The organism is Olivibacter sp. SA151 (genome assembly GCF_054130995.1).
In genome coordinates this window covers 4,785,668-5,708,413 of the sequence record NZ_CP096391.1, presented here as the reverse complement: position 1 = coordinate 5,708,413, position 922,746 = coordinate 4,785,668, and the positions used below count along the sequence as shown (strand labels likewise).

The 922,746-nt window shown below is 41.9% G+C and carries 726 protein-coding genes, 3 tRNA genes, 5 pseudogenes and 2 riboswitches (2 of these 736 only partly in view); of the genes and pseudogenes, 472 read left to right on the top strand and 262 right to left on the bottom strand.

All coding sequences use genetic code 11. The annotated features are described in order from the left end of the window. Both nusA and rimP read right to left on the bottom strand, forming a co-directional pair. Positions 1-964: the 5' portion of a transcription termination factor NusA gene (nusA, locus tag M1D52_RS23250; protein WP_013664898.1), read on the bottom strand. 272 nt of this gene lie to the left of the window's left edge; the window shows 964 of its 1,236 coding nt (coding positions 1-964); it begins with the start codon at positions 962-964; the stop codon falls past the left edge of the window. A gap of 1 nt (position 965) precedes the next feature. Then, on the bottom strand, positions 966-1,430 hold the full coding sequence (gene rimP / locus M1D52_RS23245; RefSeq protein ID WP_130854469.1) for a ribosome assembly cofactor RimP: 465 nt from the start codon (positions 1,428-1,430) through the stop codon (positions 966-968). A gap of 191 nt (positions 1,431-1,621) precedes the next feature. On the opposite strand from rimP, the gene M1D52_RS23240 reads away from it, so the two are divergent. Together M1D52_RS23240 and M1D52_RS23235 are read left to right on the top strand one after the other, a co-directional pair. Beyond that, positions 1,622-1,972 (top strand): phage holin family protein, encoded by a 351-nt coding sequence (locus tag M1D52_RS23240; protein WP_013664900.1) that lies wholly within the window; start codon positions 1,622-1,624, stop codon positions 1,970-1,972. A gap of 50 nt (positions 1,973-2,022) precedes the next feature. Then, a complete protein-coding gene (locus M1D52_RS23235; protein WP_013664901.1) occupies positions 2,023-3,153 on the top strand; it encodes a lactonase family protein in 1,131 nt (376 codons plus the stop codon). Positions 3,154-3,206: 53 nt separating this feature from the next. Here M1D52_RS23235 and bshA read toward each other — a convergent pair whose 3' ends face one another. After that, positions 3,207-4,349, bottom strand: a complete 1,143-nt coding sequence (gene bshA, locus M1D52_RS23230) for an N-acetyl-alpha-D-glucosaminyl L-malate synthase BshA (RefSeq protein ID WP_130854468.1) — start codon at positions 4,347-4,349, stop codon at positions 3,207-3,209. A 145-nt stretch (positions 4,350-4,494) separates the two neighbouring features. Further along, a complete protein-coding gene (locus tag M1D52_RS23225; protein WP_437393714.1) occupies positions 4,495-6,309 on the bottom strand; it encodes a serine hydrolase domain-containing protein in 1,815 nt (604 codons plus the stop codon). A 258-nt stretch (positions 6,310-6,567) separates the two neighbouring features. On the opposite strand from M1D52_RS23225, the gene M1D52_RS23220 reads away from it, so the two are divergent. Both M1D52_RS23220 and M1D52_RS23215 read left to right on the top strand, forming a co-directional pair. Continuing rightward, positions 6,568-8,925: an OstA-like protein gene (locus tag M1D52_RS23220; RefSeq protein WP_437393713.1), complete on the top strand. Its 2,358-nt coding sequence runs from the start codon at positions 6,568-6,570 to the stop codon at positions 8,923-8,925. A 123-nt stretch (positions 8,926-9,048) separates the two neighbouring features. After that, positions 9,049-11,199, top strand: coding sequence for a S46 family peptidase (locus tag M1D52_RS23215; protein WP_437393711.1), 2,151 nt, complete (start codon positions 9,049-9,051; stop codon positions 11,197-11,199). Positions 11,200-11,232: 33 nt separating this feature from the next. Here M1D52_RS23215 and miaA read toward each other — a convergent pair whose 3' ends face one another. The 3 genes from miaA to M1D52_RS23200 form a co-directional block, all read right to left on the bottom strand. Then, positions 11,233-12,144: a tRNA (adenosine(37)-N6)-dimethylallyltransferase MiaA gene (gene miaA, locus M1D52_RS23210; protein ID WP_437393710.1), complete on the bottom strand. Its 912-nt coding sequence runs from the start codon at positions 12,142-12,144 to the stop codon at positions 11,233-11,235. Next, positions 12,123-13,280 (bottom strand): Gfo/Idh/MocA family protein, encoded by a 1,158-nt coding sequence (locus M1D52_RS23205; RefSeq protein ID WP_013664907.1) that lies wholly within the window; start codon positions 13,278-13,280, stop codon positions 12,123-12,125. Before M1D52_RS23205 ends, miaA begins: the two co-directional genes overlap by 22 nt. A gap of 182 nt (positions 13,281-13,462) precedes the next feature. Then, positions 13,463-14,251 carry a hypothetical protein gene (locus M1D52_RS23200; RefSeq protein ID WP_013664908.1) on the bottom strand — a complete coding sequence of 263 codons (789 nt, stop codon included), beginning with the start codon at positions 14,249-14,251 and terminating at the stop codon, positions 13,463-13,465. 158 nt (positions 14,252-14,409) lie between these two features. On the opposite strand from M1D52_RS23200, the gene tilS reads away from it, so the two are divergent. From tilS to M1D52_RS23180, 4 genes are all read left to right on the top strand, one after another. Beyond that, positions 14,410-15,741 (top strand): tRNA lysidine(34) synthetase TilS, encoded by a 1,332-nt coding sequence (tilS, locus tag M1D52_RS23195; protein ID WP_437393708.1) that lies wholly within the window; start codon positions 14,410-14,412, stop codon positions 15,739-15,741. A gap of 2 nt (positions 15,742-15,743) precedes the next feature. Further along, entirely contained in the window at positions 15,744-16,229 is a 486-nt protein-coding gene (locus M1D52_RS23190; RefSeq protein WP_242627104.1) for a hypothetical protein, read from the top strand. A 140-nt stretch (positions 16,230-16,369) separates the two neighbouring features. Next, entirely contained in the window at positions 16,370-16,654 is a 285-nt protein-coding gene (locus tag M1D52_RS23185) for a DUF4834 family protein (RefSeq protein ID WP_013664911.1), read from the top strand. A gap of 171 nt (positions 16,655-16,825) precedes the next feature. Beyond that, on the top strand, positions 16,826-19,276 hold the full coding sequence (locus M1D52_RS23180; protein WP_437393706.1) for a YfhO family protein: 2,451 nt from the start codon (positions 16,826-16,828) through the stop codon (positions 19,274-19,276). An 88-nt stretch (positions 19,277-19,364) separates the two neighbouring features. Here the strand turns inward: M1D52_RS23180 and M1D52_RS23175 are convergent, their stop codons facing one another. The 4 genes from M1D52_RS23175 to M1D52_RS23160 are packed head-to-tail and all read right to left on the bottom strand — an operon-like array spanning position 19,365 to position 22,788. After that, positions 19,365-20,138 carry a glycosyltransferase family 2 protein gene (locus M1D52_RS23175; protein WP_041387199.1) on the bottom strand — a complete coding sequence of 258 codons (774 nt, stop codon included), beginning with the start codon at positions 20,136-20,138 and terminating at the stop codon, positions 19,365-19,367. Positions 20,139-20,140: 2 nt separating this feature from the next. Further along, positions 20,141-20,845: a DUF5672 family protein gene (locus M1D52_RS23170; RefSeq protein WP_013664914.1), complete on the bottom strand. Its 705-nt coding sequence runs from the start codon at positions 20,843-20,845 to the stop codon at positions 20,141-20,143. Continuing rightward, a complete protein-coding gene (locus tag M1D52_RS23165; protein WP_437393705.1) occupies positions 20,842-21,771 on the bottom strand; it encodes a glycosyltransferase family protein in 930 nt (309 codons plus the stop codon). Before M1D52_RS23165 ends, M1D52_RS23170 begins: the two co-directional genes overlap by 4 nt. Before the next feature lie 6 nt (positions 21,772-21,777). Then, on the bottom strand, positions 21,778-22,788 hold the full coding sequence (locus M1D52_RS23160) for a glycosyltransferase (RefSeq protein ID WP_437393703.1): 1,011 nt from the start codon (positions 22,786-22,788) through the stop codon (positions 21,778-21,780). A 48-nt stretch (positions 22,789-22,836) separates the two neighbouring features. Here M1D52_RS23160 and M1D52_RS23155 point away from each other — a divergent pair, with 48 nt between their 5' ends. Beyond that, entirely contained in the window at positions 22,837-24,315 is a 1,479-nt protein-coding gene (locus M1D52_RS23155) for a lipopolysaccharide biosynthesis protein (protein WP_377613245.1), read from the top strand. Here the strand turns inward: M1D52_RS23155 and M1D52_RS23150 are convergent. Then, complete coding sequence (locus M1D52_RS23150; RefSeq protein WP_013664918.1) at positions 24,302-25,006, bottom strand: class I SAM-dependent methyltransferase; 705 nt, start codon at positions 25,004-25,006, stop codon at positions 24,302-24,304. The genes M1D52_RS23155 and M1D52_RS23150 overlap by 14 nt on opposite strands. A 109-nt stretch (positions 25,007-25,115) precedes the next feature. Beyond that, positions 25,116-26,921: a translational GTPase TypA gene (typA, locus tag M1D52_RS23145; protein WP_013664919.1), complete on the bottom strand. Its 1,806-nt coding sequence runs from the start codon at positions 26,919-26,921 to the stop codon at positions 25,116-25,118. A gap of 235 nt (positions 26,922-27,156) precedes the next feature. Between typA and M1D52_RS23140 the strand changes: the two genes are divergently transcribed. Further along, positions 27,157-27,318: a FeoB-associated Cys-rich membrane protein gene (locus tag M1D52_RS23140; protein WP_083812281.1), complete on the top strand. Its 162-nt coding sequence runs from the start codon at positions 27,157-27,159 to the stop codon at positions 27,316-27,318. Between the two features lie 24 nt (positions 27,319-27,342). Here the strand turns inward: M1D52_RS23140 and ispF are convergent, their stop codons facing one another. Further along, positions 27,343-27,822, bottom strand: coding sequence for a 2-C-methyl-D-erythritol 2,4-cyclodiphosphate synthase (gene ispF, locus M1D52_RS23135; RefSeq protein WP_013664920.1), 480 nt, complete (start codon positions 27,820-27,822; stop codon positions 27,343-27,345). 291 nt (positions 27,823-28,113) lie between these two features. Between ispF and M1D52_RS23130 the strand changes: the two genes are divergently transcribed. Beyond that, entirely contained in the window at positions 28,114-29,685 is a 1,572-nt protein-coding gene (locus M1D52_RS23130) for an SUMF1/EgtB/PvdO family nonheme iron enzyme (protein ID WP_013664922.1), read from the top strand. 293 nt (positions 29,686-29,978) lie between these two features. On the opposite strand, the gene M1D52_RS23125 is transcribed toward M1D52_RS23130, so the two are convergent. Continuing rightward, positions 29,979-31,517: a DUF4270 family protein gene (locus tag M1D52_RS23125; RefSeq protein WP_437366023.1), complete on the bottom strand. Its 1,539-nt coding sequence runs from the start codon at positions 31,515-31,517 to the stop codon at positions 29,979-29,981. Between the two features lie 112 nt (positions 31,518-31,629). Continuing rightward, positions 31,630-32,454 carry a glycogen/starch synthase gene (locus M1D52_RS23120; RefSeq protein WP_013664924.1) on the bottom strand — a complete coding sequence of 275 codons (825 nt, stop codon included), beginning with the start codon at positions 32,452-32,454 and terminating at the stop codon, positions 31,630-31,632. 241 nt (positions 32,455-32,695) lie between these two features. Here M1D52_RS23120 and panC point away from each other — a divergent pair, with 241 nt between their 5' ends. The 5 genes from panC (at position 32,696) to M1D52_RS23095 (ending at position 38,655) form a co-directional block, all read left to right on the top strand. Beyond that, positions 32,696-33,547, top strand: coding sequence for a pantoate--beta-alanine ligase (gene panC / locus M1D52_RS23115; protein WP_437393702.1), 852 nt, complete (start codon positions 32,696-32,698; stop codon positions 33,545-33,547). A 213-nt stretch (positions 33,548-33,760) separates the two neighbouring features. Continuing rightward, complete coding sequence (gene panD, locus M1D52_RS23110; protein WP_013664926.1) at positions 33,761-34,111, top strand: aspartate 1-decarboxylase; 351 nt, start codon at positions 33,761-33,763, stop codon at positions 34,109-34,111. A 202-nt stretch (positions 34,112-34,313) separates the two neighbouring features. Continuing rightward, on the top strand, positions 34,314-35,000 hold the full coding sequence (locus M1D52_RS23105; protein ID WP_013664927.1) for a response regulator transcription factor: 687 nt from the start codon (positions 34,314-34,316) through the stop codon (positions 34,998-35,000). After that, the gene (locus M1D52_RS23100) at positions 34,997-36,361 is read left to right on the top strand and encodes a HAMP domain-containing sensor histidine kinase (protein WP_437393701.1); all 1,365 of its coding nucleotides are present in this window, start codon (positions 34,997-34,999) and stop codon (positions 36,359-36,361) included. The genes M1D52_RS23105 and M1D52_RS23100 overlap by 4 nt, the downstream gene beginning before the upstream one ends. 53 nt (positions 36,362-36,414) lie before the next feature. Beyond that, complete coding sequence (locus M1D52_RS23095) at positions 36,415-38,655, top strand: helix-turn-helix domain-containing protein (protein WP_437393699.1); 2,241 nt, start codon at positions 36,415-36,417, stop codon at positions 38,653-38,655. A 7-nt stretch (positions 38,656-38,662) separates the two neighbouring features. Here M1D52_RS23095 and M1D52_RS23090 read toward each other — a convergent pair whose 3' ends face one another. The 3 genes from M1D52_RS23090 to M1D52_RS23080 form a co-directional block, all read right to left on the bottom strand. Next, positions 38,663-40,771, bottom strand: coding sequence for a M1 family aminopeptidase (locus M1D52_RS23090; protein ID WP_437393697.1), 2,109 nt, complete (start codon positions 40,769-40,771; stop codon positions 38,663-38,665). An 11-nt stretch (positions 40,772-40,782) separates the two neighbouring features. After that, positions 40,783-42,042 carry a peroxiredoxin family protein gene (locus tag M1D52_RS23085; RefSeq protein ID WP_457941593.1) on the bottom strand — a complete coding sequence of 420 codons (1,260 nt, stop codon included), beginning with the start codon at positions 42,040-42,042 and terminating at the stop codon, positions 40,783-40,785. Positions 42,043-42,106: 64 nt separating this feature from the next. Beyond that, positions 42,107-43,255, bottom strand: a complete 1,149-nt coding sequence (locus M1D52_RS23080; RefSeq protein WP_130854449.1) for an acyl-CoA dehydrogenase — start codon at positions 43,253-43,255, stop codon at positions 42,107-42,109. A 167-nt stretch (positions 43,256-43,422) separates the two neighbouring features. On the opposite strand from M1D52_RS23080, the gene M1D52_RS23075 reads away from it, so the two are divergent. The 6 genes from M1D52_RS23075 (at position 43,423) to M1D52_RS23050 (ending at position 53,441) form a co-directional block, all read left to right on the top strand. Then, positions 43,423-43,923 (top strand): cupin domain-containing protein, encoded by a 501-nt coding sequence (locus M1D52_RS23075; RefSeq protein WP_013664933.1) that lies wholly within the window; start codon positions 43,423-43,425, stop codon positions 43,921-43,923. Positions 43,924-44,041: 118 nt separating this feature from the next. Continuing rightward, entirely contained in the window at positions 44,042-45,922 is a 1,881-nt protein-coding gene (locus M1D52_RS23070) for a DNA topoisomerase IV subunit B (protein WP_013664934.1), read from the top strand. Positions 45,923-45,926: 4 nt separating this feature from the next. Continuing rightward, on the top strand, positions 45,927-46,766 hold the full coding sequence (gene purU / locus M1D52_RS23065; RefSeq protein ID WP_013664935.1) for a formyltetrahydrofolate deformylase: 840 nt from the start codon (positions 45,927-45,929) through the stop codon (positions 46,764-46,766). 344 nt (positions 46,767-47,110) lie between these two features. Continuing rightward, positions 47,111-50,371, top strand: a complete 3,261-nt coding sequence (locus M1D52_RS23060; protein WP_013664936.1) for a SusC/RagA family TonB-linked outer membrane protein — start codon at positions 47,111-47,113, stop codon at positions 50,369-50,371. Positions 50,372-50,382: 11 nt separating this feature from the next. Beyond that, positions 50,383-52,260, top strand: a complete 1,878-nt coding sequence (locus M1D52_RS23055) for a RagB/SusD family nutrient uptake outer membrane protein (protein WP_013664937.1) — start codon at positions 50,383-50,385, stop codon at positions 52,258-52,260. A 191-nt stretch (positions 52,261-52,451) separates the two neighbouring features. Then, the gene (locus M1D52_RS23050; protein ID WP_013664938.1) at positions 52,452-53,441 is read left to right on the top strand and encodes a potassium channel beta subunit family protein; all 990 of its coding nucleotides are present in this window, start codon (positions 52,452-52,454) and stop codon (positions 53,439-53,441) included. Between the two features lie 67 nt (positions 53,442-53,508). Here M1D52_RS23050 and M1D52_RS23045 read toward each other — a convergent pair whose 3' ends face one another. Further along, positions 53,509-55,152, bottom strand: coding sequence for a M28 family metallopeptidase (locus M1D52_RS23045; protein WP_437393694.1), 1,644 nt, complete (start codon positions 55,150-55,152; stop codon positions 53,509-53,511). A 504-nt stretch (positions 55,153-55,656) separates the two neighbouring features. Continuing rightward, complete coding sequence (locus M1D52_RS23040) at positions 55,657-55,872, bottom strand: hypothetical protein (RefSeq protein WP_130854445.1); 216 nt, start codon at positions 55,870-55,872, stop codon at positions 55,657-55,659. 514 nt (positions 55,873-56,386) lie between these two features. On the opposite strand from M1D52_RS23040, the gene M1D52_RS23035 reads away from it, so the two are divergent. Continuing rightward, positions 56,387-59,095 carry a DNA gyrase/topoisomerase IV subunit A gene (locus tag M1D52_RS23035; protein WP_437393693.1) on the top strand — a complete coding sequence of 903 codons (2,709 nt, stop codon included), beginning with the start codon at positions 56,387-56,389 and terminating at the stop codon, positions 59,093-59,095. Positions 59,096-59,311: 216 nt separating this feature from the next. Further along, on the top strand, positions 59,312-59,830 hold the full coding sequence (gene msrA, locus M1D52_RS23030; protein WP_013664942.1) for a peptide-methionine (S)-S-oxide reductase MsrA: 519 nt from the start codon (positions 59,312-59,314) through the stop codon (positions 59,828-59,830). 23 nt (positions 59,831-59,853) lie between these two features. Here msrA and M1D52_RS23025 read toward each other — a convergent pair whose 3' ends face one another. The 14 genes from M1D52_RS23025 to M1D52_RS22960 form a co-directional block, all read right to left on the bottom strand. Continuing rightward, positions 59,854-60,897 (bottom strand): hypothetical protein, encoded by a 1,044-nt coding sequence (locus M1D52_RS23025; protein WP_437393692.1) that lies wholly within the window; start codon positions 60,895-60,897, stop codon positions 59,854-59,856. A gap of 418 nt (positions 60,898-61,315) precedes the next feature. Then, positions 61,316-63,019 carry an FAD-dependent oxidoreductase gene (locus tag M1D52_RS23020; protein WP_437393690.1) on the bottom strand — a complete coding sequence of 568 codons (1,704 nt, stop codon included), beginning with the start codon at positions 63,017-63,019 and terminating at the stop codon, positions 61,316-61,318. Positions 63,020-63,037: 18 nt separating this feature from the next. Then, positions 63,038-64,750, bottom strand: a complete 1,713-nt coding sequence (locus M1D52_RS23015; protein ID WP_437393689.1) for a GMC oxidoreductase — start codon at positions 64,748-64,750, stop codon at positions 63,038-63,040. A gap of 70 nt (positions 64,751-64,820) precedes the next feature. Beyond that, a complete protein-coding gene (locus M1D52_RS23010) occupies positions 64,821-65,171 on the bottom strand; it encodes a sugar phosphate isomerase/epimerase family protein (protein ID WP_437393687.1) in 351 nt (116 codons plus the stop codon). A gap of 15 nt (positions 65,172-65,186) precedes the next feature. Next, positions 65,187-65,690, bottom strand: coding sequence for a sugar phosphate isomerase/epimerase family protein (locus M1D52_RS23005; RefSeq protein WP_437393686.1), 504 nt, complete (start codon positions 65,688-65,690; stop codon positions 65,187-65,189). Positions 65,691-65,771: 81 nt separating this feature from the next. Beyond that, positions 65,772-67,274 (bottom strand): Gfo/Idh/MocA family protein, encoded by a 1,503-nt coding sequence (locus tag M1D52_RS23000; RefSeq protein ID WP_437393684.1) that lies wholly within the window; start codon positions 67,272-67,274, stop codon positions 65,772-65,774. A gap of 1 nt (position 67,275) precedes the next feature. Then, complete coding sequence (locus M1D52_RS22995; protein WP_437393683.1) at positions 67,276-68,940, bottom strand: RagB/SusD family nutrient uptake outer membrane protein; 1,665 nt, start codon at positions 68,938-68,940, stop codon at positions 67,276-67,278. 3 nt (positions 68,941-68,943) lie between these two features. Beyond that, positions 68,944-72,375 carry a TonB-dependent receptor gene (locus tag M1D52_RS22990; RefSeq protein WP_437393681.1) on the bottom strand — a complete coding sequence of 1,144 codons (3,432 nt, stop codon included), beginning with the start codon at positions 72,373-72,375 and terminating at the stop codon, positions 68,944-68,946. A gap of 172 nt (positions 72,376-72,547) precedes the next feature. Beyond that, complete coding sequence (locus M1D52_RS22985) at positions 72,548-73,543, bottom strand: FecR family protein (RefSeq protein ID WP_437393679.1); 996 nt, start codon at positions 73,541-73,543, stop codon at positions 72,548-72,550. 92 nt (positions 73,544-73,635) lie between these two features. Continuing rightward, entirely contained in the window at positions 73,636-74,217 is a 582-nt protein-coding gene (locus M1D52_RS22980; RefSeq protein WP_013664951.1) for an RNA polymerase sigma factor, read from the bottom strand. 324 nt (positions 74,218-74,541) lie between these two features. Further along, positions 74,542-74,802, bottom strand: a complete 261-nt coding sequence (locus tag M1D52_RS22975) for a hypothetical protein (RefSeq protein WP_437393678.1) — start codon at positions 74,800-74,802, stop codon at positions 74,542-74,544. Between the two features lie 277 nt (positions 74,803-75,079). After that, complete coding sequence (locus M1D52_RS22970; RefSeq protein WP_130854432.1) at positions 75,080-75,973, bottom strand: class I SAM-dependent methyltransferase; 894 nt, start codon at positions 75,971-75,973, stop codon at positions 75,080-75,082. Positions 75,974-76,130: 157 nt separating this feature from the next. Next, positions 76,131-76,883, bottom strand: coding sequence for an ABC transporter ATP-binding protein (locus M1D52_RS22965; protein ID WP_013664954.1), 753 nt, complete (start codon positions 76,881-76,883; stop codon positions 76,131-76,133). A gap of 77 nt (positions 76,884-76,960) precedes the next feature. After that, entirely contained in the window at positions 76,961-77,695 is a 735-nt protein-coding gene (locus M1D52_RS22960) for an MlaE family ABC transporter permease (protein ID WP_013664955.1), read from the bottom strand. A 167-nt stretch (positions 77,696-77,862) separates the two neighbouring features. Between M1D52_RS22960 and M1D52_RS22955 the strand changes: the two genes are divergently transcribed. The 10 genes from M1D52_RS22955 to M1D52_RS22910 all read left to right on the top strand — a co-directional run bounded on the left by M1D52_RS22955 (position 77,863) and on the right by M1D52_RS22910 (position 88,149). Beyond that, complete coding sequence (locus M1D52_RS22955; protein WP_130854431.1) at positions 77,863-78,570, top strand: SDR family oxidoreductase; 708 nt, start codon at positions 77,863-77,865, stop codon at positions 78,568-78,570. Between the two features lie 146 nt (positions 78,571-78,716). Further along, a complete protein-coding gene (locus M1D52_RS22950; RefSeq protein WP_437393676.1) occupies positions 78,717-79,265 on the top strand; it encodes a PspC domain-containing protein in 549 nt (182 codons plus the stop codon). 89 nt (positions 79,266-79,354) lie between these two features. Beyond that, positions 79,355-80,305, top strand: a complete 951-nt coding sequence (locus M1D52_RS22945; protein WP_437393675.1) for a LiaF transmembrane domain-containing protein — start codon at positions 79,355-79,357, stop codon at positions 80,303-80,305. A gap of 228 nt (positions 80,306-80,533) precedes the next feature. Further along, on the top strand, positions 80,534-81,139 hold the full coding sequence (locus M1D52_RS22940; protein ID WP_437393673.1) for an RDD family protein: 606 nt from the start codon (positions 80,534-80,536) through the stop codon (positions 81,137-81,139). Between the two features lie 392 nt (positions 81,140-81,531). Further along, positions 81,532-82,173, top strand: coding sequence for a TetR/AcrR family transcriptional regulator (locus M1D52_RS22935; protein ID WP_013664960.1), 642 nt, complete (start codon positions 81,532-81,534; stop codon positions 82,171-82,173). An 8-nt stretch (positions 82,174-82,181) separates the two neighbouring features. After that, positions 82,182-83,531, top strand: a complete 1,350-nt coding sequence (locus tag M1D52_RS22930) for a TolC family protein (RefSeq protein ID WP_130854427.1) — start codon at positions 82,182-82,184, stop codon at positions 83,529-83,531. Positions 83,532-83,566: 35 nt separating this feature from the next. Beyond that, on the top strand, positions 83,567-84,679 hold the full coding sequence (locus M1D52_RS22925; protein ID WP_130854426.1) for an HlyD family secretion protein: 1,113 nt from the start codon (positions 83,567-83,569) through the stop codon (positions 84,677-84,679). Positions 84,680-84,775: 96 nt separating this feature from the next. Continuing rightward, the gene (locus M1D52_RS22920) at positions 84,776-86,347 is read left to right on the top strand and encodes a DHA2 family efflux MFS transporter permease subunit (RefSeq protein WP_149105172.1); all 1,572 of its coding nucleotides are present in this window, start codon (positions 84,776-84,778) and stop codon (positions 86,345-86,347) included. A 245-nt stretch (positions 86,348-86,592) separates the two neighbouring features. Next, positions 86,593-87,156 carry an FKBP-type peptidyl-prolyl cis-trans isomerase gene (locus M1D52_RS22915; RefSeq protein ID WP_013664964.1) on the top strand — a complete coding sequence of 188 codons (564 nt, stop codon included), beginning with the start codon at positions 86,593-86,595 and terminating at the stop codon, positions 87,154-87,156. A gap of 81 nt (positions 87,157-87,237) precedes the next feature. Next, complete coding sequence (locus M1D52_RS22910) at positions 87,238-88,149, top strand: FKBP-type peptidyl-prolyl cis-trans isomerase (RefSeq protein WP_437393671.1); 912 nt, start codon at positions 87,238-87,240, stop codon at positions 88,147-88,149. Here the strand turns inward: M1D52_RS22910 and M1D52_RS22905 are convergent. Genes M1D52_RS22905 through M1D52_RS22895 form a run of 3 tightly spaced genes read right to left on the bottom strand, consistent with a single transcriptional unit; the run spans position 88,146 to position 91,259 of the window. Continuing rightward, positions 88,146-89,459, bottom strand: a complete 1,314-nt coding sequence (locus M1D52_RS22905; RefSeq protein ID WP_437393743.1) for a cryptochrome/photolyase family protein — start codon at positions 89,457-89,459, stop codon at positions 88,146-88,148. The two genes, M1D52_RS22910 and M1D52_RS22905, sit on opposite strands and share 4 nt — an antisense overlap. After that, positions 89,452-90,375, bottom strand: coding sequence for a TIGR01777 family oxidoreductase (locus tag M1D52_RS22900; protein WP_013664967.1), 924 nt, complete (start codon positions 90,373-90,375; stop codon positions 89,452-89,454). Before M1D52_RS22900 ends, M1D52_RS22905 begins: the two co-directional genes overlap by 8 nt. A 17-nt stretch (positions 90,376-90,392) precedes the next feature. Next, positions 90,393-91,259 (bottom strand): Rossmann-fold NAD(P)-binding domain-containing protein, encoded by an 867-nt coding sequence (locus M1D52_RS22895; RefSeq protein ID WP_013664968.1) that lies wholly within the window; start codon positions 91,257-91,259, stop codon positions 90,393-90,395. A gap of 215 nt (positions 91,260-91,474) precedes the next feature. Here M1D52_RS22895 and M1D52_RS22890 point away from each other — a divergent pair, with 215 nt between their 5' ends. The 4 genes from M1D52_RS22890 to M1D52_RS22875 all read left to right on the top strand — a co-directional run bounded on the left by M1D52_RS22890 (position 91,475) and on the right by M1D52_RS22875 (position 98,474). Beyond that, positions 91,475-92,779 (top strand): DASH family cryptochrome, encoded by a 1,305-nt coding sequence (locus M1D52_RS22890; protein ID WP_437393669.1) that lies wholly within the window; start codon positions 91,475-91,477, stop codon positions 92,777-92,779. Positions 92,780-92,932: 153 nt separating this feature from the next. Further along, positions 92,933-95,746, top strand: a complete 2,814-nt coding sequence (locus M1D52_RS22885; RefSeq protein ID WP_013664970.1) for a 2-oxoglutarate dehydrogenase E1 component — start codon at positions 92,933-92,935, stop codon at positions 95,744-95,746. 11 nt (positions 95,747-95,757) lie between these two features. Further along, the gene (gene odhB, locus M1D52_RS22880; protein ID WP_437393667.1) at positions 95,758-97,317 is read left to right on the top strand and encodes a 2-oxoglutarate dehydrogenase complex dihydrolipoyllysine-residue succinyltransferase; all 1,560 of its coding nucleotides are present in this window, start codon (positions 95,758-95,760) and stop codon (positions 97,315-97,317) included. A 161-nt stretch (positions 97,318-97,478) separates the two neighbouring features. Next, positions 97,479-98,474 (top strand): hypothetical protein, encoded by a 996-nt coding sequence (locus M1D52_RS22875; protein WP_437361725.1) that lies wholly within the window; start codon positions 97,479-97,481, stop codon positions 98,472-98,474. 255 nt (positions 98,475-98,729) lie between these two features. On the opposite strand, the gene M1D52_RS22870 is transcribed toward M1D52_RS22875, so the two are convergent. Further along, on the bottom strand, positions 98,730-99,452 hold the full coding sequence (locus tag M1D52_RS22870; RefSeq protein WP_437361727.1) for a head GIN domain-containing protein: 723 nt from the start codon (positions 99,450-99,452) through the stop codon (positions 98,730-98,732). 415 nt (positions 99,453-99,867) lie between these two features. On the opposite strand from M1D52_RS22870, the gene M1D52_RS22865 reads away from it, so the two are divergent. The 5 genes from M1D52_RS22865 (at position 99,868) to M1D52_RS22845 (ending at position 106,175) form a co-directional block, all read left to right on the top strand. Then, positions 99,868-101,037, top strand: a complete 1,170-nt coding sequence (locus tag M1D52_RS22865; protein ID WP_437393666.1) for a hypothetical protein — start codon at positions 99,868-99,870, stop codon at positions 101,035-101,037. Between the two features lie 443 nt (positions 101,038-101,480). Beyond that, positions 101,481-102,026, top strand: coding sequence for a plastocyanin/azurin family copper-binding protein (locus tag M1D52_RS22860; protein ID WP_013664975.1), 546 nt, complete (start codon positions 101,481-101,483; stop codon positions 102,024-102,026). A 367-nt stretch (positions 102,027-102,393) separates the two neighbouring features. Beyond that, the gene (gene lpdA / locus M1D52_RS22855; RefSeq protein ID WP_013664976.1) at positions 102,394-103,797 is read left to right on the top strand and encodes a dihydrolipoyl dehydrogenase; all 1,404 of its coding nucleotides are present in this window, start codon (positions 102,394-102,396) and stop codon (positions 103,795-103,797) included. Between the two features lie 97 nt (positions 103,798-103,894). Further along, positions 103,895-104,284, top strand: a complete 390-nt coding sequence (locus M1D52_RS22850; RefSeq protein ID WP_013664977.1) for an acyl-CoA thioesterase — start codon at positions 103,895-103,897, stop codon at positions 104,282-104,284. 19 nt (positions 104,285-104,303) lie between these two features. After that, positions 104,304-106,175, top strand: a complete 1,872-nt coding sequence (locus tag M1D52_RS22845) for an LTA synthase family protein (RefSeq protein WP_437393665.1) — start codon at positions 104,304-104,306, stop codon at positions 106,173-106,175. Positions 106,176-106,234: 59 nt separating this feature from the next. On the opposite strand, the gene M1D52_RS22840 is transcribed toward M1D52_RS22845, so the two are convergent. The 7 genes from M1D52_RS22840 to M1D52_RS22810 all read right to left on the bottom strand — a co-directional run bounded on the left by M1D52_RS22840 (position 106,235) and on the right by M1D52_RS22810 (position 115,823). Further along, entirely contained in the window at positions 106,235-108,169 is a 1,935-nt protein-coding gene (locus M1D52_RS22840; RefSeq protein WP_437393663.1) for an LTA synthase family protein, read from the bottom strand. Positions 108,170-108,185: 16 nt separating this feature from the next. After that, positions 108,186-108,497 (bottom strand): DUF3817 domain-containing protein, encoded by a 312-nt coding sequence (locus M1D52_RS22835; protein WP_013664980.1) that lies wholly within the window; start codon positions 108,495-108,497, stop codon positions 108,186-108,188. A 167-nt stretch (positions 108,498-108,664) separates the two neighbouring features. Beyond that, positions 108,665-111,835 carry an efflux RND transporter permease subunit gene (locus M1D52_RS22830; protein WP_130854413.1) on the bottom strand — a complete coding sequence of 1,057 codons (3,171 nt, stop codon included), beginning with the start codon at positions 111,833-111,835 and terminating at the stop codon, positions 108,665-108,667. Between the two features lie 43 nt (positions 111,836-111,878). Beyond that, entirely contained in the window at positions 111,879-112,970 is a 1,092-nt protein-coding gene (locus tag M1D52_RS22825) for an efflux RND transporter periplasmic adaptor subunit (protein WP_437393662.1), read from the bottom strand. 121 nt (positions 112,971-113,091) lie between these two features. Continuing rightward, entirely contained in the window at positions 113,092-114,444 is a 1,353-nt protein-coding gene (locus tag M1D52_RS22820; RefSeq protein WP_377613267.1) for a TolC family protein, read from the bottom strand. 21 nt (positions 114,445-114,465) lie between these two features. Continuing rightward, positions 114,466-115,086: a TetR/AcrR family transcriptional regulator gene (locus tag M1D52_RS22815; RefSeq protein ID WP_437393660.1), complete on the bottom strand. Its 621-nt coding sequence runs from the start codon at positions 115,084-115,086 to the stop codon at positions 114,466-114,468. Positions 115,087-115,205: 119 nt separating this feature from the next. Beyond that, complete coding sequence (locus tag M1D52_RS22810; RefSeq protein WP_149105178.1) at positions 115,206-115,823, bottom strand: TetR/AcrR family transcriptional regulator; 618 nt, start codon at positions 115,821-115,823, stop codon at positions 115,206-115,208. A 215-nt stretch (positions 115,824-116,038) separates the two neighbouring features. On the opposite strand from M1D52_RS22810, the gene murB reads away from it, so the two are divergent. The 3 genes from murB (at position 116,039) to M1D52_RS22795 (ending at position 118,862) form a co-directional block, all read left to right on the top strand. Next, positions 116,039-117,058 (top strand): UDP-N-acetylmuramate dehydrogenase, encoded by a 1,020-nt coding sequence (murB, locus tag M1D52_RS22805; protein WP_437393659.1) that lies wholly within the window; start codon positions 116,039-116,041, stop codon positions 117,056-117,058. Between the two features lie 174 nt (positions 117,059-117,232). Further along, positions 117,233-117,775 (top strand): RNA polymerase sigma factor, encoded by a 543-nt coding sequence (locus tag M1D52_RS22800; protein ID WP_335312431.1) that lies wholly within the window; start codon positions 117,233-117,235, stop codon positions 117,773-117,775. Between the two features lie 856 nt (positions 117,776-118,631). Further along, positions 118,632-118,862 (top strand): cytochrome b5 domain-containing protein, encoded by a 231-nt coding sequence (locus tag M1D52_RS22795; RefSeq protein ID WP_437393657.1) that lies wholly within the window; start codon positions 118,632-118,634, stop codon positions 118,860-118,862. A gap of 79 nt (positions 118,863-118,941) precedes the next feature. Here the strand turns inward: M1D52_RS22795 and M1D52_RS22790 are convergent, their stop codons facing one another. Continuing rightward, positions 118,942-119,856 carry a PfkB family carbohydrate kinase gene (locus M1D52_RS22790; RefSeq protein ID WP_437393655.1) on the bottom strand — a complete coding sequence of 305 codons (915 nt, stop codon included), beginning with the start codon at positions 119,854-119,856 and terminating at the stop codon, positions 118,942-118,944. A gap of 54 nt (positions 119,857-119,910) precedes the next feature. Then, a tRNA-Asn gene (locus tag M1D52_RS22785) sits at positions 119,911-119,984 on the bottom strand. Between the two features lie 542 nt (positions 119,985-120,526). Here M1D52_RS22785 and M1D52_RS22780 point away from each other — a divergent pair. Then, entirely contained in the window at positions 120,527-121,822 is a 1,296-nt protein-coding gene (locus tag M1D52_RS22780) for an NAD(P)/FAD-dependent oxidoreductase (protein ID WP_437393653.1), read from the top strand. Between the two features lie 71 nt (positions 121,823-121,893). Here M1D52_RS22780 and M1D52_RS22775 read toward each other — a convergent pair. Continuing rightward, positions 121,894-123,361, bottom strand: a pseudogene (locus M1D52_RS22775) (glycine--tRNA ligase). A 338-nt stretch (positions 123,362-123,699) separates the two neighbouring features. On the opposite strand from M1D52_RS22775, the gene M1D52_RS22770 reads away from it, so the two are divergent. The 4 genes from M1D52_RS22770 to gldG all read left to right on the top strand — a co-directional run bounded on the left by M1D52_RS22770 (position 123,700) and on the right by gldG (position 128,579). Beyond that, the gene (locus tag M1D52_RS22770) at positions 123,700-124,626 is read left to right on the top strand and encodes a glycerophosphodiester phosphodiesterase family protein (protein ID WP_041387212.1); all 927 of its coding nucleotides are present in this window, start codon (positions 123,700-123,702) and stop codon (positions 124,624-124,626) included. Between the two features lie 20 nt (positions 124,627-124,646). After that, positions 124,647-125,354, top strand: a complete 708-nt coding sequence (locus tag M1D52_RS22765) for an ABC transporter ATP-binding protein (protein ID WP_013664993.1) — start codon at positions 124,647-124,649, stop codon at positions 125,352-125,354. A 99-nt stretch (positions 125,355-125,453) separates the two neighbouring features. Beyond that, complete coding sequence (locus M1D52_RS22760) at positions 125,454-126,041, top strand: hypothetical protein (RefSeq protein ID WP_013664994.1); 588 nt, start codon at positions 125,454-125,456, stop codon at positions 126,039-126,041. Positions 126,042-126,173: 132 nt separating this feature from the next. Beyond that, complete coding sequence (gene gldG / locus M1D52_RS22755; RefSeq protein WP_437393651.1) at positions 126,174-128,579, top strand: gliding motility-associated ABC transporter substrate-binding protein GldG; 2,406 nt, start codon at positions 126,174-126,176, stop codon at positions 128,577-128,579. A 69-nt stretch (positions 128,580-128,648) separates the two neighbouring features. On the opposite strand, the gene M1D52_RS22750 is transcribed toward gldG, so the two are convergent. Then, positions 128,649-130,145, bottom strand: coding sequence for a succinate CoA transferase (locus M1D52_RS22750; RefSeq protein WP_289554093.1), 1,497 nt, complete (start codon positions 130,143-130,145; stop codon positions 128,649-128,651). A gap of 169 nt (positions 130,146-130,314) precedes the next feature. Between M1D52_RS22750 and M1D52_RS22745 the strand changes: the two genes are divergently transcribed. From M1D52_RS22745 to M1D52_RS22575, 35 genes are all read left to right on the top strand, one after another. Then, entirely contained in the window at positions 130,315-131,130 is an 816-nt protein-coding gene (locus tag M1D52_RS22745; RefSeq protein ID WP_130854405.1) for a helix-turn-helix domain-containing protein, read from the top strand. Positions 131,131-131,185: 55 nt separating this feature from the next. Next, complete coding sequence (gene dnaN, locus M1D52_RS22740) at positions 131,186-132,310, top strand: DNA polymerase III subunit beta (protein ID WP_437393650.1); 1,125 nt, start codon at positions 131,186-131,188, stop codon at positions 132,308-132,310. 29 nt (positions 132,311-132,339) lie between these two features. Further along, entirely contained in the window at positions 132,340-133,002 is a 663-nt protein-coding gene (locus M1D52_RS22735; protein ID WP_013664999.1) for a DedA family protein, read from the top strand. A 194-nt stretch (positions 133,003-133,196) separates the two neighbouring features. Further along, positions 133,197-133,814, top strand: coding sequence for a 50S ribosomal protein L3 (rplC, locus tag M1D52_RS22730; protein WP_013665000.1), 618 nt, complete (start codon positions 133,197-133,199; stop codon positions 133,812-133,814). A gap of 4 nt (positions 133,815-133,818) precedes the next feature. Next, positions 133,819-134,448 (top strand): 50S ribosomal protein L4, encoded by a 630-nt coding sequence (rplD, locus tag M1D52_RS22725; RefSeq protein ID WP_013665001.1) that lies wholly within the window; start codon positions 133,819-133,821, stop codon positions 134,446-134,448. A 1-nt stretch (position 134,449) separates the two neighbouring features. After that, positions 134,450-134,740: a 50S ribosomal protein L23 gene (gene rplW, locus M1D52_RS22720; protein ID WP_013665002.1), complete on the top strand. Its 291-nt coding sequence runs from the start codon at positions 134,450-134,452 to the stop codon at positions 134,738-134,740. Between the two features lie 6 nt (positions 134,741-134,746). Next, positions 134,747-135,571 carry a 50S ribosomal protein L2 gene (gene rplB / locus M1D52_RS22715; RefSeq protein WP_013665003.1) on the top strand — a complete coding sequence of 275 codons (825 nt, stop codon included), beginning with the start codon at positions 134,747-134,749 and terminating at the stop codon, positions 135,569-135,571. Continuing rightward, a complete protein-coding gene (rpsS, locus tag M1D52_RS22710; RefSeq protein ID WP_013665004.1) occupies positions 135,571-135,837 on the top strand; it encodes a 30S ribosomal protein S19 in 267 nt (88 codons plus the stop codon). Before rplB ends, rpsS begins: the two co-directional genes overlap by 1 nt. Positions 135,838-135,843: 6 nt before the next feature. Continuing rightward, positions 135,844-136,278 (top strand): 50S ribosomal protein L22, encoded by a 435-nt coding sequence (rplV, locus tag M1D52_RS22705; RefSeq protein WP_013665005.1) that lies wholly within the window; start codon positions 135,844-135,846, stop codon positions 136,276-136,278. Positions 136,279-136,287: 9 nt separating this feature from the next. Next, the gene (gene rpsC, locus M1D52_RS22700; RefSeq protein WP_013665006.1) at positions 136,288-137,091 is read left to right on the top strand and encodes a 30S ribosomal protein S3; all 804 of its coding nucleotides are present in this window, start codon (positions 136,288-136,290) and stop codon (positions 137,089-137,091) included. 54 nt (positions 137,092-137,145) lie between these two features. Beyond that, positions 137,146-137,568 carry a 50S ribosomal protein L16 gene (gene rplP, locus M1D52_RS22695; RefSeq protein WP_013665007.1) on the top strand — a complete coding sequence of 141 codons (423 nt, stop codon included), beginning with the start codon at positions 137,146-137,148 and terminating at the stop codon, positions 137,566-137,568. Between the two features lie 163 nt (positions 137,569-137,731). Continuing rightward, positions 137,732-137,962: a 50S ribosomal protein L29 gene (rpmC, locus tag M1D52_RS22690; RefSeq protein WP_013665009.1), complete on the top strand. Its 231-nt coding sequence runs from the start codon at positions 137,732-137,734 to the stop codon at positions 137,960-137,962. Positions 137,963-137,974: 12 nt separating this feature from the next. Continuing rightward, positions 137,975-138,229, top strand: coding sequence for a 30S ribosomal protein S17 (gene rpsQ, locus M1D52_RS22685; protein WP_013665010.1), 255 nt, complete (start codon positions 137,975-137,977; stop codon positions 138,227-138,229). Between the two features lies 1 nt (position 138,230). After that, positions 138,231-138,599 carry a 50S ribosomal protein L14 gene (gene rplN / locus M1D52_RS22680; protein WP_013665011.1) on the top strand — a complete coding sequence of 123 codons (369 nt, stop codon included), beginning with the start codon at positions 138,231-138,233 and terminating at the stop codon, positions 138,597-138,599. Between the two features lies 1 nt (position 138,600). Further along, the gene (gene rplX / locus M1D52_RS22675; RefSeq protein ID WP_013665012.1) at positions 138,601-138,927 is read left to right on the top strand and encodes a 50S ribosomal protein L24; all 327 of its coding nucleotides are present in this window, start codon (positions 138,601-138,603) and stop codon (positions 138,925-138,927) included. Further along, the gene (gene rplE / locus M1D52_RS22670; RefSeq protein WP_013665013.1) at positions 138,927-139,493 is read left to right on the top strand and encodes a 50S ribosomal protein L5; all 567 of its coding nucleotides are present in this window, start codon (positions 138,927-138,929) and stop codon (positions 139,491-139,493) included. Before rplX ends, rplE begins: the two co-directional genes overlap by 1 nt. Then, positions 139,486-139,755 (top strand): 30S ribosomal protein S14, encoded by a 270-nt coding sequence (gene rpsN, locus M1D52_RS22665; protein ID WP_013665014.1) that lies wholly within the window; start codon positions 139,486-139,488, stop codon positions 139,753-139,755. Before rplE ends, rpsN begins: the two co-directional genes overlap by 8 nt. A 142-nt stretch (positions 139,756-139,897) precedes the next feature. Continuing rightward, positions 139,898-140,296: a 30S ribosomal protein S8 gene (gene rpsH / locus M1D52_RS22660; protein WP_013665015.1), complete on the top strand. Its 399-nt coding sequence runs from the start codon at positions 139,898-139,900 to the stop codon at positions 140,294-140,296. A gap of 18 nt (positions 140,297-140,314) precedes the next feature. Continuing rightward, on the top strand, positions 140,315-140,869 hold the full coding sequence (gene rplF / locus M1D52_RS22655; RefSeq protein ID WP_013665016.1) for a 50S ribosomal protein L6: 555 nt from the start codon (positions 140,315-140,317) through the stop codon (positions 140,867-140,869). A gap of 5 nt (positions 140,870-140,874) precedes the next feature. Then, the gene (rplR, locus tag M1D52_RS22650; RefSeq protein WP_437393649.1) at positions 140,875-141,228 is read left to right on the top strand and encodes a 50S ribosomal protein L18; all 354 of its coding nucleotides are present in this window, start codon (positions 140,875-140,877) and stop codon (positions 141,226-141,228) included. A gap of 13 nt (positions 141,229-141,241) precedes the next feature. Next, entirely contained in the window at positions 141,242-141,760 is a 519-nt protein-coding gene (rpsE, locus tag M1D52_RS22645) for a 30S ribosomal protein S5 (RefSeq protein ID WP_013665018.1), read from the top strand. Between the two features lie 4 nt (positions 141,761-141,764). Further along, the gene (gene rpmD / locus M1D52_RS22640) at positions 141,765-141,944 is read left to right on the top strand and encodes a 50S ribosomal protein L30 (protein ID WP_041388049.1); all 180 of its coding nucleotides are present in this window, start codon (positions 141,765-141,767) and stop codon (positions 141,942-141,944) included. A gap of 135 nt (positions 141,945-142,079) precedes the next feature. After that, positions 142,080-142,526, top strand: coding sequence for a 50S ribosomal protein L15 (gene rplO / locus M1D52_RS22635; RefSeq protein ID WP_013665020.1), 447 nt, complete (start codon positions 142,080-142,082; stop codon positions 142,524-142,526). 4 nt (positions 142,527-142,530) lie between these two features. Then, positions 142,531-143,862 (top strand): preprotein translocase subunit SecY, encoded by a 1,332-nt coding sequence (gene secY, locus M1D52_RS22630; RefSeq protein ID WP_437361765.1) that lies wholly within the window; start codon positions 142,531-142,533, stop codon positions 143,860-143,862. An 8-nt stretch (positions 143,863-143,870) separates the two neighbouring features. Beyond that, positions 143,871-144,656, top strand: a complete 786-nt coding sequence (gene map, locus M1D52_RS22625) for a type I methionyl aminopeptidase (RefSeq protein ID WP_437393648.1) — start codon at positions 143,871-143,873, stop codon at positions 144,654-144,656. A gap of 74 nt (positions 144,657-144,730) precedes the next feature. Continuing rightward, positions 144,731-144,949, top strand: coding sequence for a translation initiation factor IF-1 (gene infA / locus M1D52_RS22620; RefSeq protein ID WP_013665023.1), 219 nt, complete (start codon positions 144,731-144,733; stop codon positions 144,947-144,949). A gap of 144 nt (positions 144,950-145,093) precedes the next feature. Then, entirely contained in the window at positions 145,094-145,210 is a 117-nt protein-coding gene (ykgO, locus tag M1D52_RS22615; RefSeq protein WP_013665024.1) for a type B 50S ribosomal protein L36, read from the top strand. Positions 145,211-145,303: 93 nt separating this feature from the next. After that, on the top strand, positions 145,304-145,681 hold the full coding sequence (rpsM, locus tag M1D52_RS22610; protein WP_130854402.1) for a 30S ribosomal protein S13: 378 nt from the start codon (positions 145,304-145,306) through the stop codon (positions 145,679-145,681). A 16-nt stretch (positions 145,682-145,697) separates the two neighbouring features. Next, a complete protein-coding gene (gene rpsK, locus M1D52_RS22605) occupies positions 145,698-146,087 on the top strand; it encodes a 30S ribosomal protein S11 (protein WP_013665026.1) in 390 nt (129 codons plus the stop codon). Positions 146,088-146,153: 66 nt separating this feature from the next. Further along, complete coding sequence (gene rpsD / locus M1D52_RS22600; protein WP_130854401.1) at positions 146,154-146,762, top strand: 30S ribosomal protein S4; 609 nt, start codon at positions 146,154-146,156, stop codon at positions 146,760-146,762. Positions 146,763-146,845: 83 nt separating this feature from the next. Then, a complete protein-coding gene (locus M1D52_RS22595; RefSeq protein ID WP_013665028.1) occupies positions 146,846-147,838 on the top strand; it encodes a DNA-directed RNA polymerase subunit alpha in 993 nt (330 codons plus the stop codon). A gap of 186 nt (positions 147,839-148,024) precedes the next feature. After that, positions 148,025-148,624 carry a 50S ribosomal protein L17 gene (gene rplQ, locus M1D52_RS22590; RefSeq protein WP_013665029.1) on the top strand — a complete coding sequence of 200 codons (600 nt, stop codon included), beginning with the start codon at positions 148,025-148,027 and terminating at the stop codon, positions 148,622-148,624. Positions 148,625-148,725: 101 nt separating this feature from the next. After that, complete coding sequence (locus M1D52_RS22585) at positions 148,726-149,925, top strand: class I SAM-dependent methyltransferase (RefSeq protein WP_437393647.1); 1,200 nt, start codon at positions 148,726-148,728, stop codon at positions 149,923-149,925. A 241-nt stretch (positions 149,926-150,166) separates the two neighbouring features. Further along, on the top strand, positions 150,167-152,083 hold the full coding sequence (dnaK, locus tag M1D52_RS22580; protein WP_013665031.1) for a molecular chaperone DnaK: 1,917 nt from the start codon (positions 150,167-150,169) through the stop codon (positions 152,081-152,083). 169 nt (positions 152,084-152,252) lie between these two features. Beyond that, a complete protein-coding gene (locus tag M1D52_RS22575; protein WP_013665032.1) occupies positions 152,253-152,858 on the top strand; it encodes an HAD family hydrolase in 606 nt (201 codons plus the stop codon). Here the strand turns inward: M1D52_RS22575 and M1D52_RS22570 are convergent, their stop codons facing one another. Beyond that, positions 152,859-153,029 carry a hypothetical protein gene (locus M1D52_RS22570; protein WP_013665033.1) on the bottom strand — a complete coding sequence of 57 codons (171 nt, stop codon included), beginning with the start codon at positions 153,027-153,029 and terminating at the stop codon, positions 152,859-152,861. 69 nt (positions 153,030-153,098) lie between these two features. On the opposite strand from M1D52_RS22570, the gene folB reads away from it, so the two are divergent. The 3 genes from folB to M1D52_RS22555 all read left to right on the top strand — a co-directional run bounded on the left by folB (position 153,099) and on the right by M1D52_RS22555 (position 157,113). Beyond that, a complete protein-coding gene (gene folB / locus M1D52_RS22565) occupies positions 153,099-153,473 on the top strand; it encodes a dihydroneopterin aldolase (protein ID WP_130854398.1) in 375 nt (124 codons plus the stop codon). A gap of 68 nt (positions 153,474-153,541) precedes the next feature. Then, entirely contained in the window at positions 153,542-154,936 is a 1,395-nt protein-coding gene (locus M1D52_RS22560; protein WP_437393646.1) for an FAD-binding oxidoreductase, read from the top strand. 146 nt (positions 154,937-155,082) lie between these two features. Further along, on the top strand, positions 155,083-157,113 hold the full coding sequence (locus M1D52_RS22555; RefSeq protein ID WP_437393645.1) for a S9 family peptidase: 2,031 nt from the start codon (positions 155,083-155,085) through the stop codon (positions 157,111-157,113). An 86-nt stretch (positions 157,114-157,199) separates the two neighbouring features. Here M1D52_RS22555 and M1D52_RS22550 read toward each other — a convergent pair whose 3' ends face one another. From M1D52_RS22550 to M1D52_RS22540, 3 genes are all read right to left on the bottom strand, one after another. Further along, a complete protein-coding gene (locus M1D52_RS22550) occupies positions 157,200-158,108 on the bottom strand; it encodes a nucleotidyltransferase family protein (RefSeq protein WP_013665037.1) in 909 nt (302 codons plus the stop codon). Between the two features lie 42 nt (positions 158,109-158,150). Beyond that, a complete protein-coding gene (locus M1D52_RS22545) occupies positions 158,151-159,692 on the bottom strand; it encodes a helicase HerA-like domain-containing protein (protein ID WP_437361785.1) in 1,542 nt (513 codons plus the stop codon). Positions 159,693-159,767: 75 nt separating this feature from the next. After that, the gene (locus M1D52_RS22540) at positions 159,768-162,194 is read right to left on the bottom strand and encodes an alpha/beta hydrolase family protein (protein WP_437393644.1); all 2,427 of its coding nucleotides are present in this window, start codon (positions 162,192-162,194) and stop codon (positions 159,768-159,770) included. Positions 162,195-162,513: 319 nt separating this feature from the next. Here M1D52_RS22540 and rfbA point away from each other — a divergent pair, with 319 nt between their 5' ends. Continuing rightward, entirely contained in the window at positions 162,514-163,380 is an 867-nt protein-coding gene (gene rfbA, locus M1D52_RS22535) for a glucose-1-phosphate thymidylyltransferase RfbA (RefSeq protein ID WP_149105192.1), read from the top strand. A gap of 215 nt (positions 163,381-163,595) precedes the next feature. After that, positions 163,596-164,732, top strand: a complete 1,137-nt coding sequence (gene gmd, locus M1D52_RS22530; protein ID WP_377613281.1) for a GDP-mannose 4,6-dehydratase — start codon at positions 163,596-163,598, stop codon at positions 164,730-164,732. Positions 164,733-164,810: 78 nt separating this feature from the next. Here the strand turns inward: gmd (M1D52_RS22530) and M1D52_RS22525 are convergent, their stop codons facing one another. After that, positions 164,811-168,032: a glycoside hydrolase family 2 TIM barrel-domain containing protein gene (locus tag M1D52_RS22525; protein ID WP_437393643.1), complete on the bottom strand. Its 3,222-nt coding sequence runs from the start codon at positions 168,030-168,032 to the stop codon at positions 164,811-164,813. A gap of 198 nt (positions 168,033-168,230) precedes the next feature. Then, positions 168,231-169,046 (bottom strand): helix-turn-helix domain-containing protein, encoded by an 816-nt coding sequence (locus M1D52_RS22520; RefSeq protein WP_149105195.1) that lies wholly within the window; start codon positions 169,044-169,046, stop codon positions 168,231-168,233. A gap of 86 nt (positions 169,047-169,132) precedes the next feature. Between M1D52_RS22520 and M1D52_RS22515 the strand changes: the two genes are divergently transcribed. Genes M1D52_RS22515 through M1D52_RS22505 form a run of 3 tightly spaced genes read left to right on the top strand, consistent with a single transcriptional unit; the run spans position 169,133 to position 173,121 of the window. Then, positions 169,133-170,470 (top strand): TolC family protein, encoded by a 1,338-nt coding sequence (locus M1D52_RS22515; protein ID WP_437361793.1) that lies wholly within the window; start codon positions 169,133-169,135, stop codon positions 170,468-170,470. A 4-nt stretch (positions 170,471-170,474) separates the two neighbouring features. Beyond that, positions 170,475-171,527: an HlyD family secretion protein gene (locus M1D52_RS22510; RefSeq protein ID WP_437393642.1), complete on the top strand. Its 1,053-nt coding sequence runs from the start codon at positions 170,475-170,477 to the stop codon at positions 171,525-171,527. 1 nt (position 171,528) lies between these two features. After that, complete coding sequence (locus tag M1D52_RS22505) at positions 171,529-173,121, top strand: MFS transporter (RefSeq protein ID WP_437393641.1); 1,593 nt, start codon at positions 171,529-171,531, stop codon at positions 173,119-173,121. Positions 173,122-173,216: 95 nt separating this feature from the next. On the opposite strand, the gene M1D52_RS22500 is transcribed toward M1D52_RS22505, so the two are convergent. The 7 genes from M1D52_RS22500 to M1D52_RS22470 form a co-directional block, all read right to left on the bottom strand. Continuing rightward, positions 173,217-173,984: a 3-keto-disaccharide hydrolase gene (locus M1D52_RS22500; protein WP_013665047.1), complete on the bottom strand. Its 768-nt coding sequence runs from the start codon at positions 173,982-173,984 to the stop codon at positions 173,217-173,219. A gap of 236 nt (positions 173,985-174,220) precedes the next feature. Beyond that, positions 174,221-175,441, bottom strand: a complete 1,221-nt coding sequence (gene coaBC, locus M1D52_RS22495) for a bifunctional phosphopantothenoylcysteine decarboxylase/phosphopantothenate--cysteine ligase CoaBC (protein ID WP_437361797.1) — start codon at positions 175,439-175,441, stop codon at positions 174,221-174,223. A gap of 24 nt (positions 175,442-175,465) precedes the next feature. Next, a complete protein-coding gene (locus M1D52_RS22490) occupies positions 175,466-175,798 on the bottom strand; it encodes a DNA-directed RNA polymerase subunit omega (RefSeq protein WP_013665049.1) in 333 nt (110 codons plus the stop codon). Positions 175,799-175,804: 6 nt separating this feature from the next. Beyond that, entirely contained in the window at positions 175,805-176,701 is an 897-nt protein-coding gene (locus M1D52_RS22485; RefSeq protein WP_013665050.1) for an outer membrane protein assembly factor BamD, read from the bottom strand. 243 nt (positions 176,702-176,944) lie between these two features. Beyond that, a complete protein-coding gene (locus tag M1D52_RS22480) occupies positions 176,945-177,466 on the bottom strand; it encodes a GNAT family N-acetyltransferase (RefSeq protein ID WP_437393640.1) in 522 nt (173 codons plus the stop codon). A gap of 588 nt (positions 177,467-178,054) precedes the next feature. Next, positions 178,055-178,207 (bottom strand): hypothetical protein, encoded by a 153-nt coding sequence (locus tag M1D52_RS22475; RefSeq protein WP_013665052.1) that lies wholly within the window; start codon positions 178,205-178,207, stop codon positions 178,055-178,057. Positions 178,208-178,622: 415 nt separating this feature from the next. Then, complete coding sequence (locus M1D52_RS22470; RefSeq protein WP_377613287.1) at positions 178,623-179,690, bottom strand: hypothetical protein; 1,068 nt, start codon at positions 179,688-179,690, stop codon at positions 178,623-178,625. 930 nt (positions 179,691-180,620) lie between these two features. Here M1D52_RS22470 and M1D52_RS22465 point away from each other — a divergent pair. Beyond that, positions 180,621-182,006, top strand: a complete 1,386-nt coding sequence (locus tag M1D52_RS22465) for an alpha-L-fucosidase (RefSeq protein ID WP_437393639.1) — start codon at positions 180,621-180,623, stop codon at positions 182,004-182,006. Here the strand turns inward: M1D52_RS22465 and M1D52_RS22460 are convergent. Continuing rightward, positions 181,967-184,504: a phosphocholine-specific phospholipase C gene (locus tag M1D52_RS22460; RefSeq protein ID WP_437393638.1), complete on the bottom strand. Its 2,538-nt coding sequence runs from the start codon at positions 184,502-184,504 to the stop codon at positions 181,967-181,969. The genes M1D52_RS22465 and M1D52_RS22460 overlap by 40 nt on opposite strands. Positions 184,505-184,724: 220 nt before the next feature. On the opposite strand from M1D52_RS22460, the gene M1D52_RS22455 reads away from it, so the two are divergent. The 4 genes from M1D52_RS22455 to M1D52_RS22440 all read left to right on the top strand — a co-directional run bounded on the left by M1D52_RS22455 (position 184,725) and on the right by M1D52_RS22440 (position 190,557). Next, positions 184,725-185,051 (top strand): hypothetical protein, encoded by a 327-nt coding sequence (locus M1D52_RS22455; protein WP_437393637.1) that lies wholly within the window; start codon positions 184,725-184,727, stop codon positions 185,049-185,051. 118 nt (positions 185,052-185,169) lie between these two features. After that, a complete protein-coding gene (locus tag M1D52_RS22450; protein ID WP_013665057.1) occupies positions 185,170-185,445 on the top strand; it encodes a hypothetical protein in 276 nt (91 codons plus the stop codon). Between the two features lie 109 nt (positions 185,446-185,554). Continuing rightward, positions 185,555-185,660, top strand: a riboswitch (SAM riboswitch). 97 nt (positions 185,661-185,757) lie between these two features. Continuing rightward, positions 185,758-188,895, top strand: coding sequence for a SusC/RagA family TonB-linked outer membrane protein (locus tag M1D52_RS22445; RefSeq protein WP_013665058.1), 3,138 nt, complete (start codon positions 185,758-185,760; stop codon positions 188,893-188,895). A 171-nt stretch (positions 188,896-189,066) separates the two neighbouring features. Beyond that, on the top strand, positions 189,067-190,557 hold the full coding sequence (locus M1D52_RS22440; protein ID WP_437393636.1) for a RagB/SusD family nutrient uptake outer membrane protein: 1,491 nt from the start codon (positions 189,067-189,069) through the stop codon (positions 190,555-190,557). A gap of 42 nt (positions 190,558-190,599) precedes the next feature. Here the strand turns inward: M1D52_RS22440 and M1D52_RS22435 are convergent, their stop codons facing one another. After that, positions 190,600-192,039, bottom strand: a complete 1,440-nt coding sequence (locus M1D52_RS22435) for a lipopolysaccharide biosynthesis protein (RefSeq protein ID WP_437393635.1) — start codon at positions 192,037-192,039, stop codon at positions 190,600-190,602. Positions 192,040-192,353: 314 nt separating this feature from the next. Here M1D52_RS22435 and M1D52_RS22430 point away from each other — a divergent pair, with 314 nt between their 5' ends. Beyond that, positions 192,354-192,524, top strand: a complete 171-nt coding sequence (locus tag M1D52_RS22430; protein ID WP_165446889.1) for a hypothetical protein — start codon at positions 192,354-192,356, stop codon at positions 192,522-192,524. 169 nt (positions 192,525-192,693) lie between these two features. Then, positions 192,694-195,219 carry an SLBB domain-containing protein gene (locus M1D52_RS22425; protein ID WP_457941592.1) on the top strand — a complete coding sequence of 842 codons (2,526 nt, stop codon included), beginning with the start codon at positions 192,694-192,696 and terminating at the stop codon, positions 195,217-195,219. Between the two features lie 122 nt (positions 195,220-195,341). Here the strand turns inward: M1D52_RS22425 and M1D52_RS22420 are convergent, their stop codons facing one another. Continuing rightward, positions 195,342-196,619 (bottom strand): glycosyltransferase family 4 protein, encoded by a 1,278-nt coding sequence (locus M1D52_RS22420; protein WP_130854374.1) that lies wholly within the window; start codon positions 196,617-196,619, stop codon positions 195,342-195,344. Between the two features lie 378 nt (positions 196,620-196,997). Next, complete coding sequence (locus M1D52_RS22415) at positions 196,998-198,638, bottom strand: gliding motility protein RemB (RefSeq protein ID WP_437393633.1); 1,641 nt, start codon at positions 198,636-198,638, stop codon at positions 196,998-197,000. A gap of 228 nt (positions 198,639-198,866) precedes the next feature. Between M1D52_RS22415 and M1D52_RS22410 the strand changes: the two genes are divergently transcribed. The 21 genes from M1D52_RS22410 (at position 198,867) to M1D52_RS22310 (ending at position 224,076) form a co-directional block, all read left to right on the top strand. Further along, positions 198,867-200,327, top strand: a complete 1,461-nt coding sequence (locus tag M1D52_RS22410; protein ID WP_437393632.1) for a flippase — start codon at positions 198,867-198,869, stop codon at positions 200,325-200,327. Positions 200,328-200,349: 22 nt separating this feature from the next. Next, positions 200,350-201,552, top strand: coding sequence for a glycosyltransferase (locus tag M1D52_RS22405; protein WP_437393631.1), 1,203 nt, complete (start codon positions 200,350-200,352; stop codon positions 201,550-201,552). Continuing rightward, complete coding sequence (locus M1D52_RS22400) at positions 201,549-202,658, top strand: EpsG family protein (protein WP_437393630.1); 1,110 nt, start codon at positions 201,549-201,551, stop codon at positions 202,656-202,658. Before M1D52_RS22405 ends, M1D52_RS22400 begins: the two co-directional genes overlap by 4 nt. Then, positions 202,651-203,832 carry a glycosyltransferase family protein gene (locus M1D52_RS22395; RefSeq protein WP_437393629.1) on the top strand — a complete coding sequence of 394 codons (1,182 nt, stop codon included), beginning with the start codon at positions 202,651-202,653 and terminating at the stop codon, positions 203,830-203,832. The genes M1D52_RS22400 and M1D52_RS22395 overlap by 8 nt, the downstream gene beginning before the upstream one ends. Continuing rightward, positions 203,826-204,671: a glycosyltransferase family 2 protein gene (locus M1D52_RS22390; RefSeq protein ID WP_437393628.1), complete on the top strand. Its 846-nt coding sequence runs from the start codon at positions 203,826-203,828 to the stop codon at positions 204,669-204,671. Before M1D52_RS22395 ends, M1D52_RS22390 begins: the two co-directional genes overlap by 7 nt. Before the next feature lies 1 nt (position 204,672). Then, on the top strand, positions 204,673-205,263 hold the full coding sequence (locus M1D52_RS22385) for a DapH/DapD/GlmU-related protein (protein ID WP_437393627.1): 591 nt from the start codon (positions 204,673-204,675) through the stop codon (positions 205,261-205,263). A 20-nt stretch (positions 205,264-205,283) separates the two neighbouring features. Beyond that, complete coding sequence (locus M1D52_RS22380) at positions 205,284-206,099, top strand: glycosyltransferase family 2 protein (RefSeq protein ID WP_437393626.1); 816 nt, start codon at positions 205,284-205,286, stop codon at positions 206,097-206,099. Between the two features lie 78 nt (positions 206,100-206,177). Next, positions 206,178-207,245, top strand: coding sequence for a GumC domain-containing protein (locus M1D52_RS22375; protein WP_437393625.1), 1,068 nt, complete (start codon positions 206,178-206,180; stop codon positions 207,243-207,245). 5 nt (positions 207,246-207,250) lie between these two features. Then, complete coding sequence (locus tag M1D52_RS22370) at positions 207,251-208,159, top strand: glycosyltransferase family 2 protein (protein WP_437393624.1); 909 nt, start codon at positions 207,251-207,253, stop codon at positions 208,157-208,159. A gap of 109 nt (positions 208,160-208,268) precedes the next feature. Next, positions 208,269-209,966 carry a capsule assembly Wzi family protein gene (locus M1D52_RS22365; protein WP_437393623.1) on the top strand — a complete coding sequence of 566 codons (1,698 nt, stop codon included), beginning with the start codon at positions 208,269-208,271 and terminating at the stop codon, positions 209,964-209,966. 42 nt (positions 209,967-210,008) lie between these two features. Next, the gene (locus tag M1D52_RS22360; RefSeq protein WP_437393622.1) at positions 210,009-211,688 is read left to right on the top strand and encodes a capsule assembly Wzi family protein; all 1,680 of its coding nucleotides are present in this window, start codon (positions 210,009-210,011) and stop codon (positions 211,686-211,688) included. A 125-nt stretch (positions 211,689-211,813) separates the two neighbouring features. Further along, the gene (locus M1D52_RS22355) at positions 211,814-212,578 is read left to right on the top strand and encodes a polysaccharide biosynthesis/export family protein (protein ID WP_437393621.1); all 765 of its coding nucleotides are present in this window, start codon (positions 211,814-211,816) and stop codon (positions 212,576-212,578) included. 8 nt (positions 212,579-212,586) lie between these two features. Then, positions 212,587-214,962, top strand: a complete 2,376-nt coding sequence (locus M1D52_RS22350) for a GumC family protein (protein ID WP_437393620.1) — start codon at positions 212,587-212,589, stop codon at positions 214,960-214,962. 22 nt (positions 214,963-214,984) lie between these two features. Further along, positions 214,985-216,301, top strand: a complete 1,317-nt coding sequence (locus tag M1D52_RS22345) for a nucleotide sugar dehydrogenase (protein ID WP_437393619.1) — start codon at positions 214,985-214,987, stop codon at positions 216,299-216,301. A gap of 8 nt (positions 216,302-216,309) precedes the next feature. After that, on the top strand, positions 216,310-217,503 hold the full coding sequence (lhgO, locus tag M1D52_RS22340; RefSeq protein ID WP_437393618.1) for an L-2-hydroxyglutarate oxidase: 1,194 nt from the start codon (positions 216,310-216,312) through the stop codon (positions 217,501-217,503). A 12-nt stretch (positions 217,504-217,515) separates the two neighbouring features. Beyond that, the gene (locus M1D52_RS22335; RefSeq protein ID WP_437393617.1) at positions 217,516-218,649 is read left to right on the top strand and encodes a DegT/DnrJ/EryC1/StrS family aminotransferase; all 1,134 of its coding nucleotides are present in this window, start codon (positions 217,516-217,518) and stop codon (positions 218,647-218,649) included. Between the two features lie 2 nt (positions 218,650-218,651). Further along, positions 218,652-219,224, top strand: a complete 573-nt coding sequence (locus tag M1D52_RS22330) for an acyltransferase (RefSeq protein WP_437393616.1) — start codon at positions 218,652-218,654, stop codon at positions 219,222-219,224. After that, a complete protein-coding gene (locus tag M1D52_RS22325) occupies positions 219,224-220,243 on the top strand; it encodes a Gfo/Idh/MocA family protein (protein ID WP_437393615.1) in 1,020 nt (339 codons plus the stop codon). Before M1D52_RS22330 ends, M1D52_RS22325 begins: the two co-directional genes overlap by 1 nt. A 7-nt stretch (positions 220,244-220,250) precedes the next feature. Beyond that, a complete protein-coding gene (locus tag M1D52_RS22320; protein ID WP_437393614.1) occupies positions 220,251-221,528 on the top strand; it encodes a lipopolysaccharide biosynthesis protein in 1,278 nt (425 codons plus the stop codon). Between the two features lie 77 nt (positions 221,529-221,605). Continuing rightward, on the top strand, positions 221,606-222,949 hold the full coding sequence (locus tag M1D52_RS22315) for an oligosaccharide repeat unit polymerase (RefSeq protein ID WP_437393613.1): 1,344 nt from the start codon (positions 221,606-221,608) through the stop codon (positions 222,947-222,949). A gap of 2 nt (positions 222,950-222,951) precedes the next feature. Further along, positions 222,952-224,076 (top strand): glycosyltransferase, encoded by a 1,125-nt coding sequence (locus M1D52_RS22310; protein WP_437393612.1) that lies wholly within the window; start codon positions 222,952-222,954, stop codon positions 224,074-224,076. Between the two features lie 176 nt (positions 224,077-224,252). On the opposite strand, the gene M1D52_RS22305 is transcribed toward M1D52_RS22310, so the two are convergent. Next, positions 224,253-226,082: a right-handed parallel beta-helix repeat-containing protein gene (locus tag M1D52_RS22305; protein WP_437393611.1), complete on the bottom strand. Its 1,830-nt coding sequence runs from the start codon at positions 226,080-226,082 to the stop codon at positions 224,253-224,255. 159 nt (positions 226,083-226,241) lie between these two features. Between M1D52_RS22305 and M1D52_RS22300 the strand changes: the two genes are divergently transcribed. The 8 genes from M1D52_RS22300 to M1D52_RS22265 all read left to right on the top strand — a co-directional run bounded on the left by M1D52_RS22300 (position 226,242) and on the right by M1D52_RS22265 (position 235,555). Next, the gene (locus tag M1D52_RS22300) at positions 226,242-227,348 is read left to right on the top strand and encodes a glycosyltransferase (RefSeq protein WP_437393610.1); all 1,107 of its coding nucleotides are present in this window, start codon (positions 226,242-226,244) and stop codon (positions 227,346-227,348) included. A 12-nt stretch (positions 227,349-227,360) separates the two neighbouring features. Continuing rightward, a complete protein-coding gene (locus M1D52_RS22295; RefSeq protein ID WP_437393609.1) occupies positions 227,361-228,593 on the top strand; it encodes a glycosyltransferase family 4 protein in 1,233 nt (410 codons plus the stop codon). Between the two features lie 51 nt (positions 228,594-228,644). Beyond that, the gene (locus M1D52_RS22290) at positions 228,645-229,253 is read left to right on the top strand and encodes a sugar transferase (RefSeq protein WP_437393608.1); all 609 of its coding nucleotides are present in this window, start codon (positions 228,645-228,647) and stop codon (positions 229,251-229,253) included. A gap of 13 nt (positions 229,254-229,266) precedes the next feature. Then, entirely contained in the window at positions 229,267-229,887 is a 621-nt protein-coding gene (locus tag M1D52_RS22285; RefSeq protein WP_437393607.1) for an acetyltransferase, read from the top strand. Positions 229,888-229,957: 70 nt separating this feature from the next. After that, positions 229,958-231,091: an aminotransferase class I/II-fold pyridoxal phosphate-dependent enzyme gene (locus M1D52_RS22280; protein WP_437393606.1), complete on the top strand. Its 1,134-nt coding sequence runs from the start codon at positions 229,958-229,960 to the stop codon at positions 231,089-231,091. A gap of 433 nt (positions 231,092-231,524) precedes the next feature. After that, positions 231,525-233,435 carry a polysaccharide biosynthesis protein gene (locus M1D52_RS22275; protein WP_437393605.1) on the top strand — a complete coding sequence of 637 codons (1,911 nt, stop codon included), beginning with the start codon at positions 231,525-231,527 and terminating at the stop codon, positions 233,433-233,435. A 261-nt stretch (positions 233,436-233,696) separates the two neighbouring features. Then, entirely contained in the window at positions 233,697-234,449 is a 753-nt protein-coding gene (locus M1D52_RS22270; RefSeq protein ID WP_437393604.1) for a tyrosine-protein phosphatase, read from the top strand. A 218-nt stretch (positions 234,450-234,667) separates the two neighbouring features. After that, positions 234,668-235,555, top strand: coding sequence for a DUF4886 domain-containing protein (locus tag M1D52_RS22265; protein ID WP_437393603.1), 888 nt, complete (start codon positions 234,668-234,670; stop codon positions 235,553-235,555). Positions 235,556-235,619: 64 nt separating this feature from the next. Here M1D52_RS22265 and M1D52_RS22260 read toward each other — a convergent pair whose 3' ends face one another. The 4 genes from M1D52_RS22260 to M1D52_RS22245 form a co-directional block, all read right to left on the bottom strand. Next, positions 235,620-236,387: a LamG-like jellyroll fold domain-containing protein gene (locus M1D52_RS22260; RefSeq protein ID WP_437393602.1), complete on the bottom strand. Its 768-nt coding sequence runs from the start codon at positions 236,385-236,387 to the stop codon at positions 235,620-235,622. Positions 236,388-236,713: 326 nt separating this feature from the next. Further along, a complete protein-coding gene (locus M1D52_RS22255) occupies positions 236,714-237,502 on the bottom strand; it encodes a phytanoyl-CoA dioxygenase family protein (RefSeq protein WP_437393601.1) in 789 nt (262 codons plus the stop codon). Positions 237,503-237,702: 200 nt separating this feature from the next. Then, a complete protein-coding gene (locus M1D52_RS22250) occupies positions 237,703-238,095 on the bottom strand; it encodes a type II toxin-antitoxin system VapC family toxin (protein ID WP_013665126.1) in 393 nt (130 codons plus the stop codon). Next, positions 238,082-238,321 (bottom strand): hypothetical protein, encoded by a 240-nt coding sequence (locus M1D52_RS22245; protein WP_013665127.1) that lies wholly within the window; start codon positions 238,319-238,321, stop codon positions 238,082-238,084. The genes M1D52_RS22250 and M1D52_RS22245 overlap by 14 nt, the downstream gene beginning before the upstream one ends. Positions 238,322-238,575: 254 nt before the next feature. On the opposite strand from M1D52_RS22245, the gene M1D52_RS22240 reads away from it, so the two are divergent. Together M1D52_RS22240 and M1D52_RS22235 are read left to right on the top strand one after the other, a co-directional pair. Further along, complete coding sequence (locus tag M1D52_RS22240) at positions 238,576-239,160, top strand: TetR/AcrR family transcriptional regulator (protein WP_437393600.1); 585 nt, start codon at positions 238,576-238,578, stop codon at positions 239,158-239,160. Positions 239,161-239,239: 79 nt separating this feature from the next. Next, positions 239,240-239,653 carry an OsmC family peroxiredoxin gene (locus tag M1D52_RS22235; RefSeq protein ID WP_130854340.1) on the top strand — a complete coding sequence of 138 codons (414 nt, stop codon included), beginning with the start codon at positions 239,240-239,242 and terminating at the stop codon, positions 239,651-239,653. A gap of 56 nt (positions 239,654-239,709) precedes the next feature. On the opposite strand, the gene M1D52_RS22230 is transcribed toward M1D52_RS22235, so the two are convergent. The 4 genes from M1D52_RS22230 to M1D52_RS22215 all read right to left on the bottom strand — a co-directional run bounded on the left by M1D52_RS22230 (position 239,710) and on the right by M1D52_RS22215 (position 242,357). Continuing rightward, positions 239,710-240,111 (bottom strand): hypothetical protein, encoded by a 402-nt coding sequence (locus M1D52_RS22230; RefSeq protein WP_437393599.1) that lies wholly within the window; start codon positions 240,109-240,111, stop codon positions 239,710-239,712. Between the two features lie 125 nt (positions 240,112-240,236). Then, the gene (locus M1D52_RS22225; protein WP_437393598.1) at positions 240,237-240,713 is read right to left on the bottom strand and encodes a PulJ/GspJ family protein; all 477 of its coding nucleotides are present in this window, start codon (positions 240,711-240,713) and stop codon (positions 240,237-240,239) included. Next, on the bottom strand, positions 240,700-241,083 hold the full coding sequence (locus M1D52_RS22220; protein ID WP_437393597.1) for a hypothetical protein: 384 nt from the start codon (positions 241,081-241,083) through the stop codon (positions 240,700-240,702). Before M1D52_RS22220 ends, M1D52_RS22225 begins: the two co-directional genes overlap by 14 nt. Next, positions 241,071-242,357, bottom strand: coding sequence for a hypothetical protein (locus M1D52_RS22215; protein ID WP_437393596.1), 1,287 nt, complete (start codon positions 242,355-242,357; stop codon positions 241,071-241,073). The genes M1D52_RS22220 and M1D52_RS22215 overlap by 13 nt, the downstream gene beginning before the upstream one ends. Before the next feature lie 430 nt (positions 242,358-242,787). On the opposite strand from M1D52_RS22215, the gene M1D52_RS22210 reads away from it, so the two are divergent. From M1D52_RS22210 to M1D52_RS22165, 10 genes are all read left to right on the top strand, one after another. Next, entirely contained in the window at positions 242,788-244,575 is a 1,788-nt protein-coding gene (locus M1D52_RS22210; protein ID WP_437393595.1) for a hypothetical protein, read from the top strand. Between the two features lie 268 nt (positions 244,576-244,843). Continuing rightward, positions 244,844-245,266, top strand: coding sequence for a type IV pilin protein (locus tag M1D52_RS22205; RefSeq protein WP_130854336.1), 423 nt, complete (start codon positions 244,844-244,846; stop codon positions 245,264-245,266). A 15-nt stretch (positions 245,267-245,281) separates the two neighbouring features. After that, complete coding sequence (locus M1D52_RS22200; protein WP_437393594.1) at positions 245,282-245,815, top strand: hypothetical protein; 534 nt, start codon at positions 245,282-245,284, stop codon at positions 245,813-245,815. Further along, the gene (locus M1D52_RS22195; RefSeq protein WP_437393593.1) at positions 245,793-247,238 is read left to right on the top strand and encodes a GspE/PulE family protein; all 1,446 of its coding nucleotides are present in this window, start codon (positions 245,793-245,795) and stop codon (positions 247,236-247,238) included. Before M1D52_RS22200 ends, M1D52_RS22195 begins: the two co-directional genes overlap by 23 nt. Positions 247,239-247,242: 4 nt before the next feature. Beyond that, the gene (locus M1D52_RS22190) at positions 247,243-249,216 is read left to right on the top strand and encodes a type II secretion system protein GspD (protein ID WP_437393592.1); all 1,974 of its coding nucleotides are present in this window, start codon (positions 247,243-247,245) and stop codon (positions 249,214-249,216) included. Positions 249,217-249,288: 72 nt separating this feature from the next. Continuing rightward, positions 249,289-250,515 (top strand): hypothetical protein, encoded by a 1,227-nt coding sequence (locus M1D52_RS22185; protein WP_437393591.1) that lies wholly within the window; start codon positions 249,289-249,291, stop codon positions 250,513-250,515. Next, positions 250,512-251,048, top strand: coding sequence for a hypothetical protein (locus M1D52_RS22180; RefSeq protein ID WP_437393590.1), 537 nt, complete (start codon positions 250,512-250,514; stop codon positions 251,046-251,048). Before M1D52_RS22185 ends, M1D52_RS22180 begins: the two co-directional genes overlap by 4 nt. A 37-nt stretch (positions 251,049-251,085) precedes the next feature. Then, positions 251,086-252,039, top strand: a complete 954-nt coding sequence (locus M1D52_RS22175) for a fibronectin type III domain-containing protein (RefSeq protein ID WP_437393589.1) — start codon at positions 251,086-251,088, stop codon at positions 252,037-252,039. A gap of 5 nt (positions 252,040-252,044) precedes the next feature. Continuing rightward, positions 252,045-252,530 carry a hypothetical protein gene (locus M1D52_RS22170; protein ID WP_130854330.1) on the top strand — a complete coding sequence of 162 codons (486 nt, stop codon included), beginning with the start codon at positions 252,045-252,047 and terminating at the stop codon, positions 252,528-252,530. Between the two features lie 4 nt (positions 252,531-252,534). Continuing rightward, positions 252,535-253,227: a toxin-antitoxin system YwqK family antitoxin gene (locus M1D52_RS22165; RefSeq protein WP_457941591.1), complete on the top strand. Its 693-nt coding sequence runs from the start codon at positions 252,535-252,537 to the stop codon at positions 253,225-253,227. Between the two features lie 37 nt (positions 253,228-253,264). Here M1D52_RS22165 and M1D52_RS22160 read toward each other — a convergent pair whose 3' ends face one another. Together M1D52_RS22160 and M1D52_RS22155 are read right to left on the bottom strand one after the other, a co-directional pair. Then, positions 253,265-253,987 (bottom strand): hypothetical protein, encoded by a 723-nt coding sequence (locus M1D52_RS22160; protein ID WP_437393587.1) that lies wholly within the window; start codon positions 253,985-253,987, stop codon positions 253,265-253,267. A gap of 206 nt (positions 253,988-254,193) precedes the next feature. Continuing rightward, on the bottom strand, positions 254,194-255,339 hold the full coding sequence (locus tag M1D52_RS22155; RefSeq protein WP_437393586.1) for a type II secretion system F family protein: 1,146 nt from the start codon (positions 255,337-255,339) through the stop codon (positions 254,194-254,196). A gap of 202 nt (positions 255,340-255,541) precedes the next feature. On the opposite strand from M1D52_RS22155, the gene M1D52_RS22150 reads away from it, so the two are divergent. The 5 genes from M1D52_RS22150 to M1D52_RS22130 all read left to right on the top strand — a co-directional run bounded on the left by M1D52_RS22150 (position 255,542) and on the right by M1D52_RS22130 (position 265,338). Next, positions 255,542-256,543, top strand: a complete 1,002-nt coding sequence (locus M1D52_RS22150; RefSeq protein WP_437393585.1) for a hypothetical protein — start codon at positions 255,542-255,544, stop codon at positions 256,541-256,543. Between the two features lie 477 nt (positions 256,544-257,020). Continuing rightward, positions 257,021-257,746: a hypothetical protein gene (locus tag M1D52_RS22145; RefSeq protein WP_437393584.1), complete on the top strand. Its 726-nt coding sequence runs from the start codon at positions 257,021-257,023 to the stop codon at positions 257,744-257,746. Positions 257,747-257,804: 58 nt separating this feature from the next. Continuing rightward, entirely contained in the window at positions 257,805-261,431 is a 3,627-nt protein-coding gene (locus tag M1D52_RS22140) for an RHS repeat domain-containing protein (protein WP_437393583.1), read from the top strand. Then, complete coding sequence (locus M1D52_RS22135; RefSeq protein WP_437393582.1) at positions 261,406-264,948, top strand: DUF6443 domain-containing protein; 3,543 nt, start codon at positions 261,406-261,408, stop codon at positions 264,946-264,948. The genes M1D52_RS22140 and M1D52_RS22135 overlap by 26 nt, the downstream gene beginning before the upstream one ends. A gap of 6 nt (positions 264,949-264,954) precedes the next feature. Next, positions 264,955-265,338 (top strand): hypothetical protein, encoded by a 384-nt coding sequence (locus M1D52_RS22130; protein WP_437393581.1) that lies wholly within the window; start codon positions 264,955-264,957, stop codon positions 265,336-265,338. Between the two features lie 60 nt (positions 265,339-265,398). On the opposite strand, the gene M1D52_RS22125 is transcribed toward M1D52_RS22130, so the two are convergent. Next, a complete protein-coding gene (locus tag M1D52_RS22125; protein ID WP_437393580.1) occupies positions 265,399-265,743 on the bottom strand; it encodes a helix-turn-helix domain-containing protein in 345 nt (114 codons plus the stop codon). Between the two features lie 138 nt (positions 265,744-265,881). Between M1D52_RS22125 and M1D52_RS22120 the strand changes: the two are divergent. After that, a pseudogene (locus M1D52_RS22120) lies at positions 265,882-266,031 on the top strand (RHS repeat domain-containing protein); the annotation flags it as partial. 333 nt (positions 266,032-266,364) lie between these two features. Continuing rightward, the gene (locus M1D52_RS22115) at positions 266,365-266,922 is read left to right on the top strand and encodes a hypothetical protein (protein WP_437393579.1); all 558 of its coding nucleotides are present in this window, start codon (positions 266,365-266,367) and stop codon (positions 266,920-266,922) included. An 889-nt stretch (positions 266,923-267,811) separates the two neighbouring features. On the opposite strand, the gene M1D52_RS22110 is transcribed toward M1D52_RS22115, so the two are convergent. Together M1D52_RS22110 and M1D52_RS22105 are read right to left on the bottom strand one after the other, a co-directional pair. Beyond that, on the bottom strand, positions 267,812-268,219 hold the full coding sequence (locus tag M1D52_RS22110) for a putative toxin-antitoxin system toxin component, PIN family (protein WP_437393578.1): 408 nt from the start codon (positions 268,217-268,219) through the stop codon (positions 267,812-267,814). Beyond that, positions 268,219-268,437 (bottom strand): hypothetical protein, encoded by a 219-nt coding sequence (locus tag M1D52_RS22105; protein WP_437393577.1) that lies wholly within the window; start codon positions 268,435-268,437, stop codon positions 268,219-268,221. Before M1D52_RS22105 ends, M1D52_RS22110 begins: the two co-directional genes overlap by 1 nt. A 263-nt stretch (positions 268,438-268,700) precedes the next feature. On the opposite strand from M1D52_RS22105, the gene M1D52_RS22100 reads away from it, so the two are divergent. Together M1D52_RS22100 and imm9 are read left to right on the top strand one after the other, a co-directional pair. Next, entirely contained in the window at positions 268,701-269,495 is a 795-nt protein-coding gene (locus M1D52_RS22100) for an RHS repeat-associated core domain-containing protein (RefSeq protein ID WP_437393576.1), read from the top strand. A 10-nt stretch (positions 269,496-269,505) separates the two neighbouring features. Beyond that, positions 269,506-269,976: an Imm9 family immunity protein gene (imm9, locus tag M1D52_RS22095; protein WP_437393575.1), complete on the top strand. Its 471-nt coding sequence runs from the start codon at positions 269,506-269,508 to the stop codon at positions 269,974-269,976. Positions 269,977-270,431: 455 nt separating this feature from the next. Here the strand turns inward: imm9 and M1D52_RS22090 are convergent, their stop codons facing one another. Further along, positions 270,432-270,584, bottom strand: coding sequence for a hypothetical protein (locus M1D52_RS22090; protein WP_437393574.1), 153 nt, complete (start codon positions 270,582-270,584; stop codon positions 270,432-270,434). Positions 270,585-271,028: 444 nt separating this feature from the next. Between M1D52_RS22090 and M1D52_RS22085 the strand changes: the two genes are divergently transcribed. The 6 genes and pseudogenes from M1D52_RS22085 to M1D52_RS22060 form a co-directional block, all read left to right on the top strand. Next, entirely contained in the window at positions 271,029-272,048 is a 1,020-nt protein-coding gene (locus M1D52_RS22085; RefSeq protein WP_437393573.1) for a hypothetical protein, read from the top strand. A 28-nt stretch (positions 272,049-272,076) separates the two neighbouring features. Then, a complete protein-coding gene (locus M1D52_RS22080) occupies positions 272,077-272,901 on the top strand; it encodes a hypothetical protein (protein ID WP_437393572.1) in 825 nt (274 codons plus the stop codon). 60 nt (positions 272,902-272,961) lie between these two features. Next, positions 272,962-273,876 carry a hypothetical protein gene (locus M1D52_RS22075; RefSeq protein WP_437393571.1) on the top strand — a complete coding sequence of 305 codons (915 nt, stop codon included), beginning with the start codon at positions 272,962-272,964 and terminating at the stop codon, positions 273,874-273,876. A 1-nt stretch (position 273,877) separates the two neighbouring features. Then, positions 273,878-274,549: a hypothetical protein gene (locus tag M1D52_RS22070; RefSeq protein ID WP_437393570.1), complete on the top strand. Its 672-nt coding sequence runs from the start codon at positions 273,878-273,880 to the stop codon at positions 274,547-274,549. 77 nt (positions 274,550-274,626) lie between these two features. Further along, positions 274,627-277,590: an RHS repeat domain-containing protein gene (locus tag M1D52_RS22065; RefSeq protein ID WP_437393569.1), complete on the top strand. Its 2,964-nt coding sequence runs from the start codon at positions 274,627-274,629 to the stop codon at positions 277,588-277,590. Then, a pseudogene (locus M1D52_RS22060) lies at positions 277,568-278,242 on the top strand (DUF6443 domain-containing protein); the annotation flags it as partial. The gene M1D52_RS22065 and the pseudogene M1D52_RS22060, both read left to right, overlap by 23 nt. On the opposite strand, the gene M1D52_RS22055 reads toward M1D52_RS22060, so the two are convergent. After that, the gene (locus tag M1D52_RS22055) at positions 278,134-278,388 is read right to left on the bottom strand and encodes a hypothetical protein (protein WP_437393744.1); all 255 of its coding nucleotides are present in this window, start codon (positions 278,386-278,388) and stop codon (positions 278,134-278,136) included. The pseudogene M1D52_RS22060 and the gene M1D52_RS22055 sit on opposite strands and share 109 nt — an antisense overlap. Positions 278,389-278,746: 358 nt before the next feature. Here M1D52_RS22055 and M1D52_RS22050 point away from each other — a divergent pair, with 358 nt between their 5' ends. From M1D52_RS22050 to M1D52_RS22030, 5 genes are all read left to right on the top strand, one after another. After that, complete coding sequence (locus M1D52_RS22050; protein ID WP_437393741.1) at positions 278,747-281,266, top strand: RHS repeat-associated core domain-containing protein; 2,520 nt, start codon at positions 278,747-278,749, stop codon at positions 281,264-281,266. Positions 281,267-281,283: 17 nt separating this feature from the next. Continuing rightward, positions 281,284-281,778, top strand: coding sequence for a hypothetical protein (locus tag M1D52_RS22045; RefSeq protein ID WP_437393568.1), 495 nt, complete (start codon positions 281,284-281,286; stop codon positions 281,776-281,778). Between the two features lie 103 nt (positions 281,779-281,881). Further along, entirely contained in the window at positions 281,882-282,025 is a 144-nt protein-coding gene (locus tag M1D52_RS22040) for a hypothetical protein (protein ID WP_437393567.1), read from the top strand. 149 nt (positions 282,026-282,174) lie between these two features. Beyond that, positions 282,175-282,537 carry a hypothetical protein gene (locus M1D52_RS22035; protein ID WP_437393566.1) on the top strand — a complete coding sequence of 121 codons (363 nt, stop codon included), beginning with the start codon at positions 282,175-282,177 and terminating at the stop codon, positions 282,535-282,537. A 264-nt stretch (positions 282,538-282,801) separates the two neighbouring features. Then, the gene (locus tag M1D52_RS22030; RefSeq protein ID WP_437393565.1) at positions 282,802-283,158 is read left to right on the top strand and encodes a hypothetical protein; all 357 of its coding nucleotides are present in this window, start codon (positions 282,802-282,804) and stop codon (positions 283,156-283,158) included. A 404-nt stretch (positions 283,159-283,562) separates the two neighbouring features. Here M1D52_RS22030 and M1D52_RS22025 read toward each other — a convergent pair whose 3' ends face one another. After that, positions 283,563-284,150, bottom strand: coding sequence for a hypothetical protein (locus M1D52_RS22025; protein WP_437393564.1), 588 nt, complete (start codon positions 284,148-284,150; stop codon positions 283,563-283,565). 1,169 nt (positions 284,151-285,319) lie between these two features. Between M1D52_RS22025 and M1D52_RS22020 the strand changes: the two genes are divergently transcribed. Genes M1D52_RS22020 through M1D52_RS22010 form a run of 3 tightly spaced genes read left to right on the top strand, consistent with a single transcriptional unit; the run spans position 285,320 to position 290,970 of the window. Then, positions 285,320-286,417 carry a TlpA family protein disulfide reductase gene (locus M1D52_RS22020; protein WP_457941590.1) on the top strand — a complete coding sequence of 366 codons (1,098 nt, stop codon included), beginning with the start codon at positions 285,320-285,322 and terminating at the stop codon, positions 286,415-286,417. Between the two features lies 1 nt (position 286,418). Beyond that, entirely contained in the window at positions 286,419-289,640 is a 3,222-nt protein-coding gene (locus tag M1D52_RS22015) for a SusC/RagA family TonB-linked outer membrane protein (RefSeq protein WP_437393562.1), read from the top strand. A gap of 4 nt (positions 289,641-289,644) precedes the next feature. After that, entirely contained in the window at positions 289,645-290,970 is a 1,326-nt protein-coding gene (locus tag M1D52_RS22010; protein ID WP_437393561.1) for a RagB/SusD family nutrient uptake outer membrane protein, read from the top strand. Between the two features lie 67 nt (positions 290,971-291,037). On the opposite strand, the gene M1D52_RS22005 is transcribed toward M1D52_RS22010, so the two are convergent. The 3 genes from M1D52_RS22005 to M1D52_RS21995 all read right to left on the bottom strand — a co-directional run bounded on the left by M1D52_RS22005 (position 291,038) and on the right by M1D52_RS21995 (position 293,434). After that, on the bottom strand, positions 291,038-291,370 hold the full coding sequence (locus M1D52_RS22005; protein WP_437393560.1) for a hypothetical protein: 333 nt from the start codon (positions 291,368-291,370) through the stop codon (positions 291,038-291,040). A gap of 308 nt (positions 291,371-291,678) precedes the next feature. Beyond that, complete coding sequence (locus tag M1D52_RS22000; RefSeq protein WP_437393559.1) at positions 291,679-292,674, bottom strand: helix-turn-helix domain-containing protein; 996 nt, start codon at positions 292,672-292,674, stop codon at positions 291,679-291,681. Between the two features lie 529 nt (positions 292,675-293,203). Beyond that, positions 293,204-293,434, bottom strand: coding sequence for a DUF433 domain-containing protein (locus tag M1D52_RS21995; RefSeq protein WP_013665159.1), 231 nt, complete (start codon positions 293,432-293,434; stop codon positions 293,204-293,206). 715 nt (positions 293,435-294,149) lie between these two features. On the opposite strand from M1D52_RS21995, the gene M1D52_RS21990 reads away from it, so the two are divergent. The 17 genes from M1D52_RS21990 to M1D52_RS21910 all read left to right on the top strand — a co-directional run bounded on the left by M1D52_RS21990 (position 294,150) and on the right by M1D52_RS21910 (position 319,771). Further along, on the top strand, positions 294,150-294,281 hold the full coding sequence (locus M1D52_RS21990) for a hypothetical protein (protein ID WP_256377656.1): 132 nt from the start codon (positions 294,150-294,152) through the stop codon (positions 294,279-294,281). A 57-nt stretch (positions 294,282-294,338) separates the two neighbouring features. Next, positions 294,339-295,358: a lysophospholipid acyltransferase family protein gene (locus tag M1D52_RS21985; protein ID WP_437393558.1), complete on the top strand. Its 1,020-nt coding sequence runs from the start codon at positions 294,339-294,341 to the stop codon at positions 295,356-295,358. 68 nt (positions 295,359-295,426) lie between these two features. Beyond that, the gene (locus tag M1D52_RS21980) at positions 295,427-296,488 is read left to right on the top strand and encodes a histidine kinase (RefSeq protein WP_437393557.1); all 1,062 of its coding nucleotides are present in this window, start codon (positions 295,427-295,429) and stop codon (positions 296,486-296,488) included. A gap of 24 nt (positions 296,489-296,512) precedes the next feature. Then, positions 296,513-297,238 (top strand): LytR/AlgR family response regulator transcription factor, encoded by a 726-nt coding sequence (locus M1D52_RS21975; protein WP_130856079.1) that lies wholly within the window; start codon positions 296,513-296,515, stop codon positions 297,236-297,238. A 40-nt stretch (positions 297,239-297,278) separates the two neighbouring features. Then, entirely contained in the window at positions 297,279-297,554 is a 276-nt protein-coding gene (locus tag M1D52_RS21970) for a helix-turn-helix transcriptional regulator (RefSeq protein ID WP_437393556.1), read from the top strand. Positions 297,555-298,007: 453 nt separating this feature from the next. Beyond that, positions 298,008-298,649 (top strand): DUF6266 family protein, encoded by a 642-nt coding sequence (locus M1D52_RS21965; protein WP_437393555.1) that lies wholly within the window; start codon positions 298,008-298,010, stop codon positions 298,647-298,649. A 294-nt stretch (positions 298,650-298,943) separates the two neighbouring features. Beyond that, positions 298,944-299,375: a DUF5675 family protein gene (locus M1D52_RS21960; protein ID WP_437393554.1), complete on the top strand. Its 432-nt coding sequence runs from the start codon at positions 298,944-298,946 to the stop codon at positions 299,373-299,375. Positions 299,376-299,940: 565 nt separating this feature from the next. Further along, a complete protein-coding gene (locus M1D52_RS21955; RefSeq protein ID WP_013665150.1) occupies positions 299,941-300,162 on the top strand; it encodes a hypothetical protein in 222 nt (73 codons plus the stop codon). Positions 300,163-300,364: 202 nt separating this feature from the next. Next, positions 300,365-300,577 (top strand): hypothetical protein, encoded by a 213-nt coding sequence (locus tag M1D52_RS21950; RefSeq protein WP_437393553.1) that lies wholly within the window; start codon positions 300,365-300,367, stop codon positions 300,575-300,577. A gap of 317 nt (positions 300,578-300,894) precedes the next feature. Continuing rightward, on the top strand, positions 300,895-301,479 hold the full coding sequence (locus tag M1D52_RS21945) for an RNA polymerase sigma factor (protein ID WP_437366219.1): 585 nt from the start codon (positions 300,895-300,897) through the stop codon (positions 301,477-301,479). A 772-nt stretch (positions 301,480-302,251) separates the two neighbouring features. After that, a complete protein-coding gene (locus tag M1D52_RS21940) occupies positions 302,252-303,406 on the top strand; it encodes a FecR family protein (RefSeq protein ID WP_437393552.1) in 1,155 nt (384 codons plus the stop codon). A gap of 123 nt (positions 303,407-303,529) precedes the next feature. Further along, positions 303,530-306,796 (top strand): TonB-dependent receptor, encoded by a 3,267-nt coding sequence (locus tag M1D52_RS21935; RefSeq protein ID WP_437393551.1) that lies wholly within the window; start codon positions 303,530-303,532, stop codon positions 306,794-306,796. A gap of 16 nt (positions 306,797-306,812) precedes the next feature. Further along, positions 306,813-308,411, top strand: a complete 1,599-nt coding sequence (locus tag M1D52_RS21930; RefSeq protein ID WP_437393550.1) for a RagB/SusD family nutrient uptake outer membrane protein — start codon at positions 306,813-306,815, stop codon at positions 308,409-308,411. A gap of 356 nt (positions 308,412-308,767) precedes the next feature. After that, entirely contained in the window at positions 308,768-312,823 is a 4,056-nt protein-coding gene (locus M1D52_RS21925) for a hybrid sensor histidine kinase/response regulator transcription factor (protein ID WP_437393549.1), read from the top strand. 582 nt (positions 312,824-313,405) lie between these two features. Next, positions 313,406-316,432 carry a SusC/RagA family TonB-linked outer membrane protein gene (locus tag M1D52_RS21920; protein WP_437393548.1) on the top strand — a complete coding sequence of 1,009 codons (3,027 nt, stop codon included), beginning with the start codon at positions 313,406-313,408 and terminating at the stop codon, positions 316,430-316,432. A gap of 31 nt (positions 316,433-316,463) precedes the next feature. Then, positions 316,464-318,110, top strand: a complete 1,647-nt coding sequence (locus tag M1D52_RS21915) for a RagB/SusD family nutrient uptake outer membrane protein (protein ID WP_437393547.1) — start codon at positions 316,464-316,466, stop codon at positions 318,108-318,110. 89 nt (positions 318,111-318,199) lie between these two features. Further along, a complete protein-coding gene (locus M1D52_RS21910) occupies positions 318,200-319,771 on the top strand; it encodes a DUF4832 domain-containing protein (protein WP_437393546.1) in 1,572 nt (523 codons plus the stop codon). 218 nt (positions 319,772-319,989) lie between these two features. On the opposite strand, the gene M1D52_RS21905 is transcribed toward M1D52_RS21910, so the two are convergent. From M1D52_RS21905 to M1D52_RS21825, 17 genes are all read right to left on the bottom strand, one after another. Then, positions 319,990-320,904 (bottom strand): phosphodiester glycosidase family protein, encoded by a 915-nt coding sequence (locus M1D52_RS21905; RefSeq protein WP_437393545.1) that lies wholly within the window; start codon positions 320,902-320,904, stop codon positions 319,990-319,992. Positions 320,905-320,923: 19 nt separating this feature from the next. Then, positions 320,924-322,222 (bottom strand): RagB/SusD family nutrient uptake outer membrane protein, encoded by a 1,299-nt coding sequence (locus tag M1D52_RS21900; RefSeq protein ID WP_437366194.1) that lies wholly within the window; start codon positions 322,220-322,222, stop codon positions 320,924-320,926. Next, positions 322,222-325,599: a TonB-dependent receptor gene (locus M1D52_RS21895; RefSeq protein ID WP_457941589.1), complete on the bottom strand. Its 3,378-nt coding sequence runs from the start codon at positions 325,597-325,599 to the stop codon at positions 322,222-322,224. The genes M1D52_RS21900 and M1D52_RS21895 overlap by 1 nt, the downstream gene beginning before the upstream one ends. 438 nt (positions 325,600-326,037) lie before the next feature. After that, the gene (locus tag M1D52_RS21890; RefSeq protein WP_437393543.1) at positions 326,038-327,186 is read right to left on the bottom strand and encodes a FecR domain-containing protein; all 1,149 of its coding nucleotides are present in this window, start codon (positions 327,184-327,186) and stop codon (positions 326,038-326,040) included. Positions 327,187-327,255: 69 nt separating this feature from the next. Then, a complete protein-coding gene (locus tag M1D52_RS21885) occupies positions 327,256-328,098 on the bottom strand; it encodes a phosphodiester glycosidase family protein (protein WP_437393542.1) in 843 nt (280 codons plus the stop codon). A 226-nt stretch (positions 328,099-328,324) separates the two neighbouring features. After that, positions 328,325-328,909 (bottom strand): RNA polymerase sigma factor, encoded by a 585-nt coding sequence (locus M1D52_RS21880; protein WP_013665173.1) that lies wholly within the window; start codon positions 328,907-328,909, stop codon positions 328,325-328,327. A 447-nt stretch (positions 328,910-329,356) separates the two neighbouring features. Continuing rightward, a complete protein-coding gene (locus tag M1D52_RS21875; RefSeq protein ID WP_013665175.1) occupies positions 329,357-329,539 on the bottom strand; it encodes a class IIb bacteriocin, lactobin A/cerein 7B family in 183 nt (60 codons plus the stop codon). Between the two features lie 44 nt (positions 329,540-329,583). Then, on the bottom strand, positions 329,584-329,787 hold the full coding sequence (locus M1D52_RS21870; protein ID WP_013665176.1) for a hypothetical protein: 204 nt from the start codon (positions 329,785-329,787) through the stop codon (positions 329,584-329,586). Between the two features lie 84 nt (positions 329,788-329,871). Continuing rightward, complete coding sequence (locus M1D52_RS21865; RefSeq protein ID WP_377613598.1) at positions 329,872-330,243, bottom strand: hypothetical protein; 372 nt, start codon at positions 330,241-330,243, stop codon at positions 329,872-329,874. A gap of 34 nt (positions 330,244-330,277) precedes the next feature. Beyond that, positions 330,278-332,446, bottom strand: coding sequence for a peptidase domain-containing ABC transporter (locus M1D52_RS21860; RefSeq protein ID WP_437393541.1), 2,169 nt, complete (start codon positions 332,444-332,446; stop codon positions 330,278-330,280). A 17-nt stretch (positions 332,447-332,463) separates the two neighbouring features. After that, positions 332,464-333,648 (bottom strand): HlyD family secretion protein, encoded by a 1,185-nt coding sequence (locus M1D52_RS21855; RefSeq protein ID WP_437393540.1) that lies wholly within the window; start codon positions 333,646-333,648, stop codon positions 332,464-332,466. Positions 333,649-333,756: 108 nt separating this feature from the next. Further along, positions 333,757-333,936: a hypothetical protein gene (locus M1D52_RS21850; protein ID WP_457941588.1), complete on the bottom strand. Its 180-nt coding sequence runs from the start codon at positions 333,934-333,936 to the stop codon at positions 333,757-333,759. Positions 333,937-334,282: 346 nt separating this feature from the next. Continuing rightward, positions 334,283-334,516, bottom strand: coding sequence for a hypothetical protein (locus tag M1D52_RS21845; protein ID WP_437393539.1), 234 nt, complete (start codon positions 334,514-334,516; stop codon positions 334,283-334,285). Between the two features lie 309 nt (positions 334,517-334,825). After that, positions 334,826-336,511: a RagB/SusD family nutrient uptake outer membrane protein gene (locus tag M1D52_RS21840; RefSeq protein WP_377613593.1), complete on the bottom strand. Its 1,686-nt coding sequence runs from the start codon at positions 336,509-336,511 to the stop codon at positions 334,826-334,828. Between the two features lie 15 nt (positions 336,512-336,526). Next, positions 336,527-339,529, bottom strand: a complete 3,003-nt coding sequence (locus tag M1D52_RS21835; RefSeq protein ID WP_437393538.1) for a SusC/RagA family TonB-linked outer membrane protein — start codon at positions 339,527-339,529, stop codon at positions 336,527-336,529. Between the two features lie 591 nt (positions 339,530-340,120). After that, the gene (locus tag M1D52_RS21830) at positions 340,121-342,349 is read right to left on the bottom strand and encodes a ligand-binding sensor domain-containing protein (RefSeq protein ID WP_437393537.1); all 2,229 of its coding nucleotides are present in this window, start codon (positions 342,347-342,349) and stop codon (positions 340,121-340,123) included. Beyond that, positions 342,336-343,514: a sialidase family protein gene (locus M1D52_RS21825; protein ID WP_437393536.1), complete on the bottom strand. Its 1,179-nt coding sequence runs from the start codon at positions 343,512-343,514 to the stop codon at positions 342,336-342,338. The genes M1D52_RS21830 and M1D52_RS21825 overlap by 14 nt, the downstream gene beginning before the upstream one ends. 192 nt (positions 343,515-343,706) lie before the next feature. Here M1D52_RS21825 and M1D52_RS21820 point away from each other — a divergent pair, with 192 nt between their 5' ends. The 6 genes from M1D52_RS21820 (at position 343,707) to M1D52_RS21795 (ending at position 356,024) form a co-directional block, all read left to right on the top strand. Next, entirely contained in the window at positions 343,707-344,252 is a 546-nt protein-coding gene (locus tag M1D52_RS21820; RefSeq protein WP_013665186.1) for an RNA polymerase sigma factor, read from the top strand. Positions 344,253-344,416: 164 nt separating this feature from the next. Then, a complete protein-coding gene (locus M1D52_RS21815) occupies positions 344,417-347,857 on the top strand; it encodes a SusC/RagA family TonB-linked outer membrane protein (RefSeq protein ID WP_437393535.1) in 3,441 nt (1,146 codons plus the stop codon). Between the two features lie 31 nt (positions 347,858-347,888). Then, positions 347,889-349,535 carry a SusD/RagB family nutrient-binding outer membrane lipoprotein gene (locus tag M1D52_RS21810; RefSeq protein ID WP_437393534.1) on the top strand — a complete coding sequence of 549 codons (1,647 nt, stop codon included), beginning with the start codon at positions 347,889-347,891 and terminating at the stop codon, positions 349,533-349,535. Positions 349,536-349,548: 13 nt separating this feature from the next. Beyond that, entirely contained in the window at positions 349,549-351,696 is a 2,148-nt protein-coding gene (locus tag M1D52_RS21805; RefSeq protein ID WP_437393533.1) for a PhoPQ-activated protein PqaA family protein, read from the top strand. 12 nt (positions 351,697-351,708) lie between these two features. Beyond that, entirely contained in the window at positions 351,709-353,352 is a 1,644-nt protein-coding gene (gene pafA, locus M1D52_RS21800; protein ID WP_437393532.1) for an alkaline phosphatase PafA, read from the top strand. Then, positions 353,352-356,024 (top strand): glycoside hydrolase family 2 protein, encoded by a 2,673-nt coding sequence (locus M1D52_RS21795; protein ID WP_437393531.1) that lies wholly within the window; start codon positions 353,352-353,354, stop codon positions 356,022-356,024. The genes pafA and M1D52_RS21795 overlap by 1 nt, the downstream gene beginning before the upstream one ends. Before the next feature lies 1 nt (position 356,025). Here M1D52_RS21795 and M1D52_RS21790 read toward each other — a convergent pair whose 3' ends face one another. Together M1D52_RS21790 and M1D52_RS21785 are read right to left on the bottom strand one after the other, a co-directional pair. Beyond that, positions 356,026-357,192, bottom strand: coding sequence for a DNA-binding transcriptional regulator (locus M1D52_RS21790; protein WP_013665192.1), 1,167 nt, complete (start codon positions 357,190-357,192; stop codon positions 356,026-356,028). A 211-nt stretch (positions 357,193-357,403) separates the two neighbouring features. After that, the gene (locus M1D52_RS21785) at positions 357,404-358,267 is read right to left on the bottom strand and encodes an ROK family protein (protein ID WP_013665193.1); all 864 of its coding nucleotides are present in this window, start codon (positions 358,265-358,267) and stop codon (positions 357,404-357,406) included. A 326-nt stretch (positions 358,268-358,593) separates the two neighbouring features. Here M1D52_RS21785 and M1D52_RS21780 point away from each other — a divergent pair, with 326 nt between their 5' ends. The 5 genes from M1D52_RS21780 (at position 358,594) to M1D52_RS21760 (ending at position 365,741) form a co-directional block, all read left to right on the top strand. Beyond that, positions 358,594-360,435 (top strand): carbon starvation CstA family protein, encoded by a 1,842-nt coding sequence (locus tag M1D52_RS21780; protein WP_289553853.1) that lies wholly within the window; start codon positions 358,594-358,596, stop codon positions 360,433-360,435. Between the two features lie 530 nt (positions 360,436-360,965). Then, positions 360,966-361,394 (top strand): lipocalin family protein, encoded by a 429-nt coding sequence (locus M1D52_RS21775; RefSeq protein WP_457941587.1) that lies wholly within the window; start codon positions 360,966-360,968, stop codon positions 361,392-361,394. Positions 361,395-361,830: 436 nt separating this feature from the next. Next, the gene (locus tag M1D52_RS21770; protein WP_041388086.1) at positions 361,831-363,612 is read left to right on the top strand and encodes a cytochrome c oxidase subunit I; all 1,782 of its coding nucleotides are present in this window, start codon (positions 361,831-361,833) and stop codon (positions 363,610-363,612) included. 91 nt (positions 363,613-363,703) lie between these two features. After that, positions 363,704-364,609, top strand: a complete 906-nt coding sequence (locus tag M1D52_RS21765) for a LysR family transcriptional regulator (RefSeq protein WP_437393529.1) — start codon at positions 363,704-363,706, stop codon at positions 364,607-364,609. Continuing rightward, positions 364,596-365,741 (top strand): trans-sulfuration enzyme family protein, encoded by a 1,146-nt coding sequence (locus M1D52_RS21760; protein WP_437393528.1) that lies wholly within the window; start codon positions 364,596-364,598, stop codon positions 365,739-365,741. The genes M1D52_RS21765 and M1D52_RS21760 overlap by 14 nt, the downstream gene beginning before the upstream one ends. Here the strand turns inward: M1D52_RS21760 and M1D52_RS21755 are convergent. Next, on the bottom strand, positions 365,738-367,078 hold the full coding sequence (locus M1D52_RS21755; RefSeq protein WP_437393527.1) for an amidohydrolase family protein: 1,341 nt from the start codon (positions 367,076-367,078) through the stop codon (positions 365,738-365,740). The two genes, M1D52_RS21760 and M1D52_RS21755, sit on opposite strands and share 4 nt — an antisense overlap. Positions 367,079-367,292: 214 nt before the next feature. On the opposite strand from M1D52_RS21755, the gene M1D52_RS21750 reads away from it, so the two are divergent. From M1D52_RS21750 to M1D52_RS21725, 6 genes are all read left to right on the top strand, one after another. Continuing rightward, positions 367,293-367,928 carry an RNA polymerase sigma factor gene (locus tag M1D52_RS21750; RefSeq protein ID WP_289553855.1) on the top strand — a complete coding sequence of 212 codons (636 nt, stop codon included), beginning with the start codon at positions 367,293-367,295 and terminating at the stop codon, positions 367,926-367,928. Positions 367,929-367,990: 62 nt separating this feature from the next. Beyond that, the gene (locus M1D52_RS21745) at positions 367,991-368,992 is read left to right on the top strand and encodes a FecR family protein (RefSeq protein WP_437393526.1); all 1,002 of its coding nucleotides are present in this window, start codon (positions 367,991-367,993) and stop codon (positions 368,990-368,992) included. Between the two features lie 167 nt (positions 368,993-369,159). Continuing rightward, positions 369,160-372,537 carry a SusC/RagA family TonB-linked outer membrane protein gene (locus M1D52_RS21740; protein ID WP_437393525.1) on the top strand — a complete coding sequence of 1,126 codons (3,378 nt, stop codon included), beginning with the start codon at positions 369,160-369,162 and terminating at the stop codon, positions 372,535-372,537. Positions 372,538-372,547: 10 nt separating this feature from the next. After that, positions 372,548-374,308 (top strand): RagB/SusD family nutrient uptake outer membrane protein, encoded by a 1,761-nt coding sequence (locus tag M1D52_RS21735; RefSeq protein WP_437393524.1) that lies wholly within the window; start codon positions 372,548-372,550, stop codon positions 374,306-374,308. Between the two features lie 18 nt (positions 374,309-374,326). Then, positions 374,327-375,532, top strand: coding sequence for a purple acid phosphatase family protein (locus M1D52_RS21730; RefSeq protein WP_437393523.1), 1,206 nt, complete (start codon positions 374,327-374,329; stop codon positions 375,530-375,532). 261 nt (positions 375,533-375,793) lie between these two features. Next, positions 375,794-376,393 (top strand): RNA polymerase sigma factor, encoded by a 600-nt coding sequence (locus M1D52_RS21725; RefSeq protein ID WP_013665206.1) that lies wholly within the window; start codon positions 375,794-375,796, stop codon positions 376,391-376,393. Between the two features lie 26 nt (positions 376,394-376,419). On the opposite strand, the gene M1D52_RS21720 is transcribed toward M1D52_RS21725, so the two are convergent. The 3 genes from M1D52_RS21720 to M1D52_RS21710 all read right to left on the bottom strand — a co-directional run bounded on the left by M1D52_RS21720 (position 376,420) and on the right by M1D52_RS21710 (position 379,460). Further along, positions 376,420-377,088, bottom strand: coding sequence for an ankyrin repeat domain-containing protein (locus M1D52_RS21720; protein WP_041387236.1), 669 nt, complete (start codon positions 377,086-377,088; stop codon positions 376,420-376,422). 64 nt (positions 377,089-377,152) lie between these two features. Next, complete coding sequence (locus M1D52_RS21715; protein ID WP_437393522.1) at positions 377,153-378,496, bottom strand: amidohydrolase; 1,344 nt, start codon at positions 378,494-378,496, stop codon at positions 377,153-377,155. A 91-nt stretch (positions 378,497-378,587) separates the two neighbouring features. Next, positions 378,588-379,460: an AraC family transcriptional regulator gene (locus M1D52_RS21710; RefSeq protein WP_041387238.1), complete on the bottom strand. Its 873-nt coding sequence runs from the start codon at positions 379,458-379,460 to the stop codon at positions 378,588-378,590. Positions 379,461-380,042: 582 nt separating this feature from the next. Between M1D52_RS21710 and M1D52_RS21705 the strand changes: the two genes are divergently transcribed. From M1D52_RS21705 to M1D52_RS21675, 7 genes are all read left to right on the top strand, one after another. Then, positions 380,043-381,113 (top strand): FecR family protein, encoded by a 1,071-nt coding sequence (locus M1D52_RS21705; RefSeq protein ID WP_437393521.1) that lies wholly within the window; start codon positions 380,043-380,045, stop codon positions 381,111-381,113. A 170-nt stretch (positions 381,114-381,283) separates the two neighbouring features. Continuing rightward, complete coding sequence (locus M1D52_RS21700) at positions 381,284-384,676, top strand: SusC/RagA family TonB-linked outer membrane protein (RefSeq protein WP_437393520.1); 3,393 nt, start codon at positions 381,284-381,286, stop codon at positions 384,674-384,676. Positions 384,677-384,686: 10 nt separating this feature from the next. Further along, a complete protein-coding gene (locus M1D52_RS21695) occupies positions 384,687-386,147 on the top strand; it encodes a RagB/SusD family nutrient uptake outer membrane protein (RefSeq protein ID WP_437393519.1) in 1,461 nt (486 codons plus the stop codon). A 115-nt stretch (positions 386,148-386,262) separates the two neighbouring features. Next, a complete protein-coding gene (locus tag M1D52_RS21690) occupies positions 386,263-386,424 on the top strand; it encodes a hypothetical protein (protein WP_157622214.1) in 162 nt (53 codons plus the stop codon). A gap of 210 nt (positions 386,425-386,634) precedes the next feature. Further along, entirely contained in the window at positions 386,635-388,269 is a 1,635-nt protein-coding gene (locus M1D52_RS21685; protein ID WP_013665213.1) for a glycoside hydrolase family protein, read from the top strand. Between the two features lie 357 nt (positions 388,270-388,626). Then, the gene (locus M1D52_RS21680; RefSeq protein ID WP_437393518.1) at positions 388,627-391,860 is read left to right on the top strand and encodes a SusC/RagA family TonB-linked outer membrane protein; all 3,234 of its coding nucleotides are present in this window, start codon (positions 388,627-388,629) and stop codon (positions 391,858-391,860) included. 10 nt (positions 391,861-391,870) lie between these two features. Further along, a complete protein-coding gene (locus M1D52_RS21675) occupies positions 391,871-393,334 on the top strand; it encodes a SusD/RagB family nutrient-binding outer membrane lipoprotein (RefSeq protein ID WP_130856123.1) in 1,464 nt (487 codons plus the stop codon). A gap of 78 nt (positions 393,335-393,412) precedes the next feature. On the opposite strand, the gene M1D52_RS21670 is transcribed toward M1D52_RS21675, so the two are convergent. From M1D52_RS21670 to M1D52_RS21655, 4 genes are all read right to left on the bottom strand, one after another. Next, on the bottom strand, positions 393,413-393,586 hold the full coding sequence (locus M1D52_RS21670) for a hypothetical protein (RefSeq protein WP_013665216.1): 174 nt from the start codon (positions 393,584-393,586) through the stop codon (positions 393,413-393,415). Positions 393,587-393,848: 262 nt separating this feature from the next. Next, the gene (locus M1D52_RS21665; protein ID WP_013665217.1) at positions 393,849-394,526 is read right to left on the bottom strand and encodes a CpsB/CapC family capsule biosynthesis tyrosine phosphatase; all 678 of its coding nucleotides are present in this window, start codon (positions 394,524-394,526) and stop codon (positions 393,849-393,851) included. Positions 394,527-394,675: 149 nt separating this feature from the next. Further along, positions 394,676-395,371 (bottom strand): LytR/AlgR family response regulator transcription factor, encoded by a 696-nt coding sequence (locus tag M1D52_RS21660; protein WP_437366139.1) that lies wholly within the window; start codon positions 395,369-395,371, stop codon positions 394,676-394,678. Then, positions 395,372-396,202: a sensor histidine kinase gene (locus M1D52_RS21655; protein ID WP_041387241.1), complete on the bottom strand. Its 831-nt coding sequence runs from the start codon at positions 396,200-396,202 to the stop codon at positions 395,372-395,374. A gap of 387 nt (positions 396,203-396,589) precedes the next feature. Between M1D52_RS21655 and M1D52_RS21650 the strand changes: the two genes are divergently transcribed. From M1D52_RS21650 to M1D52_RS21600, 11 genes are all read left to right on the top strand, one after another. Beyond that, positions 396,590-398,005: an undecaprenyl-phosphate glucose phosphotransferase gene (locus M1D52_RS21650; RefSeq protein WP_437393517.1), complete on the top strand. Its 1,416-nt coding sequence runs from the start codon at positions 396,590-396,592 to the stop codon at positions 398,003-398,005. 759 nt (positions 398,006-398,764) lie between these two features. Next, the gene (locus tag M1D52_RS21645; protein WP_013665222.1) at positions 398,765-398,956 is read left to right on the top strand and encodes a hypothetical protein; all 192 of its coding nucleotides are present in this window, start codon (positions 398,765-398,767) and stop codon (positions 398,954-398,956) included. A gap of 402 nt (positions 398,957-399,358) precedes the next feature. Beyond that, positions 399,359-399,850, top strand: a complete 492-nt coding sequence (locus M1D52_RS21640; protein WP_013665223.1) for a cupin domain-containing protein — start codon at positions 399,359-399,361, stop codon at positions 399,848-399,850. Positions 399,851-399,887: 37 nt separating this feature from the next. Further along, positions 399,888-400,988 (top strand): GDP-mannose 4,6-dehydratase, encoded by a 1,101-nt coding sequence (gene gmd / locus M1D52_RS21635; protein WP_013665224.1) that lies wholly within the window; start codon positions 399,888-399,890, stop codon positions 400,986-400,988. 38 nt (positions 400,989-401,026) lie between these two features. Next, positions 401,027-402,478, top strand: coding sequence for a lipopolysaccharide biosynthesis protein (locus M1D52_RS21630; protein WP_437366135.1), 1,452 nt, complete (start codon positions 401,027-401,029; stop codon positions 402,476-402,478). Positions 402,479-402,543: 65 nt separating this feature from the next. Continuing rightward, the gene (locus M1D52_RS21625) at positions 402,544-403,518 is read left to right on the top strand and encodes a nitroreductase family protein (RefSeq protein WP_437393516.1); all 975 of its coding nucleotides are present in this window, start codon (positions 402,544-402,546) and stop codon (positions 403,516-403,518) included. Between the two features lie 39 nt (positions 403,519-403,557). Beyond that, a complete protein-coding gene (locus M1D52_RS21620; RefSeq protein ID WP_437393515.1) occupies positions 403,558-404,700 on the top strand; it encodes a polysaccharide pyruvyl transferase family protein in 1,143 nt (380 codons plus the stop codon). A 5-nt stretch (positions 404,701-404,705) separates the two neighbouring features. Beyond that, positions 404,706-405,833: a glycosyltransferase family 4 protein gene (locus tag M1D52_RS21615; protein ID WP_437366129.1), complete on the top strand. Its 1,128-nt coding sequence runs from the start codon at positions 404,706-404,708 to the stop codon at positions 405,831-405,833. Further along, entirely contained in the window at positions 405,830-406,993 is a 1,164-nt protein-coding gene (locus M1D52_RS21610) for a glycosyltransferase (RefSeq protein WP_437393514.1), read from the top strand. Before M1D52_RS21615 ends, M1D52_RS21610 begins: the two co-directional genes overlap by 4 nt. A gap of 47 nt (positions 406,994-407,040) precedes the next feature. Further along, positions 407,041-407,895 (top strand): polysaccharide pyruvyl transferase family protein, encoded by an 855-nt coding sequence (locus M1D52_RS21605; RefSeq protein ID WP_437393513.1) that lies wholly within the window; start codon positions 407,041-407,043, stop codon positions 407,893-407,895. Between the two features lie 18 nt (positions 407,896-407,913). Beyond that, a complete protein-coding gene (locus M1D52_RS21600; RefSeq protein ID WP_437393512.1) occupies positions 407,914-408,903 on the top strand; it encodes a beta-1,6-N-acetylglucosaminyltransferase in 990 nt (329 codons plus the stop codon). A 662-nt stretch (positions 408,904-409,565) separates the two neighbouring features. Here the strand turns inward: M1D52_RS21600 and M1D52_RS21595 are convergent. After that, positions 409,566-410,123, bottom strand: a complete 558-nt coding sequence (locus tag M1D52_RS21595; protein ID WP_437393511.1) for a hypothetical protein — start codon at positions 410,121-410,123, stop codon at positions 409,566-409,568. Positions 410,124-410,303: 180 nt separating this feature from the next. Between M1D52_RS21595 and M1D52_RS21590 the strand changes: the two genes are divergently transcribed. The 11 genes from M1D52_RS21590 (at position 410,304) to M1D52_RS21540 (ending at position 425,019) form a co-directional block, all read left to right on the top strand. Continuing rightward, positions 410,304-411,383: a glycosyltransferase gene (locus M1D52_RS21590; protein WP_437393510.1), complete on the top strand. Its 1,080-nt coding sequence runs from the start codon at positions 410,304-410,306 to the stop codon at positions 411,381-411,383. Further along, positions 411,380-412,540, top strand: a complete 1,161-nt coding sequence (locus M1D52_RS21585) for a glycosyltransferase (RefSeq protein WP_437366117.1) — start codon at positions 411,380-411,382, stop codon at positions 412,538-412,540. The genes M1D52_RS21590 and M1D52_RS21585 overlap by 4 nt, the downstream gene beginning before the upstream one ends. Further along, positions 412,533-413,111, top strand: coding sequence for an LbetaH domain-containing protein (locus tag M1D52_RS21580; protein WP_437393508.1), 579 nt, complete (start codon positions 412,533-412,535; stop codon positions 413,109-413,111). The genes M1D52_RS21585 and M1D52_RS21580 overlap by 8 nt, the downstream gene beginning before the upstream one ends. Positions 413,112-413,393: 282 nt before the next feature. Further along, positions 413,394-414,218 carry a glycosyltransferase family 2 protein gene (locus M1D52_RS21575; RefSeq protein WP_013665238.1) on the top strand — a complete coding sequence of 275 codons (825 nt, stop codon included), beginning with the start codon at positions 413,394-413,396 and terminating at the stop codon, positions 414,216-414,218. Positions 414,219-414,225: 7 nt separating this feature from the next. Continuing rightward, positions 414,226-415,488 carry a WcaI family glycosyltransferase gene (locus M1D52_RS21570; protein WP_437393507.1) on the top strand — a complete coding sequence of 421 codons (1,263 nt, stop codon included), beginning with the start codon at positions 414,226-414,228 and terminating at the stop codon, positions 415,486-415,488. Next, positions 415,473-416,915: a capsule assembly Wzi family protein gene (locus M1D52_RS21565; protein WP_437393506.1), complete on the top strand. Its 1,443-nt coding sequence runs from the start codon at positions 415,473-415,475 to the stop codon at positions 416,913-416,915. The genes M1D52_RS21570 and M1D52_RS21565 overlap by 16 nt, the downstream gene beginning before the upstream one ends. A 47-nt stretch (positions 416,916-416,962) precedes the next feature. Further along, positions 416,963-417,736 carry a polysaccharide biosynthesis/export family protein gene (locus M1D52_RS21560; protein WP_437366109.1) on the top strand — a complete coding sequence of 258 codons (774 nt, stop codon included), beginning with the start codon at positions 416,963-416,965 and terminating at the stop codon, positions 417,734-417,736. 13 nt (positions 417,737-417,749) lie between these two features. Continuing rightward, the gene (locus M1D52_RS21555; RefSeq protein ID WP_437393505.1) at positions 417,750-420,113 is read left to right on the top strand and encodes a GumC family protein; all 2,364 of its coding nucleotides are present in this window, start codon (positions 417,750-417,752) and stop codon (positions 420,111-420,113) included. A gap of 23 nt (positions 420,114-420,136) precedes the next feature. Then, entirely contained in the window at positions 420,137-421,528 is a 1,392-nt protein-coding gene (locus tag M1D52_RS21550) for a nucleotide sugar dehydrogenase (RefSeq protein ID WP_437366105.1), read from the top strand. Positions 421,529-421,570: 42 nt separating this feature from the next. Next, on the top strand, positions 421,571-423,490 hold the full coding sequence (locus M1D52_RS21545; protein ID WP_437366103.1) for an acyltransferase family protein: 1,920 nt from the start codon (positions 421,571-421,573) through the stop codon (positions 423,488-423,490). 770 nt (positions 423,491-424,260) lie between these two features. Further along, positions 424,261-425,019 carry a LamG-like jellyroll fold domain-containing protein gene (locus M1D52_RS21540; protein WP_437393504.1) on the top strand — a complete coding sequence of 253 codons (759 nt, stop codon included), beginning with the start codon at positions 424,261-424,263 and terminating at the stop codon, positions 425,017-425,019. Positions 425,020-425,145: 126 nt separating this feature from the next. Here the strand turns inward: M1D52_RS21540 and M1D52_RS21535 are convergent, their stop codons facing one another. Beyond that, on the bottom strand, positions 425,146-425,505 hold the full coding sequence (locus tag M1D52_RS21535) for a hypothetical protein (RefSeq protein WP_437365321.1): 360 nt from the start codon (positions 425,503-425,505) through the stop codon (positions 425,146-425,148). 204 nt (positions 425,506-425,709) lie between these two features. Between M1D52_RS21535 and M1D52_RS21530 the strand changes: the two genes are divergently transcribed. The 7 genes from M1D52_RS21530 (at position 425,710) to M1D52_RS21500 (ending at position 434,223) form a co-directional block, all read left to right on the top strand. Beyond that, the gene (locus tag M1D52_RS21530) at positions 425,710-426,372 is read left to right on the top strand and encodes an HAD family hydrolase (RefSeq protein ID WP_437393503.1); all 663 of its coding nucleotides are present in this window, start codon (positions 425,710-425,712) and stop codon (positions 426,370-426,372) included. 168 nt (positions 426,373-426,540) lie between these two features. Further along, the gene (locus M1D52_RS21525; RefSeq protein ID WP_437393502.1) at positions 426,541-426,684 is read left to right on the top strand and encodes an RNA polymerase sigma factor; all 144 of its coding nucleotides are present in this window, start codon (positions 426,541-426,543) and stop codon (positions 426,682-426,684) included. Next, entirely contained in the window at positions 426,650-427,012 is a 363-nt protein-coding gene (locus M1D52_RS21520) for a hypothetical protein (RefSeq protein WP_437393501.1), read from the top strand. Before M1D52_RS21525 ends, M1D52_RS21520 begins: the two co-directional genes overlap by 35 nt. Positions 427,013-427,134: 122 nt before the next feature. Then, positions 427,135-428,172, top strand: a complete 1,038-nt coding sequence (locus M1D52_RS21515) for a linear amide C-N hydrolase (protein ID WP_013665253.1) — start codon at positions 427,135-427,137, stop codon at positions 428,170-428,172. A gap of 318 nt (positions 428,173-428,490) precedes the next feature. Further along, on the top strand, positions 428,491-429,138 hold the full coding sequence (locus M1D52_RS21510) for a hypothetical protein (RefSeq protein ID WP_130856155.1): 648 nt from the start codon (positions 428,491-428,493) through the stop codon (positions 429,136-429,138). Between the two features lie 408 nt (positions 429,139-429,546). Further along, positions 429,547-432,645: a SusC/RagA family TonB-linked outer membrane protein gene (locus M1D52_RS21505; protein WP_437393500.1), complete on the top strand. Its 3,099-nt coding sequence runs from the start codon at positions 429,547-429,549 to the stop codon at positions 432,643-432,645. A 12-nt stretch (positions 432,646-432,657) separates the two neighbouring features. Continuing rightward, on the top strand, positions 432,658-434,223 hold the full coding sequence (locus M1D52_RS21500) for a SusD/RagB family nutrient-binding outer membrane lipoprotein (protein ID WP_437393499.1): 1,566 nt from the start codon (positions 432,658-432,660) through the stop codon (positions 434,221-434,223). A 101-nt stretch (positions 434,224-434,324) separates the two neighbouring features. Here M1D52_RS21500 and M1D52_RS21495 read toward each other — a convergent pair whose 3' ends face one another. The 5 genes from M1D52_RS21495 to M1D52_RS21475 all read right to left on the bottom strand — a co-directional run bounded on the left by M1D52_RS21495 (position 434,325) and on the right by M1D52_RS21475 (position 447,115). Then, positions 434,325-434,753: a nuclear transport factor 2 family protein gene (locus M1D52_RS21495; RefSeq protein WP_013665257.1), complete on the bottom strand. Its 429-nt coding sequence runs from the start codon at positions 434,751-434,753 to the stop codon at positions 434,325-434,327. A gap of 661 nt (positions 434,754-435,414) precedes the next feature. Beyond that, entirely contained in the window at positions 435,415-437,808 is a 2,394-nt protein-coding gene (locus M1D52_RS21490; RefSeq protein WP_437393498.1) for a sugar-binding domain-containing protein, read from the bottom strand. Positions 437,809-437,849: 41 nt separating this feature from the next. After that, entirely contained in the window at positions 437,850-439,550 is a 1,701-nt protein-coding gene (locus tag M1D52_RS21485; RefSeq protein ID WP_437393497.1) for a RagB/SusD family nutrient uptake outer membrane protein, read from the bottom strand. A gap of 18 nt (positions 439,551-439,568) precedes the next feature. Next, complete coding sequence (locus M1D52_RS21480) at positions 439,569-442,709, bottom strand: SusC/RagA family TonB-linked outer membrane protein (protein ID WP_437393496.1); 3,141 nt, start codon at positions 442,707-442,709, stop codon at positions 439,569-439,571. A 248-nt stretch (positions 442,710-442,957) separates the two neighbouring features. Further along, on the bottom strand, positions 442,958-447,115 hold the full coding sequence (locus M1D52_RS21475) for a hybrid sensor histidine kinase/response regulator transcription factor (protein WP_013665261.1): 4,158 nt from the start codon (positions 447,113-447,115) through the stop codon (positions 442,958-442,960). Between the two features lie 378 nt (positions 447,116-447,493). On the opposite strand from M1D52_RS21475, the gene M1D52_RS21470 reads away from it, so the two are divergent. Continuing rightward, positions 447,494-447,718, top strand: coding sequence for a hypothetical protein (locus M1D52_RS21470; RefSeq protein ID WP_013665262.1), 225 nt, complete (start codon positions 447,494-447,496; stop codon positions 447,716-447,718). A 208-nt stretch (positions 447,719-447,926) separates the two neighbouring features. On the opposite strand, the gene M1D52_RS21465 is transcribed toward M1D52_RS21470, so the two are convergent. The 3 genes from M1D52_RS21465 to M1D52_RS21455 all read right to left on the bottom strand — a co-directional run bounded on the left by M1D52_RS21465 (position 447,927) and on the right by M1D52_RS21455 (position 451,685). Next, positions 447,927-448,994, bottom strand: a complete 1,068-nt coding sequence (locus M1D52_RS21465) for a glycosyl hydrolase (RefSeq protein ID WP_013665263.1) — start codon at positions 448,992-448,994, stop codon at positions 447,927-447,929. A gap of 321 nt (positions 448,995-449,315) precedes the next feature. Then, a complete protein-coding gene (locus M1D52_RS21460) occupies positions 449,316-450,473 on the bottom strand; it encodes a PepSY-associated TM helix domain-containing protein (RefSeq protein WP_437393495.1) in 1,158 nt (385 codons plus the stop codon). 126 nt (positions 450,474-450,599) lie between these two features. Further along, positions 450,600-451,685, bottom strand: coding sequence for an aldose epimerase family protein (locus tag M1D52_RS21455; protein ID WP_437393494.1), 1,086 nt, complete (start codon positions 451,683-451,685; stop codon positions 450,600-450,602). Between the two features lie 286 nt (positions 451,686-451,971). On the opposite strand from M1D52_RS21455, the gene M1D52_RS21450 reads away from it, so the two are divergent. The 3 genes from M1D52_RS21450 (at position 451,972) to M1D52_RS21440 (ending at position 454,552) form a co-directional block, all read left to right on the top strand. Next, on the top strand, positions 451,972-452,376 hold the full coding sequence (locus M1D52_RS21450) for a hypothetical protein (RefSeq protein ID WP_130856167.1): 405 nt from the start codon (positions 451,972-451,974) through the stop codon (positions 452,374-452,376). A gap of 514 nt (positions 452,377-452,890) precedes the next feature. Next, positions 452,891-453,571, top strand: a complete 681-nt coding sequence (locus M1D52_RS21445; RefSeq protein WP_437393493.1) for a PALP domain-containing protein — start codon at positions 452,891-452,893, stop codon at positions 453,569-453,571. Between the two features lie 171 nt (positions 453,572-453,742). Next, positions 453,743-454,552, top strand: coding sequence for an AraC family transcriptional regulator (locus tag M1D52_RS21440; RefSeq protein ID WP_130856169.1), 810 nt, complete (start codon positions 453,743-453,745; stop codon positions 454,550-454,552). An 11-nt stretch (positions 454,553-454,563) separates the two neighbouring features. Here M1D52_RS21440 and M1D52_RS21435 read toward each other — a convergent pair whose 3' ends face one another. Next, a complete protein-coding gene (locus M1D52_RS21435) occupies positions 454,564-455,253 on the bottom strand; it encodes an RluA family pseudouridine synthase (protein ID WP_437393492.1) in 690 nt (229 codons plus the stop codon). A 150-nt stretch (positions 455,254-455,403) separates the two neighbouring features. Between M1D52_RS21435 and M1D52_RS21430 the strand changes: the two genes are divergently transcribed. Together M1D52_RS21430 and M1D52_RS21425 are read left to right on the top strand one after the other, a co-directional pair. Beyond that, positions 455,404-456,159, top strand: a complete 756-nt coding sequence (locus M1D52_RS21430) for a hypothetical protein (protein ID WP_437393491.1) — start codon at positions 455,404-455,406, stop codon at positions 456,157-456,159. 17 nt (positions 456,160-456,176) lie between these two features. Next, a complete protein-coding gene (locus tag M1D52_RS21425; RefSeq protein ID WP_013665271.1) occupies positions 456,177-457,373 on the top strand; it encodes a DUF5009 domain-containing protein in 1,197 nt (398 codons plus the stop codon). 87 nt (positions 457,374-457,460) lie between these two features. Here M1D52_RS21425 and M1D52_RS21420 read toward each other — a convergent pair whose 3' ends face one another. Next, positions 457,461-457,625: a hypothetical protein gene (locus M1D52_RS21420; protein WP_437365285.1), complete on the bottom strand. Its 165-nt coding sequence runs from the start codon at positions 457,623-457,625 to the stop codon at positions 457,461-457,463. A 142-nt stretch (positions 457,626-457,767) separates the two neighbouring features. Beyond that, a complete protein-coding gene (locus M1D52_RS21415) occupies positions 457,768-458,790 on the bottom strand; it encodes a GntR family transcriptional regulator (protein WP_130856173.1) in 1,023 nt (340 codons plus the stop codon). 224 nt (positions 458,791-459,014) lie between these two features. Between M1D52_RS21415 and M1D52_RS21410 the strand changes: the two genes are divergently transcribed. From M1D52_RS21410 to M1D52_RS21375, 8 genes are all read left to right on the top strand, one after another. After that, positions 459,015-461,999 carry a SusC/RagA family TonB-linked outer membrane protein gene (locus M1D52_RS21410; protein ID WP_437393490.1) on the top strand — a complete coding sequence of 995 codons (2,985 nt, stop codon included), beginning with the start codon at positions 459,015-459,017 and terminating at the stop codon, positions 461,997-461,999. A gap of 223 nt (positions 462,000-462,222) precedes the next feature. Then, on the top strand, positions 462,223-463,722 hold the full coding sequence (locus tag M1D52_RS21405; RefSeq protein WP_041388106.1) for a RagB/SusD family nutrient uptake outer membrane protein: 1,500 nt from the start codon (positions 462,223-462,225) through the stop codon (positions 463,720-463,722). A 30-nt stretch (positions 463,723-463,752) separates the two neighbouring features. Further along, the gene (locus tag M1D52_RS21400) at positions 463,753-466,329 is read left to right on the top strand and encodes a glycerophosphoryl diester phosphodiesterase (protein ID WP_437393489.1); all 2,577 of its coding nucleotides are present in this window, start codon (positions 463,753-463,755) and stop codon (positions 466,327-466,329) included. 90 nt (positions 466,330-466,419) lie between these two features. Beyond that, a complete protein-coding gene (locus M1D52_RS21395; RefSeq protein ID WP_437393488.1) occupies positions 466,420-468,696 on the top strand; it encodes an early set domain-containing protein in 2,277 nt (758 codons plus the stop codon). Positions 468,697-468,702: 6 nt separating this feature from the next. After that, positions 468,703-470,829: a sialate O-acetylesterase gene (locus tag M1D52_RS21390; RefSeq protein WP_437393486.1), complete on the top strand. Its 2,127-nt coding sequence runs from the start codon at positions 468,703-468,705 to the stop codon at positions 470,827-470,829. 56 nt (positions 470,830-470,885) lie between these two features. Then, a complete protein-coding gene (locus M1D52_RS21385) occupies positions 470,886-473,210 on the top strand; it encodes a hypothetical protein (protein WP_437393484.1) in 2,325 nt (774 codons plus the stop codon). Positions 473,211-473,346: 136 nt separating this feature from the next. Then, the gene (locus M1D52_RS21380) at positions 473,347-475,641 is read left to right on the top strand and encodes an FAD-dependent oxidoreductase (protein WP_437393483.1); all 2,295 of its coding nucleotides are present in this window, start codon (positions 473,347-473,349) and stop codon (positions 475,639-475,641) included. A 31-nt stretch (positions 475,642-475,672) separates the two neighbouring features. Further along, positions 475,673-477,316 (top strand): sodium:solute symporter family protein, encoded by a 1,644-nt coding sequence (locus M1D52_RS21375; RefSeq protein WP_437393481.1) that lies wholly within the window; start codon positions 475,673-475,675, stop codon positions 477,314-477,316. A 42-nt stretch (positions 477,317-477,358) separates the two neighbouring features. On the opposite strand, the gene hrpB is transcribed toward M1D52_RS21375, so the two are convergent. Both hrpB and M1D52_RS21365 read right to left on the bottom strand, forming a co-directional pair. Further along, complete coding sequence (gene hrpB / locus M1D52_RS21370) at positions 477,359-479,851, bottom strand: ATP-dependent helicase HrpB (RefSeq protein ID WP_437393480.1); 2,493 nt, start codon at positions 479,849-479,851, stop codon at positions 477,359-477,361. A 44-nt stretch (positions 479,852-479,895) separates the two neighbouring features. Further along, positions 479,896-481,023 carry a DUF418 domain-containing protein gene (locus tag M1D52_RS21365; RefSeq protein WP_130856181.1) on the bottom strand — a complete coding sequence of 376 codons (1,128 nt, stop codon included), beginning with the start codon at positions 481,021-481,023 and terminating at the stop codon, positions 479,896-479,898. Positions 481,024-481,197: 174 nt separating this feature from the next. Between M1D52_RS21365 and M1D52_RS21360 the strand changes: the two genes are divergently transcribed. From M1D52_RS21360 to fcl, 12 genes are all read left to right on the top strand, one after another. Continuing rightward, on the top strand, positions 481,198-481,947 hold the full coding sequence (locus M1D52_RS21360) for a tyrosine-protein phosphatase (protein ID WP_013665283.1): 750 nt from the start codon (positions 481,198-481,200) through the stop codon (positions 481,945-481,947). A gap of 205 nt (positions 481,948-482,152) precedes the next feature. Beyond that, positions 482,153-483,070: a nucleotidyltransferase family protein gene (locus M1D52_RS21355; protein ID WP_437365264.1), complete on the top strand. Its 918-nt coding sequence runs from the start codon at positions 482,153-482,155 to the stop codon at positions 483,068-483,070. 31 nt (positions 483,071-483,101) lie between these two features. Further along, positions 483,102-484,196 carry a mannose-1-phosphate guanylyltransferase gene (locus tag M1D52_RS21350; RefSeq protein WP_437365262.1) on the top strand — a complete coding sequence of 365 codons (1,095 nt, stop codon included), beginning with the start codon at positions 483,102-483,104 and terminating at the stop codon, positions 484,194-484,196. A gap of 53 nt (positions 484,197-484,249) precedes the next feature. Beyond that, positions 484,250-484,636 carry a VanZ family protein gene (locus M1D52_RS21345; RefSeq protein WP_457941740.1) on the top strand — a complete coding sequence of 129 codons (387 nt, stop codon included), beginning with the start codon at positions 484,250-484,252 and terminating at the stop codon, positions 484,634-484,636. 152 nt (positions 484,637-484,788) lie between these two features. Further along, entirely contained in the window at positions 484,789-486,180 is a 1,392-nt protein-coding gene (locus M1D52_RS21340) for a UDP-glucose 6-dehydrogenase (RefSeq protein WP_013665287.1), read from the top strand. Positions 486,181-486,638: 458 nt separating this feature from the next. Next, positions 486,639-487,265, top strand: coding sequence for a response regulator transcription factor (locus M1D52_RS21335; RefSeq protein ID WP_013665289.1), 627 nt, complete (start codon positions 486,639-486,641; stop codon positions 487,263-487,265). A 468-nt stretch (positions 487,266-487,733) separates the two neighbouring features. Beyond that, the gene (gene porK / locus M1D52_RS21330) at positions 487,734-489,062 is read left to right on the top strand and encodes a T9SS ring complex lipoprotein PorK/GldK (protein WP_013665290.1); all 1,329 of its coding nucleotides are present in this window, start codon (positions 487,734-487,736) and stop codon (positions 489,060-489,062) included. Between the two features lie 73 nt (positions 489,063-489,135). Beyond that, positions 489,136-490,170, top strand: a complete 1,035-nt coding sequence (gene porN / locus M1D52_RS21325) for a type IX secretion system ring subunit PorN/GldN (RefSeq protein WP_437393479.1) — start codon at positions 489,136-489,138, stop codon at positions 490,168-490,170. 253 nt (positions 490,171-490,423) lie between these two features. After that, positions 490,424-491,086: a hypothetical protein gene (locus tag M1D52_RS21320; RefSeq protein ID WP_013665292.1), complete on the top strand. Its 663-nt coding sequence runs from the start codon at positions 490,424-490,426 to the stop codon at positions 491,084-491,086. A gap of 7 nt (positions 491,087-491,093) precedes the next feature. Continuing rightward, positions 491,094-491,900: a type IX secretion system motor protein PorL/GldL gene (gene porL, locus M1D52_RS21315; RefSeq protein WP_013665293.1), complete on the top strand. Its 807-nt coding sequence runs from the start codon at positions 491,094-491,096 to the stop codon at positions 491,898-491,900. 41 nt (positions 491,901-491,941) lie between these two features. Then, positions 491,942-493,474 (top strand): type IX secretion system motor protein PorM/GldM, encoded by a 1,533-nt coding sequence (gene porM / locus M1D52_RS21310; RefSeq protein ID WP_437365254.1) that lies wholly within the window; start codon positions 491,942-491,944, stop codon positions 493,472-493,474. A gap of 67 nt (positions 493,475-493,541) precedes the next feature. Then, on the top strand, positions 493,542-494,483 hold the full coding sequence (gene fcl / locus M1D52_RS21305; RefSeq protein ID WP_437365252.1) for a GDP-L-fucose synthase: 942 nt from the start codon (positions 493,542-493,544) through the stop codon (positions 494,481-494,483). Between the two features lie 79 nt (positions 494,484-494,562). Here fcl and M1D52_RS21300 read toward each other — a convergent pair whose 3' ends face one another. Next, a complete protein-coding gene (locus M1D52_RS21300) occupies positions 494,563-495,684 on the bottom strand; it encodes an acyltransferase family protein (RefSeq protein WP_437393477.1) in 1,122 nt (373 codons plus the stop codon). Between the two features lie 581 nt (positions 495,685-496,265). Here M1D52_RS21300 and M1D52_RS21295 point away from each other — a divergent pair. The 4 genes from M1D52_RS21295 (at position 496,266) to M1D52_RS21280 (ending at position 500,932) form a co-directional block, all read left to right on the top strand. Beyond that, entirely contained in the window at positions 496,266-497,711 is a 1,446-nt protein-coding gene (locus M1D52_RS21295; RefSeq protein WP_437393476.1) for a lipopolysaccharide biosynthesis protein, read from the top strand. Between the two features lie 188 nt (positions 497,712-497,899). Continuing rightward, the gene (locus M1D52_RS21290) at positions 497,900-498,862 is read left to right on the top strand and encodes a nitroreductase family protein (protein WP_013665298.1); all 963 of its coding nucleotides are present in this window, start codon (positions 497,900-497,902) and stop codon (positions 498,860-498,862) included. A 21-nt stretch (positions 498,863-498,883) separates the two neighbouring features. Beyond that, entirely contained in the window at positions 498,884-500,038 is a 1,155-nt protein-coding gene (locus tag M1D52_RS21285) for a polysaccharide pyruvyl transferase family protein (protein WP_437365244.1), read from the top strand. A 3-nt stretch (positions 500,039-500,041) separates the two neighbouring features. Beyond that, positions 500,042-500,932 (top strand): glycosyltransferase family 2 protein, encoded by an 891-nt coding sequence (locus M1D52_RS21280; protein WP_437365242.1) that lies wholly within the window; start codon positions 500,042-500,044, stop codon positions 500,930-500,932. A gap of 69 nt (positions 500,933-501,001) precedes the next feature. Here the strand turns inward: M1D52_RS21280 and M1D52_RS21275 are convergent, their stop codons facing one another. From M1D52_RS21275 to M1D52_RS21265, 3 genes are all read right to left on the bottom strand, one after another. Further along, entirely contained in the window at positions 501,002-502,741 is a 1,740-nt protein-coding gene (locus tag M1D52_RS21275; RefSeq protein WP_013665301.1) for a phospho-sugar mutase, read from the bottom strand. A gap of 100 nt (positions 502,742-502,841) precedes the next feature. Continuing rightward, positions 502,842-503,216, bottom strand: a complete 375-nt coding sequence (locus M1D52_RS21270; protein ID WP_013665302.1) for a helix-turn-helix domain-containing protein — start codon at positions 503,214-503,216, stop codon at positions 502,842-502,844. A 79-nt stretch (positions 503,217-503,295) separates the two neighbouring features. Continuing rightward, complete coding sequence (locus tag M1D52_RS21265) at positions 503,296-503,805, bottom strand: UpxY family transcription antiterminator (RefSeq protein WP_013665303.1); 510 nt, start codon at positions 503,803-503,805, stop codon at positions 503,296-503,298. Between the two features lie 377 nt (positions 503,806-504,182). Between M1D52_RS21265 and M1D52_RS21260 the strand changes: the two genes are divergently transcribed. The 11 genes from M1D52_RS21260 (at position 504,183) to M1D52_RS21210 (ending at position 516,952) form a co-directional block, all read left to right on the top strand. Then, positions 504,183-504,938: a GNAT family N-acetyltransferase gene (locus M1D52_RS21260; RefSeq protein WP_013665304.1), complete on the top strand. Its 756-nt coding sequence runs from the start codon at positions 504,183-504,185 to the stop codon at positions 504,936-504,938. 297 nt (positions 504,939-505,235) lie between these two features. Next, positions 505,236-506,129 carry a glycosyltransferase family 2 protein gene (locus tag M1D52_RS21255; RefSeq protein ID WP_013665305.1) on the top strand — a complete coding sequence of 298 codons (894 nt, stop codon included), beginning with the start codon at positions 505,236-505,238 and terminating at the stop codon, positions 506,127-506,129. 46 nt (positions 506,130-506,175) lie between these two features. After that, the gene (locus M1D52_RS21250; RefSeq protein WP_437393475.1) at positions 506,176-507,255 is read left to right on the top strand and encodes a DegT/DnrJ/EryC1/StrS family aminotransferase; all 1,080 of its coding nucleotides are present in this window, start codon (positions 506,176-506,178) and stop codon (positions 507,253-507,255) included. An 80-nt stretch (positions 507,256-507,335) separates the two neighbouring features. Next, the gene (locus M1D52_RS21245) at positions 507,336-508,472 is read left to right on the top strand and encodes a TDP-N-acetylfucosamine:lipid II N-acetylfucosaminyltransferase family protein (RefSeq protein WP_013665307.1); all 1,137 of its coding nucleotides are present in this window, start codon (positions 507,336-507,338) and stop codon (positions 508,470-508,472) included. 30 nt (positions 508,473-508,502) lie between these two features. Then, positions 508,503-509,306 (top strand): polysaccharide biosynthesis/export family protein, encoded by an 804-nt coding sequence (locus M1D52_RS21240; RefSeq protein WP_013665308.1) that lies wholly within the window; start codon positions 508,503-508,505, stop codon positions 509,304-509,306. Positions 509,307-509,352: 46 nt separating this feature from the next. Further along, the gene (locus M1D52_RS21235; protein ID WP_437393474.1) at positions 509,353-511,683 is read left to right on the top strand and encodes a GumC family protein; all 2,331 of its coding nucleotides are present in this window, start codon (positions 509,353-509,355) and stop codon (positions 511,681-511,683) included. 18 nt (positions 511,684-511,701) lie between these two features. Continuing rightward, the gene (locus tag M1D52_RS21230; RefSeq protein ID WP_437365231.1) at positions 511,702-513,015 is read left to right on the top strand and encodes a hypothetical protein; all 1,314 of its coding nucleotides are present in this window, start codon (positions 511,702-511,704) and stop codon (positions 513,013-513,015) included. Continuing rightward, entirely contained in the window at positions 512,972-513,988 is a 1,017-nt protein-coding gene (locus M1D52_RS21225; protein WP_437393473.1) for a glycosyl hydrolase, read from the top strand. The genes M1D52_RS21230 and M1D52_RS21225 overlap by 44 nt, the downstream gene beginning before the upstream one ends. 24 nt (positions 513,989-514,012) lie before the next feature. Then, entirely contained in the window at positions 514,013-515,074 is a 1,062-nt protein-coding gene (locus M1D52_RS21220; RefSeq protein ID WP_013665312.1) for a glycosyltransferase family 4 protein, read from the top strand. After that, positions 515,071-515,622 (top strand): serine O-acetyltransferase, encoded by a 552-nt coding sequence (locus M1D52_RS21215; protein WP_013665313.1) that lies wholly within the window; start codon positions 515,071-515,073, stop codon positions 515,620-515,622. Before M1D52_RS21220 ends, M1D52_RS21215 begins: the two co-directional genes overlap by 4 nt. 10 nt (positions 515,623-515,632) lie before the next feature. Then, positions 515,633-516,952 carry a glycosyltransferase family 4 protein gene (locus M1D52_RS21210; RefSeq protein ID WP_437393472.1) on the top strand — a complete coding sequence of 440 codons (1,320 nt, stop codon included), beginning with the start codon at positions 515,633-515,635 and terminating at the stop codon, positions 516,950-516,952. A 14-nt stretch (positions 516,953-516,966) separates the two neighbouring features. On the opposite strand, the gene M1D52_RS21205 is transcribed toward M1D52_RS21210, so the two are convergent. Further along, a complete protein-coding gene (locus tag M1D52_RS21205; protein WP_437393471.1) occupies positions 516,967-518,007 on the bottom strand; it encodes a glycosyl hydrolase 53 family protein in 1,041 nt (346 codons plus the stop codon). Positions 518,008-518,483: 476 nt separating this feature from the next. Here M1D52_RS21205 and M1D52_RS21200 point away from each other — a divergent pair, with 476 nt between their 5' ends. From M1D52_RS21200 to M1D52_RS21190, 3 genes are all read left to right on the top strand, one after another. After that, positions 518,484-519,629 carry a glycosyltransferase gene (locus M1D52_RS21200; protein ID WP_013665316.1) on the top strand — a complete coding sequence of 382 codons (1,146 nt, stop codon included), beginning with the start codon at positions 518,484-518,486 and terminating at the stop codon, positions 519,627-519,629. Positions 519,630-520,007: 378 nt separating this feature from the next. Further along, positions 520,008-521,084 (top strand): GNAT family N-acetyltransferase, encoded by a 1,077-nt coding sequence (locus tag M1D52_RS21195; RefSeq protein ID WP_437393470.1) that lies wholly within the window; start codon positions 520,008-520,010, stop codon positions 521,082-521,084. 15 nt (positions 521,085-521,099) lie between these two features. Further along, positions 521,100-522,485 carry an undecaprenyl-phosphate glucose phosphotransferase gene (locus M1D52_RS21190; RefSeq protein ID WP_013665318.1) on the top strand — a complete coding sequence of 462 codons (1,386 nt, stop codon included), beginning with the start codon at positions 521,100-521,102 and terminating at the stop codon, positions 522,483-522,485. 375 nt (positions 522,486-522,860) lie between these two features. Here the strand turns inward: M1D52_RS21190 and M1D52_RS21185 are convergent, their stop codons facing one another. After that, positions 522,861-523,385: a hypothetical protein gene (locus M1D52_RS21185; RefSeq protein WP_013665319.1), complete on the bottom strand. Its 525-nt coding sequence runs from the start codon at positions 523,383-523,385 to the stop codon at positions 522,861-522,863. Between the two features lie 377 nt (positions 523,386-523,762). On the opposite strand from M1D52_RS21185, the gene M1D52_RS21180 reads away from it, so the two are divergent. Further along, entirely contained in the window at positions 523,763-524,395 is a 633-nt protein-coding gene (locus tag M1D52_RS21180) for a response regulator transcription factor (RefSeq protein WP_041387262.1), read from the top strand. A 173-nt stretch (positions 524,396-524,568) separates the two neighbouring features. Here the strand turns inward: M1D52_RS21180 and M1D52_RS21175 are convergent, their stop codons facing one another. Next, entirely contained in the window at positions 524,569-524,994 is a 426-nt protein-coding gene (locus M1D52_RS21175) for a hypothetical protein (protein ID WP_437365218.1), read from the bottom strand. A 190-nt stretch (positions 524,995-525,184) separates the two neighbouring features. On the opposite strand from M1D52_RS21175, the gene M1D52_RS21170 reads away from it, so the two are divergent. The 6 genes from M1D52_RS21170 (at position 525,185) to M1D52_RS21145 (ending at position 531,560) form a co-directional block, all read left to right on the top strand. Then, on the top strand, positions 525,185-525,748 hold the full coding sequence (locus M1D52_RS21170; RefSeq protein WP_013665323.1) for a hypothetical protein: 564 nt from the start codon (positions 525,185-525,187) through the stop codon (positions 525,746-525,748). A gap of 124 nt (positions 525,749-525,872) precedes the next feature. Beyond that, entirely contained in the window at positions 525,873-526,961 is a 1,089-nt protein-coding gene (locus M1D52_RS21165) for a hybrid sensor histidine kinase/response regulator (protein WP_013665324.1), read from the top strand. 51 nt (positions 526,962-527,012) lie between these two features. Beyond that, complete coding sequence (locus M1D52_RS21160) at positions 527,013-527,411, top strand: response regulator (protein WP_013665325.1); 399 nt, start codon at positions 527,013-527,015, stop codon at positions 527,409-527,411. A 60-nt stretch (positions 527,412-527,471) separates the two neighbouring features. After that, positions 527,472-528,596 carry a ThiF family adenylyltransferase gene (locus tag M1D52_RS21155; protein ID WP_437393468.1) on the top strand — a complete coding sequence of 375 codons (1,125 nt, stop codon included), beginning with the start codon at positions 527,472-527,474 and terminating at the stop codon, positions 528,594-528,596. 2 nt (positions 528,597-528,598) lie between these two features. Continuing rightward, positions 528,599-529,297 carry a hypothetical protein gene (locus tag M1D52_RS21150; protein WP_013665327.1) on the top strand — a complete coding sequence of 233 codons (699 nt, stop codon included), beginning with the start codon at positions 528,599-528,601 and terminating at the stop codon, positions 529,295-529,297. Between the two features lie 28 nt (positions 529,298-529,325). Further along, positions 529,326-531,560 carry a sensor histidine kinase gene (locus M1D52_RS21145; RefSeq protein ID WP_437365212.1) on the top strand — a complete coding sequence of 745 codons (2,235 nt, stop codon included), beginning with the start codon at positions 529,326-529,328 and terminating at the stop codon, positions 531,558-531,560. On the opposite strand, the gene M1D52_RS21140 is transcribed toward M1D52_RS21145, so the two are convergent. Then, positions 531,534-531,998 (bottom strand): response regulator, encoded by a 465-nt coding sequence (locus M1D52_RS21140; protein WP_013665329.1) that lies wholly within the window; start codon positions 531,996-531,998, stop codon positions 531,534-531,536. The genes M1D52_RS21145 and M1D52_RS21140 overlap by 27 nt on opposite strands. A 235-nt stretch (positions 531,999-532,233) precedes the next feature. Here M1D52_RS21140 and M1D52_RS21135 point away from each other — a divergent pair, with 235 nt between their 5' ends. The 3 genes from M1D52_RS21135 to M1D52_RS21125 all read left to right on the top strand — a co-directional run bounded on the left by M1D52_RS21135 (position 532,234) and on the right by M1D52_RS21125 (position 535,933). Then, the gene (locus M1D52_RS21135) at positions 532,234-533,304 is read left to right on the top strand and encodes a Gfo/Idh/MocA family protein (RefSeq protein ID WP_437365210.1); all 1,071 of its coding nucleotides are present in this window, start codon (positions 532,234-532,236) and stop codon (positions 533,302-533,304) included. A gap of 195 nt (positions 533,305-533,499) precedes the next feature. Next, positions 533,500-534,957, top strand: coding sequence for an MBOAT family O-acyltransferase (locus M1D52_RS21130; protein ID WP_130856219.1), 1,458 nt, complete (start codon positions 533,500-533,502; stop codon positions 534,955-534,957). 1 nt (position 534,958) lies between these two features. Continuing rightward, entirely contained in the window at positions 534,959-535,933 is a 975-nt protein-coding gene (locus M1D52_RS21125; RefSeq protein WP_437365206.1) for a hypothetical protein, read from the top strand. A 312-nt stretch (positions 535,934-536,245) separates the two neighbouring features. Here M1D52_RS21125 and M1D52_RS21120 read toward each other — a convergent pair whose 3' ends face one another. Continuing rightward, a complete protein-coding gene (locus tag M1D52_RS21120; RefSeq protein WP_013665333.1) occupies positions 536,246-536,941 on the bottom strand; it encodes a response regulator transcription factor in 696 nt (231 codons plus the stop codon). After that, a complete protein-coding gene (locus M1D52_RS21115) occupies positions 536,938-538,401 on the bottom strand; it encodes a sensor histidine kinase (RefSeq protein WP_437365204.1) in 1,464 nt (487 codons plus the stop codon). Before M1D52_RS21115 ends, M1D52_RS21120 begins: the two co-directional genes overlap by 4 nt. Positions 538,402-538,778: 377 nt before the next feature. Between M1D52_RS21115 and M1D52_RS21110 the strand changes: the two genes are divergently transcribed. The 6 genes from M1D52_RS21110 to M1D52_RS21085 all read left to right on the top strand — a co-directional run bounded on the left by M1D52_RS21110 (position 538,779) and on the right by M1D52_RS21085 (position 550,502). Beyond that, positions 538,779-541,724, top strand: coding sequence for a SusC/RagA family TonB-linked outer membrane protein (locus M1D52_RS21110; protein ID WP_437365202.1), 2,946 nt, complete (start codon positions 538,779-538,781; stop codon positions 541,722-541,724). Positions 541,725-541,754: 30 nt separating this feature from the next. After that, positions 541,755-543,401: a RagB/SusD family nutrient uptake outer membrane protein gene (locus tag M1D52_RS21105; RefSeq protein WP_437393466.1), complete on the top strand. Its 1,647-nt coding sequence runs from the start codon at positions 541,755-541,757 to the stop codon at positions 543,399-543,401. A gap of 75 nt (positions 543,402-543,476) precedes the next feature. Further along, positions 543,477-544,886 (top strand): alpha-L-fucosidase, encoded by a 1,410-nt coding sequence (locus tag M1D52_RS21100; RefSeq protein ID WP_437393465.1) that lies wholly within the window; start codon positions 543,477-543,479, stop codon positions 544,884-544,886. Between the two features lie 3 nt (positions 544,887-544,889). Further along, positions 544,890-547,202, top strand: coding sequence for a GH92 family glycosyl hydrolase (locus M1D52_RS21095; RefSeq protein WP_437393464.1), 2,313 nt, complete (start codon positions 544,890-544,892; stop codon positions 547,200-547,202). 71 nt (positions 547,203-547,273) lie between these two features. Continuing rightward, positions 547,274-547,999, top strand: a complete 726-nt coding sequence (locus tag M1D52_RS21090) for a basic secretory protein-like protein (RefSeq protein WP_013665339.1) — start codon at positions 547,274-547,276, stop codon at positions 547,997-547,999. Between the two features lie 217 nt (positions 548,000-548,216). Next, positions 548,217-550,502, top strand: coding sequence for a GH92 family glycosyl hydrolase (locus tag M1D52_RS21085; RefSeq protein WP_437393463.1), 2,286 nt, complete (start codon positions 548,217-548,219; stop codon positions 550,500-550,502). Positions 550,503-550,574: 72 nt separating this feature from the next. On the opposite strand, the gene M1D52_RS21080 is transcribed toward M1D52_RS21085, so the two are convergent. Then, positions 550,575-550,829, bottom strand: a complete 255-nt coding sequence (locus M1D52_RS21080; protein WP_130856226.1) for a hypothetical protein — start codon at positions 550,827-550,829, stop codon at positions 550,575-550,577. Positions 550,830-550,988: 159 nt separating this feature from the next. Between M1D52_RS21080 and M1D52_RS21075 the strand changes: the two genes are divergently transcribed. Next, entirely contained in the window at positions 550,989-551,753 is a 765-nt protein-coding gene (locus M1D52_RS21075; RefSeq protein WP_130856227.1) for a sensor histidine kinase, read from the top strand. Positions 551,754-551,760: 7 nt separating this feature from the next. Then, on the top strand, positions 551,761-552,150 hold the full coding sequence (locus tag M1D52_RS21070) for a response regulator (protein WP_289553930.1): 390 nt from the start codon (positions 551,761-551,763) through the stop codon (positions 552,148-552,150). A gap of 245 nt (positions 552,151-552,395) precedes the next feature. Here the strand turns inward: M1D52_RS21070 and glmS are convergent, their stop codons facing one another. The 10 genes from glmS to M1D52_RS21020 form a co-directional block, all read right to left on the bottom strand. Next, positions 552,396-554,231, bottom strand: a complete 1,836-nt coding sequence (gene glmS / locus M1D52_RS21065; protein ID WP_437393462.1) for a glutamine--fructose-6-phosphate transaminase (isomerizing) — start codon at positions 554,229-554,231, stop codon at positions 552,396-552,398. A 174-nt stretch (positions 554,232-554,405) separates the two neighbouring features. Further along, positions 554,406-554,948: a DUF6934 family protein gene (locus M1D52_RS21060; protein WP_437393460.1), complete on the bottom strand. Its 543-nt coding sequence runs from the start codon at positions 554,946-554,948 to the stop codon at positions 554,406-554,408. Positions 554,949-554,998: 50 nt separating this feature from the next. Beyond that, positions 554,999-555,754, bottom strand: a complete 756-nt coding sequence (locus M1D52_RS21055) for a sugar transferase (RefSeq protein ID WP_013665346.1) — start codon at positions 555,752-555,754, stop codon at positions 554,999-555,001. 175 nt (positions 555,755-555,929) lie between these two features. Continuing rightward, entirely contained in the window at positions 555,930-556,841 is a 912-nt protein-coding gene (locus M1D52_RS21050) for a glycosyltransferase family 2 protein (protein WP_130856230.1), read from the bottom strand. 6 nt (positions 556,842-556,847) lie between these two features. Further along, positions 556,848-558,557, bottom strand: a complete 1,710-nt coding sequence (locus M1D52_RS21045; RefSeq protein WP_013665348.1) for a right-handed parallel beta-helix repeat-containing protein — start codon at positions 558,555-558,557, stop codon at positions 556,848-556,850. A 57-nt stretch (positions 558,558-558,614) separates the two neighbouring features. Further along, on the bottom strand, positions 558,615-559,601 hold the full coding sequence (locus M1D52_RS21040) for a glycosyltransferase family 4 protein (RefSeq protein WP_437393459.1): 987 nt from the start codon (positions 559,599-559,601) through the stop codon (positions 558,615-558,617). Continuing rightward, entirely contained in the window at positions 559,602-560,810 is a 1,209-nt protein-coding gene (locus tag M1D52_RS21035) for an O-antigen ligase family protein (protein ID WP_013665350.1), read from the bottom strand. Next, positions 560,782-561,981, bottom strand: a complete 1,200-nt coding sequence (locus tag M1D52_RS21030) for a glycosyltransferase family 4 protein (protein WP_437393458.1) — start codon at positions 561,979-561,981, stop codon at positions 560,782-560,784. The genes M1D52_RS21035 and M1D52_RS21030 overlap by 29 nt, the downstream gene beginning before the upstream one ends. Before the next feature lie 70 nt (positions 561,982-562,051). Next, on the bottom strand, positions 562,052-563,128 hold the full coding sequence (locus tag M1D52_RS21025; RefSeq protein WP_437393457.1) for a glycosyltransferase: 1,077 nt from the start codon (positions 563,126-563,128) through the stop codon (positions 562,052-562,054). Further along, positions 563,128-564,069: a glycosyltransferase family 2 protein gene (locus tag M1D52_RS21020; protein ID WP_130856234.1), complete on the bottom strand. Its 942-nt coding sequence runs from the start codon at positions 564,067-564,069 to the stop codon at positions 563,128-563,130. Before M1D52_RS21020 ends, M1D52_RS21025 begins: the two co-directional genes overlap by 1 nt. Positions 564,070-564,248: 179 nt before the next feature. Between M1D52_RS21020 and M1D52_RS21015 the strand changes: the two genes are divergently transcribed. Both M1D52_RS21015 and M1D52_RS21010 read left to right on the top strand, forming a co-directional pair. Further along, positions 564,249-565,778 (top strand): oligosaccharide flippase family protein, encoded by a 1,530-nt coding sequence (locus M1D52_RS21015; RefSeq protein ID WP_437393455.1) that lies wholly within the window; start codon positions 564,249-564,251, stop codon positions 565,776-565,778. 11 nt (positions 565,779-565,789) lie between these two features. Beyond that, entirely contained in the window at positions 565,790-566,983 is a 1,194-nt protein-coding gene (locus M1D52_RS21010) for a polysaccharide pyruvyl transferase family protein (RefSeq protein ID WP_130856236.1), read from the top strand. Here the strand turns inward: M1D52_RS21010 and M1D52_RS21005 are convergent. Next, positions 566,969-567,172 carry a Sec-independent protein translocase subunit TatA/TatB gene (locus M1D52_RS21005; RefSeq protein ID WP_013665356.1) on the bottom strand — a complete coding sequence of 68 codons (204 nt, stop codon included), beginning with the start codon at positions 567,170-567,172 and terminating at the stop codon, positions 566,969-566,971. The two genes, M1D52_RS21010 and M1D52_RS21005, sit on opposite strands and share 15 nt — an antisense overlap. Before the next feature lie 194 nt (positions 567,173-567,366). Here M1D52_RS21005 and M1D52_RS21000 point away from each other — a divergent pair, with 194 nt between their 5' ends. Together M1D52_RS21000 and M1D52_RS20995 are read left to right on the top strand one after the other, a co-directional pair. Further along, positions 567,367-569,106 carry a sensor histidine kinase gene (locus M1D52_RS21000; protein ID WP_013665357.1) on the top strand — a complete coding sequence of 580 codons (1,740 nt, stop codon included), beginning with the start codon at positions 567,367-567,369 and terminating at the stop codon, positions 569,104-569,106. Between the two features lie 243 nt (positions 569,107-569,349). Then, a complete protein-coding gene (locus M1D52_RS20995) occupies positions 569,350-570,360 on the top strand; it encodes a 3-oxoacyl-ACP synthase III family protein (RefSeq protein WP_437365163.1) in 1,011 nt (336 codons plus the stop codon). On the opposite strand, the gene M1D52_RS20990 is transcribed toward M1D52_RS20995, so the two are convergent. After that, entirely contained in the window at positions 570,361-571,263 is a 903-nt protein-coding gene (locus tag M1D52_RS20990; protein ID WP_013665359.1) for a magnesium transporter CorA family protein, read from the bottom strand. It abuts the gene before it with no gap. Between the two features lie 147 nt (positions 571,264-571,410). Continuing rightward, entirely contained in the window at positions 571,411-572,466 is a 1,056-nt protein-coding gene (locus tag M1D52_RS20985) for an endonuclease/exonuclease/phosphatase family protein (RefSeq protein WP_377613462.1), read from the bottom strand. A gap of 196 nt (positions 572,467-572,662) precedes the next feature. On the opposite strand from M1D52_RS20985, the gene M1D52_RS20980 reads away from it, so the two are divergent. From M1D52_RS20980 to M1D52_RS20965, 4 genes are read left to right on the top strand one after another with little or no spacing between them, the layout of a single operon-like run. Then, positions 572,663-573,610, top strand: a complete 948-nt coding sequence (locus tag M1D52_RS20980; RefSeq protein WP_437393454.1) for a glycoside hydrolase family 43 protein — start codon at positions 572,663-572,665, stop codon at positions 573,608-573,610. 60 nt (positions 573,611-573,670) lie between these two features. Then, positions 573,671-574,534 carry a dTDP-4-dehydrorhamnose reductase gene (gene rfbD / locus M1D52_RS20975; protein WP_437393453.1) on the top strand — a complete coding sequence of 288 codons (864 nt, stop codon included), beginning with the start codon at positions 573,671-573,673 and terminating at the stop codon, positions 574,532-574,534. Between the two features lie 25 nt (positions 574,535-574,559). Then, entirely contained in the window at positions 574,560-575,090 is a 531-nt protein-coding gene (locus M1D52_RS20970; protein WP_013665363.1) for an NUDIX hydrolase, read from the top strand. A gap of 53 nt (positions 575,091-575,143) precedes the next feature. Beyond that, on the top strand, positions 575,144-576,454 hold the full coding sequence (locus M1D52_RS20965) for a hypothetical protein (protein WP_013665364.1): 1,311 nt from the start codon (positions 575,144-575,146) through the stop codon (positions 576,452-576,454). A gap of 67 nt (positions 576,455-576,521) precedes the next feature. On the opposite strand, the gene gcvP is transcribed toward M1D52_RS20965, so the two are convergent. Next, positions 576,522-579,404 carry an aminomethyl-transferring glycine dehydrogenase gene (gene gcvP, locus M1D52_RS20960; RefSeq protein WP_437393452.1) on the bottom strand — a complete coding sequence of 961 codons (2,883 nt, stop codon included), beginning with the start codon at positions 579,402-579,404 and terminating at the stop codon, positions 576,522-576,524. Positions 579,405-579,657: 253 nt separating this feature from the next. Between gcvP and M1D52_RS20955 the strand changes: the two genes are divergently transcribed. Further along, positions 579,658-579,834, top strand: a complete 177-nt coding sequence (locus M1D52_RS20955; protein WP_157622223.1) for a hypothetical protein — start codon at positions 579,658-579,660, stop codon at positions 579,832-579,834. Positions 579,835-579,926: 92 nt separating this feature from the next. Here M1D52_RS20955 and M1D52_RS20950 read toward each other — a convergent pair whose 3' ends face one another. Continuing rightward, positions 579,927-582,644: a hypothetical protein gene (locus tag M1D52_RS20950; RefSeq protein ID WP_013665366.1), complete on the bottom strand. Its 2,718-nt coding sequence runs from the start codon at positions 582,642-582,644 to the stop codon at positions 579,927-579,929. A 458-nt stretch (positions 582,645-583,102) separates the two neighbouring features. Here M1D52_RS20950 and M1D52_RS20945 point away from each other — a divergent pair, with 458 nt between their 5' ends. Beyond that, positions 583,103-585,400, top strand: coding sequence for an NADP-dependent malic enzyme (locus M1D52_RS20945; protein WP_437393450.1), 2,298 nt, complete (start codon positions 583,103-583,105; stop codon positions 585,398-585,400). A gap of 76 nt (positions 585,401-585,476) precedes the next feature. Then, on the top strand, positions 585,477-586,061 hold the full coding sequence (ruvA, locus tag M1D52_RS20940; protein WP_130856243.1) for a Holliday junction branch migration protein RuvA: 585 nt from the start codon (positions 585,477-585,479) through the stop codon (positions 586,059-586,061). Here the strand turns inward: ruvA and M1D52_RS20935 are convergent. Next, a complete protein-coding gene (locus M1D52_RS20935) occupies positions 586,013-588,565 on the bottom strand; it encodes a hypothetical protein (protein ID WP_041387270.1) in 2,553 nt (850 codons plus the stop codon). The genes ruvA and M1D52_RS20935 overlap by 49 nt on opposite strands. 656 nt (positions 588,566-589,221) lie before the next feature. Between M1D52_RS20935 and M1D52_RS20930 the strand changes: the two genes are divergently transcribed. From M1D52_RS20930 to M1D52_RS20875, 12 genes are all read left to right on the top strand, one after another. Beyond that, complete coding sequence (locus M1D52_RS20930; RefSeq protein ID WP_457941586.1) at positions 589,222-603,618, top strand: Ig-like domain-containing protein; 14,397 nt, start codon at positions 589,222-589,224, stop codon at positions 603,616-603,618. A 115-nt stretch (positions 603,619-603,733) separates the two neighbouring features. Then, positions 603,734-604,741, top strand: coding sequence for a PorP/SprF family type IX secretion system membrane protein (locus tag M1D52_RS20925; RefSeq protein WP_013665372.1), 1,008 nt, complete (start codon positions 603,734-603,736; stop codon positions 604,739-604,741). Positions 604,742-604,777: 36 nt separating this feature from the next. Further along, on the top strand, positions 604,778-606,721 hold the full coding sequence (locus tag M1D52_RS20920) for an OmpA family protein (protein WP_437394569.1): 1,944 nt from the start codon (positions 604,778-604,780) through the stop codon (positions 606,719-606,721). A gap of 219 nt (positions 606,722-606,940) precedes the next feature. Further along, positions 606,941-607,579 (top strand): response regulator, encoded by a 639-nt coding sequence (locus M1D52_RS20915; RefSeq protein ID WP_377613390.1) that lies wholly within the window; start codon positions 606,941-606,943, stop codon positions 607,577-607,579. Positions 607,580-608,209: 630 nt separating this feature from the next. Continuing rightward, a complete protein-coding gene (locus M1D52_RS20910) occupies positions 608,210-610,036 on the top strand; it encodes a hypothetical protein (protein ID WP_437394568.1) in 1,827 nt (608 codons plus the stop codon). 452 nt (positions 610,037-610,488) lie between these two features. Beyond that, positions 610,489-611,406, top strand: a complete 918-nt coding sequence (locus tag M1D52_RS20905) for a polyprenyl synthetase family protein (protein WP_437394567.1) — start codon at positions 610,489-610,491, stop codon at positions 611,404-611,406. A gap of 47 nt (positions 611,407-611,453) precedes the next feature. Further along, the gene (dxs, locus tag M1D52_RS20900; protein ID WP_437394566.1) at positions 611,454-613,400 is read left to right on the top strand and encodes a 1-deoxy-D-xylulose-5-phosphate synthase; all 1,947 of its coding nucleotides are present in this window, start codon (positions 611,454-611,456) and stop codon (positions 613,398-613,400) included. Beyond that, entirely contained in the window at positions 613,387-614,619 is a 1,233-nt protein-coding gene (locus M1D52_RS20895; RefSeq protein WP_437394565.1) for a 4-hydroxy-3-methylbut-2-enyl diphosphate reductase, read from the top strand. Before dxs ends, M1D52_RS20895 begins: the two co-directional genes overlap by 14 nt. Positions 614,620-614,675: 56 nt before the next feature. After that, positions 614,676-615,650 (top strand): terpene synthase family protein, encoded by a 975-nt coding sequence (locus tag M1D52_RS20890; RefSeq protein ID WP_437394564.1) that lies wholly within the window; start codon positions 614,676-614,678, stop codon positions 615,648-615,650. Between the two features lie 355 nt (positions 615,651-616,005). Further along, complete coding sequence (locus M1D52_RS20885) at positions 616,006-616,278, top strand: YtxH domain-containing protein (RefSeq protein ID WP_130856251.1); 273 nt, start codon at positions 616,006-616,008, stop codon at positions 616,276-616,278. A gap of 86 nt (positions 616,279-616,364) precedes the next feature. Then, positions 616,365-616,967: a chemotaxis protein CheB gene (locus tag M1D52_RS20880; RefSeq protein WP_437394563.1), complete on the top strand. Its 603-nt coding sequence runs from the start codon at positions 616,365-616,367 to the stop codon at positions 616,965-616,967. 259 nt (positions 616,968-617,226) lie between these two features. Next, positions 617,227-617,490, top strand: a complete 264-nt coding sequence (locus tag M1D52_RS20875) for a LytTR family transcriptional regulator DNA-binding domain-containing protein (RefSeq protein WP_437394562.1) — start codon at positions 617,227-617,229, stop codon at positions 617,488-617,490. Here M1D52_RS20875 and M1D52_RS20870 read toward each other — a convergent pair. Beyond that, positions 617,483-618,001: a lipocalin-like domain-containing protein gene (locus M1D52_RS20870; protein WP_437394561.1), complete on the bottom strand. Its 519-nt coding sequence runs from the start codon at positions 617,999-618,001 to the stop codon at positions 617,483-617,485. The two genes, M1D52_RS20875 and M1D52_RS20870, sit on opposite strands and share 8 nt — an antisense overlap. Positions 618,002-618,289: 288 nt before the next feature. Between M1D52_RS20870 and M1D52_RS20865 the strand changes: the two genes are divergently transcribed. The 3 genes from M1D52_RS20865 to M1D52_RS20855 all read left to right on the top strand — a co-directional run bounded on the left by M1D52_RS20865 (position 618,290) and on the right by M1D52_RS20855 (position 621,425). Next, complete coding sequence (locus M1D52_RS20865) at positions 618,290-620,323, top strand: ATP-binding protein (protein ID WP_437394560.1); 2,034 nt, start codon at positions 618,290-618,292, stop codon at positions 620,321-620,323. A 60-nt stretch (positions 620,324-620,383) separates the two neighbouring features. Beyond that, on the top strand, positions 620,384-620,965 hold the full coding sequence (locus M1D52_RS20860) for a DUF4142 domain-containing protein (protein ID WP_437394559.1): 582 nt from the start codon (positions 620,384-620,386) through the stop codon (positions 620,963-620,965). A gap of 163 nt (positions 620,966-621,128) precedes the next feature. Continuing rightward, positions 621,129-621,425, top strand: coding sequence for a DUF2784 domain-containing protein (locus M1D52_RS20855; protein ID WP_437394558.1), 297 nt, complete (start codon positions 621,129-621,131; stop codon positions 621,423-621,425). Positions 621,426-621,481: 56 nt separating this feature from the next. Here M1D52_RS20855 and M1D52_RS20850 read toward each other — a convergent pair whose 3' ends face one another. After that, the gene (locus M1D52_RS20850) at positions 621,482-623,572 is read right to left on the bottom strand and encodes a CehA/McbA family metallohydrolase domain-containing protein (RefSeq protein WP_437394557.1); all 2,091 of its coding nucleotides are present in this window, start codon (positions 623,570-623,572) and stop codon (positions 621,482-621,484) included. Between the two features lie 256 nt (positions 623,573-623,828). Here M1D52_RS20850 and M1D52_RS20845 point away from each other — a divergent pair, with 256 nt between their 5' ends. The 4 genes from M1D52_RS20845 (at position 623,829) to nudK (ending at position 625,860) form a co-directional block, all read left to right on the top strand. Next, positions 623,829-624,119 carry an HU family DNA-binding protein gene (locus M1D52_RS20845; RefSeq protein ID WP_041387273.1) on the top strand — a complete coding sequence of 97 codons (291 nt, stop codon included), beginning with the start codon at positions 623,829-623,831 and terminating at the stop codon, positions 624,117-624,119. A 168-nt stretch (positions 624,120-624,287) separates the two neighbouring features. After that, positions 624,288-624,878 carry a Crp/Fnr family transcriptional regulator gene (locus M1D52_RS20840; RefSeq protein ID WP_437394556.1) on the top strand — a complete coding sequence of 197 codons (591 nt, stop codon included), beginning with the start codon at positions 624,288-624,290 and terminating at the stop codon, positions 624,876-624,878. 57 nt (positions 624,879-624,935) lie between these two features. Further along, positions 624,936-625,292: a DUF4406 domain-containing protein gene (locus tag M1D52_RS20835; protein ID WP_437394555.1), complete on the top strand. Its 357-nt coding sequence runs from the start codon at positions 624,936-624,938 to the stop codon at positions 625,290-625,292. After that, a complete protein-coding gene (gene nudK, locus M1D52_RS20830; protein ID WP_437394554.1) occupies positions 625,273-625,860 on the top strand; it encodes a GDP-mannose pyrophosphatase NudK in 588 nt (195 codons plus the stop codon). The genes M1D52_RS20835 and nudK overlap by 20 nt, the downstream gene beginning before the upstream one ends. Positions 625,861-625,926: 66 nt before the next feature. On the opposite strand, the gene M1D52_RS20825 is transcribed toward nudK, so the two are convergent. Continuing rightward, positions 625,927-626,289 carry a VOC family protein gene (locus M1D52_RS20825; RefSeq protein WP_437394553.1) on the bottom strand — a complete coding sequence of 121 codons (363 nt, stop codon included), beginning with the start codon at positions 626,287-626,289 and terminating at the stop codon, positions 625,927-625,929. 286 nt (positions 626,290-626,575) lie between these two features. Between M1D52_RS20825 and M1D52_RS20820 the strand changes: the two genes are divergently transcribed. Beyond that, positions 626,576-626,932: a response regulator gene (locus M1D52_RS20820; protein WP_437394552.1), complete on the top strand. Its 357-nt coding sequence runs from the start codon at positions 626,576-626,578 to the stop codon at positions 626,930-626,932. A 93-nt stretch (positions 626,933-627,025) separates the two neighbouring features. Here M1D52_RS20820 and M1D52_RS20815 read toward each other — a convergent pair whose 3' ends face one another. Continuing rightward, positions 627,026-628,000: a YihY/virulence factor BrkB family protein gene (locus M1D52_RS20815; protein ID WP_437394551.1), complete on the bottom strand. Its 975-nt coding sequence runs from the start codon at positions 627,998-628,000 to the stop codon at positions 627,026-627,028. An 880-nt stretch (positions 628,001-628,880) separates the two neighbouring features. Here M1D52_RS20815 and M1D52_RS20810 point away from each other — a divergent pair. From M1D52_RS20810 to M1D52_RS20795, 4 genes are read left to right on the top strand one after another with little or no spacing between them, the layout of a single operon-like run. Continuing rightward, positions 628,881-631,208 carry a TonB-dependent receptor gene (locus tag M1D52_RS20810; protein ID WP_437394550.1) on the top strand — a complete coding sequence of 776 codons (2,328 nt, stop codon included), beginning with the start codon at positions 628,881-628,883 and terminating at the stop codon, positions 631,206-631,208. Between the two features lie 18 nt (positions 631,209-631,226). Then, on the top strand, positions 631,227-631,820 hold the full coding sequence (locus M1D52_RS20805) for a MotA/TolQ/ExbB proton channel family protein (protein WP_437394549.1): 594 nt from the start codon (positions 631,227-631,229) through the stop codon (positions 631,818-631,820). Between the two features lies 1 nt (position 631,821). After that, positions 631,822-632,166 carry a DUF2149 domain-containing protein gene (locus M1D52_RS20800; protein WP_437394548.1) on the top strand — a complete coding sequence of 115 codons (345 nt, stop codon included), beginning with the start codon at positions 631,822-631,824 and terminating at the stop codon, positions 632,164-632,166. After that, positions 632,129-636,169, top strand: a complete 4,041-nt coding sequence (locus M1D52_RS20795) for a cobaltochelatase subunit CobN (RefSeq protein ID WP_437394547.1) — start codon at positions 632,129-632,131, stop codon at positions 636,167-636,169. The genes M1D52_RS20800 and M1D52_RS20795 overlap by 38 nt, the downstream gene beginning before the upstream one ends. Before the next feature lie 22 nt (positions 636,170-636,191). On the opposite strand, the gene M1D52_RS20790 is transcribed toward M1D52_RS20795, so the two are convergent. The 3 genes from M1D52_RS20790 to M1D52_RS20780 all read right to left on the bottom strand — a co-directional run bounded on the left by M1D52_RS20790 (position 636,192) and on the right by M1D52_RS20780 (position 638,755). After that, the gene (locus M1D52_RS20790) at positions 636,192-636,635 is read right to left on the bottom strand and encodes a pyridoxamine 5'-phosphate oxidase family protein (RefSeq protein ID WP_437394546.1); all 444 of its coding nucleotides are present in this window, start codon (positions 636,633-636,635) and stop codon (positions 636,192-636,194) included. Between the two features lie 301 nt (positions 636,636-636,936). Then, positions 636,937-638,256 (bottom strand): DUF389 domain-containing protein, encoded by a 1,320-nt coding sequence (locus M1D52_RS20785; RefSeq protein ID WP_437394545.1) that lies wholly within the window; start codon positions 638,254-638,256, stop codon positions 636,937-636,939. Positions 638,257-638,632: 376 nt separating this feature from the next. Beyond that, on the bottom strand, positions 638,633-638,755 hold the full coding sequence (locus M1D52_RS20780) for a hypothetical protein (protein WP_437394544.1): 123 nt from the start codon (positions 638,753-638,755) through the stop codon (positions 638,633-638,635). A 191-nt stretch (positions 638,756-638,946) separates the two neighbouring features. Between M1D52_RS20780 and M1D52_RS20775 the strand changes: the two are divergent. Then, a pseudogene (locus M1D52_RS20775) lies at positions 638,947-639,017 on the top strand. Positions 639,018-639,209: 192 nt separating this feature from the next. After that, on the top strand, positions 639,210-640,271 hold the full coding sequence (locus tag M1D52_RS20770) for a PAS domain-containing sensor histidine kinase (RefSeq protein WP_437394543.1): 1,062 nt from the start codon (positions 639,210-639,212) through the stop codon (positions 640,269-640,271). 86 nt (positions 640,272-640,357) lie between these two features. Here the strand turns inward: M1D52_RS20770 and M1D52_RS20765 are convergent, their stop codons facing one another. Both M1D52_RS20765 and M1D52_RS20760 read right to left on the bottom strand, forming a co-directional pair. Then, on the bottom strand, positions 640,358-640,633 hold the full coding sequence (locus M1D52_RS20765; protein WP_437394542.1) for a hypothetical protein: 276 nt from the start codon (positions 640,631-640,633) through the stop codon (positions 640,358-640,360). Positions 640,634-640,752: 119 nt separating this feature from the next. Beyond that, positions 640,753-640,941 carry a hypothetical protein gene (locus M1D52_RS20760; RefSeq protein WP_149105288.1) on the bottom strand — a complete coding sequence of 63 codons (189 nt, stop codon included), beginning with the start codon at positions 640,939-640,941 and terminating at the stop codon, positions 640,753-640,755. Positions 640,942-641,382: 441 nt separating this feature from the next. On the opposite strand from M1D52_RS20760, the gene M1D52_RS20755 reads away from it, so the two are divergent. Continuing rightward, positions 641,383-641,856, top strand: coding sequence for a hypothetical protein (locus M1D52_RS20755; RefSeq protein WP_437394541.1), 474 nt, complete (start codon positions 641,383-641,385; stop codon positions 641,854-641,856). 177 nt (positions 641,857-642,033) lie between these two features. Then, complete coding sequence (locus tag M1D52_RS20750) at positions 642,034-642,234, top strand: hypothetical protein (protein WP_437394540.1); 201 nt, start codon at positions 642,034-642,036, stop codon at positions 642,232-642,234. Between the two features lie 66 nt (positions 642,235-642,300). Here M1D52_RS20750 and M1D52_RS20745 read toward each other — a convergent pair whose 3' ends face one another. Beyond that, positions 642,301-642,531: a hypothetical protein gene (locus M1D52_RS20745; RefSeq protein ID WP_149105289.1), complete on the bottom strand. Its 231-nt coding sequence runs from the start codon at positions 642,529-642,531 to the stop codon at positions 642,301-642,303. A gap of 475 nt (positions 642,532-643,006) precedes the next feature. Between M1D52_RS20745 and M1D52_RS20740 the strand changes: the two genes are divergently transcribed. The 9 genes from M1D52_RS20740 to M1D52_RS20700 all read left to right on the top strand — a co-directional run bounded on the left by M1D52_RS20740 (position 643,007) and on the right by M1D52_RS20700 (position 654,776). Further along, on the top strand, positions 643,007-643,261 hold the full coding sequence (locus M1D52_RS20740) for a hypothetical protein (RefSeq protein ID WP_437394539.1): 255 nt from the start codon (positions 643,007-643,009) through the stop codon (positions 643,259-643,261). Positions 643,262-643,440: 179 nt separating this feature from the next. Next, on the top strand, positions 643,441-644,088 hold the full coding sequence (locus tag M1D52_RS20735; protein WP_437394538.1) for a carbonic anhydrase family protein: 648 nt from the start codon (positions 643,441-643,443) through the stop codon (positions 644,086-644,088). Positions 644,089-644,914: 826 nt separating this feature from the next. Next, the gene (locus M1D52_RS20730) at positions 644,915-645,616 is read left to right on the top strand and encodes an ABC transporter ATP-binding protein (protein ID WP_437394537.1); all 702 of its coding nucleotides are present in this window, start codon (positions 644,915-644,917) and stop codon (positions 645,614-645,616) included. Between the two features lie 12 nt (positions 645,617-645,628). Next, positions 645,629-648,121 (top strand): TonB-dependent siderophore receptor, encoded by a 2,493-nt coding sequence (locus tag M1D52_RS20725; protein ID WP_437394536.1) that lies wholly within the window; start codon positions 645,629-645,631, stop codon positions 648,119-648,121. 13 nt (positions 648,122-648,134) lie between these two features. Next, entirely contained in the window at positions 648,135-649,583 is a 1,449-nt protein-coding gene (locus tag M1D52_RS20720; RefSeq protein ID WP_437394535.1) for an ABC transporter permease, read from the top strand. A gap of 2 nt (positions 649,584-649,585) precedes the next feature. Next, a complete protein-coding gene (locus tag M1D52_RS20715) occupies positions 649,586-650,941 on the top strand; it encodes a DUF3526 domain-containing protein (RefSeq protein ID WP_437394534.1) in 1,356 nt (451 codons plus the stop codon). 31 nt (positions 650,942-650,972) lie between these two features. Then, positions 650,973-653,384: an outer membrane beta-barrel protein gene (locus M1D52_RS20710; RefSeq protein ID WP_437394533.1), complete on the top strand. Its 2,412-nt coding sequence runs from the start codon at positions 650,973-650,975 to the stop codon at positions 653,382-653,384. Positions 653,385-653,734: 350 nt separating this feature from the next. Further along, positions 653,735-654,226 carry an RNA polymerase sigma factor gene (locus tag M1D52_RS20705; protein WP_437394532.1) on the top strand — a complete coding sequence of 164 codons (492 nt, stop codon included), beginning with the start codon at positions 653,735-653,737 and terminating at the stop codon, positions 654,224-654,226. Then, entirely contained in the window at positions 654,216-654,776 is a 561-nt protein-coding gene (locus M1D52_RS20700; protein ID WP_437394531.1) for a hypothetical protein, read from the top strand. Before M1D52_RS20705 ends, M1D52_RS20700 begins: the two co-directional genes overlap by 11 nt. A gap of 68 nt (positions 654,777-654,844) precedes the next feature. Here M1D52_RS20700 and M1D52_RS20695 read toward each other — a convergent pair whose 3' ends face one another. Together M1D52_RS20695 and M1D52_RS20690 are read right to left on the bottom strand one after the other, a co-directional pair. After that, on the bottom strand, positions 654,845-655,417 hold the full coding sequence (locus M1D52_RS20695) for a flavin reductase family protein (protein ID WP_437394530.1): 573 nt from the start codon (positions 655,415-655,417) through the stop codon (positions 654,845-654,847). Next, positions 655,417-656,168, bottom strand: a pseudogene (locus tag M1D52_RS20690) (SDR family NAD(P)-dependent oxidoreductase). The gene M1D52_RS20695 and the pseudogene M1D52_RS20690 overlap by 1 nt, the downstream one beginning before the upstream one ends. A gap of 397 nt (positions 656,169-656,565) precedes the next feature. Between M1D52_RS20690 and M1D52_RS20685 the strand changes: the two are divergent. The 5 genes from M1D52_RS20685 (at position 656,566) to M1D52_RS20665 (ending at position 660,691) form a co-directional block, all read left to right on the top strand. Continuing rightward, a complete protein-coding gene (locus M1D52_RS20685; protein ID WP_437394529.1) occupies positions 656,566-657,072 on the top strand; it encodes a hypothetical protein in 507 nt (168 codons plus the stop codon). A 158-nt stretch (positions 657,073-657,230) separates the two neighbouring features. Beyond that, positions 657,231-657,686 (top strand): GNAT family N-acetyltransferase, encoded by a 456-nt coding sequence (locus tag M1D52_RS20680; protein ID WP_437394528.1) that lies wholly within the window; start codon positions 657,231-657,233, stop codon positions 657,684-657,686. A gap of 237 nt (positions 657,687-657,923) precedes the next feature. Beyond that, the gene (locus tag M1D52_RS20675) at positions 657,924-658,076 is read left to right on the top strand and encodes a lmo0937 family membrane protein (RefSeq protein ID WP_437394527.1); all 153 of its coding nucleotides are present in this window, start codon (positions 657,924-657,926) and stop codon (positions 658,074-658,076) included. A gap of 219 nt (positions 658,077-658,295) precedes the next feature. Then, positions 658,296-660,290 carry a PAS domain S-box protein gene (locus M1D52_RS20670; protein WP_437394526.1) on the top strand — a complete coding sequence of 665 codons (1,995 nt, stop codon included), beginning with the start codon at positions 658,296-658,298 and terminating at the stop codon, positions 660,288-660,290. A 47-nt stretch (positions 660,291-660,337) separates the two neighbouring features. Next, on the top strand, positions 660,338-660,691 hold the full coding sequence (locus tag M1D52_RS20665; protein ID WP_437394525.1) for a response regulator transcription factor: 354 nt from the start codon (positions 660,338-660,340) through the stop codon (positions 660,689-660,691). A gap of 207 nt (positions 660,692-660,898) precedes the next feature. Here M1D52_RS20665 and M1D52_RS20660 read toward each other — a convergent pair whose 3' ends face one another. Continuing rightward, positions 660,899-661,081, bottom strand: a complete 183-nt coding sequence (locus M1D52_RS20660; protein ID WP_437394524.1) for a 3-keto-5-aminohexanoate cleavage protein — start codon at positions 661,079-661,081, stop codon at positions 660,899-660,901. Between the two features lie 108 nt (positions 661,082-661,189). Here M1D52_RS20660 and M1D52_RS20655 point away from each other — a divergent pair, with 108 nt between their 5' ends. Together M1D52_RS20655 and M1D52_RS20650 are read left to right on the top strand one after the other, a co-directional pair. After that, positions 661,190-661,708: a GNAT family N-acetyltransferase gene (locus M1D52_RS20655; RefSeq protein WP_437394523.1), complete on the top strand. Its 519-nt coding sequence runs from the start codon at positions 661,190-661,192 to the stop codon at positions 661,706-661,708. Positions 661,709-661,974: 266 nt separating this feature from the next. Further along, positions 661,975-662,259, top strand: coding sequence for a hypothetical protein (locus M1D52_RS20650; protein ID WP_437394522.1), 285 nt, complete (start codon positions 661,975-661,977; stop codon positions 662,257-662,259). A gap of 169 nt (positions 662,260-662,428) precedes the next feature. On the opposite strand, the gene M1D52_RS20645 is transcribed toward M1D52_RS20650, so the two are convergent. The 6 genes from M1D52_RS20645 to M1D52_RS20620 form a co-directional block, all read right to left on the bottom strand. Then, on the bottom strand, positions 662,429-662,941 hold the full coding sequence (locus M1D52_RS20645) for a DoxX family protein (RefSeq protein ID WP_437394521.1): 513 nt from the start codon (positions 662,939-662,941) through the stop codon (positions 662,429-662,431). A 116-nt stretch (positions 662,942-663,057) separates the two neighbouring features. After that, positions 663,058-663,441, bottom strand: coding sequence for a hypothetical protein (locus M1D52_RS20640; protein ID WP_437394520.1), 384 nt, complete (start codon positions 663,439-663,441; stop codon positions 663,058-663,060). Positions 663,442-663,461: 20 nt separating this feature from the next. Next, entirely contained in the window at positions 663,462-663,749 is a 288-nt protein-coding gene (locus M1D52_RS20635; RefSeq protein ID WP_437394519.1) for a hypothetical protein, read from the bottom strand. A gap of 10 nt (positions 663,750-663,759) precedes the next feature. Next, the gene (locus tag M1D52_RS20630) at positions 663,760-664,359 is read right to left on the bottom strand and encodes a sigma-70 family RNA polymerase sigma factor (RefSeq protein ID WP_437394518.1); all 600 of its coding nucleotides are present in this window, start codon (positions 664,357-664,359) and stop codon (positions 663,760-663,762) included. Between the two features lie 266 nt (positions 664,360-664,625). Further along, positions 664,626-665,090 (bottom strand): thioredoxin family protein, encoded by a 465-nt coding sequence (locus M1D52_RS20625; protein WP_437394517.1) that lies wholly within the window; start codon positions 665,088-665,090, stop codon positions 664,626-664,628. Between the two features lie 17 nt (positions 665,091-665,107). Further along, entirely contained in the window at positions 665,108-667,087 is a 1,980-nt protein-coding gene (locus tag M1D52_RS20620; protein WP_437394516.1) for a protein-disulfide reductase DsbD family protein, read from the bottom strand. 747 nt (positions 667,088-667,834) lie between these two features. On the opposite strand from M1D52_RS20620, the gene M1D52_RS20615 reads away from it, so the two are divergent. Beyond that, positions 667,835-668,044, top strand: a complete 210-nt coding sequence (locus M1D52_RS20615; RefSeq protein ID WP_437394512.1) for a hypothetical protein — start codon at positions 667,835-667,837, stop codon at positions 668,042-668,044. 129 nt (positions 668,045-668,173) lie between these two features. On the opposite strand, the gene M1D52_RS20610 is transcribed toward M1D52_RS20615, so the two are convergent. After that, on the bottom strand, positions 668,174-668,533 hold the full coding sequence (locus M1D52_RS20610; protein ID WP_437394510.1) for a nuclear transport factor 2 family protein: 360 nt from the start codon (positions 668,531-668,533) through the stop codon (positions 668,174-668,176). 465 nt (positions 668,534-668,998) lie between these two features. Between M1D52_RS20610 and M1D52_RS20605 the strand changes: the two genes are divergently transcribed. Next, positions 668,999-670,165, top strand: a complete 1,167-nt coding sequence (locus tag M1D52_RS20605) for an AAA family ATPase (protein ID WP_437394508.1) — start codon at positions 668,999-669,001, stop codon at positions 670,163-670,165. Positions 670,166-670,185: 20 nt separating this feature from the next. After that, positions 670,186-671,826, top strand: a complete 1,641-nt coding sequence (locus tag M1D52_RS20600; RefSeq protein ID WP_437394506.1) for a winged-helix domain-containing protein — start codon at positions 670,186-670,188, stop codon at positions 671,824-671,826. Between the two features lie 331 nt (positions 671,827-672,157). On the opposite strand, the gene M1D52_RS20595 is transcribed toward M1D52_RS20600, so the two are convergent. Genes M1D52_RS20595 through M1D52_RS20580 form a run of 4 tightly spaced genes read right to left on the bottom strand, consistent with a single transcriptional unit; the run spans position 672,158 to position 678,248 of the window. After that, the gene (locus M1D52_RS20595) at positions 672,158-672,754 is read right to left on the bottom strand and encodes an alpha-ketoglutarate-dependent dioxygenase AlkB family protein (RefSeq protein WP_437394504.1); all 597 of its coding nucleotides are present in this window, start codon (positions 672,752-672,754) and stop codon (positions 672,158-672,160) included. 17 nt (positions 672,755-672,771) lie between these two features. Beyond that, complete coding sequence (locus M1D52_RS20590; RefSeq protein ID WP_437394502.1) at positions 672,772-676,002, bottom strand: error-prone DNA polymerase; 3,231 nt, start codon at positions 676,000-676,002, stop codon at positions 672,772-672,774. A gap of 6 nt (positions 676,003-676,008) precedes the next feature. Then, positions 676,009-677,508, bottom strand: coding sequence for a Y-family DNA polymerase (locus M1D52_RS20585; RefSeq protein ID WP_437394501.1), 1,500 nt, complete (start codon positions 677,506-677,508; stop codon positions 676,009-676,011). Further along, positions 677,508-678,248: an ImuA family protein gene (locus M1D52_RS20580; protein WP_437394500.1), complete on the bottom strand. Its 741-nt coding sequence runs from the start codon at positions 678,246-678,248 to the stop codon at positions 677,508-677,510. The genes M1D52_RS20585 and M1D52_RS20580 overlap by 1 nt, the downstream gene beginning before the upstream one ends. Before the next feature lie 70 nt (positions 678,249-678,318). Here M1D52_RS20580 and M1D52_RS20575 point away from each other — a divergent pair, with 70 nt between their 5' ends. Both M1D52_RS20575 and M1D52_RS20570 read left to right on the top strand, forming a co-directional pair. Then, on the top strand, positions 678,319-679,116 hold the full coding sequence (locus M1D52_RS20575; protein ID WP_437394499.1) for an XRE family transcriptional regulator: 798 nt from the start codon (positions 678,319-678,321) through the stop codon (positions 679,114-679,116). A gap of 26 nt (positions 679,117-679,142) precedes the next feature. Then, on the top strand, positions 679,143-679,397 hold the full coding sequence (locus M1D52_RS20570) for a hypothetical protein (protein ID WP_437394498.1): 255 nt from the start codon (positions 679,143-679,145) through the stop codon (positions 679,395-679,397). A gap of 39 nt (positions 679,398-679,436) precedes the next feature. On the opposite strand, the gene ligD is transcribed toward M1D52_RS20570, so the two are convergent. Continuing rightward, entirely contained in the window at positions 679,437-681,458 is a 2,022-nt protein-coding gene (ligD, locus tag M1D52_RS20565) for a DNA ligase D (RefSeq protein WP_437394497.1), read from the bottom strand. Positions 681,459-681,555: 97 nt separating this feature from the next. Here ligD and M1D52_RS20560 point away from each other — a divergent pair, with 97 nt between their 5' ends. Together M1D52_RS20560 and xth are read left to right on the top strand one after the other, a co-directional pair. Further along, on the top strand, positions 681,556-681,732 hold the full coding sequence (locus tag M1D52_RS20560; RefSeq protein ID WP_149105777.1) for a DUF3606 domain-containing protein: 177 nt from the start codon (positions 681,556-681,558) through the stop codon (positions 681,730-681,732). A 32-nt stretch (positions 681,733-681,764) separates the two neighbouring features. Further along, on the top strand, positions 681,765-682,541 hold the full coding sequence (gene xth / locus M1D52_RS20555) for an exodeoxyribonuclease III (protein WP_437394496.1): 777 nt from the start codon (positions 681,765-681,767) through the stop codon (positions 682,539-682,541). Positions 682,542-682,845: 304 nt separating this feature from the next. Here the strand turns inward: xth and M1D52_RS20550 are convergent, their stop codons facing one another. From M1D52_RS20550 to M1D52_RS20515, 8 genes are all read right to left on the bottom strand, one after another. Further along, positions 682,846-683,832, bottom strand: coding sequence for a phosphotransferase family protein (locus M1D52_RS20550; protein ID WP_437394495.1), 987 nt, complete (start codon positions 683,830-683,832; stop codon positions 682,846-682,848). 226 nt (positions 683,833-684,058) lie between these two features. Continuing rightward, complete coding sequence (locus M1D52_RS20545; RefSeq protein WP_437394494.1) at positions 684,059-684,403, bottom strand: hypothetical protein; 345 nt, start codon at positions 684,401-684,403, stop codon at positions 684,059-684,061. 199 nt (positions 684,404-684,602) lie between these two features. Continuing rightward, positions 684,603-685,037: a hypothetical protein gene (locus M1D52_RS20540; protein ID WP_437394493.1), complete on the bottom strand. Its 435-nt coding sequence runs from the start codon at positions 685,035-685,037 to the stop codon at positions 684,603-684,605. Between the two features lie 262 nt (positions 685,038-685,299). Then, the gene (locus M1D52_RS20535) at positions 685,300-686,010 is read right to left on the bottom strand and encodes a hypothetical protein (protein ID WP_437394492.1); all 711 of its coding nucleotides are present in this window, start codon (positions 686,008-686,010) and stop codon (positions 685,300-685,302) included. Positions 686,011-686,189: 179 nt separating this feature from the next. Continuing rightward, positions 686,190-687,119, bottom strand: a complete 930-nt coding sequence (locus M1D52_RS20530) for a hypothetical protein (protein ID WP_437394490.1) — start codon at positions 687,117-687,119, stop codon at positions 686,190-686,192. A 106-nt stretch (positions 687,120-687,225) separates the two neighbouring features. After that, positions 687,226-687,624: a hypothetical protein gene (locus tag M1D52_RS20525; RefSeq protein ID WP_437394489.1), complete on the bottom strand. Its 399-nt coding sequence runs from the start codon at positions 687,622-687,624 to the stop codon at positions 687,226-687,228. A gap of 762 nt (positions 687,625-688,386) precedes the next feature. Next, positions 688,387-688,995: a hypothetical protein gene (locus tag M1D52_RS20520; protein WP_437394488.1), complete on the bottom strand. Its 609-nt coding sequence runs from the start codon at positions 688,993-688,995 to the stop codon at positions 688,387-688,389. A gap of 602 nt (positions 688,996-689,597) precedes the next feature. Beyond that, a complete protein-coding gene (locus M1D52_RS20515) occupies positions 689,598-690,110 on the bottom strand; it encodes a hypothetical protein (RefSeq protein WP_457941585.1) in 513 nt (170 codons plus the stop codon). Between the two features lie 935 nt (positions 690,111-691,045). Between M1D52_RS20515 and M1D52_RS20510 the strand changes: the two genes are divergently transcribed. From M1D52_RS20510 to M1D52_RS20500, 3 genes are read left to right on the top strand one after another with little or no spacing between them, the layout of a single operon-like run. Next, on the top strand, positions 691,046-694,270 hold the full coding sequence (locus tag M1D52_RS20510) for a SusC/RagA family TonB-linked outer membrane protein (RefSeq protein ID WP_457941584.1): 3,225 nt from the start codon (positions 691,046-691,048) through the stop codon (positions 694,268-694,270). Between the two features lie 12 nt (positions 694,271-694,282). Then, positions 694,283-695,680: a RagB/SusD family nutrient uptake outer membrane protein gene (locus M1D52_RS20505; protein ID WP_437394484.1), complete on the top strand. Its 1,398-nt coding sequence runs from the start codon at positions 694,283-694,285 to the stop codon at positions 695,678-695,680. Positions 695,681-695,701: 21 nt separating this feature from the next. After that, positions 695,702-696,862, top strand: a complete 1,161-nt coding sequence (locus M1D52_RS20500) for a TlpA family protein disulfide reductase (protein ID WP_437394483.1) — start codon at positions 695,702-695,704, stop codon at positions 696,860-696,862. Between the two features lie 52 nt (positions 696,863-696,914). Here M1D52_RS20500 and M1D52_RS20495 read toward each other — a convergent pair whose 3' ends face one another. The 3 genes from M1D52_RS20495 to M1D52_RS20485 all read right to left on the bottom strand — a co-directional run bounded on the left by M1D52_RS20495 (position 696,915) and on the right by M1D52_RS20485 (position 699,079). Then, the gene (locus tag M1D52_RS20495; RefSeq protein WP_437394481.1) at positions 696,915-697,202 is read right to left on the bottom strand and encodes a hypothetical protein; all 288 of its coding nucleotides are present in this window, start codon (positions 697,200-697,202) and stop codon (positions 696,915-696,917) included. Positions 697,203-697,567: 365 nt separating this feature from the next. Then, positions 697,568-698,584 carry a helix-turn-helix transcriptional regulator gene (locus tag M1D52_RS20490; RefSeq protein ID WP_437394480.1) on the bottom strand — a complete coding sequence of 339 codons (1,017 nt, stop codon included), beginning with the start codon at positions 698,582-698,584 and terminating at the stop codon, positions 697,568-697,570. Between the two features lie 105 nt (positions 698,585-698,689). Continuing rightward, positions 698,690-699,079, bottom strand: coding sequence for a hypothetical protein (locus M1D52_RS20485; RefSeq protein WP_437394479.1), 390 nt, complete (start codon positions 699,077-699,079; stop codon positions 698,690-698,692). Positions 699,080-699,289: 210 nt separating this feature from the next. Between M1D52_RS20485 and M1D52_RS20480 the strand changes: the two genes are divergently transcribed. The 9 genes from M1D52_RS20480 (at position 699,290) to M1D52_RS20440 (ending at position 705,255) form a co-directional block, all read left to right on the top strand. After that, a complete protein-coding gene (locus tag M1D52_RS20480) occupies positions 699,290-700,159 on the top strand; it encodes a LytTR family transcriptional regulator DNA-binding domain-containing protein (RefSeq protein ID WP_437394477.1) in 870 nt (289 codons plus the stop codon). A gap of 178 nt (positions 700,160-700,337) precedes the next feature. Beyond that, a complete protein-coding gene (locus M1D52_RS20475; RefSeq protein ID WP_437394475.1) occupies positions 700,338-700,628 on the top strand; it encodes a hypothetical protein in 291 nt (96 codons plus the stop codon). Positions 700,629-701,011: 383 nt separating this feature from the next. Beyond that, positions 701,012-701,653: a DUF6266 family protein gene (locus tag M1D52_RS20470; protein ID WP_289553724.1), complete on the top strand. Its 642-nt coding sequence runs from the start codon at positions 701,012-701,014 to the stop codon at positions 701,651-701,653. 49 nt (positions 701,654-701,702) lie between these two features. Further along, positions 701,703-702,323, top strand: coding sequence for a DUF6266 family protein (locus M1D52_RS20465; protein ID WP_437366352.1), 621 nt, complete (start codon positions 701,703-701,705; stop codon positions 702,321-702,323). A gap of 407 nt (positions 702,324-702,730) precedes the next feature. Next, entirely contained in the window at positions 702,731-703,186 is a 456-nt protein-coding gene (locus M1D52_RS20460; protein WP_437394473.1) for a DUF5675 family protein, read from the top strand. A 93-nt stretch (positions 703,187-703,279) separates the two neighbouring features. Beyond that, positions 703,280-703,501, top strand: coding sequence for a hypothetical protein (locus M1D52_RS20455; protein WP_437394472.1), 222 nt, complete (start codon positions 703,280-703,282; stop codon positions 703,499-703,501). A 51-nt stretch (positions 703,502-703,552) separates the two neighbouring features. Beyond that, positions 703,553-703,768: a hypothetical protein gene (locus tag M1D52_RS20450; RefSeq protein WP_437394470.1), complete on the top strand. Its 216-nt coding sequence runs from the start codon at positions 703,553-703,555 to the stop codon at positions 703,766-703,768. Positions 703,769-703,927: 159 nt separating this feature from the next. Then, entirely contained in the window at positions 703,928-704,995 is a 1,068-nt protein-coding gene (locus tag M1D52_RS20445) for an AI-2E family transporter (RefSeq protein ID WP_437394469.1), read from the top strand. Between the two features lie 74 nt (positions 704,996-705,069). Continuing rightward, a complete protein-coding gene (locus M1D52_RS20440) occupies positions 705,070-705,255 on the top strand; it encodes a CsbD family protein (protein ID WP_437394468.1) in 186 nt (61 codons plus the stop codon). A 62-nt stretch (positions 705,256-705,317) separates the two neighbouring features. On the opposite strand, the gene M1D52_RS20435 is transcribed toward M1D52_RS20440, so the two are convergent. After that, positions 705,318-705,773 carry a PA2169 family four-helix-bundle protein gene (locus M1D52_RS20435; protein ID WP_437394467.1) on the bottom strand — a complete coding sequence of 152 codons (456 nt, stop codon included), beginning with the start codon at positions 705,771-705,773 and terminating at the stop codon, positions 705,318-705,320. 165 nt (positions 705,774-705,938) lie between these two features. On the opposite strand from M1D52_RS20435, the gene M1D52_RS20430 reads away from it, so the two are divergent. From M1D52_RS20430 to M1D52_RS20400, 7 genes are all read left to right on the top strand, one after another. After that, entirely contained in the window at positions 705,939-706,397 is a 459-nt protein-coding gene (locus M1D52_RS20430; protein WP_437394466.1) for a BLUF domain-containing protein, read from the top strand. 63 nt (positions 706,398-706,460) lie between these two features. Continuing rightward, a complete protein-coding gene (locus M1D52_RS20425; RefSeq protein ID WP_437394465.1) occupies positions 706,461-707,321 on the top strand; it encodes an SDR family oxidoreductase in 861 nt (286 codons plus the stop codon). A gap of 56 nt (positions 707,322-707,377) precedes the next feature. Continuing rightward, positions 707,378-707,968: a hypothetical protein gene (locus M1D52_RS20420; RefSeq protein WP_437394464.1), complete on the top strand. Its 591-nt coding sequence runs from the start codon at positions 707,378-707,380 to the stop codon at positions 707,966-707,968. A gap of 112 nt (positions 707,969-708,080) precedes the next feature. Continuing rightward, positions 708,081-708,314 (top strand): hypothetical protein, encoded by a 234-nt coding sequence (locus M1D52_RS20415; RefSeq protein WP_437394463.1) that lies wholly within the window; start codon positions 708,081-708,083, stop codon positions 708,312-708,314. A 415-nt stretch (positions 708,315-708,729) separates the two neighbouring features. Beyond that, complete coding sequence (locus M1D52_RS20410) at positions 708,730-710,457, top strand: thiamine pyrophosphate-dependent enzyme (protein WP_437394462.1); 1,728 nt, start codon at positions 708,730-708,732, stop codon at positions 710,455-710,457. 4 nt (positions 710,458-710,461) lie between these two features. Beyond that, positions 710,462-710,938, top strand: coding sequence for an MEKHLA domain-containing protein (locus tag M1D52_RS20405; RefSeq protein ID WP_437394461.1), 477 nt, complete (start codon positions 710,462-710,464; stop codon positions 710,936-710,938). A gap of 620 nt (positions 710,939-711,558) precedes the next feature. Continuing rightward, complete coding sequence (locus tag M1D52_RS20400) at positions 711,559-712,188, top strand: response regulator (RefSeq protein ID WP_289553752.1); 630 nt, start codon at positions 711,559-711,561, stop codon at positions 712,186-712,188. Here the strand turns inward: M1D52_RS20400 and M1D52_RS20395 are convergent. Continuing rightward, positions 712,153-715,191 carry an ATP-binding protein gene (locus tag M1D52_RS20395; protein ID WP_437394459.1) on the bottom strand — a complete coding sequence of 1,013 codons (3,039 nt, stop codon included), beginning with the start codon at positions 715,189-715,191 and terminating at the stop codon, positions 712,153-712,155. The two genes, M1D52_RS20400 and M1D52_RS20395, sit on opposite strands and share 36 nt — an antisense overlap. Positions 715,192-715,903: 712 nt before the next feature. On the opposite strand from M1D52_RS20395, the gene M1D52_RS20390 reads away from it, so the two are divergent. From M1D52_RS20390 to M1D52_RS20375, 4 genes are all read left to right on the top strand, one after another. After that, positions 715,904-733,324, top strand: a complete 17,421-nt coding sequence (locus M1D52_RS20390) for a DUF7507 domain-containing protein (RefSeq protein ID WP_457941583.1) — start codon at positions 715,904-715,906, stop codon at positions 733,322-733,324. A 25-nt stretch (positions 733,325-733,349) separates the two neighbouring features. Further along, positions 733,350-734,360, top strand: a complete 1,011-nt coding sequence (locus M1D52_RS20385) for a PorP/SprF family type IX secretion system membrane protein (RefSeq protein WP_437393133.1) — start codon at positions 733,350-733,352, stop codon at positions 734,358-734,360. A 70-nt stretch (positions 734,361-734,430) separates the two neighbouring features. Then, a complete protein-coding gene (locus M1D52_RS20380; RefSeq protein ID WP_437393134.1) occupies positions 734,431-736,383 on the top strand; it encodes an OmpA family protein in 1,953 nt (650 codons plus the stop codon). Positions 736,384-736,591: 208 nt separating this feature from the next. Continuing rightward, a complete protein-coding gene (locus tag M1D52_RS20375; RefSeq protein WP_437393135.1) occupies positions 736,592-737,248 on the top strand; it encodes a response regulator in 657 nt (218 codons plus the stop codon). 91 nt (positions 737,249-737,339) lie between these two features. Here the strand turns inward: M1D52_RS20375 and M1D52_RS20370 are convergent, their stop codons facing one another. From M1D52_RS20370 to M1D52_RS20360, 3 genes are all read right to left on the bottom strand, one after another. Then, the gene (locus M1D52_RS20370) at positions 737,340-738,251 is read right to left on the bottom strand and encodes a molybdate ABC transporter substrate-binding protein (protein WP_437393136.1); all 912 of its coding nucleotides are present in this window, start codon (positions 738,249-738,251) and stop codon (positions 737,340-737,342) included. A 72-nt stretch (positions 738,252-738,323) separates the two neighbouring features. After that, positions 738,324-738,797, bottom strand: coding sequence for a DsrE family protein (locus M1D52_RS20365; protein WP_437393137.1), 474 nt, complete (start codon positions 738,795-738,797; stop codon positions 738,324-738,326). 19 nt (positions 738,798-738,816) lie between these two features. Further along, on the bottom strand, positions 738,817-739,857 hold the full coding sequence (locus M1D52_RS20360) for a c-type cytochrome (RefSeq protein WP_437393138.1): 1,041 nt from the start codon (positions 739,855-739,857) through the stop codon (positions 738,817-738,819). A 382-nt stretch (positions 739,858-740,239) separates the two neighbouring features. On the opposite strand from M1D52_RS20360, the gene pncA reads away from it, so the two are divergent. From pncA to M1D52_RS20345, 3 genes are all read left to right on the top strand, one after another. After that, a complete protein-coding gene (gene pncA / locus M1D52_RS20355) occupies positions 740,240-740,830 on the top strand; it encodes a bifunctional nicotinamidase/pyrazinamidase (protein ID WP_437393139.1) in 591 nt (196 codons plus the stop codon). Positions 740,831-741,023: 193 nt separating this feature from the next. Further along, positions 741,024-741,857 (top strand): MOSC domain-containing protein, encoded by an 834-nt coding sequence (locus tag M1D52_RS20350; protein ID WP_437393140.1) that lies wholly within the window; start codon positions 741,024-741,026, stop codon positions 741,855-741,857. Positions 741,858-742,253: 396 nt separating this feature from the next. Then, positions 742,254-742,348: riboswitch (TPP riboswitch) on the top strand. A 48-nt stretch (positions 742,349-742,396) separates the two neighbouring features. Beyond that, the gene (locus M1D52_RS20345; protein WP_437393141.1) at positions 742,397-742,984 is read left to right on the top strand and encodes a CDP-alcohol phosphatidyltransferase family protein; all 588 of its coding nucleotides are present in this window, start codon (positions 742,397-742,399) and stop codon (positions 742,982-742,984) included. Here the strand turns inward: M1D52_RS20345 and M1D52_RS20340 are convergent. Both M1D52_RS20340 and M1D52_RS20335 read right to left on the bottom strand, forming a co-directional pair. Next, positions 742,981-747,030, bottom strand: coding sequence for a chemotaxis protein CheB (locus M1D52_RS20340; protein ID WP_437393142.1), 4,050 nt, complete (start codon positions 747,028-747,030; stop codon positions 742,981-742,983). The two genes, M1D52_RS20345 and M1D52_RS20340, sit on opposite strands and share 4 nt — an antisense overlap. A 27-nt stretch (positions 747,031-747,057) precedes the next feature. Continuing rightward, the gene (locus M1D52_RS20335) at positions 747,058-748,560 is read right to left on the bottom strand and encodes a GAF domain-containing protein (protein WP_437393143.1); all 1,503 of its coding nucleotides are present in this window, start codon (positions 748,558-748,560) and stop codon (positions 747,058-747,060) included. 283 nt (positions 748,561-748,843) lie between these two features. Between M1D52_RS20335 and M1D52_RS20330 the strand changes: the two genes are divergently transcribed. Next, positions 748,844-749,098, top strand: a complete 255-nt coding sequence (locus M1D52_RS20330) for a hypothetical protein (RefSeq protein ID WP_437364433.1) — start codon at positions 748,844-748,846, stop codon at positions 749,096-749,098. Positions 749,099-749,142: 44 nt separating this feature from the next. Here M1D52_RS20330 and M1D52_RS20325 read toward each other — a convergent pair whose 3' ends face one another. After that, on the bottom strand, positions 749,143-749,358 hold the full coding sequence (locus M1D52_RS20325) for a CsbD family protein (protein ID WP_013665436.1): 216 nt from the start codon (positions 749,356-749,358) through the stop codon (positions 749,143-749,145). Between the two features lie 245 nt (positions 749,359-749,603). On the opposite strand from M1D52_RS20325, the gene M1D52_RS20320 reads away from it, so the two are divergent. The 5 genes from M1D52_RS20320 to M1D52_RS20300 all read left to right on the top strand — a co-directional run bounded on the left by M1D52_RS20320 (position 749,604) and on the right by M1D52_RS20300 (position 752,251). Then, on the top strand, positions 749,604-750,059 hold the full coding sequence (locus M1D52_RS20320; RefSeq protein WP_013665437.1) for a hypothetical protein: 456 nt from the start codon (positions 749,604-749,606) through the stop codon (positions 750,057-750,059). Between the two features lie 206 nt (positions 750,060-750,265). Then, entirely contained in the window at positions 750,266-750,505 is a 240-nt protein-coding gene (locus tag M1D52_RS20315; protein WP_437393144.1) for a hypothetical protein, read from the top strand. A 20-nt stretch (positions 750,506-750,525) separates the two neighbouring features. Next, positions 750,526-750,762: a RuBisCO large subunit C-terminal-like domain-containing protein gene (locus M1D52_RS20310; protein ID WP_437393444.1), complete on the top strand. Its 237-nt coding sequence runs from the start codon at positions 750,526-750,528 to the stop codon at positions 750,760-750,762. A gap of 254 nt (positions 750,763-751,016) precedes the next feature. Then, entirely contained in the window at positions 751,017-751,313 is a 297-nt protein-coding gene (locus tag M1D52_RS20305) for a hypothetical protein (RefSeq protein ID WP_437393145.1), read from the top strand. 50 nt (positions 751,314-751,363) lie between these two features. Then, the gene (locus tag M1D52_RS20300; protein ID WP_437393146.1) at positions 751,364-752,251 is read left to right on the top strand and encodes a glycoside hydrolase family 43 protein; all 888 of its coding nucleotides are present in this window, start codon (positions 751,364-751,366) and stop codon (positions 752,249-752,251) included. 7 nt (positions 752,252-752,258) lie between these two features. Here M1D52_RS20300 and M1D52_RS20295 read toward each other — a convergent pair whose 3' ends face one another. Then, entirely contained in the window at positions 752,259-753,632 is a 1,374-nt protein-coding gene (locus M1D52_RS20295; RefSeq protein WP_437393147.1) for an alpha-L-fucosidase, read from the bottom strand. Positions 753,633-753,898: 266 nt separating this feature from the next. Here M1D52_RS20295 and M1D52_RS20290 point away from each other — a divergent pair, with 266 nt between their 5' ends. Next, positions 753,899-754,255 carry a response regulator gene (locus M1D52_RS20290; protein WP_437393148.1) on the top strand — a complete coding sequence of 119 codons (357 nt, stop codon included), beginning with the start codon at positions 753,899-753,901 and terminating at the stop codon, positions 754,253-754,255. 113 nt (positions 754,256-754,368) lie between these two features. Then, positions 754,369-754,983: a LuxR C-terminal-related transcriptional regulator gene (locus M1D52_RS20285; RefSeq protein WP_437393149.1), complete on the top strand. Its 615-nt coding sequence runs from the start codon at positions 754,369-754,371 to the stop codon at positions 754,981-754,983. Here M1D52_RS20285 and M1D52_RS20280 read toward each other — a convergent pair. Beyond that, a complete protein-coding gene (locus M1D52_RS20280) occupies positions 754,980-755,687 on the bottom strand; it encodes a DUF421 domain-containing protein (RefSeq protein WP_437393150.1) in 708 nt (235 codons plus the stop codon). The genes M1D52_RS20285 and M1D52_RS20280 overlap by 4 nt on opposite strands. Positions 755,688-755,693: 6 nt before the next feature. Beyond that, a complete protein-coding gene (locus M1D52_RS20275; RefSeq protein ID WP_437393151.1) occupies positions 755,694-756,371 on the bottom strand; it encodes a DUF421 domain-containing protein in 678 nt (225 codons plus the stop codon). A 301-nt stretch (positions 756,372-756,672) separates the two neighbouring features. Here M1D52_RS20275 and M1D52_RS20270 point away from each other — a divergent pair, with 301 nt between their 5' ends. After that, the gene (locus M1D52_RS20270) at positions 756,673-757,410 is read left to right on the top strand and encodes a hypothetical protein (RefSeq protein ID WP_437393152.1); all 738 of its coding nucleotides are present in this window, start codon (positions 756,673-756,675) and stop codon (positions 757,408-757,410) included. Positions 757,411-757,434: 24 nt separating this feature from the next. Here the strand turns inward: M1D52_RS20270 and M1D52_RS20265 are convergent, their stop codons facing one another. After that, positions 757,435-759,132, bottom strand: coding sequence for an alpha-amylase family protein (locus M1D52_RS20265; RefSeq protein ID WP_437393153.1), 1,698 nt, complete (start codon positions 759,130-759,132; stop codon positions 757,435-757,437). Between the two features lie 23 nt (positions 759,133-759,155). Continuing rightward, entirely contained in the window at positions 759,156-759,326 is a 171-nt protein-coding gene (locus tag M1D52_RS20260) for a hypothetical protein (RefSeq protein WP_437393154.1), read from the bottom strand. Between the two features lie 281 nt (positions 759,327-759,607). On the opposite strand from M1D52_RS20260, the gene M1D52_RS20255 reads away from it, so the two are divergent. Continuing rightward, positions 759,608-760,108: a hypothetical protein gene (locus tag M1D52_RS20255; RefSeq protein WP_437393155.1), complete on the top strand. Its 501-nt coding sequence runs from the start codon at positions 759,608-759,610 to the stop codon at positions 760,106-760,108. 5 nt (positions 760,109-760,113) lie between these two features. Continuing rightward, positions 760,114-760,566 (top strand): DUF421 domain-containing protein, encoded by a 453-nt coding sequence (locus M1D52_RS20250; protein ID WP_013665450.1) that lies wholly within the window; start codon positions 760,114-760,116, stop codon positions 760,564-760,566. Positions 760,567-760,600: 34 nt separating this feature from the next. On the opposite strand, the gene M1D52_RS20245 is transcribed toward M1D52_RS20250, so the two are convergent. Next, entirely contained in the window at positions 760,601-760,957 is a 357-nt protein-coding gene (locus M1D52_RS20245) for a response regulator transcription factor (protein WP_013665451.1), read from the bottom strand. Between the two features lie 346 nt (positions 760,958-761,303). On the opposite strand from M1D52_RS20245, the gene M1D52_RS20240 reads away from it, so the two are divergent. From M1D52_RS20240 to M1D52_RS20220, 5 genes are all read left to right on the top strand, one after another. Further along, the gene (locus M1D52_RS20240) at positions 761,304-761,537 is read left to right on the top strand and encodes a hypothetical protein (RefSeq protein ID WP_013665452.1); all 234 of its coding nucleotides are present in this window, start codon (positions 761,304-761,306) and stop codon (positions 761,535-761,537) included. A gap of 286 nt (positions 761,538-761,823) precedes the next feature. After that, positions 761,824-761,997: a hypothetical protein gene (locus M1D52_RS20235; RefSeq protein WP_165446985.1), complete on the top strand. Its 174-nt coding sequence runs from the start codon at positions 761,824-761,826 to the stop codon at positions 761,995-761,997. A 12-nt stretch (positions 761,998-762,009) separates the two neighbouring features. Beyond that, positions 762,010-762,810, top strand: a complete 801-nt coding sequence (locus M1D52_RS20230) for an SDR family NAD(P)-dependent oxidoreductase (protein ID WP_437393156.1) — start codon at positions 762,010-762,012, stop codon at positions 762,808-762,810. Positions 762,811-762,980: 170 nt separating this feature from the next. After that, entirely contained in the window at positions 762,981-763,337 is a 357-nt protein-coding gene (locus tag M1D52_RS20225; protein ID WP_437393157.1) for a nitrogen regulation protein NR(II), read from the top strand. A 34-nt stretch (positions 763,338-763,371) separates the two neighbouring features. Continuing rightward, positions 763,372-763,590 carry a hypothetical protein gene (locus M1D52_RS20220; protein WP_437364397.1) on the top strand — a complete coding sequence of 73 codons (219 nt, stop codon included), beginning with the start codon at positions 763,372-763,374 and terminating at the stop codon, positions 763,588-763,590. Between the two features lie 274 nt (positions 763,591-763,864). Here the strand turns inward: M1D52_RS20220 and glgB are convergent, their stop codons facing one another. Genes glgB through M1D52_RS20205 form a run of 3 tightly spaced genes read right to left on the bottom strand, consistent with a single transcriptional unit; the run spans position 763,865 to position 771,075 of the window. Further along, on the bottom strand, positions 763,865-765,790 hold the full coding sequence (glgB, locus tag M1D52_RS20215) for a 1,4-alpha-glucan branching protein GlgB (RefSeq protein ID WP_437393158.1): 1,926 nt from the start codon (positions 765,788-765,790) through the stop codon (positions 763,865-763,867). An 11-nt stretch (positions 765,791-765,801) separates the two neighbouring features. Then, positions 765,802-769,125, bottom strand: a complete 3,324-nt coding sequence (gene treS / locus M1D52_RS20210; RefSeq protein WP_437393159.1) for a maltose alpha-D-glucosyltransferase — start codon at positions 769,123-769,125, stop codon at positions 765,802-765,804. A 6-nt stretch (positions 769,126-769,131) separates the two neighbouring features. Continuing rightward, complete coding sequence (locus tag M1D52_RS20205) at positions 769,132-771,075, bottom strand: alpha-1,4-glucan--maltose-1-phosphate maltosyltransferase (protein ID WP_437393160.1); 1,944 nt, start codon at positions 771,073-771,075, stop codon at positions 769,132-769,134. Positions 771,076-771,405: 330 nt separating this feature from the next. On the opposite strand from M1D52_RS20205, the gene M1D52_RS20200 reads away from it, so the two are divergent. Next, positions 771,406-772,440 (top strand): S66 peptidase family protein, encoded by a 1,035-nt coding sequence (locus tag M1D52_RS20200; RefSeq protein ID WP_437393161.1) that lies wholly within the window; start codon positions 771,406-771,408, stop codon positions 772,438-772,440. A 14-nt stretch (positions 772,441-772,454) separates the two neighbouring features. On the opposite strand, the gene M1D52_RS20195 is transcribed toward M1D52_RS20200, so the two are convergent. Continuing rightward, complete coding sequence (locus M1D52_RS20195) at positions 772,455-773,921, bottom strand: PQQ-dependent sugar dehydrogenase (RefSeq protein WP_437393162.1); 1,467 nt, start codon at positions 773,919-773,921, stop codon at positions 772,455-772,457. Between the two features lie 307 nt (positions 773,922-774,228). Between M1D52_RS20195 and M1D52_RS20190 the strand changes: the two genes are divergently transcribed. Both M1D52_RS20190 and M1D52_RS20185 read left to right on the top strand, forming a co-directional pair. Continuing rightward, positions 774,229-774,759 carry a DUF4142 domain-containing protein gene (locus tag M1D52_RS20190; RefSeq protein ID WP_437393163.1) on the top strand — a complete coding sequence of 177 codons (531 nt, stop codon included), beginning with the start codon at positions 774,229-774,231 and terminating at the stop codon, positions 774,757-774,759. Between the two features lie 75 nt (positions 774,760-774,834). Next, complete coding sequence (locus tag M1D52_RS20185) at positions 774,835-775,668, top strand: MBL fold metallo-hydrolase (protein WP_437393164.1); 834 nt, start codon at positions 774,835-774,837, stop codon at positions 775,666-775,668. A 2-nt stretch (positions 775,669-775,670) separates the two neighbouring features. On the opposite strand, the gene M1D52_RS20180 is transcribed toward M1D52_RS20185, so the two are convergent. The 5 genes from M1D52_RS20180 to M1D52_RS20160 all read right to left on the bottom strand — a co-directional run bounded on the left by M1D52_RS20180 (position 775,671) and on the right by M1D52_RS20160 (position 780,016). Continuing rightward, positions 775,671-776,045, bottom strand: coding sequence for a SpoIIAA family protein (locus M1D52_RS20180; protein ID WP_437393165.1), 375 nt, complete (start codon positions 776,043-776,045; stop codon positions 775,671-775,673). Further along, a complete protein-coding gene (locus M1D52_RS20175) occupies positions 776,026-776,460 on the bottom strand; it encodes an SPW repeat domain-containing protein (RefSeq protein WP_437393166.1) in 435 nt (144 codons plus the stop codon). The genes M1D52_RS20180 and M1D52_RS20175 overlap by 20 nt, the downstream gene beginning before the upstream one ends. A gap of 82 nt (positions 776,461-776,542) precedes the next feature. Next, entirely contained in the window at positions 776,543-776,920 is a 378-nt protein-coding gene (locus tag M1D52_RS20170) for an SPW repeat domain-containing protein (RefSeq protein ID WP_377612684.1), read from the bottom strand. Then, on the bottom strand, positions 776,917-777,762 hold the full coding sequence (locus M1D52_RS20165; protein ID WP_013665466.1) for a manganese catalase family protein: 846 nt from the start codon (positions 777,760-777,762) through the stop codon (positions 776,917-776,919). Before M1D52_RS20165 ends, M1D52_RS20170 begins: the two co-directional genes overlap by 4 nt. A 244-nt stretch (positions 777,763-778,006) precedes the next feature. Further along, positions 778,007-780,016 (bottom strand): PAS domain S-box protein, encoded by a 2,010-nt coding sequence (locus M1D52_RS20160; protein WP_437393167.1) that lies wholly within the window; start codon positions 780,014-780,016, stop codon positions 778,007-778,009. 289 nt (positions 780,017-780,305) lie between these two features. Here M1D52_RS20160 and tkt point away from each other — a divergent pair, with 289 nt between their 5' ends. From tkt to M1D52_RS20145, 3 genes are all read left to right on the top strand, one after another. Then, positions 780,306-782,315 (top strand): transketolase, encoded by a 2,010-nt coding sequence (tkt, locus tag M1D52_RS20155; RefSeq protein WP_437393168.1) that lies wholly within the window; start codon positions 780,306-780,308, stop codon positions 782,313-782,315. A gap of 387 nt (positions 782,316-782,702) precedes the next feature. After that, positions 782,703-783,830, top strand: a complete 1,128-nt coding sequence (gene tal, locus M1D52_RS20150) for a transaldolase (protein ID WP_377612674.1) — start codon at positions 782,703-782,705, stop codon at positions 783,828-783,830. Beyond that, positions 783,830-784,450, top strand: coding sequence for an HAD-IA family hydrolase (locus tag M1D52_RS20145; RefSeq protein ID WP_130856359.1), 621 nt, complete (start codon positions 783,830-783,832; stop codon positions 784,448-784,450). Before tal ends, M1D52_RS20145 begins: the two co-directional genes overlap by 1 nt. A 587-nt stretch (positions 784,451-785,037) precedes the next feature. Here M1D52_RS20145 and M1D52_RS20140 read toward each other — a convergent pair. Further along, the gene (locus M1D52_RS20140; protein WP_130856360.1) at positions 785,038-785,490 is read right to left on the bottom strand and encodes a hypothetical protein; all 453 of its coding nucleotides are present in this window, start codon (positions 785,488-785,490) and stop codon (positions 785,038-785,040) included. A gap of 379 nt (positions 785,491-785,869) precedes the next feature. Here M1D52_RS20140 and M1D52_RS20135 point away from each other — a divergent pair, with 379 nt between their 5' ends. From M1D52_RS20135 to M1D52_RS20105, 7 genes are all read left to right on the top strand, one after another. Then, positions 785,870-786,643, top strand: coding sequence for a hypothetical protein (locus tag M1D52_RS20135; protein WP_013665472.1), 774 nt, complete (start codon positions 785,870-785,872; stop codon positions 786,641-786,643). Positions 786,644-786,916: 273 nt separating this feature from the next. Then, positions 786,917-794,002: a T9SS outer membrane translocon Sov/SprA gene (gene sov / locus M1D52_RS20130; protein ID WP_437393169.1), complete on the top strand. Its 7,086-nt coding sequence runs from the start codon at positions 786,917-786,919 to the stop codon at positions 794,000-794,002. A 740-nt stretch (positions 794,003-794,742) separates the two neighbouring features. Then, entirely contained in the window at positions 794,743-795,123 is a 381-nt protein-coding gene (gene gcvH, locus M1D52_RS20125) for a glycine cleavage system protein GcvH (protein WP_437393170.1), read from the top strand. 170 nt (positions 795,124-795,293) lie between these two features. After that, a complete protein-coding gene (locus M1D52_RS20120; RefSeq protein WP_013665475.1) occupies positions 795,294-795,677 on the top strand; it encodes a VanZ family protein in 384 nt (127 codons plus the stop codon). Positions 795,678-796,136: 459 nt separating this feature from the next. After that, entirely contained in the window at positions 796,137-796,358 is a 222-nt protein-coding gene (locus M1D52_RS20115; protein WP_013665476.1) for a FeoA family protein, read from the top strand. A 27-nt stretch (positions 796,359-796,385) separates the two neighbouring features. Beyond that, on the top strand, positions 796,386-798,488 hold the full coding sequence (gene feoB, locus M1D52_RS20110; protein ID WP_013665477.1) for a ferrous iron transport protein B: 2,103 nt from the start codon (positions 796,386-796,388) through the stop codon (positions 798,486-798,488). A gap of 176 nt (positions 798,489-798,664) precedes the next feature. Beyond that, positions 798,665-799,276: a sprT domain-containing protein gene (locus M1D52_RS20105; protein ID WP_437393171.1), complete on the top strand. Its 612-nt coding sequence runs from the start codon at positions 798,665-798,667 to the stop codon at positions 799,274-799,276. A 505-nt stretch (positions 799,277-799,781) separates the two neighbouring features. Here M1D52_RS20105 and M1D52_RS20100 read toward each other — a convergent pair. Further along, entirely contained in the window at positions 799,782-800,444 is a 663-nt protein-coding gene (locus M1D52_RS20100; RefSeq protein WP_437393172.1) for a YceH family protein, read from the bottom strand. A 47-nt stretch (positions 800,445-800,491) separates the two neighbouring features. Here M1D52_RS20100 and ispG point away from each other — a divergent pair, with 47 nt between their 5' ends. From ispG to M1D52_RS20045, 11 genes are all read left to right on the top strand, one after another. Continuing rightward, complete coding sequence (gene ispG, locus M1D52_RS20095; RefSeq protein ID WP_207303758.1) at positions 800,492-802,504, top strand: (E)-4-hydroxy-3-methylbut-2-enyl-diphosphate synthase; 2,013 nt, start codon at positions 800,492-800,494, stop codon at positions 802,502-802,504. A 100-nt stretch (positions 802,505-802,604) separates the two neighbouring features. Beyond that, positions 802,605-804,341, top strand: coding sequence for a thiamine pyrophosphate-dependent enzyme (locus tag M1D52_RS20090; protein WP_437393173.1), 1,737 nt, complete (start codon positions 802,605-802,607; stop codon positions 804,339-804,341). A gap of 640 nt (positions 804,342-804,981) precedes the next feature. After that, the gene (gene nuoH / locus M1D52_RS20085; protein ID WP_130856369.1) at positions 804,982-806,076 is read left to right on the top strand and encodes an NADH-quinone oxidoreductase subunit NuoH; all 1,095 of its coding nucleotides are present in this window, start codon (positions 804,982-804,984) and stop codon (positions 806,074-806,076) included. 360 nt (positions 806,077-806,436) lie between these two features. After that, positions 806,437-807,000 (top strand): 4Fe-4S binding protein, encoded by a 564-nt coding sequence (locus M1D52_RS20080; RefSeq protein ID WP_013665484.1) that lies wholly within the window; start codon positions 806,437-806,439, stop codon positions 806,998-807,000. Next, a complete protein-coding gene (locus tag M1D52_RS20075; protein WP_013665485.1) occupies positions 806,997-807,548 on the top strand; it encodes an NADH-quinone oxidoreductase subunit J family protein in 552 nt (183 codons plus the stop codon). Before M1D52_RS20080 ends, M1D52_RS20075 begins: the two co-directional genes overlap by 4 nt. Beyond that, positions 807,545-807,850, top strand: a complete 306-nt coding sequence (gene nuoK / locus M1D52_RS20070) for an NADH-quinone oxidoreductase subunit NuoK (protein ID WP_013665486.1) — start codon at positions 807,545-807,547, stop codon at positions 807,848-807,850. The genes M1D52_RS20075 and nuoK overlap by 4 nt, the downstream gene beginning before the upstream one ends. Next, entirely contained in the window at positions 807,850-809,907 is a 2,058-nt protein-coding gene (gene nuoL, locus M1D52_RS20065; RefSeq protein ID WP_437393174.1) for an NADH-quinone oxidoreductase subunit L, read from the top strand. The genes nuoK and nuoL overlap by 1 nt, the downstream gene beginning before the upstream one ends. Before the next feature lie 9 nt (positions 809,908-809,916). Next, positions 809,917-811,521 (top strand): complex I subunit 4 family protein, encoded by a 1,605-nt coding sequence (locus M1D52_RS20060; protein WP_437393175.1) that lies wholly within the window; start codon positions 809,917-809,919, stop codon positions 811,519-811,521. 8 nt (positions 811,522-811,529) lie between these two features. Next, complete coding sequence (locus M1D52_RS20055; RefSeq protein ID WP_437393176.1) at positions 811,530-813,020, top strand: NADH-quinone oxidoreductase subunit N; 1,491 nt, start codon at positions 811,530-811,532, stop codon at positions 813,018-813,020. 325 nt (positions 813,021-813,345) lie between these two features. Then, positions 813,346-814,665 (top strand): ammonium transporter, encoded by a 1,320-nt coding sequence (locus M1D52_RS20050; protein ID WP_013665490.1) that lies wholly within the window; start codon positions 813,346-813,348, stop codon positions 814,663-814,665. A 155-nt stretch (positions 814,666-814,820) separates the two neighbouring features. Next, positions 814,821-816,731 carry an amidophosphoribosyltransferase gene (locus M1D52_RS20045; RefSeq protein ID WP_013665491.1) on the top strand — a complete coding sequence of 637 codons (1,911 nt, stop codon included), beginning with the start codon at positions 814,821-814,823 and terminating at the stop codon, positions 816,729-816,731. Positions 816,732-816,966: 235 nt separating this feature from the next. Here M1D52_RS20045 and M1D52_RS20040 read toward each other — a convergent pair whose 3' ends face one another. Further along, positions 816,967-817,596 (bottom strand): LysE family translocator, encoded by a 630-nt coding sequence (locus M1D52_RS20040; protein WP_013665492.1) that lies wholly within the window; start codon positions 817,594-817,596, stop codon positions 816,967-816,969. A 197-nt stretch (positions 817,597-817,793) separates the two neighbouring features. On the opposite strand from M1D52_RS20040, the gene M1D52_RS20035 reads away from it, so the two are divergent. After that, entirely contained in the window at positions 817,794-818,243 is a 450-nt protein-coding gene (locus tag M1D52_RS20035; RefSeq protein WP_013665493.1) for a deoxycytidylate deaminase, read from the top strand. Here the strand turns inward: M1D52_RS20035 and M1D52_RS20030 are convergent. After that, a complete protein-coding gene (locus tag M1D52_RS20030) occupies positions 818,240-818,914 on the bottom strand; it encodes a class I SAM-dependent methyltransferase (RefSeq protein WP_013665494.1) in 675 nt (224 codons plus the stop codon). The two genes, M1D52_RS20035 and M1D52_RS20030, sit on opposite strands and share 4 nt — an antisense overlap. Positions 818,915-819,221: 307 nt before the next feature. Here M1D52_RS20030 and M1D52_RS20025 point away from each other — a divergent pair, with 307 nt between their 5' ends. The 5 genes from M1D52_RS20025 to M1D52_RS20005 all read left to right on the top strand — a co-directional run bounded on the left by M1D52_RS20025 (position 819,222) and on the right by M1D52_RS20005 (position 827,836). Continuing rightward, positions 819,222-821,060, top strand: a complete 1,839-nt coding sequence (locus tag M1D52_RS20025) for a UbiD family decarboxylase (protein WP_437393177.1) — start codon at positions 819,222-819,224, stop codon at positions 821,058-821,060. A 108-nt stretch (positions 821,061-821,168) separates the two neighbouring features. After that, a complete protein-coding gene (locus M1D52_RS20020; RefSeq protein ID WP_013665496.1) occupies positions 821,169-821,531 on the top strand; it encodes a DUF6686 family protein in 363 nt (120 codons plus the stop codon). A 218-nt stretch (positions 821,532-821,749) separates the two neighbouring features. Then, entirely contained in the window at positions 821,750-822,277 is a 528-nt protein-coding gene (locus M1D52_RS20015; RefSeq protein ID WP_013665497.1) for a ferritin, read from the top strand. A 369-nt stretch (positions 822,278-822,646) separates the two neighbouring features. After that, positions 822,647-825,349 (top strand): TonB-dependent receptor, encoded by a 2,703-nt coding sequence (locus tag M1D52_RS20010; protein WP_437393178.1) that lies wholly within the window; start codon positions 822,647-822,649, stop codon positions 825,347-825,349. Between the two features lie 195 nt (positions 825,350-825,544). After that, the gene (locus M1D52_RS20005; protein ID WP_437393179.1) at positions 825,545-827,836 is read left to right on the top strand and encodes a GH92 family glycosyl hydrolase; all 2,292 of its coding nucleotides are present in this window, start codon (positions 825,545-825,547) and stop codon (positions 827,834-827,836) included. An 84-nt stretch (positions 827,837-827,920) separates the two neighbouring features. Here M1D52_RS20005 and M1D52_RS20000 read toward each other — a convergent pair whose 3' ends face one another. The 9 genes from M1D52_RS20000 to pyrR all read right to left on the bottom strand — a co-directional run bounded on the left by M1D52_RS20000 (position 827,921) and on the right by pyrR (position 839,021). Further along, positions 827,921-829,225, bottom strand: coding sequence for a bifunctional folylpolyglutamate synthase/dihydrofolate synthase (locus tag M1D52_RS20000; protein WP_437393180.1), 1,305 nt, complete (start codon positions 829,223-829,225; stop codon positions 827,921-827,923). 18 nt (positions 829,226-829,243) lie between these two features. After that, positions 829,244-830,062, bottom strand: a complete 819-nt coding sequence (locus M1D52_RS19995) for an energy transducer TonB (protein ID WP_013665501.1) — start codon at positions 830,060-830,062, stop codon at positions 829,244-829,246. A 23-nt stretch (positions 830,063-830,085) separates the two neighbouring features. Continuing rightward, on the bottom strand, positions 830,086-830,496 hold the full coding sequence (locus M1D52_RS19990) for an ExbD/TolR family protein (protein ID WP_013665502.1): 411 nt from the start codon (positions 830,494-830,496) through the stop codon (positions 830,086-830,088). An 87-nt stretch (positions 830,497-830,583) separates the two neighbouring features. Beyond that, on the bottom strand, positions 830,584-831,285 hold the full coding sequence (locus M1D52_RS19985; RefSeq protein ID WP_013665503.1) for a MotA/TolQ/ExbB proton channel family protein: 702 nt from the start codon (positions 831,283-831,285) through the stop codon (positions 830,584-830,586). A gap of 80 nt (positions 831,286-831,365) precedes the next feature. Further along, positions 831,366-832,403, bottom strand: coding sequence for an HU domain-containing protein (locus M1D52_RS19980; protein ID WP_130856380.1), 1,038 nt, complete (start codon positions 832,401-832,403; stop codon positions 831,366-831,368). A gap of 42 nt (positions 832,404-832,445) precedes the next feature. Further along, a complete protein-coding gene (locus tag M1D52_RS19975; RefSeq protein WP_049794982.1) occupies positions 832,446-834,164 on the bottom strand; it encodes a TonB-dependent receptor in 1,719 nt (572 codons plus the stop codon). 54 nt (positions 834,165-834,218) lie between these two features. After that, positions 834,219-837,365, bottom strand: a complete 3,147-nt coding sequence (locus M1D52_RS19970) for a tetratricopeptide repeat protein (RefSeq protein WP_437393181.1) — start codon at positions 837,363-837,365, stop codon at positions 834,219-834,221. Positions 837,366-837,509: 144 nt separating this feature from the next. Then, on the bottom strand, positions 837,510-838,448 hold the full coding sequence (locus M1D52_RS19965) for an aspartate carbamoyltransferase catalytic subunit (RefSeq protein ID WP_013665507.1): 939 nt from the start codon (positions 838,446-838,448) through the stop codon (positions 837,510-837,512). A 21-nt stretch (positions 838,449-838,469) separates the two neighbouring features. Continuing rightward, positions 838,470-839,021 carry a bifunctional pyr operon transcriptional regulator/uracil phosphoribosyltransferase PyrR gene (pyrR, locus tag M1D52_RS19960; protein ID WP_013665508.1) on the bottom strand — a complete coding sequence of 184 codons (552 nt, stop codon included), beginning with the start codon at positions 839,019-839,021 and terminating at the stop codon, positions 838,470-838,472. 287 nt (positions 839,022-839,308) lie between these two features. Between pyrR and M1D52_RS19955 the strand changes: the two genes are divergently transcribed. After that, the gene (locus tag M1D52_RS19955; RefSeq protein WP_130856384.1) at positions 839,309-839,470 is read left to right on the top strand and encodes a lmo0937 family membrane protein; all 162 of its coding nucleotides are present in this window, start codon (positions 839,309-839,311) and stop codon (positions 839,468-839,470) included. A 10-nt stretch (positions 839,471-839,480) separates the two neighbouring features. On the opposite strand, the gene M1D52_RS19950 is transcribed toward M1D52_RS19955, so the two are convergent. The 5 genes from M1D52_RS19950 to M1D52_RS19930 form a co-directional block, all read right to left on the bottom strand. Next, positions 839,481-839,900 carry a DUF983 domain-containing protein gene (locus tag M1D52_RS19950; RefSeq protein ID WP_130856385.1) on the bottom strand — a complete coding sequence of 140 codons (420 nt, stop codon included), beginning with the start codon at positions 839,898-839,900 and terminating at the stop codon, positions 839,481-839,483. Between the two features lie 293 nt (positions 839,901-840,193). Further along, positions 840,194-841,039: a KPN_02809 family neutral zinc metallopeptidase gene (ypfJ, locus tag M1D52_RS19945; RefSeq protein ID WP_437393182.1), complete on the bottom strand. Its 846-nt coding sequence runs from the start codon at positions 841,037-841,039 to the stop codon at positions 840,194-840,196. A gap of 90 nt (positions 841,040-841,129) precedes the next feature. Next, positions 841,130-841,456: a DUF3276 family protein gene (locus M1D52_RS19940; protein ID WP_013665511.1), complete on the bottom strand. Its 327-nt coding sequence runs from the start codon at positions 841,454-841,456 to the stop codon at positions 841,130-841,132. A 211-nt stretch (positions 841,457-841,667) separates the two neighbouring features. Continuing rightward, on the bottom strand, positions 841,668-841,883 hold the full coding sequence (locus tag M1D52_RS19935; protein ID WP_013665512.1) for a hypothetical protein: 216 nt from the start codon (positions 841,881-841,883) through the stop codon (positions 841,668-841,670). Between the two features lie 461 nt (positions 841,884-842,344). Beyond that, positions 842,345-844,618, bottom strand: coding sequence for an aconitate hydratase (locus tag M1D52_RS19930; RefSeq protein WP_013665513.1), 2,274 nt, complete (start codon positions 844,616-844,618; stop codon positions 842,345-842,347). A gap of 634 nt (positions 844,619-845,252) precedes the next feature. On the opposite strand from M1D52_RS19930, the gene M1D52_RS19925 reads away from it, so the two are divergent. From M1D52_RS19925 to M1D52_RS19910, 4 genes are all read left to right on the top strand, one after another. Continuing rightward, complete coding sequence (locus tag M1D52_RS19925; protein ID WP_013665514.1) at positions 845,253-846,206, top strand: acetyl-CoA carboxylase carboxyltransferase subunit alpha; 954 nt, start codon at positions 845,253-845,255, stop codon at positions 846,204-846,206. 521 nt (positions 846,207-846,727) lie between these two features. Further along, the gene (gene guaA, locus M1D52_RS19920; protein WP_013665516.1) at positions 846,728-848,278 is read left to right on the top strand and encodes a glutamine-hydrolyzing GMP synthase; all 1,551 of its coding nucleotides are present in this window, start codon (positions 846,728-846,730) and stop codon (positions 848,276-848,278) included. Further along, a complete protein-coding gene (locus tag M1D52_RS19915) occupies positions 848,235-849,482 on the top strand; it encodes an ABC transporter substrate-binding protein (protein WP_013665517.1) in 1,248 nt (415 codons plus the stop codon). Before guaA ends, M1D52_RS19915 begins: the two co-directional genes overlap by 44 nt. A 9-nt stretch (positions 849,483-849,491) precedes the next feature. Then, positions 849,492-850,664: an RsmB/NOP family class I SAM-dependent RNA methyltransferase gene (locus tag M1D52_RS19910; protein ID WP_437393183.1), complete on the top strand. Its 1,173-nt coding sequence runs from the start codon at positions 849,492-849,494 to the stop codon at positions 850,662-850,664. Positions 850,665-850,668: 4 nt separating this feature from the next. Here the strand turns inward: M1D52_RS19910 and M1D52_RS19905 are convergent, their stop codons facing one another. From M1D52_RS19905 to M1D52_RS19890, 4 genes are all read right to left on the bottom strand, one after another. Continuing rightward, the gene (locus M1D52_RS19905; protein WP_130856388.1) at positions 850,669-851,922 is read right to left on the bottom strand and encodes a cation:proton antiporter; all 1,254 of its coding nucleotides are present in this window, start codon (positions 851,920-851,922) and stop codon (positions 850,669-850,671) included. Between the two features lie 289 nt (positions 851,923-852,211). Next, entirely contained in the window at positions 852,212-852,778 is a 567-nt protein-coding gene (locus tag M1D52_RS19900; RefSeq protein ID WP_013665520.1) for a MarC family protein, read from the bottom strand. A gap of 211 nt (positions 852,779-852,989) precedes the next feature. Next, positions 852,990-854,471 carry an amino acid permease gene (locus tag M1D52_RS19895; RefSeq protein ID WP_013665521.1) on the bottom strand — a complete coding sequence of 494 codons (1,482 nt, stop codon included), beginning with the start codon at positions 854,469-854,471 and terminating at the stop codon, positions 852,990-852,992. A 201-nt stretch (positions 854,472-854,672) separates the two neighbouring features. Continuing rightward, on the bottom strand, positions 854,673-856,889 hold the full coding sequence (locus M1D52_RS19890) for a sodium-translocating pyrophosphatase (protein WP_437393184.1): 2,217 nt from the start codon (positions 856,887-856,889) through the stop codon (positions 854,673-854,675). Positions 856,890-857,267: 378 nt separating this feature from the next. Between M1D52_RS19890 and M1D52_RS19885 the strand changes: the two genes are divergently transcribed. The 3 genes from M1D52_RS19885 to M1D52_RS19875 are packed head-to-tail and all read left to right on the top strand — an operon-like array spanning position 857,268 to position 860,101. Next, the gene (locus M1D52_RS19885; RefSeq protein ID WP_198140335.1) at positions 857,268-858,653 is read left to right on the top strand and encodes an APC family permease; all 1,386 of its coding nucleotides are present in this window, start codon (positions 857,268-857,270) and stop codon (positions 858,651-858,653) included. A 6-nt stretch (positions 858,654-858,659) separates the two neighbouring features. After that, the gene (locus tag M1D52_RS19880) at positions 858,660-859,577 is read left to right on the top strand and encodes a helix-hairpin-helix domain-containing protein (protein ID WP_437393185.1); all 918 of its coding nucleotides are present in this window, start codon (positions 858,660-858,662) and stop codon (positions 859,575-859,577) included. Then, entirely contained in the window at positions 859,574-860,101 is a 528-nt protein-coding gene (locus M1D52_RS19875; protein WP_437393186.1) for an adenine phosphoribosyltransferase, read from the top strand. Before M1D52_RS19880 ends, M1D52_RS19875 begins: the two co-directional genes overlap by 4 nt. 432 nt (positions 860,102-860,533) lie before the next feature. On the opposite strand, the gene M1D52_RS19870 is transcribed toward M1D52_RS19875, so the two are convergent. Then, complete coding sequence (locus M1D52_RS19870) at positions 860,534-861,445, bottom strand: DUF6263 family protein (RefSeq protein WP_437393187.1); 912 nt, start codon at positions 861,443-861,445, stop codon at positions 860,534-860,536. Positions 861,446-861,735: 290 nt separating this feature from the next. Between M1D52_RS19870 and M1D52_RS19865 the strand changes: the two genes are divergently transcribed. From M1D52_RS19865 to M1D52_RS19835, 7 genes are all read left to right on the top strand, one after another. Next, positions 861,736-862,908, top strand: coding sequence for an acyl-CoA dehydrogenase (locus M1D52_RS19865; protein ID WP_437393188.1), 1,173 nt, complete (start codon positions 861,736-861,738; stop codon positions 862,906-862,908). A gap of 162 nt (positions 862,909-863,070) precedes the next feature. Beyond that, positions 863,071-864,585 carry a malate:quinone oxidoreductase gene (locus tag M1D52_RS19860; protein ID WP_149105313.1) on the top strand — a complete coding sequence of 505 codons (1,515 nt, stop codon included), beginning with the start codon at positions 863,071-863,073 and terminating at the stop codon, positions 864,583-864,585. Between the two features lie 348 nt (positions 864,586-864,933). Then, positions 864,934-866,115 (top strand): ROK family protein, encoded by a 1,182-nt coding sequence (locus M1D52_RS19855; protein WP_130856395.1) that lies wholly within the window; start codon positions 864,934-864,936, stop codon positions 866,113-866,115. A gap of 239 nt (positions 866,116-866,354) precedes the next feature. Further along, positions 866,355-866,831 (top strand): hypothetical protein, encoded by a 477-nt coding sequence (locus tag M1D52_RS19850; RefSeq protein WP_377612634.1) that lies wholly within the window; start codon positions 866,355-866,357, stop codon positions 866,829-866,831. A gap of 151 nt (positions 866,832-866,982) precedes the next feature. Beyond that, a tRNA-Ala gene (locus M1D52_RS19845) sits at positions 866,983-867,056 on the top strand. A 376-nt stretch (positions 867,057-867,432) separates the two neighbouring features. Then, the gene (locus M1D52_RS19840; protein WP_437393189.1) at positions 867,433-868,719 is read left to right on the top strand and encodes an amidohydrolase family protein; all 1,287 of its coding nucleotides are present in this window, start codon (positions 867,433-867,435) and stop codon (positions 868,717-868,719) included. An 87-nt stretch (positions 868,720-868,806) separates the two neighbouring features. After that, entirely contained in the window at positions 868,807-869,283 is a 477-nt protein-coding gene (locus tag M1D52_RS19835; protein ID WP_013665532.1) for a hypothetical protein, read from the top strand. On the opposite strand, the gene M1D52_RS19830 is transcribed toward M1D52_RS19835, so the two are convergent. Next, positions 869,284-869,493, bottom strand: coding sequence for a hypothetical protein (locus M1D52_RS19830; protein ID WP_013665533.1), 210 nt, complete (start codon positions 869,491-869,493; stop codon positions 869,284-869,286). 192 nt (positions 869,494-869,685) lie between these two features. On the opposite strand from M1D52_RS19830, the gene M1D52_RS19825 reads away from it, so the two are divergent. Genes M1D52_RS19825 through M1D52_RS19815 form a run of 3 tightly spaced genes read left to right on the top strand, consistent with a single transcriptional unit; the run spans position 869,686 to position 872,475 of the window. After that, positions 869,686-871,059: a sensor histidine kinase gene (locus M1D52_RS19825; RefSeq protein ID WP_437393190.1), complete on the top strand. Its 1,374-nt coding sequence runs from the start codon at positions 869,686-869,688 to the stop codon at positions 871,057-871,059. Beyond that, the gene (locus tag M1D52_RS19820; RefSeq protein WP_377612629.1) at positions 871,056-871,439 is read left to right on the top strand and encodes a response regulator; all 384 of its coding nucleotides are present in this window, start codon (positions 871,056-871,058) and stop codon (positions 871,437-871,439) included. Before M1D52_RS19825 ends, M1D52_RS19820 begins: the two co-directional genes overlap by 4 nt. Then, positions 871,432-872,475 (top strand): adenylate/guanylate cyclase domain-containing protein, encoded by a 1,044-nt coding sequence (locus M1D52_RS19815; protein ID WP_130856398.1) that lies wholly within the window; start codon positions 871,432-871,434, stop codon positions 872,473-872,475. Before M1D52_RS19820 ends, M1D52_RS19815 begins: the two co-directional genes overlap by 8 nt. A gap of 7 nt (positions 872,476-872,482) precedes the next feature. Here M1D52_RS19815 and M1D52_RS19810 read toward each other — a convergent pair whose 3' ends face one another. Beyond that, on the bottom strand, positions 872,483-873,352 hold the full coding sequence (locus M1D52_RS19810; RefSeq protein ID WP_013665537.1) for a YitT family protein: 870 nt from the start codon (positions 873,350-873,352) through the stop codon (positions 872,483-872,485). Between the two features lie 4 nt (positions 873,353-873,356). Beyond that, on the bottom strand, positions 873,357-873,938 hold the full coding sequence (locus M1D52_RS19805) for an HD domain-containing protein (RefSeq protein ID WP_013665538.1): 582 nt from the start codon (positions 873,936-873,938) through the stop codon (positions 873,357-873,359). A 421-nt stretch (positions 873,939-874,359) separates the two neighbouring features. On the opposite strand from M1D52_RS19805, the gene M1D52_RS19800 reads away from it, so the two are divergent. The 11 genes from M1D52_RS19800 (at position 874,360) to M1D52_RS19750 (ending at position 885,399) form a co-directional block, all read left to right on the top strand. Next, positions 874,360-875,067, top strand: a complete 708-nt coding sequence (locus M1D52_RS19800; RefSeq protein WP_437393191.1) for a DUF6266 family protein — start codon at positions 874,360-874,362, stop codon at positions 875,065-875,067. A gap of 33 nt (positions 875,068-875,100) precedes the next feature. Beyond that, positions 875,101-875,712: a DUF6266 family protein gene (locus M1D52_RS19795; protein ID WP_130856400.1), complete on the top strand. Its 612-nt coding sequence runs from the start codon at positions 875,101-875,103 to the stop codon at positions 875,710-875,712. A 74-nt stretch (positions 875,713-875,786) separates the two neighbouring features. Beyond that, the gene (locus M1D52_RS19790) at positions 875,787-876,389 is read left to right on the top strand and encodes an RNA polymerase sigma factor (RefSeq protein WP_130856401.1); all 603 of its coding nucleotides are present in this window, start codon (positions 875,787-875,789) and stop codon (positions 876,387-876,389) included. Positions 876,390-876,545: 156 nt separating this feature from the next. Further along, a complete protein-coding gene (locus tag M1D52_RS19785; protein WP_437393192.1) occupies positions 876,546-877,220 on the top strand; it encodes a FecR domain-containing protein in 675 nt (224 codons plus the stop codon). Positions 877,221-877,288: 68 nt separating this feature from the next. Further along, on the top strand, positions 877,289-877,603 hold the full coding sequence (locus tag M1D52_RS19780; RefSeq protein WP_437393193.1) for a DUF4974 domain-containing protein: 315 nt from the start codon (positions 877,289-877,291) through the stop codon (positions 877,601-877,603). 91 nt (positions 877,604-877,694) lie between these two features. Then, a complete protein-coding gene (locus M1D52_RS19775) occupies positions 877,695-880,829 on the top strand; it encodes a SusC/RagA family TonB-linked outer membrane protein (RefSeq protein ID WP_437393194.1) in 3,135 nt (1,044 codons plus the stop codon). Between the two features lie 12 nt (positions 880,830-880,841). Next, positions 880,842-882,338 carry a RagB/SusD family nutrient uptake outer membrane protein gene (locus tag M1D52_RS19770; RefSeq protein WP_457941582.1) on the top strand — a complete coding sequence of 499 codons (1,497 nt, stop codon included), beginning with the start codon at positions 880,842-880,844 and terminating at the stop codon, positions 882,336-882,338. A 39-nt stretch (positions 882,339-882,377) separates the two neighbouring features. Beyond that, positions 882,378-883,424, top strand: a complete 1,047-nt coding sequence (locus tag M1D52_RS19765) for a DUF6528 family protein (protein ID WP_437393196.1) — start codon at positions 882,378-882,380, stop codon at positions 883,422-883,424. Positions 883,425-883,663: 239 nt separating this feature from the next. Beyond that, positions 883,664-883,897, top strand: coding sequence for a glycoside hydrolase domain-containing protein (locus M1D52_RS19760; RefSeq protein WP_437393197.1), 234 nt, complete (start codon positions 883,664-883,666; stop codon positions 883,895-883,897). A 190-nt stretch (positions 883,898-884,087) separates the two neighbouring features. Next, positions 884,088-884,933, top strand: a complete 846-nt coding sequence (locus M1D52_RS19755; protein WP_437393198.1) for an AraC family transcriptional regulator — start codon at positions 884,088-884,090, stop codon at positions 884,931-884,933. 73 nt (positions 884,934-885,006) lie between these two features. After that, positions 885,007-885,399 (top strand): nuclear transport factor 2 family protein, encoded by a 393-nt coding sequence (locus tag M1D52_RS19750; protein WP_437393199.1) that lies wholly within the window; start codon positions 885,007-885,009, stop codon positions 885,397-885,399. A gap of 255 nt (positions 885,400-885,654) precedes the next feature. Here the strand turns inward: M1D52_RS19750 and M1D52_RS19745 are convergent. Beyond that, positions 885,655-885,728, bottom strand: a tRNA-Ile gene (locus M1D52_RS19745). Between the two features lie 63 nt (positions 885,729-885,791). On the opposite strand from M1D52_RS19745, the gene M1D52_RS19740 reads away from it, so the two are divergent. Then, complete coding sequence (locus tag M1D52_RS19740) at positions 885,792-886,424, top strand: HAD family hydrolase (protein WP_437393200.1); 633 nt, start codon at positions 885,792-885,794, stop codon at positions 886,422-886,424. Between the two features lie 23 nt (positions 886,425-886,447). Here M1D52_RS19740 and M1D52_RS19735 read toward each other — a convergent pair whose 3' ends face one another. Beyond that, positions 886,448-887,653: a proline dehydrogenase family protein gene (locus M1D52_RS19735; RefSeq protein WP_437393201.1), complete on the bottom strand. Its 1,206-nt coding sequence runs from the start codon at positions 887,651-887,653 to the stop codon at positions 886,448-886,450. Positions 887,654-887,744: 91 nt separating this feature from the next. On the opposite strand from M1D52_RS19735, the gene M1D52_RS19730 reads away from it, so the two are divergent. The 3 genes from M1D52_RS19730 to M1D52_RS19720 all read left to right on the top strand — a co-directional run bounded on the left by M1D52_RS19730 (position 887,745) and on the right by M1D52_RS19720 (position 890,000). Further along, a complete protein-coding gene (locus tag M1D52_RS19730; protein ID WP_013665551.1) occupies positions 887,745-887,951 on the top strand; it encodes an RNA-binding S4 domain-containing protein in 207 nt (68 codons plus the stop codon). Positions 887,952-888,016: 65 nt separating this feature from the next. After that, positions 888,017-889,084: a 3-dehydroquinate synthase gene (gene aroB, locus M1D52_RS19725; RefSeq protein WP_437393202.1), complete on the top strand. Its 1,068-nt coding sequence runs from the start codon at positions 888,017-888,019 to the stop codon at positions 889,082-889,084. A 163-nt stretch (positions 889,085-889,247) separates the two neighbouring features. Then, positions 889,248-890,000 (top strand): ThuA domain-containing protein, encoded by a 753-nt coding sequence (locus M1D52_RS19720; protein ID WP_377612502.1) that lies wholly within the window; start codon positions 889,248-889,250, stop codon positions 889,998-890,000. 80 nt (positions 890,001-890,080) lie between these two features. Here M1D52_RS19720 and ilvA read toward each other — a convergent pair whose 3' ends face one another. The 15 genes from ilvA to atpD form a co-directional block, all read right to left on the bottom strand. Further along, positions 890,081-891,319, bottom strand: a complete 1,239-nt coding sequence (gene ilvA / locus M1D52_RS19715) for a threonine ammonia-lyase IlvA (protein WP_013665554.1) — start codon at positions 891,317-891,319, stop codon at positions 890,081-890,083. 75 nt (positions 891,320-891,394) lie between these two features. Next, positions 891,395-892,456: a 3-isopropylmalate dehydrogenase gene (leuB, locus tag M1D52_RS19710; protein WP_013665555.1), complete on the bottom strand. Its 1,062-nt coding sequence runs from the start codon at positions 892,454-892,456 to the stop codon at positions 891,395-891,397. A 205-nt stretch (positions 892,457-892,661) separates the two neighbouring features. Next, positions 892,662-894,176, bottom strand: a complete 1,515-nt coding sequence (locus M1D52_RS19705) for an alpha-isopropylmalate synthase regulatory domain-containing protein (RefSeq protein ID WP_437393203.1) — start codon at positions 894,174-894,176, stop codon at positions 892,662-892,664. 213 nt (positions 894,177-894,389) lie between these two features. Continuing rightward, positions 894,390-894,986, bottom strand: coding sequence for a 3-isopropylmalate dehydratase small subunit (gene leuD, locus M1D52_RS19700; protein ID WP_013665557.1), 597 nt, complete (start codon positions 894,984-894,986; stop codon positions 894,390-894,392). A gap of 5 nt (positions 894,987-894,991) precedes the next feature. Further along, positions 894,992-896,386: a 3-isopropylmalate dehydratase large subunit gene (leuC, locus tag M1D52_RS19695; RefSeq protein ID WP_377612499.1), complete on the bottom strand. Its 1,395-nt coding sequence runs from the start codon at positions 896,384-896,386 to the stop codon at positions 894,992-894,994. A 105-nt stretch (positions 896,387-896,491) separates the two neighbouring features. Continuing rightward, complete coding sequence (locus tag M1D52_RS19690) at positions 896,492-898,003, bottom strand: 2-isopropylmalate synthase (RefSeq protein ID WP_013665559.1); 1,512 nt, start codon at positions 898,001-898,003, stop codon at positions 896,492-896,494. Between the two features lie 75 nt (positions 898,004-898,078). Then, positions 898,079-899,542, bottom strand: a complete 1,464-nt coding sequence (locus tag M1D52_RS19685) for an ATP-binding cassette domain-containing protein (RefSeq protein ID WP_149105320.1) — start codon at positions 899,540-899,542, stop codon at positions 898,079-898,081. A gap of 174 nt (positions 899,543-899,716) precedes the next feature. After that, a complete protein-coding gene (gene ilvC / locus M1D52_RS19680) occupies positions 899,717-901,198 on the bottom strand; it encodes a ketol-acid reductoisomerase (protein WP_013665561.1) in 1,482 nt (493 codons plus the stop codon). 54 nt (positions 901,199-901,252) lie between these two features. Then, on the bottom strand, positions 901,253-901,744 hold the full coding sequence (locus M1D52_RS19675) for a DinB family protein (protein WP_130856414.1): 492 nt from the start codon (positions 901,742-901,744) through the stop codon (positions 901,253-901,255). 2 nt (positions 901,745-901,746) lie between these two features. After that, entirely contained in the window at positions 901,747-902,337 is a 591-nt protein-coding gene (gene ilvN, locus M1D52_RS19670; RefSeq protein WP_013665563.1) for an acetolactate synthase small subunit, read from the bottom strand. 51 nt (positions 902,338-902,388) lie between these two features. Beyond that, positions 902,389-902,784 carry a four helix bundle protein gene (locus tag M1D52_RS19665; RefSeq protein ID WP_083812294.1) on the bottom strand — a complete coding sequence of 132 codons (396 nt, stop codon included), beginning with the start codon at positions 902,782-902,784 and terminating at the stop codon, positions 902,389-902,391. 87 nt (positions 902,785-902,871) lie between these two features. Beyond that, positions 902,872-904,623: a biosynthetic-type acetolactate synthase large subunit gene (gene ilvB / locus M1D52_RS19660; protein WP_437393204.1), complete on the bottom strand. Its 1,752-nt coding sequence runs from the start codon at positions 904,621-904,623 to the stop codon at positions 902,872-902,874. A 96-nt stretch (positions 904,624-904,719) separates the two neighbouring features. Then, positions 904,720-906,414, bottom strand: coding sequence for a dihydroxy-acid dehydratase (gene ilvD / locus M1D52_RS19655; protein ID WP_013665566.1), 1,695 nt, complete (start codon positions 906,412-906,414; stop codon positions 904,720-904,722). Positions 906,415-906,806: 392 nt separating this feature from the next. Next, a complete protein-coding gene (atpC, locus tag M1D52_RS19650; RefSeq protein ID WP_041387300.1) occupies positions 906,807-907,061 on the bottom strand; it encodes an ATP synthase F1 subunit epsilon in 255 nt (84 codons plus the stop codon). Positions 907,062-907,114: 53 nt separating this feature from the next. Continuing rightward, positions 907,115-908,620: a F0F1 ATP synthase subunit beta gene (gene atpD / locus M1D52_RS19645; RefSeq protein WP_013665568.1), complete on the bottom strand. Its 1,506-nt coding sequence runs from the start codon at positions 908,618-908,620 to the stop codon at positions 907,115-907,117. Positions 908,621-909,001: 381 nt separating this feature from the next. On the opposite strand from atpD, the gene M1D52_RS19640 reads away from it, so the two are divergent. The 3 genes from M1D52_RS19640 (at position 909,002) to mtgA (ending at position 911,259) form a co-directional block, all read left to right on the top strand. Continuing rightward, the gene (locus M1D52_RS19640) at positions 909,002-909,922 is read left to right on the top strand and encodes an SDR family oxidoreductase (RefSeq protein ID WP_437393205.1); all 921 of its coding nucleotides are present in this window, start codon (positions 909,002-909,004) and stop codon (positions 909,920-909,922) included. 63 nt (positions 909,923-909,985) lie between these two features. Further along, the gene (locus M1D52_RS19635; RefSeq protein ID WP_457941581.1) at positions 909,986-910,351 is read left to right on the top strand and encodes a hypothetical protein; all 366 of its coding nucleotides are present in this window, start codon (positions 909,986-909,988) and stop codon (positions 910,349-910,351) included. 122 nt (positions 910,352-910,473) lie between these two features. Next, entirely contained in the window at positions 910,474-911,259 is a 786-nt protein-coding gene (gene mtgA, locus M1D52_RS19630; protein ID WP_013665571.1) for a monofunctional biosynthetic peptidoglycan transglycosylase, read from the top strand. Here the strand turns inward: mtgA and M1D52_RS19625 are convergent. From M1D52_RS19625 to M1D52_RS19610, 4 genes are all read right to left on the bottom strand, one after another. Further along, the gene (locus tag M1D52_RS19625; protein ID WP_437393206.1) at positions 911,256-911,711 is read right to left on the bottom strand and encodes an ABC transporter ATPase; all 456 of its coding nucleotides are present in this window, start codon (positions 911,709-911,711) and stop codon (positions 911,256-911,258) included. The genes mtgA and M1D52_RS19625 overlap by 4 nt on opposite strands. A 344-nt stretch (positions 911,712-912,055) precedes the next feature. After that, positions 912,056-912,763, bottom strand: coding sequence for an RluA family pseudouridine synthase (locus M1D52_RS19620; RefSeq protein ID WP_437393207.1), 708 nt, complete (start codon positions 912,761-912,763; stop codon positions 912,056-912,058). Positions 912,764-912,837: 74 nt separating this feature from the next. Then, positions 912,838-913,824, bottom strand: coding sequence for a flotillin-like protein FloA (gene floA, locus M1D52_RS19615; RefSeq protein WP_013665574.1), 987 nt, complete (start codon positions 913,822-913,824; stop codon positions 912,838-912,840). 148 nt (positions 913,825-913,972) lie between these two features. Then, positions 913,973-914,311, bottom strand: coding sequence for a hypothetical protein (locus M1D52_RS19610; protein ID WP_437393208.1), 339 nt, complete (start codon positions 914,309-914,311; stop codon positions 913,973-913,975). Between the two features lie 253 nt (positions 914,312-914,564). Between M1D52_RS19610 and M1D52_RS19605 the strand changes: the two genes are divergently transcribed. The 5 genes from M1D52_RS19605 to M1D52_RS19585 all read left to right on the top strand — a co-directional run. Continuing rightward, positions 914,565-916,133 carry a sodium:solute symporter family protein gene (locus M1D52_RS19605; protein ID WP_246860253.1) on the top strand — a complete coding sequence of 523 codons (1,569 nt, stop codon included), beginning with the start codon at positions 914,565-914,567 and terminating at the stop codon, positions 916,131-916,133. Between the two features lie 388 nt (positions 916,134-916,521). Continuing rightward, positions 916,522-917,463 (top strand): dihydrodipicolinate synthase family protein, encoded by a 942-nt coding sequence (locus tag M1D52_RS19600; RefSeq protein ID WP_013665576.1) that lies wholly within the window; start codon positions 916,522-916,524, stop codon positions 917,461-917,463. Positions 917,464-917,494: 31 nt separating this feature from the next. Next, positions 917,495-919,057, top strand: a complete 1,563-nt coding sequence (locus tag M1D52_RS19595) for an MGH1-like glycoside hydrolase domain-containing protein (RefSeq protein WP_013665577.1) — start codon at positions 917,495-917,497, stop codon at positions 919,055-919,057. 3 nt (positions 919,058-919,060) lie between these two features. Beyond that, positions 919,061-920,614 (top strand): glycoside hydrolase family 28 protein, encoded by a 1,554-nt coding sequence (locus M1D52_RS19590; RefSeq protein ID WP_013665578.1) that lies wholly within the window; start codon positions 919,061-919,063, stop codon positions 920,612-920,614. After that, positions 920,611-922,746, top strand: the 5' portion of a protein-coding gene (locus M1D52_RS19585) for a glycoside hydrolase family 95 protein (RefSeq protein WP_437393209.1). It continues 696 nt past the right edge of the window; 2,136 of the gene's 2,832 nt are visible here — the first part of the coding sequence; its start codon is at positions 920,611-920,613; its stop codon lies beyond the right edge, outside the window. Before M1D52_RS19590 ends, M1D52_RS19585 begins: the two co-directional genes overlap by 4 nt.

Here is a 922,746-nt window from a genome sequence, read left to right as displayed (position 1 = left end):
CAATAGCAAGTGACACTTGATCAGACTGCAAATAAACAGCAGCTCTTTTCTCTTCATCATCTAATTTAATAGAACTGATTCTTGCCGGACTTAACGCACGTTGTATGTACAGGGAAATATTGTTCGTGAAATTGATTACGTCGATATTTTCATTGCGCAATTCACGAACAATTCCATGAATACGAGAACCTTTCATCCCTACACAGGCTCCTACCGGATCGATACGATCATCGTATGATTCAACGGCAACTTTTGCCCGCTCACCCGGTTCGCGAACGATTTTCTTAATGGTGATCAACCCATCGAAGATTTCGGGAACCTCCAGTTCAAATAATCGTTGTAAAAATTCAGGAGCGGTACGTGAAATAATGATTTTAGGAGTCGTATTCATCATGTCTACCTTATAAACTACCGCACGGATCGTATCCCCTTTCTTGAAATAATCGGCCGGAATCTGCTCAGTTTTAGGTAAGATTAATTCGTTCCCCTCGTCGTCCAAAACCAAGGTCTCTTTTTTCCATATTTGGTATACCTCGCCGGTGACGATCTCACCTACACGGTCTTTATACTTCTTAAAGATTTCGTCCTTTTCAAGTTCCAGTACCTTCGAAACCAAGGTTTGTCTTGCCGCAAGAATCGCTCTTCTTCCAAAGCTCTCCAAGGTGATCTCTTCAATGAAATCATCACCGATTTCTAAATCCGGATCTACTTTGCGAGCTTCCGCAAGTTCGATTTCCAAATCGTCGTCTTCGGAAAATTCATCCTCCACAACTGTTCTTGTGCGCCAAATTTCTAAGTCACCATTATCCGGATTAACAATTACATCGCAGTTTTCATCTGTGCCGAAACGCTTACGTATCATGCTTCTGAATACTTCTTCCAGCACACTTATCACCGTCGGGCGGTCAATATTTTTGAAGTCTTTAAACTCCTGAAATGAGTCTATTAAATTTATATTGCTCATTTTATTTAAATGAAATTAAAACCTTTGTTTCTATGATTTGATCCAGTGGAACCACTGTTTCCACTTGTATTGCTTTTTTGCCTTTTTCCTTGATTGTTTCTGCTAACTTCATCTCTTTTTCCGATGCCGCTAGTAGGGTGCCTTCTCGTTTTGAACCATCCGCCATTTTTAGTGTGATGGACCGGCCAATATTTTTTTGATATTGACGGAGTAATTTTAATGGAGTGTCTATGCCCGGTGATGACACTTCAAGATTATACGCATTCTCTATCGCGTTTTCCTCTTCTAAATGATAACCAACGTGTCTACTGATGGCTGCGCAATCCTGAATAGTTATTCCCTGATCTCCATCCATGTGAATAATCAGTTTGCCATTACTGTGCATTTTAACGTCTACCAGAAATAAGTCCGGACGATCCGCAATCTTTTCTTCTACTAATTCTGTTACCCTTTTCTCGATGCCCATAGTGAATTTACAAATTTCTTGTAATAAAAAGAGGGGACCATGCTGTCCCCTCTTTCATCAAGATATGCAAATGTACGACAAATTATTTAATAATTCAAATAGTTGATTTTCTTGATACAACGAAATACAGGATAGATTTTTTAAACATTTTCGGTCTAAACTCGTTTGTGTAATAGCTAAAGAAAAAATGTATGAGATTTATCATTGAATTAATTATTACCGGTTTAGCCGTTATGGGAGCGGCTTACGTTGTTCCCGGAGCGGAAGTTTCCGGTTTTTGGAGTGCCATGCTTGCCGGCATATTGATTGCTTTGGCCAATGCTACGGTAGGTACAATCCTACGCTTTTTTACCTTGCCCTTGAATATCTTAACCTTGGGCTTAATATCTTTTATTATCACTGTTCTGATGGTCATGTTAGTCAGTAGCATCATGAGTGGATTTTCGGTCAGTGGCTTTTTCTCGGCCATGTTCTTCGCTATTTTAACAGCCGTTATTCAAATGATTTTGAGCAGCCTTTTCGGGACGAATCGCGAAAATTAATTGATGGTACTTAATATTTTATGTATACTTGGTTTTATAAAACATCATTTATGAAACCTGTTAATATATGCCGCTTGTTAGGTTGCATGATTTTATTGCCCATGGTATTAAAAGCTCAAACAAAAACGATTAATGTTCTTATTGGAACCTATACCAATACAGGCAAAAGCAAAGGGATTTATGTGTACTCTTTTGATCCAAGTTCCGGGAGCTTAACGTATAAAAATGAGGTTGCGTCGTCTGACCCGTCCTTTTTGGCATTGAGTGCCGACAAGAAATACCTCTATGCCGTGAACGAATTAAATACCGGGGAAGGAGCGGTTAGTGCGTTTAAATATCATCCTACGGATGGTAAACTTGTTTTACTGAATACACAACTAACGCATGGCGACAGTCCCTGTCATGTCATAGTAGATCAAAAAGATAACCATGTGGTGGTATCCAACTATTCCGGCGGAAGCCTTACCGTTTTTGGAGTTCAACCTGATGGCAGTTTGACGGAAAAAGTCCAATTGATAAAGCATGAAGGAAGCGGGCCGAATAAAAGTAGACAAGAAAAGCCTCACGTTCATTCGGCAACTTTGTCGCCCGATGGAAGATTCCTATTGGTACAAGATCTCGGTACTGATCGTATTAATGTATATGGTTATGACGCATTGAATAAAAACGCACCGCTATCAACAGAAGCAAAAGTCGCGAAGGCGTCTCCGGGCAGTGGTCCACGACATATTACGTTCGCTAAGGATGGAAGATATGTTTACCTTGTTCAGGAAATGAAGGCTGCTGTTACGGTTTATGCTTATAGTGATGGGCAATTAACAGCTATACAGGAAATTAGTATGTTGCCGCCTTCTTATAAGGGAGATGTTGGAGCAGCAGATATTCATATATCGCCGGATGGTAAATTCTTATATGCCTCGAATCGGGGCGAAGCCAATGATATGGCGATTTATGCCATTAACAAGGAGGATGGGAAACTATCTTATGTTGGAAATCAGTCGGTAGAAGGTAAGGGGCCGCGAAATTTTGCTATTTCTCCCGACGGAAAGCATCTTTTGGTGGCAAACCAATACACCGATGATGTCATTGTATTCGCACGCGATGAGCAGACAGGTAGATTAAAAAACACAGGAAACCGTATAGAAATAGGGGCGCCGGTTTGTGTGCTGTTTGATGAATAGTGGTTAACTCATAAAACAAGTAAGGAGGTTCCTCGTGGAACCTCCTTACTTGTTTATATAACACTCGCTTTTACTTGATCGATTACTTCCTGGTAATAATTCTCGTAAACCGGTAAAATTAATCCTAAATCAAATTCCTTAGCGCGCGCTAAAGCAGCTGCTTTGAATGTTGCCAGCCGGTCGTTATCTTCAAGTATATAAACCGCGTGGGCTGCCATGCGATCAATATCACCCACGTCATCCAGAAAGCCCGTTACACCATCCACATTCAGTTCCGGTAAACCGCCTGCATTGGACGAAACAACCGGCACACTGCAAGCCATTGCTTCCAAGGCTGCTAAACCAAAACTCTCTGACTCGGACGGCATCATAAAGAGATCCGCAACCGAAAGTATTTCTTCAATGGCGTCCTGCTTCCCTAAAAAGCGCACATCGTTACAAACACCTAAATCTCGGCAGAGCTGTTCCGCATTTACCCGATCGGGCCCGTCACCTACCATTAAAAGCTTACATCGTACCTTTTCCTGGATTTTTTGGAAGACTTTGATCACATCGGATGTCCGCTTTACTCTTCTAAAGTTCGATGTATGGACTAAAATGCGCTCGTCACCGGGGGCGATGGCTTTTTTGAAATGCTCGCGGGGCTTTAAGCTAAACCGCGTCAAATCGATAAAATTAGGGATCACCCGGATATCTTTGGCTACTTCAAAATGTTTGATGGTGTCTTCTTTCAAATTGGTGGATACCGCAGTGACACCGTCCGACTGATTGATCGAAAAGGTGACTACCGGATTATAACTTGGATCTTTTCCCACCAAGGTAATGTCGGTTCCGTGAAGCGTCGTAACTACCGGAATGCGAATCCCATAGGTTTCCAGTATCTGCTTGGCCATGAAAGCCGCAGAAGCGTGCGGTATCGCATAATGTACATGTAATAGATCGAGTTTTTCGAAGCGGACTACATCAACCAGTTTACTGGCTAAAGCCAATTCATACGGCGGGAAATCGAATAGCGGATATTTGGATATACTTACCTCGTGGTAAAATAGATTCGCAGAGAAGAAATCAAGTCGCGCGGGTTGACTGTACGTAATAAAATGTACCTGATGCCCATTAGCGGCCAAGCCCTTGCCCAATTCGGTAGCCACCACACCGCTACCTCCAAATGTTGGGTAACATACAATACCTATCTTCATTTGATAATACAATAAGTTTTATAACAACTGACGATAAACAATGGATGTAACTAAATAATATGCACCCAAATGCATGATTCATCGTTCAATGTGGCTGCAAATTAAACGTTATTTTCTGTAGTAATTGTTAAGTCTATGTCAAGTATTATTCGAGCCCCTTAGCAATCGCTTCGTAAATTACATCCTGAATCCTGGAACGAATATTTAGCTCATACAACTTGTTTGTTACGCTCGGATGAACACGATTTGATAGAAAAATGTAAGTCAATTGATGTTCCGGATCTATCCAAATGCAAGTGCCTGTGTAACCCGTATGGCCGTAGGTCGCAGCTGAAGCCAATGCAGAAGGATAAGCTTTGCTTGTGTCAGGATCTTTCCGATCAAATCCCAGGCCTCTTCTGCTAACGGTTGATTGTTTGCCGGTAAATTCTTCAACAATCCGTGGGGCAAAATAAATCTCGCCTCCATAAGTGCCTTTGTTCAGTAGCATTTGTCCATAAATAGCTAAGTCGTTTGCCGTACTGAATATTCCGGCATGCCCGGCAACCCCATTGGCCATGGCTGCACCTTGGTCATGTACATAGCCTTGTAGAAGTGTGTCCCTAAAATACGTATCCCGTTCGGTCGGTACGATTTCTTCTTTCGCAAAACGTCGTCGCGGATTGTAACCGGTTTTATACATGCCCAAAGGTTGATAGAATTGTTCCTGTACATAGGTTTCAATAGGCTCAGAGGCTTGCTGTTCAACTACCTCCTTCATTACATACATACTAATGTCGCTATAAACATATTTTCCGGGTGTTTCCAACTTCGATTGAAGCATTTCGGGCCACATAACTTTTCGGTAATAATCACTCAATAAATAGCGTCCATCAGCTATTTTTACATTGTGTGTAGCGGAGGAGTCGCTGCTGACATCTCCCGGTTTAAGATTTTTATAAAAGGGTATAAAGGGAACAAAACCTGCTTGATGGAGCATAACATCGCGTAATTTTACATTACTTTTATTGGTCTGTCTTGCCTGAAAAAGATAGTGGCCGATCGTTTGATTAAGGTCGATTTTTTTTTCTTCATATAAGCGCATTACAGCTGGCGTGGTAGCTGTAATTTTGCTGATAGAAGCCATGTCAAAAATATCAGAAGTGAGTGTCGGTCGCTGTTTTTCATAAGTGTGGAAGCCGTAGGCCTCTTCAAAAATAACCGTACCGTTTTTTATGACCATCACAACGGCCCCGGGGGTAGCTTGTTCTGCAATGGCGTCCCTGACAATCTTACCTATTGGATCGGTCAAGTTTACGCTCTTTATTCCAACCGATTCAGGCAAATCGTAACCTAATCGTGTTTTAATGGTGGTAAAGCCGCTGCCTGCCGGGAAGCGGGGCGAAATGTTCGTCGTCAATTTCCCGGTAATGGCAATTCCGCCAAAAATAGCCGAGGCACTGTTTTGCGCGGCAATCACAGTGGTATCGGTCGACCAAATAATCGGAACATCAAGTTCATCGAGCAAAGCCAATTTTTGCGGCGAACCAAAACCGCAGATGATTACCTTCTTGCTCGCTATTTCATTTTTGATGAAGTCGAGTATCGTTTGACTGGCGGCTACATCTTTTGCAAGTTGAATAATAAGCAGGTTATGAAATTTTATCTGCTCACTTAATAGCTGCAAGGATGCCAGATTTGCATCTCCCAGATAAGTGTCAACAGAAGCATAACGAGATAACATAGTATTAAATTGGTTTGACTGTTCAAAACCCAGATCAATACTGGCTATCTTTAAATCTCTTAGTCCCTTAATAGGAACTAAGCCTGTCTGATTATTCAACGCGATCGTTTGGGATAAGCTTTGTTTTTTTTGAGCTAATACCTGCTGGATATCTTCTTGGTGCACGCTTTGCGCACAGGCATTAAGGGCAATTAAAAGAAAAATAAGAAGGAAAGAGAAGTGCTTTGGTATATACATAAGTTTGCTTTTATGATAATGATCGAACTTAGGCAAATTAACGGTTATATGCAATATGTAGAAATACATCGATAAAGTGTGTTCTTAATTATAAACGAGAAATCTTTGCTACGCTCGTATCCACGTGACGATTCGCGATCGAAAGTCTTTGTTAAAATTTCTTAAAACATTCCATCAAGCTATTTATTTAGGTACCTTTGCCAAGTGAAGAAATGTACTATACTGTTAACTTGGTTATGCTGTATACTTCCTTTTTTTGTGCAAGCGCAAAAGGAAGTAAGGTTAATCAGTTCACGGGATTATGAGGCGCGGAAGGAGTGGGGGGTCAATCGATTTTATAAACCTGTTTTTTTACATGAAGGTAGCACGCTATCAGCAGATAGTTCAGACTATAATCCGGAGGAACGCTTTTTTGATGCGTTTGGAAACGTCGTTATTACCCAGCCGAATGGTACGGTGGTATACGCCGATAAGCTTCACTATATAAAAGATGATCGAATTGCCATATTAACAAATAATGTGAGGATGGTAGATACAAAAGGTGCTGTCTTAACAACGAATCACCTTACCTATAACCTCAACTCGAAAATAGGGACCTATACCGGAGGTGGACGCATTGTCAACCAAAAGGATACTCTCAATAGTAAAATCGGTTACTACTTCGAAAACAGCTCGGATGCCTATTTTAGGCATGATGTAGTGGTCCGTACACCCGAGTCCAATATTTTTACCGATACGCTACGCTACAATTCGCTTTCAAAAATGGCCTACTTTTATGGCCCTACCAATATAAAAGGCAAAAACGGTGGTAACCTCTATACAGAAAACGGTGACTACCATACTGAAACCGACCGGGCACGTTTTGGAAAAAATAACCTGTACACCGAAGGAAGTAAATTTTTGCGTGGTGATAGCCTTTATTATGATGGTAAGCAGGGTTATGGACGGGCGATCAAGAATGTTGTATTTATTGATACGGTACAACAAGGAATTTTATATGGCCAGCGAGGTGTTTATCTAAAAAAGGACGAGAGTATTACCATGACGGATAAGGCCTATATGATTATGGTGGTAAATAACGACTCAACGGCCAAGAAGAGCTCGAAGGACAGCCTAGCTACTGATACTTTGGGACAGGATAATCTGCTGTTAGCTTCGCGAGATTCCATACGGAACGACTCCTTAGTTAATTCACCGAAATCCGGTACAGATTCGGTTTATATGGCTGCTGATACGTTGTATTCACGCGTCATTTTTTTGAGGGATTATAAACCTATTGAACTTAATTTGCGGCGGGATGGAGGCGATTTAGATGCGGAGGAAGAAGAGGATTTTACCGAAGCAGCTACCGATAGTTTGGGGAATGCATCCCTAGATTCAACCTCGACCGATTCTACCCAATTAGTTGGCATAGATAGTTTGAACCGAGTAAAAAAATCTGCTCTTTTGAGTGATAGTTTAAACGCTGAATCCGTATTAGACAGTACGATACGAATAAAGAAGCCTGATTTGTCGGCGGACTCTTTGATGAAGCTGGCTTCTGAAGATAGTACCTATAAAAAAGTACATGCAAAAGAGCTTAACGAAGAAGGTATTAAAAAGATGATTGCCAAGAGTACCAAGCTTCGTGATGATTCGATTGCCAAAACACAGCGGGAATTGATCAGCAGTGAGCTGGCGGCTGATAGTTTATTAATCGACTCCATCGGCAGCATTCCGAAGATAGGGCAGGCGGATAGCTCTTTATTATTGGCAAAAGCGTCGGCTTTGGATCGGTCGCCAAGAGATTCGAGTAACCTAGACACCGCTAGAACCCGGATTGTGAAGGCTTACCATCACATGCGTATTTTCAAATCGGATCTACAGGCACGTGCCGATTCGGCTTATTACGGTTATCCCGATTCTGTTATCAGATGTTATGGCAATCCCATGATCTGGGCACAGGGTTCGCAGCTATCCGGTGATACCATTTATATGCAACTGAAAAATCAAAAGCTAGATAATATGCTTTTAAAAAGCAATGCCTTTATCGTTAGTACACAACTCGATTCGGTTAAGTTTAATCAGGTAAAAGGGCGAAAGATTACCGGCTTCTTTACCGATAACAAACTAGCACTGATGTACGTTGACGGAAATGCTGAAAGCATTTACTACACACAGGAAGATAATAAGATAAATGGCATGACCAAAAGTATCGGTGCGCGAATAAAGATCCTATTTAATAACAACGAGGTTTCCGAAATACTCAATATCCGTAAAACCGAGACTAGCTATACGCCGGTTGCTGCATTTGATCCAGATAAAGAGATACTGCCTGGTTTCATTTGGAAACCAAAAGATAGACCAAAAAGCAAAGAAGAGATTATTAACCCCATTTCTATTACCTCCGAACCTGTAGCAGACAGCACGGAAGGTTCGGCAAAGGACAGTTTGCAAGTCGATTCTACGCAATCTAAGAAAATGACAAAACAAATGCCAACCGTAAAGCGAAAAGAAGGAGTTAAAACGCCGGCACCCAATACGCCCAATAAAGAAAAAGATGCTGTGACTGCCCCCGAACAGAAGCAGCAGCCTGATAGCATAAAAAACAAAGAGAAAACCCTTATTAGCCAATAAGTAGGGTATTTGCATAGCAGATAAATAAAATGCATCTTTGTTGCCTTACTTAACACCTTGTCGAGATCCAATTATTTAACCGATTAGTTGTCTCGGCAAAGAATATTACACACATAAAAACATATGAAAACGAAGAAAATTTGGTTCTTATTTTTGCTCTTACTTCCATTCACCGTTGTCAGAGCCGATGAAGGAATGTGGTTTCTCATGCATATTGACCGATTGAACCACCGGGATATGCAAAAGATGGGATTACAGCTGACATCTGAAGAAATCTATAGTATTAACCACTCAAGTTTAAAAGATGCCATTGTTCAATTCGGCGGAGGATGTACGGCTGAAATCGTTTCGAAAGACGGCTTAGTCTTGACTAACCATCACTGCGGATATGGTGCTATTGCTGAACTGTCTACGCCTGAGCACGACTATCTGACGAATGGCTTTTGGGCTCGAAGTAAGCAAGAAGAGTTAAAACCTAAATCGCTTTCCGTCCGCTTCTTTGTGCGGATGGACGACGTGTCAAAGCGTATCCTGAGTAAAGTGAATGACCAGATGAGCGAGTTTGAACGGGAGCAGGTAATTAATCGAGAAATTGCACGTATTGAACAGGAAAATAGTGAAGGAGGAAAATATGTAGTCTCCGTAAAATCGTTTTACAATGGCAACGAATACTACTACTTTGTATACCAAGATTATAATGATGTTAGATTGGTAGGCACACCGCCGAATAGCATAGGAAAGTTTGGAGGTGATACCGATAATTGGGAGTGGCCACGTCACACAGGCGATTTTTCGTTATTTCGCGTATATGCCGATAGAGAGGGTAATCCGGCCGAATACGACGAAAATAATGTTCCGTTAAAACCTAAGTATCACCTACCCGTCAGCTTGAAGGGTTTTCAGGAGAACGACTTTGCGATGATACTGGGTTATCCCGGGCGCACCAATCGGTGGATGCCTGCTGCCGGAATTGACCAAAATGTGAACTTTGCGTATCCGGCTTGGGTTGAAGCATCCAAAGTTGGTATGGATAACATGAAGAAGCATATGGATCAAAATCAGCAGGTAAAGCTTGAATATGCTTCAAAATACGCACAGGTCGCAAATTATTGGAAAAACAGGCAAGGAATGATTGATGCACTTAGCAAGCATCAAACCGCTGCCACCAAGCGAGCGGAAGAATCAAAATTCAACCAATGGGCAAACAAAAAAGACAATAAACCCCGATTTGGGAAGGTAATAGAGACCATCAATCGCTATTATGAATTGACTAACGAAAAAAGTCGTCATGATAATTACATGATGGGTATGTTACGTTCAAGTAACTTTGCCTCGCTGCCTTATGTTTTGGGAAGGGCGCTGTTAATTTATGCCGATGGTACCGATGCCAAAAAGGCGGAACTTAAGTCGAGCCTGAAAACAGAGATCGCAAGTCAATATGAGAAACTGTATCTGCCGTTGGAACAAGATGTATTGGCTGCGGAGTTGAATCTATATGCAAGCAAGGCTAAAGCAGGAGGCCTAGCTCCTCGTGTTGATTCTCTTAGTCGGGCAAACGGCGGCACTTTTAATAATTATATTAAGCAGGCATTTGAATCAAGTATATTTTCTTCAGAAGAGAAGCTGCTTACTTTTTTAACCAATCCGCAAGCGGAGCAGATCGAACAAGACCCACTCTTTCTTCTTTCATCTGATTTAATGACTCGGTATCGCTACACCGATGAAGAGCAAAAGAAAGAAGAGGCTAATTTCCAGCGGGCATTTAGGTTGATGGTGGAAGGAATGCGCAAAGCTAACCCGAAAAAAATATATTACCCCGATGCCAATAGTACTTTGCGCTTAACGTATGGTAAAATAACCGCGCTTCCTGCCGATCCTCGAAATGATGCGAAAGAGAACTTCTACACAACGTTGAAAGGGACGGTTGCAAAATACAAGCCAAAGGATGAAGAATTTGATCTCCCTCAAAGATTGATCGACCTGTATAAGACGAAAGATTTTGGGAGATATGCTGATCGTGCCGGGTATATGCCTGTAAATTTCCTCACCAATAACGATATAACCGGTGGAAACTCGGGGTCCCCGGTCATCAACGGAAAAGGGGAGTTAATCGGTATTGCTTTCGATGGTAATATAGAAGCAATGGCAGGCGATGTGATTTTTGATCAGCAACTCCAACGGACAATTGCCGTTGATATTCGCTACGTTTTGTTTATCATGGATAAGTTTGCAGGAGCGAAACATTTGGTGGATGAGATGACCCTTGCCGAATAATGGCAATTAATATTGTAAATAGGAGGCTGCTTTTTATGGAAGGCAGCCTTTTATTTTTTCTACATTTTCTGCAATTGCATTTCTTCCATCAAGCCAATGAATAGTGATGCCGTCTTTCTCCATCTTTCTGAAATAAGTCATTTGCCGCTTTGCAAAGCGATGGATTTCCGTATTTAACTTGGTAAATAGCTGATTTCTGTCTATTTCTCCTAATAGAAAAGCAGTTACATATTTATATTCCAAGCCATAAAATTTAAGCTTATCAGCCGGAACGCCCGCTTCGATTAGCCCCTGCACCTCTTCGATCAATCCTGCCGCCAGTCGTTGTTCCAACCGCTGTGTTATCTTAGCACGTCGATCATCCAGAGGTAATTGGATTCCAAAAACCCGCGCATCCAAATGCTGATGCCGATTAATTGGCTCATACGGATTGACCTTTAACCAGCTGGCTATTTCAATGGCTCTAATCAGCCGTTTTTTGGTGCTGATATCGGCCTTAAATCCAATAGGCTGTGGCAAAGATAAAAAGAACTTTTCCAGCTCCTCGATATCCTTTTCCAACAGATTCATTCGAAGATTATCATTCCGAGGAATGTAGGTGAATGCATATTGCTGTAACACTGATTGTATATACAAACCCGTTCCTCCGCACAGAATGGGCGTTTTGCCCTGTGCTTGTATATTAAACCAAGCTTCTTGAAAGTCGTCTTGAAAGTGGGCTACGTGATACGAATCGCCGGCATCACGGATATTAATTAAGTAGTAATCGACACCCTTATATTCCACCAAATCTTTGCCGGTTCCAATATCCATGCCCCTGAATACCTGTCTTGAATCCGCGCTGATGATGGCGCCGTTTATTTCTTTAGCAAGGGCAACGGCCAGGGCAGTTTTCCCTGAAGCCGTTGGACCCAAAATACATATTAAACCACGAACTTGGTCCATTTTTCATTGCTGGCATTACTAGCCACCACATTATCGATAAAGGCCATGCCGCGTACGCCATCTTCTACCGTAGGAAAATCTAACATTTCCGGAGTAGGCGTCTCGCCGTTTAACTTAGCAGACACGGTTAATACAAAGTTGCGGTAGATATTTCCAAAGGCTTCCAATAACCCCTCGGGGTGTCCGGAAGGAATCCGTGTATTATGTTTGGCAGCATTGCTTAAGTAAGCATTGCCCGTACGGTAAATCTGCTTCGGTTGATCAAGTAAATTCACATATAAACTATTTGGTTCTTCCTGGATCCATTCTAGCCCGCCCTCTTCACCATAAATTCTTATACGAATGGCGTTCTCCTCGCCCGCAGCAATTTGTGAAGCGATTAGTACGCCATTAGCGCCGTTGTCGAAACGTATAAGCACATTGCCATCATCATCTAATAAACGTCCTTCTACCAACGTGTTCAAGTCTGCACAGATGTCCGTAATTTTTAATCCGGTAATGTACTCAGCTAAGTGAGCGGCATGTGTGCCAATATCACCCATAGCCCCACTTTTGCCTGATCGTTTGGGGTCAGTCCGCCATGCTGCTTGCGCATTTCCTTCCCTTTCGCTCAAACGGCTTAGCCATCCTTGCGGGTATTCCACAATTACTTTTCTGATTTTACCAAGTTTATTTTCTTTCACCATGGCTCTTGCTTGCTTCACCATCGGATAACCACTATAGGTATGGGTAAGTGCCAATGTCAAACCCGTCTTTTCCACGAGGTCTCGTAATTGTTTTGCTTCTTCCAAAGTAAAAGTCATGGGTTTTTCGATAACCACATTAAAACCATTTTCCAGGGCGAGGCGAGCCGGATCGAAATGGACAAAATTGGGCGTAACTATTGTTACAAAATCCATTCGCACGTCTTCAGGTAGCTGACTTTCCTTTTCTATCATCTCTTGGTAAGTGCTGTAGACCCGACTTGGATCAACAAACAAGGCCTCTCCGGACTCTCTTGAGATTTCAGGATGTACACTAAAAGCACCGCAGACTAATTCGACTAAACCGTCCATTCGAGCGGCAATACGGTGTACTGAACCGATAAATGCATCAATACCACCGCCTACCATGCCCATACGAAGTTTTCTTTTCATTGCTATTATTTAATTAAATTGGTGTTGACATTAATACGAACACTTCCAAAAACCTTGTCTAATTGCTCGGCCTTAATGCTAAATTTGAGCCTTCGTCTCGGCCTTGCTCTTATTGTCGGCTTCGTCAAAAAAGGCGTTTTGGAAAATATCCATAAGTATTGGCCTAAAATAAAAAAAAGATCTTATAACACCTGACGCATTTTTATACTGCCCAGATTTTCTACCCAATGGACGGGATTATCCCGATTTATCCCTAAGTCGGCACATCCTTCATAATAACGAATCTTATCCGTGCCTTGAACCATAAAGCGTTGGGGAGGTAATAATCCTTCTGAGTGGAATCCTAGCTTTTCATAAATTTCTCCCGACGACCAATCCCGATCAACATAAGTCATGATGTCGCTGGGATGAAACGCTGTCGCGAAGCCTTTAAGCAGTTTGCTTAGGCCGCCTACAACCAGATGGCCGGACCGATTACAGAATCGCAACAATTCAAATGAACGGTGCTCGGGTGCCATGTCGCGCATTTTACGGCCGCTGCTAAATATCGCTATGGCCATTAACGTATCTCTATATAGAAGGCCATAGCGATATTTACCGGGAAGAGGCACCTGCAAATGATGTTCTTTTTGAAAAACCAAAGCTTCTTCTTTATTTATTCTAACCAAGGTAGTGCTACGCGCATAAACTCTGTTGGCTAAACCCAGCGCGGCCCGGATTCGAGCCATAACCACGTTGTTTCTGCTTAAAAATAAATCTTCGTCTAAATGTATTTGACGAGTAGCGAGAAGAGGTTCCTCTTTGTGTTTCACATCAAAATGGAGACTATTATAAAATTTGATGGACAAAACCCCCGACTCAACGATGACATTGGAAACGGTGGCAGATTGATCGACGATGGAGGCCGAAATACCGAATTCTTCTTTTAGTTGTTTTATTAATACATCGACACTTTTAGGCTCAGCTTCCATGCTGCAAACTTACTAAACTTGTATCTTTTCGTGCTTAATTATTTAAATGAAGGGTGCGGAGTCGGAATCGTCTATGGACTGAACGCTATCGGGCGATATCCTAACGAACGTAATGGCACATTGGTTTATCAATAAACATTTTTGTCTACCTTTGGCTTATGGGGCTTTTAGAACGTTTTCTGAGATTTGGCGAAGAGCATGACTTGATCAGTCGAGAACATCGCACCTTGCTGGCAGTTAGTGGTGGAAGAGATTCGGTTTTAATGGTTCATTTATTTGCTAAAGCTAAGCTGCCCTTTGGTATTGCTCATTGTAATTTTCAATTGCGAGGGCAACATGCTGACGCGGATGAGGAGCTAGTAAGAAATTTAGCAGCAGAAATGGAAGTGCCCTTGTTTGTCAAGCGATTTGATACCATTGCTTATGCGAAGAAACAAGGTATTTCGATCGAAATGGCGGCCCGGGCACTGCGATATGAATGGTTTGAGCAAATAAGGTCAGACCAGCACTATCGGTATATCGCGCTGGCCCATCATCAGAACGACTCCGTCGAAACGGTATTGCTTAATTTGACCCGCGGTACGGGGATTGCAGGTTTGCACGGTATCCTCCCAAAACGAGGGGTACTGATCAGGCCGCTCCTATTTCTAACGCGCGAGGAAGTGACGCAGACGGTTTTAGAAAGAAATCTGGTTTACCGAGAAGATGAGTCTAATTTTTCTACCGATTATTTAAGGAATAAAATCCGACTGGAAGTTGTTCCACGTTTAAAGGAGATTAACCCCTCGCTGGAAAGAACCTTTCAGGAAAATAGTAGACGATTTGAGGAGATGGAAACCTTGTTAAAGAACTACAGCGAACAATTAAGGAAAAAGTTATTTGTTGAAACAACTTCCAACACCTATCAAATAGAGTTAAAAGCGCTGCAAGAGCTTAAGCCTTTACGCACGCTGCTGTATGAGTTATTCAGACCTTATCAATTTCTTCCGGAAGTCCTTGATGACCTTGTTTCGATATGGCAGAATGATAATCGAACCGGAAAGCAGTTCTTTTCCGATAGTTATAAATTGCTCGTCGATCGTGAAAATTTAATACTGCAAAAAAAAGAACCCGTTGATTTACCGCATCAATTTTTACAGCCTAATCAGGCGGTGATATGTCAAGGATTTCACTTAACGGTAAAATTGGTAGAAAAACCCGTGAAGATGAATGAATTTGGAAAAGTGGCTGTTGACGCCGATAAATTGCTTTTTCCGCTTTTGGTACGGTCTTGGCAAGAGGGAGATTGGTTTAAACCTTTAGGAATGAAGGGAAAGAAGAAGTTGAGCGACTTTTTTATATCGTTAAAAATATCGCGTTTCCATAAAAAGGAAATCCCCTTGCTTGTAAATGGCAATGGTGACATCGTTTGGGTGGTGCCCCATCGTATGGATGACCGATATAAAATTACAGACAAAACAAAAAAAGTTGCTATCTTAGAATGCATATAAAAATGGAAGAAGACAAACCTTTATTTGTTGAGAATCAATATCTTGGTCGTGACCGTGGTTGGGTCAGCGTACGATTGGTCATGGCGCTTTTTTGCTTTGCAGCTTATTATGTGAGTACGGAGCGCGAGCGAAGCGAGCAACTATTCCTCTTAGTTGGATGCATTATACTGATTGTATCAATCATTATGATGTATATGTTGCATTATCGCATTACGGTGAAGAATAAGAGCGTCATTCTACAAGGGCTGTGGACGGCCAGACTAGTAAAAATAGACCTCAATAGTATTGTTAAAGTTGAAAATGGACTCTATAGTTCATACCTTATTAATAGTCCCGTCTATAATCTTCATCAAAAAGGTAAGATCCGTTTTTACGCCGGTGGGAAAGCTGCGGTGTGGTTAACAGACAGGGACGGCTTAGTCTACGTTGTAGGAACCCAACATCCTAACGATCTGACCCGGGCTATTTTAAAGGCAAAAGAATCGTAAATTTATTGTCAATAACCAGATTTAAAAACTGATCGATATACTATTTACTTAATATTTGCGTAAGTTTGTTAATAAGGCGTGATGCTTATGTTAAGCACGCTTTATAGACGCTAGACGATTATAATTTAATGTAGATATTAATGGGTTTATTAAAAATATTATTAGTTGCTATTTTAATTTTATGGGTGCTCCGTATGCTGGTAACGGTTCTATTTCCATACCTCATGGCAATGTTCGTTGGTAAAATGCAACAGGAGGCCCAAAAGCAATACGAAAGACAAGCGGGATCTTATAGAAGTGAGAATGTTCCGAATACCGACGGCAAAGTGCGCATTGATTATGTTCCTCCCAGGACAACGAAAAGCAAGCCTTCCACAACTAATGGTAGGGTAGGTGAGTTTGTTGATTTTGAAGAAATCAAATAAAGTATCTATTCGCCCGTTTCGGCTATGTTTCGTGAAACGGAACTTATCTGATTTCTTCAGTACAAAGCCATAGACGACAAATTAAGAAAAAATGATATTTCGGGCCATTAAAAGTTCGAAATATCATTTTTTTGTAATAGGTTTGAACCTTAGCTCAAAGAATACAAAAGAATGAAGAATTGGTTCAACCGAAATGCTACTCATTTTGCCATCATAGGCATCTTTATCGTTATCTGTCTTATTTATTTTGCCCCTGCCTGGCAAGGAAAAGTGCTTCTCCAAAGCGATGTCACGCAAGCACAAGCGATGCAGAAAGAGATTATGGACTTTAGGGAAAAGGATGGTAAGGGCCCACTTTGGACGAATTCAATGTTTGGCGGCATGCCTTCTTACCAGATATGGGTATCTTATCCAAAAAATATTGGAACGCATATCATGGCGGGGCTAAAAGGAGCGCTTCCTTATCCGATGGATGTAGTGCTATTGTATTTACTGGGCGCCTATCTTTTGTTAAATGTGCTCAAGGTCAGACCTTGGCTAGCTGCCGTTGGAGCTATTGCATTTGCTTTTACTTCATACAATTTTATCTATATAGAAGCGGGGCATGCCAATAAAGCCTATGCTATTGCACTATTTGCTCCCGTCGTAGCAGGTATTCTGCTGTGCTTGCGGGGTAAAAATCTTTTGGGTGCCGCTATTTTGGCTTTATCACTTGCCTTGGAGATACGCTTTAACCATATTCAGGTAACCTATTATCTTTTCATCGCTTTGCTGATCTTAGTCGGCATCGAATTGTATCACGCGGTAAAGGAAAAAAAGACTGCAACCTTCCTAAAATCCATCGGTTTTATGGCGGTGGCGAGTTTGTTAGCCTTAGCAATCAATGCCGGCTTGTTGTGGACAACCTACGAATATTCAAAGGAATCGATTCGTGGTAAATCCAATATCACTTCCGAAACAAAAGGCTCGGCACAACAGGGAGTAAGTAAAGAATATGCCTATCAGTGGAGCCAGGGAGTGGGTGAAAGTATTACTTTTTTAATTCCGGGTGCCTATGGAGGAGGCTCTCAAAGTAAATTTGATGAGAATTCTAATACCGTGAAATTGCTAAGCAGCCAAGGTTTTGGCGCTGATCAGACTGCCGGTCTTGTGTATTGGGGAGATAAACCCATGACTTCCGGACCTTGGTACTTTGGTGCTGCGGTTCTATTTTTGTTTGTTTTAGGATTATTTGTGGTGCAAAGCCGGATTAAGTGGTGGATTTTATCGGCTACGCTACTCAGTATTGTGCTTTCATGGGGCCGACATTTTACCCTTGTATCCGATTTATTTTTCGATTACTTCCCTTTGTACAATAAATTTAGAGCGGTTGAATCTACTTTAGTAGTAGCCTCATTCCTCATCCCAATATTAGCAATTATCGCAGTGGACGAGATTATTAAAAATGGGAAAGTGATTGAAAAGCTGGACAAAAAAATAATCTATTCCTTGGCAATTGTGGGCGGAATATCGTTGATCATATGGGTTCTGCCGGATTTATTTTTTAGCTTTCAGGCACCGAATCATCAACAACTTATTCAATCCATTTCGCAGCAAACGCAAAACAATAGTTTCGCCCAATCGCTGGGAAATGCTTTAGTACAGGACCGTGCAGGCTTGGCACGAAGCGATGCCTTCCGATCCCTGTTATTTGTCTTATTGACCGCGGGAGTCGTTTGGTTATTGGCAAAAAATAAGTTGAATGCAAAAGCGGCTACTATTGCTGTAGGCGTTCTTATTTTAGTCGATCTATGGGGTGTGGATAACCGGTATCTCAATAGGGATAGCTTTGTAGAAAAGGAACGTTTAGAGCAATCTTTCTTTAAACCGCGCGAGGTGGATAACTTAATCCTCATGGATAAAGATAAAGAATACCGGGTACTGGATTTAACTGTTGAACCCTTCAACAATGCATCGCCTTCTTATTTTTATAAAAACGTAGGAGGGTACCATGCGGCCAAGCTGATGCGTTATCAGGAGCTATTAGAACGGCAGTTTTCCAAATCCATCAATGAAGATGTGTTGGATATGCTAAACACACGCTATGTTATTACCAATAACCGGGAAGGAACATCTCAAAGTATCCAGCGACGGGATAAGGCCGCAGGCAATGCTTGGTTTGTTGATCGTGTCACTTTCGTTAAAAGCAACGAGGAAGAGATGAACGCCATTGATAGTTTTGATCCTAAGAAAGAAGCCTTTATTCATCAAGAGTTTAAGGGAAAAATTGACGAGAAGCGATTAGGACGTCCTACCAATGCGAGCATTGCGTTGACGGATTATCGTCCGGATCATTTGGTTTACGAATATACCGCTCCGAATGATGTAATGGCTGTATTCTCTGAAATTTGGTACGATAAAGGATGGAAAGCTTTTGTTGATGGACAAGAGATTCCTATCCTGCGGGCAGACTATGTTTTACGTGCAGCTCAACTTCCGGGCGGTAATCATAAAGTCGAATTCAAGTTCGAGCCACAATCCTATTATATGGGAGAGAATATATCGTTGATAGCGTCTATTATCTTAGTGTTGGGACTGGCATTCGCTATCTGGAAAGATAGGAAGCAAGGAGTAGCGAGTTAGTTGTTAGCAGTTTGGTGTTAGTGTCTAATGAGTAAGACCTTTTATTTCATATGCCTAACACCTTAAACCTTACCCCTTTCCATTGCCTCTAGTCATTCGTTTTTCCAAATCGGATATAGTACAGCAATAAGTTCCACGCAATTACCAAATGATGCCATATATTAGGGAATAAGCCATAGTACTTGGTGAAAATCCTGAATCGCTCCATTAAGCTTTGCCGGTGCCGTTTTTTGGAAAGACCGCCAACCAAGTATTTCGCAACATATTGGTGGGTATTGACAATGCTTTTAGCTTTCTTGGCCGCCTTTAAGATCCAATCAATATCGGCACTTAGCTGATACTGCTCATCATATGGCTCTACAATTGATCTTTTCATGTAAATGGCCTGATGACTAATGGACATGCCATACTTAAAACTTTTCCAGGTAAAGTGCTCCGGCACTTTATGCCTTCGTCTACCTAAACTTTTTCCTGCATGATCAATCATTTCCGTTTCACCGTAGTAAATGTCTGCAAAAGCCTTTGAGGAAAAAATATTGCTCACTGTGTTCGGTGCATAGATTTCATCACCTGAATTCATGAATAGGAGGTAGTCGCCTGTAGCTAAGCGAATTCCTTTGTTCATCGCATCATAGATGCCCTTGTCACGCTCGCTAACAATTTTTGCAATGCCAGATTTATATTTTTCAATAACAGCAAGGGTTCCATCTGTTGAGCCACCATCAACTACAATATATTCGATATTTGGATAATCTTGTCCCAATACAGATAGGAGTGTTCTTTCGATATCCTTTACATTATTATACACAACGGTAATTACCGTTAATAGTGGAAAAAACTCTGGTGAATTTGAAAAAGACATTCCTAATATTTTTTGATGAATTGCTGCCAAAAATCCGGTTGATATTTGTTCCAGGCATGGCAGCCAAAGGGTAAATGGTGACCGGTTAGCTCGTACGATTGACGCGGTTTTCTTTCGAAGGCAAAAGAAAGTGCTTCTCGAGCCTTGGGCTTTTTAAAAGGAACAAATAGCGTCCAAATCATGTCCTCATTCTTGGGAAGCAATCTAAACATCCAGGTAGCCCAAAAACTCCATTTAATGTGGCTTTTTATCTTTCGTAGCGAAAGTCCGCCGTTTCCAACCTTGTTAACCAAGCGTTTCGAGAGGTTAATAATCGGTTTTTTTCCGGAAGTAATGGGAGGAGGTTCCAACCAAGGAGCACCGACATAATCGTACCCTTTTTCTGCCCAAGCTGATAATTCGTCACGAAATACCCAGGCATCTAACTGATAAATTAGAATATAGTCATAAGCTTGGAATGCTTCATAAAAATACTTACCCGTGAGTAGCTTACTATAACCGGTAACACTTTTGAAAAAGGAATCATCAAATCGCTGAATAGTCACGGGTTTATCGGCTAAGTTTTCATAATAGGTTGTATTGAGCGAATGAGGGGCCGCTAATATAATCGGATAGGATCCAAGCACTTCCACGCATTGCCAAAAGGCATACTTTTCATCCGGATCGGCCAGCTCTTTATATATGGGAATAACAACCGCAATCTTCATTTAATAAACCTGTTTTTGAGCTTAAACCATTGGTTAGTAACAAACTTTCGACCTCTTTTTATCCAGCTTCCTTTTCTATTCTTATAAAAATGCTTGACCATTGCTAATGCCGTAGGGTCTTCCTGCACCATTGTCGGAAAAGATGAAACAGGCTTTCTGGATGGATGCACCTGATAAGTGTCTTCTATAATAGAATGAACGCCACTGCCATCATGACCGATATTTTCTATCAACGATTTAGCCGGATACAAAACCAATCCATTTTTCAGGAAAACGGATGCGTGCCACCGAATAGCCCAAGAATCGTTTTTCCCTTTTTTAAAGTCCAATAGCTGTTTCCAATAATTTTTCATTGTACCGTCCACTGTGAAACGGTAAATCTTTTCCAAATCAAACTGCGAATATAATTGATCGATATCCGGTTCAAACTGCTCCCAGGCGCGCTTCCAGGTTGCCCAGCCCCAGCTGTTAATAGAACGTAGAAAAAAGGTTTCAGATAAGGCGTCCTTATCGCGTAGAGGAAACATATAGGCAGCAATTTGCATAACCCGGTGTTCTTTCTCATACCGTTGTAGCGCTTCATTGAAATAGCCAAGTGTATGCGGAGAGCTTAACAGGTCGTCTTCAAAGACAATAACTTTACCGTATTCATTTACAAGTTGTGTAACGCCGGCTATAATGGACTTGGCCAGCCCCATATTTTGATGACGTACTATTAATTTGATTGATTTAAAACCGCTGGATTGATTAATCAGCGCGCGAACCTGATTTACCTTTTCCTCATCTTCAATATGCTTCGCGGCATCTGAAAAGACGAATAAACGACTATCTTCTGCCAATAAATTTTCCTGGAGATATTTGAGGGTCCGTCGCGTGTGCTCAGGCCGATTATACACGAATAAAGCAATGGGTGCTGGATTTTGCATGCGATATCAATTGGTAGGTTTTTCCTTTTTTCCGAGTCGCCCGGCTAAACCGTCAGCAACTGCTATTCTGAATTCTTTATAAGCTTTATGTTTCCCGGTGATTATGCTAATCAGATAATGCCCGGTCATATATAGCCACTTGTTAAGGGCGAAGATAAATCTATTTTTTATAGCATGCCGCGAATAAAAATAAAGCCGATTTCGTACCTGGTAAAAGGTACGGAAATTCCAGAGATCGAGTATCGCCGAACGCCAAAAACGGTGTTTATAAGTAATTCCCTGAGAAATGTCTACATCGTTGATCCGACTGTCCGGAATGAGCCAGATCTCTCCACCCATCTCCGTAATCCGATTGGTATATTCGGAATCATCCACATAAACAAATAGCCGTTCGTCGGGATAGCCAATAAACTCCACGAGTCGGCGGTGTAAAAAGAGGCCGCCATATGGAACGTAGGGAAGCTTACTTGGTCGTAGAGGTGATGAATTGTAGCGATTTTGCCCCGCGAGCTTCCGGTATTGATTGCTAAAGATTCGAAAAAAATGAAAACCCATGAAATTATCGGGTACCAGATAATATTGATAAGGATCAGCTCCTTGTGCAATTAAAACGTGATTTTTACGATCGGTGCGCAGGCTGAACAGAGCTTTCCTGTCTTCAGCCAGTCGAATCGATGGCCAGGCGTTTATTAACTTTTCCAAGGCACCCTCTTCCGGTAAATTATCATCATCTAATAGCCAAACAAAGTCGGCATTGGAATGTGAAACAAAATAACCTAAGCCTGCTTTATAGCCGCCCGCAGAGCCGAGATTCTCCGTCTCCTGAAGGAGGGTAATGATAGGGCTGTTTAATTGATCAAGCTCCTTTTTAAGATCGTAGTCTGAACCGTTATCCACCACGATAATATCCACAACATGTTCAAATGACAAGACGCGCTCTAATATTTGTTTTAAAAAAGCCCATCGGTTTCCATAGGTTACGGTTAACACACAAACATTATATGCTATCTTTGTCATCTTATTTTATGCAAGTTTACAATAGATAAACAGAAATCGCAATTCAAAATGGGGATTATTAAACAACAAACCTTGAAGGGCACCTTCTTTTCTTATATAGGTGTTTTTATAGGTTTTGTGACCAATACGTTTATTTTAACGAAAGTACTAGATACGGATCAAGTAGGCTTAATTAATATCCTGACGTCCTTTTCGCTGATATTTGCCCAGTTTGCTATTCTCGGTTTCAATGCCACGGCACGCTATTTTCCCTATTTCCGGAATGAGAAGAACAAGCATAATGGCTATTTGTTTTTAGCCTGTGCCATTTCGTTGATCGGCTTTATTCTATTTGTCATTGGAGCCTATGCTTTTAAGGAAGTCATAATAAGTCAAAAATCCCAAGATAATAACTTGTTTCGCGATTATTATTGGTACCTCCTTCCGCTCACCTTTGCAAACCTATACTTTAACATCTTTGATTTGTACTCAAGGTTGTTATATGACGCCGCAGCGGGGCGCCTCATTCGTGAATTCACCCTAAAGCTGCTCATTTTGGTATGCGTCGTTTTATTAATATTCCGTATCCTCGATTTCCGGTCGTTCATGTGGTTATGGTTATCAGCTAACCTGATGCCCATGTTGTTGATGATGATCCGATTGGTACGAAAGGGTAACTTTTCACTTAAGCCGAATTTCAACTTTTTAAATAAAGATGTTCAGCGAAATCTCTTCAACTTATGCCTATTCGGCATATTAACCGGCGCTTCGCCACTTCTCGTTGATAACATTGATCGGTATATGGTGAATAGTTACTTTGGCTTGGCCGACACGGGTATATACAGCATCGCAGCCTCTTTCGGAATTATTATCGCTTTGCCAACACGAAGTTTGTATAGCATCGCATATACCGTAATAGCCGAGTCCTGGATTAGAAAGGACATGGCCAATATCCATACCGTGTACAGGAAAAGCTGTATCAATCAATCTATTGTGGCGCTATTTCTCTTTATCCTCGTGTGGGCGAATATACATAATGCGCTGAAGGTGCTTCCACCTGATTATGCCGATGGTGTCTACATCGTTTTCTTTATTGGCCTGGCCAATTTATTCGATGCGTTAACAGGAGTCAATGCTGTTATATTAGCTACCTCTCGGTACTATCGATACGACTCCTTTTTTTACCTGGCTTTAGTAGGTGTGACAATTGGCAGTAACTTGTTTTTCATACCTAAGTTTGGGATCACCGGTGCGGCAATGGCTACTGCACTTACGATGTTCATTTTCAATCTTTCGAGATACCTATTTATTTTATTTAAGTTTAAACTCCAGCCGTTTACAGTGCATAATTTGTTAGTGATCGTACTTGGCGTGCTCATTTACTGGCTCAGTACCCTGATTCCTGTTCAGCAGAATCTTTATCTGGATACCTTTATCCGTGGGGGCTTCATCACCCTGTTATATGCCGGGTCGGTCTATTTCCTTCGCTTGTCAAGCGATATTAATGACATGGTTGCTGACCTTCTTGCTAAGCTTAAACGCTCTTAATAAACTCCCGAATAAATTTGGGATGTTTTAAATTTAAAAGCTGCTTCCGGTTTTTTTCAAAAAAGGCATAATCTCCCTGTTTTACCTCATCAATGGTAAAAGGGACGTCCGTGTTTCGGCTTCCTTTTGCCACTACACCAAGCCCATAATCCATGTCTAAGGTAAATACGGTAAGATCCGGACGTGTAACGATCAAATCAGCCACCGTTTTCCAAACATCGCCGTTCCACTGTCCCTGCCAGCCAGGTAAGTCCCAGTTCCGGACTTTTTCCCGGACTTCATTAAAATGATCTTTAATGGTGTAGGCGGCAGCCTCATTTAATGGGTTACAGTCGTGCATAACAATAATCCCACCTTCGTTAAGATAGTTCAAGCAGTTCTCCACGTCGCGTTTTGACTGCTCGTAAGTATGCAGTCCATCTACCAATGCTACGTCAATACCATCCTTTAAAACCTTCTTTGCATGGTGCTCAAAAAAGTAATCACTGGTATATTCGTACGTTTCGAACTTCGTTATACCTACTAAGCGTTTTATCTTGAGCGGAAAGCTGAATAAGAACTCGGGGTCAACACCTATCTTCCGTGGGCATTGTATCTTAGAGATAATGGTACCTGTTTGTACACCAATCTCCAGATAAGTTTTGGCGTTTCTTTGTTTAATAATTAAGTTAAGCACATCGAGCCTATTCATATTCACGTTGTTTAATGCAATAATAATAAAATTTACAAAGCGATACAGGTTATTCCATAAAAAAACAGGGTGGCTCGAAAGTCACCCTGTTTTTTTAAAAGTATAAAGATTACTGGAATTTCTTCGCGTTTATCTTACGCTCGTTCTCAGTCAGATAAATCTTTCTTAGACGAATATTCTGAGGCGTCACTTCAATGTATTCATCTGCTTGGATATATTCCATCGCTTCTTCCAACGAAAATTTGATCGCCGGAGCAATACGGACGTTATCGTCACTGCCCGATGCGCGCATGTTGGTTAACTGTTTCCCCTTTACAATATTGACAACTAGATCATTGTCCCGGCTGTGCTCACCTACAATCTGACCTTCATAAATGTCTACGCCGGGATCCACAAAGAAGTGACCTCTATCCTGTAATTTATCGATCGAGTAAGCAGTTGTTTGTCCTTTTTCCATCGAAACAAGTACGCCTGCCAAACGACCCGGGATCGGGCCTTTCCAAGGTTGGTAGTCTTTTATGCGATGCGCCATAACCGCTTCACCGGCAGTAGCGGTTAATACATTGTTTCTTAAGCCGATAATACCTCTTGAGGGAATTTCAAACTCTAGATGTTGCATATCACCTTTTGTTTCCATCACAAGTAACTCACCTTTACGCTGCGTTACCAATTCGATCACTTTACCTGATACCTCAGCCGGTACATCTACTACTAAGGTCTCAATAGGTTCGCATTTTACACCGTCAATCTCTTTTAAGATAACTTGTGGCTGGCCCACCTGTAATTCGTAGCCCTCGCGGCGCATGGTTTCTATCAAGACAGATAAATGAAGAATACCTCTTCCATAAACTAAGAATGCATCTGCCGAGTCGGTAGGAAGCACCTTTAATGCGAGATTTTTCTCCATTTCTTTTTGTAAGCGGTCATGCAAGTGACGCGATGTTACAAATTTGCCCTCTTTGCCGAAGAACGGTGAGTTGTTAATTGTGAACAACATGTTCATCGTAGGCTCATCGATGTGTATAACCTCCAACTGCTCCGGATTTTCAAAATCGGCAATGGTATCACCAATTTCGAAACCCTCAATTCCTACTACAGCACAAATATCGCCCGAAGGGACTTCCTGTACTTTCACCTTTCCAAGGCCTTCAAAAGTATACAGCTCTTTGACACGGGATTTCATCACTTTGCCATCACGCTTTACCAAAGACACCGGTTGATTTTCTTTTATAGTACCTCTAGCTACACGACCAACAGCAATACGTCCTACAAAGGATGAATAGTCTAATGAGGTGATTTGCATCTGTAAAGTACCTTCGTTGTAGGGGGCAGCAGGTATATGTTCAAGAATTGCATCCAATAGATCCGTGAAATCTTCTGTCGGTTGCTTCCAGTCTTTAGACATCCATCCCATTTTAGAGGATCCGTAAAGTACAGGGAAATCCAATTGTTCTTCTGTGGCATCCAAGTTAAAGAAAAGTTCAAAGACCTGCTCGTACACCTCTTCAGGACGACAGTTTTCTTTGTCTACTTTGTTAACGACAACAATAGGCTTTAGACCTAAGCCAAGGGCTTTTTGCGTTACAAAACGAGTTTGAGGCATCGGCCCTTCAAAGGCGTCTACTAGGAGAATAACCCCGTCAGCCATTTTTAACACACGCTCTACTTCTCCTCCAAAGTCTGCGTGGCCCGGGGTATCAATAATATTTATTTTGACGTCCTTATAACGCACCGAAACGTTTTTGGAAACGATGGTAATACCTCGCTCACGTTCCAGGTCGTTATTGTCCAGAATAAGCTCGCCTGTTTGTTCGTTGTCACGAAACAGTTTAGTGTAATGTAAAATTTTGTCAACCAGAGTCGTTTTTCCATGGTCAACGTGTGCAATAATCGCAATGTTTCTAATTTGTTGCATCCAAGTATGTATATCTCAAATTTGGGGATAAATTGCTTTATGCAATTTATCAATTTCTCATCTGCGCTTTGAGTATCAAAGAACTAAAGGGAAAATTTTGCGCAAAGGTAATTATTCCATTTGAAAAATTAAGCGCTTGGATTGCTTTTATTTTTGACGGTTTTTTCGTCTTTGTCCACTTCGTATAGCAAGCTAGTTGCTTGATTGTGAAAGGTATTTTGGTTATATTTGTATTATGGATATACAGTCGATAGTTGTTTTATTATTGTTTGCCGCGGCCGCTTTTTACCTCGGTCGCATGTTGTATAACAATCTAAAACCAAAAAAGGGAGGCACCTGCGGTTCCAACTGTAAATGCGGTATGGATTTTTCCAACATGCCGGAACAAACAAAATAGTGCCTCTTAAATAGATGTCAGGATTTATAGTTTTTGGATCAAACATACGGCATAGGCCACTACCCCTTCTTTGCGTCCGATAAATCCCATTGTTTCATTGGTTGTGGCCTTGATGGAAATATCCTCTACATCTAAGCCGCTAGCGTTGGATATATGTGCCTTCATAGCCGGGATGTAAGGCTTTATCTTCGGTGCCTCAAGACACAACATGGCATCTATATTACTAAGTTCCCATCCTTTGTTTTTTAATAATTTAATACACTCTTCCAACAGAATTAAACTACTGATGCCCTTCCATTTAGCATCTGTGTTCGGAAAATGATAACCAATATCCTCCAAATTCGCTGCACCCAATATGGCGTCACAAATCGCATGTACCAACACGTCTGCATCCGAATGTCCGAAAGCGCCTGCATGATGATCGATCTTTTCTCCTCCCAGAATAAAGGGATGATTTTCTTTTAATTGATGGACGTCGAAGCCGAAGCCTACTTTTATTTTCATGTTTGTGTTTTTGTTTTATAAGGCAGACTTGTCTGTTCATTTTGTTCATTATTTTGAAAAGAGTTCGCCTTGCCTAACTTATGGCGTGATAGATCTTCTTATAGCATATCAAAAAAAAGCGGTTTAATTTGCTTTATGATACCTTTTTTGCCAAACTTATCAAAAACCGGCTATAAAAAAAATTATTTGATGGAAGAGATGAAAGGCTATATCATGTATTCAGCATTTGTTGGTCGGTTGCCGTTTTGTTTTAATGTGCTAATTTTGAATGGTGGTGTATTCGCATAAACTATGAAGAAAAATTTTACGCTGATTGTGCTTGCGCTTTGTGGTATTGGGCTCATGTATTCGAGCTGTAGCAAAAAGAGCGGAATGGGTGACCGATCATCAAAAACGGGAATGAAATACAACGACCCGCATAATGGTGGTTTTCAGGTCAATCGAAAAGTGAAGCCCGGTCCCGGTCCCGGACTCGTTATTATTGAGGGGGGCACCTTCGTGATGGGCGGAAGCCTAGATCAGGATCTGGGCTATGAGAACGATAATAAGCGTAGAAGAGTAACCGTTGCTTCCTTTTATATGGATGAAACGGAAGTGGCTAATGTCGATTGGCTTGAGTATCTTTATTGGCTAAATCAAAACTTTCCTAACGACCGACAGTTATATTATAACGCGCTGCCTGATACGCTGGTTTGGCGTAATCCTCTATCTTATAACGAACCCTATGTGGATAATTACCTCCGACACCCGGCTTATCAAGACTATCCTGTTGTCGGCGTTACTTGGGAGCAGGCTAACGATTACTGTGTATGGCGGACCGATCGTGTAAACGAAGAAATTCTGCGCTCGAAAGGAATCTTATTGGATTACAAAAGTAAGGCCGAAAGTGCGGGAGAGAGCACGGCGCAGCCTTTTAATACCGACATTTATTTGAATGGACAATACAAAGGTGAAGGTATAGATGGTAAAAACATGCCGAAAGACCTACGCCCGGGCGCAGAAAAAGATGCCCGGAGGCCGGTACGGTTGGAGGATGGTTTTCTTAAACAACCCTATCGATTACCAACCGAGGCAGAATGGGAATATGCTGCCTTGGGGCTGATTGGCAATACCATCTATGGAAATGTAGAAGGTTATCGGATCTACCCTTGGGATGGTTTAGGTGTTCGTTCAGGTAAGAAAAAAACGCAGGGCCTTATAATGGCTAACTTTAAGTTAGGTGCGGGTGACAATATGGGAACGGCCGGATACTTAAACGATGCAGGTGATATTACAAAACCGGTGACAGCTTATCAGCCGAACGATTTCGGTTTATATAATATGGCCGGTAATGTGAATGAATGGGTGGGTGATGTGTATCGTAAGCTGACCTATGAAGATTTCGAAGATTTTAACCCCTTCAGGGGCAATGTCTACGTGGACAAAAAATTAGAAGATCCGGAGAAAGGCATTTATGCAAAGGACAAATATGGCCGACCAATTAAGGAGATGGCCAAGGCACCCAGGAAACAGACATGGGAAGAATTGCAGAATCAAACCGCAGCGCAAGATAGCGGTGTAAGTGCATACAATGCAGACATGAGAGGGTATAACGATGAAGTCAGCGACTCCTTATATGGTAAGACAACCTTGGTGAACAACAAATCGCGTGTTTATAAGGGCGGTTCATGGAATGATCGTGCATATTGGTTAAATCCGGCAACGAGAAGATTTATGCAACAAGATGAGTCCTCTGCAACGGTAGGCTTTCGCTGTGCCATGACGCTTGTCGGTAATCCGGAAATTCATACCAATGGCATGCCTCGTTTCAAATCAGCTAAAGTGAAAAGCGGTTTGCGAAAATCTTCAAAGGCGACGCCATAGGCAAGGGAACTTCACCTTCTAGAAAAGAAAGACATAGCTCTATTGTTTATATTTAAAATGCGGGAACGATCTGTAAAGATGTTCCCGTTTTTTTGGTCTTATGGAGAATTACCACTGTGCGCCATGCCGCACTTATTATCATTACCCCATGTTGCGGTTATGATGTAGGCGGACTAGGTGTATTTTTTGGCGAAGAGCATATTAAAAAACTTAGCTCGCAGCTGATCCTTTTGTTACAAAACGTAAAAAAGCGACTCAAAAGGTCGCTTTTCCTATCATTTTATATGAAATTCTTACTCGAGTTCGGTATAGTAAATATTTAATTTGGTCCGGAGTTCATTTTTAGCTTGTGCATCTTCCGGATTAAAGCCTTTTAGAACAACACTGCTAGGTGCGGTAATGTCTGGCCAAAAAGGAATAGTGTTGGTCATGATCTCCGATACAGGCGCAATATAAACATCCGAATTCTGCACCTTGCCTAATATAACATCTTGTATAAAGGAGGTAAGCGTAAACACGTACCGCTTCCTTTCCTTGTCGTACAATCCTCCGAGTGCGTGAATACCGACAATATTGCCGCTAGCTGTACGGGCACCAAATTGAGAACGCGGATCCGGAGCGTAGCGAGAATCGCCGTCAGGGACAGGCTGATTATTGCCTGAAACGTCTTTTCGGTATAGCGTCAATCGAGGTGCCGGTGTGCTTACGGTATTGCTATTGTCGTCATCCACATAAACGACCAATTCTGCCCGGTTAACGGCAATTTTCTTTCCTTTTAACTGGTCAATGTATGGAAAAGATACTTTTGTCCTCAAGCCACCCATAGCTTGTGCATAAACAGTTGTCTGATTAACAGCGGTATTGGCCAGTTGGCTTTGGATAACCGGAGAGAAGCTCCTGTTTATGCTGGCTGACATATACATAAAAGGAGCGCCGGTGCTGCTGCTGGATGTAGGAACCGGGATTGGAAAGACTTTGGTTAAAGTGTCCGTGTCACCCTCTGCATCCGTAACACGATAGGTGACTTCCATGAAGTTCGGCGAATCTGAACTTTGCGGGTTGGTCGGACTTAAAGTCGCAAGTCCACCTATACCTTGCTGTGCATTCTTGTCAATTGTCAAGTAAAGACCTTTTGCATGATTCAAAAATCCGGTCTCCGAGTTTACAGTGGCTGAATCCAGTGTATGCGATAAAAGGCTGCCGATAAAACTGTTATTTAGCCGTACACGTAGTTCAGGATAGCGTTTTACCGTACTATCTTGGCCGTTACTTCCTCTCACAATTACATTGATACTGTCTTTGAGGTTGAACCGGCGCAGTTGGGTGCTTGCTATATCGTCGCTCTTTACACTCCAATTTTTCGTACTATAATAGACCGTGTTGGGACTATACACCTCATCCAACTGTCTTACTTTAAGCAGGTAGGTGGATGACTGTGAATCACCAACAAAAGAGTTTCCATATCGAACAACCAGCACAGCCGAATCGATCTGTGCGTTTTGGGGGAGGCGTATATCGCCACTTTCAGGTCGTAAAATGGCAAGGGCGATGTTCGCTTGCGTTTCACCGAAAACCGGGTCCTTGTAATACCCAAATGGAAGCTGATTGATATTGATGCTCGGGATATTACTGTTGTTATTGGCAACCCTTATGACTGATCGTGCACTATCGTCACGGAGTGTAACTGTTTTGAGCGTTAATGTGTCATTTAGTGTGCCATAAAAGGAATCTCCCGGATTGTTATCTAACCCGATTCCCGCCGGATTCTTGCAACTACTTAAAATAAAGAGACTTATTAACAGCGTCAATAAGTCTCGAGTATAATACTTCATTATAAAATAATATGTTCTATAAAGCTGTGTAAAACCATTATAACGCTTGCCTGATACAGATAAAGTTACAAGGGCTTATTTCTTCCGCCTTGCTGCAGTTCAGCCTTCCTCGCTAAGCCACAGTTTCCAATTCTTCATTGGAAAATTGCTCGTAAAGGTTGGAATAATTTTCGAATTCTGCATCATTTCTGCAGTCAGTTATCGGAATTTCGCTCTTTTTAACAATATTTAACAGTTTTTCATCGATGTTTTCTTCGGATAAAACAACCGCATCGGTATAGTGAAGTGCGCCATTGTACAAACCATAATAGTCTGATGAATCATAGCTTGATAAATCTTCTGCATGCATGTTTCCCGTAAGTGCTTTATCTGCAAAACGCTCGTGCAAAGCATGCTCAAATTTATCTGCATACAGCGAATAGATGATTTTTGTGTCTTTAAAGGTTGGATCATCTTTGTAGGCCGTTTTCACATAGGCAGGAATCAAAGCCGTCATCCAGCCATGACAATGCACTACATCGGGAGACCATCCCAATTTTTTAACAGTCTCCAATGCCCCTTTACAAAAAAAGATGGCACGCTCATCGTTATCCTTAAAGAACTTACCCTCTTTGTCGGTAAATACATGTTTACGTTGGAAATACTCTTCGTTATCCAAAAAGTAAACCTGCATACGGGCAGCTGGGATGGATGCAACTTTGATAATAAGGGGGTTGTCGTTATTGTCCACTACAATATTCATCCCCGAAAGCCTGATCACTTCATGTAAACGGTTCCTGCGCTCATTGATATTGCCAAAGCGAGGCATTAAAATCCGTATTTCAAACCCTTTTTCCTGCATGGCCTGGGGTAACTCTCTTGTTATCTCAGAAATTTTGCTTAGTTCGAGGAAAGGCGACATCTCGTGGGTAATGTACAATATCTTCGTTTTTGCCATCTCCAATAAATTATATTTTAGAATTTTTGAAATGTGAGACTATCAAACACAATGAATCATACCGGTATGAGCCAGCTAAACCTATTTTTGATAGTTTATTAGTCATTAAAATAATTGCTCTAATGAAAATCGGTCTGCAAATATACGCATTATCTTATGATATATCAACGATTTATAAAAAAACCTTTGTAGTTAGGTTTAAAATGTTCAACTTTACCTCCTTGTTTTAATAACAAAAAAATTGGAAATCTTTACTACAAAAATTGCGCTGAAAGCCCATCTATCAGCGTTCGGTTCAAAGGATAAAACAATAGGTTTCGTGCCTACCATGGGGGCTTTACACGAAGGTCATTTAACTTTGATTGAGCATTCCAAGCGCGCAACCGATATTACCGTTTGTAGTATATTTGTTAATCCAACACAGTTTAATGATCCGGCTGATTTGGAAAAGTATCCGAGACCTATCGAAAAGGATGTGGCACTCCTTCAATCGGTGAACTGTGATGTCCTGTTTTTACCTACTGTGGAAGAGATGTATCCACCGAATGACGAACCTTGGTTCTTCGATCTGGGTCGACTCGACAAAATCTGGGAGGGAGCAAAAAGACCCGGACATTATCAAGGCGTTACACAGGTGGTGTACAAACTCTTTGATATTGTTAAGCCCTCGATCGCCTTTTTTGGACAGAAAGATTTTCAGCAGTGTATGGTGATTCAGTATATGGTGGATAAGCTTCATCTACCGCTGCGCCTGCAAATTGTGGATACCGTAAGGGATGCGGATGGATTGGCGAAAAGCTCCCGCAATGTACGACTCTCATCCAATGGTAGAAAACAAGCACTTTCTTTATCAAAAGCATTGTTCATGATAAAACAAGCGTTTGAAAAGGGCACAGGCCCCTTACAGGCAAAGGAGGAAGCACTGAGTTTCCTGGATAAAGTGGAAGGTGTTGAATTGGAATACTTCGCAATCTGTAATTCGAGTGACTTATCGGAAATTGATAGAGAACAACAGGACCTAAGGCCGCTTGTGGTTATATTGGCCGCTTGGGTGGATGGAGTCCGTTTAATTGATAATATAGTGTTGAAATAAGGCTTTTTAAGGTATAAGGCAAAGGGTATAGGGGATATTGGCCTTACCCCTAACCCAAAGTATAGGGCAAAGGGTGCAGAGGTATGGCCCTACACCTTTTACCTCACACCCTATACCTCACACCCTACACCTCTAATGGTAATCTATAGATCATATTTCCGAATAGCAGTGCATCTGTGATAGATTAAATAACAAAATGCGTATCTTTGTGCCATGATTATCGAGGTGTTGAAATCGAAAATTCATCGCGTAAAGGTTACTCAGGCAGAACTCAACTATGTGGGTAGCATTACGATTGATGAAGATTTAATAGAGGCGGCTAATATTATTCCGAACGAGAAGGTGCAGATCGTAAATAATAACAACGGTGCACGCTTTGAAACCTATGTTATAAAAGGCGAACGTGGTTCCGGTATTGTATGTTTGAATGGAGCTGCCGCGCGCTTAGTTCAAGTAGGCGACATTGTGATTATCATTTCTTATTGCCAACTCCCTATGGAGGAAGCCAAAAAGCACGAACCGATTTTGGTTTTTCCGGACCATAATAATAAACTGGTGAAATAGTTTTCATCTTTGCCAAGGGCTTTAGCGCAAGACAGTAGGCTGCCCCTTATCTCATTTTTCATGACTTCTTAGGGATCCTCTTTTTGCTGCCACTAACTTTTTCGCTGTTCAATGATGCAATCGCTAAACCTTTATTATTAGAATAATCTAATTTGATTTAAGTTCGCAATGTGATTACTTTGCATTATACAAAAGGAAGCATATGGTAAAAATATTGCTGATAGAAGATGACAGGCGCTTGGCTAGTTTTATTCGAAAGGGATTGGAGGAACAGCTTTTCTCCGTATCATGTGTTTCGAGCGGCTACGAAGCCCTGGCAGTGACGCAAGATATTTACTTTGATCTGATTATACTGGATATCATGCTTCCCGACGTATCCGGATTCCAGATATGCACTGCTATTCGCGAACGAAAAATTACAAGTCCTTTAATTATTTTGAGCGCTTTGGATAATCCGGAGGAAAAGGTAAAAGGACTCCAGGCAGGAGCGGATGATTACCTCGGAAAGCCTTTTCATTTCGAAGAGCTACTTGCACGCATTAACGCGCAATTACGACGAAAATCTTTTGAAAAGGGTATTCTGGATGTACAAAAATACGCAGATCTTGAAGTCAATATTGCGGAACAGGGAGCAAAACGTGCCGGGAAGAATATTCTGCTTTCACCTCGTGAATATAAGCTTTTACTATTCCTGCTAAACAATCGAGAACGAGTGGTTTCCCGCACGCAGATTGCAGAAGCGGTATGGGATATCCATTTTAATACGCATACCAATGTGGTAGATGTATATATTAATTATCTGCGAAATAAAATTGATAAGGGCTTTGCCGCGCCCCTCATCCATACTGTGAAGGGGAGGGGGTACATGCTTAAACAAAAAGAAGAATGACGCTGAGGTTAAAACTCGCTTGGAACTCAACGCTTATTGTTACGCTTATTTTAGGAATCACGTTTACGGGGACCTATCTACTATTCAGGCAACATGTTAAGCATTCATTTTTTCAACAATTACAATCGAGGGCCTTCACAGCGGCTTTTTTTCATTTGGAGAAGGATGAACTAAATGCGCAAAAATATGAGCTGATTGAGCAACGATATCGTGAAATTCACCGAGAATCTATTCGATTCTTCGATAAAAGCAACCGCATGGTCTTCGAGTACGATACCCTTCAATATCAACTATCAGATGAAGTACTCGGTCATGTACGACAAAAGAAAGTTTTATATTTCACTGATAATGAACGTCAATTTGCAGGTATCTTTTATCGCGACAATGAGGGGGATTATGTTGTTGTTGCTTCCGACACGGATAAGGAGGGGTTGGCTCAGCTCGATAAATTAAAACGCTATCTCTTGATATCCTTATTGTTGGGCGTTTGCCTAAGCTTCCTGCTTACGCACTTACTGGCGAAGCAAACATTCCGCCCTTTTTCTCAGCTAATTCATGACGTAAATTCCATTACGGCGAAGAATTTACACGCCCGGTTGGCTGTAGGCACAAAAGAGAAAGACGAGCTTACCGCACTAACCGAAGCGTTTAATCGCTTTCTGGAACGATTGGAAAAGGGGGTAGACAGCCAACGCAGCTTTCTAAAACACGCTTCGCATGAATTGAAAACACCTTTGGCAGCGATTATTAGCAACCTGGAGATCACCTTATCGCGTCCCCGGACACCAGACGAGTACCGGACACAGATGGGTTCAATACATGTCGATGCCCTTCATATTAAATCTATTTTGGAAGGTTTACTACTTCTATCGGGCTTGGAAGCTTCTTCCGATGTGCCATTTGCCCCCCTCCGTGTGGATGAATTGTTGTGGGATCTACTGGAAAAAACAAGTATTACCCATCCCGAGGCATTTATACACATCGATTTGGATCAAGTGGAACAAAAGCCCCACCTATTGGAAGTGTCGGGTAATCGCGACTTGCTAATGATCGCAATAGGCAACTTGGTCGACAATGCACTTAAGTTTTCAGACAATCAACCTGTTTTCGTACAATTAAGCGAGCATGAACAGCATCTACAGCTGATAATCAAAGACAGGGGAACAGGAATAGATCCGAGCGAATTAGCGCAGATCTTTAACTTGTTTTATCGCAGTCCGAAGAACCAGGCCATACCGGGACACGGTATCGGACTGCATTTGAGTAAGCAGATATTCGACTTACATCGCATCCAAATTACCGTTCGCTCAGCACTGGGTAGCTATACGGAATTTGCTTTATTATTCCCATCTATTAGGTAAGTTGCTAAAATTTCCTTATTTTAAAAGCCGCATTCATCAACATTTACCCAATCATGTCGAATTTCGATGCCCATAATACCACCTTCGCGCAAGCCGTTTCCTTTATCAACCACACCAATCGTCCGGTGTTTCTAACCGGCAAAGCGGGGACGGGAAAAACCACCTTCCTTCGGTATATAAAAAAACATACGTATAAGAAGCTTGCCGTGGTAGCCCCTACGGGTGTAGCGGCTATTAATGCGGGCGGAACCACACTCCATTCGCTTTTTTTCTTGCCTTTCGGTATGTATTTGGCTGATTATACACTTGATTGGAGCGATCCGAGCGATTTGATCTACAACAAACAACGCCTTTTCGGAAAAGTAAAACTCACTAAACAACGACGAGCCATTTTACAGGAACTCGATCTATTAATCATTGATGAAGTATCTATGTTGCGGGCTGACACACTTGACGCTATTGATACAATCTTGAGATGGGCCAGACGCAATGCAAGTCCTTTCGGTGGCGTTCAAATGTTATTCATTGGTGATCTGTACCAATTGCCTCCTGTGGTTAAGAGTCATGAGCAAAACTTGCTATATCAGCATTACAGAAGTCCTTTCTTTTTTGATGCTCATGTTATGCAGGAAGCTCCACCGGTTTTGTTGGAACTGAATAAGATTTATCGACAAAAAGATGCACGTTTTATTTCTCTGCTCAATAATATTCGAAACAACTGCTGTTCAGGAGAGGAGCTGGATAGGTTGAATGCGCATTATAAGCCTGACTTTAGTCCTTCGCCGAGCGAAACCTTCATTACTTTGAGTTCGCATAACCATATTGCGGAGCAAATCAATCAACGTAAATTAGAGTCCTTACCGGGGCACGCTGTTTGCTTCGAAGCTGCCATCAAAGGTGATTTTTCAGAGAACTCTTTTCCTACCGAGGGTAGATTGTACCTTAAAGAAGGTGCCCAAATTATGTTTATAAAAAATGACAAAGGAGAAGACCGACGTTACTTTAACGGAAAAATTGGCGTAGTCGACAAAATTGATGCGCGACATGGAGAAATAAAAGTTCGTTTTCCCGGAGAGAAGGAACTATTCACGGTCGAACAAGAGGAATGGAAAAACCTTCGTTATAATTACGATAAGCAAAGCGATAAAATCAGCGAAGAAACACTGGGAACCTTCAAGCAATATCCTATTCGTTTAGCTTGGGCCGTCACTATTCATAAAAGTCAGGGCCTAACCTTTGATAAGGCGGTTATTGATGCCGGATCCAGCTTTGCCGCCGGGCAGGTGTACGTTGCGCTAAGTCGGTTAACGGGCTTGGAAGGATTGGTCCTCCGATCAAAGATTTCGCCGGCAAGTATCCATACGGATCCACATGTCGTGGCCTTTTCCAGTCGTGTTTTATCGGAGGATGAGATTGCAGAAGTGCTACTGCAAGAGCAGAAATCCTATCTTTTGAATAATCTTAGCAAAGCTTTTTCCTGGGGTACTTTGGCGCTTGAAACTAATACCTTCAAAAACGATGTACTAACCAAGAACATTCCCGATAAGAGCCTTGCACATAAGAAAATCGACGCTATATGCTATACCTGCAATCAGCAATTTGAAGTTGCAGAGAAGTTTAATGCCTGGTTAAATAAAGAATTCCGGCATTTAGATGATTTAAACATTGAACTCATTCATGAACGTACTCAAAAAGCCGCTGCTTGGTTCCTTAAAAGTTTAGAGGAGGAGCTTATCATCCCCCTTCAACAACATATGGATGCATGGGCTGTTAAAAAGAAGAATAAAAAATATCAGAAAGAGTTGGCAGACTTATTGTTGACCTACCGGCGGAAACAAGAACAAATCAGGCAAAGCACGTTTATTACGCAAGCCATTCGTGAAGGAAGAAATATACAAGATTTGATCTATGAGGTAGCCAAGCACCAACAACAACATCTCCAGGTAAAAAATGAACAACAACCCAAGAAGAACAAGTCGGTCGTTGGTGAAACGAAACAGATTAGTCTCAAACTCTTTAAAAACGGACATACAATTGATGAGGTAGCTACGCTGAGAGGACTTACAACCGGTACCGTTATAGCGCATTTAACAAATTTCATCGGCACCGATTTGCAGGCGAGTGATCTCATGTCTACCCGTAAACTTGAAATTATCATACCCTTGTTGAAGCAATATCCTCAAAAAACAATTACCGAAATTCGCGAGCTGCTTGATCGGCAAGTAGAATTTCATGAAATACGCATTGCACAGGCAGCCTTGCGGCAAGCGACAAAAACAGGCACGCTCGCCTAGCTCTCGATTATTTCATATGAAGTGCTTGCTGTACACTTGGTGCATCATCTTGGGATGCTATCTTAAATATCTCTTTATTATCATAGTTTTGAAAGAGGGTGCGTAACAGCATCACAGCACTGGCTCTAACATAAGAACGTTCGTCGGCTGTTGCCATTTTTTTTACGGTAGGGTAAATCTGCTTTAACTCGTCCTTTGTGAATTTTTCAATCGCGCCAAGCGCCATCAAGCGTATCATCCAGGCACTATCGGTTAAAGCCGCAACAACGATCTCCTTCGCTTTAGCACTATCCAATACATCATTCAGGTTTTCCAATACTTCAAAGCGATCCATAAACAAGGGGGCGTGTTTGTATTGATAAGCCCATTCGTCAAGCGATTTACTTTGCTCTTTCTTCCCAAGGATACACTTTTTGGCATCAAAATTAATTAATTGTGGACTTTTAGTGGCCGGCAAGTGAAAAGTTTGCTCCTGTTTAGTTAGTGTAACCGTTTGACGATCAACATGACCATCTACATAGATGTCAATCGCAATAGGTAGTTTATAGAGCGGCATACTAGCTAAGTCCTGCTTTTGAGCAATTTGTACAATCACCTGTTTTGTGCTGTCTTGATAGTGCGTTTTTATTTCCAAAAGCGGATGACCGGCGGCCAAAAACCACTGATCAAAAAACCAATTAAGATCTTGTCCTGTGACTTGCTCAAAAGCCTGGCGTAAATCATGGACCTCAACAGACTGATAGGCATGTTTTTTTAAATAAAGTTGAAGTGACGCAAAAAAGGCGTCATCGCCAACGGTTTCCCTTAACATATGAAGAATGCGCCCCCCTTTTTGGTAAGACACTTCATCAAACATCTGTTCCCGATTCGCATAGTTAAATCGAATAAGGTCGAGCTCTTTGTTTTTGTCCTTCGCAAAATAAGCTAGCTCGTCATTCAATGCATGCATATCCGCCTCTTCTCTGCCATACTTGTGTTCCAGCCATAAGTATTCGCCATAGGTGGCAAACGACTCGTTGAGTGGTAAATTGGCCCAGGATTCAGCGGTTACTAAATCGCCGAACCAGTGATGGAATAACTCGTGGGCAACAATATCTTCATACGTTTCATCCTTATATTCGGCAGGCGTCATATTCATTCGATCAAAGAATACCGAAGCCGACGTATTCTCCATGGCTCCACTTACAAAGTTCCGCACGACAATCTGAGCATATTTATCCCAGGGATAATCCACGCCCAATTTTTTCGAATAGAATTCGAGCATTTCAGGTGTTTTTCCAAAAATCATGGAGGCATATGGCGCGTATTTCGGTTCCATGTAATAGCTCACCTCCTTTCCGCGCCATTGATCTTTGACAATTTTAAAGTTTCCTGCCGCAATCATTACTAAGTACGGTGCGTGTGGCAGCTCCTGCTTCCAAATATCGGTTCTCGTACCATCGTTATTTCTTTTCGATTGCTTTAATAAGCCATTTGATAGGGTAATCATCGAATCAGGAACCGTTAGCGCAATTTGTTGCGTCATTTTGAGCATGGTGTTGTTAATCGTCGGGAACCAATTAGAATTGCATTCGGTTTCGCCCTGAGACCATAGTTGTCTTGGAATGCCTGCTAGTTCATCGGGCTGGATGAAGTATAACCCTCGATCATCGGGCGAAGCAATATCTTTTCCTACTTCCAACTGATTGGGATTGGCGGTATATTCAATAAATATTTTAAAGAGCTCATCACGGTTATATTTTCTATCCAAGGCAATGGCAAGCTTCTTTCCATCATAGGTGAAAGGTAACTTTTTCCTCGCCGCATCTTGCAGCAGCATGACCGCATTTACTTCGAAGCCGTTGGCATCCAGTATGACCGAATCTTGTGGGTAAAAATAACTTTGTAGCGTAAGTGTTGCCTTTCCGAATACGCGCGCCCGTTCCCAGTCGAAACGAAGGTCTAAGTCGGTATGCTTTATACTTATTTTAAGCGGATAAGAAGCGTGGTAAACATCCGCGTTCGGTGCGTTGGCGTATATATTAACCGGAGGAATATCGACATGTTTCGTTGTTGCGCAAGACCAACAACTCAAGAGCAAACAGGTAATAGAAATGAATAGGGAGTTTCTTGACATTATATACGACTTTATTCAGCTAACAGTTTATTGATTTCTTTTTCGAACTCTTGAGTGAACTCGGTATAGTGTTTTCCTGTTGCTGGCCCGCTGAAGCCGGTGTGGATTTTATCAACCGTGCCGTCCTTCTTGATGATGATGGTGGTAGGAAAGGCAGAAAAATTATCCAATGCCGGTATACTTTCTTCCACTTGTCCTTTATCGTTTGTATAACCGGTTAAGAGGATCGGATAGTTCACTTTGAATCGATTTTTTAAGTTCAAAACAGCTGCTTTGGCCTTGTCCATTTCTTTATAACGTTCATAGGCCAAGCCGATAATCTCCAAACCTTTGTTCTTATATTTTTCATAGAACGGTGCTAGAAAAGCGGTCTCGTCCATACAATTGGGGCACCACGATCCCAAAAACTGAACCACTACCACTTTATCTTTAAAACGATCGTCGCTTAACGAGACTTTATTGCCGTCAAGATCCTGAAAGCTGAACGTTATGCGATCGTTTCCGGGTTTCAGCCCGGCAATCTTGTAAGCATCGGGCAACATCGCATCTTCGTCACGTCTGGCCGACCAATTCATCACGGAGCTCGGTCCGGCATACATCTTGCCTTTAATAATATCACTGCCATCAGTTAGATCTCCCGTGAATAATACAGGGCTAGAGCCGCTGAAAGCGGATACCATAAATGTTTTGTTATCCACTACACCACTTAGAAACCGATAGTCTCCAGTTGTTGTAAGAAACGATCCATTCACTTGATTGCCGGATTGCTCAAATTCGCCTACCGCAAAAGTCGTATCGGTGCCATTATTTTTATAAAATTGAACAGACCATCTGCCCGTCATATTAATGACCCCTGAATTCTCTTCCTTCACAAAGCGAAACGATTGGTTGGATTCAGCCATGAAGGGCATGGAAATCGTTTTGTTTGGTAAATACTTAATCCATTTTCCCTGTAATCCATTCGCCGTTTTTACAGCCCTGATCTCACTTTCATAAAGTGGGGTCTTTATAAAAACGGAATCAGCGGTTTCTTCTATCTCATTGATATTTAAGCGCTCTTTCCCGTTCAAAAAGGCCATTTGTTTAACCCCCAAGGAATCATATATTTCGAAATTGAAGGGGATATCCACCGAATTATCCGTTTGTAAAGCACCTCTCCACACACCGTTGGTAAGCTGGTTTGTTTTGTCTGTGCAACTTGTAAAAGCGAGGGCTGTGAACAAGCTAAGGAAAAGAAAACGCGCAATATTCATCGTATTATTATTAAGCATTCGGATATCGTTCAATATCCATGCCGCTAAAATACTAATCTTTCGCTTATTATTAGAAGTGATACTAAAAGCCCTCTTTTAATATAGACCGAGCAATCACCATACGCTGGATTTCTGAGGTGCCCTCATAAATTTGCGTTATCTTGGCATCGCGCATGAGCCGCTCAACATGATATTCCTTTACAAAACCATAGCCTCCATGAATCTGTACCGCTTCTACGGTTATGCGCATGGCCGTATCAGAGGCAAAAAGTTTAGCCACCGCCGCAGCTTCCGCATAGGGTTGATGCTGATCTTTCAGCCATGCGGCCTTCAGGCACAACAAACGTGCAGCTTCTATTTGCGTATACATGTCTGCCAACTTGAATTGAATGGCTTGATGCTCGGCAATGGGTTTTCCAAAGGTTGTTCTTTCCTTTGCGTATTTGAGCGCTAGCTCGTAAGCACCGGAGGCAATACCTAATGCCTGCGCTGCTATGCCGATTCGGCCTCCTTCTAACGTTTTCATGGCGAATTTAAAGCCAAAACCGTCTGCTCCAATTCTGTTTTCCTTTGGTACTTTGACATCCGAAAATTGTAAGGAATGGGTGTCTGAGCCCCGTATTCCCAGCTTATTTTCCTTGGGCCCAATTGTGAATCCAGGGGAATCTTTTTCTACGATGAAAGCGTTGATCCCTCGATGCCCAAGGTTGGGGTGTGTTTGTGCGATTACGAGATACACAGCAGCGTTGCTCCCATTGGTAATCCAATTTTTAGTTCCGTTAAGTAGGTAGTAGTCTCCCTTATCTTCCGCAATCGTTTTTTGCGAAGTGGCATCCGAGCCGGCTTCGGGCTCGGAGAGACAAAAAGCACCGATCTGTGTTCCCGCAGCCAGTGGCTTTAGGTATTTTTCTTTCTGCTCTTCTGATCCGAATTTCTCTAAGCCGTAACATACCAGGGAATTGTTTACTGATACGACAACGGAAGTCGATGCATCAATTTTAGACAATTCTTCCATAACGAGCACATAAGAGACTGTATCAAGTCCTGCCCCATTATAGGCAGGATCTGTCATCATCCCAAGAAAACCTAATTCGCCAAGTTTTTTGACTTGGTCTGCTGGAAATTGTTGTTTTTCATCACGTTCTATTACACCGGGTTTTAGTTCAGTTTGAGCAAAATCGCGTGCTGCGTCTCTGATAAGCAATTGTTCTTCAGTTAATTCGAAATTCATAATGCTAGGGTTTGTTCCAAATTTACTGATTTTTTATTATGCAAGCATAATATTTTTGAAATACGAATACGAGCAAAACGAATTAAGACGCAAACCTTAACCTGGGGTGTAGGGAAGATAACCTTTGAATTCAAAAAAACTCATTATCTTAGCAAAAAATAAGAACCATGACAGACATAGCTAAACAGGAAATTTTTGCCGAAATAGAAGAAACACTTAAAAAACAGGGTTTTCACATCGATAAACAGGATCAGACACGTCCATGGGGTGGTTTTTTTGTGATCGACGAGAACCAGGCGCAACAGTTTGCAGATACATACTTCAACGGGCTGAATGTGCAAGACTTAAAAATATCAGGAAAATTAAGTCCAAAAATATTAGTTGTAGCACCACAAAAACGTTTGTCATGGCAATACCATCACCGTCGTGCGGAGATATGGCAAGTTGTTAAAGGAGACGTTGGTGTGGTAATAAGTGATACAGACGTAGAGAATGAAGTGAAAACAAAACATCCCGGTGATGTCATCAAGCTTGAAAAAGGAGAGCGCCATCGTTTGGTAGGCTTAGACGGATGGGGTGTGTTGGCAGAAATATGGCAACATACAGATATCGATAATCCTTCGGATGAAGATGATATCGTACGGGTGCAAGATGATTTTGGAAGATAGGTACAATTAGCCAGTGAGCTATGTAATTATTAGCCAATGGTCGATTGATATTTAGTAGTCAATAAAGTAATGAAGTAATACAGCTGATGGCTGATTGCGGATAACTGATAACTAAAATATGACAAATTACAACGAAGACAGTATACGCTCGCTCGATTGGAAAGAACATATCCGGTTGCGGCCAGGTATGTATATCGGTAAGTTGGGCGATGGATCAGCATACGATGATGGAATTTATGTGCTTTTGAAAGAAGTGGTTGATAACTCCATTGATGAATTTGTAATGGGGGCGGGAAAAACAATCGATATAAGTGTCAGCGAGTTAAAAGTCTCCGTACGCGATTACGGTCGTGGTATTCCGATCGGAAGTGTGGTTGATGTTGTCTCCAAGATCAATACAGGTGGAAAATATGATAGCAAAGCTTTTCAAAAATCGGTGGGACTAAACGGAGTCGGTACGAAAGCAGTCAACGCGCTCTCTTCATCCTTTGTCGTACAATCGTATCGAGCGGGTCGTACGCGTATTGCTGAATTCAGCAAAGGAGAACTCTTGAAAGATGAGGAAAAAGAAACCACGCAGCGCAATGGCACCGCGGTCACCTTTGTTCCAGACGATAGCATCTTTAGAAACTATAAATATAGGCCCGAGTTCGTTGAAAATATGATTTGGAATTACGTGTTCCTGAACACGGGATTGACGGTAAATTTCAACGGACAAAAATTTGTTTCGGAAAATGGCTTGCGCGACTTATTAGAGCGTAATATTGATGTGGAAGGTATGCGCTATCCCATTATTCACTTAAAGGGAGAGGATATTGAGATCGCGTTGACACATGGGCAACAATATGGAGAAGAGTATTACTCTTTCGTAAATGGGCAGCATACTACGCAGGGGGGTACGCATCAGGCTGCCTTCAGAGAGGCTGTCGTGAAAACCGTACGTGAGTTCTATAAAAAGGAATTTGATGCATCGGATATCAGGGCTTCCGTAATTGGGGCCATTGCCATCAAAGTGCAGGAACCTGTTTTTGAATCGCAAACGAAAACCAAACTCGGATCGCAAAGTATCGGCCCCGATGGACCAACCGTGCGCACTTTTATTAACGACTTTGTAAAGAAATCGCTGGACGATTACTTGCACAAACATCCCGATACGGCGGACGCTTTATTGAAGCGTATTCTACAATCTGAACGGGAACGTAAGGACATAGCCGGCATCAAGAAATTGGCCAACGAGCGGGCTAAAAAAGCCTCCCTGCATAATAGAAAGTTACGCGACTGTAAGATTCACTATGACGATAAAAACGAGCGTAATCAGGAAACTACCTTATTTATAACCGAAGGTGATTCTGCCAGTGGTTCTATTACCAAATCCAGGGACGTACAAACACAAGCGGTATTTAGTTTGAAGGGTAAGCCCTTGAACGCTTTTGGGCTAACGAAAAAGGTGGTGTATGAGAACGAAGAGTTTAATTTACTCCAACATGCCCTGAATATTGAGGATGGTATAGACGGTCTCCGCTACAATAATATTGTGATTGCAACCGATGCAGATGTTGACGGAATGCACATACGCCTATTGTTAATGACCTTTTTCCTGCAATTTTTTCCTGATTTGGTAAAGGCAGGACATGTTTCTATTTTGCAAACCCCTTTATTCCGGGTGAGAAACAAAAAGGAAACGATCTATTGCTATAGTGATGAAGAGCGTCAACGAGCGATTATAAAATTAGGTGGCAAACCGGAAATTACCCGATTCAAAGGATTGGGAGAGATTTCGCCCGATGAGTTTGGTCTTTTCATTGGTAAAGACATGCGCTTAGATCCTGTGATCTTGTCCAAAGATCAGAAAATTCAGCAATTGCTTGAATACTATATGGGTAAAAATACGCCGGATCGGCAAAAACATATCGTGAACAACCTACGTATCGAGCAGGATGTTTTAGAAGAAGAGGCTGCGGCCGCTAAGCTTGCCGATGAATTGAAGGCAGCGGTTTAACGAAATGGAACAGACCCTGATACTTGTTCACTGTACCGATGCGGTCGGTTTAGTTTCGTCCATCGCACACGTCGTAGCAAAATATGGTTTGAATATAACTACCATGCGTGAGTATGTGGACGAAAGTACCAAACGTTTTTTTTCGCGCATCGTTTGCATGGGAAAGGCCGTTGACCCTGAAAAATTAATGCAGGAGTTATTGGTGATCCTACCTAAAGGTGCTTCTGTAAAGGTGAATCCGCCAAAACAGAAGCGCCTTGCCATACTGGTCACCAAAGAACCGCACTGCTTGGGCGATACACTGGTGCGCTATTTTTTCAATACACTGGGTGCCGATGTCTGTTGCGTTATCGGAAATTACGATCACTTGCGGTCTTTTACCGAGCGTTTTAATGTGCCTTATCACTTTGTAAGCCATGAAGGGAAAACAAAGGATGAATTTGAAAAGGAGCTGCATAAAACAATTTATAGCTACAGCCCGGATTATGTTGTATTAGCCAAGTTCATGCGCATTTTATCACCTGTTTTTATCGCGCATTATCAAGGAAAGATCATCAACATTCATCATTCCTTCTTACCAGCCTTCATTGGAGCGAACCCCTATCAGCAAGCATATACCCGCGGGGTAAAAATTATCGGTGCTACGGCCCATTTTGTAACAGACGATCTGGATGAAGGACCGATTATTGCACAAGACGTAAAACCGGTCAACCATACGTATACAGCTGACGATATGCGCAAAGCAGGAAAAGAAATAGAAAAGGCGGTTTTAAGTAAAGCACTGTCGTTGATTATCGAGGACAGAGTCTTTGTAACCGGTAATAAAACGGTTGTTTTTGAGTAATTAATTGTTAAGGTGCACCTTATGTAAGCCAAAGGCCCTCCTTTCAGAAAAGTGATTCATCCACGAATCGCTTTTTTTTGTAGATATTTTCCAATCCCTCGAACAGGGCCTTTCTCTTTTTTTTATAAGTAAAAATACTTCTTTACTACTTATTGTAACTTATACACAATTTCTAATTTTTTCTTGCATCCTATAGGATCATTGTTTATGTTTACGGCAACCGAATTAGAACTTTATTAGAATTTACAAAAACCAATAAACTAACATATGATTCTACTAGTCGCGCGGAATAATTGTGATTAGTACAATTATAGACTTTTAACATTATAAACAAACCAGCTATTATGAACTTAAATCGAAGTGATTTTAAGCGTGTATTATGCGGGGCTCTTTTGGTGGCGGGATTTCACGCACCTTATGAAGCTTTGGCAAAAACCAATTGGCTAGCGAGGGAAGTTAAGGATAATCTCTCGGCCGTTAAGCAACAATCAACAATCACCGGAAAAGTCAATTCCATGACAGGCAACGAGGGAATACCCGGTGTAAGTGTATTGGTAAAGGGCTCACAAAAAGGAACAACTACCGATGTCGACGGGAAATTCAGCTTAGAGGGGGTACCGGCTAATGCTACCTTGGTTTTTACCATGGTGGGCTATAAAACACTGGAAGAGCCCGTAAATAACCGCAAATCAATAACCGTCACCCTTCAGGACGATATTGCCAATCTCGACGAGGTAGTGGTGGTGGGTTATGGAACACAAAAGAAAGAAACCGTTACCGGTTCGGTCGTATCAGTAAAAAGTGAAGAATTGGTCAAGTCACCTTCGCTCAACGTCTCAAATTCATTGGCAGGTAGAATGCCTGGTGTCATCGCAACTCAAAGCAGCGGCGAGCCGGGAGGTGATGGTTCTAACATTAAGATCCGGGGAACAAATACCTTGGGAAATAGTAGCCCGCTCATTGTTATTGACGGTATACCGGCAAGACAAGGGGGGATTGAACGGTTGAATCCGGCAGATATAGATAACATTTCGGTGTTGAAAGATGCTGCAGCAGCTATTTATGGTGCTCGTGCTGCTAACGGGGTCATACTAGTAACAACCAAAAGAGGTAAGTCCGGCCGACCTCTTCTATCTTATACCTACAATCAAGGCTTTGCGCAACCAACGGTGATCCCCGAATTGGCAGACGCTGCGCAGTATGCCGAAATGCGGAATGAACTGGAGGTTTTTAAACTTCCTGTGAACGAATGGCAGGCAGCAAACAGCGCCTTTAGAGAAACAGGCTCCTACACGCGCTCCAACGGATCGGTTCTTACCGCACCATTTCTTCCGGCAGATTTCGAAAAATTCAAAGATGGGTCCGACCCATGGGGGCATCCCAATACCGATTGGTACGATGCTACGCTGAAAAATTGGTCGCCTCAGGCAAGACATAATGTACAGTTGACCGGTGGTTCTGATAACTTTAAATATTTAACGTCCATCGGTTATCAAAATCAAGATGGTTACTACAAAAATTCAGCTACCGGCTATAAGCAATATGATCTGCGGATCAACCTCGACGCAACAATCAGTAAGTATGTGACAACGAAAATCGGTGTATTGGGACGTCAGGAAAACAGGAATTACCCAACCAAGTCCGCTGGAACTATTTTCAGGATGTTGATGCGTGGTAATCCTACCATGCCTGCCTTTTGGCCAAATGGTTTACCCGGTCCTGATATAGAAAACGGAGAGAATCCCGTGGTGATCACAACCGATCAAACCGGTTACGACAATAATAAGCAGTACTTTTTTCAAACAAATGGCCAGGTCGATATTACCTTCCCTTGGATTGAAGGGTTGAAATTTACAGGTACGGCGGCCATTGATAAATATATCAAGCAATCGAAGAAATGGGAGACTCCCTGGAATCTTTATACTTGGCAAGGAGCATATGAAGACGATGGGGTAACACCGCAACTGGTGCGTGGTAGACGTGGCCCTGCCGATCCTCGCTTGACACAGGCAAACGAAGATCAATTAAACATTCTCCTTGGTGGTGTTTTAAATTACGACCGCTCTTTCGGTGATCACACCTTTAATGTAATGGCTGGGGTGAACCGCGAAACGATCGATAACGAAAACTTCAATGCCTACAGACGTTATTTTATTTCAACCGCTATTGATCAGCTGATCGCAGGTGGAGAGCGCGAAAAGAATAACAACGGCGGAGCCTGGAAACGCGCAAGACTGAATTATTTTGGTAGGGTAGGATATAACTATAAAGAAAAATATATTGCTGAATTTCTATGGCGATACGATGGCTCTTATATGTTCCCCGAAAACAGTCGTTTCGGCTTCTTCCCAGGGGTTCTCGCAGGTTGGCGAATCTCAGAAGAGAATTTCTGGAAAGAGAATATTTCTTTCATCAACTATTTAAAGCTCCGCGGATCATGGGGTCGAATGGGTAATGATAATATATACTTCAAAAATAACTACGCAGAAGGGCAATACTTAGAGGATGACGCTAGATTGCAAGAATACCAGTATTACTCAACCTATGGATACGGCACCTATATCGTTGATGGTTTATTGGTTAAATCATTATATGAATCGCGTGTTCCTAACACAATGGTAACATGGGAAGTTGCTGATAATTATAACTTAGGTTTGGACGGTCAGCTCCTCGATGGTAAGATCAATTTTGAGTTTGATGTATTTATGAATAAACGTTCGAACATTTTATGGCAGCGAAATGCTTCGATACCGCAAAGTACCGGTATGACGCTACCTGCTGAAAATATCGGAAAAGTGGATAACAAAGGATGGGAGTTCAATATTGGTTATAATGGTGCAGCAGGAGATTTTAAGTATAACATTAACGTCAATGGAGGTTATACCAAAAACAAAATCAAGTTTTGGGACGAAGCACCGGGGGCACCTGAATGGCAGCGTACAACGGGAAGGGTAACAGATGCTCAACTATATTACATTTATGACGGCGTGTTCCGCGATGAGGCTGATATTGCGGCTAATACATTGGATTATAGTGCGATTACCAATAACTTACGTCCGGGGGACATGAAGTATCAAGATTTTGACGGAGATGGAAAAATTACACCGGACGACCGTGTTCGGCGTGATAAGAATAGACAGCCTACTTTTCAGGGTGGTTTGAATATTGGTATGCAATATAAAAACTTCGACCTGACTATCTTATTCCAAGGTGCTATGGGTGGTGAACTCCGGGTCGGTTCGGACGAATCGGGGGCCATCGGGAACTACTTATTGGAATTTTACGAAAACAGGTGGACGGTTGACAACCCAAGCAGCGAACATCCACGCATTACAGATCGGAGCGATCAATACTATTCCTATAACAATACCTATTGGTTGCAAAGCACTAACTATATCCGCTTGAAGAATCTGGAATTAGGCTATACCCTGCCAACCACAATCGGCGAAAAAATAGGGATCAGTAACCTGAGGGTATACGTAAGTGGATTCAATTTGCTAACCTTCAGTAAAATGAAGGCTTATGATCCGGAATCAACCAACGTATTGGGACAGTATTATCCGCAATCACGCATTATTAATACAGGATTGGCGGTAACCTTTTAATGAAAGAAATCATGAAGAAGTCATATAGAATATTAGGTGTCATAGCCTTGTTTTTACTGGGAATAGTCTCCTGTAAAACTGATTTTTTGAACACGGAGCCGATGACCGAAGTGCCTCAACAAGTGGTATGGAGTGATGCCGGTCTGGCAGAAGCATTTATCCTTGAAATGTATAATGGAATCGGGCAGGGGGGCTTTGAAGAAGAAATGCAGTCGTCCATGACCGACGAATCGATGTTTACCCATCCCGGAAGAGGAATAAATACCATTACAGAATCTCGTTCAAACCCCGCTGATCAAGGGATGATCAAGAGAACGTATCTATGGGATTCGCTCTACATGCGCATCCGGGCAACCAATATTGCCTTGAAAAATCTAGCGACGCCACAGTTTGAAAATACCAATAACCTGGTAGAGCGTTTAAAGGGAGAAGCACACTTTTTAAGAGCCTATTATTATCAGCAATTGCTTCGTTTTTATGGAGCAGTGCCACTTATTAATCGTCCTTATGAATTAGGGGAAGCAGATTATACCGTTCCTCGTAATACGTATGAGGAATGCGTCAATTTCATCGTTGCGGATTGTGATACGGCGATTAATTTATTGAACGGGCTCACAGCGAGCACGGGTAGGGCAACCAATGTGGCGGCGATGGCATTGAAGGCTCGAGTACTGGTATATGCTGCCAGCGATTTACATGATATACCTACGGCCTCCGCTAAATCCCCAACCATAGCAGGTTATAGTAATAAGGAATACTTGGGCTATGTAAGTGGAAATCGGATGGAGCGCTGGCAAAAAGCGAAAGATGCTGCAAAGGCCGTAGTGGACCAGTCGGCATTTGCCTATAAAATGGACTTAACGGGTCCCGTTAGTCCGGAAGAAGGAACGGAAAACTACATGGTGTTGTCGTTGGGGGGTGGTAGCAGGGCCGTTGCGGGAGATGGTGGACGAGAAATACTATTGGGACGCTTTTTTGTCGACCTGAAAGACGAGGCAGGTAACTGGCTCGGAAGAAATAATGGACCGAATGGTTATCATAACTGGGCAGGAAATACGCCAATACAGAATTTGGTAGACGATTACGAGATGATCGATGGCTCGCGCTTTAGTTGGGATAACCCCGTACATAAAGCCGCCCCTTACCAAAATAGGGATCCCAGAATGTATGCCACCATTTTACACGATGGATCGGATTGGAAACCACGTACGGATGATGTGAAAGGACGCGATCCTAATAATCAGATACAGACAGGGCAGTATCAGGTAACTAATGCTTCCGGACAAGTGGTGACGCAATATGGATTGGATACCAGAAACAGTCCAATTGAAGATTGGAACGGCACGCATACCGGTTATTACTTCCGCAAATTTACCGATCCGGATCCAGCTGTGGTTGACCAAAACACGCGTCAATTTATCCCCTGGCCGGTATTGAAGTACACAGAAGCCGTCTTAAACTACGTAGAAGCCTGTATAGAATTGGGAGAAGATGGAGAGGCGCGTAACTGGTTAAATAAAATTCGTTTCCGTGCAGGCATGCCGGCAGTAACCGAATCCGGTGATGCACTGCGGCAACGTTATAGAAATGAAAGACGGGTAGAGTTGGCCTACGAAGAACATCGCTTCTTTGATGCGAGAAGATGGATGATTGCGCCTACAACTTTAGGAAACAAAATCAGAATCATCCGCATATTTGGAACGCTGAAAGATGGTAAGCAGGTGCGTGTTTATAAGTACGACCCCGAAAATTATAATTACACGTATACGCCCTCGGAGCTCGATCCCGGTATCGAAAACCGCCAATGGTTAGATAAAATGTACTTTATTAGTATCCATCGCGACGAAATGAATCGAAATGCAAAGCTAGTACAGAATCCAGGGTACTAATTTTTAACGAAAAGAGACCTCGGAAAATGGATCACCCAGTCACTATTCGGCTGGGTGATTTTTTTTAAACGCTTAGTTCCCCATTCAACTATTTCGCTACTAACGAATCAGCTTCCTGTCATCATTTCCGTTTTTTTCAAAACTTTTACGGCCATTCATTAGTTTTACAGAAATCAGTTAACAATAACAGTATGGAATATAGAAGAATGGGGCGCACAGGTTTACAGCTCAGTGCATTGTCCTTTGGTTCTTGGGTAACTTTTGCGCGGCAAGTGGATGATACCTTAAGTGACCGTCTAATGGGTATCGCTTATGATGCAGGAATTAATTTTTTTGATAATGCGGAAGTTTACTCACGAGGTGAATCAGAAAGAATGATGGGAAGGGTGTTAAAAGCAAAAAGCTGGGAGCGCTCTTCCTATGTTGTCTCCAGTAAAGTCTTCTTCGGCTGGAAAGGACCCGATAAAAAGCCAAATCAGTATGGATTAAGCCGCAAGCATATCGTGGAAGCTTGTCACGAAGCCTTGCAACGTTTACAGGTTGAGTACCTTGATCTCTATTATTGCCATCGTCCTGATAAAAATACACCGATGGAAGAAGTGGTTCGTACTATGAACACATTAATTCAGCAGGGGAAGGTTCTCTATTGGGGTACCAGTGAATGGAGTGCTGCGGAAATTGTAGAGGCCCATGCCGTTGCTGCCAAATTGAACTTGGAACCGCCGGCCGTTGAACAGCCTGAGTACAACTTATTCCATCGACAAAAAATAGAGGTTGATTATTTGCCTATCTTCCGTAATCTTGGCATGGGAATTACCATCTGGAGCCCCTTGGCTTCGGGGCTATTAACCGGGAAGTACAATGAAGGCATTCCGGAGGGGTCGCGTTTGGCACTGGAAGGCTATGAATGGCTGAAAGATAAGTCCTATACGGATCAAAAGCTCGGAGCTGTGAAGAACCTGAAAAAGGTAGCCGATGAATTAGGGGCCAGTTTGGCAACTCTTTCCATTGCCTGGACGCTTACCAATTCAAATGTGACAACCGCGATTCTTGGTGCAACAAAGGATAGCCAGCTTCAAGAAAATCTAAAGGCCTTGGAAATCCTTCCAAAATTAACACCTGAGTTATTGGCGAAAATTGATGATATTATGGGAACGGCACCGCTATTGCCGGAATATTAAATATAAGTTGCCAGTTACGGGTTACAAGTTTCCGAAAAGCTTTCAACCCATAACTGGCAACACGCAATTAGCGTTTCTCACCGGCCGCTTTGAATTCCGAGCCCTCTTTCCATTTTGGAAAGCTGCTTTCCTGAGTCAGCGTATAGCCCACATCAAAGAATAAGCGTAAATCTTCTACCATACCATCCAACTTCCATGCGTCATCGAATTCGTCAGCAGGTTGATGATAGCGTTTTTCATTATATGCTTCTTTTTGTGCTAAACCAAATTCTTCGCCCTTTCCTAATACATCATCGCCGGTACTTGGATATAATGCGGGTATACCAACCTTTGCAAAATTGAAATGATCTGAACGGAAGAAATGTCCGGCAGATGGATTCGAATCCGGTTTAATTGTTCTTCCCTGTTTTTTTGCTGCAACTGCCGCATAGTCGTCCATTTCCGATTGTCCGAGCCCGGTTACAATGAGATCTTTAGTCCTGCCAATGGGTGCTAAAGCATCCATATTAATGTTGGCTACTGTCTTTGCCAATGGATAAATCGGATGGGTTGCATAAAACTCGGATCCCAATAACCCCTCTTCCTCGCCTGTCAAAGCAATAAAAAGTACCGAACGCTCAGGAGCTGTCTTTGCAGCTTTAAAGGCTTTTGCAATCTCAAATAAACCTGCTACGCCGGTGGCGTTATCAACCGCACCGTTATAAATAGAATCGCCTTCGATGGCCTCTCCGATGCCTAGGTGATCCCAATGTGCCGAGTATATAATGTATTCATCCGGACGTTTACTTCCTTTTAATTTTGCTACTACATTATTGGACATGGACTTTTTCGTTTCTTGCGTAATGGTGGTGCCTGTCGTTAATTTTAAGTCTACCGCCTTGAATCCCGGCTTTTTAGCTTGCTCCAAAACATCCATGGACACGCCGGCAAGTTCAAATAGCCTTTTGGTGGCATCGGCAGTTAACCAACCTTCAAAAGCACATCTCGAAGCGCCATTGTCTTCGGTTTGTAGATTGAGCTGCGGTCCACTCCAGCCGCTTCTTACCACGTTCCACCCGTAACTTGCAGCTTCTGTATTATGAATAATCAACACGCCTGTCGCACCTTGCCGGGCCGCTTCTTCGAATTTATAAGTCCAACGACCGTAATAAGTCATCGTTTCTCCTTTGAATAGGTCCTTGTTGTAAAATCCGGGATCATTTACCATGACCACAACTGTTTTTCCTTTTACATCGAGTCCTGCATAATCATTCCAGTTGAACTCCGGAGCAACGATACCGAATCCGGCGAATACCACATCCGAGCTTTTAACTTCAATAGCAGGCTGAACTCTTCGACTACCTAAAACAACTTCGTCTAGCAATTTAAAATCTACTTTCCCTTTGGATCCCGTAAAGGACAGAATGGCTTTCGGATTTGATTTAATTTCCACCATAGGCACTTCCTGGAAATAACTATCCTTATTCCCCGGTTCGAGGCCTATGTCTTCAAAAGCACGTTTGATATACTGGATGGTCTTTTCTTCTCCCTTGGTAAATGGCTTTCTACCTTCGAGGCTATCGCTCGATAAATCCTTCACATATTGTGCAAGACTTGCTTCATCGATTTGTTTAAAAGCAGCTGAATCGGTTGTACCAGTCCCTTTTTCTCCGCTGTTACAAGCGAATAAAGAGGGAATAATAAGCGCTAATGCGTATACAGTTTTCTTCATGTCGTAAAATAAAATTTAAATTTAACCCATTCGGGCATAGGATACAAATAAAGGAATGTGATTATTGGCTTTTTCACTAAAACAGGCGTTTCGCTTTTAGCATCTACGATGGTGTTTGTATTAAAAACGTTTATTTTAGTCAATTTTATTTTACGTCACACCTGTCCAAAATAAATTTTCTGGACAAAAAAGAGGAGGTTTTCGGCTATAAGAGGCTCTATTTTTATTGGGAAAGCAAAAGTATCCCTGGGTGTTGATATAAATTTAATATGACTATCGGCTTTCTAACCTAAAACAGGGATCAATTTAACACATAGATGAATTGTTTATATTAAAGGAACGATTATTTTAACTTCTTTCTTTCTCCGCGAAATAAAGAAGCAAAGAAAGCTCGCCGCTTCCTGCCTACCGCAGGCAGGTAAAATTTAAAGGAACGGATCGTGCCTCCTCGTGCTATTTGTAAATTTTGGAGGCGGCATTTTTTAGAACGTAGGGCTTTTACTTTTAACCGGACGTATTATTATCTTCAGCCCTAATATAGCCCTGCGCGTGGGTAAAATGGCCTTGGAGGATACCGAAGCAACGAGCAGCAAAGCATTTGCATCGCTGATCATGTTGCACTACCCAAGCGGATTGAGGAAGTGAAACGGCTCCAATACGCGCCATGAATGCTTTGCCATCAGATGCAAGGTAGCCTACACACGCCTTGATTTTGCTCAACTTTTATCAAGAAAAGTTGAATAAAATAATCGTTCTATTTTTTAAGTAAAACCGACCAACGGAGCTCCCATATTTCCTAATTATTATTTAACGTTTTGGACGGATATGATTTTACGTCTGTCTGTAGCAAAGTTCCAAGCGATGAGTTTATACACACATTGCTTATTTTAAAGGTGTTCATGAGCTTCCTACGGTCGGTTTTGGTTACTTTTACGGACCTTGAAAAAGCTTGAGCTCCTTTAAAAAGAATGAATTAGCGAAAAAACCACGAAGTAGCATGAGTGCCTTTTAAAACAAACAATAACGAATAAAAGTAACTAAATAAAAGTTCCTTTTGAAATGCTGAACTTGCTACCCATAATTCCTCTCTTAAATACCAAAATGTTTAGTATTTTTACGGCGCTTAATGATGTCATGAATAGCTTTAAGGAGTTATTACCGTCACAATGACAAAAAATGGCATCGGAAATAGTAAGCAAATTGCTAAAAGCTAATACCTAAAGGCTATAAAAAAATGAGCGAAGAAACAGACAATAACGAACTTTCAGGAAATAACGACGAGGCTCTAAGCCATAACCAAACGATTCCAATATCCGGTTTGTACGAGAATTGGTTTTTGGATTATGCTTCGTATGTCATACTTGATCGGGCGGTGCCGCATATCAACGACGGTTTAAAGCCGGTACAACGTCGTATTCTCCATTCATTAAAAGAAATGGATGACGGCCGCTTTAACAAGGCCGCCAATGTGATCGGTAATACCATGAAATACCATCCACATGGCGATGCCTCAATTGGTGATGCCATGGTTCAGATCGGGCAGAAAAATCTGCTCATCGATTGTCAGGGGAACTGGGGGGATCCTACAACGGGTGATTCTGCAGCAGCGCCTCGTTATATAGAAGGACGTCTGAGTAAATTTGCCAATGACGTTGTTTTCAACCCGGATACCACCGAGTGGCAATTAAGTTATGATGGTCGAAATCGTGAACCGGTTACCTTACCGGTTAAATTCCCCCTATTATTAGCTCAAGGTGCTGAAGGTATTGCGGTTGGTTTGGCTACGAAAATTATGCCTCATAACTTTGTAGAATTGCTTGATGGATCGATTGAAGTTCTTCGTGGCGGACGCCCCAACCTTGTGCCGGATTTTCCGACAGGTGGATTGGCTGACGTCTCCGCCTATAACGAAGGCGTGCGCGGTGGAAAGGTAAAAGTGAGAGCACGCATTGAAGAGCGCGACAAAAAGACCCTAGCTATTACTGAAATCCCTTATGGAACTACAACCGGAGGTTTGATCGATAGCGTAATCGCTGCAAACGATAAAGGTAAAATTAAAATCAAAAAAATAGAAGATAATACAGCCGCAACAGTGGAAATTGTGGTGCATTTAGCTCCGGGGATTTCTCCGGATGTAACAATTGATGCGCTTTATGCCTTTACTGATTGCGAAGTTTCTATATCACCGAATACCTGTGTCATTCGTGATGATAAGCCACATTTTATGAGCGTTAATGATGTGCTTATCGAAAATACAAAACATACAAAAGGTCTACTCAAGCAGGAATTGGAGATTCGCCTAAATGAATTGCTGGAAAAGATTTTCTTCAGCTCCTTACTAAAGATCTTTATTCAGGAAGGGATGTATAAGCATCCTGATTATGAGAACGCGGGTAATTTTGAGATTGTTGTGGACGTCTTAAATCGTTTGTTCACACCCTTCTTTGACCGCTTCTATCGCGAAATACTTCCTGAGGATTATAAAAAACTAATCGATAAACCGATGAGTAGCATCACCCGCTTCGACGTGAAAAAGGCGGATGAGCAGATGAAAGCTTTAGAGGATGAGATAAAGGAAGTCAAATACAACCTTAAGCATCTAACGGATTATGCAATCGCCTGGTTCCAAAAATTGAAGGATAAATATGGTAAAGGTCGTGAGCGGAGAACAGAGATTCGCATATTCGAAAAAGTCGAAGCTTCACAAGTGGCCTTAGCCAATGTTAAGCTATACGTAAATCGAGCAGATGGTTTTGTTGGAACAGGTTTAAAGAAAGATGAATATGTTGGTGATTGTTCGGATATCGATGATATTATCACATTCCTAGAGAACGGTACTTGCCTGGTAACCAAAGTGCAGGATAAAGTGTTTGTTGGGAAGGATATCATTCATGTTGGTGTTTTCAAAAAGGGAGATGAGCGTACCGTCTATAACATGATCTATCGGGACGCAAAAACAGGTATATCCTATGTCAAGCGCTTTTCGATACTAGGTGTTACGAGAGATAAGGAATACGATCTGACCAAAGGAAGTAAAGGATCAAAGGTGCTTTATTTTACTGCAAATCCGAATGGGGAGGCTGAGATAGTAAATGTACAGCTTAAGCCGCATTCCAAACTGAGAAAACTACAGTTTGATCTAGACTTTGCCGAAATTGCGATTAAGGGTAGGGCATCGCAGGGTAACATTGTTAGCAAATATCCCATTAAGAAGATTATCCTGAAATCAAAGGGTGTCTCTACCTTAGCCGGACGAAAAATTTGGTTCGATGAGGTGCTGAATCGGTTGAATGTAGATGGCCGAGGGAAGTATTTAGGCGAATTTGACGGGGATGATCGCATATTGATCGTAATGCCCGATGGCACCTATAGCTTAAGCAGTTTTGAGCTTACGAATCATTTCGATCCGAAAATGCTGCGAATTGAGAAATATAATCCGGAGCAAGTTTTTACTGCAATACATATCGATGGCAAGACCGGAAACTACCTCGTAAAACGATTCGTTTTCGAAAATACACCCATCGGTAAAACAACCTCCATTATCAACGAGGAGGCTGGTTCTAAATTGGTACTTCTTACAAATGGAAAGGATCCAATCATTAAATTGGATGTATTAAAAGGAAAGACGCAAATTCCGGAAACAATCGAACAACATTTGAATGAAATTGTTGATGTGAAAGGAATGAAGGCACAGGGAAATAGGCTTAGTTCACACGATGTCAAAAAAGTTACGTTGTTGTCTGGAGAAGAAGCGTATGTAACCGGACATGATGAAGAGAAAAAGAGGGAAGATGCAATAGCAGACCCGGATGAGGAAAGGGTAGAGGACGAAACGGTAGCTCCTTCGGAGCCATCCGAGAAGCCAAAGCCAAAAATTGACTTGGAAATTACCAATCCGGATGATATCGACTTGGATGATAGTGGACAACAATCATTGTTTTAATGATCTCCTGCAAATTGCCTGTTACTAAGAGCAAAAGTATAAGATCGATGACTAAGCGGTTTAAATGCAAGCCTTAAGTCATATGTTATACCAACTGGCTTAAAGTGTGAAAAATTTTATAAATTGATAACAATAATGAAAGCTGATAGCTGACGGCTGGCAGCTTACGACCGTCCCGGTGGGATGGCATTTACTTTGGATTCTTAATTTAGGTTTATGAAGGCGACATTTGGAGGAGGCTGCTTCTGGTGCACAGAGGTTATTTTTCAGCAGCTTGACGGCGTTAATTCCGTGCTACCCGGCTATATGGGAGGACATAAAGAAAATCCCACTTATAAGGAAGTTTGTACAGGAGAAACCGGGCATGCAGAAGTAGTACAGATTGACTACGATCCGCAAAAGATCTCTTATAAGAAACTATTGGGCATATTTTTTAAAACCCATGACCCCACTACCTTGAACAGACAGGGGAACGATATAGGAACGCAATACCGTTCAGCGGTATTTTATCATAGCCCGGAACAAAAGTTTGAGGCCGAGACCTTAATCAACAAACTGACAGAAGAAAAGATTTTTGACGATCCCATTGTAACCGAGGTGGTAGAGGCTAGAACTTTTTATGAAGCAGAGGACTATCACCACGACTATTTTAATAATAACCCGGATAATCCTTATTGTGCGGCTGTAATACAACCCAAATTGCAAAAATTTCTTAAGAGCTTGGAAAAAGCCTAAGTGATCGATCAATTAGGCACGTATTATTGATATTGTATATAACTTGGTGCTGGCTTCAACTGCAATAATTCAGTTGGAGTCAGCATTCTTTTTGGAGCCTGTTTTAAATCGTTTTTATAAAATAATTTAAAACCGGTAAATTGCACGGGCTCCCGGTAGATAAATTGGCGGTAAGTTGCTTTCTTTAGAGCGGGAGGTCCCCAGCCATCCATCTCGATAACAACCTGCACTTCGGGGCGTAATTTAATGTTCTTATAGTCTCGCACCATACCGGCAGTGAAACGATGTACAACGAGTAATTTTGGAGGTAATTGGCTTCCTTTTACTAAACGAGCTAAAAAATCGGCCGCATAATTGATATCCCTGGCATCGAAGCTGCCGATCCGGGTACCGGGTTTGCTCCCATCCTTCATTGAAAATTCCGGATCGATTCCCAAATGTACCTGAGGCAGTCGCAGGTATTTTTCCAACCTCGGAATCTCTTCCTGCAAAGTACTTAAGGCGACTTGTATATCTAAAAATACAGGCAAGTTACCATGTTGCCGAGCAATATTCAGAACGGAATCTATTTGTTTGTCGGGCATGCGCAGGCGGTGTTTACCATCTCTACCGGCGTCACTTTGGGCGGTTACCGCGATATAATGCAGGGCGGCAATGGCTTTGGTGCTGCTATCGGCATCGTTCCAACGTACAACTTCCTCATTGAGCCGCCTGATCATTTCTTTCGGTGGAAGTTCACCTAGTATTCCCATGCGCTTAGAATATAGGTTTCCATAGTAAGCGATAATCCGATGTTCGGGAAGCAAAGCGCCTTTTAAAGGCAAGGGCTGTGGACTCACCGGCCATCGGTTTGCCGTATCGCCATTGGCAAGTGCTAGTAACTTTTGGTAGTAACTGATACTATCCACTGTCGTATCATCGAAGCTTGCTTGGCTTTGTAAGGTATCTGCGAGCGCCAGCTTGTCGCTTACCGTATTAACCTGAGCGCAGGAATAACCCGCAAGTGCTAGCAAGGCAGGGATGAAAAGCAATAGCCTAAAAGGCGATCGAAAACCTATTTTAATCATAAGAATAGAAACGGTAAGGTAATACAAAAATAAAATAAATTTACCGCATACCTATGTAGTAGAATGAATGATATTGATAATGAAGGGGATATCATGAAAATAACTTTATTATTTGTACTTGTTCTAAATAAACTTTATACTTGCACTATCAATAATCGTTCTAAATAAAAGAAGTTTGTAGGCTTGAGAAATAACATGGTTCATGTTTGGTTTGGTTGGTTAAAGTTTCCGGTTTCATAACACATTGTAGAAGCCGGATTCTTTTATTCCGAGTTAAGGGTATAAACGTCAAGTTTTTTTGTTCATAAAGTATCTATATAGATTGTTTATATAGTTGTTTAGTTTAGTTAGTGTAAAGCGGTTGTCGTGAGATATCCGCTTTATTTTTTGCATTATGGTTACTCCATTGATAACTGCTTTAACCCGGCCAATTGGTCTCTATCCCTTCCCTTCGAATGAAACGCTGAAAATCGTTCAATAGCTGCTGATCGTTTCTAACCTGATGGGGTGTTAATTTCTTTCGAATAACGTAGGCACTTAACAAACCAACGGCTTCTCCGATACTCCATTCTACGGGATGCAAACGATAACAGCCGTTTGTAATATGAGTGGTTCCAATATTTTTATTGGCGGCGAGCAGGTTTTTCATGCGTATGGGAAGGAATGCACCCAAAGGAATTTGAAAGGGGAGCGAACTAAAATCGATATAATTATCGCCACCACTGCTCGGGTGGAGATCGATATGATAGTACCCGATACCCACGCTGTCAAAAAAATCAGCGGCTTTACTAGCTGCGGATTGTCCGGCAACCAAACCTCTGTTTTCCTTTCCCACATGTTCTTCGAGAATGGTAAAGGTTGCTTTTATTCGTCTCGATTCGCGTATATACGGGTACTTAGCTAACCCGTCAGCGGTCCCTAATACATCACCCCGTAAACGAAGGCCAGGCCACCCTTCACCACCATCGGGCCTTGGAGCGGCCGTCTGTAACCAGTAAAATAGGGATAAACTTAACTGCTTTGCTGCTTTCAGGTGCTTTGCATATACGGCGGGCGGTACATCGATCAAGTTACCCAAAAAATAATCGTTCTGTGGCCAATTCATTATACTGAGGTCACCGCCAAAGGTCCCGGGTAAAAAATTGTGTCTGTTGATGATTTTTCGATAGTTCCAAAGGTTTAACGCTTTATTGGTCGCTTCACCTGTTGGATTGAAGCCGAGTGTAGTGGCCTGCAATGTGCGCGGATTGGAATAGGAGAGATCCAACAATTTACCCGACCAGGAGGGGACCATCTTCGGTATGAAATCACGCCAAAAATCATATTGCTCCGGCTTATCAATCACGTGGTTTTCTCCTTGTCGATAGTCCATAGCCAAACACATAGTAAAAGCCTGTTGGTTTTCAGGCTTGCCGACTTCCGGGGCATGCAACTCGTTCGTTTCCTTTTTGGATTCGGTACCTGTAACGTATTCCGTACCGGTTAATGGGAGCAGATCACCGAGCTCGGTAGCATCGATAAAATAATGACCATTTAAAGTAAGTTCATGATCCTCATGCCGATGTTTCACAAGTACTGCGGTGACCTGATCTTGATGAACAGCGGCTTTTATAACTCGATAATCCGTGAGTAAGGTTAATTTACCGGAGCTTAAATAAGGCATTAACATCTCCAATAGGACGGCAACAGCCACTCTAGGCTCATGGCATAGGCGTGAAACGGAACCATCTCCGGGATTTAAATGGGTGCGCTGTTTTGCTTCGGTCGTTAATGGATAATTGCGTTTATAAAACGTACGTATGCGATCACGAAAAGCGCGGTATGAGGCGGGTGCACCATGGGTTTCAATCCATTGGTGCTCGTCGGGAGGTACGCCTTGTTGACTGAGCTGACCTCCCAACCAATCGGTTTCTTCACTCAGTGTAACGCGCAATCCATGGCGCAGCGCGGCTAAAGCTGCCGCGCATCCGCCTAAGCCTCCGCCAACGATGACAATGTCGGACTTAAGCTCTTTCTGTTTGTGCTTTTCATGCGCATGAGCTGATGCATTTGATAGGTAAGGGATATTGCCTAAAAAGGTGCTACCTATAGTGATGCCTGTTATAAAATCTCGTCTTTTCATATTTGGAATTTATGGATGTCAAACGGTTCCATCGTTCTTTTGAAGTGCCGTAGCGGCATAATCTACTGCTCTTGCTGTAAGTGCCATATAGGTCAGGGATGGATTTTGATTACCGGTTGAGGTCATACAGGCACCATCGGTAACAAATACATTTTTACATTGATGAAGTTGATTCCACTTATTCAACAACGATGTTTTGGGGTCCTTTCCCATGCGTACCCCGCCCATTTCATGTATATCCAAGCCCGGTGCATCTTTACGGTCAATCCTTGCTGTGACCTTACAACCGGATTGCTCGAGCATAGCAGAGCCCTGTTCCAGAAAATCGTGCATAAGTTTTAGGTCATTATCCGTATAGTCAACGGATGTAATCAATTGGGGAATGCCCCACGAATCTTTTTCAAGATCACTTAAGCGGACATGATTTTCATATCGAGGGATGGTTTCTCCTTGCATCATCATGAAAACCTGCCACGGACCGGCCTCTGTGAGTTGATCTTTATAATCACTTCCAATTCCTTCCAGCTGTTGGCTCCATCCTGCTCTACTAGCGCTGAAGGCGATCATATAACCTCGTAGAAAGTCGGTCTCCTGCCGGAATACATTGCGAAAGGAAGGCATAAAAATGCTGGTGGGGCGTCGTCCGTAATAATATTGATCGCGAAGCCCATCAAAGCTGGCCAATATATTGCCACGGTAATTATGAAAGGCAATGTAATGGCCAAGTAAGCCGTTGTCATTGCCCAACCCTTGGGGGAAGCGGGCTGACTTCGAATTTAATAGGATAAGATTGGTGTTAAGAGCGGATGCGTTAACAAAAATAACGCGTGCATAAAACTCCTTTACAAGTTTTGTTTTGCTATCCACAGTACGCACACCGATTGCTTTGCCCTTTTGTTCATCGTACAGAATAGATTCCACCACCTGATTGGTCAATAAGGTCAGATTACCTGTAGCATCGGCCCAGGGTAGTGTGGATGAATTACTGCTAAAGTAAGCACCGAATGGGCATCCCCGATGGCAGAGGTGCCGAGCCATACATTGGCCTCTTCCTTGGGCTACATGAATTTTTTGTGGTGCCGTGAGGTGGGCACAACGACCAATGATGACATGGCGATCGGGATAAGAGGCTTTTATTCGTTCTTTAAGGTGCTTCTCTAGAGCATTCATCTCGAAAGCAGGAAGCACTTCGCTATCGGGAAGGTTCGGAATCTGATCTTTGGTTCCGCTGATTCCAACAAACTTTTCTACATAACTGTACCATGGTGCCAGGTCTTTATAGCGAATGGGCCAGTCTACCGCAAAACCGTCTCGTGCCGGGGCTTCAAATTCATAATCACTCCAACGCTGCGTTTGTCGTGCCCAAAGTAGGGACTTGCCACCAACTTGATAGCCCCTTATCCAGTCGAACGGCTTCTCCTGCACATATGGGTGTTCCTGATCTTTTACAAAAAAGTGTTGTGTTGTTTCGTCAAAAGCATAGCAACGGGACACAATGGGATTGTTAGTCGTCACCGCTTCCGGTAGCTCTCCTCGATGTGTGAATTGCCAAGGATCCTGCATCGCCGTAGGATAATCTTCCAGGTGTTTGACCATTCGACCCCGTTCTAATACCAACGTTTTATACCCTTTCTCACAAAATTCTTTGGCCGCCCAACCACCGCTGATGCCCGAACCGATCACAATGACATCATACGTGTGCTGCGCTTTCGCCTTCCCCGATATATTCATGCTCTTTTTGTTTATAATGATACCTGCAGCAATTTAGTTATTTCCTGTTACAGATGCTTAGCTTGTGCCTTTATGGATTAATTTCCTTTAAAGCCTGGGAATAATAAGTTAAATTTTTTTGTATATCAGGTACCGAATTTTCCCAATTGTTTTCATATTCGATGGCCAAGGTACCTTTGAAATTTTGTTGTTTTAGTTCAGCTAACATAGCTTTTACATCGAGTATGCCGGTACCCCAGATTGTATCGGGCATTTCCTCGTGCGCTGAACGCTTACCAGAGGTGATGTCTTTGAAATGGAGTGCATGTATACGCCCCTTTAACTTCCTAAGGCATTCCAGCGGATTCAGCCCTTCTCGTCTCCAATGGCCCACATCTGCGCAAGAGCCGATCCTCGCATCGCGGTGACCGATCGCCTTCAATAAATCGTTAGGACTCTAATACAATGAAGGCTTGGGATGGTTATGGACAGCCAGTTTTATATTATACTTTTTGACAAGCTTTTCAACCAAGTCCCAATCGGCCAAGGCCGGTTCGGCACTAATGTACTCCATATGCATGGCTGCGGCAAAGGAAAAATAAGCTTCCCATTCGGCAGCTTCCGTTACAACCACTCCCATGGCAATGATCCTTATATCTCGTTTTGCAGCCTCTTGATTTAATTTCTCTTGATTTTCTTTTGATAAACTCGGCGAAAAGTTTAATTCGCCAAACCCTGCGCCCAAGGGATGCCCCGGGTAAACTTCAAGGTAGTGCAGTCCCAAAGTTTGTACTTTATCTAAGGTTTCCATCAGTGTAAACTTATGGAAGGTATACGACTGGACGGCAAGTTTCCAATCGGTCTTTACCTCTGGGGATTGTGCTGCTGCGTAATGAAAATTATATAGAATTAAGCAGGCGGTAAAAAATACGGTTATCAGGTTCCTTTCTAATCTTTTCATGATGAATTCTCTTATATTTAAGACCGGTACCGTCGATCGCATAACAGATCAACGACACCGGCGATTACTTATTAAACCATATTAGTCGATCGGCATTTCGGGCAATTGGAATCCGTTATGGTAAGTATGCTTTATCCATTCGTTTGCAATGGATTTAGCTCCGAACTCCGTAAAACGACGATCAAATCGGGGGTCGCCATCAACTACTTTAAACTCGTCCACAGAAACGATGTTGATTTTATCCTGATCTCCAATATTGGTAAAGGTCATATTTTCACCATCCCACAGCAGGTCGCGGTGTAGGCCCTGTAGTCGAACAGCTAATACACCCATCACCACCATCTCATTAAATGGTCCGGAGAATCCAAAATGCGAACTGGCCTCCGTGCGATTTTCCGGAGATTCCTTGGCTGCGCGAATCCATTCCTGCTCGTGGGCATTGGTACTCCAAATATCTCCATTTCCACCTTTAATCCGCGGAATCCAAGGCGTCGGCTGCTCAAAATGTTCCATTTCGCTCACTGGTAAAAGGGTTGGGTTCATGCCATAACATCCGGTCATGATTTTTCCTTTTTTACCAATGAAGAGAATACCACCATTCTCGTCACCTAACATCATGCCGGGACTGAGTTCCATCGGTCTTTCGGGCATCAATCCCCCGTCATACCAATGAACCTTTACTTCCGGCATTTTTACTTTTCTTTTTTTCGGTCGCTCCGGAAAAGTATACTGCACCATTTGTGCATGAGGTGGTGAATACAAATTACTGAGCGTTGAACTGCCATTAACTTTAATGGGGTACTTTAAATCTAAAGCCCAATAAATGGGATCCATAATATGACAGGCCATATCGCCTAATGCGCCGGTACCAAAATCCCACCAACCTCTCCAGTTCCAGGGCGTATAAACGCTGTGGTACGGACGTTTGCTGGCGGGGCCTAAAAAGAGATCCCAGGAAAGCGTTTCGGGTACAGGCATGGCATCGCCGGGTTGCATCAATCCTTGTGGCCAAATCGGGCGATTGGTCCAACAGTGTACTTCTTCCACTTCTCCGATAATATCGGATTGAATCCATTCGGCAACCTGTCGGCACCAGTCAAAAGAGTTTCCCTGATTTCCCATTTGAGTGGCTACTCTATACTTAGAGGCTAGTTTGGTTAAGAGACGCGATTCATATACAGAATGGCTAAGCGGCTTTTGCGTGTAACAGTGTTTTCCCAAAGTAATAGCATGGGCAGTAATGACGGCATGATTGTGGTCGGGAGTTGCTACCATAACGGCATCAATAGAATTTCCCATTTCATCAAATAGTTTCCGCCAATCTTTATATTGTTTTGCCTTCGGGTAATCCTGAAAAGTCTTTTGTGCATATTTCCAGTCTACGTCGCAAAGGGCGACAATACTTTCAGTGTTCATGTTAGCTAAATTGCGACGCCCCATGCCACCAACACCTATGCCGGCTATATTCAGCTTGTCGCTAGGCGCCACGTATCCTAAAGTTTTACCCAAGACATGACTGGAAACAATGGTGAATCCTGCCAAGGCGGTGCTTTCTTTTATAAATTTTCTTCGTGTTAAATCCATGTTAGTAATTGCTGTTTTGTACTAATACTCCATTGGAGCGATCAATTTCAATTTGAGGTATAGGGAAAGGCCAGCTGTTTTCACTGGCATCACGTCCTTTATCGGCAAAGCCGTATTTTTGGTGGAAGGCTTTCATAGTGCTCGCGTATTCACCCCAACGTATTAGATCGTATAGTCGGAATCCCTCGAGGGCTAATTCGAATCGACGCTCCTTCTTTATGGCTTGCAAGATATCATCAGAGGTCTTTATGGCGTAACGGCTTGCAAAAGTAGCCTCATCGATGGCTTTGAGACCGGTTGCAAACAAGCGATAAATAGCGGGTTCATCAACTTTGGAGGTCGTTACGTAGGCACGGTGACGTACTTCGTTCAGGTAGTTCAATGCTTCTGCGTGATTGCCACCTGTTCGTATAATGGCTTCTGCATAGATAAGCAATACCTCGGAATAGCGGATCCAATACGGCTGCCAATTGCTACGTTGCAAGTCGTTTTGTTGCCGATAGGCTTGTGGCACAAAGGCTTTACGACTCTGTTGCAAATTATAGTCGTTAAAATAACCGCGATAGTTGTGTATTTCCTCTCCTCCGCTGGAAGTTTTGAAAATGTCGTTATGACTGATAATGGTAAACATTTTGCGTGGATCAGCCGGATCAAATGCTGCTGCCAGATCGCGCGTTGGGGTATTTCCTCCCCAGCCGCCTACATTATTTCTACCTACATTCATAATGGCAAAGGGGTCGCCCGCTAAGCCAAAAGCTGGATCGAATTTTCGCAGCACACCGAAAATGCATTCCTTTGAGAAGGGACCGACTTGATAATCACCTCTAAATAAGTCCTGAAAATCGGGTAGCAATTGGAGCTGTCCGTTGTTAACGACTTCTCCCGCCATTTCTTTTGCGATGAGATATTCACCTAATGCATCTCCCTCCATTTTGCCCTGTTCCATTAATCCGGCAAAAAAAAGTGCAGCTCGTGCCTTAAGCGTATAAGCTGCATCTTTGGTGGCTCGTCCGGTTTCATTGTCGGGTAATTCGGACGATCGTGGAAAATTGGGCTCGGCAATAGCCTCGTCTAAATCGATGTACAACTGGTTGCGGAGCTCTTCGATGCTGGCCTTCCCCTTTCGTGTAGAAGGGTCTTCAACAGCAACTAAGAGGGGAATTTCCTTGAATACTGTAATTAAATCGAAATAATACCAAGCGCGCAAAAACTTTATTTCGGCAAAATAACGGGCAAGTGCTTCACTTGGAAGGGGTGCTCCGTTTTCTACTAAGTTACTTCCTTCTCGTTTCAGCGCATCAAGGGCGATATTACATTTGCCAATACCACGATATCGATTACTCCACGTTTCAAATAATAGGGGATTGGAAGAAAGAGGTCGACCGCGCCCTACTTCCGTTGTTTGCGGCCGATCGCCGGGATCGGAACCTCCCGCATCGGCATTATCGACACTTTCATCGCCAATAGCTACTTTGTTAACGGTGTAACCCCATCCGTCTTGCATTGGTTGGTAACAGCCCGTCACCAACTTTAAGCCGGCACCGTCGGTCTTAAAATAATCTGTTTCGTCCAGTACGCCGTAAGGGTCTCTTTCCAAAAAGTCACGCTTACAGCTAGCGATAAGGCCGAAAGCCGTTATGACTATATACGTTATCGTTCTTTTCATTGTCTAAAAGTTTGCATTGATACCAAACATAAATGATCTTGCCTGTGGGTAATAACCTTGATCTACTCCCATACTTAAGGGGGAACCGCTGCCAATCTCAGGGTCGAGACCCGAATAGGAAGTGAAGGTGAGGAGGTTGTACGCTCCTGTCCACACGCGAATACGTTGAATTTTGGCCTTTGCTAGCCAAGCATCCGGCAGCGTATACCCTAATTGCACACTCTTTACCCGTAGGTATGACCCATTTTCCACTAACCAATCGGATATTTGCAAATTGTTCTGATTGGAAGCGTTGATGGCGAACTGCGTATGACTTGGATTACTTGGTGACCAAGCCTCGGTTAACAACTCTTTCGGCGCATTGTACCAGCCTACTCCCGACTTCATGTCGATCTTAGCAATGTTCATGATTTTATTGCCTAAGGTACCTTGCATTAACAGCTGAAAGTCGAAGTGCTTATAATCTGCTCCTAAACGGAGTCCGTAGGTCAGATCAGGAAAGGGATCACCCAAATTCGTGCGATCGGCATTGTTGATGGTCCCGTCACCGTTGAAATCTACAAAACGCAAATCCCCTGGACGGGCGCCTTCTTGAATATAATCATCGGCTTCTTGTTGCGATTGGAAAATGCCATTTGTCTTGAAGCCGTAGAAATAACCGATCGGCATGCCTTCTTCGGTCAGGGTAGTTGTGTAGCTGATCCAACCACCACCGGTAATAGGCTCACCTCCACCTAAACTCAAGACCTTGTTTTTAAAGGTTGATGCATTGGCAGCAATGGAATAACCAAAATCTCCGATTTTATTACGGTACGAAAGATCGAATTCCAATCCGCTATTACGGACGCCACCGGCGTTGGACCAGGGACTATTTGGAAAGCCGAGGTAAGCCGGCAAAGGAACATTCAGTAACATCCCATCCGTGGTTTTGCGATAGGCATCTATTGTTAGGTTCAGCTTGTTGTTCAAGAAGGCTAAATCTAAGCCAATATCCAGCTGCTCAGTCTGCTCCCATTTTATCCCCGCATTTCCGATGTAATTACTGCCACCGATTAACTGTGGATTGCGTGGACCGAATAGATAATAACCCATATTGCCCGAAAAAGTGGTTAGATAAGCACCTCGACTGATGTTTTGGTTACCTATCTTTCCCCAACTTACCCGAAGCTTCCCTAAATTGAGCCACGACCATTGCTTAATAAAATCTTCTTCAGCAAAATTCCATCCAGCGGAAAGAGAAGGAAAAGCTCCCCATTTTTTATCCTCGCCAAAGTTGGAGGAACCATCGTAGCGGAAATTTGCCGTAAGCATATAGCGGTCTTTATAAGCGTAGAAAAGCCGACCGAAGTAAGAATTAAGTGCCATCTCCCATTTGGTGCCGGATGCCTGCGGATTAATGGTGCCGGCATCAATGATCCACTGACTGGGATCATTGGATACTAATCCTTGTTTCGAGGCGCTGGAGGATTCGCTTTTCCATTGTTCTGCCGAGGTACCCACCAAGAACGTTACGTGGTGATCGGCGAATTCTTTATCAAATGTGGCTGTGTTCTCCCACACATAGTAATCCGTCTTTGAATTGGATTTACTTACCGTGGCGTCCACATTGAATTGATCGCCATCTAAATAATATTTCGGTGAAAAATAATCCGAGGTCCCTCTGGCTAAATCCACGCCAAAATTACTTCTCAGTTTTAACCAGCTTAAGGGCTGTATGTCAATTGATCCACCTCCCTTAATAGCCGTTCCCTTCCATCGATTGTTTTTGTAGATCTCGGTCTGGGCTACCGGATTCTCCTTATTAGTCATTAAAATGGGACTGTAAAACGACCATGGATTGTTTTGATCAATGCGATCAAGGAACAATCCCGATCGTAAAAAGTCGGGAACGTCTACTAAATTAGTCCGATACACGGGCGAGATCGGATCGGCTACAAAAGCGATAAAAGCGGTATTGAAACCCGGGCTGTTTTCAAGCACATTGCCTCTACCTTCATTGATGAGTCCAATATTCCCCGATAGTTTTAGCCAGCTGCGTAAATTATGGTTGAAATTAGTCCGCCAAGATAATCGATCATAGTCCGATCCATTGATAATCCCTTCTTGATCCATATAACTCAAGCTGGTCCGATAGGCTAAATCTTTAACACCACCGGAAATGGCGATATCATGATTTTGCACTAAGGCATTCTTATTATTGATCGCTTGCCACCAATTGGTACCCTCTTCACTTCCTGTGTTGGCACGCAGAAATTGTAACACCTCTGCCTTGTTTTGTTCCGAAAAATAGGGATCTAAACCTGCATTGATATTTGCCAGATTCTTGTAGTCCATAAACTCCGAAGCGTTCATCATCTCATAAGTTTTTATCGGATTTTGGATGCCGATATAACTATCCAGTGATATTTGGCTGTTTAGCTTGTCACCATCGGCGTTCCCCTTCGCCGTGGTAACCATAACGACCCCATTGGCTGCCCTTGAACCGTATATGGCGGTAGCCGACGCATCTTTTAAGACTTCAATTGACACAATATCATTGGGGTTTAACCAACCGATGTCATTCTGAGGAAGTCCATCTACCACATAGAGCGGATTGTTATCGTTTACTGTACCTATTCCACGAATTCGAACAGCAGGAGGTGTGCCGGGGCTTCCGCCGGTAGAAGTGATTTGTACACCTGCCGTTTGACCCTGTAGGGCCTCTGTCGCATTTCGAATTGGCATATTACGGAGGTCCGTGCCGCTCACTTGACCAACGGCACCGGTTAAATCGCGTTTACGTTGTGTTCCATAACCAACTACCACTACTTCGTCCAAGGCGGCCTCTATTGATTTAAGTACAATCTGTAAGTCTTGCCCATTTCCAACTGCCACTTCTTGGGATTCGTAGCCTAAGTAGCTAATAGACAGAATGGATTGAGGAGTGGCGTTGATCATAAAGTGGCCTTGATCGTCGGTACGACTGGCTACATTGGTGCCTTTTACTTTAATGGATACGCCAATTAAGGGCTGTTTTGCCTCATCAAGCACTTTTCCGCTAACAGGAAAATCCTGCTGATCACTAATGGACTTTGGCAGACCTTCCTTCTTCTCTTTCAGCAGGATATAATCGCCTTGCAATTGATATGATAAAGAGGTGCCTTTTAATAACCTATCCAGAACATTGGCAACTGAACGTTTGGCGGGTGATATCGATATCGTTTGGTAGTTTTTTACCTCTTTGGCTTTATAGGCGAAACGATAGTTGCTGAGCGACTCGATCTTTAAAAGGGCGCTTTCCAGCGAGCCTTGATGAGAAAAGGAAATGTAGTCCTTATAAATGGATTGGCCTTTGGTTTTTTCAGCTAGCAACAGGCCAAAAGAAAAAAGTATCAAAAAGGCTATAAGACTGGCTGTTCTCATAATAAAAATGAGATAGGTTGGTTTAAAATTCATAATTTTGCATAATTAAGCTTATCTCTAGTTAAGATTGGGTTTAATACTGAGGGATTGCCGCAAGAATCCCTTATTTGCATGTGTAGTCACATTGGTTGCCGCCAATGTGACTGCCTTTTTAGGGAGGATATGTTCGTCTGTTCATCATTTTTTTTAGGGTTTAAGCGGAACGCTATTCACAGCCATTACCGTCGAGGTACACGGTGTCATTTTTTATTTCATATTTAAAGTTGTTCAGTGCACTAATGACATTTAACATTTCCCGCAAATTCTCTCCTTCATGGAAGGACACGGTAAAATGACAACCGCGGATGGCGTCATTACGATAAATGAAGGTCTTGTTACTCCATCTTTCCAAGGCCTTTCCTGCATCTGCCATGCTTATGTTATCGAAGCGCAATCGCTGATGAATCCAAGCAATTATAGCGGTGGCATTTACATCATGTACTTGCTTATGATTGGTATGGACATTATAAATCAACTGTTGATTTGCAGTTAACAAGGATACAGTTTCAGCCTCATGCTGAACGGCTATTTTCCCTTGCCGGACTGTTACAGCGATATGCGATGCATCGAAGCTGTTAATGTTGAATGCGGTTCCCAATACTTTAGTGATAAGAGAACCTGTTTCCACAGTGAATGGCTTTTGTTTGTTGGATTGAACATCAAAATAAGCTTCTCCGGCTAAAACCACGCGCCTATCGTTATCGTTATAGTTGCGCGGAATATCTAATCGGCTACCTGCATTTAGCCAAACGGAGGTACCGTCAGGCAATTCAATTTGTCGTTGCTCGCCCAATGGGGCCGTCCAGGTAGTGGTAAATGCATTCCGTAAATGTTCCCGTGGAGAAGACAGCCTTTGATATAAAAGCGCACCGACTAATATCAAGGCCAGTGAAGCCGCAACCCAAGTCAGATAGAGGCGTTTTTGTTTGCGAGCTTGTAAAAATCGCTTATCGGAAATAATCCGCTGATAACTTTTGAGGGATTGTTCTTGGTCATCCAAGTGGGGGACGATCGGTAAGTCCTGAAACCGCCTTAATGCCTGGTCAAGCTCCTCTGTATAGGTGTCGTCCTGAATAGCCTGCATTAACCTATGCAGCTCCTCTGCCGTAATGCGATCACTCGCTAGTTTTTCCAATAATTCGCGTAGGCGTGTTTGATCCATATGTGACCTTTTTGAAGCTTCGTCAAAGCTCTTTATAAGTCAATACACAGGAAAGCTAAAGGATAACTAGGCTACCGGAAAAATTTTTTAAATCAAAAATAGAAAAGGAGAAAAAAATGGATTAAGCCGTATCGTAACAAATGTTTTCGGATTTTTTTCAGGCCTTCTACCAAATGATTGTTAACCGTATGGGGAGAGATTTGTAATCGTTCGGCAATTTGATCATGGCTTAGTCCTTCATACCTACTGAGGCAGAAAATTGTTTTCTGTTGTGGTGAAAGTTGATTCAGCGCTTCTTTAGATTTTTCATCGATTTCTTTTGCAGCCATGATATCCTGCGAAAGATGATCTAGTCTGTCGGATTTTTCCAATAACTCCGCAATAGCCTTCTCCGATTGGGCAATTTTTCGCAATTCATTTAATACAAGTCGACGGGAAATAGTAAATAAAAGTGGCGCTGCGGTAAAGCTATGATCCAATCTATCCCTTGCTTGCCAAAAGCGAATGAAGGTTTCTTGCATGACTTCTTCTGCATCTTCTTCATTTTTTAGAAACCGATAGGCAAAACTGACAATTTTTGTTCGATAGCGATCATAAATTTGGCGAAAGGCAACTTCATTCCCATCCTTGATAAGAAGAATTAGACTTTTTTCCTCTTCGTGTGAATGAATCATGATATGCATTAGGTTTGTTCATAGCAATAGTAAGCATAAAAAACTAAAAATTAAAAAATAGCTGGCTTTACTATTGCTTAAACACCCAGTAGCCCAATATCAGCCATAAAATTCCTTTCAGTAAAAAGAAAAGAAAACCCCAGAAACCAAGCCGTTTAAGCCAGACAATGAATTTATTCTTTTTTGGGATTTCGTTGTGTTCCATGATTATTAAGACGTACAAAGGAGTGTCTTGTTACCGTTTTAGCAACAAAAGAGGACCGTCGTGCCAAATAATGTTATTCGACAGGAAATAAGAACCTGCTTAAAGTAAAGGTAGGAAAACTATTGAATTTCTATAACGCCCGCGTATACGCTATCTGAACTATTGTTGCTACCATCCGTAGCAAAAAATGACAAATAAAGGTGAAGCTTCGTGCCAATTTTAAGTCCTGCAGGTAGTGCGATCTCGTCATGCAGTTCAAACCTACAATTCCCGAATTGTTTTGCTTCTGCGAAAGTTAACCTGTCTTCCGGATATAAGAGCAGCATGGTTCGATTCCGGTTCAGTTTAGAGTCGTTAGCTCCATTAGTTACTCTTCCCATGACGGATTATCATTAAAGGTTCCTAGATACAATATCAACTTTAGAGATGTTGATATACGATTTATACTACTAAACTAGTAACTATTTTATTAAAATTCGGAAAAAATTAGGATTTTATTTGCTTTTATCCGGATAAGCTCCGAACAAGATCCGAATAAAGTCCTACTGATTTCCAAAATAAAAGTAACGACAATAATAAAAGGGATATTATCCGGACTGAAAAAGGGCCGCGACTTAAGTATTAATCGTAAGCAACTTTAGGTGGTGCTATTTCACGTCAGCTTCTGAATTTTCCAAATACGCCTAAAGGTAATTTACTTCCAGCAGTGGCTTGAAGGAATAATTCGCCCGTCTCTAAATTTTTGACCGAAGGGAAAGCGCTTTTGATAAGATTTTCCACGATTACAGAGGAAAAACCTAGGGAATATGTGTTGAGGATTAAAAAATGTTCCTTGGGGTCTAATAACTTAACCACATCCAACATCATTTCGGTAATGTGGTCTTCTAATTTCCATTTCTCCCCTTTGGGGCCGTGGCCGTAAGCTGGCGGATCAAGGATAATACCATTATATTTATTCCCTCTTTTTAGTTCGCGCTTAACAAATTTTAAAGCGTCTTCTACAACCCAGCGTATATCTGCTAAACCCGAGAGTTCCTGGTTTTCATTTGCCCAGGTAACCACTTGTTTAATAGAGTCAACATGAGTCGTATCTGCGCCTGCGGCCCGAGCGATCAACGAAGCTCCGCCGGTGTAAGCAAAGAGGTTTAAAACTTTTGGCTTTGGCGTTTTAAAGGATTTGACAGTCGATGAGATATAGTCCCAATTAACCGCTTGCTCGGGGAATATGCCCACGTGCTTAAAGGAGGTAAGTCCCAGCCGGAACTTAATTTCTACGTCAGGATTTTTATAGGTGATATGCCATCTATCAGCTATTTTAGCATCCTTCTTGAGCCAGTCTCCTGTAGTAGCCGAACGGCCTTTGAAACGGATATGGTGAAGTTTGTTCCATTCTCCTTCATTCAGCGCTTTTGGCCAAACTGCTTGCGGTTCCGGACGAATCAGTACAAGCTGACCGAAGCGTTCCAATTTTTCAAAATTTCCGGAATCAATCAATTCATAGTCTTTCCAATATTGAGGAGTCAAAAGCTGTATGCTGGATGTCTGTGTCAAAGCGTTAATTTTTTGGCAAAGATAATGATTTGTTATTGGTTATAAGAGGCATTAAGCTTTATGCTATAGGCTAGGTGGAAGCGATAAGTTCTAAGCTACAATCAATAAGCCTAGAATCTTACGCTCCTAAGGCCTAATGCATTAGCCTACAGCCTTACTAAAACTTCTCCTTGGCTATTTTCATGAATGGACTGGCGAAAACAAAATCGTTTAGCTCCTCAACGTCGGTATGGGCAATTTCTTTGTTCGATCCTTCCCATTTCTTTTCTCCTTGATATAGAAATAATATATATTGACCGATGCCCATTACCGAGTTCATATCATGTGTAACAACAACGGTTGTTGTGTTGTATTCTTCTGTAATGTCTTGGATTAGTTCGTCAATGACAATGGAAGTACGTGGATCCAGACCGGAATTGGGCTCATCGCAAAAAAGGTATTTGGGTGTCATGGCAATGGCTCGGGCAATCCCAACCCGTTTTTTCATCCCGCCCGAAAGTTCTGCAGGATAAAGTTTATTCCGCCCTTCCAGATTTACACGTTCTAAACAGAAATTAGCGCGTTCAATGCGCTCTTTTTTGCTCATGTCACTGAACATCTGTAAAGGAAAAGTGATATTCTCCTCTACTGTCATCGAATCGAATAGGGCTGAGTTTTGAAAAAGCATGCCAATTTCCTTTCGGATTGGAATACGCTCTTCAAAATTCATCCGGGTAAAGTCCTGGTCCTGATAAAGCACTTTTCCTTTGTTTGGCTCATGCAAACCAACCATGCACTTGAGCAAGGTGCTCTTTCCTGAGCCGGAGCCTCCGATGATTAAACTGATTTTACCGGCTTCAAATTTGGCAGATATGCCTCTAAGCACATCATTGTCACCAAAGGATTTATATATGTCCTGAACGTTAATCATTGTTTTTGGTTTTTAGCCGTTAGCTTTTATATATTAGCTCGTTTAGCTAAGGGCTAATGGTAATAACTAATCGCTTTTTAGAGCATTAACGCTGTAATTACATAATCCGTGGCCAAGATCATAATACAGCTGACGACGACACTTTTTGTACTCGCTTGCCCAACTTCCAAAGCGCCTCCTTTTACATAGAAACCATGATAAGCAGCTACGGATGTAATCACAAAACCGAATACAAATGCCTTTACCAAGGCTACGGCCACGGTATAGCCGTTGAAGTCTCCTGTAATACCCATAATATAATCAGCTGGAGTTACAGCTCCGGAAAGGGCGCCACCGATCAAGCCACCACTCAGTGCCAAAAATATAGATAGGATAACCAGAACCGGTACCATGGTAATGCCCGCTAAGATCTTTGGTAAAATTAAGTAGCCGGGAGCATTAATTCCCATGATTTCCAAGGCATCAATCTGTTCGGTAACACGCATAGAACCGATTTGGGAAGAGATGGACGAACCTACTTTTCCTGCCAAAACGAGCGCAGAGATGGTAGGACTTAATTCCAATATACTCGAGTCGCGGTTGATTTGGCCTATGATGGAGTTTGGAATAAGATCAGACACTAATTGAAAAGCGATCTGCATGGTCATAACCGCACCTATGAACGTAGAAATAATGGCGATCAGACCCAAAGAGCCTACGCCGATACTGTTCATCTCATGCATAATCTCTTTCCAGTAAATACTCGCTTTTTCAGGTTTTTTAAAAACTGATTTTAACAGTAAAAGATATTTGCCGAAGCTCGTAAAAAACATATATGTGTCTCAAGAAAATATATTATCACCAAACTTATATAAAATTGCATTCATATGCAATTTAGCGATTCGGCTGGCTAAACAGAAATACAAACAGCAATTTGATATATTTGTTTGTTGGGCAAAGAGCCTAAAGCGAACAATCAACATTAATAATTTATAACGATATGAAAAAATGTGCGCTCATTACGGGTGCCACCAAAGGAATTGGAAAGAGCATTGCCTGTGCTTTGGCAAAAGAAGGCTTTGATATTTTGCTGTCTGCCAGAACAGAAAATGACTTACTTACCTTACAATCAGCGCTTGAATCCCGGTATCCGAATCAACGTTTTTATTATCAGGTTGCAGATTGTAAGGATCAGCAGCAAGTGAAAGCACTGGCCCTGCAAACCGATGCTTTTTTTTCTCACTTGGATGTCTTAGTGAATAACGTCGGACTTTTTGTGCCGGGGGGCTTTTTGGAGGAATCACCCGAGTCTTTGGCCGATCACTTGGCGGTTAACGTGCTGTGTACGCATTATTTGGCTGTTTATTTTGGTAAGAAAATGTGTCAAAGAAAGAGTGGACACGTTTTCAATGTCGGATCGGTAGCCGGTAAATCTCCTTTTGTAAAAGCTGCTTCATACAGTGTAACAAAGTATGCAGTACATGGTCTAACAGCTATATTGAGGCAAGAGCTTGGAACATATGGGGTTAAGGTTACAGAAATTATTCCGGGCTCTACGTATACTTCTTCTTGGGAGGGTGTGGATATCCCTTCTGAGAAATTTGTAGCAGCGGAGGATATTGCAGATGCCGTAGTGACTTGCTTAAAGATGAGCAAAGGAGCTAATGTGGATGAAATCGTTATCAGGCCGCTCGATTTGGAGATTTAGTTGGGTGTTGGAAGCGGTGATGTGGCGATGAGCCAATGATTAGCCAATGTGATGATGGGCCAGCTTAAAGCTTATCGTCTATGGCTCGAAGCCTAAAGTGAAGCTGATTTCCGATGGCTAAAATTTACAGCATATAGCTTATAACCATGGAAAAGGAACTTAGGAGAAATGAACAGGAAGGCATGCTTGGTGGCGTCTGTGCCGGACTGGGGGAATATCTGGGTATTGATAAGGCCTGGATACGGATGATTTTTGTACTCAGCATATTTTTTAGTGCTGCGGGGATTGGCCTGATAGGTCCGATCGCCTATGTGATTATGTGGATTGTAGTACCTCGTAAACCTTTTGTTTTTCCTGGGTTTCAGGAACCCTATGGCCGACCGCACATGGAGAAGACGTTTACGGTAGGAGGAGAGGATGTATTCCATCACTTGGAACGGCGAAAACAGAAGGAACGAAGGTCGGTAGGCGTCGCGTTGCTTCTTATTGGTACTTTCTTTTTGTTGCTGCAACTAGACTTTATTACCAGGGAAGAGCTTATTAAGTACTGGCCGCTTGTTTTTGTGGTGGGTGGACTGATAAGCATCTTTAGCTCTTTCAAGCTCGGAAAAGGTCAGGCAGCGGAAGAGCCACTGATAGCACAACCTAAGGATAAGGAAAAACCGGAAGAGAGCGAATCGGAACAACCTTCGTAGCTGCGTACATAAAACAAACTGTAACGCTGTGGTATAAAACGGAGCAATAGGTCGTGCTCCTTGGTGTCGACCGTTAAGATATATTGAATATGAATAGAGAAAGATTAAATTGGGGATTGGTGCTGCTTTTTATCGGCGTCATGTGGCTATTAAGTAACACGGGAGTTATCTCTTTTTATTGGTCGAGTTTATGGCGTTTTTGGCCGGTGTTTCTGATCATTCTGGGGGTTAACTTGCTGTTACCTAAGCATGGGGTAGGCAATGCCATCTCAGTGGTTGCAACTATTGCGGTTTTGATTTTTATAGGCTTTCAGGTATCAAAACCGAGTAGAATATGGGGAGGACATATAAGCTATGAAGACGGCGGTGATAATAAAGACCGGGAGGATAACGACATCGCCGGGGAGGTGAAAAATGCGGATTTTTCGAGCCCCTATAGCCCAAGCATTCGAAAAGCCCACCTCGAAATCAAAGGTGGTGCCGTTGAGTACAAGATGGATGGGGAGGCCGCGGAACTGTTTAGCGCGCATTCGCGTGGTGTTTTTTCGGGGCATGTACTTCAAACGACTACCAAAGACTCGGTGGCTGAATTGACCTTTAGAATGAAGGATGTAAAGAAAAGGAACTGGAATATCGATGGTGAGGGGAACAATGAGGTTGAAATGTCTTTGAATACCAACCCGCTTTGGACTATCAGAGTGGATGTCGGAGCCGGAGCCGTCGATTTCGACTTAAGCCGATATAAAATTGAACGCCTTACGCTCAAAGGAGGGGCTGCTTCTTTTGAGACAAAACTGGGTATGCCGATTGGCGAGTCAATCATTGACGCAGAGTCAGGTGTAGCAAGCGTAGAAATAGAAATTCCCAAGGAAGCCGCTGCCCGGATTGATGTGAAGTCCGGATTATCTTCTAAGGAATTTCCCGGATTTATTAAACAGAACGATGGGTCTTATATAACGGAAGGCTTTGAACAGGCAGGAAATAAATATTTAATTGATTTAAAGGGTGGGCTTAGTTCATTTTCGGTAAAAAGATATTAGTGGAGGTGTAGGTTTTAGGGCGTGAGCTTTAGGGCTTAGCGCATGAGGTATTAAGGTATTAGGTTTTAGGCGTTAGCGGTTTAGCGCATAACGTTTTAGATTTTAGGTATGAGCTGTTGGATGAGATTGGTGTAAGTAGGATGTTTTTTATCGTCCCTCCGGGAGACAGGTCATCCCTCCGGGAGACAGGCTTTTTGAATTTTTAATTTTGACTTTTTACTTTTTAATTTGACATCATACTACATAGTAAAAAATGGCAAACCATTTGGACCACTTAGTTTATCGGAACTAAGGACGATGGGATTAGTGGGTACAGACTTTATCAAGGAAGACGGTTGGGATGATTACAAAGAACTGAGGGAAATTCCGGATCTCAGTGCAAAATTGGGCATAGCATACGAACGGGCGCTGCCACAATACTATGCTACCTTAGACGTTAGGCTACTAGCTGCGGCCATCGACTATTTTTTCGCTTTTCTCATTTACTGTTGTTTCGCCCTGGCGATTGTGATCAAAGCCGAGCATAAACAGGAGCAATGGACTTACCTCCTTTTCGGCCTATTGGTAGTTCCTTTATTCAAATTCATTATATGTGTGATCGGTGAGGGCTCCGCTAAAAACGCCTCACCTGGAAAATTGCTGTTGCAAATTAAAGTAACCGACACGAAAGGCAATCCCATCGGCTTTGGAAGAGCGCTTTGGAGAAATATGGCCAAAATTACAGGCTTACTGACTTTAGGCGTGAGTTATTTAATTGGCTTTATGGATCGTAAGCAACAGTGTGTCCACGACAAATTAGCGCGCACTTTAGTGATTAAAGGAAGGCTTATTTAGCAGCGATTGGCAATGGTTTTCTGCTTACATTGGCTAACCGACCCTAGGGGAGCTCATGAACCGAGTGCAATGAGCTCATGAATGCCAATAAAAAAAGTAATCGACTATGAATAATGCCCTTTGAAGTTAACACGAATGAATAATTATCCCATTAGCTAATTATTCACTATCTGTTTATTTTTAAGTGTTCATAAACGCACTTTGTTCGGTTATTCATCATTAATTCCGTCACTCAACAACACGAAATCGTTTTACAAAAAAAAGACAATTCATAAGTTGTTGGTTTTCAATAGATTGTTTCAGATGTGTGTTACGTTAATGTTATCAAATGAGTTAAACGCTTGTTTGAATTAAACGTTTGTTTAACTTTGCGCCCATTAATTCATTAAGTGATGACTGAATACAGTGAGAAGCAGCTTTTGATTATGGACACCGCCCTTCGTTTATTTTCAGAGAAGGGATATGATAAGACCTCCATCCGCGATATTGCACAGGCCGCGGAAGTCAATGTAGCCATGGTGTCCTACTACTTCGGATCGAAAGAAAAATTGCTGGAAGCCCTTTTTAAAAAGCACTTTACGTTTATTACGGGCAAATTAGAGAGTATTCTTTATGAAAAGGACAGTACAGCCTTTGAAAAAGTCGAACAGATAATCGATGTATTTATTGACACGCTCTACAGTAGGCAACGATTTAATCGACTTATGACCCGCGAAGCCAGTATTTTACAGGAAGGACCGCTGTTTGATATGATTTTTGAGATGAAAACCAAAAACCGGAAGCTCATGGAGCGAGCAGTAAAGGCGGGACAGCGGCTTGGTGTTTTTCGTAAGGATGTAAACGTGTTCTTTTTATCCTCCGTATTGATTGGAAGTGTGAATCAGATGCTCGCCAATTGTCGCTACGAAGCACAAAATGCCAAGCTGGAAGGCTCGGAAGCCGAGAATTTTCAACAGGAAAAAATCAAAATACTGCGGAATCATCTCAAGCAAATGTTCATTGCTTACCTGACCCAACCGGAATTAAAAAGATAAGAGCAAAAATGGATAATATAATAAATAAAGTGAATAAACTTTTAGTAGGGTGTTGCTTGCTGGTTATAGCAGGCAATACGGTGTTAGCACAGGAACAAAGAACGCTCACTTTACAACAAGCGATTGATTTAAGCTTGGAAAACAGTAAAGAATTGAAAGTGAGCGATAGTAAGGTTAAACAGGCCTTAGCTTCTTTGCAAGAAGCGAAGGATAACCGCCTGCCCGATATTGATATTTCCGGACAATACATGCGGGTTAATAAACCGAATGTGGATTTTAAGTTACAGGGATCCGGATCGGAAGAATCAGGGGAAGGTTCGGGTAGCGAAATGCCGAATGTTAGCCAAGCTATGTTTGGGATGGCTACCGCTAGCTTGCCGATTTTCGCCGGTGGTAAAATTACTAATGGCATTGCTTCGGCTAAATATTTGGAAAAAGCAGCTGAACTGGATGCCGAACGGAACAAGCAAGAGGTGATACAAAATACCATTGCCGCGTATTATAATTTATATAAAGCACAAGCAGCGGTAAAACTGGTGACAGAAAACCTGAATACTTCAAAGCAGCGTGTAAAAGATTTCGCTAATATGGAGGCGAACGGTCTGGTGGCTAGAAATGACCTCTTAAAAGTTCAACTTCAGGAAAGCAATTTGGAATTGGCGCTGCTGAATGCCGAGAACAATGAGAAGATAACAAATTTTAATTTTGATTTAATGCTGGGGTTAGATGAAAGCACCAGGTTGGTTTTAGACACCACCGGTCTTTCTGTTAAACCTCAAGTCAAGTCGCTGGCCGACTGGGAAAGCCTGGCTTTGGACAATCGCGCCGATTTCAAGGCGCTCTCGAGCCGACAAGATGCTGCACATGCGAATGTGAAAGTAGCAAAAGGATCGTACTACCCGTCTTTTGCGGTTTCGGCGGGATATGTCGGTATCAATGTTCCACACGCACTAACCGTTACCAACGCCCTAAATGCCGGGGTAGGTTTGAGTTATAATTTAGCTTCGCTTTACAAAGCAGGAGCAAAAGTTAAACAGGCTAAAGCGCAGGAGGAACAATTGGCATGGAACCAGGAACAATTGAAAGATGGGATACGGATCGATATACATAAAGCATATCAGGATTATACGCAAAGCCTGAAAAAAATTCAAGTATATGAAAAGGCCGTGGAACAGGCCAATGAGAATTATCGCATTACTAAAAATAAATATGATAACAGCCTAGCCACTACCACCGACTTGTTGGACGCCGATGTGGCTCGTTTACAGGCAGGCATTGATTATGAATATGCAAAGGCCGATGCGGTAGTAGCTTATAATAAATTGTATGAAAGCGCTGGTGTAAGCGTAGGGGAATAAACAAATAAGAGATTTAAAGGTATTAGCAATAAAATATGGAAACCAATAATCAAACTACGGCAAAAGAACCGGAAAAAAAATCCGGAAATAAGGGTTTTGCGATTGTTTTCGTTCTGCTCATCCTAGTGGGAGGAACATATGGTGTAATTAAATATTTACACGCTCAGAAACACGAAGAAACAGATGATGCACAGATCGTGTCGACGATCAGTCCGGTTATTCCACGCGTATCCGGTTATATCAAGGAGGTCCGCGTAAGCGATAACCAAATGGTGCATAAAGGAGATACCTTGGTGATCCTGGATGATCGGGATTATCAGGTAAGTTTAGCTCAGGCTGAGGCTTCATTGGCTAGCGCACGGAGCAATGCCCATGTAGCAGGTGCGGGTATTCAAGTGGCCCAAGCCAATATCAGTACTTCTCAGGTGAATGTGAACACGGTAGAAGCGCAGATTGAATCAGCAAAAGTTAATCTTTGGCGGGCAGAAAATGATTTTAAGCGTTACGAGAATCTGATTAAGGATCATAGCATTACGCAACAACAGTATGAAGAGGCTTTAGCCACCAAACAGTTGGCACAAAGACAGCTCGATGTCTTACAAACACAGAAACAATCGGCCGCAAGACAAGCCGCTGCGGTTGGTACGCAGAAATCCGTTAGTGCCGGGCAGGCATCGGTAGCGGAGGCAACCATTAAGCAACGGGAAGCAGAAGTGGAAGCAGCTAAGTTAAATGTTTCTTATACCGTGATTACGGCTTCTATTGACGGTCAGGTAGGTAAAGTGAATTTGCAACCGGGACAATTTTTAGGAGCCGGGCAATCGCTTTTTAACATTGTTCCAACGACCGAAAAATGGGTAATCGCGAACTTTAAAGAGACACAACTCACTAAAATGAAAACGGGACAAAAAGTGTCTATTAAAGTGGATGCTTATCCTGACTCTACCTTAGAAGGCGTAGTTGCTTCTTTCTCTCCGGCAACCGGTGCCGCTCAATCTTTGTTACCGCCCGACAACGCTTCCGGTAACTTTGTGAAAGTAGTACAGCGCATTCCGGTGAGGATCGATTTTAACGAGGGACAAAGTCCTGAATTGATTCAAAAAATCCGTACAGGAATGAACGTATTGGTGGATGTGCATCTTAATTAGCTATCGGAAATCAGCTTTCAGCTCTCGGATTTATAGATTGGAAGTATTGAATAAAAAGCTGATTGCTGATGGCTGGAAGCTGAAATCTTAAAATATATGGAACAAAATTCTTTAGTTGAATATGGTTGGCGGCGGGCAATTATTACCATAACAGCTATTTTATGTGCGCTCTTGGAGATTGTGGATACCACCATCATCAATGTTGCGCTCAATGAGATGCGCGGTAATATGGGCGCTACGCTGAGCGAGATTGGTTGGGTCATTACGGCTTATGCCATTGGTAACGTCATCGTAGTGCCGCTAACGAGTTTCCTTTCTCAACAATTCGGTCGGCGCAATTATTTCGCCGCCTCGGTTATTCTTTTCACCATATGTTCTTTTCTGTGTGGTAATTCAACCGCCATGTGGGAATTGATTTTATTCCGGTTTCTACAAGGGGTAGGGGGTGGTGCCCTGTTGGTAACCTCTCAAACCATTATCACGGAAGTGTACCCGATTGAAAAGAGAAGCATGGCTCAGGCTTTGTATGGTTTGGGAGTCATCGTCGGACCTACGCTGGGACCTCCGCTCGGTGGGTATATCGTTGAAAATTATAGCTGGCCTTACATCTTTTATATCAATATTCCAATTGGTGTAATTGCAACCATGCTGACACTTAAGTTCGTTAAAAGTCCTAAATACGGCGAGAAGCGGTCGGCACGGGAAATTGACTGGTGGGGGATTGTATTTCTGGCCGGGGCCGTCGGATCGTTGCAGTTTGTATTGGAACGCGGACAAGAAGAAGATTGGTTCAATAACAGTATGATTTTGGCCTTTACCATTCTTTGTGCGGCTTGTGTTTATTTATTTATCTGGCGCGAACTCACGGTCAAAAACCCGATTGTCGAGTTGCGCGTACTGAAAGATGCCAATTTACGGGTGGGCACGATCCTTTCCTTTATTATGGGGTTTGGTTTGTACGGATCAACATTCATTATTCCGCTTTATACACAAAACAACCTCGGTTGGACGGCTTATCAGGCGGGTCTTTTGATGGTGCCGTCTTCATTGGTCACGGCCTTTATGATGCCGATCATCGGACAGGTCCTGCAGCGGGGGGTGAAACAAAAATACCTGGCCGCTATGGGAATGTTTCTCTTCTTTATGTTCTGTTTTTGGGGTTTTCGTATTATAACGCCGGATACAGGGGAGGGCAATTTCTTTTGGATGCTGATGCTGCGCGGTTTAGCCATGAGTATGCTATTCATTCCGGTAAGTACCCTATCACTTTCCACCCTAAAAGGGGCGCAGATCGGTCAGGGAGCAGCCTTCACCGGGATGATGCGGCAGTTAGGTGGTTCCTTCGGTATCGCTTTGATTACTACCTTTATGACCCGGCAAAATGCCCTACATCGTAATAATTTAATTGAGCATATCAACCCGAACAATCCCTTGTTTCAACAGCGATATCAAGGGATGGTAAGTAATTTTATGCAACATGGTATGGCACCCAACCAAGCTAAAGCTGCCGCGCTGAAAGCGATGGATGGGTCGCTTATGAACCAGGCTTCAGTGCTTTCTTACATGGACGTGTTCTTATATATCGGTATCATGTTCTTAATCTGTGTGCCTTTTATCCTTATGTTGAAAAATGCGAAAGCTAAACTGGATATGTCGAATGTGCATTAAAAAGTAAAAAGTAAAAAGTAAAAATTCAAAATTAAAAAGTAAAGATTCAAAAATAAAAAGTAAAAGTTCAAAAAGGCGAGTGTTGAATGACGCTCGCCTATGACTTAAAGCTTATTGCTTGCATCAATGTTAAAAAATGTTAATACATGCATTTAACCAATTAATTCAATAACTTTGCAAATAGCATTGTATTGAATTTTATGGGCAGACTCTACACCCTCATTTTCTTTATTATAATGGGGCTTATGGCAGTTTCATGCGATAAGGAGGAAGTCTATGTCTATGATCAACAGCTGGTGTTGGAGCGAGAAGCGCCTATGATTGCTTCTTATATTACGGCACATGGCTTGTCCGATTCGGCCAAGCTTCATCAGGAGACCGGTATTTGGTATGTCTTGAGCGATTCGGGGACTACGGCTGTCGATTACCTGACGATCGATTCGACAACAAACAAAGAGCAGCTGAAAAATAAACTGATCCGGGTAAAATATACAGCACGTATGTTGGATAGCACGATCTTTGAGGAAAACACAAGCTTGGATTCCATACCTTATAAGCCGCTGCTAACTTCCGAAACCGATACCGGGCGGATTTTGGCTTGGAAAATTGCCTTTTATCCAAAAAGTGTTGGCGGATTATTGGAGGGTGGTTTACGTATCGGTGCTAAAATCAGAATCATCACACCTTCCGTATATGCCTACCAGGACCGTCCCTATGGTATTGTCAAGGAAAATTCGCCACTTGATTATGAACTGGAGGTCTTGGATATCACCGATGCCGACAAACCCAAAACAATGCGTAAGAATTGATTTTCACATTATTTAGAGACAAGAGATAAAGTATAAATGAACCTTTCTATCAAAAGAATATCCTTATTAAGTTTATTGGGCATGAGCCTTTTCGCAGCCTGTAAGAAACAGGAGTACCAAAGCATCGAAGAACTTGATGCGGTCAGTATTGATTCCTATATACGGGCTAACAACTTAACGGTTCAACCGCTTGGCAGTACCGGTATGTATTATCAAATATTGGAAGAGGGAAAGGGGAATGATATCGACTATACCGGTCGGTACGCCTTGGTCTATACCGTGCGCTCATTGGATGGTGTTTATAGCGTAACCGATACCTTTGCTTCCGCCAGTCGTTATTTTGATTATTTGGGCTACTTTTTAGGTGCCGCTCCGCAGGGCTCCATTATTGCAAGTAATCCAAACTACCAAGGGCAGATAGAAAGGGAAGAAGGCTTAAAAATGGCTATCCGAAGCATGTTAAAGAAGACGGATGGTCAAATCCGGGTGCTTATCCCGTCACGCTTATTGCCTTACGGTCGAAATGGAAACACCGATTTGGGGATACCTTCCAATGCTTCCATGGATTATGTGATTCGGGTCATTGATAGTGCGAGTATGCCGGCTTATGAGGACTTGTCCATACGAAAGAGAATGCAGGCTGCAGGACTAGATACTGCCGATTTTACAAAAACCGAGACTGGAATATATTATCAAATTACTGAGCAGGGTGACGGTAATCCAATTACGGTTGATTCGACAATTACTTGCTCATATAAATTGCATTTAATGAACGGTACCGAACTTGAGAGTCAAGATTCCGCAAGGTTTTTGATATCGGGATTAGCTGTTAATGCTTGGAAAGAAATTCTTCCCAAAATAAATCAGGGAGGAACGGTCCGTTTTCTTACACCTTCAACACAAGCGTATGGATATTCCGGATCGTCTTCGACACCGCCCTTTACCGCGTTGGACTTTGAAATTTCTGTGCGGAAGACAGAGAACGATGACTAATCCTTCAAAGCATTTTTATACACTTCCAAAGCCCGCTCGCGGGCTTTTTTATGTTCTATAATGGGGCTCGGATAGCGAAAGGGGTCATCCAATTCGGGAATCCAGCGTTTTGCATAAACGAGCTTGGGGTCAAATTTTTTTAATTGTATCTCCGGATTAAATACCCTAAAATAAGGAGCCGCATCGTTGCCTGATCCGGCAGCCCACTGCCAGTTTCCTACATTACTGCTTTGTTCATAATCTTGTAATTTCCGCGCAAAATAGGCTTCTCCCCATCGCCAGTCGATCAGCAAATGTTTACACAAAAAACTAGCCACCACCATCCGTACTCGATTATGCATAAAGCCCGTCTCATTCAATTGCCGCATACCGGCATCTACCAGCGGATAACCGGTTTTCCCTTGGCACCACGCGTCAAATTCGCTTTCATTATTACGCCAATGAATTCGGTCGTAAGCAGATTTAAAGGCCTTGTTAACTGTTTCAGGAAAGTGCCATAAAATCATCATATAGAACTCGCGCCAGATCAGCTCATTTAGCCATGTTTTTTCGCTCGCTTGTCGTGCATCCTTTATCAGTGAACGAATACTGACCGTCCCAAAACGGAGGTGTACACTCAAATGGCTTGTGCCTTTTTCGTCCGCGGGGATATCGCGTGTCTGGTGATAATCGCCTATAACCGCCTTATAGCTTGTACTCGGAAAAGTTTGTTTGGTAGCAACAAATCCTAACTCTTTTAGTGTGGGAATCGTTTGCCAATGAGATCGGAGTGCCGCTAAATGACGCTCACTTGGATAATTTTTAAGATGGGATTCACCTAATTGAGCGAGCCAACAATTTCTATAAGGGGTAAATACGGTATAAGGTTCGCCATTACTCTTCAGGACTTCTGCCTTTTCAAAAATGACCTGATCTTTAAAGGTATAAACGTCAATATCGTATTGCCTAAGAAAATCACTTATTTCTTTATCTCGCTTTCGCGCATAAGGTTCATAATCATGATTAAAATATACCGCTATGGGGTCGAATTCTTTTACAATTTCTTCCCAAGCTTTATTTGGTTCATCATGGTAAAATGCGATGCCGGAGCTTTGTTGTTCCAGCTGTTTGTTTATGGCTCTCAGCTCACGATGGATAAATGAAACTCGGGCATCATCGCGATCTTCCAACTTCGACAATATCGCAGTGTCAAAAATGAATACGGGTTGGACTTTGTATCCGCTACGCAACGCCTCATACAGCGCATGATTATCCTGTAGTCGTAGATCACGTCTGAACCAGAATATACAGGGGCGCTCTTTCCTACTCATCCCTCTTTTCTCTTTCAAAAATATGTTTTAAAGCAGTTTCTATGGTGGGATAGGTAAACCGAAAGCCGGCGTTAAGTATTTTGTCGGGCGATACTTTTGCACTATCCAATAGTAACTCACTCATTTTACCCATAATGGATTTCAGGACGAAAGCAGGGACAGGCGGCAGCCACAGCGGTTTACCTAAAATCTTTGCAATCTGTTGATTTAATTGTTTATTGGTGACAGGTTCCGGAGCTACCATGTTGTAGACTCCCTGTAATCCCGGGTGCTCCAAAGCGTAGATATACATATTAACGGCATCCTGGATATGGATCCAAGGAATATATTGTTTTCCGCTTCCTAAAGTAGCCCCAAGTCCAAGTTTAATAGGTGCAGCTATTTTGGATAAGGCACCGCCTTCTTTGGCGAACACCACACCACACCGCAAAGAAACCGTACGAAGCCCGAGCGACCGACCTTTTGCTACGGCCATCTCCCAGGCAAAACAAGTCTGACCCAGGAAGTCGTCCGCAGGAACACGGTCTTCACTCAATAATTCGTCCCGTTTATTGCCGTAATAGCCCGTTCCGGAAGCCGATACGACCTGCTTTACCTGGTGATTACCGGTTGATAATAATTTATAAATAAGTCCGATACTATCGGTGCGGCTTTTTAGAATCTTCGTTCGTACATTTTTACTCCACGGTCTTTTTCCAATATTTTCACCGGCGAGATGAACAATCGCATCCACCTCTTCTATACAAGTCTTGTCTATTATACCCTCTTCCACATTCCAGGTAAAGTATTTTACCTGTTCGCTATCCCGTTGTGGCTTGCGTACGAGGGCGTGAACGATGTACCCCTTTTTCGTAAGTGCTGCTGTTAGGTGCTCACCGACCATACCCGAGGCCCCGGTGATTAATATTCTCTTCATGTGTACGGTATTAAACTTTAAGCAAGCGCCGCTTTGAGCGCTTGTTCAAATGTCAGGCATTCATGAGGAAACAAATCACGGATGTGATTGTTTTCGCACAATAAATCTTGCGTAATATTCTCGCCGAAGGCGCGCGCTGTGGATACGCTTACACCTGTCGTGAGACTGATAAAAAAAGCGGACAGACGGTTATTAAAGCTTGGTACTGAAATAATCGGCCTATTGATATGTATCTGCTTCATGTAAGCCTTCAGCATCTCTTTATAACTCAGAACGTCGGGCCCACCAATGTCGAAGCTTTGATTAAAGGCGGCAGGATTAAGCACGATAAAGCTTAGATAAGTTAACAAATCCTGCAGAGCAATCGGCTGGGCACGCATTTTTACCAAACGCTGATTGGCAAAGATAATGAAGCGCGACGACACCTTTTTCATCATTTCCATCAAGATAGACTCTTTTCCGATAATATTGCTGATCCTAACAATGGTATAAGAAATATAACTATCCGTCAAAATCTGTTGCACTTCTTTTATAAAAGGTGTACGCAAACGCGTAATATAAACAAGTTGTTGGCTATTGCTTTTTCTCGCTTGCTTAATAAAGTTGATCAACGAGAGAAGCTCGAGGTTTTTGTATTGCTCGCTCCATTCGGCAGAATCCTGACTGAGGTAAATAGCCACATCTATCTGTTCCGCAATCGTCGGTGTATAACGTTCGCGTACTAAGTCTCCACGTATAACGGATACATTCGGATGCTCTTCCGTCGTTTCCAAGAAATGCTTCTCATTCCGCACCAAGCAAGATGTTTGGTACCCTTCATCGGCAAGATGCCACGCCAATCGCTTCCCCAAATAATTGTTCAGTCCGGTAATTAGTATATTCATTTCGCAAGGCCTATGTCACGTTTATAACTACAATTATATCGTTCTTTCTGTTTAGTTTAAAATGAAATAAGTATTTCATAAGGAAAGCATTAAAAAACACCATGTTTAAACAAGGTTTGTTAACGCGGTGTAAAAGCTTGCGGAGAATCCCGCTATTTTTGTTTTATGAATTTAAAAACCAGTATATTTGAGATTAAAAGTTTCCTATATTAAGAATGAATAAAGATACAATCCTTGTTTGGTTTAGAAATGACTTACGCGTGCGTGATAATGAAATATTATGGCAGGCGCTTGCTAAGGCAGACAGGGTGGTGCCGGTATATGTTTTTGACCCCCGTCAATTTACTCCTTTAAAAAATGGAATGCATAAAACCGGTGTTATTCGTGCAAAATTTATCTTGGAAAGTGTACAGGACCTCCGACTTTCCCTGCGTTCATTGGGTGCCGACTTATTAGTCGTTTCCGGTTATCCTGAGGAAATACTGCCAACCTTGGCAGAGCGATATCAGGTAAAGGAAGTATATCACCATCGCGAGGTTGCCAAGGAAGAAACGCATATCTCGACACTTGTAGAGGAAGCGTTGTGGAAGAAGCGACTTAATCTACGCCATTTTATAGGACACACGTTATATCATAAAGAAGATTTACCCTTTCCAATTAAAGATATTCCCGATGCTTTTGCAACCTTCAGAAAGAAAATAGAACGGGAAACAACTATCCGACCTTCGGTAGAAACGCCGGTGAAAATTGAGGTTCCCGATAATTTGGAAGCGAGCGAGATTCCTTCCTTGGCATCGCTCGGCTTTTCGGCTGATCTAATCGGAATAGCAGATCAATCGCCTTTTAAAGGCGGGGAAACTGAGGGATTGAGGCGTCTGGAGACTTTATTGGCAGGTGCTGATACGGCATCATTGACAGGCTCTTTTGGTTCTGAAGAAGGAACCGTCTTGTCGCCTTGGATAGCAATGGGATGTTTGTCGGTGCATACCGTGTATCATGCGGTGAAAAAATATGAGGATAAAAGCCTGCCGAAAAAACAAGCAGCAGCTATTATTACCGGCTTGTTGTGGCGCGATTACTTTCGCTTCATGTTTAAAAAGCATGGTAACAAGTTCTTTTTACAGCGAGGTTTCTCTAATGAAACACCTGCTTATGAACTGGTGGTGGACGCTTTATTCGACCGGTGGAAGCGAGGAGAGACGGGCGATCCCTTCGTCGATGCCGCCATGCACCAGCTGAATACAATAGGTTTTATATCCCATACTGCCCGGATGCTGGTAGCACATTACCTCGTAAGCAACTTAAATATCAGCCATCTGCTAGGTGCTGCCTATTTTGAAGACAAACTGGTTGATTACAACCCTGCCTCCAATTATGGCAATTGGGCACATATTGCCGGTGTTGGCAGCAGTACCAAGGATAATGGTATTCGCGATATCAAGAAGTTGCAAAATTTACTAGATGCGCAAGGCGAATATGTTAAACGCTGGGGGACCCCCCAATTGTCTTATTCGAGCTAAACATTTCCATACTTAACTTGTTGAGAAAAAATGTGCGTCACCGTGCGGTAACTATCAAGCAAATTTTTGTGCTGACGTTATAATTAAATTTGATTTAATGTGCATTCCGTCAGATATTTTATAACTTTGTCAGCACATCGTATTATAAAGTAAATGGACAGACTTTCATATCTTAGTAACGCAGACTCAAGTTACGTAGAATCGCTCTACAAAGCGTATAAGGAAGACCCCGATTCGGTCGATTTTGGATGGCAGAAATTTTTTGAAGGATTTGAATTCGGAGAGCAGGCGGGAGGCCATGGGCAACCGGTGGAAGGCGGCGACGTTTCTGAGCATTCTCTGAAAGAAATAAGGGTATTAAATATGATTCACGGTTACCGTGACCGTGGACACTTGTTTACAAAAACTAACCCCGTTCGTGAACGGAGACCGTATTATCCGGGAAAGGAGCTGGAAACCTTCGGCTTATCGGAAGCGGATATGGACACCGTTTTTAATGCCGGAGTAGAAGTTGGCTTAGGTCCGGCTAAATTACGCGACATTCGTCAGCTTATCGAAGAAACTTATTGTCAATCGATCGGCGCTGAATTCACCTATATTCGGCATCCTGAAAAAGTGAAGTGGTTGACAGAGTATATGGAAAGTACACGCAACCAGCCAAATTTTCCTATTGAGAAGAAAAAAAGAATTCTTCAGAAACTGAACGAAGCCGTAGTTTTTGAAAACTTTTTAGGCACCAAATTTTTGGGGCAGAAACGGTTTTCGCTGGAAGGAGCTGAAACGGTCATTCCGGCGCTGGATTCTATCATTGAGAAAGGTGCTGATCTTGGTATTCAGGAATTCGTGATTGGTATGGCGCACCGCGGTCGACTCAATGTACTGGCCAATATCATGGGAAAAACCTACAAAGATATTTTCTCTGAGTTTGAAGGAAAAACCTATGCTGCACAGGGTGATGAACCCGATTTCGGAGGAGATGTAAAATATCACCTGGGTTTCTCAACGGATATCAAAACAAATACCGGTAAGGACGTCCATTTAAGTTTATGTCCAAATCCCTCCCATTTGGAAACTGTCAATCCAGTGGTAGAAGGCTTGGTGCGTTCTAAAATCGATATGAAATACGATGGGGATAAATTGAAAATTGCCCCTATTTTAATTCATGGTGATGCTGCAATTGCAGGTCAAGGCATTGTATACGAAGTGGCGCAAATGTCAAAATTAGATGGATACTCTACCGGAGGAACCATTCACCTGGTCATCAATAACCAAATCGGCTTTACCACCAATTTTAAAGATGCACGCTCATCTACTTATTGTACAGATTTAGCAAAGGTGACCCTTTCCCCTGTCTTCCATGTAAACGGTGATGATGTGGAAGCCTTAATATTTGCAATCAATATGGCGGTGGAATATCGCCAGCGTTACCATACGGATGTTTATATCGACGTGTTATGTTACCGCCGTTATGGACATAATGAGGCAGATGAGCCTAAATTTACCCAACCGAAATTATATAAGGCGATTGCTTCACATCCAAATCCCCGCGAAATCTATAATAAAAAGCTAATGGAACAAGGCAGCGTGGATGCTAACTTGGCGAAGGAGATGGAGAAAGATTTCAAAGCCTTATTACAACAACGCTTGGACGAATCGAAAGAGGCAGAAAACCTGAGCGAGTCCAACCCAATGTTTTCCGGCGCTTGGAAAGGATTAAAGCCTGCTAAGTATGAAGATATCTTTAAGCCGGCCAATACAGCGGTTGATAAAAAGAAATTCATTGAAATCGCCAAATTAATTACGCTGCTTCCAAAGGATAAAAAATTCTTCAGCAAAACTGCAAAGTTGTTCGAAGCACGTTATAATATGATTGAAGAAGATTCGTACGACTGGGCGATGGGAGAGCTAATGGCCTATGGAACGTTATTAGCAGAGGGATCTCGAGTTCGTATTTCCGGACAGGATGTTGAACGCGGTACTTTCTCGCACCGTCATGCAGTGATTACGCTGGAAGATTCGGAAGAGGAGTATATTCCTTTAAAAGCGATTAACAAGGGCGATGTTAAGTTCGATATTTATAACTCCTTACTTTCTGAATATGGTGTGCTAGGCTTTGAGTATGGTTATGCTTTGGCAAACCCCCAATGCCTCACTATTTGGGAAGCTCAATTTGGCGACTTTTTCAATGGAGCGCAAATCATCGTTGACCAATACTTAGTAAGTGCTGAAACAAAATGGAAGCGTTCTAACGGATTGGTGATGTTATTGCCTCATGGTTATGAAGGACAAGGCCCTGAACACTCTTCAGGACGTATCGAACGTTTCTTGGAAGCTTGCGCTGAAAATAATATTCAAGTAGCCAATTGCACAACGCCCGCAAACTTTTTCCACTTACTTAGACGTCAATTGCATCGTGATTTCAGAAAACCATTAATCGTATTTACACCAAAGAGTCTGTTGAGACATCCGAAGGTGGTGAGTAAGCTGAAAGATTTTACTGAAGGTCAATTTCAGGAGATTATCGATGATAGTTACGTAAAAACAGCCGATGTAAAACGCGTGCTTTTCTGCACAGGGAAGGTTTATTTCGATTTGCTGCAAAAACAGCAAGATGATAAACGGAAGGATGTTGCTATCATACGAGTGGAGCAGCTTTATCCGACACCTACTGATAAAATACGCGCTATCCGCCAGAAATATAAGAATGCAACCAAGTTCTACTGGGTGCAAGAAGAACCGGAAAACATGGGCGCTTGGCCACACATTTGCCGTAAATATCGCAAAACAAGCGTGGAGCTGGACGTAATCTCGCGTAAAGAGAGCAGCAGTACGGCTACCGGTTATTCGAAACAACACAATGCACAACAACTGTCGTTGATCAGTCGCGCCTTCGCCGACGACAGCGCAGGAACAGAAGCAAAAAAACAAGTAAAAAAGACAACTAAAGAAGCAGCAAAAGTAGACTAACATAAAAGATTATGGCAATAGAAATAAAAGTTCCAGCCGTAGGCGAGTCGATAACGGAAGTTACCTTATCTCAATGGCTGAAAAAAGATGGCGACTATGTAGAAATGGATGAAAATTTGGCTGAATTAGAATCCGATAAAGCCACCTTTGAATTACCGGCTGAAAAGGCTGGGATACTCCGTATTATTGCTAAAGAAGGGGATACCTTGGAGATTGGTGCGGTTGTCTGCACCATTGAAGAGGCAGATGGTAAAGGCACAAGCACAACACAAAATAATACTACGCCAACGGCTACACCGGAGGCAAAACCGGCCACTCAAGATAATGGTTCAACCGGAGCTCCTGTTGAAATTAAAGTGCCGACTGTGGGCGAGTCGATCACCGAAGTGACCTTGTCGCAATGGCTGAAAAAGGACGGTGATTACGTAGAGATGGATGAAGATTTGGCGGAACTGGAATCTGATAAAGCAACTTTCGAACTGCCTGCTGAGGTAGCAGGGACTTTACAGATTGTTGCACAAGAGGGTGATACCCTTGCTATAGGTGCAGTAGTATGTAAGATTATTCCGTCTGGTAAGGGCGCTGTTGCTGCTGCCTCAAGCAGCGCGTCAGCTCCGGCTACAGCAAAAGAAGAGGAAGAAGAAAAGGAACAAAACTATGCTGCCGGAACACCTTCACCCGCTGCTGCTAAGATTTTAAAGGAAAAAGGAATTGACCCAAGTACCATTAAAGGAACCGGGAAGGACGGACGTATTACAAAAGAAGATGCCTTAAAAGCGGAGAAAAAGGCCGTTGAGCCAAAACCGGCAGCGACAGCGTCGGCTCCTAAGGCTGAACCATCGACAACAGCACCTAAAGCTGCTGCCGGTTCGAGAGATGAACGTAGGGAGAAAATGTCTTCACTCCGTAAGACGATAGCCAAGCGTTTAGTTTCTGTTAAAAATGAAACGGCTATGCTGACTACTTTTAACGAAGTGGACATGAAGCCGATCATGGATCTGCGTGCAAAGTATAAGGATAAATTCAAAGATAAATATGGTGTGGGCCTCGGCTTTATGTCATTCTTCACGAAAGCCGTAACAAAGGCCTTGGCGGAGTGGCCTGCAGTAAATGCACGGATCGAGGATAACGAGATTGTATATAGCAATTTCGCGGACATCTCTATCGCGGTTTCTGCACCGAAAGGTTTAGTGGTACCGGTAATCCGTAATGCAGAGTCCATGACCCTAGACGAAATCGAAAAAGCAGTTCGCGATTTGGCCTTGAAAGCGCGGGATAACAAATTGACTATTGATGAAATGACCGGTGGTACCTTTACCATCACCAACGGTGGTGTGTTCGGATCCATGATGTCTACACCGATTATCAATGCCCCTCAATCAGCCATCCTAGGAATGCATAACATCGTGGAACGTCCGGTAGCCATTAATGGTGAGGTCGTGATTCGTCCAATGATGTATGTCGCCCTGTCTTATGACCACCGCATCGTTGACGGACGGGAATCTGTTAGTTTCTTGGTTCGGGTGAAGGAATTGTTGGAAGACCCTGCTCGTTTATTATTGGGCATTTAATAAAAAGCTTATCTTTTAAAAAGCGGTTGGAATTTATTCAACCGCTTTTTTTTGAGAATGTCTACATTAAATGATCATCAAGAACCTTTCGTTGAATTATTGGCGCAGCTTGTTTACTCGAGCAAAACTATAGAAACTTGCCAAGGGTGTCATTATAGAATATGAAAAAATTAGTACTGGTTACTTTATATTGCCTTTCATTTTTTGTTTCGAGAGGACAACAGGAGTTTGAATGGCAGGTGAAGGCTTTCGGCTTTGCAGATAACCGAGAGTATTTAAATGCGAAGCTCCATTCACAGTCGATACTGGGCATGCGTTTTGCTCCCGAAGTGGGGCTTCGGCTTGATAGTACACATCGTATCCGCTTTGGGGTCAACTTTTTACAAGAGTTTGGTGCGGAACCTTTTGGCGAAAAAGTAAATCCAATCCTTTACTATAACTACGAAAACAGGGGCTTGTCCTTTTATATTGGTGCATTTCCGCGCTTCGAACTATTGGGCGACTATCCTCGTGCCGTATTGAACGATACCTTAATGTATTACCGGCCTAATATAGAAGGGCTCTTTTTCCGTTATCGAAAGGGAAGTTTCCATCAGCAGATATGGGTTGATTGGACCAGTAGGCAAACAGCTGAAAAAAGGGAACAGTTTATGGTTGGTTTGTCCGGAAGAGCGCAAACTGGCCTGTTTTTCTTTTCACATTATTTAAGTATGCTGCATACGGCCAATACGTCTAATGGCGAGTTCCCCGTGCGGGATAATATGGTTGCTCTTTTGCAGATCGGGGCCGACTTGAGCGATCAATGGGTGCTGGATTCACTGACGATTGCGGTCGGTGGTTTAGGATCATTGGATCGTATAAGGGGAGAGTATGACACCCGTACGCCAAAAGGATTCATTGCCGACCTGCATGCCGCCTACCGATCCTGGTTTATACATAATACCTTTTATAAAGGGCAGGCACACGATATCCTATTCGGAGACCGGTTTTACACGAAAGATAGCTACGATCGATTGGATCTTGGCTGGCGACCGTTTAGAAAAGGAAATGTGGAAGGTTTCTTTATGTTCAGTTTGCACTTTACACCAGGCGAGATCAGCAACCAACAAATGATCCAGCTTCGGTATAATTTCGGAAAAGCATTGAAGTTTAATTAGTGAAGTAGTTGAGTAGTGAAGTAGTTGAGCGGGGAAATAGTTTAACTAGTTGAGTAGGGAAATGGTTGATCGTAGACGTAAGACAAAGGATCAGCCAATGTGATGATGGTTACGAGTAGCACTGACCCTTACTTAAAACCTATAACGTAGAACTTATAACTAGTCAGGCTTGAGTTGCCAAGTAACTTAATAGAGCAATGAGCAGAGGGGATTTACCTTACCCCCCCATACCTTACCCCTCATCCCTTATACCCTTTATAGCCTTCTAACTTTGCCTGATCCGGAGGTGGAAGCATTCACACTTTTTACATTTCCTGCATAATGGACGGAACCGGAGCCACTGATTTTGGCGTTTAATTCCTGATTGGTAAACACATAGGCATCACCTGATCCACTAATGTTAACATTCGTGCTATTAGCCGTTAATTTTGCCCCGTTAAATTTGCCCGAACCACTAATCCGGATGTCGTTACTTTCAGTAGACCCCTGAATATCAAGTTGTCCCGAACCACTGATAGCAGCAACAAAATTATCTACCTTGGCCGTACAGGATATATTGCCGGATCCACTTACTTTCACGTCAAGTGCCGGGGAAGTAAGTGTACCGGACACTTCGATTTTTCCTGATCCGCTCTGAGATAAGCCGGTTAACCGCTTAGCGGTGATATACACCGATACATGTCCTTTATTGATCGAAAACCAATTCAGGTTCTTTTTCATGCGGATTTTAAGTGCTCCCTGTTCTACCACGGTTTCTACATTTTGTAAGGTTTCCGGATCGCCTTCTAATTTGAGCGATTCGGTATTTCCCATTTTAATGTACACGTGGAAGCTCCCGCTGTTCTGTATGCTGTTAAAACCGCTAACATCCCGGCGCTCTTCATCGAGCTTGTTTAATAAGGTTGCATGTGCTATACCCATGCACATAAAAGGCAGTAATACTGCTAACCATCCGAGTGATCCGAATAACCTTTTCATTTAAATACTGTTTTAAGTGGTCATGAGGTTTACCAACTGCGTCCCGATAAGTGCAAAGCGGTATCCTTCATGTATCTATTGGTTTGTTTTTATCGCTTCTAATGTAGCGTGATTTTTATATAAGACGCATAAAGTCGGAAAACGTTGCATTTTTTTTATCTTTATTCGTTTAAAAACAAATTTCAAATCTTTTTATTTATACAAGATAAAGTGCCTTAACCGCTTATGTTTTAAAACAGACTGGTTTTCGTGAGCTGACTATAAAGTAAGAGTTGCAAGCATGGGCCAAAATTATATATCTTCCATGGTTTTGTAGACGTATAAAAAAGGAATGAAACCTGCATAAATTGTTATAAACAGAAGACAGTGAATAATTTATGCAAGCTTCATTGCCATTAAAAGCAAATTTATTCCAATGAAAATTAAAAAGGTAGATACTCCCGCACTCGCTAAAATTTTTCTAGAAATACCTTTGTCTTTATATGCTTCTGATAAAAACTATATACAACCGCTAAATGAAGATGTAGAAAGTGTGTTTGACCGACAAAAAAATGGCCTCTTTGCCATCGGCGATTGCTGCAGATGGGTCTTGTTTGATTCTCATGGAAAGGCAATCGGACGAATAGCGGCCTTTTTTGATACCATAAGTGCCAAAAGCTATGCGCAACCCACGGGAGGTTGTGGATTTTTTGAATGCATTAATGATCAAGAGGCTGCCTTCGCCTTGTTTGACGTCGCAAAGGAATGGTTGAAACAGCAAGGGATGGAAGCGATGGACGGTCCGATCAATTTTGGGAGTAGGGAGCGTTGGTGGGGACTGCTCGTTGACGGTTTTGTTGAACCCTGCTATTGCAGTAATTATAATCCGCCCTTTTACAGAACACTTTTTGAAGCTTATGGTTTTCAGACCTATTTCAAACAATATACCTATAGACGGTTAACAGACGGTAACATAGATGATCGATACGCGGCCAAGGCTAAACGTGTCCTGGGAATGAAGGGTTACCATTTTGATCATGTAAAGCGACACGAGTTGGATCGTGCAGCGCGACAGTTTCGAATGATTTATAATAAGGCCTGGGTGAACCATGATGGGGTAGGAAAGATGACAGAAGAGCAGGCTAACAAATTAATGAAGAATTTAAAACCGATCGTTGATCCGATCGGACTATGGTTTGCTTATTACGAAGGAGAACCTGTAGGCTTCTTTATTAGCATACCCGATGTAAATCAGCTATTAGTGAAATATGTAAAGGGGAAAATTGGGCTGCGAGGCCTGTTTGTTTTGCTTTGGAATAAATGGTTTAAGCGTTGCAAAACGCTCTTCGGTATAGTTTTCGGTATTGTGCCCGAGCATCAGCGTAAAGGGGTAGAGGTGGGTTTGGTAATGGAGTCGGCCCGTGTATTTATTAACAAAAAAGCGAAAACCGGTTACGAAGAGTTACAAATGAATTGGATAGGCGATTTTAATCCCAAGATGATGAATTTGGCGCAGCAAATAGGCGCCCACATTTATAAGACGCATCACACTTATCGTTATTTATTTGATCGGACGAAGCCCTTTGAGCGACACCCTATTCTTTAATAGTTGAATCGTTAAGTGGTTAAGTAGGAAAATAGTTGGTGACGTGCTCAAACCTTATACCTAGAGCCGATAGCTGACATCCGAAAGCTAATACCTAATTGCTAACACCTAAAAGCTTAATGTGGTACAATTTCAAGAGAAGCAAATAGGCGCCCATATTTATAAGACGCATCACACTTATCGTTATTTATTTGATCGGACGAAGCCCTTTGAGCGACACCCTATTCTTTAATAGTTGAATCGTTAAGTGGTTAAGTAGGAAAATAGTTGGTGACGTGCTCAAACCTTATACCCTAGAGCCGATAGCTGACATCCGAAAGCTAATACCTAATTGCTAACACCTAAAAGCTTAATGTGGTACAATTTCAAGAGAAGCAAAAGGATTTTGATAAATTATTAATAAGTTTGTAATTAGCTAATAAGAAAAACAAAAAAGAAAAGAAATGAAGAAAGTATTTATCGTGCCGGCTTTAGCGGCGGCATTGTTTTTAGCAGCTTGTGGTGGAGGTGAGAATAAAAATGCTACCCACGAACATGAAGAGACGGCTGCTTCAAGTACCCCGGCAGAGACTCCGGCTGCTGCCACTGTTCCCGGTATAGAAAATGTGCAGGTAACAAGCCATATCGAGCTTCAGGCTTCTGATGACATGCGTTTCGATAAGGATTTGTTCAAAGTAAAGGCCGGAGAAAAGGTAAAACTTACGTTGAAGAATGTTGGACAACAACCGATCGAGTCAATGGGACATAACGCCGTTGTCTTAGATCAAGGTACTGACATCGCGGCCTTTGGAGGAGAAGCTTTCAAAGCGAAGGATGATGAATATATCCCTTCTACTTTTGCTTCCTCGATTATTGCCCATACGAAGCTTTTAGGTCCAGGTCAGTCAGATGAAATCGAATTTACCTTACCAAAAGCAGGTGTATACGAATTTATATGTAGTTTCCCCGGACACTGGGGAACGATGCAAGGTAAAATCGTAGCTGAATAGAACTTAATATACAGTTTAAAGGCCCTGTAAGTGTCATACTTACAGGGCTTTTTCTATGAAGCTAAGCTATTCATACAGATAAGAATGGATGATTTAAGACCGGTTTTTTAGCTACCTTGGCCTGCACCAAAGTTACTATGCAAATTATGAGAAAAGGTATATGTTGATTCTAAAAGCGCATGGTCTTGAATGAACAATCCGATAGTCAATAAAAAAGTCAAATTATCCAAGTTTTATCATTCAATTCACGCTTTTATAAGGAATTAGCGGTAAGAATTCATACCTTTGACTGTCAATTTCACTTTGTTTGCTCGTGAACAGAAATTGGCAAAATATCTGTAAATTGATAAGAAAATAAATTATATCCATGCAATACGACGTCGTAGTAATAGGCAGCGGACCCGGAGGCTATGTAGCCGCTATCCGTTGCGGTCAACTAGGGTTAAAAACAGCCATTATTGAGAAATATAGTACTTTGGGAGGTACCTGCTTGAATGTCGGATGTATACCATCCAAAGCCTTGCTCGATTCGAGTGAACACTACCACAACGCGAATAAACATTTTGCAGAACATGGTATCAATCTGAGTAACTTGAAGGTCGACCTAAAGCAAATGATCAAAAGGAAGAACGGTGTAGTGGAGCAAACAACCGGAGGAATCACCTTCCTGATGAAGAAGAATAAAGTGACGACCTATCAAGGAGTTGGTTCTTTTGTTGACAAGAATACCATCAAAATTACGAAGGATGATAAAACAACGGAAGAAATTACCACGAAGAACGTCATTATTGCAACGGGTTCAAAACCGGCATCATTACCCTTTATTACCATTGACAAAAAAAGAATCATTACCTCAACAGAAGCACTTAATCTAACTGAAGTGCCAAAACATTTGGTCTTGATCGGTGGAGGGGTTATTGGCTTGGAACTGGGATCGGTATATGCACGTTTGGGTGCAAAAGTGACGGTGATCGAGTACCTCGATTCCATTATTCCTACAATGGATAAAGGCTTAGGAAAGGAATTGCAGAAATCGCTAAAAAATCTAGGTTTTGAATTCTTGTTAAGTCATAAAGTAACCGGAGCAAGTGTAAAGGGAAAAACAGTCACCGTAACTGCTGAAGATACAAAAGGAAATCCGGTAAAAGTAGAGGGCGATTACTGCTTAGTAGCCGTAGGACGTACAGCCTATACAGAAGGCTTGAATTTGGATGCCGTTGGTATTAAATTGGAAGAACGAGGTAAAAAAGTGCCGGTTAATGAGCACTTGGAAACGCCTGTTGCCGGTATATATGCAATTGGTGATGTGATTCGAGGGGCAATGCTTGCGCATAAAGCGGAGGAGGAAGGTGTTTATGTTGCTGAACTCATTGCCGGGCAAAAGCCACATATCAATTACAATCTTATTCCTGGTGTCGTATATACATGGCCGGAAGTTGCCAGTGTAGGTGCAACCGAAGAACAGTTAAAAAACGACGGTATAAAGTATAAAGCCGGGTCTTTCCCTTTCAAAGCAAGTGGGAGAGCACGCGCAAGCATGGATACCGAAGGTTTCGTTAAAGTGCTAGCCGATGCCGGTACCGATGAAATTTTAGGCGTTCATATGATCGGACCACGTGTGGCCGACATGATTGCAGAAGCAGTTGTTGGTATGGAATATCGTGCGTCAGCGGAAGATATTGCACGTATTTGCCATGCACACCCAACATTTACTGAATCATTTAAAGAAGCAGCTCTAGCAGCGACGGGAAATAGAGCAATTCATATTTAGTAGGGTAAAAGGCGTAGGGTGTAAGGTTTACGGTAAGGCTACCATCGCTTTATACCTTACACCTTATCTCTTACACCTTAACTTACTCCTTTAACACATGAATTTTCATACAAGAAAATGGGTAAAACCCGAAGATTTAAACCCAAACGGCACCCTGTTCGGCGGGACCTTGTTACGCTGGATCGACGAGGAGGCTGTGATTTATGCCATTGTGCAGTTAGGGAACTCCAAAGTTGTAACGAAATTTATTTCGGAGATTAATTTTGTGAGTTCTGCAAAGGCTGGGGATATCATTGAATTGGGTATTCAAGCTACACATTTTGGAACTACTTCAATTACGCTGACCTGTGAAGTACGGAACAAAATTACAAGAAAGAGTATCCTGACTATTGATAAATTGGTGTTTGTAAATCTTGATGATAACGGGAATCCGGTTCCTCACGGAAAGACCGAAATTACTTACGCTTTTGCCGGCGATAGACCTTAAGAAGATTTTTAATATTTTCATGAATAAATTATTCGGCATCCTATGGCGATACTTCGCCTTTTGGATGTTTTTTGCTATCCTTTGTAGAGCCTTTTTTCTGGCTTATTTTCACGAACAACTCCACCTGTTACCTTGGATGGAAGTCCTGAAAATATTTGCATATGGGATGCGTATGGACGCTTCCATGGCTGCTTATATTTGTGCCATCCCCACTTTAGTGCTGATTTTGAGGATCTGGGTTGATCGCTTGCATATCTCTCAACGTCTATCTCGCCTGTATGTATGGAGCGTAGTAATCGCTTGCTCCCTGATCAATATTATTAATTTTAATATTTACCGGGAATGGGATACATTAATATCATACAAGGCGGTCGATTTATTTTTAGATTCACCTCATTTAGCCATTGCTTCCGCCGCCTCGTCTCCTATTTTTTTATCCTCGCTCTTGTTGCTGAGTTTAAGTTGTCTTGGCATTTACCTGGCTAGATGGATGAAGATTTACCAATGCACTTTTGTCGGCATAAACAAATGGTATAAAAAAACTTTCACATCACTGGGGCTTCTATCCGTGGTTTTTCTATTAATACGTGGAGGATGGGGGCTGACACCGCTAAACCCGTCTATGGTCTATTTCGCTACCAATGCCTTCCCCAACCATGCAGCTACCAATGTATCTTGGTATTTTATTAATGATATCTTACATGCCGGCGGATTACATCGTAACCCTTATATCAGCATGAAAAATACGGAGGCCAAGCAAGCGGTCGCTCCGTTGCTTAAAACTACAGCTGGGCACACTACACGAATTCTAATTCGATCAAAACCCAATGTGGTTTTAATTATCCTGGAAAGTTTTACAGCCGATCTGGTGCAATCACTGGGAGGTGAGAGGGGAGTGGCACCGGGTTTGGAAAAGCTCATTGCGGACGGTTTATTGTTTGATCACATATATGCATCAGGAGATCGGACGGATAAGGGAATGATTGCCATCTTGAGTGCTTTTCCGACCCAATCATCCAAAAGTATTATAAAGAATATCCAAAAGCAGGCTGAGCTTCCTTCATTAATGAGCGATTTTAAAGAAAAGGGATACCATACTTCTTTTTATTATGGGGGAGAAAGTGAATTTTATAACTTCAAAGGCTATATGTTAAGTCATGGATGTAGGAAGGTCGTCGACCAGCTCTGTTTTCCACATCGTGAAGCCCGATCGAAATGGGGAGTATTCGACCATGCGACGTTCGGTAAACAGCTGCGCGGCCTCGATAAAGAAAAACAACCTTTTTTCTCTACTTTACTGACGCTGAATAATCATGAACCTTTTGATCTACCGGGTGTGCATCGTTTTGGAACAGATAATCTGCCCAATCTTTTTAGGAGTACGGCTTTTTATACCGACTCGGTTTTATATAGTTATTTAAAACAAGCCAAAACGAAACCTTGGTATAAAAACACGCTCTTTATTATTGTGGCCGATCATGGCCATCGTTTGCCATTGGAACAATGGGAAAGTAATTGCCCCAAGCGTTATCGTATACCTTTGTTATTGTATGGAGATGTGTTGCAACCTGCCTATCGCGGAAAGCGAATCAATAAGATAGGAAGTCAGGTTGATCTAGCGGCAACTTTATTAAATCAATTAGGCTACGACGCTAAACCGTATACATGGAGCAGAGATTTGCTGAATGACAGTACCGTTCCCTTTGCTTTTTTCAGTTGGTCTGACGGCTGGGGAGCGGTGAATGGATATTGCCAGGTGGCTTTTGATAATGTCGGAAAAGTAATGAGTTATCAGAAGAGTTTGGATTCGTGCCAACATAGTAAAGAAGATTTGCTTCATCAAGGAAAAGCGTATATGCAGGAGGTGTATAATCAATACTTAGCTTATTAATTGAGAGGCGCTTTCGGCAATGAGCTTTAAGTGCCGGCAGACTCTAAGTGAGACGCAGTTTACTTGATCGGATGATAGGTTAATTCATCCTGAATCATCCGGTTATTGTATTGTTGAATAAAAGCGTTTAGATAAGTTTCCATTTTTGCCAATACGATCGGTTCGTCCTTAATTAGGTTATGCTTAGTGAGTCGGTCCTCCTTTAGGTTATACAAAGCGGTACTAACCTGTCCATCGTTTAGCAAAAGGTAATCACCATGATAAAGACTAAAGGTGCCGTCATTATTATTTATGACAAAATTGTCTGTTTGCGGTGAAAAAGCATTGAATCCAAACGCAAAATAAGGTTTATCATAGTGTAGATAACTTAATACGCTGGGCATAATGTCAATCTGTTGTACAAGCTTGTCGGCTTTTCCTTTTAGGTTTCCTCCGGGATAATAAAATAGTATCGGAATAGAAAATGCACCGGGGATGGTTTGATACTCGGGGAAGTATGAAACGGTTGCATGATCAGCGCAAAGTACAAAAAGCGTTTGTTTAAACCAAGGCATCCTCGAGGCGGTTTCGAAGAATTTCCTCAATGCCATGTCCGTATAACCCATCGGTTCCTGCACTTCCAACGGGCCTCTCGGAAATTTGCCGGCATACTTGGCCGGTACTTTAAAAGGATGGTGAGAAGACAAGGAAAAAAAAGCCGTAAAAAAGGGTTGATGGAACGTATTGATGGTTTTAGCCATAAATTGCATAAAAGGTTCGTCCCAAATGCCCCAAATGCCATCGAAATCGGTATCGTTGTTATATTCGGTTTTGCCGTAATAGTGCTCGATACCTGCAAGTTTTGTATACGAGGAAAAGCCCATGGAGCCGTTGGGTGCTCCGTGAAAAAAGGCCGTTTCGTAACCTTTATCGGCCAGTAATTTCGCAATGCTCGTTGTCTTGTTACCGGAATAAGTGGAAAGAACAAAGGGTTCCCGGATGGAGGGGATACCGGAAATAATCGATGGCAGTGCATCAATGGACTTTCGCCCATTAGCATATGTATGTGTAAAAGTGTAACTGTTTTCAACCAGCGAATCAATAAAGGGAGTATAACCTTTATAGGTTCCGTTGGCTAAATCTCGATTTAACGCTCCTACATGTTCCTTTCCTAAACTTTCAATAATCAAAAAAACCACATTAAGCGGTTTAAAGGCAGCTGTATCGTGTGGTAGGTGAATCGGATTATATATCCCTTGAAGCGTCGCCTCATCGTAATAATGAACCGGTTTTAAACTGACTGCTTTTAAAGTTCGTATAATTGCGAAGGGTGTATTCAGTACGATGCTCATTTGATTGGGCGACTGGACGAATTCACCGGCATTGCTTAAGGTGATAGGACGTGTGCTGTGGCGCCATCCTCCGCGCATGCCCACAACCGTTAAATAAGCGAAAGCAAAAAACAAAATCGTATGACTGAGATAATACCGAGCATTTCGTTTCATTGGATTCTTCAAACGAATGCAATCGTAAAGGCGAATAAACAAATAAATCAAAAAAATAAATAGAATAAGGAGGTACCAATAGCCGAGTAAAAAATCAACCGTTAACTTCCATTTATTCTGTTCATTGATAAATTGACTGAACACAGTACCGGTAGTACGCTTGAGCGTGAACTTATAATAAGCAATATCGATTAGGTTAGCAGCAATGCCGACGCTGTTCGTAACGATAAACAACCATTTGGCTACCTTTTGATAAGGTACATGATATCGAAATGGAAAAGGTAGAATCTGGAGTAAAATGTAAAGAATATTGATGTAAAGTAAAGCCGATAGGTCGAATTTGATGCCACCCAGAAAAATACTACTGAATTGCGAGGTGCTAATGTTTGGAAATAACGACTGATTGCCTAAATAAAATCCAAGCCTCAGTAAACTGTAAAGCACCAGTAAAAATATAAACCTAGCTATCAATGCTCCGTATATGGGCATTTTAACCGATCCGACCCTCATGTTTATTGGTATAGATTTAGTTAGCTTCGGCCTTTAATCTTTTTTCTACAACAAATGGTGCAAATGGCAAGAGCGAGGCAAAGAAAAATAAAAGGACTCTTCCAAATTTCCAACTATATTCTGTCCAGCATTGAATTAGCGAAAATACATAAGCAATAAAGAGAACACCGTGTGCCCAGCCTACATATTTAACTGCGAGTGGAAAATCTGCCCAGTACTTAAGCGGCATGGCAATAAATACCAACAAGATAAAGGAAATCCCTTCCAGTAAGGCTATTTTTCGAAATCTACGGACTGTACTTTTGTTGGCTGCAGTATTTGCTGACATTATAAATATGTTAATATTTTGTTAAATGCAGCAAAGGTAGGGGATCTATCTATTGATTCTTAATTCTTTAGAAGGTTTGACTTATTTATGACGGCAGCGGTAACTGTGAGTTGGACGAGTCAATTTATTAGTCAATTGGCTGATTAGCCAATTGACTAATAAGCTAATTAGCCGTGGTGGCTTTCATACTCTTTTACTTCTTTATGATCGTATTCCTCAACCATTAACTCTTCGATTGGCCTACCCTTTTTATCCCATCCCAAGCGGTGTAAAATGTTATCTACCACTTGATATACTACAGGCACAATAATCAAAGTTAAGAAAAGCGAGCTGATCAAACCACCTATAATAACCCAAGCAAGGCCATTTTTCCATTCAGAGCCGGCACTTGAAGCCAATGCGATGGGCAGCATCCCTATTACCATTGCAATAGTTGTCATCAAGATGGGACGCAAACGGGCATGGTTTGCATGGATAAGGGCCTGCCGTGTGCTATTCCCTTCCGCTTTCATTTGGTTGGTAAAATCCACCAAAATGATCGCATTTTTTGCAACGAGTCCGATAAGCATGATCAAGCCCAGAATAGTAAAGATATTCAATGAATTATTCGTCAATGCCAGGGCAAGCAATGCACCGATAACGGATAATGGAATGGAGAACATCACCACAAATGGGTACACAAAGCTATCATACAATGCTACCATAATCAAATATACCAAGACGATGGAAACCATCAAGGCAACGCCTAAGGTTCCGAAGCCCTCCGATTGATTTTCCATATCACCACCCCAAACATAGCTGACACCCGTCGGCTTCGGAATTGACCCTAACTTTCCTTCAAATTCCTGAATAACGGTACCCGATGGACGCCCCACGGCTTGCGATTGCACTTTAACCGAAGTACTTTTGTCCCTACGCTCCAGTTGGCTAGGTCCCGAGCCTTCTTTTACTACAGCAAATTGAGAAAGCTTAATGAGCTTACCGTCCTTGTTTGTGAAATAAAGATTCCGTACATCGTCAATATTCTTCCGGTCATAATCTTCAAAGCGAATATTGATATCATACTCATACTCGCCCTGGCGATATTTACCATCCGTATTACCATTAAAAGCGGTTTGCATGGTACCTCCAACAGTTTGCAGCGATAAACCAAGCGCGGTCATTTTATCGCGGTCTACTTCTACCGTGATTTCGGGATTTCCACTTTCCACTGAAAGTTTTGTTTCGGCAGCACCGGGAACTTTCGCTAAAAGCGCTCTTGCCTTTTCGGCATAAGCCAATACGCTATCCAGATCTGAACCGGTAACGACCATTTCAATTGGTGCTTGCTGCGCGGCTCCTAAAATATCAATCGGTACGGTTTTCACCTTGGCTCCTACCAATAACTTTTGAATTTCTCCTTTTAGCTTGGCCGCGTAAATATCAGATGATTCATCCCGTTCTTCTTTGGGAGTGAGTTTTACGGTAATTTCTGCTTTGTACGCAGTCGATTGATCAGCACCAAGGTTGTCGCTCGACTGACCGACGGTCGTGATTAAAGAAACAATTTCTTTCTTCTTGCTTAAGAAGTCCTCCGCCTTTCTAGTAACTTGGTTCGTTAATTCAAGAGAAGCATCTTTTGGCAATTCGATTTGGACCAAAAACTCCCCACGATCACTCTGTGCGAAGAATTCTGCTCCAATAAAACCACCAAAAGTTAATCCGCAGGACGAAACCAGTAAAAGTGAAACCGTAACGAGCGTGATTGCTTTATGATCCAAAGCCCAGTTTAATATACCCGTTACCCAATTGGTGAAACGATGCAACTGCTTTTCAAACCAAAGAATAAACCTTCCGATAAAATTACGGTTTGATATGCGTTCAAGTTTTCCAAATCGAGAGGTGAGTAGTGGTACGATGGAGAAAGAGGCCAATAAACTCAAAAGTGTAGAGATCATCACTACCACACAAAACTCCCGAAGAATATCAGATACTAAACCGGTACTCACTGAAATCGGAAGGAACACGACCACGATAACCATGGTGATAGACACAACGGTAAAACCAATTTCCTTGGTTGCGTCATAAGAAGCCCTCACTTTATTCTTTCCCATCTCCATATGCCGATAGATGTTTTCAATAACAACAATCGCGTCATCTACCAAAATACCTACCACAAGCGATAAACCGAGTAAAGACATGAGGTTTAATGTGAAACCAAAAAGGTAGATTCCAATAAAGGTTGCGACAAGTGAGGCGGGTATAGCCACCATAACGATGACGGCATTTCGTAAACTATGTAAAAAGAATAGCATCACCACCGCAACTAAGATAACGGCGAGGAATAAGTCATGTACCACCGCATCGGCTGATTCAAGCGTATAGTCGGACGTATCATTGGCGATAACAATCTGAAGATTTTCTTTTTGGTAATCAGTGGTCAAACGTTCAACAATTGCCCGTACTCCTTCACTTACTTTTACCGCATTTGCGTCCGAGGTTTTAAGGATCTGTAATATAATGGAGCCACTTCTATTTAGTCGCGCTATTTTTTCAGCATCCTCCTGTGCATCCTGTACGTCAGCAACGTCCATTAGTCGTATTTGTGCACCGTCGTCTGCCGTACTTATGACTAAATTTCGTAATTCATTAACCGATTTGTATTTACCGGCCAAGCGGATTAAGATATCTTGATTCTTGGTTTTTACACTTCCTGTTGGAAAATCCAGGTTCGAGTTGAGAATTACCTGTTGTACGTCCAGTGCAGACAAACCATAGGCTTCCAATTTCGCCGCGTTTAGGTTTACTTGTATCTCACGTTCCTGACCGCCGATTAAATTCACCTGCGCTACACCATTTACACGAGAAACAATGGGCTGAATGCGTTTATCAATTAAATCAAAAAATTGCGCATCATCCATATTGGCTGTAGCAGACAGCGTAATGATGGGGAGATCATCAAGCGAGAACTTGGCCAATGAGGGCGTTTCCGCGTCATCGGGCAGGTCTGACAATACTGCGTTGACTTTACGTTGCGCATCATTGATCGCATAATCGACATCCGCTTCACTGGTAAGCGTAATAGTAATAACAGAAAGCCCTTCAAAAGAAGTCGCTTCCAGTTTTTTAATATTCTCCATGGAAGACACTGCGTCCTCCAACTTCTTAGTAACGGTGTTTTCTACTTCATTCGGTGAGGCGCCCGGATAAATCGTTGAAATCGATACGACTCCCGGATTAAACTTAGGAAGCATCTCATAATTCAATGACAAATAACTAATGATTCCCAGTAAGGTTAAGGCGGTAAAGACCACGATAACAATAGAGGGGCGCTTTATAGATATTTCAGCAATTTTCATTCGAATAATTGTTTATTCATTTAAGTGACAAGGGTTTTATGCCCTATTTAGTCGTGTTATTACGTGCGTTTTCATTTGCCTGTGGTTTCACTTCCGTGCCATCAACAAGATTGATCTGGCCGCTGGTTATTACGGTTTCGCCTTCTTTCAGGCCGTCTATGATCTCTACCTGTTCACCTAAAATGCGTCCTGCAGTTACTTTCCGGAGTCGAGCAGTATTGCCATTTTGCAAAACAAATATTTCATTACTACTTACACTTCCCACAAAAGCACTTCGTGGTATAACAATTGTGGGTTGCTGTTCAGGTAAATCGAACGTAGCCGTTGCATACATACCCGCTTTTAATTGTTGAGTGCTGGAATTTTCCACTTGAATTTCTACCGGATAGTTCAGGGTATTGTCAGCTTTTGCAGCAATAAAGGAAATTTTACCACTGAATTTTTTGTCCGGAAATACGGTAGTTGTGATGCTTACCGGATCGCCAACTTTTAAGTTCACTACCTGTGATTCATTGGCATTAACAAGTAATTTGAGCCTCGAAACATCTACTATATCAAATAACGCTGTGCCGGGCGAAACATACGTGCCTACTTCGATATTCCGCTTGTTAACAATACCCGATATGGGCGCTTTGATATAAGCATCAGCTAATCGGCGTTTAGCTTGTTGTACTTTATTTTCGGCATTGCGTACGTTGAGATTGATTTCGTCAAGTTGCGCCTTGGTAACACCACCGGTTTTAAAGGAGCTTTCGTATCGTTGCTGATCAGTCTTTAATTTACTCAATGCGTCTTCTGCCGCTTCCAGATCTAAATTAAGATATTCATCATCTATTCGCGTTAATAGTTGCCCACGGCTAACACGAGACCCTTCATCTACCAGGATTTGTGTAACTCGTCCGCTATTTTCTGCTAACAGGCTCAAATCTTGCCAAGCAGCGAAGTTGCCATTGGAAGAAAAATCGAGATTGATAGCCGATTTGCTAGCAGTGGTTGTACGCACCACAACAGCACCTGTACCCTTTGCTACGATATCCGTTTTGGCTTGGTTCTCTTTTTTGTTGTTATTCAATACCCACGCGATTATCGCCAGGGCACCGAGGACAATAAGTAGAGTAAAAATGATTCTTTTCATCTGTATATATTTATGTTTTACTTGCCAAATGAAGTGTACCATATCTGTTTAAAACTTGCATGTTAAGGTACGGGTGCTTCATTTGAATCTATCTATGGAATGAGAATGATCGGTTTGTATTTTATTCTGTTAAGAGTGATTTGATATTGCCGTTTGACTTAATCAGTTCGATTTGCGCTACTTTATAATTGAGTAGTGCCTCGTTATAACTGTTCTGCGCCGATACGAGATCCGTTTCTGCCGTTAATAGATCGGTTAAGCTTGCTAAGCCATTGCGATAATTGTTTTGCGTGCTATAGAATACTTCTTCGGCCAGTTTCTTATTTTCTTCTTGTGTTCGGATCGTTGTCAAGCTGTTCTTAAGTTGATTGTTTGCATTTTCATAAGCCATTTTTAAAGAGTTAGAGGTGTTTTTTATGTCTTGATAATTTTTTTGGATCTCAACATCCGCTTGCCTAACTCTGGAACGTCTGGCAAAACCGTCAAATAGCGGCACCTTCAAGGTCAACGTGATGGCAGACATATCAAAATTCAGCGCTTTGGACGAATAGGGATTAAATCTATTACTCTGTGTATTATAAATATAGTTGGCGCCAAGTGATAAGCTAGGGTAATATTCCGCAATTCTCGCTTTTTTTTGGTAACTTAATAAGGACTCTTGGCTTTTTAGTACTTTGTATTGTGCCATTCGATCCAAATTGAAACCATTGCCATCCAAGGCAAAGGCTTCCTGTTTTAAGGTCTGTAATTCACTTTGTGGAATTTGAATGTTTTCGCTAATGGGCATACCCATATAGTATTTAAGCAAGTTATTCTGTTGGGTGATAGCCGTTGACAAATCCTGTTTTTGAGATTCGAGATTGCTTAAGTTCACTTTCACTCGATCCAGATCGATTTTCTTTGCCAGGCCGAGATCATATTGACTGGAGGTCATCGTGAGCAATTTCTGCGTACGATCTATATTGGCGTCAATCACCTTCATCTTTTCTTGATTGATGATTACCTGATAGTAGGCGGAAGCAACTTGTTGTATCACATTCTCTTCACTTACCTCTGCGGCCAATTTGTAATACTCTTCTGAACTTTTAGCCGCTTTTAATCCCGTAAAAACGGATTGGTTGAAGAGTTCCTGGTTCAATTGGACTTGTGTAAGGCCCGTCCAATATTGCCCCCCCGCAATGGCGACGAATTCACCGGGCTGGCCGCCCATGAATTCAGCCGGAACTACAAATTGTGGCAAAATCAAATTTCGTGTAAGGCTACTGGTGAGATCAACTTGCGGAAGCGCGCCGGCCCTTACTTCAGCTACTTTATGCCGACCGTTCAGGATGTCCAATCTGGCTTTTTCAAGGACCTCACTGTTTTTTATAGCATAGTTGAGCGCCTGCCTGAGCGTTAAGGAGTCTTGCGCCTTTAAACCTAAAGAGGAAATCAATATAAATGCGAAAACCAATAAGGGTTTTATAGATTTCATATGAGATGTTGTGTTATAATGTCAATTTGTTATCATTTTATGCCTTAGTCCATTTACAAATATCGCAGAGGCAATTTTCTGTTTTTCAAAGATTTCGCTGAAGATCGAAATTTCGGGAATGTCCTTGTTCGTAACTTTTGCTATGGAAACCATCGAGATACCTTTTAAGACGGTGAAATATATTTGAGACGTTTTTTCAACATCAAATGTTACAAGCTCGCCCGTTCCGATCGCTTTCGTAAATGCCAGACTGATCGCCGTTAATTCTTTGGTTTCAGCATAACGGCCTAATGCGTTTAACTCATCGATATTTAAGTTACTGTCGGCATAGCCCATGGTAACATGGAGTAAGTAATGCTTTTCAAAAAAGTTCTTCTTGATCCTTAAAAAGCCAGTCAAGGTATCCAGGATTTGATTCGACTCTTGAATAATACGGTGGTAGGCTTCCATCCCTTCTTCAATTAGATGTTTAATAACATCTACTACCAATGCGGATTTGTCCGGAAAATAATAATAGAGGTTAGCTTTTGATACGGAGATGTCCTCAGCAATTTCGTTCATGGTGGTTTTGTTAATACCGAAATGAGAAAATCTTCTTAAAGCCGCCTCAATGATGTGTTGCCTTTTTACTTCTATGTCCACGTTGACTTACTTACTTTTTAACTATTTTACTTTTTGACTTTTTATCTGTATTGGTCAAAAATAAAGCGCAAAAAGTTACGCATCAAAAAAAACAGATTAAATAATGCAATATGACTTTTCTATGACGTTTTTTGAAATCGCAAGCCGTTCAGAAAAATAACGGCTAACTTTTTTTGCATTTTTGATATTTCATCAAATTCCTCTTTGGTCGGAATAAACATGACTTTCTTGTCTTTCAGTACACAGAATCGCATGCCGATCATGGCATTCAAAAATATTTCTGCAGTTTGTACCGGATCATCAACACGGATTTCGTCTCGCTGATTGGCTTTTTTAAAAATTTCTGCCAAAATCTTGATCTCTAAATTGCTTACAAGTTGCATAACTCGCGCTAGCTCATCGGGCATTTCCATGAGCGAATTAAGACCCTGGTCAAATAAATTATAATACTTCATGGTGAAGGCCAGCCGCATGTCGATCAGGTGCAATACCGCATCCTCACTTTCATCGATGTCTTTTAAACCCTGTTGGATTTTAGAGAACATTTTTTTTGCAATGTTTTCTAATACAGCGGCATATAAACTTATTTTATCGGGAAAGTAATAGTAGAGGAGCGCTTTGGAGAGGGATAGGTCTTTAGCGATTTCGGTCATGGTGGTTTTGGCAATGCCGAAATGTGCAAAACGTTTGGTAGCTGCTTCTATAATAAGCGTCCGCTTTTTATCGTGGTTATCCATTCGTGTCTTGTGTTCTGGAATACTGATGAATTAATTAGCTTATATTTGAACGATGCAAATAATAGCGCCTACCGGGGGCTAAGCTATTAATTGTATTCAACAAGTATCATATAAATATACGCAAAAATTGAAAAATTGAAAGAAAAAGTCAATAAACTAAAATTCTCCTTTGGTTCTAAAAACAGTTAAGCATCATTTAGTGACAAGATTTAAGAATGAATATAGTAAAACAAGTCTCATTAAAGACGTATAATACCTTCGGTGTGGACGTAAAAGCCGAGCAATTGGTACATATTGAGCACGAAAAGGATCTAACGCAATTGTATGATACAGGCGCGCTGCATCGCGATAAGCTCTTATTCATCGGCGGAGGCAGCAATATGTTGTTCGTCCGGGATTACGATGGATTGATAGTCCATATGGCGATAAAAGGCATTAAGCATCGCGAACGGGCCGGGGCTGTCGAGGTTCAGGCCGCAGGCGGCGAGGTTTGGCATCATTTGGTGCGCTATTGTGTCGACAGAGGTTTTGGAGGAATTGAAAATCTCAGTCTTATTCCGGGAACGGTTGGGGCCGCACCTGTTCAAAATATAGGAGCCTACGGTGTCGAGCTGCAAGATGTGTTTCTAAGTTGTCGTGCTTTTGAATTGGCCACCGGTACTTTTAAAACCTTTTATAAGGAGGATTGCCAATTCGGTTATCGAGAAAGTATATTTAAAGGTGCGTTGAAAGGAAAATATATTATTACAGAAGTAAACCTTTTATTGTCGAAGCAGTCTAAACTCAATACAACATATGGGGCAATTAATGAAGAACTAAATAGACGGGGGATTGCGCAACCGACTATCAAAGAGATTTCGGCGGTAGTATCTTCCATTAGGCAGAGCAAGTTACCGGATCCAAGTACAATCGGAAATGCAGGATCCTTTTTTAAGAATCCTGTTGTATCTGAGGACACTTTTAGGACCTTAGTGTCTGATTTTGTAGACATTGTTTACTATCCTTTTGGATTGAATCAATATAAGCTTGCCGCGGGTTGGCTTATTGAACAATGTGGATGGAAAGGAAAGGTAGTGGGAAATGTTGGTACTTGGAAAAATCAAGCTTTAGTGCTTGTTAACCACGGAAACGCCACAGGTTTAGAGATTTATAAGCTGTCCGAAACCATTATCGAAAGTGTGAAAAAACGTTTCGGTGTTTGCCTAGAGCGAGAAGTAAACGTCATTGGGGTTTAAGTAAAAATTAACTATTCATTAAAAATTATTTTCTTTTGAAACTTTGTCATTGTTTTGGCGAGATAGTTGTATTGATATAGTCGTTAAGGTATTATAAATAATTAAGCTATTTAAAATGCGATTGTATTAAACTCGGTAACAAGGAAAGCCTTGTTTCCACAAACCCTAAACAGTATGACAAAGCTAGAATTTAACACCATGGTAACCCAGCAGTCGGACTCGTTGAAAATGTATGCATTACACTTTACCCATGATGACGAGGACGCAAATGATTTAGTTCAGGATACTGTGCTCAAGGCAATTACTTATTATGAGAAGTTCAAAGAAGGCACTAATTTGAAAGGTTGGCTGTACACTATTATGAAGAATACCTTCATTAATAATTACCGCCGATTTGTAAAAATCAGCACCTTTGTTACGAAGTCTGATGAAATTTCTTCAGCCAATTTAGCCTATAGTGCCACTGGTAATAATGGAGAAAATAAGTTCGTAATGGATGACATCAAACATGCCATGACCAATCTTTCCGATGATTATTATGTCCCCTTTACGATGTATTTTGAAGGGTATAAATATCATGAGATTGCAGACCACCTAGATATACCTATCGGTACGGTGAAAACCCGGATACACGTAGCTCGTAAAACATTGAAAAAGTCGTTAAAGCCTTATCAATCAAGAGATAAGTCGCACGCCTACGCTGCTGCGATTATTTAGAAAAACATTTTTTAGCCACATGCGCAAAGGGGAAGCCGAGTTCTTTTTAATGTGGTTTCCCCTTTGTTTTTGGAAGCGTGTTTCTTTCTAGTTAAAATTTCCCCCTTTATGCTACCGCTTAATTGTTTTAGCTTTTGCGGCGTGGTTGGTTATTAGTTGCCCGTTTAGTTATTGGTTACTCGTTATTTGTTATTGGTTGTGCCTGCTGGTAGGCAGGAGTTGTCCGGTTACCGGATGTGCGTAATGAAATCACACGGGGCTCTAGCGCGCAGGGAACAACGACCTCATGAAACTGAGCGTCAAAAAGATTTAGGATTATTTTTAGCTACTTTGAGACACCAAAGTAGCCAAAGTGCTCGGCTTGTCTATTCCGTTGCAACCCGTTGTCCGATGCCCATCCGTGAATCGGAGCCACCCTTTCGCACAAAGATCCCACCCTTCGTTCGTCGATTCACTTAATCCGATAAGCTTCGCTCGATATCCAGTGAAGGGGCATCCGGAGCTGCCGGTTGCTGCCTTCACAGACTAGGCCACAGACGCACTTCGGAACGGCCGTGCTTACACGGGGCTTTCGAGCGGAGAAACTGTGGCCTCATGAAATTGAGCATCAAAAAGATTTAGGATAGCCGCGGGTAAAAAATCATGTGAAGAAGCGAAGGGTGGCCTAGCGTGCGGGAGCGGCTCCGCAGGATTGAGCTTTGGGCCTAAATCTTTAGCGAAAGTACATGCAGCCTTGACTGTTTGGTTCTTTATGGTCAAGCATAAAGAACATAATCAAGCATAAAGAACATAATAAAATATCACGGGATGATACCAAAGTAATATTATGCGTATTTTTGAATTCGAAAATACCTTTATGCAAACATATAGCAAAGCGCAGCTTGCCAAACGAAATGGACAGGATAGGGATGAAATTTGGATAGCTTTCAAAGGCAAGATTTACGATGTGACAGACAGTCATCTGTGGCGAAACGGAACCCATTATGAACATTGGGCGGGTCAGGATTTGACGGAAGAGTTGACAGCTGCCCCACACACAGCCCTGGTCTTTGAGCGTTTTGAGGTAGTTGGAATGCTCGAGGATTGATAACCGTTGAGAATCCGAAAATTATCGCCTATACTGAAACCTTGAGCTAGCTACTCAGTAGGTAGTTTCTATCCTTATATTAAATAATAAATGACGTAAGGGTGCTGAATGTTTGAACCCGTTCGTGAATCTCCTGTGCACTGAGCGATTCGATCCGTTCGGTTCCGAACTTTTCTACGCAAAAGGAAGCTAATGCAGAACCGTAAATCACGGCAGCTTTCATGCTTTCAAAATTAATAAAACCCTTATTGGCTAAATAACCAATAAATCCACCTGCGAAGGTGTCGCCGGCACCGGTTGGATCAAAAACTTCTGCTAACGGGAGGGCAGGAGCAGCGAATATGCTGTTTTCGCCAAATAAAAGAGCGCCATGTTCACCTTTTTTAATAATCAAATATTTTGGTCCCATATTCAAAATGAGTTCAGCAGCTTTGACTAATGAATATTGACCGGATAGCTGACGGGCCTCTTCGTCGTTTATCGTTAACACATCCACTTGACCAAGTACTTTTTTCAGGTCGTCAAGCGCAATGTTCATCCAGAAGTTCATGGTGTCCATAACCACGAGCTTGGGCCGCCTTGTCAACCGTTCAAGCGCGGTGAGTTGAACCTGTGGACTTAAATTGCCTAATAGGATGTATTCGGCCATTTGGTAACTGCTCGGTATGATGGGGTCAAAGTCGCCTAAAACATTCAGCTCCGTAACAAGGGTATCACGTGTATTCATGTCGTTATGGTACTTTCCCGACCAGAAGAATGACTTTTCTCCCGCTTTGATCTGGATCCCTGAAATATCAATATGTTTATCAGTGAATTTTTCGAGGTTGCCCTGGCCAAAATCTTCACCAACTACACTGATTATCTTAACATCATCGTAAAGATAGGAAGCTGCAAGAGCTGCATAACTGGCAGCACCGCCGACAATTTTATCAGTTTTACCAAAAGGAGTTTCCAGGGCATCGAAAGCCACGGACCCGAGGATGATCAAGCTCATACTATTGTTTGTAACCTATGTAAACAAAAAAACCCCGTAAACTTACGGGGTTTGCTCCTGAAGCTGGGCTCGAACCAGCGACCCTCTGATTAACAGTCAGATGCTCTAACCAGCTGAGCTATTCAGGAGTGCTTTCTGGCTATTACGGTCCACAAATATTGTCCTTTTGTGAACTGCGATGCAAATATAGGGTAATGTTTTAAATTGTCAAACGATTTTTTTGTTTTTTGTGCTTCTCATAGCGAATTGATCAATTAGAAGGCTCATTTTCAGAAGGAAAAAAATAGCACTTTTCCAAATCATTATGTCGAGAAGAGTGCGCTGGATGAAGGGCAGGGGGCCAAGACATCGATATGTGGCCAGTCCGTATCAATCTTTCCATTACACTTCGTTGCGGTCGAGATCACGGACTGCCACGATAGTGGAATATGTGTCACTCGAAACAATACAAAAGGCCAATTGTTAGCTTAAAACAATGGATTTTGTCCATCAAGTATTTGCGCGGAATATCGTTTTATTTTCTTAGTGTTTGTTGTACACTATTGTTGAAATTTAATGCTATATTTGTCCGTGTATTTTTGACGATAAAAAAGGTAGATAATTTTGCGTAGCATCTTAAAAATTGTCACTTTTGCGCATCGTTTAAGAATCGGCATTTAAAATTAATATTATGAATATTGTAATCGTTGGCGGTGGTTTTGCTGGGATGAATTTGGCCAAGCAATTGTCAAAGGACGGCAGCCTGAACATTACATTGATAGATAAAAATAACTATCATTTCTTTCCTCCCCTAATTTATCAGGTAGCGACTGCTTTTATTGAAACATCGATTATTACTTATCCGTTTCGAAAAATGTTCAGTAGTGCGCGCAACTTTCGATTTCATTATGGAGGATTGGAATATATTGATACCCAAAACCAGGTGGTGACCACTACGTCAGGCAAAGTGTCTTATGACTACTTGGTGTTGGCAATGGGAACCGAAACTAACTATTTCGGTATGGCCAACGTAGAGAAGCATGCCGTACCGATGAAAACAATTGACGACGCGATCAATCTTCGTAATCACATTTTGCGCAATGGCGAGCGTGCTGCCCAAGAACATGATGATGAAGAACGTGAGAAGTTTTCAACAATCGTTATTTCAGGAGGCGGTCCAACCGGGGTTGAGTTGGCGGGTATGTTAGCTTATATGAATAAGAAAATTTTGGCGAAAGAGTACCCTGAATTTTCTCCGAATGGCAAAATGCGGATTGTATTAGTTGATATGGCGCCAACGTTATTAGGACCGATGAGTAAGAAGTCACAACAAGAAGCTTTAGATGTGCTGCGCGATATGGGTGTGGAAGTAAAGTTGAACACCGGTGTAAAAGACTACGTAGACGGAAAGGTGTTGTTCGCTGACGGAACAAGTATAGCTACCGATACATTGATCTGGTCATCAGGTGTCATTGCAAAAGAAGCACCTGGTTTACCGAAAGAGGCGATTGGCCGTGGTAGAAGAATTTTGGTGGACGAATATAACCGGGTAAAAGGCTTGGATAACGTGTTCGCTATCGGAGATATCTGTTTGCAAACAACGGATAGTGCGTTCCCTAATGGGCACCCGCAATTGGCACAAGTTGCTATTCAACAGGGAAAACTGCTCGCAGAAAACCTTGTTAATATGGTTGAAAAGCGGCCCTTGAAGGCATTTAAATACAATGATAAAGGCAGCATGGCGATTATCACCAAGAATAAAGCAGTAGTAGATTTGCCTAAATTTACATTCACCGGTTGGTTTGCCTGGTTAACTTGGTTGTTTATTCACATTATACCGATTGCCGGATTCCGCAATAAAATAAAGCTGGTAACCGGCTGGTTCTGGTCGTTCTTAACAAATAATCCAAGTTTACGTCTGATTATTCGGCCTATTGATCAGCACAAAAGCACCGAAGAAACCATGGTAGAAGAAGTTAAAAAATAAATTTTCTTCTTATAAAAAAAGCGTCCGTTTCAGCACTGAAACGGACGCTTTTTTTATGAACGCCTATTATATTATAGCAAACTTTGTAGCAAAGGTTTCCATCCAACAATACCGTCCAATAACTTTTCAAGGTCTTTGATGGCTACACGCTCTTGTTCCATGCTGTCGCGATGCCGAATAGTAACAGTATCATCTTGCAGACTTTGATGATCTACCGTAATACAGATTGGTGTACCAATCGCATCTTGCCGACGATAGCGTTTGCCGATCGCATCTTTCTCCTCGTAAATAATATTATAGTCGATTTTGAGTAAATCCATCACCTCCCTCGCTTTTTCAGGCAAGCCATCTTTTTTTGTCAAAGGAAATACCGCCGCTTTAATAGGGGCAAGCGCGGGATGAAGATGTAATACAGAGCGGGAATCCTGCTTTTCATCTGTGCTCAAATCTTCCTCTTCATAAGCGTTACAAAGGACGGTTAAGAACATACGATCCAAACCAATGGAAGTTTCAATAACATAAGGAACATAATTCTGGTTAATCTCCGGATCAAAATATTGCAGTTTCTTTCCCGAAAAAGTTTGATGTTGACTTAAATCAAAGTCGGTCCGGGAATGAATGCCTTCCACTTCTTTGAAACCGAACGGGAATTCATATTCAATATCAACTGCGGCATTGGCATAATGTGCTAATTTTACATGGTCATGATAACGGTATTTCGAAGGATTCGGCTTTAAAGCTAAATGCCACTTTAAACGTGTTTCCTTCCATTGGTTATACCACTCAAGCTCGGTGCCCGGGCGAACGAAAAATTGCATTTCCATTTGCTCAAATTCACGCATACGCATGATAAACTGGCGAGCAATTACTTCATTTCGGAAGGCTTTTCCGATTTGAGCGATACCAAAAGGAATCTTCATCCTACCGGTTTTCTGTACATTCAGAAAATTGACGAAAATACCTTGCGCGGTTTCCGGGCGAAGATACACCTCCTCCGACCCATCGGCCATAGCACCCATTTGCGTACTGAACATTAAATTAAACTGACGGACCTCGGTCCAGTTTTTCGTTCCCGAAACGGGGCAGGCAATCTCATGTTCTTCAATGATGGATTTTAGTCGACCTAAATCATCGCTGTTTAAGGCAGCATCTAGATCGGCTTGGAGCTTCGCCGCTTTATCGGTTTTACCATCCTTTTCATACCGTGCTATTTTATCTTCAATTAGCTGATCTGCCCGGTAACGTTTTTTTTGAATCTTTGTTATCAATCATCGGATCGTTAAAACCATCAACATGGCCGGAAGCTTTCCATATTTTAGGATGCATAAAAATAGCCGAATCTATCCCTACAATATTCTCATTTAACTGCACCATAGCCTTCCACCAATAGGTTTTAATATTGTTTTTCAACTCAGCCCCTAATTGGCCGTAATCGTACACGGCACTTAAACCATCGTAGATTTCACTGGAAGGGAATACAAAACCATATTCCTTTGCATGTGATATAACATTTTTAAAAAGTTCGTCGTTAGTCTTCATTCTTACCTTTTTATATAAGCGTCGAAACGAGCTGTTAAAGCGACAGCTCTTATTTCTTTTGAAATAAATTTAAACGGATTTTAACAGGTTGAGCTATCGTTCTCTTGTCGTTTTCCATAGCAGAGACAAACCTATACAAAATTCTTTTATTTTTCGCTATAAATTAAATTCCTATCCGGGAAATCGCTTTAATTCCTTTAAGCCCTTCAGATAGGAAACACTTTTTTGTTTTATAAGAATATGGCGTTCATATTATAAGAAAAGAAAGCGAAGTGTTGTTTTACAAGGTGTTTGTCAATAGCTTTGTAGGATCAAATCGAGCAGCATCACAAAATTTCATGAAGCGGTTATATTTAAGTTTATTATGGTTACTGAGCATCGGTATAAGCGCTTGCTCATTAACGGAGGCGACAGGCAACGGTTACAGTGAGGCTTCTAAAATAGCACTTTCTTCAGTTGAGGACTTGTATAGGTTTATGACCTATAGTGATCGACGTGTACCCCTTGTTAGTGCACACCGCGGTGGGCCCGAGCCGGGATATCCTGAAAATGCCATTGAAACATTTCAACATAGTGCTAATAAACAACCGCTAATCATCGAATGTGATATTGCGTTAACGAAAGACTCCGTTTTGGTGATGATGCACGATGATAAACTAGATCGTACAACGACGGGCAAGGGGTTGCTTAGCAATCATACCTTGGCCGAACTTAAGGCACTAAAATTAAAAGACAATGAAGGTAAGGTTACATCCTTTAAAATTCCTACACTGGATGATGTGTTGAAGTGGGGAAAGGGAAAAGTAATCTTTACGTTGGATATAAAAAGAGGCGTGCCGATGGATTTGGTAGTGGACGCTGTCAAGCGTCATCAGGCGGCCTCTTACTCCGTTATCATCACCTACAATGCCACCCAAGCGGCTCAGGTACATCAACTGGCTCCTGATTTGATGATATCGGCCAGTATCCGAAAGATGGATGATTTGTTGCGATTGAACGATTACGGTATTCCCGATAACAGATTGCTCGCCTTTGTAGGCGTCAGTGAGCCCGAGCCATCCTTATATAAGCGATTGCATGAGCACGGGATTATGTGTATATTAGGAACTATGGGCAACTTGGATAAACGGGCGGAAAGTCGGGGTGATGGCCTTTACTATCAACTTATAGAACGAGGTGCCGATATTTTATCCACCGATCGGCATAATGAAGCAGGCGTGCAACTGGCAAAATACCGTAAAGATCATCAGATTCGGGCTTATTGATAACTGAAAATTTAGTTGCTATGTTGCTAGCGGTCAAGAACCTCACCAAAACATTTGGAAATCAAGTAGCCGTCAATGATATCTCCTTCGGTATCGAGGAAGCAAAGGTCGTTGGATTTTTAGGTCCCAATGGGGCCGGGAAATCGACTACAATGAAAATGATTACCGGATTTATCAGGCCTTCTACAGGAAGTGTAAGCATTCACGGGATCGATGTGCAGGAAAAAGAATATGAAGCAAAACGTTTACTAGGCTATCTGCCGGAAAATAACCCTTTATATGGAAGTATGTATGTTCGCGAGAGCTTACAATATACCGGGAAGCTATATCGCTTACCTAACTTATCTAAACGTATAGAAGAAGTTATTGATATGGTAGGTTTAGGAGACGAGCAGCAGAAAAAAATCAAACAGTTGTCGAAGGGATATAAGCAGCGTTTGGGGATTGCGCAAACCTTATTGCATAATCCACCCGTGTTAATTTTGGATGAGCCGACGGCGGGGTTGGATCCAAACCAATTGCATGAAATCAGAAATTTGATCCGTTTATTGGGGCAGGAAAAGGTTGTAGTCTTATCCACACACATAATGCAGGAAGTAGAGGCCATTTGCCAAGAGGTAATTTTTATTAATAAAGGAAAGCTAGTAGGAAACTTTTCAATTGAAAAAAGGCCTGAGATGTTCGAAAACAAGAACTTAGAGCAAGTGTTTTACGATTTGACCAAATAATATTTTTAAAGCGAACGGTTTTCAAAAAAACATTATGGCATGTTTTATGTTAATTACCTAGTAACAATTAACAAATTAGATAATTAACAATTGAAAACTATGAAGCGTGTATTTTTATTCTCTGCATTAGTATTAGGAAGTTTCCTAGGGTTAAAAGCCCAAAACGTGGACGTAAACAAGCCACAGATGTCTGAAAGTGTAGGTATGGTTCCTATACAGAAAGGTAACTGGATGGTTGGCGGAAGCTTAGGATCCATGGGCTATAGTTTTGAAGGCGAATCTTTCAATGTCAATATTAACCCGCGAGCCGGTTATTTTGTTTCTGACGGTATAGCTATTGGTTTATCACTCAATGGTGGATTCCAGTCGGTAAAAGATGCTGATGATATTTGGACTTATGGAGTAGCTCCCTTTGTTCGCTACTTTTTCCCGGAAGGTTCGTCTGCTACCGGACGTTTCTTTGGTCAGGGAGAAGTAGGTATTGCAGGGGCTAATAACGGAAGTGATGTAACCTTTGCTGCCGGCGTTGGTTTAGGTTATGCGCACTTTATTACGAGAAGTGTTGCATTGGAAGCAGTTGTAGGGTATAATTATTCGAAGGCCAACAATGCGAGCGCTCAGGCACAAAATGGTTTAGGGTTTAATTTGGGTTTCCAAATTTATCTTCCCGGACAAGGTAACCGATAAAAAGCACTTAACATGAACAAGAAGAGGAGGCTCCGAACCACGGGCTTCCTCTTTTTTGTTTTTAATTTCGACCACATTCCCGTTTTTAGCGCTTTTTTGTAACTTCGAGACCTACAAATAAATCGTGAATCCGTGTTCAGCATTCTGATAAAAGACGTTTCTACTTTTTTTCATTCACTCGTTGGCTATTTAACCATTGCACTTTTTTTAGTGGTATCAGGTCTCTTTCTTTGGGTCTTTCCCGAAACGAGCGTTCCGGAATATGGATATGCCACCCTAACCGGTTTTTTTTCTATAGCTCCCTATATCTTTATGTTTCTGATCCCCGCCATTACCATGCGGGCTATTGCAGGAGAGCGGGAAGAGGGTACCTACGAATGGTTGATGACAAAGCCCATAAGTTATTGGCAGCTCATCCTCGCTAAATATGCAAGCTGTTTACTTATTGTCACTATGGCCATTTTACCAACCGGTGTATATTATATAAGCATTTATTATTTAGGTGCTCCGGTTGGCAATATCGATACCGGGGCCGTTATTGGTTCCTATATCGGACTCTTCTTGCTGGGAGCTGCATTTTGCGCGATTGGAATCTTGATCTCAGCCGTTTGCACCAACGCGGTAGTCGCCTTTTTGCTAAGCGCCTTTTTGTGTTTCACCCTCTTTATCGGGTTTGATTATTTATCCACTTTGTTTGTCGATAGCGCCCTCTCGGAAGCCTTTACCTATTTAGGCATACTCACTCATTACGATTCGGTTAGTCGTGGGGTACTCGATCTCCGCGATTTTTGCTTTTTTATAAGTTTCAGCGCCCTATTTCTCTTACTGACCTATCTCTTTATCGAAAGAGGCAGAAAAACAGTTTGGGGGCAGCTGAAGGGAATCATTTTACTACTTGTTGCTTTGTTGGGTGTCAATTTTCTTGCCAATTATAATTTTTTCAGGCTAGATTTTACCAGCGAAAAAAGGTATACGCTATCAGAGGTTTCCAAAGATGTGTTGCGGTCATTAACGGACGACCTTCGCGTAGTTGTCTTTTTAGAGGGCGAATTACCTGCCGGATTCCAACGGCTAAAAGGAGCTACTAAAGATATGTTGGCCGATCTAAAAGCCTATGCAGGAGGGCAAATCAAATATACTTTTATCAACCCGTTGAGCGAAAGCGGCGGACAAGAACAATCGTATGTAGAGGCTTTGGCTGCACGTGGTATAGAGCCTACCAATCTCAGTGTCAAAACAAGCGAGGGGTTGTCGCAGAAAACGATTTTCCCCGTAGCGGTATTGATGTATGGTGATGAGGAACTACCGGTGCAGCTTTTGCAGAATAATCGATTTATTAATCCCGAAGATGTATTGAATAATTCTGTTCAGAATCTGGAGTACACGTTCATCAACGGTATTAAGAAAATAACTTCCGGTGGAAAGCCGATAGTCGCTTTCACTGAAGGGCATGGTGAGCTGAACGATCTACAGGTTTATGATGCAATGCATAGTTTGGGAATCACCTATCAGGTGGGCCGGTTAAATTTAGATTCGATTTCTTTCGAAACGTTAAAACAGATCAAGGTGATGGTGGTAGCCAAGCCACAAAAGGCTTTTCCCGAGCTTCATAAATTTAAAATTGACTATTTTGTGCAACATGGTGGCAAGGTCTTGTGGGCCGTTAATCAGACGCAGGTCGAATTGGACAGTATGCGGAACTCAGGCAATCAAGTGGCAGTAGCCCGGTCGCTCAATTTAGATGACATGCTCTTTAAATACGGTGTGCGGTTGAACTATAATTTGATAGCTGATCTCAATTGCGCACAGATTCCGCTTCGGGTCGGTGAAGTAGGAGGGGCCGATCAATTTCAGCTTGTTCCCTGGTTGTTTTATCCTATTTTGGTGCCGAAGGCTACCCATCCAATTATAAAGAATATTGATGGCATACGTAGTGAATTTTCGGGAACGGTTGACACATTGCCGGCCACCAATATCAAGAAAGAGATTATCCTGCGTTCGTCTCCCTTTAGTAAGGCGCTTAATGTACCGACGCTAATTTCGCTCGATATGGTTTCACAAAATCCGAAGCCGGAAGATTTTAGGAGTACCGGCTATCCTGTGGGCGTGGTACTGGAAGGAGCGTTTCCTTCAGTGTTTAAAAACAGACCCGTTCCCGAACCGCTTGTTGATACATTCAGCTATCGGCAGCAAAGCCCGCAATTGTCCGGTAAGATGATTGTGTTGTCGGACGGTAACATACTTAAAAATGAGATCAATCAACAAGAACGTATGCCCTATAGCTTAGGTTGGGACCGCGCTACACAACAGCAGTATGGCAATAAGACCTTACTGCTGAATATGGTTGATTATTTAAATGATGAAAGCGGAATTATTGCCTTACGTGAAAAAGAAGTGAAACTTCGTTTGTTGGATAAGTTGCTCATCAAGAATGATAAACTTTTTTGGCAAATACTCAATGTAGGAGGACCGCTATTGCTGCTATTTCTTTTTGGCCTATTACAGCACTGGATACGGAAGCGGAAATACGCCGATTAAATGGAGCAGTGTTTCCGCTTTCTTGAATCAGAGCTGCTTCTGTGTATCGGGAAGACAGCTCCGCTGTAATTAACGAGCTTTCATGGAGCCGTTTTCCCTGAATCGTTTATGCCATAAGAAAGCTTCATCCAAGAGATGGGGTGTTTGACCACCAATTTCGGCGACGGCGCGATCAAAGTAAGATTGCAACTCTTCTTTATAATCCGGGTGCACGCAGTTTCCAATAATCTTAAGTGCTCGCTCTCGTGGCGCTAGGCCTCGTAGGTCGGCATAACCTATATCGGTTACCACAACATCTACATTATGTTCATTGTGGTCGACATGCGTTACCATCGGCAACACATGGGAGATTTTATTTTCTTTAGAGGCCGCTTGCGTGACAAATATGCTAATATGCGCATTGCGGGCAAAATCGCCCGAACCTCCGATGCCGTTCATCATCTGTGTTCCCGCAATATGCGAAGAATTTACATTGCCATAGATGTCGAATTCAATAGCCGTATTGATGCCGATGATGCCCAAGCGTCGGATAACTTCCGGGGCATTGCTAATGCTCTGTGGGCGCAATACCACCTTGTCTTTGTATTTTTCAAGATTGTCAAAAACCCGTTGGTAGCACGCTGCGGATACGGTAATGGAAGCTGCGGAAGCAAAGGTAAGTTTGCCTGCATCAATTAAATCAAAAGCACTGTCTTGCAATACTTCCGAGAACATGGTGAGCCCTTCAAAGTCGCTTTCCGCGAGTCCTGTAAGCACGGCATTAGCTACCTTACCAATGCCTGCCTGTAAAGGACGCAGCGATTTTGACAAACGACCGTTTTTTACTTCCTCGGTAAAGAAGTCGATTAAATGATGAGCAATAGCAGCAGTTTTATCATCAATTACTGCAATATCGGCAGGGCTATCTTGTTGATGACTCAATACAATGGCTGCAATTTTCTCGGGCTCGACGTTGATAACAGCGGATCCAATGCGATCGTTCGGTCGAAAAATCTCAATGGCTTTACGATTGGGATAGGCCTCAGGAAGGTAAATATCATGTAAGCCATGTACATTTGTTTGTACGGCTGTATTAATCTCAATGATCACCTTTTTTGCTTTATCGGCAAAAATGGGTGAGTTACCAACAGAAGTGGTGGGCACAATTCCGCCTTCAGCGGTAATATAGGCTGCTTCAATAATTGCGATGTCAATCTCCGGGAGATGATGATCTAACAGCATTTCGCTGGTTTCACTCAAGTTTTGATCCACAAATAATACGTCGCCCCGGTTGATGGCTTTCCGTAATACCTTATCTACCTGAAAAGGCATGCGCCGAGCCAAGACACCCGCTTCTGTGAGTTTAGCATCTGTTTCGTGACCCAAAGACGCACCGGTAATCAGTGTGATTTTTATAGGACGTGAGGTGTTGTTCGCTGCCAAAGCGGGAAGAATAACCTTACTGTCGCCTGCTTTGGTGAAGCCGCTGGAGGCTATCACCATCCCATCTTGAAATAAATCCAATACTTCGCTTACCTCTTTTACCCGATCCAACAAAGAGGTGTTTCTTATTCTATCGGTATGCATAGTTATTTGTTTATTTAGGAAATAATAATTTAGCCCCAAGCGTTTAAAATATTACAATTATACCATTTTTACGATCGTCCTGTTTATTTTTGGTAGACATAGATTTATCGAGGGTAGCCAAAAAAGATGTGTTTGTTATATTTGTTCTGTACCTTCGTGATCAATCAGTATGACAGGCGAAAAATATTACATCACAGACGTAGATAAAAAAGAAGACAGTATATATTGTTATCATAACCAGATGGGTGAGAAATTTATACCCAGCCATCATCACAAAAAGGGACAATTTTTGTATACCGAAGGGGGCGTTGTATTTGTGAAAACCCAAGAAAAATCGTATTTCCTTCCTGCCAGACACTATATGTGGATTGCCCCCGGCGTGGAACACAGCATTCATCCGAGCTCGCCTGAAGTGATTATGCGAAATCTCTATTTTCCGATTTACGCCACTGACGATGCTTTCTATTTTAATACCAGTATCCATCCGGTAAACGATTTGCTATTGGAACTTATGCTGTTCACGCATCGATGGACCGGACATATCGACCCACAAGATAGAACAGCCTATACAATTGTGGATGCTTTTAAGGTACTACTGCCACAGATCAGTAACTTTTCGCTGCCCTTATCGTTGCCTTTAGCCAAAAATAAGCGCCTGAAAGAAGTTACGGTGTATTTAGAGGAGAACTTGGGTAAGGATTTTTTATTCAACGATTTGGCCACCGGGTTTGGTTTCAGCCCGCGTTCGCTCTCGCGGCTCTTTCAAAAGGACTTAGGTATGTCCTTTATTCAGTATTTAACCGCTTTACGCATGTTGAAAGCCCTCCAACTCCTGTTGGAGAAGTCATTATCCATTAATGAGGTTGCATCTAAAGTAGGCTATAGTAGCTTACCCACCTTCAGCAATACATTTCAAAAAATAATTGGTGTTCGCCCAAGTGAGTACATCAAGATGAATATGATGAGCGGACGGGACAACTCATAACTTTTTTTAACTTTCTCCATTCTTTTTATTATCATTGCCGTTATATTTGACAGATATGAGATTCATCGTTTCAACTTCAACTTTACTTAAACAATTACAAGCCGTAAATGGTGCATCAAGTAGCAGCACTGTGTTGCCAATATTAGAGAATTTTCTGTTTGAGATAAAAGATAATTCGCTTACAATTTCGGCTACTGACCTGCAAACGAGCATGATAACCTCTTTACAGGTAGAGTCGAAAGAAGAAGGTAAGGTTGCCGTTCCCGCTAAGATCTTAATCGAAACCTTGAAAACACTGCCGGACCAACCGATTGCATTTTCAGTCGATACACAGACTTTTGCGATCGAAATCAGCGCCGGTGATGGAAAGTATAAATTGAGTGGCGAAAATGCCGATGATTTTCCGAAAATCCCCGTTGTCGAAAACCCGTCTACCGTCCGTATTCCGGCGTCTGTTTTATCGGAGGCAATCAGTAAAACGATTTTTGCTGTAAGCAACGATGAGCTACGGCCGGCGATGACCGGTGTGCTTTGCCAGCTAACACCCCAAAATACAACCTTTGTTTCTACTGACGCCCACAAGCTCGTACGTTACCGTCGAGCAGACGTTAAATCAGAGCAGATAACATCCATGATTCTTCCAAAGAAGGCACTGACTTTACTAAAAAGCTCTTTACCTTCAGAAGATGTTGATGTTGCTGTTGAATATAACAATACCAGTGCTTTCTTTAAATTCGGTAATATCCATTTAATTTGTCGCCTGATCGATGAACGTTATCCGGATTACGAAGCAGTCATTCCGCAGGTAAACCCCAATAAATTAACGATTGATCGCTTGTTGTTGCTGAACTCACTTCGACGGGTTGTCATTTTTGCTAATAAAACGACGCATCAGGTACGTTTAAGAATAACCGGTAGCGAGCTCAATATTTCTTCAGAGGACCTGGATTTTGCCAACGAAGCACATGAACGCTTAAGCTGTCAATATGAGGGAGAGGATACGGAGATCGGCTTCAACGCCAAGTTTTTAATCGAAATGCTTAGCAATCTGGAGTGTGAAGAAGTTGTCCTTGAGATGAGTACACCAAACCGTGCCGGTCTGTTATTGCCTGCGGTAGAGGAAGAAAATGAAAACATACTCATGCTGGTGATGCCGGTTATGCTGAACAGTCAAGGATAATTTAGTCATTTCGGAAAAAAGAAGAATACGTGGAAGTAATTAGCTCAATCATTGATTTCATCCTGCATATCGACAAGCACCTCGTAGAGATTGTCAATGAGTACCAGACGTGGACGTACCTAATACTCTTCTTAATTATTTTTGCAGAAACCGGTTTGGTGGTAACACCCTTTCTGCCCGGCGATTCCTTGCTTTTTGCAGCGGGGGCGATTGTTGCTAAACCGGATACGGACTTGAATATTTTCCTGATGTGTGTACTGCTGATCATTGCCGCTGTATTGGGCGACTTGGTTAATTACCATATAGGTAAATATGTAGGTCCGGTTGCCTTTAGTGGAAAGTATAAACTTTTAAAAAAGGAGTATTTGGAGAAAACGCAACGCTTCTATATTAAGCATGGCGGTAAAACCATTATTTATGCTCGTTTTATTCCTATTGTAAGAACCTTTGCACCCTTTGTTGCAGGCATCGGCACGATGAGTTATGGCAAGTTTGCTTCGTACAACGTAGTGGGCGGTTGCCTTTGGGTAGCGTCTTTTCTGTTTTTAGGATACTATTTTGGTGGATTGCCCGTTATAAAGAATAACTTCACCTATGTGATATTTGCGATTATTCTGCTGTCGCTATTGCCGCCTCTCATTGAGATGTTAAGGGGTAAAAGCAAGCAAAAAGAGGCAAGTGAAGGCCTTTGATGGCTAAGATCATTTCAATAAAAAAAATTTCTAGAGCGAATAAGGTGCTCCCCGCATCAAGAAAATTAAAAAAATAATTCGCTAAGTATTTGATAGTTAAAGGAAGTTTTCTATCTTTGCCGTCCCTTTGTGGGATTAGTATGTCTTGAACGAAGCCCTACTGCTTCGATGGACAAAAATAGAAATTAAATAAAATGTCAGGAATCATTGGTAAAAAAGTAGGAATGACCAGCATTTTCGATGCCGAAGGAAAAAATATTCCTTGTACGGTAATCGAAGCTGGCCCGTGCGTGGTAACGCAGATACGCACGGTAGAAAATGACGGTTATACAGCAATCCAGCTGGCTTTCGACGAAAAGAAAGAGAAGAACACGACCGCATCATTGAAAGGGCACTTTGCGAAAGCAAATACAACGCCTAAGCGTAAGTTGGTAGAATTTGAGGTTTTCCCTGAGGAGAAAAATCTTGGAGATGTTGTTACAGTTGATATATTCGCTGAAGGCGATTATATCGATGTAGTAGGTACTTCTAAAGGTAAAGGTTTCCAGGGCGTTGTGAAACGTCACGGCTTCGGTGGTGTAGGTGGCCAAACCCATGGTCAGCACAACCGTATGCGTGCACCGGGTTCATTAGGTGCTTCATCTTGGCCTTCTCGCGTATTCAAGGGTATGCGTATGGCCGGCCGCACAGGTGGCGACCGCGTTAAGGTTCAAAACTTACAAGTGTTGAAAGTGTACCCAGAGAAAAACTTGCTAGTTGTTAGCGGTTCGGTTCCGGGTGCAAAGGGTTCTTACGTAATCGTAGATAAATAAGAAGATGGAAGTACAAGTTTTAAACATTTCAGGTAAAGAAACAGGTGCCAAGGTGCAACTTCCTGAAGCGGTATTCGGTGTAACCCCCAACGATCACGCTATCTATTTAGATGTTAAGCAGTACTTGGCTAACCAACGTCAAGGTACACACAAATCTAAGCAACGTAACGAGATTGCCGGTTCTACCCGCAAATTACACAAACAAAAAGGTACTGGTGGAGCCCGTGCCGGTAGTATTAAGTCACCCTTGTTCAACGGTGGTGGCCGTATCTTTGGTCCTCAACCCCGTGATTACAGCTTCAAATTGAACAAAAAGTTAAAAGCTTTAGCTCGTAAATCTGCTTTAAGTTACAAAGCACAAGAGAACAACATTGTAGTTTTGGATGAAGTGAATTTCGATTCTATCAAAACTAAAAACTATGTGAAGCTTGTGAACGACTTAAACGTAGCGAACGAGAAAACCCTATTGGTTTTACCGGCTTTGAACAAGAATGTTTATTTATCTAGCAGAAACTTGAAAAAAACAAAAGTGATTACTGCAGCTGATATTAATACCTACGACGTATTAAATGCAGGTAAACTTTTGTTGACTACCGAGACTGTTAAAACATTGGAGGAGGCATTTGCCAAGTAACATGGAGATTATTAAGAAACCCGTATTAACAGAAAAAGCGGCACTTTTAACAGAAAAGTTGAATCGCTATACATTTAAGGTGGACCATAGAGCCAATAAGATACAGATCAAAGCTGCAGTTGAACAAATGTTCGGCGTTAATGTGGAGTCTGTAAACACCATGGTTGTTTGCGGAAAGACCAAGAGCCGTTACACAAAAGCAGGGAATATCTCGGGCCGTGCTCCTAAATATAAGAAAGCCATCATTACATTGAAAGATGGTGAAACTATTGACTTTTACAGTACTATATAATTAGAAATGGCAGTTAAAAGATTCAAACCGGTTACTCCAGGTACTCGTTTTCGGGTAGGAGCTGACTATAGCGATGTAACAACTAATGTACCTGAAAAATCATTAGTCGTTAAAATCAAAAAGTCAGGAGGTAGAAATAATACCGGTAAAATGACTATGCGTTATCTCGGTGGGGGACATAAGAAATCATACCGATTGATAGATTTTAAACGCGATAAAAAAGATATCCCCGCAAAAGTAGCCACTATAGAATACGATCCAAACCGTACAGCACGTATTGCTTTGTTGCATTATGTAGATGGCGAAAAACGTTACATTATTGCTCCGGAGGGCTTACAAGTTGGTCAGACAATTGTTGCCGGCGAACAAGTTGCCCCTGAAGTAGGAAATACATTACCATTAAAAAATATTCCGCTAGGTTCGATCATCCACAATATCGAGTTGAATCCGGGACAGGGTGGATCTATTGCGCGCAGTGCCGGAACTTATGCTCAGCTTTCTGCTCGTGATGGTAAATATGCGATCATTAAATTGCCTTCCGGCGAAACCAGGATGATTTTATCAACCTGTGTTGCTACAATCGGGGCGGTTTCGAATGCCGAAAAAGCTAACCAAGTGTTAGGTAAGGCAGGTAGAAAACGCTGGTTGGGCCGCCGTCCGCGTGTTCGTGGTGTAGCTATGAACCCGGTAGATCACCCTATGGGTGGTGGTGAAGGTAGAGCATCCGGAGGTCATCCACGCTCACGTAAGGGCTTGTTAGCAAAAGGCTTCAAGACTCGGTCAAAGAAAAAAACATCGAATCGTTACATCATTGAGAGAAGGAAAAAATAATGGCTCGTTCAATTAAAAAAGGTCCTTATATCGATCATAACTTAGAAAGAAAAGTTCTTTCTATGAATGAAACCAATAAAAAATCAGTTGTTAAAACTTGGTCACGTAGATCTATGATTTCACCTGATTTTGTTGGTCATACCTTCGCAGTTCACAACGGAAATAAATTTATTCCGGTGTATGTAACCGAGAACATGGTTGGCCATAAATTGGGGGAGTTTGCTCCAACTAGAACATTTAGAGGTCACGCTGAAAAGAAAAAATAATAGGCAATGGAAGCAACAAATAACGTAAAGAAGAAAAAATCTGTACTGATAAGAGAAAGAAAAGAGCAGGCACAGAAGGGTGGTGCTTCTACTGCCAAATTATTAAACTGCCCTACGTCTCCACGTAAGATGCGTTTGGTAGTGGATCTTATCAGAGGTGAAAAAGTTGAGAAAGCATTGTATATTCTGAAATATACAAATAAAGAAGCTGCCCTAAGGGTTGAGAAGCTGTTGTTATCAGCGATCAAGAATTGGGAAGCGAACAACGAAGATAAGCGCGTTGAAGATAGTGAACTTTATGTAAAAGAAGTATCTGTTGGAGGCGGCCGTCAATTAAAAAGATTAAGACCTGCACCGCAAGGTCGTGGCTATAGAATCCGCAAGCGTTCTAACCACGTAACCATTGTTGTTGACAGCAAAACTACTGAACCACAAAACTAATTAGGAGAAATGGGACAAAAAGCACATCCAATAGGTAACAGATTAGGAATCATCAAAGGTTGGGATTCTAACTGGTTCGGTGGCAACAACTACTCCGATAAATTAGTTGAAGATGAGAAGATCAGAAAATATCTTTCTGTTCGTATCGCTAAAGGTGGCGTAGCAAAAGTTGTTATCGAGCGTACATTGAAACGTCTTACCGTGACTATCCATACCGCTCGTCCGGGCATCGTTATCGGTAAAGGCGGTCAGGAAGTTGATAAGATAAAAGAAGAGCTTAAGAAGCTTACAAAGAAAGATGTTCAGATCAACATCTTTGAGATTAAACGTCCGGAATTAGATGCTCAATTGGTAGCTGATGGAGTAGCGAAGCAGTTAGAGGCTCGTATCTCTTTCCGTCGCGCCATGAAAACCACAATCGCTTCTACCATGCGTATGGGCGCAGAGGGTATCAAAATCATGTGCTCTGGTCGTTTAGGTGGTGCGGAAATGGCTCGTACCGAGCAATACAAAGAAGGAAGAATTCCTTTGCACACCTTCCGTGCCGACATTGATTATGCATTGGCAGAAGCCCATACTACTTATGGAAAAATAGGTGTTAAAGTATGGATCTGTAAAGGAGAAGTATACGGTAAGCGTGATTTATCTCCGAATGTAGGTCAAGGAAATGTTAAAGGTAGAGGTGAAGGTGCCAGCAACTTTAGCGGTGGAGATCGTAACAGAGGTGGCAACGACCGCAGAAGTGGTGGAAGAAACGATCGCCGTGGCGGACGTGGTGGCAACCGTGGTGGAGCTCCTAAGGGAAAAAACTAATTTAGGTATCATGAATGCTGTCATTAGACAGCTTGTTTAATCATATTAAAGACAATGTTACAGCCAAAAAGAACGAAGTTCAGAAAGATGCAGAAAGGCCGCATGAAGGGTAATGCCGGACGTGGTGCTGAGCTGGCTTTCGGATCTTTCGGTATAAAATCATTAGAACCGGCATGGATTACCAGCCGTCAGATTGAAGCGGCTCGTATTGCGGTAACCCGTTATATGAAACGTGAAGGTCAAGTTTGGATCCGTATCTTCCCCGATAAACCCGTTACAAAGAAGCCTGCTGAGGTTCGTATGGGTAAGGGTAAGGGTGCACCCGAGTATTGGGTAGCAGTTGTTCGCCCGGGCCGCATGTTATTTGAGGCAGAAGGGGTTCCTTTGGAAGTGGCGAAAGAAGCCTTGCGCTTAGCTGCTCAGAAGCTTCCGGTACAAACCAAGTTCGTTATACGTAGAGATTACGTAGAAGCATAAATCGTCTAGCCCGCCGTTTGTTGGCGGGCCTGCCGTTACCAGGCCCGTACTAACTGGCTTGAAAAAGCCATAAACAAATTGGTTAAATAGACACAACAACAAATAAGAAGGTGGATAATTCCTGTTAAAAGGTGGATCCATTACTTTAAAACGAATTATTCAAATGAAAAATTCAGAAATTTTAGAATTGTCAAAAGAGGAACTAGTAGCCCGTATCGCAGAAGAAAAGGCTGCCCTCAATAAGTTGAAATTTGCTCATGCTGTTTCTGCTATAGAGAATCCGCTTCGGATTAAAACAGCTAGAAAGTTAATTGCTCGTTTAAATACAGCACTTTCTGCGATTAAAAATGCAGAAGCTAAACAAGCACAGGAAACAGCCGCTGAAGCGCAATAATTTAAGTCGAAAATGGAAAGAAATTTAAGAAAAACAAGGATCGGCTTGGTAGTAAGCAACAAAATGGATAAATCCATTGTAGTGGCTGTTGAACGTAAAGTAAAACACCCTATCTATGGTAAGTTCGTAAAGAAAACTACCAAATTCAAGGCTCATGACGAACAAAACACCTGCGGTATCGGCGATACGGTGTTGATTATGGAAACTCGTCCGCTGAGTAAAACTAAAAATTGGAGATTAGTTGAAATTTTAGAAAGGGCTAAGTAACATGGTACAACAGGAATCAAGACTAACAGTGGCCGACAACAGCGGAGCTAAAGAAGTTTTAGTGATCCGTGTATTGGGCGGTACCGGTAAGCGTTATGCATCATTAGGCGACAAGATCGTTGTAACCGTTAAAAGTGCTATCCCTTCCGGAAACGTAAAGAAAGGAACAGTCTCTAAAGCAGTGGTTGTTAGAACGAAGAAGGAAGTTCGTCGTAAAGACGGTTCCTACATCCGTTTTGATGACAATGCGGCTGTATTGTTAAATAATCAGGATGAACCACGTGGTACACGTATCTTCGGCCCTGTTGCCAGAGAACTTCGTGAAAAACAGTTCATGAAAATTGTATCATTAGCACCGGAGGTTTTATAAAATGGGAAAGATTAAATTAAAAATCCGTAAAGGCGATTTGGTACAGGTTATTGCCGGTGATTCTAAAGGAACACAGGGTAAGGTTTTGGAAGTAATTATCGATAAGAATCGTGCAGTTGTTGAAGGTGCTAATTTAGTATCTAAACATACAAAACCTAATGCAGCCAACCCTAACGGTGGTATTATTAAAAAGGAAGCACCAATTCACATTTCTAACTTGGCATTGATCGACCCTAAGTCGGGTAAAATTACCCGTGTAGGCCGTCAGAAAAATAGCGAAGGAAAGTTAGTTCGTGTGGCTAAAAAATCAGGGGAGGAGATTAAGTAATGACTTACGTACCAAGATTAAAAGCAAAATATAAAGAAGAGATTCGCAGCGCACTGAAAGAGAAGTTTCAGTATAAAAGCGTTATGCAGGTTCCTAAGTTGGTGAAGATTTCAGTTAACCAAGGAGTAGGTGGCGCTACCACCGACAAGAAGTTAATTGAAACGGCTGTCAACGAAATGACCACCATCACAGGACAACAGGCTGTAGCAGCAAAATCGAAAAAGGATATTTCAAACTTTAAATTGCGTAAGGGTATGCCGGTTGGTGTGCATGTAACTTTACGCGATAGCAAAATGTATGAATTCCTGGATCGTCTAATCGCTGTCGCTTTACCACGTATCCGCGACTTTAAAGGTATTAACGATAAAGGGTTTGACGGCCGTGGTAACTATACCCTGGGTGTAACAGAGCAAATTATCTTCCCTGAAATCAATATTGACAAGATCAATAAAATTATGGGTATGGATATTACTTTTGTAACAACGGCAAACACAGACGTTGAAGCGCTGGAATTACTTAAACAGTTCGGTTTACCATTCAAAAATCAAAATACTACTAATGGCTAAAGAAGGAATTAAAGCACGTGAAGTTAAACGTGCCAGATTGGTTGCCAAATACGCTGAGAAGCGTGCTGCTTTAAAAGCAGAAGGTGATTATGCAGCATTAGATAAATTACCAAAAAATGCTTCTCCTGTCCGCTTGCACAACCGTTGCAAATTAACAGGACGTCCTAAGGGGTATATGCGTCAGTTTGGTATTTCACGGGTTACTTTCCGTGAAATGGCCCTAGCTGGTAAGATCCCGGGAGTGAAAAAAGCTTCTTGGTAGTTTTTTTAAGTTATAAGTTATACGTTAGCAAGGCCTTAAAACTTACTACGTACAACTTATAACTTATTACTTATAATACTATTAACCGATAGCAGGTCTGGGGCCATGGGGGCAATGGAAACCACTATCAAATTTTTAACAAATGAATACAGATTCAATAGCAGATTACCTTACACGAGTAAGGAATGCCATTAAGGCCAACCACAGGGTTGTTGAAATTCCTGCATCAAACCTAAAAAAGGAAATCACTAAAGTTCTTTTTGACAAAGGTTACATCGCGAACTACAAGTTTGAGGAGAAAAACGTTCAAGGGTCGATTAAGATTGCCTTGAAATATCATCCGATAACCAAAGTTCCTGCTATTCGCACTTTGACACGTGTGAGTAAACCAGGTTTAAGAAAGTATGCAGGTGTGGAAACTATGCCACGTGTATTAAATGGATTAGGGATTGCCATCTTATCGACTTCAAAAGGAGTCATGACCGATAAGGAAGCAAAGAACCTAAACATTGGTGGTGAAGTTTTATGTTACGTTTATTAATCAGGAGGAAAACACACGATGTCAAGAATTGGAAAAGCACCTATTGCGATCCCTGCTGGTGTTACCGTTACTGTTTCTGAAAAGAACCTGGTAACTGTCAAAGGGCCAAAAGGTGAATTAACACAGCAAGTTGATTCAGCGATCACTGTATCACAAGAGAACGGTAATATTGTAATCAAACGTCCTACAGATAGCAAAAATCACAAGTCATTGCACGGTTTATACAGAGCCTTGATCAATAACATGGTGATTGGTGTTACCGAAGGATACAAAACCACCCAGGAGCTAGTGGGTGTAGGTTACCGCGCAAGTCATCAAGGAAGTACCTTAGACCTAATTTTAGGTTATTCTCACCATATCGTTATGGTATTACCTAAAGAAGTAAAGGTAACTACTACGGCTGAAAAGGGAAAAAACCCGACAATCACGTTAGAATCTATCGATAAGCAATTGATTGGTCAAGTAGCAGCGAAAATCCGTTCGTTACGTGCACCTGAGCCATACAAAGGTAAGGGTATCAAGTTTGCTGGTGAAGTATTAAGAAGAAAAGCAGGTAAATCAGCTAAAAAATAATCATCATGGCAGGAAGTAAATTATCTCGCAGAGAGCGAATTAAAAAAGGGATCAGAAAACACTTATCCGGTTCTGCAGAGCGTCCTCGTCTTTCTGTATATAGAAGCAATAAAGGAATCTATGCACAGGTTATCGATGATGTTACTGGTAAAACCTTAGTTTCCGCATCCTCTTCATCAAAAGATTTCAGTGCAAGTGGCACGAAATCTGAGCAGTCTAAAGCTGTCGGTAAATTAATTGCCGAGAAAGCTAAAGCAGCAGGAATTAACCAAGTAGTTTTTGACCGTAACGGGTATTTATACCACGGCCGCGTTAAGTCGTTGGCCGAAGGTGCTCGTGAAGGCGGTTTAGACTTTTAATTAAAACAGAGAGATGTCAGTAAATAATATTAAACGAGTAAAATCAAGCGAAATCGAACTAAAAGACCGTTTGGTTAGTATTCAACGTGTTGCTAAAGTGACTAAAGGTGGTCGTACGTTTAGTTTCTCGGCTATTGTGGTAGTAGGGGATGAGAACGGTGTAGTAGGTTATGGTTTAGGTAAAGCGAAAGAGGTTACCGAAGCCATCGCCAAAGGTGTTGATGACGCTAAAAAGAACTTGGTCAAAGTTCCTGTAATCAAAGGAACAGTTCCTCATGCGCAATTGGGTAAATATTCCGGTGGTTCCGTTTTGATTAAGCCAGCGGTTCACGGTACAGGAGTACTAGCAGGCGGTGCGATGCGTGCCGTTTTGGAAAGTGCCGGTATCACCGACGTATTGGCAAAATCAACCGGTTCTTCAAACCCTCATAACGTGGTGAAAGCGACAATCGATGCGTTGACAAAAATGCGTGATGCTTATACAGTAGCTCAAAACCGCGGTGTTGATCTAAATAAAGTATTTAATGGATAAGCAAATGGCGAAGATAAAAATCACACAGATTAAAAGCGTAATCGACAGAAGCGAGCGCCAGAAAAGAACCATGCAGGCTCTTGGTTTAACCAAGATCAATAAGTCTGTAGAGGTTGAGGCTACCCCAGCGATTATTGGGATGGTTAGAAAAGTTAACCATTTAGTTGCCGTTGAGAGTTTATAATTTAAAATTATTTTTATAGATTGTCGTCCTTTTCCCTTTTGGTGGAAAGGATGACAATTTTTAGGTAATTTTATCGTTTTAACCGTTCTCCCTGATTAGTGAAAGCGAAGGGAAACATAGAAGTTTGTATTAATCATGAACTTATCAAATTTAAAACCTGCTGCAGGTTCAGTTAAGAGTAGAAAACGTATTGGTCGTGGTACAGGTTCAGGCCGTGGTGGAACATCAACACGTGGACATAAAGGTGCCGGGTCACGTTCCGGAACCAGTACAAAAATCGGGTTTGAAGGTGGGCAAATGCCGCTTCAACGTAGGCTTCCTAAAGTTGGTTTTAAGAATCCTAACCGTGTAGAATATATAGGTATCAACCTAGATGTATTGCAAGGTTTGGCAGAGAAGTATAATTTAACAAGTATTGATTTTGAGTCGCTGAGAGAACACGGCTTGGTATCGAAAAAAGACCTTGTTAAAATACTCGGCCGCGGGGAACTTAAAGCAAAATTAGAAGTTAAAGCACATGCATTCTCTGCTACTGCGCAAAAGCAAATTGAAGCTGCAGGCGGTTCGATCGTAAAACTTTAATTAAATGAAGAAGCTAATCACAACCTTAACCAATATATGGAAGATCGAAGACTTAAGAACGCGTATTTTAAATACGCTTCTATTTCTTTTGATTTACCGTGTAGGTTCTCATATCGTATTACCCGGTGTTAATCCGCAGTCGCTCCACCAGGAAGCGAAGGATGGTATATTGGGTTTACTTAATATGTTTGCCGGTGGGTCTTTCTCCCGTTCGGCAATATTTGCGTTAGGGGTAATGCCTTACATCTCTGCATCCATCGTGGTGCAGCTCTTAGGTATTGCCGTTCCGTATTTTCAGAAACTACAAAAAGAAGGCGAAAGTGGACGGAAGAAGATGACACAGATAACCCGTTACTTGACCCTTGCTATTACCCTTGTTCAAGCCGTAGCTTATTTAAGGTCGCAGATTAGCCCGGAAGCCAAAACGATGGATGAACCGTTCTTTACGCTTGTTGGTACCTTCATTTTAACCGCAGGAACCATGTTTGTGATGTGGTTAGGGGAGAAGATTACTGATAAAGGTATCGGGAACGGTATTTCTTTGATCATCATGGTGGGTATCATTGCACAATTGCCGAGCGGTATGTTGAGTGAATGGGCTTCACGCATGGATGGTCATGGTGGCTTAATTCCCTTCATTGTTGAGATAGCAGCTTTGTTCTTTGTGGTGGTGTTTACGATCCTTATCGTACAAGGTGTCCGTAAGATCCCGGTACAGTACGCCAAGAAAATTGTTGGTAACAAGCAATACGGGGGGGTACGGCAATACATACCATTAAAAGTGAACTCAGCCGGTGTAATGCCCATCATCTTTGCGCAAGCAATTATGTTTATACCCACTACGTTGGCCCAATTTTTTCCGAATCTTCAATCATCGTTTTTGACTTCATTGAGTAACTTTACTTCCGTAGCGTATAATGTAACGTTTGCGATTTTAATTATTGCCTTTACGTTTTTCTATACAGCTATTATGGTGAACCCTCAGCAGATGTCGGATGACATGAAGAAAAATGGAGGTTTCATTCCAGGGGTAAAACCCGGTTTGGCTACCAGTGGTTATATTGATAGTGTCATATCCAAAATCACATTGCCGGGATCGATTTTCTTAGCAATCATTGCAATATTGCCCGCGATTGCTAGTTTATTAGGCGTTAACAGTCAATTTGCACATTTTTACGGAGGTACCTCTTTACTGATTTTAGTAGGAGTAGTGCTTGATACACTTCAACAGATAGAAAGTCATTTGCTCATGCGCCACTATGACGGTTTGATGAAAACCGGTCGCGTTAAGGGTCGTACTGCTGTAGCAAGTGGTGTAGCAGATCCAACAATATAGAGGCGAGCATGTCGAAATTGATTTATAAGTCAGACGAAGATATCGAACAGATCCGCAAAAGTGCCGATGTACTTTCCAGAACACTGGCGGAAATAGCAAAAGAAATAGAACCGGGAGTAAAAACCATTGACTTGGATAAATTAGCATTTACATTTATTCAGGACCATGGCGGAACTCCCGCTTTTCTCAACTATAACGGATTCCCCTATTCGCTTTGCATTTCAGTAAACGACCAGATTGTTCATGGTTTCCCCGGGAGTTATGAATTGAAAGAGGGAGATATCATCAGTGTCGATGGCGGTGTGGTTTTGAATGGTTACATCAGTGATTCAGCTTATACGTTTTCCGTGGGAGCCGTATCTACAGAGGTAGAGCAACTCTTGCGTGTAACGAAGGAGAGTTTGGATAAAGGCGTAGAACAGGCAGTTGTGGGAAAGCGGGTAGGCGATATTTCCTTTGCTGTACAGGAGCATGTGCGTACTTACGGCTATGGAATCGTAAAGGAGTTGGTTGGCCATGGGGTGGGGATCCACCTTCATGAGAAACCGGAAGTGCCAAATTATGGACAGCGCGGCAAGGGAACGAAGTTGGAGCGGGGAATGGTCATCGCGATCGAGCCTATGATCAATTTAGGGAAAGCCGGCGTTCGTTTTTGGGAGGATGGTTGGACCGTCAGTACAATTGATGAAAAACCATCGGCTCATTTTGAGCATACCGTAGCAGTAAGTAAAGGCAAAGCCGATGTTTTAACCACCTTTTCATACATTGAAGAAGTTTTAAACAAAAAAGGTTGATAATCAGCATTTTTATTTTTAACTTTGCATCCCTGTTTGTGCAGGGTTTATAAATACATAATAATCAATAACATATGGCTAAACAAGCCTCTATTGAACAAGACGGCGTCATTAAAGAAGCATTATCGAATGCTATGTTTCGTGTAGAGTTGGAAAATGGACACGAGATTATCGCACATATATCCGGCAAGATGCGGATGCATTACATTAAGATATTGCCGGGGGATAGGGTAAAGTTAGAGATGTCTCCTTACGATTTAACAAAAGGTAGAATAACATATCGGTATAAATAAGGAGAACAGAACAGGCAATTGATGCGCCCTTTGTTCGCTTGTGATCTGTAGGTTTTAAACGATTGTTCTCGGTGAACATAATAAATACGGCATCGAAAGAAAGATTCCGTCAACAAAACGAATAATAACGAATAATTATAAGAGATGAAAGTTAGAGCATCTATCAAAAAACGTAGCGCTGATTGTAAAATCATCCGCCGTAAAGGAAAAGTATTTGTAATTAACAAAAAGAATCCTAAGTTTAAACAACGTCAGGGATAACATTTAGAGGTAAATAGGTGTGAGGAAAAAGGCAAAAGGTTTTCTTTATTGCTTAGACCTTAAACCTTAAGCCTTTTAACCGTAATAATAAATATGGCAAGGATAGCAGGTATAGATTTACCAAGAAACAAAAGAGGAGTAATCGGACTTACTTATATCTATGGTATCGGTCTTTCAACCGCAAAGAGCATTTTAGCTGAAGCGGGTATTGATGAGGATACAAAGGTACAGGAATGGACTGATGATCAGTTAACAGCAATTCGTACAATCATCAACGATCGTGTAAAAGTAGAAGGTGCTTTGCGTTCGGAGGTACAGCTAAACATTAAGCGTTTAATGGATATCGGCTGTTACCGTGGTTTACGTCATCGTAAGGGTTTACCACTTCGTGGGCAACGTACAAAGAACAACTCACGTACCCGTAAAGGAAAGCGTAAGACTGTTGCTAACAAGAAAAAAGCTACTAAATAATAATTGATACAATACAATGGCTAAAAGTAAAAAAGTAACCAAGAAGCGTATTGTGGTGATTGAACCTGTTGGTCAGGCTCATATCAATGCAACCTTTAACAATATCATTGTAACACTTACCAACAACCAAGGTCAAACAATTTCTTGGTCGTCTGCCGGTAAAATGGGCTTCAAAGGTTCGAAAAAGAACACCCCTTATGCTGCCTCACAGGCTGCTAGCGATTGTGGTAAAGTTGCGCATGATTTAGGCTTGCGTAAAGTTGAAGTTTTTGTAAAAGGACCAGGTGCCGGACGTGAGTCTGCCATTCGTACTTTACAAACTCAGGGTATTGAGGTGACTTCAATAAAAGATATTACCCCACTTCCGCACAATGGTTGTCGTCCACCAAAAAGGAGAAGAGTTTAATTAACGGATTTTTAAAGCTAAGATTCTCTAGCCTTGGGTTAGATGATACTTTAAAAGAGAAAAAAAATGGCAAGATATACCGGACCTAAGTCCAAAATAGCCCGTAAATTCAGAGAACCGATTTTTGGTCCTGATAAAGCATTAGAGCGTAAAAATTACCCTCCGGGTATGCACGGAGTTTCAAAACGCCGTGGTAAACAGTCTGAATACGCTATTCAGCTGCAAGAAAAACAAAAAGCAAAATATACCTATGGTGTATTAGAGCGTCAGTTCGCTAACCTTTTCGATAAAGCTGCTTCAAAAGAAGGCATTACAGGGGAGAACTTGCTCAAATTCTTAGAGGCTCGTTTAGATAATACGGTCTTTCGTTTAGGTATTGCACCTACACGTGCCGGAGCCCGTCAATTAGTAGGACACAAACATATCACCGTAAACGGTCAGGTAGTCAACATTCCTTCATACAGCGTACGCCCCGGCGATGTTATCGCTGTTAGAGAGCGTTCTAAAACGTTGGAAGCTGTTGCGAATTCCGTTGCCGGTAGAAAACAAAATAAATATAGCTGGTTAGAATGGGATGCTAACGGACTTACAGGTAAGTTCTTGAATTATCCTAACCGCGATGAGATTCCTGAAAATATCAAGGAACAGCTAATCGTTGAGTTGTATTCTAAATAGTTTATACAGCAAACCAGTATCCGGTTCATTTCGGGTACTTGTTTGCTTGCAATCATTTCAATCAAACAATTAATTAGAAATAAATGGCAATCTTAGCATTTCAGAAACCGGATAAAGTTATTATGCAAAAATCCACGGATTTTGACGGAACGTTTGAATTTCGACCGTTAGAGCCGGGTTTCGGTGTAACCATAGGTAATGCTCTACGCCGTATTTTGTTATCTTCATTAGAAGGTTATGCAATTACTTCTGTTCGTTTCTCCGGTGTCTCACATGAATTTTCTACCATCACTGGGGTAGTAGAGGATGTGACTGAGATTATCCTGAATCTTAAACAGGTACGTTTTAAGAAAACAGGAGAATCAGGAGATTCAGAAAAGATTTTTGTTGTAATCAACGGTCAAGATCAATTTAAAGCTGGAGATATTACCAGTCATTCTAACAACTTTACTGTACTCAATCCTGACTTGGTTATTTGTAATATGGAGAGCTCTGTAACTTTGGAAGTAGAGTTAACCGTAAACAAAGGCCGTGGTTATGTCAATGCTGAAGAGAATAAAGTTGCCGATGCAGCAGTAGGGGTTATCGCAATTGACTCTATCTATACACCGATCAAGAATGTGAAATATACGATCGAGAACTTCCGTGTAGAGCAGAAAACAGATTACGAGAAGCTTTTATTGGATATTTCTACTGATGGTTCAATCCATCCGGAAGATGCATTGAAAGAAGCTGCTAAAATCTTAATTCATCACTTTATGTTATTCTCGGATGAGAACATTCTATTGGAATCTCAAACGAAGGAGGAGACAAAAGAGGTGGATGAGGAAATCTTGCATATGCGTAAGATCTTGAAAACTGAATTGGTTGACTTAGATCTTTCTGTACGTGCATTAAATTGTTTAAAAGCTGCTGACATCCGTAGCTTAGCCGAGTTGGTTTCTTATGATGTAGCTGATATGCTTAAGTTTAGAAACTTCGGTAAAAAATCTCTTACAGAGATTCAAGAACTTGTAAAATCTAAAGGTTTGTCCTTCGGTATGAATTTGTCGAAATACAAACTGGATGAAGAATAAATAGGAATAATTAAGCGACCTGTTGCATAATTCCTCTTGTGAAGTAAAAAGTAAAAGCTTGCCTCCGGTAGGACGGTAAAAATTAAAAAGGTACGCTTTGTGCCGGATGAAAGATGAGCTGTAATGGTTTTTTAATTTTGGCTTTTGACTTTTGAATTAAGAACGGTATGCACAAAACAAAGAACAATGAGACACGGAAAAAAAATTAATCACTTAGGCCGCACAGCTAGCCATCGTAAGGCCCTATTGTCTAACATGGCCGTATCGCTTATCAAACATAAGCGCATCGTAACTACCTTAGCAAAAGCAAAGGCGCTTCGTACATATGTAGAGCCTTTGATCACTAAATCAAAGAGCGATACTACGCATTCTCGTCGTACTGTATTCAGCTACGTAAAAGACAAAGAAGCAGTAACCATCCTGTTCCGCGAGATTTCCGAGAAAGTGGCTAATCGTCCGGGTGGTTATACACGTATTATCAAGTTGGCAAACCGTCCAGGCGACAATGCAGAAGTAGCATTGATCGAATTGGTCGACTACAACGAAGTATACGCTACCGGTGGTGCGAAGGTTGAGAAGAAATCGACTCGTCGTCGTGGTGCAAAGAAAAAGGCATCGGCAAAGGCTGATGAGCAAGAAGTAGTAGCTACTGCTGAAGAAGCTGCTGCACCTGTTGAGGAAGCTCCTGCCGCAGAGGAAACTGCTGAAGAGGCTCCTAAACAGAAAAAAGCAAAGGCAAAAGCTGAACCGGAAGCTTCCGCTGAAGAAGCAAAGGATGCCGAGTAATTGCTTTATAGCATTGAATCATCGAAAATCCCCTTTTTAGGGGATTTTTTGTTTATCGCATATGCAAAATCAACCGGAAGCTTTTATAAAAAGGCAATTGTATGGAAAATCCCACATCGATCGAAACATTCATTTTTCAGTTGAAGTCGAGCCTACAGCAAGATAACTTTGTTAAATTGTCGCTCGGAAATTACCGGGGAGATGAGCATGAGTTAAAACAAATCCATGTAAGGCTCATCCTGGTGAAACGCGAACCCAAGTTAAACTTTACCCATCGCTTCCGTCGGCGCGACCTGGTTAAAAATTTGGATATTGAAACAGGTGTCGCCCAAGTTGAGGGCTACCTGAAGCATGGATTTTATGCTGCTACCTTATTTACTACAAATAATGACTTTTATTGGACGCGTAACCAAAGTGGGCAGGAGAGACTCCAGGTTAAAACGGCGTCTATTAAACAGCAGCCATCTTTGGCGCACGATAAAGAAAAGCATCGACTGATTAAGCCGGGGGCTAACAAAAGCTACTTGCACGAGCTAAGAATTACGGACGCCACCGGGCAAGTCTATAAAAATGCCCAAGATAAATTTAAACAAATTAATCACTATATAGAGCTATTGCGTCCTTTGATTCAGGATATAGGCAAGGAAAACCTGAAGAAAGTGGTGGATATGGGGTCGGGAAAAGGCTATTTGACCTTTGCACTCTATGACTACCTCCACAACGTGTTGGGATTGAAGGAAGTGGAAGTTACAGGTGTTGAATTTCGTGAAGATTTAGTAAGCCTGTGTAACCGCATTGCACAACAAGCTGCATTTCCTTTGTTAAAGTTTCAGCAAGGTGCCATTGTGGAGTATGATGAGCCAAACATGGATATGTTAGTGGCTTTACATGCCTGCGATACCGCGACGGATGATGCAATCTATCAAGGTATTAAGGCCGGCGCAAAGCTTATAGTCGTAGCGCCTTGCTGTCACAAACAAGTCAGACGGCAAATGGAAAGGGCTGTGATGACTGCCGAAATTCAACCTATTACGCGATTTGGCATCTTTTTAGAACGACAGGCTGAAATGTTGACAGATGCTTTAAGGACGTTATTCCTGGAGTATTACGGCTATAAAACCAAAGTGCTCGAATTTATATCCGATGCACACACACCAAAAAATGTGCTGATCGTGGCCAGTAAAACATCATCCATACCGGCAGAACGCCGAAAGCAGGTTCTATCGCAGATTAACCAAACAAAAGCTTTTTTTGGTTTGGAGAAACACTATTTGGAGTCTTTATTGCAATTGGAGAACTAATTGATACGCATTGTGATGCTGTTTACTAGGTTATCGAAAACTAAGTTGACCCTGCTTGCATCATTCAGTAGCTTTGTTGAAGAATAGCTTCACATAACGCTGCTATACTTTTTCGTATCATAAAAAGGAGCCTTCGCCTGAAAGGCAAGCGGGCTGACATTATGTCGTAAACGTGAACTTGGCACAGGCATTGATAATTTGTATTAGAAAACAGCAAATTGTAAATATAAACAAATAAGATATGTCTAAAATTATTGGAATTGACTTAGGTACTACCAACTCTTGCGTCGCTGTAATGGAAGGTAATGAGCCGGTAGTTATAGCAAACAATGAAGGTAAACGTACCACACCTTCTATCATAGGTTTTGTAGATAATGGTGAACGTAAGGTGGGAGATCCTGCTAAACGTCAGGCCATTACCAATCCTCAAAAGACTGTTTACTCCATTAAGCGTTTTATGGGTAGACGTTTTGATGAAGTGACCGAAGAAGCCGCCCGAGTACCTTATAAAGTAGTAAAAGGCGACAATAATACACCTCGCGTTGAAATTGGTGATCGGAAATACACACCACAAGAGCTTTCTGCCATGATTTTGCAGAAGATGAAAAAGACGGCAGAAGATTTTTTGGGTCAGGAGGTAACAGAAGCCGTTATTACCGTTCCAGCCTACTTTAACGATGCCGAACGCCAGGCTACTAAAGAAGCAGGCGAAATCGCCGGGTTAAATGTTAAACGTATCATTAATGAGCCTACAGCCGCTGCCTTAGCTTATGGTTTGGATAAGGCGCACAAGGACATGAAGATTGTTGTGTTCGACTGTGGTGGTGGTACGCATGACGTTTCCGTTCTTGAGTTAGGTGATGGTGTATTTGAAGTGAAATCTACAGACGGTGATACCCATCTAGGGGGGGACGACTTCGATCAAGTAATTATTGATTGGTTAGTCGAAGAATTTAAGAGCGATAATGGTGGATTGGATTTAAGTAAAGATGCCATGGCTTTGCAACGCTTGAAAGAAGCTGCAGAGAAAGCAAAGATCGAACTTTCCAGCACATCTTCTACCGAAATCAATTTACCATATATCACGGCTGATGCAACCGGGCCAAAGCACTTGGTGCGTAACTTAAGCCGTGCTAAATTCGAGTCTTTGGCTTCAGACTTAATCAAACGTACCATCGATCCTTGTAGATCAGCCTTGAAAAATGCCGGTCTTTCAACCAGTGAAATCGATGAAATTATTCTGGTAGGTGGTTCTACTCGTATTCCGGCTATACAAGAAGCAGTGAAGAGCTTCTTCGGTAAGGAGCCTTCTAAAGGGGTTAACCCGGATGAGGTGGTTGCTTTAGGGGCAGCTATTCAAGGCGGTGTATTAACTGGTGAAGTGAAAGATGTATTGCTATTAGACGTAACGCCTTTGTCATTGGGTATTGAAACCATGGGAGGTGTAATGACTAAGCTGATTGAAGCAAATACAACGATCCCAACTAAAAAATCGGAAGTGTTCTCCACGGCTTCGGATAACCAGCCCTCGGTAGAGATTCATATTTTGCAAGGTGAACGTCCTATGGCGGCACAGAACCGTACGATTGGTCGTTTCCACTTAGATGGAATTCCGGCAGCACCTCGTGGTGTGCCACAAATTGAAGTAACATTCGATATTGATGCAAACGGTATTTTACACGTATCCGCGAAAGATAAAGCAACCGGGAAAGAACAAAAAATCCGTATCGAAGCTTCTTCAGGCTTAAGTGATGAGGAAATCAAGAAAATGAAGGCCGATGCAGAAGCGAATGCTGACGCAGATAGAAAAGCCAAAGAAGAAGTGGATAAGCTAAATGCAGCAGATGCGCTTATTTTCTCCACAGAGAAACAGTTGAAAGAGTATGGCGATAAAATCAGTGCCGACAAGAAAGCACCGATCGAAAGCGGTTTGGCCAAATTAAAAGAGGCTTACGCTGCTAAAGATTTCGCGGCCTTGGAAACTGCGCAAACAGAATTGCAAGCATCTTGGAATGCAGCTTCTGAAGAAATGTACAAAGCTTCTCAGGAAGCCGGTGCTCAGGGTGCCCCTCAGGGAGAAGCACAACAGCCTGGCAATACCGGAGATGAAGTAACTGATGTAGATTTTGAGGAAGTAAAAGATGATGATAAAAAATAAGTTTTTTTTCAATTCTTAATAAAGAAGCCGCAATATTCATTGCGGCTTTTTTTATGTTCGATAATTGTGTTTCGCATGTTTTTATTAGTTCCTTTTTGGGAACAAACAAGTGTAGCGCTTTTTTGCATATTCAGACAAATTAGCTAAGTTTAGCCAATAAACTTTAGCTATGTTCAAGAATATTATCTTCGATTTCGGAGGCGTTTTAGTCGACTGGAACCCCAAGTATCTTTATAAAAAACTTTTTGCTGAGGAGGCAGCGATGGAGGAATTCCTGGGGAATATTTGTACATCCGACTGGAATGAGCAGCAAGATGAAGGCCGAACCCTCAAGGAAGGAACTGAGGCCCTTGTTCAATGTTTTCCGGAAAAAAAGGAGCTAATTGAAGCCTATTATGGCCGTTGGGAAGAGATGTTGGCAGGACCGATAGCAGGAACCGTTGCGATCTTGGAACAGTTGAAAAAATCCGGAAAACACAAATTGTTCGGACTCACGAATTGGTCGGCAGAAACATTCCCCATTGCTCTACGGCGATTTGACTTCTTTAGCCTTTTTGACGGCATCCTAGTTTCAGGTACCGAACGTTTAAGAAAGCCACATCCCGCCTTCTATCAGTTATTGCTGGATCGATATCATTTAATGGCGAATGAATGCCTTTTTATCGATGACAATATAAGAAACACAGATGCGGCCCGTCAATTCGGTATACAAAGTATTACTTTTGAAAACCCCGATCAGTTGAAAGAAGAACTGATTCGTTTACAGGTTTTATAACTAACGCCTTGCTTTACTGATCAGCCATACGATAATGGCAATGACGATGATAACTAAAAAGACGCCAACATACACGCCGCCTTTAAATACTCCGGCAATAAAGTCACAACTGCTAATGCTTGTGAGCAGGATAATTGCTGCCGGCCAAATGATATAATTGCTTCGACTCATAAAATCTTTTTTTATACAACCATCCGACAGGCAAAAAGTTTTGAGTAGGAAAATGCTTAAGTTTGTTGGATGGAGCAATATAAGAGAAAAATAGCACTAACAAATGCTCGTTTTTATGCTTACCATGGCTATTATCACGAAGAGCAGATGCTTGGAAACGAGTTTTTTTTAGATATCATTTGCTTTGTAAGCAACCCTACATTGAATACGGATGATAATTTGGTGAAAACGATCAATTACGAAGAGCTTTATCGCATTGCTAAAGAGGAGATGGCTCAACCGAAAAAACTGTTGGAAACGGTTGTGGATAACATACTCAATAGTATTAAGGTAAATTTCCATGAGGTAAATGAAATAGAGGTATCCCTAAGAAAAAGTAATCCGCCTTTCGGTGGAGATGCTGCAACTGCTGAAGTAAGTTTATACTGGCAATCGGGCACTTAAGGTTATAGCTTCGTAATATAAACCGAAATCGGGCTGACTTTTGACAGCCGAAAGCTGAACGCTAAAACATGTTGAATAAAATTACACCGGATATTCTGCAATTATTCAAGCAGGCGATAAACGAAGATCGTTTAGTGAGCGATCCCGCTGTATTGCAAGACTACGCGCATGACGAGACAGAAGATTTACACTATTCACCAGACCTTATTGCCCTACCGGAAACGGCAGAAGAGGTAGCTGCTCTGCTAAAAATCTGCCATGAGCACAGCATCCCTGTTACACCTCGGGGCGCCGGTACCGGGCTATCGGGCGGCTCCCTGGCTATTTATGGAGGCTTGATGATCGCGATGCAACGTATGAACAAGATTATAGCCATCGATGAAAGAAATTTGCAGGCGACTGTTGAACCCGGCGTTGTTACAGAAGAGTTAATCAATTTAGCTGCTACGAAGGACCTTCTGTACCCCGTTGATCCGGCCAGCAAAGGGTCTTGCTTCATCGGCGGGAACATTTCTCATGGCAGCGGCGGCCCGCGTGTTGTGAAATACGGAACAATCCGCGAATATGTACTCAATTTACAGGTGGCCCTCCCTACGGGAGAACTGATTTGGACAGGTGCAAACACCTTGAAATATGCGTCGGGCTATAACCTTACTCAACTATTTATCGGTTCAGAAGGCACCTTGGGTATTATTTGTAAAGCAGTGCTTAAATTAATTCCGAAACCTAAGCAAGACTTATTACTTTTCGCTTCCTTTGCATCCAATGAGGAAGCCTGCGAAGCAGTTGGTGCCATTTTTAGAAAAGGTATTATTCCATCCGCTGTAGAGTTTATGGAGCGAAGGGGCGTTGAATGGGTCATCTCTTACGATCAGGTTCAATTTAATCTTCTTCCGGAAATGGAAGCTTTCTTATTAATTGAGTTGGATGGAAATAGCCTCGACGAGCTGATGCTGCAATGTGAAGAGGTGAACGAAGTACTGGAAGAAAAAAACTGCTTGGATGTTTTGTTGGCAGACACGGCTAACCAGAAAGAAACCTTGTGGCGCCTACGTCGTACCATGCCTGTATCGGTGAAAGCCAATTCCATTTATAAAGAAGAAGATACGGTAGTTCCACGTGCAACGCTGCCCACCTTGATTAGAGGTATCAAAGCAATCGGCACACGCTATGGCTTTGAATCGATCTGTTACGGTCATGCGGGCGATGGCAATCTGCATGTTAATATCATCAAGGGAGAAATGACTGAGCACGACTGGCACCATAAGCTGAAGGAAGGAATCAAAGAAATATTCGACTTAACCATCGAGCTGGGCGGAACTATTTCCGGCGAACATGGTATCGGTTTGGTTCAAAAAGAATATATGCCCTTAAAGTATTCCGCCCTCCATTTAGACCTCATGCGCGGTATTAAAAAGGTGTTTGACCCGAAAGGCATCCTGAATCCGGGAAAGATATTTTAATGGTGTCCGGCAAGCGGAGCTCGGGCACACCCGTAAAGTACGGTGTTTATAGCTTAGATATAGTGAAAGCCAGCCAATGAGCAGATGCGATCGGTAGCTTTTTTCCTTTTGAATTTTTAATTTTGACTTTTGAACTTTTCGCACACATGAACAAAACCTTAATTTTAGCGACTATTTTGGCAGCAGGATCTGTAAAAGCACAGCAACCGCTCACGCCCGAACTATTATGGAAATTGGGACGGGTTAGCGCAGAGGCGGTAACGCCCGATAAGAAATATGCCATTTATGGCGTTACACACTACAATCTGGCGGAAAATAATAGTGAACGTAATCTTTATAAAATTCCGTTAAATGGTGGCAAGGCCTTGCAACTGACTAAAAGCCAAGGAGGTGAAACACTCGTCCATTTGGAACAAAACGGCAATATACTTTACTTAAGTAAGGGCCAATTGTGGCTTCTGGAATCGGGTAAAGAAGAACCTAAACAGCTGACGAAATTTGATGGGGAATTGAGTAATGTTAAAATTTCACCCAATGGACAGTATATCTTATTCTCTCAGGAAGTAGCCTTGCAAAAAGTGCAAAGCGCCGATAAGTATGAGGATCTTAAGAAATCCGATGCCTACATTTTCAATTCCTTGAATAATCGCCATTGGGACACTTGGTTTAATGGGAAGTTTTCCCACGTTTTTTATGCAAGCTATCAAAACGGCATAATTGGCGAGCCGGTTGACATCATGGCTGATGAGCCTTACTTCACCCCGCAACAACCATTCGGAGGTGCGGAAGATATGGTTTGGAGCCCCGACAGTAAGCAAATCATCTATGTTTGCAAAAAGAAATTCGGAACAGACTATGCACAAAGTACCAATACCGATCTCTATGCTTACGATATCGAGCGCAAACAAACCAAAAATCTAAGCGACGGAATGATGGGTTACGATGTAGCGCCGGCTTTTAGTAAGGATGCTAACTACCTGGCTTGGTTGAGCATGAAAGAAGATGGTTATGAATCGGATAAAAATGATCTAATTGTCCGCGATCTGAATACGTCAACAACCTATAACTTAACCAAGGATTGGGATGAGACGGTAGGTGGTTTCCTTTGGAGTGCAGACGGCTCCAAAATTTGGTTTACAGCGCCCACCGCAGGAACGATTCAACTTTTTGAAATCGCACTTTCAAAAGATTTAAGCAAAGTTGGCGCTAAACAGGTGAAACAATTAACCAAGGGCGATTATGATATCACTTCGGTAAATGGTGAAAGCGGTGACCTATTGCTTGTAAGTCGGACCGATATGAACCATGCAGCCGAACTCTACACATTTAACCGTAAATCTAAAGAACTGAAGCAATTGAGCCATGTAAACGATGAATTGAATGCTTCGATCGCCCAGAGCAGGGTGGCAGGTCGTACCACCAAAGCAACAGACGGAAAAGATCTCTTTTCGTGGGTCATTTACCCACCTGATTTTGACGCCAATAAGAAATATCCGACTTTGTTGTATTGTCAAGGCGGGCCACAGGCAGCTTTATCGCAATTCTACTCTTTCCGATGGAATATGCAGTTAATCGCCGCACAAGGCTATATTGTGGTAGCACCCAACAGGAGAGGAATGCCCGGACACGGTGTGGAATGGAATCGCTCTATTAGCGGCGATTGGGGAGGACAGCCTATTCGCGATTATTTAAGTGCCATTGATGATGTAGCCAAAGAGCCTTATGTCGACAAAAATCGATTGGGTGCAGTAGGTGCAAGCTACGGAGGCTATTCGGTATTTATGCTTGCAGGAGTACACCAAAATAGATTCAAAACCTTTATTGCACATGATGGCCTCTTCGATACACGCAGTTGGTATGGCACTACGGAAGAACTTTTCTTTGCCAACAAGGAACTGGGAGGCAACTATTGGCAGCAACCCATACCGAAAGCTTATACACAATTTAATCCGATAAGCTACGCAGATAAATGGGACACGCCTATATTAATTGTACAGGGCGGGAAGGATTTTCGTGTGGGCATCGAACAAGGTTTAGGAGCTTTCCAGTTGGCGCAGCTTAAAGGAATAAAAAGCAGATTACTTTATTTCCCCGAAGAGAACCATTGGGTATTGCAACCTCAGAATGCCATTGTATGGCAACGTGAATTCTTCACTTGGTTGAAGGAAACGCTTTAAGAGGTTGAAGGAACGAAAGGCCAAAGGTATAGGGTTATAAAGGTATAATTAAGCTTATGCCTTATGCCCTATACCTTACACCTCTACTAAAATAACTTAGCAGGATAAACTCCTTTTTCAACGAGCGTAGAAATACACTTTTGAACAATCGGTTTATCTTCTTTATAAGTAACACCGAACCACTCTTCAGCCGTTGGAATTACTTTAAAAGCCGCTTTGCCGGATTGGATTAGACTATCAGCTACTAAAGGAATAAAAAATTCTGCTTTCGGATTGTGCTGATTGGCTTCTACAAAATCGATAAAAAGCTTTTTCGTTTCTTCAAATACAGCCGGTGTAAAGCCCCAAAAGTTCATAGATACACGTGTATCGTTGGGGATTTCAGTCTCTACACCATTTTCCTCATAAAAAACTTTCTTTTCGCCGTTAACCTCTTTGAAGTACACTTGCGTGCGTTCATTAATGGCCGTCATATTTCCTTGACTGTTCACCGCACATACACCCCGTGAAACAGTACCATGGTCTGATAAGGTTTTATCAACCTGATAGCCCATCAACGAGAATGTTTCGTCCGACACCTCCGTAGTCAAAAATTTCGCCATTTTTTCGAAAGCATCATAACCGTAAAAATCATCCGCATTAATCACACAAAAAGGTTCGTTTATCTGATTGTGGGCCTCTAAAACAGCATGTGCCGTTCCCCAAGGTTTTGCTCTTTCAATATCTTTATCAATGCCATATTTTCGAAGATCCGTGCCTTGATAAACATAGTCAGTTTCTATTTTTCCCTTTAGTTTAGGTTCAAAAATAGCTTTAAATGGTTCGGCAAACTCTTCACGGATAATAAAGCTTACCTTTCCAAATCCCGCCTTGATCGCATCATAAATCGAATAATCAATGATCGTTTCCCCATTGGGACCAAAGGCATCGATTTGTTTCATACTTCCGTAACGGCTAGCCATACCTGCTGCTAAAATCAATAAGGTGGGTTTCATTCTTTTCTTTAATTTATTATTAGTTAACGTTGTTGTTTTTCTTTAGTTTTTTCTTTTTTTTCCGCCAATAAGCGACGCTATAATTGCAGTTCCGAGTTTGGTTAAAAACTTGATGCCCTCACGTCCGAGTGTCCGTGATGCGCTCTTAGCCATGGCCTCCATAGGTGTTTCTCTCGAGCTACTACCTGCCCCTTTTTTTTGTATCGGTTTTTCCTCTTCCGCTACGATTGTTTCCTTTTCATTTTCCTCCAATATATCAGCTGCACTTCGTGTGTTAACAGCCTCCTTGTATTTGCCATAAATGGCCGACTCATTTACCAGAGCATCGTAGCTAGCTTTATCCAAAGGCCCCATGACCGCTCTCGGCGGAATAAGGTGAGTCGCTACCACTTCCGTGGGGATTCCTTTGTCATTTAAGACCGTAATGATGGCCTGTCCGGTACCTAAACCGGTTAGGGTTTTGTCTATTTCGTAAAAGTCGGAATGCGGATAGGTTTTTGCTGTTTTGCGCAATGCTTCCGCATCATTCGGTGTGAACGCTCGTAAGGCATGCTGAACGCGATTTCCCAGTTGGCCCAATACGGTGTCAGGCACATCAGTAGCTGCTTGCGTGCAAAAAAATACACCTATTCCTTTTGATCGTATGAGGCGGATAATTTGCTCTATTTTACCCAAAAACGCTTTCGAAGCTCCATTGAAGAGAAGGTGTGCCTCATCAAAAAAGAAGATAAGCTTAGGTTTATCTAAGTCGCCTACTTCCGGCATCTGTTCAAACAATTGGGATAGTAAGCTTAACAGAAAAGTAGAAAATAAAAGCGGTTGACTTTGAATATCCGAAATATTCAGCAGACTGACGACCCCCTTCCCATCTACGCGTTCAAACAAATCGTTTAGGTCCAATGCAGGCTCTCCAAAAATGTGGCCAAGCCCTTGTTGCTCTATAGCCACGATTTTGCGTAAAATGGTAGTAGAGGTAGCACTGCTGATTTTTCCGTAGCTCTCCTTTATTTCGAGCGCACCATCTTCTGACGTTAAGTAATTTAATAATTTCTTTAGATCTTCCAGATCTATTACAGGGTAGGATTTGTCCGCCGCATACTTAAATAAAACGGAAAGAACGCCTGTCTGTGTATCATTCAACTCGAGAATCCGTCCCAATAAGATCGGTCCAAAATCACTGATCTTGACGCGCATCGGTGCACCAAGATCTCCCGAAAGCGAATAAAGCGCAATAGGAAAACCCGACGGCACAAAAGGCCTCCCGAGCGCTTGTCCCCGCTCTTCCAATGCCGCATTCGTTTTTCCGGGTTCATGTAAACCCGATAAATCGCCTTTTACATCGAGCATAAAAACAGGCACATTGGCATCCGATAATTGCTCAGCAATGAGCTGAAGTGTACGTGTCTTTCCGGTACCGGTCGCGCCCGCAATCAGGCCATGCCGATTCATCATCTTTAAAGCAAGATTTACCTCTGCTTGTGCTACAATGTTTCCATCCAGTATCCCGGCCCCAAGATAGATAAATTCGCCCTTCGGTTGATAGGAAGCGGTTATTTTTGCAATAAACTGGTTGATATCAGCCATATTTAATAATTTAAGCCGATGCAAATTACACAATTTTTATTGCTTACAAAATTGGCAATTTCGCCTTTGCAATTATTATTCCGTTTGTTTATCGGTTACTTTTCTATTCTTGACATATTTTTCAAGCCAACAATCCATTTCCCAGAATGTATGCATAATGGATTCCTTTGCTCGATAACCATGGAACTCCTTCGGGAGCAGTACTAAACGGACCGTTCCTCCATGGCCTTTAATGGCGTTGTAAAGTCTTTCACTTTGTATAGGGAAAGTTCCGGAATTTTCATCATCCAAGCCATGGGTCATCAATAAAGGTGTTTTTATTTTATTTGCATAGCTGAAAGGCGACATTTGGTAATACACCTCGGGAGCCTCCCAATAGGTCCTCGATTCATACTGAAAGCCGAAAGGTGTAAGGGTTCTATTATACGCACCACTTCGAGCTATTCCCGCAGCAAAAAGATTGGTATGGGCTAACAGATTTGCCGTCATAAAAGCTCCATAAGAGTGCCCTCCAACAGCAATTCTGTTTCGATCGGCAATACCCATATCCACAACATAATCAATTACGGCTTGCGCATTATCTTGAATTTGCTGGATAAAGGTATCATTGGGCTCTTCTTTGCCTTCACCCACAATAGGCATGTCGGTTTGATCCAAAATCGCATAGCCACGGGTTACCCAATAGACGGGCGATCGAAAAGCAAGCCGTGTAAAACGGTATGGAGAGCCTTTTACCTGTCCTGCTGCCTTTAAACTTTTAAACTCTTTAGGGTAAGCCCATATCAAAACCGGTAGCGGGCCTTGTTCCTTGGTATAACCCTTGGGTAAATACAAGGTTGCTGTTAGTTTAATGCCATCCTTACGCGGATAAGATAACTGCTGTTTACTAACTCCTTTGAGACTTGGATAAGGATCGGGAAAGGTAGTCAACGACATACCATTGCCATTTTTCAAATCTATCCGGTAAATGTTCGGTGCTTGTTCTACGGACTCGCGGGAAACATATACAACGCCTTTATTATTAAAAAATAAGGGCTCTTCATAATAGGGGGCCTTAGACTTAAAGAGGGTGTCCTTTCGATCGCTTAACAAACCCCACTTCATCAAAAAGGGACGATCGCCCTCCGGAGAAGATCCGACTCCTATACTGAAAGCCATAGGCTCTGCTTCTTTTTCGAATAACAGGACAGGTCTGTCGTAAGGCCCGTCAGCATGTACGAACTGGCCTGGATCGGTATAACTGTCCTCAGACGAGCGGTCGGCAATGACTTTAACGATCTTTCCCGTTTCCGGGTGGATCAGCGTCATCTTTTCTTTTCTATCTTTCCGCCACTCTTCTTTTAAAACAGCATACTGCTTATTGCCCCATTCAATCCCTTGATATCGCAAAGTGGTTGACGTCAATGCAACGGCCTCTCGATTAAAAGGTGCTTTCAAGGTAAAGACTACATCGCGGATGGCTTGTTCTTTGTTTGGGTCACCTCCATCCTGTGCTTCTACCCAGTATAAAGTGGCAGGTGCATCGGTCCGCCATCCAAACTCCCTAGCGCCACTAATGACAGCATCAAAGCCGGTTGGAAGATTTTCAGCTAAAGGAGATGTCGCCAATTTTTTCACTTCCTTTCCCCAAGCGGTATAAATAATATTTTCAAATGGGAAGGAATAAATAGGCACTAAATAAGAATACGGACGTATCACCTTTTGAGCAAGTATATATTTACCGTTGGGAGCATAAGCTAGGTCACGGTAAATTCCTGGAGCTAAGATCTTTTCCACTTCACCGTTTAGACTTACCAAGGCGGGTTGAGAAGTTAAGAAGTAATCCATAAGCGTCTCGTCGTAAGGATTCTTTAGCAGATTCTGATAAGTTCTGGATGGAGCCGTCAAGCCAATGTTCTCCTGAATAATCGGTCCATTGGGGACCAGGCTCTCCCGGGGTTGCGTACCTCTTGCATCTACAAGTAGTTGTACCAATAATTGATTACCCTCAGGAGCCCATTGTAAGGTCCGCCCATAGGCGTCATTTACATATCTTTCGGATATTCTTTTGGCCTGTAACTTTTCGATATCGACGAGCCACAGCTCTACTCCTTCTTTTGTTGCATTTGTGAAAGCAAGATACTGTTCATTCGGACTCCAAGTAATATTGCCAATCTTTGCCGACTTTGGTAAACCTTCCACCAGTTTTTCATTGGTTGAATTTACTTCTTGGATCGCCATCGATGTATAAGTAGTAGATACGGCTGAAGAATTATTCAATGGATTAATACGTAAACCTGCGAGGCCAAGAATGGGCTGGGAAACATCTTCAATGGATGGATAATCAGGCACGCGTAAAAGCAATAACTTGGTACCACTTTTATTAAACCGGACAACCGGTGTATTCGGTGCGTTCAAGAGCTCTTGAATACTGGCGGGTGGGCTTTGATAACCCTTTTGCTCCTGCGCTCGGGTGGATATAGTAGCAGCAAAAATTAAGAGGCTAAGTAGTGTTTTCTTCATGTATATTATTTTAATTAAAATACTGTTAAAATGGTCGATCGTGAGCCAATTATATTAGGTGATTAAAAATAGCTGCAATATGCCAATAATTGCCCGAAATACCTAACATGAGATATAAAAAACTGAGTATTCGCCGTTAAGAACGAAGTGCCATATGTGTAAATACGTTCTTTTAATTGCAAGGACCAATGTAAGTTGAACGGGAAATCCGGGCTTGTTTATCCATCGTTCTTTGATATGGCAAAAAATCAATACTTTTACGATAAAATAATTGGAAAAAAGAATAGAACAATCATCTAAATAAGAAAAAATATAATTCATGAAAGGTATTATTTTAGCAGGAGGATCAGGTACCCGTTTACATCCCTTAACACTGGCGGTAAGCAAGCAACTGATGCCTGTGTATGACAAACCGATGATTTACTACCCCTTATCAACACTGATGCTAGCGGGTATAAATGAGATTTTGATTATATCCACGCCACACGATTTGCCCAACTTTGAAAAATTGTTAGGCGATGGCTCGCAGATTGGTTGCAAGTTTTCTTATGCCGTTCAGGCGGAACCCAATGGCTTAGCGCAAGCCTTTGTTATAGGAGAAGAATTTATCGGTGAGGATAAGGTGGCGCTGATTTTGGGAGATAATATTTTTTATGGTGATGGCTTGTCTAAGTTGTTGCAACAGAGTGTTAATCCGGAAGGCGGCGTCGTTTTCGCTTATCCCGTGTCCGATCCCGAACGTTATGGTGTTGTTGAGTTCGATGAGGACAAGAATGTGCTATCGATCGAAGAAAAGCCAAAAGAACCCAAATCAAATTATGCCGTTCCGGGTATTTATTTCTACGATAACTCGGTCGTATCGATTGCCAAGAATATCGAGCCGTCTGCAAGGGGTGAGTATGAGATCACTGACGTGAATAAAAAATATTTAGAAGCGGGTCGTTTAAAAGTAGGGGTTTTCAGTCGTGGCACGGCCTGGTTGGACACGGGTACCATTCCTTCTTTAATGCAGGCAGGTCAATTCGTGCAAGTTATTGAGGAGCGCCAGGGCTTGAAAATAGGGTGCATCGAAGAAGTAGCCTATCGTATGAAATATATTAACGCCGATCAATTACGGACCATCGCTGAACCTTTGGTAAAGAGTGGTTATGGGGAATACCTATTGCGACTGGTGGGAGGGAAGTAGGTGAATCGATAAATAGCCAATTAGCCAATTTGATGATTAGCTAATGTGATGATTTACGTTAAGAGGTGTTTTACGTTTTCCGGTACGGCTAGCCAGTGAGCGGTTGGATCGCAAATTCAATTATTTCTATCACGTGAAAACAGCTGGAGGGAAGGATTCAAAAGACTAACAAAAAAAGGCTGGCGGTCGATAGCTGACAGCTGATTGCTATAAAAATGAAAACAGCATTAATAACAGGAATTACCGGACAGGACGGTGCATATTTAGCCGAATTTCTGCTAAAAAAGGGTTACCGTGTCCACGGTGTGAAGCGGAGAAGCTCGCTTTTTAACACAGATCGGATCGACCATCTTTATCAGGATCCCCATGAAGCGAATCCGAAATTTACTTTGCACTACGGCGACTTGACCGATTCAACGAATCTGATTCGTTTAGTGCAGGAAACCCAACCGGATGAAATTTACAACCTTGCAGCCCAAAGCCATGTAAAGGTCAGTTTTGATACCCCCGAATATACAGCCAATGCCGATGGTTTAGGTATGCTCCGCTTATTGGAAGCAGTCAGATTGTTAGGAATGACAGCGAAATGCCGTATCTACCAAGCTTCCACTTCTGAACTCTATGGGCTCGTACAAGCGGTACCTCAAAGTGAAACAACTCCGTTCTATCCCCGATCTCCTTACGCGGTAGCAAAATTGTATGCCTATTGGATAACGGTCAATTACCGTGAAGCCTATAAAATGTACGCATGTAATGGTATTCTATTTAATCATGAAAGCCCAATAAGGGGCGAAACTTTTGTGACGAGAAAGATTACCCGCGCTGTATCCAAGATTGCGTTAGGATTGCAAGACCGGTTATATTTAGGGAATCTCTCTGCGCAACGCGATTGGGGGCATGCTAAAGATTATATTGAAGCCATGTGGCTGATTCTCCAGCAGGAGCAGGCGGAGGATTATGTAATTGCGACAGGTGTTACGACTACCGTACGTGATTTTGTGCGAATGAGTTTTGCCCATGTAGGTATCGAAATTGAATTCAGTGGAAAGGATGAGCAGGAGAAGGGTGTTGTTATAGATGCAGATGAGCAAAGATTGACGGCGCTCGGAATAGACCCGGCTAACATCAAATTCGGTCAAACGGTTGTTAAAGTAGACCCTACTTATTTTAGACCAACGGAAGTCGATTTACTTATCGGCGATGCCACAAAAGCGCAGACTAAACTTGGATGGAAACCAAAATACAATCTCGAAAGCTTGGTAGCTGACATGATGGAGTCTGATCTACACCTCATGCGTAAAGAGGAATACCTTAAAAAGGGCGGCTTTAAAACGATGAATTACTTTGAGTAGCAGGGTATTTAAGGTATAAGGTTTAAGGTGTACGACCTGCACAACCTTCTAAACCTTATGCCTTAACCCCCTACGTCTCTAGTTTCTTCTAACATAGTCTGCTGCATCCCCGTCCATCATACTATAAGGGAGCAAGCTAAAGCTGAAGTTGATGGGTTCTTTGGCAATTTGGTATTGCGGCAGCGTAATCGGTCCACAACTACCATTACCTACCCCTCGTTGCGCATAATCAATATGTAATATAACTTCCGGCCTTGCCTTTAACTCATAAGGATGCTTGGCCTTATGCAAATCCCTTTCGGTATAATGAGAAGCACTAAAGCCGAGTTTATTGTCTGCAACAACGATCATTCCCTGGTTATTCGTATTCGTAAGCTTTACCCACTTCGTATCTTCTCGGTTCGCCATACTTTGGGGGCGCATATAATTGCTTCCTAACTGTTCCACGGTACTTTGGTAACGACCAAAAAAGGCAGCCTGCTTACGGTCGATATAATTCTCATGCGGCCCTCGCCCCAGCCATTCAACAGTATTATGTCGCCCATTGACGGTTGCGCTAAAACCAATCCTTGCCAGGGGTAGTCCATCTTTGTTGGGGTTGATAAAGGCCGAGACATGTATAATGCCGTTTCCGTACACGGTGTATACAAGATTGAGCGGAATTTCATACCCGGACTTGGTACTTGCGATTACCGATGCGGTAACCTGAACCGACTTACGGTTGCTTTGATTGATGTTGAAATCATTTACCTTAAACGACAGGGAGTCATATCCCTCCTTTTCCCACGGAATCGCCTGTCCCCAATCTTTATCGCGGTCGTTATCAAGCGTAGCCCGATAGATGTTCAATTTCAAGCCATTTCCGAGACCTTCGATCAGTTGGTTATTTCGATAAGCCAAGGATGAAATCATGCCATTATTGCGATTGAATCCTACATGGAACTCTTTGCCGATTAAGGTAACCTCATCTTCTTTTTGGAGTACAATAATATCAGGCAGTGTGGTCACCGTATCCAAGTAGGCAACTTGTACCGGCGCTCGGTAGGGCATTTCAAACTGTTCCGTTGCTACCACGGTCCCTTTCGGAGCCCATCGCTCATCCTTAGTTGATTTAACAGAAAGTTGCAAATGATAAGATGCCCCCGGAGCTAAGAGCGGTTGCTTGATGGGCACACGTAAGATGCTGCTATCGCCCGGTGCCAGATTCAGCGGCGAGAGTACGCCTTGCTGAACCTCCTTGCCATCCTCTGTTAGTACCCAATCCAATGTAAAATTGTTCAAGTCCAGAAAAGCATATTTATTCTTTACACGGACATTTCCTTCCGCAAGATTTGCTGCCGTGAAGCTTACATATTGATACACTTTTTTCACTTCTTCCAACTTGGCCGTCGGTTTTCTATCCGGTGTCAATATACCATCCATGCAAAAGTTTCCGTCATTCGGCTTATCACCAAAGTCGCCGCCATAAGCAAAAAAGGTTTGCCCCTTCGCGGCCCCCGGTATCTGTTTGCTCAAGCCATGGTCCACCCATTCCCAAATACAGCCACCGATAAGGCGCGGATGACTTTCGATGACATCCCAATATTCTTTCAGATTACCGATGGCATTTCCCATAGCATGGCCATACTCACACATCAAAAAAGGTTTGGTGCTAGCCGTTTGTCCGCTCTTCAATAGACTGGCGACTGAAGGGTACATGGTTGATTCAATGTCAGCCACTTCGTTGTAACTTTCAAAATGAAGCGGTCTGGTCGTATCAATCGCCAGTACCGCTTCACGAGCGGCCTTGAAGTTCTCATGGCCCCAAGACTCATTGCCTAAAGACCAAATAATGATCGAAGGATGGTTTTTATCGCGCTGTACCATCCGCCTGTGCCGATCGATGTAGGCCGGTTTCCAACTGATGCTATTTCCTAAATCTGCCTTCGCTCCATGGGTTTCCAAATCCGCTTCATCAATTACATAGAGGCCATATTCATCGCATAACTTGTACCAACGTGGGTCGTTGGGATAATGAGAAGTACGTACCGTATTGATGTTATTTTGCTTCATCAATTGGATGTCTTCCAACATACTTTCATAAGGTACGGCCTTGCCGAAAACGGGATGTGTTTCATGTCGATTCACGCCCTTTAATAAGATCGGCTTATTGTTTACATACAAGCGGCTATTCTTAATTTCAATTTTTCTAAAACCGAACTTGCTCGATAAAACTTCAGTGACCTGATCCTGTTTGTCTTTCAGGGTAAGGATTACCGTATAAAGGTAAGGCGTTTCTGCCGTCCATAACTTGGGATTTTGGATGGTGCTTTTCAATTGATAGGCAGCATCCTCTTCCTTTTTCCCAAAGAGGCTTCCAAATCCAATCTTTCGATTGATCCGTTCTTCCATTTTGGAAGAGAGTACCGCTTCCTTTCCTTCCGCGTCCAAGATCTTCACGCTTAAGCTTCCGACCGCGTCGCCGCCTTTTCCGGAATTTCTTAACCAAGTGTCGGCTATAAAAGTTGCTGAAGAAAGATCATCCGATAGTATTGATTTCAGAAAAAAATCGCGTATATGTAATTTCGGGGCGGCGCTCAAGTATACATTTCGATGAATCCCGCCCAGTCGGAACATATCTTGATCCTCCAGGTAACTGCCGTCGCTCCATTTATACACTTCAACGGCAATTAAATTGCTCTGACCCGTTTGAACATATTCCGTAATATCAAAAGAAGCGCCTGTCATGCTCCCTTCACTATAGCCAATTTTTTCGCCATTAACCCATACATAGAAGGCGCTTTGCACGCCATCAAAATTCAGGAAGATCTGTTTATCAGCCCAATTAGAAGGGATTTCCACCTTACGTCTGTACGATCCCACGGGGTTAGGTTCCTTGTGTTTAGTCCATGACGTATCAACAGGTTTCATGATTTTGGGCGGTTCCACTTTAAATGGATAAGTGATGTTGGTATAGATAGGTGTGCCATATCCGTTAACCTCCCATGTGGACGGTACCCTAAGCTCCTTCCATTGACGATCATTAAAACCCTTTTTATAGAAATCTTTGGGACGCTCATTCGGGCTTTTTACCCAGTTAAATTTCCACAAGCCGTTTAAACTTTTATAGAGTGAAGAATTGGAATCGATATTGGCGATAGCCTGTTGCTCATTATCAAAGGGAATAGCCGTTGCATGACTGGGTAGTTTATTGGTTTCAAACACCTTTTCATTTTCCCAATCCCGCTGTTGTGCAGCAAGAGGCAAAGCGGTGCTTATAAGAAAGATAAGACTATATAGATAGCGATCTATTGCATTCATGTATGTTTGTTTTAGTAGCCTATTGCCCGCCTAATTGAGGAGCCTGAACCAGCGGAATCCATCAACTAACGAAAGCTAGCGAGCATCGTGATTGGCAAAGATATCATTTTACTCTACTAGAACGTAATAGTTGCCCTGAACGTATGGCTATTGTTACGCATGCGTAATTTTTGTGATCTGCACTTTTTCCGGGCAGATTTAAGTGCCTTCGTCAGCAACGGCGATATTCAGCTGCTGGAAGTCGGTAGGGCGTTGCCCCATGATGCTATAGAACGTATTACTGAAAGCCGAGATGCTATTGTAGCCTACACGATAAGCAATTTCGCTAATCGAGAGATCGTCTTTAATCAGGTGTTCCATCGCCTTAATAATTCGGGTTAATTTGAGATATTGAAAAAAAGGCATATTCAAAATCGTCTTGAATAGTCGTGATAAGGTTCTTTCGCTAAACCCGAATGCCTTTCCTAAAACTTCCAAGGTCAGATCATCCGCGATATGTTGATGGATATAGATCAATACAGGTCGCAAACGGATGTTATCGGTGGTAGGCAATGCAATGGGCAATGGATGCAAACTGATTAACGGCAGGATATTTTTCATTGTATTCAGAAAATCATAGGCTTTGGAACCCGGAAAAATATCACCATGCCATCTTTCAGAAAACAGAAGCATTTCAAGCAGCAGGTTGTTCACAGGATAGATACCCATTTTCTTAAAAAAAGCATCATCGGTTCGCTTAGGGTCAAAGTGGATGGTACGTACTTTAACCGAAGGATATCGATGGTAAAAGCGATGTCGTACTCCTGCCGGAATCCAGGCATAATGTCTTGCCGGTAAAAAATAAGACCGATCTTCCGTATGTAAAAAGATCACACCTCCTTCCACGTAAGTGAGTTGCCCTTTATGATGACTGTGCAATTCCAGCTGATCACCATATTGGCTGTACCACAGATAGGTGCTGTCCGGGTGCTGGTCCAGCGCCGATAAATATTCGCTGATCGTTACTCTTTTCATTTGGCGTGTTTAAGCAAAAGTATGTCATTTTAGAGAAAAATAAGAAAACCAAATATCCCGACCTTTGTGGTGTCATTAAATAAATCATGAACTTTCTAAAGTATAACATACAACTGGGCCTGTGCTTGGTGATAACACTATTGTCTCCCGTATGTGGAAGAACACAGCAAATGAGGGCTGAGCCCTTGAGCCTGGAAAAGGCCTGGCAATTGGCTGACCTTAACAGCAAAAAAATCCAAATAAGTGAAATGGATGTGCAGGTAAGCGCTGCTCGTTTACAGATCGCAAAGGATGGGCGCTTACCCGAAGTGTCAATTCATGGACAATATGCATACGTGTTTAATATGCCGATTTATGAAGATGGTCTTTTCCATACCCCCAAGCAATTTCCGGTCGATCGAAAGTACTATAAGGCGGGTGCTGAAGCCTATCTCAATCTTTACAATGGCGGTAAAACCGGTCGGGAAATTATGTACGCAAAAAAAGAACAGGAGATCGTTGAGGTGGAACATCACCGGACAGCGGCAGATATTCATTTCAGCGTAGCTGTGCATTATTATGATGTTTATAGAAATCAGGCCTATCGAACACTTTTATTACACGACATTAAAGAGCGCGAAAAGCAGTTGGAGGAAATTAAACAGCTTTACGCCAATGGAACAGTCCTTAAAAGCGATGTTTTACGGGCAGAGCTACGTTTGTCCAAACAGCGTATGTTATTGGTAGAAATCAATAACAGTATTAAAATCGCGGGGCAGCGACTTAATGTTTTGATAGGTAAACCTGACGACACGCCGGTGCAACTGGATGTTGACACCGGTGGCCATGCGGCATTTCAATTACAGTCTTTGCAAACGTATTTAGACGAAGCCCATGCACACGCTTTCAACGGATTATTGTCCGGAAAAGCCAAGGAGCTGCGTGCCCTCAACCTGCAACAAGTGAAATCGAATACCTCCCCTAAGGTAGGTTTCTTTGCTGAATATGGTTATGGCTATCCCCAGATACAATTTTATCCTTACAGTTTAGCGCTGTACGGCTCCGGAATGGCCGGCATAAAACTTAGTATTCCCATCTCTGGCTTATACACTAACAAACACAAGGTACAAGAAGCATCTTTGGCGCTTAAACAGCAGGAAATAGCCTATGAAAATGCCCATGACGAAATAAGACAAGCGGTAGAGGAGGCCTACTTACGATGTACGGAGGCTATGAAAAAAATTGAAGTTGCTAAAGAAAATATCAAGCAGGCGGCAGAAAGTTACCGCATTATGCGTAACACCTATTTCAATCAGCTTTCGCTACTAACAGATTTTCTTGATGCAGAAACGCAATTACTGCAATCACGGTTCGAATTATCAACCGCCCACGCAAATGCACAGGTACAATTTTACAAATTACAAAGAACGATTGGCAATTTATAATACAATGACAATACAAAAGCAATCATCATCTGATAAAATAATTACACGGATCACCACGGCAGTCGCCCTGATCCTCGTGATTGCCCTGCTCATTTGGGGTTTTCGTACGCTCGTTTCCTATTATCGTTTTGAGGAAACGAATGACGCACAAGTAGATGAATATATTAATCCCATAACCTCTCGGGTGAATGGTTATATAAAGGAAGTTCGCTTCGAGGAAAATCAAAATGTCCACAAAGGAGATACCCTGGTTATCATCGATAATAGCGAATACGCCGCGCAGCAAGAGGAGGCCGCAGCTTCCTTAATGAACGCCCGGGCACAGGTTGCCGTTTTACAAAGTAACATTCAAACGGCTAATAAAGGCGCCGCCGTAGACGAATCACATATTCGTGCCGCTAAGGCGAGATTGGTAAAACAAGAACAAGAGTATAACCGGTATCAGAAGCTTTACGAGGTCGAATCGGCCACTAAACAGCAGTTAGAAGCTGTGCAAAGCGCTTTGGAGGTTGCAAAGGCCGATTATCTTGCTGCAACCGATGCCTATGCAGCTTCTTTATCAAAAGCGAACGACATCCGGGTACAGGCCGATGTATTGCATGCCGAAATTAAGCGACGGGAAGCCGTGTTGCAACGGAGCGCTTTGAATACGGGCTATACCGTTATTCGTGCCCCTTACGATGGCAAAATGGGAAGACGAAGCATCCAACCCGGACAGCTGGTGCAACCTGGCCAAACCTTAGCTTTCATTATCGATCGAAGCTCAGGCAAATGGGTTGTGGCTAATTTTAAAGAAACGCAAATCCAGCATATGCGAGTAGGCAAAGAAGTGTCTATCTCGGTAGATGCCTATCCCGATAAAATCTTTCATGGGAAAATAGAATCACTTTCCGGAGCCACGGGCTCGCGTTATTCGCTGTTACCACCGGATAACTCGACCGGTAATTTTGTGAAGATTGCACAAAGGATACCAGTCCGTATCCGTCTCGAAGGAAAAGATATTGAGCTTTTGAATGCTGGCATGAACGCCACCGTGCGCGTTGGAAAAGGAGGATGATATGGCCGATAAACAATTATTTAAAGCATGGGTGCCACGTTGGTTAATCTTCCTGACTACACTGCTGCTCTTATTGCCTACTTTATTGCTTTTTGCCATGTCAACCGCTAATGTATCCGCGGCGGTTGGCTACTATGGTATTGAGCCAGCTGACGTTCAATTCTCTTTGTTAGTTTTCTATGCCGCCATTGCGGCTTTCACACCCCTGGAAACCCGTTTCTTCAATCGGATCGCCACGAAAGAGTACTTGTTAATCTGCTTGAGTTTGCAGCTTGTTTTTGCCTATGGCGTATACCATAGTCATCACCTAGGCGTAATCCTACCCATACGGTTCTTACAGGGGATTGTGAATTGCGGTACCACCAGTATCTGCTTAAACTTACTTTTCCGACAACTCAAATCAGACCATGCCCGAGAAATTGGCTACTCCATTTTTTATGGTTTGATCTTATGTGTGGCTCCCTTAACTTCCTTAATGGCCGCTCCGCTCATTGATCAATATGATTATAAAGTGATCTATAAAGCAATTACCTTTTGTATTATACCCGGTGCGATTATGTTATTAAGCATTATGCACAATGTGCGTCTCAGTCGTAAGACACCGCTTTACCAGCTGGACTGGGTCAGCTTTGTATTATACGCAGGAGCCTTAGTACTTCTTGCTTATGTGCTTGTATACGGACAGCAGCTGAACTGGTTTGATGACCCGATGGTTCGATATGGTGCTTTTTTAGTGCCATTGCTGCTATTGATGAATTATTGGCGACAGAAATCACTTAAACGACCCTATGTGTATGTTGAGATATTTCGTTATAAAAATATTTGGATCGGCCTTCTCTTGTTAGTGATTCTCTATCTTGTGCGTGGTAGCTTTAATCTAACTAGCCAATACTTTGCACAGGTTCTGGGCATGGATCCCATTCATACCTATCGCTTTCTATTGTGGAACATGCTGGGAGTTGTCATCGGTTGTACAATATCGACCCGATTGGTTATTTTAAAGAAATCACTTCAGGCACTTTGGTGTACCGGTTTTGCGCTGTTGGCTATTTATCATGCAGTGATGGTTCATTTTTTTTCTACCGAAGCTAATCCAAGCCACTATATCTTATTGCTAATATTGCAGGGAGTTGGTGCGGGTTTATTAATGGGGCCCATTGTGCTATTTATCATTTCCTCGGTCCCAACGGCATTAAGCAAATCGGCCTCTGCGATTGGAGTCTTTGTCCGTTTCAGTACCTTCTCATTGAGTTTGGCTTCGCTCAATTTTTACCAGTTATACTTTGAAAAGATACATAGTAACCAGCTTGCTGAAGGGCTGAACCAAAGCAATTCCTTGCTAGCACAACGACTTTCTTTATATCAGCAGGCACTGTCAGCCAGCGGGATGCCGCATGATCAGGCTGGGCGCGCAGCACATGCTTTATTGGCGAAAAGTATGCACAAGCAAGATTTTCTACGTTTCTGCATGGATTATTATCAGTTGATGGCGATTATATGTGTTATTACCATAGTACTGATACTGCTCATGCCCATTATCAATAAAACGATTATTAATGTTAAGAACAAGCAACCGGCTGCAGCGGGGTTTTAGGTGATTGTTGAGTGGTTGAGTAGGGGAGTAGTTAAGTAGAAAGAGTAAAAATAGCAGGACTTTATGTCTTATGTCCTGCTACTTGTGTCCTTAAACTACAATGGTCTTACCCAGATATTTTTGAAGCTGATCGGTTTACTTGGATCGCCGTGAGCTTGCAACATGATCGGTGCAGGGCCATGTTGCTTGTAACTTGGCCGTCCGATATATTGAGTACCGCCTATGAGCTCTACATTATTTTGTACCAGCACCCCATTAACAAATGCCGTTACTCGAGCAGGCGTTTCCACCGAGCCATCGGATTTAAAGGTAGGCGCTGTCCAAACCACATCGTAGGTTTGCCATTCACCTGGTTTTCTTGCCGGATTTGCTAGGGGAATACGTTGCTTATAAACGGAACCTAACTGTCCGTTTACATATGTTTTGTTGTTATAAGAGTCCAGGATCTGCAACTCGTAGCCTTCATCACCATTTCCTATAGCTGCTAAAAACAAACCACTATTTCCTCTCCCTTGTCCTTCTCCATCAATATCCTGTGGGATATAGTACTCAAGGTGGAGCTGATAACTTCCGAATTTTTGCTTTGTCCAAATATTACCGGCTTTTTTATTAACCGTAAATACACCGCCTGCCACGGGCCAATCGGCCGGTTGACCCGGATTCTTTTGTGATTCCCAGGCACTTAGATCCTTGCCATCAAACAATACAATGGCGTCCGAAGGAGCCTGCCCAACAGGCGTTGCTACAACATGTGGTACGGGTTCCCATACTTCGGTGTCTTCAGGTTTCATTTTTTCTTGAGCTAAGGATGACGCTGCGGTTCCCAATAATAGGGCTGCTATAAGTAATTGATTTTTAAGCATCGCTGTAAATAAGTTGTTAATTTAATTAGCTATATGTACTTAGTGTTTAAAGTACGTTTATCAAAGGTAGTTATTCGGATAGTAAGTAGCAAGGGTTAGAGGAGAATTAGTTGAGTAGCAAATTTGTTAATTAGCCAATTAGCCAATCAGACAATTAGCCAATTAGTAAATTAGCCAATCAAGATAATGTATGATGAAGGGGTTGCGTAATTGAGAAAACATCGACAGTCTATTGCCTAAAGCCTAATGCCTAAAGCCTTAATGATAAAATCACAAATATCAGTGGCTACTTCTTTCTTGGTTTTGAGGGGGAAAGTTACTTGTTGGTGGTTGCGGTCTATAATGGTAATCTTGTTCCGGTCGCCCGCAAAGCCGGCTTCTTTGTCTTGCATGGAATTGAGGACAATAAAATCCAGGTTCTTTTTCTCCAATTTGCCGACGGCGTTAGCGAGCTCATTGTCGGTTTCCAGTGCAAAACCTACTAGGAGCTGATGGGCTTGCTTTCTGGCTCCCAAAGTAGCTAAAATATCAGTTGTCTTTTTTAGGGCGATCGTAAAATGCGTGTCTTTTTTCTTGATTTTCCGATCTGCGACAGTTTCGGGGGTATAGTCTGCTACGGCGGCGCTCATCACGGTAATGTCAGCTTCCGCAAATGCCAATGAACAGGCATCTAGCATATCTTTCGCTGAGACCACATCAATACGTTTGACACCATTCGGAGTAGGAAGGCTGGTAGGGCCGCTTACTAAGGTCACGTCTGCTCCCAATTGATGTAACGCTTCAGCAATGGCATAACCCATTTTACCGCTGCTGTGGTTCCCAATAAAGCGTACGGGATCAATTGCCTCGTGTGTAGGTCCGGCGCTCACTAAGGCCTTTTTCCCATTTAAAGGGCCTTTCCGTTCAGAAGCTGCGTCTGCAAGTGTTTTTTCTAAGAAACGAAGGATCTCTTCAGGCTCGGCTAAACGGCCTTCCCCCACTAATCCGCTGGCAAGCTCGCCCGTTCCGGGAGGTATTAACGTATTCCCGTATTCCTGTAATTTCTTAATATTGCTTTGGGTACTTGGATGGGCCCACATATCCAGGTCCATCGCAGGGGCAAGGTAGACGGGGCATTTTGCAGATAAGTAAACTGCGCAAAGCAAATTGTCACACAAGCCATTGGCCAATTTCGCTAAGGTGTTTGCGCTTGCCGGAGCAATTAACACTAAATCGGCCCATAGGCCCAACTGCACATGGTGATTCCAGGTTCCGGTCTTCTTCTCAAAATAAGCCGTTAACACCGGCTTGTTTGATAAGGTAGAAAGGGTAAGCGGGGTAATAAACTCAACAGCATCAGGTGTCATGACTACTTGTACTTCAGCGCCGGCTTTAACCAGTAGTCTGGTTAAAGCCGCGGCTTTGTAGGCGGCAATGCTTCCACATATGCCCAGTATAATCTTTTTTCCCTTTAGCATGTTAAGCTAAATGATCAGTTGCGCTTACTTTTGTTGCTCTTTAGAAGGATTTCTAAAGTAAACCTTATCGTTTAAAAATTCGTCTACAGCTACTAAAGTAGGTTTAGGAAGACGCTCGTAATGCTTCGAAATTTCGATTTGCTCGCGGTTTTCGAATACCTCTTCCAAATTGTCATTGGATGTGGCAAATTCTGCTAATTTGCTATGAAGCTCTTCCTTCATGTTGGTGGCAATCTGATTGGCACGACGACCCATAATAACGATCGATTCGTAAATATTGCCGGTTTTTTCATCTAACTCCCGTAAATCGCGGGTTACAGTGGTGTTAGGAATGGTATGCTTCTGTATATTACTCATATCTTCTTATTGTAATGTCTGTTGAGGTAACGATCCTCTTGGTTGATTATTCAGTTCTTCTTCCTTCTCTTTTTCTTTTTTCTTTTGGCTCGGTGTTAAAGACGCAATGAGTTTTTTAACCGATTCCATATCGCGCTGCGAATTTTTCTTCAAGCTTTCTGCGTCCTTTTTGTATTTACTCTCAGGATAATTGTCGATGAATCGATTTGAGAATTCAACGGCCTCTTGATAACGTGCTTCCTGACTAGGCAGTTGGCTGTTCTTCGCATAAAGATATTGCGCTTCGATGGCTAGGTACTCCATTTCTTCAGCGTACTTAGTGTCCGGATAATCCCGTAGGGAATTTTGAAACGCAATAACCGCGGCTTTATAATCACCAACATCCAGGTAAAGCTTGGCATTGGCATATGATTTATGCTCTAATTTATCTCGCAGATCCTGAATGAATTTAGCAGCCTCTTCCGCGCGGTCGCTCTTTGGATATAAGTTGATGAATAATTGAAGTGATTCGATCGCCTTCAACGTGTTTTCCTGATCCAACGTATATACCGGCGATTCTAAATAATAGCAGTAAGCCCCCATGAAACGGCATTCTTCCGCTCGTTGGCTCTGAGGGTATTGGTCGGTGAAATTTTTAAAGTGGAATCGAGCCGATGTATAATCTCGTAAACGATAGTTGGTGTAAGCAAAATAATACATCAACTCCTCATTTTCCGGCCTTCCCCGGTATTTATTGGATAAGTCTTCAAATAGAATAAGCGCTTTTGAGTACTTTTTGTTGTTGTACAAATTGATAGCCTCCCGGTACTTCGCTACATTATCATTACCGGTGCGTAGCTTTTCAAACTTGCTCTTACATCCGATCATCCCAATTGAAAAGAGCAGCGCCGAAGCCCAAATCATTAAACGCTTGTTTATAAACATTCTGCAAAGATAAGTTAATTAAAAATATGTAGCAAATGTTTTGCTTGACGCAAAGTAATAGCATCGTAAGGCATTTGCAAAAATTTTAACAAACATTAACCTTTTAGCTGTAAGTCCTAAGCTTTAAGCTATTAAGTTATAAGCTTTACGCTGTAAGGTTTAAGATGTTAGTTTCAAGTTCAACCGTTATCGCGCTAAGCTTTATGCCTTACGCCTTCAACCCTAGACCTTAATCACTTTCCGTCCTAAAATGACGAGACTCCGTTGTATGCCATCCAATACAGCGATGTCCGGAAAATTACCCCATTCCCGGAAATCTTCTTTCTCGAAAAGCCGGATGCTGGGAATATTGTGGGCGAAGATAAAGGCTAAAATGGTACTCACCTGCAAGTCGGGCGCTCGTTTGATAGCCTCCCGAAGGATCATTTTTCCATATCCTTTTTTTCGTTGGCTTTCATCTATATAAATGCTGATTTCGACGGTGCCATCATAAGCCGGGCGGCCATAGAAGGATTGAAAGCTAAGCCAACCAATCGTTTCGCCGCCCGTCGTCTCTACCATCCAAAGCGGGCGCGTGAGCGGATTGTGTTGATTAAACCAAGGTAGTCGGCTCTCTACGGTCACCGCCTCCGTATCCGCCGTGACCATCCTGCTGGCCACCGTACTGTTGTATATAGATACAATGGTTGGAAGATCAACGAGTTGTGCGTCGCGGTAGACTAGTATGTCTTTTTGGATATTCATTGCCTAAAGTGAATTTATGGCAAAAGAAGATAAAATTAGCCAATTTTGGGAGTTTTTAGTTGAATTGTTGGGTAGTAGAGTAGTTGAGTAGGAAAATAGTTAAGTAGTTTAGTTATTGGTTACTAGTTATTTGTTATTGGTTGTGCCTGCTGGTAGGCAAGGGTTGCCGGTTACCGGATGTGCGTGATGAAATCACACGGGACTCTAGCGCGCAGGGAACAACGGCCTCATGAAATTGAGCGTCAAAAAGATTTAGGATAGCTCTGGGTAAAAATCATGTGAAGAAGCGAAGGGTGGCCTAGCGTGCGGGAGCGGCTCCGCAGGATTGAGCTTTGGGCCTAAATCTTTAGCGAAAGTACATGCAGCCTTGACTGTTTGGTTCTTTATGGTCAAGCATAAAGAACATGAAATATGGCTTAGCGCCTATAGCTTACGGCCTTATTAGTAGCAGTACGCTCGCTTAAGCCTTATACCCTAAAGCTTATTGCTTATTACCTAAAGCCCTAAATAAAAATCCCCGAGGTAATCGCCCTCGGGGAAGTTTTTACATAGGTAGATGAATGTATTTGTGATAGGTAGATGGTTTTTTTATGCTATTCTTACATTTGCTGAACCTGAACCGCTATTACTGCGGAAATTTTCCAATTCTTTCACCAATAAATCCATTAATTGTCTGTCAATTTTCTTTGCTAAATCAGATAACTTTTGAACTTTAGCCGTACTTTTCATCGATGTTTTCATAGTATATGTGACTTATCAGTTAAACATTAAAAATTGTGAACATCCTAGATCGAATATCGTGCCAAATTTTACTTTTCTTTTGCCGCAAAAGAAAAGTAACAAAAGAAAGCTCTCGGCTGAAAAACTTCTTTGAGTGGTTCAAGTATTACTTAGCCTTTTCTACCGAAGTTTTTGAGGCCGAAATGAGCGTATGATTGGTCCTTCCTCAGATTTTAATCTGTCGTCTTGTATGAGGCTGATTTTAGCATATTTAGGGTTGTTCCCTTCGGATTTTTTTAACGGGAATGGTTTTTTGAGGGGAAAAGAGTGTAATGATAGATCCCTTCTCTGAGCTAATCATCTATGACCTTACTGCGGCTGGTTTTTAACCGATGTGATTTACTTCCTTTGAAGAAACGGCTGAAGAAACGGCGTGCTACAATTTCACCTGTCGAATCACATTCTTGATATTCAGCTCAATAATGTCAGTCATACTTTTACATAAGTGGTAATCCTGATTTTTGTAATGGGCTGCCAGTTGATTTTTCAGCATGGCGATATTTTCGGGCGGAGAGAGCTGTTCGTTTTGTGATACATCTCGAAGTGCCGCCAAACGATGGCGCTCAATGCGTACCCGATGTACAATGGAAGAGCGTTCTTCCTGTTGGTATTGCAACACTGTTTTTTCGGTGAGGTGTTCCATGGATAGTTTTACATAAGGTAAATTCTCTTTGAAGAACTGGGGCATATATACTTTCATATTCCCCTCGTAAAACTCCTGGTCGAAATCAATTGCACGGATCCTAAACTGAAAATCGTCAAAGTCGGGCGTAATCTGCATCACATAATTATAGGAGCGCATATCACCTAACAACATAATAAGGCAACGCTCGTTGAACTTCACGAACTCTTTTGCAATCCGAATGGGATTATAATCCGGATTCTCCATCAAACGCTTCGCGAAGACATCTCCGGGTAAACCTACAATATGTTCTTCCACCAGCGTGTCACCGTCAACCGTAAAGTTTACGCGATTAGGCGACATGATCTCTTCCAGTTCTAGTCCATAAATGCGGGACGCGTCTGCTTGTTTAATATAAAAATAATCATATACATCATTTAAACGATTCACAATACGGATACGAAACGGATGTGTATTGCCGAATGTACAGTAATCTATACGATCAATAAATTTATGCTCCACTATGCGATTATTTCCGGAAGCTTTTAGAAGGGCATAAATCTGCTTCAGCCCTTCGTGGATATGCGCTACCTCGTGGGGCGGATAGAGCGGTGTTTCCCAAAGGGTGTCCTTTCCTTCTTTATCGTAAACGGGTACACTATCTGTAAAATTACGTAATTCGCTGTAGCTAAGCGGTAGTTTTGACTCTCGTTGATATTCTCTTAGATATTTACGTAAGGCAGGTTTCACTGGAAAAATAGGTTTTTTCCGTGATATTTTAACATCTCCTGTAGGGACCGGTCCTTCTACTTTTAAACTCATCTTCCTAGCAATTTATCTACAAAGCCCTTAGGCCGTCAGGCTTCTCAAAGATAGCTTTTATTCGTTAAATATTGGCTATAGGCGATAAGCTATAAGCGATAGGCTTTAGGGTATAAGGTGTAAGGTATAATAAGGCCATAAGCTATGGGCGCTAAGCCATATTTCATGTTCTTTATGCTTGACCATAAAGAACCAAACAGTCAAGGCTGCATGTACTTTCGCTAAAGATTTAGGCCCGAAGCTCAATCCTGCGGAGCCGCTCCCGCACGCTAGGCCACCCTTCGCTTCTTCACATGATTTTTTACCCAGAGCTATCCTAAATCTTTTTGACGCTCAATTTCATGAGGCCGTTGTTCCCTGCACGCTAGAGCCACGTGTGATTTCATCACGCACATCCAGTAACCCTTGCCTATCAGCAGGCCCAACCAATAACAAATAACTAGTAACCAATAACTAAACTACTTAACTATTTTCCTACTCTACTACTCAACTAATCCTAATTTCAGCTCAATTTACCTTGAAACAAATATTTCGTTCTTTATGCTTGACCATAAAGAACCAAACAGTCAAGGTGCATGTACTTTCGCTAAAGATTTAGGCCCGAAGCTCAATCCTGCGGAGCCGCTCCCGCACGCTAGGCCACCCTTCGCTTCTTCACATGATTTTTACCCAGAGCTATTCTAAATCTTTTTGACGCTCAATTTCATGAGGCCGTTGTTCCCTGCGCGCTAGAGCCACGTGTGATTTCATCACGCACATCCAGTAACCCTTGCCTATCAGCAGGCCCAACCAATAACAAATAACTAGTAACCAATAACTAAACTACTTAACTATTTTCCTACTCAACTATTTAACTACTTAACAAATAGACAAAGAACGCCCAAAATTTGTAATTTAGTTGAATAAGTATAAAAACCAATAAGCTAATCCATGAAAAAAATCGTTAAATACCTGCTTTTATGTATGTTTCTGTTCAGTCAATCCCTACGAGCCCAAAACTATCAAGCCAATTGGCAATCCATTGATCAACGGGAAATTCCACAGTGGTGGCAAGATGCCAAATTTGGGATTTTCATTCATTGGGGTCCTTATTCCGTTCCTGCTTATGCGCCTATAAAAGAAGTGGAAGGGGTGTATGAAAAATATGCCGAACATTATGAAAATCGATTGAAAACTAAGAACAAACTGTTTCTCGATTTCCATAACAAGACGTATGGACCCAATTTTACCTATCAGGATTTTGCGCCGTTATTCAAAGCAGAACATTTTAAACCCGAACAATGGGCTGAACTGTTTAAAAAAGCAGGAGCCAAATATGTCGTATTGACATCGAAACACCACGATGGTTTTTGCTTATGGCCCAGTAAGTATAGTCCCAATTGGAATAGCGTCGATATCGGTGCCCATCGCGACTTGGCCGGTGATTTAACGAAGGCTGTAAGGACCTCCGGTTTACGGATGGGCTTTTACTATTCGCTGCTCGAGTGGAGCCATCCACTTTATAAAAAGGAAAGTATCGAACAATGGGTGGATCGTCACATGATCCCCCAAATGCAAGAACTCGTGAATGCTTACCAACCCGAAGTGATTTTTGCTGATGGTGAGTGGGACTACCCGAGTGAAACACTTAAGAGCACGACTTTTTTATCCTGGCTTTATAATGAGTCGCCCGTCAGGCAACAGGTGGTAGTAAACGACCGATGGGGCAAAGAAACACGGAGCAAGCACGGTGGTTATTACACGACAGAGTATGATTTGGTACACGATCAAAAAGGTATAGGTGATCAGGCCTCCCATCCCTGGGAGGAGAGCCGCGGTATCGGTACTTCCTATGGTTACAATCGATTTGAAACAACCGAAGACTACTTTACGTCAAAGCAGCTTATTGATCTCTTGATTGATAAGGTGAGCAACGGCGGAAATTTATTGCTCAACGTCGGCCCAACGGCCGATGGTAGGATCCCGGTTATCATGCAAGAACGTTTGTTGGACATGGGCAAATGGTTAGCGGTTAATGGTGAAGCAATTTACGGCACTCGGGCTTGGGCGTCAAGACCGAATAATAGCAAGGATACACACCGCTATTTTACCGCCAAAGGGAAAGATCTTTACCTCATCTGTACCGAATGGCAAAATGGGACCTTTCATATTCCTTTGCCACGGAAGCCGGTACGAGTCAGTTTATTAGGACATTCAGGTGCGATATCATCCGATTTTCAAAAGCAGCGGCTCACCATCGAAGCACCTCCCTTTAATCCCAATACAGCGCCCTGTAATTATGCATGGGTATACAAATTAGAAGGCGTATTGGAATAAAGCGTTTTTTCGACCTGCGGATTCCCTATTTGGGGATCCGTATAACCCGCTTTGCCTGTTTCAACTTTACCGGCGTAAGCCCAGCGAAAACCCGGATAGCCCTCAATGGAAATCTCCATATCGTACCATTGATGGCTGTCGCTTAAGTTGATGAGTTGCGACAGCTGCTGATTGGCCCTTACCTCCAGGTGAACGGGGGTCGTTCCATAAGCCATATCCCGGATCGCTACGCGCAACGACCGGTTTCCCTTGTTTTCGAATAAGAGAATTGCATTGCCGGTAAATCCTTCGCCGACCTGCTCGTTCGTTAATCTGATGGTACAGGCAGGCATTTTTCCTTGATTTTTGAAACCTCTATAAAACCCATTCGGTCCGTGTACCTGTAAGTCAAAAGCTTCTTCCTCCATTTCAAAGCGATCGCTAAGCTGATCACCGGCTTTCACCGCATAAGAGCGAATGGCATGAGGAGTGTAGACGGTAAACGGTGCACCTGCACTTTTTTTTCCGAAAATCTCATCACCAACTCTTAAATTCAATTGAAAAGAATCCTGAACCCTTTCACCTTCGGCATAAAGCTCATAAGGCAGCGCACACGCTGCCTTGATACCAGGCTCTTGGCGTGGCATTCGGACCAGTTGATGCGGTTTATCCATCCCTTTTTGCAGTTCATCCGGTTTCAGGGCCTCAAAACCTGACGGAATTTCTTTATACTGCGCTTGATGAATCCCTTCAACATACGGATTATGCTGGATAAAGGGAAGCTTGTCATTCGCGGGCATCGCTTTTGCTACAGTAAATACTGACGTCAAATCACCACATATGGTTCGCCGCCAACTACTGATATTTTCTTCGCGCAATTCTTTCTTGAACTTATGATAAACCCATTTTTCCAGAAATTGCAGGGTAGACGTATGATCAAACACTTGCGAGCAAACCTTACCGCCTCGCGTCCAGGGCGATGCCACAATTAGAGGCACCCGAAAGCCAAGGCCGATAGCCGCTCCGCGTGCTTCCTTTGTGGATTTACCATCTGCCAGCTCTTCCTCCAGGGTAATGTATTCTATTTTTGTGTCAATGCCCTCCGAGCATTTGCCACTGTTACTCTTATAAGGGTTCGGCGGCACAAAGGGAGGGATGTGATCAAAATAACCGTCATTTTCGTCATAGGTAAGGATAAGGATCGTTTTTTGCCATACCTCCGGGTTTTTGGTGAGAATATCCATAATTTCCGATACATACCAAGAGCCGTACCAAGGCGAGGTCGGATGATCAGAATATTTTTCAGCCGGTATCATCCAGGAAACTGCGGGCAGCTGACCACTTTCTACATCCCTTCTGAATTGATAAAGCACATCACCTTTAGGTACCGATAATTCACGTTCAACACCTTGGTTATCCCGATAAGACAAGCGCTCAAGATCATGGTAATGAGGATCTGCTGCATTGGTGGTAAAAGCCTTCTTGAATAGATTTTTCTCTCGAGATGACAATTGTTCAAAATGCCGTTGGCTCCACCGCTCTATTGCCTGTTTGGCCTCTTGCCATACTGCTTCCTTTTTTTTCAGCGCTTCCTTTGTTTTTTGATAAGTTTTATCATCCGGTTTTAATGAGCGTAGCTTTTCCCCTAGGGCCTGTATCTCCTTAGGCAGTTCTTCGACTTGTTTTTTTAAACTCTTTGTATAGCGCGACGCGAAGTGAATATGATACTGCTCAAAAAACTCCAGGGGATTACAGGAAAAACTACTCAGCCACGAGCGTTCCTCCCCTTCAAACCCACCGCCAAAGCTCACGTCGTTCTGATAGGCGCGCCAAGATACCCCGGCTTCTTCCAGTCGTTCCGGAAAAGTTTTCCACTTCGCTTCACCGCGTTGCAGTTCATTCCTTATCCAAGCTTTACTTTTCGGATCGGCCGATTCACGAATGGTCCCGGTCCAGAAAAATAAACGATTGGGCCAAGTGCTGGTCATGCCCGAACAGAAATTTTGATCACATACCGTAAAGGCATCTGCGAGTGCATAATTGAATGGAAGGTCGAGGCGGTTATAGTATCCCATTGTTAAAGGGATGTGTTCATAGGGTTTCTTTTTCTTCGCCTCAATCCATTGGTCGTGCCGCCCCTCATGGTAAGCGTCTACCTGCGATTGGCGTGAATGCGGTACAGCTCCCATCCAGGTGGCCTTGCTACCCAGAAGATCAAAATGAAACGGCGCATAGGTATTGCCCTTAGCGTCCGACTGGAACCAGATGGGACAATGGTTGGCTTGGCGGATAAAACGTGGGTCATTAAAACCACGTACCCCCGCAAGCGTACCTAAAGCATGATCAAAAGAACGGTTTTCTTGCATTAATATCACCACATGCTCCGCATCCATAAAGGTCGTTCCCGGTGCCGGAGCAATTGCTAAAGCCCGTTGAATTGAAGGAGGGATCGTACTTGCCAAACCGGTGCTTCCCGCATATAATAGCAGTTTTTTTAGAAAATCCCGACGGTTATCCATTTTGTATGATTTATAATCGTATCTACAGGCTTAAAGTACAATAAATACTATTCATTACATTATTATCTCATTTTTTTTACAACAAAGCGTGATGAATACCCATGTTTTTGCTACGCCTTTCGTGCATGCACACTGTGCAGATTCCTCTTAAGTTTGTCTAGCAATTCAAAAGAGATTGCTAGATATACTAAACTTATTTTTTTATACTTAAATCGAGCTTATGAAGTTTAAATTTCTACTTGCTTTAGTAGCTGTTGTTTGCTTTAGTTGTACCAAAGAATCTGCTCCTTTGGTGCCCGTCGAGATTACCATCGTTAGTAAAAGTGGTATATTGGAGATCCATTATACACCCGATAGAATTGATACACTGACCAAAAAACAAGGTTCAATGACCCTGCAAATGCTAGATGGCGACTTAATTACAATTAAACGAATTTGTCCGGAAGCCGGCGCTTTGGAATATAACATCAAGACCCCATCCTCCAGTTATCTATCCATACTGATGAAAAATGGGGATGAAAATCGACATCTTATTCCAAAGTACTAAAACGATTGATACTAAAGGCGCGATTGCTATTTCAAAAAAATAATGCGTTCTTTCTTTTAAATGACTGATAATTTGTAACTTAGCAATAAGTCGTTGTTTAACTCGAAATACCTGCATTATGATGAAAGCTTTACGTTTTAAACTGATACCCACTGCCCGTAATCATTTGGCCGATTCCATTACCATCGCCTGGGGCTTACTTTTTATGTTCGGTCTCTATAGTATCGTCCGTAGAGGGCTCTCTTTTCCCATGATCGCGCTAATGAGCGGAGCCCTTTTGAATATCCTCTTTCAGTTCCGTAGCCGACGCGGCCGCTATGGTTTCCAAAACCCCTATAGAAATGCGGAAGGCAAATATGTGCCGCCACCCGCAAAAGAAGGCTGGGAAGACTAAAACAGCAATTTTTATCTGAACGGTCTTCTTTTTGTAATAAAAATCTAGTAACTCTATATACTTTAAGTAATATCTGATATATTTGCCGCATCAAAACGCTAACGATGCATACTTATCCAGAAAGACGGAGGGAAAGGCCCGAAGAAGTCTTAGCAACCTGTAAACTCTGTTACAAGGTGCTCATTCCTTTCTGCTATATGCAGAGCTGATAAGTCGAACAATCATATCCATTCCGGAACGATATGGTTCATTCGCACCACCGCCTGAAAAGGCATAGGTAGGTATTGCGATGCGTAGAACAAAACGTTACATATGAACGAAAAAAAACTACTAAACAATTGTTATGCACCACTTAGTTTCTTGTTTATGCTGCTGTTTTTTGCAGGCAGTGTTTGGGGGCAAGAAACAACCACCGTACAAGGTACCGTGACTGATGCATTTAATCAAGAACCCCTACCGGGCGTGAATATCAGCGTGGTAGGAGGAACCCAATCAACCCATACTGATGCCAACGGAGCTTACCGCCTGCAAGTACAGGCAGGGAAAACAACCTTGCGCTTTAGCTATGTGGGCTATGAACCACAGGATTTACCGGTGAGCGGCAATCAACTTTCTGTAGCCCTCAAGCCGGCCAGTAATGATTTAAACGAAGTAGTAGTGGTAGCCTATGGTACCGCCAAGCGATCCAGTTTCACCGGTTCAGTAGCGGCTATTTCGCAGGATAAAATCGCCAATCGTCAGGTTTCGAGCGTCAGCAAAGCCCTGCAGGGACAGGTTCCCGGTTTACAATCAGTATCTTCTTCCGGACAACCAGGTACCGATGCCGAAATACGCATTCGCGGTATCGGATCGATCAACGCGTCAAGTGCACCGCTCTACGTAGTAGATGGAAACCCCTACAGTGGAGATATTAACGCTATTAATCCCAATGACATAAAATCCGTTAGTGTCCTCAAAGATGCGGCGGCCAGCGCGCTTTATGGGTCACGCGGTGCAAATGGTGTGATCATCATTACGACGAAGGAAGGCTTAAAGGACGGAAAAACCACGATTAATTTCAATTTTACCCAAGGAATATCCGACAGGGCAGTAAAGGATTATGAGCAAGTTTCCACCAACCAGTATTTCGAGTTATATTGGGAAGCCCTGCGTAATAAGAACTTATCCAACGGACTTGCTGCTGAACAAGCAGCACAGAATGCCAGCAATCAGCTCTTAACCGACCTCAATATTAACCCTTATGGGAGCAATTATCCGCAGCCCGTGGGTTTAGATGGTAAAATCGTTCCAGGCGCTACACCGCTATGGAATGACAATTGGGCAGATGTACTGCAGCGTACCGGCCGTCGCACACAGGCCGATTTAAGCTTTAGCGGCGGTAACGAAAAATCGAGCTACTACTTCTCCGGTGGCTACCTCAATGATCAAGGTATAGCCATTGAATCAGGCTTTAAACGCTATAATGCTCGCATCAACGTCAACACACAGGCCAAGAAATGGCTCAATGCCGGTTTAAACGTAGCTGTTAGCAGTAGCTTACAAAAGTACCCGCAATCAGAAGATAGCAATACCGCCAACATCATTAATTTTACCCGCTTAGTACCTTCGTTCTACCCATATTACGAACGCAATGCAGACGGTTCCTATCGTTTGGACGAAAATGGCAACAAGATCTATGACTTCGGCGAATACCGTCCAAGCGCAGCTATTCCGCGTAATAACCTCGCAGCTTCTCTCCCTTTGGATAAAAATGAAATCCGCAGCGAAAATCTGTCCGGTAGAGCATTCCTCGAAGCGGTTATCACGCCTGAATTGAAATTCCGCACGACTTACAGTATTGATTATATAAATCGTAATACGCACGATTATGTGAACCCCGTACTTGGCGACGGCGCGGAATACCAAGGATCCGTGGCTAAATCCAATCGCCGGAGAACTTCTTATACCTGGAATAATATCGTAACCTACGAAAAAACCTTTAACGAGCATCATCTGAATGTATTGGCCGGACAGGAATTCTATAAGTTTCAAAATACCGATATGGATGGCAGTCGGGAGCGCTTTGTATTGCCCGGTTTCTATGAGCCCGATGCGGCGTCTCAGCTCAATTCCTTCAATGGTTTTTCGGTAGATTACAGCATGTTGAGCTTTTTAGGTAGGGTAGAGTATGATTACAAAAACCGCTACTTCCTTTCGGGGTCCTTGCGTACCGATGGATCTTCCCGTTTCTCACCGGATAACCGTTGGGGAACCTTCTGGTCGGTAGGCGCTTCCTGGAAAATTGCCGAAGAAGAGTTCCTGCGCAATAACAGCTTAATTAATCAGTTAACAGTTCGTGCAAGTTACGGAGCTCAGGGAAATGATAATTTATTATCGAACGGCAATCCCATCTATTATGCTTACCAAGGATTATATAGCATTTCCAATAACCTTGGCCAAGGCGGAACGGTTACGCAGCGTCTGCCCACGCCAACTTTGAAATGGGAAAGCAACCTGAACTTCAATGCAGGCCTCGATATCGCCATCTTAGATCAACGTGTAGCCGCCAGTTTCGAGTATTTTAACCGTAAAAGTAAAGATTTGCTGTATACCATGCCAAAGGCACCTTCTACCGGTTTTCCGGGTTATGATGCCAACATCGGTGCACTTCAAAATACCGGATTCGAACTTACCCTGCAAACCGTACCGGTTCGGAACGATAATTTTCGGTGGAATCTGGATCTTAATTTGGGACACTACAAAAACAAGATTACCGAATTGCCCAATGGCGGCAAACCTATCCCTAATGGTAACAAGCTCTTAGCGGTGGGAGGTTCTATCTACGACTTTTATCTGCCAACCTGGGCCGGTGTAGACCCGGCTACCGGCAGCCCGCTATGGTACAAAGCCGATGCAAATGGCAACCAAACAGCTGAAACGACTTCCGAGTATGGCCAGGCTGGACTGTTTGTTCAAGACAATTCCCTTCCTGATCTAGTAGGCGGATTCTCGAACACTGTTAGCTATAAGAACTTTGATTTATCCGCGCTGCTTAGTTTTAGCTTAGGGGGTAAAATATTGGATAACGACTATATTCAGCTCATGCACAATGGTAGTAGCCCGGGACGCGCTTGGAGTACCGAAATCCTGAACCGCTGGACGCCCGAAAACACACAAACCGATGTCCCCCGCTTAACAACGGATAATTTAACTTGGACATCTGCATCAACACGCTTTCTTTATTCCGCTACTTATGCGCGCTTAAAGAATGTAAGCTTAGGGTATAACTTTTCCAAACACTTAATCGAACGGTTGGGTATTGCCAACTTACGTGTGTTTTTACAAGGGGAGAACTTATTGACCTTCTATGGCCATAAAGGGATGGATCCGGAACAAACCGTTAACGGAGCAACTTATTTCAGATACCCGGCAATGCGTACCGTATCCGCTGGATTACAGCTTACTTTGTAGTTGTGGGGGTTAGGTGCTCGTTGTTAGTTATTGGTTGTTAGTTATTGGTTGTTAGTTATTGGTTACCGGTTATTAGTTACCGGTTATTAGTTATTGGTTACTTGTTGTTAGTTTTTGGTTTTGTGTTGATTCAGTACCAAAACTAATAGCTTAAAATCATAAGAAAAAAATATGATACGAAAAACAATATATATCCTTAGCGTGCTCAGCTTACTACTGGCCGCCTGCAGCAAGGATTTGGAAACGGCACCTACCGATGCGGTTGCCGATTCGGAGATTTATAAAAATGTCGATAATATCGAAACCGTTATCAACGGCACCTGGAGTTATTTAAATGATACCTATTTTACCTATGCCAATCCAGGTTACACCGCTTTTATGCGTACCGGTGATGCGATGGGAAGTGATGTGGCTGTCACCACCAAATACGGTTATCGAGATGCTTACGCCTTTACCGAACTGTATAATGCCACTACGAATCGAGTTAAATCGTTCTGGACCCTGCTTTATAAAGTGATTGACAATTGCAATAACGTCATCGCTAAAGTAGATGCGGCAGCGGGGGACGAAGTGAAAAAGGCGCAATTAAAAGGGCAAGCCAAGGCCTTGAGGGCTTTCTGTTACCTCAATTTGGCTACCTACTACCAGTTTTCTTATCTCAAAGATCAAACCGCATTGACGGTGCCTATTTATACCGAGCCAACAACTGTCGAAACCGAAGGGAAACCAAAGGCTACGTTGGAGGAAATCTACACCCTTATCAAAGGTGATTTACAGGACGCACTGAGCTTATTAGCCGAATATACAAGACCAAGCACAGAAAAATATCGCATTGATCGTGCCGTTGTCAATGGCTTGTTGGCGCGAACTTATTTAAACACAGGCGACTGGCTACAGGCGGCGCAGGCCGCAGCAGCAGCACGTGCAGATTACAGTTTGATGCCGGCAGCAAATTATAGCGATGGGTTTAATGATATGCAGAACGTTGAGTGGATATGGGGACACGGGCAAACCAATGAGCAGAATACGGCTAGTTACACATTCCATTTTCTGGATGTATCCTCATCCGGTTCGTATTACTACAGCTTTATGGCTGATCCATACTTCAAGAACTTTTTTGACGAACAAGATATCCGTAACGGCTTGTTTGAATGGGATGGTTTACCCGGTAGAGAAGGCTTTCTCCGTTATAAGAAATTCAAATTCAAATCGAATCTGATTGGCGACATCGTGTATATGCGTGCAGCGGAAATGTACTTGATTGAAGCCGAAGGTTATGCAAGAGCCGGTCAAACAGAACAAGCGATTACCGCCCTGAACACCTTACGAGCAGCCAGGCAAGCCGTTTTATTCACGGGCGGTTCGGCTGACGACTTGCTTCAAGCCATTCTAATTGAACGTCGAAAAGAGCTGTGGGGAGAAGGCTTCTCGTTGTCCGATATCTTACGTACACAAGGTAAAGTAGAGCGAAAAGCCTATGTTGATGCGCAAGGGAATCCCATTAAAGTTAATGTAACGACCCCCGATGGAACTAGTAAGACCGTCAATGCCCAAGGGCATCGTATTTTACGTTTTCCCGATGGCAGTGATTTCGTTGCCAATAGTAGGTACTATCTCTTTGCCATACCATTGGAAGAGACCCAGCAGAATCCGAATTTATAAGTGTTCTTGGAAAAGCGCCGGAAACTTCCGGCGCCTTCTTCCTTATTTAGACCTTCTCAATTTCGCGAAAACGTATTTCAGTTCTTCCATCTCTTTTATTTTAAGGAGATAGGCCATTCCGAAGAAACTGATGATCGCAGTCAGTACCCCTAGAATCAACTGCATAAAGGGGCGGTCCACCAACAGCATGCTTCCGTAGCTGCAGCATGCCATGCCTATTGTCGCAATAATAACCTTATAGCAGTCCTTCAACTGTTTCAAAGGGCCATAACCGAACAAAATGCCGGAAGGATAGGCATTGATAAAATAGCTAAGGGTATTTACTATAAAACTTCCAATCACCACAGCTTTTGTACCGAGCGGTAAGGTGATGAACATGGCAGCGATGATAATCGGTAGTTTAGATAAATCCGTCTTTAAAAAAAGATCCGAACGTCCCACGGCATTCAGAAGATTCAAATTCAAGGAACTAATAGGGGTAAACATGCGCGCCAGACATAACCACTGCAATAAAGGCGCTGCAGGTAACCATCTTTCTGTCAGGAAAAGCAAAATAAAAGGCTTCGATATCACGGCGAAGAGTGTCATGCTCGGAAAAATAATAAAAGCCGTCATGGCTACCGTTCTGCTATAGATGCTAATAAGCTTCTCCCGATCTTGCTGAATAGCAGAAAAAAGAGGAAAAGTAACATTCGTGATAATGAGGTTGATTGTTCCCGAAGAAAGCTCGGCCAATGAGTTGGCCCGTGCATAAAAACCTAAGGCCTTGGAGTGATACCATTTACCGATCACGATGGTGTATACGTTCGTCAAAACCGTAGAATACAGGCCCGCAGCGAGAATTTTGGAACCATAACCGAACATTTCGCGAAAAGCTTGCCATGAGAAAGCCCAACTTGGCCGCCACTTGGCTTGCAACCACATGAGCATAGAGGTGGCTAAGGTGAGCGATAGGTTTTGTCCTACCAGCGCCCAAACACCGAAATCATCATATGCCATATATAAACCCACCGCGCCGCTTATAATGACGGCCATCACGTTGATTTTTGCCTGTGTTTTAAAATCGATATCAATAAGCAGCTTGGCGCGCTGTACTACAATAAAAGACGCAATAATGAATTGCAAGCCCATAACTCTTGTTAAGGCTATCAGCACCGGCTGATGGTAAAACCGGGCAATAAAAGGTGCGGAGAAATAAAGAATAACATAGATCAGCAGACTAATCACGATGTTAAAATAAAAAACCGTGCTAAAATCCAGCTGTGAACAATCCTTTCGTTGTACAAGGGCTTTGCTAAAACCACCTTCTATAAAAAGCGTTGATAAGGCTAAAAATATGCTTAGCATACCTACCAGACCGTAAGCTTCCGGACTGACCACCCGCGCGATCAGTATGCTGATGATAAAGCTTACTCCCCTTACCAGCATATTTTCCAAAGAATTCCAGGCGAAACCTTTAAATGCTTTTGTTTTAAGCGACATGTGTGATGGATAACAGCCAAAGCTCCCTCAAAAGATTCGTTATTGCAAGAGGTGGTTTGTTATTGTGTATTTTTGTATACATTTCAGGACATTAAATAATGTTTAAAAAAAAATGAACTTACTGTTGCAAATATCGAAGCAAACAATTAGGTTTGTTTATACCTAACAAGATGTGATATAAACCATTAGAGGGGCTAGCAAGCACAAATCGTTTTTTACGTGTTGTGAGGAACTGGATGCACGGGTTGTGTTCCAGGTGTTTATGGAGTAGCTAACAGATTATTAAACTTTTTTCAAATCAACAAACCAAACACATGATGTCTTTTATTGTTTTTACGGTAGTCCTTTTTATAGCGCTTTGGGGTTGGATCGCTTATGAATACCAACATGCAGCGACTATTTCGTTGGAGGAAGAAATAGAATTGGATGAACAATTGCGAAGATCGTCTTACACGGAAGTGTATGATACGGAATCGAAAGTATGAGTGTGCTTAAAAATAAAACACGCCAAAACTCCTGCCGAATACGACAGGAGTTTTTTATTTATTCGTATTGGTGGTTTAAAATTATGACATATATAAATAAAACTGTTTATTTGCATAGGTTTTATTGAACGATTTTTTCTGTAGGCGTTCATTGAAGAGTACTACCTTTATGTATAAACGAATAATCTTATATTGCTTCCTTTCTTTTTGCTTTTTTTTGTTGATTCCTAGTTATGGTTATGCGCAAAACTTGAGCGCTACTGACCTAAGCATGATCAAGGTGGATGACCTTACTGATGATCAGCTTCGCGCGTATTTGCAGCAAGCCAATGCTTCTGGTATGACACAGGAGGAATTGATGCAAATGGCTGTTTCTTCTGGGATGCCAAGCGAGGAAATTGAGAAATTAACACAACGCTTACAGACAATCCAAGAACAGGATCAAGCACTACAGGCCCCTGCCACAATTCCTTCTACTGGCGATAAGCGTAAAGTAGGAAGGCAGGTACAAGGAGCGACTAACGAAGCTGATACCCTATTGAAGCTTCATCAAGATAATCTAAAATCACCAAGAGAAGAACTGAGAATTTTCGGAGCAGACATTTTTCAGGGATCGAATACCAAATTCGAACCGAATTTACGGATGGCGACACCTAAAAATTATGTAATCGGGGCAGATGATGAATTGTTGTTGGAGCTATATGGCAATTCGGAGGCAAGTTATTCATTAACAGTTAGCCCTGAAGGAGCTATCAACATTCCTTATGTGGGAGTAGTGCCTATTGCTGGAATAACTATTGAACAGGCTATTATTCGCATTAAGGACAAAATGGGAGCAATTTATAGTGGGTTACGAAATGGCAGCACTCGATTAAACGTGAGTGTAGGTAATATTCGCAGTATTCGTGTTATTGTAACTGGAGAAGTTGTAAAACCAGGAACCTATACTTTACCTTCTGTAGCCACAGCCTTTAACGCACTGTATGCGGCAGGCGGCCCCAATGATAAGGGTACCATGCGACAAATTAAAATCATTCGCAACGACAGAGAAGAATCAATAATTGATGTTTATGACTTTTTGCTAAATGGAAGTCTTCGCAATAATATTGTCCTACAAGATCAGGATATTATCCAGGTTGCGCCTTATTTTAGTCGCGTCGAAATAAGAGGGCGGGTGAAACGACCCGCTATTTTCGAATTAAAGGAAGGCGAAACATTTGATCAGTTACTGACGTATGCCGGAGGTTTTGATGAAGAAGCTTATAGGACGCGTATTACTGTCTTTAAAAATACCGCAACTGAACGTAGGGTAGAGGATGTTCTGGCATCTCAGTTCGGGGTCTATTTGCCTCAGAGTGGTGATAAATATCGTGTAGGCAAGATATTGGATCGGTATACGAACAGAGTGCGTATATCAGGTGCCGTCTTTCGTCCTGGCGTTTACGAATTGAGTCAGGGCTTAACCTTAAGTATGCTTATTAAGAAAGCTGATGGAGTAAAAGAAGATGCGTTTATGAATCGCGGTTACATAACGCGGCTCAAAGAAAATCTTGAAAAAGAGCAAGTGGCGTTCTCTGTTGCTGACATTTTAGCGGGGACCCAAAACGATATACCTTTAAAACGAGAGGACGAGGTGGTAATATCATCCATTTTTGATCTAAAAACTGCCTATAAGATTCAAATCGATGGTGAAGTACGCAATGCCGGAACTTACGACTTTGCTGAAGGGATGACTTTAAAAGAGCTCATTGTCCAGGCAGGAGGATTTACGGAAGCCGCCTCGGCCAAGCGAATCGAAATTGCCAGACGCATTAAAGAAAGCAATGTAATGTCACAATCGGCTCATACCTCCGAAATTTATCATGTTAATATTGAACGAGATCTCTCAGGAGCAGAAGATTTTGTATTACAGCCATTCGACGTTATCAATGTTCGACTAGCTAAAGGATATCAAAGACAACGGTCCGTGCGTATTGAGGGCGAAGTACTTTATCCCGGTCAATATATACTTACCCGTAAAGACGAGCGTGTATCTGATTTGATTAAGAGAGCGGGAGGATTTACGGCTTATGCTTACACTGATGGAGCTTCTCTAAAACGCAAAAGTATCTTGGAAGACGAGCTGGATTCAACGGGAAATCAGTTTGAACGTAAATCAAAATTGGAGCAGGAACGTTTTCAAGAACGAGTTGAGCGTTTAAATGCATTGCAAAAGAGCACAATTAATCCGAACGAATTGGGAGCCGTACAACGGTCTGCGGTCAATAACAGCTATGTTGGCATCAATATGGATGAGATTCTTCGGCATCCCGAAGGAAGTAATGATCTAATTCTTGAAGAAGGTGACGTTTTGCATATTCCTAAACAATTGCAAACCGTTAGAGTAAGCGGTGAGGTGCTTTCACCCGTAACAGTGATATATTCATCAAATAAAGGGTTTAAGGAATATATCTCACAGGCAGGGGGATTTTCGGAGCGTGCATTAAAGAAGAGGGCATACGTTGTTTATGCTAATGGTTCAGCCCGCAGTACGTCTAAGTTTCTTTTTTTTAATAATTATCCAAAGATTAAGCCAGGAGCAGAAATTTTTGTTCCTCAGCGAGAAGCAAGGGGTCGAATAAGTGCCGCTCAATGGATAGGCCTTGGGGGTAGTCTAGCTACTACGGTTGGCGTTATTGTTGCGCTATTCCGTTAAAATAAAGAAGCAGGAGGCGCAATACTTTGACGTAAAAATCAATCACATCATCCTAGTGAATATATAGTCGCAAAATTTTGAGAAGTTTATTCGGATACGAGATATAATGGCGCTTTGAAGAGCTAATTTTTACTTCTTTCCAGATTATCCAACACTTCCTGAGTAAAACGTTTTGCGGCTTCCGATTCACGGTGGCCATTTAAGTATTCCTTTGCTGCAAGCATGCGTACTTCCGCTAAACTTGAATCTATAGCCGTATTGTTTACCTTTTCTAAGTTAGATGCCAAATTTTTATTTGCTTTAGACGCAATGGATCGTGCTCTTTGAATAACATGGATTCTGTTTACGTTTCTCACCTCGTAAATCCATAGCATCATGTTGAAAAATATGGTGGCCAATACGATTAACATCATTAATTCAGCAGTTTGCATTTGATTTTGAATAGAGAGTGCTAAAGAAACAATGAGTACATTCGTGGTCACAATAATGCCGGAAGCCTGTAAATGTGTTAAACCCAAATCTAATAATCGATGATGTAAATGGTTCCGATCGGCCATAAAAGGAGATTTTCCTCGTAATATCCGAAGGGTAAAGACACGAAAGGTATCAAAAATAGGCATAATCAATAAAGCTATGGCCACCGCAGGGGCGGCGTGCACCCAGGGATAAGGATTTGTTATAGCATCAAATTTATAGATTTCTACAAACCGAATGCTTAAGATCGCTATAATGAAGCCAATGGAATAAGCTCCGGCATCGCCCATAAATATTTGGGCACGTTTTCTCATATTGTATTTTAAGAAACCCAAAACCGCACCTGCCATACTAAAGCTAAGAATACTTAAACCCTTTTCGTCTACAAAATAGAACAGTGCTCCATAAACTAAACTGACAAAAACAGAGATCGATCCCAACAAGCCGTTGATTCCATCAATCAAGTTGAAGGCGTTAATAATAAATACCACAACGAAACTTGTAAAGGTATAACTCAAAATAGGACCAATCTCATGAATCCCCATTACGCCATAGAAATTAGTAAAACGGATATCGGCAAAATAAACTACGATAAAGGCGGTAATAAACTGGGCAATAAATTTTTTATAGGGATCCAATGCAATTAGATCGTCCTTAAGGCCAATGGTAAAGATGATGATGCCTGAGGCAAAAATGAAGTTCGCTTTTGGCAACATGTTGTCATTAATAAAAAGACAACTAACCAAAGCAAAAGCACTAAATACCGCTACACCACCCAAATTAGGTACTGAATGTTTATGTATCTTCCTAGACTCAAGCGAGGGGTCATCCACCAGCCTTTTCGAATAAGCGATCTTAATAATTGCAGGAATCGCAACTAAGGCAGTTAGGAATGCAAGTATAAAAGGAAGTAATGATGTTAGCATACGAATCGTTTTAGTTAAACATTCAATACCAAAGGTAAGTGAATTTATATATTTCACCAAAGACGGTGATCAATCAATGGATTTTTTTGTTAAATAAATTACTTAATATGCAATATGCTTTTGCGAACGGTCAACCCGCTAGGCAAAGCTATCCCAACTCACAACCTATCTACGTCGATTCTCTTACTTGCACTATACACAAATTCGCCTTGGTATTAAAATCATCTGTCAAAAATATTTGTAAATAAAAGGTTTTCTAATAACGGCCTTTTAGGATATTTTGCTACAACAATGCTGCCAAATTAAACTGATTAATTTATTTTTCCTGCAATTTCAACAAAAAAAAGATCATTCGGTTTGGCCAATTAGCAGATCGCGCTAAAAATCCTGATACCAGTTCCTAAATGAAGCTCTTAAGCCAATATTCAAAACAGCCGTTTTGTTCGTCCAGCTGTCATTTTTTTCCTGTCTAAAGACGCCACCAACTTCGAAGCGTAAATTATATTTAGGATTAATTAAATAGGCTGCCCGAAGATCTAAATAAGTAAGATCTGTTGTCAGCCCTTGGCCGATGTGGTTACCATACAACTGAACGTAATTTTCATATGATTTAAAAATATTTCCCCCGTAGTTTATACTATTACTCGGATCCAAACCATATCTGGCAAAATTTCCATGAAAAGAAAAATCAAATTTCTGAAAGGAGTAATGAAGGCGTCCCACAAACTCCCTGAAATTAGCGCCTAATATATGGGCTAATGGCTGGTTGTAATTCGTATAAGCTGTTATCGGCGTAAAGTGCTGATAGGTGTAAGGTCTTGCACTATTGTACTCGCCCAAAAAGTTCAAGTTCTTAATGCCAAATGCGTCAAAGCCTCGGAAGCCCAATTGGAGAGCATTTTTGTTATTGATGTAACCGCTGCCACTGAATAGCTCTTTGGTATAGAGCTCACCCAGCAATAGTTGCCCGTAAACCGACATATTGTCTAGCACTTTATATTTCGCGGTAGCGCCGATATGTACTTTATCCGGCGAATTGGTATTTGCCGTTTCTATAGGGCGCAAGAAGATGATCGGATTCAGGTAGTTGACATCGAAACCACGCCTGCCTCCGGCATTCTTTGGTGCCCATAAAATGGATTGAAATAAGCCAATCGAAAGTCGGTTATTTACATTCCAGATTAGGTATTGGAAAGCACCCCATTTCCCGAGGTCACCCATATTCTCTCGGTTGTAGATATCAGTCACCGTACTGCTATCTCTTGAGGCAAAGGGGTCAAGCATATAAGTCCACATACTCATATACTTAACATTTCCTAACGTGCCGGTTAATTTCAAAAACGTATACGGAGAGGAAACGTCTGACAGTAGCATGGAGCGATAGCCATCCCCAATAAAATTTTTATCATACCCTAAGGTAATATTTAAATACTTGATCGGTGTATAAGATACGTTGGCTGTTACATAGGCCCAATCTTGGCTACGGCCGGTTCTTTGGTCATAAAGCTTGCCAAACTGCCCGGGAATCACTTTATTTCTTTCTATATAATCGGTTACATAATCAGGAAACAAAGCCTGATTCTCATAAAAACTAGTATAGAATGAAAAATTATTACCGATGGTGACACCTGCTTGAAATCCACGTGTGTTAGTCCATGGATTTCGTTTTTCATTAAATGACCGCGCAATCTGAAAATCTGGAAGAAAGTCGGCATAAAAGGTATAATCCGCTTTTTTTATATCAATCAAGTGCTCATTAAACAGCTTCCGTCCAAGCCAGGTATGTCGATCGCGAACGCCTAAAGCCATGATCGAGTCATAGGCTGGCTGTAAGACTGAATCCAGCACAAGTGGCCTGATACTCGTATGCAACCGGGTATCTTTACTATAAAGTGTCCGATCAAGTTTTTGATAGAGTTGATGAGAAAACGGTATGTATTGAGCCTGCGCATGTACATAAGACGAAAAGATGTGCAGGGAAATGAAGGCGATTAAAAAAACAAATACGTATTTTCTCATATTAGAATAATAAGTGCTCCCAGCAAGATGCATGCCGAGATGGCAAAGGTAGTTTTTTTAAGACATTTATCTTAAGCCCTTTTGTCAAAGCTTATTCAACAAAAGGCTATATTTCCATTTATTTACTTTACCCCTTTCCCTTCATACGTTATATAGTTGCCTGCTGTCTAGCAATTGCTAAACTATTTTGTTGTATATAAAAGCAATTTATCTAAGTTTGTCCTTACCATGGGCACCATTAAAAAGAATGCATTTTATAATATTCTTTTATCTATCAGTCAGATTTTATTTCCCCTGATCACTTTTCCCTATATTTCGAGGGTCTTAGGGCCTGTCGGTATTGGAAACGTAAGTTTTGTAGACAGTGTTACACAATATTTTATTTTAGCAGCAGCTTTAGGCATTCCCATATACGGTGTAAGAGAAATTGCTAAAAGTAAAGGCAACCCGGAAAAGCGATCACAAGTCTTTAGCGAACTACTGATTATCCATCTATCAACCACCGCACTTGCTGTTTCGCTGTATGTGGGCATCTTTTTCACCTCGTCGCATTTTGAAGTGTATCGCCCCTTATTTTACCTCGGCGCAGGTGCATTGTTTTTTCAGAGCTTGGCGATTGAGTGGCTATTTCAAGGCTTGGAGGAGTTTCCTTATATTACGAAAAGAACCTTGGTGGTACGTGCCTTCTCCATATTGGCTATCTTTTTATTGGTAAATAAACCGGGTGATGAAGTATGGTACTATGGGATATCCTGTATATCTGTATTGATTAATGTGCTTTTTAATATTACTTATGCAAAACGCTTTGTTCACCTTCGTCGAAGTCGAAATATCTTTAAAAAGCACGGAAAGGCTTTGTTATATATTTTTTCACTAGGTTTGGTGACCAGTGTTTATACCGTGTTGGATACCGCTTTGCTGGGTTTTTTGTCAACACCTGCGCAGGTCGGTTATTATGCAACCTCTGCTCGTCTTATTAAATTGGTCGTTATGATTTTCGTTGCATTTTCCACCGTCTTGATTCCCCCGCTTTCCAAGGCATTCCACGAAGCAAATGAACAAAGCGCGAACTTATTACTGGAAAAATCATTTGGATACACCATATTGTTGAGTGTACCGGCCAGCATCGGTTTATACATAGTGGCTCCTATGGTCATCGAGTTGTATGCTGGTTCGCAATTCACAGAAGCGGTTAGGTCGCTGCAAATCTTGGCCCCTTCTATCCTGTTTATCAGCTTAAGTAACGTCTTCGGCATGCAGATCCTAAATCCAACTAATAATGAACGGCTGTTTTTCAAAGCCGCTATCATAGGAATGCTTATCAGTTTGCTCATCAACTTTAGCCTCATTCCTTTTTTAGGCCAGGTAGGTGCAGCCCTTTCGTCTGTCATTACCGAGTTTTCCGTTTTAGCCTTACTGATTTTTTATGCCTTGAGGAAAGTAAATTTTCGGCCCGCATGGAAATTGCTCTGGCAAGCATTATTAGCATCGCTACCTGTTGTTGTAGTTTGTCGGTTAATTGTGGTTAATATCTCCTCAGTCCCGTTGCAATTGGTCCTAATTATATCTGCCACCATATTGATTTATGCAGGTATTCAACGCTTTGCCTTTCATAATCCTCACTTATCAGCACTCGTGGAAATGCTTCAGGCAAAACTAGGTAAAGCAAAGAATTCATTAAAACGTTAATAATTGTATTTTTGGGCACGCAATGGCAGCAAAACTATTATATATAGCTCTACGTATCGATATTACGGTCGATGGTGCATCTATGTATGCGATGAACAATGTATTAGCTTTTGCTTCGCAAGTACCCACGGATGTCCTTACTCTTCAGGGGCCGCGCACCGCTTACGGCCAAGAGTTGCTTAGTAAGCTGCCGTGCAGTATCGAGGAGGTGCAGGTAGAGCCTATTCATCCTACTCGCGAACGGATTAGACTCTTACAACGAGGGCACAATATTTTTCGTGAATCTCCGGCATTGCGTCGCGCTGTTATTAAAAAATTGCAGCAAAATGATTATGCGATCGTTATATTAGAACTTTACTCGGCTTATCTTCTTCCGGCTATCCGCCGGCTCCGTCCAGCAACTAACATTGTGCTCAATCAACATAATTATGAATATGAGAATCATCTCGAGTATATACAATTCCGTATCGCCCATCCGCTCAAAAGAAAGCTATATCGTTTGGCCAATTTCCGCTATCGGGCAGTAGAGCACCGTGTAGTACGGGAAGCCGATGGGCTTATTGCAATTTCCGAACATGATCAGCAATTATTTAATAAGATTCGAAATAATGATCAGCAGAGTTATCTATTATCCCCCGCGCTACCGTTGAAGCCTGTAAAAGATCACTATAAACAACAGTGTCGCCATCTCCTTTTTATCGGTATGATGGATTGGTACCCCAATATCCAAGGTGTTTTGCACTTTGTAAAAGATGTATTCCATCCATTAATCGAGCAAGACCCAAGCTATCATTTTTATATCGTCGGGAAAAATCCCGTAATAGAGATCCAACAGCTGCAATCGGCCAATATTCATATAACGGGAGCTGTTGAAGATATAGACGTTTATATTAAACAATGCGATCTGATGGTAGTACCGGTTTCATTAGGAGGTGGCGTTAAGATTAAAGTGATGGAGGCCATTCAAAAGGGCATACCTCTGCTTGTACATCAATCAAGTGCACAGGGGTATAAGGGTGTGGCCGACTATTTTGTTGTAAACGATATGGCCGAATTTAAACGAAGAATCATTGCCTATCCACAGGAAATCGCGAACCATATAAGTGCACTTGCGGCGGCACGGAGCGCACTTAACGATCAAATGAGAAACAATAAGGTGACAGCTGCTCGTGTTTTAGCGGATTTTGTTCCTGTTAAACAAACCATCAACACCACCAGGCTTTGATTTACATTATCCTATATATGGTTCTCGGTACCTTTGCACTTTTAGATCTTATTAAAAATGCAGAGAAAATCAAGCATATCCTGTTCTGGTTTTTCGTGTTGGTTCTTATTTTTATCAGTTCGATACGTTGGAATGTCGGTACCGACTGGTATTCATATACCGATTATTTCAGTAAAGTAGAAAGCTATGTTGAAAAGCCTGAAACCAATATGATGGAGAGAGGCTTTACCTATTTAAACTATATAGTAAAGGTATTTACGGATAATTACTCCATACTGCTAACACTCATTGCAATCTTAACGATTGGTTTAAAGGCGCGATTCATTTATAAGCATGAAAACATCATGCTGCTGAGTCTTTTTTTGTATTTCTGTTATTATATGGCCGATATCTTCGCTGTAAGGCAATATCTAGCCATTTCCATTACGCTTTGGTCTATTCCTTCCATTATCAAGCGGCGTGTCATCCCGTTTATCTTCATCATTACCATCGCTTCCCTCATACATGTCACCGCGGTATTTTTTATCTTTGCCTATTGGATTTATCCAATGCGTTTTTCGCCAAAATTGATTTATATTTCGTTATTAGTATCGCTTATTTTAGGTTTTGTGGATATTGGCGGGCTATTGGCGCGTTTAGCCATGCACTTAGCCGGGGTCGATTCCCGAGTAGGTGAGAAATTATTGTTTTACAACGAAGAGACACTTGATATGTCTGGCAATCTCTATGTAGCCTTTGCCATTGGTGTCGCCAAACGGGCCATTTTTTTACCCCTATTTATCGCTTTTCAACCGCATGTTGCGCAAATAGATCGGGCAAAATACACCGGATATCTTAACCTGCTTGTATTTGGTAATATAATTTACTTTCTGTTTATGGTAAGCTTACCCGTTATGGCACGCTTATCGACCGGCTTTTTATTATTCGAAATTTTTGTATTAGCCTATTTGGTCTTTTATTTAAAAGATAAAGGTTTACGTTTGGTTGCATTTTTAGTGTTATTGTTGTTTGGAGCTTTCCGACTCTATAACTTGATTTCTGTGTACTATGATTTGTACGTACCTTTTGAAACGATTTTTGCACCAACAGATATTATTCGTGAGTAAGCAATTATTCTATATCGAGCCTTTTATGCGGGGTAATCAACATGCGCCTTTCAATGCGGCCATGCTTCAGGTGCTTCAATGCGTCTATCCAGAGGCTGCTGTTACACTATGGTGCTCTCCGGATCATTTGCTAGCGTTAAAAGAACAGAGCCCATTGAGTGCTCAAGTTACCCATAAACCCTTAAACGTGCCGGCCCTATCGGCAGCTAATAAAATTCGATGGTTTTACAAGCATGCGGCAGAGTGTTGGATTTTAACAAAACTTTTAATACAGGCGCACAGAGATGCTGTAGATTTGGTTTATTTTGCTTTTTTATCGCCACCAGCTCAGTGGTTACTGAGTTGCTACCGTGTCTTTTTCTTTAAAAAATGCAATATTATTGTACAACTACATGGATTGGAATTGCTAAAAAGTTCAGCGCAAAATAAAGCCGTTGACCGTTTATACGCATGGCTGCTTCGAAATGCTTTTCGCAGGAAGCGGAGCGGTTTATATTATATCGTATTGGAGAGGCGGGCACAAAGCTATCTTCAAGAAAAGCGGTTGATACCTCCTGCACATTTACTTTATATACCGCATCCTTATCTTTTTCCACCGCCGTTAGCTAGGCAAAAATCAGCAAATGTAGTCACCTTTGTTCACTTGGGTGTCGCGCGTTTATCCAAAGGGTCTCAACACTTTTTTGAGCTGGCTAAGCAGTTTAAAGAAGAAATAAAGCAGCGTAAGCTCATTTTTCAAGTAGTCGGGCACCTTTTGCCCGAAATGGCACCCTATGTTAATTCTTACGTTGTTTATCCCAAGAAAGGCGCAATGTTGCCACTTGCCGAATACCAAGAGGCGTTAGCTTCTGCTGATTATGCCCTGTTTTGTTATGGGACGGATAGTTACGAATTAACCGGCAGCGGTGCACTTATGGACGCCATTGCCGCTCGTAAACCCATTTTAGGATTACGCAATCCATCCTTTTCCGAAATCTTTGCCATTGTTGCGCAACCTCCCGGAGTGTTATTTGATACCTTAGAAGAGATGGAACAATACATTCGCTCCATTATACATTTAAAGACACCATCCCAAACAGACAGGGAAGTAGCATTTAAAATGCTACAGGAACATTTCGGCGTGGCAAATGTGGCAGAAGAGCTAAGAATACAACTAAAACGAGTTCTATGTTAACAAATCAGGGAGAAACGCATCTAAATGCGACAGTAACAATGCCATTGGTTAGCGTGGTTATTCCGATGTATCAGGCAGAGCAGAGTATTCAAAAAACGCTAACGTCCGTTGTCAATCAGCAGTACCGACCGCTGGAGGTAATCATCGTGAACGATGGAAGCCGTGACCGATCAGTAGATGAAGTTCAGCGTTTTATCGCAGCACAAAATACAGATCATATTACCTTTAAGTTGATTAATCAACCGAACCGTGGTGTTTCTTGTGCACGAAACGTAGGTATGCGTCAAGCAAAGGGCCTCTTCATCGCGTTATTAGATGCCGATGATGAATGGTTGCCGACTAAATTAGAAAGACAAATAGGTATTCTACGTGCCAACCCGGCGATCGACTTTTTAGGTACCAATCGGAATGGCGAGTATTGGAAAAGATGGTTGTTTAAAAAGTTTCAACATCTGACACCTATTTCAGCACATTTATTATTATACAAAACCTTTTTCGTTACCCCTACCGTGATTTTTAAGCGTGAGGTACTGGACAAAACCGGTTACTTTGACGAACAACAGCGCTATGCAGAAGAAGGGAATTTTTGGATTCGTGTATGTAACGAGCATCATTGTGTTTTATTAAACGAAAGTTTAGTGATTACCGGAGATGGAAAACCCAATTTTGGTTTTTCCGGTTTATCCTCCAATTTAAAGGAAATGGAAAAGGGCGAGCTTAAGAACATGCGATTAGGTTATCAGCTCGGTGTTGTCGGCTTTTTAGAATATGTATTTTTGGTATTTTATTCCTTAATCAAGTATATTCGTCGATTGGCCATTGTCAAGTTAAGAAGATAATATGCTGAAAAAATATGGTTTTGGAGGCAGCATCAAGCTGCTAATACACTTGATTCGTACAAAGCTATTTTATCCGAAAGCTCGTATCATACGGTTTCCGTTTGAGATTCGTAACGCTCGTCACATCCGTCTAGGTGAAGGTCTTACCACAGGCGTTGGGTGCAGGTTAGAGGCTTTACCTATTCAAAAAATAGATACCTGTATTCAGTTTGGTAAGCGGGTTCAATTAAATGATTATGTTCATATTGGTGCCGTGGAGCAGGTTTCAATTGGTGACGAGGTACTCATTGCCAGTAAAGTATTTATTACTGATCATAATCACGGCTCGTTCGATAATCAATGCGATAGCCACGAAATGATGGCTGCGCCGATCGACCGGCCCTTACGGTCCAGACCTGTGCATATAGGTAATCGTTGTTGGCTAGGCGAAAATGTGGTTATTTTGCCGGGGGTAACTTTAGGCGAGGGTTGCGTTGTTGGGGCAGGCTCGGTGGTCACAAAATCCTTTCCTTCCTATTCGCTGCTGATGGGCAACCCGGCTCGATTATATAAAAAATTCAATTTAGAATCCGGTCGGTGGGAGCTGGCCTAAAGTGCATCTGATAATACAACATGACAATTACGGCATCCATCGTTCTCTATCATAATGATCCTTTAGAGGTTCAAGAAGCTGTGCGGAGCTGCCTTTCCTCCCCCTCGATCAATAAGGTATATCTAGTGGATAATTCAACGGAAGATAATTTTCGAAGCTTAGCTAATAACGAACGGATCGAGTATATCTCCAACGCCGAAAACATCGGTTTCGGCGCCGCACATAATTTGGCCATACAACGTTGTGTGGCGTCGGACTATCATATAATTGTAAATCCGGATATCGCTTTTCATGAAAGTGTGATAGAACACTTGACGGCATTTATGGATCAACATCCGGATATAGGCCTCGTGATGCCAAAAGTTCTATACAAGAATGGACAATTGCAGCGACTGTGTAAGTTATTGCCTACACCCTTTAACTTATTTGGTCGTCGTTTCGCACCAAACCGACGCTGGGCAAGGGAGTTGAACGAACAATACGAATTATCATTTTTTCAGTACGATCAAATCGCCGATATACCATGTCTATCCGGCTGCTTTATGTTTGTTCGTAATAACGTGTTGCAAACCTTAGGCGGTTTTGATACTCGTTTCTTTCTCTACCTGGAAGATGTAGATCTGGTACGGCGTATTGGGCATATTGCTCGTACCGTCTTTTATCCCCATGTATCCATCAGCCATGGCTATCAAAAAGAATCGTATCATAATAGCAAGGTTCTTCGCATGCATATGAAGTCGGCTATTCAATATTTCAACAAATGGGGTTGGCTATTTGATCGAGAACGGAAGCAGATCAATCAAGAGACCTTGAAGAAATTAACAGGAAAAAAGTAAAAAGCGTTATCTTCGCAGGGAATAATTGACTAGTCGATGATTACTAATAGTATAATATATCATCATAGAAAATAGCGAATGAACCAAACAAACCAAGATAATCAGCTAACCTTGCATGAGCTGGTACATAAAGGTAAAGAGGTAGCTGCCTATGTAAAGAATAAATGGCTTCTATTAGTTGGTGCTTTAATAATCGGAAGCGTCATCGGCATTTGCTATGCTCTTTTTAAAAAAAACCAATATAAAGCATCCCTCAGTTTCGTCCTGGCCGAGCAAGGAGGAGGAGGCGGCCTCAGCGCTTACGCTGGCATCGCATCACAATTTGGGATTGATTTAGGAGGTGTTGGGGAAAGTAGCAGTCTATTTCAAGGCGATAATATTTTAGAATTTATTCGTTCTCAACGAATGATCACCCAGACGCTATTAAGCAAAGTCGACTTAGAAGGAGAACAAGTAGTTTTGGCCAATCGATACGCTATGGCAAGTGGCTTTCGTGCTGACTGGGACGAAGAATACGAGCTAAAAGATTTCTCTTTTGCTGCTACGGCTTTGCCGTCAGGAAATTCACTTCAAGATAGCTTAATCCAAGTATTGTACAGGCATATCGTTAAGAAAAGCTTGACGGTGGTAAAGCCCGATAAAAAATTGAATATTATTCAAGTGAGCACCAAAAGCACAGATGAGCTTTTTGCGAAAACATTTACTGAACAGCTCATTCATCGGGTCATGAACTTTTATGTAGAAACTAAAACAAAAAAAGAACAGGATAACCTTAATATTCTCACGCATCAAGTAGATTCTGTGCGGAAAGAACTATATGCGGCTATTGGAGGGGTAGCAGCTGCTACAGATGCCAATCCTAATCCAAACAGAGCTTTACAGCAATTAGGTGTTTCCTCCCAACGACGGCGGGTAGATGTGCAAGCGAATTCAGCGATTTTAGAAGAGCTAGTTAAAAACCAGGAGCTCGCCAAAATTAGTTTGCGAAAAGAGATGCCCATATTACAAATTATTGATCGGCCTATTTTACCCCTTGAGAGCGATGTCATGGGGCCTATAAAAGGAGCCCTTATCGGCGCTTTTCTTCTGGTATTTTTAACGGCTAGTGCGCTTATTGCGCGCGTTTTGCTAAAATCAATCCATTAAAAGCTATGGAGATTGCGCTTGTAACTGTCTTGTATAAGAGTGATGCCGTATTAACAGGTTTTTTTAAGACGCTTTCGCTGCAAAGTTTTAAACAATATCATCTCTATTTAATCGACAATTCTCCCAGTGCTACAAGTGACCAATTATTGCAAACATTACTAGCTGCTTATCCCGTTCCTGCTTATACCCATATAAAAAATCCCGCCAATTACGGGGCTGCCAAAGGTAATAACCAGGGTATCGAACTTGCTTTACAAAAGCATTATAGCCATATACTCCTATTAAACAATGATATTGAGCTTGTATCACCTAACTTACTGCAGCATTTGGTTCAAAAAGCAAGGGCTGATCAAGAGTCGATTATAATCCCCAAAATGCTCTTTTATGACAGCCGGAAAATCTGCATGGCAGGGGCCCATTTAAATACTGCTACGGCCGTAACGGTGCATATCGGTGCCGGCGAAGAAGACCGAGGGCAATATGATCAAGCTCATTATGTAAACTATGGGCCCACCACTTTTATGTTATTGGCAAGAGAAGTCTTGGAAAAAGTGGGGCCTATGGACGAACGTTATTTTGCTTATTACGAAGATACCGATCTAATATTTAGAGCGACACAATTAGGTTATAAAATCTATTATATGCCTAGTTTAGTGATTTTACATAAAGAGAGCTCGCTGACGGGTGGACAGCGTTCACCTTTTTTTGTCTACTATATAAACAGAAATCGTATTTTTTTCATCCGTAAACACATGGAGGGCCTACGTAAACTAAAAGCAATAATGAAAGCTGGTATTGACTTTTTGCGCTTATTTAAACATTATCAAAATAAACAACGGAAAATGTTGTGGAAAGCAATTTGGGATGGATTTTTGCTGCCACTAACCGAAGTAAAAGGCCCGCACTTTAGTTAACAGGCTGTAGCGGATCTGCTTATTTCCTTCGTTAGAAAGATAAAAAAGAATTAGCATAATTTTTGCTGCAAGAGAGAGCAGCTTCACAAGCATAACAAAAATGCACTAAATGAGAACATTTCTATACAACATAACCTTCTCGCTTCTTTTTTTAAGTAGTTTTTATCAACAAGCACAAGCACAAGGACTTCCTTTGGGCACTCCGGCATTAGACGATTATTATCGACGTTTGCAATTGCTGGGGCAAGTAGATTCAACCATCTCGTTCAACATACGCCCTCTAAGCGCTGGTGCTTTAGGTGTACGAGATATTTATTGGCCTGATAGCTTAAATGGGAGTTCTCATAGCATTGTTTGGAAAAAAGAAGGACAAGGAATCGTTGAGATCCTACCGATTATCTGGCAAAATCAATATACCAGTGGATTTCCGACAGGTTATAACGATGGCCCCATGATTCCCAATGTGGGCTATCAAACTCTTTTTAGTACCGGATTTTATGCACAGTATAAGTTTTTAAGCATTCAATTCAGGCCAGAGATAGTATATGCGCAAAATAAATCTTACCCTATTTTTACGGGCGGTAGCGAAAATGCGATGCGCGTTTGGTATGATTTCTACAATAATATCGATATGCCTACCCGTTTTGGTGACGGTAGCTATTTCCGTTTTCTTCCTGGGCAGAGTAGCATCAGGGCTACTTTTGATCCCGTATCGGTTGGTTTCAGTACAGAAAATCTATGGTGGGGCCCCGGGATTCATAATTCGCTCTTGATGAGTAATACAGCTCCCGGTTTTCCACATATTACCGTTAATAGTAGTAAACCCATACGGAGCAATATCGGTTCTTTCGAAGGACAGGTGATTGCCGGTGGCCTCACCGCTTCCGGTTTTGCGCCAAGGCAAGCCGATCAGCCGACGGATTTTGACTATCTATACGAGCCAAAACCTGACAGTTGGCGATATATAGGTGGTGCTATTTTCTCCTATCAGCCTAAGTGGGTGCCGGGCTTATCCCTGGGCGTGTCGCAGAGCTTTGTTGTGTACCGCGACTCCATGGGAAGTGGTCTCAATGACTATTTGCCTTTTTTAGGGCCATCCTCAAAAAACAGCACAGCGAATGGGCCAACGAGCCGAGAAGAAAGACGTAACCGCGACCGCTATTCTTCCTTTTTCGTTCGTTGGGCCTTACCGAAAGGTAAAGCCGAGTTTTATGCCGAATACGGACGCAATGAACCCGCTTGGAATGGCCGCGATAAGATGGTAGAGATGGATCATTCAAGAGCCTATGTGCTTGGTTTCCGAAAATTAATGCCTATGAAAGGAGGAATAGAGCACCTTCAAGTTGGTTTTGAATTTACGCAGTTAGATAAAACCAGAACTTATAAAGTGCGCGAATACGAGACCTGGTATAGTAATTCCATGGTGCGCCATGGTTATACCCATTTAGGTCAAATTTTAGGTGCAGGTATTGGCCCCGGCAGCAATGTACAGTCATTAACGATTAGTTGGTTAAAGGGGTTGAAGCAGTTAGGGCTATTGTTAGAACGGCAAGAGCAGCAAACTGACCTATTTTATGGCTTACTTTCCTATAGTGGTGATTATCGTCGTAATTGGGTAAATCTATCGGCCACCTTAAATGGCGAATGGGATTATAAAAATTTTCTTTTTATTGCGCGGATGAAATTCATGAACGGATTGAATTTCAATTACGATATTAAGTTAAAACCCGGTGGAACTTTTTGGGATTTTATTCCACAAGATAAGTTCAATTTCCAGGGGCAGCTGGGCATGATGTACCGATTTTAGCCAATGGTCAGTAATATTTTTTTGAAGCAGTAAAGAATGCACATGAAGAAACAAAATATACTTTTAGTCTTTTTTTTAATAGCGACTTTGAGTTTAAAAGCGCAGGTACTTCCCGTTGGAACACCGGTATTAGAAGATTATTACCGTCGCCTGCAATTATTAGGCAAGCTCGACTCTACCATTTCTTTCAACGTAAGGCCTTTAAGCAATGAGGCCTTAAAGCAATCGAATATCTATGATCCTGAGGGGTCACAGGAGCATAGCAATAGCATTTATCGATCACGGAATGGAAAGGGGATGGTGCAGCTAATGCCCCTAGTGTGGCAAAACCAAGTTAACAGTAACTTCCCTTATGGCTGGAACGATGCTGGGATGATCCCGGCAGCAGGTTATCAAACCATGGCCTCCGCCGGGGTGTATGCGCAATATAAATTTTTGAGCATTCAGTTTAGACCGGAGTTTGTTTTCGCACAGAATAGTGATTTCGAAGGTTTTGAAGGGGCGGACGAAAATGCATGGACAAAATGGTACGTTTATATGAATGATATAGATGCTCCGGAGCGCTTTGGAATGGGCTCATACACCCGTTTTTTTCCAGGACAAAGTAGTATTCGACTCAATTTTCACCCTGTTTCGATTGGTATATCTACAGAAAATTTATGGTGGGGACCGGGAATGAAGAATAGTTTATTAATGAGTAATAATGCTCCCGGTTTTTTACATGCTACCGTTAATACAACAAGGCCCATCCGTACTCCCATAGGATCCTTTGAAGGACAGTTAGTAGGTGGTAAATTGGAGGCTTCAGGATTTACGCCTACACCACTAGGAAATCCCAATCATTATGATGAATTGTATAGACCAAAACCGGATGACTGGCGTTATTTCTCTGGCTTAGTACTCTCTTATCAACCGAAATGGCTTTCGGGATTAAGTGTGGGGTTTATTCGAACTTTTATAGTGAATCGCGAAGATATGGGAAATAAACTTGGAGATTATTTACCGTTTTTAGAGAAAACAAACAAATCAAGCTTCCAGAATCCGGCTGATGAAACCGAGCAACAGGGAGTGGAAGGGCAAAACCAGTTGGCGTCTTTATTTTTTCGTTGGGCAATACCTGAAGCAGGCTTTGAAATTTATGGAGAATACGGTAGAGATGATCATCCATGGAATACACGTGATTTGCTGGTAGATCCAAATCATTCAAGGGCATATGTATTTGGCGTAAACAAAATTCTGCCTGTAAATAATAGGTTTGATGATATGATCCAGATTGGATTTGAAATGACACAGCTCGAACCATCAAAAAATGCTGATATTCGACCATCAGGGAATTGGTATGTCCATGGAAGGGCTCGAGGAGGTTATACCCATCTAGGACAAATTTTTGGCTCTGGGATAGGATTGGGAAATAATATTCAAACGCTAGATTTGACTTGGCTTAGGGGAATAAAGAGAGCTGGTTTTAAACTAGAACGTGTAGTGCATAACAATGCTTTTTTTTACGATTTGGTAGCCGATCGGCGTCGAAATTGGGTAGACTTTAATTTTGGACTTTACGGCGAGTATGATTATAAAAGATTTATATTTATCAGTCGGTTTGTTGCTACAAAAGCTTACAATTATCAATATCAAATTGGAGAAAGCACTAATCTATGGAATTTTAGAAAAAGAGATAGCGGAAATGTACAGTTCCAATTTAGCATGATGTATCGCTTTTAGTACAATGTTGTATTAATGAATAGGCCGAAATAAAAAATTAATTTGCATATTTGCGAAAAAAAATCCAGAGAATCATAAGCGTCCGATCTTGGTGATAACGATTGATAATCTACATTTTTACACATATGAGAAAATTTTTAGGCTTTCTTGCCTTAGTGTTGCTAGTTTTTCCTTCTTGTCAACAGAAGCGAAATTTGGTATATTTTAGTGATCTGGAGGATTCCGCAGCAATTAGAGATATGATTCCAAGGGTGGCTGAACCGAAAATACAGACAGGCGATATTTTGGCAATTACTGTAAATACACTAAATCCAGAATCAAATTTATTATTTAATAATGGTACACTGCAGAATTTAAGCGAACGAAATGTGGAAACAACACCAAATCAAGGATATTTAGTAAACCCGGATGGTGCAATTAATTTCCCTGTTATTGGAAAAATAAGCTTGGTAGGAAGAACCAAAGAAGAGGCGTCAGAGTTGCTAGTAAGTAAGCTGAGTGAATATGTAAAAGATCCTATTGTAAATATACGTTTTTCTAATTTTCGTATTACTGTAGTTGGAGAAGTTAATAAGCCATCAACTTTTGTTATTCCTAACGATCGGATTAATCTGATAGAAGCCTTGGGATTAGCCGGTGATATGACACCTTACGGTAAGCGAGAAAATATTCTTTTAATTCGCGAAGAAAATGGAAAGCGCACAATGGTGCGTCTAAATTTGAACAAAAAGGAAACTATGCAGTCAGATTTTTTTTATTTGAAGCAAAATGATATGCTCTATGTCGAACCGGATAAAATGAAGGAAAAACAAACTCGAACAGATATTAGAACAATCACATTAATTTCAAGTTTAGCATCTTTAGCCATTGTAGCTATCTCCCGATTATAAACAATAGAATGAATACTACTGAAACAACGATTAAACAAGAACAGGATTTTGATTTAAAAGCACTATTGTTTAAATATGTTAGGAACTGGCGATGGTTCGTGATTTCATTCATAGCGTGCGTATTAATTGCTTTTATTTATTTGCGTTATAGTACACCAGAATATCAAGTTAGCAGTACTGTCCTAATAAAAGACGATAAGAAGTCTCCCGAAATTAGTGGACCAGACGCGTTTGCAGATCTAAACTTGTTTTCATCAAATCAAAATATCAATAATGAAATAGAAGTGCTGAAAGGAAAAACCTTGATGCGCAGAGTCCTTTCTGAGCTGGGACTTGCCATCAGCTATTACGCTGATGGCATTATCAAAGATGATGAATTGTATGGACAAAATTTGCCAATTCGGCTTATTGCCAAGCAGATAGACTCATCTCTGTATGATTCAGATGATGGAATTCTACTTAAGAATGTGAACGCGTCGGAATATGAAATTAATAGAGAAGGGTTCCCTGCAATACGTTGTACTTTTGGAAAGGAAGTTAACCTTGAAAAGGTCGGTACTTTTACAGTCGTACGGCTGAAAAATAATGAAATTAACAGCCCGGTACGAATTACGTTTGCCAGCTTGGATAGGGTGACAGATTATTATAGCGAAGGAGTAAATATCAGTCCAGTCAATAGAGATGCGAGCGTATTAACAATATCGTTAGTTACACCTATAGTAGAAAAAGGGAAAGATATAATAAATAAACTTGTTGAAGTTTATAATCTTGAAACGGTTGAGGATAGAAACCAACTTGCTGCTAAAACCGTTCAATTTATTGACGAACGATTGTCGTATCTTGTTAACGAATTATCAGATGTTGAAAAAAGCGTGGAACATTATAAAAAGGAACATGAGATAACCAATGTTAGTGCAGAAGCAGAACGTTATTTGCAGGAAGCGGGAGAGTACGGTAAGAAATTAGCAGAAGCCCAGACTCAAATGAGTATTCTCGAGTCGATTGACAACTACCTTCGTAAAGAAGAAACACGTAGTGAGTTAGTACCGAGTACCCTAGGGATCCAAGATCCAACATTAAATGGCTTAATATCGAAGTTCAATGAACTACAGCTGGAAAAGCAACGTTTATCCCGTACCACAAAGGAGAGTAATCCAATAGTATTAGGCCTTGAGGAACAACTAGCTAACTTAAGAAATAACATCTTAGAAAACTTGAGCAATATTAAAAATGGCTTACAAATCAATTTGAAAACTCTAGAGAGTAAAGCTGGTCGTTTTCAATCGCGTATCCAGAATGTTCCTTCCATTGAACGTAATTTGCTTGAAATTCAACGCGACCAAGGTATAAAAGAAGCGTTGTATTCTTATTTGCTACAAAAGCGAGAGGAATCTGCCATAGCTTTAGCCTCGACGGTGTCGAATACTCGTATTATTGATAAGGCAATGGCGAAAGATGAACCTGTCAAGCCAAAAAAAATGCTAATTCTATTATTCGGAATTATTGTTGGATTTGCATTACCTATAGCGTTATTATATGTAAAAGACTTGTTAAACGATCGAGTCACCTTACTAAGTGATGTTGAAAAGACTGTAAAAGTGCCTGTATTAGGTGAGTTAATTCATAGTAATGATGAAGAACATACACTTGTTGTACAAAAATCGGCACGAACGCCATTGGCAGAACTGTTTCGGTTAATTCGTAGTAATCTACAATTTACCACGATGGGTAAAGAAAATAAAGTTCTTTTGGTTACCTCAAGTATGACGAGAGAAGGGAAAACTTTCTTTAGTATCAATCTTGGAGCAAGTATCGCTTTAACGGGTAAAAAAGTTGTGTTGTTGGAATTTGATATAAGAAAGCCGAAATTAGTAAAAGATCTAAAGATTCCTACACCCAAAAAAGGGATAACCAATTATTTAGTTGATTCTGCTGTTCAAATTGATGATTTAATTACTGATACGAAACTTGTTGATAATTTATTTGTAATTTCTGCGGGTCCAATTCCACCAAATCCTGCAGAACTGTTGCTAAGTTCAAAAATTGATTTGCTGTTTAATGAACTGCGAAGGACATTTGATTATGTTATAGTTGATACATCTCCGGTGGGTCAAGTTGCCGATGCTTTTACTCTAGCTAAAAAAGCTGATATGGGCGTTTATATGGTAAGGTACAATTATACTTGGAAGCAACAATTAAATATTGTGAAAGACGTTCAAGAGAATAAAAAGATTCCAAATCTGTACATTGTTCTTAATGATGCTAAAGAAGAAAATGCCTATGGATATGGATATGGGTATGGATATGGGTATGGATATGGGGCAGAACTTGATGAGAAAGGAAATTGGTTAGACCGTGTGAAAAAATATTTAAAAAGAGGGTGAATTTAAGAGTAAATAATTGCGTATGAGCAAGCAAAAGGAAAATGGAATAGTCCGAAATGCAACAATTGCCGTTATTGGCTTAGGCTATGTAGGCCTTCCTTTGGCGGTTGAATTTAGTAAGAAGTATAAGGTATTGGGATTCGACATAGATGAAGACCGCGTAAATGAACTGAGCAAGGGTAAAGATAGAACTCAAGAGGCGAATTTAGAGGATCTCAAAAGAGCCGTTGCATCCCAAAATGACAAATCAAATATTGGATTGAAATTTTCGTCTAATAAGGAGGATTTAAAAAGCTATAATACATTTATTGTAACAGTTCCGACACCAATTGATCAGTTTAAAGCTCCGGATTTGGTTCCTCTTTTAAAGGCGTCTGAAATGTTAGGATCTATTTTGAAAGCGGGGGATATAGTGATTTATGAGTCCACCGTTTATCCTGGATGTACTGAAGAGGAGTGCGTGCCTGTCTTGGAGAAAGTATCGGGTTTGAAATTTAACAAGGATTTCTACGCAGGGTATTCACCTGAACGAATTAACCCGGGCGATAAAATTAATACGCTCACAAAAATTATGAAAGTAACATCGGGGTCAACACCAGCAATCGCGTCACGCGTGGATGATTTATATCGATCTATTATTGAGGCGGGAACGCATAAGGCCCCGAGTATTAAAGTTGCAGAAGCGTCCAAAGCTATTGAAAACGCGCAGCGTGATGTAAACATTTCCTTCGTCAACGAGCTATCTCTGATTTTTGATCGCATAGGAATTGATACGAACGATGTGATAGAGGCAGCAGGCACAAAATGGAATTTTTTAAAGTATAAGCCGGGCCTCGTCGGAGGACATTGTATTGGTGTAGATCCGTATTATCTCGCTCATAAAGCCGAGTCCCTGGGATATCATCCACAGGTAATTTTGTCTGGTCGTCGTGTGAACGATAATATGGGACCTTTTGTAGCTAACAAGGTAGTGAAATTGATGATCAATAAAGATCATAAAATTAAGGGATCAAAAGCACTCATCATGGGCATTACGTTTAAGGAGAATTGTCCAGATGTAAGAAATACTAGAGTGGTAGATATTTATCACGAACTCGTTCAGTTTGGCTTAAACGTTGATATTTACGACCCTTGGGCCGACGCGATTGAAGTAAAGCATGAATATGGGCTTGATATTCTAGTGAAACTCGATGGATCAATTGTTTATGATGCGATTGTTGTAGCTGTTGCGCATAATGAATTTTTGAATTTTGACTATCAAAAGGTTAAGCGGAATAATGGTGTTATATTTGATACCAAAGCTTGTTTGGATAGAAAATTGGTGGATGGTAGATTATAAAAGTTAAGATGCCCAAAGGATATGACTTTGTAATTATTGGCGGCGGATTGGTTGGGCTATCCACCGCCTATCATTTGAAGAAACGTTTTCCGAAAAAATCGTTACTACTGTTGGAAAAAGAATCGGTTGTTGCTAAGCATCAATCCGGGCATAACAGTGGCGTCATTCATAGTGGAATTTATTATAAACCGGGGAGTCTTAAAGCAATAAATTGTATACAAGGGTATCAATCACTTTTAGAATTTGCACAAAAGTATGGAATACCATTTGATATTTGTGGAAAAATCATTGTTGCTACAAGTGAAGAAGAGATCCCAGTACTTCAAACTATTTTTGATCGGGGAATACAAAATGAACTTGCTGGGATTAAGTTGTTGTCGAAAGAAGAAATCTCGGAATATGAACCACATGTTAGCGGGCTTCGTGGCATCCATGTACCGCAAACAGGAATTATAGATTACCCAGCATTTGCTAAACAGTTGGCGGTTCTATTAACCGACGAATTAGGAGCGGAAATTAGATTGAATGAACAAGTAATCGATATTCAAAAAGGAGTAGATCATTTGACAATTATCACAGATAAATCAGACTATTCAGCAGTAAAAGCTGTTAGTTGTGCTGGTTTACAATCTGATCGAATTGCTTCGTTAAGCGAATCTGACAATGATTTGAGAATCATACCTTTTCGAGGAGAGTATTATAAAATCAAACCAGAGAGGCATTATTTAGTCAAAAATTTAGTATACCCGGTACCTGATCCAAAGTTTCCATTTTTGGGCGTCCATTTTACAAGAATGATTCATGGTGGCATTGAAGCTGGGCCTAATGCTGTATTAGCATTTAAACGGGAGGGATATAATTTTATCGATGTGAATTTGAAAGATAGTGTTGCTACCCTAATGTGGCCGGGATTTTGGAAAATAGCGGCTCGTTATGGAAAAATAGGTCTTGGAGAGATGTATCGGTCTTTATCCAAGAAGGCTTTCACTAAAGCTTTACAAAAATTAATTCCAGAAATTACCGAAGATGATTTAATTGAAGGCGGAGCAGGTGTTAGAGCTCAAGCTTGTGATCGAAAAGGCAACCTTATTGATGACTTCAACATTCTACAAAAAGACAACCTTGTTCATGTTCGGAATGCCCCATCACCTGCGGCTACATCATGCTTGTCAATCGGCCAATACATTAGTAATAGACTTTAAACAATCAATGTCATGGAACGTAAGATCCAAATGGTCGATTTAAAAGGCCAGTATAGAAAAATAAAACCCGAGATCGATGAAGTACTTCTTAAGGCTGTAGAAGAATCTGCTTATATCAACGGACCGCAGGTTAAAGATTTTGCACAGAGCTTGGAGAAATTCAATAATGTTAAGCGTGCGGTTACCTGTGCGAACGGCACCGATGCCTTGCAGATTGCTATGATGGCACTAGGGTTCAAAGCAGGGGATGAAGTTATTGTACCTGCGTTTACGTACATAGCTACCGTGGAAGTAATTGCTTTATTAGGATTGGTTCCAAAATTTATTGATGTCAAGATTGATACGTTCGAGCTTGATTATGAGAAATTGGCTTCAGTTGTAACAGAAAAAACTGTGGGCATTATTCCGGTTCATTTGTTCGGGCAGTGCTCAAACATGGAAGCAATTTGTGACTTTGCAAAGAAATACAAATTGGCAGTGATCGAAGATACAGCACAGGCCATGGGGGCAGAATACCTTTACAAAGACGGAAGCAGAGCATTTGCGGGAACAATTGGTGATATTGGAACAACTTCATTCTTTCCTTCTAAGAACTTAGGTTGTTTTGGTGACGGAGGAGCTTTACTAACGCAAAATATAGAACTTGGAGAACGTGCTCACATTATTGCAAATCATGGTCAACGCAAAAAGTATTATCATGAAGAAGTAGGGCTCAATTCAAGGTTAGACACCATTCAGGCAGCAATTTTAAATGTCAAAATTAAGCACCTTAAGAATTATAGTGAAGCCAGACAGATTGTTGCGAAAAGATATGACGAGGGATTGAATGGATTGGCGGAACTTACATTACCGTCGCGAGCATCCTATTCAACACATGTTTTTAATCAATATACCTGTATCGTTTCGAATGATAAAAGAGATACACTTAAGCAATTTCTGTACGACCATGGGATCCCGACAATGATTTATTATCCGGTACCTGTCCATTTGCAGACCGCTTATTTGAAATATGGTCATCAAGAAGGCGATTTCCCAGTAGCGGAATTTCTGTGTAAATCGGTTATTTCTCTTCCCATTCACACCGAAATGGAAGATGAAGTGCAAGATTACATTATTGAGAAAATTCTAGAATTCTTTAAAAAATAACCATGGAATATTTTGTACATGAAACGGCTATTATAGATGAAGGTGCCGTGATCGGGAATGGGACTAAGATATGGCATTTCTCTCATATTATGTCGAACTGCAGCATAGGAGAGGCTTGTAATATTGGGCAAAACGTCGTCGTTTCGCCAGGGGTAAAATTGGGAAAAAATGTTAAAGTTCAAAACAACGTCTCCATTTATGAGGGTGTCATTTGTGACGATGATGTTTTTTTAGGTCCATCAATGGTTTTTACTAACGTTTTGAATCCGCGGAGTGCTGTAAATAGGAGGGGCCAATACCTCAAAACCCATGTTGGAAAGGGTGCTTCTATAGGTGCCAATGCTACCATTGTCTGCGGGCACGATATTGGCGCTTATGCTTTCATAGGAGCAGGTGCAGTTGTAACAAAGACTGTAGCCCCTTATGCCTTGGTAATAGGAAATCCTGCGAAGCAAGTTGGTTGGGTAAGCGAGTATGGACATCGCTTAACCTTTGACGAAAACAATCAAGCTATTTGTAGAGAAAGTGGACAAATGTATATTTTATCGGAAAACAAAATAGAAAGAATCAAGTAATGACGTCGTTAAATAAAAACGTAAAATTTGCAGTGGTAGGCTGCGGGCATATTGGAAAGAGACACGCCGAAATGATTACCAGAAATGCAGAAAGTGAGCTAGTTGCACTAATAGATGTCAAGGAGAAGGAATATCTGAACATTGAGACATATCCTGTTCCCTTGTTTAAGTCATTAGACGAGTTTTTGAGTTCGGGAATTGAAGTAGATGTTATAAATATAGCAACGCCGAACGGATTTCATGCAAATCAAGCAATGAAAAGCTTAGAGGCAAGAAAGCATATTGTGGTTGAAAAGCCGATGGCACTTACTAAGCAAGATGCCGAAAAGGTTATCTTTAAAGCTTTACATGTACATCGACATGTCTTTGCTGTGATGCAGAACCGCTATTCGCCACCTTCTGTTTGGATTAAGGAATTGGTCGAAAGCGGTCAGCTCGGAGAAATTTATATGGTGCAGCTAAACTGTTATTGGAATAGAGACAATCGATACTATAAGCCAGAAAGCTGGCATGGTAAAAAAGATCTTGATGGGGGAACTTTATTTACTCAATTTTCCCATTTTATAGATATTATGTATTGGTTGTTTGGAGATATCACAAACATACAAGGCAAATTTAATGACTTTTGCCATCAAGACTTAACAGATTTCGAAGACAGTGGACTTATTAATTTTGACTTCGTAAATGGCGGAATGGGATGCCTGAATTATTCAACAGCTGTTTGGAATCAGAATTTGGAGAGTTCGATGACGATCATCGCGGAAAATGGTTCAGTAAAAATTGGTGGTCAATATATGGACAAGGTGGAAATATGTAATGTGAAAGATTACCAGATGCCGGAATTGGCTCCTACTAATCCGGGAAACGATTACGGTGCCTATAAAGGATCAGCGGCGAATCACCATTATGTAATTGAGAACGTAGTTGATGTATTAAAGGGGCGTAACGCTATTACTACAAATGCCCTTGAAGGATTAAAAGTCGTAGATATAATTGAGCGAATATATCAATTAAAATAATTTTAGTGTGAAGCTATACAGATGGATTCTCGCAAAGCTAAATACCGATTTTAATCGCAATTTTGCGGTTTTGCTGTCTGGAACGCTTGTCTCTCAGGTAATACCACTGATAGCAAGCATATTTTTGGCGAGAATTTATAGCCCAAAAGACTTTGGCGTCCTTGCAATTTTTAACGCTCTTTATTCAACAATAACACCGATTATATGTCTTCGGTATGAGTTTGCTATAACATTACCGAAGAAAGATAAAGACGCAATTAATATTGCTTTGCTGTCTTTTATTTTGGCTTTACTGATATCACTAGTTCTAGTTATAGTGATTTTTCTTTTTAAGCATAAAATTTTAAGCCTAGTTGGAGGAGAGTATCTTGGGGATAATATCTATTTCGTTCCGATAATGACTCTACTTGGTGGAATTTATAGCATTCTTAATTATTTTTCGGTAAGATATAAGCGCTTCCGAGTCATCGCCTCTTCCAATATTATAAGATCTTTATCTCAATCTTTTATCCAATTACTATTGGGAATCTTTAGAGTAGGTAAACTAGGGCTGATTTTGGGTGTTGTTTTATCTAATCTTTCAGGGAATGCAAAAATGTTTAAGCACTTTTTATCTTTTAGTCACCTATTTGGTACTATTACTAAAAGGAGAATATTTTTAAATGCGGTGAGGTACAAAAAGTTTCCAATAGTTTCGTCATGGGGTGTGATTCTAAATTCGATATCACTAAATATAAATAACTTTTTTATTTCAAATTTGTATGGTGTAAATACACTTGGTTTTTATTCATATGGGTATAGGTATCTTAATTTGCCACTCAGTTTAGTGTCAAATAACGTTAGTCAGGTTTTCTACCAAGTATGTTCTGAATGCCAGAAAAATAGCTCAAATGCTAAAAGTGAATATATATCAACTCTGAAGAAAATAATAGTCATATCTGCACCCTTTTTTCTCGTGTTATTTTTTATAGTGGAGGATCTGTTTGCGTTTTGTTTTGGCGAAACTTGGAGACAAGCAGGGCTATACGCTAAAATACTGTTGCCTTTATTTTTCGTTCGGTCAATTTTCTCTCCTTTAAGCTTGATCACGATAGCTTTTGAGAGGCAATTTTTGATGTTGGTAATGCAGATTCTAATTTTTACTTTTAACTTAGGGGCGTTTCTCGGAGCTCGGATATTCCATTTAGATATTAGAAGCTTTTTGTCATTTTATTCATATTCGAGCTCGGCTCTCTATTTGGTGTTAACCTATCTTCTTTATCTTGTTTCTATCCGCAAACTCTAAAAATAGGTGGATTAGGAATCAGATATTATTTTGTGTTACAAAAATAAAAACTCATCTGTAAAGTGTAAAGTTTGGTTATGTATTATTTAGTCCTAGCTCTAGTTGTATTAATTATATCAGCGAAGATATTCAAAAAGGCTGCTGGGACTCTTTCTTTGCAAAAATTGAATATGATATCGTGGATTTTTTACTACAATATCTTTTTGCAGAGTTTTATTGCCGCAATTCTAGTGGTTTATAAGGTAGATTATCACTACTTTATCGGAAAGATGTATTCTGATCAAAGCAGAATATACGGTTATTATGCCATTCTATATACTATGATAGCTTTACCTGCTGGTATGTTGTTGTTTAATCGATTGTTATCATTACCGTTCACTAAAGTTCTCTTTGAAAACTACCAAGCGAAGGAGCTCTCCTTTCAATTTCCAGTTGGCGATAAGTCGCTTAGATTTTGTTTGTTACTTCTGTCTATCATATGTATCGCTTCAATTGTATATGTTTTTATTTCTCTTGGTGGGATGCCATTATTAAAGGCATTAACAGGAGGTGCAAGTGCAACCGATTTAGCCAAGGTAAGAAGCGACGCATCTCGTGGATTTGAAGGAATTGTATATATTCGAAACATATTCGGTATTATACTCACACCTATTATTTCTTATATCTATTATGGCTATTATAAGCTTACCGGCAGTAGGTATTTGCGAACTTGCTTTATTGTAATGTCTCTGTTTTCAGTGGTAATTTTGACTTACAATTTAGAAAAGAGTCCTTTAATCGAATACATAGTAGGATTTTTAATCCTTAAAATTTTGCTAAATGATAGAATAGAATTTAGAACTATTTTAAGGTACTTTGTGATTATTATTGTACTTATTACTCTAATCTATGTTTTCGTTTTGCAGGAAAATATTGAGGCGCTCGTTAGCTATAACTCTGGATTTATAGGTAGAATTATTTTAGGGCAAAGTGCTGGAACATATCTGTCCTTTGATTTATTTCCAAAATATCGGGATTTCATCGGATTCTCTTCAATATCTAAACAATTAAGCAGTCTGTTGGGAATCGAGTATTCTGAGAGAGCAGCACGACTTATAATGGAATTTTATAATCCAAAAGGAATCGATGAAGGGTCAGCAGGTGTAGTTAACAGCTTGTTTATCGCGGAGGCGTGGGCGAATTTTGGTCTTATAGGTGTGATATTATCCCCCATTTATGTTGGATTTGTAATACAACTTATATACACTTTTTTTCTTAAAAAATCGAAAACTCCGATATTGGTCGGAGTTTTTGGATATCTAAGTTACAATTTGCCAGTAACAGGTGGTATAAATGACTTCTTCTACAGTGTCCCCATAATCGCAATTTTCGTAGTTTTCAGTTTAATGATCTCGTGGGCGAAAACTTTAAATAATGTATAGTTATGAAAAGAATGATCTTTCATATCCCTTTTGAACCGAATGTCGAACAAGCGTCAGCAAGCCAGCTAAGACCAATCAAAATGATCGAGGCCTTTAGAAATGTTGGCTATGATGTGACAGTCGTATCTGGTTATGGCGATAAAAGAGCCCATATCATTATGGAAATTAAAAATCAAATAAAACAGGGAACTCAATATGACTTTGTTTATTCAGAAAGTTCTACAATGCCGACATTGCTTACGGAAAAACACCATATTCCCACCTATCCTTTTTTGGATTTTTCATTCTTTAGATTCTGCAAAAAAAATAATATTCCAATAGGGCTATTCTATCGAGATATTCATTGGAAATTTGAGCAATACAGAATTCCATTTTGGAAAAAGATATACGCCTCTTTTTTTTATCAAGTTGATCTTTTTCTGTATAACAAGATCATTGATGTATTATTTTTGCCTTCACTGATTATGAAATCTTATATCCCCGAAATTACTATCCATAATATCGTTGAATTACCTCCTGGCTGTGATATAGTCAGTGATAGTTTAAAAAGTATCAAAAAAACCAATAATAAAATAAAACTATTGTATGTTGGTGGTATTGGTAGGCTTTACGATCTCAAACTTTTTCTAGAGGTTGTTGCAAAAGAGGAATTCAATAATATCTATTTTACTATATGTTGCAGGAAACAGGATTTTGATAACATAAGACATGAATATGAGCATTTTCTGGAACATAAGCGAATTAGTATAGTTCACTTGAAAGGCCATGATTTGCAAAAGCTATATTCTACACATGACGTCTGTTGCTTATATGTTAAACCAATCGAATATTGGAAATTTGCGATGCCTGTGAAATTGTTCGAATATATCTCTCATAAAAAGCCAATTATTGGAGTAAAAGGAACTTCGTCAGGAGATTTTGTCGAGAATAACCGAATCGGTTGGTCAATACCTTTTGAATATAATGCGTTGTTTCAATTGTGTATGAATTTACAGAAGAGTGATGGTTTGCAGATATCTAACTTTCCAAATATTGACAATTGCTTTGCCGAGAATACTTGGAACAGCAGAGCAATATTAGTTGAAAACTCATTAATGCGGACGCGGTTTAAGGATATATTTCTATAACTCCTTTGAAGTCGCTGTTCTTGTAAAATATGGTTTTCATTATTTGAGAGAGTATAGAAAGACCGGGACTTTTAATCACGCTAATTTAAGTAATCCAACCCCTTTCCGCAGAAGATAGATTTTCTCAAAATAGAATTCTGGTAATCTCATTACAACTACACATAAGAACAGTTGCGTTACTCTTTTTTGATGGCGGTTCCGTTTGCTTTGTTTAGCTCTTGTTTAAGATTGGTAGTTCCTTGAACGGCTAATGCACGGCCCTTTCCTTTAAGATTGATATTGTTGTTTATAATACTTATTTTATTCGTGTTTTTAGTAAATACCCCGATATTTATATCCTTATCGAATGTTATTGTATTATTAGTTACATTACCCTCCTCGACGTTAGAAAGTTGAATACCGCGTTCTATTAATGGACCACTTTCTTGTATCGAATTGTCGATGATATCGATGTTTTTAGCAAGGTCTTTTTCGTTTTTTCCTACTACAAGTATACTGCTCAAATTAGGTAATACCCCTTTTTTAGCACTATATATTTTGTTTCCGATTATTTGTGCGTAATTCCCATACCTAACACGAATAGCAGAGCATGAATAATTCTTAATTATATTTCCTTTGATTAGGGAATTTACAGTCCTTTGGTCGATGTTAGAATTGTTGTCTGCACCAACATATATAGCTCCTAAACTTGCAGGGCCATAACCTGTATTATCAATGATATTGCTGAGAATACGTATTCCGATTACTTTTTGGGACTCGCTAGTCCATGCTGCATATATCCCACAAACAGGACTATTTTTTACTGTGTTGTTTATAAATGAAAGATTTTCACCAGCATGAGCATCTATTCCTTTTCTTTTATTATCCGAAAAAAGCACACCTTCGATCGTTGCTTTAACAGTGTATGTGTCAGAACCTCTTGAAGTGTAACCATATCCTGGATCACAATTTTGATCATTTATTGAAGCGTCCGGATGCCCCGAACCTGAACTCTGGCCTCCTACTATCTTGAAATTGTCTACCGCCATAGAGTGAAAGCCAGCTGAATAGTTTCGATATACATGACAATTCTTGAAAGTGATGTTTCTAGACCTGGGATAATTCAGCTTTTTTGGGAAGTAGTCTCCATTGTGACCAACTCCAATGCCTACATAATTAAATTCCGTAGCTTCACATGACTCAATAACTATATTGTTACAGCCGTTATGAATTAACAAACCGTAAGCAACGTTTCCAATAAAGCCGTTATTCCATTTTCCCCAGCTTCTATTTTTAGTTCCACTCTTTTGTGGGAACTCTTTATTATACCCACCGGTCTGGTTACTACTTGTATTATGGCAATTGTTTTTGTAGTAACCCCAAAAGCCACTAGTGTTATAACCTGCGGTTGCAATCCCTTTCTCTCCCCGGCCTGTTTCCCCATCCAACGGCGGAAAGTTTCCTGGGCCTCGCAATTTTAAGTTCTGCACGACAATGTTTTCGGATGCTTGAAGTTCTAAGATTCCTTGCGCATGTTGCATAACTACCAAAGTTGCATCATTTCCAATTACTTTATAGTTATTTTTATTTCTAATCAACAGGCAAGGTTGATCCATATTGGGGAATCCAGCTAAATCGCTGTTTTTAGATACTAAGTATGTCCCCTTTTGGAACACAACTACTTTGGAATTTTTGTCCAGTGCAGCTTGAATCGCTTTTGTATCATCTGTTTTTCCGTCGGCTTTTGCCCCAAAGTCTTTTACGAAAATTGTATCGGACAAATCTCGTCTGTCGGTAATCTCTTCTTTCGGGCTTTGAACTGGTAATTTCTTGATATCTTCACTGTTTGCAATTTCTTTCTTCTCTCGATTTTGAGTTGGCGTAGGTCCATCGTTCTTTCTAAGAAGAAACAATACGTACATAAAGGTAGTTAATATAAAAACTAAAAATACGATTTTTTTGACCATTTGTTTTGTGTGAGTATCTGTTGGAAGAAATGTGTCCTTATCTGTTAGTCCTTGAATCATTAAACAAATATATTGATTTTATGTTTGCTTCTTTAAATAAATAAAAAAGACCAGGCTGACGACTTAGTTCTCTTTTTCTTGTAATTTGATATATTTGCACAAGTATGTCAACAGAATATTTGTTTATCCGGGCGTTGACTTATCATTAAAAATGAAATAATGAAAGTTTTGATTTTGAGTGATGGTAACTCCGTCCATACTATAAAATGGGTGAAGGCTCTGGCGGAGAAAGGGGTAAAGGTAGGGTTATGGAGCATCTCATCGCCAAAGAAGGACGTTTATAAAAATGTACCTAATTTGGTAATCGGAAGCGCTAATGTCGAAAGTAGTAGAAAGAATTTTTTTAAAAAGATAAAGTACTTATCCGCTTATTTCTCTCTTCGTAAATTTGTAGCAGAATTTCAACCTAATATTGTACACGCCCATTACGCAAGCAGCTACGGATTGCTTGGGACAATTTTAGATTTTCATCCATTTGTTATTTCAGTCTGGGGTGCTGATGTTTACGAATTTCCATATAAAAATGTAATTTTCGATAAAATAATAAGGAGAAATCTTAGATGTGCTGACATAGTTTTATCCACTAGCAAAGTAATGGCTGAGCAAACTAAGAAATTTACGGATAAACATATAATGGTAACTCCTTTTGGGGTTGATACCAATTTCTTCAAAAAATACGATCAAGTAATAAATCGATCGGATTTTTGTATAGGAACTGTTAAAACTCTGGAGAAAAAGTATGGTATAGAATACTTAATAAAAGCTTTTCACTTACTCAAAACTAAATATCCTGATCGAAATCTAAAATTGCTTGTGGTAGGAGGAGGAAGTCTGCTGAATAGTCTTAAACAACTCACTGTAGATTTAAAAATAAAAGAAGATTGTGAGTTTGTTGGACCTGTACCCTTTGAGGAAGTTCCATACTATCATAATTTGATGGATATCTCTGCCTGTTTGTCAATAAGTGACAGCGAAAGCTTTGGAGTATCTGCGGTTGAAGCTGCAGCTTGTGAAAGGCCTGTCGTTGTAAGTGATGTGGCAGGGCTTGCTGAAGTTGTTGTAAATGAAGAAACGGGGTTAATAGTGCCTAGAAAAAATTTTAAGGCGGCAGCTAAAGCATTTGAAAGGCTCTTAATAGACCAACAGTTAAGAGAGGAATTAGGGAAAGGTGGTAGAATTCGTGTTCAAAAACACTACAGTTGGTTGAAAAATGTTCAACAAATGATTAATATTTATGAAAGTATTTTACTGGATAGAGTCGAATAAAAACTTTTCGCGATGAAAAGAAGAACAATTTGGATTGTAAATCAGTTTGCGAGTATGCCGCAAAATTCCTTTGGAGCTGGTGAGCGCTTTTTTCATTTGCTTGAGTATTTTTCAAAAAAGTTTAATTGCAGAGTGTTTTCCGGTTCTTTTAGTCACCTTTTAACCAATCCGCCTCAAATTACTGGAACTTTCACTGATGAACGTATAAATGATGGTTCTGTTTTCACTTGGATAAAACTGAAACATTACAAAGACAGAAGCTACATCGGACGTGTTTGGTCGTGGTTCGAGTTTACAGTTAAACTATTTCGGTATCCTTGTAAATACGAGAGGCCAGACATAATTTTAGTTTCTTCCATGTCTTTAATTCCGTTACTTTATGGTATTTGGCTAAAGTGGCGATTTAACTCAAAATTTATCTTGGAAATTAGGGATATTTGGCCTCTTACACCAATTGAAATAGGCGGATTCTCTAGGAAACATCCATTGATGCTCATTTTAGGAGTAATTGAACGACTTGGATATAAACATGCTGATTGCGTAACTTCTGTTTTGCCTGAATTTGAAAGCTATCTAAGAGAGCATAGGTTTAAATATAAAAGATTTGTATGGATTCCAAACGCTATAAAGGCTGTACACGAAGTGGAGATCGAAAAAGATAAAAAAAGTGTTGCTTTAAGTGAAAATGTTAAGGTAGAATTTTCAGTTCTCTATACCGGTACCCTTGGTAATGCAAATGCAATGGAGTATTTCATACAAGCTGCAAAATATCTTGTAGCATATCCGATACAATTTTTAATAATTGGCGATGGACCTTTAAAGTGTGACTTACTGAATATGGCAAAAGGCATTAACAATGTTCAGTTTCTTCCAAAAGTTTTGAAAGCTGACCTGAAACAATGGCTAGTTAGCGCCGATCTGTGTTTTATTGGATGGCACAACAAGCCACTTTATCGATACGGAGTTGCAGCGAATAAATACAACGATTATATGCTTGCAAAGAAACCGATTCTTTCATCATCAAATATTTCTAGCGATCCGGTCCGCATTTCAAAATGTGGAATAAATGTCGCAGCAGAAAAACCGAAGGAAATAGCCAAAGGAGTTCTTAAATTATATAATATGTCGGCGTACGAAAGGGAAGAGTTGGGAAGAAAAGGCTATGATTATCTTATGAAACACAAAACATATACTGTGATCGGTAAAAAATATCTAGAACTATTTGATCAATTACTTTTGGTTTAATAGAAATGGTTTCCAGTGAACGTGTTAGATTTTATGAAAATAGCTTAGTCTATGTATGCAGTATTAATAAAACGGTCATTTGATCTTATTCTTTCGTCAATTGTTTTTGTTTTGGTTTCGCCTATATTCTTTTTAGTCGTTATCTTTCTTTTTATTTCTAACAGAGGATACCCCTTTTTTTTTCAATTACGCCCGGGTAAAAATGGTCGAATTTTTAAGGTCATTAAGTTCAAAACTATGAATGATCGAAAAGATAAAGACGGAAATCTCTTATCTGACGCTGAACGTTTAACAGCCATTGGTAGTTTCGTTCGTAAAACATCTTTGGATGAAATTCCGCAATTGCTAAATGTAATTAAGGGGGATATGAGCTTAGTGGGGCCGCGCCCACTATTGGTTGAATATCTACCACTCTATAATGCGGAGCAAAAAAGAAGACATGAAGTGCGACCTGGTATTACGGGCTGGGCACAGGTAAATGGACGAAATGCGATTTCCTGGCAGCAGAAATTTGCCTATGACGTTTGGTATGTCGATAACTTGTCTTTTTCACTGGACGTAAAGATTATTTGGATCACAATCATGAAGGTATTTAAGCGCGAAGGGATTAGCGCGGAGGGACATGTCACGGTAGAGCGTTTCCAAGGAAACGGGAATTGATTATTTTTACAGTATGCAAGAGGTTTATCTAATCGGGGCAAGTGGCCATGCTAAAGTAGTTGCGGAAATTTTATTAGAAGAGGGCAAGTATATTAAAGGAATCTTCGAGAAAAATGAAGCCATTCTACGACTTTGGGACTATCGAGTCTTGCCTCAACCGGAAGCAGGCGCCTGGTCAAGGGATGCTCCTTACGTCATCGCCGTTGGGAGTAATCGTATCAGAAAATATGTTGCCGAAACCTTTCAGAATGAACTGACTTTCAGTAAAGCGATCCATCCGGCCTCAATTATATCCAATCGGGTTTCGATTGGTGAAGGGACGGTTGTCATGGCGGGTGTTATAATCAATACAGAGACTCGGATAGATAAACATGTCATCCTGAATACGAATTGCTCTGTAGATCACGAATGTGTATTAGCTGATTATGTGCACATTTCCCCTGGCGTTTCCTTGGCAGGGGATGTGCAGATTGGTGAAGGAACGCATATTGGTATCGGTGCATCGGTTATTCAAGGGGTTCGAATCGGCAAGTGGTGTACCATTGGCGCTGGGGCAGTCGTAATACGCGATGTTCCGGATTATGCGATAGTGGTGGGCAACCCTGGCCGGATTATAAAATATAACCAAGCTTGATTAGACTAGCCTTACGAACAATGGCCGAAGTAAGTACGCAAAGAAAAACAATACAAAGTATATAAAGAGAATGAACGAAAAAATATGGCTCTCTTCTCCTCATATGGGAGAAATGGAGCAACAATATGTCAAACAAGCTTTTGATACCAACTGGATTGCGCCACTAGGGCCACATGTAGATGGCTTTGAGGGAGATTTGGTAGCTTTTACCAAAACAGGACACGCAGCAGCCTTAAGTGCTGGCACAGCAGCCCTACATTTGGCGCTAATTTTATTAAATGTGAGCGCGGGGGATGAAGTGATTTGCCAGTCGATGACCTTCTCCGCTTCCGCTAATCCAATTGTATACCAAGGGGCGGTTCCTATCTTTATAGATAGCGAAAGGGATACTTGGAATATGGATCCCGAGCTGCTACGAGAAGCAATCGAAGATCGTTTATCCAAAGGTAAAAAGCCAAAAGCCATCATCCCTGTACATTTATACGGTATGCCGGCTAAGATGAAGGAAATTATGGCTATAGCAGAAGAGTTTGCTATACCTGTAATCGAGGATGCCGCAGAAGCGCTAGGATCTACCTTAGACGGAAAGGCAATGGGTACTTTTGGGACACTTGGCGTGCTGTCATTCAATGGGAATAAAATTATTACAACTTCAGGAGGCGGCGCATTAATTTCGGATAACGAAGGCTATATTAAGAAAGCACGCTTTTTAGCTACACAGGCTAGAGACGTAGCACCTCATTACGAACATAGCCATATCGGCTATAATTACCGTATGAGTAATGTATGTGCGGCCATCGGAAGAGGGCAAATGGGAGTGTTGTCTACGCGCGTGACACAGAGAAGAAGGAATTTCGATTACTATCGAGAACATTTAGGAAACATAGCGGGTCTTTCCTTCTTAGAAGAACCGGAAGGAATGATTTCCAATCGATGGCTCTCTACCATTCTTATTGATCCAAAAGTGGCTGGTATAACAAGAGAGGACGTTAGAGTTCACTTAGAAAAGGACAATATCGAGTCTCGGCCGTTATGGAAACCCATGCATATGCAACCGGTCTTTAAACATGCTGCCTATTACGGACAAGAAGTGTCTAGAGGATTGTTTTCCAATGGATTATGTTTGCCTTCGGGATCCAATCTGACAGAAAAAGATCTATCCCGAGTTGTGTCTCGAATGAAAGATTTATTACCAACGGGATAATATGTATAATTTTGTATACATTTTTTGCCTACTTGCTAACAAAAAATGTATATTTATGAAGACAACGTTAAATGTTATAGATATCCACTTTGTTCACTATTTTTTAATCGCTCCGATCTTTTTTCATTAAATTAACCTAATTTACGGCATTACTTTTGCTGCTACTAACGTATTTTTCACAAGATACGGCTGACTGTGTATTTTTGTGCAAAAATCCGAAAATTGGGAATTAACAAGAGGGGAGAACGACTAATAATTTTGTGATCGATTATTTTTATGCTATGTAAACCATTTCATTACTTGGCTTACCATAATTTTTGCGTACTTTTGAAAACTAATTAATTGATTGAATGTTAGTTGATGTGTAGCTGTTGTTAGTTGTATGACGGTGAATAGGGTTGCTTATTTAGTAGCAAATATAAAAACTTAGCTAATGAGGAAAATTTTACTGGATAATAAGGTACTTCCAAGATGGATTATCTTTTTAATCGATTTGGTGTTGGCCAGTTGGTCTTTTGTGTTAGCTTATTTTATTTCAGAAGAGTTTAAGTTCCCAGAGATTTTACGAGGTCATTTTTTTATCTATACCAATCTCTACGTAGTTATTTGCATTCCTATCTTTTTCCTCTTTAAAGTTCATGTAGGCCTAATTCGTTATTCAAATATGCGTGATATGCTGCGAATATTTACGGCGATGCTCGCCGCGAGTACGCTGTACACCGTCGTAATACTCTCACTTGTTGAGCCTTATTTCAACATACATAGCCTTCGAGTGAGGGAGGTTTTACTGATTAACTTTTTTATTGGCTCTACTTTATTGATTTTTTTACGGATCGCTGCGAAAGGCACTTTTCAATATTTTCATGATAAACTATCAAAAAGAGATAAGATTCATGTATTGATCTACGGATCAGATGACAAGGCGGTGTTGGTAAAGCAGGCCTTAGAACGAAGTGCAACCTCGAAGTTCATAGTGGTGGGCTTTATAGATAAAGATCGGTCTAAACTGAACAGTCTAGTAGAACAAAAGCGCGTATTTCACATCAAGGACCTGCCACGTTTGAAAGCTACCAAGAATGTGGATAAACTTTTGCTATTAAATGACCGATTGGATGAACGGGATAAACAGGTGGTGATCGAACGGTGTTTACGTCTCGAAATTCAGGTGGTTACTGCGCCTACTCCGGATAAATGGTTGTCGGGTACTATAGGCGAATTGCAAATCAAGAATTTGCGAATTGAAGATTTGCTGCAGCGTCCGCCCATTGAAATTGATAATGCAAAAGTAAAGGCCGACTTATTTGACCGGAGGGTATTGGTAACGGGAGCAGCAGGCTCCATCGGTTCAGAGATCGTTCGGCAAGTAATGAACTACCATCCTCGCGTCTTGATTTTATGCGATCAGGCGGAATCTCCTTTACATGAAATACAATTAGAAGTGGAGGAATCTTTTCCCGATGTTCGTTGTGAGATTGTGATTGCCGATGTGCGTAACCGACACCGCATGGAAAAAATGTTTCGGCAATTGCGCCCGCAGGTTGTTTATCATGCCGCGGCTTATAAGCATGTACCTCTGATGGAAAACAATCCGTGCGAGGCCGTACATACTAATGTGAAGGGTACGCGTATAGTGGCGGACTTATCCGTGCAATATGGTGTGGAAAAGTTTGTAATGATTTCCACCGATAAGGCGGTGAACCCGACAAATGTAATGGGAAGCTCTAAACGGATCGCGGAGATTTATACGCAAAGTTTAAATAGTGCGCCTTTTAATAAAAATACCCGCTTTATCACGACGCGCTTTGGTAATGTGTTAGGATCTAACGGCTCCGTTATACCGAGATTTAGAGCTCAAATCGAGAAAGGAGGGCCTATTACGGTTACGCATCCGGAGATTACCCGTTATTTTATGACCATTCCGGAGGCGGTTCAGTTAGTGCTAGAGGCCGGTACTATGGGAAAGGGTGGTGAGATTTTTGTTTTTGATATGGGCAAGCCGGTTAAGATCGTCAACCTGGCAAGGAAAATGATTAAGCTAGCAGGATTGCAACCCGGTGTTGATATTGATATTGTATTCACGGGTTTGAGACCTGGCGAAAAGCTCTACGAGGAGTTGTTGAATTCTGAAGAGTCTACTTTACCTACCCATCATGAAAAGATTAGTATTGCACGCGTGATTAACCATGATTACGTAGACGCATGTCTAGCTATTGACAGCCTGTTGAGCTTGTCAAAAGAGGGAGATAACATGGCAGTAGTAAAGCAAATGAAAGCCATTGTGCCGGAATTTTTAAGTAAAAATTCACCTTACGAGGAGTTGGACGAGGAGCAAGAAGTTTTATAGAGTACTTGCTTTTATAGAGAGATCAGCAAAGCAAACGCGTGAAAAGAACTTTACATTTTTGTTGAGAGAAATTGCAAAAGTATAAAATTTTTGTATTATTTTTATTGCAATCAGCCCGGTTCGTAATAAGTATTAATTGACTTTTAAGAAAACTCATATGAAGCTTGAAAGTAGAATTCGAAGTGATAGGAGAGCTTTCTATTAGAAGACCGCCAACTGATATGCTGTTTTAATATCAATGTACTATTAAAAAGAGATACAATGCTTTCTATATTTAAATCAGCGACTGTTCGATTTCCCATTGCGGAAATATTACATACTGATATGCATGCACATATCTTACCAGGTATTGACGACGGAGCCGATAATGTAGAAACATCTATTGCATTGATTCGGGGCTTAAGAACCTTAGGGTATAAGCGATTTATTGCAACACCTCATATTATCAGCGATTTACATCCAAATACCAAAGAAACTATTGAATCCGCTTTCCATCAATTAAAACAAGCCTTACTCGCCGAACAGATGGATGTCGATATTGATTACGCAGCCGAATATATGATGGATGAGATGTTCGAAGGTTTGATGGAAAAAGGACCGTTGTTAAAGTTAGCAGACGACTACGTGTTGGTGGAAACGATGTTTATGGCCGAACCACCCAACTTAAGTACGGTGTTATTCGATATGCAAACGGCTGGTTATAAGCCGGTGGTAGCCCATCCCGAACGTTATCATTTTGTCTTTAATAAACCGGCAAAAGCGGAACGGATGAAAGATCGGGGCGCCTTACTGCAAATCAATGCCTTATCCTTGACCGGTTATTATGGTAAGCACGAGAAGCATACCGCTATTCAGTTACTGGAAGCGGGGCTGGTGGATTTTATTGGAACTGATATACATCATGAAAGGCACTTAAAGGTACTGACTAATTTTGTCATTGATCGGAAGGTGGCCGATTTATTGGAAAAAACCGCTTTTAAAAATAAAAACTTAAAAACGGTGTTGAATGAATAAGGGGTATCACAATCCCTTTGTTGTTAAAAGGTGGACGCTCAGCAACCAAGCTGAGCGTTTCGTTTTGTACTCCTTTTGATGCATTTGTACACGGGAGGGCTCTTTTCATACGTAAAAAGTAGATAGTCTCGGGACAAATCCAGCCATGAACTTTCAATAAGTATATGGATTTCCGCCGCGTCTATAACGAATTGTAAATAATTTTTACCTTTACCATTATGTACAAAATAAAATATTTATTAACGATCCTATTTATTGGACTGACCTCGTTGTCTGTAGTATATGGACAGTCCGCTAGCAATGATACCCTACGGATGTTAGCCATCGGCAATAGTTTTTCGGAAGATGCAGTAGAGCAGTACCTATATGAATTGGCTGATGCGGCGGGGAAAAAGATCGTTATTGGTAATTTATATATTGGCGGTGCTCCGCTATCACTCCATTGGGAGAATATACAAGGCAACAAAGAAGCCTATCGCTATCGGAAAATTACGGCCGATGGCCTTAAATCGACTAACAACGATGTAAGTATCCTTACGGCATTGCAAAGCGAACCCTGGGATTATGTTTCCCTCCAACAGGCCAGCCCCTTATCGGGTAAGTTCGACACTTATGTGGAGCCGCTTACCGGCATAAAACATTTCTTAGATAGCGTAGAAGGCGCTAACGTCAAATATATATGGCATCAAACCTGGGCTTATGCTCCTCATTCGACGCATGCGGGCTTTGCCAACTATGGGAAAAATCAGGAAGTAATGTATCGGGCAATAATGAAAGCGTCCGCAGAAGCCAAGAAGAAGTTCGGTTTTGATCTGCTGGTACCGTCCGGAACGGCCATTCAAAATGCCCGTACCACTTTTCTGGGCGACGACCTCACACGAGACGGCTATCATTTGAACCTGCATATCGGGCGGTTTATTGCTGCTTGTACCTGGTTTGAATCGCTTTTTGGCGAAGAGGCCCCAACTGATCGCTATCGTCCCGAAGGCGTCACGCCTGAGGAAGCGGAAGTGGCTAAGGAAGCCGCTCATGCAGCGGTAAAAAAGCCATTTAAAATTACAAAGCTTAAGGTCAGAGCAAGCATTAATACCCCCGTTCCCATGTAGGAATCAAAGGGGGTATTAAAGAATTTCGATACGCTAAAAAATCTGAAAAAATAACGGACGGATTTTACTGATAAAGTTCTCCGATCTCACTGTCATTTATCCAGCGATTGTAACGCCTAATTTCGTCAAGATTTCCATGGAAATACTTTGGAATGAGCGTTCCGTGGTTACCGGGGTTGATCCACGTTAAACCAAGTGTGGTAACATAAAATTCGCCGCTGTTGCTTGATGTTTGCCAGTTGGGGACATAAGGTGCGGTAAGTTGTTTTTGATTGTTTACAAATATTTCGATTTGTTCTTTTACGTTCGACCATCGGATAACGAGATGATACCAGTTTCCGGTTGTGATGATGGGTGCTGTTTTAAGTGGTAAAAAGTCTATATCACCATCACTATTTTCTCCGAATCCCCATTTATAATCGCACCAAGTAGTAATTTCGCCAGCAGGCGTAAGGGCAAGTTGGTATTCCCCTGCTGATAGGTAGGGGTCTGTATTATTGAAGAGCATGCCGGTTTCGTCAAAATCTCGCACATTTACCCAGAACGATAGGGTTCCTGCAGAATCGCTAAACCCGGCGTTGATATTCATATAGTTTTGGATTAAGCTGAGTGATGAATTGGGATTGCCAAGACGGTCGTTTTCAAAACTTGCACCATGGGTGTCGAAGGACTGCTGACTAACTTCGTCAATACTGTTACCTGAGAAAGGGAAATAGTATACCAAGCCGGCTTCAATATCATTGACGGGGATTGCTACGTCAATTTTACCACAAGAAGAAATTAAGGAGAGCGCCACAAAGGCAACAAAAGTTGAATAAGTAAAATTTTTCATAACTTATGATTTAGTGATCTGACTGAATAATTGTTTTACTAAATTATGCAAAATTATCGAATCGATTTTCTGATTTCGACTTATGTTACCCGTAATGCGTTTTTCGTGATGCTGCTTCCTGCATTTTCATAACTTTTCCGACATCTATGTGTAATAATGGTAGTTATAAGCCTCTTTGACTTCTTTTCGGATGGCTGAACCAACGATGCCATTATATATAAACCCGATTTGGAATAGTGAAGCTGAAATCTATAAATTGAATCAATATAATGAAATTAGGATGTGGCATCCGGATGTACACTCGGTATATCCGGATAGCTATTAAATCAAATGTACCGTCTACCTAATGCAATCCGTATAGCTTCTTCTACAGGACTACATGTGCCGGTGCTGCTGATACTAAAGTCGCTCTTCAGTAACAGCGGGGGTTGTGCCATAAACTTCGGTACCAAACCACGATGCCGTTGAGCAGCATGAACCAGAAACGGATGACAGAGATATACCGTGCCGGCCTTTCCGATGGCGAGTGCTTCCTCTCTTGCCGGTAATTCCGATAACTTTCCTGCCAATTCCATAAACGAGAAGCCCTTTTCACCTTCCGGTTCCAGTAATCTGGCAACATCCGAATGCGAACCTTTTAGGATTCGAGTAGGTGCATCCCGCTCGCTAACGTCCGAAAACAGAAATAGCATGAGTAGTCCACGGCCTTTTGAATATACGTTGACACGAGCGGAGAAAAAGTCATGGGGATCATCACCGGGGAAACTCGCATCGACATGCCAGCCGGTGTCTCCCGAATCAACTTCCGATGGGAAGCGGATCGGAAAGGCGCCCATGCTCATGCAAGGGAGCCATTTCCCTTTACCAACCAATTGGTCGAACGCTTGGTGAAGAATAGCGGTATTGGCTGCTTTGATAAATGGCTCCTGTGTATACATACCTAGCCAAACCACCGGCTGTGTCCAGGTACTACGGTCATTGGGATCGGCCGGAATATCTTTCCACAAGATACTTCTCGCTTCACGGGCAAGATCAGTAGAAAAGACGTTATCAATACGGACAAAGCCGTTGGTAATAAATGACTGTATTTGTTGAGAATTTAAGACGTTGTGCATATGTTACTATAAAAATTCAAACAATAAAGAATTTGTGCCGATGTGAGGCATTACACTTCAAGGATTGAAAATTTATATTATAACATTACAGTCATTCTCATAGGGCAAATTTAGACAAATTCATCTTTTTTCACAAGCGCTAGGTCTCTATCATAAAAGCAAGAAGGTGTAGCTATATTAATCTCTTTTTCTAACGTTATTTACCAGCTTTCAATCTGTACATCTTGGATCTCTTTAAAATGTTTGTCTTTGGTTATTAGTGTAAGGTTGTGTTGTTTGGCAATACTAGCTATCCAGATATCATTTTCGGGAATAGGTTTTCCTTTTTTCAGGAGCGCCGCCTTAATAACAGCGTAAGCATCTGCGGTATCAATATCACCGCGTATAACATTACATTTACTTAGGAAGCTTCTAATTTGGGATAAATGTTTCTTCGGATTGGATGATCTGTAGGCTCCTAGGAGTAACTCTGCCAAAACCACGTGCGGAATATCGACTTTTTCCCTGTCGCTTAGTTTCTTAATAACTATCGGATTTCCTTTGAACAGTTCAATGACTATATTTGTATCTAGTAATAAATTATTTCCAGTCATCGGGATTTATAGTTTCACAAGACTCCTCTATAGCCTTTTCAATTTCCTCAGCCTCTTCTTTGGTCCATATGCCGGAAAACTCACTGAATGCAGATTCAGTTCGATTTTGTTTTTTTGCTTTTACTTTGTTCTTCTTCAGAAAGTCCTCGAGCGCCGATAGCGTAGCCTCGTTTTTTATTTTAAGCACTTCTTCAATAACATGTAACTTCCTAGCCTCGGATAGCATAAATAACCTCCTTCTGCCACCATTTATTTGTAGCTTAATTACAAAAATACAAAAACCATCTTAAATTGAAGAACGTAGCAGAAAGGACATGATATAAAGTTATATAATATTACAAAAGGGTACCCTTGTCTAAACCAAGCTACTTACACGTATGATGAAACGAAGAATTAAGACAGCATAACGATAAAAAAATAAAAATAATTTTGTACTAATTGGTAAAGTATTTATATTTGCAGAGTCAAAAGGAAAATAAGATGGCAGGAAGACCAAAAATATACGATGAAGAAGCGGTGCTGGATAAGGCGATTGGGGTCTTTTGGGAAAAAGGCTATGAGAACGCTTCGGCGGACGATTTGCTGAAAGCGATGGGTATTGGAAAAGGGAGTTTTTACTTCGCCTTTAAAGGGGGAAAACAGGAACTCTTTGAAAAATCGATGAAGCGCGTAGCCGATCAATATTTCCGAGATTTCCGTAAGGCAGTGATGAGCTGTGAAAATCCCGTTCAATTGATCAGGGAGTTTTTCTTCTCGTTGGCGGGTGCCGAGTCGCCTGTTGGCGAACGCGGCTGTTATTTTGGTAACGCCCTGGTGCAGATCAGTGAGAGCGATGCCGGATTGAAAACAGTTGCGGCTGAAAGCCTTGATTTGTTAGAATCTATTTTTCAGGAAGCTATGGTGAGAGGAAAAGAACTGGGATTATTAAAAAGCAGCTATGAGCCAGCCTTGCTTGCAACTTACCTGATCAATTTATGGAATGGCTTTAATGTTACCAAACGCATGGTCACTGATCCGGAAAAACGGCTCGCATTGATGAAAATGAATTTGGAGCCGATCCGATAAAAAAATTTAATTAAAACTGTACTATATAGTACAAAATAACTAGGTTAAAATTAATATTCACCTCAAAAATCAAACAAAAATGAAACGCAAAGCAACAGCCGTATGGAACGGCGACATCAAATCAGGAGCAGGTCATTTAACTACCCAAAGTACGACCTTAAACAAAACACAGTACTCGTTTAATAGCCGGTTCGCCGAGGGCGTAGGTACCAATCCGGAAGAATTGTTAGCAGCAGCACATGCCGGATGTTTTACCATGAAGCTCGACCTGGATCTTACCCAAGCAGGTTATACCGTGGACGAACTGGAAACTACTTCTACCATTACACTCGACAACGGCAAGATTACGCTGTCGGAACTAAACCTGCAGGCAAAAGTACCGGGAATCACAGAGGAAGAATTCCAAAAAATAGCCAAAAACGCAGAACAGACCTGCCCGGTAAGTGGAGCTTTTAGTTTCGAAATTAAACTGAATGCAACGCTGGTAGCTTAAAATTAGGGAAAAGCCTCCTGTAGATAAAAATAAGGAGGCTTTTTTGTATCTTAAACCTACATCTTTTCATAGGTAACTGTGTAGCCGTCTGAAGCGGTCGGTCCGTGACATACTAGAAGTTTATTGCCCAATACCTTAATGAATATCTTCTGGTCTGAATCGTCAAAAACAATCTTGCTTTCATATTTAGTACCGTCGATTTCAGCGGATTCTTCTACAATCACATAGGTTCCTTTCGAAATCACGACCCCATCCTCAATTCTCTGGTATTCATTTGCAGAAAATTCGATAATATTTCCGTTCCCTTTTTCAAAATCGGACGGGGCGTCTTGGATCTGCCCTCCAAGAATATGTCGCATCTCCCATTTTCCTTCAAGAGATTCTGGTTGGATTTTATCCTTTCCGCAACCAAAAATAAGCGTGGTGAAAATAAGAATTAAAAAATGTAGATTTTTCATAACATAATAGGGGTTTAAATTTTAATTGACAAAACGGCACAGGTCGGTTGAACGCTACATCTGCTAAATCACTCTTTTTTGCTGTCGACAAAGTTTTCATGCGTGAAATAATAATAATAGTGATCTTACTTCATCAAATTCGCGGCATCATACATTTTATGTACATAGACAGGGTAGCTATTTTTTTTTGCACGCAATTGCAAACGTAGTTCATCAATTAGTCCACCTTCTTCCATTTGCTCTCGGGATTCAAAACCTACAAAAGCGGAGTCTAGCGCGAAGTGAAAGGAATCCCGTGTTTCGTCATCTACGTGCCGGACAATCGTACTATCTAATAACTCATAGCGCACCGTATTCGACGGCCACAGGCAGACTAAAAACCCTTCTTGTCGAACGATGCGATCTGCCGCTTCAAAGTCTTGTTGTAAAGCATATTGAAGCAAACGGTGCTCATTATCGATTCCAAAACGTTGTTGCAGGCCTCCCAATTGCTTGCCGGTTAGTGTGAGTGCCGCATAAGCAACTGCCACTACAATGGTCATCAGGAGTAAAGCCACCACCAACTCAATGATAGTAAAAGCGGCTAACTTAAGGTTTTTCATGGTTTTTCTTTTGAATGATTTTTCGATAGATGGCTAATGACTTCTCTTGCTTATTGAAGGCTTCCAATTCGATCAGCAATAATTGATCACTTCCTTCATAATCGGTTACTCTTTGTTGTATTTCTATATCGTTTTCGAGCTGGTAGGTGTGATCTTGCGGGTCATCTAACCCGCTACTTGCCTCGCCTGCTAAGACCATTAATTGCTGCTGCAAACGTAACTTCGGACTGCTGGAACTGTTAATGATGCGTACATAGGTCATGGTAGCGATACCAAACACCACCATAATAATTACCAAGGCAACAATAACCTCCACTACTGTGGAGCCCGGTAATTTCTTCCCAACTTGTTTTGCGTTTAGTGTAACCATTTAACAATTCCTCCTTTCCCCGCTGTTTGTAAGAGTGCGCTTTCCAGATAATGGCGCGAACGTTTCGTATAATCGATGACGGCATCCAGCAAAAAATTGTCATACAGGGACGATGATGTTTGCAACACGAAACGTTGGCAAGTGACACTTCCAAAAACGGAACCTTTTAGCTCCAACATACCATCTGCATACACTTCACCGTTAATTTCGCTTCCCGGTTCCACTCGAATGCGATTCATAAAGTCAGTGGTCGATGCGGCAGCCACGCTAAACACCACGCCGTGGATTTTGGCATCTTTGTGAATGACTATTTCGGGAGTGAATTCCTGTACGCTGTTTTCGGTGCGCCTTTCAATAAGTCCAAGTGCCGACGGATAAGGAAGTTCGACATTTTCTTCAACCAGAATGGAGTCTTGAGCAAAGGCCTGTAACGTGCCTTTAAAATCCTTTGCAATCTTAATTTTAGGTGCGATAAAGATGGCGTGTTCTATTTGGGCCGAGCTAGGCAGATATATAGCTCGCTTGGATACCACCACCACTGCCCCTTTCAAATTCAGGTTCTCCATCGAAATCGAATCTTCGCTCGAGAGAATAAGCGGTTTTTGGTAAAAGCTCCTGTTTACAGAATCTTTTAGGGCATAAAAGGAAAGGACCGAATCGCTTCGGTTTTTCAAGCTGTCGTAGTTCAACAGTTTAATCTGTTCAACCAATGCAGTATTGAGTGCGGGCAATTTCTTCTCACTGTTTTTGATATCGCCGTAAACGGTGGTGTCGCCTTCATACGCTTTATCTTCGATATAGGCTTTTCGTATACCGGCTGGTGGCAAATAGGCTGTGCCGCGAACGACTGATTTGCCGGAGATAGATAAGGGGCGATCGTCGTCCTTTAAATAAAGGGCATAAGCTTTGTCGTTTTGAATGGCATTGCCCTTTAAAAATACTTTTTTCAGGGTATCTATTCCTTCAAAAGATTTAATTATAGCAATTTCATACAGTCCCCACGGATAATGTTGTAAACTTATGCTATCTGTTTCTTCTTTAAATAAGTCTATTAATTCTTCTTCGCTTGCTTTTTCCGCATAAACTTGACTGAGAAGCAGTGCTGTGCCAGACTCCAGATTCCGTTCCAACTTTAATCTGCGGAGGAGTAGTGAAGTTTCGTTACGGTTATAGCGTAACAAAAGGAGCATCAAACCCAATAGAAGTGCCATAATAGTCGCTATACCTACTACGCTCAATAAGGCTCCGGCTTTTAGTTTACGAGGTTGATGCATGTGCAAATATAATCCTTTTTGCCTATACAATTTAGTTGCAAAAAAGTGATTAAAACGATCTTGAATAAATTTGCTATTTTAAAATAGATCGCTTAATTTTATTCGGTTACCATTCAATAGTTAGTTGATTTTTAAGCGACAATAGTGCCATATAGCACCTGCTCTTTGATAAGTTATAGATTTTTATCAAGTGTTGGTTTATTTCAGAGTTGAAATATCTATACGTGGCTAACAGATTGATTATGGCTATTTATATTAATTACAATCTTATTAGCCATATCAAGTAGCGTTCTGAGAGTTGTGATAAGGTATTGAAGCCAGTTTAAAAAAGTCAACATGTATTCGTTTTGTTTAGTTGTAAATAAGAAAATACACCATTCCAACGAAATATTGAAACATCAATATTATCGTTTTAAACTATATCAATTTTATGGAGATAAAAGCAAGTTCTTTCGGAATCACCGGTAATGGTGCTGACGAAACAACGAAAGTTATTGACTTATTTAACAATATGCCCAATAATGCGATTGTTGACTTTGAAGGTATGATTGTGACCGTTTATGTCGGTGTCTCCGGTTCTTCAACGGGAGATGCACTGCCCCTGCAGAACATTATTCGCATCTTTGATAAACATCATCTAATAATAAAAAATGGCACTTTAAAAGCCGCGAATCCTGGAGTTTCTCCTCAAAAGTTGAGATACCCCTCTACTCTATCGATAGATTATTGCCATAATCTGTCATTCGAAAATTTTAATTTTTATGGGCGAGGAGAATCTTTTGGTGATTCAGATGCAAGTGCAGCTCTTTCATTTGAACAACGACGTTACTTTATACAACAAAACGGTGGCGCCGCTGTGACCGTTGTAAAGAGTAAAGAAATCAATTTTTATAATTGCAATGCTTATTTATGTGGGAGTGTTGGCACTTTTTATATATCTTCTTCAGATAAGATCAAGTTGACAAATTGCTATGCAAATCCAGCTTCATTGGGGTATGCAGCTTATTGTCATGATGCGTGGGCTGGACCGAATTATGATAATAAAAATGTGTTTGAGAGTTTCTTTTACAATTGTGCGGCCTATTTAACTTCTGTTACGGGAGGTAGTAGTACCTACTGTGCAAAATGCGGCGTTTTGGGTGAAGACGGAGGCGTAAACATACAGGTTATTGGGGGGACATGGCGAGATTTTTATGCAAATGGAAGCGATAGATATCTTGGTTTTGCCTTTGGAGCAACCTCTTGTAAAATCACAGTATCAAATGCGACGGTTGACTTATGTGACGCTGTATTGTTTTCAGGGAATACCTCAAACAATCCGTCCATCGTAAACGCAAGCGGTCTCGTTTGTACGAGAATAGGTAGAACGGTCGTCGAAATTGACAACAGTAGCTTTTCGTCTAGTGAGGTAAATGTAACGGACTCTGTCATCAGTATAGTAGGGGGACGAACTTGGCCAGATGGCCCACTTGAGCAGCGTGTAACTTCTGTTGTTGCGAATAGAAAGGTGGCAAGTCTTGTTAATGTTACGATTAGCTCATGCCGCATTATCGGGGCTAGTTTGCTTGCTATTAATTCAATGGCTGTTTACGGGATGCTGAAAACAACGAATTCTTTTTTCTCCCTGTCGAATAAAATTCTTGACAGTAAAGGATGGGGAAGCTCGTCAGCAACAGTTCCATCCAATAGGAACCAAGGTATTATCATCGATTCGGACTTTAATGTTACTTCAACTTCTGATACCGCACCGCTAATAAGTTGGACTGTGCCTTCACCTCAAAATGTCTATGTAAGAACTCAGATCGATCTAACGGGCTCTTCAATTTCTTCAATTTCTTCAATCAACAGAAATCTGTTAGACTCGACGGCTTTAACATTGGTCGACACGCTAACTCCTCCGCGGCTTTTGATTGGTGCCTATTATAGATGCACTAATTTCTTTCAGCAAGGAATGGTAACGATGCAATATGTTGCTTTTATGGGGTTAGCTAATGATTTAACAATTGCAAGATTTAAATTACCTTCCAATATTATTCCAATGCGACTTGTAGGAGTGCTTCAAAAAATAGTGGGAGGTAGTGTAACTTCCTGGAGTGTTGTAGCATTAAAGGAACTAGTTGTCAATGATAGGAGTACGGAAGTAGATATTTATATTAAAGGAACTAATATACCACAGCTTACCCAAGGCGATACCTATAAATTTTTGGAATTGACATAAACATGCTAAATTGATCTGCTTAAAAAGATAGAAGAGTTGACGTTACATATAATTAGCCAACAAGAAGAGCTTAACAAGTTGAAAAATGAACTGACAGTCATTAAAAAGGGGGGTAATCCATAATCAACAAATTAATTTATTAACATTTTTTGCGAGAGTTATTTTTCTACTCTATATTTAGCACGGAATAAAGGATGCCGCGTCTGAAAAATAACCTTTACTTAGCGAATATTTGGAAGCGGCTGTGTTAAAATCAACGGAAAAACCTATGCGGAAGCGATCAACCTTTAAGTTTAAGCGTAAACTAAAAGCTTTTTCTTTGACAGAAGTGCTGGTGGTATTGGTCATCATCGGTATTCTGGTGTTATTGGCTTTGCCCAATCTGATGCCGCTGATCACCCGTGCAAAAAGCACGGAAGCGAAAGTGCAGCTGGAACATGTGTATACCTTAGAAAAAAATCATTTCTTCGAACGTTCAAAATACAGTACCGACTTAACGGATATTGGTTTTGAACAAGAGAAACTGACAACCGATGGCGGACAGGCCAACTATCGGATCGAAATTGTAGATGCCGGTACAACTACCTTCCTGGCCCGGGCCACTGCCGTCGTAGATTTCAACGGCAATGGTACCTTCAACGTTTGGGAGATTGATCAGGATAAAAACCTAAAGGAAACGGTTAAAGACTAGCTTTGAACTTGAGTTATGCAACCCCTCTTTGTGATATTGATTCTATTGGCCTTATCTTATATGGCTTGGCAGGATTTTGCCGATCGGGCGATCGATTGGTTTTTGTTTCCTGTTGTGGCAGCGTTACTGGTAGTCAATAGTATTCTCCTGCGCGCTTTTGCCTGGAATCATTTGCTGGTCAATATCGGACTGCTAAGCGTACAGCTTGCATTGGTAGCCCTTTATTTTAAGCTTAGCCGCGGGCAGCGTTTACTTGCCGGGCAACAGCTATTGGGCTGGGGCGATATTCTTTTTTTTCTTGTCCTTACCCTTGCCTTCTCGCCGCTTAATTTTATTCTATTCTACATTGCTAGTCTACTACTTACATTACTGTTCTTTTTGATTTTAGCGCTGGGAGGTCGAAAAGTACACAGTATTCCGTTAGCCGGTTCACAAGCCGTCATCCTGATTGCCGTCTTTCTGATCGATATAAAGCAATGGGGGCTTTATTTATATAATGATAATCTTTTATTCAACTTCCTAAATCATGCCAACGTCCACCTCCCTTGATACCTTCGTATTTCTTCCAAAGGATATCCAGCTGTTAAGCGTGGAGCAGGCTTGGTATTACCGGGCAATTCCCAAAGGGCAGGACGGTTATGTGCTTTATTATTCAGATCAATTAGAAAACAAACCAGCCTTGTTGGAAGAGCTGGAGATGGTGTTGGGACTACCTGCTAAAGTTGAGGTAATAGATACTGCCAGATTGAATCACTACCTCCATAAATACTATTTCCGGGAGGAGCAATCCGCCCAGGGAGCACAAAAGGAAGAAGCTTATGCAGGGAGCTCCGACGATTTTTTGGTTGATCTCATCGCAGAGGCGAGGAAGCTGAAAAGCAGCGATATCCATTTGGAAATTTATGAAGAGCGCTGCCGGGTGCGGATTCGTATCGACGGTCAGATGATCGAGCGCTATAGCTTGGATAAAACCGAATATCCCGCCGTAGTTAATAAAATAAAGATTCTTTCGGGGCTCGATATTGCGGAAAAGCGCTTACCGCAGGACGGGCGGATCAATTTTGTGCATGGCGACCTCAAGTTTGATATCCGGGTATCCATTTTGCCGACCTTGCACGGCGAAAAAGTAGTCATGCGTTTGCTAAGCAATGATGCTACGAATATCGACTTACACAGCTTGGGGTTTTCTGAACCGGATTTACGCAATTATTTAGAAGGTGTAAAGCGTCCCAATGGTATTGTGCTGATCAGTGGGCCTACGGGCTCGGGTAAAACGACAACGCTTTATGCAACCTTAAAACTACTGAATCTGGATACGCGGAATATTCTCACCATTGAAGATCCGATTGAATATACATTGGAAGGAATCAACCAGGTACAGTTGAAAGAAAGTATCGGTCTTACATTCGGTGCGGCACTGCGAACATTTTTGCGACAAGATCCGGATATTATTATGGTAGGCGAGATACGGGATACCGACACCGCCACCATGGCCATCCGCTTGGCTTTAACAGGGCACTTGGTCCTTTCTACGATCCACACCAATTCAGCATGGGGTACGATCTCCCGTTTGATCGACATGGGGGTGCCACCGTTTCTATTGGCAAATACCTTGAATACTTCCGTGGCACAACGCCTCTTACGGATCCTTTGTCCGCATTGTAAAACGGAGGAAACTTTCGATACTGCTCTCTACCCGCAACAATTCAAAGCTTTTTATGAGGTGAAGAAGCATTGTGTGGCGAAAGGTTGTAACCATTGTTTTCATACCGGCTACAAAGGTAGAAAGGCAGTGTACGAGATTATTCCGATTGATCGAAATCTATCGGAAAAGATTAAAAACAATGTCTATGATGTCAGCGAAGAGTTGCACGAAAGAAAGCTTAAAACATTGGCAGAAAATGCCTTCGAATTATTTGCCGCGGGCGAAACGACTATAGAAGAGATTTATCCTTTACTTTTTAATTTTTGAGCATTTGGGAAAGAAATATTTACACGAAAAAAGAAAAAGCTGGGTTGCATATGTGCTGGGGATGGGGCTTTTGTTCCTATTGCTCCAGGCATGGCCTTCCAACCTATGGGCGCAGCAAGCAGATCGTTTGACGCGTTACGAGCAGCGTCTGCATGAACTGGCCGTACTATCGCCCGGTCTGGCTGAGAAGGTCACACTATCGGTTGCAGGCGCCAGCTTACAGGAATTCCTGCGAGCCTTGGCCGAAACTTCTAACACCAATATCAATGTGGATCCGAACTTGCAACTACGGGTTTACAATAATTTTCAGGGAGAAACACCTATCAATATTCTCCTGTTCATCGCCAAAGAATATAACCTTGATTTAGGTTTCACCGGAAGCATCATCTCCGTGACGGCCCTTGACCCCTCCAAGGTACGTCAGCCTGCACGCCCCGTGCAAGCTACTTATGATGCTGCCAATAAGCTGATCAGCTTGTCGCTTGAGAACGATAGCCTGGTGGTGGTTGCTCGCACGATTACGCAATTAACCGGTACGAATGTGATTGTGACGAATGATCTACAGGGCAAACAGGTGAGCTTATTTGTGCAGGGTATGGAGTTAGGCGCCGCTTTACGCCAGTTAGCATTTAGCAATCAGGTGAAGCTGGCAGAAACAGCCGGTGGTTCCTTTGTATACTTACCGCTAGGGCCTAACGAGGAGAACTTTATTAACGGCCAGTCAGAACTGAGCACGCGTCGCCTGCCGATACAGCAAACGCCTTCTGATGGTAATCCGCAGTTTTTTCTTGATGCCACCGATAATGGCTCCGGGGCTAAATTACTGAGCATTGAGGCGCAAAATACCCCCATCGATCAGATTATAAAGAATGCAGCCGCACAGGTGGAGGCCAACTACTTTCTTTTCAGTGGTTTGCAGGGGAATGCGACCGCTAAGTTGACAAACGTAGGTTTTGATCAGCTGTTAACCTCACTTCTGAGGGGCACTGTCTATACCTTTAAAAACGATAATGGGATTTATCTGATCGGAGAAAGGCGCTTAGAAGGTCTTCGCGAAATTAAAGCCGTACATTTACAACACCGTTCGATCGATACCGTGCAGGCTATGATTCCGGCCGAGTGGAAACAAGGCGTGGAGATAAAGGAGTTTCGCGAGCAGAATACACTCCTCTTAGCCGGATCTGCTCCACAGGTCAATGAAATCGCTTCCTTGGTAAAACAACTGGATGTGTTGGTACCTATGATTTTAATTGAGGTCAATATGCTGGATGTACGGAAAGGGCATACAATTAGTACAGGCATTACCATGGGCGTCTCCGACTCCGTTCGAACAGGAGGTGAATTGCTCTCATCCAATGGTACCGATTTTACCTTTGGTGCCCGTTCCATTAACGATTTCTTGTCGCGGATCGGTACCGGATCTTTTAATCTCGGGCGGGTTTCACCCAATTTTTATGTACGCTTAAGGGCTTTGGAAAATAACAATAATGTGGAGATGCGTTCCGTGCCTAAACTCTCAACGCTCAATGGCCATGCGGCAACGTTGAGTATCGGAAGTTCGCGTTTTTATAGTGTGTCAACCCAGAATCAGATAGGTTCTTTGACGCCACAGAATATTGTTACCCAGCAATTTAACGAGATTAAAGCAGCTACCACCATCAAAATCAAGCCGATAGTATCGGGGGATGAACAGGTGACATTAAATATTACGGTGGACATTTCTGATTTTACGCAGGATACACCGATCAACCAGCCACCACCCACCTCTACCAGTAAGTTCGAATCGATTATCCGGATACGGAACGAAGAGACGGTGGTATTAGGTGGTATCGAGCGCTATGAAAATGCCGAAACAGGTGGCGGCGTGCCGCTCCTGTCCCGTATACCGGTGTTGAAATGGATTTTTAGTAATAAAACAAAATCAAAAAATAAAGTGGTGTCGGTGGTGTTTATTAAGCCGACGATTATTTATCAGTAATTAAAAAACTTGCCTCCGGTAGGGATCGTAAAAATTACTAAAAGCTGATAACTGACAGCTAACAACTCTAAAATGTTTAAAGAACAGCTCCTTTCATATGCCCGCCATATCCCGCTGCTAGCAGCGGTGGAAGCTACTTTTGCCGAGAAAGGACTGCTCATGCAATTGGTGCTGTTGAAGCGAAAAGGGAATGCCATTGAAGTTTTACGGAGAGAAGGCGATATTCCGACGGTGGAGAAACTACTAAGCATCCTGCCCAAAGGAGTGCCTATTGCGCTTTCGCTAAATGGTAAGGGGATTATCCATCGCTTTGTTCGAAGCGCAGATCTCAAAGATGATATGGATCTACTTCGTTTGGTTTTGCCAAACGCTAAAAAGCAGGATTTTTATCTACAAAGGAATTCACAGAGCGTGATGGAAGTACTCTCGGTTATCCGCCGAGATCGTTTGGATGAGCTATTACAACACGTTGCAAAAATACAGGAGCAGCTACTTTCCGTAAGTTTAGGCCCTTTTCACATAGCAAGTCTATTGCCTGCCGTTGTTAAAGAGGGGAGCGAATCGCTGCAAGTGGCCCGGCACCATTTTGAATTAAAAGAAAATGAAATAATTGCCTATCAATGGGAAGAGGCGGAAGAACCGGGGCGCATTATACGGATTGGCGATGAGGAAATGAATGAGCGCTTTTTGGTTGCCTTTGCACTCGGTTTTCTCGTGCTCAGCGAGATGCCTATGGCAACCTTAGCCGTAGATAGCCTAGCCGGTAGAATAGAAGATAAACGGCAAGAATGGTTTTTTAAACGATCAGCGCTTCTATTGGGTGTCTTTTTCTTATTGATCTTATTGTTAAACACCTTCTACTTCTTACACTATAATGGAAAAATGGCGGATACCAGCTTGAGTGATATCTCTTTGCTGGATAAGGAGATTAAGCAGCTGAAGGATGTGCTGAAGGGTCAAGAGCAATTGGTTGAAGTGATTAACTACACGGAAAGGGGCGATAAAGAACCGCTGAGCTATATTGCCGATCAGCTGGGCGCTTCGGTGCCCAAATATATCAGCTTAGATGAATTGAACTTTTTTCCGCAGGACGAAATTGCGAGTAGAAAAGAACGAAGACCAAAATATCAATCCGGATTGATACGCATTACAGGTACAACGGAAACTATAGGTGCCCTCAACCATTGGGTAAAAGTGATAAGCATGATGAGTTTTAGCAAAGAGGTTGCCTTAGTGGATTATAAATACGATGAAAAGCAGGAGCGGGGGATATTTAACCTTAAATTGATTTTGCGATGAAAGGATTTTGGACAACATATACCTGGCAGCAAAAAAACAAATGGCTATGGTGGGGTGCCCTGCTGTTCTTATTCATCGTCTATCAGATGAGCATCAAGAAAACATTGGAGTTACGATCGGCCTATCACACAGCCCGTGCGGCCCAGGCGAATACAAAACAGAAGGAAACCGAGCTATCGCAGCTTAGGGCACGGATGCAAAAGGTTGGCAGCGCGGGTTTCGTGAACGCTTCGGATAAAGGCAATGCGAAAGTGAACATGTTAAATATTGTGGCCTCTGCAGCAGAGAGCAACGGGTTGGTGATTAAAGACGTACCACCTACCAAGGCCGTCACTGCAGAGGGGCTGACCGTGAACTATGATGAATATTGTTTGGTGGGGAGTTATAATGACCTCCTGCAATGTTGGTATGAGATCGAAAAAGGCAAGGAATTGAATTTAGTGAATGTCGCTTTTCGGAAGGAATTGAATACGCTTACAAGAGCAGCCGAGTTGAAGATGTATTTAACAACGGCTTATGTGGCGGGGGATTAGTTGCCAGTTATTCGGTTAACGCAAAAAAATTAAGATAATGAACTGTAAAATTAACGTTTTCATCCTGTTCATAGGATTGCTTTTCACAGCCTTTGGTTGTAAAGAGTTTTTGGAAGAAGATATTAAAGATAGGCAGGTAACGCTCCTGTCGCCGGGTAACCAGGCACAGATCCCTACCTATACCGTTACCTTCTTATGGGAGCAGCTAGACGATGCCTTGGAATACCGCTTGCAGGTGGTATCGCCCGATTTTGATTCGGTATCGCTATACTATGCCGATACAGTGGTAACCGCGCCGAAGTTTACGTTGAGTTTAGAGCCGGGTATCTACCAGTGGCGGGTACAGGCCCGTAATGGTAGCAGCGAAACGGTGTATACCACGCGCGCTTTTGTGATATATGAGTCGAACCTAAGTAAGCAGGTAGTGGTGCAAACCGATCCTGCAGACCAGCTCCTAACCGCGAATACCGCTTTGCGCTTTGGATGGCAAACCCTATTTGGTGCTACAGGTTATCGATTGCAGATCGATACGAATAACTTTACCGATCCCGAAAATCTTTTATACGACAGTGTATTGGAAAGTACGGGGCATAATTTCACTATACCAAAAGAACAGGTATACCAATGGCGGGTAAGAGCGGAGTCGGACACCTCGCAGTCGCTGTGGTCAACCGTTCGCCAATTTACATACGACAGAACACCTCCTGCGGTGCCTACAATGACCGCGCCGGGGAACAATGCCTCCGTGCCAAGTCCCGTTACCTTACGATGGGAGGCCGTAAGCGATGCAGTGAAGTATCAACTGTATGTATATAAAAGCGATTCAACCACGCTGTATAGCTCCACATATCCCCTAAGCTTGGAAGGCACGAGTCATAATTTTACAAGCAGTAGTATCGGCGAACGGGTGATATGGCGCTTACGCGCGACAGATAAAGCAGGGAATACCAGTGGCTATTCAAGCTACCGAAGTTTTTTGATCAATCAGTAATGAAGGTGAAGAAGAAACTAACCATACCACTTTTACTATTAGTACTCCTGATATGGGGCTGGATCTTCTATAAAATCATCCAAGCCACAGAAGATCCTATTTTACCGACACCGGTAATGGCAGCAGAAAAAAAATCGATGCCCAAGACGAATTTAACGGATACGATCACGAGCTTTAAGCCAAAAGGAGGCTACCGCGATCCGTTTTTGTCTGCCGGGGCAGAAGCCGAACCGGAAGTAATAGAAACAGGCGAGGTGGTCGAAAATTATAATCCACCACCTCAAGAACCTTATATCGATTGGGGCATGATTAAGTATCTCGGAGAAGTGACGAACGCAAAAGCAAAAAAGAGCGTCATTTTAATGGGACTGAATGAAAAGGATTTTATGATAAAAGTAGGTGAAACAAGGGAGGGAGTTACCTTGTTGCAAAATACACCTACTTATATTAAGATAAAATATCAAGGACAGGAGAATGTAATGACAAAGTAAAGTAATGAGCCAATTAGCTAATGAGCCGATGGGATATGAAGGTGTTGGCTTAAAGCTTAGAGCCTATAGCTTACGTCCTGATACTAAACAAAAAACAATGAAATTAAATTTTACACTGATTATCGGAATCTACCTGCTATGCTTCTCCCTCCCTTCTTATGGGCAAAAGGAATTATTGGAGGCGCTCCCCTATAAAAATAAAGCGACCATTCGTCATGCAGATGGTTCTTTTCAAGTCGCGGAGCTCAATGTAAAAGAAAAAGTAGAACAAGCAGACCCAAAGAAGATCTATGCTTGGTATCTGCGGGATAGTATACGCTATACACAGGGCGCTTTTATAGGCCGCGTTTTGCACGGCACCTATCAGGAGCTATATCCGGACAAAAGTTTAAAGGTATTGGGTGCTTATTATAAAGGCTTGAAAACGGGCGAATGGCGTTACATGGATCCGAATGGTACACTTCGACTGTTATCGACCTGGTACTTGGGAGAAGAAAACGGGAAATATGCACTCTATGATGAGCAGGGGCAGTTAAAGGAAAAAGGGCGACTGTTCAAAGGGCGTAAGGAGGGAGTCGTCACCACCTATCATCCGCAAGACAGTGTACAGAGGCAATATACCAAGTTCAAGCATAACACCGCCCAGGAGAAAGCAGTAAGTTGGTTTGATAAAGCTAAATTGTTTTTGGGCTTTTGAGGACGCCTAAAGCCCAAAAACAACCAAAATAAGCTCTTTATTTCTTTTCTTCTAACTTCTCAATACGCTGTAGCGCCTGCTCCAGTGCTTTCTCTAAACGAATCTGATGGAGCGTCATTTCCTCTATCTTTTGTAATAATTTAGTGTTAAGAAGCCCCAGTTCCACACCATCTTGTTGCATTTTCGCAGCTGGTTGAATTTCCGGTAAATGCCCATGCCGTGCAATGAATTTTTCCACCTCTTTTAAAGGCATCAGGCTATAGTCTTTATCAAACACAAAATCGGCACCGGTCGTATTAACGACCACCTCGTTTGCCCGTATAGGCCCGTTCACATCCAGTTTATAACCGTTAAACTGTTGATAGAGCTTACCGATCAGTACATTACCAAATTGATTAATCACCATACGGTCAACCAATCCGGAGCTAGTACCGGTTGCAAAACGTAAGTCAGATTCGTGGAATGATGTTTTACCCCATTCTGAAAATGCATAAATCTTAGCAGTAGCGTTGAGGTCATAATGTTTGGAAAATACGATACTCCCGGTTTCACCGACATAATCTTCTGCTTTGCCGTTATAAGCGATACGAATCACAGGATTGGTGCTAGGGGATGCATTGCTCCCGAGAACATGCAGTAAAAAGCCCGGAGTGGTAGTGCCGATACCTATTTTAGCGGCTGTAACAGTGTTGGTTTGGCTGAAGCCTTTTATGCTTAGCAGCAGTAATAAGGCACTGATGAAAAGTTTAGGTGTGTTCATAATATGTTTTGTTGAGAATTAATTATCAATCGTTAATCTTAATAATGAAACCTTAGGAAATAGTGATTAGCTAAAGGATTTATCTAAAACTTACCCAAGTAAAATTTATGCATAGAATAGTTTAAGCAGTAGCGAATTTATAAAAAAAGATGATATTCGCAAATGGGTAATTTAACTTAAATTTATAAGGCGTAGAAACAAATTGGCTATCCAAAACTTCCGCCCATTTGGAAGAGAGGGAGATACATGGCGATTAGAATAATCCCTACTACGAAACCTAAAAAGATAATAATAAACGGCTCCAGCATGGAAGAAATCAAAGCGGACTGGTGTTCAATATCGTCACTGTATTGCGTCGCAATTTTGCCGAAGAAGTCGGTCAACTGATTAACTTCCTCACCTACTTTAATCAGCGAGACGAGCTTGATGTCGTAGATTGGAAAATTACGCAGGCTTTCATGTAAGCTTTTGCCTTGTAGAATGTCTTTTTCTATCGTTTCCAGCGAAATCTCGATGGGGTAAAAGCCAACCATTTGCCGACTTAACTGAATAGCGCGAATAAGCGGAACTTTCGAGCCTGTTAATAAAGACATCGAATTGCAGAAACGGGCTAAATAAATCTTACGGATCATCACGCCAAAAATAGGTAACTTCAAAAGCACCGAGGCGCTAGCTTTTCGTAGCCACTCTTTCTTCCGCTGTAAATATAGCCAGGTAATCACACCGATGGTGATCAGTAAAAACAAAAAGGCATATTTTCGCGTAAAGTTAGAGACGTCAACGATTACCTGCGTAATAGCTGGTAGATCGCTTCCTGATCGTTTGAAAATATCACCGAACATGGGCACAATGAAATTCATCATGAAAAAAATAGCACCGATGGAAGTGGCTGTAACGATCGCCGGATACATTAGCGCTCCGGTAATTTGACGTTTCTGCTTTAACCGCTTACGGTAGAACAGTGCCAACTCTTCCAATACCTCACTGAGCTTCCCCGTTTCTTCCCCAATTTGGATGCTGTAATACTCATAAGGCGTAAAATCTTTATGTTGTTGTAATGCTCCCGAAAGCGAGCCGCCTTCAACAATGTTCTTCTTGATCTGCTCCAGTAGGTGCGCTTCCTTGGGCTTTTGTAGTTGCAAAATAAGTAACTCCAAGGCTGATTTGAGATCAACACCGGCTTTAAGCAAGATAGATAACTCGTGGTAGAGCGATTCCTTTTGTTTATCGCCCATGATGGCGAAAAGGCTGATGTCCTTGTTCAGGAATTCAAATACATTGGCTGCGGGCTCCTTCGAAACCGTCGTTCTGTTAGGAACTTGTTTAAACTGGTTGATGTTGATTCCGGCCATAGTTTTCTGTATACAAACATATTCATTATCGACAGGAAAACAAAGAGCATCTTGTCTGTTCCATAAGCTTAAAATTAATTCGCAGTTTATTTTAAATTTAGATTTTATTCTTACTTTTATTGTATGAATTATTCCTAAACCGGATAATCTATTTAGCTAGACTTTTTTCAATAGAATCGATTTTATTAAAGCAATGTATAGTATGAGAATCATGTTGTTAGCGATGTCCTTTTCGCTATTATTACCAAAACTATATGCGCAAACCGAGATTAAAAGCCTTGGAGGCTATATATGGAATATCGGTGACGAGCCAAAAACCTTTGCAGGAAAATTGCAATTGTCATTTGTAAGCGCTGATCAAGGTTTTCCAAACTATGGCACCGTAATAGCAGGCGGGGGATATAACAATACGCAGGATGGATCTGCCTTTCAACTCTATATTCCTTATTCAAGCACCTATGGCGGGAGTTCGCCTCGTATTAGGATGGGATTATACAACAATCAAGGATGGAGCGATTGGTCTACTTTTTATACTTCCACGAACGCGAATTCGGCGACCAGCGACTGGAAAGCAAAAACGTTATTGGTATACGATAAAATTGGTATCGGAACAACTGATCCGATGTCCAAGTTAGCTATTGTCAGTAATACGAATGGTTGGATGATTACAAGTAAAGCGACGGTGACAACAGCTGGGGAAACAAACGGTATAAAACTACTTACAGGCTACCCAAATGACACCAATAAATGGGCTGCGATTGCAGCAATCGCAGAAGATTTGCATAGCAATAATACAGGTTTGGCGCTCTATTCCAGTGCTAACGAACGGATACGGATTGCGGGTAATGGTAACGTAGGTATTGGTACCAGTACACCGAAAGCGAAGCTAGCCGTGGAGGGTAATATCGTAGCTCGAGAAATAAAAGTGGTTGCCAACATTGAAGCACCCGACTACGTCTTTGAACCGGATTATAAAATGCTTCCATTGACTGAAGTTGAAAAATATGTAAAAGAAAATAGGCACCTGCCCGAAATTCCATCGGCTAAACAGATAAAGAGAGACGGATTGGATTTAGCGGAAATGAACCTGTTACTATTGAAAAAAGTAGAAGAACTCACTCTACATCAGATTGACCTCTTGAAAGAGCTACAGCAATTGAAAAGTGAACTGAGTAATCACCTGAATGAAAATCATAATAAATAGCATAAAGGGATACTGATCTAATTAAAGCCTTATCCTCATCGTCTTATACAAGTTTATTATAATTTTATCAACATTTTTTTGATATCTCATTTTTCTTACATATTTTTATCTTGATTAACAATAACTTAAATCTATTTGATATGGTAAAATAACCGAACCTGTTTTTGTATGCCTAAAGGTGTTTTTTAAACCTCAGAATAAATTTTATCGCTTATGCGCTAACAAGGGCATATTTTGCCTAATGGCGATCAGTTTATGTATGGTACTTTTGAGTACCAAAGGACTCTTATTGACTATAACCTAGATGTTATGATTAATTGGGAATCAATTTATAACTAATGACCTGAAATTTTTAACTATTGTTGCGCATAACTCAGTATTATCTAACCAAGCAGCAAAAGGCCTACCCATGTTCCGTTGCGTTTGATACTATATAAAACTAAAATAAAACGAATTTATAAATAAAACAGTACTAAAATGAGACATCTACTCCTATTTGCCCTATTATTATTCGGTATGGGCGCCTATGCACAAAACACCTTTCCATCCAGCGGTAATGCCGCTATTGGCATTGCGCCGGCGGCTGATGTTCCGCTATTGGTGAATGGCCTAATCCGGGGCATCAGCGGCGGACTTCAGATCCAGAATCCCGGGAGTGCTCCTAATGGATCCTGGATTACTTTAACGAGTCCTCGTTCGGCACCTGGTCTGGCATTGGCCGAAGGCGATGGCAATGGCAATATCGCCCGTAGGTGGGATACCTATGTAAAAGGCGGAGCTTATCATATAGCTGATAATAATTTTAGTACAACCCAATCACGACTTACCATCACCACAGCCGGGAACGTCGGCATCGGAACGGCAACACCCTCCAATCTTTTGGAAGTAAATGGAACAATACGCTCAAAGGAAATTTTGGTGGAAAGTGCCAACTGGCCAGACTATGTTTTCGAAGATAATTACAAAATGCAATCGCTTGCTGAAATCGAAGCTTTTATCAAAGAAAATAAACACTTACCCGGCGTGCCCAACAAGATGGAAGTAGAGGAGAACGGAGTCAACCTTGGAGAGATGAATCGGAAATTATTGGAGAAGGTGGAAGAGTTGACTTTGCATTTGATTGAGGAAAGGAAAGCTCGGATAGCAATAGAGCGAGCACTTACTAGCTTACAAAAGAGAGTTTATCGACAACCGAACCAATAATGCCCATGATTTGCAAGGGTTTTTATTCTAAATCTAACGGTACATTTATTCAACTATTATGAAGATTAGAACCAATTATAAACTCGTGATTTTATGTAGTCTTGTTATGCTTGCTGGTTTTAGTTCCCGAGCGCAGGGATTAGACTATACACGAGTGAGTATTTCGTCACCGAACGCCGCGTCGCTGGGTAAGTTTGCCGACGTACCCGTCAACAAACACACCGGAATACCCTCAATTAACATTCCTATTTACACAATTTCTGATGGAGCACTTGAGCTTCCTGTTTCGCTAAGCTACCATGCCGGAGGGATCAAAGTAATCGAATCGGCCAGTTGGGTAGGGACTGGCTGGGCATTGGGCGCCGGCGGTATGATTACAAGAACGGTAAGAGGTCTTCCGGACGAAGCAGCTAATACGCAAAAGGGTCAATACGGGCATTATGCCAATTACGGATACAGCAATTATTTTATCGGTGAAGGTTGGAGAACTTTAGATTACAACTTTTCAACGGGAGAAAGAGATGGTGAACCGGATCTGTTTACTTTCAATTTTAATGGCTATTCAGGCAAATTTTTCTTTAATGACGACCGGACGGCAGTTATTATAGAAAACAATGATGACTTAAAGATTGAGGCTGCTTTCAGATTACCAAATGACGGTGGTGTACTGGGGATGCAGCAAAATATTCAGGGGTTTACAGTAACTACAAAAGATGGGGCTAAATATTATTTTGGCAAATATGCTGCCGATCTACCTAAAACGGGTTACGTATATCCAATTGAAGTAACGAGACGATATACTTATAATAACGGGTTGTCAAGTGATGTGGTTTTTTCCAGCTGGTATTTAACAAAAATCGAGTCATTTGATAAACTTAATAAAATCGAACTGAATTATGTGGCTGAAAAATACAGTGTTTATAATATTGGGCTTTTTCCTATTTTTAATATCGACCAGATTGCCCAGCAAAGGGGGCACGAATTAGTCCGTGATTATTTTGACGGTGTACGCTTAGCTAATATTACATTTAATAATGGTGAATTGATCTTTAAACCAAGTAGCGTTGCTCGCTTGGATTTATCGGGAAATTGGAGTGCTGGCGGCTATGGTTTTGATGAATCGGCTAATACGGAATCAAAAGCCTTAGATGAAATTGAGATCAGAGCGGGTACTTCCACTTTTAAGAAGTTTAAACTTTATACAAGCTATTTTGATAATCCTTTTGGTCAGTTAGGTTCCGGACTGGACCGGTATACCAGTTCAACTATTGTATCGGATAAAAAGAGATTGAAATTGGATAGCCTGGTTGAATACGGGGCTGGGGGAGAGCGCTCGGCTCCTCATAAATTTTACTACGAAAGTAATTTCCTTACACGTAGACTATCGTTAGGCCAAGATCATTGGGGGTTTTATAATGCTGAAACTGCAAATTCAACTTTAATACCAACGATTACAAAAGATATTTATACAGAATTTTATCGGGGTGCTAAACGGGACCCAAAATGGCCTGAGATGAAAGGAGGTGCACTTAAAGAGATTGTATACCCCACGGGAGGTTCTGTCCTATTTGAGTTTGAGCCAAACAAGGCATATCTCAATACAGTGAAGCACGATCTGCAATATTTTAATGCCTTCCATGTAGGGAAGGATGCCAGTTATTCTAAAGTATGGGATAATATCGAATTTACGGGAAATTCAAAATACCAATTGGTTTTTACAAATGATCCCAGTGAAGGTTCCGGCTCAGAGATCGCCAGCTTCAACCTAAAAAATAAGGCAACAGGGCAAATTGTCAGCAGTGCCTCGCTCCAGGCTGGTCAAACCGCTACCTATACGAATACCATACCAGCAGGAATCTATGTACTGAATATGTTCAGAGATGGCAGAAATGCCAGTACAGGAGCCTATCTCTCTTTTTCGAAATATGTTTCAACCGATGTTCAAGATCCTATAATAGGTGGTTTACGCATAAAAACGATAACGAAAAGAGCAGGAAATGGTACACCGGATATGGTTGAGTCTTATGTTTATGAGACCAATGGTAGATCCACGGGTTATTTATATGAGAGACCACGCTATATACAGAGCATCAGAAACGATGTGGTTAAAATATATGGTCTCCGGTCGGGTGAAGGAGTCGACAACACACCAAATCTTCATCCAAACGGTTGCATTAGTGTAGAGGGAGCTAATCTTAGCGTGCCGCATCTGGTTGCTCCGTATAGCATTACTCCGATGTCAAATTATCAAGGTAATCATATTGGGTACGATGAAGTAACTTTGACATATAATAATAATGCTCAAGGGAAATCGATCTACAGATTCTATAACATAAACCCCTGGGAGCGTGAAACAACCAAATATGTCTATACGGACTTCTTGGGTCAGTGCGATCCATCGGCTCCTAACTTTCCCGCTGCTCCTATTCCATTCGAATTTCAACGTGGTGAGTTGAAAGATGAAATCCATTTTGATAGCAGCGGTAAACCGAGGAAATCAATAACCTACCTTTATTCTTATGATAGTACGAAAGTGTTTACTCCTGCTTTAAAAGTAGAACGTAGCTTGTTTACCGAGTATACATTGCGGGGATACTTTAAAAAAAGAATAGAAACTATTACTACCATCGAAGGCTCGGGGAGCGGGGAAAGTGTAATGACAATTGATACGGTTCTTTTCGACAGCCCTTACCACCGACAGATGACGAAAAGCAGCAGTGAGAATAGCGAAGGGCGAACCGTAACTAATTATAAATATGCCTTTGATTTCCGGATGCCTCAAGCAGATGCCATATCGGATGGATGGGCAACTTATGTATCCGAATGCCAAACCTGCGATCTTCAACATCAACAGCGAAGCACAGCGTGTGGAAGTGATTGGAATTGTAGGTTTAGGTCTTTTCATGAAATGCGCGCATGCAAAGCAGCAGCGAGGCAAAGGTATATTACACACCGAAGGAATAATTTCACAGAACCTAATAGTTTGTACCGAACGACCTTTGCAAGCAACAAGCAAAATTCCGACAATATGCTTAAGCCGATATGGGACTTGCATGATCGATTTATTAATACTCCGCTCGAAATTACAACCCGGAAAAACGGGAAGGTGATTAATTCAGTTTTCAATCGATATGGATTATTTAGTATAGGAAGCAATAGCTATCCTTATCCTTCGGGATTATTGATATTGGACTTTCCGCAGGCGAATGGGGCCTTCTCCCCGTCATCGAATACAAATGTTGGTTTAACGCTTGATAATAAGTATGACGAACGGGAGGTCTTTAGCTACAGTAATGGTAAGCTGGCAAGCTCCCAGAAAAAGGCTGGTACCATTACTACTTATCTATGGAGTTATAAAGGACAGTATCCGGTTGCTGAAATCCGTAATGCGACATTCGCGCAGGTTCAGACAGCATTTGGTGGCTCCGATGCATTAAACTCTTTTACCACCTCGGAGCCCACAGATGCCGTGGTCAGAAGCAAGCTGGACCCACTCAGGACGGCGCTGCCTAGCGCATCTGTTAGTTGGTATACTTATAAACCATTGACAGGGATGACCAGTGCAACGGATCCATCGGGAAGGACTACCTATTACAGTTATGACGGTTTTGGGCGACTGAGGGAAACGAAGAACACCCAGAGCAAAACCACGGATACCTATGAATACCATTACCGTAACCAATAAGGAGATAGGCAACATGAAAAGAACGATCAAAGCAAACATCGCTATACTTGCCACCCTTATATCGGCAATGAGTACAACATATGGCCAGATACAGCAAGATTTAGTATTGAGCACTTACAGCAACCAGTCGACTATCGAGGCTACCCGTAGTGTGACGTTGAAACCGGGCTTTTATATTCCATCCGGTAAAACCGTGCTCATCCGCGTGACAGGAGAACAAATGATTCTGCAACCGGATGTCGTACAGAATTATATATTGCGTACGTCTTATCTATCAGAATCAGGCGGAACTGCTACGATAGATAGAATGCAGGATGTGCAATATTTTGACGGCCTCGGACGCTTGGTTCAAACGGTGCAAGGTAAAGCAAGTCCAGGCTATCGCGACATTATCACCCATCAAAGCTATGACAACTTTGGACGTGAAGACAGGAGTTATTTGCCTTATGCAGCTGCAGTGGGCAGCAATGGGAAATATCGTTCTGCAGCGGTGACGGAGCAAGCCACATTCTACAACAGCGGAGCAGCCAACGGTGTAGTGTCGATCCCCGCTGTTAGCAATACCACGCCTTCCTTTGCTAGACCAGTATACGAAGCCAGTCCATTAAACCGGGTGCTGGAACAAGGTTTTTCGGGTGCTGTCTGGCAACCTTCGGCATCTCGTACTAACGCAGCTGGAAGAACCGTAGTAACAGAGTATACAGCTAACAATGCGATAGCTTTTGGTACAGTAGCTACCACGAGGAGGGTAGCGAGGTATTCGGTGGGTTACGACCAGTATAACGATCCCACTTTAGTAATCAACGCCCCTTACGCGGCGAAAGAATTGTTTGTTACGGTAACGAAGGATGAGAACTGGGTGCCCGACAGTGGTAGAGTGGGCACCACCGAGGAATATACTAATAAACAAGGGAAAGTGGTGCTGAAACGTACATTCAATAAAAAGGGAAGCGCCACCGAGATGCTGAGTACCTATTATGTTTACGATGATTTCGGTAACCTCTGCTATGTGCTGCCTCCGGCTCTTGCCCCCGATCGGGAGGCTTCCAGTCCGATACCGCCAGCAGATCTGGCAAAGTATGCTTATCAGTACCGTTACGATATGCGTCAGCGGCTTTCTCAGAAAAAGATGCCCGGAAGCAACTACTGGCAGAAAATGATCTATAATGCTATGGATCAGCTTGTAATCCATCAGGACGGCAATAAAGCCGCTGATGGAGCGATATACCACATCTTTTACAAGTATGATGCACTGGGTAGACTGGTGATGAAAGGGACACAGAAAAACGGTGATCTCCCTTGGTGGGATACACAGCACGCTGCTAATGGGCAGAGCTATCCCAATCATTGGGAAGCACCGTCAACAGCCAGCGGCAGTGTGGAGGGCTATACCAACCGGAGTATGCCGATACTTCCCACAACCACGCCTGCACAGTACGAGGTGATGGAGGTGAATTATTATGACCGTTACACGGGCATCCCGGGGCTGCCAAACAACGAGTCGGGCAGCTTCAGTGCACAGGTGCAGGGATTGCTCACGGCCAAGAAAACCAAGGTGATCGGCGCAGGCAATGTTTTCCTTTGGACGGTATACTATTACGATGCACTGGGCAGGGTAGCTAAAGAGTGGAGCCAGCACTACAAAGGAGGAACGGTAACAGGTAATACCAATACCATGGTGTACACCTATAATTTTAGCGGACAGCCGACACAGACAGTGCAGACGCTGGTTACGGCTGGGGCACCGACGCTCACAGTTACGACATGGTATGATTACGACCACCGAGGACGACTGACCGATACCCGGAAGCAAGTGAGAAACGGGACGGTAACGGATGCGGAGGTGTTGGTTGCACGGAACAGCTACAATGAAATAGGGCAGCTGCGCAGTAAGGCACTGCATAGTACAGACAAGGGAGGTAGTTTCAAAGAAACGGCAAACTATGCTTACAATGCTCGTGGCTGGATGACTTCTGGAGGTTCCTCGCTGTTTAACCAAACATTGCGCTATAACGATGCGCCAGCCGGGGCTTCAGCCCAGTACAACGGAAATATTAGTCGACAAGAATGGAGCCGTAACAATGTTACAGCGGGAAGCTTCAATTATATCTATGATAAGTTGAACTGCCTTACCAACGGAGTGGCTGCCGATGGCAAACGAGAGCTGATCGAGTATGATGCCATGGGCAATATCAAAGGGTTGACGCGTGATGCGGGGGCAAAGTGGATATATGAATATGACGGCAATAAACTTTCCACCATCAAATTCGGTACCACGACCTATACCTATACACACGATGCGGCGAGTGGAAATATGACAAGAGATGGAAGGAACAGTAATACCATCACTTATAATTATCTGAATCTTCCACAGACGGTAGCAGGCACGCGGGCAGTCACCTACACTTATGACGGCAGCGGTACAAAACTGCGCATGGTGAATGCAGGTATCACCAGGGAATATGTGATGGGCACCGAATGGAAGGGAGGTACGCTAGAGCTGATCCATATGGAAGAGGGACGCATACTGTGGAATACGAACAGGTTCAATTATGAATATTTCCTGAAGGATCATTTGGGTAATGCCCGTGCCGGATTCCTGGTAAAGAGTGACGGTACATTGGATAAGCAGTTTAAAGCGGATTACTATCCTTTCGGAAAAGATTACGGAGGTGTTTATCCTTCTCCGGCAAATAACTATCTTTACAATGGGAAGGAATTACAGGATGGGCTGGGGCAGTATGACTACGGGGCAAGGTTCTATGATCCGGTGATTGGCAGGTGGGGAAGTGTGGATCCGTTGGCGGAACAGGGAAGAAGATGGTCGCCTTATGCGTATGCGTTTGATAATCCGATAAGGTTTGTTGATCCAGATGGGATGTGGCCGGATGGGCCGGGTGATGACGATTACTATGGCGTGGACAGAGCGGATGCCGGTAATATCCTTGCCACTTCGTTAATGGACGCCAAGCATTCTGTTTACAACTTTTTCCTTGGAGTTTTTGGTTCGGACAAGAGGGCGGGTTACGTGTTAAGTAGTGACGGAAAGTCCTATGAGACAGGTTTTGTAGATGTAGAGCAAACAACAGGTGAAAGGCTCAAGAATATAGCAGCTGATGGTCTTTCCGTAGCTCTTTTAGGTAAAGGTGGAGTACAGGGAGTTTTACTTGAAAACGCTCCTGTAAAAGGTCAATTAGCAGAAGCTGTGAAGGATGTTGCTAAGGTGGAGAAAGCGGCGGCGAAAGGGGCGGCCAATCCCGTTGTTTCGAAGGCTATCAATAGGGGTAAAGCTGCTCATTCCGAGTTTACAGAAAAGGCGAAGGCAAAGGGATGGGACACAAATGTTAGAATGACGGATCCTAAAACAGGTAAAACGGTGATCGCAGATGCTGTGACTAAGAGCGGACATCCTGTTGAATTGAAACCAAATACCCCATCAGGTCAAGCTAAAGGGGCAAAACAGTTGCCTAAATATGAACGAGCAACGGGAGAGAACGGAAGGGTTATATATTATTAATTTTTTATGAGCAGACTATTTTATTTTGGCGATGATATTGGTGTAATGATACCGGAAGAATGGGAGGTGTATCAAGAAGAAGGGGTTGTGACTATTTACGATCCAGTGAAGGGTGTTGGGGCATTACAACTTTCTTTATACGGAACCGGAAAAGAGGTAGATGTGTTAGGCGAGCTTAAAGATTATTTGTCTGATAAATATGAAGATATTACTGTTAGCTTGTTAAATGGAAGGGCCTATTTTGAGACGGTTGATGAAGATGAGGTGTATTGGCGTTATTGGCTTTTTTTGAAGAAAGGTGAGATAATATTCGTGTCTTATAATTGCGATGAGGAAGAAAAAGGGAAAGAGACTACTGTTGTAGATGAAATAATAAGATCGATAGATTAGATCGACGCTTGTTTAAACTGATTGTCCCCCAGTAAGTGAACAACTTTCTGGGGGCTTTTTTTATTGCGCATATGCCTGCTGTGCCTTTGTATCCCGTATGACGGTATCAATGAGAAAGAACAGCTTTTCCTTAACCGTGGGATTGAGGTTCTCGATCTCCTGCAATCGCTGTACGGTCTTTTTGTCAAATGATACATTGATCCCTTCGCCGGCGAGATAATCCAGTGATACATCCAAAGCCTTTGCAATCTTTTTTGCCGCCTCAATGGAAGGCACAGCTTCGCCACGCTCGTACTTGCCGATCATGACCCTTGAGATGCCGCTTTTCTCGGCCAGGCCCTTCTGTGCCCAGCCTTTCCGTTCCCTTAAATCCGATATGATCTTACCTGTGTTCAACCTAAGCACAAACCGGAACGAAGAACGAAATAACCCCTTGCAAATGCACTTTAAACCGCTATCTTTGGGGAAAGAAGCGTTCTTTGATAAGAGCCTGGACCACCGGTAGGAAACTTTGCCGGAAACGTAAAAACTTGCAAAAGGACGTACGATTACGGGTTCCGTTTTTGCGATCCGGTAATAGGCCGGTGGGGAAGTGTGGATCCGTTGGCGGAGCAGATGAGGGGGTATTCTCCTTATGTTTACGCCTTCAACAACCCAATACGTTTTATTGATCCTGACGGGATGGCACCAAAGCCGGCGTTTTGGCCGGTAGTTATAAGGCTTATCATAGGTGCCTTTACTGTTGAGACAGCGGCAGTGGTGACAACTGGGGTAGTTGGAGCGGCAGTTATTAAGCATGTTATAGATGGTTATCCGGGAAGAGGTGGTTCAGATGCTATATCTGTTCAGGATAATACTAGGATGAATGTCGATCCGAATAAGACCATTGTTAAGAGCTCGGAGACAAGTAGTCCAACTGCGGAAAAGCTTAAAATCAAAATCGATGGGTGGGCATGAAGTTGGATCGTGGCTGAATAACCTAATCGATTATTGGAAAAACCAAGGAATTCAAGTTAATGTGATTGAATGATGAAAAAGTTAATGTCAGTATTACTGATAGCAGAATTGTTCGTTTCGTGTCAACGGGATGTATACTTTAGCGATTTTGAAAAATCTTTTCTAGCGGTTTATAAAGAAGGGGATACCTTAATATTTGAATCGAATAAAGGTGAAAGAGATACTTCCTATATTTTAAGGAAGGATGTCGGCTATACCGAATGGAATCCTTTGACCCATAGCGGAAAGTATAGAATTTTATATGGCGAGATAGAAGAGGCCAATGGAACTTTACCAAATGGCGAACTTGACGGAAGAAAATTTGTTTCATTAATAAAAAAAAATCCAGATTCCGTTTCTCTATTCATAGCTTATAATAACATTATTATGATGCAGCGTTTTAAAAATTTTAATATTGAATCTCTGGATAAATATAAGCTTGCTAATGGTATTTATCGGTTTAGAATATTACATACAAAGGATAATGTCAATACGGAGGAACATCTGTATTGGCATTTAAAATACGGACTGGTAAAATTTGTTACAAAAGAAGGAGTAATATGGCGTCGCATTAATCTAAATGGATGAGATCTATAGATATCTTAGGTAAGGTCTTTAAAAGGAGTAATATTCCCAATACTGTTTTTTATTTACTGGGTTGTTTTTTGTTGATCTATTTTTATGGTTTCGGGGTTTTTTGGAAAATAGTTCTGTTTGTTTTAGGAATATTTGCTCTATCTGGTTTGTTGACAGATGTTTACCTGCTGATTAAAAGAGAAATATCTGTTTCGGACAGATCTTTATATATAGATGTTGGATTGTCATTGGTGTTACTCCCCCTGGTTGTTTTTTTTTACCAACTCAGGTCTTGATATATGTTGCTTGTCTGAGTTTAATCGTAAATCTTACAGTCTGGTTTTGGCGGGGAAAGTGATATCGATTTGAGTTAACTTCGATACTATGAATCATCTAGGTGACAATGTGCCAAAGCCTGATCGCAAGATCAGCTTTGGTATTTATTGCATATAATCTATTATTGAAGGTTCAACCTTTAGAGCTGGTAAAACGACGGAATACATAATTGAAGAAGATAAGCCGTGGATATTTATCCGAATCTTCTTTTTTATATATATCGAAAAACTTCAACGCTGTATCTTCCAGAGAATCTTGAGCGTGAAGCGTATTAGACATAAAATAAAGATAGAATAAAGGCATTAAAAGTAAACGTTTCATAAAATGTTTGTTGAGCTAGTAAAAAATCTGTTATTGCGCATAAGCCTTACCTGTCTTGGCATCCTGATAACGGCATTTGGAAGAAAAAGCAGTTTATCCTTTACGGATGGTTCCAGGTCTTCGATATCATCGATCAGTTTAAGAGTCTGTTTATCTATGTTGGCCTTATTGGTTGCGCCTGCTAGGTAATCGAGCGGGCCACCGCTATGTAAGCTCAACAGAGACAGTCTTTATCTTCTCTTTTTTATCCTAAAACAATTGTCTTAAACTCTTCGAGTCTTACGATATTCAATTTGGGGAATTCTAGCTTTTTAAGGTCATTAAAATGTTTGTCATTGGTTACCAGATAATCGACATTTCCAGCAATGGCGAGATCAGCAAATTTATTATCATCTGGATCTTTTTCCACTAGATTCCACTTGAAATAAGGTTCTGAAAAAATAACATTGGGAGCGACACTTAAAATCTTTAGCACAATGTTCGCGGTGTTTTCCGAATAAATTTCTGCAAGCTTCTCTTCATACTCTGAGAGTATTTCGTTGCTGACCAACCAGTTAAAACGCTCCTCCCTAAAGGCCAGATATAACCAATAATGGCTACTTTGAGGTGGAATGGATGCTAAAAGACAATTAGTATCAATAACTGCTCGCATTAATTACTTCCATTAAGCATATCATCGAAATCCTTTTGATCATACTTCTTTTCGGAGACAACTCTGGAGACCTCTTTATCAAGTTGATGTGAATAATGCTCTACTAACAACCTTTTCAATTCTATGGTTTCTTTTTTGGACATAGGTCTACTAAATAACCTAAGCAAGGTCATTTGAATATCGGTGAGTTCCGTATGTTGGTTTCGTGTAGTTGCCATAGTCATTATCTTAGTAGTACAAAATTACTGAATTTATATGATGTATCAAACTTGCTCCTTTTGTGTTATTAGGGAGGGTTTATTCTATCTAAAGAATGAAAATACCATTAGAAATGGCAACAAACAATTATCTTTGGGTAAAGAAGAGTTCTTTGATAAAGGCCTGAACTGTCGGTAGGAAAATCCAACAGACACTGAAAAATCTGCAAAAGGGTATACGATTATTCGCTTTTTAAGGTTATCATGGTGCTCATGAACTCGCTTTGCTCGGTTACGGAACAAGGTTCTATGATCCGATAATAGGCAGGTGGGGCAGTGTGGATCCCATGGCGGAAAACCACTATGAGCATACACCTTACAACTATGTACTGAGCAATCCGATAAGGTTTGTTGATCCAGATGGTATGTGGCCGGATGATCCTCCGGGTAACGGAATGACTATCGTCGAAAACGTTTACTCGGATATGCGGGACAGGGCTTCGTCTGCTGTACTTACTCTAGGTACCTATGTTGCCAATCTTCAGAACGGTGTAACCCCGATACTGGGCATAGATTATACTTATACTGATGCTGGAAGACAGGGGAGCGTTGTTGTCCGTGATGGTAACAAACACGTAGAGGCGGGTGTAGCGGCATTAGATGTTGTGGCGTCATTGCCTGGAGGAGGGCCTGCAGGTTTACTTTCAAAGGCCGCTGGCAGTAAATCTGCTGTTAGTGACGTTGTTCAAGAGGCGTTGAAAGTCAACAAGAACTCTAATGCGGCAGAGGGCGTGTTTGTGTTGTATGGAGTAAAATCGGATAATAAACTGTTGAAAGTAGGAAAGGCAGATGCTGAAAGGACAACTGCTTTAGGAGACCCGGTAAGAATGAAGGCGAGTGAAAGAGCTGCTCAAAAAGCTGGTTATCCCGATGCTAAAGCCGAAGTTATAGAATCTTTGGGGAAAACCACCACAGGAGCGGCCAAAGAGGCCGAAGCAACTCGTGTAAGAGCGGAGAGAGCCAACGGAAATGATCTGCCTTTAAATAGAGAAAGAGATAAGCGTTATCATAATCAATAAAAGTATGCAAATGAAAGTTCGACATGTTTCTTATGTCCTTGATTTTATGGATAAGGACTTTGATACAGATAGCATAAGTGACGCCTTAACAAAGGAATTTAGTGGAGTCTTTGAAAGCATAAAGAACAGCAAATCGCAAATGTGGGAAATCCAGTTTAGAGCGACGTATACAAATGGAAAAATGCTATTGATCTCTAAAAACAAATTTGGAAACTATACTTCTGATAAAATAAAAGAGATTACCATTCCTATACCAATTCCAGTAGATGAAACGGTGTCTTGGGGAGTTAAACCCCAGCAGCATACCTTGAAAGTAGATCATTATGATAAGTTTTTGAATAACTTTTGGGAGTTGGATGTTGATTATACTAAGTTCTTTAATCGTACCGACTATATAATGGATTGTATGCGGAGGGCAATAAACCTCTGCTTTGAAAAAAGTTATACCGTAAACGGTGTTAAGCTGAATAAGAAGGAATGAAAAAGAGTCCGGTCATTGCGCCGGACTTTTTACTTTAATATAGCCTGTAGTTTCCTCTTGGCGAGGAACCAGATAAGATAAAAATAGGGCCTAAGGAAGTAATAAATCTAACAAAAGGTCGGGAAAGAGATTTCTTTTTGAAGAATGTTGTCAGTCAAAGTGGCTTTAAAAAAATAATGTTTGCTTCTTATAGAGATACGATTGACAATGACTTTTTTTCATATTTTAAGGATTTTGTTAGGAAAAATGAGAGTGAATATTCTTTAACTATTAGGTATGCATTACCTAAAGAAAAATATGCAATAAAAGAGAAGAGACAATAGAAACCGAAGCGATATGATTATAGAGCTGCGGATATAGCCAATGTTTCTATTGACTTTGTCCAAAAAGTCAGTGCTGATCTAGCTAAAAAGAAAAAATAAAGATTTAATACAGACATTTAAAGCCGTTTCTTTTTAGGAACGGTTTTTTATAATGTGATTGCTCTCTCCGGACTGAAACGACTTATTTGTCTTTTTTCTTAGTTTTTCAAGTTCCTCTTTAAGGATGTTATTCTCCTGGTATTGTTTTGCGTATTCTTCTTTCCAAAAGCCTCTATCCTTTTTCATCCCTTCAAAAGTATTTATTAGGGCGTTGCCGAAAGGAGCCGCTTAATCTTTTCCGGAAAGCCAGCACTAAACCGCAAGGGAAATTAGCCCTTTGTTACAATCCAGCATTTGCCGGAACGATGTAATTGGGCTTTGTTTAACTTTTCTTGTCACTTTTAAACAATCAAACTGGCAATAATTAAAATAAATTTTCTAATATCAAAACTGTTGAATACTTTTACATCGAACAACTAAACCTGTTTGATATGCGGAATACAACTTGAACCGATATTCTCTCTTTTTTATAGTAATTTTCGTTTAAGCGGGATAAAAGCGCTTTTATGCACTTTTTTCAAAAGAGCTGATACCGAATGTATTTTTACTTATCAATAAGGCTATTCAGTAATCAAAGATTAATTAGCGGATTTGCTTATTAGTAAATAATAGTAATAAATAATTGAAACTATGAGAATGAAACTTCTTGTACTCATTTTATTAATGGGTGCTTCGGGGATATCCTATGCCCAAAATACTTTTCCTACAAATGGAAATGCAGGTATTGGTACGACTGCTCCTACGGATTTATTGGAAATTAAACATGGAACGGAACGTAAAGGAATAACGCTTAGCGGCGAGGGAAATGCCAGTGCCCTCACGGATATTGCCTTTAAAAATAGTAATACTGCCGCGTTAGCGGACGGGGCCATTTGGGCCTGGTATATTAGTCATAGAAAAGATGGGTACTTCTCGGGCAGTGCATCGCCTGGAACTTCACTTGAATTTTATGGCATCAGAAAAAATACCGGATATTATGCTCCGCTGAGCCTGAAATCAAACGGGGACGTCATCTTGGCTTCACCACAGAATGCGCCAAGCGGCAATGTGGGTATCGGAACCACAAATCCTACATCAAAGCTAACAATTGATGGAAACATCAACGGTTGGTTAATCAGTAGCAAGGCGACGGTCACGAGTGCCGGTGAGTACAATGGTATTAAACTGCTTACCGGATATCCCAATGATACCAATAAATGGGCGGCGGTAGTGGCAACGGCCGAAGATCTCCATAGCAATTCAACGGGACTGGCGCTTTATTCAAGTGCTTTAGAAAGAGTGCGCATAGCTGGAAATGGTAATGTTGGCATCGGTACGACAACACCGAAAGAGAAACTTTCTGTCAATGGAAACATTCGAGCACGGGAAATCAAAGTCGAAACTGCCAACTGGCCCGACTATGTCTTCGATGAAAACTATGAAATAAAATCCCTCGCCGAGATCGAAGCATTTGTAAACGAGCATAAACATCTGCCCGGTATACCGAGCAAAAAAGAAGCGGAAGAAGCAGGTGTTAATCTGGGTGAGATGAATCGAAAACTATTGGAAAAGGTAGAGGAGTTGACTTTGCACTTGATAGAGAAAGATAAGGAGCTTACCGATGTAAAGGATCGGCTGCTTCTCTTAGAGCAAGCCTTTTCAAAACAGTAATGAATACGATCAAATTTAATTTTTAGACATGATAAGGAATTTTTACACACTATTGGCGGTGATGCTCCTATCGACATTCACGGCGTACACGCAGGTAAATATACCGATGGTATCAAACGGAGGGCCTGCGGGGGCAGGTTCATGGATCCTCTTTCAATCGGGGAATCAGAACACCTCAATCCAGGAGAATTTCGGCATAAACATCTATGGTGATGCCGGACGACCGGTTAGGGTTCGGAATACAAACCTGATGGTTGGATATGGCCCCAGCAATGCACCGATTGGAAATAACCTTTTTGTCAGTGGAAAAATTGGCTTGGGCACCCTTGCTCCGGAAGCAAAACTGCATATCGATGGTAATATTTATGCCCTAGGCAGTGAATCCAGATTTTCTTACCAAAGCTTTGTGGACCCGCATTCGGGCGCTGCCTATGGTATTAAAGTGGGTGGCGCCGGTATAGCCGTAAGGGGAAAATCAGTGTTTCTAGATAATGTCGGTATAGGCACGACTAACCCACAGGCAAAATTAGCCGTCGAAGGCAATATTCTGGCTAAAGAGATCAAAGTGAAGACAGATATCTCCGTACCCGACTATGTTTTTGAACCGGATTATAAAATGCTCTCATTATCTGAAGTTGAAGATTATGTAAAAACACATAAACATCTTCCTGAGATACCGTCTGCCAAAGAAATAAGTAAAGAAGGATTGAATCTGGGCGCGATGAATCTATTACTACTTAAGAAGGTAGAGGAACTCACGTTACATTTAATCGAGAAAGATAAAGCTTTAGAAAATCAGCAAAGTCTATTGGATGACGTGTTGAAGCGATTGCAAAAAATAGAACAGCAATGAAATAGTTTTAATAGCCTGTTGTGATCGAACCATAATAATGAAAACAAAAGTACTCCAAATATGAAGCAATTTATAAAATTTATACTCCTCAGCTTGCTATTTATTCTTGTCCAGAGAATCAGTTACGGGCAAACGCTTGGAGCAGTAAAAGGAAATTATCTGCAGATCAATGCTTTCACGGGGAATGCCGGTGGTAATACATTTTATAATAAACAATGGCTCGTAAGGAATGCGCCAGGCCCGGATTGGCTTACAGCAAGCTTGCATGATGGTATAGCCATAGACGGATCTTTTCATGTTCCAATGTCCACGTCAAAAACTTGGTGGGAACGTAATCCTTACCTCGGTATACAATCATGGGGATCAGGCGCAGAAACGTATATGACATTGAAAGAAGGGCATTTAAGCTTAAATACTCCTACAAATGGATGGGTATTGTCAAGTAAGGCGACGGTCACGAACGCAGGTGAATATAACGGTATTAAACTACTTACGGGGTATCCAAATGATACCAACAAGTGGGCTGCTGTAGTGGCGACGGCCGAAGACCTCCATAGTAATTCAACAGGACTGGCGCTTTATTCAAGCGCTTTGGAAAGGATACGCATAGCAGGGAATGGTAACGTGGGAATCGGTACCACTACGCCTAAAGCAAAATTGGCTGTCGAAGGAGACATCTTAGCCAAACAAATTAAAGTGACTAATGATATAACAGTTCCGGATTATGTATTTGAACCGGATTACAAGCTGCTTGCTCTATCGGAAGTAGAGAATTATATAAAAACACATAAACATCTTCCTGAGATACCGTCCGCCAAAGATATAAGTGAAGAAGGATTGGATTTAGGGGCGATGAACCTATTACTGCTGAAAAAAGTAGAAGAGTTGACTTTGCATCTCATCGAAAAGGACAAAGAAATAGGGGAACTCAAAATTGAACTAAAAGAAATAAAGACTAGTATAAAAAAGAAGTAATATGAGGTATCTGGTTACAATTTTATTTTTAATCTGCATCGGGAGCAAAGCGTTCTCCCAAAACACCTTTCCCAGCAACGGAAATGTCGGTATTGGCACTTCCGTAATACCGGAAAAGTTGACGGTAAACGGAAATGTGTCAATCGTAGATGGTTTCAGTTATAACGTACATCCGCCCAGCGGCACCTGGTCCAATAATCGGCTCATATTTCACGGATGGAACGGAGCTGCTGATTTTACGGAAATTCAAGTACCGGGTGGCAACGCTAACGGTGCGCAAATTCGGCTAATGTCAAATGGAAATGTTGGTATTGGTACCTTGAATCCGCAAGCCAAACTAGCGGTTGAGGGAAATATTCTAGCCAAAGAAATCAAAGTAAAAACGGATATATCCGTGCCTGATTATGTCTTTGAATCCGATTATAAAATGCGATCGCTCTCCGAAATTGAAAATTATGTAAAGGAACATAAACATTTACCAGAAGTTCCCTCAGCGAAGGAAATTGGAGAGGAAGGGTTGGATTTGGCAGCGATGAACTTGGCTCTTCTTAAAAAGGTAGAAGAACAGACTTTACACCTTATCGAACAACAAAAGAAGATTGATGTGCTGCTTAGCAGGCAGGAAACGCTGCGGCGGGAAGTGAACACATTGAAAAGCATTTTGATCAAATAGCGAGCGAAATGGGCAGATTCGCAATTAAAAATGATCGAATGCAATACCAAATAACATCAAAACATAATATATTAAATATGTTAACTAGCTTAATAGATACCAATTTACCGCCGAAAGGTAGAAAAAGGAAAAAGAGAGCATTAAGCCGATGGTCTTTAACGGTTATTCTAACTTGGTTTACGCTGTTACACGCTGTAGCCCAAAGTGTAGTTGATCCGTATAAATCCTTGTTTCCCAATGTTATCGAGCCTGCGCCCACCTCCAAGGCGTTGCAAAAGTTTTTAGGATATCCTGTTTCCCATGCAACTGGTCTGGTCGATATAACCATACCGCTCTATGAATTGAAGTTGAGAAATCTATCAATCCCTATTTCGTTGCGATACCATTCGTCAGGTATAAAAATACAGGATCATCCGGGTATAGTTGGCTATGGCTGGTCATTATTTCCCGGATTCAAAATTTCCAGAACCATTATGGGAAAGCCAGATGATAAATATCCGGTAAAGGGTGGGTTTGATCCTGGTAATTTAACATTTGATCAGCTTCAACAAAGATTGGTAAATCTAGCCCTTCCGGCGTCTTATCTGGATGTGAATACTACCGAAGACGGGCAATATGATATTTTTTCGATCCATTTGCCAAATCTGGATGGCTCTTTCATCGTTCAATACATTAATGGCGTTTTCCAAGCTAAAAGTATACCGGACAATCCGCTAGCTATCAAGCCTATAGTCGTCAATGTGAATTCAGGGACAAGTGCTCTTTTCTCGGGTTTTGAGGTAATGGATGATAAAGGTGTGAAGTATATTTTTGGAAATGAAGCAAACTTTCAAGAATTCTCGGATGCCCGTACTACAAATGTAATAACAGGTTGGATGCTAAAGGAGATCCTTCTACCGAATGGGGAGAAGATATCCATAGAGTATACGACTATACTGGAGTACCCGACAATTACTCCGTCCTATTGTAGTGTTTTGGATAATGGAAAGGTCTATTTCGGAGACCTTACTCAAATACGTACCAAAGTCAATCAAAAAACAGGAGGGGCAGGCTATAATGTTGCATATAACATTTCGCCTTCCGCTGACCCGGCCAGGGAACTGAAAGTGCCATCGGTTATTCGATCAAAAGATCAAACCATAACATTCAACTATACAGATATTGGAAGCAGAAAGCGGCTGTCTTCTATTGCGATACCGGCAACAAACCGAACTGTAACGCTCTCGAACGATGCGTCTAATTTTCTCACACAGGTTGCTATCAGTGGAGAAGGAGCCTATAATCTAGACTATTATAACCAACCCTCTCAGTTTTCACAAACGTCCATTGATTGGTGGGGATTCTTTAATAATGCCGGGAACGAGAATAATATACCACGCTTTCAATTGCAAATGCGAACGCTTGGAAGTACGAGTTTTACAACGATGGTGGGTGGAGCTTTTCGCGAACCAAGTGCGACAAGTATGGAGGCCAAATCGCTTAAATCTATCACCTATCCCACGGGCGGTATTTTCACCTTAAAATACGAACCTCATAAGTTTATCATAAACGGAACTGAAAAAATCGGCGCCGGTTTACGGGTTACGTCAACAGAATCCTTTGACCCTGTCTCCGGACAAACGATTGTAAAGAGCTACCAATACGAAGACGCACATTATACAGCAGGTAACTATCCAATTGGGAACGATTTTATTAAGGAAACGGAATTATGTTATCGCGAGCCGGACCCGTTTGTTGATCGACTGGATTTTTCGATACGTTCGCGTACGATTAGTACGTTTTCCCCCAATGCGAATATATCGAACAACAGTACACCCGTCTGGTATGGGAAAGTAATAGAGTTCAGCAATGAAGGTAAAACCGAATACCATTACGAGTATTTTCCCGATGCAAACAACAATCGGTTAAGTCTTGTACCAATATCGGAATTTCACGTACTGCGTGTAAATAGACTTGTATATTCAGCTCCACGACTCCTTCGGCAACAGATTTTCAAGCGAGTTGGAAGCGGTTATGAACCTGTAAAATCAATCAATAATATTTATTCTCCCGCACAACCATACGTATCTAATATCCAGGGATACATTGCAGTGCCATTTAAACGTTTTAAGACGATCGATAACGAGCGGAATTCTGATTTTACAGCATCGGGACCTTCCACTACAACGGGTACACTATTAAATGTTTTTGGTTCTCCAATAGCATATAGTGCGTATTATATCACTACTGACAATACCTCGTTGACCGAGACGCTCACCGCAACTTATAGTGCAGCTGATAGTACAGTTGAAAAAATAGTTTATACATACGATGCTGCAAGACCTTACAATCTGGCAGAGAAAACAACATTGACTAGCGATGAGGGAACTTATAAGGAAAGCTATTATTATACCAACAATACGATTCCTAATAGGTCTGCTCTTACTACGGCCCAAAACCAGGTTATAGCACAAATGGATCAAGCGAACTATAAAACGACGGTTATCCAGCAGACTCTCGAAAAGGGAGGAAAACGTGTGTTCAGTAATCTTGTTGGTTACAAAAAATTGTCAGACTTCTTTTTTCTGCCCGAAACACAATACTCTCAGCTGGGTAGCAGCACTATAATGGAAGCTAAATTAAACTATTTGCGATACGACAATCTGGGTAATGTTTTAAGTGTTTCAAAGCCGGGAGCACCACATATATCGTATGTGTATGGCTATAACGGGCTGTATCCGATAGCAAAGATCGAGAACCTGGAATACAGTGCGGTAGAAGCGGCTCTAAACGGTAACTCTGCCATAGAAACTTTCCGGAATAAAGTTAATCCAACGGATGCAGAAGTCACGAATTTCTTATTGCCTTTGCGGTCGACTATATCAACCGGAGGAAGACTTATGAATTCCTACACCTATAGACCACTTTTCGGCATAAGCAGTAACATCGACCCTTCGGGCAGGACCACCTATTACAACTACGATGGCTTTGGAAGGTTGAAGGAAACAAAGGATACCCAGAGCAAAACGACCGGAACCTATGAATACCATTACAGGCAATAGAGTCATGAAAACAGGAAATAAACATACGCTATTTATTGACCTTAAACGTATCAATATGAAAGCAATCAAAAAGCTTTTCATCGGAGCGATGGCCGCGCTGACCCTGCCGTTGGCTGCATCGGCACAGTTGGTGCTGAGCACGCCCACAACAGGTGTAAAGACGGACCCGGTGAGCATTACACTGAAACCGGGTTTCAGCACGACGAGCTTCCATGCCTATATCACGAGCATATTACCGCCCATGGCGCTGGGCAGCAGCCCCAGTGCAGACCGGAACTACATCCGAACGCGGACGTATCTGAGCCCCACGGTCTCGGCCACACCGCAGACCAGTGAGATCATGGAAGATATCAGCTACTATGACGGGCTGGGGCGGCCTGTTCTGACAATCGGCACCAAGGCAAGCCCGAGCTATAAGGATATCATCAGTGCCCAGAGTTACGATGCCTTCGGGCGGGAAGACCGGAGCTACCTGCCCTACGCCACGACGGCAACGGGGAACGGTGCCTATCGATCGGCCGCGGTAACCGAACAGGCTACTTTCTATAATACGCCGCCGACAGGGGTGGTAACCATCGCCAAACCGGCAAGCGGCGCCACCCCTTCATTCAGCAGGCCTGTATACGAGGCCAGTCCGCTGAACCGGGTGCTGGAGGAGGGTTTTGCGGGTGCTGTCTGGCAACCGGGCACAAGAGGCACCAATACTGGCCGTACCATTGTGACGGAATATACCACCAATAATACAACGGGCATTACCGACTTAGCTAATACACGGCTGGCCAAACTGTATACTGTCACTTATGCAGCTGGCGTTCCCAAGCTGTCACTGACCGGTAATTACGGAGCGAACCAGCTCTACGTAACGGTGAGGAAGGACGAAAACTGGGCCGGTGGCAGCGGCACCTTTGCCTCCCGGCTGAACACCACGGAGGAATATACGGATAAACAGGGCAAGGTGGTACTGAAACGGACCTTCAATACCTATAAGAGCGGAACGACGGATGTAAACGAGATCCTGAGCACCTATTACGTGTACGATGACTTCGGTAACCTTTGCTTCGTGCTGACGCCGATCTCGAATGCGGATGCGGCACTTCCCGCACAGGCAACGCTGGATGCCTACTGTTACCAGTACCGTTACGACCGGCGGAACCGGATGACACATAAAAAAGTCCCTGCCAAGGGGATGGAATACTTCAACTATAACCCGCTGGACCAGCTGGTATTCCACATGTCGGCCCGTGATTCGACGGAGGCTTACAGTGTATTCCCCAACGAGAGCGGAAAAAAATACCACCGCTTCTACAAATACGACGGGCTGGGGCGGATGATCATCACGGGCTGGGAGAAGGGCCGTGTAGGGACGCAGGCGGAGATCGACCGGTGGATATCGGCGCACCCGACCCATTGGGAGCAGCGCAGCAGTGCCACGGGCAATCTGCATGGTTATACCAATAACGCCATGCCGCAGGATGCCTCACTTTTCGATATATTGGAGGTAAACTACTACGACCGCTATGACGGCATCGGCCTGCCCGACAATCTCAATAAGACTACGGCGGCAGGTGTCTCGGCAAAGATCCAGGGATTGCTGGTCGCCAAAAAGACAAAGGTGATCGGCTCGAATAATGTTTACCTATGGACGGTGTACTACTATGACGAGCGGGGCGACAATATACGGACGCTGAGCCAGCATTATAAAGGCGGGGCCTATAACCTGAACAATTATGACGATATCATCAACGAATATACCTTTACGCACAAGCTGAAGAAGAGCACCCGCAACCATTATGCGGGTGCTGCCACGGCAGCGTTGACGGTGACCACGGAATATACCTATGATCACCGTGACCGGTTGCTCGATACCTGGAAGACGGTAACGGGCGGGGCCAAAACGCTGGTTGCACGCAATGAGTACAATGAAGTGGGACAGCTGCGGGCAAAACAGCTGCACAGCGAAGACCAGGGCGGTACCTTCGGGCAGCGGATAGGCTATGCCTACAACGAACGGGGCTGGCTACGCTATGCCAATTCGGAGCTGATGCAGCTGCAGTTGCAGTACAATACCGGTACAGCGAAATACTATAACGGCAACATTGCCTACCAGACTTTCTCGCGGAAGCATACGGACGGAACCACCGCCGCCGGTACCTACAGTTATACCTATGATGCAATAAACCGGCTGCGTGAAGGGATCATGGCAGGCGGAAAGGGCCGTGAGGAGATCGCCTATGACAAACTGGGCAACATCACGGCGCTGAACCGCAGGGCGAGTGACGGACTGACTGCCGATAGTCTTGCCTACAGTTACAGTGGTGGACGGCTGGCCTCGGTGAATGACCGGAGTACCAATACCGGGGCTGCCTATATGCTGGCGGGGACAACGGCCTATACCTACGATGCCAACGGCAACATGAAGACACGGGTAAACTCGGCCAATACAGCGAACAACATTACGGCAACCGTTTACAATTACCTGGATCTGCCGCAGACGGTTACGGCAAACGGTACCACGGTAAGCTTCATTTACGATGGCAGCGGGCGGAAGCTGCGGAGCATCAACGGCATCAACGGGCAGACGCGGGATTATATTGACGGGATCGAGTACAGTGGCACGGCACTGGAACTGATCCATATGGAAGAGGGCCGGATACTGAAGGGTACAGGTGGCTACAGCTATGAATATATACTGAAGGACCACCTGGGCAATAGCCGCTCGGGCTTCAAGGGAACGGATGCCGTAGCGACCACGGCCAATTTCGGTTCGGATTATTATCCTTTCGGGTTGCAATACCAATTGAAAATCGGCCAACCAAGTCCAAAAAATAACTATCTTTACAACGGTCAAGAATTTCAGGACAAGCTGAAGGCTTATGATTTTGGATTCCGTTTCTACGATCCTGTTATAGGAAGGTGGGCAGGGGTAGATCCACTTGCAGAGAACCATCACGAATTTACGCCATATAACTATGTGTTGGGGAACCCGATAACCTATGGGGACTTTATGGGATTAGATACCATAAGAAGGGACGACAATAGAACGACACCAAAAGCTGGAGACGATATTCAAGGGGATGATGGCAGTTTGAATAGCACACCCATTGATGCTGCGGTTGTTACAGCGAGTGCAGGTCCTTTGGCGATTAGTATCACTGGTCCTGATATTGGACCAGTGAGCGGTTTTTGGAATCGAGCAGGAGTGTATACATTTGGGCGAAGCCAGAACGGTTTCAGTTACGATGTAAATGGTAGATCTTTAGGAAGGACTCCATTAATGGGACTGCCTCCTGATTTCGGAATAGGTAAGCCTACGGCGCTGATAAACTTGCTAAAGAGAATAAGGGGTTTATTTGTTGCAAAGGGTGGAGGACAGCTTTTATTAACAGCTGGTAAATTACATCGACATCATGTTTTACCTCAACAATTTAGAAAATGGTTTGCTCAACGCGGTATTTCAAATATAGATGATTATGCTATTCAAATAAGTCAGTCTACCCATTTAAAAGGGGTTCATGGTAAAGGGTTAGGAGCACAACTTCCAGGTGAATGGAATAAACAATGGATTGATTTCATAAAAGCAAATCCTAATGCTTCACCTTCTGAAATATTTCATCACGCAGAGGGGTTATTGAAAAGATATGGATTGGAACATTTGCAATATGTCCCCTATAAGTAATTTCCTTAAAAAAGATTATGAAAAATATTTCGTTAGATAAAGAACCTATAGAATTATTACCTAACATTAAATATATTGTTATAGACGCGATGTATATCAATGAGATAAGATTAGAAATTTCTAATCTTATAAATGAAGATATACTTAACGCAATCAGAAGTAACGTTTTTCCTTATACCGACACTCCTTTTGCAGAATATACACCCGAGGAAAGGGTGTTTACTCTTGATAAAATTAAAAAGGTTGATTATGATCAAATAGATCCCAAAGAGAGGAACGCGTTTTCTACAGATTCAGGTGCAATAGTTTTTGTTAATGAAAGAGTATTTGTCGATTTTACCTCAAAATTCGATTACAATGAGTTGGTGGATTCTTCAACCGAATTATTAAATGTGGCTTATTGGGGTTCTATCGTGAATAACTTCGACTTATCTGACATTGCCATTATTATTTCACCAGGGATAAATTCCGGGGTAGAGTTCGACGGCAGTGGTACTTATAAAATAGAATAAAGTGCTTTATTGCGGAAGCTGCTATGGGATTAGCTTCTGGTAAAACCAATAGATTTTTTGATGGTATTGTTCTGCTCACCGATGGGTAGGCAACGAGTAAAAAATGAGTTTAGGACAAATAGATTTAAGAGCGGAGTTTAATAACGGAAATATTAGGCAGTTTAATGTCGAATCCTGGTGCGTTTCAGAGCTTTATTGGTCTCAATTAAAAGATTTTGAACAGGACGTGTTAGAAAATGTAGTATAAATGTTTCTAATGATTGGGGCGATAAGGAGTTTAGCTATGGCGATTGGAATGAACTTAAATCAATTAATCTCACTTTGAATGTTGATGAATATTTCCGTGCGAATAAGTTTAATAAGAAAAAGATACAACTTGAGCTAATTCACAAAGGGATGATAATGATTGCCGAGCGTGAAGGCTGGGCTATAGATCCTTTATTAGATGCTTATAATAACTGCTTTGCAGTAGGCTTGGAATATAAGTTTTTTATAGGAGAAAAATTTAAGGCTTCACCTGACCGTAAGTATAAGATCGGATTATGGTGCGAGTGGGATATTGACTCTTTCAGGCTCTTCTGGGTGCTGTTCGATAAGCAGGGAAAAGAGATAGGCCGAGATGTTGTTGTATCGCTTGAACCGAATTGGGGAGAATTGGCGTATTACGTTAAGTGGAAATGGGCAGACAGTGTTACTCTCTTGGTAGAAAGTAAAAATGGTGCCCAAAAATGGCAAGTCAAACTTCCATTAGGTGATTAAAGAGGAAACTATAGGTTAAGTATATTGAGCCTAGCTACCCTGTCAGGTTTGCTTGAGTATTACTTGGAGGGTAACCACAGTCTGGAAACTATAAAGTGGTATTGATTACATTAAAAAAGGCTGCCATTGAAGTCAAACAAAACGCGGCGGTGCCGGAATATATATATATAATACTGCGAGTACTCTTATTACGAGTATGATGGATTTAATCAATCTGAACGAAATAACATATCCTAACGTATTTAAAGAATAGAACAAATGATTATGACTCAAGAACAATTTGTTGATGCGTTAAAGATTGCAGTAACAGAATCGTCTGTCGAAGGAGTTGTTTCTGCTCTGGAGAGTCCTCCGGGAAGAAAGCCGAAAGACCTATATAAAAAGTTGTCAGAATGGTATAACGGATTGGATGCTGCAGGCAAGAATATGGTTGTTGATATCGTAAAGCTGTCGGTAGATCATGGTGTTTTTGGCTTTTTATGTGTGATAGATGGCGTTAGGGCTATAGCAGATGGTGATAAAAACCGAGAGTTTGCTTTGATCTACAAGAATGGTGGCGGTGAATCTATATTGAATGACCCAAATGAGGACTATTTGCATGATCTGTATAACGCTGAATAAAGCTTAGGCCTAAAAAATATAGAGAAAACGCCTCGGCAAACTGCCGGGGCCTTTTTATTGCGCATGTTTCTGCTGCTTCTTTAAGATAATAGTTGCGGGTGTTTCTGTTGTAAGTAACTGATAATGAGATAGTATAGCTTTAACAGATAGTGTCTACTGAATTTGGAGAGATAGCGGGAAAGGTGAGGTAAAACAGTGGGCTCCATGCTGTTCTTCTTCAAGAATCCGTTTGCTTACTGACCAATAGGTTTCGACCATTGCAGTGTTGGTTGCTTTATAGGTTTTTTCCCTCGCTTGGTTTAGTAATTGTTTAATTTCTTAGACAAATTTTTTCATAGAGATTTATTTAGGTTTTCAACGGTTTATCGCTCACTCACTTTTTCAGCATATTTTTTGGGAGTTTTTTATTCCTTTTTGTTCTTTAAAGCTTTTTCCATTTGCTTTTTACTGTCTGGAGAGATAAACTTATAAATATGTCGCTTTCCGTCTTTCTTATTTGCATACTCCACATATTTTTTTAAACTACCAGTCTTGAACAATACCGTAATACGGTTGGCTCCAACTTGAGATCTTATCTCTTCGGGAAGTTCTTCGTGAATTGCATTAGGCGTAAATTCACCCGTTACGTCAATTTTTTTAAGAACCTCCATTGTGTAAAAGGGAAGTTCGAGATCAGTGTTTATTTCGACAGTTGAAGGCCCCTTTTCTAGACGTTCATTTATCGCATCAATAGTTCTTATCGGCAACTGTTCTTTTGGGAGAAACTTAATTCCTGGATTGCCAAATTGAAAATATCTCATACCAAAAACACCGGAAATTTTATTAGCCCTTTTTAGTCCGAGAGTTCTTTTCAAGTTTAAGATATTTTTTATATCGGTAGCATTAGTGCCGATCAATTTTCCTAAATCAGCCTCTTCCAACCCATAAAGTGATAATGCTTTCTCAATTCGATTTGCAAATTCTTTATCGGCATCATATTCTATTTTTTTCAAAATATATAATAATTTTGTTTTCTATATTTTATTGTTTATCTTTGTTTTGTATTGATAGCGACACACATTGAGTAGAGGATAAAGCTCTACTTGTAACGATGTCTTTCGTCTGCGAAAACGACCAAAAATGCCAGCGAAAAGACCGTGAAGTGCGCCCAATTTTTTGGATTTATTATCTTTGTTAAGATATTATCCAAAGGGCTGCCTTCATGTAAGTCTTGTATTGGCAATTTTCTTAACACTTGTGGTTATGAAAAAGGGTTACTTGGTCGTTTCCCGCAGATACAAGCTTTGAAGGTAGCCTTTTGTGTTTTTCAAAATGATCTTCAATTGCTTTCTTGGGACATCGTTTACATAAACTCTAAATATTATGAGAACGATACAAACCAAACCGACCACTTACCCAAACCGCAAATCATTTGCGAGGCTTACCATTAAGAATGGCGGGCTATGGGTGTATTCCAAACCGTTTAAAAATCACTTAAAGAACATAATTTCGTCACCCGAATAAGGTAGCCAAAAGATAAACAGGCTGTGGATAGCATAGGGGAGAAGCACAAAAAGCTCAACCCGAAGTAGGCTATAAAAAGCCATATCCTAGTCTGTCACCGATCCTATTCCAATAAGAAAACGATTGTTCGCTTAGGCTTGGAGTAGGTCAGATCTTTTGGTTATTGCAATTACCTCTAAAGATAGTGGCTTTCTTTCAAACCCGCAAATAATTGTGCCTTGTTAGTGACATGGGGTCGGTTTTTTTAAGATTTTAGCACCTAAATCGAATTAAATCGACCAAAATGAAAGCATTTTTACGCTTAATGGGAGGGGTGTGTGCTGTTGGGAAAGTATCAGTTCAAGCCCTCTCTGGAATATATAGAATAGGTACGGCGCGCAAGCGTTCGCTAATGATGCCTGCCTGCCGTAGGCAGGAGTGTGAGCGATTAGTGATAAATACTGTTTTTTTCTCAACGAGCAGTTTTTCGCTACGACCATTGCGTATACAAAAAAGTACTGAAAAAACTACCTGTAACTCGCGAGTTACAGGAAAATGGGGCTTAAGAAGGGTCAAAGGCATTTTTTGGTGCTTTTTTACCGCTAAAATTTGCATAAAAAAGTGCTGGAAAAGCACGTCTAGATACCTTTTTTCGTCGCAAAATCGGGCTTACGAAATCATGAAAATAGGAAGGCCATTGCACACCCTTAAACCTTACAGCTTACACCTTATACCTCTTAACTACCTTAAGCCCTATACCATATACCTTACAGCCTTAAACGTCTTGTTCTGTGTTTGTTTGGCACACGCCGGGCAGCGGGGTGTAGGCAACTCTGCTGCCACAGGCGTGGCTTTATCCACGGATTCCATTAAACCGCTACAAATAGGAAATACCATTCCGGAAGCTTTATGGCACATGCCTCTGCAAATGGTAAAAGCAGGGCAGGAGGGAAGTACCACGGTAAAGCTGAATGATTATAAAGGAAAGCTCATTATCCTCGATTTTTGGGCTACGTGGTGTACGGCCTGTATTGCCGCTATGCCAAAGGTGGATAGTGTAAGAGAGCGTTTTAAAGAGGAAATGGTGGTATTGCCCGTTACTTATGAGCGGGAAGATAAGTTGCTGCCTTTCCTACAAAGTAACCGAATAGTTAACGAACTAAAGTTGACCACTGTTTATGGGGACAGTATACTCAGCACGTATTTCGCGCATAAACTGATCCCGCATTACGTCTGGATTTATAAAAATAACTTTTATACAGCAACGAGGGCGAATGATATAAGTGAAACAAATATCAGGCAATTGCTTTCAAGTGACGAGATACATGCACAACAGAAAGTGGATATACTTGATTTTAATGCGCAAATTCCTCTGCTGTGTAATGTGGCAAACAAAGAGTTTGCAGTAAAAGGATTTAACAATGTAAGCTTTTGCAATGAAATAGACGGGCTGGGAAGTAAAGAGGGTGTGTCAAAATTAAACAACCTGACACGTAGATACTTTATTAACCGTCCGCTTAAAGAACTTTATCGCAGGGCATTGAACAGCCCGCATGAACGGCTCGTATTTGAATTGCCCGGCCAACCGTTTACGGGCGAAAGCCTTTTCTGTTATGAGCAGGTCACAGCGGGGGATGTTGTGGCACAAAATGAAGCAATGCTTGTCGACCTGAATAACCGTTTAGGTCTTTGCCAACGAAAAAAAAGGCTCTATAACAGCATGCTGCGAAAAACTGAACCGGTAATTATTATCTCAGCCAAACCTAAACGAAATTAGTATGTACAATAACCTTACGAAAGCCTATAGATCGGTCGGTTTTTGCATTACACTCTTCTTTGCGAGTTTCACCGTCAAATTATACGCACAAAATAGTGCACCCCCTAACGAGACAATTGTTGGAACTGTCCTTGATTCAATCTCCGGTAAATCGCTGGAAGGCGTTAATATTAAAGAGGAAACTTCGGGTAATTCGGCTGTATCGGCCAACAACGGTAGCTTTTCGATACGTCCCGCAGGTACAGCTCATATTGCACTTAGTTTTACATTTTTAGGTTACGAACCCAAAACGATCATTATTCGGGATTTGACAAATGCCGACACCTTGTTGGTCGTCTTAACTCCACGAATGGTAGGCCTTCAGGAAGTAGAGATTGTTAATACGGGCTACCAGAAAATACCAAGGGAGCGGGCTACGGGGGCCTTTACCTTTATCGATCGGAAAAACTTAAACCTGCAGATCGGGGCAGACGCTTTGCAACGGCTGAAAGGGATCAGCAACAGCGTGCTGTTTGATGAAAACAGCAATAGGACGCCAGTTACCGTACGTGGGCTAAGTACCATTAACGGCCCCAAGAACCCATTGATTATAGTGGATGATTTTCCTTACGAAGGTGATCTGGCGAACCTGAACCCCAACGATATCGAAAATATCAGTATTCTCAAAGATGCTGCCGCCGCCTCTATCTGGGGCACTCGCGCAGGCAACGGAGTTATTGTAATTACTACAAAAAAAGGAGCAATTGCAAAGCCTACCTCGGTCTTTTATAATAGCAACGTTAATGTAATAAGTAAACCGGATCTGTACTACTACGACCAAATGTCAACAGCTGATTTTATTGAAGTGGAGACGGTACTGTTCAACCAGGGTTTTTATGACCAACGTGAAATTGATATAAACAGGTTAGCGCTTTCGCCGGTTGTAGAATTATTGATCCTTAACCGGGATGGAAAACTAACAGGCGACATGCTCAAAGAGCGTTTGGCGCATTTGAGTGGACGAGACGTGCGACGTGATTTTGATCAGTACATTTATCGGACGGGAGTGAACCAGCAACACGCTTTAAGTCTCAGTGGTGGTTCGCAAAAAGTTAGTTACTACCTCTCCGGAGGTTATGATCGCAACGTGGGTACCTTGGGCGAAAAATTTACAAGGACTAACCTGAAAGCCAATCATACTATTAAGCTGATCGATAAACTGAATGTCAATACGACGTTGAGTTATACGCGCAATTCGGGAAGTTCCGGAAGACATGGCTATAGTGGGGTATCCAACGTGGTCAATGGAAGGACGATTTACCCCTATACAGACCTAACAAAGCCCTTGGACATCTATCGGAAGCCGTTTACCGACACCGTTGGACAGGGGCTTTTACTTGATTGGAAATATTATCCCTTAACGGAGAGTTCCAATGCATACCAATCAAGCAAATTAGAGCACCTGCTCGCGACTGCTTCAATGGAGTATGCCATCGCAAAGGGCTTACGTGGCAGTATCAGGTATCAATATGAGAAGCAATTAGGTGAAACCGCTGACCTGCAGAATGAAAATAGCTTTATTGCACGCGATATGATCAACCGGTTCAGTGTACTTAACTATAATAACCATAGTGTGAAATATATTGTTCCCAAGGGAGGGATTCTGTCCAATACGTATGAAACCGTTCGTGCTTCGAATGCCCGCGCGCAATTGAACTATGATATTACCACCGGAAGGCATGACTTCCATGTACTGGGCGGGGCCGAAATCCGTGAAATTGTTACGACTTCCAACAGTTATAGGAATTATGGATACGATGAGGATTTGTTGACCTACGGAAAAACGGACTACCTGAACGGCTATACGAACTTGGTTACCGGCTCGCGGGAGTTCATTCCCGATGGCGTGAGTGCATCGGAAAGGACACTGCGTTATACCTCGCTGTTTGTCAACGCTTCTTATACTTATCAAAATAAATATACCTTATCAGCAAGTGCACGTAAAGATGCTTCCAACCTTTTCGGCGTAAAAAGCAATGAAAAAGGGGTTCCTTTATGGTCGTTGGGAGCGAAGTGGGATGTAGCCAAAGAATCTTTCTTTCGCTCGGAATGGCTTGATTACTTTAGCCTGAGATCCAGTTTTGGCTATAGCGGTAATGTGGATAACAGCCGTTCTGCCGTTACAACTATTAGCTATCTGGGTGCAGGTGCTACTTTTACAAACTTCCCGCAATCGAATATCAGTCAATTTCCCAACCCTGAGTTGAGATGGGAAAAGATCGCAACGTGGAATATCGGAGTCGATTACTCCATCGGAAGCGGATTTTTAACGGGAAGTATCGAATATTATGGTAAAAAGGGAACGGATCTATTCGGTGTAGCACCTAATGATTATACAAACGGGCTGGGCACCGTGGTGAAGAATGTGGCTAATATGGTGGGTAGGGGTGTGGACTTGCAGATGAATGGGCGGTGGATAAAGGGAGCGGTTAATTGGAATACGGGTATTAACTTCAATTATAATACCGACCGTGTCACGCGTTATTATCTGAACTCGAGATTGGGTAGTTTTTATCTAAGTGACGGTCAGTTAATAAGCGCAATAGAAGGGAGACCGGTGTACGCTATACTTTCGTATGCATTTGCAGGTGTAAGTAATGTGGATGGCTCGCCTTTGGGACTCCTAGATGGTGAACCTTCTTCAGATTATCTGGCTATTTCTGCACAGACATCAGTGGATGAGCTCGCTTTCGGAGGAAATGCCCTGCCTAAGTATTTCGGCAATATTCTTAACACTTTTACGTACAAAAATTGGTCGCTCGCAATCAACATCAGTTATAAATTAGGTTATTTCTTCAGAAGAACCGGTATCGATTACTACGGGCTATATAACTTTGGTCGCGGGCACAGAGATTTTGCGAAGCGATGGTTAAAACCGGGAGACGAACTTATTACTGATGTCCCTTCAATGATTCCGAATGCATCGAATGAAAGATCGTCTTTCTACAATAATAGTACGGCCTTGGTAACCGATGGCAGTCATGTCCGCCTGCAATTTGTGAATCTTTCCTATAGATTCACGGCACCATGGCAGTCTGAAGCTTCCAAAGGCAATGTCGAGTTATTTGCGAACTTTTCCAACATTGGCTTATTATGGAAGGCTAATAAGCAAGGCATTGATCCGGACTTTCCTTTAATGCCAAACCCTAAAACCTACGCGCTCGGTATACGTGCACAATTTTAATGCTATGAAGAAAACTATACTTTATTGTTTATTACTGCTGTTATCTGGCTTATCTGCATGTAAAAAATACCTTGATGAAAAGCCTGATAAAAAGCTGCAGGTACCCAGTACCTTGCAGGATCTATGGTCGCTGCTTGACAGGAACGAGATTATGAATAGGAGTGCTCCATGGTTAGGTGAAGCAAGTGCCGACGATTATTATTTGTTGCCTGCAGATTTCGATAGACTATCGGCCCATCAACGGAATCTTTATACCTGGCAATCGCCTTCTATTCAAGATGCCACGCCCAATAACTGGAGTGATGTGTACAAAGTAATTTATTACGCCAATGTTGTGTTAGACGAATTGCCCAAAATTAAATCAACGGATCAGACTGATTATAATGCATTAAGGGGAAGTGCGCTTTTGTTTAGGGCTAAAGCATTTTTGGATGCCCTTTGGATCTGGGCAGGGGCTTACGACGCAACGAATGCGAATCATGCGCTTGGTATACCGCTACGATTGAGCTCGAGCGTTAATGAACCTACCGTTAGAGCAAGTGTGAAGGAGGGATATGAACAGGTGCTTAAAGACCTAACGGAAGCGGCTGATCTATTGCCGGAAATTGCTGATCATCCAATGAGAGCATCGAAAGCTGCGGCCTTTGGCCTGTTGGCCAGAACGGCACTTAGTATGCGTGAATATGAAATGGCCGGCACGTATGCCGACCGTGCGCTTCAATTGACTGATAAGTTGCTTGATTTCGAAGATTTAGATATCGGCGCCAATTATCCAATTGAACGATTTAATGAGGAAGTTGTTATGCATTTTAGGTGTTCAGCTTCATTTTCATCGAGTATGAAGGTAGATACATCGCTGTATAGTCTATATGAAGACGGGGATTTAAGAAAGGATATTTATTTTCGTAAAAATTCCGATAACAGCCATAGTTTTAAGGGGAGCTACGATAATACATTTTATCTATTTTCGGGTGTAACTACCAGCGAACTTTTGCTTACACGGGCTGAGTGTTATGCCAGAACCGGAAGACCTGAAGAGGCGCTTAATGATGTGAACAATTTAAGACGGATGCGGTTCAGAAAATCTCAGTATCAACCGTTAGTGAATGATGAAAATCTGTTGGTCAATATTTTAACAGAAAGACGAAAAGATTTGCTAATGCGCGGCTTACGGTTCATCGATATTAAAAGATTGAATAGAGAAGGCCAAAATATTATTCTGAAACGAGTAGTGAAGGGAGAAGAATATTTACTGGAACCTAACAGCGGCCGATATGCATTGTCAATACCGCAGATTATTGTTGATATAACAGGTATACCTCAGAACTGAGACGAGAATGAGATCCTAGGGCATACCAGCCCTAGGATGTAACCGGCCTTTGGAAATTCGGCAGCGCTTAGTTCTTGAATTCCTTATCCAGGATTTGGTCGGAATCTCTTACATTGCCGGTAATCTCAGAAAAGTCCGGGCGACCATTAGCACCTTCCGGAGCGGAGATAGTGCAAAGAACATTTGTTCCATCGCAGGCTTGTGGAGAAGGACCTTCCTGCCAGTTGTTCGGGTTGTTTTCTCCTGAAGGATCATTCAACATATAGTGATAAGTTTTATATGCTCTTGTTTCCTTCTTAGGTTCTGGAACACGCGCATCGTTACTATCCTTATCGGATGCATGTAATGTCAAGCTCATAAATAAAGCCATTGCCGCAATTGCTGAGGTACGTAGCCCCATTTTTTGTGAAATTAACATGGTTTTTCTGCATTTAAGGGAAATGCTACCTTTAAGTTTATACAATATTTGTTTTAGAATCGAGGCATCTTCAGGTCAGCCAAACCTTTCGGCCTGTTTACTGCAAACGAGGGTCGAAATTATATGAAGTACCGGCCTACCCGGAAATACTGCAAATTTTCTGTTGTGGATGGTTAAGTAGTTTTTCATAATGAATAGTTTTCATTTTTAGGGATAAAATTAGCTTATATCGATACCGGCTGTTTGCGGAAAGCGGCTTTATGAGTTGCGGAAAGTGGCTTTGCGGCTGTCTATCCTTTCTGTATACGGTATGCGCTCGGACTAAGACCGTAAAAGGATTTGAAGGCATTTGTGAAGCTTGCTATACCGGAATAACCTAATAGATGCGCTACTTCCGAAATGGTGTAACGGCTATCGTCAAGAAGTTCCGTCGCGCGCTTCAGCTTTGTTTGCTGAATGTACTGCCCCAATGAGTTGCCGTAAATTTCGCAGTGGATTTTTCGCAACCATCTTTCTGATATCTTGTAATGATGTGCCAACTGGTTTATGGTTTGCACCTGTCCATGCTGTATCTGTAGTTCAATAGCGCTGCGAATAGCTTCTACTTTTTGATTTCTGTATGTTGAGTCGGTCACTACGGACTGCATATCTTCTTGGTTTAGAATGAGTAAATTGAAACAGAGTTCGTATACTTTTAAATCCATAGCCAACCGTTTTAGGGGCGGTAAAGCAAAGAAGTTGAGTAACCGCAGCATAATATGTTCGCTTATGGGGAACTGTTTGTTGTGCCTAACATTTGCAGCCTTTTCTTTCCAGTTTCCCAACAGTTTTTCGAAACCGCGCCACTCTTTTTTCCCATGCCGTAGAAGCCAATTTGGCTTAATCACAAAATAGAACAGCTGGTGTTTCCCCTTATCAAAATGGGTAAGGTACCGGCCTTGAGGTACGTATACCTGTGTATAGTGCACTTCTTGGCTTTGCAGTACTTTTTGTGCCTTATTGGATGTGTGGATGCTGTACGTGCCTTTTAATTGGTAAAGCCAATACAAATCGGATAGCTTGCAATGTATGGGTACTTCTACCGGTGCCTCTGCATGCACATCAGCTAGGCAGATAAGCGCGTCGGGTGCGTCGTAATATTGCTCAAGTACGGAAAATTGATCGCTTTGCCAGTAGTTTACATCGGCTAATGTTAAACGGTACGGGGTGGTGGCGGGCACGCGCTCGCTGTAGAGTAAATATCCTTGGTTGTTGGTTGGTAAATCAATATGTACGGTTTTGAGCATAGGCCTAACGGGTTCTTTTTGATAGGCTTAAGTTCTGAATTATGAATGCTTTTTGGAGAATTAGATATTACTATGCAGAATTTGGGGATTAGATGGCAACTTTTTTGGGATGGAAGTGTGTTTTTTAGTGATGCCCGCCTGCCGGTAGGCCGGAATGATGAATTATGAGCGATGAATTTTCTTAGTTGTGAGTTGCCGGTTGTGAGTTTTGAGAAAGGTTCTTGCGACTGAAAGCTGAAAAGGAGTGATGGATAATGAATAGCTTAAAGCCTAAAGCTGACAGTCTTATTAGTAACAGTGGCCTATGTTTGTAAATGAATGAGCCAATGTGATAATGGGTTTCCAGCTCACAGGTTCCCTTGTTCACTGTTTAGGGAGTAGTTAGTAGGGAATAGTTAAATTGTCGAATGCGGAATTTTGAGTTTTGAAGAGTATTTGCAGATGCTAAATTAGGGGTGTATTGCCGTTATACCGCTCTTTGCCAGCTCATCAACCCATTCGGGAGATAAGTTCATGTCAATTAGCACTTTCATGCTATAGCTAAAGGTACTTCAATTTCTTCTGAGCGCCAAGCTGCATAGGCTAACGCTTCCTTTAAATCTTCAATTTGGAGGTAGGGGTACATTTTCAAGATATCCTCATTAGAATATCCTGAGGCTAATAAGCCAATTATAGTACCAACTGTTACCCTTACACCTTTTATGCAAGGTTTTCCTCCCATTACAGCCGGATCTAGGACTATGCGTTCTAAATTTTTCATCCGTTTAATTTTTTATTGGCGATGAAGCTGTCATGATCTAATCATTCCATTGTGTGATTTTTGCGGATCATGACGGTTTCTAATGCAAATATACTCAATTCTTTTTATTAGGTAATAGTTATTCGGGAGTAGTTAATAGTGTCTTGTTCCCAGCTCCCAGGCTCCTATGTTCACTGAGGAGTTGTGAGTAGGGAATAGGGAGTCGTGAGTATGACAGGTTCCCATGCTCACAATTTCCCTTGTTCACTATTTAGGGAGTGGTTTTTTAGTGATGCCCGCCTGCCGGTAGGCCGGAATCAGGAATTATGAGCGATGAATTTTCTTAGCTGTGAGTTGCCGGTTGTGAGTTGTGAGAAAGGTTCTTGCGACTGAAAGCTGAAAAGGAGTGATGGATAATGAATAGCTTAAAGCTTATAGCTTACGGCCTATTCGTAGCAGTGGCCTATGTTTGTAAATGAATGAGCCGATTCCCAACCCACCTGTTCCCCTTTCACTAATTAGTTGACGGTTTTTGCCGGTTAGATGGGAGAATTTTGGCCTTTTATGTCAATTGGCTTGCAACAACGGTAAGGTAAAAAAATTCTTTTCGTTTCTTTCTCCGAAGCCTCACTTTTGGATTGTGATCACCAGAAAAACCTTCTGCTTGGCCAGACAAGAGGTCGGAAGTACCCTCATCCGTAAATAGGGTTATGTTTAAAATTTAATGGTAGTTAACATGTCACAGTTGCAAATTGAACTGATCAGTCGGGTATTGCCTATTCTAGGAGCACCACTTTCATTAAACCAGCTCATCGAGCGGAATGAGTTGAACGATGATGAAAATAAATGCCCGTTTGAAATTTTTTAACTAAACCGGAGGATGCCCACGCATCCTCCTCTGTTTCAATTTTTAAGAACTAAAAGTATGAATACTTATCTGGAAAAAATTCAACCTCTTGTTGCTAAATATGCAAATGAAGAACTATTCAATAATGACGTCATCATTCGTTCTTTTGCTTTCTTCGGTGCGCAATTGCAGGCTTTTGAAACGGGTGTGGAACCGAAAAAATTGCTTCAACTGTTCCGTTGTGCACGCCTCCATCAGGCCCTGAATTTGTTTGATCAGGATAAACGGGAAGCCTTAGCGCTATTTGATCAGCCTGCTTGGTATAAACTGCGTAAGTACCTAGCCAAACCGGGTATTGTAGCAACGTATCATGTTGGTTCTTATCGTTTAATAGGCCGGTGGTTGATGCAACAAAAGCTTCCCTTTGTTTTGCTTGTAGCAACGCGCGTGACTAAGCAAACGGCTTTTTCAACTTACCTGCAAAGGAACAAACGACAGGGTTTTCAATTGCCGCCTATTTTACTGGCGGAAGATCCTCACGTAATCCGTAAAATGTGTAACTATATTAAGCAGGGTTTTTACATACTGACTTATGTGGACGGTGGGCGTGGATGTTTTACGGATATTGACTTGGATAGGCTGGCCCCCGTTCCCTTTTTCAGCGGAAAACTTTATATTCATCGCGGCATCCCCTTGCTGGCCAGACTGGCCGAATGCCCTATTTATCCCATCGTTGTCCCTAGGACGGCGGCACATGTACCAAAACTGATCGCGCATGATCCGATATATGTGGCATGGGATGAGAATACATTGGATCATTTGGATGCCGTTTTATGTAAACTTTTCGGCATATTGCAAGATACGTTAACACAAAGTGTTTATTTACACCAATGGGAGCATTGGCTCTCGGGGCAACCGACGGGAAGATATCGGAGAAATAAGAAATTGAGGATCGAGGAAGGTAACGCACATCGGTATTTCCCTTATCGCAGTACAAAACAATGTTATATGTTATGCGCCGACACCTTGATGAGCTACCGAATTAGTGAAGATCTGTACCACGATTTTGTAAATCTCCTCAAATACTTATATATTTAAAGTCCATACTACCTAAATAATTATAGAAGGTTACTGACCTGGGAGCTTAAATCTAACAAACACAGCTTATGATGAAATGGTTACCCAAAGTAAGCGCTAAGACTGTTTATGCTCATATAGCAGCATGGCTCGTTTACGTTCCGATTATGTACCGATATAACCTGAAGGCATATCCTGATCCGTCTATCGGCCGTATCATTGCATTGGTGATTTTGTTGGCGTTCACGTTTTACCTGATCTTGGCGCTGCTCTTTTGGTTGTTTCAACGAACGCGCAAGCGTCTCTTGATTATGCCGTTGCTGGGTGCTGTTGGCCTGTTTGTCTTATTTGCATGGGGCTATATTTATGTATTGGCCCCTGCTTTCGGCTGGAAAATTTATCGTGAGGATATTCCCTACTCACACAAACAGTTTGTGGCTAATGCTGGGCGCGTATTGAAAGAAATGGGTAAGTATGCGGCCATCTACTTTCTGTTTTATCATAATGTGCTAAAGAAAAGAAGATTGACTGCTTTGATGCTGCGGTTACGCAACTTACGTCGTGGTCTGCATCGTTATCGGTTAAAGGGAGAGGTTTCTAGGCTTTCGCCTCATTTTTTAATGAATACTTTTAACCACTGCTACTCGCTCGTTTGTGATTTGAGTGAGGCCTTGGGCCGTCGGATTTTCTACTTGGCAGAGATTCTTAAATATGGCATGAGCGAACAAAATAGCCGAGTGCTGCAAACGGTTACCTTAGAACGGGAAGTATCGGAGACTGCGAAATTATTGAAGGCTTATTACGGTGATGATAGCAGGAATGCACCAATCCGTTTGCTCTGCGCGGGCAATTATCGTGCTTTTCGCTTGCCTGCTTTTACGTTGATAAACTGTGTGGAGAATTTGCTGAAATATGCCGTACTTGATCACAGCCGACAGCAAGCGGTTCTTCGGGTGGTAACAGCAGGCGATACCTTACTGGTGACGGCAGTCAACGCAGTTAAGCAGGTCGAATCAAAAACGGTATCCAGCGGTTCGGGGCTAATTGACTTGAGAAATCGGTTACGGTACTTGTTGGGGGTGCATTTTACGCTAAGCTATTGGCGCGAAGGTGATCTTTTTATTTTATTTCTTGTTATTGAACGTCATTGATACTAAAGCAAATACAGAACAAACATGGACATCTTAACATGCGGTATTGTGGACGATGATCCCCAAGCGGTACACCTGCTAAATACATACCTCAGCAAAATGCAGAACGTTCGGCTGCTTTTTAAAACGAATGATGCTACGGAAGCTCTTGCTAAACTACGGAAATACCAACCGGATATCTTATTTCTGGATGTGGAAATGCCTGAGTTAACTGCTTTTGATCTGATTAAATGGGTAAATCCGGGTACAAAAGTGGTGCTTTGCACGGCTCATCGACAGTATGCTTACGATGGCTTCGAGCATCGGGTAGCGGACTTTCTGCTTAAGCCGGTCGATTTTGCGCGATTCTTCGACGTTGTTACCCGCCTACGTGAGTCGCAATTTCATGCCATTCTAAACGGTACACGGATTGCACAGGATTATTTTCTCGTGAATGCGAAAGATAAGCTAAAAAACTATAAAATCCTTTTTGAAGATATCCTTTATATGGAAGCCGTTGAGGGTGGGGTAAAACTTGTACTGCGGGAAGAGGAGATTATGGTGAGCGAATCCTTGACGCGGGTTTATCGCGCTTTGCCCAAGAACCTTTTTGTCCGTATTTCCAATGCTTTTGTTATTGGTACGGAATATTATAAAAACTATGCAAATGCTAAGGTTTATTTATATCACGTAGCTGAACCTTTTCCGATTTCTCGGATGAAACATCTTGCAAAAGATTTTTTTGACTGGCTAAATGAGCATAAGCTCTAGCTCCTGGGTTTTGCCTTTCTAATTTTAACCTTAAAACCATATGAATAAGATAGACCTATTGATTCAAAGCGTTGTGCAAATTCATAAGTTTCTGGAAAGCCTCACCGAGCAGTGTTTACCGCCTCGTCAACATTTACCCGAACGTTTGTTAAGTGCACAGGATGTAATGAATAAATTGAATATCAGTGAAGCTACTTATTATCGCTTTGTGAAGAAGGGGGCGCTTAAACCAAGGATGAAGGGGAGCCGACATTACTTCTATGAAGCCGATTTGGTGGAAGCGCTGGAAGAAAGCAAAAGACGCGGTAGAATTTAGTTCACGGTTCTTCGAGTTGCCGTCGACAGATGGTCGGGACTGCCTCGACACTGGCTTGAGACTGCTTCGGCAATCCGTTGCTTAGGCTTCGGCTACACTTCGCTTTTCCGTTGCATTTGCTCCTTGTGCTGTTCGGCAATTTATTGAGTTTTCTTCGAGCGGCTTCGACAAGGCTTCGAGAGCCTTCGAAGACCTTCGATTTTTTGCCGAACTTGCTTGGTTCCCGTCTGCTCCAAGACCGCCGTTTCTTTGCTTAAAATAAAAAATAAATCCCATTATTAAATGATTGTATGCTGTCATCTACGATCACCTGCTATCAATTCCTGTCATCTCCAATCATTAATTGCCGAGGCTGTTCTGTCGACCTATGTTTGCGTCAAGGATACAGAAATACCGGTATATACATGTGTCTGAATGAGTTGAAAATTTGTAAAACGTTTAAAAAGAAAACAAATGGGAAAATTTTTAAAGGGAATCAATGGTGCTTTTTCAGGTAAGGTAGGTAACAATATCGGTGCAAGATGGCGTTCAGTCGATTACATGCGAAGTTTGCCAAGGCCCTCAAATAAACCGGCAAGTGATGCCCAATTATCGCAACGGGCGAAATTTGGGATGGCGGTGGCTTTCTTAAGTCCGATTAAGGACCTCCTGAACATTGGCTTCAGCGATTTGCAGCAGACGAAGGCGACCGGTTACAACGTTGCCCTTAGGCAAATGTTGCAACACGGGGTAGTAGGAGATTATCCGAATTTGGAAATTGCCTATGAGCAAGTGAATTTGAGTCGTGGACGTCTGGCACCTCTTTTTGGTCTGGAACTCGCGGAAACAAGCCCTGGCGAAGCTACCTTAACCTGGCAACCTAAAATGAACAGATTCACGGCCTTTGCCGATGATGAGGTGATTGTACTGGTATACAACAAAAACAAAGCTTTTTTTGATATCATGGAGCAGTCCACACGGGCCGATGGCAACCTAAGCATCGAACTGCCAACGGTCTTTTCCGGCGATGAACTCGCTGTGTGGGTAATTATGGCACACCGTGAAGGTATTGTAACGTCCAACAGTCAATACGCAGGATCGATCACTGTGTCCTAAACTGCGCATAAGCGAACCGACCTCGGTCGGTTTGCTTTCGCTGACGAGTTTAGTTGTGCTTTGCGAGCGCCTACCGCTTATAGCCTATAGCATAAGGCTGATAGCTGACATCCGAAAGCCTGAAATAATTAGCCAATGTGATGATGAGCCAATGTGATGGCTGGATAGTAGCAGTGGCAGTAGCAGCAGTGCTTAATAGCGTCTAACGCTTATAGCTTATAGCCTACAGCATAAAGCCGAAAGCTGATGGCTGATAGCTAACACCTAATTCCTAACCCCTAAAAGCTAAATAACATGATTAAATTATTAAGAATCGCCGAAGGCACGAATACAACCCTCGGCCAGTTATACATCAATAATCTCTTCCAGTGCTATATCCTGGAAGATAAAATACGGGATGAAAAAATTCCCGGCGAAACGGCTATTCCGACCGGAACTTATCAATTGGGTTTGAATAAGTTGGCAGGTATGAATGCCAAATACCAAAGTCGATATAGTTCCATGCATAAGGGAATGGTAGAAATCAGGGGTATCCCGAATTTTACTTTGGTGTTCTTCCATATTGGCAATTACCATACGGATACGAGAGGTTGCCTATTAACGGGAAGCTATTATCAGCTCATTGACGGCGATTATCGGGTACTGCATTCGGCGGATGCGTATAAACGGGTGTATCCTTTATTAGCTGAATATGCTGCCGCTGGACGGAGTTTAGTTGTTGAGTAATTTCGTTTACTTTTTTTCCTTCAGCTGAAAAAAAGTAACAAAAAAAAGCCGCGGCTGAAATCTTCCTTCGAATGTTTCTGCTATTACTTAGCCTGTGGTTGCCGGAATATTTGAGGCCGATTTATCGAATATGATTAGATCTCCCTTCGAAATTACATACTTCGGAACGGCTATGCAACGGGGCTCTTGCGCGTAGGACAAAACGGCCTTCTAGGGTGAGCGTAAAGAAAATTCAATTGGAAGGGTAGGAAAAAACGTTATGCGAAGAAGCGAAGGAAAGGAAAAGAGAATTGGGGCGGCTCCGCAGAACGGTGTAAGGGAATTGAATTTTTAGCGAGACCTAGACAGCCTTGACTTTTGGTTCTTTTTGTCAAGAAAAAGAACATAAAATATGTTAGGAAAAGAAATTAAAAAAAAACAACCATGAAACCGAGATGTAAATAACATTGACACACGGGGGCAATGATAATTGACAAGTGTTTACATTTTCAGGTGTCAATGAGCTTCGCTGCCGCTTCGGTTATTTACTCGAGCTCTCATCAACCATTAAAAAGAAAATAAACGGATGAAATCATTAGAATTAATAACCTTGTTAGGTACGATCATCAGTATTTTATTATCAATCATAGCCTATTTCTTGAAGCAATTACACGGAAATTTCCGAAAAATGGAACAGGATGTAGCTTTAATGAAAGCAAGCATACAACTCTTGAAAGCGGATTTAAAAGCAAACTATAATTTACTGCGACAGCGGATGGAGTTTCTTGAAGAGAGGAGGAGTGATTGAGTAGCTTTTTATAAGTGATGAATTATGAGTGAAGTTTTTAGTTGCGCGTTGTGAGTTGCCAGTTGCGAGAGCCTAACGCTTATAGCCTACAGCGTAAAGCTGACAGCTGACATCCGAAAGCCAACAACCAATAACTAACAACTAATAACTAATAACGAACAACGAATAACCAATAACTAGTAACTAATAACCAAAAACGAAAATGAACGAAATAACAGAAAGAATCAAATCCCCAACACCGAAGTTCTTTAAAAAAATTAGAACGATCGGATTAACTTTAGGAGCGATAGGAGGGGCACTATTGGCTGCTCCGATCGCTTTACCGGCAACGGTAACTACCATTGCGGGTTACCTCGCTACGGCCGGTATTGTGGCTTCGGCGGTATCAAGCGTTACAAAAGAGGATAAGCCTTAGAAGTGAACACCTGGTTGCACAACCGGGTGTTTATTTTCTGTCTGGTGGTTATGGTTATATGCCCGCTTTTTAGTTATAAGTTCTAAGTGATACGTTTTAAGAAGAACCCTTTGCTACTGCGACTTCCGGTGCAACTATAATGACTTATTCTGATGGCTGAAAGCTGACTGCTGATAGCTTTTTAGTTATAAGTTTTAAGTGATAGGTTTTAAGTAGGAGCTTGTGCTAGTGCAACTGTCCATGCCACTGTAATTATGGAATCTTTTGTTTTCAAAAATTATTACTATTTTGGACGCCAGATTTAGCCGGAACCAATAATGCCTAAAGTGCCCAATGTGACAGGAGAAACCATTGCACAGCTTCGAAATGGAGATGAGCGAGCTTTTGAAGCGATTTATGAATCTTATCATCGCTTGATTTATCATTTTGCTTACAGCTTTCTGAAAAATGTGGAACTCAGCAAAGAAGTGACGCAGGAAACCTTTTTAAGTTTGTGGGTTAACCGGGAGAAATTAGATGAGTCTTTACCTTTATACCCCTATTTGTTTACGAAGGCTAGAAGGTTGACCATTGACGCCTTCCGGCGCTTGGCAAAACATCAACGGTTACAAGCTGAATGGACTGCGGCATTGGGCGAATCCAATAATGACACGGAGCAGCGGATGTTTCATCGAGAACTCGAAGTTATGACCGAAGCGGCTTTACAACAAATGCCTAAACAGCAACAACTGGTTTTCAGAATGAGTCGATCTGAAGGACTCTCTTATGAGGAAATTGCCGAAGAGTTACAGATTTCTAAAAATACCGTGAAGTATCACTTGGTGCAGTCTTTAAAGTTTCTGAAAGGTTTCTTTGCTAAGCATGGAATACTTTATTTTTTTGTTTTGACTTTGTTTATTTGATAAAAGGTTTTAGGTTCTTTTTATGTTCTTTATGCTTGACCATAAAGAACCAAACAGTCAAGGCTTATGTAGGCTTCCTTGCACCTGATGGCAAAGCATCACCGGCGCGTATTGGAGCCGTTTCATTTCTTCAATCCGCTTGGGCGGTGCAAGATGAACAGATGTGCAAATGCTTTGCTGCTCGTTGCGGCGGCATCCTCCAAGGCCGTTGTTCCCAGCGCGCTAAAGCCCCGTGTGATTTCGTTACACACAACCAATAACTAGTAACCAAATGACTAAACTACTTAACTGCCTCTCAATCCTGATTTCATCTCACTTTACAATATTTATGTTCTTTATGCTTGACCATAAAGAACCAAACAGTCAAGGCTTATGTAGGCTCCCTTGCACCTGATGGCAAAGCATCACCGGCGCGTATTGGAGCCGTTTCACTTCTTCAATCCGCTTGGGCGGTGCAAGATGAACAGATGTGCAAATGCTTTGCTGCTCGTTGCGGCGGCATCTTCCAAGGCCGTTGTTCCCAGCACGCTAAAGCCCCGTGTGATTTCGTTACACACAACCAATAACTAGTAACCAATAACTAATAACTAGTAACCAAATGACTTAACTACTTAACAACTTAACTATTCCCTATTAACTACTCACAACTCACAATCAATAACTACAACCCGACCGCTAATAACTGATTTTTTTAAAAACGAACCTACCCTTCTTTCTCTTTGCTGCGTTTTCTCTATTAACAGCGGCTGATTATATAATAAGCTTAACCACTATGACCAAAGAGCGTTTGTTCTACTTACTGCATAGGTATATGCAATACCAACTTTCTACTGACGAAGAGAGGGAACTGATGGCCTATATGGATAATGAAGAATCGCAACAGCTGTTGGACGACGTGATGGCCGAGCTGGGAGAAACTTTTGAAGTACCGCCGGATTATCCCATACCCACGAAGGAGATGTTTGAAGAGATTAAACACGATCATCGCTTCCGTATCAATAAGCAACGCGGTATCAGAAAACTTAACACTTGGCAAAGCTTCGCACTTGTAATCAGCGGTATTGCCGCGATATGGCTTTTTCTTTTTATCAAAACAGGCTCCAGACCGGACCATCCGGTAATTTTACCGGGAAAGAAAACGGCTGTACTGACCTTGGCAAATGGTGAAAAAGTCAGCTTGGAGGCCGAAGGACATAAACTTATTTCTGTTGGCGGAGGTAGGCAGATTCAGGTTTCGGATGGGAAAGTAGTGTATCAGCAAGGCGAGAAAACGTTGTCCTTAGATGCCGAAATGGAAAATACCGTAGCAACACCTTTAGGAGGGGAATATCAGCTGATTTTACCGGATGGAACAAAGGTTTGGCTGAATGCTGCATCGTCCATTCGTTATCCGGTGGATTTCGGACATGGCGCCCGGAAAGTCACTATCTCAGGTGAAGTGTATTTGGAAGTAACGCAGCAAAAAAATCAACCTTTTTATGTGAGAACCGGAAATACCCAGATAGAGGTGCTGGGAACCAAGTTTAATGTTAGCGCCTACCAAGAGGATCAGGAGGTGCGCACTACCTTGGTTGAAGGACGGGTGAACGTGCTGGCATACGGGCGAGAGCAATTGCTGAAACCAGGGCAACAGGCAACTGTGAATCAAAAAAACGAGCCTATTCGAGTGGCTGAAGTAGACGTAGAAGATGCGCTGGCTTGGAGAAACGGATATTTCTCCTTCAGTAACGAGCCTTTAGAGCAGGTGATGAAAAAGATTAGCCGATGGTATAATGTGGAGGTAGAATATGCGATGGACCCCGCAAATAAACGATTGGAAGGCACTGTTTCGCGTATGGAGGATATCCATGATTTGCTTAAAGTATTGGAATTAACAAAAACTGCGCATTTTAAAATTAAGGAAGGGAGGATTATTGTAATGAATTGACCTAGCTGTTTAAGTCTAATAAAGCTATAAAGCGTCAGGGGTGCTCCACCACTCCTGACGCAAGGCAGTAATGCCTTATAGCTTATCAATATTGTGAAATCCGATTAATAAACTATGATCCAAATGTATAAAAAATACACGGCAATTTTTTGCCCTGAAGTGAGGCATAAACTACTTAGCTATTTACGAATCATGAAAATGATTTTTGTTTTGCTGTTGATTACCTTACATGTGCAAGCCAACCTGCTTGGGCAAACGGTTAATTTAACAAAGAAAAAGGTAAGCCTACGGGAGGTCTTGAAAGAGATCAGAAAGCAAAGTGGTGTCAATATCCTGATGGATGCCACAGCGATAGACCTAGCTAAACCTATAACGGTGCAATTGAATGATGTTACGGTGGAGGAAGCCTTGCAGCAAGTGCTTACGCCACAGGGGCTGACCTATCAACGCATGGATAAAAATATCATCGTTTCTGTAGACGAACGGGCCTTGGAGAAAGTGGATGAATCCGCGGCACAAGCGCGGTTTGTCCAGGCCGGACAAGTACAAGGTACCGTTCGGGATAATAAGGGGAATCCGCTCCCGGGCGCTTCTGTACTGATAAAGGGTACGAATTTGGGCGTGCAAACCGATAGGAATGGAAATTATAGGATACCGGTGGAAAAGGAAGAAGTACTGATCGTTAGCTTGATGGGCTATGCGACTATCGAAGTGCCTACAAAAGGGAGACACCGCATTGACATGGTTCTGCAAGAGGAAAGCAAGCAAATGGAGGAAGTGGTTGTGACGGGCTATAGTGCCATTGAAAAAAGGCATGTGGCTTCGTCGGTAGTTTCCATGGATATGGACCGCGCAACCAATCGTCCGATCTTCAAAATGCAGGAAGCGTTTAGTGGTACCTTACCCGGGGTAACGGTGATGCAGGGCGGGAATAAACCGGGAAGCGTTCCGGGTGCAATCGCTATACGGGGGGTCGGTACCTTGCAAGGTGCAGAGCCTTTGGTAATTGTGGACGGGATGCAGCAGAGTTTGACGGATCTAGACCCCAATCAGATCAAAAGTATCCAGGTGTTGAAAGATGCAGCATCGGCTTCTTTGTACGGTTCGCGTGGGGCTAATGGCGTTATTATCATTGAAACGAAGCGTGGATCTACCGGGCAATTTAAAGTAGACCTACATGCTTGGTCGGCCTTTAATGAACCGATTAAGTTGCCGAATTGGGTTAGCTCGGCCGACTACATGCGACTGAACAACGAAGCACACCGTATGCAGGGGCAATCGGAGAGTTTTACGGACGAAGATATTGCCCTGGCGGATCAAGGTAATTATACACAGACAGATTGGATTGACGAAGTCATGCAAAGAAGGGCGAAATCGCAGAATTTTACTTCCAGCATTTCGGGTGGTGGTGGTGTTGGGACTTTTAATCTCATGTTGGGTTATATGAATGAGGGGGGATTGAATGTGAATGAAGGACAGGAAAAGTTTAGTGCACGATTTAATACGAACATCAATGTGGCGGATAAGTTTGTGCTGTTAGCTGATTTTTATGCGCATCGCTTGCAAGTGAATCGCATGCAGCTGGGCGATATTAATAGTGACCCGGATGATAACTGGCTCTATCAGGACGCTTGGAAAATGAATCCGACACAGGCAATCTATTATGATTCGGATTTGCCGGAGCATTATATTCTGCATAATAACCTGAACCCTTTAGCGTCGATAGCCCATGGCGCAAAAAGAAATGATATGTACGATGTGAGTACCATTAATTTAAGGCCGAAGTATTTCATTAAAAGCAATCTTTTCTTGGAAGGGAACGTGTCGTACACCATTGATAAGTCGGCCAGCAAGATTAAGCGGTCTACTTTTATGTTCTACGATGCGGACGGAAAACCGGCTGCAACCTGGGCGAACAATGTGGGGGCTAAGCAGGGCGTAAGTGTAAGTCAATTGACGGCTCGTGCCAATGTTAATTATGAGCAGGAGTTACGGCAGAAGAAGGATAAATTATATCTTATTGCCGGATCGGAAATTATGAATTACAATTATACCGATTATCGCGAAGTGAGCAAGGCTTCTTTTTTTGGTAAAGCGAATTATTCTTTTGATAACCGGTATCTCTTAGAAGTTACAGCCCGGGCGGACGGAAGTAGCAAGTTTGCCCCAGGGCATCGTTGGGGTTTCTTCCCTTCGGCTGCGGTAGCCTGGAATGTGGATAATGAAACCTTTTTTGAGAACATCCGCAATGCGGGGACCATTACAGCAATGAAGCTCCGCATTTCTTATGGTTTAGTGGGAAATGAAAATGTAGACCCTTATCTCTGGCAAGAGAATGTGGACGACTGGGGCTGGTCGCAACGCGTTCCAAACCCCGAGTTTTCGTGGGAAAAGCAGAAGCAATGGAATGTGGGTTTGGATATAGGGGCTTTGCAGAATCGCCTGACTTTTACCGGAGAACTGTATCGAAAACATTCGTATGATTTGATCTATGGCCGCTTTCCGGTTCCGCCACTTACGGGTTCTAACGGATTGGAATCAGCCGTGAATATTGGGGAAGTAGAGAACAAGGGCTGGGAGCTGAGTGCGCGGTGGGCAGATAAGATCGGTGAATTCAATTATGCTATAGGAGGGATGTTGTTCGATAACCGCAATAAAGTGTTGAAAGCGGGCTATGGTGCCAATGATACTTTGATTTTTAAAGATAATGAAAACAAGATCTGGTATCCGGGGATTGCGTTGGATAATTATTATGGATATCAAAGTAATGGCTATTTCCAAACGCAGGAGGAAGTGGATCAGACCAGCGCCAAGCTGCCAAATACCCTGCCGGGGGATATACGTTATGTCGACCAAAACGGCGACGGCGTAATCAATGAACAGGATCGGGTAGATCTCGGAGACCCTTTTCCGCATATGAATTATGCCATTAATATCGACCTCAAGTATAAACGCTGGGATTTTACAGTTATGGGCCAGGGGGTTGGTAAACGAACGGGTTGGATTAACGGCTTGGAAGGCTATCCGGTACTGATGGATGGATCAAACAATAGCCTGGGAACTCCCCGGCAGGAATACATGGATAACCGGTGGACGCCGGAAAATCCGAATAGCCGTTTCCCGAGGGTTTGGACGGGTGCCAGCTCCAATGCGGTATTGAGCGATGTTTGGCTGAGTAGGGCAGCATTTTTCCGGATTAAGATGATCCAGTTGGGCTATACCATCCCGAAAATAGGAAATAGTATCCAGCAGGTACGGGTCTATTTAAATGCGCAGGACGCTTTTACCTTCACTAAATGGGAAGGTCTGGAACCTGAACGGGATGGCGGTAATGGTAGCTATCCGCGGATGGCAATTTTTAGTGTGGGACTTCGGGCAACGATTTTATAAGATGAGGACATTTGTTATGAAGAAAAGATTAATATGGATGGTCATGCTGACCTATACATTACTGGGTTGCGAAAAGTTTTTGGATAAAACGGATCCTACGGCAACTACCTTTGAAGAGTTTTTTGTGGATGAAGACGATCTTCGTCGAGTGGTTTACAGTGTTTATACCGATTTATTTACGAACCGAGATGATCGGCGCCTGCTATTCTATATGCAGGATGCGAAGTCGGACAATGCGTATTCGCGTAATGAAGATGATCATCATCAGCGCATTGCGAATGGTACAATGAACAGCAATACGCGCGCCTTTGAATATTATTGGACTATCTATATGAAACATATTGGTCGGATTAATATGTATTTAGCAAATATCAATGTGCCTTATGTTGAGGACGAAGCAGTGAGGGAGCGTTATAAGGCTATTTTGGAAGGCTTGCGGGTTTGGCTTTATTTTAAGGTAACCACCAGCTGGGGAGATATTCCTTTTATGCTGGAGCCAGCTAGTATTGAAGAAGCGAAAGTACCTCCGATGCCACAGGCGGAGCTACTGGATAATTTGTTTAATATGGCCGCAGACATTGCCAATCGTTTGCCGGAAAATGAATACACAACGAATCGCTATATGTTCAACAGGTATTCTTTTAAGGCGGTGATAATGCGCTATGCACTTTATCATGGACGCTATGAATTGGCGGCGAGCTTGGCTAAGGAGATTATGGATAGCGGAAAATATCAGTTGCATCCCAATTATGGTGATTTGTTCCAGTATACTGCTGATCAAAATAATAATGAGTTTATTATCCGCATGGACCGCGAGAGCGTGGGCAATAACAGCACTACCTCCTTTCGCGATTTGGGGCCGCATTTTCGCACCGGTAATGGCCAGTCTTATGCTGTACCACTAAAGTCTTTAGTGGATGCCTATTGGACCTTGCAGGGGCGTCCTATTGATAACTGTCCTTTGCATACGAAGGAGGAATATGAACTGACCCCGGGATTAAACCGCGATCCACGATATAAAGCCAGTATTATGGGCCCGGGTGACACCTTCTATGGCGAGGAAATCGATGTCTACACATCGGGTAATCCGATGTATTACGAAAATCAACGGGCGAGTCGGTCTGGCTATTGGTTCCGCAAGTTTGTGTCTGAAGATGATGCGTTTAGAGATGGAACGATGACCTATGGACTACTTCGTTATGCGGAGGTATTACTGACTTATGCCGAGGCGAAGGTTATGCTTGGGGAAGTGGATGAACTGGCTAAAAGCTGTATTAATCAGGTAAGAGCCCGCGCCGGGTTGGACATGTCAGTGGCAGATGTTACACTTCCCGCTTATAGTGCCTATACGCAGGACCAGTGGATGGCCCTATTGCAAAATGAGCGACGCATTGAATTTGCTTGCGAAGGATTGCGTTATGATGATATTATACGTTGGCACATGGCCGAAAAGGTATTGAATGAACCAGCTTTAGGTCACACACGGATGGTGAATGGAAATAAGGTTTCGCTGAGAATTGAAAATCGGACGTTCGCCCCTTACAATTACCTTTGGCCTTTTCACCAGACGGTATTGCGGGTAGAGCCGGATTTAAAGCAAAACCCGGGGTATTAGGGTTTGTTCCTACTTACAGATTCCCATGTTCACTGTTTAGTTAATAGGGAACAAGGAGTAGTGCCTTGTTCCCAGCTCACATGTTCCCCTTTTTACTCTACAGCTATACTGCCCCTGTAATCATTTGCGGTGATATCTGAAAGCTGACTGCTGATAGCTTTTTAGTTATAAGTTTTTTAAGTAGGAGCTTGTGCTAGTGCAACTGTCCATGCCACTGTAATAATACATTATTAAAGCTGATATCTGATATCTGATATCTGAAAGCTGATAGCTAATAGCTAATAGCTAACGGTAATATGCTATCTTTGCTTTACGTAGTCGCTACGTTTGCTAAAATAAACCTAATTGTTTCATTTATGAGGTTGTTGATCTTCCTATTCTTCTTCTTACTGCCGTGGACCGGTTTTGCCATTTCTCTTTCGGATTATCGATTTCATGCCATGCCGGAGACTTCTTATTATGGGGGTATCCATAGCATTACCAAAGACAGTATAGGTAGAATATGGTTTAGCGGATATGACGCCTTGTTTGTATATAATGGTCATTCTTTTATACAGATGAATGACCTCGTTACAAGCTATTCGCCTGGCGAATACTGGAACTACGGGCAAGTAATTACCGATCAGGCTAAAAGATTATACGTGGCTACAAACCACGGACTGCTACGTTTCAATTACCGAAGCCAACGGTTTGACCGCATACTGGAAGGTAATATCGGTACCTTGCTGGTTGCTGAAGATGGGATGATCTGGTTGGTCAGAAATAATAAAATCGAATCGTTCCATCCGGATCGTTTAGCTGAAATAACCGAATATCCGCTCGTATCAAAGCTCGCCATATCGGCTCTAATAAACACCGAAAATAACACCTATGTTGCTTCAAAAGGAAAAGTGTACCGGATAAATAAAGAGACTAAACGATACCATTTATTTGCTGATCTGGGAAACACAGAGTATGTAATAAGGGATTTAATCGTGCATCAGGAGCAGACGTATATATTAACGCATAGCCACGGATTATTTGAGTGCGACCGGGAAGGGAAGGTAAAAAAACAGTACACACTCGCTCTAGGTGACGGAAAGTCGGCCACAACTAAGAGCCTTTACCTGGATGCATCAAATATTGTATGGGTCGCCACGCAATCCGGTCTCTTCTTGGTAGACCCGCTTAAAAAAGAGACACGTTTGCTTCGATCCAACTTGCATTATCCGTACTCGCTTCCAAATAATTCGGTTTGGTCTATTTATCCGGATCCGGATGGGGGTATATGGATCGGTATGTATGGAGGGAAATTGGCTTACATGACTTTTTTCGATAATGATCTCAATTATTTCAAACCGACTTTAGGAGGTTTAAATCATCCGATCGTCAGCTGCTTTGAAGAAGATACGCAGGGTAATTTATGGATCGGTACAGAAGGTGGGGGCGTAAATTACTGGAATAGAAAAACAGATCATTTTTCATATTACACGCAGGAAAATAAAAGTGGTATACGATCGAATATGATTAAAAGCCTGCACTACGACAAAAATAGTATGAGCTTGCAAAGCTCAGCATTTAACGGGGGAGTGGCCCATTTTGATGACCACCGACATCGTTTTGTGGAATTGCCGATTAATCATCCGATAAGCTCACAACCTCTTAATGTCTACGATTTCGCCATGGAAGCTGATTCGGGTATTTGGATGACGGATCCGGATGCGGAATTGATATACAAAAATACAAAAAATGGAAAGATAGAAGTCGTCTCGCTCGTTGATGCCAAGGGGAAGGCGATGCGATTGCGGATTGAAACTCTTTTTCGGGATAAAGGTGATCAGCTATGGCTCATAACACATACCGGATTGTATATTGTGCACGCTCGCACCAGACGCATTTTAAAACACCACTATATAGCTAACGCACCTTATGCTGTAAATAATCTTTGTTCTTATGCCGTTACATCAGATTCGGTTATTTGGCTTGGAACACGTGGGGGAGGGGTTAACCGGTTGGACAGCAACGGAAGCTATGTCAATTTTGGCGAAAAGGAAGGCTTATCGGCAAAAACCGTTTTTGGCATACTGGAAGATAGCGATTCAAAGGATGTCTGGTTCGGTACCAATGACGGATTATACTGTTATGAAGACGGGAACAAACGGATTAGCAAATTTCCGGTTGATATTACAAATCTTTGCGGTACATTTTATGCACGTTCGTGTTTTAAAACCTCGACAGGCGAAATGTTATTTGGTGGAACCAATGGGTTCATTATGTTTACACCCCGTAAGATCACACGAAATAACCAAAAACCGAAAGTCTTTTTTACCGATCTATTGATTAATAACAAAAAGGCAGTTCCGGGAGACAAAAATGCACTGCTAAAGCAAGACATTGCTACCCTTTCTTATGCAGATGATAGGGACAACAAAATCGTGCTTTCTCATAAACAGTCGAATATAGAAATACGGGTTTCCACTAATAGTTACCTGCAAGCCGAAAAAAACCGATATGCTTATCGGATGTTGGGTCTTTCGGATAAATGGTTCACGCTCGCCCGAGGTCAGAAGTCGGTTCAATTTTTTAATTTACCTTCGGGAAGCTATATCTTCCAAATAAAAGCTGCCAATAACGACGGTTTATGGGGCGATGATGTGGCTGCTTTGTATTTCCAGATAAAGCCGTCTCCATTTTTGTCTGTCTGGGCGTACATCGCCTATATGTTACTCGTACTATTCATTATCTATTTTATCTGGAGGTATTTCACCAATAAAAAGATATTCGAGCATCGGCTTGAAATGGAGCAACTCAAAGAACAAAATATGAAAGAACTGACGCAGGCGCGGATTAATTTCTTTACCCATATTTCGCATGATCTGAAAACACCGCTCACCTTAGTAGTCGACCCCTTGAAACAATTGAAAGAAACCTTACAAGAAAATCGATCTGCGGCGACCTACGTACAGCTTATCGAAAAGAACGTAAATCGCATTCAACGAATGATCAGCCAATTGCTCCAGTTCAGAGAAATAGAAAGTCAAAAAATTACGGTTAATCAGCAACTGGGCGATATTATCCGGTACATTGGCGATATTTTCTCGTTGTTCGAACTTTATGCCAATAAAAAGGGAATCGAAACAGATTTGAAATCCGAAATGGAGAGTTTCTATACGAAATTTGACTACGATGTAATCGAAAAGATATTCACTAATTTATTCTCTAACGCTATAAAATACACAACCGAAAATGGCTTTGTTGGTGTAAAAATAAAGAGAGCGGGACGGGAAGAACTTGCAGCGTACGGACTAACTCCGCCATTGCACGGCGATTATATTTCAGTTGCTATTACCAATACCGGCGCGACGATTCCGGACGATAAGAAAGACGTGATATTTGAATCTTTCAACCGGTTGTCTATCGGAAAGCCGGCTTTTGAAAAAAGTACTGGATTAGGTCTGTCCATTGTGAAAGAATTGGTTAGCTATTTAGCGGGGAAAGTCAGCTTATACTCGACCGATTCTACCGTTACTTTTACGGTGATTTTGCCATTTACTGCTAATACTGAGGAAACGGGCGATAAGCCGGGATCATATGAATATACGATAGCAGAAATAGACAATATGTTGGTTGAATCGGCAGAGACACAAGAGGTTGATAAATCAAGGCGTAAAGCGAATAGTATCGTTGTCATTGAAGATGACCCCAGCCTACGCTCTTATATGGAGCAACGATTATCGGAGCATTATAATGTATATGCTACCTGCAATGGTTATGAGGGCATCGCAAAAACCGAACGGATATTTCCGCAAATGGTGATTACCGATTTGATGATGCCCGAAGCCGATGGCTTTGCTGTCTGCCGAAAACTCCGTTCCAACATCAAAACGAGTCATATCCCGATCATTGTACTATCGGCGTTGGGCAAGCATGCGGAAAACAAAATTAAAGCACTGGAAAGTGGAGCGAATGTATTTATAGATAAACCCTTTGATATGGATTATCTGCTTAAGCAGGTAGATAACCTGATAAAAAACCAAAATGAACTGAAGGCGTCCTATAGTAAAAAATATATTGCCGAACCTGCAAACATTACCATTTCTTCAGCCGACGAAGACTTGCTTCGACGGGCGATGGAACACATCGAAAAAAATATGAGTAACATGGATTATCATGTCGAATCCTTTGTGTCTGATATGGGAATCGGACGCACGCTCTTATACCAAAAAATAAATGACATACTCGGCATGTCGATTAAGGAGTTTATTTTGGATATACGACTTAAACGCAGCGCGCAATTATTAGAACAATCCGATCTTACCATATCCGAAATTTCTTATTTGACAGGTTTTAATAGTCCCAAGTATTTCAGCATTTGCTTTAAAAAGCAATTTGAAGTGACCCCAACGGAGTTTAGGAAGAAAGTTGAGTTGTGAGATTAGTTGATTAGTTGAATCGTTGAGTAGGGGAATAGTGATGATGATGGGTGATGAGTGATGAGTGATGAATGATGAATTTTGTGGAGAATGTAGCACAAGCCCTTAACTTATTACGTATAACTTAGAACTTATAACTAAAAAAGCCATCAGCAGTCGGCTATCAGCTATCAGAAATATACCTTATACCTTACTACCTTAATCCCTACGCTTTATACCGTAGGCCTTACAGCTGGCCATCAGCAGTCAGCTATCAGAAATATACCTTACACCTCATACCTTGAACCTTACACCCTACACCTCATACCTTATCCCTCAAAACCTCTCTTCGTACAAAATAGAACCATTTCTGTACAAATCAATACCATCCCTATTAAGGGCTTCGCTTAGTTTTGCAGCGTAAGCCAATTATCGTAGTGCCTAAAACAGGTGCCGATAGTAAATTAAGTTTAACCATAAAATCTATTTGCCTATAGAAAATAATATCCAACAAAATAAACGGTCATCACGTACCTAAATATATAGGATGACATAAGAAGTAACTGCTTTTTTAACGTTAACCTTTTCTAAATCTAAATTTACATGATTAAAAAAAATCGCATCAAGCTGAAAGGCTTCTGGGCGATACTTGCTCTCTTTTTGCTGTCAGGTACGCCTCTCTATTCGCAACAACAACTGATTAAAATTACAGGACAAGTGGTTGATGAAAGTGGTGAAGCCCTTGTAGGTGTTTCCGTTCGGGTTAAAGACCAGCGTACAGGCACCGTAACGGATACAGATGGAAACTATAGTCTTCAAGCTTCGCCATCCTCCACGCTGATTTTCTCTTATATCGGCTATATCAACCAAGAAGTGGCAGTAAATCCGTCCGGCATAATGAATATAACGATGGCGGGCGAGCAGCAACTTAATGAAGTGGTGGTGGTGGGCTATGGCAGCATGAAGAAGAAAGACGTGACGGGCGGTCTTTCAGTGGTTGGCAAGGAACAATTGGAAATGGTTTCTACCAACAATTTAATGGACCGATTGGTGGGGCAGGTAGCCGGGTTTAGCATTACCACTACCAATGCTGCACCAGGGCAAGACCAAACGCTGCTCATCCGCGGAGAGAATTCACTATCAGCAAGTAATTCGCCTTTAATTGTACTGGATGGAATTCCCTATAGCGGCTCCTTAACGGATCTCGATCCCAATAACATTGAAAACCTGACGGTACTAAAGGATGCCTCGGCGGTGACAATTTATGGGTCGAGGGGCTCTAATGGAGTTATACTGATTCAGACTAAAAGAGGTATGGAAGGAAAGCCGCAAGTGGCTTACCGAGCGCAGCTTGGAATGGCCGAACCGATGCAACGGATTGACGTGATGGGGCCGGAGGAATACATCAAACTGCAACAGGATATCGGTCGTTTAAGAGAGGGTTACACCGGCGAGCTGCTCGATCCGGTGAGCGGAAATATCATCAGTCTTACGGAGCGGGAGAACTACATCAAAGGCATTACTCACGATTGGCAGGATTACATTTTCCGGAAGGCACTGACCACCGATCACCAGCTCAGCATATCCGGTGGAACAGAAAAAACGAAGTACATGGCCGCGGCAGCTTACCTGAGTCAGGAAGGTGTGGTTTATAATTCAAAACTTACGCGCTATAACCTCTCTACAAATATCGACCAAACGTTCAACGATTGGTTGACAACCGGCATAGGTGTTCAGTTTGTACAAAGAGAGGATGGTGGTGTTACGCCGAATATCGAACATGCTATCAAGCAGAGCCCTTACGGAAAATACAAAGATGACGCGGGTAATTATGTGTACGAGCCGATGGAGTATTCACTGATCACCAACCCCATGCTCAACGTAAATGCGGATCAAGACCGAACGAATCGGAATTTTTTCCTCAGTGCCTATGCGAATATTCGTTTACCGATAGAGGGTTTGTCATTCCGTTCCAATTACGGATACAATTATCGAAGCAATTTTACAGGCACCTATTATGGACGTAATACCTTTATCGGGAGGGAGCAAGCGGGACAAGTGGGTGGAAGCGCCCGTATTAGCAATGGGCATACAACCAATTATACTTGGGAGAATCTGCTCAAATATGAACGCGAAATCAATAATCATCGTTTTGACGCAACCGCGCTGTTTAGTATACAGGAGAATAAAAGCATCAGCGCTGCCCAGAGCGGGGATGGCTTCGTAACGGACAATACGAGCTATTATATGATGAATACCGCCGAACGCAATATAACCATGTCGTCCGGGTTGTCTGAAACAGCAATGTTGTCGTATATGTTCCGACTGAATTATGCTTATAAGGGTAAATATATGGCCACCTTAACGGGCCGCTCCGATGGTGCCTCGGTCTTCGGCGTGAATAATAAATATGCCTTTTTTCCTTCTGCTGCCCTTGCATGGCATATGGGTGAAGAGCATTTCATAAAGGACAATCTTGATTGGGTGAGCATGTTAAAATTGCGGGCTTCTTATGGAGCTAATGGGAATCAGGCAATCACGGCTTATCGAACGCTGGATCGCCTTTATTCGAACGTGAAATACATCTGGGGCGATGGTGGTACGGCGGTCAATACGGCATATCTGGCGGGTGATGGGGTTGGTAACCCGAACTTGAAATGGGAAACGACTTATACGGCTAATATCGGTCTGGATTTTCAGTTATTTAACAATCGCCTGGGGGGCGCTATTAACCTCTATCGATCTAAAACCAAAGACTTGCTGATGATGCGGACGGTGCCAATTATGAATGGTTATAACCGAATCTGGGACAATGTAGGGGAAACCCGCAATAAAGGAATTGAAATAGCTTTGAACTCGGTGAATATTGAAAAAAAAGATTTTCAATGGAGTTCTAATGTTAATTTTTCGCTAAACCGCGATAAAATCGTTGAACTACGGGGCGACCATTTAGATGATATTGCCAATAACTGGTTTATAGATAAACCTTTACGGGTTTTTTATGATTACAACATGGTGGGAATCTGGCAAGCAGGTGATACGTATTCTTTCACCGACGCGAACGGAAAGGAGCGCGAAATCCAGACGGGTGCGGAGCCGGGATCTGCCAGGTTGGAGGACGTAGATGGTAATGGATACATTGACGCGAATGATCGGAAAATTATCGGATCCAAAATGCCAAGCTTCACTGGTTCAATAGGTAATCGGATAAACTACAAGAATTTTTACTTTTCATGTCTGATAAACGGTGTGTTTGGTGTTTGGCGCGATGATAACCTGGCTAATTTTGGCTCGTGGACTTTTGGAATAACCAATTATGTACATGGTGCCAATTATTGGACACCTGAAAACCCAACAGCCGGCATCGTTTCTCCGGGCTATACCAATAGCTTTGGGCATGGCTATTATAAAAAGGTTTCCTATGTAGAGATTAAGAACATGACGTTCGGTTACCGGATCGGGCAAAAAACCGCTCGTAAGGTGGGCTTAAACGCCATTGATGTGAATGTGAGTGTCAATAACCTACATACCTTCTCGAATATCAGACAGGTGCTCAATTACGATAACAGTTGGATGGCCTCTTTTCCGACGGCTCGGTCGTATATGCTCGGACTGAATTTAACTTTCTAATCAATAGGAATACGGAATTAAACATATGCAAATGAAGACTTTTATAAAAATAAGCTTAGCTTTTATAACACTCATTTCCCTGAATGGGTGTAAAGATTTTCTTGAAGAAGACTTGAAGACAGAGCTGGCACCTACTAACACCTTTACCGGTACGTATGGCTTTGAGGTGGGCAGTGCGGGACTATATGCATTGACCCGTTCGGAGTATAATACCTATGGAGAAGGGGGCGCTTATATCCACAATGGTGCTTGTCCGTATGAAGCCTTGCAGGCGGCAACGGATATTGTGGATGTCATCAACAGCGACGCTTCGTTGATGCCTTTTGCTAACCTGACCTTGACGCCCTCCCAGCAGTTTGTAACAACCTATTGGAATTGGGCTTATCACCTGATCTCTTCGGCAAATGAAATACTGGTATATGCGGATCAAAACACCAACTGGGATGCGCCGACGGACAAAGCACGTTTTCAGGCAGAGGCCCGATTCTTTCGCGCTTACGCTTACCGTACGCTGGTGTACCTCTATGGAGATGTACCGTATGTAGAAACTATTTTATATGATTTTCAGCTGAATTTTACCCGGACACCCAAAGTTGAAGTGCTGGAGCATATTGTGGCTGACCTGCAATTTGCAGCGGAACATCTTCCGGAAAATCCGGATCAGGTTAAAGATGGTAAATTGACGAAATGGGCGGCTTATCACTTATTGAGTGAAATGTACCTATTACAGGGCGAATACCAACTGGCTGAACAAGCTGCCTTAGCCGTTATTAATAGCGGACGCTATGAGTTGATGAAAAATCGTTTCGGAGCCAAACAAAATACGGCCGGGGATGTATTTAGCGACCTGTTTATCGAAAATAATCAAAATAGGCAATCAAGTGGCAACCGGGAAAGCATCTGGGTATTGCAGTTTGAATTTAACACGGTAGGTGGGGGCACCAACTCGGATGATTGGACACGCAGGGCGTGGAATCCTAAGTATCAGGATGTGTTAGGTTTTGTGCTGGCCGACACCTTAGGTGGACGTGGCCTGGCGCAAATCGTTCCGATGAAATGGTGGGTAGGCACTCAAGGAACCAATGCTACAGGTAATGTTGCCGGTATTTTTGATGCAACAGACATACGCAACTCAAACTATAATATTAAACGCAATTGGTATTATAACAACGTAAATGAGGCCTCCTTGTACGGTAAAAAAGCGACTATCACGGAACAAACCTGGTTCACAACCAAGTCCTTATTCCCTGCGGTAACGAAGTTTTTCTATGGCCGGGCTGAGAACCTAAGCCTCACCGGCAGTTATAAAGACCGCATGAAATTTCGTTTAGCGGAAACCTACTTGTTGCTTGCAGAAGCTTACCTCGGGCAAAATAACCCGGCCAAAGCAGCCGAGGCGGTCAATGTAATACGGGCACGTGCGGGGGCGTCTTTAATCGACGCCGGTGCGATGACGATGGACTTTCTGTTGGATGAGCGTATCCGGGAATTAGTAGGAGAGGAAAGTAGGCGATTTACCTTGGTGCGTACCAAGAAGCTGGTTGATCGCGTAAGAATGTACAACAATGCCATCAAAGGTAAAATACAGGATTATCATGCGCTGTGGCCGATACCACAGGTGATTATCGATGCGAACCGTGATGCTGAATTCCCACAGAATCCCGGATATGGCCAATAGACGCGGATAGCGAATGATACACACTTATGACGATTCGTAAATATGCTATTTCCATAAATCAATTTAATATAAATCTTTAAGTAAAAATTATGACAAAATTAGATGGTAAGACGGTCATCAAATCTGCGTTGATGCTGATTCTCGGTTTTCAGTCATTTGGCTGCTCGAAAGAAATTACTAATTATGCAACAAGCGATCATGGAGACAATACGCTAGTACAACCTAGCTATAACGACAGTTCGGTGTTGCGCAATCCCTTAAATGGTTGGGTGATGTACGCGGCGCGTACCGCCGATGAATCGTATTGGGACACGGAATTTTATGTACCGGACTTAGGTAAAAAAGTAAAGGCCATCGACTACGCCTCGGCCTGTTATGTCCGTACCAGCTGGGCGTCCCTAAACCCGAGCGACGGAGTTTATGCATGGAATGATTCTACTTCCCGAATTGCAAAATTAATCAAAGGAGCGGAAAAGCGGGGTGTGCCCATCGCTTTCCGTATTGTAGTAGATGGACGTGATCAGGGTGCTAATACACCACAGTTTGTCTTCGACGCCGGTGCGAAATATTATTTAGAGAACGCACGATTTCCTGACCGGAAAACCCCCATACCACAGGATCCTGTTTTCCAACGATATTATGCTAAGTTCATCGAAGCTTTAGCCGCCGAATTTAACGATCCAGATCGTACGGCATTTATTGATGCTTATGGTTTAGGCAAATGGGGAGAGGCGCATAATGTGATCTATGAAGATCCTGCGACTTCTACGGGTGAAAATACAGAAAGACTTAAAGAGGAGGTTTTTAATTGGGTGACCGACTTGTACGCGCGAACCTTTACCAAGGTTCCCTTGGTGATTAATTACCACCGATTGGTTGGGCATCCGGCGAGTTGGGGAGCCCCCAATGCGAACAGCGACAAATTATTAGTGAGTGCGATTAACAAAGGATACAGCTTGCGGCACGATGCTTTCGGTATGACTGATTATTATCAAAGCTGGGAAAAGCAGTTTGCTAAAACATGGAATTATAAACGCCCGATTATTATGGAGGGCGGTTGGATTACCACGGGCACACACCGCTATTGGATTGACCCAAGTGGTAAATACCGCGAGGGGCATCCCGAAGATGTAAGACAGGGAGAGTTTGACGCATCGGCCGAAGCACATGTCAATATGATGGATTTTCGTGTTGGTGGGGAAACCGCTTCTTGGTTTGAGAAAGCCTTTTCGCTGGTGCAACGTTTTGTGTCTGAAGGTGGTTACCGATTATATCCCGATGAGCTATACCTACCTGAAAATGTCAATCGTGGAGCGGAGGTAACTATTAGCCATCGTTGGAAAAATATGGGCTGGGGTTATTTTCCCAATAATATCCCGCAATGGAACTACAAGTATAAGGTTGCTTTTGCACTTTTGGACGGGAATAACCAGGTGAAAAAGGTGTTTGTAGATTCCAACAGCGAACCTTCCAATTGGTTAATCGGAAATCCGGTGTCTTATGATTTCAAACCAACGGTAGATTTGCCCGCCGGCACTTATGCTTGGGCTGTAGCGATAGTGGATACGTCCAAAGGGAATAAACCGGCCATAGAGCTTCCGGTTGACGATGAGGTGACAACGGAGGGATGGTTGAAGTTACTGGATGTACGGGTGAATTAGTCAATTAGCCAATTAACCAATTAACCAATTAGCCAATTGGCTAATTGGTTAACGGCTACCGTTAATCCGTCAAGTTGTTAAATCGTTGAGACGTTGAGTTGTTAAGTAGTTGAAACGTTAAGTAGGTTTTTTTCTATGAGCGTTTCTTCTCAAAACCCACAACCGGCAACTCATAACCAATAACCAACAACTAACAACCGGTAACTAAAAACCAACAACTAATTTCCGGTAGGCACAATAGCCCATCCATTGGCAACTGCCCGCGGCGTTCCGTCCGATGGGCGGTTTCTGATCTCGTATGATGTACTTGATGGATTGTTTATGAGAAAGGTGGACGAACCGCCACCATCGAGGTTGATCGACTCCTTGACACCTAAGGCATGCATGAGCTTGCCTAGATCGGTGAAATTGATGCCGTAAGAATAGTCGTATTTCCTTCCGTCTACCACCATAAAGTACAACTTATTGTCTGCCGTAAATCCGACAGCGGTACGAGGTTCTACGGAAGCGTCTGTGTGGCTTACCGGTTCACCGTCTTTTACTAAGCGTTGATGACCACCAAGTGCATGGAAGATCTCGGCTTTTTGTGCCTTATAATCGCTGTCATCCCCCAGCATTAATTGACCTGATTTGCTGATACCGAAAAAGGTCCAGCCCGCCGGGATGGTGCTACGAATGGCTTGCCCCGATAAGTATACAATACCACGCGGCTCGCCTGTTGTGGCGTTGAAGAAGTCGGCATTGGAAGCAAAAAGCACCTTGGATGTCGAATCTACATGTTTTACCATTTCCGGAACGGATTGACGGCCATAGGCGGTTGCGCCGTTGGGTGTTAAGGGATGTAATTGAATAGTGGACTGATTCATGTCGGCCTCTACTATAAATATCCGCATGGTATGGCCGTTTATATCCTGGTAGTGAATGTCCGTCTCCTGCACGCCTGGGTGTAATTCTAAGGTCGTATCGCTATATACGCGATGAATCAGCGTGCTGTTTTCTTGCAGGCGAAGGGTCAGTTCGCTTCGTGTGTGATCCAGTACCCGGATTATGCCCTTTTCGTCTTTTTCGCAACTTGCGAGGGAGCTAAGGGCTAGCATAAACCATAACGCCTGTTGCTTTATTTTTAATTTCATGTTTGATGCTGTTAATGGGTTAGTAACCTTCGTTCTGTGTGAGATTCGGATTCACCTCACGCTCGTAATCGGGTATCGGAAATTTGGTTCGATAGTCTTCAATACCCAACGCCTCCACGGCTTTACCCGTGCGGACCAAATCGAACCAACGAAAACCTTCTGCGAGTAGCTCCCGTCGCCGCTCGAGGGCTACGGCTGCTTGGTATTCGGCCTCGTTGGAAGGATTGATGGCCGAGAGGTTTCTTGCGGCTCTCAATGCGTTCAACTGCGGCAGTCCTGCCAAACCTTTCCCCTCGGCTGCAATTAAATACATTTCGCCCAGGCGGATAACCGGAATGGGGTCGGTTCCTGTTTGGCCGCTGGGGTATTTATTGATTACATTCAGTGAACTCACCGTTGCGATGCTCATATCTTTGCGGTTGTCGCCCTCCTCAAATAGGTTCATCACTTCATCGGTTGGTTTATAAACGTATGAGCCGCTTACGTCATGCGCATAAGTATAAAATAAAGTGCTTAGGGTAATGCTCGATTCTTCCGTTAGGTTTTTAAAGGAAAAAATTTCTTCGGTGTTCTCCGTATGCCTGAATATTTTGTCGAACCGATCCAATGAAAAGCTGCCGGAGGCAATCAGCTCTTCTGCCACTTGGGCCGCTTCTGCCAGTTTGTTTTGTCCGAGCAGGACGCGAGCTAGCAAAGCCTTTGCTGCTTGCTGCGATACGTAGTAATAGTCACCTTCGAATGCCGGTGCTTTTTCCAGGGCTATCGCTAAGTCGGCCTCGATCTGGCTCCACACAGCACTCGAAGGATCACGCGATACGCGCTCAGTGGTGTTTTCCAAGATTAAGGGCACGTCGCCCCATCGGCTTACCAAATTATAATAGATATAAGCACGGAAGAAGTGGGCGGTACCTTCAATCCTCGTGCGTTTGTCAGATTGTGGCAAACCGGCCATGATATGGAGGACGTTGTTGACCTGGTACAGCGATTGGTATAGGCCACTCCAGTTGTTGTTGACCAAATTGTAGTCGGTACGCAGGATGTTACGGATAAAAGCGAGTTCACTTCCGCCCGACGCGTTGATTAGGTTGCCGCCTACTAAGTCGAACATAATGTAGGATTCTCTTCCTTGATTGTTTTGCACGGCATTATACATACCGTTTAACAAGGCATCCATGTCGCGCTCGCTTACCGTTTCAGGTGCTACTGAAGTTTGCGGATAGAAGTCGAGTTTGGTACAAGAAGAGAAGGACACCAGCATCAGGACTGCCAAGATGCCGGTAATTGCTGTTGTTTTATACATGCTTAATTTTTTCTTCATTAAAATCCAATATTAACGCCGATATTGAAGCTTCGCAGTTGTGGCAAGATCAAGTTGTCCTGTCCGATAAATTGCGGATCGAAATCATTGGTTACTTCCGGATCGAAGCCGCGGTATTTGGTCCACAGGTGCAGGTTATCACCCTGTACATATACCCGTAGCCGTTTCATGCCGATTTTATTTGCAACCTGTGTTGGCAAAGTGTAACCAAAATTTAATGCCCGTAAGCGGATGTATGAACCATCCTCTAAGAAGCGGGAAGAATTTTGGGTATTCCAACTATTGCCGTAAATGGCACGCGGGGTTGTATTGCTGGTTCCAGGTCCGGTCCAACGCTCATTAGCTACTCGCTCGGTCATGTTCATGAAACCGCTACCCAAGCGGTCGGTGTTGACCCGATAACTTGCATACACCTTGTTACCGTAAGAATAGGTGAAAAAGATGTTGAAGTCGAAGTTCTTATAGCGAAAACTGTTGTTCCATCCACCGTAGAAATCCGGGTTGGCAGTGCCCACAATTTGTCGGTCGGACACATTGATGGCTCCGTTGCCATCCAAATCTTCATACATCACATCGCCCGCACGTACCCCATTTTTATAGAGTGATTCCGGCACTTCCTGGTCCGACTGGTAAATTCCGAGCTGTTTATACATATAGAAGCTACCTACTTCCTGCCCGACCTGCAGGGTCATGTTAGCGCCGATTAACAGCGCTTCGTCACCAATCAGGGAGGTCAGCTTGTTTTTGATAAAGGAGATGTTGAAGTCGGATGACCATTGTACGGGTCCTAGCGGTACCTGTGCGTTCAGCAAAAACTCCCAACCCTTGTTTTCCATTGAGCCGATATTGCTGATGATCGAAGTAAACCCGGAAGTGGAAGGCTCGGGTTTGCTGTATAATAAGTTATCTGTTTTCTTGATAAAATAATCGGCCGTCAGATTCAGTTTGCCACCGAGCAAACCAAGGTCTAAGCCGGCTCCATATTGTCGGGCCGTTTCCCAGGTCAGATCGCGGTTACCATTAGTGCTGACACCGATACCGCTTTGATTATTATAATTGCGTCCTCCGCTCATTTGGGCATGGTAAGCGTAGCTGCTGATACCATCTTGATTACCCGTTTCACCATAACTGCCGCGAATTTTGGCTGTTGTACCGGCAAGCGACCAGAACGGTTCGCTGGAGATATTCCAGCCGGCGGATACCGATGGGAAGTAGCCCCAACGCTTATCCGGATGGAACTTGGACGAACCGTCCGCACGTAAGGATAGGCTCAGTAAGTATTTATCATCCCAAGATAGATTGGAACGACCAAAAATCGACATCAAAGCACTTTCCGTCAAGTTAGTCCCTGCCGAAAGAATGGAGGCAGCTACTGAAAGCTGTTGGAAGGAAGGAGAAGGAAAACCGCTACCTTCTATGTTGGAGCTGGACAGGTTGAGACGCTGATAGGAGTAACCCAATAATCCTTCCACACTAAGTTTATCGAAGGTTTTATTGTAATTCAAGGTGTTCTCCCATAAGATATTGGGTGTAAAGCGACGATTGTCGTATTTTACGCCGATGCCCGTTCCATAAGGATGGTCTTCGGCATAGTAAATATTGTCGAGGGTATAAGTTAGATCGGTACCCAGCATGGTCTTGAATTTCAGTCCATCCGTAATGGTGGCCGTACCGAAGAAAGATCCCAAAAATCGGTAATTATCCAGCGATACGTTTTGCTCATTGATAATCTGGAAAGGATTGTGATAGATCAATTCGTCGGTACCGCCTAAATAATATTCGCCATTTGGCTTAAAAGGACGATCGAAGGGACGTTGGAGCAAAGAACGCCCCATCATGGTGGTTCCTAGGTTCGATCCCGGCACGCGTTTATTCTTGGAATAACTATAGCTGGTGTTTGCCCCGAATTCGAGCCAGTTATAAAGCTTATGCGTTAAATTGAGTTTACCGGTATAACGCGTAAACTTTTGGTCGATAAAGGCTCCTTCCTGACTGAGGTAATTGCCGGATAAGTATACGCTGGTTTTATCGGTACCACCGGTAAAGGATAAGGACAAACTGGTGGTATGGGCCGGACGTGTAATCAGATCAAACCAATCGGTGCCCGGTTCGCCCGGAAAGGGGTTTTCCTTGCGCTCCATGTAATTTTTAGCACCGGGGGTGTAATCGTACTGTGTATTAAAATTGTCGATCGCCTCATTGATGACCGACAGGTACAGATCCGGATCGGCCATTTTCATTTTATCCGTATTGGGCACTACCGATACACCGGTAAAAGCGTCAACGCCAAACTTGGTTTGATTGGCCTTGCCTGATTTGGTGGTAATGAGGATGACGCCGTTGGTGGCGCGACTTCCGTAGATGGCTGCCGAGGCTGCATCCTTCAGCACTTCCACCGATTCGATGTCGCTCGGATTCAACAGCGCGAGCGGATTCATGTTTTCACCAAAATTCAGTAAAGCAGCATTTTGGTTCACGACGGGTATTCCGTCGATTACATAGAGCGGCTCGTTCGTTGCACTCAAAGAGCCGATACCACGGATGGATACCCGATTTACCGTACCCGGGCTACCGGAACCGGCGCTCACCTGGACGCCGGGCATGCGCCCTTGTATCAGTTGGTCCGGACTTAATGCAGGTCTCGCATTTTCTTCGGTCGGTTTGAAAGATGATACTGCCGCTGTGAGGTCGCGCTTTTTCTGCTGACCATAACCAATAACAACCACTTCCTCTAAATCCGACAAATCGATTTTCAAGACTACCTGCAGCTGGTTTTGGCCTGTCATCTTAAGCTCCTGCTTTTGATAGCCGATCAAACTAAAAACCAGCACATCGCCCGTGCTTACCGGTAACTGAAAACGTCCTTGTGTATCACTTGTTACGCCACGTGTGCTTCCTTTTACGATAATGCTGACCCCCGTCAGTGGATTGCCTGTCGTATCCCTTACCTGTCCGCTAACTGGCTGCGGTTGGAGGCTTGGCTTCCTGGGTTCGACTTGCCTTTCATCTCGTTTAAAGAGAATATTGCGATCGACAATTTTATAAGAGATGGGTAAGTTCTTTAAGCAGGCTTCCAATACTTCTTCTATGGGTCTTTGCTGCAGGTTTAAGCTCACCTTCTCGGTAGTGAAACTCGGATCATCGTAAAGGAATACATATTCCGTTTGATTTTCGACCAATTTGAATACTTGGTCTAAGGGCATGTTCGTTACTTTCAACGACACATTTTGTGCATAAGTCGATGCACTCACTTGGATAAATACCGAAAGCAGTAAACCGACAATTAGTTGAAATCTCATGATGAATTTCAGTTGATTAAATGTTCGTGGAGGCGGCCACCGTAATGACGTAGCCGTTGCATGAAATACTAATTTCATTAACTTTGTAAGGTTTGAGTTTAATTTAATTTGTTTTAAACCTGAGTCGAATATTATTTTCTGCTCAGAACGCTTTGAAATAGTCAGGTTCAACTGAAAAGGACGAAGGAATAGCGGGCTATTTCTAGGAGTTTTCAGGAAGAAAATGGCTGTTTCAAAGTGAAAATCAGCAAAGCTAATCCAATAGCTGCCCTATGCTGCGTTGCCTTCGCTTGACTTATCCCAATAAGCCTTCACAAAGGCGCCTTGCTTAGGATGGCAATTGAATTTCTGAGCGTATCAAGAATAGTCGAACTCAGGTTTTAGTTCTTCGAATCATTGGCTCAAGCATGTGCGTCTTCTGACTGCCATCAGAAGACGCTTTTTTATGAAGCCTTTCTAGGTAATCTTTACGGTTTCATCGTGTTCATTTTTTTGTTTAACATCGGTTTCTTTGTTTTATTGAATGATAATTTGTTTGACACCGTTAACAGTCTCGATCCGGCAATTGAGCTTATAGAAGGATAGAATCTCCAAAACCTTGGACGCATGTGTATTGCGGTATACCTCGCCTGATAAGGTAATTTCCGGCTTTTTGCCTTTAAAGACGACTTCTACATCATACCAACGGGATAGCTGCCGCATCACCATGCCGATATCTGCCCGGTTAAAGCTGAATTTGCCGTTCTTCCAAGCTACCGCATCCGAAACATCTGCTTGTTTTACGGATAAGTGGCTTTGGCGGTCGAGCGCTGCCTGTTGCCCGGGCCGGAGCATGACAGTCTTGTGCTCGGCGGTTTCGGCTACGCGAACAGAACCTTCTATTAATGTGGTTTTCACCACCGGTTCATCCAGGTAGCTGTTGATATTAAATTGCGTACCTAAGACTTCGACGATTTGCCCTTTGGATTCGACGCGAAAGGGACGTGTCGCATCTTTCGCCACCTCAAAATAGGCTTCGCCTTCTAACTTTACCAGTCGCTCTACCAAGTTGCCGTTAATGGCGTAGGTTATGCTGGAAGCCGCATTTAGCCACACCTTGGTACCATCAGGCAGCACTAAATGATATTGCCCGCCCCGTGGGGTACGCATGGTATTGAACCGGGGTATGGTTGCGTCGCTTGTATTGGCTCCGCCGAGTTGATAAACCAATTCCCCATCCACATTTTTGAAGATGGCATGCGTACCCTCTTGCGCAATTTCCCCATTCGGACTGCCGTCTAATATGATTTCTTTGCCATTGGCTAGCTTAAGGATGGCCCGGTTTCTGCCCGGTGCGATATCGGGTTGACTTGCTATGGTAGCGGTTTTGCTACTACTTTTAAATCGGCCAGATGGCTTAAATTGATAATACACACCCACTGTTAGTAGCAGCACAGCGGCAACGGCTGCGGCATAGCGATACCAAGGGGCTATTCGCCGAATCGGGGATCTCCTCAAGCGATTTCTTATGTCGATTATATCTTCTTCTACCTGCTCTTTAGCAGGTTCTTCTGCTTGGATATCCAATTGCCCATACCATTGTTCCACCCGCATACGCTCCTCCGGCGTGCATTCGCCGGCGAGGTAGCGTTTCAACAGTTTCTTAATGTCTTCGTGTTCCTCCATGTGTACTGCGGGGTTGCTTTTAGGGGATAGTACCTTAAGTCTTCCCTTGGGCGTAAGAGAAAATTAATTTTATTCTTTCAAGTAAATAATGTTGGCTACGGGGCGTTGCCCCTCATGGTCGAACTGCTTGTTATCACTGGGATGATTGACGACACCATTTGCCGTTGCTCCTTTCACATAGAGCGTGCTGCTTCCTCCGCCATCTACGTTCATCGCATGTTTTGCGCCTAACCAGCGTAGCGTTTGGGTTAATTCGCTCAAATTCATGCCCGCGGCTTGGTTGTTTCGACCGTCTACTACCAGAAAGATTAGTTTGTTCTTGCGGGTAATGGCTACCGCGCTACGGGGATGACGGTTGGTGTTAAAGGGATTGTTGGCAAGTGCCGCATCCTGTCCGCGGTGGATTAATAGAGGTCCGGATAGGAGGATATTCGGTTTACTGCTCTGTTCATAGTTTACGGCTGAATCTGGTTGTATTTCAATGGCTTTTTTATCGATCAATAGGATCGCATTGGCACGGTCCGTTTTCTTTTTGGTGGTATTTACCACGTGGTTATCCACCTTTACATAATCCCAGGAACCGCCATTTTTCATATCAAAAAAACCACCATTGATAGCCACCAAAGCGCCCGCTTCCGTGGCAAATTCGGAGGTTTTTTTCAGCTCTTTTGGATCAGCCGCGAGGTGGATGTTCTTTCGGTGTTTTTTCAGGTCGATCTCCACGAGGTTGATTTCCTGCTGGCTTCCAAAGAGTTTTTCAAAATGGCCCTGTTTCCAGGTGACGCCTTTTTTGATGGGAATAATTTTCCATTCTTTATTAAGTACGGCAACGGAATCTGCGGATTGTCCGAAGACGAGAAGTTGGCTAAGGAGCAGGAAGCTGAGTAGGATAGGTGCTATTTTTTTGTTCATATCGCGTTTTTATAGAGATAGTACTGCAACAGCGCCTTAGGGCGTAAAAGAAAATAAAAAATTTAAGAGCCTGTTTAAATTTGTATTGTAAAATTTGCTATAGGCTATTTTTGAGTGAACCAAGGCAAATTTAGCAGGGATAGCAGGAAGCCTATCTCGATAAATTAACGCAGGTGCAGCCAAAAAGAGGCATAAGAAAATGATTAGATAAAATTCTAAACGGGCTCTACGGAAGGAGGAAGTAGGCGAGGGAGAGCAGGGTTCCAAATTTGGGTCGGAGTACCTTTAGCGCATTGTTCACATGTTTTTTTACGGTGGTTTCTGAAAGGCCGAGTTCCTGGGCAATTTCCTTGTGGGAGAGATGGGATTGACGGCTCATACGAAAGACTTCCTGCATTTTTTCGGGTAAGCGTACGATTTCGTTTTCGATCAACTGGCCGAGTTCTTTCTCCCGTACCAGGTAGTCTGCCGTGGTATTGTCGTGTGTATTCACCGCTGCGAGGGATTCAAAATAAACCGATTCCACTTTTTTATGAGCGATTAATTTAATAACGCGGTATCGCAGAGTGGCATAGAGATAGCCGGCTAAGGGGCTCTGGGGGCTTAGTGAGCTGCGGTTTTGCCAGAGTGCCGCGAAGACCTCTTGCAGCAGATCCTTGACTTCGTCCCGATTGTTCAATTTTTTACAGGCATGTGCATAAAGTGGCCGGGAGTAGCGTTCATAGATTTCTAAATAAGCCGCGTAGTCGTCTCGCAGCATGAGCCGTATCAATTCATGTTCATCATACGATTTATAAGACAGCTTCGCCATAGCAAGACTATAGATAACGGAGCCAAAATTATCAAAAGGCTATCAAGTTTATAGTTATGGCAATATTAATAAAACTTTAAAGTTTTTTTAAATTTCTTTTTTGGGAAATTAACGGATATGACTTGACGTAATAAGCTATAGGTGCTACGAAATGAATCGGCTTGTCTGCTTGATAAGCTTTGGATGAGGCACGTGAGCCGCTATTAGTAATGAAAAGAGGGTGTCTAAAGATATTTTCTACGCCTTGGGCACAGTAACACCTTTTAGACACCCTTCTTTAAAAAGGTTGGAAATTATATGCGCATATTGAATTAGTGCGTAATATAATACAAGAACTCGCCGCAGCTTTTGCCAAATCTATAGATGAAATAAATCGAAAGACCTACTAAGGCTATTTTGACGAACTTGTTTTCTAATAAATAGGCATACTTTTCCATAACAAATTTATTAATGAGTTAAATAATAGATGAACTCGCCGGTAGCTTTCCCTGCTTCATAAATAGCGACGCCTGCAGCAGCAGCACCGCCAATAACGAGGAAAGGATGTAACCCGCCTAAAACCTCTTCCCGTTCTTCGGCTGAAAGTTCTGTTAACCCCATTTTTTTTAAATCTAATGCTAACGCTTCCATAGTTTAAATTTAATATTTTGTTAACGATTAAACAAGAATAATGTTTACTGTGCAGCTGATCTGTAACCGGAATAAACGCCCGCACCGAAGATACCGGCAGCAGCTACACCCGCGCCAATCCAACCGGCAGCTTTAGCAGTGATTACTACGCCACCAATAACGATTGGGAATAAACCGCCTGTGTTTTCTTCCATTTCCTGTAAACTTAGCTCTTGTAGGCCAAGATTTTCCATTTCTGTTGTTTTCATAATGTCACGTTTAAATTTCAACCATCCCGCTTATAGCCCGGGGTTTGACTTTCTTTTAATAAAACCAAGATAAAAGGTTCCACTCTAATAAAATTGTAGCGAACCAAGGATTGCCAATTTTTTTTTGTAACAATAGTTTAAGGCAAAGTGAAGATGCGATTTATAAAGTACTTTTTCGGAGAGGCTTCCTCCCGAGGTGTGGTAGTATTCTTTTTCCTCTAATGGACGTAATTGTACATCGATGGAAACTTCATAATCGTTGGTATAATAATAAGTCTGCAACGTACGCGAATAGGCGATGGGAACTTGCATAAGCTTCAGTTCTTCGATAATTTGGTATACTCTGGACACGGAAAGGTTTAATTTTTTGGCCAAGACTTCCGGTTTTCCGGTACTTTTCCTTTTGATGAGCTCGTGTAGTCGGTTAACACGATCGATGTACATAAATAGTTTCATGATTGTGTAATCTTTACGGTTTGTATCTTTGCTATTATATTACGTTATCTTCTAAAAATGGTGTTTGTGGCTTCCACATGGCATAATAGGCTGCTCTTTTCTCCATAAGCTCGCGATGCCCACCCTCTTCAATTACCTGTCCGTTCTGCATGACAATGATTTTATCGGCATTTATAACGGTACTTAGTCGATGTGCAATTAATATGATGGTTTTTCCCTGGCTGCGTAGTTGGTTGACTGCCTCTTGTATATGTTGCTCGGAAGAAGAATCCAGGGAAGAAGTGGCTTCATCGAGGATCAGGATTTCAGGGTTTCTGTATAATGCCCTAGCGATGGCTAAGCGTTGCCTTTGTCCTCCTGATAAAGCCGTACCATTTTCTCCTAAATAGGTGTTAAAGCCACCAGGTAGTTTCTCAATAAAAGGCATCATTCCTAATACCGTGCATATCTCAATGATGCGATTAATGTTTGGTGAGAGATCACCGACGGCAATGTTATCGATGACATTTCCCGCAAAAAGGTCTATCTGTTGCGGGACGACGGCTATGGATTGCCTGAGGCTTTCTATTGTGATGTATTTAATGTCTAACTGCCCGATAAATATACCGCCTTCTTCTATGGGATATATTCGTTGGAGGAGCGATAGTATGGTTGTTTTTCCGGAACCGCTTTCGCCTACGATGGCGGTAATATGCCCTTTTTTAATCTGCAGATGGAGGTGTTCAAACACCGGGGCGCGCGAACCGTATCGGAACGTAACGTCTTTGAAGGTAATATCGCCGATATCTTCGGGATATAGAATCGCCTTGTTCTCTTCCTCTTCGCGTTCCAGATCCATGATTTCAAAAAGTCGGTCGGCAGCGATTACTGCGTCCTGTATACTGCGGTTCATGCCGATAAGACTGCTTACAGGGGACGTGAAATAGCCGATGATCGCGTAGAATGATAAAAGTTCTCCCGGTGTTATATGCCCTTCAATGACAAAGTTGGCACCGGCCCACAGTAGAATAACCGTAAACAATCCGGAAAAGAAACTGCTCGAATTGGTAATCCAAAGGGCATTGACAGAAGAGCGATAAACCGTTTGTAAAAGTTTGATAAACCTATTTTCGGTTTTAATATTCGCAAAGTCTTCTAGTCCAAAACGCTTGATGGTACCTGCGGCGTTTACAGATTCGACCAGTTGAGTTTCCAGATCGGCTGAATGCTCCATTAAGGCGCGCTGCGTCTTTTTGTTCAGTCGGTCCGAAATGTAATAGATGATGCCATAAATAGGAATTAGGACAACCATAATCAAGGCGAGTTTCCAGTAATAGGTAAACATCAAGAGAAAGGAAAAGATGACAATGAATACGTTCACCGCAAAATTTACCAGTACGTCGTTGATAAAGGTTCGGATTTTAACTGCATCATTGATGCGTGATATGATTTCGCCTACGCGCATGGTATCAAAGAACTGTTGAGGCAAACGCAGTAGGTGTTTATAATAACCGAGTATGAGGCGTGCATCAATTTGCTGGCCGCTTTTCAACGTAAAAATAGTTTTGGAATGATTGATGAAAAACTGCAGCAGGAGAAGCACAACCATAATAAGCCCCATCAAATTGAGGAGATTGAGATTCTCATTGGGCAGTACTTGGTCTACAACTTTTTGTACGAAGATGGCTGTTGATAAGCCAAGGATTGTGTAAATTACAGCACCAAATAGCACCTGAAACAAGGTGGAACGGTGAGGTTTTAGCAGAAAGAGAAACCTGCTGGTAACGGAGACGGTTTCGGTACGTGCTGTAAATTCTTCCCCGGGAGCTAACAAGATGAGTATGCCACTCCATTGGGTTTGAAATTCCTGATGGGTTAAACGGTGAAGTCGGCCATCAGCAGGGTCCATTATTTCGATATACTTATCGGCGGCCTTATAGAGTACCACGTAGTGATGCAGGCCGTTTTTTAGCACCATGTGGGCGATGGCCGGAAGTGGTATTTTGAAGAGGCTATCGAACGGTCCCTTAACACCTTTTGCGGTAAAACCGATCTTGTTTGCGGCCTGGATCATGCCCATCACATTGGTGCCTTTTTTATCGGTATTGGCCAGTTGCCGGATGCGCGCTATGGGAAGTTTCAATCGGTGATGGGCTGCGATAGAAACCAGGCAGGCGGCGCCGCAATCAGTGATGTCGTGCTGCTTAACTTTTATTTTTTTCATCAGGAGCGCTATTATGTTTATACGGAAGAAGTGCTTCTTTTTGCCGGGTTTAACCAATCATCCGCTTTATCGTAAAGCAGCTGGAAAAGCGTCCGTTTCGTTACCTGAAATCGGGCTTGGAAGCTCATGCCTTTCTTCAAACGACCTTCATAGCCATTCATTAAATAAAGTGAATGATTTTTTAGTTTACATTTGACCTGAAACATCGGCATGCGATCCTGACTTAGATAAACATCTTTTGAAATGTCGATCACACTGGCTTTGGCCATACCCCATTCGTTGTAATTGAAAGCATCAATTTGTAAATTGACCGGCATATGCAGTTGTAATAAACCGATGTCTTTCGGTGCGACATTTACGGTCGCGATGAGGCCCGAGCTGGGCGATAGTTCTACTACCGACTCGCCCGCGGAGACAAAATTACCCGGAGAAATGCCGTTTAATTGTTGCAATGACCCGTCAATAGGTGCTTTTACGGTGTATAGATCTCGCTCTTGCTCAAACTTTTCGTTTTGAGAAGATAGCTCCATTAACTCAGTTCGAAGGTGATTCAAATCGGTATGCCATTGGCTAATTTGTTGTTCTTCCAATAGCTTTTGTTTGCTAAGCGCTGTTTTATAGTCAAAATTAAACTTATCGAATTCGGCATCTGATAACACCTTTTTTTCATGCAAGGTTTTATTACGCTGGTAGATCGTCCGCGCATTATCCAGCTGTAAATGTGCCTCTAGGTATTGCTGTCTGTAAAGATTGAATTGTTGCCGATATAGAGGTGATGATAGCGGCAGGCTTTTTATTGTACTGACGCTGTTGCCTAATTGCGTGAGTTTCTCCAGATCGCTAATGCGCTGATGTAGTTCTGCACTTCTTTTACTTAAATAGCCCGATTGCTCTTCTAAGATATTGGTTTGTATACGAAATAAGGTGTCGCCTGCTTTGACCTCTTGATTGAGTTTGACGAATACTTGGTCGATTCGACCGGAAACAGGTGCTTTAATGGTATTTCTCTCGATGGCTGAGGTAAGGATGCCTCCGCCATTGACACTAACGCTGACGCGGATAAAAAACAAGGATATAAAAGCAGCGAGAATGGCAAAGAGTACCGTGAGATAAATAATTCTACTTCTATTATTATGCGCAAAGAAATGCTGTTCTGCAGTATATTCAACTATATCTGCAGGAAATATCAATTTTTGGCTCATAGTAAGTAAGTTGTTGCCTACCCAAGACTAAGATATGCGCTGGGTAGGCATCCAATAATTATTGTCTTTATTATAAGACAATACATTTAATAAACGGAAATTGTTTGCTTACAGCAGTGCTTTGATGCCGCGCCTAACAAAGTCTACAATCGAGTCATAAATTTCGGGCGCTGATGGAAGAATAGACCCTCCGTAGGTGTTGTACAGGGTCTCGGTGTCTAATGGAAGGAGCTGTTCTGCTGACTCCGAGTGGACTGAAATCGGTTGTTTTGCTGGTTTTGTTTCCATGATTTAACAATTTAATTTAACAGTTTATAAAAAGCGTTATTTTGTGAATAGCCAAATTAGTTACTCTACCAACTAATCGCAATACCGGAATTCTGCTATTTTTTTATGTTACGATTATAATTAGTAATATAAAGAGTTGAAGATTTGGCTCGCACTTCCCATCAGTGTTGAGCGGACATCGTACCCATCCTTCCTTGAGCTTGCATTCATATGACGATGGCGGTGGAGGTTGTTCAAAAATAAATGAGAACGCCCAGCTTTTGGGGTGCCGGGCGTTCGCCATTTTTTATAATCAACCTAAACCTACATATACGCTTGCAAAGTCCGTGCCATTTGCGGTGTAATGTTATTCTTCCTGTAATATACCTAATGGCTCTCCGTGGAAAATACCTTTTAAATGCTTCAGCGACAAGGATTCCCATTCGTATACTTGTAAATTGTTGACTTCAAGTTCCTTTGTGATGGGATTTTCGGAAATAATATGATCGTTTTCTAATGCAATATATCTAAAAGTTCCTGTACAGTCAGTCTGCACATCGGTTTCCAGTAGGAAACCTAATGATTCTAACGTTAAACACATAAGGGTTGGTATTGATAGCTAGTTAGTTACAAAAGCTATACCAAGCTTCGCTCTTTCCTATCGATTTAACAATTTTTATGTTTTTAAAAGAACGTTTTTGGTTTGTTCGAAAGAAAAAAGCTCCAGTTTTCACTAGAGCTCTGAACAATTAGACTAATATGAAGTATGTACATTAAAGTGAACACTTGTACACGATGAATGTTTGGAAAAATAATTGTTTTTTTTACGTTTTTATCGGTCTGCTGATAACGAGAAAAAACCTTGAAGAAAGGCTATGTAGCCTCTTCAAGGTTTTCGAAATCTGAAATATTAATATCCCGGATTTTGGGTTAAATTATTGTTTCCGGAAATAGCCTGTGTAGGTACCGGGAACCGTTTCAGGTGATCAGATTGCGAGGCTTGATGATCCCACCAGTTTTCGGTGGTGAACATATTCCAACGGATCAGATCCGTACGTCTGCGGCCTTCGCCCAAAAACTCGATACTCCACTCATCTAAAAAGCGGTATTTATCGAAATTATCGACACGTACCGGATTGGGATCTACCCCATTCTCGAAATTGCGCCTCCGTACGGTATTGATGAGTTCGGCAGCACCGGCCAGATCTCCGCTGCGCCATTTGCATTCGGCCAGTATATAATACACTTCGGTCAGTCGCAAAACCGGATTATCCGCTCCCCAACGCAAGGTGTTTTCGGCTAAAGTGGGAATGGGCACTTTTACTAATCGAATACCGGTATTCTCTTCGCCCTCCGACATTTTAGAAGGAAGCTGAGAAATACCGCTGTACTTTTTACCTGGACCAACCTCGCTGAAACGCCCCACTTGGTCGCGTAGCACAAGTGCCCTGTCTTTATATTCCTGGGTGCCCACAATTACACCGCCATCAGGTTTCAGTTGCGGCCCGTTCAAAAACATACCTTCGTAATTGCCGCTTCCTAAATAGTGGTATGACCTTTTGCGAAGATCAGCTGCATCAAACTTCTCAAATGGTGAACCCAGTTTCCACTCATTTTTATATAAGCTGGAATCGGGGCGCCGGGACGGGCTTAAATGCGTGCCGTTGTCGGCCCCCATATCCTGATCAAAATATTGTCGGCTGTTATAATGATAGAAATTGCCGTAAAACCAATCGTACTGCAGCTTGTTGAACTCGGAAGGGATGGACCAGATGATTTCAGGCGATTCATTGTTTTTAAAGCTGTGCGGGCCATACCAGGTCGGATCGAGCTGGTAAGAGCCGTATTGACCATCGATAATAGCCTGTGCTAGTTGCTGGGCTTCGGCGTACATAGGTTTACCAATGTAGGCCTCGGCGTTAAAATAGAGTTGGGTTAGCATCATGGCTGCGGCCGCTTGCTTCAACTCACCTGCTTCCTTCTGTCCGGCTTCCTTCTTGGGCAAAGTCGCCATAGCCGTTTTTAATAATTGTTCAATGTGATTGAAGACCTCCTGATCGGTATTGCGCGGTAAACTCTCTCCTTCCAGGTTATTGAAGATAGGCATTCCTCCAAAATAGTCTAGGCCGCGTAAATAGAAATAGGCAATCAGCGTATTAAGCTGGTTTACGTGGGATGTCTGATCTTCCGGTGTCAAAGCAAATTTGGTATAGTCCAACTTCTCCAAATCACTGCGTGCGTCCAATGCCAGGGCGATGCCCATCAATGTACCACGCCAGGTTCCCCAGATCCATCCTTCATCAGGCGTCCACGTGTGGTAATGAAAACGTTCATTCGTACCGCCATTGTACCAGTGGGGTCCTTTCGTTGTAATGGCAAAATTGTCAGCTGTTTGTTCCTGTAACTGCCAGCGGTCTTCACCCATATACCAGCGGGCGTGGGTAAACGGACGGTTGAGGGCGGCCAGAATGTCCTTTTCACTCTTGAAAAAGGTTTCAGGAGTGACCTGGCTATAAAATTCCTGATCGAGCTTGGTGCAACTGCCTAGCAGTACCAAAAGCGATAATAAGGTATATGTGAAAAGTTTGTTCATCATTGCATTTGTTAAAGGTTAAAAACTCGCCTGTAAACCGAACATAAAGGTGCGCGTGCGTGGGTACACATCGAGCTCCTCAAAGCCGGGTGTTAAGCCATTGATATTGATTTCGGGATCAAGACCGCTGTATTTGGTGAAAACGAAGAGATCTCGTCCGGTTGCATACACACGGATATTTTTAAAGGGGCCGATCCATTTTTTATTAAAAGTATAACCCAAACTAATGGCATCTACCTTTAGGAAGTTTCCGTTTTCGAGCCAGTAATCGCTCAATTGTTTTTCACCTTTTACATTGCCAAGTTCATCATAAGCGCTTTTCAATACATTCCTACCGGTCACGTTAGCTATGCCATAGTACATTTTGGTCATGTTAAACACATCATAGCCTAACCAACTGCGGAGATAGATGCTGGCGTCCCAATTTTTATAGGATATGGCATGATTCCAAGATAACTGTAATTTCGGGATACCATTGCCGATGAAGCGTTTATCATCGAGTTTTTTATCACTTGCCGGAATGACTTCGTTGTTTTTGTTATATAACAGCCATTGACCATCGTCGGTGAAGCCTGCAAATTGCCAGATATAGAATTGGCCAATCGCTTCACCGGGATAAAGGCGTACTGCAGTACCCGGAGATCCAGGTGCGGGGAAGTTTTTATCGTCCATAAAGGTCTGGCTGCCCCAGAGTGTGCGCAAGTTACTTTTATTATGAGAGGCCACAAGGGAAGTAGTGTAAGTCCAATCGTTCTTGTTTACTACATTGTAATTTAATTCAAACTCGAAACCTTGGTTTTCCATGCTGCCCACGTTCATGGTTGTTTTATCATGGATGGCGGGCGGTTGTGATACACTGATTTCATAAATCAGATTGTCTATAACCCGCTTATAGTAGTCGAACCGACCACTTAATTTATTATTCAGAATGGTGAAATCCATTCCGACATTATATTCTTTTTTGATTTCCCAACGGATATTCGGGTTTTGGTTGTGTTTAACACCAAAAGTACGGTTCCAGTTTCCGGCGAACGGCCACCAGGTGTCGGCCGAATACATCCGGGTTGATACCTCGGCACCGAAACCTTCGTTGCCGGTTTCACCGTAACCAGCGCGGATCTTGATGTCGTCAATAAAAGAAAGCTTACGCATGAAAGGTTCCTCGCTGAGCCGCCAACCTGCCGATACACCGGGGAAGGTGCCCCAGCGATTTCCAGGAGCGAATTTGGAAGAGCCCTCGTGACGGAGATTGGCTGTGATGATATAACGATCTTTGAACGAATAATTAACGCGTCCGAAGAAAGCGGCCAGTTTAACCCATGGGTCCTTCCAAGAGCCCAAACCCGCACGGCCATCAGCCAGCCAGGTACCTGAACCCATATCGTGTTCTTCCAGCCCATCAACCGGAAAGTTGGAGTTTTCCGCCCAGAACCCCTGTCCGTTGAAGTCCTGATAACTGTAACCGGCTACCGCGGTGATCTGATGGTTTTCGAAACGCTTGCTATAGTTTACTGTCCACTCGACTATACGGTCTTGCCAACGTTTGTATTCTTGTTTGGCATAGCCATCCACATTTTGCTCGCGTGACACCCGGTGCTGGGCCGAACGGAAGAAACTGGGATGTTCGCTGTTGTTTTTGATACCCACCATAGCGGTTGTATAAAGGTCTTCCGTCAGGTTTACTTTTAAGGTGGCATTGGCCAGTAGGTAGCGATATTGATTTTGTTTTTTACGTAACATCACTTCTGCCAAGGGATTCCAGGTATTATAGCCTCCGGTTAAGACATTATAGCCGGAGGGATCCGATGGGTCGTATGGTGAGATAGTGGGGTCTAAGCCAATGGCGATATTATAGAGGCTGTTGTTTTCATCACGGAAGTTGCCTGGCGCACTGTTCCCGGGGAAATCGGCATCTACTTGATTATAACTGGCATTGGTGCTCAATTCCGCACGTCCATCGAAGAATTTGAAATTGGTGTTTACCCTTCCACCAATTTCCCCGCGTTGCGAACCAATTGATATACCTTTGGCGTCGCGTTTGAAAAAGGTGGTGTACACATTGGCGTTTTCGGAACCACCACTTACATTTACCACTTGGCGGTGACTGAAGGGATTTTTATTTGTGATGACGTCATACCAGTCGGTACGAGCGCCATTGTCTTCTCCAAGGCCATGGGCAAGGTATTCTTCTGCTGAAAGGACATCGGGTCGTTTACGAACACTTTCAATAAAATACTCCGATGTAAAGTTAACGGTTGCCTTACCGGGTTGTGGTCGCTTGGTAGTAACCAAAATCACACCACCGGAGGCTCGTGTACCGTAGATTGCAGCAGCCGATGCATCTCGAAGTACGTTAATGGATTCAATATCTTCTTTGGCAACGGAATTGATATCGCCTCCGGGAACGCCGTCAATAACGACTAAAGGTCCTTGTGAGGCCTTGACCGAATTGACACCACGGAGCTGAATGGAAACGCTGGCGTTCGGATCAGAGCCATTATTGGAAGCGATGTTTAGACCTGGAACCTTTCCCTGAATGGCCAGTAGTGGCGATACCGTACCGGCAACTAAATCACGCTGCTTTAAGTTGGATACTGCGCTGGTAAGCTCACGTTTATCCAACGAGCCATAACCAACCACCACCACTTCTTCCAAGTTGTTTGCATCTTCTTGTAATTGAATGTTTAGATTTTGCTGATCGGTAACAGCAACTTCTTTGGTAATGTAACCAAGCGATGAAATAACGAGGGTTACCGGTACCTGGGGTAAGGCGAGCTCAAAGAGCCCATCTTGATTGGTTGAGGTACCTCCCTGCATGCCTTTAATTTTAATACTGGCGCCGATCAGCGGCATTGTTCCGTTTACATTCGTGATCTTTCCACGGATCGTCCGCTGCTGAAGCGATGTTTCATAAGCTGACCGAATAACCGGTCGGGCAGCTGCATAAAGGCTTTCCCTAGCCACTGCGCAGCTGAGAATGGGAATGCTGCATAGCGCAATCCATTTGCTGTGTTTTGTCATAAATTTAAGATTTGTTTTGTGTTTATAATGATGTTTAACTAATGGGCATCAAGTTGTTATTCTTCGTAATATGCAATAGAAAATGTTTGAAATCGGTTAAAGGGTCGGTTACAAATGAGGTAATTCGTCGGTTTTTCATTTCGTTCTAAAAAGCTTGGTTAGCTAGCTTACATATGTTGATTCGCTACGAATAGTTTCTTTTTGTTCCTAATTCGATTTAGCAAATGTTTTGCAATATTACGAATTATTTCTTTTTGCTGAGGATAAGGTGTGCTTCTAATCAAATTCCCATATCATTTTTACATTAGCGATCAGTATGAGAAGAGGTTAGGGCCTTATGTATATCGATTGGTTAATGCCTCCGGATCCGCTGCCTTAAAATGAAAAACGCCCAGCTTTTGGGGATGCTTGGACGTTTTTCTATTTTTAATCAACCTAAACCTTACTAATAACTAATCAAAGCTTGTGCCAAAAGAAGAATCGCTTTTGTAACAGGTTTGTAGCAATCTGCTATCGGCGATCAGCCATCGGCAGTCAGCCTTGGTTTATGTTAGTCTACTTGCCAGTAGGCAGGTGTCACTGTCACTGCTACTACTTCACTACTTCCAGATACCGTCCGAACCAGTACGGGAGTAACCAAATATCACCCGCACTAAACTCTTCCGTTCCGTTGCTATCTTCATCCAAAATAAACGTCGTTCGATTATGTCGGTGTACGGGACGCTCTTTGGGCGAAAGAACGGCATCCGTGCTTTGATTCATGAAATTCTCCTCCAAGTGCCTGATATCTTTTCGGACACTGTTCGTCACTTGCCAGTTGATCAGATCTAAGGGGAATTCGCGCAAAAACCATAGGGATGCATCCCTGTCAAAGTTCTTTTCGCCAACCATAGCAGCGAAGAAATTCCACAGCGCATCTTTTTCCGGTCGTTCGAATTCCCAGTGATCCAGAATTGCTTTTCGAAAATTATTCTTTAATGTATCATTTAAGGCATAGCGATACAAGCCCCAATAGCCTAAAAAATACATCTCATCGTCGGAGTGATTCCACCTTTCAGAAAGCATCTTGCTATAATCATCAGCTTTTTCATCGGCTTGTCCAATACCTTTCATCGGCCGCATCAGGTTTTCATAGTATCCGTGCCTATCCATTAATTCCCACGCCTTATCTCGGTATTTTTCTTTTTTAGTGAAGTAATAGGCTGATTGTAACATGGATATGATGTTGGACGAGTTTAATTTTCGATCGCCTATGTTTGTCGGAAATTGATTGACATAAGCGGGGTTCCACTTCCCCCACAACGTCGGCTTTCCGTCATGGTCAACAAGATAAAGATCGTTAGCCACAATATGCGACATCAGGGAATCCATCAGTGTAATGGCTTTTTCTTTCACCCAAGGGTCGTTTACCACCTCGGCCAGTACCGAAAAAACAAAAAGATGACCAATTGCCTCATCACTACTGGTAGTGGATTTCCAGCTCCACCAACCATCAGGCGCATCCAACCAAACCTTGCTATCGGCAAGATCTGTCTTGTGACCGATTCGTTCGAATGATCGTGATGGAAAGCCTTTTAAAGGATTCACGCTATAAAGGCGCTCCATGGCCAATAAAGATTCGCGGCAATTAAGCAAGGCATCGGAATCTTTGGTCGTAGCGTAACGGAAGGCCTCCGCTGCCAGATACATGGACGTCCATAAACCGTCATTATCAGAATCGGACAAAATGCCTGTTCGTAAATTTCCTTCCTTCAAGCCTTTCAGTGTCGCATTCAAACCGTATCGAATATGCCGCTCGCGCACTTGTTTGTCATAATAGGCGGCTTTCTCTTCCAAGCTCATTGCTTTATGGTGCAAGCGGGCCAAACCTTTGTTCGTAGCTATTAACACCGTTGATTCAGGCCCTTTGGCAAGCGAATATACCGTGTCGCCCGGCAACCAGCGGCCACTTTGATAATAATCAAAAGTCCCATTCTCCTGTTGCCTAAAAGCCCCATGCATCGATCCAAACCAAAGCGTTCCATCGACATACTGAACTGTGTTCACCGGTTGCGCCGGCAGCCGATCATCCCAGTCGCCTTGCTGTATCATCCTTACTTGTCCATCCGTTGACTTTTCTATACTGAATAGGCTATACCGATCTGATTTGGCAAGGACCAGTAGCTTTCCGGTTTCATTAAGCGTAAAGCAGCTAAAATCACTCCCCCGATAAACGGTGTGTACCTGCTTGTTTTGTAAACTATAATTATATAGGGCCTGATTACTGAGCAACCAGAAAAGTTGATGTTGAGGATCGTAATACACGGCTTTAAGTTCGTCATTGACACGGGTACTTGCTAGCGGTTTCCCATCCATCGCATAACATCTGATCTGTTGCCCATCAGTGAGAAGAATATTCCCTGCCTCGTCCATTGACATGAATTTTGCTTTCGGTAAATGATGTTTAAATAAACAGGTGCCTGCCCAGGCATTGCTGTAAACATGCTGGTCAGTCAGGTACACAAAATTGTTTTGATATAGGATGATATCTCTAAAAGTTTCCAAGGAGTCATAACGATAAGTGATGTCGGCCGATAGCCTGCCCGGAAAGAGCAATTTGCCATCAAAAGGCTTTAATAAACGACCTGTCTGCAAAAATTGAATCCGCCCATTTCGATCACTCAAAACTTTCGCACTATTCATTTTTCGATCATGGGTGTAATATTTTATGACATATTCCTGTTTGAACCGATCCTGGGCAATAGCCGTTCGCCATCCAAAAGGTTGAAGAGCCAAACATAGAAGCAACACTTGGTAAATCTTCTTTTTATTTAATATCATCTGGAGAAATTTTTAAATACTTTATTGATTTTTTATCGCTTGTCACATGGTAAGAATAGCTGAGGTGGATAAAGCCATCGGTCGATTGGACGATTGACGGGTAAGAACAGGAAAGTTTTTTCTTGTCGTCTGCTTCAAGCAGGGTGCTGAGTTTCCAGGAAGTGCCTTCGTCCTCGGATAAATACAAACTGAGTTGATAGCGTCCATCATCCACATCGTTACCTACCAATAGCCACCGCCCATCGAGCAAGCGAATGACCTCCACACTCGCGGTATTGGGAATCTCCGTTTTTCTTGCTACCGTCCATGTTTCACCGCCATCCATTGAGATGCTTTGTTGAATTCGTGCGGGCGCATCCCCGCTGTCGCGCATATAGGCTACAATATCGCCCTGTTTCCGTCTTATTAATGCGGGTTGAATGTTTCCCCGGCCCGCGATGGGTTTACTTGGTCGCCAACTTTTTCCATCGTCTTCGGATACGGCGATGAGGGAGCAGTTAAAGCCATCGGAATATAAAGGCAACAATATTTTATTGTCGGCCAATAGCAGGGGTTTAATGCGTGTCATCCAACCGAAGCTACGTTTGGCGGGATCTTGTGCATTGGTTACGATCATTTCATCATAAGGTGGTGCGTAGGCTGCCCAGCCATGTTGTTGATCGGGCAACATCGATAACTTCTCCTTAAGTTCCTGCACAAAACTACTATCGGGTTTTAAGAGTATATTGTCCTGCCAGCCCCAGTTGGGGGCCGCACTACCTTCATATTCATCAGCTACGCGATAACGCAAGATCGACTGCTCCCAACGGTTCGCCTGTACGGCAATCCACGCGAGATACAACTGCTTTTTGTGATTCAAGAACAATACAGGATTGCAATCCGGGATACCTTTCGTATCGGCCATTAGAAAAGGCGTGGACCAAGTTTTGCTCCCTGCGCGCTTTCTGGATCCCATAATGCAAACATCATCGGCCCCTCGTTCTCCACTGCCATAAAACCAGGCCGCTAATACATCTCCGTTCGGTAAAACGGCCAAACTGCTACCGTGGACATGTTTTGCCTGCAAAGGAAAAATCAGGGTCGCTTCCGCCACTTTAGGTTGTGCTCGAAGCGTTATACTGAATAATAAAAAGATCGCATAAAAAATGAAATGATGTCGCATCATATGCAGGTTTGTCTTAAGTTAGCACCTTCACCAATCGGATGCTCATTATATCATACGTGGCAATATTCAAATCGGGCTACTTGAAATCAAAATTTTAGGATTGACGCAGATTGAGGTTTATTAAGCGCAAAATGCGTCACCAAGGAGGAGCTTTCACCGATAATTTCGTTGAATAATCAAATTAAACAGCTTATGTCAACGGACCTACATGCAACGCTCCTGCAGCAAGTGAAGCAGGGCGACAATAATGCCTTCAATCAATTGTACAAAGCCTACAAACTGGATGCTTTTAAATTTGCCATGCATATGCTTCGCGATACGGAAGAAGCAGAAAATATGGTGCATGATCTCTTTACCAAGATCTGGCATAACAAAAACAGGATAAAGCCCGAACAGAACTTCCGTTCCTTTTTATTTACTTGCCTGCGTAATCTCGTGCTCGACCACATCAAGCGCGAAAAACGAAATCGCATTGCTTTTCAATCCTATATCAACGAAAGTTGCCAAAAAGAGGACCCCATTGGTGTAAGGGAGCGGCGTTATCGTATGATCCAAACCGCGATGAATGCCTTAAGCGATAAACGACGGGAAATTATTTATATGTGTTTTGTAGATGGTAAATCCTATCAGGAAATAGCGGACAGTTATTCCATCTCCAAGAATACGGTCAAAAATCAGCTGGTAAAAGCAAAGCAGTTATTACGCGATCAGCTAAAACCTAAAATGCTCATTGCTTAACGTTAATATTATATTAACAAAACAACAACGTATTGTTAAACAAGTAATTATTTCAAAATTACCATTGTATTTGATAGCCTTTTTTTACTTATCCGTAGTAGTATAATTGATCAGCTAACAAAATCATCTGCTGTAAAAAGGGAAAAAATCAAAATAAGGAATTTATGAAATTCAATTTACCAAGCACGCCCAAACTGCTCATTTGTTCGCTAGCGGTGCTGTACCAGCTCGGACTACCGATAAGCGCGTCGGCTTCGGTTGGGAACGGGGTCCTGACTACCGCTGCGCACGCAGATGCCGTTTCCGTCAACCGGCAGGCTATCTCTATTCAGGGCGTGGTAACTTCGGCCACCGATGGCCGGCCGTTCCCTGGTGTTAGTATTAAAGTTAAAGAAAACGGAAGAACCACTACGACCTCCATGAACGGTACCTTCCGTATTGAAGTACCCGATGAACAAGCAATTCTCGTATTCACGTTTGTCGGTTATAAAGAAGAGGAAGTACGCGTAGGTAGCCAACGTATGTTGCGCGTGGCCTTGGAAGAACGGACGGAAGGGCTGGATGAGGTGGTGGTTACCGCCTTAGGCATCAAGCGTTCGACACGCTCATTGGGCTACTCGGTAGGGGAGTTGAGCAGCAAGGATATTAACAAAGTGGCACAGGATAATGTACTCAATAGCATTACCGGTAAGGTGCCAGGCGTTAGTATCAGCTCTACGGGCTCAACCGGTTCTTCCGTTAGCATGGTCATTCGGGGAGCAAAATCCTTGAGTTCGGATAACCAACCGCTCTTCGTAGTGGATGGTGTACCGATTGCCAACACGATTAATAATGTCAGTCAGGTAGGTACCGACAACAACGTAGATTATGGAAATGCCTTGGCCAGCCTGAATCCGGATGACATTGAAAGCATTTCGATCCTGAAAGGGCCGAGTGCCGCGGCGCTCTATGGTTCACGGGCGGGCAATGGCGTGGTATTGATCACCACCAAAAGTGGTAGCGGTTTAGATAAGGTGCAAATTAATGTGACCAGCAATACGGTATTCGATGTGCCGTACAAATACCTGGATATGCATCATCGCTTCGCCGCAGGGGTTATTCCTTTTACGCCGGAAAGTACTCCTAATGGGACGCTCACCATTGAAGAAGGATCGGCAGGCGCTTTAGGCCCCGAACTTGACCGTGGCTATCAAGCCATTCAATGGAACAGTCCGCTAGACGCGGAGGGTAACCCTGTCGCCATGCCGTTGGTCTCTCATCCGAACAATATTAAAGAATTTGTACAAACGGGTATTACCTCTATTAATGGGGTGTCCATCGCTAACAATACGGAGAAGATTACTTATCGGATTTCTTATTCTAATATGATGAATCGAGGCCTTATTCCGAATAGCGATCTGAGTCGGAATTCATTGAACCTCAACAGCAGCTTGAAATTGACCGATAAACTTAAGCTCAGCTCGCAGATTGATTTCAGTCGTAATGGCTCTGATAATCGGCCCGCAGGCAATCGAGGTACCAATCCCCTTCAATGGGCTTATGCCGTAGCACCTCATATTAATATTTTGGTTTTAAAAGACTATTGGCTGCCCGGACAAGAGGGGGTGGTGCAGCGTTCGCAAAGTTTGGGCGACTATGATAACCCGTATTTTCTGGCCTATGAAGTGAACAATGCCTTTAAGCGCGATCGCGTTTTCGGTAATATACGTGCCGATTGGCAAATTACGCCCGAAATAAGTTTAATGGGACGCTATGCACTCGATCTTTATCACGAAAAGAGAGAAACCAAAGTTCCGTATAGCTATTCCAATGATCCGAAAGGAGCCTACGGTATCACTAACTTAAATAACCTGGAACAGAATATTGATTTCCTCGCTAGTTATCAGAAACGCTTTAACGATGTGAGCTTTAATACGTCAATAGGCGGAAACACCCGCTATCAGCGCAATGAAAATGTCATCAATGCCTCGATTAATGGAAGCGGTTTAACAATACCCAACTTATATACCTTATCCAATATCGCTCCGACAAGTTTACGTTACAACAGTTACATCGGTGAAAAAGCCATTCACAGTATATATGGATTAATTAACGTAGGTTACAAAGATTTCATTTATCTGGATTTAACTGCGCGAAACGATTGGTCGAGCACCTTGCCAAAAAACAATCGTTCCTATTTTTACCCTTCCGCCTCCTTAAGTGTATTATTGAATGATGCTTTTAAATTACCCGATCAGATCGATCTGTTGAAATTGCGCGGTGGCTGGGCGAGAGCCGGTAATGACACGAGTCCCTATAACTTGATCAACGTTTTACAAAATATGGACCCCTGGGGTAATGTGGTTCGCCTTGGCTCTTCGAGCGCTTTACTCATCCCCGACCTGAAGCCGGAGCAAAGTACATCCTACGAAGGTGGTTTGGATTTTGCCTTATTTAATAATCGATTACGTTTTGCCGGCACCTATTATAAAGTGGATAATCGGAACCAGATTATTCCCATTCAATTGCCCAGCTCCAGTGGTTATACCTCTAAAAACATCAATGCCGGCTTATTGGTAAGCAAAGGGTGGGAACTCAGTTTAGGCGGCACACCGATCAAGTCGACCAACTGGAATTGGGATATCAATGTCAACTGGTCGAGAAACAGAACACGCATTATGGAATTATCAGATGGCTTGGAATACTATGAGTTATGGTCGGACGCCAAGGGCGGTGCCCGTACCTATATAGGAGATGAAATTGGTGATCTCTACGATGCGGAACTCGTTACAGTGAAAGACGTTAATTCGCCTTATTATGGTTATCCGATCCTCGACGAAAATGGCTCCTGGCAGAGTATATCGATGACCAATACACGCACCAAAATCGGTAATTTCAATCCCGATTTTAGCATCGGCTTACAGTCGGGCCTTAGCTATAAACGCTTTAGCCTGAATTTCTCACTCGAATGGCGTAAAGGAGGCAAATTCGTTTCCCAAACCTATCGCTATTATGAATCGGACATGAAAACGCAGCGCTTCCTTGACCAGCTGATCAATCCAAATGGTATGAGCGGGCAAGCGCTACGTGATTACCTGGTGAACAATGACCTGGTGGTTGTGCGTGGCAACCAGTTCCGCATTGTGGGCGGACCAACCCCCGAAAGCGGTGGGCTTCCTTTTACAATGGAAGGGCAGACCTATAACTTTGGCGCTTTTAACCCCGGTGTTATCGCACAATATGATGACGATGGCAATATTGTTGGCTATACCGAAAATTTGGGGGGCGAAGGTACTAAAATCATACCCTTGAGCGATAATTACCCCTGGGACTTTATGAGCGCTGCTACCTTTGATGCCGACTTTATAAAGCTCCGGGAAATCTCGCTTGGTTATGAGCTGCCTGGCGACTTCGTTAAAAAGCTGGGTATGCAATCGGCCAACGTTTCCATCTACAGTCGTAATATTATCTTATGGACGAAATCGAAAATCGGGATCGACCCCGAAACGGCTTTTCAACCCGGAGCCGGAACACAGGCAGGTACCCAGTTCAAACAAGGGATTGAACGCTATAATGTAAACCCGTGGGTCATGCCGATCGGTTTCAAAATAGCAGTGGTTTTTTAACCTAATTAGTTATCCAACAAGAAATAAAGCCATGAACAACGTAATAAAAACGCCGGTCGCTTACTTACTCTTGATAGCAATACTCTTGTTTTCCTGTAAGAAGCTGGACGATCTGAATGTGAATCCCAATGGGGTAGATGAAACGGCGGTGAATCCTAACCTTATTTTGCCAACGATATTGAGTGAAACAGGGAAGCTGTATACCAATTTAGGCTATCAGGATATCGCCGGTGTTGTGCAACATACGCAGAAAGATGCTTGGTTTGAAAGCCACAACGATTATGATTGGGCGGGCAGCCAAAGCTGGACAGACTACTACAATATTTTACGTAACACCCAACTTCTCATGAACCGTGCCGAAGAAAGTGGACAGGCCTTTCATCAGGGCGTTGGCTTGGTGATGAAAGCCTATGTCTTTGGGCTTATTGCCGATTTATGGGGTGATGCGCCTTACACCGATGCGTTAAAAGGGAATTTAAATGACCCACAGTATCTTACGCCCAAATATGATACCCAGGCCGATATTTATCATGGCATTTTAGCCGAATTGGAAACCGCTAACAATTTACTCTCGCAACCGGCTTCTTCTTATACGGGTATCGAAGCGGCGGCGGATCTGTTCTATAATGGTGATCCAGCGGCTTGGCGGCGTTTTGCCAATTCACTGGCCTTGCGTTATTATATGCGTCTTTCGGCTAAGGAGGCCTCTTTTGCGCAGGCAGGCATAGAGAAAATCGCAACGAATCCGGATCAATACCCGCTGATCTTAGCGGCGGATGAAGATGCTGCGATGAGCTACCCCGGTACCACAAGCGCCAATGCCTGGCCTAGTAATACCGAGATTGACGATACGGGTGGGTCGAATTTTCGTCGATTGAAGATGTGTGCCACTTTGGTAAACACCTTGCAGCAACTGGATGATCCCCGCCTGACGATATGGGCCCAAAAAGTGGAGATTCCTTTGGTTGTTGATGCCACTTTACCCCCGCGCACCGATCGCATTAGCAATGGGAAGCGATACTTGTCGCCCGATATGATAGCCAATACCTCCGTTGATACCGATCCGGATTATGTAGGTATTCCGCCTTCTTACTCCAATTTGCCATCCAGTTATAATTTAAACCCAACACCTGGGCAGACCTCATTTAATCCCCATGTTTCTTACTTAAACGAGCGCTATCGGAAAGCTTCCGGACCTTTACTAAAGGCACGGCTCCTTTCAGCAGCCGAGGTGCATTTTATACTGGCTGAGGCTTCACTGAAGGGATGGAATACGGGTAATGCCGCCGAACATTATAATGCGGCCATTGAGGCTTCTTTAGATGCCTGGCAGCTAGCCGCCAATTATAATGCGTATATTGAAACAGAAGGGGTTCGTTTTGATGGGTCGCTTGAACAGCTGATTACCCAAAAGTGGATTGCTAGTTGGACGGCCGCAACGGAGGCTTGGTTCGATTATCGAAGAACCGGTTACCCTCGGTTGCAAGCGGGGCCGGTAGCGCTTAGGCGGGCCCTTCCCTTGCGCTTTTATTACATGCAGGATGAAATCAATATGAACGGGCAACATGTACAAGAGGCTTTAGATCGATTATCGACCACCGCTTTTTCACAGGCTGATGGTAAAAACAGTGCTTGGTCGAAATGCTGGTTGTTACAAGATACCAATAATCCTTACTAATTAAATTGCGAGAATGAAACAGCGCTTACTGACGGGAATTTTTCATGTGTTTTTTTATATAGGGCTCAGTTTTGCCCAAACTGCTGTGACGCCCCAAAATGCGTTGCAGCAGTATCTAAAGAAAGAAGATGATACGTATAGATGGATCATACGCGATACCTTGAGCCTTGGCAACGAGACGAAGGTATATCGCTTGCTACTCACTTCTCAAACCTGGCGAAACATCGTTTGGACGCATCAGCTCAGTGTAATTGTACCGAAAAATTTAAAGCAAAGTGCTGCCTTATTATTTATCAGTGGCGGTTCGCTGGATAAGGGACAGCCAAGATGGACCAATAAGCAGGATGCGTTAACAGTGAACCTAAGCTCCCTTGCAGAAAAAAATGGAGCCTGTGTAGCGCTATTGAAACAAACACCCAACCAACCGCTATTCAATGGGCTGACAGAAGATGCGCTCATTTCTTATACCTTTCATCAGTTTCAGAAAGAGGGCGACTACACATGGCCTTTACTTTTTCCCATGGTAAAAAGTGCTGTTAAAGCCATGGATGCGGTTACGGAATTCACTGAAAAACATACGATGGTGCCTGCTGATCGTTTTGTGGTGTCAGGCCTTTCCAAACGGGGATGGACAACTTGGCTGACAGGGGCCAGTGATCAACGCGTCATAGCAATTGCTCCAATGGTGATTGATGTGCTGAATATGCCCGTAAGTCTGGATTATCAAATTGAAACCTGGAAAGAATACAGTGTTGAAATTCAGGATTATGTAAACTTAGGTATTCCGCAGCAGGCAAAAAGTGAAGCCGGCGCTACACTCCTGCAAATGGTTGATCCCTATAGTTACCGACAGGCGTTGAAAATGCCTAAAATGATTTTTATGGGTACCAACGATCCTTATTGGGTGGTTGATAATATAAAACACTATTACGATAGTATCCCGGGAACCAATTTGCTGCATTATGTACCTAACGTAGGGCATAATTTGGGAGACGGACAAGATGCCTTTAATGCGTTGAATGCCTTTTTTGCCTTAACGCTCCGGGATGAAGGATACCCGCCTGCCGAATGGCAAATCAATACTGAAGGGAAGAAAGTAAATTTGGCGTTGAAAATTCTTCCCGATAAGCTACAGGGTGTAAAAGTTTGGGAAGCCTCCTCTAAAGATGCTGACTTACGCAATAATGTATGGTTATTCAGCCAAAAGAACTACGTGGGAAACGAGGCTCAGCTTCATTATTCCTTTGACTTTCCCAGCGCGGGCTATAAGGCATTTTTTGTGGAGCTGCTCTATCCCGATCCTACGGGAAGCACCTATGGGCAGTCGAGCCGGATCTTTGTAATGGATAGCCTTGGATTGGTAGAAAGTCATCAACACGGTCATCTGGAAGCGACGCTGAAGGCTTTGGCGGAACCACATCGGAATAAAATCTTAGTGGCCGCGCATCGCGGAGTACATCACGAAGTACCGGAAAACTCGCTTGCAGCCATTGAAGCCGCCATTAAACAGGGTGTAGATATTGTTGAAATAGACGTAAAGGTAAGCAGCGATGGTATTCCTTTCTTGATGCATGATCAAACCATCGACCGCACAACGAATGGAAAGGGGGATGCGGAAGGCTTTACTTTTCAGGCGCTAAGCCGATTACAGTTGAAGCACCGGGGCAAACAAACCAGCTACCATATTCCCACCTTGGAAGAAGCTTTACAGCTAGCAAAGGGGAAAATTTTACTGGATCTGGATCTTAAAACAGACAAGTTGGATCCCATCCTGCATACCGTTGCTAAAGCAAAAGCGCAGCGGGAAGTGATCTTTTTCGACAGTGATTACAAGCAGTTGGCAAAAGTAACGGCTGCCGACTCCTCACTTAAACTAATGCCAAGGGCACACGATCTAAAAGAAGCTGACAAGGCGCTTGCGCTGTTTGAGCCAAGCATTGTGCACCTGGACGAAAGTTTTTACACCAATACCGTAACAGCTCATATCAAAAACAAGGGTGCCAACGTTTGGATGAATACCTTGGGTGATCTGGATAAAATGATCGCACAACAAGCGGACCTAAGCGAGTTGGACAAGTTTCTTGCAAAAGGCGCCAATATTATACAAACAGACGAGCCCGAAAAACTATTACGCTATCTCAACGGTAAAGGGAAGCGATAAAAAAACAAGAAAATGAATAAAAGATTTCTATTTTTCTTCCTTTGCGGCTTTTATTGCTACAGCTGCTTTGCACAGACGGAGGCGCTTAAACGACCAAAACTAGTAGTGGGCTTGGTTGTCGACCAAATGCGCTGGGATTACCTTTATCGTTTTTATGATCGCTATGGAGAAGGCGGCTTCAAACGCATATTACGAACCGGTTTTAGCCACGAGAATACCTATATTGATCACCTTCCAACCGTTACCGCTATCGGGCACACGGCTGTGTATACCGGTAGCGTTCCTTCGATTCATGGGATCACGGGTAATGATTTCATTATTGAACACACCGGGCAAGGCATGTATTGCACAGAAGATGCTACGGTTCAAGGGCTTGGCGTAGAAGGCCGAAAGGGGCATATGTCGCCGCGTAATTTACTGGTCTCAACGATTACCGATGAACTGAAATTAGCTACCAATTTTCGCAGCAAAGTGATCGGAATTGCCATAAAAGACCGGGGCAGTATTTTGCCCGCGGGCCATTTTGCCGATGCAGCTTACTGGTTTGGCCCTAACGCTTCTTGGGTCAGCAGCACCTATTACCTAAAAGCCTTACCCCAATGGGTGCAACAATTCAATGGCCGGCAACATGCTCGGAAATACTTGGAAAAAGGATGGAACACACTTTATCCGATTGAGAGCTATAAGCAAAGCAGCCCGGACAATAACCGCTACGAAGGCCACTTGGAAGGCACGGCATCACCTACGCTCCCCATACCGGCGGAGACCTTACTAAAGAATGGTTTGGAAGTCATTCGGGACACGCCTTTTGGAAATAGCTATACCCTTGATTTTGCAAAAGAAGCGGTGAGGGCGGAACGTCTTGGGAATAACCCGGAACACGTGCCCGATTTCTTAGCCGTCAGTCTTTCCTCTACCGATGGCATTGGTCACAAGTTTGGTGTCAATGCCCTGGAAGTGGAAGATATGTATTTGCGGTTGGATCAGGACTTGGCTGAATTTTTTGATTTCCTCGACGGGGAAGTAGGAAAAGGTGAATACACATTCTTTCTAACCGCAGACCATGGTGCCTCGCATAATAATCCCTTTTTCATTGATCACAAAGGTGCGGGCGGTTATATGCCGCAAGAGGCGAGTGCGGATTATCTCAATCAGGCACTTAAACAGCAATTTGGCTATGACTCGCTGGTTATCAGCACCGCTAACTACCAAATACATCTCAACCATGCGACAATAGCGGCAAAGGAACTGAATGAAGCCGCCATACGATCGTTTTTGGTAAACGCTTTGCGCAGAGTAGAAGGCGTGGCTTATGCTGTGGATATGGATAGTTTATCCACTGCCACCATTGCTCAGCCAATCCGCGAACGCCTTATTAATAGTTATCATTACGAACGTAGTGGCGTCATTACCATCATCCCTTATCCGCAATGGAAAGGTGGTAATTCATCGCAGACCGGTACCGGTCATGGAACCTGGAACCCTTATGATGCGCATATTCCGTTGCTATGGATGGGCTGGGGCATTAAGCAGGGAGCCAGTAATCGCGTTACTTTAATGACAGACATTGCGCCTACGTTGGCAGCACTATTACATATACAAGAACCCAACGGGAATGTTGGTCGCCCGTTGACTGATTTATTAAACCTACCCTAATGATGTCATTTTCGACTGCATTGAGATTACAGCTTGGCTTCCTCTTTTGCCTGCTAACGGCTAGCTGCAGACAAGCTTCAACCGCATTGCCTATTGCCGAAAATGTGCTCGATTCAGGCTGGGTGATGGCTTCGAGCCAAGTGGTGGGCAGCGAAGTGAAGGAGGTACTGGCACATGTTGTAGAAAGAGACTGGTATCCGGCCTTGGTGCCTGGCACCGTGCTTGGGGCATTGGTAGAAGCAGGTGTTTACCCCGATCCTTTTATAGGCACGCGCATGGATAGCATTCCTGCGCAAGTCTTTCAATCACCTTGGTGGTTCAAAAAGTCGTTGTATATCCATAACTTAAATTCGGAAGAACAGGTCATCCTTTATTTAGACGGCATCAACTATCGCGCGGATATTTGGCTTAACCAGCAGTTAATTGCCGATAAGGACAGCATCTACGGTGCCTTCCGACAATTTGCGTTGCCGGTGAGCCGCGCCATTAAAGAAGGCGAAAACCAACTGCTCATTAAGATTTATCCACCACAGGTGCGCGATTTTTATATGGGCTTCGTAGACTGGGCGCCCACACCGGCCGATCACTTTATGGGCATCTTTCGCGATATCCGGCTGAAGCGCAGCGGATCCGTTTTTATAGAAGACGTTTTTGTTGAGAGCGACTTTGATGTTTGCGATACCAGCAATGCGGAACTCAAGGCGCAAGTTGCATTAAGAAATGCAAGCGACAGGCCCGAGCAAATCACCTTGGCCCTTCGTATTGCCGGCCAGCAGCTAAAAAAACAGATCGTTCTCGAACCCTTCGCCCATCGGATAGTTTCGTTTGACCATCGTGACTTCCCACAGCTTCAAATAAAAAATCCAAAGCTCTGGTGGCCTAATGGCTTAGGAGCACCATCTCTTTATAAAGCAGCTGTAAAACTCTACAATAAAAACCAAGAGCTTTCTGATAGCAACTACCTCACGTTCGGGATCCGCAAAATCGAAACTTATCGAAACAGCAACCAGGGGCGACATTATAAAATAAACGGTCGTGATATACTCATCAAAGCTGCGGGTTGGGTAGATGATCTTTTTTTGCGTTATCTTCCTGATAAAGATCATGCACAAATTCAATATGTGCACGATATGGGGCTTAACGCCCTGCGATTGGAAGGCGTATGGGCTAATAATCAGCATCTATACGATCTTTGTGACCAGTACGGCATTCTAGTGATGCCCGGATGGAGCTGCCAATGGGAGTGGCCGGATTATTTGGGTCTGCCACTCGAGATGAAAGCAGGGGACGAAAACCTGCCCATCAATGAAGGGGTTGAGCGCTACGCCATCAAGTTGATGCCGAAAGAAAAAGATTTATTAGCGACTTATTTCCGCGATCAGGTCAAATGGTTGCGCAACCATCCAAGTATTCTCACCTGGCTTGGTGGAAGTGATGCCATGCCCCCGCCGGATTTGGAACAACGTTATCTGGACACCTTGGCGCAATATGCGCCGACTACGCCATTTCTGATCTCTGCGGGCGAGTTTACTAGTACGATATCGGGAAAATCGGGCATGAAAATGAATGGACCCTATCAATACGTGCCTCCCGTATACTGGTACGAGGACAAAAAATTAGGAGGTGCCTACGGTTTCAACTCGGAGGTCGGTCCAGGCCCACAAATCCCGCCCATTAAAAGCATCGAAAAAATGATTCCGCCGGCATACCGTTGGCCGGCCGACAATGCGGTATGGAACTACCACTCCGGACGCAAGGATTTTGCTAGCCTGTCTATCTACCTAGAAGCCTTGCAAAAGCGATATGGCCCTAGTCCTAATCTGGCAACGCTGGCTTTTAAAGCACAACTGTTAAATTATGAGGCGATTCGCCCAATGTTTGAAGCACATGTTATGAATAGAAAACAGGCAGGAGGTGTGGTTCAGTGGATGTTAAACTCGCCTTGGCCCGAATTTTACTGGCAGCTATATGATTATTACCTGATGCCAAATGCTGCTTACTTTGGTACGAAGAAGGCCTTGCAACCCATCCTCCCCTTATATAACTATCATGATAGATCGATTTACCTCAGTAATGATACGCGGCAAGATTTACGGAAACACCAATTGCTTGTACAAGTATACAATCTGCAGTCACAGTTGATCAGCCGGCAGGTAATACCAATTGATCAAATGAAAGCAAATCATGTTGTTAAGCTTATAAAGGTTCCATCAGGCAAGCAAGAGCCGGTCGTTTTCCTGCATTTAGCCGTTTTGAATGAGCATGGACAAACCGTAGCCGACAATTTTTATTGGCTGAGTGCGCAGATGGACAGACTGGATTGGAACACCTATTCTTGGTTTTATACACCGAGCAAGGAATTTGCAAATTTTCGTCCCTTATCTGAATTACCGCCTGTTAAGCTCGAAATGGCTAAGAAATTTTTACGGAATGAAGGAGCCTATCAAGTATGGCAAATAACACTAAAGAACACAAGTGACAAGCTTTCCTTTTTCAACGAATTACAGTTAATGAATGAGTCATTGACGGATAATGTATTGCCTGTTTTATGGTCTGATAATTACCTTTCTCTTCTCCCATATGAGGTTAAAATGATCACGGTCCGTTATCCAGAGGATCAGAACGCCCGGATTCAATTGCAATCGGTCAATGGGGAAGTAAAGATATTTTAGTTTACCTCCTTAGCTGTTGTCTCTTACGAAAGACGAAAGGGCTGCAACCATAGATCTGTTTAAACTGGCGTGCTACATTTTTGCTGTCCTCGTAACCCAAATCGAGCGCAATCTCATAAATTGCATGATCTGTTTGTAGGATTTTTTCGGCAAATTTTTCCATCCTTAAGGTCGAAATATACTTGTAGATAGGCATTCCCGTACATTCCAAAAATCGCTTCTCCAATACACGCCTGGATAAAGGAATCACCTTTAATACATCTTGTACACACAGGTTTTTCTCAATATTATGATGGATATACTTTAAAGAAGCCGCCACTTGGATGTCGTTAGTTGCATAAATATCGGTGGATTGGCGAGTAATAATCTGCAGTGGTCCGACATAAATATCTTCACCATTATAGGTGTCTGTCAGGATCATTTGTTCCATCCTATGTGCCGCTTGATACCCGCCCTTCTCTGCATTTAATGAAATACTTGATAAGGGCGGATCGGAGAGTTCACAGATCATTTCGTCGTTGTCAACCCCTAATACGGCAATATCTTCGGGAATACGGATATGGGATAACCGACATGCTTCCGTAATATGTTGTCCCTGATTATCATCGCAGGCCATCAAAGCAATCGGTTTCGGTAGCGATTTGAGCCACCGACTCAACGCGCTGGGGCGGTAGTACCATAATTCATCGGCAGTAGGCCCGGTATGTTCAAAATAGTGTACCGAAAATCCCGCATATGCCAATCGCTGTTCAAATCCTGTAGCCCGTTCTCGCGACCAGACAATATCTTTGAACCCATAAAAAGCAAAGTGGGTAAAGCCCTTTTTTAAGAAATATTCTGCGGCCATGGCACCTGCTTCAAAATAGCCTCCGGTGATATTGGGAATGTTATGAAAACGCTCCTTAAAATCCTGCGCGATAACTTTAATATTGGCATCCAGTAACCGGTCGATTTCCGGATCATTGTATAGCTGACCAATGATTCCATGCGCTCCCCACTCTTTTGCCCACCGCAAAATCCCTGACATGCCCAAAGTTTCCCGATGAAACAAAGGCATGGAGCAAAACAGCCATTTTCCGGACTCTTTGGCGTAGGCTTTTATACCTTTCAACAGGCTCTTGCTGTACTCTTCGGCAAAATCGAGGAGCAGAATCACTTTGTAAACCATCGCTATTTAAAAATTAGTTCTTTGCCATCTATGCATCACCTCTTATGTTATTTATTGAATCAGGTTTATATCGGTAGGATTCATTTGCATGTATTTCGATTAAAAGCTTGTCTTAAATCCTGATAAGCAATACGTACAATAAAGTTAAACATAAATAGCCAACACCGATCTTTTTCCCGCAAATTGTTATATTACATTTATGTATCTCCCATTAAATCCTAGTTCCCTTTGCAAATACATTCATATCAAATTGGATTAAGGAGGCTGCGCCCAAAAGTGCGATATGCGAATGCTCGGAAGCCAACACGCGCACCTTTTGTAAGGTGTTGGAATAAGCAAAAGACCTCATTGACTCTTCCATGCTTTTCTTAAAAAGAGGGTAGGCCTTGGAGATGGACCCGCCTAATACGACCACTTCAGGATCGTAGGCGTAAAGCATTATTTTCAGTGCCTCGCCAACGTGAAGGCCAAACTCTTCCCAAAGCCTCATTGCCTGATGATCACCTCCAATAGCTTCTTTTGCGATCTCTTCTGCACTTTTTTGCATACGATCCATAAAAAACTGACTGCCTACATATTCTTCCAGTGTTTTATTCAGGTAAGGTAAGAGCCCGATTTCGCCGGCCCCGCAATTATGGCCCATATAAAGCTGATGATTGAGTATTAGCCCTGCCCCCATACCCGTTCCGATTGTAACGCCAATAAGCGATCCTATCCCCTTTGCGACACCATAGTGATATTCGCCTAAGGTAAAGCAATTCACGTCGTTATTTATCTTCACGGGCAGATGAAGCCGTTCCTGTACAATTCGTTTCAATTCAAGCCTTTTCCAAGCAGGAATATTCGCTACATCATATACCACGCCCTGTTCAATATCCACGACTGATGGAACGCCAATACCGATTCCTTCAACGGCTTGGGTGGTTAGTGGTTTAATTGTTTCTATAAGTTGGTAGAGCGTAGCCTCCATTGAATCCTTGTTTTGCAGTGCGCATTGATTTTGATGAATAACAACACCATTTTCTATCAATCCGGCACGAATATTAGTGCCTCCTATATCTACACCTATTACCATTTTTTCGCTGAGTTACAAAGGTTTTTGTTCATACCTTTATAATACGGGCGCATCTTCAAAATGTACTATTCAATACCTATAAATTTATCCCTTAGCGTGGTTATGCCGTTGGCAATTTCGCTTGATCATTGGATCGATTAGATTGTTCGAACAAAGAAAGCCCGTTGACATGATGTTAACTTTACGGATAGGTTAAGAAATAGTTGTACGTACCGGAAATGGCATGTTTAAGCCTGCTTGCTGTTAGCGGTTGAGGCCGCCGTAATCTCGCGTATTTTACTTATGTTTGTGTATCACGTTATTGTAAACCCAAATATGACCAATCGATGGAATCGCTAAACGGTATTAATGCACTCACCCTCGTTTTTACGTCTATTCTCCTATTTGCCATAGCCTATCGTTTTTATGGCATTTACCTGGCAAACAAAACCTTGAAACTCAATAATCAGCATGTTACACCGGCGATTGAATTTGCGGACGGCAAAGATTATGTGGCAACCAATAAGAATGTTCTCTTTGGGCATCACTTTGCGGCGATTGCTGCAGCGGGGCCGTTGGTTGGACCGGTTTTGGCTGCGCAGTTCGGCTATTTGCCCGGGACGCTTTGGATACTTATTGGTTGTGTGCTGGGGGGTGGTGTGCATGATATGGTGGTGCTTTTTGCATCGGTGCGCCATAAAGGGCAGAGCCTGGCCACCATTGCGTCCAAAGAAATCGGTAAGATCACGGGGACAGTAGCGGGCTTTGCCATCTTGTTTATTCTTATTTTAACATTGGCAGGACTGTCTTTGGCCTGTATTAACGCGATGCACGAAGCCTCGTGGTCGCTCTTTACGGTGTTGATTACGATGCCCATTGCGATCATCATGGGTTTGATCATGCGCTATAAAGCAAACAGTGTTTTATTTGCGAGCATGCTGGGGGGCGTGCTATTGATTGCCGGAATTATTGGCGGTCATAGCTTGATGCAGCATGAAGCGATCAATAAGCTATTCAGCTGGGACATTGGCACCATTTCCATTGCCATACCTGCTTATGGTTTTATCGCATCGGTATTACCGGTATGGCTGCTTTTAGTGCCGAGAGATTATCTCTCGACTTATCTCAAGATAGGTACCATTGTGATGTTAGCCATTGGGGTTATTTTCATCCATCCCACTTTAGAAATGCCGGCACTTACTTCTTTCATCCATGGAGGTGGGCCGGTTATTGGAGGACCGGTACTTCCTTTTATTTTCATTGTGATTGCCTGCGGGGCTATATCGGGTTTTCATGCGGTAATCGCAACGGGGACAACCCCCAAAATGATTGCCCATGAACGCGAAATTCTTTTTGTAGGATACGGTGCCATGTTGGTGGAAGGTTTCGTAGCGCTGATGGCGCTGATTGCCGCCTGTACGTTGATGCCCGGGGATTATTTTGCTATCAATACGCCGAAAGAAGGATACGACGCCTTTTTAGCCGCCCATCCTGCCTTACATGGGGTCGATATCGATTACTTTTCGGAAAAGATTGGGGTAGATCTTCACGGTAGAACAGGAGGTGCCGTTTCTCTTGCCGTGGGTATGGCGCATATCTTTAATAAGATCCCGGGGATGGACACCCTTATGGCCTACTGGTATAATTTTGCTATTATGTTTGAGGCGGTTTTTATTTTAACCGCTATTGATGCCGGTACGCGTGTGGGGCGCTTCTTCTTGCAAGAGATGCTGGGCACTGTATGGCCGAAGTTCAATGATAAGAACTGGATACCGGGAATTGTGATCAGTAGTTTGCTTTTTACTTTCGCTTGGGGTTATCTCGTTTATACCGGCAATGTAAGCAGTATTTGGCCTTTGTTCGGTATCAGCAACCAACTTTTGGCTGCTTGTGGTTTGATTGTGTGTACGACGATGCTGATCCGTTTAAATCGTGGAAAACATGCAGTCTGTGCGGCCGTACCCGGTGTTTTTATGGCTTTTATCACTTTTTGGGCAGGCTATCTGCAAATCGTTGATATCTATCTTCCTCATGGAGAATACTTGCTGGCCGGATTGGCGACGCTGGCGATGCTGCTTATGCTTGTGGTATTTATAGGAGCCTTCCGGAAATGGTATCAATTGCTGCAATTGAATAGCCATCAGACAGACTATTACGGCGAGCAGGTAAAGGAGCTTGTGGAGCGATGAGTGCGGTAGCTTTTAGGGATTAGCAATTAGATATAAGCAATTAGGTGTTAGGGATTAGGATTTAGCTTTTAGGTATTAGCGATTAGGAATTAGCTTTCGGCTGTCAGAGGTCAGCTTTCAGTTGCACTAGCCCTTCTCATTATCACATTGGCATATTGTCCCATTGGCTAATTAACAAGCTGTCAGAAGTCAGCCGTCAGCTTTCAGTCGCGCTAGCCCTTCTCATTATCATATTGGCTATTAAGCTATAAGCCATAAGCCGTAGGCGTTACCGAATACAGCTGCTACTGCAACCATTTAACGACTCAACTATTCAACTACTTCTTAACGACTCGACAACTCGACGATTTAACTTCTTCGGTATTAACTGATAGCGAAAACTTAACCCTTATATACCGGAAATCCATGAGTTAAAACAAGGGTTTTCTGTGATTTACATGGCTATTTAATCTTGTTAATTTAGTACTGTTTATAAGGTGGGTACGGACGAGGCCCTGCTCATCGTTGCTATGTCACAATTAACAATCGATATGAAAACAACCCCTTCTTTTCTAAAACTCTTTTTGGTAACGGTACTAGTTGCAATCAATCTTTCTTGTTCCAAAGAAGACGACGAACAATTGAAAGTAAGCGATCCTGCTATCGGGACATGGAATTTACGCGCGGTCTATGACGGTCAGCAAGCGGTGGATGTAACCGAACATGCCTGTTTCCGTGATTCGCGTTTGACGATCAACGAAGGCACGATGAATCTCACTTTATCCGTTCCGAATGAAAATTCGGGTGATTGTCAAACAGAGACGCTTCAATCTAATTGGATCAATGACAACGGCACGTATTACTTAGTAGATGGAGACGAACGGCAGCGAGCAAATATTGTACTAAATGACAACAACGAAACGCTACAAATGACGATTATAGCCAACGGAGAGCAAGTAGCACTGCTGTTTAGGAAATAGTATATTAATTTTATCTTGTCAATTCTCTATTTGTCGTTTGACTATGCTATGAATATCGGTATCCGTAGGTGTTTTTTTCATACATGTATTAGATAACGCTTTCGTCTTGCGGATTACTTTCCTATAAGCCTGATAAATGACCTAAACGTTTCCTATTAGTTCCTTCGCTTGAAACAGGGCAAGGTAATCAAATTACAGACGATTGTATCAATAGATTACATGGATATCAGTTAATATTTCAATCGAAAATATTCTTGATGTAATTCGAGATGAACTAACTTGCTTACGTTGCTTGATCAAGCTTCATTGACTCGTTTACATAAAATCAAAGGAGATGTCCAATTTTGAATATACGCAACTGTCGTCTGTACGCGACTATCCGAATGCGCATAAATCCTCTTTTCTCAGTACTTATGTTTTTAGTACAGATCATAAGATGATTGCGAAACAATTTTTGATAACCGCCATTATGATGGCATTTTTTTCACTCTTTCTATCAGTACTATTCCGCTTGCAACTTGGCTGGCCGGAAAAATCATTTCCAATATTAAAGGCCTTTTTAGGTCGCTGGGCGGAAGGTGGGCGTATACGTCCTGATTTTTATTTGGCTCTTATTACTATACACGGGACGATTATGGTGTTTTTTGTGTTAACAGCAGGCTTAAGCGGCACCTTCAGTAATCTCCTTATTCCACTTCAGATCGGCGCACGTGATATGGCTTCCCCTTTCTTGAATATGTTGTCTTACTGGTTTTTCTTTGTCTCCTGTTTCGTGCTCTTAAGCTCTTTCTTTGTACAGACTGGCCCGGCTAGCGCAGGATGGACGGTTTATCCACCGCTTTCCGCCTTACCAAAGGCAATATCAGGTTCGGGAACAGGAATGACTTTGTGGCTCATTAGCATTTTCCTTTTTGTTGCATCCTCTCTCATGGGGTCTATAAATTATATCAGTACGGTTCTTAATATGCGTACGAAGGGTATGGATTTGTGGAAAATGCCACTTCCGATTTGGGGACTTTTATTAACTGCGGTATTGGGCTTATTATCATTTCCGGTACTAGTAGCAGGGTTGGTTCTTCTTATATTTGACCGTAGTTTCGGTACTAGCTTTTATCTGTCTGATATTATACTTCAAGGAGACTTATTGCCCAATCAAGGTGGTAACACCATTTTATGGGAGCACTTATTTTGGTTTCTTGGGCACCCGGAGGTTTATATTGCCATATTGCCTGCTTTTGGTATCGTGTCGGAAGTTATTTCTACACATGCACGTAAACCAATCTTCGGGTACCATGCCATGGTGTATTCATTATTGGGAATTGTTGTATTATCCTTTCTCGTGTGGGGACACCATATGTTTGTTTCGGGCATGAATCCCTTTTTAGGAAGCGTTTTCATGATTACTACCCTGATCATTGCTGTACCCTCGGCGGTTAAGACGTTTAATTATCTGGCAACGCTGTGGCGAGGCGATCTCCATTTTACGCCAGCCATGTTGTTCGCTGTTGGCTTTGTCTCTTTTTTGGTCTCTGGTGGGTTAACGGGTATATTTCTTGGCAATGCGTCCCTGGATATTAATCTGCATGACACTTATTTCGTTGTGGCCCACTTTCATTTAGTGATGGGGTGTGCTGCAATTTTTGGTATGTTGGCCGGTGTATACCATTGGTTTCCCAAGTTTTTTGGAAGGCTTATGGAATCCAAACTAGGCTATCTCCACTTTTGGCTTACTTTTATCAGTGCTTATTTAGTCTTTTTCCCCATGCATTTTATGGGGGTTGATGGTGTTCCTCGCCGGTATTATGTCTTTACTGAATTTGAATTTATGCACGAATGGCTCAGTGTTAACCGCTTCATCTCGTGGGCAGCTGTAATGGGGGCGTTCGCGCAAATTACCTTCTTATTTAATTTTTTCTATTCTATTTTTTATGGTAAGAAATCAAGTCGAAATCCCTGGAAATCGAATACCTTGGAATGGACGACCTCGGTGAAACATATACATGGAAACTGGGAAGGAGAAATCCCAATGGTTTATCGATGGCCTTACGATTATAGTAAACCTGGACATAAAGATGATTTTATCCCGCAAACGACGCCCTTATCGGAGACAATGGATTCTAATTTGCCATTCGATTTCGGTGGAGATATAGCAAAAGAAAAAATGTTAAAAAAATATGTACAAGAACGAAGTGGCTCAGAGCGTTCACAATCAACTTAAACCATTAGAAAAGGAATGTTATCTTTATTGTAAAACCATTTATGTAAATCATCCCGATTAGTGGAAAGTAAACAAAATTCAACAAGTAAAGATGGAAATACGGCATCTCAGACTGATTAAGGCCATTGTGGAAGAGGGTAGTATTACGCGGGCAATGGGTGTATTGCACTTATCGCAAAGTGCATTAAGTTATCAACTAAAAGAAGCCGAACTACAAATTGGAACACAGGTTTTTTATAGAAGGAATAAAAAACTTATTCTGACACCTGTTGGAAGGAAATTGTATGCAACTGCGGAGAAGGTACTCAGGGAATTGGATGTAGCTGATGCTGAAATTAAAAAGATGGTAAACGGGGAGGTAGGCGTTATTAAGATTAGTACGGAGTGCTATACCAGCTATCATTGGTTACCGGCAGTATTGAAAAAGTTTAAAGGCGAATTTCCCAACGTCGACATTGAGATTGTTTTTGAGGCAACACATCGGCCAATCGAAAAATTGAATGATGGCGTGCTCGATATTGCGATAACGAGTAATCCTGAACAAGTGGAAATGATTGAGTTTGTTCCGCTATTTATGGATGAGATGTTGGTGGTTGTATCCAACAAGCATCCTTGGTGTGATAGAGACTTTGTAACGGCCGAGGATTTTCAAGACGTCTCACTGATTATCCATTCGCTTCCTTTAGATACGGTTTCTATTTTCCGAACGCAACTAAGTCCAAAAGGAATCAGTCCGAAGAAGCTGATCGTGTTACCGCTAACCGAAGCTTCCATTGAACTGGTTAAGGCCGATATGGGCGTGATTGTATTGGCAAATTGGGCCCTGCAACCTTATCTAAATGATGAAATCAAAGCCATTAAGATTAATCCGGAGGGATTCTTTAGGCAGCAGTATATTGCGAGAGTAAGGGCTCGGGAATATCCGGTTTATTTTGACTACTTTATTAAATTTTTGAGAGAAGAAATCAATTTAGTGAACTTACATGAAAAACGTTAAAACACTATGTGTACATCCGGTGGATGAGGAAAGGGAAAAAGGAGCTGTAACGGCGTCCATTTCGACGTCAACGGCTTATAGTTATCTAGAGGAAGATCAATTACGATATCCAGGCTTTTATTCTACATATAATCAGGAACGGCTCGGAGAGATTATTTCGAAGTTGGAGGGAGGTTGCTGGGGAATGGTCTTCAGTTCTGGAATGGCCGCCATCAGCACGACAATTCTTTCATTGGTTAAGCAGAAGGAACATATTATTTTTTCAAGCGACCTGTATGGTGGGACGTGGAAGTTTGCCGAACAAGAGTTGCCAAAAAGGAACATTACCTTCAGTTACGCAAGCAGCGCGTTAGAAGACTTTGAAGCGCAGATATTGCCGGAAACGAAGCTAATCTATCTGGAAACCCCCTCGAATCCACTGTTACGTATAGCTCCTTTGCGGGAAATTGCTGCCTTGGCTCGTAAGCATGGCATCCTCACAGTGGTCGACAATACCTTTGCTTCGCCGATTAATCAACGCCCTCTCTCGTTGGGAGTTGATTTGGTCCTGCACAGCGGCACGAAGTATCTAGGCGGACATAATGATCTTCCTTATGGAGCCTTAACTTCTATAAGAAGTGATTTGAAAGAAACTATTCTTTCCGTTGCCCGCATGTATGGGGGATCTTTATCTCCCTATGAATGTTACCAAGCAGAACGGAGTATTAAAACACTTGCCATCAGGGTCCAAAGACAAAATTCCAATGCCTTTAAACTGGCAGAATACCTAAGTAGAAGCCCTTATATCGAGCAGGTATATTATCCTGGGCTACCATCTCATCAAGGTCATCAACTTGCGCTCATACAAATGACCGGCTTCGGCGGTATGTTGTCTTTTGAGCTTAATCTTGACAAGCAACGCATCCATAAATTTCTACGAAGTTTAGCCCTCATCCGTCCGGCACTTAGTTTAGGAGGTGTTGAAAGCTTAATCTGCTCGCCCGCCGAAACTTCGCATCGAGCAATGTCGACGGAGGAGCGATTGAAACTCGGGATAAAGGATAATCTGTTGCGATTATCTGTTGGTATTGAAGATCAGAACGATTTGATCGCCGATTTAAAGTCGGCTATCAAGCAGGCAGCGGGGGATTAATCACTCACCCATTTACCTGCTTTCATTATCCGATTTATTTGTTGCGTATTTCTGATATCCGTTAATGGGTTTGCCTCTAAAATAAGTAAATCGGCCACTTTGCCTTTTTCGATGGTGCCATATTGCTTGTCGATGCGGAGGATTTTAGCGGCATTTTGCGTGGCAATGGAAATGGCTTCTAAGGGTGTTAGGCCCGCGCGTACAAGCAGTTCCAGTTCGCGATGTTCAGCATAACCTTGTACACGGATCGCCGAAGCACCGGAATCGGTGCCTAATCCCACCAGTATGCCTGCTTTTGCCATGCGCAATACGTTCGCCAGCGCATTTTTGAGGGCTAAGACTTTTCTTTCGTATTGTGGATCTTTTTTTACCCGGCTTTGGTAATCGGGGGCACTGAGCATTTCGTAGACACCCGGTTCCAATGCCTGTTTAAAGAATGGATCGTTCATCCATTCGGGATCCGAGGCATAGGCGATAGCAAACTCATCGAGTGTGAGTGTTGGAATATAGGCCACTCGATTGGTTTTCATTTGGGTTAATAAATCGTCATCCACTAATTGATCGCGAATGCTATGGCCAAGCACGTCGACACCATCGGCAACGAGTTGACGGGCGTCCTCCAGGTTGTACACATGCGCTACCACGGGAATATCGTGCTTATGAGCTTCTTGGATGATAGCTTGGTATATAGAGCGGTCCATTTTTTTTGCGGTACCACCGAAATCGTCTACCCATATTTTGACAGCTTGGGGTTTATATTGCATTAATTGGTTCATCAAGGCAGGTACTTCTGAAGCGTTTGTTGGCCGATAGAGTAGATCCATGGGCGAACCGGTGGGTACCGCTCCCGGAACATTGAAACCAATGCCCGCTGAAAACAGTCGCGCGCCGTCCAATTGCCCATTTTTGAGCGAATCGTATAGTTGATTTTCAAATAACAACGGTCGGTCGGTGCCCATAGAAAGGACCTGTAAGATGCCATATTGTTGATATTTTCGCAACTGGCGCAGTATGTTTCCCCGTGTAAAATTTTCCGCGCTGGCTGATGTTCCTTTCAAGGTGCCGATGTGTACATGTGCACTGATAAAAGCAGGAAGAACTGTTTTTCCAGCGAGATTGATCACTTTTGCATCGCTTGTATCTAATTGGGAATCAATCGCAGCAATGAGACCATTGAAAATGGCTATATCGGCTTGACGGGGGGCCGCACCGGTTCCATCAATTACCAAGGCATCTTTTAATATTATTTTTGTGTCGTCAGCGGTGTCAGCTTCTTGGCGAGAGGAAGAGCAGGCAAGGAAGAATAAAAGCAAAGGGAATAGCAATAATTTGTCCATAGCTGTCTATATTGGGCGTTTAAAGTTAGCAATTTGTTTTTAACGTGCGGGCAAATCACACATCGTACCACTTGCATAACGTGCGAGGATTGCCTATGTTTGCCTCATCCGTGTCTATGCATAAATTTATGCAAAGCCGAGTATAAACCCAAAAGCATTTTTAATATTAATTTAATATAAAAGACATCTTTTTTGGCTCATTTTGCCTGTTGATATGGATATCGAAAAGCTAAGCGAAAATCAGCATGCTGAAGGCGTTGGTTGCAAAGCTGGCCCTTCTGACACGGCCTTAGCGGATGCTATTCGGCAGGGAGATACGCGTGCTTTTCAGTTGTTCTATGATCGCTTTTACCTGAGGCTACTGGTTCAGCTTAAATTGCTTTCGACTGATTTTCAGTTGGCGGAGGACATTTGTCAGGATGCATTTGTAAGGCTTTGGGAAAAGCGCGAGTCGATCGATCCATCCAAATCACTACAGGCTTACCTGCGCAAGATAGCTCACCACCTTTTTGTCGACCTAAAACGAAAACAACAACTTCAACAGGTTTGGAATCAGGAAAGGGCTACGGAACCATGCTTGGAGGAAACGGTGCTTGAAAACCTTTATCATAAGGAACTGAACGATAAATTGCAAGAAGCCTTACAGTTATTGCCGGAGGAAAAGCAGCAAATTTTCCGGCTCAGCCGCGAACAACAGTTGAGCTATAAAGAAATCGCTCAGCTCGAAAATACTACACCTAAAGCCATCGAACGTCATATGGCAAGAACAAATGCATTCTTAAAGCGCTACCTACGCGAGTATACTGACTTAGCTTACCTTTTCGTGGTCGGTCTTTTTCTAGGGAAATAAAAAAAATTTAAAGGGAGAGGGGGATGTGGGCTCCTTGTTCGTATACACTTTATCATAAAGACATGAAGTATACGACACACCGATATATCCATAAACTCTTAGCCGGCACCTTGCTGGAGGAAGAGCGGTTGGAATTGATTAATTGGTTTGATAACCTTTCAGCGGAAGAATCTCAGGCTTTTTTCGAAGAGCTGGGGCAATATATGGATCGTTTGGACGACGAGCAAGTAGCTCGTTTAGAGGATGTGTTGCAGCACCTGCGAGAACAATCCATCAGTACCGTGGCGGCAAGCAAATCGAGGAGCTTGCCCTTCTGGAAGGCTGCAGCTATCATCACTTTATTGCTTGTTGGAAGTGTGGTCTTGCTAAATTATTTGAAAAAGAGAGAAGCCTTGTCTTCGGAATCCGCAAAGACATTGGTATGGAAGACAATAACGAATCCCGCCCGTACCCGCGCCAAGCTGCGTTTGCCCGATAGTTCGTGGGTGTGGTTAAACGCAGGCAGTAAATTGGTATATCCCGAGCGATTTGATGATTCCGTTCGTTTAGTCAAGTTAATAGGAGAGGCTTTTTTTGAGATACAAGAAGATAACCAAAGACCCTTTTACGTGGAATCCTCAAGGCTAGTTACGCAAGTATTGGGAACCGCTTTTAATATGAAAGTTTTTGAGCATGAGCCTTTGGTGGTTACTGTACAGTCGGGCAAAGTGAAAGTAACCGGTGAAAAGGAGGAGCGGGTATTGGCACCGAATCAACAAGTTGAGTACTTGGAAGGAATGGGTTTATCGGCGGTGAAAGCCGTAGACGCCTCGGTAAGCGCGAGCTGGCGAAATGGGGTGCTCAACTTAAATAATAAAACCCTTTGGCAGGCGACACGCGAAATGGAGCGCTGGTATGGTGTAACGATCCGTATTGATAAAGAAAAATTAAAGAATTGCGTGATAGCCGGGGAGCATACCAATACCGGTTTATATAATGTGTTAAACTCGTTGGCTTTTGTCTTGAAGCTGCGGTATACAACTAACGGAAATGAAATCGTCATTACAGACGGAAAGTGTCCTTAATTGATCAACCTCAAAAATAATAAAAATGAAACCGACATAGCATAAAATACATAAAGAAGCGGGAACATCGGATAATGTTCCCGCCGACGGCAGCTTAACAATACTTTGGCCGGTAAGAAAAGCTGCTACGGATTAACGAACTCAATATTCATTAAACACTCAAAATTATGAAATTAATACTACAACAAGTAGTAATTAGGATAGTTATGCGTATCGCAACCATTATTGCGTTTCTTATAATAAGCTTATCCTGTTCTTTTGCCACTACAGGAAAAGCACAGGGACTCGCAACGCTGACCGTTCACTTGGATATGAAACAGGCAACCGTTAAGCAAGTGCTCGAAGTGTTGGAGTCGAAAATAAACTATAAATTCTTATATCCAAAAGCCTTGGATAGTTATAAAAGTCCGGTTTCAATCTCCGGAACTTATGCGGTATCGGATATTTTGGTGGAGCTTGCGACCCAAACCGGATTGTCTTTCCGACAAATTAACCATACCATCGCCGTGTCGCTCAACAATGTGAAGGCTAAGAGTGATGCTATAAAACAACTGCTGGTAAGCGGTCGTGTAACCGACACCTTGGGAAACCCCTTACCGGGAGCCAGTGTGCTGGTGAAAGGTGGTGGTAAGGGTGCGAATACCGATAGTCAAGGGCATTATCGTATTCAGGCCGCTAAGGGTGATGTACTCTTGTTCTCTTATGTGGGCTATCGACAATTGGAAGTGCCGGTAGAAGGAAAGCAAACGATCGATGTGCAATTGCATGAAGAAGGTGCCGCTTTGAGTGAGGTAGTAGTGGTTGGCTATGGTGTACAAAAGAAAGCCACAGTAACGGGAGCGGTTGCAACGGTTTCGGGGAAAGAGATCAATAAGGCGCCTACGACCCATGTAGCCAATACGCTGGCAGGACGTGTAGCGGGGATTACCGGACTGGAAAAGACTGGCGAACCGGGTTCTGGCGGAGCGCAACTGTTTATACGCGGACAAAGTACGCTGGGCGATAATAGCCCGCTATTAGTTGTCGACGGAGTACCGAGTTTATTGGGAGGACTTGACAAATTGGACCCGAATGACATTGAAACGGTATCGGTATTAAAAGATGCCTCCGCTTCGATTTATGGTGCCAGAGCAGCGAACGGTGTTATCCTAGTAAAAACGAAACGTGGAATTGACGGAAAGCCGACGCTCGATTATAGCTTTAACCAGGGTTTTGTGACTCCAACGAGAATGCCCAAAATGGCTGATGCTCCGTTATACGCGCAACTGACCAATGAGATTCTTGAATATGCGGGGCAGCCTATTAAATTTTCGGCAGAAGATATCCAGAAATTTGCCGATGGTTCTTCGCCTTATACCCATCCGAACACGGATTGGATCGATGCGGTTATTAAACCGCTTTCCTTACAGAATCGACATAATTTAGGGTTGCGCGGGGGATCGGAGAATATCAAGTACTTTGTTTCATTGGGCTCCCAATATGAAGATGCCGTGTACAGGAATAGTGCAACCAATTATAAGCAACAAAACTTACGGGTTAATTTGGATGCGAAGGTAAACGAATATATACAATTGAGCTTTGATTTGCAGGGGCGGCATACCAACCGAAATTATGCGCCGCGCGGAGCGGGCGATATTTTCCGGTTTATTCAACGTGGTCGACCAACGGAAACAGCCATTTGGCCAAACGGCCTCCCCGGGCCGGATATTGAAGGGGGTAATAACCCCGTAGTGACATCCACAGAGGAAGCTGGGTATAACCACCATGTGATTAACCTCGGGAATGCGATTATTGGTTATAAAATCAAGATTCCGGGAGTTGAAGGCTTATTTGTGGATGGAACCTATGCAGCGAGTGTAGAGGTGCTGCACCGCAAAAATTTTGTAAAGCCTTGGACCTTGTATTCCTTTGGCGGTTTTGACGAAAATAACGAGCCGAAGTTGGTCGCCGCCCAACGGGGTGTTAATTCGCCGGAACTGACCGAACGTTATGATCAGAATCAGCAGGTTCTTTTTAATACAAAGATCAACTATGTACGCTCTTTCGGCAAGCATAGTCTGAATAGCTTTGTGGCATATGAGCAAAATGTGGATAAGGGAACCAACATTCTGGGCTATCGTCGGGACTTTATATCCCCGGTGGTTGACCAACTTTTTGCGGGAGGTCAGGACATGCGCAGGGTGGAAGGGTATGGCTATGAATTTGCCCGAAGAAATTATTTTGGTAGAGTATCCTATCAATACAATGATACCTATTTACTCGACCTTAATTTTCGGGTAGATGGTTCGCAGAACTTTCCCGCGGGGAAACGTTATGGTTTCTTTCCCGGGGTGTCAGCCGGTTGGGTCTTATCCAATGAATCTTTTTGGACCAAATATGCGAAAACCGTCAATTTCATGAAATTAAGGGCCTCTTATGGGCAAATGGGAAATGATAAAATCGATAATTTCCAGTTCTTAAGTAATTATGGTTTTGAGAAAAATAGTGTTCTCCAGGGAGCAATTTTCGGAGATAACCTAACCTTCAATCCCGCAATTTATCCAGTGAGAGTGGCTAATCCCAATATTACCTGGGAGGTAGCCAATACCTTAAACGTCGGTTTGGAAGCTCAATTATGGAATGGTCGTTTCGGACTGGAATTCGATTATTTCCGTGCAGATCGTGATAAAATTCTTATTCCGCGTGCGCAGTCAATACCACAGTATGCAGGGTTTTCCTTACCTGACGAGAATTTAGGAAAAGTTCGTAACCAAGGTTTTGACGCGGTTTTAAGCCATCGGAATACCTTCGGGAATTTACGAATGGACATCAGTGGCACCGTTTCCTTTGCGCGCAACAAGATTCTGTTTTGGGATGAATCCCAAAATATCCCGGCATACCAACAATATACCGGTTCTCGCATTGGATCCGGGCTCTATTACCATGCCATCGGGGTATTCAAAAACGAAGAGGAGCTGGAAAATTATCCTCATTGGTCGGGTGCCCGCCCGGGAGATGTGATCTTTGAGGACTTTAACCGAGATGGCAAAATAGATGCGTTGGATCGTATCCGTTTTGAACCTTCTTTCCCCGAATGGAATTTCGGATTGAATATTAATTTGCAATACAAAAACTTTGATCTTTCGGCGCTTTTTCAGGGCGCTATGGGAGGCTCGCAATACGTGCGAACTGAGTCGGGCCTGATCGGGAATTTTCCCCTTGCTTTTGTAGAAAATCGCTGGACACCGGATAATCCGAACACGAATGTTCCTCGTGTATACGATACGCGTGAGTATTGGATTACGCAGGGCAATTCCCATTGGTTATGGGATACCGATTATGTTCGTCTGAAGACCTTACAGGTTGGTTATTCCCTTCCGGCACACGTGATCGAAAAAATCAAGCTGAAAGGTTTACGCTTTTATCTCAGTGGACAAAACCTGTTTACTTGGGATAAAATGAAGATTTTTGATCCTGAAATCCATGACAGAGAGGATAATGGAAATCAAGCTCATTATTATCCCCAAATCAAGATCTATAATATAGGTGCTAATCTCACTTTCTAAAAGCTAAATCATGAATAAAAGATATAATATTGCGGTACTTTTTTTCCTTTTGGTATTCGGTGCCTGTAAGGACGATTTTTTGGATCGGAAACCCATGGATTCCATTTCCGATGCGGACGTATGGAAGGATCCTGCCTTGGTACAATCGTATGTAAATGAATTGTATGTGGACGTGTGGGACCCCTTTATCGATAGTTGGAAGGTGATGCATACCGCCATTACAGATGAAGGGATGTACTTACGTGATAAGGGCACGGACGTCGTTTTAAAAGGGACTTTTACACCGGAAAATATGGGAACCTTAACCCAGTTCGGACGATGGGAACCGTACTATAAGGCGATCCGGAATTGTAACCTCCTTTTTGAGAATATGGATCGTGTGCCGTTTACCGACGAAGCGATGAAAAATCGTTTGTTAGGAGAAACTTATTTTTTGCGCGCCTATTTTTACCTGAATTTGGTAAGTCATTTTGGCGGGGTACCGTTGATTACTAAATCATTCGGCTTGGACAGTGGTGAGGAAATGTTTGTAGAGCGTAGTTCTTTTGAAGACTGCGTTGAGCAAATTGTGGCTGATTGCGATCAAGCGATTGCGTTATTGCCGGAAAGTTACGGGGCGGATCATAAGGGACGGGCTACCAAGTTTTCCGCCATGGCGGCTAAATCGCGCATCCTTTTATATGCAGCGAGTGATCTATATAATAAAGCTGCAAACAGCAATGCTTTGGTAGGCTATGTAGGTGGTAACCGGCAGGAACGGTGGCAGCGAGCTTATGAGGCGGCCAAAGATCTGTTGGATAACCCAGGGCCGCATCGTTTATACCAACCTACAGATTCTGCTACCGAAAATTACGGACGAGTATTTTTAGACAATCATAATCCGGAGATCATTTTTGCCATTCTGCATAACAAAGAATTGAAAGGTACATCCGTGGATTTATGGAACGGACCAAATGGTTATCATAACTGGGGTGGCAACCTGCCGATAGAGAACTTTGTTTCGGGTTATCAAAAACGGGATGGCTCTCCTTTTGATTGGAATAATCCGGAGGATGCAGCAAATCCATATGTAGGTCGTGATCCGCGATTTTATGCGTCTATTTTATATAATGGTGCCAAATGGCGACAGCGGCCCACAGACGCGGCGGCGCTGGATCCCGACAATGTGATTCAAACGGGGCGTAAGGAAGTATATAATGCCTCCACCAATAAAATTGAGGAAGTATGGGGCGTGGACACCCGTTATAGTCCGATTGAGAATTGGAATGCTTCCATCACGGGCTACTATACCCGAAAATTTCTGGATATCAATGTAGATGGTCAGTTTTTTCGCGGAGAGCAGCCTTGGATCATTTTTCGCTATGCCGAAATCTTGTTGAATTATGCCGAAGCCGCCCTCGCTTTAGGTAGGGAATCAGAGGCCCGGGAAGCAATCAATACGGTAAGAACACGTGCCGGCATGCCGACCTCAACGGTCAGTGGACAGGCTTTGGTCGATCTGTATCGTTATGAGCGTAAGTATGAACTGGCTTTCGAAGGGCATCGTTACTTAGATATGCGACGCTGGTTGATTGCTGAAAGTTTAATGAACGTACCGGCAAAAGGAATAGATATCTTGGCGAAGCTCAATGCAGACCGGAAGACTTACACCTATCAATACAAAATAATTGATGTGGCACCGCGCCAATTTAATGTAAAGGGCTATTTTGCGCCTATTCCCATTGGGGAAATACAAAAGAATCCTAAATTACAGCAAAATCCTAATTTTTAATCCTAAAGAATGACTGGCATGACAACAAAATTAAATAGAAGGGCTTTTGTATCGGTGATTTCTAAAAGTAGTGCGATAGGGTTTATTGCTCCGGCCTGGATCGGTGCAGAATCTCAGGCAAGCCATGTGTTTCTTACGAAGCCGTACCTGCAAAACCCAATGGCGAATGCGATGACCATCTGCTGGATAACAGCTAAACCGAGCCATAGTTGGGTAGAATTTCAGGAAGTAAAAGGTGGCGAGCAGCGAAAAGCGCAGGCTGTCGTATTGGGTTTGGTGGTTGCGAACAATACCATGCATCGAATTATGCTCCGGAATTTAAAACCTGGCGTTACTTATCGTTATCGCGTGTGTTCGCGCGAGATACAGATGTTTAAACCTTATGAGAAAACATTCGGGGAAACGATCTTTAGCGACTTTTATCAGTTTACTACACCCGATCCTTCCAATAGGGAAGTCTCCATGCTGATCTTTAACGATATTCACGATCGGCCTCTTTCTTTTGGTCAGCTCATGAAGTTAAATGGCACGGATCCTTTTGATTTTGTTTTTTTGAATGGAGACATGTTTGACTATCAGGAAAGTGAACAACAACTGATTGATCACCTGATTCAGCCGTGTACGGAAATATTTGCGTCAGAAAAGCCTTTTTTATTTGTTCGTGGAAACCATGAGACGCGTGGAAAGTTTGCTTACCATCTGACTGATTACTTTGAAAATATAAATAATCAGCCTTATTTTTCTTTTACCCGTGGACCAGTGCATTTTATTGCTTTGGATACGGGGGAAGACAAGGTAGACGACGATGTGGAATACGACGGGTTGGCCGCTTTTGATGTCTTTAGGGAAGAGGAAGCACGCTGGCTGGAAGCCGAGTTACAAAGCAAAAGTGCAAAGGAAGCTGCCTTTCGCGTGGTACTAATGCATATTCCTCCTTTCCATTCAGGCGACTGGCATGGAACTATGCATTGTCGGAAGCTCTTCTCGCCGCTGTTTGAAAAGTACGGAGTTGATATGGTTATTTCAGGACATACCCATCGCTACGGTGTACACAAACCGCAGGAAGGTCACAGTTATCCCATTATCATTGGTGGGGGCCCAAAAGAAGGAAATCGTACATTGATAAAACTAAAGGCCAACGAAAGAGAATTGAATCTTTCCATGCTAGCTGACACGGGAACTGAAGTAGGAACCTACCGCTTGGTGGCACGTAAGAGAAAATAATCACATAGGGGATAAGCTCGAGTAAATTAAAAAGCCTTGGCTCTTAAGCCAAGGCTTTTTCGTGGGAATTGGTCCGATAACTTAATACTTGCTTAACATGTTGAAGAATGTTCCGAACTATCCGGGATATACGTAAAAGGTTCATAAATGCTAAAATTGCTGATAGATTAGGTTATATCTTGTAATTTTTTCTCTCCCGGTATAATTAGTTTTGTAACATCTTCGATGGAAAACTAACGAATCGGAATCAAATAACCAATTATGAGAGAGCAATCGGCATGGGATGATCGGTCTATGTGGGATGGACTGGTTGATGGGCAACAAGGGGCTTTCACTGCCCTAGTGAGGCGTTATACAGACACTCTTTACGATTATGGCATGCGCTTGTGCACAGATGAGGAATTAGTAAAGGACTGCGTACAAGAGGTGTTTCTTTTTATATGGAGGCGAAGGCAATACTTGCAGCAGCCGGTTTCTTTGAAATTTTACCTGATGAAGGCTGTTCGAAATAAAATAGGCCGTGAACTTCCGAAGTGGCAAATGAAAGAGCAGCTTCAGGAGTCTGAGTATCAATTTCCCGACTTCTTTATCGAACTGGATGAACAGACTGCAACGCCCCCCGCTGTTCGAAAGCGTTTGAAGTCCTATATCGATCAGCTTTCACCTCGTCAGCGGGAAATTCTTTATTTACGGTTTTATGAAGGCCTCCGACAACAAAAAATTGCTGAAATGATGAATCTAAATCATCAATCGGTTTACAATCTTTTGCGCGGGGCACTGGTTGCGCTCAAGAAAAAAGTGGACTATGAAACACTGATTGCTTACTGGTGTTTCTTTTTCGTATTGTTGTTTTTTAGCTAAAGGAACAAGCCTGTATTGACAAATAACTAAGGTTGCAAGATCTTGACAATTTCTTTAAATCCTTTGGTTTGTGCATGCTGAAGCGGTGTTACACCTTGATGATCGGGAATATCTAGCTTGGCACCTGCGTCTTTCAGGATCTGTACGATCCGTTGGTATTTTTCGCTTCCGTCACCTAGCAGTACGGCTTCCATCAGGGCGGTCCATCCCAAGCGATTGACATGATCTATCGGGAATCCTTTGGTGTTAGCTAATAGTTGAACGGTTTCGATATGCCCGCGCTCACAAGCGGGAATAAGCGCCGTTCCTTGATAACGATTGAAGATATCGAAACGCGCTCCGTGATTCAGAAATAACTGTACCAGCTCGGTTTGTCCACTAGCACCGGCATAAAGAAAAGGGCTGTCTTGGTTATCTGCTTGTAGATTGACGTCCGCTCCCTGCGTTACCAGCAGTTTAGCCAGCTCAGTTTGATGGTTGATTGTCGCGATCAAGAGCAGTGATCGTTTGCTCTTATCTCTTGTGTTTACATCCGCTCCGTTTTGCAGTGCTTTAGAAACGCCTTGTATATCGTTTTTTTCTACTAGGTTTAGAATGTCCTGATTGTTCAAGATCTTTTTTGTACTTTCCGGCATCGTTAAATTACATGAGGTAACAGTCGTTATGAGCATCATTACAAAAAATATTGTTTTCATAATTCAATTAGTTTTGAATGATCAGTCTCCTCAGCACTTTTGTCAAGTGCTGAAAATTTTCAATTTAAAAGACAATATTGCCTTGATAGATGAGTGATTTAACAGGTGAAACCCGCGAAACAGCTTCAGCAGAACAGCTGGCCTCGATGAAAACTATATTAGCATCATCACCCACTTTAGGCCATTGTTGTACCCCTTGATCGTTCAAGGGAAGCGGACCGGCGGTTGCCAGCTTTAAAATTCTCGATAAGTCAAATTCGGTGGTGTATCCGTACAATTGTGCAGCTAGATTCGCTTTTTGCAGTACGCTTCCCGTTCCGAAAGTGTTCCAGTGATCGATAATGCTATCATTCCCGGTCATGATTTTCACCTTGTGCTTTAGTAAGATGGGAATCGGCATGATCAGTCCTCCGAAAGGTATCGTAGAAACAATGCCTATTCCAGCGGCACCAAGCCTTTCAGCGATTTCTTCCTGTTTGCTAGCATCTAGCTTCCCAAGAACGAAACAATGACTCAGGTAAGTTTTTTCTTTTAGCCTCGGATTTTCGATTACCTTATCGATGAGGTATTCTACTGTTCTCAATCCAGATTCTCCGGATTCGTGTAGGTGTATATCGATGCCTTTGTTGTGGTCGAGCGCAAGTTGTACGGTAAAATCTATTGTCTTTTCGATTGCGCCATCGATTGAATAAGGATCCAGTCCGCCAATAAAATCTATATCGGTTTTAGCTGCTTCTTTCAAGTAGGGAACGGTATCGGTATAAAAAACGCCGTGTTGGGGAAATGCGACCAGCTCGGCTCCGAAACCATTTTTTTTGTTTTCTAAAGCGTTTTGAAGATGTCTTAAGGAATCTAGCTTCGACGTTGGTTCGATATTGACATGGCTTCTTGCAAAGGACGTTCCCTTCGATTGAAGAAGTTCAATAAGTTTTTCTGCTTTGTAAGTCGAATTTTTCAACATATCGGGTAGTATTTTCTGCTCGAGGGCAATCATTCCTTTTACGCCACCGGTCCTTTTTCTTACTGCCTGCCAGTTTTCTCCGTAGAAAGTTTTATCAAGATGAATGTGCATGTCCCTAAAGGAAGGGAGCATGAGTAGGCCTTTGGCATCAATTGCCTCCGCAGTGGACTGATTAGGACTAATTTTTCTGATTTTTTTATTTGCTACTTCAATGGAAAAAAGCGCTGTTTTGGTGGCAACCACTTCGCCGTCTTCGTACTCGAAACCAGTTTCTAAGCGAACATTCTTCAGCGTGTAATTACCGGCCTCTATTAATTTTTCCTCTTTTCTCTCCGCTGCTCCTTTGCTAACCTGTGCATTGACCACACCTGGCGTGAGTGATAAGCCTGCAAATCCTATGGTTGCGTTTTTAAGGAATTCTTTACGTGATAGCATTGAATGATTCATCTTTTTATTGTTTGTTCACGTTCAAATTATACGATACCTAATGACAAAGGTACGATGCCTACTTTTTATAAGGTGTGAAGGATTTCTGCTATTACTTGTGAAATTTATCTGTTTCGCGAAAAGCCGAAGGTGTTATTCCTGTTTGGGTTTTAAAAAAGTTGGAGAAATAAGCGTGATCTACGAAACCCAGTTCGAAAGCAATTTCTTTAATGGAAAGGCTTGTGCTTTGTAGCATTCTTTTTGCTTCGATACATACTCGTTGCTGTATGAGCTGTGTTGCTGAAACTTTTAGATTTTTTTTACAAAGGATATTCAGATAATTGGGTGAAATATGTAGCTGTTCCGCATAGAAAGTCACTAGCTTCTGCTCCTTGAAAAATTCATCTATTAAGGTGTTGAATTTAGCTAGCCGGGGATTGGATTGATAAACCTTGAACTCGGTGAACGTGCCTTCTGCTTCTTTACTAACAATTGCGGCAATGACTGCAGCGCGAGCGCTGATCAGATGTACGAGTGAACGATCATTCTTTAATTCATGCTTGATAGCATCAAACTCATATAATAACAATTGGAAGGCTTCATCAGTCAATTGAATAACAGGGTGATTTTGGTAGTTGGTAAAGGAAAACCTGAAATAGGGAGCAAATTGCTCGAAAAATGAACGTTCGATCATCAGTTGATATCCGGTGGTTCCTGTTTCGATATCCCATTTATGCATCTGGCCCGGAAATAAAACGTGTATTTGATGGTTGCCAATTTGATAATCTATCGAATCAATATTGTGTGTTCCCTGTGCTTGATCAAAGAGGATGATAATAAAAAAGTCGTGTTTATGAGGCTTCTCGATTAGCCGTTTACCATGAAGTTCATTGAATATGATTTCCTCACGACCGGCAATCTGTCCTTTTCGAAACCCATGGATTCCGATAATGGGTATTGTATGATCCTCTTTATATGTGGGCATAAGGTAAATATAGTGAATTAGCTGTCAGCTTTCGGTAGTCGGCGATCAGCTTTCTATCGACAACATATTGCCACCTGCTCATATTATAACCATGGTACAGACAGTTGCACTAGTACAAGCTCCTGCTTAAAACGTATAACTTAGCACTTATAACTAAAAAGCTATCAGCAGTCAGCTTTCAGCCATCAGCTTTAATAATGTATTATTACAGTGGAACGAGTAGTTACAATAGCACAGGCCCTTACTTAATTACGTATAACTTAGCACTCTTAAGCCTTAAACGGACACTGGTAGCAGGACATAGGTAGCAGGACAAGTCATTACAGTTGCACAAGCAATAGCACAAGCTCCTGCTTAAAACGTATAACTAGCACTTATAACCGGCATAGGCTATGTGCGACCCATCGCTGACCGAAAGCTATTTCCTAATAACTAACAACCAATAACCAATAACTAACAACTAATAACCAATACCTAATAATTAACATCCCAAAACTATTTTTATTCAAAAAAAAGCAAAAGCATGAGTAGATTTTACTTTTTGATGTCTATATAGTTTTAGAGACAGAGCTTGAACGCCACATGCAACATTATAGACATTATAAAACGGTCGATTTTTTAACTGATGACAATTTTGCTGACTGGGTGAGGTTTCCGCGGCCGGATAGCGACCGGCACTGGCAAGAAGTTTTTGTTCTTTTTCCGGCACTTGTTCCCTTTGCAGAAGAAGCGCGACAGATGTTGTTGCATATGCAGATAAAGCCAATAAACGGGGGAACGGACGACTTACAAAAAAATATTCTAGATAAAGCCTTTGATGCGGGCAATGTTACAACAAAAAAAATAGGCGCCCTGCAAGGAAAGCTCTATAAATGGAGTGCTGCGGCACTGATCGTCCTTGTGTCCGGACTTATATTGTGGAAGGGATTAGTTACTCGTTCGACCAAATTGGAAGTGGTTATTGCAAAAGATGGAGGCGTAAAGCAAGTGAAGAATTCGGCAGATATGGCCTTACTGGTTCAACTTCCGGATCAGTCTACCGTTATCTTGCAACCAAAGTCGCAACTAAGCTATCAGGTCGACTCCTTTGCTGTTAAAAGAGCGGTGTACCTAACGGGAGAGGCATTCTTTGATATTACTAAAAATGAACAGCAACCTTTTGTCGTTAATACGGATCAATTGAGCACAGTGGTTTTGGGAACGAGTTTTTTCATAGATGCTAAACCAGGCGTAGCAGACCATCATGTGGTAGTAACGAGCGGCTCTGTCCGTGTCAAGGAACGAATACACCGGGCTAAACCGAGACCCGATGAATCCGATGGATTGCTATTAAAAGCGGGCGAAGAAACGCGAACGCAAGGGGATCATTCACTCGTTGCTATACCTTCACGAGAAGCTTTACACATGCAGGATGATTTTGAAAAAGCCTTTGATTTTCAAAATATATCAATGGATAGAGTGGCTAAAATCATACAGGAATATTATGGTGTACCTGTGCGGATTGAAAGCCAAGTTTTGACGAATCGAACGATTACGGCTTTTTTAGGAAAGGTTTCTTTGCAGGAGAAGCTCGACTTAATTGCCAAAGCTGTTGAAGCGCGGTATCAATTGGAAGACGGTATGGTCATATTTACTTTAAAAAACCAACAATAAAACCGATATGAACAGAATAAACAGGAGAACGTAACCAAGCATGCTAAAAACCCGCTAAAGCTGCTGGAACATCATTAGCGGGTAAGTTTCAGCCCATCAATTTATTACCGCTCGTCAAAGTGGTTTGGGGGCTATTTGTTAAATTTTCAGTAAACCTAACAACCAAATGTATGGAAAAAAAATCAACATTTATTGTTGTCATGAGGACAGGCACATTACAATTATTAATGGCAGTATTCCTTCTGGGGAGCACTTGGGCGGCTAATACCCATGGGCAGGGAATACTCAATGAGCGCATTACATTTTCAAAAAAAGAGGCCTCTTTACAAGTTTTGTTAAAAGACATTGAACAGGCTTTCAACATTCACTTCATTTATAGTCCGGCACTCATTAATGTCGATCAGACTGTAACGATTATTGCTAAGGATCGGCCCTTGGGCGGATTATTGGACGAATTGTTGGATCCTTTACGTATTAGCTATGAGGCGTCAGGCAATAATGTGGTATTAAGGCGTGCACGTGGACAAAAGCAGCTTGCCATAAAGGGAATCGTACGGGATAAGGCGGGGTTGCCCTTGGGAGGCGTTTCCGTGTTGCTGAAAAACGCTGCGGGTAAGGGTACTTCAACGAATGAAACCGGCACTTTTTCCATCTCCGTACCGAGCAATGCGACGCTGGTGTTTCGTTATATCGGCTACCAAGAGCAGGAAGTATCGCTGAATAATCGTAGCTTTTTGGAAGTGGTCATGATAGAGGATCCTGCTAACCTTGATGAAGTAGTTGTAGTGGGATATGGTACCCAAAAGAAAGCGAACTTAACAGGTGCCGTAGCGACCGTGAGTGGAGAAGAGTTGGTGAAACGACCGGTAACCAATGCCGCATCCATGTTGCAAGGACAGGTGCCGGGTCTACGTGTTGTACAGAATTCGGGTGAACCCGGAAACGAGGGGCTGTCTGTCCGAATTCGTGGGCAGGGTACTTTCAGTGGCGCAGGTTCTAACCCATTGGTGTTGATTGATGGGGTAGAAGGAAGCTTAAACGACGTTAACCCCAATGATATCGAGAACGTGTCGGTATTGAAAGATGCTGCCTCGGCGTCGATCTACGGATCTAGAGCAGCAAACGGGGTTATTTTAGTGACCACCAAAGCAGGTCAGTCCGGCGGTTTTGTGGTCGACTATACCTTTAATGGTGCCGTGCACACCCCTACAAGATTGTTCGATCTCATTACCAACTCGGCCGAATATATGGAACTTTGGAATGAGGCAAGATTGAATAATGGCAATACCGCCGGCTTATATCCTCAGGAAGCGATCGATTTATATCGGAATGCAACCGATAGGGTGCAGTATCCAAATGCTGATTGGTTGGATATTATGTTCAATCCTGCTTTTGTACAAACACATAATCTCGGAATCAGCGGTGGTACCGGTGGTACGCACTACAATTTATCATTGGGTTATATTGATCAACCCGGCGTGATGAAGGGTTTTGAATACAAAAGGTACAATGCCCGTTTTAATATTGGTTCTTCTATCAACGACCATATTAAAATAGGGGCTAACATAAGTGTAAAACAAGGCGATGTTTCCCGCCCTCGTCAAGGAGCACAAGATGCTTTTATTGCTACCATATCACAGGCTCCTACGTATTTGCCAAAGCTTCCGGATGGACGTTATGCATTTAAAGCCTATGATTTTGAATACAACAATAAAAATATGTTGGCCATTGTGGAGAACGAGGTATTCTGGAAGAATCGTGACTACTCGGTTAATTTGCAAGGCTGGTTGGATGTGCAGTTGAGTAAAAAATTGAACTGGTATTCTAAAGCGGCTATTGTTGCGGACTTTGACAAATCGAAAGACTGGCGTCCGGTAGTGCCGCTGTATAATTACCAAACAGGTGATTTCGCGACAGATTTAGATGTAGGTGGCAAGGGACTTGGGGTTAACAACAGCGAAAATCGATATACCAACTTATTTACTTATTTAAAGTATGACGATGTTTTTGCAGGCAGTCATCAATTATCGGCGCAGCTTGGTTTCAGCCAGGAAGCAAATAAGCATGAATACTTATATGGCTATCGCCGCGACTTTTTCAGTACGGACTTGAAGGAGTTGGATGCCGGGGGGTTAGCAGTGCAGAACTCAAGCGGTTCTACCTACGAGTGGGCGATGCGTTCATTCTTCGGTCGGCTTACCTATAATTATAAGGAACGCTATTTATTGGAAGTAAACATGCGTTATGATGGAACCTCCCGATTGCACAACGACCATCGCTGGGGGGCTTTCCCATCTGTGTCCGGAGCATGGCGGGTTTCCGAAGAATCTTTTGTGAAGCAAGCAGATTTGAGCTGGTTGAATAACCTGAAAATCCGTGGCTCCTATGGGGAATTGGGAAATCAGAATATCAATATTGATATCCGGAGTAGCTCGCCTTATCAATATGCTTATCAGGAAACATACCCATACCCTTACCAGGATATTTTAAATTATACCGGCAATTATCCATTTGACAATGCCAATTTAAGCACCGGTGCGGCGCAGACGGCCTTGGCGAACCAGCTACTTACTTGGGAGACGACCAAAATTGCCGATATTGGTTTGGACTTGGCTGTTTTAAACGGTTTGGACCTTACCCTAGACTGGTATCGGAAAACAACTTCCGATATTCTTCGGCCATCCCAATTAACCGGCGTAGTAGGGCTTACAGCGCCAAATATCAATAGTGGTACCATGCAGAATGAGGGTATTGAGCTTGCGCTGCGTTATAGTAGACGCGTACAATCAGGCGCTTTAGAAGGCTTATCATATAGTTTTGGTGGGAACATTGATCGTTTCCGAAATAAGTTGGTGAAGTTCGGGCAGCGCGAAATTGGCAGTAATACGATTAAGGAGGAAGGTCGTCCTTGGGATACTTTTTATATGTTGGAGTGGATCGGCATTTTTCAAAGCGAAGAACAAATACAGGCATCTCCCCGTCAATATAATGACGATACACAGCCAGGTGATTTGATCTTTAAGGATCAAAATGGTGACGGTATTATCGATGATGATGACCGGACCTATCTCGGGGGGCAATATCCCTCGTTTGAATATGCCTTTACGGGCAACGCTAGCTGGAAGAACTTCGATCTTTCCTTTATGTTCCAAGGAGTAGAGGGGAGAAAAATTTATGTCGCCGATTGGGGCACGGTACCTTTTATTCAGGGATCGCCACCTACAACCGATTGGCGCAATCGGTGGACACCGGAGAACCCGTCGACAACGATGCCGCGAATATATTGGGGTTTTGATGCACCGGCAAAAGTGCGGCGGACATCTAGCTATTATTTACAGGATGCTTCTTATTTACGGTTAAAGAATATCACGATCGGTTATACCTTCCCGGCTAATTTAGTAGAGCGGATAGGTTTGAGAAAGCTGCGTCTGTTTTTCTCGGGCGACAACTTGTTTACCCTTACGGATTATCCGGGTTTGGATCCGGAGCGGGGCGGAAATGGTGTTTTCGTAGGCTATCCTCAAAACAAAATCTATTCGTTTGGTCTAAATGTGCAATTTTAAGTTGAACACGATGAAAAAGTATATATTATGGATGTGTACCACCCTTTTTCTGTTAAGCATGGGTGGTTGTAGTAAAGATTTTCTTGATAAAGATCCCTTGGATCGTTTAACGGGTGATCAGTACTGGAAATCGAAAGCCGATTTTGATATGGCACTAACCGCTATTTATGGGCAGTTGCAAAATAGCATCTTTTCCTATGGTAGTCCTAATTGGGATGTGTTGACGGATAATGGCTACGGTCAACATAATTATAACGGCAGCCAAGGCATTGTGCGCGGTGAAATTTTTCCTTCCTCGGGAGGATATATTGTTGATATTTACAATGCATGTTATAGTGGCATAGCCCGGGCCAATATCTTTCTTTCTAAATTAAGTGCTTACGAGGGGGCGGAATTGGATGCAGCTGCCCGTTCGCGCTATGAGGGGGAGGTTCGCTTTATGCGTGGCTTCTACTACTATATGCTCTATGCCTGTTATGGTGCAGTGCCTGTGGTAACGGAGCCGCTCACTTTGGAAAATCAAGTTCAGCCAAAGGCTGCTGAAGCGGATGTATTGGCGCAGACACTTGCTGACTTGGACGTAGCCATTGCCAATTTAGGATCAACTCTTTACGCTAGTGGAGATGGCCATATAGTTAAAACATCCGCACAAGCGTTAAAACTACGGGTGTTACTTTATGCAGCCTATGATGAAAATGGAACGCCTGATCCCGCTTTGTTAAGTGAGGCGAGTACCTTGGCAAAAGAAATCATGGCGGCCGGTTATACATTGACTCCCTCCTTTGAGAGCACCTTTAGGGACGGTACACAAGAGGGTAATCCGGAAATTATTTTTTCCATCAAGTTTCTAGCACCCAATAATGCAACGCCAATGGATCAATGGTATGGTGATTGGGCGGTGGTTAGTCCCTTACCTAACCTTTTTAATGCATTTGAACCAGGTGACATTCGTCGAGACCTGACGATTTTTGATAAGGTGGTGAATTTTGACGGTGTTGTCCATCGGCCTTCCAATAATGTGCCTACCGGCTACGGGTTAAAGAAATTTCTGACGCCGGGCCTGATACCTTATGGTTATTCGACACAAAGTCAGCAAGACTGGGTTATGCTGCGTTACGCGGAGGTATTGCTTTCTTTTGCAGAAGCTGAGAATGAGCTTTCAGGGCCTACACAGGAGGTGTTAGATGCTTTAAATGCGATACGTTTACGTGCCAAGTTGGATCCGCTAGCTGCGGGTTTGACCAAGGAAGCAATGCGAGCGGCTATTCGCAAGGAACGCCGTTTAGAGTTGGCTTTTGAAGGCTTGCGCTATTTTGATCTGAAGCGTTGGCGGATAGCAGAAGAGGTGCTCAATAATGTGAAAGATGGTATCCTTACGTATCGATTTGAAGAGCGCTTTTATCATTGGCCTTTGCCGCAAACGGAAATCGATAAAAGTGAAGGTGTATTGGAGCAAAACCCGAATTATTAAAATTATTTATAAGTTAATTTAAAAAAGGAACTTTTTTCTTAATCAACTTTGCTTGATCAAAGTTGAGCAAAATCAAGGCTTTGTAGGCTATCTTGCACCTGATGGCAAAACATTCATGGCACGTATTGGAGCCGTTTCACTTCTTCAATACGCTTGGATAGTGCAATATGAACAATACTGCAAATGCTTTGCTGCTCGTTGCGTCGGTATCCTCCAAGGCCGTTTTACCCACGCGCAGGGCTATATTAGGGCTGAAGATAATGATACGTCCGGTTAAAAGTAAAAGCCGATCGTTCTACAAGATGCCGCCTCCAAAATTTACAGCGAGCACTGGGAGGCACTACCACTCCTGTAAATTTTGCCTGCCTGCGGTAGGCAGGAAGCGGCGAGCTTTCTTTGCTTCCTTTCTTTCGCGGAGAAAGAAAGAAGTTAAAATAAAAGTAATCACGATGTAGCGTGAGTGCCATAAAAAACAAATGATATACATATGAAATATTTAATTTACACGGTTTATACCTTATTGACACTGAGTAAGCTGGTATATGGTCAGGTTACTGAGCGTCCCCGTCCTACAAAGTGGGACAGTTTAGTGATGGGCGGACGTTTCATCGACCGTTTTTCGCCAATGGTTAAAGGCCATAGGCAAACTGGATTGTGGGGCGCTGTGGGGGTACAGAAACGCTATATTGATAATGGGATAGAAGATAAGGAACGCTCTTATTGGGGCGGTAACATTGTTTATGACAGTGTTGGGCAGCTTTATAACCTGTATGTTTGCGGCTGGGATGAAAAATGGCCGAAGGGCCATCACCAATGGCCACGGTCGACCGTATACCACGCCGTGAGTAAACAGATGCACGGACCCTATAGCATTAAGGACACCATAGGCCCTGGGCATAATCCCGAAGTCTTCCGGTTGAAAAACGGTACTTATGTGTTATATGTTATTGATAAACGGTATACGGCTTCTTCACTTAACGGCCCTTGGAAGCAGGATACCTTTCACTTTGATAAACGGGATCGAAAAATTATCGAAGGTTTGTCTAATCTAACCTTTGCTAAACGGGGGGATGGTTCTTATCTCATGGTCTGCAGGGGAGGGGGTGTCTGGTTTAGCAATGACGGCCTTTCTCCTTTCTATCAGGTAAGCGATCGACGTGTATATCCAGACGTGGAAGGCGAATTTGAAGACCCGGTGGTTTGGCGTGATCACATTCAGTATCATTTAATAGTGAACGATTGGCTGGGTAGAATTGCCTTTTATTTACGATCAAAAGATGGCGTTAACTGGATAACGGATCCCGGAGAGGCCTATACGAATCAAATCGCTTTACATCAAGATGGCACTAAGGAAGCATGGTATAAATTTGAGCGGATGAAAGTATTGCAAGACCACCACGGTAGGGCCATACAGGCAAACTTTGCGGTGATCGATGTAGAGAAAGACTTTGATAAAGGTAATGATATGCATAGCTCTAAAAATATTGCCATTCCGCTAAATCCGGGCTTGTTAATCAGTATGCTTGACAAAAAAATGCCAACGGATAAAACCAAAGAAATACGAGTGAAGATTATGGCAGAGCCTGGCTTCAATCCCTTGGAAGAGGTGGATGTGAAAAGCTTACGTTTCGGTGCTTCCGACCAAGTTAACTATGGCGGCGGGTGTAGTGCATTGGATGCAGAAGCAGATGGTAAGGATTTAATCGTCCGGTTTGACGCGAAAGGGCATGGCATTACAGAAACGGAGTTCGCTCCTAAGCTGATTGGCAGATCAAAGAAGGGAAAGCTGCTTTATGGATATACACGAGCACCTTGGCTAGTTTATCGTGAGTCCATCTTATCAGCAAGAAAACCGATTTTAAAAGACAATAAGAGGCTTGTTGTGGAGGTGACTAATTTTGGCGAAGTACGCTCGAATAAGGCAAAGGTTTCGCTTTATCGTATTCGGAATGGAAGAAAGGAGCTAGTAGCCAGCAGTCAAGTAGTACCGTTAAATCCTTTTGATCAGGTCATGCTTGATTTAGTGCCTAAAGGTCCGCCCAGGCTTGTGATAAATGACAATTATAGCATTGAAATCGAAGCCAATAATAATGTTAAATCGACTTTTGACTTTCGGTGGTAGGCTGGAGGTACACTTTGTCGGTGCTATGAAATGAGAACGTCCGGCTTTTGGGGATGCCGGACGTTCGTCTTTTTTTAATCAACCTAAACCTATCTTATTATTTTCAAATCCTGTGCCAAATGTTTTCGTCGTTTTTCAGTTAGATTAGCGCGGAATTAGAAATGAAATCCTCGGCAGGTATAGTGCCTTTGTCCTAAAAAATGGACAATTGAGGTTTATCTACGTAATAAAATACCAAACAATTGTAATGAGTATACCGGACAATTGTAACGAGTCCGTGTAACTTTTACGCATAATAGTAAGTTAACCTACACTTAACATAATAGGGCTATTCTTGCGCCAAATTGAAAAGGTAGTATGAAACATTTTAAACCCTATTTTTTTACAAGCTTATTGGTGGCAGGCCTCAGTGTTACGAATCAGGTAAGTTTGGCAAAACTAAACAACCACATTCACTTAACAGAAGCACCGCAGGAAGAAATTGCACTTGCAGGCCTGGTAAAGTCGGCCGAAACCGGCGAAACGATTCCCTCCGTTTCCATTATAGCTGATGGTAAGGCCGTCGGGGTGACCGATGTCAATGGAAAATTTCAGGTAAAAGTACCACGAGGAGCGGAAGTACGCTTTCAGTACATGGGTTATCAGCCGTATTCCACCAGATTTACGGAGGATAATCAAAGCTTATTGATTTCACTTGGCAGTGCAAGTACCGACTTAAGCGAAGTGGTGGTAACGGCATTGGGTATCAAAAGGGATGAAAAAGCGCTGGGCTATTCGGTATCTAAGCTCGATAATAAAGACTTGACCGAAGCGATGCCAAACAATTGGTCAGAAGCCCTTAAAGGAAAAGTAGCTGGTTTAAATATTACACAGGCCAGCTCGGGTCCGCTGAATACCTCGCGGATTAACTTGCGTGGCAATTTATCACTCGACCCAGCCAAAAATCAGGCCTTGATTGTGGTGGATGGTATCCCCATGATCAATGGAAATATCAGCTCGGGAGTTGATCAGGCTTATGGTGCGGGTGCAAGTGGTGCGGATAAAGATATTCCAATCGATTTCGGAAACGGTTTAGGCGATATTAATCCGGACGATATTGAGTCGATCACCGTCTTAAAAGGAGCCGCGGCAACCGCTCTCTACGGTAGCAGAGCTGGTAACGGAGCTTTGATCATTACCACTAAATCAGGCGCTAAACATGAAGGGGGGATTGGCATTACAATCAATTCCAATACCAGTATCAGTGATGTTTTACGTTGGCCGGATTATCAATACGAGTATGGGCAGGGTGTACAAAACCGCAACGCCGCAGGTGAGCTTTACTATTCGTATGATTTATCGGAAGATGGGGCGAATACGGGTTCTACCTCCAGTGCGTTTGGACCTAAGTTTGACGGTCAGTCATATTTCCAATACGATCCCGCAACGGGTGCACAATCGGCCACGCGTGTGCCATGGGTACCTTACAAGGATAATATCAAAAGCTTTTGGCGCACGGGAACAAACTTTACTAATAGCGTAGCCTTGGATGGAGCAACCGATCGATTTTCGGCGAGAGCTTCCATTACGCATACCAAAAATAAGTGGATTATGCCGAACACGGGTTTCGACCGTTTAGTGGCGAGTTTGAATACCAGCGCGCAACTGACCGAGAAATTGAAATTGAACGCGAAGTTGTCTTTTACTAATAAGAACAGCGATAACCTCCCGGGTACAGGTTATAACAATCAGTCGATCGGCTATTTTATGATCTTCCAAAATCCGAATGTTGATCTGGATTGGTATCGTCCCATTTGGAAGCCCGGCATGGAAAACATAGAACAAATTCACCCTTTTAGCTCCTTTATTGAGAACCCTTTCTTAATTGCCTATGAGATGACCAATAGTCTGCGCAGTACCAACTTGGAAGGGAACTTGCAGGGTATCTATAGCTTTAACAGTAAATGGGAATTGATGCTCCGTTCCGGCTTAAATATGAGGCAGGATCAGCGCGAGCAACGGCGGCCCTATAATACGGCAAATTTCCCCCAAGGGTATTATAAACAACAAGACGTGTTTTTCAAAGAGACCAATACGGACGGATTGTTGACCTATCGTGATAAATTGAGCGAGGACTTCTCTTTTACAGGGTCGGTAGGGGCAAACTTTATGCATAATCAAATCAGAACCAGTAATGGAGTTGCACGGGGTTTGATGGTTCCGGGTATCTATAAACTGTCTAATGCCCTAACACAGGCTGTGGCCGAAAACCAAACTGTTGAACGTAAAACCCATAGTGTTTATGGTTTGATCAATATCGGTTGGAAAGATAAAATCTTTTTAGATGTAACCGGAAGAAACGATTGGTCGTCTACCTTACCCGATGGCAACAATTCCTATTTCTATCCTTCGGTGAGTTCAAGTTATGTTTTGAGTGATCTATTCGAATTGCCTGAATTGATCTCTTTTGCCAAAGCACGTTTGTCGTGGGCTCAAGTGGGCACCGATACCGATCCGTATCGTACTCGCAGCTATTTTGAAACTTCGCCTTTTCCTGGTTCGGCCGGTGCACCTGCTATCTTGTTCAATGACGATCTTAAGCCTGAAATTTCAACCTCGTGGGAGGGTGGTGTTAATTTCATGCTGTTTAATAACCGCATCAATGCAGATGTAAACCTGTATACGAATAATACGGTAAATCAAGTGTTGCGAGTTCCATTAGATGTGACAACGGGTTATCAAGAGCGCTTCATCAACGCAGGGAAAATCCAGAATCAGGGTGTTGAAATCTTACTGAGCGGCAAACCTATAGTCAGTAAAGATTTCAATTGGAACACCACCATTACGTGGGCAAAGAATGTAAACAAGATTTTGACCTTGAGCGAAGATATGGGAGTAGACCAACAGCTTTATGCCGAAAGTGGTACGGTATATTTCTACGCCACGAAGGGCGGATCGATTGGAGACCTTTATGGCTACGGTTTAGTACGTAATGAGGCCGGGCAAGTGGTATTTGATGCAAAAACGGGCTTGGCGTTACGACCTACTGATATAGAGAAAATCGGTAACGCTTACCCTTTATGGCGTGGTGGTTTTCAGAATGAGTTCTCTTACAAGAATTGGCGTTTAAGCATATCGATTGACGGACAATATGGTGGGATTGTCTATTCGCAAAGTCACCATAAAATGACTGAACAGGGTAAGTTAGGTCATACTTTATTGGGGCGGGAAACCGGTACCGTCGTTGGCGATGGTGTGGTGCAAAACGCAGATGGCAGTTATTCACCTAATACAACACCGGTGGCCATTAATACCTGGTATGCTGATTATTATAGAAGAGCCAATGTAGAAACCAATAGCTTTGATGCCTCGTATGTTAAATTAAGGGAAGCACGTATTGAATACGCTTTACCCAAGGAGTTATGTAAAAAACTTCGAGTGGGCGGTGCGAGTATTGCGGTCTTTGGTCGCGACTTAGCGATGATTTCCAAGTTCCCGATTTTCGATCCGGAGACGGCAGCTTTAAATGGAGCCACCATTATTCCAGGCGTCGAGATGGGACAAATGCCTACACCGCGGACATGGGGAATGAATCTAAATGTAAAATTCTAATTGTTGACTGATGAAACTAAAACCGTATATCAAAACATTGGCTATTGTATCCTTTTTAGGGATGAGCGCCTGCACAAAGGACTTTGAAGAAATTAATACCGATCCCAATAAGTTGGAGGTGGTATCACCAGGTAGTATGCTTACACCCGTTATCTATAACATGAGCACTTATTTTACCGAGCAGAGCTACAACTTTGATTGGCAGATGATGCAGGTATGCATTCCTCATCCAAGCGTTTCTAATGGGATTCACCGTTATGACTTGAATGAAAATTCAGGAAATGGAACTTGGAATACGTGTTATAAGTGGATGGCCAATATTAGGGAGATGGAAACTGCAGCCGACAATTACAATTTACCTGTCTACAGGGCTGTAGCGGCTACCTTAAAGGCCTATATAATGGGGATTCTCACCGACAGTTTCGGAGATGTCCCTTTTTCTGAGGCAATGAAGGCCGCTGAAGGTATCAGTCAACCACGCTTTGATACACAACAGGAAATTTATGAAAACCTTATTGCACAATTAGAAGAGGCGAATACCATTTATGCGACAGATGACTCCAAGATGTTTGGAGAGGATCTGCTTTATAGTAACGATAAGACGAAGTGGCAGCGCTTTAATAACTCCTTGTTGATGCGTTTATTGCTGCGCATGTCTAAAAGAACGGAAATGAATAGCTATGAACGGTTGCAAACAATAATCGATAATCCGGATCAATATCCGGTGTTCACAAGTAATGCTGAAGCTGCCTTTGTAACCATTACAGGAAATTCCCCTTATGATTATGCCTGGGGCAGAAGGCAGGATTATGCCAATGCTAAGGCTATGGCATCCTTCTTTGTCGATTTACTAAATGCACAAGAAGATCCGAGGCGTAGCTTGTTTATGACAGGAGCGAGCCGTTTAGAAGGGGGTAAGCCCGTCGATATCGGTTATAAAGGCGTACCGGCGGCGCATTCAGGGGATGCCTCACAATTCAATTTCAATCCAAGTCAGCCGAATGCCGACCTCATGGTTTATACCACTTTGGGGACGGAGATTGTTGAAGTGATGATGAGTTATGCCGAGGTGGAGCTTATTAAAGCGGAAGTAGCTTTGGAACGAGGAGATTTAAATGCGGCAAAAGCAGCTTACGAAAAAGGTGTTGCTGCAGGGATCACCCAGTGGAAAAATGGTGTTATGCCCCAAGGCTATCTAAACCATCCCGTGGTAGCATTCAATGGAACGATGAAGCAGTTGATGGAACAAAAGTATATTGCTCTATTTTATAATGATTATCAGCAGTGGTTTGAGTATAGGCGAACCGGTTACCCGGAACTTCCGAAAACAGAGTATATGCTACATGATGGTGTCATGCCAACCCGTTTCATGTATCCAACAGAAATCCGCAGATCAAATCCAACGAATTACCAGGAAGCGGCTAATCGGATCGGTGGTGATGATATCATGACGAAAGTTTGGTGGGATAGATAAAAAAATAACTGATCGTATCAAAACAAAGGCGAGGCCCTAATCACTACGTTAGCGCCTCGCCTTTGTTTTATAGCTCTTTTATTGTCTTTCCTGTGAACGCCGATTATCGACGGGTACTTTATAGTATACCTCGCCGTCATCGTTCAATGCATTCAGTGATTTCACGAGACTATCGACTTCGGTAGCCAATACGTTTTCCATCACCAGCGTCACGACCCCATGATGACGCATGAAAATGTTAAATAACATCATGTTAACTTATTTATACACACAACGCACAGTGGGGATTCTTGTTACTTGGTAAGATTCTGTATCACAAAGCTTTTATATCATTGAAAGAACCCCTCCCTATAGGTTTTAGAATCAAAGGTAGCGGATAATTTCGAAATACGAAATACCTACAAATTAGGAAATAGAAAGTTGTGCCGATTATGTTCGGCAATATGAAGGTTAGTGAATTTTCAAAGCGATGATCATAGGGCCATGATCACCGCCGTTGTTCAGGTATTCTTGGTTAAATAATTTCTTTGTTTTTTATGCAAGCTGACTGCAACTGTTTCATTAATTTCTTTGAATGAAAAAGCTCGTTGATCATTTGTTGATCATCGGTATTCCGTGCACCTGATCCTACAAAACTTACACGTTCTTCTTTAAATAATTTCTGTGCTACACGCTTTGCGTCGACCCCATTAGATCCAGCTAAGGAAAGTAAATCACTTTCATACAGGCATCCTTGCAAGTGAAGGCGTGTTATATTCCGATAGTTATCTTGCAAGCAAGCGTATTGCTCTGTTTTAGCCAGTACCGGTTGCAGGCCTTTACCGGTGAGATAAGCGACGACATCTTCCAGATCGCGGCTTAAAATATCTGCCGGTGCCTCTAACAGCACATAATTTTTTCCAAAAGTCTCTAATTTTTCTTGTTGAAGAAGGGCTCCGTCCGTATCCAAATGATAAAGCCTAATTGAATGTATTGGCAAGGCGCTGTTAAACGTTTTAGCATCTACAGCATCCTGACTCACAGCTCCGAAGATGCAAGCATAGCCGGCGTTTTTCAGTTCTTCGGTTACATCAGTGCTATTGAAATAGCCGAAACTTGGTTTCAGTAAATCAATATGTATATCGGCAGCGAGTATGCTTCCAACCCTATTGCCTGTATACGTTGCTGATTGAGTTGGTAAAATTGAAAACATTCTTATATAATTTATACAATACTTGTGATATGATGTATAAATATAATCGTATTTGCTCAACTCGTTTCGCAAGTGTTTTCGTTTTGTGTCTAAATGACGTATTTCTGTGTGTAAACTGATGGCTATTTGTTCGGTTTGTTAGGAATATGCTAAACAATCAATAAATTTGATTTGATATCCGCAAAGTAAGTCCGACCTATCGGTATACCGGTGCCATCTTTCAGCTTTAGTTCCAATTGGTTAAAAGAATGAATATGGGAACGATTGACAAGGTATGACTTATGTACACGTAAAAAAGGGTGTCCTGCAGGTAATTTAGCTTCGAATTCCTTTAAATTTTTTCGAAGGGCTACTCTTCTGGTGCCAATCTGCAATTCCACATAATTACCATTTGCCTTAATAAAAACTAAGTCCTTTAACGATACGTGATGTTTATTCCGACCCATAGGCAGAAACAAGCTTGGCTCGTCTGTTTTTTGAAAATGACTCATGGCAATCTCGATGGCAGCATATAAGTCAATCTTGGTAAAAGGTTTGATAAGGTAACCGTAGGGCCGTGTATCTTTTGCGTTTTCGATCGTGGCGGGTTCCGCGTGCGAGGTCGTAAAAATGAAGGGTATACCCTTAATGCGTAACACGCGAGCCACATCGATACCGCTTCGTGCACTGCGTATGCCAATGTCTAAAAGCACGAGATCCGGCGTTTTTTCTTTTACGAGGCTTAATGCTTCCTCGTAATCAGCCGCTATACCGCACACGGAGTAACCAACTTCTTCGAGCATTTCCTGCATGTCCAATGCAATGATCATCTCGTCTTCAACTATAAGAATTCGTAAATTTTGCATCTATGTACTTCTGAAATTAATTTTAAAAATGGAGGCTTCGTTAAATTCGTAATGGATCGTTCCCTGTAGTTGTTTTGTAAGGTTGGTTAGCAGGCGTAGGCCCATGGTACCTGTTTGTTCCCAATTGATGCCCGAAGAAATGCCCGGGCCGTTGTCACTGTAATACAAACGATAGTACCCTGCTTCTGTGGGCGTAACCTGGATGGTTACTTGTAGGTGTTCATCTTCTTGTCTCGCATATTTAATTGAATTGGTAATCAGTTCGGTAATCAGTAAACCATACGGTATGATAACATCAGTTTTTACTTTAGCCGCACAGATATTGATTTTTTTTTGTATTTGTTCTTGTCCGCTATAACTCTTTACGATGTAATGGACTAAATCTTTCGTATAGTTTGCTAAATCAATGGTGTCATGTAAATTATCAGTGTATAGCTTTTGGTGCACTAAAAGCATCGATTGAAGTCGCACAGCGCTATCGTGAAGGGCTTTTTTTACTTCGGGGTGCTTACTTGTACGTATGTGCATGTTCAATAAAGAGGACGCAAACTGTAGATTATTCTTGACGCGATGATGTGTTTCGTTTATGAACAGCTCGTGCGATTCTGTTTTGTTGCGTAAAGCCTGATAACGTTCGTCTAACTCAGCATATTCTCGCTTTAGCCTGTGAATACGTTGTCTATTTTTGTGCCGGCTAATAAAAAAGATACTCACAACGGTGAGAACAAAGCCAAGGATACCGAAAAAGCCGGCGTCCAAAAGTGCAAACATACCCTTCATTCGCATGGGAATAGGCTTTTTAGGAATATCACTGATTAAAAATGGTATCACAATATCTCTTTCTTTTAGACGTGAAAAAAGCAAAATTCTCTTAGTGGTAAAGAACGTATTGCCTGTTTGCTGAGTATCTTATTTGCAAATTCGCTATTAAATATTAAAAATCATGCCAATATTTTTAATTTTCCACTCGATTTCTTTTTAAAAAATGTAAAAATGTCTTGTTGCGTTTAAAATCGCTTTTTCTTGCTGATATTAAATTTATATTAATTGTGTTAACTCTATGTTTTTGTGCATTTAAGTTGGTTTTTTTCACGATTTTATGAAAAATATGTATGCAATATGGCCTTTTCTTGAATTTTATTTACCGGTATGATGTTTGTTGAGCGCATTTCACAGGAATAAACATTTTTGTTAAATTTTTCTCGTAATTTCCCTTTTATGGATTTAAGCAGCCGTTACCTCTTTCATTTTACACACGTAGTTACCGATTTTTTCTTTATTATCCTTTCCTTTTTACTTGCTGTTCGATTTAGTAACTACGAGTATTTTTATCAGCTGAGCCTTTATGATGCGGGATTTCTACTTTTTTTGCTTTGTGGGTGGTACTTTACCGCTCGTTCCAATCGATTATATGAAGATAAGATCCAAGAAAACCAGATGCGTGAACTGTTTAAAACAGCTAATACGATTTTATGGCAGGTGATGTTGGTGGTTTTGTTCATTTTTGCTGTAAAGGAAAATGACTATTCGCGAACTTTTGTTGTGATCTATGGCTGTCTGGTTGCTTTCTTCATACCTTTCAGTAAGATTCTGCTTAAGAAAATCTATTTGATGGTATTTCGCCATGGCTACTTACGCCGTCGTGCACTCGTGATTGGAGGGGGAGCGCATGGCCAGCAATTTTGTAGGTATATCAAAGAAAATAAGTATTACGGCTATGAAGTGGTGCGCCACATTCAGGGCGCCTTGACTTTTTCCCAGCCGGCCCAAAGCTTTGGGGAGCGTATATTGATGGTGGGAGGGCAACCCCTAGGCGATATCAACGACATTGATGAGGTGTTTATTGCGGATGGTCCGGAAACATCTTATAATACGAAAGAAATCGCTTCTGCCTTAAGTGCCCACGCGGTAAGACTTCGCATTATTCCGGATGTCTTTCAAATGAGTAATTCCGGGATGTATACCTTTAGCATGATTGGTGGTTTTCCGTTGTTGAGCGTACGGAATGAGCCGCTAGAAGATATTTATAATCGGGCAGCAAAAAGGGCCTTTGATATTTTCTTTAGTTTATTTGTGCTGGTCTTCGTATGCTCCTGGCTGTTTCCTCTTATTGCTATTCTCATTAAGTTGGGATCGGAAGGCCCCGTGTTTTACAAACAAGAACGTTGGGGTAAACGCAACCGACCTTTTCTCTGTTATAAATTCAGATCAATGTATGTGAAGGCTCCTGATATCAATCAGGCTGGTAAATTTCAACAGGCGCAAAAGAACGATCCCCGGATTACGCCGATCGGGCGTTTCCTTCGCAAAACAAGCTTAGATGAATTTCCTCAATTCCTAAATGTGCTTTGGGGCGAAATGTCGGTGGTAGGGCCTCGTCCGCACGCTTCGCTGATGAATGTCGAATCTACCTATATTGTAAAAAACTACCTTGTACGCCATCAAGCCAAACCCGGTATTACGGGATGGGCTCAAGTGAACGGACTACGCGGAGAATCCGGAAATCCGAATCTATTAAAAGCGCGAATCGAACATGATATCTGGTATATTGAACACTGGACTTTTTTGCTCGATTTGAAAATTATTTTCTTAACCTTCTGGCGAATGATTATCGGCGATAAGCAGGCTTATTGATTAGTGAACAAGGGAGTTTGTTAGTAGGCGATAGGCTTTAAGCAATAAGCTATAGGCGATGAGTGGTGAGTTATGAATGATGAATGATGAGTTATGAATGATGAGTAATAAGCTATAAGGCTTGTATTGCTGCTGCTATTCATCACTTACAACTCGCAATTACACTAACTACTGAACGACTTAACTATTTAACGACTCAACTACTGAACGACTTAACTACTCGACTACTCCCTAACTAGTGAACAAGGGAGTTTGTTAGTAAGCGATAGGCTTTAAGCAATAAGCTATAGGCGATGAGTGGTGAGTGATGAGTGGTGAATTATGAATGATGAGTGATAAGCAATTACCCTAACTACTGAACGACTTAACTATATTAACGACTCAACTACTCAACTACTGAACGACTCAACTACTGAACTACTCAACTACTCCCTATTACGTAAAACATAGGACTTAAAACTTACAACTCACAAAACGTGATTCCTCATACTCATAATTGAACCATTGGTACACATTTGTATGATTATATTTCGTTGATTGTGTTGCTTTTATCCATATTTGCCTTTGGAAAATAAAGATTTTTTATTTTAGGATCAAGGTATTCGCCAATTACACCTGATATCATCTGTACGTTAAAAAATGTTAAAACTCATTGTTTTATACAAAAATATCTAGTGTTAGGTATATATATGAAAAAGATTATTATGTACATTTGTGCCGTAAAAAACAACTGTAAGTACCTAATTGTAAAATTGTTAAATGAATAGTAAAAGTAATGCACCGGCCTTATTGAGGCAAGGACCGAGGCTTCCGTTGAGCGAGAGAGGGCGCTCTGGAAGCAATAGTAAGAAACGAGAAATAATTATTGAAGTGTCGCGGCAATCTCCTTTCATGCCCGTATATGATGATTTTGAAATCAACGATGGTTATCTGACTTTATTTGCGAAATAATTATAGATTAGATTTTTACTTAAACCGATCTTTGGGCGCGACAGGGCCTACTAGGCTCACAGACATAAATTTGAGGCTTGTTTCCAATTTAGTTATCAGAAATTGCGAAGCAGGCTTTTTTATTTTTAGCGTGTTCCGGCTATAAACCTCCCCATTTTCTTCTGTACATATTTACACAATATTGTGTAGTTCGTACACAAGTGCCTTGTGGCTTTTTGTTTACTGTCATTTTGCGTAGTATTTTCGAAATAAATCAATCAGTTGATCATTTGCTTAACTTTTATTTAACAAGCGATCTTGTTTTTTGATAAATATTCATTTTAGCTTGTGCTTAATCTGTGCTCATTTGAGCAAGTTGGCGCATATTAAGGACAGAATTGAAAAATATAGCCCGTTTCTATCATGCGCATCTCATACAAAGCTGATTTTTTCGAGGAAGTTAAAAGAAAAATAACATCCCAGGGTTTCCGGATTGTTGGTCTTGATCATTCGCAGCCGTGGGGTGGTTCATTAGTGATCGACGAAAGCCAAGCACAACGCTTCGCTGACCTATTTTTTCAAGAGGTTATACAGTCTCAAGAGAAAAAGGCCGCTCATCCCTCTAAACCCAAAGTCTTGGTTATTGAACCAAAGCAAGCTATTGCTTGGCAATATCATCAACGTAGGGCCGAATGGTGGCAAGTGATTGTAGGCGAAGTAGGCGTGATTACCAGTGATGACGATGAAGAAAGAAGGCTATTGGTTAAGCAGTCAAAAGATATCATTGAACTGAGGCCCGGAAAGAGACACCGCTTGGTAGGATTAGAGGATTGGGCTGTTATCGCACAGCTTTGGAACCATGTGGATGTTCAGTATCCTTCGGATGATGCCGACGTAATACGATTGAAATTATAGCTCATAGGAGTGAAATAATATAAAAACAATGTAACATATGAAGACAGCATTAATTACTGGTGTAAATGGGCAAGATGGAGCCTATCTTGCAGAACTTTTATTAGAGAAAGGCTACATGGTGCATGGTGTTAAACGCCGTTCGTCATTGATCAACACCGATCGTATAGACCATCTATATCAAGACCCACACAGCGAAAATGTGCGCTTTAAGTTGCATTATGGCGACATGACAGATAGCACCAACCTGATTCGTATTATCCAGGAAACGCAACCCGATGAAATTTACAATTTAGCGGCGATGAGCCACGTAAAGGTAAGTTTTGATACGCCGGAATATACTGCTAATGCCGACGGGATAGGAACTTTACGTATTCTAGAGGCCATCCGTATTCTTGGTTTGGAAAAGAAAACGCGCATTTACCAAGCTTCGACCTCTGAACTATATGGTTTAGTGCAAGCAGTACCGCAAAGCGAAACCACACCCTTTTATCCACGGAGTCCTTACGCCGTAGCTAAGTTATATGCTTATTGGATTACGGTGAATTATCGTGAAGCGTACAATATGTATGCCTGCAACGGAATCCTGTTTAACCACGAGAGCCCCTTACGTGGTGAGACGTTTGTGACGCGGAAAATCACACGAGCGGTGGCGGCTATTTCTCTAGGCCTGCAGGACAAGATGTTCTTAGGCAATTTGGATGCGCGCCGCGATTGGGGACATGCCAAGGACTATGTAAAAGCAATGTGGCTTATCCTACAACAAGAAAAAGCGGAAGATTATGTTATTGCAACCGGAATTACCACACCGGTGCGTGATTTCGTAAAAATGGCTTTTGCGGAAGTGGGCGCCGAAATAGAGTTTAAAGGTGAAGGTGTAAATGAAAAAGGATTTGTCAAGTCACTAAGCAATCCGGAATATGATGCTTTACAGATAGGACAAGAGGTAGTATCTGTAGATCCGGCTTATTTCCGTCCGACGGAGGTTGAGTTATTGATCGGTGATCCGACTAAGTCGAAAACAAAATTGGGCTGGGAGCCGGAATATGATTTATCTGCTTTGTGCCGCGAAATGGTGGCTTCGGATATCGAGGTGTTTAAAAAGGACAATAAAACGCAGTGGGAGCATTTGGCGGGGTAGGTACACATCATAAGTAAGAGATCATCATAAAAGAATGAATGAGTAATTCAAAAAAGCAAATTCTTAGCGGGGTAGTATGGAAGAGTGTGCAAATGATTGTCAATCAGTCGTTTTCATTTGTGGTTCGATTGCTGCTTGCGAAGCTCTTATTTCCTGAGGAATTTGGGGTAGTAGGAATGGCGACTGTTTTTACCGGTTTTGTGCAAGTTTTGACAGAGCTCGGAATAGGATCTTCTATCATTCAGAAAAAAGATGGAGAGCTTGATGAAAAGCACTTTAGTACGGCTTTTTGGACGGGCGTTCTATGGTCTGTTGCTCTATTTCTTGTGATGTCCTTTATGGTTGCTCCACTAGCGGCAAAATTTTATAATGAGCCAATTTTGATTACACTGATTCCGGTTATTAGCACAGGCATACTAGTAAGCCCTATCAATTTAGTTAATAGAGCTCAACTCGCTAAAAAGATGGACTTTAAAACAATTGCAAGGATTGACAACATGGCGACGATATTTGCTGGTGTGCTGTCTTTGGTACTTGCTTATTTCGGAGCCGGTGTCTGGTCGCTTGCCTTCAATTCTACCGCTACGATTGTTTTTGCTATCCCCTTGTATTTTAAAGCTACTGGTTGGTACCCGAAATTAATTTGGGATAATATAGCATTTAAAGAACTTTTTGGGTTTGGTATGTTTATAACTGCTACCAATATCGTGAACTACTTAACGAATAATCTCGACTACTTGATTATTGGTCGCTTATTAAACGCAGAATTACTAGGAGCTTACACATTGGCCTTTATTCTCACAGACACTTTCAAGAATCGAATTATGCAAGTGATGAATAGTGTTATGTATCCGTTCTACGGAGGAATACAGGATAATGTGGAACAGGTACGGAAATATTACCTTAAAGTAGTAGAATATAACAGTATAGTGGTTTTTCCGATCATGGTTTTTCTTGTAGTATATGGTCAAGAGCTCGTATATAGCTTTTGGGGTGCTAAATGGAGTGAAACCATCGATCCGCTCAAAATATTAGCAGTTTCAGTTATGTTCCATATGATGGTAAATAGCAATACTGTTCTAATAAGGGGCTTAGGATATCCGAAATTGGAAATGAATTTACAAATTTTTAAAGCGGTCATTTTTGTACCATTTTTATATTTTTTTATTCATTTCTGGGGAATTAGAGGAGCCGCTTGGGCTGTATTGGTAAACAAGGTCATTGCAGTGGGGTTAGCACAGTACACATTTAATCGACTGATTAATGTAAAAATTTCCACCAGTCAATTCCTTCGCGCTTTGCAAGTGCCGTGTTTAGCGTCGGCAGCGGCTTTTGGGCTTGGTTATCTAGTCAAATACTACAGCATTCATTACATTGTAGGAGGTGGTATTATGTTACTTGCCTATGTATTGGTCGTTTGGCTGTTTATGAAAGGCGAGCTTGCAACGATTGTCAGCGCCTTTCGTAAAAAGAAGCAAAGTTTAATATAAACGTATTTGTATAAATTAATATGTTCTCATTTGCAAAGAAATCAGTTAAACGTTCCCTGTCTCTAATGGCTTCCAAATCGGCAGAGCTATGGAAGATTCAAACGTTAAATCAACTCCGCTATAAGTTTAATGCACTTCGGGAGGGCATTGAAATCAATAAGTCTGAGAAGACTGTATTATTTAATCTTCGACGGAATATCCACCGATTGGAAAAAGGACTTTCTTATCCGACAGCGAAAAGTGTCTTTGCGGAAGACTACGTTACAGCAACGGTTAAATTGTTGAGTGTTGGCTTAAGGACAGATGAATTAGACGAACACACAATTTGTTGGGCAACGTCGGTACTCTCCCTTTATTTTCAGGTTGTTCAGGAAACACCGATTATAAAAGAGGCCAAAAGTACTTTTGACGAGTTGCTTTTAAAGCTAGGAGACAGCTACAAAAAAGACCATGTTCCATATTTAAGTTCAAAACGTCCCGACTTAAATATTTCTTATAGCGAGCTAATGAATTTGTCAATCAGACGACGTAGCGTTCGTTATTTTGAAGATAAGAAGGTTGATCTTAATGTTGTCAAGCAGGCATACGATATCGCTAAATATGCGCCAAGCGCTTGCAATAGACAATCTTTTCAATTTCTTTTTTATAATGAAAAGGAGTTGGTAGATAAACTCGCTAACGTTCCAGGGGGAGTTGCTGGATATACATTGCCTGCAGTTATTGTGGTGGTAGGCAGATATGACGGTTATTTTGATGTTCGCGACATCAATGCTCCGGTTATCGATGCAAGTCTCAGCATTATGAGTTTCTTATACGCCGCTGAAACGTTGGGGTTAGGGACTGTCTGCATTAACTGGCCTAATTTACCCGATCGGGAGAAAAAAATCAGAAAGTTGCTGGATATAAAGTCTTACGAGTTTGTGATTATGCTGATTGGCCTCGGATATCCACTTGACGCCGGTAAAATACCTTATTCAGCCAAACGACCCAATGAAAACGTTCTCCTCTTTAATGAGCGAGTCAAAGATAATAGCATTTAAATAATTAATTCAGTTAATTCTCACGGTCATACTTTAGACATGGAAAAGATTCAAATAGATGGAACGAATACCTTAAATAAAGGTGCTGAATTAATGCTCTATGCAATTTTAGAGCAGATAGAAGCCCGCCATCCGCGTGCGGTAGTTTACTATAATTTTAACGAACGGGGTGAAACAGGAGCGATAGATACCAAGTTGAATTTAAAAAAGAGGCCAGGATTAAAATATGGTCGATATCCTGCTGCGTTGCTAAAAAAGCTAAAGTTACCCCATAGTTATTTTACGCCTCAGTATGCTATAAGCGGCTTAGAGCTCATTTTAGACGGCGCAGGTTTTCAGTTTTCCGATCAATGGAAATATTCGCAAGAGCGACTTAATAAGTTGGAGACTTATTATGCCGGTTTAAAGAGAAAAGGTGCCAAGATTGTATTGCTTCCTCAGGCTTTCGGACCATTTGAAACACCGGCAGGTAAACGTATTGTTCAAATTATTGACAAATATGTTGATATAGCCATTGCCCGCGAAAAGATCTCCTATGATTACCTAATAAAAGCGGGAGCGGACGCGCAAAAGGTATGGTTGTATCCAGATTTTACTTTATTGGTTAAGGGTGAGTTTCCAGCACGGTATGATCATCTGAAGGGAAAAGTTTGTATAATACCGAACAGAAAGATGGTAACACACGCTTCAAGCAATACTGAAGAATACATAGCATTTCTCAAAAAGATTATTCAAGAGGTAGAAAACAACGGTAAAGATGTTTTTTTACTGAATCATGAAGGTAGTGGCGATTTAGCTTTTTGTCATAAAATTAATCAAAGCTTTAACAATAAGTATGAAGTCGCCACAGGTTTAAGCTCAAAACAAGTAAAAGGACTAATAGGAGCATCCTATTTGGTGGTTTCTTCTCGATTTCATGGCGTAGCTAGCGCTCTTAACCAAGGTGTACCCTGTTTAGCGACTAGTTGGAATCATAAGTATGAAATGTTGTTTGAAGATTTTGGACAAAGTGGAAGTGTTTTAAATGTGGGCGATGACTGGACAAAAACGCAACAAAAGTTGGTTACAACTATATTGGCCCACGATGAGATCAGTGCTTTGCTTCTTAAAAAGAAGGAGGAGTTGGCTGTTAAAACAAATGAAATGTGGACCCAGATATGGAGCGAAGCGCTTTCTAATTAATAACTATGGTGAAAGTGGCATTTATAACGCATTATAATAGCATGAATGGGGCCAACCAATCGTTGTTGGCGCTTATTAAATACGTGCGTCCATTTGTGCATATAGAAGTTGTGATGATCTACGGAACCACAGTTAAGGAGGACGGATTATATAAAGAATTGACGAATTTGGGTGTTAATGCAGAATTCGTGAATCTTAAGTATTTTCTATATTATTCAAATAGGTACGTTGGCATCTTTACGATCCCCTTAAAGATTTTCCATAATTTAAAGCACTGGAGAGATATTACCCACCGTTTAAGAAACGCGAAGGTCAATATCATTTATAGTAATTCCTCTCTTGAAAATTCGGGACTCTTGCTAGCGCGGATACTAAAAGTTAAACACGTTTGGCATATAAGAGAATTCGGGTTTAAGGATTATGGATACAGGCATATTGGGTCTGATTGGGGAAAGCGGAAAGTATTAAAGCAGAGTGATCAACTCATCGCGATATCGAAGTCTATCCACGATTATGTTGGCTTACCTCATAAAACGAAACTTATCTACAATGGTGTATTTTCTGCGGAAAACTTAAAAACTTTGAGCGTTTCTTATGAAGCCGACGGGACTGTTAACTTAGGTGTGGTAGGACTTATCAGCCGAACTAAAAATCAAAAGGAAGCGGTAGAGTTGATGAAACTACTTAAGGATGAACGCGTGAACCTGCATATCTACGGAGGAATCGGTGATCAGGATTATTATAAAGAACTACAGGATTATATCATTAAAAATCAGTTGGAAAGTAGGGTCTTTTTTAAAGGCTTTGTAAAAGATCGTGAAAAGCTATATGCCGAAATAGATATATTGTTAATGTGCTCCAGGAATGAGGCATTCGGACGAGTCACAGTGGAAGCAATGGCCTTTGGAATACCCGTAGTAGGATATGACAGTGCAGGAACTTCGGAACTTATAGCTGATGGAGTGAACGGGCTGCTTTATGACGGAGTAAACAAAAGTATTTATCAAGCTGTAAACAGCTTAATAGAAGATAATATACAATATCGCAAACTGGCGGAGGCTGCACGGGAAACAGCTTATTTATATAGCATCGAAAATTATGGTGAGAATGTGCTAAAACTGATAGCGGTATGAAAGAAGAGAAAGTTTTAATCGTTGATTTCATGATCACGGGACATCACTCGGAATATATTGATCATCTTTTAACTTACCTTCAACAACAGGGTGATGCGCGTCAGTATATCTTTTTGACCCATCCTGACTTCGCATCGACTTTCCCTGCTATAGCAAACAAAACAGCTTATCCGGACGGCGCCAAACTAGAGACAATAACTTTAGAAGAATGGAATAACTTCCAGAAAAAAAAATTACTGGGCAAGTCGTTTTACGGATTGCAACTGGTTTCTAAATATGCTGAAGAATTTAATTCGCGGCGAGTATTATTGCTATACTTCAACTTTTTTCAATTTGCGTTACTCTTTGTTCGTCCAAAATTTACAATCAGCGGAATTTTATTCCTTCAGTTCTATAGGATGTCGAAGAAGGGCTTAAAAAATCGCTTAAAATACCATAGGAAATACTGGACAACCAAATTGCTAATGCTTAATAAAAAAATAAAAAGGATATATGTTTTAAATGATGAGGGAACCGTAGCTTATCTTAATCAGACTTTTAAGGTTTCCACTTTCAAAATGTTACCCGATCCAATTCCTCAGCTTAGCCCTTTAGTAGATTTTAATGTTTATCAGCATTATCATATTGCGACGAACAAGCAAATTCTATTGCATATCGGTGCCTTAGATGAACGTAAGGGTACTTTTGAATTCTTAAGAGCTGCTGCATACATTTCCAAAGGAATACAGCAGAATTTAGTGTTTTTGTTGGTTGGGAAAGGTAATAAAGAACGATTGTCTGAAGAAATTGAAAAGGTGGAGAAGTTAACTAATGTGCAGATTATCTGGGATAATCAATTTATAAGTAACGAAATGATGAAAGCTTTATTTGATCAATGTCACGCAGTGGTTATTCCTTACAAAAATCCGGAAGCTTCTAGCGGGATTTTGGGACATGCGGCAGCGGCGAATAAAATGGTTATTACTACAGGAAAGGGATTGTTAAAGGAGATAGTCAGTAAATATGGCCTAGGTTTACTTATCGAGGAGGTTTCCCCTGAGTTAATTGCCAGAAAAATTGACGAATCGATTAAAGGACATGTGGAAGTTAAGCGGGCTAGAGAATTTGTTTTAAATCGTACACCCAGAGTCTTTGCCGAAGACTTACTTAGATTATCATAAAAGAGCTGTTCAATAAAAGACTTAACAAATTACTTACTATCAGATTTATGTTAAAGAAAATTCTTTTGAACAAATGGACTAAAAGATTAGCAGGACGGATTACAATATTTGGCCAATATAATAGGTTAGTAAAACCCTACCAAGTTAATCTTATGTATTTTGACGAAAAAATAGGCCCAGAGAAGAAACCTAATGTTGGGGATCTGTTATCAAAAGTAACCTTTGACTATTTGATGAAATATAAAGGCGTTCAATCGTTACGAGCGAAACGTACAACAAGAATAACGTTTATAGGATCTGTCATTCAATTTTTAACAGCAGACGCAGTTGTTTATGGGAGTGGTTTTTTATTTGAGTATGTAGCAGAACAGTTTGCGAAGAAGCAGTTAAAACTTGATATTCGAGCGGTAAGAGGGCCATTGACTCGGGCGAAGTTGAAGGAAATTGGTTATTCGGTGCCGGAAGTATATGGCGATCCAGCTATATTATTACCCATTTTTTATAGTCCAACAATTGCCAGCCAAAAAAAGGACTTTTTGGTTATTCCCCATTGGAAAACGGTTGATAAATACGTTCAAATGGGGTACCCTGTATTATCTCCATTGACTGATGATTGGAAAAATTTTATCAATGAAATTGCATCTGCTAAATTGATCATCAGCTCTTCTTTGCACGGTGTGATCATAGCAGAGGCTTATGGTGTCCCTGCTATCCTCTTAGATGAAGTGGAAAAAGGTAATCTGTTCAAATATGAGGATTACTTTCTAAGCACTGGACGAAAAGAATTCGTAAAAGTAAAAACGGTTGAAGAAGGACTGGTTATTCCAACTCCTTCATTACCTAATCTAGAAACAATGAAAGATGAACTACTCAATGCGTTTCCAAGCGACATTTTTAGATAGCACTGATACTCGAATAGTATGGAAGAAAGGAAAAAGATTGCATATCTCATAGCCGCTCATAGCGATCCTGAGCATCTTGAGCGCTTAGTTAATGTGTTAGACTACAGCGCCGATTTTTTTATACATATCGATAAAAAGCAACAAATCGAACCTTTTTTGGAACGGATTGATAAAGCCAACGTGTTCTTTTTGAAAGGTAATGATCGTATAAAGGTATACTGGGGTGGTTTTTCGCAAGTACAAGCTACGCTTAATCTGTTGAAAAAATGCTTGGAAATAAATGACAGTAATCCCATGGAATACAAAAAGGTTGTCTTCATGTCCGGTGCCGACTATCCCATAAAAAATAATGAGTATATCCACCGTTTCTTTGAACAACATAAAGCCACCAATTTTATAAGGGGAATGAATATTACGAAGGCCAATACCGCTAAATACAACTTTTGTGTACGTAATTATTTATTCTTCGATTTCTTTGCCTATAACGGAACTGTAACGCGGGTGGTAAGGAAAATGTTGAACCTTGTGGTGAGTTCATTCAGAAGAAAACCCAATTATATCCGTACTACCAAAGGAAATAAAATAGACATCTTTCATGGTTCTTCTTGGTGGGCCTTAAATGTCGATGTAATTCGATATATTGATTGTTATGTTACCCAGCATAAAGAAATCAGTAGCTATTTTAAATATTCTTTAGCTTCTGATGAAAAGTTTTTCCATACGTTGTTCTTTAATTCAGATTTTGCCAATAGCAATTTATATAAAGGAGAAGAGCCTTATGTGCCTTTTACATCGGCGTTTGCCAACATTCACGTTATCGATCCTTCGTTAAAAAAATGGTTTAATTTGTCAGATTTTGATATTGTAAAGAATGCTGATCAACTATTTGTGCGCAAAGTTTCTTCTTCAGATTCTAAAGGCTTACTCGACCAAATTGACCGTGACTTATTGAAGAACGATCCGGCAAATTATAAGAGTGTTATTAGTTTTAATCATCAGTCAAATTAACGAATAGGAGATGAAACCGAGATGTAAATAATATTGACGCGCAGGGCAATTATTATTGACAAGTGTTTACATTTTCAGGTGTCAATGAGCTTCGCTGCCGCGTCGGTTATTTACTCGAGCTCTCATCAGCAATTAACGGCCGAAGTCAGTATGAGTGCTTATAAAAAATAAGCAAAAGATGAATAAAAGAAAATAATAAGATGAATATCTGTTAACAATAGTTGAATATAGGGTTTAATGCATCAGAAAATAGATCAAAATAAGGAGCGTATATTATTGGTAATATGCTCGCTAATTTTCCTGCTGGCTTCGTTTAGGACAGGGACATCAGGAGATGATGCCGTGGATTATTTTGTTCCTGGTTATATTGCATTTGTTCAAAAGCTCTCGTTACTTTTAGTAGGAGGCCTTATGCTTATTTCTTTGCTTATAAACCTTGGTAGGATGGATAAAAATCAAAGCATAGGCACACCTACCGGGCTCGTTTGCTATTTTATTTTTCAACTCATTATTGTTCTGACAGACTTCTTATATAAAAGTGATTTTCAAGATTTCTTTGTAAGAATCGGATTTATTATTCTCACATTTTTGTATTTTTTCTATGTGCTTCGATCGCTTCCTTTATATGGGTCTATCGGCAAAGGCGTATTAGTTTATTTTTTTTACGGTGCCTTAATTTTTGTGGCTATTAATGTGTTTTTAGCCTTATATCCTGGAGCAAATGTGGTATGGAAAGGCCGCTTGTTTGGTGTAACCGCACATCCAAACTTTTTAGGAATGTGCACTGCGATTGCTTGGATTGTTTCTTTTGCACTATTTATGCAGGCGGAGAATTTCAAAATCAAGATTTTCTTTCTTCTTGCGATGTGCCTAAGCATATATGGTTCTATTTTAACAGGTTCGAGAACCTCCCTGCTTTCGGGAACTTTGGGGATTGCTTTTATTTCCTCATATACTATGAAAAACAGCTCATTTAAGCCGGTTTTTGTATTGTTCATGTTAATTTTTGGATTATTTCTATATGCAAACTTGACGTTGAAATCATTAGATTTTGCTGGTCGAGGGAACACAAGGGAAGGTACTTGGGCGTCTATGTTAGAAAGGGCCTCTGAATTGCCTCTATTTGGATATGGGCGAGTGGGTGCAACAACAAACGCTTTCTTATTCGCAATTGTGGCAACAGGACTTTTTGGAAGCTTTTTTTTCTTTCGAAGTCTCATCGAACTAGTCAGATTGTTTTTTGAAGGTTTACCTCAGTATAATAAAACGATTGTAAACTTATTTAGAGGACTAGCTGTGTTTTTTCTGATCAGTTCAACTTTTGAGGGTTATTTATTAGATAGTGTAAGTATGCCGGTATTTACATATTGGTTGCTATTGACATATGTTAAATTTTAGTTATGACATTAAAGAACGTAGCGTTACTGAATCCTTTAGTTCCTCATTATCGTGAGGAGTTTTTTAAGCAGTTAGCAACTCACATCGACCTAGACATCTACATATATGAAGGAGGGAGCGAATACGCCAACTTTAATGTCAGCGATTTGCAGGTGAAGAAAATAAAGAGTTTCGGTTTCTTTGGGAATCGCTTCATTTTTTACAATATAATTCCATTAATGGCAAAAAAGTACGATACCCTTGTTCTTATGCTTCATTTTGGGCATATAAGCTCTTGGTTCCTTTTGCTTACACAAATTTTCCACCGAAAAAAGGTCATACTTTGGGGACAAGGAATTTCGATAAAGCGATATTTACAGGAACAGAAAAAGCCGAATCTTCTATTTCGGTGGATGATTCGCTTATCACATGGTGTGTGGTTGTATACGGAGGAAGAACAAAAGCAATGGAAGAAGATTTTTCCAACCAAATCGATCGTAGCATTAAACAATACCATATCTGGTGTAGAGGAAGTGCTAGCTACAAACTATACCGAAGATGAGCGAAGTGCCTTAAAAGAAAAGCATGGTATTCAGCAAGATATTTGTTTAATCTATTGTGCACGCTTTGATAACCCTTATCGAAGATTTGATCTTCTAACGCAAGCTATCGAATTACTGGACGCTAAAAAATACGGTTTTATTATTGTAGGAGAAGGAACTCATAAACCTAATTTTCAGTCTTACCCTAATGTATACGACTACGGTAAGGTTTATGAAAAGCATCTGAAGGATGAACTTTTCTCGATGGCCGATTTATATTACCAACCCGGTTGGATCGGTCTTTCGGTAGTGGAAGCGATGGCCTATGGTAAACCGATACTCACATTTAGAAGAAGTGATCAGGTATTGCAATGTGTTGAATACAGTTATATTAAAGACAGGCAAAATGGTATTCTACTAGATAATCTGGATGAGCTTAGGCAGACCCTATCAAATATGGTGCAAGAAGATATACAAGAAATGGGCGAAGCTTCGAAACAGTTCGTAAAGAATAAATTATTGATGAGAAACATGACAGAAAATGCTTTATCGATATTATGAGAGCCCGTATTTTACATATCATATCAACGATGGACCCCAAGGCTGGAGGGGTTAGTCAAGCTGTAAAAACAATGGTTAAGGGCTTAACCTTCCACAATATTTCTAGTGCCATCGTATCCTTGGATGATGTCGAAATTAGGAAGGATTATGTGGGGTTCGACCTGATTCCAATTGGTAAGGGTCTGACTTCTTGGAATTATCATAGCAAATTAACTCATTGGCTTAGGAGTAACATCGCTGCCTATGAAAACGTCATAGTGCATGGTCTTTGGCAATTCCAATGTTACGCTATTCTCAAAAGCATGTCGGCCGCGGCAAACACCAAAATTTATGTGATGCCACATGGTATGTTAGATCCTTATTTCCAAAAGTCAGCAGGGCGAAAATTAAAAGCTGTTAGAAATCAGTTGATTTGGTCTCTCATTGAAAATCGACTTATCAATAAGGTAGATGGGCTTTTGTTTACCTGCGAAACAGAAAAAATGTTGGCACATGAAACATTTAGAGGATATAGACCACGGCGGGAACTTGTTGTAGGCTTGGGAGTGGAGAAAGATTCGGAAGACGACTCGTCTATGGCGAATGAGTTTAGAGCGGCGTTTCCTCAAATACAATCAAATGGCTATCTATTGTTTATTAGTAGAATACATCCAAAAAAAGGCTTGGACTTGCTAATAAACGCTTATTTGAAACTAAAAAAGACAATAGGCAACCTCCCGCAGCTCGTTATCGCAGGGCCGGGACTGGAAACCGCCTTTGGGGAAGAAATTCAAGAGATAGCCGCTCAAAGTCCTGATATCATTTTTACCGGTATGCTGACAGGAAGATTTAAGTGGGGAGCTTTTTACGGTTGTGGCGCTTTTGTTTTACCAAGTCATCAAGAGAATTTTGGTATAGCGGTGGTAGAGGCACTTTCCTGCCAAAAGCCGGTATTAATTAGTAATCAAGTAAATATTTGGCGAGAAATTGAGGCAGAAGGAGGCGGAATCGTTGTGGAAGACACTTTGGAGGGAGTAGTCGAGTTGTTAAGCAAGTGGAGGGCATTGGCCGCAAGCGAAAAGATGGAAATGGGACGCAATGCGGAGAAAACATTTCATAAATATTTTACTGTAGGTATGGCAGCCAAGCGTTTAAAAGAAGCGTTGAATTATGACTAAAGTATATAATAAAGACACATATGTGGGAGCGTCCTTTTCCTTAAGTAACCGTTTGATGCGGATGCTTTGGGGCTTTGTCTATATTTTATTATTTAAATATTCGCCCCGCCCGTTTCATGCCTATCGTGCAGCTATTTTGAGATGCTTTGGTGCTAAAGTAGGTAAAGGAGTGCATGTTTATCCCGGGGTAAAGATTTGGGCCCCATGGAATCTGGATTTGAAGGATGAGTGTGGTGTTGCTAGTGGAGCCGAATTATACTCACAAGGGATGATTACAATTGGTTATCGCGCCATTGTGTCGCAGGGTTCTTATGTCTGTACGGGTACACATGATTATACCAAGATAGGGCATCCGTTATATACCCTGCCTATTGTTATTTCTGCGCGCGCTTGGGTCGCCGCGGATTGTTTTATACACCCAGGGGTTACTATTGGTGAAGGTGCCGTCATTGGAGCACGTTCAGTAGTTACGAAGGATATGCCCGCATGGATGGTTTGCGCCGGACATCCGTGTAAGCCCTTGAAGGAGCGGGTAATGGTCAATGAGCCAATGGAGCAATTAGCTAATTAGCTTGTTGTAAATCGTTGAGTCGAGAAATTGTTGAGTAGGGCAAGGAATAATGAGCCGATGTGATGATGAGCCAATGTGATAATGAGTTGAAGATTAGTGATTAATAGAGTGTATGAATGATAAACTTGCCTGGTAGGAGGTGTGACTGACAGCTGATGGCTGATAGCCGAAAGCTGATAAATAAACAAGAAATAATGAATAAGCCTACGCTTAAGGCCTAAAGCATACTGCCAAAAGCTATGTGACTAGTGGCCGATAGCCGAAAGCTGAAAGCTGTTAAATATGATTTCTGTACTGATTTTAACTAAGAATGAAGAACAAGATTTGCCAGGATGCTTAGCTTCGGTAGCCTGGTGTGATGATGTCCATGTTTTCGACTCTTTTAGCGAAGATCGTACCGTGGAAATCGCCCGGCAGGCCGGTGCTAAGATTACGCAACGTAAATTTGATAATTGGTCGGCACACCAAAATTGGGGTCTAGCCAATATTCCCTTTAAGTACGCTTGGGTTCTTTATATAGATGCTGATGAGCGGGTATCAACGGGTTTGCGGGAAGCACTCATGGCTTTCGATCAGCAAGGAGATGCAGTGGCTTATGAAATTCAACGACGTGATTTTGCCTGGAACGGCCGTTGGTTAAAACATGCTCAGATATCTCCTTTTTATCTGCGATTTTTTAGACCGGATAAAATGCGCTACGAACGTTTGGTCAACCCGGTGTCTTTGCCCGATGGACCAGTTGGCCGATTGAAGGGATACCTTGATCATTATCCCTTTAGCAAAGGTTTTCGCTACTGGTTGCAACGTCACTTGAGTTACGCCGATATGGAGGCAGCAATGCGCTTGGAAGACATGGGAAAAGGTACCAACTTCTCGTTACAAAAAGCGCTGTTCAGTAAGGATTTTACAGAAAAGCGCTATCACCAAAAGGGCTTATTCTATAAAATGCCAGGACGCCCATTTATTAAGTGGCTGTATATGGTGCTGTGGAGGAGAGCCTTTCTAGATGGCATAGCGGGAACTACTTATGCTACACTACAGTCGATCTATGAATATTTCATTGTCTTGAAGACAAAGGAGTTAGTGAGTAAACAAAATTCCAAATAGAAATGCTATGAAGATATTAATATTTGGTATCAATTATTACCCTGAGCTTACCGGTATTGGAAAATATACCGGTGAAATGGGTGCTTGGTTAGCTGCTCAGGGGCATGAGGTTGCTGTAGTAACGGCACCTCCCTATTATCCGGAATGGGATATCCATCCAGCCTACAAAGGAAAAAAATGGTTCAAAGAGATTATTGATGGTGTAACCGTTTACCGAGTACCTTTATATGTGCCAAAAGAGGTTACCTCAAAGAAACGCATTCTGCATGAATTTTCCTTTTTAGGTGCAGTTTTGCCAAAATGGTTTGGTTTACTGTTAAAGAAAAAGTATGATGTGGTTATCAATATTAACCCACCATTTCATTTGGGCTTCTTTGCGTTATTGTATGCGAAAATAAAGAAAGCACGCTTATTGACACATATTCAGGATCTGCAAATCGATGCTGCAAAAGATCTTGGTATGATCCGTAATAAGCGCTTATTGGATTGGATGTTTAAATCTGAACGTTATCTTCTTAATAGCAGTCATGCGGTATCCTCCATTAGCTTAGGCATGCAGCGAAAGATCCTTGCTAAAGGCGTCCCCAAAGAAAAATTTATTATGTTTCCCAATTGGGTAGACGAAACGGCCATCAAACCGTTGTCGATATACGAGTCGTTGCGTAAGGAATGGAATATTCCAATGGATGATAAGGTCATTCTTTACGCCGGAAATTTAGGAGAAAAGCAGGGGCTGGAGGCTATTATTGAGGCCGCGGAAGCATTTAAACAAAACCGTTTTATTCGCTTCTTGATCGTCGGATCAGGTGGTAATAAGGAAAATTTGCAAAAGGCGGTAAGCGAAAAGGGTTTGAACAATGTGTTCTTTTATCCGCTGCAACCGTACGAAAAATTAAGCGCTTTATTGGCTACAGCTGACATTCACTTAGTATTACAGAAAAAATCGGCCGCCGATTTGGTTATGCCGAGCAAGTTAACAGGTATATTTTCTGCAGGTGGTTGCGCTTTGGTAACCGCCATGCCTAACACCTCCCTGTATGACATCGTGAACCAAGGTAGGTTGGGCGTGTTGGTAGAACCCGAATCGACCCAAGCACTCGTAGACGGTTTGAATAGGATGTTGAGTGAAGATTTAGCAAGTTATCGTAACGCTGCTCGAGAGTATGCGATGCAACATCTTTCGAAGGAAAGGATTATGCGAAACTTTGAGGATAGTTTATTGGAAATGATCGGTGTAAAAGAAAGGACTAAAAAATGGCATTACGCTTAATTTTTCTATTGATTGTTTGTGTGGGATGTATTGGGTTGGTGGCTGCACAAGATTCCGTAAGGCGCTGGCAAGATTCATTAAAGTTTTCAGTAGGTACGGTCGGTACAGCCGCCTCAGAGGACTTTTTACCATTTTGGTTAGTAGCTAATCGATATGGAACTATGAAGGATCGGAAGAATGATGTTTCGACTAATATATATATATATAATGAGCACGCGATAGGAAAGAGTGATTTACAGCTCAGTTATACTATAGACTTGTTTAATAATAATCACTTCAATGATTTTACTTTGGTGGAGGCGAATGTAAAGGTCAATTATAAAGGTTGGCAATTGCGAGGAGGGCGGTATCGGGAGGTAATCGGCGAAGTAGATCCAACACTTTCCTCAGGTTCTTTGGGCTTGAGTGCGAATGCACTGCCTATTCCTAAAATCGGTATTGCAGTAACTGATTACAAAAATATTCCTTTTACGAATGGCTGGCTGCAGTTTAAAGGACTGTTTAGTCATGGTTGGATGGGAAAAGACCGATATTATGAATCCTACTTACACGAAAAAGCCTTTTTTCTAAGAGCTGGGAAAGGGAAATTGAAATTGTTTGGTGGAGCGGTTCATTTTGGTGAATGGGGAGGAAAAAGAGGCAATTTCTCTTTAGATAGAAGTTGGACAGGCTTTTGGGATGTACTAATGGTAAAGGAGGCAAATGATGGTTCTACACCGTCTTGGAGCAATCGGCGTCCCAATCGAGCTGGAGACCAAAGGGGAACACTAGAGTTTGGTGCGGATCTCGAGACAAATTATGGTGATTGGCATTTTTATAACCAGATGTTCTTTGAAAGTGGGACCGGTATCGATATACGGAATATCGATCGTTTAGCAGGATTAAGTCTAACCTTCAAAGATCAACAAAAGAAGATAAAAAAGGTGCTGGCTGAATTTATTTATACCAAACAAATGGAAAATTATGGAAAGGAATGGCAGAGCTATTATAATAATGGCATTTACAAAACTGGTTGGGAATACCGGGGAATGATAATAGGAACGCCGATCTTTCTTAACCGAGTACGCGGAAGTCGTTTCCTTCCAATCCAGCCCTATAATTGGCAACAAAATGAAGGTGTTGAAGGTAAGATCAACGGTAACTCCAATATTGTTAGCAACCGTATAGTAGGCCTGCATATTGGGGCGGAATACCAACCATTTGACCGCTTTTATTTTAAAACACTCCTTACTTACAATGTGCACTTTATGGATCGTTCGGCAATAAAAAAAATGGTGAATAATCGGTATAGGCAATTCTATTCATTACAAAGTGTTCGTTATCTTTTGAATAATAAGTGGCAATTAACGGGTGAAGTGGCTTGGGATACTGGTCAGTTTTATCGCAACTTCGGTGTGGGCTTGGGAATTAAATATACTATTTTTTAACAGCATGTATCAAACATAATATGATAGAAAAGAATAAAAACATCTTTATGAAAAGAATTTTAACGTGGATTGTTTTGATTTCAATGGCGATTTCATTTTTAGCTTGCAGAAGTAATAAAACGATACCTTATTTTAAGAATATCCCAAAAACTGAGTATAATAAAATCGAACAGGCTGCGTACAGTGAGCTTAAAATAAAAGAAGATGACATTTTGGACATTACGATTCAAACAGTCGACGTTAATGCCGCATCTCAGGTAAATGAAGCCGCAACTAACAATAGTGTGGCTGCGGGTAGCGGGCAGCAACGCGTTACCGGCTTTGTAGTGGATAAGGAAGGCGAAGTAGAGTTGCCTGTAATTGGTAGAGTGAAGTTAGCGGGCTTAACGAGTTATGAAGCACGTAACGTTATTCGAAAAAAAGCGAACGAGTATTTTGTAGATCCAACTGTGCAGGTTCGCTTCGTGAATTTCAAAGTAACAGTTATTGGTGAAGTTAATCGGCCGTCGAGTTACACTATGCCTTCCGAACGAGTTAATATTTTAGATGCTATTGGTATGGCTGGTGATTTAACTATTTACGGTAGGCGGGAAAATGTGTTATTGATACGTGAAACAGACAGCGGAAAAGAGCTGGTACAATTTAACTTGAACGATTCTCAATTATTTAAATCTCCTTATTACTATTTAAAGCAGAATGACATTATATACGTCGAACCAAGTAAAGGTAAAATTGCTTCCGCTGAGTCGTCGCGATTCAGTGTAGTGGCTATTATCGCCTCCTTATTATCTACTGCTGCACTAATTATTACACGTCTTTAATTTGAACATGAACATGAGTACTATTGACGATTCTACTCCCGCTATTAAACGCAAACATTTCAGTTATCAGGAATATCTATTACGTCTGATTCGTTTGTGGCCTATTTTTCTGTTCAGTTTTATTCTTTGCGTAGCGGGTGCCTATGTTTATATTCGTTATCGTACGACCCCTATGTATCATGTGGGAGCCAAAATTCTGATAGAAGATGGACCACAGGCGACAACTTCTGCCGCTGGTCTTGATCTCCAAAGTATGCTGGGTACTACTAGCGGCGTGGACAATCAAGCAGAGATATTAAAAATCCGTTCGTTAATGGAGGCATTAGTACGCGATTTTAAATTAAATATTCTTTGGTATAAAGAGGAGCCGTTACGTGAAATTGAAGTGTTCGATGGCCCTTATAAACTCATTTTTAATGGCGTTACTGATACAATAAACCGAAGCTTGGTATTGAACATGCGCATGCAGGACACAAGTAACTTTAGTCTATCTTATGAAAACAACGGCGAAGAAATTATTTTACAAAAAATTCCCTTCAACAGTCCCTTTGAGTTACCTGGCTATGGTTCCTTTACTATGGAGAAAAATATTCAGACCAAGACATTCTCAAGAGATGAATATAAAGTTAAAGTTTTAGCTTTTGATGACGCGGTATCTTCTTTACGTTCAACGATTACAACTAATATAAGCAACAAACTTACTACTATTATTGACTTGCAAATGGATTGTGGACTGAGGTCAAAAGGTGAATACATCTTAAATAAATATATCGATCAGTACATTAAGCAAAGTATTCAGAATAAAAGTAGAATTGCTGATAGCACCATCGCGTTTATCGATCAGCGCATTCTTCTGGTGAGTGCTGAGCTAAATGGTATTGAACAAAAAATACAGCAATTTATGCAGGGAAATGGCTTAGCTAATATATCTGCTCAGTCGCAACTTATGCTGGAAAGTAATAAAGAGTACACAACTCAAATTCAAGATCTGGAGATTCGGATGGAAATGATGGATGCCGTTGACTCCATGTTAAACATTCCGGGAGGTAAGAGCTTAATTTCAGGCGCCGTATTGAACAATGGCATTACGGACCAGGCTTTTAATACATTAATCTCTACTTACAATGGCCTTATTTTGGAAAGGGAACGTCTATTAATGGGATACCGTCCGAATAATCCGATTATTAAGAATGCAGACCAACGTATTGTTTCTATTAAAGAGAATATTTTTGACTATATCAAAAACACCCGTAGGTCCCTCGAAGTAAATAAGCAAGAGATTGCACGAAATTTTGGCTTACTAAGGGGCAACATAAGACAAGTTCCAGTGCAGGAACGCGCGTTTTTAGATCTTTCAAGGCAGCAGCAATTAAAGCAAGAATTATATCTCTTTTTGCTGCAAAAAAGAGAGGAAACAGCCTTAGCAAATACTTCAAGTATTGGTGGAATTACCATATTAGATAAACCAAAGGCAAATAAGCAGCCATTTAGCCCTAAACCTTCTGTTATCTATTTAGGAAGTATTATTATCGCTTTACTTATTCCAACCGGTAAGATCTTCTTGGAGGATAGTTTGAATACAAAAATTCGTAGTCGTAAGGATGTAGAAGAACGTTCCTCGGCTCCGGTTATCGCCGAACTTAGCCATAATGCGTCAGGGATTGACTTGCTGCAATTCGGTTCCTCACGATCGATATTGGCAGAGCAATTTCGTGGTTTGCGTACTAATATTCAATTCTTATTAGGCGAGGAAGAAAACAAAGTGGTCTTGTTGTCTTCTGGAATGCCTGGAGAAGGAAAGTCATTTATCTCATTAAACATTGCCAATGTTTTTGCACATTCGGAAAAGAAAGTTCTTTTATTAGAGTTTGATTTGCGTAAACCTAAACTTTCGAAGACTTATCAAGCACAACCTGGCCAACAGGGTATATCTAATTTTATTGTGAATAAAGATTTGACGATTGCTGAGATTATCAGACCGGTGGATGAAAATGGAATGATTTATTTTGCGCCTTGCGGCCCGATTCCGCCTAATCCATCTGAATTGATCATGAAAGCACGTACGAGAGATCTTTTTAAAGTGGCAAGAGAACAGTTCGATATTATTATTATTGACGCACCCCCAGTTGGAGCAGTGACCGATGCACAGTTATTAAATAATTACGCAGATCTGTTCTTGTATGTAACTAGAGCCAATTATACACCGTACAATTTGTTATCTCTGCCGGAAGATATGAAGCGAGAAAGAAAGCTAGGATCATATGCCATTATCTTAAACGATGTACGTAAAAAGGGACATGGTTATAGTTATTATGGTTATGCTTATGGACATTACGGGCAAGAGGAACAAAAAAAATGGTGGAATAAGAACCGATAACAAAGGAAGCTAATATATAATCAATGAACATTTCAAAAATCTGCTGCATAGGTGCTGGTTACGTTGGCGGCCCTACCATGGCGGTAATCGCTAAGCAATGTCCGGATATTCAGGTTACAGTAGTGGATCTGAATGAATCACGTATTAATAAATGGAACGATCCTAATGTGGAAAATATACCGGTATATGAACCGGGATTAAGCGGAATAGTAGCGGAAGCTCGTGGTCGGAATCTTTTTTTTACAACGGAGGTTGATCGTGCTATTGAAGAGGCCGAGATGATTTTTATTTCGGTAAACACACCAACTAAAACCTATGGAGCAGGTAAGGGGCAGGCCGCAGATTTAAAATGGATCGAGCTTTGTGCCCGACAAATTGCTCGCGTAAGTACAAGTGATAAGATCGTGGTGGAGAAATCAACGTTACCCGTTCGCACGGCCAGTACTTTGAAAGATATCCTAAAACACACCGGGAATAACGTCAAATTTCGGATACTCTCTAATCCGGAATTTTTAGCAGAGGGCACTGCTGTTGAGGACTTATTAGCACCTGATCGCGTGCTGATTGGTGGTGATCAAGATGAAGAAGGGAAACAAGCTATAGAAGCACTTGTGAACATATATGCGCGATGGGTACCTAAAGAGCGCATTCTAACGACAAATGTATGGTCTTCTGAACTGTCGAAGCTTACTGCCAATGCTTTTTTGGCTCAACGTGTATCATCTATTAATGCTTTATCTGAACTGTGCGAGTTTACGGAAGCCAATGTTGGGGAGGTTGCACGCGCTATTGGAACGGATAGTAGAATTGGTTCAAAATTTTTAAAAGCCTCCGTAGGGTTTGGAGGCTCCTGCTTTCAAAAAGATATTCTCAATTTGGTATATATAGCCAGAAGCTATGGTTTAAAGGAAGTTGCCGATTATTGGGAGCAGGTGATTATTATGAATGACCACCAAAAGAGACGTTTTGCTAATAAGATTATCAAGACGCTCTATAATACAGTGAACGGAAAAAAGATCGCTTTTTTAGGTTGGGCCTTCAAGAAAGACACAAACGATACACGCGAGTCGGCCGCTATCTACGTCGCAGATCATTTACTTTATGAGCAAGCAAAGATTGCCGTGTATGATCCGAAGGTTTCTGCCGATCAAATGTATGCCGATTTAGATTATCTAAATACCAGAACTTTAGAAGAAAACCAGTTGCTTGTCGATGTAGTACAAGATCCTTATGAAGCCTGTCGAAATGCACATGCAGTAGCTATACTGACAGAATGGGATGAATTCAAGGATTATGATTGGCAAAAAATTTATGATGCAATGCTTAAGCCTGCGCATATATTCGATGGACGAAATATCTTGAATAAAGAACAACTAGAAAGTATTGGGTTTAAAGTGAGTGCTATTGGGCGTTAATATCTTTTGTTCATTGTCAGCCATTTAGTATAAAGTAGAAAGATGAATAATAAGCTCGGTTTTAGGTATGATATCAACGCTTTGCGTGCGATAGCAGTATTGGCGGTTTTGTTATTCCATTTTAAGGTGCCTAATTTTGATGGTGGCTTTATTGGAGTAGACGTTTTTTTTGTTATTTCCGGTTACTTAATGACGGGAATTATCTTAAAGGGGCTTGAACGCTCGAACTTTTCACTTGTGGATTTCTATAATCGAAGGGCTAAACGCATTATCCCGGAGCTTTTGTTGATGGTTTTGGTAATCGTATTTCTAACGTTCTTTTTTTATCTGCCCGTCGATTATTATCTTGTTGCCAGAAATGCGAGCGCAAGCTTATTGTTTTTTTCGAATGTTTTATATGCAAAGGGAAGTTACTTTGACGCTTCTTCTGATACAAATGTCTTTCTTCATACGTGGTCGTTATCAGTAGAATGGCAGTTCTATTTACTATTACCACTCCTTTTGCTGAGTCTAAACCGTTTCTTTAGAAATGATCGAAAGAGATTTTTGATCCTATTTCTAATAGCTATTCTTGTATTTTGGCTATTTACTCTCTGGTGTACTAAAAATTACCCCACTTATTCCTTTTATCTACTCCCTAGTAGGGCTTGGGAAATGCTTGTAGGAGGCGTTGCTTTTTTGTCAGAAGGGCGTTTGAAAATCAGAGGAAGTAAAGCGGTAGCGATATCGGGTTATCTGATCATTTGTGCCAGTGTAATTTTTTTCAATGATCGTATACCTTGGCCAGGGATGTTAACGTTCATTCCTGTTTTAGCTACCTTTTTGGTCATCATAGCTGACGTAAACGTTTTTTCGGTGCTACACAATCGTTTCGTACAGTTGACCGGTAAATTGTCTTATTCTCTATATCTTTGGCATTGGCCAGTACTTGTGGTTGCCAATTATCTAGGGATTCAAGCTGGCCTGACATCTTCGCTGATGTTTTTGGGATTATCCACCGTCTTATCCTTTCTTTCCTTTAATTTCGTTGAGCGCTTACGCATTCAGAAGTCAACGAGAGTCTATTTGTTAGCAGGACTCGTCGCGATGGTTACGACCAGTTTTACGAAGATTGACGTAAATCGCATACGTTTTAAAGAGGGTGCGCTGCGTATCTCTCGCTATAAGGAAAATCATAAAGAAGAAGCTATTCAACAGTTTAATAAAAAAGCGTGTTTTATCAGTTCCGAAAACGAAGTAAACGTTAATTTCGATAAAATAAGTTGCCTGACGCTAGATCCAAAAAAAAGGAATATTTTGCTAATAGGGGATAGCCACGCAGCCCATCTTTCTCAATCATTAAGGGAAGGTCTCGCTTCGAAGAACATTCACTTATTACAGGCAAGTGTTAGTGGATGTTTACCTATGCTTAATCCGGAGGGAGAAAGCCGTTGCGAGTCAATCATTCACTATGTATATGACGATTTCATACCTAAGCATGCGGAAGATATTGATGGTGTTGTTATTAGTGCCAATTGGTGTAGTGAACCAGTTAGGGATGTCATTCAAGACCTCACAGTTACAATGAATCGTTTAAACGCAGCCGATATCCCAACTCTTGTTATAGGACAAAACGAAATTTATACCATTCCTTATACCTCGATTGCTGCACGTGAATTTGAGTACGGTGTTTCTTTAAGCGATCAGTACGTAGACGAAAAGGCGGCGGTAATGAACGATAGTCTAAAATTGGTATTTAAAGAGGATTATGTGGATATTTACCAACTTAACTCATTTTCTAAATTATCGGATCTTGAAGAGCCTTACATGATGGACCAAAATCATTTTACTAAGTATGGCGCCGATTGCGTTTCTAAAAACATCTTGAAAGATAAAGAATTTGAAGAATTTTTGGACGAAGCCTTAGAAATGGATAAAGATTCAACTTCTAATCAAGAAGATGTCTTTACCTTGGTGAAATGATTCACTTTAGTCATTAAACGCAAAAGGACAATCAAGTGATAAAAAGCGAACTATAGATACCGTTTATCTAAATGTCTTGGTAGTGTATTATGTTTAAGAAATAGACGTTACGGGGTACATTACAGTGTTTTTTTCTCAAAATTTCTCAAAATTTCTCAAAATCTTGCGATTTTGCGATATAATGTTTAGTTTAACAGTGAATTTGTTTACTCGCTTTCTAGCGTCAGACGACTTTTAAACGTGTTATGTGGCTTAATTTAAACGTGTTTGGCCTCGAATATAGCGTTGATAATCGGCCTGTACAGGGCCAGTAAACATTTCAGGAGGATAGTATCCTTCGCTCCCTAACTTAATCTTTTATTTTAAATTCATCAACCATGCAACAGGTTGCAACCTTCGCAAGCGAAGCAAAATGTCCTAGGTGTGGCGCGGTTACAGATTACCGTATATCTCGCAACAGATTTGTGAAGATATTTCTGCCTTTTTACAAGAGAAAATTTTGGTGCCCTAAATGTTCTAATCACTTTTATACACTAAAATAATCGAGCACAAAGGTCGATTTGACAATACCTACATGCACCGGACTGTGCATATTTTTTCATTTATTTCTTAAAAGGCGTGTATTAATCAACGCTTCTGCACAATTATCGCCAACAGACAAGATCTGCTGAGGTTGTGGTTGGTTTTTTGTGCGAATTAAACGCTCTCCCCCGTTAAAGGCTATCCTATTAAACAGGGTGTAGCGACAATTATAGATATAAATAATTTTTATGAAAAGCTATCGCTATTTTGTATGGTTGCTGAACATATTGTTCGTAGCCTTACTGATCAACAGTTGCGACAAGGGAAATGGTGACATGGACCCTGTCGTTGATCTTGACAGCGGCTTGGTTTATTATTTTCCGTTTAGCGGAAACAGTATAGATCAAGTCAGTAATGAAACTTATGACATCAAAGAGGCTACTTTTGGTGCCGATCGTTTTAACGTACCCAATAAGGCGCTTAAAATGGTAAATAATGGTTTGTATGGACAAGGCATGAATATAGGAGCAGGATTGGGTGAAGCTGAAGGAAGTTTAGCCTTTTGGATCAATCTGGATGATCTTGAAAAGCTTCATCCGCTCTTTATAAAAGCTTATTTCCATAACTTCAGTGCTCGGGAATATAATATGTACATAAACCCCGATAGTACGATGACGCTCTATTGGACAAACGAAGACATTTGGCCGACGACGCCGAAGGTTATCAAGTGCCAACAATGGCAGCATATCGTTGTCCGTTGGTCGAAGAACAAGTCAGTACTTGAAGTGCTAGTTGATGGCAATGTTGTTTTAACAAATAACTACCAGAGCGATCGGATTCTCGACCCTCAGGAACCACCTCAAAAAATGGGTTATAGTTATAATTATGAGGGGTCGCACACAGGTTCATCTAACTATTTTCGTGGAAGAATTGACGAAATAAGAAGATATAACCGTTGGCTTAGGGATGCAGAAGTGGATGCATTGATTGATCACAATCAAACATAAAAAGCGTATTATGTAGGGATAGTCTTGAAAGGTTCTGCTTCAAAAGTAGAACCTTTTTTACTATATATATCTAGCCAAGTATGTGAATAAGTTATCGCCGGTGCGACTTTCCAAGCGAGCGATCTATTATAATCGCCGGATGCGATTCATAATATTCTCCCGATGTTCCAGCATATCTTTCTCGTCTTTTTGAAGATATCGGAGCTGCTGTGCGCGATCTGTTTTGTCAGCACTATCTTCTTCCTCTTTTTGTGGAAGATTTCCTATACTACGTACTTGATCGAGGTGTTGAAACAGATTGCTAAGTGCTCGATGAACGTTGCGAAGATATTTCTCGTTAATTGAATCGAGGTGTGAATTGGTTAATTCCCCTACGTCCTGAAAGGAAAGTTTCGTGATTTTATTGTTTGTAATTTGAGCAGAAAAATCTTGCGAACTTGGAAAATCCCAATGTAAATCGTGAACAGTAGTTGTTGTAATTTCCATAGTAAATGCGTTTAAAATCAATACTATCCATAATAGTACAATAGCCGTACCAAAGTACCTTTAGCGGGTATCAAATTAGGAACATATTGACGAGGGATTAATTATGCTAGTGTAATTTACAAAAGTTTTATTTAATAAGGTAAAACCCAGCTTTTCTTCGCATTTTGCATCAGCTATAGTGAAGAAATAAGTAAATGTAAAAATATGATGCTAAAAAAACCAAAAGCAGTGTTATTCGATTTAGACGGAACTTTAATAGATTCAGAGTGGTTTTACTATAAAGCTTGGAAAGCGGTGTTAGCCACTTACGGCTTTATACTGGAAAGTGAATTATGGCTTACATCGCTTGCCGGTAAAACAGATGTTCAGGCAATTGATGTACTACAAAAACAATATAATTTCCAACCGGATGTTAATGAGTTCTTGTCAAAAGTAAAATCGAAAGTAGCACAGCAGTATGATGAAGAATTAGTACCATTGATGCCTGGGGCAAAAGAGCTGATTAGTTATCTGCATAAAGAAGAAATCGTGATCGCTCTTGTTACTTCCAGCAAGCGGGAAGTTGCTATTTACTATTTGGAAGCCCATGATTTGATGAAATATTTTAGGTGCTTAGTGACGCGTACGGAAGTTAAGAATACCAAGCCACATCCCGAGCCGTACCTTATGTGTGTAGAGCAATTAGGGGTAGACAAGCAGGATTGTCTGGTACTGGAGGATTCTGTAACGGGAACAACCGCGGCAAAGGCCGCCGGGTTGATGTGCTGGGGTATACAGACACATGAGTCGATTCGCCAATCTTTACTAGTTGATCGTATGTTTGATAATCTTCACCAGGTATTGGAAGAGTTTTTAGCAGTTAGTTAGTAGTTAGCGGTTAGTTAATAGTTGTTAGTTATTGGTTTTCGGTTGTTAGCTTGGGAACTAAAGCCGAATTGCTACTATCTTTTTCTGATTCCTATTTTATTTTATATTTTTACAGAAAGGGGCTTCTCAGTATACTCCTTTATTATCTAACCAATTATAAACATCGAAATGCATATCGGAGGTGGTCAATGCAATCTAGGTGACAATGCCGTTTTCGAACGGACGTATAAGACCTACTATGCCGCACTTCGCTTCTTTGCAACAAAATATGTGGGGGATGACGAAAGTGAAGATATTATCGAATCGGGATGAAGCCGTGAGTACTTATAGGCTCTCAGCAGGATTATTTGGATTGGAAATGCATTCCCCAATTATGTGTATCGGAAACGGTATACCCGCTTTGGTTGGTAGGTTTGAAGAACAAACCTCTAAAGGAATCATGTGGAAGGATATTGGCTTGGATGAATGGTATTTCGATGTAGATAAACCGGAGGATGTGAAGCGGATTTTACCGGCAGTTTTAGCACTTGCCAAAAATCCGGAGGAAGCCAAGCAAAAGGCTTTAGACGCGAAAGTAAGAGTGGATACACTCTTTGCAGCGAGTATGGCAAGACTGGCTAATGAACTAGAACAGCGGTAGTATAAAGTCCCTCGGGAAAACAGGAGACTAATTAATAAATGCACAAATTGAGCTCGGTCAGAACATTTGTGCATTTATTATTGTTCAATACGTAACAGCCAATTTGTTTATCAAATCGTTTTATGAGAAAATCAATACTATTAGCATTCATACTTTTTGTTTGTTCGGTTAAAACGGATGTAAAAAGTTGCACACGCGTGGTCTACAAGGGTACGAATGGCACTTTGTTAACAGCTCGTTCTATGGATTGGAAAGATGATATTCTTACAAACCTCTGGATTTTTCCACGCGGGATGGAACGAAGCGGGGAGGTGGGACCAAAATCCATCCAATGGAAATCAAAATATGGAAGTGTAATTGCTTCTGGCTATGATATTTCCACAACGGATGGCATGAATGAGAAGGGGCTGGTAGCTAATGTCTTGTGGTTAGCCGAGTCTGAATATCCTATTTGGAATCAACAAACACCTGGTTTATCGATTGCACTATGGGCACAGTATGTACTTGATAATTTCGCAACCGTATCAGAAGCTGTAGACGCTCTTCAAGATGAGAAAATCACGATTATAACGGCAAATGTACCTGGACAGGAGCGCTTGACTACCTTGCATCTATCACTTTCGGATGGAACAGGAGACAACGCTATTTTTGAATATATTAAAGGCAAACTGGTGATCCATCACGATACGTCCTATAACGTGATGACAAACTCACCTATTTTTGAAAAGCAGTTAGCATTAAATGAATATTGGTCAGAAATCGGAGGAACTGTCATGCTGCCGGGAACGAATAGAGCAGCGGATCGTTTTGTACGTGCTGCGTTCTATGCGAATTCAGTTCCCAAAACGGCCGATCGCAGAATTGCAGTAGCAAGTGCTTTCAGTGTTATTCGGAACTGCTCTGTTCCATTTGGAATTTCTACACCTGATCAACCTAATATATCCTCTACGCGTTGGCGTTCGGTTTCAGACCATAAGAATTTAGTTTATTATTTTGAAACCGCCCTTACTCCTAACACATTTTGGGTCGATTTCAAAGACGTAGATTTTTCGGAGAATGCAGCGGTGAAAGTGCTTAAAATTAGTAATGGCGAAACTTACGCTGGAAATGCTGCCAAAAAATTTATAATAAGTAAACCTTTTAAATTTCAGGGCTTGTAAACGTATAAGGGACAGCATAGATCTTTTTTGGCCAACGAACACTGCTTGCTATTTCCAGTGCTTAACATATCGTTAACGATTAGAAAATCCTGCTTGCTGTATATTTTATCTTTTCTATTTAAAGACATACTAATTGTTGGAAAAGAACGAAGGCTGTGAATGTTGGCTAAATTAATCCTTGAATAAAGAAAATCGATATTTAAAGACTAATTTATCGCCGATAACGTTTATGTTATCATAGCCATAAATTATATCATCATGATCTTTATATATAATCGTCAAATTTTTTACTGTATAACTCTTGGTATATTTTTTTCAATGCCTTATCTAGCTTTTTGCCAATTTGGAGGAGGTCTGAGCGTGGAATTGGGAGCCGGTGCCACTCAGCTTTACGGTGAAATGATGCATAAGCCACTGAAATTTGGTTATCATATAGGCGCTGATTATATTGTGATTCCTTTTATGACAGTTGGTGTGCAAGGAATGATGGGTCGACTTGCTGCTAACGATCCGATGGGCCGAATGGCCAAAAATAATTACATGGGCGCTAACATCAATGCAAAAGCGCGCTTAGGGTTATTGTGGATCGATGACAAGGAAAATTTCGAGTTGACTTATATCCGTGAACATTTTTTCAGATCCTTGATCCGTAATATTTATGTAGGCACAGGGATTGGTTTATTGCGAAATGAAATTGATGCAAACCGAGGAACGCCAAATGATGCACATTTGGTAGGTGAAGATGAAAGCAGCGCGGTATTTGTGCCATTAAATTTAGGTATTGACATTCCTTTTGGCTATTCGATAAGCGGACCAACTTGGGCTATCAACGCAAATGCTCAACTGGGACTTTACTTTGGGGATGAATTAGACGGTTACGCCAATATGTATAGTCGACATGATGACCGCTTACTCTATTTTTCGCTTAGTATTAAAAAATCTTTCTTAAATCGTGCGACGCGATAATCTCATGTATTCAGCTTCAAAGTTGTTTTAATTCCGTTAGGATTACTGCCAACGATGGCATTTTTCTACACTTTGTGGAGATTTTTGTGGTTGGCAGGTGTGGGCAAGGATCATCCCCTGTTATTTGTCAAAAAAGAATCAATCGACAATCAATATATCTGTATATATTTTATAACTGGTTAAGTGTTTGAATGACAATTGATAATTTGGAGGCCAGTTAAATGAATCACCTGAATATATAAGCCCTTTTCACCTGCGTAAATTTTTTTATCTGTTTAAACGCATAGTCAGTGCAAGTACGGCAAAATAATTGTTGCTAAAACGTTTAATTCTATTGGGATTAGGTTATAGCTTGACCGGTTTGCGCTATCGGTCCCTCTACAAGTCAAATATTGTAATTTTTAAACTATGTTTCAGTACTACAAAATGCTCCTTGGAGCTGTATTTTTCTTTTTGCTGAGTACAGCTCAATTGTATGCACAGCAAACGATTAAAGGAACGGTGAAAGATGAATCAGGCCCATTACCCGGCGTTACCGTCATGGTTAAGGGACAGCAACAATCCGTTCAGACTTCACCCAACGGAGTCTACGAAATCAAAGCGAAAAAAGGAGAAATCCTTGTTTTCACCTATATCGGTTATACTCGAAAGGAGGTGGCTGTTGGTGATAATCCAATAATGAACGTTACCCTTGCTCCGGAAACCAATGCGCTGAATGAGGTCGTCGTAAGCGCGTTGGGGATTAAACGCGAATCGAAAGCTTTGGGTTATTCGACCACCCGGGTAGAGGGGGATAAGTTTACCCAATCGCGTGATGTAAACTTGGGCAATGCCCTTACCGGTAAAGTTGCCGGGGTTAGTGTCTCGAATAATGCCACGGGAGCTTCCGGTAGCAGTCGGGTTGTGATCCGAGGTAATGCTTCGATGACGGGCAATAACCAACCGCTGTATGTTATTGATGGTGTGCCGTTCGACAATACCAATCAAGGCAGTGCGGGACAATACGGCGGACTCGACCTCGGTGATGGTTTATCGAATATCAACCCCGATGACATTGCCGACATTCAAGTATTGAAAGGTGCGGCAGCTTCAGCTCTATATGGTTACCGTGGCGGTAATGGTGCTATCTTAATCACCACAAAAAGTGGGAAGGCGGGTGAGGCCTTATCTGTTGAGCTGAATAACAACTTCACCCTGAACAATATTATCGACTTCAGAGATTTTCAAAACGAATACGGACAAGGTACGCAAGGGGTGAAACCTACTTCGGCAACTTCCGCGCTTAACTCAGCTGTTTCCAGCTGGGGGCCCCGATTTGATGGTTCCGAAGCAGTGAATTTATTAGGTAATACTTATACCTATTCTCCCGGGCCGGATAATTGGAAGAATTTCTATAGAAACGGTATCAATAACCAAACCTCAGTTGCTATTGCCGGAAGTAGTGAGAAGGTGCGCTACCGCGTTGGCTTATCGAACTTATATAACAATCCCAACATTCCCAATTCGAACATGAAGCAACAGGGAATTAACACGAATACCAGCTATAAGATTACTGATAAGCTAGAGTTGACCATTACTGCGAATTATATCTTTGAACAGGTAAAAAATCGGGCTTTGTTAGCTAATAACTCTACGAATATTAATGCTTCAACCTTGTATTTAGGAAATGGTTACGACATTCGATGGCTAAATCCGTACCGTAACGCTGACGGGAATGAATTGCTTCCTGGAACAAACCTCTACTTTAACAATCCATATTTTTTAGCCTACGAACATCAGAACAATACGGATCGTAACCGTTTAACCGGGGCGGCGACATTGAAGTATGATATCTTAGACTGGTTATCTATTCAGGGACAAGTGAGTAGGGATGGTTATGTTTTTCAATTTAGAAAGGTAACGCCTACCGGAACGGCTTATGCAAATGGAGGCGAGCTGACAGAATATGAGCGTAACTTCCGCGAACTGAACGCCAACTTTTTGATTACCGCGAATAAGAAAATCGGTGAGAATTTTAGTATCAACGCGTCGTTAGGCGGTAATCATCAGGATAACATTAACCGTGCCTACGGCCTGTTAGGCGGTGCCGCGGGACCTTTTATTGTGCCTTATGTGTATAATATTAATAATATCAATGCACCGAATACTAAATATGTGCCCGAGTACGAGCGTTTTCGAGTAAACTCTTTTTATGGTACGGCAGACTTTGGTTATAAGGATTTTCTATTCTTGAACTTCACAGGAAGAAACGACTGGTTCTCCACTTTAAACCCTAGTAACAACAGCTATTTTTATCCGTCAGTGAGCACCAGTTTCGTATTCAGTGAGGCCTTCGATTTACCGGAAGCAATCAGCTTTGCCAAATTCAGAGCCTCTTATGCTGAATCGTCCAATGGAACAACTCCTTATCAGAATTTACTGAATTTTTCTTTACGAACTTATGATAAGGACGGAGTGCCATTGGGTTACGTAAAAAATGAGAACGTGCCGAACACGAATCTGAGGCCCGTTCAAATTCGTGAATATGAGGCTGGGTTAAATATGCAGTTTTTCAATAATCGTTTAAGCTTTGATGCTGCAGTTTATCAAAAAGATACAAAGGACGATATTGCCATCATCAGTACGAGTACAGCGTCTGGCTTTAATGCAGCTATTCAGAATATTGGTGAGGTGCGTAATCGGGGTATCGAGGGATTGATTTCAGGAACACCTGTCCAAAACGACAACTTTACCTGGAATACAAGCTTAAACTTGGCCTTTAATGATAGTGAAATTAAGTATTTAGGTGAAGGTGTAAATGCCTTGACCATCCAGGGGTCAGAGGCGGCTTACGGAAGTGGCGTGGTCGTGAGTAATGTGGTTGGCATGCGTTATGGCCAGATTATGGGTTTTGCCTATAGACGGGATGATCAGGGGAATATTATTTATGGTTCGGACGGTAATCCGTTACGTACGGATGGTGTCGTACCATTAGGTTCGGGCGTTTACAAAACAACCGGTGGCTTCTCCAATCAATTCAAATACAAAAACTTCTCTTTGTCTGCATTATTCGACTTTAAGTTTGGCGCCAAATTGTATTCAGCGACCAACCTACTTTTATATAATGCGGGTTTGCATAAAGAAACACTAAATGGACGCGAAGGTGGAGTTATTGGAGCCGGGGTTACCGAAGATGGCAGTCCGAATACCGTGGCGGTACCGGCACAAAATTATTATCAAAATTTAGCCATCAATAATAACATTGCGGAAGAGTTTGTATACGATGCAAGTTTTATTAAGTTGCGTGAGTTATCGTTGGGTTATACCTTGCCGAGTAGCTTTTTGCAAAAAATGCCTTTTAAGGCTGCTACTATCTCACTGGTTACCCGCAACCTGGCGACCCTGTTGAAGCACACGCCGAACATCGATCCGGAGTCTGCTTACAACAATTCAAATGCACAGGGGCTAGAGGCTACATCCAATCCCCCTGTAAGAAGTTTTGGCTTTAATCTTAATGTTAAGTTCTAAAAATATTATCCAATGAGATATTCTAAGTTCATATTGACCTTGGCTTTGGCAGCGACTACCTTTTGGAGCTGTACCAAGGATTTTGAAGCAATCAATACCGATCCGAATGCAATCCCGGAGAATGGGATGGATTATAATTTATTATTCTCTTCAGCTCAAGTGTACCATGCAGGCACTGATTATAATGTTTGGCGAAATGGCTTAATCTATTGTGCTACCATGGTGCAGCACCTCGCTTCTACACAAAGTTATTGGAACGGTGATAAATATACCTATGATGCGGCTTATAATGCTGCACACTGGGATCGTGATTATCCAAATGCTGTGAAAGACATTACCATGGTGCTCAGCAAATTCAAAGACGATCCTGCAAAAGCTAATGCTTATCACATCGCCCGTATTATGCGTGTTGCAATCTTTCAAAAGATGACGGACTTATACGGTGATATTCCGTATAGCGAAGCAGGGCTGGGCTACTTGGATGGTGTTGGCTATCCGAAGTATGATACCCAGGAGGCAATCTATCATGATTTATATAAAGAGTTGAACGAGGCAGCAAGTGCGCTAGACGCGAATGCCGCCAATACTTTATCGACGGCTGATTTAATTTACGGCGGTAACGTTGATAAATGGAAGAAGTTTGCCTACTCTTTCATGGTGCGTTTGGGGCTGCGTTTGTCAAAGGTAGACCCTCAAACCGGTAGTCAATGGGTAAACCGAGCATTAGAAGGTGGTGTATTTACCGGTAATGATGACAATGCCATGATGCAGCATCAATTAAATACGACAGATGCGGCCAATGCATACGGAAAGGTATTGGTTTATCAAGATGCTAACGCATCGCGGGTGAGCGAGGCTTTTATCAATCAATTAAAAGGCACCAATGACCCTCGACTTATTTATATCGCTACGGTAGCTGAAGCACCTGAATTGGCTTACGGGAATGCAAACTATGATTTGGGAGATACTACAGCTTCCAAGCAATTAGGTATGCCAAACGGTTATGATGAATTGGGCGCTGAAACGGATATTTCAAAAGCGCCGAACTGGCCGGGAAATCTTAACAACTATTCGATTGTGAATCGTTATACCTACGCGCGTTTGGATGCACCAAGCTTTCTATTGACTCATGCAGAAACGCAACTGTTATTGGCTGAGGCAGCAAATCGTGGTTGGATAGGGGGTGACGCCAAGACCTACTACGACGAAGGGGTAAAAGCGGCCATCTTGCAGATGAACCAGTTGGGGGCGTCACCGGCCATCACAGAGTCACAGGCCACAGCTTACTTAACTGCTAACCCATTTGATGCCAATCAGGCGTTGGAACAAATTAATACGCAATATTGGATTGCAACGTTTATGGATGAGTACGAGGCTTGGACAAATTATCGGCGTTCAGGCTATCCAATATTAAAAGAAGTAAACTATTTTAATAATGTGACGAATGGCAAGGTGCCCCGTCGTTTTACGTATCCAACCAGCGAAGCATCGATCAATACCGCGAACTATAATGAAGCGGTTTCCCGTTATCGTAACGGGGATCGAATGACTTCGCGTATGTGGTGGGACGTGGAATAATAGGAGACTTATATACGTAAAAAGTAAGCCACGGTTTTAAAACGTGGCTTACTTTTTACGTATTTGTTTCCTGTTTCAGACCTTCTGCAAACGCTTACGACCTATCTATAAGTAGTAGTTACTTGGTTGATCTTCCATCCGTTGCCTTCTCGACATAATTGAACATATTCAACTTTTGTAAAATCCGGGTATTTCATTTCTATCTGCGCAAGCGCAAATTGAGCACTTTGTTCGATTACATTGTATTGGGTTTTACAATTTTGTTTTAAATTTTTGTTCTGTTTTAAAAAATTAATTACCTGTGCTTTGGTGTGGCTATGAACAACACCTTTACCCGCGGTGTTACGTTTAAAGTTTTCGGTAAATAATTCTTCCAGATTTTCTGTACGGCCTAAGGTAATACCATCTATGTATTCATGGATAGTGCTTTCTGCTGTATTTAAGTTTTTATCTGTTGTTGCAGCATTAGCAAAAGCACTTGAAGTAATAACTATAATGGCAGCGATGATGGATTTAATGGAGGTTCTCATGACTTTACGATTTAAAGGGTTAATTTTTTATTATTTGCTGTTATATTTTGTTCTTTGATTCAAAGGTAAAGCAAAGGAACATGCGACTCGAGTGAAATTAGGTGAGCTATGCGGAGAACTCGGTAAATAGCAGGGATTTTTCGGTGAAAATTGGCGAGTCGTTAAATGGTGGAGTAGTTAAGAAGTAGTTGAATAGTTGAGTCGTTAAATAGTTGAGGTATTATGTTTGAAATAGTTGAGTAGTAAGTAGGGAAGTAGTTGAGTCGTTGAATGGTTGCAGTAGCAGCAGTATTCGGTAACACCTACAGCTTAGCGCTTATTGCTTATAGCTTAATAGCCAATGAAACGATGTGCCAATGAGATAATGAGAAGGGTTAGTGCGACTGAAAGCTGATAGCCGACTTCTGACAGCTTGTTAATGAGCCAATGTGATAATGAGAAGGGCTAGCGCGACTGAAAGCTGACCTCTGATAGCCGATCACTTAAAACCTATAACATAGAACTTATAACCGACAGACAGACTATCTAAAGCTGAAAACCGAAAGCTGATTGCTGAAAGCTCATGGATAGCAAATATGTTTGCTATCCATGAAATGGTAATACCTGAAAATAGGGGCTTATTATTAAGCTGTATGCAAGAAACAACTGTAAGAATCCGATGTTAGAGCTGCATTTTTACAGCCGGATAAGAAGCGGATTTAATGGTTACAGCTACATTTTTATCGGGCTCTTGTTTATAAATATAAATTAATACTTTCCCGTGATGCAACTGATTACGAAGTGATAAATAACTTGTTAGATTTTGATGATTTCCATTTTCCATTCCTTTAAACTCACCCGGCCCGTCAATTTGTACTTCTATTGCATCATTAGCCATGTATACGGGATTGTCATTTTCATCAACCGCTTGCACCAATATCTCTTTTAATTTATCTGTTTCGTTCTCGTTCAAAATCCGACAAGCTAGTTGAGTCGGTTTGGTAGTAGATCGTAGCGTGTAAGTAGCGACCTGTTTTTGATCAAGATAGGCTCTTGCTTCCAACGTACCAGGTTCAAAGGGGATGTCCCAATAGATGTAACCGGTGTTGAAATCTTGTTTTGCTTTTCTTCCTAATGACTTTCCATTTAGGAAGAGTTCCACTTCTTCAGCGTTTGAAAAAGAAGTAACTCTCTGCCGTTTACCATAAGTAGGCTCCCAAATGGGATCCGCTTTCTTGTGACTCCAGATACCGCTATCATCGCCATCGGGAATAGGCGAGGTGCCAATGTAAACCATGGGTTTTGTTGCCCATAAGCTCTGTCTGAAATAATACTCCGGCTTTGGCAAACCCGCGAGATCTAATAGCCCTGCGCCATTACTTCTTGTAGGCCATTTGCCAGCCTCGCCGAGGTAGTCAATGCCGGTCCATAGAAATTGTCCGGAAATATAATCGTTTGTATCTACTGCAAGCCAAGCTTTATATTGCATACCGTTTTCACTGCCATAGATAACACGTGATGGGTATTTAGCGTGATCCGCTGCATAGCGATACTCTTGATAGTTATAGCCAACTATATCTACGTTTTCAGGATAGGTTGTCGTATTTGACATGACTACACCTGCCAGGGCCGCTGTAATGGGGCGAGTAGAATCGACGCTCTTTGCAGCTTCTGCCAGTGATTTGGAAAGCACACTAAGTCGACTGGCCGGCGGATGGTCAGCCAAATAACCCTTTCCATAAATTTGTGGATTGTTCCCCCCGCTCAGGATTTCATGACTATAAGGATCATTGGGATAATCAACCTCGTTACCGATACTCCACATAATAATGGAAGGCCGGTTTCGGTTTCTTCGGATCATGTCTTTGACATCGGTTTGGGACCACTCTTTAAAATGCTGATGATAGCCGTCTTTTCCGGGGCTGCCTACATTCCAACCCGAGATCCATTTGTTTTTACCAAATTCCCATTCGTCGAAAGCTTCATCCATCACTAATAGGCCGAGTTCATCACACAAAGTGTAAAAGAAGTCAGCGTGTGGATTATGGCTCATACGTATCGCATTTACTCCACCTTCTTTTAAGGTTTTAAGTCTTCTGCGCCAAACACTCTCAAAAGTAGCAACTCCCAAGGCGCCTGCATCGTCATGAATACAAACTCCCTTTAGTTTCATGTTCTGATCGTTTAGAAAGAAACCTTTGTTGGCATCGAATCGAAAAGTTCGGAATCCCACTTTCTCTTGATAACTGTCGATGGCTTTATTAGCCTTTGTAAGTTCTATAGCCAGGGTATAGCAATAAGGATTTTCTATCGACCATCGATTGGGATTTAAAAGATGTAATTTGGCGGTTGTTTGCTGTTCTTTACTGCCGGTTAAATGGACTTGCTGTTTTTCTTGAGCGACGGTGTTACCGCTTTTGTCTAACAAAGAAACCGTTAGTGTCACATCGGAAGTTAAGGCCTCTTCATTGATTAGATCAATATCCACTGTTGCATTTGCTTCCCTGCCGTTCAGGGTAGGGGTTTGAAACGTAATCCCCCAAGTGGCAAAATGTAGCGGCTGCTGCTTGATAAGATATACGTTACGGTAAATGCCGGAGCCGGTATACCAGCGGGAGTCAGCAAATTGACTGTGGTCTACCTTTAACGCCAGTACATTTTCTCCACTCTTTAGATACGGGCTAAGGTCATAAAAAAAGGGGATAAAGCCGTTGGGACGTTTACCCAAGTAATGGCCATTGACCCAAACTTCTGCATTTTTATAGACACCGTCAAAATAAATACTGTGTTTGCTCTTGACATCTTGTGATGATAGCTTAAATGTTTTGCGATACCAACCGACGCCACCTGGAAGGTAGCCGGTAGCACTTGCCCACCGACTATCAAAAGGGCCGGCGATGGTCCAATCATGGGGCAATACTACCCGCTGCCAGCTTTGATCGTTGAATGATTTTTCAGAGGCCTGCGAAATGTCCCCTAAGTGGAACCTCCATTGATCATTAAAAAGTACTTTTTGTTGGGCCATAGCCGATAATCCGAAGATTATGGCCATCAGTATGCTGACAAATTCTTTCATGAACTGCTGTTTGTTAGTTAAATATAAATTTACCGTTTCTGCTAGTATCCGGGATTTTGCTGCAAGGTGTTATTGGACGCTTGGATTTCCTCTCGAGGGATCGGCAACCAATAGTGTTTCGCCGCAAAACTTCTGCCATCAAGCGCAATTTTACGTGTATAATTAAAGGTGCTTCCGTTTTTGGTGATTTCTATACCATAAGCAGGTACGTTTTCTGTCTGCTCTGCGATTTTCCAACGACGAACGTCATAGAAGCGGTGTTCTTCAAAGGCTAATTCAATTTGCCTTTCATTACGCACAAGTTCTCGGAAAGCCTCTTGACTTAAACCTGCGGGCACAGCAGGCATTTCAACACCCGTCCGGCTACGGATTTGATTCAAAGCTTCACGCGCTGAAAAGCGGGCACCTGCAGGTATTGCATCAGGTCCGGAAAGTTCATTCGCCGCCTCTGCAAAGTTTAAGAGTATTTCGGCGTAGCGAAAATAAATCCACGGTTGTAAACCTGCAATATTCCAAGGGTTATTAATCGGCATGTCTTCATCGATAAATTTTCGTAGGTAGTAACCGGTTTTACTGGTATTCCAGTTAGACGGACCATCTTGGCTATCACGGCCGCCGGGACGGAAAGTCTCAACATTTCGGTCACGATAACCAGCTCCGTTGTAAAAAATGGTTTGATAGAAACGAGGATCACGCCCAACGTAGGGGTTTTGTGGATCATAACCTGAAGTCGGATCAGAAATTGACTTTCCATTAGCCATGCGGTAGGCGTCTACTAAATTTTGCAAAGGTACATTGCCTCCCCAACCGTCGTAGCCATTAGGGCCGTTGGCAATTTCCATGGGAACATGTCGAGCTCCAACAGAATAATAACGGGCAAAAATGATTTCATTATCATCACTCGTCTTGCGGAAAAGTGCGCGGTAACCATTTTGTGAGATAGTATAGCGATTTAGCGCAATGACAGCGTTGGCTGCTTGAACCGCCGCTTCCCAAGTCCCAACATTATAAAGCGGACTGGCCGCATAGAGCGTTAAGCGAGATTTAAGTGCTAAAGCAGCGCCTCTCGTTGCGCGACCACGAAGCCAGCTATTACTATTATTTTCCGGAAGTCCGGCAGCAGCCTCATCCAATTGGGATAAAACATAAGCTAAGCTGGTAGCTAGGTCTTCCCTTTTAAATAAGCTGGGATCACTGAAATCATCCGTTAACTCGACTACTTTATCACCCAACAAAACGATTCCTCCGTAATTTCGGATCAGGTCGTGGTAGCGGAAGGCTCGGATGAATTTCAGTTCAGCAACCAATAAATTCTTGTGGGCTTCGCTCATCGGAACTTCGTTAATATGAGTTAAGGCGTAATTACATTCACGGATGCTACGATAACTCCGTTTCCAAAAGGTGCCGGCGATACCCGTATTTTCCGGTAAAAGCTGTCCGCGTTGAATAAACCAAGTGTTATCGTCATTGTTGTAAATCGATTCGTCCGATAGCGACGACCACATAGCATACTCAAAACCTCTTCCAAAGCCGGGAGGCGTTCCTTCAGCTTCCTTATCAATAAGCCGTACGCCAAGGTAGCGATTGACGACAAATGCTTCGAATAAGACGGAATCACTTAAAACAGCTGTATCCGATACTTTGTCTGTTGGCGTAACATCGAGGAAATCTTTCTTGCACGCAGCCGTTGTTAGTACCAACGCTGCTAAGGCAACTAATTTTGTTTTATATATGGTATTCATGTTTTTAGCGTTTAAAGGTTAGAAACGTACATTGGCGCCTATGTTGATAATGCGCTGTTGCGGATAAAATTGGCCGCTCTCGCTTGAACCTTCAGGGTCAAAGTCTTTCAGTTTCGTAACGGTAAAAAGGTTAAATCCACTAGCAAAAAACCTTAATGATTTGATGCCTATCTTGTTTATCAGTGTTTCCGGCAGCGTATACCCTAATTCTACATTTTTCAAACGAACAAAAGCCGTATTAAACAACCAAAAATCGTTCTTATATAATCCGCCGCTGATGGAGGAAGAAGCTCGTTCGTCAACGCGTGGATAGCTACCATTGGGATTTTCCGGGCTCCACCGATTTTCTGCCCAGGTATTAAAGTAGTTGCCAATGGTGCCGGCTTCGGCTAAAATGTATTGACGCACCCTCCCTTGACCTGCAAATACGGCGGAGAGGTCAAACTGCTTGTACGAAGCATTTAGCGTTAAACCGAATGTTAACTGTGGAATGTTGCCTAAATTGGTTTGCACCATATCATCGGCAGTAATGACACCATCGCCATTGTAATCTTCCAAAATTAAATCACCCACCTTTGCTCCCGCAACATGTGGGTAGGCGTCCAGCTCCTCCTGGCTACGGAAAATGCCCGCACTACGATACAAAAGATAGCTATTTAGTGGCCTGCCGGTTTGACTTTGATGAGGTAAAACTGCGGGTGATTCATCTCTAAAAACTACGTTGCTCTTGACATAGGTGATATTACCTGCAATGCCAAAATTGACCGTGCCATTTCGTTGATAACCTAAAGTGGCTTCTAGCCCGGTATTATCAACTTTACCTATGTTTTCAGAGGGAACAAGAGGCGTGTTGTCGTTGGTTGGAAACGGGTTAACAATACCGGTGCTGCCTGGAATGGAAGCATTACGCGGTAAAAGTATTTTAGAACGCTTCTCCATGAAATAAATAAATTCCATGTTGAAGTTTTTCAAAAATTGCGCGTTAAAGCCGATATCTGTTTTTTTGGAAACCTCCCAAGTGATGTTCGGATTGGCCAATTTGTTTAAATCAATGCCAGGATATATGCTATTGCCAAGGGTATAATAATTTCCAAAAATGTAGTTGTTAACAAATTGATTCGCGCCTACATTATCACCGCCCAGCTCACCATAGGAGGCCCGTAACTTCAAGTCATCGATGAATTTGACTCTGTTTTTAAACCAATCTTCCTGTGAAATGCGCCAACCTGCGGAAATACCCGGGAAATAACCATAACGACTGTCTTTTGGAAAGATGGATGAACCATCCACACGGAGTTGGGCTTCTACTAAGTATTTTTCCTCATAATTATAGTTGATCCTACTAATCACGCTTTTGCGGCTTTCCCGCCAGCTTAATCCTGCATTCGTGCGGTCTTCCAACGCGGTTCCTCCCTGTGATAGTTCGGGGGTAAGCGAAGAAGGGAAATTACGGCGTCCGGCTTCCATTCGGTTCAGTGTCCGTTCACTTTGCTCATAAGCCGCAAAAGCTTTTATATTATGGGAGCCAAAACTGCGTTCATAATTTAATTTAATATGCGAGGTAGTTAGGGATGTATTTTCTTGAAATTGTTGTAATTGTGCTTTAGATTCGCCAACGGTGCGTGGTTGATAGATTCCGGTGGTTGCATCATAATTATATACCAGGTAAGGAACAATAAAGTTTTTTCCCGATTCTGTAGAGCGATCGACGGAAAAAAAGCCGTCGAGCATAAGGCCTTCAACCGGTAATTGATAAGATGCTCTAAGAATACCATTAAAAATTTGCTTCGGATTCTGATTCGTTCCGCCGGCATCAGTTACCATCATAATCGGGTTATTGTTCTCTATACCCGTGGTTGGTAAACCATTGGCGTAACGTGGTAATACGGTAGGATAGGCGCGGTATAAATTGCGAAAAATATCACCTGCCCCGGTCGTGGGAAACAAACGTTTTTCTTCGCGGCCCGCTAAGGACATGCCCACTTTGAAGCGGTCGGTTACATCCAAGTCGATATTGGAACGGAAGTTATACTGCTTGAAATTGGTTACTCCGTTTTTAAAAATACCATCTTGTTTGAGTGTTCCGGCCGAGACAAAATATTTTACCTTCTCTGATCCTCCATTTACAGAGAGATTATGTTGGCTTTGTAAGGCAGTATTAGCCAATACCTCTTGTTGCCAGTCGGTATTCGGATAATTCTCGGGATCGGATCCATTTCTGAATTTCTCAATCTCATCAGCAGAATAGGATTGAAACAGACCACCGGACGGGTTGTTATAATAACTTATTTCGTTGCGTATCGTTGCGTAGGTGGCCGCATCGGCCATCTTTGGCAATCGGGTAGGGGAAGCGAAACCTTGATTGAAACTATAAGAGACCGTGGGTTTGCCGCTGCTGCCTTTTTTAGTGGTTACTAGAATAACGCCATTAGCGGCTCTGCTTCCGTAGACGGCCGCGGAGGCATCTTTGAGTACGCTTACACTTTCGATATCATTAGGGTCCAATCGCTCTAACCCGCCGACCTGACCGGGCACACCGTCTACCACTACCAACACATCGGTATTGCCGGTTGTTGATACACCACGAATACGTATTTGGGAGCCATCGTAGCCCGGTTCTCCACCTCTATTGGTGGCGACCAATCCTGAAAACCGCCCGGCAAGTGAATTGGATACGTTTGGTTGTGGACTTTTGACCATATCAGCTCCCTTTACTTCTGAAATAGATCCAGTCACTGTTGCTCGCTTTTGCGTTCCATAGCCTACAACAACCACTTCATTAAGTGCTTGAGCATCGGGCTGTAAGACAATACGCATGGCCTGATTGTGGACAATGGTTACCTCTTGCGTTAGATAACCTACATAGCTGATCACCAGAGTCGTTTCTGTGGGTGAGAGTTGTATGCTAAATTTTCCTTGCATATCGGTACTGCCCCCACCTTGTCCATTTTTTGCGCGGATACTGACTCCAGGGAGCGGGTTTCCGCTTTCGTCTACCACTGTACCTACGATGGCTTGTTGTTTTACATTAGTCTGTTTAACTCCAAGCTTGGTTGGAATAACAGCGGCCTGTACACTGTGAATGGCAAAGATATAAAAGGTAGTCAGTGCCAAACATGTTCGTGCAAATCCTCGTGTTTGATTGTAAATAGAATTCATAATGCTGTTGGTTAGAATAAACGAAACCGATGAAGCATGCGCTAGGCTTGCTATAATCGATTAGGTTGTGAGGAGCAAATGTCGTTTATCCCCCGTCCGGTAGTGAGGGGTAAAATAAAAAAAAAGGGGGGGCATTCGTAGAACAATCAAAGAAAGTGACCCTAACAGGCTCTATCTGGATCATCTGTGCTTTTTTTTTATTAATCGCCTTTTTAAAGTTTAAAGGTGTTTAAGAACAATGTGAAATCCTATTTCGCATGGTAAACGCGGTGAAAAGGTTTTCTGTATTTCTTAATATACTCGGAGGGGTTCATGCCATACTGCTTTGCAAATTGTTCTCTAAAGTACTTGAGATCGCGGATGCCTACTTGATAGGCTACTTCGTAGATGGTATTCTCTGAGCTGAGAAATAGACGCGCGGCAATATCCAAGCGTACGGTTCTGATAAAACTATTAAGGCTGAGGTTATGTATCTCTTTAATGCGGTTACCTAGGGTAGCATAAGTAAAGCCGCAGGCGTCGGCAAGTTTATGTACATTGAAGCTAGGATCGGTAAGGTGTTTTTCTATGATAAGCAAACACTTGTCATGCAACTCCCGGTCTTCGCTACTGATTTTTTGAAATTTGGCATTATCAGTAATATGATGAAAAAAATAGTCTTTTAAATCGCTTCTACTTTTTATTATAGCTTGTATTTTAGCTATTAATACATCAATGTCAAAAGGTTTTGTAATATAGTCGTCCGCGCCACTCTGTATGCCTTCCAATTTGGTTTCCGTATTATGTGAGGCTGTTAGCAAAATGATCGGGATATGCCTCCGGGAAGGATCTGTTTTTACCTCTTTGCAAAATTCGATTCCATTACTCCCTTCCATGACGATGTCACAAAGAATGAGATCCGGTAGATTATCGTCTAATAAGCGGTAGGCACCGGATATTTCGTGTTGCACATATACCTCAAAGTAGTTAGATAACATGCTTTCGAGGTAATTGGTTAAGCTCACATCATCATCAATTATCAATATTTTATAAAAGGAAGTCGCTTTGGCGGTCATGGGAAGCGGAGGTTTGTTCTCCTGTTCCATCAGTTGCAGAACCGTTGGAATACTACCGGGGTTTAACTGTACACTGCTAGTGCTCGTGGCTGAGGCTTTCATGGGAAGTTCCATATAAAAAGTGGTTCCTTTACCCAATTCGCTCTCATAGTAAATACGGCCATCATGTAGTTCGATAAGTGATTTAACCATCCACAACCCAACGCCAAAACCTGATCCCAAAGTGCTTTTATTAAAGGATTCATGATGAGCAAAGGGCTCAAACAGTTTCTCGCCAATTTGTTTATCGATACCACAGCCACTGTCTTTTATACTAAGTAAAATCGTCATCTGATCAAGCTTGGCAAGTTTAATTTCCAATATCCCTTCTTTGGTGAATTTAATGGCATTGAATACCAGGTTAAATAGGACCATTTCGATTTTTTCACGATCTATCAATAAGAAAAGCTCGTCAAATTGCGTATGAAAAGTGACTGACAGATTCTTTTGTTTAACTTGGTGATTAAAGCAATTTAATACTTCCAGAATCAGGTTGACCAAGTCTGTCGACTGTATTTGCAAATTTTCTTTGGTTAGATTGTCTTTTCTAAACGTTAGTGCTTGATTCGCGAGCCTTAGTAGGCGGTTGGTGTTTACATAGAGGGTCTTAACAGAAGGGTCTTGATCTGAATTCGCATCCTTTTTGTTTAGTAGCTCCTTAACCGGTTGAAGGATAAGCGTTAAACTGGAACGGAATTCGTGTGACAGTCGGGTGTAATAGTTTATTTTTAAAGCGTTTATTTCTTGTTCTTTAGTCCGTTCCAACTGGCTGATTTTGAGCTGATAATTAAGCTTCTGTTTTTGCAGTTGGTGTCGGCGGTAATAATAAAGAATGGCGCCTGCTAAAATAAAATAGATGATATAGGCCCACCATGTTTTATACCATGGAGGTAAGATCTCGAGATGTAGTTGTTTAATGCTGCTCTTAAGGATTTGACCGCCTTGTTCCAGTGCTACCTGAAACGTATAGTTTCCGGGAGGCAAATAGCGATAAGTAGCTGCCTGTTCATTACCGACATAGTTCCAGCGCTCATCTAAACCGTCCAATTTATAAGCGAAACGATGTTGACCCGATTGTCCATACGTTAGTGAAGCATAATGTAGCGTGAAAGTTGAATAGTTATATGGAAGCGTTAGTTTCTTTTTGTCATTTAATGATTGTTCTTGCGCAGCTATTAGCCTATTGGGATAAGAAGTAATCTCTTTGCCTAGTAAATCCAGTCCCGTCAAAATGATGCTTCTCTGGGGTTGCTGATAATTTACGTTTTTTGGGTTGAAATAGGTTAGTCCTCCGGTACCAGCGAAGAAAAGTTGATTTCTTTTTTCACTATAGATTGCTGCCCGTGGGTTGAAGGTCCCCTCTTGCACGCCGGAGTTAGCACCATAGTTAGTAATTGCCTTTGACGTTAAGTCAATGCTGGATAAGCCCTGTATTGTACTTACCCAACAGTGCCCTTGATTGTCTTGCTGAATAGCGAGGACGGTATTGCTTACCAAGCCGTTTCTTTCATGAAAATTATGAACGAAGTGCTTCTTCTCCATATCATACACCAATAGCCCGTTACTTTCCGTTGCGATCCATAAATGCCCATCATGGAGAATGGCCAGATCGTATATAACCTCCGATTTTAATTTGTCAAAGATTCCGCCCTCAGGAAAAAAGGGATGAAAAAGTTCTTTTTGCTGTTCAAAATAGGTGATGCCGGCTCCGTAGGTGCCAATAATAAGGTTCCCGTGTTTGTCTTCAACGATTGAACGGATGTCATTGGAAGGGATGGTGCTATTTTGAGGGACAAAGGTGGTGAATTTTTGTGTAGAGTAGTTTAGTTTGTTAAGCCCGCCTCCGTTGGTGCCTACCCAGAGTTGATGCCGCATATCTTCAAATATAATACGGACATCGTTCGAGCCAAGCGTCCCTTCCTTTGTAGGGTCCGCTTTAAAATGAGTGAAATTGTCCTGTCGAGTATTATAGCGCATAAGGCCACCACGATAAGTGCCGAACCAGAGTTGGTTGTTGTGATCTTTTAATGTAGCCAGTATAGCATTATCCGATAGGGATGATGACCGGTTCTTTTCTTTCTTGTAGTGTTTCAGTAGCTTGTTTTCATAATCCAGTTTAAAGATACCGTGACCGTCTGTTCCTATAAACAGATTCCCTGCAACATCTTCCAGCAAGCCATAAAAACGAACATTTTGATCCGCCTTATTGACGAGATTTAGTTGATTTTCATGAAGATTAAAGAATGGATATATGGGTTTGGCGATAAGGAATACCCCATCGCCGTATGAACCTACCCATAAATTCTCGTCTCGATCAAAAAATAAGCTTGTAATTGACCTTCTATGTAGGCCATCGGGTTTTGAATCATTTTCATCTACCCGTGAAACTTTCTTGATAACAATCCTATGATCTGTGCTTTCCTCAAAATGTATATGGAAAGCCCCGCCGTCTAGGATGCCTAAGTAAAATTCTTTATTGTTATGGCAAGCCACACTTAAATAGTGGTTATGAGGCGTACCTAAAGCTTGGGCAGTAATCCATTGCCCCTTCGCACTATGTCGACGGTAAGTAAAGAGGCCACTGTCGGTTGCCACCCAAATGTTTCCTGCGGGATCTTCGAATATGTTATGTATACGGCAGAAAGGTTTTTGGTTTAAGGCAGACTGGATTGGATAAAAGGGCTTTAGGGTTTTGTTGTGTTGTGTGAACACCTGTAGCCCCGCATCCTGACTGCCTATCCATAGTAAGCCTTGGCTGTCTTCAAATATAGCCGTTACCATGTTGGAGCGCAAACCTTCTAGATTTTGCGTGGTATATCTTGTAAAAGATCCGGATTCTTTGCGAAAGCGGTAGACGCCCAAGCCGTTGGCAGAAATCCATAAAACATTTTTGTCGTTTGAGTTGCTTATACAACCTACGTCCATTTTGTATTGACCTTTGACAGAGGCCAGGATTGGATAGTGTGTGAAAGATTCGGTTGTGCTATTATATTTGCTGACACCTTTTCTGGAAGAAACCCAAAGTATTCCTTCTTTGTCAATCAGGATTGTTTGTACATAATTACCCAGTAAGCCTTGAGGCGATGAAACATCATAGCTGAAATTTTTGAACACCTTCCCATCGAAACGGCTTAAACCATTCTCTGTTGCGATCCAAATAAAGCCGGTATTGTCCTGCTTAATATCCCGTATATTGTTAAACGGCAATCCATTTTGCAAAGTATAGTTATAATGACGGTAGATCGCACTGTCGTTAAAGGCAAATGCCGCTAAGGGAAGAAACAAGAGCCACAGATAGACCAGAATAGGCATAAAGCGAGTGATTCATTTTACTACCTGGTAAAAATACGAGAATTTACTTGGATTCATTGTGCTTTGTTGATTCTCTTAAATCGAAAATCCCTGAAGACGGCCGGTTCCTTGGCATGGTCAAGCAGGGATCATATATGTATCAATGTGACTGTGAATTGCTTTCTTAAGCGTAATGTCGTTTTCTTTTTTTATTTAGTTCAAAAGTAGGAAATGCTTTGAATTAGTTGCGATGCGTATTAGGTGGGTGTAGGAAAGAACTCGGTAGGCAATACTGTTTTCTCGGTGAAAACATGAAAAGCCTAGTGGTTTTCAGGTATATTACAGTTATTTTATGGATAATGCTGATTGCTTTGTAATTTAGTGTTATAAATAAATATAATGTCATCTAACCTTGAAAATTTAAGTAAGTCATTGCGAAAAAAGATTGAGTATAGCAATTTGTTTAGGATACCCTATGTTAGAATTAATGCACGATGGGTCTTGACGGCTAGTCTCGAAAGTGAGGAAGACATTGAATTAAATGATTTGTCAAATTATACTTGGCGAAAAGTAGACGGGGACGATCTAAAAATGCTTGTCAAGAAGGATGTAGACTGTATTTGATGAATTGTTCTGAAGTTGTTTGCTCATTTTTATACAAAATGATACACATATTACGGCTAAGGCAATAAATGCCTTGTTTTATAGTTAGCTTTGATTTGGATTAAAACAAACGGATCTATTCTATAGAAAATAAGACTTCTACTAAGGTTACGGTTGGATACTTGATCAATGTAGAAACTGCTTATCTCGCCAGAGATAAGCAGTGTTTTTATAAGCCGACAACTTTCCTTTCTTGTTCTGCCGCCCATAATTTCGGTTTGTATTTCTTATAAGGTTGTTCCCAATCAAATAAGCCATAATACGACTCGCTACTGTTGAAAACAGGTTGATTGAAAAGCTCGTAAATGATTACCGCCTGTATATTGGCATTGGCTTCACATTTAGAAATCACAGTATTTAAGAAATCACGCTGTTTTTCATCCGGTACTGCTCCCGACTTATTCCGTATATTGATTTCGGTAAGCCATATGGGTTTGTTGAACTGCTTAGTTAGAAACTCCGTTATATCGTTAATCTGATAAGCGCTGGCAGCTGCAGCTTCCATGTCGCTATACCAATGATAGGCCACAATATCGTAATTTATACCGTACTGCTCTAACATTTGAAGGTATTTATAATGCATCCAGCTAGCATTTATCATGGTTTTTGCATCTTTGTCTATGGCTTTAATACCTTCATCCATGCCCTTTAAATGAGCAGCTATTATCTTAAATTTTTTAGGATCATAGTGTTCTGCAATTTTTCCGGACTTGTTGGGAAGTATACAGTCATTGTCTAACTCGTTACCTATATTATAGTAAATGAAATGGCTTCCGTTTTCCTGTGCAAAACCGTAGCCTCTGTTATATCCTTGTTGATATGCTATTTCCTCCGTGCCGTTATAATCGAGCTTAGCATCTGGCAGCATCGGTAAAATTGTTATGTCTGCCGAATCGGCGGCTAAGCGCAATTTCTCAAACCTTTGCTTCGGAATAATTTTCCCTTGACTTGTTACCGTGAAATCTACTCGATAAATATTCATTCCAAGTGATTTCAATAGTGACATCTGCTCCCCGGACGATAAGGTGGCATATGCTTCCTGATTAAGTGGATGCCCGTTTACGCCAAAAAAGAATTTTTTTGTCGTTGAGGTATCAGGGCCCGGCGTTACCAATGTGTCTGGCGGCGGAACGGGTTCTAGATCGCTCTCGCCACCTCCGGGAAATGGATCTTTGCCGCACGCTAAGGCTGCTAGCACTATAGCGCTGCTTAAAATTTTACGTAAAACCTGCTTCATATTTCAATTTTTAAGTATTGAAGAAACATGGAGATATGGCGCTCTCAAACGGTAGGATCGGGCTGAAAAAATTAGTTGCTCGCAACATATTCTCTAAGTTTCGGTCGGATAGTGTAAAAATATGTATAAAAATGTATATAAATGTGATAAATGTGAGAATGTGAAATTTCGGTCTTTATGTGCCTTTAAAAGCACTTTTATTGCTTGGAAATATTGGTTTCTAATTCTCAAATTGATGGTTGAGAACGATCAATCGAATAATTAACGGGAGATGCGGTATGTTGAAAGAAGAGATGCGGAGGAACTGATATTTGGCGAAGCTTAATTCACTATTTCGTAGTGGTTATGAACCTGCTTCTTGATCTTTGAATTTTTCTTCTTGTTCTTTCTTTTTAGCCAAATGATAAATCCTGTTATAGGAAGACTGGTGCCAATTAGGCAAGAAAGAAATGCGAGTAATTTGGTCGGTAAACCGTAAAGACTGCCGGTATGAATAGGAAAAATTAAACGCCGTACCTTCATACCTTTTGAACGCGTGGCATATAATTCTTTTTTGACAAGTTCTCCTGTGTTTCGATCAAAAAATAACTGGTCTACTACATTAGCTATTGACGCATGATGTTGCTCTTTGCTCACGCGAACGAGATTTATCGCGTCTTCCGGAAAATATAAGGTTACATCGCCTGAATAAGGAAGCAATCTTTGGGTTTGACTGTATATTTGCTCGAGTGATCCTTTTTGCTGCGATTTATTCTCTCCGCTGTGAATCAGCTCTTTTTGAGGTCCTTTCCCGTCAAATATAAAAAAAATGCCATTATTAAACCATTTATAGCTCCATGTTAGCCCAGTGAAGGCGATTAGAAACAAAATAGGAAGGCTATAGAAACCTGCTACTGCGTGTAAATCCCAATTTACGCGTTTAAATTTTGCATCCCATTTTATCTTTAAACGTTGTCGAAGAATTTTACTGTTTTTAGGCCACCATAAGAATAATCCTGTGATTAAAATGACTAAATAAGACAGGCAGCAGATGCCTGTAATGACTTTTCCTGTTTTACCCATTAGCAATTGTCTATGCAGCTCTTCTGAAAATGTGAAGAGATGTTGCTTTCCTTTGATATCTTGTTGAAGTTTTCCGGTGTAGGGATTAATCGAGAAAAGGTGTCGTGTCAAACGATCGCCCCGAGTTTGAAAGAATACGGCTTCTTGATGGTTCGTTTTCTCTCGTATTACCAAAGAGTTAATTGCTGCACCCTTCGCATATTGAAGAGCTAAGTTATATAAACTGTCAATGGATAAAGGGAGTTGATAAGCATCGTTGTTTGACTGTGCGTAATATAAAGATGGATAGAGTAGGGGGTCGAGTTCATCTTCAAAAACTAATATAGCTCCGGTAGCTGCGGCGATGCTAAAGATGAGACCTACTGTTAAACCAACCCATAAATGTAACCAGGCAAAGATTTTCTTAGCTTTCTTCATGGACGGAGTCTCTTGAAATACATTATTTTTATTAAATCTAAATAACAAAGTAACGATATCGCGTAGATATTCACAAATTATTTTGTGATTTCAGGAAAGGCTTTGAGAGGCAATGGTATAAGGTAGCTATTCAATACTGAACTGATAAATACAAGTGCTTTTATATTGCTCACCGGGGTTTAGCGTAACGGATGGCCAGGTTGGTTGATTGGGTGTGTCGGGAAAATGTTGCGTTTCCAAGCAAATAGCGCCATATTTCTGAAAGGGAATATTATCTTTTCCTTTTTGCGTCTTATCTAACGTGTTACCCGTATAAACCTGTAATCCGGGCTCGTTAGTGAAAACGGTCAATTTGATACCGCTTGTGGGAGAATATACACTTGCGGCGGGAATCTCTAGATTTCCATCTGTATCTAATACCCAGTTGTGATCTAAACCTGATACAAACACCAATTGTTTATGAGTGCTATCTCTATTTATGGCGCTTCTTATACTGGTTGGAACGGTAAAATCGAAAGGGGTATTAGAGACGGAGCGGATTTCACCTGTAGGAATGGCGTTGGAATCTACCGGGGTAAAATGTTTAGCTCTTACAAAGAGAATATCGTCAAGCACTGTTTTTTGAGGATTACCGCTTAAATTAAAAAAGCTGTGGTTTGTTAAATTGATAACGGTACTTTTATCAGTTTCTGCTTCGTAATTGATGATTAAGGCGTTTTCGTTTGTGAGCGTATATCGCACCTTTACTTTAACATTCCCCGGAAATCCGGATTCTCCATCAGGTGAAAGATAGGAAAGTACCAGCACGCTGTCGCTTAGTTGTGAGCCTCGGAATACCTGTTGACGCCACCCCTTACTCCCACCATGGATGGCATGTTGTCCGTTATTTTTGTCTATTTTAATGGTGTCTCCGTTTAATAAAAAAGTGCCGTTGGCAATGCGGTTAGTAACACGTCCCATGATAGCCCCGAAAGAATTTGGTTTAGCAAAGTAGTCCTGGATATTGTCAAAGCCTAGAACAACGTCCAATAATTTACCATTTTTGTCGGGCGCTAAAAGGGAAACAATTCGGCCACCGTAGTTCGTAATACTTACTTCCATGCCTTTTGTATTCCTTAAAACGTATAGATGAGTGGAGTCTCCGTTAACAAGTGCTTTAAAATTGGCACTTTTTAAGTCCGATTTTGCTTTTGAATTAAGAATTTTTTGCATACATGACGTAGCAACCGTTATTATGAAAATGCACAGGAAAAAGTTGTATTTTTGATTTAGCATGAAACGAGGCTTATTAACTATCAAATATACAAAAAACCATGCTATTATTAGAATTTCTCTGTTAACGCGAGGATATGAGACTTTTTAAGATCTCGAGGTGTTTGACGTTTTTGCTTGCTAAAATAAATTTTAACAAAATTGCAGAAAAAATGTTACCGAAGACAAAGATTACTGCTAAGTTGTGTTATCTTTAATTAAAAAGGGTGCTTTCAAATGTCGCTGTATGGATACAAAGGAAATAACTTTTGTTAAAAAACGAATTGAAACAAATGCTTCAAAGGTTTACCTGATTCAATTGTTTTCAGTAAATCATTTAGTGACAAAAATCGATATCGGCCACTTCTGCCATTCTTTAGAAAAAGGACCTATTCATGGTGCAATGTTCCATGCAGCTATTTTTTTTGATGATAAGGAGTTTGCAGCATTTCCTTCACAACCTATGACGTATGTTTATAGTCCGCATGAAGAGGGTGATGTCATGATGCATATTAAGGCAATTTATAGCTATGATGTGGCTAATAGATTAGGCAAATTGCATTATTATGATATAAACTATTTGATTAACCAGCCAGGAGACATCGTTTGCCTTGATGAAATCTCGGAAATGCCAAAAGACGATGAGAGCTAATCGGCTATGCGATGTTTAAGTTTTGGATTAAACATATTATTCTATTTGACCTAACCATTCAGAATTGTCAAAGATTTTCTGAAGTGTAATTCGAACTCTGATCGCACATTCCGTTTTACAGCGGATAACAAGAACACGATATTATTTGTGTAAGCAATGATCAACAGCCTGATACTATCTCTGGAGATGAAATTGTTTACGAAACGCAGCTATTAATTAGCACTTAGTGATGTAAATTACGTCTGATATTTCTATTAATCACAATCATGATATTGTGATAAGCAATTTCTTTATTCCCTGTTTTACTATAGTGAGCAACGGCTAGTGTGCAATAGCGTGAAAAAAGTACCCTTTTTTATGATAAAAACACCCGTTTGCAAAGCATCCATATAGTACATTTGCTGTTTACGTACTTTTAGAAGCTTTTTGTGTACAAATTTTTCCGGGAGACAGCAGCTCTAACCTATTGAATTGTCCGATTAAATGATTTATACAAGTCCGAAATACAATTAAAATGACTGATAAACATTTTCTTATTGATGAAAGTAACGCTTTTTATGCACATCCTGACGCCTCAACCGATAACTCGCTATTGGAAATTCATTATCAAAGTTGTGGTGTGACCGGAATTGTTTACGGAGAATATATCCGTCTTCCGCGAAAAGGCTGTTTTACGAAAGGCGATATGAAATTGAAATTAGGATCCTATAACAAAACAGGAATCTCCGATTTCTTCGTTGATAATGACCATAACGTATACTTGGATGATATCGAAGCGTATTTACGGACCTTCAGTCCTTCAACCGAGATTTACAAACTGAGAGCGAGTGAACACGGTCTCTTGAAGCAAAAAAAATGGGAGCTTTTTATGCCTAAGCCCCGTTCGGATATCACACAAGCTGATGAGAAAGAAGGCTTGATACAGTTAGCCCATGGGGATGGTATCATCCTTGCTCAAAAACTAGCCATTCAATTTGGATTACAGATAGATGCCCGGTCCGGGGTTAACTTGCTGGCCGCCATCTGCCTGAAGATGATGTCAATAAATGAACTTACAGCACTTACACTCCTGCATGGTATTTGGAACGAGGATCAATCGAAAGAACTTGTATATCAGGCAGAAAGTGATGTTAGTTACTATAGTGATAGGATTACATTTTTAGAATATCGGGTCGTTAATGAGATGCTTATGTAAAACGTTTACTTCCCATATATTCATTACAGATCCCTGTCGTTAGTACATTGCCGTTTTTGGCAGACAAGCACGGATGTCCTTTATGTAAGCCATTCTCCATTTCTAAAACTCTTTAGCATGATGATTGTTTTTTCCTTTATTTTAACAAAAATTTAAATACAATTTCAATCTATGCCATTAAATCCAAAGCTAACGCGTATTCAGGGACACAATCGAATCAAAGAAGCTTTAATACTTGATGCTGAATGCTATATAATTCTTTGGATAACAGGGGGTAAAGGTGTTTTAAAGATCGATTGTGAGGAGTATGAGCTTATAACTAATCGAGTATTTTATATGATGCCCGGCCAAAAAGTATCGTTTGTTAAATTGCCGCAGACAGGGTATATTTTACATTTTACGGAAGAATTTCTGATTAATTCAACAGAAAATAGAGGAAAGAACATCTTATTGGAGTGGTTGTTCATACCTCAAGTTTTTTTTGATCCGGATGATATACAGTTATTGGATTTTAAATCGCTTTGGGAAATATTGGAGCGAAATTGGAAGCAGGAATCTTTGGGTTTTCTAATTGCAAAATTAATCAATTTAATTTGGGTTTATCCACAGGCCATTCAGATGAGAAGTAGAGATAGCCGATTATTAAAAGAAGAATGGACGTTAATAAAGCATTTGAAAAGAAATGTCGAGCTGTATTACAAAGAGCGTAAGGATTCGAGTTTCTATGCAAAAGAACTGAATGTGCCGCTTTGGCGTTTAAATAAGATTGCCAGACAGGTGTTGGGTTCTTCTGTACATGATATTGTGCTGGCAAGAACCTTACTGGAGGCAAAACGGCTTCTTACTACTACACGTCGTTCCATAAAAGAGATCAACTTTGAACTGGGATTTAAAGATCCTTCTTATTTTAATAAGGTATTTAAAAGACTTTGTGGTGTCTCGCCGAGTACCTATCGTACGCAAGAAAGACGCTCTGATTAAGTTCGCCTAGCCTAGAGAGAAGGAATTTGCTTAAAGCTATCCCATAATTGTGCGTCGGGAATCGGCGCTTCCAAGTAAACCGATCGATGGTCGATAGGATGTGGAAAACGCAATTGCTTGGCATGTAGTGCGATAGCTCTTCTGGGCTTCTCGCGTGGAAAGCCATATTTATAGTCGCCAACTATGGGACAACCGATGGCTGCTAACTGCGCTCTGATCTGATGTGTGCGACCGGTAAAGGGATATACCTCAATTAAAAAGAAATCGTCTGCTTTTTCTAAGAGGCGATAAGCCAATTCTGCTTTGACACTATGGGGTTGGGGTTCGTTATGGGTATAGCTGATGTTCTGCTCTTTGTCGCGCGTCAGCCAATGAACTAGTTTGTCAGATGGGACAAGGGGAGGATTCGCGACAATAGCCCAATAAGTCTTTTCAACCAGTCTGGCTTTAAAGAGGGCTATCATGCCTTCGAGAGCCACAGTTGTCTTAGCAAAAAGTAATAATCCACTTACCCTGCGGTCAAGCCGATGGACCGCGCGCGTTTGTATGTCCTTATGATGCTTCTCACTTAAATAAGCACTCAGCATTTCCTCCAATGCTCTTTTTTCTTTGGCAGAGGCCTCTACCAAATAGCCGGATGGTTTATTGATAGCAACTAGGTGCTCATCTTCGTAAAGAATATGTTGATCTATTTTAGGCATAAACAGCATTCGCACGATATCAATGCAAAGATAATAAAAAGATCATTTCGGCTATATAAGAAAGGAAAATCTAACATAGACGAAAAAAATTAACTTGTAATTGCTTGATAACCTAGTTATTGCTATATTCATTGGGTCATTAAAAAAGCCATGCTACGAACCATAATATACCTACTTTTACTCCATTTTTTGCCTACTGGTGTCATTGCCCAAAGCCAGTACCCATCACATACGGCCTTTGCTACTTCTCTTGGCGTTCAATTAGGTTCAGCCGGTATTGGTGTCGAATTTAATTATCCGATTTATAATAATTTGAGTATAAGGTGGCAAGCAAATTACTTACCTGAAGTGCGCAAACACTATCATGGCTTAATATATCAACCACAGCGGACATTAACGGGCGTGAATATGGATTGGCAACCGCTTTTTGGAGGGAATAGTTGGTTTGCTCGGAAGTGGTTTGTTGCTTTTGGTTTCTATTACTTTTTGAAACATCAGATGAGTACATTTAGGGAATCCAGGGTGATTGGTGAACCGAGGGAAAAGTATTACGAAGTTGATTTGGGTAAAGTAAGGCCTTATTTAGGTATGGGGATTGGCCGGCTAGCGCTTACTGAACGTCTTTTTCTCAATCTGAATGGTGGATTTTTTATTCCCACCGCCAAAACCAAGGTTGAAATGGTTTATAAAGAACAGTATGACCCAAGCGTTATTGATCGGGTTGAAAGAGAAGAACAGAATAGATACAACCGTGTCTGGGCACATCTGGCAACCTCATTGAACATCCAAGTTGGGTTGTTTTATAATTTTGCATATCGATTTAATACCTATCAATGGCAGCCTAAGGAATGGAATAATAAAAAGAAGAAAAATTATAGACCATCAAAAAATCAACAATTCCGTTAAAGCTAATACATAGCAATATGAACGTAAAGAAAGTTGCTTCCGAAAGAATCTTGTCAGTTGATATCATGCGTGGTCTTACGTTGCTGCTGATGTTGTTTGTGAACGATTTGTTCGAACCGGGAGTCCCTGCTTGGTTACTCCATACAAAGGTGGATGTTGATGGAATGGGACTGGCGGATTGGGTGTTTCCCGGCTTTTTATTTATAGTGGGAGTGTCAGTGCCATATGCGATCCGTTCTAGACTGAATAAGGGAGAATCGAAGAGGCAAATAATCGGACATATCGCGGTGCGTACCCTGAGCTTACTTATTATTGGTGTTTATATCGTTAATATAGAACGTTTAAACGAATCGCTTACCGGAATGAGCAGGTATGCTTGGGCAATTTTGCTTTATGTGAGTGTTTTTTTAATTTGGAATAACTATCCTGACCGGCAGGAGCAGCGAATTTTTTTTGCATTAAAAGGATTGGGACTGGTAATCATGCTGATACTCGCTTTTATTTTTAGGGCGGGTGAGCCTGGAAATGTGTTGTGGTTAGAAACAAGTTGGTGGGGTATTTTAGGATTAATAGGTTGGGGATATTTTGTTGCGGCTTTAGCTAGCCTACTATTGAATGGACAAATAGTAGCACTTCTTTGTTTATGGATTTTTTTTGTTATATTGAATGTACTGTCTAGCTCGGGTATACTGGTTTGGCCCGAAATGATCAATTCAGTATTTGGGGTAGTACTTGACGGCAATATTCCCTCTATTGTTCTAATAGGGGTAATCGTTGGTATTCTAATCAAAAGTGAGAAGCTTGCAAAGGAGAAGATCGTATTCCTAATTAGCTTAATGGGAACGTTCAGTTTACTGCTGGGATTCTTTCTTCGAAACTGGTTTATTCTATCTAAGATTGGCGGGACACCAAGCTGGGCATTCGTCTGTAATGGTATAAGTCTTTTAATATATGTTTTTTTATATTTTTTGGTTGATATAAAAAGATATAGTACGCGCTGGGGTAATTTATTTCGTTTTGCAGGAAGAAACTCCTTAACAACCTATTTGGCTCCGGATGTCATTTATTTCGTCTGTTGGGGTTGGGGGATCTCTTTTTTTTATAAGCAAACATCCAGTCAATTATTGGCGATAGGAGGTTCGATGATATGGGCTTTTCTTATGCTTGGATTTGCCTGGCTCTTAACACGTATGCATATACGCTTAAAATTATAATATTAAAAGTAAACGAATATAAATTGAAGCGAATTGCCGAAGCAATTCGCTCTATCATGATGGTTAGCGTTATTCGTTGTGGTACAGCTAGTTGATACTTGCTGGTACCGCCTTTTTGTAAAAAACCTCTCCATTGTCGCTTAATAAGTTAAGCGCGTTGACTAAATTATTCACTTCTTCCGCCCTTACTTCCCGGAGCACGATGGTGACCTCCCCTCGGTATCGCATATAAATATAAAATAGTGTTAGCATCACATTTCGCTAGGTAAGCAAATGTAGGTTTTTGAAACGGTTTGTCAATCAACACTTTTGGGGCATTATTTCTCAAAAAAGCGAGGTGTTATACGATGGAGGAAAATTATTCTTGAACTACGTCGCACGAAATAGGCCTATATTAAAGAGAGTTTCTTAAGATAAGCTTTGTTGGATTACGATGTCTAATAATTTTTTTTCCTTCAATAGTTTCTGCTACTTTTTTTGCCATCGCCTCAAAATCAGATGAAATTACAGTAATGCCGCCTTCCAGGATTTCTTTGACGTCCGTGTCGTTATAGGAAATTAAACCAATATCCTCGCCTAGACGATATTTTTTTCTGCGAGCAAGTTTGATGAGTGCTACATCATCTGTGTCATACCTGCTAAAGGTTATGTATACATTGCCTCTATAAAAGTTGGCAGACGAAATCTCGTGTTGAATAATATAAGGATATTGATGCTCCTGGCAGAATTGCAAGAAACCTTCGATGACCAAACGAGCATGAAACGCTTCAGGTGGCACAATTAATATCAACTGCTTATATTTTGCAAGCTGCGCTTCAACTTCCGATAGTGCATCGTAAATATCAGACTTGAAGTCCTGATAAATGGAAGAATAATTTCCCTGAAGATGAGCTTGGTCGAAATCTATCAAGATCCTTTTAGGAGCAGGTATGCTATTTAATATGGTAGAAACATCCTCTTTAAGGTAAGCCGCGATTACAAAATGCGTATAACTGTGAATGTTTTCGGTAATAAGTTTTTCGAAAACCTTGGAATTATGATGATGAAAATAAACGTCAATATCTGCTTTATCTTTAATGGCTTCAAACAGCGTATGATAAAATTTGTCTCGCATAAGATTCATTTTATCAAGCAGGAGAAAAACGCGAAAACTGTGATCAACTGATTTTTTCCGCACATAGTACCCCTTTCTGTAAACCGACTCAATAATTCCTTTTTCGAGCAGATAGTTCAAACCTTTTAGAACCGTTTCCTTACTGATACCAAACTGATGCTCAAATTGCTTAAGTGAGGGTAAGCGCTCGTTTAACTGTAGTTCACTCCTTTCAATTAATTGCAATATATGGTCAACGAGCTGTAGGTATTTCATTCGTTGCGCTGAAGAATCTCTGTTCTCTTGCAGGTTTTTAGTTTCCATATACGTTAAGGTGTTATTCCTACCAAAGCAAACCAGGTTTCTTGAAGATAATTGGTTTATAAAAACACTTTGGCAAGCGAAATTAAAAAAAATGTTTGGAATTTGAAATTGATTTCCTAATATTGCTATGTGGTTTTCTTACCAGACCAGACCATACCAATTAAAACTAAATTAATGAAACCATGTGTAGGCTTTTTTTAATCTTTCTCTGCGCTCTAATCGGAATGGGAACCGTGTCGGCGCAACAAAAACGAACAATTTCAGGTGTAGTTGCGGATGAAATAACTGGACAACCCTTACCTAGCGTTACTATATCGGTGGCTGGGAAACAACAGCGAACAAAAACGGACGCAAAGGGAAAGTACATACTTGAATTAGAACCCTCTGACCGAACTCTAACCTTTTCGTTGGTCGGCTACGAAACGCAAACCCAAACGTTTCAAGAAAATCGAACACTACTTAATGTACTGTTGAAAGAAAAAAAGGAATTATTGAATGAGGTTGTGGTAGTGGGATATGGTACCCAACGAAAAATCGAGACGACGGGTTCTATTGCTTCCGTAAAAGCTGATGAGCTGACCCAGATGCCGGTTGTGAATGTGGCGCAAGGACTTCAATCGCGGGTTTCAGGTGTTCAGATTAATCAAAATTCAGGCTCGCCGGGAGGAAATGTGAGTGTACGGATACGGGGAACGAACTCCATCAATGGTAATTCGGAACCGCTTTATATTGTAGACGGAATACAGATTTCAAACAGTGGGGGTATTAATGATGTCAGTCCGCTTTCTACGATTAACCCGAATGATATTGAATCAGTCGAGGTACTGAAGGATGCTTCGGCTTCTGCTATATATGGTGCGCGGGCGGCGAATGGCGTAGTACTGATTACTACAAAAAGAGGCAAAGAAGGTGCTACCCGCATTGCGCTGGAGAGTTACTATGGGATACAGAAGGTAGGTAAAAAACTTGATCTATTAAATGCGACTGAATTTGCTACATTAGAGAATGAGGTGTTTAAAGATAATTATTATCCAGATCCTGCATCTTTGGGTGAGGGCGTAGATTGGCAGGATCTAATTTTTCAAAGTGCTCCTATTAATAACCAACAGTTAGCTATAAATGGAGGTAACGAAAAAACACAGTTATCGCTATCCTTAAATTATTTTAAGCAGGATGGAATTATTGTGAATTCTGATTTCACACGTTATTCGTATCGCTTAAATGTGGATCATAAAATTAGTGATCGCCTGAAAATAGGAACGAGTATTTTAGGTAGTTATTCTACGAATAATGGTGTTAATGCGGGTGCCGAAACATTAGATGGTGGCGGGGTGGTAACCGGAAGTGTTTTGGGAGCAGCTGTTGGTGCTCCGCCAGTATTGCAGGCGTATAAACCCGACGGTTCAGTATTTCCATTTGGCGAGCAAGGAAATGGCAGGTATAGGGAGGTAGTAAACCCGCTCAATTTCACCGAAATCTTACAGCGAAATAATATTAAAAGGACCTTGATCAATTTATTTGGCGAATATACGATTTTGCCGGGTTTGGTTTACAGAGCCTCCTTTAATTCGGATATTGAGAACCGTTTATATGATAACTACTCTCCCTTGTCTATTTTAAATGCTGCTGATATTAATGAGAATTCGGGTTCGGGGTCGAAGGAAAATCGCGACTATCTTAACTTGCTACATGAGAGTTTATTAACCTATACAACTAAAATTGGTGAAGATCATTCCTTGAAATTTACGGGTTTGTTTGCTACGCAAACAGAAAAATATAAAATGAACAGGATCAGCGCAACGGGCTTTCCAAATGATGCGACGGCAAATGAAGCTTTACAGCTTGCTTTAAACCGGACGGTATTGAGCGAAAGAACGTCGCAAAGATTGGATTCTTATATGGGGCGGGTTAACTACGGATTTAGAGACAAATACTTTTTGGATGTTACAGCACGTGTGGATGGATCAAGCAAATTTGGAGCTAATAATAAATACGGCTTTTTTCCCGCTATATCCGGCGCCTGGCGAGTAATTGAAGAACCTTTTCTAAAGGATATAAATGGGATATCTGATTTAAAACTCCGCGCTAGTTATGGTATCAGTGGAAATGCTGCGGGTATTATACCCTATCAGTCGCTCGCAACGGTAGCTTCTAATGGTGGCTATAATATGAATCATACATGGCTTACCGCGATCGGGCCGATGGGTATTGCGAACCCAAATTTACGCTGGGAAAAATCGAAGCAATTGGATATTGGGCTGGATCTTAGCTTATTTAACAATCGGCTATCGTTTGTAGGAGATTATTATCATAAACGTACAGACGATTTACTATATGTGCTGGCCCTTCCTTTATCTTCCGGATATCCTACCATGACGGGGAATTATGCATCCTTGGAGAATAAAGGAGTAGAACTGGCGGCGAATGCGACAATTTTTGAGGGCGATTTCAAGTGGTCGGTAGCGGCTAATGTGACGATAAACAGAAATAAAGTGCTGGATTTAGATGGCGGCGTGACACAGGAGCGGTTCATTACAAATTATACACTGCTCAAAGTGGGTGAGCCGCTTGGTGTTTTTAAAACCTACGTCTTTGATGGAATCAACCAAAGTGCAGAGGAGATTGTTCCGGGCTACGATGGCCGAGTAGGTGGGCATAAAGTAAAGGACATCAACAATGATGGAATTATTAATTCGAATGACCAAATCATTACAGGAAACCCTAATCCTAAATTTATTTATGGCTTCTCTACCAATTTAAGCTATAAAAACTTCGATTTGAGCGTATTCTTATCGGGAACACAGGGCAATGATATTTATAACATCAGTAGACTGTCATTTGAAAACCCCATCGGGCAGCGGAACCTGTTTAAAGGAGTGGTGAATCGTTGGACACCGGAGAATCACAGCAATCAATATGTCAGTCCTTTCGTAGGGGGAAGATTACCGATAAGCGATTACTCCATGGAAGATGGCTCTTACCTACGCTTACGTAATGTGACTTTGGGATATAGATTGTCAGGACTAAAAGGTGTATTGAGTGATCTGAGAATATACGTAAGTGGCAATAATCTTTTTACAATTACTGATTATTCGGGTTATGATCCGGAGGTAAACACTTTTGCAGGTTCAAACAAGGAGATTGGGGTTGATAATTTGGTTTATCCGCAAGCCAGATCATTCATAGCGGGTATTCAGGTGAATTTTTAAGTGCTCTCTAAAAAGTAAACAGATGAACCCGACACGAAGGCTCCATCTAACCATTAAACCGTCGGAGGCAGCATGAACCGAGTGAACCGAACGAAGTGAGCTCACGAATACCTTAGAATACCAATTTAATGAGTAAACGAGCTCATGAATACCATTGAAAATAAATACTTATGAATAATGCCTTTAGAAACATGCAATAATGAATAAACAAAAATGTAAACAGATGAAAACTTTTCAATATAAAAAACTTTGGAAATTATTGTCGGTATTGATAATAACTTCTACCTATACTTCCTGCAGCATGGAGGAAGATGTCTATTCTTCTATTATTACTGAAACTTTTTACAAAACAGCTTCGGATGCTGAGAAAGGTCTTCTCGCAGCCTACGGCGCCATGGGAGGTTTGTATTCGGGGCCGGCCGCAACCTTAGTGCCCGATCTGAGCAGTGATCAGATTTTTCCGCGTGCGGTAGTGGGTCGAAATTCACTGACTCTTTTTACGCTAGATCCAACGTACACGATTCAGCGAAGTCAGGGCAGATTAAATGAATCGCCACAGCAAATCTGGACCTCCTGCTACAGTGGTATTGAACAGGCCAACTGGGTACTTACAAAGGTGCCGGAAATTACCATGGATGAAAATAGGAAAAAGCAAATTTTAGGTGAAGCATATTTTTTGCGAGCATTTTACCATTGGATGCTTACAAAGAACTTCGGTGAAGTTCCCATAAAGATTAACCCTAGTGTAACGGAGGCAGATGCTTATACACCTAAAAGCGCAGTGTCGGATGTGTACAGTCAGATATACAGCGATTTGGACAATGCGTATGCCGCAGGTTTACCTTCCTACCCGTCGATAGTGCCCGGAAGGCCCTCGCGGGAAGCTGTTTATGCGCTTTATGCGAAAGTGGCATTGTATAACGAAGACTGGTCGACTGCACTGGAAAAAGCACAATTGGTAATCAGTTCGGGAACTTATTCGCTCATACCGAATGTGGTAGATTTATACGCGTATACAAAGGAGGAAGATGCGCGAAAGGAAATGATCTGGTCTTATGAATGCGATCCTATTTCGCCGGGAAATGGCCACCAATTGGTTGGACTTTGCGGTCCATCGGGTAGTGCGGGAGTAGAATATGCCCGTACATCTTTCGGTTCTATGTTTGCGTATATGTCATTTTTCAATTCTTTTGACCCGAGCGATCAAAGAAGGCGGTTGTTGGATACTACTTACTTGAATAGGGATGGAAAATGGGTTCCGCAAAGGAATATTTCGCCTTTTACGCCGCAAGCAGTTTTAATTAAAAAATACCAGGATCCGGTGTCTACAACCGGAACGATTCGGAATATTCCCATTTTGCGCTTGGCCGATGTGTATTTAATTGCAGCGGAGGCAGAAGCAAAATTAAATGGGCCAACAGCGCTGGCTTACTCTTACTTAAATGCTGTTCGTACGCGCGCTGGCCTGCAAGAGATAGCGCCTGGCTTAGGAAATGAAGGTTTTATTGATGCGGTAATACAAGAGCGAGCATGGGAGTTCTTTGCGGAAGGCGATCGCTGGTATGATTTGACAAGAACCGGTAAATTTATGACGGTTATCCCGACAGCAACAAACGATGTGTATCCGCAACGGAACGTGCAAGCGAAATATCGGTATTTTCCCATTCCGCAGGATGAAATAAATGCTAATGATAAGTTGGTGCAAAACCCTGAATGGAATTAAGTGATGACAAATTGAGAAAAAGAAATCCCTATGAATGATCGCCTATTTATTTGTATCAGCTTGGTTCTTCTAAGTTTAACCGGCTTTGCTCAATCTAATGTAGATTTGGAAAATGAGTATCTTAAGTTGCAGTGGACGAAGACAGCGCAGGGCTATCGGTTGAATCAACTTATTTTAAAAGATGGGCAGCACGCCGATTCGGTAGTTAATACGCTGGGCGAATACACGATATTGTACAGCAAAGATGTACCAGATACAAGCAGTCCTAATGGGCAGGCTTATCAAATTAATTTATTTAAAGCTTATCCGCATAATTTGAAGATGTGGAAAGAGGCGCTTCAGCCAGTTCCCTTAAATACGGCGGGTAATCCGATTTCGTTTTTTCCTGAAAAAGTTGATCGGGTTGGTGGGAAACTGCGCTTTAAGCAGGATACGGATGTACTTTCCTTGGAGTCACTATGGCAGTTAGACAGTTCGGCGAAAGACATTTTGGTGGAGATACGCCTTATGGCGAAAAAGGCTGGATATTATGCCATAGCGAGCCCAACACTGTATCCGATAGAAGAGCAGCATTTAAAATGGGCGATCCTTCCGGGTTACTTCCAAGGAAAAAAATTGGAACCAAATTTAATGCTGGCATACGGTTACGGACAGGGTATACCAGCTAAACCGGTTATTGTGCGCGAGCGGGTCGCTAGCACCTTAGCTCCGCTCGTGCAGCAGCTGAATGGTCTAAGTTTGGCAGTAATACCGGCGCCGGGAACAGGAAGGGATCCTTGGGAGTCGGATACCATCACGCAACGTAAATGGCGCTTGGGCTTGTCTTTAATGAACCGTACGGGGCAGCTTTCGCCTACCTTATATCATCCCGTTTTAGGTGAAGATAGCTCCTACATGCATGCGGGCGAGCAGCGCGTTTTTCGATTTAGATATGCATTAAATACGGATAACTGGTTTGCGCTTTATAAGCACGCAGTGTATGATATTTATCGGTTCAAAGATTTTCTAGCATTAAAAAACACGAATGAATCACTCACCCATCGCATTGGTGCTATGGTTGACTATCTGAAGAATGAATCGACTTCTCTTTGGAACACCTATGATTACCAGGGATTAAAAATAGGCGCACAAGCATACTTAGGGCCCATCGCCGGATCCGACCGCGACGCAGTTAAGAATTCAGACTACGGTGCGATGTGGATGACGGCCAAGTTAAGCGGTGATACGGTACTTCAAAAAGAACGACTTCCTTATGCGCGCAACTTTAAATTGGTTCAGCAACAGCAGGATACCGGCTTTTTTCAGGGCGCTGCAATTGGCCAGTATTACTTGTGGAAAGGCAAGCGTTTTACCGAAGAATGGGGCGACTACGTGGAACCCATCGCTCTGACTTATTATACAATGATTGATCTCGGAAATATACTGTTATATCAGCCGCAAGACGTGGAACTGTTAAAACGCTTGCAGGCGGGCGGAGATAAGTTGTTGGATTGGCAAAAGGCGGATGGACGATGGGAAGTTGCTTATGATCGTAAGACAACGCATCCGGTGTTTAAGGAATTGACGGACCGACGACCGACTTTTTATGGATTAGTGGTTGCATATCGTTTGCTGGGCGACAAAAAATACTTGGAAGGTGCTAAAAAAGGCGCTGATTGGTTGATGGAGGAAGCGGTAAATAAAGGTTCGTTTTTGGGGGTTTGCGGGGATGTGCGTTTTGCACCGGATTTTGCAACAGGCCAGACAGCGCAGGCATTTCTTGACTTGTATGACATCACTAAAAAAGAAGCTTATCTAAATGCGGCTATCGAAACGGCCCGTTTGTATACAACTTCTATTTATACACACCCCATTCCCTCGAAGACAAATAAGCATGTTAAGGGAACCGAGTGGAAAGACTGGCAAATTAGTCAAGTTGGTTTAAGCTTTGAGCATGGTGGAATCTTTGGTTCTGCTAATGTCTCCGGTCCAATTTTATTGGCCAGTCATGCGGGTATGTTTGTGAGGATGTTCGAACTTACGAAAGATTCAATTTTTATTGATATGGCACGTGCTGCGGCATGGGGAAGAGATGCATTTGTTGATCCGGCTAGTCACGTTGCTTCTTACTATTGGAGTACGATGAATGCAGGACCCGGACCGTTTCCGCATCATGCCTGGTGGCAGATCGGATGGATCATGGATTACCTCCTTTCGGAGGCTTCCTTAAGAACGAATCAGCTGATTGCTTTTCCAAGAGGATTTCTAACCCCTAAAGTTGGCCCTCATCAGCCTTATGGCTTTGCAACAGGCAGCTTGTTTAATGAAGAGGTGGAACTACATCTTCCAAAAAAAACGATCCGGTTAACGAATGAGAAAATCGACTATTTCTGCGCCAAAGGTATCGCGAACGATACCTATTATGTTGTGTTGATGAATAACAGCACAGAAGATCAACAGATAGAGTTGACTACCGACGGCCTATATGAGCATAAGCTAGGGAAGCCAACCGGAAAGCTGGTTTTGTTAGATCAAACAGGGGTGGTTTTGCGCAAGAGGGCGCAGATAGAAAATAAGATAGCTATGCACATTCCAGCCTATGGTTTAAGAGTAGTAAAACTTGATTGACAAACCTCCCAATGCATAAAAAAGCGCTTATGCGTTTTATGAGTGCAAAAATATAAATACAAACGAACTAGTTATTTACGGATGAAATCAATGATAAATCGAAAGTTAACAGTCTGTTTTTTGTTTGCGGGCTTATTGTTTTTCAATAAGCTTGCAGCGCAGATGCTGAATCTTGCTAAAGGAAAGCCGGTTTCCGTTACTCCTAAAATTTCTGATAATCCTGGCGAACACTTTGTCGACGGGGAGGATGCCACCTTGTTTTATGCTTACCCGACAGCTCCTATTAATAGAATAGAGGTGGACTTGCAGGGGACGTTCAATATTGATCGTATACTTCTTAGAGGTTTTAAGGGAACAGATACCCTTCGGATCTTTACGATTAACGTTTCTGAAAAGAAGGAGGTTTTTGTTAATGTACTGCCAGCGAAAAAGCTGATAACGTTTACACCGGTTACTGCCAGTAAGTTAGTAGTTGAGTATAAACCCAAGAATAATACGGTGATGGGTGAATTAGAAGTCTTTGCTCACGAGCGGCAACCCGTAATGGTAAACCAAAGTGGTTATAATACAGGTGCAGTAAAGCGGTTTACGGCCCCACTTGCTGCGAATGGAACACCCTTTGTTATCGCGAAAGCGGATGAAGACAAAATGCTGTTTGAAGGGGTAATAAAAAATAAAATAGGTGATTTTACGGCCTTTAATCCAAAGGGCTCGTCCAGTTATAAAATAATTGTTAAAGGGCAGGATGTAGGTGTCTCTTTCCCTTTTACAATAGCTCCCTATTTAATCGAGCGTGTTTCCTATAAACCAGCCATACAGTTTATGATAGATGATAGGTGTTGGTACGGAAATACAAACAGTTTTAAACCAACGGTGCAAGATGCAGGTTGCCCTTTTCTAGGAATCGCTTGGCGGGATAGCCATCAATTTTCTTTTGAGTTACAAGCCTTAATCAACCTGTATTTCTCGAATCCTGACGCCTTTTCGGTAGATCGCATGCCCATTGAAGGACAATATATTGGTTTGAGGAAAAGGCTCCCTGAAAATACGCCGGAAATTGTTCGTCTCATATATTATGCAGTAGACATTTACTTGAGGGGAAAAGTGAATCATACCTTATTAAAGGAACAATTGGCTTATTTCCTATATGCATATCCGTATTTAAGTGAATATATACCCAGAGAGGTATATGAAGAAGCAAGGGACTATGTGTTTGCTATCTGGGAAACCGCTGACAATAATCGATGGCGCTGGCATGATATTGAGCATAGTGCCAATCTTTTTCAAACTTATACCATTATGGGAACGGGTAAGGGGCAGTTTCCTCCAGGGCACTCAATTGTGCCAAACCTAATGCTGTTTGAAGTCGCTAAACGCGAAGGAAGAAGGGATGCTATACGCTACTGGGATGCAGCGATGAAGCAAACGCAGTGGATTGTTGACAATGTGGATTGGAAGGATCCTGCAACTACGAAAGGACAACGAATGAATGAGTACGTAACGATGCAATCGTTGGGTTATTTTTTAAAACAGTATCCCGATAAGGCACCAAAAAAGTTGCTTGAAAAGATAAGGTTGTGGGCTGAGGTGGCCATCTCACGTTCGGATAATATGTGGGACTTTAGAAAATATAAAGAAGATAAATGGGTAATCCCTGATATTAAATCGGCCAACGATCCGACGTTTAATCCGAATGGTAGTTTTAATGAGCCCGGTAATATTGCTGGATTTCCGGTAGCTGCTTTGGTTGCAAAACAGGTGTTGACTGACGAGAAGCTGAACAAGCGATTAGAAGAAATAGCGGTAGGACAGATTGATAATGTGTTTGGTAGAAATCCCGCTGGCAGGCATTATAGCTACGATGCTTGCACTGATTTTGAAGGGGCCGACCTAGGTTGGTTTCAGGAATATGAAGGCGGAGCAGGCATGTTGCAAACGGTAAGAGGGGTGTTGGATGGTTCACCGAAGGAGGATGTATATCCGTATGATTCTTACGGAGGAGATCCCGGCCATACGGAAGGTTGGGTCACTTTTAATACAGCCTGGATGGAAGGGATTGCCTATCGGAACTACGATTTAACGAAATTGAGCGTAGTTGGCGAATCAAAAAATAAAGAACTCCTAGTGCAACTGGCTGTACCACTGAACTTAAATCCTTTGGTACAAGAACGAGCCGAGATACGGGTAACTAAAAATGGCAAGGATGAAACGACGCTGGTACTGGAAGAGGAAGGAACAGATGCCTTGTATTTTAAGAAAAGATTGAAGTTGGAAGAGTTACCATACCAAATAAAAAAAGGTGATGTACTTACTTTTTCTTACGGTTTGGCACATTTTAGTAAGGAAGCGGCTATAACTATTGATTGATTTATAATGAGGTTGAAATTTTGTTACATTTTCTTATTGTTGAGCTGCGCTATATGGAAAGTGGAGGCGGCTAAGTACTTGTTTTTAGTGGCCGGCCAAAGCAATAGTGTAGGAAAGGGCAATGCTTCTTTAGCTCCTGCTATAATGCCGGGAGTGGCTTATGAATATGTTTACCAAACTGACTCATTAAGACCGCTGATTGATCCCGTGGGTGCTAATGAGTTGGATTTTGAATCAGCAAGCTCAGGAAGTGCCTGGCCCGCTTTTGCTGGTACTTTTTATCAACTTACGGGCGATACGATTGTATTAGTGCCAGCTTCCAGAGGAGGGAGCTCCTGTCATGAAAAAGCCGAACTGGATAATTATGGGACATGGGCGGTTTCCGGAAGATTGTTTAATAATGCTTTACGCAAAGTAGAGGCCGCTATGAAAAAGACCGGCCTGCCACTTAGTGGTATTATTTGGCTACAAGGGGAGAGAGACGCTAATGCGATTAATAGCGGGAAATTAGCGCAAGCAGCATACGAGCGAAGTCTTAAAGAACTGATCGTACGATTTAGAACAGCCATGCATGCGAGTACGCCATTTTTTATAGTTAAAACCGGTTATTACAATAACCATCCGAGATTGGGTTTTGATCAGGTACGGGTCAGTCAAGACCACGTAGCTAAACAGATGGATTCGGTGTATATCGCTTTTGAAGGAACAAATCTTTTTATAGACAGCGGTTTAATGACGGACGAGATTCATTACAATCAAGAAGGCTTGAATAAAGTGGGAGATTCATTGGCGTTTAAGGTTGCCAACAAGCTCGGTATAGCTGAGCAGAACTTGCCTAAAACAGGAGCACTACAGATTAAGGGGATTGACGAGTTTAAGTTGCGAAAGGGAGCGGCTAATTTTTTTAAAAAAGCCAGGGAGCGAAAAAAGCTACGTGTGGGATATATTGGGGGAAGTATTACACAGGCAGATAAAGGGTATCGTAAACAGACTACAGAACTTCTTAAAGTGTTATTGCCCAATAATGAACTTGTTGAGCTAACAGCAGGAATTCCTGGAACGGACGCTGATTTAGGAGCCTGCCGAGTGGCCGACCAATTATTGTCAAAGCAGCCGGACCTCGTTTTTATAGAGTTTGCTGCAAATGGTGGTTTTCCGCAAGGAATGGAAGGGATTATTCGGCAAATTAAAAAAACTGATCCTCAAATCGATATCTGCTTGATCTATGCAGCGACGGTAGGACAACTAAAGGCCTACCAAGAAGGAACTATTTTAACCCATATTGCTAAAATAGAACAACTGGCCGATCACTATCAGTTGCCTTCGGTACACATGGCTTTATACCCGGCTTGGATGGTACAACAGGAAAAACTGATAGCAAAAGGTGATGCTGGAAATAAACTTGGAAAACCAATTTTTACCGAAGATGGCGTTCACCCACTACCGATTGGAGGAAACTTATATGCTGCTGCGATAGTAAGGATGTTTCGTGCTGCACTTGAGCTTTTTTTGTCAGGAAAAGAGGCTGCGCCTGATTTGCCTTCTGCACTGTATGTTGATAACTGGGAGCAAGCGCAATGGATAAGCCCTCAAGAAGGCGCAATATTTTCGGATGATTGGAAAGAGATTCCGACTACCGGAAAACTGCAACAGTTTGGCGTGTGGTTTCCTACAGTCATGACGGCCGATCAAGCGGGAGCCAGCTGCACGATCCGTTTTGAAGGAGATGCTGTTGGTTTATTCGATATAGGGGGGCCGGAAGTTGGACAACTTAAGGTGACGCTGGATGGCAGAGAAGTGCAACTGCTTGTTGATAAAGGTGTGCGTTACAACGTTGTGTCTGAAGGGCAAGCCGTACTTAACCGATTTAATATCAATTGTAACAACCGTTACAGGGGACAGTTTTTTATGTTACAGACCTCACTTGGAAAACATGAGGTGACGTTTCGTATAGATAAAATAATACCTGACAAAAGGGAGATTTTAGGAGCAGATCAACTAGATGATATTACCGCGCATCCGGAGAAATATGCGCATGCTCAAATCTACATAGGAAAAATTTTAGTAAAGGGTGATATTCTAGATGAACCGTCCATGTTAAAAATCGCATTTCCATCACACAGGACAATGTGAATTTTTAACATGGTAAGCTCCATCTGACCGATGGAATAAAAACCGCTTTGCGGTTCATGAGTGCCAATAGTAAAATAGAATTAACGAATAATTATTTACAGATGAAAAATAAAGGTCTTTTGTTTTTATGTTGTTTCGCCTGCTTATTTGCGAAGGCCACAAACTTGCCTGATACATTATTTATCAGAAGAGATCACTATACTTTTTTTATCATACCCCAGGGCTTGCGCTATGGTATTTTATTAAACCGGCAGCACATTGAGGCTATATCGCCACACGCGCAAGCCGGAATCCGTTTTGCAAAAGGAGCGGAAAGACCTCCACTTCCTGCTAATGCGAAAAGAATATTAAAACAAGAGGAGAGCCTGTTGCAGTTGGCTGTTGAAAATGAGCAAAGCATGAAAGCGCGATTGAGTGTTTTCTTTGATACAAATTATGTTGCCTTAAAACTGCAACCGTTTATATCCAATCAAATGGATAGCTTGTTTACGATCGATTTTTGTACCGCTGCTGCTAGCCCGGCCTATGGCTTAGGCGATCATGGAGGTTATGGAGACAACATGGCCATTCGTAATTTTATAGAGGATGATTTTGGCAATCGGGACAATGGGCATCGCTTTATTTCTACGTTCTCTATTTTTCCACAAAATCAATTTGCGCAGGTTCTTTTCGAAAAGCGAACAAAACGGGTAGCGATTAGCGATAGAGAAAACCGTTTAGGTGCTGTAGGTGTTAAGGAGGCTAAAATTTATTATCTTCTTGGTAGGCCGAGAACGATCTACAGTAGTTATAAGCAACTAAAAATTCAGGAAGGATACCCAGATATTAAACCAAAATACCGTTTTTTCGAATTGGGGTATGAAGCATTTGGCTCATTGGGATGGAATACTTTTCAGCATTCGGTGCAAGAAGATTTGGATCATTATTTGAAAAATGGGTTTGGACCTAAATGGGCCGTGGTAGGTTCGGGGTTTTGGAAAGGAGAAAGAAAAAATCCAAGTGAAGGCAGTACAACAAGTTTTGGTATATGGGATGACCTGAAGGAAGGAGGGAGAAAGGATGGATTGCCTTCTCCGAGATACCCCGATGTGAAAGGCTTTAAAAAGTTTTTTGCTGAGCGGGGAATAGATTTATTAGTGGGATTGCGTATTAATTTTAAAGCTCCTCGGCAATATCAGGGTAACTTTTATGAGGCCAATGATGGGCCTTTCACCTTGCAGGGTTTGGATTCAAGCTATTTTGTGACGGATGCCGCGATGAATCCGGAGACCTATAAAGTCGTTTTTCCGCAGGGAAACGTGTTTTTGCTAAATGGTGGGAATAGACGAGCGATTGACTGGTACGTGAGGGGCGCAGACAAATGGGGAGTGAAGGGATTTAAGGAAGATCTCATGTTATTGGACGGTGCCAAGTTAAATAATGACGCCAAGGTTGATGAGGTGAATCGGGCCTTGATTGATAAAGAATACTTACTAATGGCCAGAAACGGAGCTTATGCTGTGCCTGGTGATATTTTACGTCTGGAGGATACCCAATATGGTCATGACCAGGATCGGCCCCTTATTAATGGATTGAATTATGCTGCAAGTGGTGTATCTGCTGTCTATCTAGATATTGTGGCGGGTAAATATTTAAAACTGCCGCTTACGAACGATCAAGAACTATATTTTGCCAGAAATGCAATGCTGGCAGCTGTAAGCCCGGTGATGGCGATGGGACTAGGTCCATGGAATATTACAAATACCCATTATAAGGATGCAGTCAAGAAAGCAGCGGATTGGCATACCCAATATGCGCCTTATCTCTATAGTGCGGCAGTTAAAAGTTTTAAAGAAGGTTATCCGTATACGATGACACCGTTGCCAATTGCTTTTCCTACAGATACAAATACGTATTATTTAGCGGGGAAGGAACACCGGCAATATGCTTGGATGTTGGGTGAATCCTTATTGGCTACTCCAGTGTACGGAAATGATTATGCCACCGCTACTTCTCGGGATGTCTACTTGCCTGCAGGGAGGTGGATAGATTTTGAAAAAGGGACCGTTTTTAATGGGCCTTGTACATTGCGGGAATATGAATTCCCTACCGACAAGTTACCTCTATTTGTAGGTGGGGACGGAATTTTAGTAAGGAAACAAGGCGATGCGTTTTACGCAGATATATATCCGGTATCAGACAGAGCATTTTTGTATGATTTCTATTTTCCGGATGGCAGCGGAAAATCTACTGTTAATAAAAGAGGAAAAGGCATCATCAAGGAAAATGTGAGGGTGAAAGATCTGGCGGCGAATAAAGAGGTTGAACTGGAAGCAAAGCATAAAAATTTAGGTTGGTCCTTTAGGCTGCTGCCAGGACATCGATATGAAATTTACGAATGAAGTTTCCACGGCAATAATAGGAAAATGTTTAAAAAAGGATTGGTGAGCTTATAACCATTTAGGGATGCGATTGAAACAAATAATAAGAAACGAAGCTACCGACAAAATAAAATTACATATCAATAAATATTAACAGATGAAGTTTAAAGAAGAATTCGTAGCAGCAGGAAGGAATAAGTATGTAGAAGTACTAAAGGCTGATCTTGTTATAACTGGTGGTGGATTGTCCGGTGTTTGTGCAGCTATTACGGCGGCGCGCAAAGGCTCCAAGGTGGTGCTTGTACAAGATCGCCCCGTACTTGGTGGTAATGCCTCCAGTGAGATCCGGTTGTGGATATTAGGGGCTACTTCTCATATGGGTAACAACAACCGATGGAGCCGAGAGGGAGGGGTGGTTGATGAATTATTGGTGGAAAATACTTACCGCAATCCGGAAGGAAATCCTGTTATTTTGGATATGATTCTTTTAGACAAGGTGGCTCAAGAACCCAATATTACCCTATTGCTGAATACGATGGTATATGAGGTGGAGAAAGATGGGCCCGATCATATTTCGGCGTTGAAAGCATTTTGTAGTCAGAATTCCATTGAATATCAGCTTCAGGCACCGTTGTTTTGTGACGCTTCCGGAGACGGTATTGTTGGCTTTTTAGCGGGCGCAGCCTTCAGAATGGGGGCCGAAAGCAAAGAAGAGTTTGGTGAACTGATGGCTCCGGGAGCTGTATACGGAGAATTACTTGGTCATAGCCTATATTTTTATAGTAAAGATGTTGGTAAGCCGGTTAAATTTATACCGCCGTCATTTGCAATGGATGTAACGAAAGAAATTCCCCGATTTAGGAATTTTAATGCCAAAGAATTTGGATGTAAATTGTGGTGGGTAGAGCATGGGGGCAGAATGGATACGGTGCATGATAGCGAGAAAATAAAATGGGATTTGTGGAAGATTGTCTATGGTGTGTGGGATTATATCAAGAATTCGGGAAATTTTCCGGAAGCTGATACGATGACCTTGGAATGGGTAGGTGCTATTCCGGGGAAAAGAGAAAGTAGAAGGTTTGAAGGGGATTACATGTTGACACAACAGGACTTAGTGGAGCAAAGAAAACATGAGGACGCCGTGGCTTATGGCGGATGGTCTATTGATCTACATCCTGCGGACGGCGTGTTCGGCGAAAATAATGCTTGTGACCAGTGGCATAGCAAAGGAGTTTTTCAAATTCCTTATCGCTGCCTTTATAGTCGTAATATTAAGAATTTATTTCTGGCGGGACGAATTATCAGCGTAAGCCATGTGGCTTTTGGAGCGACTAGAGTGATGGCTACAAGTGCCTACGTTGGGGAAGCGGTGGGGATGGCAGCTGTTTTATGCAGACAGTTCGAATTAAATCCGGCGGCACTCTTACAGGAAAAAAAAGTAGACACACTACAACGGGAATTAATAAAGATAGGTCATTATATACCGCATATAAAGCAGGCTGATCCCTTAGATTTGATGCAGCAAGCGTCTATAAATGCTTCTTCTGTGTGGGAGTTTAATGGGTTTGATGCCATAGATGTTCAGTGGAAGCCCTTATTTATTGCTGCTGCCCAATTGTTGCCTATACCCAGTGGTAGGTGCCCATCGTTTAAAATAACCGTCAAGGCTACTCGTAATACTACATTAGTGGTGGAGTTGCGAAAAAGCAGCAGAATAGGGAATTTTACGCCGGATATGCTGCTGACTAGTCAAACGTTCGACTTGAACGAGGGAGAGCAACTATTGGAATTAACCTTTGACCTGACGCTGGTTGATCCTACATACGTGTTCCTTGTGTTTAAAGATAATCCGAATATTTTACTTCCTTATACGGAACAGCGGGCTACGGGATTGGTTGCTGTTTTTAATGGGGTAAATAAAGCCGTGTCAAATTATGGAAAGCAAATCCCGCCTTTAAATATGGGCGTTGACACATTCGAATTTTGGTGTCCGGCGCGGAGGCCGGAAGGGCAAAATATATTGTTAAGCGTCTCTAAAGGATTGCATATTTTCGATCCTAGGTTTCTTATAAATGGTGTAGATAGACCAACTGTTAGAAGCAATGCCTGGGTTGCGGATCCGACAGATCCCAATCCATCCATCGAGATTGTTTGGAATAAAAAACAAAGGATAAGTAAGCTGGTCCTTTTCTTTGATACGGATTTTGATCATCCAATGGAATCGGTACTAATGACCCACCCGGAACGCGTGATGCCTTTTTGTGTGAGAGCGTATAAGATTCTAGACGATAAGGAAAATACTATATATGAAAAACAAGATAATTTTCAAACGATCAATGCTATATTATTCGATGGTTCCGTGGAAACAGAAAAATTGATTGTTAGCATGGCACATCCTTCGAATAACGTTCCGGCAGCCTTATTTGGAATACGCTGTTATGCTCAAAGATAATTGTATTTAACAAATAAAGACCTAGATTGTGATGAATAACATCGATTATGTAGTAATGGCTGTATTTGCCCTTCTGATTTTATGTATTGGAATGGTGTTTACTTATTCAGGAAGTAAAAATACATCGACTTTTTTTGAAGCTGGGGGGCAAACACCGTGGTGGATTAATGGCCTCTCCTTATTTATTAGCTACTTTTCGGCTGGTACTTTTGTTGTATGGGGATCAATTGCTTATCAAGGAGGCTTCGTGGCTAATGGTATACAGTTAACCATGATGCTAGGTGGGTTGATAACAGCAATTTTTATTGCTCATCGATGGAAGAAAACAGGTGCGCTTACTGCCGCAGAATACATCGGTGTTCGTTTCGGGGTAAAGACGCAACAATTTTATACTACTTTAACGTTATTGTATAGCTTGTTTTCTGTGGCGGCTGTGTTATACCCAGTTGGGAAGATGGTAAATGTTGCTTCGGGGATTTCTATTGAAGCCAGCGTGCTTATTATTGGAGGTATTATTATTTTATACACAGCTGCGGGAGGACTTTGGGCCGTTTTGGTAACAGATGTGGTGCAATTTGTAGTTTTATCTGCCGCGGTATTAATTGTAATTCCACTGGCACTAAAGGATGCAGGGGGTATCCAGACATTTGCCTCCAATGCTCCGGACCATTTTTTTGACTTTTTTAACAGTGAGTACAGTATAGGATTCTTTTTTGCTTTTCTTTTATATCAAACTATTTATATAGGAGGAAACTGGCCCTATGTGCAACGTTATACCAGTGTTTCCAATGAGAAGAATGCGCGTAAGGTGGCGTTTTTATTTACAGGGTTATATTTGATCTGTCCGTTTATTTGGATGTTACCTCCCATGCTTTACCGTGTGATTAATCCCAATTTACAGGGCATAGAAGCGGAAGGAGCTTATATGATGATGGCACAAAAAGTGTTGCCTGCAGGCTTAGTGGGCTTGGTGCTTTCAGGAATGATTTCGGCTACGGCAAGCAAAGCAAACACTACACTGAATTTAGTTGCAGTGGTTTTTGCGAATGATGTTTATAAAAAAATTTTTTTTCCGAAGGCTTCTGACAAAACCTTAGTATGGGTTGCAAGAGTCTTCACTGTGCTTTTTGGATTGCTAACAATGGTTATTGCTATTCTGATACCTAAAGTTGGCGGAATTGTTGAAATGGTATTGAGCACGGCGGCAATAGCTGGCGGTTCACTCTTCGCTCCCTTGATTTGGTCATTATTTTCTAAGAAACAGACCGCAAAATCGATTGTTTTTGCATCTATTGTCAGCTTAGTGGTAAGCATATGGATGAAAATAGGCGCACCATTTATTATGGGTATAAGGTTAGATCGCTTTCTGGAAACTTGCCTCGGAGTAGGTTTGCCCTTAGCTATTTTAGCACTATTTGAATTGATCAACCGAAAGCAACATTATGCGGCGTTTTCAAAAAAAGAGGAATCCATACATGAGTATAACGAGCGACAAGATTCTGTGAAGCAAAATATATTCGGTATAAAAGTTATTGCTTTTTCGATAACACTTGTTGGTTTTGGAATCGCTTTATTGGGAATAGGAGCTGATGATGGTTTAGTAGCAGTGATTGTTGGTGCCGGAATTATGTTAGGAGGTGGTGCCATTTGGAAATCCATTTTAAGTGCTCTATGAAATTTTATGCAAATTACCATGGTAGAAAATAGATAGCTAAACTCAAGGGTACATTCGCTTATTGACGCCTCGCACGGCCGGCACATCTATTGGATTTTCAGGCCAGGCATGTTTGGGGTATCTTCTTTTAAGCTCTTTTCGGACTTCAAAGTAAGCATTGCTCCAGAAGCTTTTTAAATCCGCGGTTATTTGAACAAGTTTAAAACCGGGAGAAAGCAGATGAAGGGATACGGGCGTTTTTCCGTCATTGATGGTAGGCGTTTCGAGTAGACCAAAAACTTCTTGCAAACGCACTGCCAAGATTGGCGACTCGCCATTTGGTAAATAGCGAAGCCTAATCTGAGATCCACTGGGCACTGTAAGCTTGGTTGGTGCCAGTTTTTCCAGCTTTCTTTGCAGCTCAAAGGGAAGCCAATGGACCAATATCGAAATTAGGTCCAACTTTTTCAAATCCTCTGCTTTTCGGCACTTAGTAAGATAGGGCGCTAGCCATTCTTCTACGCAATTAAGCAAGCTGTCGGTATCAGCTTTAGGCCAATATGCTTTCTGATCCCAGAATTTCAAGCTCATTACGCGATTCTGCCATTGTTCAACCTCCGTCGTATAGTTAAGTAAATGTAGCCCTTTTTTCTTTATTACCTTTAAAAGCACTTCGGTGGCCAGATCGGGGGGGATTTGCTGTAATGGCCTTGTCTGAACGATTAGGTTGTCGATTTTCCATTCTTCTCTTGCAAGGAAAGCCCCGTTATTTGAATCCCACTGAATGTTTGTATCGTGTGTTGTCAAAGGAAAAACATCTTCTTTCTTTAGTGGAGCGGCAAGAAATACCTTGCCCTCTCCTCCTCGAAAATCAATATGGGCTATGACCAAAAAGTCTTCGTTACATAAGCTATCACTTAGAAGGAGCGTTGCCTTCCGTCCATTGGCCATGAAGAAGCGGTTGCTGCCCTGCTCTATCTTGCGGGCAATGCGATCGGGATAAGCATAGGTCACAAGGCATCCACTAACGTAAGGATCGGGATCGTCATTGTTCTCTTCAATACCAAATAGCCTTCTATAATAGGCGGCAATCTTAATCACTTTGGAGAAAGATTGATAATACGTATGATTTTTTCTCGCTCTTCTTAATCCTTCGATTCGCAAATTTAAGTCAGTTTCAATCGTATTACTTAGGGGATCGCGTTCTTCTAGAAGAGCAGCAATGTCTGTTGCTAAGTGCAAATGTAATTTTTCGGATGCTGCTGCGGATAGCATATGCGCTAACCTGGGATGGCATGGTAAACGATGTATCATTTTGCCATGAGCGCTTATCTTTCCATCCATGATGGCCTCGATACGAGTTAAGATCTTTTGTGCTTGCAGAAATCGTTCGAGCGGCGGTGGTGTTAACCATTTTAACTGGTCCACAGATGAAATCCCCCACTTGAACAGTTCTAAGGTTAAAGGCATCAAATCCGCATCGATAATTTCCGGATTGCGATAGGTTTTCATTTTAGCCTCTTGTGTTTTAGACCACATGCGATAACAAGTTCCAGGGCCAAGTCTACCGGCCCTACCACTTCGCTGGATTGCTGAGTCGAGGCTAATACTAACCGTTTGTAAGCTTGACAAATTAGTTTTAGCGTCGAATATTGCTTGGCGCGTAAAGCCACTATCAATAACGACGCGAACGCCTTCGATCGTGAGGCTGGTCTCGGCAATGGAGGTTGCCAGGATGACTTTCCGACCACCTTTTTCATCGGGGAGGATGGCTCTTTGTTGTGCTGCTATTGAGAGCTGCCCATATAAGCAATGGATAATTGCAGTTGTCTTTTTTATTTTCAAGAGATCTTTACATCGGTTAATCGCCGCCTGTCCAGGAAGAAAGACAAGTATGTCTCCGATGGTTTCATGAAGTGCTCGCAATATAGTTTGAACACATAAAGACGGAAGACTTTCCAAGTTTTGCTCTCCTGTATAGATAATATCTATCGGATGTGTTCTCGAAGGACATTCAATAGTTGGAGCTTTTAATAACTGTGCCAGGTTAGGTAAATCGAGCGTTGCCGACATTACCAGTAATCGCAAATCCGGGCGTAAGATTTCTTGCGTTTCCAGACAGAGTGTTAATGCAGTATCGGCATGAATACTTCTTTCGTGAAATTCATCAAAAATAATTAAACCAAATGCTTCGAGGGCATTGTCATCTTGTATCATGCGCGTCAAAATACCTTCGGTTACCACTTCTATCCGTGTGCTATTGCTTACTTTATGTTCAAATCGAATCCGATAACCTATGGTCTTTCCTATATCTTCATCTAATAGAGATGCCATTCTCCCTGCGATCGCGATTGCAGCTAAACGACGGGGTTCCAGTAATAGAATTTTTTTGCCTTTGAGCCATGGTTCATCCAATAAACGCAAAGGAAGCAAGGTGCTTTTTCCTGCCCCCGGAGAAGCGCTAACCAATAAATTGGGGTGTTTTTTTAATGAATCCTGAACTTTTGAAAGGATTTGCTGAATGGGTAGTTGTGGCTCCTCTAAAATAGATAACATGGAGGTCAAACTTACGGAATAGATTCGGAATGATCAATGCTATCTTATTGGCTAAGTGGTGCGTCTTGTTCTACCATTGAATGTAATTTCTTTTTTTGAAGAGGCTGGTTTTTATATAAATTGGTAGTGCTTCGCCAGATCCATTCAAGCGGGCCAAAGCTGAATTTTTTGAACCAATAAATCGAAAAAATGATTTGTGCAAAATAGAATAAGTTGGCTAATATGATAATGGAAAGCAATTCTCCATTTTTTACTTGTTTATAGCCAAATTCAAAGAGAAGAAAGAAGAAAAAAGTTTGTAATACATAATTCGTTAAACCCATGCGGCCTAAATTTTCCAAGGCTGACCAAAAAAGCCGCCATTTTTTTCTGTACCAATAAAGTAAACAGATGCCGCCGATGTAGCAGAATGAAAGCCATAGACTTTTTAAGGCACTCAACGTAGCTGTATAATATAACGTACTGCCAATAATTAAAAACACGCCAAGTGCAAGCGACCACAGAAGTAAGGATTTTTTTAATAGCTCAGTACGAAAACCCTTAGCATTAAATAGATCAACTGTACCGGCCCAGTAACCAAGATAGAATAAGCTAAGAATCATCAGGAAATGACCGGACGATAATTGATGGATAATACGTTGCGAGAAGCCTAAATTGGCTATTAAGGACATGGAAGAAGAACTTTTAATATGATGGCCGAATTCGGAAGATAAGCAAGCTGCAACAACTAAAATTGCTATTATGAATAGAAGATGTCTTTGATTCAGATGTCTAACAGGAATAAGTAACAAACCGATAATGGCGTAGATATGCAATATATCAAAAGCATAAAATTGATTATGCAGTAAACCAATAATAAATAAAACAAACAGCCTCCATATAAACTTGATTGTAAATGGCTGACCCTTTCTTTTAGCATTTCTAAATTGGATATAAAAGCTTAAGCCGAATAAGAAGGAAAATATTAAGTAAAATTTTCTTTCTACGAAAAAACTTAAGAAACTCTTGATTAAAAGGTCCGTTTCATTGCCGATTTTTTTCCCTTCGGATTGTAATTCAAGAAGATATATAGATGCCGCGTGAGCAAGGATAATTCCGTACAAGGCAAATCCCCGGAGAATATCGAGGATGGAAATTCGTGGTGAGTCAGTTTTTAATAAGGTATCGGCCATGGTAATACAAAGGTAAGCTGGAGATCCAATTAATGGAGACCATGGATACGAACTGATATAAAAACGGGCAATTATACGAAAGGATGGGAAGTGTTGATTATTTATGTACAACGCTTACAAAAATAAGTGGCGGAAAGCAAGTACAATATACTGATGCGGAAATCGTTTATGTTGATGAGGAGAACAGTGATGTTTAATTTGTTTAGACGAAGTGGACATGCGAGTCTAGAGTGGGTTGAAGTTGATATACATTCACACCTATTGCCAGGCATCGATGATGGGGCGCCAAATGTTTCGGTATCGCTGCTGTTGTTAAAAAAACTTTTGTCTCTTGGTTTAAAATCGTTCATATTAACGCCCCATATATATGATGAGGTATTTCCTAATACGAAGGAGACAATTGATTATGCTCACGAGTGGTTCTATGCTGAAATGGAACGAGCCGGTTTAGCAGATATATATACCCATTCATCTGCGGAATACATGCTTGGCGAGAAATTTGAAGCACTCTTAGAAGAGCAGTGTTTAAGACCATTTCCAACCAATCATTTACTGGTTGAAATGCCATGGTCGGCCGAACCGATTGCGTTGGAACAGATAGTAAATCGCATTATCGCACATGGGTATATCCCAATCATCGCGCATCCCGAACGTTACAACTTTTATTCATCGCAAACAAGGAAGTACCATGAATTAAAAGAGATGGGTTGTTTGTTGCAATTGAACTTACTCTCTCCAATAGGTTACTATGGAAAACAAGTTACAATAACAACGCAATATCTTATTAATAAAAATATGTATGACTTTTTAGGAACTGATTTGCATCACCATCAGCAATTAACTAAAATAATCAGCTATGTAAAAAGTGGACGCGCTTATAAAGAGTTAGGACATTTATCTATAAAAAACGCTGAATTGCTATAGTCGATCATGCTACCTTTCGTTTAACGGTTGGTATATTGGATAATAGTACTCAAAAGCGGTCCGTTTGTATACAATTTACGGACATTGCGTTTAAAAAAAATATTATTTATCCGATATTCACCCCGATAAATTTCCTGGCGAAATCGTTTACGTTTGCGAGTCGTCAATATTAGTTCCTTTAAAAATTGATTTAAATTAATAGCAAATGAAACCGACTTTAGTAATCTTAGCCGCTGGAATGGCGAGCCGCTATGGTGGAAACAAACAAATTGATGGTTTTGGACCGAATAACGAAACAATTTTGGAATATTCTATTTTTGATGCCATACGTGCCGGATTTGGAAAAGTATGTTTCATCATTAGGAAAGAACATCAAACTGTATTTGAAGAGAAGTTTGCAAAGGCCTTGAAAGGCCAAATGGAAGTTGATTATGCATTTCAAGAGCCTCAATTGGCAGAATACGGTTTTAATGAGTATATTGAGCGTACTAAACCTTGGGGAACCGGACATGCGCTGTTGGCTGCAAGAAATGTAGTTAAAGAAAATTTTTGTGTGATTAATGCGGATGATTTTTATAGTCTTATAGCTTTTCGGCAAATGGCGGCTTTTCTGGCAGATGAAGCTAAAGATGATTACTTTGCGCTATTAGGGTATAAGATTGACAAAACTTTATCGGATAGTGGCCCTGTAACGAGAGGGGTTTGTGCCATATCAGATTCAAGTGAATTGAAAAGGTTGGATGAGCGAGCAAAAGTTTACAGAAATCCTGAAGGTGAAATCGAGTTTGTTCAGCACGATGGGACACCTGGCAAGTTAAATGCCGAAGATCTTGTTTCAATGAATTTTTGGGGTTTTACTCCAGCGATATTTTCGTTACTTGAGCCTTTGTTTGTTACTTTTGTACGTGAAAATATAACGGATCCGAAAGCCGAATTTCTCATACCGGAGGCTGCGCAGATCTTGCTACAGAAAGGACAGGCAAGCTTTCGGGTGATCCCTATTGACGCCCCGTGCTTTGGAGTAACGTATCAAGAAGATAAACCGTTGGTTAAAAACGAACTGTCTGATTTAGTTGAGAAAGGGGTTTATCCTAAGTACTTATGGAAAGAGGTAGCTGTTTAGCATTTTTTTGCGCAGTTATAAAAAATTATATATGAATAAAAATCATTATGTTGTTATTATGGCCGGGGGCGTAGGTAGCCGTTTTTGGCCAGTTAGTAGAACATCACTTCCTAAACAGTTTATTGATGTGCTTGGGTTAGGTAAAACCTTGATTCAAAGTACTTACGAGCGATTCAAGCAAATTGTTCCGGAGGACAATATTTATGTGCTAACAAACCATAAATATGTTGAATTGGTAAAAGAGCAGTTAGGGATTACCGATGAGAACAGAATTATCGGTGAGCCGGCCATGCGCAATACGGCGCCTTGCATCGCCTATGCCTGTCATAAATTGCAAGCTTTAAACCCTAATGCAACACTCGTTATTGCCCCTTCTGATCATCTTATTCAAGATACGGAGCGTTTTCTGTCGGATATCAAAATGTCTCTGGAAGCAGCGGAAAACAGCGAAGCGTTGATTACCCTAGGAATAAAGCCGTCAAGACCGGATACGGGATATGGGTATATTCAAATTAGCGACGAGACGCTTACCGGATTTTCAAACTTTAACAAAGTCGCTTCTTTTAGAGAGAAACCCGTTTTACAAGTAGCGCAAGAATATGTTTCGAGCGGTAAGTACCTCTGGAATGCGGGTATCTTTATTTGGAATGTGCGTACAATTCTCGCTGAGTTAGAAAAGTACGAAGAGAAATTGAATGCGGTATTTTTAGGTGGAAAGGAAAAATACAATACACCGGAAGAAAAAGCTTTTTTGGAAGCGTATTATCCAGCATGTGAGAATATATCCATTGATTATGCAATCATGGAAAAAAGCGAACGGGTTTATGTCCTACCTGTAGATTTTGGCTGGTCTGACTTAGGAACATGGACGTCTGTTTATGGGTTAAGTCAACAGGATAATAGCGGCAATGTGCTTATACCAGACGCTAATAATGTGATTCTATACAACAGCAGCAATTGCATGGTTAATGTGCCGAGTTATAAAAAGGTAGTTTTGAAAAATTTACATAATTATATTATAGTGGAGGCAAATGATACGTTGATGATTTGTCCGATCGATAGCGAACAGGAAGTTAAGCAGGTTGTTGCCGATGCGGCTAAGCAATTTGGTGAAAGTTATATCTAAATATTCTTTGGATTCCATTATGAAATGGGTATGGAGAATATGGTGCTTACTGTATTTTATCATCTTATTCTATGTGGTTTTTTTTTGCAGGAAGAAGGCCGAGCGCCACATGGGGACACCGTAAAAATCCGCTTTTACAGCCTTTTCGTTTAAAATGGTATCTTTATAGGCATGCGGGTGACGTTAGTAGTGTGTACTTAGATATAATCGGAAATATTGTGATGTTTACCCCTCTGCCCTTATTTTTATATATCGTTTTTGGCTTTAAGCACTACGGGGGGATGATTATTTTAGGTTTCGTACTCAGTTTGTGCATAGAAACATGTCAATTTGTACTGGGAATCGGGATTCCGGATATCGACGATTTAATATTTAATACGCTAGGAACTATTTTGGGAGCTTTAATAATACAAGGAATAAAACTCGTTAATGTAGAATAACCGTACAAATTAATGATGTGAGCGCAATTCTCTGAACAAATTTCGTGTAATAAATGTAACGAGTTGTACTAAGCTTGCGGACATACTTTATTTATCTTTGGAGCAAACTCAACTTATTGGTTTAACAATTTTAAAAAAACTCTTCTAATAAAATGACTGTAAAAAAAATCTGCTGTATCGGCGCGGGTTATGTAGGAGGCCCAACGATGGCGGTAATAGCTAAACAATGTCCTGGTATTCAGGTTACCGTAGTTGATCTGAATGAAGCTCGTATTGCTGCATGGAATGACCAAGATGTGAACAAAATTCCGGTGTATGAGCCAGGATTGAGTGAAGTTGTATCAGAGGCACGCGGGAGAAACCTTTTTTTCTCAACCGATGTCGATAAAGCAATTGATGAGGCAGATATGATTTTTATCTCCGTGAATACGCCAACGAAGACTTACGGAGCGGGTAAAGGCCAAGCAGCTGATTTGAAATGGATAGAGTTATGTGCACGGCAAATTGCGCGTGTCAGTAAATCCGATAAGATCGTTGTCGAAAAGTCAACACTTCCGGTTCGAACAGCAAGCACTTTAAAGGACATTTTACAACATACGGGAAATGGGGTTAAATTTCAGATACTTTCTAACCCTGAATTTTTAGCAGAAGGCACGGCTGTAGAAGATCTATTATTTCCTGATAGAGTACTGATAGGCGGTGACCAAAATGAGGGAGGAAGGAAAGCAATTGAGGCGTTAGTAGAGATTTATGCACATTGGGTGCCTAGAGAACGGATTCTTACGACCAATGTTTGGTCGTCTGAACTGTCAAAATTAACTGCCAATGCTTTTTTAGCGCAACGAGTTTCATCGATTAATGCGCTCTCTGAACTGTGCGAACATACAGAAGCAGACATTAATGAGGTAGCGCGTGCTATCGGAACGGACAGCCGAATAGGTTCCAAATTTTTGAAAGCGTCGGTAGGGTTTGGCGGTTCTTGTTTCCAAAAAGATATTTTGAATTTAGTATATATCGCTAGAAGTTATGGGCTTACGGAAGTTGCCGATTATTGGGAACAGGTGATTATTATGAATGATCACCAAAAGAAGCGATTCGCGAACAAGATTATAAAAACGCTTTATAATACGGTAAACGGAAAGAAAATCGCGTTCCTAGGATGGGCTTTTAAGAAAGACACCAATGATACGCGCGAATCTGCGGCGATTTATGTAGCCGATCACTTACTATACGAACAGGCTCATATCGGTGTTTATGATCCTAAAGTGCCGGCACAGCAAGTTTATATTGACCTAGACTACTTGGCTACCAGATCATCGGACGAAAACAGTCAGCTTGTACAAGTATATAATGATCCTTATGAGGCCTGTAAAGACGCCCATGCCGTGGCTATCCTTACCGAGTGGGATGAGTTTAAACAGTATGATTGGCAGCGGATCTACGATAACATGTTGAAGCCGGCGCATATCTTTGATGGACGAAATATTCTCGATAAAGCGAAGCTCGAGAATATTGGATTTAAAGTTTGTCCGATAGGGAGCTAGTAGAAACGAAAAGTAATTATCAGACTTTTACCAAATCGAATTAAATTAAATAGAAGGCTAGAATTTTCTAGCCTTTTTGTTTTAATATAAATTTTGTAACAACAATTTTTGCACATTTTTATTTAAGTTTTCTCATAGATAGGTAGATTGTGTTCATTCTGTTTATAATAACGGAATTATATAACCTGTTGTTATATAGATTGTTAGTTGTTTTTTCTCTTCATTGTAAAATGCAATTGAGATGTGAAATGTGAAATCGGCATCCATTACTATACAATATTTTACAAAGAGTGAAATAGGCATAAAAATATTTTTTGTCATCTTTGTTAAGACCTAAAAATTCTGGTACTGGATTGAATATTGAAGAAGGATTAAATTCTTGATGAAATAATCATATAGAATTTACACCAATCTAGATTTAACAGGTAAATACATAACAACTGTTTAAGTATTTTATTATGAAAGCAACTATAGGTATAGTAGATGATCATGCGCTGGTTTTGGAGTCTTTAATCATGCTCATTAATAATCTTGCCGATTTCCAAGTCACAATGCACGCTACCGACGGACATGATTTGTTAAATAAATTGAGACGACAAGAAAGCTATCCAGATATATTATTGATTGACGTGCTTATGCCCAATATGAGCGGTGCAGAACTTACCGGCAAAATCAAGTTTACCTATCCGGATATAAAATTAGTTGCCCTTTCCGTTTTAAGCGATTCGATCAGTGTACTTCAAATGATCCGAGCAGGCTGTTGCGCATACCTTACGAAAAATATGAATGTTTTGGAACTCAATTTGGCATTAACTGAAGTATGGGCAAAAGGGTATTATAACTCTTATTTGACAGAAAAAAGTGTAGAAGACATCGCGCTTCAAATAGATCTGACAGATCGGGAGAAGGAATTCTTGTATTTGGCTTGTAGCGACTTAAATTATCATGAGATCGCAAAACGCATGTTTCTGTCGATTAAAACAATTGATGGTTATCGAGCCAGTTTGTTTGCTAAATTCAAAGTGAAAAGTCGAACCGGACTCGTTTTACAGGCAATTAAACATAAATTCGTCCACATTAGCTAGTTATAACCCGTAATTCTTAGCCTTATTTCCTAAAGACCTTTTGTTAAACAAATGTATAATGCTGTCTATACCTGTGTATAAATAGGTCAGAAATCGAGTATGGCGGCTTGTAGCCGAATACCTACTTTTGCATAGTAGTTCCCATTGATGGAGAGAACGACGAATGAAACGAAATAAAGAAGTCTATCAAAATTATGACCTTAATCAGGATATTGTAATTTGGGAGCGAGTATGCTCAATAAGCCATAGTCTATTATTTACCATATAAAAATGTGAGTTTATACACATTTTGTTGAGAAAATAGTGCATTTAAAGAAAGATCAATTTATTTTGATGGCTTATGGCTCAATTGGGATATAAATCATCAAAATCACGTTGCAAAATATTTGGTGATAAAATAGAAAAGTGTAAATATCGGAACACCTCTTTATAAAGAGCTGTTCACTGCCATTAAAAATGATAATTGAAATGAGAGCTTTAAACAGATTTAGTCGGATTGCCGGTCGTGCTGCGTTTGGTGGTATAATGGCACTGGCATTATTCATGACGGCGTGTAAATCAAATAAGTTATATGATTCTCCCCGAGTTTCGTCTTTCCGGGGTAATAGGCTGCCGGCACCTCCGGGAATGGTATACATCCCTTCGGGAACGATCTTCTATAAGAGTTCGCAAGATAGTAGCGACATGGGGAAAAACGTAAGCTTAAGTGCATTCTTTATCGATGAGACGGAAGTCACAAACAGACAGTACCGCGAATTTGTAAATTGGGTTGCCGACTCGGTTGCTGTTGTTGATTATTTAAAAGACGATCAGTACTTTTTAAAAGAAGACAACACGAATGAAGACGGCACTAACGACGCAAATGTGGAACGACTGATAGATTGGAAAAGGGTGAAAAAAGAGTCTCCCTTATGGCTAAGTAAAAATCCGGAAATTCAAGAGAAGCTGCGTCCAATGTTAACCATGAAGGCAGGTAAAAGAGTTTTAAACGATGCCCTGCTAACTTATCGCTTTTCTTATTTAAAAATGGACGGCAGGAACAATGATCAATATGTAACAGACACCGTGGGAGTGATGCCAGTAGACGACATTTGGTCAAAAGATTTTCCAAATGCTCAAATGCATGCTATGGATGCAAACTACTTTTATCATAAATCTTTTGACTACAATCCGGTGGTCGGTGTAAGTTGGAAACAGGCCCGGGCATATGCTGATTGGCGGGGAAAGGAGATTATGGCAAGTTTGCAAAAGAACTCCTATCTAAAGGGGTATCAATTGACTTTCAGCTTACCTACCGAAGCCCAATGGCAATATGCCGCAGAAGGGAAGCTTGATCCGGTAGATACGATTCAACGGACCCGATTAACAATCGATGATCGCAAATCAGACAAAAAAAGACTTGCAGTAAACTTTAAGCAAGGAGAAGGGACCTATTCAAGAGATGGATCTACCTTTACGGTTCCTGTAAAAGCTTATACTCCGAATGCATTTGGCGTATATAATATGGCCGGAAACGTGTCGGAATGGACGTTGGATGCTTTCAGTCCTTCAGCCATTGAATTTGTGAACGACTTAAATCCCGTTTTATTATACGACGCAGATGATCATGCAAGTTATGCGTTGAAACGGAAAGTAGTTAGGGGTGGATCTTGGAAAGATAATGGAAGCATGCTGAATAGCGATGCGAGAAATTACGAACAACAAGATGAAGCACATTCCTATATTGGATTCAGGTGTGTAATGTCGGCTTTTGAAATGGCGACCCCACAAGTAAAAACAAGAAAGTACAAAAATTGATGGTTTCAAAGTTGCTCCTTAGAGCGTACCTCGAAACGCTAGAAAATCATTGTTGAGAAAAAGAATAATAATTATGAAAATGTTTTTGACCGGTATATTGAGTTTCTTCTGCTTTTTCGGATTGTTGGCGCAGGAAACTCCGGATACAACTATTGTAGAAGAGGGAATAAGTGGAACGATCCCCGATTCGATGGCAGACAATGGTAGTGTGTTATTGATCGATACTGTGCCCCAAACGGATGGCTATTATCAGGTGAGTGATTTACATGACGCTGTACCTTTTGCTTATCCAAAGGTTAATCCAAAGAATATTCGTTTTTACAAACGCGTGTGGAGAGACATCGATTTGAAAGATAAAGAGAACTATATTTTTGCTATCCCCGGAGCTTCATTGATGGAGGCTATTATGAAAAGTATCAAAGAAGGTAAATTAACGCCTTATAATCCGGAAGATGATGGTTTTAAAACGAAGCTGACCGCAAGAGAAGGAGAAGCTCGCTTTACGGATAGCGTGCTGGTACCGATTTTTGATAATGAAGGAAACCAGATCGATGCCAAGATGACTTTAAATGAATTTAACCCGGAAAAGGTGACGAAGTTTCGTATTAAAGAAGATATATTTTTCGATAAACAACGAGGTAAACTGGAAACAAGGATTATTGGCGTAGCGCCTTTGATGACAATCAATTCCTCTGCGGAATTGGCTGAGTCGGTTGGAGAGACACCCGCCTTTTGGCTGTATTTTCCACAGTTACGATACACTTTGGTACAACTGGATGTGTCTGATCCTGATAAAGAGCTCTATGATATGACAATGGACGATCTATTTGTACAGCGTAAATTTTCAAGCAAGATTGTACGACAAACTTCTCCAAGTCAACGAATGCAATATGCTACCGATGGACAGGATACTACCGAAAAAGAAATTGAAGATAAAATTCAGCTTTATAAGGACCGTTTATGGCGCAATCCTAAAGGGGTCAACTCGGATGACTTAGTTTCGAAGGACGAGGATTATTTGCGAGAAAAAAAGGAAAAGAACGACGGAAAGAAGGAAAAGGCAGTGTTGAGAAATGAACAGGCTGAGGGTACAGAAAGTCGTCAATAGTAGTCATTGGTGCTTTTAAACGTTTTATAGATTGTCAAAACTTAAGTTGCGGTCACTGGTAAGTAAAGGCCACGCAGGTATAAATGTGTAGTTCGATTGATATCAGGTAAAACAGATTAACAATTATTTGATAAAGCCTTCATGATTTTTAAACTTACACGAGGGATGAATAATGGAGCTTACGAACTCTTGAGCAGCCCTTAAGCGAAGATCGGACGGCTTCATCGCCTTTAAAAAAGCAAATTATATACGGATGAAAAAAATCTTCATATTTTTTATTACAGCACTTGCTAGTCTGCAAGTAAAAGCGCAGATTTGGGAAGAATATTCTAGCTTTTATCCCGGTGTAGGCATTCATGTGGGAACTAGGGGGCTCGGAATAGAGGGAGCTTATCCGTTATCGGACGCATTCAATGTTCGATTGGGAGCAAGTATCTTTCCTTCCTCTAAGATGAAATTAGGTAATCGGGTGTTTGAAATAAACCGTTCGGACGTAACTTTATTGGCGGATTGGCAGCCGCTTATTGGGAAAGACAGTTGGATTGCCCGTAAATGGATTGTTAGTGCTGGAATAGGATACTTTTTTGAGAACAGGTATGAGCGTTATGTTGGAACGCGCAAGGTGGCTGATCAAAAGAAGGATTATGGCGTTGAATGGGGGAAATTAAGACCTTACATAGGAACAGGAATAAACGGAATAAGGCTTTCACAACGATTAAATATGGCGGTTAATGTAGGGTATTATATCCCTATAGAGTCGACAGCGATAAAAATCTACGAAAAGGATCCTGTTGACATACCAAAATTACGTGAAGATTTAGATTCTTTCCCTTACAATATGGTGCCCGGGGTAAATGTACAAGTTGGAATATCGTATATCTTTTTTAAAAACAGTTATAATAAATATTTCCAATAATTTAAGTATGAAGAAGAAAGACAATTCAAATTGGCTACACGTAGCTATCTCATGGGGAGCCAGTGTGGTAATCTTAGGAGCTCTGTTTAAAATACTCCATATTGGCGGAGCAATGGCAAACTACATGATCGGAGCAGGTTTAGGTGTAGAGGCTCTATTGTTTTTTTTAATGGGTTTCAACCCGCCGCCTAAGGATCCCGAATGGGAAAGAGTTTATCCTGAGCTAGCCGATGATTATAGCGGAGAATTACCTAAAACTTCGGCGAGGCCGATACAAAATCCGAACGCCTCAACTACCCTCGCCTTGGATAAAATCTTTGCTGATGCTCAGGTTGGGCCCGAGACGATTGCCAGTTTAGGTAAGGGGTTACGTTCGTTTAATGAAAAAGTGACTGCTATTAGTAACCTTTCTGATGCTTCTTTTGCTGCCAACGAGTTTACAGAGAAGCTTCGTTTGGCTTCATCTAAATTCGACAGTTTAAGTGTTGCCTTTGAAAAGGCGTCAGCCAATCTTGTTGCCATGTCGTCCACCAACTCGGACACTCGTGGTTACCATGATCAGGTACAACAATTGACTCAAAATCTGAGTTCCCTAAATGCGATGTACGAGCGTGAATTAAGAGATTCAAATGCGCATCTACAGTCAATGAATAGGTTCTATGAACAATTGAGCTCTACTATGCAGAACTTCAACGAATCTTTAGACGACTCAAAAATGTTTAAAGATGAAGTTAACAAGTTAGCTAAAAATCTTGCTGCCTTAAATGCAGTTTATGGCAATATGCTAAGCGCTATGAACCAGCCGCGCATGTAGTTTTCCGGATATTATTCATTTGACAATTAAAAACGTAATTAATGGCTTTAGGAAAAGAGACCCCAAGGCAACGGATGATTAATATCATGTATTTGGTATTATTAGCCATGCTGGCTTTGAATGTATCAGATACCATATTGGATGCCTTTAAAAATATAAATGATAGTTTGGAAACTTCGAGATCGAATGTCAACAATTCTGTAGAACAGTTGTTCATGGCCTTTGAGAATACCAAACTAAAGGAAGAACCGGAACGCGCCAGGCCTATCTATGAAAAGGCAAAACAGGCAAGGGCTATTGTAGGCGAACTGAACGAGTATATCAATACGCTAAAGAAAGAGTTTGAAAAGCAGGGCGGTGGTTATGATGAGGATACCGGGGATCTGTCACAGCGTGATAATATGGATATCGCTCCCGGCTTGATGATTAACAAGAAAAAAGGCGCGGAGTTAAAAGAGAAAATAAACGGCACAAGAGAAAAGCTGCTGGCATTACTGGACGAAAAAGATAGAGGAACGGTAACGTTCTCCCTGGAGGCCAACGATCCGGAGAAACGTGTTAACGGGAAGAAAAAATGGGAAGAGATCAATTTTGGCGATGGCACTCCGTTGACTGCTGCCATGGCTATCTTAACCAAGATCCAGACCGATGCACAGAACGCGGAGTCGGATGTGGTGAAACGCATCTTAGGAAAAATGGATCAGGCTGTCGTAAACCTGGATCAATTTGCTGCAGTAGCCGTTGCTCCTACCTCTTATTTGATTCAGGGACAGCCATACACTGCTGAAGTTTTCTTAACTGCTTATGACTCTAAATCAGATCCGTCTATTTCTGTAAACGGGAGTGCTTTACAGGTAAGTAATGGAAAAGGTGTGTATAACGTTAATACATCTAAAGAAGGTGTCTTTACATGGACAGGCGTTATTAAAGTAAAACAAACGGATGGAACGATAAAAGAATATCGCACTCCTGAACAACGTTATCAGGTATCGAGACCATCGGCCGTTGTTTCTCCCGACAAAATGAATGTTCTTTACATTGGTGTGGATAACCCTTTATCTGTGTCTGCCCCCGGCACGCCCGCGGATAAAATTAAGGTAAGTATAAGTGGCGGCAGCTTATCCGGATCCAATGGAAAGTACGTGGCGCGTGTATCTTCTCCGGGAACGGCTAAAATATCGGTGTCAGCTGAAGTGGCACCGGGCAAAGTGCAAACTTTGAGTACAACGGATTTCAGGGTGAAGCGGATCCCTGATCCCATTGCTAAATTTGGTGGGAAATCAGGCGGTGCGATGGCTTCCGTTGCTTTAAAAGCACAAAATGCCTTATTTGCAAGTTTAGAAAATTTTGATTTTGACGCTAAATTTAATATTACCAAATTTACCATGATCTTAGCAAAGCCTCGAGCCGATGCCATTGTTCTTTCAACTAGCGGAAACTCCTTAAGTGCTGCGATGAAGTCGGCTTTGAATGGAATAGGCCCGGGAACAAGAGTTATTTTTGATAATATTATTGCTGTTGGGCCTGACGGGACTCCAAGGCAGTTAAATGCGGTGGCATTGTCTGCCAATTAACATTATCTTAATCTTAGCTTTTGAGGGTTATGGTATGCCTTAGCATTCTTTAATAAAATTGATTTATATGGAAAAAGATTCTAGAATTTATATCGCAGGCCATCGTGGCATGGTTGGCGGCGCTATTACCCGTCATTTGAAATTAGCAGGTTACACTAATTTAATTACTAGAACTTCTGCTGAGTTAGATCTTCGTAATCAAGGAGCCGTCCACACATTTTTTCAGGAAGAAAAACCGGAATATGTCTTTTTAGCAGCCGCAAAGGTAGGAGGAATTGTAGCAAATAATACTTACAGGGCTGATTTTTTATATGACAACCTGTTGATGGAATGCAATATAATTCACGCAGCATACCAGCAGCAAGTTACGAAGCTTATGTTTCTAGGTAGTAGTTGTATTTACCCAAAAATGGCTCCTCAACCTTTAAGAGAAGATTACCTTTTAACGGGGCCGCTTGAGCACACAAATGAACCTTACGCGATTGCTAAAATAGCAGGCATAAAATTATGTGAGGCTTATAGAGATCAATATGGATGTGATTTTATAAGTGTCATGCCTACAAATCTGTATGGAATAGGCGATAACTACCATCCTCAAAATTCTCATGTATTACCTGCCCTGATTAGACGATTTCATGAGGCGAAAGTAGCTAATGCTCCTTCTGTAACGATATGGGGGACAGGGACACCTAAGCGGGAATTTTTATATGCAGATGATCTGGCTGATGCTTGTATATTTCTAATGCAAACCTATTCTGAAAAAGAATTAATAAATGTTGGAACTGGAGAAGATTTAACTATTAGCGAGCTAGCTGAGCTCGTTAAAGATGTTGTCGGATTTGAAGGAGAAATTAGGTACGACACGTCTAAACCAGATGGAACACCCCGTAAATTGATGGATGTTGCCAAATTACATCAACAGGGCTGGAAACATAAAGTCGAATTAAAAGAAGGAATTACTTTAGCATATAACGACTTTTTACATGCGGAGATGGTTGCTGAAAGGTAATCTCTTTTATGTTAAAAAAAGCACTTGGTAAAAGCAAGCCTTATTAACTAGGGCTTGCTTTTTTATTTACATTTTGGTTTTATTTATCAGTTGTTTCTATTGTTTTCGGTTCAACTGCGACTCTTTTCGCTTCTTCAGATATGATGTCTTTACTTACCAATGTGATATCCTGCCCCATTCTTTTAATTATTTTTCGGCTTCGGTTAATAAATGGAAGCTCTATATATTTATAGGTGTAATTGGAGATGAGGAACGTAATAACAATCGCTGAAATACTGGCTAGCACAGGACTTGCGATGGCAGGTAATACCAATCTAATAACAATGCCTTGATTCAAGTACAAAGAATAACTAATTGTGCCGAAGTATACAAAGACTTTTGGGTAAGATTTAGACCGAAATAGATAGCCTAGTGTAAACAGTATATAAGCAAGAGAAATCGCATTTACAACTGGCCAAAAACGGTCGCCCCCGAAGAGCGATGGATCCGGTACACGTTTTCCGAATGTGAGAAAGCTGTTTATAAACAAGACAAATAAAGCGAAAGTGATTGTTAGCCAAAGTGTTTTGTTGGTGACTAAGCCTTTCATGTTTCTGTAATAGACAGTACCAACGAACATAGTGGCTAAATAATAACTTAACAACATACCCGCATCAAAAAGATGGAGAAGGTAAATCGGCACTACGCCAATGAAGAGCACACCGCAAAGAGCTGTAAGTGCTAATTTGACGCTGTGTTGGAGTATGTTTAGTTTAAATAATATTGCTACTATAATATAGAATGCCATCTCAAGATTGAGTGTCCAGTAAGACATTTCGATCAGCGGTTGTCCGATAAACTTAGCCAACATACTGATGTTGGCAAGAACGACCGTTAAGGTGGGGTCGACCCCTCTTATTGTTCCGTTTAGAATGAGCGACGTTTTTAAGATCAGGCTTGCCAGAAATAAAGGATATAATCTATAAATACGACTTATCGCAAATTTTTTTATTGATTGATGTTTCTCTATTGATACAGGGATAATAAAACCGCTAGTTATAAAAAATAGGCAGACACCAAAAATGCCAAATTGAAAATAATGTGAACTGAACCAACCAAACTGAGGTGATAATCGTTCGAATATATGTTGGATTATTACTGATAATGCAGCAAAAAAACGTAAGCAATCTAGAAATTGAAGTCGGTTGTTGTTCTTTTCCATATCAAATTAACTTATTATCGCTCGCCTTACGTTATCGGACTATTAGTGCTCTATAAAGTAAGTTCATTTTGAAGGGCACTATGCTGCAAACATAGGCTTTTTGATACGGTTAACAATGATTTGTACTTAAGTTGCCCAATAAATGAGTATTGTTTGCGCAATTGTGAGCTTTTTAATTTGATTTTTATATTTATGCATCTTTCCTCTCCATAAAGTAGAATAGTATGTGTTTTTTTTTGCGTATATTTTTATGTATATGGTAACTGACTTTATAGAATATGTGAATGTATGTTCCTTAAGGAATAATAAGCTATTTCGGTGTTGTCGTTAGCGCCGTAATGTATGTAAATGGAGCATTATTGGCCAGCCACAAGAAACGGAATGTCAGTCGTTCTATTTTAATACTCAAAATACCGGGTAGTGCTCTTGATTTTTGTTAATGATATTTTGTGTATTTTATACACTTTTATCTTTTTTAAAGTTTTTTTTTCTCATAAGTAGAACGTTCATTTCTCACTGCTCTTATTTACGAATTTAACGCTTAGTTTTACCCCGAAATTGAGACATATAAAGAAGCGCGAATGGATAGTTCAAAAAGTTTGGTTTTAAAAGGAGTTTTTTGGAATGCAATACAGCTTATTGTTAACCAAGGGTTTGCCTTTATAGTCAAATTGGTTTTAGCTAAAATATTATTGCCTGAACAATTTGGATTAATTGGGATGGCAACGGTATTTACAGGGTTTGTTTCTGTTTTAACAGAGTTGGGGATTGGAGCAGCATTAATCCAAAAGAAGGAAGACCAGTTAACATCTGCTCATTACAGCACAGCCTTCTGGACGGGAATCGCTTGGTCTGCCTTGTTGTATGGGATAATGGCCTTCGCAATTGCTCCTTTGGCAGCTAAATTTTATAACGAAGCGATTCTTGAGCAACTTATTCCTGTCATCAGTTTAGGAATTCTACTAAGTCCTATTAACCTAGTGAATCGTGCTCAATTATCAAAGCAGATGAATTTTAAGAAAATCGCACGTATTGAAAGTGCGAGTAATATCGTTGCCGGTATTATTTCTATCTTGTTAGCTTTGTGGGGAGCAGGTGTTTGGTCCTTAGCATTTAATTCTACCGCAATTATTGTATTTGCTATTCCCTTTTATTTTAAAGCCACCAACTGGCTTCCTAAACTCTCTTGGAGCCACAAGGCCTTTAAAGATATATTTGGTTTTGGAATTTTTGCCACTGGCACAAATGTGATTAACTATTTCGTCAATAATATTGATTATTTATTGATTGGGAAATTATTGTCGGCGCAATTGCTGGGATCGTACTCGTTTGCTTTTGTTCTGACAGACACATTTCGAAGCAGGTTGATGGCCGTTATAAATAATGTGATGTATCCTTTGTATGGCAAAAAGCAAGGAGATCCCGATGCTATGAAGCGATATTATTTGAAAGTTGTCAGTTATAACTGTGTGATTGTTTTTCCGGTGATGTTGCTTCTGTTTATATTAGCAGAGCCCTTTGTTCTTCATATTTTTGGAAGTAAATGGGAGAATTCAATTCTTCCCTTGAAAATACTATCTGCATCCATTATGATTCAGATGTTAGTTAACAGTAATACTGTTTTAATAAGGGCCTTGGGCAGACCGGGTTTAGAGTTGAAACTTCAAATGGTAAAAGCGGCTGTATACATACCCGCCTTGGTCTTTGGTATATATAAATACGGAATTGTAGGCGCCTCTTGGGCTGTTCTTTTTAGCCGAGTTTTTAACGTATTAATAGCTCAATATACATTTAACTATCTCATTACCGTTAAGGTGACTACCGGCGAGCTTTTCAACGAAATTAAAGGGTCCGTTTTTGCTACTTTATTTTCCTTTATAATAGGCAGTGCCCTGTTGAATTTTTTTCATGTTAATTTCTTAATTGTCGGACTAATTGTGTTGCTTGTATTTGGGCTTTCAATTTATAAGCTCATGGGGGACGAACTGACGGCACATATTAATTTCATGAGAAGTAAGCGAGCGTAAATCCCCAGCAAATAAATTTATGCGATAGCATAGAATTATACGATAAGTAGATGCGAACGAGCAGATAATTGAATAGAAATATATACTTTTTTAATATGAATAGGTTGAAGGCAATTACTCAATATTTTTTACGTGAGGTGCTTCCAAAAAGATGTTATAGATCAAGATTTTTAACATCGTTTTATTACATGTTCTTTGATCGGTCTTTCTCTCGCGAACTTCAGGCCGTTTTAACAGGTAGAGTAAAACATCTAGAAGAATCCCAACGGCTGAAATCAAATTATTTTTTGTTGGTACGGAATACACATCGAATAGAGAAGGGGCTTTTGATGCGCCCAAGAAAGAATGTATTTGGTAAAGAATATTTACGCGAAACGGTCGACAATTTCGAAGGTGTGTGGAGGACTGCTAATGCCCATGGCGATAATCCTCAAATGAAATGGTTCTATGATGTGTTAGTCGAATATTTTCAAGTTGTTGACGGGAATGACGAGTTCGTACGTAAAGAAAAAGCAAGGTTCAACCATATTATCAACGGGCATGCCGAGTCTACGACGTCCTGTCAATCAACGATTCCGTCTATCCCTTATTTTAGAACAAAAGACAGTGAATCTGCAATTACTTATGATGAATTTTATCGTTTATGTAAGCAACGGCGATCTGTTCGGTGGTTTTTAGATAAGAAAGTGCCTAGAGAGTTAATAGATAAAGCAATTTTGGCGGCAAATCAATCACCTAGTGCCTGTAATCGCCAGCCTTATGAATTTCGCGTTTTTGACGACCCCCTTTTAGTTCGCCAGGTGGTGCAGATTCCAATGGGAACAAAAGGATACGGTCATTCTATACCTGTTTTAATAGTCATGGTCGGAAATCTAGATGCTTACTTTGATGAACGAGATAGACATATTATATATATAGATGCCTCCCTAGCTTCCATGTCTTTCATGTTGGCACTAGAAACTATGGGATTGAGCAGTTGTTCCATTAACTGGCCCGATATAGAGGATAAAGAAAAAAAGATGGAGAACTTCTTGAAGCTTGAGAAATTCCAACGACCGATCATGTGTATGGGGGTTGGCTATCCTGATCCTCAAGGATTAGTTGCATATTCAGAGAAGAGGCCATTATCTCAAATTAGAAAATTTAATTAATATATCGTTTAGCTAAATAATATGAGTCAGTTGATCATTGAATTAAGAGGAGTAGAATTTCATAACAAAGGCGCAGAACTTATGTTGCACGCAATTTTGGATAAAGTTCGACAAACCGCTCCTGATACGATATTTGTGATGGAAACAAGAGAAAGTGCACCCATCCACAAGCAGCGTGAGTTAGGCATTTATACTAAAATGAACGGTAAGAAATTTGGAATTAACGCTGCTGCATGGGGTGGGGTGCTACCAAAGTCTATAAGACGCAATATGGGATTCGTACTTGAGCGCGAAATTAATACCATAATGGATGGATCTGGATTTGCCTTCGGTGATTTTTGGGGGCCAAAAAAGGCTGGAGATCGATTGGCAGATCATATTATTAAGTGGAAAAAAGAAGGGAAAAAGGTCATTTTGCTACCCCAGGCATTCGGAGCTTTCACCGATCCGAAACTCCGGAATAAAATGCAGGTAATTTTAGATCATGCCGATCTTGTCTTCGCTAGAGACAAATATTCTTATGAGTATTTGCATGGTTTGGAGGGAAAGAAGACGAATATCGGATTACGTCCGGATTTTACAAATCTAATTAAGGGTAAGTTGCCCGACTATTTTGATTTAAATAAATGCGAGGTAGCAATTATTCCCAATAATAAACTGCTTGAATCCAGCGTTTTTAGCAATAGGAGTGAGTATATAGACTTTTTAAAGGACGTTTGCACTTTAATAAAAAAGCAAGGGAAATTACCTTTCTTCTTGATTCATGAGGGAGTGAAAGACTTGCGTTTGGCAGAGGAAGTGAAAGAGATGTTATCTTTTGATGTTCCAATTTTGAAAGAAGACAATCCCTTGTATGTTAAGGGAATTATAGGAAAGGTTCACGCGGTCATTACCTCACGTTTTCATGGTCTGGTTAGTGCTTTAGCCCAAGCTGTGCCGTGCCTTTGTGTAGGCTGGAGCCATAAGTATTTAGCCTTAATGGAGGATTATGATTATAGTGAGGGTTTACTGCAGGACGACGAGTTAAAAAACTCTGCCATGCTTGAACGCAAAATTAATATGATTTTAGCTGAAATATCGGCATCTGATATCCGTCGAAAACTGGAAAAAAATGGAGAACAACAAAAGGTGTTGGCTGGTGAGATGTGGGACTTGGTGTTTAAAACAATTAATTGACACATGAATTGTACAGAGCCGTTCGTTTCAATAATTATTCCTACTTACAAAGACTGGCAAAGACTTTCTCTATGTTTGGAAGCGCTATCAAAACAGACATTTCCAGCTGAAAACTTTGAAGTCATTGTAGTAAATAATGATCCTGATGATGTGGTGCCTACCTTTATTTCCCTTCCGGAAACTTGGCAAATCGTCAGTGAAAGAAAATCGGGATCTTATGCTGCTAGAAACCGAGGACTACTTTTGGCCAAAGGAGAAATTTTAGGCTTTACGGACTCCGACTGTTTACCTGATAAAGATTGGATATATAATGCTGTTAGTATTTTTGAAGAGCGAAAGTGCGACCGCATTGCCGGAGATATTCAGATTTTTTATGAGGATGATAAGCGGCCAACTAATGCAGAGCTTTATGAAAAGGTTTTTGCTTTTAAGCAAGCAGAAACGGTTAATTCTATTGGCGCATGTGTTACTGGTAATATGTTTAGCAAGCGATATGTTTTCGACAAAGCCGGTCCATTTAATGAGGCACTATTTTCGGGGGGGGATTATGAATGGGCAAAGCGTGCTTCTGAAAGCGGGTTTAATATCGAGTATAGCGAGGGTGTGAAGATCTTCCATCCAGCTCGTAAAACTATGCAGGAATTGGCCAAAAAGGCTAAGCGCGTGGGAGGAGGAACTGCGCATATGCTAAATGGCAATAAGATGGCTGCTATAAAAGATTACTTGAAAACTTTTGAGCCGGCTTCTTACACGTTCCATATGCTTAGATGCTACGGAAAAGAGCTTTCTATTTATCAAAAAGCAAAGGTGTTGCTTCTACGTCTTTACATTAGACACACCATGAATCTTGAGAAGCTGAAAGTAGTATTCGGAAAACCGGCTAACCGGGCATAGCATCTCTATGGTACAAGAAAGCTGGATAGCTTTCTCTACAATTAGCTATCCAGCCCATTGAGCGGGGCTTTACTTCAATAAATCGCTCATCATATTTTCGATTTTCATGTCCAAAGCCTGATTAACAGTATTAAAATCTTCAATAGTATTTATTGGCAGCTTTGCGCTGCAATAAAATTTGATTTTTGGTTCGGTACCTGAGGGGCGTGCAGATAATACGCTTCCATCGTCCAAAATAAATTGTAATACATCGGAGGCTGGTAATGCGATAGGAGTCTGTTCATTTGTTTTAATGTTGGTGGCAAGCCGATTTTCGTAATCTTGCAGCAATGCAACCGTATTTCCTCCTAATGATTTCGGGGGGTCGTTTCTTAATCGTTGCATCATCGATTTAATTTCCTCTGCCCCACGTTGGCCTTTCTTTGTTAATGATACCAATTTTTCTTTATAAAAGCCGTGTTTTACGTACAAAGAAACCAGCGCCTCAAACAAAGTCTTGCCCATGCTTTTGTAGTAAGCAGTCATCTCTGCTATGAAAGCACAAGATACAACAGCGTCTTTGTCTCTTACCAGGTCACCTATCAAAAAGCCATAGCTCTCTTCTCCACCAACAAGGAATGTTTCCTTGGGCAAAAGGTTCGTCATTAACTCGCCAATATATTTGAACCCTGTTAAAACCTCATAGCAGTTAACGTTGTAGTTACGAGAGATATCACTGATGAGATTGGTAGTTACTATTGTTTTACACGTGTAATCATTGCTTTTAAGCAGCCCAAGGCTTTGCTTTGAGCTTAACACATAATCTACCAAAAGCGCGCCTATCTGGTTACCATTTAATAAAGTGAATTTTCCCTCTAAATCTTTTACGGCAACTCCAACCCGATCAGCGTCGGGATCAGTAGCTAAAAGCAAATCAGCATCTAATTTTGACGCTTCTTTTAAGCCAATAGCCATAGCCTCTTCTTCTTCTGGATTGGGGTATACAACCGTCGGAAAATTTCCATCGGGTATCGCTTGCGCTTCAACAATATGAACATTTTCGAAGCCCCATTTGGCTAGTACTTTAGGAACAATTGTAATTCCGGTCCCATGAATAGAAGAAAATACAATTTTAAGATCTTTTTCCTGTTTAACGGTTTCGGAGCGCAAAGACAGATTTGCTAATTTATCAATATAGCGTGTGTCTATTTCCTCATCTATCAAATGGATCAATTCCGGTTTTTTAGAAAATAGTACTTGATCAATGGTTAAAGAATTAACTTCCGTAATGACATTTTTATCGTGCGGTGATACTAGTTGTCCTCCATCATACCAGTAGGCTTTATAACCGTTGTACTCCTTCGGATTATGAGATGCGGTAATCATTACACCGCTTTGACAGTTAAGTTCACGAATAGCAAAAGATAACTCTGGCGTAGGACGAAGGGAACTGAATAGATAAACGATTATGTCGTTCGCAGAAAATACGTCGGCTACAGTTTGAGCAAGCGTAGCGGACATATTTCGACTATCATAACTTACTGCTACTTTAATAGATTGTCCAGGATATGTCTTTTTTAAATAATTGGATAAACCTTGCGTAGCCTTGCCAACTGTATATATGTTTATTCTGTTGGTGCCAGGGCCGATGATGCCCCGTAGACCTCCGGTTCCAAAAGAAAGATCTTTATAAAACGAATCATTCAATTCGTCCCATTCCTCGTGGTTTAATAAGTTCTGAATTGATGTTTTTGTTTCTTGATTGTAGTTACCGGTTAACCACTCTTCGACTTTCTGTTTAATGGAGGGATCTAAGCTGCTAATTGCCATAAGTAAATGTCTTTTTAAGTAACTTTACATGAATAATAATTGATCTGCAAAATAGTTAATTGTCGTCAAAAAAAACAGCAGTGAGCTCTTATTTTTTTGCTTATTTATTGCTCTTCGGATCTTGTTTCACTTGGTTGACTAGTAGCCGATTATACTCTTCTAAGATCTTAATATATTTATCCTTCCAATAATTACTGCTACCTTCGGTAGCGGCCGGTTTTTCATCGGTTGAATTTTTCTCAGGGGATATTACCTTTTGAAATTCGTCTTCTGTAAACAATTCCGGAAATTCTTCTGAGAAGTCGTGTTTCAAAGCACAGCCTATTCGAAAAATTATTTCCGGTTTTAAACTTTTTTGGTTGAACCAATTGTAGATAGATCTCCTATTTACATTAGTTAGACGTGCTAACTCACTTATGCTATAACCATTACGTCTGATAATTCTTTCTATAATATGGCCATAGTGTTTCTCCATTGTGATTTGCATTAGGTTAGATTTGCTTGTGTTTTCTAATATTTTATATTATTTTTTATATTATCCTTGATAAGAATCATTAAGCAAGTATTAGGTTTTGTTGCGAAACATCTACCTTCGCAATTAACGCGCAGTTAAACTGTTCCAGAACCATAACTACTGACTTGCCTTTAACCATTATAACTTCCCCTTGCCAATCGGATAGAACGCCAGTCTTTACTTTAATACGGTGGCCCAAGCCAATTTGATCAAAAGAAATGGATTCCAATTCAGGATAATCCTCTCTAAGTAAAGTTTTAATTCGATTAATTTCTGCTTCTGTAATAATTGCCGGTTTTCCGCAGTGATATACTACTCCAACAACTCCGGCCGCCTGTTCGACTTGATATTGTTCTGAATGGTTGACTTCAGCAAAGACATAGGAAGAAAACAAAGGGATTTCGACGATCTTCTTTCTATCGGCCCATTGTCTCTTTGTCTTTATTAATGGGCAAAATGACTCTATTCCTTGTTGAACAAGAAATTGATTAACCTTTTTTTCCCATTTAGGACGGGTATAGATGGCTATCCATTGTTTTTGATTTTTCATCTTAAAATTGAACTATTATCATACTGTCTTGCTTTGAAATCGGACGTTCCATCGCCTGAAAACAAGCGATTTCAGCTCAAATTTAGCCCGTTATATGCTTCTTTTAATCCGTTTTTATTGTTTTGTAGCCTATTTTATGGTTAATGTGTGTACTTTGGCCTAAATGTGTGCGAGATGTCACGGCGTGTTGTGAAGGTGTGATTGAATTCTCTTTTTTTGGCGAATTTGAAGCGTAAATCCGTGATTATATGTGAAGTTATATACGTTTTTTCTACGAAATCGAAAAGGAGTCCATTTTTTTGAAAAAGCAGCGCTATACTTGCCTAATATAGAGGTCTACTCATTCTCCGTAAAGGAGTAATATAATTCTGAAAGCTATGTACGAGGTTCGTCGGTTAAAACGGTCTGATGGAAATTTGGTTAAGGTGATATGTGAATCTTTGAAAACCGCTTATGATCCCACTGTATCACGCTTCTTCGTCCATCAAGATCAAGGATATTTCAAATTCTTTCAATCGGTTCTAGACCACCCGTCATACGCAACGTATTATATTTATAATCGTTCCACAGCCGAACTTGGTGGCTTTGCTTGTTTTCAATTCTTAGATGGAATTATTTTTCTTAAACATATTGTGGTTGATAATCGCATTCGCGGCAGCAAAATAGGGACGACATTATTAACGCGAGCGATGGAAGATATAAAAAGCGGATTGCCAACCGGTGATCATCTGTTTCAACTTCATGTTTTTGAAAAAAATAGTCGAGCATTGAGCTGGTACCTGAGCATAGGTATGGAACCGGTAGATTGTACATACTGGTACGATTTAAAATCTACAATAGAAAGTGAAAACACTGTTGATGATATCGATTGGTCATCTTTCTACACTAAATTTGACGAATTTGGATTTGCACAACTTCATTACGGGCGTATATATATAGGCACTGTACTAGCTAATAGAACCCTAATTGTGAAGAATAAAGATTTACTGCAAAACTTGAATCTCCTGCGTAGCGCAATGATTAAAAGAAATATTACGTCCGTGGGCTATATCAGTCAGCATAAATTGCAATTTGAGGTGGTTGATAAAGCACTATTGATGAGTAAGCCAGTCAATGAACTTGCACTTTTTTAACAATCGTTTGTATTGAATTCTCGGTCGCTGTGCTATTCCGTGGCATTTTGTGAAACAGTCTACATTATTTCGTTTATCTGCGCTATTTGTTACCATAATGCCCTTAGAGCGCGGTTTTTACTGATGATTTGATAATCTTTGCATCGAAACAAAACGATAAAGTTTGTTAATGAATTCTTTATCGGAAAGTAACTACTGTAAGTGGAATGGCGGAGCTCTACTCTGATTTGATGATTGATGAGCCACGTTGTTATAATTGATAGTTTATTTTGAAATAGAAGTTTAAAATTATTCTCGATGATTAGTGTAATAATACCTTGTTATAATTGTGAACGTTTTCTTGAGCGAGCAATCGAAAGCGTGATGCGCCAAGGATATAGTGATTGGGAAATGATTTTAGTTAATAACAATTCAGTAGATAACACACAGGACGTTATTGATCGATATGTAGAAAAATATACGAATAAGATAGTTTCTTTATTTGAAGAGCGAAAAGGCGCATGCTATGCTAGAAATACCGGACTAAGAGAAGCGAAAGGTACCTGGGTTCAGTTCTTGGATGCCGATGATGAACTACTTGGCGGGAAATGGGAACGCCAAATTCAATTAGCAAGCGCTGGTATAAACGTCGTAATCGGCGCTTTTACGAGAGTATATGTGGCTCTGGACAAAGAGGAAGATTTTTTTACGCCAACAGGTACCAATATATGGAAAGCTATCCTTCGGTCAAACGCTGGTATTACAAGTGCCAACTTGTATAAGAGGCAGGCTTTAATCGAAGTCGATGGATGGGATGTAAACTTAACATCATCTCAGGAATATGACCTTTTATTCCGTCTACTTAAGTCGGGGGCAGGAATAGTTTATGATACGAAATTGGGAGCCCGCATTTACGAAGAGTCCGGTTCTGTTTCACGTCCACGCACTAAAGACGGAATGGAGCGCATTATCGCTAATTACGTGAATCTACGTGTTAAAATAGCCTCATATCTTCATGAAAAAAACTTATGGGATGAAGAATTAAAGAATGTATATGCCGCCAGCCTCTATGAAATGATGATCAACCAAAAGGGTGCTAATATTCAACGTGTCCATGCTGTTATGCATCAATTAGGATTGAAAACTTCAGGTAGCCCTCAGTTATTTCAACGCGCGAAGTATTATGTAAAAAAGCTGGTTCGTAAGCAATGATTCACATTAAAATCAGGAAAAGAATTCCCATTTGAAATTCAATATTATGATTCAAGTTACCAAACCTTTCTTGCCTCCAATTGACGAATATTTGGCTTATGTCAAAGACATATGGGACAGACAGTGGCTAACAAATAATGGCCCTTTAGTCAATCATTTAGAGTTGAGGCTTAAGGAACATTTAGATGTTAAGCACATGGTGTTTGTCAACAACGGGACAACCGCACTGCAAATTGCAATAAAGGCTTTAGCCCTTGCCGGTGAGGTGATAACAACTCCATTTTCATTCGTGGCTACAACAAGTTCTTTGGTTTGGGAAGGATGTAAGCCCATATTCGTAGATATAGACCCGGAAACGTTTAATATCGATCCAAATAAAATCGAAGCGGCGATATCTGAGAAAACGACTGGCATCTTGGCTACGCACGTTTATGGAAATCCTTGTGCAATTGATCAAATACAGGCCATTGCCGATAAGCATAACCTTAAAGTAATCTATGACGCAGCACATTGTTTCGGAACGCTGTATAAAGGAAAATCAGTGTTTAATTATGGAGATGTGAGTACTTTAAGTCTTCATGCAACGAAAATTTTTCATACCATTGAGGGCGGGGCTATTTTTGCGTCGACTGCTGAACTGTTAAAGAAAATTGCTTATATGAGAAATTTCGGCTTTAGCAACATTGATCAAATCAGTGATTTAGGGATTAACGGCAAAAACTCAGAGTTTCACGCAGCCATGGGGTTAGCCAATTTGCCGTACTTAGATTCTGTGACTCAATATCGAAAGGATTTATATGGCTACTACGATGAGCGGTTATCCAATTTAGAAGTTCAACGACTTAAATTAAATCCGAAGGCGACATTTAATTATGCTTATTATCCAATCGTATTCGCAACAGAGAAAGCATTGTTGGAGAGTGTTGAAGAGCTTAACAAAAATCGGATTTATCCTAGGCGATATTTTTATCCCTCGTTGGATACGCTCAAATATGTAGATACATCTGCATGTCCGATCGCACGTGACATGTCTAAGAGAGTGTTATGTCTACCGCTTTATAACAGCTTGTCGTTTGAAGAAGTTGATTTTGTCTGCCGCATACTTCTGCGTGTTCAGAATAATTAGGGTAAATATTCCATTAATACTAAAACAAATTAGGTAATTGCCAAAAGCAGTACCTCAGTCATGCTCACTTTACAGTTGTTATGAATTTACATCTAATCGACGATGAAAAATTTTTCGACCCATTTGTCGAAAAACTTGAAGCTTTGGATTTGCTTGACAACAACATTTTCATAGTTAAAGAATGCGGACCTCTTAAATTCATTAAACGTACCGACCTTATTCACGGTAGAATGTGTGATAAAAATCTTATAGGAGATACGCGAAAATATGGAAAAGTATTTATTCATTGCTTCACTGCTGAAATGTACGACTGGGTATTGGAACATTCATTTAAAGAGCTTAATTGGATGATTTGGGGAAAAGAGCTTTACAGTTCTGATTTAGTAGACTATCCACTTTACGAGCCTCTTACGAAGGATATTGTCAGGACTGCAAATGGTCAACGATTTTCTCTGAATTTGGGATACTGGCGCCCTAAAAATGTTCTTAGAAGAGCTAATCTGCCTAGGATTTTTAGCAAGTTTGATAATATACTTACCTGGATTGAACCCGAATACGAATACGCTATTCGTAACATTAAAGGATTGCGTGCTAAGCATCAACAGTTCGCTTATATGTTTGAAACGGATGCCAACATTTTGAGAGCGCGTTTCCGTAACGTGCGACCTTATAGAAAAAACATCTCAGAACTCCGGTGCATTCTTGGTAATTCAGGCGTAGCTTCAAATAATCATCTTGATGCAATTCAAAAAACCATGAATCTGCCGTTAAAGGAAATACTTATTCCCGTGAGTTATGGGAATGAAAAATACATGGCTGCTTTAAAAGGTGAAATTCAAAAGAGGCAAAACAAAGGTAATATTAAATACCTTGATAGCTATTTAAGTTTTGCCGAATATATAGAAGTTTTTGATCAATATGATGTTTTTATAAGTAACTCCATACGCCCGGTTGGAATGGGAAATATTTGGATGGCTTTACTAATGGGCAAGCTCGTTTTTATGAATAGACGAAACCTAGTTTTCCCTTATCTAAGATCTATGGGCATCGAAATATTCGACATCGGAATGATAGAAAAGGCCGAGTCTATTTTTAGGACTATTGATTTAAAGAAAAACGCTGATTTGGCGGCAGAATTTCTTTCTAGCAGACGCATCAATAAAATGTATCTACAACTGTTCAGTAAAGAGGTCGCAATACAGCACGAGACTGTTTAACATATTCTACCTATAAAAATGAAATCTTATATGAAAACGAAAACAAATAAGTTACAAAAGCTAAAATTATTTGCCTTTTTAATTACTTTTCTTGTTGCATCATGTTCGAGCTCTAAAAAGCTCAAGTACTTCCAAGATTTACCACAGGTGAAAACAGGAACAGAGTTTAATATGACAAAATTCGAAGAAGTGAAAATCCAGTCAGATGACGTGCTGAATATTCGAATTAATACTGTTGATCTTGAGGCATCGGAGGCGATCAATAATGGAAATAACGTAACTCCCGGTATTGCTCGTAATATTAGTACAAGTGGTACCAACCAGATGATTACCGGTTACATGGTGGCGCATGATGGCACCGTCGATATTCCTGTTTTGGGAAATATTAAGGTTGCAGGGTTAACAATGACAGAAGCTATTGCTAAGGTGCGGGAACGAGCAGAGCAATTTTTTAAGGGTGCAACAGTAAGCATGCGTTTTGCCAATTTTAGAATGTCAGTTCTCGGCGAGGTTAAAAATCCTGGCATGTTTGTCATTCCTAATCAAAGAACCTCCGTTTTAGATGCGGTTGCGTTTGCAGGGGACCTAACTATGTTTGGGAAAAGGAATAATGTGATGTTGATACGTAGAGATGAGCAAGGAAAGGCTGTAGCGGTTAAAATGGATTTAACTTCGAAGGAAATTTTTGAATCTCCTTATTTCTATTTAAAACAAAACGATGTGGTTTATGTAGAACCGGCAAAATCAAAGCTTTTGAATGCTGATACAGCATCGACTAGATATATAAGCGTTCTTATTTCTTTGATTTCACTCGGTATAGCGATTTGGCGCTAGCTCGTGAACTAATAATGTGGTTATAAAAATTAAAACCCTATGCAACATGGAAAAAGATAAAGGTCTAAAATCATTCATTTTACGTACGTTGGGCTATTGGAAAGTCTTCCTTTTAAGTATTGTTGTATTTGTAGGACTTGCTTTTCTTTACCTGAAATACACGACACCACAATATTTGGTGTCTAGTGTTCTGATGTTGAAAGACCAAAAAAATATGGCAGAAAGCAAAGCGGTTACGACATTTGCGAATGACAATGGACTTTCGGCGTTGCTGAAACCGAGCGAAAATGTACTAAATGAATTAGATGTGCTTAGTTCGAGAAAGCTCGCTGGAGAAGTAGTGAAAGAGTTAAAACTTAATATAAAGATTGGCGAAAAGGATGGCCCCAAATTTATAGAACTGTATGATCGTGCGCCTTTTGATGCGTCACTTGCCAACTTTAAAACGGACTCCATTAGGGAGCGTAATTTCGAAATTGAGTTTCTAACCGACGGTAAGGTCCGTATCACAAATGAAGACGAGCAAATGGAGAAAGTTGGGGACTTAAGTAAGCCCATACAAACTTCACAATACGATTTAACGTTACAACCAATTGCTCAGAAATTACCAATAGGGCGAAAGTTCTTAATAAATGTGGTGTCTGAGAACGCAGCGATCAACACACTATTGTCAAGCTATACTGTCGAGTTGAGCGATAAACAAGCTACAACAGTTAACTTACAACTGTATTATCCCCATCCCAAGCGTGGTGAGCAGATACTTCAAAGCTTAATGGAACGATATTTAATTGACAATCGCGATGAGAAAATACGAATTGCTGATAGTTTGCTAGTCTTTATCGATGACCGTTTAGCATTAGTAGCTTCCGAACTTAACGATGTAGAAGCTCAATTGGAAACTTTTAGAAGCAGCAATCGGATAACCGATCTGTCGGAACAGTCAAGAATGTTAATTGGTAATGCAAATGATTATTATAATCGACTGAAGGAACAGGAAGCACAGTTGAAAGTAATGGGAGAGCTTGAAACTTATGTGAAGAACCCCCAAAATCAACGGATCCCAAGCTCTACTGTTATTCAGAATTCATCATTCGCGGCTTCTTTGAATCAATATAACGCTTTAATTCAAGATTATGAGAAGAAGAAGCTATCGTATACCGATTCAAATCCGGTGTTGCAAAATTTAAAAAGTCAGATTGCATCTGAGCGAAGTAATTTACTTCAAAATATAAGCTCTTATAGAAAAGAACTTCAGTTGACCAGTGCTGAGCTGGGCAGACAAAATAGCGGATACAATAGTCAAATTAGCAAAGTGCCGGCACGCGAACGCACTTTTGTGAATTTCAGCAGGCAACAGGAGCTAAAGCAACAACTGTATGTTTATCTGTTACAGAAAAGAGAAGAGGCTACTATTGCGAAATCGTCTAACGCTCAATCAGCGAAAATAGTGGATGAAGCGAAGAGTACAAACGGACCTGTTAAGCCTGTGCCCAGCATAATTTATATAATGGCGAGCTTGTTAGGTTTAATTGTACCATTTGGATTTATAAATGGAAAGGAGCTTATACGTACTAAGCTGAATTCTGAGTCTGATATTGAACGATATACGGACATTGAGATTATTGGCAAAATAGCCCACAATGCTTCTCCTCAAACACTCGCAATAGGGAAGGGAATGCCAAATACGGTGTTGTCTGAAGGATTCCGTAGTTTAAGAACTAATCTTTATTACGCCCTACAATCGAAATCCGCTAAAACGCTGATGGTTACCTCAAGTATCAATGGCGAAGGAAAAACCTTTATGTCATTAAACCTTGGTAATGCTTTATCGTTAACCGGGAAGAAAGTAGTGTTTGTTGAGCTTGATTTGAGAAAGCCTAAATTAGCTCAAATGATGGGGATTATGGAACCTTCATTAGGCTTTACGGATGTAGTTTTAGGAAGAAATACACTGAAAGACGTAATTATTCCGGGGCAACCACATAGCAATTGCTATTTACTATCGGCAGGTACGCGTACTGAGAATCCGTCCGAGATTCTTTTGGAAAGTAAAGTGGAGGAGGTTTTCAATGAATTACGAGAACACTTTGATTATGTGATCGTTGATTCGCCACCGGTGGGCCTTGTCTCCGACGCGATGATCATTCAACAATATGTTGAAATGACCGTATACGTATGTCGTCATAATTACACCAAGAAAGAGCAAATCGAGTTCATAAACGAACTAAAAAGAAAAAATAAACTTGGTGACATGTATTTGGTAGTGAATGATGTAGATATGCGTTATTCTGGATACCAAACCTATGGTTATGGTTATGGTTATGAACATGAAGAGTCATCGAGCAGGTCCATTTGGAAGCGAACATTCAAGAAATAAGTGGTAAAACGGAAAGTTATGTTTATAGCGGATTATCAATTGGAGAGGACTTCAGATGTTACTGCATTTTTTAATCGTTACGTCAACTTCATGATGCTGTTCTTTCCAATTACATCGTTTTTGGTAGTCCCTTCTATACAAGGAACTACTATTACGACTGTTTTGGCTGCGTTATTATTTGGATTACTATTCATATTGCCGGAGAATACTCGTAGGAACCTTTTTTTTAGAGACTTTTTTGTTTTCGGGTTGATTTTTTTGTTTTTCAGCTTGGTATCACAATCTCTAAATCTCGCCGTTGATCTGAAACTAAGCGATAAACTGCTGTTGGTATCGAGTGGTAATTTACTACAGTCGTTTTTTCGTTCAACTCATATAACACAGGCAATGTATCTTGCCATGTCCTTTTTGGTTTACCTATTTGTAAGGTATTATTCGAATAAATCAGTAATCAAGTATATTTATTATGGGCTGAGGTTGCTTTGCGCATACGGCTTGTACGAGATTCTATACTATCAACTTACCGGAAGTACCGGTGACTTCTTAACTAACAGAACCTTTTCAAGTGAAGAGGGAACAGGCTCGTTATCGCAGATGATGAATGTTGCCGGGTTCAATGTCCTTCGCATGAAAAGTTTAACAGGGGAACCATCCATGTTTGCGTTCACTGTCTTTCCATTCTGGGCATTAACATATGTAACGAAAAGCAAATTCGACAATCTACTTTTACTTGGTTGTTTATTTTTGACTTTTTCCACGACAGCATACGGTGCAATTGTTTTTTTTCAACTAGGATGGTTTATTTACAAAAAGAAATATCAAAAGCTATTCTATCTTTTAGGTATTGCCTTAATCTTTCTGTTTGCCCTTCAAATAGACCCTGTTCGTGAGAAAGTCGAAGGAGTATATGAAACGGTATTTGCAAGTAAGTTAAGTGGTAATAGTGGATCGAAACAAAGTCGTTCTGGCTGGATCATGCGCCATTATGATTATTGGGTCGACGTTGACGCGGGGCACCAGTTGTTCGGAATCGGATTTGGCTATATCCGATCTACAGACTTTTTGACTACTTTATTAGTGAATTGCGGTGTGATCGGTTTAATCACATTTAGTATCTTCTTTTTTGGAAACTTATTTAAGCGGCGTACCATGGATAGGGATACGCACACGTGTTACTTTTTGGGTTTAGTAGGTCTTTTCCTGATTTTAATGCTTACCGTGCCGGAATTCGGCTATCCATCTATGTGGATCTACTTAGCCCTTTGGCATGTACTTGCAAATATAAATAATGAAAGAACAGATGATCAGTTTTCTCAAAGCCTGTCTTCTTAACGTTTCTGCCATTTTTTTTGTTTATTATCCATTGTACGCACAAGCTGATCGGGCGTTCGCTTGGGGAGTAAATGGACACCCACTCACACAACAGGCATATAAATACAGAACGCTGAATGATCAGATTCAATTGTTAAAGGACCTTGGCGTTGGCTATTATCGAATTGACGTCCCAATAAATGCGGAAGGAAAAGCGAGAAATGAGCCTTACTTTTTAGAGCTTCTTGAAAAGCTAAAAGCTGCGGGAGTAAAACCGATGCCGGCTCTTTTTCCCAGCGGTATTGGAGGTGCCGAGAGCGATTCCATCTCTATTTATAACAAATATTTCTCTGTGGGGGAGAAATTTATAAATCGATATGGAGGTCATTTAGACGTCTTAGAGGTAGGGAATGAGTGGGATCTAAAGCTGATGAAAAAGAATGCAAGAAACGATGGGAGAAAGGCGTCCCATTATCAAACCCATCTGATAGGAAAGCAAATGTGGATGCTGGCAGGAATTATAGATGGCATGAAAAAAAGGAAGTCAACGTTGCGAGTAAGTATGTCGCTTACTTGGGTTCATTGGTACTATCTGGATATTCTAAAACAGTATGCTATCAATTACGATATTATCGGGTACCATTGGTATTCAAATATGGGGAATATAACAAAGGCGGTTGGTCCTTATGGTAATTTCCTGCCGAAGATCGCGGAGCGCTATAACAAAGAAATTTGGATAACTGAATTTAATACTTATCGAGGAAACAAGAATGCCTCATTTTATAAGCAGGACACCTATATTAAAAGCAGCCTAACCGATATTATCAATCAAAGATTAGTGAAGGGCTTTTTTATATATGAGCTGTTTGACCAACCGGATTTAAAAGCATATCCAGATGAGATGAGTTATGGATTGGTTTACTTTGACACTGACTCCTATAAGAAGAAGCCGATTTATTACACATTTAAGGAATTTATTAAAATGCATAAATAACATCGATACTGTTACATATTGAGCATGAAGAAAAAAATATATGTGAATGGCAAGTTTTTGGCCCATCGGGTAACGGGCGTTCATCGCTATGCAATTGAGATTGTAAAAAAACTGATCGAATTTGATGAAGACGTTGAAATACTAGTGCCTCCTTATATGGAATTCGCGTCGAATCCCTTTCCTGCAGAGTTGATTCGAGAAGTGAGAGGCTATAGATCTCGACTTTTATGGGAACATTTTAGCCTCCCGAAGTATCTCAAGAAACAAAAAAACTACGTTTTACTTAGCCTTTGTAACATCGGGACATTATATGATAAAAATCAAATCTTGTGTATTCATGATATGTCATATGCCGTTAATCCCTCTTGGTTTACTAAATCCTTCGCTACATATTACAAAATTATGATTCCAAGATTGGCAAAGCGAGCAAAGCGTTTAATTACGGTAAGCGAGTTTTCAAAAAGGCAGATAACGGAGCAGCTGGAGGTATGTGACAAGGAAGTTTCCGTTGTGTATAACGCACCGGCTGATAAGTTCAATGTTAGTTCGCCAAGCCAAGTCAACTACGTTAAAGACGATTTTTTCTTGTTCGTCGGCTCGCTGGACCCCAGAAAGAATATTAATTTAATAATTGATTTTTTCTCAAAAGCAGAAAACGCTGATCAAAAATTAGTAATCGTTGGAGCAAAAATTAAAAGTTTTAATGAAGTAAGCTTTCGTATACCACCTAATGTAACTGTATTGGATAAATGTGATGACAATGAATTGGCCGAATTGTATCGTCGCGCGAAAGCAATGATAAATCCTTCTTTTTATGAAGGCTTCGGGATTCCAGTGGTGGAAGCTATGGCAAGTGGGTGTCCGATCATTCTTTCGAATCTGGATGTTTATAAGGAAATCGCGGAAGAAGGCGCGATTTATTTCGATCCCTATTCGATCGATAGCCTTGGAGGTGCGCTTAAACAGTTTTTTGATACAGACGAAAGTAAAATTCGCGAAATTATCGATAAAAATGTGTTGAGAAGTAGAGAATTCAGTTGGGAAAAATCAAGCAAGGTATTATTAGATGTAATTTATCAAGCATGAAAACCTGGTTAGCGAGTTCTTGGCACGATCTTAAAGAACTAAAAGTTCAATATGAAATGAATCCCGTTTTGGCAATAATTGCAAATAGAGGATTTCATGCCCTTTTCATTTACCGGTTATCAAATTGGCTTTACAGGATAAAGATACCGTTGTTACCTTTGATTTTTACGCGAATAATCCAAATACTCTACGCTATTGATATCGACTATAAGGCTAGTCTCGAAGGAGGAGTCATCATTATACACGGAATGGGGCTGGTTATAGGAGAGGGGGTGATTATTGCCAGCGGTACAGTTCTATATCATGGTGTAACACTCGGGCGGAAGACCCAAGGAAAGCATACGCCGAGAGGTGACGGGTTTCCAAACGTCGGGAGTAATTGCGTAATTGGAGCTGGTGCCAAGTTGCTGGGAGCGATTTCTATAGGTTCAGGAAGTATTGTTGGTGCCAATTGCGTATTAACAGAAAATTTAGAAGAGGCGTCGATTGTAAAAATTGCTAATTCTTCCTATTCGATCAAAAGTCTTCAAAAATTATCGTCAATATAATCATTAAGAGATGCTCTTTTTTAATGATGGCATTTTAAGGTCGCTAGGCGAAAGAGAAAGTGGTCTCTGGAGAAGTGATTCATCCAATAAGTTAATGATGAACAAGAAAATGAAGATAGTTTTATTTAACACCTTTTACTATCCAAAGCTGGTTGGTGGTGCAGAGATATCTGTACAGCTTCTTGCGGAAGAGCTGGTTCGAAACGGTCATCAAGTATACGTTTTTACGATTGGAAAAAAAGAGGAGATCGCAAGAATAAATGGTGTGATAGTAATTCGATTCACTTCAAAAAACATTTCTTCTGTATATGACAGTAGAAAACACGGTTTTTTTGCTACCACAGTTTGGCTGATGTTAGATTCAATGAATCCTCTATACCATTTCAAACTGTCCTATTTACTTAAAAGGATCAGGCCTGATGTTGTTCACACTAATAATGTTATGGGGTTCTCACCGGCGATTTGGTTGACAATAAAACGGTTAAACCTGCCGCTGGTTCACACTATGCGTGACTATTATCTTTTATGTCACAAGTGTAATATGTTTGACGGGAACAATAACTGCAATGCTTTGTGTGGAAGCTGTAAAGTCACGCATGTTGCAAAAAAATGGCTGCTTGATAAACCTGATGTTTTTGTGGGCGTTAGCAAATTTACAGTAGCTAAACATCAAGAAAATATGGAAACGAGGCCATTATCGGATTTTAAAGTGATTTATAATGCCGTTCAGCTTCCATCAACTAAAGGACAAGAAAAGTTTCATGAGGTGTTAACTGTTGGATATATGGGGCGAATTGCTAAAGATAAAGGTGTGGAGTACTTGGTGGCTGAAATTCGAAAGCTGGCGGATGCTGTCCCTATATCGTCTTTTGAGTTGTTACTTGCCGGGGAAGGGCCAACAGAATACATCGAATATTTGAAAGAGCAGTTAAAAGGGCTTAATTACCGATTTTTGGGAAAAGTGAAGCCTATTGACTTTTATAAGGAGGTTCAGTTGACGGTGGTTCCGTCAGTTTGGAACGAGCCTTTTGGTCGAGTGGTGATAGAATCACTTTCTTATGGTGTGCCAGTCTGTATGGCTGCTCGCGGTGGGCTTACGGAGCTCTATAATGAGCGTGTGTCATGGATTTTTAATATGGACGATCAAAATGGGCTATTTCCTATTTTGAGTAATGTGTTACGAAATAGAAGCCTTCTAAATGATAAAGCGAAGCTGGCTAGGGAATACGCCGCGAAGTTTAGCATAAGTGAGAATGCCCGACAATATGCAAGATTGTATGCAAGTTTAAACACAGAAAGCGGTCAAAAACCGCTTTCTGTAAAACCGTGATCAACGCCGTGTTACTAATTTAAAATAGCCGATGCATAAGCTGTTGGCTTATATTGACTATATGGTGTATACCATTTGATGATACCATAATAAGACTCATGGATATGGTTCTTTTCAGGTTCATCAAAAAGCTCATAAATAAAAGCACCTTTTACACGAGGATTCTTTCTGATTTTGGCCATAAATGAGTCGAAGAAGATTTTTCTATCTGACTCCTTTGTTGAATTGTTATTATTCTTATAACCAACTTCAGTAAACCATATAGGCTTAGAAAATCGAGATGTCAAATAAGTACTGATATCGCTGATGCCATAATTCGACTTGGCTGAACGTTCCATGTAGTCATACCACTGCCACCCGATGATATCGAATTTTAGACCCTTATTTTCTAACATTTTAATATAAGCAGTATGTAACCAACAAGCGTTTATGATAGTTTTTGCCGTTGGATCTTTTGCTTTTATCCCATCGTTCATTCCCCAGAGAAAATGCAATGCTATGTTAAACTTTTTCAGATCGTAGTGGGAGGTGGATGTGCCGGATTTTAATGGCAGAATAAAAAGGTTCTCAAGCTCGTTGCCGATATTGTAGTAGTCAAAGTCATTTTTATAGCGCTGAGCAAATAATTCTGCTACAAGACGCCCTTGATTATAGGCTTCTGACATTTTCATGTTAAAATCGAGTCCTCTCGCATAAAGCATGGGAACTAAGGTAACGCCCGCTTCGGCAGCAGCCTTTTTTAGAGGTATAAAATAATTCTCGGCATGCATTTCACCATTACTAAGCTTTGTTGATACATCGAAACGATAGCTTGTCATGCCAAGTTTTTTAAGCAAAGCTATTTGTTCCTTAGCAGGAACGCTGGTGTACGATAATGGACCTAACGGATGCCCATTTACTCCCAAGCTAAAGGTTGAAGAGCTAGTTGTGGACGTTGTCATCGTTGTGTTAGGACCTTCATTAGTTTTAGTTTCTTCAAGTAAGTCTTGTTTCGAGCAGGAAGCGAGGGTAAAAAGTGCTCCTGCAAAGAGAATTGAAAAGAAATTTTTTTTCATTTAAGTGTTAGTTGTGTAATAATAACGAAAACTTAAGGCAAAAAGATATACCGGTTGACTGTCAATCCGCCTAAAGTGAGCGTTATTCGTTACGGTTGGATTAAAAAAATAACGTTGATCACTGTTTAAAGTAACGCTAAAGTACAAGGGAAATTGTATTGTTGGTGTAGATCTGACACGCAAAGATAAAAATTTTTTTTTAAGCTTCCGGAGCTTTTGCAAATAGTTTCTAAAGCATGCTCTATTTATTGATTCTATCAAGAGACCATAAGATGAAAATAATAGGAGGCTATCAATTTCTACTTTCTGAATAACGAGTGGATAATCTTAAATGCTGCTAGTCGGCATTTTGACATTATCATCTCTTGTGACTAAAGCGGGCAGCTAAATCTATCGCACCGAATACGAGCAAATCAAAATACACATTTAATAGCCCAATTCCGGGACAACTCATTTTTCACTTAACTATAATATTTATGAAACAGGCTTTAATACATGACTGGCTGGATAAATACGGCGGTGCAGAGCGTGTAATAACCGCAATTTCTGAAGTTATGCGCTTCGATTATTATTATGCCTATGTAAACAAGATGGCAGATGATGACCTAAAAAGGGTGTTTGCTAATCGACATGTGGATGTTGAACAGTCTGCTTTGATGGCGAGGTTTCAGCCATATTTTAGGTACCTAATGCCATTGTTCCCGTTTGTTGTAAACCAATTTAACGAGCAAACGAAACGTAATAAGGTAGATTTAGTAATAAGTTCATCATGGGCTCTCTCTAAATCCTATAGAGTAGGGAATGAGGTGCACATTTGTTATTTACAAGCCCGAAACTTTAAGTATGTTTGGGAGGAGGCCGACAAGTATTTTCGTGGCCCATTGAAACTTCTATCATTTATACGTCCTTTGCTGCAAAAATTTGATAAAAGAGGCGGAAGTAATCCGAACTATCTCATTTCTAATTCCTATTTCGTTCGGAATTGGGTAAAAGAAAAATACGGTAGAGACAGTGTTGTCATTTATCCGCCTGTGGAAGTGGAGGATTTTTATATTTCAGAGATTAAAGAAGAATACTTCATAACGGTGGGTAGGCTTGAACCGTATAAGCGGTTCGACATTATTGTAGATGCTTTCGCTAAGAATGGTAAAAAACTGATAGTCGTGGGTGATGGCTCAGAGAAGAAAGAATTAATGAAGCGTGCTACAAATAATATTCAATTCGTTGGCTATAAAACGAAGGAAGAAATTAAAGGTCTATTAAGCAAATCACAAGGCTTTGTTTTTGCAGGAGTGGAGGATTTCGGCATCGCTATTGTCGAGGCCTTGGCCTCAGGTGTTCCGGTAATTGCTTTCAAGGGTGGCGCTAGTGAGGAGCTGATTTCCGATAGCAACGGTTTATTATACGATGAGCAGTCTTCGGAAAGCTTGAATAGCTGTATAAAGGAGTTTTATAGTCGCCGTTATAGTGCGCTCGAAATCCGAAAGTCGGCTATGAGGTTTTCTAAACAGCGATTCAAACATGAATTCAAACTGTTTGTTGAAAAGGTATGTAAAGAAAACCATATTAATAACTACCAGTTAAAAAACGATATAGAATCTCCCTCCATTCATATTTCATAAATAAAAATAGAGAGCTCTCCACAGTAAAGGTCAGCTCTCTTTCAATAGACTTAAATTATAACGATCGACATTTTTATGCTAGGCAGTAGAAGATATTATTCTAAAATCTCTTTGGTATATATGTTTATACATCGTCAAAGTCAGAATGGTAGATCGTCTTCATGCAAAAAGTTTGTCATTAACAAGTCTAACAGTATAAGTTCTCGATCCTTCTTTAGTTTCACAGATCTGTTACATAATTTATACATCTTAACGATTTAAAAGTCTCATGGTGCTTTTAATTGGTAAATTTGTGCCGATGCTTTATCTAAATATAACTTGTAATGTGCGATAGCCGCATAAAAAATGCATATATGTCATAAACCAAACTAGTAATCCATGATTGTTGATTTACAAACTTCTTCTTCATTTAAGGTTGTCTCTTTAAGCGAAAAGGACCTCTGGGATAGTTATCTGAGAAGGGCTGACCAGTTTGATTTTTATCATACCTGGGAGTACCATGCATTAGACAAGCAAGGACAGGCTTTTATGTTCGTATATGAAAGCGAAGATCTCTTCATTGGTATGCCGCTAATAAAACGATCCATTGAGGGTTCGGTATATTACGATTGCACATGTGTCTATGGTTATACGGGACCAATCTCAAATAGAGACTTCACAATTATCCCTTCTGCCATCTTACAGGATTTTCACTTGGTTTTTAATGAATACCTGCGATCGCAAAATATCGTTGCGGTATTCGCTGTACTTCATCCTTTATTTAAGCAAGATATCTTTTTAGGAAAGGAATTTTTTCACATTGAAAATTCTTCGAGTGAATTGAAAGACGTCGGTAAAACAGTTGCCATCGATTTACGACAGTCTCTTGACGAACAACGACAACAATATAGAAGACCGATACGGACGAAAATTAATCAATTGAGGAAAAAAGGTTTTACCGTTGAAATAGCAGACAGCGAAAAAGACCTCAATCAGTTTATCGAGCTCTACATCGAAAACATGACGAAAGTTAACGCGAATAACAAATATTTTTTCGAAAGGGATTATTTTGAGAATTTTATGGCGTCACGCAGTTTTATACCTAACCTACTTGTTGCGCGTTACGAAAACCGCGTAGTAGCAGGCGCCATGGTGGCAATGACAAAGCAGGTGATGCAGTTGCATTTAGCAGGCACCCGCAACGAGTTCTTACGAGAATCACCTATGAAGCTGATATTCGATGAGGCGTCACTAATAGGTAGAATGCATAATTTGCGCTACTTACATCTTGGTAGCGGGGTAGGAGGTGCGGAGGACTCTTTGTTTCATTTTAAACGGGGCTTCTCTGAACATGCATTTGACTTCCTAACTTGGCGATATATCATAGACTCCACAACCTATGAAAATCTAGTGAACGAAAGGTTAAATGGTAGAGAGGTTATTGATACCGACTTTTTTCCTTTGTATAGATCTTAGTTAAAATCCATTCCTATGAAAACGAGATATTTGTATTTATTGATTTTTATTTTAGCCATAAGTGACCTACTTATTATTAACAGTGTTTATTTAATAGGGTTCTATTATCTAACAAGTGGGCTGGAATTAGGTGGAATTTATACAGACGGACTTATTATCAGCAACCTCATATGGATTGTCTCTTCTTTCCTTTGTAAGCTATATACTGAGAAAACTGTGCGGAGAATCGATTTTATTTATTCTTCAACATTGCGAAGTTATTTGCTTCATTTCGCACTATACGCGTGTTATATAACGATCTTTAAAGAAAAAGCGATATCCAGAGAGTTTCTTCTTACCATGTATATAGGCCTGGCTTTGTGTTTATTTGCCAGCAGATTGCTAGGAACTTTTTTTGAAGCAAAGCTATTAAGGCACTTCAAAGCTAGTAAACCGGTAGCTGTACTGGGAATGAACAAGATGGGATTAAGACTTGCGGCTTTTTTTGAACAGAAAAGGAGTCAGTACGACTTTAATGGATTTTTAGACGATCATCAAGAACTCAGCATAAGCGAGGAAGGAAGGTTGCTGCCAGTCGTCTGTCAGCAAATTGAAGTCGCCGCGAAGAGCGGCGTCCAGGAAGTATATGTGCCATTGACTCCAGAAAATATGGCGAATGCTAATGTGCTATTAAAAGAAGCGGAGAAGCAGTGTGTAAGAATGAAATTTGTGCCGGACTTAACCGGAACATTCGTAACACCTTTTAAACTGACCTATATGGAAGAGTTTCCCGTAATAAGCCTACGACACGATCCACTAGAGGAAATAGAGAACAGAGTTAAAAAACGAATATTTGATATTTTCTTCAGTCTATTGGTGATTATATTCGTACTTAGTTGGTTATTTCCGCTTATCGGAATTATAATAAAAATTCAAAGCCCTGGTCCCATTCTATTCAAGCAAAAAAGAAGCGGAAGAAACAATCAGACGTTCGATTGTCTCAAATTTAGAAGCATGAGAGTGAATGACGAAAGCGACACGAAGCAGGCGACAAAAGGTGATGACCGAATTACTCCGATAGGAAGATTTATACGAAGAACGAGTTTGGATGAACTTCCTCAATTCTTCAACGTCTTGTTCGGTGATATGAGCGTAGTGGGCCCCCGACCTCACATTCTTTCCATGACAGAACAATATCGACAGATAATTGACCAATATATGGTCAGGCACTTTTTGAAATCAGGAATTACTGGTTGGGCACAAATAAACGGCTTTAGAGGCGAAACAAGGGATCCGGAATTGATGCGAAAACGAGTTGAATACGATGTTTGGTATTTAGAAAACTGGTCTATCTGGCTCGATGTTCGAATTGTTGTGCAAACAGCGATTAATATGATCAAGGGCGAAGAGAACGCTTATTAGGTAGTAAAATTTTAACTGTTTTGGTAAGGCAGGTTTGAATTAGTCAGACCTGCTTTTTTTTTAAACATATCGAATCGTTTTTTACTTACCGATGAATTGATTACAAACGATTTATCCTGTAGGTGTTTTCGAAGAGGTGCGTGTAATAAGTCAATAATAATACGACTGTAAAACGTCGATCTTCGAGCTCGTTGTGATTATGCAGCTATATAAAAGGAATAGAATTCATCGGGCGACCGATAAGAACTTGATATAGATGTGATTCGGCATAGAAGACGGTTAAAGTTGAGTAGAAGATTTGTTGATAAAAAAAGAGAAAGCCCTTATAGCGATTTTCTATAAGGGCCTTCTCTTTTCTTCTCTTGTCAGTTATCGTTAATCTCGACAAGGACAATGTAATTCAATAGATCCTTCACGGCTAGCGGCTGTTTTTGTTTCCCCATTATCCTTATACTGTATATCGGTATTGTCAGTTGAAACAATAAACCAGCTCATCGTTTTTTCGGTAAAAGCGGTAACCTCATATTTATCTAATTTTCCCGAATCCCACGTAATATTTACATAGTCTTTCTTATCCTCTCGAGAAATATCCCATTTTCCCCACACGGTTTTGTTCGTAAACTTGTCCAACTTTGTCACCCGATGATCGTCCGGAGTTGCCTCGTTAGGTCTAAAGTTATACTGTATACTTTTATTTCTAAAATCTTCGTATACTTTACTGCTTTGATAGACAGTGGTTCCATCACTCGCTTTGTACTCGTATTTTTCCGAAACGGTATTCCATACCGTACGGATAAGCGTTTGATCGATGGTTTTCGGGATTTCTACTCCGGGATCTTCTGTTTTATCACATGATAAAATGAATAATACCAATGGTAAAAGTAAAATGCGCTTTGACATAATAATAGATGTTTTTAATAATTTAATTACTCTCCAAATTTCGCAAGTATATCCTAAGAAAATGGGCGTAAAAGCGGATTGTATAAGGAAATAGGAAATTTTGGGTATGAAAATATGGGAATTAATAAAGTACTTGTTAGGCACTGTGTTGCACTTGTGCTTAAAATGGGAAAATGGAGCCATACATTTGAAGTATTTTTCCTGTTATAGTGATAGTTTATTTTTTGTGTTATATCTTTAAAGAAAAAAAATCAAAGGTATTTGAAAGATTGGTCGAGACGGGCAAAAACCACATTTGTTAATCTTTAGAAATCTTCAATAGATGGAACGAGATTTGTTAGTTAAGCAACGTATTTTATTTAAAAGGTGGTAAACATATGATGAAAGGAACTATCGGTATAGTTGACGATCAACAATTGTTCTTGAAAACTGTAGGTATGTTTGTCAATACCTTCCCGGATTTTGAAGTGATATTATATGCATCTAATGGACCCGACTTATTACAGAAGCTAAAATCTCAGAACCCCTTACCTGACATTCTGTTGATTGACGTTAACATGCCTGAAATGGAAGGAGCTGAGATCGTTTCAACGATTAGGAAGACATATCCAAGTATTAAGATGGCAGCACTCTCCATGATGGAGGATTCGCAAAACGTAATTAGGATGATTAAGGCAGGGTGTTGTGCTTATCTTTTGAAAAATATGAATCCCAATGAACTGGAATTGGCATTAAAGGAAATTTTACTACGGGGATTTTATAATACCTATGTGACAAATATGTGTTATCAGGAGATGTTTAATAAGGACTCTATAGATTTGAAAGATAGAGAGCGTGAGTTTTTAGAACTAGCATGTAGTGACTTAACCTATCAACAAATAGCGTCGAAAATGTTTTTGTCAATCAAGACGATCGACGGCTATCGAGCAGCTCTTTTTGAAAAGTTCCAGGTTAAAAGTAGAGTAGGTCTCGTATTGGAAGCTATCCGGCAGAACGTTATATCTGTATAATTAGCCAGCCGTACGTATAGGATTTTTCCTGTTTGATTTTACGGCTTTTCCCTTAATATAACTAAAATAATAATTGTTAATTTGTGTGGCAAATTAACGCGTTAACGAAGATGAAACCAACATGTTCCAGTGTGTGGAATGTGTTTTTTTAAGTTTGGTGCCATTTAAGGTCATTATCGCGGAGTTGATTGTTCTTTGATTTGCAGATTGGTCGTTAATTTCTCGAGGGAATGGAGGATGTCTTGCATTGTTAAAACTTCCGAACGGATACTTCGGATTTCAGCTGCTGTATTTAGCATGGTTTCCTTCCGGTATGAAGATGTCGTTGATAATGTCGAAATGGTTGATAGATCTATATCAGACAATTTAGTGCCGTCTTGCGGAGATGAAACTTTGATGTCGCTCCCAAGATCAGTAAAGGATTGGTGTTCCAGATTGTTTTCTACTCGTGCTATGTAACCGTTGGCAAACACTTCTAAGGACACGGATATGTTATTATAAATACCATCATAAATGCCTTCGATAGAGTTTTGTTTATTCTCTGCGTACATCGTCCTGCAGAATCCCAATCCAATTAAACCATTTCTAATACTGATCATAAAAAAAATACCTATTGCAAATATAAAATATCTTTATTCGCATTAATCGATATGAAGAATATTTTAATATTTTGTGTATCGATAACTGTGCCAATTGCCAATGAAGAAATAAAGGAAGATTGTATTTTGTATAAGATCGATCTGTATATTGATAAATGGCGTGATTCTTTGTGATTTAAATTGCTTAAGTTTGACATTAAAAAGAACTTTTACGTCCAACCGTTATGAAGATTTACGTTTTTTTAGAATATTTTTAATGAAGGATTTGAGGATAAAACAAACACCAGGGAAATCTTTTATCGATCTGAAGCCTACAAAGGACGATCATATAAGGCAGAACAATTTGTTACTGTCGGTAAATGAATGGTCTGGTGAAGGAAGTAAAGTATGCAGTATATATTTGAATATCGAGCAAACGAGCGTGCTTTATGAATATTTGAAATCCTTTTTAGAAGAAAAGGGCGAGGCACTTGCTTACCACCATCAAGAAATAAAAGAAAAAAAGCGTATGTTGAATGATGTTTACGAAGAATCTAAAGACAGCGGCTTGATAACAAGCGGGCAGATCAATAACTTGAGTAAAATAGGAGTTCCGATTGTGTCGCTACTGGCAAAAGATCTTCAAGTCCCCGCGCACGAGATTATAGCAATAGCAGAAAGCAATCCGTTGCCCTTTGCTCTTTTGAACAAACATTTCCGAACTTGCTGGGAATCGGTTCTAACGGAACCGCTTCCTTCCAATTATTTGTTCTAAAAAATGAGTATAGAAAAAATGTCAACAAGCGAAGTGTTAAAATAAAAATTATAGTTGTTACATCTTTACTTGTGCAAATAACATTTCATAAAAATGGACAAAGAAATAAACCGAGTTGATCAGTATGAATGAAGAGATAAAAATTTTATACTTGGATGATGAAGTGAACAACTTGGTTGCATTTAAAGCATATTTTCGACTGGATTATCAGATTTTTGTTGCTGAAAATACAAACGAGGCACTTAAAATATTGGAAGAGCACCCTGATCTGCGAATTATATTTACAGATCAACGGATGCCGGACAAATTGGGTACAGATTTTCTGGATGAGATTCGAGTAATTTATCCGTTACCGGTTAGAATTCTGCTAACAGCTTATACGGACGATTTAAATACCGCAATAGATGCGATAAACAAAGGTAATGTTTATCGTTATGTGAAAAAGCCGTGGTCGGTTGAAGCAATTTCAGCTGTTATAACCGATGCCAATAGGTATTATTTAACGAACTCATTGCTATCTGTAAAGAACAGAGAATTAGAACAAGCTTATAACGAACTGGATAAATTTGCTCATAGTGTAAGCCATGATATCCGTGGGCCGTTAGCAGGCATAATGGCCGCTGCTCAGCTGGCACAAGATATAAGTGATCTTAGTGAAATTGGTGAACTTTTGCAAATAATAGTCAATTCTGCCGAAAAGCTTGATCGCTATATTTTGACAATACACGACTATTACAGTGTCCGGCGAGGTGAGTTTAATATCATGGATATCGACCTTAACACCTTAGCTGACGATCTGCGGGTAATGTATGAAGCTATTGCGAACGCGAAAGGCATCCGATTTACAATAACGATCAATAACTCGGATGTTTTTAGATCGGATGAGGTTTCTGTAAAGTTAGTGTTGAATAACTTATTATCTAACGCCTTTAAATATCAAAAAAAGGATTACAATTACAAGTATGTGCACTTGGAAATGGGAGTAGAGCGAGGTGTTGCTACTTTTGTTGTAAAGGACTCCGGAATAGGTATTCCGGAAAAATATCTAGGCGAGATTTTTAAGTTGTTTTTTAGGGCTACTTTGCTCGAGGCTGGTAGCGGGCTCGGACTTTATAACGTTAAGAATATTTTAACGAAGTTAGGAGGGCAGATAATAGTGAACTCTGTTGAAAACGTTGGTACTGAGTTCGTTGTGACCATTCCGACAAAGTGATTTAATGTTAGATGGAAAATTTGAATTGAATATTAATGTATTGTTAGATAAATGAAATATCCTTTTATAGTTATTGATGATAGTCCGATTGATTGTCTCATTGTAAAGAAAGTGATTGGTTTTAGTGGAAAGAGCTCGGACGTAAAGGTTTTTAATGACGCTACACTTGCCCTTCAATACATAGAAAGTAACGAAGAAAGCCTAAGCGCGTCTATTTCTTTTATAACATTGGATATTATGATGCCGATCATGAATGGTTTTGAGTTTTTAGATAAATTTATAGATCTGCCAAAATCAATTCAAGAGCGCTATAAAATCATTATTCTCTCCTTGTCTAATAATGAACATACAATAAAAAGATTGCAGAAATACAAGGTAATAGAAGCCATTGTAGAAAAGCCTATTACCATGGATAAATTCGCTGCGGTCATCGGGAAATTTCAAGAGTAACGAAGATCGTTCATCAGATCTTGCATTATCTATATAATATAGGTGCTATAAAATCATCAAATGGGAGAAACACGACAAGAGGCCGTCGGGAATAATTTTCGGCCTATTATTTTTAGAAGAAGGCATCTTGAGGATAGCAAAGAAATGGATAAGTTATTGGCAATTGAAGGAGCCGTACAAATAATCGATACCATTGATATGCAGTTAGCTGAATTGATCAAGATCGAAAATCCGTCAGAGAGTTTCGATGAAAAGAAGCTCAGAACATATATAGATGCTTATATATATCCATCTTCATCTTTTGATTTTGGCGCATGGGTTTATTATCCCTGGTTAAATAAAATTATACATTTATTGGATGAGCCTGAATTTGTAAAGGTTAGGACCAGCAGAAATATATATAAGATTAAGCCTGAAGAGATCAATGTGCTAAAGGAAAAGAAAGTAGGAATAGTTGGATTATCCGTTGGGCAAAGTATAGCATTGACTTTAGCAATGGAGCGGAGTTGCGGAGAGCTACGCTTAGCCGACTTCGATTCAATTGAATTAAGTAATATGAATCGTATCCGTGTTGGTGTACAGGATTTAGGACAGAGTAAGGTTATTACTGCTGCAAGACAAATCGCCGAGTTAGATCCGTATATCAAAGTGCTTTGTTTTACGGACGGTTTAGATACCGGCAATATGGACCAATTCTTACTCGAAGGAGGAAAACTAGACATGCTGGTTGAAGAATGCGATGGTATTGACATTAAAATTATTAGTCGACTGAAAGCAAGAGCGTATGGTATACCGGTAATCATGGATACAAACGACAAGGGTATGTTGGATATAGAGCGGTTTGATTTAGAAAGAGACCGCCCCATTCTTCATGGACGACTTCAAAAAATAGAAGGTTATACCATTCAAGACATGGAAATACAACTAAAAGAACTGGACCTTGAGCAAAAGATAGCGTATTTAGTGGATATAATAGGTTTTGAAAATGTTTCTGAAGCAATGAAACTATCACTCCATTATATGAAAAAAACCATCATTGGATGGCCACAGTTGGCCTCAGCTGTCACGTTGGGCGGCGCAATGGTTACTGATGTGGTAAGACGGGTGTTTCTTGATCAATTTAATGATTCCGGGCGGTATTTTGTTGATTTCGAAGAGTTAATTCATAACACTAAAGTTGATTAACTATGATCCATATACGAACTTTTAGAGCACCAGATGATCCGGAAGCATGCGAAAAGTTCATAATTGGACATAGAAAATTATTGGAAATTTTTGGCATTAGCCAGATTACTTCTAATCGGCAAGATTGGGTGGACGATAGGGATACTATTGTTATCTTAGTAGAAAATACGGAAACAAAAACGGTATATGGCGGTGCTCGCGTCCAAATGGCCAATAGTAAATATGCGCTGCCTATAGAAACTGCAATTGGAAGATATGATGCTAAAATATACGACCTAATACAACATGACCAAGCTCGTGGAGGAACTTGCGAAATTTGCGGATTGTGGAATTCAAGGGAAGTAGCTGGTATGGGAATCGGTAGTTATATTCTGTCGCGAGTTGGGGTCGCAATCACCAAGCAGCTGCCAGTTGTTAGTCTTTTTGTACTATGTGCACCTATTACAGTTAAAATGGGAATCCGATTGGGTTGTAAGGTAGAAAAGACGTTGGGGAACAATGGATTGTTCTACTATCCAAAAGATGATTTAATTGCGACCGTAATGCGTATGGAGGACATAAATGACCTGTCGTTAGCAACAGATCTGGAAAGGGAAAAAATTTTGTCTTTGAGAGACAGGCCCCACCAAGAAGTACTGGAGCGAGGCCCGAAAGGTGAGTATCCTGTCACTTATGATCTCGTTATTCCAAATTTTCCTTAGTCATGTAACATAAAAAAGACTGAAAGCAATGAAAAACGTTAGTATCTTTTCGAAATTCAGAACTTTTTTAATACCTCTTGTCGTGCTGTTATGCCTTTGCAAAATAGGTCATACCTTCCAGCACGACCGTATAGTCAGATTTAGCGATGCGAGTAACGAAATTTTATTAAATCGTCATATTTCTATTTTTAAAGACGCTTCAAAGAAGCTGCCTATTAATTCCGTTAAGCAACAAAACTTTGCAGGTTATCCAAAAGACGGTATTATCAATTTAGGAGCAACAAAAGACAGGGTGTGGCTAAAATTTACCGTTCAAAATGATACCGACGATGAAGATTTATATTTATTATTGCAGCAAGCAACAATTGATGAAGCCATTTTATTCCTTGAACATTCGAATGGTGACGTTTTAATCGATACTTTAGGAAAATATAAGCCATTTGAGGAAAGAGCGGTTTATGCGCCCGATTACATCTTTCCAATCAATGTGAAAAAGGCAAGTAACGCAACCATTTACCTCGGCGTTTCTTCAAACGATCAGATGCAGTTGCCTCTCTATATCGGCAGCAAGGAAGTCATCTCGACAAAAATGTCAACGAAAAACCTTTTGTTCGGATTGTATGCAGGGGCAGTGTTGATCATGATGCTGTATAATCTATTTATTGGCCTTTCTACACGCAACGGCAGTTATATCTATTATATTGTTTATATATTCACTGTAGGACTTACGCAGGCAATGTTTCAAGGATATGCTTATATGTATCTTTGGCCCAATAGCCCTTGGATGGCAAGTCGAAGTTCTATTATTATTCCCTTCCTTTCCGGTTTAGCCACGATCGCATTCATCAAGACTTTTCTACATACGAAAACAAATACCCCTAAACTCGATAAAGGAATTAACGTAATCGTTATTTGCTATTTCGTAGGTTTATTCATTGGCCTGTTCGATGTTTTTCAGGGGGCCATCGTTTTGCAAACAATGGCCTCTTTGGGCATTATATATGTGATGTATGTCGTTAATCAGATCCGTAAAAAAGGATATAGACCGGCAGTTTTTTTTCTAATTGCTTTTACCTTGTTTTTTTCCTGTGTTATAGCGTTTGTTCTCCGTAATTTTAACCTAATTCCTTACAATGGATTCACCGCTTATATTCTAGAGATTGGTTCGATTGTAGAGATTTCATTACTTTCTTTTGCATTGGCTGATCGGATAAATTTCTATAGAAAAGAGAAGGAGGCATCGCAAGCGCAGGCGTTGCGAATATCACAAGAGAATGCGAGAATTATAAGGGAGCAAAATCTATTATTGGAAACGGAAGTTGATAAACGAACCAAAGATCTGAAAAGAACTAATGAGAGTTTAAATGAGGCCATGTACAATTTAAAGCAAGCTCAGGCTCATTTGGTTGAATCCGAAAAATTAGCTTCATTAGGTATGTTAACTGCAGGCATTGCTCACGAGATTAACAACCCAATAAACTTTGTAACCGGCAGTATAAAGCCTTTAAGTAGAGATGTGGATCAATTAATTGAGGCGCTGAAGGTTGTTGAGGAAATAGCATTCAAGGATATTCCCGAGGAGTCAAAGATTGCCGAGCTGGAGAGTTATAAAGAAGATATTGATTTAGCGTTCTTAAAAGAGGAGATTCAGTTATTGTTAAAAGGGATACAAGAAGGGGCTTTTAGAACAGCGGAGATCGTAAAAAGCTTACGGGTTTTTTCAAGGGTGGACGAAGACGACTTAAAACTGGCAGATATTAATTTGGGACTTGAATCCACTTTAGTCATCTTAAACAGCATGTTTAAAGATAGGATCAACGTTAAAAGACATTACGATGAAATTCCATATGTGGAGTGTTTCCCGGGAAAGCTAAATCAGGTTTTCTTAAATTTGTTAACCAATGCGTTCCATGCCATTGACGAAAAGTTCAAAGGAAAGCAAGGAGGGAAAATCACTATCAAAACGTACTATAAGGACGATTTGGTATATATTTCTATAAAAGATAATGGGGTAGGGATAAAAGAAGAGTTAAAAGATAAAATATTTGACCCCTTCTTTACAACCAAAGATGTAGGAGAGGGAACGGGATTAGGTCTTGCAATCGTTTCACAAACGGTGGCGAAGCACCATGGTAGTATCTCCCTGGTTACTGAAGAAGGTAAGGGATGTGAATTCATTATTAAGATACCCACAGTTCAACCAAATGATAATCAACTAAACAACGAAAATGTCCAATCAGGAGAGGAGTTTCTGTCGAAGTAAAAATTCCAATTGTTCATTAGTAATGGACAATAACTGATTCTCATCTTTCATCTTTTTTTTCTCCAAATATAACTGATAGGCTTTTTGAATTGTACTATCCAACTCTTCTTCATTCCAAGGTTTGGTGAGATAATGAAAAATCTTTCCCTTATTAATAGCATCAATAACAGCAGCCATATCCGTATAGCCGGTTAAAAGGATGCGGACGGGGTCGGGGTGTGTCTGTATGATCTGCTCGAGGAATTCAACACCGGTCATCCTAGGCATTCGCTGATCGGTTATGATAATATCAAACTCAAGATTCTTAAGTTTTTCAATCGCCTCTAAACCACCAATGGCTGTTTCAATTTTATATCTGGTTCTAAAAGTAGCTTTGAAAGAGATCAAATTGTGTTCCTCGTCGTCGACAAAAAGGATTCGAATTTTCTGCGGTTCCATAACAATCCATTTAATAAGTGTACCTTAACAATTCTTCTGCCAAGACGGCTCTAAAAAGAAAAAAATGCTGCAATTTCGAGTCGATTATATTTTATGTATCGATCAAGTGCTATGCATCACCGTTAACTTCGTTAAATGTAGAAAAATATAGTGTATTAACTCATGTTTTCCGAAAACGAGTAAAATAATTTTGAAAGAGCTATCTTGCAAGATTAAAAGCAAATGTTGACAAATTATGGAGAAAATCAAAATTTTAGTGGTGGGTTGCGGTAATATGGGGGCTTCACATGCCAAAGCCTATCATTCGATGGATAAATTCGAGATTTGCGGATTGGTTTCCACCGGTAAAAGTAAAGAAGTGCTAAACCAGGAACTAGGTGGTTTGTATGAGCTATATGACAATTATGAAGAGGCCTTGCGTTTAGCAAAACCGGATGCTGTTTGCATAGCTACTTACCCCGATACGCACGAAGACTTTGCGATTAAGGCTTTTCAAGCAGGATGTCACGTTTTTATCGAGAAACCTTTAGCAGATACCATTGATGGAGCAGAAAGGGTAGTGGCTACAGCCAATAAATATAATAAAAAACTAGTTGTCGGTTATATTTTGCGCTATCATCCTTCTTGGGAGATGTTTATTGAGCAAGGGAGGAAGCTTGGTAAACCCTTGGTAATGCGCATGAATTTAAACCAGCAAAGCCACGGTTATATGTGGAAAGTACACCAAAATTTAATGAAAAGTTTAAGTCCTATTGTCGATTGCGGTGTGCATTATATTGATGTTATGTGCCAGATGACAGATGCGAGGCCTGTTCAAGTAAGTGCGATTGGCGCAAGGCTAACTCAGGACATTCCTCCGGATAATTACAATTATGGCCAGCTGCAAATTAAATTCGAAGACGGATCAGTAGGTTGGTATGAGGCGGGTTGGGGACCGATGATAAGCGAGACGGCCTTTTTCGTAAAAGATGTAATTGGGCCGAAAGGCTCTGTATCTATCGTTGCGAAGGAAGCATCAAAAACCGGAAAATCCGATGCCGTAGAGTCGCATACAAAGACCGAGTCTCTTAAAATACATAACGCTCAATTAGATACAGATTACAACTTTGTTCACAGAGATACTTGGGTTAATTTGGAAGATGAACCTGATCACCAAGAGTTGTGTAATAGGGAACAGCGATTTTTCTTACAGGCTATACTCGAGGATTTAGACTTAACAAAAGCTAATGTCGACGCTATCAATAGCTTACGTATTGCTTTGGCATGCGATGAATCCGTAAAAACAGGAAATATTGTCCGTATGTAAGGTGCATTCACGTACAAAGTTATTCCTTCATTTTATTATAGTAAATGGTTTAGAGGTTTCCATAGATAATTTGAGAATAAATGTGATGTAAGGCAACATAAAATGTACGTTCGGGGAAGAATGGTTGGTAGGCGTCCTAAATAACTTTAATATTGTTCTCGCTGAAACAAATTTATTAATTAAAGCAGTGACAATATGTTGTTTAACTCCATCAGCTTTGCTGTTTTTCTACCAATTGTTTTCATTCTCTATTGGTTTGTTGTAAACAGGTCTCTTAAGCAACAAAATATACTTTTGTTGATCGCAAGTTATTATTTTTATAGTTGTTGGGACTGGCGCTTTTTGTTTTTACTTGCTTTTTCTACTTTTCTCGACTACTTCTCCGGCTTGGCAATTCATCGTGCCGAAAGTCAGAAAAGTAGAAAATTTTGGCTTATTTTAAGTATAGGAATCAATCTAGGCTTTCTCGCATTCTTCAAATATTATAATTTTTTTGTAGAGTCGTTCGCTGATCTCGTTGGCCAGTTTGGGTTTAATCCGAATATATCGACGTTGAACATTATTCTGCCTGTTGGCATCTCTTTTTACACCTTCCATGGATTATCTTACGTACTGGATATTTATAACAGAAAGATCGAACCTAGCACGAATTGGGTGCATTACTCGTTATTTGTCAGTTTTTTTCCGCTCCTGGTAGCGGGGCCAATCGAAAGGGCCACGCATTTGTTGCCTCAAGTAGAGAGAAAGCGGAACTTTGATTATACGCGAGCTGTTGACGGATTGAGACAAATTCTTTGGGGCTTTATTAAAAAAATCGTTATTGCGGATAATTGTGCGGAATATGCAAATATGATCTTCAACAATTCATCTGCTTACTCCAGTGGCGTGCTAATCATAGGCGCTGTTTTATTCGCATTTCAAATCTATGGCGATTTCTCTGGTTATTCTGATATTGCCTTAGGGGTGGCACGGCTGTTTGGTTTTGAACTTTTAAAGAACTTCAACTTCCCTTACTTTTCGAGAGATATTGCCGAATTTTGGCGCAGATGGCATATTTCCTTATCGTCATGGTTTAAGGATTATCTATATATACCCTTAGGAGGCAGTAGGGGAGGTCTATGGATGAGCATACGCAATACATTTATCATATTTTTGGTAAGTGGATTCTGGCACGGTGCGAATTGGACGTTTATAGTTTGGGGCGGATTGAATGCGCTCTTCATTATGCCGTCCATAATTTTCAGGACGAACCGGTCGAATCTCGATATTGTTGCTAAGGGACGTTTGTTCCCTAATTGGCGAGAATTGCTCCAGATCGCAACTACGTTTATTTTAACGGTGCTGGCGTGGATCTTCTTTCGAGCCGCAAGCCTCGATCATGCCTTTAGTTATATTGGCGGGATATTTTCACATGTTGGAGATGGATATATTCCTTTACAATCGAACGAGTTAAGAGGTACCTTCATTTGCTTCCTGCTCATTATACCATTTGTGATGATAGAATGGCTTGGGCGAGAACAGAATTATGCAATCGAAAAAATCGGCTTTATCTGGCCGAGAATCATAAGATGGTCTTTCTATTCTATCATGCTCTTTGTCATCTTGATGTATATGCAAACAGGAGGAACAGAGTTTATATATTTTCAATTTTAACATGAAAAAGTTCTTCATATCCTTAATTGCCTTTGCTGGAGTCGCTTGCATTATTTGTTGCTTGGGAATCATCGCTTTTGGACGCTTTGTTCCCTTTTCCGTTCGATCAAACTTACCTTATGTTTTGGGCGGCGTGGGGTATTCTTACACAAGATTTAACGAAGCGAAAGAAATTGATAGAAATGTAGATGTGCTTGTTGTGGGATCCTCTCATGCTTATCGTGGTTATGATCCTCGAATTTTCGAGCAATATGATTGGAAACTCTTTAATTTAGGCTCTTCCGCACAAACACCTGTTCAAACTGCATACCTATTCGATAAGTATATTGCTAAATTCAGACCTAAATTGGTTGTTATTGACGTTTACCCCGTTCTGTTCAAATCCGATGGGATAGAGTCGGTTATTGATTTGGTTTCAAATGGCGAGCTTGATGAAGAGCTTGTACGTTTAAGCGTTGCTCAAAATAATATCAGTGTATATAATACGCTGTTTTATAGAGCTTTTGCAGATGCTTTTGGATTCAATAAAGGTTTTGTTGAGAAGAATCCAAGCAGCACCGGCGACTTGTATGTTTCAGGTGGATATGTAGAATCAAAGGGCCGTTTCAAAGGAAAGAAAGAATTTAAAGCAACAAGTTATTCTTTTCTGCCAAATCAGGTCGATGCTTTTGAACACATCATTGCGAAAATGCGGCAACGGAATATCCCCTATATCATTCTACAATCGCCTATTCCGCAGGCGAAATATGCACGTGTTACCAATAATGCCTATGCTGATGCATTTTTTTCTAAATATGGCTTTTATAGGAATGCGAATGAAGTATTAAAGTTGCCTGATAGCTGCTTTTTGGATGAAAGCCATTTAAATCAATGGGGTGTTAATCGATATAATGAATATGTGGTTAATTTGATAAAGGAAAAGGGGTATTTGAACGTGAAGAAGAGGGAATATCGATTCGCTTCTAAATACGAATGATAAAAAGTCCCTCAGTTCTTGTCGAAAAGACTGGCGGATTGCTTATTCCTGGCTTCTTTATAAAAAGTAAGAAGAAATATAACAGAATCAATAAAGATTATAGGAAAATCTTCAAAATGATCGTTTTCTTATCATAAACTCATCGTAAATACTGCGTAAAATTTACGGTCAATTTACGATAGATTTACGATGAATTTACGACAACATTGAATATTAATCAGGTTTCTTTATTTTTTCTAACGATGTTTTAAGTAGCTTTTATTGTGAAAAAAGGAAAAAAGAAGGGTATAACGAACCTCAATTGATCTACGATTAGGAAACACTGAAAATAAATCCAACGCCATACACGTTTTCAATATTGACGCGAGTGGAATGTGTCAAGGCCTTCCGAAGTCTGGAGATAAAGACATCTAGGCTTCGTCCCAAGAAATAATCATTTTCACCCCATAGATGCAATAAGATTTCTTCTCTTTTTAAAATACGATTGCTGTTGAGGTGTAAATACTCCAGTAGCTCCGCTTCCCTTAGGGTAAGTGATACTGCTTTTTTATTTGGCAACGATAACTTCAATAACTCCTTTTGAAAAATGAGATCACCGATTTGCAACTCACCGGGAAGTATTTCAGGGCGTATTTCTTTATTATTTCTCTTAATGATGTTTTTTATTCTTAATACCAGCTCGTCAATGTCAAATGGTTTGTTGATATAATCGTCTGCTCCAATATGGAGTCCGTGTATGCGATCTTTTTTTTCATTTCTTGCTGTTAGAAAAAGAAACGCTTGGGTTTTATTCTCTTTGATTATCTTTTCCGCCAGTTCAAAACCATTGTAATCAGGTAACTGTACATCAATGATGAGCAGGTCATAACTGTGACTTTGTTGATAATGTAGAAGCGCTTCATGAGCACTCATGCACCAGATAACATTAAAGTTCATGAACTCTAAATACTGTTTGACAACATTTCCAAGATCTTGTTCATCTTCCACGAAAAGTAAACTATGTTTCATAAGCCTGTATTATTGGTATGATAGGGGATAAAGATACAAAATTCACTTCCTACACCAATTTGACTTTGTAAGTGTAGTCGCCATCCGTGCGCTTCTAACGATTGTTTCACATAAAAGAGACCTAAACCTAAACCACCGGTTTGTAAATTATGCTTTCCACGGTAGAATTTTTCAAAAATATGTGAAATCGTACTCTCTGCCATTCCAATGCCATTATCTTTGATTGAAACAGTTAAGTGTCTTTCCTTCCAATCCGTTATTACGGTAATATTTTTGATAGCAGCGTTATTGTACTTTAACGCATTGTCGAAAATATTGTAGAGCATTGTGGTAAAGAGAAATCTATTTAGCGGGACGATCGAGCCAGATGTAAAAGCAGTGTATCGAATTTGAACTTTCTCCGGGGTTTTCAATTCATAATCGTTTATAATTTCTTCTAACAATTTTTCCAAGTCATGTGATTCTTTTTCAATATTTTCTTTACTCATCGAAGTGATATCCAATGCTTGATTGACTAAGGTTTGAAGGCGGTCTGTCTGCCTTTTTATAATGCCTGTTAAGGTGTTGACTCGTGTATAATTCGTTATGATGTCCGGGTTTTGCAGGCTTTTGTTCGCTACAAGAATAGCTGAAATGGGTGTGTTGAACTCGTGTGTAATACTGTTCAGAAAATCAGACTTCATATCCGCCAATTTTTTTTGTTTCAGCCAATTCCTATACGTAAAGTAATAAATGAGCAACACAAAGGCTATGGACATCAAAGACAAGCTTAGGGTAGGGACCATCTGTTTTAAAATCGCTATTTGCCTATTATATTGGTCAACGTATAAACTGAAGCTAACTTGTAGGGTATTGGGCGAGGGGTCTGAAATGCTGATGCTTGTGACCAAATTTTCCCGATTAGCGAAGGACAAATCACCATCAATCAGCATCCCTTGGCTTACCTCACGAATATTAACCGGAGCATCGCCAAAAACACCTTTATGGTATATGGGTATATAGCTAATGCCATCAAAAGTAATGGCGATATTGTTTAGAATAAGAAGGAATTGTAGATCGTTTGTCAGCGCAAGTTGCGTATGGATTGCCCGAAATAAACTATCCATTGTGCTATAGCGGGTAAGATCTTTGTATAGCTCTTCACTGACCTGCTTTTGAAAGGCTTCAAATTCTTTTGGCCCGTTGGTGTAAAGTTCTTGGAATTTCGCCAGGTTATTGTCTATATGTTGCTTCAGGATTTTCGCACCACCAGGAAATAAGACTTCATTCCGAATCGCCTGTTTGTAAGCGTCGTTGATAAGTTCTTTTTCATCTAGATTATATTGGCGATTCTTCAGCTCATAGGTGTTGTATATGAGTTTTGCCTGAACAACAATGAGAATGGCCATACAGCAGATAGCAATCGATCGATATAAAATGATCGACGGTAACAACAATCGATTAATCTTTTCTTTAACCATTTGATTTTCGTTGATTGTCTTGTTAAGATTCTATTAACAATCTGTTATGATTTGGTTGACAACTTTTTCTTTCGTCTAGACTTACCTTTACGCGAGTAATCAGACTAATACTTTAAGCCTGTTAAACTTTCGGGATAGAAATAATGATCTCTTTGCTATAGCTAGTGTTTAGGCAAAGCTAAAACGTTTTTATTAACAAAACAAGATACAATGATAAGATAGTTTACGAATTACTTTCTAATTATGACAGGTCAACAGTCGCTTGACTAGCTTACAATTAAACAAATACCAACCAATCATTTAACAATATGTATCATTTTTTACCAATCAAAAAAAGTAAAAGGACAATATTTCCGAAATGGCAGTTTCTTTTTACGATGTTTATTTTATTCAATACTACGCTTTGGGCGCAAAATCGAACAATTACGGGTATTGTTACAAGTGGGGTGGATCAAGCACCTTTACCTGGGGTTTCTGTTTTAGTAAAAGGTACTAGTACCGGTACTACCACGGATGAAAAAGGAAGATTCACTTTGTCTGTACCGGAAAAGGCTGTTCTATCGGTTTCGTATATTGGGTTTTTGTCAGAGAACGTGGATGTCGGTAAGCAAACAAACTTGTCAATCATACTTCAATCAGATACTAAAAGTATGGACGAAGTAGTCGTAGTAGGATATGGCAGCATCAAGCGAGGAGATTTGACATCTGCAACAGCGCATGTAGGCCCAAAAGATTTTAGACAAAGTGGCGCCAGAAATGCGATGGATTTATTACAAGGGAAGGTTGCTGGTTTGCAGGTCACTAGATCTGGCAGTAATCCGAACAGCGGTGTTTCAATCCAATTGAGAGGAGCTACTTCGATCATGGGAGGAAACTCGCCACTGATTGTTGTCGATGGGATACCTGGTGGTAACATGGACTTACTTCAACAAGAAGATATCGAGTCAATCGATGTGCTTAAAGACGGCTCCGCTGCTGCAATTTATGGTACGCAGGCAAATGGCGGAGTTATCTTGATAACGACAAAAAAAGGGAAGCCAGGGCAAACGCGTTTTGATTATGCGAATTATTTCCGAAAAGAATTTGTTCAACGTCAACCGAAGTTTCTTTCAGCTGACGAATATCGAAAAAAAATGGAGGATGGAGTTTTTACGGGTACAGATGGCGGAGCTAATGTAAACGCTTTCGACGAATTAATCAATAAAGACAATATCAGTCAATATCATACCTTGGCTATCTCTGGTGGCGGAGAGAATAACAGCTTTCGTGCGAGCACTTACTATCGGAATTTAGAGGGGATTGCCAAAGAAAACGGGCGACAAGAGTATGGCATTAGAGCCAATTTCAATGGGAAAGGGCTCAATGATCGCTTAAATACCTCCGTTAATTTAGTTACCAATTACAACAATGCAAATTTATTAGGTGGTGGCGGATGGGAATGGGCTTATACCAGAAATCCAACACAACCATTAAAAAATGCTGATGGTTCTTGGTATTACGAGCAAACAACGACGAACGAAGTAGCTCGTTTGTATGAAGAAAAATATAGGCGACAGCAACAGACATCTTCGCTCGACGGAAAAGTGAGCTATATGTTCTTAGATGGATTAAACGGATCTGTTTTTGGATCTGTACAGCGAAATTCCTATACAGATAGTTATTACGCAAGCTTGAATTCAGAACCGTCATTTAAGAATGGTAACGGTTATAAGGGTGAAGCGGAACAAACTTCTTTTTTGCGTACGGATTATGCGTTTGAGCCTACAATCGATTATAAAACGATTGTTAACGAGGATCACTCAATTACAGCAGTAGCGGGTTACAGTTATCGCCGTTCGGTAGAACAAGGATTTGATGCTAAAAATTTCGGTTTTTCAAGTGATGTACTTGAAGACAATAAGTTGCAAACAGGAAACGCCTTAATTGACGGGAAAGCCGAGATGAACAGCAATAAATGGGATAGCAAATTGATTGCCTTCTTCGGTCGAGCAAATTATTCTTATAAGGGGAAGTATATGTTCCAAGGAATTTATAGAAGAGAGGGATCTTCCCGTTTTGGGGCGAATAACAAATGGGGAAATTTTGGATCAGTGTCTGCTGGTTGGAATATTTCTGCAGAAGAGTTTATGAAAGAGGTCTCTTTTGTGGATGACTTGAAACTAAGGGCAGGCTACGGAGTTACAGGAAATCAGGATATCGGAAACTACAACTCTCTTGTAACGTTGGGCACAGGGAATTTTTATATTTTTCCGGAAGGAGAGAATGGAATTTGGAGACAGACCTACGGTCCTAACAGAAATCCTAATCCAAATTTAAAATGGGAAACGAAAAAGGAATTCAATATAGGTTTAGATTTCTCTCTGTTTAATGGGAAATTAGGTGGGTCAATTGACGCATATAAACGAGTTACGGACGATTTATTGGGCGAATATAAATCGCAGCAACCTCCTTTTATAAGGGATTTTTTAGTTACAAATGTAGGCCAATTATCCTCGAAGGGTATCGAATTGACTTTAACGGCATCGGTAATTCAGACGGATAAAGTTACATGGCGAACAGATTTTACAGCTAGCAGCAATAGTGCCCGAATGGATAGCTTTTCAAATGATGTTTATAAGGTTAGCTATCGTGACTTCGGCTCAATTGGAGGTGCTGGCGCACTTGGTGACGCTTTCAGAGTAATGGAGGGTGGAAAGCTCGGAAATTTCTATGGAAAACGTTTTGCTGGATTTTCTGAGGATGGCAAATGGCTTTTTTATAAAAAGGATGGTTCAGCGGTGCCGTTTGATCAAATAAACGACTCTAGAACGGATTTAGAAAATACCGATTTGGCGGTTATTGGCAATGCCATTCCCAAATTTTATGCCAGCTGGAATAATACCGTAACCTATAAGAATTTTGACCTAAGAGTGTTTTTTAGGGGACGTTTTGGATATGATGTTTTAAACACAACAGAGCTTTCCTACGGCAATCGCGTGGCGTTACCTAATAATGTGTTGGAATCAGCCTTTACTAAACATGAAGCCTTGAGTGACACTTATATGTATTCCGACTACTATATAGAGAGTGGTTCTTTTGTGAAGCTTGACGAAGTGACTTTGGGCTATACATTTAAGCTTAACACAGCGAAGTTGCGTAATTTTAGAATATACGTAACCGGACAAAATTTAGCAACCTTTACAAGTTACTCGGGTGCCGACCCGGATTTTATCCTAGATAATGGCTTCGGAAATGAAATTAATGGTAGAAGGCTAGGTTTGGATCCAAGAGACCCTTACCCAAGTACGCGCTCCTTTTTAGTTGGGCTGAATATCGGATTCTAGTTTAGTTGATTCACTGAAAATATTTTTGAAATGAAATACTTAAAAAATATCGGTCGTGCTGTATGTTTCTTGGCACTGTCGTTACATATAAACGCATGTACTAATTTGGATGAGAAAGTTTATGATGAATTGGTAACAGATAATTATTATAATAATAGAGAGCAGGTTTTATCAGCTGTTTTACGACCGTATACCCATGCAAATGCTTGGGCTACGCCTGGACAGGATGGTTGGTGGAGACTCAGTGAGTATGCAGCTGACCAGTTGGCGTGGCCAGTTAAAGGACGTCATGGACAGGATGGAGGAAAGTGGATACGCTTGCACTATCATACTTGGATTCCCGACGATACCTTTATTTCAGGTGCCTGGAATTTAATGTGGTGGGGTATGGGTTTATGTACTGATCCTATCGAAAACTTAGAGAAACGTGATATTGCTGCAATGGGAATAACAGAGGAAGAAAAGTCGGCATTTATTGGAGAGCTAAAATTATTTAGAGCCTTCCACTATCTAAAAATTATGGATCTTTGGGGCAATGTTCCAATTGTGACCAAGGTTGGTGAACCCCTAAGCCCGGAAACTGCTTCGAGACAGGACGTATTTAATTTTATTGAAAAAGAGATTCTGGAGAATATGAATAACGTGCCTGTTCTTTCTAGGCAAATGTTGGGAAGAATGTCGCGTGCGGGAGCTTACGCGATGTTGGTAGAATTATACTTAAACGCAGAAACATGGACTGGCACACCTAGATGGGACGATTGCATAAAGGCTGCGGACGCCTTAATCAATGGGGAGGCTGGCGGACAAAACGGCGCTTTGGTATTGGAGCCCAATATTTTTGACGCATTTAAGCCCCAAAATGATATTTCAAAAGAGGTGGTGTTTTCCATTGCGTATGATTTTCAACGAGCTAACACCCAGCCACAGTGGACAGGTGATATGTTTTATTTTAATCAACGTGGTATCACGGGAGGCGGAAGAAATGGCAACGATGGTTGTGTCGTGATTCCCGGTGTATATAGTACATTTAATGAAAAAGATAAAAGGAGAAATGAATGGCTGCTAATTGGCCCGCAATATCGTTTTGATGATCCAACAAAGCCTGTTTTAGGAGCCAATGATGAATATCAAGATCAGCCTCTAGTGTTCGTAGATAATATCCGTAAAAATCTCGAAGCAATCAACAACGGGACGGATCCGGAAAAATTACCTTCCAATATGAATACAGGGGAAGGCAATAGTGGAGTACGTTTCAATAAGTACCAATTAGGCGATTTAGCTCATCCATATTATAATAGCACAGATTGGAACGTGTATCGTTTAACTTGGATTTACTTTGCCAAGGCGGAAGCACTGATGCGAAAGAATGGCGGTGTAGCGACACAAGAAGCTGTAGATCTCATAAATGCAAGTAAAAGACGCGCTTTCGAAGCCGAAGATTGGGATGCGAATGCTTATACTACCGGATCATTAACTCTGGATGAATTACTCGCTGAAAGAGGACGTGAATTTATTTTTGAAGGTTTTAGAAGAACGGACTTAATCCGCTTTGGTAAATTTCATACGGAAACTTGGTGGGATCATCAACCAACCGATGCCACAAAGGCTTTGTTTCCAATTCCCAATCAACAGCGTATATTAAACCCTAACCTTCAACAAAATCCAGGTTACAATTAAGTACATTTGATCCATGGATGCAAAGAAACCTCATTTGCATCCATGGATACCAATACAAGCCATTATGAAAAGCATATGATACGATACCTAAAGCAAACAAAATCTATTCTAGCTGTAGTCATTGCCATTAGTTTAAGCTGGTCTGTTGCCTATGGACAGCAGAATTCTTCCGTACTCAAGGATAGGCAACAAGCCTTTATTGATTTGGCATTCGGTATGTTCATCCATTATAATATACCTACGTATATGGAAGATGACTGGGCTGATCCTGATGCATCACCGGCCATTTTTAACCCCAAGCGGCTAAATACCGATCAATGGGCAGAGGCTGCGAAAAGCGCGCACATGAGTTACGGATGCCTTACAACCAAGCACCATAGCGGTTTTGCTATTTGGGATACGAAGACAACCGATTATAACGTAATGAATAGTCCCTTGAAACAAGATGTTGTAAAAGCTTACGTCACCTCCTTTCGTAAAGCAGGACTGAAGGTCATGTTGTATTATTCCATTTTGGATATCCATCACCAGCTTAGACCGGGCCATATAACAACCGAGCATATTAAGATGGTAAAAGACCAATTAACTGAACTACTTACTAATTACGGAGAAATTGAGGCACTAATTATCGATGGATGGGACGCACCTTGGTCACGTATTTCTTACGACGATGTACCCTTTGAGGAGATATATAGACTTATAAAGACCCTACAACCAAATTGTCTGGTAATGGATTTAAACGCTGCGAAATATCCCACAGAAGCACTTTTCTATACAGATATAAAATCTTACGAACAAGGAGCAGGGCAGCATATATCGAAAGATCAAAATAAATTGCCGGCACTTTCTTGTTTGCCTTTACAGGCGAATTGGTTTTGGAAGTCGTCTTTTCCAACTTCTTCCTTAAAAGATGTAGAAAGTTTAGTGAACGACAACCTTATACCTTTTAATCAGGTTTATTGTAATTTTATTCTGAATGTAGCTCCAAATCGTGATGGTATAATCGATGACAATGCTCTCGAATCATTAAAGAAAATAGGGCAGCTTTACCAAAGACCAAAGAATCTACCAACATTACCACCCAACGATGGGCCAATTATTTCATCCAATTTGGCTAAAATGAAGTCAGCTAATAGTAGTTGGAGCTATGACATGAATATTATGGACTTTGCCAACGACGATAAATTTAGCACCTTCTGGCGCGCTCATCCAAGTGTAAAAGAACCTTGGCTAGAGATCGATTTGGGAAGAGAACAGCCGTTCAATAGCGTGGTAATAACAGAAGAGAAATCCAATGTGTCGGCTTATACGTTAGAGTATTATGCAGAAGGAAAATGGACACCCTTAGCAAATGGACGCGATGAAAAACGCGTGAAGATTATTCGTTTTGATACTGTTTGGGCACAAAAATTAAGAGCCCGCTTTGGTAGTTTCAAAGAAGCACCTGCCATAGCGGAATTTGGCATTTATAATGAAAGACGATAAGATATGATGATAAATAAAATAAAGGCGTATGCTTTTGCTGTCTTCATGATCAGCGGCTTAGAGGCCCTGCAGCCTGCATGCGCGCAAAGTAATGAAGTAATGGTTGACCCGGTCGACTACGTAAACCCCTTAATGGGCACCGACTCAAAAGTTTCCTTGTCTAACGGAAATACATATCCTGCAATTGGATTGCCTTGGGGAATGAACTTTTGGACACCGCAAACGGGCAAAAATGGCAATGGCTGGCAGTATACATATGCGGCTGATAAAATTCGAGGTTTGAAGCAAACGCATCAACCATCCCCTTGGATGAACGACTACGGACAATTCTCTCTTATGCCGGTAAGTGGTAAAGCGGTATTTGATGAAGAGGACCGAGCCAGCTGGTTTTCGCATAAAGCGGAAGTATCTAAACCTTATTACTACAGCGTGTATTTGGCAGACCATGATGTAACCGCCGAGGTAACGCCTACTGAAAGGGCTGCCATGTTTCGTTTCTCTTTTTCTAAAACTGATAGTGCGTTTGTAGTATTGGACGCTTTTGACCGTGGCTCGGAGGTGAAAATCATCCCGGAAAAGAATATGATTGTTGGATATTCTTCGCGCTATAGTAGAGGAAAGCTGAAAAATTTTAAAAACTACTTTGTAATCGTCTTTGATAAACCGTTCAGCAATTTCGCAACCTGGGCCGATTCAACGAAATATCCCAATCGAACGGAATTAGCAGCTGATCATGTAGGTGCCATTGTAGGGTTTTCAGTGCGTGGAAAGACAGATCAGGTACATGCAAAAGTGGCCTCTTCTTTCATTAGCGAAGAACAAGCATTGCTTAATTTGAAAGAACTCGCCAATGATTCGTTTGATCAAATCGCTGATAAGGGGCGCGCCGTATGGAATGAGAAGCTGGGCAGACTGCAGGTAGAGGGTGCCAGTGTTGATCAGTTGCAAACTTTTTATTCCTGCTTATACCGTACGCTATTTTTCCCCAATAAGCTTTATGAAGTAGATGCAAAGGGCAAAATTGTCCATTATAGTCCTTATAATGGTGAAGTTCTTCCAGGATACATGTTTGCCGGGACAGGTTTTTGGGATACATTTAGAGCTCTTTATCCATTTTTAAACCTGATGTACCCTTCCATCAATAAGGAAATGCAAGAAGGGCTTATTAATGATTACAAAGAAGGGGGATTTTTACCTGAATGGAGTAGTCCTGGTTTTGCTGATATTATGGTCGGTAATAACTCAGCTTCAGTTGTAGCTGATGCGTATATAAAAGGCCTAAGGGGATATGACATTGAGAAATTATATGAAGCCTTGATTCATGGCGCCAATAATGAGGGGCCGATGTCTGCCGTTGGAAGAAAGGGCGTTGAATACTACAACAGTTTAGGCTATGTTCCCTACGATGTAAAGATTAATGAGAATGCGGCGAGAACATTGGAATATGCCTATGATGATTTTGCCATTTATCAACTGGCAAAAGCACTTAAAAAGCCAAAGAAGGAAATCGAATTGTATGCAAAACGCAGTCAAAATTATCGTAATCTGTTCGATAAAGAATCGAATTTAATGCGGGGAAAAAATAAAGACGGCTCTTTTCAGTCGCCTTTTAATCCGCTTAAGTGGGGAGATGCGTTTACCGAAGGTAACAGCTGGCATTATTCCTGGAGTGTTTTTCATGATGTGCAGGGACTTATCGACTTAATGGGTGGTGAAAAGATTTTTGTAACCATGCTCGATTCTGTATTTAACCAGTCGCCCACCTTTGACGATAGCTATTACGGAGGTGTTATTCATGAGATTAGGGAAATGCAGATCGCTAATATGGGGCAATATGCTCATGGAAACCAGCCTATTCAACATATGATCTATCTTTATAACTATGCGGGGCAACCCTGGAAAACCCAATATTGGGTACGAGAGGTTATGAACCGGTTATACTTAGCTACTCCTGACGGCTACTGTGGAGATGAAGATAACGGCCAAACATCGGCATGGTATGTATTTTCCGCGTTAGGCTTCTATCCGGTATGTCCTGCCACTGATCAATATGTTTTGGGTGCCCCTTTGTTCAAAAAAGTAATATTACGCCTCGAGAACGGTAAAAGATTCGAAATTGCGGCGCCGCAAAATAATAATGAAAATCGTTACATCAAAGACGCCTTGTTAGACGGTAAGGCTCTTGATCAAAATTGGATAAGCCACCAACGTATTTTAGATGGTGGTCAGTTGTTATTTCAAATGGATAAAACACCCAATAAAACGAGGGGAACCAACGCAAAAGCATATCCTTTTTCGTTTTCATCAAGCAATTAGTAACGAAACCAAAAAACACAGCAAGACACGTTGCTTAAAAGGCTTCTGGTCATGCATTAAAATTTTCAACAATGTTTATTTCAAAATTCAAAGTACTTTCACTAATCGGGTTCATTTATATACAGTGTCAGGTCGCTCATGCTCAAAATCGCTGGGATGCAGTAGATGAAGATATAAAAATAGCTACGTCTGTCGATACAATGAAGCAAGGAAAATATAGTTTGATATTTATTAACAAATCGGTGGACTTCGATACGGTGGTTAAAAAGAGGCTTGTTGAAGTCTTTTTTATAAATTATCCCAAAGAGGCTAAAATATATAATAAGAAAACGACAAGGAAGGTTGTTTTTGTAATTGATCCCGATTATAAAGGTGTTGCTGCTGCGGCTGGAGGTGTCGTACGTTTTAATCCCCTATGGTTTAAGAAGAATCCAGGTGATGTAGATGTCGTTACGCATGAAGTGATGCACCTTGTCCAATCTTATCCGGACGGTGCGGGGCCAGGCTGGATAACAGAGGGGATTGCGGATTACGTGAGGTTTACTTTGGGTGTCGACAACGAAGGGGCAAACTGGAAACTACCGGAATTTGACGAAAAACAATCTTATGAAAACGCATATCGGATAACTGCCCGCTTCTTCTACTGGATTGAAAAAAACATAAAAAGGGGCACGATTAAAAAACTAGATGCAGCAATGCGCACTAAAACGTATTCGGATATTTTTTGGGAAAAGAATACCGGTAAAACCGTAGACGAACTATGGGCTGAGTATGCAAAAAAACCAACAATTAGCTAATATATTTACACGTAGACGGCCGTTCAATCCTCATTTTGGTTTGTTGATAAGGATTGCGGCTGTCTTTATTATAAGAGCAATAACGTATTCCTCTTAACGTTTTATAAAAATATTTCGCTTTTAACACTAAAATGGCTTATTTTAAGAAGTAGGTGTAGTGAAGCGAACCCTTGAGTACTCTTTAAGATAGCAGTGGATAATAAATAAGTAACTATATATGAATAAATGGAAGAAAATCTTGATTTTTCTTATGCTCCCGATAGGGGCATATGCGCAAGATTTATCGTTGGTGCAGTATGTTAAACCAATTATCGGAACAGCAAAAATGGGACATACCTTTCCCGGAGCGACGGTACCGTTCGGTTCGGTACAGCTTAGTCCGGATACCGATACCATTCCGTATGCCGTGGATGGGAAATATAATGGGGAAGTATACAAATATTGTGCGGGTTACCAGTATGCGGATCCTACAATCGTAGGTTTCAGTCATACGCATTTTAGTGGAACAGGCCACTCCGATTTAGGCGATTTTTTAATTATGCCTACCACAGGAGACGTGCAGATGAATCCGGGAACGAGTGATCAACCTGAAAATGGTTATCGTTCAGCCTACAGCCATGATAATGAGGTTGCAGAGCCTAATTACTATCGGGTAAAACTAGATGATCATCAGATTTTGGCAGAATTGACCACCTCTGCTCGGGTTGGATTTCACCAATATACGTTTCCAAAATCAAGTAATGGTCATATTATTCTCGATTTGATGGCTGGAATTTACAACTATGATGATAAGAACGTATGGACTGTTGTACGGGTAGTCAATGATAGTTTAGTGACCGGTTATAGACAAACTAATGGTTGGGGGCGAACGCGAACGGTTTACTTTGCGATGAGTTTTTCGAAGCCTTTTAAAGAATATGGTACCCAAAATAATGACCCTGTACAGGTATACAAAGGCTTTTGGCGAAAATTCAATCAAGAGAAAAATTTTCCGGATCTTGCTGGAAAAAAACTCAGAATGCACTTCGATTTTAGTACTGAAGAGGGAGAAAAGGTCAAAATAAAATTTGCCATAAGTCCTGTAAGTATGCAAAATGCGCTGGCTAATATGCAAGCTGAAATTCCACATTGGGACTTTGACCGAGTTAAACACCATGGACAGCAATTATGGGAAAAGGAGTTGCAAAAGATCGTTGTTGATGTTCCAACTAATGAGGATCGTATTAACTTCTATACGGCAATGTATCATGCGGCCCTTATGCCGACAATGTACATGGATAACAACGGTCAGTATAAAGGCTTGGATCAAGAAGTGCATCAGGCGGATGGATTCACGAATTATACATCTTTTTCGTTGTGGGACACGTTTAGGGCTTTTCATCCCTATCTTAATCTCGTCAATCCGAAACGAAACGCCGATATGGTAGCTTCTATGATGGCACATTACCAACAAAGTGTTTTGCATATGCTTCCTATTTGGTCGCATTATGCGAATGATAACTGGTGCATGAGCGGCTATCACAGCGTATCGGTTATTGCAGATGCTATCATAAAGGGTGTTTATAAAGGGGATGCATTGGCTGCATTAGAGGCTTGCATCCAAACTGCAAATGCCAGAAACTATGAAGGTATCGGTGCCTATATCGACAAAGGATATGTTCCTGCCGATATTTCCGGAACCGCTGTATCCAATACACTCGAATATGCCTATGACGATTGGTGTATCGCTCAGTTAGCTAAAAAATTGGGAAGAATGGATGTGTATCAGGATTTTATTAAACGGTCATCCAATTGGAAAAACGTATATGATCCTTCCGTTGGATTTATGCGTCCGCGGATGACTGATGGCACCTTTAAAAGAGATTTTGATGTACTTAAGACCGATGGACAAGGATTTATTGAAGGGAATGCATGGAACTTTAGTTTGTATGTGCCTCACGACCCTGAAGGAATGATGGTCAATATGGGCGGTAAGAAGCGTTTGTCCCGCTATTTAGACTCGCTATTTAGTATGCATTTGCCAGATGAGTTCTTCGCACATACGGAAGATATTACAAGAGATGGCATTATCGGGAATTATGTGCATGGAAATGAGCCTTCGCACCACGTAGCTTACTTGTATAATATAACAGGTGAGCCTTGGAAGGCTCAGCAAAAGATCCGAATGATTCTTAAGCATCAATATCACAATGGGGCAGACGGTTTAGGTGGAAATGATGACTGCGGCCAAATGAGTGCTTGGTTCATCTTTAGTTCGCTAGGCTTTTATCCGGTGGCTCCGGCATCTGATGAATATTGGTTGGGAAGCCCCGCCGTTCGAAATGCAAAATTACAGTTCGACAATGGGAACACCCTCATAGTAAAAGCGATTAATCAGTCAGATAAAAATGTTTTTGTTAAGAAAGTAACGCTAAACGGTGAAGAAGTTAAGAGCTATAAGCTAAAACACGCTGATTTAATGAACGGAGGAGAGCTCATCTTTTATATGAGTGCAAAAAAGTAAATAAAAGCCGATGATTGCCGTTACACGGCAATCATCGGCTTTTATAATGCCTTAAACGCATAACTGATTTCTCTATTCTCCAGCATCAATTTCGATTTCGATACCTTTCTCTTGATAATAAGAAAAGTTATTAAGTACTTCGTCTATACCCAATAACTCCTTTTCACTTAACGCTGTAACGGACGCATCGTCCATAAGTTCCCCTCTTTCAGGCTCTTTGCTCGGAATGTATACTAAGTCGTCGCCGTCCCGGGCACTTGCTATTAATGTAGTAAATCCGTTTTCCTTCAATTTTTTTAATAAAGGAACAGTTATTGGCTCGTTCATAAAAATTTGTGTTGATAAATACTTAACAAATAGAGGCATTTGGGTGTTTTATTATTTTATATAAATATGCGCAGAAAAAATATTAGCTTTAACGATAAACATCAAAAAGACAATATTTTTGAACAATGGGTTTGGTGTTTTCTAATCGATTTGTTATAAATGCTATCAAAAAGTAAAGAGGAACTATTAGCAGTCATCGCAGAGCAAGAGAGAACTATCTTGAAGTTGGAGGAGAGTAATCAATTGAAAATAAAGTGGATTAGTTTGCTTGTGCATGACCTGAGAGGTTTTCTGGGAAATACAATTTGGTTTGTAGATAACTATTTAAAGCGCGGAATTGGCGACGAGGTGTTTTTGGAGCTATTACCGGAATTAAAAAAAACAGCCGAGCTGCAGTTGGAGGGGTTTAACAAAACCGTTGTTTGGGCAAGAGAGCAATCGGTGGTGTTAGATGAGGACCCCGTAGCACTTAATTTGAAAGCCATTATAGCTTCCGTATTGGAACAGCATAATGCTGCTATCCAAGCAAAGCAAATAACAGTCTCCGTCTCTTATTATGAAGAAGTAATGCGCGCTAGTGGCTATCCAATGCTGACTCAGTTTGTTATTAAGCATGTGCTGGATAATGCTATTAAATTTACTGATAAGGGAGGAAGTATCTCTATTAGATTGGAACAAGTGGATAATAGCAGAATATATGTTGACATTGTAGATGCCGGAATAGGAATGAATGAAGAAACACTCAAAAATATTTATAATCCAGGTAAGATCAAGTACCTTGGGACCGCAGGGGAAACAGGAATTGGGATTACGTTAATGATTTGCCGAGATTTTATGGATATGCAAAAGGGAAGACTTTCTGTACAGTCGTCCCTTGGAAGCGGAACAACAGTAAGACTTGAATTTATAAAAGCTACTAATTGATGAATTTATGGCCACGCCCCACATATTAATAGCCGACGATCATTCTATTGTTAGGTTGGGTATTTCCCTTATTATTCAAAAGCAATATCCCAAAGCCATTATTAGACAAACGGATAACTACCAGGGGGTATTGGACATGGTAGCAAAAGAAGACTTTCATTTAATCGTATTAGATATCAAAATGCCAAATGGAAGTTTCCAAAAGACCTTGAATTTTATCAAAAAGAAACGATGCGAAACAAAGGTATTGGTTTTTTCTACACTTGAGGAAGAACTTTACGCCGCTAAATATTTGAAGGCAGGAGCTGACGGCTTTCTTCAAAAACAAGTAAGTGAAGAAAGTGTGAGGACTGAATTGGAGAAAATGATACGGAAAACAGGGTACACCAACAGCTGATAGCTAGGATAGCAGCTTGTAAAACCAAAATTGTTTGTGTACCAACTGTTCCTTTTTGTAAATAAGTAACACTTTGAAAAAATATTTGAATTTTTTTTATTAAAATAAAAAATAAATTGTATTTTTATCAAAGAATATAAACTTATATCATATCGACGTTTTTCATGTGTGAATAGTCTAAGCACAATAAGTACCCGTTGGTGGTTCTACGGGTACTTGTGCTGGACGCTTTAAAATCTTAACCATTATTCTACCGTTACTGATTTTGCCAAGTTTCTAGGCTGGTCGACATTGCAACCCCTCATAACGGCAATGTGATAGGATAGCAGTTGCAGCGGGATTGTGGCTAAAATAGGTGTTAATGCTTCTTCACAAAACGGAATTTCGATGATATAATCTGCTATGTCTCGGATGACCGTATCTCCCTCGGTTACAATAGCGATGATCTTACCTTTACGTGCTTTCACTTCCTGTATATTACTGATAATTTTTTCGTACGAAGAATCTTTAGTAGCAATAACTACAACAGGCATTTGCTCATCTATTAAAGCAATCGGACCATGCTTCATTTCTGCGGCCGGATAGCCTTCGGCATGAATGTAAGAAATTTCTTTTAGTTTAAGTGCCCCTTCAAGTGCTACAGGAAAGTTGATACCGCGGCCAAGGAATAAGCAATTCGTACTGTCCTTAATTTCGCTTGCAATTAATTGTACAAGTGGCTCGCTTTTTAAGCAGCTTGTGATGAGATCCGGTGTTTTTTGCAATTCGGCTAGTAAGGTCGCAATTCTGGAGGAAGGCAAACTGCCTTTATGATTTGCTATATAAAGGGCTAAAAGTGAAAGCGCGGTCACCTGCGCCGTAAAGGCCTTGGTAGAAGCGACGCCGATTTCCGGGCCTGCATGGGTATACATCCCGGCATGCGATAGTCGTGGAATAGAAGATCCGACAACATTGCATATTCCAAAGATCGTTGCTCCGGCTTTTTTTGCTAACTCTACCGCTGCCATCGTATCTGCTGTTTCGCCTGACTGCGAAATGGCAATGACTATATCGTCTTTACCGATAATAGGATTCCTATACCTAAATTCGGAAGCATATTCTACCTCTACGGGTATCCGTGCATATTCCTCAATTAGGTACTCACCTACCAATCCAGCGTGCCATGAAGTTCCGCAAGACACAATAATAATCCGTTGTGCCTGCAAAAATTTATTGGCGTATTCGCTTATTCCTCCAAGGTTGATTCGTGCTTCCTCTGCATGGATTCGTCCGCGCATACAGTTGGCAATGGAACGCGGCTGCTCATGAATTTCTTTAAGCATAAAATGTTCGTATCCACCTTTCTCTAACGCTTCCAGTTCTAATTCAAGCTCTTGAATATATGGAGTAATTTTCAGATTTGCGAGGTCTCTTATCTCCATATTTTCTCTGTTAAGAAATACAAGCACATTATCATCAGGATAATATACCTGCTTCGTATACTCAACAATCGGCGATGCATCAGAGGCAACAAAGTATTCATGTTCTCCTATTCCAATTACCATAGGGCTCCCTTTCCTGGCAGCAATTAATAAATCCGGTTCTTCTTTACTTAAGATTACGATGGCGAAAGCACCTGTAACATGTGTCAATGCAACTCGAACGGCTTCTCGCAAATCAGATTCACCCTCCATTTGAATCTGTTCTATTAATTTAATAAGAACTTCCGTGTCGGTGTCGCTTAAAAATGTATGTCCTTTTTGAACAAGCATTTCCTTGATTGCAGCGTAATTTTCTATAATTCCGTTGTGAACGATAGCTAATTTTTGGCTCCCGGAAAGATGGGGGTGTGCATTTCTGTCACTCGGTGCTCCATGAGTAGCCCATCGTGTATGCCCCATTCCTAAACTACCGGACAGTTCTTCATTTTCTGCAAAGCGCTCGAGGTCATTCACTTTACCGGCTTTTTTGTAAATGTTCATTTCTCCATTTACAAGTGCGACACCCGCACTGTCGTATCCTCTGTATTCTAATCTTTTTAACCCTTTGATTATTATTTCCCAGGCATCCCTATGCCCAATATAGCCTACAATTCCACACATAAATAAAGCGTTTTTTTGAACGTGATTGTTTATAATATTTGTAAGGAGCTAAAATAGAACAAAAAGATAATCAACGCAACCGATTGCGTAACTATTTTATGGAGGCAATAGAGAAAGGTCAGTGCACAAACTTTATATTACATGTGAAGTATATTCAGCTAAAATATACCTGGCCTATAGTTTGAATTTTCGCCGCAAAGAATAGGCTTTGTAATCCAAATCAGGCTTAACTGAAACCCAAGAGCCATCATAAAGCCCCTGAACGTCAAAAAGTGCTGTAAATTCCTTCCACAAACTTTTTAAAAGGACTTGAAAAAGCCCCGTATCTTTCTCAATAATCAATAACGCATCGGGTTGGCTGATCATAAAATCTACTAAAATTTGTGCAAGCGTATCATGGAGATTATCTGAAGGAATGTAAGTGTAATTAATAAAGTTGTTGATCTCGTCATCGTTCAGATTGCTTTGTTGTTTGATGTTAAGGTAATAGCTGTTCTCAATGACTAATTTCCGAAATTGAATGACTGCATAGTTTTGTTGCGACGGTTGGTCACAATAAAATACATAATTCAATATACCCTCTTTTGGAGAGGTTGGCTTGCCGCTTTGTGTATGCAAAAAAGAAGAGAAAGGCCTTAAGCTTCTCTTCTTATCTAGTATGGTGTGGTTTATGTAAGGTGGTTTGGAATTGCTGTCTCCAATAGTTTGTTTTTTCATATATAAATAGATAGATGCTATAACATTTTTACAAAAATGATGCCTAATATCTATTTACCTTTTCCTTGAAACATGACCTTTACCGTCTTAAAAATTATTTGGAGGTCGGCAAAGAAGTTAATTCCTTGTAAATATTGCAAGTCTAATAACATCCGCTCACACATTTCATCAACCGTTTGCGCATATCCAAAATTAACCTGTCCAATAGAAGTAATACCTGGTTTGATAGTCAATAATTTTTTATAGCTCGGGGCTTTATCTACAATTTGCTTAATAAAATGTGCTCTTTCCGGACGAGGACCAACAATTGACATATCACCTTTTAACACATTCCAAAATTGCGGAATTTCGTCAAGGCGCGTTTTACGCATCAGCCTTCCCCATGGTGTGATACGTGGATCTACATCCTGAGCTAACTGCGGACCAAACTTCTCCGCATCAATATACATGCTTCTAAACTTATAGATGAAAAATGGTTTCTCATGTAAGCCGATACGTTCTTGTTTGTAAAAAACGGGCCCTTTTGAGCTTAGCTTGGTAATAATGGCAACTAATAAAAATAGGGGAAAGCCAAGAATCAAAGCCACTAGAGAAAATACGATATCAAAGCTTCTTTTGAAAAATTTAGACGTTATATCGAGCGCTTCACCTTTATTAATAAGAATGATAGGGAAGTCTGCATAGTGCAAAAAATTGTTTTCAATTAAACTGGTAAACGATGTTCTTAGCATCACATTAGGCACAACAATGCTTTGATCTACACTGGTAGCCTGCTTCATTTCTTGTATTTGCGAATCTCTTAACATGTCTCTTCTAATTATATGTTAAGCAAAAGCCAAGAAATATGCCAAATCCCCGAATGCCTGTTTATAGGTATTTAAACCCACTTTTTAGATTCAATTTCAATTTGTTAGCGATAATAAGTGGGGATTTTTTTCCACAAAATGGAGGGTTCGATTAGCGATCTATATTGCTTTGAGATCATTTCCAATACGCTTTATGCATGGAAAAGCATTTATTCCAAAGGGTGGGTAAATATCTATGGGCCAGTCCAAGCTTGTAACCGAACCATTTGGCGGCGGTAGAGAAAAAAGCTTTTGGAAGTTCAGTAACATGATGTTTAACGATATAAGAAAATTCAGACTTTACATATTTAAAACCTTCCGATTCTGCATGTCCAAAGTTTTGAAATATCCACGCATTGGTGGCGTGGAAAACGCCGATATCGAAATATCGTTTGAACTCTTCTTTTACCGAATAACTATGGGAATGATGGGCTTGCGCATCTGCGAGGTAGGCAAGTTGCCAACCATTTAAGATAATACGCCCGGCTGCTATAACATCTTCTCCCAAAATAGTGCCGCTCGGAAAGCCACCGGCTTCTTCAAATGCTGTTCTCCGATAGGCAGCAAAAGAGTTTGAGCAGGAGGCCGTTTTAATACCATACTTACTTCTATTATCCAGCCCGCGCAATTGCGAGTGTGCGGGGTAGTTAAATAGCCGGGCATGAGCTTCTAATCCTTTCGCTCCAATATGTGGAAGTTGGCGTCCGTAAGCTACTCCAATTTGAGGATTTTTGTCAAATACCTTTATTAGATTGCCTAGGGAATGCGCATTGGCAAGGACTGCATCTTGTGTCAGAAAAACGTATATGTCAGCATCGGGGAAGCGATTAACCGCCATCTGCCTCGTCCCTCCATGGTCAAAATCTTTTTTATCAATGTGGATAATCTCGAAATCTTTCATGGAAGGGTGCGACAGTGTACCATCGGTTGAGCCGGAGTCAATAATTACAACCTTATCGGGTTGAACAAGCTGTGTCTTAATGCTTTGAATTACGTCTGCCCATAACTTTCCGGCATTTAGGGTGGGAATATATAATATCGTTTTCATTTCTAACTACAACTTCTTAACAACAACCCTACCATAATCAGGATATCCGCTAACAATTTCCTCGTCGGCAATATAGGCGTGTCCGGTACCTTCTAAACGGATTGAGTTGTCCGTTTTGCCACCTTTATGCGTATTGCCTCTCAGTATAAGGTTGTTAGGGTTTTGGCTTATTAATGTTCTATTTAATTTTCCACCCTGAAGAGAAATAAGTTCGTTAAACTCTACTACTAAGTTCTTGGAGCCTTCATCTATAATACAAGCGTTAACCGATTCGATAATATTGTGTTCCAGACGAACTGCATCGGCTGTCTTTCTAACAGTAATAGCATAACCGGAAGTACTCTTTATACTATTATTTGCAAGTGAAGCACTCTTTGATTTGACAAGTAGGACGGCGCCGGTTGGTTGGTTGCTGAAAATCTTATTTTCGTTCAGTATTACACGACCTTGCAGGTTAATATTCAAGCTCGCATTGGTAAGCAAGTTACGGGTTAAAATGAGCGAATCTATCGTAATACCATTTGGTAGCAATAAAGTTCGGAGCTTATTCCCTGCTAATTGTAAAGTAGTACCTTTCGTGTTTGCAAGTGCAGTTAAGGCATCGAACGTGTTATTCTTTAAAAAAATCGTATTAAACGACTTTACAATTTCTACTTTATTATCAGTGATATTGTTTTCGGCCTGGATAATACCGCAGCGTTCTAAGTAAAGTGCCGGGCGATTCGATCGCTGCGATCTATTATTGAAGAGTTGAACTTCGCTTACATTAACTAAAGTAGCCAATCCCGATCCGTCCACTGTTGATTTGCCTGCAACAAATCCGTTATTCAAGCTCCTGTTGCTTTTTATAATACAGTGAATGGGAAAAGGGTCGGAAGTTATTTTATTGTTGATATCAATAGCATCAGCCGCGTTATGATTCAATGTATTGTTGGAAATGTCAAAGTACTGCTCTTTTTTTGCTTTCCCGAAGCCAATCTGAATAGCACTCATTCCATTGTACGCGATGTGGTTATTTTTTATAGTTGCTCTGCCGCTTCCGTGCATAAAAATACCATTCTCGCCATTTTTTATTATCTGATTGTTTTCGATCTTAATGTTACTGCAAGATAGTAATCGAATCCCGGTTCCTGCTTGATAGGTCGAGGCTGACTGGCGCGCGGAACCGTAGGAGGTGATGTTGCTGTTCCTAATAGCGATGGTATCACACTCATAAAACAGCATGCCGGGAAAGGCATATATTTTTTTGTCATTTCCTTTGATGTGGGTATCTGTAATGCGAATATTGGTGCTTTTTGAGACATACAATGCTTCGTTTACGGTAAATGCGCGAAAACGCAGGTTTACGTTCCTTAAATTTCTTCCAAAGAATAGAGGAGCGGAGGAATTTTGGACAACACGGGTGAAGTTCTGTGTGTCGCTCGGAAGAACTTGTTTTAATAACCCTAAACATTTTATATTAATATCCGACTTCAAAACCAGTGTTTTTACTAAGTAGGTCCCTTCCGGGATCAAAATAGTATCTCCTCTTTGTGCCGCCTTGATGGTTCGTTGTATATTTTCCGTATCATCTGCCTTACCGTCTCCTTTCGCTTGAAAGGCTTGTACATTCAACACCTGATAAACTTGTGTGTTTTCGGTTTTCTTGGTATCGGCGCCCTTGTTGGATTTCGGCTTTGTTTGGCAGCATGAACAGCACCAAAGAATGAGGCTCATAGAAATAAACCAGAATTTTGTAAGTAGCACTTTTTTCATCTTGACATGCTCTACGAGTTATGAAAGTATTGCTTTCCAGGTCTGAATTGCGGTATGTTCCCACTGAAAAGCGTTTATTCGTTTCCTTCCTTCTTCGATATAATAATTCCTAAGTTCGTTATTGTTAACCAATTGCTCGATTCCATTTGCCATTTCGTTAATATTTAAAGGGTCAACGCATAAAGCACCGGGGCCGGCTATTTCCGGAAGTGAGCTGACGTTTGACGTCAAAACAGGCGTGCCGGATGCCATCGCTTCCAATATAGGTAATCCAAATCCTTCCATTAAGGATGCGTAAAGAGTGACCAAAGCACCCTTATAAAGTTGTGGCAAAGTCTCTTCTTGTATGAAACCTAAAAATTTTATTCTTTCGCGGACGCCCGAACGTTCTGCCTCTTGAAGCAAGAAAGTATCAGGCTCACCCGAAAGCGCGAAAATTATCTCTTTATCTATTGCAGCACGCGCAAAAGCGCGAATCATTGCAGGAATGTTTTTATTCTTGCGCCGGTTACCAATATACAATAGGTAAGGACGGTCAAGCTTTATACGCTCCTCATTCTGAATAAACCGTTCGTCTACACCGTTGTAAATGACTGTAATGAGGTGTTCATCAATACCAAGAAGTTGGACCAGTTGCTGTTTGCTGTGGTGTGAAACGGTGATTATTTTTTTTGCTTTCTTTGCTAATCGCGCAATGACTTGTTGATAGTATATTTTATGTAGAGGAGAGTAATAAAATAAGTGCATCAAGTCGTGTATCGTAATGACAAAAGGTATGCTGGAGAAAGCGGGTGGCATAAAGGATGGACTGTAGAAAATGTCTGCAGTAGAAGAACGGATTGCTTTTCCCAACATGAAGGGGGAATAAAGGCTCCCCAATCGCATATTGCTTTTAACATGCTCACCCACTACATGTGGTGGTTTTCTGTCCATTACCTCTCGGTACAGCCTGCCAATTCCTGTATTTCCTGCCCACCTGCTGTCAATAAGCACCTTTGTGTTCATTTAAAATCCGATTTTTATTTTTTCCTTAACTATTGTTTGAAAACTTCCCAATACAAATGCCAACTGTAAATAAAGTATGATGTCGTTATCATATCCTGAATAGAGAATCATCATAATGGCTAGTAGAGGCAAAAATACTGCCAGCCAGAAACTACGGAGATTATTCATATGTATACAGTAGCGATAAAAAAACCAAAGGAAGAGGCAATAAGAGATGAATCCTACGATACCAAGTTCCAGGTAATTGGACAAAAAAGTGTTGTGAATATGAGGCTCACCATGGTAGTAAGCTGCGTGTCGCCGTAAAAAATCCCCTCCCTTCAAGAAACCATTGCCCCACGGACGGATTTCATCAAAATGTTGAAAAAAGGCCTTCCAATAAGTTATTCGTACCCCCATACCATCATTGGAAGCCGTGAGTGTGTCTACACGTAAAACTTTTACAAATAGGTAAGGCGTCAATGCGCATAGACCAACAAGCAAAGCAGCTCTGATTGGCTTTTTTGCAAAAAACCAAAAAACAAGAAACACGCCAATGAGTAATGCTACGATAGGCGTTCTCGATAGTGAAAGAAAGGCGAGCAAAAAAACAAGTAAGATCCGCAGACAACTTATACGGGAATCCCTTACCAGCGGAATTAAGAGGTAGATGAAGCCTAATAAGGCCAGTCTGGCTCCAAACATATTTTTATCACTTAATCCCCAAAAAAATAATTCTTTATTATATAGAGCGCTGCCCTTAGCGGAAGAAGAGGCACCTGTTAACAAATGAAAATGGAACGCTTGATGGTATACAAGTAATTGTATAAAACACAGTAAAAAGATAATATGCATCGTCCAGTCGATTATACGGACAAGACTTGCTTTGTCAAGCTGATTTAACCGGTAAATGCCGGTTATAAAAAAACAGATATTGATAAGCATTTTTATCAGGCTGTCCCGTATTTGCGGTTGTCCATTTGTTGTAAGGAAGAAGCTTCCGCAGGCGTAGAGAACGAACGCACTGATAGCTAAAAACCAGGGTTGCCGCAGGAACTTTTTCAGGCTTTTTGGATCCAATTGATATGCGCTGATAAAAAATATAACCGATGCAAGAAGAAACACAATGGGGTATACTTTCCACGGTAGAAACACACTCAGTATGGCTAAACAGAATAATAGCTCTGTTAAAAAATAACGTTTATGCCCTGCTTCCACGGATCGTTTCATTTAATACAGTTGAATACTCATTTATCATCCTTTGTTTGCTGAGAATAGCTTCTACCGATTTGCGCGCATTTTTTACCAAGGTATCGTACAATAAGGGCTCGTCATACAAACGCTGTATCGCATCGCCCAACGAGTTCATCTCTTCTGATGTACACAATAACCCATTAAAGCCCTCTATAACGGTCTCTTGTAAACCTCCCACGGCATTCGCAATAACCGGCAGATGGTAAGCAAGCGCTTCTATTGCCACCATGCCTAAGGGTTCCTGCCAAAGTGATGGAACCACTAACACATCAATAGTTTTATAAAATGCCGCCGGATCTGTATAGCCGATAAACGAAATATTCGCACCCTCGGCTTTGGCTTTTAAGAAGCGCTCATAGTCCTCTTTTCCACCACCGGCAATTTGTAGTTGAGCATTGATCGAAAGGCGTTTAAATTGGTCTAATAACCATTCAATCCCCTTCTTTTCTGCTAAGGTGCCTATATAGCCAATGGTGAAATTAGTATCATGCGCTCTTGGCTGTGGTAATGGCGTTTCAGGTATTTCCCTGGTATTGTATATGACGTATTTTTTGGCTTTATCAAAGTATTGATACTGTTCAAAGCGTCTCAGAATAAACTTACTAATACCAATCACCGCGTCTACTTTACCCGACAATTTTTTATGCTTTTGCCTTAATAAAGCACAACTAAAACACTGCGTGTCGCACGAAGCATCATCTTTAAACATATCACTGTTTGGACATAGCAAATACAGATCGTGGAGTACCTGAACAATTGGGATATTCGCAGCTTTTATTTCATCCCAAACCGCAACACTCCAGCCAACTAAATTATGACATGAAACAATATCAGGCTTTTCTTTCTCGATAACCTTTTTAACGACTTGCCTCATGGCTGCATTGTATCGATCCCGTGCATGCCAAAACATTCGATCTAGTTTTCCTGTTCGTATTTTTTCAAAAGGCCAGTATAAATTTTTTAATGCCGTTCTATAAACCTTTATATGGTCAATCTCTTCTGTGCTCAAATCACCTGTGGGCTTTAAACTCAGTACAGCAACTTCATGCCCGGCGGCTTGCATCCCCTCCGCAATAGCTTTTAGGGAGATTTCTGCTCCCCCCTGTATAAGGGGGCTATATAAGGCATTTATATAGAGTATTTTCATGATAATAAATTATCTTAGCGCGATGATACTTCATCTATCAGAGGTACAGTTTATGTTTTCTTTCATCAAATTAGGTATTCTTATTGAATTTATCCGTTAAAAGTTCCCTATACGTACGGATTAAATCCACTCCGATTTGATGGTTATTATTTCGATATTGCACGTACCTAAGTAATCGATCCCCTTTTTCCTTAAAAATATGATTGCTATGCTTCTTTAACGCAACGGCCTTGGCGATAGTTTTCCTCAATATAGATTCGTGCTGATGCTTGTCGTCATAGTTATAGGTAAGCATATCAGCATGCATTTCATTCATATCCGCTATTGTACCAATAAGGGGGCAAATCACAGTTTTTCCGTAAGAAAATGCTAGAATAGCAGTGCCCGAATTTAAACTGCTTTCTAAATCATAAGGTAATATTAATAAATCGGCTTCGCGAAAGAAGTAGGGTATTTCAGCGTCGTCAATAAAACGTAACTGAAGATTTAAGTTATCCGCACCTGTAGCCATCTTTTCCAGCTCTCGCCTGTATTTATCTGTCGAAGGCTTTCCGGCTATGGTCAATTGTAATTCCTTGTTAAATTCCCATGCTAATTTAATCAACAATTCAATGTTTTTATAAGGCTTAACGACTCCCATAAAAAGCAACTTTAATAAGTTGGAATCTTCCGGGCCCGGTTGAATAGGTCCATATACGTTAATAAAGTTTGGATGGGGTATGTATATGATTTTGGCAGTGGTTTGTCTATCGCGTTGTGCTAATATACTGGCTGAGGCATGGCTATGAATAATGATGCGGTCGGCCCATTTGACAAGCAGGGCAGTAAGGGTGCGACTAAAGAAACGAAGGCCTTTTTCATGCGAACTTCGATTATGCATGGTCCATATGAGCGGCTTTCTAAATAATTTAATCGCTAGAAGTACAATCATTTTTCGGAAAAAACTCCGAAAAGCGACAAAAAAACTGCTGTCATCAACATTTTCGAACCAGTTAAGATGCACTAGATCAATTGATTTGAAATGCTTATATGACGAAAAGAAACTGTCCAACGGGTAGATCTCAAAACCCGATTCACGTAATGGGGCGACCATTAAGCTGATATATTGATTTTCTTTATTATCCGGCGGGTTGAATACAATCTTCACTATTTCGTTTCTCTTAAATTTATACTCTTTACTGCGGCAATAAAAATATCCTTTATTTGTATGTCAAACACGCGACGGTGTTTGAGCCACAGCCAAAAATTGCCAAATAGGGAATAGCGCATGGATAGCGCCATCGTGAAAATTTTTCTTTTGCTCATGAGATAATCTTGCTTCTTCACAAGATACCTGTGAATAACAAGAGCCTCTTCATTAGCTGGTTTTTCACTAAGAAATGCTCTTAACCAGTTCGCATAGCCGATGTTTGCCTCCATTTTATGTAAGTTATTTCCCGTTGAGGTGATGGACAAAGCGTTACTTCTGTATCGGAAAACAGCCTTATTAGTATGTGCAATACCGAGTTGTCCCGTAGCCATAAAAGCTGTTATATCGTCCGAACCCCAGGCAAGGGGGAGCTTATAAAATCCATCTTGCTTTCTAAGTGGTTCAACGCGATATACAAAGTCAGAAATGTAGTTTGAACGATACTGAGCCAAGCGGTGCCAAATGCTATCATATACGTTTTCAAACGACGGATGTGCCGGTGTTAGCATCATGGTTTCACCTTCGTCGTTGATTATTTTGCTTCGACAATGATATACATTTAATGTTGGATATTGTTGAATAAGTTTCGAGAACTCCTGCAAATAATCCGGCTCTAATTCATCATCATCGCCCATAATCATCAGATACTTTCCCTTGGCTAGCGATAAACACTTATTCCAATTGTCAACGAGATTAATGGCTCCGACATTTTTGTCATTGCGGTAATAATGTATCCGATTGTCCTCAAATTGTTGCACGATAAGATCTACAGGTTCGGGGGAACAGTCGTTCAATATAATCAACTCAAAGTTATCGATGGTTTGTTGCAAAATACTTTCTATACACGATTGTAGGTATCGGCTTTTATAAGCAGGTATGCAAATGGAAAATTCAACCATGGATGTATAACGTTTTCCCTTAACTAACAATTTTCAGTCCAATAGTTCAATTTTTAAAGAGGAACGGCACGATTTTTATATAGGTATGGCCGTGTTATTAATTTCGTAGCTTGAAAAGGAGACGAAGGGTTTGACTATATATCTTCTAAGGCCAACACAAAGGTAACTAAAACTAACAAATGCGTGCAGCGAATAGAGTAGCTCTTAATACATCCATACTTTACCTACGAATGTTGGTTACTACCGGCATAACGCTCTATACGACAAGAATAGTACTAGATATACTTGGAAGTACTGATTACGGCTTGTTTAACTTGGTTGCGGGTATTGTATTGATGTTGTCCTTCCTCAATACCACCATGGCCTCATCCACACAGCGTTTTTTGTCATTTTACCAAGGGGCGGGCGACTTAGCGATGCAAAAACGTGTGTTTAGTAATAGTATGCTATTACATATTGTAATTGCTATTATTATCGTAGCCGCTCTGGAAATCGCGGGTTTGTTCTTGTTTAACGGAACATTGAATATTCCGGCGAATAGACTGGAAGCAACACGCTTTGTCTATCATTTTATGGCGGCCACCGTTTTTTTTAATGTAGTGGTTGTTCCTTTTAATGGGGCTTTAATTGCTCATGAGAACATGATCTGGGTGGCTGTCGTGAATGTAATAGAAACATTATTGAAGTTGGGAATTGCCTTATTATTAACAGTGCTTTCTTATGACAGACTAATGGTTTACGGGGCACTTACCGCTCTCGTTAGTGTTGTCAGTTTCTTACTTTATGCTTTTTATTGTTTACGAAAGTATGCTGATTGTTCTTTAAGTGGAATTACAGTACAAGCTGATAAGCCATTATTAAAGGAGTTGTCCACTTTCGCCGGATGGAACCTATTGGGTACACTATGTGGGCTAGGAAGAACACAGGGTCTAGCCATCCTCTTGAATATATTTTTAGGGGCCGTTATCAATGCAGCGTATGGGATCGCTAATCAAGTAGCGGCCCAACTTAACTTTTTTTCCGCAACCTTACTGCGAGCACTCAATCCTCAAATTATGAAAAGCGAAGGGGCCAATGATCGGCCGAGAATGTTACGTCTGGCTATGATGGCCAGCAAATTCGGCTTTTTCTTGCTCGCGCTTATTGCCGTTCCGGCTTGTTTTGAAATGGAAGCGATCCTGAAACTTTGGTTGAAAAATGTACCACCACATACGGTCGTTTTCTGTCAGCTTATTCTCATAGCTACCCTGATCAATCAATTAACAATCGGTTTGCAATCGGCAGCACAAGCTATTGGCAATATTAAATATTATCAGATAGTGGTAGGTACTACGTTGCTATTAAATTTGCCAATTGCTTATATTTTACTCTCACTTCATTACCCGGTATATGCTGTCATCATAAGTTATGCCGTTGTTGAATTCATAGCCTGTGTGCTACGAATGTTCTTTTTAAGACATTTAGGAGGCTTATCCATTCGCACTTACTTGTCAAGAGTAGTCTATCGGGAAGTTATTCCGTTAATAATAGTTTTACTCGTAGGCGTATTGGCAACAAAATATATCCACTATCATTATCGATTTTTAATTACGATCCCGCTCACGGGATTTGTTTTTGGATTGAGCATCTATTTTTTCGGTTTATGTGCAGATGAAAAAATATTGATGCGTAATTTTATGGACAAGATAAAACAGAAAATAACCGGCTAAATTGCTAACAAATGAATAAAATATTAATTATAGGGGCTTTTGACCGATTTAACTACGGCGATTTATTATTCCCGATTATCATCGAGCAACAATTAAAAACATATGGACACCCGCTAGATATCGGATATTTTGGAATGATAGAAAGCGATTTAAGCGATTTGGGAGGAAAACCAACTCAAGATATACAGGCATTTTATCGTGCGTGTAATGCGAACAATGAAAGAGCCAATATCATCGTTGCGGGAGGCGAGGCTATCGCAGTCACTTGGAATTCTTTGTTGGTGGCTTTGAATGAAAGGTATCGGTTAATAAGGCGTTACCAGCATCATTTAGAGAAGTTTATTGACCTTAATAAATGGGCGAAACGCAAATTGAAAGGACAAACGGTGCTTCCTTTTGTGTTCAATAAAACAGATTTTAAGAGCGTTGATCACGTCTTGTTCAATTCACTGGGTGGTTCGGAAATACCAGAGCAAATTTTCACTAAAATAGAGGGCTTACAGCAGAAACTAAAGAATGTCGACTATTTTTCCGTGCGAGACACCATTACCCGGAAAAATCTGAAAAATAAGGGGGTCGAGACTAAATTATACCCTGATTCGGCTATCCTTATGTCTAAATTTTACGCTATTGAACACCTGGACGAATTGGTAAATATTGATGTGCGGCATTTTGTGGCGTTAAAAAAAGGGAAATATGTGTTTTTTCAGATTAATCGAAATCACGCAAAACAAAAAGAGGAAAAAATAGCTGCACTTCTAAATGCTATTCACCATGAAACCGGGGCAGACATCTGTTTATGCCCGATAGGAAAAGCATCAAATCATAATGATGACGAAGCTTTACAATTGATTTTCCCTCATTTGGACGGCGATGCTCAATTTTTTAACGACGTTACTATTTGGGACATTATGTATTTAATTGCCAATGCGCAATGTTACATCGGTACCAGTTTACACGGCGCCATAACAGCCATGAGTTATGCGGTTCCTTACGTCGGAATAAATGTTAAAAAGCTAAATAGCTATCTCGGTACTTGGGGGGTGGAGAATCTGCAAAATGTTGTAGCCATTGAAAGTCTCTATGATCAATATCTAAAAGCGATCAAAGTTCCGAAACAAGACTTGATAGAATCAAAGAACAAGCAGTTTGCTGCGATAGAAGAGTCGTTCAATCTCATGGCTACACTTTTATTTAGAAGCTGATTCCTCCTTATTTGCAGGCTCGGGTGTTGGCTTTTCATCATATTGTCCTTCTTTAAAGGCACGTACGCCTTGCCCCAATCCACGCATCAGTTCGGGGATTTTCTTGCCGCCGAAGAGCAATAACAATGCAATAACAATGACACCCAATTCAGGCCCGCCAATGACACCTAGTAATATTGAATAAAGCATAATATATTTTTTAGTTTAACTTTGCAAAGTTAACCTGTCTAATATTAGATACAGATTAAAATAAGATTAGGATTGGTAAACAGGAGACCCGTTAACGATTTGGATCATATGGGGAGTAGTATGTTGTAGGTTGGTATACGGGAATGCGTCATTATAGGTGGCAGAAAAGAAGGGGATAAATAGAATGATGATCTATGAAGTTTAAGGTGCAAAGAAAACGAGAGAAGACTTCCGGTATTCTACAAAGACTACTATTTGTCTTCTTAATATTTGTGTTTTTACTCACGGCCGGTTCGCTTCTTTTAAGACACTCCATTGCAGAGAAGCTGGCTTATTTAAGCGTAAAACTTAAAGCACCTCCCGAAACAGGCGAAATAAGTAATGTCTTACTGGAGCTAAGTAGCGCCGAAAATGACTTTCAGCAAGCTAGTCTTTACGGCTATGGTGATAAACTCGATGAGTATCAACGAAAAGTATTGAGCGTCTTTGCTAAAATCGATACTATTTTGCACGAATATCCAATATTGGCGGACAGTCTAGGCAATTCATTGGACGAAAGAGAATTTAAAAAATATGTGGATGGAAAGCTGGATCTTTCGCTCAAAGTTTTCGCGCTAAAGAAAAGTTTCGACTCTTTACTGATAAAAAGTACGGATGAAAATATTTTTGGGAACAGCAAAGTTAGGATAGCTAAGGAAAGAAGACAAATACGCCGAAATGCGGAGCAAGATACCATCATAAGGGAAGTGGCGTCAGCGGTCAAGAAAAAAGGGTTCTTAAAACGTTTAAGGCAAGTTTTCTCCCCGGGTTCAGATACACTTCGTACAAAGTTACTACTCGTTGCGCGGGAAAATGCTGTGCGGGATTCGATTGCAAGAGAGTTGCAAATTCAGAATGAAAAAGGGCAGCAACAGCTCTTGGAAAGGTTAAGCAAAGAACATACATTACTTGCTCAATCTCAACAACAGCTCATATCTTCGAATTTATCACTCATCATACAATTACGGCAGCTTATCGATCAAATCAAAGATAATTACTTATTGACTTGGGAAAGAAATCAACGGGAAACCTTAGCTCAATATGAAGAAGCTGTTGATGATTTAGACAGTTTTACGATTACTGCCACTATCATGGTGCTGATTTTTGTTGCGCTTCTTTTGTTCTATATCAAAAAAGCTGCTAAAGCAGAAGATCAGTATAAAGTTGAAAACGCTCGTGCTATTGCGCTTGCGGAACAGAAATCGGAAATGCTTGCTACAATGAGCCATGAAATTCGAAATCCGTTGACAGCGATAACCGGGTTCGTTTATTTGATGAAAAATACACCGCTGACCGCTGAGCAGAACCGTATGGTAAGCTCAATAAAAGCTTCTTCAGATATGTTAATGGATACCGTGAATGATATTTTGGATATGACTAAAGTTGAAAGCCAACAGTCAGAAGTACTTAAAGTTGTTTCTTTTACTCCATTTCATGAAATTAAGGAAACGGTAGAAACCATGCGCTTCATAGCCATTAAGAAAAATATATCCTTAAATTTTAGTTTTGACGGTTCTCAGGACGAGATGGTTTATGGCGACCCTTTTCGACTGAAGCAGGTGGTCATCAATTTACTTGGGAATGCCATTAAATATACGGACATTGGAGGGGTGGAGGTGTATTGCACAATGAAAAAAGGTGAGCAAGACGGTATGCAGGAACTTACGGTACGTATTAAAGATTCCGGTATTGGCATTCCGCAAGAACAACAGACCAAATTATTCACTAAATATTATCAAGCGGGAAAGGAAAATGCAAGGCCTGGCACCGGTTTGGGCCTGTATATCTGCTACCAGCTGATTAAATTGCAACATGGGGACATCTACGTAGAGAGTGAAGAGGGAAAAGGTTCTACGTTTAGTTTTCGTATTCCCTTTAAATCAGCTAACGTTTGATCAATTGAATAGTAAAAATACAAAAGACTCTCTTATTTATTAAATAAACAACGTCATCCGTTGTAAATATCTTGTTTGATGTGTTTAGTTGATTTTTTGAACCAAATACCGTTTCAGGGTTTGATTTAAAGCCATTTTTCTCCGCCACTTTTATGTAATTTTCTTTGTCGGTTGTGTGGAAAATACCCTGAAAAGGAGTAGGTTTGCACTCTTTATTGAAATTTTGTTAATATAAAACCTTTTATGGGTGCTAGAATACAAGCGATAGAATACTATTTTCCAGAACAAAAAATTACCAACCAAGATCTTAGTGAGGAATTTCCGGATTATGATTTTTCTAAGTTTGAATATAAGATAGGTATAAGTAGTCGGTATGTTGCCGGAACAAATGAAACCGCTTTGGACCTAGCCGAAAAAGCTTGCCTAAAACTTTTTAAACGCATTAATAAGGCTAAAATCGATTATATTTTGTATTGTACCCAAAGCCCCGAATATATTATGCCGTCAACGGCTTGTATATTGCAGGATCGCCTGGCTCTTAATAAGACAGTGGGCGCTTTTGATTTCAATTTGGGATGCTCGGGTTATACCTATGGCTTGAGTATGGCGAAAGCTTTCATAGAAAGCGGCCAAGCCAATCACGTGTTATTGGTAACAACAGATACCTATTCAAAATATATCAATAGGAAAGACCGGTCTAATCGAGCGATCTTTGGCGATGCGGCAAGCGCAACCGTTATTTCGTCAAATGATGACAACGGAATCCATAAATTCAAATTTGGTACCGACGGAAAGGGGTATAATAAATTAATCGTTAAGAACGGTGGTACTCGATTTCCTGTTGATGGCCAAGCTGTGGAGCACCTTTATGGTAGAGGCAATATTTATACGGAAAATAATCTTTATATGAACGGGCCCGAAATATTCCGTTTCACCAGTACTGTGGTGCCTCCTTTTATTGAGGAAGTTCTTACGCTCAACGCTGTAAAGAAGGAGGACGTTGGGCAGTTTATTTTTCATCAAGCAAATGCCCACATGTTAAAAGTGATGCGAGAACGCTTAACAATATCTCCTCAAAAGTTCTACATCAATTTACGTGATGGTGGAAACACCGTTTCTTCTACCATACCCATTGCATTGAAAAACTATTGCAAGGAGGATCTAACAGAAGAAAAGGCCTCCATTATTGTTGCCGGTTTCGGCGTTGGCTTGTCCTGGTCTGCCGGATTAATCGAAGTTTCAAAAAATCTATAATTATAGCCATCCTTTTTTTCTGAACCAAAAATAAATGGCTAAGGTGATAATCGCCATGACAAGCATTACTATTGGGTACCCTAAGTGCCAGTTAAGTTCCGGCATATAATGGAAGTTCATGCCGTATATCCCTACTATAAACGTTAATGGCATAAAAAAAACAGAGAAGATCGTTAATATGCGCATGATTTCATTTGTTCTATGGGAAGCGATGGAAAAGTAAGCCGATAGAAGCTGTGCGGTATTCTCTGAAAGATTGTCGTATATATTTTGCATTCGCACATATTGATCCCGTAAATCCCGGGTATAGATATTTCGTTGTTTGGGAGTATCTATTTTATCGATAATCTCATAAGACAAGATCAAGAGACGTTTGATCACATCGACTTTTCGTTTTACATAATAAAGCCCTCTTAAAACGGGTGCCTTGCGCTGCTTCAGGAAAACATTCTCTTCAAAATAATCTAACGACTGTGCCAACTTCACGCTAGGCTCTTCAAAAGTAAGCAAGGACGCCCGTACAATACGGTTTACTATGCATATGGTGTCCTTACAGCCTCCTGCATCTATCGCTTTGGCTTTAACGTCGGCGATAAGAGGTTGTTCAGTTCTATGAACAGTGATGACATAGTCGGAAGTATAAAAAATGGCAATTTTATTTGTTAATTCCTGTATGGTATCCGCGTCATTCATGGGGTCCTGTGTGTATACTCGGACGATTATGAAGGTATAGCCGTCTACGATTTCATGCTTCGGTAAGTGGTCGGGCTGCATACAATCTTTAATAGATGTTTCATGTAATGCAAATCGTTTGCTTATGTCCAGGATTTCTTCCATAGAAGGATCTGTTAAATCGATCCAATCGAAACCGTGCGTATCCCTTGATGCGAATATTTTTTTCATTAGAATAAATTGTCTTTTAATGGCCATGAAACCCGCTTATAAGCTTGGTTTATTCATGTCGTTCTCTACATGCTGTAGCATATAGTATTTTCTTAACATCATTCCTTACCTCATCGTTTTTTGATAAACCAACTAAACTCGCTCGTTTTAAATTTCTGTCGGCTCTTGCTTTTTCTCTGTTGCTTCCTGTATGTCTTCGGCATCGGGTATCAAAGCCTCTTGTTGCTCTGAAGCCTTTGCTTCATATTGTATTTTTATAAAGATAGGGAAATGATCAGAATTAAAATTCGATAGTCGTTTCAACTCCCTAAGTTTGAAATCTGTCGAGAAAAAGGCATGATCAAGTGGAAAACGCAAAAAGGGATAATGTGCATGAAACGTGTTGTAAAATCCCCTGCCGCGGCGTGGATCGAGTAATCCGCTCATTTTTAAAAATAATTCCGTTGTATAGCTCCATGCTACATCATTTAGATCGCCGATGACAATAACCGGTCTACTGCTTCGTTTAGCTAACTCTGCTATTAGCAACAGTTCTTTGTCCCGTTCCGTAGATCGTGGGTTTTCATTCGGCACAGGGGGAGTAGGATGCACAGCATATAATTGCACCTCAAGTCCACTCCGGAGCGTTAATACGCAATGAATCGAAGGAATGTCCTTTTCAACCAAATAGCCGATCTTGGTAGCTGACAATGGTAATTTGGAATATAGCAGCATGCCATACGTATTCTCTAAGGGCACGCGTACATGATAAGGATATTCTTGGGATAAACTGCGTGTCTCAAGGTCCCATCGCTTGTTGGTTTCAAGCAATAAAACAACATCGGGATTAGCCCGGGTTATTTCTCCTAAGCACCCTGCAGTGTTTTTATTGTCTTGATAAACGTTAGATACCATTAAACTCACCGATTGCTCTTGTATATTGCCTTTGGCATATAATACCTGCTTTTTTGCAAGCGGCGTAAAGGGCATAATTTGTGACGATAGGTAAATGCCATTGATCATGATTACGGTAAGTGCAATCCAGTCAAAGATTACCGAACGGTCAAAATAACCAAGTAATAGTGCAAAACAAATGGCTGTCAATACTAGTTTTTGCAATCGCGGATAATCGAAAACCCTAAAAATCCAATATTCGTGTTTAATAAGGGGAATGAGGGTAAAACAAATAGTTAATAAAGAGAGACTATATATAAAAACGTTCATAGGTAGTATATGCTGTTAATAGTCAAACATAAGAACAAAAACAAATGAATAAAAATTTTTCTTTTTCAGCTGCTTAAACTCTTTGCCGCCCGATTTAAATTAGAAAATCGATTTAGCATATAAAGGATAGTCACATTAATTTGTTACTTTTAGGCACATTATTTATTGAAATCTTAAACAGATAATATTGATTGAAATGATTCGAGTTTATCGCTATTACGCAGCACTTCTTTTACTAAGCTTTTTCTTAGCCGCTTCAGTTGGTAAAGCGCAAACAAATCCGATTTTCGATGGTTGGTATGCCGATCCCGAAGGTATTAGATATGGCAATGAATATTGGATTTTTCCAACTTATTCAGCGCCTTACGAAGAACAGGTGTTTATGGACGCGTTCTCATCCAAAGATTTGAAAAATTGGAAAAAACACGCCGGAATAATTGACACTGCTGCGGTAAAGTGGGCAAAAAAGGCAATGTGGGCGCCAGCTGTTTTAATGAAGGATAAAAAATATTACCTGTTTTTTGGCGCAAATGATGTTCATGAAGGCGAAGTTGGTGGAATTGGTGTGGCGGAGGCTGAAAAACCACAGGGCCCTTATCGCGATTTACTCGGCAAACCCCTAATCAATAAAATCGTGAATGGCGCTCAACCAATCGATCAATTCGTCTTTAAAGATACTGATGGAACTTATTATATGTACTATGGGGGATGGGGGCATTGCAATGTGGTAAAATTAAAAGATGATTTTACCGGGATTGCTCCTTTTGAAGATGGCACTACCTATAGGGAAGTAACACCGGAAGGCTATGTCGAAGGGCCCTTTATGTTCGTTAGAAATGGAAAATACTATTTTATGTGGTCGGAAGGTGGATGGACCGGGCCCGACTATAAAGTAGCATATGCGATAGCCGATTCGCCTTTCGGCCCTTTCAAACGAATCGGAACAATTTTACAGCAGGACCCCGCTATTGCTACAGGCGCAGGACATCATTCCATCATACAAGGAAAAGGAAAAGACGAGTGGTATATCGTTTATCACCGTCGTCCTTTAGGAGAAACGAGTGCCCACCATCGCGTTACCTGTATAGATAGAATGTATTTTGACGAAAATGGTTTTATAAAACCCGTAGTAATGACTAAATAGTTATCTCTTTATACATATAATGATCGAAGAAGAGATACAGGTTTAATTGTCAATAAAAAAATGAGTAAAATTATAGTACTAGGAGGCCAGGGGCAACTGGGGCAGTGCTTGCAATCCGTTTGCAAAGATAAGGCCATGGTTTTTTTATCATCGAAAGAGGCCGATATTAGTAATGAAGCTCAATTGGAGCAATGGTTCATTCAGTATAACCCCAGTCATATTATCAACTGTGCGGCCTATACCGCCGTTGATAAAGCGGAAGATGAAAAAGAGGAAGCAAGTAAAATCAATACGATAGCACCGGGTATCCTGGCTAGGTTATGCAAACGCTTCGATGCAATTTTAATTCATATTTCTACTGATTTCGTGTTTGAAGGTAATCAAACGGGTCTGTTAGAGGAAACGAGTATTGCCAATCCGACCGGTGTTTATGGACAAACTAAGTTAGATGGCGAAACGACCATTCAGCAAATATGGAATAAGCATATTATTATCCGTACAAGCTGGTTATATTCTGAGTATGCCAATAACTTTGTTAAAACGATGCTGCGACTCGCTCAAGATCGCGAGGAACTCAAGGTAGTGGCAGATCAGGTCGGAACTCCTACTTATGCACGCGACTTGGCCGAAGTCTTATGCAAAATTATTGATAACAATATTACAGAAGATGAATACGGTCTTTATCATTATAGCAATGAGGGAGTTGCAAGTTGGTACGATTTTGCCTATGCCGTTTTTGAATTGAGCAATACCAATATCCACCTGTTTCCGATTAAAACTGCTGATTTTCCTACAAAAGCGAAGCGTCCGGCGTATTCTGTAATGGATAAATCAAAAATAAAAAAGCAATTCAATTTGGTTATACCGAATTGGCGGGATAGCCTAAAAAACTGCTTACAACGGTTAAAAGAAATTCAAAACTAATACGCCTCCCATCTATCTTAAACACATGAAGTGGAAAACCCTAACATCCGAATATTTAGTAAAGGCCCCTTGGGCCGTCTTAAGAAAAGATTCGTGCGAAATGCCTAATGGCCATATCGTGCCGGAATATTATGTATTGGAATATCCGAATTGGGTAAATGTGGTAGCATTTACTGAAAGAAACGAAATAATCTTAGTAAGGCAATATCGCCATGGCGCCGGTAAAGAGTTTTTGGAAATACCGGGAGGAGTCATCGATGAAGGTGAAGATGCACTGACTGCTGCTAAACGCGAAATGCTGGAAGAAACCGGCTACGCTTTCACGACAATGGAAAAACTCGTGGATTTGTATCCTAACCCTGCCACGAGCACTAATATTACGACAACTTATGTGGCTAAGGGTGGTGTGAAGGTGAAAGAACAGGCTTTGGATGATCAGGAAGAAATTGAGATTTTGCTTTATTCAGTTGATGACGTCAAAAGGTTGCTAAAAGAAAATAAGATTGGCCAAGCGCTTCATACAGCAGCACTCTTTTATGCGCTTTATGAGTTGTAAAAAACTCCTCATTCATCGTTTAGAACTCTTAACTAAATCTTTACCTTTGCCCCATGGCAAGAGAGATTTTGGAAAATAAGCGTAAAGCGCTAAAAATTAATTTAAGTGAACAGATCTACGGCACTTTTGCGGAAATAGGTGCCGGACAGGAAGTAGCACGAAATTTTTTCACCGCTGGAGCGGCGTCGGGAACCATCGCTAAAACTATGAGTGCATACGATATGGCTTTTAGCGATGCCATTTATGGCGCTGAGGCAAACGGACGCTATGTGAGTAGTTCGCGTTTGGAGAAGATGCTCGATCATGAATACCAGCTGCTTACCGATCGACTGAAAGGGCCTAAATATCAGAATCGTAAGTTCTTTGCCTTTGCCGATACGGTAACTACCTTGAATTTTAGTAAAACGAACGATCCACATGGGTGGATTGGACTTCGCTTTCAATCGGAAGTAGGAGGGGAGCCAAATGATATTATTTTTCATGTACGCCTCTTAGATAGCGACGCTTCATTGCAACAAAAAGTTTTAGGGGTATTAGGTGTTAATCTTGTATTCGCGGCTTATTTTTATATTCATGATGTACAAACGATGATTGAAAGCCTGGTGGACAATTTAGCTGCGGGATCGGTTGAAATCGACTTAGTTAAGCTGAATGGATCTGCATTTAAAAATGTGAGTGAACGGTTGGTTAATTTGTACCTCATCGCTAAAGGCTTCTCACGGGCTGCAATCTTCGACGAAGAGGGGCATGCACATCAGGCAAAAGACTTTCTTTACAAAAAGGATGTTATTATTCTGAGAACAAAATATAAACAGAAATCCAATCCAAATTTTGATTTATTCAATTTGGCTGTTGATCAGTTTAAGCGCAATCTGGGAATCAAGGATAAAAATCTTCTTGTTATGATTGAGGTGCTGATGTCAAACGCGTTGGAGGATCATCCCGTCCTGAGTAACGAAGATTTGGAATATTTCGCTAAGCGAGCTGAAGAACTATGTGCTACAGGGAATCATATTCTGGTGTCTAATTTCACGAGAAATCATAAATTGGCTGAATTCCTTGCCCAGTTTAAACCAAACAATGTCGGTATTTCTACCAATATTTCCAATCTTCGTAATATCTTCAACTCCAAAAACTACGGTGAAAGTTATGCTGATGAGTTGTTAGCCTACGTGAGTGGCATGTTCAGTAAAAACGTAAAGCTGTATGTTTATCCTTATCTAGATAGAAAAAACAATGAAATCATAACTACTCAAAATATGCCGGTATCTCCGGAAGCCAAACCACTCTTTGATTTCCTCATTCAAAACCATTATATTATTGATATAGAAAATTACGACGAACGTTTTGTGAAAACGGTTTAATTAGCTGTTAGCATTTAGGTATTAGCCATTAGCGAACAACTAATAGCTAATACCTAACCGCTATATCCTAATAGCTCGCTGCTGCCTCCTCATATTCACTTAAAGGAGGACAAGAACATACTAAAGAGCGGTCACCATAAGAATCATTCACTCTTCCTACTGCCGGCCAGAATTTATGTGTAGCAACATAAGGGAGAGGATATGCGGCTTCTTCCCTTGTATAAGGTCTATTCCATTCATTGGCACTAACTACTGCCAAAGTATGTGGCGCATGCTTTAATACATTTTCGTTTTTATCCACCGCTCCCAACTCAATGGCAGCAATCTCCCTTCTGATAGCCAAAAGTGCATCGCAAAAACGATCTAATTCTGCTTTTGGCTCTGATTCTGTCGGTTCTACCATAAGCGTACCGGCAACAGGGAAAGACACCGTTGGTGCATGGAAGCCGTAGTCCATTAAGCGTTTAGCAATATCGCCTACTTCAACACCATAACTCTTGAAGCTTCGACAGTCGAGAATCATTTCATGGGCACATCGGCCATTAGCGCCTGCATACAATATTTTATAATCGTGTTCAAGCCTAGCCTTAATATAATTGGCATTAAGAATAGCAAATTTAGTAGCATTGGTTAGGCCGTCGGCACCCATCATCGCGATATAAGCATGCGAGATAAGTAAAATAGAAGCTGATCCAAACGGTGCTGCTGCAACGGCAGAGATAGACTTGCCTTCATTAATATTAACCACTTCATGGCCAGGTAAGAAGGGTACTAAATGCTCGGCAACACCAATAGGTCCCATCCCGGGGCCACCACCACCGTGCGGAATACAAAAAGTCTTATGAAGATTGAGGTGGCAAACATCTGCGCCGATACTTGCAGGACTTGTTAAACCAACCTGCGCGTTCATGTTGGCACCATCCATATATACTTGACCGCCATTTGCATGGATAACCTGGCAAATATCGATAATCGATTCTTCAAATACCCCATGGGTAGATGGGTAGGTAACCATCAAACAACTTAAATTATCTTTATGCAGTTCAGCCTTGGATTGCAAATCGGCCACATCAATATTACCACGCTCATCACAGTTTACAACAACGATTTTCATGCCGGCCATCGAAGCAGAGGCCGGGTTGGTACCATGTGCAGACGATGGAATGAGCACGACGTTGCGGTGATGGTCGCCTCGATCTTCATGGTATGCTCTGATAACCATGAGACCTGCATACTCACCTTGTGCACCCGAATTGGGCTGAAAACTCATTTTAGCAAAGCCGGTGATGGCAGAAAGCCACCGGTTTAGCTCGTCAAGCATTTGCATATAACCACCAACCTGATCGATGGGGGCAAAAGGATGTACTCTATTGAACGACTCCCAAGATACAGGTATCATTTCGGTTGTAGCGTTTAACTTCATCGTACAAGATCCCAGTGGAATCATCGAATGGCAGAGCGATAAATCTCTAGCTTCGAGCGATTTGATGTAGCGTAGCATTTCGTGCTCAGCATGGTGCGTGTTAAACACTTCATGCGTTAAATAGGCCGAGGTACGTTGCAGCGCGGTTGGGATTACGCTTTCCAGTGTTGATGTTTTGAATTCAACATCCGCCAAATTTTTTGCTTTTACCTTCGCAAAAACACGAACAATTTCTTTGATATCCTCCAAGCTGGTAGTCTCATCTAATGAAATATGGACGGTTTCGCCTTGGTAGTGAAAGTTCATTTCATGGTTCAGCGCTTCTGCATGTAACGGATTACATAAATCACCAAGATGGAAGGTTAGGGTGTCAAAATAGGCCTCATTCTCTTGTCTATAGCCAAGCGATGTAAGTGTATTAGACAAAAGCACGGCTAGTCCATGAATTCTTTCTGCAATAGCGCGTAAGCCTTGTGGTCCGTGATAGGTGGCATAAAACCCCGCCATAATAGCAAGAAGCGCCTGCGCCGTACAAATATTAGAGGAAGCTTTGTCCCGTCGAATATGCTGTTCACGTGTTTGTAAAGCCATTCGCAGCGCGTAATTCCCCGATGAGTCGATGGTGACCCCGATAATCCTACCGGGAATATTACGTTTATAAGCGTCCTTTGTTGCAAAGAAAGCTGCATGAGGACCGCCAAAACCCATAGGGACACCAAAGCGTTGTGAGGAACCAACCACAATGTCCGCTCCCCATTCTCCCGGTGGCGTTAGCAAGGTAAGGCTCATCAGGTCGGCCGCAACACTCAAAGTTGCTTGATGTGTATGAACCTTTTCAGCAAAGCTGCGGTAATCAAATACCTTACCGTCGCCAGCCGGATATTGGACTAAAGCTCCAAAGATATTTTCATTAAATTCGATCGAAGTATGATCACCAACTAAAAGTTTGATGCCGTAAGAAACGGAACGTGTCCTTAATACATCTAAGGTTTGTGGAAAAACATTCTCCGATACAAAAAAAGTATCGGCATCTTTATTTTTACGTAGGCTATACTGCATAAACATCGCTTCTGCTGCAGCAGTCGCCTCGTCTAGTAAGGATGCGTTCGCTATTTCCATACCGGTAAGGTCAATGATAACCGTTTGGAAATTTAATAACGCCTGTAATCTGCCTTGTGCTATTTCAGCTTGGTAAGGTGTGTATTGTGTATACCAGCCAGGATTTTCAAATACATTTCGCAAAATAACACTGGGTGTAATCACATCGTAATATCCTTGGCCGATGTAAGATTTGAACACTTTGTTTTTAGAAGCAATTTGCTTCAATCGTTGTAAATATCCCGTTTCAGTTAAAGCCGGTGGTAAGCTTAACGGGCTTTTTAAACGAATTTTAGTTGGAACGGTTTCATCAATCAACTGATCGATGCTATTAACGCCAATAGTTTTAAGCATCTCAGGAACATCTTGCTTATTCGGCGCAATATGGCGTTCCTCAAATTTCTCTTGAAAATTTATGTTTAAGTTCATTCATGTATGAATTATAGACGCAGTTTCAATCTAAGTAACAGAGCATAAAGCTGTTTAAGAGGGATTTAGCTGGTTGTTACCCATTTAAGATCTCTTCATTTAAGGGCACAAACATAGACAAAATGCCCTTCATTTGCAAGTCATTAACATAGCTTATCTATACACGCTTTGTCATTTTTATGTGGCGATAAAATTAAAGAATGGACGCTGTTAAAAAGATTTTACCTAGCTTTGAATATCGAAGAGAGTAAGTATGAAAAAATCGTTACCACTGATCGCGATGGTTTCCGGGTTTATATCTTTTATTGGAATTATTTACATGATGCTGCATCCTGAATTACCCGGTATACTAGTTTTTCTAATCTATGGGCTAGCTACCTGTGCAGGTGTATGTGGTTTACTTTTAATCGGAAAAAAAAGAGAACGTTAGCCAATACAACATTTGCATATTGGCTAACTACTCACTGGCTGTAATTGCAAGGTTATGAACCACTTTATGCGATTATCACATTGATGATTGCTTTATTCCACCTTGTAACGATAAACAGCCCGCCCGATATTGCCGTTCTCATCGATTCCTTCTACCACAGCTTTATAAGTGCCTAGGCCGCTAGCATTATAGAATTGGAAACTCGCTTTCCCTTGACTATCGGTAATAACATCCGGATTCCAATAAACGGTGGTACGCCAATCGATTCCGGGAGTACTGGTTGGCGTATATTTCGGTAGGTAAAAGCTGCGTTCAGCTTGGTAGCCTAAAGGTGTAATCGTTACGATGTTAGATTTTGGCAAAAGATTTTCCAATTCAGCCTTGCTGATGCGCGTACCTTGTGGTTTCTTTTTCGTGTTGATCACCAATACGCCATTGCTTTGGTAGGTTCTGTTTACAGTGCCCAAATCATCACGTAAAAATATCTCCACTGACTCCACCTCTGCCGGACTAACGGTATTGATGCCATTCACATCAATGGCCATTCCATTTAAAAACACCTGTACCGGTGTCCGATTTCCTTGGTTATAATCTCGTGTGATGTAAAAGTTGTTGTCCATAAAGGTTAAACCCATTGCGGCTGTCTGTAAGCAATTAATAAGCAGATTACAACCGGTGAATCGAGCGCCGTCAATCAGGTGGTCAGGGATAGGGCTTAAGCCTGATAAAGCCGGATACTGTGTATGGCGAGGTTTTGGTGCTACTCTTTCCGTAATAACAACTTCTTCTAAAAGCCGCTCGGTTCGGTATTGTCTTGCACTATTTTTAAGATAGGGCGTTAGTGTACTATCTATATTAAGTATCTCGTCCGGTGCGGTGAAACCAGGTGTGATAGCAGGAAATGCATCTCCATTCAAGGTGATCTTTAAATTTTTATAGTTCTCATTGTTCCTTGCACTGATGGTGACCTGTGCCGAGTCGGTAAACATGATATTGCTAAACTTGAAATTACCCTGTTCATCGGAATAAGTTTCAACCGTTTTCTTATCATTGCCTATGCTCAATTCGAGTTTGCCGTTAGGTACTGCTATTCCGTTTAATAGGCGGAGTGTGCCGGTGATATCAATGCCCTGTTCCGGTAAGAAAGAAACAGGAGGTATTTTATCACCGATAATATCTTTATAATCAAAACGGCGATACCCCTGCGTCAGCATAAGTATGTCTAAATGGCTGCGAGTTTCAGGTGTTACTTTTTTGAAGTAATAGTTCGGTTGCTCCACATAACCCTTGATATCTGAGGTTAACAACAGGCTGCTAAGAATTGTTGTCTCTGCATTTTCGTTGAAAGGAACCTTCGACTCGTCAATAACCGAAACAGAAAAAGTTCCAACAGATTGTGAGCTATCTGTTGACGCATTTAAATGTAATTGAACGGCCTGCTTCGCTGCATAACTTTTTTTATCGGAGCTTAATGTAAGTTTAAGTTCGTTCGCACGTTGAATAAAGACCAGTCGCTCACTCAAAGGGATACCGGAAGGGGAAAGTAGGGTGAATTGTACAATGCCTGACGGAAATTTATTTTTTGGTACGGAGGCATTGATGCTCGCACTGTTCAAAGGAGTTTGTGCTGCGTAATAGATTACACCATCGCTTTGCGCGACTAATGAGAAAACTTTATTCTGATTTTGTTGTAGATAAAGATCATTCGAAATTATTTTCACAGCTATGTTTAAACTGTCTGAAGGATCAATGGCTAAACTCGTTCCGAAAGGCCGCACCTTCGGAAGTTGATAGCTGTACGTAGCGCCATTTTCGGTAGTAACTTTTGCAGTGTACACGGCATCTGCTTTAGGTGTTAGATTAAATTTGCCCATGCCTAGATGTTGGGTCTCAATGCTTGCAACTTCTTGGCCCTGCTGATCTACCACTTTGCCTGTGATAGCCACTCCCAATCCATCACCTCCTATCGACTTGAAGGCAACTTCACTCGGTAAATCGGCAATTAAATATCCTCCTTCCGGAAAAAATTGGACATCCGGTGTCTGAAATGCCCCACGTAGTTGATAACTTGTGTTAACGGAACGGTTATTGTCTAAACTGATGGACGTATTTAATATCCCGTCTTTTAAAGCCTGTTGTTGCTCATTCGATAGACTTACTTGCAAATAGCCATTTTTGTCAGTATTACCTCTTCCTTTGCTTAAGCTGCTTGTGCCGCGCATAAGTTCCCAGGAAACCCGTTTATCTATTAATGGCTTCCCTTCTTCGTCTGTATAGCGGATCCGGCCGTTAACAGTTGTTGCTTTTCCTCCAGGGGCAGCAACAAAACTAGCGTGAGTTTTTACCCTTTTATTGAAAACGTCTCCAATAATGATATTTTTATTAAAAAAATAATCCGGGTCAAAATTCATCATGTATTTTGTATATGCTCTAATGCGATAATTCCCCTGTTTATAGATAAGCGGATCTAAAACGAGACTTCCATTGCCCGTGCCGTTATTGCTGGGAATCATGGAGGTTTTCATTAAGGAATCTCGGCTATTGAGCACCTCTATGTAGACAACCTTACTAAGATTCGAAAGTTGATGATGACTGGTCAAATAAGATTTAAACCATATGGTGTCGCCCACAGCATAATAGGGTTTGTCAAAATGGAGATAAACTTTTTCAATAGGTTGCTGCGTAGCTAAGGTATTGGTTTTTTCAACAATGGTATTTAAATTAATTCCTTTTTGTCGGGATTGACTCCAGACTTGTAGGCTGTAAAACGATAAAATAGCAAAAAGTAAATATCGGTTGAGCTGTCTCATATAGTGATTGTCGAATTTTTTATAAATCGCTAATTTATCGATTTATTCATTTACTTCTGTTTTTTAACAGATTTTTAACAAAACTTATACTATATCATAGGCCCTCGTTAATCATCATGTACTGCTGCATCCTTAACCTCCTCATCTGCTCATAGCTAGGGTTTAAATAGACATGAAGTAAATGTACGAGCCAAAAATATGTATTTACAGAGAAGGTACTTTAAGGTTACACGAAAGATACTTCATAGGTGCTTTAAGCTGGCATTGCTGTTAAGTGATACCGATTAGGGCATATATTCGCGTTTCCTTCCATGATCTTAACACTTGCTCAAATCAATAGGTGAAATGCTAGGTAGTACTCACAAAACTTCCTACCTTTGGTGCTTCATCAGATTTGCCATACAAATACGATTGTTGGTAAAAATGAGAAAGAATATAGAATAAAAGAAATAATTAAAATGAGCAAAATTAATCGTAAGCAAGATGCGCTAGACTATCATGCTAACGGCCGTCCGGGTAAAATTGCCGTAATACCTACCAAACCAACGAATTCGCAACGAGATTTATCATTGGCCTACTCACCGGGCGTTGCTGATCCCTGTTTGGAAATTGCCGCCAATAAAGAGGATGTCTATAAATATACAGCCAAAGGAAATTTGGTGGCTGTTATCAGCAATGGAACTGCCGTGTTAGGACTGGGTGATATCGGACCTGAGGGGGGGAAACCTGTTATGGAAGGAAAGGGTCTTTTGTTTAAAATATTTGCCGATATTGACGTCTTCGACTTAGAACTTGATACCAAGAATGTAGATGATTTTGTCCGCACGGTTAAAATATTGGAACCTACGTTTGGAGGAATCAATTTAGAGGATATCAAGGCGCCGGAATGTTTTGAGATTGAGCGTCGATTAAAAGAGGAAATGTCTATTCCGGTTATGCATGACGATCAACACGGTACCGCCATTATCTCCGGTGCTGCCTTAATCAATGCCTGTGAGTTACAAAAGAAAAAGCTGGAAAAAGTTAAAATCGTTGTTAATGGAGCTGGGGCTGCTGCTATTTCTTGTTCACGTATTTATGTTTCGCTAGGTGCAAGGCCGGAAAATATTGTGATGATTGATCGGGCGGGTGTAATAAGAAAAGATAGGGAAAACCTAGACGCATTAAAGGGTGAATTTGCGACTGATCGGAACATTCATACTTTAGAAGAGGCTATTAAAGACGCCGATGTATTCATCGGCCTTTCTGCGGCCGATGTACTAACAGCCGATATGCTAAAAACCATGAGCAAAAATCCCATTGTTTTTGCCATGGCAAACCCAAATCCTGAAATCGCGTACGACTTGGCCGTAAAAACGCGTAAGGATGTTATCATGGCGACAGGCCGTTCTGATTATCCAAATCAGGTGAATAATGTATTAGGTTTCCCTTATATATTCAGAGGTGCCCTTGATGTACGAGCTACAGGTATTAACGAAGAAATGAAATTAGCGGCGGTATATGCTATTGCGAAGTTGGCGAAAGAACCGGTGCCGGAATCTGTAAATCTCGCCTATAATATAAACAACCTCAAATTTGGTAAAGACTACATCATACCTAAACCAACTGATCCGCGTTTGATTACGGAAGTTGCCCCTGCTGTTGCGAAGGCAGCTATCGAATCCGGTATTGCAAGGGCAGAAATTAAAGATTGGGAAGCATATAAAGAAAATCTTAGAAAGCGTTTAGGTTTAGATGACGTCTTAATGCGCGACTTAAGTGCTGCAGCGCGGCAAAGCCCTAAACGTGTTGTTTTTGCGGAGGCAGATAACTATAAAATCCTAAAAGCAGCCCAAATCGTTAAAGATGAAGGTATTGCTCACCCCATTCTGCTGGGTAGAAAGGAGAAGATCCAGCGTATCATCTCCGAGCATGCTTTAGACCTACCAAATGTTACAATCATTGATCCGTTGGAGGAGATCGATACGCCAAAATTTAAACAATATGTAGAGGCACTTTATAGAAAAAGGCAACGTCGCGGTATTACCTTGTTAGAAGCTAATAAATTTATGTTAGATCGTAACTACTATGGCGCAAGTATGGTTGAGTTCGGTGAAGCAGATTGCCTGATTTCCGGTTTGACAAAAAATTATGCGACAACTATTCGTCCGGCACTGCATGTCATTGGTACTCGTTCAGGTAGCCGCGTTGCAGGTATGTATATGATGCTAACAAAGAAAGGGCCTGTTTTCTTTGGAGATACAACTGTAAACAAAAATCCAACTGAAGAAGAATTGGTAGACATCACGGTACTCCTGCATGATGCGGTCAAGAAAATGAATATTGACCCGCGAATTGCCATGTTGTCCTACTCAAATTTTGGTTCAAACGAAGGGGAGATCCCTACAAAGATGCGTAATGCAGTTAAAACGCTGCATGAGAAATATCCTCATATTGTAGTGGACGGAGAAATGCAGGCCAATTTTGCCACTAATAGTCAAATGTTGGCAGAGAATTTCCCGTTTACCAATTTGAGTGGCGGCCCCGCCAATGTATTGGTTTTCCCTACTTTAGAATCAGGTAATATTGCTTATAAATTATTGCAAGAGTTAGGAGAAGCAGAGGCAGTAGGACCAATTTTGTTGGGGCTTAATAAACCGGTGCACGTTTTACAGCTAGGCAGTTCTGTCCGAGAAATTGTGAACATGGTCACTATTGCGGTCGTCGACGTGCAAGCCAAAGAGAAAGAAGCGGTAGGGAAAGAGAAAAAGAAGTAGATTTTTTAACTAGCTAGTCGGTGATAACCAACTAGCTAGTAATTATACTAACAACTAAAGGTTAATACCTAAAGAAATGTACGAATATTTAAATGGAAAACTGGCATACAAATGTCCCACGTATGTGGTACTGGATGTGAATGGCGTCGGCTATCATGTTAACATTTCTTTGTATACATTTGGTAAGATCAAGGATTGTGAGCAATGTAAGCTCTATGTTAGTTTTCAGGTTAAAGAGGACGCTCATTCACTATATGGATTTGCAGAAGAAGGAGAACGTAAATTATTCAATCACTTACTGTCTGTTTCAGGTATTGGAGCGAGTACAGGACGAATGATTCTGTCATCGATTACGCCAACTGAAATCCAAACCGCTATTGTCCAAGGCGATGTAAAGCAAATACAACGCATTAAAGGAATCGGACCTAAGTCTGCGCAACGCATTATATTAGAGCTGCAAGACAAGTTAAAGAAAGAGGGTGCCGACACCCTGATATCGGTTCCACAACATCAGTCTGTACCTGAGGAGGCTCTTACAGCCTTAGTAATGCTTGGTTTCAATAAAGCGCAAGCTGAAAAAGTACTAACCGAAATTCAAAAAAACAATGCCGCTCAATTTACCGTCGAGGAATTGATTAAAGAGGCCTTACGGAGGTTATAAAAACTTTCCGGTTTATATCGACTGTGCTCGAACAAGGCTTGCAAAGCCGTTTGATGTTCTGCTATTAAACTCTTTTGATCTTCTTGTAATGAGGAAAGAACATAAACTCTGACTTTTGCCTCGTAAAACTTCAGATTAAACTGTTTTGAAATCAATATTAATTGGCGGGCAAGGTGCAAGAAATCTCTATGCTGGTTTCTTAACAAGTCCAGATCCAATAAGCCTAATTGTAGTCGATTGATCGTGTGGGAGCTATTTGTCTGTACAGCCTCTTCCTTTGCTTGTAAAGCAAGGTCTGTTTGATCCATCGCTAGATATCGTTCGGCGAATGCCAGCTGAATACAGGCTTTAAAGTCGCTGGTCACTTTCCTATTCATATCCAAGCCATACTGATTTACAATCTGAAGATATTGCAAGGTGATTTCCTCGGAAGTTTTAATCTTTAACAAAATGTAGCCCAAGACATAAATAAGTTGTTTATGTACAAGATTTGTGCTCCGCTCAGGATAACGGCAAAATAAACGTATTTCGTCAATGGCATCTTCTTTTAAAACGTTATGCCGATAATAATGGTGGATATTTTCGATAATGAGCAAGGGATTCAATGAAAAGTCTGCAAAATGCTCTCGAGGCATTGAACGTAATATTTCAATATGTTTCAAGGTCTCTTCATCACGCAGATATAGCAATTCAAAAAAGGCTAGTGAAGTGTGAAGTAAAATTTTTTGTTGTGGAGAAATATGATATTGAAGCAATTTTTTAAGTGCTAGCTCATATTCTGTTTCCAATAGTATATGGTCCAGGGCGATATCAATAAAGGCTGAGTTGGCAAAAGCCCGATTAAGGGTGCTACCGATCGCTGGATTGGCATTTATTACGTAATCGAGGTTGCTACAGGTAAATAAAATGAGCGAAGCTTGATAGGGTTCAATGAACTCAACGTCTTGCATGTGGTTGAAAATATCCAAATCACCTGTTTCAAGTGAAAAAATGATAAACCACTTTAATAATGTAAGTTTTATGCTATCCGTATAAGGGCTGCTTTGAACCCAATCGATCAAGGCTTTATCGACCTGCCCATGTTGTTTGTCGAGAACATCCTGAGTGATAAAATAGGAAGCAAGAACTAACGACTTGAACCTTATCTGGTAAGCGGCTCTCGTACCTTTTTCTTCTTGATGTTCATAAAGGATGCCTGCATGCAAAAGTTCGCTATAAATGCTGTTATTTTCTTTAATAATGGCATATGCTTCTTTTTTGTTGATGTATGCGTGATCATCCGAAAAATTCACCATTCCAATCAGCTGGCTGAGCATAACCTGTTTTTCAGCAGCCAATGCGCCCTTAAGAATATTCTTGTGTAAGTATAAAGAGGCAATTGCAAATTCATCTGCCGGATTTAGTTGATCAACTCCCAGACTATCACCTTTTAACTGATAGTAATATTGAAAGTGTAAGGGCAAGCTAATTACCGGAAAATATTTTCTGGCATAATCTGTGTCGATAGCCTTGGCATTGCTAATCTTGTCAATTAATTCATGAATCTCCTGGCTTGTAAAGGCTGGTAGGTTAACGGCATTTGCGCGTTTGCTGCAAGGGAAATCGGTAAACCAGAGCTTATTGATTTCTGAATGATTTTCGATGAGGTGCCCGTACTTTTGCCAAGTAGAGGGACGAAGCGTAATGATGATCTTCATCCAGGGATAATTGGATAGATAGACCGTCATATCAATCAGTTGTTTGAAAACAATGTCAAATAATCGATTATTGATAAGATTATTGTTGAAGTCGTCTATGATGATATAAAAATTTCCCGGTGCTCCCTTTTCATACTGTAAGATAAAATCTTCAAAATGTTGTTGTTGAGGAAAATTAAGTAAATGTGCCAGCCATTTGTTGCTATGAAATCCAAAACCCGCAGCAAAAAAGAGCGAAGAGCTGTTCACATGTAGAAAAATGTTACTCCTGTTTTCTACATGGTTTGCTGCCAATTGCCTATCTACCCAATGCGTGATACCAATCGTTTTGCCCATTCCTGAAGGTGCACTGATAATGCAGCCCGTGGTATCGGTCTCTAAAAAACGCTGAATATGATCTGTGATCGACTGCCGTTCAATGGTATATAAATAGGAAATTCCACACTTATGTTTATTTGTTTGGATGGTAAAACGTGTGATATTATGTGCAGCTTGTGCGATTTCGTTCCAGGTAATATGTTCTTTGGAATCATCTTTTTGCGTCTCCATCTGTTTGATGAAGTCAGTCCAACTATCGTAACCACAATACTGCGATAGCGCATTCAACGTAAAAGTAGAGGGCGCATAACGGGCGTGTGCAAAACCGTATACACGCTTGATCGTCGTTTGACTGATCGTTTTGTGCGTTTTGGTTGAGATATCCAATGCAAGTTTATAGCAATCAGCGGCGATGATGTTATCAATCTTCGCAATTTCTAATACCTTATTTTTTAACTCTTGAATATGAGGTTGTAAAAATATCTTCATGCTTTCTGTTTTGGTCAACAACTGTGTTAATGCACCGTGTGATAAAGATAAGAGTTAAAGTTTTGGTTAACAAAAACAGAAAGCTTAATAAAAATGAAAATTTCTTTCGCAAAATTTAAAAGCACTTTTTTTTCTTGAGAGCGTAAAGTAGGAGAGCAGTTAGTGTTTTCCATCTACTTAATATGTAAATCCTTTGTTTTATAGCTTTTTAACAATCTTTTTACATCAATAACCTAGCAATCAATTATTGATAAGTAAGTTCTGAACAGTGTGATTAGTGTGAAAAAATTGTGAATAAATGTGTTGTTTGTTTTAAAAACTGAACAAACTGAACATGAATTTGTATTAGTGAACACCGTGAACACGCCTAATTCTAAATGAACATTGTGAACAACTAATTCTTCATTTTGGTGAGATACATTTGTATGACAATTATTATGCGATAATAATGAGTAATACTGTGTGTATTGTATCACTAATTACTCACCATTTATACAACGAATAGTTCACTAATTTATTGTTATCGGTTTCGAATGAAAATGTTTGCATGGAGGGAAACTATAGTTGCCTTTTTAATATGCTTTTATTTTAATGCGGAGTGATAGCTGAATTTGGATTATTCTTCAAAAATAGACATTCTACTTAACAGCTGTTGTATGGAAACAACTTTTACGTTCAGAAAATCTTTTTCCCACTTTGTATTTACTGTCCTAGCGGTATTCTTTGCCGTATTTGGTATGACCGGAAAGGGATATGGGCAAACGAAATCTTATGCGACTTGGACACCTAACTCCGGACGAATCCAAATTGGGTTATTTAATGGTGGAGGTGTAACGGACGCGGGTAATGCTGCAATAGCAGATGACACCTATGCAACTATAACATCCCAGAGAACAGTATTGTTGGCTGGAGGAGATGGGTGGTTACAGTTGAAATATCCAACCGCCCAAGCTGCAAATGCAATTTCGTTCATTAAAGTTTCCGAGCTAGCAGAGTCGGGCCTTGGTCTCAACTTAGGTCAATTGTTAGGAGCTCCTAATGATATTATCATTGCTGATTTATACCAGAACGCGAATAACGGTTCAACGACCGCTGATGAGGGAACTCGAATCGCAGGCCTTAATATAGAAACTTCCTTTGTGCGAGACAATAATGGAGATCTATATTTAGCAATAGCTGCGCCTCAAAATACTATTCCATATAACGGCGTAAGAATTAGATTGACATTCCCTCCAGAGGTAAACGTCGCTTCAACCATATCAATGAGGGTTCACCATGCTTTTACCCTATCTGGCACTTCATGTGGATTAGCAACTTACACAGATGTAGGTAAAAGCACGGGGCTAAACGTTGCCTTAACGGATGTCGTCCAAAATCCACAGAATGCAGTTGATAGCGATCCTAACAACTATTCTACAATCAGTACAGGCACCTTGCAAGTTGCGGGCTCTGTATTCCAAACTTTCTATTTTAATGGCTTATCGGCCCCACAGGATTACTTCAAAATCAAATTTTCAATCGGGGGCGGCAGTTTACTGGACCTTAATTTAATAGGTAGCTTTGAAATCCGTGCATATAACGGAAATCAACAAGTCTTTTCAAAGAAATTACAAGGAGGACTCATCAATGGTGTCGATTTATTAGGTCTATTGCGTAATGGCGAAACTGTAACTTTGCCGTTTGGTCCGGGTGTACCGTTCGATCGGGTAGCGATAGGGGTGAACACTTCGGTAGGATTAAGTTTAGCCAGCTCGCCATTAAGAGTCTACAGTGTTGAACGATATGGTGGAGCGAATAGTGGTATACTGACTTGTCCTGACCCTAATCCGATTATTCCTCCAAATCCAACGGATCATATGCTCAGTCAGAAAGATTGCGCAACCAATCTCATTTCTTCTGAATATGCTAATTTTCCTTATAACGCCGTTGACGGCAACAACGACAGTTACAGTACTTTAGAAGCAAGCTCAGGTACAGCCGCTGGTATCGGTTCTTATAGTGGCCATATTGAGCTTGGATTTAGTCAAATAAGACCAGCAGGTACCACCAGCTATATTCGTATAGATTTTGATAATGAGGTGCTCGGAGGATTATTGAATGGTAGTGTTGGACAATTGTTAGGTGGCGCAGTTAATAATGTTTTATTCGGAAGTCATTATTTTACGGTAGAAGCTAAAAATAATGGTGCTTCGGTCTTAAGCGGCTCTAGCAATACAGGTTTTTACAATACTGAAGGTCGTGTAAAAGTTGTTCAAGATAAGTTCGGACGCTACTATATCGCAATTACGCCAAATGGCGATTATAATAGTATACGTATCATAGAAAGCCTCGGAGCCTTGCTTGGGCTCGGAGAGGTGCGAAATATGAATGTCTATCATGCTTGTGTCTCAACCGGTTTCGAGCCATGTGAACAGGCATTTGCTACTTATACTGCTTCTAACGGGATTTCACTTGATTTACTAGGCGTAGGAAATGCCGGTGTAACCAACGCACAGAACGCTATTGACGGTGATGTAAATACTGCTTCTTCTATTAGTATTGGCGCTGCGGGTATAGCAGCAAGCGTTTATCAATATGTCGATTTCCATGGGTTATCGGCGGAAACAGATCACTTCCGCGTAAAGTTGAGAATGGACGGTGGTTCTGCTTTATCTGCCGAGGTATTGGGAAGTATCGTGGTGAAAGCCTTTAACGGTGACCAAGAAGTCTTCTCGCAACGACTTAGAGATGGACTGGTCTCTGATCTTGACTTGCTCGATTTATTACAAGGCGGACAAGTACTATCCTTACCATTTGGTCCCGGAAGACCTTTCGACCGTGTAGCGGTAGGTATTGAGTCTTTGTTGAGTGCAAACGTCATTAATAATCCATTACAGGTATTCAGCATTGAGCGTTTCAGTGCAGCTTGTCCGGATCCGGAATTACAAGATCCACCCGTAACGACACCGCCGTTTAATAACCAAGATTGTGGAACAACGGTAACAAGTTTCGAAAACACGAACTTCCCTCTTAATACGATCGATGGGAAAAACGATACGTATGCTACGTTATATGCCGGTACAGGTACAGCGCTAGGCTTAGGTGCCTTTAGCAGCCACATTGAACTGGCTTATCCGAATGCTATCCCCGCAAAAGAAACATCCTATATCCGTATCGATTTCGAAGATGATATGTTGAACTCCTTATTAGGAGGAAGTTTAGGCGGTGCCCTGGCCGATTTAGCTGGTGGCTTATTACTGGGCAATCACTATTTTGAAGTGATGCTGAAAGACGCAAACGGTAACCAGATATATAACGCATCCAGCGTCGACGGCTTTAGCGATCAAGCGGTAAAAGTAGTCAAAGACGCTAATGGTCGTTTTTACATAGCAGTGACGGCTGATGTCCCTTATCAATCGGTTCGTATCACGCATGGTTTGGCCGCATTGATCGGTGGTAATAACACCGCTACCATGAACGTCTACAGCATGTGCAGAGAAACTGAGTTCAATCCTTGCGAGCAAGCAACCTTTACTTCGTTCGATGGTTCGGGACTTACTTTAGATTTATTGGATATCAGTAAAGGAGGTGTTTTCAATTCACAATATGCAATCGATGAAAACTCATCTAATTACTCCACCATCAATTTAGGTGTCGCAGGCGTCGGTGCTACCGTGTATCAAAATATCTACTTCAAAACAAAATCAGCTGCAACAGATTCACTGAGATTACGGGTACAATTAGATCAGCCAGGGATTTTAAACGTAGATTTGGCAGGATCTTACCGAATTAAGTTATTTAATGGAGATGATGAAGTATATAACCAACCACTTCAAAGCTCACTGATCAATAATCTAGACCTTTTAGGGCTGCTTAATACGGGTGGCATCATCCAATTGACCATTGCACCAGGTGTTGTGTACGACCGCGTACAATTTGGCTTGCAATCGGTAGCAAGTATAAATACCAGCGCTCCTCTGAGATTTTATGGAGTAAGTCGAATCTCTGAAAATTGTCCTGACCCGGATTTCTTGGAACCTCCTTATCGGAACCCGGTTTGCGCCGATGATTTGGTAAGCGCTGAACATACCGACGATTTGCAGAACTTATTTGATGGAAATCATAATAGTTATGCAACGATTCGTTCGGACGCAGGTTTAACCAAATATTCAGGTCATGTAGAATTCGGTTATGCTGCCCCGGTTGCAGCAGGTACTACGTCGTATATACGCATTGATACCGAAGGTGGGTTATTAGACGCATTGTTAGCCGGAAGTGTAGGTAAAGTGTTGACGGATATTCTGAATAACGTCGTACTTGGAAATCATTACTTCCATGTTTATGTAAAAGACGCGAGCGGAGCTACTGTAGTTTCAGGATCGAGCGAAGATTCGTTTACAGGGTCAACAACGGGTATGAACCCAAATAAACAAATTCGTGTCGTTCAGGATAATGCAGGGCGATACTATTTAGCTATCACACCTAACACGGCCTACCAAAGTGTTCGCATTGAAGACCATACTGATGCATTGTTATTAGGACAAAATAACAGCATGAATGTTTATGGTATGTGCTATGAAACCGACTTTGAAGGTTGTGCAGGAGCATTTACTACTTCTTTTGATGGTTCAGGCTTAACCGCTGGCCTAACAGGTATAGGAAATTACGGAGTACAGAATCCTTATCGTGTACTTGACAATAATAATAACGGTGACTATTCCGAGATTAGCCTAGGTGCATTAAGCGTTGCCGGAGCTATTCAACAAAATGTTCAATTCAACAAAGAAATCGAAGCAAACAGCATTTTCAAAATTAAAATGGCTGTTGGCACAGGAACATTGGATGCCGGTGTCTTTGGAAGAATTGATGTGGTAGGATATAACAACGGACAGGAAGTGTATGTTGAAACCTTAGAGAATGCGGTTGTCGGAAATGTTAACCTATTGCAATTATTCAACAACGGCGCTAGTCCCGAAATCAGTGTGTCACCTGATGTAGCAGTAGATGAACTGGCGATTCGTTTAAGATCGTTGGTAGGTGTTACCGTGGTTCCGAATGTAAGGCTTTATTATATTCAGCAAGATTGTGACGGGGTATCAGATTTCGTAGCTTGGAAGAGCTATGCGGTAAATGCCGATCCTTCTATTGCTTCAGTAAAAGGAGGTGAAGAAGTAACTTATACGATCCATATTAGAAATACGGGTACGGTGGATCTGGCAGGATTGTCTGTAACAGATACAATACCGGCCCATACTACCTATGTCGACGGATCGGGCGGTGTGTTGGCTGGCAATGCTGTTACATTCGAGAATGTGGCTGTCGCAGCAGGTGCTACCACTACATTGAGCTTTAAGGTGACCGTAAATGCCGACCTAACCGGTGTTACTCAAATTAGTAATACGGCTTTTGTAAAAACGGATGCCAATGACCCTGGTAAACCAACTTATCCGCCTGCAAATAATGCTACTCCTACAGATCCGGATACAAGCGGACCTACCGGAACTAATATTCCTGTAGATCAAATTTCATCTCTCGTGTCCTGGAAAGCTTATAAAGTAAATGGCGATGCTTCTATCACGTCTGTTAGTGGTGGTGAAGAAATTGAATATACCATTTATGTACGAAATACGGGTAACCAAGCCCTGACTAACGTAAATATTACAGATCCTATTCCAACCGGAACTGAGTACGTGTCAGGTGGGACATCGGCGAACAGCGCTGTAAGCTTTACGATACCAACTTTAGCTGTTGGTGAAACTTCAAGCCCTCAGGTATTTACGGTTAAGGTGAAAGCTAATTTAACCGGGCTTACAGAGATTAGAAATGTCGCCGCTGTGACAAGCAATGAGGTTGGTACGCCTACGGAAAGCTTCCCGCCGGTAGATAATACAAATCCGACTGAACCAAATGATACAGGTGGTACAGGTACGGTTATTCCGGTAGCTCCAGCCGACAACCTGGTATCTTGGAAAGCTTATAAGGTTAACGGTAGTGCTGATAGTACGGCTGTTCGCGGAGGTGAGACGGTTGAGTATGCAATCTATGTAAGAAATAATGGAAATCAGGATCTAACCAATGTGGTGATTTCCGATGTCTTGCCTGCGGGACTTACCTACGTTTCAGGAGGTAGTTTTGCTGGCAATGCCGTAACATTTACGATACCTAGTTTAGCGGCAGGTCAGACTTCCACTCCGCAGATATTTACGGTTAAAGTAAATGAAGATTTGACCGGTATCGATGTAATCCGGAACTTGGCGACTGTGGCAAGTGATGAACTGACCACACCTATTGAAAGCTTCCCTCCAGTTGATAATACAACACCAAGTGAACCGGATACTACCGGTACAACCGGCACACCGTTGGATGTAACGCCTCTTCACGATTTAGATTTAGCACTGACTGGTACGAGCGATGGCGCAAATAGTGGACAAGCTGTATCGAATGATGTGATCACTTATACGGTTACCGTAACCAATAATGGTAATAAAGCCTTAACCAATGTTAATTTGGTGGATGCAATTCCACAAAATACGGCGCTTGAAAGTGCTGGCGACTTTACGCAAAACGGAAATAATCTTGAATTAACAATTCCGACACTTGCTGTTGGAGAAACCCTGACATATACCTTTACGGTACGTGTCAATACAATTGACCCAACGGTTGTTACGTCCATCGATAATAGTGTAACAGCAACTTATCGAAACGAAGATAATACGGCTGATAAATCAGAAACGGCTACGCATAGTATGCCAACGGATTGTACGCCAATTGATGCATCTAATATTACACTTGCCGGGGCTGAAAATCCGATATGTGCCGGCGAAGAGATTACCTTGACCGCGGCATTCTCCGGTTTAACAACGCCACCTAGCGCCGGTTCGGTGAAATGGTATACCACTGCGGATCTTTCCGGTACACCGTTAACCGGTTTATCTATTACCGTGAATCCCGAAGTCAATACCACGTATTACGTAGTGGTTGAAGGTGACGGATTCTGCTTTAATAATCCACCAGCTCAGATTAGCGTAACGGTGTCGGCGATGCCTGAAACACCTACCATCACAGCTACAGGAGCCAATCCTTTCTGTGAAGGAGGTTTCACTACCCTCGTAGCCAGTGGCAATGCCGATTCGTATAAATGGTTTAACAATGGGGTGGAAATTACCGGGCAAACCAGTGCAAACCTTGAAGTGAGCACTGCCGGCCAGTATACGGTAATTGCTTTGAATGCGGGTGGATGTGAAAGTTCAGTGTCTGCAAGTTTTGCTGTGCAAATGAATCCACGTCCTACTCAACCAACTGTTCAATTAGACGGCGACGCGGCTATCTGCTCCGGCACTGAAGTTACTTTAACTTCAAGTGCTACTGCTGGAAACCAATGGTTTAAGGATGGTGTTGAAATTCAAGGTGCAACGCAGCAAACACTCACCGTTAATGAGGCAGGCACCTACACGGTTATTGTAACTGATCCAAACACCGGTTGTACAAGCCTTGCTTCTACTGACCTGGTAATCACGGTGAATCCGACTCCTGAGATTACAATAAATGGAAATGCAGCTATTTCCGCTAAGGTGGGAGAGGCTGTTCAAATCCCTGGTGTGACAACAGATCCTACTGGTCTAACACCAACATGGTATGATAATGATGGTAATGTAACTACTAATTTAAATCCAACATTTAGTACACCGGGTGTATATACCTATACAGCTGTTGTAACGAATGGTGGTTGCTCGGCTTCTGCAACGGTTGTAATAACCGTATACGATGAGAATGCTTGTCCTCCATTGGTAGAACGGGTTTACGCCAATACGCAAACTTGGAGTGCGGTGCTTACAGGAGATGTAGAGAACCCGACTAATGCAGTAGATGGTAACCCGCAAACACATGCTACGCTAAGAACATTATTGGGCGTAGCCGGAATCGGTAGCGTTCGCCAAAACTTGCTATTTGCGCAAGAAGTAGAAGCTGGAACACCGGTTAGCGTGAAATTTGGTAAAGAACTGAGTGCTGTGGGTCTTATATCGGGTGTTTCGGTAGTAGGTTTAGATGCAGATGGAAACGAAATAGGAAGACCACAAAATGTACAAGGCGGATTGCTAGATTTATTGGTAGGCGACAATGTTGCTGAGTTTACTTTTGTACCAGCAGATAATAGTGGTCCTAAAAATTATAAAGGAGTACGTGTTATACAAGCGGCCGTATTAAGTGTTGCACAGAATACAAGAGTGTACGGAGCTTACGTTACGCAGAATAGCACAACAAACAATTGTGCACCTGTGGTTCCTGGTGTTAAAGCGAACGTGATTGATGTATTACATGGAGTGAGGGATATTGGCTTAGGAGCGTTAAGTGCGACTTCTTCTGTAAGCAATGCTTGGAATGCGGTAGATAATGATACAACTTCGTTTGCAACGATTTCAAGAGCTGCAGCTGTATTGAATGAAGCATTCTTAACCGTAGCGTTCAAAACACAAAGTCAGCTGAACGATTCGATCCGCATCGTTACAGAAGTGCCTAATGATCCGATCTTACAACTTGAGCTTTTGAAAGGCTATACGATTCAACGCTATCTAGGTGAAACACCAGTAGGTGAGCCATTGGATGAGGACAGCGGTTTGTTAAATCTTAAGCTCTTGGGTTTACTTGGCAGCAGTCAAAGGGCAGCAATTATTGTTGCGCCAACCAACGAACCTTTTGATAGGGTACGTATCAGTTATGGAAGTGTAGCTAGTGTATTGGGTAATACAACCAATATTTACGATATCAACTTAAAGCCAACTATTAGTCCTGTAGTGGACCCGGATGGTGAGTTAAAATTATGCCTGGGCGATTCAATTGAATTGAACAAAGTTGATGATTGTACAGTTTATAAAATCTTTGATGCTGCTGAAGGCGGTAATGAATTGACTACTTCCGATGGTTTCCGTTTCGCTTTACCTGATGGTTTGGCTGCCGGCGAACACACATTCTATGTACAGGCGGTTCGCCAAGGTTGCGAAGTAGGCGCTAGAATAGCAATCACAGTTACCATTAAACCAACAGCTGTTGAAGCGGATATTAATAACATATTGGTAAATGGAGCTGAACCTACGGCGCCATTATGCTTGGAGCCAAATGAAGAAGTCGTATTGACGGCGTCGTTAAGCGCAACCAGTACCGTTGTTAACCCCGTGTTCCACTGGTATAATGAAGCAGGGGCAGCCGTAAGTGGTGGCGAGAATGGTACCTTAAACTTAGGTGTATTAGCTGCCGGAACTTACACCTATCAGGTCGGTGTGAGTGGGGATAATGTATGTGAAAGCTTACCTGCTGATCGCAAATCAGTAACTTTTGTTATCAACAAACAAGCAGTTGACACTGATATCAATGTAATCGGAGAGGGGGCGCATTGTTTCGGATCGCCGGTAGTGTTAACTCCTAGTGCGAGTGACGCTAATGTAACAAACCCAATATTCAAATGGTACAGCACGGCTGATAAATCGGTTGAGATTGTCAACGGAACTGTAGCGGGCATCACTTATGCGATAGACGCGGCAACGGGAGTATTAACAATAACCGGTTTACCAATAAATGCAACTCCATACACCTTCTATGTAACAATGTCAGCAGATGGTTATTGTGAAAATGAATCAGGAAGAGCGGTGGATGTAACCGTGAGCAGTGAACTGGATGCACCGACATTTGATACAACTAATCTATTAGTTTGCGAAGGTGAAAATGCAAGCTTTACGCTTACAAATAGCCAGCCAAGCATTACCTACCATTTCTATGATGCGAATGGCGTAGAGATAACGGATCCGGCTCTAATTAGTCATGATGCAACTACCAACGCTGTTGTTATTCACAATGTTACAGCGAGCGTTAGCTACCTGGTAGAATCACGGGATGCAGGAGGCTGTATAAGTGGTGAACGTACTACAATTACTGCCGGTGTGAAACCAGTGTTCACTGAACCAATTACGGTAACGATTAATGGCCAGACGCCGAGCACCGGTATCTGTACAGACCCCGCTGGAAATGTGGTGCTAGCTGCAACGGTTGATGCTGTTATTACGTTAACTAATCCGGTATTCCATTGGTATGATGGTGCAGGAGCAGCTGTTACAGGTGGTGAAGACGGTACTTTGGAACTAGTCTTAACGCCTGGTACCTATACGTATACTGTGGGTGTAAGCAGCGATGAATACTGCGAGACACCAGCGGCTGATAGAACTTCTGTAACCTTTACCATTAACCGTAAGGGAGTTCCGGGAGATATAGATATAGCGACCTATCCTACTGATTTATGCGCAGGTGAAGAGGTAACCTTCACGGCCAGCAGTACGACCGTTACCAACCCAATATTCCGTTGGTATACAACGGCTGACTTATCTGATACACCGGTAGAAGGAGCTAGCTTTATGCCAACTACATTAGCAACAGGTGTGAATACGTTCTATGTGACTGTATCCGGAGATGATGTATGCGAAGGCGATGCATCCGCTGCGGTGTCAGTAACTATCAATGTAAATGCGACTGTTGAAGCACCGCGTGTACAAACAGAGGTGACTGTAAGTGTAGGTCAAAGCATCGATATAACCGCCGCTTTAGGCGAAACACAAACAGGCGATCCTGCAGATTATGAGATTGTCTGGACATATGATAATAACGGGACACCTGCCGAATTTATAGGAGCAACCTTTACGGTGCCAAATGACTTGTCGGTAGGCGTTAAAACATATGAGGTATCTGTTCGGAGCAAGGTGGGGGCACTTTGTGAATCGCCAAAAGTAACGGTCACTGTTAATGTAACCGAGGTGATCAATGATGATTGTTTGGAGGCAAATGCGCAAACAAATGGTACCAATGGTATATGCTTATTATGTGGCGTTTCCGATGCCGGCAATGCTGTAGATGGCAATCCGGAGACATACGCTGTGCTACAGAGAACAGTCAATGTATTGGGTAAAGTATGGCAAGAATTAATCTTCCCGAATGGGGGTAAACAAGGTGATACCGTTTCCGTATGGCTAAGTGGAAACAATTCAATCTTAGATGCAAGCATCTTAGGAGGCTTAAATATTGGTACTTACAACGGTGCAACTAATAATAATGATGGAAGTCAAACAGGAGCGATATTAGATATCACCTTATTCCCTGGAAGTACAACAATACAACAATTTAAATTTATTGCAGGTGCTGATTTCGACCGTGTTCGTATTGAACAATATGAAGCAGTTGGTTTACTGGCAAACGGTCTGCGCATACATGGTGCAAATCTCGAATTACCGGCACCAACCGATATCCAACCGGTTGATGGTACTGCCTACTGTCAGGGTGATGAAATTACCTTATCCGCTACAGCAGCACCAAATACGCAATTGCGCTGGTTTGACGATGAAGGTAATCTAATAGGTGAAGGAGCGACCGTAACAACTACAGCACCGACGGATAAAACGGGCGAAGTTATTTATGAAGTAGTAGCCTTCCGTACAAATACCGGTGGTGAAATCTGTTACGGTGAGCGTATACCGGTTAAATTGGTTATTAATGATAAGCCGGAAATAACAGAACAACCCGCTAATTTAACGTTGGCGCCGGGAAGCACGGCTACCTTTAATGTTGTCGCTACAGGAACCGGTTTGACTTATCAATGGGAACAACTGGAAGGAACTACTTGGACAGCGCTTCCGGGTGAAACAAACAGTAGCTTGAGCTTGACGGTTCCATTGGTTCCTGCGGGTACAGTATATACTTATCGTGTAGTTGTTTCTTCAACTACAGGATGTGATGTGATTTCTGCACAAGCTACATTAACAGTTACTGCTCAAGAAGTAGACTTTACGAAGAGCAATCTTGCAGTAACGAAGGATGGTGCAATTGCAGACGGCGTAGACTATAACGAAGTGACCGCAACCTTACTGGATGCCTTCGATAATCCGGTAGCCAATAAGGATGTAGTCTTCACTATTGTGAATGTGGACGGTACAACGAGAGATACGACGATTACGACCGATGCTAATGGTAAAGCACTTGCCACAATAACTAGTATAAAAGCTGGAGAAGCAAGTGTGACTGCTACGGTAGATGGCACAGCAATTACTGTCGGAAGTCCGGCGATCGTAACCTTCGTAGCGGGCCCTGTTGATCACGACAAGAGCAGGCTGGAGGTGACGAAAGACGGAGCAGTAGCGGACGGGGTAGACTATAACGAAGCAACGGCCACGATAGTGGATGCGAACGACAACCCGATCGCAGGCCAGGATGTGGTATTCGATATCATGAACGTTGACGGCACTACCAGCCAGCAGACGGTAACGACGGATGCAACAGGTAAAGCGATAGTCCGTGTGACCAGCACAAAAGCAGGTGAGGCAACTATTGCCGCAACGGTAGGCGGCACGGCCATCAGCGGCAGTCCGGTAACGGTAACCTTCGTAGCGGGTCCTGTTGATCACGACAAGAGCAGGCTGGAGGTAACGAAGGACGGAGCAGTAGCGGACGGCGTAGACTATAACGAAGCAACGGCCACGATAGTGGATGCGAACGATAACCCGATCGCAGGCCAGGATGTGGTATTCGATATCACGAACGTTGACGGCACTACCAGCCAGCAGACTGTAACCACGGATGCGGCAGGTAAAGCGGTGGTACGTGTGAGCAGCACAAAAGCAGGTGAGGCAACGATCGCGGCTACTGTAGGCGGCACGGCCATCAGCGGCAGTCCGGTAACGGTAACCTTCGTAGCGGGCCCTGTTGATCACGACAAGAGCAGGCTGGAGGTGACGAAAGACGGAGCGGTAGCGGACGGCGTAGACTATAACGAAGCAACGGCCACGATAGTGGATGCGAACGATAACCCGATCGCAGGCCAGGATGTGGTATTCGATATCACGAACGTTGACGGCACTACCAGCCAGCAGACTGTAACCACGGATGCGGCAGGTAAAGCGGTGGTACGTGTGAGCAGCACAAAAGTAGGTCAGGCGACGATAGCAGCGACAGTAAATGGCACGGCGATCAATGGTAGTCCAGTAACTGTGAACTTTGTAGTGAACCCGACAGACACTGGTAAGAGCAAGCTGGAAGTAACGAAGGACGGAGCAGTAGCGGACGGTGTAGACTATAACGAAGCAACAGCCACCATTGTGGATGCCTTTGAAAATCCAATTGCTAACAAGGATGTGGTATTCGATATCACGAACGTTGACGGCACTACCAGCCAGCAGACTGTAACCACGGATGCGGCAGGTAAAGCAGTAGTACGTATAACCAGTACAAGTGCTGGTCAAGCGACTATTGCAGCTACGGTAGATGGAATGGGTATCAGTGGTAGCCCGGTTGTTGTAAACTTTGTAAGACCTTATAACTTAAGTATAACCAAGGTTGCCGATCAAGCGAGAGTAAAAGCCGGCGAAAGTACTACGTTTACTGTGACAATCACCAATGAAGGTCCGACGGCTATTCCTAGTGGAAAAGTGATTAGCTTGACAGAGCGGCCAGGAAATGGTGTAAGCATTACCGGTTACGAAGTGACATCAGGTAACGGAACCATCAATGGAACGGGTAATACGCCTACGGTGACAACCAGTGCAAACATACCGGTTAATGGAACCATCGTGGTGAAAGTGACTGCACAAATAGCGGTTGACGCTCCGGCAACCATAACCAATGGTATCAGCGTTTGGGGTCCGGATAAACCTATAACAGAGGATCCGGATGATGAAGATGATACACCGGAAATACCTGTTGATCGTGACGCGCAATTAAGCATAACAAAAGTTGCAGATCAAGCAAGGGTGGTGGCTGGTACAAGCACCAGCTTTACGGTAACAATCACGAATAATGGTCCTGCTGAAATCGCTAGCGGTAAGGTGATTACCTTAACTGAAAGACCGGGAAGTGGCGTAAGCATCACTGGTTACGAAGTGACCTCTGGTAATGGAACAGCTAGCGGAAATGCAACGGCTGCAACGGTTACTACAAATAAAGTAATTCCTGTTAACGGAACCATTATCATCAAGGTAACTGCGACGATAGCAGCGGACGCTCCGGCAACCATAACCAATGGTATCAGCGTATGGGGTCCGGACAAACCGACAACAGAAGAACCGGACGATGAAGACGACACACCGGAAATACCAGTTGATTATTTATCAAACTTGAGTATTACAAAAGTAGCGGATCAGGCGAGAGTCCAAGCGGGTGAGTCTACCAGCTTCACCGTAACTATCACGAACAATGGTCCTTCAGATATTTTGAGTGGTAAAGTAATCAATATTGCTGAACTACCAAGTGAAGGATTAAGCATCACCGGGTATGAAGTGACTTCAGGTAATGGTACAGCAAGCGGTAATGGAAATACAGCTACTGTCATAGCTAATACAAAAGTAGCTAGAGGTGGAACGATTACGATGAAGATAACGGGATTGGTTAATGCAGAAGCGCCGGCAGTAATTAGCAATGGTATCCAAGTTTGGGGTCCAGATAAACCGGCTACGCAAGATCCGGATGATGAGGATCAAACACCGGAAATACCGGTTGATTATCAATTACCGGAAGCGGCGGATGACGAAGCGGAAACAACCTCGGCAACACCGGTTACCATCAATGTGTTGGCAAATGATAGAGCTACTAGATGGCCATTGAATGTCGCCTCAGTAGAAATTGTGAATGCGCCTCAGAACGGTAAAGTTGCAGTAAACGCAGACGGAACGGTGACGTATACATCGGATAAGGGTTATGTCGGTACGGATAGATTCACTTATACAGTGAAAGACGAAAAAGGCAATGTAAGTAATGCTGCCACTGTCATGGTTAATGTGATTCCGAACCCATTGTTCATACCGAATGCCTTTACACCGAATGGTGATGGTAAGAATGACCAGTTTGAGATTATGGGAATAGAAGGCTATGATCGGGTTGAACTCTATGTGTTCAATCGTTGGGGCAATGAAGTATATAATAATCCAAATTACAATAATAATTGGGATGGTCAGAACCTGAATGAAGGTACTTACTATTACTTGATCAAACTGATTAAGGAAGATAAAGTGGAAACGCAAAAAGGTTGGGTATTATTAAAGAGACAGTAGATATTGGACATAGGTTGTAGGGATTGTCCAAAAAGAAACAGGAAAACTTTTTGGACAAGGCCTTACAAACCACATTGCTTCATAAGGCAAAGGACTCGAATGAAAATAAAACGCTATGGATAAGCATAATATAAAGAGATTAGTCATCGTACTGACATTGGCACTCGGTTTGGGAGAGGTCAAAGCGCAGCAAAATATCCAATTCACGCAATACATTTTTAACTCACTGAGTGTAAACCCAGCTTATGCAGGTTACAAAGAGGAATGGTTTGCGCAAATGGCTTTGCGTAGTCAGTGGACTGGTATTGACGGCGCGCCAAAAACGGGACAGGCATCAATAGACGGCGTGTTGGGGATGAATAAGAATACAGGGGTAGGTTTGCAGGTTACTGCAGATAAATTGGGGGCACAAAGTGCTACTTCCGTCTATGCCAATTATGCTTATCGTTTGCGCTTAGATGCTGAAGATACCCAAAGGCTAAGTTTTGGAATCGGGGCAGGTATTACCCAATACGGACTGGATGGAAATGAACTGAGAACAACCTATCCGGGCGATCCAACAATTCCACCGGGAAAAATCAGTAACACGATTCCGGACATACGTTTTGGCGTTTACTATTATAATCCTCGTTGGTACTTAGGTGTTTCTATGATGGACTTACTTTCAGGTGATCAATCCAATAATATTTTCCGTTGGGACGCGAATGCTACTTCCAATTTAAAGCGTAAGCGTCATATGTATTTGATAGGAGGGGCCCTGTTTGATCTATCAGAAGATATGAAACTTCGACCAAGTGTAATGGTTATGGAGGATTTTAAGGGACCTACAAATGTTGATTTGAATGCCATGTTTATCTTTGGGGAACGAGTGTGGTTAGGAGCGGGATATCGAATGGGATTAAAAATGGGTAAATCATACGCCAACGGACAGCAGAATCTGAGAAGCTCTAATGCAATTACAGGTGTGGCGCAATTTTACGTCACCGAACGTTTGCGAATTGGTTATTCATACGACCATATATTAAGCCGTTTGAGCTCTGTTCAAAACGGAACGCATGAGGTCACTATTGGTTTAACCTTTCCTCAAAGCGGTTATAGACTCATAAGTCCACGATTCTTTTAGGCCAGGTAACGAATTAATCAGCTAATGCAGAATCCAATGAAGAAATTATACATATATCCCTATTTATTAGTGCTCATCCTTTTAGGATCGGGGGTACAAGCACAAGAACAACCTACGCTGCGCGATCGGGCAAATCAACTGTATAATGAATACCAATTCGCGAAGGCCGCTCAATTATATGAACGCTTGGTCGATAGTAAAAAACCGAGGCAAAGCGATTTGGAAAATTTGGCGGATTGCTATAGGAAGATGAATAATTACGGAATGGCTGAGAATTGGTACGTTCGTGTGTTGGAAGATAGCACAAGCAATCCGATTAACAAACTGCGATATGCTGAAGTACTAAAGGCCAATGCAAAATATGCCGAAGCAAAAAGGGCTTTTCAGGACTATGCAGATAAAGCTGGCAGCACGAATGAAATTGATTTACAAATAAGGGGATGCGATTCTGCCATTGTTTGGATGCAGCAACCGACTACGCATAAGTTAAGAAACGAGTCTTCTGTAAACACAGCCTTGGCAGAATTTGGAGGATATACCGTTGGAGATAAAGTTTATTATGTTGGGGAACCTGATGCTATTATGTTCAAGAATGTTTACGGATGGACGGGTAATCCTTTTTTAAGAGTTTATAGCGCGAAGCATAACGAAGGAAACATCCTGAAGGAATCAAACATTGCAGAGGCGTCATTTAACAATGAACCTTATCATGTGGGGCCCGTGGCGTCTAATAAAGAAGGAACGACACTTTATGTAACGCGTACTCATCCCGGAAAAGAGGTGCAAAAGGAGAAAGAAGATAGAAAAAGATACCGTACCAAAAATTTGGAATTATATATTTATACAAATGATAACGGTACTTGGAACGAAACCCCTTTTGCTTACAATCGAGTGAATGAATATTCAGTAGGCCACGCTGCCTTGAGCCAAGACGGTGAAACATTATATTTCGTCTCGGATATGCCGGGAGGACAAGGTGGAACCGATATATGGTATAGTGAGCGCTTATTGAATGGTGAGTGGGGCGAACCTAAGAATGCCGGTCCGATGATCAACAGTGCCGGAGACGAGATGTTTCCCAGTATAACAAAGGAAGGTGTTCTGTATTTCTCAAGTAATGGTTGGCCAGGTATGGGGAATCTAGATGTTTTTACCGCAATGGGAGCTAAAGAAACTTGGTCTAAGGCGGTTAATATGCGTTTTCCTGTTAATTCTCCTGCTGATGATTTTGCCTACACGGTTAACGATATTACCAATCTCACCGAGGCGGGTTTTATGTCTTCAAATAGAAAAGGAGGCTTGGGCAGTGATGATATATATTCTTTTACTTATTTAAAACCGAAATTTACGGTGCTGCTTGCCGGGGTAACTTACGACAAGGAGACCGAAGAACCTTTAGCTGACGCAAACGTTAGTTTGCTTGATGAACAAGGTACCTTATTGGCTAAGAAAACGAGCGAATCGGCAGGTCGATTTGAATTTGAAGTGGATGTAGAGCAGGCTTATCAAGTATTAGGCGAAAAAGTTGGCTACATTGCCGATTCGGCATTTACTAATACCAATGGATTAAATCCGGGCGATACGGTGAGAGTTGCTTTATACCTAGATCAGTTAAAACAAGGGAAGACTTTCCGGTTGGATAATATCTATTATGATTTTGATAAATTTAATATCCGTAAAGATGCCGCGGTTATTTTGGACGGACTCGTAAAAATCATGAAAGACAATCCGACCCTAAAAATAGAGCTCTCATCCCACACAGATAGCAGAGGAAGGGATAAATACAATATGACGCTTTCTCAAAAACGCGCACAGGCTGCAGTTGACTATTTAGTCAGCAGAGGAATTGCGAGAGATAGGATGATTGCTAAAGGATACGGTGAAAGTAAGTTATTAAACCGTTGTGCTAACGGCATCAAGTGCTCAGAAGCAGAACATCAACTGAATAGAAGAACTGAATTTACTGTATTGGAGCTTTAATTATAACATGGTTCAAGCAAAAGCGATAAAGTCCATCATCAGGGTATATCGAATCGTGAAAAATACTGAATCTATTCATTCGTTTAACCGTCACAACAGATAAACTACGTCAACATAAGTCAACGCATTATTATATAGTTATTATTCGTTAAACTACTGATCCGGTCAACCTAAACCAATAAATTAAAGTAAGTATTGTTTTAACGATAACGAATAAAAATGAATATCTTGTTAGTCGATGATCACAGTGTTATCCGGTTAGGTGTCCTTTTTATTATTAAGGAAATGTTCGGAAATCCCGTTATTCACGAAGCCGAAACATGGGGCAAAGCGACTGAGCTGATTGACCACTATCCAATTGATTTGGCCATTTTGGATATCGAAATCCCGGGAGGCAAAGGTCTTGATATGATTTCCCTGTTGAGAACAAAAAAGCCTTATCTTAAAGTATTAATGTTTACCGCTTTTGACGAACATCTGTATGCCCTGCGATATCTAGATCAGGGAGCACATGGATTTATACAAAAAACGGCAAATGACCAAGAACTTAGAAAAGCGATCGGCAACGTGTCGGCTGGTAAGCAATATATCAGTACGGCGATAAAAGATATGATTTGGGAAAGCCGGCTCAAAAAAGGTAAATCGATACAAAGTAATCCATTTGAATTATTGTCTAACCGCGAATTAGAGGTTTGTAAACTGATGGTCAAAGGTCTTCGATTAAGCGATATTGCTGCACAGCTGCAATTGCATACTTCCACGGTGGGCACCTATAAAAATAACATATTTCAAAAGCTTCAAGTTAATAATATACGGTTGCTTCTCGACAAGTTTCACTTGTATCAAATGTATAACTGAAAACCTTCAACATCAACTGGTGTGGCAGTCATCGAAATTTCTTAATGACAAAAGAAGATAATTTGCCTACTTGATTTTTAAGAGCTGCAATTGTATCAACCGAATCAACTTACGCGCTATTTTTTCCTCCACCAAATCTTTTACTTGTTTGCTTAAAATGAAGGTAACAGAAAATCTATAGAAGGTGTTCGGTTTTCAGAAAGCCAATGCGAAAATGGTTTTGGGTTTCTCTGGGTGGCCTTTTTGTAGTTAAAACAAACAACGAGCTCCTTTTCAAAAGAAGAAGGCTAAAGGATAAGTGAAAATCTCTTCCTTACTAATGACTAATTAATTTGTTAATTTGTGTAGTGTATGTATAATTATGCGTAATGTTGAGAGCTTTATGTGTAAATTTTTCTTTGCTTTTTGTGAAACCACTTACGTTTGCATAGCTAGTGTTAACTACCTGTGTTTATTTTATTTTAATTTTTCTTGTTAGAAGGGTTTTACCAACTAAAAAGCAGAGCTTAAAATCGCTGAGATAGCGGGATATAAAGAAGTTAAGCATTGAGTACGCCCCTACCCAACGAAGTCTATTTTTCATAGAACACTAATTAATTTTATAAACAAAAACAATTTGGAGGAAAACAAATGAGCACATCAAATGCAGTTACAACCAGTGCGGATGTAAAAAAAGTGGATCTCGTTATTGCTATAGATACCAGTGGATCAATGTCAGACGAAGCAAAGGCTATTAGCGAAGCCATTGAAGCTGCTATAACAGACGCGAGGAATTCGTGCCCTTCTGACTTGCGAGTAGATTATCTAGGAATTGAAGGTACGTTTGCTGATACTAAATTTAGTGAGACAGTAAGGGACTACCTAACGAAGAAAGCAGGAATAGATTCGCAATCACTAAAAAGCCGAGTTAAGGACTCCCTTCAGGGAGCAGGGGCCCAAGAAGATGGTGCGCGTGTGATAGAGGATATAAGTGAGCATTATAACTGGCGCGAAGGTGCCGAGCGTGCGATATTTTTGTTACAGGACGAGTCGTTGGATGGCGGTAATAATGTAGTAACGCCTGCAGCCATTGAAGCGAACGATAAAGCTATTGAGGTGGCTTTGAAAAACGAGGTGAAAGTACATACCTATTTGGGTACGCCAGGTAAGGGCCTAAATTATCGTTCAAAGAAGGATAAGGAGGACATGATTAGAGAATTTAAGCGTCTCGCACTCCGAACGGGCGGCGACCATAACATTTATATTAACGGCTTACCAGATTTTGTAAAAGTATTAAAGGATACGATATGTGCCAGTAAAATACCTCAGGAGATAAGTATTGAAGAAAAAGAGAAAGAAGCAAGTGAAGTGGATGGGAAACCTCCTGTTGATAAGCTGGTAGAAGAGCAGCTTACCGAGAAACAAAAAGAAGATATCAGTTGTACCGCTCTTTGCAATGAACTGCCTGAAGTATTGAAGGCTGTTGATACGCTGACGGCGTTTCTAAAACGATTTGAGGCAATTTGTAAAGGGCATACAGGTGTAGACGCAGGCAAAGAAGATAGCGATTGCAAATGTCATGAGAAAAAGCCGATTGAGAAAGAAGAAAAACCAGTAGAAAAGCCGGTTGATAAACCTAAAGAGGAGAAACCGGCAGAGAAACCAAAAGAAGAAAAACCAGCAACTCCGCCAACACCTACGTATGGTGAGATCGATCAGATTTTTGCTATTACTTATTATGATAATGCTTTCCAGGGTAACCAGGCCGATAATGGGGATATCTACGTTCATAATGGAGGCAATGGCGAACGGATTCGTAAAGCAATTGACAATCAACATGGACAGGGCTGGAGCAATGCAACCACCTCTGACGGTACACATTATTTCGGTTGGCAGACAAACCAAATTTACCGCCGGAAGGAAGGTCAGGCTTTTGAATATCTTAGAGGCCTATCGGGAGGAAACGGAAAGGACGCCTTCGCTTTTAGAAAAGATGACGTAGGGTTTTTCTTTTCTGCAAGAGAGGGAGGGAAGATCTATACCTTTAAGCATCCGCAGACAACGTATAGTACAGTTCAGGTAAGAGGTGCCGCCGGTAATCCGATTCAGCCTTTCGGTAGTGGAACAGGTATTATCGATATTGCTTTTGATGCAGACGATCGTGCTTATCTTTTAGATTCAAGTGGTCGGACGTGGCGAGTAGAAAATACGCATGGAACAACATGGGAGGCTAAATATCTTTGTCAATTTGCTACTGCCGGTGAGGCCGGAGAAAATTGCACCTATTTCGGTTTGGCTTTTGATAGCCATGGTGGTGTATACTTAGCAGGCGGTATCAGAGGAGCAGGTGGAGCTAAACGTTTCATCGCGAAGTCAAGCTTTTCATCGCCGGATAAAGTGGAAAAAATATACGATGGTGGCTGGGGTAGCGCCTCTTATGGAAACCTTTCGTCCCGAGCTTATCCTAAAATTGCTTAATTAACTAATTAGAAGTACCTGATGCTGCTGTCGGTTGAACTGCCTATGGTTTGACCGACAGTACTCAAATTACAATCGTAAATGAACGTATTCCGTACAGTACTCGTCGTGATCGAGACCTATAGTTAATATTAATATTATATTAATTTAACGCATACCTGCCCGAAATTAAGTGAATAATTTTTTACTTGACGGCAGAATAAGTTTGTGCGTTGCTTTTTCAACGTGTTGTTTGTTAGTGGTTTTGTTGATGTTAGAATCTTGAACAAAGAAAACTGAACAAGTTGAACATTTATTCTTTTTACAAATTTAGTTAATTTAGAATAACGCGGATTATAATTTCTGATTGGTCGTAAATTCCGTGAGAGTCGGTTTTCTTCACTAAATTATGAGATACTATGCATTCTTTTTCAGCAATATGCGAACTTTATCAGCAAAAAAGAGATTCGTTAATGTTCCCGCTTACCCCCTCAAATCTTTACGGATCTATCAATTATTTTTTGGATTTACCTGGTAAAAGGATAAGACCTGCCCTCTGCTTGATGGCCAATGAATTATTTACTCCTATTCGATCCGATAGTTATAAAATAGCGCATGCAATCGACCTCTTTCATAATTTTACGCTGATACACGATGATATAATGGATCGATCTCCTCTGCGCAGAGGTCGCGCTACCTTACATACAGAATATGACGAAGGTACAGCCATCCTCGCTGGCGATACGTTATTTATTTATTGCTATTTGTTACTCAACAAAGTGGACTTAATTCACCGAACGCATATTGTCGAATTGTTTTCAGAAACGGCCAAACAGGTTTGCGAGGGACAGCAGATGGATATCGATTTAGAAAAGAAGGAAATGGACGCTGTATATTATGCCGATTACCTGGAAATGATCACCAGGAAGACATCGGTACTGTTGGGCTGTGCAGCTCAGTGCGGAGCTGTTATGGGCGGTGCGAATGAGCAACAACAGATCAGTTTGTATGAATTCGGCAAGAACATTGGTATTGCTTTTCAGATACAGGATGACTATCTGGATACCTTTGGTTTGACCGCCCGGACCGGGAAACAGGTAGGGGGCGATATCTTGGAAAACAAAAAAACGGCGTTGCTGGTCAAAGCTTTTGAAGTGGCCGACTTCAAACAGAAAATAATGTTAAAGGAAGCTTTCTTACAAACGGGACAAGATAAAGTCCAAGCCGTTATAAACAGTTATAAAGCATTGGAGGTAGATCAATGGGCCACCAAAGCGATCGAGTCATATACAGCAATTGCCTTTGGTAATCTAGAAGAGATTGATGTGCCTGTTTTTAAAAAGGAAAAGCTGATGGAATTGGCGAATTCCTTATTAGTAAGACAGTCTTAAATAGGTAAATCTACAATTATATAATCACTGTCAAATTGTACGCCGTTATGAAGAAAACCAAGTTGTCTTTGCTCGACCAAATCAATAATCCCACCGATCTTAAAAAGTTGAAAAGGTCGCAACTTCCCCAATTATGTGACGAACTAAGGGAATTCATAATCGAAACTGTAAGCAGGCACGGAGGACATTTCGGAGCCAGTTTAGGTACGGTTGAGCTAACAGCTGCCCTGCACTATGTTATGAATACGCCCTACGATCAGCTAATTTGGGATGTAGGGCATCAAGCTTATGGTCATAAAATCCTAACGGGGAGACGTGACACTTTTCATACCAATCGTAAACATAAGGGCATCAGTGGCTTTCCACGCAGAGAGGAAAGTGTATACGATGCATTTGGAACAGGCCATTCTTCGACGTCTATTTCTGCCGCCCTCGGTATGGCGCTCGCTGCCAAACTTAGTGGACAGCACGATAAGCAGCACATTGCGGTGATAGGTGACGGTGCCATGACGGCAGGTATGGCTTTCGAGGCACTCAATCATGCCGGTGCGTCAGATACCAACTTAATCGTTATTCTAAATGATAATTGCATGTCCATTGATCAGAATGTCGGAGCTTTAAAAGACTATCTGACACACCTGACCTTAACAGGAACTTATAACAAGTTCCGTAAAAATGTAGGAAAAACGATTACGAAATTACCACTGGTTGGGGAACGATCTAAAGAGCTGCTGCATAGAACAAAGTCGGGAATCAAGAGCATGCTATCCGAACAAGCAAATTTTTTCGAGGCGTTAAATTTGCGCTATTTTGGGCCACTGGACGGACACGATGTATTGAAATTAGTGGAAACATTGCAGTACATGCGCCATATTCCGGGCCCTAAATTACTCCATGTAATTACAACCAAGGGTAAAGGTTATGCACCGGCAGAACAGGAAAAAACATTATGGCATTTTCCCGGACTTTTTGATAAGGTCACGGGGAAGATACAGAAAGCGATCATTGATGGACCGCAACCTCCCAAATACCAAGATGTGTTTGGACATAGCGTGGTCGAACTCGCCGAGCGCAATGATAAAATTGTAGGTATTACGCCTGCCATGCTATCCGGTTCTTCTCTCAAATTTATGATGGAGAAAATGCCCGAACGAACCTTTGACGTAGGCATATGTGAACAACACGCGGTAACTTTAGCTGCTGGACTAGCTACGCAGGGAATGACGGTATTCTGTAATATTTACTCATCCTTCATGCAAAGAGGCTATGATCAGCTCGTGCATGACGTCGTGTTGCAACAGCTACCGGTTATTTTCTGCCTTGATAGAGGAGGACTGGTAGGGGAAGATGGCGCTACCCACCATGGCATATACGATATTTCCTATTCGCGATGCTTACCGGGCCTAATTATCAGCGCTCCCATGAATGAATCTGAATTGCGAAACCTGATGTATACTGCGCAACTTTCCGGACTCACACAGCCTTTTATGATCAGATACCCGAGAGGACAGGGAGTAATGCCTAATTGGAGAACCCCATTCCGAAAAATAAAGATCGGCACCGGTCGGAAAATTCGTGAGGGGCGGGACCTCGCCATCCTTTCCTTTGGTCACCCCGGGAACTTCGCCCTGGAGGCCTGTGAAGAATTGGAGGCGGATGGAGTGAATGTGGCACTGTTCGATATGCGATTTGTGAAGCCGATTGACGAGCATCTTTTGCACCATGTTTTTCAGCATTACCGACAGCTGATCACCGTTGAGGATGGTACAATAATCGGTGGGCTGGGAAGTGCGGTATTGGAATTTATGGCAATTAATAATTATCACGCCGATGTACGGATATTAGGCGTTCCCGATCGTATCGTCGAACACGGTAAAGTAACTGAATTGCATAAGGAATGTGGCTTTGATAAAGATGGAATCAAAGCGGTTGTAAAAGAAATGCTTCAACAAGAACGGATCATACAAAAGCTGGTCAAACATGAAAGTCTTTGATATTCCAACCGCATATAAAAGTGAAATGGTTACGGCTATTAAAAAGAGCAGGCAGGAGCGTGATCATCTAAAAAAGGACTTCAGCCCTTCTATTCTTGATTTTGGAAAAGTTCGAATTAACCTGGCACGTCACTTCGGTTTTTGTTATGGTGTGGAGAACGCCATTGAAACCGCATACACTGCCATACAGGAAAACCCACATAAGCGGATTTATCTATTGAGCGAGATTATCCATAACCCACACGTAAACCAAGCCCTTCAGGAAAATGGCGTTAAATTTATTATGGATACCTATGGCAGACAGCTTATTCCATGGGAGGAGATAACGCCCGCGGATGTAGTCATTATACCAGCCTTTGGCACAACGGTGGAAGTAGAGCAGATGCTAAAGCAGAAGGAGATCAACCGGATATATTACCGAAGTAAGTGTCCATTTGTCGAAAAAGTGTGGACAAGAGTATCTCAAATAGCGGATAAAGGTTATACCGTGATTGTGCATGGAAAACCCGACCATGAAGAAACGAGAGCTACTTTTTCGCACAGTAGAAGCATCGGTGCTTCGATGGTTATTAAAGACCTAAAGGAAGCAGAACTATTAGCCGACTTCATCAGGAATCGAAGGCCCCCAACTGATTTTTATAGCCTATTTGAAGGAAGGTATTCCGAGGGCTTTCATGTCACGCAAGATCTAAAGAGAATCGGTGTAGTAAATCAAACTACTTTACTTGCTGACGAAACTCAACAAATAGCTGATTTTTTGCAACAGACCATGGTCGAACATTACCAGTTGACAGATGATCATATAACGGATCACTTTGCCAATATGCGGGATACACTCTGTTATGCCACGCATGACAACCAAAGTGCCGTAACAGAAATGCTCTCGCTGGATGATGCCGATCTGGCAATTGTAGTAGGCGGGTATAACAGCTCTAACACATCTCATCTTGTAGAATTATGCGAAGCAAAGCTGCCTACTTATTTTATTTCTGCTAGTGAAAGCTTACTGTCAAAGACAGCGATAGAACATTGGGATATTCACCATCAGCAATTAAAGCTGACGAAAGACTATTTGCCGTCGGATTCTGTAGTAATACATTTAACAAGTGGTGCATCCTGTCCGGATATTCTGATTGAAAATGTGATCCGTAGGTTGCTTTCTTTTTATCATCTGTCGTTCGATAATTGGCAGATTGCAAGTAAGCTTAAAAATAAATAATGTTATTGACATTCCGAAAATAATCTTGTTGGATATTATACTAAACACAAAACAAAATGGAAAAAATTTTTCGTCAAATTCGTTATCCATTCTCCTTTGGCATTTCGCCTTTTGTCGAAGAAACCCATGATGAAATTTTCAACTGGATTAGTAGCTTTGGACTTCTTTCTACGGAAGAATCGGTTCAGCGTTATAGAGAAGAAAAATATATTTGGTGGGCTGCCAGAACCTTTCCCTTCGCCGATAAAACCGGTTTGTATCTGGTAGGATGCTGGACGGCTTTGTTTTTCATTGCTGATGATATGATGGTAAATCCAAGCAATCATAACGAAAAAATTTTAACATCCCTGAAGGATGACGTAATCGACATTCTTATTCATCATAAAACGGTACCGATGCGTATCGGCAATAACCTTGGTGCTTGCTTTAGTGATCTTTGGCAGCAAATAAAGCAACATACGGATCAAGATTGGCAGCGATGGTTTGTGGAAGAGATGTTAAAAATGCTCAAGTCTTGGCAAATGGAAGCGGAGCTGATTAAAACGGAGAAGGGGCTAAGTCTAACGGATTATATGAAAATGAGGCCTTATTTTTCCGGTGGTAATGTGTGTTGCTGCTTGCTCTCCTTGGCAAGCAAGTTTAGTTTTCCTTTTTATGTCTACAAGCATCCTGTGGTCCAACAAATGCTGCTGATGGCAGTTAGAACGGCTAGCTGGGCTAATGATATTCATTCCCTGGGCAAAGAACTCAACAAAGAGGGAGCAGAAAATATAGTGATCATCCTGGCAAAAGAAAAGAAGTTATCCTTTAAAGAAGCAATAAGGGAATCCCTGCATATACATGATGCTGATCTAATGCGCTTGCAGGAATTGGAACGTACTCTTCCTTCATTTGGTGAAGAAATGAATCGTGAGCTAACTCGCTACATCCAGTCGATAAAAGCACTGATTAGTGGCAATCACGAATGGGTACTGTACGATACCAGTCGCTATAAAGATACAAAAGAGATAATGGAAAAATTGGAGGCTTAATCATAGAAATAAAGCGAATCTGATTGATGCCTAATGAATTTTCTTATTTATAATTTTATTCGGATGATATGGTGTTGCTAATGAAGATCAATGTTCAAAAGCTCTTTGGTGCAGTCATTTGGGGGGTAGGTATCTTTGCTTTTGCATTGGACCTAGCTCCCCCAAATGCCGCGTATATTTATAGCAATAAAACGAGTAAATCTTAAAATTATTGTAATTCATGCTTGTAAATTTTTATATTGTTTTCTAACGATGATATGCGAGTTGTTGAGGTAACAACCAAACTTTTGCTTCTAAATATTGTCTTATAAAAAACATCGCAAGTTTAATGAGCTGATACGATAATACAAGAAATATGAACGACGTTGGAAGAGTAATCACATTTTTAGCAGGTTTGGGAGCTGGAATAGCTATTGGGATATTATTTGCACCCGATAAAGGTGAATATACAAGAGAAAAATCAGCTAATTCAATGAAAAACCTGGCACAAGGTTTTCGAAAGCAGGCGGTAGATCAAATCGAACATTTCAACCATATGAAAAGCGAGTTGACAGAAGCCATTAAGTCTAAGTTAAAAAAGGAACCTTGGGAAATAGAAGGGCAAACGGACGAGCATGCTTGGATATAAGTCCTTTGTACTTAGCGATTACTAACATCGTGTTCCGATAGCCCGCTTTTCCATAGAAGCTATAAACACGAGAGTTCTATGCTGTTATGAAGACAGAAGCAAATGATTTCTTTCTTGTAGGAATAGGCGGATCGAGTGGCGGGATACAGGCCATGCAGACCTTTTTTGAATCAATGCCCTTTCTTCCTAATATTGCCTTTGTTGCTATCACTCATTTATCGCGTGGGTATGCCAGTAATTTGAGTGCTATTTTAGCACGTTATACGCCTTATCGAGTTATCGCAGTGAAGGAGGATGTGCAGCTCGCATCGGGAAATATATATGTTATTACCGAAGATAGTTATTTGGAATGTGCTGACGGAAAGCTGTTGAAAAGGCCGCGGCCAAAGGAATCAGACATTAACAGGGCCGTTGACATCTTTCTTCTTTCTCTTGCCGAAACGTTTCGAGAACGCGCCATTGCTGTTATTTTATCAGGTGGGGGCAATGACGGCTTGAAAGGGGCTGTTGCCGTTGAAAAACGAGGCGGTCTGGTCATGAGTCAGAGTCCCATTTCTTCGCAATTCCCTCAAATGCCATTGGCTGTGATCAGGGATAATAATCCCGCTGCTGTTTTAGAGCCGGCAGCACTGGCTGAGGCGGTTGTTCAGCGTGTTCATGAGAAATCTACTAACAGAATCAGAAAATAACTGAAGCGGAGTAAATCTTTATTGGTTAGTCGGGATTGGAATGCAAAATTCAAAGCATAATCCTTGCGAAATGTTACGAGAAACAGCTAGCTCTTCGCCATAATATCGCTCCAGTCTTTTGGCTGTGTTTGAAATACCAACACCCTTACGCTGAAAGAGTTGTTCGAGGGATCCGGTGTATGCATTGCCGGTATTATTTACCTTAATCCGGACCTTTTGCTCTTTACTATACACGAGATCTCTATCTCTCCTCCCTCCAATGCCGGTTCAATGCCATGTTTTACAGCATTCTCAACCAGCGGCTGCAACAACATTGGAGGGATCTGTACTTGAGGGACGTTGGGGGCTTCAACACTTTGATCCTGCTCTGTTTCTTCGTATACATCGGTCGGTAATTATCAACTTGGCTCATGTGCGTGAGCTGTATAAAGATATTCATAGAACCTTTATCGTATTGGATAACGGGGTGGAATTGAGCGTGGGAAGGAATTACCTTCCCAATGTCAAAAGTCTGATTATTTGATTTTATACGTAGCGGTTAGAAGATGGCGTCCGTCACTGCCATCTAAATAATGGTGAAGTACCAGGGTGTTCGCATTCGTCGCTGCCACAACATAAACCCGTGCCTTTTGTTGATCATCGGTCATCGTCAGTTCTTTCGTGGAAGGCATATATTTCCAGGTGCCGTTTTCTTTTTCGACCTCCTCCTCTTCGTCACATTTGTCACTCCCAAGATGCCGGTATATTTTATTGTCGTTACGGAATATAATGGCATCGTCTTTATCACAGGGATCAAGCTTTGGCAAAATATCCGTCTCGGTTTCACCATCTATATCCCAATCGATCCCCGGCTCGGCTTTAAAATCAGTGAGCACCCAATATTTATCAGTAAAAGAACCGTCTAGGGGATGGGTGTCATTGTTGTCAAAATGATTCTTACTAAGGCCGGATTGGCAAGCAAACCCCGTATAGAGTACGGCGATGATCATAGCGATAGCAATGATCCGGGCAATGTTTTTCGTCTTTTTATCCATATTGAAAAATGTTAACAATCAAAAATAGTTTCGGTGATTCGTTCTTCCTTTTATTTTCTACGAAATGCACAAATAGCGGACGAAACGCTTAGGTGAGCCTATTAAATTTCGTTGTGCCGGAAACATTTATGGCTAAATCCGAAGCCTCATGAAGGCGTCCGTCAATTTCGTCTTTAAGTTTATTTAGTTGAGGACAAAAGAACATTAGCTTGCTTGAATTGTTGTATAAGAACATTTAGCCGAGTTGATTTTGAGGGCTCTACCTGAAAATTACCGGCTATACTTAACATGGAAGATAAAGAGAAAACGGAGCATGGCACGGACGGTAAATCTGACGACCAAAGTAGGCAGGGGCACCCATCTGTGCGTCGTGGCAACGCTACGTCAAATAGCTTATCAACCCAAAGGCGATTCAAATTATCGGACGAAACCTACTATAATCTTTTTAATTCCATAGATGAGGGCTTTTGCATAATCGAAGTGATTTTTGATCGCCAAGAGCGTCCGGTAGACTATCGATTCATAGAAGTTAATGAACCATTCGAGCAACTGACAGGAATTGTCGATGCTGAAGGGCGACGAATGCGGGATATCGCTCCATTGCATGAAAACCTGTGGTTTGAAGTCTATGGTCGCATCGCATTGACCGGCAAACCGGAACGCTTCCAAATGGTCGCAAGTCAATTGGATCGCATTTACGACGTATACGCCTTTCGAGTGGGAGAACCGGCAGATAATCAGGTGGCCATCCTTTTTAAAGATATCACCGCTCAAAGGCGTGAAGATTTGGATTTGGCCGAGCTTGCCGGTATGGGAGAGCAACTTTCCCGCGCCGATAGTGCGGAGGTAGCCCTTGCAATCTTTTGTGAAAGATTGGGGAATTACTTAAACCTCGGCTTTTGTGCATTTGCAGAAATTGACCAATCAGAGCAACAGGCAACCGTTGTACATGAGTGGCATAGAAAGGGCTTTCATTCGATAAAAGGTGTGTATGCTATTGCAGACTATATTTCGCCCGGTTGGGAACAGGCCATGCGAGCAGGCAAAAACTTTATTGTAGAAGATTTAGAAGGCTCAGCCCATCCCGGCTTTGAACGATATGCCACGCGCGGTATTGCCTCTTTCATCAGCATTCCGCTGATCCGTAACGGCCGGTGGTTGTGTATGGTTAATCTGTACGATAGTAAACCCCGTAAATGGCTAGATACTGAGATTAAACTGGGCAACGAATTGGCAAATCGCTTTTGGAATCGATATGAAAGACTACGGGCAGAGGAGGCGCTGCGAAAATCGGAAGAGAGTTATCGGGCAATCGTTAATCAAAGCATCGTGGGAATCCTTCGGCTGAATTTTCGAGGCGAAGTTGTTTTTACAAATGATCAGTTTTGCAAAATGCTGGGTTATAGTCCTTCAGAAATGATGAAATTAACGGTGCTCGATTTGATATATCCTGAAGATTTGGAACGCAACAATCTTCTCTTCAGTAGAATGGTAGCAGAAGGTACTCCTTATGAGATTGAGAAAAGACTAATTTGTAAAAATGGATCCTTGATTTGGGTCAATAATCACGTATCACCAATTTTTAATTCGGATGGGAAGCCGGAGTCTGCGGTGGTAGTGTCAGTCGATGTTACCAGACAAAAAGCAGTCGAGAAAATGAAAGACGATTTTATAGGTGTGGCTAGCCATGAATTGAAAACACCGCTTACTAGTATAAAGGCTTATACTCAGTTATTAAAAAAAAGTACGACAGACGATACACCTGCTTCTTTTATCAATAAACTGAGCAAGCAGGTAGATCGGTTAACAAGCCTTGTGAACATGTTACTTGATACTTCTAAAATTTCGGGTGGACATCTGATACTGCATTTGGCTGAGGTCAACCTGAATGAGTTGATTGACGACTGTATTCAAGACTTACAGCCCATCAGTATCGATCACAAACTGATTTTTCATAAAGAGAAAATTCCACACCTGATCGCAGATAAAAATCGGATCAATCAAGTGCTGACTAATTTAATTTCAAATGCAGTTAAATATTCTCCTGAAGGTGGAGCTGTGCATATAAAGGCGACAGATATGGGTTATGCCGTCAAAGTAAGTGTACAAGATTACGGAGTTGGTATTGCGGCTGAAGACCAGTCAAAAATATTTAATCGTTTTTTTCGGGTAATTAGCAAGGGGAACGACAATATATCAGGCATTGGACTAGGCTTGTATATTGTCTCCGAAATTGTTAAAAAACATAATGGCATATTAGGCGTAGAAAGCGTTCCGGGACAGGGTGCAACTTTTTTCTTTGAAATCCCGTATCAAAACTAGTAAAAAAGCTAGAACATTTTCCCTGTACACACTGTTCTAGTGTAAACAAATAGCTATCTTATGAAAAATAGGTTGATTTTATGGGCGGCCGGTGTTATACTGGCCCTTAGTAGTTGCGGTAATGCTTCCAACAAGGACGCAAAAGAAACCGCCGACAGTATTAACGAATCCATGGCAGACACGTCGACAATGTCCACCGATACAACTGCCGCGCAAACAGAGGATGCGAAATTTGCTACCGAAGCGGCAAGCGGTGGTCTTGCTGAGGTAGAATTGGGAAAACTAGCCGAGCAGAAGGCTTCCGACGCAAAAGTTAAGGAGTTTGGGGCTATGATGGTGAAAGATCATTCAAAAGCCAATGAAGAGTTAAAGGCGCTCGCTGCAAAGAAGAACATTGCGCTTCCCGCAGCGCCTGCAGAGGAGAAGCAAAAGAAGATGCAGGAAATCTCCGCAAAGACAGGTGCCGACTTCGATAAAGCTTATGTGGAAGAAATGTTGGCGGATCACAAAAAAGATGTGACACTTTTTGAAGAAGCTTCCAACAAGGTGCAGGATCCGGAGATGAAGCAGTTTATTGATAAAACACTACCCGTACTGCGCACGCACTTAGATCATATCCAAAAAATTGCAGAGAAAAAATAGTGTGATAAAGTCCCCCATAAAGCGTCTGACTTTTTGGGGGCTTTGCAGTCCAAGGGCACTTCAACGCCTTCCTGCCTATGCAAAGTAATCTGTTCCATCTACTTGATCTGCTTTTTACAGTCATCCACATCTTAATAATTGCTTTTAATCTTTTTGGTTGGATATGGAAAGTAACGCGGAACTTCACTTTTATATGGTGTGTTTAACGGCATGCTCATGGTTGGTGTTAGGGTTCTGGTTCGGATTTGGCTATTGTCCCATAACAGATTGGCAATGGCAGGTGAAGGATAAGTTGGGCGAACGTAACTTGCCCAATTCATTTATTAAGTATGTGTGCGACAAACTTTTCGATAGCAGTACAAATGCTGAATTCATAGATATAATTACAGCAGTATGTTTTGGCCTAGTCGCAATTTTGTCCGTCTATTTCAATTTTTTCCACAAAAGGTCGTTGAAATAAATAAGCAAGCCTTATAATTAATGAGCGAGTGATAAAACTTGCCCTAGTTTACTGGATTACTCCGCTATGTAGAACGACTGGCTAAAGGCTCCGTTAGCGGCAACATCCCAAGCTTCAAGGCGTACCCATGCGCGTTTATCAAGCTTGGTCTTAAACCGGAGCACCTGCGAACCAAATGCTTCTGTTTTAGTTAAGTCGATCCTTTCCCGGTATACCTGCTGTCCATCGCCGGAGATAACTTCTACAAAATTCATGGGAAAAGTCCAATTTAGTGCCAGTTCGATGGTGGCCATTCCTGAATTATCGAGCGTTATAGTTTCACCCGAATGTTTACCGTTGATGGTTAAGCGTGGCATCAATACCTCGCCGGTTGTAGTGAAAAATCGGCCCTTTTGCATACTGTTGAGTATGGGATCCCAACTATCGGTAAACTTAGGTAGCGAGTCGAGCATCAAATAATTCACATTCATGTGAGCATACATCTCGTTTTCGGGCGTTATCGTAAAAAGATCGGCTTCAGCAATAACGGTTTTTTTTAAGCCCCAGTTATTCATATCATCCATTAAATCCAGCACGCGTTTGCCTAATCTTGGCGAAGATAAATCGGCGGGCATAGGCTTCCAGGCGGCACCCATAAAGCGATCCGATTTAAAAAAGTCCTCATTTTTATAAAGATCGGGTGTGTTTACCGAACCTTTAGTGCGTGCATGAGCAGTCCATGCAAGGCCCTGCTCTTGCTCGAGAAGCTTCAACATGTCTTTCTTGTCTCCAATATGGTATATTTTTCCATAGGAAGGATGGTTTTCTGAATAGGCCACTCCGTTTTCACGAGACATAATCCAATAAACTGGTTTAGGGAAGAGAGCAAGCCAGTGTCCCCCAAAGAACTCATTGGGCTCTTCCCCCGGAAGTAGAAGAAAGCGATCATCCGATAAGCGTTTACATTGTTCAAAAAGAGCATGCAGTTCTTTTAACCGTTGTTCATCAGGTCCTTTAGGGTGTGCGGTATAGTGAAACTCTGCTAAATGCACCATGTCAACTCCCATTCGTTTAAACACGGTGACAAAGTCAGGGACTTCCGGGATGGGTTTGTTTGCCAGTACAACATTCATGATGAATTCATTATGAAAATGGCTGGACATGGTTTTATATCCGGGAAGTTTGACATAGGCATCATTGTGCGTGAATTTTTTTATGGCAGCGAAGGCATTGTCTTCATCTTCCGTACTCAACATGCAAAAAAAGTTCAGGCGCTGTTTGGTCCCCGGAGGAGCATTGAACCAGGGAACAAATCGCTTGTCTCCCTGTAGGTCCTGTCGGATTCCGATGCCATATCCATCAACCATTTTCCGATAGTTGTTTCCATACCAGGTAAATTTCAAGTTGAAGGCCTCATCCAATGGATAAAAGTATTGATGTGGAGCAGGAAACAGTGCCAAAATACCTTCTTTTCCCTTTGCGGCAATGCTGCGATATTTAACCGCCACGTTTTTGGAAGTATCCGTAGCAATCATATCCGTAGTTTGCAGGCTATCCGCTGTGTTAATCCAGGATATACTTTTCCATTCCGGCTCACGACTTACCAAACCGGCGTCATAAACAATGGCAGAAGAATCCGCATTTGTAGACATGACCGCGGCAACATTAAAAAGTGGGCTACCATTATAAAAAGTAATCTCAAGGTCGCCACTAAAGCGATCGGCCTTAAGCGAAGAGATTTTTACTACGGTTCGACTACCGATGGTTTCCACCGTCGCGTCGGATTTTTCTAGTTTTACTTCATGCGTGTTATAAGGCTTTTGGGGCACTTTATCAAAAAAAATATTCCAGCCATTCTGCGAGACTAAATCCCGCTTACCGATAGTCAGAAGAAAAGATGGATCCAGATTAGATGAGATAAGTTTGCTCACTTTGCCTTTCGTCAGCAAAATACGACTGAACAAGGGTTTCCCTGCTTGCATATTAAGTTCAACCTGGCCATAGTGGTTATTCCCGGCAGGCCATTTTATTGCCAATATATCATTGCGGTAGTTTAAATCCGCGCCGGCCTTTTTGTCGAATTTTTGGCGGTTTACGGTTGGTGTTTGAGCCAACAACGTGTTTGTATAATAGACTAAGAGGAGGCTAACAATTAGGCAGCTGCGCATGTGAATCACTTATAATGGGTTTATACAAAAAAAGGAAAATCGATTTTATCCACAAAGGCAATGCGTTTCAAAATTTCGATAATCCGTATCAACAACCTGCATAATGTCGAAAATATCATAGATAATTCAACAAAAGACGCTCGCTCACTAATATATCTTTTGGAGACAGTAGATAAAAAAGTTATATTTATGGCATATAAAACCAATGGGTATTAGGTCTATTGGTTTGCCGATTTGTAAACTTAACTCTATTACAATGAACAAAGCTGATCTTATCACAAAGATTGCCGCGGATGCGGGCATTACAAAAGTTCAGGCAGAAAAAGCCCTGAGCAGTATCACTAATTCGGTTACTACAACCTTGAAAAAAGGCGAGAGCGTGTCGTTGATAGGCTTCGGAACCTTTACAGTGGGCCAGCGTGCCGCCCGTAGCGGACGTAACCCCAACACTGGAGCCGTTATTAAAATAAAGGCTACCAAGGTCCCTAAATTTAGGCCCGGTAAGTCACTTCGTGAAGCCGTAGCCTCAGCAAAAACGAAAAAATAAGACCCTGCGGACTTATTTCATGTGGTCCGATCTAATGGAATCGGACCACATAAACACCGATACGCTTACCATTCCATCAATTGCCTGAATCATACCTTAACTTTAGGTTTTCTTGAGAACAATGAAAAATAATTTAGATATTGTGCTTTCATTTTAAGAGACGCGCCCATGGTCTACGATGTAGTCTTGAAAAACATAAACAAACACATTTCACTGGATACGGATGAAATTTCCTACTTTACCTCGCTCTTGAAAGAAAAGAAAGTTTCCAAAAGGGCTATGATCTTAAAAGAAGGGCAGGTATGTAAAGAGATCAGCTTCGTTAAATCGGGTGCTTTGCGGGCATATTACAGAGATAAGGCCGGGAAGGAATCAACCATTATGTTTGCTATCACGGATTGGTGGGTTACCGACATGTTTTGTTTCGTAAATGAGCAGCCTGCCATGCTTAATATTGAAGCAATAGAAGATAGCGTTGTGCTACAGATATTAAAAGCTGACCTGGATAAATTGTATATCAAAATTCCGAAGTTCGAAAGGTTTTTCAGAATAATAATGCAAAATGCATACATCAGGGAACAGCTTCGAGTCATTCAAAACCTCTCGCTCCCCGCTAACGAACGATATAATCTTTTCTTAAGCAAGTATCCTGAGATCGTGAAACAGGTTAAACAAAAGCAGATTGCTTCCTACTTAGGTATTACACCGGAATTTTTGAGTATGCTGCGAAGAAATAAAAGAACAAAAAGGATTTCTTAAACTACATTATTTTTTTTCTTACGTCCGTTCAGTTTTTTTGTAAAAAAATAAAAAACTATGCTCATACTTATTGCGGGTCCTTACCGAAGCGGAACCAATGATGATGTAAACCTAATGCGGCAAAATTTAAATAAGCTTGAATCGGTCGCTCTACCACTCTTTAGAAAAGGCCATGTCCCTATCATTGGCGAATGGGTCGCACTCCCTCTTATCCATCTTGCAGGCTCTACAAAACCGGGCGACGAAGCATGGGAGGAGGTGCAATATCCGGTGGCTCATCGCCTACTTGAAAAATGTGATGCCGTACTTCGGATAGAAGGGGCATCCAAAGGCGCAGATGAAGATGTGCGAATTGCAAAAGAAAGAGGATTAAAGATCTACTATCATATCGAAGATGTTCCCGATGCAGAGTAATGTGAAAATCCTAAAGACAGAAATCTTGTCTGATAATTGGTATATTTTGAAGAAAATTACCTACGAGTACCTAAAAGGCGACGGGAAAAAACAGGTTCAGACAAGAGAAGCTTACGATAGAGGAAATGGTGCCACCATTTTACTCTATAACAAAAAACAAAAAACGATCATCCTAACTCGGCAGTTTCGATTGCCAACCTTTATAAACGGTAACGAAACCGGCATGTTAATTGAAGCCTGTGCAGGTTTATTGGATAAGGATAATGCAATAGATTGTATACGCCGAGAAACGGAAGAAGAAACGGGCTATAAGGTTACAAATATCACCAAAGTATTGGAGGCTTACATGTCGCCAGGCTCCGTAACGGAGATGCTATCTTTTTTTATAGCAGAATACACGAATGAAATGAAAATCACAGCTGGAGGTGGCTTGGAACACGAAGGAGAAAACATTGAAGTATTGGAACTCTTTTTTGACGATGCCCTCCGTATGATGGAAACCGGCGAAATTAAGGACGGCAAAACGATTATACTGCTTCAATACCTCAGGCTTAAAAATCTTTTATAATAAAAGTAATACAGTGAGAAAATGGAAGATACGCTGGTTTTCGAACAAAATTGCTTGGAAATCGGATTATTCCGACCACACAGCAAGCTCGTAACCATCAGGATCCCTGAAATGAAAGCGCTTACCCCCCGGAAAGTTAAAGATATCCTTCACAAGAACACCTCCGGCGCGTATCACCTTACGCTTACTTGTTTCAATATCTTCTGAATAAAGAACGATTAAAATACTTCCGTTAATTGGCTCGCCGGAAGTAAAGCCGCCATCAACATAGTCACCTTCGAAAGCGGTGTATTCCAGTCCATAATCCGTAAATTTCCAACCGAAACTATCTGAATAAAATTTTTTAGCTCGATTAATATCGGCTGAAAGAAACTCGATATACTGTACCTGCTCGTGCTTTAATTTTTTTTGCGATTGTATCTTAGTCATAACGTCATCTTTTATTATACAAATGTATCCCTTAAATGACAAGATTAATAATTTTTTGAAATAGTGCTATTATATGCTAAATACACAAATAGTCAAAGCTGAATAATATTCGATTTCAAGATAAGTTTTATCTATAGTTTAATTCTGAAAAAAAAGCGTCATATATTATTGACTCACTAAAAAGGATGTATATATTTGGGATCAAAAAACGGGATTAAGGCAACGTAATCACCTTTTGCAGATGTATGATTCGGTTGCTAATAGATCTAAACAGAATTGGTATTTTATGGGAACCAAAATTGTGGTGCTGGAGGATGATCCGGATATCCGTCGGATTATCGCTTTGATCTTACATAGAGAGAACTTTGAAGTACGAAGCTACGCCAGTGCCACCGCATTTTTAAATGAGATATCTGACATGGATGCCGACCTTTTTCTACTCGACGTCAAGTTACCCGATGGTAACGGAATGGATATATGTAATCAGTTAAAGTCGAGTACCCCGACTCGCTGTATTCCCATTATCATGATGTCGGCACATTATAATTTAGCGAAAGCCAGTGAATTTACCGCTGACGATTTTATATGTAAGCCCTTCGATATTACGGATTTCGTGCGCACAATCCGGAAGCATCTAGCTTGATACCTACAAAGACATGTCGGTCTATTTTTGCAAAATTGATACAACAGTTGAAAGAGGGGCTAGGTAATATCTCCAAATGTCTAGACTCGTGTGCTACAATCCTTTCAGAGCCTGTTTTGCTTTCTCATCACTCTCCTGTACGGATGCTTTTCCGGTTTCTATTTCAACTTCTTTCGTGGTAACCGCGTAGGTGTTCGGTCTGATTTCGGAACCATATGCTATCACATAGGCTTTAGTGAATTCTGCACCGAAATAAAGGATCATAGCTGAGTAATACGTCCATAGAAGTAAAATTACAAGAGAACGGGCAGAACCAAAGGCGTCTCCTGCACCGCTCTGGCCAATGTAGAATGAGATGGCGAATTTCCCCAAAATAAACAGGATTGCGGTAACAAAAGCGCCTGTAAGTACATCTTTCCATCGTATACGAGCATCAGGAAGCACCTTGAAAATCACCGCAAAGATAAACCAGATAACAGCGAGCGTTATGACCTGGTTTAATATATAAAAGAATGCAATAGAAACATGCTCATACCGAACGCTCAATCGATCACTGAAGCTGTCCAAAAAGGTCGTTATAAGCAAAGATACCAATAAAATGAAGCTTAAGCTTATAATCACCGAAAAGGACAGGAATCTGTTCTGAAGCATTTTTAACCATCCTTTTTTCGGTTTGGGTTTGATGCCCCAAATGTGATTAATGGAGTCCTGAATATCGGCAAAAACCGTGGTGGCCCCTATCAATAACGTTACGGCACCTATAACAATGGCCGTGGTACTGCTGCCATTGATGTTCGCGTTCTTTATCACTTCCTGTATCTGCAAGGCCGTATTCTTGTCAAGAAAAGTACTCAACTGGCCGTATATTTGATTCTCAGCCGCTTCCCTCCCTAAAAAGAAGCCGCACAAGGCGATAACGAGTACCAATAAGGGAGCCATCGAAAATACGGTATAATAGGCTAAGGAACCACTCATTTTCGTAACGTTATGCTCCATAAACCCGTTGATTGAAGCCTTCAATATCTGAAATGCCCTGGGCATTAACTTCTTTTTCCCCCTTTTTTCCATAAACAAGATGTTAGAAAATGTTGTCCTTTAATTTCAACAATTGAAGATGTCAATGGTTGAGATGAAATTGAACTACTTATCCCAAGTATTCACAGATGCCTGGATATAAAAAGTAGTTGATAAGATTACCTTGTTTCCTGTAGAAAAAATTGGTACAGGTTATTACACTGCCAATACATTGAATCATACATGTCTCTAAATTAAAATGCAATATAGTTGCATATTTGTCGGAATGGGTTTATCTTTGATGTGTGTTTGTTTTAAAGAATATCGCGGACAAGAAAATTATTGCCCATATGCTATTGGCATTAGTGCTGATTGTTCATGTGGCAAAAGTTTTTCATGAACATGCAGGCTGTTTAGCGAGCAGCGACAAACACGGTATCAAAATTTACCAACATCAGGAGGAGTGTAAAATCTGTACCTTTCACTTGCTGGGGAGCGGCGAGTTCTGTGAGTTGCTTTTCACCTTTCTTGTACCTCCAGTAGCGGATGCATTCAATATATTGCCAGTAGATCTTCGCTATTTTAGATGTTGTGACGCCCTTTACCTACGCGGCCCCCCTAGCCGTTATTAAGCAATTTTTCATACATATTGATTAAACCATTCATCTAGGCATCGTCTTGACGCCTTGATTTACATAAAATCAAATTAATAGAAGCCGGAGAAATAGCTGGCATACTTTCAATCGTCGGTCGCCGAGGTTTGGTAGGTCGAGGTTTGGTAGGCCGAGGTGCGAATCATAATGGTTTGTAAGTGCTCGCTATGATCGATCGTTAAAGCAATTGCTTCCTATTCATGCCTTTAATTCGTTTTTAAATACACATAGTTGCATAATTATATCCGTCCGATATTTACGACACATTATAGCTGATTTTCATGAAGTATTCTGAATGTTTTACAAACTGTTCCAAACGGTTTACACAATTCTTATCCGTTGTTATTTTTTTTCTATTAGTTGTTTTTCATCTACCTGTATCTGCTCAAAATGCCAAACCTTCAGACCTGAACGGATTAGTGACCGATTCCGCAAATAAACCAATCGCCGGTGTTACGATCGAAATTCGTGCAAAGGGGACCGTCGCGTCTTCCGACAGCAGCGGTAACTTTGCTATCTCCCGGTCGCAGATCAAATTCTTTACCTTACGACATATCAACTATAAATCTGTGGAGGTTGATGTGGATTCCATTTCCGCATTCTCTTATCATTGGGTTCTTCAACCCAAAGTCAATATGTTGGACCTTATTTCGGTCACGGCCTCTGCCAAGCCAATTGAGCTTAGAAAAATTGCATCCAGTGTTTCTGTTTTACAAAAGGGAGCCCCGGAACTTCGACAGATCCAAACGTTAGATGAGGCACTAGCTTATTTACCAGGTGTTTCAGTCGACCGCTCTCGGGGTTTAACAACTACCGGAACGCATACCGGTGTCATCATGCGTGGAACCGGATCGGCAAATAGAACCCTGATACTGAAAGATGGGGTGCCCATCAACGATTCCTATACAGGAGGCGTCTCTGAATGGAATAGCCTGGCAGGTAATAGCATTGAACGCATAGAAGTGGTAAGGGGGCCAGGCTCTTCGATTTACGGTTCTAATTCCATGGGAGGTACCATCAATCTCGTTACGCAAAGCCCTTCGGATAAGCCTACCCTTGGCGCAGATTTTCGCTACGGTTCGATGAATACCTATCAGGCAAGTGTAAAGGCAGGCAAGCAGTTTTCCGATCGGTGGGGGGCAATAGTATTTGCGGAATACAAGAAAACGGATGGTTATGCTTATATGGCCGACAGCCTCTGGAAGAATTATTATGTAAAGCCGAGCATGAAACTGCTCAATGTGAATGCCAAAGTAGCTTATCATTTCCCGTCTACAGGAACCCTTACGGCCATAGCGGATTACAATCTGCAACAGCCTTTATCGGGTACAACTACCATTTACGACGATTGTAGTGCTGCGGGAAATTACCAGCTACGTTATACCAATCCGGCAGCCCTATACGCTCCGGATGTACTTGTCTACTATAATGTGCAGGATCGTGAGTCGAACGCCATTAAATGGAATCAGGAAAGCAATGCTTTTGATGAGCGCTATTACGATTCACGGGTACCGTTGGACACCTACGGACTGATCGCTAAAGTACATCGCACTTGGGGAGCAAATGTGGTTACGGTGGGAGCGGACATCCGATTTACCGAAGTAGTATCCCGTAAATATTACTACGAACAAGGTATTCAGGATTTTACCGGCAGACAGGATTTCGTTTCTTTCTTCGTTAATGACGATTTGGATATTACAGATCGCCTCCATGCTAACATAGGACTAAGGTATGACCATTGGGCTAACCGAAATGGAAAGTTCTTTGATAATATGTCTGGCAATGATATTGCCATCACGTACGATAACGCTAGTTCCGACATCGTCAATCCCAAAGTAGGAATCAGTTATGACCTACTACGTAACCTGCGTATAAGAGCGGTGTACGCTACCGGATTCCGAGCGCCAAGCAGTTTCTATATGTACAATGCCGCCCCCTTGGGCTCGTCATTCCGTTTGGGGAACCCGCGCTTGAAACCCGAGCGGATGCGGTATTCCTATGATATTGGTGCGGATTTCCAACTATCAGACAAATTGGAGCTTTCCGGTACACTTTATACTTCCCAATACAGTGATTTTCTTGCAGCAGTGCTAATCGATGCGAACGAAGTGCCTGCCTACCTGGATGTTAAGGGACTGCCGGTACGGCAGTATATCAACATTGGAAAAGTGAATCTATGGGGGGCGGAAAGCTTTGCCCGTTACCGCTTAACTTCAGACTTCTCGGTACAGGCAAGCTACTTTTATAATTCCTCAGAGATAAAACGGTACGAGACCAATCCGGAATATGAAGGGAATAATATGAGCGATAACCCATCCCACAATGTGAGTGGGGCGCTCATATTTGATCGCACGAAACTATTTCATCTGAGCCTTTGGGGCCGGCATACGGGAGCTTACTACGGCGATCTGGAAAACACACCGGAAAAAACCATGCCTGCAGTGACAGTTTTCGACATCAGGTTCGGCAAGGCCATCGGCCCATTGACATTGAACGTTAATGTGACTAACCTGTTCGATAAACGCTATTACGGAAGCTATACCTCCCCGACCAGTTATTACTATGCGCCGGGAAGGAGTGTTTTTGCGGGAATATCTTATCAATTGTAAAACAAAAAACTAAAAAAAATGACCGAATTTATTGATCGTTTTCTCTTTCAGCTCACAGAGCTTTTGCATGCCCCGATTCTATTTGCACTTTTTGCCATGGTCGTCTGGACACTGATCAGTATGGGGGCCTTTTTTCGCACCTGGTTGATGCGCATACGAAAACCCAGGGAAGCTGTTCATACATTTTTCGCTCAGCATGAAGGCGAAATAACCGCTTTACTAGCAGAAAGCCCCTATCCGGATATTCGGTTGACGGAACTGGTTCGCTCCTGGGAAAAAAGGCAGAACAACCGTTTAGACAATATTCGTTTTTTGATCAAAACGGGGCCATCCATCGGCTTGGTCGGTACGCTGATTCCCATGGGTAAGGCACTGTCTTCCTTGTCCAGTGGCGATATGGCCGCCATGTCAGGTAATATGCTGACCGCTTTTACCTCTACCATTATCGGACTGGTTTGTGGAACGGTGGCCTACCTGATCAGCTTGAAATGGGAAAAATGGCTGCATGCAGATTTTCTGACCTGCGAAGTAGAAGCAGAAACCCGTTTAAGGCTTGCCGGTTTAAAGCAAGCAGAAACCGATTCTTCCCTCGTTTACAATCAATCGCTTTAGCATGAAATTACTAAGAGTACACCATGATAGGGAGGATCAGACACCTCTCGACGACCCCATAAGCGGAATTGCCAACCTTTTCGATATCAGTGTTGTGCTTATTGTCGCCATGATAGTCGCGTTGATGACGGCGCTTAACATGCTGGAATTATTCGATCCCAATACGGAGGTAACCTTAACAAAGAAAAACGCACAGGGTCAGATGGAAATCATCTCCAAGAAGGGAAGAGAAATCAAAGTTAAGAAACTTTCGCAGGAAGAAGCTGCCGGCCACGGCGAACGCTTAGGTACGGCCTATCAATTGGAAGATGGACAGATTATTTATGTACCGGAAAATGTTCAGTAAAACAGTATTTATTCGTATCGTATTATGGAGTCAGCTTGTTCTGTGCTTTGCGTTGGAGGCTTTTTGTGCGCCTGTACCAAAAAAGATAGTGATACTGGTTTCCGAAAATTATAGTAAACCTGTTGCCGAGGCAATTGCCCAACTGCACAAGCTTCCTGGCTTCACCGATGCTTATCTGGTATCAACAGCCATTGACGGAAAAGCCGCAGCGGATGTGGGAGGTGCAGATCTAGCCGTCTGCTATGTGCATACCCCGGTCGTACTACAGCGTTTTTCTGCGGAGCTACAGCGCATCGTTAAACGTGGCGGACATGTATATGCGCTTGGTAACACGCCGGAAGCGGATAGTTATGGCAAGCAGGGCATTCGCTTCGACCCGGAAGTGGCTGCTTATTTCGAACATCCCAGTCCGGATAATCTGGCCAATATGATACTAATGCTGTTGAATAGACATTTGGAATCGACCTATCCGGTAAAGCCGGTTGTCCCTTTTCCGGAAAATGGCATCGTTTCTCTTCGGAGTGGGGAGGTATACGCAAGCTTTGAACGATATGCCCAAGCCGAAAGACTGGGGGAGCGCCCGTTGGTAGGTTTGTATATGTTCCGTTACGAAGCAGTTACCCGTCAGTGGGAGTATATGAAGTCTTATGCGGATGCCTTAGATACGGCTGGTTTCGATGTGATGCCCTTTTATGGCCATCCACTTGATCAGGCAATCGAAGATCATTGTTTGGATGCCGACGGAGGCTCTCGTTTATCGGCCCTGTTGAATTTTTCTTCTTTGCCGGGAGCGTCCAACGAACGGCTTCAGGCGGCATTTTCCCGTATGGGTGTACCGGTAATCAATGCCATCACAATCAGTGACGATACAGCAGCTTGGCATGCCTCCTCCTTGGGGATACCACTTGCGGCGCGTGCCTTATCGCTTGCCCGTCAGGAACTAAGCGGTCAGATACAGCCGATAATAGCGGCAACCACCGAATCTGTAGCATCCGCCGATGCGGCTGGATACCGCGTCAAATACGCGCCTGAAAGCCGTGTACGAAGATTGGTGGGGCGTGTAAAAGCGTGGTCAAGATTGCAAAGCCTGCCCAACCGGGATAAAAAAATTGCGCTGATTTATTATAACGGGCATCCGGGTAAAAATAATATTGGTGCCAGTTACCTGAATGTGCTGCCCAAGAGCCTTACGGCCATTTTAAAACGTATGGGTGAAGCGAAATATGATCTTGGTGGTCAAACTCCTGATCCCATTACCGTATTTGATGACGTCATGAACGGAGGCCGTAATATCGGTACTTGGGCACCGGCGGAACTGGATCGGTTAGTGCAGGAAACGCATCCCGTACTGGTTCCGGTGGAGACCTATAAAAAATGGTTCGGACAGTTGCATCCTGCTTTCCAAAAGCAGGTAATAAAAAAGTGGGGTGAACCGGAAGATTCAAAGATCATGACCTGGCGTGATCCGGAAGGAAAGATTTATTTTGTTTTGCCTCGAATCGCCTACGGCAATATTAACCTGATGCCCCAACCGGCCAGGGGTTGGGACGAAGACGCTCAGGCCTTGTACCACGATGTTTCGCTTCCTCCACATCACCAATACGTTGCCTTTTATCTGTACCTACAAAAAGGTATGCCCGCCGATGCGGTCATCCATCTGGGAACACATGGAACACAGGAATGGCTTTCGGGACGTGAAGTAGGGTTTGATGATGACGATGCTCCGGAAGCGCTGATGGGTAACCTGGTTAACATCTATCCCTACATTATGGACAATGTAGGGGAAGGAACACAGGCCAAAAGGCGTGGAATGGCCGTGATTATTGATCATTTAACGCCGCCCTTTGATCAGGCCACCTTAAGACCCCAGTTGCGTGAACTTGCGGGAACCATCAACGATTATGATGTGGCTTCCGGCAAAAGTGAAGCACTCGCGGCTGTTCACCTGCGCACAATCAATCGGCTGGCCAGGGAGGCAAATATAGGGAAGGATCTAGGTATTGATGGCGACATTAAAGCAGAAGATGTACAAAGACTGGAACATTACCTGCAGGAAATCCAGGAGACGCTTAGCCCAATGGGAATGCATACCTTTGGGCAATCACCGGATTCGGTGATGGCGATGAAAACGGCGGAAGCTATCGTTGGGCGGATGCAAGGGATACCCAAGGATTCCCTTGCCGTGCTACTCATGGATGTTTACCAGCGCATTATGATCAGTGGACCACGAGAGCTGGATGCACTGATGACAGCCCTTAACGGAAAGTATATAGAAGCGGGTTCAGGTAATGACCCCATCCGGAATCCTTCGGCATTGCCTACAGGAAAGAATTTTTATTCCTTTGATCCCGACCGTATCCCTACCATAGACACCTATCGGGAAGGGGAGAAGCTTGCTAATCAGTTGATCGCTGATTACCGTGGCAGACACGATGGGCAGTATCCGGATAAGGTGGGATTTAACCTATGGTCGGTGGAAACCATCCGCCATGAAGGTATTATGGAATCTCAGATATTGAGTTTATTGGGGATAAAACCTACTTATGATGGCTTTGGGCGGTTGAAAGGAGTAGAAGCAATTGCAGATACTGCGCTTGGGCGACCGCGTATCGATGTGGTCATCACGCCGTCTGGCTTGTATCGCGACCTATTTCCCAATCTGATGCGGTTGTTAGATAAAGCGGTTTCTTTGGCTTATAAGCAAGATGGTGCTAACTATTTGCGGGAACATATTGACCAAAGTGTGGACAAGCTGTTGTCTTCCGGACTCAAAGACACTACCCTCGCCCGTCAGCTGGCTAGTGTACGCCTGTTCAGCACGGAGAGCGGAAGTTACGGAAACGGCTTGAACGATGTGGTTCAGGCCTCCGATAAGTGGAAAAAAGACCAGGAGGTTGGGGCCGTTTACTTTAACCGGATGGGACATTTATATGGGCAGGGCCTTTGGGGAAACATACCGGATGGGGAACTCCCGGAAACAGCAAAGGACCTAGCGGTATCGCTTTTTAAAAGTGCCTTATCCGGCACGAAGGCGGTTGTTCATAGCCGCTCTACCAATGTTTACGGCGCGCTGGATAACGACGATTTCTTTCAGGCATTAGGTGGGATGGCGATGGCCGTACGTCATGTTGATGGAGCATCGCCCGATGTGATGATTACGAATCTGGCTGATCCCGGAAGCACCCGGCAGGAATCGCTAAACAAATTTATCGGAAGGGAGATGAATACCCGTTACCTTAATCCCAAATGGATTGAAAAAATGCTGGATGAAGGATATGCCGGAGCACGGATGATCGGCCAGGTAGCGGATAATATGTGGGGATGGCAGGTCACAACGCCGGACGCGATCGACGCACAGAAATGGGAGGATTGGATGGATACTTATGTCAATGATCAGTACGGTCTGGATGTTAAAGAGCGGTTTGCAAAAGCCGGTAACACTTATGCTTACCAGACGATGCTGGCCCGCATGCTGGAAGTGGTCAGGAAAAACTATTGGAAACCCGACGAACAGCGTTTGCAGCAGCTGGTAACCGAATACCTGAAAACTACTGAAGAAACAGGGCTTTCCTGCGCCGACAATGTGTGTGGAAATGAGACTTTGGTAGATTTTGTAAAGCAAGGGGCTAATAGTGGAGAAAACAAAGAACGGGTCAATAACCTGATAGCACGGTTGGGTAAAATCCATAGGAGTTCATCTACGCCTGTAAAAAAGAATATAACCGCGAAGAGGATGGTAGGAAGTCAAAAAACTTCTAAGAGGCAAACAAGATCAGAGGGGCAGTACATAAATCCCGGGACAACAGGACAAAAAGTCGTCACAGGGAAAGAAGCTGGAAAGTCGACCACAGTTAAAGGTTATAAAATGGAGGAATCGAGTCGACAAGCGACCGATAAGAATCAGAAAGCACAACACGTTTCATCAGCATCTTATGATGGTTTGTTGATAAGCGTCATTGCCTTGTTGATTGGCTTCGGATTTTGGTTTGGCAAAAGGTACTAATCGATATTTTCTTTTATCCACCCTATTGCTCCTCATGAGATTCAAAGCGTCCGGTTCCTTCTTCTATATTTATTCGATAAACGATCAAGCTATTCCGAAGCTCAGGACTTATCGCGTGAGAAGGGTCCCGTCCCGGATCATTGGTGTTGGGCATAATACGTAGAATGAGGCCTTGCATGGCCTGTTGACGCTCCATGTCTTTCAGTTCTTCAAAGGTTCCCCAAAGAATAGCACTTTTCCACTTGAACATGCTTTCAACTTCATCAACCTGAAAACAGACCCGTGGATTTTTCCGTAGCATTTCTATTTTTTTACCTTCACCGGAATGAGCATATATCGCATTATTTTGGTATACATAGTTGATTGGCACTATATAAGTTTCGCCATTTGCGTGGCATCCAAGCCGGCCGATGGATTGGCTTTTCAATAAATCGACTATTTCTTTCTTATTTAATTCTCCAAGCATGATGCATCTTTCACTAATTGCATAAAACGTTTAATTTTTAAAAGTAGCAGATTTTCAGATAGCTGGCGTTCCTGTGGCTGATATTTCGAAAACCAACAAGGCCTCTTATTAAACGCCTTGTTGGTTACACTTAAAATGTCTACAATTTATAGTTTTTGGATCTGCTACATCTGTTCAGTTTTTTGTTGTTCCAGGCCATATAGTCTTTAACAGCACGGATAGCACTTTTGTTTAGAACCTGCTTCGCCATTCCGCTAAACATTTGAGCTCTAAGAATTAGGTATTTGATAGGGCTCGGAAGTTACATAAAGGTCCTTTCGATGTATACCCGAATGGAGTCTTGTTGCAAGCGATGCCTGAACCAAGTTGCGATACGTTCTTTGCTGGCCAGCGTTTTTTTGATATCGCTGCTTTGAAGTGTCAACGAATGGTAGCGTTGCACCTTCAAGGAATCGTTGTAGAAGACCTGTTCAGCAGTAGCACATGCCTGCACTTCCGGAAACATGGGTTTCAACTCGCTTAAGAGTTGCTGCGCTAATCGGCTTCGCTGTTGTACGCTATCTTGGCGCTTTAGATTGAGTGATAATTCGGAACGTAGGCGATTTATTTCCGCTTGCTGCTGCGTCAGCTCAAGCAGATCATTATTCGCGTCGGCAAAAGAAAAGCCTTGTTGAATGGAGATTTTTGCATCCATCAATGGATAGTTTTTTAACTTTTGCTGTAGCTTTTTCTTTGCGGGTTCGGGTATCAGCTTTCCGCCATAAGTTAAATGGATCGTCTTCTGTAAGGGATCGATGTCGGATTTTAAGAGATAATCTCCTTCGATATAAGTTTCGTTTTTTATGAAACGAGTTGCTTCTTGTTTAAACCTTTCCCGTTTGACAAGCACATAGCCGAAGTATATACTTGGTATCATGGTTATTGTCACAATAATGCTGACCCACATATTTGCGCGTTGCTTAAGGCCTTCTTCGGTTTGATGCCATATTGGATATTTCAAAAAACGCACAGTTACCAAGGTTGCCGCCGCAATGAACACCGTGTTTATAGTAAATAAGTAAAAGGCTCCAAAAAAGTATGACCAATTAGCAGTCGATAAACCATAGCCCGCAGTGCATAGTGGGGGCATCAAAGCAGTTGCGATGGCAGCTCCCGGAATCACATTTCCTTTTTGCTTACTGGAGACCGCTACGATACCTGCTAGACCACCTACCATAGCAATGATAACATCATATATATTTGGTTGCGTGCGTGCTAGTAATTCAGAGTGCGCTTCGCTCAGCGGGGTAAGTAAAAAGTACAATGTAGAGGTCGCAAGGCTAGCACCTACGGCGAAGCCGAAATTAGCAAGCGCCTTTCGAAACAATTTGAAATCATAGGTAGCTAAACTATATCCCATTCCCAAAATAGGACCCATCAATGGAGAAATCAACATGGCGCCGATAATTACCGCAATTGAATTCACATTTAGTCCAACACAGGCGATAACAATGGCAAAAATCAGAATCCAAAGATTCGTTCCTTTGAAGTAAATTCCCTTTTCTACCGTTTCGTGTATTAAACCATATTCCTCACGCTCTGATGATATATTAAATTTTTCGATCAGTTTATAAACATCCATATAAGGCTCCTTTCTTTTTCGGAAGGCGCTTCTAAAATAGTAATTATCTTTTACTTCATAGATCTCAGTTTAGCCGAGATACCTGCCGCATCCAACGCTTCTTTGCAATTAATGATTAACTGTTCTTGCATGATCCAGAAATTCTCATTGGATGTGGTAACCCGTATCGACGGTTTATGGAGATGTGATGAAGGATAAAATAAGCGGCACCATCAAGTGGTGTGTGATCAAACAGTGTTATAAAGGCAGTACTCCACCAGCGGATGTGCCTGCTGTAAAAAACAAAACCCCTTTTGAATCAGGGGTTTTGCTATTACTAAAACAACTTGTAAAACTATAACTTTTAATGTATACAACTGCTTTAACAACACGGTAATCATGCTAATGTTTGCAAATCTTCAATAAATGTTTGGTACAGTGCTTTCTTCAAACTGTTTTTCTCAAGCTCGATAAGTCTTTGGTACTTCTTGATCAGTAAGGATAATTGATGTTTATTCATTTGGATATGTTTGGATGTCACGAAACTAGTGTCTTAAGATGAAAAATGCATAACCTTTCTGGGATTTTTTTAGCTACATTTAAAATAGCATCAATTTCCTTCGAAATGAGCAACGCAATTTGTGCAAATTCCGGGCAGGAATTGGGTAGTGCAAATTAGCTGAACATTCTTAGATTTGCTTCCACAAAACAGGTCGGATGGCTGAGCGGTTAGGCAGAGCTCCGCAAGAGATCTCACAGTGGTTCGAATCCACTTCCGACCTCAGTACCACATAGATGTAGGTTTTATTTGTAAAAATAGCATCTCGACACAAACTTTTTCTCTTGATCAACGTTTGATAACATTAGTTAGAGTTGCCGGCTGTTCTTACGCATGACAACACGACGGACGATGAAACTGTTTAAAACTACTTATTGGTCTGTAGATTAATAGCAGTAAAAAATTATTTTCTTTTATGACTATACTGCGGCCCATCACCTCGTTAACAGAAAGTTCTAAGTTGCTCTTCTTCTCGTATGATTGCAAAACAAACAGGTTTACTTATGTTAATCCTGCTTTCGAATCTTTTTTTGGACGATCGAGCGACAACTTAGATCTTGCTTTTCTGTTTGAGAAAGTTCATTATGAAGATAGGCAATATGTAAAAGAGAAATTGCTCGATTGCTTAAACGGTCAGGTAGTTCACAGTCTGGAATGTCGAATTTTTTTGAATGAAAAAAAATATTGGTTCCGAATTGAACCGCATTTAGTACGTGATGACGACAATCAACTGCTGGTAGGACACGCAGAAGACATCAGCCTTTATAAAGAACATAATGAAAACCTAAATAGACACAACGATAAAAAAAATGCTATTTTGGGTATCATGTCGCATGATCTCGCCGGTCCCATTGGACTTATAACAAATATCACGGAGCTTTTGAATCGGGAAGTAGATCCCAATAATGCCAAAATCAAAAAATTTTTATCGATAATCGACAGGGCAAGCAGAGAGTGCTTACACCTGATACGCGATTTTTTGGATATGGAATTTTTAGAGACTGCAGAAATTAGATTACTGAAAAGAAGGGCGGACGTGGTACAGTTAGTTCAGCGTATGATAGAGGAGTATGCCGGAATGCAAGTAGAATTGAATCGGTCAATACGCTTTCATTGTAATAAGAAATCCATTTACGCCGAGATTGATGAAGCGAAGTTGCCACAAGTAATAAACAATCTCCTGTCTAATGCCCTTAAATTTACGAGAGCGGACGACAGCATTACAATCTCACTTGACGAAAGCGATACAACTATTTACATAACCATTGCCGATACCGGAATAGGCATCCCTAAACAATATCATGCAACTTTATTTGATAAGTTCAGCCCCGCAAGGCGTAGAGGTCTTAGTGGCGAGAGCTCCACAGGTTTAGGCATGTATATTATTAAAACGATTATCGAATGGCATGGAGGCACTATAACCTTCGAAAGTGAAGAAGGCCAAGGCACTACTTTTTATATACAGTTGCCGAAATAGGTGCTAGCAATGACTGCATAAGAGACCTCAGTGTGGTTTGAATCCGAAATTACTTCACCTAATACACTACTTTCAGTTTGGCTGTTCTAGTTTTTTTGTACTTTCTTTTCTCTTAAGACTTCACTTTTTCCCGTCGTATCTCTATCAGAGTCCGGATCAAACTGCGGTTCGTCTGTATCGATCTGTTTGGCTTTTTCTTTTTCAAACTTTTCCTTTTGCCGCGGAGTAGCCGCCGGTTCAGTAGCTACTTCTTTTTTCTTATCCGATTTCATATGCCTATTAAAAATATAAAAATAAATGTTCGTTGGATTATTCCTTGCTTCAAACGATAGTAACGGATTATTGGTCCCAAAGCTCTTCATCAGGGGGCTTATTCCCTACACTTTAAAGTGTGCGCGGTTATTTTATCGAATAAGTACAGCGCTCCTTTTGTTCAATAAGGCTAATTGATGTCGCCATAGTATAAAAATCTGTTCTCTTACTACCTAAAGAAAAAATAGGCTATTGCCAGCGCAATTACGGCAACAATAATCGACCAGTGGATCGTAAAGCCAACTTTTTTGTCATCCTTTTCGTCAAGAGCCACTTTCGGTAATCCTGGATTATCTTCATGCTTGGCATAATTTGTTTCCATTGTCGTTTTTGAACTATTCGTTTTATCCTGTTCCATCTGTTATATGTCTGATACCTATAAATAACGATTTAAACTTCTTAGTGTTTGCGGAGGCTAAAAAAGCAAAGTCCCGCCATAGGGGCTTTGCTCTTACTATGAACAACTTGTAAACTAAAACTTTTGTGTAAACAACTATTGCAACAACAATGCAAACACAAGAAGGTTTTAGATTAGTTGCCAAACCTCATAATCGCAACAATGTTTGCAGATCTTCAATAAATGTTTGGTAAAGTACTATTTTCAAACCGTCTGTTTCAAGTTTCAAAAGTCTTTTATACTTTTTATAAGTAAGGATAATTGATGTTCACTCATTTGCATATGTTTAGATGCGCTAAGTTGATACGTAGAGATTAAAGATCCATTTGCGATCGGTAGTCAAACTATAACAAGGTGTTCTTGTTAATGTTATATAGTCAGTTGAAAATAATATCACATATTATGGAAAAACATCATCCCATAGTTGCAGGTACCGTTGGAACAACGTTGATGACACTATTTAGCTATATGGTAGCGGCGTCAAAGGGCGAGAAATTTGAGGAACCAGCTCTTTTGGCTGAAATGGTCGAAAAATTAACAAAAGAAAAAGAACTCGCTCGTATAAGTGGCTGGACAATGCATTTCGCCATGGGCTGCAGTATGGCCTTCGTTTTCCAGCAAATATGGAAACAGACAAAAACCAATCCCGGTATAAAGCAAGGTTTAATTGCCGGTGTACTTAGTGGTTTGTCGGGAATATTAATTTGGAAAGCGGTATTCAAGTTTCATCCAAATCCGCCTCCGATTCCGTTTAACCGGTATTATGGACATCTGCTATTGGCTCATGTAGTTTTCAGTATGGGCGTGGCATTAACCAGTAGAAATTATAAAAACGAAAAGATACAACAATCTATCGGAAATGAGGAATCTAAATAATTAACTGTTGAGTTGATCTCGTATCGAAGGGAGCCGAATATCAGTTCATTTTCGGATAAGTCGATTTGTTTGCCAAACTATATCCGAATTTAATTCGAAGGGAACTAATTCATGCTAGAGGATAATAAAATCTGTCAGTTGCTATCAATCAGCAGAATATACCACGAGCCAAAGGTTATGGCATATCCGAGAGGACGCGAAATACTCGAGCGGTTCCCTGATGCAGAGCGGATTCAAGTGGCCTCCCACCAAGCTATACCAGAGCTTTTTGGTTTCGAAGGAGCGGTAGAAGACTGGTTATGGAATAAAAAGAATGTGCTGATACTCGGCACCAAAAAAGCACTGCAGGCGCGTCCCAATGCCCGAAGTTCAAACTAGGTAGCACCATCGCATTCCAATGGTTGTTCTTACTGCTATGTGCCCCGGCAGAAAGGGTATACGGCCTTACGGTTTACTTGCATCCTTTTCGGCAACACTGTCGGTTTGCATCGGATACATTTTTTCACTGAGCGTGGAGTCCTGCTCCTTTGGTGCGTCTATGGTATCGGCATCAAACTGTTCCTGGACATCGTCGGGCGATTGACTATCGCATCCACATGCGTAAATCATTACCGTTGAAGAGATAATCAGCAATCCACCAATCAGTTTTTTTTTAAAATTTTTGTGATTCATCATTGTTTTTCTATTTGTCGGCTTAACTTGGCTACAAGTACATGTTAAGTTTGCCTTCTATTAAATCGTCAAGCGTTTTTCTAGTATCTCGTTCCTTCAATTCCCATGTTAGAAATCAAAATCATTTATAGCCATTATCAACAAGAAAACCCCAAAAGCGATTGAAATGTTTGAGACCGGCGGCTATTAGTTACCTATAACGCGATAGGCAATAAACAGGAGCATGTAACAAATGTGTGATGGGTATGTTTTGGCACTTCTATTGCTTCAATATAGGCAATACTTTAACACCCTATGAAAAACGTAAAGGCTCTTGATCAAGGATCGGGAGCTTTTTCCTTTTTTTCTGCCAACAAATTATGACTTAGGGCATCATGATAAACGATAAATTATCCTCTACAAACATGATGGCTTGTGAATTTGTTAGAAAGTCTGTATTGCTTGCGTTATCACTGCAAGTTATAGATATAAATTAAATATGATTGTAACGCTTACTCCAGACATCGTGCAACAGCTTCACGCAAAAGGCATAACCTTTCTTTATGCTCCGCTCCAATTTAGTCTTGACGATCCAATTTGGGTACCTATGGTTGTCGAATTTTTTGACTGTGATTGGATAGATCCGCAAGCAGATGCTGTATTTTTGCTAAAAGCAGCGCTAGAGATACCCTTTGAGCAGTTTCTAAATCACCGTGTAATGCTGCCCAATAATTTGGATATGCATGTAGCTTAAAAACTGTGGAATCAATCAGATAAATCGGTCGGCTTCGATCTCATTTAACAGCCTATGCCCTTGCTAATAATGCTATAACCATATACGAATTATTTATTGTGAAAAGACGGCAGTGAATTGCTTTCAACTTTTTAACGTTTTTCATAGATTGCACAACATAAGACATCTAAAACATAAAAATGAGAACGCTAACAAAAGAAGATCAACAGGCAATAACACCTCAAAAGGCCTTAAACCTATTGGAAGAGGGCAACAAACGGTTTGTTAATAATTTAAAAATCAATCGAAACCTTTTGCAACAAGCAAATGAGACCTCAGACGGCCAACACCCCTTCGCTGTAATTCTAAGTTGTATCGATAGTCGTACATCAGCCGAATTGATTTTCGACCAAGGCTTGGGCGATGTTTTCAGTATCCGGGTTGCCGGTAATATTGTTAACGAAGACGTTTTAGGAAGCATGGAATTTGGTTGCAAAGTGGCGGGTGCAAAAATAATTGTCGTGTTAGGCCATACCAAATGTGGCGCAATTAAAGGCGCATGCGATCATGTGGAAATGGGAAACCTGACCGCTTTACTTTCAAAAATTCGGCCCGCTGTTGATGAAGAGTTGACCATAAAGGAGAACCGTAGTTCCAAAAACAGCGATTTTGTTGAAAAGGTCTCCGCTATAAATGTGAACCGTTCGGTTAAATCGATAATGGAACGCAGTCCAATTCTCAAAGAAATGATAGAAGGCGGTAAAATCGGAATAGTCGGCGGCATTCACGATATAACGACCGGTGTGGTTACCTTTTATCCGGATACCTCCATCTTCGGTAAAAATTGATCACGGTCTGATTTTACCAATCAGAGGAGATGATATGGTAGCCGTCTATTTGATCATTAACACCTATAAGAAAAGTAAAGGCTCTCGATCCCTGATCGAGAGCTTTTTCATTTAAGTTTCGGCTGTAGAAAAGAGGCAATGGATCAGGTTAACCTTATAGGATAGCTGTTTATTTTGTCACGATACACGAAATAGTTTTTTTGGTAAACCCACTTTTGACGACGGTGAAAAAGACATTAAAAATAAAAAAAAGCATTATATAGATATGCTTTGAATAAAATTGCAACTATATTGCATTTTATGGAAAATGGTTTATCTTTGACTTGTGTTTGCCTCAAGAAATATGATCTGTCGGAGAATAATTGCCTATGCGTTACTCATGCTTATGCTGGTAATCCATATGGTAAAAGCCCTACATGAACATCCTGTTCCTGTCTCGAGCAAGCACAAATATTGCGGTGAGACAGAACAGATCGTTGCCCAGCATAGCGCTCATTGTAAGATCTGTGATTTCCATCTGATAGGAGACAGTGATGTGTCTGTACTGTCTTTCCGTTTCCTTATACCCCAAATTGCTGAGGTGTACGATACGCCTAACGCAAGCTTTTGCTACGCTAAATATTTAATCGTCGTCAGTCTTCGCGGTCCCCCCATATCCTGCTAACGCATTGCATTATTCCATAGTTATATAAGCGGATCATCTGATAGTCACTACTCTCTAGCATTAACCGGATTCCGGCAGCTGAGCGTTCAGGCTGGTTGAAGTGATGAAAATCTTTTCAGATTCCGTTAAACATTATTTCAATCATTCCAAATTTCTTTAAGCGTGAGCGTACTCAAAGCAGAACAGCTTAGCAAGGCGTATAACGACACCTTTGCTTTGCGCAATCTCAATCTATCCGTAGAAAAAGGCGAAATCTTTTGTCTACTCGGACAAAACGGTGCCGGTAAAACAACCACCATCAATCTAATCTTAGGGTTTTTAGCCCCCACCAGTGGTCGTGCCCTTATCAATGGCATTGAAGTTAGACAAAATGACGTTGCCACAAAAAAACATGTGGCCTACATCCCTGAAGTCGTGCAATTGTACGGCAATCTTTCAGGCGTCGAAAACCTTGATTTTTTTAGCCGTATTGCGGGCTATCGCTATCCTACAGAAGCACTCCATGAGTTCTTGGATAAAGCTGGTCTGCAACGGGAGGCAAGTGCTCGGCGATTATCGACCTATTCGAAGGGTATGCGCCAGAAGGTAGGCATTGCCATCGCATTGGCCAAGAAAGCGGATCTGATTTTAATGGACGAACCAACCTCAGGGCTCGACCCAAAAGCAACGGACGAATTTACCACCATATGCAAAGGACTTGTTGGCGAAGGTAAAGCAATTTTTATGGCAACGCATGATATCTTCAATGCAGTTAACATGGCAACGCGCATTGGCATCATGAAACAAGGCGAACTGGTACATACCATTACCAACAGGGGGATCACGGCGAATGAATTACAGACCTTATACCTCGAAACAATTTAGCGTTAAGGCAGTATGAGATATCTATTGATAATAGCGATTTTGCTATTGGCCTCTCGCGGCTTAGCACAATCCAGCATCGATGGTTTAGTGACGGATGAAACCGGTCGGTCGATTGCCGGTGCTTCCGTTTCTTTGAAGGGGAAAAATATGGACCGAACGGGCCGTACCGATGAGAACGGACACTTTACGCTTACGGCATTGCAGGAAGGTGCTTATGAGATTAATGCAAGCCATATTGGTTATGGAAACTTCCATGAGGCGGTGGTGTTGGGAAAGAAACCCATTGCTGTAAAAATCGTGCTCATATCCAAATCGAGTGAGCTGCAGCTGGTGGAAGTCAGTGGCCGGGTGGCCAGAAAATATACCAGTAACTATTCTTTCGGTGCCACGCGGACCGCTACCCTGACAAAAGAGATCCCGCAGTCTATATCCGCCATAACGAAGGAGCTTATTGCCGACAGGCAGGCATTCCAGTTGGCAGATGCGGTTAAAATGGCCAGCGGCGTAATTCCATCCAGCTACTATAACCAATATGCTATACGAGGTATCAGTCAGAACGAGGAGGGACAGATCATTAATGGGATGCGTACGAGGCAGTATTATTTCCTGCAACCTTTAACTAGCAATATCGAGCGTGTAGAGGTTATCAAAGGCCCTGCAAGTGCCACCTTTTCCAGTGTGGATCCGGGTGGTAGTATTAACCTGGTAACCAAGAAACCATTGGCAATAGAAAGAAGGGAGGTGAGTGTTAGTGCCGGTAGTTTTAGTACCATTAGAGGGAGTTTAGATTTTACAGGGCCACTAAATAGTAATAAAACCCTGCTGTACCGGTTAAATGCCGCTTATCAGGAGGCCGGTAGCTTTCGCGATCTGGTAGATAACAAGGCCTTTCTTGTATCACCTTCTTTTTCCTATATCCCCAATGATAAAACGGCCGTTAATGTAGAGGTTATACTTAGCGACCTCACCGGGAATCTGGATAGAGGGCAACCTATTTTCGGTGCCGTTGCCGGCCAGACGAACCTGAACAGCACGCCTATTAACCTCAACCTTGCCGCCCCTGGCGATTTCTTTAAGTCAAAGGACCTGATCGTGATGGGCAACTTTTCCCATAAATTTACCGATGCGATCAGTTTGAACGCTTCTTATATGAAGCAGAACTGGCATGAAGACCTGCAGGAACATCGTACCACCGGCGCATTTGCTCCCGATACGGCAGGCAATCCCGTTAATTCGCTGGCGGCGATGCAGTTTGTGCAGCGCAAACAATCTTGGAGTACCGATAACTTTCAGGGCTATTTCAACTTTGATCTGGAGACAGGAATAATACAGCATAAATTACTGATGGGTTATGATCTGAGCCATTGGCAGAAGCTGAAAGGAGGCGGACAAGACGCTGCCAGAGGCTTTTTGTTAAAGGATGGCAGCGTAACGAACACCTTCTCGCCCACTAATCTTGCCGATTATCAGGTAATAACCATTGGAAATGTAACCATGCCACGACCGAATGTGGATTATTTCGATCTGAACAACCCGATCTATACCATGAAAAGACCGGAGGATTACAATTTGAATATAAGAACCGCATTACCGGCAGCGCTTACCACCACGCATGCCGTTTATATACAAGATCAATTACGGTGGAATCGTTTTATCGTACTTTTAGGTCTTCGTCAGGAATGGTTCAAGGATATTACGAATTATAAGTCCTCAAATGAATCTTCTTTTACCAATAAAGCTTTCCTACCGAGGGTAGGGATTACCTATATATTGAATAAACAGGTTAATATTTATGGAACCTATCTGAAGGGATTTCAACCGCAATCAAATACCGTAACGTTAATGCCCAGTACTGGTGGCTTTTTTGGCTCTCCCGAATCTGCTGCTAGGTTTAAGCCGCTAACCAGTAATCTTAAAGAATTGGGTATGAAAACCACCTGGTGGGGAGGAAAGCTGAGCGTGAATGCCGCTGTTTATGAGATCAACCAGCAAAATATTTTAATGAACGCAGGACTTCCGGCCTATCCCGATTCTTTGGTTACCAGAGGTGCAGACAGGAGTAGGGGATTTGAAATCGAGGTTGCAGGTTTTATCCGGTCCAATTGGCAGGTAAACCTGTCTTATAGTTACATCGATGCAAAAATTTTAGAAGACGCCAATGCAGGTATCAAAGGTAGCCGTAAGGAGAATACTCCCGTTAATAGCGGCAACCTTTGGACTCGCTATGATTTCCAGCAAGATGGTGTTCTAAAAGATCTAGGTATCGGACTGGGGCTGCAATATAGTGGCGATAAAATTCCCTGGTTTACCCGCGAGTTTAAGGTGCCCGCCTATACATTGCTTGATATGGCCCTTTACTACAAACCGGGTAAAGGAAGTATGCAGATTGCACTCAACATGAACAATGTTACCAACAAAACCTATTGGATCGGTGCGCAGAATTACCTTCGTTTATTCCCCGGCGCACCCAGAAACATGATGCTGACAACTAGTTATCAATTTTAAACGGAAGATTTTTATGAGGATTGATGTATTGAAATTATTCGCCAGGCAAACTTACCTAGATGTCTTCAAAAGCAAGGCAATCATGGTATTGCTTGGCATTATTGTTATTTTATTAGTTTACGCCGCTTTCAGTGGTGCAACCATTTACCAACAGCAGACGGAAAGCCGACAGCTGTATCAAAAGCAGGTACGGGAGAATTGGGAAAAAATGCCCGATAAACATCCGCACCGTATGGCACATTATGGTTATCTGGTCTTCCGATCTAAGCATCCATTGAGCTTCTTCGATTTCGGGATGGAAAGTTTCACCGGTAATGCTATTTTTCTGGAGGCCCATCGACAGAATACGGTTAACTTCTCGGAAGCGGGTTTCAGCACCGGTATGTTGCGGTTTGGAGAGATCAGCATGTCCATGATTTTGCAGTTGTTACTGCCATTGGTGATTTTTTTCATCGGATTTAATACAGTTGCCACCGATAGAGAAAACGGAACATTGAAAATACTATTGAGCCAGGGTGTTTCATGGAAGGAGATATTGATCGGAAAAGCGGCCGGTTTACTCGGTATCAGTCTTTCCATCTTGATGCTGGCCATAGTTATGTTGATCATGGGGTGTCTTACTCTTTCGCCTGCTGGGTTAATGGCTGATGCGATAAGTCGCGCAGCTTGGCTTTCCTTATTTTATGTATTGTATTTTGCAGTCATCAGTGTGATTGCGGTATTAGTTTCTGCCATTGGCAAGACAGCGAAGGTTTCGCTGATTTCTTTGATAGCAATCTGGTTGGTGTGCGCCGTGGTTTTTCCTCGGACAAGTCAGGCCCTAGGTAATTTACTGTACCCATCACCTTCCATCACTGAATTTCAATCCGCCATTGAAAAGGACCTGATAAAAACGGGCGATAGCCACAACCCGGACGATCCCTATTATAAGGCACTGAAAGATTCCATATTAAAAGTATATAAAGTGAATTCCGTTGAGGAGCTCCCTTTCAATTACAGCGGTTTCCAGATGAAGGAAGGCGAGCGGATCAGTGCGGAGTTGTATAACATACATCTTGAGCGTCTATTACAGACTTATCAGCGGCAAAACAAGTTGGCCAGGCTTTCCACCTTCTTCAATCCGATCGCGTCGATCCGTAACATTTCGATGGCCTTATGCGGAACCGATTTCAATACATACATAGGGTTTCAACAGCAGACCGAGGCTTATCGTTACCAATTAGCCCAGCACATGAACGAACTGCAGATAAAATTGATCAGCAATAAAAAATTGGGCGATCATGATAAACCCTACAGCATAAGTCGAAGCCATTGGAAATCATTTCCGGATTTCAAGTATAAGTTTACCACCCTGCATGTGCTAATGAAAGGCGAGGCCTACTCGCTAGTGGCACTTTTGAGCTGGATTGTGCTATTGGGTCTTCTAATAATGACTCTTTCAAAAAGACTAAAAGCGATATAGTTATGTTCCTTTTGATATTAAAACGTTTCCTGCGATCAAAGATCGCTATTATCGGATTATCTGTAGTATTTGCGGCGGGCGTATTGAGCCTTTTTATCGGTAAGCAGCATATGGATAAACAGAAGAAGAGCTTGCTCCATACCGAACATTTCCAACAGGAGCATATTAAGCGGAATGTTCAGTTCCACCAAAACGAAATCGGCTTGTTACTATATTACATTCGGTTTAGTCTGGTCAATGAGCCGCATCCTTTAAATGGTCTTTCCATAGGGCAGCGGGATGTGAACAGCTCCATTCAAAGCCTAACAATACGGAATCTGGAAGGCCAGAAATATGATACTGATCTGTTCAATCCATCAAATCTTCTGGCAGGAAATCTGGATTTCAGCTTCGTGCTGATCTACCTGTTTCCCCTGCTTATTATCGGTTTCAGTTATAACTTGCTTTCCGAAGAAAAAGAGGGTGGAACTTGGCAGCTGCTAGCGGCGCAGAGTGCAAACCCGTTGAGCATATTGAAATGGAATCTAATCATCAGAGCATCGGTGGTTGTTATCACACAGTTGTTTCTCTTTATTTTGGCCATTTTTATATTATCATTACCTCTTGATAAGTACCTACTGGCAGCGGTCATCATCTCATGTGTATACCTGCTTTTCTGGTTCGCCGTTTGTTTTCTGACGATTTCTTTTCAAAAGGATTCAAGTACAAATGCAGCGATGCTTATCAGTGCCTGGATATTACTGACCGTCATTTTTCCCGCAGCAGTTAATAACTATATAACTAGCAGGTATCCCATACCGGAAGCGCTGGCAACCGTTGTTAACCAACGGGAAGGGTACCATGAGAAATGGGATATGGACAAAAAGCTCACCATGGATAAGTTTTATGCACATTATCCGCAATTCCGTAAGTACGGCTTTCCGGAAAAGCAATCGAGTTGGCTCTGGTACTACGCTATGCAGCAGCTAGGTGATGATGATGCAAAAGAGCACACAGCGCAAATGCGGAATAAGCTTTGGCAACGTGATCGGGCGAGCGGATTGATTGCCATTTTTCTGCCTACTTTACATGCCCAGCATCAGCTGAATACAATAGCAAGATCAGGTTTGAGCAATCACCTGCGGTTTCAAGACAGCACGGCATCATTCCACGAGAAGATGCGTTTGTATTTTTACCCGAGGATTTTTGAAGATGCGGCCGTTAATGATCAGAATTGGGACACGTTCGGAGTCGAGCATTACGAAGAGGAAGTCCGGATTGATTGGATTACCATTTTGTTACCCTCTATTGCGGTTATCTTGATTTTCGTGTTTTGGGCAGGAATAAATTATCGCAGAAAATCTGTGGTTGCTCTGTAGAATAATGCGATCAGCTAAGGAGAAACAAAATATGCAAGCTTTGAGTGTCTGGTTCTTTTGTTTGACATTATTTCTCGGGAGCCCATCGGTTGGACATGGCCGGGCATCGGATGGACGAATTGAAGTAGTTGTAAAGGATGAGGACGATATTGCTTTACCAGGAGCGACAGTCAAGCTGTTTAAGGCGGAAACCGATAAATTGATATCACAAGTCTCTGCAGATGAGAACGGCTTTGTTCAATTTACGGTAGATACAGGCAGGTATCGAATCTGCGTTGTTTCTGTTGGCTATCAGGAACAATGCTTAGATACCTCGGTAAGTAAAAATAGACAGGAGCTTGTAGCGCTTTCATTTTCACTGAAAAGTTCGGTGAAGGTGCTAGATGATGTGGTGATAGTAGCACAGCGACCTACTATACAGGCGGAGGGCAACAAACTGATACTAAGCACCGAAAACACATTATCTGCAGGGAACTCGGCCATGGAATTGCTAAAAACCATGCCGGGCGTGAGTGCCGGACAAGATGACGAAATTTTGTTCCGCGGTGCACCCGGTGTGCAGGTAACAATTAATGGTAAAATGACCTATTTGTCGGGAAAGGAGCTGACTGAGATGCTGAATGGGTTGCATGCCGCAGACATTGCAAAGATCGAGCTACTGTCTTCGCCATCGGCAAATTTCGATGCTGCCGGAACCGGAGGAGTCATTAATATTGTTACTAAAAGGCGGCAAGAAAAAGGTTATGCAGTAGAATTGCGCTCTATGGTATCCAAAGGTCGATATTGGATGGTAAACGATAACATAACAGGAAGTTTCAAGCATGACAAGTTACAGGTTGATGCATCATTCGATTATAATACACCGCACAAAAACACCATAAGTACCAGTTCGCATACCATATCCCAGGGCAACAACGATATGCTCCTTGAACGCGCAAATGAGGTGTCGTTCAAGATCAAGTTCTATACCTACAAGGTTGGTGCGACATGGCAATTGGCACCCCGTCATCAGCTATCGGCCAACTATCATGGATATACGGACGACTTCACGGCGCCGAAAACATCTTCGATTACCATGCGTGATCGATCGGGCACGACCGTGGAATCGATATATTCCACCGTCAATATTGTCGAGCCCTATTACTTCGATGCCTTTAATGCCGGCTACCAGTTCGATATTGATGCTTTGGGCAAGAAGATTACTGCTGATGTACAGCTAATTTCTTATCGTAACTTTTCCAACAGCGAGATGGAAACCCGTCGCTATCGCGAAACGGGCAACCCCGATGGAGATCTGGATATACTCCGGTCTAATCAACCCGGTTTTATCCGTGTTTCGGCCTATAAGGTGGACGCCCTGTTACCTTATTCCGGAGTCGATCTGAAGGCTGGACTAAAGTATGCGGTAGCAAGCAATGATAATAATGCCCGTTTTGATTCTTTGCTGAACGGACAGTATGTTGAGGCACCGTCGCTTTCCAATAATTTTAACTATCGGGAAACGATTTCGGCAGCCTATGTGGCTGCATCTAAAGTATGGAAAAAAACAACCTTCAATGCCGGCTTACGCCTGGAACATACCGATGCAAGAAGCTGGTCGGTATTGTCGTCCGGAAGCAATCAATGGAACTATACCCGTTTGTTTCCATCGCTGTCCATTAATACCGAAATCAATAATGATAACCAGATCGATTTTTCGCTAAGTCGGCGGATTGAACGGCCTCCATATGCCGCGCTGAATCCGGTGCGCTGGTATAACGACCCCTATTATATGTTTGCCGGTAATGCCAATCTACAACCCGAAACGAGTTGGCTATATGCTGTAACTTATACGTTGAAACGAAAGTATTTCTTTCTATTCAATTATAGCGCTAGGAGCAATTATCTATCCCGTAACATGATCAAAGACACTCAATCGGAGGCTTTGATAAGCCAACGGGCTAATTTCGACCATTTCAGGCGTTTGGATCTAAATGTTGCAACTACGCTGTTGCCTAGCAGCTGGTGGCAGATGCAATGGAGTGGGGGAATCAACTTTACCACCTATCCGGTAGATCAACATCGTCAGGCGGATAATTTATCGCAATGGGCAGGTAATCTGCAATGTATTAACCAGCTTAAGCTTCCAGGGGATGTCAACATGGAATTGGCCGCTTACTGGTATTCCCGGGAATTATTCGGGATTTTTCAGAAGGGCAGTTACATCTATGTAAATGCAGGTTTAGCTAAGTCATTTTTCGATAAACGGCTGGGTGTGAGAATTGCCTTGAATGATGTTTTCTTTACGAATAATTTTAGCGCACATTCCCTCGCAGCAATTACCGACTATCGATATTTCGATAAGCCCGACACCAGAAGGGCAATGTTTTCACTCACCTATAGTTTGGGTGGTAAGCTACAGTCGGCAAAGGAGCGCAGAACGGAAGAGCAAGATCGGCTCTGATGTCAAAAATTGCTAGTGCGAAACAATATGCAGCTCAAATTTTTTTTCGTAATCTGTAAGGTTTTCCCCATAAAATGCAACTAACCTCCAAAAATTATTGATATGAAAGCAATAGCCATGATTTTTCTTTTCGCAATAAGCGCATGTGGCCGCGAATCTTCTCCTGAAGGCAGGTCGATTATTAGAGACGAACAGATCGTCGAACAGCTTGACTCATTGAAACGGCAGAACCACGTACTTCTTGATAGCGTTGGTGCCCTTAATAAAAGAATAGAAAAGCTAGAAAGGATAAGGTGAAAAGAAAACAGTCACAAAAGTATTGATATCTTAGCAGAATGCATGCTCACAGTATGAATGAAGACCAATTTTTACAACTTGTTTCAGTCCACCAGGGAATCATTCATAAGGTTTGTCGATTATACCGCGACACACCGCCTGATCGAGAAGATCTATTTCAGGAAATCGTTTTTCAGCTATGGCGTTCTATTGATGATTTCAGGGGGCAGTCAAAAATCAGCACATTTATCTATCGCATTGCTCTTAATACCGCTATTGCAACATTCAGGACTGATCGAAAAAACGTGATACGCTATGTGGATCAAGTGCCGGAAATGTCGCCCGAAAACGAGGACCGAGCTTTAGCCGATCGTAAGGACCGCTTGATGGCTGCAATTAAACTGTTGGCAGAAGGAGATCGTGCCATTATAGCTTTAGTCCTCGATGAGTATAGTTATAGAGAGATCGCAGAGATCATAGGCATAACAGAGAACAATGTTTGCGTGAGGGTTTCCCGGATAAAAGATAAAATCAGAACACTATTAACTAGCAATCATGAGAATTGAAGAAATGAAAAGCCTTTGGACAGCACAGTCCATCGAAGTAAAGCAGAAAGAAGCACTGGCAGAAATGCTTACAGAAAAATCTCATCCAATCCTTAAAGGAATCAGAAAACAGCTGTTACTGGAAATCGGCTCGTGGCTAATTATCTTATGTGTATACTACAATATGTTTGACGGTGAAAAGCGACCTTTGGCAGCTAACCTGGTATTTATAATCTGTGTGCTCCAAGCAATAGCCTTTAATTTTATCGGCTATTTGGCCGCAAGAAATCTTGTATATGGTGATAGTATAATAACTTCAATAACCGTATATCTAAAGAAACTCAAGCGAATTAAATGGGGTTCTTTATGCTCAAGAATAATCTTCACGGGTGGCATGCTGTTTTTTTTCTTTTACGGATTGGATGTGGCTATTTTTAGGATATTATCTATTGCTTTTATCGGCCTTGTATTTATAGGTCAACTCTGGTTACTTCAAAGACAGTGGTCTCAAAGAATTAAAAAGCTCGCGGAGTTAAAGTTCGAACTGATAAATACCAGCGAAAAAAGCTAATTCGATGAGTACTAAATTTACAACAGTTTAAACCACTTTCCATTAAAAAATTTGACTTGATATCTATCCTATTCAGTTATTTCTTTCCATTTGGTCATCCTAGCTTTTAGATCTCTTGTCCGACCATCTACACTGAAGGTTCCGTCACCTTTATGATGGAAGATGCGTTGTTCTCTTCTGTCGCGATTAATCCACGCTTTCACAGCGGCAACGACAAACAGGTTGTATTTTCCGGATAACTGAGTATTTACAACCTTACATTCAATATTAGCAAGACATTGTCTAATCAGAGGTGCTTCCACTTTTTCCGCTTGCATGCTATCTAAATTGAATGCTTTAAACTTGTTAACATCCGCGCCACTGCAATTTCCAATGTCGACAGCTTTTTCCATCAAATCAACCCCGGGAATTGCAATAACACACTCTTTACTTTTTACAAGCGCCTGATGACTAAAGTCCCAAGGCCCGATAACAAACGCAATTAATGGCGGATCATGTTGAACCATCATGTGAAAGCCCATAGTCATGATATTACTTTTGCCTTGATAGGCCGTGGTAACAAGTACCAACGGCCCGGGTTCCAATAACCGCACTACCTTGCTCAGTGGAAAATCCTTCATCTCTTTATGATATAAAGCCATTATTGAATGATAACACTCATACCTCCATCAGCCATTACGATTGATCCAACGATGAAGCTTGCCCTGTCGGAGGCTAGAAAGGCAGCGACTTCCGCAATCTCTTCGGGTTGGGCGGCTCGTTTAATCGGAGCTTTCTTGCCGTGATCCGCTAAAAATTCCCTACCCTCGGGGTTAATCTCGTTGATAAGATTTGTTACAACATCACCTACACCAACTGCATTTACTCTGATATTGTGTTCAATACCTTCTACGGCCATAGTTCTCGTTAGCTGTGCCAATGCACCTTTAGAACTTGCATACGCGGCAATGGTTGGAAAAGTAAAAAAGCAAGCATAAGACCCAATGTTAACAATGGCTCCACTTTTTTTGGGCATCATGACTTTCAGTGCTTCCCGTGAGTGAAGAAATGTACCGGTAACATTCGTATCGATTATTTTATTCCAGTCCTCCAATGTCGTATCCACCGTAAGCTTATTAACGATGCGTCCGGCATTATTTATCAGAATGTCCAGTTGTCCGAATCTTTCCATTGCAAAGGCTACCACATTGACCGCCGTATCCTCCCGGGTGACATCGCCTACAAAAGGCACTATATTCTTGTGATCCTCTCCGAGATTTCATCGTTGTAATCTTCAGCTATAACTTTTGCACCCATCTCATGGAATAAAACTGCAATTGCTTTACCAATGCCACTTGCCGCACCGGTAACGATAACTACCTTGTCTTCAAATTCTAAATTTCTATCTTTCATAATTTCGTTATTTTAAATTTTCCAATATAAAATTCGAACATTAAACAGGGGAGCTACTTACCAAATGGTAAAAAATAATCTATTGAATATTTCATAGCATGCTGCTCAAAGATTATTGTCTTACTCGCCGCCATAATTAAGAAAGCAAAATAACGCTGTCAATAGCTTTTTTAAGATAAACAAGATCCCAAATGCAAAGTTTGTATACAATCTTTTTTACCGGCTAATCGACGGTCGGCTTCTATTAACAATAGCTATTGTATCGATAGTGGGAGTAACTGGTATTCATGGATCAATTCAAGGGATTATTCTAACGGTTTATTTTCACGTTCATGTAGCGAATCGACTATAAGAAGTGTTTGATTCTAAAAAATCGCTAACGATTAAAACAACAAATATGAAAAATCAACTCCTACTTAGATCATCAGTGTTTATGCTGGCTTTATTTTCAGTACTTTTTTTCAGTTGCGGTAAGGCGAAAAACGAACCGAATATTGAAGAGCCCTATAAACTGGAAGCCAACCTCTTCATGGGGAACGAGCTGTTCATCAATACGATGAAGGCTCGGAATGCGGAAAACGTTTTCGAGATTCTGCAGGTCGTCCGGAAGAATGACATGTTGGACGTCACAGTAAAAGGTGGAGGCACTGCAGCGTCATTTCAGTTTATTTGGGATGGTCTCGTACAAGAATCATTTCCAATGGGAGTCCAGTTGATAATGCTATACGATAATACGAATGATGATTTCGACCGAAATAAGGAAATATCCGTATCGGTGAACCTCCAAAAAATAGTTGGTGAACGAAACAATGTGAATGACTATCACTTCCACGTGATTAATGGATCAAAAAAACAGACAGTAATATTGAATCCGGACGGCAGCACGTCCAAAGCAGATAAATGATCAGATTAGGTAGTAAATAGAAGATGCGTGCGTTGATCATAGACGATGACCTAAATGATGATACAGGGCATTATATCCGTTAGGTAGATTTTGAAAGGCTCGGTACAATCGGTGTTGCGGCATTCATTCAATAGTTATGATATTAAAAATGAAAGAATATGCTAAACGGCTTGAAGATCAAAAAGTTATCAATCAGCGATGTAGCCTGTTTCGAAAATCTTATTATCTTGTTTGAAGAAGTTTTCGAAATGAAAAAATTTTCTATGCCAAAAAGTGAATATCTACGCAAGTTGCTAGCGAAGGAGAGCTTCCATGCGTTTGTAGCTCTGAAAGAGGGTTCTGTAATAGGTGGATTAACCGCTTACACGTTGAATCAATACTATTCCGAAAAGCCCGTGGCTTACATTTTCGATTTAGCAGTCGCCAGCCTATGGCAACGGCAAGGCATAGGAAATGCCCTGATTATGCACACAAAATCTTACTTCCGGCAGAATGGTTACTCGGAGGTCTTTGTACAAGCCGATCGAGTAGACGATTATGCTGTCGATTTTTATAGGAAAACAAACCCTACGGAAGAAGAAGATGTGCTTTACTTTTACTATACACTGGATTAAAGGTCCAAATTGCCATGTCTTCCAATATTCGATTGACTGTCTGTTAAAGCATTTTCCGCAACTTTAAAGAAAGTTACGAGTTTATTGCGTTCATTATTCCACATGCCCAATAAAATGTTTTATTGATTTGCGATGATTCCGGTTAGCACATAGAATATGCGGATTCACACTTTGATAAAATTTCCAAAACAAAATAGCCGCAAAGATTATTACTAGTTAACACAAAACAAAAACACTATGGGGAATTTACTTTATATCATTGCCGTGGTACTGGTAATTATTTGGGCAATCAGTTTTTTCGGCGGTTATGCAGAGGGTGGAATTATTCACGCGTTGTTGGTTATTGCCATCATTGCGATATTACTGAGGGTGATTAGAGGGGCAGCTTAAGTTAATGGAATAGTTTGGATGCTAATTCAAACTATTCCTATATAAAATGACATAACCTATGAAATATCTTAAATTTCTCTTTGATGACCCCTTAGTTTGGAGTATCCTCTTGGGGCTATTAATCGCTATTTATCTCGTCTAGGAAATAAAAATCAGAAGTTTGAAAGAGGGTTCGGTGTCGAGCGTATGCCAAATGATACCCTTTGTGAATGAAACGCTATGGACAAATCATCCAGTTCATGTAATTCCGGTAAAGAGCAAGCCGTTCCAAAACACCTACTTGTGGATCACGCACCTGTTGCGATGTATACATGTGACCTTTCCGGTCGTATCACGTTTTATAATCGCGCTGCGGCGGAGTTGTGGGGAAGAGAACCGGAAATCAACAAAGACCTTTGGTGTGGCTCGTGGAAAACATACTATCCCGACGGTTCAAGCATGTCGCCGGACGAACACCCTATGGCAAAAGTGCTCAGCCAGCAAATAACTGTTATGCAAGCGGAAGTTACGATAGAACGGCCCGATCGTACATTTAGGAGGCTTTTAGTGTTCCCCCGTCAGCTTTTTGATGAGCAGGGCACGCCTATTGGAGCTTCTAATATGCTCGTTGACATAAGCTATAAAGAAGAGCTGGAGACTAGGGATGCCTTCCTTTCGGCCATTGTTGAACATTCACAAGATGCGATCATTAGTAAGGACTTAAATGGTATTATAACGAGTTGGAACCGGGGCGCAGAGCAGGTGTTTGGTTACCGAGAAGAGGAGATGATAGGCCAGCCTATTTTAACGATTATTCCCAAAGAAAGAATAGAGGAAGAGACCTATATTCTTAACCGGATACGTCAGGGTCGTATCGTCGATCACTTTGAAACAATCCGAATACGAAAAGACGGCCGTCCTATACCAATTTCGCTTATGATTTCCCCAATTCGGAACAGTGGCGGTAAAATAATAGGAGCCTCCAAAATCGCTAGAGATATTTCTGAACGGGTGAATCACGAAAAGGCGATCGCAGCGTATACGGAAGATTTGGAGACGATAAGCTCCATAAGCAAGGTAATTTCCGAAAAGCTTGACGTCGAAAAAATTCTTCAGGAAGTGACAGACGCAACTACCCGTTTAACCGGGGCGGCTTTCGGAGCCTTCTTTTACAATACGATCAACGAAAGCGGAGAAGCTTATATGTTGTACGCGCTGTCAGGCGCGCCAAAGGAAGCGTTCGAAAAGTTCGGTCTTCCACGCAATACGGCTGTTTTTCATGCAACTTTTAGCGGTAAGGGGCCGGTGCGGTCGGACGATATCACTAAAGATGTGCGTTATGGGCATAATCCGCCCCATTACGGTATGCCGAAAGGCCACCTGTCGGTGGTCAGTTACCTAGCTATACCGGTGGTTCTTTCCGATGGTAAAGTAATTGGAGGTTTGTTTTTCGGCCACCCGCTACCAGGCCGTTTCACTGCACGGCATGAAGATATTGTAACCAGCGTAGCTGCACAGGCCGCCGTTGCATTAGATAATGCACGTCTGTTTGAAGAAGTTGTCTCACTCAGTATCAAAAAAGATGAATTTATCGCGATGGCGAGCCATGAGCTCAACAGCCCGCTCACTTCCGTAAAAGGATACCTTCAATTGTTAAACAAAAAAAACAAGGATTTGGCGTGCCGCCCCTTTATAGACATTTCTATGCGGCAAGTAACGAAATTACAAAAGTTCGTTTCGGATCTACTGGACGTGTCGAAAATAAAAGCTGAAAAATTGCAGATAGATCCAGATAGGTTTGACTGCAAAGCTTTGTTGGAGGACATTCTCCAAACCTATCACGGTATTAGTACACATAACTTTAAATTGGAGTCAAACTGTTCCGAGGCCTTTGTTGTGGCCGATAAACTGAGAATAGAACAAGTGGTTGTCAACTTACTCAGCAATGCCGTAAAATACTCACCCAAAGCAACCGCGATAAACCTCTCCCTTGAAAAAGGCCCCGATATGGTGACAGTGACGGTTTCTGATCAGGGCATGGGGCTCGCGGAAGATGAACTTTCCAGAGTTTTCGATCGGTTTTATCGCGCGGAGAAAAGAGGCATACCCGGCCTGGGCCTGGGACTCTATATATGTAGCGAAATAGTGCGGCGCCATGGCGGAGAAATAGGTGTCAAAAGTGAGCTTGGGCGTGGTTCGGAATTTTATTTTACATTGCCCCTCAGGGATAGATAAGCAAAAAAGATAATTAACTAATAGCATAAGTTTTAATGGTAACAATTATGAAAAAAAGAGTGATAGTAGTCGAAGATGACCCTGATATAAGTGAGTTGGTTAGATATATTCTTACAGACGGCGATTTTGAGGTTACTTCATTCGATTGCGCAAGCGCTTTCTGGGAAGGCATCGTCGGCACGGAACCGGATATTGTCCTGCTTGATATCATGTTGCCGGATGGGAATGGATTAGAAATCTGTAAGGAAATGCGTAAGAGCGAACGTACGCGCAATATTCCTGTAGTTATGATGTCCGCACATTATGAAAATATCGACAATGAATGCCGATTTGTACCGTACGTAAAAAAACCGTTTGATATTGATGATCTTGTTTCCAAAGTAAGACAATCGGTCGCTTAACTGCGGTTAATGAAATGGCGGGATTCGTTTCACCTTAGAACTGTGACACCTAAGGAAAAAAGTAAAATAAAAAAAGCGAAGCATTGGGTAAGCCACGTGATGCGGATGATGCTATAGCTGTTGATGTTTACCAATGTATGCCAAATGACAAACAAACAAGCGCAAATCAGGTTTTTGCAGAATGAATTAAGGCGCCTGCAGGCACAGTTAGCCGAAACGGCTTTCTTTATCATCGCTGTCCCTAGCATGAAAATGAATTTGTTTGGCACCGGCAATTACCGAACGCTTCGCTTCCTCTAGAATTTCCTCCTTGCTCGTTGGTATATTTGGACTATCCAACTTAGTTCTAGAGCCGTTTATAGCTGCCTTAATAATCGGTAATCGCAACATAATGTTTGTTAACCATTTTTATCGTGAATAGGTTTGTTGTCAATTCATATTTGTCGTTATTAGGGATTACAAGAAGTCAAAACTTGTAGTACCTTTACATCGGGGATTATGAAAATAACTAAACAAGAGGAACAGCCGACACTCCAAAATGAGCATGTACTGTTAGTACCTCTGCAGCTTGCAGATGCAGACAGCTATTTCAACTTATATTTAGCGTTGGACGCTCTTGATATATATGAAGAAGCTGCTATCCTTCCAAAGGAAACGAAAGGTGATTTTACCGGCAGAATCGCCTCCCTTTGCACCTACATTTGGACGATTCGATTAGCCGGCGACCCAGACCGCATAATTGGTGACTGTGCATTGCACCATTGGAATAAAACGAAGCATGAAATAGAAATCGGAGGTGCTTTATTTCCAGCCTACTGGGGGCGAGGGATCATGTCGCATGCTTTTCAACTGGTAATGAAATTTGCAGCGATGACCCTTGAAATAAAAACCATTGTTGGATCCACTCAGACCAACAATGTAAATGCACAACGAATGGCTCATAAACTGGGGTTTAATATTGCATATGCGGACGGCAAGAATACAATATTGAAACTGAATGTTTCCAAGAGCATTTGATGGGCTTTACTGATGGCCGTCCGACTTATCATGCAGTCCGATGTCGCCATTAGCAAGGTGCAGTTCGGTATCTGATGGTAAACATGAAGATTCTATTAGACAAATAGGTACATCCAAATGCATGAATCTTATTCCGGCATCGGATTGTTTAGCTATCTATATCCATAATAAAGTTGAGCAGATTTGAATGAGATTGTACAGCTTTGAACCTTTAAAATCCACTAAATCTGCCCATGTTTGCGCCAGTGTTTCTCAATAATCATTTTATGAATAAATTATTTATCCGCCTACTATTTTTCGTCTCCCTGTTTCCTTTAATGAATATCCGGCCCCAAAGCTTATTTGTTGATCCTGTAAAGGGAAAGGATATCGGTACTGGGACCGAGCGTGATCCGTTATCAAGTCTTGGCAGAGCGGCTACCATGGCTAATACTTTTACAGGTAAAGATCCCATAAAAATTAAACTGTACCCGGGGCTTTATGTGCTCACCGATCAGCTGGAGCTGAAACCTCCTACAGGAAAACGGATATGCTACAGATTATACCATTGAGGCAGTAATTCTGCCAGATGATAAGGGTTGGAAGCCTTCGGCCATGCCGGTTATTCAATCTATTTCTCCGAATAATAAGAACTGGGCAAATTTTGACCATTGTACTAGCCTGCAGGTGAAAACACACAGGTTTGAACGGTTTAAATACAACCGGATTCGAACCTGATATTTAGCTAGCTTTATTAGTACCGGTCAGTTTATTATTCTCTTCAGGGTTCCTTTTTGCAAGCCAAGAATCGATTGAGCTGAGCCCTGCACCGGTTAAAATAAGGGAAATTAAGCCTGCAATGTACAATAGGTTGATTTCATATCCGGGAGGGCCAAATAAAGGACCCTGTGGCGCTAAACCTATCGTTTTCACCGAGCTAAAGCCATAGTTGATATGAATGGTGAACATAGCAACGAGCATCGTACAGATAAGGGGTATAGCGGTAACACTTACAAAGAATCCGACAAAAATTGCCAGTCCGCCCAATATTTCGACTAATGATGCAACCCACGAACTAAGATGAGGAAACGGAACTCCTAGTTGTGTGAGAAGTTTCTCAAAGCCTACCGGGCTTCCCTTGCTCAATTTAGCCCATCCATGTGCCATAAAGCCAAAGCCGATAATTAACCGTAAAAACAACGGGCTCCATTGCTTATAATTCTTTTCTGATATTGAAAAAATGCGATTTATCATGTCTGTTTTTTTATATTCTATTTATTATTGTTGATTGGGTGATAACCACTGCTGTAAAGCAATAGCAGTGCTAGTTAAAGCCGCGCCGTGTGCTTCGCTTTCGTAATAATAGAATATCAAATCAGTAGAATTCTGTTCCTTAAATAAATAGGTACAGCATTCCGATAAGCAACTAAAGACTTTCGCTGTAAGACGAGTGTTTCGGAAAAGAGAAATCGCCGGATAGAATAAAAGAGCGATAAAACGATAGCTGTAAAAATAGGAACGTTAACCGCTGACTTAGGCTCGGGCACGTTAAATGTAGAGCCTGAGCTATCTATAATGCCCTGGCAAATAGCTAAGCCGGCCTGCCGTCCGTCAGCTGATCGTTCCGTTTCCTGTGTGCCTTTTATGAGATTTTGAATAGCTCTTCTAAGAGGACAATAGCTAAGTAAAAGGAAAGCTGTCATCAGCAGAAATACCGATAACGGACGGATTAAATTCACAAGACTAAATGTCATATATCAATCCTTAATTGTACTCAATTTTCGTCAAGTTGATTGTTGATCCGCTTTTGAAGCTGCTCTTTAAATCCTTCATCTAATTTCAATTCCTTGTAATCCGAGGGAAAAAGTTTCCTGGCCATTTGGTTTATGACCGCACTTTGCTGCATGAAGGTTACACAAATGGAACATCCTGTTAAGTGTATTTTTAACTCCATCTTTTCCCTCAACGTTATTTTTCCGATTTGTTGCTTCTCAATTAAAAAAGTAGCCTTTCTACAATTGTAGGCTATTTTTTTTAACTCCGCTTCACTCAATTCTTTCATCTGTATCTATTTAAATCCAGTTTTTTTGAAGGCAAGACCTCAAATTCACCTTCGTTCTGTGAATAATCACCCAAAAATTAGACGATGTCAGTTTCAACTCACTGCAAATCATTTCAGTAGTTTCATCATCTATGTGTTTCATGGAAAATACCAAAAACCATAGAGCTGGCAGCTTTTTCATACAAGCTTCCAATATTTTTTGAAACTCTTTGTTTTCCAGTGCATCGGCCTGTTCAATCCCCAGTTCGGCAGGTCTGTGCTGTTCCTTCCAATGGCCATCATTGTGATCGAAGAAGTCGGTATCAGTATCATCAGAATTTGTCGCATCAACTCCTTTTGAAAGTCTCATTGACCTCGACCGATATACATCAACTATTTTGTTTTTTAGGATCGCCGTAAGCCAGGTCTTTTCAGAGCTTTTTCCTTCAAACTTTTCCTTACGTTCAAGTGCTGATAAAAAAGTTTCTTGTACAAGGTCTCTCGCCAAATCCTCGTCATTTATACGGAAAGCGGCATATGTGTAAAGGTAGTCTGCGTACCTGCTGACCCATTTATGCGGGTTAACTGCGTGGTTATCTATTGTGTTAATTTCGGGATCGTTCGTTAGCATAAGTAAATTTAATGTTCCATTTTGATTTCTGATGTCTTTCGATCTTTTTTCATAATCGTAACGGTGAATAACATCCCTTAGTCGGAAATCTAATTGAATCCTTACAAATATTTTTGACTTTTTAAGGATTCTTTGGAATAGCCGACAATAGCTTTAGCTTGGCCGAAAGATAGTTGTGCGGGCAGCAATTGATATGTATTTTACACTTTCAAATGGCATTAATAACTTAAAGTGATTTGTTAATAAACCAGAGATACTCAATGGAATTAATATTTTTGTAGAGCCTTCTTCCCAAAAGCTGTCAGTTGTTTAGCATCGAGATAACCTATTGAACGTAGTAGCACCTTTCCATTATAGTCAAGAATTAAGAGCGTAGGGTACTCCTGCACGTCCCACTTTGAAGCCAGATCTGCGCCTTCCCCTTTTTCCATATCTATAGATAGGTTCACGAAATTTTTATTAAAAAAATCAGCAGCCTGACTGTCTTTAAAGGTTATGGTCTTCAACTGCTTACATGGGCCGCACCAAGTTGTATAGGCATCAACAAAAACGTATTTACGTTCTGCTTTTGCTTTCTTTAACGCAATTGAATAGGAGTTTTCGATAAATGTTATGGGCTTGCTTTTTACCGGCCTTTCATTTATTAAATCATGTACGCTGTGAATGATTGAGAATGAACTTAGTGAGAATAACGCTCCAAATAGAAGCAACTGATACTTTATATTTTTCATTTGATTGGGTTTAATTATTACATGTCTTTATATGCGGCGGCTCCCTTGTCTAAAAATGTCACATATTTTGAAACATTAAGATCGAATGCCTGCGGAGATGTCAACCGGTTGCCAGAACCGTCTACGACAATATAATAGGGCTGCGAATTTGTGCCAAAAGAAGCAGCCTGAAAATCGCTCCATTTTTGGCCTAAGGTCTTTACTTTCCTGCCACTGAATTTTGAAATGTACTTTTCATTTTCTGCAAGTTCGCTTTTGTCATCTACGTAGAGGGATACCAGGATATAATCCTTTTTTAGACGTTTCAGTACCGCCGGGTCTGACCATACACTTGCTTCCATCTTACGGCAATTGGTGCAGCTCCAACCTGTAAAATCTAATAGGATGGGTTTATTCAATTTTTTTGATTGCGCAAGAGCTTGCTCATAATCATAAAAAGCATCTAAGCCGTATGGCGTATGAAAAAGGGACGCATATTTTTTATTAGCGGTTTCTTCTGTTTTCTCTTTAACGGCCGAACCGGTTAAATCAAATTCTTGCGAAGTGACAGGCGGCAACCAAGCACTGATCGACTTCAGGGATGCACCGAAAACTCCCGGTATCATATAAAGCGTAAAACCAAAGACCAGCATGCTGACAAATAAACGGGGAAGGGAAAGTGTTTTTGTTTCAGTATCATGTGAAAGTCTGATCTTTCCTACAAGGTAGAAGCCCAGAAACGCAAATATGATTATCCATATGATCAGAAAAACATCCCTGTTCAAAACCCCCCAGTGGTAAGCCAAATCGACGTTTGACAGGTATTTAAAAGCCAGCGCGAATTCGAGGAAACCAAGAGACACTTTTATCGAATTCAACCAGCCACCGGATTTTGGGAGTTCTTTCAACCAGGAGGGAAAAATAGCAAACAAAGTAAAGGGAATTGCCAAAGCTAAAGAGAATCCAAGCATACCCATCGCTGGCCCGTAATAGATTCCGTTAGAAACGGCATCGACCAGTAAGGTTCCGATAATTGGCCCTGTGCACGAGAACGAAACCAGTGCTAGGGTAAAAGCCATAAAAAATAGCCCTATTATCCCACCTTTGTTAGATTTCTCGTCCATCCTGTTAACCAGTACGGAGGGTAGAGTAATTTCAAAAGCACCTAAAAAGGAAAGTGCAAAAACGATCAGTACAGCAAAAAAAAAGAGATTGAATGTAGCACTGCTGGCCGCTTCGTTTAAGGCGGATGAGCCGAAAAAAAAAGTGATCAGCAATCCTAAGCCCATATAAATTGTAATGATGAAAGTTCCGTATAAAAAGGCCTTTTGTATTCCTTTGCGCCCGGACACTCCCTGCTTGGTAAAAAAGGAAATAGTTAGCGGTATCATCGGATAAATACACGGCATAAAGAAAGCGGCCAGACCTCCTAAAAAACCCGCAATCAAGACTCCAGGGTAAGAAGAAGCACTTCCACGGGGCATGTTACTTTTTGCGGCTTGTTCCGCTTTTGATTGGGTGCCGGTACTTCGCTGTCCGGGTTCAGCCACCGGTTGAGCTTGTGATCCTGTTCGGCCCACCGGGATGCTAAACTCTTCCTCTGTTGGAGGCAGGCACTTATGGTCATTGCAAACCATAAATTCCAATGAACCTGTTATCGTCGTGGGCTGGTTAAGCTTAATCCGTTGTTTAAATATCACCTGTTTTTCATGCCAAAAGATTTCCATATTGAAATTTTTGTCAAAGCCGGAAAGTGCCTTTGGCGTCTCCAGCACTTTGTCTACTAACTGGTAAGCGGTCGAGCTATCAAACTTAAAGGAAGTAGGTATAGGCCCGCCTTCCTTAATAAATTGCGAATAGACATGCCAGCTGGAGTCAATATCTGCTTTTAACACAAGAAAGGCTTCCTGTGTATTGATTTTTTCCGCGGAAAAGCTCCAGTGTACCGGGCTTTCTATTTGAGCTTTCGCTGATATGGAAAACCATATTAAGCTCAGTAAAACGAGGATTTTTTTCATTTGCTTGTATCCGATAGCTTAGACCTCTTCACGAAGTGCAGCAACAGCGGCCTTCAATAAGGGCGCACTTAGCCTTTGCGTGATATTCGGGTTGATGTATTCGAAAAGGATTTCCCCTTTTTGTTTAGGATAAAGACGGATGGCACCGGCAGAAGTTTGTCAACATTTTTTCCACCTGAGGTTTCCGGTAGAAATTTATCGTAGCTTTTAGGACTTTTAAAGGCGATACCAAAGCTCTTGGCGGCAGTCAGATCTGCATCTGATAACAGGGTGTAGGAAAGTTTTCCTTGTCCATTGTTCTATTAAGGTTCTCTGGACTGTCAGTACTGATAGAACAGGGATTTGCTCGCCCGCTATAAGGGGACTTACATCTTCGGCTTTTAATGGAGCACCTGCTATCACCTTTACAGTATCCTCCGCAATAAACATATGCTGTCTTGACGAAGATGAACCGGTTTGATTAATTGCAGCTGCATTAAAAGTTAGTGGCGAAAAACCGAGCAGCGTAACTGCTAGCCACGATTTTATCAACCTTACCTTGGTGTTTTTATTTTTTCTCATACGTTTTTGCCGGTTTAGTCGCAAAGAGTGGTGAATCCTTACAAAGAAAATCATATGAATCTTACCGGCTGAATTTCGGCAGCCTATACAGAGCTGGACGTATATAAACCCCAAAAATGGGAAAACAACGCCCTGTACCGCATGGAGGCAAGAAAGGAATTTAAATCCCTGCTCAAACAGGGATGAATGGATTCCGTCCGTAGGCTATTTCCCGATCAGGCAGTCTATACCTTTTGGGATTACCTGTGGAACGCTTATGGCCGCAATGCCGGCCTGCGATTGGATCATATCCTGCTGAGCCCAAGATTGCGACCCGATTTATCGAGGGTGGCATCGACCGGCATGTCCGTGGCTGGGAAAAGAGCAGTGACCATGCGCCGGTATGGATCCGCTTGAAAGCAAAGTGAATCGGTTAGATTTTCTCCTGCAGAAGGTTCTGTAAAGCACATTTTATTAAAGCTATCCGACGACTGATTGCATCATTTTCCGGCAAGTATATAACCCGATGTAAAGTCGTTTATGTGCTTAGCAAAGCACGCTGCTTGCAGTAATCACCTTCCAGTCCCCGTTAAATAACTTCCAGACTCTGGTAAACTTAACACGGCTTTCAAATGGCTGGTTCAGGTAAACGCCCCTAATCTCCTTAGTGACCACCACTGTGCAGATATCTCCGAATAGGTGCAACTGCCGGTCTGAGCCAACCAGTTCGGTAATTTTTAAATCCCCGTTGATATGAGGGGCCATATCCTCCTTTTTGGAAAGCACCATTCCCAGGTGATTAACAAATAGCAACTCATCGTGAAGCAACTGATCCAGTACCTCTACATTGCTGTTTAAGATGGCTGTAATAAGTTGTGCTTCTAACTTTAAAATTTCGCTCTCCATGGCGGTTTGTTTTATAGATGATACCGCTAAAAGTATAAAATTAATCTCTAAAACACCACGCGAAACGTCAGTTGGATATTCTAGGATAAATTTCCAGTGAGTTTTGCTAACTCCTCTGTGGTAAATTCATAATCTGCCAACCACATATTTTCCTGTAAGTGTGCCAATTTGGTTGTACCTACCACTGGAACAACAAATGGCTTCTAAGCCAATAACCTAGCTATACTGTAGCCTTCCCAGGAGATAGACAGTTATTTATCCAAAAAATGTTATTTTAGAACTTAACTGTTATCATGAAAAACACACATTCAGCGAGAGCCTGATGGGAGGACGCTCACCATTGCAGTGATTTCTTCCGGTTCTCGTATGTTTTTGCGGCCGAAGAGTTGGTTGACAATAAAAAAATTGTCATGCATTTTGACAATAAAAATTTTGTTATTATGTTTGACAATAAATTTGTTGTCAATGAAGAACAGTTTAGGCAATCCGGCGAGAGGTGATGGATTTTACCCCAGAGATAAAGAAATAAAAAAGTTGTATCGGGTACTTAAATCCGGTGCTAGTATTTATCTGTCCGCCCCTCGCAGAGTAGGTAAGACTTCCATATTGAAATTTATGGAAGAATATCCTGAAGATGGATATTACTTTGTGTACCTAATTACAGAATCCGTTGAATCAGACAATGAATTTTTTAAGACAATTTTCGAAGCATTATTGAATAGCGATGCAATCAATAAATTATCCAAAGTATATGCAGAATTTAGAGATGCTGTTGCTGGTATTATGGACCGCGTTAAAAAAGTCTATAATGTAGAGTTACGGGACCGTGGAGAGACCGATTATTATGATTTACTGATTGAGCTGTTTGCCAATGTTAAAAAAGATCTGGGACATTTGGTAGTACAGATAGATGAGTTTCCTCAGACCATACAGAACATCTTGAATATTAGTGGAAAAGATGCCGCCGAGCGTTTTATTCAAAAGAATCGTGCGCTTCGCCACCATCCGGACCTGGCAGATAAGATACAGTTCATTTATACGGGTTCGCTTTCTCTTTATCCAATGGTGGAACAGGTTACCCAATTAACAGCAGTCAATGATTTACGCTCCGTAGAACTGCAGGCATTGTCGGTAGCAGAAGCAGGGGATTTTTTTAGCAAGTTGTTACAAGAAGAGTATTTGGAAATCGATTTAGATCTGTTACAGTATGTGCTGGATAAAATGAAATGGCATATACCTTTTCATTTACAGCTGATCGCACAAGAAATAATTGAAGTATACGAAGTAGAGGGTAAGGAAATAGATGTGCAGGCCATAGACAAGGCATTTGAACAGGTGGTCCATGTAAGAAATCGTGCGCAGTTTGAACCGTACTTTTCTCGATTGAATAGTGTATTGAAAGGTGCAGAGTATGCATTTGTTCTAGATGTGTTAAAACACGTGGCATTATACGATCAGATCGAAGAAGATATAATGGTCGATTTCGGGGTAAAACATAGTATAGACAACCTACAGCGCATCAAAAATATTTTAGAGGGTGATGGCTATCTTTATTTTAGCCGGGAGGATGCGGTGTATCGATATACCTCACCCATACTGCAATTGTGGTGTAGACGCCATATGTGTAGATAATTAATTAAATAAGTAAAACGATGGCAGATACAACACTATATAATCCGGCAACCCTTCGTGAAGAAGATTTGATCGCTAATTTTGTAGTTCGTACCAAAACCTTTGAAAAAATATTTAAGGATATCCGTAATAGCAATATGCGTTATCCCGAAAAACATTACTTGATCCAAGGCCAACGAGGTATGGGTAAAACCACTCTATTGTTGCGGTTAAAGTACGAAATCGAACGTACGGAGGATTTGAAGGATTGGCTTATTCCTGTATTTTTCAATGAGGAAACTTACGATGTCAACAGTTTGGCCGGTCTATGGGAGAAATTGTTAAAGTACCTGGATGATTATTTTGATACTGACGGTGCTTATTATGAGTATACCGAACGCTTTGTGGATATGGAAGACTACGAGCGGTTATGCTTTAAGTTTCTGATAGAAAAGCTCCATGAGCATGGCAAAAAGCTCATTATCTTCTTTGATAACTTTGGAGAGCTTTTTTTGGACAATCTACGTGACAAAGAAAAGCGGCGCTTACGTGAGATACTGATAGAATGCAATGATATCCGTGTTATCGGTGCGTCTGCAGTTGTAATCAATGATTTGCATGATTACAGTCAGCCATTCTTTGAATTTTTCCACATTATTTACCTTGACGGCCTAAGCAAGGAAGAAACATTCAGTCTGATCGGCAAGCTACAAGAAGATTGCCATGAAGCCAAACCTATAGACTTAAAAAAGCACAAAGCCAAGATTGGTACCCTAACGGTATTGACAGGAGGAGTGATCCGCACCATTATGATGTTATATCAGGTGTTGTTAGACGATCCAAACGGTAAAGCATTAGAAGATCTTGAAAAATTACTGGATAAGGCAACACCCTTATATAAGCATCGTATAGAGGATCTTCCGGTGCAGCAGCGTCGTATAGTAGATGTGATAGCCAAAAAATGGGATGCAGTAAGTGCTAAAGAGATTGCTAATGAAATACGTGAAGACGGCAAGAGAATGCAAACCAAGTTGATTTCGGCTCAGCTAGCACAGCTAGAGAAGAACAATGTAATAGAGAAAAAAGCGACGACCACAAAGAACCATTTATATCAATTGAAGGAACGTTTTTTCAATATTTGGTATTTGATGCGCAGTGGCGATAGGCGTGATCGTAAGCGTGTGGCATGGCTTACCAAATTCCTGGAAATGTGGTATGATGATGAGGATAACAAGCGCTCGTCCTCTTCGATATTAGAATCCGCAAATGCATTGATTAATTCTGATAAACTGGACCTGGAAAAGCTAAACGAGCTTATTGAAACGACCTCTAATGTACTGAAAGAGGATGAAAAGAAATACTTGCCAAAATCCGGGCACGCAAAGCAAATCTTAGGCTTTAAGGAAGCGCGTCGAGAGGCTTTGTCGGAAGACACGAATATGTATCATTTAAATGAACTGTTCATAAACCTAATGTCCCGACACCAATATCACTTTTTATTCAAGCAATTCGAGACTGCTCCTAAGTTGAAAGACTTACTTAAACCCACCTATTACGCACTAATGACTTTGATGAGGGATGATATGCCGAATGAAATCGTTAAGATGGGCGACGAGTTGAAGCATCCAGTGGAAGAGATATTAGATAGAGTACGACAGACGAAAGTAAAGGACGTTAAATAAGAAGGGGTTTAAAAGGTCGATCTTAGCAGACATGAGATTCGTGTAATGGTAATCATCACTTCAGCTATTCAATGCCATTCACAAACAAAACCAATAAATCTTCTACCGTTTAGTCAACCTTTGCTTTAACTCCGATAGCCGATATTATAGCCCTTTGTTTTCTTCTAGAAGCATATTATCGTTTTCTAGATTTCGGGCGTATTTGCCATAATGATTTAAAAGTACCTCGACTACGGAAAATAGGATAAAACTACAAATTCATGTGACGAAACAGGTCGATTCCGTGACAAAAGCATAAGAAATAAGTTTGGGATTCTGTTTTTCCCAAATCCTATAAAATCACCTTCCGGAACGTCAGGTTTATTCTCGGCCCCATGATAGCGTTCGATTTGGCTATCCTATGTTCCCAGTAAAGTTGCAGATCGCCTTTCATGAGCAATAGCGATCCGTGCTGCAGCTTGATGGAGTAGCGACCGGCATGGTCTTCCTTTCTGCGGAAATCAAAGTTCCGTTCGGCTCCCAGGCTCAGGGAAGCTATTTCGGTTTTGCGGCCGGGCACCGTATCCTTGTCGGCATGCCAGGCCACCGAATCATTTCCATCGCGGTAGAGGTTCAGCAGCACCCCCTGAAATTCCATGCCGGTAATGGCCTCAATACGCTGCCGGATCACCTGCAGTTCCGGCAGCCAGGGTATCGGTTCACGCCGGTCATCTGCCTGCAGCGGGCGGTCTCCGTACCATGCCGTCAATCTGGGCGTTGGCACTTCCTTATCGTACATCTTAACCTTGGTCTGCTGCCAGGGTACATTGTGCATTAAAAAAGTAAGCAGTGTGTCCGCTTCCGGCCGTTCCAGAAAGCCGGACGTATAATCCATCAGTTCCCGTGGCAGTACCAATTGCCGGTTATCATCAAACAGTTTTCCCTGCATCTCCAATCAATTAAAATTTACCTGAAATTCCGTCCTTTCGGAAACAGTTCCAGTTGAGCATCAACCCGTACCTGCGTTCTTTTGTTTTTGGCAGGGAAGACATGGCCATCTTTTTCATCGGCGGGCGAGAGCGTCCGCAGCTCAGCCTGCTTTCTTTCCTTCGGACCGAGCAATGTGAGCAGCCTGGAGAGGTTGTAGAGCCTTTTGGCCACCACATGGGTAACCTGTCCCTCGCGCTGCAGTTTACCCTCTACCATCAACAGCTGCGAGTAGAGGATTTCCTTCCGGTACCGTTCAAAGAGGCTCGCAAAGGCCACCAGGTTGGCCACGCCCGTTTCGTCCTCGATCGTGATGAAACAGACACCGCCCGCCGTTCCCGGGCGCTGCCGTACCAGTACCAGTCCGGCAACCCGAACGGGCGTGCCATCGGGCCATCGGTCCAGTTCCTTCGTGGTCAGGATACCCCGCTCATAAAGCTGCCGCCGGATAAAGCTCACCGGATGCGCCTTCAGCGAAAGTGCCAGCGAGCTGTAATCCTGCAGCACATGTTCCGATTCTGACATCGCCGGCAGCCGCACCTTTTCTTCCGGTGTGCTCGCCGAAGGCTGCCCTTCAAAGATGCCCATGGGACGGTCATGGAGGGCCGACACCTCCCAGAGCGCCCGCCTGCGGTCCATGCCCATCGAACGGAACGCATCGGCATCCGCCAGGCGCTCCAGCGAAGCGATGGAAACCCCTGCATCCGGCAGGAAATGAATATGCGTATAAGATCTCTTCCGCGCCCGTACCAGCGCTTCCATTTCCTCCCGGTTCATTCCCTTAACCTGCCTGAAACCCAGGCGCACCGCGCAGTAAGGGCCCGTTTTCTCTTCCAGCGTATTGTCCCAATGGGAAAAGTTGACGTCCACCGGCCGTATCTGCACACCATGCTCCCGCGCATCGCGCACAATCTGCGCCGGGGCATAAAAGCCCATGGGCTGGCTGTTCAGCAGCGCTGCGGCGAACACATCGGGGTAATGGTGCTTCAGCCAGCAGGAAACGTAGACCAAGAGGGCGAAACTGGCCGCATGGCTTTCGGGAAAGCCGTAGCTTCCGAAACCTTCCAGCTGGCGGAACACCCTTTCGGCAAATTCCTTTTTATAGCCCCGTGATACCATGCCGTCGATCAGCTTCCTTTCGAACCTGCTCACCAGACCCTTTGCCTTAAAGGTGGCCATGCTGCGCCGGAGTTCATCCGCTTCGGCAGGGGTGAAGCCCGCGGCCACAATGGCGATCTTCATGGCCTGTTCCTGAAAGAGGGGCACGCCCAGTGTCTTGCCCAGAATCGCTTCCAACTCAGGAGAGGGGTATTCCACCTCCTCTTCACCGTTGCGCCTGCGCAGATAGGGGTGTACCATATCCCCCTGGATCGGACCCGGCCGTACAATGGCCACCTCGATCACCAGGTCGTAAAAGTTCCGCGGCCGCAGGCGCGGCAGCATCGATTGCTGCGCGCGGCTCTCGATCTGGAATACCCCGATGGTATCCGCCGCGCTGATCATATCGTACACCTCGGGGTCATCCTGCGGTACGGTGGCCAGCGTCAGCTCCAGCCCGTGATGTGCCCGTGCCAGATCAAAGGCCTTGCGGATGCAGGTCAGCATGCCCAGCGCCAGCACATCAATCTTGAGGAAGCCCAGCGCATCAATATCGTCCTTGTTCCATTCGATGTTGGTGCGGTCCTCCATCCGGGCATTGATCACCGGGCATAGGTCGGTCAGCTTTCCGTCCGTGATCACGAAGCCCCCCGTATGCTGGCCCAGCTGTCGCGGAAAACCCATAAACTGCCGTGTCAGTTCCAGCACCTTTACCAGGTGAGGGTCCTTCGGGTTGAAGCCGTGCTCCGAAATGCGATCGCCCTCGAACCATTCGTCGGTAAACTCCCAGATGGAGCTCGACAGGCGGTTGATGGCATCCACCGACATGCCCATCGCCTTCGCCACATCCCGTACCGCACCCTTCTGGCGGAGCTGCGTCACCGTGGCCACAATGCCTGCGCGGTCGCGTCCGTATTTTTCATAGATATACTGGATGATCTCTTCACGGCGTTCGTGCTCAAAATCCACGTCAATGTCGGGCGGCTCGTTCCGGGCCGAAGAGATAAAGCGCTCGAAGAGCAGGTCAAACTTCGTCGGGTTCACCGCCGTGATGCCCAGGCAGAAACAGATGGTGGAGTTGGCGGCCGAGCCGCGGCCCTGGCAGAGGATACCGCGCGAGCGGGCCTCCCGTACAATGTCATATACCGTCAGGAAGTAGGGCGCATAATCCATCTCCGCAATGAATTTCAGTTCGTGCACAATGGCCGATGAAACCTTTTCCGGCAGCGGATCACCGAAAAAGTCGTAAGCTCCCTGCCACGCCAGCCGGGTCAGTTCCTCCAGGGGCGTGCGCCCGTCCGGCATAATCTCCCTCGGGTACACATACTTCAGACTGTCGAGGTTGAAGCGGCAGGCCTCCGCGATCCGCCGAGTGTTTTCGATGGCCTGCGGATATTTTCCAAAAAGACGTTCCATCTCCCCGGCGGGTTTCAGGTAGCGTTCCGCATTCCCGTAAAGCAGGTAACCCGCATTGTAGATCGTTTTCTTTTCGCGCACACAGGTCACGATGTCCTGCAGCTGCCGCCGCTCGGGGCTGTGGAAATGCACATCGTTGGTGGCCACCATCGGTATGCCGAAATCCGCTTCCAGTTCCCCTATGCGGTAGAGCCTTTTGGCGTCGCTGCCCCTGTACAGCCAGGAGGCCGCCACATAGAGTTGCCGGCCGAAGGCCTTTTTATATTCCAGCAGCTCCCTTCTGAAATCCTCTCCGAAATCAAATTCATCATCAAGATCAACGGGAGGCAGGGAAATAAAGATCATGCCCTCTGCATAGCGATATACATCGGCCTTATAGAGCTCGCATTTCCCCTTTTCCGTCCGCCGGTTGCCTTCGGTCAGCAGCGCCGAGAGACGGGCGTAAGCATCCCTGTCCGTCGGGTAGGCCAGCAGGGGAGGGCCGTCCGCAAGATTGAGGCGTGCGGCGGGGATGATACGCAGACCGTGTTTTTTCGCAGCGCTGTGTGCCCGCACAATACCCGCCAGGGTGTTGTGGTCGGTTATGGCCATGCTCCCATAACCGAGCGCCGCGGCCTGTTCCACCAGTTCCTCCGGGTGCGAGGCACCGCGGAGGAAACTGAAATTCGAAGTGACCTGTAATTCCGTATAATCCATAAACCGTTAAGCAAAAAAACCATGGATGAACCATTCCGGCTCGCCCTCGCCATCATAATGCCCCGATCGGAAGAGCCAGTAGCGGGCGCCCTCTTCATCCTCCACGCGGTAGTAATCGCGCTGCGGGCCCGTCTCGATCCACCATTCCCTTTCGATGCGCTCGGGCCCGTCCGCCTTTTTCACCTTATGCCTCTTCCCTTTGTATACAAAAACCATGGGCGGATAATCCGGCACGGGAGCCGATACCCGGATGGGCTCCGGCTCGGGCAGCAGGTAAATCGGGCGCGGCTCACCGATGGGCCAGGGGATGGCCGGCTGTTCGTCATAAGAGGTGGCGGGCCTGATGGAGCGCTCCGGCCAGTGGTGCTCATCCGGCAGATAGCGGCGGATGGCATCGTGGCCGGCACGCGTGGCGATCCGGTCGAGCAGATTGCCGATCTCCGTACTTTCATAGGCACCGCCATCGTTCCACAACTTCTCCTGTCGGGCATCGAGATCCTCCACAACGGGCGCTTCCAGTATAAAAAGCTCGATGCCCAGACCGGGGGCAATGGTGCCGATCTTTTCGCCGAACAGGCGGAAGAGATGATGCCGGTCACGCGAAGGGCGGCCGGTGCCGATCCCGATCTGCTGTACCTTACCATCTATACGGAAAGACCGGAAAACCGCCTTCCGCAGCCCCATCCCATCCTTCAGCAGATTCCGTGTAAGCATTTCCAACAACGTCTCCAGCGCCATTTCAATGGCCTTTCGCGTCCGTACCGGCTCCAGGCAGGGCAGGCGTTCCGCATAAGGTGCCGGCGGCCGCACCGGTTCCAGCGGTTCGGGAGAGGTGCCCAGCGCCTGACCGATGCGGTTGAGCAACTGCTCACCGAAACGGCGGCGCAGTACCGTACGGGGCATGCCGATAAAATCACCGATGTGGGTAAGGCCCAGCTTCTGCATGCGTTCCGTTATGGTCCCATCCAAACGCAGCGCGGCGGGAGGCAGGGGCATCAGGGCCGCCAGCTGCCCGCCGGGAGCAACCACGGCGCCATCCGTTCCATAACGGGCCACGGCCCATGCCGTTCCGATGGTATCGGCCATGGCCATCCGCACATCATAGCCCGCGCCTTTCAGTTTCCTGGCAATCTCTCCCATATAGGGCCTTTCCCCTTTCCATAGGTGGGTGCAGCCGCTCGCATCCAGTATCAGCCCGTCCGGCAGATCGACGCCCGCAATCGGCGTATAGCGAAGGCACTGTTCGGCCAGACGCTTCAGTAATTTTTCCGCCCGGTGGGGTTCATAATCGAACACTTCCAGATCGGGGTAAAGAGCACGTGCATCGGCCAGTACCATATTCACGGTAACACCTTCCGCCGCTGCCCCGGGGCTCAGGGCCCGGATCACCATGCGCCCCCGCTCAGGCGCGGCCAGTACAAAAGCCTTTTCGCGCAGTTCCGGCCGGTGGATGGCCAGGTCATCCGTGAGCAGATGACGGAATGCGATCGCAACATATCTTCTCATCAGGTACCGGTTTTTGTATATGCTTTCTTTTTAACAGGTGCACCGGGGTCTACATAACGGAAGATGTCGGCCTTCCAGCACAGGTGCCAGGTGCCGGGCCTTCCGTTGCGTATCTTCCCGAGCTGCACTTCCCACAGCGGGTGGCCGATGCCCGGCAGGCGTCCGTCCTGCAGGCTGCTCAGGGGGCGTATATTCCAGCGCGAGACGCAGGCCGGGTTGTTCAGGCGCCGCGGGCGATAGCGGTGCAGAAAGCCCGTAACACGGCTCTGCTCCACGGCCAGCTGCAGGCGGCGCGAGGCCGTCAGGTCCAGCTCGCGGATTTCGCCCACCACAGCGGCGAGCGAAGGGCACTTAAGCGCCTCCTCCAGCACCCAGAGGGCATCCTTTTCCCCATGCAGGTTGATGAAGATCACCCGGTGGGGCTCAATGCCGAAACCCAGCAGGGAGGGCGGAAACAAACGCTTGCCGATGCTTACCCAGAGGCAGGGACCCTTCCGCTGCATCAGGCGGCCGATCAGGCAGGCGATGAAGCCGGTAGATGCCGCCGCTTCCTCCGCACTGTTACTGATAAATTCATGGATGGCCCCGAGCGGAAAGGTACCCATCGGGAAGGCCTTTTCCATCGGCCCCAGATCCCCGGGCAGTTCATCGCTTCCGTTCGGAGCGGAAAAACCCTCCGCTGCCAGAATCATTTTCCGCAGCTCCTCCACCACTGACTTTTTCTTCAACGAGGTTTCCATATCCCGATTTTATTTTTAACTTTGTCATCATTGGTGACAAAATGAATGTCATCAATAATAACAATACAAAATGGAAGCTGCAAAAGTTTTTTTCAGAAGCAATCTCCGGTTTCTCCGCAACCGCAAAAAATACAGTCAGGAACACCTGGCGCAGCTGCTGGGCCTTACACGCAGTAAATATACCGCACTGGAGAACGGGCAGACGGAAAATCCGCCGCTGGTCGACCTGATCCGGTTGTCCGAGTTCTTCAGAATCCCCGTTGATTACCTGCTCCGGCAGGACCTGGGCCGCTGGAGCGAATACGAACTGCGCAAGCTGGAAACGGGGGCAAAGGAATATATCAACGGGAAGAACCTGCGCGTACTCTCCATTACCGTTACGCCCGATAATAAGGAAAACATGGAGTATGTACCCGTAAAGGCCAAGGCAGGCTATGCCTCGGGCCATGCCGATCCCGAGTTTCTGGCGGCGCTGCCCAAATTTTCGCTGCCGAACCTTCCGGCCGGGGGCACCTATCGGATGTTTCCCACCACGGGCGATTCGATGCTGCCCGTTCCGGAGGGGAGCGATGTGGTGGCCCGTTATGTGCAGGACTGGAAAACCCTGAAGCCCGACAGCCTGTGCATCGTTATCCTCAAAGGTGAACGGGATTTCGTGTTCAAACAGGTTACCCTGCAGCGGGACGGTACCGTACTGCTCCGCTCGCTCAATAAAAATTACGCGCCCTATACCGTAGGAGTCGAGGAAGTACTGGAAATCTGGCAGTATGTAAAACACCAGACCGATAAGCTGCCCGAAGCCGGAACCGACCTGCAGGAAATCAGGCAGCTCCTTCTTGATGTAAAAAAGCGGGTCGAAGAAATATAAGGCTTGGAATTATTTAAACAGAACAGATGGACGAATCCTTTTTCATAACCATAAATTACCGGAATACCGAACATAGTTTCGAAAGCCGTATCCGCTGGATGGGCTATACCCATAAGATCGAGGTGGATGTATCCGGCACCATGGTGCATTTCGAGCCCGATGAAGAACGGAATTACCGGGCCGTGCTGGTAGATCCGACTGCCGACACGTCAAAAGTGCTGACACTGGGACTGTTGCAGGCAATCGCAAGCTATCTGGAAGAGCAGGTCAAATCTAAATGACCACCGGTCCGGTGCCTTTGCCTGAGACCTTATTGCTTATCAGGACAACAGGGATTTTAATTTTATCCGGTTACCTTTTATGATTTTTACATCTGTCAGATCTCTGAACAGATCGCCTTTCTTTTTCAGCCGTTCCGGGATTGTCGCCATTGTAAAGGCATAGCGGTCGAGGCCCCGTTTCACTTCTTTCCAATCGAGCGGCGTACTGACAATCGGCAGGTGATAAGGGCGTACCGAATAAGGTGCCGCCAGCGTATCGGCATAATCATTCTGGTTGGCATCAACATACACTTTGCCTTTACGGTGATCGATCGTTTCGCTGCGCGTGCTGCTGTCCGGAACCAACGCATGCACCTCATCCGCCAGGGCATTGGCTATGGCACGGCTCTGCGTAAAAGTGAACCCTTTGCAGGGAATATAAATATGCATACCGGTTTTGCCCGAAGTCTTCACGTAGCCTTTCAGACTGTGCGAATCCAATACCTCCTTTACCGCAAGCGTCACCTCAACCGCCATTTCAAAACCCTTATCTTCCGTCTTCCTGCCCGAAACCGTCGGGTCCAGGTCGAGCCAGATATAATCCGGCTCATCGGGCTTTTGCACACGCGAAGCCCATGGATTGATGTCCACGCATCCCCAATCCACCATATAGAGCAGGGTTTCCAGATTGTTGCATACCAGGTAATCGATCCGGTCGCGCTTTCCTTTCTTTTTCACCCGTCGTTCATCGGTAAAGATAGCCGCGCAATCAGGCTGTCGGTTTTCCATGTCCTTGATAAAAGTGGTCGGGCCTCCGGCATGCGTCAGCTTCAGATTGAGCGACTGTGGCCTGTCTTTCAGGTAAGGTAAGATGTAGGGTGCAATCCTGTTGTAATATAAAACCAGGTCTCCCTTGGCCACGCCTTTCCAGAGCTCCCGACCGATATCGTGCAGTTTCACCGTGCAATGTTTCATCGGGAATTCCGAAACTTCCCTGCCCTCTATCGATTCGTCCACCCTTTGCCAGTTGCTGCTTTCATTGAGATAAACCTTTTTTCCATCCGGTGGGGAACCATCGCCATCGGTAGGGAGCGTTTCCACTTTTTCGGCAATCACCTCTACCGATGCGGCAGATTCCGGCACCTCCCGTACCACCTGATCGGGCCTTTTATCATAACGGAAGCCCAGGAAGGTGGCAGGTTTACGGATGCGACCCGATTTCGTCCACGTAGCGAATTCAAAGTTGGCCACCAATTGCGGTTTTACCCAATGGGTTTTAGCTCCCTTGGTATCCAGTACCTGATTGGTGAACGGCGATTCATCGATTTCCAGTTCCTTCAGTTTCTTCAGAATGCCGGGCATATCCTTCTGCTTATAACCTCCGCCGCTGCGGCCGATCCAGCGGAACTTACCCTTCTCATAGGAACCGAAGAGCAGGTGTTTGAAAGAGCGCGATTTATCCGACTCCGCCCAACCTCCTATAACGAATTCCTGCCGTTTCCGTGTCGGGATCTTCAGCCAGTTATAACTGCGGTCGCCTTCCAGGTATTCGCTGTCCTTTCGTTTGGCCACTATCCCCTCCAGGTTCATATTCAGCACCTCTCGGTATAAAGCCCGGCCGTCCTCAAAACTTTCGCTGAAGCGCAACACTTCGTGTCCGCTGATCAGCTTTTTCAGCAGTTCCTTCCGTTCGATCAGCGGATAATGCCGCAGATCCTCTCCGTCCAGCCAAAGCAGATCGAACACGCAATAGCTGATGGGCGTACTTTTTCCATTATAGAGCTGTATGGCATCAAAGTCAGGTTTCCCGTCGTCATTGAAGACCACCACCTCGCCATCGATGATGACGTTGTGCTTCAGTTTACGGAGCGCTTTTTCAATCAGCGGATACCTGGAAGTATAGTTGAGACCACCTCTCGAGTCCATCCGCACCGTTCCATCTTCCACAAAGGAGATGATGCGATAACCGTCCCATTTGATTTCATATAGATAGGCATCGCTGTCTACCGGCTCCTTCACCAAAGTGCAGAGCATAGGCCTGATGCGTTCGGGCAATTTTCGTTTCGATCGTTGATCTGCCATATATTCCGGAACAATACGGATAGGGCTTTTGTTTAATTTCAGCGGCTCAGTTAAACACTTTTGCTTTGCACTTGTTAGAAAAGGAAAAACGAATATTATGGCAGATGATAAAAGCAAAAGGGACGGCAGGGACCGTAGCAAGGTAGCGGGCGATGAACGCTACGAAATCGATTACCTTGTAAAAGAACTGGGCGTGAGCCGTGCCGATGTGGAAGATGCGATAAAAGCTGTGGGGAACGATCGGGAGAAAATCATAAAGCACCTGAAAAAATAGCCGGTTTCAGATACGGTGCTCCGATTTCTTCTATGAAAATTGCGACGTTCAATATCAACGGCATCAATGGCCGTTTACCCGTTCTGCTCCGCTGGCTACGGGAAGAAGAGCCTGACGTGGTGTGTTTGCAGGAACTCAAGGCGCCCCAAAACCGCTTTCCCTTAAAAGCCATCCAAGAGGCAGGTTACCAAGCTATCTGGCACGGACAGAAAAGCTGGAACGGGGTGGCAATTTTATCGAAATCGGAAGAGATCACAGAGGTGACCCGCGTGCTTCCCGGTAACGTGGAAGATAACCATAGTCGGTACCTCGAGGCGATCATTGATGACACGCTTATCTCCTGTTTGTACCTGCCCAACGGCAACCCTTATCCAGGGCCTAAGTTTGACTATAAGATGGCCTGGATCAAACGCTTTAAGAAGCGGGCTGCCCAGCTGATAAAGATGGACATTCCCGCCATTCTGATCGGTGATTTTAATATTATCCCTACAGAGCTGGACGTTTATAAACCCCAAAAATGGGAGAACAATGCCCTGTACCGCATGGAAGCAAGAAAGGAATTTAAATCCCTGCTCAAACAGGGATGGATGGATTCCGTCCGTAGGCTATTTCCCGATCAGGCAGTCTATACCTTTTGGGATTACCTCTGGAATGCCTATGGGCGTAATGCCGGCCTGCGGTTGGATCATATCCTGCTAAGCCCCAAAATTGCACCCCGGTTGATCGAGGGCGGCATCGACCGACATGTCCGTGGCTGGGAAAAGAGTAGCGACCATGCGCCCGTATGGATCCGCTTGAAAGCAAAGTGAGTCGGTTAGATTTTCTGCTGCGCTGTTAAAAATTTTCGAACAATTAAATAATTTACGCATCGATATATAGAAGCAACAAGAAATGCCAAGTGACACTTTCTGGCCTATAGCTAGCGATTCATCACGTTTATCACTGTCTTTTGGATGCCGTAGTGGGAGAGGCTTTAACACTATATAATGCTGTTTGTAGTAGCGGTCTTTTTATCGAAATAGATTTAGGCTTAATACATTTCTGCGCCTGAGAAAGAGTGTCTTTGAAGGCTTAGGTACGCTTTTATGATCGTTTTTTGGGACATCAATTTAATTATAAAAAAGTAAGTAATGTTCTTTCAATAACTTTTTTAGCAGTTGAAAATGTCTTCGGATAGTTGCCTTCCCGCGTTAAAAACTCCATCATCGGCAGTAAATCAAGAACTTTGGCTTTATATTGCCAATTAGATTCTAAAATACCTCCCTGCTCCAGGTATGCCGTTACTAAGTGCTCTTGATATGCTGGCACCTCATCCTCAAATCTAAAAAAATTACCAAAATCAACGAGAGGCGAACCGGAAAAGGCATATTCCCAATCAAGAATGCCACTCACTTGCCACTTCCCTCCATATTTGTGTACTAAGATATTCTTTTGGTTAAAGTCGCCATGAACAAGTGAGGCCTGATTTTGAATATCCTCAATGCTCTTTCGATTGTCTAGAATAAATTTTTTTAAGCTATCATATGTTGTACGCGGTAACCGGTTGGCCAAATTTTTACTTTTAAGGAACTTCAACATATAACCATAATATCCGTGAAAAAAACTCGGAAATGGTTCTATTACTTTACAATCTTTCCCCAGAAATCCCGATTTGCTAAATGTAAATCGATGTATGTCTGCCAATACGGCCCCTAATAGCCTCGCTATTTCATGAATTTCATCTGCACTTAAACTGTTTTCAATAACACTTAAGGTGGTTCCTGGTAAAAATTCGGAGAGCAAAACATGTCGACCACTATTCTTATGATTAATGATATGTCCATAGATTTTCGGTACTGGAACATGTCTGTTCAGCCTATTTAATAAGGCTATTTCTGTTTCGACACGGGACTCATCAGTCGAAATTCTCAGTGCAAAAGACTTTTTCGGGATGGTGTCAACTTTAAGATTGACGTTGTTAAAACCTCCATTAAGCACCTCAATAGTTTCAACGTCACTAATTGAGAAATCTGCTAAAATAGCCGTAATTTCAGCTCTATCAACATGCTCCGTTAAATTTTTTTTATCAAATTTCTCTGCATAACGGTCAACATTCTTCATTTGTATTTTCCTTTTATAGCTTATTTGTTAAACCGTAAAGTTCTTTCATGAACCGTGCTCCCGAATCGTCTCTCTTTCGCACTCGGTAACCAAAGCGGATTATTAAACTGAAGCTGCCCGTTGCTGTATTCGTGTCGTTACCATCGTTTTGTGGAACGCTATCATGAGCTAATCGTTTTATGCAAAGGGATAAGAAAATCAGTTGGGATTTTTATCAGTTCAATCCTTAATTTGGTTGATAAATGCGAAATATATCAAACATAACAAGAAAACCAATGAATGCTACCGTGCCCGCAGTTGATAAAAAATAATTTCCCGTTTTACGCATACCCGTGGATCGTGTGATTTCCCTTTCTTTTGAGTATTTATAATAGTATGCGATGCCTATTGTATGGGTTACACCCGCAATGATAAATAATACAAGCGGTAAAAGGCGCCAATCGATTGTAAAAGTGTCAATTTTCGCAATACACCATAAAGCTTGAATAGCCAGAATGGGATAAAGACCGAAAATCTTGATTTTCTGGAATCCAGTTAAAGGTCTAACTTCTATCTTGTTGCCTGTTTCCATAATACTAAGATAAGAATTAAAAATTAAACAATAAAACATGTGTCAATTTCCAATACCAATAAAGGGATGCGTCCTCACGAGCAGCTTATTCCCATAAAAGTCAGGTTAACACCTCTTGATCCCATTGAGGTGAGACTGTTTGGTTTCAAACAGGATGAGTTTCATTTTTTAAACTATTTCCGCCACCGATTACTTACGATCATTTTTTGATAATTAGAATCGCATTCAAAACTGTAAAAATCGCATTAGTAAACTCTACAATAATTAATAAAAGATGCCATGGCACTTGAGCCCATGTGCCTGCTTCCTTCCTTCTTTCGGTACCTGCTAAGCGAACGTGCAAATCGTAGTGATGCCAAATCACCTCCTTTTTATCAACCATACCGCCATTGTAACCATAATCAGTTTCATGAGCTTCTACTCCCTCTCGACTGAATGTTATAAAAGACTCTGAGTGAATGATCTTATTATATATCCAACGTAGGTTAGCATCAGCATCATTAAACAAAATAACAGCGTCCATATTGACTGATGCTAAAGCTTCTTTATAGCTTTTGTAATATTCGTCATCACTATTCATGCCTCGAAATTGATCATCTAGAACACGCAAGGATGTGGCAATTTCTATAAGCAAAGAGCTTATTTTTCGTTCGAAAAACTGCTCTTGTAAAGTCTACAATGGCTGTTTATGATCTTCACTAGTAAGTCTAAAGATTTCCTTACTCCCCAAAAATACACTGACTAGCATGTATGCTTTTTCCAAGATATTGGATGCGTCTATTACATATTTTCCGCTTAAGTTATTAGATATTTTTTTTTAGGGGCCAGATAATAGTTTGTTTGACAACCCGCATATTTTATATTAGAAGTGATCTATAATCAAAAATCTATTAGGATCATTGATATAAAGCGGATTTAACAGGGCGCCATTCCTCATTATATCTTGCTATAACGGCCCCAATCGTTTCAGCAATCCAGTCCGGACAGGCCGGGTGGAAAAAAACCTCTTCAATAAGTATTTCCAAATCTACTTTCACATCAACAGAATTTATATCGTTTGTTTGTTCACGTGGATGAACGCTCTCACTAGGTGCATAAAATAGTCTTATTTCCCTTTCGTCCTTAAAAGGAGGCCTCTTACTAAACAGCGGCAAATAAACATTGCCTATTTGAATATTTGGAAAATTATAAAGAACTGGACTAATATGGATGTCTCGTTCATCAATAATTGAACTGGATAGCCTCTGAAAAGTACTTTTAATAGAGACTCCGCCGTATTTCTTTGAATATGCGTCCCACATTATCGAAGATTCGTGGTCACAAATACTCCAACAATTTGCATACGAAAAGCTTCTAGCCTTTTTGTATGACTTATTTAAGGCTTCACACAAATCAGGTGAAGCTTGCATTCCCTCAAAAAGTTTTGGGATGTTGTCAGACGTTATATCTGGCATAAATCCATCATACAGATCTTGGTATTTATCTACTCTCAAAAAAAAGAGACACTTTGTTTCAAGTAAATGAAGATATTTAAAGAGATCCATATATTTCCATACAACAGTATTGTTATCACTTAGTGAATGGAATTGTGGGTGATGCTTATACATGATATTGTTTTAATTACTTTATGACATTGAAAATCACAACCTTCGAACTATGTTTGACATTCCAAAAAGGTTATATTTAGATATTAATGACTTTTCTATCGTTTTGCCGTATTATCAAAAAGGCATGAAATATTAATTGTTCTTTGCCTGCTGATAACTTAACTACTAGTACGTTTCTATTATTCATATGTCCAAGTGCTACCCGATATATTAAGGTTTTGTTTAATAACGTCCCCAAAAATAAATTCTTTTGGTCCAATTTGTTTAATCTTAAATATACCGGCCTTTATCAAAGTGAGTTGATTGGTATCAATACACCGTTTATTGAGTACTACATTATAACCTACAGGGCTTGGTGTGGCTTGTATTCCTTTTACACTATGGTATAATAAACCGTCAATAGATTGCAGCTTTTCTGTTTGGATAAAACTACCGGCCCATTTAGGATGAGGCTTAAAAGATTCCCTAAATAAATAGCTACTATAACAGGCTGTTAACCAATAATGGGTATGATCTTTCTCTATGATAGCATTTTCGAACGATCTATTAATAAACTGAAAAAACTCTTGTAGCGCTGATTCCTTTACTAACTGTTTATACTTCTCTGTGTTTTCAGCATGAAAACGCTCAGTTCCAGAATGTGTAAAATCTCCATATCTGAGATCTACTACGGTTAGATCCTCCTGAACAAACCAACCACCCATTTCTAAAAGTTCTTCATCATTAGGACTATTAGTAATAGAACCTTGCTCAGCTTGTGAGATATAATAGGAGCATTCCATTAGAGACAGTGAAGAGTCCGACGAACAATAAAAGTGACTTTGATTTGGCTCACTACAGCGATTGAATTTATCGTATGGTATATCGTCAGGTCTATAACTTAAATCTCGCTTTGTCCCATGAGTTAAGTCATGTCTATTTTTTTGTATAGGTACGCTTCGATATAAGATAGTTCCCTTTGGTATTTTAGTAATAATGATTGAAACCTTATTGAATAAGGTTTCGAATAGACAATTTTTCACCTCCTGATAATCCTCCAACTTTACACTGGGAGTATTTTTCAGAAAATCTAAACCTTTACGGAAATCCCTTACATCGAAACTCATCATACAAATTATTATTAAACAAATTTAGTTAATTCAGAGTTCAAATGGGTATTTGCGAAATAATACTATTGAGTTAGCAATATGGAATAACCACCGTTTAAAATAAGAATTAATATGGTGGAGAGAGCTTACTGAGCATTTCATCATTAGCTCTATATATTTTCTCTTGCTTTGGCCAGGATACATAATAATTCCAGTTCTGCCCATCTGGAGTACAAGCTATAACGTATACGTTATCTTCTACTGATATTAAATAGTACTCTCCACAACCCGAAAGATTCGATTTGACCATTAGCCGTCCGATGGTAACTATTTCTTCTCTATTGGGCGAGCGCCAATCCATGCTGTATGTATTTGGATCTAAAATATTTCGTATGCGTGACTCTTTAGTGGTTACTGTGTATACAAAATACACCACTATTCCAATCAAAATTGGCCACGCAAGTTTATATTTTACTAATAACTCATAAGGTTTGTCTAACAAGTCATCAAATCTTTCTTGGTTCATTCCGGTTGATTTAGGTTTTCGCTTCTATTTCTGGATGATGAAGACAAAAATAGAAATTTTTAGTTAAGCAAAAGCCGCCGTTTTTCGCTACAGATATTTGGACGTTTAAATGAACGAAAAAAATAGGATAATTCCGCAGATATCAGTCGATAGGGTACAGTAAATTGTATCTTTAATGCAAAAATAAAAACATAAATATGTACATATTCTCCAAAGAATTTCTTCTGAACGGACTTTTTACTGGTGTCGTTGTAACAGGTATCTACGAACTAGGAAGACATATTCTGTCAGTTATCCGTTTTTATTGGCAATACAATCAATATGAAAATTCCGAACTGAATCCATATTACGGATATAATTTCGTGGACGGTATCCTTTCTGAAGAAACTAACAAAGCAAAGTGCATTGTAAAAGTAAATAGCTGGAAACAAAAGATTTCTCTTAAAGTCACTCACGGTAGGACGTGGTGCGGCCATGTTATTATTGAGGGTAATAATTTTGGCAGATTACCCTTTCACTACAACGACAATTCCGATTTTGGGTGTAAACACATATTGTTTGTTCGGCAAAAATTAGATGGTATCATAACTTGTAGAATAATATTAAGTCCAATAGATAATCCTATAGAAATAAACGGTAGTTCGATAATAGGTCATAAATACAGTCTAGAAGTTTTTCAATGATGCGACTGAAAGTGACCACCGATTAAACGAATACGTTAAAAGGATCAAAGTAGTTCCTACAAATAGTATTAATAACATGTCACTCATTTTTGAAATTGAAATCTTTCATCATAAAGTGCCTCTTTTCCGTAGTACTCGGAACTTTAATCCAGTTTATCACTCTTGATGTATAATATTCCTCATAATGTTGATCGTAATACGGAGTTTTATCATTAATTTCAAGCTGTATACAACCCAAGCGGTAATGAGCCCTAATGATTGGATCGATCTTTTTTAAAAGCAATTGAATATTCCAGTTGGTTTTAAGCTCTGTCTCTTCTGAAATTATGAATGTATAACTAGCCTCAATTAAAGCTTGATGCGCAAACCAGTGTCTTGACTTTATTGCAATATCAAGAAGAGTAAGGAAATCCTCCGACAGATAGCCATTATTAATAATCTTTCCCCTAATACCGTTATGTTCGCCAACTATAATACCGATTTTTAGTTTCTTAACTTTCTTCCATGCGGGGGAATTTGTAACTATATCACGGATAGTTATCTCGCCTGTTTTCAAATTAAGAGATTGCACAACTAAAGAAAGGACAAATTCGCAGCTGTGTTCAAAGGCTTGGCATAACATCAGACATTTTCCGTATCTCGAAAAAGAAGGCTCGCTAATTTTGGTAGGAAGGCTGGTAAAAAACATAGATCTGATTATTTCAAACTTGTAACCTTTTTCAAAGATATTACAATCAATGATATTTTCTTCAAAAATGCCACGTTTGAGAGTATGCTATCAGTGATTTCTAAATTTTCTCTAGCATCTGCTATTTAAATTATTTGACTACTTTGGTTTCAAAATACGACCGTTTAATGAAATATAAAGCTGTCAGGTTTTAAAAAATGTACCTCAGGAATCGGGTTGGAATAGCTTGGAAAGTTCTATTAATTAATACAGAACATTTGGTGCATAGAGCTCATAAGACCAAAATATTCTCTCTGTATATCTTATTTCATTTAAACTATATATAGCTCAAATATTGAACCCGACATTCCTTAACAATTCCTTTCCTTTGTCGGTCAATTGATACATCTGTAGACTGCTCCTGGGTTTATCTTTGATTGTCATTTCTACCAAATTCATTGTTTCGAGAACCTTTAGTGACCGGTTAATGTTGTTCGTGTCATTTTTTAAGCCAGCATATGCGAAAATTTCTGCTCGCTTATAGGTCTGGATTGTAGTATATCTCGATTAGCCATCATCTTATTCTACATATGGATATAGATGTCTAGAGCTCCTTTCTTGATTCATCTCAGCTTATATAGATACCAACCTGCTCTTTCAGGATTCGGTATTCGCTTTATCCTGTCGGAATTTCGATCCATTGCTGTTGAGATATAGCCACTTGAAAATTTCCAGCCTCGATCTTCAAAAAGCGCTTTGATGCTTCCAATACCAATACCTTCTGTTGCAAACTTTTCGTTGTGAAATAGTTCGAAATTTATCGCATAAGTAATGGAAGGCCGTTTTTCTAAAATAATGCTGTATTCTGGATTATTTTTATGTTGGGTAATAAGTTTATCTCGAAACTTCCGATCGACTTCTATCTCCTTATTATTTATACTTGATATGGATTTTCGGAAAAAGTCACATGCTTTGTTTATATCGTCGATGCTGAATTCTGCCGATTCGTTCTTAATTAATCTTACCTGTTTTTCTGAGAGATCAAGAACATTAGCAAATGCAAGATCTGTCAATCCTGAGTAGTCTAGCAGTTTAAAAATATTTTTTCTTATTAATTCTTTGTTCAAATTAGCCATTAGGCTAATCTCGGGGCGTTATTAACAACAAAAGCGGTAAATAAATTCTTTTTTTGATATTTATTATTTATATTTGTGTTATGAATAACAAGGGCTTGCATAAAGCATGTTCTTATATTCTTAAAAAGGCACTAATAAAAAGTCTCGACTGCAAATTCCGACATTTTGCGAACGGACGAGACGGTAAGTTAATGCCTGTGGCGACTTTTGCTTACTTTTGCATAGCTATAGCGTCACGGGCCTTATCGTAAATCCGTTCCGTTCGGCCGTCGGAAGCCTGCAGTATGGTTGATAGGGCCCAGCTATAGTCTGGTTCTATATACCGCAGAGGCTCGTTAATAGAACGAGTTATGATAGCTAAACCTAAAAAAAAATTTTGTTTAAGAAACATCTTTAGCGCTCCCGAATAGGCGAGGTGGTTGGCCATTTTATGGCTTCATCTCCTTACGGTGAAGGCGCCCCACTGTACGGATTTTTAGATCAAATTATTTACATGAACAATCTAAATCATTACAGAAATGAAGCTTTTTACAAGCTACATCAGGGAGCTTTTTGTCCAATTTAAACTAAAAAGTAGTACGGCCGTCACTCGTGAGCGTTTGCTAGTCATGTCGGGTGCTCGAAGATTCTTCATCTCGTTCCGCAACGGGATCAGGATGATGTGGAGGGTAAAGTCTGCAAGCACGACTGGCTGTATACAAAAAATAAATGAAAAAACTACCTGTAACTCGCGAGTTACAGGAAAATGGGCTTTAAGAAGGTTTAAAGGCGTTTTTTGGTGGTTTTTTACCACTAAAATTTGCATAAAAAAGTGGTGGGAATTTAGGTGCAGATACCTTTTTTCGTCGCAAAATGTTGCCTACGAAACTATAAGAGTCGGAAGGCCACTGCGCGTCCTTAAACCTTACACCGTATACCTTATAACCCTAAAGATCTTGTTCTGTGTTTGTTTGGCACACGCCCGGCAGTCCTCCTCCACGGAGGCTGCCCATGGCGTGGCTTTGCAAGGTTCCTATCTACTTAACGGGCAAGTTGTATCTGCCGAAACAAATGAACCGCTGGATGGGGCCACTGTAACAGTATGGAAACAGGACATCAAGGTGCTGACCGATAAGGATGGTAAATTCCGTTTAAGAGTGCCCGACACAGGTGGGGTTTTGCTCGTCAGCTATGTGGGTTACAAGATTGCCGAAGTCCCCTTCGGAGGGAGGGATTCGAAGCCGTTAATCGTTCAATTGGAAAGCAACGGCACTCAACTGGAAGAAGTGCAGGTAAGTACCGGTTACCAAACCTTACCCAAAGAACGCGCTACGGGAAGTTTTGTGCAGGTGGATAATGAGCTGTTGAACAGGAGGGTATCAACCAATATTCTCGACCGCTTGGATGGGGTGACAAGCGGCCTGATCTTTAATAAATCAAATATTACCGATGAAAAATTCTCGATCCGTGGAAGAAGTACGTTACTGGATGCTACAGCCGCATCTCCCTTAATCGTGTTGGATAACTTTCCTTATGAAGGAAACATAGAAAATATAAACCCAAATGATATCGAGAGCATCACCGTACTGAAAGACGCTGCCGCCGCATCGATCTGGGGAGCACGGTCGGGTAACGGCGTAATTGTTATCACTACCAAAAAGGGCAAAAAAGGGGAGCCGTTAACGATAGAATTCAATGCCAATACCACTATGGGCAAGAAGCCTGATCTATTCTATTTGCGTAATAGTCTGTCTTCTGAAGATTATATCAACGTTGAAAGGCAACTTTTTGAACTGGGTTTCTATGATGCGGATATTGCCAATACGGTTACCTGGCCAGCCCTGACACCCGTCGTTGAGGCCCTCTCGCAAGTTCGGACAGGTAACTTAAGTGCGAGCTATCTAACTGCTTATTTAAACGACTTAAAACACATCGATGTAAGGAATGATTACCTGAAATATATTTATCAACCTGAACTGAATCAGCAATATGCACTGAACTTAAGAGGTACCGCACCTAAGGCTTCTTATATGTTTTCGGCAGGCTATGATAACAACAGGGCGAACGTTATCAGCAACGGATCGGACAGAATTACACTCAACTCACTCACTACCTATACGCCCGTGAAAAATATAGATATATCCGTTGGGCTTACTTATGTAAACACTACGGATCGGAGGCAGCTTGATTATACCTACAAAAATCCCAATACACAATATAGAGGAGGGTATGATATGTATCCATACGCTCAATTAGCGGATGGGAACGGCAAACACTTAACGGTCATAAGGGATTATAGACCGGCATATCTGGAACAAATGGAAGCTAAGGGATTTTTGGATTGGACCTATCGGCCTCTGGATGAGATTCCCCTGAACGACGCACTTGGCAAGGTGAACGAATTTGTCAGCCGTTTAGCCATTCAATATAAACTGAACGATGCGCTGAATTTCTCTGCCCAATACCAATATCAAAATCAGGTAACCAACGGTACTTTCCGCGATGATAAAAACTCCTATGCCGTCAGAAATCAAATAAATCGCTTCACCCAAATCGACCCCGTTACCGGAAGCTTGTCTTATCCATTCCCGGTAGGCAGTATCTTAACCTTAGAAAACAACGAAGTGCGAGCCCAGAATCTGCGTGGGCAAGTTAACTATAGCCGGTTGTTCGGTAAACATCAAGTGACGGCGTTGGTGGGCGGTGAAGTCAGGGAAGTTAACCGCAACAGTTATACCCGTACGTCTTACGGTTACGATGACCTGTACGGAACGGCCGTAACGAATCTGGATTTCACGACACTATATCCTATTAATCCGGCCAATTCCGCACGTATACCAACGGTACCGGGCGATTTTTACAAAAACGTCAACCGATTTATATCGTACTATATTAACGGTGCTTATACGTTTGACAGCCGTTATACTTTTACAGTCAGCGCGCGCCGGGACGGGGCCAACCTGTTCGGTGTGAAAACCAACCAGAAAATAACCCCGCTATGGTCGGTCGGTGGTTCGTGGGATCTGTCAAAGGAACGGTTTTATTCTTTTGGCGCAATTCCGTATGTAAAACTCAGGGCTACTTACGGCTATAACGGAAATGTATACAACGGGGTAGCATATTTGATTGCGCGTTACGGAACGAGTAGTCTGACGGGGCTCCGTACCGCTTCGATTGCAGGAGTTCCGAACCCCGAATTGCGTTGGGAGCGTGTTCGGAATATCAATCTCGGTGTTGATTTTGAAAGCAGATCCAAGTTTGTATCCGGCAGTATCGATTGGTATAGAAAAGACGGTCTTGATTTAATTCATGATGCCGACCTGGCGCCCTCTACAGGTTTCGTAACCTTTAAAGGGAACGCTGCAGAAACGCGTACCTATGGGCTTGATGTTGTATTGACCACGAAAAATTTAAATAGCAAGTTAAGATGGACAACTACTGCTTTATTCAACTTAGTAAACGATAAAGTAATCCGCTTTGATAGGAAATATCAGGCAACCGATTTAGTATCGGCACAGACCGGGTCGCTGATAGCCTTTGAGGGCAAGCCCTTGTTCAGCCTGTATAGCTATGCCTGGGCCGGATTGGAAGCAGAAACCGGTGATCCCCTAGGCTATTTGGATGGTTGGCCTAGTAAGGATTACCTTAGTATAATCCGGAACGCAACACCCGAATCGTTGGTTTACCATGGGGCCACGCGGCCTACGGTGTTCGGTTCGATGCGTAACGATTTTTCTTTTAAGAGCTTTTCGCTTTCTGTCAACTTAACGTATAAGTTAGGCTATTACTTCCGGCGATCATCCGTAAACACCAATCTGCAACAGGTGATCATGTCGGGCGGGCACACAGATTACGTTTATCGATGGCAATATCCCGGTGATGAAGCATTTACTTCGGTACCTTCGCTCGTTTATCCCAACAATACCAACCGTCAGAATTTCTACGCCCGCTCGGCCGTGCTGGTTGAACGGGGAAACCATATAAGATTGCAGGATATAAGGTTTGCATACGATTTCCGCCCTAATGTCTTCGCATCCTGGATAAAAGCACTGCAGGTTTATACCTATCTGAATAATGGACCTATTCTCTGGAGGGCAAATAATGTTGGAATGGACCCCGATACGAGGGAGAGTTATCCCATACCGTTTACTGCCAGTTTAGGGTTAAAGGCAATATTATAAATCATAATTGCAATGATGAAATATGTTAGAAAAATAAAGTTTCTCGGACTCGGTCTTTTGTTGGCGCCGCTTCTACAATGTAGCAAACAGAATGAATGGCTGGAGAAGAAGGCGAATAGCAATGATGTCATCCTCTCGACATTGGATGATTACCAGGCTTTGCTTGACAATGAGTCGATCGTGAACAGGCGTTATCCCGGTCTGGGAATAGTAGGTTCTGACAACTATTACACGACCTATCCGATATGGCAATCTACATCCACTGAAGTGGAGCGCAATGCTTATCTGTGGTTACCTGACGTGTTTGCAGGAAGCGCGGTGAACGACTGGGACAGTCCTTACCGTATCGTGGCCTTATGTAATATTGCTATTGAAGGCATCCGGGAAATGGAAGTGGCTGAGGCGGAACAAGATAAGAAAAATCAGATTATGGGAAGTGCCCTATTTTACCGAGCATATGCCTTTTACAATCTGTTACAGCTATTTGCGGCCCCTTATGGGCAGTTTGCTGACGGTACGGTTCCGGGCATTCCGCTAAGGCTTAGCTCGGATGTAAATCAATCTGTTGGAAGAAGCAGTTTGGAAGACTCTTATAAACAGGTAATCAGTGATCTTGAAAAAGCCGCTCAGCTTCTTCGTGAACATAGTTCCGGTCAAACCCGTCCATCGGGCACAGTTGCTAAAGCACTATTATCACGTCTGTTTTTAAATATAGGTGATTATGAAAAAGCCATAGCATATGCAGAAGAGGTGCTTAATTTACGCGATGAATTGATGGATTTCAATGAGCTTACGGAAACGGGTGCATTTCCTTTCCCGGGATATCCGAACAATCCCGAAGTGCTGTTCTATACCGAAACGGAACTCTACGGAATCACTAATTTCCGATCGAACCGGGCTTTTGTTGACACAGCCCTTTATCGATCTTACGCTACGTACGACCTTCGCAAATCGATTTTTTATAACGCTTCCGATCCCTCGGATAGGGTCTCCTTTAGAGGCCAATATACAGGTAATGCCTATTTCTTCGGCGGTATCGCTATCAATGAGCTGTACCTGATTTACGCCGAAGCGCTGGCCAGATTGGGAAATTATTCGCAGGCCGCCGACATTCTGGGAAAGCTACTGGAGAAAAGATCTAAAAGAGAGGCCTTAGAAGGACTCGGGCTCCCTCATTCTGAAAACATTGTTGCTAGGATACTGGAAGAAAGACGGAAGGAGTTGCCTTTTACAGGCCTGCTCCGTTGGGAAGACCTGCGCCGTTTAAACAGAGAGGGTATATACCGGATAACATTGGCACGTAAATTAGATGGTGTCGTTTATTCCTTGCCTCCGAATGATAATCGCTATATCTACCCGATTCCCGAGCGCGAGATGCGCTTAAACCCAATGGAACAAAATCCGCGTTGACATACTTAAAAAAATTGAAGGATGAATTTTTGTAAATTTTATATACTGCTCCTGTTTTTAATAATATATAATGAAGCGAGTGCCCAACGAATGCCCGTAGTCAATGCGGAGCGGCAGTTAAATGAGCGTTTGGATAGCTTACGTAACACTATGCTTTCAATTTTGAAGAATGATGACCGTTACCAGGTATCGATTAAGCATGATTTGTCCAACACGATGAAAATTGCTGCGAGGGAAGATACTATACTGGCGGAGTCCATGAAACTGATACGGGCGTATAAGGGGAAGATTGCTGATACTTTGCTTCAAAGACATGAAGTCCGTTCAGTTGGCCTGTGTCAAAAAATTAAATACAGGAATTTGAGAATCTATTTGGGCGGTGCGGACACGGCAGCCTATGCCGACATTAAAAATGCCATATTGCCGTCTTTCGAAAAGCAATTTTTATATGATGATACAGTGCTTATAAAATCTGCTGGTTTTTTAGATTTTTTGCTGGAAAAGGAGCGTGTCTTTTCTATTTTAAACGATGGTAATGTGGACCCCCTGCATAGCTATGTACATATCAGGGAAACCTATAAAGAACCTCTTCGCAGTGCCTTGGTCAGCAAGTTGCTATTGTCTTTTTATGCCAAGGCGGATTTAAAAGAGTGGACAAGTTTGGCCAAAGATGCGCTCACCTATATGGAATCTTCCAACGATCGATCGGCAGTGGAAGCAAAATTGAATCAGAACGGTTTAGGTAAACCCGCTTTCGGCTTTATTTTACCTGATACAAACGGCAACGCCGTTAAACTGAGCGATTTGAAAGGAAAGGTGGTTGTAATCGATTTTTGGTTTACCGGTTGCAGTGCCTGTAAAATATTGGCCAAATCGCTAAAACTAGTTGCTGCTACTTATAGCGATAATCCGAATGTCGTATTTGTCAGTATAAGTGTTGATAGTAATCGGGAGAAATGGATACAGAGCGTTCGAAGCGGAGTGTACACCGGCAATGAGACAATCAATCTTTATACAGAAGGAAAAGGGTCTAAACATCCAATCATCGATTTTTATGGGTTCAGCGGATATCCGAATTTACTGGTTATTGATAAACAGAGTAAACTGGCTGCAATTCCTCCAAGGCCGGAGACCCCAGAGAGTTTCAGAACCTTTGTAGCACTGATTGATGAGTTGCTATGATGTGGAAAAAGCCGGGCACAATCGCCCGGCTTTCGGATAATAAGGAGTACAGCTAAGGTACCCAAACTTGGTTTATGGTGCTTTCATCAGCGTCAAAATGAGCTGGATTGGATGGATCGGGATTTGCACGATTAGCCGTATAGGTACAGTGACCTGATCCGGGTTCACAGTTGCCTCCTGCTTGTTTCTCAAGGAACAATTGATTTTCGCTGTCAAAATAGTATTCAGTTTGACGGAATTCCGTCGTTGGCTGGGCGTTAACAGTGAAATAAATTGCTAATGCTAGAATAGTTCCGAAGAATGCTACGACAAGTAGTCGCGCGTTAGATATACGTGCCATGGGCATATATGCATTTAAGGGAAATGCTACCTTTAAGTTTATACTATATTTATTTCAGAATCGGGGCATCTTCAGGTCAGCCAAACCTTTCAGTCCGTTTGCTGCAAACGAGAGCCGAAATATTATCTGAAGTACCGGCCAACGCCGAAATACCGCGAATTTTTTCTTGTGGATACTTAGATGGTTTTTCATAGTAATAAATTGTTCTATAAAGGTGATGAAGCTATCAGATTTTTTCACCCCTATGTGGTTTGAATAAATCATGATGGTTTCATGATGAATAGTATTGTTTCTCGAAAGCAAAATTAATAGGTATGCGTACCGCGGAGTTAGCGTTTTGTGGCAGTTGATATTGTATCTTTTGGTCATTTTGCGGAACGTGGTTTAAGGTTACTCAGACGATATGCGGTAGGAGAAACACCATAATATCGCTTAAACCGTTGGTCGAAGGAGGTATTTACAGTATAGCCAAGAAAATAAGCAATTTCTTTAATGGGCATATCGGTATTGATCAGGAAATCGGCTGCCTGTTCCATCCGCTTGTGTTGGATGAATTCTCCTAAACTATAACCATAAGTTTGATAATGTTGACGTCGCAGACTTCGGTAGTTCACTTTAAAAAATGCGGCTATATCCGCCACCGAAACAAGGTTTCCTTTTGGTATCTGCTCGGTTATATAATTTCTGATATGCGTGAGCAGGTTATTATCTTTGGATGTCGATGTCCTATTTCTTTTAAGATCTTCCTGACTCAAATCCAATAGGCTAAAGCAATGCTCATAAATGAGAATATCATAATGGAAGCGTTTGACTTTGGGTAAAGTGAAAAGGCTAAGAAGCAACTTGTATACTTTATCATGAAGCGGGCAAAACTGGTTGTGCTGCGCTTCTTGCCGCTGGGCTCGCTGGCTATCGAGTAGGTGGTTGAAACCTTCCATGGCACGTCGTCCCTGCCGTTGAAGCCAATTCGGTTTGATAACAAAATAAAACAGCTGGTGCTTTCCTTTATCAAAGTGGGTAATGTATTGGCCTTCGGGCACGTAAATCTGCGTGTAGCTGGTTTCCTCTGTCTTCAAGACGATTTGCCGTGTTTCGTCCGCAAGGTGAATACGGTAATCCCCGTTTAATTGGTAAAGCCAGTACAGGTCGGATAGCGTACAACTTATCGGCACTTCTACGGGTTCATCCGCATGTATATCGGCCAAACAGATAAAAGCGTCGGGTGCATCGTAATACTGCTCGAGCACCGAAAAGCGATCGCTTTGCCAATAGTTTGCCTCCGCTAATGCCAAATGGTACAAGGCGGCTGCGGGTACCCGTTCGCTGTAGAGCAGGTGATCTGTATTATCGGTTGGTAAACCAATGTAAACCGGTTTAATCATGTTTTGGTCTGTTGGCATATTACCCGGCTGCCATCGGGAGCTTAAACCGGTGGCAACCTGGGTAATATCTTGTTCTAATGGTGTAGGGTAATTACTTAAGCATTGCTAATGGCTCGAATAGCTAATTTGTATGAGCAATGTTTTTGTAAACTGGCGTCCACCCGCTAAGGAATAAATGTCCTTGTTAGTGTAAGAAAATTGAAGCAATTTACCTCGGTCATCACCATCTTTTGGTCGATCTTCTTTCAATAAGGCAACGGGTTCTCTATCACTGAGATGATCGCTCACTTCTATGGCCATGGAGGTTAAAAAATTGTCGTCCATCTGTGCCAAATAGGATGCCTGGCTTTCAGTGAGATCGAAATGTGTGGTCAACCACTCATTTGGGTTACTTTCAAAATCAATCATTTCGTCGTTTAATGCTTCGTCTGATAAAGCGTAAAGATTGCTGATCAAGGTGCTAACTCCTAATGAATTGAATGGTACTTTTTCCATAATGTGTAAATTTAAGTTTGATATAAAAAGATAATTTTGTTTATTCGTTTTCAAAACTATGCGTCTCACCGAGGCATGTAAAGGGGGGTAAAAGCAAAAAAAAGGCGAAATGCAACCTTTTTCAGGCGAAATGCATCGTTTTACAGAAGGGCTCTGAATTCCCTTACCTAGATTTCATTAACTGTTACAATAATTAAAGGCTTATTAATTATGGGACTTAAACCGAATTTATGGCGGTTAAGGCATTATTTTTTACGTTACATCCGCATCATCGTCGCTTTCCCGGTTGGCCATTTCATTTTAGTAAATCATCAAACGAAATCGGTTTGGGTAATCATAACGCAGGCAAATTATTGGATAGGCTTGGTCTTCAGTGTAGCCGTGGCTTATGGAGTGCTTACTTATGTGCATCGTATCACGGGCTTATTGGATCGAACACTTCCGTGGGAAGATAATTGGTTTAAAAGATTGGAACTTCAACTCTTTTTGGGCGTTGTAATGCCTATCACTTTCGTATACGCCGCGGTGCGGTTTTTCTTTTATTGCTTTACGGGCGATTTTGAGGCAAGCGGGTATATGGAACGGGAGTTTATTGAAGTGAGGTGGATGATTCCTTTTTTAAATCTTTTTTACTTTGCTTGGTATTTTGCTACATCGGATAAAAAGTTGCGCATTACTCGGGAAGAGGCAAAGCCTACAAAGGAAGGTCAGCTCATCATTCAGATGGATGGAATACGTTTAGAAGTGCCAATACAGCTTTTCGTAGCCTTTGTAAAGTTGGAAATAGGAGGAATTCTCTATTTATTAAATGGCGAACAGCATAGCCTCGACATGAAGCTGACCGATTTGCAGGCCTACTTGCCGCGGGATGCTTTTATACAGATCAATCGTTGGACCTTAGTAGCCATAAATCATATTGTTGATTATACAAGCGATCATACCGTTATTATGAGCAATGATATACAAAACTTAATCCGCAAAGCGCACCAGCATGGGGAAAAGAGCGGAAATCGATATGTGCAGGTTGGAAGACATTATCGTGAGGTTTTCAGTCAATATGTTAAACTGGAAAAAGCTTAACGACTGTTCATTTTGTTCAGTTCACCTTAATACGTACCATACGGCTTATTATTTTAATATTTTTATTGGTTAATTATTGTTGAACGCGCTTTGTCGGAGGTATATGATCGTAATCAAAGTGGTGTAGGGTTGACGATTTATTGCCGAGCTTATCTGATGAGCAGCCAAGCACCACATTATGAAACATTATCTTAAATCTATTAAAGACTTGTTGGAAGTCATCCTTTCCATTATTAAAACTTATATAGAAGAAAAACATAAAACCTTATCCGAGGCCTCGGAAGAAGAGCACCTTTTTAATCGAAAGCAAGCCGCCGATTATTTACTGGTACATCCTAAAACAATCACCAATTGGCGTAATAGGAAACTCCTATCAGCCGTTACAAAAGACCGAAAGGCGCCGCTCTATCGCCAATCGGATCTGGATCGCTGCTTTGAGCGGTATTGGGGAAGGCGTAAAGATCGTTAGCCCAACGCTCGTACCAGCTTCGTACTGCGTTCGTTTGGAATAGGATATGCAGGCTATCAAAAATGTATCACGTAGGAGTTTTCGGGGACTGCGGTCGGATTAAAGTCGCCGATGATCCCTAATTGATCCGTTTAAGAAGGACGACTTAGCGAACCGGATTGCCAGAAGACTTATCGAATCATTACATTGCTGATCATTTTATTATTAAAAGAGGGAACGTAATGGGAATTTACGTTCCCTCTTTTTCTTTTAAAGGGAACCTGATGGGAATGAGGCTCTTTGGCTATTGTTTCGCCCTTCGGGGTCTTCTACTTTTGTCCTGTCAGCAAGGCGTACCGGTACTGAGCGCTGATGAATGAATGTTTAATTAAAATGTAAAAAACATGGCAAAATTTATCAATGGTGCCAATGGTACCTTTTCGGGCAAGGTTGGTAGCGTTATCGGTAGTAGCTGGCGGGGTATCAATTACCTTCGCGGACTCGGCAAAAAGTCCAAAATTCCGGCAACGGAGCTGCAGCGTTTACAGCGTGATCGCTTTTCCACGCTGGTGAAGTTTATCGCACCGCTCAAAGAGCTGTTGGATAAGGGCTTTGCCGGGCGCAATCTGAAGCTGGCAACGGCCTTTAGCTATGCGGTAAAGCATAACATGGATATGGGTGCCGTCACGCTTACAGCGCCCGTCGAGCTCAATTATCCGGCGATCCAGTTGAGTGATGGGGGCCTATTTCGCCCGCGTGGTGTGACAGCCGAGGTGACGGCCGATATGCTGACCGTGAGTTGGAATGCCAACGAGTATGAATTTAACGGTAAAGCTGATGATGTTGCTTATGTGTTGGTTTATAATGTAAACCAGGACCTTTTCTTTACGCCGGATGCGCCGGCCAACCGCCAATCAGGTGTAGCGACGGCTTCGCTGGAGGATATGGAAACGGGTGACGTAGGGCATGTATGGATGTTCTTTACCAGCTTGGATGGCAAGAAGGTTTCACGTACGACTTACGTTGGCTCAGTTAACTTTCTTTAATTTTTAACCTTGCGGGCGGCAATTTGTCGCCCGCCTAATTCTCTTTGTTATGGCAATTATGAAAGGTGGCCGTTTATATGGCCGCGTAGGAGATCAATTGTTCTATGTCCGCAATGGCGTACAGTGCGTACGGTCGGTAAAGAAGAAAGCGAACAACAATAAACCGATCAGCGAGCTGAGGGCGAAGCAGGTAGCTCGCATGAAAGCGGTTATGAGATTCCTGGTTCCGTTAAAATCGATTATTTATAACACGTGTCGACCTTACAATGATCGGATGACAGGGATGAACAGAGCCGTACAACAAGTGCTACGGGAAGCCTTGGTCGACTCGGAAGCAGGTCCTTATGTGGATCCTGCTAGGGTGAAAGTAAGCAGAGGCGGGCCAGGCGATCTGCACCTAGAGACAGTTCAACTAGTGAACGGTCGCCTAAAGCTGCAATGGGCGAACGATTTTCGGGTTTCCAATCATCAGCAGCTATTCCTGCTGGCTTATAATGTGGAGCAGGAACTCGTGCAATTGAGCGAAGGGCATCCATTAAGCGACAAGCAATTGGAGGTAGCATTACAGGACGTTATTTTAGAGGGTACATTCCATTTGTATTATTACCTGTCCGATCGTCTAAGTAAAATCTATTCGGAAAGCAAGTATGTAGGAGCGTTTTTGGTATAGTAGTCGTTGAGTCGTTCAGTAGAAGAGTCGTCGAGTAGTTAAGTAGTTGAGTGGTTAAGTAGGGCGTTAGTCAATTAGCTGATGAGCCAATTTGATAATGAAGCTTACCTGCCGATAGCCGACTGCTGATGGCCGAAAGCTCAGGTGATGCCTGCCTGCCGGTAGGCAGGAATTATGAATGATGAATTTTGAATTGCAATGGCATGAGTACTCACCTTACAGCCGTGAATAGTACGTTGTCGAAGAGATAACTATCATAAGCTAAAAGGCGACCTCCAAAATTTTCGGTTGTCACAAGCCAAGTAACTGCAGAAACGTTGTAGAAAAGTTTGCAGTCGCGACTTTTCTTTTTGTTAGCTTTTTCTTTTGGGAGAAAAGAAAAAGTAAATGAATTAAAAGCAAAAACGATGATTAAACTAATAAGAATCGCCGAAGGCATCCATACGACCCTCGGCCAGTTATACATTGACAATCTCTTCCAGTGCTATATCTTGGAAGATAAAATACGGGATGAAAAAATCCCGGGTAAAACAGCCATTCCGGCCGGAACCTATCAACTCGGCTTGAATAAGCTGGCGGGTATGAATGCCAAATATCAGAGCCGATACAGCTCCATGCATAAAGGAATGGTGGAAATCAGGGGTATCCCCAATTTCAGTTTGGTGTTCTTCCATATCGGCAATTACCACACCGATACCCGTGGTTGCCCCTTAACCGGAAGCTATTATCAGCTTATTGACGGAGATTATCGGGTACTGCATTCCGCAGATGCTTATAGAAGGGTCTATCCTTTATTAGCTGAATGTGCTGCCGCGGGGAGTAGTTTGATCATTAGCCAATATGATAATGTTTTGGCTACATAAAGCTTAAAGCTTACATCTTATTGATCGCTGATAGCTGACATCCGGAAGCCGATAGCTTATACCTAATTTCTAACCCCTAAAAGCTAAATAACAATGAAATCATTAGAATTAATAACCTTATTAGCAACGATCATCAGTATTTTATTATCAGTCATAGCCTATTTCTTAAAGCAATTACATGGAAATTTTCGGAAAATGGAGCAGGACGTAGCTTTAATGAAAGCAACCATACAGCTCTTGAAAGCGGATTTAAAAGCGAATTATAATTTACTTCGACAGCGGATGGAGTTTTTGGAGAATGGCCGTAGGCCGTAAGCCAATAACTAATAACTAATAACTAATAACCAATAACAAATAACGAAAAAAATGAAAAGCGAAATAACAGAAAGAATCAAATCCCCCACACCAAAGTTCTTTAAAAAAATAAGAACCATCGGTTTAACCTTGGGTGCAATAGGAGGGGCTTTACTAACAGCTCCGATCACTTTACCGGCAACGGTAGTTACCATCGCCGGCTATCTGGCAACGGCGGGTATTGTAGCCTCGGCCATCTCAACGGTGGCAAAGGAAGACAAGCCTTAACAATGAAAGCGCCCGGTGACTTTAGATGCCGGGCGTTAAGATTGACAAGCTCGCGTGTTGACACAACTTTTTACGTTATATTTTGTTTACCAAATCATGGCTATCAATGAAAGCATCAATTTAAGCCTTGGAAAACTGATTACCGAAAAAAAATACAATATGATTAAAATTCAACTAGTAGTTTATAAATTACTTTTCCTTGTACTTGCGACCGCTATACTATATGTCGGAAAGCCATTTCTCATTCCAGTAGCTTTGGCCGGTGTGTTGGCTACTTTGTTTGTTGGTATAGCGAAAAAACTGGAAACTTGGGGATTAAATAGAGCGCTTTCGTCATTAATCGGTGTATTGTTGATTGTTTTGGCTTTTGCAACGATAATAGCCTTGTTAGTTTGGCGCTTGAGTAATTTTTCCGAAAACCTAGAAGGTATGCAGGAGCAAGTACTCAACTTGTTCGAAAGGTTAAAAGCTTGGATAGACCAAACTTTAGGTATTTCGTCGGATCAGCAAGAAGCATTGGTAAATGGCGCGGAGCAGTCTATCGGCAATGGCGGGGGAACAAGTACACTTCTGACCTTTGCTAGTGGCACCATGAGTATTTTGGTCGATAGCGTGTTGGTACTGGTTTACACTTTTCTTTTTCTTTTTTACCGTTCGCGAATAAAGAATTTCATACTTAAACTCGTAGACAATGCCAAAAAAGACCGGACGGAAAAAATCATCTATAAATCCGTTGATGTTTCTAAAAACTACCTGGCCGGCCTGGCACTGATGATTGCCATGTTGTGGATTCTATACGGGGTTGGTTTCAGTGTGGTAGGTGTTGAGAATGCGCTATTTTTCGCTGTTCTGTGTGGCATACTTGAAATAGTCCCCTTTGTTGGCAATATAACCGGAACCTCGCTGACCGTATTGGCTACAGTTGCTCAAGGAGGTGCGAGCGATAAGATCATTGGCGTGATCATTGTTTACCTGGCGGTTCAATTTGTGCAAACTTACATACTGGAACCTTTGGTAGTAGGTGATCAAGTAAATATTAATCCCTTATTCACGATTATCGCATTGGTTTTGGGCGAATTGATTTGGGGTATAGGGGGTATGGTGCTAGCTATTCCTTTGCTTGGCATCATTAAGATCATTTGCGATAATGTTCCGGCCTTACAGCCTTTTGGATATTTAATAGGCACTGACCGGAAAAAGAAAAAATCCTTTTTTAGATTTAGGTAGGCATCGTAATATTCATTCAAACAAATATGCGTGCCCTACGTTATTAAATAAACAACAAAAAGAGGAGATAGGTTATGGACGATTTAAAATTAAAAGGTTCGTGGAACGAGCTGAAAGGAAAAGTGAAACAGAAATGGGGTGAGCTAACGGATGACGATTTAACCTATGCAGAAGGACAAGAAGAAGAGTTGATCGGTAAGCTTCAAAAGAAGACCGGCCAAACGCGAGAGGAAGTCGTTAAGTATTTAAATAGCCTTTAGACTAGTTTACATGATATCAAAAAGAGGCCTTATTCTCTGGAATAGGGCCTCTTTTTTAATACCTATACTTCACTGTCGCGCAAAGCTTTGATTTTGTCATGTGATAACTTTAAACTTGCCTGTTGTTTTTGAATAAGCGCAAGCGTGTCCGGTGCGAGCTCACTTTCTTCTATGGCCATCTTATAGGCTTTCTGTGCTGCGTCTTCACCACCCTCGCAGCTTGCCAATACCGCCTTGCGATCGCTTCCCGTAAACATGGCTTTCACGTCCATCCAGGCACGATAGATTTTTCCACTGGCCGTGGTTCCTTCTTCAATTTCAGCGCCGGTCTTTTGAACTTCTGATATCAGTTCCATGTTGTAGTTACGGCTTTCTTGAATCATATCCCGGAAAAGAGCAACCAAATCCGTATTAGCGTCGTCCAGCTCCTCAATGGCTCTTTCATAACCGGCTATCCGATCGTTATTGATTTCGATCAGATCATTTAATACCTCTGCTTTAACTTTACTGTTTTCCATTGTTTTTCGTTTTAAGTAAATGTAATGTATAGAAAACCTTCATGCGTTTCCTACTAAGTCAACAGGTTTGTACTAAATTTGTTTGTAGCATAGAAAAGTTGATTAGCGTGATGATGGTGCATTGGAACGGTTTTAGCCTTTCTTAAAAGACCAATATGTAAACAGATGGAAGACGAAACCTATCAGTTAATTTACACGAGCAGGGCTACGGAATTCTTAACCTTGGATCAATTAAAAGAAATCGATCAAAAGTCAAAGTTTTATAACTTGTTGCACGATATCACTGGGCTTTTACTTTATGCGGAAGGCAGGTTTGCATCCAGGCTACAGGGGAGATTTTTAGGCGTATTGGAAGGACCTTTTGAGGAGATTGAAAAATTAGTGCGTATCGTTCAAAAAAATGAACATCACTTCAACATGGTCGTCCTTTATATGGGACAAGAAGAGAAACGAAATTTTACCGACTGGAAGCTCGGCTATATGAAGAAAAAAGAGGAAACACCCATTCTGGATAATTTTTTTGATGTTGATCGACTATTCGAGGAAAATAAACGCTTGCACGGGCCATTTCATCCAACGTTTGATTATTTCAGGAGCCCTGGTAATTCAATGAGCGGATCTTAATGTAAACAAGTCCTGCCTATTGTTGTTAATACATCATTCGTAAACAGTATAAGATTTAATAGGATGATGGAAAACACAAAAAACAATCGGCCTGAAAAGCAACACCGCCAGCCCGGGATAGAGGCGGAGATGAACCCCGCACCTGAATACATAAAAGCTACCTACAAGGCCGCAGGAAAGCTGGAAGGAAAAGTTGCTTTGATTACAGGAGGTGACAGCGGTATTGGACGTTCCGTTGCCGTTCATTACGCAAAGGAAGGCGCGGATGTAGCCATTGTTTACCTGGATGAAGATGTAGACGCAGAGAAAACAAAGCAGTTGGTGGAGGAAGCTGGTCGCAAATGTTTACTCATCCGAGGCGATGTTAAAGATAGCCAATTCTGTAAAGATGCCGTAAAACAGACCGTGGCGCATTTTGGCAAATTAAATGTGCTTGTAAATAATGCGGGCATGCAATTTCCGCAAAAGGACGTGAAGAATATTACGGATGAGCAATTAGATATTACCTTCCGTACCAACATTTACGCGTACTTCTATTTTGCGGAAGCAGCATTGGAGCACATGACCGCCGGCGATAGTATTATCAACACGACCTCGGTTACGGCCTATCGATCTTCGCCTGCCTTGATCGACTATTCATCTACGAAAGGTGCGATTACCACTTTCACGCGATCATTGGCTACTAATCTGAGTGAAAAGAATATTCGGGTAAATGGTGTGGCTCCCGGCCCGGTATGGACACCACTAATTGTATCGACATTCGACGAGAAAAAGATTCAGGAGTTTGGTAGTGAAACCGCTATGAAACGTGCCGGACAGCCATCGGAACTCGGCCCCGCTTATGTATTTTTAGCTTCTGACGACGCCTCTTTTATAACCGGACAGGTGATTCATGTAAATGGGGGAGAAGTGATAAATGGATAATTGGTAGCATAATTGCAAATTTTTGTCGGCAATTGTATGTTTATAGCTCTTAATAAATGGCCAATCTCCTTGCAGCGATCATGACCTTTGACCATGTGAAGACCATTATCGCGATGATACTGGGTTTAAGTATTACTCATTTGATCAAAGGAATGGTAAACTTTATTGAACATCCTAAACTGATTCGGCCTTATTGGGTACATCTAACCTGGTGTGGATATGTGTTGTTGCTCCTGATGCATTTTTGGTGGTGGGAGTCGGAATTGCGTGTTGTACAACATTGGAATTTTGCGGAATACTTTTTTCTTTTCTTCTATATCTGCGCCTACTATATCCTCTGTGTCCTGCTTATGCCCGGTAATCTCAGTGAGTATAAGAGCTATCACGACTATTTTTTCTCCCGCAAGAAATGGTTTTTTGGTGCCTTGGCCTTTTCGTTTTTACTCGATTTCGTGGATACCTACATCAAAGGCAGTGATTACTATCGCGAACATTACAATTTGGAATATCCGATCAGGAATATAAGTCACATCATGCTATGCGTTATTGCCATGTATACTACAAATAGGAAATTTCATGCCTCGCTGGTATTGGTGTTTTTGGTTTACGAACTGTCCTATATCTATCGGTTATTCTTCAATTTATAAAATAGAAAAGCACGGATTGGCAGTCGATGATGCTCATGTAAGTAAAAAACATGACAAAAGTCATTTTTATAGATAAAATAGTGTACTTTTACTTATCTATTTTGTTACAATTATGCCATTAAGTTTAGAATCCCTTGGAAAGCTTCTCAAAGCAGAAATTCTTACAATAGGTGATATCAATTTTATTCAATTGAACGAGCGCTATATTTTAACAGAAAATCCGATGAATAAAGAGGTAGAATTGGATAACTTGGAAACCTACGAATCGATCTCACTTTCGACTTATGATATCACTGATATTTTAGATTTCAAATCGATCCATTTGCTGAAGAATTATTATCAGTAATTGATCAAGGCTGGTAATGACTTTTTTCTGTAGGCATATTAATTTACACGCATTATAATAGACCCCAACTTTAACCAATGCTAAATTATACAATTTAGGAAATGAATTGTGTGTTTATGTGTAAGGAAACAGCCTTTCTGTGTAAATACTTTTTAAAAGTTAAATTTCGCTCCTATTATTGGGACACAATCATTGCGCTAAATACAGCCAAAATCTTTGAATCATATACCGTTTAGGCTTGATTGGTTACGCATGGGATAGCAAGACTATTATCCTGCTTGAAAATTCATTTCATTTTAGAGACTGATAATGTCGTGAATTTGCGACACGTCGAACCCTTGCATAGTATTTACATACGAACAGGACGGCGATAAAAGGGTACTACTAGCTTACATACACTTTATAATTTAGAAATATGAATATTGCACTACAAGAAAAAGGTACGCTGAGTACCTACGAGTTTTTGTTTGATCAACTGAAAAGCTGGGGAGTGACTTCCTACAGCGGCGTGACCGGCGGAGGGGTTATCCATTTTCTTAAACACCTTTCCCCTCTACAGTATCCGCCAACCGAAGAGCCAAGTTTCTTCACGATTAGCGAATATGTAGCCGGTTTCATACCCTTGGGATATTTCTTAGCAAGTGGTAAGATCGCAGCAGCTGTTGCTACTACGGGAGCGGCTACCAAATTATTAACTTGTGGGCTCAGTGATGCTAAACTGCACAATATACCATCGGTTTATATTGTGCCTATTACAAATAATAACAATATAGGCTTTTCCCCTTTACAAGATACTTCTGTTTATGGTAGTAATACGGTCGAACAGTTGAAAGCTGAATTACCTGATTCCGTTTTTGTACTTGACAATCCGCTTAATATACCGGAACAATTGATGCTGGCAAAACAACAGCTTGATTGGTCGAAGCCCGTCGTACTGGTTTTGGATAATACTGCACTCAATGGCAAAGTTTCCGATATCCTCCCTTCAAACGACGATCTTTCAAGTGAAAATGCGACTGATTTTTCAACCTTTATTTCGACTTTAAGGGATGCCTGTTTCGGGAAACGCTTAACGATCCTCATAGGAGAGGAGATGGCCCGATACAACAACGCTACAGATTTAACAAGCAGGTTGAGCGAGTCCTTAAAAGCGACAACAGTCTGGACTATTAATGGCGCAAACGCAGTAAGTTCATCCAATTCCTATGGATTTGGTTATATCTCGTTTGGTGGAAATGACTGTGCGCTCGAAGCTTTTAAATCGTTGGGGCAGGACGATGTCCTTTTACTATTAGGGGCATGTCCTGACGAATATACGACTAATCTATCCCGGATTTATGCATCGGAAACATTCTTTGTCAACGGAATAGCGGATGCTTATGGTTTAGTTGACAATAGTTTACAGCATTTGGTCGACGGTGCGTACTATCAGATTCAAGGTCCGCTTGACGCTTTTGTTAATACGGTAATAATGGAAGCTGAAAGGGTGCCATTCGCTAATATCCCTGGGGCTATTGCTCCGGTCAACTTAAATACGCGACCCTTTTCAAAGCCTAGAGCAGGTTACGTAGATATGGCAGATCTGTACCTGCGTTTGAATGCTCGGTGGCCACAAGAAACAATCGCTTTTGATGATGTTTGCCTGGCGTATAAAGACCGGCAGTACGTGACGCAACGGCCGAATGAAAACGTTCGTTTCTTCTCGCTTTATCGTGGATCAGCCATGGGCGGCGCGTTTGGCGCTGCCATAGGAGCGAAAATGGCCAAGCCGGATGCTACGACCGTGCTATTTACGGGCGACGGCTGTTTTCGGCTGTTCGCCGGTTCTTTAGGAGAGGTGTCGTCGCTCGGTTTAGTGGTTTTTCTGCTGAATAATGAAACGTTATCCATTGTTGAACAGGGCTTGCAGCAACTATTGCCGAATACGCCGGACGATCATTACCACGCCCGTGTGATGAGTATTAACTATTGTCAGCTAGCGGAAGCCTGTCATTGGGACGCCGTTAAACTGCGGTCCGATTTGTCGAATTTAGACGATATCCTTGCAAGAATAGGCGAAAGAAAAAACCGATCTTTGTTAATAGAGGTGCCTGTGGATCCTTTGCAGGTGCTAGGTAACAATCCTCGACTTAATAATCTTTAAAATCATGACGGATATAATACACATGTTTACGTTGCTCAAAGAAATCGATCGCTGCTTTGCTGCTCTGAATGGCGCGCCACTCCCTTTTCCGGCTAATGTTTCAGATAAATACCAATGGCTGCATGCGGAAGCGCCCTTTAGCATCCTCGCGCATAAAGCCGAAACACCACCCCGATTTATTTATGCAAATAGCTATGCCTTATCTTGCTTCAAATATACCGAAGCGGAAATAATAGGCTTGCCTTCTTATCAAAGTGCTGCTGAGCAGGATCGCGAGGAGCGGGAAAGATTGTTGCAAGCCGTTACGAAAAATGGCATTGCTTATAATTATGCAGGCCCGCGTATTGACAAATATGGACATGTATTCCAAATATATGATGGCATTGTTTGGCAACTCGTTGATGAAGCACAAAATTCATGGGGCCAAGCTGCGCTCTTTTGGACGGATGCCCGTGAACGGCCTGAATGGTACCCCATTTAAGTTTACTATAGGGGGATAGTATAATTTCTATGCCGAACTAGAAAACTTTCGATAAATAAATGTGAATATTAATGTAAGTTTGGCTTAAGTTAATATTAACTTTTTATCGCATAATGTCAGCGTCCTTAACCGCCCAAGTTGGGGACGCTTTTTATTGATAGTGTCAGGAACTGGAAAATTGATATCGAATAATAAGCGGAACAAAATAAACACATAGCAGTTTTCGAATATCCTTACTAATGTGCAAATCAAAAAGACCAATAACGTTCTACCGGTACGATCCAATGCAACTAGTACCGCCAGTCATCAGTTATCTCGCCGGCATAAGAATTTATTGCTATGTGTATAAAAGGAGTTCAAAGTCCTTCATAAACTGAACGGAGTGAACAATCTCAATGTTTAAATTATTTCCTATTTTAGCAGTGTCAACCCAGCTAAATTGTTTTTTGTAAGACGAATGAGTATTTGTTATTTATAATCTTTTTAAAAACTTTTTTATGGACAAAATTTTACCTTTTCAACTTGAGATGATTTATACAGCCCATAATTGGCTAAAATAGAAGCTAAAAAGCTACAAACTCAAAATTTTTTTAACTTACTTCTTATTTGTCATCTTACTTATGCCATTACATGTAGCAATTGCCGATGATCACACGGCTGTTCGACTAGGTCTGAAGTATTTTATCCTGGAGTGGATGCCCGGCACCTTGATTTCCTTTGCTGAAGATACGGAAGAGTTGATGAACATTTTTTCGAGGCAACCGGTAGATATTGTCTTACTCGATATCAATATCCCTGGGGGTAATAATCTCCGAATTGTGAAAACAATTAAGGAAAAACAACACAGAGCACGTATCTTAGTGTTTTCTGCATTTGATGAAATGACATATGGCTTAAAATATTTACAAGCTGGAGCGGATGGATACCTGCAAAAGGACAAGGGAGAAGAACACATCAAAGAAGCATTGAATACGGTTTTTAGAGGCGGAAAATATCTAGGCAATCGCTTAAGGGAATACTTACTGCAACAAAATTTTAATGCGGCTTATAATCCCTTGGATCAGCTTTCTGATAGAGAAATGGAAGTTTGCCAATTATTGGTTAAAGGAATGGGCATTAGTGAAATAGCCAATTCATTATTGCTGCATACTTCCACCATTTCAACCTATAAAACCAAGATTTACGAAAAACTAGGTGTTCGTAACACCGCGGATTTACTGAACGCTTTTAAGGTGCATAGCCTGAGCTGAGAAGGTGAGGGTTACTGTTGTTCCCTTTCCCAACGTGCTATGGATATACACTTTGCCTCCCAGCATACGGATCCAATCCTTCACCAAGGTGATACCTAAGCCTTGGCTGAAGGGATCGGCACCGGGTTCAAGGGTGTCTTTTTCATTGAAATGCTGTAATTCTCGCGGACTGATCCCAACACCGTCGTCTTTTATCGTAATGTAAAGTTTACCTTGTTTAGAAACGCCGGCATGGATAACAATCGTTCCATTCCGCGTATGTTTTGTAGCATTATCCAATAAATTATGTAATATAATTGCCAGGATGTCGGCATGGGTACGGATGGTTAAGTCGAACGGTACCGAATTAACGATGACCGTGCTGCGCAGTGAGGCAAGATGTTTAAAGACGTTGATCTGTTCGTTAACAATATGGTGTAAATTCGCTTCATGCAACTCAATTTCTTTGTCGGCGAAGGTTGCTTTATAAAACTGCGAAATCTTATTACAGTACTGAGTAATCTGCTTAGTTACATCATAAATATTCTCCACATCTTCGGATAGATGATTTTTTTCTACTTTAAGCTGTTTATAAATCCCTTGAAGCGTTAAAACAACGTAGTTGAGAGGGGCCTTAACATCGTGTGTAATAGAGGCGGATAATCGCTTTTGTAACTCACTCTGTTTTCGCAGCTCATAACTGCGTTCAGACACGAGCTGTTTTAAGGTTTGATTCTGCTTGATAACAAATTTTGATTTCATAAAAAAACCGAACCAAATGATGCCAAGCCCGACAACAAAAAGCATTGCCTTAAACAACCAGGTTTCATGGAACGCCGGTTCGACGTATAGTTTAAGGCTTGTATAGATAAATTGATGACTTGCTTCCCCGCTTTTGAGGCGGACTTGTATCGAATGTTCGCCAGAGGGAAGGTTGTTAATGGAAATGCTATTTTCATCGGTAGAGAAGCTTAGCCATTGAGCCGTTTCTTCATGTTCTTTATCGATTATATATTCAAGCTTCACGTCTTCCTGCGAGCCAAAGAAGGGGGTTGATAGGGTAATATCCAATCGGGAAAAATAGCGTGGTAGCGAAACCCGCTCTGTTATCGGGATAGGTACGCCATCTAAGCTGATCTCATCTATAATAACCGGCCCTTGGGGATACCGCGGTTGAATGGTCTCGGGATCAAACCAGATTAAGCCATCCAAGCTTGGAAATGAAAAAAGTCCATTGGGCAGCTGGAGGGCACAGGGTTGGCAACCTCCATTAAATTCGTTGGTGGCAAAACCTGCTCTTTTGTCGTAATAAAAATAATCCGGTATGTTCACCGAATCGTCGGCGTACGTTAATAACTGCTCTTTATCGGCTTGAAAAAGCCCTTTATTCGTGCTTATCCAAAGATAACCTTTTTTGTCTTCTAATATACAGTGTGCAGTGGCTATATAGTGGTGTTTATCTAAGGGAAAGTGCGTAAACTTTCGCTTGCTTAAAAGAAACAGTCCGTTTTGGAAGGTACAGATCCAGAGGCGCTCGTCTTGGTCTTTATAGAGGCAACGTATATAGTGCCCCGCTAGACCTTCATGACGAATGTTAGTGCCATTTCCTGTAATAAGAAACAAGCCATCGGAACTGCCAAGCCATAAGTTATCGTCGTTTGCTTGCTCAATCCAAGTGATCTCATGTTCCAACTCGCCTTTAGCCACGAAGCGGCGGCTGTCTAAATCCCATTGATAGAGGGTTCCGTCGAGGCTGCCAAACCAGATCTTCCCTGCCGCATCTTGATAGATAACCCGCCCCTTTTCCGGGTTTGCCTGGGAGGAGAGGAGCTTCTTGCCATTGGGTGTGAGCACAAGTAGACTATCTTCTGTTAGCACCCATAATTGACCGTTCGGCCCAATGAAGCGGCCGTGTTCTTTAATTTGTGATAAAAGGTTTAACTTACGATGTCTACCGTCCAAATGAAACACATTCCCCTCGTCAGCGAGTATCGATCCATCGGGTAAAATCGTCTGTAAATAGTAAACTTCATTATCGTCACCGTTACTGGTTTGTTTGGTGCTAAACCTTTTATTTTGAATAATGAATAGGCCTTTTGACGCACTACCTAAAAAGAGCTGATCGTTGGCTTTTTGATAATGGACAATCGCAATACCGTTTTCTTCAAAGCTGAAGTCATGAAGAATCCGGGTACTGGACAGCTTTCCATTGACGGGTTCCAACAAGTACAAATTACGTCTGCAATAGATAAAAGCTTCTTTTGTGCCGCTGTTGTAGAACAACTTGAAATCCGCATGGGGAGCTTCGGCCATAAGGTCGCCTTTAATGGAACAATCTGAGATCTTCCCATCGCTTTCAATAAGGTCCGCTTTGCGGAGATTCTTTAGGTGGTACAGTTTTTTGTCATGATAGAAAGTGTTTTCAATACGGTAAGATGGATAGGGGATAGAAACGAGAGCCAAATTCGAATTAGCGGGGTAATACGATAGGGTGTCTTTTTTAAGTAAAAAGCTGTTTCCTCCTACTTCGCCGAGGATAACTTCCCGGCTGCCGAGCTCCTTATAGCGGGTGGGTAAGCCCCTGGAAAAGGTTGCTTTATCTCCTATAAAGGATTTTTTTAGAAAGTCCTGGACAGTCCACCCCTGTGCAGTAGCTTTGCCATTTCGAAGACACACCATTTGCTCAGTGGACGTTTGTGCCCAGAGAATTCCACTTTCTTCGGCGCCTGCATGAAAGCTGAACATCCGCTTAGATTGCAGGGTGCTATTTAGAGTTTCGGTAGCCTTAAAACGCTTGCCGTCGTATCGAACCGCTCCACTCTCCGTAAGAATCCAGATAAAACCAAGATTATCCGCCGCAATACCCTTAATGCTATTTTGGGGTAAACCGGCTTCGTCGGTAATTCTGGTGACAATATGTTCCCGTGTAATGCCACTAGCGGAATGAAAAAACATATTCCACAGCAGAAAGCTGAAAAGATAAATAAGTGCCCGCCGCATCTGTTTCTTGTATAAAATACGCAAATAGTAAATGTTTAAATGACCAGTAACTGCGGTGAAGATAATAAGATTCGTTTCTCCTTGTGTTTTTCGTCTCCTTCCTGCGATCGATTTTTATTAAAACTCGCATATAAATGGTTGTTTTTTAAAGGCTAAGTAAGCTTATGTAAAATTTATATCGTATTTGCCTTAGGTTTGCTATCGTAATTTTACTAGGTGGTCTATAGTAAAATTACTATAGACGAACAGTACCTGCCCGAGCGTTGCCGCCAACCTTCTCCACACGGCCCGCGCCTAAAATGGTTGCTCTGAAGTTAATAATGCCATTTTTTTAATGATCTACATACTTCTCGCTTCAAAAAGGCGAGCCGTGTGCGCTTAGGAAAAATATGACAGCTGTATAGTAAAAATACGATAGCCCAATAGGAAAACCCTTATTGCTGAAACCTTGCTGATTGGTGAATTTTGAGAAAAAATGTGTGTGCTAATTTGTGAATATAAATGAAGTAACTACACGAATTTACATAAATAATTAATTAAATGATATCTATGGACAGAAGCTTTACTCTAATTTTTACTTCATAATCACTTCGTAGAGCAATAGGGCTCGGATAACCGGCGTCAGGCCGTAAATCAATGGGCCTCTCTTTTCATACATATCTACTATATAAAAGGCTTATTAACAGTTGTCGGTTTTCAGCAACTGATACAAGAATTCTAACGCAATTGTAAGGACATGAATAAAAGCACTACCTTTCCTTTAACACTTTTACTAGGTAAGTTGGGTTTAATGCTTGGGCGTACCAAGTGGATGACCCTTCCGCTATTAATCTCCATGCTTCTTGGCATGGAGAAGGTAGCGGCACAAACCAATGTTACCTTTGACCGGGAGTATTGGCTAGCCTTGCCGACAACGGACGTTAAATATCGACCGGGATCGATGTTCCATATTTCCACATTCGACCAGCCGGCTTCGGTAACACTCAGTGCACCCTTGGTATCTGGATTCGTGCCGAAGACGATCAATATTGCAGCTAACAGCGTCGGAAGCATTCCTTTAACGGATGCCGAAGTGGCACTACTTATTAATAACGTTGGAAATAGTGTAGGTGGGACCGGAGTGCATGTGCAGACTAATGCCAAGATATCAATTTACTATGAACCGGGATCTTTGCAGCAAAGCCCCGATTTGCTGCCGCTGAAAGGCGGAGAAGCGCTCGGAACCGAATTTCTGGTACCAATGCAACAAACGTCGCCGGTTCGTGATCCTGATGGCCGGCAAGGGTTCCTGGTATTAGCTACGGAAGACAATACGAACGTTACCATAACGCCCAAAGCGGCAATAACCGGTCGTGCAGCTGGTGTGCCTTTCACCATCACCCTCCATCGAGGTCAAACCTATTTTGCTGAAACACCCGGTCTTGGGCCAGCCACATCGGGTAGCTTAGTGACGTCCGATAAATTAATTGCTATTACTATTTTTTCTGAATTAATGCGATATGGCGCGGGCGCCGCAGATTTAGGGAGCGAACAAATTGTGCCGATAAAAAATATCGGCACCGAATATTTAATAGTTCGAGGTTATCGCGCAACGACAGATGTTGTATATTTTACGGCAGTAGAAGACGGAACACAAATAACAGTAAATGGTTCGGTAGTTGCAAATTTAAATGCAACACAGACCTATGCCTTAAATACGGGTGCAACAAACGCTTATCACGTAGTAAGTTCGAAGAAGGTGACCGCGCTACAGCTGTCAGGTGTCACCGACGAAGAATCATTTAGTTTGTTACCGTCTCAATTAGGATGTAACGGTTCGAACATTGTAAAGGTGGTAAGAGCGAACAATACCGCCTTCTACGTTAACATCGCCTCTCCGACAAACACGGGCTTCAGTGTAAACGGGAATACCACCTTGCTAGCACCGGCGGCTTTTCAGCCTATACCAGGTTCAACTTGGTATTATGCTCGAGTAGAAGTACCCAGTACTTTAGTAGGGGCAGGAGCTGCTGTCATCGTGTCAAATAATGACCCGAGTATACGCTTCCATATGGGCGTCTTTCATACGAACAACGGTGGCGCTCGCTATGGGTACTTTTCTAGTTATAGTGGTACGCTGATCAATTTTGCTGAAGCTAAAAAGGAAGCCTGTGTAGGGCAATCGGTGAGTTTTATACCCCAGATCGTGTCGTCTGATCCCATTGTTTCTTATACTTGGATCGGACCGGATGGCAATGTTGTATCCAGCGAAGAGGTACTGACACTTGATAACCTTACTACGGATAACAACGGCACTTATAGACTACGTATAGAAACAGTCGTATGTGCTATCGAAGAAAGTGTACAGCTGACCGTTCACCAGGTACCTAACGTGCCGATAAGTGGAGGCGATCAGGAAGTAAGGGCAACCAACCCAATACAAACATTGACCGCATCAGCAACGCTTCCTGCTGATGCTCCGACGGGGGCAAGCATTATCTGGTACGATGCACCTACAGGAGGTAACGTTGTGGCTAGCCCTACGCTTAATGCGATCGGTTCAGTAACTTATTATGCGGAGACCAATATCAGTGGTGTTTGCCCAAGTGCGAGCCGGACACCGGTAAAGCTGACCATCTTATCCGATGTAGAAATCTGCGGTAACGGCATTGACGACGACGGCAACGGCCTGGCCGATTGCGATGACCCGGCTTGCAATCCTTACGTAAATTATTTTGCAAATGGCAGTTTGGAAGATTACACGCAATGTCCAAATTTGAGTGCCGCTGGTACCTTGGCTTATGCCCTATCTTGGAAAACGAGTCAACCGGCCCCGACTCAAACGGGCGGACAACTGTTGGTTAATGACCCTACGAAAGGTTGTGTGTCCCCCCGTCCAGCAGCTAGTTGGCTAGCAAGTACTAATTTGCCAGCTGGATCAGATGGTGTTGCCTGGGGAGGGATGCATGGAGGTGCGCCTAATCAAGGTCTTGAGGATTTCCAGAATACGCTGATTGCGCCATTACCCGCGGGTACTTATACCTTCACTTTTTCAGCAGGCTATCTAGTAAATGACCCGTACACGGCTCCGGGTTACTTTAAATTTTATGGAGTAAAACCTGGCGAAGCGGATTTTTCTACTGCCCATCCGCTAGGCGATTCACCGCTCATCAATAACGCGATATCATCTACCAATCCAACCTGGAAAGAATACAGTTTTAGTTTTACATCTACCGAAACATACGATCGAATTTATATGGTGGCTTATTCGGGCCCCGCAGGAAGATCTTATTTGGTTTTTGATGGTTTTAAAATGGTTTACAATCCGCCAACAATTGGCTTTCAGAATCCTTTAGCGACTTGTCTTCCAGATGCCGTAATAGAAGTAAAAAATCCTGATCCGGCTTGGGTAAGCTATCAATGGTATATGGACGGCGAATTATTGGCTGGTGCGACTGGAGTAAGTTACCAACCAACTACCGGTCAAATGGGGGTGTTTACGGTAAGTGGTGTGTTAGCAAGCGGTTGCGCTTCTGCACCCTCGGCGGGTATTACGCTGGGAAGTAATTGTCCCATCCCATTTGAGTGTAATGGATCAGCTTATTTGGTAAGTACCACAGGTGGAACGGTACCATCAATTCTTTCTATTGTGGATGCCGGTAACCCGAACACGGTACATGCTACGATTACACCCTCAATAGCGGATCAGTATAATGGAATCGGCTTTAATTTTGAGGATAATTTGATATATGGATATGCCGTCGGAACGGTGCCGTCCTTAACTGCTGGTGACATCGTGCAATTTGATGCAAAGGGTACTGTGAGACGGCTAGGGGCACCTACTCCGGTTCCTGGACAGGCACCTGGATTACCTAGGTGGACAACAAATGCAGCTGTTAATGCAAATGGAGGTATTGTTAACTTAGCACCGGGTGTAGTGGGGCTTAACAATAAATTTTACGGTATGGTCACCACTAACGTTGCTACAAATAGGTACTTGGTTACGGTGGATTTAACTACCATGACTTATACCACCGTAAAACTGAGTGGCAATTATGTTCCTGCAGATTTGGCATTTTCTCCTTACGATGGGATGTTATATGGACTTGCGGGAAATGTGCTTATTCGTACTAATCCGAATAATGGTAATCAGCAAGCTGTAACGCCAACTTCCGGCACGCTTCCTGCCAATGTGGGTGCTGGTGGGGCATGGAACGACGTATTGGGTAGAGTGTATTTCTTTACCAATAGCGGTTCACCTGCTAATGGGGCAGAGCGATTATATCGTTATAATCCAGCAAATGGAGCCTTTGTTAACGTTGTAGCCGTAACACCCTATCCCGGTTTTGATGCCACTGCTTGTTTCCCTACACGTTTGGAGAAAAAAATATTGATGCCGACAGAAGGGTTGAAACCTGGTGATGTAGTGGAATTTGAGTTCAGCATCTATAACAGCCAGATGCTGCCGATGACCTACGAATTTGAAGATATTTTGACTTCAACCGATCTAAGCTGGGTGCCAAACACGGTTAATCCGGCTACTCCGGGTGGTGGGACGGTCAGCGTTAATGGAAATACCCTACGTATTTCCGGAATTACGGTGCCACCCGCTCCTGCAAGTGGGGGTGAACCGCTTAGGTTTAGGGTATCCTTGAAAGTTGCGGATAATGCGGCTTATGGCACTTGCTATACGAACCAAGCAACGATTAAAGTAGGGGGAATAACAGTCCTTAGTGATAATCCAGAAACATCGGAAAACAACGATCCTACCGCGTTCTGCCTTAACCCTTGCGATCTTCCTGCACCTATAAGTGGCGGTAACCTACAGGCCTGCTTGGCCGACCTGAATGGCGGGAAATTGACGGCCTCAGCTACGGTTCCGGCAGGCGTAAATCTGGTTTGGTACGATGCGCCAGTCGGTGGAAATGTGGTAACGGATCCAAGCTTGAGTGCCGTCGGAACGGTTACGTATTATGCGACCGCGGATGATGGTGTTTGTACGAGTGTTGCACGCACGCCGGTGACACTTAACATCGTGGCTTCTCCCGTATTAGCCGAAATCAGTAATGTGACGAATTGCGGTCCTTATGAGTTGCCTGCTATTGAAGGTGAACATCTGACAGGAAACGAAGCCTACTATACAGGTACAGGGGGTACCGGCACAAAATATATGCCTGGTGAGGTCATCAGTGCTCTGGGCACGTCTACGCTATATGTGTATGATGCAACGGAGGCAAAAGAAAATTGCGCCGGCGCTTTGTCTGTCACCAACAATACAAAGCTTACCCAAGCTGATATGGGAGGCGCTTATCTTTATAGCGTTGACAATACGAATTTTTGGAATGGAACGGCTGGTACGACGATAAACTATAATGCAACTGATCCGGCATGGAATGGGCAAACCTATAAAACGATTGCCGGCGATATCAATATCTCCGGTGCTACGGAGTGTTTCGGCACGCAAGTGCAAATAACCGCAAAAGTGACTGTAGTGAATAATGGTCCCGGAGCGGGTAACGCATATTCTGGGCAGTTCGGTATTTGGAATAACGAGACCAACCAGACCCTGTACCTTACGCAGCTACGTTCAACACCGGTTGGACGCGCAATCGATCTAACCGTAACAGGCGTGGTGCCACTAGCGGATCTGGCAGCTGGAAAGCTTTCCATCATTGTTTCCCTGGAAACGCTTCACAGCACGGTAAAGAACTGGACGGTATCTAACTTTGAAGCTAACTACCAGTTTATACCGGCCAATACGCAAGTTTGTTCGGCAGAGCGAAGCTTTGAACTTACCATCAACGAAGCACCGGCGGCACCAACCAGCGGTGGAAACCAGCAAGCCTGTATTTCAGATATTACGGATAAATTAACGGCGACGGCCACCGCACCGGATGGAACACAGCTTATTTGGTATGACGCACCGGTAGGTGGAAATGTAGTAACAGATCCAAGTCTAGATACGGTTGGTACAATTACTTATTTCGCAGCAGCGGATAATGGTACCTGTACCAGCACAACCAGAACGCCGGTAACATTGAGTATTACGGCGTCTCCGGTACTGGATGAGATTGAGGATGTTGCAGTATGTGAAGTGTTTACCTTACCGGAAATTATCGGCACAGGCTTATCCGGAAATCAAGCATATTATACTGAACCAAATGCCGGCGGAATAAAATACCTGCCGGGCGATCAGCTGACTACAGTGGGTACTACGACGCTGTATGTATACGATGAAAGCGGACGCGTAGAAAATTGTGCGGGAAGCTTAAGCGTGGTAGCCAATACGGGTTACCCTAAAGTTGATTTCGATCAGATGGTTAACCAAAATACGGTGATGCAGTATCCGCGGGCGATAAATCCGGCATTCTGGAGTGGAACGGGTACACAAACCATTAACTACAGTGCGGCAGACCCAATTGTCGACGGACAGACCTATCCAGCGATCATAGGCAAAGTAAACATTGGTGATACCGATAATTGTTTTGGTACGGATGTGTTTATTTCGGCCGATGTGACCGTAACAAATGATGGTCCTACCAACGGCTTTGGTGGTATTGGTTATTTTTCCATTATTAATACAGCAACAAATACGCGTTTGTTTAACGGTGGGTTTCCAACGAGTCCCGCTGCTGGATCGACATTCCAAGGGCACGTGGAAGGTGTGGTACCGGTGGCAGATGTGCTCGCCGGAAACATCAGCATCATGATTGTGGTTGAGACCTACCACGTAGGCGCTAAGAACTGGACCTTATCAAATTTCAAATCAGCTTATAAATTTTTACCGGAAGTAGCGCAGAACTGCTTTGATGAGAAATCGTTTGAGGTGACGATCAATGAACCACCTGTACTGGTCATTACCGATCCGGCGGCAGTTTGCTTACCGGGAACGGTCGATATAACCGCTAGTGCCGTGACACAAGGCAGTACAGCTGGTTTAACCTATACTTATTTCACTGATTCGCTGGCAACTTCGCCTTTAGCAAATCCTGAAGCGATTGCTGTTTCAGGTACTTATTATATTATGGGTACGAACCCGGCAACCGGTTGTAGTTCTATTGCACCGGTTGAGGTAGTGCTCATTGCGCGGCCGGAACTGCGGGTTGGCCAACCTAGTTGCTTAAACGGAGAAGGAAGTATCGAAGTGCTTTCGCCATTAGGTACTGAATTTGAATATTCCATTGACGGAGCGACCTATCAAGCAAATCCTTTGTTTGGGGCAGTTGCTGCCGGTACGTATCAAGTGACGGCCAGGAATACAGTAACCAATTGTGTGAGTCTGGCGACGGAGGTAACAATTGATGAGGCACCGCAAGCGCCTACACCGGAAGTTACTCAGCCAGATTGTTCAGTTACGACGGGCACCATTATCCTACCGCGTTACAACGGAGCGAGTTATTCGATCAACGGCGGACCATTTGTGAGCAGTAACGTCTTTACGGATCTTGCGCCAGGGAATTATCAACTGGTAGTCAGAGATGCGGATGGATGTGATAGCGACCCGGTTAGCGTGACCATTAATGAAGCGCCACTGCCTCCTGCTGCACCGACAAGCGGCGGCAATCAGATTGCCTGTGCAGAAAACCCGGTACAGACGCTGACCGCCACCGCAACTGTAAGGAGTGGCGAAATGCTTGTTTGGTATGATGCTCCTGTGGGTGGGAACGTAGTGAATAATCCGATTTTAAATGCCATCGGAACAATAACGTATTATGCAGAAGCGACAAATGGGTCTTGTTCGAGTCCAACAAGAACGCCTGTTACGCTAATGATTCAATCAGCACCTCATATTGAACCTATTGAAAACCAAGAAGCTTGCGAAACGTATGTGCTGCCTGAAATCACCGGGGTTAATCTGACAGGTAACGAGGCTTATTATACAGTACCAGGCGGTGGAGGGCAAAAGTATGTGGCTGGAGATTCGATAACCACTCTAGGAACGACAAATTTATATATATATGACAGGGCGGAAGGACAAACGAATTGTGCTGGATCACTATCAGTTGTGAAAACGACAAAAGTCAGTCAAGCGGACATCGAAGCTATTTTTTCCTTTGTGCCCCATTATCTGACAAACACCTATGATCAGGGGCTTTGGGAAGGCGTGCCAACGGTGATTAACTATGATGCCACCGATCCACAAGCAATCAGTCAAACGTATAAAACGGTTGTGGGGGACGTAGTACTGACAGGCTCTCCGGCATGTTTTGGTTCTGCGGTGCAGATTAACCCGAAGGTTAGGATTACAAACAACGGTCCTGATAACGGAAGAGGGTATGCAGGCCGGGTGTCTATTATCAACAATGCAACAAATACCGAAATAAACTACGCGCTATTAACAGAAACTCCCGTGGGAAGTCCAGTTGATATAGACATAATTGGGGTGGTGCCTGTCAGTGATTTGGTAGCCGGCAACATTAGCATCGTTATTTCCGTAGAAACCTATCACACTGATAATTATATCAAAGATTGGACAATATCTGACTTTTCGGCTGACTATCAATTTATACCGGAATCTACTGAAAGCTGTTTTGACGAAGAGAGTTTTAGTGTGACGATCTATGAGAAGCCTATCGCAGACGCTGGAGCAGATGAAACGCTGTACAACGGCGGTGTGTTTACATTGAATGCCACAACACCGACGGTTGGAACCGGTGAGTGGAGTGTGGTTAGCGGAACACCGGCGGTTGGAATAGTGGATGTTACCAATCCGAATGCAGCCATCACATTGGATCCGAATACGTCTGTGACCTTGCGATGGACAGTTACTAATGGAACCTGTGTTGCTTTTGACGATGTGGTCTTGAGCTACGTGTCACAGGCAGATATCAACACCGTGAAGGTAACCAGCGAAGCAGGTAAAACGGAGTTTACCCCTGGTGAAAGTGTTGACTACACCATTACGGTGACCAACAACGGTCCGAGCGATGCGACAGCCGTGAACGTAAAGGATACGGCCCCTGCGGGAACCACCATTACGAACTGGACAGCGGTTGTTACGACAGGCACCGTTACGCTTCCGAACACGTCAGGTAGCGGTGATATCAATGAAACTATTCCTACCCTGCCAAATGGAGCAGTGGTGACCTATACGGTAACGGTGCAGACCCCGTCCGACTTCAGCGGCGAACTGGTGAACGCGGTAGAGGTGACGACACCGACGGAAGATCCCGATCCGAGCTGTACGCAATGTACGACACCTCCGTTGGATCCTGCACCGAAAGCGGACATCGTGACGGTTAAGGTAACCAGCGAAGCAGGTAAAACGGAGTTTACGCCGGGCGAGTCGGTAGACTACACCATTACGGTGACCAACAACGGACCGAGCGATGCGACGGCCGTGAACGTAAAGGATACGGCCCCTGCCGGTACGACGATCACAGGCTGGACTGCTGTGGTGACCAACGGTACGGTGACCTTGCCGAATACCAGCGGAACCGGCGATATCAATGAAACCATAGCTACTTTGCCTAACGGGGCAGTGGTGACCTATACGGTAACGGTACGGACCCCGTCCGACTTCACCGGCGAACTGGTGAACGCGGTGGAGGTAACGACACCGACGGAAGATCCCGATCCGAGCTGTACGCAATGTACGACACCTCCGTTGGATCCTGCACCGAAAGCGGACATCGTAACGGTGAAGGTTGTGAGCGAGGCGGGTAAAACAACTTACACCCCTGGTGAAAGTGTTGACTACACCATTACGGTGACCAACAACGGACCGAGCGATGCAACGGCCGTGAACGTAAAGGATACGGCCCCTGCCGGTACGACGATCACAGGCTGGACTGCTGTGGTGACCAACGGTACGGTGACCCTGCCGAATACCAGCGGCAGCGGCGATATCAATGAAACCATAGCTACTTTGCCTAACGGGGCAGTGGTGACCTATACGGTAACGGTACGGACCCCGTCCGACTTCACCGGCGAACTGGTGAACGCGGTGGAGGTGACCACACCGACGGAAGATCCCGACCCGAGCTGTACGCAATGTACGACACCTCCGTTGGATCCTGCACCGAAAGCGGACATCGTGACGGTTAAGGTAACCAGCGAGGCGGGTAAAACGGAGTTTACGCCGGGCGAGTCGGTAGACTATACCATTACGGTGACCAACAACGGTCCGAGCGATGCGACGGCCGTGAACGTAAAAGATACGGCCCCTGCCGGTACAACGATAACGAACTGGACGGCTGTGGTGACCAACGGAACGGTGACCTTGCCGAATACAAGCGGAACCGGTGATATCAATGAAACAATAGGAACGCTTCCGAACGGCGCGGTGGTGACCTATACGGTAACGGTACTGACCCCGTCCGACTTCACCGGCGAACTGGTGAATGCGGTAGAGGTAACGACACCGACGGAAGATCCCGACCCGAGCTGTACGCAATGTACGACACCTCCGTTGGATCCTGCACCGAAAGCGGACATCGTAACGGTGAAGGTTGTGAGCGAGGCGGGTAAAACAACTTACACCCCTGGTGAAAGTGTTGACTATACCATTACGGTAACCAACAACGGACCGAGCGATGCGACGGCCGTGAACGTAAAGGATACGGCCCCTGCCGGTACAACGATAACGAACTGGACGGCTGTGGTGACCAACGGTACGGTGACCCTGCCAAATACAAGTGGTAGCGGTGATATCAATGAAACTATTCCTACCCTGCCAAATGGAGCGGTGGTGACCTATACGGTAACGGTACTGACCCCGTCCGACTTCACCGGTGAGCTGGTGAACGCGGTGGAGGTAACGACACCGACGGAAGATCCCGACCCGAGCTGTACGCAATGTACGACACCTCCGTTGGATCCTGCACCGAAAGCGGACATCGTAACGGTGAAGGTTGTGAGCGAAGCGGGCAAAACTACCTACACCCCTGGTGAAAGTGTTGATTACACCATTACGGTGACCAACAACGGTCCGAGCGATGCGACAGCGGTGAACGTAAAGGATACGGCCCCTGCCGGAACGACGATCAGTAACTGGACCGCTGTGGTAACAACAGGCACCGTTACGCTTCCTAACACGTCAGGTAGCGGTGATATCAATGAAACAATCGCCACGCTTCCGAACGGAGCAGTGGTGACCTATACGGTAACGGTGCAGACCCCGTCCGACTTCACCGGCGAACTGGTGAATGCGGTGGAGGTAACGACACCGACGGAGGATCCCGATCCGAGCTGTACGCAATGTACGACACCTCCGTTGGATCCTGCACCGAAAGCGGACATCGTGACGGTTAAGGTAACCAGCGAGGCCGGTAAAACGGAGTTTACCCCTGGTGAAAGTGTTGACTACACCATTACGGTGACCAATAACGGACCGAGCGATGCGACCGCCGTGAACGTCAAGGATACGGCCCCTGCCGGCACAACGATCAGTAACTGGACGGCTGTGGTGACCAACGGTACGGTGACCTTGCCGAATACCAGCGGAACCGGTGATATCAATGAAACAATAGCTACTTTGCCGAACGGCGCGGTGGTGACCTATACGGTAACGGTGCAGACCCCGTCCGACTTCACCGGCGAACTGGTGAACGCGGTGGAGGTAACGACACCGACGGAAGATCCCGACCCGAGCTGTACGCAATGTACGACACCTCCGTTGGATCCTGCACCGAAAGCGGACATCGTGACGGTGAAGGTTGTGAGCGAAGCGGGTAAAACAACTTACACCCCTGGTGAAAGTGTTGACTACACCATTACGGTAACCAACAACGGTCCGAGCGATGCGACAGCCGTGAACGTAAAAGACACGGCCCCTGCGGGAACCACCATTACGAACTGGACAGCGGTTGTTACGACAGGCACCGTTACGCTTCCTAACACGTCAGGTAGCGGTGATATCAATGAAACAATAGGAACGCTACCGAACGGCGCAGTGGTGACCTATACGGTAACGGTACTGACCCCGTCCGACTTCAGCGGCGAACTGGTGAACGCGGTGGAGATAACGACACCGACGGAAGATCCCGACCCGAGCTGTACGCAATGTACGACACCTCCGTTGGATCCTGCACCGAAAGCGGACATCGTAACGGTGAAGGTTGTGAGCGAGGCGGGTAAAACAACTTACACCCCTGGTGAAAGTGTGGATTACACCATTACGGTGACCAACAACGGACCGAGCGATGCGACGGCCGTTAATGTAAAAGATACGGCTCCTGCGGGAACCACTATTACGAACTGGACGGCTGTGGTGACCAACGGTACGGTGACCTTACCGAATACCAGCGGAACCGGTGATATCAATGAAACGATAGCTACGCTTCCGAACGGAGCGGTGGTGACCTATACGGTAACGGTACTGACCCCGTCCGACTTCACCGGTGAGCTGGTGAACGCGGTGGAGGTGACCACACCGACGGAAGATCCCGACCCGAGCTGTACGCAATGTACCACCCCTCCGTTGACACCTGATCCGAAAGCGGACATTGTGACGGTGAAGGTTGTGAGCGAAGCAGGTAAAACGGAGTTTACCCCTGGTGAAAGTGTTGATTACACCATTACGGTGACCAATAACGGACCGAGCGATGCGACGGCCGTGAACGTAAAGGATACGGCTCCTGCCGGTACAACGATAACGAACTGGACGGCTGTGGTGACCAACGGTACGGTGACCTTGCCGAATACCAGCGGAACCGGTGATATCAATGAAACAATAGCTACTTTGCCGAACGGCGCGGTGGTGACCTATACGGTAACGGTGCAGACCCCGTCCGACTTCACCGGCGAACTGGTGAACGCGGTGGAGGTAACGACACCGACGGAAGATCCCGACCCGAGCTGTACGCAATGTACGACACCTCCGTTGGATCCTGCACCGAAAGCGGACATCGTGACGGTGAAGGTTGTGAGCGAAGCGGGTAAAACAACTTACACCCCTGGTGAAAGTGTTGACTACACCATTACGGTAACCAACAACGGTCCGAGCGATGCGACAGCCGTGAACGTAAAGGATACGGCCCCTGCGGGAACCACCATTACGAACTGGACAGCGGTTGTTACGACAGGCACCGTTACGCTTCCTAACACGTCAGGTAGCGGTGATATCAATGAAACAATAGGAACGCTACCGAACGGCGCAGTGGTGACCTATACGGTAACGGTACTGACCCCGTCCGACTTCAGCGGCGAACTGGTGAACGCGGTGGAGATAACGACACCGACGGAAGATCCCGACCCGAGCTGTACGCAATGTACGACACCTCCGTTGGATCCTGCACCGAAAGCGGACATCGTGACGGTGAAGGTTGTGAGCGAAGCAGGTAAAACGGAGTTTACCCCTGGTGAAAGTGTTGACTATACCATTACGGTGACCAACAATGGACCGAGCGATGCGACGGCCGTTAATGTAAAGGATACGGCTCCTGCCGGTACAACGATAACGAACTGGACGGCTGTGGTGACCAACGGTACGGTGACCTTGCCGAATACCAGCGGAACCGGTGATATCAATGAAACCATAGCCACGCTTCCGAACGGGGCAGTGGTGACCTATACGGTAACGGTACTGACCCCGTCCGACTTCACCGGCGAACTGGTGAACGCGGTGGAGGTGACCACACCGACGGAGGATCCCGACCCGAGCTGTACGCAATGTACGACACCTCCGTTGGATCCTGCACCGAAAGCGGACATCGTGACGGTTAAGGTAACGAGCGAGGCGGGTAAAACAACCTACACCCCTGGTGAAAGTGTTGACTATACCATTACGGTAACCAACAACGGACCGAGCGATGCGACGGCCGTGAACGTAAAAGACACGGCCCCTGCGGGAACCACCATTACGAACTGGACAGCGGTTGTTACGACAGGCACCGTTACGCTTCCTAACACGTCAGGTAGCGGTGATATCAATGAAACAATAGGAACGCTACCGAACGGCGCAGTGGTGACCTATACGGTAACGGTACTGACCCCGTCCGACTTCAGCGGCGAACTGGTGAACGCGGTGGAGATAACGACACCGACGGAAGATCCCGACCCGAGCTGTACGCAATGTACGACACCTCCGTTGGATCCTGCACCGAAAGCGGACATCGTAACGGTGAAGGTTGTGAGCGAGGCGGGTAAAACAACTTACACCCCTGGTGAAAGTGTGGATTACACCATTACGGTGACCAACAACGGACCGAGCGATGCGACGGCCGTGAACGTAAAGGATACGGCCCCTGCCGGTACAACGATAACGAACTGGACGGCTGTGGTGACCAACGGTACGGTGACCTTGCCGAATACCAGCGGAACCGGTGATATCAATGAAACCATAGCCACGCTTCCGAACGGGGCAGTGGTGACCTATACGGTAACGGTACTGACCCCGTCCGACTTCACCGGCGAACTGGTGAACGCGGTGGAGGTGACCACACCGACGGAGGATCCCGACCCGAGCTGTACGCAATGTACGACACCTCCGTTGGATCCTGCACCGAAAGCGGACATCGTAACGGTTAAGGTAACCAGCGAGGCGGGTAAAACAACCTACACCCCTGGTGAAAGTGTTGACTATACCATTACGGTAACCAACAACGGACCGAGCGATGCGACGGCCGTGAACGTAAAGGATACGGCTCCTGCGGGAACCACTATTACGGGCTGGACAGCAGCGGTAACCACCGGAACGGTGACCTTGCCGAATACAAGCGGAACCGGTGATATCAATGAAACCATAGCCACGCTTCCGAACGGCGCGGTGGTGACCTATACGGTAACGGTACTGACCCCGTCCGACTTCACCGGCGAACTGGTGAACGCGGTAGAGGTGACGACACCGACGGAAGATCCCGATCCGAGCTGTACGCAATGTACGACACCTCCGTTGGATCCTGCACCGAAAGCGGACATCGTAACGGTGAAGGTAACCAGCGAAGCAGGTAAAACGGAATTTACGCCGGGCGAGTCGGTAGACTACACCATTACGGTGACCAACAACGGACCGAGCGATGCGACGGCCGTGAACGTAAAGGATACGGCCCCTGCCGGTACAACGATAACGAACTGGACGGCTGTGGTGACCAACGGTACGGTGACCCTGCCGAATACCAGCGGAACCGGTGATATCAATGAAACAATAGGAACGCTTCCGAACGGCGCGGTGGTAACCTATACGGTAACGGTGCAGACCCCATCCGACTTCACCGGCGAACTGGTGAACGCGGTGGAGGTGACCACACCGACGGAGGATCCCGATCCGAGCTGTACGCAATGTACGACACCTCCGTTGGATCCTGCACCGAAAGCGGACATTGTGACGGTGAAGGTAACCAGCGAAGCAGGTAAAACAACTTACACGCCTGGTGAAAGTGTGGACTATACCATCACGGTGACCAATAACGGACCGAGCGATGCGACCGCCGTGAACGTAAAGGATACGGCCCCTGCCGGTACGACGATCACAGGCTGGACTGCTGTGGTGACCAACGGAACGGTGAGCTTACCGAATACAAGCGGAACCGGTGATATCAATGAAACGATCGCTACGCTTCCGAACGGTGCGGTGGTGACCTATACGGTAACGGTGCAGACCCCGTCCGACTTCACCGGCGAACTGGTGAACGCGGTGGAGGTAACGACACCGACGGAAGATCCCGATCCGAGCTGTACGCAATGTACGACACCTCCGTTGGATCCTGCACCGAAAGCGGACATTGTGACGGTGAAGGTAACCAGCGAAGCAGGTAAAACAACTTACACGCCTGGTGAAAGTGTGGACTATACCATCACGGTGACCAACAACGGACCGAGCGATGCGACGGCCGTGAACGTAAAGGATACGGCCCCTGCCGGTACAACGATAACGAACTGGACGGCTGTGGTGACCAACGGTACGGTGACCTTGCCAAATACCAGCGGAACCGGTGATATCAATGAAACCATAGCCACGCTTCCGAACGGGGCAGTGGTGACCTATACGGTAACGGTACTGACCCCGTCCGACTTCACCGGCGAACTGGTGAACGCGGTGGAGGTAACGACACCGACGGAAGATCCCGACCCGAGCTGTACGCAATGTACCACCCCTCCGTTGGATCCTGCACCGAAAGCGGACATCGTAACGGTGAAGGTTGTGAGCGAGGCCGGTAAAACTACCTACACGCCGGGAGAAAGTGTGGATTACACCATTACGGTGACCAACAACGGACCGAGCGATGCGACGGCCGTGAACGTAAAGGATACGGCCCCTGCCGGTACAACGATAACGAACTGGACGGCTGTGGTGACCAACGGTACGGTGACCTTGCCGAATACCAGCGGAACCGGTGATATCAATGAAACAATAGGAACGCTTCCGAACGGCGCGGTGGTGACCTATACGGTAACGGTACTGACCCCGTCCGACTTCACCGGCGAACTGGTGAACGCGGTGGAGGTAACGACACCGACGGAAGATCCCGACCCGAGCTGTACGCAATGTACGACACCTCCGTTGGATCCTGCACCGAAAGCGGACATCGTGACGGTGAAGGTAACCAGCGAGGCGGGTAAAACAACTTACACCCCTGGTGAAAGTGTTGACTATACCATTACGGTGACCAACAACGGACCGAGCGATGCAACCGCGGTGAACGTAAAGGATACGGCTCCTGCGGGAACCACTATTACGGGCTGGACAGCAGCGGTAACCACCGGAACGGTGACCTTACCGAATACAAGCGGAACCGGTGATATCAATGAAACCATAGCTACTTTGCCTAACGGGGCAGTGGTGACCTATACGGTAACGGTACAGACTCCAGGAAACTTTACGGAACCATTGGTAAACACTGTACAAGTGACTACGCCAACAGCGGATCCGAAGCCTGGCTGTACAACTTGTGAGACGACGCCATTACAACCGACGATCATCAGTAGCTTCAAATCGCAAAAAACCGTAAGTGACGCAAATGGCAATGGTCGAGCTGAATCCGGCGAAGAATTAACGTATACAATCAGTGTAGAGAATACCGGTAATGTAGATCTGGAAGACTTACATATTAGTGACCCAGTCCCTGTAGGAACAGACTATGTACAGGGTAGCGCCAGCAATGGTGGTGTGATCACTGACAAGGTATTGAATTGGACGCTGGATGTGCCTTATGGCCAAACACGGAGCGTGAGCTTTAAGGTGAAGGTGCAGAATAACCTGAGCGGTATACCGCAAATTGTGAACACAGCGAAAGTAACAAATCCGCTTAGTCCAAACACAACACCGCAAGAGCCAAGTGCTCCGCCTGTACCAACAAGCAATAATAGAAGCTTTGTTGCCAATAAAACGGTTGCTGATGCAAACGGCGATGGAAAAGTGAAAGCCGGCGAAGAGCTGACCTACACCATTACAGTAGCGAATACGGGTGATGTTGATCTGGAGGGATTGACCATCCAAGATGCCATTCCGGCTGGTACCTCTTATATCGAGGGAAGCGCAGATAGTGGTGGAAGTCTTGCAAACGGTGCACTTAATTGGACTATCAATATTCCTTACGGTGAACAACGAAGTGTAAGCTTTAAGGTAAGGGTAAATAACGACTTGACGGATATCCTGGAGATTGCGAATACAGCGACGGTCTCTGATCCAAATGGCTCTGGTACCACAACACCTCAACAGCCGAGTTCGCCATCTTTACCGGTTGATATCGTTAAACCGGAGGCTTCGGACGATTTGACGGAAACGGAGTCAGGAAAACCAGTGACTATTCCGGTATTAGACAACGACAGTCCGGGAGATGCAGCCTTTGATCCTTCAAGCTTTGAAATTATCCAACAACCAATGCATGGAACAATTACGATAGGAACCGACGGTAACCTCATTTATACCCCTAACCCGGGATATACCGGTACCGAAACGTTTACCTATCGCGTGAAGGATGCAAACGGTAATTGGACGAATGTGGCAACCGTGACGATTACTATTAAGCCAAATCCATTGAAGATACCGAATGCCATTACACCAAATGGAGATGGTAAAAACGACTTGTTTGTCATTATCGGACTAGAAGGATACGAACGGGCAGAACTTGTCATATTCAACCGATGGGGTAACGAGGTTTATAAGAGTGAGAATTATAACAATACGTGGGATGGACAAGGATTAAATGAAGGTACGTATTACTACATCCTTCAACTATCTAATGGGGGCAATAAGGAAACTCATAAAGGTTGGATCTTGCTTAAACGAAGTTATTAATAAGGATATCTAGGGAGCGTTAGCTATGAACAAGAATATAAAAAGTGCAATACTAGCAATTAGCTTACTGTACGGGATGATGCTGCCGGCCAAAGGCCAGCAGAACATCCAGTTTACGCAGTACATTTTTAATACACTTAGTGTAAATCCGGCTTACGCAGGGTACAAGGAAGAATGGTTTGCCCAATTGGCCTTACGAAACCAATGGGTAAACATGCCGGGTAATCCAAAAACCGGTCAGGTATCGATTGACGGATTATTGGATCCCTACACAAAAAATAACGGCGTTGGTTTACAGATTACGGCCGATAAACTGGGACCGCAAGCGGCTACTTCGATTTATGGTAACTACTCGTACCGCCTGCGATTGAATACCGAAGACTCCAAACGCCTGAGTTTTGGCGTTGGTGTGGGGGTAACGCAATACAGTTTGGACGGTAGTTTAGTGGATGTACATGATGGGGGCGATCTGGGGTTGCCGGCAGGAAAAATTAGCAGCTTTATTCCGGATGTACGCTTTGGTGTATATTACTATACCAATAAATGGTATGCCGGTGCTTCTGTTATGGATTTGTTGAGTGGCGATAACAGCAATAACATCTTTAGGTGGGATAGCAATACGACCGGAAATATACGGCGTAAAAGACATCTTTACCTTATAGCGGGTACGCTTCATAAGCTCGATCGTAATACGATGTTTAAGCCTAGTATCTTGATTAAAGAAGACTTTAACGGACCAACAACCTTTGACTTCAATGCGATGTTTATTTTCAATAGCAGGCTTTGGTTGGGTGCGAGTTATCGGAATGGTTTTGCGATTTGGAATAAGGACTACACGCGTAATCAAAGCCTGAATGTTAATAATGCTTTAGCAGGAATCATTCAAATGTATGTGTCTGAGCGACTGCGAATCGGTTATTCGTATGATTATAGTATAAGTAAATTAAGTACGGTTCAAAACGGAACGCATGAGTTGACGCTTGGATTTACCTTCCCGCCAAAAGGTAATCGGATTATCAGTCCGCGGTTTTTCTGATACGGCACCCATGCAATTAATAGGAATGAATTTGATAACAGCAGCTAAACGAGCTGAAATTTAAGGGATCATGAAGCTTGAATATAATTTCATCACATTTATCGTTTTACTGAGCATCTTTAATGTAGCGATAGGTCAAGAACAATTAACGCAGCAGCAAAGAGCTGATCGGTTTTACTATGAATATCAGTATGCGAATGCCATTCCTATTTATTTGAAATTGGCAAATGCAAAACGGCCGGAACTGAGCGATCTAGAGCGTCTTTCTGAGTGCTATTTCAAAATTAACGACTATAAAAATGCCGAAAACTGGTATGCTAAAGTGGTGGTGCATCCGGAAAGTAAACCGGAGAATTTTGTCCGATATGGTGAAATTTTAAAAGCCAATGCTAAATATGTGGAGGCAAAACAGGCTTTTGAAGATTATGCAACGAAAGTAGGAAATAGAGAAGCGGTATCCGTTGAAATTGCCGGTTGCGACTCTGCTTTAAAATGGTTAAAGGAACCAACTACCTACCAAATTCGAAATGAAGAAGGTATTAATACCAAACTTTCCGAGTTCGCTGCCTTTCCCATCGGCGATCAAGTGTTCTATGCAGGAGAAAAGGATTCGATCAATGATAGAGATCGATATGGATGGACCGGGAAATCCTATTTATATGTTTATACGGCGGAACGTGGAGACGGAATCGGCTTGAGCAATCCTAAGCTATATAACAGCGACCTTAATGATCAGGCCTACCATGTGGGGCCTATTGCGAGTAATAAAGCCGGAGATACTTTATTTGTTACTCGGACTTATGCGCTCAAAAAAGAAGCTGAAATTAATAAGGAAGTAAAGCGAAAATACCGGACACACAATCTGGAACTTTACATTTATACAAAAAACAGTGAAGGGAAGTGGGAGGGGAAGGCCTTTCCGTACAATAATACCAAATCTTATTCACTCGGTCATGCTTCCTTGAGTAAGGATGGCCGAATCTTATATTACGTTTCGGATAGGCCGGGCGGATTAGGCGGAACGGATATTTGGTATTCTGAAAAAATGGCGGATGGCTCTTGGGGTACGCCGCAAAATGCGGGTCAAACCATTAATACGGCAAAAGATGAGCTATTCCCTAACCTAGATGAATCCGGCGTCTTATATTTTTCGAGCGATGGTATTGCAGGAATGGGCGGCCTGGATATTTTTAAGAGTGAGGGAGAAAAAGGAAGCTGGACCAAGCCCTTAAACTTAAAAAATCCCATTAATTCGCCGGGAGATGATTTTGCTTTTGTTGTGCAGGAGCGGACAGACAAAGGCATGGCCGGTTACTTGGCTTCGAACCGATATGAAGGACTTGGAGGGGATGACATCTATTCCTTTATCTACGAAAAACCGAAGATACTACTTGTCTTAAAGGGTAAGACCTACAATAAAGCGACCAATGAACTGCTCCCCGCAACGAATGTAACCTTATATGGAGCAAATAAAGCGACACTTGGCCAGCAAAGCACAAAAGCAGATGGTACGTTTATTTTCGCTATTGAGCCAGGGCAGACGTACGAGGTGTTGGGAGAGAAGATCAACTTTACCGCTGATTCGGCAGCTGTTTCAACCATCGGCATCACAAAGTCCGACACATTGGAAGTGGCCTTATATTTAGACCCTGCGATCAAGAAAGGCATGACCTTTAGACTGGAGAATATACTATACGATTTTGACAAAAGCAATATTCGCAAAGATGCTGCATTAATTTTAGACAAGCTTGTGAAGATTATGGAGGAGTATCCCAGCTTAAAAATCGAACTATCTTCGCATACGGATAGTCGCGGAAGTGATGCTTATAATTTGGCTTTATCCGACCGACGTGCTAAATCGGCGGTTCAGTACCTAGTGCAAAGAGGGATAGCGAAAGACAGAATGGTAGCAAAAGGTTATGGGGAAACAAAACTGGTTAATCGGTGTGCGAATGGCGTCAGTTGTAGTATACCGGAACACCAAGCCAATAGGCGGACGGAATTTACGGTATTGGAGGATTAGGTGATCACAGTGGATGAATGCTAGTCCAAGGTTGTTTGCTTTAGTAAATTGTGATATATTTCTCACTATTTCGCATTTAATCATTCCGGCCCGATAATAGTGGCTATTATACTTGATGAACCGAAATAATTTCAGTTACTTTATTCATCAATTATAAAGCTAGGGACGCGAATCCAACCTGGTTCGATCAACTATAATTCGGCAGCCTATGAAAGCAACCATTGGCATTGTAGAGGATCATACGTTAGTGTTAAAATCCTTGGAGATTATCATTAACTCTTTCTCTTGTTTTGAGGTCACTTTATTGGCGGATAGCGGCTCCTCCCTATTTGAGCAAATAGATAAGGGGGAGTCGGTACCGGATATCTTGTTAATAGACGTGCTCATGCCTGAAATGAACGGAGATGAGGTGGCAGTGCGCGTCAAAAAAAAATATGCAAACGTTAAATTGGTAGCAATTTCAGGATTCGACGATTCTGCAAGCGTTATGAAAATGATCCGAGCCGGTTGTTGTGCGTATTTGCAAAAAAATATAGAATTAGAAGAATTGGAAGGCGCACTTCAGGAGATTTGGATGAAGGGCTATTACAATAATTACCTGACAAACATGGGGTTTCAGGCTTCCAATACGGATTGGATGGACTTAAGAGACCGGGAATTGGAGTTTCTTCGCTTAGCTTGTTCCGATTTAAATTACCATGAAATAGCCGATTGCATGTGTCTCTCCATTAAAACAATCGATGGTTATCGGGCTTGCTTGTTTGCAAAATTTGGTGTGAAAAGTAGGGTGGGTTTAGTGTTGGAAGCATTAAAACATAATTTGATCTCTTTAACATCGCATTCATATTTAAAACGGAAGTATTAATTGACTTTATTTTTCCTCCGCGCGACCAAGGTGGGGAATAGTAAAGAGAAAAGGCTATCTCGCGAGACAGCCTTTCCTTTCATTGTTAAATTTATTCGGTTTCAAAGCCATATTTCTTGTAGATCGCTTTTGCTTCATCGGAGGTTAGATAGTCTAAAAAATCGGCAGCGGCTCGGGGATGGGGTGCTTGTTTCAATTTACCGGCCATATAGGTAGCGCGTATGTTCTGTTCATCCGCTATTGGAATCAATTCAACCGGGTGGCCGATCATTTTCTGATAATAAGCTTCGGAGTACCACACGGGGGCCACATCGCTTTGTCCGTATAATATACGCAGTGGACTTTCACGATGATGGATGCGTGTTAAATAAGTACGGTTGTTTTTTACTTTTGTCTGCATGATGGTTTCATACAAAGTTTCACCTCCGGCTTTTTTATAAGCGGCTTCAATCTGACGCCCGATTCCCTCCCAAGCCGAGTTCGGCATGCTGACCCGAATATCTTTTTTTCCTAGATCTTTTAAGGCCTTAATTTTTTTCGGATTTTTCTTTGGAACCATTAAGGCTAATTTATTGTACGCATAGACTTCCGTACGATCAAAATAGCTTGCCATCTCTTTTATGCGATTTTTTCCTGCTGTATAGACATCGGGTTGATGGGTAATCCGCAGATTACCCATAGTCAGCGATCCCCCTTCTATTTGCTTTGCCAATATACCGGGCGGAAGTGTTTCAGCAAAGATGCGTTGGTACTCGGGATGTTTCTTCTTAAACCCACTAAGCAGTTCATCGATGCACATAAATTGATTACCCGCAAAGAATACAATGAGTTGAGGATCTTCCACATCACCATACAAATCAGGTGTATTGTTTATGCCGGGTACGGTAAATTGAACACTCGATTCCGGTGGCGTATTCCAAGGTGGGTCATAACGGTGATCTTGCTGCGCCTTAGCTAAGTGAAAAGCGAGTATACTTACCATAAGAAAGAATGTTGTCTTCATGTTTTGATTTGTTATTCGTGTTTGTTCTCTTGATCATTGTCTTGTTTCCTGTGTGTTCTGATTGGTAAGCGATCAAGGCTTAATAATCGTCCAGCCCTGGGCTGAGCGGATAACCAACTCGCCATTTCCACTGGGTACATAGGCAATAAAGTCATACAACTCTTCTTTTTTCAGTTTTCTTTCCTGTAAAGAATTTAAACATTGGGCTACAATTACGCCTTGATCGATTAAGCTTTTTAATGCGGCTTCATATCTGCCATTTTTTAGGTACGCTTCCGTACCTCCGGAGAAAGCGATCAGCTCTATTTTGATTTTTCCTTTTAGTCGCGGATCTTGCAGTACATTGTTGATGTTCCGTATGGCCTTTTCGATGGTGGCGGGGGCATTACTGTCCAGTTGATAGATGGCGCGATACCGGGCTTCGATCGCCTCGGCACCTTGATAAGCTCTGTTACGAATAATGGCTGAACTGTCTTGGGCATAAACAAAAGACCCTAGACTGAATAATAATGCAATAGCAAGAATAAGTAGTTTCAATGATTTCATGATATATAGTATATAAATGTTAAAAATTAAAAGGTCCTAATTTATGTTGTGTTATGGTAACTTGATCTATATAAGGCGGATAAGGACAATCCTTTGGCTTTTTGATCAGATCGGGATAGTCCAATTCTTTATTTGCTTTTTGCGGTCTACTAAAGGAATTGATATAAGCAGCTACGTCATAGGCTTCTTCATCCGCTAAAATCGGGTTTTCAGCAGTTGCGCCCAAGGGCATATTCCCTTTGATGAATCGAGCCGCTGTCAGTAAACGGGCCATGCCCGCTCCGTCATTGAAAGAATCGTTGCCCCAAAGCGGAGGGTATAGATAACCTTTTCCATCACCACTTTGACCTCGACGGTTACCCTGTCCATTTTCACCATGGCAAGTTATACAATATCGTTTGAATACAGCGGCTCCTTTTATTCTATCAGCTGCTCGATTAGGCTTGTTTAGCTGAACGAATCCTTGTCCCTCGATACGCTTACCGATTGAGACATCTCGGCTGAGATGCTTTATATAGCTGATCATAGCGCGCATCTCTTTACTATCAACCGGAATAGCTTTTCCATTCATGCTTCGTTCAAAGCAACCATTGATGCGCTCCTCTAAAGATTCAACTTTATTTTCGCGTCCGATGTAAATAGGGAAGACTCCGGACAGACCAACATAGGGTGCAGCGTAAGCTTTGGTGCCTCCATTTAGATGGCAACTGGAGCAGGCCAGATTGTTACCGGTAATCTTGCCATTTTTGATTTCCGGTCCCAGATACTTATAAGTTTCAGTGATTAATCGATGGCCATAGGCAGCTAGTTCGCCTTCTTTGCTATTGTCGAAAGGTCTGATTACGGCCTCACTTACATGGGATAGATAGACGCCTGCTGCCGTTTTTTCCGCATTAGGACCAACTACCGGAACCGGTACGGTCCTCCCATGTAGGATATAAATACATGATCCGATCAATAGCAAGATAAGGCATGTAAGGATTTTCGTGTATTTTGTCAACCGATAAACTTCCTGCCGGGCCGTCTCGTCGTCTGTAAAAGTTTCTTTTATCTTTTCCATGGTGGCAAATCTAGGTGCTATCTGTATCAGATTTAAACGAGCTTTTTTTATAGGGTATAACCGAAAGTTATGGAGGTTTTGGTTGAATTGTTAAGTAGTTAAGTCGTTGAGTGGTTAAGTAGTTGCATAGTTAATTTAGCCAATGTGATGATGTGACGATTAGCCAATGTGATGATGAGCAGGCTAGCGGTTGAAAGCTGATTTCTGATAGTTAAAGCTAATGCCTAAAGCCTAAAGCCTATTGCTTATAGCTTGATGAGCCAATGTGATGATGAACAGGCTAGTGGCTGAAAGCTAAAAGCTAATCCTAAAGCCTATTGCCTAAGGCTTATAGCCTAAAAGGAAAATACGTATTTTTGAAAGTAAGTGAATCGCATCTGAAATGAAAGCACTAATTATTATCGATATACAACTCGATTTTTTGCCGGGAGGCGCTCTTGCAGTGGAACGAGGGGACGAAGTTATTCCAATTATCAATGAATTGCAATCGTCTTACAAGTTAGTGGTAGCTACGCAGGATTGGCATCCGGCAAATCATAAAAGTTTCTTTACGGAACATACGGGAAAACAGGTTTTTGAGCGAATTCAATGGAATGGCTTGGAGCAAGTGCTTTGGCCGGTACACTGTGTACAGGGAACCGAGGGAGCGGCTTTGGCACCGGAACTGTCAACGAATGCGGTCGAAGCTATTTTTAGAAAGGGCATGGATCAAAATATTGATAGCTACAGCGGTTTTTTTGATAATGGAAGGAAGAAATCGACAGGTATGGCGGACTTTCTGAAGGGAAGAGGTGTAACAGAAGTAGCGATTTGTGGTCTTGCAGCCGATTATTGCGTCTATTATACAGCCAATGATGCCCTTGACCTGGGATTTAAAGCCGGTATTATTGAACACGCCTCCCGTGCCATTGATCTGGAACGATATCAACGGCTGAAGCTCGATTTCCAAGAAAAAGGAGGACAGATTTTATAAGTATTACAAATAGACTGCTTCGTCGTGCCTTCTCGCAGATACGTTCCTATTTATGTCATTGCCTGCCTACCGCAGGCAGGCGAACTGAAGAAGTGGAGTCTGGAAAGGAGTGAAGCAGTCTAAAAACGAGATATCTGCATTAATTTAAAAAACAAAAAAGCGTTTCTATTTTTGTTTACTATACTCATAGCCTATGCTAAAAATTAGCGAACTCTTTATTTATCCGATCAAATCGTTGGGTGGTATTGCGCTTTCGGAGGCCGAAGTCACCGATAGAGGCTTTAAATACGATCGGCGATGGATGTTGATCGATGAAAACAATCAATTTCTTACGCAACGCGTCTACCCGCAAATGGCTTTGTTTAAGCTTGAGATAGGGGGTGATGGCTTGTCGGTAACGCATCCTGAATGGGGGAAAATACGTATACCTTTTGAGCCGGTTGAAGCTCAATTCAGCGAAGTTGTCATCTGGGAAGATACTTGTCAAGCGGTTTCCGTGAGCCGTGAGGTGGATGCCTGGTTTAGCGACGCCCTGGGCTTGACCTGCCGATTGGTGTATATGCCTGACAGTATCACGCGCGAAGTGGATCAACGCTACGCGCCTAAAGGCATGATTACTTCTTTTTCGGATGCTTACCCTTTTTTGATAATAGGACAAGCATCATTGGATGACTTAAACGCCCGGCTGGAGATCGCTCTTCCCATGAATCGCTTTAGGCCTAATATCGTATTTACCGGGGGCACTGCCTTTGAAGAGGATCGCATGAACCATATACGGATTGGTGGCACGATCGATTTTTACGGCGTTAAGCTTTGCGCGCGGTGTGTGATGACTACCATTGATCAACAAAGTGCGAAAAAGGCGAAAGAACCGTTGAAAACATTGGCTTCGTACCGTTCAAGGGAAAAGAAAATTCTATTTGGACAAAACCTTATACATCAAGGTAGTGGTTTTGTTAAGGTTGGCGACCCTTTGGAAGTGCTGAGTACCCACACGGAGGAACGTTTTCTAGTGGGAGGTAGTTAAGTCGTTAAATAGTTGAGTAGTTAAATAGTTAAGTCGTTAAATGGTTGAGTAGTTGAGTTGTTAAATGGTTGAGTAGTTGAGTAGTTAAATGGTTGAGTAGTTAAATGGTTGAGTAGTTAAATGGTTGAGTAGTTAAATGGTTGAGTAGTTAAATGGTTGAGTAGTTAAATGGTTGAGTAGTTAAATGGTTGGGTGATTGAATGGTTCATTCGTTGAGCAGACTTATCATAGGAATGGCTGACAGTTGCGATAGCAGTGGCAGGAGGGCGTTACGCGTAGGGCAAACTATTCACTATTAACAATTCCCTTATTCACTGTTTATAGCCTATAGCGTAAAGCTTTTAGCTCTTTTAAAAAAAATCCGAACAAAAAAGAAATCACCTTGTTATCTATATAGATTTTTTAGAGGGGTGGCTTTTAATAAGCCTGAGAATAAACCCATTGAACGTGATTTGGGTAATGCCAACGAAGGAATTAAGAAAGTCAAGGCGGCCTAGGTAGAAACTTGGGCCGTCTTTTTTAGTGCAAAAGGCTTGTATATGCATAAGGGAAGCTATTATATGGTCAACGGCATTACGTTTTATCGTTTAATAGCCGCCCCTTTTCTCCTGTTTCTTATCTTTTCTGAACAGCTTAACTGGTTCAAATGGTTACTAGCTTTTAGCTTTTTTACCGATGCCATCGACGGCTTTTTGGCTAGAAGGTACAAGGTTGTGAGCGTTATGGGCGCCAAGATGGACTCCATTGCGGACGATTTAACTATATTAGTAGCCATCGTAGGTTTATTTGTCTATCATAAAGACTTCGTTTACGAAGAGTATAGTTGGATACTCGTATTGCTTTTTCTTTTCCTCTTTCAGGTTGGCTCAGCCTTGATTCGTTATGGAAAATTTACCAGCTTTCATACCTACCTCGCTAAAGTGGCCGCCGTTGCCCAAGCACTTTTCTTAATACCGTCATTTTTTCTTACCACGCCTTCTTTACCCTTATTTTATATCGCGATCGCCCTGACGACTTTAGATCTACTCGAAGAAACCATCATGGTGTGGCTGTTGCCCAAGTGGAAAGCTGACGTCAAGGGGATAAAGGAAGCGCTGCGAGTGCGACGAAAGCAAAATCCAAGCTAGGCCTGTTGAATGGGGAGACTGAACCAAAACGTGGAGCCTTCGCCCGGTGAACTGACTGCGCCGATTTGACCTTGGTGACGCTTAATGATGTCCGACGAAATGAACAGGCCTAAACCCAGTCCTGAAAATTGTGACGACGATTCCTCTACGCGGAAAAAGCGGTCAAATACCAGATCGAGCTTTTCCTGTGGTATGCCGATGCCGTAATCTTTTACCGAAATCTTCACTTCGGACTCGTTCCGTTCTGTAAATAAGTCAACCTTGTCCGCTTTGGGCGAATACTTGATGGCATTGGTCAAAAAATTAATCAATACCTGCTCAATGCGGTTTTTATCGGCATATACATCGACATCTATATTGCCGTGTATTTGAATCGTATGGCCCCCCATATTTTTTACCTCGTACACACAATCTTGTATCAATTCATTGATGTTAAACGTTGATTTCTGTAAGATAATCTTTCCTGCCTGAATCTTCGTTACGTCCAGCAGATTTTCGATTAAGAAAGTAATCTTGTCGACCTGCTGATTAGCTTTCGCTACAAATGTTTTAAGCATACCATTGGGCCCGCCTTTTTCCGCTAGTCGATCGATAAGCTGCAAGCTAGCTTTCATGCTGGTAATGGGGGTTTTTAACTCGTGGCTAGCGATACTCATGAACTCATCCTTTTTGGTAGCTAACTCTCGGGTGGCCAATTCGGCTTCCTTCAACGTGCTTACATCCATTAATGAGCTTATAACCCGAAAAGGCATGCCCGACTCGTTATTCAGAATAAAACTTCTATCAAAAACATAACAGTAAGAGCCGTCTCCTTTATGAAAACGATATTCACCGCTCCATTGTTCAGCGCCTTGGTTAATCGCTCTAAGTAAATCCTTTCGCACGACTTTTACATCATCGGGATGGATTTTGCTGAACCATTGATTGATAGTTTGTACTTGTTCGTCCGAGCTATAGGCAAAAATAGAATAAAAATTATCGCTGTACCAAACGGTATTATGAACTAGATCCCAATCGCGGATGCAGTCGTTAGTAGCCCGAGCTACGAGCCTAAAACGTTCTTCGCTGAGGGCCAATTCCGCTGTTCTTTTCGCTACCTCGTCTTCCAAGCCACTATTCAGATTCTTTAACTGTTCGCGGGTAACAACCAGTTCATTATAGTTTTTGCGCAGTCTGTCTGTCGTCTCTCGTTGCAGGGTAATATCATTAAAAGTGAGCGCCAGGCCGTCTCTCATTTTAACCATACTTATCTCAAACCACTGTTCGCGGTTGTCAATCTGCAAATTACACGCAATCTTACGCGCTGTTCCGGATGTATAGGTGTCAAGTAGTTTCTTGCTTACACGTTGGCCAAGGCGTTTGGTCAAATGTCCGAAAAAAGAGGGATGATCTTTACGTATGGCAAGCCTATCAAGTAGGTTGGCACCTGCTTCATTTTGCGTCAGCAAGACAAATTGTTGATCAGAGTTCGAAGCATCGTTATTGACCGTCAATACAAATATAGCTTCAAGGCTGGCATCAAATACAGCTTTAATGATGCTGTTGAGATTTTCTAGCGCGGAAATATCAATGAAGCTTAATACAAGGCCATCAATCTCCTTGTCGCGCCGAACAAAAGGATAAATACGCATAAGGTAGATGCGGCTATCCTGTAATTGCACCTCTTTTTCGTAAAAGCCTTTGTCGCTTTGCGCTTTCTTAATATCTTCCAACAGGTTATCATTGGCAAGATTATTGGAAATATGACCGATGGGCCGTCCAATGTCGCCTTCTATTAAATTGATCAGGCGCATGGCTTGCGGGTTAAACTTCCGGATTTTTAAATCCTTATCCAAAAATACCTGGCCGTTCTCAGTACTCTTAAAGTAATTGTCAAGATCATCGTTTAATTCGATCAGCTCTTTAATTTTCAGCTGGTGTTCGGTATTTAAGGTATGAAGCTCCTCGTTAAGGGATTGTAACTCTTCGTTCGAGCTTTGTAACTCTTCATTACTGGATAATAATTCTTCATTGGAGCTTTGTAATTCTTCATTGGTTGTCTCCAATCCTTCTATCGCCAATTGCAAATTATTTCGCGTCTCATTCAGTTGGTCTTCGAGCTCTTGAATGTAGCGCTTTTCATCCGGCGAATCGCTGTGCAGAGAAAATGTCGATAGGGGTTCATGTTCCCGCAGCGGGATGGTTACATCAATAAAGACCAGCATGGATAAATGCTCGTGTGGAGGTGCCGCTGGGTGTATGTGGATATTAACATGATTGATCTGGTCATCCTTACGGAAGCTTAAGCCGGTCAAAGATACTTTTATTCCTTCTTGTCTCGATTCACGTATGGCATTGCTCAATGGTAGTTTTACCTCCTCGGGAACCATACTGAGGATATTCAAATTCAGCTTTTTTTTGGGAAGGCTCAAATAATTGTGGTAGTTGCCGAGGGTTTCTTTGACCTCATTGTAGCCGTCTATATAGATAACGGTATAACCGAGTTCGTCCAACATGAGTTGTTGAAAATCACGACGAAGGCTTTCGCCGACACTCAGTGATTCAGTGGCTTTCCTGGGAACATACGAAGTGCTGACGGTACCAAGTGCATTGCCATATTCACCCAAGTACTTTTTCAGCTGATGTGGTGACCTTTTGAAAATTTTCCATTTGCCCGATATTTGTTCAAACCCGTTTTCAAGAGCCCCGGTGGTTTCACTGGGTCCTAAAAAGAGGGCACCGCCCGGTTTCAAGGCAAAATGAAAGATCGACAATATTTTCTCCTGCAATACCTTGTTCATATAGATCAGCATATTACGACAACTGATCAGATCGTTCTTTATAAAAGCCGGATCTTTGATGACATTATGGTGAGCGAAAACAACTTGCTTTCGAATGCGTGGTATAACGGCATAATGATTATCCTCTAGCGTGAAATAGCGTTTCAATATCGAAGAGGGTACATCCTTTTCAATGGATAAGGGATATCGATTTCTGCTGGCAAGGCGAATGTTACTTTCATCAACATCGGTGGCAAAGATCTTGACCGGAAGCCGAGTTGCCGTCTGCTGAAGGTATTGATCCAGCGATATGGCCAATGAGTAGGCTTCCTCGCCGGTGCTACAGGCACAAACCCATATCTTAAAGGTCTCCCCGGTTGCTTTTTGCTTGACCAGCGATGGGTAAACTTGTTCTTCTAGGTAACGGAACGCTTCGGGGTCCCGAAAAAAACGCGTCACATTGATTAATAAATCATTTGCTAAACTATGCACCTCGTCCGCATTTCCTTCCAGGAATTCGATGTATTTTTGAACGCTTTTTATTTGCTGCAGCCGTATGCGCCGCGAAATACGGCGGATAATCGTCGGTGTTTTATAATAATTGAAGTCGCGATCACTGTTTTCATGCACAAGTGCCAGAATACGATCCACCTGTTGATCGTTCAGCTCACCGCTTAGCGCTTCATCTTCCCCATTCATGAGCTGTATATAATCCAGCATCTGCTGAGGCATTTCCTTAGGAGGTAATATCGCATCCGCATAGCCACTCATAATGGCCATATTAGGCATGCCGTCAAATTTAGCCGTATTCGGCTCTTGTACGAGCACATAGCCTTTGTTCTTTTTTATAGCCTGAATACCTCTGGTACCATCACTTCCCGTACCGGACAGGATGACCGCAATGGCTCTTTCCTGTTGGTCATTTGCCAACGAGTCCAAAAAAATATCAATGGCATTGTTGGGTACATTGTTGACCACTTTTTCGGCTAAGCATAAGGTTCCATTATGAATGGTCATGCTCATCCGATTAGGGATGACATAAATAGCCGCTCGCTCCACCGCCATATTGTCTCTCGCTTCCAACACCTTCATTTGGGTATGTTTGGAAACCAATTCCACTAAAAGGCTCTTATAATCGGGCGATAAATGTTGTATAATGACAAAAGATAATTGTGAAAAATCCTGTACGGCATCGAAAAAGCTATTGATAGCTTCTAAGCCACCGGCAGAGGCCCCAATGGCTACTATATAATGGGCCGTTTCTCTTATATCCTTTTTTTCAGTCATAGAAAGATGATACTGCAATAATAACAATTATTCCTGCGCATTTTTACTTAAATACTCAAATATGTAGAGTCTGATGGCGTGAGCTGCCTCTTTCTCTTCCTCTTTCCAAGGGATGGATGAGTTCTTCACCTCTTGTTTCCAAATCCTAAAGGAATTACGTGGATGATAAGTGCCGGCATCCTGCTCGAAATTCACGGCTTCGTTTGGATTTCCGCCCCAGTCAATGGTATAAGGGTGTTCAGGTCTAAAACACAACAGATAATTTCCCTTGTGTTTGTCTATTTCGATGGCCAATAAACCGCTTCCCATATTCGAGTACGCCTGCGCTTCTTCAAATTCATTTGTCATATTATTACTAACAAAAACCGGTTCTAATTGCTTTTCCTGTAACCAAAAGACAAGGTTTTGTAATTGCTCTTCGGTTGGAACAGCGCCGGTGCTATAGTATTTATTGTCGTATATCAATACGGTTCCTTGCGCACTAAATAGTTTCAATAAATGATATTCGTCATCAAAAAGTGCTTTTTCAAGGGAAACTTCACGGTATAGATTGCGAAGGATAGCATTTTTATGAGTTGAGATGGTGCTGCTGAAAGCAAAGGTCTCGGCATTTAACAGATTGGCAAGTTGTTTCGAAACAAAATCAGCCAGTAGCTCAAACTGACAGCAGGTTTCGAAATCGGGGTAGCGCGGTGTATTATGATGAAAGGAGACCAGCCCCCAAAGTGTATCATTTACGAGAAGCCGCACAGACATGCTGGCATCTACTTCCATATTATGCAGGTATTCCAAATGCACCGGTGCAACACTCCGTAGATGGCAATCAGACAAATCAACAAACGACATACTGAGTGGGTTGATAATCGGGTACAGCTTTACCGGTTCATAATGGGATGTCGGTATCACGCGATAGGGGCTTTTTTTATAGAGTTCTCTTGCACTCTTCGGAATATCGGAAGCCGGGAATTGTTGGCCTAAATAGCTCACCTTCCCACTATGGTTTGCCTCCGCAACTACTTTTCCATTCCAATGCTCATCGAACTGATAAATCATAACCCGGTCAAACCCTGAAAGTAGCTGGAATTGATGGGCCGTAGCCGATAAAAGTGTGGGAAGGTCATGCTTTTGTTCTAGCTCTGCAAAATTATACCGAAGCGCCTGATAAATTTCCAAAAAACTTTTTTCTTCGCTTGTGGGGCTTAATTCTACTAATAGATAAGGCCCTTTAATATGGATTAGCGCTAAAAATAAGCTGTCGGCCAAACGTAGACGAAATGGAATCTTTTGACTGCTGAAGTGGTTGCCGGTAAGCTTTTCGGCATGCAACGATTCGTCCAGCCAATCATTGATAGTGGTTCCGATAATGGCATCTAGGGGCTGATTGAATAGCGCTGCTATGTTTTCGCTTACTTGTACGATCTCCAAATGTTCCGGATCTAAAACTAAGAGATACCCATGAGGCTGAATTAAATTAACATTATGTAGGGGTATTTTTCCGCAAAATTCAGCATCATAGTTCCTGATCGTCATGTTATCGTTCTCCTGTAATTTGTAGCGCTTTTTCGTAAAAGTACTATTTAATAAATTAATTGTTGTCTCTTCCAGTTTACAAAGTACCCTTAAGGGACCAAATCGGACTTAATCATCTTAATAAAACGAAGAAGCAAAACTTTTGTTTCGTCTTGTTAGGATATTTTTTTTCTTTAGACGAAACGATTTGATTACCTATCTGTGGTTCTCAATTTCGTATAGACCATGTTGATGCCAAACAATAACCGGGACATTTGGGTTATCTTAAAAAAGAGCTGCGATTATGGCATTGAAGGAACCGGTCTTGAAGCTGCTGCGTAAAAAGTATGATCCATTATCTTTGGTGGAATTAACTTTTCAGCGTTACGATCTGATGTTTAAAACCGATGAAGAGGGCAGGCCTATTTTGCTTTTTATGGGCAAGAAGGATGCGAATGGGAATATACGGGGTGAACGATACGCTAGAAGGCTTAAGTTTGATAAGGAAGGACGTCTCATCAAAGACCACTGGGATCAGAAAGGGAAAGCCACGCCTTAAGTGAAACAAGGGGCCTGGTTACCCATTTTGCCCCTTGTTGTTCGTTAAGCTCTTAATTTAAGATCGGAAATAAAGGAGAGGTGATTGAGATAGTCAACGATATCCTCTCTACTTTTTCCTGTTTTCTGCTCTAAACGATGGACTAGCTCGATCTCTTTACCTTCTTCATAGTATAGGTCATCTTCCGTGAGCTCACTCCATTTCGTTCTTATCTGATTTTTAATCTGTCGCCATGATCTTTTTAATTTCCATTCACTCATATGCATTTCATGTTAGGTAAACGTATAGACGTAAATTTCACTTACTTTGTTTGCAAGCTAAGAATTATTTATTTCTTTTTCGTGACGTATACTGTGATTATTTCAATAATTTACACAGGGAAGCGGTGTTTACGTAGTATGAAACTGGTTGGTATACAGTTTTTTCACAATTGAGTCTCAATTTTTTCTTTTTAACTAACGAACTTATTACTTTTGTCTCAGTAGAATCAACCTAAATTAATCTCATGACAAAAAATCCGCTGTTAGATGAGCAAACAATCGCCTTTCTGAAAGAGTTCGCTGAAAGTATTCGTGCCGAAATTGACGCCATACAATGTACCATTGATATCGTGCAGAAACGAAAGCAAATTTCTGTTTTTCATGAACCCAAAATGACGGATGCTGCAACAGAAGAGGCAGTTTCTTCCCCAGCGAAATGGAGGAGAGGCGTTTTGGTGCCTGTTGAAAAATTCGACCCTTTCGGTAAATTGGATAGAAAAATTGCCTATGCACTCACACGTTTAGGAACGGGCGATCGTGATGCCATTTTAAACGAAATCCATCAGGCGCAGCCGGACCGGGATAAATACAAACTGGAGAACGCTTTGGCAGTGCGGATGAATTACCTTTTGAAGAACGGTTTTGTGGATGCGCAAAAAATCGGAAGAAAGTATCAATATCAATTGCTCAAGACGGACTGAAAGAAATAGCTGTATGCAAAAAGCTAATATGCTACAATAGCTTGCATACATACTACAATAGCACTATTGTTCTCGCTGATAAATTTGTCAGTATAAATCTAATCTGTTTGACTAGTAGATAATCAATAGGTGTAAAACGGCAAAGAACCTTTTTACGCATAGCTTACTGATTATCAATCTAGCAGATTGGATTGATTCAATAGGCTATGGAAAGAATTATTGCGAAATACTATATTGAAACTCCCTTTGATCCGGAAAAAGCGGCTTTGATCAATTGCGCCATGCTCAGTATCAATAGTGTTGGCCTTGCCGGTGTGAAAAAAATATGTGATCAGGGTGCATTGGTTATCCATGGTCATCGGAATGGTTGGGGCATGCTGAATAGGCACCCCTGCTGGGTATTTAATTTACGGCCTACCAAAAACTTTGGCGCTTCGCGAGCGTAGATCAGCTACATGTAAATGGAATTCAGAATAAATTTTGGGAATCGGATGACTCGGTGGTACAGTCCATCGAAGCTTGCTTAACGCCTTTTTCTCGTGAAACATTATTGCCCGTGGTATCTTCCGGTCAGGGGGGCGGGCAAGCCTTTGAAACCTACCGGCGCACGAAAACCATTGATTTATTATACATGGCAGGAGGGGGGATTATGGCGCATCCCAGGGGTCCCGATGGAGGTGTGGTGGCCTTAGAACAGGCTTAGGAGGGGCGGTTAAAGGACTTGCCATGGAAGAGGCCGTTCCGTGGATGAATATTTCCGGATCTTTATTGGCTAATTATTGGCGGAAAAGGCTTGTAAAAAATGATAGCTCGACCAGTTAATCGGTCTGATAACCGTATTTATACGCAATCGTTTCGGTTTTTACCTAATTGTTAAATCACAAACCTTTTTTGATACTCTTGGCTAAATTTTTGTCTTAATGATTATAATTACTTAAAATCAAAAGCTAGGATAACATGGATCAAATGCGATTGTCACAAGATGCAAGAATTTCAATTAATTACGAATCGACGGATTTACCTTCCTCGTTTCGCCTACTCCGTCCACTGATTTTTCAGGACGGAAATGAATTCATCTGCTTATTTGGGCCCGATTTAGAAACAGGTATTTTCGGGTTAGGGTTTACCGTGTCTGACGCTATTATTGATTGGGAAAGTAAATTGAAAGACCGTCTGGCACATATCACGGAATCAGATAAAGTCGGTGAAGAGGCGAGAAACTTGCTGGATGCGTCAGAAGGCGTTGATACCTAACAAAGCTAACGGCTTTTTGTTATATAGGTCTAAGGTAAATAGCCTTGAAAATGATGATGAATCCTATTATTAAACATAAATATACCGCTGATCCGACGGTTATAAATTACGGCGGTCGAGTATATCTCTATACCGGACACGACGATCCCCCGGAAGGGGTTGATGATTATGTGATGAACGACTGGCTTTGTTTTTCGTCGGCCAACCTGAAAAATTGGGAAGAACATTCCTCCCCTTTGAAGGCAATCGATTTCTTATGGGCATCGGGTGATGCCTTTGCATCGAATGTCGTGTGTCGCGATCATGTTTTTTACTGGTATGTGGCTGTAACCCATCAATCCATTTTCGGAAAAGCAATTGGTGTAGCTACGTCTGATAGGCCAACAGGTCCGTTTGTTGACGCCAAGGGAGCCGCATTAGTTACCGGCGACATGTTACCTTGCCCCACAACGGAAAAGGCTAATCTTGACCCAAGCGTGGTCATCGATGACATCGGACAAGCTTATTTATTTTGGGGAAATACGACCTGTTATTACGCGAAGTTGAAGGCGAATATGATCGAGTTGGACAGTGACATCCAAGTGGTGAATGTCCCCGCATTTGGGGAAGGGGCACACGTCTTTAAGCGGAATGGATGGTATTACTTGATGTATGGCTATGGTTTTCCGGAAGACATAGCCTATGCCATGAGCCCCACAGTGCATGGGCCGTGGGATTTCAAAGGAGTTATCAATAAGGTGCCCTATAACTGCGAAACGAATCGTGCGGCGACACTTGATTTTCAAGGAAAATCTTATTTTTTTTATCATAATGGAGCTTTAGAAGGAGGAGGCAGTCACAGACGGTCGGTCTGCCTCGACCTCCTTTCTTACAGGCCTGATGGCACCATCGAGCCGATTATCATGACCCGAGAAGGAATAACAGCCGATGAGGGTTGATCTGACTTTACTTGGCACCGTCTATTACTGACTTTTCTACATTTCGAGCTGCAGGTGTTTTAAACTGTGCATGCTCAATTTTTAGTACAATTGGATTGGGCCATTGGTTGTTGGTGTAGAAACGTTGCCCATTGACAGCACTCACTGCCAGGCCCACCGGGCTAGGACTCACTATTATCTCCGCTGACAGCCCTTTCTGGTATTCAACCAGCTCGCTTTTGTAACCCAGTATACTCACTTTGGTCCGTTCACTTCCGGTGATATGGGGGAGTAAAAAGTTTCTCCGGGTGCCATAGGCCCAATCGGATGGCTCTTCACGTGTAACGAATGCGTAAATAGTCTCGTCATTATTTGCTTGAGTAAACCAGAGGTCGCCATCACGTATGGTGGGCAAGGGCTTGACCTCATAAATTGATTCTCTGTTGGCAAAGTTCCATAAGGCAATTTCACGAAGCAGGTTCTCTTGTTCTGCTTGCATGGATCCATCCGGTTTCGGGCCTACATTTAATAGAAAATTACCGCCTTTCGCTCGAATTTCAATCAACATGTTGATAATTTCCGTACCGCTTTTATGTGGATCATTGGTGGCTTTGTATTGCCAGTCGGTGCCCATCGTATAACAGGCTTCCCATGGACGAGGTAGGGGAGCATCAGGAATATTCTGTTCAGGTGTTTTCATCAGATCGCGTGTAATCACCAGATCAGGATTGATACTCCAGGCATATTCGCGAAGCCCATCTCCGGGGCCATCGATGAAGAGAATATCGATATTTCCATAATGGGTCAGCAATTCCTTTAACTGCGCCCTGTCATAATCAAATAAGGCTTTGTTATTTACCGGATAATGCATCGGATGCTGTAAGCGGCCTAAAGGAAGTTTCTGTTGATGAAGAAAATAGAAATCTTCCGGTGAAAAATAGATGCCAATGGCGATGCCCTGTCTTCGAAAGGCGTCTATAAGCTGCTTCGTGATATCACTCTTATAGGGGGTATTCATTACATTAAACGGCGTGGTCTTCGTATCGAACATGCAAAAGCCGGCGTGATGCTTTGCCGTAAATACTACATATTTCATGCCCGCAAGTTTGGCCATCGTTGCCCACTCATTGGGATCGAACTGATTCGGGTTGAAAAAAAGAGGAAGCTCTTCTATGTAACGATTCACGTAATCATCTGATGCCCCGGCTAGCGAGTGACTAATAACGCCACCCAAGGAGACGTCTACGTTCCAATGAATAAACATACCGAAGGCTAAATCCTGAAACCAGGCAACTCGCTCCGGCTTGTTGTCTTTCTGTTGTGCATTCGCGCATAAGAAGATATGAAAAATTGCAAAAGATAGATAGAAACATTTGAGGCAAAGTTTTGAAAATAGCATCATGTGGCGTTTTTAAGATTCCGGTTTATCTTCAGAACTAATTTAGCAAAACTTACGGCTTTTTCTACAGGAACATAGAATTACTTTTTCTAGGTTTATAAAATTGGTCATAAAGATGATTACCCACAGCTAATTTTTTTTCGTGTGGGCTAAAACAATCTTTCTATCCTCTTGTTTTGTTTTGAAGCATAGAGCCAAGTACGCTCTTGTTATTATCTAACCTGAGAATTAGGCATGGGGCCGTTTTTGATACTAATCAGCTTACATACATGAAACAAATAATCGTTGTAGAAGACGACAAGGACATAAGAGAGCTCGTCGAATATTTATTAGTGGGTGAACAATTTGAGGTGCAAAGTTGTGCAAATGTGAGAGAGTTTAGGCAGCGGATGCAGGATATTAAACCGAACCTCATTTTGTTGGATATTATGTTGCCCGACGGCAATGGCGTTGATCTGTGTCGGGAGCTCTATCAAGACGAAAAAACAAAGGATATTCCGGTCGTACTCATGTCTGCGCACGGTAGGCGTAATTTGGTTGAAACGGAGCATTGTGTGCGCGATTTTATCGAAAAGCCCTTCGATATCGGCCATTTTCTAAACACCATTAATCAATACAGTGTGTAGTGAAACTGAAAAAATTATACAGTTTTTCCTATGTCATCTTTTTTTAAGACGGAAACTATAATGACTGTTATTTTGTTACTATGACAGTATTTAATTGTTAGTTAAATTTGAACATGAAAATTGCTGTCGTAGATTATAATCCGATCCATCGGGAAGGTGTAAAAAAGACCCTTGAAAAACACGATTTGGACGTTGTATTTGCCGGTCAACACCTGGATGATTTGCCGAAGACCACCGAATTACTGCTTTGCTTCGTGGATCAATATGGAAATCAACGATGGCAAAATTGCATCCTTCAAGCGGTTGCGTCCGGTTTAAAAGTGGTTGTGTTTGACAACGCCTCGAACCTCCAGAGACCGGCGATGTTTAAAAAACTAGGTGTGCATGGTTATCTTTCCAGTACATTCAGTTTAGATGATTTTCCGCAGGTTTTACGGGTTGTTAAAAAAAACAATTTCTTTATCGATCCATCGTTACCCTTTTTGTTTTTTGAAAGATTGGCGCCTTATGAAAATTATTTGGATGCATTTAATCCGAACGTGGCCTTAACCGATCAGGAAAATGAGATATTGGATCTATTAATCGAGGGTTATACTACGAAAGAAATCTCCAAACGTTTAACAAGCAATAAAAGAGTAATTGATGAGACAAAAGGCAAAATTTTTGCAAAGATAGGAGCAGTTGATAATTTGAGTTTGATATTGTATCGCATCTGTAGCCGGCTTTAGGACGAGCTTTTGCGACTTGATTTTTCACTTCGATTAATGGCTTGCACCCAATCCGACTTACGACAATTTTTACAGTTTGCGTCTTTGCCCTGATCCAAGCCGCAATAAGCGCAGACGATTAGGTCTGCTTGCTGAAAGCGATGTAGGTAAGCTGTATCGTTCGCGGGAATAATGGATAGGCCGCCGACGTCGTCTTCGTTTTCAATTAAGGTAAAGCTGCCGTTAGGCTCAATGTAAAGTCTTTTCACCTGACCTAGATGAACGATATGCTCTGAACGCAATTGGGCAAAAACGCGCTCACGTGTCAAGGTGGTATCTTTGATATTTTGCAAGCATAGGACTCCGTTTTCAACCAACGTATCGATATTACCTTGACTAATGCGCTCGAATTTTTCGCTCTTACTGGCTCGCTTGGCGATTATACGGCCAAAAAAGACGACTACGATCGCGATAATAATGGCTGGGAGAACACCTCGTTCCGGTGACTGAATGGGAACCCCAATAGCAGCGGCTAAGGTGACAAGCGAGGCCTGTTCGGTGCGACTTAGCTGGCCTGCCATACGACTGCCGATTAGACGGAAGCCGATCATTAGGATTGCATAAATAATAAGGGTGCGGATAATGATTTCAATAAAGAAGGCACCCGGTGCCTCTCCAATAAATACTCTCAGCCAGTCGCCAAGTTGAATGTCTTCTTTTTTCATCGGATATTAAATAATGGCTTGGATAAATTCGGTAGCTCCACAGTTGGCACAGGGATCTTGTTGGGTTCTACTTACCTTGCCACAGCTGCAGCAAGCGTAATCACCGTCGTTGTATTGTGTGTCGGATAAGCGTAGGTCATTTAGTGGATAAAGGGATAGGCCCGCTCTTTTACCCTGATGTTGATAAACGCTAAACAGTCCGCAGGCTTCCAAATAAACACGATCCACCTGTCCTAAATTGAATATTTTCTGATTTCGAAGTTTGGAAAATAATTGCTGCCTGGAGATATTCGTTTTTTGCAGCGTTGGTAAATCGATTATTCCGTCTCTTACGAGTAGGTTTACTTTTCCTTGTATAACATCCTCCGCCTCGTGATTTCTATATGAAAGATAATTAAGGCCCCGTAGAAAAGCGACCGCGAGCAGCAGTATGATTACCCCTTGTAGGATTCCTCGATCGGGGATCTGCATGGGCACGGACACAATGGCACCCATGGTAATCATCACTGCCATTTCTGCTATCGTCAGTTGGCCCGTCATACGTTTTCCCAATAATTTAAGGGCTAGCAATAAGGCCGCATAGACGATAACCGTCCGTATGAATACCTCTAGCATAAAAGCCGCAGGCGTCTCTCCAAACAGGATACGTTGTATGTCCGTCAATTGTATTTCTTCTTTTTTCATAGGATTGCGCTTGTTGTGTCCCCGGTTTTACCTCTCGAAGACTTCAAAACATCGGCCAAACTACTGCAGTTAGCTGGCAAGCTCATGGTGCAGCGGGAGCCAGCGCTCTTACTTCCAAATTGTTTTGATTTATATACAACAATGACGCAAGGAAACGACAGCCTTGCTGCTTTTGATGTTCGGTGGACTTTTTCGATGATTACCATGTTGCTTTTTCGTTACGTGTCGCGCCATTTTTGAGCAAGGCTGTGGAAAAATAGTTTGGCGACAATATTGTAGGAGAGAGCTAATTCTTGATGTTATGGAAATTCTATATTTATATGCGCCTTCCTCCTACGGGAGAAAAGAAGATAAGAAAGCGGGCAAGTTCCATTTTCAGTTGAAAATTATTTATGCTGAAAAAAGGGGCGATGGTCAATATAATTTTTACGACCATGAGAGCTGTTCAGTTACGGTGATTGACCAGTTTTATTGGTTCATTTATGGAAAGGGCATGAATGAGACATTTTTATCCGTGCACACCATGAATGACCTGATGGAACAGATGACTTCTTTTGGTATGGGATTCCGCTTGATAAGTGCGCGGAATTATCATCGTCTTAGACGACTTTTTGTGTTGAAGCTTTTCCACTGTACTGAACAAATGGTGCAGGCTACAGGCGAAAACCGGTTTCTATTCTACGATTCTCAAATGTCATTGAATACCATACGGATTGTCCACCTGAATCGGACCCGGCATTCAATGGTCAGTTGCTTAGAGAATTTCTTGATCACCTATCCTCAAGTGGACGTAGGAGCTCCTTTCCCCTTTCTTACGTTTAGCCTACAAGCATATGACCCAAGGAGCTTCACAACCTTTGAGGACGCTTATCCATTTGTTTCGACAGAGAATGAATTTACCTCTGCTCTTCAGGAAGAGGAATATCGCTCTTTAAGACGTTTTATTCTCGGCGAGATCTGGGAGCGACATGAACTCGGCGAGAACGGCTTTTGGTTGACAAAAAGTTTTTGGGACCGATATTCGATCATGATGAACTGAAGAGAGATCGATCATCATTTCCTCTTACCGATCTTCCGTTATGTACCAAGCAAATCCGTAGCCTTGCAAACTTATATTCTGGCTTTGTTTTGTCGATTTCCCACTAATCAATCGAATTTGTTTATCCTTTATCCACCGTCCTTTAATTTTGAATTCTTGGGGTTGATCTGAAAAGTTATGTAAGGTTAGTAAACTTCTATCGTTATAGCGATAGCTTATTGCTAAAATATATTTCGAACTGGTTGCAAGGATTTCAAATTCGCCTAAGCCAATCTCCGGATGTTGTGCCCTCAATTTGGCTGTTTCTTTTATAAAGTTAAGCAGCGAGCCTGGATTTTTAAGTTGAGCGGCGACATTTACCTTCTCATATGCGTAAGGGCCTTTATCGATAACGGGTCGGAAAGCCGTTTTAGCTTGCGTGAAGCCGCCATTAGGTTCAGCCGACCACTGCATGGGTGTACGGACGGCTAACCGCTCTTTTAAGGTCAGGTTATCGCCCATACCGATTTCTTCACCATAGCGCAGAACGGGTGTACCGGGTAAGGAGAAGATCAAATGGTAGGCCAATCGGATCTGCTTGTCGTCTTGCAACATGGGCGCAAGGCGACGCCGAATACCTCGATGGTACAACTGCATGCTTGTATCCGGACCGAAGCGCCGGTATACTTCGTTTCGCTGTTCTTCTTTTAACCTACCTAAGTCTATTTCGTCGTGATTGCGTAGAAAATGAGCCCATTGAGCTGCATGCGGCTTTTCTTTTGTGTCTTTAATAGCAAGCACGAGAGGTTTTATTTTTTTCGAAGCGAACGCATAAAAAAGATATTGATTCACATAGAAGTTAAACATCATCTGCATGCCGCTATTGTTGATTCCGAAATAGTCCTTATTTTCTTTGGGCGACAAATTTGCCTCTCCCAATAGCAACGCATCGCTTTTTTCCTGTTTTATGATGCTTCGAAATTGCGGTACGAGCTCGATCATTCGGTCAGGATTCGCACTGCCCGTTTCCGGCACATCAATGATAAAGGGAACAGCATCTAAGCGATAGCCGTCCATGCCCTTTTTGAGCCAAAAACGTAAAATTTTAAAGGCCTCTTGCTGCACCTCTGCATTACGGTAGTTTAAGTCAGGCTGAAATCTGTAAAAACGATGAAAATAATACTGCTTGGCTATGGAATCGTAAGTCCACGTCTCTTTCTGAATACCGGGAAATACCATGCCCTGGTCTGCGTCTTTTGGTCGCTGAGGTTTCCAAACATACCAATTACGATAAGGACTGTTTGCATCGCTTCTACTTGCTTTGAACCAGGGATGTTTATCGGACGAATGGTTGAGTACTACGTCGGTAATTACTCTTATATTTCGTTGATGCGCTTGCTGTAGAAAATATTGTAAGTCGGCCAGTGTACCATATTGTGGATCGACACGGTAATAATCAACGACGTCGTATCCGTCATCTTCTCGAGGTGAAGGATAAAATGGAGCTAACCATATAGCGTCGACGCCTAGGCTGTCCAAGTAACCTAGTTTGCTGATCAAACCTTTGAAATCGCCAATCCCATCTCCGTCACTGTCTTTGAATGTACCTACTTCGATATTGTAGAAAAAGCTGTTTTTATACCATGGAACTTGATCATTCGACAGACTATCCTGTGCATATATCTTGGTGCAAACCGAAATAAATAGAAATATTTGTACACATAGCCGAGCGATCTTTTTCATAATGAATGTTAGTGTTTGATTTTTTATTTCTTCTGCTTTTTATCGTGATGAGGCTGCGAATAGGAGGGTGGATCACTGGCTGGAAAGCTTTGTTCAATCTCATCGTCTAACTCCTGATCCATTTTCTTCTTCGCCTCCGCTTGTTGCTTTTTTTCTTCGTTTTCAGCGTCGACCGCTTTTTTATCCTTTTTCATAACTTAATTTTTTTTGGTAGCAACAACCTGCTACCCCTTAGTAACAAGCTATAAAGGATAGAGTTTTGGAAAAGAATAAGAGCATGAACAAAAAGTAAAGGATACCTGGAGACGATGTTAGGCCTTGGAAATCTATTTGACGGTATACCGGACGAAAAATCAATTCCACTGATAAGTAGTAGAACAATCGGGGCTGTTTTCTGTTTATTTAACGCCCATCTTTCTGAGAACTAGATGTAAGCATCGGCGAGTTAATCGTGTATATAGCTTAACAAAAAGATATGAGTGCAAACAACGCAATTGAAAGAGTAAGCCACTCGTTAACACTCGAGGAAGATTTACCCTTGCACATAAAGGGGTGGAAGACCCAAAAAGTGGGTGGTCTGCTCATCTTGATTTTAATGATTTTGACAGCCCTTGGGTTGTTCGGTGAAGGGCCCTTAAGTGCCCGAAAAATAGTAAACGGGGATATCACAATGGAGTATGAACGTTATTTGCGATATCAGAAAGAGATGGATGTTAGCCTTCGTCTTTCGAATCAAGCCAATGTGCAGGTAGCTATTCCAATTGAATACCTCGATTGTTTTAAAATCGAAAAGATAGTACCGGAGGCAAATGAGAGCATCATTTCCGACGGAAAGGTTGTTTATACTTTTAACGTTGATAAAACGGGGGAAACTATTCTCCATTTCTATTTGCATGCACAAAAACCGGGGAGTGCGAAGGGAATATGGGAAGTTAATCGCCAAAATTTTCAAATCAATCAGTTTATTTATCCTTAAATACGATGAATCCAATTATACGAGGTATTGCCATTTATCTCTTCTTGCTGGTGCTCTTTCGGGTGTTGGGCAAACGTAGTTTAGCAGAAACGACAACTTTTGATTTTGTTTTGCTATTGATTATAGGAGAAGCTACGCAACAAGCGTTGTTGGGCGAAGATTTTTCAATGACGAATAGCTTGATTCTAATTACGGTGCTGATCGGGCTCGATATGATTTTGGGCAAATTTAAAGGGCGTTTTCCACGGTTGGATAAGATGCTGGAAGGGACACCCCTGATATTAATTGATCAAGGTCAACCTTTGAAAGAGCGAATGAAGCGAGCAGGTGTGGAGGAAGAAGATATTATGGAAGCAGCTCGTCTTAATCATGGACTGGAACAGTTGAACCAAATAAAGTATGCCGTTTTAGAAAGAAACGGAAGTATTTCTATTATCCCATTCACTGCTCAAAGCTAATTAAGTCATTCGTTGGTTTGCCACCTGATCGTAATTACAACAGCTGCTTCTGAATTCGTTGTACAAAATCGTGAATATCAAATGGTTTTTTGATAAAATCCTCTGCGGGGCATTTGCCATCGCCCATGAGTTGATGGTGCGCCGACATAATGATGATGGGTATATGTGAGGTAGATTGATTGGCTTTCAGTTGGTTGCATATGTCAATCCCGTTTCCGTCAGGTAACATCACATCCAACAAAAAGAGATCGGCGTGATTATCTTGAACATCCTTCCAAAAACTCTCTGCCCGTGCATGGCTTTGAACGGCTAATTTCTCTTCTACTAAAATGTATTCGATGATTTCGCGAATGTCGGCATCGTCCTCAAGAATAACAACTTTCTTTTCCATAAAATGGGCTTTGTCTTTAGCTTATAGTTTTGCAACAATAGCTGCGCCATTATTCTCAACACAAGCCTGGATTCTATAGAATGTGTAACAAGTGTGTAATTAAGTCGTTGACCGGTATCGGTTTTCACTTAAGATAAATAGGCTCTTAATTCATAACCGTGGCAATATTTTTGGACACAATGTTCAATAAAAATGGGAGCGAGCAAAGATAGCATAGGAGCTATTTTAGTTGACGAAATGGGCGGCCCCGGGAGTTCCCTGAGCATTTGATATGCTAAATGAAATTTTCAAAAACTTTAAGCGATTTAGGTCGTTGTTTTAATATCTACTTTAAAAACATGCAGTTATGGCAAATTTTGGAACGCCCGACGAAGGGCAACACACAAAGGAAATCGAAAATCAAACGGCAAAGATCCCATCGACAGTTTTTTTGGCAGCTGCTGTCGTTTCGATGGGCGCATCGTTAACCTTAAAATGCATGGGATGCAAGCATAGTGCTCTTTTCGTAGGGCAATGGGCGGCTCCTTTCCTACTTTTAGGGATTTACAACAAAATCGTGAAAACGTCCGGTAATGATTAAGAGATGCTAAAAGGCCTGGACATTACCGGGCCTTTTTTATGCTCTTTAAGACCGACTCGGCCTCTACCTCGGTTATGTGGAAATGCGTGGAAACATAAGCCAAACCCAAGCAATACTGTTCATTGCCTTGATAAATAAACACATCAATTTGCTAATTAGGACACTGCATCCATACCAAAATCGATGCGTTGTTTTTTACCTACCCTGTATGGTATAATAGAACGCAAACGGAGATTGGCAACATATTGGTTTACTTATAAAGGGATAACCATAAACATTTAGGGAAATGAAAAAGCATGAAAAAGAACCAACACCGAAACCCACCCAGTTTGATGTGGATGAATCGGTCGGGGATTCCGCATTAGCGACGGAAAAGGAAGGTAAGAAGGAACCAAAGTCGTTCGATGAAGATGAATCGATCGGCAATAGTAACATGGATAATAAAAAAAGGAACAAGTAAACTGTTGATATTATGAACGATAGAGAAAATACAGGAAGATACGCCTTAATTACCGGCGGGACCAGCGGTATTGGCTTGGAGCTGGCAAAGTTGTTTGCAGAGAATGATTACAATTTAGTGTTGGTGGCTAGAAACGAGCAGGAGCTGGTTCAGACTGCCGAAGAATTACGTACTAACGGAAGAGAGGTTATTACGGTGGTCGCCGACTTCTTTAACCCGGATGCGCCCTTTTCTGTATACGAGGAAGTGAAGGCTTATGGCATTGATATCGATGTGTTGATAAATAATGCCGGGCAAGGGGTATATGGTAAATTCATAGAAACGGAATTGCAGCGCGAGTTGGACATCATACATCTAAATATTAGTGCTTGTGTGGTGCTCAGCAAATTTTTTATCAAGGATATGGTACAACGAGGTTATGGTAAGATCTTAAATTTATCGTCAATAGCAGGCAAAATTCCCGGCCCTTATCAGGCGGTGTATCATGGTACCAAGGCCTTTATCCACTTCTTTAGCGAGGCAATCCGTAGCGAATTGAAAGATACCGGCGTGACCGTAACATCGCTATTACCCGGAGCAACTGATACCGATTTCTTTAGGAAAGCAGATATGGAAGAGTCAAAGATTGTCCAGGAGCAGGAGTTGGCAGATCCGGCTTTCGTTGCCAAAAAAGGCTACGAGGCGCTCATGAAAGGAGAAGATATGGTGGTCGCCGGGTTTAAAAACAAAATGCAAGTCGCCATGGGAAACTTAAGTACGGACGAAGCGGCAACGGAACGAATGGGTAATATGCAAAAACCGACTGACCAATAAATTAGAGCCGCTGTTCTAAAAAAAAATCACGTCTGTCTTCTTTATAGATCATGCTTATTAATAACGGCCTGTGTATTGGACGCAGAAGAGAGATTTGACTAAGGCACCAAGGGTGTACGCCCTTATTGGAACGATTTTGGCAATAGCTTATCTACCTGTTACTTATAAACATGAATAAACTTTCTTTAAGCGAACCACCTACACAGCCGCGAGGCGGCATTCGGTGGAAACCGATTGGTGACTCAGGCTCGTTAGACGTAGACCCGCGTCTAATGATTCTGGATATCGATTACACAGCGGCTAAATTACTTAATTGTGATCAAAGGAGCGTTAGAGGGTATAATGTTTGGGATGTCTTATGTGCCTCCTTGCCTGCCTATCATCATCAGGTGGTGAATGCAGCGATCACGAACAGGGAAAGGCGTGTTATTCGCACCCGATTAAGTGGAACGAATGTTCCTGTTTTTCTAACAGTAGTACCTAAAAGCAATGGCTGCATGAACATTATGGTATCAAGAATTTCTTAAGATTAGATGCAGTTCGCACGTAAACCCAAAAATAATGGTGCTTAAAAAAGAAACAACGAAAAATGAAGCTGTTCTAAACCTTACCGCTTCGCTTAGAGCAGCCTTGGAAGGAGATGGTGTATTTCAGTCGCTTGTGAAGGAAGTGAAGTTATTGGCTTCTAATGAGGAAGGGATATATAGATTGGAGCAAGTGCTTGTCGATCACGAAGGACAGCTAAAGGAAGTTGTTTTTGATGGCAAACATTATAGATAAATAAATTTTCTTCTAAATTGTAAAGTTTAGTGCCACCACGTTGTCGAGATGACATCGTGGTTTTTTTGTGTCTGATCAAACCAATATAAAAAGCAAAAGTTAACTTATCGCAACTGTAATAATGGTAGGATTCTTGTTTTTATCTATGTGACGTGTTGTTTTTAGTATTTTTTCCAAAAGCCCTTTGCTGTCGTGAGATAACAAAGGGCTTTTTATCGATAATTTAATACGGTACCATTACGCAAAGCTTTATTGAGTTAGGCTGCATAGCAGATTATTCGTCATATTGATATTTCAACACAATCACAGCGAGTGGAGGTAATATTAGGGACAGAGAATGTGTCCGACCATGATAAGGAATAGGGGCAGTTTCAATAATTGCATCGTTTAACACATCGCTTCCATGGTATTTGAGATTGTCTGAATTAAGGACTTCACTATAAAATCCTTTTTTGGGTGCACCTATACGGTAATTTTTACGCACTACGGGCGTAAAGTTAGCTACAAATAAAAGACTATCATCTTGCTCATCACTTTTTCTAATCCAGCTGATAACACTGTTAACGGCATCGTCTATTGCATTCCACTCAAAACCCGCGGAATCATAATTGTGTACATGCATCGCCGGTTCGGTTTGATAAAGCTTGTTTAAGTCCTGAATAAACGCTGCGAGCCCCCGATTGGGCGCTCCAAGAGATTCGTCCCAGCTCAAACCATCATCGTGTTTCCATTCGTGCGACTGACCAAACTCAGCACCCATAAAAATCATTTTTCCGCCCGGATGGCCGTACATGAAAGCGTATAATAAACGAAGGTTAGCAAATTGTTGCCAGGCATCGCCCGGCATTTTCTTTAACAAAGATGCTTTTCCATACACCACTTCGTCATGCGATAAAGGAAGAATAAACTTTTCTGAATAGGCATAAACCATGCTGAAGGTTAATTGACCTTGATGATAACGACGATAAAGAGGGTCTTTTTGAAAGTAAGACAGGGTATCATGCATCCAACCCATCATCCATTTGAAATCGAAACCCAAACCGCCAAGCTGTACGGGGGCTGTTACTCTAGGCCAGGCGGTTGACTCTTCTGCGATTGTAAAGGCCCGTGGACAATATAGATGCACGGCCTCGTTTAGCTCTTGCAGAAATTGAATAGCTTCTAAATTTTCCCTACCTCCATACTTATTCGGAATCCACTGACCTTCGACGCGCGAATAATCGAGGTATAACATAGAAGCAACGGCGTCGACACGTAGGCCATCAATGTGGTACTTTTCTAACCAAAAGAGGGCATTGGAGATCAGAAAAGAACGCACTTCGTTTCGATCGTAATTAAAGATGCTACTTTTCCAGTCGGGATGGAAGCCTTTCTTGGGATCGGCGTGTTCGTAGAGGTGGGTGCCATCAAAATAGCCTAAACCGTGCGCGTCTGTTGGAAAGTGTGAGGGTACCCAATCCAGTATGACACCGATATCGTGCTGATGCAGCGTATCTACGAGATACATAAAGTCTTGCGGCGATCCATATCGACTGCTCGGTGCGAAATAGCCCACAACCTGGTAGCCCCAAGAGCCATAAAACGGATGTTCCATTACGGGCATAAACTCGACATGGCTGAATCCAAGTTCCTTACAATAAGTTGGTAGTTCTGAAGCCAACTGGCGATAGCTTAAAAAGCTTGTGGTATCATCGTTGTGGCGTTTCCATGAGCCAATATGCGTTTCATAAATTTTCAATGGAACGGTGAAGATATCAGTGTGCCTTTGTTTTTCTAGCCACGACTCATCCTCCCAGGCGTAGTTTAAATGGGTGATCCGTGACGCCGTGCGCGGCGGTTCTTCCCAAGCATAAGCGTAGGGATCGCCTTTTTCCGCTTCATAGCCATTGTATCCTCTAATGTAGTATTTGTAACACTCACCTTCCAACCGATCGGGAATAAATAGCTCCCATATTCCGGAATCATCAGGTCTTCGTCCCATCGGATTAGCCGTTCGATCCCAATGGTTAAAATTGCCGACAAGGGATACCTGCTCTGCATTGGGTGCCCACACGGCAAAATGAACGCCTTGTGCATCCATTTCGTTCACATGATGAGCACCCAACTTGTCGTAAAGCTGGTAATGTTTGCCCTGCTTAAACAAGCTGAGATCGAAGGCGGTGAAACGTGATGCGAAGTCGTTATGCGGAGCTGCGTTCATAATCGTTGATTTTATGCCTTAACTTCTTTTAAAATGGATTTAATGCCTCGGAGCGGAACGAGTACCCAGTCGGGGCGATTATTGATCTCATAATTCAGTTCGTATACGGCCTTTTGTAGCAAATATACGTCCATCATGACCTGTAGATCCTCCAACCGGGTGGGTATAAATGCGGCTTCATTAACCTTGTCGAGGTAGGCGCGCATAAAAAAACCGCTCATATAATGGTACCACTGCTCGATAAATGGAGTAAGCGTTTTGATGTCATCGTTTCTGATCTGGTTATCCAGAAGTAGGCTGCCGAAGGCAGCGTAGTGTAAGGAGCGCAACATACCGGCCACATCACGTAAGGGCGAAAACTTCAAGCGCCGTTCACTATAACTTCTAGCCGGCTCGCCTTCAAAGTCGAGTATTAAAAAGTCTTTGCCTGTAAAAAGTACCTGACCTAAATGGTAGTCGCCGTGGATTCGGGTTTTGACGGCATCTATTCGATGCTGATAGATGCGTTTCATGGTGCTGAGGACTTTTTCGCGGAGTAACAACACTTCTTTTGCTTCTTCACGAACCTCTGCACTTAGATTTTCCAGATTTTTTTGAAGACTCTGGAAACTTGCTCGTACCAGTGATTGAAGTGAAGAATACAGGGAACGCTGATAGTGGAGCGAAAATGGCTCGGGTTTAAACTCGGGCAACTCGGTTGGTTTTGCTAAAGCTAAATGCATTTCGGCGGTTCTTACACCTAACAGCCTTACCAGCTCGGCAAGATTACCTTCCAGCAATAGCTTCATATTACCCGGTATCTCTTCAAAATGTAGCGGTAATAATAAATTTCCTCTAACTTCTTCCAGAAGCGAATTGGGGTCCGTATGGGAGAGCACCTTTTCATTGAAGTCGTTTAAGCGATCGAGCATATAAGTCCATCCATCGCTGTTGCTTACGGCCATTTCCTGCATCATGGCTAAAACCATGGTGCGGCCCGATTTAAATTCCCATTGTATTCTACCTAAATAAGCGGGGACGTGCTTGAACCGAGCCGTTCCCGAAAGATAGGCGATCATTTCCACGTCGGGATTAATGATTGCGTCGACCTTTCGATAGATTTTAAGATAAAACGTATTATCGTAAATAATAGAAGTATTGCTCTGCTCTGCACTCAATACACGAGGCCTGGGCCTTGGATTTTCCTTGATATGTTTTTTTACCTTTTTGTTTCCCAAAAAGCTTATTTGTCCGTTTTTTTGACCTATGTGTCGGTTACCAACCATATTGGCGATGATGGCATGCTGCAACTCAATTCCATAAATGGCGTCATAAAGAACGCCTTCCGTGTGGCCTACTTTCAAATGGGCGATTACTGATTGCGGGCAATTGTCTTGTAAACGATAGGAAAATTGCCCCTTGCCGAAAGCTACAGGCAATTGATAGGTTTCCGGTAAGCCATCATGATAGGATACCTCGATAAGCAATAAAAAGGCGGTTCCTTCTTCCAAGCCAATAGTAGCGTGATCAATGATTCGGAAATTTTCAGGTCCCTTGCCTTTTCCTCCAAACCAACGTAATTTCATGATGTAATCCGGTAGAATACGGTTTTCCAGTTGTTCGATAACAGGCTCGTCTAACAGCTCTTTCCACTCGTCTATCTCGATTAAATGTAATCTTGCTTCATCCGCCAGCTCCGGATGTGCTTTTTCGAGTAAGAACACTTGACTTGCATAAGGGCCTAATGTGAAGAAATAGGGTAGATCTTCCTTTATGACAGGGAAGCGGTTGCGACTTAGAATTTCGATTGGCGCAAACCCCTTATAAGTCTCCAAAAATAGCTCCGCGGCCTGCGAAAAACGGGATAAATTGGCCACGACGAGCATGATTTCACTTTCGTATGTCCTTGTAAAGGCTAAAATTTTAGCGTTTTCGGTGTATACGAACTGAATATCGCCACGACCAAAAGCTTTATATTTTTTACGGGTGCTGATCATGCGTTTCATCCACCAGAGTAGAGAAGAGGTGTTGCGCGATTGTAATTCAACATTGACCGATTCATAGTGATATTCAGGGTCTAGAATCAGCGGAAGGTACAATCGTTGCGGATTAGCTTCAGAAAAGCCTGCGTTACGATCGGGATGCCATTGCATAGGGGTACGAACACCGTCTCGGTCGCCCAAATAGTAATTGTCGCCCATGCCTATTTCGTCTCCGTAATAGATTACAGGAGTACCCGGTAATGAAAACAATAAGGCATTAAGCAACTCAATTTTCTTTCGATTGTTCTCTAATAAAGGGGCTAATCGGTGCCTGATCCCTAAATTAATTCTGGCTACAGGATCCTTGACATAAACCTTGTACATATAGTCACGCTCTTCGTCGGTTACCATTTCCAATGTAAGTTCATCGTGGTTCCGCAGAAAAATTGCCCACTGGCAGGTAGGAGGGATGGAAGGCGTCTGTTCAAAAATATCGGTCAGCGGATATCGGTCTTCCATCTGTAATGCCATAAACATCCGCGGCATAATGGGGAAATGGTAATTCATGTGGCATTCGTCTCCGGCTCCAAAATAAGCGGCAGAATCCTCCGGCCACATATTGGCTTCCGCTAAAAGAAGGGTGCCTGGGTAATGTAGGTCTATGTGCTCCCGTAGTTTCTTTAAAAAGGCATGGGTTTCAGGTAGGTTTTCGCAATTAGTGCCGTCTCGCTCAAAAAGGTAAGGGACAGCGTCCAATCGAAAGCCGTCTACCCCCATGGCGCACCAATAATTTAGAATATCGAACACTTCCTTTTGCACCAAGGGGTTGTCGTAATTAAGATCAGGTTGATGATGAAAGAATCGATGCCAATAGTATTGCTGAGCAATTGGATCCCACGACCAATTGGAACTTTCGAAGTCTTGAAAAATAATCCGTGCCTCGGCGTACTGATTGGGATCATCGGTCCACACATAATAATTTCGAAGTCCGGAGCCTTTAGGAGCTCTTCGCGCTCGTTGAAACCACGGATGCTGATCCGAGGTATGGTTGATAACGAGCTCAGTTATTACCTTTAGGCCGCGTTTATGTGCCTCTCTAAGAAGGCGTTTAAATTTTTTGATGTTACCGTATGCCGGATTGATGTTATAATAGTCGGCTATGTCGTATCCGTCATCTCGAAGGGGCGAAGGATAAAATGGGAGTAACCAAATGGCGGTAATACCTAAGTCCTGTAAATAATCAAGTTTTTGAAGCAGCCCTTCAAAGTCGCCCACCCCATCGCCATTTCCATCGCGAAACGCTTTGATGTGCAACTCATATATGATGGCATCTTTGTACCAGTGAAGTTGGTTGTCTAATTGGCCGTTTTTCATAACAATTTATTGAGTTACATAAAAAATATGGGCAGGCATGAGGTAAGGGTTCAGTTCTATATAATTCCATTCGCCAAACCATTCATATTTGTCTCCGCTTAGCAGATCGAATAAATGATAGGGCTTATCAGCATCTAAATGAAGGGCCGATAATGGAATCTTAACGAAGGCTCCTTGGGTATTGAAAAGATCAAGGTTCACGGCAATAATTAACCGGTCCTGCTTGCGTTGATCCGTTTTTACATAACAGATCAACTGGTCATTTTGTACCTCCGCAAACTCAATATTATACGTGTTTTGTAATGCGGGGTGCTGTTTCCGGATGCGGTTAAGTCGTGCAATGATTTCGCCTATCCGCGTATGTGCGTTCCAGTCCCAATGCTTTATCTCATACTTCTCATTGTTTGTGTATTCTTCTTTTCCCGGATGCGCTTCATTGAGACCAAATTCGTAAACCGGACCGTAAATACCATAATTGGCAGAAAGCGTTGCCGCGAGGATGGCACGCATGATATGGGCATTTTCTCCACCCTCACTTAATATGGGAGGTAAGATGTCCGGCGTATTAGGCCAAAAGCATGGCCTAAAGTAGTACCGCATATCAGTTTTTGTGAGTTCATACAGGTATGTTTCGAGCTCCCATTTGGTGTTTCGCCAGGTAAAATAAGTATACGATTGATTGAAGCCTCCTTTTGCCAATTGCTCCATAATGCGTGGTCGGGTGAAAGCCTCTGCTAGGAAGATAGTTGCCGGGTGGTCTTTCCGAATTTCCGGTATCACCCATTCCCAAAAGGCGAGTGCTTTGGTGTGCGGATTATCAATACGGAAAATGCTAATCCCGATAGCAATCCAGTAGGATAGGACACTCTTTAGTTCGCTCCATAGATTTTGCCAGTCGGATGTCTCAAAATCGAAAGGTAGAATGTCCTCATAGCGTTTTGGTGGGTTCTCAGCGTATTGGATGGATCCATCAGGTCGCCATTTAAACCAGTTGGGATGGAGCTGCACATAGGGATGATCGGGGGCGCATTGAAAAGCGATATCCATGGCTATTTCGATATCATATTTCTTGGCTGATATGATCAGTTCCTGGAAGTCTTCTAAGCTGCCCAGTTGCGGATGAATCGCTTTATGTCCGCCATGTCGATTACCGATTGCCCAAGGTGACCCGGGTTCTTCCGGATTAGCGATAAGTGCGTTGTTCTTTCCTTTTCTTTTCACTTCACCGATGGGATGAATAGGAGGGAGGTAAAGCACGTCAAAGCCCATTTTTGCGATTCTCGGTAATAGCCGCTTGACGTCTTGGAAGCTTCCATGTTGTCCCGGTATCTCAGCGGTGGATCGTGGAAAAAGCTCATACCAGGTGCTAAAACCAGCCTTTTGACGTTCTGCCTCAATTTTGTAAACTTGGGTGATAGAAGTAAAGGGCTCTAAGCGGTACTGCCGCATAATGGGTAATGTCTCCTCCTTTAATGTCTTTAGTAAATCCTTTTCTATTGCGCCTTGTCGCAAAACCGTTCCCCACTTTTGCAGTTCGGGGAGTAATAAAGGAAGTTCGGTTGTGGCCTCTTCGAGCAGATTTGCGCCGATTAGCAAATCAACGTAAACATCTTGTTCGGCCTCTACCTTCTTTTGCAAGCCATTGATCCAGGAAGCATAGTGATTGACCCAAGCTCTTATACAGAAAAAGTAAACACCTATCGCGGGAAAGCGGAAGGTTGCTGCCCAATGATCATTGATCACATGCTGCATGGCAACCTCCTGCCACTCGTTTGCATGCTGCGCCTTTATGAAAAGGCTTGCAGATACTTGGTCGTGTCCGTCAGCAAAAAGATCAGCGGTAAAGGAAGTTTCATCATTTATCACTGCTTTTGAGGGATAGGTACCATTATCGATAGTGGGCATCACGTGCGTGATATAAACCCTTTGCCGACCCATTATATTATCCATATATCCATCCCCATTGAAATTAAAAGCTATACTATTCAATAGTGCATCAGAATAGTGCCGGTATCCTTAAAAAGATATAACTCAAAAAAGATTGGTGTTTTTTAGTGCGATAACGTTCCACGCATGTAGGCACCGTCGGGATGAATGAACGTGTTGATGATATAGTGTGCATTTGGAATGATTTTTATATGGTACTGAAAAACTTACACTACTATAGCATAGAAGATGCATGTGTCATATGGTCGACGCTGCCAAAGGAATAGCATTGATGAAGCTAATCCACACAGGCCCTACATAGTTGTTCAATACGGTTTGATTAAGGGCTTGCATATGCTCGCAAGGCCTGCCAATCACGCTTTACTTGGAGAGGTTCTTGTATATAAAAAGGAAAAGCAAAGAATGGTTGTAGACAAATTAAAACCCGGTGATCATATTCGTATCATCGCACCCGCGCAGAGTTTAATGCCCAAGTTAACACAAGAGATGCGCATTCGGGGCGTGAAGAGGTTAGAGGAATTGAGTTTAACGGTAAGCTTTGGAGATCATGTTCATGAAATAGATGAGTTTGGATCAACAACCATAGACAATCGCTTAGCGGATCTACATCGAGCTTACGAAGATAAATCGGTGAAGGCAATTTTAGCGGTATCCGGAGGAACAACATCTAACCAGTTATTGCCCTATATAGATTATAAATTGTTAAAAGACAACCCTAAAATTCTTTGTGGTTTGTCAGATATCACGGCTCTAATAAACGCCGTGTATGCTAAAACCGGTGTAGTGACCTACTACGGCCCTCATTTCAATATGTTGAGTGCGGGAGAAGATCTTGGTTTCTCTCTCGATTATTTTCGCGCATGTCTTTTTGACGATAAGCCGATAAGCCTTAGTCCTTCGCCATTTTACTATAATTCTATTTGGGAACATGAACAGTTGGATAATCCCGGTTATTGGGTAATCAATGAAGGAGATATGGAAGGGAAAATTCTGGGAGGGAATTTCTTAACTTTTAACTTTTTACAGGGCAGCGAGTATCTGCCTGATACAAGTGACAGTATCTTTTTTTTGGAAGACAACGGTCCGGAAGATTATAAAAATGTTCAGAACCAGTTGCAAGCGCTTCTCAATCAACCTAGCTTTAGTGGGGTAAAAGCGCTCGCTATTGGTCGGTTTAAACAAAACTCGATGATGACCAAAGAGATTCTTACGAAAATTATCAAGACAAAAAAGCAACTCGACGGTATTCCGGTTATTGCCAATATCGATTTTGGCCACACCCTTCCAATGATAACCATTCCAATTGGAGGGCGCGCTCGTGTCATAGCCGATCCAACGAATCCGAAAGTCGAATTATTGGTACATTAACAATGCAATTTTCCTTACAATGTTCCATCTGATTTGTATGTGAAGACTAATATACAGCCTCTTAATTCTGTGTCTTCAGGATTTTCTTTGCTAGGGCCCGAAGTAACGGACGACTTATCCGTGACGAGGTATATTTCACGGCCATCAGGGGATACGGCTAAATCGCGGTATCGTAGTTTACCGGCGAAATATTCTTTCGGTTCACCAATAATTTGTTTACCGTCGTTGGACAATTTTAGACGGATTAATTTACCTGCCTTTAAGGTGGTCATCAATAGGCTGTTCTTCCAAGCCGGGATTTGTTCGCCGGTATAAACTTCCAAGCTGCTCGGAGCGACTGATTCCCATTCGGGACTTTGGGAAGAGGTGATGGCTTTAAAGAGATTTTTCAAGGATGTACTGTCAGTAGCGTTAAAGGAATGGAGCGGGTTTCGATAGTTCTTTCCGAGATTAAAAGCAGCTGCTTTTTCATTCCTAATTAAAGGATAGCTGGTATGCCATTTTCCCGGTAAAATAGTCTTGTCAGAGACACCGGCAGCTAACCCGTCGTAATTACCATCATCGTATCCGATTATTAAGGGATGCCCATAATTTTTCCCCTTTTCAATTAGGTTTATCTCATCATCCGAAAAGGGACCATGTTCGCAGGAGTAAATTCGCTCTTCACCATTAATAATCGCATGAGCAAGGCCCTGCGGATTGCGATGTCCGATACTGTAAATTGCATTTTGTCTATTGTTTTCATTAAAAGGGTTATCATTCGGAATCCATTGGCTATCCTGCTCTTTGTCGCCATCCGGTTCTACGTTGTAGCGTAAGATCTTTCCTTCTTTTATTCTTGGATCCTTCGCATAGTTGGTGCGTCCACCATTATCGAATTGTCCGGCTCCGAGATCGCCGATACTGTAAAACAAGAAATAGCGATCACCTTGACGTGAGATCATTAAACGCCCACCATTGTGATCGTTACTTCCCGGTATGTCGTCGTCTATTGTTTGCGGACTTTCGAGCTTATTTTGCTTTTGGTTATAAGAATAACGGACAATCTTTGTTTTGAAGAAACAGCCTCTGAAATGCAAAGCACAACCCTTACCTTTTTTCTCAGTCCCCTCGAAAGCATAAATGAAAGCCACATATACATAAGGCTTCCCTTGTAAAAAATCAGGGTGTAATGACATACCCATCAAGCCTCCTTGTGGCCAAGGTTTACCACCCGTGTTTTTGAGGGTGTCATATCGGGGGAAACGGCGCTCGTCGTTTAAATCCAATACGACCGCTTGTTTGCCTGAACTTGGATCAATCCTACAAACTCGATACCCCTTTGACTCGGTGACCCACAAATGATCATCGGGACCATAGAGGATCTCCCATGGATCGGCAAGATTTTTAGCGATAACACGCCTCGTAAATGTCGGCTCTTCTTGATAACTTGAAAGCGGTAAGGTAAAGAATAAAATAATAGACAAAACGTGAAAATTCATATAGAATAGATTAGAAGCACTTAGTGTCTAGATAAAATCCGTCCAAAGTGGATTATATGAGTAAAAGGTCTTTATTTCCAAAAAATTGCTTCCGTGAGTCAGTAATAACCAAATAATACAACATCTTAAGAGGCGCGAGTATGGTGGTTTTAGGACACAGAAAAAATCTTGCCGGAAAAAATGGATAACAGCGTATATCGACACGTAGTCCATTGCGTTGCGATTTTTTTATTATTTCAGTAATCTGGCAAAAATTACAATCGGGGCACGGATCGTGCACATATTACTGATATAAAATGAATTGCCTATGAAAAAGTATTTGATTTTTGCGTTTGTGTATTTGACGATAAGCCATTTCGTCTTATCGTGCAGTGATGATGATGACACCAACCCGGTGATGATGGATAACCAAACTTTTGTTTCGACGGCTGCGAGCAGCAATCAGTTTGAAATTATGGCAGGAGCACAGGCCGTTGAAAAAGGGAGTGCTGAAGCCGTACGAAGTTACGGTGAGCATATGGTGAACGATCACGGGAAAGCGGGTGAAGAGTTGAAAGCGATAGCGGAGACGCAGGGCTTTACGGTGCCGATGGAGCTCGCAGCGAAGGAAAAGGCGAACCTAGACCAGTTGACACCACTTACGGGAGAAGCTTTTAACAAAGCTTTTGCGCAGATCATGGTGAAATCGCACGAAGATGCGGTTTTGTTATTTTCCGAGGCAGCGAGTCAGAGCGGTGTACCGAACAGTGCTTTGAGGACTTGGGCGAACGAAAAATTGCCGACCCTTGAAGCGCATTTGGAAGATGCGAAAGCTTTGAATACTCAAATTAATCCCTAATTTCTTTCTAATTCTTCAAGTCGGAGGAGCGCCACCAAGTGCTCCTTCTTTCGCTTAAAAAAATTAAAGTAAATAATGAAAAAGAGTAACGATGATAAGTTTATACCGATGACATCGGTCAATAGCAATAGCGGACAAGAAGTTACCAAGGATGTGTTTTACTATACCAATCAAATTGTTAATATTGTCATGATTGGTGAGGTTGGAAAAGAAGGATGGGTTTTGGTGGATACCGGTATGCCGAAGTGTGCAGACGAAATGATAGCGGTGGCTCGATCTCGTTTTGCCGAACATCCTCCCGCAGCTATCGTGTTGACCCATGGGCATTTTGATCATGTGGGAAATGTAGTCGACTTATTGACCCATTGGCCCGATGTGCAGGTTTTTGCGCATCCCTTGGAATTCCCTTACTTAACAGGGTTACAGGACTATCCAGAACCGGATACTTCAGTGGAAGGGGGTATGTTGGCGAAATTGGCGGCCATTTATCCACATGAATCGATCGATATTAAGGAACGACTGCTCCCTTTACCGGAAGACGGCCAAGTACCTTTTTTATCGGATTGGCAATGGATACATGTACCGGGGCACGCTCCGGGTCAAATAGCTTTGTTCCGAGAAAGAGATCGTCTTTTATTGTCTGCCGATGCCATTGTGACGGTAAGGCAAGACGCACTCTATAAGGTGTTGATACAAAAAAAGGAGATTAATGGGCCACCGCGATATTTGACGACTAATTGGAAAGCAGCCTATGATTCGGCTGTGAAGCTTCAGCAACTAAAGCCTGCTACGTTAGTTGCCGGTCATGGCGAGGCGATGCAAGGAAAGGACTTAACGATGGGCTTGGATCGTTTAATTACTGAATTTGACGAAGTAGCCATACCAAAACATGGTAGATTTGTGGACTAAAACTAAGTAGGCAATGGCGCTGAAACCCATTCACTTGCTCTCTGTTGATCTTCCAGTCGATAAGTTCGGATTTCACCGTGTACCAAGGGACTGAGTATGTCGTAAATTTTACGAACCCATTGTTGGTCGGATACGATGGCCATTCGATTCCATTTGCTAAAATGTTCAAAACTGACTTTAATATATTCTAAAAGGGCCTGAAGATTGTAATCTTCAAAACCCGTTTCTAGCAATACAATAAAATTGATTTGAGGATAAGCTTTCGCAACCTCGGCGATACGCTGCACTACAATTTCTTTGTATTCTTCGCCGTTAACTTTTCCTTGCGCCCGATAAGCCACCACATGTGGTGGAAAATTATCCATTAATGCTAACATTTCTTTTCCGTTGTTTTGCTGAAGTATATATATGTTGATCACCTGGTTTTGGCATAACAATCCGTTGCGACTCGCGAACGGTAATTAAACCGGAGATGCATAATCCGATACCCATCAGCAGATGAAAAGCATAGGTAGTTTCTGAAAATAAATATAACCACGGCGATAAGGCCAAGTAAGCACCACCAAAAATATCGGCATATAAATGTATATCCATTGGTATGGTTTTCCGTACACCTCCCTCATAATTCGTTAACAAGGACATACCCAAAATCATTACACCAAACAACATACACAACACAGTAGCCGGTCGCTCCTCGCTAAAATGGAAAAGAAAGGGGGCAACTATTAGCAGTAAGGCAGCGCCATAATCTAATACGGCGTGCAGTATTCGGGGGAAGATTCTTACTAGCATAATATTTCAATTTTTTGGTCACATGAGTGAATTTCGTAGATTCAAAAAGCAGGCTGCCTTTTATGGGAGGCAGCCTGCTAGTTTAACTTAAGACACCGCCCTGAGCCACGCCATGTTGACTGGCGGGCACGGTACAGAGGCCGGCAATAATGGAGAATACACCGACGATGAGATGAGGCAAAAATACCTGATCACTGAAATTAAGCAGCCAAGGCGATAAGGCCAATAATATGCCCAAGATGACATCCATTACCAAATGCGTTGACATCGGAATAACCTTGGCAACTCCGCCTTCATGTCGGGTAAGTAAAGCCATACCCAATACTAAAACACCGGCAATGATAGCACTGTACTTTGCCCCCGGGATATGGGAAAAACCCAGTAAGGTAGGAGCAAGAATTAATAAGATTCCCACTATATAGTCTAACATAGCGTGAACGCGTCTACTGATAAATTTCATATATTATCTTTTTTGTTTATCATTTGTTCAGCTTGGGCATAACCTTCTCTAATGGGGGGAGCTAGCATAGGTTCCTCGCCCATGGGTGTGCCATGCTCGTAGGTAAAAACGCCTTTGCCGTCAATGGAGGTTCCATCGGTCCATCGAGCAATCGGTTTTTCGGGCATATTAATATTAGTAGAAATAAAGGAGTAGGCAACGGAGCTAACTTCTTCTTCCTGCGGAAAGCTATTCGGAATAGGATGCGCGCTTGGGCCACCTAATTCCTCGAGAACGGCTAGCCACTGATTTTGATGCATGGTATCACGCGCAATCAAAAAGGCTAGCATGTCTTTCATGCCTGGATCGGTAGTTGATTCCCATAAACGCGTGGCTAAGGTACGCCCGGTAGCTTCTGCCATCACATTTGCGTGCATGTCTGCTGCTAGGTTACCACTTGCTACCACCCAAGAGCCGTTAAACGGTACACCGTTGGCATCGGCAGCCATAGCCGCTAAACCGGCAGAAAGGTAGTGGCGAGGGTCCATCCCTCCCATGATCTGTTCAACCACCGGATTGGACGACACCACTTCGTCAATAATAGAACCTTTCGCTCCCTCCAGGTTTAAGGCAACGGCCGTACACAACATCTCGATGTGCGAAATTTCTTCCGTTCCCGTCTCCAAAAGCATGTTCCTGTATTTTGCCGGTCCCCGGTTGCCCCAAGCTTGGAAAAGATACTGTAGACATACTCTAATTTCTCCTTCGATACCGCCGATTGCCTGTTGTAACAAACGCGCGAATTGCGGGTTGGGCTTATCAACCCGAACCTTGTACTGTAATCTTCTGTCATGAAAAAACATAGCTGATTCTCTTTTAGTTAAACTATTGGATTGAACTATGATAATATCATGCCGTATCGATAATGCCCCCGAAATGGACATTATGATTCTGCAATAGTGGGACCGGACGAGTGGATTATACTAGGATAATATCTATTTATTAGGACGTAGAAAAAACCTTGCCAAAAAAGTGCATGGGTATGAGGGGTAACCGAGGCGTAGTTTCATACGACCAAACATGTATCTATTAAAGGCCGAGGAGGGTTTAAGGTGTTTTCGGTAATGGAAGTGTAATAACGAATTCACTGCCCTTCCCGTATTCGCTAACAACGTTGATTCTACCATCGTGTCGTTCAATGATCTCCCGGGAAAGATACAGCCCGATTCCTAACCCTGCTATACCCGAAGTATTATCGGCACGATAAAATCGGGTAAAGACTTGTTGTTGTTGAGAAGATGTCAATCCCATGCCTTCGTCTCGGATGCTGATGGTAGCAACGGTTTCTTTCTTTTCGCATTGGACAAAAACCTCATTGGCGTTCGGTGAATACTTAACGGCATTGCTTAAGAGGTTAATGATAACCTGTTCGATTCGTTGTTTATCGGCTTTAATGGTAATCGGGTATGCGGGGCGGTTCAACGAAATATCGTGGCTATTGACGGAAAAGCGAAAAGACTCTACGGTTTCTTGGACCAGCTCGCCGAGATCGAACAGTTCGGTATTAAACTGAAGCTTACCGGCTTCGATTTTGGAAATATCCAATAATTCGGACACCAATTTGTTTAGTTTGTCTAATTGTTTTACGCTTTTATCAACAAACAGAGACGCCATTTTACTGTCGGGTTTCTTTTCCAACAATTGCAGATAGCCGTAAACGCTTGTAAGTGGTGTTTTAAGCTCATGACTGGCTAATGCGATAAACTCATCTTTCTTTGCGCTTAAGGCCTTGACCTCTTCGAATAACCTGGAATTGTCAAGGGCGATGGCTGCTTGGGCTGTGATGTTACTGATCAAGCTTTCATGGTGTACATTGAACTTGCCGGGCTCCGGATGTCCTAAAAACAGTCCGCCCATCACGGCCCCTTTGGCAGAAATAACCGGAGCCGCCAAATAACTTACGACGGGAAGATGGCCATGCGGCATTCCGTAGTAGGGGTAGTTTTGGCCGTAACGGGAATCTTTTCTGATGTCGTCGGATCGTACAATCTCATTGCCGTTGAAGGTTGGGTGAAGCAGGGGTGTGTCGCGCGGCATTTCCAAATGCTTAAGCGCTTCCGCTGGATAACCCGATACGGTAAATCGGGTTTTTATTGTTCCATCTTCATCAACTAAATGGTAAAAAAATGCACCAAAGGCTGCGCCGGTCACTTCTTTACTCGCGTCTGTCACTTGTTGTAAAGTGCTCTGTACATCCAATTTCGAAGAAATAGCCCGGCTGATAGAATTGAGGGTTTCCAAATCCCGCGTGTACTGATAGATAGCATTTTGCACCTTCACTTCTTCCGATATATCTCGGGCGATTTTGGATGCACCTATAATTTTGCCTTGCTTGTCCCTGATCGGGGACACGGTGAGCGATATAAGTATTTCCTTTCCGTATTTATTGAGTCGTACCGTTTGATAATGGTCAACTTTTTCTCCTTTACGGACCTGCCCTAAAATATAGTCTTCCTCACTTAAGCGCGGTTTGGGGATTAAAATGGTAATGGATTTCCCAATTACTTCTTCTGCTGTATAGCCGAAAAGTCGCTCAGCACCAATGTTCCAACTAGTAATGATACCCTGAAGGTCTTTACTGACAATAGCATCATCCGATGATTCGACAATGGATGAAAGGAAAGCTTGCCGCTCTTCCAAGGGGGTACGGTCACTGATGTCAACTAGTGTAGCGTGAGTGCCGGTAATTTCACCAGCGGTATTATAAAGCACCTTGGGAAACACCAAGAGTTTTCGGTTTGTCCCGTCAGGTCGTTCAATGATTACTTCGGATTGATCGGTGGGATTTAGACCCTTGGCCGTTAAAGCAGTCGGAAATTCTTCCTCAGCTAATTTTTTTCCATCGAGGCTATAAACCTTGTAAGCACCACTCCAACGGTCTTTTTGCAGGTTGGGCGTTCGGCCCCAAAGGGTGGCTGCAGCAGTATTATAAAAAATAATGGTGCCTTCGGTATTACAGGCATAAATAGCCACCGCTGAGTCGTAAACCAAATTGTGCAACAAAAAGTCGGCATTCCCAAAAGGGTTGTACGCCGCATTTGTAAAGGAGTCTCCCATTATTTAACCTAATTTCTTTGAACTGGTTTGTAAATATAGACTATTTCTGTAATAGCCCAAGAGCTGGACGCCGAAATCATCACAAATTAAATGCCGAAAATTTGTGAAGCGTAAACACTGTTTTCTGAATTTGAATTAAAACAATTATGACTTTATGATTAGAATCAATCAGTCAATTATTACGTTATATAGAAAAATCCAACACCGAAGCTGCTTAAATTTGTTATAGTTCTAGCAAAAGCTGATATACAAAGGTGGGTCCAAATTGAATGATCATAAAAAGTTATCCATGACTAAAGAAAACAGTAACCCCTTAGACGGACTGAGTGTTAACACCATCCGTTTCCTGGCGACCGATATGGTGCAACAGGCAAATTCGGGCCATCCCGGGCTTCCGCTGGGAGCCGCGCCCATGGCATATGTTTTATGGAATCGTTTTCTGCGGTTTAATCCGAAAGATCCTAAATGGCCGAATCGCGACCGCTTCATCCTTTCTGCCGGCCACGGCTCGGCATTATTGTACAGTTTATTGCATTTATACGGATATGATCTGCCGCTGACTGAACTGCAACACTTTCGGCAACTGGGATCAAAAACACCCGGCCATCCGGAATCGGTGTTGACTCCGGGAATTGAGGTGACTACCGGTCCGCTAGGGCAGGGGTTTGGAAATGGCGTGGGAATCGCTATTGCTGAGCGGTTTTTAGCGACGAAATACAATAAAGAGAGCTACGATTTAATAGATCATTATACCTATGCGATTGTTAGCGACGGCGATTTAATGGAAGGGGTCGCTTCAGAGGCGGCATCTTTAGCAGGACACCTCAAGTTGGGCAAGCTTATTTATTTATATGATGATAATGCGATTTCCCTCGATGGGCCGACCAGCTTGGCCTTTACAGAGGATGTGCCTGCACGCTTTAGGGCTTATGGCTGGCAAACCTTAACGGTAGAGGATGGCAATGATCTGGATGCCATTGAGCAGGCCATTTTAGCAGCGCAGGCTGAAACCGAAAAACCCTCTTTAATATCCGTTAAAACGATTATCGGTTATGGCAGTCCGCAACAGGGAACGAATAAGGTACATGGCAATCCACTGGGTATCGAAAATCTAAAGAAAACGAAGGAGTTTTTGGGATGGGACCCGGAGAAAAACTTTTTTATACCGGAAGAAGTGAGCGATTACCTTTTGGGCCGAGGACAAAAAGGAGCTGAATTGCAACAGGCATGGAACGAGCAATTTACATCTTATAAAGCAGTTTTTGAAGTAGAAGCGAAGGACCTTGAAATTAGCTTTGAAGGTGAATTGCCAGCGGGCTGGGATAATGGGATGCCTACTTTCAATGCCGGGGATGCGCTAGCAACCAGAGAGGCTTCGGGAAAGGTATTGGAAGTATTGCGCCAAAATATAAGCTGGTTGATTGGCGGCTCAGCGGATTTAGCAAGTTCGAACAATACGCCTGTTAAAGGCGATGAAAGTTTCCAGCCGGGACATTACGACTTACGCAACATTTGGTTTGGTGTCCGCGAACACGGTATGGGCGCAATATTAAATGGTATGGCCTCTTACGGGGGTACGCGTGTCTATGGCGGTACCTTTTTGACATTTTCGGATTATATGCGAGGAGCCATTCGTTTGGCAGCCTTAACGAAAGCACCGGTCACCTATATATTTACGCATGATAGTGTTGCCTTAGGTGAGGATGGCCCTACGCATCAGTCGGTTGAACATGTTTCGGCTTTGCGGTTAATCCCCAACTTGACGGTCATACGGCCGGCAGACGCTTTTGAGACGATAGCGGCCTGGAAAGTTGCTATGAGTCGACTAAAGGGGCCGGTAGCACTCATTTTGTCGCGACAGAAGTTACCGGTTATCGATCAGCAGCGTTACGCTTCCGGCGATAACTTAAGCAAAGGCGGCTATGTCTTAAGTGACACCGATGGTACCCCTGATATTATTCTTATAGCCACGGGGTCGGAGGTGCAACTCGTTTTAGAAGCGCAGGAGCAACTGACGAAGGAAGGCATTGGCGCCAGGGTTGTCAGTATGCCTTCCTTTGAACTGTTTAATCAACAGGATCAGGCCTATCGTGAGCAGGTTCTGCTACCTCATGTAACCATACGGTTAGCCGTGGAAGCAGGTGTGACGCCACTATGGTATCAGTATGTTGGTGCAAACGGAGATGTAATAGGCATCGATACCTTCGGTGAATCGGGTGAAGGCAAAGCGGTGATGACACATTTTGGTTTTACTGCCAGGCATGTTTACGATCGAGCTCTTAAGTTGTTGAAGCGTTGAGTAGGGAATTAGTTTAGTAATTAAGTAGTGATGAATTATAATTGATGAACGAATGAATGATGAGTGATCAGTTGTGAGTTGCCCATTGTGAGTTGTGAGAAAGGTTCGAGCGACTGATAACCGAAAGCTGATAGCTGATTTCCGATGGCTTCTCGCCACGGAAGGCAGCATGCATACCTTTGGAAATAGACACAAATAAATAATTATTATAATGAAACCTGCATGAGCTACCGCTCAAAAAAGAGCGTGATTAACGCGGCTCATGCAAGCTGAATTGCCACTAAAAGTCTAATTTAATCAGATGAAACCATCATGATTTATTCAAACCACACAGGGGTATGAATGAATCTGATAGCTTCATCGCCACTAAAAGTCTAATTTAATCAGATGAAAAATCCATTAGCAAAGATCCCTGATTTCGGCCAAAGTATATGGTTGGATTATATCAAAAGATCGTTTATTCAATCCGGTGAATTGAAGAAATTGATAGACGAAGACAATTTAAGAGGAGTTACCTCAAACCCTGCAATTTTCGAAGAAGCGATTGCACGTAGTGAAGACTATAATGATACCATCAGTGAATTGGGAAAGACGGATATGTCGAATGAGGAAATTTTTCTCAAAATGGCTATTGAGGATGTTCAGCATGCCGCTGATGTTTTTAAGGGGGTTTACGAACAGACCAAAGGACTGGATGGCTACGTAAGTCTAGAGGTTTCACCCGGTTTGGCATTGGATACCGAAGGCTCTATTGCAGAGGCACGATCGTCCTGGAAAGCACTTGACCGTCCGAATGTGATGATTAAAATTCCCGGCACAAAGGAAGGCTTGCCGGCCATTAAACAGTTGATAAGCGAAGGCATTAATATCAACGTAACGCTACTTTTTGGTTTAGACCGATATCGCGAAGTAGCGGAAGCTTATATTGCAGGATTAGAAGAACGGGCAGAAAGAGGAGAACCCCTGGAAAAAGTAACCTCGGTAGCAAGTTTCTTTTTAAGTCGCATCGACACGATGGTAGATACGATGTTAGACGAGGTTGCTGAAAATGATCCGAGTAAAGCTACAGCGGCAAAGCAGATTAAAGGACAGGTCGCAATCGCAAGTGCTAAAGTGGCATATAGTATTTATAACGAACTTTTTATGTCTGATCGTTTTCTGGAATTGGAAGCCAAGGGTGCTAAACCACAGCGTTTGCTATGGGCCAGCACCAGTGTGAAAAACAAAGCCTATGATGATCTAATGTATGTTGAAGCACTTATCGGCCCACAAACGGTAGACACCTTGCCAAAAGAAACCTTGAATGCCTATCGCGATCATGGCAACCCCGCAGCACGCTTAAAAGATGACCTTGAGCACGCACGTTATACGCTGTACAAATTGGAAGATATTGTTGGCATTAAGCTTTCAGATGTTACGCAACACCTGGAAGAAGAAGGGATTCAGAAATTTATTAAACCTTTTGATAGCTTGATGGACGTGCTTGCACAGAAACGCAAGGAGGTGGTTTCCTAATGCCTGAACACAATAGCACCATTAAAGCACTCTTTCTGGATATAGGAGGAGTGTTTTTAACAAATGGCTGGGATACAGAAGCTCGTAAAGAAGCAGCAATCAAATTCGGACTTGATTTTGAGGAACTGAATGGAAGACATCGTATCATCTTTGACGCCTATGAGTCAGGTAAATCTACTTTGGACGAATATTTGACTTTGTTAATATTCTATAAACCACGCAATTTTACACGAGAGGATATTAAAGCATTTATGATGCAAAAGTCGCAACCTTATCCCGAGATGATCGAATTGATCCGTACCATAAAACGGAAGCATCATCTTCTCACCATCGCCGTGAATAATGAAGGCAGGGAATTGAACGACTACCGCATTCAGCAATTTGACCTAAAGAGTTTTATTGATGTTTTTGCCTCTTCTTGTTTTGTGCATATGCGAAAACCCGATATGGATATGTATCAACTTGCAATCGATCTGGCACAGGTAAAGCCTGAAGAAATCGTCTATTTAGACGATCGCCCGGTCTTTATTGAGGCGGCTTGCCAACTGGGTATACAGGGTGTTGAACATGTCGATGTAGCAACGACGAAATCAGCTTTGGCTCAGTACGGATTAATATAGTATTGTTAAGTGGTTGAGTAGGGCGATGGTTAAGTAGTTGTTAACGCACAACGCCCTACTCAATTCTTAATTGTTCGCTGTTATTGTTAGCTATCAGTAATCAGCTGTCAGAAATCGGCTTTCGGCTATTCCGAGTTATAAGTTCTACGTTATAGGTTTTCGGTAGGGGCATCTGCTACTATAAGGCCGTAAGCTATAGGCTCTAAGCTCTAAGCTGTAGGGGCGTACCGAATTACCCTATCCAGTTATAAGTTCTATGTTATAGGTTTTAGGTAGGGACCTCTGCTAATGTGGTAACCATTATCACATTGGCTCATTCGCCAGCTGTCAGTAATCAGCTTTCAGTCGCACCAGCCCTTATCACATCGTTATATTGGCTCATCGGCTAACCGACCGTAGGAAGCTCATGAGTGCCGAAAAAGCAAGCACTTACGAATAATTGTCACACTGGCTCATCGGCTAATTGTCACACTAGCTAATTGGCTAATTGTCACATTGGCTCATTGGCTAGTTATCACATTGACCAATTAACGTCTCAACAACTTAACTATTTCCCTACTCAACAACTTAACTACTCTTCTATTCAACTATTTTTCTTTACTAAGGTTAATCGTGATCGAGTGTTCGTCCAAACCTTCAATGTGCTCATCGGTAAAAATGTCTTTTGATTTCTCCTGAATGGCAGTGAGTAAATCCTCTGCCGATCCTTCGTAGTCTACTAAGATCACAGAGCCGGATGGACTGAATTTCATCTTGGTACTTTCGACTCCCTTGCACGTCTCAACCTGCTCGTTTAGCTTTTTAAGATTCGTGAGGTTAATACCGGAAATATTAATGGTCGTAAAATCTTCTTCCGCACTTTCCTTTTTCTTAAAAAAGCCTAACACTTTATCACCGGTTCCTTTTGTTTTATCGGCTGTGTTAGATGCTTTTTCTACTTTGTTTAATGCTTGGTCTACTTTATCAAATAAACTTTGCGCTTTCACGCTGGCCACACACAAAAAAATCAGGGGGGCACAGCAAACAATTAACTTTTTCATAATCCAACTTGTTATTTAATACGTTTCTGTTTGTTCAGGTAAAGGGCTAATAAAATACTTTATGGACTCTTTCTGTAATACACATTAGCTTAACAAAATTGCTTGATTCCGTATGGTTCTACAATCCTCATAAATGAGTTATTTTTTCTACAGGTTTTCCGGTAGTTTAGATCGTTTATTGCTCAAGAAAATGAACAAGATGAATAAGCGACTTTAGATCATGATTTTTCGACTTTCACTGCCGTTCCTTGTCAAAATATGCGTGATTCTCAGCTAAGTGATGAAAATCGTCATGATGAAACTTGAGGTTCTGAATTATAGGAAATAAACCGAATTAGATATTTTAGCCTTCTTTTAACTTAATTCGTTTAATAATTTTATGCGTATTTTAACAATTAACCGTAACTGCTTAATTTTATGTGTCTTGTTCATATTGATCTTCATTGGCGGATGTAAAAAGGATGATCCCGTCAACCCGACCCCGGAAGTTCCGTCACTTACAATGGCCCAACTTTATCAACACGCTATTTTGGATGCAATGGTAGCCGATAGTTCGGAAGTCATTGACACACTTTGGCAAATTTCGAAAGAGAACACGGCGCTGCAATGGAAAACAATCAATGGGAAAGACTATGTTTTATTAGCCAGCTTTATGCGCTATCCGAACAGCTACCCGGTAGGAGATTCCATTACGAACGTATGGGGCGAATCTTGGGTCTTTATTCCTCAACAAATGAAAGCGCGCATTGGCAAAGACTTACAGACTACCAGTGATACGACCATGCGTATCTGTCAGCTCTTAGGTCTGCCTCCAGCCAACGAAAGAAGCAACACACATATTGCGGAAATGTGGGTAAACCCCGAACGCCTGTATCGACCTGCTGGAGATCCGAGAGTTGCTACACGGACAGCAGGGGCAGTATTAAGTAATAACGTTTCAGAAACTTATAACACTTGGTTCAATAATTATATTCTTTTTGCTTATTATAGAACCCTCTCCGGTTCTGCTGATTTTCATTATCCTTGGACTCGCTTAGGTTATACGTATGATTGGGCTCCTGACAGCCCCGAAGTCGGTCTGAGTGAATACGTACTTCAGGCAAGCTCGGGGGCTTGGGTCGAACGTGTAGCTCCGGTCGGAAGCTATTTTTGATAGCCTTCGTAATACACCTGACAATCTAAAAGCAAAGCTAATGGCTTTGCTCCTTGAATAAAAAAGAAGGCCTCTCTTCTTATACACGGGGAAAAATAATTATCTACGAATTAGTGTTTCTTGGCTAAAATCTGAACAAAATGAACAAAGGCCATGTGTGCACTTTTTTGTTCGTTTGTACCTGAATTGGTGGTGTTTTTTTAAGCCATAGTAATGGCCTGAACTCAAGTTATCAATTATATTATAAAGCAAGTACATTCATTTACCTGTGCTGTGAAAAATACCTTTTCGAGTATACTATTTTTTCTTTTTTTCTTTTCAGTTCCGGGGGCGATAGATGTTTTGGCCCGGCAAAAGCCGGCATTATCAACTAATAGAGATAGTACTAAGAATGTAAGTGACAGTACGGGAGTGCTTTATCCCATTAAGGACGAACCTTTCCTAAATTTATACCAACGAGATAATGGTATTCATCTTCGTAAGCCCGGGACTATCAAAAGGGAAATAGACTTTGATCCCATTGGTAGGCAATATATCATTCGAGATAATATTGGAAGCAGCATGTACCGTCCGCCACAGTACTTGAGTATTGACGAATATCAGCAATATGAAAACCAATCGTTGAAAGAACGTACTTGGCGAGAGCTGTCGGATGACTTTTCCAGACGTGCGCGGAAAGATGGATGGATTCCTAGTATTCAAGTGAATAGCCCTACTTTCGAGAAGATTTTTGGTGGAAATACGATTAATATTATACCTAGGGGAAGTGTGGATGCTACCATTATGGGACAATATAATAAAAACGATAATCCCATGTTCAATGAGCGCCAACGGAAGCAATTCGGATTTGATTTCGATCAGCGTATCCAGATGAACTTAACCGGTCAGATCGGTGATCGAATGCGCATCATTACCAATTATAATACGGAGGCGCAGTTCGACTTTGAAAATCAGATTAAGTTTGACTACGTGGGAAAAGATGACGCAATCATTCGTCGTATCGAAGTGGGTAATGTAAGTATGCCTTTAAATTCTACATTAATTTCAGGCACACAAGCTCTTTTCGGTGTAAAGACGCAATTGCAATTTGGTAAATTGGGGGTAACGAGTGTCTTTTCACAGCAACGATCGCAAAGCAAGGAGATCACTATTACCAATGGCGCGCAGCAAAATGAGTTTTCGTTGAAAGCTGACGAGTACGAACAGAACAAGCATTACTTCCTTGCGCAGTACTTTCGCGACAATTATAATAGAGCAATGTCCAATGCTCCTTTATTATTAACGAATGTTAATATTACGCAGATCGAAGTTTGGGTTACGAATAGGAGTAACTCGATCGAAAATAGCCGAGATGTATTGGCTTTTATGGACCTAGGAGAAAGTCGCCCCTGGAATCCGATGTTTAATCAGCCGGGAGGTTCTCAGTTACCGGCGGCGGGTGTGGTAGGCGACCCTGCCTTTCCTGAACAGTCGAACCGGCTCTTGCAGATTTTGCAACAGCAATACCCCGATGCCCGCTATAGCTCATCAAATGCTGTTGCCGCCCTTTTCCAAAGTAGTGGAGCTAACGACAACTATGCTCGCCTTTCCAATGCACGGAAATTAACGGAAAAGGAGTATACTGTGAATCGACGGTTGGGATATATTTCCTTAAATACACCATTAAACGCTGATCAGGTACTGGCGGTTGCTTATCGCTATACAGCCAACGGGAGGGAATACCAGGTAGGCGAATTTTCTACGGATATTCCTATTACCCCATCCAATCCACAGGTGCTCTTTACCAAGTTGTTGAAAAATGAAGTATTGAAGCCTAATTTACCTGTTTGGGACCTAATGATGAAAAACATCTACTCGATCGGTGCTTATCGGGTAGGACGAAATAATTTTATTCTGAATGTCTTTAGACTGGAAGACGAAACGGGGGTTGAACGGCCGGTGATGTTTGAAGGGAAAAATACCACCAACAAATTATGGCTGCAGTTGACAGGCTTGGACCGACTTAATCCACAGAATGATCGACAGCCTGACGGGGTTTTTGACTTTTTGGAAGGCCTGACGATCGACCCGGAATATGGAAGGGTTGTATTCCCGGTAGTGGAACCTTTCGGAAAGGATTTGAAGAGCTTATTCGCCCCGGGAGAGGAGCAGTTGGCAGAGCGGTATGCGTTTCAAGAACTCTATGACTCAACCAAGGTGGTTGCACAGCAACTGTTTGCCAACAAAAATAGATACGCAATACGCGGCACCTATGAATCCGAAGCAGGATCGGAGTTCCAGCTAGGAGCGATTAACATCCCCCGAGGGTCGGTACAGGTCTATGCAGGTGGGATTCCCTTGCAAGAAGGGGCAGACTTTACGGTGGATTACGAAATTGGAAGGGTACGCATCTTAAATGAGGCGCTACTAAGATCCGGGCAGGCCATTCGAATAAAGATGGAAAACAATGAACTCTTTGGCTTACAACAACGGACCTTATTTGGGTCCCGATTAGATTATATGGTGAACGACCAGCTTCAACTGGGCGGTACCATTATGAATTTATCGGAACGACCACTAACGCAAAAAGTCAATTTAGCGCAAGAACCAATCTCCAATACCATTTGGGGATTTGATGTGAACTATAACGCTCCTTCTCGATGGCTTACGCGTATGGTGGATAAAATTCCATTTATTAATACACGTGAGGAATCTACTATTTCCTTCTATGGCGAATTTGCTAATCTGATACCGGGACATTCGAAGGCAACCAATATCGCCGGATCCAGAAATGGCGCCAGCTATATTGATGATTTTGAAAACAGTCGGTCTATAATTGATTTAAAAGGCGCCTATAGCTGGCAAATTTCGGGTACGCCTCAATTGTTTCCCGAGTCACAGCTATCTAATGATTTACGCTATGGCTACAACAGGGCCCGACTAGCCTTCTATAATATTGATCCGGTTTTTTATCGGAATGATAATAGTCTTACACCTGCGAATATTAGGGGCAATTTAACGGAATTGTCGAACCACTACGTACGGGAGGTATTGGAACAGGAGGTGTTTCCGAATAAGCAAACGGTTACCGGACAGCCTTTGTTCATGTCTACACTTGACCTCAGTTTTTATCCTACAATAAGAGGCCCTTATAACTATACGCTTTCAGGTGTAAACAGTGATGGTACCTTAACCAATCCCAAATCCCGCTGGGGAGGTATGTTCCGACAAATTCAAACGCCTGATTTTGAAGCACAAAATATCGAATTTATCGAGCTTTGGATGATGGATCCGTTCATTTATAAACCACAGGATGAGGGTGGGGATCTTTATTTCAACTTGGGAAATATCTCGGAAGATATCTTAAAAGACGGGCGTCGGGCCGTGGAAAACGCACTGCCTACGAATGGCAATTATGCAGAAATGGACCTAACCAATTGGGGAAGAGTTCCTAAACTGCAACCCATGGTGCAGGCCTTCGCGAATAATCCCGATCAACGCGCATTACAGGATGTCGGCTTAGATGCCTTGAACGATGCCGACGAACGAAATCATTTTTCGAACTTTCTGTCGCAAGCTAGTGCAACGTTAAACCCGCAACCTTTACAGGAGTTAAATAACGACCCCTCAAGCGATAACTTCAGCTATTTTAGAAGTGCCGAATTGGATGCGCAGAATGCCGGTATTCTAAAACGGTATGAGCGATTTAACGGGACGGAGGGTAATAGCAAAACTGCGGAGCAGGCCGGAGCAGGAGATGGAGTCAATACGTCGGCATCTACCTTATTACCCGATGGGGAGGATGTCAATCGGGATAATACCATGAACCAGATCGACGAGTATTATCAGTACCGTGTTTCTGTTCGTCCGCAGGATATGATGGTGGGTAAGAACTTTATTGTGGATATGATTGATGCACCCGTTACCTTGGCCAATGGTAAGAAGGAAAATGTGAAATGGTATCAACTACGCATTCCAATTACGCAATACGAATCCAAGGCAGGCGATCCCCAAGACTTTAAGTCTATTCGCTTTATACGGATGTTCATGACAAATTTCGCGGATACGTCTATCCTAAGAATGGCGAGATTACAATTGGTAAGGGGCGAATGGCGGCGATTCAATTCGGAACGATCGCCTACAAAAGTCATTGCAGATCCAACTTTAAATAATCCGGGTTTAGACAATTCTACCATTGAAGTAGCGGCGGTTAGTATTGAAGAAAACGGGAACAGGCAACCGATTCCGTACGTAGTTCCTCCGGGCATCGAACGACAGATCGATTATGGCAATTATAACACAAATGTACAATTGAATGAGCAGGCTTTGTCGGTCACCGTCAACCGGTTGCGAGATGGTTATGGACAAGCGGCCTATCGTACTTCCACCAATGACTTTCGAGCTTACAAACGCTTGCAGATGTTTGTTCACGCGGAAGGCGATGAGTTGCGAAGTGGAGATTTACATGGTTTTATAAGGGTGGGAACCGATGGCATCGAAAACTATTATGAGTACGAAATGCCACTCGAAGTAACGACGCCGGGAAGCCGGGATCCAGACGCCATTTGGCCGTCAAGTAATCGTATGAATGTCGAAATTAAACTATTCCAGGAGGCAAAAGAAGCAAGAAATAAAGCTACCCTACCCGATGGTAGTCCTTGGCCGATCAATGTGCCCTATAGCTTTGTGGATGGCACAAATACCGTGACGATTAAAGGACAACCGGACATCAGTAAAATCAGATTCTATATGCTGGGTGTCAAAAATCCGTTGAAAGGACAAAATAATGCAAATGATGACGGGATGGAGAAATCAGGTGTTATTTGGTTCAATGAATTACGTTTGACCGATTATGAGGATAAGGGGGGATGGGCCGCAACAGCTCGCTTAAATGCTAAATTGGCCGATTTCGCAGATGTGACGGTTTCTGGAAGTAAGAGTACCATTGGCTTTGGTGCAATCGACGCGCGAATCAATGAGCGAAATCGGACGGAAGATCGATTTTTTGACTTTACAAGTAGTGTGGAGCTAGGTAAGTTCTTCCCCGAACGCACGGGCATTAGAATTCCTTTTTACTTTAATTATTCAAGTCAGGTGCGTACCCCACAATACAATCCCTTAATGCCGGACATTGAAATGAAATCGGCACTGGATGGACTGAATGATAATCAAAAAGATTCCCTTCTGCGCCTGACGCAGGATTATACGACGCGCAAAAGTATCAGCTTCATGAACGTGCGGAAGTTGCGTATGGATAACGAAAAACCGGTACGTTTGTGGGATATCGAGAACTTTAGCGTCTCCTATGCTTTCTCACAGTTTTACCATCGTGATTATTTGACAGAGAAATCCGTTCAAAACAATTATCGCGCTTCACTATCTTACGATTATGTGCAAAATAAAGATAAGTACATAGAACCGCTGAAGAAATTATTTAAAGGAAGATATACTCGTCTATTAAGTGATCTGAACTTTAATTTGATGCCTTCTTTTATTAATTTTCGGATTGATGTACAAAGACTTTACACCGAGAACACACTTCGTACCGGCAGTTCACCGGATAACTACCTGCCTGCCGGTAATATAGGTACCCTCTATAATAAGAATTTTACGATGACGCGGCTATATGGTATCAGCTGGAATCTTACTCGCTCACTAAAGCTGGATTTTAATGCTACTAACTATTCTATTATAGATGAACCGCAGGGACGTTTGGATGGCTTAAAGCGGGATACTTTATGGGAAAACTTCTGGAAGTTGGGGAGAACGACTGACTATAACCATATGATGAATTTAACCTATAATGTGCCGCTGGATAAAATTCCGGGACTTGATTGGATCAATGTAGCCGCTCGTTATGGAAGTCAGTTCGCTTGGCAGACCCAACCCTTATTGGCAATCAACGACCCGAACCTGAATATCGGAAATACGATTCAGAACTCGCGGACCTTGCAACTAAATCCGCGGTTCAATCTTTTGGGGCTCTTTAATAAATTCCCCTTCTTTAGGGATGCGCGAAATGGACGAAGTCCGAACAAAGGAACTGAAATCCTGGCAAACTTTGTTTCCGGCATTAAGGATATTAACGCTGCTTACACCAGGGTTGATGGAACGTTTTTACCCGGATATCTCGGGAAAACAAATATCCTGGGTTTGGACTTCGATATGAATGCCCCAGGCTTCGGATTCATATTTGGTGGACAAGGGGATATATTAGGAAAAGCGATTGCCAATGGATGGTTGAGTACCGATAGCCTGCAGACGCAACTTTATGCGAAGTCTTTACGCGAGGATTTGAGTATCCGCGCTACACTGGAGCCCTTTAAGGATCTACGGATCGACTTGACAGCTACGCGGATTGAAAATAGAAATTTTACCACGCAAGTGCTCTTTAACGAAGATACGCAAGGATTTGAGCGGGTAACACCGGTTACAGCAGGGGATTACAGCATATCGTATCTCTCTTTGAAAACGGCCTTTTCGAACAAAGATGAGCTTTTCAGAACTTTTGAAAGAAACAGAGGGACAATCTCACGAAGATTGGGACAATTAAATCCCAATTCGGAAGGAACGATCGGCGATTTTGCTGATGGATATGGAAATACGGCACAAGACGTAGTAGTTGGCGCTTTTCTGGCGGCTTATACAGGCAAAAGCCCGGAGAAGCAGAGCTTAGGTGTGTTCCCGCGTATACCGATACCTAACTGGCGTATTATGTATAATGGATTGGCGAAATATCCTTTCTTTAGCGATTATTTATCCTCGTTGGAACTGGTACATGGTTATCGAACACTCTATAATATTAATGGTTACACCACACTTATTCGATATGGTGAAACGAATGGCGCGTCTTCGGTGAGAGATGTCAATGGAAACTTTTTGCCACAATATCAATTCTCACAAATTACTTTACAAGAGCAATTTTTACCCCTGATTGGCTTCAACGCTCGTTTCAAGAATAACCTAACAGCCAATGCGGAATATAGGAAGGCTCGGACTTTAAGTCTTAGCCTACAGAACAGTCAATTGGCACAGCTACTGGATGAAGGCTTCATTTTGGGGGCAGGCTATCGTGTTGCTAATTTTAGATTTCCCTTTGGTTGGTTTGCAGATAGAAAAGTTTCAAACGATTTGACCTTTAAACTGGATGTGGCTATCAATGATATGAAAACCTTGGTATACCGGTCCGATTCCGAGTTTTCTGAAATGGCCTCAGGAAATAAAAATATTACTTACCGACCGTCTATCGATTATATGTTCAATAATCGTTTTAATATCCGAATGTTCTTCGATAGCAATGCAGTGAAGCCTTATACTTCGCAAACCTATGCAACGGCCTATAGCAACTTCGGATTCAATTTGAGGATATTATTGCAGTAAGGAGTAGTTAATAGGGAAATAGTTGAGTAGGGAAATAGTTGAGTTGTTGAGACGTTAATTGGTCAATGTGATAACCGAACAAAGTGAGCTCATGAACACCTTAATAATAAAAACAGATAGTGAATAATTAGCCGATGAGCCAATGTGATGATGAGAGGCTAGCGCAACTGAAAGCTGATAGCTGATTACCGAAAGCTCGTTGATTATTCGTAAGTGTTTGCTTTTTCGGCACTCATGAGCTTCCTACGGTCAGTTAGCCGATGTGATAATGAGCCAATTGGCCAATGCGATAACGAGAAGGGCCGGTGCGACTGAAAGCTGATTACTGACAGCTGGTGAATGAGCCAATGTGATAATGGTTACCACATTAGCAGAAGCCCCTACTTAAAACCTATAACTTAGAACTTATAACCGGCTAGGGTAATTCGGTACGCCTACAGCTTAGAGCCTATAGCTTACGGCTTTATAGTAGCAGAAGCCCCTACTTAAAACCTATAACCTATAACCTATAACTTAGAACTTATAACCAAATAGCCGAAAGCTGATAGCTAAAAACTAATAGCTAAAAATCACTATTTCCTACTAACAAGTTCCCCGTCCCCGCTCAGGGGCTAAAGCATAGAGCCACGCAATGAAAATTGCATTTGAAAGCAATTTTATCTAAGTTTGGCAAAAAAACAACATGAATATACCGGTCTTCTTAACGAAGAAGGGTTACTAAAGCACTAAACAAAATAATAATGAATTTTCCAGCTGAATTAAAGTACACGAAAGACCACGAATGGATCCGTGTAGAGGGCGATGAAGCAACCATAGGAATTACTGAATTTGCTCAGCGTGAATTAGGCGATATCGTTTTTGTAGACATCAATACGGTGGGTGATGAGGTGGCTGTTAATGACGTATTTGGTACGGTGGAAGCAGTAAAAACCGTTTCTGATTTGTACATGCCGGTGACATCAACTGTGTTAAGTGTAAATGAAGCGTTGGATGGGTCGCCGGAATTGGTAAACAATGACCCTTATGGTGACGGTTGGATTATTAAAGTGAAAATCAGTAATAGTGCAGAGCTGGACGGATTACTTTCTGCTGAAGCATATCAAGCATTGGTAGGAGCTTAATACGCTGCTTTACCGAATTCGATTTTGTCATTAATATTACGTATTACGAGACAAGTGAAAGCGATAGATTGCTTCTTTTAATAGTAGTCTATCGCTTTAATTTTTTACTATTGGTTTATTTCTTGATCATTTTATAGAATGATACTTTTATTCTCCCCCTGCGCTAAGCTATGAAGCATTTTATATGGGCCATCTTGTGGGCCGTAGTTGTATTGTTACTTACTTGTTTGCCAATGGATAACACGACAGAAAAAGTACCGCACTTTGAAGGAATGGACAAATTGGTACATACTGGATTTTTCTTTGTTTTTTCGGTTTTGCTCTGTTTAGGTTACGCAAGAAAAAAGAAAACTCATCAGCCTCAATTCGGTATTTTTTTGAAAGCGCTCATTTTTTCGGCAATATTTGCTTTACTTACAGAATTTTTACAGTATCAGTTCTTTACCTATCGTAGCGGTGATTGGTGGGATGTTTTTGCCGACATGACTGGTACGGGTATGGGATTGTTTTCGTATCTCGTGTTGCATAGAAGCTATAGGGCAGCAAAAATATAACGCGAAAAGTTAAAACAAGAAGTGTCTGAGTTTTTTTAACATAGAATGGAAATTTATATGAACAATAGGTATATCCTTTTCTTTTTAGTTGGCTTATGTCTCTTGCTTAGTTCTTGCGGACTTTTCAAAAAAGGATGTAATTGCCCGCCAATTAGTAAACACTATAGAACCGTGAACCGATAGCTATGAGTTTATGAAGCGCTGATTTAGTCGTGAATTTGTAAGAAGCTAATATCTTTTTTTGAATCATTCTAAATAAAGCTTACCTTTGGATTTGTTTGCGATAAGGCTCCCTGCCTTTTTTGGGTCGTCACTGTCGACGGATTGGAAAGGCACCTAGGGAAATGTCGCATTTCACGATGTCGGATGTTGAATCTGTATTCATAAGCCTTTAGGTTTTGAATATAGCCTTGCCTACCGGCAGGTCGGCCGTCGACTAGAGATAAAAAATATTTACGGATGAAACTGACAGCATTAAAAATCGGAAGTTCCGGTATTATTAAAGATTTTACTGACCTAAACCTTTCCGTAAAGCTTATGGAAATGGGATGTTTACCGGGAGAACGGATTACTTTTGAACGGGTGGCTCCTTTGGGAGATCCCATTGCGGTGTCTATTGCCGGTTATCAGCTTAGTTTGCGAAAGGAAGAAGCGGCAACTATTATTGTTGAGGGATTGTAAAATATAGATAGATAAGTACAGATATTCATGAGAGTAGCGTTAGTAGGGAATCCGAATACGGGTAAATCAACTTTGTTTAATAGTCTGACCGGACTCAATCAAAAAGTTGGGAACTTTCCAGGTATTACCGTTGATAAAAAAACAGGAACCACTAAACTTCCAAACGGAAAGCATGTGGAAATCATCGATTTGCCGGGTTGTTATAGCCTTTATCCTAAAAGTCGGGATGAGGCAATTGTGCTGGAAGTATTGACGAATCCCAAAAATGCTTCTCATCCGGATCTGATCGTGGTGGTGGTGGACGCTACCAATCTTAAACGGAATCTGTTGTTGTTTACGCAAGTTGCGGATCTTAAAATTCCGATTATTTTGGCGCTGAATATGTCGGATGCCGCTCGGAAAGAAAAAATCCTGATCGATGTAGATAAAATGTCTCAAAAGTTGGGCGTACAAGTGGTGCCTATCAGTGCCCGAAAAAATGAGAATATAGAATTATTAAAGCAGGCTATTGCAGACGCACCCGGCATTGCGCTGCAAAAGCAAAGTATTGAGGTTTGTGAAATTGCTCCGGCACTGATCTCGCAGATAAAGCAGGATATTCGTATAAAGGAAGATTATGTAGCGCTTTTACTTGCTCATCAACATGAGATACTCGATTATCTTACCGAAGAAGAGAGCAACCATATCGAATCGCTGGAACAGGCAAACGCATTCCAGCCTCAACATTCGCAAACCAAAGAAACGATTGCTCGATATGATTTTATTAGCACGGTTTTACAGGAATCGGTAAAGCAAATGCCTAAGAATATAGCGGAAACACCGACAGGTAAAATCGATCGTATTTTGACGCATCGGGTTTGGGGTTTTGTCTCTTTCCTGGCTATTCTTTTACTCATCTTTCAAGCGATATTTGCCTGGGCCGAGTATCCTATGGGTTTAATAGAAAGTTTTTTTGCCTGGCTGGATGAAATAGGAAGACAGTATATCCCCGAAGGAGTTTTAGCTGATCTCTTATTGGACGGCATCTTAGCAGGGCTGGGCGGGGTATTGGTGTTCATCCCGCAGATTGCCATTCTCTTTGGTTTTATTGCCATTTTGGAGGACACGGGTTATATGGCCAGAATCACCTTCTTGATGGATAAGATTATGCGAAAAGTTGGGTTGAACGGAAAGTCGGTCGTGCCAATGATCGGCGGTTTAGCCTGTGCCGTACCGTCTATTATGGCGACGAGAAATATTGAAAGCTGGAAAGATCGGATTATTACCATAATGGTAACGCCTCTCATTAGCTGTGCGGCACGTTTACCGGTATATACTTTACTAATTTCTTTGGTTGTGCCAAACGATAAGATTTGGGGTTTCTTTAATCTGCAAGGCTTGGCCCTGATGGGCATGTATTTAATAGGTACGATAGGAGCCATTGTAGTTGCCTGGGTTATGAAAAAAGTCATCAAAACCAAGGAGAAATCCTATTTTATCCTGGAATTGCCTGTGTATCGGGCACCGCGGTGGAAAAATGTCTTCTTAACTATGTACGAGAAAGTGAAGACTTTTGTTTTGCAGGTAGGGAAGGTAATTATTGCCATGTCCATTGTTTTGTGGGTGCTAGCAACTTACGGTCCTCCGGGACGAATGGAGGCTATCGAAGAAAAATATCAAACTGAAGATTACGTAAACAACTACTCGGAAGAGGAACGGCAATTTTTGGAATCAGCAGAGAAGCTGGAGAATTCGTACGTTGGTATCTTGGGAAAGACGATTGAACCGGCTATAAGACCCTTGGGTTTCGACTGGAAAATTGGTATAGCGCTGATTACTTCTTTTGCTGCACGTGAAGTTTTTGTGGGAACGATGGCTACCATTTATAGTGTAGAAGAACCTGAAGACGATACCTCAACAATTCGACAAAAGATGCTCAGCTCAAAGGATAGTATAACAGGGGAACCGATTTATACGGTAGCTTCGGCTTTTTCTCTTATGATATTTTATGCTTTTGCCATGCAATGTATCAGTACCATCGCGGTGGTACATCGGGAAACTAAAAGTTGGAAGTGGCCAATTATCCAGTTGACCTACATGACGGCTTTGGCTTATTTTTCCTCTCTATTGGTGTTCCAATTGTTAAAATAGACAAAAGTGTCTTCGTGTCAAGTCGAGCTTATCCGGAGCGAGATAGTTAAAATTGATTAAGAAAAACGTTCGTTTATTACAGGCATTATTCCAATGTAAATATTAGGTGTTCCGGAACTTGCCGTGAAAGCCTTGTTTATTCTGAATATCTTGCTATTTTTAGCGTCGTATTTAAAATGATTGAAAAAACAAGGTTAGCATTAGAAAAATATGTTCCGAAGCAGGCTGCCCCAATAATTGCCCGTTGGATTCATCAAGCACCCTGCCTTTTTAAGATCAGCAAAAGCCGGACATCTAAGTTTGGTGATTACAGATCGCCGTACAAAGACAAAGGACATCGTATCTCGGTCAACCATAACCTGAACCCCTATGCTTTTTTGGTAACAACAGTGCATGAATTCGCGCATCTGAAAACTTGGAATGAACACAGAACAAAGGCAAAACCTCATGGTATAGAATGGAAACAGAATTTTAAATTATTAATGAAACCTTTTTTTGAAATGGAGGTGTTCCCAGATGATGTGAGACAAGCGGTATTAAGTTACTTGGCAAATCCGGCTGCTTCCAGTTGCTCTGATCTAACGTTATATCGTATATTGAAACAATATGATCAGCCTAAAAATGGGCATGTTAGGGTGGAAGAACTAGCATTGGGTAGTGCTTTTGCACTTCCCAATGGACGAATCTTTAAAAAAGGGGAAAAAAATCGAACCCGTTTTCGATGCGAAGAAATAGCGACCGGCAAAATTTATTTATTTAGTCCCGTAGCTGAAGTGTTCAAGCTGTAAGCTTTAGCTTTAGGTCGTTAATAAGTGAACTTGTTACCCCAGCCAGTTATAAGTTTTAAGTTTTAAGTAAGAGCTTCTGCTACTATAAGGCCGTAAGCTATAGGCCCTAGGCTATAGGCGTACCGAATTACCCTAGCCGGTTATAAGTTTTAAGTTATAGGTTTTAAGTAAGAGCCGTCATTGCATTGGACAACTAGCCAGCTATCAGAAATCAGCTTTCAGTCGCACCGGCCCTTCTCGTTATCGCATTGGCCAATTAGCTCATCGGCTAACCGACCGTAGGGAGCTCATGAGTGCCGAAAAAGCAAGCACTTACGAATAATTGTCACATTGGCTCATCGGCTAATTGTCACACTGGCTAATTGGCTAATTATCACATCGGCTAACCGACCGTAGGAAGCTCATGAGTGCCGAAAAAGCAAACACTTACGAATAATTGGCTAATCACATTGGCTATTCACGATTTTCCTACTTAACAACTTAACTACTCCCTATTAACTGCTCCCTAATAAAGCTCCTTCATTAACTTTTCAAATGCCTCTTTTAATTCTTCAAGTTCTTGTTCTACCTTGGCTAAGCGAGCTTCCAACACGCCTGTATCTTGGATGTTTATAGCAGACACTTCATTGAATTCACTGCTTTCAAAATCAGGCATGCCACCAAAAAGATGCATATAACGAACCTCTTTTTGTCCGGGTCTCTTGGGAACTTGAATAATCATGGCAGGCAGTTCCGCTTCTTGGCTTAACTTATCTAGATACTCCTGAATTTCTGCCAATGATTCAAATTCGTAAAGCCGGCCGGAATTACTGTTGATCTCGCCAACGGTTAGCGGACCTCTTAAAAGCAGAAGACATAAAATAGCTACTTCGGCGGGTATAATCGGATATAGAACACTTAAGGTATGTCTGTATTTAATGGTGCGGCTGGTGCCTCCGGTAGCCGTAGCAACTAAACCTTTCTTCCGCAAAGAATCCAATGCCGTTATAACGGTGTCGTCGTCATATTGCACGACAGGCTTCCGCGATGATTTTTGATTGCAAGCCGCTGTCAAACTGTTTAATGTTAGCGGATAATATTCGGGTGTCGTTTTGCTTTTTTCCATTAAAGAACCCAATACCCGCTGTTCTTCATTAGTTAATATAGGTAAGGTAATCTGTTGTTCCATGGCTAAAGATAGGAAAATTACCTAACTTTGTGCAACACATACAGGTTATGGATTTAACGAAGAAATTAACGCTCCCCGGAAAATATTGTGAATCGTTGACGCATTATAAGCGTTGGCTTACACGAGAGGTACAAATCGGCGATGTTCCGATGGGAGGTACGCATCCAATCCGCATTCAAAGTATGACAACGGTGGATACGATGGATACCAAGGGCTCTGTTGAACAGACGTTACGAATGGTGGAGGCTGGTTGCGAGTATGTGCGGATCACGGCTCCCAGTATCAAGGAAGCGCAAAACTTAGCTGAGATAAAAAAAGAGCTACTCAAAAGAGGGTGCAAAGTCCCACTGGTCGCTGACATTCATTTTACGCCAAATGCGGCAGAAGTAGCAGCGCGTATTGTTGAAAAGGTACGAGTGAACCCCGGAAATTATGCTGATAAGAAGAAATTTGACCAGCTGACTTATACCGATGCAGCCTATCAGGCAGAGCTAGAGAGAATCTATACCAAGTTTGCTCCTTTGGTAAAAATCTGTAAGGAGTATGGTACCGCCATGAGAATCGGTACAAATCACGGTTCTTTATCGGATCGAATCATGAGTCATTATGGCGATACGCCCGAAGGTATGGTGGAGTCTGCACTCGAGTTTATCCGCATCTGTGAAGATCTTCATTATTACAACCTCGTCATTTCAATGAAATCAAGTAATCCGCAGGTGATGGTACAAGCATATCGTTTGCTCGTGGAAAAGATGGTGGCCGAAGGGATGAACTATCCCTTACATTTAGGTGTCACAGAAGCGGGCGATGGAGAGGATGGGAGAATCAAATCGGCCGTAGGGATCGGTACCTTATTGGAAGATGGACTTGGAGACACGGTGAGGGTATCGTTAACAGAAGAGCCGGAATTGGAGGCACCGGTGGCTAGAGCATTAGTAAACCGTTACGTAAAACGTGCAGAACAAGTGTTGGAGATCAATTATTCACAAGAAATTGTAACTAATTCGAAACTTATCGTAGAGAACTTGGGCAGCCGACATGAAACGAAAGAGGTGAATGCCTTTATCGGCGGATCAATGGTCCCCCGTGTGGTGGCTGACTTATCTAACAAGCGATTGATAGACCCTATGGTATTAAAGGATATCGGATATATATACGACCCCCTGTTGGATAAATATCATATGGGTGATCAATCCGTTGATTTTGTTTTTTTTGGTGATAATTTGCCCTCCTTTACCATGCCGGGAAACTTAAAACAGGTTTACAACTTTGCCACCTGGTTGGGTTTAACGAATAAAGAGAATGCGCATCCATTATATACACTCCATGATTATATAAATGCTAGTGAACGTGATACCAATCTTAATTTGGTGCGCATTTTTCACGATGACTTAGAAAGCGAAGCGTTCGAAAATTTACCGATGGATCAAACCCTGGTTTTTGTTTTGGAGACAAGACAGCTGCATGGTATGGCCGATCAACGGGAATTTTTTGTAAAGCTAAGGAGTTGGGGACTGGAGATGCCGGTTATTGTGAAGCGATCTTATGATCCGGTAGAATTTAGCGGACCGGTAGGCGATATGATGAGTCCTGAAGAACCTATTTCTAAACTGCAATTATATGCTGCAACTGATTTAGGAGGGCTCTTGATAGATGGAATGGGCAATGGTATATGGATTGATGCAGCTTCCATTCCAACCGATAAGCTTGCATCCGCGTCGTTTGCTATCTTGCAGGCAACGCGTTCGAGAATTTCAAAAACTGAATATATTTCCTGTCCAAGTTGTGGTCGCACTTTATTCGATTTACAGGAAACCACGCAAATGATCAGGAGCCGAACGAATCATCTGAAAGGATTAAAGATAGCCATTATGGGCTGTATTGTAAATGGTCCGGGTGAAATGGCCGATGCAGACTACGGTTATGTGGGTGCAGGGCCTGATAGGGTGACACTCTATCGGGGAAAAGAGGTTGTGAAGAAAAACGTGCAGTCTGCAGATGCTTTGAATGAGCTGATAGAAATTATCCGAGCTGACGGCAATTGGGTTGAATTTGCTTAATTTTAATCGTCTATTATACACTCAAAACTATCGCTGCCCAAACTAATAAGCCAATGTGTTGTTATTACTAGATCTTACTAACAACCTTAAATTTTTTATCATGGCAAAAAAAGTGGCAGATCAGCTAGTTGAAACCCTTTGGGACGCAGGAGTTAAACGTATTTATGCAGTTACGGGCGACAGCCTAAATGAGGTAAATGATGCCGTACGAAGAAACGGCAAGATGCAATGGGTACATGTTCGCCACGAAGAAGCAGGAGCATATGCCGCAGCTGCGGAAGCTGAGTTGAATGGTGTCGCTTGTTGCGCGGGCAGCAGCGGTCCTGGACATGTACATCTCATCAATGGCCTATATGATGCCAATCGATCCGGGGCTCCTGTATTAGCGATTGCGTCAACCATGCATACCGACGAAATGGGCTCTGATTACTTTCAGGAAACAAATACAATTAAGCTATTCGACGATTGCAGTGTTTACAATCAGATAGCTACGACGCCGAAACAATTTCCGAGAATGCTTCAGGCAGCCTTACAACATGCCTATAGTAAAAAAGGTGTGGCGGTTATTGGTATGCCTGGTGATGTAGCCATGGAAGATGCTGCTGATATATTGACGGAAACTAGCTTGCTAAAACAGAGGCCCGTAGTACGTCCAAATGACGAAGAATTACAAAGTCTCGCGCAATTGTTGAATCAACATCAACGGATTACCCTTTTTTGTGGTATTGGTTGTAAAGAAGCCCATGACGAGGTAGTGGCTTTAGCAAAGAAATTAAATGCACCAGTTGGTTATTCGTTTCGAGGTAAGATGTATGTGCAATACGACAATCCGAATGAAGTCGGAATGACCGGACTTTTGGGGTTGCCGTCGGCCTACCATGCCATGCACGAATCAGATCTGCTTGTATTATTGGGAACTGATTTTCCGTATAAAGACTTTATGCCGGAAAGCTGCGGTATTATTCAAATTGATGAAAAGCCGGAACGGCTGGGACGTAGGGCTAAGCTCAAAATGGGACTAATGGGCGATATTAAACATACCTTGCAAGCACTGTTGCCACTGTTGGACCAAAATCAAGATGATAGTTTTTTACGAGCGCAATTGAAGCTTTATGAAAAAGTAAAAGAGACGCAGCAGACTTATGTGAACGACAGAGGGAAAAAGGATAATATATCACCCGAATATTTAGCTCATACGATTGATAAGTTAGCCACAGATGATGCAATATTCACGGTTGACACCGGCATGAGCTGTGTTTGGGGAGCACGATTTATACAAGCTACCGCTAACCGGGAATTACTTGGTTCATTTAATCACGGTTCGATGGCCAATGCTATGCCGCAGGCTATTGGTGCCGCCTTTGCCCGGCCTAATCAACAGGTGATCGCATTTTGTGGTGACGGCGGACTATCAATGTTATTAGGTGATTTAGCTACGATTGTTCAGTATAATCTTCCAATAAAAGTAATTGTGTTCGACAATCGTTCACTGGGTATGGTAAAGTTGGAAATGGAAGTGGCTGGCTTGCCCGATTGGCAAACGGATATGTACAATCCGGATTTTGCAACGGTTGCCATGGCGATGGGTATGAAGGGAATATGCATCGATGAACCGGATAAGGTAGAGCAGGGCATTAAGGCGGCGTTGGCTTATCAAGGACCCGTATTGGTGCACGCAAAAACGAATCCGAACTCATTGGCAATGCCGCCGAAGATAGAATTCTCTCAGATGAAGGGTTATGCCATTACAATGGGAAAAATGATACTCAATGGACGAATGGATGAAGTGCTTGATACCGTTAAGAGCAATTATAAGCATTTGAAGGAGCTTTATTAGGGAGCAGTTAATGGGGAATAGTTAAATAGGGAGTAGTTAAGTTGTTAAGTAGGAAAATCGTGAATAGCTAGTGTGATAACCGAACGAAGTCAGTTCATTAAAGCCTTGAAAGTAATTAGACAGTGAATAATAAGCCAATGTGATAATAGTTGCAGTAACACAGGCAGTAGCAGCGGTACGCCTACAGCTTAGAGCTTATAGCTTACGGCCTTATAGTAGCAGAAGCCCTACTTAAAACCTATAACTTAAAACTTATAACCAGCTAGGGTAATTCGGTACGCCTACAGCTTAGAGCTTATAGCTTACGGCCTTATAGTAGCAGAAGCTCTTACTTAAAACCTATAACTTAAAACTTATAACCGGCTAGGGTAATTCGGTACGCCTACAGCTTAGGGCCTATAGCTTACGGCCTTATAGTAGCAGAAGCCCTACTTAAAACCTATAACTTAAAACTTATAACCGGCTAGGGTAATTCGGTACGCCTACAGCTTAGCGCTTATAGCTTACCGCCTTATACCGGTATCTGCAACTCATAACCACGCTCAGCTCTACAGAATAAGTAGTTATTAGAATCATTCAAAATAAGTTTATTTTCCATTTAGTATTTTCATGCTTAATCATTAAGTTTGCATTTATTACAATTAGTGCAAATTTTGTCTTGAGTTTTTACATCATATATATTCTGGTTGCCATTCTGTTGTTTACTTTCTTAGCTGGGTTTACGCTTTTTGCCGTGTATGCCGAGCGCAAAGTAGCAGGCTTTGTGCAAGATCGACTGGGTCCTATGGAAACCGGTAAATTTGGCAGCTTGCAGACGATTGCCGATATTCTTAAACTTTTGCAAAAGGAGTTTATAACACCTGCTAGCGGCGATAAGGTGTTGTTTGCAGCTGCTCCGGTTATTGTATTCGTTGCGGTATACCTAGGTTTCGCAGCTATGCCTTGGGCGCCAAATGTGGCACCGGCAGCACTCAATTTGGGATTGTTTTATGTAATTGCGATCATATCAGTAGAGGCTATTGGGGTGCTGATGGCGGGATGGGGTTCTAATAACAAGTTTTCTTTATTGGGATCGCTCCGCGCAGTTGCACAGATCGTTTCTTATGAAATACCGGCGGGTTTAGCCTTAATTGCTGCAGTCATGATAACGCAGACACTGGATATGCAGGAGATGACCATTAATCAAGGAATATTAACAAATGAACGTCTACTTTTCCTTGGTTTTTGGGATGTAAGTGAAATAGGTGGTTTTTTTGCGTGGAATATCTTTCAAGCACCTCATCTAATATTAGCTTACATCATTTATTTTGTCGCTTCGTTGGCTGAGTGTAATCGGGCCCCTTTCGATATTCCGGAAGCGGAATCGGAACTGGTATCGGGTTACCATACGGAATATGGAGGCTTACGCTTTGCCTTCTTCTTTCTGGCCGAATATTGTTTGATGTTTTTGGTATCCATGATTGGCGTAGTGCTTTTTTTGGGCGGATGGAACACACCACTGCCAAATATAGGAGCCTTGAAATTGGCAGCTTGGACAACGGGAATAGTATGGGGGATTGTTTGGGTGTTACTGAAAACCTTAACAATTGTTGGCATTCAGATTTTAATTAGATGGACGCTCCCCCGATTACGTGTGGATCAATTGATGAGTTTATCTTGGAAGGTATTAACACCGTTGGCCTTTTTATGTATGGCAATATCCGGTATCTGGCGAATTTTGGTTATGGTCGGTTAGTAGTTAAGTGGTTGAGTAGAGTTTTATTAGTATTGAATGATGCCTGCCTGCCGGTAGGCAGGAATTATAAATGATGAACGATGAATATGGTTGAATAGTTGATTAGTCGATTTGAGAATTAGCCGATTATTCGTAAGTGTTTGCTTTTTTCAGTACTCATGAGCTCCCTACGGTCGGTTAGTCAATGTGATAATGGAGTTTGTGTAGCTTAAAGCTTATTCATATGGCCTATAGCCTTATAAATTGCCAATTCCGTGATAGGAGAAGAGCTTGTGCGACTGAAAGCCAATAGCTGAAATGAGTGAATGATGAACGAACAGCTTAAAGCTTAGTGCTTATAGCTTACAGCTAAGAAGAAATATGTTAAAAAGAACTTTACATGCGTTTGGAACAGCACTTAAGGGGTTAAGTATTACTCTTAAGCATTTTTTTGCTGCGCGCAAGGCACGTAAAGAATTGGATATCAAACAGGAAAATTATTTTGAAAAACAAGAAGGGGTTACCACTATTCAATACCCTAAACAGGAAATACCGATACCGGAAGTTGCCCGATACCAATTAGATGTTGAGATTGATGATTGCATTGTCTGTGACCTTTGTGCCAAAGCTTGTCCGGTAGACTGCATCAGCATCGAAGCGATTAAGGCGACAGAGGCCATCGGAAAGACTTCTGACGGAAGTGTGAAGCGCTTATATGCGGCTAAATTCGATATTGATATGGCCAAGTGCATGTATTGTGGTTTGTGCACCGTCGTGTGTCCAACAGAATGTATCACCATGACTGATAATTACGATCGGAGCTTTTCAAATTTATCGGACCTAATTTATCAGTTTTCGGAGATGACGGACGAAGAAATCGAAGAAAAGCGGGCCGAATTGGCGCGTTTTCAAGCTGAAAAGGAGGCGGCAAAACGGAAGTCATGAATATAAATCTACTTCTATTCTATGTGTTGGCTTTCACTGCCGTAGGATCTGCTATACTGATTGTTTCGATGAAGAATCTAGTACGAAGCCTGTTTCTTTTTTTTGTAACCCTGTTTGCCGTTGCGGGACTTTACGTGTTTGCGCTTGCTGATTTTGTGGCTGTTACACAGGTAATCGTGTATGTTGGCGGCGTACTGGTATTGATGCTCTTTGCTTTTATGCTATCAAATAAAGTGCTGTTAAATGATTTGCAGTCAGGGTTTAAGGGGGTATTTTCCATACCTTCCTGGCAGGCTGGAATGGTTTCTCTTGCGCTGTTTACAGTTCTGTTGACAGTAGTATGGCAAGTGGCGACTAACCAACCGCAATGGATAACGGATGCGAAGGAAAAGCAACTGCTAATACAACATCATGACAATACAATACATCATTTAGGAATCAATCTTATGACTCGCTTCATATTACCTTTTGAAGTAGTTTCGATATTTTTAATGATGGCATTAATGGGCGCTGCTCACCTGGCGAGGAAGGAGAAGCGACTACAGTGATAAGCCTAAGCCATTTTCTAATCGTCAGTGCCTTATTGTTTTCCACCGGAATGTATGCTGTTCTCGCAAAGAAGAATGCTATCTTGGTATTGGTTGGTATCGAATTGATGATCAATGCCGCGGTATTGAATTTAGTGGCATTTGGAAGGTATGATGGTACATTTTATGGGGGGCAAACTTTTGCTTTATTTGCCATTGTTTTGGCTGCTGCTGCCGTGGCTGTCGCGCTGGCTATTATATTGAACGTATATAAACACTATAAAAGCATTAACCCTGACGATATTAACGATTTAAAAGATTAATGGAGCAACTAAATCAGCTATCGATACCTGTTTTGGCGGCACTGATTGTGCTGTTAGCTCCGCTCTTTTCTTTTTTTGTTTCGGCTATTCCCGGCAAGCGGCTGCGAACCGGAGTGCCTGCTACCGTGGCTATCTCCGTCAGCTTGGTAGCCGCTGTTTTTGTATTTGTTAGGGTTTGGAATAGGGAACAAGTCCATGAACAGCTTTCTTGGTTTCAAATTGGCAACAATACTTTTAGCGCAGGTATACTGTTAAATAACTTATCGGCCATCATGTTGTTGCTGGTTTGTGTTATTGCACTGCCGGTTCATATATATTCTATGAAGTATATGAAAGGTGACCCTGGTATTCATCGGTATTGGCTGTACTTAAGCCTCTTTTGCTTTGCCATGTTAGGACTGGTGATGGCGGATAGCTTGCTACTGATGTACATAGGATGGGAATTGGTTGGCTTTGCCTCATACTTGTTAATTGGTTTTTGGTTTACGAAACCGGCTGCCATTAAGGCTAATAAGAAGGCCTTTCTCATTAATAGGATTGGTGATTTAGGTTTTCTAGTAGGCATAGCGATTATTTATACCCAATTTCAAACACTGGATTTAGTCGCTCTTTTTGGAGATCGAGGAATGGTCAGGGAAGCTTTAAACAATGGGCTCCAATGGACATATGACGAACATACCATGCCAGCTATCTGGTTGACGGTCGCAGGAGGAGCGTTTTTTCTTGGAGCAATGGCTAAATCGGCCCAATTTCCATTTCATATTTGGTTGCCGGATGCCATGGAGGGCCCTACCTCCGTTTCTTCCCTAATCCATGCGGCTACCATGGTTGCTGCGGGTGTTTTCATGCTGGTGCGAATAGCTCCCCTTTTCGACGATCAAGTGCTTTTGCTGATTGGCTCGGTTGGTGCTTTTACTGCGCTAATGGCGGCCACAATTGCGTTGACCCAGCAGGACATAAAAAAAATCCTGGCTTTCTCAACCATATCACAACTTGGTTTTATGATGGTGGCCATTGGTATTGGTCAATTTGGCGTCGCTATCTTTCATCTTGTGACACACGCTTTTTTTAAGTGCTTACTTTTCCTTTCTGCAGGGGCAGTCATACATGAGATGCAACATTTGAAGGCAAAACATAACCTTACGATAGATCCACAGGATATTCGGAATATGGGCGGATTAAAGAAATATATGCCGCAGACTTTTCGATTGACCTTGGTAGCTGCGCTTGCTTTGGCAGGTCTACCTTTGACGGCAGGTTATCTATCAAAAGACGCTATCCTGATATTTTCTTTTGAGTGGTCTGAGTGGCAAGTTGCTTGGTGGAAGCTGATACCAATATCGTTGTTAATTACCAGTGCGCTAACTGCTTTCTATATCGCTAGGTTGGTTTTCAAGGTCTTTTACGGTGAGCTGCGGCTTGAAGAAAATAATAAAAATGTATACCAGCCTCATGAAGCGCCTAAGATTATGCTGTTTCCTATGTTGTTTCTGGGCTTGTGTTCGCTATTTCCACTGTTTTCATACAATCCGTTAATTTTTGAAGATACTTGGCTGATCAAAGGTTTTGAGTTGCCGGAAACGTTGGAAAGAGTCAATATATATCATACAGTAATTCCTGCAGCAGTTAACGGGCTGGCTATTGTAATGATTTTCATAGCTTGGAGGTGGTATGCAAAAGGAAGATATCCAAAAGTAGGTCTTCAGGGGCCTTTGTACCGGTTTTTCTTTTCTCAATGGTATCTAAATCTAATCTATGAAAAAGGATTGGTGAAACCCCTGCTTGGTCTTTCAAAGATTTTATATGCGATAGATCGTGTCGTAATTGACGGCGTTGTAGGAGCGGCTACAGGCTTTATACGTTCGCTTGCCAATTTTGCACAATGGCTTGATCGCTACTTCGTGGACGCTATTGTTAATGGTTTGGGAAAAGGCGCTTTTTTAATGGGAGGAGTATTACGTGGCTCCAGAAAGGGGAAAATACAATACTATATATTTAGTATGTTTTTAGTTTTATTAATTGTGTTATTTGTTGGATTAAAAGTTTTTAATCCTTAACCTGAAAATATGAGCTTATTGTCTGTCTTAATCTTCTTGCCCCTATGTGCTGCTCTGTTTGTATTGCTGATACCTACGGTATATAAAACGATATATAAGTATATAGCGGTAAGCATAAGTGTAATACAGCTATTGCTTGCCGCTTATATGTACGCTTCCTTTGATGGCAAGTTACCTGGGGTTTCCGCTTTGGAGAGTTATCAGTTTGTGGAAAAACTTCCATGGATCAGGCTGGAGCTGGGTAGTTTAGGAAGCTTGGAGGTCGACTATTTCGTTGGCGTGGATGGCTTTTCCGTGCTGTTTTTGTTTCTTACCGCTCTGGTTATGCTGATAGCGGTAATCGCTTCATGGAAAATCGATAAGCAACTGAAGGGATTCTTCTCCCTCTTATTACTGCTAAATACCGCAGTTATGGGCGTTTTTGTTGCGCTTGATTTTTTCCTGTTTTACGTGTTTTACGAAGTCATGCTACTACCTCTGTATTTTCTTATCGGTATTTGGGGCGGGGTAAGGAGAGAATATGCGGCTATTAAGTTCTTTTTGTATACCTTATTTGGATCAGTTTTCATGTTGCTGGTCATGGTAGGCTTATATTTTTCGGTTACCGACCCCGTCACCGGCAATCATACCTTCAATTTGTTACACATGATGGATGATAAGAACTACGTCGATGGTGCTCTATTCTCCTGGATCGGTAACTATCAGTTGTTCGGAATATCGGCTCGACTACTCGGATTTATTATCCTCTTCATCGCTTTTGCAATTAAGGTTCCTATCGTGCCGCTGCATACGTGGTTGCCTGATGCGCACGTAGAGGCACCAACTCCAATATCTATTATACTGGCCGGCATATTGTTGAAGGTGGGAGGCTATGGCATCATCAGGATATGCTATAGTATATTTCCTGATATTGCGTTCAACGGTTCGTGGTGGATAGGTTTGATCGGTGTAGTCTCAATCATTTATGGGGCACTGAACGCGTTGGCGCAGCAAGACCTGAAAAGGTTGGTAGCCTATTCTTCCGTTTCTCATATGGGATTTGTACTCTTGGGACTTGCATCATTGACACCGGAAGGGATTAGTGGGGCAATGTTTCAAATGATCAGCCATGGATTTTTGTCCGCGATGTTGTTTTTTCTCGTGGGGGTTTTGTATGATCGCGTGCACGATCGGATGATCTATAATTTTAGAGGTTTGGCCTCTATCATGCCAAAATACACGGCTTTCGTGGCGATCGCTTTTTTTGCATCATTAGGACTTCCTGGTTTTTCTGCTTTTATCGCTGAAGCTTTTACGATTATTGGCGCGTTTAACGCTGAGAGCGTTAATGGTCTTCTACCTAGGTGGATGGCTATTGGTGGAGCGGTAGGTATTCTATTGAGCGCCGCTTATTTTTTGTGGACTTTGCAACGTATGTTTTTTGGGCATACGCGTCTAAAGGGAGGAAGCCAATGGGAGGCTGCATTGACGGATGTTGGTCGGCGAGAAACATGGGCACTGGTTCCAATGGTTCTATTGGCCTTGTTATTTGGCATTATGCCATCCCTTGTTTTTGACAAGATAAATGCTTCCGTACTTTCTTTAATCGAACTGGTCAGTCGCGTAAATCATTAGTGTTGTTTATGAGAGCGTATATTCCGCAAATCAGTAATTTGTTAAACGGCGTTTGGGAAGGGTTGCCTTTCCTTTTACCCGAATTTATATTGACGATTACTTTTCTGATGACTATTTTCTCAGGCATTGCACGGAAGGAAAAATCCACGCTTACTTGGTGTTTTACTTTCATAGGTATAACCCTGGCTGGTATTACCGCAGTTATGCAGCGCTTTTCTCCTGCTGTTGAACCCGTTTTTTTCGGAATGATTCTACCGGATACGCATGGAGCAACACTCAAAGCACTTGTTAGTGTAGTTTGCTTACTGTTTTGTGTGTTCGTGTATTATAATCAGCCGCTGAGAAAGCACCCAAAGAAAATAGATGATTTACTGAGCGTACTGTTGGCGATTCATATTGGCTTAAATTTAATGGTTGTTGCTGTGAATTGGCTGATGGCTTATATAACAATAGAAATGGTATCCATAGGTTCCTATATTATGGTGGCTTATTTATCGAGGAATAATAAGCAGAGTGAGGCCGCCATGAAATATGTTTTGTTCGGCACGGTTTGCTCAGCGATTATGCTGTATGGACTTTCTTTTTTTTATGGATATACCGGAAGTCTCAATTTCGTTGACCCGAAACATTTAGCCAGCTTGATGAGCATGCCGCTCCCCGTGTTTATCGTTGCCGCACTTTTTGTATTAACGGGCATCGGGTTTAAACTATCCTTTGTTCCTTTTCACTTTTGGAGTCCGGATGTTTATCAAGGAGCAGCTACACCGGTGACCGCTTTTTTGTCAACGGCTCCAAAAGTAGGTGCAATTATGCTTTTAGGACGCTTTGTTTTAGCTTGGTCTCAAAGCACAGTAGCATTACCGATGCCGCTATTTTACCTGTTGGCTGTCGTCGCTATAATTAGTATGCTTTTAGGGAATCTAGTGGCGATTAGACAAAGTAATATGAAGCGGATGATGGCTTATTCATCCATTGGACACACAGGTTTTCTGGTTATGATTATATTAACGGATGCTGAGCGTTCATTTCCGATTCTTTTTTTCTTTTTGGTTTCTTATGTGGTAATGAATATGGGCGTGTTTATGCTTGCCGATTATTTGGAAGAAAAGTTTGGTTTTACGGAAATTACGCAATACGAAGGACTTGGGAGATCAAATCCGTTAATTATGGGCGTGTTAACCTTATTTATGGTGTCACTCGTCGGCTTACCACCGACAGTAGGTTTCGTCGCTAAATTGCTTACCTTTTCGGCTGTACTTAATGCCTATGAAAGCAACGCAAATCCGGCTTGGCTATTTCTATTGATTACCGGGGCCATTACTACTGTCGTAGCCTTATTCTTTTATTTCAAGATTCCCCTACAAGCTTTTCTAAAAAATACAAACATGGAACCGAAGCAGTCGGGAACAATGAACGGCTTGCTTATTGTAGCCTTTCTTTTATGCTTGTTAACGCTTCTGTTTGGAATATTCCCCGCTTTTCTGCTTGATTTACTTTAAAACTAGCGTTTTTGATTTTTGGTTAAATAAGTAGTTGGCAAGCATTCCGGTCCCTGCCTATGGCTAGTTAATCGATTTTAAACCGCTCTCTTTTTTCATTGTTTTCTCCACTTTCTTTTTTGTTCTTTTTTATTTGCTGTTTTTTACTCGAAAATCAATTCATTCTGTGTTGTTTTTGGTGTGGTTTTATATTTTCATGTACGTTTTTCTTTTTATTTTGTGTTATTTCTAATTTATTTTGATTTTTTGTATTAAAAAAATACAAATATGTGTTTTGTTTTTGAAATATTGTATATATTTGGCCCAACTTATGTTAAAATATAATATGAATTCGAAAAAATCAACTGTTCCTTTTATTTTTCTTTTGCTTGTAGTGCTGTTAGCGCTAATTTTTCCATCAGTTCCTCTATCTGGGGGTGGAGCTACTGCGGAATACGATGGTGCAGATGTGGCTTGGATGCTAACGTCTACCGCTTTAGTATTGATCATGACTCCGGGATTGGCCTTTTTTTATGGGGGGATGGTGAAGAAAAAGAATGTAATTTCGACCATGCTGCAAAGTTTTATCTGTATGTGCATCGTGGCCGTTATTTGGGTCGTATTCGGTTTTAGTCTGGTATTTGGCGAATCATGGCACGGAATTGTCGGAAATCCCTGCACCTTTTTTATGTTTAAGGGCGTGTTGGACGGACCAAATTGGGTGGGAGCTCCTACGATTCCATTGGCCGTCTTTGCTATGTATCAATTAAAATTCGCAATCATCACACCTGCGCTTATAACAGGAGCTTTCGCTGAACGTATTCGGTTTACTTCCTATATTTTATTTGTTTGTTTATTTTTCGTCTTTATATATGCTCCTTTAGCCCATGCCACCTGGCATCCCGAAGGTCTGCTGGCAAGCATGGGGGTGTTAGACTTTGCAGGAGGGACGGTGGTGCATATGTCGGCCGGTGTAACTGCGTTCATGTCTGCCATCTTCTTGAAGAGGGGGAATAGCAATGGACATGATCCCGCCCGTGTTACTTATGTTTTAATTGGTATGGGGCTATTATGGTTCGGATGGTTTGGTTTTAATGCAGGTTCTGCTTTTGGAGCAAATCACTTGGCCGCATCAGCCCTGGCCACAACCACTACAGCATCGGCTGCTGCGGCACTGGCTTGGATCTTTTTTGACGCGGCACGGGGGAAGAAGCCTTCCGCTTTGGGCGTTTCAATCGGCGTAGTAGTCGGTTTGGTTGCCATTACCCCAGCGGCGGGCTTTGTTACGGTTCCGCATTCGTTGATTATAGGGGTTGTGACGGCAATTATATGTAATTTACTGGTTGAATGGCGTACTACACGTTCGAATGTGGATGATACGTTGGATGTTTTTCCAAGTCATGGTGTTGGCGGAATGGTTGGTATGTTGCTAACAGGCGTTTTTGCTTCAAAGCACGTTAACCCAATAGTGGCCACCGATGGGTTGTTTTTTGGCGAAACCTCCTTGTTTTGGGCGCAACTTATAGGATTGATAGGGTCTGTAGCCTATACATTTATTGTAGCATTTGTTTTATTGCGTGTGACAAACGCGATCAGCAAGTTACGTGTTTCTCCTGAAGAGGAGGAAATGGGATTAGATATTAGTCAACATGGTGAGAAACTCTAATTAACCAAACCAATATCTTCAGACAGCAGTGTTTGAATCAGTGAGCCTCTTGATGGGAGAGGCTCCAATTTTTTTACATAGGGGTGTTTATTTTTAGGTCGCTTTCTTTTTGCAAAGTTGTTTAAATATGTAATTTTGCATGCTCAATTCCAACTATGAGTGACTCAATCAAACACGAGTGCGGCATCGCATTAATCCGCTTGCTAAAGCCTCTTTCTTATTATCAGGAGAAGTACGGTACCTCTCTGTACGGCATCAACAAACTTTATTTATTAATGGAGAAGCAACATAACCGAGGCCAGGATGGAGCCGGTATTGCCACCATTAAGTTTGATATTAAGCCGGGTAATCGGTATATCAGCCGATATAGAGCAATGGGACCAAGTGCTGTTTCGGAAATTTTTGAATATGTTCAACGGAAGTTTGCGGCTATTCAACAAGCTGAACCCGAACTCTTTCAAGATTCCCATTGGTTAAAGGAGAACATGAGTTTTGTTGGCGAAGTCCTACTGGGACACTTGCGTTATGGAACCCATGGCAAAAATAGCATTGAAAATTGCCACCCCTTTTTGCGACAAAACAATTGGATGAGTCGTAATTTAGTAATAGCCGGTAATTTCAATATGACTAATGTCGATGAATTATTGGAACAATTGTTTGAATTGGGGCAACATCCAAAAGAACAGGCTGATACTGTGACGGTTTTGGAGAAGATAGGCCATTTTTTGGATACCGAGAACCAAGAGCTTTTTGATAAATTTAAAAAAGAAGGATATTCCAATGTTGAAATAAGTGCGCTTATTGCAAAAAATCTTGACGTTGCCAATATTCTTCGTCGTTCTGCAAAAACATGGGACGGTGGCTACACCATTAGTGGTATTTTCGGCCATGGAGATGCTTTCGTTATGCGCGATCCGGCAGGGATTAGACCGGCGTACTACTATTATGATGATGAAATAGCGGTGGTTACATCAGAACGCCCGGCTATTCAGACCGCTTTCAATATCAAATTTGAAAATATTCGCGAGATTAAACCGGGGCATGCGCTTATTATCAAAAAAGATGGAACAATTACCGAAGAAATGTTTCGGGAACCGGAAGAACAAAAGTCCTGTTCTTTTGAGCGTATCTATTTTTCACGGGGTAGCGATGCCGAGATTTACCAGGAAAGGAAACAGTTGGGAAGGTTGTTATGCCCCAGTATCTTAGAAGCGATCAATCACGATATAAAAAATACCGTTTTTTCCTTTATTCCAAATACTGCTGAAGTAGCTTTTTATGGTGTGACGGATGGAATTAACGAGTATGTTCGTAAATTACAGAAAGATACCTTATTAAAACGGACTGATAAGATATCGGACACCGAGTTGGAGGATATGCTTAATATATCGCCTCGTTTTGAGAAACTGAGCATTAAAGATGCGAAGTTACGAACTTTTATTACGCAGGATGCGGATAGGCAAGATATGGTGGCTCACGTATACGATACAACCTACGGTGTGGTGAAGAGCGGTGAGGATACCATTGTGGCCATTGATGATTCCATCGTACGTGGCACGACCTTAAAACAAAGTATCTTGAAAATTTTGGATCGCTTAAATCCGGTGAAGATTATCATTGTTTCATCTGCTCCGCAAATACGTTATCCTGATTGTTATGGTATTGATATGTCTAGAATGGGTGAATTTGTTGCTTTTGAGGCTGCCATTTCACTATTGCGAAAAAATGGCATGAATTACATCATTGATGACGTATATCAAAAATGTGTGGAGTCATTGGATATGGATAAAACATTGGTGCCAAATCATGTCAAAGCTATTTATGAACCATTCACATATGAGGAAATATCAGGTGAGATTGCGCGTATCGTGACTCCGATTGATATCAAAGCAAAGGTAGAAGTGATTTACCAAAAGTTGGAAGATTTACATATCGCTTGTCCGAAGAATAAAGGCGACTGGTACTTTTCAGGGGATTACCCGACACCTGGTGGGAACAAAGTAGTCAACCGCGCTTTTATGAATTGGGTGGAAGGTAAAAACGTACGTGCCTACTACTCGGCTTAGTACAGTTAAAAGCTAAATAGCAAAAGATGGAAAACAGGTCGGGTTTATCTCAGCCTGTTTTTTTAATAAAAAGTTTTCTTGAGCATATGAATGTATGCTACCCGGATTTTTAGAATAAACGAATAGCTAATCCGTTGCTTATGGGCAGTCGACGAAAATGGTACCGTTAAAATAGGGGAGGTAAAAACCTTCCATACAGCTTCCCTACTAACTAAACTAACTACTTCCTTATTCCTTAGATAATCGTATGCGTAAACACCAACTCATACATCAATCGCAAAGCAAAAACGATAATGAGCGCACCGGCGAACTTATTGATTTTATTCAATGTGCATTCTTCGATTTTATGACTTAGCTTGTCGGCATAAAAAGCTTTCAACGAATCAATGCCTAGCTGAGTGAAAAGTACACAAGCAAAAAAAGGTACGATTCGCTTTAAATCAAAGGTATTACTGATAGAAACAACGCCACTTGTCACACTAATCCAATAAAGTAGCAGTGTTGGGTTGAAAATACACATGGCTAACCCCTTAATAAAGTATCCACTATGCTCCTTTTTAGATAGACACTTCGTGCGTTTGATGGTGACTTTTTTGCGAATATAATGAATGCCTACACCTAGTAATACAAAGCTGCCAATAATGCCAAGAGGTAAAAGAATCTCTTTTTCACGAGCAATGTAAGAAGATCCATATAGGGCAAGTGCTACATACATGACATCGGCTACGAATACGCCAAATGCAAAAGAAAGACCACCATAGAAGCCTTTTTCTATACTTGTTTTCAGTAATGCGAAGAAAGCCGGGCCGGTCAGAAAAGATAAAATAATTCCTAAACCAACACCGGAAATGATTATTTCAATCATATTTTCATTACTTGGTTGAGCTGCAAGTATAAGAAAAAAATATTAAATGGAAGTTTCTGTTGAAAAAAGTCACAGGAATTTTGGGCTTTAATTCTATTTTTGTAACACTGTTAAGTAAAGTTATTTACGCTTGAGGCCCCTATTTTTTTATCATTAAGTGGCTCTGTAACAGTTTTGCAATGTAACAATCAGAAGAGATGACAAAACCTAGTTTTGATGAAATATTTATGAATTTGGCACTCGAGCTTGCCGAACGCTCTCATTGTGTAAAGGCGCATGTAGGGGCAGTATTGGCAAAGGATACCAGAATTATATCGATCGGATATAACGGACCTCCGTCCGGGACGCATAACTGCGATCAAGAGTGGCCATTGGAAGGGTGTGCTCGCGATTCCAAAGGAAGTTGTTCATTGGCTTTACATGCCGAGGAGAATGCCATTTTATATGCGGTAAAAAATGGAGCGGGTTTACAAGGGGCAACCTTGTATACTACGTTATCACCTTGTTTACCCTGCGCTCGGTTAATTTACTCAGCAGGTATCGTCAAAGTGCTGTATAAATACTCTTATGCTGAATATAAAGGCTTAACATCGGATGAGGGTGTCGACTTTCTGAATAGATTTGGAGTAAATGCGGTTAAATTTTAGCTCTTCCTGCCAATCATGACTACAAAGTTGTGGTATCTGTAAATACAATCCACTTCATTAAAGCCGATCCGTTGCAACTCGTTTAATTGCCAGGATAGGGGAGCAAGCTTATCCATAGCAGTCCGTTTAAACGCATTTTGTATGGCTTCTTGACTCAGTCCTGATTCAATAACCGAACGACGCCATTGATCTTGGTAAAAATTGTCGATCGCCGGTGTACGACCTTTTACTTGGTCGGCATTAATAAACAAGCCGTCTGGCTTCAAAGCTTTAAAGATCCGTTGGTAAAGAATGGATTTTTCCTGATCCGTTAAATGATGGATTGAGAGCGAAGAAATAATGATATCATATTTTCCGGGAAGAGAACGTTCCCTGTAATCCATCTCCAGGTAAGAAAAGTGACTTAAACCGGTAAACCGTCTCTTCGCAACAGCAAGCATCTCAGGCGATATGTCGAGCAGCGTATACTTTAGCTTTGGATTAACTTGATAGACGAAGTAAGAAAATAAGCCGGTTCCCGCTCCGATATCCAACAGATTTTCTGCATGGTAATGGTTCTGTATCAGTGGAAGACTGATATGATAGAAGTCCTGAAAGCAGGGGATTAATTGTTCGCGCTCTTGGTCATATTTTTCTGATATCTCACCAAAGCGCCTTCGTATTTCATCCATAGAAATGCCTTAGATATAACGTGAAGCCTTTTATAGTACCCTTAAAAGTACGACGAAAGCAAATGACGACCTAAGAACGAAGATAACAAATATTCAAATTCGTAAAAAGGCAAAGCAGTAACAATTGCTATGCATTAATGTGAATTTTGGCCAAACTGCGAAGGCCTCTATCTCTTTATACGGGCGTAGATGTTTCGCTGGCCTCGGTTATTCGCTCCGAAGCTATTACTGTGGCTTAAGATAAGGACTAAATATTTGTGAAAAAAGGGCTTTTTGTCTATTTTGGCGCCAAGAGAAATGAAATTACATGGGATATAAAAGCTTAGCCGAATGTGTAAGAGATTTGGAACAAAATGGACACCTAGTGCGGATTAAAGAGGAGGTGGATCCCTATTTGGAAATGGCTGCGATTCATTTGCGCGTATATGAGCATCGTGGCCCAGCTCTTCTGTTTGAGCGAGTAAAAGGGAGCAAATTTCCTGCGGTGTCTAACCTGTTTGGTACGCTCGAGCGGTCGCGCTTCATGTTTAGGGATACCCTTCATAAAATGAAATTGATGGTCGATCTTAAAATGGATCCCATGCGAGCGCTTAAAAACCCGTTAAAATATGCCAGCATTTCTTTAAATGCATTGTCGGCTCTACCCATGAAAGTTGGTAAGAATAGTCCGATAAACTATGGTAAGACGACGATCAGTGCATTACCGCAGGTTGTTAATTGGCCAATGGACGGGGGGGCTTTTGTTACCATGCCGCAGGTTTATACGGAAGATGTGACAAAGCCTGGGATTATGCAGGCCAATTTAGGCATGTACCGTATCCAACTTGGTGGAAATGATTATATAAAAGACAAGGAAGTAGGGCTTCATTACCAACTCCATAGGGGAATAGGTGTGCATCAGACAAAGGCCAACGAACTTGGAAAACCACTCAAAGTGAGCATCTTTGTTGGAGGGCCCCCTGCTCACCCTTTGGCAGCCGTAATGCCTTTACCGGAAGGGCTTTCAGAAATGATTTTTGCGGGTGCACTTGGTAACAGAAGGTTTCGCTATTTTTACGACAGTGAAGGATTTTGTATTTCCGCCGATGCCGATTTTGTTATTACAGGAACAGTGTATCCCAATGAAAATAAACCCGAAGGGCCTTTTGGTGATCATATTGGCTATTATAGCTTAGTACATCCGTTCCCACTGATGCATGTACATAACGTGTATTACCGCAAGCATGCTATTTGGTCTTTCACGGTAGTCGGTAGACCTCCACAAGAAGACACAAGCTTTGGCGAATTGATTCATGAAATTAGCGGCCCGGCTATTCCTAAGGAAATCAATGGTCTGCATGCTGTTCATGCCGTGGATGCGGCTGGCGTACACCCGCTGCTTTTTGCCATTGGTTCGGAACGATATACGCCTTATCTTAAAATCGATAGACCGCAGGAGATATTAACCATAGCCAATCAAGTATTGGGAAAAAATCAGTTAAGTTTAGCTAAATACTTGTTTATAGCGGCGAAAGAGGATAATCCTTCATTGAATATACATGATATTCCGGCTTTTCTTATGCATGTACTGTCACGAATGGATTTTGCAAGAGATCTTCACTTTCATACACGGACAACGATAGATACCCTCGATTATAGCGGCGAAGGACTTAATTCGGGATCAAAGGTAGTCTTTGCCGCTGCGGGGAATGTAAAGAGGATCTTGTGGCCGGAAATGCCTGCCGGCCTAGATTTTCCCAGGAACTTTGCACAAAAAAAAATAGTAGTCCCCGGTGTACTGGCTGTTCAGGCAGCTCCTTTCACTGCTTATCCGCAAGCGAAAGACGAACTGGAAGTGTTTGCAAAAGAGCTCACATCCATGGATTTAAGCGGCATTGCTTTAATTGTGCTTTGCGATGATCTGCAATTTACGGCTGAAAATATCAATAATTTCGTTTGGGTGTGCTTTACACGAAGCAATCCTTCGCATGATATTTATGGCGTCAATAGCTTTGTCGAGTATAAGCATTGGGGATGTAAGGGGCCACTGATTATTGACGCGCGTAACAAACCTCACCATGCACCACCTCTGGAAAAGGTGCCCGAAATCGAAAAACGGGTTGATCAATTAGCTAGTCGGGGAGGGTCTCTGTTCGGAATTATTTAGAAACGCTTCTCAATCAGCAAGAAATAGTGAAAAATAATATTCATTAATTTGGACTGATTATACATAATCGCTATATTCGCATTGGTAAAATTAAAATGTTTGCAGAATATGCTTTGTGGTCTTGCAAGTTTAGAGGAGATTTTTAGAACAGAACATGGCGCTGTATTACAATGCAGCAATAAAAACTGCTACTGGTTGGAATTTGCAGGTGATTGTACACCTTTTAAAGTGGCCGATTTTATAAGTTTTAGAAAACAAGTGGATACCATAGCTGTCGATGAATTGTTATGTGCACCTACTTCAAGCTCTGATTTAACCATTTTGATGCCTTTTAGATCTCAACGTTGCTTTGTGTTGAATGTGACTGAAGTAGTGAGGTTAAAAGAACTGATGCAAGGGGCTAAATTTATGATGGAATTACCTGGTGTCATTAAGGACTGTCTGAAAGTATCTTCCCTGCAAAGTTATTAGTTATCAAGGTCTAGCGGTCGTAACCCCCTCATCCATTGAGCGCTTTATTGCATTCCCTCGTCTAGGAGACGAGGCCGTCTTTGAATGTGTTAATGCGGTTTAGTAATTTAGACTGAATACGTATTGATTTTATTTTAAGCAACTTAAGTCTCGTTTCTGTTATCTTTGTATAAAGATTAACGGCATTTTATCGCCGCTAAGTATTAACGATTTTGAATATGAAAGATCTATTGAGATTAAAAACTTCATTAAATGAAGAAATAGAAAGAATATTAAATGAGCAGGTTAAAGTGGAAGCGCATTCCTCTGCTATTTATTTAGCTATGTCGTCTTGGTGTGATGATCAAGGCTTCGATTTCAGCGCCGGTTATTTTGCCAAACAGGCTGATGAAGAGCGCCACCATATGCTGAAACTGTTTAATTATATTAACGATCGTGGAGGAAAGGCCATTTCGCCGGAAATTGTTAACGTACCAAAGGATTTCGAATCTTTCAGAAGTGTTTTTGAATTGGCGTTGGAACAAGAAATGCATGTGACCGCTCAATTTAACAACATCGCTGAAAAATGCTTTAAAGTGAAAGATTTTGTTACCTTTCAGTTTATTCAATGGTTCTTGGCGGAACAAATTGAAGAAGAATATGTAGCAAGAAGAATTTTAGAAATGTTTGATGTTATTGGAGAAGAGGGAACCGGCCGTTGGGAAATCGACAAACATATACCAAAAGTAAGTTATAACGCGGAGTAAGCGCTGTTAATAATTTTTTAAAAGGAAAGCTTTAGTGATAAACTAGGGCTTTCCTTTTTTTATTGAATCATAAATACCATAATATAAATTACAGAGCTGATCGCTTTAAATATCCATCTTTAAATTTTATGACTAAGCAACAACTCTGTAAATTTTTTGACGGCTTATGTGCTAACGTGCGTCAGCTGGATCGGTATCATCGCCGATCAGACAGGCCCCAACCTATGGATAAAAAAAATATTTGCAGATGAAATAAGCATTAATTCAACTATATTAGAGTGTTTATAAGATTTAAAGTTATTTCTCGTTACTAATAAAGCATCGGTAGGATTAAAATATTATATGCACAGGGCATTGGTTTGCATAATTGTGATTTTTTCTTTTGTTACAATTGCAAAGGGACAGATACAGACAAGAGAGGTGCGCGGTGTAGTGCAAGATTCTACCGGCAGGCCGCTTGTGGGTGTGACTGTTCGGCTCTACGCAAAAAGTGATACAATGATGGCCAGCACAAACGAGCATGGACGTTTCATTTTTAACAAGGTAGCGGCCAGTGATTTTAAACTAACCTTTAGCCTGATTGGCTTCCAATTATTCGAAAGGCATTATACTTCCAATGTATTACTGCCCATAACGGAGCTTGTAACCGTTAATTTGAAGGAGCAACCACATGAACTGCAGGAAATAGCCGTATATGGCGTTATTCCGGTTGTGATCAAGCAAGACACAATTCAATATAACGCAAAGGCTTATTCCGTTCGTAAGAACGCTCTATTAGAGGAAATGATCAAGCAGATGCCGGGTTTACAGGTAGACAGAAATGGGAATATTGACGCGCAGGGGCAGCGCGTTACCAGAGTGAAGGTAAATGGAAAGGATTTTTTTGATGGTGATGTGTTGACCGCGACACGCAACCTACCGGCGGAGATCGTAGAAAATGTGCAGATCATAGATGACTATGGCGATCAGGCTAACATAACCGGCATCAAAAATACAGAACCGGAAAAAGTGTTGAATGTCACCATTAAAGAAGATAAAAATTTTGGAACTTTCGGTCAGGTTACCGCCGGAGGCGGTGTGGATGCGAATGACAAGGCGCATAGCAGATATATCGGTAGTTTCTCGGCTAATAAGTTTAAAGGGAATAAGCAAGTATCTATTTTAGGATCCACTAATAATACGAATACCAGCTTATTTAGCTTTGGCGATATCAGTGGAGCCGGTAGCCGGGATGGCACTGATTTAAGTAGCATGATTGACGGAGGGGATGGTATCAATAGTGCAAGCTCCATAGGCATGAACTATCGGGACGAAGTGGCAAAAGGGGTATCTGTCTATGGGGGCTATACATTTACGAAGCGTAGAAATCAAACAATCGGAACAACTCGATTAACCAGTATTTATGAAAATCGGCAGATTAATTCCCTCGATGAAGTAAAATCACTTTCAGATAATATCAAGCATAAGCTTACATGGACAGTGGAAGCGAATATTGATACGGCAAATTACTTGAAAATCACGCCTACGGCCTCCTATATTACAAATGATTTATTAAATGAGAGCCACAGCGCAATAACGGATAAAAGAGTGTTCACGGACAGGCTTTATAAAACTTCGGGCACGTATAGTGATCCGAACTTTGATATCGATTTATTTTATAATCATCGTTTTCCGACAAGAGGTAGAAACCTAAGTGTAATCGCGAAGTTTGAGTATTATAAGCGTACCAGGAGCGATGTGGCAAATGATTTTTCAACGAGTATTGATTCAGGTTATAATAATCCCCAGGTCGGATACCGGCAGTTTTTACAGCGAGTAGGCAACTTCAGCTATAATAGAAGTATGCTACTGGGCATGTCTTATATGGAGCCGGTAACCAAACGAAGTTATTTGGAGTTGAATTATCAATATGAATCTAACTCCATTGCAAATGCTAGAAATACCTTCGATATAGATTCTGTTACTGCTCGGGAGTCGTTGGTAGATTCTTTAAGTATTGATTACGATTACCTCTTCCAGACGCATCAATTCGGTATTAATTACCAGGGCAGTCTTGATCGACTGAAGTATACCGTTGGCTTTGCCTTGCAACCCACGAAGTTGGATGGGAAAACTCCTTCTAGAGACGTGGTAACGCATATAAATAATTTGAACTTTGTTCCCAGTGCCCGCTTGCAATATGCGATTAATAAGACCAGCAACCTCTCGTTAAATTATCGAGGGCAAAACAACCAGCCTGCATTTACACAAATTCAACCAATTAGGGATGTATCAAATCCACAGTATATTGTAGTTGGAAATGCTAATTTGAAACCGGAGTTTATGAATATGGTGAGTGTTCAGTACAGAAGCTTCAACATACAAAATGGGAGTTCGCTTTTTACCAATTTCTCCTTTACGCATATACAGGATAAAGTAGTGACAAATCGGATAAGTACACCTAATAGCACCATACAGGAAACAGCGTTTTTAAATGCAAATGGCTATTATGACTTAAGAGGCTTTTATCATTATAGTGCGCCGCTGGCAGGAAAGGTGCTGACGCTCAATTTGAATGGTTCAATGGATTACACCAATAATCTAACTTATATCAATAATGTGAGAAATGTTGGCCGAAACATGATATTTTCCCAAAATTTGCAGGTCAACTTTCAAATTGAAGATTTGTTGGAGGCTGATTTACGGAGCAGTTATACGATAAATAAGATAAGGTATAATATTCCATCTTTTATGGACGCGGGCGCTAATACATTTAGTCTTGGTTTTGGTGGGAAAGGCTATCTTCCTAAAAAATGGATTATCAGTGCCGATTTTTCGCAAAATTTTAACTCCGGGTATAGTAGTTCGATTAGCGCAAACCCAACGTTGCTCAATGTCTACATAGAGAAGTCTTTTCTACAAAATGATATGCTGGCGATCCGCTTACAGGGTTTTGACCTGTTTAATAAAAATACAGGTGTTAGGAGAGAAATTTTAGGTAATAGTATTATGGATATGCAAAATAATCGACTCGCACGGTACTTTTTAGTTTCGCTCAATATTCGCTTGCAGAAGTTTCCATCCGAAATTTAATAGCGAATGCTAAACGTTGTTTGACGTTAAGAATGCTTCGTCAGCCATCTGTTCCGGAACGAGCTTGCGACTTCTAAGCAATTTATAGCTTTAACGTTTTAGCAATATTGAAAATTTTCTATATATTAGCTCCGTGAGCTTATTTTTCACTAACCAAAGTCAGCACTATATTGAATCAAGCAAAACTAAAATCTAATGAAACGCATTATCCTTTTATTTTCTATGTACCTTGTTACTTCCACGCTTTGTGGGCAGGAAGTGAAAACTGTGTCGAATCCTGTCGATTATGTAAGTACGCTTGTGGGTACCCTGTCAAAACACAGCCTATCAACCGGCAATACTTATCCGGCGATAGCTCGCCCTTGGGGTATGAATTTTTGGTCGCCGCAAACCGGAAAAATGGGCGACGGTTGGATGTATACATACGATGCTGATAAAATCAGGGGATTCAAGCAAACCCACCAACCATCACCTTGGATGAATGATTATGGCCAGTTTGCGATTATGCCGGTTACCGGGGCAGCCCGTTTTAAAGAAGATGACCGTGCCAGCTGGTTTTCTCATAAAGCAGAAGTCGCAACCCCATACTACTATAGTGTTTATTTAGCTGATCATGATGTAACAACAGAGATCGTTCCGACGGAGAGAGCAGCGCGGTTTAGAATGAGCTTTCCGAAAACAGACAGTGCTTATGTCGTAATTGACGCTTTTGATAAAGGATCTTATATCAAAGTGATTCCGAATGAGAACAAAATTATTGGTTATTCTACTAAGAATAGTGGAGGAGTACCGGAAAATTTCAAGAATTATTTTGTGATGGAATTTGATCGGGACTTCGACGGTGTTGCTGTTTTTAACGGAGAAACACTTCGAAGTGGAATTTTAGAGTCTACCGGAGAACATGTTGGAGCGCTGATACACTTCAAAACTAGCAAAGCAGGTGAGCAGATCAACATCAAAGTCGCTTCCTCTTTTATAAGTCATGAGCAAGCGACATTAAATTTAAAGGAGATTGGGAATAAGAGTTTTGAAACCTTGAAACAGGAGGGTAAGGATGTTTGGAATGAGGCTTTAAGTAGGGTAGAAGTAGGAGGGGGCAGTATTGACCAGGTGCGTACTTTTTATTCAAATTTATATCGTACACTTTTATTCCCACGCATGTTTTTTGAATATGATGCGAATGGAACGGTAGTGCATTATAGCCCTTATAATGGAAAAGTACTTCCGGGGTATATGTTCACAGACACAGGCTTTTGGGATACGTTTCGGTGTCTATTTCCATTCCTGAATCTCGTGTACCCCGAAATGAATACCAAAATGCAAGAAGGCTTGGTAAACGCGTATAAAGAAAGTGGGTGGCTTCCTGAATGGGCAAGTCCCGGCTTAAGAAATGTCATGGTCGGTAATAATTCAGCGTCTGTAGTGGCTGATGCTTATATTAAAGGTCTACGCGGCTACGATATTGAAACCTTATATGAAGCTTTGCTGCATGGGGCCAATCATGCCGGTCCGCTAACTGCGGTAGGTCGTGCAGGAGCTGATTTTTACAATAAACTGGGCTACGTGCCTTATGATGTAAACATCAATGAAAATGCAGCTCGGACTTTGGAATATGCCTATGATGATTTTGCCATATATCAGCTTGCTAAGAAATTGAATAAACCAAAAAAGGAAATTGAACTGTATAAAAAAAGAAGTTTAAATTATAAGAAGTTATTCGATCCTGAAACGGGTTTAATGCGGGGTAAAAATCAAGATGGAAATTTCCAAAAACCTTTTAATCCTTTCAAGTGGGGAGACGCTTTTACCGAAGGGAATAGTTGGCACTACACCTGGTCCGTATTTCATGATATACAAGGACTGATCGATTTAATGGGGGGTAAAGAAGCATTTGCTAATAAACTGGATTCCGTATTTACGTTGCCGCCTATTTACGATGATAGTTATTACGGGCAGGTAATTCATGAAATTCGAGAAATGCAGATTGCAAATATGGGTCAATATGCTCATGGGAATCAGCCAATTCAACACATGATTTATTTATACAACTATGCGAATGAGCCATGGAAAACACAGTATTGGGTTCGCGAAACCATGAATAGAATGTACTTGCCTACCCCTGATGGGTATTGCGGTGATGAAGATAATGGGCAGACCTCGGCTTGGTATGTGTTTTCAGCATTGGGCTTTTATCCGGTGGCGCCTGCAACCGACCAGTATGTTATCGGTGCGCCTTTATTTAAGCATGCTAAGATTAAATTGCCCACAGGGAAAGAGATTAGCTTGGATGCCCCTAATAATAGTTTAGATAACAGGTTTATTGATAAGCTTTTACTTAATGGCAAAGCCTATACTAAAAATTTCTTTTCGCATGAAGAACTGGTAAAAGGAGCAACCATTCAGTTTGAGATGGGCAGTCAACCGAACAAGACACGTGGTGTCGGAAACGAGGACGTGCCTTATTCGCTTTCGAGAGAAGGAAAATAATTTAGAGATAAAGAGGTGTCAAAAAAGTGTTATTCGAACGTAGCACTTTTTTGACGCCATCTTATATTATTACCCTAACAAATTTCATTGAAAGAGTGGCAAGGCTTCTGCCACCACAAAGGTGCTTCCCCCGATAAAAATCAGATCTTCTTTTGACGCGATTTGTCCGGCAGTTTCTACAGCATGCTGTACACTATCATAGGCCTCCCCAACTAATCCATAATTAGCGGCTTGTGACTGCAAATCTATTGCCGGAAGAGCCCGTTGGAAAGCGGGGCTACAAAAGTAGAAATTGGCTTCCTTAGGAAGCAAGGTTAGCATGTGCTCAAGGTCCTTATCGCGCATTACTCCAATAACCATATGAAGTTTTTCAAAGGGTGTACGGGTAATATTTTTAATTACTTCTTTCCAGCCGTCCTCATTGTGTCCCGTATCGCATATCGTTAAGGGTTGTGCCGACAACCTCTGCCAGCGGCCCATCAAACCGGTAAGTTTTTGAACCGCTTCTAAACCATCGACTAGTTCGTTTTCGGAAACGGTGAAACCAATTTCCTTCAATATACGGATCGTGCTAAGAACACCAGGCAGATTTTTCTGTTGATAGCTTCCTCTTAAATCCAAACACAGCTCCAAGGTCTCAAACGGCTTTTCTTTTTCAGGTATTGCTTTTAGATATTGGAACTCGGTGTCCACTGCGATTTCATCTATTTTCCATTCATCACTGGCGAAGAAAATGGGTGCCACCAACTCTTGTGCTCGATTGATAAAAACGTGTTCTATAGCTTGTTGCCGCTCGCTGATAACAATGGGCGTATGACTTTTTATGATGCCGGCTTTTTCATAGGCAATTTCCGCTAGGCTATTCCCTAACATGTTCATATGATCATAACCGATGTTGGTAATCAAAGTAGCGATCGGGCTGATGATGTTTGTGGAGTCTAACCGACCACCTAGGCCGGTTTCAATAACCGCAATATCAACATGCATATCAGCAAAATAACGAAAAGCCATGGCGACGGTAACCTCAAAAAAAGAAGGCTGTATCGTTTCGATCAACGATTGATTGTTTTTGACAAAATCGATTACGTAGGCCTGCGGTATCAATACCCCGTTAATTTTTATTCGCTCCCTGAAATCCAAAAGGTGAGGAGAGGTATATAAACCGGTTCTATATCCAGCTGTTTGTAAAACCGCTGCCAGCATATGTGAGCTGCTCCCTTTGCCATTAGTGCCTGCTATATGTACAGCTTTGAATGCTTTTTCCGGGTTTTCCAAGGCGGCACAAAGTGCGCGAATATTGGTTAGATCTTTCTTAAAAGCAGAAGAGCCGTCCCGTGTAAACATCGGAAGACGGCCGTATAGATAATCAATTACCTCAATATAGTTCATGATATGGAAAACGAGTGCTTACTTTACTTTAAAGTTGAACACTACAATACCCGATTGAAATTCAGGTCCTCCGTCGGTTGCGTTTAACCGTGCATTTCTGACCGCCGCCTCACATTTTTCCCAAAGTGAAGCGTCTGACAAGGTGGTGCCCTTAGCACCTGCTCTCGCACGGGTTACTACGCCATTCCGATCTACTGTGATTTCTACCGCAATCCGACCGGAAAGCTGACCTTTATCTTCTATTTGCGGTCTTACTGCAAAAGATCTGTTGGGTAAGCCTACAAGGCCATTACCCGAGCCACCCTCACCGTAATTAGTGGCCATATTATTCCCTTGCAAACTACCTTGATTCCCAGGGGTCGATCCCGTACCATCGCCAACACCCACTCCTTTATTCTTCTTGCCGGTATAAAGGGCGTTGGGGTTAACGGTCGGTTTGCTTTCTTTCTTCTCCGGTGTAATGGTAGGTGTAGTAGAAGTCGGTTTTGCTTTCTCTTTAGTCACCACCGCGGGGGCATCCTCTACGTCTTGTGTAACCACTGTTTTATCATTGGTTTCTTGCGAGGCTACCGGTGTAGGTTCTTCATTTGGTACAACTTTATCAGGTCGTGTTTGATTAGCGTTGGGATCCATTGAAGGCTCATCCAAGCTCATATAATCATCGCCCATTCCTTCGTCGACGGTACCATAGTTCACAATTAACCCGCCGGTTCCAAACTCAACAGCTGGTTGGCTCAGCATCCAAAAAAAACTTAACAGCAGGAACGCAGCAAATACGCCTGCCGATATTGCGAAAGCTTTGGGGTAATTGTTGTCTTGTTTATGCTGATGATTCATCGCACACTCTCCGATTTAAATGCCTAACTCTTCTCTTTTGGTTCGGTGGCCAAAACAAGCTTTATTTTTAACTTATTGGCAATGTCCATCACCTGAATCACATCTTCAATTGCTACTGTTCTATCAACATATAAAAGCACGGTCAATTCCTGCCCTTCCTGTACATAACTTTGTAGGGTGGGCATCAATTGATCGAGCAATACTTGTTTTTTTTCTACAAAGTACTGCAAATCTTTATTAATTGACAAGCTTATGGTTCGTTTAGCTACCGACTGTTCTCCCGACTGTGACCTGGGCAACAAGAGTTTCACTACTTGAGGGTTGGCAACTGCCGAGGCCAATAAAAAGAATAGTAGCAAAAAGAACATGATATCGTTTAAGGCCGATGTGTGGACCTCTGCAGCTGGTCTATGGTGTCTTTTTCTTAAATTCATTGGAAATACATTTTTGAATTAATGGCCCTGAACATTACCGGTGCCTGAAAGTTTCAAATCTCAGTGGAAGTAATGCCAAAAACCAATTTAGCTGCCTGGTTCGTCCAATAGATCGATAAACTCAATGGCATCTGTTTCCATGCGAAGAATTAAACGGTCAACCATCATATTCAATATATGATACCCTACATAGGCAATAATACCGATAATGAGTCCGGATGCAGAAGTAATCATTTTTGTATATAAGCCTCCGGATACGGTGCCGATTTCAATTACTCCTTTTATGGAGACCTCATGGAAAATTGTAATCACCCCAATGATTGTACCAACAAAACCTAGCATTGGTGCAATACCTGCAATGATACCTAATATATTAATATTTTTCTCAAGTTTTGATACTTCCAGTTTACCGACGTTCTCAATCGCTCCTTCAATATCTTTAATGGGTCTACCGATACGGGTAAGCCCTTTTTGAAGCATGGCCCCTAAAGGTCCGTTACTATTCCTGCAAAGCGCCAATGCGGCCTCCAAACGGCCCGACATGATGTTCTGCTTGACCTGAATCATAAGATTCGAATCATAACGGGAAGCTTTTTTTATGGTCAAGTACCTTTCTATAAAAATTACCAAACCCAAGAAAGCGAGAATGGCGATAGGAATCATCACCCATCCTCCTTTAATAAGCAGGTCTAACAAACTTAAATCTTCAATCGGTGCAGTAGAAGGGCCCGGTGCGGTAAGCATCGAGTCCAATGTAGCGGGTGTGTCTGTAACTTGTAATAAAAACATGTTTTATAAATAATAATTTTGTTTTACACTGTTTGTTTAATATCGGTACCAAGATAAAATTTATTCCCGGCATTTATACACTAGGGATATATATATGCTTCTTTCGTTATCTCGTTCCTAACTTTTTCCAATTGCTCCTTTGCAGCCTCTTTAGTTGGATAGGACCCATAGCATATCTTTTTTCTATTATTGGGCATATTGCTTTCCAGGACAAATGCATTAATACCGATCGTTCTAAAATATTTTGCTTGTTCAATCGCTAATTTCATGGTTTTAAACGAGCCGATTACAATTGAAAACGGTTTTTCTTTTGATGCCTTTCGTACAAGCGGCTCTTTTTCCTCTTTAGATACACGCTGATTCAGCGAATCGGCTAAAGAGTCGGCCGGAAGGCCGGTTGTCGTTGTATCTGGTAGGTTAGTGGATGTGTCCTTTGCTGTGTTTGCTGAGCCATTCGTTGTATCTTTCAAGGCAACGTTAATTTCGTTTTGATGCGGCGGAATACCGGGCTCCTGACGCTTCCAGAATAAAAATGCAGCTAGCCCGATAGCGATAATGCCGGTTACTACCCAAAGCCAAACATTATTATTTGTTTCCCTTTGGTTCGCTACGGTCTCATAGCTAATTTCAGGCTGTTCCGGCTCAGTAGGAATCGCAGGTTCTTGTAGTATCGTATCGGGCTGTTCCTGTACAGCCGGTAATTCTTCCGGTAAAGACTCTTCTTTATAATCATCCACCGGCTGTAAGCCCCAAAACGATTGAAGTTCTTTTGAAACCAACGTATACGTTCCATCCATTTGCTTTAGATAACCTATTGGCTCTAACTTCGCTTCACCCTGTTCGTCAATATCAGTCAGCAAACGATTTACTGTTTTATCGACAACGTCAATTGCTTCCTCATTGGATAAGTGCATGGATTTAGCAACATAGTCAACTAGGTAATTATCGGTCGTTGCGTGAGGAATGAGCGAATAGCTGCTTGTAGGAGGCAAAAACTTTTCTAATTGCTCATCGTATCGAGCTGCAATGCGCGCTTTGGTGAAAACACCAATACCCGGTACCCCGACTTGTGGATGTATAAGTAAGAGTTGATGCAAGTATTGGCCTAAATTAAACATTCCTTCTTTCGTTTGAGTCGGCAAATTTAGAAAGCTTAACAATTAAAACGAAACGTTTACACCGCCTATTATATTAAAGCCTAAGCGTGGGTAGTATAAGAAGCGTTCGTAACCTTTGTTTAGTAAATTATTTCCCCTGACGTATACGCCAATCTGCTTTGTAGCGCGGTATTCCAATCCGGCACTAATATCAACAAACGATGGCATGGATACAGTAACAGGTGCATTTGGATCTGTACCGCTTACACCGGCATATTGCTGATAACTTTTAGCTTTCATCGCATCGTTGAAGAAAAGCTCGCCATCTATGTATACCTTTTTGCTGATATTGATCCGAGTATTAGCAGCGAGGCGCAATTTTGGAATATACCAAGCTTCAGCTTCATTTTCCAAATCATACTCGTTAAACAATAAATTACCGCCTAAGCTGACCGCTTCAGATACGCGGACGTTAATATCTCCTTCTAAACCAAAGACTTTATTCTTTTCTCCACGATCGTATATGATATCATATCTTGAAGGTGAATTAGGCTGAATAGCGTAAAAAGGCAGGTCGCTGATTTGTTTGTAAAAGACGCCAACTTTATAACCAAAGGTAGCGCCGGCATTGCCTTTTAATCCTCCAAAAACGTGCAGTTTTTCCAACATATTACGTACAACTAGGCTATTGCTTGTTGTGTCCAGGAAAGGGCTTTCCGTAAGAAAAGGGTTTTCATTAGCTAACGACCGGAATGAGGTTTTAACAACATCTCCCTTCACACCGGCATATATGCTCGCATATTCTGGCACTAAGGCGAAATCAAAGTCGACAGTTGGGAAAATATTGTTTCTATTCTCTTCCCCGCCAAATTCGCTTACTAAAGTAGCTCCCAAGGTCAATTTATAATTCTTTCCCTGAAAACGGATATAGGGATTCAAACGGGCGATATGATTTCCTAAGCTTAAATCATTACTCTTGAGACTGGTAAAATCTCCCGAAACATTCGCCCCCACATTAAAAGCGTTGACTTTTTTGTTGATGTTAGCACTGAGGGCAAAGGAATTTTCTTTCGTTGAGAAAGCATTGCCGAACAGGTATCCATCTACTTTAAGCGAATAGCTTAACAACTCTTCGTTATCCTCATAATTACTGTTCAATTCTCCTTTAAGGTAAAGGTCGTTATAATGCTGCTTCGTAGGGTCGGTGTTTAATTCCGGCTGAAGGGGAACAAAACCATAATATCGCGTTGCATAACGATTAAAGCCGATTTCTCCATTCAACGTTATTCTGTCTAAGATACTTCTTCCGAATAACCCGATTTTTTGCTCGCTAAAATTCTGCCCCTCGTAATCCGATCCTTTTTGACTGAGGTGTTTTGCAAAACCGCCTACTTGAAGTGCTTGATCTTCACCGTTACTAATGTAGACCTCCCCTAAGAGGGTGTTAAAGTTTCCAGCCCCTATTTTCGCGTAGTTATTGGTTAATATATCTGGTCGCATCGCAGGCAATTGTTGTATTTCTAAGCGATGTGTTCCCGTATTGATATCTAGTTTTCTGTCGAAAACAGAATAGTTAAGTTTAGACAGGTATTTACGATTATTCGTGAGGTCGGGACTTTGTCTGATTTTTACCGCATCAGCCAAAATAGGTTTGTAGTCCCGAACAACTTCAATTTCCCCTAAATTTCCTTTGGCTTCCTCTTGCGGTACTTGCTCTTCTTCTTGCGCAAACGCAACGAAGGAACAAAAACCTAAGCCGATTAGTAATGTATATTTTAACATTGAAGAATTCAATATCATGGTATTTCGTTATTTAGATAGTATGAATGAACTTATTTATAAAGCTTGTTTCTCAACCGCGGATGAATCTAAAGTAGTACTGTCAGTTTCCGTACTGTCTACCGCAGTAGAATCGCTTTCTGTTTTTACACTATCTGTTACTTTCTTAGTATCTATTTTTTTTCCGGTTAATTTTTCTAAACGTTCTTTTGCTGTAGGAATGATATCATCTTTACCTTCGTAATTCTCGATAATACTCTGTAATGTACTTTTCGCCTGGAATTCATCTTTTAGTTTTGTATAGCAGTCGGCTAATAAAATAAAGCTTTTCGCAACCCAGTAGTCATAAGACGGCATATTCTTAATTAAATCGAAAGCGGTTTCCTGAGCGGCTTTATATTCGCCAGCTTCATATTGTAACTTACCGATATTGTATTTTGCTTCTGCACCGACAATCGTTTGGCTGTTGGCTGCCGCCTGATTTAATTCCTTTCGGGCAGTGCTTAAGTCGCCTTTTAACATATGCGCTTTTGCAGCATAAAGATCTGCTTTTGCCTTATCCTCAACAGAAGACTTTTCATATTCCTTCACATATCGCGCATACATAAGCGTATTGTCAAAGTCATGAATATTGAAATAGGCTACCATCAGGTTATTGATGGCAAAGTTATAGTGCGATTTATACTCAGCAGTAAGCTCTAATTTTTTCAGTGGTGCAATCGCCTCGTTATATTTCTTTTGATCAAGGTATAAATTGGACACACTCAATAAGGTTCGTTCTGTGTAGGCACTTGTCCAATCGTTCAAAATAATGTTAAAGTCATGCAATGCTTCTTGCGGATGCCCGGTTTTGTACAAACTTTCCGCACGTATGAAACGTGCAAATTTTTCCTGTATAGGTTTCGGAAATTTATCGAAATAGGCATTCACTGCTTCAATAGCTGCTTGATAATCACCTCTGGAGAAGTAATTGTTTGCTACTTGAAAAGTAATATTGTCTTGTTCAGCCGTCGACAAATCACCAATGGCCGTTGTGCCGGCATAATCCAAGAATCCTTGCGCATCCCCTTTATCAATATAGATATTCTGTATCGACTTTAACGCCTGTTTTGCTTCTTCTGTTGTTGGATATTGTTCAACTACTCGTTGAAAGGTTCTGACCGCAGCGTCGTTGTTGTCACTATTGTACTGAACCAAACCAATGGTGACAAGTGCTCTCGGCACGTAGCTACTGCGTGGATATTTCTCAATCATATCCTGTAAACCTTGAATCGCTATTTCATTTTCTCCCTTAAGGAAAAAAGTATAGGGTATCTCAAAGTTTGCGTCGTCTGCATAGTTGGAGTTGGGATATCGCGCCAATAAATCCGTCATAATACTGATCTTGCCATCGGCGTCTCCCTGTAGGCCCCTGATAATACCACTTTGAAACAAAGCATAATCCTGTGTTTTAGCTTTTGTACTCATGAGCTTATTGTACTGCTCCATCGCATTACCATAATCCTTCAACATAAAATATGAATCGCCTAAACGCGCAATGGCATCATTTCTTGTATTCAGCTCAATGGGCTCTCCACTATTTAGAAATTTAGCAAAATAGTTGGCAGAAGTACGATAATTATCGTTACGGAAGGCCGCATAAGCAAGTGCATAATTGGCGTAATTATAAACGTCTGTGTTTTTTGCTGCCGGATACTGCAGAAACTTGCTGAAATTTGTTGTGGCTTCACCGTATTTTCTGACTTCGTACATCGCTTCCGCTTTCCAATAGGTTGCTAAAGCTAGGAGTTCCGGATCGTATGGGTTCTGTTCAGAACGCATAAAGATCGAAATGGCATTTTCAAAAGCCCGCTCATTGTAATATTCCAAACCGCGGAAGTAAGTCACTTTTTGATAAGCGGCATTTGCCTCTTTGGTCCTTTTCGGAATGGATTCCAGGATATCCACTGCCGATCGATAATTCTTTGTACTCAATAAAACCTCTGCCAGCAACGTTTTCGCCTCGTCGAGGTTTTTAGAACGTGGGTAGGTTTTCAAGTACTCTTGGGTGGCGTCTAAGGCTACTTGGTGAAATTCCAGCTCATAAGACAACTTAGCGTAATTCAGCAGTCCCTGCTCTTTCATGGAAGGATCAAAATCAAGTTTCGATGCTCTGAAAAAAGCATTACGAGCACTCTCTTTGTTGCCTAATTTTAAAAAGGAATCCCCTAAGATGATCATTCCGCTTTGGAAATAAGCGTCCGGTTCCGTTAACTTTTCCAGTTCTTTAATAGCTTTCTCATAATTGCCATTCTTGTAGGCAATATATCCTATCTGATAATCATCTTGATTATTTTGGGTCTTCCCTTGATCTTGGGCTTGAAATTTGTCATAGTATTCTTTCGCCTTGGCTAAGTCGTTCTTAGCAAAGTAGGTGGCACCTACGATACGGAAAATCTCGGTTTCGTTCTCTTGTTTAGTTCTTTCTAAAATGGGCAATATATAAGAAAGAACATCATCATAACGTTTGTCGAGGAAGTAGAGCGCCGCGATGTAGTATGGATAGCTGTTCTCGTATGCTTTTGATCCCTTTAAACGCTCAAATTCTTTTAATGCGATTTTATATTCCGCATCCAGGTAGGACAGATAAGCATAATAGTAGATGGAAGCCTCTTGATATTGGCCTCTTTCTTCCTTTAGGCGCTCAAATAAGGGTTTTGCTGCATTATAATCTTCTGTCATAAAGAGCGAATAACCCAATTTGAAGCGATATTCGGTGTTTTCGGAACCGCTTAGATTTCCACCGTCTAATTTCTTGAACCATTCAATCGCTTTCGGATAATTCTTTTTTGCAAAATAGGATCGTCCTACCTGAAAGTAGGCCGCTTTCGTATTGGCACTTGTTGGATGATCTTTTATGAATTTTAGAAATAGGCCTTCGGCATCGTGATTGCCTAATTCAAGCGCACAAACCGCTTGATAAAAACGTGCATTTTCTTTCAGTAATGAAATTTGGTCACTTTCATCTTGTTGTATAGTCGTATTGGTACGGATGGTTTCAACTTTACCAAGCTGGTTATAAGCCGAGGCATATTTTCCCCTTTCGTACAGCTCCATACCTGTTTTATAAGCTTGGTTAAGAGATTGCCAAGCACTTTGTTGGGCGAGGGCACTGCTGGCGAAAAGACTAAGTGCTAGACTAATACGAGTGAATTTATTAAACATGTTGTTCAAATTCTTTTTATGCTAAATTAATGGGATGTTATGAAGTTTTGTACACTATTACTTAACAAATGTTAATAACCTCTTACTATAACGGCAATAATTGTGAAATAATGTGTACGATAAATATTTTTGATTGATGCTTCCTTAAACACGTTTTCCGGCAAGGAGGTACAATACAGCCATTCTCACTGCTACACCATTTTGAACCTGATCCAGAATAATCGAATGTTGGCTATCGGCCACATCACTTGTAATTTCTACACCACGATTGATCGGCCCGGGGTGCATGATGGTTATCTTTTTATCTAAGGATTCAAGTATCGTTTTATTCAAACCATACAGCATCGAATATTCTCTTAAAGAGGGGAAATAATTGATATCCTGACGCTCCAGCTGAATTCGTAACATATTGGCTACGTCGCACCAATGAAGCGCCTTGAGCAGGTCATGCTCCACTTTAACGCCCAGCGAAGTAATATATTTAGGAATAAGCGTTGTAGGACCGCATACCAGTACTTCGGCCCCGAGCTTTTGTAAGCATAAAATATTGGAAAGGGCAACCCTTGAATGTAAGATATCGCCAATAATGGCTACTTTTTTTCCGGCAACATCGCCATATTGCTCTCTTATAGAAAACGCATCGAGCAAGGCTTGTGTTGGATGCTCGTGTGCTCCATCTCCTGCATTTATAATTTGGGCATCGACATGTTTACTTAAAAAAACGCCTGCACCGGGATAAGGATGTCGCATAACAATCATATCTACCTTCATTGCCAAGATGTTATTTACCGTGTCAATGAGTGTTTCGCCTTTGCTGACTGAAGAAGAAGAAGCCGCAAAGTTGATGACATCTGCCGACAGACGTTTTTCGGCGAGCTCAAAGGACAGTCTGGTGCGTGTCGAGTTCTCAAAAAAGACATTGGCAATTGTAATATCACGTAATGAAGGTACCTTTTTGATTGGGCGGTTGATGACATCCTTAAAAGTGGCTGCTGTGTCCAATATCAGGTGGATATCTTCTGCGGACAAGTCTTTTATGCCTAATAAGTGTTTGGTGCTTAGCTGTTGTGCTGTTTCTGCCATTGTATATGCAATCAAAAATTTCTAATTGTTTTCTTCTGTTAGAAGGATGATTTGGTCTTGTGTGTCCGTTTCGCGCCAGTTAACAATGACCCGTTGCGAATTAATGGAATCCACTTGAATGCCAATATAGTCTGGCTGAATGGGCAGATGTCTTGAAAATCTGCGATCAACAAGTACCAGTAATTCCACCTTTTCAGGGCGGCCAAAAGCTTGTATGGCATCTAACGATGATCGGATCGTCCGGCCTGTCCACAGTACATCGTCGATCAGGATGACTTTTTTGTTCTCGATCACAAAATTTATGTTTGTACTGTTAGGAACTAGCGGACCGTTTTCTTTGCGACGAAAATCATCCCGATAGAAAGTAATATCAAGCTCACCGAATAAAATGGAGTCGATCTGTAATATTCTTTGTAGTTCTTCCCGTATCCGTTTTGCCAAATAAATGCCCCTCGGTTGGATACCGATGATCACTGAATTCTTGAAGTCATGATGATTTTCAATTAACTGTTGGCAAAGACGTTGAATGGTGATTTGAAACTTTAGACCACTTAATAATATAGATTGTTGCATTAGAAATCTGTTTGGTTGAGCGTATAAAACCTTGTTTTTTTCTTTTTCCCTGCTAATCCTCGTAATTGCCTCAAGCTAATGGAATTATTCTATTTTATTTGCAAAAATAGATAAAATTGGTCTCATATGCAATGACCGAAAGGCTGTTCGTCATTCAATGAACATAAAAACATAGTTGACGGTAAGGGAGAAATGAATGTGGATATGCGAATTGATTTATTGTGATGACCGATGCCGGAAAACAAAAGATATACTTAAATGGTTGTTCTTGTATTAGACAGGATATTATGAGAGCGTTATTTTATATTATTGCTATTATATTGTTGATTGGGTGGGCTTTGGGTACTTTTGTATATGCCGTGGGAAACTTGATTTACATACTATTGGTGCTTGCCATTGTCGCGCTTGTTTTAGGCTTGGCACGCAGGAATATTCGAAAAAGCCAATAGGTGCTGTTTTTTATGCAGGTGTCTGATCGTTTTTATTTCCTGATAAATCCGGTCTATATTTGAGCGTCGGATCTAACCAATACATTTGTATAATGCGCGAGTATCGATAGTTGAGAGGAGCCAAAAGCAAAATTCCCGGAATGATTATGCCAACATATAACCAGGGATTGTCGGATCCCCCGGATAAAATGAAAGTAGCTATTCCAAGCGTTACTATTTCTGCTACATTAAATACGTAGGTAACGTACATGGCTGTATAAAAGTAGCCTGGGTTGCGTTCAAAAGTTAAACCACAATGGCCGCATTCTTCATACATGGTATTGGAGAAAAAGCTCTTGAACATATTGCCCTGTCTACAACGTGGACATTTTCCTTTCAACATGGCAGGAAAGGCGGGAATAAACTTGCTTGAACGGCTATCTTGAGTCATGTAAATTGAACAATTTGATTTGCTGAATGTGTGATTTTAAATCGTAATTATCACCCTGACTGGTCGAGGCTATTCTCAAATGCGAGAAATATCCATGCGACCCTCCCGCAAACTTAGACAAATTTATTTTTATATGCATGAAAACGGTACGTATACAGGATAAATTTGCTTCTTACCTTTGCTGAGCTCGGTTCTCGTTGGCCACTAGTCTTTATAGAAGAAATAGATAGAATCAAAGTCCGACTTTAGTCTTAACCCCTTTTAAAAAAATGACATTTAGGGCGCGGGAAGCTCTACCTATCGTTATTAAAAGTATCTCCCTGGTTAACATCTCCTGTTTGATAACCTTTTTTAAACCAGTAAACTCTTTGCGCTGATGTCCCGTGTGTAAAAGCGTCGGGAACAATCTGACCCTGAGCCTGCATTTGAAGTTTATCATCTCCTATTGCATTGGCCGCTTGTAAGCCGGCCTCAATGTCACCCTCCTCGAGTAGCTGTTCTAACTTATTGGCATGATGTGCCCATACACCGGCTAAAAAATCCGCTTGTAGTTCTAGCTTAACGGATAATTTATTATACTCCTTCTCACTTAAACGGGTACGCATTTGTTGCACCTTATTCATTGTGCCATTCAAATGCTGTATATGATGGCCAACTTCATGGGCAATAACGTAGGCCATTGCAAATTCTCCCGGAGCAGCGAACCGGTTTTTTAGTTCATCGTTGAAACTTAGGTCAATAAAGAGTTTTTGATCGGCAGGGCAGTAGAAAGGTCCCATGGCGGTCATGCCTGCGCCGCATTCAGTAGCAGTTTGGTCGCGGAACACGACTAAAGTAGGCGTTTGATAGGCAGCGCCTTCTTGCTCAAAAAGATGACTCCAGACATCTTCAGTGCTAGCTAAAACCGTCCTGACAAAGGATGTTAACTCTTTTTCTTCTTCACTGATTTCTACGGGTTGTTCCTGTTGCGGCGCAGCAGTTTGTAACTGTTGCAACACCTGTCCGGGATCACCTCCTAAAAAACTGACGATTAGCGCAATGACTATCGCCCCGATTCCGCCACCAACTGCTAAACCTCTTCCGGACATACCTCTTCGATCTTCGAAGTTGTCACTTTCTCTTCTGCCTTTCCAGCGCATAAATATATAAGATTAATGGTTATGCTTGGTAAACAAAAAAAGCCTCAAATGGTTGAGGCTCTTAATTGATTTCAGTCAATTAAGCAGTCTTTAGAACGAAAAATCGTCATCCTTTTTAGCGTCAGCTGTTATGCCATTTTCACTGAACTCATAACGTTTTTCAACTACTTCTTGATGGGCCTTAATATAGTCAACAGTTTCATTAAGTCCTTCGGCAAACTTTTCAAAGTCTTCTTTGTACAAGAAAATCTTATGTTTTACAAACACGCCGTCTTCCAGTCTTTTTTTACTTTCTGTAATGGTTACATAGTAATCATTCGATCTCGTGGCCTTCACGTCAAAAAAATAGGTGCGCTTTCCTGCTCTAACCTTTTTTGAAAAAACTTCTTCCCGTTCTTTGTTGTCAAAATCTCCCATTGTCAAATCTTTAAGTTTAAGTTCTCCGATTCGGTATAAATATAAATCAATATTTTCTAATAATGCAAATAGATTTTAACAATGGCTGAAAAAACTAGTTTATTAAAAGCTTCTTTTTTGAAAAAAAAACGACCTGGCAGCTCATTCTCGCTTTTTTTTCTCTTTTTTGGGGTCTACTAAAAAAATGAAAAAATATTATGCGTTTAAACGACTATTTATCCAATAAATAGTCAAAGCGATCGCCAAAGTCCTCATCATTTCGATGACTTTTAATCATGTCATCATCTAAATCTACACGGTAATTTCTAAATGGTATTTCCGCACCTAGACTTTTCAATAAAGTATAAAGCGAGTTTAGGTCAAATTCCGATCGCTGTAAACGTATCAAATATTGATTGTCAGTGATTTCAATTTTGAAGCTTTCCATGGTCGTAAACGTGTTTTTACCAAAGTTTGGAATCACGTATGAGCTGTGGATTAATTTTATGTGAAATTTTAGTTAAAAGACGAGTCGTTAAGGAGGGAGCATGGGGAAGTGGTTGAGACGTTAAGTTGTTGAGTAGGAAAATAGTTAATTAGCCAATTAGCCGATAAGCCAATGTGATGTGATTACCAGCAGCACTGGCAGTAGTAGATGCCCTACTTAAAACCTATAACTTAGAACTTATAACTTGGTAATAGCTGAAGCTTATTGCCTAGGGCTTACAGCTTGATAATTAGCCGATGAGCCAATTATTTGTAAGTGTTTGCTTTTTTCGGTACTCATGAGCTTCCTACGGTCGGTTACCACTGAAAGCTGACAGCTGATATCCGAAAGCTAATAAGCTTAAAGCTAATCGCTTATAGCAAAAAAAATAAAGGTGCTCCCCAAAGAGCACCTTTATTTTTTTAAGCCTGTTGAGCTTGATTCTTGCGAATAATATTCAAAGCACCACCGGCTTTGAACCACTCTATTTGCTGTGCATTGTACGTGTGATTCACCTGAATGCGATCTTCACTTCCGTCTGTATGATGCAATACAACAGTTAATTGTTTATCAGGTGTAAAATCAGTTAGACCGATAATATCAATCGTATCGTCCTCCTTGATTAAATCATAATCAGCAGGATTGTTGAAGGTTAATGCCAACATGCCCTGCTTTTTAAGATTTGTCTCATGAATACGGGCGAAGGATTTGACCAATATCACACGAACACCGAGATGACGAGGTTCCATGGCCGCGTGTTCTCTGGAAGAGCCTTCTCCATAGTTTTCGTCTCCTACAACAATCGTGTTTATTCCAGCCGCTTTGTAGGCACGTTGCGTCGCAGGAACTGGACCATATGACCCTGTTAACTGATTTTTAACATTATCAGCGGAGTCATTGAAATAGTTGATAGCTCCTATCAACATATTATTTGAAATATTGTCTAAGTGCCCACGGTATTTTAACCATGGTCCTGCCATTGAAATATGGTCCGTCGTACATTTACCTTTTGCTTTGATAAGCAGCTTTAAGCCGGTAAGGTCTGTACCTTCCCATGCTTTAAATGGTTCAAGCAGTTGTAAGCGATCTGATGTTGGACTTACGATTACCTGAACCTGGCTACCATCCTCGGCAGGGGCTTGATACCCGGCATCTTCAACAGCAAAACCTTTAACCGGTAGCTCAAGACCTTGTGGCTCGTCCAATTTAACTTGCTCACCTTTTTCGTTTGTCAGTGTGTCCGTTAAAGGATTGAACAATAGCGATCCTGATATGGCCAAAGCCGTCACAATTTCAGGAGAAGCTACAAAGGAATGTGTATTCGGATTCCCATCGGCACGTTTCGCAAAGTTACGGTTGAAAGAAGTGATAATCGAATTCCTTTCCTTCTTTTCGGCACCATGGCGAGCCCATTGACCAATACAAGGTCCGCAAGCGTTGGCTAAAACAACACCGCCAATTTTATCGAAAGTTTCTAAGAAACCATCACGCTCAACGGTATAGCGAACTTGTTCCGAGCCTGGCGTAACCGTGTATTCTGATTTAGCAACTAAATTCTTCTCTACTGCTTGTTGTGCCAATGAAGCTGCGCGGCTGATGTCTTCGTAAGATGAGTTTGTACAAGAACCGATTAAGCCTACTTCCAATTTTTCGGGCCAACCGTTTTCTTTAACAGCAGTTGCAAATTTTGAAATTGGCCAAGCCAAATCAGGCGTGAAAGGGCCGTTGATATGAGGCTCCAATTCGGAAAGGTTAATTTCAATTACCTGATCGAAATATTGTTCGGGATTTGCATACACCTCAGCGTCACCTGTAAGGTGTTCTTTAATGCCATTTGCTAAATCAGCTATATCGGCACGATCGGTACCACGTAAATAGGCCTCCGATTTTTCGTCATAACCAAAAATCGAGGTTGTAGCACCAATTTCTGCACCCATATTACAAATAGTGCCTTTACCCGTTGCCGATAAAGAACGCGCACCCTCTCCGAAATACTCCACAATGGCACCGGTTCCACCTTTTACAGTTAAAATGCCTGCAACTTTTAATATAACGTCTTTTGCTGCTGTCCAGCCACTTAATTTGCCGGTTAATTTTACACCGATCAGTTTAGGGAATTTTAGCTCCCAAGGGAGCCCGGCCATTACATCGCAAGCATCAGCACCGCCGACGCCAATAGCAATCATACCTAAACCGCCCGCATTTGGTGTGTGCGAATCTGTTCCGATCATCATACCACCGGGAAACGCATAATTTTCTAATACGACCTGGTGAATGATACCTGCTCCCGGTTTCCAAAATCCGATACCATATTTATTTGACACCGAGGCTAAGAAATCATAAACCTCTTTGTTTTGATCGGTTGCTACTGCCAAATCAGTTTCTGCACCAACTTTGGCCTGGATTAAGTGATCACAATGTACAGTCGAAGGAACGGCTACTTGTGGCCGGCCAGCCTGCATAAATTGAAGTAAGGCCATCTGTGCTGTTGCATCCTGCATTGCTACACGATCCGGGGCAAAATCTACATAAGATTTTCCACGGCCATAAGCCTCATTTGCTTCACCATCCCAAAGATGGGCATATAAAATTTTCTCAGTTAAAGTAAGAGGTTTACCGACAACTTTGCGGGCTGCTGCTATACGGCTCTCGTAGCGTCCGTAAACCGCTTTGATCATTTCAATGTCAAATGCCATTTTATAAATGTTTTATTTGGATTTTACAATGCTTTAGGGGCTGTTGTGGAGCAACAAACCCAGCTAAATTGCTTTGCTGCACTCATTATCAGCTATTAAAGCGAGGCGAATTTACAAAAAAAAGAGATGAAATGTATATCTTTAGGACTTAAGGCCTTATTTGGAAATGTTCTAAACAGCGGTAAAGGTATAAGGTGTGAGGAGTAGGGTATAGGCTATAAACAATAAGCTGTAGCTATAGGTATGGGGTATCGGAAGTAAGGGGTAAAAGAGTGCTCCTGTCTTGATACCTGTGTCCTGATACTTATGTCTAAGCCAATGTGTGGGGTGGTTTTATGTTCTAAGTAATAGGTTATAGGTATGGACTTAGGATAAACCAAAGAGGAGTAAGGGGTAAAAGAGTGCTCCTGTCTTGATACCTGTGTCCTAATACTTATGTCTAAGCGAAATACGTATGTCTAAGCCAAGGTGGGAGATAGTGACGAGAATAAAGCTGACAGCCGATAGCTGACAGCTGACCGCCTAATACCTAATACCTAAAACCTAACAGCTAACACCTATTACCGCCCTACATTGAAAGAATTTTTAGGCTAATAAAAAAATATCCGTACCTTAGCAACCCCAAATTTTCTTTATGGAAACAACATTTGATTTTGAAAAGCCGATTGCTGATTTATTAATGCAAATTGAGAAAGTGAACCAAGTGGCTGAGAAGACAAAGGTGGATATGTCTGCCACGATCACCGAACTGCAAGGGAAATTAGAGGAAACCCGCAAGGAAATTTATAGCAATCTGAACGGCTGGCAAAAAGTGCAAATGGCACGTCATGCAGATCGACCGCAAACGCTTGATTATATTCAGATGATCTGTGAAGATTTTGTAGAATTACATGGTGACCGCAATGTGCGTGACGATAAGGCTATCGTTGGCGGCTTAGCGAAACTGGGCGGTCATTCCGTAATGATTATTGGTCATCAGAAAGGGAAAAACACCAAAGAACGTCAATTCCGTAACTTCGGTATGGCTAACCCGGAAGGATATCGGAAAGCTTTAAGGTTAATGCGCATGGCTGAAAAGTTTGGAAAACCAGTTATTACGTTCGTTGATACCATGGGTGCCTATCCGGGTATTGAGGCCGAAGAGCGTGGGCAGGCTGAAGCGATTGCCAGAAACTTACTGGAAATGTCGGTTTTAAAGGTCCCTGTTATCTGTATTATTATAGGTGAAGGTGCTTCCGGTGGAGCGATCGGTATCGGTATAGGAGATAAAGTATATATGTTAGAGCACTCCTGGTATTCGGTTATATCGCCCGAGTCCTGCTCCTCCATATTGTGGCGAAGCTGGGATTATAAAGAAAAAGCTGCGGAGTGCTTAAAACTCACTGCGGAGAATATGTACAGCAATGGCCTTATTGACGGTATATTGCCTGAACCCTTAGGCGGTGCTCATCAAGACCCTGAGCAAATGGCAAACACAATAAAAGAACAGCTTATAAAAGATATCGTCGAACTAAATGATAGACAGATTGATACACTTGTGAATGACCGTATCGAGAAATTCTGTTCGATGGGAGTAGTCGTAGAGTAATTTTGCCTTTTTACCAGCTAAACAACAGCCAGGGATTACCTTCGGTGAGCTTCCCGTTGGTCGGTTTCGCTTTAAAAGGAACATTTTTTTAATCAACTTTTCTTGATAAAAGTTGAACACGTTTTTCCCGTGCGCAAGGCTTATTAGGGCTAAAGAAATAATACGTCCGGTTAAAAGCATCAACTGTTGGTTTCTGAAGATGTCGCCTAGGAAATTTGCGGTTTGCACGTTGATGCACTACCGTTGTAGCAAAGTTCCAAGCGACGAGTTTATTCACATATTGTTTATTTCACTAGGTGTTCATGAACTCGCGTTGCTCGGTTTTGCGTCACTTTTTGCGGAAACCACGAAGTAGCATGAGTACCTTTTAAAACAAACAATAACGAATAAAAGTGACTAAAGAAAACGTTCTTATAATATATACACCTTCATCCAAAAGTTAAAGGCGAATTCCTTAAGACTACAGCAAGCTTTTTGTTTTTTTGCCCTAAAAAAGTAAACAAAATACCTAACTTTGGCCCATGCAAGAAAAAATTATTATTCTTGACTTTGGTTCGCAGTACACACAGTTGATCGCTCGCCGGGTCAGAGAGCTAAATGTATATTGTGAAATACATCCTTTCAACCATCTTCCAACATTTGACGAGTATGTAAAAGGTGTAATTTTGTCGGGCAGTCCTTCATCTGTTCGTCAGGATGATGCTCCACAAATCAACTTTAATCAATTTCACGGAAAAATTCCGCTATTAGGCGTTTGCTATGGAGCCCAGTATATCGCACAACATTCGGGGGGCGAAGTAACGCCTTCTGAAATCAGAGAATATGGGCGTGCAAACTTACTGTTCGTTAATCAAGAAAGTGCCCTGCTTAAAGGTATTCCTTTAGATTCTCAGGTATGGATGTCACATGGTGATACTATTAAATATGTGCCGGAGGGTTTCGAGATTATCGCGAGTACGGATAAAGTGCAGGTAGCGGCGTATCATATTAAGGATTCTAATACCTATGGTATTCAATTCCATCCCGAAGTGACCCATAGTTTGGACGGAAAAAAGTTGTTGGAGAATTTCGTGCTGAATATCTGTGGCTGCAGCCAGGACTGGACGCCGGATACTTTTATTGAAACAACAATTGCAGAGCTAAAAGATAAACTTCAAAATGACCATGTAATTTTAGCACTATCGGGAGGGGTAGACTCTTCCGTGGCAGCCGTGCTTTTACACCAGGCAATTGGAAAGAACCTGCACTGCATTTTTGTCGATAATGGTTTGCTTCGTAAAGACGAATTCGAACAAGTGCTCGATTCGTATAAACACATGGGATTAAACATCAAAGGTATCGATGCAAAAGCACTTTTCTATGATAAGTTGAAAGGGGTAACCGATCCCGAGAGAAAGCGAAAGATCATTGGCGGTGCCTTTATTGACGTGTTCGACAGTGCAGCGCACGAAGTGCAGCAAGAGCTGCCGGAAGGCGTGGAAGTGAAGTGGTTGGGGCAGGGAACTATTTATCCGGACGTCATTGAATCGGTATCCGTTAAAGGTCCTTCCGCCACCATTAAATCGCATCATAACGTAGGGGGCCTTCCCGATTTTATGAAACTGAAAGTGGTGGAGCCTTTAAATACCCTATTTAAGGATGAAGTGCGACGGGTAGGAGCTGCCTTGGGAATCGATCCACTTATTTTAGGCCGCCATCCTTTTCCGGGACCTGGATTGGGCATACGAATCTTGGGCGAAATTACCGCCGAAAAAGTTAATATCTTACAGCAAGCCGATGCCATTTATATCAGAAACTTACGCGAGTCGGGCTGGTATAATAAAGTTTGGCAGGCCGGTGCTATCTTTTTGCCCGTGCAATCGGTAGGAGTAATGGGGGATGAGCGTACATATGAATACGTTATTGCGCTCAGAGCCGTTGGATCTTTGGATGGGATGACAGCAGACTGGATTCACCTTCCTTATGATCTTTTAGCAAAAATATCAAACGAAATTATTAATCACGTAAAAGGGATAAACCGAGTTGTTTATGATATTAGTTCAAAACCACCGGCTACCATTGAGTGGGAGTAAAATACTGGTTTTTGCACTGCTTTTGAGTGTGCTGGGAGCTTGTTCGCCTAAGGTCCTGAGACCGGGAGGCCGTAAGGAGACAAAAGAACCCACTAAGGAAACGCCGGACAAGAAAGTTAAAGATCGGGAGAAAGAGGCTGTGGAGAAGCGTGCACATTTCAATAATATTGCACTGTTACTACCTTTCCAGTTGGACAAAGTGATCGATTCTGTACCGAATAAACGGGATGTGGAGCGGTCTAGCTTAGCCTTGGATTTTTACCAGGGTTTCAAGTTAGGCTTGGATAACCTTACGTCAAGCGGCGATAATTTTAAACTTGATGTGTTGGACACGCGTGATAATGTTGCTGAGGTCAGAAAAATAGCGGTAGGGAAAAGCATAACAGAGGCCGCATTAGTTGTAGGCCCGGTCTTTCCAACTGAAATCAACGCGTTCAGTGATGTGGCGAATCTTAGCGGTAAATTGCAGATTTCACCCTTGGCGGCTCGTAGCCCCTCTCAATATCAGACAAACAAATTGGTAACGGTAACGCCTCCGATTGACATGCATGCGCAGACCTTGGCAAATTATATTGCTTCGGAATATGAAATCGGAGATCACGTAGTAATATTAAACAATATTGATGAGGATAGTGAAAAGCTCCTCGTTCCTCTTCGTGCAGCACTGGATAAAAAAGAGGTGAAATACAGCGAACTCAACGAATTAAGCGAGATAGAGGCTAGTTTAAATACCGTTGGAAAAAATATAGTTATAAATGCTTCGACTAACCAATTTTTTATTGCTCAGCTGTTGGCAAGTTTAAATAAGTTGAAAACGGAGAGTGCTTATGACATTTCACTTATCGGTCATCCCAACTGGAGTAAGCTGGATTTAAATCCGGAATATTTATCGGCACTTCGTACCTGTATAAGCTCTTCCTATTTTATTGATGAAAAAAAACCGGAAGTACAGCAGTTTAGAAAAGACTATTTTTCGCTCTTTAAAGTGATTCCTTCAGAATTTGCCTTTAAGGGATACGATACCGGCGTATTCTTCGGCCGCTTATTAGCTAAATATCCAACGGATTATGCCGAGAAGCTTGTCAAAGAGAAACATATGGGAGCCTCCATTGGCTTTGAATTCGTACATGATCCAGCGTTAGGTTACATCAATACCAGTGTACGTTTATTGCGCTTTAATGGCCAGTTTTATAGACCCTTTTAGGAAAAATTAATGAATGAAAAACGTCTTTCACAGCAACTAAGAAGCTTTGAACGTCTTTTAGATACCTATGTAAAGGGTAAGGAGCCACTTTCCAGGTTTCTTACCCTTTTTTTTAAGGAAAACCGACAAATGGGATCGAATGATAGGCGTACGCTATCTCGATGGAGCTATAATTATTTTCGGTTAGGTGAGGGGCTACCGGCTTTGCCGGTATTGGAACGTCTAACTATTGCCGAATACCTGTGCTGCACGGAAAGCGATGTCGTGGCTCTGTTAGATCCTGCTTTGAGTCATACAATAACAGAGACGATTGATGGAAAATTACTTCTATTAGCCAATCGTTTTTCTTTTGATGTTCATGAGGTTTTTCCTTTGATAGCGCACGTCTCAGTAGATTTGGATACCGGTCTTTTCCTAAAGAGTCTGTTTCGACAGCCCAAGCTTTTTTTAAGGCTTCGTCCGGGAGCTGAAAGCATTGTCTTAAAGTGCTTAGAACGTAACCAAATCAATTATGAGCGAATCGGGCGGTCGTGCCTTGCGCTGGAAAATGGGACGAAGCTTGATCAGTATGAAGAACTTCGTGGGATGTATGAGGTGCAAGATCGATCGTCGCAGCAAACCGGCGACTATTTTGAGGCGAAAGCGGGTGAAAAATGGTGGGATGCATGTGCCGCTTCGGGAGGAAAATCGCTCTTGTTAATGCAAACTTACCCAGGGGTCAATTTATTAGTGAGCGATGTTCGATCCAGCATATTGAGAAATTTGGATGAACGTTTTGAGAAAGCAGCCATTAAGGATTATCGGAGAAAAATTATTGATCTTACCAAAGATCCGTCCATTATTCTTGGGAACGATACTTTCGATGGTATTATATTGGATGCGCCGTGCTCAGGGTCGGGAACTTGGGGTAGGACCCCGGAAATGATGCAACAGTTTAGCGAGGGGAAGTTGCGTTATTTTGTTGATTTACAGCGGCGTATTTTGCAAAATGTTATACGACATTTGAAAGTGAATAAGCCCTTAATCTATATTACTTGTTCTGTATATGGAGCGGAAAATGAAGAACAAGTCGCTTTTGCAGAAAAATTAGGTTTGCGCCTTGAGCGGGCGACGCTCTTAAAAGGGTATGAAAACCGGGCGGATACCATGTTCGTTGCCCGGCTCATTAAAAATCCGTTGTAACTTACTAAACGTCTTCGGTTGCAATTTGCCGGGCCTTATTGGTTAGCTTACCAATTGTTAAACCCTGTACAAGGATGGAGAAAAGAACAACATAGTAAGTAATCGAAAGCAATAAATCTTTATTCAAATGGCTATCTATAGAGAGTGCCAACGCTACGGATACACCACCTCTTAAACCTCCCCACACAAGAATGGTAATCGTTGCCCTATTAAATTTAGTCTTCATCGGAATGATATTAACCGGCAGCCATATCGAAACAAAGCGAGCTAGCAAAACCATTGCGATGCTTATTATACCGATCAACCAATAGTCACCAATATTCGTTATAAGAATGAGTTCAAAGCCAATAATCAGGAATAATATGGCATTCATGATTTCATCGATTAATTCCCAGAACTTATCTAAATAATCTTTAGACACTTCGCTTAGCGCAAAGCTGCGTCCGTAGTTTCCAACCACTAACCCGGAGGCTACCATAGCTAAGGGGCCGGACATATGTATCGCACTTGCCACCAGGTGGCCACCCATTACCACCGCAAGGGTAATCAGAACTTCCACTTTATAATTGTCGATTTTTCCTATTGTTTTAGAGGCGATATAACCTAGTAGTAATCCCAGTGCTACACCGCCAAGCGCTTCTTTCGCGAGCAACCAGGAGATGCTACCGAACGATAAATCTACATCTTCACCTTGCGCAAGCTGTAACATAATAATGAAAACTACAACAGCAATCCCATCATTGAAGAGGGATTCACCGGCAACTTTTGTCTCCAATGATTTGGGAACACCTGCTTGTTTTAAAATACCTAAAACGGCTATTGGATCAGTTGGTGAGATCAGTGCGCCAAAGAGTAAACATTGAATGAGCGGTATTCCCATGTGTAACCATTGCAAGATGTAAAATAACATAAAGCCGACGGCAAAAGTAGAGATGATAACACTTACAGTAGAAAAGACCATTACCGGCGCCTTTTGCTCTTTCAAGTCACTTAACCGGATATGGATTGCCCCGGCAAATAATAAAAAATTTAACATCGCTCCCATGAGCACTTCTGTAAAATCAACGGAGGAGATAAAGGTGGAGAATTCCTGAAAGGTATGAGGGAAAATCTTGTCGGTCAGAATAAGACCCAATGATACCAAAAGGGCAATCACCATAACGCCAATAGTAGAAGGCAGTTTTAAAAACCGTTCGTTTATATAAGAGAAAACGGCTGAAAGGACGATAAGTACAGAGAATGAGTAGTATAATTCCATATAAAATTCGGTTTTCCCGTAAAATACGAATTTTTCCCCTGCTTAGCAAGTTGAAGTAGCTAGTAGTGAGTAGGGAATAGTTAGTAGTGAGCTAGTAGGGAGTAGGGAGTAGGGGACAGTTAATAGTGAGGGTCGTGGCAGTCGGTTTGTAATAGTGGCAGTAGCAGTAACACTGGCGAAAGCCGATAGCCGAGCGCTGAAAACAAGTTGTAGAATCGCTACGGAGGCAGGCTTTTTACTTTTTACTTTTGACTTTTGACTTTTGACTTTTGACTTTTTACTTTTGAATTTACAATCCTGTATTGCTTCTGAAAAGTTTGATAGCAATAGCCAGCAGGATTACTCCGAAAGCTTTTCTTAACACAGCTAATCCCGTACGCCCCAAAAGCTTTTCCAAGCGATATGTGTTTTTTAATACAATATAAATGATAGCTATGTTAATCAGTATGCCGACAATGATATTCTGTGTGGCGTATTCTGATTTAAGAGAGAGAATGGTGGTCATGGTTCCGGCTCCGGCGATCAGCGGGAAGGCTAAAGGCACGATGGAAGCCGTTTCAAAGCTGTCATCCTTAAAGAAAGTCATCCCTAGAACCATTTCCATAGCAATAAAGAAAATAACCAATGAGCCGGCAATTGCAAAAGAAGCAACATCAATTCCGATAAGCTTCAGCATACTTTCACCTATGAAGAGAAAAGCGATCATGAGTACCATGGCCACAATGCTTGCTTTTCCTGATTCAATTTTTCCTGCTTTTTGACGGAGATCAATAATAATCGGAATGGATCCTAATATATCGATGATCGCAAAAAGGATCATCGTAACAGACGCAATTTCCTTAATGTTGAAAAACATGTTTTTGGTTTTATAAATCAAACTTATATAAAACTTGGTTTATATCCAATGGCTATATTTTCCTGCCGTAATTGAATCGAATATTTAGCTGACCGGATTGTTAGAGAACGTTTAAGTTGCCCATTTGATGTACGGCGATGCAACACAAAAGCAGGCGTTGGCTATTTACGATTTCCTTATTCACAATAAAAGGGCCGGCCGGCCCTTTTATTTATGGAGTGTTATCACGTTCAGCTGCCAGTCGTGCAAGGCTATGTGATTTACTATAACCGAAATAGATGATAATACCCAACGCCATCCAGATCGCTAAACGCTCCCAGCTTTCTATGGGAAGGCCAGCCATCATCGTAACACAAATAATAATACCCAAGATTGGAATGAGGGGTACAAGCGGCGTTTTAAAAGGCCGATCTAACTGTGGGTCTTTTTTTCTAAGTATAATTACACCAATGCAGACAAGCGTGAAAGCAAATAATGTCCCTATACTTACCATATGGCCTAAATCAGAAACAGGTACAAAACCGGCAAAAATACTGACGAAGACCATGAAAAGTAAATTAGATTTCCATGGTGTTTGGTTTTTAGAGAGATCAGAGAAGAACTTTGGCAATAAACCGTCTTTACTCATGCTATAAAATACGCGGCTCTGTCCCAGTAACATCACCAGAATAACGGAAGTATAGCCGGCCAGAATCGCTATCATTAACGCTAAATTCAAAAATGTATAGCCGGTTTTAGCAAACGCTGTAGCTACAGGTTTTGCATCACCTTCAAAAGCAGTATAATGTTCCAATCCTGTCATCACATAAGAAAATGCCACATATAATAGTGTACAGACAAGTAATGAACCGATAATACCGATAGGCATTCCTTTTTGAGGATTTTTAGCTTCTTGTGCCGCAGTACTGACGGCATCGAATCCAATAAATGCGAAGAATACAACACCTGCACCTCTTAGCACACCGCTAATGCCAAAATGCCCAAAGTCGGGGCTACTAAAAAAGTCGAAGAAACCTATTTTGCCGGCTTTTAAAGCTTCCTCTCCGGCATTTGCAGGGATAAAAGGACTGTGGTTTGCCGGGTTGATAAACTTCCAGCCTAAGGCGATAAATATTAATACAACCGCTATTTTCACGATCACAAGAAGGTTGTTCACAAAAGAAGATTCCTGTGTTCCTCGCATCAATAAGAGCGATAAAAGACATACGATGACGATAGCCGGGATATTGATCATACCACCTTCCCATGGGCCATGCAAGAGAGAAGCAGGCAGGTGGATGCCGATTTCGGCTAAAAATTGAGAAAAATATTGCGACCAGCTTACCGATACGGTTGCTGCGGCCAAGGCATATTCCAGGACAAGGTCCCAACCGATAATCCAGGCAATAAACTCACCCATGGTAGCATAAGAATAGGTATAAGCGCTCCCGGCAACCGGAATCATAGATGCAAATTCAGCATAACATAAACCGGCAAAGCCGCACCCGATAGCTGCAATGATAAACGAAAGTATAACAGCCGGTCCGGCATTATCCGCAGCCGCAATGCCCGTCAGTGAAAAAAGTCCCGCACCGATGATAGCGCCAACTCCTAAAGCTACTAGATGATAACTTGATAAGGTTCGTTTTAAGGTGCCTTCTCCACTTTCTTGTGCTTCCTTAATCAGTGAGGGGATCGATTTTTTATAAAACATAAATGTGGTTTTTACTTTGTGGTTGTGTGAATTGTATTTATTGTTAAAATATGGTGTGATTTTGCTAAAATAATGTAATGTTTGGGTGATTTGATGTCTTTTTTACTTAAAATCATTATCTTTTATTAAAAGAAAGTCAAACCTACAACTTTTATTTGAGAAACAAAGAAGGCGCTAAGTTATTTTAGCGCCTTCGAAGGGTTATAGGTCGTATTTTTGTGTATTTGTTACATTCTGTCGGCTGGTTGCCGTCTGAAAGGCTTCTGTTTTTGGCTTTGCTTGTTTACTGCTAATCGTATGTTTGTTAACATTGATATGAGGAGCGATGATAAGTGATACAATTGACATCAATTTAATTAAAATATTCATTGACGGACCGGAAGTGTCTTTGAAAGGATCTCCCACAGTATCGCCCGTAACAGATGCTTTATGAGGTTCTGATTTTTTATAATAAATTTCGCCGTTAATATGAGCGCCTTTTTCGAAAGACTTTTTGGCATTGTCCCAGGCGCCACCTGCATTGGACTGAAACATTCCCATGAGGACACCTGAAACCGTGACGCCCGCTAACAAGCCTCCCAATACTTCCGGACCAAAACTGAAACCAACTACAATCGGCACAATAAGAGCAATGGCGCCGGGTAACATCATTTCCCGGATCGAGGCTTTGGTCGAAATTTCAACGCATCGGTTATACTCGGGTTTGGCCTTATATTCCATGATTCCAGGTATTTCCCTAAATTGCCTTCTAACCTCTTGTACCATATCCATGGCGGCCCTGCCTACGGCTGAGATACACAAGGCTGAAAAGATAAAAGGAATCATACCGCCAACAAATAAGCCGGCAAGCACATCGGCTTTGTAAATATCTATCTGATCGATGCCGGCAATTCCAACGAAAGCGGCAAATAAAGCTAAAGAGGTTAGGGCGGCAGAGGCAATGGCGAAACCTTTACCGGTTGCTGCGGTGGTATTTCCGACGGCATCCAGGTTATCGGTCCTGCCGCGCACTTCCTCCGGAAGTTGGCTCATCTCAGCAATCCCCCCTGCATTGTCGGCGATGGGTCCGAAGGCATCGATAGCTAGTTGCATAGCTGTGGTCGCCATCATGCCCGCCGCCGCTATTGCAACCCCGTATAAGCCGGCAAAATGGTAAGATCCGTAAATGCCTGTGGCTAAGACAAGAATAGGAAGAACAGTAGATTCCATCCCTACTGCTAAACCTGCAATAATATTGGTTGCATGACCGGTCGATGATTGTTGAACAATAGATCTTACCGGCCTTTTGGACATGGCCGTATAATATTCAGTGATAATACTCATGAGTGCCCCTACAATCAAACCAACAACGATGGCTAAATAAGTGTCGGTTTTGGTGAATTCAAATCCCCGGATAACCATTGTGTCCGGTAATAACCAGTTTACCGCGAAAAAAGATGCGATCGCTGTCAATACAATGGAGCTCCAGTTGCCCACATTTAGTGCCTTTTGTACATTTCCGTTTTCGTTGGAGATCTTTACCAAAGATGCACCGACGATGGAAAATAATAGGCCTAGGCCCGCAATGAGCATGGGTAGCAGAATTGGTGCAATGCCGCCGAAATTATCATCGGAGACAATTTCTCTTCCTAAGACCATCGTAGCAAGGATGGTAGCCACATAAGAACCAAATAAGTCGGCTCCCATGCCCGCCACATCGCCCACATTATCGCCTACATTATCGGCAATGGTTGCAGGGTTCCTTACGTCGTCTTCCGGAATGCCCGCTTCTACTTTTCCGACAAGGTCTGCGCCCACATCGGCGGCTTTGGTATAGATGCCGCCTCCAACACGTGCAAATAGCGCAATAGATTCGGCCCCTAGAGAAAATCCTGCCAATACTTCCAATGCTCTCTCCATCTCTAGCCCATTGATGTCGCCATTTGTATTGATAACGTAAATGGTATAAAAGACAATAAATAGAGAACCAAGACCTAAGACGGCTAAACCGGCTACGCCAAGTCCCATAACCGTACCACCGGTAAAAGACACTTTCAAGGCTTTTGCCAAACTCGTGCGAGCCGCCTGTGTAGTCCGTACATTGGCTTTCGTTGCAATATTCATCCCGATGTAGCCGGCAAAAGCCGACGTAACCGCTCCAATCACAAATGAGACTGCGATAACCCAACTGGAATACGGACTTAAGGTGCCCGACCACGCTAATAATATACCTGCAATAACGACAAAATAAGACAATATCTTCCATTCGGCCTTTAAAAATGCCATGGCACCATTCGCAATATGACCGGCTAATTCCTGCATGGTTGAATCACCTGCATCCTGCCTGCTGACCCATCTTGATTTGCCGATCATGACCAAAATTCCTATAAGCCCTAACATCGGTATGATGTAAATTAAATTACTGTGTAGAAAATCCATAATTTCAATTGAGTTTATAATGTATCTAAAGGTTTTATCTAAATGGCTCCGTTACCCAACGTAAGGTAAAATAATTCGCTGAAACCGAGATGTAAATAATATTGACACAGAAGGCAATCATTATTTACTCGAGCTCTCAGCAGCAAATACAAATAAAAATAATTCGCTGAAACCGAGATGTAAATAATATTGACACAGATGGCAATCATTATTTACTCGAGCTCTCAGCAGCAAATACAAATAAAAATAATTCGCTGAAAATAAACAGGGTTATCGAGATAATCAAATTTATTTTTTTAAAAAATCACAAAAATATTTTTCTACATTCGTTTTGAATAACCCGAAGCCACGATGAATCAAGCACAATCCGAAAATCATATGAAAAAAGAGTTAGGCCTATTAGATGCGACCATGTTGGTGGTTGGATCCATGATAGGCTCAGGCATATTTATTGTTAGCGCCGATATTGTACGTCAGGTTGGAAGTGCCGGATGGTTGATTATTATATGGCTGCTTACCGGTGCCATTACGCTTACGGCAGCCTTAAGCTATGGTGAACTTTCTGCCATGTTCCCCAAGGCCGGAGGGCAATATGTTTATCTTCGGGAGGCCTATAATCGACTGATTGCTTTTCTGTACGGTTGGGCTTTGTTTGCCGTTGTTCAAACAGGGACCATTGCAGCGGTTGGTGTTGCGTTCGCTAAATTTACGGCTTACCTTTTTCCGGCGGTAAGTGATGAGCACATCTTATATCAGTATAATATATTTCAGTTAAATGCGGCCCAAATCACAGCAATTGCCGTGATTGTCTTGCTCACATGGCTTAATACAAGAGGCGTAAAAAATGGTAAGATTTTGCAAACAGTGCTTACCATCGTTAAGATACTCTCTTTAGGGGGATTGACTATCCTGGGATTGATAACTGCTTTTAAATCGGAAATATGGAATTTGAACTGGACAGATGCCTGGACGCCTAAAACATGGGATTTCAGTGGCGAGATGTTTGTCAATATCAGCGGAGCCGCACTTTTTGCAGCAATTGTATCAGCGATGGTGGGTTCTTTGTTTTCCAGTGATGCCTGGAACAATGTGACATTCATAGCAGGGGAAATAAGAAATCCTGAACGCAATATAGGGTTAAGCCTTTTTTTAGGCACATTGATCGTGACAGTTATCTATGTGTCTACCAATGTCATGTATTTAGCTACGGTTTCTTTACAGGATATCGCTTTTGCACCGGCTGATCGCGTCGCTGTCGTGGCTTCTCATGCCATTTTCGGCAATGTCGGTACCGTCGTAATCGCTGTTATGATTATGATTTCGACTTTTGGCTGCGACAACGGACTCATATTATCCGGAGCACGCGTTTACTATACCATGGCAAATGATGGTGTTTTTTTTAAGCAAGCAGGAAAGCTGAACAGGTTCGAAGTACCTGGCTGGGGGCTATGGGCTCAATGCGTTTGGGCTTCGGCACTCTGCTTGACAGGTAAGTATGGCGACTTATTGAACTATGTGATTTTTGTCGTATTGATCTTCTATGCGTTAACGATCATCGGCGTATTTATTCTTCGTAAGAAACGCCCTGATATACCCCGGACCTATAAAGCCTTTGGGTATCCGGTGCTTCCTGCTATTTACGTCATAGCTGCGTTCTCAATTTGTATCGGACTGCTAATTTACCAGCCCACCTTTACTTGGCCGGGACTGATTATTGTATTGATGGGCATTCCTGTATATTATTTAATTGGGAATAAAAACTAATCAAAAATGTTGAGAAGACTGCAAAGGCATTTTGGCTTTCACAGAAGAGAGTTGAACGGCATTTCCGGTTTACTTTTTTTAATCGTGGTTATATGGCTGATTCCACTTCTGTACAGTATGTTTTATGAACCGGATAGTCCCCGTATCGAAGTCTTGGAAGCAGACTGGAAGGATGTGGAGATTGACCGCTCCGAAGAGCTTGGCGCACAAGCATCAAAGCAAGAGGCCGTCGCACATTATTTCAAATTCGATCCGAATGATCTGCCAATAATCAAGTGGCAACAGCTGGGACTTAAAGAACGCCAAATTAAGAATATTAAGAATTTTGAGGCGAAGGGAGGCCGTTTTAGGAAAAAAGATGACCTACTTAAAATATATACAATTTCACAGGATGATTATAAACGTCTCGAACCCTATATAACTATCAAAAGCGTAGAGACAGCAACGCGATCTCAAAATGATTTCTCTATTCGTCATCCTATAGAAAAAACACCTACCTCCGGCAAGGTGCAGATCAAACTTTCCGTGTTGGATTTAAACAAGATAGACAGCCTTTCCTTGCTTCCCTTGCCTGGAATTGGACCGGTGTTCGCCTCGCGCATCATTCGTTACCGCGATTTATTAGGCGGTTTCTATTCAGTTTCGCAACTTCGGGAGGTATATGGAATGGATACAATAAGATACCAACAAATTGAACCCTATTTAAAAGTTGATAGTACCGATGTAAAACGCATCGCGATTAACAGCATAAGTCTTGACGAGTTACGGAAGCATCCTTATATCAAAGCGAAGTATGCACGGCTGATCGTCGCTTATAGAAATCAACACGGTAACTATAAAGACTTGGAAGATTTATCACGAATTCCTGTATTCGATGGGAAATATTTGCGTAAAATTGCACCCTATATAATATTTGATCAATGATTGACAATCTGCTGAAAGCTACTATTCGAGATATTGTAGATTTTCCCAAGCCCGGTATCGTATTCAAAGATATTACCCCAATACTAAAAAGTGCCCATCTGTGTAATCTCGTGATTGAGGAGTTTGCAACACGCTTAAAAGAGGTACCCTTTGATATAGTCGCCGGCATTGAAAGTAGGGGCTTTTTGTTCGGTTTGATGTTGGCAAATCATCTAGGAATACCGTTCGTTCCGATAAGGAAGGAGGGGAAATTACCTGCTCAAACAACCAAACAATCCTACGATCTGGAATACGGTTCAGCTACTATAGAGATGCATACCGATGCTTTTGAACCAGGCGCTCGCGTTTTGATTCATGACGATTTGCTGGCAACCGGGGGAACGGTAGTCGCTGCTAGTAAGCTGATTCAGCAACTTGGTGGAATAATAGCAGGATATAGTTTTGTAATAAGTTTAGATTTTTTAAACGGGAGACAACGTCTCTTGCCCTATAGCAATCAGCTTATCTCCCTTGTTAGTTATTAATTATTAGTTGAGTTGTTGAATAGTTAAGTCGTTGAATAGTGGTTACAGCTCGCTACTTAACGGCTTCCAAACTTATCTACTAGCAGCTTTCGAAGTTGGCTTTCGGCTTTCGGAAATCAGTTTTCGGTCGCACCAGCCTTCTCATTATCACATGGGGTAACCGACCGTAGGAAGCTCATGAGTGCCGAAAAAAGCAAACACTTACAGATAATTGGCTCATTGGCTAATTATCAAGCTATAAGCCATAGGCAATAAGCTTTAAGCACGACTTAACGATCAACCTAACCAGCTAATTGGCTCATTATCATATCGGCTAACCGACCGTAGGAAGCTCATGAGTGCCGAAAAAGAAAACACTTACGAATAATTAACTACTTTCCTACTCAACTATTTCCTTATTTAACGACTTCCCAACTTAACTACTCAGCAACCCTACAACGCTTTTCCCGTTAATGTAATTTTAGAGGTAATCTTCATAGGAATCTTCATCCCCTGTGCGGAGATGTCACCACTGATTTGTTGATTTATTGTGCTCGAGTTGATAAGACCAGTGGAGCTGTCCACTTGAACCTTGCCATCCTGAGTCCCTGTAAGGTTGATTTGCATATTGCCCAAAGGGCTTTCAGAGTCGAGAGGGCTTAATTTAATCGTCGAATATACTGAAATATCAGCTTGTTTTCCATTGATGGCGGTTAAGGTGTATTGGTTTTGCAGGTCCATCTCCATCATACCGGCCATTGGCATTTTGAAGTCTTTCTGCCAGCTTTCATTGGGTTGAATTTCTTTGTTTGGGTAGATATTTAATGAGACATTCATCATGTTCATGAAAGCCGAATCACTAAATTGCTGTTTCAACAACTGTTGCGTGCTTGCTTCTCCACCAATGGAATTCAAAACATCCTGCATGCCTTCGACTTTCGTCACTTCGCCTTCGGGACTTAAATACATAACAAAGCTTTTGCCGACCATTTTTCCAACTGCTTTTAGCGGGCTTTCCGGATTGTCTGTACGCTTTGAGTCGAAATGAAAGCTTCCTTGAGGTGTTTCCATGTTGATTGCCATCGTTTGATAAGTGCTCTTGATTTTCATACCCTGAGTATTGCTCTCAACCACTTCATAGATATAGTCTACCTGCGTTTGTTGCTTGATGTCCATCTGATTTCCCATCACTTCCTGATTGACGAGTTGGTCAATGCTGGTGCTAAAAAGATAAGACGCACCTTTTTTTAGGTTCATCTTTAATAGCACGGATTGTTTGCCTTGTTCTTCTGCTGTTTTATTATGGGCTTTTACAATGGTTAAGGCAGATAATAAGAGTAAGAATATGGAAATTTTCTTTATCATTTTGATTGCATTAAATGTGTTTAACGAATATAAGACACGTGTTTAGAAAGAATGTTACGAAAATCTCTCCTAAACGCTGATCAATTGTTAAGAGTGGATAGTAAAGTATTGCTGCACTAGTAACCCTTACGTATCACGCAAAACTTATAACTTACAACTTAATACGATTCTAAACGAATAGGCTTTGATTTTATACCAAATACTGTTTTGTTATTTTTAAATATTGATTTTATATTCTTTTTTAAGATATAATTTGGTTATTATTGTATATTACCATATTATAAATTATTATGCTTGAAAATAGAGAAACATCTTATTTCTCGTCGGACCATCAATCCATGATTCGGGAAATGGTACGTGACTTTGCACAAAAAAATATTCTTCCACATGTTATGGAATGGGACGAAGAGCAGATTTTTCCTCGCGAATTGTTTGGTCAAATGGGGGCTTTGGGACTAATGGGGGTATTGGTGCCTGAGCATTACGGCGGGGCTGGACTCGGTTATCACGAATATGTTGATGTAATAGTCGAAATTGCGCGTGTGTGTGGAGGGATCGGCCTTTCCCTGGCAGCGCATAATTCACTCTGCACAGGACACCTGCTTGCTTTTGGAAATGAAGAGCAAAAGGCCCGCTGGTTGCCGAAGCTAGCTTCGGGGGAATGGATCGGTGCTTGGGGGCTCACTGAGGCGAATACAGGGTCTGATGCATTAAATATGCTTACGACTGCTGTTTTAGAGGGCGACCATTATGTTATTAATGGAACCAAAAATTGGATTACCCACGGAAAGAGCGGGGATATTGCGGTGGTGATGGCCCGTACGGGTAATAAAGGTGAGTCAGGTGGAATTTCTGCGTTCATGATCGAAAAGGGTACACCTGGCTTTACGCATGGGAAAAAAGAAAATAAGTTGGGGATGCGTGCATCCGAAACAACTGAACTTATTTTAGACAATGTTCGTGTACCAAAAAGCAATTTATTGGGCCTGGAGGGAGAGGGTTTTAAGCAAGCGATGAAGGTATTGGATGGCGGACGAATATCAATAGCGGCTCTAGCCTTGGGAATTGCCAAGGGGGCACTGGATGCAGCTATCGCATATAGTCAGCAACGCCATCAATTCGGACAGCCAATAGCAAATTTCCAAGCGATATCGTTCAAAATAGCGGATATGGCTACTGAAGTAGAAGCGGCTGAACTCTTAATACAAAGAGCTGCAGAATGGAAGAACAAGGGAATCCCTGTAACGAAAGCTTCCGCTATGGCTAAATATTATGCCTCTGAAGTGGCTGTGAAGGTTGCTACAGAAGCCGTTCAGATTTTTGGTGGATATGGATACACCAAGGATTTTCCAGTGGAAAAGTTTTACCGGGACGCGAAACTTTGTACGATAGGAGAAGGTACTTCCGAAATACAAAAAATGGTCATTTCCAGAGAAGTGCTCCGAGCTGGAAAAAGCGATTAAAAATCATGATTGCTGTATTGGATAAAAAAATGGCGGTAACGAATAATTGCAAAACCATGACGGAAGTCACTTTGTATTATATATGTAAATAATTCTGTTCTTTTGTTATTTTTTTAAGAAAATGTAATCGGATGGTGTTATTTTTGCAAACCATAGATTGAAATGACTAAAAGTAACAAAAACACCATTCAAGAAAAGGATGCTGTATTGATAGGTGCGGGAATCATGAGCGCTACCTTGGGCATCATGTTAAACCAGATTCAGCCAGAAGCTAGTATAGAGGTTTTTGAACGTTTAGACGAAGTAGCAGCGGAAAGTTCAGATGCGTGGAACAATGCAGGGACCGGACACTCTGCCCTGTGTGAATTAAACTATACGCCACAATTACCGGACGGTTCCGTCGAAATTAAAAAAGCCATTAATATTGCAGAACAATTTGAAGTCTCAAAAGAATTTTGGGCGCAATTGATAAGCAAGGGAGTTCTGAAGAATCCGGCTCAATTTATAAGAAGTGTGCCTCATATGAGTTTTGTCTGGGGAGATGCTAATGTCTCTTACCTTCGAAAGAGATATGAGACAATGAAGGATCATCATCTTTTTAGAGGAATGGAATATTCCGAGGATCAGCTTACCATCAAGGAATGGATTCCTTTGATTATGGAAGGTAGAAGCCCTGATCAACCGGTTGCAGCTACAAAAATGGATATTGGTACGGATGTCAATTTCGGAGCACTTACTCGTTGTCTATTTGAATATTTAAAGAAGCAGCCTAATTTTAAACTTCGTTTAGCTCATGAGGTGCGCGATTTAGAGCGTTTATCGGATGGTAGGTGGAAGATTGAAGTGAGGAATAGCACAACCAAGCGTAAACGCACGGTTATTGCAAAGTTTGTATTTATCGGTGCTGGTGGAGGTGCTTTGCCTTTACTCGAGAAATCAGATATTAAAGAAGGGAAAGGCTTCGGTGGCTTCCCGGTAAGCGGTCAATGGCTTCGATGCACCAACCCGGACGTCATCGCTCAACATGAAGCGAAAGTTTATGGAAAGGCAGCGGTTGGATCTCCACCGATGTCTGTTCCGCATCTCGATACACGTATCATCGATGGTAAGAAGGCCTTACTTTTCGGTCCTTACGCTGGCTTTTCCACAAAGTTCCTTAAAAATGGATCATGGTTGGATTTACCGGCTTCCATCAAGATTAATAATATTAGACCGATGCTGGCGGCAGGACTGGATAACCTGAAGCTGACTAAATATTTAATAGATCAGGTTAGACAATCACCGGACGATAGAATAGAGGCGCTGCGGGAATACGTGCCGACGGCTCGTAAAGAAGATTGGGAATTAGAAATAGCCGGACAGCGTGTACAGGTTATTAAAAAAGATCCGGTGCACGGCGGCGTGCTCGAATTCGGTACCGAGGTGGTAAGCAGTGCAGACGGTTCTATTTCTGCTCTACTTGGTGCTTCTCCCGGTGCATCAACCTCAGTTTCTATTATGATCAAACTGTTGCAAAAATGCTTCCCCGAACAAGTCAAAACTTGGGAACATAAATTTAAAGAGATGATCCCATCTTACGGTAAATCGTTAGCTACTGATGCAAAATTGGCCGGTGAAACCCGGAGGAGAAGCAGTGAAATATTAGAGCTACAACAGCTAGTCGAAGAAAATATTTAGTATTATTTAATAAAAAGAAACGGGCCGAAAGATCTTTCGGCCCGTTTCTTTTTTATATTTGATTGTCCGTTAATGAACAATTAATGTTCATTAACGGACAACGTCTAAATGAAATAGTTGTTTGAGAGGGAGTAAGGTCGATTTCTGAATTTGGCAACGCTATTGCTGCATGGTGGATGATAAATGAACTGCTTGGCTGCCGCTCAAAAGGATATGGGTAAATAAGCGCAGTCGGCATAGGCAAGCAAACTTCATTACCTTTTAAAGACGGATTATTCGAATGAAAATCAATATTAGGACAATACGTGATTATTGTTTAATTTTAGATAATAATTAATACTAACCGGTTTGACAGCAAAAATACTAAAACAACAACACCTTAGAAAAGCTATTCTAAGGCAACTATATTATAATGGTGCCTTATCGCTGGCCGATTTATGTACGATGACATCTAAAAGTTTACCCGTTGTGTCATCGTCTGTATTAGCACTATTGGAAGAAAGATATATTGTTGAGTATGGATTAGCTCCTTCAACAGGAGGAAGGCGCCCAATTACCTATCTTTTGAACCGGGAAAAAAACAGTTTTATTTTAGCGGTAGCTGTTGATCAGCTTGAAACACGGATCTGTATATTTAATCTCGGAAATGAGCTTGTTCAACCCATAAAATCCTTTCGCTTAGAAATTTCGCAGAATCCGATCGCAATTGATAATCTTGTTGCCTGTATCAAGCAAGTTCTTACGGAAAGCAAGCTGCCGGCTGATCAGATTTTAGGTGTAGGAATTGCCATGCCCGGTGTATACAATATGAAGGAGGGGATTAATCATACGTTTTTCCCTGATCATCAGCATTTGCCAAAACATTTAAGCAGAAAGCTGGGACTCCCTGTTTATGTTGACAATGATTCACGTGCTATTGCGATGGCTGAATTAAACTTTGGCACGGCTAAAGGTTATAAAGATGTAATGGTAGTCAACATCGGCTGGGGTATCGGATTGGGCATGATTGTAGATGGCGCGCTTTTTAGTGGGCATAACGGTTACGCCGGGGAGTTTAGCCATATCCCTTTGGCAAATAGTAATAACCTATGTTCCTGCGGCAAACGCGGATGCTTGGAAGTGGATGCCTCCCTGTTGGTTTTAGTTGAAAAAGCGAAGAGAGAGATGATGATAGGCGCAAAGTCTAAATTGGAACAACTTTTTCAGGACGATCATAATCTTTCTGGCGAACATTTATTGAATGCAGCGAGATCGGGTGACCCCTTGGCGGTTTCTCTACTTGCTGAGGGCGGCTTTATGATTGGCAAAGGTCTGGCAACACTGATTCATATCATGAATCCCGAACGAATTGTGTTAAGTGGACGAGGTGCAGCGGCCGGTAAGATATGGTTGGCTCCGATTCATCAAGCAATTAACGAGTTCTGCATTCCCAGATTATCGGAACAAACCACCATTGCCGTGTCTGACTTGTCTAAAGAAGTGCAGCTGCTGGGAGCAGCAGCCCTAGTTGTTGAGCAATGTGACTTTTAATACCAAAGCATATTCTCTTTCAAACCTATTTCAAAGTCAACTAAATCAGCTGGGATTCAGCGATTCGCATTTAATATTTTAAACTCGAAACCGACCGATGGCGAAGGTAATCGCCGCACTGGCCGAACTGAATCTGCGCATGTGAAAATCTGTGTATCTTTGGCAAGAAATTTGCTACAACAGGACAAAATACATCTGGTGGATGTAAAAAAATTAGTTTAAAAACAAAATTATTTATTATGAGAAATCGATTTTTATCTTTATTAACTGTTTTTTTATTTGTATTCTTAGCACAGGAATCCAAAGCGCAATACCGCAATGCCTTGGGTTTAGGTATTGATTTAGGGGATGGACGTACTTTGGTTGGACCGCAATTAAAGCATTTTTTTAACTCAAAAGATGCTGCTAATGTGCAAGTTTTATTTGCCGATAACCATGTGTTGCTTGGAGCGGATTATTCGTATAACCAAGCGATTAGCGGAGCGAGAGGGCTTAACTGGTATATCGGTGTAGGTCCGCAACTAAGCTTTATTGACCAGGGACCGTTTGGTAATAAAACGTATTTTGCCATCCGCCCTGCTTTAGGCTTGGAATATAAAGTGCCTTCTGCTCCTTTAGCTTTCCATTTTGATTGGAAACCTTGGTGGAACCTAACGGACGAGTCGGATTTTGAACCTTCCCGTTTCAGTATTGGGTTTAAGTATACTTTTAACTAAAAAAGTGAAAAAAAATAAAAGGCCATTCTTCTTTGATGGCCTTTTTTAATGACAGCATGTCCGTAATAGCCAGCTGTGATTTTTTATGCATATACCTGGAAATAATTTGTAGTTATAACCTGAATCATTATCTTTGCCGACACAAATGTTTGGGGGTTTAGCTCAGCTGGCTAGAGCGCTTGCATGGCATGCAAGAGGTCACCGGTTCGACTCCGGTAATCTCCACTAATTAAATCCCGCTCTGGCGGGATTTTTATTAACCATGTATTATACCCCGTAGCCTCTATCGGGCAAACTTGATAAACACTATATCGGGCATTTAGAGGCTTTTGCCAACTTGTACCATGCATTATTTTTCAGTAAAAAATAACAAGATGTTCATTATATTCGTTTCTAGTAATTGTTAACGGGTATAAAGCCTAATGCATCAAATATGATTAGTCTCAGGAAACAGCTCGCTCTCATTGTTATCGTATTTTTACTGCCGTATTCATCCATTTTCTATGGCTGTCAGCATAAGTCGAATCCACCAAGTAAATCCGATGTTCTGCACGTTAATGAACAAAGGCCGTTTGTAATTGAGCACGTCAATTTAATTCCAATGACTTCGAAAAATGACGTCATTCATAATGCTACTGTTGTCGTCAGTGATAATAAGATTATATCGATTAACGGAACGGTACCCGATTCTGCTTATGTTATAAATGGGAGAGGAAAATGGTTGATGCCTGGTCTTATTGATATGCATGTTCATAACTTGGCAAGTACTGGCTTCGGAAAGAATTATCCTACCAAAGCGGCAAATTTTTTTATAGAGACGCAAGACTTCATGTTGCTGCATGTTGCCAATGGAGTGACCACGACATTTGAATTGAACGGACGGGCTGAACATTTCGGACAGAGAAATGAGATCGTACAAGGAAAAGCTATCGGTCCGCGGGTTGCCTTAGCCGCTTTGATCGACGGTGGTAATGCAAGCGGTATGATTGCGAATACACCTTCTGACGGACGTCAAATTGTCCGTGTTGCAAAAGGGCTCGGGTATGAATTTATTAAAGTATATTCAAGTCTTGATACCGAAACTTTTAAAGCCATAGTTGCCGAAGCAGCGAAGGAGGGAATGAAGGTGGTAGGACACATTCCTGATGCTTTTAAAGGTAGGCTGCAGGAGGCCTTTGTTCCTAATTTTGATTTGGTTGCCCACGCAGAAGAATTCGCTAAACAGAGCGAGGATTTTAGTGATAGGGATGCCGCTCGTTTTGCGAAGCTTGCAAAAAAAAATGGTACATGGCTATCTCCAACCCTGATAACCATGGTGCGTATTGCGCAACAAGCCCGCACATTGGATAGCGTTCGCAATTTACCATATCTATCATACGTTCATCCGTTAGTACAAAGCAAATGGTTAACCGCTAATCAATATAATCGTGATACCAATCCCGGACGTGTTGCATATTTCGACAAATTGGTCAAGTTTCACGATAGGCTTGTAAAAGCATTTGTACGAGAAGGAGTCCCTATCCTTGCGGGTACAGATGCGGGTACGTCAGGTGTTGTATGGGGATATGCCCTACATGACGAACTGGAACTGTTGGTTAAGGCCGGTCTGACACCGCAGGAAGCATTGGCTTCGGCAACAAGACTTCCGGCAACCTGGCTGCAAATCGATGATAAAATTGGCACCATTGAGGCGGGTAAATTTGCAGACCTTGTTTTGCTTGACGCCAGTCCCTTGGAAAATATAGCGAATACCCGAAAAATTGCAGGAGTTTTTTTTAATGGCAGATGGATTGGTAAACAATCCATCGATAGTTTACTTTCGGATCTTTCTAGGCGAAACCTCGTAAATAAGGAAAAATTTGATTGGCAAAAAAGAAACGATCAATAAGTAAAAATGATGATTACTTAAACAAACAACGCCTAAAAACAATTCAAAAATCCTACTGTTACGTTATAAATCAAAACTTGTATCTTAATGAAAGCAATTACAATAACTGGCTTTTCAGTAATACTCTCTTTCTTTTTATTCGCAGCTTGCAATAACAGTAAAACAACAGATCAGACTAATGAAACCGATGCTGCCGACATTGATAAATCAACCACCTCAGTGGCACCACTTGAGGACAATAGAGATTCCATTAATCTACAACTGATTAATGGGGAGGCGGCCCAAGAAGCCAGGATGGAAAAGGGAAAACATGTGGTATTTTCATTTAATGTAAAAAACCTTGGAAAGTTATCCGCTTCTGTTAAACCCGGCGAACCCAATGGAAATGTTCGTATTGCTCAGATCTTTCTTCCTAATAATGTAGCAGACGGGCCTTTTGGCCCAACCATGGAGTATAACATAAAAGAACCCGGAGTCTACCGTATCGTTGTTAGCGAAAATCAAATGGCAGGTGAACCCTATAATGGCCCTTTTACTTTTTCATTGAAAATAACGCCACGATAACTAATGCCGGTGTTGCGTCATATTGGTTAACTTTTCGACAATTGGTGTGTTGTTACCCGATATGTCATATCGGCCGTCATTATAATCGATACGAGCAACCTCATTCTTTAAGTTGTCAAAGACAATGAACGATTGTTTGTCATAAGTGGTGGAATAGCCCGTCCATTCATGGTCTATTTCATGGGCCCATTTTGCAAATCTTTCTAACATAACAGTAATTTGATCAATAATTTTTACGTTTCGCCCCCTTCACTATCTACTATTGTCTAAAACAAGAAGTAGCGCAAAAAGTTTAGCCTTCCATCGAATTGTTGTTGTAGGTGCAGGTGATTTTATCTATGTTTGAGCAAAAAGTTATAGTTTTTTTAACAGCTACTTATTGGCAAGCTAAACCTTTGTTTTATGACACTAGAGCCCATATTTGCACTTCTCCTGATCAGTTTCCTTAAAAAGAAGGTCAACTATCAAAAGGTAGATTACGATTTGGCTAAATATCTTCAGTTTGGCTTTTATGTGAGTATCGCATTGATCATCCTTGACGTTGTTTCAAGCACTTATTTGGTTACTTTGCTTGTACAAGTCTTCCTATTTGCTCTATTGTACCTTGTTTACCGCAGACAGGAATTACAGGCGGGAAGGCACATGATTTTTTCGATACTGCCTTATGCTATCCTTTCATTTATCAGCTCTTTTGTCCGGGAGTTTTTTTCATCATTTTACAAAAAAACAGATGATTTTTTCGAGAGTGCCGTGTTGTTTGGCGTTCTTTGGTACGGAGGTATGTGGCTCGTGAACAGAAATCAACGGAAAGCTTTAGAGAGGGAACGGGCTAGACGCGAAGCGGAAGAGGCGCAACATCGGATTATGGCGCAGCTGAAAGTCGATTTAGAACACGAAGTAGCACAACGCACGACCGAGCTGGTTAAACAAAAAGAAGAGTTGCAAGTGACGCTCGACGAATTAAGAAATACCCAAGCCCAACTTATTCAATCGGAAAAAATGGCCTCTTTAGGTGAACTCACGGCCGGTATTGCCCATGAGATACAGAATCCCCTGAATTTTGTGAACAATTTTTCGGAAGTGAGTATCGAGCTATTGGACGAATTGAAAGGAGGGCCTCTGAAGGCACTGGAAGGAGCTCAACAAGAGGAGGCAGAAGAAATTATAGCAGACCTAACGCAGAACTTAGACAAGATTAATTTTCATGGTAAAAGGGCTGACGGTATCGTCAAAAGTATGCTCCAACATTCTCGTAGCAGCAGTGGAAAAAAAGAAATGACCGATATTAATGCACTAGCGGATGAATATGTTAGATTGAGTTATCACGGTTTGAGAGCCAAGGATAAATCGTTCAATGCCACTATCGATACCCAATTTGCCACCGCCTTGCCTTCCATTGAAGTGGTACCGCAGGATCTCGGCCGTGTGCTGCTTAATCTTTTCAATAATGCTTTTTATTCTGTCAACGAGAAGAGAAAACACATAGGTGGGAGTTTTATGCCAAGAGTAACCGTTATTACCGAACATATAGTTGATGATGCTCAAGAAGCATCGATTAAGATTACGGTGGCCGATAATGGCCTAGGCATACCAAGTGCCATCTTAGAAAAAATATATCAGCCCTTCTTCACGACCAAGCCAACTGGTCAAGGCACCGGTTTGGGATTATCTATGAGCTATGATATTATTACAAAAATGCACGGAGGAGAGTTAAAAGTAGAAACGATAGAAGGAGAATACGCAAAATTTATTATTACTATACCCGACAAGCAATGAAAGTATTAGTTGTTGACGACGAGATCGATATACAGCCCTTATTCCGACAGCGATTTCGTAAGGAAATCAAAACGGGATCCATCATTTTTGAGTTCGCATTGTCTGGAGAAGAAGCTGTTCAATATCTTCTTCACGATGGTTCCGAAGTTGTTCTTATCCTGTCTGACGTCAATATGCCAGGTATGAGTGGGTTGGACTTGTTATCGCATATCAGGCAGAAACACGGAGGGACACCACCTTTTGTGATGATGATTACGGCCTATGGAGACGAAGAAAACTATCGGCAATCGATGCAATTAGGTGCTAATGACTTTTTGACGAAACCACTTGATTTTAACTTGTTAAGGGAAAAATTAAAAAATTTAGAAGAGCATGGCTAAGATATTAGTTGTAGACGACGAGGCAGATCTCGAACTTTTGATCAGGCAAAAATTTAGAAAGAAAATCCGAGAGCAAATCTATTCATTTGTTTTTGCCAAGGATGGCTTGGAGGCGCTCCAATTGTTAAAAGAAGAAGAGGATATTGATATTATTTTGAGTGATATCAATATGCCTGGTATGGATGGATTGACCTTGCTTACTAAACTCCCGGAGGCCAATCCCGTAATCAAAGCCGTGATGGTTTCGGCCTATGGAGATATGGAAAATATCCGTACGGCAATGAATCGAGGTGCGTTTGATTTTGTCTGCAAACCGGTGAATTTTGATGATCTGGATGTAACAATAGAAAAAACACTGGGACATGTGGAACAGATCAAAAGCACATTAAAGGCCATTAAAGAGAATAATATCCTAAAGATGTATGTGGATGAGAATGTGCTCAATTTTATGACGCATCAGGAATTTGAAAAAAGCTTATTGATCAATGAGACCATTGAGGCAACAGTTGTGTTTATTGATATTTGTGGTTTTACGGCCATTACGGAAACTGTCGCCGCTGATGATGTAGTAAAACTGATTAACGACCTGTTCGATGTAATCGTGAAAGAAATTATCAGTTACAATGGACACATCGATAAATTTATGGGCGATGCGGTGATGGCTGTCTTTAAAGGGGAGTATCACTTGGACCGGGCAATTGATGCGGCGCTGGCAACGAAAGAAAAGATTGCAGCTATTGAGGCGATTCGATCCGGCGATCACACCTTTAAGCCCGACGTCTCTATAGGCATCAATACCGGCGAGGTAATTTCCGGTAATATTGGATCAGCTTCACTGAAACGCTTAGATTATACCGTTATAGGTGATGCCGTTAACTTAGCCCAACGCTTACAGTCCATAGCCAAAGCCGGTCAAATCGTTGTTGCTGAACATGTTTATGAACAGGCCAAGCAATCGTTCGGCTTTTCATCGCTTGGAACCGTAAACTTGAAAAACAAAGCGAATCCTGTCAATATTTATGAAGTGACTGCATAGTAAGGGATTAATGTTCCCTTGCTCTTCTCTTCAATATACCGCCCGCTGCTTCCTTAATGGTATTTGTATATACGAAGGCTTGCGGATCAACTTGATGTACCATATTCTTGAGCCTTCGTACTTCAAATCGAGTTACCACCGTAAAAACAATATCAACAGGGTGGCTCACATCAAAACTTTCTTTTAAGAAGCCGCGCTCACCTTTATAGACCGTAATGCCTTTTCCCATGTCTTTTACTAACCTTTCCTTAATCAGTTCGCTATGGGCTGATATAATATTAACCGCTGTATACTCTTCGAGCCCTTCAATTACGAAAGTAATAGCCCTTGATGCGGTATAATAAGTCAGAATGGAATAGAGTGCAGTCGGAAGTCCCAAATGAACCGCTGCAATCAAGAAAATAATAATGTTGATACCTAAAATAATCTCACTGATGGTAAAGCTGCTCCGTTTAAGGGTATAAAGGGCGAGCACTTCAATACCGTCCAAAGCGCAACCGCCCCGCATGGATAAACCGACGCCAATTCCCATAAAAACGCCACCAAAAATGGAAACCAGTAGTTTATCGGATGTGATAATCGGGTAAGGAACATATAGCAAACATATACCTAACAATATGACGCAGGCCAATGTTTTTAAAGCGAATTTCTTGCTTACCTGGAAGGCGCCCATTATAATGAGGGGAAGGTTGGCGAGCACAATGACATAAGCAATGTTAACATGGTAGATTTCGTGTATTAATAAAGATATTCCGGTGATACCACCATCAAAAAACTGATTAGGGACCAAAAAACCTTTTAAGGCAAAACCACAGAATAAAATACCCGTAACTACATAAATAATGTCACGGGCGATCGCCGTCGATTTTGAGTTCATATTGCTAAGATTCCGAATTTGTCTTTAATTTGGTTAAATTTCCTTCTTTTAATTTATTACGTAATGCTTTTGCGGTATTGCTAAAATATCGATGATTTGAGAGAAACTCCAATTGTAGCTGCATATACTCCTGATGAGAAGATACGGTGCCAAGCGCTAACATTTCACGATAGAGTTTTTCGCTTATCTCAAAAAAATCTGTTCGCCCCAAATAATCTAAATCTGCATCGCAGATAATTTCTTCCAGGTGATTTTTTGGTTGCTGTGGCACTTTCGTCGCCATGATTAAGTCGCTAATTTGGCTAATATCCTGCTCGCTATAGGAATAATGAGGGAGATACTTGCGCGCCATATGGCATGAGTGTAGTTCGTGATTTTTAGCAGATATTAAGAAACCCGTATCATGAAAAAGTGCTGCAGTCGATAACAGCTGTAATTCATTCTCGGTAATATGCTCCTGTGAGCCGATTTCTTTTACCGCATGCATAACATCTTGCGTATGGTCCACATTGTGATAGCTAAAAGAGGCAGTAAGCTCGTGTCTTAACTTATCTAAAATGAATGTAGTAACCCGTTCAAGTTGCATTTCTATTGTTATAGAGGGCTAAGATATTAAAATTTCTTAAATGGTGAGGAAATGCTCGTAAGATCGTGAAGCTCCTAGTTAGCGCCGGATTTGCTTTTTAAAGAGCTGATTGGGCTTGAAATGAGTGGCAGAAAGCTTCTTGCTATCCTATTAAAAAAACATAACAAAAAAGGAATAAAAAATTATAAAGACAATAGTTAAATATCCAATTTCATAGTTTTTTAATAGTTTTGTTATCGTAAAATAATCGTAAAATATACGATGAATTTACGATAACAAAACGATAACTTTACGATAAATCTGCATTTTTTATATATTTCTTTTTCTATTCAAACTTATTTTTTTCTATTTTTATTGTAAACGATAGGTATAAGTCCTATCAACAGAGAGAAAAGCGTTATTTAGCATTTAAATCTAAATTATGGGAACTTACAACAAAGGCATAAATGGACCTTTTAGTGGTAAAACAGGTAGCATTATTGGCAGTCGTTGGCGAGGTGTAAATTATATTAAAGGCTTTTCGCGGACTTACAAGAATAAAGGTAAACCAAGTGAAGAGCAAGTTTTGCATTATAAAAAATTCAAATTACTAAATGAGTTTTTTATTCCTATAAAAAAAGTGGTGGAGGTGGGTTTCGGAAATTACTTACGCAAAGCTACTGCGCGTAATATTGCTTTTCAGCAGAATTTTGATCATGCTTTTTCACTTGACGAAAATAACGAGCCGCATTTAAACTATAGTTTGATTCAATTCAGCAAGGGAACTTTATTTACCGCGGGGGCTGAAAAATTGGAGATAGTGAAGTCTGGGCAGATAAAAGTAACCTGGAATCCGAAAACCTATGGATTGGGTGGTTCCTTAGATGATCAGGTTCATATTTTATGTTATACAGCGAGTAGTGACCTATTTGATTCACCAGACACCACGCCTTTGCGCTATCAAGCGGAAGCTACGGTTAGATACGAGGCATTAGAAGGCGAGTGCATTCATGTATGGTTATTTCTTAGCGATAGCCAAAAAAAACGAGTTTCTCCTACCAAATATCTTTCTATAACCAATAACCCACAACCCACAGCCAATAACCAACAACCAACAACCAATAACCAACAACCAATAACCAATAACTAATAACCAATAACTAATAACCAATAATATTAGCTTATGGAATTTTTCTTTGATGCAAATATACCGAAAAAGGAAAAAGAACCTTATGGAAAGCTTGCCAGTCAACAGCGCATGAGATTGGCAATGGCCTTTTTGAACCCTTTACGGCCTGTTATCAACGAGGGTTGGAGCCAATATGGCAATGGTAAAAAGAGTAAAGCCTTTGGGCAAGCATTAAAAAAAGTAATACAGGAGGCGGTTGCAGGCACCTATCCTGATCAAATGATTGTTCCTGAAAGGGTAATGATCAGCATGGGAGCTTTACCCCCGCCTGCCATAGCCGATGTAGTGCGATCGCCCGGTATATTGGAAGTCTTTTTTACGAACGAACCACATCCAATGGCAAGAGATAGCGATGAACTGGTCTTAATTGTAATCAGTCCCGAGCTCGGCATAGGCGCCAAGAGTGATCAGGTTTGGTATCGTAAAGACGGACGTATCGAAGTAGAACTTCCACCACAATTTGAAGAAGGCTCTTTTCATGCTTATACCTACTGTCATAACCGAAAAAAAACCAGCTATTCAAAAAGTTATTATTTAGGTTATTTTGAGGCGCTTCTTGATCAAAAGAGGGGCGACGGAAATATTCATGCTCAGATAAAACATTAAGATTTATTCATGATTTATTAATAAAGGGACTTTAGTTTTGATGATTGGAAATATTCTGTTGGTAATTCAACGCTATGACGACCTCCTTTTCAACTGTGCTTGCCGAGAAAAAGCTTATAGATCAAATGAAGGCCGGTGATCCGGTAGCTTTCGGAAAAATTTATGATCATTACAGCCAGGCGATTTATGGTAAATTGCTGAAATTTGTGAAGATCAGTGCTGTTGCCGATGAAATGCTTCAGGACGTCTTCTTAAAAGTTTGGGAAAATCGCCATACATTGGATTCAAATTATTCGCTTAAGCCTTGGTTGTATAGGGTTACTGAAAACGAAATTTATAAGTTCTATCGAAAGGTGGCATTGGATGTCAAACTACAAACGCATATTCTACAGACCTTTGATGAACTTTACACCCATACGGAAGAGGACTATTACCTCAAAGAAAGCCGCAAACTATTACAGGATGCAATGACCGATATGCCACCACGTTGTCGCGAGGTTTTTGAGTTATGCCGTTTGCAAGGAAAAAGCTATGAAGAAGCGGCATTACAATTAGATATATCGATATCAACCGTTAGCAATCATCTTGTTCGCGCAACCGCTATCGTTCGAAAGACCCTATTTCAGTCCACCGACATGGCAATGATCGTTGTAACCGCCTATATGGTTTATCGCTAGGTGATAAATTTAAGAAGCTTCATCCCTAACTTTTTCCTCCATGAAAAATCAAAATAAGACGATTGCATTTCGTTAAATCAGGAAAAAGTAAAAAAAAATCAAAAGTGATTAGTGTGTTTTTCCTGCTCGCGCATATTGGTAATAAAAGAGCAAAAAGTGGATAAACAGCGACGCCCCATTACCCCCTTACTTAAAAAGTATATTGAAAATGCATGTACGCCGGAGGAACTACATGCTCTCTTCGCGTACTTTGGCACCGCTGACGAAGGAGAATTACGTTTACAGATCCGGGAATTGATCGATCAGGAGGATGTGACTATGAAGAGAGAGCCAGACCACCTTCAAACGATCAAATACCGATTGATGGAACAGATTAACACAGAAACGCCTAAAAACAGAAGTTACTATTCTTTCCGTTACATAAAGTATGCTGCTGCTGTATTTCTGTTCGCACTTATAGCAAGAGCGCTGGTTGGACACTTTTCAAAAGCCCCTGAAAAAAAGGAAACGTTGTTAACCGAAAATAACCACCGGTCAAAGATTTTTCAACAACAGAATTTTTCAAAGGATGTGCGCGAGCTTAGACTCGTGGACGGATCGAAAGTAACGCTATACCCGCAAAGCGTTTTTCTGTATAACGAAGATTTTGGCAAAGACAATCGGAACATTGAGCTGGTGAAGGGGCATGCCCGCTTTGAGGTGGAGCCAAACCCAGGAATTCCGTTTATTGTGAAAAGTAAAAGTTTAATCACGAAGGTGCTGGGGACCGTATTTGATGTTAACCTCGAGCGCAAAACGCTGCTGATGTTAAACTTCTCAAAGGTAAGGTAGTCGTTTATAGTGGCAAAGATTTCAAGAAAGAGACGTATTTAATACCTGGGAAAAAACTCAGTTTAAACTTGGAAACAGGTTTAGTGGAGGTTACTGCAATTAAACGGACACAATCACTTAAGAAAATACCATCTTTAAAAACCGAAGAATCGGCTGTTTCTCTTTCATTTCGAAATACCTCGATTTCAGAAACATTCAGAACCTTAGAAAAATACTATAAGGTATCAATTGATTATAAGGATCGGGATGTCAAGAATCTGTATTTTACCGGTAACCTCGAGGAAGATATGCCACTGTTAACTACACTTTCTATTATCTGTAATATGAATAATCTATTATTTGATCAACGTGGGGATACTATCCTGATTCATAGAAAACAATAAAATAATCAAAATACAAACAGCGATGAACTGCAAAAATTGCGGTATGGCTTCTTATTGTGTAAAAAATTAAAATAAGATAAACAGACAATTTATGAAGAAACAAACTTTTGAGTGTTGCTTTTGGCTACTGTTGCTGCTCGTGTTGGCAAAACCGGGACTTGCGCAGCAACAAGCAAGTATTAAAGGGGTAGTTGTTGATACTGCCGGTAGACAGCTGGAGGGGGTAACGGTAACCGTTCAATTGAGGGAAAATCAGCCTGTAAAAACCACAATTACAGACAAACAGGGGCTATTTCAGGTTAACGGCTTACAAAACAACGCTACCTATAGACTTAATTTTCGGTTGGTGGGGTATCGGCCATACAGCGAAGAGTTACCTACCAATCAGGGGTCTACCAGCTCCATATATATTAAATTAAAGCCTCAGGAAACGATGCTGGACGAAGTGGTGCTAATTGGGTATGGTACAAGCAAGAGGAAGGATCTGACGGGTTCGGTAAGTACCATTTCAACAGAAAAGTTAGCGGACTTACCTGCAACCAGAATTGATCAGATGTTGCAGGGGCGCGCAGCAGGCGTATATGTTAAATCAACAAACGGCGCCCCGGGAAGTCCTACTACCATTCGTGTGAGAGGTTCCAGATCCATAAGTGCTACCAACGAACCCATTTATGTCATCGATGGTATTGTTGATCCAAGTGGAACAAACCTGAACTCAATTAACCCAGCCGATATCGAAAGCATTGATATCCTTAAAGATGCTTCTACAACAGCTATTTACGGCTCCCGAGCCGCCAATGGGGTAGTACTGGTTACGACTAAAAAAGGGAAGGTGGGTAGAAATGATTTTCGTTTTTCTACGAATCAGGGGGTATCGCAACTAGCAAAGCGGCCGGAAATGATGAATGCGAGAGAGTTTGCTGAATTTATAAACGAAGCCCGTATATTCGGGAAGCAGCCGGCGCTATATCCGAATGTAGATTCAGTCATCAATATAGTCGGCGAAGAAGGTACAAATTGGATAGATGCGGTAACTCGTGACGCTCCGTTTTCAAGTTATGACTTATCAGCGTCGGGAGGAGCAGGAGGGGATCATGGTTATACTTATTATTTGTCCGGTAATGTATTAAACCAGCAGGGTATTATTGAGAATACCGATTTTAAGCGTTATCAGGGGCGTCTTAATTTTACGAAGAACCTCTCGTCCAAGGTTAATCTTGGCGTTAATCTTAATATCAGCCGCGAAAACAAGAAGCTTAGTAGCATGAATTTAGGATCGAATACGGGCTGGTCATCCTCTTATGTTTTTTTAGCACCTACTATACCTATCTATAAAGCGGACGGAAGCTATGAGACATTCAATCCTATCTGGTATACAGGAGGACATATTGATAATCCGGTAGCGATTGTGAATAAGATCACCAATAAGCAGCTCGCTAACAACGTTATTGGAAACTTTTACCTTCAGTACGAACCGATTCCGGGGTTAAAGCTAAGGTCTTCCTTGGGTATCAATTTTATCAATCAGCGAGCGGATTACTACAGTCCTTCGGATATGCCAAGCAAGATTTATAACAAGGTTATGTACGGCTCGGCCTCTTCTGATATCTACAATACCAGTAGCTTAATTAATGAGAACACAGCGAATTATACGAAAAGCTTCGGAGAGCATCACTTCGATTTTCTTCTTGGAACGAGCTACCAGACCAGGGATATCGACCGCTTATATGCTTCGGGTTCGCGACTTACGAATGATATTACGCAATACAATAACCTAGGGATTACAGAACAGGAGAATCGGGGCATCGCTTCCAACCTGGATGAAAATACGATTGTCTCTTTCTTGGGACGCATTAATTACGATTACAAAAATCGTTACTATTTTACCTTTACAGGTCGTAGGGACGGCGCCTCAAATTTTGCCGCAGGAAAGAAGTGGGGCTTTTTCCCATCAGGTGCTGTCAAATGGAGAATCTCTAATGAATCCTTCTTTGAGCATGCTAAGATCCGTAGCGCGATATCCGATCTTTCCCTCCGGGTCAGTTACGGTTTATCGGGAAATCAGGGTATTGCCAACTACCAGTCTTTGGCTTCATTATCGGCAAACAGTAATGCGTATATTTTCGGAGGTACGCAGGCCTTGGGTTATACGCAGGGAAACATTGGCAATGACGGGTTGACATGGGAGACCACCTCTCAATTGGACGCTGGACTTGATGTTGAATTCCTTAATGGAAGAGCGAGCTTTACGGCCGACTATTATCGGATGGTGAGCAAAGATTTGTTACTGACCGTTCAGATTCCATCACAAACCGGGTACGGATCACGTATTGTTAATCTCGGAAAATCATTAAATGAGGGTTTTGATTTTTCACTAAGTGGCGATGTGATCCGAAATCGTAATTTCACATGGAACGCACTCATCAACCTCTCAACAAATCGACAGGAAGTAACCGATATCGGTCCGCTCAGCAGAGTTTCTTTAGATGCCGGCATCGGTTACGGCGTACTTACGAGTTATTTAGAAAAAGGTGTACCCATCGGTGCTAATTATGGTGTTGAATATGCAGGAACCTGGAAAAGTCAGGAAGAAATAGATGCCGAATTGAGCAAGCCTGCCGGCGAGAGAACCCTGGTCTCAACGGCCAATCTTTATAGACCCGGAGGACCACGATATGTTGATTACAACCAGGATGGGGCACTAAACGCGATGGACTACCATTACCTTGCACCGGCAAATCCTAAATTGTTTGGTGGATTTGGAAGTACATTTACTTACAAACGGGCTATGCTTGATTTCTTTTTTCAGTTTAGTCAAGGCCATAAAATGTTCAATGCCATGGAATTTTTCGCAGGGATGGGTTCTTCTTTAACGAACCAGTACAAGTATATGGTTGACCGTTGGTCGCCAAATAATCCAACTTCGGATATTCCGGCAGTGGAATCGCGTGATAACATACCGGGCGACCGATTATTGCATGATGCTTCTATCCTTCGGCTTAAATCAGCTCAGCTCAGTTATAACCTAAAGGGTTTGTTGTTGAAACGGCTTGTTAAAGATATGAAGGTGTTTGTCAGCGGCACGAACCTGTTTCTGCTGACAAAGTATAATGGATTTGATCCCGAAGTAAATAGTGGCGGTAGTAGTTCAACAATCATTGCTACTGACAATGGCAACTATCCGAATAGTAGAACAATAACCCTCGGACTAAATATGACCTTTTAATCCAAAGTGACAATGAAAACAAGAATAATAACAATGAAAATATATCTGTTTATGTTCCTGCTAACTGGGAGCATGCTGATTGGAGGATGCGAAAAAGCCTTGGACGAAGATGCGAAGACCTTCATTGCTCCGGATAAGTTTTTTACCAACGGCGAGCAATGTACACAAGCCGTCAACGGCGTCTATGGATCTTTAAACACGATTTATGGATCGCCGGAATTTTGGCGGATTGTAGATCTGGGTACCGATCTTTCTTATACGGAAGATGCAAACAATCTCATCCCGCATGAATATACCTTCACTTCCGGAAATACAGGTACCGGTGGCATTTGGAGCGCAGCCTATACGGCTATTAAGAACGCAAATATGGTAGTCAACCGCGTATCACAAGCTCCTATTGACGACCAATTAAAAGGACGGCTTGTTGGAGAAGCAAAATTTCTACGGGCTCTTTATTACTTCATACTATCTAATTTTTGGGGAGATGTTCCGCTATGGACGGACGAGCTGAATGTAGATGCGGTAAGTCAGCTTGCACGAACACCACTAGTTGAAGTTCGAGCTCAGATTGTAAAAGACCTGAGCGAGGCTGCTGAAACACTTCCATTAAGCTATGGCACGAGCGATGTAGGTAGGGCAACTAAAGGAGCGGCCTTGACCCTTTTGGCTAAAGTATATCTTTATAACAAAGAGTGGACAAATGCGCAGCAAACCGCACTACAGGTTGTTCAAAGTGGCCAATATTCGCTGTTACCAAATTATGCCGATGTTTTTGATGTGCATAATCGTTTTAAAAACAATGCGGAGTCCATTTTCGAAGTTCAATTTCTTCGTGATGCTGCCACTGCCACCAATATCAAAACACACCAGCAGGTATCCTATTATATGCCTGCGAGAGATCCAGGCAAAAGCACGTATGCAGGTGTAGACTTCGGGAATTATATTATCGATGGATGGAGCGTCTGCAGGCCAACGCTTAAATTAGCGAAGATGTTCGAACCGAACGATCAGCGTAAGGATGTTGTGCTCGGCTATGGTTATAATGGGCAGACCTTTACCAAATGGCCGAGACCGGACCACCCCTGGTTCGGGCCTAAATTTTGGGATCTAGATGCCAATGCGCAAGCAAGTGGTAAGAACCTTTATATATTACGTTACGTAGATGTCTTATTGATTCTGGCAGAGGCTTATAATGAAGATGGAAATATAGCAGAAAGTACAAAATGGCTTAATGAAGTAAGGAAACGCGCTAAATTGAATGAGCTCGCAAACCCGTCACAGGAAAACCTACGTGAGGAGATCATGAAAGAACGTGCCATTGAATTTGCCGGTGAATTTCAACGAAGATGGGATTTAGTTAGATGGAATAAGCTGGTGGAGGCCGTTAAATCGGTTGCTGACGACAATCCGATAGGAGCGGCGAATATCAAACCGTTTCATAACTATTATCCGATTTCTGCGGAGGAGATTATAAAAAATCCAAATCTAACGCAAAATCCGGGTTACTAGGTTTTTACGATGAGTAAGTTTATTAATCTACATAATTCAATGAAAAGATTATTAATTTTTTGCATGGTTTTTATTTTTGCCTGCTGCAAAGAAGATAAACAAGCTTTTTTTCAGAAAAGCACCACCATGTCAGCTCAAGCTAAAGGAGTGACAGAAACGGTTACTGACGACTGGATATGGGCCGGTAATCAGGCTACTAATAAAATTGAAATCTATGATCCGGGGGCCGAAGACTGGAATAGCTCCGCTGCGCTGAAATGGTCGTGGAAACCGGAGACAGCTAAAGGCTATTCTCAATATGCGCTAGATCATTGGGGGTTGCCGACAGATTTCAAAGTCCGCACTGTTAACGTATGGGGAGGAAACCATTTAGTTGCTTCCTGTTCAAATGGTTTAGTTACGATTGCTTCTTATCCTGGGGGGATAAAGAAATGGGCTTATAATCTCGGATTTAATCCGCATGGTGTAGAATTGTTGCCAAATGGAAACATCGCCGTTGCTGCTACAGATAAGGATTCGGTATTGCTTTTCGCTTCTTCAGTTGGAACGGACAATTTAGCCCATGCAGCCATTCGGCTTAATAAAGCACATGCCGTTTTATATGATCCGGTGGAGCATATTCTTTGGGCAACGGGTAATGATTTTGTGATGGCCATGCAGGTAGGCGGAACAGATGCCACTCCTACTTTGACGGAACTACCGGAAAGACGGGGGCGTTTGAACACAACCAGTAGTGCAAATCCCTATGGGCATGATCTATCCCGAGACCTAAACGACCCTAATATATTATGGGTGAGTACCAATGGAGGTGTTTATCGCTTTGATAAAACAACAAAAGCGTTTACGGATGCTCCTAATCTGCTTAACAAGACTTTTGTGAAAGGCATCAGCCGACAACAGTCCGGTCTATTTGTACTTACACGTCCAGATTCGGAGAAGACAACCGAACTACCGGATCCTGTTACCAGTCCAACCTGGTGTACACGCTATGTGGATATTTATTCCAGCGATGGCTACTTTCAATATTATCGGACAAAGAACGGTGCAAAGTTTTACAAGGCGAAAATTTTTCGTACGCCCTATTGAAAAGGAACGTAAAGAATCACCGGAAATAAAAAGTGTTTGACAAGGTTCGGTGAATAGTTGATCTCAGACGGATGTAAAAAATAAACCCCTCTTTTGAAGGGGTTTATTTTTTTTCTCTAAGACAGACTACCATTCGAACTATTGGCTTGAATCGCGAGTCTTTTCATTAAATAAGATGTCTTGGAATAAATTTACTTTTATGTTAATTTTTTCACTCCTTATTGTGCAAATATTTTTTTGTGCCTATCACAGCATCCGCTAATTTCCATAAGTTTTGGTTAATTTTCTTATTAAAGGTATATCAGAAGGAGTTTGCAATAAAAGTTTATAAAAATTCAGACACAAATGTATATATACAATCTATTAAACTCAATGGGAGACCATTGAAGAAAAACTATATTAGCTTTGCCGATATCAGCATGGGAGGTGTTCTTGAATTATATATGGGAGCATCCGGTTTCAAGGGCAGGTAGCTTCAGTTGAGTATAAATAACAAACCCCTCGAAAAGAGGGGTTACTTATGTCCCATCTAGGCTCGAAAGCGGAAAGCGTATATCCGTCAATGCGTACCGTTTCAGGATATCAGCAAATATCATTTGTTTATTCCATTGCTTGTCATATTTTTACTAGAATCATACGAATGGCTATAATTTCAATATCTACATGAGTAAAAGACCGAGTGATATTCCGATATTAAATTTAGAACGGGAAATTATACCGGGCTTGCATATCAGGCGTATAGACAATAAGCCACATGGCAGTCCTCCTATAACGACTGCTCATCGTGATGACTACTTTGTTTTTCTGTACCAGCAGTCGGGAAGGTCAATACTTTCCATCGATTTCAAAGAGGTAATCTTAGATGAGCTCAGCATTTGTTGTATTTTACCCGGAAGCGTCCACCATTTTAATTCAGCAGATAAAGTGAGTGGCTGGATGTTAGCAACGAGTTCGGAATTAATAGATGAAGTTGTTAGGCGTATTTTACTTGATAGCGTGTCGGGAGACGTGTTCCATGTAAACGGCACAGCACCTTTCTTGGATGAGATAGCGCGCGCTATCGCCGGTTATCAATCAAATAGCGGTAAACTGATATCGGTCATCGTTACGCATTTAGTATCGGCTTTCACCGGTATTTTCGCTCAAGTTATCAAAATAAATGAAAAGAAAACTTTAGGCAATAGGGCTGCAGCTATTACTTTTGAATTTGGCAAAATACTCAGGAATAATTTCAAGACACGAAAAGCGCCATCATGGTATGCTAGTCAGCTTAACCTTTCACTTTCTTACTTAAACGAATGTGTACGAGTAACAAGCGGGATTGCGGTAAGTACATACATTCAGCAGGAAATTGTTTTAGAGGGTAAACGACAACTCGTGCACACAGACTTAAGCGTTAAAGAGATTGCCTATGGGTTGGGCTATTCCGATCCGGCCTATTTTAACCGTGTTTTTCAGAAGATAGTTGGTGAGCGTCCAGCAGCTTTTCGTAAACGATACCGCAAATAGTACAATTTTTCCCGCGGATCAGGTCTGTACCATTAGGGACCAATTCTATTGTTTTGTATTAAATTTATTTTATATGAACGAATACAAAACAACAATCAAGAGTATGTTTAAAGAAATCTTTGAAAGCACCGCCTTTAATGAGGCGGCGATTCAAAAGTACTTTGATCAGGAATACATCCAGGAAGTAGATGGTAAAAAATTAAACTACGCTCAGTTCTGCAAGCATGTTAGCCTGCAAAAGGAAACGATAAGGACGCTGAGCTTTGACTTTCAAACCATAATCACGGAGGGCAACATATTGTTTTCCAATCATGTAGTTCGCGGTACTACAAAAGACGGACGTTCGGGTAAGTTTCGGGTCATTGCTGAATTCCATTTCAAAGATCAGAAGATTATTTATTGTAACGAACTTACCCACATGATCAGTGGCGACGAAAAAGATCGCGATTTAGGGTCGAGGCACTAATTTCAGTTGTAGCCACCCATGAAAGTCGCCGATTTTATTTTTTAAAATCTTTAAAGCGGATTTAATTTTCTTTAAATCAGACGGTTATTTGAAATGAGGGATAATTGATTCAATGTTTCCAGACCTTTACGTTTGAAAATTTAAAAGCCCAAACCGCTACAGTGAGCCCAGTGTTCAATTGTATTTGTCTGATTACTAAGAAATTGATGGTAAATAAAAAGGGCAAAAAGCTATTGAAAGCATTTGCCCTTAAAGTGCTCCCACCTGGGCTCGAACCAGGGACCAAAAGATTATGAGTCTTCTACTCTAACCAACTGAGCTATAGGAGCGGCAACCATTGCTGATTTGCGAGTGCAATTTTACATATTTGTAGGCACATTTTAAAATTAATTATGCAAAATATTGAAAATATTATCTTCGATTACGGCAATGTAATCTTCATGATCGACTTCGCTAAGGCGCATAAAGCCTTTACCGATTTGGGTGTCAAGGGAGTAGAAAAAGTGTTTGCCCATACCGAACAAAATGCTTTATTTGATGATTTTGATATGGGACGAGTTTCTGCCGTGCAATTTAGAGATGGGATACGTGAAGTTACGGGAAAAGCTGACTTAACAGACCAACAAATTGATAATGCATGGAACTCCTTGTTAATAGGTGTACCTAAAGGTAGACACGAATTATTATGGCAACTAAAAGATCGATACAACACCTTTTTACTTAGTAATAACAATGAAATCCACTATCAATCCATTATGGAGTACCTGAAAAAAGAACATGCCTTGGAAGATAACAGCAGCTTTTTTATCAAAGATTATTACTCTCATTTATTAGGCATGAGAAAGCCAAATTCGAATATTTTTGAATTTGTTTTGCAGGCACACCAGCTCGAGCCGGAAAAGACATTATTTATTGATGATAGCCCCCAGCATCTTGTTACAGCCAAAAAGCTGGGAATACAGACGGAATTATTGACCGCTCCTGATACCTTAGAACTCTTGGTTCAACGGCGAAAGCTTCTTTGAAAAATAGCCGATGGTCTCATCGGCTATTTTTTTCTGCGATTTTTTTCTTTTATGATAAGGCTCAGTTCTCGGCCTGTTTGTCCGGCAACAGAGGTATTCTCTTGCGCTCTTCTAAAGAGGTAGGGCATTACCGCTTTTACCGGCCCGTAAGGCATATACTTTGCCACATTGTATCCGGCAGCGGATAAATTAAAGCTAAGATTGTCACTCATGCCCAATAATTGGGCAAAATAGACTCGGCGATCACCTCTCGCTATTCCTCTTTTATCTAACTCCGTTGCTAGGAGGTAACTGCTGGCCTCGTTATGCGTGCCAGCCATAAAACCTATTCGATCAAGGTTGTCCAAACAAAAATGGATAGCCTCATTATAATCACGATCAGCGGCTTCTTTATTCGGTTGTATGGGGGATGGATAGCCCCTTTCTTCAGCTCGCTTTCGTTCAATTTCCATATAGGCGCCACGCACTAACTTAGCCCCAACATAAAAATTATCAGTTTGAGCTAAGTAGACATCTGCCTTTAACGCAGCCAAAATATCGTGGCGGTAAAGCTGATAGGTGTTGTATACGATTGCTTTTTCCGTATTGTATTTTCGCATCATGTCTCTAGCCAAGTCATCAATGGTATCCTGTATCCATGAATGTTCGGCATCGACTAAAACGGCAACGCCTGCTTGATGCGCAAATGTACATATTTTTTCCACCCTGTTTTTTACACGTGCAAATTCAGCCGCTTCTGTTTCCGTCAATGGTTCGCCTGCATTTACCTTTGCCAGCAAATCAAAGCGGCCCAGGCCCGTTACTTTAAAAACGGAAAACGGAATGTTTGTATCCTTTTTGGCGCGCTCGATCGTGCGAATGCTCTCAGCCAACACGTGATCAAAAGCTTGTTCACTTTCTTCACCCTCTACCGAATAGTCGAGGATGGTTCCAACGTGTTGAGAAGCCAATTGCTGAATTGTTTTTTCGCAGCCTTCAATTGTTTCTCCGCCACAGAAATGTTCAAATATCGTTTTCTTGATGAGACTTGTAATAGGTAGGCCGATATTAAGCGCAAAGTTCGTTACCGGAGGACCTACTTTAGTCAAAAAATTACTGGAAATAATTTTAAACAGCCAATAAGCTCTGTTTAATTCGGCATTGCTTTTACTGCGAAAAGCGATTTCAGTGTTGTCGAAAGTAAGATCACTCGCGGCAACAGATTGTGGTTCTTTTGATGGCGAAATCATGGAGCAAACTTAGAGAAAAAATCGATGGCTTAATAGCAGAAAATGTTATTTTCGTTTGCTTTCATCTAAGAATTTTATGTAGGTTTGGTTTATGATAAATTTTACGCTTGATAGTGAATATATCCATCTTATTCAATTGCTAAAGGCTGTCAATGTAGTGGAGAACGGTGGAGAAGCACAAGCTGTTGTAAGTGAGGGGCTCGTGAGCTGTAATGGCGTCACGGAGTTTAGGAAGCGCTATAAAGTTAGAAAGGGTGATGTCATTGAGTTTTTACAATATAAAATAGTGGTTGACTAGTTATCTGCCGTCAGAAATCGGATATCGGCTGATTTCTGAGAGCTGAAAGCTGAGAGCTAATAAGCATGATCAAAGAAATAAAAAGTAATACTTATTCCGTATATTTTGAGAGACAGTTCAACGCTTTGCGCGAATTTTTAAATAAAAACACTTATTCCAAAATTTTTATCTTAACCGATCGTAATACCAGCGAGCACTGCTTGCCCGTGTTTACATCATCGATGCCGGAATTAACGGCATACGATTTAATAGAAATTGATCCGGGAGAAGAGAATAAAAATATTGATTTCTGTATCGGTATCTGGAAAATGCTCTTGGATTTTGGTGCTGACAGAAAGAGCTTACTCATTAATCTGGGGGGAGGGGTTATAACGGATATCGGTGGTTTCGCTGCGTCGACCTTTAAACGAGGAATTGATTTTATTCAAATACCTACAACCTTATTATCGCAAGTCGATGCCTCGGTAGGGGGGAAGACCGGAATTGATATGGATGGGGTAAAAAATATTATTGGCACGTTCACACAGCCAAAAGCGGTACTTATTAATAGCGACTTCTTAGCTACTTTAGACGAACGGCAAATGGTTTCTGGCTTTGCTGAAATGATAAAACATGGGTTGATCTATGACCAGGGTTATTTTGGAGAGTTACAAAGAGTTGATTTAAAAGAATTGGATGAGGATTATATTTACCGCTCCGTTGCCATAAAAAATGATGTTGTTACAAAGGATCCAACGGAAAAAGGACTTCGAAAGATTTTAAACTTTGGGCATACAATTGGACATGCGGTTGAAAGTTATTCTTTAGCAAACGACTCCTTTCCTTTGCTTCATGGCGAAGCAATTGCAGTAGGCATGATCTGTGAAGCTTATTTGTCTCATCGTCATAACGGGTTGTCTCTGGAATCGTTGAACGAGATCCGAAGCTATATCATGCATCTGTTCCCAAGCTATTCATTTGGCGAAGCCATATATGAGTTTTTATATACTTATATGCTGAATGATAAAAAGAACACCGGTGATAAAATTGGTTTTGCGCTTCTAAATAAAATAGGAAGTTGCGATTTTGACCTATATATTCAAAAAGAACAAATTTTTGAAAGCTTGGATTATTATCGTTCATTATTGAATTAAAAAGTCAAAACCCCGAAGGGCTCATTGATACCTTAAGAAACAAACAAGATATCAATAATTAAAAAGTCAAAAGCTTGGCTCCCGAGAGGACTCGTGAGACCCCTCGGGATGCTCTGTCTTCAAGGGATGTTTTTATTAACTGATTAATAACTTTATAAAACTTATGAAACTAAAACGTTATGCATCTATCTTCGCCCTCATTTGGGTTGCGGGTATTTGCTTTTCCTTTTGTAAATCGGAAAAGAATATCGACCATTCGCAAGTGAAACCGCTGGTACTCGTGTTTTCAAAAACCGCGGGATTTAGGCATGACTCCATTGAAAAGGGGGCGAAAACCATCGAAGAACTTGGCGAAGATAATGGCTTTGCTACAGAACATACAGAAGATGCTTCCGTTTTTACAGAAGATAATTTGAAAAAATATAAGGCAGTTGTTTTTTTAAGTACAACAGGCGATATCTTAAATGATGCACAACAAACGGCATTTGAGCATTATATACAGCAAGGTGGAGGATTTATGGGGATCCATGCAGCAGCCGATACCGAGTATGATTGGCCGTGGTATAACAAATTGGTGGGAGCATGGTTTCTGAGTCACCCAAAGCAACAGGACGCAACCCTATTGGTGTTGGATAAAAATCATCCAGCTACTGAACATTTAGCAGATACTTGGCGCAGATGGGATGAATGGTACAATTATAAAGATATAAATCCAGATACAAAAGTATTAATGAAACTGGATGAAACCAGCTATGAAGGTGGTAAAAATGGAGATAATCATCCTATTGCCTGGTATCATAACTATGATGGTGGAAGAGCTTTCTATACAGGCTTGGGACACACGAAAGAAAGTTATGATGAGGTGGATTTTCGGAAACATCTCTTGGGCGGCATAAAGTATGCTATGGGGGAGTAGTATTCACTATTTAGTTAGCTAATTAGCCGATTAGCCAATTATCGCATTGGCTAATTATCACATTGGCTAATTAGTTAAACTTATATCAAATACTCAAACAAAGTCTGGTCGGTATTAACTTCTTTGAAATCAAAACGATGTTGACGCATGCGGCTCAACAAAGCATCATAATCTTCTGCTTTATGAAGTTCGATACCTACAAGTGCAGGTCCTCTTTCGCGCTCTGTTTTCTTGATGAATTCAAAACGGGTGATGTCATCATGAGGTCCCAATACTTCGTTTACAAACAGCTTCAATGCACCGGGACGTTGCGGAAAACGAACGATGAAGTAATGTTTGAGGCCTTCGTATAAAAGGGATAACTCTTTTATTTCTGCCATCCGATCGATATCATTGTTGCCTCCGCTAATGATACAGACCACTGTTTTGCCTTTTATATCTTCTTTACAGAAATCCAAAGCTGCTACTGAAAGCGCTCCTGCAGGCTCTACAACAATGGCGTCTTCATTGTAAAGTTTCAAAATGTTCGTACATACTTTTCCTTCTGGAACCAATATTACTTTTTCTAGGATCTCCTTACAGAGCGGAAATGTCAACTCACCAATCCGTTTAACAGCAGCGCCATCTACAAAGCGATTGATTTCACTGAGTGTTACGGGTTGCTCCGCTTTTAATGCTTCCGTCATGGAAGGGGCACCGGCCGGCTCCACACCTAAGATTTTGATGGCAGGATTTTCGCTTTTTAAATAATTTCCAACTCCCGCGGCAAGGCCTCCTCCTCCAATCGGTATAACTACAATATCGATATCAGGCTGATCTTCCAAAATTTCGACCCCCACGGTGCCTTGTCCTTCGATAACACGATAGTCATCGAACGGAGGAATAAAGGTCATGTTATTGGCGGCAGTGTAGGCGAGGGCCTCTTTTAAACAATCGTCAAACGTATCACCTACGAGCACAATTTCGATCTGTCCATTCCCAAACATGGTCGTTTGCGTTACCTTCTGTTTTGGAGTGATTTCCGGCATAAAAACCACCCCTTTCACGCCTAACTTATTACAAGAGTAGGCAAAGCCCTGCGCATGGTTACCCGCACTGGCGCATACGACGCCCCGTTTAAGTTGGTCATCACTTAGCGAACTTACCATATTATAAGCCCCGCGAAGTTTATAGGATCTTACCAGTTGTAAATCCTCCCGTTTTAAATAAACGTGACAAGCATATTTTTCCGAAAGCCTGGGGTGGTATACCAGCGGGGTGCGATTTATTACGCCGCTTAAACGGGTGGTTGCCGTTTTATAGTTTAATGTTAAATCCATTTCATCGGTATTACTAAAAAAGATACCAGAGCAGTCAAAATAATGACAAATCTGGTATCTTTTTGAGGCAAGCGCTTAAATATTCGCTGCCAACCAGTCGCCAACTTCACTGGTTTTATAAGCTTTATTATTCTTTCCTGCCAAGTCTTCTGTTACAATCCCCTCGGCTAGCGATTTATTGACTACTGCTCGAATGGCTGCTGCTTCTTCTTTTAAATTAAAGGCGTCTTCGAACATCATGGCAGCTGATAATACAGTAGCAAGTGGATTAGCAATATCTTTTCCTGCAGCTTGCGGGTAAGAACCATGAATCGGTTCAAAAAGGGAGGTATGAATACCGATAGACGAAGAAGGCATTAAGCCCATAGATCCCGAGATAACGGAAGCTTCATCCGTTAAAATATCGCCAAATAAGTTCTCTGTTATAATGACATCATACGAACTGGGCCATTGTACGAGGCGCATGGCAACGGCATCAACGAATTCATAACTTACTTCTACTTCCGGAAAGTCCTTTTCCATATCCTGTACCGTTTCTCTCCATAAGCGAGAGCTTTCCAATACGTTGGCTTTATCTACACAGCATAGTTTTTTTCTCCTGCCCATCGCCATTTCGAAGCCCAACTTGGCAAGACGTTGAATTTCTTCACGGGTATAAGTACAGGTGTCAAACGCAGTATCGCCATTATCTTTGCGTCCTCTTTCACCAAAGTAAATACCACCGGTCAATTCGCGTAAAATCACTAAATCAGTACCCTCAATGCGCTCCCTTTTTAACGGCGAATTATCGATTAAGGAAGGAAAGGTAAACGTAGGGCGAACATTAGCAAATAGGCCTAGTTTTTTGCGCATTTTAAGCAAGCCTTGTTCGGGACGTACCGTAGCTTTTGGATCATTGTCAAAGCGGGGGTGGCCAATCGCACCGAATAACACCGCATCCGCTGCCATACAAACCGCATGGGTTTCATCCGGGTAAGGTTCGCCGACCGCATCAATTGCCGCAGCACCTGTTAACGCTGCTGTCCAGTTGATTTGGTGATTAAATTTCTTTGCTACTGCATTGACTACTTTTACGGCCTGGTCGATAACTTCCGGGCCAATTCCATCTCCTGCTAGAAGAGCGATATTTAAGTTCATAGTGTTAATTAAAAAGTAAAAATTCAAAAGTAAAAATTAAAAACCCTGAGGGGCTCATTGATGCTTTAAGAAACAAACAAGATATCAATAATTAAAGAACCTGCCTCCCGTAGGGATGGTCAAAACTCCGATGGCTCTTGTCTTACTACTTATCTGCCTGCCGTCAGGCAGGTGTCTTATGTCTTGATACTTATATCTAAGCACACTAAATAATATTCAACATTTTTTGTGTCGCCTTGATGGCGCAGACGGTTTGATCCGAGTCGAGACCTCGAGTTACAAAGGTTCGACTGCCGGTTTCCCAGGTGATAATGGTCTCACATAGCGCATCTGAGCTACTGCCTGGTGCGATACGAACGGTATAGTCTACTAGCTTTGGTAAACGCAGGTTCTTTTTTGCGTATACTTTAGCCAAGGCCTTCATAAATGCGTCGAATTGTCCATCACCCTGCGCATGCTCTTCCATTGTTTTACCATCAATGCAGACAGCGATAGTAGCCGATGGACGTAATCCTTTTGCATGCGTCAAAACATATGATTCCACCTTCACTTTTTCTTCATATAGATTGCTGTCTAGTACATCGGAAATAATATAGGGTAAATCTTCTTTAGTGACGGTTTCTTTTCTATCACCTAACTCAATAACTCGTTGGGTGACTTTTTTCAGGTCTTCCTGATTAAGCTTTAATCCGAGTTCTTGCAAGTTTTTTTCGATGTTAGCTTTACCGGAAGTTTTGCCGAGCGCATATTTGCGTTTTCTGCCAAAACGTTCGGGCAGTAGGTCGTTAAAATAAAGATTATTTTTATTATCACCATCGGCGTGGATACCTGCAGTCTGCGTAAATACGTTTTCGCCGACGATTGGCTTATTTGCAGGAATCCTGATGCCTGAAAAGGTTTCAACTAGTTTGCTGACTTTATAAATCGCAGATTCTTTAACGGAAACCGTTACATCCGGAAGAAAATCGTTCATTACTGCTACGACACTGGCCATAGGTGCATTACCGGCTCTTTCACCCATGCCATTTACTGTTAAGTGTAAGCCATTCACCCCCGCTTTCACTGCTTCCAGTACATTGGCCGTCCCTAAGTCGTAATCATTATGCGCATGGAAGTCGATATGTTGGTCCGGATACTTATGCCGTAGCTCTGCGATATACTGAAAGGTCTCACTCGGTGTCAATAGGCCAAGCGTGTCAGGCAATAGTATCCTTTTTATAGGCTGTTTGGAGAGAAAATTTAAATATTGATATACATATTCAGGTGAATTTTTCATCCCATTGCTCCAGTCCTCCAAGTACACATTGGTGTCAATGCCCTTTTTACTTGCTAATGCGATAATATCAGCGATTTCGGCAAAATGTTGTTCAGGTGTCTTTTTGAGCTGATGAGTGAGATGATTTAAAGACCCTTTGGTAAGTAAGTTTTGCACCTTTGCACCTGCCTTCAACATCCAATCAATAGAAATACCATTGTCTACAAAAGTCAATATTTCAATAGCTTGGAGATATCCGTTTTCCTTAGCCCAACTAGTTATTGTTTTTACCGCTTCGAACTCTCCTTCAGAAACACGCGCCGACGCAATTTCAACTCGGTCTACCAGCAATTCTTCCAATAATAATTGTGTAATTGTTAATTTCTCTGAAATAGAAAAAGACACACCCGAGGTTTGTTCACCATCACGCAAAGTGGTGTCCATTATTTCTATTTTCCTTTTCATTTATTTTTAATTAAAAATTCAAAAGTAAAAATTCAAAAAGTCTGTCAGGCGTGCCGGTTTTACATCTAATACCTAAACGCCAACTGTTAACGCCTATCAAAGTAAAAAAGCTTGCCTCCCGGAGGTGCCACTACCACTGCAACTGTCACCGCTACGGCAACGGCTACCGTTACTATTTTATCGCTCGCAACTGACAACCCACAACTGGAAACTTTAAAACGGCAGTGTCGAAGCAAAGTCCTGAATCTCTCCTTTTATATTCTGGAGGTAATCAATATCATCAAAACCATTTGATAAGTTGTCCTTTTTATAGGGACTAATATCAAATTTCTCCTTTTCGCCAGTTGGCAAAAGGGTAATGGTTTGTTCCGGAAGATTCACTTCCAATTCAGTTTTCGGATCGGCAAAAACAGCACTGAAGATCTTTTCTAGAAATTCAGGACTTACCTGTACGGGTAGCACGCCGATGTTAAGACAGTTGTTCTTGAAGATATCCGCAAAGAAGCTAGATACCACACAGCGGAAACCATAGTCGTAAACAGCCCAGGCAGCATGTTCGCGCGAAGAACCGGAACCGAAGTTTTTTCCGCCCACCAAAATCTTACCACCGTAAATAGGATTGTTTAAAACGAAATCACTTTTGGGAGTATTATCCGAATTATATCGCCAATCACGAAATAAATTGTCGCCAAAGCCTTCTCGCTTAGTTGCTTTAAGAAAACGTGCAGGAATAATTTGATCGGTATCCACATTTTCGATAGGAAGTGGAACCGCTGTACTTGTCAATATATTAAATTTATCGTAAGCCATAGAGATTAAATTAAAGTTCTTGGATCGGTAACAACACCGGTAACAGCAGCCGCTGCTGCTACAAGCGGACTTGCGAGCATGGTACGTGCACCTGGACCTTGGCGCCCTTCAAAGTTTCTATTCGAAGTACTTACCGCATATTTACCGGCCGGCACCTTGTCATCATTCATTGCTAAACACGCCGAACAGCCAGGTTGGCGCAACGTGAATCCAGCCTCTGTCAGGATATCCAATAGTCCTTCTCTTTTAATCTGTTCTTCCACGATATGCGAACCAGGCACAAGCCATACGGTAACATCCTCTGCCTTTTTCTTTCCTTTAACTAAAGAGGTAAAAGCCCTGAAATCTTCGATACGTCCATTTGTACAACTACCGACGAAAACATAATCTACTTTTTTACCAATCATGGATTCCCCTTCATGGAAGCCCATATAACCTAAGGACTTTTCATAAGTGGCCACACCGCCCTCTACTTCAGACGCATCCGGAATATGATTGGAAATACCGATTCCCATACCGGGGTTTGTTCCATACGTGATCATCGGTTCGATGCTGCTGCCGTCGAAGGTAAACTCTTTATCGAATACCGCATCACTGTCTGTTTTCAAGGTTTTCCAATAGGCCATGGCCTTATCCCATGCTTCACCTTTTGGCGTAAACTCCCGATCTTTAATGTAAGTGAACGTAGTTTCATCCGGGGCAATCATGCCGCCTCTTGCGCCCATTTCAATACTTAAATTACATACGGTCATACGGCCTTCCATGCTCATCTTTTCGAAAACTTCACCCGCATATTCAACGAAATACCCGGTAGCACCCGAGGTAGTTAATTTAGATATGATAAATAAGGCAACATCTTTAGGTGTAACGCCTTTACTAAGAGAACCCGTTACGTTAATGCGCATCTTTTTAGGTTTCGGCTGCATGATACACTGTGAGGCCAATACCATTTCTACTTCTGAGGTACCGATGCCGAATGCAATGGCTCCGAAGGCCCCGTGTGTAGACGTATGCGAATCACCACATACAATGGTCGCACCAGGTTGTGTAATTCCGTTTTCCGGTCCGATCACATGTACAATACCATTTTTTTGGTGGCCGAGCCCCCAGTGTCTAATACCGTAAGCATTGGCATTTTCTTCCAATGCCTTTAACTGATTGGCTGAAAGCGGATCAGCCACAGGAAGGTGTTGGTTAATAGTTGGCGTGTTATGGTCGGCGGTAGCAAATGTACGCTCCGGATATAATACGCTAATACCACGGGTTTTAAGCCCTAAGAAGGCCACCGGACTGGTAACCTCATGGATTAAATGACGGTCGATAAATAACACGTCGGGACCGCCCTCAATCTTTCGTACTACATGCGAGTCCCACACTTTATCAAATAACGTCTTGCTCATTTTTATTTAGTTAGATTTTAATTTTTCTTGCTATTTAGTACTGCTCAGTTTATCGCTTTCTCGTCTCTGTTTCGTCTCACTCCGATGATAATGGAAAAAGCTAATTTACACAAACTTATTTAATGCATCCAGATAAGCATTAGCCGATGCTCTTACGATATCGGTACTGAATCCATATCCCATATAGGATTGATTATCATGGATAACACGCATATCTACTTTACTTACATCGTCACTTCCACCATGAATAGAGTGTATATTAAATTCCTTGATTTCATTATGGCTTCCAATAATGCTTTCGATGGCTTTAATGGTAGCACTCACCGGGCCGTTACCAGATGCCGTTGCTTCCCGTTCGGTACCTTTGTAGTTCAGTTTAATGATCGCTTGCGGATCGCTTTGATCACCGGTTATAACTTGCAGAGAACTGATAGTAACGCCGTTTTTAAAATTGGTTTCTGCCTCATCACCCATTAAGCGCAACAAATCATCATCCTTAATCTCCTTCTTTTCGTCGGCAAGTGCGAGAAAACGCTGATAGGTCTGATCCAAATCGATGCGATCAATAGTATACCCGAGGCGTTCTAAATGGTGTTTAAGTGCATGTCGTCCGCTACGAGCAGTAAGGATAATCTCTGACTGATCTATACCAACATCCTCCGGATTGATAATTTCGTAATTTTCGCGGTGCTTAAGTACTCCGTCTTGGTGAATGCCGGAGCTGTGTGCAAAGGCGTTACGTCCTACAATAGCTTTGTTAGCTTGCACAGGCATACGCATCATGCGGCTTACCATCGTGCTAAGCGGATATAATTGTTTGGTGTTAATGTTGGTCTGGAACCCGAGTGTTTGATAGTGTGTTTTGAGTGCCATGACCACTTCCTCTAAAGAGGTGTTACCTGCACGCTCACCGATGCCGTTTATTGTGCATTCGACTTGCCGAGCACCATTTTGAATTCCCGAAAGACTATTAGCGGTAGCAAGGCCCAAGTCGTTATGACAATGGACGGAGATAATCGCCTGATCGATATTCTTAACATTTTCTTTTAGGAAACGAATTTTAGCACCGTATTGCTCAGGTAAGCAATAGCCGTTGGTATCAGGAATATTGACAACCGTTGCACCCGCGGCGATCACTGCCTCGATCATTTGAGCTAAATATACATTGTCCGCTCTTCCGGCGTCTTCCGCATAAAACTCAACATCTTCTACAAATTGTTTGGCATATTTCACCGCTTCCGCAGCGCGCTCAAGAATCGCTTCACGGGTACTGTTGAATTTATATTTAATATGCATGTCAGATGACCCGATACCGGTGTGGATACGGGGCCGTTTCGCATATTTTAAAGCCTCTGCTGCGCAATCAATATCGCCTTTATTTGCGCGGGTTAAAGCGCAGATGATCGGTTCGCGTACAACCTTTGATAATTCAACTACACTTTGGAAATCACCCGGACTGGAAATCGGAAAACCTGCTTCAATAATATCCACTCCCAAAGCCTGAAGTGCTTCACCGATAATGATTTTTTCGGGCGTGGTCAATTGTGAACCAGGGACTTGTTCTCCGTCACGAAGCGTGGTGTCGAATATGTATAAGTGATTAGGATTATGTAACATACTGGGTCTTTTTTATTTCTACTATATATTTAGGATAGCTGTATATGGTTGACAATAACGGTCTGTTCCATCTTTCTAAGCATATGCGGCTATCTTTTGTATTGTTTTTATTTCACCTTTCTCTAGCACAATTTTGTTTTCCAGACAGCTCGGTAGTTGTGTCTCGTAATGACCAACGTAAATCAATGTTTTTCCAAAGCTACAAAGTTCGTCCACAACTGCATTGAAATGTTCGGTCTGCGCGTAATCCAGGCCTTGGCAGGGCTCATCTAATATCAATAGCGACGGATTTTTGATGACGGTTCTAGCCAATAAAACAAGTCGCTGTTTACCTAAAGGCAAGGTTGTTAACAGGCGGTCCTTACAGGTTGTTAACTCAAAGAAGTCTAATAGCTGGGTAACCCGCTGTTGTTGTTCATAGTTTAGCTGTCGAAATAAACCAATACTATCGTACAGGCCGGAGGCGATCGCTTGCCACACTTTCGCAGTTTTATCAAAGTACCAATGTAATTCAGGCGAAACAATACCTAAGTGAGCTTTAATATCCCAAATACTTTCTCCACTTCCTCGCTTGTTGCCAAAAAGATGGATCTCATTTGCATACGCCTGTGGATGATCGCCATTTATAAGACTGAGCAAGGTCGATTTACCTGAGCCGTTATGCCCTTGCAGAAGCCACTTTTCGCCTTTACGTACTGTCCAACTGATATTCTTTAATACTTCTTTTTCACCATATCGAACATGGATGTTTTCCATATGGACGAAAATATCGGCCGATTCCCTCGGCTCTTCTTGAAGGAAATGCGGTAAAGGCTTTTGTTCGCGAGCCACATCTTTGGATAAATTTTGAATAGAAGATAGGTGTTTTAACTTTCCATTTTCAATTTCCGCAAATCGGTTGATGCAGTTTGGTATGTTTTCATCGTTTGTGATAAGAATCAACTGTACACCTGCTTCAGCCAACTCTTCCAAAAAGTGATTTAGCTTTTTGCGCGACGCTTTATCTAATCCGGTATACGGTTCATCAATAATTAACAGTTGCGGTTTAAGCCAGAGTGCTTTTATCAATTGTAATTTTTTATGCTCTCCACTGGACAGTTCGATGAGCTGCGTATTTTTGAAATCGATAAAATCGAAAAGATCTAAGTATTTCTCAACTTCTTCAAACGCTAGGCTTTCCTCTTTGGCATAATGCATTAATTCAGCATATACCGTCAAGGTATCATTGCGTTGTTGTTTATTATAACGCTGCTGATAATAGAAATTGCGATCGCCTTCCAGGTTGGTAAACTGATACCAGTTAGATACATACAGTACTCGGGCGGGAAGGGCGGAAGATTTATTGAAAAAGAATTGCATATCGCCACTTGTTTTTTCAAGTCCAGCGAGCGCTTTTCCCAATGAACTTTTTCCCGAACCACTTTTTCCACCAATAAGCCAATGCTCTCCCTGGAGGATTTGCCAATTGAGCTGATCCAATATAACATCATGTGCATATTGAAGACTTAAATGGGTAATATGGACGAAGGGATTAATCATAGCCGAATGGGCTGGAATGCCTTTTTAATATGGTGTCGTTGTTTTAATACAAACTTATACAAATTGGTTTTTTATACTATCAAGCCTTTTTTGCAACTAAGTGCCAACCAGGCCTGTTTATGTACATTAGAAATTGTCCGGGCCGGTTAACTCCAAAACCGGCCCGGATGTTTTTTACACTGTTTTAATAGCCTTCATGGCAGTCATTGCTTTCCGTAATACTGCACCTACTTTTTCTACCGGATGGTTGCGGATAGCCTCATTAACAGCAATTAGTTCTTGGTTATCAACCGCTCCATCTTTGCCATCATTATAGTTTTTGCCGATGATGTCTGTATCAACGGTTTTCATAAAATCAGCTAACAATGGTTTACAAGCATGATCAAATAAATAACAACCATATTCAGCAGTATCGGAAATGACGCGGTTCATTTCGAATAGCTTTTTGCGGGCAATGGTGTTGGCAATAAGCGGTGTTTCATGCAATGATTCGTAATAAGCAGATTCCGGTTTAATACCCGCTTCCACCATGGTTTCGAACGCTAATTCAACGCCTGCTCTAATATAAGAAACCATAAATACGGCATGGTCAAAATACTCTTGTTCTCCAATTTTTACATCCCCTGCAGGCGTCTTTTCGAAGGCTGTTTCACCCGTAGCGGCGCGCCAAGCCAATAAGTTTTTGTCGCCGTTTGCCCAGTCTTCCATCATGGTGCGGCTGAATTCGCCACTCATGATATCATCTTGGTGTTTTTGAAACAATGGACGCATAATGTTCTTAAGTTCTTCAGAAACCTCAAATGCTTTGATTTTAGCTACATTGCTTAACCTATCCATCATAGCCGTGATACCACCCTGTTTTAATGCTTCTGTGATTACTTCGACGCCGTACTGCACTAGTTTTGAGGCGTAACCGGGTTCAATCCCTTTTTCTACCATCTTGTCGAACGATAAGATCGAACCGGTTTGTAAAAGCCCGCATAAGATGGTCTGCTCACCCATCAAATCTGATTTAACTTCCGCTACGAATGACGAACGCAACACGCCGGCTTTATGACCACCGGTACCTACACAGTATGCTTTAGCTTCAGCTAAGCCCTTACCTTGAGGATCGTTCTCCGGATGTACGGCAATGAGCGTAGGCACACCAAAACCACGTAAGTACTCAGCTCTAACTTCTGAGCCTGGACATTTCGGAGCGACCATGATTACCGTAATATCTTTGCGGATCTGCTTTCCTTCTTCAACAATATTGAAACCGTGTGAATAGGATAGGGTAGCACCTTCCTTCATTAAAGGCATAATAGCATCAATAACGGAAGAGTGTTGTTTATCGGGCGTTAAGTTACTGACGAGATCAGCTGTAGGGATAAGTTCCTCATAAGTACCCACCGTAAAGTTATTATCGGTTGCATTTTTCCATGAATCTCTCTTTTGTTCGATTGCTTCCTTACGAAGCGCATATGAAACATCAAGTCCACTATCCCTTAAATTAAGCCCTTGATTTAGGCCTTGAGCACCGCAGCCCACAATAACGATTTTTTTACCTTTTAATGCGCTCACGCCATCCGTAAATTCACGGATGTCCATAAATTCGGCAACGCCTAATTGGTTCAATTTTTCTCTGAGTGGTAGGGTGTTAAAATAATTTGCCATTGTTTTATCTAATGTTTGACGATTACTGTTTTGATTTTATAACGTTTTTAGCTGTTAGGCATTAGCCGATAGCTTTTGTTTTTCTCCTATTATCGCTCTTTTTATAGCTGTAGCAAAACCTAGATGTAATGCATCATGGTTTTGAAAGTAATTGATCGCGTCTTCTATACCTTTTAGTTCGAGACCGAAATGTAGTTTAGTGGGATTAAAATTATGGAAAATGCTTGCTTCTAAATCCCCCAGCAACTCATCGATAAGTGTGTAAGCCTGTTCCTTCAAGTAGTCAATTTCATCCTGATCAATAAATTTTTCAGGTTTTGAACCTTTTTGATACTTAAGCATATACTGTTCATCTAGCTTTATGGGCAAGCCGGATAGTGTATAGCAAAGTTTTTGCTGACTCACTACAATGTGCCCGAAGTTCCAAGCAATATTGTTATTAAATCCCGAAGGGATGGTATTAAGTTCCCCGATGGTCATATTGTCCATCAACTCAATAAAATTCCTTCTTACCTGGAGGGCTATGTCGATACTGCTTATTGCCATAACTACATCGTAAAGACTTTATCCTGCTTATCAAGGTATTCGTTCTCAACAATTTCTTCTGCAGGTTCTGCCAGTTCAAATTGCTTTAATTTCTTGTGGAATCCTTCGCTATCTTTAATGATGGCAATGCGCGCGCTCCGAACAAATTCAATTAAATTGTATTCGGCTAAGGCTTCGGTTAACTTATCGATTTCCTCGCGATGTCCCGCGGTTTCAAATACGGTGTAGTCGTTTCGGATCACTACAGCATGTGCACCATATTCACGTAATAAGCGTTCAATAGGCGCCTTTTCAGTTACCACACTGGTGGGAACCTTATATAAGGCCTGCTCTTGCCATATGACCTCGTCATTGGTATTATAATAGGCTTTGAGCACTTCAACCTGTTTTTCAATTTGTCTACATAATTTTCGCACTACCTCCTCCGATTCGGTGATTACTATCGTAAAGCGATGGATGCCATGTACTTCTGAAGGTGAAGTGTTTAAGCTCTCAATGTTTATTTTACGACGAGAAAATATGATAGCAATTCTGCTGATCATACCAATGCTATTCTCTGTGTAAACCGTGATGGTATATTCTTGTTTTTCCATTGGAAATTAAAAATTTAAAAGTAAAAATTAAAAAAAGCATAGTGAGCTATTCTAATCTTTTATTTTGTTGTCTTTTGTTTTAATAATAATGGAAGCAATAATTTTTGATAGCTCATCAGCTTCATTTATTAATTTGTTAATCTCTTCTTGTTTGTCTTCTACTACCGTATCCCTTATTAGGCAAAGCCAATATTTTGTCTCGTTTGCTGATTTTAGTGAAATTGTATAGAACTTAATGAAGTCGTTCTTTGAAGAACCGGCAATTCCTTCTGCCAAATTAGCTCCAATTGAAGTAGCACTTCTTATTAATTGATCAAAAAGCGATGAAAATACAGCAGGATATTTTTGATCCTTTACAAAAAGAACGACTGCTCTTGAAAAATGATACGCCCTATGTTTAATGTTATAAACTCCGCCACCCTCCATCAAAGCATCAACATTCATCATCGCTTTTTTACTTTTGAATTATTGATATCTTGTTTGTTTCTTAAGGTATCAATGAGCCCTTCGGGGTTTTAAATTTTTACTTGAAAGCTACTTCAATCTTATTTCACTCACGCTGCTTCCTTGCGGTACCATAGGGAATACGTTATTCTCTTTACCTACCATCACCTCTAAAAGGTAAGAACCATCGTGATTTAGCATTTCTTGCAGTGCTTCTTTTAAGTTAGCACGTTGATCTACTCGCTTTCCAGGAATGTAATAGCCTTTGGCCACTGCAACGTAATCAGGACTGGTGATATTTACAAAAGAGTAACGTTTATCGTGGAAAAGTTGCTGCCATTGGCGAACCATACCCAGGAACTGGTTATTCAGAATCAAAATTTTAACCTTCGCGCCAAATTGCATAATCGTGCCTAATTCTTGAATAGTCATCTGAATACCGCCGTCGCCGATGATTGCAACGACATTTCGTTCTGGTGCACCATACCAAGCACCTATTGCTGCGGGCAGTCCAAATCCCATGGTGCCTAAGCCTCCGGAAGTGACATTGCTTTTTGATTGCTTAAAACGGGCATAACGACAGGCTACCATTTGGTGTTGACCAACATCCGTTACAATAACCGCATCATCATTGGCTAATTCGTTGAGCACATTGATTACTTCACCCATTGTCATTTCGCCTTCACTGGGGTTCAATTCAGCCTGAATAACTTCCTTTACCTCTTCTTGTTCGAGTTCACGGAACTTCTGTACCCATTCACTGTGCTGGTTGGCTTGAACTAATGCTGTAAGTAAAGGCAAGGTCTCTTTACAATCGCCCCAAACGGGTACCGTTGTTTTGACATTTTTGTCTATTTCCGCCGGATCGATATCCAGATGAATCACTTTAGCTTGTTTCGCATATTTATCAAGTCGCCCCGTAACCCGGTCGTCAAAACGCATACCGATGGCTATGAGGACATCACATTCGTTTGTTAAGACATTGGGTGCGTAATTGCCGTGCATACCCAACATACCGACATTTAAGGGGTGATCAGTTGGCAGTGCGCTCAGTCCCATAATTGTCCATGCAGCAGGAATGCCTGTTTTTTCGATAAACGCCTTAAATTCATTTTCGGCTTTCCCTAAAATGACGCCTTGACCAAAAAGCACAAAAGGCTTTTTTGCTTGATTAATCAGCTCTGCGGCCGCTGCAATATATTCTTTTCGAACGATCGGAGCCGGGCGATAGCTTCTTATATGGTTGCAAGAGGTATAGCCTTCATAGTCGAACAATTGCAGTTGTGCGTTCTTTGTTATATCAATTAATACAGGGCCTGGCCGGCCTGTTCTTGCTATATAAAACGCCTTTGCTAAAGCCGCTGGAATTTCGCACGCATCCGTTACTTGGTAATTCCATTTTGTAACGGGTGTTGTAATATTAATAACATCGGTTTCCTGAAAAGCATCGGTGCCCAAAAGATGTGCAAATACTTGACCTGTAACACATACAATAGGGTTGCTATCAATCATGGCATCCGCCAGGCCGGTAACTAGGTTTGTTGCGCCCGGACCACTGGTAGCAAAGACAACACCGGTTTTTCCCGAAGTACGGGCATAGCCTTGCGCCGCATGTATACCACCTTGTTCATGGCGCACCAATATATGTTTCAATCGGTCATTATAGTCATACAATGCGTCATAAATAGGCATAATCGCACCCCCTGGGTAACCGAATATGGTGTCCACTCCTTCAGCAATAAATGCCTCCAATACGGCTTGAGAGCCTGAAATTTTTGTTGTTTTTGCCTTTTCCTCCTGTGTTTGCTGAGGCGTGTCTTTTGTTATTTCGAGCGTATTCATGTCCTTTTTGTTGTTTGTTACTCGTTATTAGTTATTAGTCATCAGCTTTCAGTCATCGGTTGTCAGCCGTCTATATACGTGTGCAGACTTCCCGATTTATTCATCGGTAACACAGCCTTCTGCCGCACTTGAAACGGTTCTTGCATATTTATATAAAACCCCTTTGCTTACTTTTAAGCTAGGTTGTTTCCAATTTCGTCTTCGTTCCGCTATAATCTCATCGGCTACCTTTAGGGTAATGGTATTATTGACGGCATCGATTTCAATGATGTCATTATCTTCCACCAATCCGATCAGTCCGCCATCATAGGCTTCAGGTGTAATATGACCAACTACGAAACCATGCGTACCGCCGCTAAAACGACCGTCGGTAATCAAGGCAACGCTTTTCCCTAAACCGGCACCAATGATGGCAGAGGTAGGCTTTAACATTTCAGGCATTCCGGGAGCTCCTTTAGGGCCTTCATTTTTGATAACCACTACATCGCCTGCTTTTACGGTACCATTGGCCAAACCGGCTATTAGATTTTTTTCACCGTCAAACACTCTCGCCGGTCCTTCAAAGCGCTCACCCTCTTTGCCGGAGATTTTGGCTACACTTCCCTTTTCTGCCAAGTTGCCATACAAAATCTGTAAATGGCCGGTAGGTTTGATCGGATTATCGATAGTTTGTACAATAGCCTGTTCCTTTAAATTGATCGGTTCCACATTTTCCAGGTTTTCAGCTAAGGTTTTACCGGTAACCGTTAAGCAGTCGCCATGGAGCAGGCCTTCGTTTAAAAGGTATTTCATAACAGCCGGGATACCGCCATGTTGATGAAGATCTTGCATAAGATATTTACCGCTTGGTTTAAAATCTGCCAATACCGGTGTTGTATCGCTCATGCGTTGAAAATCATCTTGTGTAATTTCAACACCTACGCTTTTTCCCATTGCGATAAAATGCAATACAGCATTAGTGCTTCCCCCAAGGATAATAATGATGCGCAAGGCATTTTCAAAAGCCTTGCGGGTCATGATGTCGGATGGTTTAATATCTCGCTCCAATAAGATGCGGATGTATTTCCCCGCTTCTAGGCACTCTTTTCTTTTTTCTTCACTTACAGCAGGATTAGAAGAGGAGTAGGGGAGGCTCATTCCCAAAGCCTCAATGGCAGAGGCCATAGTATTTGCGGTATACATTCCCCCACAGGCGCCCGCGCCGGGACAGGTATGTTTGATGACTCCTATAAAATCTTCCTCACTAATGGTTCCTGCTATCTTCTTTCCCAGTGCTTCGAAAGCCGATACGATGTTTAAATCCTCTCCCTTATAATGCCCAGGGGCAATCGTTCCGCCGTATACCATGATCGATGGACGGTTAAGTCTTCCCATGGCCATAATAGATCCCGGCATATTTTTATCGCAGCCTGGGATAGTAATGAGGCCATCGTAATATTGTCCCCCGCAGATCGCTTCGATACTATCGGCAATAATATCGCGGCTTACCAGCGAATAGCGCATCCCATCAGTTCCGTTGCTCATACCATCACTTACACCGATTGTATTAAATACTAAACCTACCAAGTCGTGATCCCACACGCCCTTTTTGACCACTTGTGCCAAATCGTTCAAGTGCATGTTACAAGTGTTACCGTCGTAGCCCATACTTGCAATGCCGACTTGTGCTTTATTCATGTCTTCGTCCGTAAGGCCAATGCCATAGAGCATAGCTTGGGCAGCAGGTTGTGTTTTGTCCTGTGTAAACACTTTGCTGTACTTGTTTAGTTCAGTTTTTTGTTCAGTTAGCATGTCGCACTTAATATATTATTTTTCTTTATTTGATCTGCAAAATAGTATAGACCAACGGGCCTTGTTTTACTATAGGTTTTATTACTATATATTGTTTTCCCAAAATAGTAGCTTATAATTACAAAGGCAATAGCTAGTGGAGATTTATTAAATTTGATATTTTGTTTTATGAATATTGTTTTGTTCCAAATTTTATTCTGTCAATTATAGCTGTCTAACTATATAAATGGTCAATAAATAGACTAAAACCTAATTTGGTATACGGTACATATTTATGTATGCATAATAATTTCTCGCCATTTTCTTCCTAAAATTGCTAAATGGGAAAAAAAACTTGTAAAAAAGAAAGCCCGGTAATCATTGACTACCGGGCTTTCTTTTTTGCTTTTTTTCTAGTTTTCTTCAGTTACAACACCTTCAGCAAGCACGGTAATTTTATTGTCGAGTACTTCAACCACCCCGCCTTTAATAATAATGACTTCGATATCCTTATTGTTGCGGATAATGACTTTCCCATCCTCTAACGTAGATATAATGGGGGCGTGATCTTTCAAAATTTCGAAAGAGCCTGCACTTCCCGGTACGGTTACAGAATGGGCCTGTCCGCTGAATATTGATTGGTCTGGTGTAATAATGTTAAGTTCCATATATACTAGATCATGCGTACTGAACCGGATGTTCAACACGCGATACTATCATTTTATGCGTTTGCTTCTTCTAACAGTCTCTTACCTTTTGCAATGGCATCTTCAATGCTGCCTACCAAGTTAAATGCAGCTTCCGGATATTCATCAACCTCACCATCCATAATCATATTGAAACCTTTTATGGTATCTTTAATATCCACTAACACGCCTTTTAAACCTGTAAATTGTTCAGCAACGTGAAAAGGCTGTGACAAGAAACGCTGCACGCGACGAGCACGGGCTACTACCAACTTGTCTTCTTCTGATAACTCGTCCATACCTAAGATGGCGATGATATCTTGCAATTCTTTATAGCGTTGCAAAGTTTCCTTAACGCGTTGAGCAGTGTTATAGTGTTCATCTCCTAAGATGGTAGGATTCAAGATACGAGAAGTTGAATCCAGTGGGTCTACTGCAGGATAGATCCCTAACTCGGCTATTTTACGCGACAAAACAGTGGTAGCATCCAAGTGGGCAAAGGTAGTTGCCGGAGCTGGATCCGTCAAGTCATCCGCCGGTACATATACCGCTTGTACAGAGGTAATCGAACCACGTTTTGTTGAAGTAATACGTTCTTGCATTAAACCCATTTCGGTTGCCAATGTTGGTTGGTAACCCACGGCAGAAGGCATCCGTCCTAATAGTGCCGATACTTCTGACCCTGCTTGTGTAAAACGGAAGATGTTATCAATAAAGAACAGAATGTCTTTTCCCGCTCCTTCACCGTCACCATCACGGAAATATTCGGCAATGGTAAGTCCTGAAAGCGCAACCCGCGCACGTGCACCGGGAGGCTCGTTCATCTGGCCAAAAACGAAAGTCGCCTTTGATTCTTTTAAAGCGTCGGTATCGACCTGCTCTAGATTCCAGTCGCCCTTTTCCATGCTATGAAGGAACTCGTCGCCATACTTGATAATTCCCGATTCGATCATCTCACGTAATAAGTCGTTTCCTTCACGGGTACGCTCACCTACGCCGGCAAATACCGATAATCCGGAATAAGCTTTCGCAATGTTGTTGATTAACTCTTGGATAAGTACCGTTTTACCTACACCTGCACCTCCAAACAAACCGATTTTACCACCTTTAGCATAAGGCTCTAATAAATCGATTACTTTGATACCGGTATAAAGCACCTCGGTTTCGGTAGAAAGATCCTCGAATTTTGGCGGTAAATTGTGAATAGGACGTCCGTTTGATTTATCGAGTTCTTTAATACCGTCAATGGCATCTCCAACTACGTTAAATACACGGCCCTTAATGTCATCGCCTATTGGCATCTTTATAGGAGCTCCTGTATCTTTTACAGGCATACCCCGTACAAGGCCGTCGGTAGAATCCATGGCGATCGTACGTACGCGTTCTTCTCCTAAATGTTGCTGAACCTCTAAAACAATACGTTGTCCGTTTGCTTTTTCGATTTCCAATGCGTCGAAAATTTTCGGTAATTTAGCACCGCCTGCAAAGCTGACGTCTACTACTGGTCCGATTATTTGCGCTATTTTTCCGGTGTTGGACATATAAGAAACTATGTTTTTTTAAATAATGTACAGATTTATTGCCATTTAAGGGCTTTATTTCGGACTGCAAAAATACGCTTTCTAGTGGAATATCAAATACTTAAATGAAAAGATTTTTTGTTCGTAAAAATGACTCTTTTGATCATGTGCCTTTTCATAAGCACCGGATGCGTTTTTTGAGGAGCTGGCAATCTAATCCACTGTTTATAAATAAGTTCTTTATGTTGCATTTGCCATACGAATTGTTTGCTTCCGAGAAGAATATTTTTGATGGGTCTAAACAATTAGCCCCAATTTCGGTCTTAAGTTTAAAAGTAGTTTTAAAATAGGCGGTTTATGCGTTTATCGCAATTTTACCGGAGCATTTAAATATATATATGCATGAAGAGATTATTGGTTACGGGAAGCAATGGTTTATTGGGGCAGAAGATAACGGATATTTTACTACAAGGTCAGTTTCCGGGGTTTGAATACATAGCAAGTTCACGAGGATCGGACAGATTTGGGACGAGCTCCCGTTATCGGTATCTTGATTTAGATATTACGCATCATGAACAAGTGGCAAAAGCTATTGAAACTTATCGTCCGGATATTATCATCAACACAGCGGCAATGCCCAATGTGGATGCCTGCGAAAGAGAGCCCGAAAAGAGCTATGAAGTTAACGTAGTTGCCGTGGCTCATCTAATAGCAGTCTGCGAACGTAAAAACATTCATTTGATTCACCTATCAACTGATTTTGTGTTTGATGGTGAAGAAGGCCCTTATGAAGAGGAGGATATACCTAACCCGGTGAATACTTACGGCAAGCATAAGCTTGCGGCGGAGGAGTTGATACAAAAAGCAACATGCCCTTGGGCTATTGTTCGTACAATTTTGGTATATGGCGTTCTTCGGGATATGAGCCGAAGTAATATCGTGTTATGGGCGAAAGATGCATTGGAAAATGGGCAGTCGATCCGTGTGGTAAATGACCAATGGCGGATGCCCACTTTAGCGGAAGACTTAGCAAAGGCCTGTTTGACCATTGCTGAACGAAAAGCTACCGGTATGTATCATATCTCGGGAAAAGACATGTTCAGCATCTGCGAGATTGTTGAGGCGGTTGCTGCGTACTATCATTTGGATGCTTCCTTTATATGCAAAGAAAAGTCAGAAGCGCTTAAGCAAGATGCCCGACGTCCGAAAAGAACAGGTTTTATATTAGATAAAGCGTATGAAAGACTGGATTATGTGCCTCATAGTTTTGGAGAAGGATTGAAGTTGATCGATGAACAGCTAGCAAAATTGCAGTCGTCTTAAGATGTTAATGTACTGTTAAATATTAAAAGAACGATTATTTTATTCAACTTTTCTTGATAAAAGTTGAGCAAAATCAAGGCTATGTGGGCTACCTTGCACCTGATGGCAAAGCATTCATGGCGCGTATTGGAGCCGTTTCACTTCCTCAATCCGCTTGCATATTACCATATGAACAGAAGTGCAAATGCTTTGCTGCTCGTTGCCTCGGTATCCCACAAGGCCGTTCTTCCCACGCACAGTGCTAAATTGAGGGCTGAAGAAATGATACGTCCGGTTAAGAGCATCAATCGTTGGCCTTGGAAAATGTCGCCTAGGAAATTTGCGGTTTGCACGTTGATGCACTATCGTTTAAAGCAAAGTTCCAAGCGACGAGTCTTTGGTTACTTTCTGCGGAAGAAAGTGACAAAAATAATCGTTCTTTTAACATAAACACCTTCATCTACATATTAAAGACGATTTCCTTGCGGATATAATAATACACTATGAGATAGTCACAATTTATTTTTAGGTTTGCAGCCAAATTACGAAAAGTCAACAGTACCTATTATCAAATGGCAATTAAAAGGACACCGAAAAAGAATCAATTTCGGAATAAAAGTTCGTATAAACATAAAAATAGTAAAACCTTTCCTGTTAAAGATCGACTGCTAACGCTTCTTCAACAAAGAAAATTCGGGGTTTTCTTAGCATATGTGACCTTGTACTTTATTATTATTACAGGTGGCTGGGTGCTGATTTTTCGTTTTGTCAACCCACCTTTCACCTTGCTCATGTTACAACGAGGCGTTGAACGCAAATTTGATGGAAAGGACTGGAAGTTGGAAAAGCGTTGGGTAAGCTATGACGAATTGTCTGACAATTTAAAACGAGCAGCAATTGCCGGAGAAGATGCTAATTTTATGCAACATGTCGGTTTTGATATCAAAGCGATACGAGAGGCTTATAAAAAGAACCAGGCAGGAAAGGCAATGCGAGGGGGGAGTACCATTAGCCAGCAAACCGCAAAAAATGTTTTCTTATGGCCCGGTCGTTCTTGGCTCCGAAAAGGTTTTGAAAGTTATTTCACGATGCTAATTGAATTATTGTGGGGTAAGAAGCGAATCTTGGAAGTTTATCTCAATGTGATTGAAACCGGCGACGGGCTTTATGGTGCACATGCAGCCACTCACGCGTATTTTAGCAAAGCGCCCACATCACTTACAAAAAAACAAGCCGCCTTGATCATCGCTGTACTGCCAAATCCCCGACGTTGGTCGCCAGCCAGACCCACTTCTTACATTAATAGAAAAGCGAATGCGATTGTTCGCTATATGGGACACAGCAGCATTCCCGATTAAGCAAATACACGGGCATGCCAACTATCTTTAAACGGAACTTCCCACTTGGTTTTCAAATCCTCCCCATTATCCACTAAGTTGTTAAAAACCATGGTATCTTCGTTAATTTGTCCAGTCGCAAACAGCTGCTCGAAAGTTGCACGGGGTACTACCTGAATTTCGTCTCCCTCGCGATAAGCGATTTGCATCCGATCAAACAAGGAGATGTTTAACTCGCTTTCCAGCTCTTTCAATAGATGAACTGATTTATCAATTGAGCAGCCGCTTGGCAGCACCTGCGATAAGTCGACACTTATAATGATAAATAAATGATATCTGATTTCGACCCTTGCTGTCAGTTTTTCTTTGTGTGCTTCCCATTGATCGGTAAAAGCTTCCAATTTATTGAGTATACGTGCTTCTTCCCCTTCTGAGAAAGATTTAGCCGCTTGATATATCCAAATTCGTTCCATGGTTACAAATTCAAAAGTAAAAAGTAAAAATTCAAAAGTGAAAAGCCTGCCGACCCTACGGATAGTACTTCACTACTCCCTATTAACTACTCACTAATTAACTACTTAACGATTCAGGTACTTCGCCGTTCACTAATTCAAAAGTAAAAATTCAAAAGCCTGCCGGCCCTACAGATAGTACTTCACTACTCCCTATTAACTACTCACTAATTAACTACTTAACGATTCAGGTACTTCGCTGTTCACTAATTCAAAAGTAAAAATTCAAAAGCAAACCTGCCTACGGTAGGCAGGAAGTAAAAAGGCAATTCATCACTCATCGCTCATCATTCATCACTACTCAACTACTCCCCAAAAACCTCAAAACGTTCCCAAAAGCCATCTTTCGGTAAAGAGGCAAAAATCTTCACCTCTTCCTTTTTCACGGGATGTTCAAAAACAAGCTTTCGGGCATGCAAGCAGATGCTCTTCTTTAAACTTCCGCGAGGGTATCCATACTTATTGTCACCCACGATTGGGCAATTTAGTGAAGCTAGTTGAACGCGGATTTGATGAGGGCGGCCTGTAACCGGATTCACCTCAACTAAGTAATAACCATTCAGCTCACCGATCAACTTATAATGCAGTTCCGCCCGGAGGCTTCCCTTTACTTCATGATCATAAGCCTTCGTTACATTTTTACCTGAATTTTTTACAAGCCAGTGAACCAAAGTTCCGGCAGTTTGAGCAGGCCTGTTACGAACTACTGCCCAATAAGTTTTATGCATCTCCCTGCTTTTGAACATCTTATTGATTCGGTCGAGTGCCTTGCTCGTTTTTGCAAATAAAATGACCCCGCTTACCGGGCGATCCAAGCGATGCACTACACCGAGAAATGCGCCGTTTGGCTTATTGTATTTTTTGGCAAGATATTGTTTTACTTTTTCATCCAGCGGTTCATCTCCTGTGTCATCCACTTGTACGATATCACCCGCACGCTTATTAACAGCGATCAGGTGATTATCCTCGTAAAGTATATCGCTATCCGTGATGGGTCGATTTGCATTACTCATATAACATGCAAAGTTAGGAAAACGTTTTAAGTTATACGTTGTATGTTATAAGCGTTTATATACTAGTGGGGATGTTACTTGTTTTTTCCTTTGTTTTCAGCACCGGGTTTAGCGATGGATTCGCGCATATCCGTATCGGCTTGTATATTTTGCATTTTATAATAGTCCATTACCCCTAAATTTCCGCTCCGAAAGGCCTCTGCCATGGCAAGCGGAATCTGTGATTCAGCCTCGATTACTTTCGCACGTGCTTCTTGTGCTTTTGCACGCATTTCCTGCTCGGAAGCTACTGCCATTGCTCTTCTTTCTTCGGCTCTGGCATTAGCAACTTTTAAATCAGCCTCCGCCTGATCCGTTTGCAATTTTGCACCAACGTTTTCTCCAATATCAATATCGGCAATGTCAATGGAAAGGATTTCGAAAGCAGTACCACTGTCTAGGCCCTTTTCCAGCACTGTTTTAGAGATTCTATCAGGGTTCTCCAAAACTTCTTTGTGATTATTAGCGGAACCGATTGTGGTAACAATACCTTCGCCCACTCTTGCTAAGATTGTTTCTTCGCCTGCACCGCCAACCAATTGGTTAATATTTGCACGCACCGTTACACGAGCTTTGGCGACCAGTTGTATCCCATCCTTTGCAACTGCTGCGACAGGAGGTGTATTGATTACACGTGGATTTACCGACAACTGAACGGCGTCAAATACATCCCTACCGGCTAAATCAATAGCTGTTGCTAATTTAAAATCAAGAGGAATATTAGCTTTATCAGCAGATATTAGTGCTTTTATCACATTATTTACATTTCCACCAGCCAAATAATGGGTCTCAATATCATTAGAAGTAATGTTTAACCCTGCTTTGGTTGAGGTAATCATGGCATTAACCACTAAAGAAGGTGATACCTTGCGTAGCCGCATAAGTACTAGATTCAGTAGATTGATACGTACTCCCGAAAGTTGTGCCGTAAACCATAAGTTCACCGGTAATATATAAAGGAGCAAAAACAGCGCTATGATAGCTCCTACAATCATGAGTATGGGAGATAAAGACGGATCCATAAGTTTAATAGTTTTGAGGTTAAGCCCTAAAGGTAAGGTTTTACACCCTGATTGAGAAATTAATAGCACAATTTTAGTTGTTTGGCTTTCTAAATGTGTCTATTTTAATGGTATTGAAATTGCTTTCGTGGAATTCGGATAGTAATATTCAATCGAATGTTAAGATTAAAAGAACGATTATTTTTGTCACTTTCTTCCGCAGAAAGTAACCAAAGACTCGTCGCTTGGAACTTTGCTTTAAACGATAGTGCATCAACGTGCAAACCGCAAATTTCCTAGGCGACATTTTCCAAGGCCAACGATCGATGCATTTAACCGGACGTATCATTTCTTCAGCCCTCAATTTAGCACTGTGCGTGGGCAGAATGGCCTTGTGGGATACCGAGGCAACGAGCAGCAAAGCATTTGCACTTCTGTTCATATGGCAATATGCAAGCGGATTGAGGAAGTGAAACGGTTCCAATACGCGCCATGAATGCTTTGCCATCAGGTGCAAGGTAGCCTACACAGCCTTGATTTTGCTCAACTTTTATCAAGAAAAGTTGAATAAATAATCGTTTTTTTCGTTATTACAATTATCTAGAGTTTTCGGAAGAAAAAGCGTTACTTGATAATTTCATATAGAAAAAAGCTAAGAATGTTGAAGAACAAAACGTCAAAAAGCTTCACTTTTGTAACTTGTCCTTACCTTTATGACTTAGTCACTTCGGTGGTGACGAGATGGGTACTAACTAATTACAATGATGCAAAACCTTCCGATTATAGATTTGGTAATCATCGCCTTTTATTTGTTAGCTATGGTATTGGTTGGCGTTTGGTTTTCGAGAAAGAACAAAAATGCTGAACAGTTCACAAAAGCGGCTGGGTTAATTCCCGGTTGGGCGATCGGTTTATCTATATATGCAACTTTTTTAAGTAGTAATACCTTTTTGGGAGTGCCTGGAAAAGCCTTCGGTAGTAATTGGAACTCCTTTGTGTTTAGTCTGTCAATGCCATTGGCTGCTTGGATTGCTGTTAAGTACTTTGTTCCGTTCTATCGCAGCTCGGGAGAAGTATCCGCCTATACGCATTTGGAGCATCGTTTTGGGCCTTGGGCAAGAACTTATGCCGTGGTTTGTTTTCTGCTAACACAACTTGCTCGGATGGGCTCCGTATTTTTTGGCATTGCGCTCAGTTTGCAAGCACTTACGGGCTACTCAATGGAAGCTATTATGTTAGTTACGGGTATTTGTATTATCATCTATACGGTTATGGGTGGGATAGAAGCTGTTATATGGACAGAAGTGGTACAGGGCGTAATTAAAACACTTGGAGCCGTATTGATTATTTATTTGATTGTTTCCAATATGCCAGGGGGAATCCCCAAGATTGTGGAGATTGGCCAAACCAATAGCAAGTTTAGTTTAGGTAGCTTCGCTCCCGATTTTACAAATTCGACATTTTGGGTGGTACTGCTGTATGGTTTTTTTATAAACCTAAATAACTTTGGGATGGACCAAAATTATGTACAGCGTTATCATACGGCATCGTCGCCTCGTGAAGCCAGTAAATCCGTTTGGTTGTGTGTTTGGATCTATCTTCCGGCATCTCTGTTGTTTTTTATTATTGGAGCATGCTTGTTTGCTTATTATGAGATTAATCCAGCGCTAATTGAACCGATAAAATTGCAAGTTGCTGCAGAACGTTTGGGTGCAGCGGCGTCATCCCACGACCTGTCAGCATTGGCTGCCACTTTAACACCGGCAGATTATGGGGATAAAGTAATGCCCCATTTTATGGTAACTAAAATTCCGACGGGGCTGATAGGCCTCATAGTTTCGGCTATTTTATCAGCGGCCATGAGCACGATCAGTTCGGGAATGAATGCTTCGGCGACTGTTTTTTCGGTAGATATTTATCAACGGTATATAAGGAAAGATCAAGATGATAAACAAACCTTACGTTTATTGCACGTGGCTACGGTTGTTTTTGGTCTGCTAGGAATGGGGACTGGAATTATGATGATCGGTGTAAAAAGCATTTTAGACATCTGGTGGCAACTATCGGGAATATTTGCAGGAGGTATGTTGGGCCTCTTTTTATTGGGAATTCTAAATAAGCATGCCGGAAACAGTGACGCGATTCTGGCAACCATTGTAGGCATACTGGTAATTATCTGGACGAGTCTCTCGTATTTAATTCCGGCAGATTATCCTTATCTCAAAAGCACCTTGCACGCTAATATGATCATTGTTGTTGGCACATTGACGATCTATTTGGTAGGGACGTTCGCTGCTTATCTTCGTGGAAAGGAGGGAGTCGTTAATTAGCCAATTAGTTAATTAGCCAATGTGATAATGAGAGGCTAGTGCGACCGAAAGCAGATAACTGATTGCAGAAAGCTTGATAATTAGCCAATGGTTAAAAAGTTGAGTAGTTGAGTAGTTAAGTAGTGATGAATTATAAATGATGAACGATGAATAGCTTATAGCTTATAGCTTACGGCTTAAGGCTTATTGCTTATTGCCTATAGCTTACAGCTTATTGCCTCATACGCTAATATCCTATAATTTACAGCAAACATATTATAAGAAACATCTTTAAAGCGGGAATAACTTTGCTATTGTTCTAACCATTTATTTGCATCTTGTTATGAATGCTGAAGAACTCATATTAAGGTCGCAAATCGGATAGCCAAAAAAGAACTAATCTATAGAAATGAAACAGAAAGAAAAGGGATTTATCCCCGTTATGCTTACGCCTTATCTCGAGAATGGGGAGATAGATTTTGAGGGGCTTCGCCAGCTAACGGAATTTTATATATCGGCTGGCGCGTCGGGTCTTTTCGCGAACTGCCAGTCGAGTGAAATGTTTGAACTTTCTGCAGAAGAAAGTTTACGGGTTATTCGGGCGGTGGTAGAACAGGTAGATGAACGAATTCCGGTCGTGGCAGCCAGTTCTGTTAAAGGGAATATTGCTGTCCAAGCAGATTTTGTTCGCCAGGTATATTCGTTAGGCGTAGATGCCGTCATTCTGATAACAGGTTTAATTGCTGCTGAAGACGAAAGCGACGCTGTGTTCGAGGAACGTATATTTGAACTGTTTGAATTAACCGAGAACATTCCATTAGGCTTTTACGAATGCCCTGAACCCTATAAACGTGTCCTTCATCCTGATCAATTGGGGCGCTTTGTTGCTTCCGGAAGGATTATCTATCACAAAGATACTTGTTTGGATATTAAACAAATTCAATCTAAACTGGCTCAGGTTAAAAATCCTGACTTCGGCTTATATGACGCTTACATGGTACATGCTGTTGAATCGCTAAAAGCAGGTGCTGCCGGTTTGTCCTGTATACAGGGTAATTATTTCCCCGAGTTGATTGTTTGGCTATGTCAGCATTGCAATGATTCTGGTTTTTCAGAACAAATGGCGTTAGTGCAGCAGTTTCTAACCGACAATATGGATGTTATGCATCATGTATATCCTATTGTTGCAAAATATTTTTTACAAAAAAGGGGATTAAATATATCCTTGTATAGTCGGAGAAAAGCTGGAAACTTCGATGCGCAAGTTAAATTGGCAATCGATAAACTATACAAAGATTATACGATATTAGCTAAGCAACTCGATATTCCTACCGATATTGCTTTGAGCTGAACATAGCGTGATCAAAACGAAAATAATGCGAATGATGATACTGAAACGAAGAGATAGATATACACTGTTGTTGCTTTTATTCTGCGTCGGTTTGGGCTTTTCGTCTTTTGGACAAGCCAAACCTTTCGTGTTGACAACGGAAGCTTTAAAACGAGACGTGGCATATTTTAATAGCATTGATAGTGAAGCAGTCGTCAACTTCGTGTCCAATAGCCAATCGTTTGAATGGTTGGCGAAAAATATTCCCCTATTTGAATGTCCTGACTCAGCCATTCAACAAATATATAATTATCGGTGGTGGAGTTTTAGAAAGCACTTAAAGGAAACACCCCATGGCTTCATTTTTACGGAATTTATTGAACCGGTTAAACACGAGGGAAAATATGGTGCGATCAGTTGTGCATTGGGGCATCATATCTATGAGGGAAGGTGGCTTAGAAATCAAGAATATATCAAACAATATATCGATTTCTGGTTGATCAAAGAACCAACATTTAAACCTTCAAAATTTCATTCCTTTAGTAGCTGGTTGAGTGATGCTGTGTATAATTTATACCTGGTGCAACAAAATAAAGAGCAATTGGTGAAATGGCTACCGTTATTGGATAAAGACTATGAACGTTGGGAAAGCGAACGTCAATTGCCCAGCGGACTATTCTGGCAGTATGATGTAAAAGACGGGATGGAAGAATCCGTAAGTGGGGGAAGAAGAGTACAAAATAGGCGACCAAGCATCAATAGCTATATGTTTGGCAATGCGCAAGCCTTATCAAAAATGGGTAAACTGTTCCAAATAGATAGTTTAGTTGATAAATATAATCGCAAAGCAAGTATACTTGAAAAGTTGGTGGTTGACAGCCTTTGGGGCTCCGAAGGTAATTTTTTCCGTACACGTCATCCGGATGGTCAACTTGCCGCACGCGAGGCCATTGGATTTATTCCCTGGTACTTTAACCTGCCCCCCGATCAAGTCGAGTTTGCGAAAGCTTGGCTACAACTTACCGATACTGCAGGTTTCCAGGCGCCTTGGGGTTTAACCACCGCCGAGCGAAGAGAGCCTACTTTCCGTACACGTGGTACCGGACATAGTTGCGAGTGGGACGGCGCCATCTGGCCTTTTGCCACTACCCAGACGCTGAAAGGACTGGCAAATTTGCTCACGAATTATAGAAATCGCGATGGCATAGATCGTAAGCTATTCTATGAAAAGCTGCATCAATATGCGCGCTCGCATCAAAAAAATGGGAAACCATATATTGGCGAGTATCAGGATGAGAAAACCGGATACTGGTTAAAAGGAGATAATCCGCGGAGCACTTTTTATAACCACTCCGGATTTTGTGATTTAGTGATTAATGATCTTATAGGCTTAAAGCCGGGAAGTACGAATCACCTAAGCATTAAACCACTTGTACCGGATACATGGGATTGGTTTTGTTTGGATAACCTCGTCTATCATGGTCGAACATTAACCGTTTTATGGGATAAAACCGGCAAAAAATATGGCAAAGGCAAAGGACTTATCTTGTTCGTAGATGGCAAACGTGTTGCCTCCGGCAAAAGCCTGGGCGAACTGACCGCTAAAATCAATTAAAAAATGCGCAGCTTATATCTTTTACTTTTTTGTACATTATTTTCTTTCGTTGCACAAGCACAATTGGCGTTGAATGTGTTGGATTTCGGCGCGAAAAACGATAGCTCGGCATTAGCCACTACGGCGATTAAAGAAGCGATTGCAAAAGCCTCACAAGCCGGTGGTGGCACCATTTATTTTCCTCCGGGAACCTATCTTACCGGTCCTATCCACTTAAAAAGCAATATTACCCTTTTCATTGAAGCAGGTGCAGAACTTTGCTTCAGTGATAATTTCGACCATTACCTACCCATGGTGCCAAGCCGGTGGGAGGGAACCATGGTTACCAATTTTTCTCCTTTCATTTACGCGTATGAAGCAGAGAATATCCGCATTACCGGAAGAGGAACGCTTAATGGGAATGGAAAGAAATGGTGGGCTTACTCTGAAGTTCATGTAAAGAACTCGCCCGAATCAAAATGGCAGAAAGAATTTCATAAGTTGAATAAGAATGTACTGCATCCGGATTTACCAGGGTGGGTGGAACGTGGTTTTTTGAGGCCTCCCTTTATCCAACCCATGTATTGTAAAAACGTGCGCATAGATGGTATTACCATCAAAAACTCGCCATTTTGGACGGTCAATCCCGAGTTTTGTGATAACGTAACGATCGATGGAGTTACCATTAATAATCCCCCATCGCCTAACACCGACGGTATTAACCCGGAGTCGTGCAGCAATGTCCATATATCCAACTGCCACATTAGCGTTGGCGATGATTGCATTACGATTAAGTCAGGAAAAGACCGTTCAGGAAGGAAAGAAGCTCGTCCCGCTGAAAATTATACCATCACCAACTGTACCATGCTATCAGGTCACGGAGGTGTTGTCATAGGCAGCGAGATGTCGGGTGACGTAAAAAAGATCGTCATTTCGAATTGTATTTTCGATGGTACGGATCGTGGTATCCGCATAAAAACAGCGCGCGGAAGAGGAGGTGTTGTTGAGGATATCCAAGTAAGTAATATCGTCATGAAAAACATCAAACAGCAAGCCATTGTACTGGATATGCAGTATGCCAAAACGGATAGGGAGCCAGTCTCCGAACGAACCCCTAGGTTTAGCAATATCCACTTGAGTAACATTACTGCGCAAGGTGAGCAGGCGGGCTATTTAAATGGACTGGAAGAGATGCCTATTGAAAATGTATCGTTCAGCAATATGGTGATGGAAACAAAAACAGGTTTCGATATCCGGGCGTCGAAAGGCATTGTGTTCTCCAATGTATCCGTTAATCCCTCCACCGGACCGGCAATTGCTGCTACCAATGTTAGCGGTTTACAGATCAATGGGTTGCGGACCGCTGCCGGTTTTAGCGGTAGCGCAACATTGAAATTCAATAATGTAAAACGTGCTTTTATTGCCAATTGTTTGATCATGGAACCCATTAAGACATTTCTCGAAGCGAGCGGTAATGAGACGGAGGCTTTACTCTTGAAGGCGAATGACCTACGTCTTGTTCAAAACCCTTTATATATAAGCGATGCTCCTGAAAACGCCGTCACCCTAGAAAAATGAGCTGGATAAAACTATATCGATTCTTTTGCGTTTTTTGCTTTATTGTGTTCATAAGGGGAAATCTGTATGGACAGGATTTAACACTATGGTATCAGCATCCCGCTAATACCTGGACGGAAGCACTTCCCATTGGCAACGGAAAATTGGGTGCCATGGTATTTGGGGGGGTACAAGCGGATCGTATTCAATTTAATGAATCCTCGTTATGGACGGGTGGTCCCAGAAACTATAATCAACCCGGCGCAAAGAATTATCTCGGTGAGATTAGAAAGCTATTATCTGAAGGAAAGCAGCAAGCTGCGGAAGAGCTGGCTGGGCGTCATTTCATGGGAACTAAGTCTATTTCCGATCCACCCGAACCTTGGCTAACGGCCGTAAGAGCAATTGAGCAACAGCCTAAAAATCCTTCACAAGAACATTTTGAAGATAAGACATGGAGAGAAATGCGTGTCCCGTCGCGAGACGGTTGGGAAAAGGAAGGCTTTCAGGGACTTGATGGCGCCGTTTGGCTCTGGACTACTTTCACCGTTCCGAAAGAATGGATCGGGCGGGAATTAGTTGTCGACTTGGGGAAAATACGGGATCAGGATTTTACCTATATTAACGGTAAATTGATCGGCACTACTCATGATGCAAATCAAGGAAGGCTATATACCATTCCCAAAGATTTAGTAAAAGCACAAAATCAAATTGCCATCCAGGTGATCAATTACGATGACAAAGGTGGTTTGGTAGGCTATAAAGATCCCAGTCGGAAATTAAGCGTATTTCCAAAGGAAAATACGGCAGATGAATCAGTTTATTTAACGGATACGTGGAAATACTGGATACAAAACGATGAAGCACCTCGGGTAGGAAAATACCAAGAGTCATATCAGCCATTCGGTGATTTGCTGCTGGATTTTAGAGCTCAGGCACCGTTTAGCAATTACAAACGCACACTTGATGTAGAGCAAGCGATTTGCAAAACAAGTTACGTACAGAATGGTGTGTCTTTCGAACGAACCTATTTCTCCAGTGCACCCGATGCGTGTTTAGCAATTCATTTGACCGCAGATCGTCCTCGACAAATTAGTTTTGATGCATCCTTAGCGTCTCCCCATAAGACTTATAACGTGGAAAAAGTTGACGATTCCACCATTCGGATTTCGGTTCAGGTTAAACAAGGAGTTCTAAGAGGCGTAGGATTCTTGCATGTAAGGCATGAAGGAGGAGAACTCCATGTCGGAGACGGAAAAATTAAAATATTGGGTGCTAATCAAGCAACCTTATTCCTAACGGCTGCCACAAATTATAAAAGCTATAACGACGTGTCGGGTGATGCTGAGGAGATTGCCAAATCGCAACTAAACAAGGTTAAAAATAAGCCGTACGACACGATACGACTGGCGCATATACACGACTATCAACAATATTTTACCAAATTTTCATTAAAGTTTGAAGCGGACGAAGCTTCAAACTCGCTCCCTACTGATCAACGGACTGCACAGTTTGTAAAATCGCGTGACCCGAATTTATTGGCCTTATTTGTCCAATATGGAAGGTACTTGTTGATATCCAGTTCGAGATCCGGTGGATTGGCGCCTAATTTGCAAGGCATATGGAACGATTTACTGACACCACCTTGGGGAAGTAAATACACCACCAATATCAATGCGGAAATGAATTATTGGTTAGCGGAGAATACCAATCTCTCTGAGCTGCAAGAGCCCCTTTTTCAAATGATTAAGGAGCTTAGCGTTGTAGGGCAGGAGACGGCAAAAACGTATTATGATGCACCGGGTTGGGTGCTACATCATAATACAGACCTATGGCGCGGAACCGCTCCAATTAACAATCCTAATCACGGAATATGGGTAACTGGCGGAGCATGGCTCTGTCAACATTTATGGGAGCATTTTCTTTATACCCAAGATGAAAGTTTTCTACGTGAGCAAGCTTATCCCATTATGAAAGCTTCGGCTTTGTTTTTTGATCATTTTTTGGTTAGCGATCCAAAAACCGGGTGGCTGATTAGTACGCCATCAAATTCTCCGGAACAAGGAGGCTTGGTGGCGGGGCCAACCATGGATCATCAGCTAATCAGGCAATTGTTTAGAAATGTCGCTTCCGCTGCTGTGATTCTTGATATA

What these genes read in the sequence shown, in the direction of transcription:
- rimP (WP_130854469.1), bottom strand. Translation starts at nt 1,430, where the DNA reads ATGGGCATCGAGAAAAGGGTAACAGAATTAGTAGAAGAAAAGATTGCG.
- M1D52_RS23240 (WP_013664900.1), top strand. Translation starts at nt 1,622, where the DNA reads ATGAGATTTATCATTGAATTAATTATTACCGGTTTAGCCGTTATGGGA.
- M1D52_RS23235 (WP_013664901.1), top strand. Translation starts at nt 2,023, where the DNA reads ATGAAACCTGTTAATATATGCCGCTTGTTAGGTTGCATGATTTTATTG.
- bshA (WP_130854468.1), bottom strand. Translation starts at nt 4,349, where the DNA reads ATGAAGATAGGTATTGTATGTTACCCAACATTTGGAGGTAGCGGTGTG.
- M1D52_RS23225 (WP_437393714.1), bottom strand. Translation starts at nt 6,309, where the DNA reads ATGTATATACCAAAGCACTTCTCTTTCCTTCTTATTTTTCTTTTAATT.
- M1D52_RS23215 (WP_437393711.1), top strand. Translation starts at nt 9,049, where the DNA reads ATGAAAACGAAGAAAATTTGGTTCTTATTTTTGCTCTTACTTCCATTC.
- miaA (WP_437393710.1), bottom strand. Translation starts at nt 12,144, where the DNA reads ATGGACCAAGTTCGTGGTTTAATATGTATTTTGGGTCCAACGGCTTCA.
- M1D52_RS23205 (WP_013664907.1), bottom strand. Translation starts at nt 13,280, where the DNA reads ATGAAAAGAAAACTTCGTATGGGCATGGTAGGCGGTGGTATTGATGCA.
- M1D52_RS23200 (WP_013664908.1), bottom strand. Translation starts at nt 14,251, where the DNA reads ATGGAAGCTGAGCCTAAAAGTGTCGATGTATTAATAAAACAACTAAAA.
- tilS (WP_437393708.1), top strand. Translation starts at nt 14,410, where the DNA reads ATGGGGCTTTTAGAACGTTTTCTGAGATTTGGCGAAGAGCATGACTTG.
- M1D52_RS23190 (WP_242627104.1), top strand. Translation starts at nt 15,744, where the DNA reads ATGGAAGAAGACAAACCTTTATTTGTTGAGAATCAATATCTTGGTCGT.
- M1D52_RS23185 (WP_013664911.1), top strand. Translation starts at nt 16,370, where the DNA reads ATGGGTTTATTAAAAATATTATTAGTTGCTATTTTAATTTTATGGGTG.
- M1D52_RS23180 (WP_437393706.1), top strand. Translation starts at nt 16,826, where the DNA reads ATGAAGAATTGGTTCAACCGAAATGCTACTCATTTTGCCATCATAGGC.
- M1D52_RS23175 (WP_041387199.1), bottom strand. Translation starts at nt 20,138, where the DNA reads ATGTCTTTTTCAAATTCACCAGAGTTTTTTCCACTATTAACGGTAATT.
- M1D52_RS23170 (WP_013664914.1), bottom strand. Translation starts at nt 20,845, where the DNA reads ATGAAGATTGCGGTTGTTATTCCCATATATAAAGAGCTGGCCGATCCG.
- M1D52_RS23165 (WP_437393705.1), bottom strand. Translation starts at nt 21,771, where the DNA reads ATGCAAAATCCAGCACCCATTGCTTTATTCGTGTATAATCGGCCTGAG.
- M1D52_RS23160 (WP_437393703.1), bottom strand. Translation starts at nt 22,788, where the DNA reads ATGACAAAGATAGCATATAATGTTTGTGTGTTAACCGTAACCTATGGA.
- M1D52_RS23155 (WP_377613245.1), top strand. Translation starts at nt 22,837, where the DNA reads ATGGGGATTATTAAACAACAAACCTTGAAGGGCACCTTCTTTTCTTAT.
- M1D52_RS23150 (WP_013664918.1), bottom strand. Translation starts at nt 25,006, where the DNA reads ATGAATAGGCTCGATGTGCTTAACTTAATTATTAAACAAAGAAACGCC.
- typA (WP_013664919.1), bottom strand. Translation starts at nt 26,921, where the DNA reads ATGCAACAAATTAGAAACATTGCGATTATTGCACACGTTGACCATGGA.
- M1D52_RS23140 (WP_083812281.1), top strand. Translation starts at nt 27,157, where the DNA reads ATGGATATACAGTCGATAGTTGTTTTATTATTGTTTGCCGCGGCCGCT.
- ispF (WP_013664920.1), bottom strand. Translation starts at nt 27,822, where the DNA reads ATGAAAATAAAAGTAGGCTTCGGCTTCGACGTCCATCAATTAAAAGAA.
- M1D52_RS23130 (WP_013664922.1), top strand. Translation starts at nt 28,114, where the DNA reads ATGAAGAAAAATTTTACGCTGATTGTGCTTGCGCTTTGTGGTATTGGG.
- M1D52_RS23125 (WP_437366023.1), bottom strand. Translation starts at nt 31,517, where the DNA reads ATGAAGTATTATACTCGAGACTTATTGACGCTGTTAATAAGTCTCTTT.
- M1D52_RS23120 (WP_013664924.1), bottom strand. Translation starts at nt 32,454, where the DNA reads ATGGCAAAAACGAAGATATTGTACATTACCCACGAGATGTCGCCTTTC.
- panD (WP_013664926.1), top strand. Translation starts at nt 33,761, where the DNA reads ATGATTATCGAGGTGTTGAAATCGAAAATTCATCGCGTAAAGGTTACT.
- M1D52_RS23105 (WP_013664927.1), top strand. Translation starts at nt 34,314, where the DNA reads ATGGTAAAAATATTGCTGATAGAAGATGACAGGCGCTTGGCTAGTTTT.
- M1D52_RS23100 (WP_437393701.1), top strand. Translation starts at nt 34,997, where the DNA reads ATGACGCTGAGGTTAAAACTCGCTTGGAACTCAACGCTTATTGTTACG.
- M1D52_RS23095 (WP_437393699.1), top strand. Translation starts at nt 36,415, where the DNA reads ATGTCGAATTTCGATGCCCATAATACCACCTTCGCGCAAGCCGTTTCC.
- M1D52_RS23090 (WP_437393697.1), bottom strand. Translation starts at nt 40,771, where the DNA reads ATGTCAAGAAACTCCCTATTCATTTCTATTACCTGTTTGCTCTTGAGT.
- M1D52_RS23085 (WP_457941593.1), bottom strand. Translation starts at nt 42,042, where the DNA reads ATGCTTAATAATAATACGATGAATATTGCGCGTTTTCTTTTCCTTAGC.
- M1D52_RS23080 (WP_130854449.1), bottom strand. Translation starts at nt 43,255, where the DNA reads ATGAATTTCGAATTAACTGAAGAACAATTGCTTATCAGAGACGCAGCA.
- M1D52_RS23075 (WP_013664933.1), top strand. Translation starts at nt 43,423, where the DNA reads ATGACAGACATAGCTAAACAGGAAATTTTTGCCGAAATAGAAGAAACA.
- M1D52_RS23070 (WP_013664934.1), top strand. Translation starts at nt 44,042, where the DNA reads ATGACAAATTACAACGAAGACAGTATACGCTCGCTCGATTGGAAAGAA.
- purU (WP_013664935.1), top strand. Translation starts at nt 45,927, where the DNA reads ATGGAACAGACCCTGATACTTGTTCACTGTACCGATGCGGTCGGTTTA.
- M1D52_RS23060 (WP_013664936.1), top strand. Translation starts at nt 47,111, where the DNA reads ATGAACTTAAATCGAAGTGATTTTAAGCGTGTATTATGCGGGGCTCTT.
- M1D52_RS23055 (WP_013664937.1), top strand. Translation starts at nt 50,383, where the DNA reads ATGAAGAAGTCATATAGAATATTAGGTGTCATAGCCTTGTTTTTACTG.
- M1D52_RS23050 (WP_013664938.1), top strand. Translation starts at nt 52,452, where the DNA reads ATGGAATATAGAAGAATGGGGCGCACAGGTTTACAGCTCAGTGCATTG.
- M1D52_RS23045 (WP_437393694.1), bottom strand. Translation starts at nt 55,152, where the DNA reads ATGAAGAAAACTGTATACGCATTAGCGCTTATTATTCCCTCTTTATTC.
- M1D52_RS23035 (WP_437393693.1), top strand. Translation starts at nt 56,387, where the DNA reads ATGAGCGAAGAAACAGACAATAACGAACTTTCAGGAAATAACGACGAG.
- msrA (WP_013664942.1), top strand. Translation starts at nt 59,312, where the DNA reads ATGAAGGCGACATTTGGAGGAGGCTGCTTCTGGTGCACAGAGGTTATT.
- M1D52_RS23025 (WP_437393692.1), bottom strand. Translation starts at nt 60,897, where the DNA reads ATGATTAAAATAGGTTTTCGATCGCCTTTTAGGCTATTGCTTTTCATC.
- M1D52_RS23020 (WP_437393690.1), bottom strand. Translation starts at nt 63,019, where the DNA reads ATGAAAAGACGAGATTTTATAACAGGCATCACTATAGGTAGCACCTTT.
- M1D52_RS23015 (WP_437393689.1), bottom strand. Translation starts at nt 64,750, where the DNA reads ATGAATATATCGGGGAAGGCGAAAGCGCAGCACACGTATGATGTCATT.
- M1D52_RS23005 (WP_437393686.1), bottom strand. Translation starts at nt 65,690, where the DNA reads ATGAAAAGATTAGAAAGGAACCTGATAACCGTATTTTTTACCGCCTGC.
- M1D52_RS23000 (WP_437393684.1), bottom strand. Translation starts at nt 67,274, where the DNA reads ATGGATTTAACACGAAGAAAATTTATAAAAGAAAGCACCGCCTTGGCA.
- M1D52_RS22995 (WP_437393683.1), bottom strand. Translation starts at nt 68,940, where the DNA reads ATGAAAAGAACGATAACGTATATAGTCATAACGGCTTTCGGCCTTATC.
- M1D52_RS22990 (WP_437393681.1), bottom strand. Translation starts at nt 72,375, where the DNA reads ATGAATTTTAAACCAACCTATCTCATTTTTATTATGAGAACAGCCAGT.
- M1D52_RS22985 (WP_437393679.1), bottom strand. Translation starts at nt 73,543, where the DNA reads ATGGATCAAACACGCCTACGCGAATTATTGGAAAAACTAGCGAGTGAT.
- M1D52_RS22980 (WP_013664951.1), bottom strand. Translation starts at nt 74,217, where the DNA reads ATGATTCATTCACACGAAGAGGAAAAAAGTCTAATTCTTCTTATCAAG.
- M1D52_RS22975 (WP_437393678.1), bottom strand. Translation starts at nt 74,802, where the DNA reads ATGGGAAGAGTAACTAATGGAGCTAACGACTCTAAACTGAACCGGAAT.
- M1D52_RS22965 (WP_013664954.1), bottom strand. Translation starts at nt 76,883, where the DNA reads ATGATTAACGTTCAGGACATATATAAATCCTTTGGTGACAATGATGTG.
- M1D52_RS22960 (WP_013664955.1), bottom strand. Translation starts at nt 77,695, where the DNA reads ATGTTTTTTACGAGCTTCGGCAAATATCTTTTACTGTTAAAATCAGTT.
- M1D52_RS22955 (WP_130854431.1), top strand. Translation starts at nt 77,863, where the DNA reads ATGAAAAAATGTGCGCTCATTACGGGTGCCACCAAAGGAATTGGAAAG.
- M1D52_RS22950 (WP_437393676.1), top strand. Translation starts at nt 78,717, where the DNA reads ATGGAAAAGGAACTTAGGAGAAATGAACAGGAAGGCATGCTTGGTGGC.
- M1D52_RS22945 (WP_437393675.1), top strand. Translation starts at nt 79,355, where the DNA reads ATGAATAGAGAAAGATTAAATTGGGGATTGGTGCTGCTTTTTATCGGC.
- M1D52_RS22935 (WP_013664960.1), top strand. Translation starts at nt 81,532, where the DNA reads ATGACTGAATACAGTGAGAAGCAGCTTTTGATTATGGACACCGCCCTT.
- M1D52_RS22930 (WP_130854427.1), top strand. Translation starts at nt 82,182, where the DNA reads ATGGATAATATAATAAATAAAGTGAATAAACTTTTAGTAGGGTGTTGC.
- M1D52_RS22925 (WP_130854426.1), top strand. Translation starts at nt 83,567, where the DNA reads ATGGAAACCAATAATCAAACTACGGCAAAAGAACCGGAAAAAAAATCC.
- M1D52_RS22920 (WP_149105172.1), top strand. Translation starts at nt 84,776, where the DNA reads ATGGAACAAAATTCTTTAGTTGAATATGGTTGGCGGCGGGCAATTATT.
- M1D52_RS22915 (WP_013664964.1), top strand. Translation starts at nt 86,593, where the DNA reads ATGGCAGTTTCATGCGATAAGGAGGAAGTCTATGTCTATGATCAACAG.
- M1D52_RS22910 (WP_437393671.1), top strand. Translation starts at nt 87,238, where the DNA reads ATGAGCCTTTTCGCAGCCTGTAAGAAACAGGAGTACCAAAGCATCGAA.
- M1D52_RS22905 (WP_437393743.1), bottom strand. Translation starts at nt 89,459, where the DNA reads ATGAGTAGGAAAGAGCGCCCCTGTATATTCTGGTTCAGACGTGATCTA.
- M1D52_RS22900 (WP_013664967.1), bottom strand. Translation starts at nt 90,375, where the DNA reads ATGAAGAGAATATTAATCACCGGGGCCTCGGGTATGGTCGGTGAGCAC.
- M1D52_RS22895 (WP_013664968.1), bottom strand. Translation starts at nt 91,259, where the DNA reads ATGAATATACTAATTACCGGACTGAACAATTATTTGGGGAAGCGATTG.
- M1D52_RS22890 (WP_437393669.1), top strand. Translation starts at nt 91,475, where the DNA reads ATGAATAAAGATACAATCCTTGTTTGGTTTAGAAATGACTTACGCGTG.
- M1D52_RS22885 (WP_013664970.1), top strand. Translation starts at nt 92,933, where the DNA reads ATGGACAGACTTTCATATCTTAGTAACGCAGACTCAAGTTACGTAGAA.
- odhB (WP_437393667.1), top strand. Translation starts at nt 95,758, where the DNA reads ATGGCAATAGAAATAAAAGTTCCAGCCGTAGGCGAGTCGATAACGGAA.
- M1D52_RS22875 (WP_437361725.1), top strand. Translation starts at nt 97,479, where the DNA reads ATGAAAAAATTAGTACTGGTTACTTTATATTGCCTTTCATTTTTTGTT.
- M1D52_RS22870 (WP_437361727.1), bottom strand. Translation starts at nt 99,452, where the DNA reads ATGAAAAGGTTATTCGGATCACTCGGATGGTTAGCAGTATTACTGCCT.
- M1D52_RS22865 (WP_437393666.1), top strand. Translation starts at nt 99,868, where the DNA reads ATGAAAATTAAAAAGGTAGATACTCCCGCACTCGCTAAAATTTTTCTA.
- M1D52_RS22860 (WP_013664975.1), top strand. Translation starts at nt 101,481, where the DNA reads ATGAAGAAAGTATTTATCGTGCCGGCTTTAGCGGCGGCATTGTTTTTA.
- lpdA (WP_013664976.1), top strand. Translation starts at nt 102,394, where the DNA reads ATGCAATACGACGTCGTAGTAATAGGCAGCGGACCCGGAGGCTATGTA.
- M1D52_RS22850 (WP_013664977.1), top strand. Translation starts at nt 103,895, where the DNA reads ATGAATTTTCATACAAGAAAATGGGTAAAACCCGAAGATTTAAACCCA.
- M1D52_RS22845 (WP_437393665.1), top strand. Translation starts at nt 104,304, where the DNA reads ATGAATAAATTATTCGGCATCCTATGGCGATACTTCGCCTTTTGGATG.
- M1D52_RS22840 (WP_437393663.1), bottom strand. Translation starts at nt 108,169, where the DNA reads ATGAGGGTCGGATCGGTTAAAATGCCCATATACGGAGCATTGATAGCT.
- M1D52_RS22835 (WP_013664980.1), bottom strand. Translation starts at nt 108,497, where the DNA reads ATGTCAGCAAATACTGCAGCCAACAAAAGTACAGTCCGTAGATTTCGA.
- M1D52_RS22830 (WP_130854413.1), bottom strand. Translation starts at nt 111,835, where the DNA reads ATGAAAATTGCTGAAATATCTATAAAGCGCCCCTCTATTGTTATCGTG.
- M1D52_RS22825 (WP_437393662.1), bottom strand. Translation starts at nt 112,970, where the DNA reads ATGAAAAGAATCATTTTTACTCTACTTATTGTCCTCGGTGCCCTGGCG.
- M1D52_RS22820 (WP_377613267.1), bottom strand. Translation starts at nt 114,444, where the DNA reads ATGAAATCTATAAAACCCTTATTGGTTTTCGCATTTATATTGATTTCC.
- M1D52_RS22810 (WP_149105178.1), bottom strand. Translation starts at nt 115,823, where the DNA reads ATGGATAACCACGATAAAAAGCGGACGCTTATTATAGAAGCAGCTACC.
- murB (WP_437393659.1), top strand. Translation starts at nt 116,039, where the DNA reads ATGAATATAGTAAAACAAGTCTCATTAAAGACGTATAATACCTTCGGT.
- M1D52_RS22800 (WP_335312431.1), top strand. Translation starts at nt 117,233, where the DNA reads ATGACAAAGCTAGAATTTAACACCATGGTAACCCAGCAGTCGGACTCG.
- M1D52_RS22795 (WP_437393657.1), top strand. Translation starts at nt 118,632, where the DNA reads ATGCAAACATATAGCAAAGCGCAGCTTGCCAAACGAAATGGACAGGAT.
- M1D52_RS22790 (WP_437393655.1), bottom strand. Translation starts at nt 119,856, where the DNA reads ATGAGCTTGATCATCCTCGGGTCCGTGGCTTTCGATGCCCTGGAAACT.
- M1D52_RS22780 (WP_437393653.1), top strand. Translation starts at nt 120,527, where the DNA reads ATGAATATTGTAATCGTTGGCGGTGGTTTTGCTGGGATGAATTTGGCC.
- M1D52_RS22770 (WP_041387212.1), top strand. Translation starts at nt 123,700, where the DNA reads ATGAAGCGGTTATATTTAAGTTTATTATGGTTACTGAGCATCGGTATA.
- M1D52_RS22765 (WP_013664993.1), top strand. Translation starts at nt 124,647, where the DNA reads ATGTTGCTAGCGGTCAAGAACCTCACCAAAACATTTGGAAATCAAGTA.
- M1D52_RS22760 (WP_013664994.1), top strand. Translation starts at nt 125,454, where the DNA reads ATGAAGCGTGTATTTTTATTCTCTGCATTAGTATTAGGAAGTTTCCTA.
- M1D52_RS22750 (WP_289554093.1), bottom strand. Translation starts at nt 130,145, where the DNA reads ATGCATACCGATAGAATAAGAAACACCTCTTTGTTGGATCGGGTAAAA.
- M1D52_RS22745 (WP_130854405.1), top strand. Translation starts at nt 130,315, where the DNA reads ATGACAGGCGAAAAATATTACATCACAGACGTAGATAAAAAAGAAGAC.
- dnaN (WP_437393650.1), top strand. Translation starts at nt 131,186, where the DNA reads ATGAGATTCATCGTTTCAACTTCAACTTTACTTAAACAATTACAAGCC.
- rplC (WP_013665000.1), top strand. Translation starts at nt 133,197, where the DNA reads ATGTCAGGAATCATTGGTAAAAAAGTAGGAATGACCAGCATTTTCGAT.
- rplD (WP_013665001.1), top strand. Translation starts at nt 133,819, where the DNA reads ATGGAAGTACAAGTTTTAAACATTTCAGGTAAAGAAACAGGTGCCAAG.
- rplW (WP_013665002.1), top strand. Translation starts at nt 134,450, where the DNA reads ATGGAGATTATTAAGAAACCCGTATTAACAGAAAAAGCGGCACTTTTA.
- rplB (WP_013665003.1), top strand. Translation starts at nt 134,747, where the DNA reads ATGGCAGTTAAAAGATTCAAACCGGTTACTCCAGGTACTCGTTTTCGG.
- rpsS (WP_013665004.1), top strand. Translation starts at nt 135,571, where the DNA reads ATGGCTCGTTCAATTAAAAAAGGTCCTTATATCGATCATAACTTAGAA.
- rplV (WP_013665005.1), top strand. Translation starts at nt 135,844, where the DNA reads ATGGAAGCAACAAATAACGTAAAGAAGAAAAAATCTGTACTGATAAGA.
- rpsC (WP_013665006.1), top strand. Translation starts at nt 136,288, where the DNA reads ATGGGACAAAAAGCACATCCAATAGGTAACAGATTAGGAATCATCAAA.
- rplP (WP_013665007.1), top strand. Translation starts at nt 137,146, where the DNA reads ATGTTACAGCCAAAAAGAACGAAGTTCAGAAAGATGCAGAAAGGCCGC.
- rpmC (WP_013665009.1), top strand. Translation starts at nt 137,732, where the DNA reads ATGAAAAATTCAGAAATTTTAGAATTGTCAAAAGAGGAACTAGTAGCC.
- rpsQ (WP_013665010.1), top strand. Translation starts at nt 137,975, where the DNA reads ATGGAAAGAAATTTAAGAAAAACAAGGATCGGCTTGGTAGTAAGCAAC.
- rplN (WP_013665011.1), top strand. Translation starts at nt 138,231, where the DNA reads ATGGTACAACAGGAATCAAGACTAACAGTGGCCGACAACAGCGGAGCT.
- rplX (WP_013665012.1), top strand. Translation starts at nt 138,601, where the DNA reads ATGGGAAAGATTAAATTAAAAATCCGTAAAGGCGATTTGGTACAGGTT.
- rplE (WP_013665013.1), top strand. Translation starts at nt 138,927, where the DNA reads ATGACTTACGTACCAAGATTAAAAGCAAAATATAAAGAAGAGATTCGC.
- rpsN (WP_013665014.1), top strand. Translation starts at nt 139,486, where the DNA reads ATGGCTAAAGAAGGAATTAAAGCACGTGAAGTTAAACGTGCCAGATTG.
- rpsH (WP_013665015.1), top strand. Translation starts at nt 139,898, where the DNA reads ATGAATACAGATTCAATAGCAGATTACCTTACACGAGTAAGGAATGCC.
- rplF (WP_013665016.1), top strand. Translation starts at nt 140,315, where the DNA reads ATGTCAAGAATTGGAAAAGCACCTATTGCGATCCCTGCTGGTGTTACC.
- rplR (WP_437393649.1), top strand. Translation starts at nt 140,875, where the DNA reads ATGGCAGGAAGTAAATTATCTCGCAGAGAGCGAATTAAAAAAGGGATC.
- rpsE (WP_013665018.1), top strand. Translation starts at nt 141,242, where the DNA reads ATGTCAGTAAATAATATTAAACGAGTAAAATCAAGCGAAATCGAACTA.
- rpmD (WP_041388049.1), top strand. Translation starts at nt 141,765, where the DNA reads ATGGCGAAGATAAAAATCACACAGATTAAAAGCGTAATCGACAGAAGC.
- rplO (WP_013665020.1), top strand. Translation starts at nt 142,080, where the DNA reads ATGAACTTATCAAATTTAAAACCTGCTGCAGGTTCAGTTAAGAGTAGA.
- secY (WP_437361765.1), top strand. Translation starts at nt 142,531, where the DNA reads ATGAAGAAGCTAATCACAACCTTAACCAATATATGGAAGATCGAAGAC.
- map (WP_437393648.1), top strand. Translation starts at nt 143,871, where the DNA reads ATGTCGAAATTGATTTATAAGTCAGACGAAGATATCGAACAGATCCGC.
- infA (WP_013665023.1), top strand. Translation starts at nt 144,731, where the DNA reads ATGGCTAAACAAGCCTCTATTGAACAAGACGGCGTCATTAAAGAAGCA.
- ykgO (WP_013665024.1), top strand. Translation starts at nt 145,094, where the DNA reads ATGAAAGTTAGAGCATCTATCAAAAAACGTAGCGCTGATTGTAAAATC.
- rpsM (WP_130854402.1), top strand. Translation starts at nt 145,304, where the DNA reads ATGGCAAGGATAGCAGGTATAGATTTACCAAGAAACAAAAGAGGAGTA.
- rpsK (WP_013665026.1), top strand. Translation starts at nt 145,698, where the DNA reads ATGGCTAAAAGTAAAAAAGTAACCAAGAAGCGTATTGTGGTGATTGAA.
- rpsD (WP_130854401.1), top strand. Translation starts at nt 146,154, where the DNA reads ATGGCAAGATATACCGGACCTAAGTCCAAAATAGCCCGTAAATTCAGA.
- M1D52_RS22595 (WP_013665028.1), top strand. Translation starts at nt 146,846, where the DNA reads ATGGCAATCTTAGCATTTCAGAAACCGGATAAAGTTATTATGCAAAAA.
- rplQ (WP_013665029.1), top strand. Translation starts at nt 148,025, where the DNA reads ATGAGACACGGAAAAAAAATTAATCACTTAGGCCGCACAGCTAGCCAT.
- M1D52_RS22585 (WP_437393647.1), top strand. Translation starts at nt 148,726, where the DNA reads ATGGAAAATCCCACATCGATCGAAACATTCATTTTTCAGTTGAAGTCG.
- dnaK (WP_013665031.1), top strand. Translation starts at nt 150,167, where the DNA reads ATGTCTAAAATTATTGGAATTGACTTAGGTACTACCAACTCTTGCGTC.
- M1D52_RS22575 (WP_013665032.1), top strand. Translation starts at nt 152,253, where the DNA reads ATGTTCAAGAATATTATCTTCGATTTCGGAGGCGTTTTAGTCGACTGG.
- M1D52_RS22570 (WP_013665033.1), bottom strand. Translation starts at nt 153,029, where the DNA reads ATGAGTCGAAGCAATTATATCATTTGGCCGGCAGCAATTATCCTGCTC.
- folB (WP_130854398.1), top strand. Translation starts at nt 153,099, where the DNA reads ATGGAGCAATATAAGAGAAAAATAGCACTAACAAATGCTCGTTTTTAT.
- M1D52_RS22560 (WP_437393646.1), top strand. Translation starts at nt 153,542, where the DNA reads ATGTTGAATAAAATTACACCGGATATTCTGCAATTATTCAAGCAGGCG.
- M1D52_RS22555 (WP_437393645.1), top strand. Translation starts at nt 155,083, where the DNA reads ATGAACAAAACCTTAATTTTAGCGACTATTTTGGCAGCAGGATCTGTA.
- M1D52_RS22550 (WP_013665037.1), bottom strand. Translation starts at nt 158,108, where the DNA reads ATGAAACCCACCTTATTGATTTTAGCAGCAGGTATGGCTAGCCGTTAC.
- M1D52_RS22545 (WP_437361785.1), bottom strand. Translation starts at nt 159,692, where the DNA reads ATGGCTGATATCAACCAGTTTATTGCAAAAATAACCGCTTCCTATCAA.
- M1D52_RS22540 (WP_437393644.1), bottom strand. Translation starts at nt 162,194, where the DNA reads ATGAAGAAAACACTACTTAGCCTCTTAATTTTTGCTGCTACTATATCC.
- rfbA (WP_149105192.1), top strand. Translation starts at nt 162,514, where the DNA reads ATGAAAGGTATTATTTTAGCAGGAGGATCAGGTACCCGTTTACATCCC.
- gmd (WP_377613281.1), top strand. Translation starts at nt 163,596, where the DNA reads ATGAAAACAGCATTAATAACAGGAATTACCGGACAGGACGGTGCATAT.
- M1D52_RS22525 (WP_437393643.1), bottom strand. Translation starts at nt 168,032, where the DNA reads ATGAATGCAATAGATCGCTATCTATATAGTCTTATCTTTCTTATAAGC.
- M1D52_RS22520 (WP_149105195.1), bottom strand. Translation starts at nt 169,046, where the DNA reads ATGAAAAGAGTAACGATCAGCGAATATTTATCGGCGCTGGACCAGCAC.
- M1D52_RS22515 (WP_437361793.1), top strand. Translation starts at nt 169,133, where the DNA reads ATGAACTTTCTAAAGTATAACATACAACTGGGCCTGTGCTTGGTGATA.
- M1D52_RS22510 (WP_437393642.1), top strand. Translation starts at nt 170,475, where the DNA reads ATGACAATACAAAAGCAATCATCATCTGATAAAATAATTACACGGATC.
- M1D52_RS22505 (WP_437393641.1), top strand. Translation starts at nt 171,529, where the DNA reads ATGGCCGATAAACAATTATTTAAAGCATGGGTGCCACGTTGGTTAATC.
- M1D52_RS22500 (WP_013665047.1), bottom strand. Translation starts at nt 173,984, where the DNA reads ATGCTTAAAAATCAATTACTTATAGCAGCCCTATTATTGGGAACCGCA.
- coaBC (WP_437361797.1), bottom strand. Translation starts at nt 175,441, where the DNA reads ATGCTAAAGGGAAAAAAGATTATACTGGGCATATGTGGAAGCATTGCC.
- M1D52_RS22490 (WP_013665049.1), bottom strand. Translation starts at nt 175,798, where the DNA reads ATGAGTAATATACAGAAGCATACCATTCCTAACACCACTGTAACCCGC.
- M1D52_RS22485 (WP_013665050.1), bottom strand. Translation starts at nt 176,701, where the DNA reads ATGATTTGGGCTTCGGCGCTGCTCTTTTCAATTGGGATGATCGGATGT.
- M1D52_RS22480 (WP_437393640.1), bottom strand. Translation starts at nt 177,466, where the DNA reads ATGAATATCCAAAAAGACATACTAGTCTACCGCGACGCACAACTCGTT.
- M1D52_RS22475 (WP_013665052.1), bottom strand. Translation starts at nt 178,207, where the DNA reads ATGAAAACATCGATGAAAAGTACGGCTAAAGTTCAAAAGTTATCTGAT.
- M1D52_RS22470 (WP_377613287.1), bottom strand. Translation starts at nt 179,690, where the DNA reads ATGAGTTTAAAAGTAGAAGGACCGGTCCCTACAGGAGATGTTAAAATA.
- M1D52_RS22465 (WP_437393639.1), top strand. Translation starts at nt 180,621, where the DNA reads ATGAAAAAAATCGTTAAATACCTGCTTTTATGTATGTTTCTGTTCAGT.
- M1D52_RS22460 (WP_437393638.1), bottom strand. Translation starts at nt 184,504, where the DNA reads ATGGATAACCGTCGGGATTTTCTAAAAAAACTGCTATTATATGCGGGA.
- M1D52_RS22455 (WP_437393637.1), top strand. Translation starts at nt 184,725, where the DNA reads ATGAAGTTTAAATTTCTACTTGCTTTAGTAGCTGTTGTTTGCTTTAGT.
- M1D52_RS22450 (WP_013665057.1), top strand. Translation starts at nt 185,170, where the DNA reads ATGATGAAAGCTTTACGTTTTAAACTGATACCCACTGCCCGTAATCAT.
- M1D52_RS22445 (WP_013665058.1), top strand. Translation starts at nt 185,758, where the DNA reads ATGAACGAAAAAAAACTACTAAACAATTGTTATGCACCACTTAGTTTC.
- M1D52_RS22440 (WP_437393636.1), top strand. Translation starts at nt 189,067, where the DNA reads ATGATACGAAAAACAATATATATCCTTAGCGTGCTCAGCTTACTACTG.
- M1D52_RS22435 (WP_437393635.1), bottom strand. Translation starts at nt 192,039, where the DNA reads ATGTCGCTTAAAACAAAAGCATTTAAAGGTTTCGCCTGGAATTCTTTG.
- M1D52_RS22430 (WP_165446889.1), top strand. Translation starts at nt 192,354, where the DNA reads ATGATGTCTTTTATTGTTTTTACGGTAGTCCTTTTTATAGCGCTTTGG.
- M1D52_RS22425 (WP_457941592.1), top strand. Translation starts at nt 192,694, where the DNA reads ATGTATAAACGAATAATCTTATATTGCTTCCTTTCTTTTTGCTTTTTT.
- M1D52_RS22420 (WP_130854374.1), bottom strand. Translation starts at nt 196,619, where the DNA reads ATGCTAACATCATTACTTCCTTTTATACTTGCATTCCTAACTGCCTTA.
- M1D52_RS22415 (WP_437393633.1), bottom strand. Translation starts at nt 198,638, where the DNA reads ATGAGAAAATACGTATTTGTTTTTTTAATCGCCTTCATTTCCCTGCAC.
- M1D52_RS22410 (WP_437393632.1), top strand. Translation starts at nt 198,867, where the DNA reads ATGGGCACCATTAAAAAGAATGCATTTTATAATATTCTTTTATCTATC.
- M1D52_RS22405 (WP_437393631.1), top strand. Translation starts at nt 200,350, where the DNA reads ATGGCAGCAAAACTATTATATATAGCTCTACGTATCGATATTACGGTC.
- M1D52_RS22390 (WP_437393628.1), top strand. Translation starts at nt 203,826, where the DNA reads ATGTTAACAAATCAGGGAGAAACGCATCTAAATGCGACAGTAACAATG.
- M1D52_RS22385 (WP_437393627.1), top strand. Translation starts at nt 204,673, where the DNA reads ATGCTGAAAAAATATGGTTTTGGAGGCAGCATCAAGCTGCTAATACAC.
- M1D52_RS22380 (WP_437393626.1), top strand. Translation starts at nt 205,284, where the DNA reads ATGACAATTACGGCATCCATCGTTCTCTATCATAATGATCCTTTAGAG.
- M1D52_RS22375 (WP_437393625.1), top strand. Translation starts at nt 206,178, where the DNA reads ATGAACCAAACAAACCAAGATAATCAGCTAACCTTGCATGAGCTGGTA.
- M1D52_RS22370 (WP_437393624.1), top strand. Translation starts at nt 207,251, where the DNA reads ATGGAGATTGCGCTTGTAACTGTCTTGTATAAGAGTGATGCCGTATTA.
- M1D52_RS22365 (WP_437393623.1), top strand. Translation starts at nt 208,269, where the DNA reads ATGAGAACATTTCTATACAACATAACCTTCTCGCTTCTTTTTTTAAGT.
- M1D52_RS22360 (WP_437393622.1), top strand. Translation starts at nt 210,009, where the DNA reads ATGAAGAAACAAAATATACTTTTAGTCTTTTTTTTAATAGCGACTTTG.
- M1D52_RS22355 (WP_437393621.1), top strand. Translation starts at nt 211,814, where the DNA reads ATGAGAAAATTTTTAGGCTTTCTTGCCTTAGTGTTGCTAGTTTTTCCT.
- M1D52_RS22350 (WP_437393620.1), top strand. Translation starts at nt 212,587, where the DNA reads ATGAATACTACTGAAACAACGATTAAACAAGAACAGGATTTTGATTTA.
- M1D52_RS22345 (WP_437393619.1), top strand. Translation starts at nt 214,985, where the DNA reads ATGAGCAAGCAAAAGGAAAATGGAATAGTCCGAAATGCAACAATTGCC.
- lhgO (WP_437393618.1), top strand. Translation starts at nt 216,310, where the DNA reads ATGCCCAAAGGATATGACTTTGTAATTATTGGCGGCGGATTGGTTGGG.
- M1D52_RS22335 (WP_437393617.1), top strand. Translation starts at nt 217,516, where the DNA reads ATGGAACGTAAGATCCAAATGGTCGATTTAAAAGGCCAGTATAGAAAA.
- M1D52_RS22330 (WP_437393616.1), top strand. Translation starts at nt 218,652, where the DNA reads ATGGAATATTTTGTACATGAAACGGCTATTATAGATGAAGGTGCCGTG.
- M1D52_RS22325 (WP_437393615.1), top strand. Translation starts at nt 219,224, where the DNA reads ATGACGTCGTTAAATAAAAACGTAAAATTTGCAGTGGTAGGCTGCGGG.
- M1D52_RS22315 (WP_437393613.1), top strand. Translation starts at nt 221,606, where the DNA reads ATGTATTATTTAGTCCTAGCTCTAGTTGTATTAATTATATCAGCGAAG.
- M1D52_RS22310 (WP_437393612.1), top strand. Translation starts at nt 222,952, where the DNA reads ATGAAAAGAATGATCTTTCATATCCCTTTTGAACCGAATGTCGAACAA.
- M1D52_RS22305 (WP_437393611.1), bottom strand. Translation starts at nt 226,082, where the DNA reads ATGATTCAAGGACTAACAGATAAGGACACATTTCTTCCAACAGATACT.
- M1D52_RS22300 (WP_437393610.1), top strand. Translation starts at nt 226,242, where the DNA reads ATGAAAGTTTTGATTTTGAGTGATGGTAACTCCGTCCATACTATAAAA.
- M1D52_RS22295 (WP_437393609.1), top strand. Translation starts at nt 227,361, where the DNA reads ATGAAAAGAAGAACAATTTGGATTGTAAATCAGTTTGCGAGTATGCCG.
- M1D52_RS22290 (WP_437393608.1), top strand. Translation starts at nt 228,645, where the DNA reads ATGTATGCAGTATTAATAAAACGGTCATTTGATCTTATTCTTTCGTCA.
- M1D52_RS22285 (WP_437393607.1), top strand. Translation starts at nt 229,267, where the DNA reads ATGCAAGAGGTTTATCTAATCGGGGCAAGTGGCCATGCTAAAGTAGTT.
- M1D52_RS22280 (WP_437393606.1), top strand. Translation starts at nt 229,958, where the DNA reads ATGAACGAAAAAATATGGCTCTCTTCTCCTCATATGGGAGAAATGGAG.
- M1D52_RS22275 (WP_437393605.1), top strand. Translation starts at nt 231,525, where the DNA reads ATGAGGAAAATTTTACTGGATAATAAGGTACTTCCAAGATGGATTATC.
- M1D52_RS22270 (WP_437393604.1), top strand. Translation starts at nt 233,697, where the DNA reads ATGCTTTCTATATTTAAATCAGCGACTGTTCGATTTCCCATTGCGGAA.
- M1D52_RS22265 (WP_437393603.1), top strand. Translation starts at nt 234,668, where the DNA reads ATGTACAAAATAAAATATTTATTAACGATCCTATTTATTGGACTGACC.
- M1D52_RS22260 (WP_437393602.1), bottom strand. Translation starts at nt 236,387, where the DNA reads ATGAAAAATTTTACTTATTCAACTTTTGTTGCCTTTGTGGCGCTCTCC.
- M1D52_RS22255 (WP_437393601.1), bottom strand. Translation starts at nt 237,502, where the DNA reads ATGCACAACGTCTTAAATTCTCAACAAATACAGTCATTTATTACCAAC.
- M1D52_RS22250 (WP_013665126.1), bottom strand. Translation starts at nt 238,095, where the DNA reads ATGACTGGAAATAATTTATTACTAGATACAAATATAGTCATTGAACTG.
- M1D52_RS22245 (WP_013665127.1), bottom strand. Translation starts at nt 238,321, where the DNA reads ATGCTATCCGAGGCTAGGAAGTTACATGTTATTGAAGAAGTGCTTAAA.
- M1D52_RS22240 (WP_437393600.1), top strand. Translation starts at nt 238,576, where the DNA reads ATGGCAGGAAGACCAAAAATATACGATGAAGAAGCGGTGCTGGATAAG.
- M1D52_RS22235 (WP_130854340.1), top strand. Translation starts at nt 239,240, where the DNA reads ATGAAACGCAAAGCAACAGCCGTATGGAACGGCGACATCAAATCAGGA.
- M1D52_RS22230 (WP_437393599.1), bottom strand. Translation starts at nt 240,111, where the DNA reads ATGAAAAATCTACATTTTTTAATTCTTATTTTCACCACGCTTATTTTT.
- M1D52_RS22225 (WP_437393598.1), bottom strand. Translation starts at nt 240,713, where the DNA reads ATGAAAAACCTTAAGTTAGCCGCTTTTACTATCATTGAGTTGGTGGTG.
- M1D52_RS22220 (WP_437393597.1), bottom strand. Translation starts at nt 241,083, where the DNA reads ATGGTTACACTAAACGCAAAACAAGTTGGGAAGAAATTACCGGGCTCC.
- M1D52_RS22215 (WP_437393596.1), bottom strand. Translation starts at nt 242,357, where the DNA reads ATGCATCAACCTCGTAAACTAAAAGCCGGAGCCTTATTGAGCGTAGTA.
- M1D52_RS22210 (WP_437393595.1), top strand. Translation starts at nt 242,788, where the DNA reads ATGGAGATAAAAGCAAGTTCTTTCGGAATCACCGGTAATGGTGCTGAC.
- M1D52_RS22205 (WP_130854336.1), top strand. Translation starts at nt 244,844, where the DNA reads ATGCGGAAGCGATCAACCTTTAAGTTTAAGCGTAAACTAAAAGCTTTT.
- M1D52_RS22200 (WP_437393594.1), top strand. Translation starts at nt 245,282, where the DNA reads ATGCAACCCCTCTTTGTGATATTGATTCTATTGGCCTTATCTTATATG.
- M1D52_RS22195 (WP_437393593.1), top strand. Translation starts at nt 245,793, where the DNA reads ATGCCAACGTCCACCTCCCTTGATACCTTCGTATTTCTTCCAAAGGAT.
- M1D52_RS22185 (WP_437393591.1), top strand. Translation starts at nt 249,289, where the DNA reads ATGTTTAAAGAACAGCTCCTTTCATATGCCCGCCATATCCCGCTGCTA.
- M1D52_RS22180 (WP_437393590.1), top strand. Translation starts at nt 250,512, where the DNA reads ATGAAAGGATTTTGGACAACATATACCTGGCAGCAAAAAAACAAATGG.
- M1D52_RS22175 (WP_437393589.1), top strand. Translation starts at nt 251,086, where the DNA reads ATGAACTGTAAAATTAACGTTTTCATCCTGTTCATAGGATTGCTTTTC.
- M1D52_RS22165 (WP_457941591.1), top strand. Translation starts at nt 252,535, where the DNA reads ATGAGCCAATTAGCTAATGAGCCGATGGGATATGAAGGTGTTGGCTTA.
- M1D52_RS22160 (WP_437393587.1), bottom strand. Translation starts at nt 253,987, where the DNA reads ATGAACACACCTAAACTTTTCATCAGTGCCTTATTACTGCTGCTAAGC.
- M1D52_RS22155 (WP_437393586.1), bottom strand. Translation starts at nt 255,339, where the DNA reads ATGGCCGGAATCAACATCAACCAGTTTAAACAAGTTCCTAACAGAACG.
- M1D52_RS22150 (WP_437393585.1), top strand. Translation starts at nt 255,542, where the DNA reads ATGAGAATCATGTTGTTAGCGATGTCCTTTTCGCTATTATTACCAAAA.
- M1D52_RS22145 (WP_437393584.1), top strand. Translation starts at nt 257,021, where the DNA reads ATGAGACATCTACTCCTATTTGCCCTATTATTATTCGGTATGGGCGCC.
- M1D52_RS22140 (WP_437393583.1), top strand. Translation starts at nt 257,805, where the DNA reads ATGAAGATTAGAACCAATTATAAACTCGTGATTTTATGTAGTCTTGTT.
- M1D52_RS22135 (WP_437393582.1), top strand. Translation starts at nt 261,406, where the DNA reads ATGAATACCATTACCGTAACCAATAAGGAGATAGGCAACATGAAAAGA.
- M1D52_RS22130 (WP_437393581.1), top strand. Translation starts at nt 264,955, where the DNA reads ATGAGCAGACTATTTTATTTTGGCGATGATATTGGTGTAATGATACCG.
- M1D52_RS22115 (WP_437393579.1), top strand. Translation starts at nt 266,365, where the DNA reads ATGATGAAAAAGTTAATGTCAGTATTACTGATAGCAGAATTGTTCGTT.
- M1D52_RS22110 (WP_437393578.1), bottom strand. Translation starts at nt 268,219, where the DNA reads ATGCGAGCAGTTATTGATACTAATTGTCTTTTAGCATCCATTCCACCT.
- M1D52_RS22105 (WP_437393577.1), bottom strand. Translation starts at nt 268,437, where the DNA reads ATGGCAACTACACGAAACCAACATACGGAACTCACCGATATTCAAATG.
- imm9 (WP_437393575.1), top strand. Translation starts at nt 269,506, where the DNA reads ATGAAAGTTCGACATGTTTCTTATGTCCTTGATTTTATGGATAAGGAC.
- M1D52_RS22090 (WP_437393574.1), bottom strand. Translation starts at nt 270,584, where the DNA reads ATGAAAAAGGATAGAGGCTTTTGGAAAGAAGAATACGCAAAACAATAC.
- M1D52_RS22085 (WP_437393573.1), top strand. Translation starts at nt 271,029, where the DNA reads ATGAGAATGAAACTTCTTGTACTCATTTTATTAATGGGTGCTTCGGGG.
- M1D52_RS22080 (WP_437393572.1), top strand. Translation starts at nt 272,077, where the DNA reads ATGATAAGGAATTTTTACACACTATTGGCGGTGATGCTCCTATCGACA.
- M1D52_RS22075 (WP_437393571.1), top strand. Translation starts at nt 272,962, where the DNA reads ATGAAGCAATTTATAAAATTTATACTCCTCAGCTTGCTATTTATTCTT.
- M1D52_RS22070 (WP_437393570.1), top strand. Translation starts at nt 273,878, where the DNA reads ATGAGGTATCTGGTTACAATTTTATTTTTAATCTGCATCGGGAGCAAA.
- M1D52_RS22065 (WP_437393569.1), top strand. Translation starts at nt 274,627, where the DNA reads ATGTTAACTAGCTTAATAGATACCAATTTACCGCCGAAAGGTAGAAAA.
- M1D52_RS22050 (WP_437393741.1), top strand. Translation starts at nt 278,747, where the DNA reads ATGACACATAAAAAAGTCCCTGCCAAGGGGATGGAATACTTCAACTAT.
- M1D52_RS22045 (WP_437393568.1), top strand. Translation starts at nt 281,284, where the DNA reads ATGAAAAATATTTCGTTAGATAAAGAACCTATAGAATTATTACCTAAC.
- M1D52_RS22040 (WP_437393567.1), top strand. Translation starts at nt 281,882, where the DNA reads ATGAGTTTAGGACAAATAGATTTAAGAGCGGAGTTTAATAACGGAAAT.
- M1D52_RS22035 (WP_437393566.1), top strand. Translation starts at nt 282,175, where the DNA reads ATGATAATGATTGCCGAGCGTGAAGGCTGGGCTATAGATCCTTTATTA.
- M1D52_RS22030 (WP_437393565.1), top strand. Translation starts at nt 282,802, where the DNA reads ATGACTCAAGAACAATTTGTTGATGCGTTAAAGATTGCAGTAACAGAA.
- M1D52_RS22020 (WP_457941590.1), top strand. Translation starts at nt 285,320, where the DNA reads ATGAAAATAGGAAGGCCATTGCACACCCTTAAACCTTACAGCTTACAC.
- M1D52_RS22015 (WP_437393562.1), top strand. Translation starts at nt 286,419, where the DNA reads ATGTACAATAACCTTACGAAAGCCTATAGATCGGTCGGTTTTTGCATT.
- M1D52_RS22010 (WP_437393561.1), top strand. Translation starts at nt 289,645, where the DNA reads ATGAAGAAAACTATACTTTATTGTTTATTACTGCTGTTATCTGGCTTA.
- M1D52_RS22005 (WP_437393560.1), bottom strand. Translation starts at nt 291,370, where the DNA reads ATGGGGCTACGTACCTCAGCAATTGCGGCAATGGCTTTATTTATGAGC.
- M1D52_RS22000 (WP_437393559.1), bottom strand. Translation starts at nt 292,674, where the DNA reads ATGCTCAAAACCGTACATATTGATTTACCAACCAACAACCAAGGATAT.
- M1D52_RS21995 (WP_013665159.1), bottom strand. Translation starts at nt 293,434, where the DNA reads ATGAAAAATTTAGAACGCATAGTCCTAGATCCGGCTGTAATGGGAGGA.
- M1D52_RS21990 (WP_256377656.1), top strand. Translation starts at nt 294,150, where the DNA reads ATGTCACAGTTGCAAATTGAACTGATCAGTCGGGTATTGCCTATTCTA.
- M1D52_RS21985 (WP_437393558.1), top strand. Translation starts at nt 294,339, where the DNA reads ATGAATACTTATCTGGAAAAAATTCAACCTCTTGTTGCTAAATATGCA.
- M1D52_RS21980 (WP_437393557.1), top strand. Translation starts at nt 295,427, where the DNA reads ATGATGAAATGGTTACCCAAAGTAAGCGCTAAGACTGTTTATGCTCAT.
- M1D52_RS21975 (WP_130856079.1), top strand. Translation starts at nt 296,513, where the DNA reads ATGGACATCTTAACATGCGGTATTGTGGACGATGATCCCCAAGCGGTA.
- M1D52_RS21970 (WP_437393556.1), top strand. Translation starts at nt 297,279, where the DNA reads ATGAATAAGATAGACCTATTGATTCAAAGCGTTGTGCAAATTCATAAG.
- M1D52_RS21965 (WP_437393555.1), top strand. Translation starts at nt 298,008, where the DNA reads ATGGGAAAATTTTTAAAGGGAATCAATGGTGCTTTTTCAGGTAAGGTA.
- M1D52_RS21960 (WP_437393554.1), top strand. Translation starts at nt 298,944, where the DNA reads ATGATTAAATTATTAAGAATCGCCGAAGGCACGAATACAACCCTCGGC.
- M1D52_RS21955 (WP_013665150.1), top strand. Translation starts at nt 299,941, where the DNA reads ATGAAATCATTAGAATTAATAACCTTGTTAGGTACGATCATCAGTATT.
- M1D52_RS21950 (WP_437393553.1), top strand. Translation starts at nt 300,365, where the DNA reads ATGAACGAAATAACAGAAAGAATCAAATCCCCAACACCGAAGTTCTTT.
- M1D52_RS21945 (WP_437366219.1), top strand. Translation starts at nt 300,895, where the DNA reads ATGCCTAAAGTGCCCAATGTGACAGGAGAAACCATTGCACAGCTTCGA.
- M1D52_RS21940 (WP_437393552.1), top strand. Translation starts at nt 302,252, where the DNA reads ATGACCAAAGAGCGTTTGTTCTACTTACTGCATAGGTATATGCAATAC.
- M1D52_RS21935 (WP_437393551.1), top strand. Translation starts at nt 303,530, where the DNA reads ATGTATAAAAAATACACGGCAATTTTTTGCCCTGAAGTGAGGCATAAA.
- M1D52_RS21930 (WP_437393550.1), top strand. Translation starts at nt 306,813, where the DNA reads ATGAAGAAAAGATTAATATGGATGGTCATGCTGACCTATACATTACTG.
- M1D52_RS21925 (WP_437393549.1), top strand. Translation starts at nt 308,768, where the DNA reads ATGAGGTTGTTGATCTTCCTATTCTTCTTCTTACTGCCGTGGACCGGT.
- M1D52_RS21920 (WP_437393548.1), top strand. Translation starts at nt 313,406, where the DNA reads ATGATTAAAAAAAATCGCATCAAGCTGAAAGGCTTCTGGGCGATACTT.
- M1D52_RS21915 (WP_437393547.1), top strand. Translation starts at nt 316,464, where the DNA reads ATGAAGACTTTTATAAAAATAAGCTTAGCTTTTATAACACTCATTTCC.
- M1D52_RS21910 (WP_437393546.1), top strand. Translation starts at nt 318,200, where the DNA reads ATGACAAAATTAGATGGTAAGACGGTCATCAAATCTGCGTTGATGCTG.
- M1D52_RS21905 (WP_437393545.1), bottom strand. Translation starts at nt 320,904, where the DNA reads ATGAAATTAAAAATAAAGCAACAGGCGTTATGGTTTATGCTAGCCCTT.
- M1D52_RS21900 (WP_437366194.1), bottom strand. Translation starts at nt 322,222, where the DNA reads ATGAAGAAAAAATTAAGCATGTATAAAACAACAGCAATTACCGGCATC.
- M1D52_RS21895 (WP_457941589.1), bottom strand. Translation starts at nt 325,599, where the DNA reads ATGAAATTAGTATTTCATGCAACGGCTACGTCATTACGGTGGCCGCCT.
- M1D52_RS21890 (WP_437393543.1), bottom strand. Translation starts at nt 327,186, where the DNA reads ATGGAGGAACACGAAGACATTAAGAAACTGTTGAAACGCTACCTCGCC.
- M1D52_RS21885 (WP_437393542.1), bottom strand. Translation starts at nt 328,098, where the DNA reads ATGAACAAAAAAATAGCACCTATCCTACTCAGCTTCCTGCTCCTTAGC.
- M1D52_RS21880 (WP_013665173.1), bottom strand. Translation starts at nt 328,909, where the DNA reads ATGGCGAAGCTGTCTTATAAATCGTATGATGAACATGAATTGATACGG.
- M1D52_RS21875 (WP_013665175.1), bottom strand. Translation starts at nt 329,539, where the DNA reads ATGGAAGCGTTAGCATTAGATTTAAAAAAAATGGGGTTAACAGAACTT.
- M1D52_RS21870 (WP_013665176.1), bottom strand. Translation starts at nt 329,787, where the DNA reads ATGAAAACAACAGAAATGGAAAATCTTGGCCTACAAGAGCTAAGTTTA.
- M1D52_RS21865 (WP_377613598.1), bottom strand. Translation starts at nt 330,243, where the DNA reads ATGAAACTATTTATGTACATCGATCGTGTTAACCGACTACACGAGCTC.
- M1D52_RS21860 (WP_437393541.1), bottom strand. Translation starts at nt 332,446, where the DNA reads ATGAAAAAAATAAAAGTTAAGCAGCACGACATCACTGATTGCGGCGCC.
- M1D52_RS21855 (WP_437393540.1), bottom strand. Translation starts at nt 333,648, where the DNA reads ATGAGCCAAAAATTGATATTTCCTGCAGATATAGTTGAATATACTGCA.
- M1D52_RS21850 (WP_457941588.1), bottom strand. Translation starts at nt 333,936, where the DNA reads ATGGAAACAAAACCAGCAAAACAACCGATTTCAGTCCACTCGGAGTCA.
- M1D52_RS21845 (WP_437393539.1), bottom strand. Translation starts at nt 334,516, where the DNA reads ATGTGTTTAACGTTAGAATCATTAGGTTTCCTACTGGAAACCGATGTG.
- M1D52_RS21840 (WP_377613593.1), bottom strand. Translation starts at nt 336,511, where the DNA reads ATGATGAACAAACTTTTCACATATACCTTATTATCGCTTTTGGTACTG.
- M1D52_RS21835 (WP_437393538.1), bottom strand. Translation starts at nt 339,529, where the DNA reads ATGACAAAACACAGCAAATGGATTGCGCTATGCAGCATTCCCATTCTC.
- M1D52_RS21830 (WP_437393537.1), bottom strand. Translation starts at nt 342,349, where the DNA reads ATGATATTAAATAAAAAGAAGATTTACCAAGTGTTGCTTCTATGTTTG.
- M1D52_RS21825 (WP_437393536.1), bottom strand. Translation starts at nt 343,514, where the DNA reads ATGATGCGACATCATTTCATTTTTTATGCGATCTTTTTATTATTCAGT.
- M1D52_RS21820 (WP_013665186.1), top strand. Translation starts at nt 343,707, where the DNA reads ATGTCAACGGACCTACATGCAACGCTCCTGCAGCAAGTGAAGCAGGGC.
- M1D52_RS21815 (WP_437393535.1), top strand. Translation starts at nt 344,417, where the DNA reads ATGAAATTCAATTTACCAAGCACGCCCAAACTGCTCATTTGTTCGCTA.
- M1D52_RS21810 (WP_437393534.1), top strand. Translation starts at nt 347,889, where the DNA reads ATGAACAACGTAATAAAAACGCCGGTCGCTTACTTACTCTTGATAGCA.
- M1D52_RS21805 (WP_437393533.1), top strand. Translation starts at nt 349,549, where the DNA reads ATGAAACAGCGCTTACTGACGGGAATTTTTCATGTGTTTTTTTATATA.
- pafA (WP_437393532.1), top strand. Translation starts at nt 351,709, where the DNA reads ATGAATAAAAGATTTCTATTTTTCTTCCTTTGCGGCTTTTATTGCTAC.
- M1D52_RS21795 (WP_437393531.1), top strand. Translation starts at nt 353,352, where the DNA reads ATGATGTCATTTTCGACTGCATTGAGATTACAGCTTGGCTTCCTCTTT.
- M1D52_RS21790 (WP_013665192.1), bottom strand. Translation starts at nt 357,192, where the DNA reads ATGGTTTACAAAGTGATTCTGCTCCTCGATTTTGCCGAAGAGTACAGC.
- M1D52_RS21785 (WP_013665193.1), bottom strand. Translation starts at nt 358,267, where the DNA reads ATGGTAATAGGTGTAGATATAGGAGGCACTAATATTCGTGCCGGATTG.
- M1D52_RS21780 (WP_289553853.1), top strand. Translation starts at nt 358,594, where the DNA reads ATGGAATCGCTAAACGGTATTAATGCACTCACCCTCGTTTTTACGTCT.
- M1D52_RS21775 (WP_457941587.1), top strand. Translation starts at nt 360,966, where the DNA reads ATGAAAACAACCCCTTCTTTTCTAAAACTCTTTTTGGTAACGGTACTA.
- M1D52_RS21770 (WP_041388086.1), top strand. Translation starts at nt 361,831, where the DNA reads ATGATTGCGAAACAATTTTTGATAACCGCCATTATGATGGCATTTTTT.
- M1D52_RS21765 (WP_437393529.1), top strand. Translation starts at nt 363,704, where the DNA reads ATGGAAATACGGCATCTCAGACTGATTAAGGCCATTGTGGAAGAGGGT.
- M1D52_RS21760 (WP_437393528.1), top strand. Translation starts at nt 364,596, where the DNA reads ATGAAAAACGTTAAAACACTATGTGTACATCCGGTGGATGAGGAAAGG.
- M1D52_RS21755 (WP_437393527.1), bottom strand. Translation starts at nt 367,078, where the DNA reads ATGGACAAATTATTGCTATTCCCTTTGCTTTTATTCTTCCTTGCCTGC.
- M1D52_RS21750 (WP_289553855.1), top strand. Translation starts at nt 367,293, where the DNA reads ATGGATATCGAAAAGCTAAGCGAAAATCAGCATGCTGAAGGCGTTGGT.
- M1D52_RS21745 (WP_437393526.1), top strand. Translation starts at nt 367,991, where the DNA reads ATGAAGTATACGACACACCGATATATCCATAAACTCTTAGCCGGCACC.
- M1D52_RS21740 (WP_437393525.1), top strand. Translation starts at nt 369,160, where the DNA reads ATGAAATTAATACTACAACAAGTAGTAATTAGGATAGTTATGCGTATC.
- M1D52_RS21735 (WP_437393524.1), top strand. Translation starts at nt 372,548, where the DNA reads ATGAATAAAAGATATAATATTGCGGTACTTTTTTTCCTTTTGGTATTC.
- M1D52_RS21730 (WP_437393523.1), top strand. Translation starts at nt 374,327, where the DNA reads ATGACAACAAAATTAAATAGAAGGGCTTTTGTATCGGTGATTTCTAAA.
- M1D52_RS21725 (WP_013665206.1), top strand. Translation starts at nt 375,794, where the DNA reads ATGAGAGAGCAATCGGCATGGGATGATCGGTCTATGTGGGATGGACTG.
- M1D52_RS21720 (WP_041387236.1), bottom strand. Translation starts at nt 377,088, where the DNA reads ATGAAAACAATATTTTTTGTAATGATGCTCATAACGACTGTTACCTCA.
- M1D52_RS21715 (WP_437393522.1), bottom strand. Translation starts at nt 378,496, where the DNA reads ATGAATCATTCAATGCTATCACGTAAAGAATTCCTTAAAAACGCAACC.
- M1D52_RS21710 (WP_041387238.1), bottom strand. Translation starts at nt 379,460, where the DNA reads ATGCCCACATATAAAGAGGATCATACAATACCCATTATCGGAATCCAT.
- M1D52_RS21705 (WP_437393521.1), top strand. Translation starts at nt 380,043, where the DNA reads ATGCAACATTATAGACATTATAAAACGGTCGATTTTTTAACTGATGAC.
- M1D52_RS21700 (WP_437393520.1), top strand. Translation starts at nt 381,284, where the DNA reads ATGGAAAAAAAATCAACATTTATTGTTGTCATGAGGACAGGCACATTA.
- M1D52_RS21695 (WP_437393519.1), top strand. Translation starts at nt 384,687, where the DNA reads ATGAAAAAGTATATATTATGGATGTGTACCACCCTTTTTCTGTTAAGC.
- M1D52_RS21690 (WP_157622214.1), top strand. Translation starts at nt 386,263, where the DNA reads ATGGCACGTATTGGAGCCGTTTCACTTCTTCAATACGCTTGGATAGTG.
- M1D52_RS21685 (WP_013665213.1), top strand. Translation starts at nt 386,635, where the DNA reads ATGAAATATTTAATTTACACGGTTTATACCTTATTGACACTGAGTAAG.
- M1D52_RS21680 (WP_437393518.1), top strand. Translation starts at nt 388,627, where the DNA reads ATGAAACATTTTAAACCCTATTTTTTTACAAGCTTATTGGTGGCAGGC.
- M1D52_RS21675 (WP_130856123.1), top strand. Translation starts at nt 391,871, where the DNA reads ATGAAACTAAAACCGTATATCAAAACATTGGCTATTGTATCCTTTTTA.
- M1D52_RS21670 (WP_013665216.1), bottom strand. Translation starts at nt 393,586, where the DNA reads ATGATGTTATTTAACATTTTCATGCGTCATCATGGGGTCGTGACGCTG.
- M1D52_RS21665 (WP_013665217.1), bottom strand. Translation starts at nt 394,526, where the DNA reads ATGTTTTCAATTTTACCAACTCAATCAGCAACGTATACAGGCAATAGG.
- M1D52_RS21660 (WP_437366139.1), bottom strand. Translation starts at nt 395,371, where the DNA reads ATGCAAAATTTACGAATTCTTATAGTTGAAGACGAGATGATCATTGCA.
- M1D52_RS21650 (WP_437393517.1), top strand. Translation starts at nt 396,590, where the DNA reads ATGGATTTAAGCAGCCGTTACCTCTTTCATTTTACACACGTAGTTACC.
- M1D52_RS21645 (WP_013665222.1), top strand. Translation starts at nt 398,765, where the DNA reads ATGAATAGTAAAAGTAATGCACCGGCCTTATTGAGGCAAGGACCGAGG.
- M1D52_RS21640 (WP_013665223.1), top strand. Translation starts at nt 399,359, where the DNA reads ATGCGCATCTCATACAAAGCTGATTTTTTCGAGGAAGTTAAAAGAAAA.
- gmd (WP_013665224.1), top strand. Translation starts at nt 399,888, where the DNA reads ATGAAGACAGCATTAATTACTGGTGTAAATGGGCAAGATGGAGCCTAT.
- M1D52_RS21630 (WP_437366135.1), top strand. Translation starts at nt 401,027, where the DNA reads ATGAGTAATTCAAAAAAGCAAATTCTTAGCGGGGTAGTATGGAAGAGT.
- M1D52_RS21625 (WP_437393516.1), top strand. Translation starts at nt 402,544, where the DNA reads ATGGCTTCCAAATCGGCAGAGCTATGGAAGATTCAAACGTTAAATCAA.
- M1D52_RS21620 (WP_437393515.1), top strand. Translation starts at nt 403,558, where the DNA reads ATGGAAAAGATTCAAATAGATGGAACGAATACCTTAAATAAAGGTGCT.
- M1D52_RS21615 (WP_437366129.1), top strand. Translation starts at nt 404,706, where the DNA reads ATGGTGAAAGTGGCATTTATAACGCATTATAATAGCATGAATGGGGCC.
- M1D52_RS21610 (WP_437393514.1), top strand. Translation starts at nt 405,830, where the DNA reads ATGAAAGAAGAGAAAGTTTTAATCGTTGATTTCATGATCACGGGACAT.
- M1D52_RS21605 (WP_437393513.1), top strand. Translation starts at nt 407,041, where the DNA reads ATGTTAAAGAAAATTCTTTTGAACAAATGGACTAAAAGATTAGCAGGA.
- M1D52_RS21600 (WP_437393512.1), top strand. Translation starts at nt 407,914, where the DNA reads ATGGAAGAAAGGAAAAAGATTGCATATCTCATAGCCGCTCATAGCGAT.
- M1D52_RS21595 (WP_437393511.1), bottom strand. Translation starts at nt 410,123, where the DNA reads ATGAGACTTCGAAAGAAAAAAAAGCTTCCAAAAAGTCCTGTTGCCACA.
- M1D52_RS21590 (WP_437393510.1), top strand. Translation starts at nt 410,304, where the DNA reads ATGACATTAAAGAACGTAGCGTTACTGAATCCTTTAGTTCCTCATTAT.
- M1D52_RS21585 (WP_437366117.1), top strand. Translation starts at nt 411,380, where the DNA reads ATGAGAGCCCGTATTTTACATATCATATCAACGATGGACCCCAAGGCT.
- M1D52_RS21580 (WP_437393508.1), top strand. Translation starts at nt 412,533, where the DNA reads ATGACTAAAGTATATAATAAAGACACATATGTGGGAGCGTCCTTTTCC.
- M1D52_RS21575 (WP_013665238.1), top strand. Translation starts at nt 413,394, where the DNA reads ATGATTTCTGTACTGATTTTAACTAAGAATGAAGAACAAGATTTGCCA.
- M1D52_RS21570 (WP_437393507.1), top strand. Translation starts at nt 414,226, where the DNA reads ATGAAGATATTAATATTTGGTATCAATTATTACCCTGAGCTTACCGGT.
- M1D52_RS21565 (WP_437393506.1), top strand. Translation starts at nt 415,473, where the DNA reads ATGGCATTACGCTTAATTTTTCTATTGATTGTTTGTGTGGGATGTATT.
- M1D52_RS21560 (WP_437366109.1), top strand. Translation starts at nt 416,963, where the DNA reads ATGAAAAGAATTTTAACGTGGATTGTTTTGATTTCAATGGCGATTTCA.
- M1D52_RS21555 (WP_437393505.1), top strand. Translation starts at nt 417,750, where the DNA reads ATGAGTACTATTGACGATTCTACTCCCGCTATTAAACGCAAACATTTC.
- M1D52_RS21550 (WP_437366105.1), top strand. Translation starts at nt 420,137, where the DNA reads ATGAACATTTCAAAAATCTGCTGCATAGGTGCTGGTTACGTTGGCGGC.
- M1D52_RS21545 (WP_437366103.1), top strand. Translation starts at nt 421,571, where the DNA reads ATGAATAATAAGCTCGGTTTTAGGTATGATATCAACGCTTTGCGTGCG.
- M1D52_RS21540 (WP_437393504.1), top strand. Translation starts at nt 424,261, where the DNA reads ATGAAAAGCTATCGCTATTTTGTATGGTTGCTGAACATATTGTTCGTA.
- M1D52_RS21535 (WP_437365321.1), bottom strand. Translation starts at nt 425,505, where the DNA reads ATGGAAATTACAACAACTACTGTTCACGATTTACATTGGGATTTTCCA.
- M1D52_RS21530 (WP_437393503.1), top strand. Translation starts at nt 425,710, where the DNA reads ATGATGCTAAAAAAACCAAAAGCAGTGTTATTCGATTTAGACGGAACT.
- M1D52_RS21525 (WP_437393502.1), top strand. Translation starts at nt 426,541, where the DNA reads ATGCATATCGGAGGTGGTCAATGCAATCTAGGTGACAATGCCGTTTTC.
- M1D52_RS21520 (WP_437393501.1), top strand. Translation starts at nt 426,650, where the DNA reads ATGACGAAAGTGAAGATATTATCGAATCGGGATGAAGCCGTGAGTACT.
- M1D52_RS21515 (WP_013665253.1), top strand. Translation starts at nt 427,135, where the DNA reads ATGAGAAAATCAATACTATTAGCATTCATACTTTTTGTTTGTTCGGTT.
- M1D52_RS21510 (WP_130856155.1), top strand. Translation starts at nt 428,491, where the DNA reads ATGCCTTATCTAGCTTTTTGCCAATTTGGAGGAGGTCTGAGCGTGGAA.
- M1D52_RS21505 (WP_437393500.1), top strand. Translation starts at nt 429,547, where the DNA reads ATGTTTCAGTACTACAAAATGCTCCTTGGAGCTGTATTTTTCTTTTTG.
- M1D52_RS21500 (WP_437393499.1), top strand. Translation starts at nt 432,658, where the DNA reads ATGAGATATTCTAAGTTCATATTGACCTTGGCTTTGGCAGCGACTACC.
- M1D52_RS21495 (WP_013665257.1), bottom strand. Translation starts at nt 434,753, where the DNA reads ATGAGAACCTCCATTAAATCCATCATCGCTGCCATTATAGTTATTACT.
- M1D52_RS21490 (WP_437393498.1), bottom strand. Translation starts at nt 437,808, where the DNA reads ATGAAAGAATTTGTCAGCATACTGATGGCCATAATCTTCGGATTATCG.
- M1D52_RS21485 (WP_437393497.1), bottom strand. Translation starts at nt 439,550, where the DNA reads ATGAATACCATATATAAAACAAAATTAGTTGCCTTAGCAGCGTTGGTA.
- M1D52_RS21480 (WP_437393496.1), bottom strand. Translation starts at nt 442,709, where the DNA reads ATGAATTCTATTTACAATCAAACACGAGGATTTGCACGAACATGTTTG.
- M1D52_RS21475 (WP_013665261.1), bottom strand. Translation starts at nt 447,115, where the DNA reads ATGCCTATTCTGGTCTATCTGTGGCTCTTGTTTCTTCCCTTAGCGGCA.
- M1D52_RS21470 (WP_013665262.1), top strand. Translation starts at nt 447,494, where the DNA reads ATGTCATCTAACCTTGAAAATTTAAGTAAGTCATTGCGAAAAAAGATT.
- M1D52_RS21465 (WP_013665263.1), bottom strand. Translation starts at nt 448,994, where the DNA reads ATGAAGCAGGTTTTACGTAAAATTTTAAGCAGCGCTATAGTGCTAGCA.
- M1D52_RS21460 (WP_437393495.1), bottom strand. Translation starts at nt 450,473, where the DNA reads ATGAAGAAAGCTAAGAAAATCTTTGCCTGGTTACATTTATGGGTTGGT.
- M1D52_RS21455 (WP_437393494.1), bottom strand. Translation starts at nt 451,685, where the DNA reads ATGCAAAAAATTCTTAATTCAAAAGCAAAATCGGACTTAAAAAGTGCC.
- M1D52_RS21450 (WP_130856167.1), top strand. Translation starts at nt 451,972, where the DNA reads ATGGATACAAAGGAAATAACTTTTGTTAAAAAACGAATTGAAACAAAT.
- M1D52_RS21445 (WP_437393493.1), top strand. Translation starts at nt 452,891, where the DNA reads ATGACTGATAAACATTTTCTTATTGATGAAAGTAACGCTTTTTATGCA.
- M1D52_RS21440 (WP_130856169.1), top strand. Translation starts at nt 453,743, where the DNA reads ATGCCATTAAATCCAAAGCTAACGCGTATTCAGGGACACAATCGAATC.
- M1D52_RS21435 (WP_437393492.1), bottom strand. Translation starts at nt 455,253, where the DNA reads ATGCCTAAAATAGATCAACATATTCTTTACGAAGATGAGCACCTAGTT.
- M1D52_RS21430 (WP_437393491.1), top strand. Translation starts at nt 455,404, where the DNA reads ATGCTACGAACCATAATATACCTACTTTTACTCCATTTTTTGCCTACT.
- M1D52_RS21425 (WP_013665271.1), top strand. Translation starts at nt 456,177, where the DNA reads ATGAACGTAAAGAAAGTTGCTTCCGAAAGAATCTTGTCAGTTGATATC.
- M1D52_RS21420 (WP_437365285.1), bottom strand. Translation starts at nt 457,625, where the DNA reads ATGCTAACACTATTTTATATTTATATGCGATACCGAGGGGAGGTCACC.
- M1D52_RS21415 (WP_130856173.1), bottom strand. Translation starts at nt 458,790, where the DNA reads ATGGAAACTAAAAACCTGCAAGAGAACAGAGATTCTTCAGCGCAACGA.
- M1D52_RS21410 (WP_437393490.1), top strand. Translation starts at nt 459,015, where the DNA reads ATGGGAACCGTGTCGGCGCAACAAAAACGAACAATTTCAGGTGTAGTT.
- M1D52_RS21405 (WP_041388106.1), top strand. Translation starts at nt 462,223, where the DNA reads ATGAAAACTTTTCAATATAAAAAACTTTGGAAATTATTGTCGGTATTG.
- M1D52_RS21400 (WP_437393489.1), top strand. Translation starts at nt 463,753, where the DNA reads ATGAATGATCGCCTATTTATTTGTATCAGCTTGGTTCTTCTAAGTTTA.
- M1D52_RS21395 (WP_437393488.1), top strand. Translation starts at nt 466,420, where the DNA reads ATGATAAATCGAAAGTTAACAGTCTGTTTTTTGTTTGCGGGCTTATTG.
- M1D52_RS21390 (WP_437393486.1), top strand. Translation starts at nt 468,703, where the DNA reads ATGAGGTTGAAATTTTGTTACATTTTCTTATTGTTGAGCTGCGCTATA.
- M1D52_RS21385 (WP_437393484.1), top strand. Translation starts at nt 470,886, where the DNA reads ATGAGTGCCAATAGTAAAATAGAATTAACGAATAATTATTTACAGATG.
- M1D52_RS21380 (WP_437393483.1), top strand. Translation starts at nt 473,347, where the DNA reads ATGAAGTTTAAAGAAGAATTCGTAGCAGCAGGAAGGAATAAGTATGTA.
- M1D52_RS21375 (WP_437393481.1), top strand. Translation starts at nt 475,673, where the DNA reads ATGAATAACATCGATTATGTAGTAATGGCTGTATTTGCCCTTCTGATT.
- hrpB (WP_437393480.1), bottom strand. Translation starts at nt 479,851, where the DNA reads ATGTTATCTATTTTAGAGGAGCCACAACTACCCATTCAGCAAATCCTT.
- M1D52_RS21365 (WP_130856181.1), bottom strand. Translation starts at nt 481,023, where the DNA reads ATGGCCGATACCTTATTAAAAACTGACTCACCACGAATTTCCATCCTC.
- M1D52_RS21360 (WP_013665283.1), top strand. Translation starts at nt 481,198, where the DNA reads ATGAGGAGAACAGTGATGTTTAATTTGTTTAGACGAAGTGGACATGCG.
- M1D52_RS21355 (WP_437365264.1), top strand. Translation starts at nt 482,153, where the DNA reads ATGAAACCGACTTTAGTAATCTTAGCCGCTGGAATGGCGAGCCGCTAT.
- M1D52_RS21350 (WP_437365262.1), top strand. Translation starts at nt 483,102, where the DNA reads ATGAATAAAAATCATTATGTTGTTATTATGGCCGGGGGCGTAGGTAGC.
- M1D52_RS21340 (WP_013665287.1), top strand. Translation starts at nt 484,789, where the DNA reads ATGACTGTAAAAAAAATCTGCTGTATCGGCGCGGGTTATGTAGGAGGC.
- M1D52_RS21335 (WP_013665289.1), top strand. Translation starts at nt 486,639, where the DNA reads ATGAAAGCAACTATAGGTATAGTAGATGATCATGCGCTGGTTTTGGAG.
- porK (WP_013665290.1), top strand. Translation starts at nt 487,734, where the DNA reads ATGAGAGCTTTAAACAGATTTAGTCGGATTGCCGGTCGTGCTGCGTTT.
- porN (WP_437393479.1), top strand. Translation starts at nt 489,136, where the DNA reads ATGAAAATGTTTTTGACCGGTATATTGAGTTTCTTCTGCTTTTTCGGA.
- M1D52_RS21320 (WP_013665292.1), top strand. Translation starts at nt 490,424, where the DNA reads ATGAAAAAAATCTTCATATTTTTTATTACAGCACTTGCTAGTCTGCAA.
- porL (WP_013665293.1), top strand. Translation starts at nt 491,094, where the DNA reads ATGAAGAAGAAAGACAATTCAAATTGGCTACACGTAGCTATCTCATGG.
- porM (WP_437365254.1), top strand. Translation starts at nt 491,942, where the DNA reads ATGGCTTTAGGAAAAGAGACCCCAAGGCAACGGATGATTAATATCATG.
- fcl (WP_437365252.1), top strand. Translation starts at nt 493,542, where the DNA reads ATGGAAAAAGATTCTAGAATTTATATCGCAGGCCATCGTGGCATGGTT.
- M1D52_RS21300 (WP_437393477.1), bottom strand. Translation starts at nt 495,684, where the DNA reads ATGGAAAAGAACAACAACCGACTTCAATTTCTAGATTGCTTACGTTTT.
- M1D52_RS21295 (WP_437393476.1), top strand. Translation starts at nt 496,266, where the DNA reads ATGGATAGTTCAAAAAGTTTGGTTTTAAAAGGAGTTTTTTGGAATGCA.
- M1D52_RS21290 (WP_013665298.1), top strand. Translation starts at nt 497,900, where the DNA reads ATGTTCTTTGATCGGTCTTTCTCTCGCGAACTTCAGGCCGTTTTAACA.
- M1D52_RS21285 (WP_437365244.1), top strand. Translation starts at nt 498,884, where the DNA reads ATGAGTCAGTTGATCATTGAATTAAGAGGAGTAGAATTTCATAACAAA.
- M1D52_RS21280 (WP_437365242.1), top strand. Translation starts at nt 500,042, where the DNA reads ATGAATTGTACAGAGCCGTTCGTTTCAATAATTATTCCTACTTACAAA.
- M1D52_RS21275 (WP_013665301.1), bottom strand. Translation starts at nt 502,741, where the DNA reads ATGGCAATTAGCAGCTTAGATCCCTCCATTAAACAGAAAGTCGAAGAG.
- M1D52_RS21270 (WP_013665302.1), bottom strand. Translation starts at nt 503,216, where the DNA reads ATGGAGAAACACTATGGCCATATTATAGAAAGAATTATCAGACGTAAT.
- M1D52_RS21265 (WP_013665303.1), bottom strand. Translation starts at nt 503,805, where the DNA reads ATGAAAAATCAAAAACAATGGATAGCCATCTATACCCGTCCTAAATGG.
- M1D52_RS21260 (WP_013665304.1), top strand. Translation starts at nt 504,183, where the DNA reads ATGTACGAGGTTCGTCGGTTAAAACGGTCTGATGGAAATTTGGTTAAG.
- M1D52_RS21255 (WP_013665305.1), top strand. Translation starts at nt 505,236, where the DNA reads ATGATTAGTGTAATAATACCTTGTTATAATTGTGAACGTTTTCTTGAG.
- M1D52_RS21250 (WP_437393475.1), top strand. Translation starts at nt 506,176, where the DNA reads ATGATTCAAGTTACCAAACCTTTCTTGCCTCCAATTGACGAATATTTG.
- M1D52_RS21245 (WP_013665307.1), top strand. Translation starts at nt 507,336, where the DNA reads ATGAATTTACATCTAATCGACGATGAAAAATTTTTCGACCCATTTGTC.
- M1D52_RS21240 (WP_013665308.1), top strand. Translation starts at nt 508,503, where the DNA reads ATGAAAACGAAAACAAATAAGTTACAAAAGCTAAAATTATTTGCCTTT.
- M1D52_RS21235 (WP_437393474.1), top strand. Translation starts at nt 509,353, where the DNA reads ATGGAAAAAGATAAAGGTCTAAAATCATTCATTTTACGTACGTTGGGC.
- M1D52_RS21230 (WP_437365231.1), top strand. Translation starts at nt 511,702, where the DNA reads ATGTTTATAGCGGATTATCAATTGGAGAGGACTTCAGATGTTACTGCA.
- M1D52_RS21225 (WP_437393473.1), top strand. Translation starts at nt 512,972, where the DNA reads ATGAAAGAACAGATGATCAGTTTTCTCAAAGCCTGTCTTCTTAACGTT.
- M1D52_RS21220 (WP_013665312.1), top strand. Translation starts at nt 514,013, where the DNA reads ATGAAGAAAAAAATATATGTGAATGGCAAGTTTTTGGCCCATCGGGTA.
- M1D52_RS21215 (WP_013665313.1), top strand. Translation starts at nt 515,071, where the DNA reads ATGAAAACCTGGTTAGCGAGTTCTTGGCACGATCTTAAAGAACTAAAA.
- M1D52_RS21210 (WP_437393472.1), top strand. Translation starts at nt 515,633, where the DNA reads ATGCTCTTTTTTAATGATGGCATTTTAAGGTCGCTAGGCGAAAGAGAA.
- M1D52_RS21205 (WP_437393471.1), bottom strand. Translation starts at nt 518,007, where the DNA reads ATGAAAAAAAATTTCTTTTCAATTCTCTTTGCAGGAGCACTTTTTACC.
- M1D52_RS21200 (WP_013665316.1), top strand. Translation starts at nt 518,484, where the DNA reads ATGAAACAGGCTTTAATACATGACTGGCTGGATAAATACGGCGGTGCA.
- M1D52_RS21195 (WP_437393470.1), top strand. Translation starts at nt 520,008, where the DNA reads ATGATTGTTGATTTACAAACTTCTTCTTCATTTAAGGTTGTCTCTTTA.
- M1D52_RS21190 (WP_013665318.1), top strand. Translation starts at nt 521,100, where the DNA reads ATGAAAACGAGATATTTGTATTTATTGATTTTTATTTTAGCCATAAGT.
- M1D52_RS21185 (WP_013665319.1), bottom strand. Translation starts at nt 523,385, where the DNA reads ATGTCAAAGCGCATTTTACTTTTACCATTGGTATTATTCATTTTATCA.
- M1D52_RS21180 (WP_041387262.1), top strand. Translation starts at nt 523,763, where the DNA reads ATGATGAAAGGAACTATCGGTATAGTTGACGATCAACAATTGTTCTTG.
- M1D52_RS21175 (WP_437365218.1), bottom strand. Translation starts at nt 524,994, where the DNA reads ATGATCAGTATTAGAAATGGTTTAATTGGATTGGGATTCTGCAGGACG.
- M1D52_RS21165 (WP_013665324.1), top strand. Translation starts at nt 525,873, where the DNA reads ATGAATGAAGAGATAAAAATTTTATACTTGGATGATGAAGTGAACAAC.
- M1D52_RS21160 (WP_013665325.1), top strand. Translation starts at nt 527,013, where the DNA reads ATGAAATATCCTTTTATAGTTATTGATGATAGTCCGATTGATTGTCTC.
- M1D52_RS21155 (WP_437393468.1), top strand. Translation starts at nt 527,472, where the DNA reads ATGGGAGAAACACGACAAGAGGCCGTCGGGAATAATTTTCGGCCTATT.
- M1D52_RS21150 (WP_013665327.1), top strand. Translation starts at nt 528,599, where the DNA reads ATGATCCATATACGAACTTTTAGAGCACCAGATGATCCGGAAGCATGC.
- M1D52_RS21145 (WP_437365212.1), top strand. Translation starts at nt 529,326, where the DNA reads ATGAAAAACGTTAGTATCTTTTCGAAATTCAGAACTTTTTTAATACCT.
- M1D52_RS21140 (WP_013665329.1), bottom strand. Translation starts at nt 531,998, where the DNA reads ATGGAACCGCAGAAAATTCGAATCCTTTTTGTCGACGACGAGGAACAC.
- M1D52_RS21135 (WP_437365210.1), top strand. Translation starts at nt 532,234, where the DNA reads ATGGAGAAAATCAAAATTTTAGTGGTGGGTTGCGGTAATATGGGGGCT.
- M1D52_RS21130 (WP_130856219.1), top strand. Translation starts at nt 533,500, where the DNA reads ATGTTGTTTAACTCCATCAGCTTTGCTGTTTTTCTACCAATTGTTTTC.
- M1D52_RS21125 (WP_437365206.1), top strand. Translation starts at nt 534,959, where the DNA reads ATGAAAAAGTTCTTCATATCCTTAATTGCCTTTGCTGGAGTCGCTTGC.
- M1D52_RS21120 (WP_013665333.1), bottom strand. Translation starts at nt 536,941, where the DNA reads ATGAAACATAGTTTACTTTTCGTGGAAGATGAACAAGATCTTGGAAAT.
- M1D52_RS21115 (WP_437365204.1), bottom strand. Translation starts at nt 538,401, where the DNA reads ATGGTTAAAGAAAAGATTAATCGATTGTTGTTACCGTCGATCATTTTA.
- M1D52_RS21110 (WP_437365202.1), top strand. Translation starts at nt 538,779, where the DNA reads ATGTTTATTTTATTCAATACTACGCTTTGGGCGCAAAATCGAACAATT.
- M1D52_RS21105 (WP_437393466.1), top strand. Translation starts at nt 541,755, where the DNA reads ATGAAATACTTAAAAAATATCGGTCGTGCTGTATGTTTCTTGGCACTG.
- M1D52_RS21100 (WP_437393465.1), top strand. Translation starts at nt 543,477, where the DNA reads ATGATACGATACCTAAAGCAAACAAAATCTATTCTAGCTGTAGTCATT.
- M1D52_RS21095 (WP_437393464.1), top strand. Translation starts at nt 544,890, where the DNA reads ATGATGATAAATAAAATAAAGGCGTATGCTTTTGCTGTCTTCATGATC.
- M1D52_RS21090 (WP_013665339.1), top strand. Translation starts at nt 547,274, where the DNA reads ATGTTTATTTCAAAATTCAAAGTACTTTCACTAATCGGGTTCATTTAT.
- M1D52_RS21085 (WP_437393463.1), top strand. Translation starts at nt 548,217, where the DNA reads ATGAATAAATGGAAGAAAATCTTGATTTTTCTTATGCTCCCGATAGGG.
- M1D52_RS21080 (WP_130856226.1), bottom strand. Translation starts at nt 550,829, where the DNA reads ATGAACGAGCCAATAACTGTTCCTTTATTAAAAAAATTGAAGGAAAAC.
- M1D52_RS21075 (WP_130856227.1), top strand. Translation starts at nt 550,989, where the DNA reads ATGCTATCAAAAAGTAAAGAGGAACTATTAGCAGTCATCGCAGAGCAA.
- M1D52_RS21070 (WP_289553930.1), top strand. Translation starts at nt 551,761, where the DNA reads ATGGCCACGCCCCACATATTAATAGCCGACGATCATTCTATTGTTAGG.
- glmS (WP_437393462.1), bottom strand. Translation starts at nt 554,231, where the DNA reads ATGTGTGGAATTGTAGGCTATATTGGGCATAGGGATGCCTGGGAAATA.
- M1D52_RS21060 (WP_437393460.1), bottom strand. Translation starts at nt 554,948, where the DNA reads ATGAAAAAACAAACTATTGGAGACAGCAATTCCAAACCACCTTACATA.
- M1D52_RS21055 (WP_013665346.1), bottom strand. Translation starts at nt 555,754, where the DNA reads ATGTTAAGAGATTCGCAAATACAAGAAATGAAGCAGGCTACCAGTGTA.
- M1D52_RS21050 (WP_130856230.1), bottom strand. Translation starts at nt 556,841, where the DNA reads ATGAAAACGATATTATATATTCCCACCCTAAATGCCGGAAAGTTATGG.
- M1D52_RS21045 (WP_013665348.1), bottom strand. Translation starts at nt 558,557, where the DNA reads ATGAGCCTCATTCTTTGGTGCTGTTCATGCTGCCAAACAAAGCCGAAA.
- M1D52_RS21040 (WP_437393459.1), bottom strand. Translation starts at nt 559,601, where the DNA reads ATGAACACAAAGGTGCTTATTGACAGCAGGTGGGCAGGAAATACAGGA.
- M1D52_RS21035 (WP_013665350.1), bottom strand. Translation starts at nt 560,810, where the DNA reads ATGAAACGATCCGTGGAAGCAGGGCATAAACGTTATTTTTTAACAGAG.
- M1D52_RS21030 (WP_437393458.1), bottom strand. Translation starts at nt 561,981, where the DNA reads ATGAAAATACTCTATATAAATGCCTTATATAGCCCCCTTATACAGGGG.
- M1D52_RS21020 (WP_130856234.1), bottom strand. Translation starts at nt 564,069, where the DNA reads ATGGTTGAATTTTCCATTTGCATACCTGCTTATAAAAGCCGATACCTA.
- M1D52_RS21015 (WP_437393455.1), top strand. Translation starts at nt 564,249, where the DNA reads ATGCGTGCAGCGAATAGAGTAGCTCTTAATACATCCATACTTTACCTA.
- M1D52_RS21010 (WP_130856236.1), top strand. Translation starts at nt 565,790, where the DNA reads ATGAATAAAATATTAATTATAGGGGCTTTTGACCGATTTAACTACGGC.
- M1D52_RS21005 (WP_013665356.1), bottom strand. Translation starts at nt 567,172, where the DNA reads ATGCTTTATTCAATATTACTAGGTGTCATTGGCGGGCCTGAATTGGGT.
- M1D52_RS21000 (WP_013665357.1), top strand. Translation starts at nt 567,367, where the DNA reads ATGAAGTTTAAGGTGCAAAGAAAACGAGAGAAGACTTCCGGTATTCTA.
- M1D52_RS20995 (WP_437365163.1), top strand. Translation starts at nt 569,350, where the DNA reads ATGGGTGCTAGAATACAAGCGATAGAATACTATTTTCCAGAACAAAAA.
- M1D52_RS20990 (WP_013665359.1), bottom strand. Translation starts at nt 571,263, where the DNA reads ATGAAAAAAATATTCGCATCAAGGGATACGCACGGTTTCGATTGGATC.
- M1D52_RS20985 (WP_377613462.1), bottom strand. Translation starts at nt 572,466, where the DNA reads ATGAACGTTTTTATATATAGTCTCTCTTTATTAACTATTTGTTTTACC.
- M1D52_RS20980 (WP_437393454.1), top strand. Translation starts at nt 572,663, where the DNA reads ATGATTCGAGTTTATCGCTATTACGCAGCACTTCTTTTACTAAGCTTT.
- rfbD (WP_437393453.1), top strand. Translation starts at nt 573,671, where the DNA reads ATGAGTAAAATTATAGTACTAGGAGGCCAGGGGCAACTGGGGCAGTGC.
- M1D52_RS20970 (WP_013665363.1), top strand. Translation starts at nt 574,560, where the DNA reads ATGAAGTGGAAAACCCTAACATCCGAATATTTAGTAAAGGCCCCTTGG.
- M1D52_RS20965 (WP_013665364.1), top strand. Translation starts at nt 575,144, where the DNA reads ATGGCAAGAGAGATTTTGGAAAATAAGCGTAAAGCGCTAAAAATTAAT.
- gcvP (WP_437393452.1), bottom strand. Translation starts at nt 579,404, where the DNA reads ATGAACTTAAACATAAATTTTCAAGAGAAATTTGAGGAACGCCATATT.
- M1D52_RS20955 (WP_157622223.1), top strand. Translation starts at nt 579,658, where the DNA reads ATGAAAAAATCGTTACCACTGATCGCGATGGTTTCCGGGTTTATATCT.
- M1D52_RS20950 (WP_013665366.1), bottom strand. Translation starts at nt 582,644, where the DNA reads ATGAGACAGCTCAACCGATATTTACTTTTTGCTATTTTATCGTTTTAC.
- M1D52_RS20945 (WP_437393450.1), top strand. Translation starts at nt 583,103, where the DNA reads ATGAGCAAAATTAATCGTAAGCAAGATGCGCTAGACTATCATGCTAAC.
- ruvA (WP_130856243.1), top strand. Translation starts at nt 585,477, where the DNA reads ATGTACGAATATTTAAATGGAAAACTGGCATACAAATGTCCCACGTAT.
- M1D52_RS20935 (WP_041387270.1), bottom strand. Translation starts at nt 588,565, where the DNA reads ATGAAGATATTTTTACAACCTCATATTCAAGAGTTAAAAAATAAGGTA.
- M1D52_RS20930 (WP_457941586.1), top strand. Translation starts at nt 589,222, where the DNA reads ATGGAAACAACTTTTACGTTCAGAAAATCTTTTTCCCACTTTGTATTT.
- M1D52_RS20925 (WP_013665372.1), top strand. Translation starts at nt 603,734, where the DNA reads ATGGATAAGCATAATATAAAGAGATTAGTCATCGTACTGACATTGGCA.
- M1D52_RS20920 (WP_437394569.1), top strand. Translation starts at nt 604,778, where the DNA reads ATGAAGAAATTATACATATATCCCTATTTATTAGTGCTCATCCTTTTA.
- M1D52_RS20915 (WP_377613390.1), top strand. Translation starts at nt 606,941, where the DNA reads ATGAATATCTTGTTAGTCGATGATCACAGTGTTATCCGGTTAGGTGTC.
- M1D52_RS20910 (WP_437394568.1), top strand. Translation starts at nt 608,210, where the DNA reads ATGAGCACATCAAATGCAGTTACAACCAGTGCGGATGTAAAAAAAGTG.
- M1D52_RS20905 (WP_437394567.1), top strand. Translation starts at nt 610,489, where the DNA reads ATGTTCCCGCTTACCCCCTCAAATCTTTACGGATCTATCAATTATTTT.
- dxs (WP_437394566.1), top strand. Translation starts at nt 611,454, where the DNA reads ATGAAGAAAACCAAGTTGTCTTTGCTCGACCAAATCAATAATCCCACC.
- M1D52_RS20895 (WP_437394565.1), top strand. Translation starts at nt 613,387, where the DNA reads ATGAAAGTCTTTGATATTCCAACCGCATATAAAAGTGAAATGGTTACG.
- M1D52_RS20890 (WP_437394564.1), top strand. Translation starts at nt 614,676, where the DNA reads ATGGAAAAAATTTTTCGTCAAATTCGTTATCCATTCTCCTTTGGCATT.
- M1D52_RS20885 (WP_130856251.1), top strand. Translation starts at nt 616,006, where the DNA reads ATGAACGACGTTGGAAGAGTAATCACATTTTTAGCAGGTTTGGGAGCT.
- M1D52_RS20880 (WP_437394563.1), top strand. Translation starts at nt 616,365, where the DNA reads ATGAAGACAGAAGCAAATGATTTCTTTCTTGTAGGAATAGGCGGATCG.
- M1D52_RS20875 (WP_437394562.1), top strand. Translation starts at nt 617,227, where the DNA reads ATGCCGGTTCAATGCCATGTTTTACAGCATTCTCAACCAGCGGCTGCA.
- M1D52_RS20870 (WP_437394561.1), bottom strand. Translation starts at nt 618,001, where the DNA reads ATGGATAAAAAGACGAAAAACATTGCCCGGATCATTGCTATCGCTATG.
- M1D52_RS20865 (WP_437394560.1), top strand. Translation starts at nt 618,290, where the DNA reads ATGGAAGATAAAGAGAAAACGGAGCATGGCACGGACGGTAAATCTGAC.
- M1D52_RS20860 (WP_437394559.1), top strand. Translation starts at nt 620,384, where the DNA reads ATGAAAAATAGGTTGATTTTATGGGCGGCCGGTGTTATACTGGCCCTT.
- M1D52_RS20855 (WP_437394558.1), top strand. Translation starts at nt 621,129, where the DNA reads ATGGAAAGTAACGCGGAACTTCACTTTTATATGGTGTGTTTAACGGCA.
- M1D52_RS20850 (WP_437394557.1), bottom strand. Translation starts at nt 623,572, where the DNA reads ATGCGCAGCTGCCTAATTGTTAGCCTCCTCTTAGTCTATTATACAAAC.
- M1D52_RS20845 (WP_041387273.1), top strand. Translation starts at nt 623,829, where the DNA reads ATGAACAAAGCTGATCTTATCACAAAGATTGCCGCGGATGCGGGCATT.
- M1D52_RS20840 (WP_437394556.1), top strand. Translation starts at nt 624,288, where the DNA reads ATGGTCTACGATGTAGTCTTGAAAAACATAAACAAACACATTTCACTG.
- M1D52_RS20835 (WP_437394555.1), top strand. Translation starts at nt 624,936, where the DNA reads ATGCTCATACTTATTGCGGGTCCTTACCGAAGCGGAACCAATGATGAT.
- nudK (WP_437394554.1), top strand. Translation starts at nt 625,273, where the DNA reads ATGTTCCCGATGCAGAGTAATGTGAAAATCCTAAAGACAGAAATCTTG.
- M1D52_RS20825 (WP_437394553.1), bottom strand. Translation starts at nt 626,289, where the DNA reads ATGACTAAGATACAATCGCAAAAAAAATTAAAGCACGAGCAGGTACAG.
- M1D52_RS20820 (WP_437394552.1), top strand. Translation starts at nt 626,576, where the DNA reads ATGGGAACCAAAATTGTGGTGCTGGAGGATGATCCGGATATCCGTCGG.
- M1D52_RS20815 (WP_437394551.1), bottom strand. Translation starts at nt 628,000, where the DNA reads ATGGAAAAAAGGGGGAAAAAGAAGTTAATGCCCAGGGCATTTCAGATA.
- M1D52_RS20810 (WP_437394550.1), top strand. Translation starts at nt 628,881, where the DNA reads ATGAAGTATTCTGAATGTTTTACAAACTGTTCCAAACGGTTTACACAA.
- M1D52_RS20805 (WP_437394549.1), top strand. Translation starts at nt 631,227, where the DNA reads ATGACCGAATTTATTGATCGTTTTCTCTTTCAGCTCACAGAGCTTTTG.
- M1D52_RS20800 (WP_437394548.1), top strand. Translation starts at nt 631,822, where the DNA reads ATGAAATTACTAAGAGTACACCATGATAGGGAGGATCAGACACCTCTC.
- M1D52_RS20795 (WP_437394547.1), top strand. Translation starts at nt 632,129, where the DNA reads ATGGACAGATTATTTATGTACCGGAAAATGTTCAGTAAAACAGTATTT.
- M1D52_RS20790 (WP_437394546.1), bottom strand. Translation starts at nt 636,635, where the DNA reads ATGCTTGGAGAATTAAATAAGAAAGAAATAGTCGATTTATTGAAAAGC.
- M1D52_RS20785 (WP_437394545.1), bottom strand. Translation starts at nt 638,256, where the DNA reads ATGGATGTTTATAAACTGATCGAAAAATTTAATATATCATCAGAGCGT.
- M1D52_RS20780 (WP_437394544.1), bottom strand. Translation starts at nt 638,755, where the DNA reads ATGAATAAACATCAATTATCCTTACTGATCAAGAAGTACCAAAGACTT.
- M1D52_RS20770 (WP_437394543.1), top strand. Translation starts at nt 639,210, where the DNA reads ATGACTATACTGCGGCCCATCACCTCGTTAACAGAAAGTTCTAAGTTG.
- M1D52_RS20765 (WP_437394542.1), bottom strand. Translation starts at nt 640,633, where the DNA reads ATGAAGAGCTTTGGGACCAATAATCCGTTACTATCGTTTGAAGCAAGG.
- M1D52_RS20760 (WP_149105288.1), bottom strand. Translation starts at nt 640,941, where the DNA reads ATGGAACAGGATAAAACGAATAGTTCAAAAACGACAATGGAAACAAAT.
- M1D52_RS20755 (WP_437394541.1), top strand. Translation starts at nt 641,383, where the DNA reads ATGGAAAAACATCATCCCATAGTTGCAGGTACCGTTGGAACAACGTTG.
- M1D52_RS20750 (WP_437394540.1), top strand. Translation starts at nt 642,034, where the DNA reads ATGGCATATCCGAGAGGACGCGAAATACTCGAGCGGTTCCCTGATGCA.
- M1D52_RS20745 (WP_149105289.1), bottom strand. Translation starts at nt 642,531, where the DNA reads ATGATGAATCACAAAAATTTTAAAAAAAAACTGATTGGTGGATTGCTG.
- M1D52_RS20740 (WP_437394539.1), top strand. Translation starts at nt 643,007, where the DNA reads ATGATTGTAACGCTTACTCCAGACATCGTGCAACAGCTTCACGCAAAA.
- M1D52_RS20735 (WP_437394538.1), top strand. Translation starts at nt 643,441, where the DNA reads ATGAGAACGCTAACAAAAGAAGATCAACAGGCAATAACACCTCAAAAG.
- M1D52_RS20725 (WP_437394536.1), top strand. Translation starts at nt 645,629, where the DNA reads ATGAGATATCTATTGATAATAGCGATTTTGCTATTGGCCTCTCGCGGC.
- M1D52_RS20720 (WP_437394535.1), top strand. Translation starts at nt 648,135, where the DNA reads ATGAGGATTGATGTATTGAAATTATTCGCCAGGCAAACTTACCTAGAT.
- M1D52_RS20715 (WP_437394534.1), top strand. Translation starts at nt 649,586, where the DNA reads ATGTTCCTTTTGATATTAAAACGTTTCCTGCGATCAAAGATCGCTATT.
- M1D52_RS20710 (WP_437394533.1), top strand. Translation starts at nt 650,973, where the DNA reads ATGCAAGCTTTGAGTGTCTGGTTCTTTTGTTTGACATTATTTCTCGGG.
- M1D52_RS20705 (WP_437394532.1), top strand. Translation starts at nt 653,735, where the DNA reads ATGAATGAAGACCAATTTTTACAACTTGTTTCAGTCCACCAGGGAATC.
- M1D52_RS20700 (WP_437394531.1), top strand. Translation starts at nt 654,216, where the DNA reads ATGAGAATTGAAGAAATGAAAAGCCTTTGGACAGCACAGTCCATCGAA.
- M1D52_RS20695 (WP_437394530.1), bottom strand. Translation starts at nt 655,417, where the DNA reads ATGGCTTTATATCATAAAGAGATGAAGGATTTTCCACTGAGCAAGGTA.
- M1D52_RS20685 (WP_437394529.1), top strand. Translation starts at nt 656,566, where the DNA reads ATGAAAAATCAACTCCTACTTAGATCATCAGTGTTTATGCTGGCTTTA.
- M1D52_RS20680 (WP_437394528.1), top strand. Translation starts at nt 657,231, where the DNA reads ATGCTAAACGGCTTGAAGATCAAAAAGTTATCAATCAGCGATGTAGCC.
- M1D52_RS20675 (WP_437394527.1), top strand. Translation starts at nt 657,924, where the DNA reads ATGGGGAATTTACTTTATATCATTGCCGTGGTACTGGTAATTATTTGG.
- M1D52_RS20670 (WP_437394526.1), top strand. Translation starts at nt 658,296, where the DNA reads ATGGACAAATCATCCAGTTCATGTAATTCCGGTAAAGAGCAAGCCGTT.
- M1D52_RS20665 (WP_437394525.1), top strand. Translation starts at nt 660,338, where the DNA reads ATGAAAAAAAGAGTGATAGTAGTCGAAGATGACCCTGATATAAGTGAG.
- M1D52_RS20660 (WP_437394524.1), bottom strand. Translation starts at nt 661,081, where the DNA reads ATGTTGCGATTACCGATTATTAAGGCAGCTATAAACGGCTCTAGAACT.
- M1D52_RS20655 (WP_437394523.1), top strand. Translation starts at nt 661,190, where the DNA reads ATGAAAATAACTAAACAAGAGGAACAGCCGACACTCCAAAATGAGCAT.
- M1D52_RS20650 (WP_437394522.1), top strand. Translation starts at nt 661,975, where the DNA reads ATGAATAAATTATTTATCCGCCTACTATTTTTCGTCTCCCTGTTTCCT.
- M1D52_RS20645 (WP_437394521.1), bottom strand. Translation starts at nt 662,941, where the DNA reads ATGATAAATCGCATTTTTTCAATATCAGAAAAGAATTATAAGCAATGG.
- M1D52_RS20640 (WP_437394520.1), bottom strand. Translation starts at nt 663,441, where the DNA reads ATGACATTTAGTCTTGTGAATTTAATCCGTCCGTTATCGGTATTTCTG.
- M1D52_RS20635 (WP_437394519.1), bottom strand. Translation starts at nt 663,749, where the DNA reads ATGAAAGAATTGAGTGAAGCGGAGTTAAAAAAAATAGCCTACAATTGT.
- M1D52_RS20630 (WP_437394518.1), bottom strand. Translation starts at nt 664,359, where the DNA reads ATGCTAACGAACGATCCCGAAATTAACACAATAGATAACCACGCAGTT.
- M1D52_RS20625 (WP_437394517.1), bottom strand. Translation starts at nt 665,090, where the DNA reads ATGAAAAATATAAAGTATCAGTTGCTTCTATTTGGAGCGTTATTCTCA.
- M1D52_RS20620 (WP_437394516.1), bottom strand. Translation starts at nt 667,087, where the DNA reads ATGAAAAAAATCCTCGTTTTACTGAGCTTAATATGGTTTTCCATATCA.
- M1D52_RS20615 (WP_437394512.1), top strand. Translation starts at nt 667,835, where the DNA reads ATGGATTCCGTCCGTAGGCTATTTCCCGATCAGGCAGTCTATACCTTT.
- M1D52_RS20610 (WP_437394510.1), bottom strand. Translation starts at nt 668,533, where the DNA reads ATGGAGAGCGAAATTTTAAAGTTAGAAGCACAACTTATTACAGCCATC.
- M1D52_RS20605 (WP_437394508.1), top strand. Translation starts at nt 668,999, where the DNA reads ATGAAGAACAGTTTAGGCAATCCGGCGAGAGGTGATGGATTTTACCCC.
- M1D52_RS20600 (WP_437394506.1), top strand. Translation starts at nt 670,186, where the DNA reads ATGGCAGATACAACACTATATAATCCGGCAACCCTTCGTGAAGAAGAT.
- M1D52_RS20595 (WP_437394504.1), bottom strand. Translation starts at nt 672,754, where the DNA reads ATGCAGGGAAAACTGTTTGATGATAACCGGCAATTGGTACTGCCACGG.
- M1D52_RS20590 (WP_437394502.1), bottom strand. Translation starts at nt 676,002, where the DNA reads ATGGATTATACGGAATTACAGGTCACTTCGAATTTCAGTTTCCTCCGC.
- M1D52_RS20585 (WP_437394501.1), bottom strand. Translation starts at nt 677,508, where the DNA reads ATGAGAAGATATGTTGCGATCGCATTCCGTCATCTGCTCACGGATGAC.
- M1D52_RS20580 (WP_437394500.1), bottom strand. Translation starts at nt 678,248, where the DNA reads ATGGAAACCTCGTTGAAGAAAAAGTCAGTGGTGGAGGAGCTGCGGAAA.
- M1D52_RS20575 (WP_437394499.1), top strand. Translation starts at nt 678,319, where the DNA reads ATGGAAGCTGCAAAAGTTTTTTTCAGAAGCAATCTCCGGTTTCTCCGC.
- M1D52_RS20570 (WP_437394498.1), top strand. Translation starts at nt 679,143, where the DNA reads ATGGACGAATCCTTTTTCATAACCATAAATTACCGGAATACCGAACAT.
- ligD (WP_437394497.1), bottom strand. Translation starts at nt 681,458, where the DNA reads ATGGCAGATCAACGATCGAAACGAAAATTGCCCGAACGCATCAGGCCT.
- M1D52_RS20560 (WP_149105777.1), top strand. Translation starts at nt 681,556, where the DNA reads ATGGCAGATGATAAAAGCAAAAGGGACGGCAGGGACCGTAGCAAGGTA.
- xth (WP_437394496.1), top strand. Translation starts at nt 681,765, where the DNA reads ATGAAAATTGCGACGTTCAATATCAACGGCATCAATGGCCGTTTACCC.
- M1D52_RS20550 (WP_437394495.1), bottom strand. Translation starts at nt 683,832, where the DNA reads ATGAAGAATGTTGACCGTTATGCAGAGAAATTTGATAAAAAAAATTTA.
- M1D52_RS20545 (WP_437394494.1), bottom strand. Translation starts at nt 684,403, where the DNA reads ATGGAAACAGGCAACAAGATAGAAGTTAGACCTTTAACTGGATTCCAG.
- M1D52_RS20535 (WP_437394492.1), bottom strand. Translation starts at nt 686,010, where the DNA reads ATGTATAAGCATCACCCACAATTCCATTCACTAAGTGATAACAATACT.
- M1D52_RS20530 (WP_437394490.1), bottom strand. Translation starts at nt 687,119, where the DNA reads ATGATGAGTTTCGATGTAAGGGATTTCCGTAAAGGTTTAGATTTTCTG.
- M1D52_RS20525 (WP_437394489.1), bottom strand. Translation starts at nt 687,624, where the DNA reads ATGAACCAAGAAAGATTTGATGACTTGTTAGACAAACCTTATGAGTTA.
- M1D52_RS20520 (WP_437394488.1), bottom strand. Translation starts at nt 688,995, where the DNA reads ATGTTTTTTACCAGCCTTCCTACCAAAATTAGCGAGCCTTCTTTTTCG.
- M1D52_RS20515 (WP_457941585.1), bottom strand. Translation starts at nt 690,110, where the DNA reads ATGGCTAATTTGAACAAAGAATTAATAAGAAAAAATATTTTTAAACTG.
- M1D52_RS20505 (WP_437394484.1), top strand. Translation starts at nt 694,283, where the DNA reads ATGATGAAATATGTTAGAAAAATAAAGTTTCTCGGACTCGGTCTTTTG.
- M1D52_RS20500 (WP_437394483.1), top strand. Translation starts at nt 695,702, where the DNA reads ATGAATTTTTGTAAATTTTATATACTGCTCCTGTTTTTAATAATATAT.
- M1D52_RS20495 (WP_437394481.1), bottom strand. Translation starts at nt 697,202, where the DNA reads ATGGCACGTATATCTAACGCGCGACTACTTGTCGTAGCATTCTTCGGA.
- M1D52_RS20490 (WP_437394480.1), bottom strand. Translation starts at nt 698,584, where the DNA reads ATGATTAAACCGGTTTACATTGGTTTACCAACCGATAATACAGATCAC.
- M1D52_RS20485 (WP_437394479.1), bottom strand. Translation starts at nt 699,079, where the DNA reads ATGGAAAAAGTACCATTCAATTCATTAGGAGTTAGCACCTTGATCAGC.
- M1D52_RS20480 (WP_437394477.1), top strand. Translation starts at nt 699,290, where the DNA reads ATGGGACTTAAACCGAATTTATGGCGGTTAAGGCATTATTTTTTACGT.
- M1D52_RS20475 (WP_437394475.1), top strand. Translation starts at nt 700,338, where the DNA reads ATGAAACATTATCTTAAATCTATTAAAGACTTGTTGGAAGTCATCCTT.
- M1D52_RS20470 (WP_289553724.1), top strand. Translation starts at nt 701,012, where the DNA reads ATGGCAAAATTTATCAATGGTGCCAATGGTACCTTTTCGGGCAAGGTT.
- M1D52_RS20465 (WP_437366352.1), top strand. Translation starts at nt 701,703, where the DNA reads ATGGCAATTATGAAAGGTGGCCGTTTATATGGCCGCGTAGGAGATCAA.
- M1D52_RS20460 (WP_437394473.1), top strand. Translation starts at nt 702,731, where the DNA reads ATGATTAAACTAATAAGAATCGCCGAAGGCATCCATACGACCCTCGGC.
- M1D52_RS20455 (WP_437394472.1), top strand. Translation starts at nt 703,280, where the DNA reads ATGAAATCATTAGAATTAATAACCTTATTAGCAACGATCATCAGTATT.
- M1D52_RS20450 (WP_437394470.1), top strand. Translation starts at nt 703,553, where the DNA reads ATGAAAAGCGAAATAACAGAAAGAATCAAATCCCCCACACCAAAGTTC.
- M1D52_RS20445 (WP_437394469.1), top strand. Translation starts at nt 703,928, where the DNA reads ATGATTAAAATTCAACTAGTAGTTTATAAATTACTTTTCCTTGTACTT.
- M1D52_RS20440 (WP_437394468.1), top strand. Translation starts at nt 705,070, where the DNA reads ATGGACGATTTAAAATTAAAAGGTTCGTGGAACGAGCTGAAAGGAAAA.
- M1D52_RS20435 (WP_437394467.1), bottom strand. Translation starts at nt 705,773, where the DNA reads ATGGAAAACAGTAAAGTTAAAGCAGAGGTATTAAATGATCTGATCGAA.
- M1D52_RS20430 (WP_437394466.1), top strand. Translation starts at nt 705,939, where the DNA reads ATGGAAGACGAAACCTATCAGTTAATTTACACGAGCAGGGCTACGGAA.
- M1D52_RS20425 (WP_437394465.1), top strand. Translation starts at nt 706,461, where the DNA reads ATGATGGAAAACACAAAAAACAATCGGCCTGAAAAGCAACACCGCCAG.
- M1D52_RS20420 (WP_437394464.1), top strand. Translation starts at nt 707,378, where the DNA reads ATGGCCAATCTCCTTGCAGCGATCATGACCTTTGACCATGTGAAGACC.
- M1D52_RS20415 (WP_437394463.1), top strand. Translation starts at nt 708,081, where the DNA reads ATGCCATTAAGTTTAGAATCCCTTGGAAAGCTTCTCAAAGCAGAAATT.
- M1D52_RS20410 (WP_437394462.1), top strand. Translation starts at nt 708,730, where the DNA reads ATGAATATTGCACTACAAGAAAAAGGTACGCTGAGTACCTACGAGTTT.
- M1D52_RS20405 (WP_437394461.1), top strand. Translation starts at nt 710,462, where the DNA reads ATGACGGATATAATACACATGTTTACGTTGCTCAAAGAAATCGATCGC.
- M1D52_RS20400 (WP_289553752.1), top strand. Translation starts at nt 711,559, where the DNA reads ATGCCATTACATGTAGCAATTGCCGATGATCACACGGCTGTTCGACTA.
- M1D52_RS20390 (WP_457941583.1), top strand. Translation starts at nt 715,904, where the DNA reads ATGAATAAAAGCACTACCTTTCCTTTAACACTTTTACTAGGTAAGTTG.
- M1D52_RS20385 (WP_437393133.1), top strand. Translation starts at nt 733,350, where the DNA reads ATGAACAAGAATATAAAAAGTGCAATACTAGCAATTAGCTTACTGTAC.
- M1D52_RS20380 (WP_437393134.1), top strand. Translation starts at nt 734,431, where the DNA reads ATGAAGCTTGAATATAATTTCATCACATTTATCGTTTTACTGAGCATC.
- M1D52_RS20375 (WP_437393135.1), top strand. Translation starts at nt 736,592, where the DNA reads ATGAAAGCAACCATTGGCATTGTAGAGGATCATACGTTAGTGTTAAAA.
- M1D52_RS20370 (WP_437393136.1), bottom strand. Translation starts at nt 738,251, where the DNA reads ATGAAGACAACATTCTTTCTTATGGTAAGTATACTCGCTTTTCACTTA.
- M1D52_RS20365 (WP_437393137.1), bottom strand. Translation starts at nt 738,797, where the DNA reads ATGAAATCATTGAAACTACTTATTCTTGCTATTGCATTATTATTCAGT.
- M1D52_RS20360 (WP_437393138.1), bottom strand. Translation starts at nt 739,857, where the DNA reads ATGGAAAAGATAAAAGAAACTTTTACAGACGACGAGACGGCCCGGCAG.
- pncA (WP_437393139.1), top strand. Translation starts at nt 740,240, where the DNA reads ATGAAAGCACTAATTATTATCGATATACAACTCGATTTTTTGCCGGGA.
- M1D52_RS20350 (WP_437393140.1), top strand. Translation starts at nt 741,024, where the DNA reads ATGCTAAAAATTAGCGAACTCTTTATTTATCCGATCAAATCGTTGGGT.
- M1D52_RS20345 (WP_437393141.1), top strand. Translation starts at nt 742,397, where the DNA reads ATGCATAAGGGAAGCTATTATATGGTCAACGGCATTACGTTTTATCGT.
- M1D52_RS20340 (WP_437393142.1), bottom strand. Translation starts at nt 747,030, where the DNA reads ATGACTGAAAAAAAGGATATAAGAGAAACGGCCCATTATATAGTAGCC.
- M1D52_RS20335 (WP_437393143.1), bottom strand. Translation starts at nt 748,560, where the DNA reads ATGACGATCAGGAACTATGATGCTGAATTTTGCGGAAAAATACCCCTA.
- M1D52_RS20330 (WP_437364433.1), top strand. Translation starts at nt 748,844, where the DNA reads ATGGCATTGAAGGAACCGGTCTTGAAGCTGCTGCGTAAAAAGTATGAT.
- M1D52_RS20325 (WP_013665436.1), bottom strand. Translation starts at nt 749,358, where the DNA reads ATGAGTGAATGGAAATTAAAAAGATCATGGCGACAGATTAAAAATCAG.
- M1D52_RS20320 (WP_013665437.1), top strand. Translation starts at nt 749,604, where the DNA reads ATGACAAAAAATCCGCTGTTAGATGAGCAAACAATCGCCTTTCTGAAA.
- M1D52_RS20315 (WP_437393144.1), top strand. Translation starts at nt 750,266, where the DNA reads ATGGAAAGAATTATTGCGAAATACTATATTGAAACTCCCTTTGATCCG.
- M1D52_RS20305 (WP_437393145.1), top strand. Translation starts at nt 751,017, where the DNA reads ATGGATCAAATGCGATTGTCACAAGATGCAAGAATTTCAATTAATTAC.
- M1D52_RS20300 (WP_437393146.1), top strand. Translation starts at nt 751,364, where the DNA reads ATGATGATGAATCCTATTATTAAACATAAATATACCGCTGATCCGACG.
- M1D52_RS20295 (WP_437393147.1), bottom strand. Translation starts at nt 753,632, where the DNA reads ATGATGCTATTTTCAAAACTTTGCCTCAAATGTTTCTATCTATCTTTT.
- M1D52_RS20290 (WP_437393148.1), top strand. Translation starts at nt 753,899, where the DNA reads ATGAAACAAATAATCGTTGTAGAAGACGACAAGGACATAAGAGAGCTC.
- M1D52_RS20285 (WP_437393149.1), top strand. Translation starts at nt 754,369, where the DNA reads ATGAAAATTGCTGTCGTAGATTATAATCCGATCCATCGGGAAGGTGTA.
- M1D52_RS20280 (WP_437393150.1), bottom strand. Translation starts at nt 755,687, where the DNA reads ATGAAAAAAGAAGACATTCAACTTGGCGACTGGCTGAGAGTATTTATT.
- M1D52_RS20275 (WP_437393151.1), bottom strand. Translation starts at nt 756,371, where the DNA reads ATGAAAAAAGAAGAAATACAATTGACGGACATACAACGTATCCTGTTT.
- M1D52_RS20270 (WP_437393152.1), top strand. Translation starts at nt 756,673, where the DNA reads ATGGAAATTCTATATTTATATGCGCCTTCCTCCTACGGGAGAAAAGAA.
- M1D52_RS20265 (WP_437393153.1), bottom strand. Translation starts at nt 759,132, where the DNA reads ATGAAAAAGATCGCTCGGCTATGTGTACAAATATTTCTATTTATTTCG.
- M1D52_RS20260 (WP_437393154.1), bottom strand. Translation starts at nt 759,326, where the DNA reads ATGAAAAAGGATAAAAAAGCGGTCGACGCTGAAAACGAAGAAAAAAAG.
- M1D52_RS20255 (WP_437393155.1), top strand. Translation starts at nt 759,608, where the DNA reads ATGAGTGCAAACAACGCAATTGAAAGAGTAAGCCACTCGTTAACACTC.
- M1D52_RS20250 (WP_013665450.1), top strand. Translation starts at nt 760,114, where the DNA reads ATGAATCCAATTATACGAGGTATTGCCATTTATCTCTTCTTGCTGGTG.
- M1D52_RS20245 (WP_013665451.1), bottom strand. Translation starts at nt 760,957, where the DNA reads ATGGAAAAGAAAGTTGTTATTCTTGAGGACGATGCCGACATTCGCGAA.
- M1D52_RS20240 (WP_013665452.1), top strand. Translation starts at nt 761,304, where the DNA reads ATGGCAAATTTTGGAACGCCCGACGAAGGGCAACACACAAAGGAAATC.
- M1D52_RS20235 (WP_165446985.1), top strand. Translation starts at nt 761,824, where the DNA reads ATGAAAAAGCATGAAAAAGAACCAACACCGAAACCCACCCAGTTTGAT.
- M1D52_RS20230 (WP_437393156.1), top strand. Translation starts at nt 762,010, where the DNA reads ATGAACGATAGAGAAAATACAGGAAGATACGCCTTAATTACCGGCGGG.
- M1D52_RS20225 (WP_437393157.1), top strand. Translation starts at nt 762,981, where the DNA reads ATGAATAAACTTTCTTTAAGCGAACCACCTACACAGCCGCGAGGCGGC.
- M1D52_RS20220 (WP_437364397.1), top strand. Translation starts at nt 763,372, where the DNA reads ATGGTGCTTAAAAAAGAAACAACGAAAAATGAAGCTGTTCTAAACCTT.
- glgB (WP_437393158.1), bottom strand. Translation starts at nt 765,790, where the DNA reads ATGAACGCAGCTCCGCATAACGACTTCGCATCACGTTTCACCGCCTTC.
- treS (WP_437393159.1), bottom strand. Translation starts at nt 769,125, where the DNA reads ATGAAAAACGGCCAATTAGACAACCAACTTCACTGGTACAAAGATGCC.
- M1D52_RS20205 (WP_437393160.1), bottom strand. Translation starts at nt 771,075, where the DNA reads ATGGATAATATAATGGGTCGGCAAAGGGTTTATATCACGCACGTGATG.
- M1D52_RS20200 (WP_437393161.1), top strand. Translation starts at nt 771,406, where the DNA reads ATGCTCGCAAGGCCTGCCAATCACGCTTTACTTGGAGAGGTTCTTGTA.
- M1D52_RS20195 (WP_437393162.1), bottom strand. Translation starts at nt 773,921, where the DNA reads ATGAATTTTCACGTTTTGTCTATTATTTTATTCTTTACCTTACCGCTT.
- M1D52_RS20190 (WP_437393163.1), top strand. Translation starts at nt 774,229, where the DNA reads ATGAAAAAGTATTTGATTTTTGCGTTTGTGTATTTGACGATAAGCCAT.
- M1D52_RS20185 (WP_437393164.1), top strand. Translation starts at nt 774,835, where the DNA reads ATGAAAAAGAGTAACGATGATAAGTTTATACCGATGACATCGGTCAAT.
- M1D52_RS20180 (WP_437393165.1), bottom strand. Translation starts at nt 776,045, where the DNA reads ATGTTAGCATTAATGGATAATTTTCCACCACATGTGGTGGCTTATCGG.
- M1D52_RS20175 (WP_437393166.1), bottom strand. Translation starts at nt 776,460, where the DNA reads ATGCTAGTAAGAATCTTCCCCCGAATACTGCACGCCGTATTAGATTAT.
- M1D52_RS20170 (WP_377612684.1), bottom strand. Translation starts at nt 776,920, where the DNA reads ATGAAATTTATCAGTAGACGCGTTCACGCTATGTTAGACTATATAGTG.
- M1D52_RS20165 (WP_013665466.1), bottom strand. Translation starts at nt 777,762, where the DNA reads ATGTTTTTTCATGACAGAAGATTACAGTACAAGGTTCGGGTTGATAAG.
- M1D52_RS20160 (WP_437393167.1), bottom strand. Translation starts at nt 780,016, where the DNA reads ATGGGAGACTCCTTTACAAATGCGGCGTACAACCCTTTTGGGAATGCC.
- tkt (WP_437393168.1), top strand. Translation starts at nt 780,306, where the DNA reads ATGACTAAAGAAAACAGTAACCCCTTAGACGGACTGAGTGTTAACACC.
- tal (WP_377612674.1), top strand. Translation starts at nt 782,703, where the DNA reads ATGAAAAATCCATTAGCAAAGATCCCTGATTTCGGCCAAAGTATATGG.
- M1D52_RS20145 (WP_130856359.1), top strand. Translation starts at nt 783,830, where the DNA reads ATGCCTGAACACAATAGCACCATTAAAGCACTCTTTCTGGATATAGGA.
- M1D52_RS20140 (WP_130856360.1), bottom strand. Translation starts at nt 785,490, where the DNA reads ATGAAAAAGTTAATTGTTTGCTGTGCCCCCCTGATTTTTTTGTGTGTG.
- M1D52_RS20135 (WP_013665472.1), top strand. Translation starts at nt 785,870, where the DNA reads ATGCGTATTTTAACAATTAACCGTAACTGCTTAATTTTATGTGTCTTG.
- gcvH (WP_437393170.1), top strand. Translation starts at nt 794,743, where the DNA reads ATGAATTTTCCAGCTGAATTAAAGTACACGAAAGACCACGAATGGATC.
- M1D52_RS20120 (WP_013665475.1), top strand. Translation starts at nt 795,294, where the DNA reads ATGAAGCATTTTATATGGGCCATCTTGTGGGCCGTAGTTGTATTGTTA.
- M1D52_RS20115 (WP_013665476.1), top strand. Translation starts at nt 796,137, where the DNA reads ATGAAACTGACAGCATTAAAAATCGGAAGTTCCGGTATTATTAAAGAT.
- feoB (WP_013665477.1), top strand. Translation starts at nt 796,386, where the DNA reads ATGAGAGTAGCGTTAGTAGGGAATCCGAATACGGGTAAATCAACTTTG.
- M1D52_RS20105 (WP_437393171.1), top strand. Translation starts at nt 798,665, where the DNA reads ATGATTGAAAAAACAAGGTTAGCATTAGAAAAATATGTTCCGAAGCAG.
- M1D52_RS20100 (WP_437393172.1), bottom strand. Translation starts at nt 800,444, where the DNA reads ATGGAACAACAGATTACCTTACCTATATTAACTAATGAAGAACAGCGG.
- ispG (WP_207303758.1), top strand. Translation starts at nt 800,492, where the DNA reads ATGGATTTAACGAAGAAATTAACGCTCCCCGGAAAATATTGTGAATCG.
- M1D52_RS20090 (WP_437393173.1), top strand. Translation starts at nt 802,605, where the DNA reads ATGGCAAAAAAAGTGGCAGATCAGCTAGTTGAAACCCTTTGGGACGCA.
- M1D52_RS20080 (WP_013665484.1), top strand. Translation starts at nt 806,437, where the DNA reads ATGTTAAAAAGAACTTTACATGCGTTTGGAACAGCACTTAAGGGGTTA.
- M1D52_RS20075 (WP_013665485.1), top strand. Translation starts at nt 806,997, where the DNA reads ATGAATATAAATCTACTTCTATTCTATGTGTTGGCTTTCACTGCCGTA.
- nuoL (WP_437393174.1), top strand. Translation starts at nt 807,850, where the DNA reads ATGGAGCAACTAAATCAGCTATCGATACCTGTTTTGGCGGCACTGATT.
- M1D52_RS20060 (WP_437393175.1), top strand. Translation starts at nt 809,917, where the DNA reads ATGAGCTTATTGTCTGTCTTAATCTTCTTGCCCCTATGTGCTGCTCTG.
- M1D52_RS20055 (WP_437393176.1), top strand. Translation starts at nt 811,530, where the DNA reads ATGAGAGCGTATATTCCGCAAATCAGTAATTTGTTAAACGGCGTTTGG.
- M1D52_RS20050 (WP_013665490.1), top strand. Translation starts at nt 813,346, where the DNA reads ATGAATTCGAAAAAATCAACTGTTCCTTTTATTTTTCTTTTGCTTGTA.
- M1D52_RS20045 (WP_013665491.1), top strand. Translation starts at nt 814,821, where the DNA reads ATGAGTGACTCAATCAAACACGAGTGCGGCATCGCATTAATCCGCTTG.
- M1D52_RS20040 (WP_013665492.1), bottom strand. Translation starts at nt 817,596, where the DNA reads ATGATTGAAATAATCATTTCCGGTGTTGGTTTAGGAATTATTTTATCT.
- M1D52_RS20035 (WP_013665493.1), top strand. Translation starts at nt 817,794, where the DNA reads ATGACAAAACCTAGTTTTGATGAAATATTTATGAATTTGGCACTCGAG.
- M1D52_RS20030 (WP_013665494.1), bottom strand. Translation starts at nt 818,914, where the DNA reads ATGGATGAAATACGAAGGCGCTTTGGTGAGATATCAGAAAAATATGAC.
- M1D52_RS20025 (WP_437393177.1), top strand. Translation starts at nt 819,222, where the DNA reads ATGGGATATAAAAGCTTAGCCGAATGTGTAAGAGATTTGGAACAAAAT.
- M1D52_RS20020 (WP_013665496.1), top strand. Translation starts at nt 821,169, where the DNA reads ATGCTTTGTGGTCTTGCAAGTTTAGAGGAGATTTTTAGAACAGAACAT.
- M1D52_RS20015 (WP_013665497.1), top strand. Translation starts at nt 821,750, where the DNA reads ATGAAAGATCTATTGAGATTAAAAACTTCATTAAATGAAGAAATAGAA.
- M1D52_RS20005 (WP_437393179.1), top strand. Translation starts at nt 825,545, where the DNA reads ATGAAACGCATTATCCTTTTATTTTCTATGTACCTTGTTACTTCCACG.
- M1D52_RS20000 (WP_437393180.1), bottom strand. Translation starts at nt 829,225, where the DNA reads ATGAACTATATTGAGGTAATTGATTATCTATACGGCCGTCTTCCGATG.
- M1D52_RS19995 (WP_013665501.1), bottom strand. Translation starts at nt 830,062, where the DNA reads ATGAATCATCAGCATAAACAAGACAACAATTACCCCAAAGCTTTCGCA.
- M1D52_RS19990 (WP_013665502.1), bottom strand. Translation starts at nt 830,496, where the DNA reads ATGAATTTAAGAAAAAGACACCATAGACCAGCTGCAGAGGTCCACACA.
- M1D52_RS19985 (WP_013665503.1), bottom strand. Translation starts at nt 831,285, where the DNA reads ATGTTTTTATTACAAGTTACAGACACACCCGCTACATTGGACTCGATG.
- M1D52_RS19980 (WP_130856380.1), bottom strand. Translation starts at nt 832,403, where the DNA reads ATGTTTAATTTAGGCCAATACTTGCATCAACTCTTACTTATACATCCA.
- M1D52_RS19975 (WP_049794982.1), bottom strand. Translation starts at nt 834,164, where the DNA reads ATGTTAAAATATACATTACTAATCGGCTTAGGTTTTTGTTCCTTCGTT.
- M1D52_RS19970 (WP_437393181.1), bottom strand. Translation starts at nt 837,365, where the DNA reads ATGTTTAATAAATTCACTCGTATTAGTCTAGCACTTAGTCTTTTCGCC.
- M1D52_RS19965 (WP_013665507.1), bottom strand. Translation starts at nt 838,448, where the DNA reads ATGGCAGAAACAGCACAACAGCTAAGCACCAAACACTTATTAGGCATA.
- pyrR (WP_013665508.1), bottom strand. Translation starts at nt 839,021, where the DNA reads ATGCAACAATCTATATTATTAAGTGGTCTAAAGTTTCAAATCACCATT.
- M1D52_RS19955 (WP_130856384.1), top strand. Translation starts at nt 839,309, where the DNA reads ATGAGAGCGTTATTTTATATTATTGCTATTATATTGTTGATTGGGTGG.
- M1D52_RS19950 (WP_130856385.1), bottom strand. Translation starts at nt 839,900, where the DNA reads ATGACTCAAGATAGCCGTTCAAGCAAGTTTATTCCCGCCTTTCCTGCC.
- ypfJ (WP_437393182.1), bottom strand. Translation starts at nt 841,039, where the DNA reads ATGCGCTGGAAAGGCAGAAGAGAAAGTGACAACTTCGAAGATCGAAGA.
- M1D52_RS19940 (WP_013665511.1), bottom strand. Translation starts at nt 841,456, where the DNA reads ATGGGAGATTTTGACAACAAAGAACGGGAAGAAGTTTTTTCAAAAAAG.
- M1D52_RS19935 (WP_013665512.1), bottom strand. Translation starts at nt 841,883, where the DNA reads ATGGAAAGCTTCAAAATTGAAATCACTGACAATCAATATTTGATACGT.
- M1D52_RS19930 (WP_013665513.1), bottom strand. Translation starts at nt 844,618, where the DNA reads ATGGCATTTGACATTGAAATGATCAAAGCGGTTTACGGACGCTACGAG.
- M1D52_RS19925 (WP_013665514.1), top strand. Translation starts at nt 845,253, where the DNA reads ATGGAAACAACATTTGATTTTGAAAAGCCGATTGCTGATTTATTAATG.
- guaA (WP_013665516.1), top strand. Translation starts at nt 846,728, where the DNA reads ATGCAAGAAAAAATTATTATTCTTGACTTTGGTTCGCAGTACACACAG.
- M1D52_RS19915 (WP_013665517.1), top strand. Translation starts at nt 848,235, where the DNA reads ATGATATTAGTTCAAAACCACCGGCTACCATTGAGTGGGAGTAAAATA.
- M1D52_RS19910 (WP_437393183.1), top strand. Translation starts at nt 849,492, where the DNA reads ATGAATGAAAAACGTCTTTCACAGCAACTAAGAAGCTTTGAACGTCTT.
- M1D52_RS19905 (WP_130856388.1), bottom strand. Translation starts at nt 851,922, where the DNA reads ATGGAATTATACTACTCATTCTCTGTACTTATCGTCCTTTCAGCCGTT.
- M1D52_RS19900 (WP_013665520.1), bottom strand. Translation starts at nt 852,778, where the DNA reads ATGTTTTTCAACATTAAGGAAATTGCGTCTGTTACGATGATCCTTTTT.
- M1D52_RS19895 (WP_013665521.1), bottom strand. Translation starts at nt 854,471, where the DNA reads ATGTTTTATAAAAAATCGATCCCCTCACTGATTAAGGAAGCACAAGAA.
- M1D52_RS19890 (WP_437393184.1), bottom strand. Translation starts at nt 856,889, where the DNA reads ATGGATTTTCTACACAGTAATTTAATTTACATCATACCGATGTTAGGG.
- M1D52_RS19885 (WP_198140335.1), top strand. Translation starts at nt 857,268, where the DNA reads ATGAAAAAAGAGTTAGGCCTATTAGATGCGACCATGTTGGTGGTTGGA.
- M1D52_RS19880 (WP_437393185.1), top strand. Translation starts at nt 858,660, where the DNA reads ATGTTGAGAAGACTGCAAAGGCATTTTGGCTTTCACAGAAGAGAGTTG.
- M1D52_RS19875 (WP_437393186.1), top strand. Translation starts at nt 859,574, where the DNA reads ATGATTGACAATCTGCTGAAAGCTACTATTCGAGATATTGTAGATTTT.
- M1D52_RS19870 (WP_437393187.1), bottom strand. Translation starts at nt 861,445, where the DNA reads ATGATAAAGAAAATTTCCATATTCTTACTCTTATTATCTGCCTTAACC.
- M1D52_RS19865 (WP_437393188.1), top strand. Translation starts at nt 861,736, where the DNA reads ATGCTTGAAAATAGAGAAACATCTTATTTCTCGTCGGACCATCAATCC.
- M1D52_RS19860 (WP_149105313.1), top strand. Translation starts at nt 863,071, where the DNA reads ATGACTAAAAGTAACAAAAACACCATTCAAGAAAAGGATGCTGTATTG.
- M1D52_RS19850 (WP_377612634.1), top strand. Translation starts at nt 866,355, where the DNA reads ATGAGAAATCGATTTTTATCTTTATTAACTGTTTTTTTATTTGTATTC.
- M1D52_RS19840 (WP_437393189.1), top strand. Translation starts at nt 867,433, where the DNA reads ATGACTTCGAAAAATGACGTCATTCATAATGCTACTGTTGTCGTCAGT.
- M1D52_RS19835 (WP_013665532.1), top strand. Translation starts at nt 868,807, where the DNA reads ATGAAAGCAATTACAATAACTGGCTTTTCAGTAATACTCTCTTTCTTT.
- M1D52_RS19830 (WP_013665533.1), bottom strand. Translation starts at nt 869,493, where the DNA reads ATGTTAGAAAGATTTGCAAAATGGGCCCATGAAATAGACCATGAATGG.
- M1D52_RS19825 (WP_437393190.1), top strand. Translation starts at nt 869,686, where the DNA reads ATGACACTAGAGCCCATATTTGCACTTCTCCTGATCAGTTTCCTTAAA.
- M1D52_RS19820 (WP_377612629.1), top strand. Translation starts at nt 871,056, where the DNA reads ATGAAAGTATTAGTTGTTGACGACGAGATCGATATACAGCCCTTATTC.
- M1D52_RS19815 (WP_130856398.1), top strand. Translation starts at nt 871,432, where the DNA reads ATGGCTAAGATATTAGTTGTAGACGACGAGGCAGATCTCGAACTTTTG.
- M1D52_RS19810 (WP_013665537.1), bottom strand. Translation starts at nt 873,352, where the DNA reads ATGAACTCAAAATCGACGGCGATCGCCCGTGACATTATTTATGTAGTT.
- M1D52_RS19805 (WP_013665538.1), bottom strand. Translation starts at nt 873,938, where the DNA reads ATGCAACTTGAACGGGTTACTACATTCATTTTAGATAAGTTAAGACAC.
- M1D52_RS19800 (WP_437393191.1), top strand. Translation starts at nt 874,360, where the DNA reads ATGGGAACTTACAACAAAGGCATAAATGGACCTTTTAGTGGTAAAACA.
- M1D52_RS19795 (WP_130856400.1), top strand. Translation starts at nt 875,101, where the DNA reads ATGGAATTTTTCTTTGATGCAAATATACCGAAAAAGGAAAAAGAACCT.
- M1D52_RS19790 (WP_130856401.1), top strand. Translation starts at nt 875,787, where the DNA reads ATGACGACCTCCTTTTCAACTGTGCTTGCCGAGAAAAAGCTTATAGAT.
- M1D52_RS19775 (WP_437393194.1), top strand. Translation starts at nt 877,695, where the DNA reads ATGAAGAAACAAACTTTTGAGTGTTGCTTTTGGCTACTGTTGCTGCTC.
- M1D52_RS19770 (WP_457941582.1), top strand. Translation starts at nt 880,842, where the DNA reads ATGAAAACAAGAATAATAACAATGAAAATATATCTGTTTATGTTCCTG.
- M1D52_RS19765 (WP_437393196.1), top strand. Translation starts at nt 882,378, where the DNA reads ATGAAAAGATTATTAATTTTTTGCATGGTTTTTATTTTTGCCTGCTGC.
- M1D52_RS19755 (WP_437393198.1), top strand. Translation starts at nt 884,088, where the DNA reads ATGAGTAAAAGACCGAGTGATATTCCGATATTAAATTTAGAACGGGAA.
- M1D52_RS19750 (WP_437393199.1), top strand. Translation starts at nt 885,007, where the DNA reads ATGAACGAATACAAAACAACAATCAAGAGTATGTTTAAAGAAATCTTT.
- M1D52_RS19740 (WP_437393200.1), top strand. Translation starts at nt 885,792, where the DNA reads ATGCAAAATATTGAAAATATTATCTTCGATTACGGCAATGTAATCTTC.
- M1D52_RS19735 (WP_437393201.1), bottom strand. Translation starts at nt 887,653, where the DNA reads ATGATTTCGCCATCAAAAGAACCACAATCTGTTGCCGCGAGTGATCTT.
- M1D52_RS19730 (WP_013665551.1), top strand. Translation starts at nt 887,745, where the DNA reads ATGATAAATTTTACGCTTGATAGTGAATATATCCATCTTATTCAATTG.
- aroB (WP_437393202.1), top strand. Translation starts at nt 888,017, where the DNA reads ATGATCAAAGAAATAAAAAGTAATACTTATTCCGTATATTTTGAGAGA.
- M1D52_RS19720 (WP_377612502.1), top strand. Translation starts at nt 889,248, where the DNA reads ATGAAACTAAAACGTTATGCATCTATCTTCGCCCTCATTTGGGTTGCG.
- ilvA (WP_013665554.1), bottom strand. Translation starts at nt 891,319, where the DNA reads ATGGATTTAACATTAAACTATAAAACGGCAACCACCCGTTTAAGCGGC.
- leuB (WP_013665555.1), bottom strand. Translation starts at nt 892,456, where the DNA reads ATGAACTTAAATATCGCTCTTCTAGCAGGAGATGGAATTGGCCCGGAA.
- M1D52_RS19705 (WP_437393203.1), bottom strand. Translation starts at nt 894,176, where the DNA reads ATGAAAAGGAAAATAGAAATAATGGACACCACTTTGCGTGATGGTGAA.
- leuD (WP_013665557.1), bottom strand. Translation starts at nt 894,986, where the DNA reads ATGGCTTACGATAAATTTAATATATTGACAAGTACAGCGGTTCCACTT.
- leuC (WP_377612499.1), bottom strand. Translation starts at nt 896,386, where the DNA reads ATGAGCAAGACGTTATTTGATAAAGTGTGGGACTCGCATGTAGTACGA.
- M1D52_RS19690 (WP_013665559.1), bottom strand. Translation starts at nt 898,003, where the DNA reads ATGTTACATAATCCTAATCACTTATACATATTCGACACCACGCTTCGT.
- M1D52_RS19685 (WP_149105320.1), bottom strand. Translation starts at nt 899,542, where the DNA reads ATGATTAATCCCTTCGTCCATATTACCCATTTAAGTCTTCAATATGCA.
- ilvC (WP_013665561.1), bottom strand. Translation starts at nt 901,198, where the DNA reads ATGGCAAATTATTTTAACACCCTACCACTCAGAGAAAAATTGAACCAA.
- M1D52_RS19675 (WP_130856414.1), bottom strand. Translation starts at nt 901,744, where the DNA reads ATGGCAATAAGCAGTATCGACATAGCCCTCCAGGTAAGAAGGAATTTT.
- ilvN (WP_013665563.1), bottom strand. Translation starts at nt 902,337, where the DNA reads ATGGAAAAACAAGAATATACCATCACGGTTTACACAGAGAATAGCATT.
- M1D52_RS19665 (WP_083812294.1), bottom strand. Translation starts at nt 902,784, where the DNA reads ATGATGAATGTTGATGCTTTGATGGAGGGTGGCGGAGTTTATAACATT.
- ilvB (WP_437393204.1), bottom strand. Translation starts at nt 904,623, where the DNA reads ATGAATACGCTCGAAATAACAAAAGACACGCCTCAGCAAACACAGGAG.
- ilvD (WP_013665566.1), bottom strand. Translation starts at nt 906,414, where the DNA reads ATGCTAACTGAACAAAAAACTGAACTAAACAAGTACAGCAAAGTGTTT.
- atpC (WP_041387300.1), bottom strand. Translation starts at nt 907,061, where the DNA reads ATGGAACTTAACATTATTACACCAGACCAATCAATATTCAGCGGACAG.
- atpD (WP_013665568.1), bottom strand. Translation starts at nt 908,620, where the DNA reads ATGTCCAACACCGGAAAAATAGCGCAAATAATCGGACCAGTAGTAGAC.
- M1D52_RS19640 (WP_437393205.1), top strand. Translation starts at nt 909,002, where the DNA reads ATGAAGAGATTATTGGTTACGGGAAGCAATGGTTTATTGGGGCAGAAG.
- mtgA (WP_013665571.1), top strand. Translation starts at nt 910,474, where the DNA reads ATGGCAATTAAAAGGACACCGAAAAAGAATCAATTTCGGAATAAAAGT.
- M1D52_RS19625 (WP_437393206.1), bottom strand. Translation starts at nt 911,711, where the DNA reads ATGGAACGAATTTGGATATATCAAGCGGCTAAATCTTTCTCAGAAGGG.
- M1D52_RS19620 (WP_437393207.1), bottom strand. Translation starts at nt 912,763, where the DNA reads ATGAGTAATGCAAATCGACCCATCACGGATAGCGATATACTTTACGAG.
- floA (WP_013665574.1), bottom strand. Translation starts at nt 913,824, where the DNA reads ATGGATCCGTCTTTATCTCCCATACTCATGATTGTAGGAGCTATCATA.
- M1D52_RS19610 (WP_437393208.1), bottom strand. Translation starts at nt 914,311, where the DNA reads ATGGCAAAGCATTCATGGCGCGTATTGGAACCGTTTCACTTCCTCAAT.
- M1D52_RS19605 (WP_246860253.1), top strand. Translation starts at nt 914,565, where the DNA reads ATGATGCAAAACCTTCCGATTATAGATTTGGTAATCATCGCCTTTTAT.
- M1D52_RS19600 (WP_013665576.1), top strand. Translation starts at nt 916,522, where the DNA reads ATGAAACAGAAAGAAAAGGGATTTATCCCCGTTATGCTTACGCCTTAT.
- M1D52_RS19595 (WP_013665577.1), top strand. Translation starts at nt 917,495, where the DNA reads ATGATGATACTGAAACGAAGAGATAGATATACACTGTTGTTGCTTTTA.
- M1D52_RS19590 (WP_013665578.1), top strand. Translation starts at nt 919,061, where the DNA reads ATGCGCAGCTTATATCTTTTACTTTTTTGTACATTATTTTCTTTCGTT.